This is a genomic window from Bacillus sp. TCT6, from assembly GCF_056033845.1.
The window spans coordinates 3820433-4743178 of the sequence record NZ_JBVYHX010000001.1 but is presented as its reverse complement, the minus strand read 5'-3'; the positions used below and the strand labels follow the sequence as shown (position 1 = coordinate 4743178).

The following is a 922746-nucleotide window of genomic DNA, read 5'->3' as shown; positions in this document are numbered from 1 at the left end:
AACATTGAAAGAGTTAGGTGAGATGGTATCCGGGGGGAAAATTAGTAAATCGGGTATTAATCATCGTTTGCGTAAAATCGATGAAATTGCAGAGAAATTACGCGCGGGGGAAACGGTAGCAAAAAAATAAGAGGTTAAAGGGGAAATGGAGCTGTGGTTCAAAAACGAGTTCAGGTTTCATTAAAAAACGGTTTACAAGCACGTCCGGCTGCGTTGTTTGTACAAGAGGCAAATCGCTTTCATGCAGATATCTTCATTGAGAAAGATGGAAAGACAGTAAATGCAAAGAGCATAATGGGGATTATGAGCTTAGCAATTGGAACTGGTAGCATGATAACAATTACAACAGAAGGTTCAGATGCAGAAGAGGCTTTAGAAGCATTAGCTGCATATGTACAATAAGAAACTATCGCGTATATGCGATAGTTTTTTGTTTTTGCTGTTTACTTAAAGGGAGTTTTCGGGATAGGGGGTATGTAGGTGGTTTGTCCTTGTCGTAGATTGTCGGTAAATCGATATGTTGTGTCGAACCGTTGATATATTAAAAAAATCGTTGATATAATTTGAGTTTTGTTCGATATAATTGAAAAATCGTTGATATATTTAGAGGGATACTGGATAGGGTATACAGACGGAGGTATATGATAATAAAAAAGCGCCCAATTATAGGGCGCTTCCGCTTTTAGTTGTATCCAGCTCCAGCGGCTAGAATGGTCGGTGGCTTCGCTTCTTCCGCCGAGGTAAAAAGCACCTCTTTGTCAGAAGCTCCATCCTCCTCCCATTCTGAACGAGCCGCTTCCGCTTTTAGTATATCCAGCTCCAGCGGCTAGAATCTCCGGTCGTTTCGCCCTTCATTCGAGGCAAAAATCGCCTCGGAATCAGGTGCTCCATCGCCCTGCGATTCTGAACGAGCCGCTTCCGCTTTTAGTTATTAACGATTTGTAAAGATCTTATCGATTAAACCGTATTCTAAAGCTTTTTCTGCTGTCATGAAGTTGTCGCGGTCTGTGTCGCGTTGTAGTACTTCAAGTGGTTGACCAGTGCGGTCAGCAAGAATTTGGTTTAGTTTTTCACGTAAGAATAGGATACGTTTTGCAGCGATTTCGATTTCAGTCGCTTGACCTTGTGCTCCACCAAGTGGTTGGTGAATCATTACTTCACTGTTTGGAAGTGCATAACGTTTTCCTTTTTCACCTGCTGCAAGTAAGAATGCACCCATAGATGCTGCCATACCGATACAGATTGTTGATACTTGTGGTTTAATAAACTGCATTGTATCATAGATTGCCATACCTGCTGTGATAGAACCACCAGGGCTGTTGATGTAGATGTGAATATCTTTTTCTGGATCTTGAGATTCCAAGAATAAAAGCTGGGAAACGATTGAGTTAGCTACGTTGTCATCAATTGCACTACCAAGCATAATGATGCGGTCTTTTAATAGTCGAGAGTAAATATCGTAAGCGCGTTCTCCACGATTTGTTTGTTCAATTACTGTAGGAATTAAATTCATCTGTTATTTCCTCCTTCTAAAGCTTTCTTAGTCTTATAATACAATTATGGTCAATAAAGGTCAAACGAAACCACTTTAAATCAAAAAAATATGTAGTTGTATCATGAAATATTCGCTATGTTTTCGAAATTCCCTGCTTATGTATCTTCAACATCATAACCGAATTCCATAAATTTAAACGTTATGAAAACTGGAGAAAAAGGAAAAGAACGCTTGTTAACTGAAGCGTTCTTTCGATAATTAGTCTTTTAAAAGATAGGTAACTCTATTTAAAATCTTTTCGATTTGTTTCGCGTTTTTACTATACATTTCGCTTGCTGATTTCGACTTTGTTTCTAGAGAAAATAGTTCAAGATCAGCATGACATTTTTTTAAAGATGCTAATAATAAAGGCTTATTTTGAGGAGAAGGCATTTGTAGTTTGTCATTGTAAATGTCGATAGTAAGTTGTCCGTATGAATCTACTTGACCGAGAAAAACATTTTCGATAACAACACCGAGCTTTTCTAGTTCAGAGTGTAGCCAAGCGCGGTTATGCCCGTTTGCTGAAAGTGGTTCATCTAGTACATTTCCATCCATAATAACAGTTTGTGGTTCTTTTTCATTTGGCACTTTTAAACCGAGATCTTTTGCAGTAAGTGGCTGAGAATCTTTCTTTAATAATACATTTAATTCTCCGCTCGGTTCTAAGACAGCAAATTCGACTTCAGCTATACTAAATGCACCATTTCCTCTAAGAAGTTCAAGTAACTCATCACTTGTATATTTCTCTTTCTTTAAATTATCCTCAAGTACTTTGCCATCCTTTATTAAAACTGTAGACTTCCCTTCAAAGAAATCTCTAGCAGTTTTGTTTTTCAAGGAAAGAATTCCAACGAAAAAAGGTACGGAGGCGAAAATAAGTATTGCAAAGACACCGTGGAAAAACTTTTGATCAAGCCCTGTAGCTATTTGAGCAGCGATATCACCGATTGTCATTCCCGCTATGTATTCAAAAAAGGAAAGCTGAGAGATTTGCCTTTTTCCTAAGCACTTTGTAATAGTGAATAAAATAATTAATATGAATACAGAGCGAAGGATGACAAGTGTCCATTCCGGTAGGTGAGACATAGTCATTTCCTCCAGTCTACTTAAAACCCTTTATATTGAGGTTCTTCACGTTCTAATACTGAAACTCTATCCTGTAAATCAGCGATGACACTGTCCATTTCTAACATACATTCATGAAATACGCGTTTAGCTTCATCGTCTGTAGAATTTAGTGAAAGGGAACTTAAGCTTGCTTGAGCGCCTCTTACACTAGCAAGGCAAGTTTTTACGCTAGCGATAACAGTCATATAAACACCTCTTATCCTTTCGGTTTAAATAACAATGCTCCAATGAAGCCGAAAATAATAGCTGCTGATACACCAGCGCTCGTTACTTTAAACATGCCGGTAATAACGCCAACGATGCCATGTTTTGCAGCTTCTTCCATTGCGCCATGAACGAGGGCATTACCAAAGCTTGTAATAGGTACAGTTGCCCCGGCTCCAGCGAAATCAATTAATGGCTCATACAAATTAAATCCATCTAATATAGCTCCAGCAACAACGAGTGTTGCCATTGTATGAGCGGGTGTTAGTTTGCCGACATCAAACATAAGTTGGCCGATTACACATATGAGTCCGCCAATGACGAAAGCCCAGAAAAAAATCATTGCGTTGCACCTCCAAATTCAATCGAAACGGCATGAGCGATACACGGAATCGTTTCTTCTTGTTGGAATGTAAGTGGAGATAGTAAAGCGCCTGTCGCAACGACAAGTATTTTTTTGAACTCTCCTCTTTTCATTCGGTTTAATAAATGACCGTACACGACTGTTGCGGAACATCCAGGCCCGCTAGCACCAGCTATGACAGGTTGTCCTTCTCTATAAATGATAATTCCGCAATCTTGAAATTGTTCGCTCGTTACTTTCGTTCCGTGTTTATGTAGTAAGTCATAAGCAATTTCGCGTCCTACATGTCCGAGATCGCCTGTTACGATTAAATCGTAGTAAGAGGCATCAATTTGGCGTTCACGTAAATGGGCTTCAATTGTATCAACTGCAGCTGGAGCCATTGCGCCTCCCATATTAAACGGATCCGTTAATCCCATATCAACCACTCGTCCGATTGTTGCAGAGGTTACCCTTGGACCGTGTCCAGTATCGCTTAAAATAGCGGCTCCTGCTCCGGTTACTGTCCACTGTGCAGTAGGCGGCTTTTGTCCACCGTATTCGGTAGGGTAGCGGAATTGTTTTTCTACAGCAGTATTATGGCTTGAAGCTCCAGTTAATAAATATTTTGCACCTTTTGCATTTACGATACTTGCCCCAAGTGCTAAACCTTCCATAGAAGTAGAACAAGCTCCGAATAATCCGAGATAAGGAGTGCCCAATGTGCGGCAAGCAAAGCTTGTAGGGGTAATTTGATTAATTAAATCTCCTGCGAGTACAAATTGAATATCATCTTTACGAAGTTCTGCTTTTTCAGTAGCGCGACTACAAGCTTCTTCGAATAAAATTTTATGTGCTTTTTCATAGGAATCTTGCCCAAGCCATAAATCTTCATGAAGGATATCGAAGTCTTCTGGGATGTTTCCCTTTGCTTCAAATGGTCCACCGACAACCCCTGTTGAGATAATGACTGGTTTGTTTTCAAATACCCACGTTCGGTGTCCTTGTAACATTTATAGCCCTCCCCATTGAACGAGAATCGTTTTAATAAGTGCGATGACAAAAGCCGAAAATACACCAAATAAAATAACAGAACCCGCTAGTTTAAACATATTGCCGCCAACGCCAAGGACAAATCCTTCCGTTCGATGCTCAATACATGCGGCAATAACAGAGTTACCAAATCCAGTAACAGGTACAGCTGTACCAGCACCAGCAAACTGTCCAAAACGATCGTATATACCAAATCCAGTTAGTAACATAGAAATGAAAATAAGAGTTGCGACTGTCGGATTTCCTGCTGAGCGTTCAGTGAAATCAAAATATGTGATATAAAAAGTAGAAATGAGTTGACCGATGAAGCAAATAAAACCACCGACGAAAAAGGCTTTTATACAATTTTTTAAGACAGGTCGTTTCGGTTCGCGTTCTTGTTCGAATTTTTTATACTCCTGTTGTACAGGGGTTAAGTTTTTATCTTTACTAGACATTGCAATCCTTCCTTTTCTTTTAAAAAGCGTTAAGTGTTAGACTCCATTTTTTTACCAATGAATTTTAATTGTTTATTAATTTCATCTTTAGATACTTCTTTTTCCTTAATTTTTCTTTCGAGTTTTTCGAGTAACATAAAGATTTTTTTATCTGTACTGACACGAACATCGAAAGTAGGATGCTCATCACTTAGCTGCTTTTGAAGCTTTTTACGAAGAGGTTTTAATCCAAACCTTTCGTGATGCTCAGGTGTAACTGCTATGTAGAGATCTAAATTTGAATTCACTGCTGTGCTTTTTATAATTTCATCCATAGCGAGAGCTCTTTTCTTCGCTCCTTGTGATATAGATTGATTAAAGGATTCCGTACTCGTCTTTGTTAACTTTGGACCTTTTTCTTTCTCCGTTCGTTTTGCTTCTTCTTTCACTTTTTTATCTAAAGGACTATTATCACATCCAGTAAAAGAGCTAAATAGAAGTGCAAATAATGCGGTTATGAGACCGAGTTTTCGCATAATTATCATTCCATTTCTATTGCAATATGTAATGTGATAGAAAAAGGATGACTGCATATCATCCTTTTTCTATTTCACAGCAAGACGGATTCGTTATTGCTGTGAGTATTGTGGTTCTTCTTGTTGGACTTCTTCAACGCGTGGGTTTAAAGAATCGATAATCGTTTGTGTTTGCTGCGCAGCTGTTTGAAAAAGTTGCTTAGCTTGTTGGTTATCCGTATCAAGAGCGAATCCCTCTAAGCTAGCTTGTGCACTTTTTAATCCAGAAACAGTTTGCTTTAGTTTCGTAATTACAGTCATTGAATGAAGCCCCCTTTGGAATATCAATTCATAGGTTATAATTTGTGAGTTGGGGAGAATTTATGATTGGAAAATTTAGGGGGCGCTTTTGGGAAAGGGAAAGAGTGTATAGAATGAAGGTGATTTCATAGGAAGGATAGAAGATAAGGAATTTAATACCAATATAAATTTCTTTATTTAGCATGGTATATCCGTTTATAATGGGCACTTATGTAATTTTAATACGGAGGTTGTACATGAATACTTTATTTTTATTAATGGCGATAGTAGGATTTGTTACTTTTCCAATCCTGTCTATTGTTTTTATTTTTTCTTTTTTTATGAAACGACTAAAACCATATAAGAAAAAAATATTAGGTGCTATGGTAATAGGCTTTCTTCTGTTGATTGTAGGAGCTGTTACTCATGAGCCTAGTCCGGGAGCAAAGGCTCAAGCGGCGAAACAAGCTGAGGAAGCAAAGAAAGAGAAGGAAGCAAAAGCGAGAGAACAAGCTGAAAAAGAAGAGAAGAAAAAGGCTGAGCAACAAGCTGAAAAAGAAAAGAAAGCAGAAGAAAAAGCGCAGAAAGAAGCGGAAGAAGAGAAAAAGAAGAAAGATAAAGAAGAGGCGGAGCGCTTAAAAGCACAAGAAGCTGAGAAGAAAAAAGTAGAAGAAGAACAGCGTAAAGCACAAGAGGCTGAGAAGAAAAAAGCAGAAGAAGAGCAGCGTAAAGCGCAAGAGGATGAAAAGAAAAAAGCAGAAGCGGAATTAACGAACTTGCCTTTCGAGGGATTTTTAAATAAATATTATGCGTTAAGCGCAGATGAAAATAGTAAGTTTTATGATGAAAATATTCATAAAAAAGTGTTTACATGGAGCGGTTATGTTGCGGATATGATTGGCTCTAAAGTTGTAGTGAATACGAAGCAAATTACTAAACCTTGGAGTGAGTTTACTGGCGAGGAACGTGCGCATACGTTTATTGTAAGATTTGATAATAAGAAAGAGATAGTGAATGTTAAACAAGGAGATAAGATCACGGTGTCGGGCTCTGTGGAAAGTAGAGGGGCATACATGCCAGAGAAAGAATTGTATTCTTATTGGAAAATGTATAACGGAAAGCTAATTAAATAGTTATAAGAGGAGCGAATTCGCTCCTTTTTTAATGGTTGAATTGATTGAAATTAGGTATTATTTCCTATATAATTAACAAAGCAGAATTGTTCGAGTAATTTATACTTAACAATTGGATCATGCGCCCATAGCTCAGTCGGATAGAGCGGTGGTTTCCGGTACCACGTCTGCCGGGGGTTCGAATCCCTCTGGGCGCGTCAAAAAGTCCTAACTTACGTTTTGTAGGTTAGGACTTTTTATGTATTCCATTATTTGAGGGTTAAACAAAACAAACTGATGGAAGTTTCATTTTATATGTGTACTTTCAAAATGCCGTGTCTCATTGCTTCTGTTAAAGCTTCGGAGCGTGATCCTACTTTTAATTTTTTGAAGATTTTTGTTAGGTTGTATTCTACAGCTCTTGAACTCATGTACAGCTCATCAGCAATTTGTTTATTGCTACTTCCTTTAGAGACGGATTCTAAGATTTCTAATTCTTTTTGTGTAAGAAGAGCGGTTTTATTTTCAAGTTGTTGAGTTGTTATATCGTCTGTACGTAGTTGACGTAATAACGAAATAGGAAGTAAAGTATATCCGTTTACAGCTGCACGAATTGCCATTAATAGCTCTTGCTGAGAAGCTGATTTACTAATAATTCCGCTGATACCAGAGTTTATTAATAAATTAAATTGGGATACGTATTCAAAACCTGTATATAAAATGATTTTGGCATCTGTTTGAATATGTAATATTTTCTGGGCGAGTTCAATACCACTACAATTGGGCATATTCATATCCAAGAGGTAAACGTCAAAAGGTGTAGCTTCACTTTTTATAAGTGCTTCCTGTTCATTTAAAATATATTCTGCTTGCATATCTTCTTCTAATTCAATCATGCTCTTTGTTCCTTCGCCTACAATTTGATGATCATCTACGATTAATACTCGAATCATTATTTACCACCTCGGAACTGTAATGTTTATTTGAAGTCCTTTTTTAGCTTCGGATACTATATGTATTTCTCCACCAATTGATTGAAGCCTTCCTTTTATACCGGAAAGCCCCATATGCTGCTTAGGAGAGTAGGGAGTGTCTATATTAAAACCTTTGCCGTTGTCTCGGTAGTCTAGGAAAATACAGTTATTCTCTTCCCATAAAAAAATCGATACGATGGTTGCCTCGGAATGTTTATCTGCGTTTGTTAGTAGTTCTTGAATGATACGATATAAAGATAAAATTTTGTCAAAATCGTAATGATGTTCTTGAATTGATTCATGATCAAATTGAATTTGAAACTGCACACGTAATTGTGTTTGGGCTAGCAATTCTCTTAATGCACCAATTAAACCAGCATCTGATAAAAGTGATGGACGCAATTCATTACATGTGTCGCGAATTTGTTGTATTACATCGTGCATACCGAAGTGGATTTTTTTTAGTTCATTTTTTAATTCTAGTGGAACGGATTTGTTTTTTAGTAAAGAGTCTAGTTTGCGGTACCATACGATTTGATCTTGTAATGCAGAGTCGTGTAAATCTGAAGCGAGTCGGCGCCTTTCTTGTTCAGAAATTTGAAAGAGGAGGCGCGATAAGCTTGCAGAATTTGTTTTGGATTCTAAACTCTCCTGCTCTAGAGAATGAATAATTTCATTAATGGTATACAAGTTTTCGTAAATAAGACGGACGTATGTCGTGACAGTGATGAACCATGATTTTTCATGCGTATTATATTTAATATTATTCACTTTTGTTCCAATCCAGATGTAGTGTTTTATATGTTTAGTAGAGTATAAGTAAGTGCCGATGCATCCATCATCCTCTAATAAATCATTAATTAGTAATGCTGCCATACTCCATTTTTTCTTTTTAGAAAGTGTGAAATCTTTCGTTTGTCCATATCCGTTGCATTGTGTATATGTGTTGTCTTTCATATCATATTGAACAAATTGAATGAAAGAAGATTTCAACATCGAAACGATTTCATTAGTAAATTTTTTCTCTAACTCTTCTGTTTTCATAATAGATGATAGCTGTGCGGTAAACTGTTCAATGTTTACGTATAAGTTTGTTTTAGTCCGAAAGAGGTGATTACGGAATGTAAAATCTAATCTTTCTTTTAATATGAGAAATAGAATGTTTAACGGAAAAATAATAATAAAACTTTGCAGCAGTCGAGAGAGAAAATTGCCTTTGTAATAAATGCTCCAGCTCGTAATGATTGCAATTAATAGAGTTGGGATTAATGACAGAAATGCGTAATATCGTAAACGATCAAATACAAAATCTATATCAAAAATCTGCTTCGTCGCTACTAAATAAAAATAACCGATTGGAAGAGCGATTAGGAACATAGCTCCAATATCTGCTGAGAGAATCGGTGTACTGAATATTGCATCTGGAAGGGCATAGAGTGTAACGAACGGAAAGAAGGCAATGGAATGAATCGTGAGCATTAATTTTAAAAATGGTTTATGTACTGTATTGTGATATTTGATATAGGCACTGATTAAAAAGTATATGCAAAAGATAATATTTATTGAAAGGTAAATTAGTTCTAATCCATCGGTATTAACTACGGGAAATGGAATGAACATCATTAAAATAGAGAGTGATAATAAAATAATGCCAATTGCAATGTCGATTTTTAGAAATCTCATAGAAATGACGTATAGTTGCTTTTTCTTGAATAATTCATTCAACAATAAAATGAGAGACATAGGTGTACCTTGAAATACAATACTTAAAATAATGAGGGCGATAAAATCACCTTTACCAGATTCAACTGCAATTAGAAGACTTGAGGAAGTCATGAATAGAAACGTGATCAAAAAGAATGTTTCCCGGTTCAAAGGCTTCTTTGTATAAAGAAAAATAGATAACCCTAAACAAATAAAAGCGAGTAGGAAGGGGAAGTATACAGAAATGATTTTGTCACGATAATCAATGAAATGTTGTGTTCCTTTATAAGTTTGGGTGATATCGTCTTTTTTAACTTGTATTTCTGATGCATTTAGTGATTGGTTTTGATATCCAGGAAGTATTCCTAAATGAGGCTCTTCTTTATTGATCGAATAGATTATATCTCCTTCTTTTAAGTCCGTATGAAAAGCCCAACCGGAGGATTTAATTTTTGCTATTGTGTATGTAGCTGAGTCTGTTTTAGAAATAAGAACTCCACTATATGGTTGGTTTATTTTATATAAGATATAGCCTTGTAAACAAAAATACAGGATAGTTACACATGAAATGAAAACGAAGTTACGTTGTATCTGCAACGGTTTGGACACCTCTCTTTGTAGGTACATCATTTAATTTCTGAATATTTTTATAATAACATTTAAGAAGTTTTCATACAATCAACTTCATCTGTTGAAATTGCGGTGAACCACATAAGAGTGGTTCGCTTTTTTACGGTAAATACAGTACGGATTGCGGACAATAGCATCAGAAAGAAGTCTATGATAAAGATACGACTTAACAAGTAAATGAAAGGGGAAATAGTTATGAAAAAGTTTTTGTTGATGGTAGGCGGGATTGTATTAGGAATGGCGGTTATTTATTTCGTAAAAAGCTAAAAGGAGCTGTTATGGATGGCATTTGAAATTCAAGGATTAAATAAAACATTTGGTGAATATAAAGCCGTTAATGATTTAAATATACGTGTAGAAGAAGGTGGAATTTTAGGGATGCTGGGCCGAAATGGTGCTGGTAAGACGACAACGATTCGTATGATCTTAGATTTAATCAAACCGGATAGCGGCCAAATTCTATGGAATAATCGCCCTTTTTCAAAGAAAGACCTATCTATTGGCTATTTACCAGAAGAGCGTGGATTATACCCGAAAATGAATGTAGTGGAGCAATTGGTGTATTTCGGCAAGTTAGAAGGAATGCCAGCTAATCTTGCAAAAAGGCATGCGTTACAATGGCTAGAAAAATTAGAAATGACACCACATTTAAAGAAGAAAACAGAGGAATTGTCAAAGGGAAATCAACAAAAGATCCAATTGATTTCAGCGATATTGCATAATCCGGAATTCATCATACTAGATGAGCCATTTAGTGGATTGGATCCTGTAAATGCAGAGATGTTAAAAAATGTTGTGCTCGAGTTAATTGCGCAAAGAAAAACGATTATCTTTTGTAGTCATCAAATGGACAGTGTAGAAACGTTCTGTGAGGAAATTTGTATTATGAAAAATGGTCAACTTGTATTATCGGGTGCTTTGTCAGATATTAAGAAAAGTTATCAATACAAATATATGACGTTGCAAACGGAAGGGGATATTGAACCTATTCTTAAGAAGAAAAATTTCAATTTTGAAAAAGTTAATCGTACGTTCATGATTAAAGTTAATGATGGAGAGGATGCATTTTCGCTGCTTGAAGATATTAAAACTAAACAATATATCCGAGATGTTTCTATTAAAGAGCCTTCTTTACATCAAATCTTTGTTGAAAAGGCGGGTGCATAAGTAATGAGGAATTTCTGGATTGTTTTAGGGCAAACGTACTGGGACCGTGTGAGGACGAAAATATTTATTGGGATGACATTATTATTAATAGGAGGAGGGATATTCTTATTCTCCTTTCCAACTTTAGTACAAAAGTTTTCTGGAGAGAAAGAAAAAGCAAAGGTTGTATTTATTTCTGAAGCACCTAATGTTACGGTGGATCAATCTAATCTTAGTAAAGCTCTTCCAGAATGGGATTGGTCTTTAGGAGATAAAACAAAATTAAATCAATATAAGCAAGAATTGTTAGATAAGAAAGTCGAAGCGCTCTTTATATTAAAAGAGGGTGCGGGTGCTGAACCAGTATTAGATTACTTTATGAAGCTGGATAATCCTAAGTTGATTCAAAGTGCGCAGGTATTTGTACAAAATCAGTATTTTCAAAGTGCGGTAGTTAAACAACAGTTATCAGAAGAGGCTGTGAAATCACTGACGATGAACGTGCAAGCGAAAAAGCAAAACTTAAATAACGAAGAAACAAGCTCATTCTTACTGGTGTATTTATTAGTAGCGATTATGTACTTAGCAATTACTTCGTATGGAAATGCGATTGCTACAGCGGTAGCGTCAGAGAAGGCGTCGCGTGTTATGGAAGTGATGGTAACGAAGGTGTCGCCTGTTCACATGGTCTTTGGGAAGATATTAGGAGTCGGTCTTGCTAGTTTGACACAGTTATTTATTTTCTTCCTTAGTATGGCGCTATATATTAAATCTGGAATTTTTAAGGTATCGGATTCGTTTTTTGGAGTGAATATTGATGTAAATATGATTACAGGTGAGCATGCTGCATATTTCTTGTTATATTTTGTTCTCGGTTACTTCGTTTATGCGGCACTTTTCGCAGTGTTTGGTTCTATGGTAAGCAGGCCAGAAGAATTATCCGGAACAACGATGCCGATTACTCTTATATTGATGGGAAGCTTAGTGGTGGAGTTATTAGTAGTACTTGATAACCCTGAAGGGCTAGTATCAAGGGTGACATCATATGTTCCGTTTACAGCTCCAATTAGTATGGTAGTTAGGATTATTAATGGATCCGTTGGGAGTTTAGAAATTATTACATCTATGGTTGTATTACTAGCTAGCATTAGCTTAATTGCTATGTTTGCAGCGAAGGTCTATCCGAAAGGTGTATTAAGAAGTGGTAAGAGCCTTAAATTCATTCAATTGTTAAAAAATAATTAATTGCAGGGGGGAATAAATTATGGGATTTTTTTCGAAAAGAAAACAAAAAATGATGGATAGTAATAACGAGAGAAGCGTGAAAAAAATAGTTGAGTTGTCTGTGGAAGAGATGAGAGGAATTCAAGGAGCGTCTAGTGAATCGAACGATTATCTCTATGATTCCTATGTAATTAGGAATCAAAGTTCCTTAGCTTTAAATAAGAGGTTTCTTTCTTAATTGAGAATCGTAAAAGAGTAGTTAGGCATAGTGAAGTGTCACTATACCTAAACTGCTCTTTTTATTTTGGAATTGAACAGAGATAAATTTAATGTTGTTATATATAAAATTAAGGGTTACTATTAGTATGTGGTAATAATTTTTGTCGCACTATTATTTTCTTTCAATATTATTCAAATTTCGGTTGTAAGTTGTAAATATCATTAATACATATAAATTAATAATATTTTGGAATGGGCGTCTGCGTGAGGATTCTCCTTTTACCAAACTTATTGTACAATAGAAACAAGGGGGAGATTAGTTTGAAGGCAAGTCTTTTACAAGAACAAAGCTTACGTTTGGCAATGACACAAGAGTTAAGGCAAGCGATTACAATGCTTCAGTATAATGTACAAGAATTATCGGAGTTTTTGTATGAGCAATCGTTAGAGAATCCCCTTATTGAGTTAGGTGGTTTTGAGAGGGAGAAGAAAAAGAGCTCTAACAACAGTAAAAGTACCAGCAAACAAGTCGAGAATCAGATGGAAATCTACAGTGTGGATTCTACAACGATTCAGCAACATTTATTAAATCAAATACAGTATTATAAAATAGATGAAGAAGAGCGGAAAGTGGCTTCTTTCATTATTATGAACATGGATGGAAACGGGTATTTACAAGAAACGAATGAAGAGTTAGCAGAGCTCCTTTCTGCGCATATTCATGTAGTTGACCGCTCTGTAGAGCTTGTCCAATCACTGGAGCCAGCAGGGGTAGGGGCGCGTAATATTCAGGAATGTTTAACCTTACAATTGAAGCGCTTACAAAGAAGGGATGGATTAGCGGAAGATATTGTAGAGGAGCACTTTGCTTATTTCGTGAAGAAGGATTGGCGAAAGCTCGTTCATGTGCTGAAGTGTAGTAATGAAGAATTACAATCGGCGGTGAACTGTATTACATCATTGCAGCCGAAACCGGGCCTTGCGTATTCTTCGGATAAACCACTGTATATTGTGCCTGACATGGCAGTGAAAAAAGAAGGCGATCGCCTCGTTTTACAGATGAATGAGAGAAATATGCCGAGAATTGAAATTCACTCTGAGTACAGTGCGCTTCTTAATAATAGTGAAAGTGAAGTAGCATCTTACGTTTCAGAAAAGTATCAGCATGTGCAATGGATTATGCGCAGTTTGAAACAGAGAAAACAAACACTTCTGCAAGTGATGACGATTATTATGGAAAAACAACGTGATTTCTTTTGGGAAGGTCCAGCGTATTTGAAGCCGCTCGCTTTAAAAGAGGTGGCGGAAGAGCTAAGTGTGCATGAGTCTACGATTAGTCGTGCAACAAGAAATAAGTATGTGCAAACGCCACACGGTTTATTTGAGATGAAATCGTTCTTTAGTAATGCAGTTTCGACGACAGAGGATGAGGCAGTTTCAACGAAGCGAGTGAAACAGTTTATTCAAACGCTTGTGGAAGCAGAGAATAAGAAAAAGCCACTCTCAGATCAAAAGATTTCAAAATTATTAGAAGAAGAGCATGAAATTGTTATTTCTCGAAGAACCGTGGCGAAGTATAGAGAACAAATGCATATCCCAGCTTCGTCATTGCGAAAAACAATCGGATAGGTGAAGAAGATGAAAGTTGTGCTGTATACAAAAAAGAATTGTGGTCTTTGCGTGCAGGCGAAACAAGTTTTGCAGGAAGTACAATGTGAATATTCTTTTCAAATCGAGGAAATAGATATATATGAAGATAATGACCTTTTAGAAAAATATCATTTAATGATTCCGGTTGTAGAAATAGACGGAAAACAAGTAGAATATGGTAACATTCACAAAGGTGTCATAATAAACTATATAAAGAATGCAGTTAAGAGTTGAATAAGTTTCTATCTCCTGTTACAATAATACACGTAGCAGGGATTATTTTTTTAACCTATGTGGGACACAAAATGTCACTACGGGACGTAAAGTGACCACCGAGGAAAAATGAACCAATGTAGTGAGGAGAAAAGATATGCGCTCATGGATTCAGAACACAAAAAAATTATTACCTGATCTGCTACCTGTTATGCAAACGAGAATGCAAATTCTTCAATACATTAGGCTCATGCAGCCGATTGGAAGAAGAAACTTATCAGCAAGCCTCGGTATGACAGAACGAGTATTGCGAAGTGAAGTTCAAGTTTTGAAAGAACAAAACTTAGTTCACGTCGCTTCTTCTGGAATGACTTTGACAGAAGAAGGAACAGCTTTAGTTCTTGCTTTGGAAGACTTTATGAAAGAAATTTCCGGGTTAAAGGTTTTAGAAAAGCAACTTAAGGAAACATTAGACTTGGATGAAGTTTTCGTTGTCCCTGGTGATAGTGATGAATCACCTTGGGTCAAACTGGAGATGGGCCGTGCTTGTGTGACTTGTATAAAAGACCGTCTGACAGCGAATAATATCGTTGCTGTGGCTGGAGGAACTACGCTAGCTGCTGCTGCGGACATGATGCAACTTGATTGTAAAGATTTACATATGCTATTTGTCCCAGCACGTGGTGGAATCGGAGAAGGTGTTGAATTAGAAGCCAATACCATTTGTGCCAAGATGGCGCAAAATACGATGAGTAATTATCGCTTATTGTATGTTCCAGACCATGTTAGTAGCGAAGCATATGCGTCTATTGTGACAGAGCCTTCCGTGAAAGAAGTTCTTGAGTTGATTCGATCTTCCAATATCGTCATTCATGGAATAGGTGATGCGTTAACAATGGCACGTCGCAGAAGTACTTCGGAAGCAGATTGGTTAAAGATTCAAGCAAGCGAAGCAGTTGGTGAAGCTTTCGGTTACTACTTTAATGAAGAAGGAAATGTTGTTCATAAAGTAAGAACAGTTGGTATGCAATTAGAGGATTTACAAAATGTATCTCACGTTGTTGCAGTCGCTGGAGGTTCTTCAAAGGCAAAAGCAATACAGGCTGTAATTAAACAAGGGCACACTTCAATTCTAATTACAGATGAAGGTGCAGCAAAACAGTTAACAAAGGGTTTTACCCTTTAATATAATCCCCCAAGGAGGAAATTCAAATGACTAAAATTGGTATTAATGGATTTGGACGTATCGGACGTAACGTATTCCGCGCAGCTCTTAACAACTCTGAGGTAGAAGTAGTAGCAATCAACGACTTAACAGATGCTAAAACATTAGCTCACCTTTTAAAATATGACACAGTTCACGGAACTTTAAATGCAGAAGTATCTGCTAACGAAAACAGCATCGTTGTTAACGGTAAAGAAATTAAAGTTATCGCTGAGCGTGACCCAGCTCAATTACCATGGAGCGACTACGGAGTAGAAGTAGTAGTAGAATCTACTGGCCGTTTCACTAAAAAATCAGACGCTGAAAAACACTTAGGTGGATCAGTTAAGAAAGTTATCATCTCAGCTCCAGCTTCTGACGAAGATATCACTGTAGTTATGGGTGTTAACCACGAACAATACGATGCAGCTAACCACAACGTAGTATCTAACGCTTCTTGTACTACAAACTGTCTAGCTCCATTCGCTAAAGTATTAAACGAAAAATTCGGCGTAAAACGCGGAATGATGACAACAATTCACTCTTACACTAACGACCAACAAATCTTAGACTTACCACACAAAGATTTACGTCGTGCTCGTGCAGCAGCTGAAAACATGATCCCAACATCTACTGGTGCAGCTAAAGCTGTAGCATTAGTATTACCAGAACTTAAAGGTAAATTAAACGGTGGCGCTGTACGTGTTCCAACTGCTAACGTTTCTCTTGTTGACTTAGTTGTTGAACTTGACAAAGAAGTAACAGTTGAAGATGTAAACGCAGCATTCAAAGCAGCAGCTGAAGGCGAATTAAAAGGTATCCTTGGATACAGCGAAGAGCCATTAGTATCTATCGACTATAACGGATGTACAGCTTCTTCTACAATCGATGCATTATCTACAATGGTAATGGAAGGTAACATGGTTAAAGTACTTTCTTGGTACGATAACGAAACTGGTTACTCTAACCGCGTAGTAGACTTAGCAGCTTACATGACTTCTAAAGGTCTTTAATTCTTAATTATATAAGCAATCAATGACAAAACGAGGGAGAGGGTTTGTTCCCTCTCTCTCTTCTTTCGTTTTAAAAGCAAATGTGTTAAGCTTTTGAATGGGTTTTGTCAATCCTAACTAGTAGTCGGAGGGAAATCCAATGAACAAAAAATCAATTCGTGACGTAGATTTAAAAGGTAAGCGTGTATTTTGCCGCGTTGATTTCAACGTACCTATGAAAGAAGGCAAAATTACAGATGAAACTCGTATCCGTGCAGCTCTTCCTACAATTCAATATTTAGTAGAGCAAGGTGCGAAAGTTATTTTAGCAAGCCACTTAGGCCGTCCAAAAGGTCAAGCGGTAGAAGAATTACGTCTTACTCCAGTAGCAGCACGTTTAGGCGAGCTTCTTGGTAAAGATGTTAAAAAAGCAGACGAAGCATTCGGACCAGTTGCACAAGAAATGGTTGCAGCAATGAACGAAGGCGACGTATTAGTTCTTGAAAACGTACGTTTCTATGCGGGCGAAGAAAAGAACGATGCAGAACTTGCGAAAGAATTTGCAGCACTTGCTGACATCTTCGTAAACGATGCATTCGGTGCAGCTCACCGTGCTCACGCTTCTACAGCAGGTATCGCAGACTACCTACCAGCAGTATCTGGTCTATTAATGGAAAAAGAGTTAGATGTATTAGGTAAAGCACTTTCTAACCCAGAACGTCCATTTACAGCTATTATTGGTGGTGCGAAAGTAAAAGATAAAATCGGTGTAATTCGTCATCTATTAGACAAAGTAGATAACTTAATCATCGGTGGCGGACTTGCTTACACGTTCGTTAAAGCTTTAGGTCATGAAATTGGTCTATCTCTATGTGAAGACGACAAGATTGAACTAGCTAAAGAATTTATGCAACTTGCAAAAGAAAAAGGCGTAAACTTCTACATGCCAGTTGATGTTGTAATCACTGAGGAATTCTCTGAAACTGCAACAACTCAAATCGTTGGTATCGACTCTATCCCTTCTAACTGGGAAGGCGTAGACATCGGTCCTAAAACACGTGAAATTTATGCAGATGTAATTAAAAACTCTAAGCTTGTTGTATGGAATGGACCAATGGGTGTATTCGAAATGACTCCATTCGCAGAAGGTACAAAAGCAGTAGGACAAGCATTAGCAGATGCAGAAGATACATACTCTGTTATCGGCGGTGGTGACTCTGCAGCAGCTGTTGAAAAATTCGGTATGGCTGATAAAATGAGCCACATTTCTACTGGCGGCGGTGCGTCATTAGAATTCATGGAAGGTAAAGAGCTTCCAGGTGTAGTTTGTCTTAACGACAAATAAGTAGCAGCCAAAGAAAAAGGACGGTGCAAAGCATGCGTAAACCAATTATCGCAGGTAACTGGAAAATGAATAAAACTCTATCTGAAGCAGTTAGCTTCGTAGAGGAAGTTAAAGGTCAAATCCCAGCAGCTTCAGCTGTTGATGCAGTAGTTTGCTCTCCAGCTCTATTCTTAGAGCGCCTTGTAGCAGCAACTGAAGGAACTGATTTACAAGTAGGTGCACAAAACATGCACTTCGAAAAAAATGGTGCATTCACTGGCGAAATTAGCCCAGTAGCACTTAGCGACTTAAAAGTAGGCTACGTAGTACTTGGCCACTCTGAGCGTCGTGAAATGTTTGCTGAAACAGACGAATCAGTAAACAAAAAGACTCTAGCAGCATTTGAACATGGTTTAACACCAATCGTATGTTGTGGTGAGACTTTAGAAGAGCGCGAAAGCGGAAAAACATTTGATCTAGTAGCAGGTCAAGTGACAAAAGCACTTGCAGGTTTAACAGAAGAGCAAGTTAAAGCAACTGTTATCGCTTATGAGCCTATCTGGGCTATCGGTACAGGTAAATCTTCTTCTTCTGCAGATGCAAATGAAGTATGTGCGCACATCCGTAAAGTTGTTGCAGAAGCTGTTTCTCCAGAAGCTGCAGAAGCTGTTCGTATTCAATACGGCGGTAGCGTAAAACCAGAAAACATTAAAGAGTATATGGCACAATCTGACATCGACGGCGCTTTAGTTGGCGGTGCTAGCTTAGAGCCTGCTTCGTTCTTAGGTCTTCTGGGGGCGGTAAAATGAGAAAGCCAACAGCTTTAATCATCCTTGACGGTTTCGGACTTCGTGAAGAAACTCACGGGAATGCTGTAGCACAAGCTAAGAAACCTAATTTTGATGGTTACTGGAACAAATTCCCTCATACAACGCTTACAGCTTGTGGTGAGGAAGTAGGTCTTCCAGAAGGTCAAATGGGTAACTCTGAGGTTGGTCACTTAAATATTGGTGCTGGCCGCATAGTATATCAAAGCTTAACACGCGTAAACGTTGCAATTCGTGAAGGTGAGTTCGATCAGAACGAAACATTCCAAAATGCAATTAAAAGCGTAAAAGAAAAAGGTACTGCTCTTCATTTATTCGGTTTACTTTCTGATGGTGGTGTGCACAGTCACATGAACCATATGTTTGCTCTTCTTCGCTTAGCAGCAAAAGAAGGTGTGGAGAAAGTTTACATCCATGCGTTCTTAGACGGCCGCGATGTTGGACCACAAACAGCAAAAGGTTATATCGATGCAGCAAATGAAGTAATTAAAGAAACAGGAGTAGGACAATTCGCGACTATCTCTGGTCGTTATTACTCCATGGACCGTGACAAGCGTTGGGATCGCGTAGAAAAATGTTACAGTGCTATGGTGAATGGTGAAGGCCCTACTTATAAATCAGCAGAAGAGTGTGTAGAAGACTCTTATGCGAACGGTATCTATGATGAATTCGTATTGCCGTCTGTAATTGTTAACGAAGATAACACGCCAGTTGCAACAATCAATGATGATGATGCAGTTATCTTCTATAACTTCCGTCCAGACCGTGCAATTCAAATTGCTCGTGTATTTACAAACGAAGACTTCCGTGAGTTCGATCGTGGTGAAAAAGTACCTCACATTCCAGAATTCGTATGTATGACACACTTCAGTGAAACTGTGAATGGTTACGTGGCATTCAAGCCAATGAACCTTGATAACACTTTAGGTGAAGTTGTTGCGCAAGCGGGATTAAAGCAACTTCGCATCGCGGAAACCGAAAAGTATCCGCACGTTACATTCTTCTTTAGCGGTGGTCGTGAGGCTGAATTCCCAGGAGAAGAGCGTATCTTAATTAACTCACCGAAGGTTGCAACGTATGACTTGAAACCTGAAATGAGCATTTACGAAGTAACGGACGCTTTAGTAAATGAAATCGAAAATGATAAACATGATGTTATCATTCTTAACTTTGCAAACTGTGATATGGTTGGCCATTCTGGGATGATGGAACCAACAATTAAAGCAGTAGAAGCAACTGACGAATGTTTAGGAAAAGTTGTAGAAGCGATTCTTGCAAAAGATGGTGTAGCACTTATTACTGCTGACCATGGTAATGCCGATCAGGAGTTAACTGCTGATGGCGAGCCGATGACAGCTCATACAACTAACCCGGTTCCTTTCATCGTTACAAAAAATGATGTAGAGCTTCGTGAAGGTGGTATTTTAGGAGATATCGCTCCAACAATGCTTACACTTTTAAATGTGGAACAACCGAAAGAAATGACAGGTAAAACAATTATTAAATAATTTGCTTATATAAAAAGGAGAGAATTTATTATGTCAACAATTATTGATGTTTATGCTCGCGAAGTCCTTGACTCTCGTGGTAACCCAACTGTAGAAGTAGAAGTTTACACAGAAAGCGGTGCTTTCGGACGCGCTATCGTACCAAGTGGTGCATCTACTGGTGAGCACGAAGCAGTAGAATTACGTGACGGTGACAAATCTCGTTACCTTGGTAAAGGTGTTGTTAACGCAGTAAACAACGTTAACGAAATTATCGCTCCAGAAATCGCTGGTTTCGATGTAACTGACCAAGCTGGTATCGACCGTGCTATGATCGAATTAGACGGCACTCCAAACAAAGGTAAACTAGGCGCTAACGCTATCCTTGGTGTATCTATGGCAGTAGCTCACGCAGCAGCTGACTTCGTAGGTCTTCCATTATACCGTTACCTTGGTGGATTCAATGCAAAACAATTACCAACTCCAATGATGAACATCATCAACGGTGGTTCTCACGCTGATAACAACGTTGACTTCCAAGAGTTCATGATCTTACCAGTTGGTGCTCCAACATTCAAAGAATCAATCCGTATGGGTGCTGAAGTATTCCATGCACTTAAAGCTGTATTACATGACAAAGGTCTTAACACTGCAGTAGGTGACGAAGGTGGATTCGCTCCAAACCTTGGTTCTAACCGTGAAGCTTTAGAAGTAATCATCGAAGCTATCGAAAAAGCTGGTTACAAAGCTGGCGAGAACGTATTCTTAGGAATGGACGTTGCTTCTTCTGAGTTCTACAACAAAGAAACTGGTAAATATGACCTTGCAGGCGAAGGCCGTACTGGCTTAACTTCTGCAGAAATGGTTGATTTCTACGAAGAGCTTTGCAAAGACTTCCCAATCATCTCTATCGAAGATGGTTTAGACGAAAACGACTGGGATGGTCACAAATTATTAACTGAGCGTATCGGTGATAAAGTACAATTAGTTGGTGACGATTTATTCGTAACTAACACTCAAAAACTTGCTGAAGGTATCGAAAAAGGTATCTCTAACTCAATCTTAATTAAAGTTAACCAAATCGGTACTTTAACTGAGACTTTCGAAGCTATCGAAATGGCTAAACGTGCTGGTTACACAGCAGTTGTATCTCACCGTTCTGGTGAAACTGAAGATGCTACAATTGCTGACATCGCAGTTGCAACTAACGCTGGCCAAATCAAAACTGGTTCTATGAGCCGTACTGACCGTATTGCTAAGTACAACCAATTATTACGCATCGAAGACGAACTAGGCGAAATCGCTGTTTACGATGGTATCAAATCTTTCTATAACATCAAACGATAATTGTAGAAAATAACGACAGACCGTGAGAAATCACGGTCTGTTTTTTATGCTAAAATTGTTCGCCCGTCATAAGTGACATGAAATGTTTGAAGAAGCGGTTATAATCAAAATCAATTGCGATTTGATGACTCGGCCAATCAATAAATGGCTTAGATTCTCCTAAAGAGCGAAATTCTCCAATGCTTGCCCCCTGCGCATAAGATTCTGTCATGACAACGATAGGTGATTTGTGATAGGTAAACATAGAGTTATCAAGTAAAGCGAGTATTGGCATTGTGTCATGGAAGGGGCTACCCTTTAAATGTGGTAGGGCGTCTTTATAATATCCGTAGTAATAATGATCGAATAAAGGTTTGACAAGTGGGGCTTTTCCTTTTGTTTCAATATACTCCGCCATCTCGGGTGTAATGACGGAATATTGGGTGACGTTTAATGGGTATATGTGCATGTTAGCTGTAGATTGGAGGACTATATTAGCGGCAGTAGGATCGCCATAAAAGTTTGCTTCGGAAATAGGGGTAACATTACCAGGATGTAAAAAGGCACCGCCCATTACGTAGTAAGATTTAACTTGCTTCATTAACTGTTTACATACGATGAATAAAATTGCTAGGGAGGTAAGTCTTCCTAAACTTACAATGATTAATTCATCTTTATACTGTTCAATAAGAGGAATGACTTCAAAAAAATTCTCCATTTCTCCGTTAGTCACATTCACCTTTGGAATAATTGGACCAAGCCCCTGTTTCCCATGTACATCCGTAAAAAACGCAGGTGGGGCACCAGTAAGGGGACGTTCTGAACCACCGAATATCTTGATATTTCTATTCTTTGTTTCGTTATTAAAAAAATGAGCATTTTCTACGGCCATTTTTTTTGGAACATTGCCGTAATCAGCAACGATACCGACGATTTCTATTTCATCGATAAAGAATGCTAAGAGGAGAGCCATCGTATCATCAATCCCAGGATCACAAAAAATGAGAACTTTTTTGGGCATATGTTCACCACCTATCTTGTTTATCCAGTACAAATCCGCTTGGTGAGGGCTAATAATTAATGGGGATGAGGAAAACCTCAATGATTAAAGTTTCACTTTATATATATGTAAGTTTAAGGATAAAAAGATTATTTTATTGAAATAATAGTCTTTTAAATTCAGAAAATAAAAACTTTTTATATTAGGTCAAGGTTTTTGACATAATTTTCGTTTGAAAATGCAGTCATATCAAGGTTGTAAGCGTGTAACATAGGCTGTTTTTGCTGTCAAGTTGATAAATTGCAGCTTTTTACAATTTATACTATGATAAAGATATTAACAGAAGATCGTATAAACATGAGGGATGATGAACATGAAATTTACAAAGATTCTTGTCCAAATTGCTGCTCTTTACGTGTTTTATATGGTTGGAACTTGGGTGCAAGAAATATTAAATATTCCGATTCCAGGAAGTTTGATTGGAATGTTCCTCTTACTTGTTTTACTTAGCCTAAAAGTTCTTCCAGTGAAATGGTTCGATTTAGGAGCAGAAACACTCGTTGCTATTATGCCGTTTTTATTAATTCCGCCAACGCTTGGCCTAATGAATTACGGTGCTTTTTTTATGAGTAAAGGAATTTCTCTTTTCATTACAGTTGTAGCGAGTACATTTTTAATTATTATTGTCGCAGGACATACAGGACAATATCTTGCGAATAGGAAGGAAAGAGAGTCGCGATGAGCCAAATATTAATCGGAATCGGTTGGGTTCTTTTTACGGTGCTATTATATCAATTATCTAAAAAAATCTATAAATTATTTCCAACACCATTCACCATTCCAATGCTTGTAGCAACAGGATTAATGGCTTTCCTATTTATCGTGCTTGATATACCATATCAACATTATATGGAAAGTGGTGGTGGCTGGATTGCAAAGCTACTTGGACCTGGTGTTGTAGCATTTGCAATTCCTCTTTATAAACAACGTCATGTTCTGCAAAAGTATGTTGTACCGATTGCCGGCGGGGTATTAGTAGGTACAACAGTTGCAATCGCTAGTGATTTTGCCATTGCTTCACTTATGGGAACAGATAAAAGCTTAATCTTATCGTCTTTACCAAAATCGGTGACAATGCCAGTTGCGATGAGCGTTTCTGAACAAGTTGGTGGTGTACCTTCCTTAACAGCAGCTTTCGTTGTTATCGCAGGTATTACTGGAACGATTACAGGACCTCTCTTATTAAAATGGAGCCGTGTTACAAACTCAGTTGGTAAAGGTATCGGATTTGGATGTGCTTCTCATATTATGGGCGTTATGAGAGCGATGAAAAATAACGAACATGAAGGTGTTATTGGATCGGTAACAATGACATTAACAGCAATTTTGACATGTTTACTTGGACCGTTATTTGCAATGATGTTTATGTAATGGAAGAAAAGCGGGAGCGACTCTATAGCTCTCGCTTTTCTATAGGATTTATGCTACAGTTACAATAACTGAATCTTTGTAGGAGGTACGCCAAGTGCATACGTTATTATCCGTTTTACTTATTACTGTATCGATTTTAATGATTGTTATGGTACTTATGCAGTCTAGTAATAGCTCAGGCCTTTCAGGTGCAATTTCAGGCGGTGCAGAGCAATTATTTGGTAAGCAAAAAGCACGTGGAATTGAAGCAGTATTAAACCGTATCACAATTGTTTTAGCTGTATTGTTCTTTGTATTAACAATTGCTGTTACGTACTTAAACTTATAGAATTGAAAGAAGAAGCGTTAGTAAGATGTACTAATGGTTCTTCTTTTTTGTTTTGCCATTTGAAAGATGTTTCTAATTAGATTATAGAAATATAAATATGGTACACTAGATATAGAAAGAATACGACTAGATTACAGAAGAGAAAGAGGAGAAGTACATGATGAAATTAGCATCTCCGAAACCATTTACATTTGAGGGTGGAGACCGCGCTGTTTTATTACTACATGGATTCACAGGGAACTCAGCTGATGTACGTATGTTAGGGCGTTTCTTAGAGAAGAAAGGCTACACTTGTCATGCGCCAATTTATAAAGGGCACGGTGTACCACCAGAAGAGCTTGTTCATACAGGTCCTGAAGATTGGTGGCAAGATGTAACGGAGGCATATCAGCTTTTAAAAGATAAAGGTTTTGAGAAAATTGCTGTTGTTGGATTGTCACTTGGCGGCGTATTTTCTTTAAAATTAGGTTATACAGTACCGGTTTTAGGTGTAGTACCAATGTGTGCACCGATGTATATTAAGAGCGAAGAAACGATGTACCAAGGTATATTGGCATATGCCCGCGAATATAAAAAGCGTGAGCAAAAGTCACCAGAGCAAATCGAACAAGAAATGCTGGAATTCCAAAAGACACCGATGAATACATTAAAAGCATTACAACAATTAATTGCTGACGTACGTAACAATGTGGATATGATTTATGCACCAACATTTGTTGTACAAGCACGTCATGACGAAATGATTAATACAGATAGTGCTAACATTATTTATAACGGTGTAGAATCTACGTTAAAAGACATTAAATGGTATGAAGACTCTACGCATGTCATTACACTTGATAAACAACGTGACGAGCTACATGAGGATGTATATAACTTCTTGGAGCAACTAGATTGGTAAGATCTAGTTGCCTCTTTTTTTCATAAGGAATTTTTTGTGAAAACTGTAAAAATCATAAGGGGAGTATTGAAGTTTCGCTTTATACATCCCCTATCTTTCGGATACACTAAATAATATAAGGTTTTAAAGGAGGTATTTTTGCTTGGAAGAAATCACACAAGAACATATTGATAAGTTGTTATTATTTATGAGAGAAGAAGCGTATAAACCGCTAACGATACAAGAGTTAGAAGAGGCATTTGGAATTGAAGGTTCTGAGGGCTTTAAAGATTTTGTAAAAGCACTTGTAATGATGGAAGAGAAGGGACTTGTTATTCGTACACGTAGTAATCGATACGGTCTTCCTGAAAAGATGAATTTAGTACGAGGTAAGTTAATTGGACATGCACGTGGCTTTGCTTTCGTTGTGCCAGAAGAGAAGAAAACTGGAGACGATGATCTTTTCATCCCTCCTACAGAATTAAACGGTGCACTTCATGGCGATACAGTATTAGCACGCCTTAGTTCTCAATCGAGCGGTTCACGTCAAGAAGGTTCAATTGTACGCATTTTAGAGCGTGGAACGAAAGAACTTGTTGGTACATATACAGAATCGAAAAACTTTGGATTTGTTATACCTGACAATAAGCGCTGGACGAGTGATATCTTTATCTTGAAAAGTGCATCAATGGGTGCTGTAGAAGGTCATAAAGTAGTTGTGAAAATTACGAGCTATCCAGAAAACCGTTTAAGCGCAGAAGGTGAAGTTATTCAAATTCTAGGTCATAAAAATGATCCAGGAGTAGATATTTTATCTGTCATTCATAAACATCATTTACCTTTAGCATTCCCTGAAGAAGTGATGGAGCATGCAAACAGTGTACCAGAAACGATTTCAGAAGAAGATTTAAAGGATCGTCGTGATTTACGTGATCAAATGATCGTAACGATTGATGGTGCAGACGCGAAAGACTTAGATGATGCTGTTACAGTAACGAAGCTTGAGAACGGTAACTACAAGCTTGGCGTTCACATTGCGGATGTAAGTCATTACGTTCAAGAAGGTTCTCCAATTGATGTAGAAGCAGCGGAAAGAGCGACGAGTGTGTATCTTGTTGACCGTGTAATTCCGATGATTCCACATCGTCTATCTAACGGTATTTGCTCATTAAATCCGAAAGTAGACCGTCTGACATTATCTTGTGAAATGGAAATCAACAACTTAGGTGATGTTGTTAAACACGAGATTTTCCAAAGTGTGATTAAAACGACAGAGCGTATGACGTATGCTGACGTAAGAAGCATTTTAGAAGATGAGGACGAAGAGTTAATTAAGCGTTATGAGCCATTAGTACCGATGTTTAAAGAGATGGGTCAATTGGCACAAATTCTACGTGAAAAACGTATGCGCCGTGGTGCAATTGACTTTGACTTTAAAGAAGCGAAAGTATTAGTAGATGAAGAAGGAAAACCGACTGATGTTGTTATGCGCGATCGTTCTGTATCAGAGAAGTTAATTGAAGAATTTATGCTTGTTGCGAATGAAACAGTAGCAGAGCACTTCCACTGGATGAACGTACCGTTTATGTACCGTGTCCATGAAGATCCGAAAGAAGATAAGCTTGAGCGTTTCTTCGAGTTTGTAACGAACTTCGGATATGCGGTAAAAGGACGTGCGAATGAAGTACACCCTCGTGCGCTGCAACAAATTCTTGAAATGGTTCAAGGACAGCCTGAAGAAGTAGTTATTTCAACGGTTATGCTTCGTTCTATGAAGCAAGCTCGTTACGATGCGGATAGTTTAGGGCATTTCGGTTTATCAACTGAGTTCTACACACATTTCACATCACCAATTCGTCGTTACCCAGATACAATTGTTCATAGATTAATTCGTGAATACATTATTAATGGTAAAGTCGACAATGAAACGCAAGCAAAATGGCGTGAAAAATTACCTGAGATTGCAGAGCACTCTTCTAATATGGAACGCCGTGCTGTTGAAGCAGAGCGTGAAACAGATGAGATGAAAAAAGCAGAGTATATGGTTGATAAGATCGGTGAAGAGTATGACGGTATGATTAGCTCTGTAACAAACTTCGGTTTATTCGTAGAGCTTCCAAATACAATTGAAGGTCTTGTACACGTTAGCTACTTAACGGATGATTACTACCGTTATGACGAGCAGCATTTCGCTATGATCGGAGAGCGTACAGGAAACGTATTCCGCATCGGTGACGAAATTACAATTCGTGTTATTAACGTAAATAAAGACGAGCGTGCAATCGACTTTGAAATCGTTGGCATGAAAGGTACACCTCGTCGTAAGTTCAAAGATCGTCCAGTCGTTATCGAGCAGCCAAGAACAGGCAGAAAGAAACGCGGTGGACGTAGCGAGCGCAGTAATGAGCGCGGCGGTGAACGTGGCACAGGTAGAAAGTTTGACCGTGGTGGCAAAGGTAAAAGCACAGGAAGAGGATCCGCATCAGCAACAGCATCCACGTCTGCTAGTCAGCCAGGGAAAAAAGATGGTAATGGCAAGAAGAAAAAAGGATTCTTCGAAAACGTACCAGGATTCAAGAAGAAAAAGAAAAAGCGTAAGTAAGAAAAGGATGGCTTCGCTTTGATGAAAAGCGAGGCTTTTTCTTTTTTTATTAGTGGCTTGAGAGCGAGCCACTTTCGCTTTCTAATGGAATCCAGCTACAGTGGCTAGAATGTTCGGCGGCTTCACTTCTTCCCGAGAGGCAAAGAGCGCCTCAAGGTCAGAAGCTCCATCCACCTCACATTCTGAGCGAGCCACTTTCGCTTTTAATGGAATCCAGCTACAGTGGCTAGAATGTTTGGCGGCTTCACTTCTTCCCGAGAGGCAAAGAGCGCCTCAAGGTCAGAAGCTCCATCCACCTCACATTCTGAGCGAGCCACTTTCGCTTTTTATTAACATTTGTTACAATAGTAAAAATAGAGGAGGGACGTTATATGCCAAAGGGTACAGGTAAGGTTATTGCACAAAATAAAAAAGCATTTCATGATTATTTCATCGAAGAAACATACGAGGCAGGGCTTGTCCTTCAAGGAACGGAAATTAAGTCGATTCGCGCTGGTCGCGTGAACTTGAAAGATGCGTTTGCACGTATACATAATGGTGAAGTATGGGTTCATAATATGCACATTAATACATACGAACAAGGGAATCGTTTCAACCATGATCCACTTCGTACGAGAAAATTACTTCTTCATAAAAAAGAAATTGATAAGCTAGCGGGCGCTGCAAAAGAAACAGGTTACGCATTAGTTCCACTTAGAATCTATTTGAAAAATGGATTTGCAAAAATGGCACTTGGTTTAGCAAAAGGTAAGAAACAATATGATAAACGTCACGATTTAAAAGAGAAAGAAGCGAAACGTGAAATTGCACGCGTGTTCCGTGATCGTCAAAAGATGTAATACAGATATTTACATTTGTAAAACGGCGCGCGTATGTTATAATAACTTATGTAAGGTTGTTGCACATTGAAAAACAGCTCTTAGTAGCTATCACGATATTTTCTTCGTATGCTCCATTTTTATCATGGGGACGTTACGGATTCGACAGGGATAGTTCGAGCTTAGGTTGCGAGTCGAGGGGATCGGCCTCGTTAAAACGTCAAAGCCTATAATTGGCAAACAAAACAATCTTTCTTTAGCTGCTTAATTGCACTAAAGGTTCCTCCCTCCATCGTCCATGTGGTAGGGTAAGGGACTCAAACTAAGTGGACTACGCCGGAGTTCGCCGTCTGAGGGCGAAGGAAGAGAACAATCAGACTAGCAACTTGGAAGCCTGTCGATAGGCCGAAGAGTTCGCGAAATGCTAATATATCGACTACACTCGTAGAAGCTTAAGTGCCGATATTTTTGGACGTGGGTTCGACTCCCACCGTCTCCACCAATACATATTTGGTGGTTTTTTTATTTTTTATGATATGAACCATAACTTTGCCAGGTTGGCGAGGTTATGGTTTTTTTGTTTGTGGTTTTATAGAATGCTGAAGTTGATGGGACGGTATCCTTGAAACAGAGAATAAAAAAATGGTTATTGATGATAAGTAGGGAGGTACTATAGCTGCTAGTAAACGCCCAACTGGTGAGTTTGTATTAAAATTTTAATTTATTACAATCTTCATATGTTTTGTGTTTTTAACCATACCTATTGTAAGATTATATAGAGTTCTCCTAATAAGCTGTTTTAATGGATTATTTAGGAATCTTAAATTTATAAATCTTAAATTGTTTTTTCGGGATAATTTTTTTATCTAAATAAGTTATATTGAAGTAGAGGTGAACCATCGGTGAGGCAGGTGTTAGTAATTAAGAATGAAAGGTCTTTAGCGAAGAAAATCGTAAGCGGTCTAACGCAAGAAGGCTATTTCATTTTAAAACTTCACAATGAAAACGAAGGTTTAAATATAATATATGAACAAGATTGGGATATTATCGTATTGGATTGGGATTCATTAAGTATATCGGGACCGGAAATTTGCAGACAAATACGACTTGTTAAAACGACACCGATAATTATTGTGACCGACAATATTTCTAGCGAGGATTGCGTGGCAGGGCTACAAGCAGGTGCAGATGATTATATAAGAAAACCATTTGTGAAAGAAGAATTAGTAGCAAGGGTTCAAGCTATTTTAAGGAGAAGTGATTGTAACCAGCAAAATGAGACGAATTTTTTTCAGTTTAAAGATCTCTTTGTTGATGCATCTAGTAATATTGTGAAAAAAGGTGGCGAAAATCTCTCGCTTACTAAGCGCGAGTACGATTTACTTGTATTTTTAATCAAGAATAAAAATACAATATTGAGCCGTGAAATGCTTTTGAATCAGGTTTGGGGATATAACGTAGTAGTAAATCCAAATGTAGTAGATTTATATATTGGGTATGTAAGAAAAAAGTTAAAGTGCGAGAAGAAAGAAAGATATATTCAAACGATACATGGTAGAGGTTATTCAATGATTGAATGATAAAATAAGGTAATAGAAAAAAGAGTAAAACTGTTTCATTCAGTTTTACTCTTTTTTCTATTGAATCTAATAATCAAATAGTTTCTTAGAAGTATTAAAAGACGTAAAAAAATGGATTATAAAAATATTAGCTATTAATGAGCGTGTTTTGTAGAGGAAATCATGATTAATCAACACGCCTGAATTCACATATTACTTTTGGTGCCTGATTTTATGAATTCACACCATTCACAAGATTTTCACAGAATTAATGACTATACTAATTAACAGGATGTTCAAATGAAAATGATTATCAATAGCGATTCAATTGAATAAAAGTTAATTTCTAATTCAATCTATGGATGTCATCATTTTCGAAATAAATTACACTATAAGGAGTATACATATGAAAAAATCTATGCTTTTAAAATTAGTGAGTATTCTAGCAATTTTTACTTTAATGTTAGTAGCTTGCTCAAATCCAAGTAATGATACTAAAGAGTCAAAGGCTAATAAAGATAATGGTAGTGATAAGACAAAAACGGTTGAAATCACTGATGCTCATGGAACTGTTAAAGTCCCTGTAAACCCAAAGAATGTAGTTGCTTTGGATAACAGAACTTTTGAAACTTTATCTGATTGGGGAATTAAATTAGCGGCTGCTCCAAAGGATATCATGCCTGCAGATTCAGCATATAAAAAGGATGATTCAGTTCAAAACATTGGAAATCACCGTGAACCAAATCTTGAAATTATTGCAGCTGCAAATCCTGAACTTGTAATCGTTGGTCAAAGATTTGCTGGTCATTACGAAGAAATCAAAAAATTAGTACCAAATGCAGCTGTTATTGATCTTAATGTTGATGTATCTGAGAAGGCTACTAAGCCTGGCGAAAACTTAGTAAAAGGACTTAAAGATTCTACAGTTACTTTAGGGAAAATCTTTGATAAAGATAAAGAAGCTAAAAAATTAGTAGCTGATTTTGATAAATCTATTGAAAACGCAAAATCTGCTTATAACGGAAAAGATAAAGTTATGAGTGTTATCGTTACTGGTGGGAATATCGGTTTTGCTGCGCCGCACTCTGGTCGTGTTTGGGGACCAATGTATGAAATTTTCGGTTGGACTCCAGCATTAGAAGTTTCAAATTCTACTGCAGGTCATAAAGGTGACGACGTTTCTGTTGAAGCTATTGCACAAACAAATCCTGATTGGATTTTCGTATTAGATCGTGATGCTGCAACATCTGATGCAGCCACTTCAGCTCCAGCTAAGGATGTTATTTCTAAATCACCTGCTCTTCAAAACACAACTGCTGTTTCTAAAAACCAGGTTATTTATGCACCAGAAGATACTTACACAAATGAATCAATTCAAACTTATATAGAGTTATTTGGAAATATTTCAAAAACTTTAGCTAAGTAGTGTAAAGGAGTACGAAGCAGTGTCAAAAAATATAATTTCTAGGGTTGAGAATATTTCTCAACCCCAGTTTTATAATCACAATAAATTATGGACAAAACCTTTTATAATAGCGATTATAGTTGTTCTAATTTTAGGGATTATATCACTGTTTACTGGAGTTTATGATATACGTGGACAAGAGGACGGAATGGAGATGTTTTTCATCACTCGTGTTCCAAGAACAGTTGCATTAATGCTTACTGGAGCTGCAATGGCGATGGCAGGGCTCGTAATGCAACTCATTACACAGAATCGCTTTGTTGAACCTACTACAACAGGGACTATTGAATGGTCAGGCTTAGGCCTGCTTTTTGTGTATTTACTATTTCCTGCCCCAACTTTAGTGCAAAGAATGACTGGTGCAATCATTTTTTCTTTTATAGGAACTATGATTTTTTTTCTATTTTTAAGAAGAGTTAAGCTTCGTTCGTCTTTAATTGTCCCGATTATTGGATTGATGCTTGGAGCAGTTATTTCTGCAGTGTCTACTTTTTTGGGACTCCTTTTTCAAAAGACGCAAAGTATTGAAACTTGGTTCGTAGGTTCATTTGCGAACGTTCAGGTAGGAAGATATGAATATTTATGGCTGATTGTTATCATTACTTTTCTTATTTTTATGTATGCTAATAGATTGACTTTAGCTGGACTAGGAGAAGATGTCGCAACAAGCCTTGGAGTTAATTACAATAGAATTGTTCTTTTTGGGACTGCTCTTATATCTGTTGCAGTTGGAATTGTTGCAGCTGTTATTGGACACTTACCTTTCTTAGGATTAATTGTGCCAAATATCGTTTCAATGTTTAGAGGTGATGATCTTAGGAGTAATTTACCTTGGGTTTGTGTGATCGGAATGGGGTCAATAACTGCCTGTGACATCATTTCTCGAACAATTATACAGCCTTTTGAATTACCTGTTTCTTTAATACTTGCAACAGTGGGAGCAGTCGTGTTTATTACTATTTTATTGAGACAAAGAAAACCAAGGAGGCTACGATGATCACATTAGAATATAGAAAAAAAGAAAATGTCGAAATCGATTCTAGCCTTCATAATGAAAGTAGATCAGCTAGCGCTTTTCGGTCTAAGAAGGAAGCAAGACGTTATTGGATTTTACTGATTACATTGATTGCTTTAGGTCTCCTTTCTTCATATGGACTTTTAGTTTATAACAATCCAGTTCCGATAGATTCACCTTCTTTTATCCCAGTCGTTAAGAGAAGGATAGTAGCTATTGTTGCAATGATTATCGCTGCAGTTTGCCATAGCTTGTCGACAGTTGCTTTCCAATCTATTACGAATAATAAAATTATTACTCCATCGCTTTTAGGTTTCGAATCACTTTATTCAGCAATTCAAACGAGTACAATATTCTTCTTTGGTGCTAGTGCATTAATAAATTTTAATGGAATTGGATCATTTTTATTCCAAGTTGTTGTTATGGTCTTCATGAGTTTGATACTTTATGGATGGTTACTTTCCGGTAAATACGGGAATTTACAACTTATGCTTTTAGTTGGAATTATTATTGGTACCGGGCTAAATTCAGTGTCAACTTTCATGAGAAAACTACTTGCGCCTTCAGAATTTGATATTTTACAAGCAAGATTATTTGGTTCTGTTAATCATGCAGATCCTGCATATTTTCCTATTGTAATTCCTATGATCATAATTGTAGCAGTATTAATTTTGGCTCATTCTAAGAATTTGAATGTTTTGTCACTAGGAAAAGATGTTGCTACTTCTTTTGGTGTTAAATATCAACCTAGTGTAATTTATACGCTTGTATTAGTAGCTATTTTGATGTCCATTTCAACAGCTCTAATTGGACCACTTACTTTCTACGGCTTTTTAGTAGCAACTTTGAGTTATCAGGCAGCGTCAACTTATGATCATAGATACATTTTTCCGATGGCTTTTGCTATAGGATTTTTAATAATGACGAGTGCATACTTTTTAATGTATCATGTATTCCATGCTCAAGGTGTAGTTTCAGTTATTATTGAATTATTTGGTGGAATCATATTCTTAACTATAGTTTTAAGGAAGAGGGCTTTATGATAAAAATTGATAATGTTAAAAAGTTCTATACTGATAAGGTGAAGATAGGACCTTTGGATATTGAAATACCAAAAGCAGGCTTTACTTCTTTAATTGGACCAAATGGCGCTGGAAAGTCTACGACACTTTTGATGATTGGAAGACTTTTAGATATGGATGAAGGTCAAATTCAGGTAGCAAATATGGATGTTTCTGAATCCAAATCAAAAGACTTAGCAAAAATTTTGACTATATTGCGACAAGAAAATCATTTTGTAACTAGGCTTACTGTTAGACAATTAGTTGGATTTGGGCGCTTTCCTTATTCAAAGGGAAGATTGACTAAAGAAGATGAGGTTATCATTTCTAAATATATTGATTTCTTAGATTTAACTAGTTTAGAGAATAGATACTTAGATGAGCTTTCTGGTGGTCAAAGACAAAGGGCATATGTAGCGATGGTATTGTGCCAAGAGACGGAATATGTACTTTTGGACGAACCTTTGAACAACCTTGATGTTGCTCGTTCTGTTCAAATGATGGAGCATTTGAGACGTGCAGCTAATGAATTTGGACGAACAATTTTGACTGTCATGCATGACATAAATTTTGCGGCTAAATACTCTGATAAAATTTGTGCTATGAAAGATGGACAAATTGCTGCTTTTGGAACAGTAGAAGAGGTTATGGATCCAACACTTTTGACAGATATTTTTGAAACAAAAATAGAAATTATTAATGGTCCTTATGGGCCAATAGCAGTTTATTAGTTATAAAATGTCTTGCGTAGATTATGCAAGACACTCTAGTTGAAGTTGCTGTCTGTATTTTATAGGCAGCAACTTTTTTTATGTGATTACTCATAAAATGCAAAAGAATGCTTCACCTTTTCAAGTATGTACCAAACGAAAAAAATATCTCTGTATAACTTTTTAAAAGAATTCAGTTTGTTTTTGATATGTAATATTGCATATCAGAGTGTATTGATAAAAGTGTAAGGTGTCACTATAATGAGGGCATAAAGATAAACCACATTATCGTAGCAAGAAAAAGGAGGAAATAATATGGAAATCGCAATGGCAGTTTTAAAATTTGTAGGTGGCGTAATCCCGTTAATTCAAGAACTTTTAAAAGCATTTATGTAAGTTTATTAATTAGCTATCATTTATCAATCATTATCATATTTTACTAAAAAAAGAACGGGGTGATTTTTCTGAATATTAAGAAAAACACTAAAAGAAGAAAGTTCCTTGCATGTTTATTAGTTAGTTTATGCACTATTAATTATTCATCTATTTCCTTCGCAGAAACACAAGCAAGTAATGTAACTGATGTAACTAAAAATGCTAGTGGCATTGATACTGGTATAGCAAATCTTAAATATAATAATCAAGAGGTTTTAGCTGTAAATGGTGATAAAGTAGAGAGTTTTGTTCCGAAAGAAAGTATCAATTCAAATGGTAAATTTGTAGTAGTGGAACGCGAGAAAAAATCACTTACAACGTCACCAGTCGATATTTCAATTATTGATTCTGTAGTGAATCGCACGTATCCAGGAGCTGTACAACTTGCAAATAAAGCTTTTGCAGACAATCAACCAAGTTTATTAGTGGCTAAGAGAAAGCCTTTGAATATTAGTATAGACTTACCTGGCATGAGAAAAGAAAATACAATCACTGTTCAAAATCCGACATATGGTAATGTAGCTGGAGCAGTAGACGATTTAGTATCTACTTGGAATGAAAAGTATTCTACAACACATACGTTACCTGCAAGAATGCAGTATACAGAATCTATGGTTTATAGTAAATCACAAATAGCAAGTGCTCTTAATGTTAACGCTAAATATCTTGATAACAGTCTAAACATTGATTTTAATGCGGTTGCAAATGGAGAGAAGAAAGTGATGGTAGCGGCATATAAGCAAATATTTTATACGGTAAGTGCTGAACTACCTAACAATCCATCCGATCTTTTTGATAATAGTGTTACTTTTGACGAGTTAACTCGGAAAGGTGTAAGTAATTCGGCTCCACCTGTTATGGTTTCAAATGTAGCTTATGGTAGAACCGTTTATGTAAAATTAGAAACAACATCTAAGAGTAAAGATGTACAAGCTGCTTTTAAAGCCTTACTTAAGAATAACAGCGTCGAAACGAGTGGACAGTATAAAGATATTTTTGAAGAAAGTACCTTTACTGCTGTAGTATTAGGCGGAGATGCGAAAGAGCATAACAAGGTTGTTACTAAAGATTTCAATGAAATCCGAAATATCATTAAAGATAATGCTGAATTAAGTCTTAAAAATCCAGCATATCCAATTTCATATACAAGCACTTTCTTAAAAGATAATGCAACTGCCGCTGTTCATAACAATACAGATTATATTGAGACGACAACTACAGAATATTCAAGTGCTAAAATGACACTTGATCATTACGGTGCTTACGTTGCTCAATTTGATGTATCTTGGGATGAATTCACATTTGACCAAAAGGGTAACGAAGTACTAACACATAAAACATGGGATGGTAGCGGAAAAGACAAAACGGCTCATTACTCTACAGTTATCCCTCTTCCACCGAACTCAAAAAATATAAAAATTGTAGCAAGAGAATGTACAGGTCTTGCATGGGAATGGTGGAGAACAATTATTAATGAACAAAACGTTCCATTAACAAATGAAATAAAAGTTTCAATTGGAGGAACAACATTATATCCAACTGCTAGTATTAGTCATTAGTTATAAAAAAAGCGCCCTATAAGTAGGGCGCTTTTTACTCTTTCCAAAATTGTTCTAATAGAATGACAAGCATGGTACCCACAAGTAAGCCATTACTTAAAACATATTGTAAGGAAGAAGGAACTCCGCTAAATGCACTTTCTGGAAGAAACAATATTCCCAAACTGATTAATAATGAAATTCCTAATATAGTTAATCGGCATTGATTTAATTCTTCACGTAAAATGGATTGAAATGAAATGCCTATTACTTGGACAAATGTAGCTAAAAGTGCAGCATTAGCAATAGGTCCTGGTAGCAAGGATATAAAGTTTACAATTGAGGGAATAAAAGAAATTCCTGCTAATATAAGACTTGCTATAAGGAACGACTTCACTTTTCTTTGTCCTGTTAGTTGGATAAATCCTGCTGATGCAGGTAATGGTACAATTCCAATTGTAGAGAACAACGACGAGATAATATGTGATATACCTCCGACCCATACACCACGGTTCAGTGTTTGCTTTTCATTTTCTTTAGATAATGGAGCCACTTGTTTTACAGCCGAAATAGCAGCGATTGTATTTGCAACTAAAAGAAATGTAAATAAAGTTGCAGTTAGAGTCATTCCAATATCGAATCTAGGTGTGCCCCAAGCAAATATCTCTGGTAACTTAACTAGCGTTGTATGCGAAGGGATATGAGATGATTTTCCTAATACTGCATACAAAAGCCAACCACATGAAATTCCAAGTAACACAGCGTAACTTTTCATCCATCCTTTCCCTTTAATTGATAAGAAAGTAATAAGGGCAAAAACAAAGAGAGCAATAGTAGTTGTTGTATAGTCAGGATGGGTTGCAGATCCTTGTAATCCTATCATTCCTTTTAGTAACACACCACTAAGCTGAAGAGATAATATTAAAAGAAAGGTTCCTGTAACCAAGGGTGTAAATAAGCGTAAGATTCGATGAACAAGCCCTGTTATACCAAGAAAGAAGAGTAATATACCTGCAATAATTAATCCGCCTTCTAAAAGTTGCAATACGTCTTTTGCACTTTGTCCCTGATGCATAGCGACTTGTCCCAATATGACAAATATACTTACCCATGAACCGGCTGGCCCGTCCGCAATGGGGTAACGATGCCCAAACCACACTTGTAGAAACGAACTTACTCCCACGACTAAAAAAGTCCGCTGCATTAATGTTGAGACATCCTCTATTGGTAAATGGAATATGCCACCAATAATGATAGGTAACGCAATTGCATTTGCTAATAGAAACACAAACCATTGTAGAATACTAAAACTCGTATCAAAGTGTTTTTTATTCATATTATTCTCCTTTGCCGAAAAAGAATCTCATAGTAAAAATCCATCCTTTCTACACAGTTAGATTAAAAAGGATAGATTTATTAAATCTATAAAATTATTTTAATTATATAGATAGATTTTTAATTAATTACCATGTACGGAATGGTAAGAATTTCCCATTAAGTGTAATCACGATACGAGGATCGCCACCTTTTGGATCTTCTTGTGTATCCACACCTAGGTTGAAGTTAATCGCACTCATTACACCTTCGCCCGCTTTTTCTAAGATTAACTCTCTAATAGTTGGTGCATATTGTAACATCATTTCATATAAACGATATGCAATCGGGTCCGTAGGAGGCATTTCCATCACTTGGCCGCGAAGTGGAACTACTGTTAATGATTGAACTACTTCTTCATCTAATTTTAATAGTTTACCAATTTTTTCTGCTTCTGGACGTGTCATTGTAGCTTGTCCTAATAACGCTGTTACAACCCAAGTCTCAGAGTGTTCACTTACTTTTGCAATTTCTTCCCAAGTTAACCCTTTTTCAATTTTTGCCGCTAAAATTTTTTGCGTAGCTTCTTGTCTATTCATATCTAATACTTGTTTTTTCATATCTCATAACTTCCCTTCATATACGTGATAATTATTATTTTGTTTTACTATTTAACGCTTTATATCCATCAACCACTACATCTAATTTACCTGTGTGAGGGTCAATAACTAAACCATGTACAGGAACATCTTTTGGGATAAGTGGATGATTTCTTACTAAATCAACATTAGCTTGCGTTGAGTCGCAAACATCATCGAATCCGAATAACCATTTTTCAAGGTCAATACCAGCATATTCAATTGCTGATAAAATTTCTGATGAAGCTACTCCGCGATCTAATATTTTTTGAAGTGTTCCTTTTGGATTCGTTTGGCTCGCGCCACATCTATGATGTCCAATAAGGAAGATTTCATCTGCATTTAAATCGTATACTGATGCTACAACACTTTGCATAACACTATCGAAAGCAGAAGCAATTTTACCACCTGCATTTCTGATAACCTTTGCATCACCATCGTGTATATCTAAAGCTTTTGGAAGTAGCTCAATTAAACGAGCATCCATGCAAGAAACAACAACCATACGTTTTTTAGGCATTTTTGTCGCTTCACGAGGAGCGTATTCCTTATTTTCTACAAAATGTTCATTGAACGATAGAATTTCTTGTAATAACATATTTGTAACCTCCTTTAAATCTAGATGTATTTTTTTGTTGTGTCCTCTGTGTTATAAGTAAATATAGCTGATAAATAATGTGATGTAAGAGGATAAACTAAGTATAGTGAATTGTATCGATAAGCAGAATAAGTTGGCGAAACACTTTCGGGCTTTCTACTTTCACGGTGAAAGGATTGGTTTATATCATTGATCAAACAGATTTTGAGATACTGAAATTATTAGGAGAAAACTCAAGAATACAATGGAAAGAACTTGGCCAAAAAATACATATGACGGGGCAAGCTGTAGGAAATCGAATTCGAAGATTAGAGGATTTAGGGATTATTGAACAGTATACAATTGCAATAAACCGAATCAAATTAGGACAAGTAGTGACTGCATTTGTTACTTTGTTCGTAACAACGGCTAATCACCAAGAGTTTATGAATTTCTTTCAAGGAGAAGAAGGGATTTCTGAAGTACACCGTATAAGTGGTGAGGGGTGTTATTTATTAAAAACACATTTTGCTTCCAACGAAGACTTAGATAACTTTCTAGGACGACTATTAAAATACGGGAACTACCGTGTTAACTTATCAATAGGAAAGTTGAAATAAGGTTTCTTTTCTTTGGAGGAGATAGTAACGTTATTTGCTAAACTTTATTTGTATAGAGATAATGAAGTCGTTTAATGTTTATCTTAAATAGTCAGAGCCTTACTACAATTTATGTGTAGTAAGGCTTTTTAAAGTTGTTATATTCAACAATTAAGCTGAAGTGTTGAGGGGAGATATGAGACGATTTCTTTCAAGAGAATCATAAATGATTTTGTCTTAAGAAAGATCTTGCAACTCAGTACAGGATCTTTAATTAAACGTTTTTAAAAGCTAAATTGTGGTTTCATATCCCCTTTATAAGGTTCATGTTCAACGAATATAGTTATATCCTTACCAGCTTGGTCTTTACCAGTTCTTTTATACGTAAATTTATTCTTATTTAGTTCAGTAAGTTCAAGAGCAGCACCATATTTATTATTTCCAATTGAAACATGGGCTCTTATTTTATTTTCATGTACAACATCGAAGTAGCCATAATCACCGCGGCTTTGACCTGTTTCGCTATTGAAGAACTCATATTTATTAGATTTGTCATCAAATTTTGCTAGACTTATAAAATTCGAATTAAATTGTGTTACATCGTTACCAGCTTCGTCTAATACCTTTGTTCCGTGCCAAAGGGTACCGCCTAAAATTTTATCTCCATCAACATTTTTAACAATATCTCCTGTAGTCGTGTTCAGCTGCTTGTCCGGATCAGTGAAAGAAAGTTCTTTTTCTTTATATGGAACATGTTCAACGAAAACTTCTACATCTTTACCGTTAGCGTCTTTCCCCATTCGTTTATAAGTAAATACATTTTTATTTAGTTTTGTCATGTCAACGACAGCTTGATACTTCATTGATTCTGAAATTAATATTCTCTTCTTCCCATCATTTGTGACAAAGAAAGTTCCTTTATCGCCACGACTTGCACCTGTTTTAGCATCAAAAAATTCATATCTGCCTGACTTCGCATCATATTTTGCAAGACCAATGAAGTTTGCATTCTCTTTTGTTAAGTCATTCTTATCTTTGTCATACACTCGTGTACCTTGCCAATTTGTCTTGCTAAGAATATTAGCCATTTTTTGCCCTTTAGTTAATTTATTTTCCTTTTTTGTTTCTTTAGCAACTTGTTCTTGTTTTTGTTTACTAGGATTTTCTTCAGCTTTAGTACCAGCACACCCTGTTAATGCTAATGTGAATCCGAGCAGTACGGATGATAGTGCTTTTGTTTTTTTGTTCATGTTTTATCGTCTCCTTATTTTATGATTTTAAGTAGTACGGTTTGCGATTATAGTAGCAGTGCGTCATATATGAACTTAGTTGCTACGTTTCTTATGTTAATACCCGACTATAAACTGCCTCTAAATAAAACATTAAAAAAAGATAAACTAATTCCTAAAAAATGTTCATATTTATAAAAAATCGCTAGCTTGTTGTAGTGCCTACGAGTAATCCAACAAATACATTGTAATGAAGAAGGAAAGTCGCTAACAATAATGTAATTCCTAATGGAGCCAATCGATTGTATTGCAAAATTTTCGAGCTAAACTGTAGGGGAAATGAAGATTTTATAGAATTCGTTTCGTATAGGAAGGGGATGTCCATGTTTGATTCAACAGATTTTAAGATTATACAATTACTACAAGAAAACGCTAGAATGAACTGGAAGGAAATTGGGGAGATAGTACATTTGACTGGTCAGGCTGTCGGGAAACGAATTCATAAATTAGAAGAGGCAGGTGTCATTCAAAAATATACGATAAATATCGATAGGGCTAAGCTAGAAGGATCTATTATGACCTTTGTTACACTATTTTTGCATGCACCGCACTATCATAATCAAATTCAAAAATTTTTTGAAAAAACGGACGTAATTACTGAAATGTATCGTATAAGCGGCGATGGGTGCTATGTCATGACTCTTCACACATCTTCGCATCAGCAATTAGAAGAGACTCTTGCAGATGTTTTACATTATGGTGATTATCGTATAAATACTGTCATTAAGACAATGGAAAAAAAGAAAGAATAAGATACTTATCCTTTCTTTTTTTTGAACTGTAATTTTTTATTTGCTCTTGTTTATAAAACAGTTTGCTGACATGACTGTTGCATAAATATCACCAAACTCTAATGCACTCATGAACGATTGATGAGCGTGTACTGCGGGGATTAGATTTCCTTGAAATTCTAAATCTTTTGTTGTACAAGCATCTTCAATTACAATACATTGAAATCCGAAGTCACTGGCAGCGCGTACTGTTGCATCAATACATACATGAGTCATCATACCGCAAATGACTAGTTGGTCTATTTTCTCTGTCTTTAATGTTTCTAATAAATTTGTTCTTAAAAAACTGTTAGGATGATGTTTTTGAATGACTCTTTCGTTAGCAATCGGTTGTACATCATCATAAATTTGAACACCTACTGTATCGGGTAAGAAGAAAGTAGCCCCTTCGTTGTTCGCAATATGTTGTACGTGAATAACTGTTTTATGCTTTTCGCGAAATACTCTCAAAACTTCTTTCGCTTTTTGTGCGGCTTTTTCAGGTTGATGTAATTCCATATTGCCACCTTCAAAGTAATCATTTTGTATGTCGACTAATAGTAACGCTTCGTTCATAGTTAATCCCCCCACATATATTTGTACAGTACGTTGTTTGAACTGTACCGTTATTATATAAAGTGTAGGTATGCGGAAGTAATAGCGTTATGAAACGATTTTAACGTATATAGTTTCATTGTGAAAAAGGTGAAAGTTGGTATAGGCACAAATGGATTTTGTGGAATTCACGGCAAAGTTATAGGTAGAGTGGCGTTGTAGGATAAAAACCATAACTTTGCTGGAGGATCGGGTTATGGTTTTTTTTATGAGGAAATGCGATTTTAAGTTTTTGCTGAAGATGTATTTCTAGGATATGCTGTGAGTGATTGAAGTGAGGTAGTGTCGGATATTGTCGACCGATCGATATATTAGAAAAATCGTTGATATATTGTGAGTTATGATAGATATATTGGAAAAATCGTTGATATATTGCTAGTTGTGATAGATATATTGAAAAAATCGTTGATATATTTGTAAAGGGGTGTTTGAGGTGATTGTGAAAGAAAGAAAAATACCGATTTATATAAGACAGTTAGAAGCGCTTCTTAGAAGGTTACCTGTATATCATCCGAAACGAAATATAATTGGAGAAAACTTGGCAAAACACATGGCGGGGTATAAAGGGGAGCAAGCGATTGATTATCCACTTAGTTTTATTTCTGAGAAAGAGTACAGTGTTTTACATGATGTTCGCTTATCTAATCATGATCAATACTTTCAAATTGATACTATTATCATTTCCACAAAGTTTCTTCTGTTTCTTGAGATAAAAAATATAGCAGGTACATTAATATTTGATACAAAGTTTAATCAACTTATCCGAATAACAGAAGGAAATTCAGAGGGATTTCCAGACCCTGTTTTACAAATAAAAAGGCAGGAAATACAACTTAAAAAATGGTTAAGCTTACATGGATTTTCTTCTAGTCTTCCAATCGAGTCCCTCGTTGTTATTAGCTCGCCTCGTACCATTATAAAATCTTCAGATGACAATCTTCTTCATACAATTATTCATAGTGCAAATCTACCTCATAAAATAAAGTGGTTTGAAAGTAAATATAAGAAAAAAGTTATAGATAATGTAGATAGGCTCATTCATCAAATAATAGCGGAGCATTCTCCACTTCAACAAAATATACTTGAGCAATATAAAATAGAAAAAGAGGAGTTGCTAAATGGAGTACAATGTGAGAAATGCTTAGTTATTCCAATGGTTAAAGTTAAGAAGGGGTGGCGTTGTACAAGTTGTAAAGATTTTTCAAAAGTGGCACATGAGGGTGCTATACGAGATTATGCATTGCTCATTAGTACGACATGTACGAACGGTAATTTGAAAGAGTTTCTCCATGTTTCGTCAGGTATGGTTGTAAACAGAATTCTCCACACACTAAATCTGGCCTATACTGGCAACAACAAAGGACGAATATATGATTTAACTTCTTTCCAATCGTAATTTTGCTATAATAAATAAGTACTTATACGAAGGGGAGTTTAAAGATAAAATGAAGTCGTTTAATATCGATCATGTTATAGCTAGTATTTTGCAATGGATATTAAATATAGCTTTAATTATATTATCCATTGTGTTATCGATTTTCTTAGTGAATGAGACGATCACGTTTGTGCAGTATATTTTTTCGTCAAAAGAGTATACGTCTTATAAATTGGTTGAAAGTATCATCGTCTATTTCTTATACTTCGAGTTCATTGCATTAATTATTAAGTATTTTAAATCGAATTATCATTTCCCGTTACGTTATTTTATTTATATCGGAATTACGGCTTTAATTCGGTTGATTATTGTGTCTCATGAGGAACCGATGGAGACGTTATTATACGCAGGGGCAATTCTTGTTTTAGTTATTGCTTTATACATATCGAATATGAGAGATTTGAGAAAAGAGTAGTAGTGCAGACGTAAGTTTGCACTACTTTTTTATGTGGAATTTTCCACCCTATGATTTTGGGGCTGTAATCAAATGAATAGTGTCAGGACATTCTAATTTATAAGTTACTTTGTTGTCTTCAATATCTTTCTTTATCTTTTGACATGTAGTATTCGAATATTGTATCTCTTGGTTTTCATTATGTTTCTCATTTGTTTTTGTGTAGTCGACATCATAATAGACGGAGGTAGATTCCTTTTCTTTTTTTACAGTTAAATCAATAATAATAGGCTCGTTCTTGTTATTAAATTTAGTAATTCTAACTGAATCGTCTTTATTTGAATTATAGTTTTTTACGAAAGTATCTAATTTCTCTATGTTATAAACTTCATCGTTTTTCTCAATAATATCACCACGTTTTTTGGAAGCCTCAAAAGTATATGTCTCGTTTTTATCGTTTTTTTGCTCATTATTAGTACAACCAATAAGAGTAAATAAGGCTAATGAGATTACAGATAACGCATATTTTCTATATTGTATTCTCATAGATTCAGCTCCTTTTCTTAATTTTTAACGATGATATATTTATAATTTTATTTTATCTTAATGAGCTTTTTGGAAAGCAAAAAGACTGTTCTTTTTTCGTTAAGTTACTGTAAATACCTACATTCTTTATTAATTAGTTATAAATTTCGGCATAATATTTTTACATTAGTTTTTACATCTTGACCTTCAAGTTGCTTGAAAGTTTACAATGAAATTAGGGCGTTTGAAATCGAAAAAAATTGAGAAATTAAGTGAAGAGGTTTCTTTTACTTGGAGGTTATAGGAATGAATCAGGAATTGAAGTTACGTCCATTAGAACGAGAAGATTTAAAGTTCGTACACGAACTGAATAATAATGCCCATATTATGTCGTATTGGTTTGAAGAGCCGTATGAGGCATTTGTGGAGCTGCAGGATTTATACGATAAACATATACATGATCAAAGTGAACGACGATTTATCGTTGAGAAAAATAATGAGATGGTTGGATTGGTCGAGTTAGTGGAAATCGATTATATTCACCGAAGAACTGAATTCCAAATTATTATTGATCCTAATTATCAAGGGCATGGCTACGCAGCAGAAGCGACGCGTTTAGCGATGGATTATGCTTTCGCTGTATTAAATATGCATAAGATTTATTTAGTTGTGGATAAAGAAAATGAGAAAGCAGTCCATGTGTATAAAAAGGTTGGATTTATAGTGGAAGGCGAGCTTTTAGACGAGTTTTTCGTTGATGGTAACTATCATAATGCGATAAGAATGTGTATGTTCCAGAAGGAATATTTTAAAAATAAGTAGTTGAATGATTTGGAGGTAATGTTGACGCTTCGTAAAACTGTATGCTAAAATCCCTTTTAAGTATTAAGGAAGGTGCAGAACATGCTTTATATAAAATTTGTAAAACTCATTAGAAAACTTTGCTCCGCACAAATGTATACGGTGAAGCGTTGTACGGAGCTTAATCAAGGGGCATAAATCCCTATATTCATCGACTGAATAACTTTTCTAAAAAAGTATAGTTTATCTATGCTTATTTGGTTATGGTTTTTCAGTTGATGTATAAAATAGATTAAGGGGCCATAGACAATGCTTTGTCTATGGCCCTTTGTGTATATTATTCCGATGAGTATTTACTGTAAATTGGAGTAGTATAGGAAAAACCACGAAGCAGAGGGCTAGTGTCGAATGACGCTATCTCTCTGCTTTTTTTAATTTCAGGAAAAGAGGAATAAAAATGAGTTTACTTAAAGTTGAAAGTTTATCACATAGTTTTATTGATAAAGTATTATACGAAAATGCTTCTTTTGATTTGCATAAAGGCGAGCATATGGGAATTGTTGGACAGAATGGTGCAGGGAAAAGCACATTAATGAAAATATTGGTGGGAGAAATTATTTCTGATAAGGGAGACATAAAGTGGCAACCCAATATTCAAATTGGACATCTTGATCAATACGCAGAAATTGATGAGGGTTATACCATTTCACAATATGTAAAGAGAGCCTTTTATGATTTGTATGAAATGGAAAAGAGAATGAACAAGTTATATGAAGAAAGTGCGATGACTGGAGATGAGAATCAACTACTAAAAGCAGCTGAAATGCAAGAGCAGCTTGAGGCTCGTGATTTTTATTCAGTAGACAGCGTAATAAATAAGGTGGCAGCCGGTTTAGGTATTGATGCGATTGGGATGGATCGTGTTATTGGTGAATTAAGCGGAGGGCAGCGTGCAAAGGTAATTTTAGCAAAGCTTTTATTAGAAGAGCCTACTATTTTATTACTAGATGAACCGACGAATTTTCTCGATAAGGAGCATGTGGAGTGGCTTGCTAATTATTTAATGAATTTTGAAGGAGCGTTTATTGTCGTATCACATGATTTTGATTTTCTGGAAAAGGTAACTTCTTGCATATGTGATGTAGAGTTCGGAACGGTTAAGAAGTATTACGGAAAATACTCAGATTTTGTAAGACAAAAGGAGCGTTTGCGAAAAGATTATATTCGCCAATATTATGCACAGCGAAAGAAAATTGAAAAAACGGAAGAGTATATTCGTAGAAATATTGCTGGGGTGAATTCAAAAATAGCGCAAGGTCGTAGAAAACAATTGGAGCGTATGGAAAAAATTGCGCCACCAAGTTTTACTCATAAACCGTCTATTCATTTTCAGGAACTTCCCATTTCAGTTCAGACAGTTCTTGAAGTAAATAATCTTGAAGTGGGTTACGATTTTGCTCTCTTACCAAAATTAAATTTTTCAGTGATGGGTGGGCAAAAACTTGTTATTACAGGGTTCAATGGAGTAGGGAAATCTACTTTATTAAAAACAGTCGTTGGAAATATTGCTAGCATTTCTGGAGAGTTTCACTTTTCAGAGCAAATAAACATTGGATATTATGAGCAAGATTTAAATTGGAGCAATGATTCTTTAACGCCGCTTCAAATTATTTCAGAACAGTTTCCTAAACTGAATATGAAGGAAATACGCCATCATTTAGCTGCGTGTGGTGTGAAGGATACGCACGTTTCGCAAGAAATTCGTACGTTAAGTGGTGGTGAACAATCGAAGGTGAAACTGTGCGGATTATTACTATCACCTTGTAACTTCTTAATTTTAGATGAGCCGACAAATCATTTAGATGCAGAAGCGAAGGAAGCTTTGCAAAAGGCGCTAATTCAGTTTAAGGGCAGCATTATACTCGTATCTCACGAAGCAAGTTTTTATCTTGATTGGGCAGATAGCATCTTTGATATAGAGACAGGATTAGTTAAGGGGGTGTGAAACATATGAGTGAAAACAATTGGAAAACGAAAATTATATTATTTTTGACCGCTCAAACTATTTCGTTGTTCGGTTCCTCTCTCGTGCAATACGCGATTATATGGTATATCACCCTTACAACATCATCAGGAGTGATGTTGACTATTTCAACTGTTTGCGGTTTTCTACCACAAATTGCGATATCTTTGTTTGCAGGTGTTTGGGTTGATCGTTATGACCGTAAAAAGATGATTATGTTATCGGACGGGATTATAGCGATTGCGACGTTAGTTTTAGCAAGTTTATTTTTAACAGGATATAAAAGTATTTGGTTACTTTTTATTGTGTTACTCATTCGTTCAGCTGGAACAGGAGTACAAACGCCAGCTGTGAATGCATTAATTCCGCAAATCGTTCCGAAAGAGTATCTGATGAAAGTAAATGGAATAAATAGCAGTATTACATCTTTAATTATGTTTCTTTCTCCAGCAGCAAGTGCGGCGATTCTTTCTATTGCCAGCATTGAAACAACATTTTTTATTGATGTTATTACAGCCATGTTTGGAATTAGTATTATGTTTGTTATTCAGGTCGAAGGACATGTGAATGTAGAGAGTAAGCAAAAATCTAATCTACAAGGAATTAAAGAAGGGTTCTCTTATTTAAAAGAAAATGTATTTATTAAAAGGCTAATCCTTTTATTGATTATCGTCATGATTTTAATAAGTCCAGCTGCTTTTTTAACGCCTTTAATGGTAACTCGTTCTTTCGGGGCCGAAATGTGGAGACTTACTGCGAGTGAGATGACCTTTAGTGCGGGTGCGGCAGCTGGTGGCGTATTGATTGCGGCGTGGGGTGGTTTTCGTAATCGTATGCATACAACAGCGCTAGCTTGTGCATTATATGGACTGCTTATGATTGGACTCGGAATAGCACCGATATTTACTATGTATTTAGTATTTAATTTTTTAATTGGTATAACAATGCCGTGCTTCAATACACCAGTTACTGTGTTATTGCAGGAGAAAGTAGAACCATCGATGCACGGGCGGATGTTTAGCCTTGTACAAATTGCGAATTCATGCGCGCTTCCTTTAGGAATAATAATATTTGGTCCATTGTCGGATATGTTTAGTGTAGAGATTTTATTAATTTATGCTGGGATATTCGTGCTATTTTGCGCAATGTATGTTGTATTAAGCAAGAGGTTTGAAGTGTAAATATTTATGATTTAGAAGGTTTGCGAAGTGATTTAAGATGCTTCGTAAACCTTTTTGTTATTAGTTTAGTCAATAATTATTTATTGTTAAACAATAAATAATTATTGACTGTTAATGTTGTTTTAGATAATATGATGTTAACGATCTAAGGAGAATTACATGAGTAGAGGAGAATGTGAAATGAAAAATAAATACGTAGTAGCTATTTCTTTAATGATTTTAGCGATTATTTCTTTAACTATACATGCTTCAAACAGTAAAATAGGAGCGGATGGATTCCTTGAAGAACCTTTCTTTTTCCTAGTACCGATAAGTTATGTATTGTTCCTTAGTGGTATTGGTGTATTACTATTTGGATTTATTACTTCAAAGCTGAAAAAGGGCAATAGATAGGAGCTACCAATAGGGACAAAACACTCACTATGAAATAGAAACATACCATATGGAAGAAAAAGAATAAGTGAGATGAATCATGATGAATCATTATTTTTATAATGGTAGACAAGTAGGAGCAGCTATTACGCTGGCTGGGGCACAAGGGACAATTCATGCTGTGAATCAGGCTATTCAAATGCAACAACAAGCATATTTTGCACAAATGATGCAAAGTCAGTATATGCCGTATTCACAACTTCCGATGCAAATTGTACATTACGATGTACATCCAGCTGGTTTATTTTCCATTCCATATGGCGGGACATACTTCTTATGAAAGAAAGCGACTGGTTAGAGTCGCTTTTTTTTATATTCCGCCTAGCTTCATTCCAAGGAAGGCAAAGGCGATACCAATTATGTAAGTAGCACTTAAATATAAAAGGAAGATGTACAGTTTTTTACGATTGAGAAGCTGAACAGATTCTAATTTAAGCGTAGAAAATGTAGTGAATGCGCCCATAAATCCAGTACCTAATAATAGTTGCCAGCCTGTAGTGACTCCGTTGCCAATTATATATCCAAGTAAAAATGCCCCTGTTATATTAATAAGGAATGTAGCAATTGGAAATTGTGTTTTATTTCTTTTCTTAAACCAATTGCTAATTGCAAATCGTGTAATCGCGCCGAAAAATCCACCTGTTGCCACTAATAAAGCTTCTATCATAAGTGATCACCTTCCGTAAGATGTTTCTTAATTAAGAAATCACCTAGTGTATAGCCAAGACCAGACATAATGAGACCACCAAGTATGCTGCATGATACATATAAGAAAGCCGTATCCCATTCAGAATGATTGATTAGTTGCACAGTTTCTACACTAAATGTTGAAAACGTCGTAAAGGAACCAATGAATCCAGTCCCAATGCCTGTGATAATTTCTAATGGTAAGATGTTTCGCCGAGCGATATAGGTAGTTAGCCACGCTAATAGGAAGCAGCCGAGTAAGTTGATGAGCAATGTAGCTAGCGGAAATGAATGATTCCATGAAGTATGAATAGTAAGACCTAAATAATAGCGAGAAAGGGCTCCTAATATACCGGCTATGCCAACGATAATATAAATCAATTTCTTCACCTCTTTAAATAGCTTGCTCAAAAAAATAGACTCCTACCAGTAGTTATACTGGTAGGAGTCATTAGCTAAGCAGCAGTTATGGCGAACTCCATCGCCTCTGATTATTACATATAGTGTACTAAATATACCGTTTAATTTCTAGTGAAGAGGTGGGTGTAACTTTTCTTTTTTTGATGTCTGAAGGTTTTTTAGTAATTAAAATGAGATCGATTACTTATCAACTAAATATAGTGATATACAGTTTTAATTATGATAAAATGTTTCTTATGTGTGTCGTTTTATTTTATTTGACTGAAAATAAAGAAAAATAAATTCGCGTGAAAAGGAGTCATTTATTTGAAGAAATTTTTAAAAATCGTATTTATATGTGTTTTAGTATTAGCGGGCATTGTAGGAGGATTTCTAGCGTATATGACACTTACTAAAGAACAGCCTGCTGATGTTATAAGCTTGAAGGTGGAGAATAATAAGGAGCGCGTATTAGCGACTGGAAATGAATTTAAAGTTACAACATTTAATATTGGATATGCTGGGTTAGATAAGGATCAAGATTTCTTTATGGATGGTGGAAAGGGATCTGGTTCAAGTAGTAAAGAGCAAACGGAAATTAATTTAAAGAATATGCTTTCGTTTTTACAAAATGAGAATAGTGATTTTGCGCTATTACAAGAAGTTGATATAAAGTCACTTCGTTCATTTGATGTAAATGGACATGAATTTTTGAAAAAAGGATTACCTGATTATGTTTCGTCATTTGGCAAGAACTACGATACGAAATGGGTTCCAGTGCCAATAACAAATCCAATGGGATATGCGGAGGCTGGATTAAGTACGTTTTCTAAATACACTGTTCAAGAAGCGAAGAGGTTCCAGCTGCCTGGAATGGAGCCTTGGCCAAAGCGTTTGTTTGATTTAGATCGAGCAATTGTGGAATATAAAATTCCTGTTAATAATGGGAAACATGTTAGACTCGTAAATCTACATTTGTCTGCTTATGATGAAGGCGGGAAAATTAGAAAACAGCAAGTAGAGTATTTAAAAGAATATATGAACAAGCATTATGAAAATGGTGATTACGTAATAATGGGCGGAGATTGGAATCAATTAGTTTCGAACGCTCAATTAAGTGATCCGAAGTTTGTGAAAGAGCGTCCTGAGTGGTTAGTAGAGTTACCGAAGGATTTTACAGACGGTGGCTTTAAGTGGGCTGTAGATCCGTCTGTTATGACTGTGAGAGATGATGTAAAGAAATATGTCGAAGGTGAAAATTTCGTCACTATTATTGATGGCTTTATCGTTTCACCGAATGTAGAGATTGTAAATGTACAAGGGAAAGATTTAAAGTTTGAAAATAGCGATCATAATCCAGTGAGTGCGGTATTTAAACTGAAGTAATTGATATGTATAAGTAGAAGGTGGGGCTTCATATGGAGTGGTTAAAGAGGACTTGTTTTTCTAACCTTGAGAAAGAATCACAGAAAAATCATTTATTACTGTTTATAACGATTTGTAGTTTCTGCCTTGGGATAATCGCGATTGGGTATTATGGATATATTTTTACAGAGAGAGCAATAGCGTTTTGGATTTGTGGTATTTCTGTCGTTGCATTTGGAACGCTTTTTACTTTTATAAAAAGTATGGAATCAGCGTATAAATATATCATGACATTTATGTTGCTTACCATGTCTTACATCATGGTACAAGCTTTTAATGAAAGCCCGGCTGTATTTCAAATGGTTTATTTTACATTAGCTGTTTCACTTATTTACTTAAGTGAGCGCCTCATTTTAATTCTTGGCGGGGTAGCTGTTGTAATCACATTTATTCTTTGTAGCTATTGGCCGAAGCAATTTTTTGCTTATACAGCCTCGTCTGAAGCTGCTAATTTTGCAAGTTTGTTAGCGATTGTAACAATTGCTATGTGGGGCGTCACGAAAATCGGTTCTAATCTGCTCCTTCATTTAAGTGATGAGAAGCAAGAAGTAATGAGAAAAGCTCAGGAGCTAGAAGAGACGCAAAGACTTATTGAAGAAACAGTTGTGAAACTAGATAGTAATTTCAATCATTTAAGGCAAAATATGAACACGTCGATGGAATCGATGAGTGAAATTAATTTTGCCTTTGAAGAGGTAGCAGTTGGTACGCAATCACAATCAGAGATGATGTATCGTTCGGTAGAGGTATTGAATGATATGGAGGGAAATATTGAACAAATCATCTCTCAAGTAAGAACTGCATCGGCTCGTGTGGATGAAAGTTTAGACATTTCAAAAGGTAGTGTACATACTTTAAAAAATTTTGAAGCTAACATGAGAAGTTTAAATGATGTTGTTTCACAGTCTGGAATTATATTTAGAGATTTAATGATGCAATCGAAACAAATTAATGAAATTGTAGATGTAATAACGAATATTTCAAGTCAGACGAGTTTGCTAGCTTTAAATGCAAATATTGAAGCTGCGAGGGCAGGTGAGCATGGAAAAGGTTTTGCTATTGTAGCGAGTGAAGTGTTAAAGCTTGCTGAAGAATCAAATCATTCTGCGGGAAGAATTCAAGGGATTTTGAAGGAGTTTAGTAATCAAGCAAGTAAGGTAGAAGTGCAGGTAGAGAAGTCAGAAAGAGTACAAGAAGAGTGTAACGAAATGTTAGCAAGCGTTTTAACAAACGTAACTGATTTAGGGAAGTTTATTGATGCGATTAATAAAGTAATGCGAGAGGTTGTTATTCATCAAGAAAGTTTCCAAGTTAAAACGACGAATATTGTAAAGGATGTTACGCATGCTTCTAACGTAATTCAGCAAACTTCTACAGCTACAGAAGAAGTGCTAGCGAGTGTGGAAGAAGAAAAACATCGAAATGATATATCGGTGAAGACGTTACATACTGTTAGCGAGCAAGTGAAGTTACTAGAAGATATTCTAGAAAAGTAATATTTCTTGAAAAGGGCACACCATGTGTGCTCTTTTTTCATTTAAATGAATACTTGATAGTAATTTAATTGCTTTTCTGCGCGTTTTCTGCCAAGCTTAAGGAGATAAAGTGAGACTAATACCTACTGATTATTAGTTGAACCTCGCAAATAGCGGGATAAAATACTTCAAAGAAAGAATTATATAGGTGACGAATATGATTGAAGTTAAGACTTCTGAACTTAGTGATGGAGAATTTAATAGAGGTGTATTTGCAACTCGTGATATTAAAAAGGGTGAGTTGATTCACTCAGCACCAGTTATCTCTTATCCGAATGAACAGCATGAACACATTGAAAAAACGTTACTTGCTGACTACGCATTTGAGTATGGGGTAAATCATACGGCATTCCTGTTAGGATACGGCATGTTATTTAATCATGCATATAATCCGAATGCAACGTATGAAATTGTCTTCGAGAATCATACTTTTAACTTCTTCGCGTATAAGGATATAAAAGCGGGAGAAGAAATTTTAATCAATTATAATGGTGAAGTGGATGACGATGAGCTATTATGGTTTGATAAGGAAAAAGAAGAGAACGAAAAATAATTTAATGAGTATAGAAAGAGCACATTCTGTGGAATGTGCTCTTTTTTCATTGATGTAAATAAAGTAAAAAGTACAAAAAAATACCACTTTCTTTTTGTATGGTATAGTAAGATACTGAGGGATAGTGTTTTGAAAAAGTCACATATTTTACAAATTGTTGTCTTTCTGATGACATGTCAAGTTTAGTAGTCCATTTGGGTTGCTTTATTATGCAATATATATTTTAATATGAGTGGCACCTCTTATAAATTAAGAGGTTTATAGGTGTCTCGAATTGATTTTGGGTACACTGTATCCACCACTTTAGGTTCTTTCATGTACGTGGGGATATTATGGGCCCGTATAACGGGATAAAATGAATATAGAAATAGAGGAATCGTAAAATGAATATGCAAGAGGTTTATAAATATTTAAGTACGGTATTGCCTGAAGGACATGTTAAACAAGATGAAATGTTAAAGAATCATACGCATATTAAAGTTGGCGGAAAAGCAGATGTTTTCGTTGCGCCTACAAATTATGATGAAATTCAAGAAGTTATCAAATATGCGAACGAATATAATATTCCAGTTACGTTTTTAGGAAATGGATCGAATGTCATTATTAAAGATGGTGGAATTCGCGGGATTACAGTAAGTTTAATTCATATTACAGGTGTTACTGTAACAGGAACGACGATTGTAGCACAGTGTGGCGCAGCAATTATTGATGTATCACGCATTGCATTAGATCATAATTTAACGGGTCTTGAGTTTGCTTGTGGTATTCCAGGTTCAGTTGGCGGAGCATTATATATGAATGCTGGTGCATACGGCGGTGAAATTTCGTTTGTATTAACAGAAGCTGTCGTAATGACAGGTGATGGAGAGCTACGTACTTTGACGAAAGAAGCATTTGAATTTGGATATCGTAAGAGTGTATTTGCGAACAACCATTACATTATTCTTGAAGCGAGATTTGAACTTGAAGAAGGTGTACGTGAAGAAATTAAAGCAAAAATGGATGATTTAACGTTTAAGCGTGAGTCAAAACAGCCTCTAGAATACCCTTCTTGTGGTAGCGTATTTAAGCGCCCACCAAATAACTTTGCTGGTAAGTTGATTCAAGACTCAGGACTACAAGGTAAGCGAATTGGTGGAGTAGAAGTTTCTTTAAAACATGCTGGATTTATGGTGAATGTTGATAACGGAACAGCACAAGATTACATCGATTTAATTCACTTCGTACAAAAGACAGTTGAAGAGAAATTTGGCGTGAAGTTAGAGCGAGAAGTAAGGATTATTGGAGAAGATAAGGAATAACGAAATACGTATGAAGATATGAATTATTTTAAAATAACATTTGGGTATTGTTGACAATTTGTTTTCAATTCAATATAATGGCTAATAATTTAACAAATAACATACGTTGAAAGAGCCCAGTAGCAGTTTGTCACTGTTAACGAGAGAGCTAGGGGTTGCTGGAACCTAGCACAAACAAACTTGCGAATTACACTCTGGAGTATCTTAGGTAATGCTAAGCGGACTAGCAATCGATATTATTGCTAAGAGTGGTATGAGTAGCTATGCTATTTATGCAAACTGGGTGGTAACACGGTGAATAATCGTCCCTATGTCTATCGTAGACATAGGGGCTTTTTTGTTTTTAAAAAATAAAGGGGATGACAAAAGATGAATATTATTGATGAATTAGAATGGCGCGGCGCCGTTAATCAGCAGACTGACGAAGAAGGCTTACGTAAGCTAGTAGAAGAGAAAAAGATTTCACTATACTGCGGAGTTGATCCAACTGGTGATAGTATGCATATCGGACATTTGATTCCGTTTATGATGATGAAGAGATTCCAATTAGCTGGCCATCATCCTGTTATTTTAATTGGCGGGGCAACAGGAACAATTGGTGATCCGAGTGGACGACAATCAGAGCGTCAACTTCAAACGTTAGAAGTGGTTCAGCATAATGTAGATGCGTTAACAGCACAAATGAAAAAGCTATTTGATTTTGGTGGAAATAGCGAAGTGAAGATGGTAAATAACTATGATTGGACACATGAAATAAATATTATTGAGTTTTTACGTGATTACGGGAAAAACTTTAGCATCAATAGCATGTTAGCGAAGGATATTGTAGCAAGCCGCTTAGATACAGGTATTTCTTTCACAGAATTCACATATCAAATTTTGCAAGCGATGGATTTTCACCATTTATACACGAAAGAGGATGTTCAACTTCAAATTGGTGGTAGTGACCAATGGGGAAATATTACGAGTGGTTTAGATTTAATTCGTAAGTTAGAAGGTCATGAGGCTAAAGTATTCGGATTAACGATTCCGTTATTATTAAAATCGGACGGTACGAAGTTTGGTAAATCAGCAGGTGGTGCAGTTTGGCTTGATCCTGAAAAAACGACACCGTTTGAATTTTACCAGTTCTGGGTAAATACAGATGACCGTGACGTAATTAAATACTTGAAATACTTTACGTTCTTAAAGAAAGAGCGTATTGATGAATTAGCAGCGAAGGTAGAAGTCGAGCCTCATAAACGTGAAGCGCAAAAAGTGCTAGCGGAAGAAATGACGAAATTCGTTCATGGAGAAGAGGCGTTATTACAAGCTGAGAAAATTACAGCAGCGTTATTTAGCGGAGATATTAAATCGTTAACAGCTGATGAAATTGAACAAGGTTTTAAAGAAATGCCAACATTCCATTCTTCAAAAGAGACAAAAAATATTGTAGAGTGGCTAGTTGATTTAGGAATTGAACCATCCAGACGACAAGCACGCGAGGACATTAATAATGGTGCGATTTCTATGAATGGTGAGAAAGTAACAGATGTGGGTACGGATGTTACTGTAGAAAATTCATTTGATGGAAGATTTATTATTATTCGTAAAGGGAAGAAGAACTACAGCCTTGTGAAATTAGGAGAATAGTTTGTGTGAAAGGGGTGGGAGTAGGAAGAATACTTCCACCCCTTTCATATACACAATTTAGACATAAAATAATCAGTAAATTTAGATAATTAAAAGGGTTATATTATTCTTCTGCCGAATATATAAGTTAGAGAAAATTACGGATAAAGTGAAACTTTAATCAGTGGGGGGGTGTTCCTCCCCACTGATTATTAGTTGAACCAATCGGGCTTTTACGGGCAGTTAATCTTCCGACTTCATCCCTGCATTCACTGGATTTTAAGGTGGAGGTTTTACTGCCCGTTAATGCGGGATAAAAATAGCCCGAACCATGCAGGGCATGATTCGGGCTTATATTCAGCTTAGTAAGCTAAGCTGAATAGACCTTTAATGTGTGATAAGTAACGAACGTTACTTGCTTCTTTCATTAATGATGCTGGTAAGCCTTTAAGTGGAGTATTGCTTGCTCCAATTGTAGCAACCGCATCTTTACGTCCTAGACTAGCAAGTGTTCCAGAGTTTACAGGTGCGAACTCTTCGAATGCTTTGCCTTCTAGTGCTGCGTATAAGTTGTATCCAATTAACTCACCCATTTGCCAAGCGATTTGTGCAGTTGGTGGGTATGGACGACCGTCTGGAGAGAAGACAACAGCGCTGTCTCCAGCAACGAATACGTCTTTGTGAGAAGTAGATTGCAGGTATGCATCAACTGTTGCACGACCACGGTTAACTTCAAGACCTGATTCACCGATTAATGGGTTACCTTGTACGCCACCTGTCCAAACGAATGTGTTAGCAACAAGTTTTTGACCGTCTTTTAAGTCGATCTCATTGCCAGCAACGTTTGTTACAGGAAGACCTGTTAAGAATGTAACACCGCGTGCTTCTAGGCTAGTAGTTGCACGTTCGATTAAGTGGTCTGGTAATACTGGAAGGATTTTTGGACCTGCTTCAACAAGAAGAAGTTTAACTTCTTTTGGATTTACGCCGTGGCTTTTTGCAAGTTTAGGCATAATGTCAGCAAGCTCACCAACTAGCTCAACGCCAGTTAATCCGCCACCACCGATTACGATTGTAGCATCAGCTTCGTTTTTCGTTTTCGCGTATTCACGAATACGGTCTTCAACGTGTTTGTAGATTTTGTTTGCATCAGCAGCAGATTTTAATACCATGCTGTTTTCTTCTAGTCCTGGAATACCGAAGTAAGCAGTTTTACTTCCTAAAGCAACTACAAGTGCATCGTAAGATAAAGTAGTGCCGCCAGCTAGTTTGATTTCTTTGCTATCAACAGAGAATGACTCAACTGTTGCGATTTTAAGATCGATATCTTTGCCTTTGAAAAGCTTTGTAAGTGGCATTGCAATTGCTTGCTCAGCAACGTTACCAGCTGCAAGGCGGTGTAGTTCAGTGATGATTTGGTGTGTTGGGTATTGGTTAATCACTGTAACTTGTGCTTCTGATTTGCTGTAATATTTACGTACGTTTAAAGCGGCAAGAAGACCGCCATAACCAGCGCCTAAGATGACAATTTGTTTTGACATAGTATGATATCCCCCGTCTTTACTAATTGTTGTTATAAGTTAAATTATTTATTGTTACGTTCTGCACTAATTTGAAGATATGCGTTCACAAAGCGGAACATTTTTTGTGCTTGTGGATCTTTTAGTAATTTTAATAGACCGAATAGGCCGATAACTTCAGTACTTTCGTCAGCACGATCTTTCGCTTCGATTGCAGTTGCAGCCATGCTTTTCACTGTATCTTTTACAGGTTCTACAAGCTCTGTAATTGCACCAACAGTGTCGCTTTTTAATACTTCATCAGTAGCAACAGTTTGAGCGAAGTCATAAGACTTAGTTAAAATGTTAACAAGCTCAGTTAATTTTGGAAGCTGTTCTACTAGTGTTGTTAATGATTCTTGTACCTCAGGTTTTAACAACTGATCAAGTACATCAAGTTGTCCTTGGCTAGCAGAAATTTGTACAGTTTCTTGTTCTGGCTTTGTTTGAGTCATAGTTTCTGGCATCTCCAATTCTCCTTTACGATAGCAATACTCTTATTTTTTATAAGTAAGATAGTAAACGTTTACGAAACTTTATGCAAAGTTTCACAAAACACAATAAAATGCCTTTAAATATATGGCAGCAAACAAGCTGACATAGATCTAAAACCACATTTTCTTACCTATTGTTTATGAACTGTCCGATACATGGCTTGTCCGCATAATGGAAAAGCTCCGCTACCGGAAAGTGTATATAATATATATCCTATATTATATACTATATGCACCTATGTTAACATAAAAATGATTCCTAATTATTTGATATTGAGTGTATAACCTAGTGCTGACAAGGTATGAAAGCGTATAAAATATTTTGTTTTAGTTAGAAATGTACATATATATATAGAAAAAAAGGAAAAAACGAACAAATTCATGTTCGTTTTTTCCTTTTTTCCTATTATTCACCTTCTGCAATTAGCATCGATGTATTACCTTCTTTTTCAAGATGACATTCGCCCCAAGTACAAAGAGAGTCAAGAATTGATTCTAAAGACCAACCGTAATCAGTAAGGGAGTATTCTACTTTTGGCGGGACTTGGTTGTAGACTTTTCTTTGAATGACCCCGTCGTCCTCTAATTCGCGTAATTGCTGAGTTAACATTTTTTGTGTAATACCAGGCATTAAACGTTTTAGTTCACTCGTTCTTTTTGTGCCTTTCGTTAGATGACAAAGGATAACAACCTTCCATTTTCCACCGATAACCTCTAAAGTCGCCTCTACAGGAATATTGTATTTTTTCATATGAAACCCTCCTTTTATGAGTAAAGTAAGCTTAATAATACAAATGTTACTTTTTAGTACCTATAGCACTTTAAAGTACGTACTTTTTATCATGTTAAATATGTTTCATAATAGCACATGTGAGAAGCAAGTGAGTAGTACGGTACCAAAAAGTGACTATGTTACTTTTTAGTGCCTATCGTACTTTAAAGTGCGTTCTTCAAAAAAGGAATGAAACCATTCATAATAGCATTTGTAAGTATAAAATATATTTTTTAGAAGATAAAAGGGCCTTTTTATCACACTATTATGATTGGATTTCTTGTAATAAGGAGGAATTCAATTGAGTTCATATACAGTACCATCTTCAGAAGTTCAGACGAATCGAAGAAGTATGTTTGCTTTATTAGCACTAGCAATTAGTGCATTTGGGATTGGTACGACCGAGTTTATTAGTGTCGGTTTACTACCATCTATTTCGAAAGATTTAAATGTTTCGGTTACAACAGCTGGTTTAACCGTTTCTTTATATGCATTAGGAGTAGCGTTTGGTGCTCCAGTATTGACGTCATTAACAGCTAGTATGTCGCGAAAGACGTTGTTAATGTGGATTATGATTATTTTCATTATTGGCAATGGTATTGCGGCAGTAGCAACAAGTTTTACTGTGCTACTTATCGCGAGGGTTGTATCTGCGTTTGCGCATGGGGTTTTTATGTCAATTGGATCTACAATTGCGGCTGCGCTTGTACCTGAGAATAAACGTGCAAGTGCAATAGCATTTATGTTTACTGGTTTAACTGTTGCGACTATTACAGGTGTACCAATTGGAACATTTATCGGTCAACAATTTGGCTGGAGAGCATCGTTTATGGTTATTGTGGCAATTGGAGTCGTTGCTTTAATCGCCAACAGTATGCTAATTCCTTCTAACTTAAAAAAGGGTACGTCTGTATCATTTCACGATCAATTTAAGTTGATTACGAACGGAAGACTATTACTTGTATTTATCATTACTGCATTAGGATACGGGGGAACATTCGTAACATTTACGTATTTATCTCCGTTATTACAAGAAGTAACAGGATTTAAAGCAAGTACCGTTACAATTATTTTGTTAGTATACGGAATTGCAATTGCGATTGGGAATATGGTCGGCGGAAAATTATCAAATTATAATCCGATTCGATCGTTATTTTACATGTTCTTTATTCAAGCGATTGTATTATTTGTTTTAACATTTACAGCGCCATTTAAAGTTGCTGGATTCATTACAATTATTTTTATGGGACTATTTGCGTTTATGAATGTCCCAGGGCTACAAGTGTATGTCGTTATCTTGGCTGAGAGGTTTGTACCTAGCGCTGTTGATGTAGCATCAGCGATTAACATTGCAGCATTTAACGCAGGAATTGCTCTTGGTGCTTACTTGGGCGGTATTGTAACGAACTCGTTAGGATTAATTCATACGGCTTGGGTAGGCGGAATTATGGTAGTAGGTGCTGTGATTTTAACAGCGTGGAGCATGACATTAGAAAAAAGAGATCAAGTAAAATAAAAGGAGAGAAAATAAAATGAAAAACTTACAAAGTAAAACAGTATTAAATAATGGTGTAGAAATGCCTTGGTTCGGTTTAGGTGTATTTAAAGTAGAAGAAGGACCAGAACTTGTAGAAGCTGTAAAATCAGCGATTAAAGCAGGATACCGTAGCATCGATACAGCTGCAATTTACGGAAATGAAAAAGCTGTAGGTGAAGGAATCCGTGCCGGTATTGAAGCGACTGGTATTTCAAGAGAAGAATTATTTATCACTTCAAAAGTATGGAACGCAGATCAAGGATACGAAGAAACAATTGCTGCATACGAAGAGAGCTTAAAGAAATTAGAACTAGATTATTTAGACCTATATCTTGTTCACTGGCCTGTAGAAGGAAAATATAAAGATACGTGGAGAGCGCTAGAAACACTTTATAAAGAAGATCGCGTACGTGCAATTGGCGTAAGTAACTTCCAAATTCACCACTTACAAGATGTAATGAAAGATGCAGAAATTAAGCCAATGATTAACCAAGTAGAATACCACCCTCGTTTAACACAAAAAGAATTACAAGCTTTCTGTAAAGAACAAGGTATTCAAATGGAAGCATGGTCACCACTTATGCAAGGTCAATTATTAGATAACGAAACATTACAAGCAATTGCTGAGAAACACGGTAAAACAACAGCACAAGTGATTTTACGTTGGGATCTTCAAAACGGAATAATCACAATTCCAAAATCAACGAAAGAACACCGCATTATTGCAAACGCGGATGTATTTAACTTTGAATTAACAAAAGAAGACATGGAAACAATCGATGCGTTAAACGAAAATCACCGCGTTGGTCCAGATCCTGATAACTTCGATTTCTAAGATTAAAGTAAGAAAGAAAAAAGAGTGCTTTTATGCACTCTTTTTTTGTGCATAAAAATATTTTCTAATTAAATACTACTTAGTATTAAGTTTGTTATTAAGGGGCTGTAAATATGAATATAAAGCAATCGTTCAAACTTTTAGCTATGTTTTTAAGTGTCTTATTTGTATTATTCCCACTTCAAAAAGCATTCGCAGAGGTTATGGACCATACAAAGTATGAAATGGATTGGAGTTATAGTAGGTCAAAGAAGAAACCAATCCGAACAGAACTTATTAAAACGGCAGATGGAAAAATTGCATTTTGCTTAAATGTAGACTTAAAATCTCCGAGCGGTCAAGACTTACCAGAAATGGGTAAAGTAGATATTAACGTGTACCGTGTACTGTTGAATGGATATCCACAAAAGAGCCCACAAGAATTAGGGGTATCTGATTGGAGAGAGGCGCATTACGCAACGCAACTGGCAGTGTGGAATGCGTTAAAACAAATTGATGTTAATGATTTAGATTTCCGCAATAAAAATGTAGAGAAAGTAACGAAAGACATCGTTGCAAAAGCAAACGCTAGTGAAGAGTTACAAGAAATTACGATGAGTGTAACTCCTACAGAAGAACAAGAAGCAGTATTAAAAAATGATTTCTTTGAAACAGGTTTATATACAGTAGAAACAAATGCAAAAAGCGGAACGTATAAAGTGCAAGCAACAGGTGCACCAGCGGGTGTGAAGTTTGCAAATGAAAAAGGCGAAACAAAAACAGAATTTAATGTAGGAGAGAAGTTCCGCATTTTAATTCCGAAACAAACACCAGCTGGTGGATTTAGCTTTAAAGTATCAGGAAATTTAACGAAATTACAAGGGATTGCGCATAAAGGTACACCGACTATTCAAAATGCAGTAGTATTACTTGAGCGTAGTGAAGAGAAAACGAGCCCTGAGTTAGCGGTAAGTTGGAAAAAGGCTGAGGCTCCAAATAAACCAAATAAGCCATATACTCCAAATGAACCGCATAAACCGAATCAATATAAAAGGTAAATAAAAGCATTGGCCTATGCCAATGCTTTTTGTATGCGAGGATTAAAGTTATATTAAGAAAATAATAAAATAGATAAAATAGTGTTTTTACAGAGTAAATTATATTTTAAAATAATATAAATATAACAAAATCCTAACGTTACGATTAATAGATTAAATTCACAAAATTGTAATATTATTCTTGGGGGGAGGCTATTAAATACAGGTAAAAGCGTGTAAAATTCAGTTGGAAAAACTACCTATAGATGGTCATATATGAAGAAAATGTAAGGTTTTATTTTTAGATGTATAGATGACGAGACTAAAATATATCTTTTACTATTTTCCTTTTATGTAAGAAGAGAACTCATCACAAGTAGAGCGAAGTGAGGAGGGCGTAATACATAAAAAAATTTACAATATAAGAAAGCGAATACATTTAGAGAAATGCGGTAGTAATTGATATAGGTGCGAGAGGTGTTAGTCTATTCAATAAATGTTTTTATAAAAATAATAGGATTTCTTATTAAATGAATATATAGGATGGTTTGTCTAAAAAAAGGACAGGGGACACAGATTATGTCAAAGCAGAAAAAGAGTAGGGTATTAGTAGCTGGTATTTGTATATCTACATTATTATCACCAGTAGCTTTCGAAGCATCGAAAGGATATGCGGCGCCTTTGGAAGAGAATAAGGGCGGGCAGTTGGAAGAGAGTAAAGAGAATCGTTTGGAGCAGAGAACGTTTCATTTGCCTGGAAAAGGTAGTGTTGAAGAAGAGCAAAAACGCTTAAAAGTACGTTATGTACTTTCAACAAATGAACCAACTGGAATTTATGCTGGTCCAAATGAAGAAATTAAAATTGAAATAAAAGGAACGCAATCTATTAAAGCGTTCATAGGAACGAAGTCATATGATGAAAAAGGGTTTGAAGAATTTGAGTTAAAACCTGGTGAAAATAATATTTCATCTTCAAGAGGTGGAATACTATATTTTTATAACATGAATAATGATGGCGAAGTAACAGCTTCAGTTATTCATGGAGGAAGTCATTTTCCATTATTTGTATTAGGGAAACACACAAAAAAAGATTGGGATGCAATGTTAAAAAAGTATAAAAATCCTTATGCAGTTGAATTGAAGGGTGAGAGAAGTTTAATTACTGCAAGTCCTGAAGCAGTGGCAAACTATATGGGAGAGACGGATCCAGTAGAATTAATGAGGCTACATGATAAGATTATTCGCTTTGAAAATTCTGTAGCAGGATTATCTGAAGATGGTATAGGGGTGTCAAAAGCTCCAAACCACTATATCCAATTTGTTGAAAAGAGAAAACCAGATAAAGATGATTGGATGTTTGCTACTCATTATCATACAGGGTATGTTCCAGAGACTATGGATAGGGTTTTAAATATAAAGAGATTACAAGGAGATGGCTGGGGACCGTGGCATGAAGTAGGGCATTTACATCAGCAAGCTCCTTGGTTTTGGTCAGGTGTAGGAGAAGTAACAGTAAATATATATTCATTATCGGTTCAAAGAATGTTAGGCAATAAATCAAGTCTAGAAGAAGATGGTCATTATAAAAAAGCTTTTGCTTACTTAGATAATCCTGATGCTCAAAAAAAGATGGAAGAATTCGAGAAACTAGTAATGTTTTGGCAACTTGATTTAGCTTATGGAGAGCATTTTTACCCTAATTTACATCAAATGTATCGCTTATTACCAGAATCTGAAATGCCTGCTTCAGATGAAGATAAAAAGCAAATGTTTATTTATATGGCATCGAAAGCGGCTAAACAAAACTTAGTGCCGTTTTTTGAGAAATGGGGATTAGGTCCAAATGATGAGGTTAGAGGGAAAATCGAAAATTTAAATTTACCTAAATTAGAAAAAGAAATATGGAAAGCAACAGATAGTAATATTATTCGTGAAAAACAAGTGAAACCATACGGCGGGCTTCCTTATGGTGAAGCGTCTACTGTGGTACAAGATCTCATCGTTGGTGCGAATTTTAATGAAAATCTAGCAAATAGTCTTGTTCAAAATTTAGGTGAAAATGTAAAAGTAACAGGTAGAATTATGTGGCCGTATTTAGAGGTTGGAAAAAGAGCGGTATTAGTAGAAATTGAGGATGAGAAAGGACAGAGAAATTTCATTTCTGTTCCAGTTAACAGTCTTTATGGAGATACTATGGTATTTAAAGGTTACGGTGATGAGGTAAATTCTGTTATAACGCTCCTTCATGATGAAAAGAAAATCAACGTTTCTTTCGTTGGTAATGAGTTTCATGAGCGCTTTAAAAATGAAAAGTATGTAGGGATTACCTTATATGATAAGGATGGAAATGAAAAGAAAAATATTTCTATAGAAGGGCAAGAAAATTCTAAAAAGGTTGCTTTGCAACTTGAAGGTGTTGAACTTCAATATGGCGATATTATGAAAGTATATCATGCAGAACCAAGTCGTTTCGATTGGTATCAAAGTAATAAACTTGTAGATCAAGGTGGAGCTAAGAATAAAAAAGAAAAGTTCTTTAAGATTACTCCACAAGGATATGAACTAATAGACGGTATACAGGAAGTAGAAGCAGTACCGCAAAAAGTATTAATCGGGGCAGACGCTGAAAAATTAGAAGCGAAAAACTTTGTTCAAGTAAAAGGTGGAGAAGTAATTGGATTTGTAGAAAAACCGAATACAATGAAAATCGGTGAACAAAAAGTAAAAGTAGAAACGAAAGATCGTTTCGGAAATAAGAAAGTGACGGAAGTGCCAGTAGAAGTAACTTATGGAGATAGCCTATTTGTATATGGATTAAGTTATGGTAGTGACGATATGAAATCGATTATAACGTTACATCATGATACGAAAAAAATGAGTGCGACAGATACGGATAATTTGATTCATGATTACTTTGGAGATGAGAAGTATTTTGAATTCACCTTGTACAATAAAGAGGGAAAAGAGAAGAAAAATATAGAGGTAAAAGGCTTGGAGAATACAGAAGCTTTTGCCAAGGAAGCAAATGGGTTAGCATTTGAATATGGAGATGTGGTGAAAGTATACCATGCAGAGTCTTCACGTTTACATTGGTATCAAAAAGGTTTATATGTGGGAGAAGGAAAAAATAAAGAAATAAAAGAATTATTCTTCGAAATTACTGAAAATGGATTTGAAAGATTAGAAGCTCTGCAAGAAGTAACAGCAGTACCACAAAAAGTAGTTATTGGAACTGACGTTGAAAAATTAGAAGCAAAAGATTTTGTGCAAGTCAAAGACGGAGAAGTAGTTGGATTTGTAGAAAAACCAAATACAACAAAAATCGGTAAACAAAAAGTAAAAGTAGAAACGAAAGACCGTTTTGGAAATAAGAAAGTAACGGAAGTACCAGTAGAAGTAACATATGGAGATAGTCTTGTATACCAAGGGCTGGGTGATGATATTCGTTCTATTGTAACGTTAAATCATGATGATAAGAAACTACATGTAACGTCTACAAATGAACAAATTCATAGTTACTTTAACAATGAATTATATATGGGAATTACCCTATATGATCAAAATGGAACGGAGAAAAAACATGTAACAGCAGAAGGACAAGAAACTTCAAAGAATTTTGCTGAGCAAGTAAATGGTATGATGTTCGAGTATGGTGATGTAGTAAAAGTGTATCATGCAGAATCTGATCGTTTAAGTTGGTATAAAACTGGTGAGTTAATTGGAAAAGGGGATGCGAAAAAATTTAAAGAGATTTCCTTCAAGATTACTCAAAATGGCTTAGAGCAAGTACGATAATAAGAAAAAGCTCGTAAAACATTATGTTTTACGAGCTTTTTTATTATTCAGCTTCAGAAACAACTGTGAAGCGTTCGTTTACATGTTTTGGATTTTCGATTTCATCAAGTGCTGCAACTGCGAAGTCCTCGTAACTTACGTAGCTATCACCTTTTGAGTTAACAAGAAGATTGTCTTTGCCAGCTTTGTAAGAACCAGTGCGTTTTCCTAATGCGAATAGTGCAGAAGGGCTGATGAATGTCCAAGTGATATCATTTGTTTGTTGCAAGATTTCTAAGTTTTTACCTTGGTTTTGAGCTGTTGCAAGGTATTCGCCTGGGAAACCTGGTGTATCAAATACACGTGTTGTTTTTTCTTCGTCTACAAATAAGCTTCCTGCTCCGCCAACTACAAGTAATTTTGTATTTGGTGCACCTTTCACAGCTTCAATAAGTACGTTTCCTGCATCTACGTGAAGGTGTTCTTGCCCTGCTGGAGCACCAAATGCATTTACAACTACGTCGAATGCTTGTAGGTCGTTAGATGTAAGAGAAAATACGTCTTTTTCTAAAACTTTTACGTTTTCTTCTGTAATTTTTGCAGCGTTTCTTACGATTGCAGTTACTTCATGTCCACGATCTAATGCTTCTTTTAAAATACGACTTCCTGCTTTACCAGTTGCTCCGATAATTCCGATTTTCATAATAAATCCCTCCAAAGTGTTTTGTTAAATTGTATATCTGAAAGTGAATGAATGTATTGTAATTAGGTTTGTTACAACCTGTTGTAATCATTATAGTTACAGGTAGGTGTTTTTGTCAATGGGGTAGTTTGTAGATTTATTTTTTGTTTTAGTATGCACAGTTAGAGGGAGGAGAGTCATAAAGATATTGTTACTTCGCGCTTGGCTAATATTTGGAAATTGCAAATTGTCGAAAAATGTTGATTTTTGAATGTTTTTTAAATATAATTCGTTTTATGGAGAAAAGGAGGGGTTAATTGTATGAATATTTTGGAACAATTCGTTTCATCAACGAATACGATTCTTTGGTCATATATTCTTATTGCAATGTTAATTGGTTTAGGGCTTTATTTTTCTATTAAATTGAAATTCGTACAGCTTACTCATTTAGGAGAAATGATTCGTTTAATGAGTGATGGACTAACTGGCAAGACACGTAAAAAGGGCAGTGTATCATCGTTCCAAGCATTTTGTATGAGTTCTGCAGCTCGTATTGGTATCGGGAACTTAGCTGGTGTAGCGTTAGCTATTTCTATGGGAGGACCTGGAGCTGTATTTTGGATGTGGGTTATTGCGATTATCGGTGCTTCTTCAAGTTTCGTAGAAAGTACGCTTGCGCAAATTTATAAAATAAAAGATGGCAGTGGCTTCCGTGGTGGTCCTGCTTATTATATGGAAAAAGGTTTAAATAAACGTTGGATGGGGATTTGGTTCTCTATTCTGATTACAATTAGTTACGGTTTAATTTTCAACTCAGTACAAGCAAATACAGTAACATTAGCATTTGAAAATGCATTTGGCTTAGAGCGTTATATTGTTGGTATTGTATTAGCTGCATTAGTTGCGGTTATTATTTTTGGTGGTGTAAAAAGTATTGCACGTATGTCGGAAATGATTGTTCCGCCAATGGCGCTTATTTATATTGCCGTAGCTATTTTTGTTGTCATTAAAAACTTCTATTTAATACCAGATGTGTTTACGGAAATCTTTAAAGGTGCATTTGGTTTAGATTCAGCTGTAGGTGGCGGTATCGGTGCTGCGATGAAATATGGTATTCAGCGCGGATTATTTGCGAACGAAGCAGGTATGGGTAGTGCGCCGAATGCGGCAGCAACAGCTGATGTAACGCATCCAGCGAAACAAGGTTTTATTCAAACGATTGGAGTATTAGTAGATACATTCTTAGTATGTACATCAACAGCATTTATCGTACTATGTTCTGGTGCATATAAAGCAACGAATTTAGAAGGTATTGAATTAACACAAAATGCATTAAGTTCACAAATTGGCCCATGGGCGAGCAGTTTCTTAGCGATTATTATTTTCTTATTTGCATTTAGTTCACTTCTAGGAAACTACTATTATGGTGAAACAAATATTGAATTCATTAAGCAAAGCAAAACGTGGTTAACAATTTATCGTATTGCGGTAGTTGGAATGGTATTATTCGGTTCTGTTGCGACGCTTCAAGTTGTATGGAATATGGCGGACTTATTTATGGGGCTAATGGTAATCACGAACTTAATTGCGATTACACTTCTCGGCCGATTTGCGTATGCTGCATTGGCAGACTATGTAAGGCAAAAGAAACAAGGAAAAGATCCAGTCTTCAGTGCAGATTCTATTCCTGGTTTAACGAATACAGAGTGTTGGGATAAGTCAGCGGTAACAGATAAAGAAAAAGCAGTGTAAATGAAAAGGCGAGCATCGAGGTGAATTCGATGCTCGCCTTTTTTGTTGTAGGAAATGATGAAAAGGGTGAGAGGTAATTATTAATATAATTTTTTTTGTTTATTTCTCTCTCGTTATTTGTGGGGAACGTGCTGTATTAAAAGTATGACTGGTCGAAGAGGATAAGTGATTGAGTATTGGATAAATGTATGTAATGGCTATATTTTTATGTAAAAAAAACACGTATGTTAATTTTATTAACATATTCATGTTATAAAACCTTACATAAAGTTCTTGATTACTTAAAGTTTTTAGAATATAATTTTCTTATTGTTAGGAAGAGGGGGCAATGCAAATATGGATTTTTTAGCTAGGGTAATTGGGGATGTAAATAATATCCTTTGGTCATATGTCATTATTGCGATGTTAATTGGGTTAGGGCTCTATTTTTCATTTCGTGTGAAATTTGTCCAAGTTCGTTACTTCGGTGAAATGATTCGTTTGCTTGGGGATGGAGCAAGCTCGAAAACGAGAAAAGCGCAAAAAGAGAAGAGCGGCGTATCATCATTTCAAGCGTTTTGTATGAGTACAGCTTCTCGTGTAGGTACTGGTAACTTAGCTGGTGTAGCTATTGCAATCTCAGCAGGTGGTCCAGGAGCAGTATTTTGGATGTGGTTAATCGCGGTAATTGGGGGTGCTTCTGCATTTGTAGAGAGCACATTAGCGCAAATTTATAAAGTAAAAGATGGGAATGCATTCCGTGGGGGCCCAGCGTATTATATGGAAAAGGGTTTAAAGAAACGCTGGTTAGGTGTTGTGTTCTCTGTTCTAATAACAGTAAGTTTCGGATTGATTTTTAACGCTGTACAGTCTAATACTGTAGCGGCTGCCTTTGATGGGGCGTTCAAAACAGATAGTAGATTAGTAGGTCTTGTTATGGCTGGTTTACTTGCAGTTATTATTTTCGGCGGAGTAAAACGAATTGCTCGCGCGGTTGAAATGATTGTTCCAGTAATGGCAATTATTTATGTAGCAGTGGCATTATTCGTTGTTGTAACAAACATTACGGCAATTCCATATGTATTTAAAGAAATTTTCTTACATGCTTTCGGAATTAAAGAAGTAGTAGGTGGAGGATTAGGAGCTGCGATTTTATTAGGGGTAAAACGTGGATTATTCTCAAATGAAGCAGGTATGGGTAGTGCGCCGAACGCAGCAGCGACTGCAAACGTAACGCACCCAGTTAAACAAGGTTTCATTCAAACTTTAGGGGTATTTACAGATACATTATTAATTTGTAGTTGTACAGCATTTATTATTCTTTTATCAGATGTGCATAATGCAGCTGATTTAAATGGAATTCAATTAACGCAGCAGGCGTTAAGTCAACATATCGGTCCATGGGCTTCTATATTTGTAGCAGTTGCAATCTTCTTGTTTGCATTCAGTTCATTAGTAGGTAACTACTACTATGGTGAAACGAATATTGAGTTCTTAAATGGAAGTAAAGTGCTATTAAATGCATACCGCATTGCTGTACTTGGTATGGTTATGCTAGGGTCCGTGGCGACAATTCAAATCGTTTGGGATTTAGCAGATTTATTTATGGGAATTATGGCTGTTATTAACTTAGTAGCAATTGTATTCCTTTCTAAGTACGCTTTCGCAGCGTTATCAGATTATATTAAGCAAAAGAAACAAGGGAAAGATCCAGTCTTTTATGCGGAGTCTATTCCAGGTTTGAACAATACAGAGTGTTGGGATAAGCCAGAGGTAGCTGATAAAGAAAAAGCAGTATAATGAGGTGAGCATCAAGTGAAACTTGATGCTCATTTTTTGTTGGTTCAGCTATTTGTGTGAAGTGAAACTCCCGTTCATTAAAGTTTCGCTTTATAATGAAAAAGACGAACATTCATGAATGTTTCGCTTTATAATGAAAAAGACGAACATTCATGAATGTTTCATAATAAAACGTATTTTTTTAAGAAAAATGCGGATATGAATTATGATTTATGTTAGAATGGAAAATGCCTTTGAAATAAGAGGTTTTATGATCTTTCCTATCCGATTGAAGGTTTTGGAGGAGAAATGGAAAGTTCGGATTATTTCTTGTTTCGAATGGTCAGACGTTCAACGTTAATGAAGAGTTAAATGGAGGATTTTATTAATGAAGTTTGTTATGTTCCTTGTAGGATTACTCGTTGTATTTGTACTCGGTTTTCTTATAAGTGCCGATCGAAAGAAGATTAAGTATAAACCAATCGCAATTATGCTTATTATTCAGCTAGTATTATCTTATTTCTTATTAAATACGCAAGTTGGTTATATTTTAGTAAAAGGAATTTCAGATGGATTTGGCGCACTTCTTGGATATGCGGAAGCTGGAATCGTTTTCGTATTTGGTGGTCTTGTTAATAAAGGAGAGGTTTCATTCTTCTTAACAGCGCTATTACCAATCGTATTCTTTGCGGTTTTAATCGGAATTCTGCAACACTTTAAAATTTTACCAATATTTATTCGTGCTATTGGTACGTTGTTAAGTAAAGTAAATGGTCTAGGAAAACTAGAATCATATAACGCAGTAGCAGCTGCCATTGTTGGACAAGCAGAAGTATTTATTACAGTAAAAGATCAATTAAGTAAAATCCCAAAACATCGTTTATATACATTATGTGCATCTTCTATGTCGACAGTATCGATGTCAATTGTTGGTTCTTATATGAAAATGATTGAACCAAAATATGTAGTAACAGCACTTGTATTAAATTTATTTAGTGGTTTCATTATCATTCATATTATTAACCCGTACGATATTACAGAAGAAGAAGATACACTGAAATTAGAAAATAAGAAGAAACAATCATTCTTTGAAATGCTAAGCGAATATATTATGCTTGGTTTCACAATCGCGATCACAGTAGCGGCAATGTTACTTGGTTTCGTAGCATTAATTACAGCAATCAATAGCTTGTTTGATTCAATGTTCGGTATTACATTCCAAGCTATTTTAGGATATATTTTCTCACCATTAGCATTCGTAATGGGCATCCCGCAAGCAGAAATGGTAACAGCGGGACAAATTATGGCAACAAAATTAGTATCAAACGAGTTTGTTGCGATGCTTGATCTTGGAAAAGTAGCTGGTGATTTATCGGCTCGTACAGTTGGTATTCTTTCTGTATTCCTTGTATCATTTGCGAACTTCTCATCTATCGGAATTATCGCAGGTGCAACGAAAGGTATCGATGAAAATCAATCAAATGTTGTATCATCATTCGGCCTACGCCTTGTGTACGGTGCGACATTAGTAAGTATTTTATCAGCGATTATCGTTGGTGTTATGTTATAAAGTGAAACTTTAATTAGTGGGGGGAGCTTTATCCCCCGCTGATTATCAGCCCTCACCAATCGGGCTTTTATGGGCAGTTAATCACCCATCTAACTTCTTTGTTTTCGCTGAATGTTGAGATGGGGGTCTTACTGCCCGTTAAAGCGGGGTAAAAAAAGGATGGCTCTAGCTCATAGCTAGGGCTATTTTTTTATGGTAAATTTGCATGAAAAAACCAATTAATTAGGAATATATTAACATATAAAAATCTTTTAAAATTTATATTGCATTTCACCTAGATAACGCTTACAATTTGATTTGTAGGTGGTATCAATTTCAGACTTTCAAGTATGGTAGGAGAGAAGAAGCTACCTTTTATAAATTGCAATTTATGTAAACGCTTACTGATTTTAGATGACAGTTGAATAGTTTTTAGGGGTTTTAAATTTTTTTAACAACAATGGTCAGACGTCATTCGTTATACGTTATACGACCAATAACTCGTGGGAGAAGTGGGGGATTCACATATGAAAATAGTAATGTTTCTAGTCGGTTTACTTGTAGTGTTTGTACTAGGTTTCCTTATCAGTTCAGATCGTAAGAAAATTAAATATAAACCAATTGCACTTATGCTTGTCATTCAATTGGTACTTGCGTATTTCTTACTAAATACAAAGGTCGGATTTGTATTAGTAAAAGGGATCGCAGATGGATTTGGTTCTATTTTAAAATTTGCGGAAGCTGGGGTTAACTTCGTATTTGGTGGTCTAGCAAACGATGGACAAGCACCATTCTTCTTAACAGTATTATTACCGATTATTTTCTTAGCAGTATTAATCGGGATCCTGCAACATATTAAAGTTTTACCGATTATCATTCGTGCAGTCGGTTTCCTATTAAGTAAAGTTAACGGTTTAGGAAAACTAGAATCATATAATGCGGTAGCGGCTGCAATCGTTGGTCAAGGGGAAGTATTCATTACAGTAAAAGATCAACTAAGCAAATTACCGAAAAATCGTTTATACACACTTTGTGCATCTTCAATGTCTACAGTATCGATGTCAATCGTCGGTTCTTATATGAAAATGATTGATCCAAAATATGTAGTAACAGCACTTGTATTAAACTTATTCAGTGGATTCATTATCGTTCATATCATTAATCCATATGAAGTAAAAGAAGAAGACGATATTTTAGAATTACAAGAAGACAAGAAACAAACATTCTTTGAAATGTTAGGCGAATATATTATGCTTGGTTTCTCTATCGCTGTAACAGTAGCGGCGATGTTAATCGGTTTCGTAGCATTAATTACAGCAATTAACGGTGTATTCGATTCAATTTTCGGAATCACATTCCAAAGCATTTTAGGATACATTTTCTCACCATTAGCATTCGTAATGGGTATTCCAACATCAGAGATGCTACAAGCAGGACAAATTATGGCAACAAAATTAGTGACGAACGAATTCGTTGCAATGCTTGACCTTGGAAAAGTAGCTGGCGATTTATCAGCTCGTACAGTAGGTATTTTATCTATCTTCCTTGTATCATTTGCGAACTTCTCATCTATCGGAATTATCGCAGGTGCAACGAAGAGTATCGATGGCAAACAAGCAAACGTTGTATCATCATTCGGTTTAAAACTTGTATACGGTGCAACGTTAGTAAGTATATTATCAGCGATTATCGTTGGGGTTATGCTTTAATAAATTAAGAAAAGCAATGAGCGTAAGCTCATTGCTTTTTTGTTTAACTTGCTTTATCCAAATCTCTTTTAAAACGTGGTTTCTCTAAATAAGTTCCCAGTCTCCACACATATTCCACTGGACCCATCCGGTATTTCTGGAGCCAATAGGTGCTAACGAATAATTGAATCGTATAAATTCCGATGGTTAAAAGAATACCGAAGAAATAACCGATTTTACCGTATAGGCCAAATCCATATGCGTAAAAAATAGTTGTTGCAATAATAGATTGTGCTAAGTAATTACTAACGGACATTTTTCCCATGTTCGCCATGTATGTTAGTAGACGAGATGCTTTTTTGTAATGGAATAATAAAATAATCGTACTTCCGTAAAAGAAGGTCATAGTTACTGGTGTAAGGCCATCTTGTAACATAATTAAAATCGGATGCTTTACGAACATAGCTAAGATTTTAATTGTAAAAGAGAAGAGACCGGTGGCAAACCATATTTTTTTGACAGCAGGTATATGTTTATTGACCTCAAATAGCCAGCCTTTTTTCCCTACATACATTCCGAGTAGGAACAGTGGAGACATAAAAATTATTGCGAAAATTGATATGAAAACTAATCCAGATACACCGTTAATTCCTATGTAATCAAAAGGATTTTCAGTCAATCTAAAGTTGACGTGATCCATATAGCCTCCGGTTTGATGGACTTTATGTTCTTTTTCAGTATAAGGTGCGAAATCATTTATATTTGTAGATGGATCAGTTTGATAGGACATAAGTGTAATAAGTGCGAGTAGAATAATCGCCCAAATGAGCAAAGTTTTCGGTTTTCGATTGATGAACATCATTAAGAAAATCCCGATAACTCCGTATGCAAATAAAATATCTCCCTCCCAAACAAAAGTGCCGTGAATGTAGCCAAGTAGTAAAAGAATGATAATACGTCTTATGTATGTAGGGAAGAATTTTTTTCCTTTTGCGATAATACTTTTTTGTAACAAAATAATGCTAAGCCCAAATAGAAAAGAAAATAGGGATATAAAATTGTGTGTGCCGAAAAATTGAATAAACCAATTAGCGCCTTTATCAAGATTGCCGAATAGATAAGTGGGTTTTTCACTGGTGAAGAACCCAAATTGAATTAATGTCATATTGACTAGTAAAATGCCAAACAAAGCGAAACCACGAATTGCATCGACAGCTTCTACACGTTGATTCATTTTTTCTCTCCTCGTATATTGTTTTTATATTGAAAATAATACCATTTTATAGCTGGCGCTATGTCAAATATGAGGAAATTTAAGGTGATTTTAAGATAGAGAGCAAATAAAAAATCACCTTAATACATGTATTAAGGTGATTGAAATATTATTGAGCTGGAGGTGTAAATGTACGTTTCTCTAATTCAGCATCTAGCATAAATAGTGCGTTTGAATCACTTGTAATACGTTTTAGTTTTTGGATGATGCTATCAAATGAAGCTTCTTCTTCTACTTGCTCATCGACGAACCATTTTAAAAATGTAATTGTTGCGTGTTCACGCTCATCCCAAGCGATATCAGATAAGTTATAAATACGCTTCGTTACTTCACGCTCGTGCTCAAGTGCCACTTCAAAAGCGTTCAATACAGATTCATATTCGTTATTTGGATTATCAAATCCAGTAATAATAGCACGCTCACCACGGTCATTAATGTAGTTGTAAAGCTTCATTGCGTGGAAACGTTCTTCTTCAGCTTGTACAAGGAAAAAGTTAGCGAATCCATCATAGCTCTCAGCTGTACAGTAAGCAGCCATTGCCATATAGGCGTGGGCAGAGTAAAATTCAAAGTTCATTTGATCGTTTAATGCGTCGTGCAATTTTTTAGATAACATAAAATCCCCCTTAGTATTGTGACAAGAACATTATACCATAATTGATAATATTCTCATTTGGATACTTCGAACCTTTTCGAAAGCTTTGTGACGTGTGCCTCCATAATGTCTTGTAAATCTAAATCATATTTTTGTGAAAGAATAATAAGATTAGATAGTACATCACCAAGTTCTTCTTTTAACTCTTGTTTTAGTTCTTCTTCTGTTTTCACTTTTTCGTCAGGACGATCACGGCCAATTTCGATTGCACGAACAACGCGTGAAACTTCTCCAACTTCCTCTGTTAAGAAATTTAAGCGAATAAAGGAATTATACTGTGACCAGCTTCGTTTTTCGTAAAATTCCTCCACCCATCTTTGAAATGCGACGATATCCATTTCTTCCTCATCCCTTCAATATGTTGTACAATATTCATTGTATCATAACAATATATAGTTTCGGGGTGTAGGAATGAGAAAGATTTGTGTGTTTGCAGGTTCTAATTTAGGGGAGAGACCAGAATTTAAAGAGCAGGCAATAGCGTTAGGAAAAATGTTTGTTGAGAACGATTATGAGCTTGTATACGGTGGTTCTTGCGTTGGATTAATGGGAGAAGTGGCAAACGAAGTTCTTCGCTTAGGCGGACGTGTAACAGGTGTTATGCCACGCGGTCTATTCCGAGGAGAAATTGTGCATACAGGATTAACAGAATTAATTGAAGTAGAGACGATGCATGAACGTAAAGCGAAAATGGCAGAGCTTGCGGATGCTTTTATTGCATTACCAGGCGGATACGGAACGTTTGAAGAGCTATTTGAAGTAGTATGTTGGTCACAAATTGGTATACATAATAAGCCGGTTGGTTTATTGAACATAAAAGGCTTTTACGGACCAATTTTACAAATGGTTGAACGTTCAGCTGAAGAAGGATTTATGAATCCATCAAATAAAGAATTGATCGTTTCAGCTGAGACGGCAGATAAACTAATTCATGCAATCCAAAATTATGAGCGTCCTGCTTTGGGAACGAAGTGGAAGCAACTATCATAGCAAATACGGAAACACATGTCGTTTTAATTTAAGATGGCATGTGTTTTTAATTTGGTTAAATATGTTAATGTTTAGATGTAATGTTTTGGGGAAAGGAGAAATAGATGGAGGAGTTCGTATATTTACGTCCGGTTTTTAAAAGTATTTTAGCAGCATCTATTCTTGTTATGCTAATTGTTTTGAGACAGAAGAAAGAGTTGATTAATGAATTTTCGCTTTGGTTTATCTCGGTATTGTGTATCGGTGTTTCCGCGATAACGTTGTTTATGTCCGGATTTATCGTTGATGAGTATAATCTAGGTGGAGATCCACAATCGTTTTGTATGTTTATTGCGATTGGTTGTATTAGTGGTCTGAATTTCATTATTTATTACAGAAGGCAATAAAAGAGGCATTCCATATTACTTTGGAATGCCTTTATCATTTTGATTGCTTTGTTTTTTATACAGGTACCAGCCACCCCAGCCGCCACCAATTGCTACGACAACGAGGAAAGCATAGTCCTTAACCTCGACACGTATATTGAAAATATTAGCTATAAGTAAGAGAATCCCAACTGTTATTAACGCAAAAAACGCTCTAATTAAGTAGTCTTTCAACTGAACCACTCCCGTCATTTAAGTAGTAAATGATGAATTTGGAAAAGCCTTTTGGATCTATGATACTAAAGGGTGTTTCCTATATTTTAACATAAAAAGGATTGTAATATAGTGATAAAAGTGGGGGCGAGTTGTGTGTTAATATTGTCGTGATTTGTCGGTAAATTGATATCCCTTGTCGAATCGTTGATATATTGAGGGTAATGATCGATATAATGAAAAAATCGTTGATATATTAAGGGTAATGATCGATATATTTGAAAAATCGTTGATATAATTTCGTGTACCGTTAAGTGCAACCACTACATAAAAAAAGCGACTCTGAACGAGCCGCTTCTGCTTTAATTTTATTATCCAGCGCCGGTAGCTAGAATGTTTGGTGTCTTCGCTTTTTCCTGCGAGGCAAAGAGCGCCTCGCAGGAAAAAGTTCCATCCCCCTCACATTCTGAGAGAGCTACTTCCGCTTTTAACGATATCCAGCTCCAGCGGCTAGAATCTCCGGTCATTTCGCTCTCTCGCTCGAAGCAAAAAGCGCTTCAAGGTCGAGAGCTCCAATGTCCTGCGATTCTGAGCGAGCCGCTTCTGCTTTTAATGATATCCAGCTCCAGCGGCTAGAACAGTCGGTTGTTTCACTCCTTCATTTGAGGAAAAAAGCGCCTCGTAATCAGGAGTTCCAACACCCTCCTGTTCTGAACGAGCCGCTTCCGCTTTTAACGATATCCAGCTCCAGCGGCTAGAACAGTCGGTCATTTCGCGCCTTCCTGTGAGGCAAAAAGCGCCTCTTCGTCAGGAGCTCCAATGCCCTCTTGTTCTGAGCAAGTCACCTCCGCTTTAAAATCTATTATTGATTCAAGAACGCGCGTAGCATCCAAGCGTGTTTTTCTAGTTCTGTGTAGATACCTAGTAGTAGGTCAGATGTCATTTCATCGTCAGAATCTTGAGCGATTTCCATGCCTTTTTTCAGTTCGACTAGCATCATTTCGTAGTCTTTCATAATTGCTTCGACCATCCCTTCTGCAGTTTCTCCGTATGCTGCTTCTTGAATAGAAGATAGTTCTAAGTATTCTTTCATTGTTGCTACTGGTTTGCCGCCAATTGCTAAAATGCGTTCTGCAATTTCATCGATGTGAGTAGCTGATTCTGTGTAAAGTTCTTCGAATTTCTCGTGTAATGTGAAGAATTGAGGTCCTTTTACGTACCAATGGAAGTTGTGAAGTTTTGTGAATAAAACGCTCCAGTCTGCTACTTGTTTGTTTAATACTTCGATTACTTGTTTGTTCATTATGATCAATCTCCTTTTGAGTTGTTATGTGATATCAATTACTAATTTATAATTATTATAATCTAGTAATGTCTATAAATCAACCCTTTTGCTGGAATTAATTTGAACAAATTATGAACTGTTATAAATAAAAGGCCCTATTACGGTGAAGTAATAGGGCCTTTGTTTGAGATATGGCTCTTGTTCTAAACGAGCCGCTTGTGCTTTTAGTGATATCCAGCTCCGGTGACTAGACCAGTCGGTCATTTCGCGCCTTCCTGTGAGGCAAAGAACGCCTCTTCGTCAGGAGCTCCAATGCCCTCCTGTTCTGAGCAAGTCACCTCCGCTTTTAATTAATATCCAGCTCCAGCGGCTAGAATCTCCGGTCATTTCGCTCTCTCGCTCGAAGCAAAAAGCGCTTCAAGGTCGAGAGCTTGAAGTGTCCTGCGATTCTGAACGAGCCGAATCCGCTTTTAATCATTACACAGCCTTCTGTTTTTCTTCTACATCCTGTCCATCCCAGCACTCTGTATTCTGTAAACCAGGGATAGAGCTTGCAACGAAAACTGGATCTTTTCCTTGTTTCTTTTGCTTCAAATAGTCTACTAATGCAGCGTAAGCAAATTTGCTAAGGAATGAGATGGCAATTAAGTTTGTGAATACCATTAGTCCCATGAATAAATCAGCTAAACTCCAAACTGTTTTAAGAGCAGCGATTGATCCGAAGAATACCATTCCGACAACTGCAACACGATAAATCATTAACCATGTTTTGCTTTCTTTAATGAATGCAATATTTGTTTCACCATAATAGTAGTTTCCTAGTAGAGAACTGAAAGCAAATAGGAAAATAATAATCGCTAAGAAAGTGCTTGCCCACGGTCCGATTTGTGAACTTAAAGCGTTTTGTGTTAATTCGATACCTTCTAAATTTGATCCTTTGTAAAGTCCAGAACATAATACGATAAATGCTGTTGATGTACATACTAAGAATGTATCTACGAAAACACCTAATGCTTGAACAAGTCCTTGTTTTACAGGGTGAGATACATCTGATGTTGCTGCTGCGTTAGGAGAGCTACCCATACCTGCTTCTGTCGCGAATAAACCGCGCTGAATTCCGAACTTGATTGCTGCTCCAATACCACCAGCGATGGCTTGGTCTAAACCGAATGCACCGTTAAAGATTTCCATGAAAATGCTTGGTAACATATTGAAGTTGTTAATAACGACAAAAATAGCCACGCCGATATAAACGATTGCCATTGGCGGAACAATCATTTCTGTAATACGTGAAATGCTCTTAATACCACCAAAAATAATGACTGCAACTAATAAGGCTAATAGAGCTCCTACGATTGTTCGCTCTAGTCCAAAAGCATTTTCAAACGCTATTGTTACTGTATTCGCTTGTACTGAATTGAAAATTAATCCGTACGCAACTGTAATAAGAAGTGAGAACCAAACACCCATCCAGCGTTTGTTTAATCCTTTTTCCATGTAATATGCCGGCCCACCACGGAACCTGCTACCATCTTTTACTTTATAAATTTGAGCGAGCGTACATTCTACGAAACTAGTAGCTGCTCCGATAATTGCGATAAACCACATCCAAAATATTGCGCCAGGTCCACCCATTGAAATTGCTAGTGCTACACCGGCTAAGTTCCCGATACCGATACGTGCTGCTGCACTTAAGCAAAATGCTTGGAATGGAGAGATGCTATCTTTCTTTTTTTCTTTTCGATTAAACCCTTTACTAATTAAGCTGACCATCTCACTGAAATGAGTAATTTGGACAAATTTTAATTTAAAAGAGAAGTAAAGACCGAAGCCGATTAGCATTGCAATAAGAATATATGACCATAAAATATTATTCGTTACCTCAAGGAATCTGCTAAAGATATCAACCATATAATACACTTCCTTTTTTTCGTAATAAGAAAATTATATGCAAAAAATATACGAGAATCAATTTTTCTAAAAAATTATGTTACTTAAATCAATTTTGTGTTATGATTATGTTACATCGTAATATTTTTAGAATTATTTACATTTTAAAAAACTAAATTTAAAGCGAGAAAGTGGGGATAATTTGAAAGAAGATTCTTTATTGAAAGTAAGCCTTGAGAGTTTGAAAATGAGAAGTAATATGTTTTTTATCATTACATCTTTAAGTATCTTTTTAGGGGCAACTTATTATTACAATAAAAGATTTCCAAATCACAAATATCCTGAGTGGTTAGAATTTCTAAAGTTGATTGGATGAATAAAAGACAGAAAAACAGAAAATTAAAATAAATAAGTTATGGAGGAGCTAAAAATGAATATTAGAGAAAGTGAACTTCCGGGTATTGGTTATAAGTTTCAAATCGTTACGAAAGGTAACGAAAAGATGGTAATTGTCATTCATGATGATGGGCGTAGAGAAATGTATCATTTTGATTCAGACCATGAAGAAAGCATCTCAAGTATTTCACTACGTGACTCAGAGGCAAGGCAAATCGCAGCAATATTAGGTGGAATGGTATATAAGCCTAGGGCGTTAGAAAATGTTGAGATGGTTTTTGAAGGTTTAGCGATTGAGTGGTTCAAAGTGGAGAATACAGCTCCAGCAATCGGAAAAACAATTGGCGATCTTGAAATAAGAAAAACATATAGCGTAACGATAATCGCAGTTATGAAGAAGAACATGAAGAAGCTATTTAATCCAGGACCAGAAACAGTAATTGAAGAAGGAGATATGCTTGTAGTTTCAGGTGAGAGAGAAGAAATTAAAAAAATCATTAATGAATTACTTTCAAATAGGGGGGACTGACTAGATGGATACGTTAATTTTTGAAGTTGGTACAGCTTTAGTTTTAGTGGCAATTGCAGCGGTAATTGCTGGAAAATTTAAATTCTCAGTAATTCCTTTTCTAATTGTTCTCGGAATGTTAGTAGGACCGCATGCACCGACAATAGGTGTTATCGATCTCAAATTTATTGAAAGTGCAAGTGTAATTTCCTTCCTTGGACGGATTGGGGTTCTATTCCTTCTATTCTATCTAGGATTAGAATTTTCAATGAAAAAACTAATTAAATCTGGACGCTCTATTGCGATTGGCGGAACGATTTATATTTTAATTAACTTTTCACTTGGTTTGTTATACGGATTTATAATGGGATTCCCATTACTAGAAATCTTAATTATTGCGGGTATTATTACGATTTCTTCTAGCGCTATCGTTGCTAAAGTGTTAGTGGACTTAAGAAGAACTGGTAATAATGAAACCGAATTAATTTTAGGAATTATTATGTTTGAAGATATATTCCTTGCTGTATATTTATCAGTTGTTTCTGGTTTAGTACTAGGGGATCACGCTTCCTTCTTAGGCGCCCTTACTTCAATTGGAATTGCTTTAGGATATATGCTTCTATTCTTTATAGTAGCTAGAAAGGCTACGCCGTTATTAAATAAATTGCTCAATATTAGCTCAGATGAAATCTTTATTATTGTAGTATTTGCTTCGTTATTCTTCATTGCTGGTTTTTCAGAAACAATTCACGTTGCAGAAGCGATTGGGGCACTTCTTCTAGGATTAGTTTTCTCTGAGACAGAGCATAGTGATCGAATTGAACATCTTGTTGTTCCATTCAGAGACTTTTTCGGAGCTATTTTCTTCTTCAGCTTCGGGTTAAGTATTGATCCGTTCTCATTAGGCGGAGCGATATGGTTAACGTTAGGTGCTGTCCTTCTTACAATAATCGGCAACTTTGTAGCAGGAATGATTGCAGGAAGACAAGCAGGGTTATCTCATAAAGCATCAACAAATATCGGATTAACAATCGTTTCACGAGGAGAGTTCTCCATCATTATGGCTAATATCGGTATCGCCGGTGGTTTAATGTCAGTACTGAAACCCTTCTCAGCACTATACGTGCTTATACTATCCATTTTAGGCCCACTTCTGACAAAAGAGTCGAAGAATGTATATAAATTCTTAAATAAAATCTTTAAGTGGGATACGAAGACTAACTAAATTTAAAAAAATAAAGTACAAGATATTTCCTGCTTGTACTTTTATTTTTGCAATGAAAACAGTAAAGAGAGGTAAATGATGTTAGGAGAGTTGATTCATTCGGTTTTAGTTTTTTTAGAAGGACTTGGTTATTGGGGAATTATGCTTGGATTAATGCTAGAGGTTATTCCAAGTGAAATCGTATTGTCTTATGCAGGTTATTTAGTATCAACAGGAAGCATTACATTTTGGGGCGCTGTCGCGTTTGGTACAATTGGTGGTGTAATTGCACAACTATTCATTTATTGGATCGGTCGATACGGAGGAAGACCTGTTCTTGAGCGATATGGAAAATATATTTTAATTCAGAAGAAACATATTGATTATGCTGAAGATTGGTTTAATCGTTACGGAACTGGCGTTATCTTTACCGCACGTTTTATTCCGGTTGTGCGTCATGCTATTTCGATACCGGCGGGTATTGCGAAAATGTCACATGCTAAGTTTATTACGCTAACTACATTAGCTGTTATTCCGTGGTCAATTGTGTTTGTATATTTAGGGTTTAAATTAGGAACAGAGTGGGAAAGCATTAATAAAGTTGCGGGGCCATATGTGAAATACTTTGCACTTGCTGCTATTGTTTGTGCAATTGGTTATTTTGTATTAAAAAAAGTGATGAAAAAAAAGTGATTACGGAAAAGGAATCTATGTCGACATAGGTTCTTTTTTTATTGGCATTTTTTCAAGGATGAAAGAATACGTTTAATATTTACCATATTGTGGCATACATATAGAAAAAGGGTGCTTGGAAAGGGGAATAAAGAGAAATGGAACTCCAGTTTCAAAATGTATATCAACAGGTAGAGAATTGGTATGTGTTGGATTCGGAGCTTCATTGGGATGTCAAAAAGCTGAGAGAGGATTTATTTTCTCTTATTGAAGCATGTAAAACGCCCGTTATTTTTTGTGATACGTGTGATGCAAACGATGTGCTTCTATCATTAGGGGAAGAGGAAGAAGAATTCCTATTCCCAGTAGGTGGTTTTTATCATAAAGAAAAACAATTAATTTTTGTTTGTATGTGGGAAGAGTATGAGCAGGTGCTCAAAACACTACTGCATGAGTTTCGTCATGCGATGCAGCATAAGAGAGAAGTATTGTATGTTGGAAGTGAAGTGTACGAAGATAGATGGATTGAAAAAGATGCGAGGAAGTTCGCGGAGAGGAAATTGGATGAATATAAGAATAGAAAGTTAATGTAAAGCATAGTGGAGAAATAGCGCTGTGCTTTCTGTATACTTATTAAAAATAAGTATTTGACTTTTATAAAGTTTAGTTCTAAACTAATGATATGAAACGAGCGAGGTGATGAAATGAAAACAGAAGATAGACTCGGATTACTATTATGGTTTCGTTTATCACGCTTTTATAATAAGAGTATTCGTGAGACGAATCAGCATTTGAAAGAATGGAATGTATCTGCCGCTCAGTTTGATGTACTAGCTCAAGTTGGAGGGCATAATCGTCTAACGCAGCAAGAGCTTGGAAATAAGCTATTTGTTACGAAGGGAAATATCACGCAGCTTTTAAATAAAATGGAGCAGCTAGAGTGGATTCGTCGTGAACAAGAAGGTACTACAAAATATATTTCGTTAACAGAAAAGGGAAAAGTTTTATATGAAGAAATCGTCCCGCCTCAAGAAACATTCCAAGCGGAGCAGTTTCAAAAATTAAATGTAGAAGAACAACATCAATTATTACAATTACTAAAAAAATTACAGTGAGAAAAAATTTTAAAATAAATCTCGAATTCGATATAGTATGAGGTGAAGGATATGTTTAGAAAAGTTGATCATAAAAATATGGGCAGAGCAAATCATGGTTGGTTAAATACACATTTTCATTTTTCTTTTGCCAATTACTATAATCCAAATAACATGAACTTCGGAGCGTTACGTGTTATTAATGATGATCTAGTAGCGGCACAAACTGGTTTTGATATGCATCCGCATCGTGATATGGAAATCATTTCGTACGTTGTAGATGGTGCTTTAACACATGAGGATAGCATGGGGAACCGCGGAACAATTGAGCGAGGACATGTTCAATATATGAGTGCTGGCACAGGTGTATTTCATAGCGAGCATAATTTAGGAAATGAAACACTACGTTTATTACAAATTTGGATTTTACCAGATCGTGCGGATCATAAACCAAACTATGGTGAGTTTAAATTTGATTGGAGCGAGCGTGAAAACGAATGGTTCCATATGGTATCTCCAGTAGAAGGAGAGGCACCAATTCAAATTCACCAAGATGCAAATTTATATTCTTTATCGTTAGATGCCGGAAAAGAAATTCATTTTCCTGTGCGAGAAGGCCGTCAATTGTATCTTGTTCAAATTGAAGGAAGCAGTGTAATAAATGGTGAAACGTTTGTTATGCGTGATGCAGCAGAATCTGTAGAAGAAGATACTCACATTCAAGCGAAAGAGCAATCACACTATTTAGCAATTGAATTGAAAAAACAATAAAAGGCTTATAGAAAAGAGGACATCTGATAGGATGTCCTCTTTTTTGATTGGAATTATCTGAAAAATGTTTCTCAAATTTTCGGTAGAGGTATCGGCTGTAAAAATCAGAATTTTATAAAAGTGTCAAAAATCTTTATGGGAATGGGGAATGTTATAGTGAAAAAGCAAGTCATTTCATCAGCATTAGCGTTAACTGTTATCGCCGGGGGATTTGGAGCGTTTGGGGCAACGACAACGAAAGCGGAAGAACAAAAAATTCAATATCATCAAGAATTTAAAACACCTGCATACATAGGTGAAGAATGGAAAGCACCGGAAGGACTAGATAAAAAAGAGACGGTCTTTCAATACTTAGAGAGTAAGAAAGATATGTTTAAATTAGCAGGAAATATTGAAAAGCATTTTAATATCGTTGGAGAAGAAAAAGACGCTGAATCTGACACGACACATGTGAAGCTAGTTGAGAAACATAATAACATTCCTGTGTACGGTTCTGATCAAACTGTTACACTTGATAAAGAGAATAATGTAAAAGCATTCTTCGGACAAGTTATTCCGAATTTAGATGATAAAAATATCCCTGCATCTGCAAGCATTAGTGCGGAACAAGCAGAAACAATTGCAAAGGCAGATATTGAGAAAGAAATTGGTAAAGTAAAGAATTATGACGGTGTGAAAAAAGATTTATTTGTATATGAAAAGGACGGTAATTACTACCTTGCATACTTAGTTAAGGCATCGATTTCAAAACCAGCTCCAGGGTATTGGCATTATTTTGTTGATGCAACAAATGGAAATGTTATTGAGAAATATAATGCTGTAGATCACGTTACAGGGTTTGGCTACGGAGTATTAGGTGCTAGACAATCATTTGAAATTGCCCAAGATGAAAAAACGGGAGTATTCAACTTATTTGACGGTAAACGAGGACAAGGTATTCACACATTTGATGCAGAAAATATGGATGAAAACTTGTTTAATTTATTCTCACAATGGCTTGGATATACAGGCGAAGAAGTTGAAAGTAAATCTAAGTTCTTCGAAGATAAAGCTGCAGTTGATGCGCATGTAAATGCAGGAAAAGTATATGATTACTACAAAAAAACATTTAATCGTAACTCTTTCGATGATAAAGGTGCGAAGCTTATTTCAACTGTTCACGTAGGGGAGAGCTGGAATAACGCAGCTTGGAACGGTGTGCAAATGATGTATGGTGATGGCGATGGAAAAACATTCATTCCATTATCTGCTGGACTTGATGTTATCGGTCACGAATTAACGCATGCTGTAACTGAACATACAGCAAACCTTGTTTATAAAAATGAGTCAGGGGCGTTAAATGAATCGTTATCCGATATTATGGGTGTTATGGTTGAGAAGAAGAGCTGGGACTTAGGTGCTGACATTTATACACCTGGTAAACCAGGCGATGCACTTCGTTCACTAAAAGATCCAGCGTCTATTCCAAACCCATTAAAACCAGGTGAAGGTTACCCAGATCACTATAGTAAACGTTATACTGGAACAGCTGATAATGGTGGCGTTCATATTAACAGTAGTATTAATAATAAAGCTGCTTATTTAGTATCTGAAGGCGGAGATCATTACGACGTGAAAGTAGCTGGAGTGGGCCGTGAAGCGACAGAAAAAATTTACTACCGCGCTCTTACGAAATATTTAACTGCAAACTCTGACTTCAAAATGATGCGTCAAGCTGCTCTTCAATCAGCCGAAGATTTATACGGTAAAGATTCTAAAGCTGTACAAGCTGTAACGAAAGCTTATGATGCAGTAGGCGTAAAATAATAGGAAAAAAACCTGACTAGAATGTCAGGTTTTTTTCTTTATCCCGCTATTTGCAGGGCAGTAAGACCCCCACCTCAAAATTCATCGGAAGCAAAGAAGTTAGGTGGGGGCCCTGCTGCCCGTAAAAGCCTGATTGGTGAGGGCTGATAATCAGTGGGGAATGAACAAAACCCCCACGGAATAAAGTTTCACTTTATTCCGCTAGTCGCGAATACCTAATGCGATTTTCGCCATACGTGACATACGTTCTTTCGACCACGGTGGATTCCAAACGACATTTACTTCTATTTCATTAACTTCAGGTACGTTTGTTGATAATACTTTTTTAACGTCTGATACGATTTGCCCAGCCATTGGACAACCGATAGAAGTCATAGTCATCGTAATGACAGCATTATTATTTTCATCTGCTGTAACATCATACACTAATCCAAGATTAACGATATCAACACCTAGTTCAGGGTCAATAACAGCTTCTAAATTATCCAATAATTTATTTTCAAATGCTTCTTGTGACATAAGCAGCCCCTCCTATATTTTAATGATATCGATTCTCATTATAACGGAAATGAGCATAATGTGCAGGAAATGAGCTCAAAAAAAATATCCCTCTTTCAAAGAGGGATATTTTTTGAAAATCTATTCTGTTTTAAAATGAGATACGAGTTGATCTAACTCTTCAACTGTTTGTTTCATTTTTCCAGCAGTTACTGTCATTTCATTCATAACGATAACTTTCTGTTCAGCAGATTGTGCCGTTGCGGCGGTTTCGCTGGATACTTCAGTCGAGATAGAAGCGATGTTATTAAGTGAAGCATTCATTTCTTCAGCACTTGCAGCCATCTCTTCAGCAGTTGCTGATATGTCTTGCATTTGAGTAGATACTTTATTTACTTGTTCTACAATTGTTGTGAAAGAAGTACCAGCTTCACGAATAACATGAATGCCTTCAAATGCTTCAGAACGGCCTTGAGACATCATAGAGCTAGCAGTTTCTGTATCATTTTGAATTTGATGTAGTAATTGATTAATGTCTGTTGCAGCTGTTTTAGATTGTTCAGCAAGCTTTCGAACTTCGTCAGCTACGACAGCAAATCCTTTTCCTTGCTCGCCAGCACGAGCTGCCTCAATAGAAGCATTTAAAGCAAGTAAGTTTGTTTGCTCAGCGATATTAGAAATAGATTGTACAGCGGTATCGATATATTTCGTATGAGTGATTAGACGTTCAACCACTTCTGACGTAGCATTTACAGCTTCGTGTATCGTTGTCATTTGTGAAACGGATTTTTGGATAACGGTACTTCCATCGCTAGCATGTTCAGATGTGGCAACAGCAAGTTCCGCTACAGATGAAGCAGATTCAGCAATACGTTGAACACTTACTGCCATATCGTCCATTGCAGTTGAACTTTCTTCCATACTAGAAGCTTGTGATTGAATACTTGCGTTTAAGTTAGACATTGAGCTTTGGACTCTTACTGTCGCCTCACGTGATGTATTCGTTTTTTCTAGCATATTTTCAGAAGCAGTTTGTACTTCCACTGATGTTTTTTGAACACGATTAATGATATGTTGTAGGTTTTCTAACATTTTATTAAATGATGCTGCGATAGCACCGATTTCATCGTTGCTATTTACTTGTAGACGTGCCGTTAAGTCACCTTCTTGAGAAGCTAACTCTTTTAGTTTCGTGTCAATTTGTTGAATTGGTTTCACAAGTTTACCAGAGAACCACCATGCAAGAATAATTGCAGCGACAATACAAATAACAAGTGATAAGAAAATAACATATTCGATTAAGAGTGCAGATTGGTCAATTTTTTCAATAGATTGTTCACGTAATGTAGCTTGTTCATTACTATAATTTGTGAAGTCACCAATTACTTTATAGACAGTTCCGTTTTCTGAAGAAGCTACTTGTAAAGCTTCTTCCCATTTTTGTTCTTTTGCAAGAGTGAATACTTTTTCTTCAACGAACTTTCTCCAAGTAGACCCTAATTCCATTGTGCTTTTTACGGATGAAGAAAGATTTGGATTAGAAAGAAGTTTATCTTTTGAATCCTCAAGACGTTTACTCATCTCATTAAACTTGTCTAATTCGACTTGATCATGTTGTAGTAAATAACCTCTTAAAGCAGAGAGCTGTACTTGATAAGCATCTCCACGTTCTTTCAATTCTGTTGCCAGTGGAGAAATTTCTTTTTGTAATGTTTCAGCTTTACGAGATTGGTCAATAGCAAAAAATAAAATAAATGCTAAGGCGATACCAAATAAAGCGCAAATCGTTCCCATCATGAACATAAGTTTTTTTCTGATACTTACAAAATTCATATGATAAAAAGCCTCCTTTGTGAAATCTTAGTATTAGAATTAATTAATGTAAAAAATGAAAGAAAGCTTTACTCCAGTTGGAATAAAGCTTTCTTATTTCCTTTAGGAATTATAGCAGACGGAATGAGAGATAGAAAGATATATTTTAAAGTGAAAAAAGAGAGACTGTAAAACTTCCTTTCCTATACCTTTGAGCTTGTGTCATTTTCACTTTAAGCGTTTGTTTTGAAATGAGAAACGAGAATTTCAAGTTCTTGTACGATTGTTTTCATTTCAGATGATTTGTTAGCCACGATACTCATTTTGTTTACTTGATCACCAGCTGAATGTGCTGTTTGTGATGTTTCTGCAGCAACTTCGTTTGAAATAGAAGCGATATTATTTAAAGCTGCGTTCATTTCTTCAGAGCTTGCAGCCATCTCTTCAGCAGTTGCAGACATTTCTTGCATTTGCGTAGAGACTTTGTTAATGTGGTTAACAATTTCTGAGAATGAAGATCCAGCGGTACGAATAACCGTAATTCCTTCAGAAGCCTCTGCTTGACCTTGTGTCATCATGTCATTTGCTATTTTTGTATCGGCTTGAATTTGATGCAGTAAATGGTTAATGTCAGTTGCGGCTAGTTGAGATTGTTCAGCAAGTTTTCTAACTTCATCAGCAACAACAGCGAATCCTTTGCCGTGTTCACCAGCACGAGCTGCTTCAATAGAAGCATTTAAAGCGAGTAAATTTGTTTGCTCGGCGATATTAGAAATAGATTGAAGTGCAGTATCGATATGATTTGTATGTGTAATGAGTCGCTCAACTACTTGTGATGTAGCGTTAACAGCTTCGTTAATTGTATGCATTTGTGTAATAGATTTCTCAATGACTTTATTCCCATCATCTGCTTTTTCTGAGGTTGTGACAGCTAAACTAGTAACAGAAGAGGCGGCCTCAGCAATACGCTGAACACTCGTTGCCATGTCATCCATTGAGGTTGAACTTTCTTCAATGCTAGAAACTTGTGAACGAATATTGTGTTCAAGAGCATTCATAGTTTCTTGTGTCCTTGCGGTATTTTCCATAGAAGCGGTTGTTTCGATAAATACATTTTCGGAAGCTTCTTTTACACTTGTTGATGTTTGTTGAACTTGTTTTATTATATGCTGTAAGTTAGTGAGCATTTGATTAAAGGAATTTGCAATGTCACCAATTTCATCTTTACTCGTTACGTGTAATCTAGCCGTTAAATCTCCATCTTGAGAAGCTAATTCTTTCAACTTCTCATCAATTTGTCGAATTGGTTTAACGAGTTTACCAGAGAACCACCATGCTAATAAAATAGACGTTAATGTACATGTAATGAGTGAGAAGAAAATAATATATTGAATAAGTGATGAAGAAGACTCGACGTCAGCAATTAATGCGTCACGTTTCTCATTCTCTTCATTTGTATATTTATTAAAACGACCTAACAGATCATTTACATAATCTGTTTGTGCTAAAGCAATTTTAGATGCTTCGTCCCATTTTCCTTCATGCGCAAGAGGTAGTACCTCATTATCTATGACGCTACGCCATTTTCCTCCCATTAAAATGGCTTCTTTCATTCCTTCTGGGAGCTTCTTGTCACTTGTTACTTTCTCTCTAGTATCAGCTAATTTTTTCCCTTCTCGGTTGAACTTATCTAATCCTTTTTGATCATGTGATAGCAAATATTCTTGTAAACCAGCAACTTGTGCCTGGAACCAATCGCCACGTTCTTTTAAAATCGTCGCTCTTTTCGATACATCATTTTTTAACGTTTCGATTTCACTTGCTTGATTCATGGCGAATGAAAGAATAACAATAAGAGCAATGCTAAATAAAGAAGAAATGCTTAAGAGTGTGAACAGTAGTTTTTTTCGAATACTAACATATTTCATCGTTACCCCTACCTTCATTTAAACTGTTTATTATGATTTATAGATATTTGAAGCGAAATTAATAAAAACATTATTATGAAGTTATTAATCTGTTCAATGAAAATTATAGCAGATAATGGAAGGAGTCAGATTGGTATTAGAAAAAGTTCTTAAAATGTATACATTTGTATATCATAAAATCCATAAATAAATATTAGAAATGCTATTGAAATTTGAAATAACATCATGTATACTTCTAATTAGTTGATAACGATTATCAGTATCAACTAAAACATTACTCTTCGTTATGTTGGTCATACCCCTTTTTGACGACGTAAGTCAGAGACGAAATGTTGAAATATCTTGTGTCCTATTCTACAGAATTATGGTAATCTCCAACCTCAACTTATATGCGCGAGCATGCAAAAAGGATCCTATCCGTGAAGGGATCCTTTTTTGCATGCTCGCGCAATTATTGTATATAGACCGGGTATTTGTTCTTCAATTCCTTCTGGGGCAGTAGAAGGGGAGACCCACTTTTGATGAGGTCCCTGTTCTTCAATTAGTTTTTCAATCTTAAAATGTTCTTCGGCGAGTGTTGTAATAATTTCTCCTAATGTCCAGCGACGGATGGTTGTTTTCGGTAACGATTCTTTCTGCGCTTCTGTAAGAAGAATGCTATAAGCAACATCATCTTCAATCAATTCTTCATCGAAATAATTTCCATTGGCCCGAAACGATGGGTGGTCTACTCCTAATAGCTTTGTGTATATTGGATGGTAATCGCGGAGGATAAGTATTCCATCTGGCTTTAGTAGTTGAGAGATTTTGGTGAAAAGTGGTTTTAAATCTAGAAAGTAATGAAGTACACCAAGCTCCAGTAATACGATATCAAATGATTTGGAGAGATTTACATCTAGTACATCAGAAACGATGTAATGAATAGAAACGCCTGCGGCATCAGCAAGTTCATTTGCATATTTTGCATTACTTGCTGAAATATCAACAACTGTTACGTCAGAGCCTAAAAGGGCGAGAGCAACGGCCTTATTCCCTTTTGATCCTAGTAAGTTAATAATACGTTTTCCTTTCGGAGATTGTATGTAAGGTAAATAGTGATCTACCTCGCGCATAGGGTCTTCCATGATTTTTTTCGCATAATCCTCCGGTGCCCCATGGCGATTCGTCCAAGCTTCATAAGCAGCTGTATTCCAGCTTTTTTCATTAATAGTGCTTAGTTGTTTTTGGTTCAATGTTATCACTCCTTTTGTGAACGTATAGTTATTCGGCAGGGGGATGGGATTTCCTTTTCTTTCTGAATAAAAGTTTGATTTTTCTGTGATTAAGTCGTACAATACTTTTTATACGTAAAAGCGTTGAAAAGGAAAAGTAGGATGAACACATTCTTTCCAGAGAGCTTCGGTAGCTGAGAAGAAGCAAGAATATTCATTTGAACAATGGCCTTTGAGCTTCGTCCTGAACTTATCAAATGATAATAGTAGGCGGCGACGAGAGTTGGTACTCGTTATCAAAACCACAGTATAAGAGCATATAGCTCCGTACTTGTTAAGGCTAATTATGTGAGTAATTGGCGAAATAAGGTGGTACCGCGACTGTTTATACAGCCCCGCCCTTATCTTTTTTAAGATAAGGGCGGGGCTTTTTTATATTTAAAAGGAGGAATGTAAGATGAGTATTTTTATTGGAGGCGCTTGGCCGTATGCAAATGGCTCGTTACATCTTGGTCATATTGCGAGTTTGTTACCTGGAGATATTTTAGCACGTTATTACCGGGCAAAAGGTGAGAATGTGTTGTATGTTTCGGGCAGTGATTGTAATGGAACACCGATTGCAATTAGAGCAAAACAAGAAGGTGTGACAGCAAAAGAAATTGCTAATAAGTACCATGAAGAATTCCAGCGATGTTTTCGTGATCTCGGTTTTACGTATGATTGCTATACACGTACCGATAGCGAGCATCATCATGAAACTGTTCAAAAAGTTTTTTTACGTTTATTGGAAGAAGGCTATATTTATAAAAAAACAGTGGAACAAGCGTACTGTAAAACGTGTACGCAGTTTTTACCGGATCGTTATGTAGAAGGAATATGTCCACATTGCCATGAAGCAGCAAGAGGCGATCAATGCGTGTTCAGCTATTTTAGATCCACTCGATTTGTTAGAAAAGACATGCAAGTTATGTGGTAGTACACCATCTGTAGAGGAAACAGAGCATTTTTATTTTGCATTGCATACATTTCAGCAGCAAATTAAAAAAGTTGTAGAAATCGCAAAAGAAAAAGGAACATGGCGTGATAATGCAATTCAATTAACGGAAAGATATGTAAAGGAAGGGTTACAAGATAGGGCTGTATCAAGAGATTTACCAATCGGGGTACCAATTCCAGTGAAAGGGTATGAAGATAAGAAAATTTACGTATGGATAGAAGCAGTGGCAGGATATTATTCAGCGAGTAAATATTGGGCTGAAGAAACAGGAAAAGATGATCATGAGTTTTGGAATAGCGATGCGCAAACATATTATGTACACGGCAAGGATAATATTCCATTTCACTCCATCATTTGGCCAGCGGTTTTACTTGGAATAGGAGAGGAAGCAATCCCGCGTCATATCGTTTCGAATGAGTATTTAACAGTTGAAAAAAGAAAGTTATCTACGAGTAAAAACTGGGCAGTATGGGTGCCTGACATATTAGAACGTTACAATCCAGATTCTATTCGTTACTTTTTAACAGTAAATGCACCAGAAAATCGTGATACTGATTTTTCATGGCGTGAATTCATTTACAGTCATAATAGTGAACTGTTAGGTGCATACGGGAACTTCGTGAACCGGACATTAAAGTTTATTGAAAAATATTATGATGGCATTGTGCCGCAGGGAACTATCAATGTAGAACTGAAGGATAAAGTAGAAGGATTATATAAAAATGTAGGAGAGGCGATTGAGCAAACTACATTTAAGGTGGCGCTAGAAACAATATTCGATGCCGTACGTTTTGCAAATAAATACTTTGATGAGAGGCAGCCTTGGAAAGAAAGAGAAGATAATCCAGTTTCATGTGAAGAAACGATTTATAATTGTATTTATCTTATTGCTAATTTTGCAAATCTCCTTGAACCATTTTTACCATTTTCAAGTGAAAGAGTTCGAAGCACATTGTCGATTGTGAACCGAAATTGGGAACCGCAAAATACGTTGCCGAATAGAATTGATAGCGTGCAGCCATTATTTGAGCGAATCGATGTAAAACAAATTGAGCATGAGATAGAGAAGCTGTATGGAGCGGCAAAATGAGATAGAGAAAAAGACCTTTCAAGTAAATGAAAGGTCTTTTGTTATGCAGTATGATTCTCTTTCTTATCTTTCAAAAAGAAAAGTACAGCAAGGATTACAAGAATAATAGCTGCAATATCATACGTTATTTTAAATGTAGTATTAAAGTTTAAGTACTCTACGAAAGGAGTTTTCACTGCTCCTGCATATATACAAACGGGAATGAGAAGTAAATCGTAAAATTTCTTTTCTTTCATATATCTTATTAGGAAGAAGATACACATAATAGCAAAAAATACGATGCTTAAAATAGTCATTTATACCTCCCGATAAATTTACTTATTTTAATTGCAGTTATATTTTTATCCCGCATTAACGGGCAGTAAGACTCCACCTCAAAATTCAGCGAAAGCGAAGCAGTTAGGTGGGGATCAACTGCCCGTAAAAGCCCGATTGGTGAGGGCTGATAATCAGTGGGGGATGAACAAAACCCCCACTAATTAAAGTTTTACTTTATATAAATTCTGTATTTTTTTCAAGCGCTATGCACGCGATTATGTTTCCTTTCTTTCCTAGCCGTAAGCAGCTGGGGAGTGAAAATTCCAAGCAATATAAAAATAATTCCAATCCACTGCATGAAGGTTACGACTTCATGTACAAGTGTAATAGAAGCGATAATAGCAGTTGGTAATTCAGCTGCACCTAATATCGTGCTAAGTCCTGTTCCAACTTTTGGTACACCGATTGAAAAACAAATGACAGGTACAACAACGCCGAATAATCCGAGGAAGAAAGCATATTTCCATAGACCAGCTTGCAGGGCACCATCTGTTAAAAAGGTCGGCGGGAAGAATAGGCATACGATAAGAGTTGCACTTGTTGTCATAAGAAAGCTTTTCGTATAAGGGGGAACATCTGTAGCAACGCGTCCGCTTGCAAAAACATAGAATGAAAAAGAGACAGCAGCTAATAGTCCAAAGATAATCCCTTTCGTAGAAAAACTTTGTCCGAGGCCTTCAAATATACCACCTGCAAACAATGTACCAGCAAATAAAATAAGGATAGATATGATCTTATCGCGGCTTGGAAATGTTCGATTTGCAATTGCTTCGATAATGACACCAATCCAAGTGAACTGAAAGAGTAGGACGACAGCGATAGATGCGGGTAGCTCTTCTACAGAAATAGCGTAGAAAATTCCAGTCATACTCATTGTTGTTCCGACGGTTAGTAATGAAAAGAATTGTTTTTTTGTTACTTTATGACGTGAAAAGAAAAGAACGAGTAGAAATAGTCCAATCCATCCGAAGACATATTGTCCCCCTAATAGTTGATGTGCTGAAAATCCACTTAGGAATCCGAGTTTGAAAATAGTTGAAAGTATGCCGTAGCTGCAAGCACCGAATAAAACGAGCAATGAATATTTAAACTTATCCATAAAAAATCCTCCTTTTAAGTAATAAAAAACGCCCGCTATCCAAATAAGGATAACGGGCGAACGAAACAGAGTAAGACACTCTACAAAATTCCGCCACTCACACATAAAGTATGAGTTTGGGGTATGTAATTATAGTGAATGCTACATTGCTTTTGGGAATACAATGGAGCATTTTACACCTTGAGCTGTGTTTTGTATTCCGTAAGGAAATTGATGTTTATCTAATATTTGTTTCACGATATATAATCCAAGACCGCTACCTTGTACTAAACCGTGTTTATCAGGGTTTGCACGATAGAAAGGCTCAAATAAATGAGCAAGTTTATCTTCATCAATTTGTGAACCTGTATTTAATACTTCTAATGCGTAACCGTTTGGTTTTTCATAAAGCTTTATATATACGTGCTGGTGGTCAATTGTATAATGAATTGCATTTGAAATAATGTTAAAAATAGCAGTTTGAATAAATTTAGGATCAGCTAAAATTTGTACGTCGTGTTTAATATTAGATTGTACATTTAATTGTTTTACAGATACAAAGTAATCTACTTTCTTCATAACATCCTCAATAATATTAGATAAAGAAATGACTTCTAAATTCGGTTTAAATTGAGGGTTTTGTATTTTGGATAATTCCGACATTTTTTCCGTTAATATGTTAATATCTTGCATCATTTCATAGGAACGTTTTAAATATTTATCTCTATCTTTATAAGCTCCAATTCCGTGAATCATGCCATCTAGTTGTCCCATAACGGCTGCGATTGGTGTTTTTAATTCATGGGATACCATAGACATAAATTCTTTACGAGATTGCTCTAATTGTTGTTCCTTTTTGAGCTCATTTCTTAAATCTTGATTGCTTGCATGTAAATTCTTCACAATATTTGGTACTTGTGAAGCGGCTACTTGCAAATTAAAATCTGTTTGATCTGTATTTTTGTTAAGTAGTTTTTTATCTGAGAAATCAAGATTCATAATATCTTTTAAAGCATCGCTCATATATTGAAAAGGTTTGGCAATTAGTTTTGTATAAATTAAAGATCCGAGTAGTGATAATGCAAGCATTGTCGCGCCAATATGTGGAGCTAATTGCTGCAACGCATCTGCTAACTTTGGATTATCATTTATATCATTTATTTTACTTGCTGCATTTTGTGTATGTAAGGCATCATTATTAGCGGCTTTCTTTTCTGCTTCTGTAAGCGGATTAGAAGTGCTATTTTTCCCCGAAAGGTTTTGTGTATGTTCTTTTGCTTTTGCAGTTTGGCTAGGCTGCAAAAGGTGATTGATAGCTGTAGAAAGAGATTTATAATCTATAATAGAAGATTGGAAATTGGAAATACTTCCCTCTGACACAGCTTTATTTTGATTCGTTTTACTTTGATTGTTTTGCCTATCTAAATCCGCCTGTTCTGTAGTCGGCGTTCCATTTTCTTTCGCAAAATGTTCTTTATCGTAGTTTGAAGCTAGAAAGTAAATAATTTGATAAAGACAAAGTGATAAAAGAATACAAAATAATAAGGTTTTGATGAAAATATTTTTGGTGATGTTGTCTTTGCTACGATTCGATTTTGTAGCCAATGCCTTTCACCGTTTTAATATAAGTAATTCCTAATTTTTTTCTTAAGTTTTTAATATGTGTATCTATAACTCTTACATCACCATAATGTTCATAGCCCCATACCTTATTCAACAAATCACTTCTTGATAATACTTTTCCTCGATTTTGCAGTAAAGTATAAATAATTTCAAATTCTTTTGTTGTCAATTCAATTTGATTACCATGAACATAAGCTGCATATGCTGTAGAGTTTAACATCAATTCATGGAATTGTAGTATAGTTGCAGCTTCTGCTTCCTTCGTTGCTGCCCTTCTTAATACAGCCTCTACACGCTTAATAAATACAGTGTAATGGAACGGTTTCGTAATATAGTCATCAATACCTAACTCAAATCCTTTAATTTCACTTTCTTCATTATGTAAGCCTGTTAACATAATGATTGGTACATCAGATTGTCCTCGCATAATTTTACAAATACTATAGCCATCTATATCTGGTAACATTACATCGAGGAGGACAAGATCGTATGAATTTTTTTGGAAAAGAAGAATACCTTCTGTTCCAGCACCAACTACATCAACAGTAAAGTTTTGTGCCATTAGAAATTCACGAATTAGTTCTTGTATATCTGGGTTGTCTTCAATCACCAGTATATGCGTCATAGTAACACCTCCTAAATAACGCTTTTTACTGCAATATTCGAATTCATCATTTTTCGAGTGACTCAGATTGTTTATACATATAATAAGCCCCCGCTATAAAATAATCATGAAGGTAGCAAGGGGAATAGTTTAGTGTTACTGAATAGTTCAGAATTACAGTAGTTCTATTATAGTATGTATTATAAAATTTATAAAACATTATAACTGTATAATTTTAATATCTACGTTTATCAATGTTTAAATATCAGCTAATCAAATCTATTCCTATTATATATGTAAATACAGTTGTTTTGCTACTGTAAATGAATAAATAAAATAAGCCAAGACATAAAATTCTTGGCTACACATAAATCTTGTTTTTAGGCTATTTTACAGTGACAGTAGCTTGCTGCTGAACGCGCTCAAATAACCAGTGTATATCATTGTTATACATACGAATACAACCAAGTGTTGTTGCTTTGCCGATTGCTTGATTATTGTTAGTTCCGTGAATTGCATAAGTTGTTCCGTAAGTTCCTGCCATATTTAATCCGAGCCAACGGTCACCAAGTGGATTACGTGGATCGCCGCCTTTAATTTTGCCTGTATAATAAGGGCGGTTTTTAATTTTATTTACGATTTGAAAAGTTCCTTTAGGTGTAGGTGTTGCTGCTTTTCCAGTAGCGACAGTAAAACTTTTTATAAATTTTCCATCCTGATAATAATCCATTTTATTTAACTGAGTGTTTACGATTAATTGATCTTTCGTTGTAGCGGCCTCTGCGCTAGCGAATGGAAGAGTTAAAAATCCTAATGATAATAGTGCGCTTAATAATAATTTTTTCATTGTTATTCTCCTTTTACTATCGTAATAGTCTTACATACAATGAAGTTGTAATCCTCGTAAAGCTTTATTTACATTTTCATCTAATGTTTCAAAGAATGCAGTGATTTTGCTGTTGTGTTTGTTGTTTTTATCAATAAGTAATCTTTCATTTAATAAAAGCTCACCACGTAGTCCAAAACTTTGAACTTGAATATTTAGCTCATCTTCATTTTCAGAAATGATTGGTAAGAAATAATGAAAAGCTTTTGTTGGAATGATGTAGCTTTTGCCAATCATGCTTTCTTGATTTGAATTAATCCATTTTTTCGTGACAATTTTAATATTCTTTTTTGAAACGATAAAAGATAGTGTTGTAGATTTTGTTAAACTTACGTCAAATTCACTTGTTTCACACATGTGTAAATTAAAAACGGTTTCATTTTGATGAGATTCAACATTTGTATTAATAAAATCGTGCATTTTATATGCTTCCATTTCGTATTCACCCTTTTTTCAATTTCGAAAACGACTTATATTTATTCAAATTAATGCTTAGTCATATATTGGTTAAATTTTTCAACAAATTCCGATATAATCTTACAATACGTATATGAAGCTAATATGAAGTTAGGATGAGTTTGTGGTGGTTTTTTATTGAGAACAAAATTAGAGGGGTTTTTAAGTGTTAAAAAATGGATAAAATTTGCATGATATTAATGCGTCTTTTTGTTATTTTGACTTAAAAAATGATTTTTACTAATTAATAAAGAACAGAAATCATTAGTGTGACCCTTACAAAAATGTAATAAAAATGTAAGCTATTGTGATAGTTATTTCGACAATTTTTTTATACAATAATAGTAAGAAGTTGTACGTGATTGAAAGGAGAGATGACATGGAATGGATTCATGAATTATTTCAGCAATACGGGTACTATGTTGTACTTGTCGGCTTGCTGTTAGAATATATTGCACTTCCGTTTCCGGGAGAGCCCACATTAGCATATGCGGGATTTTTAGCGCAGAAGGGTGATTTAAGTTTACCGATTTTAATCATTCTATCCTTTATTGGGACAAGTGTAGGAATGACGATTCAATACTTTTTAGGAAATAAATTAGGTATGCCTTTCATTCAAAAGTATGGAAAATACGTATTTTTAACACAAAGAAAAATTGATTTAACGAGAATGTGGTTTGATAAGTATGGGTACTTCCTGATTTTTATTGGTTTCTTTATTCCTGGTGTACGTCATTTCACAGGATACTTTGCAGGAATTATTAATTTACCATTCCGTCGTTTTGCCATTACAATTTATTCAGGCGCTCTATTTTGGGTATCATTCTTCTTAATCGGTGGTTACTGGTTAGGTGGAAACTTACATGATATCTTTGGAGCGTTAGAAGGTCATATCGGTAAAATCATTTTTGGAGTGATTGTGATTGTAGCGGTTACGTTAAGTATTCGTTTCCGTAAGCAGTTAAAACGAGTATTACTACAAAACGCAAGCTAATATGAAATCCATTCTATGTCAGAATTTAGGAGAGCAGTGCAAAAGCACTGCCTTTTTTATTTTATCCCGCTATTTGCCGGGCGGTAAGACCCACACCTCAAAATTCAGCGGAAGCAAAGAAGTTAGGTGGGGGCCCTGTTGCCCGTAAAAGCCCGATTGGTGAGGGTTGATTAAAATTTTACTTTATATTCCAATCTATTTTTAACTTTCCTTTTAGCTGATTTCCACTAACTATAATGTAATAAGTTCCTGTCTTAATTGCCGCGAAATGATATGTATTAGGGCCAGCTGGAGCTAAGTAATTTTCTTCCTCTTGAAATTCACTAGCCATTTTTACGTCTCCCATGTAGCCATTCGAATTTTCAGCTCGTGATTCAATGGTGAATTCTAATATGTCACCTCGTTTTAGTTCAATTGGGACTTTATGTTCACCACTAAAATGTTGAAAAGATGCTTCGAAAGAGTTATCTGTTTTTGTTTCGACCCATTGTTCTTTTGATGTTCCAAACCTTTCTAAATCTACTAATTTGATTGTAATAAATATAATAAACATAATGCTTGGTACGAAATATTGTACCCACTTAAATTTTGTTGCTATGACTGTAAATAAAAAGAAAGAAAGAGAACATACTGCTCCAATTGATCCGAGTAACAAGAACTGTATTAGACTAGCTTCTTTAAATATTAGGAAGGGAAGAAAAAATAAATAGCCGCAAAAAATATAAAGTAATATTGTCTTCATTCTTGTATGTGTTTTTAATTTCAATTTATCGATGCAAATAGAACAAAAAATTGCATATGCAGCAAGAATAGGAACGAAGGGAACAAATAGTAGTTCTCGTAATCCAGCTAAGAAACTATATAATGTTTGTTGACTAGTTGTTAAGAGAAGCGTGCTAATAAGTGATAATAACAAGAAAGTCGCTGTAAGCTTAGTAAGAATATAGGAAAAAGTAGATATTTTATTCATATGTCACTTCCTTTGTTTAATATTTCACATTCATTATATAGGTTATTTCCATCATAATACATATTTATTTTTGTCAATTATTAACGTCAAAATGACAATTATAATTGACAAAAATAAGGATATTATTTACAATTTTAATTAAATAAATGAAAAAGAGGGAAGACATGAAGCTTCAAAATCGAGTGAGGGAATTGCGAGCAAAGCATCGTTTATCACAAGGGGATTTAGGGAAAGCGATTGGATCATCACGGCAAACGATTAGTTTAATTGAGCGCGGGGATTATGCACCATCTATTGTATTGTCGTTAAAAATCGCACAAATTTTCAATGTATCGGTGGAGGAAATATTCACGTTAGTGGAGGGGGAAGAGGATGATGAAGAGTAAACGAAAAAAACAATTTGATTCTGTGGGGAAAATAGCATTAAGTATGATGGGTGGCTTTTTAACGTCTTATATAGCTTTAAATTTACTCTCGGATGAACCGAGAAAATTATCATCCAATACATTTATAGGCATATGTACTATTTTTGGAATCTTAATGATGTACTACACTTGGAAGAATACGCGTATGTTAGCGGAGGCACGCGATGAAGAAGAGAGCGTACAAGGCAGAAAATTAGGCATTATAAGTATATATTTACGTGTAGGTGATATAGTGACGCAGGCATGGTTTGTATATGCAGTTATTACATGTAGACGTGCACTGTTGCAGGATACTAATGTTTCATTTGCGGTGTGGAATTTAGTAGCTTCTATTGTTTGTTTAACTACTGTAGTGATTATCGGGCTCATAACAAAAAATCGTTATAATAAGCTATACCCTGAACAAGGTGTAACGTATATGGAATCTATGAAAATGTGGACGAAAAACGCAGATGAAGGATTAAAGCACATTGTGCATGAGGCTGGATATAAAGCGTATGAATTTACGAATACAATATTGGCATATGTATGGTGGGCTGCCGTTATATATACAGCTGCTAGTGATATCGATTTTGTATTAATTGGCTTAATCTCATTTATTTGGATATTGCATCTCGGGAAGTTCATGTACGAAATGCAGAGAAAAATGATTTATTAAGGGGAGAAAAAGGTGGATATTTTAAGAAGGCCAGCTGGCTCAATGACAGTGGCGCTAATTCTGTCCATTTTATACGGAGTAATCCGAACTGGGAAATTAGAAGTAATTTTGAACCTATGGGCAATAGTTGGAATTTCATTGTTAGTGTTAGCCATTCATGAGCTAGGACATGTAGTATTTGGTGTAATAGGTGGTTTAACATTTAAATTTATGACAGTAGGACCCATTACTATTCAAAAAGAAAAGGGAAAATTACGCATTCGAGAAAATAAATTATGGGCGTACTTTGGAGGTGTTGCAACATTAGTACCACCTTCTATAGAGACACCGAATCTTTCGAAAAAGTGGGCGTGGCTCACTTTAGGTGGACCGATTACGAGTTTACTATTTGGTATTACTTCCGGTTACATATACATGGTGAGTTATTATCAATATCTTTTATATTTTTCCTTTTTCCATTTTGCAATCTTTGCGGTTACAATTGTGCCGATAAAAGGAATGCTTATGAGTGATGGGATGCAATTTCTTATTTTAATTAAAGATGATGAAAGAGCTAGAAATCACTTATATGAGATTCAAATATCGAGTGAGTTATTTAGTTATAAAAGACCGAAAGATTGGGATGAAAGATTAGTAGAACTTAGTGAGGAGAAAATAAAAGAGAATAAAGGGATAAGGGAGATAATGAGTAGACTTATGCTCGTCTTTTTTGCTCGTGCAGATCAAGAGGGAATGGAAAGAGCGATACCGTATATAGAACGAATTGTTCAATTACCTGTAACGAAAGAAAATAAGTTTTTCGTTAGTAGTTTTCATAGTTGGTACCTTTTATATAAAGCCCTTTATCAGATGGATAGTCTTTCTTTGCAAGAAGCAAAGGAACATGCAAAGGCTATTACAAAAATGGACCTAAGTGGATATTACCGTACACAAGGGATTATTAAATATGTAGAGGGCAATATGGAAGCGTCCCGTACTTATATGAAGAAAGCCGATCAAGAATTAAAGAGCGCCGAGAAGAGTGAGATGGGATATTTACAATTAGAAAGAGAATGGTTTAAGCAGCTGAAAGAGAGGGTATCTTACGATGGGTGAGGTATCCTCTTTTTTATATGTCATCTTATGCCGTTCCATAAACAGCCTAGGGCGAGTAAAATGAGATAAGAAGAGCAAAGCTTGGAGGAAGTAAATATGGAAATTTTATCAATTATTTTGATAGTCTTGCTCATTTATGTTGTTTTTAAAGTAGCATATGTAGCATTAAAGATACTCGCGATCCTATTGATTATCTTTTTAATCGTAGAGTTCGGCAGTAAGTTGCTTGGGGGATAGGGTATGTTGTACGTTTTGGATGTCTAAGGTTGTCGTTAAATCGATATCTTGTGCCGAATCGTTGATATAATGAAAAAATTGTTGATATAAGTGGAGAAACGATCGATATATTTGAAAAATCGTTGATATATTTAAGTGAATACGAAGTGGGGTATATGGAAAAGAAGTTGCCGTTGGGTAGCTTCTTTTTATTGTAGTGCCGGTGTATGCAAACCAACATAAAAAAGCTGGAAGAATTCCTTCCAGCTTAAGAGTTACTTTCAATTTGGCGACCGCTATCTTCTTCATTGTCTTGTAATAGGTTGAATACGTCTGCTAAGCAGAATGCAATGAACCAAGTCCATAGACCGTGGAAGAAAGCTGAGCTTAATTGAAGTGGTAATGTATAGTTTGTCATTGAGTAGGAAATACATCCACCAACGATTCCAATCATTGTTAATAACATTGTTTTCTGAGCATTTTCTTCTGGATTGAAGAGGAAGTAAATGTATCCGCCTAAAATTGAAGCGCTTACAAGTGTTTCGATTCCATTAAAAATGATATTCTCTCCAAGCTGTGTGTTTGTCCAGAAACAAATCGTACCGCCGATAATAGCAAACAGGACAGCTATTGTATATCGTATATATTGATTCATATGTTCATCTCCCTATGTAATAAGATGATTTGGAAGTCAAAAAGGTAGGTATAGTATATTGAAGTGAGTTTTAATTGTACGTATCTTTTTATAAAAAGATCATTGAAGAGTAACTAAGATGATCGGTTGTTTAAACCGTTACGTGTATGGTGTCTGAAATATACCCGACTGCTCGTTTCTTTTTGCTTGTAAAATAAGAGAAACTTCCAAGTCTATATACTCTTTTTTTGTGAGTCTGCTTTCATTATAACACATTTAGGGACATAATAATAGAATTATCTGATTTTGTAATAAGTGTAAAAAATAAAAAGCGTAAGGAAATACCATTAACAATGCAGTTTAGTGGAAGAAGGATTTTAATTTATTATGATGAAATATGTAATCAAGGTGAGATCTAAGAAGGAGGCTTAAATACAATAAAAAATGTTTTGTAGCATGAATGTAAGGGAGGGGAGCTAACTTGGAGATCACAACAGAAAGATTAATAATTAGACCTTTTAAGAGTACTGATTTACAGGATGTATTTGCTATTTATAATAATGATGATACATGTAAGTTCCTATTACATAATAAGTGGACTCATGAAGACATGCAGAAAAGATTTAATAAGAAGCTAGCAAACAATGCACTTACTGAAGAATCAATATTAAGTTTGGCAGTTATATACAAGACTAAAGTAGTTGGTGATTTATCCGTATGGTACACAAATATGAAGGATACTGTTGAGATTGGTTATAGTTTTTCAAATGAAGTAGTTGGAAGAGGTTTGGCAACAGAAGCAGTAAGTAGTTTGGTATTTAAATTATTTAATGAATGTAATGTACATCGTATACAAGCTAATCTTGATGCACGTAATACAGCTTCAAAAAAATTGTGTGAACGAATAGGTATGAGAAAGGAAGCCCATTTCATACAAGATTTTTGGAATAAAAATGAATGGACAGATAGTTTTGTATATGGAATGCTATCCTCCGATTTGTAGTAATAAACTTCGTGATTTTATTATGCTAAAGGGTGCGTTAGTTGAATAACAAAGGGCATAACATAGTATATATGACTAATATGTTATGCCCTTTAATGTATTAACCTTTTTTATATACGTTTGAAACGGCCGACAATTTCAACTGTTTCAGTAATGTTCATAAATGCTTTGTTATCCACTTGACGGATAATACGTTTCATTTCGCCTAACTCATAGCGAGTCACGACAGTGTAAATCATTTTTTTCTTATGGTTTGTATAGCCGCCGACAGCGTCTACCATTGTCACCCCGCGTATGCCGTGATGTAGTAGTGCGCTTTTTATTTCCTCGCCTTTTTCTGTAATAGTCATTATCGTTAATTTAATATGTTTCGTATGCACAGCATCGATAACTTTGCTGACTACAAATCGACTAATTAACGTATAAAGTGTAATATCCCATCCGAAAATAAAACCTGCTGCGACAAGTAAGATTAAGTTGAATACAAATATGATTGCTCCAATTGAAACATCTCGATATTTTGCTACAATCAATCCAACAACATCAAAACCACCTGTTGAAGAAGCAAATCGGAATATAATTCCTGAAGCTGCTCCGCAGATAACACCACCGAATACAGAAGAAAGTAAAATATCGTCTGAAACTTGGTGTACCGGGATAATATTCATCGCTAAAGATGACACAGCTACAAAGTACGCTGTTAAAAAGGTTGTCTTCTTGCCTAAGTAAAAGTGACTTAAAATAAGAAGAGGAATGTTTAGTAAAAAGATAAGTGCACCGATATTGTAGTGCATTAAATAACCGATAATCATCCCTACACCAGCGAATCCACCGCTAATCATATTATGCGGGATAAAAAACATATTCATAGAAATTGCATACAAAATAGAAGCTATAAAAATAACAACCAACTGTATCATAAATTCTAAATGAAATGTTTTAGCTGCTGGGAAGGATAAAAAGGCGGTGTCGGGAACGTAATCGGCGTCTCCTAGTTGACCCATAGTATGTTTCATCTCCATATTCATTTTTGATTACAAGAAGAGAATAAAGGTTTTTTCAAAAACTGGCAATAGTTTTATTATAATGCAAAAATTTTATAAATTTCTAATAAATCAAGCCTATTCATTGATGTGCGTGAATATACTAAAGAAAGCGAATACAACGTTTCTTATTTATTGTTTTCTTGAGAAAATATGCAAAATACTTTTTTTGAAAATAAAAGGAAATAGAGAATGTTTGCCTAATGTGCTAAAATGACCTTATTAAGGATGTGAAGCGATGGAATTTTTATTGCAGGATGCAATTTTATATATATCGTTTGTAACGACGGCACTTTGTTTATTAGAAGTTTTCTTCCTTGCTAATGTTTCTCGCTTTGTGCGTCAACAAGCATCAAGCGGTAGACAAAGAGCTTTTGCGTTAGTTGATACATGTGAAGATAGTGCGGGAAATGTACCGCTATTTTCTATTTTTTATAAATATGGAATGATTCGTTCTGTACGTAGACAAGAATCAAGTGAAGAGAATGATGAGGTCGGTCCGTATACACCAATGTTTCGCTAAATAATTACGAAACATTGGAGGAATGAACATGTTAAAATCATACCGAGCTGTGCTCGTTAGTTTATCATTATTACTTGTTTTTGTTTTATCTGGCTGCAGTAATGCAGTCCCAATTGATGCACATAGTACTGGGATTTGGGATCATTATTTCGTATATCCAATCTCGTTTATGATTCAATTTGTTGCTCATCATATACCTGGAGCTAGCTTTGGGATTGCAATCATTATTATGACGCTCGTTATTCGTTCAGCAATGATTCCATTAGCTGTTTCACAATATCGTAGCCAAGCGAAAATGAAGAAAATGCAACCTGAATTGCAGAAGCTAAAGAAAAAGTACGGTGATGTAGGCAAAGATCTTGAAAAACAAAAGCAGTATCAAAAAGAAATGTCAGAGCTAATGAAATCAGGCGGTTGGAATCCACTTGCTGGTTGCTGGCCAATTTTTATACAAATGCCGATTTTCTCTGCTTTGTATTATGCGATTAGCAGAACGGAAGAGATTCGCACATCTTCTTTTTTATGGGTGAACTTAGGACATGCAGATCCATATCATATATTACCGATTATTGCAGCGTTAACGACATTTATTCAGATGAAAGTTTTCCAATCTAATATTACACCTGGAGAACAAGTACAGATGCTAAAGATACAGCAAATTATGATGCCGGCAATGATTCTATTTATGGGGTTTGCGGCGCCATCAGGACTTGTATTGTACTGGATAACAGGTAACTTATTTACAATGACACAAACAATCGTATTAAGAAAAATAATGGAACGTGAAGAGTTACAATTACAAAAAGCATAGAGAAACACCGCTCATTATGAGCGGTGTTTTTTATTCGAAACGTTAAGGGAATTTTAAGAAACCAACATTACTATTGGCATTGTATACGAAAGTGTACATGCTTTAGAAATATGAAGGAGGAAATTTCCTATGAAGAAGAAAACAGTTGGGTATTTAGCGATTGCAGGTGCTTTATCATTCGGAATCATTGGAGGAGTCGGTATTCCGGCATTCGCGGCAACGAATACTCCAGCAGCTGAACAGTCTACAAAAACGGCGAAAAAGGATTTGGATGACGCTACAAAACAAAAAGTAAAAACAATTATGGACGATACAAAGAAACAGTTAGAGAAACTAGGTGTAAAGCTTCCGGAGAAAGAGAAGCGTAAAGACATGTTTGCAGGATTAGATGATCAGGCGAAAGCAAAAGCGAAGTCGATTTTAGAGCAAAAGAAATCTGGAAAATTAACGCATGAGCAAGCAAAAGAGGAATTAACAAAGCTAGGCGTGAAAATGCCGGAGAAAGGTAAACATGGAGACATGTTTGCTAACTTAGATGATCAGGCGAAAGCAAAAGCGAAGTCGATTTTAGAGCAAAAGAAATCTGGAAAATTAACGCATGAGCAAGCAAAAGAGGAATTAACAAAGTTAGGCGTGAAAATGCCGGAGAAAGGTAAGCATGGAGACATGTTTGCTAACTTAGATGAACAGGCGAAAGAGAAAGCGAAGTCGATTTTAGAGCAAAAGAAATCTGGAAAATTAACGCATGAGCAAGCAAAAGAAGAATTAACAAAATTAGGTGTGAAACTTCCAGAAAAAGAGAAGCGTGAAGACATCTTTGCGGGATTAGATGAAGCAACAAAAACAAAAGCAAAAGCGATTTTAGACAATGAAAAGAAACAATTAGAGGAATTAAATGTGGATCTTCCGCATCACAAGTTTTTTATGAAAAAAGAAGATAAATAATTGATTTATGTATCTTTCGTGGGGCAACCGGAAGGTACATGCGAGGACCGATTTCTACTTATAGAAATCGGTCTCTTTTAATGATTCAATAAGATTCTTTTCATTGTTAGTATGTATCCGAAGACGCAGTAGAAGATTGCAAAACCGATAAACACTTCCGTATATTGATATTTACCCAATACGTAGAAGGAAACAGCTGGTATAATAGCTACCGCTAAAATGCTATAAACAGGATACTTGTTTCGATACATGATAGCGAATAGAACAGAGAGAAACGTAGCGATGATACAAAAGACAGCAATCATTATTGGTACACCTCCTAAATGAATTATACCATTTTTAGGGAATTAGAGAAGTTTTGTATCTTCTGTTATAATATAAGAAGAGAAATATTTCCTATGTTATATAAAAAAATATATTGATTTTTTCTAACAATTCAATATAATGAACAATAACTACAAAATTCGACATCAAGAAGTGATGATGAGGACACGATTAATTTTTTACGATTCCCAGAGAGGGAAGCCTTTGGCTGTGAGCTTCCTAATACGGAAAAATAGATTACCACCTCTGAACTGCAGCAGTGAACGAACATCTAGTAATTGCTTGCCGGCAAAAACCGTTATTTAGACTTGAGAAATTGGTGAAGTGTGTTACTTTGCGAATTGAAACAAGGGTGGAACCACGAATACAACACTCGTCCCTTTTTTAGGGAGGAGTGTTTTTTTATTTCATTTTTGCATCACACTAGAATTGGAAGGAGGATACGCAGCATGCATCATGATGAGAAGAACAAAATTGGTTTAACAGTAGCACTTTCTATCGTAGTAGGAACGATTATCGGGTCTGGTGTATTTATGAAACCAGGAAGCGTATTAGATTACTCAGGGAGTTCTAATATGGCCATTCTTGCTTGGGTAATTGGTGGTCTGTTGACGTTAGCGAGTGGTTTAACAGTAGCCGAAATTGGAGCGCAAATCCCGAAAAATGGTGGGTTGTATACGTATTTAGAGGAGATTTACGGAAGTTTTTGGGGATATTTATCAGGCTGGATGCAAACAATTGTTTATGGACCAGCTATTATCGGAACATTAGGTTTATACTTTAGTTCTTTAATGATTAATTTTTTCTATTTAGATAAAGTGTGGAATTTACCAATCGCAATCGGAACAGTTGTGTTCCTTGGCTTTGTAAATAGTATGGGAACAAAATACGGAGGTATCGTTCAAACAATCACGACAATTGGGAAAATGATTCCGATTGTATTAATTGTCGTGTTAGGTTTTTGGAAAGGAAACAGTGATATTTTTAACGTAGTAGTGCCGATATCAGAAAATCAAAGTATCGGTATGGCAATTTTAGCAACGTTATTTGCTTATGACGGCTGGATTTTACTTGCTTCGATTGGTGGAGAAATGAAGAATCCAACAAAGTTATTACCGAAAGCAATGACAGTGGGGATTTTAATCGTAACTGCTGCTTACGTATTAATTAACTTGGCGTTATTAAATGTATTACCAGCAGCAAAAATTGTAGACCTTGGAGAAAATGCAACAGCGACAGCTGCTGGTATGTTACTTGGAGAATATGGTGGGAAAATTATTAGTATCGGTATTATCGTTTCTATTTTCGGTTGTTTAAATGGAAAGATTTTAACGTTCCCACGTATTCCAATGTCTATGGCAGAACGTGGACAACTTCCATTTGCTAAGTTTATTGCAAAGGAAAGTCCGAGATTTAAAACACCAGCAAATGCGATTACTGTTGAAATCATTTTAGGAATTATTTTAATGATTATTAGTGATCCAAATAAGCTATCTGAGATTTCCGTATTCATTATTTATATTTTCTATGTAATGACGTTTATTGGTGTCTTCATTTTAAGGAAACGTAATAAGAATAAAGAGCGTGCATATAGTGTACCGTTATTCCCAATCGTACCAATCGTTGCGATTTTAGGTTCGTTCTTTGTAATCGGTAGTGCGATTATTAATGATCCGGTAAGTTGTTTCTTATCAATTGGAATTGTCTTTACGGGACTTCCGGTGTATTGGTACTTGAATAAGAAGAAAGAAACAGAATGATGGAAGGGTAGGCGTATAATACGCCTACCTTTTTTACTGTAAAAAAATTGTACTTGCGTCCACTTTCTATTTTGGTTACTATAGTCGTAGTAACCAAAATAGAAAGCGTGGGGAAAGACTTGAATTTTCGTGTTTATATTTTAGCTATCGCGGCTTTCGTAGTCGGAACGGTTGAGCTAATTATAGGAGGAACGCTCGATTTAGTTGCCAATGATTTAGGAGTATCTATTAGCGCAGCTGGTCAGCTTATAACAATATTTTCGGTAGTATTTGCTTTGTCAGGTCCAGTTTTATTAGCTTTGACAGGGAAGTTTGAAAGAAAAACATTGTATGTTGGAGCATTATCGATTTTCTTAATCGGAAATATTATTTCGGCATTTAGTGTGAATTACGGAATGCTAATGTTCTCAAGGGTTATTTGTGCGGCGAGTGGTTCATTAATTATTGCACTATCGGTAACACTTGCTTCTAGTGTAGTAGAACCGCATTTTCGTGCGCGTGCAATTGGAATCATTTTTATGGGAATTAGTGGATCACTTGTACTTGGAGTACCGCTCGGTCTTGTACTCGGAAATGCATACGGATGGCGTGCGCCATTTGTATTGATTTCAGTATTAACAGTTATGGCAATTGCTTGTATTTCATTGTTCTTAACGAAAGTACCACCGACATCGGTATTATCAATAAAAGAACAACTTGCTACTTTAAAAGATAAAAAAATTGTAAGTGCACAGTTAACATCATTTTTGTTTTTAACGGGGCATTTAACATTGTATGCATATTTAACACCGTTTTTAAAAGATGTTATGCATGTTGAAGCAAATTGGATTAGTGTGTTTTACTTCATTTTCGGAATCGCAGCAGTAATCGGCGGTGGATTCGGTGGATGGCTTGCTGATAAATGGGGATCGAAGAAAAGTATTATCTCGATTATTATCGTATTTGCATGTGCAATCTTCATGTTGCCATTAATGACATTCTCATTCCCACTCTTCATCATTATGATGGGACTTTGGAGTATGCTGAGCTGGGCGATTTCACCAGCACAGCAAAATTATTTAATTGAAATTGCACCGGAATCAGCTGGTATCCAGCAAGGTTTAAATAACTCTGCGCTTCATTTAGGAATTGCACTCGGTTCAACAGTAGGCGGAGTTGTTATTGAAAAATCATCTGTTATATATAACGCTTGGGTAGGCGGTGGCTTTATTATATTAGCACTGCTTTGCGCGATTTTCTCGATTACGAGAGGACGCTCTACTCAGTTTGCGAAAGGAGAATCTATCGTTTGATAGGTTCTTTTTTTATTTGTAAAAAATTGCAGGTTTTAGTAGAGAAATGGAGAAAGGGTGTATAGCGAGGTGAGGTATATGTATACGAATTTTTCAATTATTGGTCTTCTAATTTCAATGCTCCCTTTGTTTCTTATTATTCTTGCACTTAGATGGGTTCGTTTCATCTATAAAAATTCAGAGAAACAGGTAGAGCAAAATGAGAAAATCATTGAGCTGTTGATGGAGATAAAGGAACAAAACGAAAAGGAGTCTAAGTGAAAAACTAGACTCCTGTTTATTATTTAATTAGTATCTTAACTTCATCAACAAACTCTTAATTTCCTCATCTTCCATAAAGAGATCATGGTGTTTTTGAGTAATCTTTGCAAGTGCAACGTCGTGATAGAAAAATTCTGTAAAGAACTTTACGAAAGGTTGTGACATTGTTTTCATCGCTTGCCATGACTCTTGTTCTACGCCAGCAAATAAAATTTCACGATCGTCAACGATGAGTAGCAAGTAGCGCTCTAATGCATTAGGCTCTTCAGCTGGGATTAGAAAATGCATGTTTTCTAAGTCTGTTTCTACTTCTCCAACAATAAGGGATTCAATTTGAACACCTTGTTTTGCTTTTTGTTCTAGTAAAGGAAGATATTCTAAAAGAGTATCATTCCAAGCTGAAATACGGATTGATTCTTTTGCACTTTCAATGAGTTCTTTACTTTGAACTCGAATAGAAGATTGCATCTTTAAGCTCCAAACACGGTCATCTGTAAATGATTTTTTTGATATATTTGTTTCCAGTTCCTTAATATTTGATTGAAATTCTGTCGTTAATTTTTCAATTGCTAGCTTTAGTGGTAATGCTGTATACAATTTTTTCTTTTCTGAAACAGAATCCATTACCATTCCTTTATCGATTAGGCGTGCTAGTACTTCATATATTTTTGCTTTTGGAACACCTGAATGCTTCACAATTGTTGTAGCATCTAATGGTTCATTGCTTGATACGACAACTTCATAAGCTTGGCTTTCATATTGTGAGAAACCGAATTTTTGTAACATAGTTCCCTCCGAACGAATGAGATTATATTTTAAGGATAATGAACTATTTGTTTTTGCACAAGTGGTAGTCCGTTTTCTAATTGTATTAAGGTGAGAATTAATTTCAATTTTTTAATTTTATCTATTATACTTAATATAATGATTAGTAAGATTTCAATTTAATGCGAAGGGGATGCTGGGGGGAAGATGTTAAGAAGTTTACGTTTAAAAATTGCGGTAGTGTTTTCAGTACTTATTTCTATGATGTTCGTAATATTGGGTACAGCTGTGTATCAATTACAGAAAGAAAAGGAAGTGCGTTCCTTAGACGAGTATTCTCAAAATGCGATGGATCTTGTGACAGAGCAACTTACGACATTTGTTCAAAGAACGGATGAAGATATGGGGTATTACGCGAACAGTGAGATGATTCGTAATATGCTTCAAGGTGGGGTTACTCCAGAAGAGGAAGCGTTTTTAACGAAAGAGTTTGCGGAGTATAAAAAGAATCATCCTGGTATTTTAGATTTATATATTGGTACGAAAGATAAAAAAACATTAAGTGCCAATCTTGCTGAAGGTGGGCAAGTGCCAGAAGGATATGATCCAACGACAAGACCATGGTATAAAGATTCAGAGGCTGATGTAAAAAAGGTCCATTGGGGACAACCTTCTTATGAAATTGCAACAGGAAAGTTAAGTGTAGGTGTTTCTAAAGCAATTACAGCTCAAGATGGATCTGTATTAGGCGTTGTTGCGATGGATGTATCGCTTGGGACGATTCAGAAGTTGCTTCACAATATTCAATATAATAATGACGGAGAAATGTTTATTATAAATGATAAAAATATGGCTCTTGTTTATCCAGAAAAGATAGGGAAAGATGTTTCTAAAGAGCCACTTATAAAGAGCTTAAATAAAGAGGTAACAAAATATGCGGTCACTACAATAAAAGGTGAAGATGTAGTTGTTTATAGTCAATCATTTGATACGATGAAATGGACGATAGGAATCTTTTATCCGAAAGAAACGATCGATGGGCTATTAAATAGTACGAGAAATACAGTCATTATGATGGCGTGTATTAGTTTATTAGTTGGAATCGTAGCTTCCTACTTGTTCTCAAGAAGATTAGCAAGACCACTGCAATTATTAAAGAATCACGTTCAAAAAGTAGCAGAAGGGGATTTAACGCTGCGAATGAAGGTGACAAGTAAAGATGAAGTTGGAGAGTTGACGAAGCACTTTAATGATATGGTTGAACAAATGAATGAAATGGTAAGTAAAATTAAAAACAGCGTATCAACAGTGCAACAATCAACGAATAGTTTACATTATTTAACGAACGAAACAGTAGCGGCTAGTAGAGAAGTTTCCGGAGCAATGGATGATGTGAGCGGGGGAGCTTCTACTCTTGCGAATAGTGTGGATGAAGTTTCAGCTCAGCTCGAGAATATGGCAGAGTCAGTGGAACAAATGAATAGCTCCGTTGGTGAAATAAAAGGAGTGACTGGCAAAGCGGAAGAGGCATCTAAGCAAGGATTAAATACAATGAGGAACTTAGTCCGTACGAGGGGACAATCATCTTCGATTGTTGTTCATACAGAAGAAGCATCGGATAAGTTAGAACAAAGAGTTGGATCGATTCAAAATGTTGTTGAGCTTATAAAAGGTATTTCGGATCAAACAAATTTACTTGCTTTAAATGCCTCGATTGAAGCTGCCCGTGCAGGTGAGCAAGGTAAGGGATTTGCGGTTGTTGCTGAAGAGGTTCGGAAATTAGCGGAACAATCAAAAGAGGCAACAGGAGAAATCACAACGATGATTGGTGATGTGCAATTAGAAGTAAAAAGGGTTGTAGAAGTTGTAAGTAAATTGAAAGACATTGCAGATGTGCAAAATAAAGTGACGACAGAGGCAGAAATGGAGTTCCGCACAATTATGTCAGTTGTAAATACGATTAGTACTTCAGTTGAAAAAATTGTAGAAGAGGTACATAACATAGGTTACGAGCAAGGAGAAATTACAGCGGTAATGCATACAATTGCTGGTACGAGTCAAGAAAGTGCAGCTGTTTCTGAAGAGGTACATGCTGCAACGGAATCACAGGTTAATCATCTAGAAAAGGTAGCCCACACGATGGAAAGTTTGACAGAGCATATGAAAGATTTAGAAAGATTAGTTGAGCAGTTTAAAGTGGAAGAGTAACATATTAGTAAAATGATGAGGATTTCGGTAAAATAGACAATGGATATATAAGAAGCGATTATAGGAGGAAGACTACTATGGCAATTGTTGACGTATCGATTATTCCGGTAGGAACAGGTAATCCAAGTGTTAGTGAATATGTAGCAGAAGTACAAAAGGTGCTAGAGAAAAATGCGGATCGCGTGAAGTATCAATTAACACCGATGAATACAATTATTGAAGGAGATCTTCCTGTCATTCTAGAAGTAATTCAACAAATGCATGAAGTTCCATATACGAAAGGTGCACAGCGTGTTGCAACAACGATTCGTATTGATGATCGACGTGATAAAGTAAGCACAATGGAGAAAAAATTAAACTCTGTCCGATCAAAATTATAAGAAAAAGCAGCGATCTTCGCTGCTTTTTTCATATAGGAGGTAAATAAAATGAGTGAAAAGTTTAACGAGCAGTTTGACGGTTTACTAGAGAAATACACTGAGCTGTTACTTGGCGAGAGTAATGAAGAGCGAAAAGAACAGGTAAAGAAGTGGGCACTTTATTCTTACATAGCGAAGACGATGCCAGCTTTAGTGAAGCATTGGAATGAAACTTATCCAGATGCGAAAGAAGAGATGGTGCAGTTAATTACGGATATTAAAAGGCTGAATGAAGAGAAGCGAAATGAGAATTAAAAAACTTAGGTGATGCTACTTTAAGTTTTTCTTATTAATATCCTTATATAATTTACATGGAATATTAAGGGTTTTATAGGCATGTCGAATATTTTCGGTATGCCTATTTTTGCCCTAGTAAACCCGTTTTTTCTAAATGTCGAAAAATATTCCCTTCATATTTGCATGCGAGAATATAGGTTTTTAAATGTTTTTATAGTATTTTATAAATTATCTAAATAATTATTTGTATCCAATAATTTTAAACAGTGATATAATTTTGAAGAGGGGTAAAAAACAGATAAATTACAGTCATAGGGGTGAATTACATGGAACAATTAATGCGAAATTCGTTTCTTTTCTTATCTAAAAATAAAGCGCTAACAAAACTGGCTAAAAAGTACGGTTTACGCTTTGGTGCAGGTCGCTTCGTCGCAGGGGAGACGATTGAATTAGCGACAGCTGCCATTCAGGCATTAAATAAGCAAGGTCTTTGTGTAACAATCGATTATTTAGGTGAATTCGTTGATAATGAAGCGGAAGCAAATGAAATGGCTAACCAATCGATTGAAGCGATCCGTGCAATTGGAAGAGAAGGTCTTGATTCGCAGCTTTCTTTAAAGATGACTTCTATGGGATTAGATATCTCTGATGAAATCGTAATGAACAATATGCGCCGTATTTTAGAAGCTGCAAAAGAAAATGGTGTGTTCGTTACCATTGATATGGAAGACTATACACGCTGTGGTAAAACAATTGATATCTTTAAACAATTAAAATCTGAATACGATAATATTGGTACTGTTATTCAAGCTTACCTATATCGTACAGAAAAAGATATTGAAGATTTAAATGCTTATAATCCTAATTTACGTCTTGTAAAAGGTGCTTATAAAGAACCTGAAGAAGTGGCGTTCCCGGATAAGAAAGATGTAGATGACAATTATAAAAAAATTATTAAAATGCACTTATTAAATGGAAATTATACTGCAATTGCTTCACATGATGAAGCGATTATTGAATATACAAAAAAACTTGCTGAAGAACACAACATTCCAAGGGATCAATTTGAATTCCAAATGTTATATGGTATTCGTAATGAGCGTCAACTTGAGCTAGTAAAAGAAGGTTACAAAATGCGTGTTTACGTACCTTATGGAAACGACTGGTATGGCTACTTCATGCGTCGTCTAGCAGAGCGTCCAGCAAACGTTGCGTTCGTATTAAAAGGTATGGTTAAAAAATAACCAAGGAGAAAATACTCCTTGGTTATTTTAATTGCTGAAATGCATAATGTGCCATTTTCTTCGTATCAGGATATAGTTGCGCGCGAGTAGAAGATAATACGACGTTAATGACGCGTTTACCGTCTTTTTCATCGACTGTTACGACTGTATATTTGCCAAGTGCTGATAGACCACTTTTACTTCCAATCGCATATGGATCGTCATATAGTTCTTCTCGTCCATAGTTTGCGATGTTTGGAGAGCGTTCTGAAGTATGTAGAGTTGTACGTGTTGAATTCATATATTCTAAAACAACTGGATACTTTAATGCTTCTTTCGTAATAATAGCAATGTCATATGGTGATACTTTATTCCCAATTGCATCAGCACCACTTGCATTCTTGAAAGTCGCATGCTTTGTACCAAGTTCCTTCGCTCTAGCATTCATCATCTTCACAAATTCATTTTTTGATCCTGCGATATGTTCTGCAATTGATTCAGCTATTGGATCTGCACTAATGATAAGCATAAGTTTTAATGCCTCATCACGCTTTAATTTTTCCCCAGCACGAAGTTTAATTTTCTTACTTTGACTTTCTGTTTTAATTGCGTTTTCTGTAACTGTAATTTCTTCATCTTCTTTTACATTCTCTAGTAAAAGAAGGGTTGTCATCATTTTGGCTATACTAGCCGGATAAGAACGTTCGTCTTCGCGTTTCCCATACAAAATTTCACCTGTGTCTGCATCGATTGTAACGCCATATTGCCCAGTAATCTTAGGTTGATCAGCTCTTACAGCTTGTTGCCTCTGTGCATAAGAGAAGAAAATCATCCCTGTAAATAGTGTAGCAATCATTACAATCATAACTATTGTTCGTTTCATCATCGTTCCCTCTTTTGTTTTCCATATGTACAAATAAATTGGGCAGAAAAAGCAGCCATTAATCATTATGCCACGTTCTCTGCCCAAAAATATAGCGTTATTTTTCGCCCATATTATGCTTCTTATATTGTTGATTATTACCTTGGCGTCCTTTTTCAACACCGTGATTATGCGGACCTGCATTTCCAGTTACACTAGCTGCACTAATTCCAGCCTTTGAAGGGTTCTTCTTAAGTTTTGCCATATATATTCCTCCAGTTTCGTCAGATTATAAAAAGGAAAAGTGCATTTAAACAAAGAAAATACACATGTATAGCATAGCCAAATGAAAGAAAAATATTTATTTCAGAAAATTTTATCAATAAATATATTGCGAAAATTTAAACAGTATCATATATTTATTAGTAGAGGCTCACTCATTGATTGCGACTTATGTCGAAAAATTGAATGAGCATTCATTCAAGAATAGGGGGAGAATTGGATGTTCCAAATTAAAAAGGCTGCTGTTCTAGGTTCAGGCGTAATGGGTTCAGGGATTGCGGCACACTTAGCTAATATTGGTATTCCGACATTATTGCTTGATATTGTACCACCTGCGCTAACAAAAGAAGAGGAAGCGAAGGGACTTACATTAGAACATAAAAGTGTGAGAAATCGTTTTAGTAATACGGCTGTGCAAAAATTATTAAAGCAAAAACCAGCTCCTCTGACAGTGAAAGGAAATTTAGCACTGATTGAAGCAGGTAACTTAGAAGATGATCTTGAGCGTCTAGCTGATGTAGATTGGATTATTGAAGTAGTAGTTGAAAACTTAGATATTAAAAAGAAATTATTTGAAAAAGTAGACGCTGTTCGTAAACCGGGTTCTATTGTAAGCTCGAATACGTCAGGCATCTCAGTTGAAAAAATGGCAGAAGGTCGTTCAGACGACTTCCAGAAACACTTCTTAGGCACACACTTTTTTAACCCACCACGATATTTAAAACTTCTAGAGGTAATACCGACGAAAGAAACAGATCCACAAGTATTAAGCTTCATGAAACTATTTGGCGAAGACGTTCTTGGAAAAGGCGTTGTTATCGCAAAAGACACACCAAACTTTATTGGAAACCGCATCGGTACGTACGGTTTATTAGTAACTCTTCAAGAGATGATAAAACGCGGCTATAGCATTGGGGAAGTTGATTCTGTAACAGGCCCACTTATTGGTCGTCCGAAGAGCGCGACGTTCCGTACATTAGATGTTGTCGGTTTAGATACATTCGTACACGTTGCAAATAACGTATATGAAAACGTACAAGAAGAAGAGCGTGATGTATTTAAAGTACCAGCTTTCATGCATGACATGCTTGAGAAAAAATGGCTTGGAAGTAAAACGGGTCAAGGCTTCTTCTTAAAACAAGGAAAAGAAATTTTAGAATTAAATCCTGAAACGATGGAATACGAAGCGCGTAAAAAATTAAAAGCTGCATCCGTAGAGTTAAGTAAACAAGAAAAAGGATTAGCGAATAAATTGAAAGCGCTTGTATACGCGAAAGACCGTGCAGGAGAGTTGTTATGGAACATCATTACACCAACTCTTTTATACTCTGCAAAACTTCATAAAGAGATTGCTGACGATATCGTTGCAATTGACCAAGCGATGAAGTGGGGCTTCGGCTGGGAGCAAGGGCCATTTGAAGTGTGGGATGCAATTGGTGTTGAAAAATCTGTTCAAAAGATGGAAGAAAACGGCGTAGTTGTTCCTACTTGGGTGAAAGAAATGTTAGAGAAAGGTTTCACTACTTTCTACAAACATGATAACGGAGATAGCTACTATTACGATAATGGCGAATATAAGCTAATCGAGCGTAATAAAAAAGCAATTTCTCTTAAGCAATTAAAAGCGAAAAATGGTGTATTAAAGAAAAATAGCGGAGCGAGCTTAATTGATTTAGGCGACGGCATCCTTTGCTTAGAGTTCCATTCGAAGAGCAATGCAATCGGTATGGATATTACGCAAATGATTAACTACGCTGTTGATGAAGTAGAAAAGAATTATAAAGGTCTTGTTATCGGTAACCAATCGAAGAACTTCTGCGTTGGTGCGAACCTAGCAATGATCTTAATGGAAGCACAAGACGACAATTACTTTGAAATTGAGTTGGTTGTGAAAAACTTCCAAGATGCAATGACGAAAATTAAGTACTCTTCTAAGCCAGTTGTAGCAGCACCATACGGTATGACGCTTGGCGGAGGTACAGAAGTTTGCTTACCAGCAGCTAGCATTCAAGCTTCTAGTGAAACGTATATGGGCTTAGTAGAAGTTGGTGTTGGTTTAATTCCTGGCGGAGGCGGTAATAAAGAGCTATACATTAAACAATTAAATAAAATGCCAAACGGTGTAGAGTTTGACCTGCAAAAAGTTGCGAATAAAGTGTTCGAATCTGTAGCGATGGCGAAAGTTTCTACGTCAGCACAAGAAGCTGTATCGAACAACTTCTTAGGCGATAAAGACGGTATTAGTGTGAATGGTGATCACTTACTATATGATGCGAAACAGAAAGCACTTGCTTTATATGAAGCTGGCTATAAAGCACCGATTCGTAAAAAGATACCAGTTGTTGGTGAAACAGGATATGCAACTCTTGTACTTGGTGCAGAAGCAATGCATTTATCAGGTTACATTTCTGAACATGATCTTCACATTGCGAAGAAACTTGCATATGTCATTGCGGGCGGAAAAGTGCCGTACGGAACAGAAGTTGATGAGCAGTATTTATTAGATGTAGAACGTGAAGCATTTATTAGCTTAGTAAGTGAGATGAAATCACAAGCAAGAATGCAGCACATGCTTGTAAAAGGAAAGCCATTACGTAACTAATAACGAGGGGAGATATCGTTCATGAGAGAAGCTGTCATTGTTGCGGGAGCAAGAACACCAATTGGAAAAGCAAAGAGGGGTTCATTAAAAACAGTTCGTCCTGACGATCTAGGGGCGTTAGTAGTAAAGGAAACGTTAAAGCGTGCAAATTATGAAGGACCAATCGATGATTTAATTTTCGGTTGTGCGATGCCAGAAGCAGAACAAGGTTTAAATATGGCTCGTAATATCGGCGGACTAGCAGGACTTTCTTACGATGTTCCAGCTATTACAATTAACCGTTACTGTTCTTCTGGTTTACAAAGTATCGCTTACGGAGCAGAGCGCATTATGCTTGGTCACTCTGAAGCTGTATTATCAGGCGGAGCGGAATCAATGAGTTTAGTTCCAATGATGGGACACGTTGTTCGTCCGAATAGTCGCCTTGTAGAAGCAGCTCCAGAATATTATATGGGTATGGGACATACAGCAGAGCAAGTTGCTGTGAAATATGGAATTTCTCGTGAAGAGCAAGATGCATTTGCAGTAAGAAGTCATCAACGCGCTGCGAAAGCATTAGCGGCAGGTAACTTCGCTGATGAAACAGTATCTGTAGATGTGACGTTACGTACTGTTGGATCAAACAATAAACTGCAAGAAGAAACAATCATTTTCGCACAAGACGAAGGTGTGAGAGCAGAAACGTCGCTAGACATTTTAGGTAAATTACGTCCAGCATTTAACGTTCGCGGTTCTGTAACAGCTGGTAACTCTTCACAAATGAGTGACGGTGCAGCATCTGTACTATTAATGGATCGTGAAAAAGCAGTGAGCGATGGCATGAAGCCGCTTGCGAAATTCCGTTCATTTGCAGTAGCTGGCGTACCACCAGAAGTAATGGGAATCGGCCCAATCGCTGCAATTCCAAAAGCATTAAAACTAGCTGGCTTAGAGCTATCTGATATTGGCTTATTCGAACTAAATGAAGCATTCGCTTCTCAATCAATTCAAGTTATTCGTGAACTTGGTTTAGATGAAGAAAAAGTAAACGTAAACGGTGGTGCAATCGCACTTGGACATCCACTTGGCTGTACAGGAGCAAAACTAACACTATCTCTTATTCACGAAATGAAACGCCGCAACGAACAATTCGGTATCGTAACAATGTGTATCGGCGGCGGAATGGGAGCAGCGGGAGTATTTGAATTACTTTAAAAAGTGCAGGTGGCTCGTTTAGAACAGGAGGGGGATGGAGCTTCAGACGTAGAGGCGCTCTTTACCTCGTAGGAAGAAGCGAAGCCACCGAACATTCTAGCCACTGGAACTGGATTAGATAAAAAGTGCAGGTGGCTCGCTCAGAACAGGAGGGCGTTGGAAGCCCTGACGAAGAGGCGCTTTTTGCCTCACAGGAAGGGGTGAAACGACCGACTGTTCTAGCCACTGGAACTGGATTATAAAAAAAGTGCAAGCGGTTCGCTCAGAACGAGACGACGCTAAAGCAAAGAATGGAAGCAACCAAGGTTTATAAAAAATAAAATTGAGAGCCAGCTTCTTTCAAAAAGAGAGAAGCGGCTCATGAAAATATGAAGGAGGAAATTTTCATGGAAAAAACAGTAGGAAATGCGGTTAAAGGCGGTAGCTTTTTAGTTGATGAGATTACGATTGATCAAGTGTTTACGCCAGAAGATTTTTCATCTGAGCATAAAATGATTGCAAAAACGACAGAGGACTTTATCGTAAATGAAGTTCTTCCAGAGCTTGAATATTTAGAACAACATGAGTTTGATCGTTCTGTTCGTCTTTTAAAAGAAGCTGGGGAGCTTGGTTTATTAGGCGCTGACGTACCAGAAGAGTACGGCGGGATTGGTCTTGATAAAGTAAGCTCAGCGTTAATCGCAGAGAAATTCTCTCGCGCTGGCGGCTTTGCAATTACTCACGGTGCTCACGTAGGTATCGGATCGTTACCAATCGTATTATTCGGTAACGAAGAGCAAAAGAAAAAGTATTTACCATTACTTGCAACTGGTGAGAAATTAGCTGCATACGCATTAACAGAGCCAGGTTCAGGATCTGACGCATTAGGTGCAAAAACAACTGCACGTTTAAATGCAGAAGGTACACATTATGTATTAAATGGTGAAAAACAATGGATTACAAACTCTGCATTCGCTGACGTATTTATCGTGTATGCAAAAATTGATGGAGAGCACTTCTCAGCATTTATCGTAGAGAAAGAATATGCTGGCGTATCTACAAGCCCAGAAGAAAAGAAAATGGGTATTAAATGTTCTTCAACTCGTACGTTAATTTTAGAAGATGCATTAGTACCGAAAGAAAACTTACTTGGTGAAATCGGTAAAGGTCATATTATCGCTTTCAACATTTTAAATATCGGCCGTTATAAATTAGGTGTTGGTACAGTTGGATCTGCGAAACGTGCAGTAGAAATTTCAGCACAATATGCAAACCAACGTCAACAGTTCAAGCAACCAATCGCTCGCTTCCCATTAATTCAAGAGAAACTTGCGAATATGGCAGCAAAAACATATGCAGCTGAAAGCTCTGTATATCGTACAGTAGGTTTATTCGAAAGCCGCATGAGCACATTATCTGAAGAAGAAGTAAAAGACGGTAAAGCAGTAGCAGCTTCTATCGCTGAATATGCAATCGAGTGCTCTTTAAATAAAGTATTCGGTTCTGAAGTACTAGATTATACAGTAGATGAAGGTGTTCAAATTCACGGTGGTTACGGATTTATGGCAGAGTACGAGATTGAAAGAATGTACCGTGATTCTCGTATTAACCGTATTTTCGAAGGAACGAACGAAATTAATCGCCTAATCGTACCAGGTACGTTCTTACGTAAAGCGATGAAAGGTGAATTACCACTTCTTCAAAAAGCACAAAAATTACAAGAAGAGTTAATGATGATGATGCCAGAAGAAGTAGGCGATGAGCCATTAGCACTTCAAAAATATTTAGTAACTAACGCGAAGAAAATCGGCTTAATGGTAGCTGGATTAGCTGCTCAAAAATACGGTAAAGCATTAGATAAAGAGCAAGAAATTCTTGTGAATATCGCTGACATCGTAAGTAACCTATATGCAATGGAATCAGCTGTTCTTCGTACAGAAAAAGCAATTAAAACAACTGGTCTTGAAAAGAATAAACAAAAAGTGTTATACACTGAAGTATTCTGCCAAGAAGCATTCAACGAAATCGAAGCAGATGCGAAAGAAACACTTATCGCAGTTGAAAACGGCGACATGCTGCGCATGATGTTATCATCATTACGTAAATTAACTCGCCACACACCACTTAACGTAATTCCGAAGAAACGTGAAATTGCTGCGAAAATTTTAGAAGATGAGCGTTATACAGTTTAATAGATGAAAGAGAACCAGTAGCCGATTGGCTACTGGTTTTTTATTGCTGAATTCTTGAATAAAGCTGTTTTACATATGTATGTGTAAACAGCTCTTTTTTATGGAGGTAAAGAAGATGAAGGTAATAAGTGTAGGAACAGTTCATCAAATCGCATTTTTACCGCGTCTATTTCCAATTAACTGTTACTTCGTTGAAGAAGAGACAGGATTAACTTTAATTGATGCGGCTTTACCGTTTTGTGCAAAGAAGATTTTACAATCAGCTCGGAAAATAGGAAAACCGATTACGAATATCGTTATTACACATGCGCATGATGACCATGTAGGAGCGCTTGATGTTATAAAACAAGTGCTGCCGGATGTTCCGGTCTATATTTCAAAAAGAGATGCATGTTTACTTGAAGGAGATAAGGTACTGCAAGAGGGAGAACGAAATACATCAATAAAAGTGGGAGTGTCAAAACAGATAAATACGATTCCAGATATTCTTCTTCAAGAGGGAGATAAAGTTGGTTCTCTTGTAGCGATTGGAGCTCCAGGTCATACACCGGGATCAATGGCGTTTTTAGACACAAGAAATGATGCACTCATTGTTGGAGATGCATTTCAAACGAGAGGAGGATTAGCGGTAGCAGGACAGTTGAAGTGGCTTTTCCCGTTTCCTATGTTTGGTACGTGGGATGCAGAAGTTTCATTAGCAAGCGCGCAGAAATTGCTGGAGTATAAGCCGTCTTTATTGGCGACAGGACATGGGAAAATGATTGAAAATCCGTTAATACAAATGCAACGGGCGATTGAAGAAGCGGAAAGGAATTTAAGTAGAAAGAGCCTCTAATCGTTTAGAGGCTCTTTTTAGTTAAATGATTATTTAGCAGACTTTTTAATGAATACGATTTGAAAAAAACAGAATACTAAAGAAGAATGAAAGAAGAAAGGTAGGAGTATTCCATGCAAAATTTAACAGAGCTTGAAGTAGAAAACTTACGTCATTTAATTGGTGGACACGCAACAATTATTAACAAGTTGGAGCAGTATGCACAGACGTGTACAGATCCACAACTGAAACAAATGCTACAAAAAGATGCGCAAGATGCAAGAAATACGAAACAGCAATTAATGACTTTCCTAGGATAGGAGGAAGTAAAAGATGAATGAAAAAGATATGGTAAATGATTATTTAGCAGGATTAAATGCAAGTTTAACAAGTTATGCAAATTATATTGCTCAGTCTGATAATGAACAGTTACATCAAACGTTAATCCAAATTCGTAATCAAGATGAAATGCGTCAACGTAATATGTATGAGTACGCAAAGCAAAAGAGTTATTATAAACCAGCAGCACCTGCGAATCCGATGATTGTGCAGCAATTGAAAAGTCAGTTAAGTGCAGAATAATAGGATGAAAAAACGAGCGAAAATGAATTCGCTCGTTTTATTTTTTGTATGTCAATAAATACATAATAAATATTTTTCCAGTTGTAACAAATATGACGAAAATGGAATATAACAATTCATAAAAAGGACAAAAACTTTGTTCGATATTTCACAAAGTATCCATGGTTTCTATCGTGGGAACCTCTATAATTAAGAATGTAAAGAACAAAAGAAATAGATTATATGATCAATTAGGAGAGATTGCTATGAAAAGACATACAAGAAAAATTGCAATTATCGGTACTGGATTAGTTGGATCAAGTTGTGCGTATTCCATTGTAAATCAAGGGATTTGCGAAGAGCTATTATTAATTGATATAAATCATGAACGTGCAGTTGGGGAAGCAATGGATTTATCACATTGCATTAACTTTACAAATACAAGAACAAAAGTATATGCAGGAAGCTATGAAGACTGCAAAGATATGGACATTGTCATTATTACAGCAGGACCAGCACCAAAACCAGGGCAAAGTCGCTTAGATACTTTAGGAGCGAGTGCGAAGATTATGGAAAGTGTTGTTGGTGGCGTAATGGAAAGTGGATTTGATGGTATTTTCTTACTTGCATCGAACCCAGTTGATATTATTACATATGAAGTTTGGAAATTATCTGGATTACCTAGAAATCGCGTAATCGGTACTGGTACATCACTAGATTCTTCTCGCTTAAGAACAATTTTATCTGAAATGCTACATGTAGACCCTCGTAGTATTCATGGGTATTCATTAGGAGAACATGGTGATTCTCAAATGGTTGCTTGGTCTCACGTAACTGTTGGTGGAAAGCCAATTCTGCAAATTTTAGAAGAACAAAAAGAACGATTTGGTGAAATAGATTTAGATGAAATCGTTGAGAAGACTGCAAAAGCCGGATGGGAAATTTATAAACGTAAAGGAACTACTTATTACGGAATCGGAAATTCTCTAGCATATATTGCAAGCTCAATCTTTAATGATGATCACCGTGTCATTGCTGTATCAGCCATTTTAGATGGTGAGTATGGTGAATATGATATTTGTACAGGAGTACCAGCTATTATTACTAGAGACGGTATAAGAGAAGTTGTAGAACTCAATTTAACAGAGGATGAAGAATCTCGATTCGCAAAATCAAACGATATTTTACGTGATTATATGAAAACAATTGGTTACTAACTTATAGAAGAAGGTGAAACAAATGAAGGAATATATAATGTCTCGTGTATTTAAAGCATCTGCTGGAATCGCACAAGGTATTTTCGTATCCCTCGGAATTGGTTTACTGATCGAAAATATAGGAAGAATTGTTGATATACCATTACTTATTACAATCGGAGTTGTTGCAAAATCACTTATGGCACCAGCAATTGGTGCCGGAATTGCTTTTATGCTCGGTGCAAATGGCCTTGTAATCTTCTCGGCTATGGTGGCTGGAGCAATTGGTGCCGGATCCATTTCAATTACTGAAGCAGGTCTAATTATTAAAACAGGTGAGCCAATCGGTGCTTTATTAACAGCAACTTTAGCTGTATATATTGGTAAACGTTTAAGCGGAAAAACTGCGTTAGATATGATGCTCGTTCCATTTGCGGCAATATTAGGTTCTGGTTTAGTAGGTATTTGGTTATCTCATAATATTACTCCTGTTTTAAATACAGTTGGAGCATTTATTAAAGATAGCTCAGCTGGTAGCCCGTTTATCGCTTCTATCGTCATTGCAGTAGTTTGGGGATTATTACTTATCTCTCCAGCTTCATCAGCTGCGTTAGCGATCGCACTTAGCTTAGACGGTGTTGCAGGTGGTGCTGCTCTTGCAGGCTGCGTTGCTCAGTTTATCGGATTCTCTGTTATCTCAGCGAAAGAAAACAATTTAGGTGGCATATTAGCTCAAGCACTTTGTACTCCGAAAGTACAGTTACCAAATATCACTAAAAATCCAATGATTCTCGTCCCAACTGTCGTCGCCAGTGCTATAGTTGGTCCAGTATCCGCATTAATTTTCCAACTGGAAGCAGGAAAGGAAATTGCAGGTCTTGGATTAAGTTCTCTTATCGCACCAATTAATTTAATTTCTAGCGAAGGATGGGAAGTTGTCCCAGCGATGGTAATCACTTATATCATCATTCCAGTAGCTGTTTCTTATATACTTTACATTGCTCTTAAAAAAGCAGGTCGTATTCACTCTGGTGATATGACTGTACCGCAATCTTAAATTGAAAATCTCCTTAATAATAGATAAAAGCAGACTGAGCCACAGTCCGCTTTTTTATGTTACATTTTATGATTTTGTTTTACTGGAACTTTTATTGGTTCTTTTGCTAATAAGAGCTGAACTCCGAAGTATAGTATGCTTGCAAGTGTCATTCCAGAAACGGCATCTAAAAAGGCATGCTGCTTCGTAAATAGCGTTGATAAAATAATAAGTGTACCGAAGAAAGTAAGGATGTAATATTCAAAAGCATGTTGTTCTCTACGCTTAAAGGCAGCTAACATAATTACAAATGTAGTAAGAACGTGAATGCTAGGGAAACAGTTTACCGGTTGATCGATACTATAAATATAGCGAACTAGTTCAGAAAATACATCTGTTCCAACGACAGTCGGACGCGGTACAGTTGTTTGCCAAAAATAATAAATAGAAAAACAAGCAAGCTTTCCAAAAATAACACTACTTAAAGTGACATAATATTGCTTTCGGTCAGCGAAGCAGTAATAAATAAGTGCGCCGTATAAGTATGGAAACCAAAGTAAATAAGGAATAATAAATGCTTTTACAAATGGAATCCAATCATCTACTACAGTTGTAACGTCTACTGCGTGAACAGTCGATTTATTTAATACGTCGTAAAGGGGACTTACGAGTACGAGTAGAAGTATATAACTTAACGGAAGAAAAGATGAAAGTTTAAATTTCTTCATGTTGATCTCCTATGTTTAGTAATGTAAGTAAATTCAATTGATTATAATATAGAAACGTGAATTGGGCTATCGATTTTACTTACATTTTCTTGAATTAACCTTACGTTTTTGTCACTTGACTAAAAAGAAGGGGGAGGGTGCTAAATGAAGCGTTTATCGTATTTCTTATTTTTTATATTGATATGCCTAGTCGGTGCTGGGTGTGCAAAGGATAAAGAAGGAGAGAAATTAGAATATAACGGAAGAGCACTCGTAATTGGAGTTGTTGGAGAAAAGCCGAAAGATACGTTTAGGAATGTAAAGTTTGAGGAAATGAAGTTAGAGGCACTGGAAAAGAAATCTAAGGAAGTGGATGGTTTTCTAATAATGAAAGATCACTTTCAAGAAGCCTCAACAGAGCAGTATAAAAATGTATTTTCATCGCTAAAGAAACCAGTATTTTTTATCGGTTTACAAGATAAATTATATTCAATTTTTATTACAAAAGGGATAGAGTATAACAGTGCACGAAAAGATGTAAATGCGATGTATACGCAAGGTTTTGCGAATATCGGAAGTGGTGAAGGGCAACAATGGGCAATTGGTTTATCAAATGGTGGAAACACAGAAGAAAGTATTCATAATATGTATATCGTAGTATTTCAAACAATTGCAGATTATTTGAATAGATGATGAAGGAGCCTGCAAAAGAGGCTTCTTATTTTTTAAATAAACGTTTGTTTAAGCTGTATGTTCGGTAGGAAGAAACCGATGTAACTTAAGGGTTAAGAAAGAAAAATGGAGAATTAATCAAACGTTTGTTTAAGCTGTATGTTCGGTAGAAAGAAACTCATGTAGTTCAAAGGTTAACGAAGAAAAATGGAGAATTAATCAAACGCTTGTTTAAGATATATGTTTGGTGCAGAATCTAAAAAATTTATATATTTATTTTTTTCTTAACAAATGGCGGAAAAATAAGAAAAATTCGCAGGATTATTAAAAATTATCACGAAATAAGTAAAAGTTTAGCGAATAATGGTTTGAAATAATAAAACGTTTTCTATATGATAAAGGTAAAGGTTAGTAAAAAAGTAGGTGAATTTATGACAGTAACATTTTATTCATATCCAAAGTGTGGCACATGTCAAAAGGCAAAGAAATGGTTTGAGGCAAACGATGTAGCATATGAGATGATTCATATTGTTGAAAATCCACCATCAAAAGAAGATTTACGTAATTTACATGAAAAAAGTGAATTACCATTAAAAAAATTCTTTAATACAAGTGGAATGCGTTACCGTGAACTTGGTCTGAAAGATAAGTTGAAAGATGCAAGCGAAGACGAAATGTACGAGCTTTTAGCATCTGATGGCATGTTGATTAAACGTCCAATTGTAACAGATGGAACGAATGTAACACTTGGTTTTAACGAAGAGCAGTTTGAAAGTGTGTGGAAAAAGTACCAATAAGGTATTTTTACATAATTAATACATTCACTGGAGGTACAGTCATGAGCATTCCAAATAATTTACGTTACTCTGAAGAACACGAATGGGTAAAAACTGAAGGTAATGAAGTTGTTATCGGTATCACTCACTTTGCACAAGGTGAGCTAGGCGATATCGTATTCGTTGAACTTCCTGAAGTAGGTGCAACAATCGAAGCTGACGAGCCATTCGGAAGCGTAGAATCTGTTAAAACAGTTTCTGAGTTATACGCACCTGTAAGCGGTAAAGTTGTAGCAGTAAACGAAGAATTAAGTGACCAACCAGAACTTGTTAACGAATCTCCATACGAGGGTGCATGGATGGTTAAAGTTGAACTTTCTGATGCAAGCCAAGTTGAGAAGTTATTAACTGCAGAAAAATATGCAGAAATGACAAACCAAGACTAATTATAGTCGACTAAAGGACAGCCTTTGTGCTGTCCTTTTTTATTTTATGTAAAATAATGAATGTAGAATCATATACTAATTATCGTGTAGGAGAACGTTTTTTGAAAAAAATTTTCGTTTAATCTTTATGCAGGTTTAGCCGTTTTTGCTTTTCATGCCTAAACAGTCGATGCCGCTTTTCTTTATTGTCCATCTCCAGCGGCTAGCCCTTCATGTCTAAGAACCTTCCGCACGAGAAGACAAAAAGCGTCTTCTGTACGGAAGAACCTTAGCCAACAGGGCTAAACAGTCGGTTTCGCTTTTCTTTTGCAAAAATAAACAGGAAACAACATGAAAATAACGAATATACTATATACTAAGTTCAAGGTTATATAGTATATGGTGATCGGGTGATGACATATGATTTATGTAGAAAAAGTCATTATTGTAGAAGGTACATCAGATAGAAGAAAGATTGAATCTATTATTCGTGAACCGGTGGAAATTGTTTGTACAAATGGTACAATTGGTTTATCGAAAATGGATGAGCTCGTTGATCAGTTTTTTGATAAGGAAGTGTATGTGCTAGTAGATGCTGATGATGCTGGAGAAAAGTTAAGGAAACAATTTCGAAAAGAATTTCCGCAAGCCGAGCATATCTATATTGATCGCTCATACCGAGAAGTGGCAACTGCGCCATCTACACACTTAGCAAATGTATTATGGGGAGCCGACATTGACGTTTATACAGAATATTTACGGTAAGGAATGATAGAAGTGATTGATTGGACAGGAGCCGAAGCTACATCCCTAATAGAGAACGAAGAAAAAACAGTGTTATATGTATATACTCCAATGTGTGGAACATGCCAATTAGCAAAAAAGATGTTAACAGTCGTTGAGATGACAATTGAAGAGTTGAAAATTGGGATGTTAGATTTAAATTATGCTCCACATTTAGCAAAAGAGTATGGGATTGAAAGTGTACCTTGTTTACTTGTTTTTGAAAATGGGACACTGATGAAGAAGATATACGCATTTCATTCGGTTGAATATTTATATACGGAATTAAAGTAGGCGGCAAAATTTTTGCCGCCTCGACATATTTCTTGGGAAATATGTCGAGATGCAGGATGGATACAGTATTTGTCGAGCGAAAATAACAGGATTGCTCTTTAGTGAGAGGGAATGGTATGTAATAGAAAGTGATATGAAGGATGTGATTTAGGGTGAGATTATATTCTTTGCTTCAATCATTTGTAAATTACGCTAATGGTCAATATCATTTAGAGCCGCTTTTAAGACGAGAGGAAAAAACTGTTAATTTCCGTTTGGGAGATGAAAGTTGTTCGTTACAAATTTCAAGAGATTATATAGAGCTGGTACATGAGGAAAGAGGAACGGAACAAATCATTTGCTTAGACGAAAAGGATATAGAACAATTGGTTAATGGAAATGTACGATTGCAAATGTTAATGAACGATGGACGTGTACAATATTCGGGAACGTATCGAACGATGCTATTAGTCGAATCGATGTTTCATATATGTAAACCGATGTCAGTAGGTGCTTAAAATTCTGAAGGTTCATTTTTTGCGAAAATTTCTGTTGACATGGTGTTTGGATATTGATACAATTCAATTCATAAAATATAGACAATTTCATAAATTACAAATCAGACGAAAATTGAATCTGATTTCTCTTATCAAGAGAGGTGGAGGGACTGTGCCCTGTGAAGCCCGGCAACCGTCAACTTATGTTGAAATGGTGCCAATTCCTGCAAAGCAAATGCTTTGAGAGATGAGAGAGAGGGATAATGTTGTTATATACGCACATAAACCTTTCTGCTTCTCTAAAGCAGAAAGGTTTTTTTATTGTTTGAATGTGGAGGACATTCAAACAATAAAAGTAGTGATAACGGTGGACTACACGCATTAAACATAAAAAATTGCGGAGTCGACCTAAACAAAAAAAGGGGTGATACATCATGATTCTATTAGAGAATGTAAAGAAAATATATAAAGCAAAAAGCGGTGATGTCACTGCTGTAGATAACGCCAATTTAAAAATAGAAAAAGGCGAAATATTTGGTGTTATCGGATATAGCGGCGCTGGGAAAAGTTCTTTAATCAGATTGTTTAATCAGTTAGAAAAACCGACTTCTGGCCAAATTACAATTGCGAATCGTGTTATATCAACAATTACAGGAAGTGAACTTCGTAAGGCAAGGCAAGAAATCGGAATGATTTTTCAACACTTCAACTTACTTTGGTCACGAACTGTACGTGAAAATATTGAGTTTCCACTTGAAATTGCAGGTGTTGATAAAACGAAGAGAAGAAAACGTGTTGATGAATTAATTCATCTTGTCGGATTAGAAGGAAGAGGAGACGCGTACCCATCTCAGCTGAGCGGGGGACAAAAACAACGCGTTGGGATTGCAAGAGCATTAGCTAACAACCCACAAGTACTTTTATGTGATGAAGCAACGTCGGCTCTTGATCCAGAAACGACAGATCAAATTTTGGATTTACTATTAGACATCAATAAGCGCCTTGGTTTAACAATTGTACTCATTACACATGAGATGCACGTAATTCGAAAGATTTGTAATCGAGTGGCGGTAATGGAGAGAGGAAAGATTGTAGAAACGGGTCCAGTACTTGATGTATTCCGTAATCCGAAGCAAGATATTACGAAACGATTTGTACAGCAGTTAACAGATTCTGAAGATACAAATGAAATGATTGAAAGTTTAATTGAAAAATATCCAGATGGAAAAGTAATTCGTTTGCAGTTTATTGGTGAGGCTGTAGAAAGACCAGTGCTTCAACGATTGATGCAACGCAGTGATATAGAAGTTAGCATTTTGCAAGGAAATATCGCACAAACGAATAACGGTTCTTACGGTAGTTTAGTTGTTCATTTAAATGGTGAGGAAACAGCGATCCAGCAAGCAATAGAAGGAATTCATCAAGATCAAGTAGAGCTGGAGGTGATTGCACATGGATAAGTTACTCGCAAATGTTGATTGGAATCAAATGTTAGAAGCAACGGGTGAAACGTTATATATGACGGCAATCGCAGCTCTTGCGACATTTGTTTTAGGACTAATTTTAGGATTGTTACTCTTCATGACAGCAAAAGATAATTTATGGGAAAACAAATCAATTAATACGGTGATTGGAGCATTCGTAAATATATTCCGTTCTATACCGTTCATCATTTTAATTATTTTATTAATCCCATTCACAAAGATTCTTCTTGGAACAATTCTTGGAGCAAGTGCAGCGCTGCCGGCTTTAATTATTGGAGCGGCACCATTCTACGCGAGAATGGTTGAAATCGCACTTCGCGAAATTGATAAAGGTGTAATTGAAGCTTCAAAAGCAATGGGAGCAAAAACAAGCACAATTATTTTGAAAGTGTTAATTCCAGAATCGTTACCAGCATTAGTATCTGGTATTACGGTTACGACAATTGCTTTAGTAGGATATACAGCAATGGCGGGAGTTGTTGGTGCTGGTGGCCTTGGAACACTTGCTTACTTAGAAGGATTCCAAAGAGGAAATAACGATGTAACAATCGTTGCGACAATTTGTGTGTTACTAGTTGTATTTTTAATTCAGTGGATTGGTGATAGTTTAACGACTCGAATAGATAAACGATAATAAAAAACGGGAGGATGTTTCAAATGAAAAAATTATTACTTACGGCACTTATTTCAACTTCAATTTTTGGCTTAGCTGCTTGTGGCGGGAAAGATAAAGATGAAAAGAAGCTTGTTGTTGGTGCTTCTAACGTACCGCACGCTGAAATTTTAGAAAAGGCAAAACCGTTACTTGAGAAAAAAGGAATTGAATTAGAAGTGAAAAAATTCCAAGATTACGTGTTGCCAAATAAATCGTTAGCGGATAAGGATTTAGATGCAAACTACTTCCAGCACATTCCGTATTTAGAAAAAGAAATTAAAGATAAAAAGTATGACTTTGAAGTAGCAGGGAAAATTCATTTAGAGCCAATTGGTGTATATTCTCAAAAATATAAGAGCTTAAAAGAACTTCCGGACGGAGCGACAATTATTATGAGTAATTCTGTTGCTGACCATGGACGTGGTTTAGCAATTTTACAAAAAGAAGGTATTTTAAAAGTTAAAGATGGGGTAGATCCAGTTAAAGCAACTCCAAAAGATATTGCAGATAATCCGAAAAATCTAAAATTCAAAACGGATATCGAGCCTGGTTTATTGCCACAAGTGTATAACAATAAAGAAGGCGACGCTGTTTTAATTAACTCTAACTATGCAATTGATGCAAAGTTAAATCCGGAAAAAGATGCAATTGCAATTGAAGGAAATGATTCACCGTACGCAAACATAGTAGCTGTTCGTAAAGGCGATAAAGATAAGAAAGAGATTAAAGCTCTTGTAGAAGTATTACATTCTAAAGAAATTGAAGACTTCATTAATAAAGAATATAAAGGGGCAGTTGTTCCTGTAAAAGAATAATTGCTGAAAAGGGCTGGTGTATGCCAGCCTTTTTTATAACTACATAACTATAGGGGAGAAGGGGACATCATATGAGAAAGATTCTATTGTCAGTTGTTACAGCGCTGTCTGTATTTACATTAGCTGCTTGCGGAGGGAAAGAAGAGAATAAGCTTGTTGTTGGAGCTTCTAACGTGCCGCACGCTGTTATTTTGGAGAAAGCACAGCCAATCTTAGAGAAAAAAGGCATTAAGTTAGAGATTAAAAAGTTCCAGGATTATGTACTGCCAAATAAAGCGTTAGCGGATAAGGAAATTGATGCGAACTACTTCCAACACATTCCTTACTTAGATAAAGAAATTCAAGAAAAGGGATATAAAATTGTAAACGCAGGAAAAATCCATTTAGAGCCAATGGGGATTTATTCTAAGAAATATAAAAGTTTAAAAGAATTGCCAGATGGCGGAACAGTTATTATGAGTAATAACGTAGCGGAGCGTGGCCGTATGCTCGCATTGTTACAAAAAGGCGGCGTTATTAAATTAAAAGACGGTGTAGATGTTGTTAAAGCGACAGTAAAAGATGTTGTAGAAAATCCGAAAAACTTAAAGTTTAAAACAGATGTAGAGCCTGGATTGTCACCAAAGCTGTATGAAAATAATGAGGGAGATGCTTTATTTATTAATTCGAACTATGCAATTGATGCAAAATTAAATCCAACGAAGGATGCAATTGCGATTGAAGGATCAGACTCTCCGTATGCAAACATCATTGCAGTTCGTAAAGGTGACGAGAAGAAAAAAGAAATTAAAGAATTAGTAGAAGTATTGCATTCAAAAGAAATTCAAGACTTTATTAATAAAGAATATAAAGGTGCTGTACTTCCGATAAGTGAATAATTATAAGGAAAGGACTGGGAATTTACCGGTCCTTTTTTCTTTATATAAATAAGAAGAAAGGTGTATCATATAAAGGTGAAAAGGAAATACTTATATACATTTGTGAAAAAACGGTTACTTTTTTTCGTCGTTTGCGATATCATTTTATTTGATATAAAATTAGAATGAGAATAAAATGAGAATATGAACGTTTTAGGAATTTTTAAAATGTATATATAGGATTAATGGAGGTATTGAGATGGCTGGTTCTACATTAACGGTTAAAGACTTACACGTATCAATTGACGGCAAAGAAATTTTAAAGGGTGTAAACCTTGAAGTAAAAGGTGGAGAAATCCACGCAATTATGGGACCTAACGGAACAGGTAAATCAACTTTATCTTCTGCAATTATGGGTCACCCAAAGTATGAAGTAACAGAAGGTAGCATCATCATCGACGGTGAAGATGTATTAGAAATGGAAGTAGACGAGCGCGCACAAGCGGGTCTATTCCTAGCAATGCAATATCCAAGTGAAATTAGCGGAGTAACAAACGCTGACTTCTTACGTTCTGCAATTAACGCACGTCGTGAAGAAGGCGATGAAATTTCTCTTATGAAATTTATCCGTACATTAGATAAAAACATGGAATTCCTAGAAATGGATCCAGAAATGGCACAACGTTACTTAAACGAAGGTTTCTCTGGTGGAGAGAAAAAACGTAACGAAATTCTTCAATTAATGATGATTGAGCCAAAAATCGCAATCTTAGACGAAATCGACTCAGGTCTTGATATCGATGCATTAAAAGTTGTATCTAAAGGTATTAACCAAATGCGCGGCGAAGAGTTCGGTTGCCTAATGATTACGCATTACCAACGTTTATTAAACTACATCACTCCAGACTTCGTTCACGTTATGATGAACGGTCGTATTGTTAAATCTGGTGGCCCTGAGCTTGCACAACGTCTAGAAGCTGAAGGTTACGACTGGATTAAAAAAGAATTAGGTATTGAAGACGAAACAGCAGAGCAAGAAGCGTAAGAGAGGAGCATAAACATGACAATCGGTACATTACCTTTCGATCAAGAAACAATCCGTCAGCGCGCAAGCGAAGTAAACGAAGCTGCTTGGTTGACTGAGTTCCGCTTACAAGCTCTTGCACAAGCAACAGAACTTCCAATGCCAACGCCTGATAAAACGAAAATTGAAAAATGGGACTTTATCGGAAAAGGCGACGCTGCTAAGCAAGAGCCTGTAAGTTCTTTAACAGAGCTTCCAGAAGCAGTGAAAAACTTAATCGATGAAAATAACAGTGTATTAGTACAACGTACTGGTACAACTGCGTTCGTTTCTTTAGCAGACGAAGCAAAAGAAAAAGGTGTTATTTTTACAGACATCGTAACAGCTGCAACAGAGCATGCTGAACTATTACAAAAGTATTTAATGAAAGACGGCGTGAAGGTAGACGAGCATCGTTTAACTGCACTTCATGCTGCATTAATCAACGGCGGTGCATTCGTATATGTTCCGAAAAACGTTGTTCTTGAAACTCCACTTCAAGCTGTATTCTTAGTAGACGGCGAAGAAGCTAACGTATATAACCATGTATTATTCGTAGCTGATGCGAACAGTACTGCAACTTATGTAGAAAACTATGTTGCAAATGAAAATGCTAAAGGTATTGCAAATATCGTAGCAGAAGTAATCGTGGAACAAGGCGCACAAGTTAAATTTGGTGCGGTTGATCTATTAGCAAAAGACGTAACAACTTACGTTAACCGCCGCGGTGTTGTTGGACGCGACGGCCGCATTGATTGGGCTCTAGGCCTTATGAATGACGGAAATACAATTTCCGAGAACGTTACAAACTTAATGGGCGACGGTTCATATGCTGATACGAAAACAGTAACAATTGGCCGTGGTAACCAAACGCAAAACTTTACAACTAAAGTTGTTCACTTCGGTAAACACTCTGAAGGTTGGATTTTAAAACACGGTGTACAAAAAGATAGTGCAACATCTATCTTTAACGGAATTGGTAAGATTGAACACGGTGCATCTAAATCAAACGCACAACAATCTTCTCGCGTTCTTATGTTAGATGAGAAAGCTCGTGGGGATGCAAACCCAATTCTTTTAATCGACGAAGATGATGTAATGGCAGGTCACGCAGCTTCAGTAGGCCGCGTAGATCCGTACCAATTATACTACTTGATGAGCCGTGGTATTCCAAAACGCGAAGCAGAACGTTTAGTCATCCATGGATTCTTAGCACCTGTAGTAAATGAGCTTCCAATTGAAGGAGTAAAAGCACAGCTTGTTGAGGTAATTGAAAGGAAAGTTCGCTAATGAATATTCATGAAATACGCAAACAGTTTCCAATTCTTGATCAAAAAGTGAACGGCAAACAACTTGTATATTTCGATAGTGCAGCAACTTCTCAAAAACCAATTCAAGTCATTGAAACGTTAGAACGTTACTATAAAGAATATAATTCTAACGTGCATCGCGGTGTTCATACGCTCGGTACGAAAGCTACCGACGCGTATGAAGGTGCACGCGAGAAAGTTCGCAAGTTTATTAACGCGAAATCAATGGAAGAGATTATTTTCACGCGCGGAACGACAACTGCATTAAATACAGTAGCGGCTAGCTATGGTCTTGAAAATGTAAAAGAAGGCGATGAAATCGTTATTTCTTACATGGAGCACCATAGTAACATCATTCCGTGGCAACAAGTTGCGAAGAAAACTGGTGCAACTTTAAAATACCTTCCGCTTCAACCAGACGGTACAATTTCTTTAGAAGATGTTCGTCAAACAGTTACACCGAATACAAAAATCGTTTCTATTATGCAAGTTTCAAACGTGCTTGGAACGATTAACCCTGTAAAAGAAATCGGAGCGATCGCACACGAAAATGGCGCAATTATGGTCGTTGACGGTGCACAAAGTACACCTCACATGAAAGTAGATGTACAAGATTTAAACTGTGATTTCTACGCATTATCTGCTCATAAGATGTGCGGACCTACAGGCATCGGCGTATTATATGGTAAAAAAGAATTGCTGAACAATATGGAGCCAATTGAATTTGGCGGTGAAATGATTGATTTCGTAGATTTACAAGAATCTACTTGGAAAGAGCTTCCGTGGAAGTTTGAAGCAGGTACACCGATTATCGGTAATGCAATCGGACTTGGTGCGGCAATTGATTTCCTAGAAGAAATCGGTCTTGATAATATTGAAAAGCATGAACATGAATTAGCGCAATACGCTTTAGAAAGATTATCAGAAGTAGATGGCGTTACAATTTATGGTCCAAAGCATCGCGCTGGTCTTGTTACATTTAATATTGAAGACGTACATCCTCACGATGTAGCGACTGTATTAGATGTAGAAGGCATTGCAGTTCGCGCAGGACATCACTGTGCACAACCGCTTATGAAGTGGCTAAAAGCTTCTTCAACAGCACGTGCGAGCTTCTATTTATATAATACAAAAGAAGAAATTGATACATTTGTTGAATCGCTAATCAAGACAAAGGAGTATTTCACAAATGTCATTTAATAATTTAGATACGTTATATCGTCAAGTTATTATGGATCATTATAAGAATCCCCGTAACAATGGCGTGTTAGAAGATAGTGTTACTGTTAACTTGAACAATCCAACTTGCGGCGATCGTATTCAACTTACGATGAAAGTAGAAGAAGGTATTGTGCAAGAGGCGAAGTTTGAAGGCGAAGGATGTTCAATCTCAATGTCTTCAGCTTCAATGATGACACAAGCAGTAAAAGGTAAGAAAATTGAAGAAGCACTTCAGCTTTCGAAAATTTTCTCTGACATGATGCTAGGAAAAGAGTACGATGACAGCATCGATTTAGGAGATATTGAAGCATTACAAGGCGTATGCAAGTTCCCTGCACGTATTAAATGTGCAACATTAGCGTGGAAAGCGTTAGAAAAGGGCTTAAACGAAGATAAGTAATGTTAAAGGTTCCTAAAAATGAGGTTATCTAAGGAGGGACACACCAACATGGCGAAGCAACTGCCAGATATCGGCGATTACAAATATGGTTTCAAAGACAAAGACGTTTCGATTTTCCGTGCTGGACGCGGTTTAACAAAAGAGATCGTTGAAGAGATTTCACGTATGAAAGAAGAACCACAGTGGATGTTAGACTTCCGTTTAAAATCACTGGATAAGTTCTATGAAATGCCAATGCCACAATGGGGCGGCGACTTAAATGACTTAGATTTCGATGAAATTACGTACTACGTAAAACCATCTGAGAAATCTGAGAAGTCTTGGGATGAAGTACCTGATGAAATTAAAGCAACATTTGATAAATTAGGTATTCCAGAAGCTGAGCAAAAATATTTAGCTGGTGTATCTGCACAGTACGAATCTGAAGTTGTATACCACAACATGAAAGAAGACCTAGAAGCTCTAGGAATCGTCTTCAAAGATACAGATAGCGCATTAAAAGAGAACGAAGATATTTTCCGTGAGCATTTCGGAAAAGTAATCCCACCAACAGACAACAAATTCTCTGCATTAAACTCTGCAGTTTGGTCTGGTGGATCATTCATCTACGTTCCAAAAGGTATTAAAGTTGATACACCACTTCAAGCGTATTTCCGTATTAACTCTGAAAATATGGGACAATTCGAGCGTACGCTTATCATCGTAGACGAAGGTGCACACGTACACTACGTAGAAGGTTGTACAGCACCTGTTTACACTACTAACTCACTTCACAGTGCGGTAGTAGAAATCATCATTAAAAAAGATGCGTATTGCCGTTATACAACAATCCAAAACTGGGCGAACAACGTATACAACCTAGTTACAAAACGTGCGGTTTGTGAAGAAAACGCGACGATGGAATGGATTGATGGTAACATCGGATCTAAATTAACGATGAAATACCCAGCAGTTATCTTAAAAGGCGAAGGCGCTCGTGGTTTAACATTATCAATCGCGATTGCTGGTAAAGGCCAACACCAAGATGCTGGTGCGAAAATGATTCACTTAGCACCAAACACGTCTTCAACAATCGTTTCTAAATCGATTGCGAAGCATGGTGGTAAAGTAACTTACCGTGGTATCGTACACTTCGGACCAAAAGCGAAAAACTCTCGCTCTAACATCGAGTGTGACACGTTAATCATGGATAACCAATCTACATCTGATACAATTCCTTACAACGAAATCAAAAACGATTACGTTTCACTTGAGCATGAAGCGAAAGTATCGAAAGTATCAGAAGAACAATTATTCTACCTAATGAGCCGCGGTATTTCTGAGCAAGAAGCTACAGAAATGATCGTAATGGGCTTCATCGAGCCATTCACACGCGAACTTCCAATGGAATACGCAGTTGAAATGAACCGCCTAATCAAGTTTGAGATGGAAGGTTCTATTGGTTAAATAGAAATGCGGAGCCGACTGTTCAGACCCGTTGGCTAAGGTTCTTTCGCACAGAAGATGCTTTTTATCTTCTCGTGCGGAAGGTTCTTAGACATGAGGGTTTAGGAGGCAAAGCTGGACAATATTTAAAGTGGAAGCGGCTCTTTCAGAATGTGAGGGGGAAGAAGTGAAGCCACCGAACATTCTAGCCGCTAGAACTGGATAATATATGTATGAAGAAAGCGCCCTGCACAGCAGGGCGCTTTTTTGTTTTGCGGATTTGTCTTGGCTTGGGAGAGGATACCCGGGTGGGTGTTCAGCTAAATATATCAACGATTTTTCAAATATATCGATCATAAACGGGAATATATCAACGATTATTTCAATATATCAACGTTTCGACAAGGAATATCGATTTGTCGACAAGATAAGACAAAAGAAAATTCTCACATACCCCAAACATTTTATAAGAACAGAGAACGACTAGGTTTAAGACAAAGAGACTGACAAATCCACTTGAACAATCAACCACTGAATTTTATATTAAACTTTTTGACAAATCCACCCCTCCCTCCACTATCTGGAATTCTTTCCTGCATTAGCAAAAATTTCTCATATAAAAAAGGGCAATCTTTTGCTTTTTCTCACAATGCGAGTACAATGTAAAATAGCAAGAAAAGACGAAAAGTATTTACAGGATTATTGTGTGCGCATAGCGTAAATGGCAGTAAGGAACTGAGAGGAGGTTTTTTCTCTGAATATAAATAAGGAAACAATCATCCACCTTTATCATACAAACGATATACATAGTCATTTTGAAAATTGGCCGCAAATTTCTCGGTTTGTACAGGGAGAGAAAAAGCGAAGACAGGAAGCGGGAGAGACCGTTTTGACGGTTGATATCGGCGATCATGTGGATCGTTTTCATAGTATTTCGGAAGCGACGAATGGACTTGGCAATACGAAGCTTTTAAATGAGGCGTTATATGATTATGTAACGATCGGAAATAATGAAGGAATTACGTTAGCGAAGGAGCATTTGAATCGTCTATATGATGAGGCTGGATTTGAAGTGCTTGTCGCGAATTTATTTGAAAAAGAAGGTGTACGTCCGGAGTGGGCAAAGCCTTATAAATTACATACAACGACAGATGGGATTACGATTGCCTTTATCGGGTTAACGGTAGCTTATCCAGAGTTCTATCATATGCTCGATTGGCATATTGAAGATCCGCTTATCCATTTAGAGTCTATTTTAGAAGAAGTGCGAGATGAGGCTCATATTACAGTTGTCCTTTCTCACCTTGGAAAAAGCATGGATGAGTATATGGCAGAGCATTATGATATAGATGTGATTTTAGGTGCGCATACGCATCATTTATTTGAGTGTGGTGTTCTTATGAATAATACGTTACTTTGTTGTTGTGAAAAGTGGGGGCGTTACGTTGGTCACGTACAGCTTACTGTGGATATAGAGACGAAGAAACTACTGAAAAAAGACGGTAGAGCAATTAAGACGGAACGGTTAGGGGCTTATAGCGAGCCGTTATCCACAATTGAAATACTGCAGGAAGAAAGTAAGCATATAATGGCAGAGCCTGTCGTTCATTTAAAAGAGTCATTACCGGTTGATTGGTTTCATGAGGCGCCGTTTTCTCATATGTTAGCAAGTGCGCTGAAAACATGGTGCAGTGCAGAAATTGGAATGGTGAATGCTGGTGTACTTCTTGAAGGATTAGAAGAGGGTGTTGTAACGCGCGGAGATATTCACAGAATTTGTCCACATCCAATTAATCCGTGTGCTTTGAAAGTTCCAGGAAAGATATTAAGAGAAGTTATTTTGAAAGCACGTAAACCGAATATGGAGAACCTTGAGGTGAAAGGATTCGGATTTCGGGGGAAAGTGATGGGGAAAATGATTTACGCTGGTGTAGAAGTAATTCCAGATACGATTCCTGGGAATAAAATTTTATTAGAAGATGTATTGATTAACGGCGAATCGCTGGAGTTAGACCGTATATATACAGTAGGAACAATTGATATGTTTACGTTTGGATACTTATACCCAGAGCTATCCACACTTTCTAGCAAACAATATTATATGCCAGAACTACTTAGAGATGTGTTAACAGATATGTTAATAACTTATACATCTTCCGTTAAACTATAGGCTAGTTAACTTGTAACACTCATTTTTCTCTTGTCATACAGATAAGAAAGAGAGGAGTGTGAACTATGGTTAATGTGGAGCCAATTATAATTGATAATTATACGTTTATTGCAGTTAGCGTCAAACTTCCAAAGACGAATTTGCTAGCTGTAATGAGCGATAAAGGATATATTATGTGTGGTGCATTAGATGTAGGTCTTTTAAATAAGAAGTTAGGTGATCGAGGAATTATTGCTGGCCGTGCGGTTGGTGTAAGAACGATTGAACAACTTCTTGAAGCGCCACTAGAATCGGTAACGACTGGAGCTGAAGCATTAGGCATTCCAGCAGGAACGATTGGAAAAGAAGCATTATTAAAAATGAGATAAGCATATATCGTCCCTCCTTCTTGCATAGAAATGATATAAGAAGGAGGTTTTTTTATGAGTATATTTCGCTCGAAAAACTCGCGGTTTCGAAAGGGACCTATTGCCTTTCGGTATATACTGCTTATGTCGTTTATTCTTTTTGTTATATTACTTACGCAAGGGCTGTGGATTGTGAATAATAGTATTCAGCCGACCTTAATTAAATATGGAGAAGTAGAGACAAAGAAAATGGCGACGGCAATTATGACGAAGGCGGTAAAGGATCGAATTAATGAAGGATTCGATGTCGATTCGTTAATGAAAGTACAAAATGATAAAAACGGGAAAGTATCCACAATTAATTTAAATACAAAGCAAGTAAATGAAATCGTAACGTCAACGACTACGTACATAGAAAAATATTTGCAGCAAGTAGAACAAGGGAAGTTGAAGGAGCTAGGTATTTCTGAAAAAAACGGGGCGACTATGGCAGTTCCTTTTGGGCGTGTAACTGATAATGCGCTTCTTGGTAATATAGGACCAGATATTCCGATTCATTTCACGCCAATTGGGCATGTGAATACAGATATTAAACAAAAAATTGAGCCGCACGGGATCAACACTACAGCGATTCAAATTGTTATGGAAATGGAAGTAACGTTGCAAGTAATCATTCCATTTCATACGAAAGAGATAACGGTGAAACAAAATGTTCCGATTGCGACGCGTATCGTTCAAGGGGAAGTGCCTACGTATTATGGAAGCGGAAGTGTTGCTGTACCTGATAAAAAGAAAACAGATAGTTAATTGCATATAAAGTGAAACTTGAATCAATCGGGCTTTTACTGGATAAAAAATAACCGTAGCAATGCGCTACGGTTATCGTTTTGTATTTGCTCGTTCTTTGCGTTCCCAAAGGCTTAAATGCATATATGGATCGAAGGCCCATTCTGTATAGCCATTGTCTTTATATATGCCAAAATGTAAGTGGGGTGGGAATTTTCCGGCTGTACCAGGGGGGCCATAGCCAGTGCTACCAACAAACCCGATTACTTTTCCGGGCTCAACAATTTGTCCAAGCTGTATTTCTTTTGAGAACCCGCCTAAATGAGCGTAATAATGGTAATTGTTATGAAGGTCGCGAATACCAATGCGCCATCCACCAAGGCGGTTCCAACCTTTCGTTTCAATAATGCCATAGCAAGTCGATCTTACTGGCACGCCATATCCGGCAAAAATATCGGTTCCTTCATGAACTCGTCTGCCCCCAAAACTTCTTCCAGCACCGAAAGTACTACGGTAGCTATGGTCACTACGAATCGGAAGAGGAAAAGCATTTCCTTCTAAATTAATACGTCCATAATGTTTATAAATTTGGGCGTACTCGCTAATTAAATCAACTGTTTTTGCACGTCTATAATATTCCCAAAGCATAATTTTAATACGGTCTTCTGACGTTCCTTGTTTCCTTAAAATAGTCGCTGCGGTATGCAGAAGATCACGGTCGCTATTTGCATTTGCAAATCCATCTTTGTCACCATCTAAACCTATTCCGCCAAATAGAGAAATTGTATGGGGGAGAGTGTCGTTACTATTAACAGGTCCAGCCCATATTTCTGGTTTGAAATAAAGGGAAATGATGGCATCTGGTTTTTTTGGAATATCTTTTCTTACGCTCCGTATATTTCTTTCATATTGATCCATTGCAGCTAAGTAATACCATGGAATGCCTGAAGACTGCTCGGTTTCTTTATATAGTGCCATGCGCTTTTCGTATATGCTTTGCTGATTATCTTCACCGTAGGCGATGTTTTGGTGGAGAAGAAAACAAATAGAAAGCAAAAGAGAAATTTTTCGAAGCATGAAATAGACTCCTTTCACAACATCACTCTTTTTAGTGTGGGATATACGGAGTATTTCATTATAGGGAACGATTGGAAAAAATCTTAGAATCTTCATTTGAGCAAATCGCTTTCATACGTTAGAATAGATATGTTACATTGAAAGAAGCGAACACGGTAAACTATTTCATATTGTGCGGAGTTGATAACCATGACAAAACAAACAGAATATAAGCGCAAGCCCGAATGGTTGAAAATTAAGTTAAACACGAATGAAAACTATACAGGCTTAAAGAAAATGATGCGTTCTAAGAATCTTCATACCGTTTGTGAAGAGGCAAAATGTCCGAATATTCATGAATGCTGGGCTGTAAGAAAAACAGCAACATTTATGATTTTAGGTGCGGTTTGTACACGCGCTTGTCGTTTTTGTGCGGTTAAAACAGGCTTACCAACTGAGCTTGATTTACAAGAACCAGAACGCGTAGCAGATTCAGTAGTACAAATGGGCTTAAAGCACGTTGTTATAACAGCGGTTGCACGTGATGATTTAAAGGACGGCGGAGCAGCTGTTTTTGCTGAAACAGTACGAGCAGTACGTCGTAAAAACCCATTCACGTCTATCGAAGTATTACCATCTGATATGGCTGGGGTAGAAGAAAACTTAAAAATGTTAATGGATGCAAAACCAGATATTTTAAACCATAACATTGAAACAGTACGTCGATTATCTAACCGAGTTCGCGCTAGAGCAAAATATGACCGTTCATTAGAGTTTTTACGTCGAGCAAAAGAAATGCAGCCTGATATTCCAACTAAATCGAGCATTATGGTCGGCTTAGGTGAAACAAGAGAAGATTTAATTGAAGCAATGGATGACTTACGTGCAAACAATGTGGATATTTTAACTCTTGGACAATATCTACAACCATCTAAGAAGCATTTACCAGTTATTAAATATTATCCACCAGCAGAATTTGCAGAGCTTAAAGAAATTGCACTTAGCAAAGGATTTAGCCACTGTGAAGCTGGCCCACTTGTGCGTTCTTCTTACCATGCGGACGAGCAAGTACGTTCTGCAAAAGAAAAAACAGCAGAAGCTAAATAATGAAAAAAGAGAGCTAACGATTAGCTCTCTTTTTGTTTGTACTCTAAAACGGTATTTGGACATGTTAATAAAATCTTTTTTAATTCTTCTGTGGATAATTCAATTGTAAATTCAGGAACACCAGGTGTAATTAAAATTTTATCGTACGCATAAACGGAACTGTCCACAATAATTGTTACATCTTGTGAATAACCAAAAGGAGCTACACATCCTGGAGTACAGCCAGTTTTCATTCTTAGTTCATCAGGAGAACAGAGCGATAAGCGTTCTCCAGTTATTTCTTTCATCTCTCCTCGGTTAAGCCGAGTTCCTTCTAACGTAAAAAACACGTAAAAATTTCCAGATGTTGATTTTAAAAATAAGCTTTTACTTGGAGTACCTTGTAAGCCAAGTCTTTCACGTACAATCCGATCTGTCTCATAATCGAGTACCGGTTCGTGTTCGAACTTTTCATAAGAAACATTTGTTTTATGTAGTAGAGCAAGTACGTCTTCGTACATATGAAATAATACCCCTTTCTATTGTTAGAACAGTCTCTTCTCGTGGCGTCAACTGAATGTTTTTGAAAGGGATATTACTTGGACGATGCTTTCCATAAGCGTGTTATGATACATTGTTCGTCGATTGTAATTTCGTAAATATCAGGATTCGTTAAAGCTCTCCATTCATTAAAGCCAATCGTATGATCAAAATGCTTTAAAATGAGTGTAAGTAAATTGCCGTGTGTAACAAGTAGTGTTGTCGTATGGTTTAATTGTAAAACATCTTGAATAAGCGATATGGCACGGTCTGTTGCTTGTTTTGTTGACTCTCCGCCTGAAAAGGCAATATCTATGTTCGTAAAAGTGGATTCTAGTTTTTGCATCCAATCATCCATTGGAACGTTGCTCAATATGCGTTCAGTTAATCGTTCATCTTCTTGGATAGATAAGCTAGCTTGGAGCGCATAGGGCCGAATGGAATCGATAGCTCGGACAAATGGGCTTGAAATAATATGATCGATTTGTAGATGATTTTCTAAGAGGAATGTAGCAAGGTTATTTGCTTGATCTTTCCCATCGGTCGTTAATTCAGCATCACGTTTTTGCCCAGTTGCTGAACAATGTCGTATTACAATAATTTTCTTCATAATTCATCCCCATCTTTCAAGTTGACGCTATATACTTCGACAAATGTGGAAATAATTCCTTTTTATTGGAAACGGCATATGGATTTAAATATGTGGAAAAGTAATGTGGATAATAAAAAATTGAGGTGCAATGATGAAAAAAATGATATGTATCATATTCATTATTTGTTTTCTTACGCAATTGTCCACAACATATGCAGAATCCAACCAAAAACTAAATTATCCAAGCAATCGAAATAAGTCATTTGTGAGTGAGGATGTTTTTTATAAACAGTTAGATAAGAAAATCTATAAAGAATATAAAAATGCAGCATATAGTGTTCGGAAAAAAATCTTATTTAAAGAAGTGCCTGATGAAGAATTTTCTTTCCTAAAAAAAACAGCTGTCGGTTGTCGAAGTAGAGTGGTGCTTCAAGATTTTTTTGTTCACCCTGATCGCCAAGTTTATTTTTTCGCTTCTTTTACTCAAAATGAAGTAGAAGAGTTTCATAAGTACATCGTTATAGATGCAGAAACAAAGAGGGAGCTAAAGGAGGGTAAAAGTTATCATCATTGTGATAGTCCTTATAAAAAATAACCCACCAACCGGTGGGTTATTTTTTTACTCTGGTACACTCATTAATTTCTCTTTCATTTTGCGAATAAGAACGACAGCACCAATTGTACAGAGAAGTGTAATTCCTTCGGCAACAAAGATATTGATTGTCTTTGTTTGGTAAAGTGCCGCAAAGAAGTCTACAAATGCGTGGAATAGTATAGCGTATACTAGGAAGATATATTTCTTCTGTTTTACTGCGTATAAAACAAGCATTGTAAAGGCGATTTGAAGCACGAGTGCCATAATTCTTTCTACACTACCAAGGAAGTATAAGTAGGCAGGTTGCTGAATTAACATGTCTTGTAAAATGCTGAGTTCGGGTTTTTGTTCAATCAGTTGAGCGAAGCTACCATCGTTAATAGAATTAGCAAAGATTAATGCTTGTAATGCAGAAAAACCGCCAATTAAAATAGATTCAATTCCGCCGTGACCAATTCCATAAGCGAAGCCATCTTTATATTCTAGATATTTTTTTAGTAAGAAGAAGAAGGCAACGAAGCGTCCTAATTCTTCAAAAATACCAGCAGTCAATCCGCCATAAATTGCGAAGGCAAACGGATTTTCTAAAAATGGAGCGATTGTTGGATTACCGCGCATAAATAGGTGGAATGGTGTTTCAAGAATTTGGGTAAATCCGATAAAGATAAGAACACCAATGCCGACCACTTTCCAATTAATATTATATTTTTTACGGAAATAAACGAGTACGATAATTGGGACCAGAATCGAGACAATGAGTTGAAATATGATGCTGGCAATTACAGTATTTGAAACCATACTTTCACCGCTTTCTAATATATGTACATATCTATTATGCATGAAATACGGGAGAGATGAAACTTTTAGAAAGAAAATGAATTTACTTATTGACTCTAACGTTGCGTCATACTTTATCGTATGTACTAAGGGGGAGATACAAATGACAATGAGAGTAAAAGAAGTAGCTGATTTAGTTGGAATTAGTGTGCGCACACTGCATCATTACGATGAAATTGGGTTGTTAACCCCAGACGAGACGACAGAGTCTGGATATCGTCTGTATTCCAATGAGAATTTAGAGACATTGCAGCAAATTTTGTTTTTTAAAGAACTAGGCTTCCCTTTGAAAAAAATTAAAGAGATTATCATGAGTCCATCATTTGATCGCGAAGAGGCACTACAGCTTCATAAGAAAATGCTTCTTGAAAAGCGTACCAGATTAGATAAGGTGATTGCGACGATTGATAAAACAATTCAGCATACAAAAGGAGAGATTGAAATGACGAACAAAGAGAAGTTTGAAGGATTCGATTTCAGCCATAACCCATATGAAGAAGAAGCACGTGAAAAATGGGGAGACGCAGCTGTAGATAAAGCGAACGAATATGCAAAAGGTATGTCAAAAGAGAACCAAGAAGAGTTTAATACTATTTATAGAAATTTAGCGGTACTGAGACACGGTGCACCAGATTCTAAAGAGGCGCAGGGAGCAATCAAAGTATGGTACGATTACTTGCAAAACTTTAGTCACTATTCATTAGACGCTTTTAAGGGACTCGGTCAAATGTATGTCGCTGATGAGCGCTTCACGAAAAATATCGATAAGTTTGGCGAGGGGTTAGCGCAGTTTATGTGTGATGCGATGGAAGTTTATGCGGATCGTAATAAAAAGTAAAACAGGTGGAGATTTTCTCCACCTGTTTTACTTTTTAATCATATCATTCAAGGCCTGATCTCCCGTATTGTTCAAATGAGGATTTTTACTCATTTCACGTTTTAGCATATCGAGGCTTTGCGTATATTCTGTATCATTTAATGCGCCAGATTGAAGGCCTTGAATTTGGGAAATCAACTTTTGGTCTGTTGATACATATGCTTTATAATAGCGAGGGACGATGGACAAGGCAGCTCTATATACTTGATCCGCTACAAGTTTTGGATCCGTTGTGTTTGCACGATATACAACAAATACTTCATCATCGGTAACGAGTGTAGCAGCGTTTGTAACGTCAGGAAGTTTGACGGTCATGCTTGTAATCATTTCAGCGACTTTCTCGCGATTAATGGCCCCTACTTGTTTGTTAGATACTTCATGCTTTTGTTTAGAAGAATAACCGACTCTTGTGAGTCTTGTATTTGTATTTTCCGTATGATACATGTCGTTTTTATTGGAAACAAGAACACGGCTTCCTTCTTCACGTTCCATTTCAGCTTTGTTCGCTGATTGGCACCCTGCAAATAAGGAAATAGTGAGAAGGGAAAGTAAAATTTGTTTTTTCACGATGTATCACCTCCTTCTCCATAGCATGCACTAATTTTCAATTTTTTGTATTTGAAATTGTTGGTTGGTATGCTTTGTGATACGATAAAAAGAAGAATGCTTAGAGAGGAAGTTAATGATGGAGCAAAAGCAAGAGCAAGAGATTCATGCTACGGTGAGCATTAATAATGTTCAGTACGAAGTAATTAAAAACTTTCGTGACGGTTTTAGTGAAGAAGCATTTAAAGAGCGCTATGCAGAAATTTTAAATAAATATGATTATATCGTTGGGGACTGGGGATATGAGCAACTTAGATTGCGCGGATTCTTTGATGATAGTAACCAACGTGCGACATATGATACGAAAATTAGTACGTTAACGGAGTATTTATACGAGTACTGTAACTTCGGTTGTGCACACTTCGTATTAAGAAAAGCGAAGAAATAAAAAAATCCTCTTACAATTGTAAGAGGATTTTTTGCATATGCTCGCTTATAAACAAATCGAGATATAATCGCCTTCAGAAAGTATTGTATTTGGCTTCATTTGTTGTCCGTTCAATTGAATATCCCCATTTTTAATTTTATCCACAATGAGTGTACGGCTCCAGTCAGAAATATATGTGGATAAGGCTTTATCGATGCGGTGGGAACCGAAAATGAGGTCTAATACAAGCGTGATTTCGGCTATGCCGTTTTCTTTATGTTGCATAATGGAAATAGTAGTAGTTGTTTCGGCTTGATCTTGCTGGGTCATATCGATCGTTTCAACGTGATCAGTAAATGATTTATAAATACGCAGTTTTTGATTCCACGTATGATCTTTCGGACATTTATAAATAGCAAAGCGGTATATGTTTTTTCCATTGGCGTTATGCCTACGAATATTCGTATCAGTAAATAGGGTAGTACGTCCGCAATTTTTACAATATTTTTCGATTGTGTGTTGCTGATTTTCATATAAACTCCAAGAAAGTTGTACTTTCTGCATTTTCCTTCACCTCTTATAGTAGTGGCAAAGAAACGTAATACAGCTATTTGGATGTCTTGTAGTATGAAGACATGAGAAAAAGACAAAAATAAAAGGAGGTTCCCCAAAGAGGAACCTCCGTAAACATCATACTACAGATGCAATACGTTCCTTTGTAATGGGAATGGGCAGACTACTCCCTTGAAAAAGCGTGGTGCTTTTTTGAGAGTAATGCTATCCAATTGCTGGTCCATTACAAAGTAAATGTTGGCATACGTAGATAACGTCCTTTCTATCCAAATAGATTTATTCTTAATTATAACATAAAAGATTGAAAATTCGAAACTCTTATAACGGAAAAACACCAGCTAAAATAGCTGGTGCATACGATAAATTATATAAGTTCAAATAAAAATGAGCGTAACTCTTCTGCAATTTCTTCAGTCATAGAAAATGCGTGCTCTAAGTAGCCTGGTTCGTTTAAATCGTCAGCACCGATAATTGCAAATTTATTACTTTGCATATCAAGTACAATTGTTTTACCGTAATGACGATCGGAATATAAAAGCGCTAAATCATGACGCTCATTTTCTCCCATAAAGCTAACGAAACGAGTTTTTGTAGCGACAGTGTCGTCGTACAGAAAGAAACGTTCTTCCATACACATGGCTCCTTTTATTAAATATCTAAGTTTAAGTGTGGCTTATGATCTAAATGGTGATGCGTTTTAATGAATCGTACTGTTCTTGTTTTGTAACGCATTACGATAGAGTATGTTTCAGCTAAATCTCCGCCTAGGAATTTCACGCCGTCTAATAACTCACCAGCAGATACACCTGTTGCTGAGAAGATTGCATCATCACCAGATACTAAATCGTCTAACATAAGAAGTTGACGAGGATCTTCTAATCCCATTTCACGACAACGAGCTTCTTCTTCTTCGTTCATTGGAACTAAGCGAGCTTGCATTTCACCTTCAAGGCACTTTAATGCTGCTGCAGAAATAACACCTTCTGGAGCTCCGCCAATACCTACGAATAAGTCGATACCCGTTCCAGGTAGTGCTGTTGCGATTGACGCACCAACATCACCGTCACCAAATAATTTTACGCGTGCACCTTTTGCACGAACACGGTCAATAATATCTTGATGACGCTCACGTTCTTGAACGATAACTGTTAGATCACGAATCTTTTTATTGTTAGCTTCTGCTACAATTTCAATTGTTTTTTCAATTGGATCATCTAAGCTAATTTTACCAGCTGCTTTTGGACCAACCGCGATTTTTTCCATGTACATATCAGGAGCATGAAGAAGGTTCCCTTTGTCTGCGATTGCAATAACTGCCATTGCATTTGCAAGACCTTTTGCAACGATGTTTGTACCTTCTAATGGGTCAACGGCGATGTCTACTTCTGGACCGTTACCTGTTCCTAGTTCTTCACCAATATACAACATCGGTGCTTCATCAAGTTCTCCTTCACCGATTACAACTGTACCTGCCATGTTTACTGAATCAAACATATCACGCATTGCTGTAGTTGCTGCATCATCTGCTTCGTTCTTCTTTCCGCGGCCCATCCACTGTGCGGATGCTAATGCTGCTGCTTCTGTTACACGGACAATTTCTAGTGCGAGTTCACGTTCCAAGATTTCATTCCTCCAATTTCAAAAATCATACAAATATAACTATAACAAATAACGGAGAAAAGGTGAATTCGAAAAATTGTCGATTTTTTCAGAAGAAAGCGTTACAATTAAAATGTAAATGCTTTAATTTCCAGGTAGGTGACATTCATGTATTTTGTAGACAGAAAGAAAATAGAACAAATGCTAGTATGTTTAGAACGAGCAACAAGTACATTTCAAGAGAAAAAGATATATGAAACCGAGTTTGAATTTTACGCATTAGAGCGCATAGCCCATCTTATTATTGATACTGTATTAGATGTAGGAAATGCGATGATTGATGGATTTATTATGCGCGATCCAGGAAGCTATGAAGATATTATTGATATTTTAATGGATGAGCGAGTGATAAGTGAAGAAGATGGACAAGGGATGAAAGAAATTATCCTTCTTCGAAAAATGCTTACGCAAGATTATATTCAAATGAATCATGATGAATTATATAAGACGATTCAAAAACATATTGCAGTGGTAGAAAAATACCCAGCAAATATTCGCAGTTATTTAGAAAAGGAATTAGGACCTGTATCTGCATTTGTACCAGAATAATTATGCTTATAAGATCCCCAGAGAATGCCTTTTGGGGATCTTATATTGTATGTGAGAAAGAAAAGGGAGAAGGGTGAAGTATGGGGGAAGCACGTACTACGAAAGACGAGATTGTACAATTGTTGAAAGTAAAGGGAGAGCACACAGTAGCGGAACTAGCTGACGTTTTAGAGATTACAGAAATGGCAATCAGAAGACATTTAAGTAATCTTGAGAAAGATGGACTCATTTATTCTAAGATGGTAAGGCAACATGTCGGAAGACCAACTTATTTGTATGGATTAAGTGAAAAGGGAGAAGATACATTCCCGAAAGAGTATAAGCAATTTGCGATTGATATGCTAGAAGATTTAGCTCGGATGGGCGATGAAAAAATACTTCAATATGTTTTAAAAGAAAGAACGAAGCGTATGGAAGAACAGTTGCAAAAGCGAGTGAGTAATCAAAAGAATTTAGCATATAAAGTGCAAGAGATAGCAGCTATGCAAGAGAAAAATGGTTATATGGTTCAAATAAAGAGAGATGGAGAGAAATCTTTCGTAATTGAAAAACAAAACTGTCCGTTAAAAGAAATTGCAGAGAGATTTCCGCAAGTATGTAAAGATGAAAAAGAGATGTATAAGCGTTTATTTACGAACGCAGATGTGAAAACGCTAGCAAACATGTGCGAGGGCGATTGTAGTTGTTCTTACCAAATAAAAGAGAAAAAATGAACGTTATGGGGCGCTTTAAGGTAAAGCGTTTTTTTCTTTTGGAAAAGCGGGTAATATAAGAGTGGTATGATAAGGTGAGAACGTTAGCATAAAAGGAGAGACATAATCGATGTATAAAGGTTACTTAATTGACTTAGACGGTACGATGTATCGCGGGGAAGAACAAATTGAAGAAGCAAGCGACTTCGTCAAAGCATTAGGAGAGCGCGGCATTCCATATTTATTCGTTACGAATAACTCAACTCGCAAACCAGAACAAGTGGCAGAAAAGCTTGTTCGTTTCGATATTCCAGCGAAAGCGGAGCAAGTATTCACAACGAGTATGGCGACTGCGAACTTCATTTATGAACGTAAACAAGATGCAACTGTATATATGATTGGTGAAGAAGGCTTACACGATGCACTTGTGGAAAAAGGATTTGAACTTGTGGATGAAAATCCTGATTTCGTTGTTGTTGGTTTAGATCGTGACATCACATATGAAAAATTAGCAAAAGCGTGTCTTGCTGTGCGTAACGGCGCGACGTTTATTTCTACAAATGGAGACATTGCCATTCCGACTGAGCGCGGATTGTTACCAGGTAACGGCTCATTAACATCAGTTGTAGCAGTATCAACAGGTGTGGATCCAATCTTTATCGGAAAACCAGAATCAATCATCATGGAACAAGCGTTAAAAGTTCTTGGTATAGGAAAAGATGAAGCATTAATGGTTGGGGATAACTATGATACAGACATTTTAGCGGGAGTAAATGCTGGCATGCATACGCTTCTTGTCCACACTGGAGTCACAACTGTGGAGAAGTTAACAGAATATGAAGTACAACCAACGCAAGTTGTGCATAACTTGACGGAGTGGATTGAGAAGATGTAATGAAAAACAGGTAACCGAAGAGGTTACCTGTTTTTTTTATTAAAACGCACGATTCACAACATCTTTAACTTCTTCAAGATATTGTTTACGCACACCATCATCCACAGAAGGAACACTCGTATAGAATGTGTGCTCAATTGTTTCAATGCCTGTAAATTCAAAAATACCAACATCTGCTGTTTTCTTCATTGCGTCAAACATCCCGCCTGCTGTGTATGCCTCTTTCGTATTACCCATTGTAGATAATAACAATCCTTTTTTACCGCTTAATAACTTTTCAATGCCGTTTTCACCGTAAGCATAAGCGAATCCATGGCTAAATACACGGTCAACGTATCCTTTTAAAATAGCAGGAAGTCCCGCCCACCAAACTGGATAAATGAATGTAATGCTATCAGCCCAAGAGATATGCTCTTGCTCTTCTTTAATATCTTCTGGTGTGTTTCCTTGAGAAAATGAGATGAAATCGGAAGCGCTTAATACTGGATTGAAGTTTAATTCGTATAGATCGCGAACGCGTACTTCATGACCTTTTTCTTCTAATTCACTTTTTACCGTTTCTAAAATTGCATGGTTGAAGCTTTCTGTATTTGGGTGTGCATAAACGATTACATGTTTCATTGTTCTTCCTCCTATTTTGTGGATATGTGAATAGTTATTTGTATATATGTAACCATTATGGTTACTCCTTTTATGGAAGTCAAGTAATACATATGTATAAAAAGACGCTCAAAAATCGCCTTTTTATACCCCGCTCATACAAAGTACAAAGAAGACAAATAAAATAATGACAAGACCAATGCCGAAGTTAAATACGAGAGTGCTATCCATATATGTAGCCTCCTTGTTTGAAAGTAAAAAGCACTCTAGTTAAGAGTGCTTTTTTATTTTGAATCTACTTTATAACTTTTAGAAAGTGATTCATGCTTGTAATGATTTACATTATTTTATGTATTTATACTTTGAAATGAGTAAGTCCTTGTGGGATATAGAAAAAAAGACACTCTTTCGAGTGTCTTTTAAGATGACAAAATGTGCCAATTGCTTGAGGTTGATAAGACGCTAATTTCCGTGTTAGCGCCTTTTCTTTAATCAAGAAGTGTAGCAACAGCGATTCAAATAAATTGTACCATTTGTTTAATTGTGGTGCGTATGCAATTGTGCATATTTTAATCATGAGGTAGGTAATGAACTGTGAATAATTTGAAGTGATTTATTTACGATTTCTTCTGCGGCATATATGCCGATTGCGTCTGTTTTTAAAATATAGGATTGTAAGTTATCATGCATTGCTCCTAACTCACCATGAAGTGGTGCGAAGGCATGGTTCGCCTTTTCAAGCATGCATAAATCAAGTAAAGAATCCCCAGCTGTAATAATCGTATCTATTTGCAAAATTTCTTTTATATATTGCACGGCATCCCATTTGTTAATTGGTTTTGGTACAAAGTATAGCTTCCTACCTTGAAGTGAATGATTCCAGCCTTGTTTGTCTAACCAGGAAGTGAAGGATGATAATTCATCATAAGGAATGTTCTCCCGTTTAATGATGCAATAATGGAATAGATCATCGGCTGTTTTTTGTGATATAACCCAATCTTTATGAGCAATTTGTCCAAACTCCTTTAGTATGTCGTTTCTCTCTATACATTCAACCGATAGTCTTTCTTTTACTGTCCTGTTCCAAGTACCATCTTGTTTACCGTTATGAAGGATATTACCGCCGTTACTTGTAATGGCGTATTCGGGAATGATTTCGTTTTGGAATAAAGTAATACGCTGAAACTGCTCAATAGTTCTTGTTGTAACTGGGATGAAATGTGAGTGCAGTTGTAATTTTTTTAGTAGTGAAATGGTTTTATGTGATATGAAAGAAATTTCTTTCCCATCTAAAGTTTCAATGAGTTGAATTGATTCATCTTCTATAGGGGCACGAAACGATTTCCGGGAATAAATAAGCGTTTGATCAAGATCACTGGCAAAAATCATAACGTTTCCCTCCTAAGAGGCTTAATGAGCCCGCAACATGAATAAGTCATATTCTCATAGATTTCAATAGGGACATTCTTTTCTTTAGCGAGAAGTAAAATATGCTTTAAATCGGGATTGTTTTGCTTACATATTAAAATTTTCCACGGTATTCTCCGGAGTAATACGCGAGTTGTTTCACCGACTCCTGGTTTGATTAAGTTAATATCGTCAATTTCAAAGTGACTTTGGATAGACTGTATATCTTTTAATCCTTGCCAAGAGGGATCAGTGTAAGTTGAAGTAATATAACGTAATTGATTATCTATATGAGAATGAACAGAAGGGAATAAATCTGTCACCTCATCAATGAAGAAATTTGATAAGTCTTCTTGTTCTAGCTCTTTATAATATTTAACACCATGAAAATCATTTGGACCAATGTAGGTATCATTTAGTACAGTGCGGCTAATGAGTCCAGAGACGGTTGCATTTAAGCAAGCGCTAGGAATAAGAAAATCTTCACGTGTACCGTAAATTGAAGTACAGTAACCGGGATCAGCAAGCACAGCCATACAATGAGAAATGTGTGTATTATTTCGTTCGTTAAATGTGTGTACTGCATATTCTAATTCTTTTTTTATTGCACCTTTCCCAGTCCATCCATCAATGAATTGAATTGTTTCTTTAGGGTGATGTTCCAAAATATAATGGAGTGCATTTTCATCAATACCGCGTCCGCGAACAATAGAAATACAATAGTGAGGTACATCAAGGTTGTATTGATAGCGTATGTAGCGTTTTATAAGAATGCCAATAGGTGTACCAGCACGAGCTAATGAAACGAGGACAAGGTTAGTTCCTTTAGTCTGTATAATTTGTTCGGCGACAACTCCAACAGCGATGGCTAGTTTGTGTTTGTATTGTTGCAGAGAAGAAAAGAATAAATCCATATACGCTTTAGATGGTTTATATTCCATTGGTAACATTTCAGAATAATGTGTGCCAGCTTGAATTGCTTGTTCTCTAGTTTCTGTGGAACTTTCTTTCATTAAATCACTAATATCTTTTAATAGAAAAATAGCATCATTTGGATCATAACTACTAATGTGAGAATTTAATTTTACCATAATTATCAACCTTCCTTTTCTATGCTATTTGAAAATGAGACGATATGAATAAAAGGAATAACTGTTTGTAACTGCTGTAGAAGAGGAGATAGGGCTTCTTCTCCTAAATCACGTTCAATAAAAACAAATACTTCATCGTAATCATGAGGTGAAATATTATAAAAGTAATTTGTAATAGTAGAATCTTCAGGACTTGGATATGAGAAATGATTATGAATGGCGTAGTTCACATCATTTGAAACAGGATGGATAGGGCTTCTTGTTGTAGATTGATATAAAATATTTTCACCCATTTCAGCAGCAATTTTCATTGGGATATACATAAATTCACCCGTTCCGAGGCAGAGTGTTCGTTTTCCAATTCTTTCTCTTTTTAAAGTTTTTCCTGCTTCTTGAGCGAAAGAATGAATGTGCTGTTGTTCATATGCTGAAATGCCAAATCGCCCAGTATATTTTATATAATTTGATGTATAGGGTAATTTTGGGCAGGTAAGGGTATGTTTTTTGAAATCAGGTTTTGTTTCTTCAATTTGAATATCTGTTTTGGCAATATTCAATGGTTGGCCAGTTGTATGAATACTGCCTTCTAATAAAGAAATAACATGAATCTTAATTTGAAGTTCGTCTTCTAATTGTTTAAATTGTCTTCTATTAGTATGAGAACGCCAGTCTAATAAAGAAGCAATAATATATTCTTCTCGTGGGAATTTATTTTGAATCGATCTAATAATATTTAATGCTGTTTTTCCTGTTGTCATCTCATCATCTACGAGAACAATAGGATTGCTGTTTTGAAAAAAGCTTTCATCCACATAACAACGGTGCGATGTTGCATGAGAATGTTCTTCCTCAAATGTAATGACAGATTCTAGGTGGGGTATCGATTCCCTAGTTGTATGTACATACTTTGCATTTTGAAAGCATTGAAACATAGAATGACCAAGTGCTGTCGCTGTCTCAGCGAATCCGATGAACAAAACTTCTTCTTGCAGAGGATATTGATAACGAAATACTTCCTCTGGGATTTCATGAATTTCTAATGAAATGAGATTTAAAATTTCTTTTTGAAATGGATGAGAAGTATTATGTAGCATTTCCATATATCTTGTAGCGAGAGCAAATCCACTTGATAGAGAGACTGCAGGTTTAATAGGAAGATGCTTTCCAAGGATTGTACTCACAAATAAAAAACTACGTTTCTTATTTATTCTAGCAGCCATTTGAAAAAGATTGTCTAGCGCTAAGTTATATGGATTATCACGTACTTCTACATGAACTTGTATATTATTTAAAACGTTATACGTGTTGCTTTGCGTTTGTAATAAGGAGATCGGTGAATTGTTTGTTTTCATGTAGCACCCCATAAATATTAGATTTTAAAATGGTTTTGCGAGCCCAGCCATAATGCGGCTTTACTTCATTCATTTTGTTAGAAAAACTGCTTTTTAGCACTCCATTATACGTATCTGCATTTTGTAAAATTGACCTCGCATCTAAATAATCTTCCATTGTGACAATGTGCATTGCCTGTACAACTTTAATATGAGATGGGTGAATAACTGTCTTTCCGATTAAGCCATTTGCATGGTCAAGTGATACCTCTTGAATGAGCCCTTCTTCATGATCATTAGAAAAATATTCCCATACACATCCTGAAATAATATATTCATTTGTTGCCCTTGAGAAAACGTTAATAATGTCTGAAATACAATCACGGACAACAGTAATATGATAGATAGGTGTGTATTTATTGCGCCGAATACTAAATATACTTGAAAAATCAGTAGCACCAATACGTACATTTAAGATGTAATCGTGATAAGAATCTAGTAAATCTTTTATTTGTAATAATGATTCTGCCCGTGTTTCCTTATACATAATTTCTGGTGATTCTAAAATCGGCATGCCATATAGCGATAATGAGTATAACTCGTTTATACATGCAAGCTGATCGATATAAGTCTTTCCGTTAATCGGTGTGAATTTTGGAAAGACAAAACCACATAAACAATGAACAGCACTACCTAATTCAGTAACAATTGTCTTCATTTGACTTGGCTGTCGAACTCTAATAAAAAGAAGTGGGATGTCTGCTTGATTTAGTATGTTGGCACTGACTAAGTTGGCTATTTGCTGTATTTGAACGACGATGTTTTGCTCTGCAAGTTTTACTTCTTCATCGCTGATAGCGTCCTCTAGACAAAGAATAATTGAGGTAGCATCCACATGTTTCTTTCTAATTATATCTTCCGCAATCGTTTCTTTCGTGCCAGGAGTATATAGTGTAGCGCCTAGTGTGTAAGCTAGTTGTTCTTTTCCTATATTTTTTGAAAAACTAAGAGGTTCTTTATAGAAAAAATTTTGCCGTTCTTCTGAGGAGAGATAAGAAAAGTAATTCAAATTGTCACCACCTTATTTGTAATGATTCTGTTTAATCGTAACATAATAAGAAAAATCTTCCATAAAATGAAGCGAGAAATTAAAAAAATATATTGAGAAAGATGAATTATAAGATGAATATCGAATATTGTTAATAGAAATATAATAGGGGGAAAGAGAAAGTGGATATACATAAGTTAACAGAGGAAGAAGCAAATGAGATAAATACGTGGGCGTACGAGGAACCATATAATTTATATAGTTTTTCAGGCGAGAAAGAAGTAATAAAAGAATTATTAGATGGAACTTATTATGGCTGTTGTAACGATCAAGAAGAGTTCATCGGCTATTTTTGTTTTGGAGAAAATGCACAAGTACCAGGTGGAAGAGATGCTAATTTATATGGTGGAGAAGATGTGATTGATATCGGACTTGGCATGAAGCCAGATTTAACAGGGAAGGGAATGGGAGAACTGTTTTTTCAAGCTGGAATAGCGTTTGCTGCTAAGGAATTTAATTCGAAGATGTTTCGATTAAGTGTAGCAACATTTAATACAAGAGCGATTACGTTATATAAAAATATCGGATTTAAGCAAGGGTCTATTTTTTTGAGTCGTGGAAGAGAATTTATGCTTATGGAATACGAAAGACCGTCAGCATGAAACTGACGGTCTAGAAAACATTATTATTCCGAGTGATCAGCTCGGTGCGCTAAACGGCTTGAGGCAGCGGCAGCAATTCCGCCAACGATATCGTCAAGGAACGTGTGCACTTTTCCAGTTGATTTATCATTTAAGTATTCTAAAATACCAGGTTTTAATTTATCGATATATCCAAAGTTCGTGAAACCGATAGATCCGTATACATTCACGATAGAAAGTGCGATAACTTCATCAATTCCGTATAAGCCTTCATCACGTTTTACGATATCTTGTAACGGCTCACTTAGCATTCCTTTTTCAGCAAGAACATCGAGTTCGATACCTGTAATCAGTGCGTTTTGTACTTCACGTTTTGATAGTACACGTTCTACATTATAACGGCATTCTGACATCTCTAAATTTGGATGATATTTTTTTTGAAGAAAATGAACAAGTTCAGCAATATCGTCAATTGTTACACCGCGTTCTTGTAATAGTTGTAATGCTCTTTCTTGTAGTTGATTTGATTCTTTCATGTTTATCACCTTTTTTTCTTTTTAGTATTTGTATACGTTTCGTTGCTTTATCATGTGCATAGGAATGAAAGGCGAGCACAAGCTCATATATATAAAGAAAAACCATAGGTGGCGACTGCGATGATTCAGCATATTTATGAGCATTATCACATGCATGTTAAAGAATTAATCCCCCTTGGCCCCTATAAAAGCTTTTGGATTCGCAACAAAATTTATGTACTTGTTCCAATTGGAGAAATGGAGGAAGAAGTACTTGTAGAGATGAAAAAGCTCAGTGATTATATGAACCAGCAAGGGGATATAACTGTAGCGACTTTCGTTCCGACTATACACGGCTACTATGTAAGTGAGATAGTAGAACAAAATTACTGCTTATTAAAAGGTATGCGCACGTTAGAACGACATGCTATGTCATTAGGAAGTGAGCTTTCTATATTCCATAAACGAGGTGCATTCTTTCCAGAAGAAATTGAGCAATTAAGCCGTATTGGTGAATGGAAAGCGTTATGGGAAAAAAGGCTCGACCAATTAGAAAAGTTTTGGCAATCACAAGTGATGAACCACCCTTCAGATGTATTCGATCAATTGTTTATTGAATCCTTCCCGTATTACTTAGGAGTTGCAGAAAATGCAATTCAATATGTTGTCGATACAGAAATGGATGATACGCCGCAACTAACGGATGCAGCAACAATTTGCCAAGAACGATTCACACCTTTATTATGGCATCAAACGAAGCGGCTCAAACTTCCTTTTGATTGGGTTTATGATCACCCAACTCGAGATATGGCAGAATTAATTCGCTATATGATGATAGAAAAAAAGAAAGACTGGGAGCAAACAATAATTCAATTTGTTACAGATTATGAACGTAATTATTCGCTATCCTCATTTGGCTGGCGCTTATTATTTGCAAGGCTCTTGTTCCCGCTGCACTATTTTGAAACGGTCGAACGATATTACCAAACTGGAAACGAAGAACAAAAAAGCATATATAGAGATCGCTTAGAAGCCATTTTACACGATGTGAACCGCTCAGAGCAATTTATGAAGCATTTTTATGGCTCACTTCGTTTACCAGTAGATAAGCTTGGGATTAGAAAATTAGATTGGCTATCTTAAACGTATAAAAAAGAGACCGCTGGAGGTCTCTTTTTTATACCACAATTTTATGTAATACATTATGCCCCTACCTGTTGATCTGTACATATATTTAAAACGAATTGATGTTTTTCGAGTTTTTCATTTACTTTACCCAATAATTCTTGCTGGATTTCTTTAAATAAAAATTGATAGCTTGTATTCCATGTTGGTATAACGGATGAAAGGCCTAATAAATACTCTTTTTTCTTTTCTAGTTCTTGAATTGTTAAAAAAGTGTTCCCCATTTTTGGCATGTGTCATCCCCCTATGTTTTCTTACTGTATATGTGTGAACGATTCACTATATAGTATTAATTATCGCATTTTTTGAGAAGGATTTCCAATTTTGTTTTATGATGTTAACGGATAAATGTGATTTGAATAAAAAAAGGAGACCAAATTTGGTCTCCTTTTAGAAGGCGATTCTGAACGAGCCGCTTCCGCTTTTAGATTAAAATACTTGTTCTACTTCGATAACGCCTGGTACTTCTTCAAGTAACGCGCGCTCGATACCAGCTTTTAGTGTGATTGTAGAACTTGGGCAGCTTCCGCATGCACCCATAAGGCGTAGTTTTACGATACCTTCTTCAATGTCTACTAATTCAACGTCTCCGCCATCGCGAAGTAAGAATGGACGTAATTTATCTAATACTTCTAATACTTGTTCTTGCATATGTGGGTTTTCCATTTTTATCGACTCCTTTCATCAGTTTTATTATAATCAAGATAGAGGGGAAAATCTATTTTTTCTCTTCTTGTTTTATTGTCGAAATATTGTATCGTGTTTTTTCAGTATAGGGGTATGGAATAAGTTTGTAAAATGATGTGCTTATGTAATAAGACATCTGAATATACTGTTGGAACAAGAAGTGGGGGAGAAGAAATGGTTAATGTGCAAGTGTATGGGACGAAAGTAATTTGTGCGAGCTGCGTCGGAATGCCATCTTCAACAGAAACGTTTGAATGGTTACAAGCGGCAATTGGTCGTAAATATGAAGGACAAGAAAATAAATTTAATTTCGAGTATATTGATTTTCAAGAAGAACAAGAAGATGAAGATAAGAAAGCATTCGCTGAGCGCGTAGTGGAAGAAGATTTATTTTATCCGGTCGTTCTTATAAATGGAGAAATTGTTGGAGAAGGAAATCCTCGTTTGAAGGATGTTTACGAAGAAATCGAGAAATATTTATAAAACAAGAAGTCTTTGCGAATTTGCAAAGGCTTTTTTTATTGGAGGGATAGATGTGAAAAATGGAGTGAAGCATGCGTTACCAACGGAAGTACAACAGTTAATGGAGCGGTACACAGTAGAATTAAAAGAAATTTTTTTGGATGAAAAAATAGTCGGGGTATATATTTACGGATCCATCGCACTAGGTGCATTTCATAAGGAAACGAGCGATGTTGATTTTGTTACAGTGATAAGTGATTCCGTGAATGAAGCTGAAAAACAGCAGCTTGTGGAACTACATAAGAAACTTAGTGATAATACGCTAGGTAAAAGAATGGACGGTATGTATATTCCGCTTGTTGATTTAGGGAAATACAATGATGAAATAAACGAGTATGTGTATTGTGCAGATGGTAAAGCTAATGTTGGTCATTGGGACATTAATGCGGTCACATGGTGGACGTTGAAAAATCAAGGCATTACAGTTACCGGAAAAGAAGCAGAAGATCTTCCGTTGCAAATACAATGGAATGATGTAGTAAATACGATGAAATATAACGTAGAACAGTACTGGAGTGAAAAGGCGAAACAACCATATTTATTCTTTGTAGAAGAGTGGGTAGAATCAGCTGTCGTTACGATGGGACGTATTTTATATACACTAGATCATAAAACAATCGTTTCAAAAGATAGAGGCTTGCAATACTTGTTAGAAAGTTCAGCGGAAGAATGGGAGCTTTTATTAAAAGAAGTAGAGCGAATATGGCACAATCCAAAAGAAAAGCGAATGCTCTCAAGGTGGAGAAGGGCAGATATGACGAAGAGGTACTTACTGCATTTAATTGAGGCGTGTAGAGAGAAATGGTAGGGACGAAAATGGACAATACAGTGGGGTGTATTGTCTTTTTTTATGTTGGATTTGGTATATAATGGTTTAAAAAGTTTAATTATACTGGAGGGGATAGGATGAATATAGAATTAGCTACATATGAAGAAAAGAATGAACAAATGAGTATGCGCCAAGTAATTAGCATTCTATTAATTATTTTTGGGGTCATGCATGGAATTGGTTTTTTGAACCTTTTATATGATTCTTCCTTATACCCATGGTATGTAGATTATCTTATTCCACCTTTCACGTTTTGTATGATTATCGTAATGTATGCACCGGCAAGAAATTGCTGCTTACATTTAATAAAATCATTACAATTCAATAATTTTAAATACTATGTAACGATAGTAATGACAGCGATTGTAATGCTTATATATCTTGCAATATTAAATTTAGTTCTACCACATGGGCTTGGGGTGGACGAATCTAATATAGTAATAGAGCCTACTAAAAGTGAAATCATTTTATACGTAGTTGTACTCACCGTTTTTGCACCGATTTGGGAAGAAATTTTATTTCGGGGGATGTTTTTCACGAAATTATCCCAGCGCTTTTTCTACACTTACTAGTGCCGTTATAAGTGCTTGTATATTTACTTTAGGCCATCCCCTTACAGTGGGTAGTCTTTTATATATTTTTGGTATGGGTATATGTTTAGCATACACATATAAGAAAACGAAGAATTTACTCGTTCCAATTGGGATTCATTTATTAAATAATTCGTTTTATTTATTATTGAATTTTCAACTATAAAAAGACGCCTTTTTGAAAAGGGCGTCTTTCGTATTTTGTAGTAAGTAGAAAGGGTTTTACACTCATTGTGTAGAGGCAAGGTAATACAAAATATAAATAGTTTCATGTGAAACATTTTTATTATCAAATATACAAAATGATTAACTTAGTGTATTAAACGTATCATTCATAAGTATTCTAATATATTTAAAAGTAAAATGAAATAAGAAACGGATAATTGTCGGAATATATTCGATTTCCGTTCATTTTTATGAAATATGTGTACTTTTTGTTAGATTCCTTTATTTTGTACATATACAATAAATGTATATAGAAATAAGAAAAGGATGATGTACGTGAAGGACACTGTTTTACAAGAAACAATTTCTCAGCAAGAATTACATAAAGTTGTTCAAAAAAATACAGCTTATTATGATTTTAAGTGGGGTAAAGTAGAAAATCCTGCGCAAGGGAATACATGGAATTGGGTAGCCTTTTTCTTCCCAACCTTTTGGTTAGCTTATCGTAAAATGTATAAGTTATTTATTATATTTGCGTTATTGGCTATACCTAGTATAGTTATACCCCCTTTTATAGATATTCCAGATGGGATTTATGTAACATTTAGTTTAGCTCTTCAATTAGGAATGATGATATTTACTGGATGGCAAGGAAACCGTTTATATTATAAGCATGCTGTTCGTGTTTTTCGTAAGGGAGAAGATGCGTCTGATCATGAGAAGGCGTATTTCTTACAATCAAAGGGCGGCGTTAGTGTAGCTGGTATGATTGGTTTACAGATTATAGTCGGGATTGTGTTTGGTTTAGCTGCGTTAGGGCTGTCCTTTTTATCAACTGAGCCGAATATTAAAAACGTTGTTCGTTCAAGTGATGAAGGGGTTACTTTAGAGATTATGACTGATAATCCAACTTGGAAGTTTGTGAAGAAAGAAAAAGAGTATGACGTAGTAGAGTTTACTGGTTATGATTATACAGAGAAGAAAAATGTGAAAATTAAATTTGCTGTTTATTTCGATGAAGATTATTTCGAGTGGCAAGAGGTATATGAAAATAATAAGAAGTTAAGTGAAGAAGAAGTAGAAGAATATCAAATTTATATTGAAGAAAATAATTGGGGTTTCTAGAGGGAACTCGTTCATTTTGAAAAGAAGAATCTTGTGAAGATTCTTCTTTTGTTTATTAGGGGAGAGAGAAATGATTTCAGCATTAATAGAAGCTCTAATAGGATCTATTAGTTTAAGTACGGGTTTACACACGAAAAAGATTGATGCTAACATACTTTACTTGCAGCAGTATGAGTGGTTTCGAATGATGTATGAAGACGAGAAGTATCGAAAGTTATTTATTACGAACTACAAAGTTCGCTCATATTTACAAAGTAAGCTGAGAGTTCGATTGCTGGTAAAAAATAAAAATGCACAACGAAGATTTTTAAAATTAGTAGAAGAGCAAATGGAAAAAAGGCATACGAATTGAAATTTTGTAAAATACAATAAAAAATGAGAATTTGAGGTAGGGTTGTCAATAACGTGAGACTATGGCACTATAAAGAAATGCTATACAAATTTTATTTATCGAGATGTAAACATCAATTTTGATTTTTACGTATAAATAATGAACGGAGGAAATGAATTTATGGCTACTTTACCAAATTGTCCAAAATGTAATTCAGAATATACGTATGAGGATGGCGTTCTTTTCGTATGTCCAGAATGTGCTCATGAGTGGGGCCAAGACGCAGAAGCTGAAAATAATGATGGTGCAAAAGTTGTAAAAGATGCGAACGGAAACGTTCTTCAAGATGGCGACGCTGTTACTGTTATTAAAGATTTAAAAGTAAAAGGAACTTCTTCAGTTGTGAAGATCGGTACGAAAGTAAAGAGTATCCGTCTAGTTGATGGCGATCACGATATCGATTGTAAAATCGACGGTTTCGGAGCTATGAAGTTAAAATCACAGTTCGTTAAGAAGGCGTAAGACAATAAAAAGAGGGGGCGAATAGCCTCCTCTTTTTATTATGTCACTTTTTGTCGGTAAATCGATATTTCGTGCAAAATCGTTGATATATTCTAAGTTATGATAGATATATTTGAAAAATCGTTGATATATTGCAAGTTATGATAGATATATTGAAAAAATCGTTGATATAATTTCACTCACCGAGAACAGGGCATCATTTACTGAGCGAAAGTTACGATTCACTTCGCATCATAGTCAACCTCTTTCAACTGACATCGCTTATTAAAGAACGTTTTATATCCAAGCTGTAAAAAGATAATGACAGCGAAAGCGGTACTTCCTGAAATACCGAGTATGATAGCGATTTGATATTGAATGGCTGTGAATGGTGATACACCGGATAATATTTGACCAGTCATCATGCCTGGTAAGCTTATAATTCCCATTCCGACCATAGAATTAATTGTTGGTAAAATAGCAGAATCAAAAGCGTCTCGAATGAGCGGAGCAGCTGCTTCTTTCGGTGTTGCGCCGAGCATAAGTGCACCTTCAATTTGACCTCTTTGCGATTTCATATTGTTTAAGAACGTATTTGCGCCGAGAGAAACACCAGTCATGGCATTACCGACTAACATTCCCGTAATAGGGACGATATATTGCGGAGCATACCAAGGGTCATGACCGATAATAACAAAGATAAATAGTAGAAGTGGCCCAATTGATCCAGCGACCATGGAAAGGGCGGCTACTCGTTTTAATTCTTTAGACATTGGGATATTAACTCGTTTATAAATATTAAAAATTGCAAAGGTAGTAATAGAAGTAATGAGAGCAATTGTATAAAATGGATTACTGTTTTCAAATACGTATGTAAGGACATATGCAACAAGTACGAGCTGAATCGTCATACGGAATGTTGCGAGCGCGATTTGTTTTTCACGAGGTATTCCTTTTAATTTTACAAGTCCAATTAAGATAAGGATAAAAATATAGGCAGCCGCCAGTTGCCAAATTTGGAGTTCAATAACGCCCTTCAATAGAGAGCACTTCCTTTCTAGTTGCACCGTTTGTTTTACTAATTTCAATAATGTCGTCTGCAATTTCTTTTGGAAGTTGTTGCGAGTGTGTGATGAAGATAACTGTTTTTTTCTTTTTTCGTGCTAGTTCAGTAAATTGTTTCATAACGCGGCGTTCTGTATCATTGTCTAGTGCTGAAGTGGGTTCATCTAATAAATAGACAGGCGGATCCATAAGTACAATACGAGCAAAGGCAAGTCTTTGTTTTTCACCGCCGGATAATGAGGAGGCGCTATCTTCTAATTGCTTGTCTAAGCTAACGGTTTGTAATGCACTCCGCAGGGCATCATCATTTGGAAATGGTTTTTCAGAAAGACGAAGTCCCGTTAATAGGTTTTCTTTAACGGTTCCATCAAAAATAGGTGGAGTTTGCCCAAGCATAACTACGTCACGACGTAATTGAATAGGCGGATAATCAGAAATTAACTTTCCGTTATATTCAATTGTACCGGATGTTGGAGATTGTAAATCGTTTAACATGCGAAGCAATGTGCTTTTTCCACTTCCACTTTCACCGATAATGCAAGTGATTTTTTCATTTTGAATCTGTAAATAAGGAATGTGTAGGATATCTTTATATATAACGTCTTTTAATATAAACATAAATCGCTCCTTTCTGATTCTATTTATATCGTATCAAAAAAGGGAGGATAAGGGTTATAAAGAGCAACGTTTTTTCTTCATCTTGAGTTTTATTAATAAGTTAAGTAAACGATCTAATTCTTGGCTGAAAGAAATCACTTTATTATGAGTTAATCCGTATCGTTCAACGAGATAGATTAACTCTTTCTTTTTCGCTTCTATTCGATTGTTTAGTTTCGATAAGTTCATAAGTTGAATGTAATGCCTCCTACAAAAGTATTTATCACATAAAAAATAAGACCGAATGAATTCGGTCTTAAAGGAAATAATAAGACAACTTACAAATAGCATACACTGTTTATCAATAGTTTTTAATATAAAAATGAAAAATAAATCATTATACATATTGAGAAAGATGTGTCTGATAATTTTTAAAAACTGATGCAAAGAGGCTGTCTACATAGTAGACAGCCTGTAAGATATTAACCCTTATGATATTTGTACATCCAAAGTAGACCGGATTTTAATAATCTTGGTACACGTCCCATTAATGGTTGGTTTGCAAGTAAACCGAAGCCATGCTTCTTACCAAGAGAGCCGAGAACACCTTTTAATTTGATTACAGGTAGTTCGTCAGGAAGTGGTTCATTGTTCCAACGTTTTAATAATATTTGGACAATTTGCTCTCCTTGACCTTCAGCAAGTTGGGCAGATGGAGCGTGTGGAAGTGCTGCGCAATCTCCTACAACATACACGTGCTCGTTATTTGGAATATTATGATATTTAGTTAAGACAACCCGTCCGCTACCATCTTGTTCAACTGGAAGGTTTCGAACAACTTCATTTGCTTGAATACCAGCTGTCCAGACGATTGCATCACATTCAAGTGGTTCATCGTGGTTATACACAATATTTGGTTCCACTTTTGTAATGTTAGAGTTTCTTATAATAGTAACTTTATGTTTTACGAACCATTCTTCTACGTATCTACTTAATTTCTCTGGATACGGGAATAAAATTCTATCTTTTCGATCAAATAAATAGATTTTTAAATCAGAACGACTTTCGCGAAGTTCACTGGCAACTTCCACACCACTTAAGCCAGCGCCAACGACAGCTACTGTTGCATTTGGTTCTAGACTATTTAATTGTTCATATGTCTTACGTGTTTGTTCAATCGATTGTAGGCTATGTGTATATTCTTTCGCCCCAGGAACGTTATGATATTTATCCTCACAGCCAAGACCGATAATTAAATCATCATATTGGATCGCTTCGCCGCCATCGAGATGAACGGCTTTTTCTTCGAGATCAATATTTGTTATTGTGCCGTATTGAATATTGAGTCGTGGGTGCTCGGGAAACGGTATACGAATATGTGTTTCTGAAATAGTACCCGCAACTAATGCATAATATTCAGTTTTGAAGCAATGATATGGTACTTTGTCGATTAATGTCACTTGTACATCATCTGGAAGTTGGTTGCTTGGAAGTAGCCTTTGTAGAATTCTCATTCCACCGTAGCCGCCACCTAGTATTACGAGGTGTTTCATGATGGATTACCCCTTTTCTGTTGAAATATCCCCTAATCATAAAATTTTATATTAATAAAATATTTTGACTTTACTCAATCAAATTATATCGAATTTGTGAACAAATAACAATGCATGAATGAATACTCTGTTGTACAATAAGAAGAAAAGTAAAGTAAATTGTTTTGCCTTTTTAGTTACTATTTTATTGCAAGTAGCATGTTATATAAAATAAAACCATCTACTTTGAAGTGAAATAGTGAAGTAACTAAATAGTTTAGGATGTATAACGAAAACAACAAGAGACAGCTTAGTTTTCTTCTTATAGATGAAGTCAGAAGGTAATTTGTTTTGTAGTACAGGGGGGAGAATTTTGATTAAACCATTAATTGAATTTTGTGTAGGTAACCTTGCAAGTGGTTCACAAGCAGCTTTAGAGAAATTAGAAAAAGATCCGAATTTAGATGTAATGGAGTATGGTTGTTTAGGATATTGTGGCATTTGTTTTGAAGGACCGTTTGCACTTGTAAATGGTGAAGTTGTACAAGGTGCTACAGTAGAAGAACTGGTAAATAATGTATATGATTATTTGGATGAAAATCCAATGTTTTAAGGTGTTGCAATCAGCAGCACCTTTTTCATTAGATAAAATGTTATTTCGTAGGGTAGTTTAATACTATAGATAAATAAAAAAAGGCCCTTTTTAGAAGGGCTTTTTTCTTACACAATGTGTGTAAGAGTGGCTCATCGCCAAACGTTGTCAAATATGAGAAACGGGGGACATTCATATTGTGTTCTAAAAGCATGCATTCTATACTTAAAATAACAAATTATTTTTGGAGTGAATATAAATGAGCCAATTTTCTTTTACAAAAATGCATGGTCTTGGCAATAGTTATATATATGTAAATATGTTTGAAGAACAAATTCCTGAAGAAGATTTAGTTCTTGTGGCGGAAAAGGTTTCAAATATTAATACTGGTATTGGAGCAGATGGGATGATTTTAATTTGTCCATCTGACGTAGCTCCGGTGAAAATGCGCATGTTTAATAATGATGGTTCAGAAGGAAAGAGTTGTGGTAACGGTTTACGATGCGTAGCGAAATATGCGTATGAGCATAAACTAGTAGAAGAAACAGTTTTCACAATTGAAACGTTAGCTGGTATTGTAACAGCGGAAGTAACGGTAGAAGAAGGGAAAGTTACATTAGCGAAAATCGATATGGGAGCACCGCGTTTAACACGTGCAGAAATACCGATGCTTGGTGAAGGTGAAACACCATTTATTCGTGAAAACTTCTTATACAATAATCATCGCTATGCATTTACAGCTGTTTCAATGGGGAATCCGCATGCGGTTATTTTTGTTGATGATGTAGAGCAAGCACCTCTTACAACACTTGGTCCAGTCCTGGAGACACATGAAATGTTCCCAGAGCGAGTAAATGTTGAATTCATCGAGATTTTGAATGATGCAGAGATGAATTTCCGCGTTTGGGAACGTGGATCTGGTGTAACGCAAGCTTGCGGAACAGGAGCGTGCGCTGCAGTTGTCGCTGCTATTTTAAATGGAAAGATGGAACGTGGTAAGGAAATTACAGTCCATTTAGCTGGCGGCGATTTAATGATTGCGTGGACTGAAGAAGGAAACGTGTTGATGAAAGGGCCTGCGGAAGTAATTTGCCGCGGAGTGTATGAGTACAAGATAGAAGCGTAAAGATGTATAATAGAATGAGAACAGAAAGGATGGTGTATTTCATGATTGAAGTAACAGAACAAGCAGCTTTTCAAATTAAAGATATGTTAAAAGATGCTGAAGATGGAGAGAAGTACGTGCGCCTTGCTGTACACGGCGGCGGATGTACTGGCCTTTCTTACGGCTTAGGATTTGAAGTAGAACCAAAAGAAGACGACACAGTTCTTGAGTTTTTCGGTGTTGAATTTGTTATCGATACAGAAAGTGCTCCAATTGTTAAAGGAGTAAAAATTGATTATAAACAATCGATGCTTGGCGGCGGATTCACAATCGACAATCCAAACGCAATCGCATCATGTGGATGTGGATCATCTTTCCGTACAGCGACGAATGCTGGTAAGCCGGAAGAGTGCTAAGTTTTTAGCAGAAATAGAGAAAGACCTTTTTAGCGATGAAATAAAATCGTTAAGGAGGTCTTTTCTTTTGCCGTAAAATCCTGATTGGTACGGGCTAATTAAAGTTTCACTTTATCTTTGCATAGATGCATGTATCAGCTAGTTGTTTACCGCCAGCTGAAAAATCTTCATTACGCAATATCCCTTCAAGTTCAAAGCCTAGTTTTTCAGGAATCGCACGACTTTTCGTGTTATTAGATTCACATTGGATTTCAATCCTTCTAAATTTGAATAACTGAAATCCAAGGTTTGTTAACACACTTACTGTTTCTGTCATATATCCACTGCCACTAAATTGCGTGTTAATCCAATATCCAATTTCGCATTTAGAAACCTTCCAATTAATTCGATGAAGGCTAGCCGTTCCAACAAAATCATTCGTCTCCTTATGGTAGATAAGATAGCGAAAGCTTTCTCTTTTCAAAAAATCTATATGCGCATTTCTCAGGAGAATTTCCGTTTCTTCAACAGTAGGAATGGACTGGAATAAAGACAACCATGGCTTTAATTCACGAATTGAATCTTTAATAGCTTGTTGTACTACATTCCCTTCACCTGCTTGAAGTGGTGCTCGAAGAATGAGTCTGTCTGTTTCTATTTGTAACGGAACATCTAATAAAATAGGATTCATATTATTTCTCCTCTCGAAACCTTTAAATTATGACAGAATGAAACTTATATCATAAAAAAACTTTCACCCAAAAGAAATAATTCTTGAGGACGAGAGTTGCAATTTATAATAAATGAATTGAAAAATACTTTATCTCACTAATAGAAAATCACGTCACAGCATCACTATTAGTTATTATAGAACTGTGCGAAGTACAGGAATATAGTAAAGCTTATCTCCCATAAAGGAACCTCTCAAAAACGAGTAAACAATAAATATATATTCAATTCATCATTTAGAAATCCCTTTTCACATATTGAAAACTAAACTATCAGTTGGTACAGCAGCATTAGGTTGTTAAACTAATGCATATGTTAATTGAATAAGGAATTATTATTTTTTAAACTGCTTTAAATTGAACGCATAATTCAAGATTGATTATCTATACACAATCGCATCATGCAGATTTGGATCATCTTTCCGTACAGCGACGAATGCTGGTAAGCCAGAAGAGTGCTAAGTTTTTAGCCAAAATAGGAAAGACCTTTTTAGCGATAGAATAAAATCGTTAGGAAGGTCTTTTATTTTGGCGTTAAAACAGAAAATGCATGTAAAGTTACTTTAGAATTTAATTTGAATGTTATTATATATAGAATATATGATAATTATTGTGAATTCGACTTTCATATTGTTCGTTTAAGACAAGATTATGCAACAGAAATGTAAATGAATAGCAGAAATATACTATTTATTAGTTATATTTAATGTTAATATTTGTAACGAAGATGATTGGTGAGGGCTGATTAAAGTTTCACTTTATATAAAAAAGGTGCATGAGGGAGAAGGCTATAGCAAATTGTATAGAACTGAATAGTTCCGTATTAATTAAAATACGTTGATTACTAAATATTAAAAAATACCGGGGGGATTAGAGTGAAGTCATTTAAGAGAGTACTTATAGTAGGGATGGCGTTGACTACAGTATCGATTTTGGGAGCTTGTTCTAGCGATACAGACGTATTAACAAAAGTAGGAGTAAAGCAACCAGCGAAGGCGGAAGGTGACGTACTAAAAGAACAGAAGAAAACACCTATGACTACGAGTAAACGTGAAAGTATTAAAAATGAGGACGCTCCATCATCACAGAAGCGTTACATTTCTCATGATGAATCTAAAAAGATTGAGGAAGGTATGATGTATACGGATATTCTTAATACGATTGACTACGGTGGTGAGAACATAAAACATTATAATAACAATGAAAAACGCGTATTTTATACTGAAAAAGATACGGATGGTACATATGAAATTATGGTTGAATTAAATACATATGGTTACGTTGTGAATATTGAACGTACTGCTATAAAGGATACAGAGAAAGATACAGAGAAAGATACAGAGAAAGGTAAAGAGAATCGGGTATCTACGAAACGTATTGAAGAGCCTGTAAAGGAATATGAAGAAAAAAACGATCGTGTACCGTGGTATAAAGATGTAAATAACAATTCGGCAGCAGTAAGTTACAATCACTATTTGAAAATCAAAAAAGGTATGCCTGCGAATCAGGTAAAAGCTGCAATTGGACAGCCACATGTGATTGAGAAATATAAATCTTATTCAGTATATGACTATACTGGTTATGGTGGAGAAGGATCATTACGTGTAATCTTTGAACCGAATGGAACTGTTACGGATGTAGTGGAAGACGGTTTACCACGATAATAAATTAGTTACGGGAAGAGTTGTAGTAAAGTTTTCGTTGATTTTATAAAGTTTTTGGGAGCATACCCGAATATAGATGGAAAGTGTTTTTATTAGCCATGTTAACTATAGTATCAGTATTTACCGAAGTTTCTTCCAAATTCAATAGCGTTATTGTGGATGTTGTTGTCGTATTATTCTTGTTGGTATATATCGCAGTAGGACAGCGGTTGTAACTGAACGTAAGAGGACGCGTAGTAGCAGCTTCCTTTTGAAAGAAGGAGGAAAATATGATGGAGGATATTCTTGAATTCATAGGGAGATACGTAATTAAACCTATTATTAGTATAGTGAGATATCTTGTAATAGAGATTATAATTGAGGGCATAATAGAAGGCGTAATAAACGGTATAAGGAAATTACGTGATAAGTGGCGAAATTGGCGTGAAAGACGTTATTGGCGGTAGTGTAGGTGATGAGTGTGCGAAACAAAAACGTTATACAGAAGTTATGAAGAAGTTTAATGAAATAATAGAAAACGACTTGCATTTAGAATCTGTACTCGTTCCAATTGGTGATGGAATGACGATTTCTAAAGTGAAGAAATAATTATTATCTTACAAAAGTGTAATGTTCATGTCATGTTTTTGAATTTCTTCTTTAAGCTCTGCGCTTTAAGATAAGAATATAAGAAAAACATATGAGGTGAAGGAAATGAAAAGATACATTGCACTATTTAGTATTTTAGTTGTATTTGCAAGTCTGTTAGTTGGTTGTGATTTAAACCGTATGGGTAAAGATGAGTATTATGTTCAAATTACAGTAGATGGAAAAGAATTTGATAGTAAAGCTAGTGATGGGCAGAAATTTAAAGATTATGAATATAAGCTGACTGGCTTTGATAAAGACGGTAAAGAGAAAGAATTAGAATTCACAGCACAAAAAAACCTTCGTAAAGAAGCATTCCTACGCGTATACAACTCAGATAAAAAAGGTGTAACAGCTTGGGAAGAAGTGAAGAAAGACGAGCTTCCAGCGAAAGTGAAAGAAAAATTAGGCGTGAAATAAGACAGATAGAAAAGGAATTGACGAACAGGGTCAATTCCTTTTTTTGCTTTCAAATTCTTCTTCTGAAATGACTTTAAATCCGTATCTTTTAAATAAAGCAGTAGTTACCCCGTAACCAGTTTGCTTATTACCGTTAAATTCTCCAGTATAAATCGTAGAACTACCACAAGATGGACTACGTTCCTTTAAAATAATATATTCTGGTTGTAAATTTTTAATTTGTTCTAATGCTTTATAAGCGCCATTTACGAAAGCTTCTGTGACATCTTCACCATCTTTTGTCATCACTTTCGCTTTTCCGTCCAAAACGTCGTCGCCATTCCCGCCAATAATTTCAGCGGAAGGACGAGGCGTTGGTAGTCCCCCTAATACTTCAGGACAAATGAGGACGGTATCTTCTTTTTGCAGAAGCTCCTCTATTTTTGAAACGAGATTGTCATTTCCGTCATATCGACAAGCGATACCACCTAAACAAGCGCTAATTACGATCATATTTTCATCTCCATTAAAAAAATATTAAATTCCACGCCAAATTCTCTTCCTGCCTCTTACTTATAAATGAGGTGATATAAATGGGAAGCTTATATAATTTAATGAAACCATATAGTGAATTTCGAAGTAAAGAAGAGTTTAATACATATCAAAAACAAGTTTTGAAGTGCTACCGATTTCAATTGAATAAAACTGATTCTATCATTATTCATTTTTTAGGAAAGTATGCGGTGAATGAGAAACAAAAAACAGTAGGAGTCGCCTGTCCGTTAATGGAGACGATTGCGAAGAATGTTGGAAAGAGTATTCGTACAGTACGCCGTTCAATTGCAAAGTTAGAGGGACTAGGAATTATAAAGCGTGTTGCAACAAAAGAAAGACATAAGCGCGGCGGGTATAGTGCGAATTTATATATTTTTCTTATATCTGCAATTGACCGCATGGATGACCGTATGAAAATGTCCGCTTGTAAAAGTGAGGATTATGCAGCTGGCTGTAGCGGAAAGGAGCAAAAAAACGAGAGGGAAACAATTCTTTCTAAAAACATTCCACAAATAAAAGAGAAAAGAAAAATAACGTACGAGCTTGATGAGACGTATTGCCGTCATGATATACCGAAGCCTTTTATATACGCACTTCTGCCGATGACGAGTAATCCGAAGAAGATTAATATATTTTGGAGTAAGGTAGAACTTGCATATAAAAAGAGCGGATTGCTAGAGCAAGGTGTTTTACTAGAGCAAATATTAGCTGATGAAGAAGTGTATGGAAATTTCATTTGGCGAGTGAAGAGTGTCGTGAGAGCTTATAAATACGAGGAAATCCGTAAAAATGTGAAGGCACTTTTATATAGTACAGTGCAAGATTTATTTTTAGAGGTTGGATTAGAATGGGGAGCAGCGCTGAGAAGAAGTAAGGGGATAGCGTTATTTGATCCATTTAAAAAGGAGCCATGCGTATAATACATGACTCCAAGTAGCTAGTCGAACTTTCTTACAACTGGAACACGAATCGCTACAAATAGTACGAAGACGATAACAGCAATTGCACCGCTTTTCATAACGGTTACGATTGGAATTCCCAGTGCAAGTGCGATTGATGTGAATGCATAAGAGAGCGGGATAAAGCCCATTGATGATAGCATAAGTAAGCTCATTACGCGTCCCATCATTTCCTCTTTTACTGTCGATTGAATCATCGCCATAAGCGGAACGATAGCCATTGCAATTGTAATACCATAAAACATGCCGGCTAATAGTGCTTGCCAAAGTACGGTGCTAAAGTTGATGGCTAAGAAGAATACACCAGACAATAGCATCATGATAATACAAAAAAGACCGCGCCTACGATTAATATTTCTTAAACCGACAATGACAGCACCGATTGCCATTCCGCCGCCTACAGATGCTTCTAAGTAACTAAACTGGAGTGAATCACCATGCAGCACGTTTTTAACAAAAAGCGGGAAACCAACTTGCATCGGGCCGATCAAAAATAAGTTTAAAAAGGCGCTACAAATAAGGAAAGTTGAAAGGAATGGTGATTCCTTTACATATAAGATTCCTTCTTTAATGGAAGTGAACATACCTTTATCCGTATCTTTTAGTTCTGGCATCGTAAATTGTATTTTTTGAACGAGTATGGCCGCGACAATCAGTAATAAAATTGTAATAGAAAATATTGTCTCGTAGTTTGTGAATTTGATAAGAATTCCGCCAAGTACAGGGCCTAAGATGACCGATGCTTGGTTCGTCATTTGTGTAAGTGAATTCGCTTGTGTTAACCGGCTTTTTTCTACCAATTCCGGTAAGATAGATCCATCTGCTGACCAGAAGAAAGCATCGGCAAGTCCAAAGAATAAAGCGAATAAAGCAAATGTATATAGTGTTACATCACCAACGATAAACCATGTGAGAATGGTTGCAACAAGAATCGCTCGAATAATATTGGAGTAAAACATAATGTTTTTTTTCGGGAATTTATCAGCTACAGCGCCGCCGATAATCATAAAAATAAGCCTTGGAACACTAAGAGCTACGAAAACAACACCGAGTGAAGCTTCAAGGTTTAATGTTTTTGCTATGTACCACGTTTGTGAAAAAGTAAAAAAGGCTAAAGCAAAGCTTGAAAAAAGAGTAGCTGCCCAAAGAAAAAGGAAATTCGTATTTTTTAATAACGGTTTTCCGCTTCCTTCTAAAGCAGTTTTATTTTGTTGTAGTTCCTCCATATTGCTTCCTTTCTATGTGACAAATTTAAACTAAAAAAACAGTAAACGCCCGATTGGTGAGGGCTAATACTCAATGAGAGATGTCCCTCGCTGATTATAGTTTCACTTTATACAGTTTCTAATATTTCTATACTGCACTTTCTCATTGTAGACAATAATAATGAATTTGCACAGTGGCTATTTAACGACAAAAAAGAAGATACCAAATGGTATCTTCTTTTTTGTCGTTCAGGCTAATGCAATATAAATATCCAATTGTACGTTGGTTGGATCTGTTGCTTTTTCATCATAAAGCTCAAAGTCTGTTGTAAAAGCACGTTTATTTTCTTTCGACCATTTCCAAATATATTCCCAAGCTTCGCAAACGACTTCAGCAACTGGTCCCTTTCTCGTTGTAAATACCGCATACGTAGCGGCGGGTATTGTTAAAGTTGTCATATTTTCAGGAACTTCTTTTAGTGAAGAAACGGGCATACCGATTGTAAATGTATATGTACCAGTTTCATCTGATTCGTAGTTGGAGTAGAAAGCGAGTGTTTCTTTCGTTTGTTGATTTGGGATGTGATGCATCATTTGTTCTTGAAAGTATCGGTTCCAGAGCTCGGGAATTTTTCCTTCAGTAGATGCTTCTTTTTCATTAGTCGTCGTAACCGAAACGCCGATTGCTTGGAAAGCTTCTTTTTTTACGATAATGGGTTCTTTCATCTTTAAAATATCCCCCTTATTAAATAGAACGTTTGTTCTGTTTTATTGTAACATATTTTGGAAGGATACGGTAGCGCAATAATAAAAAACTCCTTCGCGTAAAAGGAGTTCTTTTCATTGCTATATTAAAACATACTTGAGCTATGCATCGGTTGAAGTTTTGCATTTGGATCGAAGTAAGCTTTTGCATTGTTTACTGCTGTCGGTGCTTCGCCAAATCCACAAGCGATAAGTTTTACTTTTCCTTCATATGTACAAATGTCACCAGCAGCGTAAATGCCAGGAATATTCGTTTCCATTTTTGAATTCACAAGGATGCTATTTTTTTGTATATCTAAGCCCCAGTTTTTAATTGGACCAAGAGAAGAAACGAAGCCGTAGTTTACAATTACATCATCAACATCGATGATAACTTTTTCTTCAGTTTTTACGTGCTGAAGAACGACTTGTTCAATTTTGTCATCACCAATGAGTTCAACTGGAACATACGGTGTACTTACTTCTGCACGAGAATTCATTAAGTTTTCGACGCTATGTTCATGTGCACGGAATTTATCACGGCGATGAACGATTGTAACTTTTTCAGCAATCGGTTCTAACATCATCGTCCAGTCTACTGCGGAGTCGCCACCGCCAAATACTACGACGCGCTTGCCAGCAAATTTATTCATATCATCAACGAAATAATGTAAGTTTTTCTTTTCGTATTTTGCTGTACCTTCTAATTCTAAGCGGCGTGGTTGGAAAGCACCATTGCCGGCAGTAATGATGACTGATTTAGAATAGTGAGTTTGTTTATTCGTAACAAGTTTAAATATACCATCAGCTTGTTTTTCAAGCGTATCAACCGCTTCTTCTAAGCAAACGGTTGGATCAAATTTCTTCATTTGCTCTTTTAAGTTATCGACTAATTCTTGTGCACGCACTTTTGGAAATCCAGCCACATCATAAATGTATTTTTCAGGGTAGAGTGCGGATAATTGTCCTCCAAGTTGAGGTAAGCTTTCAATGATTTTTACACTTGCTTGTCTCATACCGCCATAAAATGCTGTGAACAGTCCCGTTGGACCACCACCAATAATTGTTATGTCGTAAACTTTTTGATTTTCTGCCACTTTCATTCCCCCTATAGATGGAATTTTGATATTGATTTCATATATTGTTCATATGTACACGAAAATCCTGCAAATGATGACACTTTCAAATAAATGATAGCATATTTGAGTTCATAATACTTCTGAAAACGACTGAATTGTGTGTAAGTTTTCGCATAGGTTCTTTTTTATTGTATAAAATATACAGAAAGGAAAATACATGAAAAAAAGGCTGAAAAACCCTTGAAAACGCTATGTTATTTTAAAATATTGATAATTCGCCAGATGCTTGAATTCTGGAATAAAACCGACTAATATAGGGAAGTATTATGTTAAATTTCTATGACAAAATTCGTACGATTTTTTGACTGCGTTTTGTTATGATATAGAATGTGATAAATTCCACATTCTTGACAAATAGAGTTTTTAGTACTTGGTATTATTTCTCATTACTATTATATAAAGAAAAGGGTTGTGATTTGGTGAAGACTCCAAAAATCGTAGTTTTAGGTGCAGGTTATGGCGGGATGATTACGACTGTTCGTCTGCAAAAAGCATTATCTGTAAATGAAGCTGAAATTACGTTAGTAAACAACAACAGCTATCACTACCAAGCGACTTGGTTACACGAGAGCGCAGCTGGTACATTACAAGATGAAAAAATCTGTCTAGATATTCAAGACGTTATTGATACAAATAAAGTGAACTTTGTACAAGACACAGTAGTAGAAATTAAAGCTGCTGAAAAACGTATTATCTTAAAAGACGGCGAGTTAGAGTATGACTACTTAGTAATCGGTCTTGGTTTCGAATCAGAAACATTCGGAATTACAGGATTAAAAGAGCATGCATTCTCAATCGCTAACATTAATGCAACTCGTGAAATTCGTGAGCATATGGAAGCTAGTTTCGCTAAATATGCAGATGAGAAGCGCGATGAGTTAGTAACAATCGTTGTTGGTGGTGCTGGATTTACTGGTATCGAGTACGTAGGTGAGCTTGCAAACCGTGTTCCTGAACTTTGCAAACAGTACAATGTACCACGTGAAAAAGCACGTATCATTTGTGTAGAAGCGGCTCCAACAGCACTTCCAGGTTTCGATCCAGCATTAGTAGAATACGCTGTAAAACAACTTGAGAAAAAAGGCGTAGAATTCCGCATCGGTACAGCAATTAAAGAAGCAACTGAAGAAGGAATTATCGTTGCAAATGGCGATGATACGGAATTAATTAAGTCTGAAACAGTAGTTTGGGCTGCAGGTGTTCGTGGTAATGGTATTGTAGAAGAGTCTGGCTTTGAAGCAATGCGCGGACGTGTAAAAGTTGATGAGTACATGCACGCTCCAGGATACGAAGAGGTATTCATGGTTGGTGATGCCGCGTTAATTATTAACGAAGAAATTAACCGTCCATACCCACCAACAGCACAAATTGCAATTCAACAAGGTTACAACATTGCACACAACTTAACTGTATTAGTTCGTGGCAAGGGCGAAATGAAAAAATTCGCATTCGATAATAAAGGATCTGTATGTTCTTTAGGTCATGACGATGCAATGGGTGTTGTTATGGGTAAAAAGTTAACAGGTTGGAAAGCTTCCTTCATGAAGAAAGTAATCGATAACCGCTACCTGTTCTTATTAGGTGGACCTTTATTAGTTCTTAAAAAAGGTAAATTAAAGTTCTTTTAATATATAGTAGAAAAAGCAGAAACGGCTAAGCGCTGTTTCTGCTTTTTTCATATTAAAAATATAGTATAATATATAAAAAAGAAAGAATATTCTGTCCGTTATGATGGAGGAGGTTATTACATCATGGAGAAACGAGGGAAGGTATGGCTAGCTGTTAGCGGTCTAGTAGCTACAAAAGATGGCAGGTGGCTATTCGTTAAGAAGAAATACAGTGGATTAAAAGGGAAATGGTCTTTACCGGCTGGTTTTGTAAATGAAGGTGAGACAGTTGATGAAGCTGTGAAACGCGAAGTGTTAGAAGAGACAGGCATTGTCGCTCATGTGAAGGGGATCATTGGTGTTCGATCGGGTGTTATTCGTGATGAAATTAGTGATAATATGATTATTTTCCTTTTGGAGCCTGAAGGAGAAAATATTATTGTACAGGAGAAAGAATTGTCTGAAGTGGCGTTCTTACATCCAGATAAGATTGCGGACGATCCGAATACGTCTGTACTTATTAAATATTTGTTAGGAGGAAGATCAGAACTACATCTTGAAGTGGACAAAACATTAAATCCAGGAGAATCATTTGGTTATACAGCTTATCACGTATTTACGGCACGTGCGAAGGAGAGGGAAAAAGAGTGAGTATACCGGTACTACTTATTTCAATGATGTTATTCTTTATTTTGTTCTTTGGAATTGGATTTTTACTCAACATGATTTTGCGGGCTACATGGGTAATGGTTATTGTGTATCCGATTGTTTGTATGCTTATTATTAATAAAGCGAGTATGTGGGATTATTTTTCAAAGCCGAAAGAAACATTTTCTTCATTTGGGACAAGTGTATCGCACTTAGGACAAGCAGACTTATTTATTCTATCTACTGGATTAGTAGGGGCTGCTTTAGCAGGAGTCGTGATCAAGAAACTTCGGAAAAGCGGATATCAAATGTTTTAATCTCCAATTCATTTGGAGATTATTTTTTTTGCATATTCCTTCATCGTATAGGGAATGATTAACGATGAAGGAGTGTGGAATATAAAAATGTTAAAACGATATTGTATTCGCATTATGATGACTTGTTTACTTGCAATTGCATTATGCGTAACATGGAATGCTTTCACAGGAGTTTCTCTATTAGAGATTGTAAAGAAATATGAGGGAACGAGTGCAAAAGAAGTACATGCAGCAGAAGTTAAGAGAAATGTTGCTCCGAGTAAAGAAGTGATAAATGCTTTAGAGCAGGCAAACGACTGGTCTAAATATCGTTCAATTGAAATGACTGCAACAGGTTATACATCGGGGATTGAGTCAACTGGTAAGAGGCCAGGGCATCCAGAGTATGGTATTACATATTCAGGTGTTAAAGTGAAAAGGGATTTATATTCCACAATTGCTGCGGACTTACGCGTATTCCCGATTGGAACGATTCTCTTCGTGCCAGGTTACGGGTATGGTGTAGTAGCTGATAAGGGCGGTGCAATAAAAGGAAACCGTCTTGATTTATATTATGATACGGTGAAAGATGTTTATAGCCAATGGGGGAAGAAAAAAGTAAATGTGTATGTAGTAAAAGTAGGAAATGGTAAGTTTACAGAAGAAGAGTTAACGATGTTAAATCAAGACGAAACGATGCAAGTGTTTCGTGGTCAATATTTAAAACAAAGATAGTCTAGTTGTAATTACGCTAGACTTTTTTTCTTGGCTTATTTCATAATAGAGGAGATTTTACACGTCATATAACTGTAGTTGGAATTGTCGCATTTTATAGAAAATAAAGTTATAATGGTGGTAGAGAAATTTAGGGGGTCTGAACATGTTTCAAGTACAAAAAGAATTAGCAGGTCATGAAGTAGTGATTGTTGCTCTATTTGAAGAAGAGAAAATGAGTAGTTTTGTACAAGAACTGGACAAAGCGTTTGAAGGACAATTACAAGTTTTACTAGAAGAGAAAGAATTATCTACGAAGAAAAAGGCCATTTCGAAAGTACATAGCTTAGGAAAAACAAATGTGAAACGTTATTACTTTGTTGGTTTAGGCAAGAAAGAGTCTTACACGACAGAAACGTTACGTGCGGCTCTTGGAAAAGCGTTTAAAACATTACAAGTAGCAAAAGTACAAGATGCAGCAATCTTACTTGATTCTTTCGTAACAGAGAAATTAGATGCGATTGATGTAGCTCATATTGTAGCAGAAGTACAAGGCCTTGGTACATATGAGTTACAAACGTATAAATCAGATAAAAAGGATCGTGAAGAGTTAGAGAAGTTCACGGCTATTACAGCGGAAGATGCACAAGAAATTGAAGCCGCATTAACAGTTGGCTACGTACATGGACGTGCAACAAACTCGGCTCGTACACTTGTAAATATGCCGCCAAACGTATTAACAGCGACAAAGCTTGCTGAGTATGCTGTTGAGTTAGCGGAGAAGTATGATATGGACTATAAAGTTCTTGAGAAAGAAGAGATGGAAGATCTTGGTATGGGTGCATTACTTGCAGTAAACCAAGGTAGTGTAGAGCCACCAAAAATGATCGCTCTTATTTATAAAGGAAAAGAAGAGTGGACGGATGTCATTGGATTCGTTGGAAAAGGTATTACATATGATACAGGTGGTTATTCTTTAAAACCACGTGAAGGCATGGTTGGTATGAAAGGTGATATGGGCGGTGCAGCTGCTGTATTAGGTGCGATGGAAATTATCGGAGAACTGCGCCCAGAACAAAATGTGATCGCTGTTATTCCTTCAACTGATAACGTTGTAAGTGGTACGGCATTTAAGCCAGACGATGTAATCACATCTATGAGCGGAAAGACAATTGAAGTATTAAATACGGATGCAGAAGGTCGTCTAGCTTTAGCTGATGGTATTACGTATGCGAAAAAACTTGGTGCAAACTACCTTGTTGATGTTGCAACATTAACAGGCGGTGTAATTGTTGCACTTGGAAACTATACGACAGGCGCAATGACAAATAATGAAGAGTTATTTGAGCAAGTGCTAGAGGCTTCTATGGAAACAGATGAGCCAATTTGGCAACTACCGATTTTTGATCGTGATAAAGAACGTGTGAGAAACAGTAAGTTTGCTGATTTAAATAACTCACCAGGCCGTGAAGGACATGCGGTTATGGCAGGTACATTCCTAGGCGAATTCGCTGAAGATACACCGTGGGTACACTTAGATATCGCTGGAACATCAGAAACAAAAGGCGCGCACGACTTAGGTCCAGCTGGAGCAACTGGTGCAATGGTACGTACACTTGCAACACTTGTGGAGCGTTTCGGAGAAGAATAAGAGTATAAGTGAAGACTGTTCCAATATTTTGGAACAGTCTTCTTTTTTATAGGTTTGTTTATCTAGCTATTTGCCGGGCAGTAAGACCCTCACCTCAAAAATTCAGCGGAAGCAAAGAAGTTAAGTGTGGATCGAGCTGCTCGTAAACTCTTGATTGGTGAGGGCTGATTAAAGTTTCACTTTATAAAGAAATCGTATACAAAATCCCATTTAAGGCAAAAGAAGTACGGCCCGTTTCTTCAGAGACAACTAATATAAGTGCATCACTCTTTTCTGATAAGCCAATTGCAGCTCTGTGCCGTGTTCCCAGCTCAGGATCAACTTCTGTACTTTTCGTTAAAGGAAGAATATTAGCAGCTGAGACAATATGATTATTTTTTACGAGAACGGCACCGTCATGAAGAGGGTTACCTGGATAAAATATTGATTCGAGTAATGGTGCAGTTAAGTGAGCGTTTAATGTCGTTCCAGTTTGAATGAAAGCTTCAAGCGTCTCGTTTCGTTCCACAACGATAAGAGCACCATGTTTTCTGGCGCTTAAATGTTGGATAGCTGTTGTAATAAAAGATGAACTTTCCGTATAAGGTGATAAATATGCCTGAATATAGTATGTAGCTGCCAATGTTTGTACATTTGCCAACATATGATGAATATCTTCCATTTTGCATAAAATGCATTCATCTTCTTTATCGATTGCGTTCCTCATAATCGATAGTTCTCTTTCAGCAATTTCAATCATTTGCTTTGTTTGTATTTTGAGCTCTTCTGACAAGCCCCATTCGTGCATAATCCTCATTCCCTTTAGTGGAGTATTTAACAATAGTGTATACAAATATTCCTAGTAAAATCCTGCTAGATTTTATAAAATATTGAGATACGGCATGTTTTTTTCATATAATAAAGGTATGACGAGCGAGAGGAGAGAGAAGAATGAATTGGAAACAAGAATTTAGTCGCTGGCTTTCTTACGCACAATTAGATGCAGAATTAAAAGAACAGCTAGAAAACATGAAGCAAGATGAGAAGAAAATCGAGGATAGCTTTTATAAAAACCTAGAGTTCGGCACAGGTGGTATGCGTGGTGAACTTGGTGCTGGTACGAACCGTTTAAACGTATATACAGTTCGTAAAGCAACAAAAGGATTAGCAAGCTTTATTGAAAAGTTAGGTGAGGAAGCGAAAAAACGAGGTGTTGTTGTAGCCTATGATTCTCGTCATAAATCACCTGAGTTTGCAATGGAAGTCGCTGCTACACTTGGTGCACGTGGTATCACAACATATGTGTTTGAAAGCTTACGTCCAACGCCAGTACTTTCTTTCGCAGTTCGTCATTTACATACAGTAAGTGGAATCGTTCTTACGGCAAGCCATAATCCGCCTGAATATAACGGATACAAAGTATACGGTGAAGATGGTGGACAGTTGCCGCCAAAAGAAGCGGATGAGTTAATTAGCTACGTAGATGCAATAGAAGATGAATTAACAGTTGAAGTCGCTGATGTAGAGCAATTAAAAGCTGACGGTTTATTACATATTATTGGACAAGAAGTAGATGATGCATATGCTGCAGAATTGAACAATGTCATCATTAATAAAGAAATGGTGGAAAAGGCCGGCAAAGACTTAAAAATCGTCTTTACACCATTACACGGAACATCAAATATTTCTGTACGCCGTGGTTTAGAAGAAGTTGGATTTACAGATGTAACAGTTGTAAAAGAGCAAGAGTTACCAGATCCAAACTTCTCTACAGTAAAATCACCGAACCCAGAAGAGCACGCCGCGTTTGAGTATGCAATTCGTGACGGTGAAAAGGTAGGCGCAGATGTATTAATCGCAACTGATCCTGACGCAGATCGCCTTGGTGTAGCTGTTCGTAATCATAATGGTGAGTTCCAAGTATTAACAGGTAACCAAACAGGTGCATTAATGCTTGATTACTTACTATCTCAAAAGAAAGAAAACGGAATACTTCCAGAGAACGGTGTCGTATTAAAAACAATCGTAACGTCTGAAATTGGCCGTACAATTGCAAAAGCATACGGTTTAGATACAGTTGATACGTTAACTGGATTTAAATTTATCGGTGAGAAAATTAGACAGTATGAAGAAAGCGGACAATACGAATTCCAATTCGGTTATGAGGAAAGCTATGGTTATTTAATCCGTCCATTCTGCCGTGATAAAGATGCAGTACAATCTGTCCTATTTGCATGTGAAGTAGCTGCATACTACAAATCACAAGGGAAAACGTTATATGATGGTCTATTAGAAGTATTTGAGAAGTATGGTTTCTTCCGTGAAGACCTTGTATCGTTAACGTTAAAAGGAAAAGATGGAGCGGAACAAATCCAAGAGATGATGGCGACGTTCCGTGAGAATCCTCCGAAAGAAGTAGCAGGCTTAACAGTCGTAGCAGTTGAAGATTATAAAGCAAGCATCATTACATCTTTACAAGATGGACATAAAGAAGAGATTCACTTACCGAAATCAAATGTGTTAAAATATCAATTAGAGGATGGTTCATGGTTCTGCCTACGTCCATCTGGAACTGAACCGAAGATTAAGTTCTACTTCGGTGTACAAGATAGTTCTTTACAAAATAGTGAACAAAAGTTACTTACTATTAAAGAAGACATTATGAATCGTTTATAATACAAAGTAATTTTAAGTAGTAAGGAACAAAAGGGAGCGAAATCTCCCTTTTGTTTTATGTAGGAAATGATTGCTATTAATTCCGACAGGAGAGAGGGTATTTTGTGATGAAAAAAGTAAGAAAAGCGATAATCCCAGCAGCTGGATTAGGAACACGTTTTTTACCAGCAACGAAAGCAATGCCGAAAGAAATGTTACCGATAGTAGATAAACCAACGATTCAATACATTGTAGAAGAAGCAGTGAAATCGGGAATCGAAGATATTATTATCGTTACTGGTAAAACAAAGCGCTCTATCGAAGATCATTTTGATAACGCATTTGAACTAGAACAAAACTTATTAGAGAAGAAAAAATATGAGTTGCTTGAAAAAGTACAAGCTTCTTCAAAAATGGTAGATATTCATTACATCCGTCAAAAAGAGCCGAAGGGACTAGGACATGCTGTTTGGTGTGCACGTAAATTCATTGGTGATGAGCCATTTGCAGTGTTACTAGGTGATGATATTGTCCAAGCTGAGAAACCATGTTTACGTCAATTAATGGATGAGTATGAAAAAACACTTTCTTCTGTTATTGGTGTACAAACTGTTCCAGAAACAGAAACACACCGTTACGGAATTATCGATCCATTAGAACAAGAAGGTCGTCGTTACCAAGTTCGCAATTTCGTTGAGAAACCAGCACAAGGTACAGCACCTTCAAACTTAGCGATTATGGGCCGTTACATTTTAACGCCTGAAATCTTTATGTTCTTAGAACAGCAACATGTCGGTGCTGGCGGTGAAATTCAGTTAACAGATGCAATCCAAAGCTTAAATGAAATCCAACGTGTATTTGCTTACGATTTCGAAGGAAAGCGCTACGATGTAGGTGAAAAGCTAGGATTCGTTCAAACGACAATTGAAATGGCCCTGCAACACCCAGAATTACGTGATGACATGGTTGCGATGATGAAGAAAATTTTAGAAGAACAAGCGAATCAAGAGTCTTAATATAAAAAAGAGTTATTTCAGCTTGTTGAAATAACTCTTTTTTTATTATGAAATCGTCGAATGAGAATGCTGATAAGCAGAACGACGCACAGCATAGTATATGCGAGGTGCGATAATAGCACCGATAATTGTAAATGCAATATCTTTTACTGCGAACCACATCATAATCATCCAAGCAGCTTTATAACTCATATTACCGCCCATAAAGAGATTGACTGCCCCGTACATGTAAGTAGTACCGATTATATAAGTTAAAATAATTCCTGTGAAAGAGGCAATAGCAAATGTAATGAATGTTGGTCTTTCTTTTTGTTCTACTAGTTTTCCCGATACGTAAGCAACGATAATAAATGCGATAATAAAACCACCAGTAGGATCTAAAAGTGCTCCAAATCCAGCTTTGAAGTTAGCAAAGATTGGTGCGCCGGCTACGCCAACGAGCATATATACAGTCATGGATAAGGCACCAAGTCTACTTCCAAGAAGAAGACCTGCTAAAATTGCGAAAAATGGTTGCATAGATAATGGGATGCCCGCTACTTGCAGGAATGGTGCCCAAGATACAATATTTGCACCAATGGCCATAAGAGCGACGAACATGGCAGCTAATGCTAAATCTAAAACATGAAATCTCCTCATAATGTTAACCTCCTGTTGTTTTTAGGTTAACATTATCGTAGCGAAAATATTTACTTGTTGTCAATCAAAATATTTTGATAAGAAGGCTTTAAATAGTCTCTTAGCAATGTATATGGAATACGAAATTGCGGAATTCCACTTGAATACGGAGCAATTTCATATAAAGGGAAATAAATGACGAGATTGTCTGGCTCTAAAAAGAAGTGAAACTTTTTCATACTCATTACCTTTTCAGTTGCATCAGGAAAATAAATACTTTCATTTTGTTTAATTTGTCTTACAATCTCTGCACGGATTACATCTTTATATTTATCTTTTTGTTGAAATAAATCGTCTAAGTGCAGTAGCTTTTTTTCGTTTAAATCAAATGTATTTGCCTTCCACGTATAAAGACCATGTGCTCCGCCAGTATATTGATAGTAATTCACATATAGGCTAAGAAAAGGTGGTTTGTTTAATGAGACTTTATAATCGACATTTGCTACGTACGGATGAAATGGTGTACTAGATCCTTCTGTCTCTTTATAATATTTTTTTGCTTCTTTTTCTAATTTGTTTTTAAATTTGTCAGTGGATTTTTTGTAATATAAATTGAGCTTATTTTGAAATTTAGAGTCAGAAAAGTTGTGAAAAGAAGGCCTATTTATTTGATATTCTATATAAGGTTTCTTACCTTTTTGCGTTACAGTCTTAACATCGATTGTCAGGTTAGATGCTTTGGCTGTTATTGCACAATTTGGTACAATAGTCAGCAAGGAGAACATAAGCAGTAATATACAAAATTTCTGTTTCATTTAGGTGAAGCCTCCTTATATAAGTGTTATAAGTAGTTTGAAAATAAATAGGTAAAATTATACATTTAATTAAAGTAAGAGAAGGAGGAAGCGATATGGCAAAAACTTTAATGGATTCACTTGGAATTGAGTTGTTAGAGATGACAGAAGAAAAGGTGGTTGCTACGATGCCTGTTGATGAGCGTACGCATCAGCCGTTTGGATTTTTACATGGTGGTGCATCGGTTGCATTAGCAGAAACAGTGGCAAGTGTTGGTTCATACAATTTAATTGATCAAGAAAAATGTATTTGTTTCGGATTAGAAATTAATGCAAACCACATTCGCTCAAAGAAAGATGGAATTGTAACAGCGATTGGGACACCGATACATAGAGGACAATCGACAATGGTTTGGGATGTTCGCATTATTGATGAAAATGATGATTTACTATGTATATCAAGATGTACAGTAGCAATTAAAGAAAAACGTGAAAAGTAAAAAAGAGGCGCTCTTATGAGCAGCCTCTTTTTCTTATAATTAGAACTGGATTTTCTTCTCTAAGAAACCTTTTAGTTCGCTAATTGGCATACGAACTTGTTCCATTGTGTCACGGTCACGTACTGTAACAGCTTTGTCTTCAACTGAGTCGAAGTCGTATGTGATACAGAATGGTGTACCGATTTCGTCTTGACGACGGTAACGTTTACCGATAGAACCAGTTTCATCAAAGTCTACCATGAAGTCTTTAGCTAATTCTGCAAATACTTCAGTAGCACCTTCAGATAGCTTTTTAGATAATGGTAAGATAGCTGCTTTGTATGGTGCTAAAGCAGGGTGGAAACGAAGAACTGTACGAGAATCGTTTTCTAATTGTTCTTCTTCATATGCATCACATAAGAATGCTAATGTTACGCGGTCTGCGCCTAAAGATGGCTCGATGCAGTATGGTACGTAACGCTCATTCGTTTGTGGATCGATATAGTTAAAGTCTTCGTTTGAGTGTTCCATGTGACGTTTTAAGTCGAAGTCTGTACGAGATGCAACGCCCCAAAGTTCGCCCCAACCGAATGGGAATTTGAATTCAATGTCAGTTGTTGCATTACTGTAGTGAGATAACTCTTCTTCACCGTGGTCACGAAGACGCATGCTCTCTTCAGTCATACCAAGTGAAAGTAACCAGTTTTTACAAGTTTCACGCCAGAATGCGAACCACTCTAAATCTTCACCAGGCTTACAGAAGAATTCAAGTTCCATTTGTTCGAATTCACGTGTACGGAATGTGAAGTTACCAGGCGTGATTTCGTTACGGAAACTCTTACCGATTTGGCCAATACCAAATGGAAGCTTTTTACGCATAGAGCGTTGAACGTTTTTGAAGTTTACGAAAATACCTTGTGCTGTTTCAGGACGAAGGAAAATTTCGTTTGTGCTAGACTCTGTAACACCTTGGAATGTTTTGAACATTAAGTTGAACTGACGGATTTCAGTGAATTCTTCACTACCGCAATCAGGACATTTTACTTCATGTTCTTTCATTAAGTCAGCCATTTGGTCGAAAGTAAGACCGTCAACAACCATTTCAATGCCTTTTGCATCTAAAGCATCCTCAATTAATTTGTCAGCACGGTGACGAGCTTTACATTTTTTACAGTCGATCATTGGATCGTTGAAGTTACCAACGTGACCAGAAGCGATCCAAGTTTTAGGGTTCATTAAAATAGCTGCGTCTAAACCAACGTTGTGTGGAGATTCTTGAATGAATTTTTTCCACCAAGCTTTTTTAACGTTATTTTTTAATTCGATTCCAAGTGGACCGTAATCCCAAGTGTTTGCAAGACCACCGTAAATTTCAGAACCAGGGAAAACAAAACCGCGATGTTTCGCTAAGTTTACAACTTGTTCCATTGAATACATAAGAAAATCCTCCTTTTGAAAGTTAACGTATTGGCGATGATATACTCTGATACTTTGGAAACGAGCAGTATATGCTAAAAAGAACATAAAAAAACGCTCATCCCAAGGCTTATTTGCCTAGGGACGAGCGTTTGCCCGCGGTTCCACCCTAGTTGATACACAAAAGGTGCATCCACTTTATCATGTATTGCTCGGGACTGCCGTTTCCTTGCGGCTTCAGGCTTTCACTATCCCTGAATCGCTTTTTATGCAAGTACTTATAAGTCCGTCATCGCTACTTATATTAATAATAATGAACATATTCTAACACGTTCTTTTTTAAATCTCAATAGAGGAACGTGTCTATCTATGATAGAGTCTCGCCTATTTTTTCATTATTTATTCCGTAATTTTGTTTAATATGCTTAATTGCTTCACGCTTACTTAATGGAGCGAGTTCATTGTTTTGCACGTATTCCCAAACTACATCCGGATTTGTTTTTGTATATTCACGAAGGACCCAGCCAATCGCTTTTTGAATGAAAAATTCTTTTGAAGAATGTAGTTGCCCAATAATCCAGAAAAGAAGTTCTTCATCCATCTTTTGTTTATATTTCAGTTGGAATAAAATAGCGGCACGTTGTAACCATATGTTATCTGATGCAATCCATTTTGGAATATACGCAGAAATTAATTCTGGGTGTTTTAAAAAGATAGTACCTAAGAATGTAGGGACGATGCTATCGACAGAGTCCCACCAAGATTTTGTGACAATAAGTTCTTCTAAGAAGGGGATATGAGTTTCGTTTATATGCTTTTTATATTTTTGCATGATATCAAGTGCGGCCGCTTGGAATTCACGTTCTGGTAAGTCCCAAAGCTCGCGTACAATAATTTGGAAGTCTTTTTTATCTGGGAGAGTATGTATTTGAATGACGTCTTTTAATAATTGGCGCCTTTCCGGTGTTTGAATACCTAGAAATGGGAAGTGATTTTTCATATAACGAGTCATAGGTTCTGCTTTTTCAGGATTTTGATGAGCTGTAAAATGCTCTTGTAATGCTTTTACAAATGGATGCATACGTGTTTCTCCTCTCTTATTCTCTTTCTTCTCTTATTATACAAAGAGTTTGGATAAATTTTAAAACATAACTTGCAATGTAATGAAATATGTTGAAAGTAGAGAGGAGAGGATAAGATGGAGGATCAAGGCGTACTAGCAGGTTTCTTTGCTCTTAGTTTTGCGTTTATTCTTGTTGTATTGATTTGGGCAATTATTGCGTATTTATTAACGGCTTTTGCACTGTATACGATGGCGAAAAATGATGGTGCAACGGATGGTGCTCTTGCGTTTATTCCTTTTTTAAATAGTAAGATATGGGGTGATTTAGCAAAAGACAAATTACCGGATTTCTTAAAAGAAGAAGCGGGATGGAAAGTATTCGGCATATATGTCGCATGTTTCATTTTTAACTTCGTACCAATTCTATATTTATTAGCAACAGCTGTATCGATTGTGCTGTCTATTTATCTTATCTACGCAATTTTAGATAGATACGGAACGAATTCTATATTGTTTACGATTATTCATACAATCACATTTTCGGTTTTCTTACCGATTCATTTATTTATTATTCGAAATGAACCGGTGAGATATAAAGAGTAGATTTTTCGTTTCTGTTGATAAGTCGATATATTTTAGATATAAGTAAAAAAGCGCCCTGATTATCAGGGTGCTTTTTCTACTACATAAGGTAGCGTAAATAAATATAAATGTGAGAAATGATTAATGAAACGATCATAATTGGGAAACCGACTTTTAGGAATTCCATGTAACTAAATTTATGTCCTTCGCGGCTCGCGATACCTGCAACGATTACGTTAGCAGAAGCTCCGATTAATGTTCCGTTTCCGCCGAGACAAGCACCTAGTGCTAATGCCCACCATAATACATCGATTTGTGCGTCAGATGGTGATAAGCCTAGCCCAACTGCCATATCGTTAATAAGTGGAATCATTGTTGCGACAAATGGGATGTTATCAATTGTTGCAGAGGCGATACCAGATACCCATAAAATAAGGATGGATGCGTAAGAAATATCTCCGCCTGTTATACCAATTACTTTTTGAGCTAACATTTTGATAAGACCGATATCGATAAGTCCTCCAACAAGTACGAATAGCCCTGCGAAGAAGAAGATTGTTACCCACTCTACGCTTGCAAATACTTCTTCAATTTCATGCTCTTTCACACCAATTAACATAAGTACAGTAGCACCAGTTAAGGCAATGATAGCCGCATCAATATGGAAAATAGAATGAGTCATGAAACCTACAATTGTAAGTCCAAGTACCGTTAAAGATTTTTTCATTAATACTGGATCTTTAATGTATTGTTTTTCATCTAAGCTCATTAATTTTTTGACTTGTACAGGATCGGCAATTAATTGTTTGCGGTACATGAAGTAAAGTATTGTTGCTGTAACTCCAATAATAATAATTACGATTGGTGCTAGATTCAATAGGAAAGCATTGAAGTCTAAATGTTTATTGGCAGAACCAATCATAATGTTAGGTGGATCACCAATTAATGTTGCCGTTCCCCCAATGTTTGAAAAAATAATTTCAGAAAGTAAATAAGGAACAGGATTTACTTGCAGTATGCGCGTAATAGATAAAGTAACTGGAACAACAAGAAGTACAGTTGTAACGTTATCTAAAAATGCGGAGCCAAGCGCAGTAAGTAGGGAAAGGGAAATTAAAATTTTAATTGGATTTCCTTGTGCCCTTTTTGCTGCTTTAATGGCAACGTATTGGAAAACACCTGATTTACTCGTAATGTTCACCAAAATCATCATACCGATGAGTAGCGTAATCGTTCCCCATTCAATATGTTTCGTAAAGGCGTTATGTAAATCGACGACCCCCACAATTACCATGAGTGCTGCACCAAGAAGTGCGATGACAGCGCGATTAATTTTTTCAGAAATAATAATGGCATATGTAATTAAAAAGACTGCGATAGCAAAATAATACTGCCAGTTAGCGAGTTCTTGCGTTGTTTCGTGCAAAAATCTCATCTCCTTTCATTCATTTTTCTTAGTGTGTCAAATATTAACTAGATGAAACACACATAACGTCATTATAAAGTAGAAAAACTGCGGATGTAAATGAAAGGAGGGATTTTGTCATATTTTCTGCATAGGTCATTTTTTCTTATTTTTTAAAATATTTGTGGGCATTTGACATATATATAAGATACATCCAATCTGAATATTTAAAATGGAATTAGCATTCGAGCTTGTTCGTGTAGGAGTGTCAAATAGAAAGGAATGACAAAAATGATAAGGAAGGGATCGTATGGATGAACAACGATTTTTATTTTTAGACTTTGAGTTTACGATGCCCCAGCATAGAAAAAAACCGAAAGGATTTTTTCCGGAAATTATTGAGGTAGGACTCGTTTCAGTTGCTGGCTGTAAGGTGGAAGATACGTATTCATCACATGTCAGGCCGAAAACATTTCCCTCCTTAACGGATCGATGTAAGAAGTTTTTAGGAATAAAACAAGAAGTCGTGGATAAAGGGATTTCATTTCCTGAACTCGTTAAGAAGCTTGCAGAATACGAAACGAAATGTAAACCGACAATTGTAACGTGGGGAAATATGGATATGAAAGTGCTGAAGCATAATTGTGAAATGGCAGGGATAGCTTTTCCATTCTTCGGGCAGTGTCGTGATTTATCGCTTGAGTATAAGAAGTTTTTTGGGGAAAGAAATCAAACAGGATTATGGAAAGCAATTGAGGCGTACGGAAAAGTAGGGACAGGGAAGCATCATTGTGCGCTTGATGATGCGATGACGACGTACAATATTTTTAAACTAGTAGAAAAAGATAAAGAGTATTTAGTAAAACCAGCACCACCAACATTAGGAGAACTCGTTGATTTTTCAAAAGTGTTAAAGAAAGTGAGCACACAGTAACGACCAAATTGCACATTATGTAATTTGGTCGTTTTGTTTTTTTTAGAGTTTGTAGTCCTTCTTTAACTGTTCTAATGTTTCTAGACTACGCTCTGCAAAAGGTGAATCATCTTCAGAAAATGAATTCATTTGAGTTTCTAATGCTAATTTTAGTGACTCGGTATAATCAGGAATTTCTCCTTCATATTTCTTTACCATTTGCTGTGGAATGTTCGTTTGCTCACGAAAAGCTAAAGCGCGTCTTTCATGGAAAAATGGTACGTCAGCTTGTTTTACGTTATGTAAGTCACCTTGCACCGGATGTTTTAAAACAGCTAATACTTTTACGACATAACTACCAGGACGGCTATTTGTAATTTCGCCGATGTATTTTCCTGTTTTATAAATACCAGTAACGATTTCACCAATTTCAAATGTTTCTCTCATATTTTTCACCTCAAGTTTATAGTAAGGAAAGTAGGAGGAGGAGTCAAAGAAATCATTCACTTTCGGAACGCCCCTTGAGAATATGAACTGGTTCAACTATAATTTAAAGATATATAACAGAAAATTCTGATGTTTTTTGAATCCTATAATTAAGGAGTGTTCGTTATGATGCCTTTATATTTTCCGGAAGATAAAACAGAATATATTATTCCAGGGATTGTGTGCGTTCTATTTATTATCGGTGCTATTGCCACGTGGCGCATGTTTATTCGTATATCAAAAAGAGAAGCAGAGCGATTACAGAAAGTTGAAGAAAAACTATTAGCTGAAAAGAAACAGTAACGCATTTTTGTATGTTTCCCTCTATGCTCGGACAATCTAAGGGCAGAATATATTTTGGAGGGAATGGAATGAAGAAACGGCTTTTTTTCAGTTGTTGTTTATTATTTCTGATGGCAGGTTGTGACCAAGGAAAGCCGAAAGAAATTGAAGTGAAATTACATAATGCTTCAGGAGATGAAGTAGGGACTGCGAAAGTAGTTCAGCAAACAAGTGGAGTGAAAATTACGATTAAAGGGGAAGGTTTCACGCCAGGACCACACGGACTACATGTACATGAAATCGGAGAGTGTAAGGCACCTCGTTTTGAATCATCCGGGAATCATTTTAATCCTGATGATAAAAAACATGGTCTTCTTAATCCGAAGGGTGCAGAAAACGGTGATTTACCGAACGTAATTGCAGACGGTTCTGGAAAGATCAAGGCAGAAATCGACGCGCCGCACATAACGCTTGAAGAAGGAAAAACAACGATTCATAGAAAAGATGGAGCGTCTATTATTATTACAGAAAACGCTGATGATGGTATGACACAACCAACAGGTAAATCAGGTGATCGAATTGCTTGTGGTGTCATTGTAAAAAAAGCATCGGATATGAAGAAAAAGTAAAAGCTACCGTGCATGGTAGCTTTTTTTGTGAAACGTAATTGAAAAGATATGGATAAAGGAGGTTGTCCTAAAATGATTTATGACAGCCTCTTTTCTTATTATGAAAACGTATGACGCAGTCTGTTCAAAATTTCTTCTAAAACAGATCTTGGACAGCCGATGTTAATTCGAATATGTTCTTCCCCACCTAACCCGTATTTCTCACCAGGTTCAACGATGATTTTTCCTTTTTCCTCAAGTAATGCAGTACGCTCGTTTTGAGAAAGCTTTAGACGAGAACAATCAATCCATAATAAAAAGCTACCTTCTGGCTTCGTTACGGAAAGAGCAGGTATGTGAGTTTTGATATATTCATAAGCAAATTGAGCATTATCTTCTATATATAATCGAATTTCGTTTAGCCAATCATTACATTCTGTATAGGCACTTTGCATCGCTGTGTAGGCGAAGATATTTAACCCGTGGAAGCCTTGTCTATATTGGATAGCTGTAAAGGCGTGACGGAGTTTTTCGTTTGGAATGATAATAATCGACGCTTGTAATCCAGCGATATTAAATGTTTTACTTGGAGCCATACAAGTGATAGTGCGCTCTGCTAATTCTTCAGATAAGGAAGCGAACGGTGTATGTGTATGGTCTGCATAAATGATATCGGAATGAATTTCGTCCGCGACAACGATTACGTTATATTTAGTACATAACGATCCGAGCTGCACAAGTTCCTCTTTCGTCCAAACGCGTCCGATTGGATTATGAGGGCTACAAAGAAGCATGAGTTTGACGCCTTGCTGAAACTGCTTTTCTAAATGCTCGAAGTCTATCACATATGTATCATTTTGTTTCTGTAATGGACTCACGTATAACTGCCTATTATTTGTTGTGACCATTTCGAAAAATGGAGGATAAATAGGTGGTTGTACGAGAACGGATTCGTTTTCTTTTGTAAAAGCCTGTATGCTCGTACTAAGAGCTGGAACGATCCCTGCACTAAAGACGATCCATTCTTTTTGAATGTCCCAGTCGTATTGTTGTTTTGTCCAGTTACAAATAATATCCCCAATATTTTCAGGGGGAAGTGTGTAGCCAAAAATCGGATGTTCGATCCGTTGTTTTAAGGCAGTTTGAATTGGTTTTGGTACTTCAAAATCCATATCAGCAATCCAAGCATGGATAAGTTCTTCGTTTTTATATGTATCCCATTTTATACTATGCGTTCCACGTCGATTGATTGCTTTATGAAATAGTTGCATAAGTTTGCCCCCTTCTTCTGTAAAACCAATAAGTTACGAAAGTTCTCTCTCTTCTTATAGAATAGCTGATGTGATAGGATAAAGAAAAGTATTAAAAAGTGAAAAGGCGGGAAGCGAATGGGTACATATGAAAAGATGATAGAGGTTGTGAAGAATTGGGATCCGTTTCAAATGGGACCGGAGTTTTATGAAACAGAAGCGAGCGATGTTGTGAACGTCATAAGTGTGTTTGATGATCCAAAATACATCGCAAAGAAGATTCAACATATATACTTTATGTCTTTTGAGGAAGTACCTGCGCTTGAAAAATGTGAGAAGTTAGCTGTGGAATTACTTGTAATAAAAGAAGGCGGAAGTTGTTCATTATAGGCTGTCGGAATTTCCGACAGCCTTTTTTATATTATCCCGCTATTTGCTTGGTAGTAAGACCCCACCTCAAAATTCAGCGGAAGCAAAGAAGTTAGGTGGGGACTGATTAAAGTTTCACTTTATTGCGCAGAAAAAGCGATAATTTCTTCATAAACATGTTTAGGCTTTTCTTCAGGTAGTAAATGTCCTGTATTTTCGTAAGAAATAAATTTTGAATTCGGTAAATCTTTGTGTAGACGATGACCTATATGTACAGGGACGACGCGGTCTTTTTCACCCCAAATGAGCAAGATAGGTGTTTCGATTTTTTGTAATTCAGTTGAAGATAAGTCACCTTCACGGTCTCGTATCATGCGAGTTAAAGCGGGAAATATACGGTCGTCATAAAAAGGAGCGGAGTAACCTTTTTTCATTTCATCGTCAATTAATGAGTGATCATGAACGACATTCATTAAGTTATGAACAATACCGCGTCTAATAATCCAGTTCTTTACGTATAAATGAAAGAACGGTAAATAAGAAGAGTATAGTAAAGGTAAGGTTGCGCGTGCTAAATAGCTAGAGCTGCATAGTAAAATCGTTTTTGAAATGAGTTCAGGACGTATACGGTTTACATAGAGAGAAATTTGCCCACCCATAGAGTGCCCAACTAATACAATGTTTGAGAGAGATAAATGTTCAATTAAATCAATAATAATCGTTGCTAAATTGTGATAAGAATACTTAAACAGATGAGACTTATCACTTTTTCCGAACGGTGGTAAATCAAGAGCAATCACTGTTCCTGCTTTCGATAGTAAGGGAATGAGACGACGGTAACTAAATGAGGAAGATAAAAAGCCGTGAACGAGTACGAAAGTAGGACGTTCTGTTTTGTTATCGTGTTCATACAATTCGTAATGAATAGTAGTGCCGCGAGTGGAAAAAGTGAAATAAGGACAAGTATATTCGTGATTCATTTTTTGTCACTCCATTGATTTTTGTTCATATCATCTCCAAGGAAGAAGAAAATATGTTAACAAAAAAAGGCAAGATGACGATGTCATCTTGCCTTTCGTTTATTCAGTATTACCCGCGAACAATATTAGGCGGTGTTTTTCCTTGTAATCCTGCAACTAAATTTTCAGCGGCGGTCATAGCCATTTGCTGCCTAGTTTTTAATGTTGCAGATCCGATGTGTGGTAAAGTCACAACATTTTGTAATGATAAGAGTGGATTATCTTTTTGAATCGGCTCTTGTGTAAATGTATCGATACCTGCTGCAAAGATTTTCTTTTCTGTTAAAGCATGGATTAACGCTTCTTCATCTACTGTTTTCCCGCGAGAAGCATTAATGAAGATTGCTGTTTCTTTCATTAATGAAAATTCCTTTTCTCCGATAAGGTGATATGTTTCATCTGTTAATGGAGTAAGAAGAACAATAAAGTCAGACTGCTCCAGTAGCGTCTGTAAATCACAATATGTAGCATCGAATTTTTGTTCAGCTTCTTCTTTACGACGGCGGTTATAGTAAAGAACATTCATATCAAATCCGAATTTTGCTCGTTTTGCAACGGCTTCTCCAATTCGGCCCATACCGATAATACCAATTGTGCTATGGTGTACATCTAGTCCGAAGTGTTCTTTTCCAATTTCAGCGTTCCATTCACCATTTTTCACATAAGAATCGAGTTCGCAAACACGGCGCCCAGCAGATAACATAAGGGCGAAAACGAGATCAGCTACTGTATCATCTAATACGTATGGTGTATTCGTTCCGATAACATTTCGGTTTTTCATCGCTTGTAAATCAAAATTATCGTAACCGACAGAAATGTTGCTCACTACTTTTAAGTTAGGAGCCACTGTCAGTAATTCTTCATTAATAGCAGATCCGAAATTTAATAACCCATCTTTATCTTGTATTTTTTCTAATAGAACATCACGGGGTACTTTCTCATTTTGCTCCCATTTTTCATAATCACAGTGTTCTGATAAATAGTTTTCTACAAATGTTGGAACTGGTTCAGCAATATAAACTTTTGGTTTCACGATTCCATCCCCTTTCGCTTTATCACGCATTTTTCCACTGATTAAAGTTTCACTTTACCCCGCATTAACGGACAGTAAGTCTCCCACCTCAAAAAGCAGCTCAAGCAAAGAGGTTAGGTGGGAGAGCAACTGTCCGTAAAAGCCCGATTGGTGTGGGCTGATAATCAGTGGGGTGAAGCATTTCGCTGATTAAAGTTTCACTTTATTTTGACATAATTCAATAGAAAAATCTTCTTTTCAAACTGGAAAGGGTATTTGTATAATTTAAACACAAACGAAAAGGAAGGATGATTTATATGGTGACAGAAAAAGAATTAGAATTATTAGCTTGTCTTGAAAAGAGTAGTCGATTATCTGTAGATACATTAGCGAAGCTGTTAAATATAGAGGTAGAAGAAGTAAAGAAGATGGTTGCGAGGTTAGAAAATGAAAAGATTATTGTAGATTATGTAACACATATTGATTGGACGAAGGTGAAAGAACATACAGGTTTAACGGCAATGATCGATGTGAAAGTTACGCCAAAGCATGGCGTTGGGTTTGATGCGGTTGCTGAACAAATTTATCGTTATTCAGAAGTGAAATCCGTTTATTTAATGTCAGGGACATATGATCTTTCTATTACATTAGAAGGGAAAACGATGGGAGAAGTAGCGATGTTTGTTTCTGAGAAATTAGCAACAATTGAATCTGTTGTTTCTACAACTACTCATTTCATTTTGAAGAAGTATAAACATGAGGGCGTTATTTATGAAAAAGACGATGATGATAAGCGAATTGTGGTGACACCATGAAGCAATTTGAACTATCTAGATCAGCAGAATCTTTAAAACCATCTGGTATTCGAAAATTTTTTGATTTAGCAGCAAATATGAAAGGTGTTATTTCCCTCGGGGTAGGAGAGCCGGATTTTGTTACACCTTGGAATGTAAGGCAAGCATGTATTCGTTCTTTGGAACAAGGGTATACGTCATATACAGCAAATGCAGGATTATTGGAGCTCCGTCAAGAAATAGCAAAGTATCTAAAAAAACAATTTGCAGTATCTTATGATCCAAGTGATGAAATCATTGTTACAGTTGGAGCGAGCCAGGCGTTAGATGTAGCGATGCGCGCCATTATAAATCCTGATGATGAAGTGCTCATTATTGAACCGAGCTTCGTTTCTTATGCACCACTTGTGACATTAGCTGGAGGAGTTCCGGTTCCTGTGGCGACTACGTTAGAAAACGAGTTTAAAGTACAACCAGAACAAATTGAAGCAGCTATTACAGCGAAAACAAAGGCAATTTTGCTTTGTTCACCAAATAACCCGACAGGTGCAATGCTAAATAAATCCGACCTTGAAGAAATAGCAGTGATTGTTGAGAAGTACAATCTAATCGTATTATCTGATGAAATTTATGCAGAACTTGTATACGACGAAGTATATACAAGTTTCGCGAGTATTAAAAATATGCGTGAGCATACGATTTTAATTTCAGGATTTTCAAAAGGATTTGCGATGACAGGATGGCGCCTCGGTATGATTGCAGCTCCTGTTCAATTTTCAGAATTAATGCTCAAAATCCATCAGTATTCAATGATGTGTGCACCGACGATGTCTCAGTTTGCAGCACTTGAGGCGTTACGCGCAGGGAACGATGAAGTAATTCGAATGAGAGATAGCTATAAGAAGCGTCGTAACTTCATGACGACATCTTTCAATGAAATGGGCTTAACGTGTCATGTGCCGGGCGGAGCATTTTATGTTTTTCCTGCTATATCTTCAACCGGATTATCTTCAGCGGAATTTGCAGAACAGTTATTGTTGGAAGAAAAAGTGGCCGTTGTCCCTGGTAGCGTATTTGGCGAAAGTGGTGAAGGATTTATTCGTTGTTCATATGCAACGTCGCTTGAACAACTTATGGAAGCGATGAAGAGAATGGAACGGTTTGTAGAAAATAAAAAAAGGACAAAACGTAATACGTTTTGTCCATAAAAGGGGGGGAATACTAGAAAGCCATGTGTTAGTAGTCTATCCCAATATTGGAGAATTATACTTCTTTAAGGGAAATTTTTCATGAATTTTGAATGAGTTCTGTCATAGTGGTATAATTTACTAATATAAGGTATACGCATTCTAGATAACGTTATCTAGAATGCGTACTAACCAATCGGATATTTAAAATAAATATATCTGCTTTGCTCTTTATAATTGTAGAGAGAATGGTAAACGTATGGGAGTGTTTCATATGTCAGAACAATATACAACAGGAGTGGTTGTAACAGGGAAAGTGACTGGAATTCAAGATTACGGTGCATTTGTAGCGTTAGATGCAGAAACACAAGGACTTGTGCATATATCTGAAATTACAAATGGATATGTAAAGGATATTCATGACTTTTTAAAAGTCGGCGATACAGTAGAAGTAAAGGTACTTTCAATTGATGAAGAGCACAGAAAAATGAGTTTATCGTTAAAAGCGGCGAAAAGAAAACAAGGAAGGATTCTTATACCGAACCCATCTGAAAACGGATTTAATACGCTGCGAGAAAAGTTGGCAGAATGGATTGAAGAGTCCGAGTTAACAAAGTAAAAGAGGAACGCATATGAGCGTTCCTCTTTTACTTTATCTTATGATATATATTTGCAAATATGATTGCATGCAATCATATTCGTATGTCGGAGGTGAAAGGACATACTGACTATCGAATTTCGTTTGTTTCTGGGTGTGTACCAAGATTTTCAGATGGTTTAAACAGTAAACCAAGATTGATAAGCCCAGATATACCAACGATGCCGTAAATAATACGTGCAAGAGCTGAATTTTGTCCACCGAAAATGGCTGCTACTAAGTCAAACTGGAAAAATCCGATTAGTCCCCAGTTCACAGCGCCAATTACAGTAAAGACTAATGCGATACGTTGCAAAGTACTCATGAAAAAGCCCCCCTTAATTGTGAAGCATGAGCAAGCGATGAGTTAATTAACTCTTTTATAGAATGGGGTAGTTATGTTGTTTTTATACATAAAAAATGTTCGAAAGATGATGTATATACATCTATACCGAAAAATACGAATTTTTATGCAAAAAATGAACTTTTTCTAAAAAATATATATTGGTTACGTTTACAATGGTTGAATCGCTTGATTTACAACTTCAGTTTCGCTAAAGTGAATACAGAAATACATATCCATAATTGGAGGGAAAAAGATGAGTACACATGTAACGTTCGACTATTCTAAAGCGTTATCCTTCATCGGTGAACATGAAATCACTTATTTACGTGATGCAGTGAAAGTAACACATCACGCAATCCACGAAAAAACTGGAGCTGGGAACGATTTCCTTGGGTGGGTAGACCTTCCGCTTCAATATGACAAAGAGGAATTCGCGCGCATTCAAAAATGCGCAGAAAAAATTAAAAATGACTCTGACATTTTACTTGTTGTAGGTATTGGTGGTTCTTACTTAGGGGCACGCGCAGCAATCGAAATGTTAAACCATTCTTTCTACAACACGCTTTCTAAAGAACAACGTAAAACTCCACAAGTGCTATTTGTTGGACAAAACATTAGCTCCACTTACATGAAAGATTTAATGGACGTATTAGAAGGTAAAGACTTCTCTATTAACGTTATTTCCAAATCAGGTACAACAACAGAGCCAGCACTAGCATTCCGTATCTTCCGTAAGTTATTAGAAGAAAAGTATGGAAAAGAAGAAGCTCGCAAACGTATTTATGCAACTACAGATAAAGCACGTGGTGCATTAAAAACATTAGCTGATAACGAAGGTTACGAAACATTTGTTATTCCAGATGATGTTGGAGGACGTTTCTCTGTATTAACGCCAGTTGGTTTATTACCAATCGCAGTAAGTGGCTTAAATATTGAAGAGATGATGAAAGGTGCAGCTGCTGGTCATGATGACTTCGGAACATCAGAACTAGAAGAAAACCCAGCTTACCAATATGCAGTAGTTCGTAACGCTTTATACAATAAAGGAAAAACAATTGAAATGCTTGTTAACTATGAGCCAGCACTTCAATACTTCGCTGAGTGGTGGAAACAGTTATTTGGTGAAAGTGAAGGAAAAGATCAAAAAGGTATTTTCCCATCTTCAGCAAACTTCTCAACTGACTTACACTCATTAGGTCAATACGTTCAAGAAGGTCGTCGTGACTTATTTGAAACAGTTCTTAAAGTAGGTAAATCTACACATGAACTAACAATCGAATCAGAAGAAAACGATTTAGACGGATTAAATTACCTTGCTGGTGAAACTGTAGACTTTGTAAACACAAAAGCATACGAAGGTACATTACTTGCACATAGCGACGGGGGAGTACCAAACTTAATCGTCAATATTCCTGAATTAAATGAGTACACATTCGGTTACCTTGTATACTTCTTCGAAAAAGCATGTGCGATGAGCGGCTACTTATTAGGGGTAAATCCATTTGACCAACCTGGCGTAGAAGCATACAAGAAGAACATGTTTGCTTTACTTGGTAAACCAGGATTTGAAGAATTAAAAGCAGAATTAGAAGAGCGTTTAAAATAATAAAAAGCGACCGGATTCCGGTCGCTTTTTATTATTTTATCGAAAAGTCCATCAGTATATTCAAGCTAGAGTGGGTATGCTAAAGGAAAAGTCTTGGAGGGATGGACTTGATTCCAATTCAATCAAATTTAGAAGGACGTACATATGCGCTATTTAAGTTAGAAGAGATTATGAAACCACTTGGATATAGCATTGGTGGTAATTGGGATTATGATAAAGGATGCTTCGATTACAAAATCGATGAAGAAGATGGGTATCAATTTTTACGAGTGCCGTTTACAGCAGTAGATGGTGAACTGGATGTACCTGGTGTAGTAGTCCGTCTTGAAACGCCGTATATTCTTTCGCACGTATATCAAGACGAACTAGATGATAATGTGAATACTTTAACCGCTGGAACGAGTGGGATGGATCAATTTGCTGAACCGAAAGATCCAGATGGAGATGTAAAAAGAAAATATATCAATATTGGGAAAGTGCTCATGCAAGAACTAGAGCGTCATTTTATTAATGGTGAATAACAATGAGTATGTCGCTTTCGATAAGAATGAAGGTATGGACTGGATTAATCATATATTGATCATCACGCTTTATACCTAGTAAGAGAATGTTTTGTTTTAGAAGGGTATAGCTACAATTTGCAAAGGTTTGTCCGGTGCAGGACGGAGAAAGCTCCATCAGTTGTAATTTGTTATCAGAGATTTCATCGTAAAGTGAGAATAGTACACCTGAAATAGAAGGGAATAAAAGAGAAGCGGTAAATACATAACTCGTTAATTTATTTCCTTCTATAATTTCTGACGCGCCCGCTCTCGTTGCATTTTGAATTTGTTCAGTAGTAAGTAGTTCGGCGATGCAGTGAATGTTTGGATTGAGTCCTTTCGCAGTTAAAATATTTAAAATGGACTGTGTATCTGCTAAGCTTTCGTTCTTTTCTTTATCCGCTGTTATTAATATGGTGTGTGCCGTTGCAATATTAGCCTTTAATAAAGTTTGATCGTGATGCGGACAACCTTTTATAAATTCTAAATGATGAAAGGGTTTTGGGAGTAAAGAAAGTGTTTCATCAATTAAAACGATATCAAGGTTTGGTTGTAGTACATGCATTTGCTTTACAACATGTTTTGCACGCTCATTCCAGCCAACGATAATCATATGACCGTTAGAGGTAGCGGCTTCTTCACCTTTAACTTTCATGTATTGTTTACTAATCATCTCAGTAGCGAATAGAACCATATAATAAGAACAAAAGCCAGTTCCTAATAAAATAATACTTATACCTATTAGTTTTCCTATCGTTGTATGGGGAGCAAAGTCGCCATATCCAACTGTAAAAATGGTAACAATTGACCACCAAATTCCGTCAAACCATGTAGTGAAATGAGAGGGTTCTAATCTATGTATAAGAAAACCAGAAAAAGCAGTGAGTACAATAATAAAACAAATTAAACGAAAAATAATGGAATCACGAAATGTATCTACTAAATTCGGACGGGATTTCAATAGTAAATTCCTCCTTGTTTTGCAGGACTACATTCATTGTTACCATTATAGAAAAAAGAAAAACTCTCTAATTAAAGAGAGTTTATTTTATGCTACATACTTTCCACTTCAGTTTGTTGGACACTTTCAAGATGCTGGAGAGTATAGTAAACATCAGCGGTATGTCTTTTTTGATCAATGGACAGTTTAAGATGTAAATAGTGAGAACCGTTTTCTAACGTTTTAAGCTTCATATTTTTAACGTTTATATCCATTTCTTTTATCTCCTCGATTACAACCGGGATATTGTCCATATTTCGCACAACAAGTTTCACTGCAATATCACGTTGACGAAATGATCTAGGACCTACAAACTTCATTGTCAATGGTATAAGTTCGACACTAATCATAAGAAAACACATTCCGAAAATTGCCTCGATATAGAAACCAGCTCCAACGGCAATACCAATACCAGAAGCACCCCAAATCATAGCGGCAGTCGTGAGTCCTGCAATGCTATCGTTGCCTCTTCTTAAAATTACGCCAGCACCTAAAAAACCAATTCCTGATACAATTTGAGCGGCAAGTCGAAGTGGATCCATATTCATATGATCGGTATGTGGTAAGTTATAAGCTGCTTTAATAGAAACAATTGTTAGGAGGCAACTAATAATAGAAATAACTAAACACGTTTTTAAACCAAGTGGTTTCCGTTTTAATTCGCGTTCTAAACCAATGGCAAATCCTAAAATAGCCGAGAGACCTAGTTTGATTAATAAATCGGTATAGTCCATATATATTCCTCCTTGTATGATATGGTATATGAATAAAACGCTTATTATAGAAAGAAACGTTTTTTGATAGAGTAACTTTATATAAAATATATGTAGGAATTAATCATACATGAAAGAGATATTTCGTTTAAGTATATGATATTAAAAAAGAAATGTGGGCAGTTTTTAAAAAAGTATATAAAAGGTGTTGCATTTCATTTTTCACCATGATATATTAATAACCGTCGCTGATGCGGAAACGCAGAAAACGACAAAAAAGAAATTGAAAAACTTAGTTGACATCGAAAAACGAAGATGTTAACATAAGGAAGTCGCAAATGAGCGACCAAGTAGTTCTTTGAAAACTGAACGAAACAAACAACGTGAAACGTCAATTTTTATTTTTAGATGCTAGACAAACTAACTTTATTGGAGAGTTTGATCCTGGCTCAGGATGAACGCTGGCGGCGTGCCTAATACATGCAAGTCGAGCGAATGGATTGAGGGCTTGCTCTCAAGAAGTTAGCGGCGGACGGGTGAGTAACACGTGGGTAACCTGCCCATAAGACTGGGATAACTCCGGGAAACCGGGGCTAATACCGGATAACATTTTGAACTGCATGGTTCGAAATTGAAAGGCGGCTTCGGCTGTCACTTATGGATGGACCCGCGTCGCATTAGCTAGTTGGTGAGGTAACGGCTCACCAAGGCAACGATGCGTAGCCGACCTGAGAGGGTGATCGGCCACACTGGGACTGAGACACGGCCCAGACTCCTACGGGAGGCAGCAGTAGGGAATCTTCCGCAATGGACGAAAGTCTGACGGAGCAACGCCGCGTGAGTGATGAAGGCTTTCGGGTCGTAAAACTCTGTTGTTAGGGAAGAACAAGTGCTAGTTGAATAAGCTGGCACCTTGACGGTACCTAACCAGAAAGCCACGGCTAACTACGTGCCAGCAGCCGCGGTAATACGTAGGTGGCAAGCGTTATCCGGAATTATTGGGCGTAAAGCGCGCGCAGGTGGTTTCTTAAGTCTGATGTGAAAGCCCACGGCTCAACCGTGGAGGGTCATTGGAAACTGGGAGACTTGAGTGCAGAAGAGGAAAGTGGAATTCCATGTGTAGCGGTGAAATGCGTAGAGATATGGAGGAACACCAGTGGCGAAGGCGACTTTCTGGTCTGTAACTGACACTGAGGCGCGAAAGCGTGGGGAGCAAACAGGATTAGATACCCTGGTAGTCCACGCCGTAAACGATGAGTGCTAAGTGTTAGAGGGTTTCCGCCCTTTAGTGCTGAAGTTAACGCATTAAGCACTCCGCCTGGGGAGTACGGCCGCAAGGCTGAAACTCAAAGGAATTGACGGGGGCCCGCACAAGCGGTGGAGCATGTGGTTTAATTCGAAGCAACGCGAAGAACCTTACCAGGTCTTGACATCCTCTGAAAACCCTAGAGATAGGGCTTCTCCTTCGGGAGCAGAGTGACAGGTGGTGCATGGTTGTCGTCAGCTCGTGTCGTGAGATGTTGGGTTAAGTCCCGCAACGAGCGCAACCCTTGATCTTAGTTGCCATCATTAAGTTGGGCACTCTAAGGTGACTGCCGGTGACAAACCGGAGGAAGGTGGGGATGACGTCAAATCATCATGCCCCTTATGACCTGGGCTACACACGTGCTACAATGGACGGTACAAAGAGCTGCAAGACCGCGAGGTGGAGCTAATCTCATAAAACCGTTCTCAGTTCGGATTGTAGGCTGCAACTCGCCTACATGAAGCTGGAATCGCTAGTAATCGCGGATCAGCATGCCGCGGTGAATACGTTCCCGGGCCTTGTACACACCGCCCGTCACACCACGAGAGTTTGTAACACCCGAAGTCGGTGGGGTAACCTTTTTGGAGCCAGCCGCCTAAGGTGGGACAGATGATTGGGGTGAAGTCGTAACAAGGTAGCCGTATCGGAAGGTGCGGCTGGATCACCTCCTTTCTATGGAGAATTGATAAGCGCTGCTTATCAATATAAGTTTCCGTGTTTCGTTTTGTTCAGTTTTGAGAGAACTATCTCTCATATATAAATGTATGTTCTTTGAAAACTAGATAACAGTGTAGCTCATATTTTTTTAATTTTAGTTTGGTTAAGTTAGAAAGGGCGCACGGTGGATGCCTTGACACTAGGAGTCGATGAAGGACGGGACTAACGCCGATATGCTTCGGGGAGCTGTAAGTAAGCTTTGATCCGAAGATTTCCGAATGGGGAAACCCACTATACGTAATGGTATGGTATCCTTACCTGAATACATAGGGTATGGAAGACAGACCCAGGGAACTGAAACATCTAAGTACCTGGAGGAAGAGAAAGCAAATGCGATTTCCTGAGTAGCGGCGAGCGAAACGGAACATAGCCCAAACCAAGAGGCTTGCCTCTTGGGGTTGTAGGACATTCTATACGGAGTTACAAAGGAACGAGGTAGACGAAGCGACCTGGAAAGGTCCGTCGTAGAGGGTAACAACCCCGTAGTCGAAACTTCGTTCTCTCTTGAATGTATCCTGAGTACGGCGGAACACGTGAAATTCCGTCGGAATCTGGGAGGACCATCTCCCAAGGCTAAATACTCCCTAGTGATCGATAGTGAACCAGTACCGTGAGGGAAAGGTGAAAAGCACCCCGGAAGGGGAGTGAAAGAGATCCTGAAACCGTGTGCCTACAAATAGTCAGAGCCCGTTAATGGGTGATGGCGTGCCTTTTGTAGAATGAACCGGCGAGTTACGATCCCGTGCAAGGTTAAGCTGAAGAGGCGGAGCCGCAGCGAAAGCGAGTCTGAATAGGGCGTTTAGTACGTGGTCGTAGACCCGAAACCAGGTGATCTACCCATGTCCAGGGTGAAGTTCAGGTAACACTGAATGGAGGCCCGAACCCACGCACGTTGAAAAGTGCGGGGATGAGGTGTGGGTAGCGGAGAAATTCCAATCGAACCTGGAGATAGCTGGTTCTCCCCGAAATAGCTTTAGGGCTAGCCTTAAGTGTAAGAGTCTTGGAGGTAGAGCACTGATTGAACTAGGGGTCCTCATCGGATTACCGAATTCAGTCAAACTCCGAATGCCAATGACTTATCCTTAGGAGTCAGACTGCGAGTGATAAGATCCGTAGTCAAGAGGGAAACAGCCCAGATCGCCAGCTAAGGTCCCAAAGTGTGTATTAAGTGGAAAAGGATGTGGAGTTGCTTAGACAACTAGGATGTTGGCTTAGAAGCAGCCACCATTTAAAGAGTGCGTAATAGCTCACTAGTCGAGTGACTCTGCGCCGAAAATGTACCGGGGCTAAATACACCACCGAAGCTGCGAATTGATACCAATGGTATCAGTGGTAGGGGAGCGTTCTAAGTGCAGTGAAGTCAGACCGGAAGGACTGGTGGAGCGCTTAGAAGTGAGAATGCCGGTATGAGTAGCGAAAGACGGGTGAGAATCCCGTCCACCGAATGCCTAAGGTTTCCTGAGGAAGGCTCGTCCGCTCAGGGTTAGTCAGGACCTAAGCCGAGGCCGACAGGCGTAGGCGATGGACAACAGGTTGATATTCCTGTACCACCTCTTTATCGTTTGAGCAATGGAGGGACGCAGAAGGATAGAAGAAGCGTGCGATTGGTTGTGCACGTCCAAGCAGTTAGGCTGATAAGTAGGCAAATCCGCTTATCGTAAAGGCTGAGCTGTGATGGGGAAGCTCCTTATGGAGCGAAGTCTTTGATTCCCCGCTGCCAAGAAAAGCTTCTAGCGAGATAAAAGGTGCCTGTACCGCAAACCGACACAGGTAGGCGAGGAGAGAATCCTAAGGTGTGCGAGAGAACTCTGGTTAAGGAACTCGGCAAAATGACCCCGTAACTTCGGGAGAAGGGGTGCTTTCTTAACGGAAAGCCGCAGTGAATAGGCCCAAGCGACTGTTTAGCAAAAACACAGCTCTCTGCGAAGCCGTAAGGCGAAGTATAGGGGGTGACACCTGCCCGGTGCTGGAAGGTTAAGGAGAGGGGTTAGCGTAAGCGAAGCTCTGAACTGAAGCCCCAGTAAACGGCGGCCGTAACTATAACGGTCCTAAGGTAGCGAAATTCCTTGTCGGGTAAGTTCCGACCCGCACGAAAGGTGTAACGATTTGGGCACTGTCTCAACCAGAGACTCGGTGAAATTATAGTACCTGTGAAGATGCAGGTTACCCGCGACAGGACGGAAAGACCCCGTGGAGCTTTACTGTAGCCTGATATTGAATTTTGGTACAGTTTGTACAGGATAGGCGGGAGCCATTGAAACCGGAGCGCTAGCTTCGGTGGAGGCGCTGGTGGGATACCGCCCTGACTGTATTGAAATTCTAACCTACGGGTCTTATCGACCCGGGAGACAGTGTCAGGTGGGCAGTTTGACTGGGGCGGTCGCCTCCTAAAGTGTAACGGAGGCGCCCAAAGGTTCCCTCAGAATGGTTGGAAATCATTCGTAGAGTGCAAAGGCATAAGGGAGCTTGACTGCGAGACCTACAAGTCGAGCAGGGACGAAAGTCGGGCTTAGTGATCCGGTGGTTCCGCATGGAAGGGCCATCGCTCAACGGATAAAAGCTACCCCGGGGATAACAGGCTTATCTCCCCCAAGAGTCCACATCGACGGGGAGGTTTGGCACCTCGATGTCGGCTCATCGCATCCTGGGGCTGTAGTCGGTCCCAAGGGTTGGGCTGTTCGCCCATTAAAGCGGTACGCGAGCTGGGTTCAGAACGTCGTGAGACAGTTCGGTCCCTATCCGTCGTGGGCGTAGGAAATTTGAGAGGAGCTGTCCTTAGTACGAGAGGACCGGGATGGACGCACCGCTGGTGTACCAGTTGTTCTGCCAAGGGCATAGCTGGGTAGCTATGTGCGGAAGGGATAAGTGCTGAAAGCATCTAAGCATGAAGCCCCCCTCAAGATGAGATTTCCCATAGCGTAAGCTAGTAAGATCCCTGAAAGATGATCAGGTTGATAGGTTCGAGGTGGAAGCATGGTGACATGTGGAGCTGACGAATACTAATAGATCGAGGACTTAACCATATAATATGAAGCGATGTTATCTAGTTTTGAAAGAATATAAAAAACTTGTTGACTTTAAAAGTTAAATGAGTTACAATGATTCTTGTCTTAAATGAATACAGTCTGGTAATGATGGCAGAGAGGTCACACCCGTTCCCATACCGAACACGGAAGTTAAGCTCTCTAGCGCCGATGGTAGTTGGGACCTTGTCCCTGTGAGAGTAGGACGTTGCCAGGCAAATGGAGGATTAGCTCAGCTGGGAGAGCACCTGCCTTACAAGCAGGGGGTCGGCGGTTCGATCCCGTCATCCTCCACCATTTAGCCGACTTAGCTCAATTGGTAGAGCAACTGACTTGTAATCAGTAGGTTGGGGGTTCAAGTCCTCTAGTCGGCACCAGAAAATCATGGCGGTTGTGGCGAAGTGGTTAACGCACCGGATTGTGGCTCCGGCATTCGTGGGTTCGATTCCCATCAGTCGCCCCATTTTTTCTTAAAATATTAATATGCGGGTGTGGCGGAATTGGCAGACGCACTAGACTTAGGATCTAGCGCCTTTGGCGTGGGGGTTCGACTCCCTTCACCCGCACTTTTAATAAAATATCTCAAACATGTCTTGCGGAAGTAGTTCAGTGGTAGAATACAACCTTGCCAAGGTTGGGGTCGCGGGTTCGAATCCCGTCTTCCGCTCCAATTTTCAATATGACATGCCGGGGTGGCGGAACAGGCAGACGCACAGGACTTAAAATCCTGCGGTGGGTGACCACCGTGCGGGTTCGACCCCCGCCCTCGGCACCATATGCGCCCGTAGCTCAATTGGATAGAGCGTTTGACTACGGATCAAGAGGTTAGGGGTTCGACTCCTCTCGGGCGCGCTTTTATTAACGGGAAGTGGCTCAGCTTGGTAGAGCACCTGGTTTGGGACCAGGGGGTCGCAGGTTCAAATCCTGTCTTCCCGATATTCCCAAAAACATGGGGCCTTAGCTCAGCTGGGAGAGCGCCTGCCTTGCACGCAGGAGGTCAGCGGTTCGATCCCGCTAGGCTCCACTTATTTTAATATCATTTATGGCGGTGTAGCTCAGCTGGCTAGAGCGTACGGTTCATACCCGTGAGGTCGGGGGTTCGATCCCCTCCGCCGCTACCATAAAGGACCTTTAGCTCAGCTGGTTAGAGCAGACGGCTCATAACCGTCCGGTCGTAGGTTCGAGTCCTACAAGGTCCACCACTAAAGGTTTATATCTCGGAGGTATACCCAAGTTCGGCTGAAGGGATCGGTCTTGAAAACCGACAGGCGGCGAGAGTCGCGCGGGGGTTCGAATCCCTCTACCTCCTCCATTTTTTCTTAAATTACATATTATATCATCGCGGGGTGGAGCAGTACGGTAGCTCGTCGGGCTCATAACCCGAAGGTCGCAGGTTCAAATCCTGTCCCCGCAACCAAATGGTCCCGTGGTGTAGTGGTTAACATGCCTGCCTGTCACGCAGGAGATCGCCGGTTCGACCCCGGTCGGGACCGCCATTTTAATAAGGCTCGGTAGCTCAGTCGGTAGAGCAGAGGACTGAAAATCCTCGTGTCGGCGGTTCGATTCCGTCCCGAGCCACCATTTTGAAGTCGCAAGCCGGCTTAGCTCAATTGGTAGAGCAACTGACTTGTAATCAGTAGGTTGGGGGTTCAAGTCCTCTAGCCGGCACCACTTTCAAAATGAGCCATTAGCTCAGTTGGTAGAGCATCTGACTTTTAATCAGAGGGTCGAAGGTTCGAATCCTTCATGGCTCACCATTTTCAATTTTATGCGGGTGTAGTTTAGTGGTAAAACAAGAGCCTTCCAAGCTCTGGTCGAGAGTTCGATTCTCTTCACCCGCTTTTCAATTATGGGCCTATAGCTCAGCTGGTTAGAGCGCACGCCTGATAAGCGTGAGGTCGATGGTTCGAGTCCATTTAGGCCCACCATAATTGTTCCGCAGTAGCTCAGTGGTAGAGCTATCGGCTGTTAACCGATCGGTCGTAGGTTCGAGTCCTACCTGCGGAGCCATATTTATAGAGAAGTACCCAAGTGGCTCAAGGGGCTCCCCTGCTAAGGGAGTAGATCGCGAACGCGGTGCGAGGGTTCGAATCCCTTCTTCTCTGCCAGAACTGGCCCGTTGGTCAAGTGGTTAAGACACCGCCCTTTCACGGCGGTAACACGGGTTCGAATCCCGTACGGGTCATACTAAAAGAGATAGCATAATCTGCTATCTCTTTTTTGTTGTGTATAGATATAGAAGAAGCTATGACAGATTATAAATAATAAGTTTAAAATAGGATTACCTTTTCTCATACATAAGAAAAGGTAATCCTATTTTTTGAATATGTTTTAACTTTCTATTGAATGTTCATCTTGTTTAATAACAACATGACTATATGCGGAGTGAAGAGTTTTGTAGCCTAAAAGTGCAATAGTTAAGGCAAGGCCTCCTGCTATAATAGCCACATTAAATCCTACATGGGCTCCAAAGTTATCAATAACTAAACCAGCTATCGCTGATCCTAGGGAGACTCCAATTCCAAGTCCTGTAATTGCCCAAGTCATTCCTTCGGTTATCTTTGATTCAGGTACGATTTTTTCCACAAGCCCCATAGTAATAATCATAGTAGGAGCGACAGATAGCCCTGCAAAGAAAACAATAACTACTAGCCAAGTAATACTGTTTACAAAAACTAGTGGCAGCATTGTTATCATGGAAAGTGTGACCGCTATTAAAAACTGATTATAGGGTGGGGTATTGAGTTTAAGGGTACCGAAAATAAGGCCTGCCAGGCATGAACCGATTGCATAGACAGAAAGTACAAAGCTAGCAGCTACTGTGTTTCCTTGCTGCTCAGCAAAAGCTACACTAACGACATCTATTGTGCCGAAGATAGTACCTATAGCAATGAGTGTGAATACTAGTACTCGCAAAGAACCAATTTTAAATACTGTTCCGTTGTTTGTAATGTCGCGAGGGTGTACAGGCGGTTCTGTGCTTTTTTGCATAGTAAATAGGCATACCCCGATTGTAAGAAAAACAGATGATAAAAGTGGCGCTGCTTCTGGGAAGAACATAACACTTAAACTGACAGATAATACAGGACCAATTATGAAGCAAATTTCGTCGACGACCGATTCGAAGGAAAATGCTGTATGCAATTTATGGGATCCGCGGTATAGTTTAGTCCAACGTGCACGTACCATAGCTGACATATTTGGCATACAACCTGCACATAAAGCGGATAGAAATAGCGTCCAATAAGGAGCTTCATATTTCGTACATAGAAGTAAGAGGATTGTAAAGAAAACGCTAATACCTGTAGTCGGAAGAAGTATGCGAGATTGCCCTAATTGATCAGCCATCCGAGAAATATGAGGAGCTAGTAAAGCTGATGATAATGTAAAGGTAGCTGCAACAGCTCCAGCAAGCCAATAGTCACCACTTACTTGAGATAACATGGTAACAATACCAATACCCATCATTGATATGGGCATACGAGCTATAAATCCTGCTAATGAGAATCCTTTTGTACCAGGAGCACTGAAAATCTCACGGTAGGAATTAAACATGATAATCACCACAATATTTGACGTGTACATATACATTCTTCATTCTTTTAACTCCTCCTCTGTTTCATTAATACCTTCTATAAAAAGGGGCAGTGAGTCAATGTAGGGTATAGGTAAGAAGTTATATTATCTTGTAAGCTAGAAATAATTGACATACGCACCGTATGCCAATATCATATTAACATACGGAGCGTATGTCAATTGAAATGTTTTATCTCTGGATAGAGCCGATGTTTAAAGGAGTTATTCTTTTATATAGAGAACGATACTATAGTGCAATTCATTTTGAATAAAGAGAATGAATAGAAGTAGGAGGAAAAGATGATTAAAAAAACGAGAGCAGAAATGATTACTGAAACACGTGCTAAATTGCTGTGGGCAGCAAGAGAGGCTTTTGGTACAGTTGGATATGTAAATACGTCTATGGATGATTTTACAGCATCTGTCGGTTTAACACGTGGTGCAATTTATCATCATTTTGGTGATAAAAAAGGATTGTTAGAAGCAGTTGTAAAAGAAATTGATATGGAAATGGATAATAAATTAGGGAAAGTATCAGATGAAGCGGAAGGAAAATGGGAAGGGTTTGTTGGGCGTTGTCGTGCATATTTAACGATGGCACTTAATCCAGAAATTCAGCGAATCGTACTTCGAGATGCACCAGCAGTATTAGGAACTAGTTATTATCAATCATCACAGTCACAATGTTTAGTGACGATGGCCGAGATGCTTCAGCAATTAATGAAGGACTGTATTATTGAAAAGACGGACTGTGAAGCTTTAGCAAGATTTATAAATGGCGGACTAGTGGACCTTGCTTGTTGGATTGCGAATTCTGAAGATGCAGAGGCACGGTTGTCTAAAGCTTTGCATAGCCTATCACTTATATTGAATGGTTTATTATTAGAAAAGAATGCATAATTTTAACGGATATTTTTTAATATATAGTAATGATTAAAAGGGAGGTGATAAAGTATAGGCTAATTCATTTATTTAACCGTATTCTATATAAGCTAATTGACGTCCATCTTGTAAGGGAATGATGTGATCAGTCAGTTTAATCTTATAATGTGATTACATTTTTTGTGAATGTTAGGATTTTTATTATAGAAAGTGAATTTAGTTACAGTGAGTAATTGAATCATACATTTTTATTCACAATCTAAAGAAAACACCTAATTTGGTATGGATTCCACACCTGATCTAACAACTTTACACTCTATGTGAAAAAGTTCACAAATAGGTCATAAATTGTGAAGTAATTCACAATAATACGTGCTACAATATGAATGTAAAGAAGTTAAACAACATTAAATTAGTATTTTAATTAATTACTTAAACAATCATAAAAAAATATATGTGAACAATAGAGAGGGGAAATTACCATGAAAAAAGGTATCAATCGTGTAGTATTAGTAGGAACAGGAGCTGTAGGTTGTAGTTACGCTTACTCAATGATCAACCAAGGTGTAGCTGAAGAATTCGTATTAGTAGATGTTAATGAAGCAAAAGCAGAAGGGGAAGCAATGGACTTAAGCCATGCGGTACCATTCTCTCCATCACCAACAAAAGTTTGGAGCGGTAGCTATGCAGATTGTAAAGATGCAGATCTAGTTGTTATCACTGCTGGGTTACCACAAAAGCCAGGTGAAACTCGTTTAGACTTAGTTGAGAAAAATACAAAGATCTTTAAACAAATCGTTCGCGGCATTATGGATAGCGGATTCGATGGAATCTTCTTAATCGCAACTAACCCGGTTGATATTTTAACTTACGTAACTTGGAAAGAATCTGGTTTACCGAAAGAGCGCGTAATCGGTTCTGGTACTACTTTAGACTCTGCTCGTTTCCGTTACATGTTAGGTGACTACTTAGATGTAGATCCACGTAACGTTCATGCTTACATCGTTGGTGAGCACGGTGACACTGAACTTCCAGTATGGAGCCACGCTACTATCGGTGTACAAAAACTAGAAACAATCTTAGCTAACAACGAACAGTACAAACAAGAAGACTTAGATAAAATCTTCGAAAATGTACGTGATGCAGCTTACCATATCATCGAACGTAAAGGTGCAACTTACTACGGAATCGGTATGTCACTACTTCGTGTAACTAAAGCGATCTTAAACAACGAGAACAGCGTATTAACTGTATCTGCATACCTTGAAGGTCAATACGGTGAGAAAGATGCTTACGTAGGTGTTCCAGCTGTTATTAACCGCGAAGGTGTACGTGAAATCGTAGAACTTGAGCTAAATGAAGAAGAAAAAGCGAAATTCGCTCATTCTGTAAAAGTATTAAAAGAAACTATGGCACCAGTACTATAATTAATTGCTAAATAATCCGGAAGTGGGGACCTGCTTCTTACTTCTGGATTTATATATAATTCAATATAAATTCCTTTTCCGGTTTCCCTTGTATATCCCCAATATACCCCTTTTGCTGGATAAGGGTCATTTATAGAAAAGAGCACTCTATTTTATATAGAGTGCTCTTTATGATTATTTTTTAGGTGTTAAACCTAACTTCTTTAAAATATCTGTCAGTGTACCGCTTTTTGATTTTTCTACAGGTGTTTGTGATTTAGATGCATCTGGACCTTTTTTCAAGAAGTTCTTTTCAACGAAGCGAATATCTTTTTCGTCGACAATTCCATCTTTATTAAGATCTCCGTCTTTTACAGTTAGTCCTTTTTTAATGTAGTTGCTAGCGATAATTTCAGCATCTTTAATATCGATTACTTTATCACCATTTACATCGCCGGCAAGGTTTTCGTCAGGTCTTGCATAATAATATTGGCCAAGCAGCTTACCGTCTTTTTCAGTACCAAGTTTCGTTGTTAGGCGGCTTGAAATGAGTTACTCGATGTTTCTGAATCACTGAAATAGGCAAATACACCTCCGAATGTAAGGGATAAACCAAGTGAAGCGGTGACAACTCCCATTCCTACTTTTTGTTTTAATGACATAAAAAAGCCCTCCTAGTTAAATTTTCATAGTGACCGTTCGCAACAAGGATAAATAAGTAAACATAGTAGTCCACTATGAATTATAGTTACGGAAGATCTAAGTTCTTTATTGAGAGCGAGTATATGCTTATGAATTTTGCATTTCAATAAAATTGTGACAAAAAATGTTGAGAAACATTTTTTTATGAAAGATTATTTTGTTTTGATTTTGAATGAAAAATAGCATGAAAAATAGGATAAATCTAATAAAATAAAGGTTGAGAAAAAATAATAGGTAAAAATATAGAAGAATAAAAAAGCGTTTTCAATGAATATTCGTCAAAATTCGATATTTTACACGGAAATGTGAAGAAAAACTAACATTTTTAAGAAAAAAACGAATATTTTTTATAAATTAACAAGGATATTGCAGTTTTTCGCAGAAATAGTTAAAATATAAAAAATTCTGTCATCTAAGTGAGGTGAGCATATTGAGTGTAATAAATTGTGAAGAAGTGAAACGAGATGAGTTTCATACAGAAAAGTACTATGAAAGTTATAACATCTTTGGCGCACATGTTGTGACGGAAGATGAGATTCAAGGGGTACGATTTACAGTGTGGGCTCCTCATGCGAAAGCAATGAGTGTTGTTGGAGATTTTAATGAGTGGGATTATGAGCAACATAAAATGCTACAAGTGACAGAAGAAGGTATTTGGTCCTTGTTTATACCGCATATTAAAGAAGGAGAAATATATAAATATGCGATTGAAACGTTGGCTGGTGACGTCATTTTAAAGGCAGATCCGTATGCTGTATATGCAGAAGTAAGACCGAATACGGCATCTGTAGTTTTTGATATAAAGGGATATGAATGGAATGATAAAAACTGGACTCGTAAGAAAAAGAAAAAAACGATTTATAAAGAAGCGATGACAGTTTATGAATTACATTTTGGTTCTTGGAAAAAGAAAGAAGATGGAACGCTGTATTCTTACAGGGAAATGGTAGAAGAGCTCATCCCGTATGTGGTGGAACATCAATTTACACATATTGAAATTATGCCGCTTGTTGAGCATCCATATGATCGTTCTTGGGGATATCAAGGAACGGGATATTATGCAGCGACGAGTAGATTTGGTACGCCGCATGATTTAATGTATTTTGTCGACGAATGTCATAAATATGGAATCGGTGTCATTTTAGATTGGGTGCCGGGGCACTTTTGTAAAGATGCTCACGGTTTATATTTGTTTGATGGCACACCGACCTATGAATATAAAGATAAAGATGTACAAGAAAATCCAGTATGGGGAACTGTCAATTTTGATTTAGGGAAGAGAGAGGTACGTAATTTCTTAATTTCAAATGCGTTATTTTGGATGAGATATTTCCATATTGATGGTTTCAGAGTAGATGCAGTTGCGAACATGTTGTACTGGAATAAAGAAGGACAAGAGCAAAGTAATGAGCATGCTGTTTCATTTTTAAGAGAGTTAAATGAAGCAGTGTTTGCAGAGGATGAAGATTTTCTTATGACGGCAGAAGATTCAACAGCTTGGCCACTTGTAACAACTCCAACGTATGAAGGTGGGCTTGGATTCAATTACAAATGGAACATGGGCTGGATGAATGATGTACTGAAATATATGGAGTGTGCGCCTGAATATAGGAAACACATTCATGAGAAAATGACGTTTTCTTTACTATATGCGTACTCTGAAAACTTCATATTACCACTTTCTCATGATGAAGTCGTTCATGGGAAAAAGTCGTTATTAAATAAAATGCCAGGTGATTACTGGGATAAGTTTGCTCAGCTTCGTTTATTATATGGATATTTCTTTACTCACCCAGGAAAGAAGTTACTTTTCATGGGAGGAGAATTCGGACAGTTTGATGAGTGGAAAGACCTTGAAGATTTAGATTGGAATTTACATGATTTTGAAATGCATCGTTATATGCATGATTACTTTAAAGAGCTCATAGCATTGTATAAGCGCTCAAAACCACTTTGGCAGCTTGACCATTCACCTGAAGGCTTTCAGTGGATTGATGCTAATAATAATGAGCAAAGTATTTTCTCTTTTATCCGCCAAGGGGATAAACAAGAAGATGCGTTAGTTGTCGTATGTAATTTTACGAAAGCTACATATGAAAACTATAAAGTAGGTGTACCAGATTTCGAGTATTATAACGAGATTTTAAACAGTGATGCTGAGCAATATGGCGGTTCGGGGCAAGTGAATAAGAAACGTCTTAAGACGATTCTAGAACCGTACCATAATCAAGCAGCACATGTAGAGATTACAATTCCACCATTTGGCGTATCCATATTACGACCAGTGAAGACGAGAAAGGGGAGCAAAAAACAAGATGGCTCAAAAACAAAAGTGCGTAGCAATGTTACTAGCAGGGGGAAAAGGTAGTCGTTTAAGTGCATTAACAAAAAATTTAGCCAAGCCAGCTGTTCCATTTGGTGGTAAATATCGCATTATTGATTTTACGCTAAGTAACTGTGCGAATTCTGGTATTGAAACGGTTGGGATTTTAACACAATATCAACCACTTGAACTTCATAATTATATCGGAATTGGAAATGCGTGGGATTTAGACCGAGTAAACGGTGGAGTCACAGTATTACCTCCTTATGCGGAGTCTTCAGGGGTGAAGTGGTATACAGGTACGGCAAGTGCCATTTATCAAAATTTAAACTATTTAAGTCAGTATGAACCGGAGTATGTTCTTATTTTATCAGGCGACCATATTTATAAAATGGATTACAGTAAGATGCTAGATTACCATATTGAGAAAGAATCGGACGTATCCATTTCTGTTATTGAAGTACCTTGGGATGAAGCGAGTCGCTTTGGCATTATGAATACAAATGAAGAGATGGAGATTGTTGAGTTTGAAGAGAAACCACAATTTCCAAGAAGTAATCTTGCATCAATGGGAATTTATATTTTTAACTGGGCAATTTTGAAAGAGTATTTAGAGATGGATGCAAGAAATCCTGAATCTAGTAATGATTTCGGAAAAGATGTACTTCCACTTTTATTAGATGAAGGGAAGAAGCTAATGGCGTATCCATTTGAAGGATATTGGAAAGATGTTGGAACGGTGAAAAGCTTATGGGAAGCGAATATGGATTTACTTCGCGATGAAACATCGCTGAATTTAAACGATCGTAATTGGCGTATTTATTCTGTGAATCCAAATGAGCCACCTCAATATATTGCAGAAAAGGCAAAAGTAGAAGAATCACTTATTAACGAAGGATGCGTCATTGAAGGGGACGTGAAGCATTCTGTGTTATTCCAAGGGGTGACGGTGGAAGAAGGTAGTATGGTTATTGATTCTGTCGTTATGCCAGGAGCAAAGATTGGTAAAAATGTTGTGATTGAAAGAGCGATCGTTGGTTCGGAAATGGTTATTGAAGATGGAACAATTATTCGTCCAGAAAAAAATGTCGACGATGTAGTACTCATTGCTGAAGGGAAATAGAAAAGGGGGATGAAATGAATGGGAGAAAAAATGTTAGGAATTATTAATGCAACGGGAAGTTTTCCTTCCTTAAAGAAAGTAACAGGGCATCGTTCATTAGCGGCGTTACCGTTTGGGGGCCGTTACCGACTCATTGATTTCATGCTTTCAAATATGGTGAATTCTAATATTCATAGTGTAGCGGTTTTTACAAGTCATAAAAATCGCTCACTAATGGACCATGTTGGTTCAGGAAAACAGTGGGATTTAGATAGAAAACGAGACGGACTATTTTTATTCCCGCCAAATTGCCAATGTGACCAAGATGAGTTTGGGTCTTTTGCACACTTTAGAAGACATATTGATTATTTTCTAAGAAGCAGAGAAGAGTACGTTGTTATTACGAATAGCCATCTCGTAACAGCATTAAATTTCCAGGCGGTGTTAGAGCGACATATACATACGGCAGCTGATATTACGGAAGTTTGCCATGAAGGGGTTTCGCTTCAAACATACGTGTTAAAGAAACAATTATTGTTAGATTTATTTGAGACATATAAAGATGTGGAGCAATACAGTTTATTTGATGTAGTGAGAGAAAAGCGCGGAAAATCACTGCATATTGCTACGTATGAGCATACAGGATATGTAGCTATTATTGATTCGATTGAAAGTTACTATAAACATAGCTTAGAAATTTTGCAGCCTGCTATTTGGAAGCAATTATTTAAGAAAGAAGCGCCGATCTTTACGAAAGTAAAAGATGAGCCGCCAACTCGTTATCTAAAGGGTGCAGTCGTGAAAAATACAATGATTGCAAATGGCAGTATTATTGAAGGGGAAGTCGAAAACAGTGTTGTTTCCCGTTCGGTTAAAATTGGAAAAGGTTCAATTATTCGTAACAGTATTATTATGCAAAAGAGCCAAATTGGAGATAACTGTATAATAGACGGTGTTATTATTGATAAAGACGTGAAAATTGGCGACGGTGTCGTATTAAAAGGAAACATCGATGAGCCATATGTTGTAGAAAAAGGAAGCGTACAAAACAGTACGATTAATAGTTATTCCTAAAGAATCAGTGGGGGCTTTTTCTCCCACTGATTAAAGTTTTAATTTAAATGAAAACTCGAAGGGAGGAAGCTGCAAGAGGAGTATAAAAACTTTTCGCGCAGTGGGACAACAAGTGAATATTTTATTTGCAGTATCAGAATGTGTACCGTTTGTGAAATCGGGAGGATTAGCTGATGTAGCGGGTGCGCTCCCAAAAGAGCTGAAAAAATTAGGAGTGGACGTTCGTATTATACTTCCGAATTATAGTCTCATTCCGCAAAAGTTAAGAGATGGATGTACGTTACATAAAGTAATTAACGTCCCGCTTGGGTGGAGAAATCAATATTGCGGAATTTTAAAAGGTGAGCAAGACGGAATTACGTATTACTTAATAGATAATGAATATTATTTTAAGAGAGATTCTCTGTATGGTCATTATGATGACGGGGAGCGTTTTTCTTATTTCTCAAAAGCAGTGTTAGAGTGTATTCCGCATCTTGATTTTGAAGTGGATGTTCTTCATAGCCACGATTGGCATACGGCTATGGTTAATTTCTTACTTCGTGAAAAGTATCAAGATAACCCGTTATATGAGCGTATTAAAACGGTATATACGATTCACAACTTGCAGTTCCAAGGAGTATTTCCTTCTGAAGTGATGTACGACTTGTTAGAGCTTGGTGATGAATATTTTCATAGTGAGCAGCTAGAGTTTTATGGAAACATAAACTTTATGAAAGGCGGTATTATCGCTTCGGATCAAATTACAGCGGTGAGCCCGACGTATAAAGAAGAAATTCAATATGAATTTTTCGGTGAGAAGTTAGATGGATTACTGAGAAAATATAATGATAAGCTTAGTGGCATTGTAAATGGTATTGATACGAGCGTATATAATCCAGAAACGGATTCATATATTAAGGCTCAGTATGATGCAGAGTCATTATATGAAAAGAGTGAAAATAAACGCGCTTTGCAGCGTTATTTTGGTTTGCCAGAAAAAGAGGATACACCAATTATTTCAATGGTAACGAGATTAACGAAGCAAAAAGGTCTTGATTTAGTACGCACTGTATTCCGCGAAATAATGGAAGAAGATGTACAATGTATTATTTTAGGTTCAGGTGATTCGGAATATGAGCAATTCTTTGAGTGGATGGCATATGAGTATCCGGAGAAGGTAAAAGTTTATATCGGATTTAATGAAGAATTAGCGCACCAAGTGTATGCGGGAAGCGATTTATTTTTAATGCCATCGCTGTTTGAACCGTGTGGACTTGGACAACTTATCGCATTGGCGTACGGTACGATTCCAATTGTAAGAGAAACAGGTGGATTAAACGATACGGTACATTCTTATGATGAAGAAACAGGCGAAGGAAATGGTTTCAGTTTCACGAACTTTAATGCACATGACATGCTGCATACGGTTCACCGTGCAATTGAATTTTATCACGATAAACCAGTGTGGGAGCAGCTTGTAAAACAAGCGATGACTGAAGATTATAGCTGGAGGCAATCGGCTCTTGCTTATAAGGAATTGTATAAAAGTCTCATGGAATAACATGTAGGTGGTGAAAAAATGTTTACTCATGTTGAAAGTTTTAAATCAACTTTTCTAGAAAAGTTAGAGACGATGTATGGGAAAAGTTTCAAAGATTCTACAAATCGTGATCAATATAATACGCTCGGCCATATGGTACGTGAGTATATGAATAGTCAATGGATTGCAACGAACGAGAGTTATCGATCAGGAGAGCAAAAGCAAATGTATTACTTGTCTATTGAGTTTTTGCTTGGACGTTTGCTTGGAAGTAACATCTTGAATTTAGGTATTAGAGATGTATGCGAGCAGGGGTTATCTGAACTAGGGATTTCGTTACAAGAGTTAGAAGAAGTGGAAGCAGATGCAGGCCTTGGTAACGGTGGACTTGGACGCTTAGCAGCCTGTTTTCTTGATTCACTTGCATCTTTAAACTTACCAGGACACGGCTGTGGAATTCGTTATAAACATGGTTTGTTTGATCAGAAAATTGTTGATGGTTATCAAGTTGAATTTCCAGAACAGTGGCTTCTTCATGAAAACGTATGGGAAGTAAGAAGACATGATCAAGCTGTAGAAGTAAGTTATTTTGGCAGTGTTGAACCGCTAGAAATTGACGGGCGTTTAGAGTTTAGGCATACAAATGCAGAAGTCATTATGGCGGTGCCATATGATGTGCCGGTAGTAGGCTATGAGACGAGTACTGTAAATACACTTAGACTTTGGAATGCTGAACCAGTTCCTTTCCCGCAAAACTGCAAAGATATTTTGAAATATAAGCGCGAAACAGAGGCTGTATCGGAGTTTTTATATCCAGATGATACGCATGATGAGGGAAAAATACTTCGTTTAAAACAACAGTATTTCCTCGTATCAGCAAGTTTGCAAAATATCGTTCGAATGCATAGAGAAAGATATGGTGACCTTCGTCAACTACATGAAAAAATTGCGATTCACATTAACGATACACATCCGGTTTTAGCAATTCCAGAACTGATGCGTATTTTACTAGACGAAGAAAAGTTAACATGGGAAGAAGCTTGGCACATAACGACGCAGACGATTTCTTATACGAATCATACGACGTTATCAGAAGCGCTCGAAAAGTGGCCAATTCACATTTTTAAACCATTATTACCGAGAATTTATATGATTATTGAAGAGATTAATGAACGTTTCTGTCATGAACTTTGGGAACGTTATCCTTATGAATGGCATCGCATTGAAGACATGGCAATTATTGCGCATGATCTTGTGAAAATGGCTCATTTAGCAATTGTCGGTAGCCATAGCGTAAACGGTGTAGCAAAAATTCATACGGAAATATTAAAGCAGCGGGAAATGCGATTGTTTTATGAATTTTATCCAGATAAGTTTAATAATAAGACGAATGGAATTGCTCATAGGCGCTGGCTTATGAAAGCAAATCCACAGTTAACAAATCTCATTTCAGAGGCGATTGGACCAGAGTGGAAGAAAGAACCGATTAAGCTTCAATCGTTGCAAACAGTTCAATATGATGCTAGTTTCCAAGAGAAGTTTGCAGAGGTAAAACAAGAGCGTAAAGAGATTTTAGCGGAGCGCATTCATAATACAATGGGGATTACGATTGATCCAAATTCTATTTTTGATGTGCAAGTGAAAAGATTACATGCTTACAAACGACAATTATTAAATGTTCTTCATATTTTATATTTGTATAACCGTTTGAAAGAGGATGCTAGTTTTACATTTTATCCGCGTACTTTTATTTTTGGAGCGAAAGCATCACCTGGTTATTATTACGCGAAAAAAATTATTAAATTAATAAATGAACTCGCAAGAAAAGTAAATAATGATCCGTATGTTAGTCAATATATGAAAGTTATCTTTCTAGAAAACTATCGAGTTTCTTTAGCTGAAGATATATTCCCGGCGGCGGATGTAAGTGAGCAAATTTCAACGGCGAGTAAAGAAGCATCGGGAACAGGCAATATGAAATTTATGATGAATGGTGCGATTACACTCGGAACGCTAGACGGAGCTAACGTTGAAATAAAAGACCGGGTCGGTGATGATAACTGTTTCATTTTCGGTTTAACAGCAGAAGAGGTTCTTCATTACCATCAAAATGGTGGATATCGTGCAAGTGACTATTATCACCACAATAGGCACATTAAAAAAATAGTAGATCAATTAACAAATGGTTTCTTTGCACAATCGGGTGCTGAATTTGAAGCGATCTATGATTCTCTCGTTATTCAAAATGATGAATATTTCGTTCTGCGAGATTTTGGTCCATATGCTGAAAGACAAGAAGCTGTTGGTAGAGCTTATGAGAACCGAACAAAGTGGCTAGAAATGTCGATTTTAAATATTGCACAGTCTGGTCATTTTGCGAGTGATCGAACGATTTTGCAGTACAGCAATGAAATTTGGGGTATTGGTAATGCAGTTAAACAGTTTTAAAGAGGTTGCTACGTTGGGGGATATATTATCTATTTACTAACAAAAATTGATATTAATAAATAAAACGAGCTTACTTTTTTTAAGCTCGTTTTATTTATTTTGCTTAAGAAAGAAATGGAATAGTGGTATATATTATACCTGCCCCATCATACTCTCCTGTCGCAAAGTATGAAAATGTAAAGAAACCTGTGACCGTAAAAATTACAATAAGAAAAAGTGTGAAGATAAATTTTAACATGTAAGGTCCCCTCATCCAAAAATAACTTCATAGAGTATTATAGTATATGAATATTTTATTTCCAATTGTTTACTGGTTAAAAATGAGAAGTCAGACATGTTTTGTATGTTGTAATGGAATGATTATTTGTAATGGATTTTGTGTTTTTTGTAAATGTCATATTGTGATGGACGTGTGCATACTCCCAATCATGATCATTAAAATTTATGTTTCGGGGAGGGAGAAGTGGAACGACATCGAACAAGTTGACGAAACGAAAGCTACTAGCTACTTGTAGTTTATAATAATTTCGAAAAGCGATATCTCCTACTTTTGGGGAAGCGAATGAATAAAGTCCATACTGTGCGAAGGCAGTATTTATACGTGCATCTAATATGTGTAATGTGGCAAGCGCGCCACCTAGACTATGCCCAGTAGCTAGCAGTTTTTTATGTGCTGGCAATGATACGAGCATATCCATAATAGAATCACGGCAAGACTCATAAATAGAGAGAAAGCCGTTATGGACATTTCCACCATTTAAAGCATAAGGATAAGGTTTTTGATTGACAAGAGAGTCAATAATCCAATCTGGGTCTGTTTGAGTGCCCCTAAAGGCAACGATAATTGTATCCTCAGATTCTAATATAAATCCGAACCATTCTGTTGTTTGAATGGCCTTTCCTTGAAACCCTTGTACATATTGAAAACCATCTGGTATTTCGAAAATACCATTTTGTTTATATTGTTCATACGTTAACTCACAACAAGAAGCTAACAGTATGGCAGTGTCTTTATCAAAGGATAAAGGAGTACGCATTAAGGAAGCCCTCCTTAAGAAAAGGTATAGTTTAATATATGCAGTGAGGAACTTGATTCATTCTTTTGGAAAAAAGCTTGAACCTACAGTTACGTGAGGGAGTATGATTTTTGTAAACATATTGTTAGGAGGAGTGTAAGATGAGCAAAAAGGAAGGCTGTTCAATTGGTGAGTTTTCAAAGAGAACAGGCACATCAATACGGACACTACAATATTACGATGAAATTGGACTACTTAAACCTGAAAAAAACGTTAGCTCTGGTCACCGTGTGTACAAAGGAAAAGATATATTAGAGCTACAGAAAATAATCAGTCTTAAAGTATTAGGATATAGTTTAGAAGAAATACGCGTCATGCTTACAATTCCAAGTTTGAATGTAAGTTTAAAAGAAACGTTGGAACAACAAAGAAAAGCCTTTGAAGAAAAGAAAAAACACATTGAAGTTTCGATAAAGGCGCTTGAACGAACAAGGGTATGTCTTGGGGAAGATGAAGAGTTGGATAGTGACATATTAATGAGTCTAATTAACAGCATTCAAAAAGAAAACGAACAAAGTTTATGGCTTGAAGGATATGTATCAAAAGAATTGGCTAATGGATTATATAATAAGCCGGAAGAAGAAGGCATAGCACTTGATAAAGAGTTTGTGCGTTTAGCAAAAGAAGTGAAAAGGTTATTTGGAAGAGAAATTGAGGATGCAGAAGTGCAAAAATTGGTTGATGAACATATGAAGGCGACTCTTAAGTATGTTGGTGAAGAGACAATGTATTCTTTAGGTAAATTAGAGAATGTAGAAGAACAATATAATAATATGATGCCATCTCCTTACACGGAAGAAGAAGAGGCATGGCTTAATGACGCGATGGAGTATTATATGATTCGAAATGGTATGTATAGCCCTCCGCAGTAAAGATAAAATGCCATATTCATAAACTTTAGAGAAATGCCTCCGATGTTTTTTGCATTGGAGGCATTTTTTACTCTTTTCCATCTAAAAGGCGAACAAGGCCACCTAATATACTACTTTCACCAGTACTTTATAATGCTGGGCTTGTAAGAGGTTTGAAAAAATAGCCTGTATATATTTGAAAGATGAATAAATCACCTATTTTCTTGTGTTTGTTCGTACTATATACAGAAAATTTCGGGAAACAAAACATATTATTTATCTGTTTGTTTTTGCTTCTTTTTCAAATACTCCGCACGCAATTGTTCAAGTTGCTGCTTTTTATCAAATTTGGCAGGCTTCTGTTTTTCATGAAACTTTGCCACAGCTACCTGACTTTTGGAATCTAATTGATATTTTCCCACTTTGTTCACCTACTTTTCTTGTCTTGAAAGAGAATCTATTCAATAAATATAATATACCTTATTTTACTGAAGTAAACCTTATTACTTTATTTCATCTGCTTTTTCTCGTTTGTAGACGTAAATTAAAACACCCTTTCACTGCATTACTGCAAGCAAGGGTGTTTAATTTTAGTATTATATTAGTCGATGGACAAGCCTGCATAAGGGCCCTTTTTACTCTTTCCCATCCAATAAACGACCAAGTCCACCTAATACACTACCTTCACCAGTACTTTGCGCTGCTGGGCTTGTAAGGCGTGCTGCTAATCGGCTAAGTGTTAAGGACTGAATCCAAACTGTTCCAGGACCTTCTAATGTTGCGAAGAATAAACCCTCACCGCCAAATAGAGCTGTTTTTACTTTTCCAACGAATTCGATATCATAGTTAATATCCTTTGTCATGGCAACGAGACAACCTGTATCAATGCGAAGTTTCTCACCAGGTTTTAATTCACGTTTATATACAGTTCCGCCTGCGTGCATGAAAGCGAGGCCGTCACCTTCAAGTTTCTGCATGATGAAACCTTCACCACCGAAGAAACCAGTTCCTATTTTTTTTGTAAATTCAATTCCAATAGAAACACCTTTTGCGGCACAAAGAAAGGCATCTTTTTGACAAACGATTTTCCCTTGGTATTCTGTTAAATCTACAGGAATAATTTTACCAGGATAAGGAGCAGCAAATGAGACGTGGCGTTTGCCGTGCCCTGTATTTGTAAATACAGTCATAAACATGCTTTCACCTGTAACGAGACGTTTACCTGCTCCCATTAATTTTCCGAATAGACCGTTAGATGGGCCAGAACCATCACCGAAGATTGTCTCCATTTCGATGTAGTCTTCCATCATCATCATTGCGCCCGCTTCTGCGACAACGCTTTCCTTTGGGTCTAATTCAATTTCAACAAATTGCATATCATCGCCATATAACTTATATTCGATTTCATGTGCTTGCATTTTTTCACCTCATAAATATGTAGTAATTATATTGTACAGAAGTTAAAAGAATTAGAACACTATAGTTTTGTTAATTTTCGAATAAAAGTAGAATGAAAATTTAAGGTTATACTAGGATTATAAAAAATGATGGAATGAAAGTGTTCTCATTTGACGTTTTCGACATAGCATGATATAGTGAAAACACTATTGAGCTACATAATGTGGTACGGAAATAAAGCACGTTGTATTAAAGGCTGTAAGCTTGTTATACATTCATGTCCTTTATATCCACCTTTTCATGTGGATTCATAGTTTCATTTTTATTTAGGAGGTACATGACATGCAAACAGGTAAAGTTAAATGGTTTAACGGCGAAAAAGGTTTTGGCTTCATCGAAGTTGAAGGCGGAGAAGACGTATTCGTACATTTCTCAGCTATCCAAGGCGACGGCTTCAAAACTTTAGAAGAAGGTCAAGAAGTTTCTTTCGAAATCGTTGAAGGAAACCGCGGACCACAAGCAGCTAACGTTACAAAAAACTAATTAGCTAGCGATAAAAAGCATTCCGATTTTCGGAATGCTTTTTTTTATTCTTTGGAACTAGATTCATTTGAAGATAATTCGCCCTTAAAGGTACGCTCTTCAAAGTCATCAAGCATTTGTTCATATTCTTCATGTTCCTCTGTAGCGAAAACTTGTGGGTTTTTCCCGTACATATCCGTACCGATAAAGTTTTCAAAATCCTCCACGTAGCCTACGTTTTCTTCACTATTTACATACATGCCATTATAGTTTTTTGAATCTTGTCTTTCTAAATCAGACGGCGTTTCAGATGTTCCGTAATTTGCGACATCTTGCCACGCATCTTCCGCATCGTACTCAACAGAATGGTCCTCATCATGCTTGTGGAAAGAAGGAGACAACACTTCTTCTTCAACTGGTCGTGTATTCATATTTAACTTATTTGTCGCGTGCTGGATGCATGTTGTAGCAGTCGGCATTGCTTCTAATCTTTCAAATGGAATTTCTTCGCCAGACACTTCGCAAATGCCGTACGTACCCGCTTCGATTTTTTGCAGTGCATGTTTTGTATCATCTAGTTGTTTATGCCAAAATTCGATGAGTCCGAAATCTTTTTCTCGTTCGTATAATTCTGTAGCCATATCACCTGGATGGTTGTCATAGCTAGACAGTTCTCCTACTGAATCGCGTTCAGAAGCACGATCTGTATTTTCATGAGTTTGTATCGTTTGCTCTAGTTCTTGTTTTTGTTTTTCTAAAATGGATTTAAATTGACCTATTTGTTGTGGAGTTAACATAGTCGTCCACCTTCCTACAATTCAGTTTCTTTACATAGTATGAGCGTTGAGAGTAGGAATTATGAGATGAATTTCAGATATGAAAAAGGAGCCGCATAAGCAGCTCCTTCTTACCCCGCTATTTGCCGGGCAGTAAAACTCCCACCTACAAATTCGGCTGGAGCAAAGAAGCTAGGTGAGAGATTAACTGCCCGTAAACGCCCGATTGGTGAGGGCTGATAATCAGTGGAAATGAACAACCCCTCCATTGATTAAAGTTTCACTTTATAGGAAATATCCAAGTAATAATCCGATTCCCGTTAGGAAACCGAAGATTGTATTTGTTTTTGCTGTTGCAATCATCGCAGGTACCATTTCCATTGGAATGCTTTTGCCGATAAAGCCTTTCGTCGCTTTAAATGCTTTCGGTGCACTTAAAAATACGATAAGCATCCATGGTGATACGATGCCCACGATAATTAAAGCAATTGTCCAAATGTAGGAAACGATGAACATCGAAGCAAGTACACCAACAGCTCTTTCACGTCCAACGAGAATTGCTAACGTTTTACGACCGTTTTCTTTATCGCCATCCAAGTCACGAATATTATTAGCTAGTAAAATGGCACCAATTAAAATGGAGCTTGGAATAGATAGTAAAATGACTTCTGATGTTACAGTGCCAGTTTGAATAAAGAATGAAATCCCAATAATAATGACACCCATAAATAATCCGGCTGTCAACTCTCCAAATGGTGTATATGCAATTGGAAGTGGGCCACCTGTATAAAGGTAAGCAACGGCCATACAAACAAGACCGATTGCAGCAAGCCACCAACTAGAATTCATACAAATATAAACACCTAATAGTATTGCGATGCCGAAAAATCCAAATGCTAAGTTAAGCACTGTTTTTGGCTGAATGCCATCGCGAACGATAGCGCCGCCGATACCAACTGAACCTTCGTGATCAAGTCCTCTTTTATAATCAAAGTATTCATTAAACATGTTTGTTGCTGCTTGAATGAGAAGACAAGCAAGAAGCATCATAAGGAAAAGAGGAAGATGTATTTGATTTATACCTCCGACCTGCATCGAATATGCTGTTCCGATGAAAACAGGTACGAAAGCGGCTGTTAATGTATGGGGACGTAGTAAACTCCACCAGATGCGCCAGCCTGTTTGCTTACTTGGCTTTGGCGCCGTAGGAGAGGAATTCGTTTTGACGTTCATTTCCATGTTGAATCCTCCTTTGGTCACATATTGTACACAACTAAGTGTAGAAAAAGCATCATTTAGTGTCAACGTTTATTTTCTAGGAAGAGAAGGTGAATTTCTCAGAAATGCTAAACGTTGACAGGCCTTTCGTTTGAGGTGTATCTTAAAATCAAGCGTAATTATGACTATTTTTCGCCCATAGGGGGGAGACAATTGTGATTCAAACGAAACAAATAGGCTTGCAAGAAGCTCTTAGTGCAGCCATTAAGCGTGCAACTGATGAAAAAATATTGGTTAGCTTCGTAAAACAAATAGACTGGATGGATCCGCTTCTGTTTTATGCAGCAGGAAAAAGGATTGCATTCGAAAATAGATGTTATTTTGCAGACCCGGCTCAGCATGTAATATTTGCTGGAATTGGCTCTGTTTTCACTATAGCAACTGCTTCTCACAAACGCTTTCAAACTGCTCGTGACGAGTGGGATAAAGTAAAAGAGAAAGCATTTGTACAAAGAGAAAAATACGAATTTGGAACAGGTCCTCTTTTATTTGGTGGATTTTCATTTGACCAAGAAAAAGAGAAAACGGACTTATGGAAAGAATTTGATGATACGACATTTTCACTACCAGCATTTTTATTAACTGTAAAAAATGAAAAAGCATGGTTAACGATGAATACATTTGTCTCAGCAACAGATTGTGCAGAGACTCTTTCTAACGAAATGATTTCTTTAGAAGAGAAAATTTTTTGGGAGAGTAAATGTGCATTAGAAGGATCGAAATTAACAGTTACTTCTAAAGTAGAAGTGGATCCGAAAGGCTGGATGGAGGCCATTGAGAAAGTACAAGATGAAATGAAGCTGGGGAACGTGCAGAAGGTTGTATTAGCGAGGGAGTTAAAAGTAGAGATGGATCATCATATTGATTCTGCTCTTGTCTTAGAAGCACTTCGCATTGGGCAACCGGATTGTTACGTATTTTCTTTTGATTATAAAGGAGCATGCTTCTTAGGAGCGACGCCAGAGAGGTTAATTCGCAAAGAAGATGAGAAGTTTACTTCGATGTGTCTTGCTGGTTCAACTGGTCATGGTCAATCTATAGAAGAAAGTAAGCGAAATAGTAATGCGCTTCTTCATGATGAAAAGAATTTAGCTGAACACGGTTATGTTGTGAATATGATTAGGTCGGTATTAAATGAGCACTGCGAATCCGTTAATATTCCGGAAAGTCCGGGCTTATTAACAACGAAAAACTTAATTCATTTATATACGCCTGTAGAGGCAAAAGGCGATGCGAGTCTTTTAACAATGGTAGAAGAATTACATCCAACACCAGCTCTTGGCGGGACACCTCGTTTGGAAGCGATGAAACTGATTCGTGATGTTGAATTGTTAGACAGAGGATTATATGGCGCACCGATTGGCTGGATAGATGATGAAGGAAATGGTGAGTTTGCGGTTGCACTCCGCTGCGGGTTATTAAATGGCGAGAAAGCATCCTTATTTGCCGGTTGCGGGATTGTAATTGATTCTGTACCGCAACTTGAATATGAAGAAACAAGTTTGAAGTTTAGACCGATGCTTGGTGCTTTGGAGGAATTAATGAAATGAACAATCATATAGAAGCATTATCATATTATTTAGGCGCGTTCGTGGATGAACTGACGCGTCTAAATGTATGTGATGTTGTCATTAGTCCAGGCTCACGGTCAACGCCGATAGCTCTACTAATGGAACAACACGAAGGAATGAACACATATTTACATGTAGATGAAAGATCTGCAGGATTTTTTGCGCTCGGTATCGCAAAAGCGAAAAAACGTCCTGTTGCATTATTGTGTACATCAGGAACGGCAGCAGCTAATTACTATCCAGCTGTATGTGAAGCTTTTCATTCACGAGTGCCGCTTATCGTCTTAACGGCAGATAGACCGCATGAATTAAGAGATGTCGGTGCACCACAAGCGATGAATCAATTCAATTTATACGGTACATTTGTGAAGCAATTTACAGAGATGGCTCTTCCAGAAGCGAGTGAAGCGATGTATCATTACGCTCGCATGACAACGCAGCGTATGATAGCGAATGCTTGTTTAGCGCCGCAAGGACCTGTTCATCTTAATTTTCCAGTACGCGAACCGCTTATCCCGGATTTCTCATTAGAAGGTTTATGGGATAAAGGACGCGGGGAATATACAGGAGTAGTTCAGCAAGGGAACGTGACGATGCCGAGTGAATATGTAGATTCGCTTGTAGGGCGCCTTTCACATATGGAGAAGGGGCTTATTATTTGTGGAGACGATAGTCATTCAGAACTCGCAGCATTTGCGGCAGAATTAGCTGAAAAAACTGGATATCCAATATTGGCAGATCCGCTTTCTAATATTCGTAGCGGACATCACGATAAAACGATGGTAATCGACTGTTATGATACATTTTTACGAAATGAACTGTTAAAAGAAACGTGGAAGCCAGAAGTTATGATTCGCTTTGGTGGTATGCCTGTTTCCAAATCATTAACGCAGTTCATAAAAAAACAAACGAAAGCAGTTCATATCGTTGTTGATGAATCTGGACAATGGAGAGATCCAGCTCTCGTTGCGACAGAAGTTGTCCAAGCAAATGATATTGTATTTTGCAGTGCATTAATAGAAAAAATGCCAGTTATGAAAAAGAATGATTGGTTCGGAATGTGGCAACATATAAACGAAAAAACGAAGGAAACGCTTCGTGAAATGGAAACATATGATACTGCATTTGAAGGAAAGGTTATTACAGATATTGTCCGCGTACTACCAGACGGGGCAACATTCTTTGCGAGTAATAGTATGCCAATTCGTGATACGGATTCATTCTTCTTCACATTGGATAAAAATATTCAAGTTATGGCAAACCGCGGTGTGAATGGGATTGATGGCATCATTTCGACAGCTTTAGGAGCGAGCATTATTTGCGATCCGCTCGTATTAGTGATCGGTGATTTATCCTTTTATCACGACTTAAATGGACTGTTAGCCGCGAAATTACATGAATTAAATATAACAATTGTCGTTGTAAATAATGACGGTGGCGGTATTTTCTCATTCTTACCACAGTATGAGAAAAAGGAACATTTCGAATCATTATTTGGAACACCAATTGGTCTTGATTATGAACACGTTGTTAAAATGTACGGTGGTTCATTTAGCCGTGTAAATGGTTGGGAAAGCTTCCGAGAAGAGGTACAAAAAGGAACGACTACAGAAGGTTTACACGTTGTGGAAATTTGTACGAACCGTGATGAAAACTTAATATTGCACCGGACATTATGGGCAAAAACGATGGACGTGATTACTACATCTTTACAAGGTGAATCGAAATGAACGTAACGCTGCAAGGTGTATCGTATGAATATGAAGTAGTCGGAAGTGGGGAACCACTTCTACTTCTTCATGGTTTTACGGGAAGCATGGAAACGTGGCGTTCTTTTATCCCTTCATGGAGCGAGCAGTTTCAAGTTATTGTAGTAGATCTTGTTGGGCATGGAAAAACAGAAAGTCCCGAAGATGTGAATCATTATGATATTCGAAATGCGGCATTGCAAATGAAAGAACTACTAGATTACCTTCATATTGAAAAAGCGCACGTACTTGGCTATTCAATGGGCGGTAGACTGGCTATTACTCTGGCATGTCTATATCCAGAGTATGTACATTCTCTTTTATTAGAAAATTGTACAGCTGGGCTTGAAAGTGAAGAGGACCAAAAAGAACGTTGTGAAAAGGATGAGCGACTTGCTGATAAAATTGAGCGAGAAGGCATCCGAAGTTTTGTATTAATGTGGGAAAATATTCCGCTATTTGAAACGCAAAAAAGTTTAGCAAAAAACGTACAAGAAGCAGTGCGAAAAGAACGACTTGCTAACAATCCCAAAGGACTTGCAAATAGTTTGCGCGGCATGGGAACAGGGGCTCAGCCTTCATGGTGGGATGAGCTACACAACTTGAAAATGCCTGTTCTTTTAATGAACGGGGAGCATGATGAAAAGTTCTTTCGCATATTAAAAGATATCGAAAAATGCGTCTCTGACGCGAAATTTGTCAAAATTGATGGTGCTGGCCATGCAATTCATGTGGAACAACCGGAAAAGTTTGATACAATAGTAAAGGGATTTCTAAAAACTATGCAGTGATACTTTTTTCAGCAAGAAGGAAGCCACGCTTATAGATGAAATCAGAAATATACAAGGAGGTAGTTGTAATGGCTATTGAATGGGTAAAAGAAGGCAATTACGAAGATATTATTTATTCAACATACAATGGTATCGCAAAGATTTCGATTAACCGTCCTGAAGTACATAACGCATTCCGTCCAAAAACGGTAATGGAGTTAATCAACGCTTTTGCACACGCTCGTGATGATGCAAATGTTGGCGTTATCATTTTAACAGGTGAAGGTGGACGTGCATTCTGTTCTGGCGGCGACCAAAAAGTTCGCGGTCATGGTGGATATGTAGGTGACGACCAAATCCCTCGTTTAAACGTATTAGATTTACAACGTCTAATTCGTGCAATTCCTAAACCAGTTATCGCAATGGTAGCAGGTTATGCAATCGGTGGAGGACACGTACTTCATATCGTATGTGACTTAACAATCGCTGCAGACAACGCTGTATTCGGACAAACAGGTCCTAAAGTAGGAAGCTTTGACGGTGGATATGGAGCTGGTTACTTAGCTCGTATGGTAGGCCACAAGAAAGCTCGCGAAATTTGGTACCTATGTCGTCAATACAGCGCTGGGGAAGCGCTTGATATGGGCTTAGTAAACACTGTAGTACCATTAGAAGAGCTTGAAGCAGAAACAGTACAATGGGCACAAGAAATCTTAGCAAACAGCCCAATGGCACTTCGTTTCCTAAAAGCTGCATTCAACGCAGATACAGACGGTCTAGCTGGTATTCAACAACTAGCTGGAGATGCAACGTTATTGTACTACACAACTGACGAAGCAAAAGAAGGTCGTGATGCGTTCAAAGAAAAACGCAGTCCGGACTTCGGTCAATTCCCTCGTTTCCCGTGATCAAAAGCGAAAGCGGCTCGCTTAGAATGTGAGGGGGATGGAGCTTCTGACGTAGAGGCGTTTTTTGCCTCGTAGGAAGAAGTGAAGCCACCGAACATTCTAGCCGCTGTAGCTGGATGAAACCAAAAGCAGAAGCGGCTTGCTTAGAACAAGAGGGTGTTGGAACTCCTGACGAAGAGGCGCTTTTTGCCTCGTAGGAAGGCGTGAAACGACCGACTGTTCTAGCCGCTGTAGCTGGATGTTTTAAAAGCGGAGCCGACTGTTTAGCCCCGTTGGCTAAGGTTCTTTCGCACAGAAAGTGTTTTTTACTTTCTCGTGCGGAAGGTTCTTAGACGGAAGGGGCTAGGAGGCGCAGTTGGATAAGATCAAACCGGAAACAAAACAACTAAGAGACTTGATGTCATATCAGGTCTCTTTCTTTCATGAAAGGAGAATGAGTAATGGAGACGATGCCTAATTGGTTAATGCAGCGTGCATTTTTAACACCAGATCGCACTGCAATTGAAATAGAGGAAGAGAAAGTTACTTTCTTGCAGCTACATGAAAAAGTAGTATCTGTTTGTGAACACCTCACGCATGTTGGAGTGAAGCGAGGGCAAAAGGTGGCTGTTCTGATGAAAAATGGTATGGAGATGATTACAGTTATTCACGCCCTATCTTACGTAGGTGCAGTAGCTGTACTTCTAAATACACGTCTTTCAAGAGAAGAGCTACTTTGGCAAATGGATGATGCTGAAGTTGTTTGTTTAGTGACGGATCAACAGTTTGATGCTAATGATGTTCCTGTCTATTCATTTGCTGAAGTGATGCATGGACTGAAGGTGGAAGCATCTATACAAGGAGAATTTTCTTTAGAAGAAGCGATGACAATTATTTATACGTCTGGGACGACAGGAAAACCGAAAGGCGTTATTTTAACATACGGTAATCATTGGGCAAGCGCAGTCGGTTCTTCGCTTAATTTAGGACTTCGTGATGATGATTGCTGGTTAGCTTGTATGCCGATGTTCCATGTTGGTGGGCTCTCTCTTTTAATGAAAAATATTATGTACGGTATGCGTATTTTACTCGTTCCGAAATATGATGCTGATTTTATTCACAACGCACTTCAAACGAGGGGCGTTACGATTATTTCTGTCGTTTCTAAAATGTTAACTGATTTATTAGAGAGACTTGGAGAAGGGACATATCCAGCTTCTTTACGATGCATGTTACTTGGCGGAGGACCCGCGCCGAAACCGTTATTAGAGACGTGTGTGGAAAAAGGAATCCCTGTGTATCAAACGTATGGTATGACAGAAACGTCTTCTCAAATTTGTACGTTATCAGCAGATTACATGTTAACGAAAGTTGGCTCGGCTGGAAAACCATTATTTCAGTGCCAACTTCGTATTGAAAAGGACGGCGTAGTAGTGCCGCCACATGCGGAGGGCGAAATTGTAGTAAAAGGACCGAACGTAACAGGCGGTTATTTTAACCGTGAAGATGCGACGCGTGAGACAATTCAAAACGGATGGCTTCATACTGGTGACCTCGGTTATTTAGACGAAGAAGGATTTTTATACGTATTAGATCGACGCAGTGATTTAATCATTTCTGGCGGAGAGAATATATATCCGGCCCAAATTGAAGAAGTGTTGCTTTCTCATCCGATGGTAGCGGAAGCAGGTGTCGTCGGTATGACTGACGATAAATGGGGACAAGTACCAGCTGCTTTTGTTGTAAAAAATGGGGAGGTAACAGAAGAAGAAATTATTCATTTTTGCGAGGAGAAATTAGCGAAATATAAAGTGCCGAAAAAAGCGTGTTTCTTAGAGGAATTACCACGAAATGCTTCGAAAAAATTGTTAAGACGAGAGCTAAGACAATTAGTGGAGGAGATGTAGTGGAAATAAAAAAAGCGACACTGTATATAACGGAAATGCCACTCGTAATCCCGTTTGCTGCGAGCTACGGGACTTACGAAAAGCGTGAGAGTATTGTTATTGAATTAGAGGATACAGACGGGTACATCGGATTTGGGGAAGTCGTTGCATTTTCTGAACCGTGGTATACGGAAGAAACGGTGAAGACAGCACTACATGTACTGCAAGACTTTTTGTTACCTGATTTATTAAAGGCTGAAATTTCTCATCCGAATGAGGTACCGGGTCTATTTCAACATATAAAAAGAAACCGAATGGCAAAAGCCGGAATAGAGGGGGCTATTTGGGATTTATATGCGAAGCGTCAAAAGAAATCGCTAGCGACAGTTCTTGGAGGAGCTAGCCCTGAAATTGAAGTCGGCGTTGTAATTGGGATCAATACGATTCCGGTTATGTTAAAACAAATCGAGAAGTACGCAGAAGAAGGGTACGAGCGTTTTAAAGTGAAAATAAAGCCAGAGCATGATTACGAATTATTGAAAGAGATTCGTAAAGAGTTCCCGCACATCCCGTTAATGGCTGATGCAAATTCAGCGTATACATTAGCGGATACAGAGAAACTGAAACGACTAGATGAATTTCAATTGATGATGATTGAGCAACCGCTAGCAGATTACGATTTTCTCGATCATGCACAGCTGCAGAAGAAGATTGAAACGCCAATTTGTCTAGACGAAAGTATCCATAGTTTAGAAGACGCACGCGTTGCGATTACACTTGGTAGTTGCCGCATCGTTAACATTAAACCAGGACGATTGGGTGGATTAACAGAGTCAATCCAAATCCATAATTATTGCATGGAGCAGAACATACCAGTTTGGTGCGGTGGTATGGTGGAGATGGGGATTTCACGAGCGCAAAATGTTGCTCTTGCTTCATTACCTAACTTTACGATTCCAGGCGACATATCTGCTTCTAGTAGACATTGGCAGAGGGATATTATTTCACCGGAAGTGACGCTTGAGGGCGGGAAAGTGATGGTGCCGCAAAGCGTTGATGCTGAGTATGAAGTAGATCGCGGAAGGCTGGCGGAAATCACGAAGCAGCGGATTGTGTTTGAACGGTAAATGGAAGTTTCATTAGGATGCCCGCAAGTAGCGAGAGGATTTTGTCGTTCATTGTCGGTAAGTCGATATATTTCAATAATCGCTGATATAATTTTATTTACCAAGGTTACTGTAACGAGTAGCCTTTTCGTATTGTACAAATTGGATAGACTAGTTTACAATCGAGCGTATAAAAATGGAATGAAAAAGGGGGAGTAAAATGAAGCGCATTTCAATTTTAATAGCTGATGATGAGGCGGAAATTGCTGACTTAATTGAGATACATTTAGAAAAAGAAGGGTACCATGTTGTGAAAGCAGCGGATGGGGAAGAGGCGGTTCATATTATTGAAGCGCAGCCAATCGACTTGGTAGTTTTAGATATTATGATGCCGAAAATGGATGGTTATGAGGTGACGCGTCAAATTCGCGCGAAACATCATATGCCAATTATTTTTTTAAGCGCGAAAACTTCGGACTTTGATAAGGTGACAGGTCTTGTACTAGGTGCGGATGATTATATGACGAAGCCTTTCACACCGATAGAATTAGTTGCACGTGTAAATGCACAACTGCGTAGGTTTTTTACGTTAAATCAACCGAAAGTAGCGGAGAGTAAATCTGCTTTAGAAATAGGCGGAGTCATAATTAATCCTGAGCGCAGGACGGTTGATGTGTATGGTGAGCAAATTGAATTAACGCCGAAAGAGTTCGATATTTTATATTTATTAGCGAGTCATCCGAAGAAAGTATACAATGTGGAAAATATTTTTCAGCACGTATGGGCGGATGATTATTATGAAGGTGGAAATACAGTAATGGTACATATTCGTACTTTGCGGAAGAAACTTGGAGAAGATAAAAGAAAGGATAAATTAATAAAAACAGTGTGGGGAGTAGGTTATACTTTCAATGGCTAATATGATGAAAAGTTTTCGATTTAAAATGATTGCCTTATTTGCGTTAAGTATGGTGCTTGCAGCAACTGTAACTTATATAATTTATAAAGGATTGCAGCTGTATTATAAAACGATGGTTCGCTACGAAGAGCCTTTAGCACAATTTAGGTCAATGGTAAGGGAATTTGGAGACATTAACTTCTTTTTAATTTTCTTTATTCCGTTGTCTATTATCTTTTTCTTCTTTTTGACAAAACCGTATTTAAAATACTTTGATGAAATTTCTAATGGGATTCATCATCTTGCGAACGGTAACTTTACGAATAAAGTTCAAGTTTCATCAAATGATGAGTTTGGAAATATCGCGCGTGAAATAAATGTTGCAAGTGAAAAGTTAAAAGAAGCTGTTGAAAGAGGAGATTTTGCTGAAAGTAGTAAAGATCAGCTTGTTGTAAATTTAGCTCATGATTTAAGAACGCCATTAACATCCGTGTTAGGATATTTAGATTTAATTCTTAAAGATGAAAATTTAACAAAAGAACAAATTAAACATTTCTCCACAATTGCATATACAAAATCGCAAAGACTGGAAAGTTTAATTGATGAGCTATTTGAAATTACACGTATGAATTATGGCATGCTAAAGCTGGATAAAAAGCCGATTGATATAAGTGAGTTACTTATACAGTTAGAGGAGGAATTGTATCCGTTATTAGAAAAACATCATTTAGAAGCTAGATTGAATGTGGACCCTCATTTACCGATGCACGGTGATGGAAAATTGTTAGCTAGAGTATTTGAAAACTTGTTAACAAATGCCGTTCGTTACGGATATGATGGGCAATTTGTTGATATGAATGGGTATGTTGATAATAGAGAAGTTGTCGTACAAATTATGAATTATGGAGATAGCATTCCAGAAGAAGATTTACCGTATCTTTTTGATATGTTTTACACAGGTGATAAAGCGAGAACTGAGAACCGTGGCGGGACAGGCCTTGGACTATTCATTGCGAAAAATATTGTCGAGCAGCATAATGGTACGATTTCTGCTGAAAGCAATGTAGTTAGAACGATATTTGAAGTACGATTGCCAAAAGACGAGAATGTAACAATTTAATAAAAATTTAAACTTTACCCCACTTTTTATTTTAATAGTTTTTTCTATTCTATACGTAAGTTACGTTAAGGAGGAACTAGAAATGAAAAAGTGGGTATTTATTTCTTTTTTTATAGCATGCACAGTATGTGTAGGCGTTTATATATCACCTTTATTTCAAAAGGAAATCGATGTTAAAATTGTCGGGAAAGATGAGCTAGTAAAGGCGGCAAACACTGAGAGGAAAGAGATTACGAAGGAACAAATTTATAAGGGTGATTTATTATTAGTTAACAGGGATTATCCAGTAAAAAAAGATAGTATTAGGTCTGATATTATAAATATAAATCATAATAGTGAATTAGTAAGAGGCTATGTAATATTTGATAGAAATCTTCGTTTATCAAAGGATGTTGTGAAAAAGTTTTTGAACGTTGTCGATGCGGCTGGAAAAGAAAGTGTTAACCATTTTTTGATTAGTAGTGGTTATAGAGATTTCCAAGAGCAAAAACAGCTATATGAAAAAATGGGATCTGATTATGCACTTCCAGCAGGATACAGTGAACATAATTTAGGATTATCACTGGACATTGGGTCTACTCAAAAAAAAATGGAGAAAGCGCCTGAAGGAAAATGGATTGAAGAGAACGTATGGAAGCATGGCTTTGTATTACGTTATCCGAAAAATAAAAGTAACATTACTGGAATTCAATATGAGCCATGGCATATCCGTTATGTCGGCCTACCTCATAGCGCAATTATGCAAAAAAAGAATTTTACACTAGAGGAATATTTAGAGTTTTTAAAAGAGGAAAAAGAGGTTTCAACTGAAGTAGAAGGTAAGAAATATACTGTTTCTTATTATAAAGTTTCTGAGAATACGAAAGTGAACGTTCCAGCAAACAAGCAGTATGAAATTTCCGGTAACAATATGGATGGGGTTATTGTGACGGTTCAGGAATAGAGAAAAAGGCTGTGCCATTTGGGACAGCCTTTTCTTATATAAGAAAGGAATTGACGTTTTTTGTCGGTAAATCGATATTCCTTGTCGAATCGTTGATATATTTTGAGTTACGATAGATATAATTAAAAAATCGTTGATATATTGTAAGTTATGATAGATATATTCGAAAAATCGTTGATATAATTTCCTGTACTATCAACATTTTGGAGGAGCATCTTTTTATTTACTTTTAAACATTATAACGTTATATTTACTTCTCCCTTTTTTTGTGTTACGCTAAGCGTGTGAAAGAGATATAAAAAATGAAACTTAAATGTAAGCGTATTCTTATGGCTTCTTATAGAAAAGGGTGGAAATACAATGACAGAACGATTCGTACTACGTAATGTGAAACGTGTGAACGGGGAAGAGATTGACATTGTAATTGAAAATAACAAAATCGCACAGGTGACGAAAGCTGGTGCTGGCGAGGGTGGAAAGGTTCTTGATTACTCTGGTACTTACGTATCGAGTGGTTGGATTGATTTGCACGTTCATGCTTTTCCAGAGTTTGATCCGTATGGCGATGAGGTGGATGAAATTGGCGTTAAGCAAGGGGTAACGACAATTGTTGATGCGGGTAGTTGCGGTGCTGATCGCATTGCAGATTTAGTAAAAAGTAGAGAGCAGGCAAAGACAAATTTATTTGCCTTTTTAAATATTTCTCGCATCGGTTTGAAACGAATTGATGAATTATCCAATATGGAATGGATAGATAAAGAGAAAGCGATAGAAGCAGTAGAAAAGTATAAAGATGTAATCGTTGGGTTAAAGGCGAGAATGAGTAAAAGTGTCGTTTGTGATAGTGGAATTGAACCGCTGCATGTAGCGCGCGCTTTATCTCGAGAAACATCATTACCGATTATGGTACATATCGGTTCAGCGCCTCCTCGCATTGAGGAAGTTGTACCTCTTTTAGAAAAAGATGATGTCATTACACATTATTTAAACGGGAAAGAAAATAATTTATTTGATGAAGAAGGTAAACCACTACCTGTGTTACTAGATGCAGTGAATCGCGGTGTGCATTTAGATGTTGGTCACGGTAACGCTAGCTTTTCTTTTAAAGTAGCAGAAGCAGCGAAGCGTTACGGTATTGCCTTTCGTACAATTAGTACAGATATTTACCGGAAGAACCGTATACACGGTCCAGTTTACAGTATGGCTCACGTTCTTTCGAAATTCCTTTACTTAGGTTATCCGCTAGAAGAAGTGATTGATGCGGTTACGAAAAATGCAGCAGAATGGCTTAAGAAACCAGAGCTTGGCCGCATTCAAGAAGGAGATATTGCAAACTTAACTTTATTTACGGTGAAAGATGAGAAGGTTACGTTAATTGATTCAGAAGGGGATCAGCGCATTGCTGAAAGAAGAATTGATACGAAAGGGGTTGTAATCAATGGGTCATTCATTGAATGCTAAGTACGGATTAAAAAGAGTAATTAATGCGAGCGGTAGAATGAGTATTTTAGGTGTATCCGCTCCGGCAAATACAGTTATGGATGCGATGAAGCATGGTGGACAAAATTATGTAGAAATTGCTGATTTAGTAGATAAAGCGGGAGACCATATTGCGAGAATTCTAGATTCAGAGGCAGCAGTCGTTGTGAATTCAGCATCGAGCGGAATTGCACTTTCTATCGCTGGTATCGTTACAGAAGGAAATCGCCGTAAAAGTGAAAGACTTCATCAAGAGGTGATTGCGAAAAACGAAGTGATTATGTTAAAAGGCCATAACGTTCAATACGGTGCACCTGTCGAAACGATGATTTATTTAGGTGGCGGTAAACTTGTAGAAGTTGGCTACGCAAATGAAGGGAAAGCAGAGCATATTGAAGATGCGATTGGTGAAAATACAGCAGCGATTCTGTATGTGAAATCCCATCATGCCGTGCAAAAAAATATGATTTCTGTTGAAGAAGCATGGGAAGTTGCGCAGCGAAATAACGTACCGCTTATCGTGGATGCAGCAGCTGAAGGAGATATTCAAAAATATGTGAAGTATTCAGATCTTGCCATTTATAGCGGTTCAAAGGCGATTGAAGGGCCTACTTCTGGTATTGTTGGCGGGAAACGAAAATACATCGAGTGGCTGAAAGTACAATTACATTGCATCGGAAGAAGTATGAAAGTTGGGAAAGAGACGACTTTCGGTTTACTTCAAGCGCTTGATGAGTACGGAGTAAAAGAAGATAAAAGTGAGCAAGAAAAAGAGTTGTTACAAGTGCTTATGCCGCTTAAAGAATTAAACGGTGTCAATGTAACGATCGTTCAAGATGAAGCAGGAAGAGCGATCTTTAGAGCACGTATTCACATTAACGAGAACGAGTTAAATAAATCAGCAAAAGACGTCGTAACAGCATTACGCGAAGGCGAAATTGCCATTTACACACGTGATTACGGCGTAAGACAAGGATTCTTTGATATTGATCCACGTCCACTTCAAGGTGATGACATACATGTAATTGAAGAAAAAATGAGAGAAATTGTAGGGGGAAACTAAAATGACAAACATTCAAAAACGTTTTTATAAAGGCCACGTAGCATTAAATGTATTAGCAAACAATATAGAAAATGCAAAAGATATTTTTGAAGCAGCAGAAGGTTATGTAGTAGTGGGAGTGTTATCAAAAGACTACCCAACAGTAGAAGAAGCTGTTACAGCTATGAAAGCATACGGAAAAGAAATTGATGACGCTGTATCAATCGGACTAGGCGCAGGAGATAATCGCCAAGCAGCAGTTGTAGCTGAAATTGCGAAGCATTATCCTGGTAGCCATATTAACCAAGTGTTCCCTTCAGTTGGAGCAACGCGAGCAAATCTCGGCGAAAAGGATAGCTGGATTAATAGTTTAGTATCACCAACAGGAAAAGTAGGTTACGTAAATATTTCTACTGGCCCAATTAGTGCGGCTGGAGAAGAAAAAGCAATCGTTCCAATTAAAACAGCGATCGCACTTGTACGTGATATGGGCGGAAATTCATTGAAATACTTCCCGATGAAAGGGCTAGCTCACGAAGAAGAATATCGCGCAGTTGCGAAAGCTTGTGCAGAAGAAGGATTCGCATTAGAGCCAACAGGTGGAATTGATAAAGAAAACTTTGAAACAATTGTACGTATTGCGCTTGAGGCAAATGTAGAGCAAGTTATCCCGCACGTATACTCTTCTATTATTGATAAAGAAACTGGTAATACGAAAGTAGAAGATGTTCGTGAATTATTAGCAGTCGTGAAAAAGCTAGTTGATCAATATGCGTAAGAAAATTGCAGCGTTCGGCGAAGTAATGATGCGCCTGCAAGTACCTGGATATGAATTGTTGTCGCAAGCTAACACGTTAAATTACTCATTTTCAGGTACAGGTGTGAACGTTGTAGCGGCACTTTCTCACTTAGGGCATGAAGGGCTTCTTATTTCAACTTTACCGGAAAATTCGGTTGGAGATGCAGCTGTATCTTACATTCAAAAGTTAGGGATTCAAACTTCTCTTGTTTCAAGAGGTGGTAAATATGTAGGTATGTATTTTTTAGAAAATGGATTCGGTGCACGTGCAAGCCGCGTTACATATTCGAATCGATTAGAAAGTAGCTTCAATACGGCATGTGAAGAAATGTATCAATTTGAAGAAATCGCAAAGGAAATTGATATCGTTCATTTTTGCGGTATTACACTTGCGATGAATGATACTGTGCGTCATCATATGAAATCTTTAGCGAGAGCAGTTAAAGAAAACGGAGGAACCGTCGTTTTTGATTGTAATTATCGTCCCACACTTTGGGGAGAAGACGGATATGAACAGGCAAAACCGCATTATGAAGAAATGCTAGGGCTTGCTAATATCGTTATGATGAATGAAAAAGATGCGATGTTCGTTCTTGGGATGAAAACAGAAGAGATGGAGCGTGAGGCGCAGCTGCTGGATCTCATTCCAAAGGTAGCTGAAACGTATCATATTGCTACAATCGCTGGTACTCATCGCTCTATTAACAGTGATAATACACATTCGCTTCGCGGGTTTATATGTAAAGATGGATCGTTCACTTTTGCAAAAACACTTACGTTTTCTGTATATGATAGAATAGGTGCTGGAGATGCTTATACGAGCGGAATTATTCATGGCGAGATAAAAGAGTTCGCACCAGAGAAAGCTGTTTCATTTGCGTCAGCAGCTGGAATGCTAGCACATACAATCGTCGGTGATACGCCAATGTCATCAGAGAAAGATATACTTCGGGCAATGACGGCATCAGTAGGTGATGTAGAAAGGTAGTGGGTGTAACAGTGAACGTAACGAGGAAAAAAGGACCATTATATTTACAAATAAAAAATATTATTCGTGATCGAATATTACATGGTGTATATGCGATTCATACGAATATTCCTTCAGAACCGCAATTAGAGGAAGAGTTCAAAGTTAGCAAGATTACAGTACGAAATGCCATTAAAGAACTCGCTCAAGAAGGATACTTGGAAAAGAAAAGCGGTAAAGGAACGAAAGTCATCCGTAATACCTCTGCGACAAAGTTGTCAAAGGGTAAGAAATTTACAGAAGTATTAGTGGAAGAAGGATATAAAGTACAGAAGAAATTGCTAAAAGCAGAAGTCGTACATAATGAGGAAGGAACAGTGCCATTTCGATTATTCGGGAAAGAGAGTTTCCGTATCGAACGTTTATATACGTTAAATGATGCACCTTACATTCATTACACGCACTATTTCTCAGCAGGAATGGCAAGTACAGATTTATCGGACTTTGATTTACAATCGCTTTATGATTTAGTTGAAGACCGAGGTATACATTTAGAAAACTTCAGAGATGAATTCGCTGTTGGGCTTGCGCCTAATTTCGTTGCAGAAGCGCTAGGTGAAAAAGAGGGAACAGCGTTATTAAAACGTATGCGCTATTCTTATGATGAAGTTGGCGAAGTAATTGAATATAGCGAAGGCTACTACAATACAGAAATGCAGCATTATGTAGTGAATTATGACGTATAAAAAGAGGGGATGTTCCCTCTTTTTTTATAAAGTAAAACTTTAATTAGTGGAGGAGGGCATCACCCACTAATTATTAGCCCACACCAATCGGGATAAAAGTAAGGAGAATGAGAGATGGATATATACTTATTAATCGTCACGTTACTTGCGATCACAATTGTTATTTTAGGGGTATCATGGTGGAAATGGCATGCATTTATTAGTTTAACAGTTGCGAGTTTGTTTTTAGCTATTATGTCTGGACTGAACTTAACGAAAATAGTGACTGCCTATGAAACTGGTGTTGGTAGTGTACTAGGACATTTAGTTGGTATTTTGGCACTTGGAACTATATTAGGGAAAATGATGTCTGATTCAGGGGCAGGCATGCAAGTTGCAGATTTCTTTATTCGATTTTTCGGCGTAAAAAAATTACCTTGGGCTATGTTATTTGCAGGGTTTGTTATAGGGATTCCTGTCTTTTTTGAAGTAGGGATCGTCATTTTATTACCACTTGTTATTTCCATTCGAAAAACGACGAAGCAAAATATATTATTAATTGCGTTACCTGTTATTGCGGGATTATCTATCGTACATGGGCTAGTACCACCACATCCAGGTGCCATGACAGCAATCGGTATTTATAACGCGAACTTAGGAAAGGTACTTTTATATTCATTACTTATCGCGTTACCAACGGCTATTATAGCAGGGCCAATATTTGCAAAGTGGGTACATAAGAGGGTTATACCGGAAAATGAACCGGAGCTTGTTCGAGTTACGACAGTATCAACTGATTTGCCAAGTCGTAAAGTATCATTCTTTATTATTTTATTACCAGTTGTATTGATGATTTTATCAGTAGTTGCACCATATATTTCATTACCGGAAAAGTTAACTGAATTTTTTGTTTTTATAGGGAGTCCAGTAATCGCTTTACTTATTTCATGTTTCGCAGCATTTTATTTACTTGGAATAAGACAAGGAATTAATAAAAAGATAATTAAAAAATTAACGGATGAAAGTTTATTACCGGTCGGCTCCATTATCTTAATTATTGGTGCAGGCGGTGGATTTAAACAAATATTAATTGAAAGCGGCGTTGGAACGGCTATTGCACAAATGGCAGAACATATTTCGTTATCACCAATTGTATTAGCTTTCATGGTAGCTGGATTAATTCGAATTGCAACAGGTTCAGCGACAGTCGCACTAACGACAGCAGCAGGAATTGTTTCACCGGTTATTCAGCACATGTCTGGTGTGAATTTAGAGCTTCTCGTTATTGCAACCGGTGCAGGTTCATTAATGTTTTCTCACGTAAATGATGCAGGCTTCTGGCTTGTAAAAGAGTATTTAGGATTAACGGTGAAGGAAACATTTAAAACGTGGACGGTGCTGGAAACATTGTTGTCATTTATTGCATTCGGTTTTGCCCTTTTGTTGAATATGTTTCTTTAAAAGATACCTGAATAGGTATCTTTTTTTTGATTAAGCCCAATTGCTAAAACAAGCCCGTTTTTAGGTAAGCCAAGCTTCCTATTCGCCCTGAAAACATAATATAAATGGAATCCCCTCATTTAGAACAAGAGGAACTTGTTATGAATGATACTAAAGGAGGAATAGGGTAATGAGCGAAAAGTGTGAACACAGACATGATGATTGTAACCGCAGAAATGGTTGCGGAGGCGGTTTTGCGCTTCTAATCGTATTGTTTATTTTATTAATTATCATCGGTGCTAGCTGCTTCGGCGGAGGCGGCTCTTGTGGATACGGTGGTTACGGCGGTTATGCTGGCGGCTATGGTGGATATTGCTGCTAATTAAAAACTATTGGAAATGGCCTTGTGCAATACGCACAAGGCCATTTTATTCATATTTTTATATGCTGTGATAATTTATTAATGTACAGAGAACGGATTAAGAAGAAGAAAATGATCTCGATAATCCCGAAAAAGGTGAGTACGATACATGTCTCTTTTAGTAAGGAGAAAGAAAACATGCTTTGTAAAAACTTAACCGCAAATAACGTGTGAACACCAGCAACGATGTAAGGAACAAAAAATAAAATTCCTAATTGAATGGTTGCAGAGCGAAACATTTCTAATTCAGTTAAGCCAAGTTTTGTAATCGTAATATACTTTTGTCTTTCAGTTGTTAAGTCATTATACATACGGAAATATAAGACACTAGCCGCACCGATAAAGAAGATAAAACCAAGAAATGCCCAAATAAAGAATTGAGCAACTGCATTTCCTTTACCGTAAATGAGTTCATCCGTAGCCGTATGTATGAAGAAAGGAACTTGAGCGTTCTCTTCTGTATGCTTTTTGTAGAACTCACGTGCATCACCACTAATAACACGTAACATATTTTTGGTTGGAACTATTGCATTTTCCCAGTTTTCTACGAAGTAGTTATAGATTACGGTTGTTTCAATATGAGGAATCATATTATCAAATACATAATCTTGTACGACAGTTAAATGTGGGAATGCAAAGGATGGTTCTATTCCCTTATTAATAAACCCTTTAATATAAAATTCTTTTTTATTAGATCCGAGTGTAATCGTATTTTGCTTTGCAAATGGATTAGATACGAGATCGAGAAGTTCTGGTGAGTGGCGAGAAATAATATACACTTCTGTAGAATCGATTGTTATTTCCGGTCTTTTCAATTGTTGAGCGATTGCGTTATAATCGCTCATCTTCATAAGCATAATATCTTCTTTTGAAGCTATATCTTTTAAGACTGTAAACTTATATTTTTTGTACTGAAAATTACTAGTTGTAAGCTCCGTTTCAATTGTAGAAATATGCTTTTGTTCAAGGGAATTGTCACCTTCTGATGTATAAGTGAAGGGGACGGGATATCGCTCTAGTACTGATGCCTTGGTATTGTTATTAGCGGCGAATAACCCAATAATAATTGTAAATGCAAGTGCAGATAGCATAGAAACGATAAAGAGTACGTTAATATTACTACGGGTACGAGCAACTAAGTCCGAAATCCATAACATATTTATTTGTTTCAAATAAAACTTTCTACGCTTCTTTAAAATATAGATAAAAAGAAGAAATGTTTGTGAAAAGAATAAATATGTCCCGACTACTACGAGCGGTAAAATAGATAACATAATAAAAAAGACAGATCCATTTTGCACATTTTTTTCCGTTACGTAGCCTCGCGGATAACCAGCGATATAATAGCATAGCCCTAAACAAATTAAAGCAAATAAAGAGATGAGTATAGATGGTCTTTTTTCAGCTGGTATTTTCTTGTTCCCTTTAATAAGGTGGGCTGTTTTTCGAGTACGAATAAACATTGGTGTAAACGTAGAAACGATTAAAAATAAAATGATAAACGTTACGGTTGTCACGATAATCGCTTCTGTTGGCCAATATAAATAGAGACCTTTAGCACTTGTTAATTTCGAAGTGACTAATAAGAAAAAGTTAGAAAATACAAGGCCACCTTGAATGCCGATAAAGATAGACAATATCCCGATTATCATATTTTCAGTAAATAACAGTCTTTTTAATTGTCGCTGTGAGATACCGAGAATTGTGAGTATCCCGAATTGCTGCTTCCGTACATTTAAAAATGTTCCAATTGAATATAAGAGAAAGAAGAACGAGAACATAACAATCACAAGCTGTGCTGTACTAGCTAAGTTCATTAGAGGATCACGTTCTTGAAAGTTTTGTACACTCTGTAACCGCGGGTGATACGCGTATACAGTAAATGAAAAGAAAACCATGATAGAAAAGGCACTACTGACAAAGTAGGCGAAATATGCTTTCGAATTACGCGAGACATTTTTAAATGCGAATTGCCAAAATGTCATCCACGTCTTCCTCCTAATAACGCTAGAACATCTAATATTTCTTGATAAAATTTCTCGCGATATAATCCGCGGTGTAGTTCGTTGTAAAGCTCGCCATCTTTAATGAAAATGACGCGGTTACAATAACTTGCTGCAAACGGATCGTGCGTAACCATTAAAATCGTTGCATCTTCTTCTTTATTTAATTTCGTAAATAGCTCCATTACGTCAATTGCTGCTTTTGAATCTAAGTTCCCTGTTGGTTCATCAGCAAGTAGAAGTGAGGGATGATGGATAACAGCACGTGCTACTGCGGTACGCTGTGCTTGTCCTCCAGAAACTTCAAAAATACGTTTGTCCAAAATATGATCAATTCCAAGCTTTTTTGAAATGTTATCAAGCTTTTCATCCATTTCTTTTAACGGAACATTATCTAATGTTAAAGGTAGTACGATATTTTCACCGATTGTTAGTGTATCTAGTAGATTAAAATTTTGGAAAACAAATCCTAACTCTTGGCGGCGGAAAATGGCTAACTTCTCTCTACGAAATGTGTGCGGTTTTTTTCCATTAATAACGACATCACCAGAAGTAGGGGAATCAATTGTAGAAATAACGTTTAAAAACGTAGATTTACCGCTACCAGATGGCCCCATGATAGCAACAAATTCACCTTTATCTACGTGTAAATTTATATTTTTTAAAGCGGTATGAGGTACTTTTCCCTCATACACTTTTGAGACGTTTTTTATGTGTAATACTTCTTCCATAATAATCACCTTTCTATTCTCTAAAACTTAATGTGTTGTGATAATTTTTGCATATAGAAGGAACGAATTAAAAGGAAAAATAGAATTTCAACCGTTCCAAAAATCATAAGTACGACTGTAATCTCAGCGAAAAACGAGAGATGTAATATTTCTTGTAGCATCTTTGTCGCAAACATCGTATGGATCGATGACATAATGTAAGGCACGAAGAAAAGAATCGCAAGCTGAATTGTCGCTGAACGTTTCATTTCAGTCTCAGTTAAGCCAATTTTCGTAATCGTTATATATTTTTCTTGCTCATTTGTTAAATCTGTATACATTCGGAAGTAAAGAACACTGCCAGCACCGATAAAGAAAATAACCCCTAGGAAAGTACCAATTAAGAAGAACGAAGCGACATTTAGTTTTGTTTTATATAGAGAATCGCTCGCTTCACTTGCATGGAACGGTGGATGCTCTGCTTGAATCGCTGCATTGTCGTTATCGATTTTTGTTATAAACGCTGAACCGATATTATGTGCTTTCTCCCAATCTGTAACCTTGAAGTTATATACACTCATTTGTTTGGAAACGGTGGATAAGGCTTCTACATTTTCATCAGATAGTATGAGTACTTGGTATATTAAGCTGTTTGGGAATGGGTTATAACTTTTATATTCTTTCACTTGTAGTTGTAAATTGTTTTGAGTAAGTGTAAGAGTATTTTTCTTGTCTTTATTGTGAAGTGTTCCAATAACTTGATCATCTAAGTCTTTCATAAGGATATAAGATTCATTCTTATTCACCGTGAGTTTTTCCCAATTTAACGCCTTAGCAAGTACATTATAGTCACTTTGTTTAATTGCGTAATAGAGCTGTGTGTTATCTTCAGCTGAAGATACTTCATATATATCTGTTTTAAATTTTGTATAAGTAAAGTGCTCTTCATTAAATTTCTGCTCTAACCAGTTTAAATGTTCATCAGCTAATGTATTTTCAGTATGTGATAAATAAGTAAACGGGAAAGGGTTTTGTCTAATCGCATCAAACTTTGTAAATTTCCCGAATCCATATAAGAATGTAATCATTGTAAAAGCGAGCGTCGATAGCATCGCCACAATAAAGAGCATATTAATATTCGTACGAATGCGTGATGCTAAATCAGAAATCCAAAGCATATTAATTCGTTTCATATAAAACGTTCTTCGCATTTTTAAAATACGAATAAGTAAAAAACTAATTTGTGAAAAGAAAAAGTATGTTCCAGCTGCAATAAGCGATGGGATGACAAATATACTAGAGATGGCATATAAAAGCCCAATGATGTCACCTAGCGACATAAAATACAGCGGATTTGCGGCTAACGCATATCCACATATTAAACACATCGCACCAAATAGAGAGATGAGAACGGATGCTTTTCTTTCTTTTTGTTTTGTTCCTTCTTTTAAAAGACGTACGGCTTTTCTCGTACGAATGAGCATGGGTGTAAAAGATGATACGAGAATGAAGAGCCCAAGAAAGATGATGATAGTTAAAACGATAGCACTTGTAGGCGGATATAAATATAAACCAGGTACGTGTGTAATTTTGGCGGTAACTAATAAAAAGAACTGTGAAAAGACGACTCCAAGTTGAATGCCAAAAAATATAGAAAGAGCACCAATTAACATATTTTCTATAAATATGAGTCGTTTTAATTGTTTTTGAGATATGCCAAGTACTGTTAAAATCCCGAACTGTTTTTTTCGTACTTTTAAAAACGTACCGATTGAATACAGTAAAAAGAAAAATGAAAAGAACACAATGACAACTTCTGAAATTGTCATTAATATGTTCAGAGAATAATTCACGTCTGTCATATGCAATTTAGGATGAAATAAATAAACTGCAAATGAGAAAAAGATTGCGATGGAGAACGCACTGCTTACAAAATAGGCGAAATAAGCTCTGGCGTTCCGCGTCACGTTTTTAAATGCAAACTGCCAAAATGTCATTCACCTAGCCTCCTAATGGGGTGAAGATGAGAAGAGCATAAGAAATACTCTTTTCATCAAGTTTGTTTTAAATATTTTGTCCACTCGTGTACTGTGATAATTTTTGCATATAAAGTGAACGAATAAATAAGAAAAATACGATTTCAACGAATCCAAAAATAATAAGAACGGCTGAAACTTCTTTGAACAGAGATAAACCAATTACATCTTGTAGCATTTTTGTTGCGAACATTGTATGAATGGATGCCATAATGTACGGAATGAAAAATAAAATACTAAGTTGAATGGTTGCAGATCGTTTCATCTCTGTATCTGTTACACCGATTTTAGAAATCGTTATATATTTCTCTTGTTCGTTCGTCAAATCCGTATACATTCTAAAGTAAAGAACGCTACCAGCTCCAATGAAGAAGATAACTCCTAAAAATGTCCCGATTAAGAAGAATGCGGCACTACCAGATGTTATTTTGTATAACGATCCTGCTGATTCAAAGGATCGAATAAGAGGTCCTTCATACTGGGATTTATTTCGATCTTTTTGCACCTTTTCTATAAAATTATCAGCAATTTCATATGTCTGTTCCCAGTTTTGAATTTTGTAATTGTATGCTGATATATGTTTTACGGTGTTAGGTAAGTTATTTACGATAATATCAGGCAACACTATCGTTTGATATGAAAAGTCAGATGGGATTGCGTTTACATGCTCATAGCCTTTCACTCGTAATTTCGTATTTGTACTAGAGAGTGTAATGTAATCTCTTTTGTAGCTTTGCTCAAATTCGTTGAATATGGTGATATAAGATGTCCCTGTTAGCACATATGCTTCGTTATCATCCATAAATAGTTGTTTCATTCGTAAAGAATCTGCAAGTTTGTTATAGTCACTTTGCTTAATTGCGTATACGTCATTATAAATGGCTATATCTTTATCTTCTTTTAGTGGTGTTTCATATATATCAGCTTCTATTTTTTGATAAGGGAAATGCTCTTTTTGTAATTGTTGCTCAAGCCAATTTAAATGCTCTGTAACAAAAGGGTTCGCATCATAAGAAAAATAAGAAATTGGAAAAGGAGAAGTTCTATTAACTTCTAGCTTAATAAATTTCCCGAATCCATATAGAAACGTAATCATTGTGAAAGCGATCGTAGATAGCATCGCTACAATAAAAAGCATATTAATATTCGTTCGAATACGGCTCGCTAAATCCGAAATCCAAAGCATATTAATCCGTTTCATATAAAACTTCCTTCTTTTCTTTAAAATATAAATCAGTAAGAAACTAATTTGTGAAAAGAAGAAATATGTTCCGATTGTAACAAGCATTGGGATAACGAAAATACTTGAAACCATATATATAACACCGATTTGCGGGCTTACTGATACGAAATATTTAGGATTTCCAGCTAACGCATAACCACCAAATAAACAAATCGCACCAAATAATGAAACAAGTATGGATGGTTTTCTTTCTTTTTGTTTTCCACCATTTGTTTTTAAAAGGTGTACCGCTTTTTTTGTACGAATAAGCATTGGTGTGAATGCAGATACAATGATAAAAAGACTAAGGAAAACAATGGTTGTTAGAATAAACGCGTTAGTAGGACCGTATAAATATATTCCTGGAACATGCGTAAGTTTGGCTGTTACTAATAAAAAAAATTGAGAAAAAACAACTCCAAACTGCATGCCGAAAAAGATAGATAAAATCCCGATTAACATATTCTCCATAAAAACAAGACGATGTAATTGTTTTCTCGATATTCCTAAAATGGTCAAAATACCAAATTGTTTTTTTCTAACTTTAAAAAAAGTACCAATAGAATATAGTAAAAAGAAGAAAGAGAAAAATACAATTACTACTTCTGAAAATATCATTAATCCTGAAATTTCAGAGGTCATGCTAAAATTTTGTAATTTCGGATGAAACAAATAAACAGCAAATGAAAAGAACACAGCAATGGAAAAGGAACTACTTACAAAGTAAGCAAAATAAGCTCTTGAATTACGCGTTACATTTTTAAATGCAAATTGCCAAAATGTCATAGATTATACCTCCGGCTAGAAGATATAGAAGTAGTTGTATTGCAAAAAATGTATGAGATTGAGTTCTCATACATTTTGCTTGCATATGTTACGATCATGCTTCGGTCACCTTCTCCGTATGTTCTGCTTGATTATTTGCAGCGTTGTGGAAGATGATTTTAATCGTCGTTCCTTTACCAACTTCAGAATCTAGTTTGACAGAGTGACCTAAATAATCACAAATTTTACTTACAATATAAAGTCCCATACCAGTAGATTCTCCGAATGCGCGACCGTTTTTCCCAGTGTAAAACGGTTCAAATACTCTTCGAATATCTTCTTGCGGAATACCAACACCTTCATCACGAACTTCTAAAATAATATCTTTTCCGTTTCGATAAGCAGATAAGAAAACTTTCTTTCCGCGTTCACCAGAGTAACGAACAGCATTTGTCATTAACTGATAGATGATAAATTTTAGCCATTTCGCATCAGAAGCAACTTTTAAATCAGAATGGACTTCTAAAACAGGGAAGACACCATTACGAATGAATAGTTCTTTTAATCCGTTAATATTTTTTGTTACCGTATCTTTTAATGAAATCGTCTCGACATGGAAATCTTCATGGAAGTTATTTAACCTAGCCATGTATAAAGCCATATCAAGCCCTTGGTTTAGACGCTCTAATTCTTTTTTAAACTTTGGAATTAAATGCTCGTCTTCCATTTCTAGCACCATAAGCTGCATAACAGAAACAGGTGTCTTCATTTGATGTACCCAATGGTTAATAAATAATTGATGTTCTTGTTGTTTTACTTCATACGATTGTAGTTCTTTTTGGAAGAGGCGGTACTGCGTACGCACGAGTTCATTGACACCGTGAGGCATCGGAGCAGTCGCTCTTTCAATAAACGCATCTTCCATTTTTTCTGGTTGCTCACTTAATCTATGGTACATTCTACGATTGCGAACGTAACGATAAGCGAGGAAACAAATAAATAAGTATAAACTTAAAACAACGAAGTAAAATTTATTGTTTTGAAATCCATCTACTGCATCATAAAGAACGAAGATGATACCGAAGTTTAATACGTACAGTAGGAAAAATGCAAAATGATCACGTAAAAATAGCTTCATGCTTATTCACTCCAAGTTGCGTTAAAGCGATATCCAAGTCCACGTACTGTTTCAATAGAGTTCTCAATACCAAGCTCATTAAACTTTTTACGAAGACGCGTAATGTTTACGTTCAATGTATTTTCCTCAACGAAACTTTCATCATCCCAAAGCGCAGCTAATAAATCTTCACGGCTCGCTGTACGAGGGAATTTTGATAATAACATTTCTGCTAAAATAGCTTCTTTCTTCGTTAAAAGAACTTGTTCAGATCCAAAATGAATTTCTGGACGTTCTGGAAATAGTTTTAACCCTTCTACTTCAACGATACGTTCAGAAATATTTGGTGCATAATCACCGTAAATACGGCGTAATTGTCCTTTGATTTTCGCCATTACAACGTCGTAGTGGAACGGCTTTGTAATGTAATCATCCGCACCGCTTTCAATCGCCATAATTTGTTCCATCTCACCAGCACGCGCTGAAATGAAAATAATTGGACAAGTAGATTCATGACGAATTTGACGGCACCAGTAGAAACCATCGAATTTCGGTAAGTTTACATCAAGTAAAACAAGATGTGGTTTCACAGCGTTAAACGATTCCATAATATCATCGAAATTCTCCGCTACAACAGCCTCATAACCGTACTTCTGAATGTGAGATTGCAGTAATGATGAAATATTTGGATCGTCTTCAACGATTAAAATTTTATACATATGTATATTCCTCCTCAAAAAAAACAATTGTAGCTATAGTGTATCATGTGTTTCAAGTCTTTTCATTATGTTGAAAGATAAGCTAGTAAACAGTATAGGTTAAAAGTTAGAAAAGTAAAAAGTATTATAGGAATAATTCAATATATTTTCCTTTTAAATATATGAATGAATAAAAAGTATTATATTTTTTATGAAATTTGGAACTTTATTTTGCTTACCGTCCAATATATAGTGAGAACATCGTTAAGGAGGGGGCACTACTTGGCAAGTAATGAAGATATACATATTTGGATAGAGCGTTTACTAAAAGGTGACGAGGAGGCTTTTGAATTTATATTTAACTTAACGAGTCAGAGAGTCTATGAAACCGTCTTTGCTATAGTTAAAAATCGGCATGATACAAATGAAATCGTAAATGAAATCTACTTTCAACTTTGGAAATCTATTTCAACATATGATCAATCTAGACCGTTTCTATTTTGGTTGAATGGAATTGTTTACAAACAGATTAGTCAATGGAGAAAACACATATGGAAGAGGCTGCGCTTATTTGAAAAACAACAACTAAGTGATGAGACAGTTGTAGAAGTTCCAGAAAAAGTATTATTAAGAAAAGAAACAGAAGAGCTGCTTTCCTTTTTAACCTGCGTAATCTTTAGATTTTATTCAATATAGAGTAATTGGCGTAGGGTACAAAATAAAAAGGGGCGTATAGATGATTGACAATTAACTAAAATCATTTTAACATTTAGATAAATATCTAAATGTCTAATTAATGAGGGGAAGAAAGACATTGAATCAAGCATTCAAAGCATTAGCAGATCCAACAAGGCGAAAAATTTTAGATTTATTAAAAGAAGGCGATCTAACCGCTGGTGAGATCGCTGAACATTTCAATATGACAAAACCAAGTATTTCACACCACTTAAACGCACTTAAAAATGCTGAACTTATTCAAGATGAAAAGAAAGGGCAATTCGTTGTGTACTCTTTAAACACAACGGTCTTTCAAGATTTGTTGACTTGGGTGTTTACATTTACGAATAAGGGGGAAGAGGGGAAATGAAAAAACATCTTTTTGCAATCTTATTAATCGTTATAACTTGTTTAGCTTGGGCGTTTGCTTGGCCGCATTTGCCGGATACAATTGCGACACATTGGAGCGGCGGTAAGGTAGATGGCTATTCGTCTAAATTTTACGGAATGGTTTCTATGGTCGGAATTATGATTGCATTATATATATTTCTAAATGTGATACCAAAGATTGATCCAAGGAAAGCAAATTACGAGAAATTTTCTAAAGCCTTTATGATGATGAATAATGGGGTACTATTGCTACTATTTGTAGGAAATATAGATATTATTACAAGTGGATTAGGATATAACTTATTCATTAATCGGGTGCCTGAATTATTAGTTGGTGTTTTATTTTTAGTAATGGGTAATTATTTACCACAGTGTAAGCCAAACTTTTTTGTCGGGATGCGTAATCCATGGACGTTAAGTAATGAAGAAGTATGGCGGAAAACACATCGGTTTAGCGGAAAAGTATTTGTGGCGTTAGGAGTTATTATGATTATAAGTGTTTTCGCTCCGGCTGATTGGAGAACTTATATAATGCTTGGGATTATAGTAGTTGCTGTCATTATAACGAATTTATATTCTTACGTTTTGTATAAAAAAGAAATACAAATGTGAGTTATATTAGTCAAATTTTATATTTATAGTTTCTATGTGTTAAGGGATTTTAATACTCAGTGGGAATAATGAAAAGCTCACTGAGTAAATTTTTCGTTTTAAGGTCTGAAAATTCAATCGAAAAGGTGATTTGGGGGGGATTTACATGTTAGAAATTATAAATTTTAGCAAGACATATAAAGACGGTAAGAAAGCAGTTGATCATTTGAATATTGCTGTTAAAGCAGGGGATATCTTTGGATTTATTGGACATAACGGTGCGGGGAAAAGTACAACAATTAAGTCGTTAGTAGGAGTTATAGATTTTGAAGAGGGTGAAATTTTTATTGATGGACATTCAGTAAAAAAGGATCCGATTGCATGTAAGAGAGTAATGGCGTATATTCCTGATAATCCAGATTTATATGAGCAATTAACAGGAATTCAATATTTGAACTTTGTTGCGGATGTGTTTAAAGTGCCTGCGAGGGATCGGGAAGAACAGATACAGAAGTATGGGGATGCTTTTGAGATTACACCGTACTTAGGGGACTTAATATCTTCTTATTCACACGGTATGAAACAAAAAGTAGCGATTATATCGGCGGTTTTACATAAACCAAAATTATTAGTTTTAGATGAACCTTTCGTTGGTCTTGATCCAAAGGCAGCCGTAGTATTGAAAGGTATTATGAAAGAGCTTTGTGAAAAAGGAAGTGCGATTTTCTTTTCTACGCACGTTTTAGATGTAGCTGAGAAGTTATGTAATAAAGTAGCGATGATTAATAGAGGGAAATTAGCACTTTCAGGAGAAGTAAATTCTTTAATTAAGGAAGGCTCATTGGAAGAGCTCTTTATGAAGGAGCTTGCTAATGAATACTAATAGTTTAGGTCTTTTGAAAATTCGGTTGATAACGCAGCTCGGTTTAAACACCTTTAAATACGAAAAAGATAAGAAAAAGAAGCAGAATAAGATTTTGCTGACAGCATCTATTGCTCTAGTTGGTGTCATGTTAATGTTATATTGCGGAGCTTCGGCATATGGGTTGGTAAAACTAGGAATGAGTGAAATTATTCCCGTCTATGCACTAGTTATTAGCAGTGTATTAACGTTGTTTTTCACTATATTTAAGGCAAATGGAGAAATTTTTGCTTTTAAGGATTACGACTTTTTAATGTCATTGCCGATTCGCGTAAGTACTGTTATTGCAAGTAGATTTTTGTATTTATACCTGCTGAATACAATCTTTTCAATCATAATCATGCTACCAATGGGAGTTGTGTATTGTATACATGAAAATCCATCAGTTTCTTTTTACTTTATGTGGTTCATCAGTATGTTTATCGCATCTTTAATCCCAACAACAATCGCAGCAATCTTTGGAGCTTCGATTACGGCAATCGCTTCTAAATTTAAAAATACAAATAAAATAACTACGATTTTAAGTTTTATAGTAATTATTACATTCGGTTCCTTTATGCTAAAAAACGGAAATGCTCAATATAGCCTTAATGATATGAACGGAATTGGTGCAATTGTTTCGGAGCAATTAACTAAAGTGTATCCATTAGCTAACATGTTTCAAAAAGCAATTGTTAATGCTGATATGGTAGCTTTCATCTTATTTGTGGGGATATCAGTGATTTGGTATTATCTTTTTATAAAAATACTTTCGTTAAAATATAAGCAAATAAACACAGGGATCACCACTTATCATATGCTTTCAAATTATGAGATTAATAGCATGAAAAAAGAGAGTGTATTGGTCGCATTGTATAAAAAAGAGCTGACACGTTTCTTCTCTTCTACAGTGTATGTTATAAATAGTGGAATGGGAGTCGTGATGGCGCTAGCTTTCTCGCTAGCTATAGTTGTAGTAGGACCAAGCCAATTAATAGCGTATCCTGGAATTGAGCCCCTGTTGCAAAAGATTGCCCCATTTGCTATTGCAGCAGCGATTTCGATGACATGTACAACATGTGTGTCATTGTCTTTAGAAGGAAAAAATGTATGGATTATTAAATCATTGCCTATAGCGCCAAAGGTGATTTATGATAGTAAAATTCTTATGAATCTTTCATTGAGTATACCTGCATCACTTATTAGTGCTGTATTACTAATAATCGGGTTAAAGCTAGATGTTTGGAGTTCTCTTTTCATCGTCATAACACCGATAATATATTCATTATTTTCAGCAGTATGGGGGATTTTCATTAATAATCGATTTGGTTATTATGATTGGATATCAGAAACTCAAGTAGTAAAACAAAGTATAGGATCGTTTGTTGGTATGTTCGGCGGCTTAATTGTGGCGGTTATACCTGCCTTGTTAATTGGTACTGCTACTATCTCGAACTACAGAGTATTTACTTTTGCAGTTATTATAGTGCTTACGATTATTACTATTTTCTTGTATAAGAACGAGTCGAGAAGAAGTATAAAATAAAGGAGCTGCTTTTCCTTTAAAAAGGAAGAGTAGCTTCTTTATTTTGAAAAGGTTAGACTCTTATATTACTTTTTTAAAACAGGTACCCATATTTCACTTCTGAAATTCGGAGAGGATACGTCTTTACTTTTATTCCACAATATCTCCGGTCCTTCCGCTAGTTCATAGTTCGAAGAAGGGAACCATTCAGAATAAATACGTCCCCACACATTTTGTAATGCATCAGGAAATGGACCGACAGCTTCAAATATAGCCCATGTTGAAGCTGCGACTTCAAGTTGCGCGAATTGCTCTGGACAATCTTTCGTTGTGGCTACTCCAATATAGTGATCAAGTTCTCCTTTTTCCTCCATTCTCCCTTCAGAAAAATTAGTAGAGGCACTAATAATTCCAGTAGGTTCAATGTTTGAAAGGGACTTTAATGTTTGAATGGAGTCTGGGTTTAAACTTTTCCACATAGAAGCGATTTCTTCATTTACACCATTGAAAACGATTGATACTCGTTTTGTAATACCTATAATTCGAAATGGCTCTTTTTCTTCAATTCGATAATTCATTTCATTTCCTCCTTGAATGGATAACTGGAAGGTCATTGGTGAATAAGCCTTCAAAGAATGGCTACTATTTCGGGCCTCTGAAGGTGTTATACCGTGCAAGTTTTGAAATGCACGAGCGAATGAATCTGGTGAGTTGTAGCCATATTTTATAGCGACATCAATGACTTTTACATTGCTGTTTTTTAGTTCAAAGGCAGCGAGAGTAAGACGTCTACAGCGAATATAATCAGATAGTGATATGCCTGCTAAAAACGAAAACATTCTTTTAAAGTGATACTCAGAACAGAGAGCTAGCCTCGCAACTTCTTTAAAATCAATTTCATTCGTAAGGTTACCTTCAATATAGTGCATTGCATTATTCATATTTTTAAGTGAATCCATATTATGACCTCCTCTGTACATAGAATAACAGGAACGAAATAACCCCATCCGACATTTCGTGCACAACTTTGTAGGTGCATTTTTTACCTTACAAAATTGTAATGTTCCTGTAAGGAGAATGAATGGATGGTATGATATCCCAATGTTATAGTAGCAAAGTACTTTAATTCATTATGTTAACTTTTTGATGTCTTTACTTATGTGCCTTACATAACTGTCATGTTTGTGTAAGAAACATCGATAGTGGCAAGAGTAGAGAGTGTATATAGTTGAAAATAGAGAATAGAAGAAATGAGGGATGTCGAGATGAAAACAGTGTTAGAAGCAAAAAATATCGAAAAAGTGTATGACACGGGTGGTAATAAATTTGCAGCGTTAAAAGGTATTAACTTACAAGTAAAAGAAGGTGAATTCGTTGGAATTATGGGACCTTCTGGTTCTGGTAAGACGACTTTACTAAATGTTCTTTCTACAATTGATAATGCGACGAACGGTGAAATTTTAATTGATGGAAAAGATATTGTGAAGATGAATGATGATAAGTTAGCGTTATTCCGCCGCGATCATTTAGGTTTCATTTTCCAAGATTATAATTTATTAGATACGTTAACAGTGAAAGAGAATATCGCTTTACCACTTGCGTTATCAAAGGTGAAAGCGAGTGAGATTGATCGCCGCGTTCTTGAAATCTCAAAGAAATTCGGTATTGATCATATTTTAAGTCAGTTCCCATATCAAGTGTCGGGTGGACAGAAGCAGCGCTGCGCAGCATCACGTGCAATTGTTACGAATCCAAGTATGATTTTCGGAGACGAGCCAACTGGAGCGCTTGATTCTAAATCTGCAACAGATTTACTTGAAAGTATGAAGTCATTAAATGAATATGATAACTCAACAATTTTAATGGTAACGCATGATGCATTTGCAGCAAGTTATTGTAAACGAGTTATTTTCATTAAAGATGGTGAACTATATAAAGAATTGCACCGCGGTGAATCAACGCGTAAACAGTTCTTCCAAAAAGTCGTGGACGTAATGTCTTCTATTTCTGGAGGTATGGCTGATGACCTTATCTAGCATTGCCCTCCGCAACATACAGCGGAACTTTAAAGACTACTTTGTATATTTCGCATCTATGATTTTTAGTATTGTTATTTATTTTACATTTAAAGCACTGCAATATAATTCACAAATGGAAAAAGCAGCAGAAGCTTCTAAAAAGATTAGTGGTGCATTTCAAGTTTCCAGTGTGATGCTTATCATTTTCGTAGCAGTGTTTATTATATATTCGAACGGATTCTTTACACGTAAACGTAAAAAAGAAGTTGGCTTATATTCGTTATTAGGTATTCGAAAAAGACAAATTGGTAAAATGCTCTTTTATGAAAATATGTTAATGGGATTAATGTCATTAGTAATTGGGATTGCGATCGGTAGTGTCCTTTCGAAATTATTCCTTGAGTTATTAGTAAATATGATGGGATTAAATTTAAACGTTCATTTTGAAGTACCAATGGCAGCAATTATTGATACAGCAATTATTTTCTTTGTGATTATTTTATATACATCACTCCAAGGATATCGTTTAATTTATCGCTTTAAGTTAATTGAACTTTTCCGCGCAGAACGTGAAGGAGAAGCAATGCCAAAAGGATCTGTCATTATGGCGTTAATTTCAGTTTTCTTAATCGGCTCAGGTTATTTCTTAGCGTTAATGTTTATGAAAGCAGTTATGTATGCAAACTTTATGGCAGTCGCACTTTATATATTACTTGCGACAGTATTAGGTACGTATTTACTATTTATGTTCTTTACAGTATTCGTATTGAAACGTGCAAGAAATAATAAATCATCGTTTTATAACGGTATGAATATGGTAACGACGTCACAGTTACTATATCGTATTAAAGGAAATGCAAAGTCACTTGCGACGATTTCTATTTTAAGTGCGGTAACATTAACAGCGGTTGGTACGTCAGTTACGATGTATTACAACACATTTACACAATCAAAAGCAGCTATGCCATACAGTTATTCTTACGAGAAAAAAGATGCAGAGCTTGATAAGAAAGTAAATGCGATTTTTGCAGAAGAGAAGAAAGATCATCCGATCAAAGATCAAGTTGAAATTGAGACAGTTCCTGTAAAAGGGAAGTTTGAAGGAGATAAAGTTGATTTCATTCTTAATATGAATTACACGATTTCAGAGAAATATCAATTTATGTCTCAATCTGAATTTAACAAGCTTGCTAAAAAAATTGATGCGGAAACAGTGAATGTAGCTACTGGCGAAGCATTTATATATGATAGTTCTTATATGGAAGGGTATGAGTTTAGCCCCGAATATAAAGGAAATAAAGCGGTATTCCAAATTGAAAATGAAACGAAGACGTTGAAAATCCAAGGTGCAAATAATAATGCAATTACAAACTTAGGTGAACTAGTTGTTGTCGTTTCAGATGAAATGTATGAACAAGCGAAACAAGCATTTGGAACACGTATTGTAAAAAATATTGATGTAAAAGATGAAAGAAACAGTAAAGTGTTAACGGAAAAATTAGCAAAAGTGATGCCAACTGGTGTATCAGAAATGGCACCACCATTTAGAGACTTCTATACTGGTTTCCATATGGGACTGGAAGCAACTGGACTAATGATGTTCATCGGACTATTCTTAGGTTTAGTCTTCCTATTAGCGACAGGCTCAATCATTTACTTTAAGCAGCTTACAGAAGCAAGTGCTGACCGTGATCGTTACATTGTCCTTCATAAAGTCGGGGTAACGAAACAAGAAATGAAAAAAGCTATTGCAAAACAAGTGAGCTTTATCTTTGCAATTCCACTAGTAATCGGAATTCTGCACAGCTTGTTTGCATTAAAAGGTTTAGGGAACATACTGCCATTTGAAATTATGATTCCGCTTTTAATTAGTATTGGAGTATATAGTGTTATTTATATTGGATATTACTTCATCACAGTTCGTTCTTATTATAAAATCGTGAGTGCGAAGTAATAAAGGGACAGCTATCGTAATAGGGATAGCTGTTTTTTTATTCTTCATAAAATCTTAAGAAACTTCCTCAATTTTTATTAAGAAACGATAGTTATACTTAGAAACAAGTTAAAAACTATTGAACGAATGGGGAGAAGGTTACATGCAACTCATAACATTCTTACATGAATTTATTAAACATCCGAAACATACTGGTGCAATTGCGCCAAGTTCAAAAATATTAGCAAAGAAGATGGTAGATGTAATTGATTTTAATAGAGCGAAATGCATTGTAGAGCTAGGGCCGGGTACAGGAGCTTTTACGAAAGAAATTATGAAGAGAAAGAAGAAGGAGACATTATTTCTTCTTATTGAAATTAATGAAGTATTTTTCAAAGAGTTAAAGAGAAAATTTAAAGATGAGCAGAATGTGATTGTTATACATGGCTCAGCGGAAAATATAAAGAAGTATAGGGAACAATTGAATATAGAATGTATTGATTACATCTTATCAGGATTGCCTTTCACTTCTTTACCAGAAGAGGTTTCAAAGCGCATTTTAAACAGCGTAATGGAAACGATACATGAGAATGGAGAATTTATTACATTTCAATATTCACTTGTGAAAAAAGGATTTATACAGCATTTCTTCCCTGAAATTACACTAGAAAAAGTGTGGTTCAATTTCCCGCCAGCTTACGTCTTTAGCTGTAAAAAAGAGCTAAGGAGAGCATATGCATAATGGAGCTAAATGAATTAATGTCATACATTGAGCAGTATGGTTATTGGGCTTTATTTTTCTGTTTATGGTTAGGTATTATCGGTATGCCGATTCCAGATGAAATGATTGTAATGAGCGGTGGATTAGTATCATCGATGGGTATATTGGATTTGATTCCCGCCTTTTTACTAACGTATTTAGGCGTTGTATCCGGCCTTTCTTTAGGGTATATACTCGGGAAAATTTTTGGCATAAAAATACTTAATAAATTGATGAAAAAGAAAAAGACGAAGTATCTTTTAAAATCGCAAGAGATGATAGCAAAATATGGTCATTATACATTAGTTATAAGTTATTTTATACCTGTTGTGAGGCATATCGTACCGTATTTAGTAGGAATGAATAACATGTCTTTTAAAACGTATGCGATTTATTCATATGTAACAGGATTTGTATGGACGTTAGTTTATTTCTTACTAGGTTCTATATTTGGAAAGCATATAGAAGTAATAGTAACACTTGCGACCGAGTACGGTATATATTTTGGTGGCATTGTTATTGTAGTTTGTAGTATTTCTTATATGTATATGCATAAGAAGAATGCCGTAGTGAGTGAAATAAAGCAACATTCATAGTTTGGTAAATGATGCTGGAGGAGATTTTGTGAGTAAAGGAACGATACTTATCGTGGACGATGAGAAGGAAATTAGAAAACTTATCGCCAGATATTTAAAAGTGAAATCTAAATGGATTGAAAGTATGAAATAGGAAAAAGTACAAGATGAAGAAATACCCGCTAAAGCAAAAGAAAAAGTAACAATAAAACATGCTGATTTATAGAAATGATAAGTCGGATTTGATAGAAAAAGTAACGAGAAAAATTTGAATGTTTTGGGGTTTTGTGGTGATTTCTAAATTTTTTATAAAGAAGATAAAGTTTATCATAACTTTATTTAAACTGCATTTCTTCTGTGTACGATGACTAGTATTCTATAGTATGTAGATAAAAAATAGTAAGGAGTAGCAGGATAATTAAGCAGGTTTCTAAGAAGAAAATATTATTATTTCTTTCAATTATTCTTTTGGCTTTATTGGCGGTGTATGTATGTACAAATAATAAGCATGTCCAAAATATTGTTCATAATATAGAAGACATTTATAAAGTATATAAAGAGAATCAAGCATTGAAAGGGAAAATTGAACATCAAGAATCATTAAAGGGTAAAGTGCAAATGTTAAGTGAGGAGAAAGAAAATCTTACTAAACTTATCAATAAAACGAAAGAATTAAAGGAACAAGGAAAATACAATCTAATTCAAGCTACAGTAGTAAGGCGTGAAGCAGAAGATTGGTATGGAAAAATCTCTCTTGAGAGAGGGGCACAACATGGTGTAAAGGTTGGTATGGCTGTTATTACAGTGAACGGTTTTATTGGAAAGGTAGATAGTGTAGATCAATATACATCTGTTGTGAAATTAATTACGAGTGATGAACGAACGAATCGTTTAGCAATCACCCTTCAAAATAATTCATCCATTTTAGGATTTGTTACAGGGTATGATAAGAAAAAACAGGCCCTTCGAATTGATAATATCCCATCAGATAAAGTGAAAGAAATAAAAATAGGTGATAGCATTATTACCTCTGAATTGAGTCAGAAAATACCACCAGGTCTTGAAGTAGCAGAGGTACTAGAACAAGAACAAGATCAATATGGTCTTACTTATACTATTTATGCAAAACCAAAGGCGAATTTATATGATTTAGAATATGTTATTTTAATACAACCTAAATAATAGTTTTATATAGAGTCCATCAGAGGTGGATTAGAAACGAAGAGAATTAATGTAAAGTAAAGAGTGAGAGGGATAAGGAAAGGTAAAACGGTACTAAATTTAATAACATGTGGGTATATCTTTATATCGTTGTTATCTTATCTTTATCTCGGACAATTATAATGAAGAGGTAAACTGATGATAAGTGCAAAGTTATTAAGTATTACAGAGGGGCTTTTTTTGTCCATTTCTAATGTTAATGATTTATATAACTTTTTAAATAGACTAGAAAACCTATAAAATATCCTTCGAATTTATATTTATAAATATATTATTTAAGTGTGAGAATATTGATGTCATCTTCGTGAGAACAAAGTAAAGGTATATGAATCGGATTGTGAAACTAATAATATTAATATAATGATTTTCAGGTAGTATACATTACAAAAATGTAAGGATAATGTAAGAGGAATCAATATTGCTGTTTGTCGGGAAAAGATAAAATGATAGTTAGTGGCTATGAAAATAGCATGATCGTAGCACTAGCCACATGACAGGAGGCAATATGAAAGCTTTAATATTTGAAGAGAACGTTGTACAAAGAGGGGATAGTAAAAAGGTGAATGTAGTATACCACGCTGTAGAGAATCGTGGGTGTAAAGTGTGTTATTAAAACTTTCTATTTCCAGTATGAAAAAAATGATAAAGGATTACATCGTTTTACTAATAGGTCTTGTAATCTCAATTTCTATTTTTTATATGTTTCAAACGCTTGCGTTAAATAAAGAGTTTACAATGAATAACAGTATTATTGGTTCAATTGTATTTGTATTTCAAATAGGCTCTGTTTTGGTAGCGTTTATTACATTCTTTTATATTTTTTATGCAAACTCTTTTCTACTTTCACTCCGGCAGAAAGAGCTTGGTATGTACCTTGTATTAGGGGCGAAAAAGAGTAAAATTAGTCAACTTTTATTTTTTGAGACGTTCATTATGGGAATGATTTCACTAGTGCTAGGTAGTGTATTCGGAGCCATTCTTTCTAATTTCGTTAGCAAATTTCTAACGAAACAATTGGAAATTTCAGCGGAAGGTTATCAAGCATTTTATGGTCCTGCATTCAAAATAACATTTATATTCTTTAGTGTGTTATTTCTACTTACATCCGTTGTGAATGTGATTCGTATAGCACTTAAAACAGAACTAGATTTAATTCGTACAGAGGAGCAAACGGAGCGCATACGAATGAAAGGACCAGCCACAATATTGTTACTTTTATGTAGTTTGCTAGGACTAGGTGTAGGGTATTATTTCGTACTCTTCGTAGGAATAAAGGGCGCTGGAGCCATTATGCTTCCACTATTCACGATTACAATCGGGACATATCTTATATTTATTTCGTTCTTACCTATGATTGTTAACAGGTTAAAGAAAACGCGCTATTTAAATGAGAAGAAATTAAATGCATTTACATTTGCACAATTGCAGTTTCGTGTAAGTAGTTTGGCGAAAATATTAGGCACGGTAACGATGCTAATTGGACTGGGTGTGGGGGCAATGGCTGGTGGCATGTCTTTACAGAAAAACGTAATCCTTACAGCAGAAAGAATGTCAGGTTATGATATTACAATTCATGATCCAGAAGCAGAGGATTATAAAGCTATGGAAAAAATGAAAATTGTAGATAAAAAACAATATAAATATAAAGTTAATAATGAGGCTGTTTACTATTTAAAAGAAGAATTATTGGAGAACCCTCCACTGTTATTTGGAAAGAAAGAGACAACACATATTACTGAACAACTTCCATCTTCGAGCTATAGGATGTTTAAGAGGGAGGAAGTTGATCCATCTAGTTCTACGTTACCACTGAATTGGGATAAGAGTATGGATAGTGATTTTAGATCGAATATTTCTGTATATGATCGTAAACCTGTCTATATCGTCGATGAAAAACGTTATGAAGCGATCCAAGGGAATGAGCATACATTTTTTATTGCTAAAGTAGATAATATTTTAAGGTATAAAACAGAGTTAAAAGAGATGGATGATCGTCAAATCGAAAAAATAGCCGCTACTATTAATAAGCCTAAGGAAGATGTATATTTACCGACAAACTATAGTGATTATGAATCTATGCTTGCCTTTTCAAAAGGAACTTCCTTTATGGGATTCTTTTTAGGCCTTGCTTTTTTAGCTATGATGGCAAGTTGTTTAATGTTTAAGATCCTTTCTGGAGCTACGAAAGATATAGGGCGTTATGAGATGCTTCGGAAAATTGGGGTACGTAAAGAATTACTTATAAAATCTATGTATAAAGAATTAGGCATTGTATTTCTATTTCCAGCTATATTGGGTCTTATACACGTTTTGGTAGGAATGAATGTATTTACATTTGTTAAATTTTTTGTGAATCCATATGTGAATATTGGACTTCCGATTTGTATATTTTTAATTATTTACGTTGTTTACTATTTGATCACTATTCAATTATATAAGGGGATTGTCCTCCCAAAGAAAAAATAGAATATAGAATTCAAGGGTCTCAAACTTATTATAGTTTGGGACTTTTGAATATTATTAAGGAGAAATCAAGGAATCCCTCTACTATTTTTAAGGAAATACATCTATACATAGAGATTAGTGTAATTAATTACACTAATTGAATTTTTAAGTGAAATATATCGTATCTGCATCTTATATTTATATAGCTTGTTTAGTCTATAAATACCCCCAAGCTGGTATTTAAAAAAGTATACAGGGAGAAAATGAAATGAGAAAAAAATTTTACCAATTTGTGCGATGGCACTTTTATCAATAGGATATTCATCGTTAGCTAGCGCATCTACTGGAACAACGTCAAAGGGAGAGGTATCAGCACAAGCATTAGAAAAAAAGGAAGCAGAATTTCATGCTTGGCAAAAAGAGGCGTTAGAGAAGAAGAAAGCAGCAATGCAGGAGCAAAAAAAATCATTAGAACGAGCAGAAGCCGTGATTCAGGATCAACAAAAAGAAGTATTAGGGAAAAAGAAAGCAACGATTCAATCACAACAAAAGAATGATATAGAGAAAAAAGAAGTAGCGAAACAATGATGATACCAAGTGCATGTTTTGTGGCATTAGGATCTGTATTTGGATTTATTCGTCGTAAGATTAAAGTATAAAATTTGTATTAGCCTATAAAAAATGGATGAATTAAAAGTGAAACTTGTAAATTTTATTGGATTTCCTTTTATATTAATTTGGTTATTGAGCATATAGGTGAACAGTAATCATTTGGATAGGAACTATGGTTGGAATGAGTTTGAGATATTGAAAAAGCTTTGCGAGGATACGCAAAGCTTTTTGTATAGTTTATTTTCTTTCGATTCACATTGCAAATAAGGAGAAAGAGGATCCTCTATGTTTGAGTTTATAAAAGGTGAAGAGGAAAATTTATTATAACTTTTGTAATAAGCGTTCGCTGCTTTCCATATCTCCTTTACATAAAGGACATTGCGGCTCTTCTTCTAACGAAAAGTTTTTACGCATCCACCCACGGCAGTTTTCTTCTTGGCATTCCCATACAGCAATTGCTTCTGGTTCTTCTACAGGTTTATCATTTTTTCTCCAATACATGTGATCGCTCCCTTAAATTGAAAAGTTTTTCGGAAAAAACAAAAAAGGTTGTTAACGATTTTGTTAACAACCTTTTTATATTAGTTCATTATACTTTATTTTTTGAAAAAATGCGAAGTTTAGTAATTGTTAAAGTATAGCAAAATAAGGATTATAAATCACTGTTGAAAGCTTTGATAATAATTCAATTTGACACGGTGTATGCCCCGTCAACCTTCTCGATATTTTTCTAGCTCTTCTTCATGCTATTGTTTTGTTGACTTTGGAATTTCTATATCATCAATTAGGCGTCGCTGCTGTTGTGTCTTCCAGAATATGCTCGTTGTATGGAAGACTTTTTGTTTTGAAAACACTATGAAGTTTAATAAATTTATCCAGCATAAACGGGTAGTAGGGATCCCAGCTCAAAATTTGGTTGGAGCGAAGAAGTTAGGTGGAAATAAAGGTTTTGAATATACAGTTAAAGCTTATGATGAGAAGGGAGAAGAGAAAGAAGTAACAATTGATGGCGTAGATAAATTACAAAAAGGCTCGTACTGGCATGTCATTACAAGAGGGAAGTTTTTACATGATAAAGTAGAAATAGAAGTAGATAAAATTCCTGATGGTGCGAAGGCGAAGTTAGGATTATAAAGATAAAACCGATTCTCAATGTGGGAATCGGTTTTGTTATTTTATGGTAAAATATAGAAAGGGAGTGAGAGATATGCTACTCGTTGTTAGCCTTATATTAATTGGGGTTATGTGCAGTATGAGAATAGTATCCTTACATATGATAGAACGAGAAAAGATAGAAGAGAGAGATGTATATTGTCCAAAACGTAATGCGAAAATTTGAAGAGGAAATTCTGCTCCTTTTTGTTCGAAATGTAATTTAATATTTTAACTATAGGAAATCCGAAATCATTTTGTATGGTTTCGGATTTTTTATGCTGAAAATAGAAGAAATAAAGAGCGGAAAAAAGTTTGAACAAGGGATTGAGTATATGAATATTATTGAAGGATATCCCATTATTATGAAGTATTTCGTAGAGATGGATCGAGAAGTTTTGAGGGTTTTATTACCTGATGAAAGAGGGATTCTTCCTACGAGGCCAGAGTGTGATGAATGTTATAAGACTCAATTGGATGGTATTGAGGAGAGTTGACAAAAAAAGAGCTTGAAACTATTCAAGCTCTTTTTTATGACTATTTATGTCCTAAAATATGCTCAATCTCATGCAAACTTAATTTACTTGCCTTAGCAATCGTTTCAAGTGGTATACCAAGATCATACATATTTTTAATCATTTGAATTTTTCCCTGTTGGACTCCTTCTTTTCGACCTTTTTCAATGCCCTGTTGAATGCCCTGTTGAATGCCTTTTTCAATGCCTTTTTCAATGCCTTTTTCAAGCCCTTTTTTTATCCCTTGTTCCATCCCTCTTTTTATTCCTTCTGTCTCTGCGTGGGCGAATTTTGCTGCTTCATCCATTAAAACTTTCTCCCTTGCGTCATAGGCTTGTCGGAAAGAAGAATCTTGACTCATACGTTCCCATTTATTTATCGCTTTTTGTAAAATAGGGTCTTGGTTCATAGCAATATCCTCCAATAGTTTAGTTAAGTGCTCATCCTCATTTGCTGAAAGCAATAAAAGCCAACGAACAAATGGATCTTTCCACGGATTTACTTTTTCTTCATACCATTGTTCAGTTAACTTTGGAATTTCTATAGTGTGGATTTCTATGTCGTCACTTAGGAGTTTTTTTGTTGTGTATTCCATAATATGCTCGTTGTATGGAAGGCTGGGTGTTCCGAAAACATTACGAAGTTTAGTAAGTTTATGGTGATGGTTTTGTGAAGTGCACTGTAGGGCATCCCTTTTTGTAGTTGAGATGTGTATAGTCTTCCCCAATAATATAAACTGCGTTTAACCATATCGTGATTATTATTGAGTTGTATTTCTACATTGACTTTTGTTCCTGTGTTTAATGTCGCTGAAATGTCTAAAATAGATAACTTATCCTCTTCATATTCCCTGTGTAAATGTGGATCTTCTAGTTGTAGAGAAGCAATGGGCGACTCTAAAGAATCTTGTAACATAGCGTTTAAAAATGCAATTAGAATATCTTCACTACCATTCGTACCAAACAATTGTTTAAATGCAAAATCAATGCGTAAATTAACTAACTGTTGGTTGAACAAAGTTTGTCCTCTCCCTTATATGAAGGTGCTTCTTTCCTTCATTGTACATAAAAAGAACTAGAGTATGCAAACTAGTCATTCTACTATTTTTTAGTAATATTATTAGAAAATGAAAGGTAAGTATGTTTATGGTATACTCTAGTGAAATTGTAAATAAGGATGCTAATACGAACTGGGAAAATTGGGTGGAGTTTGGTTGTGACTGAAAAAGATAGGAGAAAGAATAATAAATGAAAAGAAGAAGAAAATCTGGAGAAAAAGTACAAATGAGTCATTTTACACTTCCTTTATGCTACGGAAGTGAAGCACCATATTATTATTACGAGGTAGCGCCCCATGAAAGAGAGGGACGCTTCCATTTAACATCAGAACTTTGCGTAATGGACGATGAACATTACTTTATTAGAGGTTGTTTAGAGATTCCTATCATTGATTACCACGAAAATTTCATATGGACTGTGTGGGTATCGCTTAGTAAAGAAAGTTATGATGAAGTATTAGAAAAGTGGGATGAGAGAGGCCGAGAAAATAGTGATCCTTATTTTGGGTGGTTATCTGTAGAAATACCAGTTTATCCAGAAACATTAAATTTAAAAACAAATGTACATATAAGAGAAGTTGGAATGGCACCGTATGTTGAATTAGAGCCAACCGACCATCCTTTAGCGATCGAACAAAGAAATGGAATTACTTTAGACAGAGTTAAAGAAATAGAGGAAATTATTCAACGACATAACTAGATTAGAAGAGAAAAAACGAGTGCTAGCACTCGTTTTTTTCTTTACACAACCGCAGGATTATAAATCATCGTAAAGTGTCCTGGTAATAATTCAATGTGACAAGGTGTATGAAGCGAACTTTCTCCATCTGTATCTACTTCTTTTTCTTCCTCTGTTTCGATATGAATGGATTTCGCTTTTACGTGGAAGATGTCATTTTCATTTGAGTCTTCAAATAATTTCTTTCCGATGTAATCTTTAAATGCTTGAATCCCTGTTGATTTGACTACGAAAATATCAAGTGTTCCGTCATCACATTTTACGTTCGGAATAAAGGATGGAATACCACCAAGATATTCACCATTTCCAACCATGACAAGGACAGCTTCGTCTTCATATACTTGTCCGTCATAAGTAATTTTTACCGGGAATGTTTCAGCATTTTTTACAGTTCGAATTGTACTTAAATAGTAACCGATTTTACCAAGCTTTGCTTTTTCTTCTGCATCGATATTGTTTGATACTTCAGATACGAGACCAATCCCCCAGAAGTTTAAGAAATGTTGTCCATTTGCTTTTGCAACGTCAACTGGTTTTATATGTTCTTTTGTAATAAGTTTTGCCGCTTCTGCAATGTTTTGCGGAACACCAAGTGTGCGAGAGAAGTCATTGCAAGTTCCACCTGGAATAATTGCAAGTGTAGGTCTAGTTTCGAGAGGTGCTAAGCCATTTGTGCATTCAAATACTGTTCCATCACCACCAAAGACGATAATTAAATCTACTTTACTAGCAAACTCTTGGCAATATTTTGTTGCATCACCTTGTTTTTTCGTATGAAGGATATGTAGATCAGGAAAAGCTGCGGCAAGAGGTGGTACGATTTTTGTTAAATTTGTATGTAAGTCACCTTGACCAGCTTTCGGATTTACGATGAGGAGTACTTTTTCAAATTTTGTCTTTGTCATTTTTATTCTCTCCCTTTGTCTTTTACGAATCGTGATAGAAAATAAACTTCCATCAGTAACTGATGGAAGCTTATTTTATTATATTATTCCGTTACAACTGAAGCAATAAATGGTAAGTTACGATATTTTTCCGCACAGTCGATACCGTATCCAACGATGAATTCATCTGGAATTTGGAAGCCAACATATTCAGCTGTTAAGTCTACTTTACGGCGTTCTGGCTTATCAAGTAATGTACAGAACTTGAGTGCCTTTGGTTTATGCATAAAGAAGTGGTCTTTTAGGAAATGAAGTGTTAAACCAGAATCGATAATATCTTCTACAACAATTACGTTTTTTCCAGTAATGTTTACGTCAATATCTTTTAGTAGTTTCACTTTTCCTGTTGTTTCTGTTTGATTTCCGTAGCTAGATGCAGAAATAAAGTCAATTGTTACATCATTTTTGATGTGACGAATTAAATCAGCAGCAAATACGAATGAACCTTTTAATACTGCGATAACTACGATTTCTTCTCCTTCAAAGTCACGTTCGATTTGAAGTGCTAATTCTTTCACTTTTGCTTGTAATTGTTCTTCAGAAATTAAAGTGTCTTTTATTTCAATATTCATTGTAATCCTCCTACAGTGTAAAACTTGCGAACATTTCGACTGTAAAGGATAGAATAGAAAAAGTCAAAGGAGATAGTAATTTTTTACAAAGATAAAGACAAAATCATCTGATGATATGATATACTAAGCACATTAAGAAAACGCTTCCAAAAAGGGTGAATATGATGAAGAAGAAACAGTACACAAGTGTAACATTTATAAAAGCATTACTTTTAACAATTGTTCTTGGCCTGTTGGCTTACGTAATTGATGTACCTGCGATTCGTATTTCATTAATTGGAATGACTTTAGTGTTAGGAGCAATTTCGCACGGTATGATGTCGCAGCTAAAAGAAGCTGGACTTGATGATATGAGAAATCATATAGATAAAAAGTAAGAAACCTTCATTATATAGAGTGAAGGTTTTTTGTTTCTTACAAAAATGTAAGGTAGTTGTAAGGCAAATCGATAGTTGCATAATAGCATTTTGGATAAACTATGGGTGTAAGGTAAAAGGCAAGCATATTTTAGGTAAATTAAGTTTTAGGCACTCTATATGTGAAAAAGGAGTAGGAGGGCATGGAGAAACGTTGGACGACCTTTTCTTTTTTAGCGACTAGTAATACCGTAATGCTAGATGGAAAAATGGATTTTTTGCACTTGTTTGATCGTGAAGATGATCATTCTTCTTCTAAATTTACAATGAAATGGAATAAATGGAGCGAAAGTTGTAGGTTTGAAGAAGAGGCCCCTAACGAAGAGCAAAAGATTATTTTGACAAACCCTATTAAAGCGTGGGTTGTTCAACGTCGTAAGTGTAACGTCAAAAATCACTTCAAGAAAACTGAGCCGAGACAATTAGTTATCGCTCCGGCCCGTTCTACTTCCAAATCGCGCGAAAGTAACATGTAAATATTGAGACACACACCCGAAAAAAACATCGTATATATTGCGATGTTTTTTTCTTTTTCTACAATGAAATCTTTAAATGAATTATATTTCATCTGCATCTTATATTTATATCTCTTGCTTATTCTAGTAATACATCCGATGCGAGTTGATGTGAATAAAATATAAGGAGAGAATGAAGATGAAAAAGAGACTATTACCAATTTGTGCAATGGCACTTTTAACAGTAGGATATTCTTCAGTAGCGAGTGCTTCAACAGGAACATTGACAAAGGAAGAAGCAGCGCAAATGCAGCAAGATAAAGCTAAAAAAGAAGAAGCAATTAAGGAACAGCAAAAAAGTGAAATAGAGAAAAAGGAAGCGGCACAAGTACAAGAAAAAAATGATATGGCTAAAGAAGAGGAAGCAATAAAAGCTGAGAAAAAAAGTGAAGAAGAGAAAAAGAGAATAGCGCAAGAACAGTTAAAAAACGATATGGCCAAAAAAGAAGTAGCTATAGAAGCTGGGCAAAAGAATGAAGTAGCTAAAAAAGAAGTAGCCAAGCCAGTTGTACAAGGTGAAAAATTGCCAAACACGGCATCAAATAACGTGGTAATGATGGGATTAAGTGCAGCCCTTGTAGCACTAGGTACATTATTTGGTTTGAATCGTCGCAGTAAGTTTAAAGCGTAAATAAAATATTGTCCTATAAAGAATGGGATAATTTCATATATTAAAAATGGTAGGTTACTCCTACCATTTTTGGCATGGAGGGATGAAACATGAAGTTACTCAATTATATCGGTATCATATTGATGGCTATAGGGCTATTCATGGGATCCTATTACGCTGTGGAATGGTATAAAGGAAAGAGCTCTGCCGGGCAATTAACAGCAGAAGAAATAAAGAGCCTTAAAAATATACAAGATACTCAACTTTCTCATGAAACACCTGTAACCACTCAAGTGCCTTCTTCTCAAACAGAACATAAAGAAGGAGAAAAGGTAGCGATGTTAAACATACCGAAAATAAAGAAGAAGTTTTCTATATATTGGGGAGCGGATGATACGACTCTGAAAAAAGGAGTTGGTATGTTTGTTAGTGATTTAACGACAACTCCATCTGGAGGGGGACATACTGTACTGAGTGGACATCGAGATACTGTATTTACAGATTTAGGAGAGTTGAAAGAAAAGGATACCCTTGTTTTAGAGTATGATAATAAAACGTACACATATGAAATTCAAAAGACATGGATTACTCATGCGGATGATCGTAATGTTATTATAAAAAAAGAAGAACCGATATTAACACTGACAACTTGTTATCCATTTGATTATATAGGGGATGCACCAGATAGATATATTATCGAGGCGAAGTTAACTGGCAGTTATTCAAAATGAAATTATAGTTTCTGAAAGCAGGAGGGGGATATATAAGTTATGTCAAAAAACATTTTAATTGTTGAAGATGAAGATATATTACGTGAAATATTAAAAGATTATTTTTTAAGTGAACAATATGTAGTGTTTGAAGCGAGGGACGGGAAAGAGGCTTTAGTTGTATTTGAAGAAGAAGAAGAAGTTGATTTAGTTATTTTAGATATTATGTTGCCAGAACTCGATGGATGGTCTGTTTGCCGAAGAATTAGGAAGACGTCCGAGGTGCCTATTATTATGCTGACGGCGCGCGTAGATGAAGATGATACGTTACTTGGTTTTGAACTTGGGGCAGATGACTATGTGACGAAGCCGTATAGTCCACCCATTCTATTAGCAAGAGCGAAACGATTATTAGAAAGTAGAAAGGCATCGAAGAAACCTTTAGAGAATGAAGATGATACGTTATCGATTCATGGCATCCAAGTTCATTTTCCGTCACGTACTGTTACTGTTGATGAGGCAGATGTTAGTTTAACGCATACGGAGTTTGAAATATTAGTGTATTTCATGAAAAACCAAGGAATTGTACTAACAAGGGAACAATTAATTTCAAGAATTTGGGGATATGAATTTGCTGGTGATGATCGAACGGTTAATAGTCATATTCGTAATTTAAGAAATAAATTAGGAGAGAAGGCAAAGTACATTACAACTGTAGTACGAACAGGTTATAAATTTGAGGGAAATGTATGAAGAAAGGAATTGTACTAAAATTATTTACTCTTACAACAGCATTATGTATGTTGATTTTAGCGACGATATTTATTGGACAAACGATATTTTTTAAACAATATTATGCGAATCGAAAAGTGGAAGATATTAAAGTGAATTTAAATTCCTTTGAGAAGAATTATCTAAACTACACAGGAAATGCAGAAGGAATTCAGAAACTTGAGCAAGACTTTTTTAGGGAAAATAATACGTGGATTACGACACTAGATCAGAATGGGAATTTAAAACATGTGGATGATTTTTATTTTGAGGTAACGATAGATCGTAGGCAACAAAAGAGCTTTGGACAACAACTATTCAAGATACCCTTATACAATCTCGTCAATATAGAGGAGATTGATAATAAATCATTAGAGCAGTTTTTAGGACAAGAGATTTATTTTTCTGGAGTGAGAAAAGAAGATAGTTTTATTCCATTCTCTTTTTCTTTATCTAAGCAGAATTTAAGTGGATCTAATAAACCGTTAGAAAAAGCATTTCAGGAGAAAATAAAATTAGATGAGGAGAAAAAGAGAGCGGCTGGGGAGCAACTTGCTAAGGAAAAGAAACCAGCCGTACAGGAAGAAGCTGCTCAGGAATTAGGCGTTTACATAGGAGGACGTGTTACAAAAGTACAGTTACCAGATGTAAACGGTCCTGTGAATCCAATTTATAAAAATAGCATATTTTTAGATAATATTAAGGGTTTTCAAACCGATTTATTATTAAAAGAAAGCAATAAAATACGATATACAACACAAACAATAGATTATGAAAAGAATGATATAAAATATAAATTATTAGTTAAGCCAATAAAAGAAAAAGACGGATCAGTAGCATATATATATGCAATGGCTTCTTTACAGCCTGTAGATGAAGCTGTACAAATGGTGCAAGATTATTACATATACATCATTGCATTTGTAGTCGTTCTTATTTTTTTAGCTTCGTTTTATTATTCAAAGCAAATTGCCAAACCGTTATTAAAAATAAATGATACGACGAAGAAAATAGCGCATTTAGATTTTACAGAAAAAATACCGATTACTTCAAAAGATGAAATTGGTGATTTATCGAAAAATATTAATATACTTTCTAACAAATTAAATTCTCATATCGGACAGCTTGAACAAGATATTGAAAAGGAAAGAAAGTTAGAAAATACACGGAAAGAATTCATTTCTGGTGTTTCGCATGAATTGAAAACACCGCTGAGTATTATGAAAAGTTGTATTTCCATTTTAAAAGACGGGGTAGCTGAGCATAAAAAAGAGTATTATTTTCAGGCGATGGAGAGAGAAGTAGACAAAATGGATACTTTAATTTTGGATATGCTTGAGTTAGCTAAATTTGAATCTGGTACATATAAAATGAAAAAGTCTTCGTTTTATATTGATACAGTAATTGAAGATATATGTGAACATCTATCTGTGGAAATAGAGAAAAAAGAACTTCATGTCCATAAAAATATACGTTCATTTGAAGTGATTGCAAATCAAGGCCGAATTGAACAAGTCATTGTGAACTTCATTACGAATGCAATACGTTATACACCAAATAAAGAGGATATTATTATTTCGACAATAGATGATAAAGATCGTATAAAAGTGTGCATTGAAAATAAAGGTACTCACATTGAAGAAGAACAATTAGATAAAATTTGGGATCGCTTTTATCGCGTGGATGCAGCTCGGCAGCGTTCACAAGGTGGGACGGGACTTGGGCTTGCTATTTCTAAAAATATTTTAGAATTACACGATGCTGAATATGGAGTAAAGAATACAGGAGACGGTGTATTATTTTACTTTTACTTACCGAAAAAAGCGTAGATAATGCATGCTACGCTTTTTTTAATTTATTTTCATACTATCTTTACCTAATCTTTATTTTTAAACGATATAATCTGGTTAGAAAACGAGGTTATGTAAGGAGTCGATGAACCGTGCATAGCAATTGGCTAAGTATAATGGTATTTATTTTCTTTTGTGCATTTATTGTATTTTTAATTGATATTACGATATGAAAAAAGAGCGCTCATTAAGCGCCCTTTTTTTGTGTATTCATTTGATAAGCACTGATGCTTTTGAATAAACGTGGTGAAGTGATAAATAAAAATATAAGTAAAACGGTACATAGAATATAGGAACCAATCATTGTACTACCGTTAAATATTAAAGAATATAGAACTGCTGATTGTCCTTTTGGTGCATATTGTCCCCAGAAAATGATACCAGCGATAAAGTGACAGAAGTAACGAGCTAGACTACCGATAAAAGTAGCGACGATAATATATCCAATTACTTTCTTCCCTTGGTTTGGTTTTGATGAAGGTTTGTCTTTACGGCTACCTAAGTTTGATTGTTCTTCGTTATTTTCATTGGATGTTAAAAGCGCCTTTTGAATTGGACGATAGAATAAACCAGCAAACCCAATGAATGCGAAAGCAATGAAGTATTCAATTAATACTTGAATTGGTGTTACGATAATGGCATCGCCTACAACAATTTGTAATAATCCCCAAATTAAGCCTCCTAAGAAAGCCATTTTGAAACCCCAGCGATAAGCGATAATAAAAATAGGAATCATTGCAAAAGATATAGAACCGCCTGTAGCTGATATTTTTATTGAAAGTGGTAAAATGTCGATGACCATGGCGAAGGCTGCAAGAATAGCAGATTCAATCATCGCTTGTAAATTGGTGTTACGCATGTTGTCTCCCCCTAAATCCAAGTTGTACAAAAAAGAATAGATATCATAGGAGGATACGAAATACGTAAATGAAAAGAGGTATGTATTTCGGACGTTTGCACAATCCCTGCGTTAGCATTAACTAACAGGTTCGAAGGGTCGGAACGAAGTGTTCCCTCTCAGCGGCATGGCTCCCCCAGTGATAACGAGATTCTTTATTTGTTATTGTTTATTGTAAGCGAAATGGATGGGAATGGCAAACGAATCTGTTATGACAATTATTGAAATAGAATTGTAGCGAAATGTTAATAAATATGAAGCAAAAGGGTATAGTACAAGAGAAATAGAGTGTGCTATAATTCTTCTGAAAATAATTATCATTCTCTTCGGAGGGGGAAGGTTATGAGCTTAGTAGATATTAAAATCGGTGAGAAAGTGCTAGTGAAAAGTGTTCAGTCTTTAGATTATTTACTAAAGAGAAGATTGGCTGCTTTCGGTCTTTCTGAAGGAAGCGAACTTCGTATGAAGCAAAAGGCGATGTTCAAAGGTCCTTGTACATTGGAGTGTCGTGGACAGTTAATTAGTATTCGTCATTGTGACGCGAAAATGATAAAGGTGGAATTAGCGTGAATAAGGTTGCTTTGCTAGGGAATCCAAATACAGGAAAGACATCATTATTTAATGCACTTACTGGTTCTTATGAATACGTAGGAAACTGGAGCGGTGTAACAGTAGAAAAAAAGGTTGGTAAATTAAAAGATAGACAAGGAACATTAATTGATTTACCAGGTGTTTATGATTTAAATCCAGTTTCACGTGATGAAGGTGTTGTAACAAACTTTCTATTAACAGAAGAATTTCAGCATATGTTAAATATTGTGGATTCTTCGCAGTTTGAACGAAATATGCATTTAACGTTGCAGTTGCTCGAATTTGGCAAGCCAGTTTCAATTGGTCTAAATATGGTTGATGTGGCGAAGCAAAGAGGAATTGTGATCGATGTAAAACGTTTATCCGAATTATTAGGCGTAACAGTCGTTCCTGTCGTTGCAAGAAGTGGAAAAGGTTGTGAAGAACTACTTGCGACCCTTAAAGAAAATGACAAAAACGAGAAAAAACCATTCATTATTTCATATGGTGTACAAATGGATGAAGGAATTGAAGAGGTAATTTCTCTTTTAGAGAAAGCGAATTACGAGCATCCGAGATGGTTAGCACTTCAATTTTTAAGCAATAACGAAGTAGTAGAAAAAGAAATAAAAGCATTACCAATTTATAAGGAACTTGTAGCCATTCGATCTCGCCTAGAGGGAAAACTTGATTGTACGTTGGAAGAGCACATTTACAAAACTCGTGAAGCGTATATTGAAAAGTTAAAAACAAATGTTATGAAGCATGAGAAAGAAGGGAAAATTCCTTTTTCGGAAAAAATTGATAGACTAATTACGCATAAAATTTTAGGACTTCCAATCTTTTTAGCAGTTATGTTTTTTATTTTTCAGGTTACGTTTACGTGGATTGGGACACCTTTATCGGATATGTTAGATGAGTTTTTTGGTGGCCAGCTTACGGATTGGGTGACGGTTGGACTTACAAGTATTGGAGCTTCTCATTTTATTCAAGCGCTCGTTACAGAAGGTATTATTGCCGGTGTTGGTGCTGTATTAGTATTCGTACCACAAATCTTTGCACTATTCTTTTTCATTTCATTATTAGAAGACTCAGGATATATGGCGCGAATTGCAGTTGTTATGGATCGAATTATGGAGTTCTTCGGTTTAAACGGAAAAGCGTTTATTCCGATGATTATCGGTTTTGGATGTAACGTTCCAGGTATTATGGCAGCGAGAACGATTGAACAAGAAAAAGAACGTTTACTTACAGTTCTTGTAACACCATTTATGTCTTGTTCGGCACGTTTGCCTGTATACGCATTATTTGCGGGCGTATTCTTCCCTCATAGTCAGGCAACTGTTGTATTTTCTTTATATGTTGCAGGTATTGTTCTTGCATTACTAGTTACAAAAATTATGTCTCTTACAATTTTAAAAGCGGAAAAGTCTATTTTCGTAATTGAACTACCTCCTTACCGCGTGCCACAAGCGAAAACGTTATGGCTAAGCACGTGGGAGAAAGGGAAAGGATTTGTTCGTAAAGCAGGTACATTCATCTTTGGTGGTTCTGTTGTCATTTGGTTATTAAACTATGCAGGTCCATCAGGATTTGGTGTTGATATGGGAGACAGTTACTTAGCGATGATTGGTGGGTTTATCGCACCGTTATTTGCACCGCTCGGCTTCGGAACGTGGCAAGCTGCAGCATCCCTTTTAACAGGATTTTTAGCAAAAGAAGTTGTCGTTTCTACAATGGCAATTATTTATGCAGTTAAAGAAGATGTGCTTGGAAACGTAATGGGAGCACATTATACAGCATTATCAGCTTATGCATTTATGTTCTTTATTTTATTATATGTTCCATGTTTAGCGACGGTGGCTGTTATTAAACGTGAAACAGGATCAGCCAAATGGACGATTTTCTCAGTCGTTTATCCACTCGTTGTTGCTTATGTATTAACGCTTATTATATACCAAGTTGGATCTTTACTAGGATTCTAAAAGGAGATGTATAATGATGGTCAATATTATAATTGGAGCTATCATTTTTGGTTATGCAGCATACACGTTAGTTAATTTTGTAAAGAGAAGTAAAAAAGGAAAATGCGCAGCATGTTCTTTAAATAAGTCATGTCAGTCGAAAACTTGTAGTCCGGATATGGAACAAATTGCTCATAATAAATAGAAAAAAGCTTTGCGAATTGCAAAGCTTTTTTGTTTTACTTTTTAATTTTTACAAGTTGAGAAGCTTCGACGCCTTTGTAACCAGGGAACTCTTTACTTGGGTCTTTATCAAATTTTAATACACCTACAGATTTTTCATCACCTTTTACATTGTTGTAAGTTGCGTCATCGACAATCGCATACATATCTGTATATGCACGGCCACTTCCGATAATTGTGTTGCCTTCATATTTTAATTTTGCCCCATCAAGTGTAGCATTTTCTACTTTTTCTTTTGCAAATAATAAACCTTGTTCTGTTGTTACAGCTGGTAATTTATCAAGTGGTTTCGTGTTGTCTTTTTCATCAACTTTGCTAAGTAACTCTTTTTTCACTAGTTCTTCACCAGTTTTCTTATCCATTACAAGAACTTTTTTACCATCTAATGTTGTCATTTTCATTTTATAGAAGTCTTTTTCTTTCACTTCTTTTTTGTTTTTATCTGTAATTTGCTGAACTTGTTCTTCTGAGCCGTACAGTACAAAACCGTTCGCTTTCTCTCCTAATAAAGAACAACCTGATAATGCACCAAATGAAATTGCTGCTGCTAATCCGATTCCTACTAATTTTTTCATGATGATTTCTCCTTTTATATGTTTTATAGTAAATACAATTTTTGTATTATTGCTTACATGTGAAGAAGCTTGTTTGTTGCTTCTGGTATTAGTGTATAAGAAATATCAGAATGCAACTATCGAGTTAGCTTACAGTAACATTACACTTATGTAATTTAGTGAAATCGCACAAAAGTAAGTTAATTTCAAAGAGGGATAATGAGAATATATTATAAATACAATATTGTATATAGAATGTCATATTATAATGGATGTATTTTGGAAATAACATGTAAGGACATATTAGTTTTGTTATAATAAACAAATAGGCTGTAAAATGAATATTCTTTACTGTAAAGGGAGATTTTTCAGTTTTCCAAGTAGTGAATTTGAAATATGAGGTTTATCATAGGAGGAATTTAGATGTCTGTATTTAAACGATTAAGAGATTTAACAATGTCAAATGTGTATTCATTAATTGAAAAAGCGGAAGATCCAGTTAAGATGACTGATCAATATTTACGCGATATGCAAGCCGATGTACAAGAAGCTGAGAAAAGTGTAGCAGCTCAAATCGCACTTGAGAAGAAATTCAAAATATTATTTGAAGAGCAAGAAGCACTTGTGAAAAAACGTGAAGAGCAAGCTCATATGGCTGTTCAAGCTAATAACTTAGATCTTGCGCGCCGTGCATTAGAAGAAAAACAAAATGCAGAGCAAAAAATGAATGAATATAAAGCAAGCTACGAGCAAAATAAAGCTGCTGCTGATAACCTGCGCCTTAAGCTAGAAGAAATGCGCAAGCAATTAACAGAGCTGAAAAATAAACGTGAAACACTTGTAGCACGTGTAAATGCAGCGAAAGCACAGAAAAATATTAATCAGGCAATGTCTGGATTTGATTCAAATTCAGCAAAAGCTGGTTTAAGCCGTATGGAAGAGAAAGCTCTTCAATTAGAGGCTGAAGCGGAAGCAAGCGGTGAAGTTTATAAGAAAGAAAAGTCATTAGATGATGAATTCGCAAGCTTAAACAAAAATTCTGCTGTTGACGATGAATTGGCTCGTATTATGAAGCAGTATGAGAAATAATATAGAATAAAGACAAATGAACCGACATGTCTAAACAAATTCATGTCGGTTTTCTATTATATTTTTGAGGAGGTTTTGCAATGACATGGATGAATGTAGTTGCCATGCTTGTATGGACTGGAGCGAGTGCAGTACTTTTATTTGCAATTATGTGGGTTGATTCAATTTTTACAAAATACAATGATTTAAAAGAAATCAAAAATGGAAATACAGCTGTAACAACTCGTTTTATTATGAAATTATTTGCACAAGGGTACATTTTATCTCAATCAATCACGAAAGCAAATGACTTATGGCAGGCGCTTCTTGCTTCAGCAGTTTCTTTCGTTATTTTATTAGTTGTAGAAATGTTTATCGAATTTGTGTTAAAGAAAATGTCTGGCTTAGATTTAGAAGAAGGTACGAAAGAAGGTAGCGTTGCACATGCGATGTTAGCTGGATCATTACATATTGTTGGTGCACTAATTTTAGGTGCTTGTTTATAAAGAGAAAAGGAGGGGTAGATTATGAGTTTATTTAAACGAATTAAAAATATAATGAAAAGCCCAGAGCCACCGAAGCCGGAAAAGAGTCTTTTAACGTTAGCTCCTGGCGATATGATTGAAGTTTCATTAGTTATGTACGAATTGACTGGGAAAACGAGTATGCATTCTCGTAAAGAAATTGTTTTAACACTGCAAGATGGAAAAGATATTCGTTATTTAAAAATTGAAGATCGTGAAAATACGTATTACAAATTATATACTCCAATTGATGGTCGCTTAGATTCAATTGATGAAATTCCGACGACAATTGAAATGGATGATACTGAGTACCATATGGAAGGACAATATAACGGACGTGTTGTTGTGATGGGGAAAACACCATTCTCAGCTTCAGAGGAACAGTACGTATGGGAATTCCAATCAGATAATCGAAAATTATTGCGTATTGAATGGCAAAATGGTCGCACAATGATGTATGAGGGAGAAGCAATCATTCCTGCTGATGTACAAATTATAAGAGCAACGTAAGGGGGCGTAATCATGTCAAACCGATTGTTTACCATGATTAAATCGTTTGTGATCCCTATACTTGCTATCGTTATATTACTTGTTGTTGCTGGTTATGCCTTATCAGGTTGTCAAGGCGGGCAGACAAAGTCGATTCAAGACCGTTATCCACTTGAGTCTGTCGCAAAGGAAGGTAAACAAGAATCTTACGTGTATAGGGCCGCCAATCGGTCAGTTCCTGAAGTAGCGAAGGAACTCATTAACGAAAGAGAACCGAAGCAAGCATCTAAAGAAGACGAAAATCAAATGTTCCTCGTTTATTCTGACAAGATTTATAACTTGCAAAAGGATAAAGAGAAACCATCGGATACGTTAATTGAAATAAGTAATAAAGAATTTGTCCGTCAAAATTATCAACCGTCCTTCTTGCAAGGATATATTATGGGTAGCATATTAAACGATATATTTGGTTCACGAAAATCATCATACGGTGATTATCGAGGATATAACGACAGACAAAATCATAAACCAGTCATTCCAGAGAGACCACCTACGAAAGAAGAAAAGAAAACCCCACCTCCAATTACGAAGGAAGGGAAAGGGTCTATTATTAAGCGAGGCGATAATGTAGATTCGAAACCATCAGTAGGTGATAAGGGAAGTATTACTGAAAAAGGAAGTAATACGACGCCCCCACCCTCTACTGGAAGCAAGGGTAAAATTACAAAAACACCAGGCGGTTCAAGCGGATCAGATGTGAAGCCGAAATCATCTATTAAAACTCCGCCAAGGAATACATCTCCCCCGAAAACGAGGGTCGGTGGTTCAGGAAAGATTACGAAGAGAAGATAGTGTAGAGACCGAAAAGTGTAAATTACTTTTTGGTCTTTTTTTGTTATGGGAATTAATTCCTTATAACTGGTACAATTGAAGTATAAGGAGGGGATAGTATGACTACGTATAAAAGATTTAGTGTAATTATGTTCCTTGTATTATTCCTCAGCTTGTTTATTAGCACGACAATGAAATTTCATTTTGTAGTAGGTATTCTATGGATACTGTGTACATGCACTTTATTTTTGTATATCCCGCTGCGTTTTCAACATGAAGTGACGGCTTTTCAAAAGTATGTAGCGTGGATTAAACGTGGGAGTCGGTGGGGCGAGTAAAAATATATCTACGTACTGAAAAAAACTTACAACTATAGCAATTTAATAATAAGAAGAGGGTGTGCCAAATTGTTGGCCCACCCTCTTTTTCATAATGATTAATGAATATCACGTTTCTTGAAATTACCGCCTTTTACTTCTGCTACGTCATAAACTGTAATAAAGGCGTGTGGATCGATTTCATTAATAAGTTCTTTCATTTTACTTTCTTCTAAACGGTTAATTACACAAGAAATTTCTTTGAATTTCTCTCTTGAATAACCACCGTATACTTCGTTATATGTTGCACTTCGGCCTAAACGATCGCGAATTGTTTCTACCATTAATTCAGGCTCTTTTGTGATAATTTTAAATGCTTTTGAACCACTTAAACCAACTTCAACGATATGAATCACTTTCGAAGCGATAAAGTAAGCAATTGCCGAAAGGATAGCTCCTTGAAGGCCGAATACCGTTGATACGAAAATAAATACGAACATGTTTAAGAATAAAATAAGGTCACTCGTTCCAAATGGTAACTTACGAGAAAGCAATACAGCTAGCATATCGATTCCATCTAATGCCCCACCGTTACGTAATGCTAGTCCCATACCAAAACCGATAATAATACCACCAACAACTGTAACTAATAATGTATCGCCTTCGATAATAGCTGGTATTCCGTGCATGACAACGGTACCTATTGCTAATGAAGCGATTCCAATAATAGAATAAATTGCAAAGCTTTTACCGATTTGCTTATATCCTAACCAAACGAAAGGAATGTTAATAACTGCGATTAGAGCTCCTAATGGCAATCCAAATAATCTTGAACTAACGATACTTAAACCAGTCACACCACCGTCTGATACGTTATTTGGAATTAATACTGCTTCTAATCCGTACGCTGTGATAAATGCCCCAATAATAATCATCAAAGCTTTCGAAGCAATTTTTAGCTTATTGGGCTTGTTTTTGATAATTTTCTCCATATAATTTCCTCGTTTCAAACTAGTTTCTTGTTTGTTACATAATTCACACCTAAATTTTATTTTAACATTTAATTTGAAAAAATTCTCCTTTAATGGATGTATGCAGGGAATATTATGACCATATTATTATTTTAAATACAACTGTAGAAGATTAGAGAGTGATCATAATTTTAATATAAAAAAGTAGAATGAATAGTATGGATATATACATTTGGGGCACTAACCTTAGGGAGGGGGTTATGTGGGATACTGTACGAAATGTGGAAATGAAACGAACGAGGGCAACAAGTTTTGCGGGCAGTGCGGGGAGAGTCTTAGCTATAAAACGGTAGGGGGAAGTTTTCCGAATAGCAGTTCTAATAGTAGTATAGAAATTTTTTCTTTAGTCGGTTTCATCACTGGATTAATATCTTGGTTTATAAACTTATGGGGGCTTATTGGTAGTGTAGCTATCGTATTTTCTATATTGGGTTTAAACAAAAAAGTGACGGGTACGAGTAAAACATTTGCTATTGTTGGAGTGATTTCTGGAATAATTAATGTGTTGTATGCTGTTACGTTATTTATTTAAATTTGATGAACAAAAAGGTATAAAAAAGTCCCCTGTGCATAAAGCATTCAGAGGAATTTTTATTTGATAGCTATTAAGAAACAATAAAACTAATTACTGTTAGGAATAAAGCGAAGCCTAAAATAGTTCCACATATTTTCATATGGCGCTTACGTCCCATAACAACAATTGCGACATATTCACGAATCATTGCGTTAGGCCAGTAATAAAATGCAGTTTTTGATCCGATTCCTTGGCTATTAAGGCCAGCTTGTCTTGCATATATACCAGCGCGGAAAAGATGGAAATTATTCGTTGTAAAAATACTTCTATACTTACCTTCTGGTTTTAAAGAATCCATAATTTCTTTAGAGAACAACATATTTTGATATGTGTTTACAGAGCGATTTTCTTGCACTGTATGTTCAAGAGGAATTCCTTTTTCAACAGCATAATTTTGCATCGCTTCCGCTTCTGGAAGGCCTTCATCTGGACCTTGACCACCAGAGAAAATAATTGTTGGTGGTGTATTCACAGCTGCTTGTTTCCAATAAAAGTCGATAGCTTTATTAATACGACTTGCAAGTAAAGGTGGTACTTTATCATTAATTAAGCCGCTACCGAGAACGATGATGAAATCTTGATTACGTCTTGGTCTGTTGAATTGATATAAAAAATATGCGCTTAAGAAGTTAGATAAATGCACAAAGAAATACATAGTTATAAGAGAGATAGCAGCAAAGATAAATTGAAAATGCTCTGAGAATAAATTTGCTGGATTTATGATAGGGAGCATTATAAAGAATAAAATCCCTAAAGCAGCAATTAAAGTTAAAGAGTTTGTGAAGCGTCTTCCTTCACGTTGCATTAAAATTTTTGCATTAAGAAAGAGTCCGAACATTAAAGCGACTATAGCAAAAGGAATCATTACAAGTAGTGCTAACATGGGGATGATAACGATAAAATGTAAATCGTTATTACCAGACTCAAATGAGGCTATAGCGCAAAATAATAGAAATGAACAGATAAAGGCATTAAATAAAAAGCCGTTTATTATTTTCCGCGGATCTTTTAAATACGAGATAAGAAAAATAATAAACAATATAAGAGGAATAATTCCAAAATACAGCATAAATATAGTACACCTCAACTTGTATAAGAATTTGACATACCTTTTATATTACATGATTATATAAGTAAAAATGAAAGAAAAAGGATTTTGAATTTTCTCAATAAAATATATGGATACATATGTTACAATATATTCAAAGCGATATATTAAAAGTAAAATGGTTGAAGAGGCACTCAGTAGAGTGCTTTTTCTTTTTGTATGTAATTGTGCATATTATATTTTTTTTCAAATGAAGAGGATTACAATATAAGTTGTAGACAGACTTTATAAAGCAGAATTTAATACAAACATTTCCCTCTACTTTTTGTATCTAACAATCGTATAACAATAAATAATTCTGTTTTATAGTGTCTGTTTTTGAAAGGTGGCTTCTTTGGAGGCACTTTTTTTTTATTAGTATAGATAGTTTTCACTGTTAGCATAGTGTAAACTATCTATACTAAACATTAGCAATCTTCCGTATAAATATTATCAATTTACTATATATTCCAGTGGTGTTAACCTACATATGAAAGGCTTTCTTTTTCAAAATATTACCCCTAATAAAATTTTGAAGAAGTCAACTGTCTCCAAACTTGTCTTTATGCTTAAGGAAAAAGCACTCAATTTGAGTGCTTTTTCTTATTAAAACATGCTATTTTTCTAGGCGATTTTCATAAAATAAAAGTAAAGAAATGAAAGTGGGTGACAAAATGCCAGCAGTTGTGGAAGGTGTTATTATTGAAAACTGCAATGGAACAATTAATGTAGGTGATAAATATAACGTACAGCCGATTGAAAAGACGAAAGCTTACAATGGATCGGGATCATCAAATACAGGAATGAAAGTACAAACGTTTAGCGGAATTAGTACAGCTGATGTATGGGATAATGATGTGAATGATCAGGGGATACAGTTTACTTTATAGCACAATATGTAAAATTGCATAAAATGATGAAGTTGCCCTATGATACAATCTAGCTGTGAGCTGTTAATGATTCTTCTGTATTATAGTTGTTAGATTAGAAATATAACATCTTATTAAAAATCATACGTATAAAAAAGACACTTCAACCGAAGTGTCTTTTTTTATTTTAGTGATACCCTTTAGCAGAGTCTTTATGAATTTTATTTTTAAAGATACTGTAGCTCCAAAGCTGATATCCAATAACGATTGGTACCATGACCATTGCAACGAAGAACATAATCTTTAAGTTTAATTGACTACCAGCTGCGTTGTATAACGTTGTACTGTATGCATCGTTAATACGAGATGGTAACATTCTTGGGAACATACCTGCAAAGCCAGTTGTCATAAACATTGCGATTGTTAGGCAAACGAATGTGAATGCAAGGCCAATTTTATGTTTGTACACCATAATAAGTGCGAGTACACTCATTAACATTGCAAGTACTGGAAGAATGAATAGTACCGGATATTCCGTAAAGTTTTGGAACAAGTTTGTCCGATTAGCAGTTGCTACATAGAAGATAGCTAAAATAATAGCTGCTGCCATTGAAAACGGTCTCGCGATTTTATAAGCACGGTCGGATACTTCACCAGTCGTTTTAATCATGACCCAAAGGGCACCGGATACGACAAATATAGCAGTGAAGAACAATCCTCCTAAAATACCGTAATGGTTTAATAAGCTAAGTAAATTTCCTTCATAACCATTTTTTCCGATTTGTAGTCCGTAATAAAGATTAGCGAACGTAACACCGAATAGGAAAGCAATTAAAAAACTCCCAATTGCAAATGCCCATTTACAAGTTTTTTGCCAAATCGGTGAATCATCTTTATGCATGAATTCCAGCCCAGCGGCACGAGCAAATAGTGCAAGTAATACTAAGAATAACGGTGTATAGAGATAACTAAACATATTTGCATATGTGACTGGGAAGGCAGCAAATGTTGCGCCACCAGCTGTAATTAACCATACTTCATTACCGCCCCAGAATGGACCAATTGCTTCTTGTAATTGATTTCGTTCTTGTCGATCTTTCGTAACGAAAGGGAAAATCATTCCGTTACCAAGTGCATACCCATCAAGAATGAAGTAAACTGTCCAAATCACGCCCCATAAACCAAACCAGATGATTGCAAGCATATCATGAGACATGAGCCACACCTCCCTCAGTAGCAGGTTCTTCTAATGCTGCAGGTCCTTTTTTCGCGAACTTCAGCATTAAGTATACGTCTGCAATTAAAAGTAAAGTGTAGAACAAAATTAAACTAATTAATGAGAACCAAATTTGTGGAACTGATATAGGCGATACAGATTCTGCTGTACGCATTAGTTTATATACTGTCCATGGTTGACGACCTACTTCAGCGACAATCCATCCTGCGTTAATCGCGATATAAGGAAGTAAGACAGACCATATTGTAATTTTTAAATAACGTTTTGAGTTTTCTAGTTTTCCTTTTCGGTTTAAATAGAAGCCGTACCAAGTTAATGCCATAAAGAACATACCAAGTGCAACCATTAAGCGGAAGCTATAATACACGAGGTTAACATTTGGACGTTCATCTTTCGGAATATCTTTTAAACCAACAATTTCGCCATCAAATGAGTTTGTATAGAAGAAGCTTCCGAGTTTTGGAATCGTAAGGAATTCAAAGTTCTTCTCATTTTTTACATCAGGAATTTGAACAATTGAGAAGCCTTGTCCTTTTCCAGTTTCCCAAACTGCTTCCATCGCAGCTCCTTTTGCTGGTTGATATTTAGCTGCTGATACACCAGATTGATGTCCCATAAACGGTGTAATTGTTGCGGCGAATAAACCTAGCATTAAACCAAACTTAAATGATTTTTTGAAGAATTCCACTTCGTTTTTACGTAATAAGTGATAGGCACTAATTGCCATAACGAAGAAAGCACCTACGATATAACAACCAATGACAGTATGGAAGAACATATTCCAAGCATATGGATTTGTAACGAGTGCCCAGAAGTCATTTAATTCAGCGCGGCCGTTACGTACTACGTAGCCAACAGGGTTTTGCATAAAGCCGTTTGCTGTAATAATCCAAAGTGCGGAAATATTTGTTCCAAGTGCAACCATCCACATACAGAAGGCACGGAACTTTGGTGAAATTTTGTCTTTACCGAATAACCATATTCCCATGAAAGTAGATTCTAAGAAGAAGGCAACAAGTGCTTCAATTGCGAGAGGTGATCCGAAAATATCTCCCATATATTTGGAGTACTCAGACCAGTTTGTTCCAAATTGGAATTCCATCGTAATCCCGGTTATAATCCCCATTACGAAGTTAATTGTAAATAATTTACCCCAGAAATTTGCCATTTTACGGTATGTTGGATTCAATGTGCGGGCGTATTGAGTTTCCATACATGCTACTAAAATGACAAGTCCGATTGTCAAAGGTACAAATAAAAAGTGATAAAAAATAGTAATTGCAAATTGAAAACGACTCAGTAACAGAACGTCGGACATAATGAATATTCACTCCTTTTTTACATTATCTACAATCAGTTTATAGTGAAAATACGTTTGAAATAGAGGTGACTTGTTACAAAGGTGTGTGTATATTTTGAAAGAATTATGTCGATTATCTGAAAATATCCTATTTTTACTATAAAGCGATATCCTTTTTGAGTTTTTCATATTTTGGTACACTATATAAGTAATGTAAATGAGAGAAAAGAGGGTTTTTTACTATGAAGTCATTAGAAGAGATTTTACAATACAATGAAAAATTTGTTGAAGAGAAAAGATACGAAGAGTATGAAACGGGAAAATTCCCGAATAAAAAAATGGTAATTATCTCTTGTATGGATACTCGTCTTGTTGAATTATTACCAAAAGCAATGAATATGCGTAACGGTGATGTGAAAATTATTAAAGTAGCAGGAGCTGTTATCTCACATCCATTCGGAAGTATTATGCGTAGTATTTTAGTTGCTGTATATGAACTTGGTGCTGATGAAGTTTGTGTAGTTGGTCACCACGATTGCGGTATGGCAAAAATTCAGGCAAGCAGTACAATTGAGAAGATGAAAGAGCGCGGTATAACAAATGAGAAATTAGATACACTCCGTTATTCTGGAATCGATTTAGAAAGATTCCTACAAGGGTTCTCTAGTGTAGAAGAAAGTGTAGAACATAGTGTATCAATACTTCGCAACCATCCATTACTTCCAGAAGAAGTACCTGTTCACGGTCTTGTTATAGATCCTGATACAGGAAAATTAGATTTAGTTGTGAATGGTTACGACAATTAAGAATTTACTTTGTCATCCTTTTTATCTGGGACAGGATCAAATCCTCCCGGGTGGAAAGGGTGACATTTTAATATACGCTTACAAGTAAGCCAAAAACCTTTGAGTGCACCATGTTTTTGAAACGCCTCTAATCCGTAATGAGAACAAGTTGGATAAAAGCGGCATGTTGGTGGTGTCATCGGAGAAATGAACTTTTGATAAAAGCGTATAATCCCAATAAAAATCTGTTTCATAATGGTCTCCTTTTCAGCATACTCTTAAAGTATTATAGCACGACTGTACATAATACTTTACTAATGTGCATTTCCGTTATATCATATTGGATATAACGGAATTAAATTAAAAGCGGGAGAGATGTTGTATGCCATCAGTAGAAAGCTTTGAATTAGATCATACGATTGTAAAGGCACCTTATGTAAGACATTGCGGAGTTCACAATGTAGGTAGTGACGGTATTGTAAATAAATTTGATATTCGTTTCTGCCAACCGAATAAACAAGCAATGAAACCAGATGTTATTCATACGTTAGAGCATTTATTAGCATTTAATTTACGTAAATATATTGATCGTTATCCGCATTTTGATATTATCGATATTTCACCGATGGGCTGCCAAACAGGATATTATCTTGTAGTGAGCGGAACACCGACAGTTCGAGAAATCATTGATTTATTAGAACTAACATTAAAAGATGCGGTTCAAATTACAGAAATTCCGGCTGCAAATGAAACGCAATGTGGTCAAGCGAAGCTTCATGACTTAGAAGGAGCACAACGCTTAATGAACTTCTGGCTAAGCCAAGATAAAGATGAACTTGAGAAAGTGTTTGGATAAAGAAAAACTGCCTGTTAAAGGGCAGTTTTTTTATTTGTAAAAGAGAAAAGTACAGGTTTTATAGAAAAACGATGAGTTTCACTTATGAGCATTTTTAAGAAATGAAAGGCAGTAGGTGAATATATTAATGAGAGCTCCTGTTTGAAAAACAGGAGTTTTTTGTGTGAATGGAGTATTGACTTTAACGTATACGTCAAAGTTTATAGTGAAGATAAATAAGGCGTGAGGAGGAAACGATGGATAAGTATAGCATTGGTGAAATTTCAAAAGAAACGAATGTAACGACGAGAACACTTAGATATTATGAGGAAATTGGATTATTAAAACCGTCGTACGTTGCTGAGTCAGGATATCGTTACTATTCAAAAGATGATGTAATTACATTGCAACAAATAACAACGTTTAAAAAGCTTGGTTTTAAGCTTTCGGAAATAAAAAAAGTGTTAAAAGAGGAAAAGGGGAATTCAGAAGAAAGATGGAAAAGTGCAATTCAAAATGAAATTCAAACAATACAAGCGGAAGTAAAAAGATTAAAGGACTTAGAAAAACTATTATATACAGCATTTCATTCCATTGAATTAACAGGAGAGCTTAAAACAGAAGATTTAATGTTATTCATAAAATCAGTACAGGGAATTGAGCAGAGAGAAAATTTCCGACAAAAATATTTTACGGAGGAAGAACAGAAGGTTATAGAGGATTTACCAACACTTGAAGAAAACGATGAAAGAACAAAAGAATGGTTACAAGTATTAAGAGAAATTCGTCAGCGTATAAATGAACCAGTAGATTCACCGGAAATTCAAATGTTAGCGGAAAGGGTAGTGGCTTTTTCAATGCACGTATTTCATGAAGATGAACAATTAATAAATAAGTATTGGGATTTAATTAAACCTGAAGAGGGAGAGATTGCAAGAGTATACGGACTTGATTTAGAAACGATGAATTATATAGAAAAGATGATAGATTGTTATTTAAAAAAGGAGGAGGGTAAATGACTGGCGCGGGAAAAGAGAAGCTATATGGAATTAAGCATGCGCGGATGGAGAGGCAATATTTTTATAAGCATCTGGGGGTTTTCATTTTTGCACAGATTCTATTTATTTTTATAGTAGGGCTTGTACCAGCTCAAGAGTTGCCAAGCGGTTCCTATTTCCTTCATATGAAAGAGTGGATTTTAAATAAACAAATTGGATTTTATAAAAATGAAACGATTAATACGATTACAAGTGTCTGGACATCAGTGCTTATTATTCATTTTATATGGGCGATGTCTTACATTCTTTTTCCGAAAAAGAAGCGTAATTCTTCGAAACAAGAAACAAGAGAAGAGATAAAAGAAGAAGTGAAAAAGAAAAAGGAGATTAGCATAAATAGGGCGTGGATGTATTTAGTATTTGGGGGCTTAATTGAAATATATTGGGCGACAGGATTAAAAACAAATTCAATGAGTATTTTGACACTCATTGCAATTTTAGTGAGCTTTCAACTACTAATTGAAGCAACTAAAAAAATTCCAATTGGTACGGCATATGCAGTATTTACTGGAATTGGTACAGTTGGAACGATATTGGTAGATATTTTATATTTCAAAGAACCATTTTCGCTCATCAAAATTTTCCTCGTTTGCTTATTGGCACTATTTATTATCGGATTGAAATTTAGTGGGAATAAGGAAGAGGTGAAATAAAGTGGCATGGATCTATTTAATTATAGCTGGGCTCTTTGAAATTGTCGGTGTAATTGGGATAAAGAAAGTAGCAAAAAATAATAGTTGGACGAATAATATTATTTTAATAGGTGGTTTTATTATTAGTTTTCAATTTTTAACGATGGCGCTTCAAGAAATTCAGTTATCGATCGCATATGCAGTTTGGACTGGAATCGGAACGCTCGGGGCAGCAGTTGTCGGTATTTTATTTTTTCAAGAACCTAAAAACGCTTTTCGAATTATTTGTATTGTTGGGATTATGGGGACGATTATTGGATTGAAAGTAGTGAGTTAAAGAAGAGCACACAAGCTCTTCTTTTTTATGGAAGTATGTCAGAAATCCCAACGAAGAAAGTGATTATCCCAACTATAAAACAAAAGATAGCTTTCGATTTTTGCTTTTGTTGTATTTCAGCAACTCCCGAAAGAATAAATGTGATGCTTAAAAGGATAAATACATAAGAGAAAAGAATAGAAATTCGTGTAAAAAGACTAAAAAAAGCAAGAATAAAAGCAATAGCAGATAGTAAGATTCGAAGGTTTGTTAGCATAGTATCCTCCAATTTATTAACTGTTTAAAAAATCCAAATTAGTGAGAGGTAATGGTCAGTAGGTGATTGGAAATTACATGTTATCTTTAGTGAAAGTAGTTCGATATTACAATGAAGAGCATAAGACTAGAAACGAAAAAATGCGAGATACCCATTGATTTTCTTCCGGATTTCAGTTCATTAATTCCTAGAAGAATAAAGAAACAACTGAGAGCAAATTGCATGTATGGGAGAAGTGTGAAGTTGTCGGTAGCAAGAGAATAAGTGCAAAGAGAGAGTGTGAGAAGCATGAAAAAATAGCGTAATCCAGTTAGCATTGTATACCTCCTTTAAAGGGACTATTTATCGAAATATTTCTGAGAAGCCAAGAAATAAAGCACCAGCTCCTGCTAACAGAGCAAGTATACTACCACCTTTTTGCTGCTTTAAGATTTCCTCTATACTAATAACGAAAGCCATCATCCCTAAAAAGATGAACATATAAGGCATAATTTCTCTATTACTAGTAAAGAAACTATAGATTGCTATACATAAAGCAATAAGTGATAAAGTAATCCGTACTCCTTTTAGCATGCATGTACCTCCTTTTATTTTATATAGCTAATGATGAGAACAATCCAAATGAAAGCACCGGAAATAATACAAATAAGCCCAGTTGCTGCCTCCTTTTTCTTTATTTGTTCAAATGCGATGAGAAACATTAAAGCCCCTAATAGAAATTGTGAAAGAGGTAGAAAATTATTTTGACCTGTATATAATCCAATTGCCGACATAACGAACACAGTGAGTGCGATTGTGATGCGGAGTATACGAAGCATATTAGGAATTCTCCTTATTCTTTTTTGTATAAGGATTATCTTCTAGTTTATCGACGTAATGTTTATAAGCATAGCCTTTATTAATTGTCATGATGGAGAGTACGAGGATGATTAGGACGATGATAATACCGATAATTAATATTTTGAACATAAAACCCCTCCTTTTCTTTATTTTACATAATTTTGTAATTGATGAAAACAATAGAAAATAAAAGGATGAAAGAAGGGTGTTACATGGAAACGAAAAAAACATATTATATATCAATAGGAAATGGTCAAATTTCACAAGTGAAGACGGCGGATACGTATAATTTTGAAATTTATGCAAATGATGAGGAAATTACGGAATTAAGAGAGCACTTCGATCAAGCATATGTAGAAGATTTAGGTTCATTTGTACGCTCCCACGTTCCATTTGTTGAGTATCATCACGATTCAAATAATGACCGATATGATGAACAACTACAAAAAGCATATAAAATGATTTACGATTTAGGAAATCATGAGACGAAAGAATTAGTCGCGCAAATGGGAATAATCAATGGATTGTAATTGGATAATATTATGCAGAAAAGCGAGAATATGCTACAATTTGTGGTAGGAAAAACTTGTAACCATCAATAGGGGAGTAATGGCATGTACAAATTTAAAGATTATTACCACAACACTGTACAATTATCGTTTGAACGTTATCCATTTTCTCCTGAGCCAAAGCATGTTTGGGTTGTATGCCGGTACGGGGATCAATGGTTATTAACACATCATTTACGTCGTGGTCTTGAATTTCCAGGTGGTAAAGTAGAACTAGGGGAAACACCGGAAGAAGCGGCAGTTCGAGAGGTTCATGAAGAAACTGGCGGCATAGTTTCTGATTTAACTTACTTAGGACAATATAAAGTATCTGGAAAAGACAAAATAATCATTAAAAACATTTATTTTGCAACAATTAGTGCGGTAGAAGAACATACGCATTACGAAGAAACGAAAGGGTCTGTTTTATTAAAAGACATTCCTGACAACATTAAAACGAACAGAAAATTTAGCTTTATAATGCGCGATGACGTATTAGCGCGTACGATGAAACATATAGAAGAAATCGGCTGTTTTACGAAGTAAAGTAGCCGGTTTCTTTTTTTGTATGTAATAATAAATGTAAATGTATCTTTATTTTATTTTTGGGTATATTATACAATTTTGAAAAGATATACTTACATTTTAGGAGGGGGAAGATGGATAAAAGAAAAGAAACGACTGTTACTGTTTCGATGGTTAAATTAAACTTTTCTTTATTTTTTATAATAATTGCTTTGTCGTTTGGAATAGGTTATTTGCATATATTTCTTTCAGGTGGGGTCCAAGTTGAAGTTACATTATTAACGATGTTTCTGTTTATTATTGCAATGATTGTTCTCGTCTGTATTCATGAAGCGATACATTTAATAGGATTTCGCTATATCGGAGGTATTCCGTGGAGTGAACTAAAATGGGGCGTTAATTGGAAATTAGGTGTTGCATATGCTCATTCTAAACAGGCGGTTACAGTAAAGCAAATGAAGAAAGTGTTAATGCTTCCGTTTTTACCAACTGGAATTTTGCCAATTGTATTGGGATTAGCTATGAATCTGGAGCCACTCTCATTTTTAGGAATTCTACTAACAGCAGGTTGTATCGGTGACATTGCCTTATATCAAAAAGTTTCAAAGTTTCCAGATGATGCGCTAGTAAAAGATCATCCGAGTAAACCACAGTTTACAGTATATGAATAAAGAAAGAGGAGGCGTTTTTGAGCAACGGCCTCCTCTTATTATGGTCACTTTTTGTTGGTAAATCGCTGATATAATTTATTTGCTATTATTGTATTTTTATCTCTACCTCTAAAAATGAAAGAACCTCTAATAAATCATCTACGATACGTGAATGCTTAAAATCACCCCAAAATGAATCTTTTTTCCAAACACCAAGAATCCCTACTTGTTCAGAACCAAGCACATCGTTTTCTGGATGATCTCCAACATAAAGACATTCTTCTGCCTTAACATCTAGTCTTTGCAAAGCACGTTCGAAAATTTCAGGGTGAGGTTTTTTAATTCCTTCAGTTTCTGAAACGAGAATGGTGTTTGTATACGTATGTATATGTAGTGCTCGAAGGTTGCTCATCTGAAATTCAGTAAAACCATTTGTGATAATACCAATTTTAATGTTTCGCTGTTTTAACTGTTGAAGTAGTTCATGCGTGTTTTTGAAAGAAATACAATGATGTTGGAAGTTTGTAATATAGTCGTGTAGCAGTTGCTCTTGCGTTAAAGTAGTAATGTTGTATTCGGAAAGGAGAGTAGCATACACTTTATCCTTCCACGTATAGCCATTATTATCAAGTTCAAGAAATCGAGAACAATACTCGGATTTTTCTATGCCCATCAAATGTGAGGCGAAGCGATTATATTGGTCACAAATAAATTGTTCTAAAGATTGGCGCCGATCTAATAGTGTGCCATCTAAGTCGAATAAGATTGCACGAATCATGGGAAACCTCCTTGCAGTTTTTATAATTAATTATCGCATATTCACAAAAAAATGATTATGATATTTTGTAGAATGGAATAATGGGGGATTGTATGAAGAAACTGTATGGCAAGTTAATGTGTTGTATGATAGCAAGCAGTTTAGTTGCAGGATGCGATAGTGCTATTGAGGTTACGAAAGAAAAAGAAATTTGTAAAACAGAAGAAGAGTGCACGCAAATAGGAGATAAAACATTACAAAAAGTATATAAAAAGATAGAGGGACTTTCAGAACTTGAAAAAGTAGAGGATTATGACATAGAAGAGTATGAAAGTATGAATATGAAAGAGGCGGAACAGAAAAAAGAAGAGGATGACAATTATTTCTTTTTAGCTTCTTATTATATCGATGATGATGAAATTGTAGATCCTTATTTTGAGAAATTGGATCGTAAGAGATTGAATAAAGCTTTTGCAGATGACGAAGTAGCAAAAGATGATTTGTTAAGCCAGCGGCAAGATAGAGAGTATCATGAAACTTTATGGGACATGTATCGCACTCTCATTCCAGTGAAATATCGTGAGAATATAACAGGGTTTGATCTAATAACGGATGGTTATGATGGCGTTGTTGCTCATGTCATGCCAAGTATGGATGACCCGAGAGATTGGTTGCTTAGTTTAGACGTGCTCGATTCTGGGGTGAATATAGATGAAGTGATGAAAACATTAATTCATGAAACGGCTCACGTATTAACGATTGGGCATAAACAAGTACCAGTGGATAGGAAATATTTAGAGGCGTTTGATGAAGAGAAAGACATTTCATCATATCGAAATAAATGTAAAACGGTGTTCTTGAAAAATGGATGTGCGAGAAAAACTTCGTATATTAACCAATTTTATAATGAATTTTGGAAACCAATTGAACAAGAGTGGACAGAAAAGAAAGTAGAAGAAAGTGAAGAGGCACAAATTAAATTTTATAAAGAAAAGCATGATGAGTTTGTATCGCTGTATGGAACAACAAATGTAACGGAAGATATCGCAGATACATTTACAGCGTTCATTTTACAAGATTCAAAAAAAGTGAAAGAAGGAACAGAGTTAAAATATAAGAAAATTGCTTTCTTCCATCAGTTCCCTGAGCTTGTAAAAATGAGAGCGGAAATGCTGTCAGGATTATATGATGTTTCGAAAACGATAGAACAACAAGGTGGAGACTAATGTGAGTTATGCGTTCGATATAGTTTCGTTAAAGTAAAGCGTGAAGAATTTTTAATTCTTTACGTTTTTTCATGTTGATAAAATTGAAAATTCTGTATTTTTATCGAAAAGAAGAAGGAACTGGCGGTATAAAATAGAATTAGTATAAAAATGTCACAATTTAGACACAATTATAATGCGCGTGTTGTAGGGGCTATAAGTTTACTCTCGAGGAGGTAATGAAACGTATGAAAACGATTCTTGCTGTTGCTGGTCTCATTTGGGTAATGTCTCACGGTTTTCCGATTTTTGAAGGGGAGCAAATTCGTAGTGCTTTGAATGAAAAGTTTAATGATTATCATGTGATAGATCGAAAAGATAATGTCGTTACAGTACGTGTGAAAGAATGTTTCCATACAGTTACGGTTGCGGATGGAAACATTACAAATGAAACGAAAATGTGTGATAAAAGGTAAAAGAAAGAAGCTGACTATAGCGCACTGTTTTGAGTCAGCTTCTTTTTCTTTTTCCAATTAGAATTTTTTCAAATGCCTCGACAAATACATACATAAGAGTTGCGAGAACACATGTGAGTAGTACGCTAAGTAAGACGAGTGTGAAGTTAAAGACTTGGAATCCGTAGCTAATTAAGTAGCCAAGTCCTTGTTTGGAAACGAGAAGTTCTCCGAAAATAACACCGACCCAGGATAAACCAACGTTTACTTTTAACGTTGAGATAATTGCTGGAAAGGATGCAGGGAGAACGACTTGCTTATAACATTGCCATTTATTTGCGCCAAATGTGTCCATCACTTTTATATAGTTAGAATCGACTTCTTGAAACGCACTGTAAATAACGAGAATGGTAATGATGATGGAAATGATTACTCCCATTGCGATAGAAGATGAAATGTTTGGACCGAAAATAACGATGATGATTGGACCGAGTGCAACTTTTGGCATTGCATTTAGGACGACGAGATAAGGATCAAGTACGCGGGCTAGAAGTGGCATCCACCAAAGAAACGTTGCAATAATAGCACCAAGTACTGTTCCGAGAATGAAGCCTACTCCCGTTTCCAGCAATGTCGTCCATATGTGGACCCAAAGTGAACCGTCGATCCATTTCGTTAAGAAGAGATCCCAAATACTTGAAGGAGAGCTAAAGAGTAAAGGATCAATCCATTCTCTTTTGCTAGATATTTCCCATAGTGCAAAGAAAAGAATAAGTAGTAAAAGTTGTAGAGAGCGAGCAATCCAAGCACGCCTACGTTCTTTCTTTCGAAATTGTTCATGTAGTTGTTTTATATTATCCAAGTCGTTCCAGCTCCTTCCATATATCTTGAAAGAGGGCTGGGAAATCGTAGTGATGGCGTGCTTCTAACGGTGATAAAGAACGGATACTTTCCGGGACGATAAAGGTTTTTGCGATTTTCCCAGGATTCGCTTGCAGTAAATAAATACGATCACTCATCGCGATCGCTTCTTCAATATCGTGAGTAACAAGTAGTGATGTTTTCTTATATTTATTTAGCAAGTTGAAAACGAGTTCTTCTAGTTTTAATTTCGTTTGATAATCGAGTGCGGAGAATGGTTCATCTAGTAATAAAATTTTTGGATCAGTCGCTAATGTTCGAACGAGAGCGGCACGTTGACGCATACCGCCGGATAGTTCACGAGGATATTGTCCTTCTACCCCATGTAGACCGACTTGTTTTAAAAGATTTAAAGTATGTTCTTTCATCTGTTCATCATAAATCTTTCGAATATGAAGTCCAAGCATAATATTTTCTTCAATCGTTTTCCAAGGGAATAAGTAATCTTGTTGCAACATATATCCCATAGATGAAGTTTTCGTTGTAATCGGTTCACCATCTAAAAAGACGATACCGTCAATTGGATCAAGTAGCCCAGCAATGATTGAGAGGAGTGTTGTTTTACCACAACCACTTGGACCGAGTATAGAAATAAATTCGCCTTCTTCCACTTGTAAGCTCATATCTTCGAGAATAAGTTTGGCATTCTCTTTTGCAAAAAAGCAGTGAGAAACGTTACGTATTTGTAAAAAACTCATACACTTCGCCTCTATTTCTTAATAACGCTTTCGGCAATTTTTGTATTGACGAGCGCTTCATGTGGAACTTCTTTTTGTAATTCGCCAGCGTCTTTCATAATAGTTTGGAGCTGTTTCCATTCTTCCGCATCTAGTAGTGGATTTGTCGCATAAGAATGCTGTTTTTTATACCGTTCAATTACTTGTATTGTTATGTCTTTTGAAGTGTCTTTAAATAGCGGAGAAACAGCATCAGCAATCTCTTCTGGGCTATGTGTATCAACCCATTGCTGTGCTTTATAGAGCGCACGTGTGAACTTTTCAGCAGCAGCTTTATCTTTCTTTAAGAAACTTTCTTTTGCCATGAACGTTGTATAAGGAACAGTACCAGATTCATTTCCGAATGAAGCGACGATATAACCTTTACCTTCTTTCTCAAGTATACTTGCAGTCGGTTCAAAGAGCTGCACAAACTCTCCAGTACCAGATGCGAAGGCATTTGCAATATTAGCAAACTCGATATTTTGAATTAAGTTTGTATCTTTATGAGGATCAATGCCATTTTTCTTTAAAACGTATTCCCCAACCATTTGCGGCATGCCGCCTTTACGCTGTCCTAAAAATGTAACACCTTTTACGTCATTCCAATTAAAAGAGTCTAGTTTTTTACGTGAAACTAAAAATGTCCCATCTGTTTGTGTAAGCTGTGCAAAGTTAATGATAGGGTCTTTCGCTCCTTGTTGATGAACGTAAATAGACGTTTCAGAACCGACGAGAGCAATATCAATTCCGCCAGATAATAGGGCGGTCATCGTTTTATCGCCACCGGCTGTTGTTTGTAGGTCAATATCTAGTCCTTCATCTTTAAAAAATCCTTTTTCAATCCCGACATATAACGGGGCGTAGAAGAGAGAATGGGTAACTTCGCCGACACGAATGTTTTGAGTTTGTTCTTTCGTACCTTCTTTTTTATTACTACAAGCAGCAAAAGTAAAAACAGCTAGTAACATGATGCAAAAAATCGCGATTAATTTTTTCACTATATAACACCTCCTAGAAGTCACTCTACAAGCATGATATGTAGGTAAGTGCCTATATGTGAGTGTAGATAGCAGGAATTTTTTGGATGGTAAAGAAGTACAAATATAAGGGGTGATAAAATGGAGTACGAATACGATGATAGCGTACATTTACATCTTGATTATTTTGGGACAGAATGTGACATGGGATCGATTGCTTATAAGAGGAAGAATGAAGACGTATGGGATGTGTATTTTAATTTTGGAGTATACGGTATTCAGAAAGACGATGTAGAGTTAGGGAGGTTTATGGACGAATATGCTGGTCATTACGTTTTTTCTGTACATGCTCGCGATCTTAGTTGGGAATTTGGAAGTGCCCAGTTTGAAGAGTGGGTTTTGAAAAATCGGATAGTAGAAAAAACGCTACAAAAATAGGAGGAATTTTGTGATTGGATTTCTCATCTTATTATTTATTTTTGTGGCCGGATTTTTTATCATGCAAATGCTTATTTACCGATTTGCCAAGAAAAACATTCATAAATATACGAAAATAAAATGGTTTCATATGTGGCTACATATGAATATGAAAAAAGGTCCGAGATTAGATTTTTTTGATTTTGTAGTTATAGTACTCGTATGTATCGTATGGAAAATATGGCTGCTTCCTTTTATATAATACACATGCTAATCATTTTCTCTTTTATCATAAAATAACGAAAAGAACCTGTCTTGTGGCAGGTTCTTTTCGTTATATTAATAGTTGTTAAAAACGTGCAACGCCTTTTTATTAATTCTTTCGTATTTTCATGTGAAATCTTGGATAGCATTAAGGATTTCTAAAAAATAGTTATTATATCATAAAGTGGAATGCTGAAATTAAGCTTTTCAAGAATGAGTAATTTGTATGCCACAATTTAACTATTGATTAAGGAAGTATTAAGGAAATATATTTATAGTAGAAGCAAGTTTGCAGACGAAATATAGGATATATGTTATTTTAATACAAATAGTTTTTTTGATGCGGGGTGAAATTAATACATAGAAAAGAGGGAATGAATTGAAGTATGGTTCTACACTTTTTCATCTTCCGAAAAGAAGTATATTAATTTCTAGCATTATAAGTAGTATGGTGACTTTATTAGTAATAACTATGCTGTTTATGATTTTAAAGGTTTTTAATTTAGACATGATGAAAGATCATTTAAATCAAAAGCTTGTTTTAAGTGTTATGATGATTTTCATATGGGGCATAACATTTTATATTACGCATTTCAATAAAAAAGAGATGTCTATACCTAGGGTATCCCTGCGAGTGCATTTTATATTATTTTTGCTAGCTCATGCAGTAGCATTATTTTATATTGTAATGCAAGTTAATATGAGTTTCATAGAGACAATGAATTGGATTTACATTTATAATATGCAGTTTATATTAAGTTTTGTAGTAATTTATGCAATATATATTCTTGTATATAATTTAATAGGTAAGGTTTTTCTAAGTATGGTTTTATCTAGCTGTACGTTAGTCATTTTAGGTATTGTGAATTATTTGAAGCTTATTTTCAGAGGGGATCCGTTATATCCTTCTGATTTCACACAAATTACGCATATGCAATCTGTTATACCGATGGTGATGGACTATTTTAGCTGGAGTTATATTTTAATCATTATTGTAAGTATCGTAGCTTGTATTGTAGCAGGGATATATATGAGAAGGTATATTCAAAATGTAAAGATTCATCTAGGAATAAGAGCCTTATTAGTAGTAGGATCTATTTTTGTTCTATATGCGTACGGTAATTTTGCGAATACATTTATGAATAAAGTATTTAAAAAATCAGGTGTAGATTTTGTTTTGTGGAATCAAAATGAGAACTATGCTTCAAATGGTTTTGTACTGGGGTTTATTAGCAATTTAGATACAACAGTTATGGAAAAACCAAAAAATTATTCTAAAGAAAATATGCTTCAAATAGCAAACGATATAAAAAAACAATATAGTGGAAATATAGGGAACGAAAAGAAAAAAGAGAAACCGAATATTATTTTTGTAATGAGTGAATCGTTTTGGGATCCGACGAAAGTAACCAACCTTTCTTTTAGTGAAGATCCTGTACCAAATTTACATCATTATATAGAAAACTTTCCTGGTGGACAAACTATTTCTCCTACATTTGGGGGAAATACGGCGAACGTTGAATTTGAGGCATTAACGAGTTATTCAATGAGTTTGTTAAAGCCAGGTTCTATACCATATCAGCAGGTTATTACAAATAAGAAAGAAATTCCATCAATCCCGACGGCTTTGAAAAAAGAAGGCTATTACACAAGTGCAATTCATTCATTTGGACGCACATTCTTTAAACGTGATGATGTATATAAGGTGTTAGGATTTGATAAGTTTAATGCAGAGGACACGATGGAAAATGTGGATATTGATGGAGATTATATTAGTGATTTAGCGATGAGTGAAGAGATAATTGCTGAGTTAGAGAAACAAAAACAACCTACATTTATTCATGCAGTTACGATGCAAAATCATTTTCCATTTACAGAGGGCCGATTTGGTGAAAATCTAATAGAAATTAGCGGGCTAGAAAATGAAGAATCAAAGGGAGAATTAGAGACGTATACAGAAGGGTTAAGACGTTCAGATGAGGCTCTTCAATATTTAATAGAGCAACTAGATAATTTAGATAGACCTACATTATTAGTATTCTTTGGAGATCACCTTCCATCATTAGGAACAAATAAATCTTTTTATAAAGAAAATGGGTATATAACGAATGAAAAAACACCGAGTGAACGTTTAGCAATGGCGCAAACGCCGCTATTAATGTATGCAAACTTTGATATGCCAAATGATAATTTAGGTTTAGTAAGCCCAATTCATTTTTCTAATCTTATTTTTGATTATGCAGGGTTAAATAAATCCTCATTTTATCAATTTTTATCGGGACTTTACAAGGAAATACCAGTGCTTAGAGATGAATTAAAAGTTGATAAAAATGGGGAAGTAATCAATGATTTAACAAAGAAACAAAAAGAAATGTTAGAGCAATATAAAATGCTTCAATATGATTTACTCGTTGGAAATCAATATAGCAAAGAAATCCTCTTTTAATAAAAGAAACAAAAAGAACTTGTATAACGATACAAGTTCTTTTTTCATAGTATTTAACGGGGTAACCAGACAAGCTGGGTTTAGGGAGTATTACTTGTACATTTAGTATATATGAAAATGTAATCGTTTTATTTGTATATTTGTGAGAAATGTGTGAATTTTATGTTTTGTAAAAAATCGATTATGTTAACTTTCAATCTTGTATTGCAGTTGTTATGCATGTAAAAATTTTATCAGTTCTTTATTTAATTCATCCGCTTGATCGATTGGTGAACCATGGCCACTATTTGTAAGAGCATGTAACTGAGAATTTTTAATTCGTTGTTGCGTAAGCTCAGCACTTTTGTAAGGAATTAGTTGGTCGTGAACGCCGTGGAAGATTTTTGTTGGGACGTTAATTTTATTTAAATCTTTCGTTACATCTTCATTTGCAGCTGCTTGTAAAATTTTGATAAGGGCATAAGAAGCGGACTGCATACCGAGATAAGAAAACCATTCAAGGGTTGCAGCTCCTAAGTTTCTATTGAAAAAGGATAAAGATACATCATTTAAAAATTTTGGTAAATTAGCATACATTTGATTAATGAGAGCATCTGCTTGTTCTTTCGGTACACCGTAAGGGGACTCTTGATTTTTAACGAAAGAGGGGGAGACAGCGTCAATTAATGCGAGCTTAGAAATGCGGCGCCCATTATAGCGAGACATATAGCGAATAGAAAGAGCACCACCAACTGAGAAACCGACTAATGTAGCGTTCTCTACTTCGAGTGCTTCTAGAACAATTGCGATATCATCGGCTAATCGATCATACGTGTAACCAGTCCATGGCTTATCAGATTGCCCATTCCCTCGTATATCCATGGCGATACAGCGAAAGCCATGCTCTGGTAAAACATTGAGTTGATATTGATACATTTGATGATTTAAAGGCCATCCGTGAACGAAGAAAACAGTCTTACTACCTGGACCAGGATTAACGTCTTGCACAAAAATATGCACATCTTTCTCGACAGTAACAAACATAAATGTCCCCCTATTTTATGAATATGCTCTATCCCAAAAGCGTTGTTTTGTCATAGCTTTAATAAATTCATTTGCTAGTCGCGTAGGGTCTTGTTCTATTAAAACACCAGGCTTTCCTTCTATATTTAAAGATTGAATAATAGAAGAGCCGTTTTGGAAGGAGCCAATCGGCTTAAAGTGATTATATGATTCTACGACAAAGGAACTTGCTTTGTTAAGAAAATGATCATCCATCTTTCCGCCGATAAGAAGTAATCCATCATAAAGGAGTGGTGAGCCTGTTAAGAAAGTATCATTTACTTCCCAATGTCCATTTGACGTCCCCTGCACTATGCCTAATCGTTCGGAAACGATCACTGGTTGAAGACCTACTTGTTTGAACTGATTTATTATATATTGTGCGCTTGGCCCATCATATCCATTTGCAACAATGACACCTACTCGTAATGTATTAGGACTAAAGGTCGTATTTGCCATACTGAGTGCTGGAGATGATTTTGTAACGTTGGATTCTTGCACATTTGGGACTTTTGCTCCGAGAGCTTCTGCAACTAAAGTAGCCAATTCTGTACTAATATGTCCAATCATATCAACGACTTGTTGGCGGACAGATTTACTTTTGACTTTTCCTAATTCAAAGGAGAAAGCTTGTATAATATGGATTTTTTCGACGTGACTCATACTATTCCAAAATAAACGAGCTTGAGAGAAGTGGTCTTTGAAGCTAGCAGCAGTTTCCCTTGTTTTATGACCAGATACAGTAGAAGGATATGTAACGAACCCCCCCTTTGTCCCAGGTACAGTATAAGGAGAATTATTTGCTAAGGAATTGTTATGGTAGGCAACGTTTCCTTTGTCGATTATATATTTAGATGCACCATCTCTTTGATTGTTATGAAATGGGCATATTGGACGGTTAATCGGTAGTTCTTGATAATTTGTACCAACGCGTGCTAATTGTGTGTCTGTATAAGAAAAGAGTCTACCTTGTAAGAGAGGGTCATTGGTAAAGTCAATACCACGAATGATACTTCCAGGGTGTAGTGCCACTTGTTCAGTTTCAGCGAATACATTATCTACATTGCGATTTAAGGTCATTTTCCCAATGATTTTAACGGGAAAATCTTCTTCAGGCCAAATTTTCGTTGCATCTAATATATCGAAGCCGTATTTAAATTCGTCCTCTTCTTCTAAAATTTGAATGCCAAGTTCGTACTCAGGATAGTTTCCAGCATTAATATTTTCCCACAAATCACGGCGATGGTAATCTGGATCAGCACCACCTAGTTTTTGTGCTTCATCCCAAATTAACGAATGAACGCCGAGCTTTGGCTTCCAGTGGAATTTCACGAATCGTGACTTTCCATTTTTATTAACGAAACGAAATGTATGAACGCCAAATCCTTGCATCATTCGAAAGCTTCTTGGAATTGTACGATCGGACATAATCCACATCATCATTGCAGCTGATTCTTGATTATTGGCGATGAAGTCCCAAAAAGTATCATGTGCTGTTTGTCCCTGTGGAATTTCATTATGCGGCTCTGGTTTAAGGGCGTGAATAAGATCAGGGAATTTAATGCCATCTTGAATAAAGAAAATGGGAATATTGTTTCCTACTAAATCAAAATTTCCTTCTTCTGTATAAAATTTAACGGCGAATCCTCTTACATCTCGATTCGTTTCATTTGCTCCTTTTGATCCAGCTACTTCAGAGAAACGAATGAAAAGCGGTGTTTTTTTTGAAGGGTCTTGTAGAAAATGGGCCATTGTTAGCTCTTCTAAAGATTCATATAACTCAAAAATGCCATGTGCTCCGTATCCTCGTGCGTGAACGACTCGTTCTGGAATTCGTTCACGGTCAAAGTGAGAAAGTTTTTCTCGCATAAGGAAATCTTCTAGAAGGGTAGGGCCACGATCTCCAGCTGTTAAAGAGTTTTCATCATTTGAAATTTTAACACCTGTATTTGTTGTCATCTCCTTTCCTTCATTTTCACGCGTGAAAGATTGGAGTTGTTCTATCTTTTTATTTTTTTTGCCGTCCATAAAAACACCTCCCATAATATACGTATTATTGTTTATGGTTTTTATGCTTGTATATAGCATGAAGATGTTGCATCGTTGGGATGATTTTCCTCAAATTTGCGATTTATCTTTGTTTGTCTATGAAAATCATTTATTATAATAAATGGTATTCTTCGAGATATTATTTTGAAGGGGTGTTGAAGTGAAAGAAAGTTTTCTATCATATAAAGAAGAAGAAAGGAATGCAAAAATCCTTTTATGGGTGTTATATGTTATTGTTATTGTATATCAAATTTTCTATGCAATTGTATTAGACAATAAATCAATAATGGATAAGGGATACAACATAGTATGGCAAGTTATTTGCGGAGTAGCAATACTGTGCGTGAATATATATTTAATGAAAAAAGAGAAGGCAAACCTTGTTAAATATGCATGGATATTTGCATACATAGGGATAGAAATCGCTAATATATTTTCGTATATTTTTTATAATAAGGCGGCGTTTGATGCGACAAATATAATAGAAATTATTCTCATTTTCTTTGTACCCATATTTTTAAATAAAAAATTTTATGTAATCTTACTTTCTTCTATTGTAGGAAAATATTTAATTTATTTATTTGTATTAGAGGAAATAAAAGCATTTATGTTCCTTATTATGTGTACACTTATGTTAATAGCTGCATATATCATTTTAAACCGATTTTTACAATATCTTTCAGCTGTAAAGGAAAGTATTGCGATTGCTAGTGAATCACAAAAATTAGCAGTAATCGGAAAAATGGCAGCGACGGTTGGACATGAAATTAAAAATCCACTCGCTTCATTAAAAGGATTTACGCAATTACAAAGAGAGAAGCATGAAGAGGATCCTGTTTATAAACGTATGATCTTTGAAATAGAAAATATGAATAATATGATAAGTGAGTTGATGGAAGTTGCTACATGCAAGCCTTCTATTTATAAGAAACATGATCTGGGAAAAATTGTATTACAAGCAACAACAACTCTTCGCGAAAAAATGAATGAATTAAATGTGCAGCTTATTTCTAATGTGGGAGAACAAACAATAGAAGTTGAATGTGATGAACGAAGAATAAGAGGAGTCTTTCTATATACGATAAAAAATGCTTTAGAAGCAATGGAGCAAGGTGGCATATTACATTTACGGTTAGAAAATAAAGGGAAAGAGTATGTGATGATCAGCTTAATTGATAATGGTCATGGTATTAAGCAAGAAAACTTAGCCCGTGTTACAGAGGCCTTTTATACAACGAAACAAGATAAAATTGGTCTGGGTCTTACAGTAGCGAATCGAATTGTCGCCGAGCACCTTGGTGAGTTACATATTTCAAGTGAAAGAAATACTGGAACGAGAATAGACATTATTCTGCCAAGGAAGTGTGGAAATACTGAAATTCAAGTGGAAGAAAAGCTAGGAGTTACCATATGAATAAAGGCTATATATTTAAAAATGAAGAAATAAAGGCGTTGAAAGTATTTTTAAGTTTATTTTTTATTATATTTTTTGTGTATGATCTTGCCTATGAATTTATCGTACCTTTGATCGCGGGAGAGCAAGAAGGCGTAGGAAAGTTTGAAGATGGTTTAGGTTTATGGCTTTACTTTTTGATGGTAGTATTGTTTTGCATTGGAATATACTTTATGAAATGGAAGAATGTTTTTGCGGTAAAGTATATTATTCTAATTGGCTATAATGTATTAGATTGTATCCACAACATTATGATTTATTATGGTAGCGATGCGGAATTTGACGGTGGAAATATAGTAGAAGTATTTTTTATTTTGTTTGCACCAATCTTTGTGAATAAAAGATATTTCTGGTTAGTTCCAGCGATACTTGTCGGGAAGTACGCTTTTACAGGAATCATTATTCAATCTTCTCTCGTTTTAATCCCAATGGCATTATATAGTGTATTTACTATTATATGTTGGATTATATTTTTGAGGGTTCAGTCTTACGTTCGTACGCTTGAGATGATGGACAAAGAAATAAAACAAACAGAAAAACTAGCAGCTGTTGGAAAGATGGCAACGGTTATTGGTTATAAGATTAGAAGACCTTTAGCAAACTTAAAAAAACTTGTGAATAAACAAGCAGACAAGCATCCAGAGGATAAAATTTATAGTGATATTATGAAACAAGAAGTAGATCGGATTCATATAATTGCTACAGAACTTAGTGGATTTGAGAAATCTAAATCACTAGAATCAGAAACTCATAACATACAAGAAATTATCTCTTATGTTATTCGAGTTATGGAAAAGCCTGCTTTAAAACAAGGAGTCCACATACAAGGTATTTACAGTAAAGACTTACCATCAATTACATGTGATGAAAAACGATTAAAACAGGTCTTTTTTAATTTAATTAAAAATGCAATTGAAGCAATGTCAGTTGGCGGAACAATTACGATTAAAGTTACTGTAAAAGAAGGAATCATCGTTCAAGTGAAAGATGAGGGATGCGGCATTCCGAAAGATAAAATTCCAAAGTTAAACGAAGCCTTTTATACAACGAAAGAAACAGGAACTGGTCTAGGTTTAGTAGTTACAGAAAAAATTATTAAAGATCACAACGGTAAAATGAGTTTTGAAAGTGAAGTTGGGGTTGGAACGACGGTTGAGGTTATGTTACCACTGCATTAACTACAAAAAACATCACTTATTTGGAAGTGATGTTTTTTTATTTTATCCCGCTATTTGCCGGGCAGCCCGATTGGTGAGGGCTGATTAAAGTTTCACTTTATCTATAAAGAATGTATGATGTGTTTTTAATATCAAAATGTTTTTTGAAAGTTTTCATTATGGATTTTCCGGGGGGAATTTAGACTATAAAAATTAATTATTTTTTTCTGAAAAAACTATTTTCTTTTTTGGGTTTTAATGGTATATTCAAAACACGATAAATAAATTCCTATATTTGGCACACTATTCGAAAGGATAGGTCGCAAAGCTAAGAGTCTAAAGTAATGAAAATTACTATGACAGTCTGGTTGCAGTTTGGATTTTCACACATAGTTGTATGTATGAAAATCGAAGAGGCAACTGGACTTTTTGTTTTCTTAAAAAAAAAATAAATGGGCACACTGTTCGAAAGAATAGGTCGCAAAGCTAAGAGTCTAAGGTAATAAAAATTACTATGATAGTCTGGTTGCAGTTTGGATTTTCACACATAGTTGTGTGTATGAAAATCGAAGAGGCAACTGGACTTTTTGTTGTCTCAAAAAAAATAAATAGGCACACTGTTCGAAAGGATAGGTCGCAAAGCTAAGAGTCTAAGGTAATGAAAATTACTATGATAGTCTGGTTGCAGTTTGGATTTTCACACATGTTGTGATATATGAAAATCGAAAAGGCAACCAGGCTTTTTATTTTTTCAGAATACACATTATGATTGTAAATTTAGTCGATTAATACATTTAATGTTCGGAATATTCGGTGCATAAAAAGCGAGGGAGGGAAGTACATTGCAAAATCAAATAGGGAAATTTGGGCGTATACTTCTCGCTGGAGGAATATTATTTACACAAGTTGGTGTGCTAGACTACTCTGCAACGAAAGTTTATGCGGTTACAAATGACGAGCAAGGACGTTTTATCGTTCATATGGATAAACAAGAAATAAAAGTTGATGAAAATGTAGTATTAAAGATTACAAATACAAATAAACAAGATGCTAATATCGAGCTGAAATTATCTAATGAGCAGCTCTTTAATGAAGAAGAAACGAAAAAAATGAATGAAAATAATAAAGCGATTCAAAACATTTCAGTAACAGAAGATCACATTGTAAAAATTGAAAAGAATGAACAAAGTAATTTTATCGGTGACGTATATGTAGTCATTCAAATGAAAAAAGCTGGAGAGTACAAATTTGAACCGATAGTGAAGTTTGAAGGGAATGAAAAGAAAATTGAATCTCCTTCTCTACATGTTGTAGAGAAAAAAGAGGCTTTAAATGTAGCTATTTCTGATGAAAATCCAAAGGCTTCAGAGGAAGTTGTGAAAAAAGAAAAAAATGAAAAAGTAAAAGTATCGGAAGAAAATAAAAAACAAGAAATAAAGCCTACTAATGCTGAAGTTCCAAAAGAAACGAATACTTTAGAGAAAGAAAAGGTTAATGAAGAACTCGTATCAAAGGAAAATGAATTAAAAGAGAGCAATAAGGTAAACGAAAATAATCAGGAATTACCTGCTATTCAAGCTGAGAAGGTATTAAAGAGCCAATCTCTACTAGCTGCTAGTCCTGTTACAAGTATTCTTAGATATCCAAATGTAAAGGTAATAAATAATAGAACAGGTGAAGGGCCTTCTATCCCGGGTAAATATGCTTTTAGATTTGTTTGGAGCCCACAAGTAACATATGAGGTAAAGGGTAGTAGCAATGACAGAACTGGTCAAAGTCAATATACATTTAGAAATTCAAATAGAGAACAGTACGTATTAGTAAAAAAAGCTGGTGAATATCAAGGGAAATGGATTGATGTCCGTATTAATATTCACTCTATGACAGCTTCATCTGTAGATGTTAAAACACCAATAACTAAAGGTGATGCAAAAAACTTTTTACAATTATATGGGAACGGAAGGTCAGGACAAACTTATAATGCTTCCTTTGAATTTTATGAACACGGAACAAGTAAAAAAGTACCATTAACGGCAATGTGGAATTTCAAAAGGATAAATAGTTATAAAAATGTAACGTTACGTAATGATGGTAGTCATTTAACGAATTTATACGTGTATGATACGAGTTCAATTAGGTATCAAGACAAAGGGAATAATAAAATAGAGTTTTCTGGAACAGCAGGCCCAGTAGCTACTCCAGAAGCAGATATGACAATTACATTTGATAATTTAACAGAATTACCGCTAGAAGTTAGATTAAATGCTTCAGGTGTTAATGTATCATACGACCAATTAGCGATTGCACAAATTGAAATTCCAGCTCCAAGTGTAATAGGAGATATCGTGGAAGATAATTCCCGTCAACTTTCTTATAAGGTATATCAAAATATGCCTGCTCAATCGAAAGATATTCACTATGCGAAATCTTTTGTATTAGAAAGTGAAGTGAATAAGGATTTTACTGTGAATGATGTTTCCATTCAAGATGTGGAAAGTGGAGATGATGTAAGTAGCTTCTTTGATATTAGCAGGAAAAACAATAAGGTCACTGCGGTTGCGAAAGCAAATGCGCTAAAAACAGAAGAATTCAACGGGAAAATTTACGAGATGACAATTACAGGTTCTCCTGTAAAAGGTGCTGATGTAATGAAATATTATAAAGATGGTTATCTTGAAATACCGGTGTCAGCTAAAAACTATTTAGATGACGATAAGAATGGGCAAGATAGTAATCGAGATGGAATCGCAAAAATAAGGTATAAAGGTATTCCGACTGGGAAACCAGTCCCACAAAAAGTAGTGCAAGGAACAGATTTAACAAAAATGGATATTTCTAAATTTGTGACAGATTTATCTGTAGATACGAATTTGGATGTAGATAAACCAATATCAGTAATGAAGTTAATCAATATTCCGGATACAAAAACAATAGGGAATCATACTGTAACGGTTGTAATTGAAACGAAGCAAGGTGTACAAGCGGAGATTCAAGTACCGGTTACTGTCGTTGATGGGGCTTTAAAGTTAGTAGACGTACCAAAAGAAATTACCTTTGGAGATGTAACAATTCCATCGAAAACAACGACATACACACCGAAGGCGATTTCAAATTCTTTAAAGGTAACCGATAATCGTGTTAAAAAGCAAAAATGGAGTGTATATGTAAAGGAAATTACACCATTAACTTCAGCGCAAAATGACACATTGACGGGAGCATTGATTTACAAACGAAATGGAAAGGATACACCTTTAAGTAATTCTAGTATAGAAGCATTCTCGTATACTTCTAAAAACGACGAGGAGGTTTCATTAAATTGGAAGGAAAACGAGGGAATTCATTTACAAGTAAAACCAGGGCCGAATGTCAAAGCAAATACAAAATATGCTGGACAGCTAGAATGGACATTAACCGATGCTCCTCTCTAAAAATATATGAAATATATAAATTTTAGAAAGGAGAGAGTAATGAAAAAAATAGTTGGTATTATCGTTTCCACAGTTATATGTGTGCCGTTTCTTATGGCAAATGTAGTAACGGCTACAAGTACGAATTCAAAAGCGGGTATTACATTTTCGAATAGCTATACACCAAATACATCAACTGATCCGACAAAGATAAATACAAAAAAAGAGACAGTTGATAAAAATAAAAATGGAGATAAATATTTACCGAAAACAGGAGGCCAGACACGGGACTTCAAACAATATATAGGATTGTTTTATCTCTATATGTATTCAAAAGAATTAGGGGAAAGCAAGTGTATTCAAAATAAAAAATAGATGAAAACAGAGAAAAGGGGAAGGTACATATGAAACTAGTAAAATTAGCATTAATCGGTGCAGTATCATTAACATCAGTTGCAGCAGTAGGAACTTCAGCATTTGCGGAAGAGAAAGCAAATATGAAATCAAAAACCGATGTAACGTTTATTGAAGATACAAGCACAACAGATCCAAACAATCCAGAAAATCCAAATGAAAAAGTTACACCAGAGAACCCTGATGACCATGAAAAAGGAACAAAAGGTCCATTAAGTATTAACTACGTTTCTAACTTACACTTCGGCGAGCAAGTTATCTCTGGTAATGATCAAACGTACTTTGCAAAATTGGATAAAGTGAAACAAGGGAGCAAAACAGTTGAAGTACCTAACTTCGTATCTGTAACAGATAACCGTGGTACAAATGCAGGATGGAAATTGAAAGTAAAGCAAAATGCACAATTTAAAAGTGGTAATAGTGAGTTAACAAATGCAGCTTTAAGCTTAAGTAACCCAGCTGTAAATTCTGTAACTGATGCACAATATGCACCTACAACATTTAAAAATAAAGTAACGCTAGCTCCAGGTGGAGATGCGGTGGAAATTACTACTGCCGCAAAGAATAAAGGTATGGGTGATTGGACGACTGCATTTGGTAAAGGAACAGAACAAGGTAAACAGAGTGTGAGCTTATTCGTACCAGGTACGACGGCGAAAGAAAAAGGTGCGAAATATTCAGCTGAGTTAACTTGGACTTTAGAAGATACACCAAACTAAGCTTATACAAGATTGAAAATTAAGAATGACTAAATTTTAAAAAATGATTATAAAGGGGTATAAAACTATGAAACTAGCAAAAATAGCATTAATTGGAGCGGTAACATTATCATCAGTATCAGTAGGGACGTCTGCATTTGCAGCTGAGAAAGATGGCGGGAAATTAGACTCAAAAGCATTCATTAAATTCGAGAAAAATACAGATAAAATTGATGTTGTTAATCCAGAGAATCCAGATGAAACTGTAGATCCAGTTGATCCAGATAAAAAAGGTACAGATGGTCCACTAAGTATTGATTATGTATCTAACTTCAACTTTAAAACACAAAAAGCATCAGGGAATAACGAAATCTACTTTGCAGAATTAGATAAAGTAAAGAAAAAAGTAGACGGTTCTGTAATTGACGTGCCGAACTACGTTCAAGTAACAGATAATCGTGGTACAAATGCTGGATGGCATTTAACAGTAAAACAAAATGGTCAATTCAAAACTGCAGATGATAAAGCGTTGGATGGTGCAGCATTAACATTAAAAAATTCAGCTTTGAAATCAAACGCAGGTAGCGACGCACCAACAGCAGAACAATCTATCACATTAAATCCAAGTGGTGCAGCATCTGATTTAATCGATGCAAAAGAAAACCAAGGTATGGGTACATGGGTAAATACGTTTGGTAAAGATGCAACAGAAGCGAAACAAAGCGTAGAGTTATCTGTACCAGGTAAAACGAAAAAAGAACAAACACAATACACAACTTCACTAACTTGGGAACTAACAGACGCTCCTATGTAAGTAAGAGGAATTTTAAGATAAAAGAGGAAAATGAGAAGAGATAAGGGAATGGCTTTAACCTTATCTCTTTCTTGTCTATAAAATGGATATGAAGGGGACTACATAAGAGATGGTAAAAAAACTATTTACTAGCTTACTATTAATTACATTCTTCATGGTAAACGCTTTTTCAGTATATGCGGCTGAAATGAAATTCGCTGTGACAGCAGTTATACCAGAAAATCAAATTGATAAAAATCAAACGTATTTTGATTTGAAAATGCAACCTGGACAAAAGCAAATAATTCAAGTCCAAATGAAAAATGATACGAATAAAGAAGTTGTGGTAGAATCGTTTGCTAATACAGCAATTACGAATAGCAATGGTATTACAGATTATAGTACAGTAGAACCAAAAACGGATTCTACTTTGAAATATCCGTTTTCTAAAATTGCTAAAATGCCAAAAGAAACGAAAGTCCCAGCTAACAGCATAGTGACAGTTGATATAAACTTGGAAATGCCAAGTGAGTCGTTTGATGGTGTTATTTTAGGTGGTTTATACTTTAAAGAAAAAGAAGATGAGAATGCAAAGAAAAAAGATGAAGGTGTGCAAATTGAAAATAAATATGCATACGCAATTGGCGTTGTTTTAAAAGAGACGGATGCTGAAGTAAAACCAGACATGAAATTAAACGAAGTAAAGCCAACACAAATTAACGGGCGTAACGTTGTTACTGCAAATTTACAAAACGTAAAGCCAGCAATGTTAAAAAATTTAAGTGTTGATGCAAAGGTATATAAAGAAAAAGGTACAGACGTTTTATTTGAAGCGAAAAAAGAAAATTTAAGAATGGCGCCAAACTCAAACTTTGATTACGCTATTAGCTGGGAAAACAAAGCGTTTGATCCAGGAATGTACCGAGTAGAAGTGAAAGCCACTGATGGCGATCAAAAGTGGGAATGGACGAAGAAATTTACAATTGAAGGAAAGACAGCCGATAAGTTAAATGATACAGCGGTAGAAGCGAAAAAAGACTACACGCTATATTACATTATCGGCGGAGTACTACTGGTAATTATATTATTAGTTCTTGTGTTCTTCTTAGGTAGACGTTCTAAAAAAGAGGACGATAACGAAAAATAATATATTGATAGTGTAAAAAGAAAATAATGGATGTTTTACTATGAAAAATATATAATGGCTTTGTCTGTTATTTGTTGTAGTTCATTTATATTTCTATTTGTTGACCCGAATCTCGGGTCTTTTTTTATGGAATGAATTGCTATATATCAGTAATGAGAAAAATAGAATATACAGCACTTGCAGTAATTCCAGGGGTAATATAAAGGGATATAGCATCTCCTCTTGCAACTGGGTTTCCAGTTGTAATGCTAGTCCAAGTTACATTAGCGGGACCTACTGCCGGAGAAGGATTAAATACTTGAATTTGTCCTGCTCCGCTATCCGTTGGTTTAATGGAAAATACCATAGTTCCGGTAATTTTGTCAGTAGTAGTTAAGGTAATAGTAGATAGGATGTAGCTAGAAGAAGGGGTTGTGAGATTTGTTGGGACATTTCTGCAAATATTAATCGTATAAATAGCAGCAGGTAAATTATTTATATTTATAGACGCAGAAAATCCGACAATACTACCGGCTCCAGCAGTGACATATGGAATAACATTGGAGTCAATTCCAGGAGAACCCGCTATACGTTGAAAACCAGCATTTGTTCCTTGAAAAACAATACTTTTTGCTGAAGCACTACCGGCAGATCCCATGGGTCCGGTGTTCCCCGTAGGTCCGGTACTACCGGTAGGTCCACTTTCTACTAATATGATATAATCCGGAGATACATTTGGAAATCCTTGAGGTGCATCCTTTTTTACAACATAGCCACTGCCCGTATAAGTGACAACTTGTCCTTTTTTATAGTTGGGGGCCGCTGCTAGACTGAAGGTGGTAGTACTTTGGAAACCAGCTCCGGAAGGTCCAGCACTACCAGTAGGTCCGGTAGCCCCAGTAGGCCCGGAAGGTCCAGTACTTCCGGTAGCCCCGGTGCTACCAGTGGGCCCAGTGTTTCCGTTAGAACCACCACTATTGCGTCTGCCATCGCAACTAAAACAATTACGTTGATACATGTACGTTCTCCTTTCTATATTTTGAAAATCTAGTTTTAAAAATAGAACTACTATATGTATATTACGGATTCTATATTTTTGTGTGGCTGATCGTATTTTGTGTCTAGATTTCAAAAATAGCGGTAGGAGAATTAAGTAGTGTTAGAGCCACCATTTCTCCTGAGGAAGCAAAATAACATCCACATCAAAATTCTCTTTAAACCAATCATACATCAATGTCTCTTTCACTAAATATTCAGAGGCAGAGTGTGACACCCCAATTAGAGACATATTTGTTTCTTTTACATAATCCATAATGAGCGAGTATTTATGTCGCCCGTAATCATTGTCGATATGGCAATGGATTTCTCCTGTAATATATGCTTCGGCACCTTTTTTTTCTGCTTCCTTCATTAAAGATACAACATCGCCACATCCAGCGATAATTGCGATTTTTTTGATGGAATCATGTCGTTTACCTTCGAAGTCTGTGTAAGGGATCTGGAAGAGTTGTTTTAGATGTTTTTGGAGTGCTTCTGTTGATGTTTCATCTATTTCACAAATAAGGCCAACTGGTTCTTGTTCTGGACCTCCATATGCAAAGTCGTCCACTACAGTAGCGTTTAATGCTTTTGCAATTGAAATACTCGTTCCATGCGTTTGATGAAAATCCATTGGTACGTGACATGTATATATAGAAAGTTGTTTTTCTTTTATTCCTTGCAAATATTTTTCAGGAATTGGTATGAAACCGCGGCCTGATCTTCCAATTGGATCACCGCACTCCATTACAAGGGGATGGTGCATAAAGAGTAAATCACCGGGTGTGGATTGTGAAATGAATGTTTCAAGAACGTCATCTGTAGGGAATACAGCTAAAAATACTTTGTTTACATTTTCAAATCCGTGCATCATAAGGCCGTTAAATAAATCTACAAAATTTGCTTCGAAAAATTGTTGCCAAGGAAATTTGATAGGATCATATACGGCTGGGATAAATCGACTAAAGGCACTATCTTTTCCGTATTTTTCAATTTGAAATAAGTGATCGAGTGATTGCTCTATTTTTTTTAAGGCTGGCATGTTTAATAATCCTCCTTAAGATGATTCTTGCTTTATGAGTTGTTTGTATTCTTCGTAGCGAAATAAGAAGCGATAGGAAACAAATAAAGCCTAGAATCCAGCCGATAGAAGGAGAATAGGGAAGTACATGCTGTAATAGCATTTCGCTAGAAATGAAGAAACTACCAAATAGACTTAATAAAATAGGATATCGTTGTAGTTTGAACACGGATAGCAAACCTCCTTTCTCCTGTATGAACTACTCATAAAAGCTCGATTGCTGAAACTTTATCACATACATTGTATATTAGTCTTAATTTTCTGTATATAAATTTTAAGAAAAATGGTGATACAATATATGAATGATAAGAGAAGAGAGGATGAAGATTAACATATGTACGTTACTGTAACAGAAGCAGCATATAAAAAGATTATGGATACGATTCCAAGTGAAGCGAAATATATAAAGTTATTTTACGATAATGAGGGTTGCGGTTGTGTCATGAGCGGAATCATCGATTTAGTAGCTGTAGCAGAGAAAGATGAGCGCGATGTGGATATTGAATCAAGCACAATGAATTTTATCGCTGATCGTACAAAGCTTGTATTTATGGACGATAAGTTAACGGTTGATTGGCATGAAGGTGGAGGAACTTTTCAGTTGAAGAGCCCAAGCCAGTTTTATAATCCAAATATGAAATTACACGTTCGAGTATAGTAAAGGAAAGGTGATTCCAAAATGTATTTTGGAATCACCTTTTTTTATTTTATAAGTCGATATATTTGGGAAGTCGCCGATATAAATGGAGTTGCGCCAATATAATTTCATTTACCAAAACGTTTCATATTATAAAAAGTTTTTTCACATAATGAAATGTACACATGATTGAATTTTCTGTATAATTTTCTTTGCGGAGGGGATACGCATGAGAAGATGGGGAATTGAGTTATTAATTTTAAGTGTTGTTATTATTTGGGGGATTAACTATACAATTGCGAAGTATGGACTTTTAGAATTTACAACAATTGAGTTTACCGCACTTCGTATGATGGCGGCGGCACCGCTCCTGTTACTTCTTACTTTTTTTATTGAAAAGTCGGTTTATATGGAGCGAAAGGATATACCTAGATTAATCATCGTTAGCGTTGTAGGTATTGTACTGTATCAAACGTTATTTATGGAAACTGTCAAATATACATCCGCTACAAATGCCTCTTTACTCATTTCTATTTCACCTATTTTTACAACTGTATTTGCGATTTTTCTGAAACAAGAAAAGTTTTCTTCTCGAAAGCTCATAGGTTCTATCATTGCCTTTAGTGGTGCAGCATTAGTTTTAGTAGCAGGACATTCACTTGCTAGTTCTTTTTATGGCAATGGAATTGGACTTATTACATCAATATGCTGGGGGCTTTATCCTGTTTTAGCAGGACCATTAATTAAAAAATATTCAGCACTACGTGTTACCGCATGGTCAGCCTTAGTTGGCGCGATTCCGCTTTTATTGTTAAGTGGACCATATGTATTTATAATGCCATTTCACATTACACACGGAATGACACTATTCGCCTTACTATATTCCATTTTCTTTGTAACAGTATTCGGCTTAGTCATGTGGTATGTTGGTGTTCAAAAAATTGGGGCGTCACATACGATGGTATATATGTATATAACGCCGCTTGTAGCTGTTTTATTTGCAGCTGTCTGGGCAAATGAATATGTATCGTTTCAACAAATCATCGGTGGAATTATCATTTTTGTCGGTTTATGGTTTGTGAAATCGGAGAAAGTAAAAGTTCATTCTATTGCAGGGGAACCTATATCAAAATAGGAAAACAGATCACCTATGATCTGCTTTCCTATTTTTTTATTTTTGGTAAGAAGATGAGAAATAAGATAGCAGTAATAAGTGGAATTAAGTTTAAAAATGGAATACGGAAGAGTGTAATAAGAATAATACCTGGAAGAAGAACACCGAGGACAGCGTAAAAAATGCTATGGTTTTTCGTGTACCAATACAATGAAAGTCCGATAAGTGCAGGGATAATGAGGTGAATGAGAGCCATTAAAAAATAAATCATTAGACGCCCCCTTTATTTGTGTGCTTATTACATCATATCCGTATGTTCATAGATTGATATCATTTTTTTCATAAATGGACGAAAAAAGTTTGGAAAACCGTCACAAAATATGAGAATATGATGTTCGAAATCTTGTATAATATTATTTCCTAAAAACATTTAAACAACATAAACATACGGTTTATGTTGTTTTTAATTTGAGTGAAATGGATGTAAGGAATATGAATTTGAAAGAAATTTTTTGTTGAATAGATAAGAACGAATGAAGAGAGGTACAGCATGATTAGTATGTCACTAAGATCATTTAAAATCCAATCGTATTATATACTAGGTATTTTGTTACTAGGTTGGATGTTAACACCGTTTTCAGCACACTTTTTAGGCGCTGGAATTGGGCTTATTGTAAGTATGTATTGCGTTTGGCTTTTAGGGAGAAGAATTGAGAAGCTTGGAGATAGTATTGTAAAGAAGACGAAAGCACCGACACTCGGTATGTTTAACCGTTTTGCAGCTGCCATTTTGGGTGCTATTATTATGTACGAAATTGAGCACCACATGGTTATGTGGGCATTTGCAGTAGGGATTATGGGTGGTTATTTCTTAATCGTTGTGAATTTAGGATACTATAGCATGAAAGATGAGAAAGAATTAACGAAGAGCTAAAAAAGATAAAAAGATAAAAAACCTCTTTTGGATGGAATAGAGGATCCAGCGAGGGATAGAAGCGGTCAGAGCCTCTTTTAGCCTCATGCGATGTGAAACCAGAGAGATGTAATGAGTAGGGATATAATTTATATGTTCGAAACCGTGATTTGTCCCTGTGGAAATAGGTTTACTCTGGGATAAGTGATTCAGTGATGGATAGTACAACAGGAAGCGAAACTTTGCCTGAAATGCAGGTTTCTGCTTCTAATAAGTTAACATGAAATCACGTATTAGTAGGACTTTTATGTTCTTTAAAAAATTTGGATATAATACAACAAATTATTCCGATAATTAGAATAATATATTTTATCGTTTCACTTGTATGCTCAAATAAATTAACGTTAAGCATTACAAGTCCCCAAAAAATTTGGATCGCTCCGTAAATGAATAAAATTTTTCCTGCACGAGAAAAATTTTTCATAGGCTTCACCCTTTCCTGTATATGTAAATTGTATCATAAAAAACTAAAAATGAATGAGTATAAAATGAATTTTCTGTAATTTATTGAACTAAGTCACAGATGAAGAGATTAACGTTTCACTTTATATAAGATATAAAAAGAAGCTTACGTAAAAACGTAAGCTTCTTTTTTATGTAAGTGTGTGTAACCGTTAAGCCGCATTGGGTTTTGTCGGTGAGTACGCGAAACTTTACGGTTACACGACACTTATTCATATGAGTAAAGGGTTATTCCAACAGAAAGTGTTAATTTAAGCGATTGGGCCGCCTAAGTTAATAATATCTTCAGAAACGCTTTCGAACTTTTTGAAGTTCTCTTTGAATTCATTTGCAAGCTCGATTGCTTTTGCTTTGTAAGAAGCTTTATCAGCCCAAGTTTGTTCAGGCATTAACACTTCGTCAGGTACACCTGGTACGTGAAGTGGAACTTCAAGACCGAAGATGTCATGTTTAGCTGTTTCAGTTTTTGCAAGTTCACCGCTTAATGCTGCTTGAATCATTGCACGAGTATAACCTAAGTTCATACGTTTACCAACGCCGTATTCGCCGCCAGTCCAGCCAGTGTTTACTAGGAATACTTTCGCATCGTGTTTCTCGATTTTTTCACCAAGCATTTCAGCGTAGCGAGATGCATCAAGTGGTAAGAATGGTGAACCGAAGCAAGTTGAGAATGTAGCTTGCGGAGATGTAACACCGCGCTCTGTTCCTGCTAGTTTACTAGTGTAACCACTTAAGAAATGATACATAGCTTGCTCTTTTGATAACTTACTGATTGGAGGCAATACGCCAGATGCATCAGCAGTTAAGAAAATAATAGTATTTGGGTGTCCAGCAACACTTGGCAGTACGATATTGTCGATCGCATGCATAGGGTATGCAGCACGAGTATTTTCTGTTAAAGTAGTATCGTTGTAGTCTGCGATACGCGTTTGGTTATTAATGATAACGTTTTCTAAAACGGATCCGAATTTGATTGCATCGAAAATTTGTGGTTCTTTCTCGTGAGAAAGGTTTACACATTTTGCATAGCAACCGCCTTCAATATTGAATACACCGTTATCAGACCAACCGTGCTCATCATCACCGATTAATTTACGGTTTGGATCAGCAGATAAAGTTGTTTTACCTGTTCCAGATAAACCGAAGAATAGTGCTACGTCACCTTCTTCACCTACGTTTGCAGAGCAATGCATAGAAAGAATATCTTGTTCAGGTAGTAAGAAGTTCATAATAGAGAAGATTGATTTTTTCATTTCTCCAGCGTATTCTGTACCACCAATTAGTACAATACGTTTTTCGAATGAAACCATAATGAATGCTTCAGAGTTTGTACCGTCAACAGCTGGATCAGCTTTGAAATTCGGTGCAGAAACAATTGTGAACCCTGACTCATGAGTTGTTAATTCTTCTTCAGTTGGACGAATGAATAATTGATGTACAAATAAATTGTGCCATGCATATTCATTAATAACTTGAATTGGTAGGCGGTAATTGCGGTCAGCGCCTGCAAATCCTTTGAAGACGAATAACTCTTCTTTTTCTTTTAAGTATTCTAAAACTTTAGTATATAATTTATTAAAATGTTCTTCAGAAATCGGTTGGTTCACAGCTCCCCAAGCAATTTTGTCAGCAACCGATGCTTCTTTCACAATAAATTTATCTTTAGGAGAACGTCCTGTATATTTTCCTGTTGAAGCAGAAACGGCACCAGTAGAAGTTAATTTCCCTTCATTTCGCATTAATACTTTTTCCACTAATTGCGGAACACTTAGTTGAATCTGTGCATTGCTTCCGTTCAATAATTCGTGTAAACCAATTTGGACATTCACAGTACTCATATTTATATACCATCCTTTTCATTTAATGAAATATTTCTCGTAATCCCCAACAAGAGTATAACACAATTATATAAATAATGTATACTATTTATTTCTTTTTGTTTGTGTGAATGTATTATTTCCCTATTAATATTTCATTTTAGGCGTATTGAGAAAAACTTTCAGGAAAATGTGAATATTAATTGACAAATGAATATCATTTCTTTAGTATAGGTTGGGACGGATACTCTCTTATCCCGAGCTGGCGGAGGGACAGGCCCGATGAAGCCCAGCAACCTCACTTGTATTGATAAATGCAGGTGAATAGGTGCTAAAACCTGTGCGAGGCTACAGGTCTCGAACGATAAGAGCGAAGGGCAAAAAGCAGTATGCAAGTAGCAAATTAAACCTTTCCTCTATGTAAAGTAGGAAAGGTTTTTCTGTATGCTTGTGTGGGAGAATAAATGTATGTCGCAGTTTGTGGCAAATTAAGGATGAGTTCCGTACAATATATACAATTACTGTAGGGAGGTTTACCACATGACAAAAAAACGTCATCTGTTCACATCTGAGTCTGTAACTGAAGGACATCCAGATAAAATTTGTGACCAAATTTCTGATTCAATTTTAGATGCGATCTTATCAAAAGACGCAAATGCACGTGTAGCTTGTGAAACAACTGTAACAACTGGTTTAGTATTGGTAGCGGGGGAAATTACGACTTCTACTTACGTAGATATTCCGAAAATCGTTCGTGAAACAATTCAAGGCATTGGTTACACACGCGCAAAATACGGATTCGATGCAGAAACTTGTGCTGTTTTAACATCTATCGATGAGCAGTCTGCTGACATCGCTATGGGTGTTGACCAAGCGCTAGAAGCACGCGAAGGTCAAATGACTGACGCTGAGATTGAGGCAATTGGTGCAGGAGACCAAGGTTTAATGTTTGGTTTTGCATGTAATGAAACACAAGAATTAATGCCACTTCCAATCTCGCTTGCTCACAAATTAGCTCGCCGTTTAACTGAAGTACGTAAAGATGATACATTATCATACTTACGTCCAGATGGAAAAACGCAAGTTACAGTTGAGTATGATGAAAATGGTAAACCAGTACGTGTTGATACTATCGTAATTTCTACACAACATCACCCAGATGTTACATGGGAAGAAATCGATCGCGACTTAAAAGAGCACGTAATTAAAGCTGTAGTACCAGCAGAATTAATGGATGGAGAAACGAAATTCTTCATTAATCCAACTGGTCGCTTCGTAATTGGTGGACCACAAGGTGATGCTGGCTTAACAGGACGTAAAATCATCGTTGATACTTACGGTGGATACGCTCGCCACGGTGGCGGTGCATTCTCTGGTAAAGATGCAACAAAAGTTGACCGTTCTGCAGCATATGCAGCTCGTTATGTTGCGAAAAACATCGTAGCAGCTGGTCTTGCTGACAAAGCAGAAGTACAACTTGCATACGCAATCGGTGTAGCACAACCAGTATCAATTTCAGTTGATACATTCGGCACAGGTAAAGTATCTGAAGACGTACTAGTAGAACTAGTTCGTAACAACTTCGATCTTCGCCCAGCTGGTATTATTAAAATGCTAGACTTACGTCGCCCAATTTACAAACAAACAGCAGCTTACGGCCACTTCGGACGTACTGATGTAGATCTTTCATGGGAACGTACAGACAAAGCTGCAGCTTTAAAAGAGCAAGCTGGTCTATAATATATGAAAAAAAGCTTTGCGCGGTGAGCGCAAAGCTTTTTTTATTTCGTTTTACTTACAATTTGAATACATGAACTACAATATACTTCTCCATCTAGCTCAATATACTTTTTCATATTAGTCATGCCACTTGCTGGAAATGGCATATGAATCCAAGCCTTTTCATACGTTTGTATTTCCTTTTTACATGATTTACAAAGGGTGGGTTTCTTCTGGAACATATGTAATCAACCGTTCATTTGACGTGCTTTACTTGCGCAAAAGGCACTGCTTAGTAAAAATAGTGTCGCGAATATAATGCTTACTAATGTAGCGTATGGAATTGCGCCTTTTAAGGAAAAGCCGACAGTGATTGAAGCGATGAATAAGAGGATAAATGTTGTTGTTAATTTTTTATATAGTTCCATAATATGTAGACCTCCAATTTATTTTTTAGTACAAGTTTTAAAATTGAATTCTATTATGTAGAAAATATAAGGAGTAGCTAAAGATGTGTAGTCTAGGAGTATAAGAAAGTGCACTTTCCTTTTTGTGGATTAGTATACTTATATTGTATCATGTCGCATGATTGGCTTCATACATAATTGTGTAAAGATATGTATGATAAAATGAAGAAAAGTCTTTAAGAAAGGAAAGATAAAAAATGAGTGTAACTGAACATAAAAAACAAGCCCCAAAAGAAGTGCGTTGCAAGATTGTTACGATTTCCGATACACGTACGGAAGAAACGGATAAGAGCGGACAACTATTACATGAATTGTTAAAAGAAGCGGGCCATACAGTAACCTCTTATGAAATTGTAAAAGATGATAAAGAAAGTATTCAGCAAGCAGTGTTAGCTGGTTATCATAAGGAAGATGTAGATGTTGTATTAACAAATGGCGGTACTGGTATTACGAAGCGTGATGTAACAATTGAAGCAGTGTCAGCTCTATTAGATAAAGAGATTGTCGGGTTTGGTGAGTTGTTCCGCATGATTAGTTATTTAGAAGATATCGGGAGCAGCGCAATGTTAAGTAGAGCGATTGGGGGTACAATTGGGCGCAAAGTAGTTTTCTCGATGCCAGGATCGAGCGGGGCGGTTCGCCTTGCGATGAATAAATTAATTTTACCGGAATTAGGCCATATTACATTTGAGCTACATCGCCAATGAGTAGGTGGGCTGGAATTGTATTAGCGGGCGGTATGTCGAGTAGATTTGGTGAGCCGAAAGCGTTAGCGAGCTGGCAAGGTAGTACTTTTATTGAGCATATTTTGAAAGAGATGACAAGTGCGCTCCAAGAAGTTGTAGTCATTAGTCATTCTGATATAAAAGAGCGAGTAGAGCAATTCGTACAAGTTCCTGTTATAGAAGATATCCCGCACTATAAAGGGAATGGACCGCTGGCCGGTATTGTATCAGGAATGGAATACATAGAAGCAGATTGGTATGCTATTATGCCTTGCGATGCGCCAAATGTTTCGCATGAATGGTTTACCATTTTACTGGAGCAAACGAGCAATGAATATGATGCAGTTGTACCTATTATTAATGGAAGAAAACAGCCGCTACTTGCAGCGTATCATAACCGCGTGAAAGAAAAGATTTATGCTTTACTTCAGGAAGAGAAAAGAAGTATGGGGCAGCTTTTATCACAATGTAATGTGAAGTATGTTGCTGGAGAAGATGTACAAGCGAATACAGATTGGTTTATAAATGTAAATACAAAAGAAGAATATGTGCAGGCTCAAAAAGACCTTTCAAATGAATGAAAGGTTTTTTGATATACAGAATTGGGGAACAATTGCTGTATAAAGGTATGTGAGTAAGTTGATTTTAAGGGGAATTCTTAAAATCATTATACAGCAAAAACACTGTATAACCATATATTAATTTTTATGGGTTTTTATTACAAGTCTGTTTAGTTATGTTTATTTTTGCTATAATGAATATGGAAATAAATGATATTTCACCTTATGTATCATTCATTCAACTAAAATTTACAAGTGTGTAATAAACTCCCTTCGTTTTTTGAAGGGAGTTTTTCTGTTCAAGCAAGTAACTCTGATGCGGTATGCTGAAGGACTTCTTCATACTGGTTAAGTAAGCCGCGAAAGATCTCATCCCAGCTTTTTGATTTTGCAAAAGATGAAGCTGCTATTCCCATCTGCTCAAGTTTTTCTTCATTTTGCAATAAAGAATAAATGGATGATAGAAATGCATCCTCATTTTTAGGGGGACAAAGAATTCCCGTTTTTCCATCTGTAATAATATTTTTAACCCCGCCACTATTTGCACCAATGACAGGTGTGCCACATGCGAGTGATTCAAGTACGACATTTCCGAATGTTTCAGTAGCTGATGGAAATACCATTATGTTAGAACAAGCATATGCTTCAGCTAAATCTGCACTTTGTAAATAGCCAGTAAAAGTGACATTTGTTTGTGGAACAGCTTCACGCAAATTTGTTGCTAGAGGTCCGTCTCCTGCGATGAGCCAATGAATGTCGTTTCGAGTATGCGATGTTTTAACGATAAGGTTTTGCAACGTATCAATATCTTTTTCAGGAGCAATTCGTCCTACATAGGAAAGAACGTACTTCGCTGTAATATTATATTTTTTTCGGAATAGGTCTGTATTGTAAGCTGGATGAAAGAGTGTGCAATCTACACCACGTCCCCAAATGGAGAGGGCCTGAAAGCCTTTATTTTTTAATTGATGTAATGTTTCAGAGGAGGGAACAAAATTTTTTTGCATATGACTATGAAACCATTTTAAATAGTTCCAAAGCATATTGGAGAGAAATTCAATTTTGTAATAGCGTAAATACGCATCGAAATCAGTATGATAAGAACCGACAACTGGGATGTTTAACTTTTTGGCGTAATACAGTCCACAAAGTCCCATGTTGAAAGGTGTGGCAATGTGAATAATGTCAGGTTTAAAGGAATGAAGTTCCCGTTTAATACGCGGAGTAGGAAAAGAAAAGCGACATTCTGGATATAATATTGTTAACGGGATACTTCTCATCTTGTTCACATTAGCTACGAAATTATCTTCAGCTGTATGCTGAGGGGCGAAAACAGAATAGGCGATCTGTTCTTTCTGAAAGTAACTTGTTAATCGTTCTAACGTTTTCGCAACCCCGTTAACTTGTGGCGTAAAAGTATCGGTAAAAATGGCGACTCTCATCATATCACTCCTTTATGTGAAAAGTGGGATGAATTGATAAAAAGAGATGATGCCAGAGCAAGTGCCAAGGCACATGCCGACGAACACATCTGACGGATAGTGAAGTCCTAAATAAATACGTGAAATACCGACGCATAATGCTAACGGTAATAGGAAAGCAAGTAAGCTTGGATTATAGCAAATAAATGGAATGAAGACAGAGAAAACGGCTGTTGTATGACCAGACGGGAAAGAGTGGTCTTTTAATGGATGGACTGGATATTTCGCATCCTGAATTGTTAAATAAGGACGTTTTCGTGGATACCACCTTTTTAATATTTGTACAGGAATATGGCTAATTGCTAAAGAAATAGCAGTAGCGATTGCTGCTTGGTGTAAAGTCCCTTTTGCAAAAATTAAAAAGAAAAGTGTAAGTGCAATGGAGAAAGTAGCACCACCGATATGGGTAATATTGCTGAAAAAGATGTTTAATGTTTTTTGATCAAAGTAGCGATTAATTCCTTTAAAAATGTAACATTCTATTTTATATAATCCACTGACCTTCATGAAAATTCTCCTCCCTCGTTTACATATATATGGAGATATTAGCTTTTATTTTAATAAGATTTTGTTGAGGGAGTAATAATATTTTGTAAAGAAAAAGTTAGATTTTATATAAAAAAAGCTGCCAATCTTATGGCAGCGGAAATTTACTTCTGTAATGATTTATAATATTGACCTTTTTCAACGTATTGCGTACGAATACGCTCCATATCTTTACGGTCTTCTTCTGTTAATTCACGAATGACTTTCGCGGGACGACCGAAAGCTAACGTGTTTGGTGGAATTTTCTTTCCTTGTGAAACGAGGCTTCCGGCACCGATAAAAGCTCCTTCGCCAATTTCAGCACCATCTAATATAATGGATCCCATTCCAATTAAAGCATCCTTTTTAATATGACAGCTATGTAAAATAACTTGATGCCCAACTGTAACATCATCTTCTAAAATAAGAGGATACTGAGGGCTTTGGTGGAGTGTACATTGGTCTTGTACATTTACTCGGTCTCCAATGATTGTTGCTGACACATCACCACGGATGACTGTATTAAACCAAATACTTGATTCCTCGCCAACGGAAACATCGCCTGTAATCGTAACATAGTCAGCGATAAAAGCACTACTCGCAATTTTCGGATTTTTTTCTTTGTAAGGATATATCATGTAAAGTCTTCCTTTCCTAGAGACTAGTTTTAGTGTATCAAATTATGAGAAAGAGTGAAATGGAGGAGGTCCATATGTGGAATTATGAAGCAGAGGAAGCGAAAGCTGTCATTGTTATCGTGCACGGCGCAATGGAATATCACGGACGTTACGAAGCCGTTGCGGAAATGTGGAATCACATCGGCTACCACGTCGTGATGGGGGACCTTCCGTCACATGGAACGACTTCAAGAAATAGAGGACATATTGATTCATTTGATGAATACATAGAGGAAGTTAAATTATGGGTGAAAGAAGCAAGAAAGTATAGGTTACCTATTTTTCTATTCGGTCATAGTATGGGTGGTCTTATCGTCATTCGTATGATGCAAGAAACGAAGAGAGAAGATGTAGAGGGTATTATTTTGAGTTCGCCTTGTTTAGGGGTAGTGACTGGACCCTCTGCTCCGCTTCAATTTGCTGCAAAAATATTAAATGTTGTGGCTCCAAAATTGCAATTTGCAACGAATCTTACGGTGGAAATGTCAACAAGGAATCATGAAGTGAGAGATGCAATGGAGAATGATTCATTGTTCTTGCGCAAAGTATCAGTACGTTGGTATAGTGAATTGATTAAGTCTATCGAAATTGCTCATAAAAAAATAGACGATTTTCCAGACGTTCCGCTCTTGCTAATGCAAGCATGTGAGGATAAACTTGTAGATAAAACACGTGTCCGCATGTGGTTTGATAATGTTAAAATAAGTGATAAGGCATATAAAGAATGGCCGAATTGTTATCACGAGTTATTAAATGAGTATGAGCGTGATGAAATTTTGAATTATATTCAGTCATTTACTGAAATACATGTCAATAATATAGTAAAAACAAACAAATAAATCATTATTTGTACATTTAATAGAGGAGATGAAGGAAGAAGTGAACGTACCGAGTAATCCCATAACGCTCATGGCGAAAGTATACCGTGATGTGTTTCCGGTTGTACACCATGAGCTAGCGATGTGGAAAGAGCGTGCCTACCATATTCCGAATGATGAGCTTCATAGTCAGGCAATCGCAAGTATTGAGCATAAAACGTTTCATTGTGAGGGTGGTGGCATTTTATCGCTGCTAGCAAATGAACACCGAGAGGAATGTATTCGTTTTATCGTAGCGTATCAAACAATCAGTGACTATTTAGATAATTTATGTGATCGCAGTACATCACTTGATCCGAATGATTTTGCCGCTCTACATGAATCAATGTTAATGGCACTATCACCTGAAGTGGAAGGTGGCGGTAATTATTATCGTTATCGTGATGATCAAGATGATGGTGGTTATTTAGATGAACTTGTTGAAACGTGCCAAGATGTTTTAAAGAAAACGAAGCACTATGAAAAAATTGCTCCTGTTCTGCATGAACTTGCTTGTTATTATTGTGATTTGCAAATTCATAAACACGTGAAGTTAGAAGAAAGAGAGCCGCGCCTGAAAACTTGGTTTGAAGCACATAAAGAAAACTTACCTGAGATGAGTTGGTTTGAGTTTTCAGCATGTGCCGGTTCTACACTTGGAATTTTCTGTCTTGTAGCATATGCATTTCATGATGAATTACATGATGAAGATATTGCGAAAATTAGACAAGGGTACTTCCCTTACGTACAAGGACTTCATATCTTACTTGATTATTTCATCGATCAAGAAGAAGACCGTATAGGCGGGGATTTGAATTTCTGTAGTTATTATGAAAACGAGCAAGCTATATTAGATCGTATGAAACACTTTGTAGAAGAAGCAGAGAAGAGCATTGGTGATTTACCTCATGCGAAGTTTCATCGTCTCATAAGCCGAGGATTACTTGGTATTTATTTATCAGATCAAAAAGTATCAGCACAAAAGAATATGCACAAAATGGCACGGCGCATTGTAAAATACGGAGGCCTCACTTCACGATTCTTCTATTGGAACGGGAAGATGTACCGAAAGAAAATGGCGCAGTGATGAAGAAAACCACTCATGTAGAGTGGTTTTCTTTTTATTATGATCGTATTTTTGAAAATACATATATGAGAAGTTCAATCGCAAAAATAACTAAAACAGATAGTCCGAATAAAGGCATGACAGCGCCTAGTATAATCATCATGATAAAGAAAACGAGTACGCTTTTCTTATCTCTTTGCTTTGGAGGTGCTGCTAATTTTCCTTTTGGCTTTCTTGCTAACCACATTTTTACTCCGTAATAAATAAGAAGTAATAGAGATAATGTCGTTAGTAAGCATAATATTTTATTTGGCCATCCGAATAAATGTCCTTCGTGAAGTGGGATGCCGTAAGTGAACCATTGTGCAAGTAATCCATAATCACGATAGTCCGTTTTTGAAATGAGTTCCCCGCTATATTGATCAAAGTAAGCTGTTATCTCTTCACTTGGTGCAACATGCATACCTGTAATACCAGAACCGCTCGATTTCGAAACAGTGAATACACCTTTCGGATCAGCTGGTAGTGAAATAACATATGGCTTCTTTATTTCAATTCCTTTTTGTAATTCATCGACAGAAATTGCTTTCGGTTCATTTGAATTCGATTCAGGAGGAGCTTCTTTTCTTGTTGCCCACGGCAATTCTTTTACCTTTGATTCAGGCGGTGCCATGTACAATTTTGGATATCCGAGTGATTCATTAGAAGATGCAATTTTATAAATTTGGTTCCCCATAAATCCTGACCATGGCAATCCAGATGCGATTAGCAGAAAGAGAGGAATTGTAAATATAATACCGATAATAGAATGACGTCTTTTTGCCTTTTCTCGCTTATTGGATGATGGTGTGTTTTTGAATTGGCGTATACTCATGTACAATCCGGTTACAATTAAAAAGATTGTCCAGCATGCCGCAAGTTCTACAGTATAGTTGACGACAGTGCCACCAACTAAAAGAGAACTATGTAATTCCCGCATGATATTGGCAAACGTTTCACTTGCGTTTTGATCCTCAACAATTTGATTATTACTATCTAAATACACATATTTTTGTTGCCCAGTATACTCATTTGCAATCGTAAGTCTCGTATTATAATCCCCATTAAACTCACTAATTTTCGCCACGCTATAATGTGGATATTTTTTCTCTGTTAAGGAAATAGAATCAGCCATCGAAATAGATTCTGTTTGAGCGCTCTTTCCAAAATATAAATCTTTATAGATGAAATCTTCAACTTCCTCCCGAAATAAATACCCAATTCCGCTCAGTGACAAAGTAATAAGAAGCGGCGTAATAAAAAGTCCAGCATAAAAATGCCAACGCCAAAAAATGTAATGAAGCGAACGATTTACTTTCATACTTTCAGTTCCCCTAACCTTCCCTATATGAATAACTACTTATTTAATATAGCGAGATTAAGTGTGATTACTTTGAAAGAATTGTGAAGAAAGTTAAAAGTTTTTAGGGGTTTCAACGTTTATAAATGTTTCTTCTTATTTGATAAATACATTTCAACAACAGCATCAGCAAGACATTGAGAGGAATCAACAAAATCCTCACTAGCCACTACATTCAAATCAGTGCATGCGATAATTGCAGTATCTATTTCATCTCTCAGTTGTAAAACGAGCGTATTCCACAATTCGCGAGCTTCTTCAATCTCTCCAGATTTAATGCAAGTAATAATTTGATTAATGCTTTCCTGCCATTTTTCATGATGAATGTATTCTATATTACGCTTTGCAATCCCATCTTGGTAAATCCTAGCTTGAACAGTTGCTTCTGTTGCGAGAAGAGCGACTCTTTTTGTATTTTCAGGAATTGCTTGTAACGTTTCATCGACTATATTTAAAATCGGGATAGAAAGCGAACGCTGTAATTCTTCAAAATAAAGATGCGCCGTATTACACGGCATGGCAATAAAGCTTACGCCAGTACTTTCAAGTTTTTGTGCTCCGTCAATAATCGCTTTTTTCATCGCTCCGTGATCAATAGGGCGATCCATGTAAAACGGTGTTGGACACGAGTAGATCATCATATGAGGAAAGTCCATATCATGCTTTGCTCCGTATATTGTTTGGCACCTTGCTACAACTGTATCGACGAATGGTCCAGTTGATTTTGGACCCATTCCTGCTAGTATTCCGATCATTGGTTTGTCTCCTTTAAGATTGTATATATCCATTATATAGGAGGATAACAAAAAAACGTGCAGTGAATGCACGTCTTTTTTTGTTATGTTTTGTCGAACAATCGATATATCCGAGAAATCGTTGATATATTGTAAGTTATGATAGATATATCGAAAAAATCGTTGATATATCCCGAGTTACGATAGATATAATTGAAAAATCGTTGATATATTCCCCCGCATTAACGGGCAGTAAAACTCCCACCTTAAAATTCGCCTGGAGCAAAGAGGTTAGGTGGGAGATAAACTGCCCATAAATGCCCGATTGGTTCAACTAATAATCAGTGGGGATGCCCCCACTGATTAAAGTTTCACTTTATCGCTTTTCAATCGCCACAATAAATGGCGGGTTATTTTGCTGGTTAATGAAGCCATATCGTAGTACGTGAGCTTGTTTTTGGTCTAGTTTTTCAGCAAATGTAAGTACAGCGTCGCGTTCTACTTGTCCTTCTGGATGTCCGTGGTAAATGACAAGAACGATGATACCTTCAGGTGCCATTACTTCTAATAGTTGTTCGATCGCTGAGATTGTTGAGTTCGGTTTTGTAACGATATGCTTGTCTCCGCCTGGAAGGTAACCTAAGTTGAAAATTGCGCCTGTTACTTTTCCTTTTGCATCTTCTGGTAATACGGATAGAAGAGTATCGTGACTATCGTGAACTAAAACAGTACGTTCAAAAAGTTCTTTTTCTTTTAGATGAGTTGTTGAGCTTTCGATTGCCTCTTTTTGAATATCAAATCCAAATACTTTTCCGCTATCTCCAACGATTTCAGCTAGGAAGCAAGTGTCATGGCCGTTTCCTAAAGTTGCATCTACAGCGTAATCGCCTTCTTTTACTGCCGTTTGCAGAAGCGAGCGAGCAAACGGTAATACACGTTCTAATTTCATTTTTGTTTCTCCTCATTTGCATATTTTCCTTGCCAGCTTCCGCGGCGTACAAATTCTGCATCGATGGAATTTAATACTTCCCATTTATTTAAGCTCCACATTGGGCCAATCATTAAATCAGGCGGACCGTCACCTGTGATGCGGTGCACAATTACGTCTTCTGGAATCATTTCAAGTTGGTCAACAACGAGACTTACGTAATCTTCAAGAGAAAGGAACTCGAGTTGTCCTTTTTCATATTGCTTCACCATTGGCGTTCCTTTTAATAAGTGAAGTAAATGAATTTTAATTCCTTGTACGTCAAGCTTTGCTACTTCACGAGCTGTTTCCATCATCATGTCGTAATCTTCAAGTGGAAGACCATTAATAATATGAGAGCAAACTCTAATGCCATGCTTACGTAATTTATTTACACCTTCCACGTAAGATGGGTAATCATGAGCGCGATTAATAAGGTTTGCAGTTCGTTCGTGAACAGTTTGTAAACCGAGTTCAACCCAAAGGTATGTGCGTTTATTTAAGTCCGCTAAATATTCAACGACATCGTCTGGTAAGCAATCTGGACGAGTCGCGATAGAAAGACCGACAACGTCTTTTTCTGCTAGAAGCGGTTCGAATTTTTCTTTTAAAACTTCAAGTGGTGCATGTGTATTTGTGTACGCTTGGAAATAAGCGATACATTTTCCGTCTTTCCACTTTGAGCGCATTTTTTCTTTCATTTCATGATATTGCGTTATAACATCATCGCGGCGATCACCAGCGAAGTCACCAGATCCGGCAGCACTGCAAAATGTACAACCGCCGTAAGCAACTGTACCGTCCCGGTTCGGGCAATCGAAGCCAGCATCTAATGAAACTTTAAAGATTTTTTCACCAAATTCATTTCGTAAATGGTAATTCCATGTATGATAACGTTTATTGTCGTTTGTATATGGAAAAGGGTTTTGAACCTTCATTACTTTCCCTCCTAAGCCGAGTCAAAATGAAACAAAATCCATTATAACATACTCATAAGGTAGAGATGGAAGGGACACACTAAAGGGGAATTGAAGCAAGGAGGGACAATTATGGCAGAGCGTCAATCACTTGAATCGTATATTACACAAGCGGAACAAGCGGTGGAATATGCGAAAGAACAATTAGACCAAGGTATGAGACAAGAGCATTACAATACGATGGAGTATTCGGATGCGCAGTTACAATTAGAACAAGCATATAACGATTTACAAACGATGCAACAACATGCGAATGATGAGCAACGTGAGCAGTTAAATAGAGCGCGTATGGCAATTCGCCAATTGCAACATCAAATGATTATTACACCGCACTAATAAGGAGTGAATGTAATGGCGAAACGTTCAGATCAAAATAATCCAGAGCAAAAAACGCAAAATGGACATAACGCTGAATTTTCGAATGAGCTTGATCCGATTGTTCAAGTAAAACAGCGTAATAGTAAAAAAGGACAACCGCAAAAATCGAAACAATCAGAGTAAACCAGGTCGAAATATGACCTGGTTTTATTTTGTTATATGACAATAATGTAAGATTACTGTAAGGTTTGTCGATAGTTGTGAGCAACTTTCTCCAGTAGAGTAAGGAAGGATTAAATTTTATACAAGGAGTTGCTTTATGGGGAACAATATTACAAACAAGCGAATTGATGAGTTAGATTACATTCGTGGCTTTGCACTACTAGGGATTATTTTAGTAAATATTCTCGCACTACTTAACATTAAAATTCCAGATCCTAATACAGTGGATGCTAGCTATCAAAGATTTTTATATTTATTTGTAGAAGGTCGTTTCTTCTCAATCTTCTCATTCTTATTTGGAGTGGGATTCTATATCTTTATTTCAAGAGCGATTGCGAAAGGGAAAAATGGCTATGTTTTATTTTTACGTCGCTTAGTAGCATTATTTATTTTTGGTTTAATTCATCACATGTTTCAGCCTGGAGAAGCATTAGCGTTATACGCAATTTGCGGGTTAATCGTTTTACCGTTTTATAAAGCGAAAAAAGAAGTGAACTTAGTACTAGGACTTATTTTGACAATTACCTTCAGTGTAATGGGAATTAAAGAGTTATTACCACTTGGCTTAATTTTATTAGGGCTTGCTGCAGGACAATATCGTGTATTTGAAAATCTCACGCAAAATATAAAGAAAGTCGCTATTTTTACAGGTGTTATGTTTGTTTTAAGTGTCGTAGCTGTATGGTATCAATACGGGCACATTCCTGCTGAACCATTTATAAATATGATACTTGAGAATGATGATGGAACAATGAATGCTGCAGGCCAATTTTTAAAAATTGGTGTTACAGTAGGACCTATTATTTCAGCTTTCTATGTTGGAGCTTTAATTTTATTACTTCAATTAAAACCGGTTCAAACATTGTTAGCACCACTGAAATATTATGGACGAATGGCTTTAACAAATTATATTGGACAAACTGCAATGATTTTAATTGCGGGCAGTGTATTTAACTTTGCAGAAAACTTAACGTACATGCAGACGTTATATGTGTGTATTGCAATTTATGCAATTCAAATTTTGTTTAGCGTGATTTGGATGAAGGTCTTTAAAATGGGTCCACTAGAATGGATTTGGCGAGTTGTTACTTACTGGACGGTAACACCTTTAAAGAAATAAAGAGAGAAGTGGGTTGTTCCTTTTGTGGAACAGCCCATTTTTATTGTCATCTTTTTCGGTAAGTCGATATTACTTGTCGAATCGCTAATAAAATTTTCATTTATCAACGAACCTTACACACTCATCTTTTTTATATTACAAAAGTGTAAGGTAAATGTAATGTTAACAAATAGCAGTTCACTTCCAAAAAGCGCAAAATAGGTAATGGAAAAACAAGCGTAGGAGGATATATATGACGAAACCAGTTGTAGACGTGAAAAACGTCCAAAAAGTGTACGGTAAAAAAGGTGAGAACCAATCACATGCGTTAAAAGGTGTTTCATTCTCAATTCAAGAGGGTGAGTTTGTTGGAATTATGGGGCCATCTGGTTCTGGTAAAACGACATTGTTAAATGTAATTTCAACGCTTGATAAAGCAACGGGCGGCGTTGTTGAAATTGCGGGTACGGACATTACGAAAATGAAGCAAGGTGAACTTTCTGATTTTCGTTCACAAAAGTTAGGATTCATTTTCCAAGACTTCAACTTATTAGAGAACTTATCTATTTATGAAAACATTGCACTTCCACTTTCTCTTCAAGGTGTTTCATCACGTAACATTGGACCAAAAGTAGAAAAAGTAGCGGGTATGCTAGGGATTACAGAAATTCTTCAAAAGTATCCATCTGAAGTATCTGGTGGGCAGAAACAACGTTCAGCAGCAGCGCGCGCACTTGTGCATGAGCCAGCAATTATTTTAGGGGACGAGCCAACAGGAGCACTTGATTCTAAAAATGCAGCGAGTTTACTTGATGCGATGACAAACTTAAATGAAGAACAAGGCGTATCTATTATGATGGTTACACATGATCCGTATAGTGCAAGTTATTGTCAGCGAATTTTATTCATTCAAGATGGTGAGCTGTATAAAGAAATTCATCGCGGTGGTACGCGTGAAGAGTTCTACAAAGAAATTTTAGATGTACTTGCAGATTTAGGTACACAAAAAGCGTAAGAAAGGAGGTTCCAGTATGTTATTTAAACTTTCCATGTCGGGGCTGAAAAGTAAGCTGAAAGATTATATCGTCTTACTTGTCGGTCTTGTCATGTCGATTTCAATTTTTTACATGTTCCAAACGTTAGCGCTGAATAAAGCGTTTATCGAATCTAACTCAGTTATTCAATCAATTGGATTCGTATTCCAAGCAGGTTCATTTTTACTAGCTATTATAACGTTCTTCTATATTTTATATGCGAACTCTTTCTTATTATCTCTTCGTCAAAAAGAGTTCGGTATGTATATGATGCTAGGAGCAAAAAAGCATAAAGTTACATTACTTATGTTTATTGAAACGATCGTATTAGGCGCTGCGTCTCTTGCCATTGGTATTACAGTTGGTGTAGGACTTGCAGAGGGTATCGGACAATTATTAATGAAACAATTAGAATTTGCTGGTGAAGGCTATAAAGCATTTTACCTGCCATCTATGACTGTTACTTGCATCTTCTTCTTTGCGCTATTTGTATTATCAGCAATTATGAACAGTATTAAATTATCACGTATTTCTGTACTGCAACTTGTACATGCAGATGCACAAACAGAACGTGTTGTGGTAAAAGGAAAAATGACAGGTTTAGTTGCATTCCTAGCGGTTATTTTATTAGGTATTGGTTATGCAGCTATGATTAATATGGAAACATTAAGAGAAATGGGAATCCTTATTGCATTAGTTACAACAACAGCAGGTACTTATATGCTATTTGGATCACTCCTTCCAGTTATTATTAAAAAGTTAAAGAGTAATAAAAAGCGTAGTGAAAAAGGACTTAATGCTTTTACATTTGCACAATTAAATTTCCGTATTAATAGCTTAACAAAGGTACTTGCAACAGTAGCGATGTTAGTTGCTCTTGGAGCTGGTGCAATTTCAGGTGGTATGGCATTTAAAAATAACGTTATAAAAACGGTTGATGGATTTGAAATTTACGATTCAATTGTTCATAATCCTACAGCTGAAGAGAAGAAAATTTTAGATGGTATATCATTTAAAAATAAAGCTGAGTACCGTTATAAAGTAGACGACAAATATATTTATTATGTAAAAGAAGATTTAGAGAAACATAAGCCATTTATTCGAGATGGTGTAGGTAAAGAAAGTTTCGGTAAATATAAAGAAGTTTCAGGAGAAGCTCCAGTAGGTACAGTAGCAGGAGTGAGGTCAGAACAAGATAAAAATGAAAAAACAATGCCGGAAGAATGGGATGAGGCATTTAGAACAATCCAACCATATTATATATACCAAGATCGTGCCATTAAAGTTGTAGATCAAAAAATGTACGATACTGTAAATGGTAAAGAAGGAATCGTATTTACTGGAAAAACAGACGATTTCGTAGCATACACAAAAGAATGGAAAAAAATTGACGAGTTGCAGCTAGCTAAATATAAAAATGTAAAAGCTGAGCAAATGAGTAGTAAATATCAAGTGTATGACATGTTCTACGGTGTTGCGAGCGGAACAGTGTTTATGGGCTTCTTCCTTGGAATTGCTTTCTTAGCAATGATGGCAAGCTGTCTTATGTTCAAAATTCTTTCTGGTGCATCAAAAGATATTACGCGTTATCAAATGCTTCGTAAAATCGGTGTACGCCGTGAATTATTAACGAAATCAATTTATAAAGAGTTATTCTTAGTATTCTTATTCCCAGCAATTGTGGGTATCGCTCACGTATTAGTTGGTATGAATATTTTCGGATTTATTTTAGTCGATCCGTACTTCCGTATTTGGATACCAATCGTAATTTTCGTAGTTATTTACACGATTTATTACCTTATTACAGTTCAATTGTATAAAGGAATTGTTCTTCCGAAAGAAGATTAATAAAAAACCGAGCGAAATTGCTCGGTTTTTATTATTTTCAGAAAAAATACTTTAATGTTACTGAAATATATAATATAATGTAAATAAGTAACGTAATATAAAAGTAGAAGCAGCTGGATAAGGAAAGGAGGAATCCAATCTATAGAAAGAAGCTGAACTTTTATCCCCTATTTCTTTTCTAACCACAACGTATTTGTACAATCGTAAATTTCCAAATTGAAAATTGCTTGGATCACAAAAGTATATTGTGAAAATAATGGATAATACATGGAAATCTCATAGCATGATAAGGTAAAATGGACAACATGATGAGAAAATTACCGTTCATAAGATGAGGAGAATACATGTATGGAAGTTGTAGAGGCATTAAAAGATATAAGCCAAATTGAGGCTATGAAAAAATATTTAAAAGAGCACTCCCAGCGAGACTATCTTTTATTTGTTATTGGAATTAACACAGGATTAAAAATTACAGAACTACTTGGCATGAAATTTGAAGATGTATTAAATGAAGACGGGACTGTTAAAGAGTTTTATTCTCTTCCTGTGAAAGATGAAAAATTTAAACAAGATATTTATTTAAATACAAAAGTAAAAGAAGCGCTTTTAGATTACGTACAATCTATTGGCGTTAAAAGAGAAAATTACGTATTTCAATCTAATAAAACGCCAAATTCAATTACGCGCCAACAAGCGTATCGTGTAATTCATAATGCTGCAGAAGCAGTTGGAGTTGTTGGTAAGATCGGAACGAATTCAATGCGAAAAACGTTTGGATTTCATGCGTACAAAAGAGGGATAGCGATTGCGCTATTGCAAAAACATTTTCATCACGCGACTCCATCAGAGACGCTAAAGTATTTAGGTATCTCAAAGGATGAGACCTTTAAAACGGAGATTGATGTCGATTTATAAAAGCCGTAACTAAAAAAATTAGGAGGCGGAAAATATGAATATTAGAGAGAGTGAACTGCCAGGTATTGGATGTAAGTTTGAAGTGATTACAAAAGGTAATGAAAAGATGGTTATCGTTATTCATGATGATGGCCGAAGAGAAATGTACCATTTTGATGCTGATCATGAGGAGAGTATTTCAAGCGTCTCTCTTCGTGATTCCGAAGCGAGACAAATTGCAGCTATATTGGGCGGAATGGTGTATAGGCCACAAGCTTTAGATACGATTGAAATGGCCTTTGAAGGATTATCAATTGAGTGGTTTAAGGTGGAAAATAATGCACCAGTCGTACAAAAAACAATTGGTAGTTTACATGTCCGAAACACATATAATGTAACGATTATTGCCATTTTGAAAAAGAATATGAAGAAGTTCTTTAATCCAGGCCCAGATTCTATCATTGAAGCTGGCGATATGCTTGTATTATCAGGTGAAAGACATGAAGTAAAAAGAATTATTAATGAGTTGCTTTCAGTAGGAGGGGATTCATAATCGATGGATACTTTAATCTTTGAAGTTGGGACTGCGTTAGTATTAGTCGCTTTTGCAGCTATTCTCGCTGCAAAGTTAAAGTTCTCGATTATTCCGTTTCTCATTATACTCGGTATGCTAGTGGGGCCTCATGCCCCAGATTTAGGGCTTATCGATTTAAGATTTATTGAAAGCGGAGAAGTTATTTCCTTCCTTGGCCGTGTTGGCGTTATATTCCTCTTATTCTATTTAGGCTTAGAATTCTCAATTAAAAAATTAATTAAATCAGGAAAATCAATTGCTTTTGGGGGAACTGTTCATATATCGCTTAATTTTATATTAGGTTTACTTTACGGATATATAATGGGTTTCCCCTTATTAGAAACATTAATTATTGCTGGGATCATAACAATTTCATCGAGTGCAATTGTTGCGAAAGTAATTGTTGATTTAAGAAGATCTGGTAATAAAGAGACGGAACTAATTTTAGGAATCATTATGTTTGACGATATCTTTTTAGCGGTATATTTATCAGTCGTTTCAGGATTAGTACTCGGAGGGGCAACGTCATTTGTAGGTGCTCTCACATCCATTTTAATCGCAGTAGGGTATATGTTACTATTCTTTGTAGTTGCTAGAAAAGCTACAAGGTTTTTAAATAAAATGTTAGATATTTCGTCCAATGAAATTTTTATTATTGTAATATTCGCTATTTTGTTCTTTGTAGCAGGATTTTCAGAAACGATTCATGTTGCAGAGGCGATTGGAGCATTATTACTAGGACTCGTCTTTTCAGAAACGGAGCATAGTGATCGAATTGAACAGCTCGTTGTTCCGTTTCGTGATTTCTTTGGAGCTATATTCTTTTTCAGCTTCGGTTTAAGTATAGATCCATTTTCACTTGGAGGAGCAGTGTGGTTGGCATTAGGAGCAGTTTTTATTACTCTTATCGGTAATTTTACCGCTGGAATGGTTGCGGGGCGTAAAGCGGGATTATCGCATAAGGCTTCTACGAATATTGGTTTAACACTTGTATCACGCGGAGAGTTTTCCATTATCGTCGCGAATATTGGAATTGCGGGCGGCTTAATGGCAACGATTAAACCATTCTCAGCCCTGTATGTTTTAATATTGGCATCGTTAGGACCTTTGTTAACGAAAGAATCTGGGAGAATATATTCCGTATTAGATAAAATATTTAAATGGAGCGCTAAAGAACGTGCGAAGCGAGAAAAAGAAGTTGGATAATATAAATAAGGGGAGACTGTATGAAGTTCATACAGTCTCCCCTTATTTATATATTGTTACTGATGTCGTTTTTGTCGGTAAGTCAATATATTTTCAAACAGGGATCAGTATAATTTCATTTACCGATGAACCATTATCTGAATTTCATCAACTATTAATCAGTTGCCTTCCTATTTAAAAACGACTACAATTTTACTGTTATATATATGAACGAAAAAAATAGAATAGGAGGGGAAACTATGCCAAGGAAAGTATGGCTATTAGTAGCTGGGATGATTATTAATGTCACGGGTGCTTCTTTTTTATGGCCTTTTAATACAATTTATTTGCATGATCACCTAGGAAAATCTTTATCTGTGGCCGGAATGGTATTAATGATCAACTCGCTTACTGGTGTAATCGGAAACTTGCTCGGCGGTGTTTTATTTGATAAATGGGGCGGTTATAAATCAACTTTAGTAGGAATTGTTATTACACTTGTATCAATTTTAGGTCTTGTGTTCTTCCACGGTTGGCCGTTATATGTTGTGTGGCTAGCGTTAATCGGCTTCGGTTCTGGAATGGTCTTCCCATCGATGTATGCGATGGTTGGTACGGTTTGGCCAGAGGGCGGAAGACGGGCATTTAATGCGATGTACGTTGGACAAAATGTTGGTATTGCGATTGGAACAGCGTGTGGTGGATTAGTTGCATCATATCGTTTTGATTATATTTTCTTAGCGAATTTTATTTTATATTTTGTTTTCTTCTTAATTGCTTTTATTGGATTCCGTGGTATGGAAGACAAGAAAGAGCCAGGAGTGCAAAAGGAAATCGAAACGAAAAAAGGTTGGTCACTTACACCTGGATTTAAAGCACTTCTGATCGTGTGTGTAGCATATGCTTTATGCTGGGTTACATACGTACAGTGGCAAGGAGCGATTGCAACACATATGCAAGAATTGAATATTAGCCTTCGTCATTATAGTTTATTATGGACGATAAATGGAGCTATGATTGTTTGTGCGCAGCCACTTGTTAGTATGCTAATTCGCTGGATGAAGCGTTCTTTAAAACAGCAAATTATGATTGGAATCTTCATTTTTGCGGCGTCATTCATTGTGTTAAGTCAAGCGCAGCAATTTACGATGTTCCTCGTTGCGATGGTAACATTAACAATCGGTGAATTATTTGTGTGGCCAGCAGTTCCGACGATTGCAAATATACTTGCACCAAAAGATAAACTAGGTTTTTATCAAGGTGTTGTAAATAGCGCGGCGACTGTAGGGAAAATGTTCGGGCCGGTCGTTGGCGGAGCGATTGTTGATTTATACAATATGGAAGTATTGTTTATAGCAATCATGGTAATGCTTGTAGTAGCGCTTATAGCAACGAGCATGTATGATAAACGAGTAAAAGTAGAAGAAACAGTTGAAGAAAAAATTGCAGTTTAGTTTGACGGAACATGTAACATGTTTTAGAATATATTTAAATAAAACAACCTTTAGAACAAGGGAGATAGCTCGGCTGTCTTAAGACGAATTCGTTAGTTATTAAAAGTAACGATTAACCGAGAAGCCCCGCTTTAAGTAAGCTTTTTAGAGATACTAAGTGGAGGGTAGTTCACATTAACTCATATGTGTAATAACAGTGAGAAGGAGTAGTAGTAATAGAAGCTGGTTTAGAGAGTTGACGGTCGGTGCAAGTCAATCCACGTTTCGTTATGAACTCGCCTTTGAGTTGCAGTTGTGAAACTAATAGTAGCAATTGCCGTTAATCCACGTTACGGATCTAAGCGAATGTATATTTTTACATTAATTTAGGGTGGTACCGCGGGAATCTATAACCTCTCGTCCCTTTCTAGGGATGAGAGGTTTTTTGTATTTTGGGCGGTGAAAATAAATAGAATTTCAAGGAGGGTATCTCATGAGCTTTAATCATCAAGATATTGAGAAGAAGTGGCAAGGGTACTGGGAAGAGAATAAAACATTCCGTACGCCAGATGAGACAGAAAAACCAAAATTTTATGCACTAGATATGTTCCCATATCCATCAGGTGCAGGCCTACACGTAGGACATCCAGAAGGTTATACAGCGACAGATATTTTATCTCGTATGAAGCGTATGCAAGGGTATAACGTTCTTCATCCAATGGGATGGGATGCATTTGGTCTTCCAGCAGAGCAATATGCACTTGATACTGGAAATAGCCCAGCTGAATTTACAGAGCATAATATTAATACGTTCCGTAACCAAATTAAATCACTAGGTTTCTCTTATGATTGGGACCGTGAAGTAAATACAACAGATCCAAACTACTATAAGTGGACACAATGGATCTTCTTAAAACTATTTGAAAAAGGCTTAGCTTACGTTGATGAAGTACCTGTAAACTGGTGTCCAGCACTTGGTACAGTACTTGCAAATGAAGAAATCATTGACGGTAAGAGTGAGCGTGGTGGACATCCAGTTGAGCGTCGTCCGATGAGACAGTGGATGTTAAAAATTACAGCTTACGGAGATCGTCTATTAGAAGATCTAGATGAGCTTGATTGGCCAGAAAGCTTAAAAGATATGCAACGTAACTGGATCGGTCGTTCTGAAGGTGCAGAAGTACACTTCAATATCGATGGTACAGACGAGAAGTTCACAGTATTCACAACGCGCCCTGATACACTATTTGGTGCAACATACTGTGTACTAGCTCCGGAACATGCACTTGTTGCAGAAATTACAACAGCAGAACAAAAAGAAGCGGTAGAAGCTTACATTAACGCTGTAAAAATGAAGAGTGACCTAGAGCGTACAGAACTTGCGAAAGAGAAAACTGGTGTATTCACTGGTGCTTACGCAGTTAACCCAGTAAACGGTGAGAAATTACCAATCTGGATTGCTGACTATGTTCTTGCAACTTACGGAACAGGTGCCGTAATGGCAGTTCCAGCTCATGATGAGCGTGACTATGAATTCGCATCAGTATTCAATCTTCCGATGAAGGAAGTTGTAAAAGGCGGAGATATTACGAAAGAAGTGTACACAGGTGATGGTGCACACGTAAACTCAGCATTCCTTGATGGATTAAATAAAGAAGAAGCAATCGCAAAAATGATTGAATGGCTTGAAGTAACGAGCGCAGGAAATCAAAAAGTAACGTACCGTCTGCGTGACTGGTTATTCAGCCGTCAACGTTACTGGGGTGAGCCAATTCCGGTAATTCACTGGGAAGATGGGACAATGACAGCTGTGAAGGAAGAAGAATTACCATTAGTTCTTCCGAAAACAGAAAACATCCGTCCTTCAGGTACAGGTGAATCACCACTTGCTAACATTGACGAGTGGGTAAATGTTGTTGATCCTGAGACTGGTAAAAAAGGTCGTCGTGAAACAAATACAATGCCACAATGGGCTGGTAGCTGCTGGTATTACCTACGTTACATCGATCCAAACAATAGCGAAGCACTTGTAGATCCTGAAAAAGTAAAACAATGGCTTCCAGTTGATATTTATATCGGCGGAGCAGAGCATGCTGTACTTCACCTACTATATGCTCGTTTCTGGCATAAAGTATTATACGATATCGGGGTAGTTCCAACGAAAGAGCCGTTCCAACAATTATTCAACCAAGGTATGATTTTAGGTGAAAACAACGAGAAAATGAGTAAATCAAAAGGTAACGTTGTAAACCCTGATGATATCGTAGCAAGCCACGGTGCAGATACACTTCGTCTATACGAAATGTTCATGGGACCATTAGATGCTTCAATCGCTTGGTCTGAAAATGGTCTTGACGGAGCTCGTCGTTTCCTAGACCGCGTATGGCGTCTATTCGTTCAAGATAACGGTGAATTAAGTGAGAAAATTACTGACGCACCAAATAAAGAGCTTGAAAAAGCTTACCACCAAACAGTGAAGAAAGTAACAGAAGACTATGCAGAGCTTCGCTTCAACACAGCGATTTCTCAAATGATGGTATTCATCAATGATGCATACAAAGCTGAAACACTTCCGAAAGAATATGTAGAAGGTTTCGTAAAAATGATCGCACCAGTTGCACCTCACATCGGGGAAGAGCTATGGAGCAAACTTGGATATAATGAAACAATCACATATGCAAGCTGGCCAATATTTGATGAGTCTAAACTTGTAGAAGATGAAGTTGAAATCGTTGTTCAAGTTATGGGTAAAGTTCGCGCAAAACTAACAATGAGTAAAGACGCATCAAAAGAAGAAATGGAACAACTTGCACTTGAAGCAATTCAAGACCAAATTGAAGGGAAAACAGTTCGTAAAGTAATTGTTGTTCCTGGAAAACTTGTTAACGTTGTTGCAAACTAATTCATTCTAAATAAAAGCTCAGAGCATTTGTGCTCTGAGCTTTTTTGTGTAGAAAATAATCTTTGAATCACTTTAGTCTAAGTTTTCAATTATTCCACTACGTATAAATAAAAGAGCGGAATTCCCATACAGACAAACACCTATTTTTCTATAGGAAATATGATAAAAAAGGTAGGCTAAATTGAGTAGAAGAGGTGAAAGGAATGAAAGGGATGGACAATAATGCACCACATGGCTTCTTCGGAGGTGAATCGGATAGTTATGAACAAATGATGTTAATGGGAGGGGCTGGCCAACAAGGATACGGTGGAATTCCGAGCTGGATGGGTGGAGCAGCAGGAGGGTTCCAAACATCGGTAGCTGGCATGCAAACTGGAATGCCTACATCAATGGGGGGCTTTTCGACATCAGGGGGTGGAATGCCTACAGTAACAGGAGGATTTCCGACATCAGTAGCTGGCGTACAGACAGGATTTCCAGTAGGAGCACCAACTACATTTCCTTCTTTCGTTGGAGGAGTGCAGACAGGATTCCCGGTACCGGGAGTGGGTGTTGTAGCTGGAGGAATAGGTGGGTATCCGCAAGTTGTTCACGGTCATCATGGACATCACCATCATCAAGGCCAACATGGTCATCATGGACACCATCATCACCAAGGTCACCACGGTCATCATGGACATCATCATCACCAAGGTCACCACGGTCATCATGGACATCATCATCACCAAGGTCACCACGGTCATCATGGACACCATCATGACCAAGGTCACCACGGTCATCAACAACAAGTACATCACCACGGTCACCACCACATTCATCCGCAAGCTGTTCTTTATCAAACTCACCAAGGCCATCAAGGCCATCAAGGCCATCAAGGCCATCAAGGCCATCAAGGCCATCACGGCCACCAAGGCCACCAAGGCCACCAAGGTCACCAAGGTCACCAAGGTCACCACGGTCACCACGGTCAACACGGTCATCAAGGCCAACATGGTCAACAGCACCAACAGCACCAACAGCACCAACAATACCAACAATATCAACAGCAACAATCTTCTCCTTGGGCAGGTGGAATTGGAGCAGGAGCAGCAGGGGCAGCGGCAGGAGCAGCTAGCATTAGTGGAGCAGCAGGACACGCGGGACACGTGGGTCATTAATGAATTGCAGAAAAAAGACATAATAAAAAACTGCTAGGAAATCCTAGCAGTTTTTTTCAGCTTCTTTGCGCTGACGTTCGATTTCAGCACGAAGTTGTGGTTCTGGTGCTTGCCAGCCTTCTGGTTTTAGAATTTTGCCATCGCCTTCACGGAATCGGGGTTTTCCATCAGGGAATAGTTTTGCCATGTTTGCGTTATTTACAATTTCAAATCCTTTATCAGGACGTACGCCCATTTCGGCAAACGTTCCGAATGCAAAGTAAATAAGGTCAATCAGTGCATCGTATTGATCTTCAACAGTCGTTGCTTCTAGAAATTCTTCTAGCTCTTCTTGCATAAAACTTGCACGAATTTTTGCACGCTCTTCTGTTAGTTTTGTTGGAGTATTTTTCACAGGATGTCCGAACTCTTCATGCATTTTTGCAACAAGTTCGAATCCTTTATCTAAACCTTTTTCGTTTGCCATGTTGTTTCATCCTTTCTCGTTTTCTGCCGAATTTCATTGTAACATAAGGTGATTATGAAATGAAAAGAACATCTTATCGAAATAAGATGTTCGCTTGTTATTCTTCTTTTTTTATTAAAAGGGATAAAATAAGATCGATGCCAAAAATACCGACGAGTAACATTGGTATAACGACAAGTAAATAACGTGTGAAGGAAACATTTTTTAAGTATGTATGAGCAAATAAAAAGACGCCGAGAAATAAAATACCATTTAAAATAGGCTTTACTAATTTTTTAGACATAAGCTCCCCCATAAATATCTTCTCTCTCTATTTGATAATAAAAAACTCCTCTCTCCGTTGTATCATGCTGGAGAGAGGAGTTCAATCATTTCTCATTCAATTACACCAGAATTTGTAATGTCTACGGTGTATTTTATAGTAACTGGAACATCTTTGTACATTTGTTTCCACTCCTCTAATTTGAATGGGCGATAATGTTGCTTATATTTAGCTCCTAGCCCAAGAGGATCGACATCTAAAGATTTAAACTGCTTAATTAATTTCTTACCTTGTGTCTCCAATTGTTTTTGAACGACCTTCTCAATCTTTTTTGTGTTCTTAGCATTCTCTAAGTTAATCTGTTTCGATACTTCTTGAATACGAGCCTCAAGTTTAACATGAATGGAAAAGGAAGGCTTACCATTTTTTATTTTTATATCGTATGTTGGAATAGAACGAATATTATTAATCATTACGTACCCAGGATCTGCTTTAAATTCATGTGAATCTAACTTATGTTTTTCTAAAAGTCCTTTGAATATAAACATATCTTTTTCCGCGATTTTACCAACATATTTATCCTTTTTAAAAAGACCAATTCCCGTGATTTTTATTTTATCACCATGTTTCTTTAAAATTGGAATATAGTAGTCTTGCCCTTCTTGATAATAACGGAAAGCTCCTACATGCAGATTATCTGTTGGTAAAGGACCGGTCTCCATATTATGTTCTAGCATTTTTTTTATATAAATTGCAACGTTGGATGAAGTCGTGTACTTTCCTTTTAAGAGTTCAGTACCATTACCTTCAAGTAAAGCAACATATAAGGCATTCCCAATGTTTACATCACGAATTAATGTATCGAAGGAAGCAACCATTCCTTTCTTAGCAATTCGGGTGGTAAATAGAGCAACCCGCATTTGTCCGCTCGCAAATGGTTGAGAAGACTCTAAAGATGTGTCAGCTTTTACTTGTTTTACCGCATTTGCTGTTCCTTCAAAAACTTGAACTTTGTTCCCTTTTTGCTGAATAGGACAAACAAATGTTACCTTTATTTTATTATCTTTTGCTACATCGAAGACAGTTCCTTGGATAAGGTGTACGTCATCGATAATATTTTTTTGTAAACATCCAGTTAGACTAAAGAGTGTTATACAAGAGATAAGTATTAATTTATTTTTGATTTTTTCCATTTTCTTTTCACCCACACAATAATAAATAGAATTGGGATGTATACATAAATGAGCCAAAAGCTTCCTTTTGATGCATTACTAATAAAATTATTAATATCGTGTCTGTTTGTTAAAAGTTGTGAAACAATGAGGGTGATAAACATAAAAGCGATTAAAACACCTCTTTGTTTTACACGGAATATTTCGTGCGTTGCTCTCGTTGCCGCCCACAAAGGTAGAATGAAACTTGTAATAATAACGAGGGCATAAGCTGAAATTGCGATATATTCTAGCCTTTCTATGAATGGTAATTGAATAACTTGGGTCATAGAAAGTTGGGCCCATATCGTTTTTAATAATTGTTTTTCACTAAAAAACGAAAAGGCTAAAAGGGTGCTAAATAAATATAGAAGGTTTGAAAATAGTGCCCCATATTGAGCAAATTTATGAGATTGTTTAGGGTTTTTCACAAATGGATAAACCATGAGGTAAATCTCAAAACCAGTCATACTGTAGATTGACAGTTGAGCGGATTTTAAAATATCTGAAAAAGAATGTGTGAAAATAGGTAGTAAATTCTCCCAATGTGAGTATTTCAAAACAAATAAGCTTAGAAATAAATACCCTAGCGTACCACCAACAGAGATGACGCAAATGCCAGTAATGACACGAAATCCAGAAGAAATGATGTAATAGCTAACTAGGCATAAAAAGAGTGTTAACATAAAGGTGGAGGCAGTTGGGAACATCCATACTTGAATAATTTCAACGTATGTTCGAATAACCGAAATACTGACGATTAAAAAATAAGTTGCAAAGATGATATTAAAGACGTTTCCTATCCACTTTCCAAAGGTTTGTCGTTGTAAATCAATTAAATTCCCGTTTGTTTCTTTTAATAAAAAATACATCATCCATATAAGAATTTGGATACAGAGTCCTGTGATTAGAACGCCCATCCAGCCGTCGTATCCAGCGGCCTTTGCGGTGATTCGAGCAAATCCGAGAACGCCAGCTCCAAACTGTGCACCGTGAATTAAGAAGAAAACAAAGGTAGGAGATATTTGATATTTTTCTTGAACTTTACTCATCAATGCACCTCATCTCTTAATCATCAAAGTCTGATCTATGTTTTGTTGAAATTCCTTTAGCAGCTTTTTTTACATGTTGTGGTCTTGCCTGCACATCTCTTGTATCAATCATTGTTAATGGGAAACGAATCCAAGAATCTTTAACCGATTGTTGTCTTGTCGGATAAAACAAAGCGTACGGCTTGCGTAAGGAAGTAAGTCTAAATAGATGAGTAAATAAAAAGATAAATCCAAGAGAAATACCGAAAAGTCCACCTATTTCTGCAAATATGAGAAACGGGAAGCGTAGTAATCGAACAGCATTCCCCATTTTATAAATAGGTGTAATAAAGGAAGCAAGTGCTGATAAGGCAACGATAATTAATAAAATGTTACTCGTTAAACCAGCTTGTACAGATGCTTGTCCGATTACGATACCGCCTACAATACCGAGCGTTTGACCAACTTTCATCGGTAACCTCGCGCCAGCCTCTCTTAATAAATCGATTGCGAGTTCTAAAAAGAGTGCTTCAATTAAAGGTGGGAATGGTACTTGCGCCCTTGATAAAATCAAAGTTTCAAGTAAATCACTTGGAATAAGTTCATAATGATAATTTAAAACTGCAACGTATAACGGTGTAGCACAGATAGAAAATAGAACAGCGATAAGGCGTAAAATGCGTGAAAATGTAGCGTATAACCAAGAGACGTTATAGTCTTCTGGTGAAATGAAAAAATCGAAATAGGATACAGGTGTTAGTAAAACACTTGGAGAACCATCCACAAAAATAGCAATTTTCCCATCAATGAGTGCTTTTGTCACCCTATCAGTACGTTCTGTATTGATATAGAGAGGGAAAATCGACTTTTCACCCATAAGTTCTTGTATATAAGCGCTATCATTAATTTGATCATATTCAAGAGCACGTAATGACTCCTCGAGAAAATCTATATTATCTTTTTCGGCGAGGTTGTCTAAATACATCATGACAACTTTCGTTTTGGAAAATTCGCCGACAATCATTTCTTTTGTTTGTAAATCTAAAACAGGAAGGCGTTTTCGTACTAAATTAATATTCGTATCAATAGCTTCTACAAAGCCTTCTTGTGGACCGATAACTGTTGATTCATTTAATGGAGGGCTTGGTGCCCGGTAAGTATCAATTGCAATGTTTGCAAGCATACACTTTTGATCTTGCTGATTCAATTGAATAATCGCATGTCCCTTTAAAACCATGTCCTCAATTTTTTGTAAGTCGTTCGTAATTGTAATGCCGCTCATCGGAATATGTTCTTTTAGTTGTTCTAGAGAAGCACAGGGTTTCTCTAAAAGAGTGGGCATTAAATATTTCTGTAATTTCTCTCCATCAAGTGAAGGGCGATAGTAAGAAATCCAATAAGGCATCGTTTCATCGTCAGATGTATGGTAATTAATAAAATCACTAGACTTTTTAAGTTTCTCTATTAAATCTTGTAGAGAATGAATACGGTCTTTTTCTGGTTTGGTAAAGTCATAAATACTATTACCTCCAGAGCTTTGTTGCTTACTTTGAGAAGAATCACCTTGTTTAGCACTTTGTTGCTTATCCCGAGAAGAATCATCTTGCTTAGAGTTTTGTTGTTTCTCTTGAGAAGAGTCATTTTGCTTAGAGTTTTGTTGTTTCTCCTGAGAAGAGTCATCTTGCTTAGAGTTTTGCTGTTTCTCTTGAGAAGAGTCATCTTGCTTAGAGTTTTGCTGTTTCTCTTGAGAAGAATCATCTTGCTTAGAGTTTTGCTGTTTTTCTTGAGAAGAGTCATCTTGCTTAGAGTTTTGCTGTTTCTCTTGAGAAGAGTCATCTTGCTTAGAGTTTTGCTGTTTCTCTTGAGAAGCATCATCTTGCTTAGAGTTTTGCTGTTTCTCTTGAGAAGAGTCATCTTGCTTAGAGTTTTGTTGTTTTTCTTGAGAAGCATCATCTTGCTTAGAGTTTTGCTGTTTCTCTTGAGAAGAGTCATCTTGCTTAGAGTTTAGTTGTTTCTCCTGAGAAGAGTCATCTTGCTTAGAGTTTTGCTGTTTCTCTTGAGAAGAATCATCTTGCTTAGAGTTTTGCTGTTTTTCTTGAGAAGAGTCATCTTGTTTAGAGTTTTGCTGTTTCTCTTGAGAAGAGTCATCTTGCTTAGAGTTTTGCTGTTTCTCTTGAGAAGAGTCATCTTGCTCGTTATTTTTACCTTTAGTATGTTTCATACTTCTAGTCTGTTCTTTGTTATCGTCATCTGGATTGTTAGACTGCTGCTCCCAGTTATCGGCTTCTTTTGCCTCTGTTGTATTTGATTTTTTTTTCTTACGAAACCAATTCCAAATCATATGTATGCCCTCTTTAATTGTGTAATATAGTGCTATTTTGTGGCTAATTTTGTATATTATTCATTTATTTATGAAAAGAAGGAGGAGATTGGTTTACATAGAAAAAAACCTTTAGTAAGCAGTTCATACTATAACGGGGAGAGGGAGAGTCTGTGCAAATTGTAAAAAAGGAGAAGTTTGTTTTAAAAGAATTTACGTTTGAAAATGGTAGGGAAATTCCTGTTCAAATGGGGTACGAGACATATGGTACGTTAAATAGAGAAAGGTCAAATGCAATTTTGATTTGTCATTACTTTAGTGCAACAAGTCACGCAGCGGGGAAATATACAGTGCATGATGAGGAGCCTGGTTGGTGGGATGGGCTCATTGGACCTGGAAAAGCAATTGATACAAATAAGTATTTTGTTATATGTACGGATAATCTTTGTAATGTGCAGGTGAGGAATCCATATGTGATTACAACAGGACCGAAATCGATTAACCCAGAAACTGGAGAAGAATATGCTATGGATTTTCCGGTTTTTACATTTCTTGATGTAGCTCGTATGCAATATGAGTTAATAAAAGGTATGGGAATTTCAAGGTTACACGCTGTAATCGGACCGTCGGCGGGGGGAATGATTGCACAACAATGGGCGGTTCACTATCCACATATGGTAGAGCGGATGATTGGCGTTATTACGAACCCACAAAATCCAATTATTACGTCTGTAAACGTAGCACAAAATGCGATTGAGGCAATTCAACTGGATCCAAGTTGGAAAGATGGAAAATACGGAGAAGAGCAGCCGATAAAGGGGCTTCATTTAGCAAATAGAATGATGTTTATGAATGCGTTTGATGAGCATTTTTATGAAATGGCATTTCCTCGTAATAGTATAGAGATAGAACCTTATGAAAAGTTTTCTACATTAACATCATTTGAAAAAGAGATAAATAAAGCGACATATAGAAGTATAGAGTTAGTAGATGCAAATTCATGGATGTATACTGCGAAGGCAGTTTTATTGCATGATATTGCACATGGGTTTTCTTCACTAGAAGAATCTCTTTCTAACATAGAAGCGAATGTACTTATGATTCCGTGCAAACAAGATTTGCTTCAGCCGCCACGTTATAATTATAAAATGGTAGACATTTTGCAAAAACAAGGAAAATATGCGGAAGTGTATGAGATAGAAAGTATAAATGGGCATATGGCAGGAGCATTTGATATTCATTTATTTGAAAAGAAAGTTTATGAATTTTTAAATCGGAAAGTATCTAGTTTTGTGTAGGAAATAAATTATGTGAAAAAGGTGCAATATGTGTAGTAGGCACCTTTTTTTACATGATTTGTAGACGGAATATATATGTAGCGATTGCTATGCCGAAGAACGCTATACTAAGTAATAGAAATAAGAATGACATTTCTTGGGGAGATTTTATCTTTTTATTATTTTGCATACTAAGTGCAATAATTGCAGCGATTAAGAACACAATGCCCATAATGAAAAGAAAAAGCGACATTTTAATCGACTCCTTTCATAAAACAAGTATATTGAGGATACAATGTGCTAGTTATGTTTGTAAAGAATAAGTTTTGCGAGAAAATTGAGAAATAGCTTTTCGATTCTTTGCGTTCTTTCTTTTGCATGCTAAAATTGGTAGAGAATGTTTGTGGAAAAGAAACTAAAGGTTTTATTGTATATAAGGAGGAACTACATATGACAGAAGTTAAAACAATTACTACAGAAGAGGTACAAGTGCGTTTAGAAAATGGAGAAACGTTATTTCTAGTAGACGTAAGAGAAGATGAAGAAGTAGCGGCAGGAAAGATTCCAGAAGCTGTACATATTAAAATGGGCGATATCCCACATAAAGTAGACTTCTTTAATAAAGAGAATGAATATATCTTTATTTGTCGTTCAGGAATGCGCAGTGAAAATGTATGTCATTATTTAAATGAGCAAGGATTTAAAACAGTGAACATGGTTGGCGGTATGCTTCAATATGAAGGTGAAACGAAATAGTTAATAGTTAAAAACTTGAAACGAGTCTGTTTCAAGTTTTTTTCTTTTGCATACAGTATAAAAAAGGAGGAGGGGTAAATGGGGGTTAATTTGCGTAAAGTAAAAATTATTAATAATACAGGAGCTGTTAATGTTGGTGACTGTTATGATATCTCGCCTTTAGCTGTGGCGAAAGTATATGCAGGAGCTGGAGGATCGAGTGCGGCTATTTTTTTAAATGGAAAAAGACAGCCAGAAGCGGTGATTAGAACATCGGTATTTCTTCCGCCTTTGGCAACGAGTACACGTACGTTAGGTTCATAAAGGAAAGGTAGAGTGTAATTATGCCTGCGCATATAAAAGAGTTTGTTATTGTTAATAATACTGGGAATATATTTACAGGTGATAATTTGAGTGATACTTCATTTACTGCTACGAAATCGTATAGTGGTTCAATGGGGTGTACTTGGATTGATGTTGTTACAGTAATAGGGACAGAAACGAAGCTTTGTTTACAGCCGGGAGATTCGGTGACGACGACATATACAAGGGGCACCCCTGCTGGTACTGTAACAGGAACAAATATGGGGCAAAGTGTAAATACATCGGGTATAGCGCAAGCTGTCCCTAATACAGATAATATGGATTCAATTGCAGGACTCCCTTAAGGAATTAAGGGAGTTTTATTTATTTGAAATAAAAATAGTCTTGGAGATTATTTTTGTAAATAGATTAAGAAGAGGTTTATTTATTATGAAAAAGACGGTTTGTAGGTGGTGAAAGTGTGAAGAATCGTGATAATAAAGGGAAACAACAATCTAATTTTAGAATTCCACCAGAACTTATTGGTCCTACTTTTCCTCCTGTTCCAACTGGATTTACGGGTATAGGGATTACTGGTCCAACAGGTCCACAAGGTTCGACTGGACCGCAAGGACCGAGAGGATTTCAAGGTCCAATGGGAGAGATGGGTCCGACTGGACCTCAAGGTGTGCAAGGGATTCAAGGTCCAGTTGGACCAATAGGTGCAACTGGACCAGAAGGGCAGCAGGGAGCACAAGGATTGAGAGGACCACAAGGAGAAACTGGAGCGACAGGACCTCAAGGTGTGCAAGGGTTACAAGGTCCGATTGGTCCAACGGGAGCGACTGGGGCACAAGGTATACAAGGGATACAGGGATTGCAAGGGCCAATTGGAGCGACAGGACCTGAGGGACCTCAAGGAATTCAAGGCGTCCAAGGGTTACCGGGTGCAACTGGTCCACAAGGAATACAAGGAGCACAAGGGATACAAGGAACACAAGGACCGAGTGGAAATACAGGTGCAACCGGAGCAACGGGTCAGGGGCTAACAGGTCCGACTGGAATAACAGGCCCAACTGGGATAACTGGACCATCTGGAGGACCTCCTGGCCCGACGGGGCCAACTGGTGCGACAGGTCCGGGTGGCGGACCGAGTGGGAGTACAGGTGCGACTGGAGCAACGGGGGATACTGGGGCTACAGGAAGTACAGGTGTAACAGGAGAAACGGGAACTACAGGTCCGACTGGAAGTACGGGAGCACAGGGCTTACAAGGAATACAAGGTATTCAAGGGCCAATTGGCCCAACAGGTCCAGAAGGACCGCAGGGGATTCAAGGTATTCCTGGTCCGACAGGAATAACTGGTGAACAAGGAATCCAAGGGGTTCAGGGGATTCAAGGAGTAACAGGAGCAACAGGAGATCAAGGTCCACAAGGTATACAGGGGACTATAGGACCTCAAGGAGCGACAGGGGCAACAGGAGATCAAGGTCCACAAGGTATTCAAGGAGTACCAGGTCCATCAGGAGCAACAGGACCACAAGGTGTTCAAGGGATACAAGGTCCGATGGGTGATATAGGACCAACAGGTCCAGAAGGCCCAGAGGGACTTCAGGGCCCGCAAGGAATCCAAGGAGTACCAGGGCCAGCTGGAGCAACGGGTCCGGAGGGGCCGCAAGGGATACAAGGCATTCAAGGACCGGTAGGCGCAACAGGTCCAGAAGGTCCACAAGGAATACAGGGAATCCAAGGAGTGCAAGGGATAACGGGAGCAAAAGGAGTACAAGGAGCAACTGGAATTCAAGGGATACAAGGGGAAATAGGAGCAACAGGTCCAGAGGGTCCCCAAGGAGTGCAAGGTGCTCAAGGGGCGATTGGTCCAACCGGTCCAATGGGGCCACAAGGAGTTCAAGGAATACAAGGCATTCAAGGAGCAACGGGAGCCCAAGGAGTGCAAGGTCCACAAGGAATTCAAGGAATACAAGGTCCTACGGGGGCCACAGGAGATACGGGAGCAACAGGTGCGACAGGGGAAGGAACTACAGGCCCAACTGGAATAACGGGAGCAACAGGGGTAACGGGACCTTCTGGAGGACCAGCAGGACCGTCCGGCCCAACAGGGCCATCAGGTCCGACGGGAGTAACTGGTCCAACGGGTGGACCACCTGGCCCGACAGGAGCAACTGGTGCGACAGGAGTAACAGGGGATACTGGTGCGACAGGCTCAACTGGAGTGACAGGAGCGACAGGAGAAACGGGAGCAACCGGAGTGACAGGGTTACAAGGTCCTCAAGGAATACAAGGTGTGCAAGGAGATATTGGTCCAACTGGTCCGCAAGGGATACAAGGTCCGCAAGGGATACAAGGAGTAACTGGGGCGACAGGAGATCAAGGACCACAGGGAATCCAAGGCCCGCAAGGAATCCAAGGTCCAACCGGTCCCCAAGGAATTCAAGGGGAACAAGGCCCTCAAGGGATTCAAGGAGCAACCGGAGCCACGGGAGCACAAGGCCCACAGGGGATTCAAGGAATTCAAGGGATCCAAGGTCCGACCGGTCCTCAAGGCCCAACAGGAATACAAGGGGTACAAGGAGAGATAGGTCCAACCGGTCCTCAAGGTGTGCAAGGATTGCAAGGTCCCCAAGGTCCTACAGGGGACACAGGGGCAACGGGAGCGCAAGGTCCCCAAGGAGTTCAAGGGATACAAGGCCCAACGGGAGCTACAGGAGCAACAGGAGCGACAGGTCCACAAGGAATTCAAGGCCCGCAAGGAATCCAAGGCCCAACAGGGGCTACAGGAGCAACAGGTTCCCAAGGACCAACTGGAAATACAGGTCCAACAGGTTCACAAGGAATACAAGGTCCAACTGGTCCAACAGGAGCTGGAGCAACCGGAGCAACAGGAGCGACCGGGGCGACTGGAGTCAGTACAACTGCAACATATGCATTTGCGAATAATACATCAGGAAGTATTATTTCTGTTTTGTTAGGTGGCACGAATATTCCGTTACCAAACAATCAAAATATTGGACCAGGAATAACCGTTAGTGGTGGAAATACTGTATTTACAGTTGCGAATGCAGGAAACTATTATATAGCCTATACAATTAATTTAACGGCAGGATTACTTGTAAGTTCCCGTATAACTGTAAATGGCAGTCCGCTTGCGGGAACGATAAACTCTCCGGCAGTGGCTGCAGGTTCATTTAGTGCAACAATAATCGCTAACTTGCCTGCTGGAGCTGCAGTTAGCTTACAATTATTTGGAGTAATTGCGTTGGCTACATTATCTACGGCAACGCCAGGGGCTACTCTAACGATTATTAGATTAAGTTAATAAGCAGAAAACCTTGAAACTTTTATGTTTCAAGGTTTTTTTATCCTTGTATCTGGAAGTAAACCTCGTTAACCAGGGGGAGTGGATACCCTCTAATTATTTAAAGTTTCACTTTATTCACTTGGGCAAAAACATCGCAGTCCGAAAATATATTATAATAGAATGAAAAGAAAGAAATTTGGCAGAAAGGGAGGGTGGCGATGCAGGAGATGGTTAAAGATTTTTTTGGACGCCCACTTCAAGATTTACGTATATCTGTCATTGATCGTTGCAATTTTAGATGTACATATTGTATGCCGGCGGAAATATTTGGGCCAGATTATGCTTTTTTGAAAGATGAGTTTTTACTAACTTTTGATGAAATTGAGCGTTTGGCAAAATTATTTGTTAACATCGGTGTACGAAAAATTAGAATTACTGGCGGTGAGCCACTGCTTCGTAAAGATTTAACAAAACTGATTGCACGTCTCGTGAAAATTGATGGGCTAATAGATATAGGGTTAACGACAAATGCTATCCATTTAACGAAACAAGCGAAGGCATTAAAAGAAGCTGGATTACATAGAGTGAATGTTAGTTTAGATGCGATAGATGACGACATATTTAGGAATATTAATGGTCGAAATATTAATACGAAACCGGTGATTAAGGGAATTATAGCAGCTAAAGAGGCGGGGCTGGAAGTAAAGGTAAATATGGTTGTGAAAAAAGGGATGAACGATCATCAAGTACTTCCGATGGCTGCGTATTTTAAAGAGCAAGGAATCACGCTTAGGTTTATTGAGTTTATGGATGTTGGTAGTACAAATGGGTGGAATTTTGATCAAGTGGTTACAAAACGAGAATTGATTGAGATGATTCATAAGGTGTATCCGCTTGAGCCAGCTGAAGTCCATTACTTTGGTGAAGTTGCGAAGCGATATCGGTACGTTGGAACAAATGTTGAAGTTGGTTTTATTACATCTGTTTCTGAGTCATTTTGTGCCTCTTGTACGAGGGCAAGAATTTCGGCAGATGGAAAGTTTTATACGTGCTTATTTGCGACAGAGGGTTTGAATGTAAGAGAACTTCTTAGAGGAAATCTTTCGGATGAGGAGTTATTAAGTGTTATACAAGATGTATGGATGAATAGAAAAGATAGGTATTCGGATGAACGGACAGAAGAAAGTGCAAAAAATCGTCCGAAAATCGAAATGTCTTATATAGGAGGATAAGAAAGGGGGCTATCGCATGCAGGAGCGATATTCAAGACAAATATTATTTTCTGGTGTTAGAGAAGAAGGACAGAGAAAAATAAGAGAGAAGCATGTGCTTATTATTGGTGCTGGTGCTCTCGGTGCGGCAAATGCAGAAGCGATTGTTAGAGCAGGTGTTGGAAAAGTAACGATTGCTGATCGTGATTATGTAGAATGGAGTAATTTACAAAGACAACAACTATATACGGAAGAAGATGCAAAGCAGTATAAACCGAAGGCGATAGCGGCTGCAGAACATTTACAAGCGATTAATTCTGAGGTGGAAATAAATCCAGTTGTGACGGATGTAACGGTGCAAGAAATGGAAGAGCTAGTGCGTGATGTAGATTTAATATTAGATGCGACAGATAATTTTGAAACGCGTCTTCTTATTAATGATATTTCACAAAAGTATAATATTCCGTGGATATATGGTGGGTGTGTCGGAAGTTACGGAGTAACGTATACAATTTTACCAGGGAAAACACCGTGTTTTCGCTGTTTAATGGAGCATCCGGCGAGCGGAGCAACATGTGACACAGCTGGTATTATACAACCGGCAGTACAATTAGTAGTTGCGCATCAAATTACGGAAGCGCTGAAAATATTAGTAGAAGACTTTGGGGCGCTTCGTGAAACGATGTTATCATTTGATCTTTGGAATAATCAACAGATGGCATTTAAAGTGAATAGGCAGAAAAAAGATACTTGTTTATCTTGCGGAAGGTTACGTACATATCCGAGTTTAACATTTGAAGCACAAACAAAAACAGAAGTGTTATGTGGGCGAAATACAGTACAAATTCGCCCGGGTGTGCGGAAGAATTTTAATTTAGAAGAAATTAAAAAGCGCTTACAAAGAAGTGTAGAGATAAAGGCGACACCTTATCTATTATCATTTCCGGTAGAAGAATATCGTTTTGTTTTATTTACAGATGGCAGGGCGTTCATTCATGGGACGAATGATATGAATGTAGCGAAAAGTTTATATGCAAGATATATAGGTTGAACCTAAAGGAAATCCTTTAGGTTCAACGGAGAGAGGATTATGAATTTCTCGTATAATCTCCACTTTTTCCACCTGTTTTTTCAAGTAAGTATGTTTCGCCGATAATCATACCTTTATCGACAGCTTTACACATATCATACACAGTAAGAGCGGTAGCGGAAGCAGCTGTTAAAGCTTCCATTTCAACACCGGTGCTACCTTCTGTTTTAACTTTTACTTCAATGAGTAAACGATATTGTTCTTCTGATTGTTTCCAATCAAAAGAAACGTCAACACCTTTTAATAATAAAGGATGGCACATTGGGATAATATCAGAAGTTCGTTTCGCAGCCATAATGCCTGCGATTTGCGCAACTGCTAATACGTCACCTTTCCCAATTTCATTGTGAGAGATTTTATCGTAAATTTCTTTCGTAACGACAATGCTAGAGCACGCAATTGCTGTTCGAACGGTTGCTTTTTTGTCGCTTATATCAACCATTTTTGCGCGTCCTTGGTCATTAAAATGTGTAAATGAAGACATGGAATTCCTCCTTGAAGTAATTTCTATTGAATACATAAAGTTTAATCGAGATAAAAAAAATTGCAAATATGAGGTGAGAAACGATGGTAGAAAAACGAATTCCAATTCAAGTTGCTGAAGCAGTAGAACGGGTAATGAAATATGCGAAGCATGGTGAAGTAGAAGAAATTTCTATTACGGAAAGTTACGGGAGAATTCTCGGGGAAGATGTTGTCTCAGATCATGACGTTCCTCATTTTGATCGTTCCCCTTACGACGGTTTCGCCATTCGAGCAGAAGATACGAAAGGAGCAACCCAAGAGAATCCAGTTGAATTTGAAGTAATAGGAGAGATCGGGGCGGGTTCTGTTTTTTTAGAAGAAGTAGGAGCTTTTGAAGCGATTCGAATTATGACAGGAGCAGCTATTCCAGAAGATTGCAATGCAGTTGTAATGCTAGAGCTGACAGAAGGATTTGAGAAGAACGGAAAAACATATATGAAGTTAAAACGCCCTTTTAATAACGGTGACAATGTGTCGTTTAAAGGAGAAGATATAAAACAAAATCAAGTTCTCGTTAAGAAAGGTGTGGCAATTAATCCAGGAGTTGCGGCCTTACTAGCAACGTTTGGATATAGCACTGTGAAAGTTATAAAACAGCCTGTTGTCGGTATTGTAACGACAGGGAGTGAATTATTAGAAGTACATGAGCCGTTAGAACCGGGGAAAATTAGAAATAGTAACTCGTATATGATCGCAGCTCAAATTATGAAAGCTGGCGGGAAAGTTCGTTATTATGGTCAACTCGCGGATGAGTTAGATGCATGTTTTACAGCTATTCAATTAGCGATGGATGAGGTCGACATTTTAATTACAACTGGCGGTGTATCGGTAGGAGATTATGACTACTTACCAGCTATTTATGAAAGGTTACAGGCGAATGTACTCTTTAATAAAATAGCCATGAGACCTGGAAGTGTAACGACAGTAGCTGAATTTGATGGGAAGTTACTTTTCGGTTTATCAGGAAATCCGTCTGCTTGTTATGTAGGCTTTGAATTATTTGTGCAACCAATTATAAAAACGTATTTGTATGCGAAGGAACCTCACGTATATAGAGCGGATGCTATTTTACAAAAAGATTTTCCAAAGCCAAATCCATTTACTCGTTTCGTAAGAGCAAACGTAACGATTGTGGACGGGGCGTTACAAGCGATGCCGGTCGGTTTAGATAAATCGAGTGCAGTATCTTCACTTGCAGATGCGAATGCTTTTATTGTGTTACCTGGAGGAACGAGAGGATTTGAGACCGGGATGAAAGTATCTGTATTATTGTTAGAGCACTCTGAGGGATGTGATTGGCCATGGGCAAAGCCACTTCAATCTTACAAATAGTAGGATATCAAAATAGCGGAAAAACAACGCTTGTGGAGAAAATAGTGCATGCATTAGCTGAACGGAAAATGAAGGTTGCTACCATTAAACATCACGGGCACGGAGGTTTTCCAGAAGTAGCGCAAAAAGATAGCGAAAGACACCGTAAAGCTGGTGCTGTCGTAAGTAGTGTAGAAGGTGCTGGATTGCTTTCACTTTCTTCACTAAGAAAGAAATGGTCCTTGCAAGAAATTATTCGCTTATATGAGTTTTTTGAAGTGGATACAATTTTAATAGAGGGCTATAAAAAAGAGAACTACCCGAAAGTAGTGTTACTTCGTTCTGCGGAAGACGTTGAGCTTTTACATAAAGTGGAAAATATAGTAGCGATTATTACGTGGTATGATGCCCCGGCAAATATACGAGAAGAATATAAAGTATTTCATATAACAGAAGAAGAGTTGTACATAGACTGGTTTTTACAAACGGTTAGGAGTGCGAAATGACAAATACATATTATGAAGTAATTAATACAGAAATCTCGATTGAAGAGGTAACGAAGAAAGTGATTCGACGTGAATGCGGTGCTGTTACAACATTTATTGGAACCGTTAGAGAGTTTACGAAAGGGCGTCGTACATTATACTTAGAGTATGTTGCTTATAAGACGATGGCAGAAAAGATGCTAGAGAAAATTGGCCTGGAAGTGAAAGAGAAATGGCCGGATACATATGTTGCGATTACACATCGCATCGGTACGTTGCAAATTTCTGATATAGCGGTTGTTGTTGCTGTTTCAACACCACACCGTAAAGCGGCTTATGAAGCGAACGAATATATTATGGAACGCATAAAACAAATTGTTCCGATTTGGAAAAAGGAGTTTTGGGAAGATGGTGACTCATGGATTGGTGATCAATTAGAAAAAACACCATATCCGGCGGGAGAGCCTGGGAAGGAGCTATAAGTATGATTCGAGTATTGTTATTTGCGCACTTGCAAGAAGAAGCAGGGACAAGTGAATTACAAATAGAGAAAGAAAATATTACGGTTGCAGAGTTAAAAGATGTTGTTGCGAAAGAATATAATGTACCAGTTTCAGAGCCAATTATGGTTGCGATTAATGAAGAATACGCAAATGAAGATGACAGGGTCCAATCTGGTGATGTTGTTGCACTAATTCCACCAGTGAGTGGTGGTTAATATTGGATTCATTAAAACGACTTTCCTAAGTAGGGGAAGTCGTTTTTTTATGGCGTTTTTGAGAACACTAACTTATAGGATAAGGAGGACGTTATGAAAAAAATATGTGTAATTATTACAGTGATATGTTCTATCTTTTTCTCTTCTCCAAGTGATTCTTTCGCGAAAGAATCAAGGGAACAGCTTTTAGAGAGTGCTTTATTGAATAGGTACTATTCGGTTATTAGACAAGTGACAAAAGATCAATATGAATGTGATTCAGTTATAAATATAAAGCGTCTCGGCAGGAAAGATGAATTTGTTCCTAGATTTGAAGTGACGCTACAATTTCTTACTTTTCAAGGGGCGCATAATCCCCCAAATGACAAAGTTACACTTACTTTGGAGGATTATTTAGATCATATAAAGGTAAAAAATGTGGAGCGAGAAAAGAATGTTTCTAATGATGTTGTAGAAAAGATTTGTGCTCGCAAAAAAGAAAAAATGAAAGCTCATTCTAATGATTGAGAGTGGTAACTTATTCCGCTATTTTGCGGGATGATTAAAGTTTCAATTTATGACATTTTACAGAGAAAGGTAATGGGCGATGGATATATTTTTAGCAATTTTACCAGCTATATTTTGGGGAAGTATTGTGCTATTTAATGTAAAACTGGGCGGGGGACCGTATAGTCAAACGCTCGGAACAACGTTTGGAGCACTTATTTTCTCAATTGTTGTTTATATTTTTATGAAGCCAGTATTAACACCTACCGTTATTGGAGTTGGAGTTGTTTCAGGTTTATTTTGGGCGCTTGGTCAGGCGAATCAATTAAAAAGTATTGATTTAATGGGTGTTTCGAGGACGATGCCAATTTCAACAGGACTTCAATTAGTTGCGACGACTTTATTTGGCGTTATCGTATTTCATGAATGGTCCACGACAATATCGGTCGTCCTTGGGATTTTAGCGCTCGTTTGTATTATTATCGGTGTTATTTTAACATCGCTTCAAAGTGAAGAAGAAAAAAATGCAGAGCAAGCAGCAAACTTTAAAAGAGGTATCGTAATTTTATTAATTTCAACAGTCGGTTATTTAGTTTACGTTGTAGTGATTAGACTATTTAACGTAGATGGTTGGTCAGCTTTGTTGCCACAAGCAGTTGGTATGGTGTTAGGTGGGATTTTGCTTACCTTTAAACATCAGCCATTTAATAAATATGCAATCCGAAATATTATTCCAGGATTAATTTGGGCAGCTGGAAATATGTTTTTATTCATTTCGCAGCCGCGTGTTGGAGTCGCAACAAGTTTCTCGCTATCGCAAATGGGAATTATTATTTCCACGCTTGGTGGGATTCTTATATTAGGTGAAAAGAAAACGAAACGCCAATTAACGGGTATCGTTGTCGGTATCGTTTTTATTATTGCAGCCGGAATTATGTTAGGTATAGCCAAAAGTTAAAGGAGGTATAGAAATGTATAGTGATTTAGCAGGGAAAGTTGTCGTTATTACAGGATCAGCAACTGGTCTCGGAAGAGCGATGGGAGTGAGGTTTGCTAAGGAAAAAGCGAAAGTGGTTATTAATTATCGCTCACGAGAATCAGAAGCAAATGGTGTGTTAGAAGAAATTAAAAAGGTAGGCGGCGAAGCGATTGCTGTAAAAGGTGATGTAACGGTCGAATCAGATGTTGTGAATCTCATTCAATCTGCTGTGAAAGAGTTTGGTACGCTTGACGTTATGATTAATAATGCAGGGATAGAAAACGCGGTACCGTCGCATGAAATGCCGCTTGAAGATTGGAATAGGGTAATTAATACAAATTTAACAGGTGCTTTTTTAGGAAGTCGTGAAGCGATTAAATATTTTGTAGAACATGATATTAAAGGGTCTGTCATTAATATGTCTAGTGTTCATGAGAAAATTCCGTGGCCACTATTTGTGCACTATGCAGCAAGTAAGGGTGGTATTAAACTGATGACAGAAACGTTAGCGCTAGAATATGCGTCAAAAGGTATTCGAGTAAATAATATTGGGCCAGGTGCAATTAATACGCCGATAAATGCAGAAAAATTTGCTGATCCAAAGCAGCGTGCTGACGTAGAAAGTATGATACCGATGGGCTATATTGGAAAACCTGAAGAAATTGCAGCGGTAGCAACTTGGCTTGCTTCTTCAGAGGCGAGTTATGTAACGGGAATTACGCTATTTGCAGATGGTGGAATGACGTTATATCCATCGTTTCAAGCTGGGCGTGGGTAATATGAAAAGGACAAAGAGTTTTATCTCTTTGTCCTTTTTACAAAAAAAATAGCGTTCAGCTATTTTAAATTTAATGATTAATTGTATCTTGAAGAAATTCTGTTGCTTGATGTTCAGTAACATTTTGTACGAGCGCGACTTCGCTAATCATCATTTTTCGGGCATTATCTAGCATTTGTTTTTCGCTCGCATTTAATGTTCTCTCTTTATTACGGCGAAGTAAATCCCGAACCACTTCTGCGCTATCTTGTAAATTGCCATTTTTCATTTTTTCCATATTCATTGTATATCTTTGTTTCCATGAGAGTGATGGGTCTGACTCCCCGTTTTGAAATTCAAGAAGTATATCATCTAACGTACCTCGATCAACGATATAACGAATACCTGATTTTTTTAATTGTTCCATCGGAAGCATTACTTGCATATCTTTACTAATGATGCGTATCACACAATATTGACGTGAAGTACCTAATATTTCTTTCTCTTCAATTGCTTCGATAATTCCTGCACCGTGCATTGGATAAACGATTTTATCACCAATTTGAAACAAATCATCCACCTCCATATGTGGTAACCACTTTTAATGATAGCATACGTATGTAAAAATGTCAAATTTTATATAATAACATAATATTTATATTCGAGTCAATAAGGTAAAGTGCTTTTTTTATGTTTTTTTGGGGATTTTATTTATAGTGATTTTTTTAGAAAAATAGTACAGGTGAAGAAAGAAGGCATATCCACTTATTTTTAAGCATAAAATGTAAAAGCGCTAATACAATATACCTAAATCCGTTCTTTGCAAAGGAGGGAGAGAAGGTGGGGCGCACAATAAAAATTGATATTACAAATAAAGTTGTAGCTAAATTTAGACCAAATTATTTGGAATTATATACGAGTAAATTTATGATAGGTAAGTTTTATGTCTATACTGAAGATAAAAAATATGTGTTAGAAGACGGATATATATATGAGAATGGAAAGTTTTATCGCATCATAGATACGCACCGTGGCAATAATCAAGCGGCGGAGGGCTGCGATCTAGGATGGTGTTAACATGATTCGTGTGAAAGTGTTTGATGAAAGTCACGAAAAAGACTTAGAAGACGCTGTGAATGTTTTTTTGAAAAAGATTGATGATAGCAACTTTGTAGATATTAAGTACCAAGTTGGTGTTTCCATTAACGACGATGAAAACCAAATTTATTGTTTTTCAGCAATGATCGTTTATAAAGCATAAAAAAGAGCTGGCTCATCCAGCTCTTTTTTATGTTTTATGTTGGGACAACATGTGTCGGTAATACGTTCATAATAGATTGGGTTGTGCCTGATTTCTTTGTCGTTAAAAGAGGCTCCCCTGTTTCATGGTTTTGGGCATCTTTACACATACCAAGGTGATAACGATCACCTAAAAATGGATCAATATAAAAACCGTTTTTGAATACTTTATCATTCGGATGTTTTTCATGATGAATATCAGAGCAGTTAATGCAATAGAACATAGCGTTCAACCCCTTTTTATTTTGTTTGAAAAAAGTGAGTCGGTAGTCATTTCGCTCCTAAGGAAATGTTGAGGAGAAGAGAAATAACTACCTACTCAAATGGTGGGCATATTCCTTCTGATTTGTCATATCTCGCGTATTGTCCCTGAGGGAAGGAGGAGAGACGAAGTACGCATGATATAAGTAAGGCACTTCTTTCAATATGAATGATGGAGTTTCATGTTGAGAGAAGTTTTTATTTTGTATTGCCTTTGTGAGTATATTATGAGGAAATGCTAAGAGGGTGTTTGTCCTGTTGAAAAAATGTTGAGAATTTCTCAACAGTAAAAGAATTAGCGTTGACATGAAACCAAAAGGTGTTATATCATCAAAGTACAACCAAAAGGTGTTATGTTATAACGCGGAGTAAAGGAGAATGAAAATGGAACAACAAAATACATTAAATGATATTAAACAAACAATCGTTTTTAACGCGTCTATTCAAAAGGTATGGAGTGTAGTATCAACTGCAGAAGGGATTGCGTCATGGTTTATGCCAAATGATTTTGTATTAGAGGTAGGACATGAATTTCATGTGCAATCACCATTTGGGCCATCACCATGTAAAGTGTTAGAAATTGATGAGCCAAACCATTTATCTTTCTCATGGGATACAGATGGCTGGATTGTTTCATTTAATTTGAAAGACTTAGGAGATAACAAAACAGAATTTACGTTAATTCACGGCGGCTGGAAATATCCTGATGAAATTCTTCCGAAAGCAAATGCGAAGAGCTCTATTATTCGCGATAGAATGAGCGGTGGTTGGGTAGCGATTGTAAATGAAAAACTGAAAAAGGTTGTCGAAGGCTAAGTGTCCTCGTCAGCAGCGAAATATGATGTATTTCAAGCAATTGCTGATCCAACCCGCCGAGAAGTAATACGGTTATTAAGTGACAAAGAGTTACCGATTTCCAAAATAACGGATCATTTCCCGATGAGTCGTACTGCGGTTGTAAAGCACCTTCATATTCTTTCGGAAGCGAATTTAGTAAGTGGAAGAAAAAGCGGAAGAGAGAAGATATATCGTTTGCATCCAGAACCATTAGAAGAATTACAACAGTGGCTCTCGTATTATGAGCGTTTTTGGGATAATAAATTATCCATGCTGAAACATATTGTGGAGAATGAAGAGTAGATGTTATGTAAAAAGGATGACCAAAATGGTCATCCTTTTTATTGTTGCTCACTTGTTTGTGTAGCTGGCTTTAATAAAATCCAAGCGATAATTAATGTACATACTGCTAATACGAAAGTGCTCATATAAATGACGTGTACGCTTGATGCTAATGCGGATTGTGATTCGGTTACTACGTTTGCTGTAGTACCGCCATGTCCACCAGATACAAGATCAAGATTTTTAATACCACGTGCGTGAATCATCGTATTGAAGATTGTACCGAATATTGCAGCACCTAACGTTTGACTAAATGTATTAATAAATGTGTTTAAACCAACAGCTGTTCCGCGTGTATGAGCTGGGACTGCTGCTTGAATTGTTACCATATAAATCGGTGTCACAAGCCCCATTCCTAAGCCGAATAATCCAACTGCTACATAAATAAGGAACGATGGTGAATTGGTTGATAGTGTAAATAATAAGAACGTAGCGACTGATAAAATGCTAGCCCCAAGTAAAATGATTTGTTTCGTTTTTAATTTGCCTACTAAGTTACCAGAGAAAATAGCGCCAAATGTCCACATAACAGGGATTGGCATTAAAATAAGTCCAGCTTCTGTAGCGTTTTTTCCTAATACACCTTGGCTCCAGATTGGTAGGTACATTGTAATACTAATAATCATTGCGCCAGCAATAAGAGTTAATATATTTATCGTAGATAATGTACGGTTAGAGAAAAGTGTTAAAGGAATTAATGGTTCCGGAGATTTTTTCTCGATGAACAAGAAAATAATGAATGAAATAGCGGCAAAGATTAATAGGCCGATAATTGTCATGTCTCCCCAGTTTTGCTTACTGCTACCTGTTAATAATGCATATAGTAGAGCGATTGTACTTAATGAAAAAACTGTTGCACCAAGATAATCGATATGGTGTTTAGCGGGCTTAATAGATTCTTTGTAGTAAATTGCAATCATTAAGCAAGCGATAATTCCAAATGGAACGTTTAAGAAGAAAATATAGCGCCAAGAAAGGGAATCAACTAAAAATCCACCTACTAACGGTCCGATAACACCGGATACACCCCAAACGGCACTCATCCAACCTTGTGCTTTCGCGCGGTCTTTCGCTTCGCTATATAAGTCTCCAATTATCGTCATTGTGATTGGCATAACAGCACCAGCACCGATACCTTGAAGAGCGCGGAAGAAAATTAATTGTTCCATCGATGTAACGACTCCGCAAAGTGCAGAACCGACTAAAAAGATTGTAGCTCCGATCAGTAAAACTTTTTTACGGCCGAATAAATCAGCGAGCTTTCCGTATATTGGAGTCGAAACAGCTGTTGCAAGCATATAAATTGCATATACCCAACTAACAAGTTCGACGCCTGACAAATCACTCGTTATACGAGGGATTGCTGTACTAACAATCGTTCCTTCTACCGCAGAAAGAAACGTCATTAACATTAAAGACATCATGACTTTTTTTCTCATTTGTTTTCCCCTTACCCTTTTTTAAATATTCAACAATATAAAATATAAAGGTACTAAGGTATATAAAGCAACAAAAAAGCAATGGAAAGTTACATGGAGCAGATGTTTGTCGCTTCTTGTCGGTAAGTCGATATATTTGAGAAATCGCCGATAATGATTTCATGGCAATATTAAAAAAAGAAACAGGAATCCCTGTTTCTTTTTTAATATTGCATTTTCGCGTTTTCTCCAGCTGTCGTTCCAGCAATTCTACCAGTAACGAGGGCTGATGTAATATTATAACCACCAGTATAACCGTGAATATCAAGAACTTCTCCACAGAAATATAAGCCGTTCGTGAATTTAGAAGACATTTCTTTCGGATTAATTTCTTTCACGGATACACCTCCGCCAGTAACGAATGCTTTTTCAATTGATTGCGTACCATTTACATTCACAGTAAACTCTTTAAAGTCTTTCACAAGTGCACGAATCTTTTCGTGAGAAACTTGTCCAGCTTGTTCACTACCGTCAATTTCATTTTTTTCTAATAAGAATAGGAAGTAACGTTCAGGGACATAACCTTTTAAAACGTTTTTAATTCCTTTTTTCGGATCTTCTTTCATTTGTTTCAGCATGCGCTGAAATAGTTGCTCACTATTTTCCTCTGGCAATGCATCAATACTCATTTGTATTGTGTTCGTTTTAAACTTTTTCAGTGCTTTCACGACGAATTGACTACAGCGAAGAGCAGCAGGACCAGATAGGCCGAAATGAGTGAAGAGCATGTCCATTTTGTGAGAAATGATAGCTTTTCCTTTCGGGTTTAATACGCTTAAGTTTATATCACGTAAAGCAAGACCTTGTAATGAGCGATCACGTATAAACGGCTCGTTTGACAGGATAGGTACTTCTGTTGGGAATAATTCTGTAATTGTATGACCTGCTTTTTCAGCCCAAGCGTATCCGTCTCCAGTGGAACCAGTTTGAGGAACGGATTTTCCGCCAACAGCGATAACGACATGATTTGTTTCTAACACTTCGCCTGTTTGCAGTACAACTGCCTTCGTTTGACCATTTTCATATTCAATCGTTTCAACAGGCGTATTTGTACGGATTTTTACACCTAAGTCTTTTAATCGTGTTAAAAGTGCATCTACAACAGATTGCGCTTTGTTTGACACGGGGAACATGCGACCGTGGTCTTCTTCTTTCAATTTAACACCAAGATTTTCGAAGAATGTAATAATATCTTCATTATTAAAAAGAGAAAAAGCGCTGTATAAGAAGCGACCGTTTCCTGGTATATGTTTAACAATTTCATCAAGTGGTAGACGGTTCGTTACGTTACAGCGTCCGCCACCAGAAATCGCAAGTTTACGCCCAAGTTTATTTCCTTTATCAAGAAGCAAGACATTTGCGCCTTCTTCTGCAGCACCAATTGCAGCCATTAGCCCAGAAGGACCGCCGCCGATGACAATAACATCATAATGCATAATATATCGACCTCATTTTCTACATTTCCTGCCTAAAAGAATAGCATGTTTTCCGTTAAAAGAAAAATAGAGTGAAGTACTGCTTAATGAGAGAATTGTGGTACAATACAAAAGTTAGAGTTCAGCACTATCCTGCTATTTGTAGGCGATAAGACTAAAACCTCAAGATTTAGGAGAAGTAAATAGGGAGTCTGTTAGCCTGTAAATGCTCGAATGGTTCAACTAATAATCAGTGGAGAAGAACACCTCACTGATTAAAGTTTCATTTTATGTAGATGTAGGAGGATTTTTGTATGTCCGATTCGAAATTTCTGCGCGGAACGCTTATTGTTACGCTAGGGACATTTTTAGTAAAGTTCTTAGGCATGATTTACGTCTTTCCGTTTCATGCATTAGTAGGTACAGAAGGCGGAACGCTCTATACATATGGATACATTCCATATACGATCTTTTTAAGTATCGCAACGGCAGGTGTGCCGCTTGCTGTTTCAAAATTTGTTTCCAAATATAATGCGCTTGGCGATTATAAAACGAGCCGGAGAATGTTCCGCTCGGGAATGGTTATGATGATAGTAACAGGAGTTCTTTCGTTCCTAGTACTGTACATGACGGCACCGTTGTTTGCAGAAGCGATGCTTGGTAAACAAAGTATACACAATAATGTAGGAGAAGTTACGACGATCATTCGTCTTGTAAGTTTCGCACTTATTGTTGTACCAGCAGCGAGTTTAATTCGTGGTTATTTCCAAGGTCACCAGTCTATGGGACCAACTACCGTTTCACAAATTATTGAACAAATTATTCGTATCGTCTTTTTATTAGCAGGTAGTTTTATCGTTATTAAAGTACTTGGCGGTACAGTTGCAACAGCAGTTGGAGTAGCGACATTTGCTGCGTTCGTTTCAGCGGTTGGAGCACTCGGTGTGTTAATTTGGTACTGGTTAAAACGTAAAAAATATTTGGATCAATATTTAATTGAACAAACTGTACCAGAATCAACAGTAAGTACTGTTCAATTGTTTAAAGAGTTATTCGCATATGCGATTCCTTACGTTGTAATTGGGTTAACAATTCCTTTATATCAACAAATTGATACATTGACATTTAACTCAATTATGCAGGCGATTGGTCAAGGTGATATCGCAGAGCGAGCGCTGGGTATTTTCACAATGTGGACGCATAAGTTAATTATGATTCCTGTATCACTTGCAACAGCGTTTAGTTTAACGCTTGTACCAGCAATTACAAAATCATTTACTGAAAAACAATACCGCTATTTGAAATTACAAATTACACAAACATTCCAGGCAAATATGTTTTTAACATTGCCAGCAGTTATCGGTATTTCAACACTTGCATATCCAATTTACACTGCTTTCTATGACTCAGATCCATTAGGTGGACAAGTATTAATGTGGTATGCACCAGTTGCATTGTTATTTGCTTTATTTACAGTAACAGCGGCAATTCTTCAAGGGATTAATCAGCAAAAGCATGCAATTGTCGCGCTTATTATGGGTGTTATTTTGAAATTTGTATGTAACGTAATCTTTATTCGTTATTTCGGTACAGTAGGAGCAATTCTAGCGACCGCAGTTGGTTTCTTAGCTTCTGTTTGGTATACAAATCGACAAATTAAAAAATACGCACACTATTCATTCGGTGTTGTATATAAAAGAACATTCCAAATTGCAGTACTGACACTTATAATGGTCGTTGCTGTAAAACTATCACAATGGCTTCTATCCTTCATGATTTCGCCTGATGGCCGTATTGGTGCTCTTATAACAGTTGCGATTTGTGCAGGTATTGGTGGTCTTGTTTACGGATTGTTAGCAATTCGCACAGGAGTACTTGAAAGAGTATTTGGCGGAGAAGCATTAGATAAAATTCAACGTAAACTTGGTAGTAGATTTAAAATAAAGTTGAAATCAAGAGGGGCGTAATTACGTCCCCTTTTCTATGATAAATAAAGAAGGTGAAAAACGTGAGATTAGATAAATTATTAGCGAATATGGGATATGGAAGTAGAAAAGAAGTAAAGAAATTATTGAAAGATGGCGTTGTGAAAATTGATGGAACGCCAGTAAAAGATGCGAAAGTTCATGTAAATGTAGAAGAGCAAGAAGTTATGATTCACGGTGAAGTTGTGGAATACAAAGAGTTTGTTTACTTAATGATGCATAAACCACAAGGTGTTATTTCAGCGACGGAAGATGATAATCATGAAACAGTAATAGATTTATTAGAATTAGAAGATGCAATCTTTGATCCGTTCCCAGTTGGACGACTTGATATCGATACGGAAGGTTTCTTATTGATAACAAATGATGGGAAGTTATCACATCAATTATTATCTCCGAAAAAGCATGTGCCGAAAAAATATTATGCACACGTTGCAGGAGTAGTAACAGAAGAGGATGTAAAAGAGTTTGCTAAAGGTGTTATTTTAGACGATGGCTATGAAACAAAGCCAGGTGCGCTTACAATATTGAAAAGCGATGATATTTCTGAAATTGAGCTTGTGATTACGGAAGGGAAATTCCATCAAGTGAAGCGTATGTTTGAAGCGGTAGGGAAAAAAGTAGTCTACCTAAAGAGAACAGAGATGGGTCCGTTAGTATTAGATGAAGAACTAGAACTTGGACAATACCGAGAGCTAACAGATGAAGAAGTAGAAATGTTAAGAACATATCAAGTAGATACTGAAAAGTAGTACCTTTATAGGTACAGAAAAAACCCCTTTCTAATAGTTAGAAAGGGGTATGTATTTATTTACATACAATTATTTTTCGTTATGAGGTCATTCTCACTTTCTTTCCTGTTGTTGTCCACTTACCGCGGCAAGGGCTATACACGAGTTCATTAAACTGCAACACATTTAGATCACGTTGTATCGTTCGCGGTGTGATCCCGAACTCATCTACAAGGTCTTTCGTCGTTACCGTTCCGTTTTCATTGATGTACATATAAATTGATTTAATGCGTGTTAGCATACGAGTAGTTGTAGGTTTCAAGAGAAAACCACTCCTCTACTAGTTTTTTTGACCCCATTCAGGAAAGAAGGTCGTTACTACCATTGTACTCTACATGATAAAATTCATGCTTTAATCTACTTAAATTTTACAAAAGTTTAACAAAAATTCATATAGAAAAATATTGGTAGTTGACATTGTATATATGGTCAGTCAACTAACACATAAAATTCTACGTAAAACGCCAAATTCCTGCAAATTTTTTTGAAAAAATAAAAGAAAAACTAATAAGAAATGTCTGAAATATTACAATTGTTCGGTATTTAGTTTTCGTGTATGGCATAAGGGATTTCGGTTTGCTATGATGAAAGAGATAATATAGTGAAGGATGGATGCGTGATGTCAGCGATTAATTGGACAGAAGAAGTTGCAAAACGAAAAGATGATTTAATTCGTGATACACAACAATTTTTACAAATTAAAAGTGTATGGGAAGAAGAATCGGCGAAAGAGGGCGCACCATTCGGTGAAGGGGTAGAAAAAGCGCTATCTTTCATGTTACATAAAGGAGAAGCTGAAGGTTTTGCTTCTAAAAATTTAGAAGGATATGCAGGTCATCTTGAAATGGGACAAGGAGAAGAATTAGTAGGTATTCTTTGTCACGTTGATGTTGTACCAGAAGGAGATGGCTGGACGACTCCCGCATATAGTGCGGATATTCGCGATGGAAAGATTTTTGCACGTGGTGCAATTGACGATAAAGGCCCAACGATGGCAGCATATTATGCGATGAAAATTGTGAAAGAATTAGGCTTACCTCTTTCAAAACGTGTTCGTATGATTATAGGAACAGATGAAGAAAGCAATTGGAAATGTGTAGATCACTACTTTAAAAACGAAGAAATGCCAACAATCGGTTTTGCACCAGATGCAGATTTTCCAATTATTAATGCAGAAAAAGGAATTTCTGATATACAAGTTGTGCAAAATGGTAGTGAAGAGAAAAAAGGTACATATGAACTTGTTTCATTTGATTCAGGGCGACGTTTAAATATGGTTCCTGATTTTGCAGAAGCGGTTATTACAGGAGAAGATGTAAATGCACTTACAGTAGCATATGAAGAGTATTTACAAACTGCTAAAAAAATAGGGGAATCGACTATAGAAGGTAATACAGTGACGTTGCAAATAAAAGGAATTTCAGCGCACGGATCTACTCCTGAAAAAGGAGAAAATGCAGGTTTATTATTAGCAAACTTCTTGACTACAGTTTCACTTGATGGAAAAGCAACTGCATTTGCGACATTTGCAACAGAAACATTTACTGGTGATATTTTGGGTGAAAAAGCTACTATTGCTTATAAAGATGAAATTAGCGGTCCGTTAACAGTGAATGTTGGTCGCCTTTCTTATACGAAAGAAAACGGTGGTAACTTAGGGCTAAACGTACGTTACCCAGTTACAACTAACTTTGAAGAAACAATTGCGAAGTTGAAAGAGTATGTTGGTACGCATGGATTTGAAGTAGCTGACTATTCTAATTCACGCCCGCATCACGTTGATAAAGACCACGTATTAATTCGTACGTTACAACGTGTATATGAAGAACAAACAGGTGAAAAAGCAGAACTATTAGCAATTGGCGGAGGTACTTATGCTCGTTCATTAAAAGCTGGTGTGGCATTTGGACCGCTATTCCCTGGAAAGGAAGAACTTGCGCATCAAAAAGATGAGTACATTGAAATTGAAGACTTATTAAAAGCAACAGCAATTTATGCGCAAGCAATTCATGAATTAGCGAAGTAAAGTGAAACTTTAATCGCCGATATATGAATAATGACCGCTCTCTACTTTAGAGGGCGGCTTCTTTTTAATTGAATGAGATAAGAAAGAAAAGCAACAATAGAAAGAAGGAGACGGTGCACATGGATAGGCATTATTTTGTCGCAATTACGTTACCAAATCATATAAAAGAAGTGCTGTCTAACTATAAAGAGGATACGAATGAGAAATTACCATTTCGCTCGTGGGTACATAAGGAAGATTATCATATTACCCTTTCCTTTTTAGGAGGTGCGACAGAAGAACAGTTAAAAGGGATAAAGAATGGATTACAAACACTTATAAAAACAAAAGAACTATCGTTCACGTTACAAGGTTTTTCAACGTTTGGTAGGGAAGATCAGCCCCGTATTCTTTGGGCGAAGGTAAGTGAGAATCATGATTTGTTTCAGTTACAAAAGCAAGTACATGCCATTTGTGAAGAAAATGGTTTTTCTCTAGAAACACGCCCGTATCATCCACATATTACTGTTGCTCGTAAATGGATAGGAGAAGAAAAGTTTCATTTAGAAAGTATAAAAGAAGTGCCTGAAATATCATTTCAAGCAGATACAATTACTTTATACGAATCCCACGTGAAAGAAACCCCGAAGTATAAATCGATTGCTGAAATAAAATTACAAAAATAGAATGTTGAAAACGTTTTTTATGCAGGTGAATATACTATAGAGAAGAATGGAGTTACTGTATAGAGTCTTGTTGATAAGAAAAGTCTTATCATTTGCAGCTCATTTTATCTCGCCTGATTGGTGAAGGCTAATAATAAGTGAGGATGGAAAAATTTTCTCGCTCATTAAAGTTTCACTTTATTTTAACTTTGAGAATGATGGTGATTTTTTTATGTTGAAAGTAAAACGTCCATTTGATGCCTATTTAGATGAAATGAATAAAATTACAATTTTGCTCCCACATGCGTATGGAACAAGTCGGACATTTCGTTTGCAAGAAGGAAGTAATGTGAAAGATTTACCGATTGCTCATACTATTGCACTTCCAGATGCAACGAAGTATGAGTGCTTTATAGAAGAGCCGCTAGATGTGGGGAAGTATTATACAGTACGAGATGAACGGAATGAAGAAACGGATTTACAAATAGGTGCTGTTATTCGAACAACAATTTTCGATGAAAAGTATTATTACGAAGGTACAGATTTAGGTGCTGTGTATCAAAAAGAAGAAACGACATTTAAAGTATGGGCTCCAACCGCAAGGCTTGCGAAAGTAAGAATTTATAAGAGTGATAAAGAATATACCGATCATGAAATGTACAGAGAAGAAAACGGAGTTTGGATTCAAACATTACAAGGGGATTTAGACGGAGCATGCTATACATTTCTTGTTTGTATTAATTTAATATGGAACGAAGCTGTGGATCCTTATGCAAAGTCGGTGACGGTAAACGGCAAACACGGTGTTGTTATCGATTTAGAAAAAACGAGTGTAACAAGACGAGAGGGATTACCACCATTACAATCAATGACAGATGCCATATTGTATGAACTGCATATTCGTGATGCGACTATACATCAAAATAGTGGAGTGAGTCAAAAGGGAACATATAAAGGATTGATGGAAGAGGGAACAACGGGACGGAACGGGACGTTAACAGGGTTGTCTCATATAAAAGATTTAGGTGTTACACATGTTGAACTATTACCTTTATATTGTTTCGGTGGTGTAGATGAGGCGAATCCTTCGTCCGCCTATAATTGGGGGTATAATCCATTATATTACAATGCACCAACAGGATTTTATGCTACAAATCCCTCTGATCCGTATAACAGGATAGTTGAGTGCAAACAACTAATTGAAACATTTCATGAACAAGGTATTAGGGTGATCATAGATGTTGTATATAATCATGTTTATGAAAGAGAGCTATCATCATTTGAAAAGCTTGTTCCAGGCTATTATTTTCGTCATGGTGAAGATGGTATGCCTTCTAATGGGACGGGAGTCGGAAATGATATAGCGTCTGAACGGAAAATGATGAGGAAATTCATTGTAGAGTCTATTTTATATTGGCTTACTGAATACAATGTCGATGGATTCCGATTCGACTTAATGGGAATTTTAGATGTTGATACAATGAATGTGATAGAAAAAGAAGTACGAAACATAAAACGAGATGCTTTATTATTAGGAGAAGGATGGGATTTACAAACACCACTTCCTGCCAAAGAAAAAGCAACGTTAAATAATGCGAAGAACATGCCGCATATTGCGCAGTTTAATGATCAATTTCGTGATGGGATAAAAGGGAGTACATTTCATATAAACAAGCGTGGTTTTGCATTTGGTGGGTCTGTAGACTGTAATCATTTGCAGTATATTGCAGCAGGAAGTCTTTTAAGTATGAAAGAAACAGGGCTGTTTCTAGAGCCGGCGCAAAGCATTAATTATGTAGAATGTCATGATAATATGACGATGTGGGATAAACTAGTGCGCAGTAATGAAGAATCAGAAGCGATTTTGAAAAAACGTCACCTGCTAGCGAGCGCAATGGTTATTCTTTCACAAGGCATTCCTTTCTTACATGCAGGACAAGAGTTTTATCGTACGAAGAAAGGAAATGAAAATAGTTATAATGCAAATGATGAGATTAATCAATTAGATTGGGATCAAAAAGAGAAAGAGATAGAGACTGTTAACTATATAAAAGGTTTAATTGCGATTCGTAAAGAGCATGGGGCATTCCGATTACAAAACGCAGACCTTATAAAAAAACATATGACTTTTTTACAAACATCTACAGAAGTACTTGCATACCACCTGCAAAATGTAAAATCGTTTGGACCGTGGAAAGAGATTGTCGTTTTATTTAATAGCGGTTTAGAAGCTAAAACGGTGCAACTTCCGAAAGAAGAAACGTGGCATGTGTTAGTAAACGAAAACGAAGCGAAAATAGATCCAATTTCTTCATTTAGAGGAAAGGAACTTAGGCTCGCTCCAATTAGCACGTATATATTGACGATAATGTGACAAATCGCTACTTGACGATGAGAATGTAATAAATGTAGAATTGACAAAGGTGACGATTTTGATAAGTTGTCATTCTATGACAGGTTTTGTAAAATAAAATAGAGGATTTTTGGCCTAGGCTAATTTTTCTTTTCATTTACAGTAAAATATATGAATCCACAACATGTGTAGAAATGTTGCGGTTTTTCTTTTCATAACTATAAAAGATAAGGATTTGTTAACGGGTAATGAATATGGAATGGTTGGAACAATTATTAGGAAAAGAGTGGAGTCTTGTACCGGCTGGTGGAGTAACGGGCGATGCATATATTGCGCAAAACGGACAACAGAAGTTATTTTTAAAGCGGAATACATCGCCCTTTTTAGCGGTATTGTCAGCAGAAGGAATTGTTCCAAAATTACTTTGGACAAGAAGGGTAACGAATGGTGATGTAATTTCTGCTCAAAAATGGCTTCCGGGACAGAAGCTAGAGCCAGAGGATATGAAACTAGAACGTGTTGCGAAACTTTTGAAGAAAATACACTCCTCTAAAGCGCTTGTACAGATGATTCAAAGACTTGGGAAGCAGCCGCTTCACGCACAAGAGTTATTACAACAACTGCAACTCGTTTTAAGAGGAGATATAAGGGATGATGAAACAATTCAGCAAGGCCTTCAATATTTAATGGGTTCATTAAAAGCTATTGAATACAATGAATTTGTTGTATGCCATTGTGATGTAAACCATAACAATTGGATATTGTCGGATGAAGATGAGTTGTTTTTAATTGATTGGGATGGAGCTGTAATTGCTGACCCGGCTCTAGACCTTGGTATGTTATTATATTGGTACATTCCGCGCCAGGAGTGGAGTGAGTGGCTCGGTTTTTATGATATTGAAATGGATGAATCGCTGCTTAGGCGTATGAGATGGTATGTGATAGCACAAACGATTTTGTCTATTCAATGGCATACAACAAAAAAACAGCAAGCAGAAGCTGAATATTGGCATCAATATTTACAGCAACTACTTGCTTCAGAATAATACTTAAGAAAAATTGTCCATTCCAGCAATCCACTGAGTAAGTTGTTCTTGATTATTGGAAATATGGTTGTCCAAATTAGAGGAAGATTTACCCGATTGACTATAAGAATATACATCGTTTAGCATTGTTTTAGCGTCACTACTTATATTATCGTTTGCGAGTAACGATTGAATGAGGCGCTCTAATTGCTCGCATTCTGAAACTGTCCCGCAGCAATCACTTTGGTGGTTGACTAAAATATCTTTCAGCACTTCTAATTGATGTTGTTGATTAATTGGCATGAACGGATCATCCTTTCGATTGTTTTTCTCTTCAAATGTAAGAGAAAAAGCTGTTTCGTCATGGAATGTTTAATGCTGTATGTAGTTTTTATCAAAATGGTACATCTTATACTTGAAAGAAACGGACCGAGTGCTCGTACGTACTTGGTTTTTTGTTTGGTAGATTAATTAAAAAAAGAAAGAAGGAATTATTCCTTTAAAATAGTTTTGTAAAGAGAGGGAGACATCTATGCGTTTAAGACATAAACCATATGCAATGGATCGAATTAACGAGTATTCACATATCGTAATCGGAAACCCAGAGGAGCGCGCTGGTAACTGGAAAGAAGTATTTGGAAATGAACAACCAATTCATATTGAAGTAGGTACAGGTCGTGGCCGCTTTATGTATGATATGGCAAAAGCGAATCCACATATTAATTATATTGGAATTGAAAAATTCACAAGTGTTGTTGTAGATGCACTTGATAAATTAATTGAAGAAGAAGTGCCGAACTTAAAGTTAATTAATAAAGATGCTGAAGATTTAACAGTTTTCTTTGCAAAAGGTGAGATTGATCGCGTTTATTTAAACTTCTCAGATCCATGGCCAAAGAAGCGTCATACGAAGCGTCGTTTAACGTATAAAACGTTTTTACGTAATTATGAAGAAGTGTTAGTAGAAGGCGGAGAAATTCATTTTAAAACAGATAACCAAGGTTTATTTGAATATTCTCTTATGAGTATGGCTGAGTATGGTATGTTACTAACGTACTTAAGCTTAGATCTTCATAACAGCGACTTTGAAGGTAACATCATGACTGAATACGAAGAGAAATTCTCTAGTAAGGGTCATCGTATTTACCGAGTTGAAGCAAAATATCGTACAGAGCCTATGCAGTAATGCATAGGTTTTTTTATGCCTAAAATAATCAGAATTTTATGTTAAGATTAATTAAAAGGGGGATGTGTAATGGAACAGTTACAAATTGGAGATATAAAAGTAACGTGGTTAAAAGGCGGAAATACACATTTAGATGGAGGGGCAATGTTTGGTGTTGTGCCGAAAGTACTTTGGTCACGTAAATATAAACATAATGACACAAATCATATTTACTTACGAACAGATCCGTTACTTTTACAAACGAAAGATGGAAATATGCTCATTGATTCAGGAATAGGAAACGGTAAGTTGAATGAGAAGATGAAACGAAATCAAGGTGTAACAGAAGAATCATCGGTTTATGAATCGTTAGAAAAACAGGGATTAAAGCCTGAAGATATTCAATATGTTTTAATGACACACCTTCATTTTGATCATGCATCTGGTCTAACAAAATGGGAAGATGATCACCTTGTACCGGCATTTCCAAATGCGAAAGTTTACGTAAGTGAAACAGAGTGGAATGAAATGAGGAATCCAAACATTAGATCACGTAATACATATTGGAAGGAAAATTGGGAGCCAATTGTAGATCAAGTTGTTACGTTCCAGCAAGAAATAGAAATTACAGATGAAATCAAGATGACGCATACCGGTGGTCATAGCGATGGACATGCAGTTATCGCTTTGGAGAGTCAAGGAGAAACGATGCTACATTTAGCAGACCTATTGCCGACACACGCGCATCAAAATGTATTATGGGTAATGGCATACGATGATTATCCGATGACTTCGATTGAAAATAAGCAAAAGTGGATGAAGTATGGTGCTGAAAAAGAGGCGTGGTTTACGTTTTATCATGACGCATATTATCGTGCTGTGAAGTGGAATGAGGAAGGACATATTGTAGAAAAAATAGAACGGAAAACGAGTATAGAAGCTTAAAAAGAGGAGATTGTTCCATCATATTTGTTGGAGCAGCTTCTTTTTTATTATCGGATTTTGTCGGTAAGTCGATATATTCGGAAAATCGCTGATATAATTTTAATCAATACCCACAATTTCAAAAAAATAAGAGGTTCACCTAATGGGAACCCTCCTTTTTATGCTGCTATAACTTCTAAAACAGTACCTGTTTTAGCATCAACTAAAAATTCAAATCGTTCTTGTATATCATCTAACATTGTTGTAAGACCGCCGCGATAAACTTCATATGCGACATCATATTTTTCAAATGTCTCTGGAACCATATGTACCCAAGAGCCAGTAATTTCACCTTTATGACTTAATGCTTGTTTCACCATTTTCAATGCTTTTTCTGAAGAAATATGGGATTGTTCTTGTACTTTGTTTGCAACGAGATAACCAGCTGCGAACCCAACGCCAAGACCTGCTACTAAACCTTTCCAACTCATATATTCACCTCAATTCTATAAAATAAAAATAGTGTACCAATAATAATTATAAAGCAAATACAGTTAAAAAAGAAGAAACTAGAAACATTTCGAAAATTTCGTTACAATAAAAGAGGTATTCTACTAAGGTTTGAAAGAAGGGGACTTCGTGAATAAAGAGACATTACAATTATTTCGTACGTTAACAGAATTACAGGGGGCATCAGGTTTTGAACATGATGTACGCCGTTTTATGAAACAAGAATTAAGCAAATATGCGGATGAAATTGTACAAGACGGTTTAGGTAGCGTATTTGGTCTGAAAAAAGGGGACGAAACTGGCCCGCGTGTTCTTGTAGCAGGTCATATGGATGAAGTAGGTTTCATGGTTACACAAATTACGAAAAATGGAATGCTTCGTTTTCAAACGTTAGGCGGCTGGTGGAGCCAAGTTTTATTAGCACAGCGTGTACAAGTTATGACGAAGAATGGTCCTGTTATTGGGGTTGTTGGTTCTATTCCTCCTCATTTATTAAGTGACGCGCAACGTGCAAAACCGATGGATATAAAAAATATGTTAATTGATATAGGTGCAGATAGTTATGAAGATGCGATTGAAATTGGTGTAAAACCAGGACAACAAATCGTGCCGATTTGCCCATTCACACCGATGGCAAATGAGAAGAAAATTATGGCGAAAGCTTGGGACAACCGTTACGGATGTGGTCTTGCAATCGAATTGTTAAAAGAATTAAAAGATGAAACATTACCAAATACATTATATTCTGGTGCTACTGTACAAGAAGAAGTAGGCCTTCGCGGAGCGCAAACAGCTGCAAATATGATTCAACCAGACATTTTTTATGCGCTTGATGCAAGTCCAGCAAACGATGCATCTGGTGACAAAACGCAGTTCGGTCAATTAGGAAAAGGTGCTCTTCTTCGTATTTACGATCGCACGATGGTAACACATAGAGGAATGCGCGAATTCATTTTAGATACAGCAGAAACAAACAATATTCCGTACCAATACTTTATTTCACAAGGTGGTACAGATGCGGGCCGTGTACATACAAGTAACTCTGGTATCCCATCAGCAGTAATTGGTGTTTGTGCACGCTACATTCATACGCATGCTTCAATTTTACATGTTGATGATTATGCAGCGGCGAAAGAATTAATTACGAAGCTTGTAAGAACAACAGATAAAACGACGTTAGAGACAATTAAGAATAACGCGTAGAGAAGAAGGGCGAAAAACCCTTCTTTTTTTAGGTTGAATAGATGACCCAGCGATGATTGGGAGCGGTCAGTGCTTAATTGGTGTTCGAATGATGTATGAAGACTCCAAGTAGGAAGTGAGAGGAAGGCTGTTTTTGTTTTCGAAGACGGTAATGTTGCTAGAAAAAACCTTCTTTTTTAGGCTGAATAGATGACTTGGTGATATGTGGTAGTGGTTGATACTTAATTCGTATCTGATGCGGATATTAGAATAGAATGATGAATTTTTATAGAGGTGAACGAAATGAAAGTAGTAGTTGGATCGAAGAATAAAACGAAAGTTGGTGCTGTGGAGAAGGTTTGGAAAGAGGCTACAATTACATCTCTCTCTGTTCCTTCAGGAGTAGCAAATCAGCCGTTTTCAGATGAAGAGACGATGCAAGGAGCGATTAATAGAGCGAAGCGAGCGCTAGAGGAAGGAGAAGCTCCAATTGGTATTGGGCTAGAAGGCGGTGTGATGAAAACGGAGCACGGTTTATTTATGTGTAACTGGGGCGCGCTAGCAACAAGTGATGGGAAAGTATTCGTGGCTGGAGGAGCGCGTATTACGTTACCAGACGATTTTTTAGCACCTCTTGAAGATGGCAAGGAGTTAAGTGAAGTGATGGAAGAGTTTGTACATAGAAAAGATATTCGTAGTCACGAAGGAGCGATTGGTATTTTTACAGATGATTATGTCGACCGCACGGAATTATTTGTACACGTTGTTAAGTTACTTGTTGGGCAATATAAGTATGACAAAAAGCAAGCATAAACCTTGCACCATGCGCGATGTATGGTAGTATAAAAGAAAGATTATAACATGAAAAATGCACTCGTTAGAGGAGGAAATATAGATGAAGTCATTAGAAAGCATGGAGCAATTCCAACAATTAAAAAATGAAGAGAATGTAGTCTTTATGTTCTCAGCAGAATGGTGCCCAGACTGCCGTTTTGTAGACCCATTTATGCCAGAAGTAGAAGAGAAATATAGTGATTTCTCATTTTACTATGTAGATCGTGATGAGTTTATTGATCTATGTGTAAAATTAGACGTATTTGGCATTCCGAGCTTTGTAGCGTACAATAAAGGTGAAGAAACTGGTCGCTATGTAAACAAAGATCGTAAAACACAAGAACAAATCGAAGAGTTCATTGAAGGTTTAAAATAAGGCAATTTGCCAATTGAATTGTAAAACAACCTCTACCTTCGCGGGGGAGGTTATTTTTTTGGAAGGGAGGAAAAAGAGATGAAGATGACAAGTAAAAAGATGAAAGACGAGTTAATGAAGAAATTATCTCGTCCAGAGTGGGACTTTCAGTATGATAGCGAGAAAGAGGTTCTACGTATAGAACAGAAAGACTCGAAAAAAGGTATTAACGTATCACTTCCAGGAGTTGTAGCAAAATGGGAAGTGAACAAAGAAAAGGCAATTGAAGAAGTTGCTTATTACGTACAAGAAGCGCTAATTGCGATGCATAAAGAAGAAAATAGCGGAGCAAAAATTTTACCTGTTATTCGTTCTACTTCTTTCCCGAAACAAGCAGAAGAAGGAAATCCGTTTATTATGACGGATCATACGGCGGAAACACGTATTTACTATGCGTTAGATTCGAATAAAACGTATCGACTAATTGATGAACGTCTGTTACAAAAATTAGAACTTACAGAACAGCAAGTGCGTGAAATGGCATTATTCAACGCACGCTCATTAGGTTATGAATTTAAACAAGACACAGTAGCGGGTAATACATTCTACTTTTTAAACACAAATGATGGGTATGACGCGACTCGTATTTTAAACGAATCGTTACTACAATCGATGCGTGAAAAGATTTCTGGTGACATGGTTGTTGCTGTTCCTCACCAAGATGTATTAATTATTGCTGATATCGTCAACGAAATCGGTTATGATATTATTGCACAAATGACAATGAAATTTTTTGCCGAAGGGCATGTTCCGATTACATCACTTTCATTCGTATATGAAGATGGAGAATTTGAACCAATCTTTATTTTAGCGAAAAATCGGAAGAAGACAGATGGAAAAGAGAAAGGATGAACGAAGTGAACGTTTTTTACAACCTTGAAGGAATTGGTGACACTTTAATTGTTGCCTTACAAGATATTACTTTAGAGAACCGTACTTTTGATCGCAAAGGAGATGTTGCACGCGTTTATGATCGTGAAAGCAACGTAACGGGAGGATTCAACATCTTTAATGCATCTTCTTACTTAGAAGTAAAAGAAACAGGAAACCTTACATTAACGAAAGAGCTTGTAGAGAAAATCAACGAAGTTTTAGCGAAGAATGGCTTTGAAGAAACAGTAGAAGCAGATCTTTCTCCGAAATTTGTTGTAGGCTATGTAGCTGAAAAAGAGAAACATCCAAATGCTGATAAGCTAAACATCTGTAAAGTAGAAATCGGTACAGAAACATTACAAATCGTATGTGGTGCACCAAACGTTGATGCAGGACAAAAAGTTGTCGTTGCGAAAATCGGCGCTGTAATGCCAAGCGGTATGTTAATTAAACCGGCTGAACTTCGCGGTGTTCCTTCTTCTGGAATGATCTGCTCTGCACGTGAATTAGAGCTTCCAGACGCTCCACAAGAAAAAGGTATTCTTGTATTAGAAGATAGCTTTGAAGTTGGACAAGAGTTTAAATTTTAATTGATATAAGAAAAGAGAGGTTGTCCTTTTGGACAGCCTCTCTTTTCTTTTTGTCATTCTTTATCGGTAAGTCGAAATTTCTTGTTGAATCGTTGATATATTGAGAGTTGTGATAGATATACTCAAAAAATCGTAAATATGATAAGAATGTCACCTTTTTTCTTAAAATCTATATTGTATTTTATAAACAAACTAGTTAAAATTTAGAAAAATAGAAGGGGATAGACGTATGAAACAACAACCAAAAATCGCAGAACTTCTAAAACGAATTGAAACTTCAAAACAGCAAGATGTTGAGCTAGGTACTTATGAAATATATGTGTTTAGTGAAAGTGAATTAGAAAAAGGACAAATCGGTTACCGATATGATAAACATAAAAATTCATTAATAAGTGAAGAAAACGGAAAGTGGCAAGAAGGATGGATTGCAATTGGATATGAAACGGATATGGGTGATCCAGTTTTCGTAAATATAGATGATAACGCTTATCCGGTTTATACTGCAGAGCGGGGTACAGAAACGTGGCATCCTGTTTATATTGGAAATATGGATGAGATTATAGGGCAATTATAAGAAAAACTTTGAATCCGGTGCAAAGTGATGGGAGAGAAGTATGAAGTATATAAAAATAATGAGCATGATTGCATTCATTGGAATATATATGGCTGGTTGTTCACAAGAGCAGCCGAAAAAAGAAACTACATCTTCTATAAAAGAGAAAAGAAAAGATACCAAAGAAGACGCACCGGTAGAAAAGCAGCAAGAACAAGAAAAGAACGAAGAATCGCAAGCAATTAAAACGAATGAGCAAGTGGAGCATAAGCAGGAGGAAATGCCGACTGAAGAAAAGATAGAGGAAACTACACCGGTGCTGCCAACTGAGCAACCAATGCAAAATAATGAACAAAAAGTAGAGAGTAATGAAAAACAAGAGAAGTTTCTCGTCGTTATTGATCCAGGGCATCAACAAAAAGCGAATTTAAATTTAGAGCCGATTGGGCCAGGGGCAACAACACAAAAATATAAAGTCACAGATGGTACAACTGGTGTTGTGACGAAAAAAAGAGAGGCCGTACTTGTATTAGAAATGGCTTTCGTATTAAAAGAAAAGTTAGAAGCGAAGGGAATGCAAGTATTAATGACGAGAACGTCACAAGACATTGATATAAGTAATAAAGAACGGGCGACATTCGCAAACAATCATAAGGCAAATTTATTTTTACGTCTTCATGCAGATGGTTCTGAAAATCCAAACCAAAGTGGATTTGCTGTATTGACGCCAGCAGAAGACAGTCCGCATACGAAAGAGATTTATGCGGAAAGCCTTCAAATCTCTCAAATGATTGTAAATAAAATGAGGGAGAACCAGCAAGTGAAAGTAAATGGAATTAAATTCAGGGATGATCTTTCTGGATTTAATTGGTCCAAAGTACCTGGTGTACTATTAGAACTTGGGTTTATGTCAAATCTTGAAGAAGATAAAAAATTATCTGACCCGCAGTATGTAAATTCTTTATTGCAAAGTGTAACGGATAGTATAGATGCATATCGGAAGCGTAAAGCTTAAGCGCAGTCTTACATGAAAGGCTGCGTTTTTCCATATGAAACACTCGTAAATTAGAATATTGTGGATAAATATGACATGCTTAATTTTACCTGCACTTTTTGCCGAATGCTGATACAATAAAGGATGTTACTATTTAGTAGAAAGAGTGGTAAGCATGTTAGATTGGATGAAAAAGTTGTTTAACAAAGAGGAAGAACAAACAGCGTTGAATAAAGAAGTACAAAAGCAAATTGAAAGTCAGCCGAAAATTCCTCGTGTAAACCACTACACTGAAGCAAGAGAAGCACAAATGGCAAGTAGGAATGCAGGTAAATGCCGTTTTCCTTTAGTACCGGATAATGGGTTCGATGAAGAGGATGAAAGAGAAGTAGATCACTTCGAAGAACAACCTGTTCAAGGAGTAACATATGAAGAACCGACTGCTCAAAGAGGAATACAGGTGGAAAGAAGCAGACGACCGTATGTGGAAAAGGTAGTTTCTACATATGAAGAACCGGAAGTACAATATGAACCGGTGCGAGAGGCTGTCGTTAAAAAGGCATCTGCACCTTCGCAAGAGAGTAACCGTAGACCATTTCGTCCAACAGAAATGATTTCGCCAATTTATGGATATAATCGTCCTTCAGTAGAGAAAAAGGTTGAAAAGCAGGAGGAAGTAAAAGAAAGAGAAGATCTTGAAATATCTGTAGAGGGCAAAGCAGTTGTTGATGCATGGTTAGAGAAAAAAGGATATACATTATCAGATTTCTCAGAAGGGCAAGCAACGTCTTCTTCGCCTAGTCATGAATCGGTTGGTCAACAGGATAAAAAGCAAGAAAAATCAGTTGTTGATCAATGGCTAGAGAAAAACGGTTATGAAATCGAACGCCAAGAGCCTTTAGTAGAAGAAAAAGAAGTGATTCAAGGAATGAGTACACCGCAGGAAGTTTCAGCGGATGAATTACTTCATAAAACAGTAGCTGAGCAGATGGAAAGTGCTAAGCTAGAAAAAGATGTAGTGGTGTTAAACGAAAACAATCTACAAGAAGAATTAGTGGCTTCTAAAGTAGAGCACGAGGATACAATATTATCAGAAGAAATTAAACGTAATACAGAAATAAAACAACCTACTATTGAAGTGGAAAAGCAAGCTCCAGAAGAATCAGTGATTGTCAAAGCAGAAGAAAAACTTGCAGAAACAATCATTGTGGAAATACCAGAAGAGCCAGAAGAAGTGGAAGTAATTACAGAAACAGAAGAGCCAGAAGAAGTGGAAGTAATTACAGAAACAGAAGAGCCAGAAGAAGTGGAAGTAATTACAGTAACAGAAGAGCTAGAAGAAGTAGAAGTAATTACAGAAACAGAAGAGCTAGAAGAAGTAGAAGTGATTGCAGAATCAGAAGAAGTGGAAGTAATTGCAGAAGCAGAAGAGTCAGAAGAAGTGGAAGTAATTACAGAAACAGAAGAGCCAGAAGAAGTGGAAGTAATTGCAGAAGCGGAAGAGTCAGAAGAAGTAGAAGTAATTGCGGAAACAGAAGAGCTAGAAGAAGTGGAAGTAATTGCAGAAACAGAAGCACAAGAAGAAGTGGAAGTAATTGCGGAAACAGAAGAGCTAGAAGAAGTAGAAGTAATTGCAGAAGCAGAAGAGCTAGAAGAAGTAGAAGTAATTGCAGAAACAGAAGCACAAGAAGAAGTGGAAGTAATTGCAGAAACAGAAGCACAAGAAGAAGTGGAAGTAATTGCAGAAACAGAAGAGCCAGAAGAAGTGGAAGTAATTGCAGAAGCAGAAGAGCTAGAGGAAGTAGAAGTAATTGCGGAAACGGAAGAGTCAGAAGAAGTAGAAGTGATTGCAGAAATAAAAGCACCTGTAGTAGAGACATTTGTAGCACTTGAGGAAATTCAGCAAGAAGATGAAGCGATTGAACAAAAGAGTGAATTCATACATGTAGCTGAGGCTGATGAACAGACAAAGAACGACGTTCAAAGCTTTGCGAATGTTTTACTTGCAGAAACAGAAGAAAATAAACGAGTTGTAGAAGAAGCGCCAGTCGCAGAAGAACAACGAGTTGTAGAAGAAACACCAGTCGCAGAAGAACAACGAGTTGTAGAAGAAGCGCCAGTCGCAGAAGAACAACGAGTTGTAGAAGAAGCGCCGGTCGCAGAAGAACAACCAGTTGTAAAAAAAGAAGAACCAAAACGTGAGAAAAAGCGTCATGTACCATTTAATGTTGTTATGTTGAAACAAGATAGAACACGATTAATGGAAAGACATGCAGCTAGGGCAAATGCAATGCAGCATTCTGTTAATGTACGAGTAGAGAATAGACCAGTGCAACAAGTAGTAGCAGAACCACAAGTGGAAGAACAACCAATGCAACAAGTAGTAGCAGAACCACAAGTGGAAGAACAACTAGTGCAACAAGTAGTAGCAGAACCACAAGTGGAAGAACAACCAATGCAGCAGGTGGTAGCAGAACCACAAGTGGAAGAACAACCAATGCAGCAGGTGGTAGTAGAATCACAAGTGGAAGAACAACCAATGCAGCAGGTGGTAGTAGAATCACAAGTGGAAGAACAACCAATGCAGCAGGTGGTAGTAGAATCACAAGTAGAAGAGCAATCAGTGCAGCAAGTAGTAGCAGAGCCACAAATGGAAGAACGCCCAGTGCAGCAAGTAGTGGAAGAGCAAGTACAAAAGCCAATTTCAAGTACGGAAGTACAAGAGAAAGCATATGTTGTAAATCAAAGAGAGAACGATATGCGAAATGTATTGCACACACCACCGACGTACACTGTTCCGCCATTAGCGCTGTTGTCGATTCCGCAGCAATCAGCGCTAGATAATACAGAATGGTTAGATGAGCAAAAAGAATTATTAGATACAACGTTTAATAATTTTCATGTTGGAGCACATGTTATTAATGTATCGCAAGGGCCAGCAGTAACTCGTTTTGAAGTGCAACCAGACCCAGGCGTGAAAGTAAATAAAATTACCAATTTAAGTGATGATATTAAGTTAAGTTTAGCTGCGAAAGATATTCGTATTGAAGCGCCGATTCCAGGGAAGAGTGCGATTGGAATTGAGGTTCCAAATAAAGAAAGTAAGCCAGTATTTCTTCGTGAAATTTTAAGAAGTCCTGTATTCACAAAGAGTGAATCACCGCTTACTGTTGCGCTTGGACTTGATATTTCAGGTGATCCAATTGTAACAGATATTCGAAAAATGCCGCACGGACTTATTGCGGGTGCAACGGGTTCAGGTAAAAGTGTGTGTATTAACGCGATTTTAACGAGTATTTTATATAAAGCGAAACCGCATGAAGTGAAGTTAATGTTAATTGATCCGAAGATGGTTGAGCTTGCACCATACAATTCTGTTCCACATCTTGTAGCACCTGTTATTACGGATGTAAAAGCAGCGACAGCGGCTTTAAAGTGGGCAGTCGAAGAGATGGAACGCCGTTATGAATTGTTTGCGCACGCTGGTGCTCGTGATTTAACTCGTTACAATACGATTGTAAGTGAGCGAGAAATTCCGGGAGAAACATTACCTTATATCGTTATTGTCATTGACGAGTTAGCCGACTTAATGATGGTAGCACCTGGTGATGTTGAGGAAGCGATTTGTCGTATTGCGCAAAAAGCACGTGCTTGTGGTATTCATTTATTAGTAGCGACGCAGCGTCCATCTGTAGATGTTATTACAGGTTTAATTAAGTCAAACATTCCAACGCGTATTGCGTTTACTGTATCATCTCAAGTTGATTCGCGTACGATTATTGATATTGGAGGCGCGGAGAAATTACTTGGCCGTGGTGATATGTTATTTTTAGGGAACGGTACATCTAAGCCAGTTCGTGTACAAGGTGTATATGTATCGGATGATGAGATTGAAAAGACAGTTGATCATGTGAGAAAGCAAATGAAGCCGAATTACTTATTTAAGCAAGAGGATTTATTAGCGAAAACAGAACAGGCTGAGTCGGAAGACGAATTGTTCTTTGAAGCATGTCAATTTGTTGTAGAACAAGGGGGAGCGTCCACATCTTCTGTACAGCGAAAATTCCGCATCGGTTATAATCGCGCGGCACGTCTCATTGAGGAGATGCAATCGCAAGGAATTATTTCTGAAGCAAGAGGGACGAAGCCAAGAGATGTCCTTATTTCTGAGGATGAATTTGCTGCTATGCAGGAAACGAATGTATAGTCCACGGTTTTGCTGTATACTAATAGAAAATGTTGGATAGTAAAGTAGGGAGTAAAGCGACATGAAAGAAATTGAATTAAAATTAAAAGGTGAAATAAATCGACTAACAAATAAAACATTTAAATTTGACGAACGAGTTGGAGAAGGTTGGTTCTCCGCCGTTTACTTTTTAAAAACTAGAGAAATTATTGAAGAATTTCGCCCGAAAAGTGTTGTAACGATGCAATTTTTCCAAAAAGAAAATGCAGTTCTTTGCGGAACAGATGAAGTAATTGCATTGCTACAAACATTCGCTAAAAATCCTGAGGAACTTGAAATTAACTCTTTAAAAGATGGCGATAAAATTAGTCCATTTGAAACAGTGTTAACAATTCATGGTCCTTATGAGAATTTCGGATTTTTAGAAGGTGTTATTGATGGGATTTTAGCTCGTCGTACATCGGTTGCAACAAACGTATATAATGTTGTCCAAGCTGCGCGTAGTGTAGATAAAGAAAAACCAGTTATTTTCATGGGAGATCGTGACGATCATTATACACAACAAGCTGGTGACGGTTATGCAGCATACATCGGAGGTATGAGCGCACAAGCGACGCATGCAATGAATGAATGGTGGGGCAGAAGTGGTATGGGAACAATGCCTCACGCATTAATTCAAATGTTTAATGGTGATGTTGTAGAAGCGGCAAAAGCATATCATAAGAAATTTCCAGAAGATGAATTAGTTGTACTAATTGATTACAATAATGATGTTATTACAGATGCACTTCGTGTAGCGCGTGAATTTGGATCAACATTAAAAGGTGTGCGTGTAGATACGTCTCGCACAATGATTGATCAATACTTTATTCGCCACCCAGAAGTACTTGGAACATTTGATCCACGTGGTGTAAATCCATCTCTTGTATTTGCACTTCGCAAGGCGCTTGATGAAGAAGGATTCCAGCATGTAGACATCGTTGTAACTGGTGGATTTGATGAAAAGCGTATTCGTGAATTTGAAGCTCAAAAGGTACCTGTTGACATATATGGGGTAGGGAGTAGCTTGTTAAAAATGAATATTGGCTTTACTGGTGATAATGTAGAATTAAATGGGAAACCAGAAGCAAAAGCTGGTCGTAAATATCGTCCAAACCCACGTTTAGAGCGTGTTCAATTAGAAAAAAGAGAAGATATGTAAAAGAGAGAAAAACTGATAGGTGATTGACCCTATCAGTTTTTCTGTTATCATAGTATAGCGGCTTCTTTTTTGCTATAATGGACTTGTTATGGACATATAAAGAAGTACGTACGAGTTTATCCTGATAAGTGAAGGGAAAGAATAACCTCACTACATCAAAAATGTATGATGATTACCAAAATAAGAAAAGATTCATATACTGTCTTATAGATAGGCCGTTGTATTAGTTCGAAATGTTGGAGGTTCTTTAAGATGACAGTTTACCATTTTGTAGGAATTAAAGGAACAGGAATGAGTTCATTAGCGCAAATTCTTCATGATATGAAGCATACTGTTCAAGGGTCTGATTATGAAAAGCGTTTCTTTACACAAACAGCGTTAGAAAAGCGTAGTATCTCGATCCTTCCTTTTGATAAGAATAATGTAGAAGAAGGACAAGTGATTATTGCAGGAAATGCATTTCCTGATACGCATGAAGAAATCGTAGCAGCAAAAGAATTAAACATCCCAGTACATCGTTACCATCACTTCTTAGGTGACCTTATGAGCCAATACACAAGTGTTGCTGTAACTGGTGCACACGGAAAGACATCAACAACAGGTTTGTTAGCCCATGTAATGCAAGGTGCACATCCTACATCTTACCTTATTGGAGATGGAACAGGGCATGGGGTAGAAAATAGTAAGTATTTTGTATTTGAAGCTTGTGAGTATCGTCGTCATTTCTTGTCTTACAATCCAGACTATGCAATTATGACGAATATTGATTTTGATCATCCAGATTATTTTGCAGACATCAATGATGTATTCAGTGCATTCCAAGAGATGGCATTGCAAGTGAAAAAAGGCATTATTGCATGTGGAGATGATGAAGAACTTCAAAAAATTCAAGCGAAAGTACCTGTTATTTTCTATGGATTTGGAGAAGATAATGATTTCCAAGCACGTAACATCCAAAAGAGAACAGATGGCACGATATTCGATGTATTCGTTCGTAATACGTACTATGACACGTTCAAAATTACAGGATACGGCAATCACAGCGTATTAAATGCGTTAGCAGTAATCGCACTTTGCCATTATGAAAACGTTGATGTAGAAGCAGTAAAACATCAATTAACAACTTTTGAAGGCGTAAAACGTCGCTTTAATGAAAAGCCGATGGGAGAGCAAGTTATTATCGATGACTACGCACACCATCCGACAGAAATTAATGCAACGATTGAAGCAGCTCGTCAAAAACATCCAGAGCGTGAAGTTGTCGCTGTATTCCAGCCGCATACATTCTCACGTACAGAAAAGTTCTTAGATGAGTTCGCTGAAAGCTTAAGCAAAGCTGATCAAGTATACTTATGTGATATTTTCGGATCAGCACGCGAAAACAAAGGTGAATTAACAATTGAAGATCTGCAAAAGCGTATTGATGGTGCAGAACTAATTACAGATACAACAACGGATGTATTAAAGAAACATAAAAACGGCGTTCTAATTTTCATGGGCGCAGGTGACATCCAAAAATTCGAAGCAGCTTACGTAAAAGAAGTTCAAGTTGCAGAGAAATAATAGAAAAGACGCATAGCTGTGGCTGTGCGTCTTTTTTTGTTGTGTTCAACTTTTATCCCGCATTAACGTGCAATAAGACCCCCACTGATTAAAGTTTCACTTTATTTATGTATTGACCTAGAGCTAACTCTAGGTTGTAAGATGAAAATGTAAAAACAAGGGGGAGAGAACATGTATAAAATCGGCGAAGTAGCAGAATTAACAGGGATGAGCATTCACACTTTGCGCTACTATGAGAAATTAGGTTTATTACCACCACCAACGCGAAATAGCGGTATTCGTCAATATACAGAAGGCGATGTACGTTTATTAAAATTTTTATATTCATTAAAACAAACTGGGATGTCATTAGAAGAGATGGCTGAGTTTGCAAGTGATGGGTGCATTATAGAGGAAATTAGGCAGAAGAAAGAGGAAGTACCAGCGAAAGTAAAAAAGAGAATTTCCATTTTAACAACTCACTTGGAGCGATTAAAAGAACAGCAGGAACAATTGCAAAAAGTTGTTCAGCTAACGGAGGAGAAGTTAGAAATTTATTACGGTTTTCTAGAAGAAAAAGACTTGGAGGCCGGCAATGAAAAATAAAGTATATACGCAGTTATTAGGTTTTGCGATATTTACTGGTGGGACATTTAATGCTTCGAAATATGCGGTGCAGTATTTCGAAGCAATTCATATAGCAGCATGGCGTTTTGGGATTGCTGCATTTGTGATGTTATGTTTGTTAAAAATACGAAAAGATTTTGATTTGGAAGTATGGATGCAGAATAGGACCTATTATCTTTTGCTAGGTATTGTTGGTGTATTCGGCTTTAACTTCTTTTTCTTTTTAGGAATGAAATATACAGAAGCTGTTAATGGTGCACTTATTATGGCGACAAATCCTCTCGTTACGACGCTGTTAGCAAGTGTCATTTTACGAGAGAAAATTGTGAAGCGCCAAGCAATTGGAATGTTACTTGCACTAATTGGCGTTGTTTTTGTACTTACACAAGGTTCGTTTACAATACTACAACATTTATCATTTTCAAAAGGGGATTTTTATATTTTATTAGGGAATATTTGCTGGGCGTTATACGGCGTGCTAGGCAGAAGGTTTATTAAAACTGGTAATCCAATACAAACGACGACATATACGATGACTATTGGTGCACTTGCCTTTATTATCATATCTTCTACACAAAAAAGTATAGTACCAGTTTTAGAAATTCCTTGGTTGGCATGGGGAGCGATTCTCTTTATGGCAATTGGAATGAGTGTGCTTGGTTACTTATGGTGGAATAATGGAATTGCTCAAATTGGGGCAGCAAGGACATCTTTATTTTTTAATCTAGTGCCTGTTGTTACAATACTTATTTATTTTATTGAAGGAGTCAATATAACATCTGCACAATCTGTAGGAATGATATTAGTTATTACGGGAGTATTGTATTCTTCTGGTTTTATACAAAGAAAATCAAAAGAAAGTGTTAATATTTAACTTTTTACATCTAAAAATGTTAGAATAATAAGAAAAATAAAAAGGGGACTAAAAAACATGTTCACACTCCGAGTAGATGACGAAATCGAACTACAATTACTAGAAAAACATCATAAAGAAGAATTATATCAATTAATAGACCAAAACCGTAATCATTTACGAAAATGGCTTCCTTGGGTAGATGGGACAAAATCTGCTGATGCTTATGATGAGATTTTTCCGATGTGGTTAAAGAAATTTGCAGAGGGAGACGGTTTTGAAAGTGGTATACGTTACAAAGGAAAGCTCGTTGGGATGGTAGGTATTCATCCAGTGAGCTGGGGGAAGAGAGCGGCGAGTCTTGGGTATTACCTTGCAGAAGATGCTGGAGGAAAAGGCGTTATGACACGTAGCGTAAAGGCTGTGCTTCACTATGCATTTGAGAATTTAAAATTAAATAAAATGGAAATTAGATGCGGTGTTGAAAATGTGAAAAGCCGCGCTATTCCAGAGCGTTTAGGGTTTAAATTAGATGGTATTTTAAGAGATGAAGAATGGTTATATGATCATTTTCATGATATCGCTGTATATAGTTTATTAGCTTCAGAATGGAAAGATATTCGATGAACGAGAAGATTCGTATTATTCCGTATGAAAGTGCGTTTCAAGAGGAAGTAGTAGATCTTATCGTTCATATTCAGCAAAAAGAGTATAATGTTCCCATTACGAAAGAAGAGCAACCTGATTTACTTGAAATAGAAACATTCTATCAAAAGGATCACGGAAACTTTTGGGTAGCACTTTATGATGGGAAAGTAGTTGGAACAGTAGCTTTATTAGATATTGAGAATCATCAAGTAGCGCTAAGAAAAATGTTCGTACAAAAAGAGTTTCGTGGAAAAGAATGTGGCGCGTCATATATGTTGCTTCAAACAGCAATTTCATGGGCTGAGGATAAAAAGTTGAAAGATATTTATTTAGGAACAACAGTAAAATTTTTAGCGGCACATCGCTTTTATGAAAAGAATGGTTTTCAAAGTGTGAGTATAGATGAGTTGCCGAAAAACTTTCCAGTGTTACAGGTAGATAAGAAATTTTATAGGTACATTGTGAAAAAGGTCATCTAGAAATGGCCTTTTTCTATGAACCAAAATGGAAATAGTGGTATAATTTGGATTAGGGGGTGTAGGTATGAACTTTCCAATTCAAAGAAGTAAGTCAGTAGTCATTTTCGTTTGTCTTACGTTAGCTTTTATGTGTATATATCCAATTGTCATGCTTTTCACTAATAAAGCGCATTGGATGTCAGCGTTGATTGGGATGAGTTTATGCTTCATTGTAAATGTACCACTCGTTTGGGAAGTATTTATTAAAAAACATAAAGTAGAAAATGGCGTATTAAAGTACGGTATTCTAAATGATGATGTTGTATTAAAAGATATAAGAGTTGTTCGTCAAGTTGGAAAGTATCTTGAAATTACGACGAATGCATATAAAGTACATATGGTTGCGATGCCGCAAGATATGAATGAATTTTTGGCGCTTATCGAGAAAGAAAATCCACATGTGAAAATAGAAATGGTAGGGAAGAAATAAAAAAACGCTCGGAGAAAATTCCGAGCGTTTTTATTATTATTTTAAGTTCTCTGGATTTAAAGCTTCTAATTCAGGTACAACGAAGCGTCCGTCTTTACGGATTAGTACGTCGTCGAAGTAAATTTCACCGCCGCCGTATTCAGGGCGTTGGATGCATACTAAATCCCAGTGGATGTTTGAGTTGTTACCATTCCATGCATCGTCGTAAGCTTGTCCAGGAGTGAAGTGGAAGCTGCCATCGATTTTTTCATCGAATAGGATGTCTCCCATTGGATGTAAGATGTATGGGTTTACGCCGATTGCGAATTCACCAACGTAGCGTGCGCCTTCGTCTGTATCGAAGATTTTATTAATGCGTTCTGAATCGTTTGCAGTTGCTTCAACGATTTGACCGTTCTCGAACTTAAGTTGTACATTTTCAAATGTATAACCGTTGTAAGGAGATGGTGTGTTGTAAGAAACTGTACCGTTAACAGAGTCACGAACTGGTGCAGAGTATACTTCACCATCTGGAATGTTTAAATGACCTGAGCATTTAATTGCTGGAATGTCTTTAATAGAGAATGTTAAGTCAGTTCCAGGACCAGTTAAACGAACTTTATCTGTTTTATTCATTAATGTAACAAGGCTATCCATCGCCTTATCCATTTTACCGTAGTCTAAGTTACAAACTTCGAAGTAGAAGTCTTCGAAAGCTTCTGTGCTCATTTTAGCAAGCTGTGCCATAGAAGCATTTGGGTAGCGAAGAACAACCCAACGTGTTTTTGGAACGCGAATATCTCTATGAACTTTTTTCCCAACTGTTTGGCCATGAACTTTCATGCGCTCACTTGGAACGTCAGCCTGTTCATTAATATTATCGCCAGAGCGAAGACCGATATAAGCGTCCATGTCTTTCATTACGCTTGCTTCATATGCAGCGATTTGTTCGAAATGTTCTTCAGTAGCACCCATTAATAAAGAGCGATCTACTTGATGATCTTTTAAAGAGACGAATGGGAAACCACCAGCTGCATATGCTTCTTTTACAAGTGCAGTTACAAGTTCTTTTTGTAAGCCAAAGTTTTCAATTAATACTTTTTCACCTTTTTGTAAGCGGATAGAGTAGTTAATTAAATTGTATGCTAACTTTTCAATACGTGGATCTTTCATATGTAAAGCCTCCCTACTAATTATGTATCCTCTCCTATTGTAACCTACTTAGTGGAATTTGTTGAATGATTTATGTTACAGTTAACGAATAAGTATGAAAATTCTAATGATGAGATAGGGATTAGAATGAAACGGAAAATGATTGTATAATAGGGGAAAGTATGAAAAAGATAAAGGAAGTGATGAAATGCAAGTTCTTTTATATGTAAGTGCGGCTATTATCGCGGTTGCTTTCGCAGTATTAGTAGTGTATGTATGCAGAACGTTGTTATCGGTTCAGAAGACGTTAGAAAACGTTGCAAGCACTTTAGAAGGTTTAGAAAAACAAATGCAAGGAATTAGCGTAGAGACAGAGCAATTATTACATAAAACGAATGCGTTAGCTGATGATATTCAACAGAAGTCACAGTCATTAAATAAAGTGGTAGCGGGTGTAGATGGGATTGGAACGACAATCCAATCTTTAAATACGAAGCTTCGTAATGTATCAGACTCTGTAACGGACGAAATTGAAAATAACGCTGATAAAGTAGCGCAAGTTGTACAGTGGAGCAGTGCGGCGATTGAAGTATACAATCATTACCGTGCGTCGAGACAAGAGAAGAAGGTTGAAAAAGAAGAGCGTAAATTAGAAAGAATTGAGAAAAACGCTGAAAAGAAAGAGAAGCGCTCTAGATTTCGTATGAGAGGTGAATCGTGATGAATATGACAAAGCTTGAAACAATTGAAGAGCTTGAAATCTTAGTAGAAAAGAATGAGCCGTATGTTCTTTTTAAACATAGTACGACATGCCCGATTAGTCACGGTGCATACACAGAATTTCAAGCGTATTGCAGTGAAGAAAGAGAAGTGCCAGCGTATTACTTATACGTACAAGATGCGAGAGATGTGTCAAATCGTGTTGCAGAACAATACAGTATTAGACATGAATCACCGCAAGTGTTATACATAAAAGATGGGATGGTAGTATGGAATACATCTCATTGGAATATTAAAAAAGATGCTTTAGAAGAGAATATAAAGTAAAAAGAAGCAAGCTAAAGGTGCTTGCTTCTTTTTTTTTGTTTTTGTTGAAATATATTTAGTGGTACACTATTAATAGTTCAAACTAAATAACTAGATTGTTGAAAGTAGGTTTTAAGTAATGAAGAAAATGGCATTATCCTTCGCAGTCGTAAGTTTATTACTGGGAGCTTGTAGTAACAATAGTAATACGATTAGTAAGAAGGATGAAGTTATACAAAAAGATACAAAAGAAAAAAGTATGATTCCGAGAACTGCTGTTTCTAAAGATTATTATAGAACTGTTATTCCTTTAAAAGAACAAAAGGTTATTAATACAGCTAATATAAAAACAAATTCTAAATTAGATTTAGCAGAGTATGAAAATGGTTTAATAAATATTGCAACGCAGCAATTTGATACAGAGAGTCACGTACTGCAATTAAATCAGTATATTCCAGAGAAACTAGTTGATGAACTAGTTGCGAAAGTAGAAGCGCCAGTTTTGACGAATATTATAGAACAAGACTATTTCGGAAAACAGAATTCAAATGAATTAAGTTTATCTGGTGTTATGATTGGCTTAGCTATGTCTTCAAGTGTATCGAATGAAGAAGCTATGTCTAAAGGGTCTGAAGTTGCTAAACAACTTATTGAAGCCATTAACAAAAATGATAAATATAACAAATCTCCAATTACGTTTGCTATCTTTAAGCAAGAAAGTACAAGTTCTTTAAAAAATGGTACGTATATTGCTAGTGCTACTGTTCAAAAGAATGATATGAACCTTGGAAATTGGAGTACAATTGATGAAAAGTCGTATTCATATCCTTCTGATGAATTTACACAAGCACATGGAGAAGATAATACAAAAATAAATAACTTTGCTAAGGAAATAAAAGGTTTTTCTAATGGAGATTTTATTCCAGTCAATGCAAAAGTTTCTTATAAGAAAGATCAAATGGATACATTAAATATGAATATTGTTATTAAATATAACGGTAAAACAGAATTAATGGCTCTTACCCAATTGGCTGCTCAAGGTATGTTAGACAAATTGCCTAAAGATGCGAAAGTACAATTACAGATCAAGTCCGAGAGTAAAATTGAGGCCGTTATTATAAAAGAGAAAAACAGTGATAAACCGTTTGTTTCCTTCTTGTAAAAAAGACAGTATGTAAACTGTCTTTTTTTATTTTAAATGAAAATATAAAAGGTTTTTTGATGGTAATTCATTGCTGTATATCGTGTGACAATCGTATATGTATCAACTATAATAAGTTATCTTAAAAAAAGTAATATATAGGGATTTGAAAGAGATGGCTTTCTTATGGCATCACAACAATTAGGTCGTTTACGTTCTGAAATTGATCAACTTAATTTACAAATATTAGAGTTACTAAACGAAAGAGGTCGTCTCGTACAAGAAGTTGGTAATTTAAAAGAAGTATAAGGTGTGAAACGTTTTGATCCTGTACGTGAAAGAAATATGCTGGATTTAATTGCAGAGAATAATAATGGTCCATTTGAAACTTCGACTTTATAACATATTTTCAAACAAATTTTTCAAGTTGGTTTAAAGTTACAAGAAGAGGATCATCGTAAAGCACTACTTGTTTCTTGTAAGAAAAAAACAGAAGATACGATTGTTGAAATTAATGGTGAAAAAATTGGTAACGGAAATTAGCATTTTATTATGGGACCGTGTGCAGTGGAAAGTTATGAACAAGTACGTCAAGTTGCTGAAGCAATGAAAGAGCAACGCGTAATACGCTTGATATTTCCGCTGTACCGATTTTAAAGAAAGAGACACATTTACCTGTCGTTTTTGATGTAACGCATTCTACAGAGAGACGTGACCTTCTCTTACTAACTGCAAAAGCAGCGATGGCAATTGGTGCAAACGCAATTATGGCTGAAGTACATCCAAATCCAGCTGTAGCTTTATCAGATGCGGCGCAGCAAATGAATATCCCGCAGTTCAATGATTTTATGAATGAATTAAAATCATTTGGAAGTAAATTATAAAAACTTTTAATGAGCTGTTCCAAAAAGGCATTTTGGGACAGCTGTATAGCGACTGTCATTGTCGATTTTTGTTGGGAAGTTGGTATATTAAAAAAATCGCTGATATAATTAGAGTTGTGGTCGATATATTTGGGAAATCGCCGATATATTTCGAGTTACGGTTCATATATTCGAAAAATCGCCGATATAAATTTCATTTACTATCGTACTGCTTAAAATAAGATTTCTACTTAGGAAATATCTATTTTTTTACAAAAAATGCCCTTTTTTCATAAAAAATACGAAAATACGAGAAAACAAGCGAATTTTTTCGAAACTTTTGCGGGAAAATATTGTATGAGCCTGCGTTTATATCGTATCATTAGTAAAAGGAAGAACTCGGGACGATTGGTGGCATCTGCAAATAGAGTTGATGTCTTTTTTTCATTCAAGTAACCGATACATAAAAATAGATAACAAAAATAGAAGGAGTGTGCGATGAGATGAACGTAACAATCTATGATGTAGCGCGCGAAGCGAACGTTTCAATGGCTACCGTATCACGCGTTGTGAACGGTAACCCAAATGTAAAGCCTACAACAAGAAAGAAAGTATTAGAAGCAATTGATCGTTTAGGATACCGTCCAAATGCGGTAGCACGTGGACTAGCAAGTAAGAAGACAACTACGGTAGGTGTTATTATTCCTGATATCTCAAATACGTTTTATGCAGAACTTGCACGTGGAATTGAAGATATCGCAACAATGTACAAATATAACATCATTTTAAGTAACTCTGATCAAAACAAAGAGAAAGAGTTCCATCTATTAAATACGATGCTTGGAAAACAAGTGGACGGAATTGTTTTCATGGGTGAAGATATTACAGACATTCACATTGAAGAATTTAAAAAATCTCCAGTACCAATTGTATTAGCAGCGTCATTTGATGAGCAAAATGAAACGCCATCAGTAAATATTGATTATACACAAGCAGCTTACGATGCAATGAAGCACTTTATCGAGCAAGGACATAAGCGTATCGGTTTCGTCTCTGGTCCATTCATTGATAAAGCGGGAAGCGCGAAGAAGTTACAAGGTTATAAAAAAGCTTTAGAAGAAGAAGGTATTTCATATGATGAAAATCTTGTAATCGATGGAGATTACACATATGACTCAGGTATCGAAGCATTCGAAAAGCTTTGGAGCAATGATGAAAAGCCAACAGCAATCTTCGTGTCTTCTGATGAAATGGCACTAGGTGTAATCCATGCAGCACAAGATGCTGGATTAAACGTACCAACTGACGTAGAAGTACTTGGTTTCGATAATACACGCCTTGCATTAATGGTTCGTCCGCAGCTTTCAACAGTTGTACAACCGATGTATGATATCGGTGCAGTAGCAATGCGTCTATTAACAAAGTATATGAACAAAGAAAAAGTGGAAGATCACACTGTTATCTTACCTCACCGTATCCAATTTAGAGATTCAACGAAATAAGTATAAAAAAGCTCACAGCGATTGCTGTGAGCTTTTATTCATATTCAGGATAATATTTTTCAATTACTGTATCTACAGTTTCATTTTTCTTAACGTGTAAAAATTTTGCGTACAATTCTTTTCCAGTTTCAAATGGCGTATCGTCTAATTCAAATACATGTAACACTTTTCGGAACGTCCATGTGATTTGCTCATCATACATATTATCGTATGTGTGCTCCGATTGTATAGCTATCTTTTCACCTAGTTCATGAGCTTCTTCTAAACTGTTTGCTTTAACAAGAATAATACTTTCTTCAAAAAGTGTATCGTGATTCTCTTCATAATGCTCATCCATTTTCATAGGATGAGGCTCACCAGAAGGAACAGACTCAAACAATAATTTTACAGCGTACATATTATGCTGCATGTTTCACCTTATAAATAATACTTGCGACAAGCGAAGCAGGTATTGTAAATACGTTACTTTGATAATGGTAATGCACTTGGGATTCTTCATAAGACATGTTGTCATATAGTTCGTTTTGTGAGACACTCATTTTTTTCTGTTTTTCTTTGAGTAGTTTAATGTAGTTGTACTGTATTGGGACGAGAATGATGAAATAAGCTAATACGATTAGTGAAATCCAAATCATTATGAACACTCCCTTACAAAGAATATTTGTATATGGTAATTATATCAATTTATATGAGGGGTATCCATATTTTTCTAGTGGTCAATTTCTTTTCCAAAATGCAAAAAGTTCTTCAGCGCTTCGTAAATTATGTTCAAGGCATGTTTGTGCAGTGCGTTTAAAATTTTTTATTAAATGCTCTAGCCTAGAAGAATCATAGTGCTTTGCTTTTCCATCTACAATCGTTTTATCTTTTTTTTAAGTTAAGTGATATTTTTAGCAAAGTTACATTTGTTTCTATTTGTACAACTTCCATGTAAAAAAAAATTTTGTCTAAGTCGATTGTAATATAATCAAATCGCTCTACTTGTTTAAAATATCCTACAATATCATCTTCCAATTGAAATCCTCCCTAGTATATAGCTTACCTGGAAGAGTTCTCTATAGATTGTATGATTCCTTGTTATATGTCACATAAGTGTAAAAATAACTATTATAGGGCAATGTCATGTATAATAGAAAGAAAAGGCTTGTGAGGGGGGAAAAGAGATGATCGTTCTTTGGATAATTACGCTTTGTATGACTGCTATTTTTGCATATATGACGTTAAAACAAAATGGTTTAAAGCGATTTGTTCCAGGAAGTATTCTTGCAGGAATTGCCCTTATCACGTATGTAATTTCTATTTTTATTGAAAGTGTATCAGTAGATATGAGCAAAAGTTTAATGTTTATTGGTATTACACTATTTGCAGGTAGCATTATGGTACTTATGGTTGCTGGTATTATTTTATTTATTCATATGAATTCGGAAACGTTATAGCATATAGAAAAGGCATGTCCCGAGGGACATGCCTTTTTATCCGTTCAATTATGCTCTATCTTTAGAAGAATTTTGTTGTTTTAATAAGTCGCGAATTTCGCCAAGAAGAACTTCTTCTTTTGTTGGTTCTGGAATTTCTTCCTCTTTTTCGTCTTCTTTTTTAGATGTTAGTTTGTTGAAAACTTTAATAAACATAAAGATAGAAGCTGCGATAATTAAGAAATCAAAAATTGTTTGGATGAAGTTACCATACATAACAGCTGATTTACCGTATCCAAAGTGCAAATCTGTAAAGTTAACGCCACCTAATACCATACCAAGTAATGGTGTAATAATGTCTTTTACTAAAGAACTAACGATTTTACCGAATGCAGCACCGATTACAACCCCGACAGCTAAATCAACGACATTCCCTTTGAAAGCGAACTTTTTAAACTCGTTCCACATGTGTCAATCCCATCCTTTCCACGATTCATTATGAAATTTATAATTCCTATCAACATATTTTATAGAAATTTACGAGAGAAATAAAGGGGAAATGGGAATGAAAGTAAATTCTGAAAAATGTATCCGTTTTAATTTTTGTTTACATCATCTAGTAAAGATTGTAGCATTTGCTGCGTTTTTAATCCTTCTAATCCATCTACAACAGGCTTTGTATCTCCGTGTACACATTCAATAAAATGATGAACAGCATCTTCAAAACCACGTTGTTTTAACGTCGTATCCCATGATGGAGAACCGCTTTGTGAAACTGAGTTTTCCTGTTCAATTTCAAATGTATTCATATTTTTTACGCGAATGATTTTCCCTGGCGTTACAAGTTCAATTTGTTCTAAATTTGTACCGGCATGGCGATGCATTGCAGTAGAAAGTAACAGTCCACTTGGAGTTGTATATGTATGATGTCCGTAAAGAAGTTCATTCTTTTCATTGATTTGCATCATATTGTGAACGACGTTAAGGTCATCATTAGCGAACCAGCGAGCAGTATCTACAATGTGTAAATAATCATCTAACATAGTGAAGTCGTACGTATATGGCCCGACTTTATTTGTGCGATGCTTTTCAATTCGAATCCATGAAATATCATGAGCCTGTTCTTTGGCAGCAACATACATAGGAACGAATCTGCGATTAAATCCGACCATTAACTTTCGGTTATACTTCTCGCTCAACTCGACTAGTTGCTCAGCTTGTTCCACAGTAGCTGCTAACGGCTTATCAACATAAACGTCGATTCCTTTTTTCAAAAGCTCAGAAACGATTTCATAATGCGATGCAGTTGAACTATGAACGAAGATTGCATCACATTCGGAAGCTAACGTTTCAATAGAATGAAAGTCTTGAATTCGGTATTGCTGGCAAACTTGTTTTCTTTTCTCTCCGTTAGGTGTAAACGCCCCGACAAAGTTCCAATCTGTTTCTTTTGTAAGTGTTGGAAGATAGGCCTTTTGCGCAATGCTACCAAGTCCAATCATCCCAATTTTAGGTTTATTCATATGTATTCCCACCCTATTAATATTGATGTAACGGCTTAAATGTAGCATAGGATGGGGGAGGAAGGCAAAGATAAGCTTTTTACTTATTCCCTTCTAACAAAATCTTCTCTATCTCTGCAAAATTATGAGCGCGAGCATGCTCTAACGGGGCAACACCATCATTATCTGGAATATTTACATCTGCACCGTGCTCAATAAGAAGGCGAATGACTTGTTGCTGTGTTTCGTTTCCGTTACTTAGTACGATGGCTTCCATTAAAGCTGTCCATCCTAGGTTATTTACATGATTTACATCAATATTTGTTCGAGTGAGGAGTTCTTTTATAACGTCAATATAGCCATGTTCTGAGGCTGGGATAAGAGCTGTTCCGCCGTAACGATTTGTAATCGTAGGATCTGCACCAGCATTAATTGTTAGCTTTAAAATGTCTAAGTAACCTTCCGCACCGGCGTATAGAAAGGGATTGTTTTTCATGTCATCTTGGATATTTACGTCAGCACCAGCTTCGATAAGTGCTTTTGCGGTTTTTACATCATTTTTGTATGTAGCAATCATAAGAGGGGTACGTCCTTGATTATCCGTCGCATTTATATTTGCACCTTGTTTTAGTAAAGATATAACAGTATTCGTTTCATTTTTTTCAGTAGCTGCTAGTAGTGCAGTCTCCATGTTTGTCATCTCCTTTTTGACTTCTTGTTCTTGCGAGCATCCTTGTAAAAAAATTACGCAACATATCATACTGAATGTTTTTTTGAACATGGAATTTCAACCTCCTAATTTCAACTGTAAAATAGGAACATTAAATTTTTATAAACTGACGCTAAAATTACTATAAAATCGCTTGAGTATTTGAACATATATTTTTATGCTTATGAATATGAAGGATGGGTAAAGTGAGGATGTAACATATGTCTATTAAAACAAGGTTTTTATTTTCTTATATTGCTGTAATTCTCGTTTCTATTACGCTCATATTAGTCGCGGGATTTTTAATTGTTTTTTCAATAACAGGTGATTTGGAAGCAGTGAAAAATTTCTATAAAAGTTCTTACATTCAAAAGCCGCTTACACCAGAAGAAGAAAATGCCTATCTTGAATTAAAATTAGCGGCAAAGCAACATCAATCTCAATTATTAGATAAATCGTTCGTTTCATCAATTGAAAAAGAAGGTGTGAAAATAATTGTAAGAAAGGGAGAAAACATTTCTTATGCTAATAAGGGATTTGAAAGTTCGACTTTAACAGAAGCCCTTCCGAAATTTGAAGCGGCAAATATTAATAGTCGTGGTACAACGGAACTAGGCAAGACATTTTATCGATATGTAAAGTTTGATTTTTATTTTCCAGAGAAAGAAGAAGGGAGTATATTTGTACTAAAAAAGCAAAGTTCATTTGTAGATCTTACACAAAAATTATTTCCAATCTTATTCGTATCGCTTTTACTATTAGCCATTTTACTCATTGGTTTATTAAGTTATCTTGTTTCAAGAAGTGTAATAAAACCAATTTTTGTATTGAAAGGTGCAACGGAGAAAATTAAAGAAGGAAATTTAGATTTTCAAATGCCAGTTACATCGCACGATGAAATAGGTCAATTAAATCAAGGATTTGAGGAAATGAGGAAGAAGTTAAAGGAATCGATTGAAGTACAAACGCAGTATGAAGAAAATCGAAAAGAACTTATTTCAAACATATCGCATGATTTAAAAACACCGATTACATCTATTATCGGATATGTAGAAGGAATAAAGGACGGGGTAGCAAATACGCCAGAAAAAATGGATAAGTATTTAACGACAATTCATACGAAGGCAAAACATATGGACACACTCATTGATGAACTCTTTTTGTTTTCGAAGCTCGATTTAAATCGAGTTCCATTCCAATTTGAGACAGTTGAATTAAATACGTTTATGCAAGAATTAATAGAAGAGATGCAGATGGATTTAAGTGAAGAAGGTATAGAAATTAACTTACAATTACATTCATCGCCATTATATGTAACGGCTGATTGCGAAAAGATAAATAGAGTTATATCAAATTTAATTCATAATAGTGTGAAGTACATGGATAAAGAAGAGAAGAAAATTACCGTAACAGTATCGAGTGATAACAATAAAGTTATTGTGAAGGTGATAGACAATGGATCAGGTATAGAATCTGATACGCTACCGTATATCTTTGAACGTTTTTATCGTGCAGAACAATCGCGAAATTCTAGCACAGGTGGAAGTGGACTTGGTTTAGCAATAGCGAAGCAAATTGTTGAAGAACATGGCGGGGAAATTTGGGCGGAAAGCGAGCTTGGTAAAGGCACAAGCATTTTCTTCTCATTGGAAAAAGTAGAGGAATGTGGTGAGTAAATTGAAAAGAATTTTACTAATAGAAGATGAAGTAAGTATTGCAGAATTACAGCGAGATTATTTAGAAATTAATGATTTCCAAGTTGATGTAGAGCATTCAGGAGAAACAGGTTTACAAATAGCCCTGCAAGAAGACTATGATTTAATTATTTTAGATATTATGCTTCCGAAAATGAACGGATTCGAAATTTGTAAACAAATACGTGCTGTAAAAGATATTCCGATTCTACTTGTTTCAGCAAAAAAAGAAGATATAGATAAAATTCGCGGGCTCGGATTAGGAGCGGATGATTATATAACGAAACCGTTTAGCCCAAGCGAATTAGTCGCAAGAGTAAAAGCGCATATTGCTCGTTATGAAAGATTATCAGGAAATGTAAGTAAGCAACGTGATACGCTATACATTCACGGAATTTCTATCGATCAACGAGCGAGGAAAGTTTTTATAAACAATGAAGAAGTGGCATTTACAACGAAGGAATTTGATTTATTAACATTCTTTGTCACACATCCAAACCAAGTATTAAATAAAGAACAGTTATTTGAACGCATTTGGGGATTAGATTCCGCTGGTGATTTAGCCACTGTTGTCGTCCACATTAGAAAGCTACGTGAAAAAATTGAAAGAGATCCTGCCCACCCGCAATATATTGAAACAGTATGGGGAGCTGGTTATCGTTTTAATGTGTAGGGAACCTGTCAAAGTTTTGGCAGGTTTTTTTGTATGTGATCAAAAGGGGATAATAGGTAATTTATGTTAAAATATAAAGAGAGATAAAACATAGGAGAGTGTGAGAGGGCGTGCTACATTTTGGGGGATACATTAAAAGATAATAAATCAAACAAGGTTTTAAAGATTGGAACTAATATTGTACTTATCTTATTAATTATTGGTGCAATACAAATGTTTTATGATGAAGATTCTACGAATGATCATTTGGGTTGGTTATTTATGATGGTCTTTTTTGCAATTAAAATAATTTCTAGTTTTATGATAAGTTTAAAAGAAGGAGATAAAAAGTCAGTATTTATTGATTTAGGTTTAATGATTTTTTCTGTTCTTCTTTTGGTTGTTACTAGTGTGAAATATTTCTTTTGAAAAACCTCATAGTCTTATAGAGGCTGTGAGGTTTTTGTTGGAAAATTAACTTGCGACCTTAATATGCTATTTTAGAGTTCCTTGTTGCAATGATTTATAAAATATTTGAGTAGTAGAAGTAAACTGAGCAGCTTCTTCTAAAAAAGGATAATGGTTGCTCTCCTCAAATGTCACAAAAGTAGAATCGCATATACCCTCATGTATCTCGATGGAATATTGAATAGGACACTGCACATCGTGTCTTCCACACATAATTAGTGTTTTTGTTTTTATAGAAGGTAAATACTCCCTTAAATCAAATGAAGGATATTCATTGGCGAAAGCATTCATCCGGCTAACGGACATTGTTTTTTTGATTGGTTTACAAAAATAAGAGTTGTAGTTTTCTGGTTTATACAATGATAATTTTGTTCTCTTAGTAGATAGTTCTTTCCGTTCTTCACTTGTAAGGTGAGGGCTTTTTAAGTTTTCGATGAGCTCTTGCATATAATGAAACTGTGAATGTTCTGGATGATAAATACAAAATGGTGTTTCGGTATAGTTACTTGCTGCAGCGCCTGCTACGACTAATGATTGTAAGGAATTTGGATATGTAATCGCATATAAAAGTCCAAGCATACCACCTGTTGAATGACCAGTGAAATGCCATGTTGGGAGTTGTAAAGCTTCCCGTATTGCTTCTAAATCGTGAACCGTTTCAATCATACTTAATTCGTTTTCTGACTGGGTGGTTACAGAGCTACCAGCATCTCGTAAATTAATGAGAAATACACGATGCGTAGCAGTGAAAACATCTGCAAAGTAATCACCAGTTTCATTAAATTGTGAATAGTGATGTGTAATACAAAGCGGTTCGCCATTTCCTTTTGTAAAGAGTTCAAATGTGCCGCGTTTTGTGGGGATCATTTGTTGTGTCCACATAATATCACGTCCTTTTTTCATAAAAGTTGGACCGGTTAATTATTAAATAAAATATATCGGCGCAACTCGAAACATATCGACTTACCGACAGTAGTCGACAATAAATAAAAGGAGGCTATTCAAAAACGAGCCTCCTTTTCGTTTAGTACAAAGATTTTGTCATATTATTCCGAATGATTTCAAGGGATTTCGCTACAGTTAATGCATTCTTTTCTTCAATTTCTGGTTTACGGGGGATAGGTTTATACATGTTGTCTGGATCTTCCCATGTGAGGGGAAGTTCTGTTTCGGCTTGTCCTTTCCAAGCGTCAATCCATTCTGGAGGGAGATAACCCGAGATGTTTTGGATGTTGTTCATTTCGAGCCAAATAAGTGCCCAAGCTCTTGGTACGACGCGCCAATGGTCATAGCCACCGCCGCCGACAGCGATCCAGCGACCGTCGCAATATTCATTAGCAATTTCACGAGCGAGCTTCGGTATTTCGCGGTAAATATTCATGGTTGCACAAAGGTGTGTAAGTGGGTCGTAGTAATGTGCGTCGGCACCATTTTGCGTTAAAATAATATCCGGTTTAAAGTACGCTGCAACTTCTTTTACAACTGTTCGATATGATTTTAGAAAGGATTCATCTTCTGTAAAAGCATCCAGTGGAACGTTAAAAGAATAACTATAACCATTACCTTGTCCACGTTCGTTTACAGCGCCAGTTCCAGGGAATAAATAGCGACCAGTTTCATGTAATGAAATGGTGCATACGTTAGAATCATCATAAAACGACCACTGCACGCCATCACCGTGATGAGCGTCTGTATCAATATATAAGACGCGTAAACCGTATTTCTTCTGAATATACTTCATTGCGATGGAGCTATCGTTATAAATACAAAAACCAGATGCCTTGCCACGGAAGCCGTGATGTAAGCCTCCACCTAAGTTAAGTGCGTGTTTTACTTTTCCGGAAAGAACAGCATCGACAGCTGTTAACGTACCGCCAACGAGCAATGCGCTTGCTTCGTGCATATTTGGGAACATCGGTGTATCTTCTGTTCCTAGTCCATATGTCATCGCAATTGATTTTTCTAACTTTCCTTCTCCAGCACGTTTTACCGCATTTATGTACTCCTCTGTATGAACGTAGGCAATCTCTTCATCTGTAGCCATCCGTGGTGAGATGATTTGAGAGGGAGAGATGAAACCACCCTTTTGTAATAAATCATACGTAAGTGTGACGCGCAGTTGGTTAAAAGGATGATCAGGGCTAAATGAATAGCCCCGAAAGTCATCCGAATAAATAAACGCGCTACTCATGCTTGCATCCCCATGATGTTCGGCCATAATACGCGATAGCCTTCTGCTTCAAGTGCATCAATCACTTTTAGAGGATTCATCGTTTGAATGCGGAAAACAAGTACTTTATCATTCTCATCTTTTGCTGGGTAGACGAGAACGCTCACGATATTTATTTGTAAATCACTAAAAATAGCAACGACTTTTCCAAGAATACCAGGTTCATTTTTTACTTGAATTTCAATTTGTGAACTCGGTTGATGTGCTCCTGTTAATTTTACTAACGTGTGCAGTACTGTAGATTCTGAGATTATTCCAACTAACTTCCCAGCTTTTGTAACAGGAAGACAGCCAATTTTATTTTCAAAAAATAAAGTAGCAATTTCCTCAACGAAATCGAGAGGGTGGCAAGTCATTACAGGATGTTTCATAATAAGTTCAAGCGGTTGCTGTAGCATATCGAGTGAAACTTGTTCATCTAGAATAGACGGACTTGCATCTCTTACATCCCGATCAGAAATAATGCCTACGACGTGATTATTTTGATCGACAATTGGAATGTGCCGAATTCCTTTCGTGCGAATCGTTCGGATTGCTGTTTCGATTGTATCGTTTGGATGTAGTGTAACTACATTTTGATTCATAATTTCTTCTACAATCATTCCAGTTGCCCCCTTTATTAATACATAAAACGATTGTGAAAACGTAGACGATCAAAAGCTTGAATAGAATCCGTATCAACGCGTTTACCGATGCGGACCATTAAACAGTTGGCGGGATGTGAACAAATTTCAGGATCGTCTGTAGCCATCCATTGTAACCCGCCGGCATTCATCATCTTTTCCATTACTTTTCGGTATTCCCAAACATTTAATCCTGTTTGTTTCAAATCCCAGTGCCAATAATATTCAGTCGTCAATATAATGTAATCTTCCATATAATCGTCCATCATAGAAACCTCTAGTAAGTTCTTTCCGACAGAACTCCCGCGGAAGGCTGGAACTACTTCAATTGCCCCAAGCTCAATTAAGTTTTCTATTTTTCCTTCTGACCATCGTTCAAGTGGATCAGGATATAAATATGTAACATATCCAACAATCATCTGGTCATGTCTAGCAATAATGAGTCGAGCTTCTGGTAATTTAGAAATTTCGACAATTGCTTTATATTGCTGTTCAGCAGGACGAAATGCAACTAAATCTGGATGAAATTCATACATTTCAAGATTATGTGTAGAGACAGGACCTTCAATAATTAAAGTGCCTTTCGCTGTTTTTAAGTTTCTAGCATTGTATATTTTTTTATGAATCAATGTATTGCTCACCACCTTGAGGGTTTGTGAATCTATTAATATCGTACTTTATAATATATGCGATGTGAATCGAATTTTGTCATTAAAAATTTGTCTAAAAACCAACAAATATACTGAAAATTTTAAATAATATCATTATAATAGATAATAGAATACATAGGAGGGGGATGTAAAGTATGAAAGTAGAAACGCTTCCTGTCATTAAAGGAGAAAATAATTTGCCGAATTATGATGAGGCATACGCGAATTTTAACTGGGAAGAGGTTAATAAAAACTTTACTTGGAATGAAACAGGCCGAGTAAATATGGCGTATGAGGCAATTGATAAGCATGCGAAATCCGATCGAAAGAATAAAGTAGCTCTTTATTATCAAGATGGATCGCGAAAAGAGAAATATACATTTAAGGAAATGAAGGATTTTTCTAATAAAGCAGGAAATGTCCTGAAAAATTATGGCGATGTAGAAAAAGGCGATCGCGTTTTTATTTTTATGCCACGTTCTCCAGAATTATATTTCGCACTTTTAGGTGCAGTGAAATTAGGAGCAATTGTTGGACCGTTATTTGAAGCATTTATGGAAGGTGCGGTTCGCGATCGTTTAGAAGATAGTGAAGCGAAGGTGTTAATTACAACGCCTGAGTTATTAGAGCGTGTACCATTAAATGATTTACCTGCTTTAAAAACAGTTTTTCTTGTTGGAGATAATGTAGAAGAAGGCGGTAAAACGGTAGCGTTCAATCCTTTATTTGAACAAGCTTCAAAAGAATTACATATTGAATGGTTAGGCCGTGAAGATGGTTTAATTCTTCACTATACGTCTGGTTCTACTGGTAAGCCAAAAGGTGTGCTTCATGCGCAAAATGCAATGGTTCAGCACTATCAAACGGCGAAATGGGTATTAGATTTAAAAGAAGACGATGTATATTGGTGCACAGCTGATCCAGGCTGGGTAACGGGAACTGCTTACGGTATTTTCGCACCGTGGTTAGTTGGAGCGTCAAATGTTATTTTAGGTGGGCGATTTAGTCCGGAAGCTTGGTATGAAGCACTGCAAGATTACGGTGTAACAGTTTGGTATAGTGCACCGACAGCGTTCCGTATGTTAATGGGAGCTGGACAAGACGCAATTAAAAAATATGACTTATCACAAGTTCGCCACGTATTAAGCGTTGGTGAGCCGTTAAATCCAGAAGTAATTCGCTGGGGTATGAATGCATTTGGACTTCGTATTCATGATACGTGGTGGATGACAGAAACAGGTGGACAAGTTATTTGTAACTACCCTTGTATGGAAATCCGTCCAGGTTCAATGGGTAAACCCATTCCAGGTGTAAAAGCAGCGATTGTTGATAATGAAGGAAATGAAGTTCCTCCATACACAATGGGTAACTTAGCAATTGCGAAAGGTTGGCCATCTATGATGCGTGCAATCTGGAATAACCAGCAAAAGTATGAATCTTATTTCATGCCGGGAGATTGGTACGTATCAGGTGACTCTGCCTATATGGATGAAGATGGATACTTCTGGTTCCAAGGACGTATTGACGATGTAATTATGACGTCAGGTGAGCGCGTTGGTCCGTTTGAAGTAGAAAGTAAATTAATCGAGCATGCTGCTGTTGCAGAAGCAGGTGTAATTGGTATTCCTGATCCAGTGCGTGGCGAAATTATTAAAGCATTTATCGCACTTCGAGCAGGATACGAACCATCTGATGAATTAAAAGAAGAAATTCGTCAATTTGTAAAGAAAGGCCTAGCAGCTCATGCAGCGCCACGACAAATTGAATTTAGAGATAAATTACCGAAAACGAGAAGTGGTAAAATTATGCGCCGCGTATTAAAAGCGTGGGAGCTGAATTTACCAACAGGTGACTTATCAACGATGGAAGATTAAGAGAGGAAGGTCTGAACGAAAAAATGTTCAGGCCTTTTTTTATGTTATTATTAACTTATATATATAAGTTAACGGGGGTAGTATGATGAAAACAGAAAAAGAAAAGATGATACTAGGAGAAATGTATATACCGGCTGATCCAGTTTTAGTACAAGAAAGAGAGCAAGCACGTATATTAACGAGAAAATTAAATGATACGCCAGAAGAGCAATTGAAAGAGCGTAGCGAAATCATAAAAGAATTATTCGGAACGACAGGAGATAATATTCATCTTGAATCTTCTTTTAGATGTGATTACGGCTATAACATTCATGTCGGTGAAAATTTTTACGCGAACTTTGACTGCACGATTTTAGACGTATGCCCGGTAACAATCGGAGTGAACTGTATGTTAGCTCCAGGTGTTCACATTTATACAGCAACGCACCCGCTTGATCCGGTAGAGCGTATAAGCGGATCAGAATACGGAAAACCAGTTACAATTGGCGATAACGTATGGATTGGCGGAAGAGCAATTATTAATCCAGGTGTAACAATTGGAGACAATGCGGTGATCGCATCTGGTGCTGTCGTAACGAAAGATGTGCCTAATAATGTAGTAGTTGGCGGGAATCCTGCAAAGATTATAAAAAAACTAAAATAATATTTGAACGAAGTGCCTTCCTCGTCTGTATACATTTATGAAAGAATAGATGAGGGAGGCTTTTATATGTCTAATAAATTACTTCTTACTTTTGCTTTAATTGGGATTATAGTTGTATTTTCTTGTGGTCTTTTCTTACCGATACCAATTGGATATAGAGTATCAATGCTTACAGCTGGAGTTATAATGGGTGTTATGTTTTCAATCATTATTCCATTTGATAGAAAACATATAGTACGAAAAAAAGGGAATAAAATCGATTTTACAAAAACAAAAGTTTATTTTCGCTGGAATGTATTTGATACGATTTCTGTTTGTCTGGCATTGTATGCATGCATATGTGTGCAAGCGTTAAATACTTTAGTTGCAATGGGATTTACGATTCAAAACCCATATGTGCAATTTTTTACAAATCAATCACAATTGTGGATTTTTATTGCGATTGCATATTTAATTTCCCGTATTTCATTAACGTTAAAAGGAATAAAGGAGATCAAAAATCATGGCGCAGATTGGGATTGAGGAGGAGCTCATGCTTGCGTATCAAAGTGGAGATAAACAAGCGGGAGAAAGACTATATGTTTTAATCAAACCAGCGCTATACACATTTTTATATCGATTTAACCGAGATGAACAATTAAGTATCGATCTTGTGCAAGATACGTTTTTGACGCTAGAGCGTAAGAAACATATGTATGAACTTGAAAAAGGTAAAATAAAAACGTATTTATTTCAAATTGGTTATCGTCTTATGATTAATAAGTTAAATAGGAGAAAAAAGTGGCGTACGCTTTTGCCATTTTTAGTGCCGATTCCGGAAAAAGAATTTTCTCACGAAGATCGGCTTACAGTAAGAGAAGCAATTTTGAAAGTTCCAGAAGAGCAAAGAGCGGTCCTAATCCTTTCTTATTATCATGACATGCAGCAAAAAGAAATTGCAGAGATATTAAACATTCCGATTGGAACAGTGAAATCGAGACTCTATAACGGGATAAAGAAATTGAAACAATTGCTGGAGGTGGATGAAATTGAGCGAAAATCTCTTTAAAAGTGAATATAAATTAAAGCAACATTTAGATAGTGATCATGTAGAAATACCAGACTTTCCAAAAACGGTAAGTCAATTCGATCGATTAATCGGGTTTCTTGGTTCTCCAGCGAAAGATCCTGTGGAGGCGACCATTGGGAATGATTTATCGGTTGTGTTTCATGTATCGTTATTAGTTGGGGTTCCAATTCTTTCTCTTATTACGATACTCTTTATGGCGTTGTAAAGGATTGGCAAGGAGGGAAACCTGACCTCTATTTGACACGCCTATATAAATGATGGTATAAAGAAAAGTATATGAATAATTGAGCGTGGAAAGGGAGAAGTAGTGATCATTTCCCTGTTTTAGAGAGCTGATGGCCGGTGAAAATCAGCACATAGATGATCGCGAATTACGCCCCTAGAGCATCTTTTTTCGATTGAATTGTATTCAAAAGGGAAAAGACGGTGCTAAGCCGTTATGTAAATAAGGTGGTAGGCTTTTTTGCCTGCAACTAGGGTGGTAACGCGATAATCAAAATCGTCCCTTATTTGAAGGGGCGATTTTTTTATGTTTTCAACCTTCACGCCAGTAATGAACTTAAAGGAGAGTATGTAGGATATGGGTATTTTACAAGATCTTGAATTTCGCGGTCTAATTAATCAGCAAACAGATGCTGAGGGCCTTGAGCAATTATTAGAAAAAGAAAGCGTTAAATTATACTGTGGTTTCGACCCGACAGCGGATAGTTTACATATTGGTCATATGTTACCAGTATTAATGTTACGTCGTTTCCAATTAGCTGGCCACCAACCAATCGCACTTGTTGGCGGTGGTACTGGTATGATTGGTGACCCGAGTGGTAAAAAAGCAGAACGTACATTAAATACGAAAGATACAGTTGCTTACTACACAGAAAGCATTAAAAACCAACTTTCAAACTTCTTAGAGTTTGAAAACGTGGACAACCCAGCAACGATGGCTAACAACTATGACTGGCTTGGTAGCTTAGATGTAATTTCATTCTTACGCGATATCGGTAAAAACTTCGGTTTAAACTATATGTTAGCAAAAGATACAGTAGCATCTCGTTTAGAAACTGGTATTTCATTCACTGAGTTCAGTTACATGATTTTACAATCATACGACTTCTTAAACTTATACCAACACCATAATTGCCGTCTGCAAATCGGTGGTAGTGACCAATGGGGTAACATTACAGCTGGTCTTGAATTAATTCGTAAATCAGAGGAAGATGCGAAAGCATTCGGTTTAACAATTCCACTTGTTACAAAATCTGACGGTACGAAGTTTGGTAAAACAGAAGGCGGCGCAATTTGGTTAGACCCAGAGAAAACAACTCCTTACGAGTTCTACCAATTCTGGATTAACACAGATGACCGCGACGTTGTTAAATACTTAAAATACTTCACATTCTTATCTCATGAAGAAATTCTTGAGCTTGAAAAGCAAGTAGCTGAAGCACCAGAAAAACGTGCAGCACAAAAAGCATTAGGTTCTGAAATGACAAAACTTGTTCACGGCGAAGAAGCATTAGAGCAAGCGATTAAAATTTCAGCTGCATTATTCAGCGGTTCTGTAGCAGAACTAACTGCAAGCGAAATTGAACAAGGATTCAAAGACGTACCATCTGTAGAACGTACTGCAGAAGATACAGTATTAATCGACTTACTTGTAGAAAGCAAAATCTCTCCATCAAAACGTCAAGCACGTGAAGATGTAACGAACGGCGCAATCTACGTAAACGGTGAGCGTACACAAGCGTTAGACTACGTTGTAACAGAAAACGACCGCATCGAAGGTAAATTTACAATCATTCGCCGCGGTAAAAAGAAATATTTCTTAATTCGTTACTAATAAATAAAAAGCTTTGGGGAAATTCCTCAAAGCTTTTTTTGTTTTAATCTCCTTTTCGAGTTCATACGGAAATCACATGTAAGCGGTATGATAAACGTATAACAATTAGAAAGGAGTGGTAAAACGAAATGTCACTAGAAGCGTTGATTATTTTTTCTTTGCTAAACGCGGGTCAACTTGCAGAGAATTCGAAGGTTGATATACATAAAGAGCAGAAAGATGCTTATGTATATGTTCAAAAAGAGGAAAATAAATAACTTTAATATATATAAATAAAAGCTACTCGAAGTAACTGTTTTGGTTTCTTCGGTAGCTTTTTTGTATGCATAGGATTCAAATTTAGTAAGTGAGCTATTTAATAGAGGGTTTGTAGAAGAAAAAAATATAATTAATGTGAACTGATAAATTGATAAAAATAAATCGTTATAAACAGGAGGATTTGTATGGAACATAGTGAGGCATCTCAAAGATTGTTACTTTCAGATTGCATGGATTCTATAATTACTATCCAAAAGTTAGGGATAGATGAACAGTTTACCCCGATAGGTTATGATAATCTATTTAGTCATAAAACAAGTAGTGACTCCTAAAGGGAACGTTTAGATAATTTAGTGTATAAAATCAAAGAAAGGTTTATCATGATATTAATATTTTCCTTTATTAAAAACAGCCGTTTCAAGTATTGACTTGAGAAGGCTGTTTTTTTGATTTAATCTTTTAAGTCCCCCTGTCAAAAAATAAAATTTGTCCTCTGGGGAGGATAGGTAGCGTAGGGGCACATCAATAGTTGCACTATTTTTAAAAAAATGAAAGGGTGGTGAAATGTCTACGAAACTCTATAAGTATTACATAATAAAAGCCACAACTCATGAAAAGACCTTCTAATATATTGTTAGTTTATTTGATTAATATTCTTTGTCCACTTTTCGTAACTCTGACTGTGTAAGTCCATATGTCTATGTTGTACAACCTGCTAACAACATAACAGGAATAGCTAAGGCTAATAGTTTACGTTTCATTGACATATACCCCTTTGTGTTATTTCTTTTTACTTAGTTCTTTTGTTGCTTTGTCTACTAACTCAGAAGCTTCGTCTAAATCCTGTTTAGCGAATTCAATTGTATCTTTATCATCCTTTTCTAAACCTGCCTGTATGTTTTCTACCCCTGATTTCGAGAATAACATTGCTTTACTTATGTTTATCGGTGCTTTATTGTCTTCAGCTAACTTATAATCTAATTTATCAATCTTATCAATTAATTCGAAATAAGGTTTCGATAACTCTTTTAACTTTTCAGCCTTCTTCTTATTAGATTTTCTGCTATCTATAAGGTCTTTTATTTCTTCCGTTTGTTCAGTGTAATCTTTAAGTAAGTATGTTGCATTCTTACTATAGTCTTCTTTCTTGTTTTCTTTAACAGAAGCTTCCATTACTTCGTCTTTCTTTTTATCGTTTGACTCACAACCTACCCCTGTTATTAACAACATTGGAATCGCTAAAGTTAATAGTTTACGTTTCATTTTTTCATACCCCTTTAGTATTTATTATTCTGCTTCACTTACACTTTGTATTTCCGCAAGACCTTGTGCGATACTCGCAGCTAGTTAAAGTGCTGTACTATAGTTATCACTAGATGTTTGATTAAATTCATATAGATGTTCTAATTTTTCTTGCAGTTTTTGCCTCATGACAGTAAAAAGATTTACCATAGCGTCCATACCTGGGATCGGCATAGTTTGGTTGAGCGCTTCTGTACTTGCTATCATTCGATCGATTTCTCGAATTTGTTCTAATATCTCCTGTTCGATAACATCTGTAGAAGCTACCTGTGATTGAAAGTCTCTTGGAAAAGCATCATTTTGACGGATTAATTCTTCGCATAAGTAAATGATTCCTTGTGCTAACGGACGAAAGGTTTGTAAGAAATATGCTTTTGCACTGCTATATGTTTGTCCTTGTAGAATAGTATCCAATGCAAAAGCATTAATAGAATGAATAATTTGTTCCATACCTTGAATAGTAGCGATACATAAAGAGTTCATACTTTCTGTTTAAGTTTGTACTTCACCGAGATGCATATTTAAAGACACGAACTTTCCCTCCCCTTACAAGAAAATAATACCAATTTAAGGGAGGGGTTGTAAACGGAATATTCTAATGATTTAACGATTAAAGAGGTACTCGTTTATTAAGTTTTTTAATCTCATTCGGATGCTCGAGTGATGAAGAGGTTTTTAAGGTTGAATGTAAATAGAAAAGGGAAGATATAGATTATGTGCAAATAAATACGTTGTAAAAATAATGTTAAGAAAAGGAGAGTACAGCAAAGAAAAATGAGTTATGGGATAGAATGTAGTGTTTTTAAGTGTTAGAAGAAGGGGGAGGTTTTTATTAATGTGGATAAAAAATGGATGGAATTCTAGAGAGGGGGTTAAGTTTTATTAACTAAAGACTTGCAGTTCTTTTTTATTTTGTTACATTGGTCTGTTTCTATGCATATAATCGGGTTATATTCAATAAAAAAAGCCCAGGCCCCTTGATAAACAAGGTTCCTAAGACTTTTAATACGACTCTTTGCAGAGTACCGAGATTAACGAGAGTAGAACTCCTTAGCATTAAAAACCCTTATATTATCAAGGTTTCGAGGCATGATTTTAAAAATCCTCCCCAAAAGTTCCCCCAGCTGCAAGTAAACTTGTACTGAATGCAGCGACTGATTCTTCTTCTAATTCCTTAAATGAATGACCATATATATCAAAAATCATTTGTGGTGTATTACCTAAACGATCAGCAATAACTTTTACTGGTATACGTTGGCTAATTAATAATGTCGCATGTGTATGTCTTAAACCATGCGGAGTGATTTTTTTCAAAGTTGTATGCTTTAAGATGCGTTGAAAACTATACATTAAAGGATTATCTGTTATAGGAGTTCCAGATTGATAAGATATGAAAATAAAATCATCATCGTGTAAATGAAGGCCGAAAGAGAGCTTCGTTTTTTTACACCATGTTTTATATACCTTCAATTGATTAATAAGAGTATCATCAATTAAAATCGTTCGAAAACTATTTTTAGTTTTAGGTGTTCGTGTACCTTTATTATCACGGGTACGCTCCACAGTTAAAGTTTTATTTTCAAAATTAATATTTTTCCACTGTAAACCTAGTGCCTCACCTTTTCTTAATCCTGTGAAAGAAAGTAACAAAATTATGCTGTAGTTTGTGATGTTTTCATACTTTTTAGCAGCTGCAATGAATTCATTTAACTCTTCAGCTGTGAAAAAGTTTTCTACTGTTTTTTCTTCATTCGGTATTGTAATTTTATTAAATCTGTTACGAGGGATAAGTTCATCATCCACAGCTGCATTGATTGCAATTTTAAATAGTCTATGAAAAAGTTGAACGGTACTAGGTTTATATTTCTTTAATAGTTCATTAATATAAACACGTTTATAAGTTGATTTATCTAATTCAGCTAATTTGTATTTACCGAGCAATGGCTTCATTTGATACTTAATAGCATTTTCTCGTTGTGAACGTGAAGAGATTTTCCATTCATTTTTATGAGTCTCATACCATATATCCAGCCATTCTGAAATGGTTAGATTAGAATTCTTCACTTGTTTAACTTCACCATTTAATATGCTGGTCTTAACTTCAAGTAGTCCTCGGTAAGCCTCATTTTCAGATTTATATCCTTGTTTATATTTTTCTCGCCTTTTTCCTAAAGGATCATAATATCTATGCCTAAAACACCACAGTTTTATACCTTTGGTATTGAAATAATAGTATAGTTCGGGATCTTTCTTTGTTTTATATAACTTCATCATATATCTTCCCTTTCGTGCGTGGGCAAACGCTATCGGGGATAGACTTTTAGTTATTAATAATTTTTATTTTCATCATTATAAGTATCTTCGAAGGATATATTATCTTCATCTTCTCTAGACACAAATTTCTTACCATAAAGAAAACCGTTTATCATAGCAGTTAACTCGCGAGTATCTTGTGCATTAAGTGTTAAACCGTTTTCCTTATATACTTGAATGTTCACCTTATTTTCTTTATCTACAATAATAGGTAATGGTTCATTGTGTTCATATGCTAATGCTACTGTTTTAAATAAATTATTCTTATCATTATTATATTGATCAACTTGTGGATCATATTGAGATGGGGGTAAAGCTTTAGAATGATCAATAATAAATCCTTCTGGAGATGATACCCTGCCTAATAAATAATCAGAGGTAACTTTGAATACATTAGCTAATTTCCCTATATCATCATAATTGGGTCTAGTGTAATCTCTTTCCCAATTAGATATAACTTGTGAAGAAACATCTAATTTATCAGCTAACTCTTTTTGGGTAAGTTTATTTAACTTTCTTTGATATTTAATTCTTTCACTAGTGAGCATTGCTTTTCCTCCACTTCGAATATATCTTCATTCATTATAACGGATATCGTTAAAAAATATAACGGATATTTTGAAAAAAGTTAAAATAAAAGTTGACATTAACGGATTCCGTTGTTATATTGTGTTTATAACGAAAACCGTTATTTTGGAGGTGGATAAAATGATTCAAAAAAATGTGGAACGTATTAGAAAGGCAAAAGGTATAACAAAAACGCATATGGCGAAAAAATTAGGGTTAACTTTGCAAGGTTATATTTATATTGCTAATGGAAAAGTCCGCCTTGATGTGGAACGTTTAAATCTGATCTCAAAAATATTAGATGTAGAACCAGCTATTTTTTTTAATGAAAAACTAACGGATTCCGTTATAGAAGAGTATGAAGCGAAAATTTCATAAGTTGAAAATGGAAATCTATATGTTTTTAGAAAGATGAGGTGAAAGAAATATGTCTTTAGCCACAGTTGATGTTTCACTCAATCAAAATGAAATTCGTAAATATATTTATGAACAAATTAATCAAGAGCTACGTTATGCTTTGGTTTTTTGGGATATTAATCGGATGAGTGAAATGACGTGTCTTTCAAAATCTTTTTTAGAGAACGAATTTCTAAATGATGTACGAATGAAACGTCTGGAAAGACGTAAAGAAAAAGGCAAGCGGATTTGGCCATTTGAAGAAAGTGTGAAAGTTATAAAAACGATAATGGATGAATGGTGATATATCTAGCAATCTATAAAAAATAAGCGTGGGCAAACGTAGATTAAAGGGTAAGTTGATATATTTTGTTGGTCAGATGGTCTTGCGGACCGAACATAAATGCGATGTTGGAAATGATAGCTGAAAAAGACGGTAGCAACGTTAATACATAGTAGGGAGGAATACATATGAATGGAGTTTTATCGGCAAGTAAGCTTATGACAGCAGCACAAGTAAGAGAAATGTGTATTGAAATGAAACATAATCCAGTGGTAATGTTTGTTGTCGAACTTGAGGCAAAACAAAAACTACGTGAAATGAACAGTAAATAAGGAGTGGTGGAAACATGCGAGATGTAAGGGATTTAGCATTTGGATTAGATCATGAAGTAGGCCAAATTAAAGGACATGCAGATACTTTAATTGATGTAGAAACCCTATTAGGTCAATTAAATGACAGAATGTTAGAAGCAGAAATGAAAGGAGAAGAAAAAAATTGCTACAAAGAGCATCACAGAACGATTAGAATATTGTGGCATGTTATGCGGCAATTAAAAACTGAATTGATTGGAAGTGTTGAAGAATTCGATAAAATCAATACAGATTTATTCAATGAGGTCGTGAAGAATAGTGGAAAAATCCAATAAAAAAGATATACGAATTCGCGGTTCGTATATCTACCAAAGCAATTATTTATCTACTTATATTTTAACATCAAGTTAATTAGACGGCAATAGGAGGTGATATATATGCTTAATAATTTTAATAATATACCAACAGAATTGAAAAATACTCCTAATTGGGTCTTGTGGAGAGCTGAAGTACGAAATAGTAAATCAACAAAAGTTCCATACCAAACTAATGGATCTATGGCTCAATCAAATAATCGTAATACTTGGGCTACCTTTGAAGAAGTCGTGGAAGAGTATCGTCAAGGTGATTATAACGGTATTGGTTTTATGTTTTCTAAGGAAGATGTCTTCATAGGGATTGATATAGATCATTGTGTCCAGGAAGGTGAATTTACAGAGTTAGCCGAGGATATTATGAATCTTGTTCCAAGTTATACAGAATACTCTCCAAGTGGTGAAGGCATTCATATTATTGCAAAAGGAAAGCTACCTTTGAGAGGAGTAGGTACAGGTAAGAAAAATCCTTCTATCGGTCTTGAGGTATATAGGCATGGAAGATATTTCACCTTCACTGGGGACAGCATAAGTAATTATCCTGTGGAGGAATCAACCGAAAACTTAAAAGTTCTCTTTCAAAAGTATATAGAAAAGAAGGAAGTTCCTGTAGTGTCAAAAATACCTTCTGTTTCAAGGGAAAGTAACAGAAGTAATCTCTCAAACTCAGAACTATGGGAGCAAATGTTTAATAGTAAGAATGGTGGGGCTATTAGAGATTTATTTAGTGGAATGCTTATAAATGGTGATCATTCTTCAACGGATATGGCCTTATGTAATCATCTGGCATTTTGGACAGATAAAGATGCTGCAAAGATGGATTCGATGTTCAGAGAGTCTTCATTAATTCGTGATAAATGGGACAAACCACATTCTTCGGATGGTCGTACATATGGACAAATGACAATTGAAAAAGCAATTGAATCTACCCACGGTTCTGTTTCGGATTATAATCGTAGTTTTGATTACAACCGAAAAAATGATGTTCATTATTTGGTAAATGAACAAGTTGAAACAAATGGTATAAAAAAAGGCTCATGGTGGAGCGAAAATAACGGACGGACTAGTTTTTTACATCATATCATGGTCGAGTACATTTTACAGGAAAATAAAATTGTGCGTTTTCCAAATGAAGATGGTGATATCTATGTTTACAACAAAGCTACTGGAATATATGAACTTGATAAAACGTGTAGGAAGTTACGTTCACTCGTTCGTGATGCGGAGATATTAAAAAGAAATCAAGTGCGTGAAGTACAAGAATACATTATGGATATGTCACCAGTAGTAAATGAAGAATCCAAGAATTATATAGCAGTAGAAAATGGTTTATTGCATCTTGATAGTATGGAATTTAAAGAGTTTACACCAGAGGTATTTGTAACCAAAAAGATACCTACAAAATATAATTCAAATGCCTTTGATTCATTTGTTGAAAGAACGCTGATGAAAGTATCTGATGGACATTTACCTACTATAAAAAATATTCGTGAAATGTTTGGAGCGGTCTTGTATCCAACCTTGTTAGTTCCGAAAATGTTTTATCTGTATGGACGTAGCGCCCATAACGGGAAATCTACGGTTTTATATATGATACAGAAGACATTCAATTCTGGGGAGAATATATCAGCGATAAGTCCGCAGAAATTGGCGGAAAATGCCTTCGCGGGTAGTAGCATTTATGGGAAATTGGCAAATATCGTAGATGATCAACCCGATGAGGTAATACGTGATAGTGGAACATTAAAAACTATTATTACAGGTGGATATGTCGACATCGAATATAAAGGAAAGGGTAGTCAAACAGTACAAATGAACACGGTATGTATTACAGCCAGTAATCACTACCCTAATTTTAGAGAACACGGCAATCAGATTAATAAACGACTGCATATTTTACCCTTTGATCATAATTTTATGAATGACCCAGACCGTATATCCGAAATGGAAAGCATGAAACAACTTGAAACAGTAAGTGCAAAGGAATACGTCTTGAAATTGGCTGTAGATGCAATAAAGGACATGACGAAACGCACGGCCGATATCCTAACGTACAACGAGAAGGCGGAGGAAGCGAAACAGAACTTTATGGAATACAATGATCCACTTGCCGACTTCTTTTTTGAATATGATAAGCAGTTTTTTGAAGAAGTTAGAGGGACGGATGCTTTGAAGGCATATGACGAGTGGTGCAAAGACAATCACGTTCAGCATCCGTTAGGGCAAAAACAATTTAAAGATGCTGTTTGTGCAAAGTATGACATGGAATGGAAAGACAAAAAAGTAAAAGTAAATGGTACATCAAAAACAGTGAAGGGATTTAAAGCAAAACCAGCAACTTTTTAGCAACCAGTGTGAACCCTAGAACCCCAAGGGTTTGAGCTGTTCGTGTTGCGCAATTAGCAACCCGTCAGCAACCAGCATGAGCCTTAGACCCATAAGGGTTTGAAGTGTTCTGGTTGCTAGTTTATAGATGTATTAAATTAAAAATGTATTTATTTAGATAACAAATATATTTATTTAATTAATTGTGGGATAAATGCACGAACGGGGATATGGTAACCAGCAACCAGCAACCAAACATGTACAAGCCTTAGAACCATTAGGGGTGAACAAGGTCGCTGAATGAGTTGCCGTGGTTTCTAAAACCAGCAACAAAAAAGTGGAGGTAGAGAAAATGGCAACTAAAAAAGCACCAATCGTATTAGCAATAGAAAGAGACACAGTGGGAAATCTCAGCACATGGTGTCAATACTGTAGAAAGTTTCATCATCATGGAATAGGTGAAGGTCACAGAGACGCGCATTGTATAGAGGAAGATAGTCCTTATACTCGTACAGGCTATGTCCTAAAGAAGATGAAGCTGGGTGGTAAAGAGATTACTAGAAAAGAGAATTGAATCTAAGTAGGTGATATGTAATTGAATTGGTTGAAAGACTATCAGAAATTAGAACAGGACATTGCTTATTTGGAATACAACTTAGATAAAACAAAAGCTGAACTAAAACGCTGGGTCAGTGGCGACTTACAGAATGTTCGTCTAACTGCTGAGTCAGATGGCGCAAAAGTAGAAGTGCATATTGAAGCAATTGAGTATGAACTGGCTCATAAGCTGAATGATATGTATAAACTGAAAAAGTTAGTGAGTACATTCAGAGGATTAGAAAATAGGATACTCAAGCTAAAGTATATCGATGGAATGAAATTAGAGGGCATAGCTGAGGAGTTAAATTATAGTACAGGCTATATCAACAAGAAACATGCTGAGATTATGAGGGAAATCAAGTTTGCAGGAGATTAAAGATAGGAGGAGAGAGAACTGTGGAAGATATTGAGCAAAATGTAAGCATAGATCTGTTTGGGCATGTAAAAAGCATCCGATTTAAAAAGAGTAAGCTTTATACCCCCCCTGTCCAAATTTTATTTATCGACCATCTGGGGGGATAGGGAGTGGGGGTGCAAACGTGCACCTCAAAATGGTTTTTTGAAAAAACTCGTTTTTTTGTTGTACTACGAAACTAACAAATTGTTTAGGAAACGTTGATATAACAGACTTTTTTGAGGGAATCCGTTTTGTCACACTTGTCGTCACGTGACAAATAAAAAAGACCCGTAAATCCATTCATATCAATGTTTAGAGGTTTGTTGTACTTATTTTGTTGTACTGCAAACATTATCGGAAAAAGTGGGGATGTTCTATATGAAATTTGTCGATAATTGTCGAATCCGACTTGAAGGGAGGTGTGGAAAATGCCTAGAAAGTATGAAACTGCATCTTTGGCTCACAGGGAACTTAGGGCTAAATTCGAAATGAGCAAGGAAGAAGAATTAAGAATGAGCATTTTAAAACAGATAAAAGATACTTTGAAAAAAATAAATAAAATGTAATGAAACTATAAAAATAAAAGGAGATATAAAAATGAACTATGAAGAAATGATGAAAAAGGCAAATTTATACCATGAAATGTTGGAGGTATTAGCTAGACCGTCACAATTAATTACGGAGAGTCAGAACAAGATTAATGTCTTAAAGAAAGAAATAGAAGAGCTTGAATCAGATGATAAACAGCAAGTGTTAAACAAGTTGAATCCTAAGAAATTCTTCTTCAAAAGACAAGAACCAGTTGATGTTGAAGAACTCATTTTGAGAAAGGAGATTGAAATACGTAAAGAAGAAAAAATAATTGAGAAACTACAAGATACGAAATTAACGGAAATTGTAGATCTTGATGGAGTTGTGGATGAATCGCAAAAAATTGTGGATAAAAAGTATAAGATGTTGGAAGAGCTGGCATCCAAAATATTAAAGGTTAGAGATGAATATCATAATTTAGTAGATAACTACGAAAAAGAATATGGTGAATATAAAAACTTTGGTGAGACGATTCGTTCCAAAGTTAATTCGGTTAAGAAAGTTGATTATGTTCCTCAACATAGAGGGGATAATGGTTACATGTGGCAAGGGAAACAATTGGAAATCCAAACGATTAATCATGAAATTATTGATGGACATAGACAACGCGCTATGAGTAGAGCAACGTATTAATAATTTGTATGGTATCGGATGTGATATAAATGGAAATACGTTGTTCAGCTGGAGAACTTAAATTAACAACACGTAGTAAGAGTAAAGAAAAAATAATCAGTGGTTATGCGGTAAAATGGGACAAATGGTCTATTAAGATATACTCAAATAGAAAGCAATTTTATGAGCGAGTTAGAAAAGGGGCTTTTCAAGAGTCATTGAAAGAAAAAGACCAATTTGCATTATTTAATCATAATAAAAATAAATTTTTAGGAAAAATTCAAGATGGCAGTTTAACCTTGGAAGAAGATAGTGTGGGCTTAAGTTTCAAACTAATCCTACCTGATAATGATCTAGGAGAAAAGGTATATAAGGAAGTGACTAGCGGTAAATTATCGCAAGTATCTTTTACCTTTGTAGATGAAAATTCAACTTGGGAAACCAAATACGAAGAAGAGTATCGGACTATTTTAAAGGCTCGTTTAAGTGAGATTAGTCCAGTCTATAATCCAGCATATCCGGATACTACTGTTGTGGAAGGTGACAAGCGACAGCATTTGTTTATGAAAGAGCAAATTGATCATACTCTGTTTGAGCTTGAACGGAGAGAATTAATCCGAAAGATTAACGGTGCTTTAAAGATGGGAAGCTAATCTATTCAGAGGTAGAACCAACCGTGTATCGTTTCGAGATTTAACATGTAAGCCGTTTTGTTGACGGCTTTTTTATAAGATAAAAAATACACTCACTTTTCAGCGTGAGTGTATTTTAATGTTTATTTACTTTCACATTGGATTATGCTTTTTTTATTTCTGTAAAATAATTAATTTGATCAAGAATTTTTTGTTTTTCTTTTTCTCTACAATAAATTGTCTCCTTAATATTATCAATGTTAGATTCTAACTTAATCAATAAGTTATCTTTAAATTTATATATATATTCTGCTTCAGTATGATCTTCTAAAAAACAAAAAACGTGAGCCTCAAGTATTCCATGAACTTTCTCGAAATTAATTTTTGTATAGTTATCTAATGTTAAATTAGATACTAATAGTTCAGGCGTCAGCTTAGGAGAATATGTCTCCTCATATAACTTTTCAACAAATTTTATCATTTTTTCATTTCTCCTTAAAATGATGTTTTAATGTTTGAACAACATATTCAGAGTAAGTATCGACTTGTTTAATTGCACGTTCGTAATCATCAAGTTCCCATTCCTTACGATTTTTTCTATTGAAATTCCTTAATGACATATTAAGGTACTTTGCTAAGGTAGCTCCATTATTATCTTTATTATCATAAGGCTTTTGATTAGGATTAGCAATAAATTCATGACGTAGTTCAGTAATTTCAGTCCCAGCTAGATCGAGTTTGAAATATGTAATAATATCAGGTACAATTTCTTCTCTAATTTTTGAATCAAGCATGGATCGGAGATTCTTTTGATATAAGTCTGGTCTTAGTAATCGTTCAGTTTTTGCATTATCCTCAACATTCATCTGTCTACTTAAATTAATTGCTAATTCTTCATTGATTCCGAATTCGTTCATTAATTTTTGTATTCGTTCTTGTTCTTCTTTTAATTTCGTCTCTCTTAGATTTAACAGTTCAGTATCCATAAAAGCATCCGCATCGGTTAAGTACTCATTTGATTCTTCGGTATTACCAAAATCTAAATCTTCAAGTGGGGTGGTTGGTTTTAACGCTTTTTCTTTTCTTGCTAATTTTTTTATTTCTTTGATAACATCACTTTTACGGATCTCATTTTTATAGTTATCCCACAATGCATCTAAATTTAATTCTTGATGATGTACAACTTGGGCAATATTATCTTCCTCGTTAATATTATATCCATCACTTATTGAAATTGTTCTTAAAACTCTTCCGATAAATTGCTGATAAGGTAGATCAGATTTAAAAGGTCTAAAAATAGCAGCAATAGATAAAAATTTATGGTCATATCCCTCACCTAATAATGCTACGTTTACGACTACATCTACTTCATGCCTTTCAATTTTATCAAATTCGTCATTTAATGAACTCTTGTCCATTTTACTGTGAACAATCGCTACTCTCATACTTCTTTTTTCATAAATATCTTTTAACTGTAATGCGTGTTCAATACTACATGCAACAGCAACGATTTTATGAGGATTATTATTGGTTTTCTCTTTTTTCTGTTTTAGCATTTCAATTGATCTATCAACAACACTGATATTACTTTTTGGCGATAAAGCGACACTCCGTGTAATCCAGTCATCTTTTTTGATTTTTAAGATTTCTTCTAAGGAATAAAATTCATCATCTTTTTTATCCAAAGTAAAATACATTTTTTCTGGAACGTATTTAAATCTCTCAAGAGATTTTACATATCCATTTGCCATAGCCTGTCCGAGGTTATATCTATATATTTCTTTTCCTTCAATTTGTACACCATCACTCCTAAATGGAGTACCAGTAACCTTCAATACTTTAGCATCTGAAAAATATTCTATAGCTTTTTTCCAGGTATGTGCTTCTGAATGGTGGGCTTCATCAATTATTATGAAATCGAAGAATGTAGAATCAACTTTATTTAATAAAGAACTTTCTAGTCTTTCCTGTAACTTATGGACATTTAAAATAACTATATCTGCACTCTCTAAAATACCATTGCTTATCTCTTTGGAATATTCTATTACGGTTGGAAGCTGAGGTTTCCCAGTAAAAACTTTGGTTGATAACCAAAAATTCTTTGGATACATTGGATCTAATGAACCTAAAACAGTATCTTTCACAATTGTCTGAGGTGTAATTATTAATACCCTTTTTTTAGCTATTCCATATGGGGCAATTGCCATTAAGCCTGTTTTTCCTGTACCTGTTGGTAATACTACTAAGGACATTCTGTCATTTTCTTGGTTAGAGTAATGTTGTAATAAACTTTCATAGGCAAAAACTTGAGGATCTCTTAGATTTACATTACTTCTAATATGTGGATTTGCAAGTGAAAAATGATTCATAAGTAATTTTCCTTTCCTAGTTAAGACACTATAACTCTATTAGTTTTTTAATTAGTTGCATGGTGTAATATGTATTTATTTCCATCATACCATATTATATATTTTAAAATAACAGTAGAATAATAGATTCACTGAAATGAAAAATGCATCATACTAGAAAAGGATATATTTGTGTATTAACCTTATAAAGTTATTCAATGTTAAAAGAGTAATTCCTTTATTCCGGAAGCCCCCTATCAAAAATTAAAATTTTTCCTTTGGGGAGGATAGGTAGCGTAGGGGGCATCTCTATCGTTAGGCAACATTAAAAAAAATAAAGGGGGGTGTGAAATGTCTACGAAAATCTATAAATTATTACATAATAAAAGCCACAGCTCATATGAGTGTGACTTAAATGTTTTTATTCAGCCTCAGCCTCGAAGCGTAAAGTGATAAAACTCAAATGAAACCATAAGATATCTAGCAGGATTTATTTTCCTAGATTTGAAATTGTTATATCAATTTTGTTTCTTTTTGCAGTGTTTAAAGCGTTGCTTAGTAAATCTAAAAAAGTTGTACCTGTTGGAGTAGCATGATAATTGGCTAAACTAGTTATTTTATTAGGGATTTTATTTCCCCAAGGTGGCTGTTTTTCCATGTGCTCAATATCCCAAATGACTTCTGCAGGAGGTAATTCACTTAAAATTTTTCTTATCTCTTCTACATTTTGAAGTGCTTCTTCTGTGTCCTCCCAACGTAACTTGTCGAAATATAAATTCTTCATTAATAGTGGGTACTTAGTGCCCCAACCTTCAGACTCTGTATGATATGACATGGTTGAAAAAAAGCTATGTAAAAAATCAGGGTGTCCTGTTTCATAGAAAAATATATCTACTTTAAATCCTACTGCCATTAATATCAATCCTCTCGCTTAAATATTACCTCGGGTGTTTCTTTAGACTTTTCTCTTATTTTTCTTACGATATCAAATAAGGCCTCTTCAGGAACAGTTTGTCCTCGTATATCAATGATGACAGTTTGCTTTGTACCTATAGGTAAATTATCAACCCTATCATTAACTTGTTTAACAATAACTCTAACTAGGTTACTTCTTTTTGATGAAGTAGACAAGTCATAATTTTTCACTTCCAAGCTGTGACCCTTTGTGTAAAAATCAGGTCTTGTACTACCTTTTGTAACTTTTGAAACTTCTTCTCTGTCTTTAAAAGCAACTTGGTCGTCATAGTTAGGATACTCCTTACCTACGTCAAGTTCTGATTGTCTCCAAGATGGTCTAGCAAACATAAGATAACCGCTTAAATAATTAACCCAATTTCCTGATGGTGGAAGTGTGCTTACTATTGCTTCACCAGTGAGACCAACACCTGCAAAAGCAGGTTGTAAACGTGGTGGAAAAGCTTCAGTTACTTTGTACATGTTTGCTCCTCTAGCAAGTTTAGAAGCCTTATCAAGACCTTTCCCACCAAGTAACCCTAGACCGACTGATGTTACTAAATAAGAACCCCAGCGGAATCCACTTTCAACATCGCCATGCCAAACGTCATTCATAAAAGAATCTGAGAAAGCGTTCCACATAGCAGGAAGAGTCTCATCATAATTGACAACAGCATCCCACATGTCTGACCATGTTTCGCCGTCACCTAACGCTTTAAATCCTTCCCAAGCATCTCCAACACCTTTTCCTGCACCATCATAAAGACCATCCCAAGCTTTCTCTAAATCAGATTTTGGTTTACCACACATTGCACCTTCTTCGATTGAATTATCAGCCTGACGATTCCTATCTTCTGCAATCGCTTGAATTGAAGTCGCCCACTCCATATTTAATCCTTGTGTACTAAATGTACCACTTGCTGGACTAAAACCTTTCCCACTTTGAACTTCAGCAAGCCCCGTCGCAATGCTAGCGGCTAATTGAATTGCTGTATTATAGTTATTACTAGATGTTTGGTTGAACTGATACAAATGATCTAACTTTTCTTGAAGTTTGCGCCTCATGGCAATGAAAAGATTTACCATAGCGTCCATGCCCGAAATTGGCATAGTTTGATGGAGGGCTTCTGTACTTGCTATCATTCGGTCAATTTCTCGAATTTGTTCTAATATTTCTTGTTCAATAACATCTGTTGAAGCTACCTGTGATTGAAATTGACTTGGAAAGGCATCGTTCTGACGAATTAATTCCTCACATAAGTAAATGATTCCTTGTGCCAAAGGACGAAAAGTTTCTGCAAAGAATGCTTTTGCGCTATCGTAAGTTTGCCCTTGTAGAACAGTATCACTGGTAAAAGCATCAATCGACTGAATAGCTTGTTCCATACCTTGAATAGTAGCGGTACAGAAAGCATTCATACTTTGTGTTTGAGCCTGTACTTCCCCTAAATACATATTTAAACTCAAAAATCTCCCTCCTTTAATAAGTAAATTATACCGATTTAAGGAGATAACTGTAAATATTACATTGTAATGAGTTTATTAGAGGTATTAATATACCTCAAAGCGAACTTATCCATATTCCAACTGAAAGAATGATTTTTTATTATGAATAAACAATAACGATAATAATTGGAGGGATTATGATGCCTTACATTAATACACCTGTTGGAAAAAGAGAAGTATCACAAAGAATTTACGATTTGCTTGATAAATATGGAACACCATGTGAAAGTAGTGAACCGTGCCCGAGTAGATACATAAAAGATGGATATGAATACCATTGGTTTGTGGGGGAAGATGGGAAACTTAGAACAACAATAGAAAAAGTTGGAAGTATAAAAACTAAAAAGAAAAAATGAGGCACGCCTTTACTATGACATCACGAAAAAGGTTGTGAACATTATTCATACCCTTTTTTATATTCATTTATAAAATATTTGAAGGTATTTTTTATATTAAATCAAACTTATCCATATTCAAAATTAAAAGGGTGATTCGATGATAATTAGAGAAGGTATTGAAGTAACTAAAATTACCTTAGATGGTTATGAATTACCGATTCCAGAAGGATATTCTGAGTTTCTACTTCGTGCTGGATATTGGAGGTACGGTGAAAAAGTAGAAAAAATCAATCGTGAGGAAATTCTAGCGGATTATGACAGAAAAGTTGTTCTGGAAGATGGTAAGTTGTGTACGATATTCACTTACAAAGGGGATAAAAAGAAAAGAGGTAAAAAGTTATGAATGAAAGGAAGAATCTTATAGAAAGAAAAGAACGAACTATTTTAGATAATCCACCTAGTGAAGAAACAGCGTTAAAAATGGCAGAGTTTTTTATGAAAACATCGGTTCCACGTATATTAGCTGCTCGTAAGGGTGAAGAGGAAGCTAAAAAAATGTGAAGTAATGTGATAAAAGGGGTTTACTATATAGTGATAACCTTATGTGGTAATATGTATTTACTACATAAGGAGGGGAAAAATGGATTGGATTAAATTTGGTACGCTGGTTATATCTTTTTTTACTTTATTATTGTCAATTTATAGTGCTAGAACCTTAAATCAAAACAAAGAGAAAGACCGTAAGGTGACTGTATCATTGCCTGAGAAAAGAAGGATGCAAAAGGATTTAATGGATCATATTACAAAAGTTCTTGATTTAGGTAGAAAGTGTTTTGAAGAAACAGATGAAAATGAGAAGAAAAAGATTAAATTTGAATTGTTAAATCATAAAGTGTACATATGGATTAACTTAAATGAAGAGAATAGTTTTGCAAAAGAATTAAGGAGCCATAGTACGGAATATATTTTTTGGTGTGCTTCTTTCTTAGATTCACCTAATGAAAAAGAAAAATTCAACTTCCGGACTGACTCTTATAAAAATCAGCGTTCTATAATGGGAGTAATTGAAAAGTATTATAAAGAAGAGAATAGGTTAATAGATGATGAATTAATGTAGTCACATTCAAAGGAGTGTGGCTTTTTATTATATCTTGGATATATATTCCTATTGAAAAATATAGGGGAAATAGCATTTGCCCACGCTTATTTTATCCAAAAAGTCCCCCAAAAACCTCCCCAAAATGATTAATTTTATTTAAGGTATTTTACAAACCATAAGAACAGCAAAAAACCCTAGAAAAGGCGTTATAATAACGTTTCTAGGGTTTTTAATACTAGTATCTACAAAGCGATTTAATTAACGAGAGTAGAACTCTACGATTAATGCTTCGTTGATTTCAGCTGGTAACTCAGCACGCTCAGCGTGACGAGTGTAAGTAGCTTCTAATTTGTCAGCATCGAAAGTTAAGTATTCTGGTACGAAGTTGTTAACTTCGATCGCTTCTTTAACAACAACAAGGCTGTTAGATTTTTCGCGAACGCTGATAGTTTGGTTAGGTTTTACACGGTAAGATGGGATATCTACGCGAGCGCCATCAACCATGATGTGACCGTGGTTTACTAATTGGCGAGCTGCACGACGAGTGCGAGCTAAGCCCATACGGTAAACTAAGTTGTCAAGACGAGCTTCAAGAAGGATCATGAAGTTTTCGCCGTGCTTACCAGGCATTTTACCTGCTTGGTCAAATGTGCGACGGAATTGACGCTCAGTCATGCCGTACATGTGACGAAGTTTTTGTTTCTCTTGTAATTGTAAACCGTATTCTGAAAGTTTCTTACGTTGGTTAGGACCGTGAGGACCTGGTGCGTAAGGGCGTTTTTCTAATTCTTTTCCTGTGCCGCTTAGAGAGATTCCAAGACGACGAGACAGTTTCCAAGCTGGACCTGTATAACGAGCCATAGTTGACTCCTCCTTTAAAAATGTTTTTATTTACGTAAAATAAAAACAGACGTAATCGATATTTACGGGCATTTTGTTTTCATGTACCTTCGCTCCAGCAGCAGGGAGTTACGAGATACACCTCCGTAGAGGAACAAAATACAAACGATAAACTCACATTACAAGGCTGCCTTTTTATTTTACACAAACGCTATTATATCTTTTACCCAGAGTTTCGTCAAGCGAGTACGTTTTTGTTTTATGCATATAAATTTTGGAAATTAATATAAGAAGGAATTTAAAACAATATAAAAGAAGAGATAGAAACACAAATAAAACGCTTACATAAAATGTAGTAAAAACGTTCATCAGTTTTTATTGGTGAATATGCGGGATAAAAACATAAAGGGGATGTTTTTATGAAAAAGAAGCATATGGAGACAGCGTTAATTCATCACGGTTATACACCTGAGGAACATAAAGGAAGTTTAACACCACCTTTATTTCAAACTTCTACATTTACATTTGAGACTGCGCAGCAAGGAGAGGCGAGTTTTGCGGGAGTGGATCCATCTTATATTTACTCACGGCTTGGAAATCCAACTGTGAAATTATTTGAAGAACGTATGGCGGTGTTAGAAGGAGGAGAAGAGGCACTTGCCTTCGGATCTGGTATGGCAGCTATTTCAGCAACTTTAATTGGTTTTTTAAAGGCTGGAGATCATATTATTTGTTCAAACGGATTATATGGGTGTACGTACGGTTTTTTAGAAGTGTTAGAAGAAAAATTTATGATTACGCATTCGTTTTGTGACATGGAGACAGAGGCTAATATTGAAAATAAAATTCGTTCGAATACAAAGCTTATTTTCGTTGAAACACCGATTAATCCAACAATGAAATTAATCGATTTAAAACAAGTGATTCAGGTTGCGAAGCAAAATGGCTTACTTGTCATTGTTGATAATACGTTTTGTTCGCCTTATTTACAAAGACCGCTTGAGCTTGGCTGTGACGCTGTTGTGCATAGTGCGACAAAATATATTGGTGGCCATGGTGACGTTGTAGCGGGTGTAACGATTTGTAAAACGAAAGCGTTAGCTGAAAAGATTCGCCCGATGCGAAAAGATATCGGCGGTATTATGGCGCCGTTTGATGCGTGGTTATTATTACGCGGGTTAAAGACGTTAGCAGTAAGAATGGATCGTCATTGTGATAATGCAGAAAAAATTGTATCGTTCTTAAGAAAACATGATGTGGTAGAAGATGTTCGGTATCCAGAAGGGGAGTTAGCATCTCGTCAAATGAAACGCGGGGGCGGTGTTATTTCTTTTTCAGTAAAAGGCGGAAAAGAAGAGACGCAAGCGTTTATTAATGATCTTCACTTTATTACAATTGCGGTAAGTTTAGGCGATACAGAAACATTAATTCAGCACCCAGCAACGATGACGCACGCTGCGATTCCGGCTGAACTAAGAAAAGAAATGGGCATTTTCGATAATTTAATACGCTTATCGGTCGGTTTAGAATCGTGGGAGGATATCGTTTCTGATTTAGAGCAGGCATTAAAGAAAATATCTACTGTTAATCAATAAAAAAAGAGTGAGCTATCGGTTTTGTACAGGACGTACTAAGTCGATAACTCGCTCTTTTCTTTTTACATATGTTTTAGGAGTGTCTCCACAAACTTTTCTAAATAGCGCTGATCTACTTCATCAAAACGATTTTTTTCAGGACTATCAATGTCAAGTACACCAATGACAGCTCCTTCTTTCACAATCGGTACAACGATTTCCGAATTAGAAGCACTATCGCAAGCGATGTGACCTGGGAATTGGTGAACGTCCGCTACAAGCTGAGTTGTTTTCGTTTCAGCTGCTACGCCGCAAACGCCTCGTCCAAATGGAATGCGTACGCAAGCAGGCATTCCTTGGAACGGTCCAAGGACAAGCTGATTTCCTTCTGTTACATAAAAGCCAACCCAATTAACGCGATCTAAAAATTGGTTTAATAATGCGGACGCATTTGATAAGTTTGCGACTACGTTTGATTCGCCAGTTAATAACGCATCCAGTTGTTTAATTACTGTCTCATATTGCTGCACGCGAGATCCTGCATAACTTTCTTTAGTAAACATGGAAACAGCTCCTTTTTTATCGAGATGTGTAAAATATTAGCAAAATACGATGTATTTCACATGACTTTGTCGATAGAAAATTAAAGGAATTTGTCTTAAAAGTCAAGAAATTTAAACTATAGCTGTTCATTGAGAGGAAGTGAGCGCATGAAGCAGACGAAACAAAAAGTAATTGATGCGGCAATATCGTTGTTTAATACGAAAGGTTATGATGGAACGTCGGTGCGAGACATTGCAAAGCGAGCGGATGTGAATGTAGCGAATATTTCATATTATTTTGCTGGGAAGCAAGGTTTATTAGAACAGCTTATTACTGATTTTTTAGAAGGGTATATTCATGTGATTGAAATTTCGTTTGAACAGAGAGAGTATTTGTCGGCTAAAGATGTGATGGTGCAAATGGTGCGTGGGATGTTACGATATCAATTTGAAAATAGAGAACTAACACGTTTCTTCTACCGAGAGCTTTCGCTTGATACGACATTAATTCGTGAAGTGATGACCGTTTATTTTTCTAAAGAAAGATATTATATAGAGCAAATTATTAGGCAAGGACAAATAAAACAAGAATTTCAGAAAGTATCATTTACAATGTTTATGACGCAATTAAAAGGCATGATAAATATGCCGTTTTTATATCCACAATATATATCAGAAGTACTGCATTCTTTCCCGTCTGAGACATTTTTCATAGAAATGTACACGAAAGAGATTGAGCAATGGATGGAACAAGCATTATGTAAAGCGAATATGTACCATGAATGGCCAAGAGCTGTTCATATGTGAAGAATCCCCACCTAACGAACTGAGGTGGGGAGTTTTATGTTTATTTTTCTTTGCCATAAATTGTTACATAATAGCGCGATAATTGTTAACGTTGCTCCAGCGATTTCAATTTTATCGACTGTATAACCTCGAAAGATAGAACCGATCAGTGCAAGAATAGGAACTAAATTCATAAATAATATGCCGTTAATAGATGAAATATAGCGATTTCCCATATTCCAGCAAAATACAGCGATAACTCCTGCGATAATCGACATATAAAAGAGCTCAAAACGAACACTCACAACTGTACGCAGTGACGGCATAGTAACTATATTTGTATACGTTAAGAAAGTAACAATAACGATGAGTGAAATGGAGCCAAATAAACAAGTTAATGTCGTGTACCTAAGTGGTGACCAGGATTGAAAACGAGCACCTCCGTTTGTATAAATGACCCAGCAAGTAACGCCGCATAGCATTAATATGTTTGTCGATAAGTGGCTTGCAGCTCCAAATAATAAGTGAATATTTCCTTTTGAAATGACAAGCATAACACCAAGTAATGCAACGAACATACAAAGAAATGTGTAGTTTTGTGGGCGACGATTTTTCGTTACCCATTGCAGTGATAAGGCGATCAGTGGCATAAGAGACTGAATCATAGCTGCATGAATTGCTCCGGAAGGTCCAGCAAGTTGTTGTCCGTAGAAAACGAGAAAACCATATCCTGCGAAACCGACTGTCCCGTAAAAGAACAGAGAAAGTGTTCTTTTTTCTAAGCGGAGTGAAGTCTTCCCTTCAGTAATTAATAGCAAAATAAGAAAAATAATAGCTGCTGATCCATAGCGAATCGTTGTGAAGAAGAACGGATCGATAAATTGCAGAGCATTTGCCATTACAGGAAACATAAATCCCCAGGCAGTGACGGCGAGTAAGCATAGAAAGGATCCGAGTAGCATTTGTTTTTTGTTCAAGAGTATCTTTCCCCTTTGCATTTCGTTATAGTAAGTTGATGAAATAAGTATAAAGAGTAATTGTTTATAGGAGGAAATATCGATTTCTTATAACGGTTATAACTTTTTGTTAGAGGTGTGTACGATGGATTTGGAGGCAGTACGATCGTTTATCGAAGTGAAGCATACGCGAAGTTTATCAAAGGCAAGTAAAATTTCACATATATCTCAACCAGCGCTTAGTAAGCAAATTCAAAAGTTAGAAGCGGATTTAGAGGTTACTTTACTTAAGCGTTCTGCGCAAGGAGTGGAGTTAACGGAGGCAGGAGAGTTATTTATAAAAAGAATGCTACCGATTTTGGAACAAATAAATGAAGTGAAAACAGAAATGAGGGGGTATCAAGAGAACCGAAAGTTTTCAATTGGTATACTACCGAGTTTAGCAGAGCATTACATATTAGAGTGTAAAGATGTATTAGGTGATGAGTTCGAAGTAGAGTGGCAAATCGGACATACGGAAGTATTAAGAGATTTATTTAAAGCGCGGGAGATTGACGCGATGTTCATCGATTCAGTAGTAGAAGGTGCTACGTATATAAAAGAAGTGCAACAAGAGAAAATTGTTTGTGTCATTTCAAATAATCATCCGTATAAAGAGAAGAAAGTCATTCAAATAGAAGAGCTGCAAAATGAAAAATTAATTGTATATCCAGAAATATGCGATGTAAGGAAAATGATTATGAACATGTTTCATGAGATAGGTGTAAAACCAACTATAGCTGTGGAAACATCTTACGCAGAACCGATGCTTGCAATGGTAAAAGCTGGCCTTGGCATTACTTTACTTCCAGAAAGGGCAGTAGAGCAGTCTGTAAGGCAGGGAAATGTACATGGAATTTCTGTTGAACCACCACTCATGCGGAAAATTTATTTCGTATCTCATACGAAAGATTGTTTGTTATTACAATCATTTGAGGATAGGTAGTGAGGTAGGCGGAATATTGAGAAAGATTACAATCACATTGAAAGAAACATGAAATTTTAAAAAAAACTAGGTCAAAAACAAGCCATTACATGGTATGATTAGTACATTGTTAGTTGTTAAATATAGGGGAATTCCCTTTTTATACATAATGCCTTCCATTTCATAAACGGAACGGACAAAAAAAGAGATATAACTAGGAGGCTTTTTTGCATGGATTCTATCCTGACGATCGTTATCATTGTAGTAAGCTCTATTCTAGTGCTGCTCATGATAGAGCTTGTGATAAGAAATCGTTCATATAAAGATATTGAAGCACTGGAGCAGTGGAAACAAGAGATAAAAGATAAACCTGTGGCAGATGAACTAAAACGGGTAAAAGATTTAAACATGACGGGTCAAACAGAAGAACTGTTTGGTAAATGGCGTGAAGAATGGGATGAAATTGTATCAACAACCCTTCCGAAAGCTGACAAAGATTTAGCGCAAGCGCGAAAATTCGCCTCGCAATTCTCCTTCCGAAAAGCAAAGCATGCGATGAACGAATCCATAAGTGGTTTAGATGACGCTGATAATCGTATTACAGGTGTTTTAAATGAATTACAGCAATTGTTAGAAAGCCATGAGAAAAATAGCTCGGAAATTGAAGGGTTACGTGATACATATCGTAGTATGAAAAAGAGTGTTCTTGCTCATAGACATATGTATGGGGCAGCAGAGCAGAAAATCGAAGAGATGCTAGACGCTGAATCTAATAAATTTAAAAGTTTTGAAGAAGCAACAGATAATGGTGACTACTTAAAAGCGAGAGAAATTGTTATTAGTTTAGAAGAAGGTTTAGCTGGTTTAGAAATCATTATTCACCAAATTCCAGATTTATTAGTAGAGTGTCAAGCGACGCTACCAGTTCAACTGGAAGATTTATTACAGGGTCATAATGATATGGTAAGACAAGGTTATGTATTAGAGTATTTGGAAGTCCCTAAAGAAGTTCGTGATATGACGACACAACTAAACACATGTTTAATGGATATACAGGAGCTTCATATAACAGAAGCGGCTGAAAAAGTGGAAGACTTAAAAACTCGTTTAGATGGTTTCTATGATCAACTTGAGCAAGAGGTACATGCGAGACATTATGTGGAGCAAAAAACACTTTCTGTTTATGAAGACTTAGAAGAAATGCGTATCGAAACGATTGAAACGAAAACAGAAACACAACTTGTTAAACAAAGCTATCAATTGCAAGATAAGGATATTGAGTCTCAAAAAGTAATTGAAAAGCAAATGCACATTTTAACGAAACGTTTTGAAATGCTACAATTACGCGTTGCTGAACAAGATATTGCCTTCTCTATTATTCGTGAGGAATTAGAAGAGGTTTATGAGCAATGTGAAACGTTAAAAATACTTCATGCAGAATATAAAGAAATGCTGCAAACGATGCGTAAAGAAGAATTTGAAGCGCGTGAGAAGTTACAAGAAATGCGAAATACTATTTTCGAAACGAAACGCTTTATGCAAAAGTCGAATTTGCCAGGTCTTCCAGAGAGTATTATGGAAGATTTAAAAAGAGGGCAAATGGCAATGCAAGCTGTATATGAACAATTAGAAGTGAAGCCGTTAAATATGAACGCTGTAAATAGCAGTTTAGAAGAAGCATACACAACTGTGAACGGTGTAGCTGAAATGACAGAAGAGTTAATTGGACAAGCGTATTTAGTTGAAAAATTAATTCAATACGGTAACCGTTACCGCAGTCATGATGAGAGCCTTGCAGAAAGCTTAAATTATGCGGAGAAATTATTCCGTGAATATCAATACGATGCAGCTTTAGAACAAGCGGCTTCTGTACTAGAGCAACTTGAACCTGGTGTTGTTCAAAAAATAGCTGAATATGTAGACAATGAACAAACCCTTTCATAAAAGGGTTTGTTTTTTTGTGTAATTTTGCAGACGATGTTGCTATAATGAATAGCGGAATACAGTAAGGTTATTCGTTTCAAAATAAAGTGAAACTGTAATCAGTGGGGGGGATTCATCCTCCACTGATTACTAGTTGAACCAATCGGGCATTTACGGGCAGTTGATCTCCTACCTAACTTCTTTGCTCTAGTTGAACTTTGAGGTGAGAGTCTTACTGCCCGTTAATGCGGGGTAAAGTGAAACTGTAATCAGTGGGGGTATCTCACTAATTATTATTATTCACTAATCGGGATAAAACGGAACCTTTGCGTAGTCTTAGCGTAATGACACGTATTTATGATATGATTATATGATGTGATAGCGCTGAAAGGGGAAGAACGATGATCTATTTTGATAATAGTGCGACGACGAAGCCATATCCAGAAGCTCTTCAATCGTACGTGACGGTTGCTGGGAAATATTTTGGTAATCCTTCTTCTATTCATTCGCTTGGAGGAGAGGCAGAGCGTCTATTAACACAATCAAGAACGATTGCAGCGCAGCTTCTTCACGTTAAACCTTCTGAAATTATTTTCACATCAGGTGGAACGGAAGGGAACAACCTTGCGATTAAAGGGATAGCGATGAGGAATCGTTCGCGCGGCAAACATATCATTACAACAAATATTGAACACGCGTCTGTGTTTGAGGCATATAAGCAATTAGAAGAACTCGGATTTGATGTAACATATTTACCGGTTAACGAGCATGGTGTTGTATCGGTAGAGGATGTAAAACGAGCACTTCGTGAAGATACGATTCTTGTATCAATTATTCATGTGAACAACGAAACTGGAGCAATTCAGCCCGTTGCTGAAATTGGAACGTTATTATCGAATCATCCGAAAATAAGATTCCATGTAGATCATGTACAAGGGATAGGAAAAGTACCGCTTGATTTATATGCTTCTCATATTGATCTTTGCTCAATATCTGGACATAAATTCCACAGTGTAAAAGGAACGGGTCTTCTTTATATACGTGATGGCGTAAGATTAGATCCGATTTTATCAGGTGGTCAACAAGAGCTTAAGTATCGCTCTGGTACAGAGAATTTACCTGGCATTGTAGCGATGGTGAAAGCACTTCGCATGACAATGGAACAAGTGAAAGAAAAGGTAGCTCATTTGCAAGGTTTACAAGCGGAGCTTGTTAGCTTCTTTAAAGAGATGGAAGATGTGACGATTAATACATCGCTTGCATATGCAGCACCGCACATTTTAAATGTATCATTTGTTGGTTTAAAACCAGAAGTAGTCGTTCATGCTTTAGAAGAACACGGTGTATATGTGTCAACGAAATCAGCTTGTTCTTCAAAAGCAAATGAAGTAAGCAGAGTGTTAGTGTCGATGGGAGTGCCGCATGCAGCAGCTGCAAGCGCTATTCGTATTAGTTTGGCACCAGATAACACGATGGAAGAAGTAAAACAATTTGAAGGTATTGTAAAAGAGACAATGCCAAAATTATATGAAGTGATGAGGTAAAGAAATATGATGACATATGAATATATTTTAGTGCGTTACGGAGAAATGACGACAAAAGGTAAGAACCGTTCTAAATTTGTAAGCACATTAAAAGATAACGTGAAGTTCAAACTGAAAAAGTTCCCAAACATTAAAATTGATGCAACGCATGACCGTATGTACATCCAGTTAAACGGTGAAGATCATGAGGCAATCTCTGAAAGATTGAAAGACGTATTTGGTATTCATAAGTTTAACTTAGCGATGAAAGTACCATCAGAATTAGAAGACATTAAAAAAGGTGCATTAGCAGCTTTCTTACAAGTAAAAGATGATGTGAAAACATTTAAAATTACAGTGCATCGTTCTGATAAGCGCTTCCCAATGAAGACGATGGAGTTACTTCCAGAAATCGGTGGGCACATTTTAGAAAATACAGAGGATATAACAGTAGATGTTCATAATCCAGATGTGAATGTACGTATAGAAATTCGCAGTGGTTATAGTTATATTATGTGTGGTGAGCACATGGGAGCTGGCGGTTTACCAGTTGGCGTTGGTGGAAAAGTAATGGTACTTCTTTCTGGTGGTATTGATAGCCCGGTAGCAGCGTACTTAACGATGAAACGCGGCGTATCTGTGGAAGCAGTTCACTTCCATAGCCCACCTTTCACAAGTGAGCGTGCAAAACAAAAAGTAATCGATTTAGCACAAGGGTTAACGAAATATTGTAAACGTGTAACGCTGCACCTTGTTCCGTTTACAGAAGTGCAAAAAACGATTAATAAAGAAATCCCATCTAGCTATTCAATGACGGTTATGCGCCGTATGATGATGCGTATTACAGAGCAGATTGCTGAGGAGCGTAACGCACTTGCAATTACGACTGGTGAAAGTCTTGGACAAGTAGCAAGCCAAACATTAGATAGCATGCATACGATTAACGAAGTAACAAACTACCCAGTTATTCGTCCGCTTATTACGATGGATAAATTAGAAATTATTAAAATTGCTGAAGAAATCGGCACGTATGATATTTCAATTCGTCCATACGAAGATTGCTGTACAGTATTCACACCAGCTAGCCCGGCGACGAAGCCGAAGCGTGAAAAAGCAAATCGATTTGAAGCGAAATACGATTTCACACCGTTAATCGAAGAAGCTGTAGCGAACAAAGAAACAATGGTATTACAAACGGTTGAAGTAGTGGCGGAAGAAGAAAAATTTGAAGAACTTTTCTAAAACCATAAATTACCATATCTAAAACGTGTATGAAGTCATATTGTTTATCACACTCTATACTCACAAGGAGGTGATACAACATGTCACGTAGCACAAATAAATTAGCGGTTCCTGGTGCTGAATCAGCATTAGACCAAATGAAATACGAAATCGCTCAAGAGTTTGGTGTTCAACTTGGAGCTGATGCAACAGCTCGCGCTAACGGTTCTGTTGGTGGTGAAATCACTAAACGTCTAGTTTCACTAGCTGAGCAACAATTAGGCGGTTACCAAAAATAATCCCATATGATGGCTTAGAAAGAGCGGGTTCTCTCGCTCTTTCTTTTTGTTGTTCATATTAGTATAAATTCATTTCGACAAAAGCATAAAAAAATTGTCAAAAGAAGAGGGTTCAAAATTTACTGAAAATTCTTTATTATATAAGGGAGGCATAAAGAAAAAGGAGGATGTTTATGAAGAGAGAGGAATTGTTGGCACCACCATCTTATAATTTAGTTTCAGAAATAGAGAAATATACAGACGATAAAGAGAAGCTTGCTTTAATTTGGCAAGATGATAAAGGGAATAGACGAGAAGTTACATATTTTGAATTAATGCAAGGTGCAAATAAAATTGGAAACGCTTTTATAAAAAGTGGCTTACAAAAAGGGGACAAGCTCCTTATTATGATGCCGCGTTTAATTGAAGCGTACATGACGTATATCGCTGCGATTAAAGCAGGATTTGTCGTAATTCCAAGTTCGGAAATGTTGCGTAAAAAAGATATCGAATATCGAATTGGACATGGCGAAGTAAAAGCGATAGTAAGCTATGAGCCGTACATTGGACAGTTTGATGATATAGAAGCAATGGAATCTCTTCAAAAATTCGTCCTGAGCGAGCAGTCAGTAGACGGATGGATCAATTTAAAAACAGCATTAGAAACAGAAAGTGACATGTTAGAAATGGCGAAAACAGATAAAGAAGATATGGTCTTTTTATCTTACACGTCAGGGACGACAGGAAACCCGAAAGGTGTCGTTCATACTCACGCGTGGGCATACGCTCATTTACGTACAAGCGCCCCGAATTGGCTCGGAATTGAAGAGAATGATGTTGTATGGGCAACGGCTAGTCCAGGGTGGCAAAAGTGGATTTGGAGCCCGTTTTTAGCAACTCTCGGTTCAGGGGCAACAGGATTTGTGTACAACGGCAAGTTTGAACCGAAAACGTATTTAAATTTATTAGACGATAATAAGGTGAATGTGCTTTGTTGTACACCGACTGAGTATAGATTAATGGCAAAGGTAGAAGATTTAAGCCAGTACAATTTAGAGGCGTTACATAGCGCTGTATCCGCAGGTGAGCCGTTAAATAGAGAAGTTATTGGAACGTTCCAAAAGCACTTTGATATTACAGTAAGAGACGGCTATGGGCAAACGGAAAATACACTACTTGTTGGTGTAATGAAAGGGATGGATATTAGACCAGGATCAATGGGGAAACCAACGCCAGGTAACCACGTCGATATCGTAAATGAGGAAGGTATTCCAGTTAAAGTAGGCGAAGTTGGTGATATTGCAGTTCACATTGAAACGCCGGCACTCTTTAAACAATATTATAAAGACGATGAGCGTACAGCGATGCAATTCCGCGGTGATTATTATATTACAGGTGATAAAGCGAAGAAAGATGAAGATGGCTACTTCTGGTTTGAAGGGCGTGGTGATGATATCATTATTAGCTCTGGTTATACAATCGGGCCGTTTGAAGTAGAGGATGCGCTTGTAAAACATCCTTACGTAAGAGAATGTGCGGTTGTCGCAAGTCCTGATGAAATTCGAGGAAGTGTCGTGAAGGCATTTATCGTATTAAGAGAGAATATAGAAAAGAACGAAGAAACATTAATTCCAACACTCCAACAACACGTCAAAGAACTCACTGCACCATATAAATACCCTCGCAAAATTGAATTTGTAGATGAACTACCAAAAACGATTTCTGGAAAAATTCGCCGTATTGAACTTAGAAAACAAGAGATGGAGATTCCGTCAAAATAATTTTGAAAACAGTGAAGTAAATAGTTGAATGAAATGCAAAACAATGATAATATAAAAACGAACACAAGTTCGATTTTATAAACTTAAAAAAGAGGTGTCCGTATGATTTTAGGTATTAATCCGTACTTAGTTTTAGATGGTAGTGGGCAAGAAGCTGTACAGTTTTATAAAGAGGCTTTAGATGCAAAAGTAGAAGTCATGCAAACTTTTGGTGACATGCCTGAAAATCCAGAATACCCGATTCCAGCTGAAGCGAAAGAGCGCGTTTTACACGCTACTTTAAAAGTTGGTAATACGGATCTTATGATTTCTGATACATTCCCAGGTCAAGGGCATGCAATCGGATCTCAAGTAACAATCGCAATTCAAATTAGTAATGCAGAAAAAGCAAAAGAAGTATTCGATAAGTTACAAGAAGGTGGAGAGGTTATCATGCCACTTCAAGAAACATTCTGGAGCCCAGCATACGGACAAGTAAAAGATAAATTTAATATTGAATGGCAAGTTACAACGTCTACTACTGAACAAAAGTAATTTTTAGAAAAGCACCATGTTTTGAAATGGTGCTTTTTTTTATACAATAAAATAAAGGAGATGGGATATATGAGAGAAATTTGGTATGGCGGCATCATTTACACAATGCGAGAAAAGAATGAAAAAGTAGAAGCTATTTATGTTGAAAATGGCATAATCGTTGATGCTGGGAGTAAGGAAGAATTAGAAAGTAGATATTCAAACGTTAAGTTGCAGGACCTAAAAGGAAAAACAATGATTCCGGGTCTCGTTGATAGCCATATGCATCTTATTGGGCATGGGGAGAGATTACTCCGTCTAGATTTATCAAATTGTACATCTTATGGTGAAGTGCTTACTCTTGTTCAGAAGCGAGTGGAAGAAGCACCAAAGGGATCTTGGGTTATTGGAGAAGGGTGGAATGAAAATAACTTTACAGATACGAAAGATGTTCATGCGCGTGATTTAGATGAAATTTCGAAAGAACATCCCATTTTATTAAAGCGAGTTTGTCATCACGTTACATGGGTGAATTCATACATATTGCAAGAAGCGAACATAACAGAAGCGACGCAAAATCCAAAAGGCGGGAAAATTGGCAGGGATTCATCAAATAAGTTAACAGGACTTTTATATGAACAAGGGCAAGAATTAATTAAACACGTTCAGCCAGAAATTGATGAAGCTTATTTACAAAGAGCTCTGCAAACAGCGATTAAAGATTGTTGGCAATATGGACTTGTTGGCGGGCATACGGAAGATTTAAATTACTATGGTGGCTTTAGAAAAACGCATAATGCGTTTTCTCACGTTATAAAAGAAATGCCATTTAAAGCACATTTGCTCGTTCATCATGAAGTAGCACAAGAACGAAAAGAATATGAAAATGAACATTATATTGAATTTGGGGCAATGAAAATTTTTTCTGACGGTTCTTTTGGCGGAAGAACAGCATTATTAAGTGAACCGTATGAAGATGCGAAGGAAACGAATGGGGTTGCAATTTTCTCACGTGAAGAACTTGCAGAATTAGTGAAGAAAGCACGAGACTTACATATGCCAGTTGCGATTCATACTATCGGTGACTTATCGCTTGAATATGTCATTAATGCACTCGAATTATATCCACCAGCAAAAGGGTTACGTGACCGTATTATTCATTGTCAGCTTGCTCGTGAAGAGTTGATTGAAAGAATGAAAAACTTGTCGGCTATTATCGATATACAGCCGGTCTTTCTTTCCTCAGATTTCCCGTCAGTCATTGAAAAACTAGGCGAGCGTCGTCTTCGTTATGCATACGCTTGGAAGACGTTACTGGAAGCAGGATTACGCTGCAACGGTGGGTCTGACGCACCAATTGAACAAGTGAATCCATTTTTAGGCATATATAGCGCTGTTACACGTAGAAGTTTTATTGACGATGTATGCTATATGCCTGAGGAAAGATTAACGGTATATGAGGCTGTTTCTCTATTTACAACAGGAAGTGCCTATGCAATCGGAAAAGAAGCGAAGCGAGGGCAAATTATAAAAGGATATGAAGCAGACTTTACGATATTAGACCGTAATATTTTTGAAATTGAGGCAGAAGAAATGAAAGAAGTACAAGCAGAAATGACCGTAATAGATGGCCAAGTTGTCTATAGAAAAGGTATGTAAAAATATATGAGCGATTATTGAAATATATCGACTTACCGACAAAAATAGCAACTAATAGTTAGAGAAATAAACAACCGCAGAATTATGGAATTCCATAATTCTGCGGTTATTTTAATTCTATAAAAACGTTCTTTGTACTTTTTCCCAGAAAGAGTTGTTTTTTAATTTAACTGTTTTAATTTGTTTATCGCTTAAGCGTACAACAGCTTTTTCCACTTGTTTAATGCTAAGCGCTTCGTTATCCATGCCGATAACAGGATAATCGTTACCGTCTGGTCTTAGTTTTAAAGTTAATGTACGTTCGTGATTTAAAATGAACGGTGAACCGAGCGTACGGTAAGTGTTGTTGTTTAAAGATGCTAGTTCGCTTACTTGGAAACATGGAATAAGTGGGTCAACAACTGCACCATGCAATGATTTATTGTAAGCTGTACTTCCTGTTGGGGTAGAAACTACTAAACCGTCCCCTCTAAATGTTTCGAAGTATAAATCATCAACGTGAACATCTACAACGAATGTTTTAATAATGCTAGAACGTAATGAGAATTCATTTAAACAATAGAAAGATGTACCATGATCTACATCTACCTGAATTGTTGGATATTTGCGCACTTCAATTTCATTTTTTGTAATTTCTTGAAGGGCTGTATCAATGTGATCAATGTGAAAATCGCAGTAGAACGAAGTTTCATCTTTCGTAGAAATCCCTGCGTATAAGCAATCTTCTCTAAAACCAGTTTTACGAACGGCTTGTAAGAAGGTTGCATCATCTCCAACACTGACGATAGCGTTTGCATTTTTTGGATGATCTAATATGGTAAATCCATTCTCTTCTAAAATACGATAGATTGGTTTCATTTTTTCAACGAGCGTTGCTTTGTCATCACCATAAAAGAAAAATAAATTGCGACGATCTGCCATTATGTATCCCTCCACTGCAGTTAAATTTTCTGTTTTTCGTGCTGCATATCATTAGAGTCCGTTCCCTGATGATATGTTCAAATAATATATTTCGATATAAATTGTCAAAATACCTTTTTATTTTTAGAAAAATTTTTATATTCAATCTTATAAAACTCTGTTTAACGATGAATAAACTTGTCGATAATGGGTATGGAGTGAAAGGATGATACGTATGAAGTGGCTCGTAATTGGAATAATAATTCTTCTCCTTTTTATTTTGCTTATACTATTGTCGAAAATATCGCTTAAGGTGACATTTTTATATTCAGAAATGGAAAAGCAATGTTTATTTCAAGTGAAAATATGGATGATTCGATATACATTTGATGTGTTGGAAAGAATTGAAAAACAGCAGAAAAAGACAGGACAGAAAATCGAAAAAGCTGAAGAGGACGGCGGACTAGATAATAAAATTATGGCGCAACTTGACAGTATTGGGGAACTGATAAAAAGGCTTCAAAAAGTTCATACTATCGTTAAAGATTTTCTCAAACGAGTGAAAATCAATGGTTGGAAATGGCATACGCAAATTGGAGCAGGCGACGCAGCTAGTACTGGAATTGTCACTGGATATGCATGGGGGACAAAAGGTATGGCTGCTGGAGTTGTCGGACAATATATGCATATTGTCGATGTACCAGAATTTGAAATTACTCCTGTTTTTCAAGGGAAGGGATTTGCATCAAGATGCGAGTTAACAGCATCTTTTCGTATATTCCGCACTATAAAAACAGCGATGAAATTGCTCATATTTATGAGGCAGCAAAAATCTGGTATGACAGAAAAATCTGTTCAAGCATAGGGGGATATAGAATGGACCATCCAATTCAAGGTTTAATGACAACAGCAATGCAGCATTTAAAACAAATGACTGATGTAAATACAATTGTTGGTGACCCAATTAAAGCGGCAGATGGAAGTGTAATTCTTACTGTTTCGAAAGTAAGTTTCGGATTTGCTGCTGGTGGAAGTGAATTTGGTAGAGTAGAACATTCAGGCCGTCATCCATTTGGCGGGGGAAGTGGTGGAGGAGTTTCTATTAATCCTGTTGCCTTTCTTGTTATAAACGGAGATGGTGTGAAAGTATTGCACTTAGATAAACAAACACACGTCATCGATAAAATAATTGAATTAGCGCCACAAGCTGTTGATAAAGTGAAAGAAATGATGGATAAACGAAAAGAAGATGATCCTGAATTTCAAATTTAACGAATAAAGAAGCTAATCAATAGGTTAGCTTCTTTTATTTTTTTGTAAATAAAGCGATTTTATTTGCATTATCGATAGGGACAAACTATCATTTACATTGTACATATTTTGTTTAAATAAGGGAGGATTTTCAAGTGGCAAACGTAACTTTTAAAGGTAATCCAATGACTTTAGTTGGAACAGAAGTTAAAGTTGGCGATCAAGCGCCAAACTTCCAAGTATTAGCAAACGACTTATCTCCAGTAAGTTTAGAAACATACAAAGGCGAAGTAAAATTAATTAGTGTTGTACCTTCAATCGACACAGGTGTGTGTGATGCACAAACACGTCGTTTTAACCAAGATGCAGCAGGTATTGAAAACGCGAGAGTATTAACAATTAGCGCTGATTTACCATTCGCTCAAAAACGCTGGTGTGCAGCAAACGGTTTAGAAAATGTTGTAACACTTTCTGACCACCGTGACCTTTCATTCGGTGAAGCTTACGGCTTAGTAATGAAAGAACTTCGTTTACTTGCTCGTGCAGTATTCGTAGTAGATAGCAATGACAAAGTAGTTTACGTAGAATACGTAGGCGAAGGTACAAGCCATCCAAACTATGAAGCAGCATTAGAAGCAGCTAAATCTGCAAAGTAATGTGAAGGAAATGACCTCTTATAAAGAGGTCGTTTTTTCTCATATATCGCTGCGTAATGTTGCCGATATATGAGAAAAAACGTTATATCATATATAACTTGAGAGGGAGCTCTTTACAGGAGGTCGCTTTTTCTTTTTGGAAAAAATCACTTTGTGGTATGATATAAGTTATGTGTAAAAGAGAGAAGGAGGAATGTACGTGAGTCAGACAGTGGAAACATTATTTTCTATTTTTGATTCTTCTGCGGTAGTTTTACGTAAAGAATTAGATGTGACATATTTAGAGGCGCTTGTAGAAACAGGTGATAACTTGTTTGAGGGAGCAATTTTACAAGAGGAATTATCCGAATCGGCAATTGAAAGGCTGAATCGTGAATATAGTACGTTTAATGAAGAAACATATAAAGGTGAAGAAATTCGTAAAGCATTTCAGTTAGCCATCTTAAAAGGAATGAAAGAAGGCGTACAAGCGAATCATGAAATGACGCCTGATGCAGTTGGGATGTTCATGAGTTACTTATTCCATAAATTTATGCAAGGTCAAAACGAAATTACAGTTTTAGATCCTGCAATTGGAACAGGAAATTTAATGACTACAGTGTTTAATAGCGCCAAAGAAGGACTAACAATGAGTGGATTTGGTGTAGAAGTGGATGAAGTGCTAATTAAACTTGCTTTAGTAAATGCAAATTTACAGAAGCATGCAATCGAATTCTTCCATCAAGATGGACTAGCACCACTTTATATCGATCCAGTTGATGCAGTCGTTTCAGACTTACCGATTGGTTACTATCCAAACGAAATCGGTGCCAGTGAATATAAATTAAAAGCAGATGAAGGAATGTCGTATGCTCATCACTTATTTATTGAACAAAGTGTGAAACATACGAAAGAGGGCGGGTACTTATTTTTCTTAGTACCAAACTTCATTTTTGAAAGTGACCAGGCACCAAAATTACATGCATTTATTAAAGAAACATGCTTTATTCAAGGGTTATTACAGCTTCCTGTTTCCATGTTTAAAAACGAGAAAAATGCAAAAAGTATATTTGTTCTCCAAAAGAAAGGCTCTAATGTAACAATGCCAAAACAGGCGTTATTAGTGGAGTTGCCTAAATTCTCTAACATGAAGGCGATGGAGAACATTATGGATCAATTAAATACTTGGTTTGCAACACATAAATAAAGCTGGGTATATGTAACAGAGTTAGTGATTCATGTAGTACAGTTTTATATAATATGTCATATTTTTAAATATATACTAGATTTAACTGAATTTTTTTGAAATCTGTAATATATATTTTTTCTTGGTGTTACAATTTTTTCACTTGAAATATATGTCGGACGATGTTTAAATTAAAATCGTGAGTATAAAATTTGCTAATGATGAAACGTTTTCATATTTAGTAAATTTGATTAGATAAAATCGAGCGGTTTGTGGAAACATCCACACAACTACCAAGAGAAAAAGGGGCGAAAGACTAGATGTCAAAAATCATCGCGATTAACGCAGGAAGCTCTTCCTTAAAATTCCAATTATTTGAAATGCCAAGTGAAACAGTATTAACAAAAGGTTTAGTAGAACGTATCGGTTTAGAAGATAGTATCTTCACTATTACTGTAGATGGCGAAAAACAAAAAGAAATTACAAACATCCCAGATCACGCAGTAGCAGTTAATATGCTTCTTAAAAAATTAACTGAAAACGGAATCGTTAAATCTCTAGATGAGATTGGCGGTATCGGTCACCGTGTTGTTCACGGCGGCGAAAAATTTGCTGACTCTGTTTTAATTACTGATGAAGTATTAGCTGATATCGAAGAATTAAGCGATTTAGCACCACTTCATAACCCAGCAAACGTTGTTGGTATTAAAGCATTCCGAGAAGTATTACCAAACGTACCAGCAGTAGCAGTATTCGATACAGCATTCCACCAAACAATGCCGGAATCTGCATTCCTATACAGCTTACCATATGAGTACTATGAAAAATTCGGCATCCGTAAATACGGTTTCCACGGAACTTCTCATAAATATGTAACTGAGCGTGCGGCTGAATTATTAGGTCGTCCAATTGAAAGCTTAAGCTTACTTTCTTGTCACTTAGGTAACGGTGCAAGTATCGCAGCAGTAGAAGGCGGTAAATCTATCGATACTTCTATGGGCTTCACTCCACTTGCTGGTGTAACAATGGGTACACGTTCTGGTAACCTTGACCCTGCGTTAATTCCATACATCATGGAAAAAACAGGCCAAACAGTAGAAGAAGTAGTTAACGTATTAAACAAGAAGAGTGGTATGTTAGGTCTTACTGGTTACTCTAGTGACCTACGTGACATCATTGCGAAAGAAGAAGAAGGCGACCACCGTGCGAAAGTAGCACTTGATGTATTCGTAAGCCGTATCCACAAATACATCGGTTCTTACACAGCTCGTATGAAAGGTGTAGACGCAATCATCTTTACAGCTGGTGTAGGTGAAAACAGTGCGATTATTCGTGAGCGCGTATTAGAAGGCCTTGAGTACATGGGCGTATACTTCGATGTAAAACGTAATAACGTATTCGGTGAAGAAGCATTCATCAGCTTCCCACACTCTCCAGTAAAAATTATCGTAATTCCAACTGACGAAGAAGTTATGATTGCTCGTGACGTACTACGTCTTGGAGATATTGGTTAATATATAAAAAGAAAGACGAGATCCTATAGGATTTCGTCTTTTTTCTTTTGGATGTATTTTAAAATTCCATCCGGATATAATATTTTTTCTTTCTGAATGAATGCCTTAATAGGAATCCATTTCGCATACGTTACTGCTTGCTCATCTTGTATATTTAATATTTCCATTTCATATAGTGAGGTGTCTAATAAACGCAAAGAATATAGTTGAATGATTTCATGACCAATGCCCCCATCTAGATGAAAGACATTTTCTAAGCAACCTAAATAATTGGTGATTTCTATCTCCGTATGAAGCTCTTCTTTAAACTCCCGAATAACAGTATGTGCTGATTTTTCACTAAGTTCAATGGAACCGCCAAGAGGACGATAATATGTTTCGCCTTCTGTATAATATTCTTGTACGAGAAGGCGATCTTGATGTACAGCAAGACCGAAAGCTTTTGCACGTGGATACATAATAGAATCACTCCTTATTTGTTTTGTATAAGGAAGATTATAATGTATGGTGTGATAAAAGTATTCTGTATTTAAGTGTGCGGTCTAACTGTAATTCCATCAAATAAGTCTTTCCAAAATGCTTCATTGTATTGGTATACATCCATAATCGGGCATTTCATAACGCAAGTATGTTGTAATCCCCAATCTTCTTGAGTGATAGTTGGTATATCGGCAGGAATTAGTAACAGGACAGAGAATGTATGTGTAATTATTTGAGATGAAATTTGTTCTAGGGAACATGCTTCTTCGTATGTTCCTCCAGTTCGAATAAATAATATGGATTCTGCCGTTTCAATTGTAGTTAGAAAACGATTAGTTCGATGTTCGTAGTTTAACTTAATTTCTGTATAAGAAGGCCAAGTAGTTGGTGTGTTTACATCTGTTTTAAAGTCATGACAGGAGTCAATTTCATAAAGGTTGTCCCTTCATCTTAATTTTGCATCATCATCCCAAAATGAGATGAAGGATAAATTTTCTTAATTTAAAAAGCGGTCAAATCGATTTTGGAATAATAAATTTACTTTCGCTAATGAAGGACTTAGCATAAAATCAATAACGCCAAAAAATGGTGATAATTCTAATTGATATAATGCCCAAGTAGGCCAGCAGTTTTTTCCTAAGCTGAATTCTGCGTTATAATTTTGTTTTAGATTGGATAGATTCATGTGAAGCATCTCATCCTTTTTGCTATTATTTTATGTCACTCATAAAGGGTATATAAAAAGAGATATACAAGCATATTTGTAAAGAATAAGCAGAAATATGTTACAATAGAAAAAAATCGAACGAGGTGGTTGTTACGATGCGATCGAAGCGAGAACAAGCCATTTTAGACAATATAAAAGAATGGGAAGCGCAATTAGTTGAGCAAGAAGCGACCGATTTTCAAAAAGTGTTTGATAAATGGTTACATACTACAGTTGCGAAATTACCTGAGAAAAAGCGAAAAGAATTCTTCACGAAAGCAGATGGATGGCTCTTTCATTTGCATGCATTTATTCAAAGTTCACAAGCACAGTTAGATGCACGTAATCGGATTTTAGGAACATCGAGATTATTTGATGAATCGATTGAACAGCTTGAAGATTTGAAAGCATTATCTATTGATCAGTTAACATACATAGCAGAGCAGCAAACAGCACGTCATCGTCTATATTCGTTTGTGCAAGGCGGGGCGACAGGTGCTGGAGGTTTATTATTATTAACGGCAGATTTTCCGGTTATGATCGCGTTAAATGTGAAGGCAGTCCAACTTATTGCAACATCATTTGGGCATGATGTGAACAAGCCTTATGAAATGATGCTTGCGTTAAAGGTGTTTCATGCGTCATTACTACCAGGAAGACTTCAGCAATACGCATGGTACAATTTATTGCAAGAGCTGGAACAAGAAGATTCGTTCTTTTATGAAGGAGACGAAGCAGTGTTACAAACAGCTTCTACTGAAGTTGTGTTAAAACAAATTTTGAAGACATTTTCGATTTATGCTCTTCGTCGTAAATTATTCCAAGGTATTCCGGTAATTGGAATGGCAATTGGATCTACAGTGAATTATCGTTTAACAAGAAATGTTACTGAATTTGCAAATAGATTTTATCAAGTGCGCCATATAGTCGAGAAAGAAAAAAGAGCGTAAAAAAAGCGAGAGGCCGAAGCCTTTCGCTTTTTTAATTTGTTGCATGTTTTTTGGACATTGGAACAGATACTGGCTGCTTTTCTGCTGTTTTTTCTGTTTTTGGATAATAAATTAAATCCAATGTTTTGGCCTGTACGGCAATCGAAAGAATAGTAAAAGCAATTTCAGTCCAATTTAAATAATATAATGAAAGCGCAAGAACAATCGCGTCAAAGACGAAGAAAATTTGCCCAATTGTAAAACGAGTTCGTTTACTTAATACAATTGTTAAAATATCGTCTCCACCGGTTGCACCGCCAAATCGCAATATAAAACCGAGTCCAATACCAGCTAACGCACCGCCAACTATTGCAGCTATAAATAAATTATTTGATAAATCTACCGTAAATGGAGAATAATTTTCCATTAAGGAATAAAATAATCCGAATGAAATAGAACCTAAGAATGAATAGCCAACCATTTTTCTACCCAAAAATGAAGCACACAGTAAAATAATTGGGATATCCATTAATACAGTTGAAATAGATGGTGAAATATCATAAAAGTTTTGAATGAATAGTGCAATTCCTACAAAGCCACCTTCTGTTAAGTGGTTTTGGAAGTGAATGTGATATAGCGCTGCTGCTAAAATAAATGAACCGATTAAAACCATAAAAATTTCTTTAATAATTTGCCGACTTTGGATGTTCCTCATCGTTATTCCTTCTTTCCGTAGTTAGTAGTCCTTTTTGTGTTGTAAACTAACTACGAGCTCACATGTAGCTTTCAGTTAGTTTACGAAAAAACTAACTACGCTATATGTCGCTGAAGAAATAACGAATAATCCTCTCGTCCATCAATTCTCCCTACCTTCGTTTTAGTTTAAGTCTTAAAACGACTAAACAAAACGTGGAGTAGGATTCGTCATTTAGCAATCCTGCTCTTCTTTGTTTTGTTTAGTTAGTAACAATTAAGTCCTAAACAAAACGCTATGTGTAAGAAGAGTCTTTTTTTTGCCAAATTATCCTTCGGGCAATCATAATTTCCCCACTCTCGTATTTTTTTCGCTAGACTAAAGTATCTGAGCTGAAAAATACGCTACGTGTATGATTCGTCAATACGATGCCACATGCTCCTTCGAGCGATCATGATATCAAAATCCCTTCCTTCAAGATTTATACTATTATATCATACTTTTAAAAAATGTATGCGGATGGAAACCGACAATAAACGGAGGGAATCTACAAAAAATGTTATGTTTAAATATTTTTGTAGCAAAGCCTAAGTTATTTCAGAGGATTGGACAGTTTGTAACGGTTTGTCCAATAAGCAAGAAAAAAAGGGTTTTATTCCGTTGTGTTCTTTTCATCACTTTTATCTTTAAAAAACGCATCCCAACTAATTACACTTAAAAAAGTTAAAGCGATAATAACGAAAGCACGCATAAGCTTTAGACCTCCTTTTGTACATAGTATATGAATCATTCGATTCGAAATGTGTCATTTTTTTACAACTCTTAACTATTATGAGAGTATATTAATATAGATAGATGAAGGGGAGAGTGAAGATATGCTAAAAGACATGTTCAAAAGAAAAGAATTAATATGCGTTTCATGTCAGAAAAAAATTCAATATGAAGAAGAACTTGTTGCTTTTGTAAAGTTGCCGAAAGAAAGAAGTATATTAGTTGGTCCATTTGATGTGTGTTTGGCGAAAACAGCACAAGAGATATATTGTAAATCATGTTACGACAAAAAAGCATGACCCAAAGTAATTGAGGGGCATGCTTTTTTCATTGGTGTGCTTTCCCCTCAGATACATTTTGAGTGAGTCGATACCAAAGCCAAAGGTCATTAATGATGGAAGCAAGATCGGCAATTTCTGAATTTAGTTTACAAGAAACTTCGAAGTCTTCTTCGTTATTTAAATGATGTTGTTTTGTATTAATATAGTGCTCAAGTTCTTTTATACGATCAGGAATTTTCCCGCGAATTTGTTCCCATTTTAGTAAAATAGCATGCTGCATTTTTTCGGGGATATCTTCCCAATCTTCTTGTAAATGCGGAATTTCAATTCCTAGATGATTATCGTATAAGAAATACTTTTCCATAAGTTCACCCCCGTTTTCCTGCTTATATTGTACAGAAAAACAGAAAGAAGTTCGACGAAATTGTTTGAAAAAATTTGAAAATGACTCTTGATACATTTTGTAAAAGGTGTTAAAGTTTGAATTATTATAAAAGAAAATGAATATTTATTCTTTAGGGGGATGCAAAATGGAGAAGAAAAAAGTTGTATTAGCATATTCCGGAGGTCTTGATACTTCCGTTGCAATTAAATGGTTACAAGAGAAGAATTATGATGTTATCGCACTTTGTTTAGATTTAGGGGAAGGAAAAGACTTAGGGTTTGTGAAAGAAAAGGCACTTTCAGTTGGTGCAATTAAATCATATATGGTGGATGTCCAAGAAGAATTTGCGAATGAATATGCATTGATGGCGATGCAAGCACACACATTATACGAAGGGAAATACCCTCTTGTCTCTGCATTATCTCGTCCGCTTATTGCGAAGAAATTAGTAGAAATCGCAGAACAAGAAGGTGCAACTGCAGTTGCACATGGATGTACAGGAAAGGGAAATGACCAAGTTCGTTTTGAAGTTTCTATCCAAGCATTAAATCCTTACTTAGAAGTGATTGCGCCTGTACGTGAATGGAAGTGGTCACGTGAAGAAGAAATTGCATATGCAAAAGAAAACGATGTACCAATTCCGATTCATTTAGATAGCCCGTTTTCAATCGATCAAAACTTATGGGGACGCAGCAACGAATGTGGAATTTTAGAAGATCCATGGGCAGCACCACCAGAAGAGGCATATGAGATGACATTAGCATTAGAAGATACACCGAATAAACCAGAGTTTGTAGAAATCGGATTTGAAGCAGGTGTACCGACGACTTTGAATGGTACTGCATATTCACTTGCAGAATTAATTAAAACGTTAAATGCACTTGCTGGAAAACATGGCGTTGGACGTATCGATCACGTAGAAAATCGTCTTGTCGGTATTAAATCTCGTGAAGTATACGAATGCCCAGCAGCAATGACGTTAATCACTGCACATAAAGAGTTGGAAGATTTAACACACGTAAAAGAAGTAGCACATTTTAAACCAGTGATTGAACAGAAAATAACAGAACTTATTTATAACGGTTTATGGTTCTCTCCTTTAAAACAAGCGCTTCATGCATTTTTACAAGAAACGCAAAAGAATGTAACAGGTACAGTGCGTGTAAAATTATTTAAAGGTCATGCGATTGTAGAAGGACGTAAATCTGAATACTCTTTATACGATGAAAAATTAGCAACATATACTGCTCAAGATGAATTTAATCATGATGCAGCAGTTGGATTTATTTCATTATTTGGTTTACCGACGAAAGTATACAGCCAAGTGAATCAAAAGAAGGTGGAAGCGTGAGCAAACTTTGGGGCGGACGTTTTACGGAAGAAGCGGAAGCGTGGGTTGAAGAGTTTGGAGCATCCATCTCCTTCGATCAACAATTAGTAAATCAAGATATAAAAGGGAGTATTGCACACGTAACGATGCTAGCAAAGCAAGGCATCGTTACGAAAGAAGAGGCAGAGAAAATAAAGATAGGTCTTCAATATTTATTAGAAGAAGCGAAACAAAATAAATTACATTTTTCGATTGAAGCTGAAGATATTCATTTAAATATTGAAAAGATGTTAATTGAAAAAATCGGTGAAGTAGGAGGGAAACTTCATACAGGCCGAAGTCGTAACGATCAAGTGGCGACAGATATGCATTTGTATTTAAAAGAAAAGGTAGAACATATTATAAAAGCTACAAAACAATTGCAAACTGTTCTTGTTCACCAAGCAGAAAATAATATTGAAACCATTATGCCGGGCTATACGCATTTGCAGCGTGCTCAGCCGATTTCATTTGCTCATCATATTCTCGCTTATTTTTGGATGTTAGAGCGTGATGTGAATCGTTATGAAGATTCGTTAAAGCGTATTAACATTTCGCCGTTAGGGGCAGGAGCGCTAGCTGGGACGACATTCCCGATCGACCGAGAATATAGTGCGGAACTTCTTGGGTTTAATGGAATCTATGAAAATAGTTTAGATGCAGTAAGTGATCGTGATTTCATACTGGAGTTTTTAAGTAATTCATCTATGCTCATGATGCACTTATCACGTTTTTGTGAGGAACTTATTTTATGGAGTAGCCAAGAGTTTCAATTTATTGAAATGAGCGATCAATATGCGACAGGTAGCAGCATTATGCCGCAAAAGAAAAATCCGGATATGGCGGAACTAATCCGTGGTAAAACAGGCAGAGTATACGGTAATTTATTCAGTTTACTTACAGTAATGAAAGGATTACCACTCGCTTACAATAAAGACTTACAAGAAGATAAAGAAGGAATGTTTGATACAGTCAAAACAGTAGAAGGATGCCTTCATATTATGGCGGGCATGCTTGAAACGATGACTGTAAACAAAGAAAAAATGGGGCAAGCTGTGACGCAAGATTTCTCCAACGCAACAGAAATTGCCGACTACTTAGCAAACAAAGGACTACCATTCCGTCAAGCTCATGAAATTGTAGGGAAGTTAGTGCTACACTGCACACAAAAAGGAATTTATTTATTAGATGTCCCGCTTGAAACATATAAAGAAATGAGCTCTTTATTTGAAGAAGATTTGTATGAAGTTCTTTCACCATATGAGGCTGTAAAGCGTCGTAATAGTGCTGGTGGGACAGGGTTTGAACAAATCAAAAACGCTTTGGAAAAGGCGAAGGGGTTAACGAAAGAAGTTATTAAGAATTGAGTTGGGAAGTACGCCAGTCTAGTAAAGTCTGGCGTACTTTATTTTTTACTAGCATTTAAGTTACAATGTAGTAAAAAATAACAATTTAGGGGAAGTCTATGAAAAAAATAGTGTTTATCATTGTACTGGTAATTAGTTTAATTGCAAATGCTAAAGTGTTTCTTTTGGACAAATATATGTATGTTGGTGAAAAAGAAAAGCGAGAAGAATCGATTATCGCAACGATGTGGCATTTGCAAGATAAAGGATATAAAGAAAGTGATATTGCATACATAAAACCGGCCTTTTATAGCAAAATGGATTCGTATGGAATGAATGTGCAGTTTAAAGATGAACCAAATGAATCATATACATATAGAGTTTTAAAAGATGCGAAAACAAATAAACTAACTGTACACCAAGATAGCAATGAGCAAGGTGGTATGGGCGGGAAGCATCAAGAGCTTAAATAAAGAAAGAAAACGACTGATGGCATTCGCCTGCAGTCGTTTTTCTTTTAATCATACTTATGTCGATCTTCTGTAATTCGAATATACTCAATATCCATCAAATCACGAAGCAATGCACCATTACTTAGTTCAACGCCATGTTTCTCTTTAAAATGAGTGCGAATCTTATCTAGCATTTCAATTTCTTTTCCGTTTACGTCTAAAATAATGCGTTCAGAATCATCCATATAGCATCCTCCTTTTTTACACATATATATTTTGTCCGTCTATTTCTAAAAAATGTATGTTAACGTAATGTTAGGAAATAAGAAAGGGATGAAAAATGAGACGTATTTATCCCGCATTAACGGGCAGTAAGACCCCCACCTCAAAATTTAGCGAGAGCAAAGAAGTTAGATGGGGATCAACTGCCCGTAAAAGCCCGATTGGTTCAACTAATAATCAGTGGGGGATGAATAAAACCCCCCACTGATTAAAGTTTCACTTTATTTTATAGGGCTAATTTTGTACACTCTAATTGTATTGTATGTTGCATTCCCAAACGTATTTTCATTTGGAAATGTAGAAACAGTACACGTTGCGATATTTATTTTTTCTCTATTTCTAGTAGATTGCTGTATTTCAATATGGCTTTCGAAAAGAAAACATGTACAAGATAAAAAAGAAATGGAACGGAAAAAGAGAAAACGTTCATTTTGGATGATGACGTACTGTTTGTCTTTAGTGCTTACTGCTGCTTTTTTTAGTGAGCATATTCCATTAGAAAGATTAAATATTGGATTTGGAGCGTTCGTATTCACATACTATTTTTTTATGCACTTTCTTCCTTATATGAAAGAAAAGCGAGGAGAAGAGGAAAATCCGCTTGTAGAAGAGGCGAGAGAACAAGAGCATAAGAGAATAGAAGGGGATATAAAGAAACTTGGAGAACAAAAATGGTATTTAAAATCAAAAATCATATATGTTCTTTGCTTCATTACGCCGCCAATTGGCTATTTGTCCGTCTTCTTACTTCGTAAAAAAATGACAGAAGATGCAAAGCAAGCATACTTAACGGTTGCGACGATTATGATGGCATTATGGTCTTTGAAGTTTCTTCCTCCCTATGTATTAGCAATTACTGTTGTTATTGTGGCTTGTCTTGTATTTATAGTGAAATATGTGAAATGAAAAACACCAAGCCCATGTGGACTTGGTGTTTTATCTATAAATTAAAGATCACCTTGCTCCTCATCACCACGAACAACAAGGACATCGCATTTCGCATAGCGAATAATATGTTCAGAGACGCTACCGATTAGGAAGCGTTCAACAGCATTTAAACCAGTCGCACCACACATAATTAAATCTACTTTATGGTTTGGAGCGATTTCTTTTGAAATTTTAGATTTAGGGTTACCAAATTCTAATACAGTTTCAATTTTTTCAAGACCAGCTTCAAGCGCAGTTTTTTTGTAGTCTTCTAATAAGTCTTCTGCAAATAGATTTGCACGTTCAGCAATTGCACGGCTATAAGCCTCTACTGCTGAGTACGCTTTTACATCAACGATATGAGCGATTGTTAATGTTGCATTGTTGCGCTTTGCGACTTGAATTGCTTTTTTAAAGGCTTTTTCTGCTTCTTTAGAACCATCCACCGCGATTAAAATATTTGTATATGTATTATTCATAGTAAATTCCTCCCAATCTGTTTTATAACTGTTTACAACTTAATTATAAAACAAATTTTGGTAACGTGCTTGCCAGAAACGTTACAGAATTTTGAAAACTCTGTTTCAATTCATTTTAGTTGTAATTGGAGCGAGAACTTGTTACATATGAAGTATAGCAATTTAAAAGGAGGCATGTTTGTGAGACACGCGCTCATTACAGCCGGTACGAAAGGTTTAGGAAAGCAAGTAACAGAAAAGTTATTGGCTAAAGGATATTCAGTAACAGTAACGTATCATAGCGATATCACGGCTATGGAAAAGTTGAAAGAAACATATAAAAATATGGAAGAGCGTCTACAATTCGTGCAAGCGGATGTCACGAAAAAGGAAGATTTACATAAAATAGTAGAAGAAGCGATAAGCCGTTTTGGCAAAATTGATTTCTTAATTAATAATGCTGGTCCATATGTATTTGAACGAAAAAAGTTAGTTGATTATGAAGAAGATGAATGGAATGAAATGATTCAGGGAAATTTAACAGCGGTATTTCATTTATTAAAACTTGTCGTTCCGGTCATGAGAAAACAGAGCTTTGGCCGTATTATTAATTACGGATTTCAAGGGGCGGATAGTGCACCGGGATGGATTTATCGTTCAGCTTTTGCAGCGGCCAAAGTAGGACTTGTTTCATTAACGAAAACAGTTGCTTATGAAGAAGCGGAGTATGGTATTACTGCGAACATGGTATGTCCTGGTGATATTATTGGCGATATGAAAGAGGCAACTATTCAAGAAGCACGTCAGCTAAAAGAGCATAACACACCGATTGGTAGATCTGGAACAGGTGAAGATATTGCAAGAACCATTTCGTTTTTATGTGAGGACGATTCCGATATGATTACCGGTACAATTATTGAAGTGACTGGTGCAGTGGATGTTATTCATAGACATCGATAGAATAAAATAAGATGAAGTTTCAAATAATTGGACAGTTTATCCATTGTGCTGAGAGGTGCGGATAATACTGTCTTTTAATATAAAATTAAATCTATCGGAAAACTTGTATTATTTTTTGTCAAATATTGAGATATTATGTTAAAATATAAGAGCGTAGAAAGCGCTTTAAAAAATGATTCAGGGGTCATTTCATAACTCAAGGGGGAACTAATCATGCGTATCGGTATTCCAACAGAAATTAAAAACAATGAAAACCGTGTGGCAATGACGCCAGCGGGAGCAGTACATTTAGTACAAAATGGTCATGAAGTTTTTGTTCAAAAAGGAGCAGGTTTAGGATCTGGTTTTACGGATGAAGAATACGTACAAGCTGGTGCGAAACTTGTAGAAACTGCTGAAGAAGCATGGAATCAAGATATGGTTATGAAGGTAAAAGAGCCAGTAGCAAGTGAATACGGCTATTTCCGTGAAGGTTTAATTTTATTCACATACTTACACTTAGCTCCAGAACCAGAATTAACGAAAGCATTAATCGATAACAAAGTTGCATCAATTGCATACGAAACAGTACAATTAGACAATCGTTCTTTACCATTACTTGCACCTATGAGTGAAGTAGCTGGTCGTATGTCTGCACAAATCGGTGCACAATTCCTTGAGAAAAACAAAGGCGGTAAAGGTATTTTACTTGCAGGCGTTCCAGGGGTAAAACGCGGCAAAGTAACAATCATCGGCGGTGGTCAAGCTGGTACAAATGCAGCTAAGATTGCAGTAGGTTTAGGTGCAGATGTAACAATCATTGACTTAAGTGCAGAACGTCTTCGTCAATTAGATGATATTTTCGGTAACCAAGTAAAAACATTAATGTCTAATCCATACAACATTGCAGAAGCTGTTAAAGAATCTGACCTTGTTATTGGAGCAGTATTAATTCCAGGTGCAAAAGCGCCAAAACTTGTAACTGAAGAAATGATTCAATCAATGGAACCAGGTTCTGTCGTTGTAGATATTGCGATTGACCAAGGTGGTATTTTCGAAACAACTGATCGTATTACAACTCATGACAACCCAACTTACGAAAAACATGGCGTTGTTCATTATGCAGTTGCTAATATGCCAGGTGCGGTTCCACGTACGTCAACTCTTGCATTAACAAACGTAACAGTACCATATGCAGTACAAATTGCGAACAAAGGCTATAAAGATGCTTGCCTAGGCAACTCTGCATTATTAAAAGGTATTAACACATTAGATGGATATGTAACATTCGAAGCAGTTGCAGAAGCTCACGGCTTACAATACGCTGATGCGAAAGAGTTACTTGAAAAAGCTCCTGCTTTATCATAATAGAAATACATTTGAGACCTTCCTTTTCATAAGGAGGGTCTTTTTTATATGGGGAAATAACATGTGAATAATTGTTATTTATTGGTGTAAATCGATTTTTATTATGATAATTTAGAATTATATAATAAAAGAGGGGATTCAATGGGGAGTAAAAAAAGGAAGCAAAAGCAAGCTAAAAGACAAAAGTACATAAAGAAAAAACAGGAACAGAACATACCTTTTTCACAAAAAGTAGTCATTATGATAGAAAAAACATTCCGGTATATTTGTATGGCTCTGTATGTAATTTTGTGTATGTATTCGTTTGGAGTGTTTTACAGTTTTGGGATAACTCCCAATATTATTGAGAGCATTCTAGAATTTATACTTGTTGTAATAGAATTAGCCTTATTCGTTATACTCTTTGCTACAGTATGGCCTAGTCATGAAAGTAAAAAAGATAGAAAAAGAAGCAAAAAATCTTCATACGCTTCAAGCTCATCAAGTGGATTCGGTCACTACAGTAGCAGTGATTGTAGTAGCTCAAGTGATGGTGGAGATTAAGTTAATTTTTCAGAAGAACGACTAACGAAAGGATGGGATGAAATATGGAAACTGTGAACTTAATAGAATTAACAAAAGACATTCAAGATCAACATAAAAACTTCGTCGTTTCAAATATAAACAGTCATTGTTTACGAATCGCTGTATTTACTGGTGAATATGATTGGCACTATCATTCTAATTCGGATGAATTATTTATTGTGCTAGAGGGAGAATTACTTATTGATTTTGAAGATGGAGAAACAGCGGTTTTAAAGCCAAATAATTCTATTTTAATTCCAGCATGTACGATTCATAGAACAAGAGCATTAAAGAGAACGGTAAATCTTTGTTTTGAACATATAGAGGCTGATACGATTAAAGTGGAGCAATTATGAAAAAATTATCTGTAGCCGATTATAGAAAAGTTCTTCCGGTTTTAGAAGGTAATACAAGAACGACGACGTTTGCTTATGCGGTATGTGATCAAATGATAGATGGTGAGGTTTTTATAAACGGGCAATTAACAGCAGGATTAATTATTACAGCTAATGGTATCTATTATTTATTTGGTGATACGGATGATCAAAATTATAACGAAGAGTTATTTTCATATTTAAAAACGGCTATTGAAAAAACAGAGAAGAGATTTACACTGTTCACTTCGAGTGAAGAGTGGGAAATGATGATAGAAGAGCGTTTTAGTAATGTACTTCGGAACATCCCGCGAATGAAATTTCAAAGCGTAACCTTTGAAGAGAGTCAACGAGATTTTAACAAAAATACATATGAAGTGAAGCGTATTGATAGAAGAGATATAGAGCGCAGCAGTGAATTTAAAGAGGAGTACTACAAAGAGTATTGGGGATCAAAAGAAACGTTTTTGAACAGTGGTTTTGGATTTTGTATAGAACAAGATGGGATAATTGTAGCTGAATGTGTCTCAATATTTAACGGGAATGGTTTTGCTGAAATAGATATTGCAACACATGAAGCGCATCAAGGGAAAGGATTAGCTCAAGCTGTTGCGACAAGGTTCATTGAACATTGCATGCAAAATGACATTATACCGAGCTGGGATTGTTATGTAGACAATATTCCTTCGCGAAAATTAGCTAGTAAATTAAGTTTTTATCATCCAATAGAATATAGTTTGTTTGTACGTAAGAAAACGGGGGAATAAAAATGAATGTAGAATTAACAAGATTTAAAGTTAAGCCTGGTAAGAGTCATCGAGTAGATGAATGGATGCAGCTTCTTAATGACAATTTGAAAGAAGTGCTTTTGACATTAAACGACGAAAAAATGTACGTTGAGACAATTTTCCGGGAAATAAGAGATGGAGAAGAGTACTTATATTGGTATTCTGTGCAAGGAGAAGGTGGTATTTTTGTCGAAAATTCGCATCATGAAATTGATAAAAAGCACTTAGCATTTTGGTATGAATGTATCGATGAAGAAGCACCGTCTATTGATATGAAAACAGAAGTTGTTATGATTCAAGATGTTGTGAAGGAAGCGATGAAATAATAGATTGTTATTTTATAACCGTAAAATGATCTTCTTTTTTGTTGGAATATATATTATTGGAGATGCTGTAGGATGAAAATTAGTAATAAATATATCACTCTCGGTGAAATAGAAATAATAAGAGAACCTTTAAATAAATTACATGAATATCATAATAATAAATCAAAACATTTTTCTGGTGATTATCCAAGAATGACATTTGAGGAACGTATTGAAAATTATAAACAGAATTCAAATTACGGAGAATATAGAATTGAATTATTAGTTGAGGCGGAAACAGATGATATATTAGGGTTTTGTATAGCGTATAGTAAAAGTGTAAGCGGAAAGATTGAAGTTTTATTCGTTGATGAAAAATACCGAAGAAACGGATTTGGCTTAAAATTAATGAATAGTGCAGTGGAATGGTTTAAAGCGAAGAAGATAGATGAAATTGAATTAACAGTAGTGTATGGAAATGAAGCTGTATCGTTTTATGAAAAGTTGGAGTTCTATCCTCGTTCAATTATTATGGCAACTAAGTCATAACGATAGTATGGGGAGAGAGGAGTGGGAGTTTTTGCTTCAAAAAAATGATTCATATTTTACTAAAATATATGTGAAAAGCGCATCAAAATGGATGTGCTTTTTATTATGAAAAAATTTATAAAAGCTGCATTTGAATATCTTTAAGTGAAAATAAAGAGGGATATCGAGAATATTTTAGGATAAACTATAAAGTGAAACTTTAATCAGTGGAGTGGTTCATCCCCCACTGATTATCAGCCCTCACCAATCGGGCTTTTACGGGCAGTCCGCCCCCCACCTAATTTCTTTGCTTCCGCTGAATTTTGATGTGAGGTCTTACTGCCCGTTAATGCGGGATAAAGAAATAAAAAACACCAAACCAAAAGACTTACCAATATACGGTATAGTCGTAACAGGAAAAACAGAGGATTTACAAAGTTTACAAGGGTCACCGTATATTAAGGCTGCTGTAAGAGGTGTAACAGTTGAGAAATATTGATTACAAGTAATTAATGTGAATAATCAGAAAATTTATGTTATAATATGGGAAAAGGAGGTTTATATGAGGCAAATACATGGAGCAATTTATATTTACATAACAATGTTTTTCGTGGCGATATCCTATGGATTGGGGCACGTGTATTCGCATCCTATACTAACTTTTTTAAGTGGAGCATGTATGGCGTTTGCGCTTCTTGTCCACCTTTTCTCAGTTTGGATCGTGAAATTTCAATTAAATATTAGTGAAATAGAAGAAGGCACTTTTTGAGTGGCCTTCTTTTTTAATAATATTTTGGAAGCTCTTGTAGCAATTTTTCAATTTCGTATTCAGTTTCTTTACATATAGACATTGTACGTAATCTGAAAAATAAGCTACGTAAGAAAGATTTTGTATTTCCATATAGAAACTCGTACGATTCAATAGGTAGTACTTGTTTTTGGACCGGTAATTGAGCTGCTAAGTCACGAAGGGCTAATATGAGTATTTCTTCTTTTAGGCCATTTTGCAGCATTGCGACAATCGGATAAACGAGACGCTCGTCTTCTTCATATTTGTAGTAGATAGAATGGACAAAAACTTTGTTTAACAAAGTTTTTAATATCTCTTCGTAATGTAAAGTTTCTAGTTTAGGATTATGAACAAGCGCCTCAAATGTATCGGAAGCATGAGCGATACTATGTGCCCAGCCGTGGTCTGGAACATATCCGCGGAAATCATGTTCATTGTTCATATATAGAATTAATTGATCTTTTACATTTGAAATATCAGTTTGTGATAAGAAATTATGATTTGTATCTGCATCTATAATGAGCGCAATTAATAAGGTGGTAAATGCGCGAGTAAATACAGCATCTTCGTCATCTGAATGAATTTTATACAATAAATATTTTTCACCGATGCTTTCTAATAATAGTTTCTGTAATTGTGTGTGTGAAAGGTAGTCCTTCTTGATGAGATGATAAAAAGTAGAGTAGATGAGTTTGTCCCTTAAATAGCTATCAGTATCGCCAATATGTTCAAGCATATTAGAACTTAAAGAATCAATGTTAAGTGTGTTATCCAGTATGTAATTATTATTACGAATTTCTTCTAATTGTTGTTGTAACATATAAACCCTCCTATTTTAGAAAATTCTGTATTTAAATAGTATAATAAAAGGAAGGAATAGGCAATGAAGTGAAACTTTAATCAGTGGGGGATTCCCCACCTAACTTCTTTGCTTTCACCGAATTTTGATGTGGGGATCTTACTGTCCGTTAATACGGGATAAATAAGTGTTTTTGAATGGAGGGGGCATTATGAAGAGAGCATTATTCTTTTTCATTAGTATTTTCTTTTTAGGGAGTTGTTCGATTTGGTATGTTACTTTTTCTAGCGAGGGCAAAAGTTGGACGGGACAATATAAGGGCCATATTAAGGACGACAGTGAAGATGGAGTGTTTACGTTTCAGTACAAAGGCGGAGATGGGAATACAGAATTTAAAAATTTAGAGATTGCTATTAATGGAGCCTTTAGCACAATGACACAAACGTCAGAAAATCATAAAGGAGCAAAGATTGAAATGAAATCATCTTGTGTAAGTTGTGCGCCTTTATCTAAAGATGAACCGATAGAGGTTTTGATTAAATGGGATGATAAGTATGAGGAGAAGATGGTGTTAAATTTGAAATAGCCTAGAGTAAGGAGTTAAAAATGAATAGGCATATGAAAAAATTAATGTTTATAAGTGTATTTCTAATCATATTATCAGCTTGCACTACAAAACAAGTAGAGGTAAAAAAAGTACCTAAAGAAGGGTATATCATATTAAGAAATGACACGGTGTTTTTTGCCGATGATAAAACGTTTGAAACAAAAGTAGAGTTGCAACATTATATAGAACAACAAATGAATAAAGAGCATCCATCACATATAGTCTTGAGCTTTAAGGACAAAGACGCATATAAACAGTTAAAAACAGGGGATAAAATAAAAGTATGGTTTTCTCAAATACTTGAAAGTTATCCAGCAAAAATGATTGTAGAGAAATTTGAAATAGTAGAGAAATAGAAAAAGGCAGCAACCAAGCTGCCTTTTTTGTTATTTTACAAATTGTAATTCTTTCGGGAACTTCGTTAAAATTTCTGATCCGTCTTTTGTGATGTAAATATCATCTTCAATACGAACGCCACCTACGTTTGGTACGTAAATACCTGGCTCGATTGTGAAGACCATACCTTCTTTTAATGGAGACTCGTTGCCAGCTTTTACATCTGGATATTCGTGTACGCTAATTCCAAGTCCGTGACCAAGGCGGTGCGGGAAGAAGTCACCGTAACCTGCATCTGCGATAACAGAACGAGCAGCGTTGTCGATTGCGCCAAGTGTAACACCTGGTTTACATGCTTCAACTGCTTGTAGTTGTCCAGCAAGTACAGTGTTGTAAATGCGAGTTTGTTCTTCAGAAATCTCGCCGAATGCTACTGTACGTGTAATATCAGAGCAATAACCTTCAATGATTACACCTAAATCAAATAGTACGAAATCACCGCGCTTCATTTTGTTTGCACCAGGAATACCGTGTGGAAGAGCAGAGTTTGCACCCGCTAATACCATCGTATCAAATGACATTTTATGTATGCCTTTTGTTTTTAATTCGTGTTCAATAATTGCTAATACTTCTAGCTCGCTACGGTTTTCTTTAATTGCATTTACACCAACTTCAACAGCGTAGTCCGCCATTTTAGCTGCTTCGCGTAAAATAGAAAGTTCTTTTTCATCTTTAATTAAACGAAGTTCGCGAACTTTTTCCTCAGCTGATTTGAAAGCTGCATTTGGGAATAATTTCGTTAATTCTTCGTAGCGCTCTACGTTTAAATGTTCTTTTTCAATTGCAACTGCATTTGCATTGATGCCGCGGTCTTTAATTGCTTTTGCAATCATATCCCATGGTCTGTCAGTATCAGTAAATCCGATAATTTCATGTGCCCAGCCAGCGTTACGTGCTTGACCTTCTTCCATTTTAGGACAAATTAAAATAGGTTCTTTTTCTTGGAATACAAACATACCAAGTAATCTTTCATGCGGTTCACAGTAGAAGTTCGTCATGTAGAAGACGTTCGGTGTAGAAGTTAAGAACGCAGCTTCTACGTTTTTTTCTTTTAGCCATTGCATTAAATTTTCTAATCTAGCATTCATCGATTGGCACCCCCGAGATATTTAATTACAAATATAACTTTAACTCGGAAGAAAGCGTTATGACAAGTAAATAGATGTTAGAAAAGACAGGGAATAGAGAAATCATGTAGAATAAAAAGTGAGAATGTGAATAGGGGAGGAATGTAATAATGAAAGTATCTTATCATGGACATTCAGTTGTGAAAATTGAGGCGAATGGAAAAGTTATTTTAATTGACCCGTTTTTAACAGGTAATCCGAAAACAGATTTAAAAGCTGAAGATGTAAAAGTGGATGCAATCCTTTTATCGCATGGACACGGTGATCATGTTGGAGATACAGTAGAACTTGCGAAGAAAAATAATGCAGTTGTTGTAGCGCCATTTGAACTAGCAACATTTTTAAGTTGGCAAGGTGTAAATACACATCCGATGCATATTGGTGGTTCACATGAATTTGACTTTGGAAAAGTGAAGTTTACACAAGCATTCCACGGCTCTAGTTATATTGATGAAGCAAATAAGACGATTACATATACAGGTATGCCAGCAGGTATTTTATTTACAGCAGAAGAGAAAACAGTGTACCACGCAGGAGATACTGCACTATTCTCTGATATGAAGTTAATTGGGGAATTAAATAAAGTTGATCTAGCATTTTTACCAATTGGTGATAATTTCACAATGGGACCAGAAGATGCTGTACTAGCGGCAAAATGGATTAATTCGAAAACTGTTGTACCGATGCATTACAATACGTTCCCAGTTATTGAACAAGATCCATATCAATTTGTAGAAAAGCTACAAAATTGTACAGGGAAAGTATTAGAAGCTGGAGAAAGTATTACACTATAGAAAAGAAACCCTTCATTTGAAAAGAAAAGTGAAGGGTTTTTTACGTGTGTAGGACAGCTTTTAATGCTTGTATTTGTTTTGGTGATTCTTTTCTTTTTGTACGTGGTTGTTCAGGTGTTTCATTCAATTCCATTGCAACTTTTTTCCCATCTACGAAAGCTAAAAATATAGCACCTACAACCTCTAAAAATTTTTTCATCATGTGTACGCTCCTTTGTTTTATTTCTTGTCTTCATTGTATAGGGAATCAAGTGGGCGAACTATCGAATGAGATGACAATAGCATTACATTGTTGTAATAGAATGACTGGTGGAATGTAAGGGTCATTTTGTTATAAAAAAAATAGTACAGGTATGCAAAGAGAGAGTGTAACAGTTTTGAAAATATAGTATACTGAAAGTACAACACATGAAGAATTTAGGGAAAAGAAAGTATGGTGAAACCATTTGGCTACCAAGCATAACCAAATTTTAGAACATATTAATAGCCTGCCAGTAGGCCATAAAATTTCTGTAAGACAAATTGCGAAAGATTTGAGTGTAAGTGAAGGGACAGCTTACCGTGCAATTAAAGATGCAGAAAATAAAGGATATGTTAGTACAATTGAACGTGTCGGAACAATTCGAATTGAACAAAAGAAGAAAGAAAATATCGAAAAACTGACATATGCAGAAGTCGTTAACATTGTCGACGGTCAAGTACTTGGAGGCAGAGAAGGACTACATAAAACATTAAATAAATTTGTAATCGGAGCTATGAAATTAGAAGCGATGATGCGCTATACAGAAGCTGGGAATTTACTCATTATTGGTAACCGTACGAATGCACATCAATTAGCGCTAGAAACTGGAGCCGCTGTATTAATTACGGGTGGATTTGATACGGAAGATCATGTGAAGAAATTAGCAGACGAATTAAAGCTGCCGATTATTTCAAGTAGCTACGATACATTTACGGTCGCAACGTTAATTAACCGTGCAATTTATGATCAACTGATTAAGAAAGAAATTGTACTTGTTGAGGATATTTTAACACCAATTGAAGAAACGTTATATTTAAAGCCACATGATACAGTACAGCAATGGCATGCATATAACGAAGAGACAATGCACGGAAGATATCCAATTGTCGATGAAAATAAAAAAGTGCTAGGAATCGTAACTTCAAAAGACATGATCGGTGTAGCGAAAGAAACACCAATTGATAAAGTAATGACAAAACACCCAATTACAGTGAATGGTAAAATGTCTGTCGCAGCTGCGGCACGTATGATGGTGTGGGAAGGAATTGAATTACTTCCTGTCGTTGAGGAAGGAAATAAACTGCAAGGTATCATTAGCCGTCAAGATGTACTTCAGGCACTGCAAATGATTCAACGTCAGCCACAAGTTGGAGAAACAATTGATGATATCGTAACGAATCAATTTATGACGCCAAAAGAAGCGAAAAATGAGCATCTATATCAATTTTCGGTGACGCCGCAAATGACGAATTCAATCGGAACGTTATCGTACGGTGTATTTGCAACAATTGTGACAGAAGCGACAAATCGCGTCATTCGTGCGCAAAAGAAAAGCGATTTAATTGTTGAAAACTTAACAATTTATTTCGTGAAGCCGGTTCAAATTGATAATGTTGTATCCGTTCATCCGAAAGTATTAGAAATCGGGCGTAAATTTGGTAAGGTCGATGTAGAGGTGCATCATGAAGGTAATGTCGTTGGAAAAGCATTACTTATGGTTCAGTTAATTGATAAATAAAAAGATGGAACAAATCGTTTTGATTTGTTCCATTTTTTTTGTTGTTTTAAATTTGAAAGGCATGATTTTAGATGAGAGTTTTAGTGAAATATGTATGGGATGGAGTGGAAAAGTAACACGATAAAAGACAGAATAGTAATTTAATTTTGGTATATATTGTGTTATGATTATATTGTAAGAAAATGGATTTCTGGAAGGTGGTATACATTATGTCGTCAGCCGTACTCTTTTTTGGTAGTATCGCACTATTTTACTTTCTTGTAATGATACCGATCCAATATTTATATTTACAAGGTTTACATGAAAAAAAGGAAAAGACAGGATTATCTCAGCGAGAGCTATATGAAAAAATGTCTTTTGGAGAAGAACAATTACATTTTCACGTACAAGGTAACCCATTTAATATACCATCTGCGTTTGTTGCATATATGATTTTGAAAGTTAAGGGTCGTAAAAAAGCATCACAATATTGATGCTTTTTTTATGTTGCTTCATAGACTTCGGCTTCTTTAACTGCTAATGGTAAGAAGTGTTTGTATTGGCGAAACCCATTAAATACACTTGCACTACCAAATAGAACGAATAAAATACCAACGATAATACGAGCGGTTGAAAGTTCTAAAAAGAATTGGTTTACCCCGAAAAATAAAACGAATGAACCGAGTGCCATTGCGGATTTTCCTGAGAGCCAACCTTTTTCCATTGGGCGGTTTGTACGAAAGTATTTTGTTTTGTAAAAGAGGTACAACATAAATGAGACGATAATACAGAAGACTAATACTGGCATAATGAACACTCCCATCGCTTTGTGAAAAATAATAGAAAAGAAATATCTAAACTTTCTAACTTCTATTATAAAGCAATTGTTCGCATGTATGAAATACTTTCCGTTATAATGGAGGATAAAGCGAAGAAGTTGATTAAAAAGGAGATTATACATATGCATGAGCAAATTTTAGGAGCAATTAAAGAGTTTGATACAATTATTATTCATCGCCACGTGCGTCCGGACCCAGATGCATTAGGTTCACAGGGTGGCCTTGGTACAATTCTACAAGAATCGTTTCCAGAGAAAAATATTTATACGGTTGGGTACAATGAACCGTCGTTAGCGTACTTAAGAGTAATGGATGATATTGAAGATAGTGTATACGAAAATGCGCTTGTTATCGTTTGTGATACTGCGAATCAAGAACGTGTTGACGATCAACGCTATACAAAAGGGAAGATGTTAATTAAAATTGATCATCATCCAAATGAAGATCCATATGGAGATATTACGTGGGTAGATACGGCAGCGAGTTCTACAAGTGAAATGATTTATGAGTTTTACACGTATGGAAAAGATAAAGGATTAAAAATAACAAAAGAAGCAGCTCGCCTTATTTTAGCTGGAATTGTTGGGGACACAGGTCGTTTCTTATTCCCGAATACAACAGCAAAAACACTTCGTTACGTAAGTGAGCTTGTTGATATGGGTGTGAAATTCACAGATTTATACAATGAAATGTATAAGACAAAAGAAAAAATTGCTCGTTTAAACGGTTATATTTTACAAAACTTTACGATGGTAGAAGAAGGAGCAGCTTACATTAAATTAACGAAAGAAGTATTAGAAGAGTTTGATGTACTTTCTTCTGAAGCATCTGGTGTTGTTGGAGCACTTGGCAATATTGATGGATTAAAGGCGTGGGTTCTATTTTTAGAGGAAGACGACGTAATTCGTGTTCGTCTTCGTTCAAAAGGACCAGTTATAAACAAATTAGCAATGCAATATAACGGCGGAGGACACCCGATGGCTTCTGGTGCGAAGGCATCTTCTTGGGAAGAAGCGGATCGTCTTTTTGCTGATTTACGTGAGATTTGTAAATAAGAGAGTATATGTTAGAACGAAAAGAAGGAGCGGCGCTAAAGCCCTCCTTCTTTATTTTTCTTTCTCTATAGTAATGCTAATTTCAAGCACTGTATCAAAAGATATTGTATCGACTTTAAAACGGTATAGCCGATCGTAATGTTTGTACGTCTTGTTTTCGATTACCTTTTTGAGTAGGTCTTTATTTTTTGCGATACTTTGAATGTTTTTCGTTAAAAGATGCTGGAGATCATTATGGATAGATGTAGTCATATTTTCGAGTGTAAGATTGTCTAAATCGTATTTTTCTCGATTGATAAGTTTTATTTTAATCTCTTGAATGGTTAAGAGCCGTTTATTTTCAGTGTTCAATTTTTCTTGATCTTCGAGAAGGACGTGGAGTTTTGCTTCTTGTTTTTCTATAATTTCTCTTTGTTCTGCTATTTTACTAGCTTGTTCTTCTTGAAAAACACCGTATATGTACAAAAAAATAAACCAGCTCAACACGCCTCCAACAGCAGCACCAGCTAATACTAAGTACCATCTTTTTGCTGTATTGGCACTTGGTACTCTCATACATGTTCCTGCGTTAGCCATTTAATAATAATGAGACCTGTTTGCATACCACCAGTTGCGAAAAAAATAAGGAGAATTTGTTTTACGATATCTTTCATATCTCCGCCAAAGAAACTTCTTTCAAAGCTATAAAAGGTATCGAATGTTCCGCCGATTGCTGCAACGAGTGCCCAAATTCTTAAATTTTGGGCGAATTGATTAATGTAAGTTAGAGCTGGTTTTCCGATAAGAAACGCACCAAATCCACCAATTAATGAACCGCCAAGTATAACCCCAAAGGCAATAAAATAACTAATAATAAGCAGAGAGAAAAAAGTATGTTCTCTTACATCCATCGTCATTCCCCTTTCTTCTTCATATATATGGACAAAGTATAAGAAGTATGTTTTGATTTCCGCTTTCCTCATCACCTATAATAAAAGTAGTCAAATAGGTAAAGAGAGGGTACAACAGTGAAGTTTGTGCATTTACAATGTCAAACCGTTTTTAGTTTATTAAAAAGTGCTTGTAAAATTGATGAGCTTGTAGTCAGGGCGAAAGAACTTGGTTTCTCATCGCTGGCTATTACGGATGAAAATGTTATGTATGGCGTTATTCCGTTTTATAAAGCATGTAAGAAACATGGTATACAGCCTGTTATTGGATTAACCGCTTCTATTTTTAGTGAAGAAGAAGAAAGGTCTTATCCGCTTGTATTACTTGCTGAGAATGAAATAGGCTACCAAAATTTATTAAAGATTTCTAGCAGTATTATGACAAAGTCCAAAGAAGGTATTCCTAAGAAGTGGCTTGCGCATTATGCGAAAGGATTAATTGCTATTTCACCAGGTAAAGATGGCGAAATTGAGCAATTATTACTAGAAGACAATGAGAGTCAGGCTGAAGAAGTAGCTCGAACATATCAAAATATGTTCGGCCATTTTTATATGAGTTTGCAGCATCATGCAATTCAAGATGAGTTGCTTTTACAAGAGAAGCTACCTGAATTTATTAGTAGGGTTAATATTCCAGTCGTTGCAACAAACGATGTGCGTTATATCAATCAAAGTGACGCACTTGTTCACGAATGTTTACTATCTGTTGAAAGTGGAACGAAAATGACTGATCCAGATAGGCCGAGGCTGAAAACAGATCAATATTATTTAAAATCATCGGATGAAATGGAAGCACTATTTTCCCATGCGCCGGAAGCAATCCAAAATACAATAAAAATTGCAGAGCGTTGCCAAGTAGAAATACCGTTCCATGTAAATCAACTTCCGAAGTTTCCTGTTCCGTCTAACGAAACGAGTGATATATACTTGCGTCGTGTTTGTGAAGAAGGTTTGCGGAAACGATATGGTGCGCCGAAAGAAGTGCATATAAAGCGTTTGGATCATGAATTAAATGTTATTTCTCGTATGGGATTTAGTGATTATTTCCTCATCGTATGGGATTTTATGAAGTATGCACATGAAAATCATATTTTAACAGGACCAGGTCGTGGATCGGCAGCTGGTTCACTCGTCTCATACGTATTAGAAATTACAGATATTGATCCGATTGAATACAATCTATTATTTGAAAGGTTTTTAAATCCTGAACGTGTGACGCTTCCAGATATTGATATTGATTTTCCAGACGTAAGACGTGATGAGATGATTCGCTATGTGAAAGATAAATACGGTCAGCTTCGTGTTGCGCAAATTGTAACGTTTGGTACGCTTGCAGCAAAAGCAGCAATTAGAGACATTGCCCGCGTAATGGGGCTTCCGCCACGAGATATTGATATATTTTCAAAACTTATCCCATCAAAGCTCGGTATAACGTTAAAAGATGCATATGAAGAATCACAATCACTTCGTGAGTTTATACAAGGGAATCTTCTGCATGAGCGTGTGTTTGAAATCGCAAAACGTGTAGAAGGTTTACCACGTCATACGTCTATTCATGCGGCTGGCGTTATTATGAGTCAAGAACCGTTAACAGGCAGTGTAGCAATTCAAGAAGGACATAACGATGTTTATGTTACGCAATATCCAGCTGATGCGCTAGAAGAACTTGGGTTGCTTAAGATGGACTTTTTAGGGTTACGTAATTTAACGTTACTTGAAAATATTATAAAATTTATCGCGAACAAAACAGGGAAAGAAATCGATATAAGAAACTTACCTCTTCAAGATGAAAAGACGTTCCAATTATTAGGGAGAGGGGATACAACAGGTGTATTCCAGCTTGAGTCAGGTGGTATGCGAAATGTACTTCGCGGGTTAAAACCGAATGAGTTTGAAGATATCGTAGCTGTTAACTCGTTATACAGACCGGGGCCGATGGAACAGATACCGACCTTTATTGAATCGAAACATGGAAAAAGAAAAATTGAATATTTACATCCGGATTTAAAGCCAATTTTAGAAAGAACATACGGCGTCATTGTATACCAAGAACAAATTATGCAAATTGCATCGAAGTTAGCAGGGTTTTCGCTCGGAGAAGCAGATTTACTGCGCCGTGCAGTGAGTAAAAAAAATCGTGATATTTTAGATCAGGAACGTAAGCATTTTGTCCAAGGGTGTTTGCAAAATGGTTATGATGAGACGTCTGCTGAGAAAATTTATGATTTAATTGTAAGATTTGCGAATTACGGTTTTAACCGAAGTCACGCTGTAGCTTACAGTATGATCGGATATCAGCTTGCCTATTTGAAAGCGAACTATACGCTGGAATTTATGACGGCATTATTATCAAGTGCAATTGGAAATGAAGATAAAATTGTACAGTATATACGAGAAACGAAGCGGAAAGGCTTTCACGTTTTGCCGCCGTCTCTTCAGAGAAGTGGTTACAACTTCCAAATAGAAGGGAATGCGATACGTTACAGTTTACTTTCGATCCGAAATATTGGAATGGCTACAGTGACGGCATTATTAGAAGAACGAAAGAAAAAAATGTTCGAAGATTTGTTTGAATTTTGTCTCCGTATGCCGTCAAAGTTTGTGACGGAGCGCAATTTAGAAGCTTTCGTCTGGTCCGGATGTTTTGATGATTTTGGTGTTTCGAGAACGAATTTATGGAAAAGTATTAAAGGGGCATTAGAGTACGCGAATCTCGCACGTGATTTAGGAGATGCTGTTCCAAAATCAAAATACGTACAAGGAGAAGAGCTATCTTTTATTGAACAACTAAATAAAGAGAAGGAAGCACTTGGCTTTTATTTATCAAGTTATCCGACAGCGCAGTATGTAAAGTTAGCAAAAGAATTAGAAATTCCATCTCTCGCTCAGGCGATGCGACACAAGAAAAAAGTACAAAGAGCTATTGTGTATATAACAAGTGTGAGAGTGATTCGTACGAAAAAGTTTCAAAAGATGGCATTTATTACATTCTGTGATCAAAATGATGAAATGGAAGCAGTCCTCTTCCCGGAAACGTATATACATTTCTCGGACAAGTTACAAGAAGGAGCAATTGTTTTAGTTGACGGTACGATTGAGCTAAGAAATCATAAGCTGCAATGGATTGTAAATGGTCTATATCCGCTAGAGGAAATGGATGTTTATGAAGAAAAGAAAGACGCATCTGTTTACGTGAAATTGCCGTCTCAGTATGAGAAAAAGCTTTTAAATCAGGTTACGAAAATATTGTTCGACTATTCAGGTTTTGCGAAAGTACTAATTTATTATGAAAAGGAACATAAAATGGTACAATTATCTCGGAGTTTATCGATTCATCCAAGTGAAGAATGTTTAGGAGCACTTCGTGAAATTGTCGGGGAAGAAAATGTAGTTGTGAAAATATAATGGACAATTTCCCTACACTTCGATTATTATAGTAGTAGTGTTCGTGGTCAGACCACTTGGAGAAATTGATATCAGCAAGAATAATTTGAGGAGAGTGGATAGTTTGTCAACACTTCGTGAAGAAGCACTTCACATGCATAAAGTGCATCAAGGAAAATTAGAAACTGTATCAAAAGTAAAAGTAGAAAATGCAAAAGATTTAAGTCTTGCATATTCTCCAGGGGTTGCAGAACCTTGTAAAGAAATTTATGACGATAAAAGTAAGGTATATGAATATACGATGAAGGGAAATATGGTAGCAGTTGTGACAGACGGAACAGCTGTACTTGGTCTTGGTAACATTGGACCTGAAGCATCTCTTCCAGTAATGGAAGGTAAAGCTGTATTATTCAAGAGCTTTGCTGGTGTAGATGCATTCCCGATTGCCTTAAATACAAACGATGTAGATAAAATTGTTGAAACTGTAAAATTAATGGAGCCAACTTTTGGCGGCGTTAACTTAGAAGATATCGCAGCACCAAACTGCTTCATTATTGAAGAGCGTTTGAAAAAAGAAACAAATATTCCTATCTTCCATGATGATCAACACGGAACAGCTATCGTAACAGTAGCAGGTCTTGTAAATGCACTGAAATTAGTTGGAAAGAAAATGTCTGACATTAAAGTTGTCGCAAATGGCGCAGGTGCAGCAGGTATTGCAATTATTAAACTTTTATATCGCTATGGTGTACGCGACATTATTATGTGTGACCGTAAAGGGGCAATCTATGATGGTCGTCCTACAGGTATGAATCCGGTGAAGGATGAAGTTGCAAAATATACAAATAAGAATCGTATAGAAGGTTCTTTAGCTGATGTTGTACATGGTGCGGACGTATTCATTGGTGTATCTGCAGAAGGTGCATTAACAGAAGAGATGGTTCGTACAATGAATGACGATGCGATTATTTTTGCAATGGCGAATCCGGTTCCAGAAATTATGCCAGAATTGGCAAAAGCAGCGGGCGCAGCTGTTGTTGGAACAGGTCGTTCTGACTTCCCGAACCAAGTAAATAATGTACTGGCGTTCCCTGGTATTTTCCGCGGTGCACTTGACGTACATGCGACACAAATTAACGAAGAAATGAAGATGGCAGCTGTACAGGCTATTGCTGAGCTTGTAGCAGAAGATGAGTTGAATGCAGATTATATCATTCCGGCACCATTTGACGCGCGTGTAGCGCCTCAAGTAGCGGCTTACGTTGCAAAAGCAGCAATGGAAACAGGAGTAGCTCGCCGTCAAGTAGATCCAAATGAGATCGCTGAAAAAACAAAACAATTAGCGCTGATTGGTAAAGAATAAGCGAGGAATTTCCATTGACATCATCAAATACAAAAGTATATCTCGAAATTGTAAAAAAAATCCGTTCCATTATGGAAGAGGATGGATTGGTAGCGGGGGATCGTTTGCCGTCTGAGCGTGAGTTAAGTTCACGCTTAAACGTAGGACGTTCCTCTGTAAGAGAAGCATTGCGTGCTTTAGAACTGGTAGGATTGATTGAAACGAGACGTGGTGAAGGGACATTTATTCGAAACTTTTATGATAACGGCCTTGTACAATTAATTGCTCCGTTCTTACTGCAAGATGAGAAAACAATTCGTGATTTATTACAAACGAAACGATTGCTTGAGAAAGATATGATTCGAATTGTATGTAATTTACCGAAAGAAACGTTTTCTAAAGTACTAAGTAGATTACACCAAGTACTTGAAGGAAATGAAAACTCAATCCCAACGCTTCATCAAACGTTCTTTAAAACACTTATTGAACAAGTCGATAATTATTTACTATATCGCATTTGGATGATCGTAAATGATTACGTAGCAACTCTTTCTTGTAAAGTTTCAAGAAATTCTATCGATATGTATAGAAAGCTTTATGCTACTTTGGAAGAAAAACAAGAAAATGATGCACTAAAAATTTACGATGAATTAGTAGAGAATATACAGTTTCACTCGTAATGTATAAAATTTGTCGAAATGACCATGACACGTTATGACAAACATTCTACCGCTTAGCGGTTAAAGTTAAACGTAAAGAGTGAGGTTATTAGACAGATTGAGAAGATAAGGCTAACATCAAACTTTGGTGTTAGCCCCATTTTCTTCTTACGCTAACCTTAGCTCTCAACGAAGGGGGTCAAATTGTGCTAAGAGATTTATTCGTGAAAAAGAAAAAGTACGCTGCAATACCTTCAGAACAAGTACGAAAAGATGTACCAGATGGCGTTATGACAAAATGTCCGGAATGTAAAAAAATCATGTATACGAAAGAACTTCTAAAAAATTTAAAAGTATGTGTGAATTGTGGATATCATCATCCTATGAATGCATGGGAACGTCTTGATAGTATATTGGACGAAGGGTCATTCCGTGAGTATGACAAAGAAATGGTTTCATTAAATCCACTCGAGTTTCCAGGTTATGAAGAGAAACTAGAGAGCGATCGTAAGAAGACTGAATTAAACGAAGCGGTTGTAACTGGTGAAGGAACAATTGATGACATGCTTGTTGTTGTTGCAGTAATGGATTCTCGTTTTCGAATGGGGAGCATGGGCTCTGTGGTAGGAGAAAAAATCGCCCGTGCGGTTGAAAAGGCGTACGACTTACAAGTTCCATTTATTATCTTTACTGCTTCGGGTGGTGCCCGTATGCAAGAAGGGATATTAAGTTTAATGCAAATGGCAAAAACAAGCGTAGCTTTGAAAAAGCATAGTAATGCAGGAGGATTATTTATTTCTGTTATGACTCACCCAACGACGGGCGGGGTTTCAGCGAGTTTCGCTTCACTTGGTGATTATAATCTTGCAGAACCAGGTGCACTTATCGGATTTGCTGGTAGACGTGTAATTGAACAAACGGTGCGTGAGAAACTACCGGAAGATTTCCAAACGGCAGAATTCTTACTAGATCATGGTCAATTAGATGCGGTGGTGCATCGTGATGATATGAGAGAATCGCTTCGCAAGATTTTAGAAGTTCATCAAGGAGGGGGAATGGCTGTATGGCAGAGCTAGAATTTGAAAAACCAGTTGTTGAGCTAAGAAATAAGATTCGTGAACTGAAAGACTATACGAAAAACAGCCAGATGGACTTCAGTGAGGAGATTCGTATTTTGGAAGACAAGCTAGAAAATTTAGAGGAAGATATATACGGTAATCTGAAAGTATGGGACCGTGTTCAAATTGCTCGTCATGCAGAACGACCGACAACGCTCGATTATATTGAGCACTTATTTACTGATTTTTTCGAATGTCATGGAGATCGTCTATTTGGCGATGATGCAGCGATTGTCGGCGGCATTGCGAAATATAAAGGGATGCCTGTAACTGTAATTGGGCATCAGCGCGGAAAAGATACGAAAGAAAATATTCGCCGTAACTTTGGAATGCCTCATCCAGAAGGATATCGAAAAGCATTACGCTTAATGAAGCAGGCGGAAAAGTTCAATCGTCCTATTATTTGTTTCATTGATACGAAAGGGGCTTATCCTGGTAAAGCTGCTGAAGAACGTGGTCAAAGTGAAGCTATCGCCCGCAATTTATTTGAAATGGCAGGTTTAACTGTACCTGTTATTTGTATCGTTATCGGTGAAGGTGGTAGTGGCGGTGCGCTAGGCCTTGGAGTGGGAGATTACATTCATATGCTAGAAAATTCCACTTATTCTGTTATTACACCAGAGGGTGCAGCGGCAATTCTTTGGAAAGATGCAGGAAAAGCAAAGGAAGCTGCAGAGGCAATGAAAATTACAGCAGCAGATTTGAAAGAATTAGGTGTAATTGATGAAATTATTCCAGAGGCAAAAGGTGGAGCTCACCGTAATCTTTCGAAACAGTCAGAAAATATAGATTTAATGATTAGAAAAACTTTTGAACAATTAAACGGAATTTCGAAAGATGAATTAATCGAAAAACGTTATGAAAAATATATGAAAATTGGGCAAGTTTCGTTTTCAAACGCTTCCATTGGGATAAAATAAGAAAAGCGTGCGTTCCTCTTCGCGAATGCACGTTTTTATTATGAAAAGACACATCTTCTCCATTGTGTTTTTATATTTTTTCGTGTTATTTTATTATAAGGCAAATAATCTTTATGAGGTGAGTACAAATGAAACGTATTGGTGTATTAACAAGTGGTGGAGATTCACCTGGTATGAATGCTGCCATTCGTGCAGTTGTTCGTAAAGCGATTTTCCATGATATTGAAGTATATGGTATTTACCATGGATACGCTGGATTAATTTCTGGTCACATTGAAAAATTAGAACTTGGTTCTGTTGGCGATATTATCCACCGCGGTGGTACGAAATTATATACAGCAAGATGTCCTGAGTTTAAAGACCCAGAAGTACGACTAAAAGGTATCGAGCAATTAAAGAAACATGGTATCGAAGGACTTGTTGTTATTGGTGGAGATGGTTCTTACCAAGGCGCTAAAAAATTAACTGAACAAGGATTCCCGTGTGTTGGTGTACCAGGTACAATCGACAATGATATCCCTGGAACAGACTTCACAATTGGTTTCGATACAGCTTTAAACACTGTTATTGATGCAATTGATAAAATCCGTGACACAGCTACATCTCATGAACGTACATATGTTATCGAAGTAATGGGACGTCACGCTGGTGATATCGCATTATGGGCTGGTTTAGCTGATGGTGCAGAAACAATCTTAATTCCAGAAGAAGAGTATGACATGGATGATGTTATCGCTCGTCTGAAGCGTGGTAGTGAACGTGGTAAAAAACACAGTATTATCGTTGTAGCTGAAGGTGTTGGAAGTGCAATTGACATCGGTAAGCACATTGAAGAAGCAACAAACTTTGATACTCGTGTAACTGTATTAGGTCACGTACAACGTGGTGGATCACCAAGTGCACAAGACCGTGTATTAGCAAGTCGTCTTGGCGCAAGAGCAGTTGAATTATTAATTGCTGGTAAAGGTGGACGTTGTGTAGGTATTCAAGATAACAAACTTGTTGATCATGATATTATCGAAGCGTTAGCTCAAAAGCATACAATCGATAAAGATATGTATCAATTATCTAAAGAATTATCCATCTAATTGACGTAATGTCAGATATTTGGGAACGGTTTCATAATTTTCGGAGGTGCAATATGCGTAAAACTAAAATTGTATGTACTATAGGTCCTGCTAGTGAAAGTATTGAAAAATTAGAGCAATTAATCGAAGCAGGTATGAACGTTGCTCGTTTAAACTTCTCTCATGGTAGCCATGAAGAGCACGGAGCTCGTATTAAAAACATTCGTGAAGCTTCAAAGAAAACTGGTAAAACAGTTGGTATCTTACTTGATACAAAAGGTCCAGAAATCCGTACTCACGACTTCGTAGACGGACAAGCTGAGCTTGTAACAGGTGCAGAAGTAGTTCTTTCTACTGAGCAAGTATTAGGTACTGCAGAGAAGTTCTCTGTATCTTATGCTGGTCTTTATGACGATGTAGACCCAGGTTCTCGCATTCTAATCGATGACGGTCTTATCGAACTAGAAGTAATCGAAAAAGCTGATGGAAACATCCGTACAAAAGTTCTTAACAGCGGAACTGTAAAAAATAAAAAAGGTGTTAACGTACCAAACGTAAGCATTAAGCTTCCTGGTATCACTGAAAAAGACGTAAAAGATATCATCTTTGGTATCGAGCAAAAAGTTGATTTCATCGCAGCTTCATTCGTACGTAAAGCGTCTGACGTATTAGAAATCCGTGAATTATTAGAAGAGCATGGTGCTCAATACATCCAAATCGTACCGAAAATCGAAAACCAAGAAGGTATCGACAACATCGATTCAATCTTAGAAGTTTCTGACGGTTTAATGGTAGCTCGTGGTGATATGGGTGTAGAAATTCCACCAGAAGAAGTACCATTAGTACAAAAACGTCTAATCAAAAAATGTAACGTGTTAGGTAAACCAGTTATTACTGCGACACAAATGTTAGACTCTATGCAACGTAACCCACGTCCAACTCGTGCGGAAGCAAGTGACGTAGCTAACGCAATCTTCGATGGTACAGATGCAATCATGCTTTCAGGTGAAACAGCTGCTGGTCAATATCCGGTAGAAGCAGTAACAATGATGGCTAACATTGCAGTACGTGTTGAAAAATCATTACAATACGAAGATATGTTCAAAAAACGTATTAAAGAGTTCACTCCAACAATTACAGATGCAATTAGCCAATCTGTTGCGCATACAGCACTTGCTCTTGATGTAGCTGCAATCGTAGCTCCAACAGAAAGTGGACATACTGCGAAAATGATCTCTAAATACCGTCCAAAATCTCCAATTGTAGCTGTAACATCTGACGAGCAAGTAGGACGTCGTCTTGCGCTTGTTTGGGGTGTACAAGCGTTTATGGCTGAGAAGCGCGCAGCTTCAACTGACGAAATGTTAGATACAGCAATTCAAACAGGTATGGATGCAGGTCTAATCGGACTTGGAGATACTGTAGTAATTACTGCTGGTGTTCCAGTTGCTGAAACTGGAACAACAAACTTAATGAAAATCCACGTTGTTGGTGAAGAAGTTGCTAAAGGACAAGGAATCGGTCGTAAAGCTGCAAAAGGTAAAGTAGTTGTAGCAAAAACAGCTGCTGAAGCTGTAGCGAACGTAAACGAAGGTGATATCCTTGTTACAACAAGTACTGATAAAGATATGATTCCTGCAATCGAAAAAGCTGCTGCTTTAGTTGTAGAAGAAGGTGGCTTAACAAGCCATGCGGCTGTTGTAGGCGTATCAATCGGTATTCCTGTTATCGTTGGTGTAAACGGCGTAACAGCAACTTTAAAAAATGGCCAAGAAGTAACAGTTGATGCAGCACGCGGAATTGTTTATAATGGACATGCGGAAGTGCTATAAGTAATACGGAGAGAAGGATCGGAGTCCTTCTCTTTTTTTTACACAAAACGAGATAGAATTAGTTTAAAGTGCCTAGAATTGCTTTTAAAAGCGGTTTGTTATGAGTTTTAGTATGAAAGGGTATCTATATTTCGTATGATGTATATAGGCGTTGTGAGGGTGTTAAAAGTGAGTTGTGAGAGGGGTGTAGAACTATGAAGTGGTTACTATTCTTGTTTATTTTAATACCGGCGATTGAGATTACGGTCTTAATTGGATCAAGTCATGTAATAGGTTTATGGTCTACGTTCGCTATGATTGTATTTACAGGTGTTGTAGGTGTGTATTTGGCGAAAAGACAAGGATTTAAAGTACTTGGAGAGATTCAATCTAAGTTGAATAGAGGGGAAATGCCAGGTGAGGCAGTACTAGATGGTATTTTTGTATTTGTAGGAGGTATTCTCTTGGTGCTTCCTGGGTATGTGACAGATGTGCTAGGGTTTATCTGCGTGATCCCTATTACGAGAGCTTTATTGAAGCCGCTTGTTATGAAGTGGATGGAATGGAAATTTAGAAAGAACTCTACTATTATCATTCAGAAGTAGCACTTAGATTATAACGATCTAAGTGCTATTTTTTTGTCTTGTAAGAGGAGAGGGGGTTTCTGATTGAGGCTTCGCTTTACTGCGCTATTTGTGGGGGATTTCTATCTCAAAGTTGGGTTGCTCGTAAGTGTCTGATGTGGGGGCGAATGATGAGTGGGGATGAACAAAACGTCCGCTTATTATATTTGCTATATAATTTTCGTTTGAACTCTTGTTGTGCTTCGATTAAACGTGTAATTTTTAAATGCTATTAATTTGGATGAATAAGATGGAGAGAAATGCAGCTAAATTAAAGTTTTGCTTTCATATAAAAGGTGGGGATTGTTAGTTGAAGCCTTATTCTATGTGGTTTTGTATATTTATTCATTTACATAAAAAGTAATAAATGTAAGTAATAAATATATATAAAATAGAATAAAAATGTATTTTTGATTAGAAAATGTGTTTTTTATGCAAAAAAACAAGAGGATTATCCTTTTTCTGGGTAATGCTCTTGTTACATGTGAGTAGTGTGAAAAAATAAGTGAAAGGAATAATCAGTGGGAAATTCCCACTGATTACAGCTTGTTTTTTATATGAATTAGAAACTTTTATTTTGAAGGTGAACCTTTAATATATTTCCACAAGTCATGGAAGACATTAGCTTTGTGTAATGTATTAAGTAGTACTAAGGTGACTGGACCGATGATTAATCCTAAAAAGCCAAAAAGCTTAAAGCCGACAAATAGAGCGACGAGTGTTGCTAATGGATCGAGACCGATGTTAGATGAAAGTACTTTCGGTTCCATAATTTGTCTTTGGACAATCACGACGATGTATAAAATGAGAAGACCAATGGCGAATGCGGTATCGCCAGTGAAAAATACGTATATAACCCATGGAACGAAGACTGCGCCTGTTCCTAAATATGGTAGTAAATCTACAACTCCTGTAATAATCGCAATAGTAATGGCGTATGGTACGCGTAATATTAAAAGTCCGATCAGTACAATGACGGTTGTCATAGATACGAGTGTAAGTTGTGCTTTCACAAAACCAAATAAAGCTTTTTTTAAGTCGACAAAAATAGTTTTTCCGTAGCCATGTACACGATTTGGTAGTAATTTTCTTGTTTTTTGAGCAAGACGGTGCCAATCGTAACTAATGAAGAAAGTGGCTAATAAAATGAATACAAGGACAGTTAACGTTGTTGGCAGTGCACTAATGAAATTTGTTAATCCGCTTATAATGGCGGTTAAAAGTTCTTTCATTTGTGTTGTTGCTTCTGTTCCTAAGTTTTGAATGTTTTGTGTAATTGTATAGCGCTGTGGTTCTCCAAGATGATTAAATTTAGAGATTAAATCATCGTAGAGAGGCATAATATGATTAAGTGCAAATTGCTGAGCGAATGTAACGATATCCGGAAACTTTACTGTAACAAGTTGGAGTAAGTATGTTGTGGCAGATATTGCTTCAGTCACAAGATATGTAACAAGTCCAACGATAGCTCCAAATACGAGAATTAAGCTAACGAGTACTGCTAGTGCGCGAGGAAATTGTAGTTTTTGATTAAGGAAATTGACGACAGGATTAATCAAATAAGCAAATGCAAAAGCGATAATAAAAGGATAGATAAGCCCTGACATGTATAGTAATACATAGAACCCAGCTATCGTTGCTACAATGACAAATATGAGTCGCAATATCATATATAGTAAGTTTCGGTTCAAAGATGTATACCTCCCATTCCGATTTGGATTATCCTAATTCGTTCAACTTATAACTAGCGTGCTCTGCTGATTAAAGTCTTACTTTAGCGGCAGTAAATCTCCCGCCAAAGCCCAATTGATGACGGCCAATAATCAGTGGAAGATGCCCAACTGATTAAAGTGTTACTTTATGTTATAGTGGAATGATGGATTTAGCCTGCTTTTTTCGGTATATGAATGGCTGTGAAAGCCTATTCGTGATGCTACTACTATATGGTAAAAACTTCATTTTCTCTTCTTTTTATTTTACCTGTTTCTTATTAGAAAAGAAAGAAGAGACGACTGTTTTCAAAAATGTATACATGCTTAAATTTTTTGGTGAAAGTCTCTTTTTAGAATGTATAAAAAATTGAAGGTGTTATCGATAAATAGGCATCTGTATAGCATGTATAACGATAGGTTTAAAGGTATTTTTGTTTGGAAATGAGTTCATTATTTTCAGAAAGGAAGTGTAAACATGATTAGTCAGTCAACGTTATTTTTATTCATACTACTTATTATAGGACTTATTGCTAAAAACCAATCGCTTACTGTAGCTATTGGGGTGTTATTTCTATTAAAATTTACGTTTTTAGGAGATAAGGTCTTTCCTTATTTACAAACGAAAGGAATTAACCTAGGTGTAACGGTCATTACAATAGCGGTGCTAGTACCGATTGCGACGGGGGAAATAGGTTTTAAACAACTTGGAGAAGCGGCGAAATCGTATTATGCGTGGATTGCTTTAGCTTCAGGTGTAGCAGTCGCTTTGTTAGCGAAAGGCGGCGTGCAATTGTTGACAACGGATCCTCATATTACAACTGCGCTTGTTTTTGGGACAATTATAGCGGTTGCGTTATTTAATGGGGTTGCTGTTGGTCCGTTAATTGGGGCTGGAATTGCCTATGCGGTTATGAGTATTATACAAATGTTTAAATAAGGAATTTTATAGTAATATAAAATTTTTGAATTCTTTCTGTTCACAAAAGTCAGATAATTGTTTATAATAGGATTAGAAACTTTGAAAAGTTACATAACAGCAGAGACTTTACACCAGATAAAATAAAAACAACATAAAACAATTTTATAATGATATTGTTTTATGTTGTTTTTATCATAAAACTCTTCGGAATGTATTTTCCTCACTAACTTGTTGTTTTGAGCGTGAGGATTCGGGGAGACATTCACGCTCATGCTTTCCATGTAAACCATGGACAATAAGAGGGGAACATCGCAACAAATTTGCATGATCGTGCATTTTGCTTGCCTAAAGAGTGAACGGGCGTTCATAATTCATAAGGGGAGCAAATAGATATAAGGAGCAAGGTTGGGAGAATTTTCAGGAAAAGGAGAGAATGTCATGACTGTTATTCGAGGTTTAGAAGGGGTAGTAGCAACAACATCATCTGTGAGCTCTATTATTGATGATACATTAACTTATGTTGGGTATAATATTGATGATTTAGCTGAGAATGCTACGTTTGAAGAAGTAGTGTACTTATTATGGCACCGCAAGCTTCCTAATGAAAAAGAACTAGCGGAATTTAATGAAATTGTATCTGAATACTATAAAGTTCCAGGTGAGATTTTAACATATTTGAAACAAGTAGATTTAAAAATTGCACATCCGATGTCTGTTTTACGAACTGCAATTTCCATGCTATCATTATACGATGAGAGCGCTGAAATTATGGATGAAAAGTCTAATTATTTGAAAGCGGTTAAATTACAGGCTCAAGTGGGAACTTTAGTTGCTGCTTACGCGAGAATCCGTAAAGGTTTAGATATTGTTGAGCCAAGAAAGGATTTATCATTAGCTGCAAACTTCTTGTACATGTTAAATGATCGCGAGCCAAATGAAGTTGAAATTGAAGCTTTTGATAAGGCGCTTGTACTTCATGCAGATCATGAGTTAAACGCTTCTACATTTACTGCACGTGTTTGCGTAGCTACACTTTCAGATGTATATTCTGGTATTACAGCAGCAATTGGTGCATTAAAAGGTCCTCTTCACGGTGGGGCAAATGAAAATGTAATGAAGATGTTAACTGAAATTGGCGAAGAAGAAAATGTAGAATCATATATTCATAATGCTCTTCAAAATAAAGTGAAAATCATGGGCTTTGGCCACCGTGTGTATGAGCAGGGTGATCCACGTGCAAAACACTTACGTGAAATGTCTAAGAGATTATGCGTGCTTTTAGGAGAAGACAAATGGTATAATATGTCTATCAAAATTGAAGACATTGTAACAAAAGAAAAAGGTCTTCCACCAAATGTTGATTTCTATTCAGCTTCTGTATACCATTGTTTAGGAATTGACCATGACTTATTTACACCTATTTTTGCAATTAGCCGTATGTCAGGCTGGTTAGCTCATATTCTAGAACAATATGAAAATAACCGTTTAATCCGTCCACGTGCTGATTATAATGGACCAACGCATCAAGTGTATGTTCCAATCGCACAAAGATAAGCAAAAAACACTATTTTGATAGTGAAAATACGCTTTCAAAAGTCTGATTTTTTCGGAAAGATGTAATGATTAGAATATTTTAATTTGACTAACGGTTTGAACTGAGGGGTTATTCCCTCAGTTTCATACATATGAAATTTCAAACATGGGGGTTATCACATTGACGACAGGTGAAAAAATTACTGTAACTAATGGTGTTATGAATGTACCAAACAATCCGATTATTCCATTTATTGAAGGAGATGGAATTGGTCCTGATATTTGGGCAGCTGCATCTCGCGTAATAGAAGCAGCAGTTGAAAAAGCTTATGATGGTGAGAAGAAAATCGTTTGGAAAGAAGTGCTTGCAGGGGAAAAAGCATTCAACCAAACAGGCGAGTGGTTACCAGAAGAGACTTTAAATTTAATCCGCGAATATTTAATCGCAATTAAAGGTCCACTTACAACTCCAGTTGGCGGTGGTATTCGTTCTCTAAACGTAGCACTTCGTCAAGAATTAGATCTATATGTATGTCTACGTCCAGTTCGTTATTTTGAAGGTGTTCCTTCACCTGTAAAACGTCCGGAAGATACTGATATGGTTATTTTCCGTGAAAATACAGAAGACATTTATGCTGGAATTGAATATGCACAAGGATCTCCAGAAGCAGAAAAAGTTCTTGCTTTCTTAAAAGAAGCAATGGGTGTTAATAAAATCCGCTTCCCAGAAACATCTGGTATTGGTATTAAACCAATCTCAGAAGAAGGGACAAAGCGTCTTGTTCGTGCTGCAATTCAATATGCAATTAACGAAAAACGCTCTTCTGTTACATTAGTTCATAAAGGAAACATTATGAAATTTACAGAAGGTGCTTTCAAAAACTGGGGTTACGAAGTAGCGGAACAAGAATTCGGCGACAAAGTATTTACTTGGGCTGAATATGATCGCATTGTTGAAAAAGATGGTAAAGATGCAGCGAATAAAGCGATGGCAGACGCTGAAGTGGCTGGAAAAATCATCGTAAAAGATTCTATTGCAGACATCTTCTTACAACAAATTTTAACTCGTCCACGTGAGTTCGATGTTGTTGCAACAATGAACTTAAATGGTGACTATATCTCTGATGCACTTGCTGCACAAGTAGGTGGAATTGGTATTGCACCTGGTGCAAACATTAACTATGTGACTGGACATGCTATCTTTGAAGCTACACATGGTACAGCTCCAAAATATGCAGGTTTAGATAAAGTAAACCCATCTTCAGTTCTTCTTTCAGGTGTATTATTATTAGAACACTTAGGATGGAACGAAGCTGCGAAATTAGTAACAGATTCAGTTGAGAAAACAATTGCATCAAAAGTAGTAACATATGACTTCGCTCGCCTAATGGAAGGCGCAACAGAAGTGAAATGTTCTGAGTTTGCTAATGAGCTTATTAAAAACATGGATGTAGCGATAATCAAAAACGCATAATTAAAGCGGGGGGTAAATTATGACAATCAAACGCAAGAAGGTTTCAGTCATCGGTGCAGGATTTACAGGAGCAACAACGGCATTCTTATTAGCACAAAAAGAACTTGCAGATGTTGTATTAGTGGACATTCCACAACTGGAAAATCCAACAAAAGGGAAAGCGTTAGATATGTTAGAAGCGAGCCCAGTACAAGGTTTTGATGCTAACATTATTGGAACATCTGATTACGCAGATACTGCTGATTCTGACGTTGTCGTTATTACAGCAGGTATTGCACGTAAGCCTGGTATGAGCCGTGATGACTTAGTAGCAACGAACTCTAAAATTATGAAAAGTATTACGCGCGACATTGCAAAACATTCACCAAATGCAATTATTGTTGTGTTAACAAATCCAGTTGATGCAATGACATATTCTGTATTTAAAGAAGCAGGATTCCCGAAAGAGCGTGTAATCGGCCAATCGGGCGTATTAGATACAGCTCGTTTCCGTACATTCATCGCACAAGAATTAAATCTTTCTGTAAAAGACATTACAGGATTTGTTCTTGGTGGACATGGTGACGACATGGTACCTCTTGTGCGTTATTCTTATGCAGGCGGTATTCCGTTAGAAACGTTAATTCCGAAAGAGCGTTTAGAAGCAATCGTAGAACGTACACGTAAAGGTGGCGGTGAGATTGTAGGCTTATTAGGAAACGGTAGTGCATATTACGCACCAGCAGCTTCTTTAGTTGAAATGACAGAAGCAATCTTAAAAGATCAACGCCGTGTATTACCAGCTATTGCGTACCTTGAAGGTGAGTATGGTTATAGTGACCTTTACTTAGGGGTACCAGTAATTCTAGGTGGTAACGGAATTGAAAAAATTATTGAATTAGAACTTCTTGCAGATGAAAAAGAAGCGTTAGATCGCTCTGTAGAATCTGTACGTAACGTAATGAAAGTTCTTGTTTAATAATTGAATAGTAGTGAAAAAGATTCGGGATTCCGAATCTTTTTCTACTATTTACCGAATTATTTTTTTGAAATAATATGAAAACGCTATCATTTGTAATATCCTATAATGAAACTGTAGATTTATACTATACATTGCCCTCATCATAGTAAATTTCGGATAAGGTATCGCTTTTAGTAGGATAATAAGGTGAAAAAATCGGAGGGGGTTGTAACATGTTAAAGAAAAAAGTTCAAATTGGTCGTAAAATGGATGAAATTACAGTAGGAGAGAAATTATCTATCACTGAAAAAATTGAGGATAAAGATTTGTTATTGTACTTAGGGTTAACGAATGATGCCAATCCATTATATATTCAGCATGATTACGCATCCCAAACTCCGTATGAAAAGCCGATTGTACCAAGCATTATGCTAACGGGAATGATTACAACGGCAGTTACGAAATATTTACCGGGTCCAGGAAGTCATATTACTAGGAAGGACCTTACGTTCGTGAAGCATGTTCACCATTATGAAACGTTACAAATCCACTTTGAAGTTGTGGCTGTTTCTGAGGAGGAACATACAATTGATATGCTTGTATCTGCTCATGATGAAAAAGGAGAAACTGTTGTAAAGGGTTCATTAACAGTAACGCCACCTTATAAATCTGTTTCCATTATGGAAAAAGCATTAGATAATTTTTAAAAGATGAAAATATGAATAGCGCTAGCATACCTTGAATAAGGATGCTAGCGCTATTTTTAGTTGAAGAATCCTTCTTTGAACCCTTCAGCAAATTCTGAGCAACCCGTTTTAATCGTATCCCAGCTCGGAGCGTTGAAAGTAAGGATACATGTGACTGCTAAAGATAGAATGGGTAGTATTAGTCGCATAATAGACCTCCTGATTGTGTTAATTTATATATTAAGATTAACGATATAACTATCGGTAATTGAAGTCAATGAAAGGAGTGATTCTTTTAGGTGAGGTGGAAAAAAGAAGAAGTTATCTTTGAAACGATACGAGAAGCTGAAGTGTGGGCCGATTCGATCGCGAATGAAATGTACGGGAGATTATTTGATGGATATGAAACGCTAGATTATAAAATAGCGTATGCTCTTTCGTTTTTCCTAGCACAAAATCAAGATTTTATCCCGCATTAACGGGCAGTAAGATCCCACCTCAAAATTCAGCGAAAGCAAAGAAGTTAGGTCGGGAATCAACTGCCCGTAAAAGCCCCACTGATTAAAGTTTCACTTTATAGTTCATACGGAAGTGAGCTTTAAAGAAGAGAGAGCAATCTATAAAGTTTGGCAAAATCCTGTGTAGTTGCAGGTGAAGCGTAATTACGTCTACTTTCTCAATTCTACACAAACGATCTCCATGAATAGACAATTATATTGAGAGGGACCTTGTTTTCTAGTATGATGAGAATAACGGGGGAAATACTAGGATGAAGAAGGTTTCAAGTCTATAACTTGGAGGAAAAGAATGAACAATCGTATTTTAGTAGTTGATGATGAGGAATTTATCTTAACTTTAATTGAATTTAATTTACAACAAGCTGGGTTTGAAGTTATAACAGCGATGGATGGAGAAATGGCGCTTCAAAAAGCGACAACAGAACGCCCAGATTTAATTATATTAGATTTAATGCTTCCGAAAATGGATGGTATGGAAGTGTGTAAAGAATTACGATTGCAGCGCGTTATGACGCCGATTTTAATGTTAACGGCAAAAGATGATGAGTTTGATAAGGTGCTAGGTCTTGAACTTGGGGCAGATGATTATATGACGAAGCCATTTAGTCCAAGAGAAGTTGTTGCTCGTGTGAAGGCAATTTTGCGCCGCACGAAATTACAACAAGAAGAACAAGTTGCAGAAGCGCCAGATGAAGATAGCATTACAATTGCAGAACTTAAAATTTTACCGGAGTTTTATGAGGCTTATTTCCAAGGAAGAAAGCTTGAATTAACACCAAAAGAATTTGAACTACTTGTGTATCTCGCGAAAAATAAAAGTCGCGTGTTGACGCGTGATCAATTATTAAGTGCTGTATGGAATTACGATTTTGCTGGTGATACACGAATTGTTGATGTTCATATTAGCCATTTGCGCGATAAAATTGAACAAAATACGAAAAAACCGACGTACATTAAAACGATACGTGGTTTAGGATATAAATTAGAGGAGCCAAAAGGGAATGAATAAATTTCGTTCCAGGCTTCTTTTTACATTTGTTTCTCTTATTGTATTTATTTTAGTTGGACTAGGCTTATTGCTAGAAACTGTGTTTGAAAACTACTATATAGATCATGCTAAAGAGAGAATGGTAAAAGAGACGGAGTATGTTGCGGCGTTAGCAGAAGAGCAAGGTTTTGATAAGGTCCTAAAAAATCCATACGTATTTGAAAAGTTAGAAGAAAAAATACCAGCTTCTATCGTATTTGTGAATGAAAAAAAGAAAGTTCAATATAGAAAAGGACAAGAATTGGCATTTAGTCCAGAGACGATTCAAGAACTTTCTTCGGAAGTGGCAAAACAACGAAGTAAAGTGATTACGAAAGAGACAGATCGAAAGAATCAATTTTATCATACGGTGTTCGTTCAAGATGTAGAAGGAAAACAAGGATACATTTTGGTGAAAAGTACAATCGATCCTTTAAGAGACGTACATCAAAAAACGTGGGGATTATTAATTATCGGATTTGTCATTGCTTGTCTCGTAGTTGTATTTTTAGGTATGAAAATTACAGGGCAATATATTAGGCCGATTGAATCAGTTACGAAAGTTGCAATTGAATTGGCGAAGGGTAATTATAAAGCACGTGCATACGAAAGTCATTCGGACGAAACAGGAATGCTGAGTAAAGCAATTAATATTTTAGCTCGTAACTTACAAGAGATGACACTGGAACAAGAAATGCAGCAAGATCGTCTGCATACGTTAATTGAAAATATGGGAAGCGGAATGATTTTAATTGATAGCCGCGGATATATAAACCTTGTAAACCGCTCTTATAAGGAAACTTTTCACGTAACAGATGAAGAATATTTAGATCGCTTATATTATGAATCGTTTCATCATACAGAAATTATTGAGCTTGTAGAAGAAATCTTTATGACAGAAGTGAAAGTGCGTAAACAAATGTTATTGCCACTTGGAATTGAGCGGAAGCACTTTGAAGTATATGGAGCACCGATTATCGGGACAAACCATGAATGGAAAGGGATTGTTCTCGTATTCCATGACATAACAGAGTTAAAGAAATTAGAACAAATGAGAAAAGACTTTTTAGCGAATGTTTCTCATGAATTAAAGACACCGATTACTTCTATTAAAGGTTTTTCAGAAACACTCTTAGACGGAGCGATGGATAATAAAAAATTCTGCGAACATTTCTTGCACATTATTTTAAAAGAAAGTGAGCGCATGCAAGGGTTAATTGAAGATTTATTAGATTTGTCAAAGATCGAACAACAAGGATTTAAATTAAATATGGGAACCGTTGATATGAAGGGGCTGCTTGAAGATATTCATATGGTGCTTGATAATAAAGCAGGAGAAAAAGAAATCTCTTTACAAGTGAATGTATTAAAACGTGCCTCTGTTATTGGAGATCCAAGTCGTCTGAAACAAATCTTTATTAATTTAATTAATAACGCGATCGTATATACACCGGCTGGAGGCGTTGTTTCAGTAGAGTTAGCGGAAGATAAATATAATGCTTATATAAAAGTATCGGATACTGGAATTGGTATTAGTAAAGAGGAAATTCCGCGTATTTTTGAACGCTTTTACCGAGTGGATAAAGCGAGAAGTAGAAATACTGGTGGTACAGGCCTTGGATTATCAATTGTAAAGCATTTAGTAGAGGCGCATCAAGGTACGATTACAGTAGATAGTGAAGTTGGAGAAGGGACAACGTTTACAGTTGTTTTACCGAAATCAGCAACTGAAAAATAGGATGAAGGATGTTTACAATATATTAACAATGTCTTAATTAAATATTAATAAAGCTCTGTTAATATAATACATGAAAACCCCTTCATCCAAGGAGTAATTTTGGACGAGAATAGTTAAACTGTTCTCGTCACTTCCCTTTATGCCAATATAAGTCTGTTTTATATATGAAAGAAAAGAACCGTTATTTTTCTTCTCTCTATTAGTCATGTTAATATAGAGAGAGGAAAGGAACGGTTTTTTTCTGTGAAAAAAATCATTTCAAATTTGCATGGGGAGGTTTCTGATTTGGAAAAAAAGGTCGTATTAGTAGATGGTAATAATATCGCGTATCGTGCTTTCTTTGCACTACCGCTTTTAAATAACGACAAAGGTATACATACGAACGCAATTTACGGTTTTACAATGATGTTAATGAGAATATTAGAGGAAGAAAAACCGACGCATATGTTAGTAGCATTTGATGCGGGTAAAACGATATTCCGTCATAAAACATATAGTGAGTATAAAGGCGGACGTCAAAAGACCCCACCTGAATTATCAGAACAATTCCCGTTTATTCGTGAGATGCTTGATGCATTCAACGTACCGCGTTATGAATTGGAAAATTATGAAGCGGATGATATTATGGGAACGCTAGCAAAAGAAGCAAGCGAACAAGGAGCAAGTGTAAAAGTTATTTCAGGAGATAAAGATTTACTTCAACTTGTTTCTGATAACACGCTTGTATGTATTCCGCGAAAAGGGATTACGGAAGTAGATGAATATACGAAAGAAGCTTTATTTGAGAAATATAGCTTATCACCAAAGCAAATTATCGATATGAAAGGTTTAATGGGAGACCAATCAGATAATATTCCGGGTGTACCAGGAGTTGGTGAAAAAACTGCGATTAAATTGTTAACACAGTTTGGAACGGTTGAAGAAGTGTATGACAATCTAGATCAAGTAAGCGGGAAGAAATTAAAAGAAAAACTGGAAGCAAATAAAGACCAAGCTCTTATGAGTAAAGATCTTGCAACTATCATTACAGATGCGCCGATTACAGTGCATGTGGATGATATGGAATATAAAGGATATGAAGCAAGTGATGTCGTTCCAATGTTCGAGAGTTTAGGATTTACATCTCTTTTAAATAAATTAGGTGTTACGCCAGAAGAAACGGCTCCAGCTGAATTAGATGATATTACATTTGATATTGTGGAAGAAGTTACCGAAGAAATGCTTCAGCAAGATAGTGCGCTTATTGTTGAAGTACAAGAAGATAACTATCATAAAGCAGATATTCAAGGTTTTGGTATTCAAAATGAAAATGGTTGCTACTTTATTCAAAAGGACATTGCTCTTAAGTCAGATGCATTTAAAGACTGGCTTGCAGATGGAGAGATGAGAAAGCATACATTTGATGCGAAGCGTGCAATCGTTGCACTGAAATGGAACGGTATAGATATACAAGGGGTTGACTTTGATCTATTAATCGCTGCTTATTTACTTGATCCGGCTGATACAGATAAAGATTTCCGTACTGTAGCGAAAATGAAAGAAACGCATGCTGTGAAATCTGACGAAGAAGTTTATGGAAAAGGCGCGAAGCGTGCTGTTCCAGAGTTAAAAGTAGTAGCGGAGCATGTAGCTCGTAAAGTGCATGTATTATATGATGTAAAGCAAACATTCGTTGAAGAGTTAGAGAAGAATGAGCAATATGAACTGTTTACAGAGTTAGAATTACCACTTGCGCGTGTATTAGCTGATATGGAAGTAAAAGGTGTAAAAGTTGATACAGAGCGTCTTCGTAATATGGGAGAAGAACTTGCAGGCAGATTAAAGGAAATGGAACAGGAAATTTATAAGCTTGCGGGAACAGAATTTAATATTAATTCACCGAAGCAGCTTGGTGTTATTCTGTTTGAGAATTTAAACTTACCGGTTATTAAAAAGACGAAAACAGGTTATTCTACGTCAGCTGATGTACTAGATAAGCTTATGGATCACCATGAAATTATTCCAAACATTTTACATTATCGTCAATTAGGGAAACTAAATTCAACTTACATTGAAGGTTTACTGAAAGTTGTACATGAAGATTCATCTAAAATTCATACTCGTTTTAATCAAGTGTTAACACAAACAGGTCGATTAAGTTCGACGGATCCGAACTTGCAAAATATCCCGATTCGATTAGAAGAAGGAAGAAAGATTCGTCAGGCATTTGTTCCATCAGAAGAAGGTTGGATTATGTATGCGGCTGATTATTCACAAATCGAGCTGCGTGTATTAGCTCATATTGCAAATGATAAAGGGCTAGTTGAAGCATTCCAACATGACATGGATATTCATACGAAAACAGCTATGGATGTATTTGGCGTTGAAAAAGATGAAGTAACTTCAAATATGAGACGACAAGCGAAAGCTGTTAACTTCGGAATTGTGTATGGTATTAGTGATTATGGTCTTTCGCAAAACTTAGGGATTACAAGAAAAGCAGCAGCGGAATTTATTGAAAAGTATTTAGAAAGTTTCCCTGGTGTACAAGAATACATGGAGGACATCGTAAAAGATGCGAAACAAAAAGGATATGTGGCCACATTATTAAATCGTCGCCGTTATATTCCAGAAATTACGAGTCGTAATTTCAATTTACGTAGCTTTGCTGAGCGTACAGCGATGAATACACCAATTCAAGGTACTGCAGCAGATATTATTAAAAAAGCGATGATTATTATGGCAGATCGTTTAGAAGAAGAAGGCTTACAAGCGCGTCTTCTTCTACAAGTACACGATGAATTAATATTTGAAGCACCAAAAGAAGAAATTGAAAAATTAGAGCAGCTTGTACCTGAAGTAATGGAGCATGCAATTGAACTCGCAGTTCCGCTGAAAGTTGATTATTCTTACGGTCCAACTTGGTACGACGCAAAATAAGGAAGTGATGAAATGCCTGAATTACCAGAGGTTGAAAACGTCAGACGGACACTTGAAAATCTTGTAACAGGAAAAACGATTGAAGATGTTATTGTTACTTATCCAAAAATAGTGAAACGACCGGATGATGCAGAAATCTTTAAAGAAATGCTAAAAGGCGAGAAGATTGAAAATATAAAGCGAAGAGGAAAGTTTTTGCTTCTATATGTAACAAATTATGTTATTGTTTCACATTTGCGTATGGAAGGTAAGTTTTTACTACATCAAGAGGATGAGCCGATTGATAAACATACGCACGTCCGTTTCTTATTTACAGATGGAACTGAATTACATTATAAAGATGTGAGAAAGTTTGGTACGATGCATCTCTTTAAGAAAGGTGAAGAGATGAATCAAATGCCTCTTGCTGACTTAGGTCCGGAGCCGTTTGATGCTGAATTGACACCGCAGTATTTACAAGAAAGATTGCAAAAGACAAATCGTAAAATAAAAGTTGTGCTATTGGACCAGCGTCTTTTAGTAGGGCTTGGAAATATATATGTTGATGAAGTTTTATTCCGTTCTCAAATTCATCCGGAACGGGAAGCTTCTTCTTTAACAGTAGAAGAAATTGAGCGGATTTATGAGGCTACCGTTACAACGTTAGGTGAAGCGGTAAAACGTGGCGGAAGTACAATTCGGACGTATATCAACTCACAAGGGCAAATTGGTTCATTCCAAGAACTCCTAAATGTATATGGAAAAAAAGGAGAGCCGTGTGTAACTTGTGGTACGATATTAGAAAAAACAGTAGTTGGCGGGCGAGGAACGCATTACTGCCCAATTTGTCAGCCTAGAATATAGAAAAGAGATAACATCGGATAGGCATTTGTCATATACATACAGCAGAGCTATGTATAAGGGAGGAGCTTACCGATGTACCTTTATTTATCTCTTATTTTATTAGCTTTTACATTAAGCTTAGATAGCTGTAGTGTAGGGCTAACATATGGGTTAAGAAGCGTAAGAATTCCACTAAAATCAATTATAATTATCGGAATCTGTTCAGCGGCTGTTATGCTTGTTTCAATGGGAATTGGACATATGATCGCGAAAATATTTTCACCTGTTATCGCAACGCGTATCGGTGGGCTTGTTCTTATTGGAATAGGGATTTGGGTGTTATATCAATTTTTTCGAAGTGAGAAAAAAGAAGAACCGAAGCAAGAGGAGAAGGTCTGGAAATTAGAGATTGCCTCGCTAGGGCTAGTAATTCAAATTTTACGGAAACCGACTGTAGCAGATTTTGATAAATCAGGCACCATTTCTGCAGGAGAAGCATTACTTCTTGGTATCGCTCTTTCTGTAGATTCATTTGGTGCCGGAATTGGTGCATCTTTATTAGGGTATGCACCCGCTATGATGGCGATATTAGTTGCAGTTATGAGTTCTTTGTTTTTGTTTATTGGAATGAAACTTGGGACGGTTTTATCGAATATGAAGTGGTTACAAAAATTTACATTCCTGCCTGGAGTATTACTCATTATTATTGGAATTTGGAAAATGTAAGTATGGGCGTGGAACATTAGTTTCGCGCCTTTTATTATGAGGAGGATTATGATGACAGTAGTAATTGGATTAACAGGAGGCATTGCAAGTGGAAAAAGTACAGTGTCTCAAATGTTTCGTGAATTGAGCATACCAGTTATTGATGCAGATATTATTGCGCGAGAAGTTGTAGAGCGAGGAAAACCAGCATATAACAAAATAGTAGAAGTATTTGGAACGGAAGTGTTGCAAAAAGACGGAGAACTGGATCGGCCGAAATTAGGGAGTGTCGTTTTCTATAATGAAGAAAAACGATTGCAGTTAAACAAAATTGTTCATCCTGCAGTACGTGAGGAAATGAATAGACAAAAGGAAATGTACATAAAAGAAAGTATGCAAGCGATTGTGTTAGATATCCCTCTTTTATTTGAAAGTAAATTAACAAGTCTCGTTGACCGTGTTTTAGTTGTAGCAGTTACTCCTGATACACAATTAGAACGTTTGATGAAACGAAATGGTTTTTCCGAAGAAGAAGCAACGGCGCGTATTCAATCTCAAATGCCGTTAGCGGAAAAAGTGAAAAATGCAGATGAAGTGATAAATAATGATGGCACAATTATGGGAACGAAAACACAATTGCAGGTGATTTTAAAGAAATGGAACATTATTGACTAAAAAATTGTGAAATTAATGAAAATGCTTAGTGACATATCCCCTTTTTGTGTTATACTATTATTGGGATTGGAGATAAATAGTATAACGCATTCAAGGGGGATAACATATTATGACTCGTGTGGCAATTAATGGATTTGGACGTATTGGGAGAATGGTATTTCGTCAAGCAATAAAAGAAAGCGCATTCGAAATTGTAGCAATCAATGCAAGCTATCCATCTGAAACGTTAGCACACTTAATTAAATATGATACAGTTCATGGTAAGTTTGACGGAACAGTAGAAGCATTTGAAGATCACTTATTAGTTGATGGAAAAATGATTCGCCTTTTAAACAACCGCGATCCAAAGGAATTGCCTTGGACAGATTTAGGTGTTGAAGTTGTAATTGAAGCAACTGGTAAATTTAATTCAAAAGAAAAAGCAATTCTTCACGTTGAAGCTGGAGCGAAAAAGGTTATTTTAACAGCGCCTGGTAAAAATGAAGATGTAACAATTGTAGTTGGTGTGAATGAAGACCAATTAGATATTACAAAACATACTGTTATTTCAAATGCATCTTGTACAACAAACTGTTTAGCGCCTGTTGTAAAGGTGTTAGATGAGCAGTTCGGAATTGAAAACGGTTTAATGACGACTGTTCACGCTTATACAAATGACCAAAAAAATATTGATAACCCACATAAAGATTTAAGAAGAGCGCGTGCTTGCGGACAATCAATCATTCCGACAACGACAGGTGCCGCGAAAGCGCTAGCAAAAGTTCTTCCGCACTTGAACGGAAAACTTCATGGTATGGCACTTCGTGTACCAACGCCAAACGTGTCTCTTGTTGACTTAGTAGTAGACGTAAAACGTGATGTGACAGTTGAAGCTATTAATGAAGCTTTCAAAACGGTTGCAAACGGTGCGTTAAAAGGTATTGTAGAATTCAGCGAAGAGCCTTTAGTATCTATCGACTTTAATACAAATACACACTCAGCTATCATTGATGGTTTATCTACAATGGTAATGGGTGATCGTAAAGTGAAAGTACTTGCTTGGTATGATAACGAGTGGGGCTACTCTCGTCGTGTTGTAGATCTTGTAACGTTAGTTGTTGAAGAGTTAGCGAAACAAGAAAATGTGCAACACATTTAAGTGAATAAGGGGGAGGGCAAGGCAATATTTGCCCTCTTTTTTTATTTTTTTCTGAAAAGGAAAAAAATTATATGAGTATATTTTAAAAAGTGGACATACCACGAAACGTTGTGATTACTGCATTTGTGAATCGTTTATTTTTTTTAGGGAAAAGTAAAGAGGAAAATATGACAGAAAATCGAAAAAACTGTTGTTGCAAAATGAAAATAAACAAAGTATACTAACACTCGTAAACTTAAGAGCTGAGGTACGTAGTCACTACTTAAAGGGTTAGGACCTCTCTGGACTAACTTTCCCCCGTGGTAGTGGAGCAAGCCAAATTGCAAATTAGTTTTCAATTCGAACAGTTAGAATAAATTTACAAGGGGGAACTGTAGAATGGATACTATGGATACGATGGGTCGTCACGTGATCGCTGAACTTTGGGATTGCGATTTCGACAAGCTTAATGACATGCCGTATATTGAACAATTATTTGTGGATGCAGCACTAAGAGCTGGTGCTGAAGTGCGTGAGGTTGCTTTCCATAAATTTGCACCACAAGGTGTAAGTGGAGTAGTAATTATCTCGGAATCACATTTAACAATTCATAGCTTTCCGGAGCACGGTTACGCGAGTATTGATGTTTATACTTGTGGGGATCGTATTGATCCAAATGTTGCTGCAGAATATATTGCAGAAGGTTTAAACGCGAAAACGCGTGAGAGCATCGAGCTTCCTCGAGGCACTGGTAGCTTCGAAATTAAGCAGAGAGAAACAAAAGCTCTTTAAAAAAGAACATAATTGATTTAAAATGTAAAGAGGTGTATAATGCACCTCTTTTTTAGTTTATAAAAAAGAGGTAATATAACGTACTGGTTAGTTGAATAAATTGTACTCTTGCAAATGAGGTAGTGCCCTATATACCATCTTATTTTTAAGGATGAGATGATAAAGTGATGCGCTGAAACTTAAAGTGGTAAGAGAGTTAGAATGAGTTATATAATATTGTATATATATTTTAGGTGAAGTGAGTAGAGAAAAATAAAGAGTATAGTGTAAAGGAGTGAATGAATTGCGTTGTCCATCCTGTTCTCATAATGGTACAAGAGTGTTAGATTCGCGTCCGGTAGACGAGGGGCGCTCTATTCGAAGAAGGAGAGAGTGTGAAAGTTGCTTAAGTCGCTTTACGACCTTTGAAAGGGTAGAAGAGTCACCTCTTATCGTTGTAAAAAAAGAAGGCACACGAGAAGAGTTTAATAAAGAAAAGATTTTACGTGGTTTAATTAAAGCGTGTGAAAAAAGACCAGTATCTTTAAGACAATTAGAAGAAGTAACACAAAGCGTGGAACGTGAACTGCGTAATTTAGGTATATCAGAAGTGAAAAGTGATATGATTGGTGAAATTGTTATGGAAGAACTTCGCGATATTGATGATGTTGCTTACGTACGCTTTGCTTCTGTATATCGTCAATTTAAAGATTTAAATGTATTTATTGAAGAATTAAAAGATATACTGCAAAAAGAAAGAGAGTAGAAGTTGTATTTTATTCTCTTTACATACCGTAAGTAATAGGATAAGAGAGCTAGAAGCGTAAGCTAATAGCTCTTTTTCACTAAGAATTTATATAATGAAGATAGAACGAATGAAGTAGAGGATAGATTGGATGAGAGAAAGGAAAAGCAATAATGGAAAAACAGTCATGGATGGAGCTATTGCCGATTGATCGTTATAAAGTAAGTGCGAAAGGGCTACTGCATAATTACGACCGAAAAGTATTAACGATGTTGTATCAGCCGTTAATAGGTAGTAGAGCTTTTAGCTTATACATGACACTATGGGGGGAGCTAGAGCAAGATCGTGTATTTGGAAAAGAGAATACACATCATTCCCTTATGGTGACTATGCAAATGCAACTTCCTGAAATATATGAGGAACGAGTAAAGTTAGAGGCAATTGGGCTTTTGAAGGTATATATTAAGAAAGAAAAAGATATTCGAATGTTCATATATGAGTTGCAACCACCTTTATCTCCAAAGCAGTTTTTTGATGATATTGTTTTAAGTATCTTTTTATACAATCGATTGAGTCGGACAAAATATAATCAAGTAAAGCAATATTTCTTAGAAGAAGAATTTGATTTTGCTTCTTATGAAAATGTTACGCGCTCTTTCAATGATGTGTTTGGTTCGTTTAATCCAGGACAGCTTGAGCATGCGCAAGAAGATCTTCGTATCCCAAAAACGACAACTATGCCAAGTAACGAGAAGGGAGACGCTCCGAAAGTTTGGAATGATTTCTTTGATTTCTCTTTATTTGTAGATGGATTGTCCGCTCTTGTTCCTAAAAAGTCGATTACAGGTCAAGTAAGAGACTGCGTTATAACACTTGCTTACGTGTATGGTGTAGATGTGTTATCGATGCAAAATATCGTTCTTGGTGCGGTGACAGAGATGCAAACAATTGATATGGAAAGGCTTAGAAAAGGAGCTCGCGATTGGTATCAATTTGAAAATGGTCAAGCATTACCGGTATTAAGTGAAAGAGTACAGCCTCATGCTGCACGTACGATGAAAGAGAAAGAGCCTTCATCGCAAGAGGAGATGCTAATAAAGCAGCTAGAGGAAATCTCGCCAAAACAATTATTGAAAGAGATTTCTGGTGGTGCAGAGGCAACGAAAGCGGACTTGCAAATCGTTGAAGATGTCATGATTAATCAAAAATTGACACCAGGAGTTGTGAATGTACTTATTTATTACGTTATGCTACGCTCAGATATGAAACTTGCGAAAACGTATGTCGAGAAGATTGCTGGGCATTGGGCACGTAAAAAGGTTGGTACAGTAGCGGACGCGATGGCGTTAGCGAAAGAAGAGAACCGTCAATATCAAGAGTGGGCTGAGACGAAGAAAAAAGGCCGTACGGCGAAGAAAACGGTACGGAAAGAAATGGTACCAGATTGGCTTAAGGAAGAAGAGCCGAAGGAACAAGAGAAAGAAACGGCGAAGAAAGATGTAAGTGTAGAAAAAGATGCAAGTACGTTAGAAGATGAACGAAAACGATTAGAAGAAGTGTTAAAAAAATATAAGCGTGATTAATAGAAGAGAATGAACGCTCTTTGAGGTGAGAAAATGGAGCATATTCAAAATTCATTTGCAAAATTAATGGGAAATGAAAAATTTAAAAATAGATATGAAGTATTAAAGGCAGAAGTAATGGCGCATCCGCGTGTGAAAGAATTTATAGACGAACATAAAGGTGAAGTAACGACTTCTATGATTGAGCGCAGTCTTGTGAAGCTATATGAATATATTGGACAAAGTGTAGGTTGCGTGGATTGTCCGGATTTAGGTTCATGTAAAAATATGCTGCAAGGGTACGAGCCAAAGCTTGTTATTCAAGGGAAAATGATTGATATTCAATATGATCGCTGCGTTAGAAAAGTAGCACATGACGAGAGAAAGAAATATGAAAAACTCGTTCAAAGTGTATATATGCCAACGGATATTTTACAGGCAACTATGGAAAACTTAGACCCTTCTGATTTAAATGCACGTATCGATGCAATTGGTGCAGCGAATGAATTTTTAAGTACATATGAACCAGGTAAAAAAGCACAAGGTTTATATTTGTACGGTAAATTTGGTGTAGGAAAAACGTACCTTTTAGGAGCAATTGCGAACGAGCTTGCTCGAAAGAAAATAAGTTCGATGCTCGTATACTTCCCAGAATTTTTACGTGAAATCAAAAGTTCGATTCAAGATAATTCGATTGGTGAAAAGATTGATGCGGTTAAACGCGTACAAGTTTTAATGTTAGATGATATCGGGGCAGAAGCAATGTCAAGCTTTGTGCGTGACGATGTGCTTGGTGCAATCTTGCAATTCCGTATGTTAGAAAACTTACCGACGTTCTTTACGTCTAATTTTGATTTTAAACAACTGGAACACCATTTAACGTATACACAGCGTGGTGAGGCTGAAGAAATGAAGGCAGCACGTATTATGGAACGAATTAAATATTTAGCGAAACCAATTCCGATTGGTGGGAAAAATCGTCGTCATAAGTAAAAGAGCAAGCTGAGAAGCTTGCTCTTTTGTATTATAGTGATATTTTCTTTTCAAATATGAGGTCGAAATATTCAGGTTGTCCAGAACTGCCAATCGTAGGGGCGACAATCTGTACGAACCTCCAGTCATCTCTAGCATGTTCTTGAATAATTTCTTGGTAGTCTTCAGCTAGTTTTGAGCGAGTGAGCCCCCAATGGAATTCGACTTTTACGAATTTATATTCGAACATTCACATACCCCCTTTTAGTGATAAATAAAGTATACAATAAAAAATTCATAGTAGCTTGTATCATTTTTTTCTCCCTCCCTTAATATATATAAAATTAGCAAGCCAGATTGAGTGGATTTTCTAACGATAGGAAATGTAATTCTACTAAGAGTGAACTTCACGCGGAAAGGACTCTTATAGGATTTGTAACGTATAGATACAGTCCTTTAGAGCAGGGATAAAAGGGGGGACAAAAGTGATTGAAATTTGCTTCGAAGAAAAAAATGATGCTATGCACGTATATAGACAATTGCTGAAAAGAGCGGAAGTGTTATATAAGGAAACGAGTGTGTATTTACAGGAGCAAAAAGTGGTGATTCACATACCAGTACATGAATCGAATTATATTGAAAAGATCTTATTGCCAGTAATGGTGTATTTCATTGTGAATGTGAAACAAAATGAGTGGATTTATACGATCTTAAAAGAAAAGTTTTTTTATGAAGAACAAGAAGAGTGTCATCAAATATTGCACATGGCACATGAGATTTTAAAGGGAAGAAGAAAAGGTGTAGCTCAGGATTTAACTCGTAACGCATTTGAGTCATATATTAAGTCTTCTTTAAATAATTGGCTTTGTGATCCGCTCTCATTCTCGTTTTCATCATATATCCGTTTTCGTCTTCGTACATATAGGGAAATGGTGGCTAAACTTGCGGAAGTGGCAATTGATGAGTATAAGATGGAGCAAGAATACCAAATGTTCATTGAAACGCTTCGGCAACAAGTGAGTAGCCGTAAATCACGCTTGTCCTGTGTGCATCTTATTTTTGATGAAAGCTTTATCTTTTATGATGATAAAGGTAGACGTTTAAAACAGGAGAAGTTGGTCCAATATATAGATGAAGAATTATTAAAGCAAAATGATGTATATATTGATACAAAAGTAATTGCGCCGCTTCTTTCTATTTCGCCAAAAAAGATTTATTTATATACGAAGGAACAAGACCATAATATGATTATTACTTTGCGAAATGTGTTTCAAGAACGGGTCCAATTACATGGATTACATGATTTTGAGCGCAATGTGAAAAATTTAAAAAATAAAGGTAACGCCCTTGATTTTCTAAGTTTTTGAGCATATAATTACCTACATAAATGAAATATATCGAAATGTCATGATGAGGACATGAGTAGTTTTCTACGATTTTCAGAGAGGGAAGCCTTAGGGTGTGAGCTTCCTAGTACGGGATTATTACTTACCACCTCTAAACTTTAGCAGTGAACGATTCTTTTAGTAATTGCTAACGGACAACACCGTTATGTTGAACTTGAGCAATTAACGATCATGTTAATTGGAACAAGGGTGGAACCACGAATTCAACACTCGTCCCTTTTTATGGGATGAGTGTTTTTTATTTTGAGAAAAAGAGGAGTGACCAGTGATGGCAGATGTAGTTAAAATTACTTTCCCTGATGGAGCTGTGAAGGAGTTTCCAAAAGGCGTAACAACTGAAGAAATCGCAGCTTCTATTAGCCCAGGCTTAAAGAAAAAAGCTGTAGCTGGAAAATTAAACGATGAGATGATCGATCTTGTTACACCAATCGAAGAAGATGGTGCAGTTTCTATTATTACATTAGATTCTGAAGATGGCTTATATATTTTACGCCATTCAACAGCCCACCTTTTAGCCCAAGCGTTAAAACGTTTATATAAAGATGTTAAGCTTGAGCTTGGCATTGGCCCAGTAATTGAAAATGGCTTCTATTACGATATCGATATGGAAGAAGCAATTACAGTTGAAGACTTCAAGAAAATCGAAAAAGAAATGCAAAAAATCGTGAACGAGAACTTAGAAATCGTTCGTCATGAAGTACCACGTGCAGAAGCACTTCGTCGCTTTGAAGAAATTGGCGATGAGTTAAAATTAGATTTAATTAACGACCTTCCAGAAGATGCAGTTATTTCAATCTATGAGCAAGGCGAATTCTTCGACCTTTGCCGTGGTGTTCACCTTCCATCTACAGGGAAAATTAAAGTGTTTAAATTATTAAGCGTTGCAGGTGCTTACTGGCGCGGCGATAGCAATAATAAAATGTTACAACGTATTTACGGTACTGCATTCGTTAAGAAAGCAGAACTAGATGAGCACTTACGTATGCTTGAAGAAGCGAAAGAGCGCGATCACCGTAAATTAGGTAAAGAATTAAAACTATTTACTAATAGCCAAAAAGTAGGACAAGGTTTACCACTTTGGTTACCAAAAGGTGCAACAATTCGTCGTATTATCGAGCGTTACATCGTTGATAAAGAAGCAAGCTTAGGTTATGATCACGTATACACTCCAGTATTAGGAAGCAGAGAGTTATATGAAACTTCTGGTCACTGGAACCACTACCGTGATGGCATGTTCCCATCAATGGAAATGGATAATGAAGAATTAGTTCTTCGTCCAATGAACTGTCCTCACCATATGATGGTTTATAAAAATGATATTCACAGCTACCGTGAATTACCAATCCGTATTGCGGAACTTGGAACAATGCATCGTTATGAAATGTCAGGTGCGTTATCTGGATTACAACGTGTACGCGGAATGACTTTAAACGATGCGCACATTTTCGTTCGTCCAGATCAAATTAAAGAAGAGTTAAAACGTGTTGTAAACTTAACTCTAGAAGTGTACAAAGATTTCGGTTTAGAGAACTACTCATTCCGTCTATCTTATCGCGACCCAGCAGATACTAAAAAGTATTATGCGGATGATGAGATGTGGGAAAAAGCACAAGGTATGTTAAAAGAAGCTATGGATGAAATGGGTCTTGATTACTATGAAGCTGAAGGTGAAGCGGCATTCTACGGTCCAAAACTGGATGTTCAAGTTCGTACTGCTCTTGGAAAAGACGAAACACTTTCAACTGTACAATTAGACTTCTTACTTCCAGAACGCTTTGAATTAACTTATGTTGGTGAAGACGGTAAGCAACATCGTCCAGTTGTAATTCACCGTGGTGTTGTATCAACTATGGAACGCTTCGTAGCCTTCTTAATTGAAGAATACAAAGGTGCATTCCCAACTTGGTTAGCTCCAGTTCAAGTACAAGTAATTCCAGTTTCTCCGCAAGTACATTTAGACTATGCGAAGAAAGTACAAGACGAATTGCGTCGTGCTGGTATCCGTGTTGAATTAGACACTCGTGAAGAGAAGATTGGTTACAAAATCCGTGAAGCACAAATGCAAAAAATTCCGTACATGCTTGTAGTAGGTGACAATGAAGTAACTGAAAACGGCGTAAACGTACGTAAATATGGTGAACAAAAATCAGAAACAATCGCATTAGATGCTTTTGTTGACATGATTAAAGTAGAAGGAAAACGATAAGAAAAAGCCGCGGTATACCGCGGCTTTTTTATGTAATATACTTGAGGGGAATTAGAAAAAATACCCATGTAACACTTATCGTAAAAAAGTATTGCAAGTATGTTAGTTGTTTGTTACAATATTTCTTGTTGTTAGTAAAACACATCGCGTCTTCTTGACAGACGTCATGTCCTATGATAAACTCATCAAGGATAATAGAATATTGTTTTGTGGAACAAGTAGAAGCACCCGCTTCTCACCTGATGGACGCATTCGCAGTTAGCAGGTAAATGTATTTCTTACTTAAGATTTTACAAGTGTGGGTGTCGTATGCCCGCACTTTTTTTGTCGGGTTCTATGACTACAAAATATGTTCTGAGAAAACCTTGGAGGTGGCTTACTATTAGCAAGGATATGATGATTAACGAGCAAATTCGTGCACGTGAAGTACGTTTAGTTGGCGCAAATGGCGATCAACTTGGAATCAAGTCTCGTAATGACGCTTTAGACTTAGCTGCAAATCTTAATCTTGATTTAGTATTAGTTGCTCCAAATGCGAAACCGCCAGTATGCCGCATTATGGACTACGGTAAATTCCGCTTTGAGCAACAGAAGAAAGAAAAAGAGCAGCGCAAAAATCAAAAAGTAATTAGCATGAAAGAAGTTCGTTTAAGTCCAACAATTGATGAACACGACTTTAACACAAAACTTCGTAATGCTATCAAGTTTTTAGAGAAAGGCGACAAGGTTAAAGCGTCAATTCGCTTTAAAGGACGTGCCATTACTCATAAAGAAATCGGTCAACGTGTTTTAGATCGCTTCTCAGAAGCTTGTGCTGAAGTTAGTACAGTTGAATCTAAGCCTAAAATGGAAGGACGCAGTATGTTCTTAGTTTTAGCACCGAAAAACGATAAGTAATAGATAGAGGAGGAAATACCTATGCCTAAACAAAAAACTCATCGCGGCGCTGCAAAGCGTTTCAAAAAGACTGGATCAGGTAAACTGAAACGTTCTCACGCTTACACAAGCCATTTATTCGCTAACAAATCTACAAAAGCTAAACGTAAACTACGTAAAGCTGGTGTAGTAAGCGCTGGTGACTTCAAACGCATTCGTCAAATGCTTGACAACTTAAAATAAGTTCGGCTGATATATAGAACAATTAGGAGGTAATATTATGCCAAGAGTAAAAGGTGGTACAGTTACTCGTCAACGTCGTAAAAAAGTTATAAAATTAGCAAAAGGTTACTACGGTTCAAAAAATACATTATTCAAGGTTGCTAACCAACAGGTTATGAAATCTCTAATGTATGCATTCCGTGACCGCCGTCAAAAGAAACGTGACTTCCGTAAATTATGGATTACACGTATCAACGCAGCAGCTCGTATGAATGGTCTTTCTTACAGCCGCTTAATGCACGGTCTTAAAAATGCTGGCATCGAAGTTAACCGCAAGATGCTTGCTGACTTAGCTGTTCATGACGAAAAAGCTTTCGCTGAATTAGCAACAGTTGCAAAAAACAACATTAACTAATTAATTAGTTGAAACCTTAGAAGAATTTTCTTCTAAGGTTTTTTGTTTGTATTCAGAGAGAAGTTTGAAGTTCTAAAGATTAACGGATGTGCTGTTATCGATATGACAAAATTAATATAAAAACTATAGCGGTATAGAAGAATATATATGTGAAGTCAGGAGAATCCTCCTGGCTTTTTTTAATTCTGCTCTTTTGGAAAGAAGAGTATCTTTCCTAGCCGAAACGACACTGCTATAATGGAAAGATGATATGGAACTTTCATCAGATGAACAATTTAAGAGCGATGACTGAAACGTATTTGTAAATTAAGGACAAGCTATTTTATAAAGAGGTAGATAGCTGACTTATTCATAAGAACTGAAACATAATAATGAACTTTGAGATGAAACAACATTGTTGCGTAAAATGCGATGTTGGAGGAGGACAATAGAATGGACTTACTACAACTATTTAAATTACAAAAAGAATTAGATGACCGTATTGCAAAAGAACATGACTTACAACCGAAAAAATTGTTAAAAGAAAAAATGTTAGCTCTTCTTGTAGAAATTGGAGAACTTGCAAATGAAACACGTTGTTTTAAATATTGGAGCAACAAACCAGCTTCGGAACGTGGAGTAATATTAGAAGAATACGTAGATGGTTTGCATTTTATTTTATCAATCGGAATTGATTTAGGGATTGATAAAAACTTCCTATTCTATAAATGTGCACAAACGAATAAAACACAAGTGGAAATTTTCTTAGACACATACGCGAAAGTAATTCGTTTTACAGATCAACCATCTATTACAAACTATATTGAATTATTTACGAGCTATCTTCGACTTGGACAAGCGCTTGAATTTGAGCAAGAAGAGATTGAAAAAGCGTATTTAGATAAAAATGAAGTAAATCATCAGCGTCAAACACAAGGATACTAATTTAATTTTTGAATATTTCAATTTAATTATTGTATAATGAATTGACTGAAGAAAAAGGAGGGTGTTGGCAATGACAAAATTAGACGCGACATTGACAATGCTAAAAGAATTAACAGATGCACGTGGTATTGCCGGTAACGAGCGTGAACCACGCGAAGTAATGAAGAAATATATCGAGCCATTTGCAGACGAGCTTTCTACTGATAATTTAGGAAGTTTAGTTGCGAAAAAAGTAGGGGAAGAAAACGGCCCGAAAATTATGGTTGCAGGTCATTTAGATGAAGTTGGCTTTATGATTACGCAAATTGATGACAAAGGTTTCCTACGCTTCCAAACGGTGGGTGGCTGGTGGTCACAAGTTATGCTTGCACAGCGCGTGACGATTGTAACGCGTAAAGGAGATGTAACAGGTGTAATTGGTTCAAAACCACCGCACATCTTACCTCCAGAAGCACGTAAAAAGCCAGTTGAAATTAAAGACATGTTCATCGATATCGGTGCTTCTAGCCAAGAAGAAGCAATGGAGTGGGGCGTACGACCAGGAGATCAAGTTGTACCTTACTTTGAATTCCAAGTGATGAAGAATGAAAAAATGTTACTTGCAAAAGCATGGGATAACCGAATCGGTTGTGCGATTGCAATTGACGTATTAAAACAATTAAAAGATGAAAAGCATCCAAACGTTGTATACGGCGTTGGAACTGTACAAGAAGAAGTTGGTCTTCGTGGTGCAAAAACATCTGCGAATTATATTAAACCAGATATCGCGTTCGCAGTAGATGTTGGTATCGCTGGAGATACACCGGGTGTAACGTCAAAAGAAGCGCAAAGTAAAATGGGCGATGGACCACAAATCATTTTGTATGATGCTTCTGTTATTGGACATACAGGTTTACGTGATTTCGTAGTTGATGTTGCTGACGAATTACAAATCCCATACCAATATGATTCAGTAGCGGGCGGGGGAACTGATGCGGGTGCGATTCATATTGCTGTAAACGGTATTCCTTCTATGGCAATTACAATTGCAACGCGCTATATTCATTCTCATGCAGCAATGTTACACCGTGATGATTATGAAAATGCAGTAAAGTTAATTGTAGAAGTTATTAAACGTCTTGATAAGGATGCTGTACATAACATTACATTTAATTAATAGAAAAAGCGAAGGAGATTTTCCTTCGCTTTTTTATGTTTTAAAAAGGTCGTTCTAATCCTGCTGCAGTATGAGCGCCTAAAATAATTAAACGAGTTAATTGCATCGCCATAAAATGCGGGGTATATATCATTCCTCTTTTTAACCATGACATAATCATTCCGATGTGAGCCCCTGTCACATAACTAATCAAAATATCACGAGGAACCATAAGATCTTCGTCATCTGGTTGGGAAATAGACAAGCTTAATGTTAAATGCACTTGTATCGTTTTCATCATTTTATAAGAGTAGTTTCCGGCAGCTTTATCCCCAAGCATAACGTTATAAAAGTTTACATTTTCTGCGATATGTTCGAATAAAGCCAAAAATGTAGGATGAGGTGAATCGAATGTAAGTTGAAAATCTTCTTTATTTCTATTTTTCGGTTTAATTACTTCTGTTAGCTTCTCTAACATTTCTTCAATACTTTTGTCTAATAGGTCATATTTATCATGGTAATGGCTATAAAATGTAGCGCGATTTACAGGAGCACGTTCTGCGATATGTTGCACAGTTACATTTTCAAAGCCTTTTTCGCCTACTAAAGCGACAAAAGCATCCTGAATGAGTTGTCTCGTTCGCTTTACACGTGGATCATTTGTATTTTTAATAGACATTTTACTTCTCCTCGTTTAATTTTCTATACTTAAACAACATATTGGTATTATATTGTTGTTTAAGCAACATTTCATACGTAAATTGTCGGTTGTAGATTCAAAATAATTATTTATAATTATAAACGATAGTCCTTCAGAAATCAGCACCGCTCGCAGGTAGATAAGTTTCGATTTACGCTGCAGATGGTGTGATTTTTTCGTTAAAAGGTTAATATAATTAACAATTAAACAATCTAAACAATAAGGACATAAATAGTTTAGAAAAAAATTATATGCGATATAAGGAGAGGAATGCAATGAATCAGTTTCGAAGAATGGTAATTATCAACATTATCACATTAATTGTACTAGTTGGCGGCGGTATTGGCGGTTATTACTATTACAACCAAACGGAAAATTACTTAAAAACAGACAATGCAAAGATCGATGGAAAGGTAATTCCGGTTGCTTCACCAGTAGCAGGGAAACTAACTGACTGGAAAGCTGAAGTTGGAAAAAATTACAATGAGAACGATAAATTAGGAGCTGTTACTGTAGCAGCAGCTAATGGAGAACAAACAGTAGATGTAACAATTCCACAAAATGCAACGGTTGTACAATCAAACGCAACAACAAATGCTTTCGTTGGAGCAGGTAGCCCGATTGCTTACGCATTTGATATGAACAATTTATGGGTAACAGCAAACATTGAAGAAACAGATGTTGATGATGTTCAGAAAGGTCAAGACGTAGACGTGTATGTAGATGCATACCCAGATACAACGTTAACTGGGAAAGTAGAACAAGTTGGTTTAACAACAGCAAATACATTCTCGATGTTACCATCAAGTAATTCAACAGCGAACTATACGAAAGTAACACAAGTAGTGCCAGTTAAAATTTCATTAGATCATAGCAAATCAGTAAATATTGTTCCTGGAATGAATGTGTCAGTTCGTATTCATAAGTAAGGGGGAGATGAGATGTCCTCAATTGCAATTGTAGGATATGCACTATTTTGTATAATCGTCTTCTTCCTTGTAAATCGTCTTTTACGAAAGAAAAAAACGAACGTGGGAGAAGAACAAGTCCCAGCCGTAAGTAAAATAGAAGTAAGTAAGCTAGAAGCAGTAGAGAAAGAAAGTGAACAAAAGCAAGAAGCCGAAATTTCTAATGTAGTTGAATTAGAAACAGGCAAGCAAGAAGAAGTAAAACAAGAAAAAGAAATGCCGAAAAAACAAACGTCTATGCCTATAGAGGATGTAAATGTAAAAGCAGTTGTAACAGTATTAATTCTCGGCATGTTCGTTTCTATTTTGAACCAAACAATCATTAACGTTGCATTGCCTCCGTTAATGAATGAATTTAACGTATCAACTTCAACGGCGCAATGGTTAATTACAGGGTTTATGCTTGTAAATGGTATTTTAGTGCCGATTAGTGCCTTTTTAGTTTCACGATTTACGTATCGTAAATTATTTGTAGCGGCAATGTTATTCTTCACAGTAGGATCTATCATTTGCGCTACTTCAGGAAACTTTACAATGATGATGACAGGCCGCGTAATTCAAGCAGTTGGTGCGGGTATTTTAATGCCGGTTGGTATGAATATCTTTATGACATTGTTCCCGCCTCATAAGCGCGGAGCGGCGATGGGATTACTAGGTGTTGCAATGATTTTAGCACCAGCTATCGGACCAACTGTAACAGGTTGGGTGATTGAAAACTATAGCTGGAACTTAATGTTCTATGCGATGTTTATTATCGGTTTAATTATTACGTTCCTATCTTTAAAATTCTTTACACTAGCTCAGCCAGTGTCTAAAACGAAATTAGATATATTCGGTGTTGTTAGTTCAAGTATTGGACTAGGAAGCTTATTGTACGGATTTAGTGAAGCTGGAAATAATAGTTGGACTAGTGCAGAAGTCATTATTTCACTTGTTATCGGTGTAATTGGTTTAGCGTTATTTATTTGGAGAGAGTTAACAACGGACAATAAAATGCTTGATTTACAAGTATTTAAATATCCAGTATTTACTTTTACTTTAGTAATTAACGCAATCGTTACGATGGCATTATTCGGGGGTATGTTATTGCTTCCAGTATATCTGCAAAACATTCGTGGCTTTACGCCAATTGAATCTGGTTTACTACTTCTTCCAGGATCATTAATTATGGGGATCATGGGACCAGTAGCGGGTAAATTATTCGATAAATATGGCATTCGTCCATTAGCGATAATTGGATTGGCAATTACGACGTATGCGACATATGAATTTACAAAATTATCGATGGATACACCGTATAGCGTTATTATGACGGATTATATTATACGTTCAATTGGTATGTCATTCATTATGATGCCAATTATGACAGCTGGTATGAACGCACTGCCGATGAAATTAATTTCTCACGGTACAGCAACGCAAAATACGTCAAGACAAGTAGCTGGTTCAATCGGAACAGCGATTTTAATCACACTTATGACGCAACAAACAACTGCTCACGTAGCAGATTACGGCAACATGTTAACAACATCAAACCCAATTTTAGTTGATAAAGTACACGGTATGGGGCAAAGTTTAGCAGCGATTGCCGGATCAGCTCAAGCAGGAGATGCGATGAGCACACAACTATTATATGGACAAATTTCAAAGCTATCTGCAATTAACGGTATTAACGATGCCTTCTTAATTGCAACGATACTAGCAGGTATTGCTTGGGTGTTATCGTTCTTCTTACAATCAGGCAATAAACCAAATAGAAAAGCAGGGAATTAAATTTCCTGCTTTTTTGTTTTCTTATAAAAAGATGCAATTAGATATAGAATGAATCACCTGCAGACATGAGTTCCCAGAAAATAACTCCTAATAGTCCCGCAATAAAAATAATGAATCCCATGTTGCGTATACTTTTAATTTTCATTTGTAATCCCCTTACCCCTGCTAATAATCCAGTTAAAGAAAACAATATCCAGTATAAAGTAGTTGAAATAGGGAGGATTGTCTCGCTATTCACCCCCATGCTCCAAAAAACAAAAGGTAGCGTTACAAAGGAAAAGCTAAGTACCCCCATTAAACCAACAAATAATTTCCGATGTTTAATACTAGTAATAATTAAAAAAATACCACCGAAAAATCCGCATAAGACAAGAAGTGGCATATAAACAATCCAAAGGAAGCTAAACATATATAATCTCCTTTTATGTAATGAGTTATATTTTACTACATCAGGTTCATTTTGGATATTATTAATAAATATGTATAAATTGATAGAAATGGGTAGTAATGATACGGATTATCCAAAAGTGCTAATTGAAGAAGAGTTTGAAGTTGTGATAAAAGAGTAAAAAGAGGTATCGTGATGATACCTCTTTTTAACTGAAGAATGCCAACGTATTATTTATAATATGAAATAACATAGCTGGAAGAATGGATTTTGTTTTCTTACATAAAATAGCCATTAATAATCCCATGAAGAAAGTAATTACCATTACTCCAAGTGAGTATGTATGAGCGATACCAAAGAAGAAACTTGTTAAGACTGCTGCAATCCAAAATGGAAAGCGCTCAGAGAAGAAATGAAGTATAAAACCACGGAAAATAAGTTCTTCAAAAATTGGTGTGAGTATTGCAAATCCGAGAAGTAATAGTATTTGATATTGCTTAAAAACGTCTAAGTTTAGTGCGGAAGATTGTTGCTTTGTTGCGTCTTGGAACACATAATTTAATAAGAAGTAGTTGATTATGATGTTTATAGCGAAGAAAAGAAGTAAATATACGTATGTGCGCCATTCTTTCAGTGCTTTAAAGTTAAAAGAGTTCAGTAATAATCTTTTCGCAGGTTTGAATTTAAAAATAAAGAATAACAACATGGCTAGTTGTAACCCTATACTTGCGGTGTTTGCAATAGATTCATACAGGGCAATTTGCTTTTTATTTGTAAGACTAGCCGTATAAATTGTTAAGGGCATTATTGCTAGGAACAAGGTAATGAGTCCAGTTCCGAAAAAAGCGAATAAAACGGAGCTAATAAATTGTCCCCATGACATAGAGTGTTTCTGTTCATCAGAAAGTTGTGTAGCGGATTGCATCTGTGAAATCACCTCTTTATATTTGTATATTAAATTATAGATTAATTTGTTTCTGAATGTAACATTTAAATATTACATACAAAGGTGTATTTTTCGTAAAATAATAAAAGAGGTATCACCCTGTAGTGATGCCTCTTTCTCATTGATAACTATGTTTTGCCTTGTTATTCAATTTTGCTTGCTCTATTTGCAATTCACGCTCTACCAATCGATCTAATTGCTGAATAGCTTTAAGTGCTTTTTCATAAGAAATCGTTCTATAATGATGAGCTCCGCCTGGTTCTTCATCTGCTTCGTCTGCCCATTTAATAATGCTTTGAAGAGATGTTCTTTCAATTTCTTGTTCCACTAAGAAAGAATCTGTATGCAGAAGAATCGCGATAGAAATTTCTTTTGCTAGTTTTGGATGTTCTCCCAATCTAATAAGCAATTTATGTGCTCTTTCTGCACCTTTAATTGCATGGATATCATTCTTTTTATATAAGTCATAGTCCCATTCGCCGCCTGTGTACCACGTATGATGTCCGATATCATGAAGGAAACCGGCTTTTGTCGCAGCATCGACTGAGGCGTGGTGCTTTTTAGCTAAGTGAAACGCATGGTAAGCGACAGCGATCGCGTGGACCATTCCGGAACGGTTTACGTATTTTTGTGTAATGTGATGTTTAAAAACTTGTTCAAGCGTAATACGGTGCATAAAACATTCACTCCTTTTATCTAATGATGTATACGAAGAAAAATCGATCGGTTTAAATGTATTTTGAACATTGTACTCCATCATAGTTCGTTAGTAAAGTAGAAATGTTTAGGAGAAGAAAAATTTTTTTCGTAAAAAAATCACCTTAGCTTATGCGAAGGTGATTTTCAAATTGCTTATTTTTTTAATCCTTGCTCTAGTGTTTCTAACATTTCGTGCTTTTCATTTTCATCAGCGTTTTTCCAAATGACTTCAAATAAGACGCCAAGACCTGGAAGCATTTTTTCTTCACCGCTTTGAATTGCATCGACAATTGTTTCTTGTAATTGATCTTGTGAATTACCAGATACATTCGCTAATACGGCACCGCGTAAATTAAAACTCATTGTTTTCACCTCTTCTTCAGAATTGAAACTGACGTTAGTTTTTGTTCTTTTTTATGTAAATATGTATGAAAAATAGGCTATAATGATAAGACAAGAAGAGAGGGAACTACATATTATGAAAAACATTGATTCAGTACAAAATCCGCGTGTAAAGCAGTGGAAAAAGCTGCAAACGAAAAAAGAACGCGATAAAAAAGGTTTATTTTTTGTAGAAGGATTCCACTTAGTCGAAGAAGCTTTGAAGGCAGGAATTGTAACAGAACTTATCGTTTCAGATCAGACAGACCTTCCGAAAGATTGGACAGTTAATGATGTAGAAATGTATATCGTGCCTGAGGCTATTGTAAAAATACTTCGTGAAACAGAAACGACGCAAGGTGTATTTGCTGTTTGTGAGAAGCATGAGAAAGAAGTAGCTCTTACTGATGGGAAATTCCTTTTATTGGATGGACTGCAAGACCCAGGTAATTTAGGAACAATTATTCGTACAGCTGATGCAGCTGGTATTCACGCCGTTGTGCTTGGAGAAGGTTGTGTTGATGTTTACAATAGTAAAGTACTCCGCTCTACACAAGGTTCTATTTTCCGCTTGCCAATTGTAAAAGGGAACTTAGAAGAATGGGTAGACAAGTTAAAAGAAAATAACGTTCCTGTATATGGAACAGCTCTTGAAAATGGAGTTCCGTATGGTGAGGTAACTCCGGCCGGAAGTTTTGCATTAATTGTTGGAAATGAAGGAAATGGCGTACGCCAAGAAATTCTTACAAAAACGGATCAAAACTTGTATATTCCGATTTACGGCGGGGCAGAATCATTAAATGTTGCGGTTGCAGCAGGGATTTTAACGTATTATTTACAAAGCCCAGTTGCGAACAAATAAAAAACTTCTTATAATAAGTTGAAGTACATTATATTAAAAGTTAAATAACGAAAAACGTTGATAGAGAAGAGTAGCTTACAAAATCGCCATATAGGGAGAGAGTGCCGTAGACTGAAAGCATTCTTATGGTAGACGGAAGTGAATTCACCTCTGGAGTTGACGCCAGGACCATGTATATGTAAAGGCGTTCCGGTCAGAATTGATCGTTATAACTAATGAGTGGGCAGACTTGTTCTGTCAATTTAGGGTGGTACCGCGAATTTACCTCGTCCCTTTTTGGGAGCGAGGTTTTTTTATTTTTAAAATTAGGAGGGTTCCAAAATGGAAGCACGTTTAAAAGAGCTAAAGCAAAAAGCGTTAGAGCTTATTGAAGAAGCGAAAGAGCTAAAGGGCTTAAACGACGTACGCGTAGCGTATTTAGGAAAAAAAGGTCCAATTACAGAAGTATTACGCGGCATGGGAAAATTATCAGCAGAAGAGCGTCCACGTATGGGAGCATTAGTGAATGAAGTACGTGAAGCGATTCAAACGCGTCTAGAAGACAAAATTAGCAACTTAGAAAAAGCAGTAATTGAAGCGAAATTAGCTACGGAAACAATTGATGTTACATTACCAGGTCGTCCTGTTGAAACAGGTTGTCACCATCCGTTAACAGCTGTTGTTGAACAAATTGAAGATGTATTCATCGGTATGGGTTATGAAGTAGCTGAAGGAACAGAAGTAGAAAAAGACTACTACAACTTCGAAGCACTAAACTTACCGAAAGATCACCCAGCACGTGACATGCAAGATACATTCTACATTACAGAAGAAACGTTACTACGTACACATACATCTTCTGTGCAAGCACGTACGATGGAAAATAATAAAGAAAAAGGCCCAATCAAAATTATTTGTCCTGGTAAAGTGTATCGCCGCGATGATGATGATGCGACGCATTCACATCAGTTCATGCAAATTGAAGGCCTTGTAATTGATAAAAACATTCGTATGAGTGACTTAAAAGGTACACTGCAAGTATTCGTGAAAAAGATGTTCGGTGAAGATCGTGAAATCCGTCTTCGTCCAAGTTTCTTCCCATTCACAGAGCCATCTGTAGAGATGGATATTTCTTGTATGATGTGTCATGGCAAAGGTTGCGGCACTTGTAAAGGAACTGGCTGGATTGAAATTCTAGGCGCAGGTATGGTTCACCCGAACGTACTTGAAATGGCTGGTTATGATTCAAAAGAATATCAAGGTTTCGCATTCGGTATGGGCGCAGAGCGTATCGCAATGTTGAAATACGGCGTAGATGACATTCGTCATTTCTATACAAATGATGTACGTTTCTTACAACAATTCAAACGAGCGTAAGGGAAGGAGAGGATAAATATGTTCGTATCATATCGTTGGTTACAAGAGTATGTAGATATTAAAGATGTAACAGCACAAGAACTAGCAGACAAAATCACGAAAAGTGGTATTGAAGTAGAAGGCGTTGAAGTATTAAATAAAGGTGTAAAAGGTGTTGTAGTTGGTCACGTATTAGAATGTGAAAAACACCCAGAAGCTGATAAATTAAGCAAATGCTTAATCGATATCGGTGAAGAAGAGCCAGTTCAAATTATTTGTGGAGCTGCTAACATTGCAAAAGGTTTAAAAGTGCCAGTTGCAAAAGTTGGTGCTGTACTTCCTGGTAACTTCAAAATCAAAAAAGCAAAACTACGTGGTGAAGCTTCTCACGGTATGGTTTGTGCTCTTCAAGAGCTTGGCATTGATGGAAAGTTAGTTTCAAAAGAATATGCAGATGGTATCTTTATCTTCCCAAGTGACGCTGAAGTTGGTGCAGATGCACTTGAAATTTTAAACTTACACGATGAAGTACTTGAGCTTGGTTTAACACCAAACCGTGCAGATTGCTTAAACATGTTAGGTGTTGCATATGAAGTGGCTGCTATTTACGGCCGTGAAGTAAAACTTCCAGCTATCGACTTACAAGAAACAGCAGAAAAAACTTCTGATTACATTTCTGTAAGTGTAGAAGCGAAAGAAGAAAATCCATTATACATTGCAAAAATGGTGAAGAACGTAAAAATTGGTCCATCACCAATGTGGATGCAAACCCGTCTTATGGCAGCTGGCATTCGTCCAATTAGCAACGTAGTTGATATTACAAACTACATTTTAATGGAATACGGTCAACCGTTACATGCATTCGATTACGATAAATTAGGTTCAAAAGAAATCGTTGTTCGTCTTGCAAAAGAAGGCGAAAAAATTGAAACATTAGATGATCAAGAGCGTACATTACAAAGCCACCATCTTGTAATTACAAACGGAACAAAAGCTTTAGCTGTTGCTGGTGTAATGGGTGGGGCGGATTCTGAAGTTACAAATGAGACAGTAAACGTTCTAATTGAGTCTGCATACTTTGCAGGTCAAACAGTGCGCCGCACATCAAAAGACTTAGGTCTTCGTAGTGAATCAAGTGCACGTTTTGAAAAAGGAATCGACCCAACACGTACATTTGAAGCAATTCAACACGCAGCTGCCTTAATGGCGAAATATGCTGGCGGTGAAGCACTTGAAGGTGTAGTAGAAGCTGATAACTTACAAGTACAAGAGCGTACAGTATCTGTTACTGCTGAAAAAGTAAACCGTGTATTAGGTACAAATATTTCTGCGAGTGAAATGGGTACAATGTTCGCGAACTTGAAATTTCCATTCACAGAAGTAGAAGGAACATTCCATGTAAATGTACCAGCACGTCGTCCTGATATTACAATTTCAGAAGACTTAGTAGAAGAAGTGGGCCGTCTATACGGTTATGACCACATTCCAGTTACATTACCTTCTGGAACGATGACTCGTGGTAAATTAACATCAGCACAAACGAAACGTCGTAAAGTACGTCGCTTCTTAGAGGGTGCTGGTTTATATGAAGCAATCACGTATTCATTAACGAGCGCTGACAAAGCGAAACAATACATGATTGAGCCAAACGAAAAGGCACCTGTAAACCTTGCACTTCCAATGAGTGAAGAGCGTAGCCAACTTCGTTTAAGCTTAGTGCCACAATTGCTAGAAGCAGTTTCATACAATGTTGCTCGTAAAAACGACAGCGTTGCTTTATACGAAGTAGGTTCTATCTTCTTACCAACAGAAGCAGGAGAACTTCCGAAAGAAGAACAACACCTTGCAGGTGTTATGACAGGTCTTGCTCTTCACCATGCATGGCAAGGTGAGAAGAAAGTAGTAGACTTCTTCGTTGTGAAAGGTGTACTAGAAGGACTATTCGACGTACTTGGCGTTTCAAACCAAATCACATATGCACCAGCGAAACGTGAAGGTATGCACCCAGGTCGTACAGCTGACATCGTATTAGATGGCGAAGTAATTGGTTTCATCGGTCAATTGCACCCAGAAGCAGAAAAACAATTAGATGTGAAAAATACATTCGTATTTGAACTATCTCTTGTAAAAATATTCGGTGCAGACGCTGAAGAAACTTACTACTCAGCAATTCCGCGTTTCCCATCTATGACACGTGACATGGCTGTTGTAGTAACAAAAGAAACAAAAGCTGGTGAAATGAAGCAAGTCATTGCTGAAGCTGGCGGAGAACTTTTGAAAGACGTAACACTATTCGACTTATACGAAGGTGAAAAAATGGAAGAAGGCAAGAAATCACTTGCATTCTCTATGACTTACTTCGATGCAGAACGTACGTTAACAGATGAAGAAGTAACAGAAGCGCATAACCGTGTATTAACAACGGTAGAAGAGAAATTTGGTGCGGAGTTACGTAAGTAATTAGAAAATTGCCGGATTCATTCCGGCAATTTTTTTATTGCACAATCGTCGACAGATGTCGGTAAGTCGATATATTACAAAAATCGCTTATATATTTTATGGCATCTTGCATCTTTCTCTCGAATGTAGTACATTAATTTTAGTTTAACAAAATGAAAGACGATGATAAGGAAAAGTAGTATATACTATAATCCAAAGCGAGTCAGGGGCGGTGAGAGCCTGATGAGGCGGTATATGTGAAGAACACCTTGGAGTTGCTAACCGAAATTGAATCTTGTATTCAAGAGTAGACTTAGACGGGAAGCCGGCCTGTTACAAACCGGGAAGTATGTATTACATACGAGTTAAAGTTGGTCTTTATGACAAATTGGGTGGTACCGCGAAGTTTAACCTTTCGTCCCTTTATGGATGAAAGGTTTTTTTGTATTTAAATATATCAGCAAAGGAGAATTTCACTATGGAAAACACATTAGTAAAAAGTCTGTATAGAGATACAGAAAAGTATGCAGGTCAAACAGTACAAGTATCAGGGTGGATTCGTAATTTACGTGATTCAAAAGCATTTGGTTTCATCGAATTAAACGACGGTAGCTTTTTCAAAAGCGTTCAAATCGTTTTCGATACAGAATTAGAGAACTTTAAAGAAATTGCAAAGCTTCCACTTAGCTCTTCAGTGAAAGTAGAAGGTAAAGTAATTGCAACGCCTGGAGCGAAGCAACCATTTGAAATTAAAGCAGAAAAAATTGATATCGAGGGCTTATCAGATTCTGATTACCCACTTCAAAAGAAGCGTCATACGTTTGAATACTTACGTACAATCGCTCACTTACGTCCAAGAACAAATGCATTCTCTGCAACGTTCCGCGTACGTTCTATCGCAGCATTTGCGATTCACCAGTTCTTCCAAGAGCGTGGATTCGTACATGTTCACACACCAATCATCACTGGTAGTGATACAGAAGGTGCTGGCGAAATGTTCCGCGTAACAACACAAGATTTAAACAACGTACCAAAAGGTGAAGACGGACAAGTTGATGAGTCAAAAGACTTCTTCGGTAAAGAAACAAACTTAACAGTAAGTGGACAGCTGAACGCTGAAGCGTATGCATTAGCATTCCGTGATGTATATACATTCGGACCTACATTCCGTGCAGAAAACTCAAACACAACTCGCCACGCTGCTGAGTTCTGGATGGTTGAGCCTGAGATTGCATTCGCTGAGTTAGGCGATGTAATGGATCTTACAGAAGATATGCTGAAATATGCAATGAAATATGTATTAGAGCATGCACCAGAAGAAATGGACTTCTTCAACAGCTTCGTTGATAAAACAGTTCTAGAGCGTATGAACAACGTGATTAACTCTGACTTCGGTCGCATCACATATACAGAAGCAATTAAAGTACTTCAAGAATCAGGTGCTGACTTCAAGTACCCAGTAGAATGGGGTATTGACTTACAAACAGAGCATGAAAGATACTTATCAGAAGAGATCTTCAAACGCCCTGTATTCGTAACTGACTACCCGAAAGACATTAAAGCGTTCTACATGCGTATGAATGAAGATGGAAAAACAGTAGCTGCTACTGACCTTCTAGTTCCTGGCATCGGCGAATTAATCGGCGGAAGTCAACGTGAAGAAAGAATGGACGTTTTAGTAGACAGAATTAAAGAATTAGGTATGAACGAAGAGGACTACTGGTGGTACTTAGAACTTAGAAAATACGGCGGTACAAAACACGCTGGATTCGGTCTAGGTTTCGAGCGCTTCCTAATGTACATCACTGGTATGGCTAACATCCGTGACGTAATTCCATTCCCAAGAACTCCAGGTTCTTCTGAGTTCTAAAATATGAAAAAAGCGAGAGGATTTCCTCTCGCTTTTTTGTTTGCATAGTTTATGACCCCGTAGCAAAAAGTAACGCGAAGGGGTGAGAATAAAATGAGTAAAAAAGTGAAAAAAGATCATTCAAGATCGAGCCTAGGTTCTCCGGAAGTAGAAGGACAAGGAACGACGACACATGAAACAGGTTCTCATAAGGTATCTTCATCTAATAAGAAGCAGAAACAAAGCTAACATAAAAAAGGAGAGTCTTAGGGGCTCTCCTTTTTATGTATTACATCTTGTTATCGTTAATCTCTTTTGTAATTTGATCTATGTCTTTGTCTAATCGATCTAAATAGAAAAACCATAGTAAACTCATGAACACGTGATAGATGGCCATAACGCTAAGGCTATCAGATATGTTTTCGAATGTGGATTTAGTAGTGAAGAAAGTGCCCCAAACAGTAGAAATAATGAAGTAAGAAAGTGGACCTACGAGATGTACGAAAACATATAATAACTTTTTCACTTTTACAGCGTTTATATAAATTCCCTCCTTTAAATTATTGAATGCAGGCTTTTCACTTAGTATCTGAATATTTTCTCTAATTTTGAACTGTCTTTCGTGTGGATCGCCTAGTAAAATATTTAGAATCATTTGTAGAAGTAGCAATGGGAATCTCCTCGTATGTTAGAATAATCTGTATATTGTAATTGTCACAAAACTATAAGGACAATAGTAGGGTGAAACAAAAAACAGGAGTTTGTAGGCTCCTGTTTTTGTCGATACTATTTTAATAAGCGAAACGCCTTCTCCGTATTAGCGAAATGCAGTTTCACAAACTCGGATAATCGTTCTTTACCAAGCTTTTGAATTAATTTAGCTGCAGCAATATCAACTTGTTTACCAGCACCTTTTGGAAGTGGCATACCAGCTTTTTTGCTTAGTTCGTCAAACTGTTTTACGAATGAGTAGCGAGCTAAAATAGAAGCAGCGGCTACTGCTAAATGGACGCTTTCACCTTTCGTCGCGAAATAAACATTTTCACGCTGTACCTGTTTTTGTTTTGCTAAATATTTATAGTATGTATCAGGTTGTGTGAATTGATCGATTAAGACGCCTTCAGGTTTTGTAGGTGCCATTTTACCTAATAAGTTTGTAATAGCTTTATTATGTAGCAAGGCTTTTAGCTTACCTTGGTTGTTTCCTTTATCAAATAGCTCGTTATATTTTTCATTATGAAGGACAAGAGAGCTGTAAGGAACAACATGTAGAAGTTGTTTCGCAATGGCAGTAATTTGATCGTCATTTAAGTTTTTAGAGTCTTTTACACCAAGTTCTTTTAGTAGTGGAATTTGCTTTGCATCTACATATACAGCAACGACTGTCATCGGTCCAAAGAAATCTCCCGTACCAACTTCATCAGACCCTACAATAGACATTGTACTGATGGAAGCAGGCGGTGCATAACGATGTGAATCGACAGTTTTTTTTACAGCTGTTTTGGGTGTTTGAGAGACAGTTTGCCAACGAGAAGCTTCTGCTTCAGCGCGGCCTCCTTGGAACATTACTTTTCCAGATTTATACGCTGTAATCGTGCAAGATGGTACCTTTGCCATGAAGATCCCGCCTTGCGGAGTTTTCGGGCTAAGCGAATGTTTATATTGTTGTTTCATGTCTTCAATTACTGTAGAATTTGTTTGAATTACGATAGAATTTGACATAATGGTCGCCCCTTTTTTTATATTGTTATTTTTATCATATCGGATTGTTCTTTCTGTTTCCATATTATGAAGGTTCATGGTATGATAAACTTTAGGATTCTGTACGTGATTGGAGGCCGGTGAGTTGTCACAACAAAAGGGAAAGAAAAGTCGAATTAATGTAGAAATCTATGGTCAACAATATTCAGTTGTTGGCGATGAAAGTACAAGTCATATCCGCATGGTAGCAGCGATTGTGGATGATAAAATGCGCGAACTCAATGCCAAGAATCCTTCGCTTGACACGAGTAGACTAGCGGTATTGACGGCGGTAAACGTCATACACGATTACATAAAATTAAAAGAAGAACATGAGAAATTGAAAGAAAGTATGACAAAAAAAGGAATGGAATAACATGATTGATATTATTATCATTTTACTGCTTGTTATGGGATTTTTCCTCGGCTTACGCAGAGGGTTTATTCTGCAACTTGTAAAGTTAACAAGCTTTATTATCGCATACCTTGTTGCATACTGGTACTGTAAAGATTTAGCGCCAGCACTTGCGAAATTTATTCCGTATCCATTTGATAAAAACGTATCTGTTCCAGAATGGATTGATGCAAATAATATTGAGACAGTATTTTATCAAGCGCTTGCGTTTATCATATTGTTTATTATCACTAAAATTGCACTTTCATTACTTGGTAATTTGTTAAATATGTTTGCAGAAATACCGGTTTTAAAGCAAGTAAATGCGTTTGCGGGGGCAATCCTCGGATTTTTAGAAGTATATATTATTTTGTTTGTCTTAATTATCATTGGAAACATACTTCCGATTGAACAAGTACAAACACCATTACAAAAATCATCAATTAGCAAAATAATTGTAGACGATACACCGATTCTATCTGAAAAGGTGAAGGAACTATGGCAGACAGGTAGCAGAGTATAACTTCTCTTTTTTCGGAAAGAGAAGTTTTTTTCTATGAAAGAAAGGCGGGGCAATGATGAAAGTAAATAAAAAACAAGTTATCAAATTATTAGAGACAATCGGGCTTTTTATGGAACTAAAGGGTGCGAATCCATTTAAAATATCTGCATTTCGTAAAGCGGCAGCAGCATTAGAAAGTGACGATCGTAGTCTTTCTGAAATTGAAGATTTCACAAAGATTCCAGGCATCGGAAAAGGAACAGCAGCCGTTATTCAAGAATATATAGAATCGGGAACATCTGAAGTATTACAAGAACTTGAGAAAGAAGTACCAAGTAGCTTATTGCCGTTATTAAAACTACCAGGACTTGGTGGTAAGAAGGTAGCTAAGTTATATAAAGAACTTGGTGTTGTTGATATGGAATCGCTAAAAGCTGTTTGTGAGGAAAATAAAGTACAGGCTTTAGCAGGTTTCGGTAAGAAGACAGAAGAGAAAATATTAGAAGCAATCGATCAAGTAGGCTCTCGTCCAGAGCGTTTACCAATTGCGATGGTATTGCCTATTGCCGGGGAAATAGAGGAGAAATTGTCGAATATTGCTGAAGTAATTCGTTTCTCTCGCGCTGGTAGCTTACGCCGCGCGAGAGAAACAGTGAAAGATTTAGATTTTATCATTGCAACGACAGAACCAGCAGCGGTACGTGAGCATTTACTACAATTCGATAATATGATTGAAGTAATCGCAAGTGGAGATACAAAAGTTTCTGTCCGTCTTCAATATGAATATGATATTTCAATTGATTTTCGTTTAGTAAAACCAGAAGAGTTTATTACAACTCTTCACCATTTCACAGGATCAAAAGACCATAACGTAAAAATGCGTCAAATCGCAAAAGATAAAGGCGAGAAAATTAGTGAGTACGGTGTAGAAAACTTGGAAACAGGTGAAGTGAAAACATTTGAGAATGAAGAAGACTTCTTCGCTCATTTCGGTCTGCCATTTATTCCGCCAGAAGTGCGTGAAGATGGAAAAGAAATTGAATTAATTAAAGAGTATCCGAACTTAATTCAGTTTTCCGATATACAAGGTGATTTACATATGCATACAACTTGGAGTGACGGTGCTTTTTCTATTGAAGAAATGGTACAAGCGTGCCGTGCTCGTGGATATAAGTTTATGGCGATTACTGATCACTCGCAATATTTGAAAGTAGCGAATGGTTTAACGAAAGAGCGTCTTCGTGAGCAAGCGAAAGAAATTGAACGTATGAATGAAAAGTATCCAGACATTACAATTTTACGCGGAATTGAAATGGACATTTTACCAGATGCCTCGCTTGATTTTGATGATGAAGTATTAGAAGAATTAGACTATGTCATTGGAGCGATCCACTCTAGCTTCTCACAAGACCGTGAAACGATTATGAAACGTCTGCGTACTGCACTTGAGAATAAACATGTCACAATGATTGCTCATCCGACAGGACGTCTTCTCGGGCGCCGTGAGGGTTATGATGTAGATACAGATTTATTAATTGAACTCGCAAAAGAGACAAATACAGTTTTAGAATTAAATGCGAATCCGAACCGTCTAGATTTAAGCGCGAAATTATTAAAACAAGCACAAGATGCTGGTGTAAAAGTAGCGATTAATACGGATGCTCATACACTTGAAATGTTAGAAGATATGGAAACAGGTGTAGCTGCAGCACGTAAAGGTTGGATTCAAAAAGATAACGTGATTAACACGTGGGATATTGAACGTTTATTAGACTATATTAAACGTAATAAGTAACACAAGGGGGACCTGCAACATGTTAGAAAGAACGTTGCGTGTATTAGAATACAATAAAGTAAAAGAACAATTACTTGAACATACAGCCTCTTCACTTGGCCGTGATAAAGTGAAGCATTTAGTGCCGAGCACTGATTTTGAAGAAATTGTAGAAATGCAAGATACAACGGATGAAGCAGCGAAAGTCATTCGTTTAAAAGGTAGTGCACCATTAGGTGGCATTACGGATATTCGTTCAAATGTGAAGCGTGCAAAGATTGGAAGCATGTTAAGCCCGAATGAGCTACTTGATATTGCGAATACGATGTATGGTAGTCGCAATATGAAACGTTTCATTGAAGATATGGTTGATAACGGTGTCGAGCTTCCGATTTTAGAAACTCATGTCGCTCAAATTGTATCTTTATATGATTTAGAAAAGAAAATTACAAATTGCATCGGTGATGGCGGTGAAGTAGTCGATAGCGCGAGTGATAAACTGCGTGGTATTCGTACTCAAATTCGTACTGCGGAAAGTCGTATTCGTGAAAAGTTAGAAAATATGACGCGTTCTTCAAACGCGCAAAAGATGCTGTCTGACTCGATTGTAACGATTCGTAACGAACGTTACGTAATCCCAGTAAAACAAGAATACCGCGGCGTATATGGTGGTATTGTTCACGATCAATCTGCTTCTGGACAAACGTTATTTATTGAACCGCAAGTCATTGTAGAATTAAATAATGCACTACAAGAAGCACGAGTGAAAGAAAAACAAGAAATTGAACGTATATTATTAATGTTAACAGAAGAAGTGGCAGTAGAAGCCGATATCGTTTTATCAAACGTAGAAGTAGTTGCAAATCTTGATTTCATCTTTGCGAAAGCTTTTTATGCGAAGCGAATTAAAGCAACGAAACCAATCGTAAATAACGAGCGTTATATGGATTTAAGACAAGCTCGTCATCCGCTAATCGATCCAGAAATTATTGTGCCAAATAACATTATGCTAGGTAAAGATTTCACGACAATTGTTATTACAGGACCGAATACAGGTGGTAAAACAGTTACGCTGAAAACAGTTGGTATTTGTGTATTAATGGCGCAATCTGGTCTTCACATTCCAGTAATGGATGAGTCAGAGATTTGTGTATTTAAAAACATCTTTGCTGATATTGGTGATGAGCAGTCGATTGAACAAAGCTTAAGTACGTTCTCCTCACATATGGTGAACATTGTAGATATTTTAGAAAAAGCTGATTTTGAAAGCTTAGTTTTATTTGATGAATTAGGTGCTGGAACAGACCCGCAAGAAGGTGCTGCACTAGCAATTTCGATTTTAGATGAAGTATGTAACCGCGGTGCTCGTGTTGTTGCTACGACGCATTACCCAGAATTAAAAGCATACGGATACAACCGTGAGCAAGTTATTAATGCGAGTGTTGAGTTTGATGTAAATACATTAAGTCCAACTTATAAATTATTAATCGGTGTACCAGGTCGCAGTAACGCCTTTGAAATTTCAAAGCGCCTTGGATTATCTGATCGCGTTATTGATCAAGCACGTAACCACATTAGTACAGATACAAATAAAATTGAAAATATGATTGCGAAGTTAGAAGAAAGCCAGAAGAACGCAGAGCGTGACTGGAACGAAGCAGAGGCACTTCGCAAACAATCTGAGAAACTTCATCGTGAGTTGCAACGTCAAATTATTGAGTTTAACGATGAGCGTGATGAAAAATTATTAAAAGCGCAAAAAGAAGGGGAAGAAAAAGTCGAAGCTGCGAAGAAAGAAGCAGAAGGTATTATTCAAGAACTTCGTCAATTGCGTAAAGCACAGCTTGTAAATGTGAAAGATCATGAGCTTATTGAAGCGAAGAGCCGTCTAGAAGGCACAGCGCCAGAGCTTGTGAAGAAACAAAAAGTAAACGTAAAAAACACTGCGCCGAAACAACAGTTACGGGCAGGTGATGAAGTAAAAGTATTAACGTTCGGTCAAAAGGGTCAATTACTTGAAAAAGTAAGTGATACAGAGTGGAGCGTACAAATCGGTATTCTGAAGATGAAAGTAAAAGAATCTAACATGGAATACATTAACACACCGAAGCAAACAGAGAAAAAAGCAGTCGCAAGTGTGAAGGGTAGAGATTACCACGTTTCATTGGAACTTGATCTTCGCGGTGAACGTTATGAAGATGCAATGATGCGCGTTGAAAAATATTTAGACGATGCCCAGCTTGCAAGTTATCCTCGTGTATCAATCATTCACGGTAAAGGAACAGGAGCGCTTCGCCAAGGTGTACAAGATTACTTGAAGAAGCACCGCGGCGTGAAGAATTACCGTTACGGTGACATGGGCGAGGGAGGCCTAGGCGTAACAGTTGTCGAATTAAAATAGAAAACAACGAAACAAAGGGGAAACCATTATATGTTTATGGACAAACTTGCAAAAGTATTGTTAGCTTGTTGTGGAATATTTTTGGTGATTGGGGTTATTTATTTAGTTGTTTTTGCGAATTGAAAAAGCGTCAATCGTGGCATAATGATATTGCCATAGATTGACGCTTTTAATATATGTGAAAAGGAATAAAACATGAAAATCAACCAATACATAAGCGAAGCAAAATCCTGCTCAAGACGTGAAACAGATCGCCTCATTAAAGCTGGACGCGTGGCTATTAACGGCGAAATATGTACGCACGGTGCACTCGTGAGCGATGGTGATGTAGTAACGATTGATGGGCAGGTTATTGCAAAAGAAGAGAAAGAGAAGGTGTATATAGCCTTTCATAAGCCGGTCGGAATTACTTGTACAGCAGCCGATCATATTGAAGATAATATTATTGATTATATCAATTATCCAGAGCGAATCTTTCCAGTTGGGCGATTAGATAAAGCATCAGAAGGACTTATCTTATTAACGAATGACGGTACGATTGCGAATCAAATTTTACATGGTGATCATGAGCACGAGAAAGAATATGTTGTCACAGTCGATAAACCTTTTACGGACTGGTTTATTAATGAGATGTCCAGCGGTGTAAAGATTAAAGATGGTATGACGAAGCCGTGTAAAGTGACGAGAGTCGATCAATCAACATTTCGTATCATTTTAACGCAAGGGATGAACAGGCAAATTCGTAGAATGAGCCGTGCTTTCGGGTTTACTGTAATAAAGCTAAAGCGAGTACGCATTATGAATATAGAGCTAAATGAGCTTGAAGTAGGAAAGTGGAGGAGCGTTACATCGGAGGAATTAGACATTCTAATAGATCAGTTATAGGGAGGAAAAGTTTTCTCCCAATATTTTTTTGTCAGAAAAAATAAAACTATTGATTTTTTAAAAAATAGCCCATATAATAAAAAACAACAAGTTTCGACAAGATATTTTATAAAAGTAATGATGAGGACATGAGTTGTATTTTACGATTCTCAGAGAGGGGAGCCTTAGGCTGTGAGCTTCCTAATACGAAAAGACAAGCTTACCACCTCTAAACTTCAAGAGTGAACTGCATACATGATGCATTGTAATTCTTGACGGATAAAACCGTTATCAATTTACACGAGCTATAAAATGAGCTTATTTTGCTATAAATTCATTTTATTAGAATAAGGGTGGAACCACGATTTCAACACTCGTCCCTTTGTTAGGGACGGGTGTTTTTTGCGTTCTTTTACGGGGAAGTGTGCTTGAAAGAGGATATGTGACGGATTCTTTTTCAGAATATTTTGTTAATTAATTATTTTAGGAGGTTAGTAGAAATGAAATCATCTTTAAAGTTTTCAGAGATGTTTGCAATAAGTTTAATGTTATTTGCACTGTTTTTTGGTGCAGGTAATATGATTTTTCCACCAGCGTTAGGGCAAGGTGCTGGAACGGACGTATGGATCGCGCTGTTTGGTTTTATTGTAACAGGCGTTGGACTACCTTTATTAGGCGTAATTGTTATAGCTTTAAAGGGAGATATTAATGAGCTAGCAGGACGTGTACATCCTATATTCGCACTTGTTTTTATCACTGCCATTTATTTATGTTTAGGCGTATTCGTAAGTGTGCCGCGTACAGGAACAGTAGCTTATGAGATGAGTGTTGCACCGTTTTTACCAAGTGAGATAGCAGGTCAGTCATATCCACTTGTTATCTTTACACTTATTTTCTTTGCAGTAACTTTCTATTTAGCTTTAAATCCTTCGAAATTAGTGGGGCGTATTGGTAAAGTGCTAACTCCAATATTATTAGCTGTTATTGCAATTATCGTAGGTAAAGCACTTATTACACCAATTGGAGAATTTGGTGCACCGACAGAAGTGTATAGTGCTCCTCTCTTCAAAGGATTTATTGATGGATATTTAACTTTAGATGGACTTGCAGCACTTGTATTCGGAAATGTTGTAATTCATGCGTTAAAAGAAAAAGGCATTACAAATAAAAATAGTATTGCAAAAGTAACAATCTTTGCAGGGTTTATTGCAGCGCTTGGTCTACTACTTGTGTATTTAGCGCTTGCTTATCTTGGAGCTTCTAGTGTGTCACTTGGAATGGGCGCAAACGGAGGAATTATTTTAACAAATGTGGTGAATCATTTATTTGGCAGTTACGGAACTTTATTACTAGGGATCGCAATTACAGCAGCATGTTTAACAACTTCTGTAGGTATTGTTGCAGCTTGTGGTGATTACTTCTCTTCCTTATTACCAAAGCTTTCTTATCAAAAAGTCGTTTTCATTTTCTGTGTATTAGCATTTATGGTAGCAAATCTTGGGTTAACTCAGTTAAATGCATTAGCATTACCAATCTTAATCGCTATTTATCCAATTGGAATCGTACTTATCGTATTATCACTTGTTGAAAACTACGTTCGTCTTCCATTAGCGATGTATGTGGGGGGGATTGTAGGAGCATTTGCAATCAGTTTCTTTGATGGATTACACAATGCAAACCTTCAAATTGCAGCGCTAGCACCTATTTTAGATAAGATTCCATTATATAGTGTAGGAATTGGTTGGTTAGTTCCAGGCATAATCGGTATAGGATTTGGTTATATAGTTTCTAAGTTTCAAAAGCAGGAAATTGCTGTAGAAAAATAGAGAAAAGAGGCTTTCTATAATAGAAAGTCTCTTTTTTTGTAGAAAAAGCCATATATAGAGAAATTCAGATATTAAAAATTTTATACGTAATATAGTTGACAAAAAAATTATGAGTAGGCTAAGATTGACTTAGTTGTGGAAATATTGGAAGGGAAGTGAGGGATAAGGGGTTTCTATAACTATAGTGTTGTTATGGGAAGAGGTGAAAGAAGAGGCGAAGAGATAGTTTATTTTTTTTGATTTATATTGAGAATGATAATCAATAAAAAAGTTTTATAATTTTTTCTCAGTTTCTATGCCTTTGTATAAGGAATAGGGTGAGATATTATTTTTAATATTCAATGAGAATGATAATCAATAATACTTATGTTACATAAAAGAATGCTAATTAAATAATAGGTAAAAGAGATTATTTTTTTCTTATAAATTGAGAATAATTATCATTTTCAAAAAAGTGAAATGAAAGATAACCAAGGAGGAAACAAGAAAAATGAAAAAGGTTTCTGTATTACCCGCTTTTATTATAACGTTCGTATGTATGCTAGCTTTTCTTGTAATGCCATACGGAAATGCTTCAGCAAAACTAGCTGATGGTACTTACGATATTAATTACGTAATTCAAAAAGCGGAAAATGATTCAGCTTCAATGGCAAATGACTATTTTGAAAAGCCAGCAAAATTAGTAGTGAAAAACGGTGAGATGAGAGTACAAGTTCCGATGAATCATAGTGCTTGGATTACAGAATTTAAAGCACCAGAGAACGGGGATTTTGTTGATGCGAAAGTTGTTAGTAAAGATGAATCGGCAGATAAAAGAACAGTAGAGTTTAAAGTAGATGATTTATCCAAACCGGCAGCTGTAAAAATTCATGTTGTTGTACCAAATGCAAACTATGACCACCACTACACAATTCGTTTTGCTTTTGATGCAAATGTAAAAGCTGTAGGTGGCGATAACGGCATAGCTGCTACTACAAAAAATAATGATCAAGCGAAAACAGATACACAAGTAAAAGAAGAGAAAACAAAAGTAGAGAGTAAGGAAACAGCTAAAGAAGTGAACAAAGAAACAAAAAATGAAAATGGAAAAGCTGAAAAAACAGATAATCCAAAAACAGGCGATGAAGCACGTATTGGATTGTTTGCAGTGTTAATTCTTATTTCAGGTGCTTTCTTAATTCGTAAAGTGAAGTTGAGTAAATAAATCTTTTGAAGGGTGATGAATATATGTTTAAACAATTTAAAATGATTATTGCCGTATTTGCTGTTTTATTTACGTTTATCGCAACACTAGGTTTACAAGATGCAAAGGCTGCTACAAAACTAGCTGATGGAAAATATAATATTGCTTTTACTGTATGGAAAGGCGATAAAGATGAATCGTCTAGAATGAATAGTTATTTTGAAAGCCCAGCAACATTAACAGTTAAAAATGGAAAACAATATGTTTCATTTAAAGTGAAAGATAGTGCTTCTATTAAAAGTTTCCAAGTAGAAAAAGGTGGTCAATTTGTAGAAACAACCGTGTTAAGTGAAAACAAAAAAGATAATACTAGAGTTGTAGAATTTGAAGTTGCTGACTTGTCAAAAAAACTAAATGGCAAGGTGAAAATTAATATTCCAATTATTAATTATAATGCTTCGTATGATATTCGCTTTGTATTTGATGGGAATAGTATTAAATAATTTTCAAAAGGGAGAGTCGTTCCATTGAACAGGTATACAAAAATTATTGTTGCTATGTTTTTAATGATATTTACATTCGTATCAACATTACAACCACTTGCAGTTCAAGCAGCTACCAAGTTGGCTGACGGTGAATATTCAATTGGCTTCAAAGTTTTAAAAGATACATCAGATGAAGAATCAATGATGAATCAATATTCAGTAAGCCCGGGAACTTTAAAAGTGAAGGATGGGAAAAAGAAAGTATCCTTTACATTAACAAATAGTTCATGGATTACGAAGTTTGAAACAGAAAAAGCAGGTAAGCTAGTTGCGACAAATGTAATTAGTGAAGATAAAGAAAAAGATACAAGAGTAGTAGAATTTGATGTAGAAGATGTAGAGAAGGTATTAAATGCAAAAGTAAAAGTAGATATTGATTTTTTAAATTATCATCATGAGTACGACGTTCGTATTGCATTTGATCAAAATAGCATTACACCAATTCATGTAGAAAAACCAAATGAAAAAGAGGACCCAGCTAATAAGCCAGATCCAAATGAAACTACCGATCCAGGTCAGAAGCCCGACCAAAAGCCTGACCCAGATCAACAACCAAATTCTAACACAATTACAGATGGTGCGTACAGCATTCCATTTAAAGTGTTAAAAGATCAAACAGATGAAGAATCTAAGATGAATACTTACATGGTAAATCCAGGAGTATTAAAAGTAGAAAACGGTAAGAAAAAAGCAATTGTAACACTAAAAAGTAGCTCATTAATTAAAAATTTCCAAACGGAAAAAGATGGCGTATTTGTTGATGCAAAAGTAGTGAGTGAGGATAAGGAAAAAGATACAAGAGTAGTAGAGTTTGAAGTAAACGATTTATCTAAAAAACTAAATACAAAAGTATTTATCGAAATGGCATCAAGAAATTATAAGCAAACGCATGATGTACAACTTTTATTTGAACAAGATAAACTTGAACAAATTAAAAATGAAGAGAAAAAACCAGAAGTAGAAAAACCGGAAGCAGAAAAACCAGAAGTAGAAAAACCGGAAGCAGAAAAACCAGAAGTAGAAAAACCGGAAGCAGAAAAACCGGAAGCAGAAAAACCAGAAGTAGAAAAACCAGAAGCAGAAAAACCGGAAGCAGAAAAACCAGATGAAAATAAAAAACCAGATGCTGAAACAATTAAAGATGGTGAATACAGCATCAATTTTAAAGCGTTAAAAGATCAAACAGACGAAATTTCAATGATGAACACATATACAAAAAGTCCAGGTGTGCTAAAAGTAAAAGATGGTAAGAAGTATGTATCATTTACGTTAACGAACAGTTCTTGGATTACAAAATTTGAATTTGAGAAAAATGGTTCGTTTGTTGATGCAAATGTAATAAGTGAAAATAAAAAAGCTGATACACGCGTAGTGGAAGTAGAAGTGCCAGATTTATCGAAAAAGTTAAATGCAAAAGTAAAAGTAGATATCGATTCAATGAATTATCACCATTTTTACGATATTCAATTTGCATTTGATAAAGGTAGCATTAAGCCGTTAGATAACCAAGGCGGAAACAACAACCAAGGTGGAAACGACAATCAAGGCGGAAATAACAACCAAGGCGGAAACAACAACCAAGGTGGAAACGACAATCAAGGCGGAAATAACAACCAAGGCGGAAATAACAACCAAGGTGGAAATAACAACCAAGGTGGAAACGACAATCAAGGTGGAAACAATAACCAAGATAATAACACAACAATTGATCCAAAAGCTCTTAAAGATGGTGAATACAGCATTGGCTTTAAAGTGTTAAAAGATCAAACAGATGAAATCTCAATGATGAACACATACACAAAAAGCCCAGGTGTATTAAAAGTAAAAGATGGTAAGAAATACGTATCGTTTACATTAACAAATAGTACATGGATTACGAAATTTGAATTTGAGAAGAATGGTTCTTTCGTTAATGCAAAAGTGTTAAGTGAAAATAAAGAACAAAATACAAGAGTAGTAGAAGTAGAAGTAAACGATTTGTCTAAAAAATTAAATGCAAAAGTAAAAGTAGATATTGATTCAATGAATTATCACCATTTCTACGATGTTCAATTTGTATTTGATCAAGACAGTATTAAAGCTTTAGGGAACCAAGGTGGAAACGACAACCAAGGCGGAAACGACAACCAAGGTGGAAACGACAACCAAGGTGGAAACAACAACCAAGGTGGAAATAATAACCCGAGAGTAATAGTTGATCCGAAAAATTTAGTAGATGGCCAATATGATATTACATTTAAAGTATTAAAAGATAAAACAGATGAAATTTCAAAGATGCATGACTATGTTGTAAATCCAGCGAAATTAATCGTAAAAGATGGTAAAAAATACATTGAGATGACGCTGAAAAATAGTGCGTGGATTACGAAATTCCAAACGGAAAACAAGGAACTATTCGCTGATGCGAAAGTAGTAAGCGAAGATAAAAATGCAAATACGCGAGTAGTACAGTTTGAAGTAGAAGATCTATTTAAAAAATTAAACGCAAAAGTAAAGGTAGACATCGATGAGATGAACTATCATCATTTCTACGATGTACAAATTCAATTTGATACAAATAATATCGGCGCGTTAGGAACTATTAAAGAGGAACCGAAGAATGAACCGGAAAATCCAGTGACTACACCGAAAGTAGATAATGTAAAAACAGTAGGTACTCCTGATTTTAACCGAAATGCAGATGGTCAGAAGAAAAAAGAAGATACAAAAAATGATTCAAAAAAAGAGAAAAACTCAAAAACTGCAGATACAGCACAACTTGGTTTATATATGGTGTTACTGCTAGGTTCACTTGCTTTACTAGTTCGTAAATATAGAGCAGGTAGATTGTAATTTTTGGAGTCTTGATGCATGTTCGCGTGCATCAAGACTTGTTTCATATTGTATGGAAGGGAGTGGTGATTGAGAGTGAAGAAAATCGTAAGTGTACTAATGGCTATCATTTTGTTAATGAGTATAGCCGGGTGCTCGTCACCAAAAAAAGAAACAGCAAAGCAGGTAAAGAGTGAGAGTAAAGAGCGCGTTGTTGCAACAACAGTGGCTGTTACTGAAATTATGGATGCGTTAGAAGTAGATTTAGTCGGTGTTCCAACAAGTTCTAAAACTTTACCGAAGCGATATAAAGGTTTACCTGAAGTTGGGAATCCAATGAGTCCAGATATGGAAAAGGTAAAGTCATTAAAGCCTTCAGAAGTGTTATCTGTGACAACACTTGAATACGAATTAAAGCCAGTTTTTGATGGTGTGGGTATGAAAGCAAACTTTTTAGATTTAACGAGTTTAAAAAATATGCAAAGTTCTATTAGCGATTTAGGTAAGAAATATGGACGTGAAAAACAGGCTGAAGCAGTAGTAACTAAGTTAGATAAAAAGGTTGCTAGCATTCAAAAGGAAGTAAAAGGAAAGAAAGAACCGACAGTGCTTATTTTATTAGGTGTGCCGGGAAGTTATTTAGTAGCAACAGAGTATTCTTATATTGGAGATTTAGTAAAACAATTAGGTGGTAAAAATATTGTGCAAGGTGAACAAGTAGAATATTTAGCTTCTAATACAGAGTATTTAAAGAAAGCTGATCCAGATATTATTTTACGAGCAGCTCATGGTATGCCTGATGAGGTTGTAAAAATGTTTGATAAAGAATTTAAAACAAATGATATTTGGAAACACTTTGCTGCGGTTAAAAATAACCGTGTTTATGATTTAGAAGAGCGTTTATTTGGAACGACAGGCAATTTAGCAGCAATTGAAGCTTTAGATGAATTGAAAAAAATGATGTATCCGTGATGCATTTTAATATAAAGGAAGAGTAGAATGAATAAAAAAACTTGGAGTTTCCTCATTGTTACTGCATTGCTCATTGTTATGACATCATTGTCAGCGATGAAAGGGAGTTTAGAAGTAGGTATTGTTGAACTTGTACAAGGGATATTTATAGGTGGAAATGAAGATGTTGAAGTCATTAAAGATTTACGTTTCCCTCGTATTATTATTGCGCTGTTCACTGGAGCGGCTCTTGCTGTTTCAGGGGTGCTTTTTCAAGCTGTTATGAAGAATCCACTCGCTGATGCTGGGGTAATCGGTATATCTTCAGGAGCAAGTTTTATGACACTCGTTATTATTACTTTGTTCCCGCAATTCTTTTTCTGGACCCCCGTATTCGCCTTTTTAGGTGGTGCGCTTGCGTGTTATCTCGTTTATTCGTTTTCATGGAAGTCAGGGTTAAGCCCACTTCGCATTATTTTAATTGGTATTGCCATTAATGCGATGTTTACTGGATTAAATGAATCATTCGTTACGATTTGTGGGTATTTTATTAAAAGTATTAAGCAAACGACGACTTCTAACATAACAATGAAGACGTGGGGCGATGTAGAAATAATGGTGACTTATGGAACGATTGGTCTTATTCTTGCTCTGTTCGTAGGAGCTTGGTGTAACTTATTATCGCTACAAGATAAGACTGCGAAAAACTTAGGCTTGCACGTGACGAGAGTTCGTCTTATTATTTCTGCCATTGCAGTACTCTTAGCGGCAGTATCAACAGCGATTGCAGGTGTTATTGCTTTTGTAGGATTGCTAGTTCCGCATATTTCAAGACAATTGGTCGGTTCAGACCATAAAGTATTAATTCCATTTTCTGCTCTTGCAGGGGCGTTATTAATTTTGACGGCGGATACGATTGGAAGGTTAATTGTGCCACCTAATGAAATTCCAGCAGCAACAATTATGGCGGTTATTGGTGGTCCATTCTTAATATTCTTGCTTAGAAAGAGTGATAAAGTTCATGGAAATTAAAAATGTAACCTTTTCATATGATAACGTAACAAATCGTTTAAAGTCTGTTAGTAGTGAAATAGAAATTGGGAAAATTACAACAATCATTGGCCCGAATGGATGCGGGAAATCAACATTACTTAGTGTCATGTCTAGAAATCACGTTCCTAGCAGTGGAGAAGTAATACTTGATGGGAAAGCGATTAGTGAATATAAACCGAAAGAGTTTGCTAGAAAGCTAGCAGTTGTCCACCAACAAAATGAGGCTCCAGCAGATATTACAGTGGAAAAGCTAATAAGCTTTGGGCGTATGCCATATAAAAATATTTTCTCTCCGCAAACAGATGAAGATAGAGAAGCGATAGAGCGTGCACTAGTATGTACGAATTTACAAAGTAAGCGTGATAAGCCAATCTATGCTTTATCCGGTGGAGAGAGGCAGCGAGTTTGGATCGCAATGACATTAGCTCAAAATACACCAATGCTTTTCTTAGATGAACCGACAACCTATTTAGATATTTACTATCAGCTAGAAATATTAGAATTAGTGAAAGAGTTAAATGAAGTGTATGGATTAACGATTGTAATGGTATTACATGATATTAATCAAGCCATTCGTTATAGCGACCATATTATCGTTATGAAAGATGGAGAGATCATTACGAAAGGTAATCCTAATGATGTAATAACAGAAGAGATGGTTAAAGCAATATATGGTGTAGATGTCATTGTAAAACAGGATGAAGATACTGGATTGTATATGGTACCTATGGGAATCTAAAGGCTGAGTATAATCCGTTTTGAGGTGATAATTTGAATAGCAAGAACGGACGGAAAAAGAATTCTTTTTTTCAACGCATACTTACAATTGCGTTTTTAGGAATCTTTTTCTATTCAATGTATGAGTTGGGTGGGATTTTCATGGATTATTATGAAAATCGTAAAGTAATGGCTGAGGCACAACATATTTATAAAAGAAGTCCAATGGAAGAAAAATCGGAAGACGGAGAGGTACGTAAACAGTTTCAGGATCTCCAGAAAATTAATCCAGAGATAGTCGGATGGATTACGATGGATGATACACAAATTAATTATCCAATCGTTCAAGCAAAAGATAATGATTACTATTTATTTCGTAATTATAAAGGTGAAGATATGAGAGCGGGAAGCATTTTTATGGACCATCGTAATGATGTGAAATCTCAAAATCGAAATACGATTTTATATGGCCATCGTATGAAAGACGGTTCTATGTTTGGTAGTTTAAAAAAAATGTTGGATGAAGACTTTTTCATGTCCCATCGTAAATTATATTACGATACATTATTTGAAGGATACGACGTTGAAGTTTTTTCAGTATATACGACAACAACGGACTTTTATTACATTGAAACGGATTTTGAAAATGATGCAGTATATACATCGTTCTTAAAGGAAGTTCAAGAAAAATCACTGTACAAAACGGATACGGAATTGACGGCTAATGATGAAATCGTAACACTTTCTACTTGTGACTATGCGCTTGATCCAGAGGCTGGAAGGCTAGTTATACACGCAAAGTTAGTAAAAAGAAATTAAAGAAAAAAGTATAGAATATGAGAAGTGATAGATAACGCTTCTCATATTCTATACTTTAAAAAAGAACTGTTTTTACTGTGCTGCAGCCATTGGCATACGTACAACTTTTACATCATAGTAAGCAATTTTATTATCAAGAATATATTCTGGCATTCCACCTTGATGTGAGTGAGCATCTTTAAATGCGGCGCTCTTTGTCCAACCTTGGAAATCTTCTTTTGCATTCCATCGAGTGCTAATTGTTACCTCATCATAATCAACTGTATTTTGCGTTAAAAGAACTTCTAGACCTAAAAAGCCTGGCATCGTTTCAACTTTACCTACTTTATTAAAACGCTCAATTAATTTATGTCCATTTCCCTTTGTAATTTTAGCTGTATTTGTAACAATAATCATGTTTATTCCTCCTATAAATGTAGCTATATTTTCAAGAACTCATATACATTAAATGATAATGAAAATCATTATCATTGTCAATGGTAAATGTGAAATATATAATTTTTTTCTATTATTTTGGACAGTGAGATTTCCATTTCAAAACGTAGTAAATATGTGGCGGTTAAGTGCGAGAATGAGCGAGTTGTACTAGCAAAGCAATAATATGGTATAGTGAAACGAGGCTGTTTTTTCAGGCTCGTTTTTTAAATGCTTCCTATAGAGAAAGCATGCAAATGGAAAGGAAGTTATTATATGCGATCAAAAGTAACTATAAAAATAAAACCGAAATTTATAAAAGAAATTAAAAGTGGATATCCACTTATTTTAAAAGATGCAATTCAAAATTTAAACGATGTTCGTGAAGAAGGGACAATCATCAAAGTAGTAGATGAGAAGAACAACTTTGTCGGAAAAGGTTATTATGGAAAACAAAATAAAGGATACGGCTGGATTTTAACGAGAAAAGAGAGTGAACAAATTAATCAATCTTTCTTTGAAAGTAAAATCAAATCTGCCTTACATAAACGAAAACAATTTTATAAATCAAGTGATACGACAGCATTCCGCGCCCTAAACGGTGAAGGTGATGGTCTTGGCGGACTAATTATCGATTATTATGACGGCTACTACGTAGTAAGTTGGTATAGTGAAGGGATTTATACTTTCAGAGATGAGATTATAGCAGCTCTGCAAAAAGTAGCAAACTTTAAAGGCATTTATGAGAAGAAGCGTTTTGATACGAAAGGGAAATATATTGAGGGTGATGATTTCGTAGCAGGAGAGCGCGGTGAGTTCCCGCTTATCGTAAAAGAGAACGGTGTGAACTTCGCTGTTTATTTAAATGACGGGGCAATGGTTGGTGTATTTTTAGATCAACGTAACGTTCGAAAACAAATTCGTGATAAATATGCAAAGGGAAGAACAGTGTTAAATATGTTCTCTTATACAGGTGCTTTCTCTGTATTTGCAGCGCTTGGCGGAGCGAGTAAAACGACGAGTGTTGACCTTGCAAATCGTAGTTTAAGTAAAACGATTGAGCAGTTTAGTGTCAATGAAGTTGATTATGAAGCACAAGATATTATTGTAGAAGATGTATTTCTTTACTTCAAATATGCAGCTAAGAAAAAGATGAAATTTGATATGGTCGTACTTGATCCTCCAAGCTTCGCCCGATCAAAAAAATATACATTTAGTGCAGCAAAAGATTATAAAAATTTATTGAAAGAAACAATTGCTATTACAGAAAATAACGGTATTATCGTTGCTTCTACAAATTGTAGTGCATTCGATATGAAAAAGTTTAAAGGCTTTATCGATACAGCCTTTAAAGAAATGAATGGCAAATATAAAATATTAGAAGAACATTCTTTACCAGAAGATTTCCGTACCATTGATCAATTTAAAGAAGGAGACTATTTAAAAGTAGTTTTCATCGAGAAAATTAAAGGTTAATAAAGAAAAAGGAGCTCGAGTTTACTTGAGCTCCTTTTCTTATTGAACGATATTTTGTACTCTACCGACTTGCCCGTCCTGCAATCGCACTTTAATGCCATGTGGATGGGAAGGGGAGTTTGTTAAAATATCTTTTACAATGCCACGTGTTAATTTGCCTGTTCGTTGATCTTGTTTTAATACAATATCAACTTCAAGACCGGGTGCGATATTAGAACGTTTTTGTCCGTTCATTTACACACCTGTACGTCTACGTTGGTTGTTTGTCTTCTTTGTTTGTTGGTTTTGTAATTTTTTCGTTTCTTGGTTTTGATTTTTTGCATTTTGACCATTTCCATTTCCTTGCTTTTTCTTAGCAAGTTGTTCACGCATTAAATCAGCTAAGCTTACTTTTTTGTTTTCTGACATGATAAGTCTCCTTTATATAAAGTTAATTATGAACAATCGTAGTGAATTTCATCATATCATTGTTAAGGAAGGAAGGGAAGTTGGTTTGAAAATTCATATAACTGTTTCCAGCATTCATTCGTTGCGATACAATTGATATGTTAATGTTTGTAAAAAAAGGGGATAGACATATGTCACATCATATTTTATTAGTTGAAGATGATATTTCAATTCAAGAGATGGTGGAAAAATATTTATTAAAGGAAGGCTTTCAAGTTACGATGGCGTCTGACGGGGAAGCAGGGGTGCAAACCTTTTTTAAATCATCTTTTGATTTAGTGATCCTTGATATAATGATGCCGAAGTTAGACGGATTAGAGGTTGTACGTATTATTCGTGAAAAAAGTGCTGTTCCGATTTTAATGATGTCGGCAAAAGATACAGATGTTGATAAAGCTGTTGGCTTAGGACTTGGAGCAGATGATTACATTTGTAAGCCATTTTCTATGATTGAATTGGCTGCACGTGTAAAAGCAGGGATTCGGCGGTCTACGAAATACTCGGCTACAGAAACAACAGAAAAGATGATTCAGATTGGCGATTTAACAATCGATCCAATTAATTTTACTGTAGAAAAAAACGGGAACCCTCTCAAGCTCACTTTAAAAGAATTTGAGATTTTAAAACTGTTCGTAAAAAATCAAAATCGTGTATTTACAAAAGCGCAAATATATACGTTAGTTTGGAATGAAGAGTATTACGGTGATGATAACGTTATTAATGTTCATATGAGAAGATTGCGTGAGAAAATTGAAAGTGATCCATCTAATCCAGAATATATTAAAACGTTATGGGGCATCGGCTATAAGTTGGAAGTGATGTAATATGGTCAATTTGTTAATAGGTATTATTTTTATATTGTTATGTGTCATTTATATGCAATATAAAATGAGAAAAAATAGTAGTAAAAATTTACGATACACATATGAAAAGTTAGAAAGTATTGTAAATGACAAAACAGGCGAGACGTTACTCGTTATGACAGATGATCTAGAATTGCAAAAATTATTAGTGGCAATTAATCAATTATTAGATGCAAAACAGAAAACGAATGCAGATCATGCCAAAGTAGAAATTTCGATGAGAAAAATGCTTTCAAATATTTCGCATGACTTGAAAACACCACTAACAGTTATTCTTGGATATACAGAAATGTTAAATAAGGATAAAACGATAAGTGAAGAAGAACAACAAATATTACTTGAAAAAGTGCATACGAAAACATTAGAAGTGATGGAGCTAATTCATAAGTTTTTTGATTTGGCAAAATTAGAATCTGGTGACAAAGCAATTGAAATGACAAAAGTAAATATGAATGAAGTTTGCCGCGAGAAGATTTTATCTTTTTATGATTTAGTGACGACGAAAGGTTTTCAGGTTCATATTGATATACCAGAAAGAAATATATACGCACTTGGAAATGTAGAAGTATTAGGCAGAGTATTGAATAATTTAATATCAAATGCAATTACATATGGAGATGATGGAAAGACACTCGGTATGACTTTAAGAGATGATGAAACGAGTGTGTATATAGACGTATGGGATAAAGGAAAAGGAATTGATGAATCTCATATTGATAAAGTGTTTGAGCGAATGTACACACTTGAAGATTCAAGAAATAGATCGTACCAAGGAAGCGGTCTAGGATTAACGATTACGAAACGGCTTGTGGAAGCGATGGACGGAGAAATACATCTTTCTAGTAAGCCCTATGAAAAAACAATTTTTACAGTTGTATTAAAAAAGATGCTGTTTTAGCTTGTAGAGAAGTAAATTCTACAAGCTTTTTTTCAGCGTAAGGAATTTGTAAGGAACGGGTAAGAAAAAAGAGATTTCTGTTGTCTATTATAGAAATATAGAGTATTGCGAAAGGGGAAAGTAACATGACATATATAGTAAAAACAAACCAGTTAACGAAAGTGTTTAAAGGGAAAGAAGTTATTTCCGGTGTTAACATGCATGTGAAAAAAGGAGAAATTTATGGTTTTTTAGGACCAAACGGTGCTGGTAAAACAACGATTATGAAAATGATTACAAATTTAATAAAACCGACGAGTGGTGATATAGAAATTTTCGGTGAGAAATTAACAGATACATCGTATGAAGTATTAAAAAGAATGGGGACAATTATTGAATACCCAATCTTTTATGATAAATTAACGGCGAAAGAAAACTTAGACCTGCATTGTGAATATATGGGCTACTACGATAAAAATGCAATTGACCATGCTTTACATTTAGTGAAACTACAAGGGGTAGATAATAAAAAAGTAAAAGATTTTTCATTAGGAATGAAACAACGACTCGGTATTGCAAGGGCAATCGTGACAAAGCCAGAATTGCTCATTTTAGATGAACCAATTAACGGTTTAGATCCAATTGGCATTAAAGAGTTACGAGACTTATTTAAAATGCTCTGCAAAGAATACGGTATTACATTATTAGTTTCTAGTCATATTTTAGGTGAGATGGAATTAATGGCCGATACAATTGGTGTGATTCAAAATGGAAAACTAATAAAAGAAGTTTCAATGAAGAGTATTAACGGAAAGCAAACAGAGTACATTGAAATCACTGTTCCTGATGTGAAACGTGCAGCTTATATTTTAGAAGATAAACTTGGTATAAAAAACTACAAAATAATGAGTGGAACCATGATTCGTGTGTATGATACGTCAGTGTCTCAGCAGGCCATTTCAAAAGCACTTATTATGAACGATGTGGAAATTGAAAGTATTAATAAGAAACATAGTTCCTTAGAAGAATATTTCTTAAATGTAATGGATGGAGAAGGTATTCATGCTTAATGGACTGTGGCTGAACCTGGTAAGTGGATTTATCGTAATGCTAATAAGTGGAATTTTATATTATAGAAAACCAGAGCGGAAATGGTTGTTAATTCTACTAGTGATAGGAATGTTAAGCTTCGTTACTGCTGGAATTAGAATGTTAGCAGCATAAAGACAGTTATATAAAGAATGGAGGAGTGGTTTGTATGCTTAGATTAATGAAGCTCGAATGGAAGAAACATAAATTATCTAGTTACTTTAAAGGGGTAGCAATTTGTATTATAGCAATTTTCGCTGCAGTAAGCCTTATGGCGTTGGGAATTAAAGCCGAGGGAGACGTGCTCTTCTTTGACTTCACGCAACAAATGGTTTTAATAAACACTTTTATTAGGATAACATTCATTATTTTTAGTTCGGTCATTTTATCACGGTTAGTAATAGACGAGTATAAGAACAAAACAATGCAACTATCGTTTATGTACCCGCTGCAAAGGAAAATGCTAATGAGGGCGAAATTAACAATTGTTTTTTGTTTTTGTTTTGTGAGCACGATTATCGCTACTTTCATTATTAGTTTGCTCGTTTATTTTGTGAGTCCAATGATGGGACTGATTGAAACACCTGCTACGATAGGCGAAATAATAGCTATCGTTCCAGCTACTATTATAAGTGCATTTATGATATCTGGTATAAGTTTAATTCCTTTATTTTTTGGAATGAGAAAGAAATCGACACCTACAACGATTACTTCCGCAGTAATAATTGGTATGCTGATTAGTGGTAACGTTGGGGCTGGAAACGGTCAAGTAAGTATGTTTGATTTTATAGCTATCCCAATTGTGCTCTGTTTATTAGGGATTTTCATTAGTTATCTATCTTATCGTAAAATCGACAAGGTTGATGTGGCATGAAGTAAGCTTAAAACAACAACGAACTGGGGTATGAATGGTGAAAAAGATAATAGTAATTGCAATTTTACTTATTACAATTGCTAGTGTGGTTTTGGGGGTTAAGGTGTTTCAGGGGAAAGGAGGACTATCATGTTACGTCTTATGAAGCTAGAATTGAAAAAGTTTAAGCTTGGCTGGTACGTAAAAGGGGCAGTTATTGCAAATATTACTATACTGGCATTAATGATCTTTACGAGCATCGTTGCTCAAGTAGAAGGTGATCCGGAAATAAGAGATCCGCAGATGATGTTGTTAACGGCTAGTACATTAGTAAGAGCAACATTTATTGTTTTTGGTAGTGTGTTAATCGCAAGGTTAATAATTGGTGAATATAAAAATAAAACAATAATACTTATGTTTTCTTATCCTATTAATCGGAGAAAAATGATGATTAGTAAGTTGGTCATTACAGCGACATTAACATTTATAACAGTTATTGTATCTAACATTTTAATAGTAGGAGTTTTCTTTGGGATAGATAGCTATTTTTCAATTCTTCCTAATCCATTTACAGTAGATCAATTAGTGCAAGAAGGAATAAATCTTGTTCCTTTAGCCATTGCAACTGCGGGAATAAGTTTAATCCCGCTATATTTCGGAATGCGTAAACGTTCAGTGCCAACTACAATTGTTTCATCTATTATTGTTGTGTCAATCGCAATTAATAACCAGCCAATATTTCCGATAGCGACTTTTCTACCTCTTCAATTCACATTTGCAGCGATCGGTATGGTGATTGCTTATTTTGGGATTAAAAATATTGAGAGTGAAGATGCATTATAAAGTTTCACATGAAACAAGTTACAGAAAAAGACAAGATATGTAAACATCTTGTCTTTTTTGTCGTTACATTTTAGGAGCTTCCATTCCAGCCGCAGCCCATTCTTCTTTTGCGGGACCATATACGCCAGGAACTGTTAAGCCGGCTTGTCGCATTAAAACCGTCATTTGCCCGCGGTGGTGATTTTGATGATTAATGAGTGTCATTAAAAATATAGAATTCGGCATAGGGCGACCAAAGAAGTCATTAATAGTAGCTAAGTCTTTATCAGTCCATTTACTTTGAAGTGTTTCAACAAAAGCCGCGTTTACTTTACGGTATTCATCTGCAATTGTTTTTGCAGAAGTTGGAACAGGATAATCTTTCGTTTCTCCTTCAAACTTTAGCCCTGTGCCAGATAGTATCACAGGAATTGCCGTCACGATATGCCAAGCAACTCTTCCTAAAGTCCAATGTTCAGGTGCAATTTCCTGTGATAAAGATGCATCGGTTAATGAATCAAGCATTTTCTGAGTAGACTCTGCTTCGTATGTCCATGATTGTAAAAAGCCTTCAATTGTTTGGTACATTATTGTTATCCCCCTCTACTTATGTTCATAGATTAAGTTCGAGAAGAAATGACAAGTTCCCTTTATGTTTTAATGATGGTATTTAAAATTTTATATATAAATTTTATGATACTATTGAGTGTATATAGAATTATATTAATTTAGGGAGATATTATGAAAAGATTGATTTTAGGAATCATAATTTTATTTTTAATGGTAGGATGTAGCAATGAAACCTATAAAAAAGCAATGGATCAAGGGAAATTGGCGTTAGCGAGTAAAGAATATGACACGGCAGTAGCATCATTTGAGCTAGCATTAGAAGAGAAAAAGGATGATAAAGAAGCAAAGGTATTAAAAGACCAAACTACTAAGATGATAAGTTCGATAAAAGAGAAATCGAGTGGAAATATAGAACAAGCAATAGGTTTGTTTCAAGAAGTAGAAAAGATGAAAGATGGTTCCGCAATCCTTCAAAGTCAAGCGAAAGAACAAAAAGATTCGCTCATAGAGCATAAAGAGTTAAAAGGTCAATATATAGGTCAATTGGAAAAGGCAGAGAAGTTAAAGAGTGATAAAAAGTATGAAGAGGCTAAAGGGATAGTAAATAAAATTGTTAACGATACTGGCCAAAATCAACAATTTATTTCGGAAAATCAACGGGCCGAAGAGCTGAATAAGCAAATCGATGGCTTACTAACTCAACAAGCAGAAGTTAAGAAAAAAGAGGAAGAGTTAAAAAATGAAAAGAAAAAAGAGGCTGATATTGGAAAGTTAAAGGGGTCTTGGATGTCATCAGAAAGTACAGACAGGCCAGTTGGGTTGGAAATAGAATCTATTAATAGTGAGAAAACAGGCGGAGAATTTATGGAACATAATATTTTTGGGAAAGGGACTACTATAGGAGACTTTCGAATATTAAGTGTGGACCAAGGGATTATTTCTGTAGAGCTTGTATTTTTAGTGGGGGAAATAAAGCATAAGGCTGATTTGAAAATTGAGGAGAACACATTAACTGTACATCATGAGTTTATGGGGAGTACTAAATCTGTGAAATTAGTGAGATCAGAGTAATTTATCCGGCTATTCGTCGGACAGTAAAACTTCCACCTCAAGATTCGGCTGGAGCAAAGAAGTTAGGTGGGAGATCCACTGCTCATAAAAGTCCGATTGGTGTGGGCTAATAATCAGCGGGGATGAAGAAACCCCCCACTAATTAAAGTTTCACTTTATTTAGTATATAAAAAGGAGGCTTCTAAAACGAAGCCTCCTTTTTAATTAACCTTCTTCCCACTCTTCCTCATCAACCATAAGAAATAAGGTGCTCCAAGTACAGCAACGACAAGTCCAGAAGGAATTTCTTTCGGATATGCAATTGTTCGTCCGAGTAAATCAGCAATGGAAAGAAGGATTGCTCCAAATAGTGCGGAGCAAACGAATAATCTTTGATGATTCATACCAACGACGATTCGTGCTAAGTGTGGCGCAACAAGACCTAGAAAGGCAATTGTACCGACAGCTGCGATATTTACAGATGCAAGTAGTGTTGCTAACACAATGAGGGCAAGGCGCGTTTTATTTACTGGTTGCCCGAGTCCCGTTGCTAAATCGTCTCCAAGTACGAGAACATCAAGTTGTTTTATTAAGAAAAAGATAATGAATACAAGAATTAGCGATGGATATAGAATGATATTTTCTAAGTGATTCCATCCTCTTGCATACGTGCTACCTGATAGCCATGTTAAAGCAGCAGCAACGTTCAAATTTGCTCTAACGATAAAGATTTGAATAATCGCTGAACCGAGAGCTGAAATACCAATTCCTATTAAAGCAAGGGCTGTTGGGCTAAATCCTGATTTCCATGAGAAGAAGAGAACAATTCCAACTGCAAGTAGTCCGCCGATAAATGCACCAATTGGTAGGAAGAAACCAGGAAGTGCGGGAAAGACATACATAATAGTTAAAGCACCAACACCAGCTCCCGATGAAATACCAATAATAGAAGGATCGGCGAGTGGGTTTCGTAATATACCTTGGAAAACAAGCCCACTTATTGCAAGGCATGCGCCAGCAATAGCAGCAACGAGCATTCTTGGTAAACGAAGGTTCATCATCATATTTTTATCAAATTGTGTTAATTGTCCTGATATAACATTTGTAATACTTTCGATATAAGCGTTACTACCGATTGTAACACCAAGAGTAATTGTCACAATGCAAAGTGTGATAGAGATAATGATTACCTTTTTATAAGAGTAATAGTGAGAACTAGCTCCAGCTGCATTCGCTCCGTTATCATTCATATATTGTTTCGATTTCATCATTCGATAGACTAAGTAAATAAGCCAAGGTGATCCAATCATTGCCGTGACTGCTCCGACAGGAAGTTCAGCCCCAGTTGGATCTATTAGTCTACCAACGACATCAGCTCCAAGTAATAGTACAGCTCCCCATAAGAAAGAAGAGAGAAGGAGAGTAAAGTGTTGACGGTAGCCAATAAGACGCATTAAATGTGGTGCAACTAAGCCAACAAATCCAATTGGTCCAACAACAGTTACAATTACTGCTGTTAAAAAGATCGCAGCAATGAAGGCGATAAGACGTGTTACTGCTGTTTTTTCACCAAGAGAAACAGCGACATCATCACCAAGTAAGAGAATGTTGAGTTTACGAGACGTAAATAGTAAAACTAGGAAAGAAATAATGATAAATGGAAAAGCAAATTGAACGCCATCCCAGTTATTTTGAATAAGAGATCCAGCTCCCCATAAAAATAAACCAGCTGTTTCATTTTCATAGAAAAGCTGCATCGTTCCGGTAAAGGCAGAAAGCATTAATGTAACGACCATACCAGCTAGTGCCATTCTAAGTGGGGTTCCCTTTTTTCCACCAGAAATACGGTATACAAATAAAGCGGTAATAGCACCGCCGATAAATGTGAAAAGAAGTGAATTAATTTGCAGACCTTTTGGTAAAAAAATTGTAGCCGCTACTAGAAAGAAATATGCGCCAGAGTGAATACCCATTGTACTGGATTCAGCAAGTGGATTTTTCGTTAATGTTTGTAAAATGACCCCAGATGCAGCAAGAGCACCTCCAGCTAAAATGGCAATTACGGCCCTAGGTAATCGAAGCATAATTAAAGTTTGATGCTCTAGTGATTGGTTCGGTGAGATAAGAGCATCAATAATCATACTATAGGAAATGTTTGCTTGACCTTGTCCGATATGAATAAAGAAAAGGAGGAGCAAGAGAGCTGCTCCTCCTCCGAATACAAGACTTGCTCGAAGTGTATGTTGTAGGCTATTCATTGTGTAATCACTTCTTCGCTGTCATTACATCTGCTACTTGTGTTGCTAAAGATGTTGCAGACTCAGGACCACCGAAAATCCAAGTGTCGCCTTTTAATTTATACATTTTGTTTTCTTTTTTGAACTTTAATTCTTCCCAAGCAGGGTTGCCTTTTAGTTGAGTGTCAAAAATGTTATCTTCATCCGCTACAATGTAAATGAAGTTTGAATCTTGTACACTTTGTAATGATTCTACAGTTGTTTGTTTGAAACCATCTGGCTCAGATTTTCCTGCTTCAAAAGTATTTGTTAAACCTAATTTTTTTGTAACTTGTAAAGCTAAAGAATTGTCAGTTAAGATACGGAATGTTGGTACGTTTTTAGCAGTAAATGCTTGTGCCATTGCGATGTTTTTATCTTTTAAGTCTGCTTTCTCAATTTTTGCTTTTGCATCAGCGAAGGCTTTATCCATATCAGCTAATACTTTTTTACCTTCTTCTTCTTTTCCAACTGCTTTTGCAATTTGTTTAAATGTTTCTGTCATTTCAGCAAAGTGATCGTTATTGCTTGTTGATGGATCAAACATAACTGTTGGTGCAATTTGCTCTAATTCATTTTTAATTGCTTTACTACGGAATGAAGCTGTGATAATTAAATCTGGTTTTAAACGGCTAATTTCTTCTAAGTTTGGTTGTTGACGTGTCCCTACATCTACAACATCTTTACTTGGTTTTGTTTTTGTATTTACCCATTTATTATAATTCTTAATGTCTGCCATCCCTACTGGCTGAACACCAAGTGCTAATAAGTCTTCTGAATATACCCACTCAAGTACAACTACTTTTTTCGCTGGTTTATCTAACTTTGTTTCCCCTTCAGCGTGTTTAATTGTTATAGCTTGATTTTTATTGTCCGCTTTTGTTTCCTTTTTCTCCTCTTTTTGCTGTCCGCATCCAACAGCGAATAGAAGAACTACTATGAAAATACTGAGAATTTTCTTCATCTTCTGCCCCCAAATTAAGTGTTTTTTGTAACTAGCACCATAAGTGAAAATGGTTATCAATTACAACACCCAAATCATACTATGAGGATAATTTAAGTGTCAATATTTTTTTAAAATTTTGACTAAAAATAACAAGTTATACGGATTTTTATATATTATAGTTGCTATTTATGAAGAATCAGCCTCTTTACTAAAAAGATTGGCGAATGTGGAAAGTTTAAATGGGAACTTGTCTGTGTACGAAAGCGTAATGTGTATGGTTAATAATCTGTGGAGATGGGGCGAAAGTACAAGCAAAAGGAGAGTGAATCGCATGTAATAATTACTAGAATGTATGGAGGAAATCTGTGTTTTATCCCCCACTAGGCTAAGTATTTCTTTGTTATTTAGATAGGTGTTTTTTGATTCGGTGATTACGCTAAAAAGATCGAATGTAAAGGAAGTGATCAACATGTCTTCATGGAGCAATAACATAAATGGATATTGTGGGTGTAATAATCAAAATGGTGTACATGTTGATTCATGCTGTTTTAGTTGCGATGGGACAGTTCCTAAGGTTGGTCCGACGGGAGCGACAGGAATAACAGGAGCAACAGGCTCAACGGGAGCGACAGGAGTAACAGGCGACACAGGGGCAACGGGAGCGACAGGAATAACAGGAGCAACAGGCCCAACGGGAGTGACAGGAGTAACAGGAGCGACGGGAGTAACAGGCGATACAGGTCCAACGGGAGCGACAGGAATAACAGGGGCAACGGGAGCAACAGGTGGCACAGGCCCAACGGGGGCGACAGGAGTAACAGGCGACACAGGGGCAACGGGAGCGACAGGAATAACAGGAGCAACAGGCCCAACGGGAGCGACAGGAGTAACAGGAGCGACGGGAGTAACAGGCGATACAGGGGCAACGGGAGCGACAGGCCCAACAGGAGCAACAGGCACAAGTATAACGGCAACATACGCATTTGCAAATAATACGTCGGGAACAGCAATATCGGTACTACTAGGTGGAACAAATGTCCCGCTTCCAAACAATCAGAATATCGGTCCAGGTATTACAGTGTCTGGGGGGAACACAGTATTTACGGTTGCAAATGCAGGGAACTATTATATTTCATATACAATTAATATAACCGCTTCATTATTAGTTAGTTCACGAATTACAATTAATGGGGCACCGCTTGCTGGGACTATTAATTCTCCTGCATTAGCAACGACATCATTTAGTGCGACAATTATTACGACCCTTGCGGCGGGGAGTGCAATTAGTTTGCAATTATTTGGTTTGTTAGCTGTTGCGACATTATCAACAACTACCCCAGGAGCGGTATTAACGATTATAAGATTAAGTTAATGACAAACTCTCTTACTCTTTTAAGATTAGGAGAGTTTCTACATATAATAAGAAGTTAATGAAGTAAAGCATAGTTATAAAAAAGTCAGAATATTATGATTGTAACGCTATGGTGACTATAATATAATGAAAATAACCATCATGAATGAACATTCATTTATCCCGCATTAACGGGCAGTAAGATCCCGCCTCAAAATTCAGCGAAAGTAAAGAAGTTAGCTGGGTGATTAACTGCCCGTAAAATCCCGATTGGTGTGGGCTAATAATCAGTGGGGCTGAAAAATCCCCACTGATTAAAGTTTCACTTTATTTTTTATGTATTTGAAGGGGGAATGAAGGTGGAAAAAACATGGTTGAAAAGTTATCCAGAGGAAATTCCTAGTACGATTTCTTATGATATTCAGCCACTTCATGGATATGTAGAACAGATGGCTTCTCGCTACCCAGAAAAGAAAGCGCTTCACTTTTTAGGGAAGGATATTACGTTTTCGGACTTCCATGATAAGGTGAAGAGGTTTGCAAATTATCTTCAAAAGCTCGGTGTGGAAAAGGGTGATCGAGTTGCTATTATGTTGCCGAATTGTCCGCAAGCTGTAATTGGTTATTACGGTACATTACTTGCGGGAGGTATCGTAGTACAAACCAATCCACTGTATACAGAAAGGGAATTAGAATATCAGCTTCATGACTCGGGAGCAAAAGTAATTCTTTGTCTCGATTTAGTGTTTCCAAGAGTAACGAATGTTCAATCTGTTACAAAAATTGAGCATATTATCGTAACTCGTATTGCAGACTTTTTACCATTCCCTAAAAATCTATTGTATCCATTTGTGCAGAAAAAACAGTCGAATTTAGTTGTGAAAGTATCAGAGAGTGAAACGATTCATCTTTGGAATTCAGTAGAAAAAGAAGTGAATACGAATGTTGAGGTGCCTTGTGATCCTGAAAATGATCTAGCTCTTTTACAGTACACAGGAGGAACAACCGGATTTCCAAAAGGAGTTATGTTAACGCATAAAAACCTCGTTTCTAACACTTTGATGGGAGTGCATTGGCTATATAATTGTAACGAAGGTGAAGAAGTCGTCCTTGGGGTTCTTCCATTTTTCCATGTGTATGGTATGACAGCTGTTATGAATTTAAGTATTATGCAAGGATACAAAATGGTCCTTATTCCAAAGTTTGATATGAAAATGGTTTTTGAAGCGATTAAGAAGCATAAAGTGACATTGTTTCCAGGGGCTCCAACTATTTATATCGCTCTTTTAAATAGCCCGCTTTTAAAAGAATACGATATTTCTTCTATTCGTGCTTGTATTAGTGGATCAGCACCACTGCCAGTAGAAGTACAGGAAAAGTTCGAAAAAGTTACAGGTGGTAAACTAGTAGAGGGATATGGTTTAACAGAATCATCTCCGGTTACACATAGTAATTTTTTATGGGAAAAGCGAGTGCCGGGTAGCATTGGAGTTCCGTGGCCAGATACAGAGGCAATCATTATGTCACTTGAAACTGGTGAGGCATTACCACCAGGAGAAATAGGGGAAATTGTAGTGAAAGGTCCTCAAATTATGAAAGGATACTGGAATAAGCCAGAGGAAACAGCGGCTGTATTGCAAGATGGCTGGCTCCATACAGGTGACGTTGGATACATGGATGAAGATGGATTCTTCTATGTAAAAGATCGCAAGAAAGATATGATTGTCGCGAGTGGATTTAATGTGTATCCTCGTGAAGTTGAAGAAGTATTATATGAGCATGAAAAAGTGCAAGAAGTAGTGACAATTGGAGTTCCAGATCCGTACAGAGGAGAGACAGTTAAAGCATTTGTTGTGTTAAAAGAAGGTACGGAGTGCTCTGAGGAAGAATTAAATCAGTTTGCACGTAAATATTTAGCGGCTTATAAAGTGCCGAAAGTATATGAGTTTAGAGATGAATTGCCGAAAACGACAGTAGGGAAAATTTTACGCCGTGTTTTAATGGATGAAGAGAAGAGAAAGAATGAGGATGAGCAAACGGGCTAAGGCCCTTTCTTTTTGAAAAATAGGATTGACACTTTTCTAAATAGTCAGTATTATAAGAATATGAATGACTATTCATTCAGTCATCTTCTTGAAGGGGACAGTAAAGTGAAGAAAAATAGACCGAAATACAATCAAATTATTGATGCGGCAGTCATTGTGATTGCGGAGAATGGGTACCACCAAGCGCAAGTTTCTAAAATCGCAAAGCAAGCTGGGGTAGCTGATGGCACGATTTATTTATATTTTAAAAATAAAGAAGATATATTAATATCCTTATTCCAAGAGAAGATGGGAGATTTTGTCGAAACAATTCGTCAAAAAACAGCAGGAATTGAAAGCGCTGTATCGAAGTTATTCATGTTGGTAGAAACGCACTTCTTGCTGTTGTCACAAAATGATCCCCTTGCTATCGTTACGCAATTAGAGCTCAGGCAGTCCAATCAAGACTTGCGCCTTAAAATAAATGAAGTATTAAAAGGCTACTTACAAGTTATGGATGAGATTTTAGAGACTGGTATAAAACAAGGTGAATTTCAAGCAGATTTAAATGTTCGCGTGGCAAGACAAATGATCTTTGGAACAGTAGATGAAGTTGTGACCAATTGGGTAATGAGCGATCATAAGTATGATCTGGTCGCACTTTCAAAAACGGTACATGGGCTACTCATTGCAGCTTGTGGTTATCGTCAATAATGGGAGGGATCATGTTGAAATTCCTATCTGTAAGAGTTGAAGATCATATCGCGGTGGCGACGTTAAATCATGCACCAGCAAATGCGATGTCTTCACAAGTTATGCATGACGTTACTGAATTAATTGATCAAGTGGAAAAGGATGATAACATTCGTGTTGTTGTTATTCACGGTGAAGGACGTTTCTTCTCAGCAGGAGCAGATATTAAAGAATTTACATCTGTTACTGAAGCGAAGCAAGCAACAGAATTAGCACAGCTTGGACAAGTTACGTTTGAGCGTGTTGAAAAATGTTCAAAACCAGTTATTGCGGCAATTCATGGAGCGGCACTGGGCGGCGGCCTTGAGTTTGCTATGTCTTGCCACATGCGCTTTGCAACTGAAAGTGCAAAACTTGGTTTACCTGAATTAACACTTGGATTAATTCCTGGCTTTGCAGGTACACAGCGCTTACCACGTTATGTTGGGAAAGCAAAAGCTTGTGAAATGATGTTAACAAGTACACCAATTACTGGTGCAGAAGCATTGAAATGGGGACTTGTTAACGGATTGTTCTCTGAAGAATCACTTTTAGATGATACGCTTAAAGTCGCAAAACAAATTGCTGGAAAAAGTCCAGCAACAACTCGTGCTGTACTAGAGTTATTGCAAACGACCAAATCGTCTCATTACTATGAAGGTGTACAACGTGAATCACAAATTTTTGGTGAAGTATTTACGAGTGAAGATGGAAGAGAAGGTGTAGCTGCATTTTTAGAAAAGCGTAAACCTTCATTTAGTGGCAGGTAGTTCAATTATTTTTTTAATATAAATTAACAGAAAATTAAAATTGATAGAATCTTTCTGAAAAACAAGGGGGTAAATGGAATGAACATCTACGTACTCATGAAACGAACATTTGATACAGAAGAAAAAATCGTAATTAAAAACGGTGCAATTTACGATGGCGAAGCGGAATTCATCATCAACCCTTACGATGAATATGCAATTGAAGAAGCAATTCAAGTAAGAGACGCACAAGGTGGAGAAGTTACAGTTGTAACAGTCGGTGGCGAAGATAGTGAGAAAGAACTTCGTACTGCATTAGCGATGGGCTGTGATAAAGCGGTATTAATTAATATTGAAGATGATGTAGAAAATGGTGACCAGTTCACGACAGCAAAAGTGCTTGCTGAATATTTAAAAGATAAAGATGCAGATCTAATTTTAGGTGGAAACGTTGCAATTGATGGTGCATCTGGACAAGTAGGTCCACGCGTAGCTGAAGCGTTAAATATTCCGTATGTAACGACAATTACAAAACTTGAAATTGACGGTACAAATGTGAAGATTGAGCGTGATGTTGAAGGTGATACAGAAGTGATTGCAACTTCATTACCAGTGTTAGTAACAGCACAGCAAGGTTTAAATGAACCTCGTTATCCATCGCTTCCAGGTATTATGAAAGCGAAGAAAAAGCCACTAGAAGAATTAGAATTAGATGATTTAGATTTAGAAGAAGATGATGTGGAAGCAAAGACAAAAACAATTGAAATCTATTTGCCTCCTAAGAAAGATGCAGGAAAAGTGTTACAAGGCGAGCTGCAAGATCAAGTAAAAGAACTTGTATCGTTGCTCCATACAGAAGCGAAAGTAATCTAATAAAATACGAAATTATATATGCAGGAGGGAAAATCTATGGCTCGTAAAGTATTAGTAATGGGTGAAGTTCGTGATGGATCGCTACGTAACGTTTCGTTTGAAGCGGTAGCAGCAGCAAAAACAATTGCAGAAGGCGGTGAAGTAGTAGGTCTTCTAGTTGGAGACAGCGTTGCCTCTTTTGCAAATGAATTGATTCATTACGGTGCAGATCGCGTTGTGACAGTTGAAAATGATAAATTAAAATCATATACATCTGATGGTTATGCACAAGCGTTTTTAGCTGTACATGCTGAAGAAAATCCAGAAGGTATTGTCTTTGGACATACAGCACTTGGTAAAGATTTATCACCAAAATTAGCAGCGAAGCTTGAAGCTGGTTTAGTTTCTGACGTAACTGCTTTAGAGGTTGAAGGTGGAAATGTTATCTTCACTCGTCCGATTTACTCTGGTAAAGCATTCGAGAAGAAGATTGTAACAGACGGCATCTTATTTGCGACAGTGCGTCCAAATAACATTGCAACTCTGGAAAAAGATGAGTCTCGCAGCGGTGACGTATCTTCTATTACAGTTGATGTGAAAGATTTACGTACAATCATTCAGGATGTTGTCCGTAAAACAGCAGAAGGTGTTGATCTTTCTGAAGCGAAAGTTATTATCGCTGGCGGACGCGGTGTGAAGAGTGAAGAAGGATTTAAACCATTAAAAGAGTTAGCTGACGTACTAGGCGGCGCTGTTGGGGCATCTCGTGGTGCTTGTGACGCTGAATACTGTGAGTACTCATTACAAATTGGTCAAACTGGTAAAGTTGTTACGCCAGACTTATACATTGCATGTGGTATTTCTGGTGCGATTCAGCATTTAGCAGGTATGTCTAACTCAAAAATAATCGTTGCGATTAATAAAGATCCAGAAGCAAGTATCTTCAAAGTAGCTGACTACGGTATTGTCGGTGACTTGTTCGAAGTTGTACCTCTTTTAACAGAAGAGTTTAAAAAGTTAAAAGTACATTCATGATTTAAGTACCCTTGAGTTCCAAGTGAAGTACCCCTATATATAGAAAAAGGTGAGAGATCCCCTGTCTCTCATCTTTTTAGTATTTAATCCGTATTTTTATATAGTATAAAGGAACATTTTTTTGTTACAATACATAACGATACATATTATTCGCCACGTATATAAGTTAATGATATACTCTTGGTAGAATATACTTGAAGGAGGAAATAAAATGGCAATTGTAAACGCAAATGACCAAAGCTTCGCAGCTGAAACTAGCGAAGGTGTTGTATTATTAGATTTCTGGGCACCTTGGTGTGGACCTTGTAAAATGATCGCTCCTGTATTAGAGGAAATCGATGCAGAATTAGGCGAAAAAGTAAAAGTAGTAAAAGTAGATGTTGATGAAAACCAAGAAACTGCTCGTCAATTCGAAGTAATGAGTATTCCAGCTCTTTTCGTATTAAAAGACGGTAAAGTAGTTGATCAAGCGTTAGGTTACAAACCGAAAGAAGCGTTAGTAGAATTAGTTTCTAAACACTTCTAAAATAAAAAAAGCTACCAAATGGTAGCTTTTTTTATTTTCTTTTTTAGATCCTTTCCGTTACAATAAAGGAACGTATGTTGGGTGTTTTGGCATAGTATGTTTTCAAGTGAAAATAAAAATGCTAAGCATGTAGAAATGGAGGGAGACGAGTGCACGAACATTTGAAAGAAAAGTTGGCTATTTTACCAGATCAACCTGGTTGTTATTTAATGAAAGATAAGCAAGGAACGGTTATATATGTCGGAAAGGCAAAAGTGCTTAAAAATCGTGTGCGCTCGTACTTTACTGGTTCACATGATGGGAAAACACTGCGGCTTGTAGGAGAAATTGTTGATTTTGAATATATTGTAACCTCTTCGAATTTAGAAGCACTTATTTTAGAGTTAAATCTAATTAAAAAATATGATCCGAAATATAATATTCAATTAAAAGATGATAAAACATATCCTTTTATTAAAATTACAGCGGAGAAACAACCGCGCTTACTCATTACTCGAAATGTAAAAAAGGATAAAGGAAAGTATTTTGGTCCTTATCCAAATGCACAATCTGCTCATGAAACGAAAAAACTGCTAGATCGTATGTATCCACTTCGGAAATGCACGAATATGCCAGATAAAGTTTGTTTGTATTATCATATGGGTCAATGTCTAGCGCCTTGTGTGAAAGAAGTGACGGAAGAACAAAATAAAGAAATTGTAGATGAAATTATTAAGTTTTTAAATGGTGGGCATAAAGAAGTTCGTTCAGAATTAGAAATAAAAATGTATGAGGCCTCAGAGAAACTAGAGTTTGAACGTGCAAAAGAGTTGCGTGATCAAATTGCTCATATTGATGCGATTATGGAAAAACAAAAGATGATTATGAGTGACTTAGTGGATCGCGATGTGTTTGGATATGCAGTGGATAAAGGATGGATGTGTGTTCAAGTTTTCTTCGTTCGAAAAGGCAAGCTAATTGAACGTGATGTTTCTATGTTTCCGATTTACGATGAACCAGAAGAGGGCTTTTTAACGTTTATCGGCCAATTTTATGAAAACAGTAGTCATTTTAAGCCGAAGGAAATTGTCGTTCCAGGAAGTATAGACTCGGAATTAGTAGAGCGCTTTTTAGAAGTGGAAGCGACACAGCCGAAACGTGGTAAGAAAAAAGACCTTGTAGAATTAGCAAATAAAAACGCAAAAATTGCTCTTGAAGAGAAGTTTTACTTAATCGAACGTGATGAAGAACGAACGATTAAAGCGGTAGATCATTTAGGGAAGCAGCTTGGAATTGAAACACCGTATCGTATTGAAGCGTTTGATAACTCAAATATTCAAGGAACAAATCCCGTTTCTGCAATGATTGCTTTTATCGATGGGAAACCAGCGAAGAAAGAATATAGGAAATATAAAATTAAAACGGTTCAAGGGCCAGATGATTATGAGTCTATGAGGGAAGTTGTGAGACGCCGTTATACAAGGGCGCTTAAAGAAAATTTACCTTTACCGGATTTGATTATTATTGATGGCGGAAAAGGCCACTTGGCGGCTGCAAGTGATATTTTAGAGAATGAGCTCGGATTATATATTCCGATGGCAGGTCTTGTAAAAGATGACAAACATAAAACCTCCCATTTAATTATTGGAGATCCCCCAGAACCTGTGGTGCTTGAGAGAAATAGCCAAGAATTTTATTTATTGCAGCGTATTCAAGACGAGGTGCATCGATTTGCGATTACATTCCATCGTCAATTACACGGGAAATCTGTCATTCAATCAGCATTGGATGACATTCCAGGAATCGGTGATAAACGGAAAAAGGTATTGTTAAAACATTTTGGTTCATTAAAGAAGATGAAAGAAGCTTCTGTAGCAGAATTTGTCGAAGCAGGTATGCCAAAAAATGTTGCAGAGACGATTTATACGTATTTAACAGATAAGAAGACGTTGTAGTTTACAATGTCTTCTATTTTTTGTTATAATTTCTGAAGATTTAAAATAAATTGACGTGAATGAAAATACAAAAAAGTCAACTAAACTGATATGTCTAGTTGACTGTAGGTAATGCTTACACTTCAATGAGATCTTTTATATCCCATTTCACAAGAAATGTAATAGAGTCAGAACGTTTTTTCTTTTCTTCATATGACTCTGCAACGACGTTCCGTTGCTTTTGAATTTGTTCAGCGATGAATCCAGCTTCTAGTTGATAAGAAGAATGCCTTTTTTGTTTTTGACGTTCTGCAATGAGTGTGCCTTTAAGTTGGAACTGCATTTCACGACGCTTATGTTCAATAATGCTTAAAGTGCCCCAGCCAGCCTTTTCAAAGAACTGAATGACTTCTTCAATTGTTTCTAGCGGATATTTTCTTGCAAGGTTTCTACCAGACCAGTATAAAATACCATCTAAATCGTTGCCGATTAAATCAGGTAGTAATTCTTCACGTAGCAATTCATAAGCGAAGGCGTTCAATGAAACATCTTCTAAAGATGTTATATCGATTGTATTTTTACTCACAATATTCCCCTCTTTCTATAGGGATTATTATATAACATTTTTCATTTATAAAAACAGATTTTTCTTTAGGGAAATCTCAATATCTGAGAAGAAAAAAAGAATTGGCAAATTATATGCAAATTATGTATACGTTTTCTTGACGCTTCGACAAAAATAGGGGTAAAATGAACTTGTTATCAAATTATGCTGAAATATTTCGAATAATTTTTTCAGTTTTTCTTATGCCAATAGTGAAAAAACATTATTGTTATAAATTAATCTGAAAACAGCAGTCAAACATTCAAGGGGGTAATGGGGACATGAAAGGCCGCGAGTATACGTTTCGTAAGTGGCACTCATTAATGGGGGTCATCCCGGTTGGTGTCTTTTTGACGCAACATCTAATTGTAAACAACTTTGCAACAAGAGGAGCAGAGGCTTTTAACAAAGCTGCAGGCTTTATGGAGCTCCTTCCATTCCGGTATGCGCTAGAAATTTTCATCATCTTTTTACCGATACTGTACCATGCTATATATGGCTTATATATTGCATTTACAGCTAAGAACAATGCGGTTTCTTACGGTTATTTCCGTAACTGGATGTTCGTCTTCCAAAGAATTTCAGGTATCGTTACGCTGATTTTCATTTCTTGGCACGTCTGGGAAACTCGTATTCAAGCAATGTTAGGTAAAGAGGTAAACTATGATATGATGGCAGATATTTTAAACAATCCAGCTATGTTTGCATTCTACTTAGTTGGTGTTGTTTCAACAATTTTCCACTTTGCAAATGGACTATGGACATTCTGCATCAGCTGGGGAATTACAGTATCTCCACGTTCACAAAGAATCTCTACTTATGTAACATTAGCTATTTTCTTAGGTCTATCTTATGTAGGTGTGAGTGCATTATTAGCGTTCATCGATCCACAGCTAGCAAATCAGTAAGGAGTGGGAGAGCATGAAAGGGAAACTTATAGTAGTCGGCGGTGGCTTGGCTGGCTTAATGGCAACGATTAAAGCGGCAGAAGCAGGAGTGAATGTTGAACTGTTTTCTTTAGTACCAGTAAAACGTTCACATTCTGTATGTGCTCAGGGCGGAATTAACGGTGCCGTAAATACGAAAGGTGAAGGGGATTCTCCATGGATCCACTTTGACGATACAATCTATGGTGGGGACTTCTTAGCGAACCAACCACCAGTTAAAGCAATGTGTGAAGCAGCACCTGGTATCATTCATTTAATGGACCGTATGGGTGTTATGTTCAACCGTACGGAAGAAGGACTTCTTGATTTCCGTCGATTTGGTGGAACACAACATCACCGTACAGCATTCGCTGGTGCAACAACTGGACAGCAATTACTTTACGCATTAGATGAGCAAGTACGTCGTCATGAAGTAGCAGGACTTGTAACGAAATATGAAGGTTGGGATTTCTTACGAGCTGTTGTTGATGATGAAGGTGTGTGCCGAGGAATCGTTGCACAAGACTTACAAACTATGGAGATTAAAAGTTTCGGAGCTGATGCCGTGATTATGGCAACAGGGGGCCCTGGTATCATTTTCGGAAAATCAACAAACTCCATTATTAATACAGGTACAGCAGCGTCTGCTGTATATCAGCAAGGCGCATATTATGCAAATGGTGAGTTCATTCAAATTCACCCAACGGCAATTCCAGGAGACGATAAATTACGTCTTATGAGTGAATCTGCACGTGGTGAAGGTGGACGTGTTTGGACATATAAAGATGGTAAGCCATGGTACTTCTTAGAAGAAAAATATCCGGCTTACGGAAACCTTGTACCTCGTGATATCGCAACGCGTGAAATCTTTGATGTTTGCGTAGAGCAAAAACTAGGTATTAACGGTGAAAACATGGTGTACTTAGATCTTTCTCATAAAGATCCGAAAGAACTAGATATTAAACTTGGTGGAATCATTGAAATCTATGAGAAATTTACAGGTGATGATCCTCGTAAACTACCAATGAAAATCTTCCCAGCTGTTCACTATTCAATGGGCGGACTATGGGTTGACTATAAGCAAATGACGAGTATTCCAGGTTTATTTGCAGCAGGTGAGTGTGATTATTCTATGCACGGTGGTAACCGCCTTGGTGCAAACTCACTATTATCAGCAATTTATGGTGGTATGGTAGCAGGACCAAACGCAATTGAATATATGAAAGGTCTTTCTAAATCATCAGATGCTGTTTCGTCTACTGTATATGAGCAAAATGAATTAATCGAAACAGAGAAATTTAACAATATTTTAACGATGGATGGTAATGAAAATGCATATGTTCTTCATAAAGAGCTTGGAGAATGGATGACAGATAACGTTACAGTAGTTCGTGAAAATAAAAAGTTATTAGAAACAGATGCGAAAATTGAAGAGTTAATGGCTCGTTACAAACGTATTAACATTAACGATACAGCGAGATGGAGTAACCAAGGTGCTTCATTTACACGTCAACTTGCAAATATGTTTGAGTTAGCACGTGTTATTACAATTGGCGCATATAACCGTAATGAGAGCCGCGGGGCGCATTACAAACCTGAATTCCCAAATCGTGATGATGCAAACTTCTTAAAAACTACGATGGCAAAATTTGAAGGAGAAGGAAATGCACCAGCATTCCATTACGAAGACGTTGATGTTTCATTAATTAAACCACGTAAACGTGATTATTCTTCAAAACATGATGTAGCTGCTAAGGGTGAAGAGAAGGGGGATAAACAACATGTCTGAGAAAACAATCCGCCTCATCATTACGAGACAAGATGGACCAGATGCACAAGCGTTTGACCAAGAGTTTGAAATTCCATATCGTCCGAATATGAATATTATTTCGGCGCTTATGGAAATTCGTCGTAATCCTGTTGATTCAAAAGGGAATCAAACAACTCCGATTGCATGGGATATGAACTGCTTAGAGGAAGTATGCGGAGCATGTTCAATGGTTATTAACGGAAAGCCACGTCAATCATGTACGGCTCTTATTGATCAATTAGAACAGCCAATTCGCTTAAAGCCGATGAAGACATTCCCAGTTGTACGTGATTTACAAGTTGACCGCAGTCGCATGTTTAATGCTCTAAAACGCGTTAAAGCTTGGATTCCAATTGATGGTACGTATGACCTAGGTCCAGGACCAAGAATGCCTGAGAAAAAGCGTCAATGGGCTTATGAGCTTTCAAAATGTATGACATGTGGTGTTTGCTTAGAATCATGTCCAAACGTAAACAGTAAGTCTGACTTTATTGGACCAGCGCCGTTATCACAAGCTCGCTTATTCAACTCACATCCAACGGGTGAAATGCATAAAGCAGATCGCTTACGTGCAATTATGGGAGATGGAGGACTAGCGAACTGTGGTAACTCTCAAAACTGTGTGCAATCATGTCCGAAGGGTATTCCTTTAACAACTTCAATTGCGGCATTAAACCGTGATACAACAATTCAATCGTTCAAAGATTTCTTTGGTAGCGATAATAACTATTAATAAATATTGCCTCTTCATCTTGAAGGGGCAATATTTATAACTGTATTTTTCAGTTTATTCTGTTTTTTTGAGAGGAAGAGGAGATAACGTTGAAGAGAATTTCTTATATTGAAGACTTCGAGAAATGGGAAAGTGGTTTTTTATTTTACAATCCTGTAAAGGTTCGTTTTGGTGAAGTAGATATGTTTGGACATGTAAATAATGTCGTTGCTTTTACTTATTTTGAAGAAGCTCGTATCGCGTTGTTTAAAGAACTTGGATTTATGCAAGAGTGGACACATACATCATCAGACACGATGATCGTTGTTGCGGATTTACAATGTAATTTTATTAAGCAAATATATTATGATGAACAGTTGAAGGTGTATGTAAAGGCAGGATCGGTTGGGAATTCTTCTTTGGATTTACATTATATGGTGAAGAATGCAGAAGGAGAGGTTTGTTTAGTAGGTCGTGGAATAATGGTTCAAGCGTCGAAAAAAACAGGAAGAGGCGAACCGTGGCCTGAAGAATGGAAGAAGAAATTACTACAATGATAGAGTGAAAGAAAAATAAGAGAGCAATTTGCTCTCTTATTTTTTGTCTTCCATTGCTTCTTCTAATGTTAAGTGATGTTTATATAGGTATGTAGCGTATGGATTACCAACGTAGCGTAAGTGCCATGGTTCATATGCATATTCTGTTGTATCTGTTTTATCTTCTAAGTAACGAATGACAAAGCCGAATTTATGAGCGTGTTCCGCGACCCAGTTTCCTTCTGCTGTCTCTCCGAAGATAGGCTCTAATTGAAATTTAGCTGTTTTTGAACTAATATCCATTGCTAAACCCGTTTGGTGTTCACTTGTACCAGGAATTGCGCTTACTGAATTAGCTTCAGCTTTTCCTTGACGTCTAACGTATGTATCATGCAACGATTTTTGACGTTTGTATGAACGATAACCAGATACAGCTGTAAGATCAATCCCTTCTTTTTTTGCAGCTTTGAACATGTTTTCAAGTGCTTCTGCAGCATCTTTGCGTAGTAGCGTTTTTTCTTTATCTTTTGGACTAGTGAATGGTACGTTTGGTCTTGTTAAGTCTTCAGGAGTGTATCCATCTGGTAGTTTTCGATGTTTATTAATTAAGACAAGATTAGATTTTGGATTTGTTACAACTGAAAAGTCATTGTCTATTTTCTTTGCATTATGATCAGCTTTTGGAAAAGCAGGAATCTCTTCTTTTGGGTGGTTATTATGTTTTTGACTTTCGACAGCTTTCGCTTCATTATGTAGTGGTGATTTAGAACCAAAGTAAGCGAAAGATGTGATACCGATTACAATAGTAGTGGCAGAAATAATTATTATCTTTTTCATAATGCCTTGTAATCACAGTCCCTTCTTAATAAAATATGTATCTTTTTTTATTATAAGTCTAGTTTGTTGGAAAAGAAATATAAGAGTCATAACGTAATAGAAATGCAAAGAAAATGTCAGAAAATGTGTGAATTTGTAGTATTTTTTTATATAATTCATTTCTTATCTTTCATGAATTGCATTTTTTATGTAATATATATACATAAAAAGATGTAGCGATTATCGAGAATAAAGAACTTCTTGTATAGACTAGGAGTGAATGGGAATGGATTTTGCAACAATTATTGGACTTATTTTAGGATTTTTAGCAGTGGTAGTAGGGATGGTCGTCAAGGGCGCTGACGTAACAGCCTTATTAAATCCTGCCGCAGCATTAATTATTTTTATCGGTACATTTGCTGCAGTATGTATTGCATTTCCGATGAATCAACTAAAAAGGGTTCCAAAACTATTTAAAGTTCTTTTTGGTTCAAATAAAAAGGATTTAAGTTATGAACAGTTGCTAGAATTATTTGTTCATTGGACATCTGAAAGTAGAAAATACGGTATTTTGTCTTTAGAGCAACAATTAGACAAAATTCAAGATGAATTTCTTTTGCGCGGTATGAAATTTGTGATTGATGGCGTATCCGCAGAAGATTTAGAGCAAATTTTGGAATCTGAATTAGAGGCAATTGAAGAAAGACATGCAAAGGGAGCTGCTATTTTTTCACAAGCTGGTACGTATGCACCGACATTAGGAGTTTTAGGTGCTGTTATCGGTCTTGTAGCTGCGCTTGGTAACTTAACTGATATTGAAAAGTTAGGTCATGCTATTTCGGGTGCATTTATTGCAACGATTTTTGGTATTTTTTCAGGGTATGTATTATGGCATCCATTTGCAAATAAGTTAAAGCAAAAATCTTCAGCTGAAATTGAGAAAAAACGTTTAATCATTGATTGTTTATTAATGTTACAAGAAGGTACATATCCGTTTATTATGAAGAACCGCATTTTAGGTGCACTTTCTGCAACTGAGCGTAAAAAGCTAGAAAAAGGAGCAGAAAAAAATGCGGAGTAAGAAAAATAGAAGAGGCAAAAAGAAAAAACATGATGAGCATATCGATGAAACGTGGTTAATCCCATATTCTGATATGTTAACGTTGTTATTTGCATTGTTTATCGTTTTATTCGCAATGAGTAGTATAGATGCTGCGAAGTTTAAACAGATGGCAGTTGCTTTTCGAAGTGAATTAGCCGGGGGAACAGGTAACAAAGAATTTTTAAGTGATCAAAAGCCAAATGATGAAAAAGAATTATCGGCAAGTAGCCTTGAGGCAGAACAAGCAAAAAAACAAGAAGAAGCTAGAGCTAAAGAAAAAAAAGAGATGGATGAATTGAAAGCATTACAAAAAAAGATTGATCAATATATTAATGAAAAACAATTATCCTCTTCTTTTCAAACTAAATTAACTGAAAAGGGATTAATGGTGACAATATTAGAAAATATACTGTTTGATTCGGGGAAAGCAGATGTGAAATTAGAATCTTTAGGGATTGCAAAAGAAATGTCTAGCTTACTTGTTTCAGCGTCACCTCGTGAAATTACAGTATCTGGTCATACGGATAATGTCCCTATTGCCAATGCACAGTTTGCGTCGAATTGGGAATTAAGTACGCAGCGGGCAGTTAATTTTATGCAAGTATTACTGCAAAATAAAGAATTACAACCAGAAAAATTTAGTGCGATTGGTTACGGAGAATACCGTTCGATTGCTCCAAACGATACACAAGAAGGAAAGGCAAAGAATAGACGTGTGGAAGTATTTATCTTGCCTTTAACAGAGAAAGCAAAATAAAGAGGATGGCGAATGCCATCCTCTTTATTTTACTTCAAATGATTTTAAGTTGTCGCGACGGATTTTATCTTTTTCTGCATCTGATTTTTTGAAATCATAATCATATAAAGCGCCTTCCCAATCGCCATACATTGGATTCGGGAAAATAATGAATTTCTCACCAAATTGTACTTTTGAATCTTCTACTGTTTGGTTACGATCTTTTACAGATTTTCCATCAAAACCTGTGAAATCAGATAAGTTATCACCGAAGAATAAGACAATATCATGAGTTTGAGAAACGAGTTCACGGCGTTTTTCTTTTCCTTTTTCTTTCGGATCTTGTAGTAATATATGTTCTTTCGTTGCTTGAGGAGCACCTACACGCTCAAGATTTTTAATTGTTGCATCTAGTTGGTTCGTTTTACGATTTGAGATATAGTAAATATCTACACCTTTAGACTCTGTATATTTTAAGAAATCAATTGCGCCTGGAAGGGCTTCAGCCTCAGCTTTGTTAATCCAATCATCCCATTTGTAAGGATAACCTTTGCCTGTTTTTACGCTCATTGCTTGATGAGGACTGTTATCTAAAACAGTTTCGTCTAAATCAAGTACGATAGCAGGTTTTTTCTCTGTCCCTTTTGCAAGAACTGCATCAAGTTTTAATTGACCAATGTTGTACCCTTGGTAGTAAAGTGCTTTCGTTTCACCGGCTGTTTGATACCATAAATCAGCCATTAATTGTTGTTCTGTTAATTTTACTTTCTCTTCTTTCGCCACTGTTTTCTCTGGTGTTCCTGAACATGCTACAAGTGATGTAGATAGAACCGCTACAGATAATAAAGTGGTAATGCCCCTCTTCATCTTCATATGTATCCTCCTTGATGTTAGAAAATCATTTTATATTATATATTAAAATATAATATTTTTATATGAACATTTGCATATTGTCTTTTATATATATAGTAGTATGTCCTATATTAGAAAGATGAGCAAAATAATAACAGTTGTTTTGACAATTATAATTGTCGTAATGACAATTATAATTGACAAAGAGCGCTTTATTATTTACAATTTTAACTAAATAGAACAAATGATGGATTAATGACGGTGTTTACATATAAGAGGATGAAGTGTAGCGCTATATTTTGTCTTGAATAAACATAGTCTTTGAAAGAGAGTACGAATGATACTAAAGGGGAGGCTTTAAACTTTGAGTTTACAAATTCAAAACTTAACGAAACAATTTGGGGAATCAAAAGCTGTTAACGGTTTACAAATTTCGTTACCAAAAGGTGAAGTACTAGGGTTACTTGGACGAAATGGTGCAGGGAAAACAACAACAATCAAAATGCTTCTCGGATTATTAACGCCTAATGAAGGTTCGATTACGTGGGATGGAAAAGCATTTGGGAATAGTGGCGTAACAATTGGGTATTTACCAGAAGAAAGAGGTTTATATACAAAAAGTAGAGTAATAGACCAGCTGCGATATTTTGGTAGATTAGAAGGGATGTCGAAGAAAGAAGTAGATCACGCTATTGATCACTGGTTAGAGCGTTTAGCGATACCAGAATATAAATTTAAAACGGCTGGAGAGCTTTCAAAAGGGAATCAGCAAAAAATCCAATTAATTGCTGCTCTTCTTCATAATCCGGAACTTCTCATTTTAGATGAACCATTCAGTGGCCTTGATCCAGTTAATGCCGGGATGTTAGCTAGTATTATTGAAGAACAAGTACAGAGCGGAAAGACGATTATTTTATCAAGTCATCGTATGGAACAAGTAGAGGCTTTTTGCCAACATGTATGTATTTTGAAAAAAGGTGAAGCAGTCGTAAAAGGACAGCTAAGTGATATTAAGAAAGAATACGGTTTCCGTAATTTAACGATTGAAGATACAGTAGAGAATGAAAAGGGATTAGAAGCTATACATGTATCGTATGAAAGACAACAAGGCCTTCTTTATGTGAAAGTACAAGGCGATGCGGAAGCTCTCGAGATTTTGCAACAGTTGCAAGAGCAAGGTGTTAGCTTACGACAATTTAAAATGTTAGAGCCGACGTTAAACGAAATCTTTGTAGAGAGGGCGAAATAACGATGCGTAAATTTTCTCACGTATTTTCATTTTATTTTAGGGAAGCGTTTTTATCTAAAAAATCATTAATTACGAGTGCGATTTTATTTTTAGTTGTGTTTGGGATTTTTGCATTTAATCATTTTACTTCAGGCGATGATAAAAATAAGGATAAAGATAAAATTGCAGTTGTAGTAGAGAGTTCCACATATAAAGTACAAAAAGATGAGCTAAATAAGCTATTGCCATCAGCAAAAATAACACTGGGTTCAAAGGATGATTTTGATAAACTGCATAAGCAAGTAGAAGATGGCGATTTAGATGGTCTATTCCATGTGACGGAAAAGGGTGGGGCTCCATCGATTACATATATGTATAATGGATTTCCAAGCCAAGCAACTTCCGCAATTATGGCAGGATATTTAAAGCAACAATATACGATGGTGACGATTGCAAAAAATAATGTTTCACCAGAAATTGCACAGCAATTACAAACAGAAATTCAAGTAAAGCAAGAAGCGATAAAAGATCGTACATCTTCTTTCGGAATTGCCTATTTCTTTACATTTGCTTTATATATGTTTATTGTAGCGTTCGGAAATACAATCGCAATGAATATTGCATCTGAAAAGGCGTCACGTGTAATGGAAGTAATGCTTCCGAAAGTGAAGCCTCTTACGATGATGTATGCGAAAATTTTAGCGGTTGTTTCAACGGCGTTATTGCAACTTGTCATATTGGCGTGTGGTTATCTTATTCCATATTTGTTGGGTTGGGTTGATTTAGAAAGTGCCTCACTATTTGGTATTCCAATTGACTTTACGAAATTAGATGCAAAGGTTATCAGCATGTTTCTTGTTTATTTCATTACGGGATATTTACTATATGCGATGATGTATGCTGCTGCTGGAGCTGTCGTGTCTAAGACGGAGGATTTACAAGCTGTATCTTTCCCGGTAATGATTTTAATTATGGCTGCATTCTTCATTAGTATTAAATCATTAAGTGATCCGAATAGTACTATCGTTGTTGTAAGTTCTTACGTTCCATTTTTTACACCGATGGTTACCTTCTCACGTATTGTAGCTGGTGAAGCAGGTATGCTAGAAATTACGATAACATTAGCGGTCTTATTGGCGACAATTGCGGTATTAAATGCTGTTACAAGCCGCATTTACGTAAACGGCGTAATGAATTACTCAGATAAAGTTAAATTTAAAGATTTAGCGAAATTTATAAAGCGTCAATAATGAGAGAAAAGCATGATTTCCTATTGAAATCATGCTTTTTCTTTATGTATAAATTAAAAATAGTATATAATAATAAGAGTTGTCTTTTAATAGAATGAATAAAAAGGAGGGTGTGCAGATGGGGATTAGTAGTCGTTTTACAGTAGGTGTTCATATGCTGACATTACTTGCGATAGATCGAAACTCTCGCTGTACCTCTGAATGGATTGCCGGTAGTGTGAATACAAATCCAGTTGTGATTCGTCGCATTACAGGAATGTTGAAGAGAGCAGGACTTGTTGATGTACAAGCTGGTAAAGGTGGTACGACACTTGCTCGAGATTTAGAAGAAATTACATTACTTGATGTATATAAAGCAGTGGAAGTTGTAGAAGAAGGACAGCTATTTTCCTTCCATGAAAATCCCAACATTGAATGTCCAGTAGGAGCTAATATTCAATCAGTATTAGAAATTATTTTAATGCAAGCGCAAGAAGCGATGGAAAACGTACTTGCAAATGTAACGGTAGATCAATTAGTTACAAATTTAAAGTCTAAAATGAAAGAATAAAAAAGCGAGCTTCCTCATAATGAGGGCTCGCCTTTTTTTATTCAGAAATATTGAAAATTCTATTTTTCAGTATTTAAAATGAATTTACCTACGATAGCTGCGAAGATACCACCAAGAATTGGTGCTACGATGAATACCCATAGTTGAGAAAGTGCTTCTCCACCAACAAATAAAGCTGGTGCGATACTACGAGCTGGGTTAACAGATGTTCCAGTTAACGGAATTCCTAATAAGTGAATTAAAACTAATGTGAAACCAATTACTAGTCCCGCTAAAGAAGAACTGCCTTTTTTACCTGTTACAGCGACGATAACTAAAATGAATACGAAAGTTAAAATGAACTCAACTAAAAATGCTCCAGATAAACCAAGAGTTCCGAAACCATTTTGTCCTAAATTATCTAAAGGTGTTTTAGCAGATTTTAAAATTGTTACTAACGTTGCAGTTCCTAATAAACCACCTAAAATTTGAGCTAATACATAATAACAAAGTTCCATAGCGTTCATTCGTTTGTTGATGAACATAGCTATTGATACTGCTGGGTTAATGTGACATCCAGAAATTGTTCCGATGCTATATGCCATAGCTACAATAGATAGACCGAAAGCCATAGCGATTCCTAATGTTCCAATTCCTTCAATTCCGCCGCCAGTGACAGCTACTCCAGTTCCGAATAATACAAGTACAAATGTACCAATAAATTCAGCGATTGCTTTTTTTAACATAATTTACCTCCTATTAATGCGCATGAAACGTATTATAACATAAGTTTTAGTATAAACAGCCAATGAAGTACTATTCTGATAAGGCGAAATAGGGGGACAATAAAAAAGGGTATGGTTCATCTCTATAGAACCATACCCTTTTTTTATGCTGATTTTTTCTGTTTAACGACTGGAACAGAACGGTTTAAAATACTATTTGCAACCATTCCTAACATAATAATAATCATTCCAATGAGGGAAAGTCCTCCAGGGAATGAACCATTTAAGAAAATGATTTCGCCAAGCACGGTAAATACCATCGTTCCAGCTTGTGTTGCTTCAACTGCCCCGAGTAAGGCGAGGTTATCTTTTGCTAAGTCAGTAGCAAAGAAAAATGTCATCGTTGCAATAACGCCGGAACATAATGCTAATAAAAGCCCTTGAAGCATTTGGCTGGATGTTGGAATGCCAGTAGTAGAAAATCCATATACACCAAGCAAAATTGTTATAGGAAGACTTCCAATAGCCATTCCTAATACACGTTGGAACGTATCAAGGCGTCCGCCAACAAGTTCCATCATTTTTCGGTTACCGAACGGATATAAGAAAGCGGCTAATACGACAGGTAAAAAACCTGAAATGAACTGAGTCATTGTAATATGGCCTGCTGCAGTTGCTTGCATACAAATTACACCAAGTAAAATAAATAATGCAACATATAAGCTACGAAGTGGAATTTTTCCACGTACAAGTTTCGTACCTGATTTTGTTTCTATTTTCACGAAAAATAGTGGTGATAGTAGTAAACCAGCTAAAATCGTAACTTGCCAAGTTCCAGCAACGAGCCAAGCTGGAGAAAAGACAGCTGCGAAACTTAATAAAGAATAAAAACCAATACCTGCAACGGAACCCCATCCGATCCATGCTAATGGATGTTTTTTTAATTCTTCCCATAATCCCCTAAAGTTTTTGCGAAATAAAACGATAAGGAATAAAATAGGAAGAGCAAATAAAAAACGGAAGGAAGCTGTCCAAGCCCAGCTCGTTCCAGATACATTCATTGCTCTATTAATAATAAAGGTTGCAGAAAAAAAGGCAGATGATAAAAGACCTAATAAAATTGCGCGCATAAAGTATAGCACTCCTTTCGAAAATAAATAATTATGTATAGTATGATATACTTTAATTAAATAAAAGTAAACTATTTTATACTTTAAGGTGGTTTTATATATGAAAGAAAATGAAGATATACAAACGAAAGAAGTCATTCAACAAGTTGGACAGTTATTGAGACAAATTCGAAATGAACAGAAATTAAGTTTAGAAGAATTAGCTCATAAAACAGGAGTAAGTAAATTAACATTAGGAAAAATTGAAAGAGGGGAAACAAATCCGACGCTAGCTGTCATTTGGAAAATAACGAAAGGGTTATCAATTCCTTTATCCAGATTGATGGTTGTTGGAGAACCTGTAGCTGTTGCGCGCTGTGGAGAAGGATTTGCAGTAGATGAAGGACAAGCGTGGCATTTAGAAACGATGTTCCGTTATACGAAAGAAACAGGGATGGAAATGCACCGTGCTTGTTTACGATCAAATAGTATATATGAACCAGAAGCTCATCATGAAGGTGCGATTGAGCTTGTAACGATAATGAAAGGGAAAGTATCGATTCAAGTAGAAAGCGATGTATACGAATTAAATGAGTTTGATTCCATCCAATTTGAAGCGAATAAGAAGCATGTTTATAAAAATGAAGAAGAAGAAGTGGCGGTATTACATTTAACGATGAAATATTCTTCATGAAAAAATCACCTATAGAATTCTATAGGTGATTTGCTCTTCTTAAGTATATGAAATGATACCATTAGTACGAACGTGGCATAAGTAATAAACAAATGAAATAAACTAAAAATCCTGTCCCAAAACATAAAACAGCAATAACCCAAATGATACGAATAAGAGTAGAGCTAATATCAAAATATTCTCCTAAACCACCACATATACCAAATAGCATTTTATCAGTTTCGGATTTACATAACTTTTTTGACATATTCCAATCAACTCCTTTTTATATCAAACTGCATACTTTTATTCTATATGGAAATTTATGAGAAGACTATGGGGTTGTATTACATTTTTTTTTGAGAGACGATCATATTAATTGTCTTAATTTTCAGTGGATATTAAACTTGTAGTTATGAGGTGATTTTTAATAAAGGGTGGGGAAATAGGGATGACAGTATATTGGTTGACTAATGTAATGCTTGAATCAAGGTATACATATGAAGAAGAGAGAATTTCGCGAACAGAAACAGAATTATGTAGTTTACTCATTGAAGATGGACGAATTAAAAAAATTATAGAAGGGGTTGTTCAAGAAGAAGATATAGTAATGCTTGATGCTAAGCACTTATTGATGTTGCCAGCTTTCGAAGAGATGCACATTCACATTGATAAAACATATTATAGTGGCCCCTGGAAAGCTTGTAAGCCAGCAGAAAGTATTTTTACACGTTTTAATGAAGAAGAAAAAATTTTACTAAAGCAATTAGCAACTGCTCAAGATAGAGCGGAAAATATGCTAGAGTTACTACTGCGAAATGGTGCAACGAATATTAGAACGCATTGTAATGTTGATCCGATTATTGGACTTGGTAATTTGGAGGCGACGTTAGCGGCATTAGAAACATATAAAAATCGAGTGTCTAGTAGAATTGTTGCGTTTCCGCAACATGGATTATTGCGCAGTAATTCTGTGCAACTCGTGAAAGATGCGATGCGTATGGGTGCTCATCTAGTCGGAGGAGTAGATCCAGCTACAGTGGATAATGATATTGAAAAATCATTACATACAATTATGGATATCGCAGTAGAATTTAATGCGGATGTTGATATTCATTTACACGATGAGAATAATCTTGGAACGTTTACGATGAAGAGATTGGCAAGTTTAACAGAAGAAGCAGGGTGGCGAGGGCGTGTAACAATTAGTCATGCACTTGGACTTGGTGGTGTTACTGATAAAGAGGCTGAAGAAGTGGCAGAAAGACTCGCAGCTGTAAATATTGATATTACTTCAACAGTACCAATTGGTAAACAAGTAATTCCAATTCCGTTATTAGATAAAAAAGGTGTTAAAGTTTCATTAGGAAATGATAGCATTACAGATCATTGGTCACCGTTTGGAACAGGTGATATGCTTCAAAAGGCAAATCGATTAGCAGAGCGTTTTGGATGGAGTGACGAAAGGTCTTTAGGAAAAGCAATTCGCTTTATTACGGGAGGAAAAGAAACGTTAAATAATGAAGGGAAGCGGGTATGGCCGAATGTAGGGGATGAAGCGAGCTTTGTTTTGACAAATGCGACATGCACTGCTGAAGCGGTAGCACGCCAAACAGAAAAAAGTTTAGTTGTGTATAAAGGAAATATTGTTGTTGGAAGCTTAAATGAGCTGGAATTAAATAATCTTGTGTAGAAGAATCGTTTAAATACCTTGGGGAGGGTTCTAATTGTGAATATAGAACTCTTCTTTTTTATTCTTACAATATATTTTTTATAGGAAAGCTAGAAGGGATGGACATTTTGGACAATCAACATAACCAAAATCATATTATGGGAACTTTGCAATGGTTTATATTTCTATTAGCAAATTCAATCGCACTACCAATTGTCGTTGGTGGATTATTTCATCTTACGACGGAAGAAATATTTTATTTAATGCAGCGTACGTTTTTTGTAGTTGGTATATCTTCTTTCTTACAAGGATGGATTGGGCATAGACTTCCAATTGCGGATGGACCAGCTGGATCTTGGGTTGGTGTATTTACAGTACTTGCTTATGCAACTGCCGGACAAGATCAATTGCATAGTACACTGCAAATTTTAGAGTTAGGAATGATAATCTCCGGTGTTATTTTAATAGGATTAGGAGTAACTGGTTTTATAGGACGTATTTTATTTTTATTTACGCCAGTTGTGACAGGGACGTTTTTACTTTTATTATGTTTACAATTAAGTGGTGTATTTTTAAAAGGAATGCTAGGAATTACAGCTACTATTTCTCAAATCGATGGATTTACAGCGATAATTGCGTTTAGTATATTTTTGTTCGTTATTATACTGTCTAATTTTGGAAGAGGTTTTATCAAAAGTTATGCAGTTTTAATAGGATTAATTAGCGGGTGGATTATTTTTCTCATTGCAGGAAAAGTGACGGTTCCATCTCAAGTAACTCATTTTGTACAACTTCCACAAATGTTTGCTTGGGGACTTCCAAAATGGAATACTGGTATGGCAGTATCCAGTTTCGTTATGGTATGTATTTTAGTTTCAAATACAGTGGCAGCTATTATAGCGATTAATCAAGCTACCATTCATAAAGCAACTATTGAACAAAAACAGTTGAAGGATGGTACGTGGGTTGGAGGGATTTCGCATATCATTTCCTCCGTATTTTCAACTGTAGGTATCGTTCCGTTACCAGCAACGGCAGGATTTATACGCTTAACAAAACAAAAATATATACGATCGTTCTTAATGGCATGTGCGTTACTAGTCGTAATGTCTCTTTTTCCAAGTATTATTCGTTACTTAGCATCTTTACCATCGGCTGTCGCATCGGCTGTTTTAATGGCTTCGTTCGTACAATTAATTGGAATTGGATTTAATAATATAAAACAAGTGCCGATGAGTGAAAGGAATGTAACGATTTTAGGAGTGGCAGTATTATTTGGAAGTGGCGTTATGTTTTTACCGTCTGGAGCACTCCAATCCTTGCCGTCTGTTATGCAATATATATTCGGTAATGGTTTATTTGTAGGTACGGTTGTAAGTATATTGCTAGAACAAATATGGCGCGTTGGAAAGTAAGTGGATAAAAAGAGTGTACGCAATGTATAAAAGTCTAAAATAACATGGGAAATAAAGCCCATTTTTATTCACCACCTGCACATTTCGTTCATACAATATCTTGACTAAATAAACACCCAACTTACACATACACAGCTCTGGCTTAAGCAAGGAGGGTTATACCAGTTGAAGGAAAAAGCGTATCAATCTAAACCTTTACTCACAAAGAGAGAAAGAGAAGTATTTGAATTACTGGTTCAAGATAAAACAACGAAGGAAATTGCAGGTGAACTTTTTATAAGTGAAAAGACAGTTCGTAACCACATCTCAAACGCAATGCAAAAGCTAGGGGTTAAAGGACGTTCACAAGCAGTTGTTGAGCTTCTTCGTATGGGAGAGCTCGAACTATAAGAAAGCAGCCGACTTTTATATAAAGAGTCGGCTATTTTTCTGTTTGTTTCACTTGCTATATGAATGATAAGAAGATTACATACATAAATAGGTAATAAGGAGGGGATATGTTGAAAAGGATACTGTTAGTTTCAACAAGTGCTCATGATATGAATGGACACCCGACTGGTTTGTGGCTTGAAGAGCTTGCAGCTCCTTATCATTTATTTAAAAAGGCTAAGTTTGATGTTGATATTGTGTCGATAAAAGGCGGAAGAGTACCTATAGATAGAGTGTCTATTCCGAATGGTATACCTCGCGAATTCAAGCACGTTGCGTCTTTATTGCAAAATACGAGACCGATTTCAAATGTTCATTTTTCGGACTATGATGCGGTTTTATTTGGTGGTGGGCACGGGGCGATTGTAGATTTTCCAGGTAATCCATATGTAGCAAATTTGATTGAGAATATGTATAACAATAACCGGATTGTAGCGGCTGTTTGTCACGGAGTAAGCTCCTTAGTCGGTGTGAAAAATAAGGATGGCTCGTTTTTTGTTGCCGGTAAGCGTATAACGGGTTACACAAACGATGAAGAAAAAGCTGTACATTTAGAAAAGCGCGTTCCGTTTTTGTTAGAAAGTAAGTTGAAAGAAGAAGGAGCTTTGTTTTATATAGCCCCCAATTTTACGTCGCATGTGGTAGTAGATGGACATTTAATTACAGGACAAAACCCGCAGTCTAGTGTGGAAATGGGTAAGGCTATAAAAAGGGCTGTAAATAAATTATAGAAAAGGTGCTCGCTACTCATAAAGGTAGCGGGCATTTTTTCTATAGTGTAAATGAACCCTTAAACTAAAAAGATGTATTGAGTATAGTGACTTCATTTATAATTAATCGTGAATTTGCTATACTATTTTGTATGGACAAAAGGGGAGGCTCTTTTAAATGAGAAAAGTCGCATGTGCAAATACTTATATTAATAAAATCAAGCCCGTTATTAGAAAGGCGAGTTTTAGCCAATTGAAAATAGATGAAATTGCGAAATATATGGATATCAGTAAAGCTACTTTATATAAACGTTTTTCTTCGAAAGATGAAATTATTGAGGCGGTAGTAGAGGATTTCATGAACTATCTACTCGAAGGTGATGCGGATAATCAAGATGAAAGTATGTCATTTACAGAACGGTTCCAAAAGACATTTATCCATTCTTTAAAATGTGTGACATATATTTCGGATGTTTTTTTGCAAGATTTGAAAGAAGCATATCCGCATTTGTCGGATCAATTAGTCGCTGCACAACAAAATCGTAATCATAATTTGCAAATGTTTTTTGAAGCGGGTATGGAACAAGGCTACTTTAATAAGATGAACGCACAATTATTTATGGTGCAAGATGATGTGATGTTAAGACGTATTATAGATCATTCTTTTTGTATTCAGTACGATATTACGTTAAAGAAAGCGATACTTGATTTTTATCAATTGAAGAAGTATCAACTTTTTAAACCAGAGTATATAGATGCAATTGATGATTCGGAAATTGAAAAAGAAGTTATTGCTATTTTGCAAATGATTTCGTAAAAAAGCAGATCTCCCTTAATAGAGGGAAATCTGCTTTTTTAGTACATATTATTTTTGCAACTGTTTTAATACTAATTCGGCTACTGGACCACCTGAAGCTGGGTTTTGACCAGTGATAACACGATTATCTTCTAAAGCATAAGCTTCCCACGGTTGCGCGGCTTTTTCGTAAAGCCCTCCATTTTTAATGAGTTCATCTTCTGTTAAAAATGGAACGAATTGATCTAATTCAGCTAATTTTTCTTCTTCATTTGAAAAGCCTGTTACCTTCTTACCACTAATTAAACGATCCCCATTACTTAATGTAATATGAAATAAACCAGCAGCTCCATGACAAACGGAAGAAACAATTCCGCCGTTTTCATAAATGTTGCGGCAAATATTTTGAAGTTGTTTATTTTCTGGGAAGTCCCAAATAACCCCGTGACCACCTGCGTAATAAATAACAGCGTAGTCTTCTGGATTCACTTCACTCGGTTTCATTGTAGAACCGAGGCGATTCATAAACTCTTTCTTTTGATACCATTCCCAATCGATGCTCTCCGCCATTGCTAAACTATGTGGATCAATTGGTGTATAACCGCCTTGTGGGCTGACATAATCGACTTCGTAACCCGCTTCTTCTACTTTTTTTACGAAATGTACAGCTTCACCAAGCCAAAGTCCGGTAGCCCTATTTAAATTTGGATATTTTTCTACACTTGTTAATACAACTAACATTTTTTTCTTCATCATAATCCTCCTATAATGTCTCTTCTATATAAAAGTTCTGTATTCGTTTCGTTTTATTAAGTTAAAAAATGCAAATTTGAATAATCATGCCAGTCCTTCTCATATCGGATTCGAAATTAGTGTATAATAAATTTTGAACAAAGTAAACTAAAAAGGCTAAATTAGTTTAGTTTGTATATTTTTCGTTGACAAACTGTAATGCTGAAACTATGATAGTTCCATGAATATCGAACAACATTCTTGTTTCGTGTCGAATTCAATTTACCCCGCTATTTTCCGGGCAGTAAGACCCCCACCTCAAAATTCAGCGGAAGCAAAGAAGTTAGGTGGGGGATCAACTGCCCGTAAAAGTCCGATTGATGAGGGCTGGTTAAAGTTTCACTTTATCGCGCGATAAGGTAGTACCTTTTATACATTTAATGAAGTTGTTTAGTGGTGATACAACATTTAAATAACTTCATTTTTCATCTATAGTTTGACAGTTTTAAAATTGCAATCAGGAGAGTGTTACACATGGGGAAAGATATAAGTAACCATTCGAAATGGTTTGTTTTTACATTATGTTTTATTGTTTTGTTAGGACCGATGAACGCTGTGTTATTTAATGTAGCGCTAGAGGATATTGCCAATGATTTATCAATTAGTCAATCGAAAGTAAGTTGGGTTGTAGTGGGGTATTCTTTAGTTGTCGGTATTGGTTCGATGATATATGGAAAACTGGCTGATCGTTACAGTGTAAAAAGGCTATTGATTATTTCTATTATCATATTTGTAGCTGGTTCTATTGTTGGGTTTGTGAATCAATCTTATGAGATTATCATTTTCGCAAGGTTAGTGCAGGCGAGCGGGGGAGCAGCGTTTATTGCGCTCAGTATGATTGCGGTGGCAAAATTAGTTGCTCCAGCTAAAAAACCGGGTGCGTTAGCAATGATTAGTTCTTCTATTGCATTAGCGGTTGGTATTGGACCTTTAGTTGGTGGGGCAATTACAAATACGTTAGGGTGGCCGTATTTATTTTTATTTATGGTTATTTCAATGATTGGTATTTTCTTGCTCGTAAAATTTATGCCAGAAGAGGCGCAACATACCGATGAAGTGTTTCGCTTTGATTTCATTGGAGCAGTTTTATTATTTGTATTGATTACGACCATTTTATTAGGAGTGAATATTAATAGTTGGCTTTTTGTGTTATCTGTTGCTTTCCTATTTTTATTCAGGGCTCATATGAAGAGAACAGAGTCGCCGTTTATTGATATTGAGTTGTTTACAAATAAACCATTACTTCGTTTAATAGCGGTCGGATTTATCATTAATGTGGCGTTATGTGCTAGTTTATTATTATTACCATTACTGTTAGGAAGAGGACACGGATTGTCTCCATTCGTTATTGGAATTGTATTGTTTGTTGCATCTCTCTTTGGTATTGTATCTAGTGTTATTACCGGAAAGATTATTCCTTCGTTTGGGAATGTGAGGATGATGTATGTAGCGTCTGTAGTTATGATCATGGGCTTTTTAATTTTAGGGATTATTCCGAATGGGAACTTACTCTTTATTTTATTTGCGGTTATTTTAACATTTATGAGTTATTCGGCAATTCAAGTATCATTAAACACATTTATACCCAAAACATTAAATCCAGCTAAAGTTGGAGTTGGTCTTGGTTTATATAATTTAATTAACTTTTTCGGTATGGCATTTGGACCAGCTGTAGCGAGCAAAATTATGGAATCTACAAATAGTTATCGATTGAATTTTATTTTGCTCGTCATTTTAATTTCTGCTCATTTCTTCTTATTAATGGGAATGCCTTCTTTTCAAAAAAAGATGGAGCAATGAGTATGCACCTTATATAGAAGAAACCGACTTTCTTATAGAAGGTCGGTTATTTTTCTGTCTTGCAAATTACGAAAAAAAGGAGCAAAATAAAAAAGGTCCTAGTCTATACATGGGCAAATGAAAATTTTCATACAGAAGCATTTGAAGTGAGCGAACTTAAAGTGTGTAAAATATAATGATAAACATAAAAGATGATGAATGAGAAAACGGGTGATGAAGTTGAATAGAGCAATCGGTGTTATCGATTCAGGAGTTGGCGGTTTAACAGTAGCGAAGGAATTAATTCGTCAGTTGCCGAAAGAGCGTATCATATATTTAGGAGATACAGCACGTTGTCCTTATGGTCCACGTTCTCGAGAAGAAGTGCGTCAATTTACGTGGGAAATGACGGAGCATTTACTAGATTTAAATATTAAAATGTTAGTTATTGCGTGTAATACAGCAACTGCAGTTGTATTAGAAGAGATGCAAAAACAATTACCAATTCCAGTAGTAGGAGTTATTCACCCAGGATCACGTACAGCTTTAAAAGTGACAAACACGTATCATGTTGGGATTATTGGAACGATTGGAACCGTGAAAAGTGGTGCATACGAAGAGGCGTTAAAGTCTATTAATAACCGTGTTATGGTAGAAAGTTTAGCTTGTCCACCTTTCGTTGAACTTGTAGAGAGTGGGAATTTCGAAAGTGAAATGGCGTACGAAGTTGTAAGAGAAACGCTGCAACCACTGAAAAGTACCGATATTGATACCCTTATATTAGGGTGTACACATTATCCGATTTTAGGACCTGTTATTAAAAAAGTAATGGGAGATAAAGTACAACTAATTAGTTCTGGTGATGAAACAGCACGTGAAGTAAGTACAATCTTATATCATAGTAAAATGTTGAATGAAGGAGAAGAACAAAGCGATCATCTCTTCTTAACAACAGGAAAAATAGGCTTGTTTAAAGAAATTGCATCAAAATGGTTCGGTCAACCGATTGAAAATGTGAAGCATATTCATTTAGAAAAAGAATAATAGTAGAATTCATATAAGTAAGCTCCTGAGAAATCAGGAGTTTTTGTTTATCCCGCTATTTTCCGGGCAGTAAGACCCCCACCTCAAAATTCAGCGGAAGAAAAGAAGTTATGTGGGGGATGAACAAAACTCCCACTGATTAAAGTTTCACTATATAAGAGGCACAGCTTGTTCTAAAATGTGAAACGGCTCGTATACATAATAGTACAAACTTAGATTTTAGGGGGGAATGGCATGCCTAAATCCACTTTTAAATGGGTTGTTGGTGCTACTGTGAGCGCTGTTTTACTAACAGGGTGTGGCTTTATAAATCAGGAGAAAGCAACTGAACAAATTGATCCGCCAAAACAAGTTACGTATACAGAGGGTGGGAAGAAAGAAGTAGCTAAAAAAGATAAGCAAGGGCAAATGGTAAATAGAGAACTATACCTTGTTGATAAAAATGGTTATGTTGTACCACAAACATTAGCTATACCTACTCCGAAAGCAAATGAGACTGTGAAGCAAACGTTAGAATACCTTGTGAAAGATGGACCAGTAACGAATTTATTACCGAATGGGTTTCGTGCAGTCATTCCGGCGAATACAACGATGACCTTAGATTTGAAAAAGGACGGGACGGCAGTTATTGATTTCTCTAAAGAAATGAAAAACTATGCGAAAGAAGAAGAGCGGCAAATCGTTGAATCTATAGCGTGGACGTTGACGCAATTTACAGAGATAAAACAAGTGCAGTTCCAAATAAATGGTGAGAAATTGGCAAAGATGCCTGTTGGTGGTACACCGCTTGGTGAAGGAGTGAGTCGTGCAAATGGTATTAACTTCGATGATGAACAAGTAGCAGATGTAACAAATACAAAACCAGTCACACTGTATTTTATGGCGCAAAATAATAATAAACAGCAATATTACGTACCAGTAACGCGCCGCGTTGCTGAAGGAAAAGAAAATGATTATGCAGCAATTATAGATGAGCTTGTAAAAGGTCCGATTCATCAATCGCTCCTGAATGATTTTAATCCAGGCGTTAAGCTTATTACGAATCCGAAATTACAAGACGGAAATCTTACATTAAACTTTAATGAAAATATATTTGTAAACCCAGATAAAAATATGATTTCAAATTACGTATTGAAGTCGTTAGTTTTATCTTTAACAGAAAAGAAAGGTGTGAAAAATGTTTCTATTGAAGTGAATGGAAAAGCAAATCTTATAGATGAAAAGGGCGGAAAGTTAATAAAACCTGTAGATCGTCCAGAAAACGTGAATACAGGTAGTTTTTAATCTTGAATAATTTGATATACTTAAGTAAGAAAGGAGAATTGCTTTTTGGGTTCTCCTTCTTTTATTGTATACATATCATACATTTAAAATTGGCTATACTAACGAGTAGTAATTAAGAGGAGGTTATTTTTATGCGAGTAGATGGTAGAGAGAAAACAGAATTACGCCATATACATATTCATACGAATTATTTAAAACATCCAGAGGGATCTGTATTAATTGAAGTTGGGGATACAAAGGTGATTTGCTCAGCGACAATTGAAGAGCGTGTACCACCGTTTATGCGTGGAGAAGGAAAGGGCTGGGTAACAGCTGAATACGCGATGATTCCGCGTGCAACAGAACAACGTACAATTAGAGAGTCAAGCAAAGGAAAAGTAACAGGACGTACAATGGAAATTCAGCGTCTAATTGGACGAGCATTACGTGCGGTAGTTGATTTAGAAGCGCTTGGCGAGAGAACAGTTTGGATTGACTGTGATGTTATCCAAGCAGATGGTGGAACGAGAACAGCGTCTATTACAGGTGCATATGTAGCGATGGTACTAGCTTTTGAGAAGTTATTACAAGCAGAAAAAGTATCTAAAATTCCAGTAAAAGATTATTTAGCAGCAACGTCAGTAGGGATTGTTGAAGAGCAAGGTGTTGTTTTAGATTTAAACTATGCAGAAGATTCTAAAGCAGACGTTGATATGAACGTGATTATGACTGGAAAAGGCCAATTTGTTGAAGTGCAAGGAACTGGAGAAGAAGCGACGTTTAGTAGAGCGCAGTTAAATGAACTACTTGATGCTGCGGAAAAAGGCATTTTCCAACTGATTGATATGCAAAAAGAAGCTTTAGGCGACATCGTATCTCATATAGAGTAGAGGTGGAAAGTATGAAACAAGTTGTTGTAGCGACAAAAAATATGGGTAAAGTACGTGAGTTTGCTGAGTTATTTGAGCGATTTGATTTAGAAGTAAAATCATTACACGATTTTCCTCATATTGAAGAAGTTGAAGAAACAGGTGAAACATTTGAAGAAAATGCGATCTTAAAAGCGGATAGTTTGAGTAGACAGCTGAATTCGATCGTAATTGCGGATGATTCGGGTCTTATTGTAGATGCTTTAAACGGAAAACCAGGAGTGTATTCAGCGCGTTTTGCTGGTGAACCGAAAAATGATCAAGCAAATATCGATAAAGTGTTACAAGAATTAAATGGCATTGACTTTGAAAAGCGTAAAGCACGTTTCTATTGTGCATTAGCAGTTGCTTTCCCTGAAGGTGATAAAAAGCCTGTCATTGTAAATGGGACATGTGAAGGATTTATTTTAGAACAACGCCGCGGAGAAAATGGTTTTGGATACGATCCGATCTTTTATGTGGAAGAATACAAAAAAGCAATGGCGGAATTAAGTTCAGATGAGAAAAATGCTATTAGCCACCGTGGTCGTGCTCTTCGTAAGTTAGAAGAAAAAATCCCGGAATGGTTTTTAGGAGAATAAGGGAGAGAGTATGATGAAAGCTTTAATCGTAAGCGATAGTCATAGCTCTGTGAAGGAATTACAGCAGTTGAAAAAGAAATATGAAGGGAAAGTAGATATCATGATTCATTGCGGTGATTCAGAGCTAACGCCTGCTCATGAAGAAATGCAAGGTTTCCGTGTTGTAAAAGGAAACTGTGATTATGCTAACTTTCAAGATGAAATTGTAACTGATGTAAATGGAATTCGCTTCTTAGTTGTGCATGGACATCGCCATAATGTGAAAATGACATTACAAACGCTAGCGTACCATGCGGAAGAAGTAGGAGCGCAAGTTGCATGCTTCGGACATTCTCACGTATTAGGTGCGGAATTAATCGACGGCGTTTTATTTATTAATCCAGGCAGTATTTTATTACCACGTCAGCGTGTAGAAAAGACATTTGCTGTATTAGAAATGGATGAAAATCAAATGGAAGTTCGTTTTGAAACATTAGACGGACAACTAGTTGAACAAGCAGTTTTTAAAAGAGGATAATAAAATTTATCCTCTTTTAAAAAAGGTGTTGACTTTATGTATGGTTATACATATAATAAATATTGTCGATAGGGCAACGGCGCTAACGAAGAAAAGAAAATAACATATGCGGGTGTAGTTTAGTGGTAAAACAAGAGCCTTCCAAGCTCTGGTCGAGAGTTCGATTCTCTTCACCCGCTCCATGTCCCAGTAGCTCAGCCGGATAGAGCATACGCCTTCTAAGCGTACGGTCGGGAGTTCGAATCTCTCCTGGGACGCTAACAAAAACCTTGTTATCTTTTGATAACAAGGTTTTTGTTTGTCTAAAAATTGATGTTTGGGTTATAAGTGTAGTTCATTCTTAATATCTGCGACCTTTCCTTCGATATTAAGCAGTTGCATATGTACTTCTTTTTCTTAAATAAAAAGAGCGCCGTTTATCCCGCTATTTGCCGGGCAGTAAGACCCCCACCTCAAAATTCAGCGGAAGCAAAGAAGTTAGGTGGGGTCGGGCTGTCCGTAAAAGTCCGATTGGTGAGGGTTGATTAAAGTTACACTTTATGCGCCCTGTTCCTCATATTTAATTTAAAGAATCAATAGGCTTATGGTAGAACTCAAATCCATATCCAGATTCTCCTAATTGTTCACTTGCAATGTTATAAAAGTTTTTACCATTCTAGTGTGATTGAGTAGCCGTTATCGGAACTTATCCCTGATAGTGTGTTACAATTAATAGAAGCGGAAAACGAGAATCTCCAATTGACTGGACGTGTGATTAGTTGGACAGTTTAAGAAGGTTGTATAAAAAGGGAGATGGCGCAAAGATGGCGAGAACAAAAGAGAATGATTTAACGGAGAAATTGGCAGAAGGTCAACGGAAATATGGTGACGGCAACTTTACAGTACAGAACATCGGTGATGAAACTAATCCGAATTGGACTGTCGTAAAAAATGTGAGGAAGGGATCGGCAGGCATTCGCGAAGGAGAAGATATATTAAGACTGCGATCAAAATATATAAAATAGTACGGAATGGGCGGAGCGGGAGTTCGAATCTCTCCTGGGACGCTAAAAAAACCTTGTTATCTTTTGATAACAAGGTTTTTTGTTTTAAATTAGTTATTAATAAACTTCTCAAATACAAAACCATAATCTTTCACATTGTATTGTTTCTTCGTATCAACAAGCCAGTTAAAGGCAATCTCGTTCATCTCTTTAAATTGCTCTGCTAAGTTTACTTGTGCGTTTGAAATACGGCTGAAAGCATTAGATGCCATATCTAAACTTTTATGTGCATATTGTAAAGTAATGTCGTTGTCGTATGAAATTTCTTCAATTTTAAGTAAAGCCTTATATAAATCTTTTAATTCTTCAATATGTTTTTTATGAACATCAATTGAGTAATGCTCATCTCCCATTTGAAACTTAATTTCTATATCTAAATCAATCGTTCCTGCAGTTTCAAGTGCTACGTTTTTAATTTGATATTTACTATAGCTATAGCGGCGCAGTGTGCGTTTTTTACTTGTTGCGCTTGTACCATCTAGGTGGAGTAATCCTTTGTTTGTGAAGCAATATTCATCTGATTTGGATTTAATTAGAAAATAAATTTTCTCTCCATCTTCGTGCATCACGTAATCATCAGCATCAACTTTATCGTAATCTTTCGGTGTAATGACAGAACCTACATCGCTTAACCCTAAAACATCGGCAGCTACTTTTTTGAACATATATAATCCCCCTTGTAAATTAAATTCTTAATTGTACAAAAATATATTAACATGATTTTCATTTTTTGTTTTCTTGTAATACGAAAATATCTGAAGGTAAGTTAAGAAAAGTAACGCATAATTATTTTGATCCTAAATTATTTAGTAAATCTATTAGTCTAAGAGTCGATTCGCCGAAAAGTAACCAAGAGAAAAAAGCTAATTTTGCAAGTGATTATAGAGAAATTTCGTGAAAGCACCTCAAGCGATATGAGGTGTTTTTCAATCCCTTTTTGAAATCTTACAATTCTGTAAGGTAACTGTAAGGTAGTTCGATGGTAAGAAATTGCTAATCTTTTATAATGAAGATAACAACGATAAAACGAGGAGGAAGAAATGATGAAAGGGTTAGTTGTAACGGGCTTAACGGTTGCTTTTGGATTTGTAGCGTATGAGAAATTAACGTATGTAGTCGATGTTGTGAAACATTTGATTGCTTAGAGAAAACAGCTATGAGAGGGAAAGGGAATGAGTGAATGAATGGAATGGTTATTTGGAATTATAGGTACTTGTAGTGTAGTGTTATTGTTCTTTGTCCCAAGTGGTATACTTAGTTCGACAACAAGTTTGTTCTTCTTAAGTTTGTTTGCTTGTACGATGCTTATTATTATGTTTTTAATGAAGCGAAGTAAACCAATCTTCTATTTTAGCATGATTGTTATGGCAATTATTGTTCTCCAAATTATTACCCTTGTAATATACCCCACAATTATAAAAGCTTTCCATTAATGATGAATCCTCTGCGCTTGTTGCTGGGGATTTTTATTTGTACAATTTTAATTTTTAGTAGAGATTTACTCGTATCGGAATATAAAAATTAAATATTTTTATATTTCAAACAAATGATTTAGGGATGTTGTGTTCTCATTACGCATTTGATATATTTACTTTGAGCATAATTAAAATCAAGAAAAAGAGGCGGACGTATGGATAAAAAAGAAAATACGGTCGTATTGTTTCCACAACTATCAGAGCGCTATATTGATGAAGGTTTTTTAGCGCTGAAAGAGCGGAAATTCGAAGATGCATTGCGTTGCTTTGAAATATTACGTCAGTATAATGCGGAAACGGAACAAACGGAATTAGCTTCAGTTATTTGTTTACTCGAATTAAAACGTATGGAAGAAGCGAAAGATAAATGTGAACAGTTGCTTAAAACAGGAGTTGTCTTATTTGGTGATATTCTTGAAACGTACGTAACAATTTTAGTTCAAACAAATGATTATGAAGGTGTTATTGAAACTGTTGAAAAGGTTTTACAAACGAAAGATATAATGCCTGATCAAAAGGAAAAATTAGCGCAGCTTGCTTTATTTGCAGAAGGTATGCTAAATGAGGGAGACGCATCGCTAGTGGATTCAAACTTTGAATTGGATGAGTTTACTAATGAAATTTTTGGAGAAAACTTTGGACAGAAGCTAAGAGCGATTCAGCGACTTTCGTTAAAAGATTTAGATCTTGCATTACCTGTTTTAAAGAAATTTTTAATAGACGAAGAGCAGCACCCCTATTTGAAAACTTCTATTTTGTATAAAATGATAGAAAGTCAGGTAGAAGAAGAAATAGAGGTAGAAAAGTTTGGAAATACGATTAAGGTGATTCCAGCATTTACAGGTCATAATGAGGAGCAATCCAATAACATTATACATAAATTATCAAGCCGATTAGAGCAAAATTATCCCGATATATTTGAAGCGATGGTTACATATTGGAAAGAGTTGCAAATTAGCGTTTTCCCATTCGCTCTATTAATGGATAAAGAAGAGATTTGGTCAGCTGTTTTAGAGAGAATTGGAAGAAAGCGTTTCGGATTGGCTATTGATGAAGAAGAGCTTATGGCAGCATATAATATCGAATTGGAAGAGTTTCATATTGCCTATCAATGGTTATTACGTGTTGAAAGAGAAGGATATTTGCCCGTATAATTATGAAAAAGAATCGTTCAGTTCTTGAAACGAGCATATTCTATGTTATAATGTAAGGGTTGCAAAAGGCAGAAATCTGCCTGTTTGTAAGAGAAGAGAAGTGCAATTCTCTTACTTAATATGTTTCATATTATTCTCGAACAAAATATACCGTAGTTGTCTTCTGGGCAATTAGTAGATTGGAACATTATATCTGAAAGCTTTTGCTAGAGGGTTATTTGTGTATTTGTTATTTCAAAAAAGAGATAATGAAGATTTTAATCTATAGAGGTATGTGCATACATTATTATAGTTGGAGGGAAAGAATAAATGTCTACAAAATGGGAAAAATTAGAAGGTAACGTTGGCGTTTTAACAATCGAAGTTGATGCTAAAGAAGTAAACAACTCTATCGACGCTGCGTTCAAAAAAGTAGTAAAAACAATTAACGTACCAGGTTTCCGTAAAGGAAAAATGCCTCGTCCATTATTCGAACAACGCTTTGGTATTGAATCTTTATACCAAGATGCTTTAGATATCATTTTACCAAAAGCATACGGTGAAGCGATTGAAGAAGCTGGTATCTTCCCAGTTGATCATCCTGAAATCGACATCGAGAAGTTCGAAAAAAATGCTAACCTTATCTTCACTGCAAAAGTTACAGTGAAACCTGAAGTTAAATTAGGTGAGTACAAAGGTTTAGCAGTAGAAAAAGTTGAAACAACTGTAACTGACGAAGATGTAGAGAACGAATTAAAATCTTTACAAGAGCGTCAAGCTGAACTAGTTGTTAAAGAAGAAGGAACTGTTGAAAACGGTGATACAGCTGTAATCGACTTCGAAGGTTTCGTTGATGGCGAAGCATTTGAAGGCGGAAAAGGCGAAAACTACTCTCTAGCAATCGGTTCTGGTACATTCATCCCAGGTTTCGAAGAGCAAGTAATCGGTCTTAAATCTGGTGAGTCTAAAGACGTTGAAGTATCATTCCCAGAAGAGTACCATGCTGCTGAATTAGCTGGCAAACCAGCAACATTCAAAGTAACAATTCACGAAATCAAAACAAAAGAACTTCCTGAGTTAAACGACGAGTTCGCTAAAGAAGCAGACGAAGCGGTTGCAACTCTTGATGAATTAAAAGCAAAACTTCGCACAAACTTAGAAGAAGGCAAAAAGCACGAAGCTGAGCACAAAGTACGTGACGAAGTAGTAGAATTAGCTGCTGCTAACGCTGAAATCGAAATTCCAGAAGCTATGATCAACACTGAGTTAGATCGTATGGTTCGTGAATTCGAGCAACGTTTAAGCCAACAAGGTATGAACCTTGAGCTTTACTACCAATTCACAGGTACTGACGCTGACAAATTAAAAGAGCAAATGAAAGAAGATGCACAAAAACGTGTAAGAATCAATCTTGTTCTTGAAGCTATCATTGAAGCTGAAAACATCGAGGTTACTGAAGAAGAAGTAACTGCAGAAGTTGAAAAAATGGCTGAAATGTACGGTATGCCAGTAGACGCTATCAAGCAAGCTCTTGGAAGTGTAGACGCTTTAGCTGAAGATCTTAAAGTGCGTAAAGCTGTAGACTTCTTAGTAGAAAACGCTGCATAATAAAATAACAAGGCACGATTTTAATCGTGCCTTGTTTTATAAATATAGAAATATATTTATAAAACTTTTCGATGGAGAAGGAAATGTTCCTTTACAAGTCGAATATACATATTTCAAAAGTTTTAAAATTTTTTTATTTGTACATAACTAGTCATATTATTTGTATTTCTCGCCACGTAGTGACATAATATGTATTTACATACGATACATTTATCGTGTACATACGAAGGCAAGAGGTTAGCACTTTGTAAGGGGTGTGAAAATATGTTTAAATTTAATGATGAAAAAGGGCAATTAAAATGTTCTTTCTGTGGTAAAACACAAACGCAAGTTCGAAAGTTAGTGGCAGGTCCAGGTGTTTACATTTGTGACGAGTGTATCGAACTTTGTACTGAAATTGTACAAGAGGAGCTTGCGAAGGACGAAGAAGTAGAATTCAAAGATGTACCGAAACCGGTAGAAATTCGTGAAATCTTAGATGAGTATGTCATCGGGCAAGATAGCGCGAAAAAAGCACTAGCGGTAGCGGTATATAATCATTACAAACGCATTAATTCTAACAGCAAAATTGATGATGTAGAATTAGCGAAGAGTAATATCGCACTTATCGGGCCAACAGGTAGTGGTAAAACATTACTGGCACAAACGTTAGCGCGTATTTTAAATGTTCCATTTGCAATCGCGGACGCAACATCTTTAACAGAAGCTGGATATGTTGGGGAAGATGTAGAAAATATCTTACTAAAATTAATTCAAGCAGCTGATTATGATGTAGAGAAAGCGGAAAAAGGAATCATTTATATTGATGAGATTGATAAAGTGGCACGTAAGTCCGAAAATCCATCAATTACACGTGATGTATCTGGTGAAGGTGTGCAGCAGGCACTTCTGAAAATTTTAGAAGGTACTGTAGCAAGCGTTCCACCTCAAGGTGGTCGTAAGCATCCGCACCAAGAGTTCATTCAAATTGATACAACGAACATCTTATTCATTTGTGGTGGAGCGTTTGATGGCATTGAGCCGATTATTAAACGTCGCCTTGGTGAGAAAGTAATTGGATTTGGTTCCGAGAAGAAAAATGCTGATGTAAATGAGAAGCATGTTTTATCTCACGTATTACCAGAGGATCTTTTAAGATTTGGTTTAATTCCAGAGTTTATCGGTCGTCTTCCAGTTATTGCGAACCTAGAGCCACTTGATGAAGATGCTCTTGTTGATATTTTAACGAAACCGAAAAATGCACTTGTTAAGCAATTCCAAAAACTATTGGAGCTTGACGATGTTGAGTTAGAGTTTGAAGAAGGTGCACTAATCGAAATTGCGAAAAAAGCAATTGAACGTAAAACGGGTGCTCGTGGACTTCGTTCTATTATTGAAGGCTTAATGCTTGATGTAATGTTCGAACTTCCATCTCGTAAAGATATCGAGAAGTGTATTCTTACAAAAGAAACAGTAGCTGATAATGAACCGCCAAAATTGGTGTTACAAGACGGTACTGTACTTGATACAAAAACATCTGCATAATGCGAAAGGGAAACAGCAATTTTTATAATTGCTGTTTTTCTTTATGTTTAGCTACGTTCCTCCGCGGAAATACTAAGAGATAAAATATTGCGGGAGGAAATAAATAATGAGCTGGACAAATATATTTTTAGTTGTTCAACTTGTTTTTGGTGTAATTGTCGGATTATATTTCTGGCATTTACTTCGAAATCAACGAACACAAAAAGTTTCAATTGATCGAGAATCGAAAAAAGAATTAGAACAGCTTCGTAAAATGCGTGAGATTTCTTTAACAGAGCCGCTAGCAGAAAAGGTGCGTCCTACAACCTTTTTAGATATTGTAGGGCAAGAGGACGGGATTAAGTCGTTAAAAGCGGCTCTTTGTGGTCCGAATCCGCAACATGTAATCATATATGGCCCGCCAGGTGTTGGGAAAACAGCGGCAGCACGTCTTGTATTAGAAGAAGCGAAACGAAATCCTAAATCTCCATTTCGTACGAATGCAACATTTATTGAACTTGATGCGACGACAGCTCGGTTTGATGAACGTGGTATCGCAGACCCTTTAATTGGTTCGGTGCATGATCCGATTTATCAAGGTGCTGGGGCGATGGGACAAGCAGGTATTCCGCAACCGAAAAAAGGTGCTGTAACAGATGCGCATGGTGGTATTTTGTTTATTGATGAGATTGGCGAACTCCATCCGATTCAAATGAACAAAATGTTAAAGGTGTTAGAAGATCGAAAAGTATTTTTAGAAAGTGCGTACTATAGTGAAGAAAATACGATGATTCCAACATATATACATGATATTTTCCAAAAAGGCTTACCGGCAGATTTTCGCTTAGTTGGAGCAACGACACGTTCGCCAGAGGAAATTCCTCCTGCTATTCGGTCACGTTGCTTAGAAGTATTTTTCCGTGAATTAGATACGGAAGAAATTCAAAAAGTAGCGAAAAATGCCGCGGAAAAAGTAGAAATGCAAATAGGCGAAAATGGTATTGAAATGATTGGGATGTATGCAAGAAATGGACGAGAAGCGATTAATCTCGTGCAAATCTCTGCTGGTATGGCGATAAATGAAGAACGTTCTTTCATTAAAGATGAAGATATAGAGTGGGTTGTTCACTCAAGTCAGCTTACACCGAAATACGAAAAGCACATTTATCCGATTCCAAGGATTGGTCTTGTAAATGGTCTTGCTGTATACGGACCAAATACAGGTGCGTTATTAGAAATTGAAGTAACAGCAATTCCGGCGAAAGATAAAGGGTCGGTAAATGTTACCGGAATTGTAGAAGAAGAAAGTATTGGTAGTCAAACGAAATCGATTCGCCGTAAAAGTATGGCAAAAGGCTCTGTTGATAATGTATTAACAGTACTTCGTTCTTTAGATGTGTTGCCAGAAGGATACGATATACATATTAATTTTCCAGGTGGTATCCCAATTGATGGACCTTCTGCAGGAATCGCTATGGCAACAGGTGTATATTCTGCGGTGCATCGCACATATGTAAATAATGAAGTAGCGATGACAGGTGAAATAAGTATACACGGAGAAGTAAAGCCTATTGGTGGCGTGTACGCAAAAATAAAAGCTGCGAAAAAAGCGGGAGCTAAGAAAGTCATTATTCCTGCTGAAAATATGCAACCATTTTTGTATACTATAAAGGGAATCGAAATTATTCCTGTCCGTAAGTTAAAAGAAGTATTTGAGTTAACATTTATGCAAGAAAATGCGCATAGAGAGCTAGATGTACATACTAACGTAGACGAAACAGATGCACAATCTATGTAAAAATAAACAATAATAAAATTTGCCAGACTTCGTTTAAGTTTGTATGCTTAATCGGAGTCTTTTTTCTTTTCGTGAGGTAGAAAAATAAGCTATTTATAATTGCGAGGAATCTCAGCAATTGCATCTAGGTGTATTGTAATATAAAATAGTTGAACAGGAGTTTAATTTATTATGGAGGTGCTATGTCTAGTATGAATACGAACGAAAGAATCGTGCCCCTCCTACCATTAAGAGGCGTTCTCGTATATCCAACGATGGTTTTGCATCTTGATGTAGGACGTGATAAATCGATACAAGCACTAGAGCAGGCGGCAATGGATGAAAATATCATCTTTTTAGCAATGCAAAAAGAAATGAATATCGATGATCCGAAAGAAGATGACATATATAGTGTAGGTACAGTGGCGAAAGTCAAGCAAATGTTAAAATTGCCGAACGGTACGCTTCGTGTCCTTGTGGAAGGTTTACATAGAGCAGAAGTAATAGAGTTTATCGAAGAAGAAAATATAGTACAAGTGTCTATTAAAACGGTAACTGAAGAAGTAGAAGATGATTTAGAAGAGAAAGCTCTTATGCGTACGTTACTGGAGCATTTCGAACAATATATTAAAGTTTCGAAAAAAGTTTCAAATGAAACATTTGCAACGGTAGCTGATGTAGAAGAACCAGGGAGATTAGCTGATCTAATTGCTTCTCACTTGCCGATTAAAACGAAGCAGAAACAAGAGATTCTAGAGATTGTATCTGTAAAAGAACGATTACATACACTTATTTCAATTATTCAAGATGAACAAGAGTTACTTAGCCTAGAAAAGAAGATTGGACAAAAAGTGAAACGTTCAATGGAGCGCACGCAAAAAGAATATTTCTTACGTGAGCAAATGAAGGCGATTCAAACTGAACTTGGCGACAAAGAAGGTAAGGGCGGAGAAGTAGAAGAACTTCGTGAAAAAATTGAACAGTCAGGAATGCCTGAAGAAACAATGAAGGCTGCGCTGAAAGAATTAGATCGTTATGAAAAGTTACCAGCAAGTTCTGCGGAGAGTGGTGTTATTCGCAATTATATTGATTGGTTATTAGCGCTTCCGTGGACAGAGGCAACAGAAGATATAATTGATCTTGCTCATTCAGAAGAGATTTTAAATAACGATCATTACGGTCTTGAAAAAGTGAAAGAGCGTGTACTTGAATATTTAGCTGTACAGAAGTTAACGAATTCATTAAAAGGACCTATCCTTTGTTTAGTAGGCCCTCCTGGGGTCGGCAAAACTTCGTTAGCGCGTTCAATTGCAACATCATTGAATCGTAAATTTGTCCGTGCATCTCTTGGTGGTGTGCGTGATGAATCTGAAATTCGTGGTCACCGCCGTACATATGTTGGAGCAATGCCAGGACGCATTATTCAAGGTATGAAAAAGGCGAAAACAGTTAATCCAGTCTTCTTATTAGATGAGATTGATAAAATGTCTAACGATTTCCGTGGAGATCCATCAGCGGCATTACTTGAAGTATTAGATCCAGAACAAAACCATAACTTCAGTGATCATTACATTGAAGAACCATATGATCTATCGAAAGTTATGTTTGTAGCAACCGCTAATACACTTTCAAGTATTCCAGGTCCATTACTTGACCGTATGGAAATCATTTCGATTGCTGGCTATACAGAACTTGAAAAAGTACACATTGCTCGTGAGCATTTATTGCCGAAACAATTAAAAGAGCATGGCTTACGAAAAGGTAATTTACAAGTGCGTGATGAGGCGCTTCTTGAAATTATTCGTTATTATACACGTGAGGCTGGTGTTCGTACGCTAGAACGCCAAATTGCAAAAGTTTGCCGTAAAGTAGCGAAAATTATCGTTACAGCAGAACGTAAACGTATCGTTGTGACAGAGAAAAAGATTGTTGATTTACTTGGTAAACACATATTCCGTTATGGGCAAGCTGAAAAAACAGACCAAGTTGGTATGGCAACAGGTCTAGCTTACACAGCAGCAGGCGGCGATACACTTGCAATTGAAGTTTCTGTAGCGCCAGGAAAAGGGAAACTAATTTTAACGGGGAAACTTGGGGATGTTATGAAAGAATCAGCACAAGCTGCGTTTAGTTATATACGCTCTCGTGCAGAAGAGCTTCAGATTGACCCGAATTTCCATGAGAAAAATGATATTCATATTCATGTTCCAGAAGGAGCAGTTCCAAAAGATGGACCGTCAGCAGGTATTACGATGGCAACGGCACTTATTTCTGCACTAACAGGTATTCCTGTAAGTAAAGAAGTAGGTATGACAGGTGAAATTACACTTCGTGGTCGTGTATTACCAATTGGTGGCTTAAAAGAAAAAACATTAAGTGCTCACCGCGCAGGCTTAACAAAAATTATTTTGCCAGCAGAAAACGAGAAAGATTTAGATGATATTCCAGAGAGCGTAAAAGAAAACCTTACGTTTGTGCTTGCATCTCATTTAGATGAAGTATTGGAGCACGCATTAGTAGGAGTGAAACAATGAAAGTAACAAAAGCAGATATTGTAATTAGTGCTGTTAAACCAGAACAATATCCAGACAGTGATTTACCAGAAATTGCATTAGCAGGTCGTTCAAATGTCGGGAAGTCTTCCTTTATTAATAAAATTTTAAATCGTAAAAAGTTAGTGCGTATTTCTTCTAAACCAGGAAAAACGCAAACACTGAACTTTTTCTTAATCAATGAGATGATGCATTTTGTTGACGTTCCAGGTTATGGATATGCGAAAGTGTCTAAATCGGAGCGCGCGGCATGGGGGAAAATGATTGAAACGTACTTTACAACGCGTAAGCAATTAGACGCAGCTGTATTAGTAGTTGATTTACGTCACCAACCAACAAGTGATGACGTGATGATGTATGATTTCTTAAAGCATTATGAAATCCCAACAATTATTATTGCGACGAAAGCCGATAAAATCCCGAAAGGGAAATGGCAAAAGCATTTAAAAGTTGTAAAAGAAACGCTTGCTGTTGAAATTGGCGATGAAATCGTTCTATTCTCTTCTGAAACAGGACTTGGAAAAGAAGAAGCGTGGAAGGCAATTCATAAAATGACAAAAACAAAAAACGCGTGACGAATGTCGCGCGTTTTTTTCTTTATATAAGCTGTTAACGTACGTTTAATGTAACTTCAATATTACCTCGTGTTGCTTTAGAGTAAGGACATACACCGTGAGCCGCTTCTACAAGTTCTTTTGCTTCGCTATGTGAAACGCCAGCGACATGTACATCAAGCACGGCAGATAGGCCAAAACCACCATCTGTATCTTTTCCGATAGAAACGTGAGCGGTTACTTCTGTACTTTCTACTTTCATACGTTTTGTACGAATGACAAGTTGTAATGCACTATCAAAACAAGCTGCATAACCAGCTGCAAATAGTTGTTCTGGATTTGTTGCTTCTCCGCCTGCACCACCTAGTGCTTTCGGCATTTTTACATCAAGATTTAATATGCCATCATCTGAAACTACTTTCCCATTTCTTCCACCTGTTGCTGTTACTGAAGCAGTATATAATTTATCCATATTTATTCCCCTTTTCCATCATTAATTGTTTTCATTGTTTCAATTAGTTTATTTAGCTCAATTAATAAAGAGCGATATTCTTGCTCTGTAATTCCTAAATTTGTAGCCATCGTTGTCGGTAATGAACAAGCCTTTTCCTTTAAATCTTTGCCTTGTTCTGTTAATTCAATACAAACTTTTCGCTCGTCTTCTTTGGAACGAACACGTTTTACAAGTTTTAATGATTCCATTCGTTTTAACATAGGTGTTAACGTACCGGAATCTAAAAATAGACGTTCTCCAATTTCTTTTACTGTTAGTCCATCTTGCTCCCATAGTACGAGTAAAGTAATGTACTGGGGATACGTAATACCCATCTCTTCTAAATAAGGTCGATAAAAACGAGTAACCTCTCTAGAACAGGCATAAATAGAAAAACAAAGTTGGTTATCTAGATGCAAAGAGTCCTCTGTCATACATAACTCCCTTCTAATTAAGTTGTGCACAATTTAATTTTGTAAAATCAATATAACGAAAAAGAAATAAAATGTCAAATACATTGTATTGAGAAAGTGTTTGCTACATTTTGGAACAATCATACATATTTTCCTTCATGATGAAAGAAGATAGGAAAGATGATGTTATAATTTATATGGAATAGTTTCCATCACTTGATTATGAGGACTTTTTTTGGTAACGTACAAATAGAGTTATTAATTTATAATCATTATAAAGTAGAAGATTTTTTTATTAGTTTACTGAATCTCCTTTATTACATACGGAGAATAATTAAAAAATAATCGGTTGTTCACACGATTGTCAGATTCATAAGAGGAAAGTTGTATTATGATAGTAGATAAAGTGATAAAACGGGTGAAGGGGGACATGCTGCGTGCATATTCTTGTTGTTAGTGTAAATTATCGAACAGCCCCTGTAGAATTTCGTGAGAAACTCACATTTCAGGCAGCAGAGCTAGAGCGAGCGATGACTACATTACAAAATCAAAAGAGCGTGTTAGAGAATGTCATTGTATCAACTTGTAATCGCACTGAGATTTATGCTGTTGTCGATCAATTACACACGGGACGGTATTATATTAAGAAGTTTTTAGCTGATTGGTTTCAGCTTGAAATAGAAGAAGTCGCGCCATATTTAACTATTTTTGAACAAGATGGTGCAATAGATCATTTATTCCGCGTAACGTGCGGTTTAGATTCGATGGTAGTCGGAGAAACACAGATTTTAGGTCAAATAAAAGATAGCTTTTTAGAAGCGCAACAAGTTAAAGCAACAGGCACAATTTTTAATGAATTGTTTAAGCAAGTCATTACATTAGCAAAACGTGCCCACTCAGAAACAACAATCGGGGAAAGTGCAATGTCTGTTAGTTATGCTGCTGTTGAGCTTGGAAAGAAAATATTTGGCGAGTTAACAGATTGTCATGTGCTTATTCTTGGTGCTGGTAAAATGGGCGAACTTGCACTGCAAAACTTATATGGAAGTGGTGCTCGTAAAGTAACAGTTATGAATAGGACACTTTCGAAAGCAGAAGTAATGGCTGAGAAATATATGGGACATGCAAAATCGTTAAGCGAATTGCAATGTGCATTATTAGAAGCAGATATTTTAATTAGTTCAACTGGTGCATCTGAGTATGTCATTACGAAAGAGATGATGACAAAGGTGGAGAAAATGCGCTCTGGTCGCCCTTTATTTATGGTTGATATTGCAGTACCACGTGATATTGATCCAGCGATTGATGAGTTAGAAGGTTCTTTTTTATATGACATTGATGATCTGCAAGGAGTAGTGGAAGCAAATCGTGCTGAGCGTTTGAAAGAAGCGGAGAAAATTCAATTTATGATTGAAGAGGAAATTGTTCTATTTAAAACGTGGTTAAGTACACTTGGTGTTGTTCCATTAATATCAGCTCTTCGTGATAAGGCACTTGCAATCCAAAGTGAAACGATGGTAAGCCTAGAGCGAAAAATACCAAACCTTAGTGATCGTGAGAAAAAAGTCATTAGTAAGCATACGAAAAGTATTATTAATCAATTATTAAAAGACCCAATTTTAGTAGCGAAAGAAATAGCTGCTGAAGAGGGAGCGAGCGAAAAATTAGCGTTATTTGCGAAGATTTTCGATTTAGAAACGGAAGAAGTAGAGAGTCGTGCGGAAGAAGTAGAACATAAAAGAGTGTGGACACCATCCGTTCCATCTTTATAATTTGGAAGGATGATCGGATGAGTTTTTTAAATAACAGTATTATTTATCATATTGCAATTATTTTATATGCTTGTAGCATTAGTTTATATTTTATAGATTATTTCCAAAGTAACCGAAAGGCGAACCGATTTGCTTTTTGGTTACTTTCGATTGTATGGGTATTGCAGTCTATTTTTATGTTGCTTAGGGCGACAGATTCAGAAACGAACCCCATTTTAACTTTATTATCAGGGATTTATTTTTATGTTTGGTTATTGATTACGATGTCGTTAGTCATAAATCGATTTATGCGCGTTGACTTTTTAGTCTTCTTTACAAATGTTGTTGCATTTGGCGTAAGCGCTTTTTCTATTTTTACACCGCTCGGAAAGATGTCGCCAGTACTTGCAGAGCAATTAGTTTCAGAACTTGTATACGTGCATGTTGGAATGGCGATTATTTCTTATGCAACGTTTACGGTATCATTTATTTTTTCTATTATGTATTTACTGCAATATCGCCTATTAAAAAAGAAAAAGTGGAATGCGAGATTAAGAAGGTTAGGGAATTTACCGAAGCTTGAATCTACGTCTTACGGATTAAATTTATTTTCTGTTCCATTTTTCTTACTAGCAATTTTATTAGGATGTATATGGGGATATACAAAATTAGATAATTTTCATTGGTATGATACGAAAGTAATTGGTTCGTTTGTCGTTCTATTTGTATACTGTGCGGGCTTGTATTTAAGAGCGGCAGATGTATTGCAAGGGAAGAAAATTGTACTGTGGAATGTAGGGGCCTTTCTCGTAATGCTAGTTAACATTTTTTTATTAAGTAGTTTATCTAATTTCCACTTTTGGTATTTATAATGAGGAGAGAGAATTATGCGCAAAATTATTGTAGGGTCACGAAAGAGTAAGCTAGCATTAACACAAACAAACTGGTTTATTGATCAGTTAAAAGCACTTGGTTTACCATATGAATTTGAAGTGAAAGAAATTGTCACCAAAGGTGATGTGATTTTAGATGTTACTCTTTCAAAAGTAGGCGGAAAAGGTTTGTTCGTTAAAGAAATTGAGCATGCGTTACTTACGAAAGAAATCGATATGGCTGTACATAGTATGAAAGATATGCCAGCCGTACTTCCAGAAGGGTTAATGATTGGCTGTACACCAAAGCGTGTTGACCCTCGTGATGCTTTTATCTCAAAAAATGGAGCATCGTTTAAAGAGTTAGCGGAAGGTGCTATTTTAGGTACGAGTAGTTTAAGACGTAGTGCACAGCTACTCGCTGCGAGACCAGATTTACAAGTGAAGTGGATTCGCGGAAATATCGATACACGTTTACGTAAATTAAAAGAAGAGGATTACGATGCGATTATTTTAGCGACAGCTGGATTACAAAGAATGGGCTGGGATGATGAAGTTATTACAGAACATTTAGATGAAACGTTATGTGTACCTGCTGTAGGACAAGGTGCATTAGCGATTGAATGTCGTGAGGATGATAAGGATTTATTGCAGTTGTTAGCGCATATGAATGATGCGATAACAGAAAGAACAGTGGCAGCGGAGCGAGTATTTCTTCATAAACTTGAAGGTGGATGTCAAGTTCCAATCGCTGGATATGCAACCCTTAAAGAAAACGATACAATCGAATTAACAGCTCTTGTTGGCTCTATGGATGGCTCTGTTTTATTAAAAGAGACAGTAGTAGGTACTAATCCTGAGGAAGTAGGATTAGAAGCCGCGGGCCGTTTAATTAAACAAGGCGCCAAAGAACTCATTCTTGCTGCAAATAAGGAGCAACAATAAATATGAACGCTCTCGCTGGAAAAACGGTATTGATTACACGTGCCCAGCATCAAGCGAAACAAATGAGTGTAGCAGTGAAAGAAAAGAGCGGAATTCCATTGGAAATTCCGCTTTTGCATATGGAAGGTATGTCTCATAGGCAAATTCAACATATTGAAGGGCAGCTACATTCGTATGACTGGGTTATTTTTACGAGCAGAAATGGTGTAGCTTTTTTTCTAGATAGTTTGAACAAGAAACTACCGCTAACCATTAAAATCGCTGCGGTAGGTGTGAAAACAAAATTAGAGTTAGAAAAAAGGGGCTATCAAGTTCATTTTGTTCCAACTTCATTTGTTGCAGAAGCATTTGCAGAAGAGTTTCTAAAAGAATTAAGTGGAAACGAACGTATTTTATTTCCGAAAGGGAATATAGCAAGAGAGGTAATTCCGGTTGCACTTCGGGAAATTGGTGTTTCTCTAGATGAGCTAATCGTATACGGTACGAAAGTGAATATAGAAAAAAAGCAAGAGCTTATAGCGGCATTGAAGTTAGGGAAAGTAGACATTATTACATTTACGAGCCCTTCAACTGTTACTAGTTTTGTTCGTTTACTTGAGGGTGCAAACTGGAGAGAATGGACAAAAAAATGTACAATTGCTTGTATAGGACCTATTACGGAAAAAGAGGCAAGTCGTTATTTTCCGTCTGTTATTGTGCCGAAAGAGTACACTGTAGAAGCATTACTACAATGTGTTTGTGAATCTATAAAATGAAAGAATGGGGATAGAAATCTATGAACTCTTTACAATTTAATCGTCATCGTCGTTTAAGACAAAGCGGTAGTATGCGTGCACTTGTGCGTGAAACGTTTTTACATACGGAAGATTTTATTTACCCTATTTTTGTATTAGAAGGTGAAAATGTTCGTAATGAAGTTCCTTCTATGCCAGGCGTATATCAAATGTCTTTAGATTTATTGCAAGCTGAAATGCAAGAAGTTGTTGATTTAGGTATTCGTTCTGTTATTGTATTTGGTTTACCTGCTGAAAAAGACGAAGTTGGATCATCAGCATATTGTGATCATGGAATTGTACAACGTGCTATTCAACAAATTAAAGGCGATTTCCCTGAGCTAGTAGTAGTTGCAGATACATGTTTATGTCAATTTACAAGTCATGGTCATTGCGGTGTAATTGAAGATGGTATTATTTTAAATGACGAGTCTCTTGCAGTTCTTGCGAAAACAGCTGTAAGTCAAGCGAAGGCAGGAGCGGACATTATTGCGCCATCAAACATGATGGACGGCTTCGTAACAGCAATTCGCCATGCATTAGATGAAAATGGTTTTGGACACGTGCCAGTTATGTCGTACGCTGTGAAATATTCATCAGCGTTTTATGGGCCATTCCGTGATGCTGCGCACGGTGCGCCGCAATTTGGTGACCGTAAAACATATCAAATGGACCCAGCGAACCGTATGGAAGCATTCCGTGAAGCAGAATCAGATGTAATGGAAGGGGCTGATTTCTTAATTGTAAAGCCAGCTCTTTCTTACTTAGATATCATTCGTGATGTGAAAAATAACTTTAATTTACCAATCGTTGCTTACAACGTAAGTGGTGAATATTCAATGATTAAAGCGGCAGCGCAAAATGGTTGGATTAATGAAAAAGAAGTTGTGCTTGAAAAATTAATTAGCATGAAACGTGCAGGAGCAGACTTAATTATTACGTATCATGCGAAAGATGCAGCAAAATGGTTGCAAGAAGGAGGCGTTAAATAATGAAAAAGTTTGATAAGTCAATTGCAGCGTTTGAAGAGGCGCAAGATTTAATGCCTGGTGGCGTAAATAGCCCAGTTCGTGCCTTTAAGTCTGTTGGGATGAATCCGTTGTTTATGGAGCGTGGTAAAGGCTCTAAAGTATATGATATTGATGGAAATGAATACATCGACTACGTATTATCATGGGGGCCTTTAATTCATGGGCATGCAAATGATCGTGTTGTTGAAGCGTTAAAATCTGTTGCTGAAAGAGGTACAAGCTTCGGTGCACCGACAGAAATCGAAAATAAATTAGCGAAACTTGTTATTGAGCGTGTACCATCGATTGAAATTGTCCGCATGGTTAACTCTGGAACAGAAGCGACAATGAGTGCACTACGTTTAGCTCGTGGTTATACAGGCCGTAATAAAATCTTGAAATTCATCGGTTGTTACCACGGTCATGGTGATTCGTTATTAATTAAAGCTGGTTCTGGTGTGGCGACTCTAGGTTTACCAGATAGCCCTGGCGTACCAGAAGGTGTAGCGAAAAATACGATTACAGTAGCTTATAATGATTTAGAAAGTGTGAAATACGCTTTTGAACAATTCGGTGATGATATTGCTTGTGTAATTGTAGAACCAGTGGCAGGGAATATGGGTGTTGTTCCTCCGCAACCAGGATTTTTAGAGGGACTTCGTGAAGTAACAGAACAAAACGGTGCACTGCTTATTTTTGATGAAGTAATGACAGGATTCCGTGTTGCTTATAACTGTGGACAAGGTTACTACGGTGTAACACCTGATTTAACTTGTTTAGGTAAAGTAATCGGTGGTGGCTTACCAGTAGGAGCGTACGGTGGTAAAGCAGAAATTATGCGCCAAATTGCGCCAAGCGGACCGATTTATCAAGCTGGTACTTTATCAGGTAACCCACTTGCAATGGCAGCAGGTTATGAAACGTTAGTACAGTTAACGCCAGAATCGTATGTAGAATTTGAGCGTAAAGCTGAAATGTTAGAAGCTGGATTACGTAAAGCAGCTGAAAAACATGGCATTCCACATCATATTAATCGTGCAGGTTCTATGATTGGTATTTTCTTTACAGATGAGCCCGTTATTAATTACGATGCAGCAAAATCTTCAAACTTAGAGTTCTTTGCGGCTTACTATCGTGAAATGGTAGAACAAGGTGTATTCTTGCCACCATCTCAATTCGAAGGTTTATTCTTATCGACAGCACATAGTGACGCAGATATTGAGGCGACAATTGCAGCGGCTGAAATTGCAATGTCAAAATTAAAATAATGTATTAGAGAAAAATCGCTCTCCATAAGGGGAGCGATTTTTTTTATTCATAAAGTAAGCTTTCCCTACATAAATCTGTAATGACATATAGTTTGGGAGGGGGAAAAGAAGTGGCTGCAGATCATTCGTTACGATTTTCATTAAAAGAATCTGTTTGGTTCCAAAAGGGACAGGAAGTCGATGAACTTTTGTCAATTTCGTTAGATCCAGACGTTGAGATAGAAGAGCTTGATCATGAAGTAATCGTGAGAGGGCAATTAGATTTAACGGGAGAGTATGTTGCAAGGCAAGATGATTCGGCGTATTCACTAAGAGAACTATCGCCAGCAAAGTCAATTGATTATGTAGAAACAAGGGAAGATGGGGTTAATGAACTTGTTCATTCCTTTCCGCTTGAAATATCAATTCCGAGAAATCGCGTGAAAGTAATTGAAGAACTATATGTATCAATTGAGGAATTTGATTATGAATTAAAGGAAAATGGTTGCTTACAATTATTAGCGGATATATCTATTACTGGTTTATGTGATGAAGAGAGAAGCGAGGATGAAGAAGAAACGGTGTATGCTGATTTAGAAGAAGATTCAGCGCAAGAGGATGAGAATAGACCGGCGCCCCATGTAGAAGAACCAACATACAAGGAATCAGATGAGTGGGAAGATTACGCATTTGAACCGTTCCAATTAGAGGAAAGAAAAGAGCAGGAATTAGAAGAAGAGAAAATAGAAGAACATGAATTTGTGGAACGTGAAGAGGAGCAAGAAACAACGCCGCAATTTGAATTGTTCGGACGAAAAGATTTCAAGAAAGAAAAAGCGAAAAAGCAGGAAGAACAAGAAGAAGAGTACTCACAGCGAGATGAAAATGCGCTTTATTTAACAAAACTATTTACGAAAGAACCGGAAGAGGAATTTACAAAGTTAAGAATGTATTTCGTACAAGAAGGGGATACAATTGAATCTATTGCAGACCGTTATGAAACATCGGTACAAAATTTGTACCGTGTCAATCAAACAGAAGATATATTTTTAAATACGGGGCAAATTATTTATATTCCCGTTTCAAGAGTAAAGGCGAAATAAAGAAGTGAGTGTTTTCACTCACTTCTTTTCTTAGAAGTTATGTTTTGAATAGAAAGGGTTATTCGTATGGATATTGAATTGCGAAATCACTATGAACCTATCGTGAGGCAATATAGATTGGATACGCAGCATATGGAAGAGCACGGAAATGTAATGAAAATTTATACGAATCAAGGTCCATATGCACTTAAGAAAATAGAAGGCAGAAAGTTAGAGCGGAATAACTTTCTGCATCATATTCAATATTTGAAGGAGAAAGGTTTTTCAAATTATGTACCTATATACCATGCGACGGATGGAAATTATATTTTAAGTGACGGGACGTATAATTATTATTTAATGCCTTGGTTAGAACGTGCAGAAGGAAATGGTGAGGACAATGATCAATACCATAAAATGTTTCAGACACTCGGAACGTTGCATCAAAAAACTGTGAAGGAAGAAACGTATACGGAAGAAGATTTAGAAAAACATTATACAACTATATCCAATCGCTGGGAAAATGATGGTGAGATGTTAGAAGAGTTTCTCGTAGAATCTGAATCAAAATGGTATATGTCCCCGCTTGAATTGCAATATTGTACGTACTATCATCATGTAATGAGAGCGCGTGAATTTGCAACGAAGCAATTAAATGAGTGGAACGATGCGATGAAAGAAAAAGATAAAACGCGTATTACTTTTGTACATGGTAACGTGTCACTTAATCATTTTTTATTTGACTATGAGCGGAATGGCTATTTTATTAGTTTGGAAAAATCGAAGTTTGCAACGCCTGTGCAAGATATAGTAGGTTTTTATTCACGGTCTTTAAACACATATCCGATCGCAAGAAGTGATCGGTTTGAATGGTTTCAAATGTATCAAAAAAATTTTCCGTTTACGAAAGAAGAGCAACTTCTCATGTTTGCTTATATGACGTACCCATCACAATTTATTCGACAAATCGGTTCGTATAGAAAAAGAAAAGATAATCGCAACGAGGAAAATGAATTGCTGGAAGTAAAGAGTTTGCAACAATCGCATTGGCTCGTTAGCAATATAGAATATTTCCTATCACAATTACAAGCTGCCCAGCAAGGGAACGGGTAAAGTAAAACTTTAATCAGCGGGGCTCCCGCCTAACTTCTTTGCTTCAGCTGAATTTTGATGTAGGGATCTTACTGCCCGCAAATAGCGAGATAAAGAAGATAAGTAGAGAATGCTACTTATCTTTTTTGTGCGCCTGAAAATTCATAGACTTAAATTTATCTTGACGAATAAGGTTTCGTTTTTTACACTATTGTATATAATAATTAACAATCATATAAATGCCTTGAAGGGGAAGAGTATAACAAGAAACGTCTTCAGAGAGGAGAATCATTAGCTGGGAGATTCTCTAGATAGTTATGTTAGAAGGTAGCCCTGGAGCATCTTTTCTGAACGGAATAGTTCTCATTAGGAAAAGACGGATTTGTCCGTTATCAAATTAAGAGTATAAGCAAATTATGAATTTGTTTGTAAATAAAGGTGGTACCGCGATGTCCCTCGTCCTTTTTTGGATGAGGGACATTTTTTATTTTAAGGAGGGAAAATAATGTCAAACACGGAAAAGAATTTACCAACTAAATATGATCATATGTCCGTTGAAGAAGGCCTTTATCAGTGGTGGCTAGAAGGCAAATATTTTGAAGCAACAGGAGACGAGAAGAAACAACCGTATACAATTGTAATTCCACCTCCGAACGTAACTGGTAAGTTACACTTAGGTCATGCTTGGGATACAACTCTTCAAGATATTTTAACTCGTACGAAGCGTATGCAAGGATATGATGTATTATGGCTTCCAGGAATGGACCATGCTGGTATTGCAACACAAGCGAAAGTAGAAGGAAAACTTCGTGAAGAAGGTATTTCACGTTACGATCTTGGCCGTGAGAAATTCCTTCAAAAAGCTTGGGAATGGAAAGAAGAATACGCTTCTCACATTCGTCAACAATGGGGGAAAGTTGGTTTAGGACTAGACTATTCTCGCGAACGTTTCACATTAGACGAAGGTTTATCTGATGCGGTTAATAAAGTATTCGTTCAATTATACGAAAAAGGCTTAATTTACCGTGGTGAATATATTATCAACTGGGATCCAGCAACACGCACAGCTCTTTCTGATATTGAAGTAATTCATAAAGAAGTTCAAGGTGCATTCTACCATATGAACTATCCGTTAACAGACGGTTCAGGTCACATTCGTCTTGCTACAACTCGTCCAGAAACGATGCTTGGTGATACAGCAGTAGCAGTTCATCCAGAAGACGATCGTTACAAACATTTAATCGGAAAAACAGTTACACTTCCAATTGTAGGCCGTGAGATTCCGATTATTGCTGATGAGTACGTAGAAAAAGACTTCGGAACAGGTGTTGTAAAAATTACACCAGCTCATGACCCGAATGATTTTGAAGTAGGTAACCGTCATGACTTACCACGCATCTTAGTAATGAATGAAGATGGATCGATGAACGAAAAAGCTGGTAAGTATAACGGTATGGATCGTTTCGAATGCCGTAAAGCATTAGTGAAAGACTTACAAGAGGCTGGCGTATTAGTAGAAATCGAGCCTCATATGCATTCAGTAGGTCATAGTGAGCGTAGCGGTGCAGTAGTTGAGCCTTACTTATCAACACAATGGTTCGTAAAAATGGCTCCACTTGCAGAAAAAGCAGTAGCACTTCAACAAAAAGAAGAAGAAAAAGTAACGTTCGTACCAGAGCGTTTTGAAAACACATACTTACGCTGGATGGAAAACATTCATGACTGGTGTATTTCTCGTCAATTATGGTGGGGACACCGTATTCCAGCTTGGTATCATAAAGAAACTGGTGAGGTATACGTAGGTACAGAAGCACCAGCAGATATTGAAAACTGGAATCAAGATAATGACGTACTGGATACATGGTTCAGTTCAGCGCTATGGCCGTTCTCAACACTTGGTTGGCCGGATGAAGATTCAGCAGACTTTAAGCGCTACTATTCAACAGATGCATTAGTAACTGGTTATGACATCATCTTCTTCTGGGTATCTCGTATGATTTTCCAAGGTTTAGAGTTTACAGGCGAGCGTCCATTTAAAGATGTATTAATTCACGGTTTAGTTCGTGATGAGCAAGGTCGTAAGATGAGTAAATCTCTTGGTAACGGTATTGACCCAATGGATGTTATCGAGAAGTACGGTGCAGATGCAATGCGCTATTTCTTATCAACAGGAAGTGCACCAGGTCAAGATTTACGCTTCAGCATGGAGAAAGTAGAATCTACTTGGAACTTCATTAATAAAATTTGGAATGCATCACGCTTCGTATTAATGAACATGGATGATATGAAGTATGAAGAAATCGATTTAACTGGTGAAAAATCAGTTGCAGATAAGTGGATCTTAACTCGCTTAAACGAAACAATCGAAAGTGTAACACGTAACATGGATAAATATGAGTTCGGTGAAGCTGGACGTTCATTATACAACTTCATTTGGGACGATTTCTGTGACTGGTACATTGAAATGGCGAAGCTTCCACTATACGGTGAAGATGAAGCAGCTAAGAAAACAACTCGTTCTATTTTAGCTTACGTATTAGACCAAACAATGCGTCTATTACATCCATTCATGCCATTCGTAACAGAAAAAATTTGGCAACATTTACCACATGAAGGCGAATCTATTACAGTAGCTGCGTGGCCAACAGTTCGCGAGGATTTACAAGATACGGAAGCTGCGGCAGAAATGCACCTTCTAGTTGATATCATTCGCTCTGTTCGTAACATCCGTGCAGAAGTAAATACGCCAATGAGCAAAAAAGTTCAAATGCAAATTAAAGCAAAAGATGAGGCTGTACTTGCTCAACTTACGAAAAACAGCTCTTACATTGAGCGTTTCTGTAATCCAAGCGAATTAACAATTCAAACGGATTTACAAGCGCCAGAAAAAGCAATGACTGCAATCGTATCAGGTGCAGAGTTATTCTTACCATTAGCTGATCTTATCAATCTTGATGAAGAGAGAGCTCGTCTTGAGAAAGAACTTGAGAAGTTCGATAAAGAAGTAGAACGTGTACAGAAGAAACTTTCTAACCAAGGTTTCGTAGCGAAAGCTCCTGCGGCAGTTATTGAAGGAGAGCGTGCGAAAGAGCAAGATTACCTAGAAAAACGCGAAGCAGTTCGTCAACGTCTAGTAGATCTTGAAAAGTAAAAATGTTTTTAGAGACTCACTATATTGGTGAGTCTCTTTTCTTTGCGTATAATAGAACTATGAAAGTTGTCTTTTGAAAGGGGAAAAGCATACGTGATACATACATACGAAGAAGCGATAGGGTGGATTCATAGCCGATTGAAATTTGGAATTAAGCCAGGATTAGAAAGAATGAGATGGATGCTAGAAGAACTCGGAAATCCAGAGCGTCATATAAAATGTGTTCATCTTGCTGGTACAAATGGAAAAGGTTCAACGTTAACATATATGCGCTACATGTTAGAAGGCGCGAAATATAAGGTAGGAACGTTCACCTCTCCTTATATCGAAACATTTAATGAACGCATTAGTGTGAATGGGACACCAATTGCAGATGAAGAGATTACTGAACTTGTAAAGATGGTAAAACAAGTCGTGGAAAAACTAGATGAGACGGATTTAGGGGAAGCGACGGAGTTTGAAATTATTACTGTTATGGCAATTTGTTATTTCGGTAAAGTCAATTTCTGTGATGTTGTTTTATTTGAAACAGGGCTTGGTGGACGTTTTGATTCTACTAATGTTATACACCCTGTTCTCACGATTATTACGAATATCGGTCACGATCATATGCATATTTTAGGGAATACACTAGGAGAAATTGCATATGAAAAGGCGGGGATTATTAAATCTGGTGTGCCGGTAATTACTGGTGTGCAGGACGAAGAAGCTTTGGAAGTCATTCAAAATGTTGCAAAGGAAAACCATGCAAACCTATACGAACTTGACAAGCATTTTACAGCGTTACATAAGCAGTCTAAAGAAGATGGGGAACAGTTTGATTTTACTTGTCCTTTTGCCGCATTTGAAGATTTGCAAATCTCAATGAAAGGCATTCATCAAGTAGGAAATGCAGCGCTAGCACTTATGGCAGTCATGTATGTAAAAACATATCTATCATTTTTAATTGAGGAAGAGGAAATAAGAACGGGATTACGGGAAGCGTATTGGATTGGGCGCTTTGAAAAGCTGCAAAGTAACCCGGATATTATTATAGATGGTGCCCATAATCCAGAAGGTATTGAAAGCCTTGTGAAAACAGTAGAAGCGCATTACAAAGATAAAAATGTAATAGTTTTATTTACTGCCCTTGGTGATAAACAATTGCATAACATGGTAGGCCAATTAGAAACCATTGCAGATGAAATTATTTTTACAACATTCGCCTTTGATCGTGCTATCTCTGCTGATAAACTTGCATCATATTCACAAAAAGAATCAAAATTAGTTTTTGAAAATTGGAAAGAGGCAATTGATACAAAAGTTGAAATGATAGGAGAAAATGATGTTTTCATCATAACAGGTTCTCTTTATTTCATTTCTGAAGTTCGAAAATATATTCGCGAGAAAAACTAGATAGTCTTTGCTATCTAGTTTTTTGTTCTACAAATGAAGTCAAAAGCATACATATAAGATAAATATATAGGGTTATTTGGCGAATTTCTCTGACAAATATCTCGTTTTTTTGTGAAAGGAATATGATATGATGCGGACAACGATAAGAGGTGAGGTGTGAGTGTATGGACAAGCAATCACGAACGATCTCAGTGAAAGTGAATGGAACAGAAGCGAAGTATGAGGAAAAGAAGAAAGATGAATTTGAATGGATGGTAGTAGAAGGTGAACGACCGAGAAATGTTGTTCCGTTTCAAAAAGCGAAATCGATGTCTGTGGAAAAATACCGAAAGAAGTGGAGTAATACATTAATTGCAATCGTTGCAACCGCAATTATTATCGGTACGGCGTTTGGAATGGGGATGCTTCATTTACTCACCGGACAAGGAACGACAGGAGGAAGTGAAGTAACAGCTTCCAAGCCGACTGGGAATGGAGAATCAAAGGTGGGTGGAACGGCAGGACAAACATCAGAACCAAAAGAAGAAAAACAAAAAGCACAGGCAGGAGCGTCATTGGATCCGATGAAATTATTTTTTGTTCAAGGGGGGCTTTATTCTTCTGAAGAAAAGGGACGAGCAGCTCTTGAAGAATGGAAAGGCAATGGGGGCATTGGAGCTTTGAGACCGAGCGGGGATAAGTATGCAATAGTTGTTGGTATTGCTAGCGATGAACAGGCTATAAATCAATTAATGACTCAGTATAAAAATGATGGTGTCTCCGTTTTAAAAAAGAACTGGGATATAACAGATAAAGCGTTGCTGAAAGATGATAAAGAAGTAGGAACATTTTTAACAAAAGTGCAGCCATTATACACTCATTTAGCAAAATATGCTTCTAGTGTACAAGTTGGTGGAAAAAGCAGCGCAAAAGATATAGAAGCGATTGAAAAAGAATGGAAAGCGATTGAAAAAGAGGGGAAAAGTATGAAGCAAGAAGAAGCAAAGAAACTGTATATGTATACGTCGGTAGCTGTACAAACAGTAAAAGATGGGAAAATGGATAAGGAATCTTTGGTGAAATTAAATCAAGTTATTATTGATGGCCTACTTTCGTATGAAAAAATTGTTTCGTAGAAAGTGAAATGATAGGATAATAAAATGAGTAAGAAAGAAGTACATGTACTTCTTTCTTTTCTTTTGAATTTAGAGCAAAGTGCTTTCTCTATGACAGGAATATAATCGTATGCAATAAAGAATTGTTATTTTAGTTAGAGAAATTAATATTTCTTTCATTTGTGGACAAACTATTCCTTTGATACGATTGATATAAATTGTTCTGCTTCATGTGAGAAAGGAAGGAGAAAATATGAAAAAAATAATTTTAGCTTCAGGATCACCTCGGAGGAAGGAATTGCTTGAGTTAGCTAGCATACCATTTGAAATCGTTGTAAGTGAAGTAGAGGAAACAATTGGTGCATATTCATCGCCTTCTGATATTGTAATGTCGCTTGCCTTGCAAAAAGCATCAGCGGTGGCAGAAAATAATAGTGATCACATTGTGTTAGGTGCAGATACAATTGTTACATATGAGTCGCGTATTCTTGGTAAGCCTTCTAATGAGGATGAGGCGAAAGAGATGTTACAATTACTATCAGGGAAAACACATGAAGTGTATACAGGTGTTGCGATTATATCAAAAGAAAAAACGGTTACTTTTTATGAGCGTACAGAAGTTACGTTTTGGGAGCTAACAGAAGAGGAAATTGATACATACGTCACGTCGAAAGAACCTCTTGATAAAGCCGGTAGTTATGGGATTCAAGGTAAAGGATCTATTTTCGTTCAAAATATTCAAGGGGACTACTATAGTGTAGTTGGCTTACCAATTGCACGTCTCGTTAGGGAATTAAAACAATTTGATATTGATGTAACCCATGCGTAAAATTGCATGGGGTTTTCTTTGAGAGAACAAATAAAGGAGTGGAGAGATGAACGGTATTCGTGATGTTGTAAGAGAAGAACAGCCACGGGAGCGTTTATTGTTAGAAGGTGCCGGAAGTTTATCAAATCGAGAGCTTCTCGCAGTATTACTCAGAACAGGTTCTAAAGAAGAAACAGTGTTAAAGTTATCAGATAAAATTTTACACCAATTTGATGGCTTACGTATGTTGAAAGATGCAACATTAGAAGAGCTAATTAGTATACATGGTATTGGGATTTCAAAGGCATCGCAACTTATGGCAGCCTTTGAACTAGGCAGAAGAATGGTGCGTTTAGAATATCAAAATAGATATAGTATTCGAAGTCCAGAAGATTGTGCGAAATACATGATGGAAGAAATGCGTTTTTTACAACAAGAGCATTTTGTTTGTTTATATTTAAATACAAAAAATCAAGTTCTACATAGGCAAACGATTTTTATTGGAAGTTTAAACACGTCAATTGTACACCCCAGGGAAGTTTTTAAAGAAGCCTTCCGTCGTGCAGCAGCCTCTATTATATGTCTTCATAACCATCCCTCAGGAGATCCCACGCCGAGCCGTGAAGATATTGAAGTAACAAAACGTTTAGTAGAATGCGGCCAGATTATCGGAATTGAAGTGCTAGATCATATTATAATAGGTGACCATAAATTCGTGAGTTTAAAGGAAAAAGGTCATATTTAAGACTATGCTTTTTACTTATTTTGTTTTATAATGTGATTTATGAGTTTTTTGTAGAAATTTATCTACAAAAAGGATAAAGATATAAAAAACGTACTGTTTTTATAATATAAAGTAAGAAAAAATGAGTCCGTGAAAACAAGAAAGGAAGATAAATAATATGTTTGGATTTGGTGGATTTACTCGCGATCTTGGAATAGACTTAGGAACTGCGAACACGCTTGTATATGTAAAAGGAAAAGGTGTAGTTTTACGTGAACCTTCAGTAGTTGCGTTACAAACTGATACGAAACAAATCGTTGCTGTAGGTAGCGACGCAAAACAAATGATTGGTCGTACACCAGGGAACGTTGTGGCACTTCGCCCGATGAAAGACGGTGTAATTGCTGATTATGAAACAACTGCAACAATGATGAAATATTACATTCAACAAGCTCAAAAATCAAACGGTTTCTTCTCACGTAAGCCGTATGTAATGGTATGTGTACCATCTGGTATTACAGCTGTAGAAAGACGTGCAGTAATCGATGCGACTCGTCAAGCGGGTGCTCGTGATGCTTATCCTATCGAAGAGCCATTTGCAGCAGCAATTGGTGCAAACTTACCTGTTTGGGAACCAACTGGTAGTATGGTAGTTGATATCGGTGGTGGTACAACAGAAGTTGCAATTATTTCTTTAGGAGGTATTGTAACAAGTCAGTCAGTTCGTGTTGCTGGTGATGATATGGACGATTCAATCATTCAGTACATTAAGAAAAGCTATAACTTAATGATCGGTGAAAGAACAGCTGAAGCATTAAAATTAGAAATCGGTTCTGCAGGCGAGCCAGAAGGTATCGAGCCTATGGAAATTCGCGGTCGTGATTTAGTAAGTGGTTTACCAAAAACAGTACTAATTCAGCCAGAAGAAATTGCAGATGCATTAAAAGATACAGTAGATGCGATTGTAGAATCAGTTAAAAATACACTAGAAAAAACTCCACCTGAATTAGCAGCTGATATTATGGACCGCGGTATTGTATTAACAGGTGGCGGGGCATTACTACGTAATTTAGATAAAGTAATTAGTGAAGAAACAAAAATGCCAGTTCTTGTTGCAGAAGACCCATTAGATTGCGTAGCAATTGGAACAGGTAAAGCATTAGACAATATCGATCTTTTCAAAACTGCTGCTCGATAATATTGCAAAATAAAAATCAGTGAAATTAAGAGGGTGTGAACGTGCCACAGTTTTTCTTAAACAAAAGATTAATTGTTTTGTTAGTTAGTATTATTCTTCTCGTGGCATTGATTGGAATCTCATTGAAAGAACGGAACAGTTTAACATGGCCAGAGCAGTTTGTTAAAGACACTGTCGGTGTTGTAGAACGTGTATTCCAAAAGCCAGCGAAATACGTAGCTGGATTCTTCGAAAATGTAGAGGATGTAAAGCGCACGTATGAAGAGAATAAAGAATTAAAAGCAAAATTAGATAATTATGCAGGTCTATCAGGGAAAGTAAAACAATTAGAAGATGATAACAAGAAGTTACAAGAGTTAACTGGAAAAAAGGAGTTGCTGAGCGATTATACTGAGATTCCAGCTACTGTTGTTTCTCGTAGTTCAGATAAATGGTACGATTTAATTGGAATTGATAAAGGGGCACAGCAAGGAATTAAAAAAGATATGGCTGTTATGACTTCACAAGGTTTAGTTGGACGTGTGAAAAGTGTATCTCAGTTTACATCATCAGTAGAGTTATTAAGCTCTATGAGCCGAACAAATCGTGTATCTGCTATTGTACAAGGGCAAGAAAATATCTTTGGTTTAATTGAAGGTTACGACAAAGAAAAACACTTACTTCTTTTCACAAAGATTGGTTCTGATGCAAAAGTAGAAAAAGATCAAATGGTTGTAACATCTGGACTAGGTGATATTTTCCCGAAAGGTCTTGTAATTGGGAAAATCGTTGATGTACAACCAGATGCATACGGCTTAACAAAAACAGCTTATGTAAAACCTGCCGCTGATTTAAATGACGTAGAGCATATTATGGTTGCTAAACGTAAAAAGCCTTCAGCGCCATTAGAATAGGAGGGAGAGAAGAGATGATGAAGATTTTAAAAAGAGCAGCTCTTCCTCTTTTGCTCCTTTTTGTGTTTCTATTTGAAAATATGTTTGCTACCATTGTTCCAACAAATGTGTTTTGGAAAGAGAGTATAGCAGCACCGCATTTCTTTATAATCGTCTTATGTTTTATTACAGTGTATTATAGTCCGGTCCAAGGGATTTATTACGGACTATTATTTGGTTTCTTATTTGATACCGTATACACAGAACTTGTCGGTATATATATTTTTGCTTATCCGATTTTAGCTTATTTAGTTTATAGTGTGATGAAAGTACTGCAATTGAATTTATTTATTGTTGTTTCCATCATATTAGCTAGCGTTGTAGCACTAGAGTATTATGTGTATGGATTTTTAACTTTGTTGGGACGTACTCATATGCCAGCGTATGTCTTTTTCACAGATCGTCTCCTTGCTACTTTATTGTTAAATGCTATTTTCTTGTTGATAGTTTGTTTCCCACTGAGACGATATATATTGCGTCTTTCAAAAGCGATGGAAGAAAAAGAAAAAAGGATTTTCTAATTTTATGTCGAATTGAATCGGTGGGGTGAACTTTAGTGGAAGAAAAAAAGCAACAAAATGTAACGATAAAAGGGACAAAAGATGGGATAACGCTTCATTTAGATGATTGTTGTTCATTCTCTGAATTGTTGATAGAATTAGACGAAAAACTTTCTACACATTACTACGATGGTGATGGACGCTCTTTAATTGAAGTGCATGTGAAAGTAGGAAATCGTTATTTAACAGAAGTCCAACAAGAAGAGATTCGTACGTTAATTCGTAATAAAAAGAATCTTGTTGTGGATTCAATTAAAAGTGATGTTATCACTAAAGCAGAAGCAATAGCTTGGAAAGAAGAAACAGAAATTGTCCCTATTTCCAAAATTGTTCGCTCTGGACAAGTTTTACATGTAAAAGGAAATTTGTTGTTAATTGGAGATGTTAATCCAGGCGGAACGGTTATCGCTGGGGGGAATATTTTTGTTGTAGGATCATTAAGAGGAATTGCACATGCTGGGTATTATGGGGATTCGGATGCTGTAATCGCTGCATCTGTTATGAACCCGATGCAACTTCGAATTAGTGATGTGGCAATGCGGGCTCCGGAAGAGAAAGAAGACGGAGCGGAGGCGGCAGAATGTGCGTATATTAATGAGAACAATCACATTGTTGTCGATCGCCTGCAACTTCTCACTCATCTTAGACCTAATTTAACAAAGTTAGAAAGGGGAATTGTATAGCTGTGGGAGAGGCAATAGTAATTACATCTGGAAAAGGCGGAGTAGGTAAAACTACAACGTCTGCGAACATTGGTACGGCCCTAGCGTTATCTGGAAAGAAAGTGTGCTTAATTGACACAGATATCGGTCTTCGAAATTTAGACGTAGTAATGGGGCTGGAAAATCGTATTGTATTTGATCTTGTTGATGTCGTTGAAGGGCGTTGCCGTTTACCTCAGGCTCTTATTAAAGATAAACGTTTTGATGATCTTTATTTATTACCTGCAGCACAAACGAGTGATAAATCAGCGGTAACACCTGAACAAATGGATGAATTAATACAAGTATTACGTCAAGATTATGATTACATATTAATTGATTGTCCTGCGGGGATTGAGCAGGGATTTAAAAATGCGGTAGCTGGTGCGGATAAAGCAATCGTTGTTACGACGCCAGAAGTATCCTCAATGCGCGATGCGGATCGTATTATTGGGCTTTTAGAAAAAGAGGATATTGAACCACCAAAACTTGTTATTAACCGTGTACGTAGTCATATGCTTCATGAACAGGATATGTTAGATGTTGATGAAATTGTACGTACATTGTCAATCGAGCTTCTTGGTGTTGTCGAAGATGACGATGAAGTTATTCGAGCTACAAATACAGGTGAACCTGTGGCGTTGCAACCAAGCGGAAAAGCAGCGTTGGCTTATCGTAATATCGCAAGACGCTTGTTGGGTGAGAATGTACCATTACAAGCATTTGAACAAGAAAAGGTATCGGTATTTGCAAAGGTAAAAAACTTCTTTGGAATCCGTTAAAAGCACTTCGCACATATGCGAAGTGTTTTCTTTTTTCTTCACACGAATATCTTTCTTTCTTAGCTCATACACATGTACAAACTGTATACAACTGTTTCTATTGAAATTAGCTTACGGAAAGAAAGGAGACAGTATGAAGAATAGACGCGTAGAAGAAATTAAAAAGCGGATTGCGAAAAGGAAGGCCGAGCAAGAAAGGATGGAGGAAGAGCAGTATTTTACCGGAGGGAATTTTGGTAGCGAAACAGTATTTATTGAAGAAGGAGAAAAGGAAATTCACCCTTTATTTCGAAAGGAAGTCTTTTTCTTCAAAGTTTTATTATCAGCAATATTAGTTCTTTCGGTTGCTATTTTATATAAGAATGCCCCGTCTTCGTTCGATGGTGCTAAAGCTGTTACAGAAAAAGTGATGAAAGAGGAATTTCAGTTTGCTACTGTAGCGAAATGGTATGAAAAGCAATTTGGAAAACCGCTTGTATTTTATTCACCGAATGAGAAAAAAGAAGGAAGTATTCAGCAAAAAAATTATGCAATTCCTGCTTCTGGAAAAGTAATGCAAGGGTTTCAAAAAAATGGCCAAGGTGTATTTGTCCAAACAGCTACAAATGCAACAGTTGAGTCAGTGAATGAAGGATTAGTTGTTTTTGCGGGTAAGAAAGAGGAACTTGGAAATACAGTTCAAATTCAACATGCAGATGGTACGGAGTCATGGTATGCAAACTTAAACGATATGTCAGTGAAATTATATGATTACGTTTCAAAGAAACAAAAAATTGGAACGGTGAGTAATGATACAAATGATAAAAATGGAAAGTTTTATTTCGCGATAAAAAAGAATGAAAAATTTATTGATCCGATCCAGGTGATATCATTTGATTAAATATAGGGACGTTTTAACGAAAATTTCCGTGCATCCATTATTTTGGGTTATCATTGTCATTGGTATTTTTACTGCACGTTTTAAAGAATTAATACTGTTATTTTGTATTGTTCTTATTCATGAACTTGGGCATGCTCTTGCAGCAGCGCACTATAATTGGCGTATAAAAAAAATTCAGCTTTTGCCGTTTGGTGGCGTGGCTGAGCTTGAGGAACATGGTAATAAGTCGTTGAAAGAGGAACTTGTTGTCGTAATTGCAGGACCGATTCAACATGTTTGGATGATGCTAGTAGGTTATATATTATTTGAAGCCGGTTGGCTGAACGCGGATTTATATTATTTCTTTATGTGGAATAATATAATTATTTTAGCGTTTAATTTACTCCCTATTTGGCCGTTAGATGGCGGGAAAGTATTGTTTAATATACTATCATATCGTTTTCCTTATTTACAAGCACATGAAAAGATGATGAAATTGTCATGTGTTTTTTTTGGTGTAATATTAGGATGGCAGTTACTCTGGAATAGCAATAATATTATGATGTGGGTACTACTCATGTTTTTGGCAGTGTCGTTATATCAAGAGTGGAAACAAAGACGGTATGCCTTTATGCGTTTTTTATTAGAACGTTATTATGGGAACAAAAGAGGAATTGAAAAGATTGCACCTATTGAAGTGCAATCAGAAGATCATTTATATAAGATATTCACAAAATTTCGTAGAGGATATAAGCACTCTATTATCGTCCATGGAAAATATAAAGAACATTACACATTAGATGAAAATGAACTGCTCTATGCATATTTTACTGAAAAACGAACAACTTCATCAGTTGAAGAATTAATCGGTTAGTGTTGACGATAGCACTAACCTTTTATTATTGTAAAAGCAAAGAAGATTATAAAGTGAGGAAATAATTTTGAAAACGTTATATGTGAATTACGCTGGATCGGAAAAGCGCGTTGCAATTGAAGAGAAGAAAAAAATTGTTGAGTTTTTATGGAAACGTAATGAAGAGCAAGAGATTGTTGGGCATATTTATGCCGGACGTATCGTAAGAACAATCGCTGGAATGAACGCAGCATTTGTAAACATCGGTTTAGAAAAACATGCGTACCTTTCATACGATGATGTACCATCTTGTTATCGTATACATGAAGGGCAAGCGATTCTCGTACAAGTTGTGAAAGAGGCAATTGATACGAAAGGGCCTAAATTGACAGCGAATATAGAATTTACCGGGAAATATGTCGTTTATATGCCGTTTGATGAGATGCGCGCTGTTTCTCGGAAAATAAAAAATAATAAAAAAAGACAACAGTTACTCCAAATTGAGGTAGAAGGAACAGGGGGTTACATTTTCCGCTCTGCTTCTGAAAAAGGAGCGATTGAAGAAATACAAGCTGAAATGCAAATGTTACAGCAGTTATATGAAGAGCTAAAAAGAAAAGAGGGCCAAGGAAAGGCGCCGTTATTACTTCATCGACCGGCCACCTTTTTAGATCGTGTATTCCAAGAGAATCCGATTGAAACAATTGAAAAAGTAGTTGTAGATACAAGAAGTATAGTAAAAGAATTAGAGGAAAAGATTGGAAAAGAAAAAGTATCTTTTTATAATGAAAAATCTTCAATGTTTAACCATTTTGGAATAGAGCGTGAAATCGAGAAAGCACTTCAAAAAATTGTATGGCTCCCGAATGGTGCTTATTTAATTGTGGAACAAATGGAGACGATGACTGTAATTGATGTGAATACGGGCAAGTTTACTGGAAAACAGAATTTACAAGATACAGTCCTTCGTACAAATGAAGTGGCAGCTGAAGAGATTGCACGTCAATTAAGACTGCGTGATATCGGTGGTATGATATTAATTGATTTTATTAATATGAAAAGAAGAGAAGATAAAGAAATGGTAAGAGAATGTCTCATGGCTGCTATGCAAAATGATCGCACATATACAAGAGTGCTTGGGTTTACAGAGTTAGGGATTTTAGAGATGACACGTAAACGTAAGAAACATTCTTTACGCGACGTATTACTAGAAGAATGTGTACCGTGCAAAGCGACGGGGTATGTGATGTCATATGAGACAATTGCGTATGAGTTAGAGAGAGAGCTAATTACATATGGCAATATAGAGGATGAGGCAGTATTAATCGCTGCACCTAAAGACTTGCAAAAACAATTTTTGCAAAAAGAATTACAAAAAAATATTCCATTTGAAATTTATTTCAAAGATGATATGATCGAAAAGTATGCAATTGTCCGTTTTGGAAGTAAAACAGAAATTGTAGAGCGGAAAAAATAGTTAGCAGAACATTTATTGACAACCGTCTATGATTCATGATAACATCTTTATGTTATAGTTTATAGCACCTAAACGGCTATATGCTACAACCGCACAAGACAGGTTCCCTAAAGGCATATATGTCTACCTCGTTTTTGGCGAGTCTTAGTAATTAAGAGGAGGTGCAAGTATGTACGCAATTATCGAAACAGGTGGAAAACAAATTAAAGTTGAAGCTGGTCAAGCAATCTACATTGAAAAATTAGATGTTGAAGCTGGTGAAACTGTTACTTTTGACAAAGTTCTTTTCGTTGGTGGCGAAAACGTTAAAGTTGGTAGCCCAGTTGTAGAAGGTGCAACAGTTACTGCGAAAGTTGAAAAACAAGGTCGCGCTAAGAAAATTATCGTTTTCAAATACAAAGCGAAAAAGAACAATCGTAAGAAACAAGGTCATCGTCAACCTTACACTAAGCTAGTTGTTGAAGCTATCAACGCTTAATCCAGGTTAACATGATTAAAATTACGATAAGTCGCACGAAATTAGGAAGTATCCAATCATTTAAAATGACTGGACATGCCGATTATGCGCCACATGGACAAGACCTTGTCTGTGCTGGAACTACAGCGGTTGTGTTTGGTTCTATAAATGCAGTGGAAGAACTTTGTAATGTGCAGGCAACTATTGAACTCGGAAGTGATGGTGGATTCTTAACGTATGAATTGCCTAATGATTTAGACGTTCATACAGTAGAAAAAGCACAGATACTTTTGGAAGGATTGGTTGTTTCGCTTAAGACGATCGAACTTGATTACGGAAAGTATATCCGTTTAATAGAAAAAGTGCAGGAGGTGTAACGTATGTTAAGATTAGATCTTCAGTTTTTCGCATCTAAGAAAGGTGTAGGTAGTACAAAGAACGGTCGTGACTCTCAGTCAAAACGTCTTGGTGCTAAACGCGCAGATGGTCAAACGGTTTCAGGTGGTTCAATTCTTTACCGTCAACGCGGTACAAAAATTTATCCAGGTGTTAACGTTGGTCGTGGTGGCGATGACACTTTATACGCGAAAGTTGACGGCGTAGTACGCTTTGAGCGTCTTGGCCGTGACCGCAAACAAGTGAGCGTATATCCTGTTGCTCAAGAAGCATAAGAACTCACGGAAAACTCTAACCTGAGTGCAGGTTAGAGTTTTTCTATATTAAGGGGTATCTAAATGAATGAAAAATGGACAATTATAGATGCATTGCGCCATTCAAGACATGATTGGCTCAATCGTATGCAGATGGTGAAAGGAAACCTTTCCCTTGGAAAAGTGGAAGAAATTCATAGTCTCATCGATCGTTTTGTCCAAGAAGCGAGACAAGAATCCAATCTGATGGGGCTATCAATGCCTTTATTTTCAGAGTGGATTTTAACATATAATTGGAAACAGCAGCCGTGCTTATTGGAGTACGAAGTATTAGGGAAATTACATAACTTATCTCACTTAGATGAGACTGTATGTACATGGACGAATCAATTTTTCTCGATGCTTCAGCATAGTTTAGACGTATATGTTGAAAATTATGTTTGTATCACAATTGAATGTGACGCGGATAATGCTCGTTTCTTTTTTGATTTTCGTGGTAAGCTAACGAGTGTAGAAGAACTACAGAATTGGCTTGCGACCCAAAACAATAAATGGTATTCCATTTCTTATACAGTGCGAGACGAAGAAGTCTCAGTTATATTACAACCAATTGAAAAAGTGTGGTGAAATAATGTTTGTAGATCAGGTCAAGATATATGTAAAAGGCGGCGACGGTGGTAACGGTATGGTTGCGTATCGTCGTGAGAAGTATGTTCCTAAAGGTGGCCCAGCAGGTGGCGACGGCGGTAAAGGTGCAGATGTTGTTTTCGTAGTTGAGGAAGGCTTACGTACATTAATGGACTTCCGCTACCAACGTCATTTCAAAGCTGATCGCGGTCAGCACGGAATGAGTAAAGGTCAGCACGGACGTAAATCTGAAGATTTAATCGTAAAGGTTCCACCAGGAACAATAGTAAAAGATGAAAAAACTGGTCAAATTCTTGCCGATTTAGTAACGCATGAACAAACTGCTGTAATCGCAAGAGGTGGCCGTGGTGGCCGTGGTAACTCACGTTTCGCAACAGCTACGAACCCAGCACCAGAAATCGCTGAGAACGGAGAACCAGGTCAAGAACGTGATGTCATTCTAGAACTTAAAGTACTAGCAGATGTTGGACTTGTTGGATTCCCAAGTGTAGGTAAATCTACATTATTATCTGTTGTATCATCAGCACGTCCGAAAATTGCAGAGTATCACTTTACAACAATCGTTCCGAATCTTGGTGTTGTTGAAACTGGTGATAACCGCAGCTTCGTGATGGCTGACCTTCCTGGACTAATTGAAGGCGCACATGCTGGCGTTGGACTTGGACACCAATTCTTACGTCATATCGAGCGTACACGTGTAATTGTACATGTTATTGATATGTCTGGTTTAGAAGGCCGTGAGCCATATGAAGATTATGTTACAATTAATAATGAATTAAAAGAATACAATATGCGTTTAACAGAGCGTCCGCAAGTTGTTGTAGCAAACAAAATGGATATGCCAGATGCAGAAGAGAACTTACAAGCATTTAAAGAGAAAGTGGGAGACGAAGTAAAAATCTTCCCAATTTCAGCTGTAACGAAACAAGGTGTTCGTGATTTACTATTTGAAGTAGCGAACTTATTAGAAACAACACCAGAATTCCCAATGTATGATGTTGTCGAAGAGTCTGAAGCAAGTGTAATGTATAAATTTGATGCTGAAAGTCTTAAATTTGAAATTACACGTGAAAGTGACGGCACATTTGTTATTTCTGGTTACGATATCGAGAAGACATTCAAAATGACAGACTTCTCACGTGATGAATCTATACGTCGTTTCGCTCGCCAAATGCGCGGAATGGGTATTGATGAAGCGCTTCGTGCACGTGGTGCAAAAGACGGAGATATTGTAAAAATTCTTGAATATGAATTTGAATTTATCGATTAAGACTGCCGAAATATGGCAGTCTTTTTTTTATCCCACTATTTGCCCGTAGAACCTCCACTGATTAAAGTATCACTTTATATTGCAATAGTTAGATTATTATAGGGAAAAATCCCCACTAATTAAATTTTCAATTTATAATGGAAAAAGGAGTAAATGTAGAAGAATTCTTTTATGGGGAGAAAAAGAACATGTATAAAATATTAATTGTAGAAGATGATGAGAAAATTGCGGGAATATTAGAGGAGCATTTAGAAAGGTATGGCTATCAATCATTTAGAGCAAGTGATTTACGTCATATAAAAGATGAGTTTGTAAAAATAAATCCTCATCTTGTGTTACTTGATATTAACTTACCGTACTTTGACGGTTTTTATTGGTGTCGTCAAATTCGTACTGTATCGAATGCGCCGATTATTTTTGTTTCTGCAAGAACAGGGGAAATGGATCAAGTGATGGCGATTGAAAATGGCGGCGATGATTATATTACGAAGCCATTCCATTTAGATATCGTAATGGCAAAGGTGAAGAGTGCGCTTCGCCGTGGCTATGGAGAGTATGCCTCTGCTGCTGAAAGTGATTGTTTAGGTGTAAATGGACTGTTGTTATTCCCGTCCCAGCATATCGTTGAGTGGCAGGGACAACAAACTGAACTGACAAAAAATGAGTTTTACTTATTAGAGTGTTTAATGAAACAGGTGAATCAATATGTAACGCGTGAAGAACTGTTAGAAGCTCTATGGGATGAAGTAGCATTTGTGGATGATAATACATTAACCGTAAATGTAAAACGTGTAAGGAAGAAACTAGAAGAGCTAGGCATTAAAAATGCAATTGTAACGAAACGTGGATATGGTTATGCGCTTCTTACGGAGTGGGGCGAAGGGCATGAAGGTTAAAAATTACCTCGTGGATCGCTTTCCTTTAATTCTTTCTTATATTGTTAGCCTTTGTTTATTTGGGCTCGTTTTGCAGTTGCAAAGTCTTTTAGAAAAGAAATCCATTGATTGGAGTACGTGGTTATATGGACTTTTATTAGGAACAGTTGTGTTTACTGTATACCTCATTTACGATTATCGAAAACGGAGTGTGTTTTTAAAGAGGATCGAAAAGTACGTTACTGGCGGAAATACATTACATGACTCTTTACTTATTGATGAATCTTATACATCAGAGCAAGAAATGGTCGTTGAATCTTTTACGTTATTAAGACAGCAATATATGAATGAAATTCATAAACAGCATGCGAAAGAGCAACAGCAAATGATATTTATGAACCAATGGATTCACCAAATGAAAACACCAGTATCTGTTATTGAATTATTGTTGCAGAAGTTTGGCAAAGAGCATCGTGAGGCAAGAGTAACAGTTGAAAGTATCCGTGAAGAAAATAACCGTATACTAAATGGGTTAGATTTAGCGTTACATATGGCAAGACTAGAGCAGTTTGCGAAAGATTATAAGGTAGAAGTAGTAAATGTTATAGATATCGTGCGAGGTATTATTAATGAAAACCGAAAATCCTTCATTCAATCGTCTGTATTCCCGAAAGTGATGTTTGAAGAAGATACTTGTATGGTTGCATCTGATAGAAAATGGCTGAGCATTGCTATAGGTCAAATTGTTGTAAACGCAATCAAGTATACCAAAATTTCAGCGGTAGAGAAAAAAGAAATTCAATTTCAAATTGAAGAGAAAAATCAAAAGGTGTTATTACATATTAAGGACAATGGAATTGGTATTCCAGAGCAAGACGTAAAGCGCATATTTGACCCATTCTTTACGGGAATAAATGGACGTAAAACGAGAGAAGCGACTGGGATGGGCTTATATATTACGAAGGAAATTTGCGATAATTTACATCATGGAATGTATGTTCAATCGGCTGAAGGAGAAGGGACAACATTCACGTTCCAATTTGCAAAAGATGAAGAATATCATACATTGATGAGAAAAATGACAAAACTGTAAGATAACAAAACGTTTTGTAAGGGAAATCACTCGTTTCTTTTTCTTATTTTTCTTATAGTAAATGTAAGAAGAAAACACATAGGGGGATTAGAAATGAGTGTTCTTGAAGTAAAAGGATTAACGAAGGTGTACCAATCAAAAGGTTCAGTAGCGACGACTGCTTTAAACGATATAAATTTTAAAATAGAAGAAGGCGAATTTGTAGGGATTATGGGTCCTTCAGGAAGCGGGAAAACGACGCTTTTAAATTTATTAGCAACAATTGATAAGCAAACTTCAGGTCATGTACTTGTAAATGGTGAAGAAATTAATCAAATGCGTGCTGCCAAATTAGCGGAGTTTCGCCGTACACATTTAGGATTCATCTTCCAAGATTTTAACTTACTTGATACGTTATCCATTAAAGAAAACATCATTTTACCACTTGTAATGGCGAAGAAATCTGTAAATGAAATCGATGCGAAAGTACTGGAAATTGCGAAGTTTTTAAACATCGAAGAAATTTTAAATAAAAAAGTATACGAAGTATCAGGCGGACAACAGCAACGTGCAGCAGCTGCGAGAGCGATTATTCATGAGCCTACGTTAATTTTAGCAGATGAGCCGACTGGAAACTTAGATTCGAAGTCAGCAAAATCATTAATGAGCGCGTTGCAAGACTTACATGAACAAAAGAAAGTGACAATTGCAATGGTAACGCATGATCCAGTAGCAGCGAGTTATTGCGAACGTATTCTATTCATTCGCGACGGAGAAATTTTCTCAGAAATACATAAAGGAAGAACGAAACAAGCCTTTTTCCAAGAAATTCTGGACGTACTTGCGATGCTAGGAGGAGAATATCATGAACTTTCGCCAGCTCGCGCTTAATAACGTAAAAGGGAATTGGCGTAACTATAAAGCGTTTCTTATAAGTAGTTGTTTATCGATTGTCGTATTTTTCATGTATGCTTCTTTTATTTATCATCCAGATGTCGTAAGCGGTAATATTAGTATGAGAAAGATGATTACAAAAGGATTAGAATCGATGAATTATATTGTGGTCATCTTCTCGGCACTCTTTATTTTATATGCAAATTCAACGTTTTTACGAGCAAGAAAAAAAGAGTTTGGTCTACTAACATTAATAGGCGGAACGAAATCGCAGCTCGGCCGAATGATTATATTAGAACAACTGATGTTAGGTGGTATTGCAATTGTAGTTGGTATTGGGGTTGGAATGCTTTGTTCAAAATTATTTTTCCAAGCGTTAAGCGTATTATTGAAAATAGATAAGACACTTCCACTCGTTTGGAATAGTAAAGCAGTTCTTATTACAGCTGGTGTATACTTTATTCTATTTTTAATCCTATCATTATTTAGTGTTTGGACAGTAGGACGCTTGCAAATTATTGATTTATTAAAAGAAGCAAGAAAACAAAAAGTAGAGCCGTTTGCATTTACATGGTTAAGTGTAGTTGGTATAGGATGTATTATTGCTGCATATGTACTTAGCTTCCAAGTAACGTTTCTGAATTTCATCATCCTCTTTTTACCGGTGGTAGGACTGACAATTGGCGGAACGTATTTACTATTTACACAAGGTAGTACAGTTGTATTAAAAGCATTACAAAAAAGAAAGCAATCTTTCTATACGTATCCAAATATGTTTGTTCTTAGCAACCTTATTTATAAAATGAAAGATAATGCTCGTTTTTTATTTGTAATTTCTATTATTACGGCGATTGTATCCTCGGCAGTTGGCACGCTTTACGTATATTTTGAAAATTTGAGTGCGAAAACTGTAGAACTTACACCACATGCTATCTCATATGAGGAAAAGGGGTTAAATACATATAGCCTTATTAATGAAGAAAAGGTACAGGAGCTTGTGAAGAGACACGGGTTTGAAGATGCGCGAAAAGTAACATACATAAAACTACCAGCAACACAGAAAATAACGTTGTTTAATAGTGAACATGAAGTACCGATGACGATTATTTCAGAAAAAGAATATAATGCGGAAGTGCGTAAACAAAAGAGAGAGCAGCCTTCAGAAATTCATAATGCAATGGGTAGTGCAACGATGGTTATGGTTGATATGTCAAATGAACTGATGAAGATAGATCGTACGAAACCGTATGAATTTACAATTAACGGACAAAAGCAGTCTGTTCAATTAAATGCCCCAACGCAGTATTCTGTTTTTAATGATAGTGAATATCTCGTTGTAAATGATCAAGATTTTGAGAAATATGCAAAACTCGTACCAGATGAAGAAAAGACGAAATATTACGGTTATTATATTGAGGATTGGAAAAGTACAGAAGATCTTGTATTAGATTTGAAAAATGAAATTGCACCAGAAAAGCAAGGAGAATTGAGAAATTCAGTGTTTGCGTATAAGGATATAAGAGAAGGTGGAGCAATTACAATGTTCATCGGTTTCTTCGTAGCAGTACTGTTCTTCTTCTTCGCTTGTAGTATGACATACTTTAAATGGTTTAACGATAAAGAACAAGATCGTATTCAATTTAAATCGTTAAAGAGAATCGGTATGACAGATAAAGAAATTCGCAAAATTGCGATTCGACAAATGGGAGTTATCTTCTTTATCCCAATTTTAATCGGTTCCATTCATAGTGGAGTTGCTCTTCATACGTTAGGGAAAATGCTTTATATTGATTTGTGGAAATCAGGTGCGCTTGTAATTGGAGCATACATTTTAGCTTCTGCCATTTACTTTATGATCGCGCAAAGAGGATATTTAAAACACGTAAAAAGCTAGGGGAATCTCTAGCTTTTTGCCTATGTAGTAAGTTACAGGAGGACGATAGATGAACATTCGGCAACTAGCGCTGCAAAATATAAAAGGAAATTGGCGTAATTATAAAGTGTTTTTCTTAAGTAGTTGTTTTGCAATATTTGCTTCTTACGCATATATGTCTGTCATTGTGCATCCATATATGCAAGAGACGATGTGGTATCAAAACGTACGCTGGGGACTTATCATATGTAATGTTATAATCATTTCTTTTTTCGTCATATTTATTTTGTACTCTACTTCTATTTTCATAGAAGCACGTAAGAAAGAATTAGGGTTATATATGTTAATGGGAGCAACGAAGTCTAACGTAATAGGAGTGATTATGACCGAGCAAATTTTAATCGGGGTCTTCGCGAATATTTTCGGTATTGGGCTTGGTATGATATTTTTAAAACTCTTTTTTATGGTATTTAGTATGTTACTGGGGCTTCCGAAAGAACTACCTGTTATATTTGACGTAAGGGCGATTGGTGTAACATTTATTACATATATAGTCGTTTTTATTCTATTATCTTTTATAAGTGCTTTACGTATATGGAATATAAAAATCATTCGGTTATTGAAAGAATTTCGAACAGATAAAAAAGAGAAGAAAACATCAAAGTGGCTCTGTTTATTCGGTTTTGCTTGTTTAGTGGGCGGGTATGCGTTGGCGCTACAAGTGACGATGGCTACGATAGCGATATACTTTTTCCCTGTGTCTATACTTGTCTTTTTTGGAACGTACTTTTCTTTCGCGCATGGTGCTACCCAAGTGTTAGAAATGATAAAGCGAAATAAAAAGATTATGTATACATATCCGTATTTATTTATAGTGAATCAATTGTCACATCGAATGAAGGAAAATGGTCGCTTTTTCTTTCTGATGTCTATGGCAACGACGTTTGTAGTTACAGCAACAGGTACGGTGTTCTTATATTTTTCTAGCATGCAAGATATGTGGCGAACTGGAGGGATACACTCGTTTTCGTACATAGAAAAAGGTATTTCTACTCATGAAGTCTTTGAAGAAGGTGCGGTTGAAAAATTACTGCATCAATATGAGTATGATGATTTTCAATATATGAGTTTTATTGGAGTGTATGCATCCTTTCAGTCTAATAAGGGAGAAACAACAATAGCGCCGCTTATAAAAGAAAGTGAATATAACCAAGAAGCGAGGAAACAAAAACAGAAAACGTATCGTCCTAAAAAAGGTACAGTGACACTCGTTTATTATAATAAATACAATAATTCGAATGTATATAATCAAAAAGAGATTCAATTGCAAGTAATGAATCAACCATATCAATTCGTATTTAACGGTCAGAAAGAAGGTGTTCAATTTAACCATCATCCCTCGTACATTAATGGTCTGTTCTTCGTTATGAATGATGAAGATTTTGACAGTATAGCAAATCAGGTTCCTGATTCTGAAAAAATGATATATAGAGGCTACACATTACCAAATATCGAAAAGACGAAGAAATTAAATGAAGATTTACGGAAACATATGAAACAAGATAATAATGCATTTCGAAGCAATATGGAGTTATATGTAAATATGAAAGAAGGCGGCGATATTACTCTATTTGTAGGCTCATTTATTAGTATATTATTTTTTCTTACTTCATGTAGTATCGTGTATTTTAAATGGTTCCATAATATTGCATCGGACCGAAAGCAGTATGGTGCACTCTCTAAACTTGGAATGACGAAGGAAGAAGTATGGAAAATTTCTCGTTGGCAATTATGTATGCTATTTTTTGCGCCAATTATAGTAGGGAGTATGCATAGTGCAGTTGCGTTATATACGTTTCATAATACGCTTTTTATGGATGGATCATTAAGAAAAGTAGGTTTGTTCATTCTGTTTTATATCGCAGCATGTATCATTTATTTCTTCTTCGCTCAAAGAGAATATAAGAAACATTTAGACTAGCGAAAGCTAGTCTTTTTTTAATATTCGAAATTTGCATAGAAGAATATAAAAAAGTATGGTATAACAGTAAGAAAACGAAAAAGAGGGGAAAAGACGATGATTCGAGTAGGATATTTAGGACCAGAAGCAACATTTACAAATATGGCGGTGAGTCGTTTTTTTCCGGAAGCAGAGCATGTACCGTATCGAACGATTCCAGATTGTATAGATGCAGCTGCAAATGAAAATGTAGACTTCGCAGTTGTACCGTTAGAAAATGCAATAGAAGGTTCAGTGAATATAACGGTTGATTACCTTGTACATGAGCAGCCGCTTTCCATTGTAGGAGAAATTACAGTACCAATTCAGCAGCATTTACTTGTACATCCGCAGTATGCAGAAGTGTGGGATGAAGTATATGCGGTGCATTCTCATCCGCATGCCATTGCACAGTGCCATAAATTTTTAAATGAAGAATTAAAAGGAGTAACTGTTCGAGATATGACATCCACAAGTGCCGCTGCGCAATATGTGAAAGAACATCCTGAAGAGAAAATTGCCGCTATTGCAAATGAAGCAGCTGCAGAAAAATATGGATTAACAATTGTGAGGCGTAGCATTCATACGCATAAAAATAATCACACACGTTTCCTAGTACTCCATAAGAAAAAGAAAGCAGTACTCCCGAATAACGGAGAGAACCGCGGAGAGAAAACGACGCTTATGATAACGTTACCTGCAGATTATGCAGGTGCCCTATATCAAGTGTTATCAGCTTTCGCATGGAGAAAATTAAACTTATCAAAAATCGAATCGCGTCCGATGAAAACAGGTCTTGGAAATTACTTTTTCTTAATCGATGTCGATAAAGCGTATGATGACGTATTATTGCCAGGCGTAACGATGGAACTTGAAGCACTCGGTTTTTCTGTTACTGTGCTGGGGAGTTATTCTTCTTATTGGTTGTAAAGGGAGCTGTTGTTAAACTTGTTTGAAATGAAAAGTTGTTTATCGGTTTGAGGCAGAGTAAGCTATCGATTCTATTGGAGTAAGTGATGTAATTAAGCTAGCAAAATAAAGAAGCCGTCCTAAAAGATATTTTAGGACGGCTTTCTGTTAGGAATAGGTCACTCTTTTGTCGTGTTTTTAGTACGCATCATTACAACTATTATAATAATAGGATTCATCATTGTTCGAATTACTGCAGCAAATACAATTCGTTTGTTGTATTAATAGATTAAGTGTAGATGGAGCTACAGTATCTGAGAAAGTAATACTCAAAACATCTTCTACTAAAAATGTTTTAATATCTCCTGGTGTTAAGGTAAATGTAAGTGGAGAGCGATGGTTTAATCTTGCAATTGTTAATCTAATCGTTGTTGCAAATGCAGGACTGAAACTAAATTTAATAAGTGTCTTATTATGATTTTTAGTGAAGTTTTCAAATACAGTTCGAGGAATTCCAGTTGTCATATCAAGATCTTGAGGGGTATCTTCCGTACCGAAAATAGTATAGTTCTGTATAAAACAGTTAGTTGAATCTGAATTTGAAGAATTACATGGATGATCATTTTTCTTATAATATTTTTTTCCATTTTTTAAGAAGTAATCTGCCATAACTAATCACTCCCTTCATATATAAGGGTTAAAGGTTGTCCATATATAATATGAAATATATTTTTATATGTTTGGACGTGAAGGAAGAGAAAATAAAAATACCCCCATTAGATAAACAGATTTTTATTTTTTATCTGTCTACCTAATGGGGAGCATATCAGAACTCAATACTGTTTTACCTGGTGGGATTCTTTATTTTAACTTCACAAGACGCTCTTCTAACTGACCACGCCAAATATCAGCTAGTTCTGGAACAGCAAGAATTTTTTCTATGCCATCTTTATCTTTTCTATTATGAAAATAGATTTCGTTAGAGAACAACACAGAAATATTGCTCGGTTGACGTTCTAGTAATGTAATTTTAGAATCTTTACGTACAGTACCTTCTTGAAGAACACGGCATAGGTAGCCAGTAAATCCAGTTGCTACAATGCGCGGCAAAATGCCAGGAATACCGAGGCGTTTTGAAATAGTGCTACAAGGTACTCTTGCTTGTGTCACTTGAATGATTGCTTCACCTAGTTGATATGTATCTCCGATGCAAACATCACGCTCTAACATATTTGTTACGGTAATGTTTTCGCCAAATGTGGAAGCTGGAAGCGTAGTTTGAAATTCCTCTTCCCATAGTGCGTAATGCTCGTGTGGGTATACACAAACAGCTCGATCAGGACCGCCATGATGTTTTAAATCTGCTACGTCATCGCCGAGGAATCCATCTTTTGAGAGGAAAGCTTCTTCTGTAAGTTCCTTACATATACCAGTAATCATTTCTTTATCTTCGCTATATTTCATTTGTTTCGGTTTGCCAATGCTAAAGTGAACGAGTTTAATTCCCATAAGTGATCTCCTTTACGATTGATTACAATATTATAGCATTAAAAAAGCACAGAGAATTATAAAAACTCTGTGCTTTACATTAATAAACGAGAAATCCTGCTTTATCCAGTGCCTTGCAAGCAGCATCTAACTTTTCTTTAGAATCGGCCTCAATTGTATGTAAGTGAATACCATCTGTTAGTTGCGAAAGGTAAGAAGCATTTGTGTTTTCTATTTTTTGTAAATATTGTTCTACATCAAAGCGATTACTTACCATAATAGATGCTGTTAAATCGCCGTATACAGGATGCTCAACTTTTACGTCTTTAATCGTAACACCGTGATCAACAAGCATTGTAAGTTCTTGACGTACTTCTGCTGGTTTGTGCTGGCATACGATTACGCGTTCAAAAGCTTGTTGTTTCTCTTGTGGCTTTAAATATAAATAGCCTTGAGCAGTCGCAATAATTGGTTCGTTTCGTGCTTTAAGTAAGGAAATATCTTGCACGATAACTTGCCTACTTACGTTTGTCTTCTTCGATAGTTCATTTCCAGATAACGGCTCATTTGCAGCGAGAAGCCACTGGAGGATAAGCTGTCGTCTTTCTTCACCTAAAATCTTTTTTTGTTCATTTTGTTTCATTATGATTTAACACCTCTATAAAATTGATTTCCAATTGTGTGTAGTGCATGAATAGTAGTATCAATTTGATCTTTCGTTGTTTGTTGTCCGAAAGAGAAGCGGACATATTGTTTGGCCTCTTCATACGTTTTTCCAATTGCAAGCATGGTTTTCGAAGGTTCTTGTTTACCGACTTGGCAAGCACTTCCGGTGGAAATGGCAATACCATGACGATTACATTCTAGCATAGTATATTGACCTTCTATTCCTTTTATTGTAACCCCAACAATATGTGGTAAACAAGAAGTAGAATGACCTTCTACTTCAATTTCTAGCGGAAGTGTTTGTATTTGCTCTAAAAAGTAGGATCGTAACTCTTTAAAACGTAAACTTTCTTCCCATTGAGTTTTTAATATATTTTCAGCAGCTGTTAAAAAAGATGCGATGCCGGGAACGTTAACTGTACCTGGGCGAAATCCTTTTTCGTGAGAAGTTCCTGGAAATACTTGTTCCCAGCGAGATTGCGGATTTATGTAGCAAGCGCCGACACCTTTTGGTCCGTATATTTTATGTGCTGAAACAGAAAGACTATCAATCCCCATCTCAAAAACATGGATAGGCAGTTTACCAAACGTTTGCACACAATCCGTATGAAATAAAACATTATATTTTTTCAAAATTGCCCCGATTTCTGTAATGTTTTGAACGGTTCCGATTTCAGAGTTTCCATGCTGTATACTTGCTAGCACAGTATCTTCTGTAATAGATGCCTCTAAATCTACTAAACAAATGAGTCCGCTTTTATCAACAGGAATTTCAGTGATCGTATAGCCTTTTGATTTTAGAGATTGAAAATAACTTCGAATGGATGCATGTTCCATAGGTGTCGTAATAATATGCTTCTTATTTCGGGCATTTAGAAGTGATTGGATCGCAAGATAGTTTGATTCTGAGCCACCGCTTGTGAAGAATACTCCTTGTTCTTTTCCACCAATCATTTCCGCGAATGTTTTTCGGCAAACTTGTAATAAAGAAGAAGCCGTTCCTCCAATGTCATGTAAACTTTGTTCATTTCCGAAGTATTGAGAAGCTGCTTTCATATATGTTTGTAACGCTTCCTCGCTCATAGGTGTAGTAGCTGCATAGTCAAGATATATCATCATGTAAGTTCCTCTCTCTAGTAAGAGTTACATTTCTTTTACTTTTTAAATGGTAGTGAAAATAAGAATTATAAAAAAACTCTTGTCATTATTTTAAAACTATGTAAATATAGGTGTCAAGACAGTTGAAAAGTGTAAAGTAGGAGGCAACAATTATGCCAAGTGCAGATGTCTTAATTATTGGAAGTGGCGTTGCGGCACTTCGTGTTGCAAAAGAGATTTGTCACGAAAAGAATGTGATTATTATCACAAAGGAGACGAAACGTAATAATAATACACATTTAGCTCAAGGTGGAATTGCCGCAGCGGTAGCTACATATGACAATCCTAATGATCATTTTGAAGATACGTTAGTAGCAGGGTGTCATTATAATAATGAAGAAGTGGTCCGTTATTTAGTCGAGGAAGGGCCGAAAGAAATTAATAATCTTATTGAAAGAGGAATGAAATTTGATGGAGATGAAACAGGTCCTCATCTTGGAAAAGAAGGAGCGCATCGAAAACGTCGTATTTTACATGCAGGTGGCGATGCAACAGGAAAGAATTTATTAGAGCATCTTATTCAAGAAGTAGCTCCATACGTTACGGTAGTGGAACAGGAAATGGTGCTCGATTTTATTATAGAAAAAGATAAATGTGTTGGGGCTTTAACTCGTAACAATAAAGGAGAACTGAAACGTTACAATGCAGATTATACGGTGTTAGCTTCAGGCGGTATTGGCGGTTTATACGCCTTTACTTCTAATGATGAGACAATTACAGGCGATGGACTTGCAATGGTGTACCGTGCAGGCGGAGAGCTTGTAGATTTAGAGTTTATACAATTTCATCCGACGATGTTATACGCGGGTGGGCGTTGTTCCGGCCTCGTGTCCGAAGCTGTTCGCGGAGAAGGAGCTGTCCTTATAAATGGAAAAGGGCAGCGTTTTATGATGGATATACATTCCGAACAGGATCTAGCGCCTCGTGATGTAGTCGCAAGGGCTATTCATGAACAGCTACTTGCGGGTGAAAAAGTGTACTTAAACATCGGAATGATTCAAAACTTTGAACAACGCTTTCCGACCGTGTCATCGATATGTAAAACAAATGGAGTCGATATAAATAAAAAACTTATTCCAGTCGTGCCCGGTACTCATTTTCACATGGGCGGCGTGAAAACGAACTGTGATGGAGAGACGTCTATTCCGAACCTATACGCAGTCGGTGAAGTAGCTTGTAATGGGGTTCATGGTGCAAATAGATTAGCGAGTAATTCATTATTAGAAGGTCTTGTGTTTGGAAAAAGAATCGGACGACACATTTTATCTAGAGAGACAAAAGAAAAGGTGAGCATGCTAGCCGAAAAGGAAGCGAAGTTTATCGTTCTGAATCATTTACCGACGAAAGAAGAAATACAAAAATGCATGATGAAATATGTTGGGATTGTGCGAACAGAGCAAAGTTTATCTTATGCGAAGAGATGGCTTAGTAAGTACGGTGTTCGAAATATGATATTACAACATGATGTTCTTACGAATGAAGAGATAACACTTATTAATATGTTAACGGTTTGTGAGCTTATAGTTGTGTCAGCTCTGCAAAGAGAAGAAAGTATTGGTGGGCATTACCGGAGTGATTATCCAGATAGAAATGTAGGAAAGAAAGAGATTGTTCGAGTAAAGAGAAAACTACAACTTGTGTGATGAGGGGAAGAGGGGCTTTATGAACACGATAAAAGTGAAAGAAGCATTAAATCGATTTTTTTTAGAAGATATAGGAGAAAGAGATGTAACATCTCAGCTTATTTTTCCAGATAACTTGCTTTCAAAAGGAACGTTTCTTTCGAAGGATACAGGGGTCTTTGCAGGACGTTTAGTAATTGAATCGGGATTTAAATTAATTGATGAGAGAATTGAAGTAGAGCTTCATAAAAAAGATGGGGATCTTGTAGAAAAAGGCGAAATCATTGCAACTGTGCAAGGTCCAATTGCATCGTTATTAACAGCAGAGCGCGTTATATTAAATGTTATCCAGCGTATGAGCGGAATAGCGACGATGACGCGTAAAGCGGTTCTTGCTTTAGATAGCAGCCATACACGTATTTGTGATACGCGAAAAACAATGCCGGGGCTACGTATGTTTGATAAGTATGCAGTCGTGTGCGGAGGAGGATTTAATCACCGTTTCGGTTTATATGATGGTGTCATGATCAAAGACAATCATATTGCCTTTGCTGGTTCTATTACGAAAGCTGTTACATCGCTGAAAGAAAAATTAGGACATATGGTGAAAGTAGAAGTGGAAACAGAAACGGAGGAGCAAGTGAGAGAGGCTGTAGCGGCTGGAGCGGATATTATTATGTTTGATAACCGTACGCCAGATGAGATTAGAGAGTTTTCAAAGATTGTACCAAGTGCCATCGTTACGGAAGCATCAGGAGGCATTACAATTGAAGATTTATCGAAATACGGAAAAACAGGGGTAGATTATATTTCACTTGGAGCGTTAACACATTCAGTGAAAGCACTTGATATTAGTTTCAATATTGAAGGATAAGGAAAGTGGCTTAGAGGGGGGAGAAAGGAATATGAGTATTTTAGAAAAAGTGCAACCAATTGAAACGATGTTACCGGAGCGTTATCACAAGATGTCAAAAGAAGATATGGAAAAGCGTGTTCATGAAATTAAAGAAAAAATGGGAAAAATGTTATTCATTCCAGGACATCATTACCAAAAAGATGAAGTGGTACAATTTTCAGATGCAGCAGGGGATTCACTTCAGCTTGCGCAAGTTGCAGCGAGCAATAAAGACGCAAAGTATATTGTGTTTTGCGGGGTGCACTTTATGGCGGAAACAGCAGATATGTTAACGACAGATGATCAAATCGTTATTTTGCCAGATATGCGTGCAGGATGTTCGATGGCAGATATGGCAGATATTGAACAAACAGAAAGAGCGTGGAAAGAGCTCACGAAATTATTTGGAGATACGATGATTCCGTTAACGTATGTGAACTCTACAGCTGCAATTAAAGCGTTTTGTGGTCGTAACGGAGGAGCAACAGTAACTTCTTCTAATGCAAAGCAAATGGTATCTTGGGCGTTTACTCAAAAAGAACGTCTCGTCTTTTTACCGGATCAACATTTAGGAAGAAATACAGCGTACGACTTAGGTATCCCGTTAGATAAAATGGCAGTATGGGATCCGCATACTGATTCTTTAGAGTACGATGGAGATATAGAAGAAATTCAAGTGATTTTATGGAAAGGTCATTGTTCAGTTCATCAAAACTTTACAGTGAAAAACATAGAGAATGTACGAAAAAATCATCCGGATATGAATATTATTGTACATCCAGAATGTTGCTATGAAGTTGTAGCTGCTTCAGATTATGCAGGGTCAACGAAATATATTATTGATATGATTGAATCAGCGCCATCTGGTAGCAAATGGGCGATTGGTACAGAAATGAATTTAGTGAACCGAATTATTCAGCAACATCCAGATAAAGAAATTGTTTCACTTAATCCATTTATGTGTCCATGTTTAACGATGAACCGAATTGATCTGCCTCACTTATTATGGGCACTTGAAACGATAGAAAGAGGAGAAGAAATTAACGTTATTAGTGTAGATAAACAAGTAACCGCAGAAGCGGTTCTTGCATTAAATCGTATGTTAGAGCGTGTGTAAAGCAACGGTATTCCCGTTGCTTTTTTTCATGCACATAATCATAACGAGAACGAAATGGGCATACATTGTTGTGAAGAAATCATTGCGATTTTTTTATGCTTATTCCACTTCAAATGATATTGAAAATCGAAGAAGTGATGAAAGTGAAAAGAAGTTAACGTTATTTAGAAAGAGTTACTTCATGAGATTTGTTACTTATAGATAAGTTATACAGGAGGGGGAAAATTTGAAAATTCATATCGTGCAAAAAGGGGATACCCTTTGGAAAATTGCGAAAAAGTACGGAGTGGATTTTGATACGCTGAAACAAACAAATACACAACTTAGTAATCCTGATCTAATCATGCCAGGTATGAAAATTAAAGTGCCATCAAAGAGTGTTCATATGAAACAACAGGCTGGAGCAGGCTCAGCGCCTCCAAAGCAATACGTAAAAGAAGTGCAGCAAAAAGAATTTGCAGCAACACCAACTCCGCTTGGAATAGAAGATGAAGAAGAAGTTACGTATCAATCAGCACCAATTACACAGCAGCCAGCTATGCAACAAACACAAAAAGAAGTGCAAGTAAAACCGCAGAAGGAGATGCAAGTAAAGCCGCAAAAAGAAGTACAGGTGAAACCACAGAAGGAGATGCAGGTAAAGCCGCAAAAAGAGATGCAAAAAGAACAGCCAATTCAAAAAGAAAAACCAGTTGAAAAACCGTCTGTTATTCAAAAACCACCTGTGATAGAAAAACAAAAACCGGCGGAAAAAGAAAACACGAAGTTTTCGGTAAATGTATTACCGCAGCCGCCACAACCACCAATAAAACCAAAAAAAGAATATAAAATTTCAGATGTAATAAAAAAAGGAAGCGAGTTAATTGCTCCTCAAATTAGTAAAATGAAACCTAACAATATCATTTCTCCGCAAACGAAAAAAAACAATATAGTATCGCCGCAAGTGAAGAAAGAGAATGTAGGGAATATAATATCGCCGCAAGTGAAAAAAGAAAATGTAGGGAATATAATATCACCGCAAGTGAAGAAAGAAAATGTAGGGAATATAGTGTCACCGCAAGTGAAAAAAGAAAATGTAGGGAATATAGTGTCACCACAAGTGAAGAAAGAGAATGTAGGGAATATAATATCGCCGCAAGTGAAGAAAGAGAATGTAGGGAATATAGTGTCACCACAAGTGAAGAAAGAAAACGTAGGGAATATAGTATCACCAAATGTATCGAAAGAAAATGTAGTTATTCCACAAGTCATACCGCCAAATATTCAAATGCCAAATATAATGCCAATTATGGATAACAACCAACCACCAAATATGATGCCGATTATGGATAACAACCAACCACCGAATATGATGCCAATTATGGATAATAATCAAATGCCGAATATGATGCCAATTATGGATAATAATCAAATGCCGAATATGATGCCAATTATGGATAATAATCAAATGCCGAATATGATGCCAATTATGGATAATAATCAAATGCCGAATATAATGCCAATTATGGATAACAACCAACCACCGAATATGATGCCAATTATGGATAATAATCAAATGCCGAATATGATGCCAATCATGGATAACAATCAACCACCAAATATGATGCCAATTATGGATAATAATCAAATGCCGAATATGATGCCAATTATGGATAATAATCAAATGCCGAATATGATGCCAATCATGGATAACAATCAAATGCCGAATATGATGCCAATTATGGATAACAATCAACCACCGAATATGATGCCATATCAAATGCCGTATCAACAGCCTATGATGCCGCCGAATCCATATTATCAACAACCAAATCCATATCAAATGCCATATCAGCAAGGGGCGCCGTTTGGACCGCAATATACGTCTATGCCAAACACGAATATGATGCCAATGGATAATAATATGCCGCCGCTTGTGCAGGGTGAGGAAGATTGTGGATGCGGAGGAGAAAGTAGACTATATAGTCCACAACCAGGCGGTCCGCAATATGCGAATCCTTTATATTATCAACCAACTCAATCTGCATATGCACCACAGCCAGGAACGATGTATTATCAACCAGATCCACCAAATGTATTTGGAGAGCCCATTTCAGAAGAAGAGGCCGAAGAAGAAGTTTAAAAAGGCGGGAGTATTTCCGCCTTTTTTGCATGCGTGTTAATTAAGGAAATGAAGGTTTTTTATGAAGTGCTAGAAAATTCCCAGTGAAATATTAACAGTGTAAAAACCCTCTCTGTTACTCATCATAAGAGGGAGCTTTTCAGAAGAGAAGCTCATTCTAACAGAGGGGGTTTTTGTATTGAATACGAAAGTAAAAGTGATTGCTGCTTCTTTGTTAGTTACCAGTGCATTAGCTGCATGTGGTACACCAAAAGATAACAATGCAATGGATGGACGTAACTACAATTACGAGCGTACATCTTATAATGATACACACCAGTATCGTGATAATGTAACGCGTAATGATCGCTATACAGATTATGTAACATATAGAAATGGTCGTAACGATACAGGATATAACAATTATTACCGAGATGTAAATTACAACGGTCAAATTGCTAATCCACATCCAACACGTAATATTACAATGAATAATTCATACATTAACAATGATGGTAAAACAGCAGAAAAAATTACAAATCGTGTGAAACGTATGAATAACGTGGACCGTGTGTCTACAGTTGTATATGGAAACGATGTGGCGATTGCGGTAAAACCGCGTAATACAGTGACAAATGAAACGGCGATGGCGAACGAAATTCGTCAAGCTGTTGTAAATGAAGTTGGAAACAGAAATGTCTATGTTTCTGTAAGAAATGATATGTTTACTCGTGTCGATGCAATGAGCACACGCCTACGTAACGGTACAGTTACAAACGATTTTAATCGTGATATAGGAAATATGTTCCGAGACATTCGTTACGGTTTAACTGGTACTATGCGATAGCAAAACAAAAGAGGAAGGGATAGCCCTTCCTCTTCATTCATCGTTGTCTTGTAAACGACGTTTTTTAATAAAATAACTAACGGAGTAAGAAACTAAAAAGCATATGAGGAAAACACTACCTGTTAGAATAGCTTTAAATAGAGGTCTTTCAGGAATGAAAATGAGATAAATAATAGTAATAATAATTCCAATAAGAAGAGAGCGTAAAACAAGCTTGTAATAAGGGGTTAATTTTATTTCCTTTTCGCCTTCTTCTACATCGATTGAAACACTTAACTGTAAATAAGCAAGTAAAATACTCGTAAGCATAAATAATAGCCATAATGGAGATTTCGTAATTTGATCAATTCCTTCAGTGAATCCGATATAGCCTAAAATCCCAACTACCCCAATGTATTGAAAAAGAAAGGCCATACGTATGTTTTTTAACGTTTGAAGAATGAGACGTTCATCCTTTATTTTTTCACAATATTCATCCCCTACTTATTATGATTTCGCTTTTATATCTATTGTAATATATATTACAATTATCAATTTATAATTTACATAAAATAATTTGGATGAAAGAGGAAATAAGATATTTTTATAAACATGTTGCACTTATACTTTATTAATGTTATATTAACAAAGCGATGAGCTAATTTACGTAAGACGAGAGATATGCTTAAGTGCTAAACACGCGAATGTGGTCGCCTGGTCTCTCGCCGTAAACGCATCAAGACGCCTGCTTTGCAGGCGTCTTTCATTTTATATAAAAGTAAATGATACATGCAGATGAGGTAAATGCCTATCTGCATTTTTTATTTTTTCGAAAGAAATGTAATATGGATAAAACCCCCATTTCCGGAAAAACTACTAATGAAAGTTTGATTTTGCCTAGAAGAGGTGAACGGAAATGAAATGGATACTGATTGCGGTGCAAGCTTTCGTTATGATGTTTTGTTTCGTTTATGAAACGAATGTGAAGGCGGAAGGGCCAGTACCAGAAGTAACGAAAAAAGAACCCGAAGTTACAATTTTATTAGAGCGTATGTATGTTGATGGAGAAGTAAGTGAGGAAATACTTACAGAAAAAGTGGTGGATTTAGAAAAGTTTTTACAGCAGTATAAAGAATGGCAGCTCGTTGATCGTGATGATGTACAAATTGTATTGCAAAAGAAAGTTGATGATATTTCTCCGTTATTAAAAACGAGCGGTTATTTTGGCGTGTCAGAGGAAGGGATATTACAAATTTTCAAAGGTGTACCGAAAAGTGATAATGCGATTCACTCCTTCTTCCAAATTGATATGAAAAAGCTTGAGAGTTATGAGCGTGCGAAATTGAAGCGTGGTATTCGGATTAAATCAAAAGAAGGTTTTGTGAGAACGATTGAAAAAATGAAGCAATACGCAGTGCAAAATAAGAAAAAAAGCAGCTCATGGTGAGCTGCTTTTTCTTACTTATTCTTAGCTAAAATTTCTTTTGCGATTTCATCGATTAGCATATCTTTTCCGATTGGATTGAATGCTTTCGTATTGAAGATTTCGTTTGATACTTCATATACATGATTGTTTTTCACAGCTTTATTGTCTTTCCAAACGGCACTGTTTTTGTAGTCTTCGTAAACTTTATCAGCTTCGCCGCCAAAGTTTACAATAAACATTTGATCAGGTTGGAATGCAACAAGACCTTCTAGCGATACTTGCGCCATTGTTTGTTTTAAATCTGTACCTTTTGTTGCTGGAAGTTTTAAGTCATTAAAGATGATGTCACCGTATCCGAAGCTGCCGTATACGCGGAAGTTTTGTGGTGTAACTGCAACGAACATAAAGTTCTCATCTTTTGTTTTCTCTTTAATTTTTTTAGATAAAGAGTCTGCTTTCTTATCGTAGTCTGCAATCCATTTGTCTGCTTTCTTCTCTTCGCCAAATAGCTTACCTACTTCTTTAAATTTACCACGCCAGTCTTCTAAGTTTGTTTCTAGAACAACTGTAGGTGCAACCTTTTCTAGTTGATCATAAATTTTTAATTGACGGTTGTTTAAAATAATTAAGTCTGGTTTTAAAGCAGTAACAGCTTCTAAATCAACTTTAGGTGCCCAGTACCAACCTACTGCTTTTACTCCATCTAACTTATCTGTTAAGTGATTTTGGATTTTATCTTTATATGTATTTGCTGTACCAACAGGTTTGTGTCCAAGAAGTAATAGTTCTTCTGTTGATCCAGATAAGTCAACAATTCTCTTTGGATTTACTGGAATTGTTGCTTCACCTTTAGCATGTTTTACAACTTTTGTTTTCGGTTGTTCTTTTGCTTTCGATTCTTCTTTTTGAGAAGAGCAGCCAACGATAGAAAGAACAACAAGCATAATAGTAAATAAAATAAATAGCTTACGTTTCATCCTGATGTAACCCCTTTAATTAGTATTGATAATCATTATCGACCTCTGTATATTAAGGTGCTTTAACCTTTCTGTCAATGGAAAATAACAGAAGTTTCAAGTGGAGAACATTTGTTGGGGCAGTCTCGCTTTTCTATCATTAAATATGTTAAAATGGAATACATGATTTAAGAGGGAGAGATCGTATTTTGTTTGAATATGTTACAGGTTACGTGGAGTATGTAGGGCCGGAATATGTCGTAATTGATCATAATGGAATTGGTTATCAAATTTTCACACCGAATCCGTATGTATTTCAAAGAAGTAAGCAAGAAATCCGTGTCTATACATATCATTATGTGAGAGAAGATATTATGGCACTTTACGGGTTTAAAACACGTGAAGAGCGTTTATTATTTACAAAGTTGTTAGGCGTGTCTGGCATTGGGCCAAAAGGCGCTCTTGCAATTTTAGCTTCTGGTCAAACAGGACAGGTCGTTCAAGCGATTGAGCATGAAGATGAGAAGTTTTTAGTGAAATTCCCAGGCGTCGGAAAGAAAACAGCACGCCAAATGATTTTAGATTTAAAAGGAAAACTAGCAGATGTCGTACCAGATGCATTTGTTGATTTATTCTCAGACACAGAACGTTTTGATGAGAAGAAAGGTACATCAGCTGAGCTTGATGAGGCACTGGAAGCTCTGCGCGCACTTGGATACGCAGAACGCGAAGTTTCTCGCGTTGTACCAGAGTTATTAAAAGAATCATTAACGACGGATCAGTATATTAAAAAGGCACTTAGTCTTTTACTAAATGGTAAGAGGTGAGTATAATGGACGAACGTCTCCTTTCAGGGGAATCTGCATATGAAGATTCGGATTTAGAATATTCATTACGGCCACAGACGCTCCGTCAGTATATTGGCCAAGATAAAGCGAAACATAATTTAGAAGTATTTATTGAAGCGGCGAAAATGCGTGAAGAAACGTTAGATCATGTGCTTTTATATGGACCACCAGGTCTTGGTAAAACGACGCTTGCGAATATTATTGCTAATGAAATGGGCGTTAATGTTAGAACAACTTCAGGTCCGGCAATTGAAAGACCAGGAGATTTAGCTGCTGTATTAACAGCGCTTCAGCCAGGAGATGTATTATTTATTGATGAAATTCATCGTTTGCATAGATCAATTGAAGAAGTATTGTATCCTGCAATGGAAGACTTTTGCCTTGATATCGTAATTGGAAAAGGGCCTTCAGCACGTTCTGTACGCCTAGATTTACCGCCATTTACATTAGTTGGAGCAACGACACGCGCCGGAGCATTATCAGCGCCGCTTCGTGACCGATTCGGTGTACTTTCAAGGTTAGAGTATTACACAGTAGATCAGCTTTCTGCGATTGTTGAACGTACAGCAGAAGTATTCGAAGTTGAAATTGATTCGTTAGCTGCACTAGAAATTGCAAGGCGTGCTCGTGGTACACCTCGTATTGCAAATCGTCTTTTAAGACGTGTACGTGATTTCGCGCAAGTTCGTGGTAACGGAACGGTTACGATGGAAATTACACAAATGGCATTAGAGCTACTGCAAGTAGATAAATTAGGTTTAGATCATATTGATCATAAATTACTGCTTGGTATTATTGAGAAATTCCGTGGTGGTCCAGTTGGATTAGAAACGGTTTCAGCAACAATTGGAGAAGAATCTCATACGATTGAAGATGTGTATGAGCCGTATTTATTACAAATTGGCTTTTTACAACGAACGCCAAGGGGCCGAATTGTAACGCCGCTTGCGTATGAACATTTCGGAATGGAGATACCAAAAGTATGACGGAGATGCCAAAGCTGCTTATTACAGCGGGGATCTTACTCATTGTTGTTGGATTAGCTTGGAAGTTCATTGGAAGGCTTCCAGGCGATATTTTTGTTAAAAAAGGAAACGTTACCTTTTATTTTCCTATCATTACATGTATTGTGTTAAGTATTGTATTATCTTTTATTATGTATATAATAAATCGATTCAAATAAGAAATAGGTGGATATAGCTATGGATATAAATCTGTTTGATTTTCATTTACCAGAAGAACTTATTGCACAAGTCCCGTTAGAAGATCGTGAAACATCAAGATTAATGGTGTTAGACCGTGAAACAGGTGATATTGAGCATAAACATTTTACGGACATTCTTTCCTACTTACATGAGGGGGATTGTTTAGTTTTAAATGAAACGAAAGTTATGCCTGCTCGTTTGCATGGTGTGAAAGAAGATACAGGCGCACACATTGAAGTACTTCTTTTAAAACAAGAAGAGGGCGATAAGTGGGAAACGCTTGTAAAGCCAGCGAAACGTGTAAAAGAAGGAACTGTTATCTCTTTTGGCGAAGGAAAATTAAAAGCAACTTGCACAGGAACTGCAGATCAAGGTGGACGTCAGCTTGAATTTTCATATGACGGCATCTTCTATGAAATTTTAGATGAACTTGGGGAAATGCCACTTCCTCCATATATTAAAGAGACGCTAGAAGATCGCGATCGCTATCAAACAGTATATGCGAAAGAAATTGGTTCAGCAGCAGCGCCGACTGCGGGACTTCACTTTACAGAAGAGTTACTTGAGAAGTTAAAGCAAAAAGGCGTTCAGTTAGCATTCATTACACTTCACGTAGGACTTGGAACATTTAGACCAGTTTCTGCAGATACGATTGAAGAACACCATATGCACGCAGAATATTACCATATGTCTGAAGAGACAGCGGCATTATTAAAGCGTGTAAAAGAGAATGGTGGACGTATTATTACTGTAGGTACGACATCAACTCGTACGTTAGAAACAATTGCAACAGATCATAACGGTAAGCTTTGCGCCGCTTCTGGATGGACAGATATTTTCATGTATCCGGGATATGAATTTAAAGCAATTGATGGTTTAATTACAAACTTCCACTTGCCGAAATCAACATTAATCATGCTTGTAAGTGCATTTGCAAATAGAGATAATGTACTTCATGCTTACAATGAAGCAGTAAAAGAAAAATATCGTTTCTTTAGCTTCGGTGATGCAATGTTCGTTGCATCTCACGCTAAAATGAGAAACAAATAAAAGGAGTAAGTTATGACAGCAATTCGTTATGAATTTATTAAGACATGTAAACAAACGGGTGCCCGTTTAGGTCGTGTGCATACACCGCACGGTTCATTTGATACACCAACATTTATGCCAGTTGGTACACTTGCGACAGTTAAGACAATGTCACCAGAAGAATTAAAAGCAATGGATTCTGGCATTATTTTAAGTAATACGTATCATTTATGGCTACGTCCAGGTCATGAAATTATTCGTGAAGCAGGCGGCTTGCATAAATTTATGAACTGGGATCGTGCAATCTTAACAGACTCTGGTGGTTTCCAAGTATTCAGTTTAAGTGACTTCCGTCGTATTGAAGAGGAAGGCGTTCACTTCCGTAACCACTTAAATGGAGATAAATTATTCTTATCACCAGAAAAAGCGATGGAAATTCAAAATGCATTAGGTTCAGATATTATGATGGCATTTGATGAGTGTCCACCATTCCCAGCTACTTTTGAATATATGAAGAAGTCTGTAGAACGTACAAGCCGTTGGGCAGAACGTTGCTTAAAAGCGCATGAACGTCCACAAGATCAAGGTTTATTCGGTATTGTACAGGGCGGGGAGTACGAAGAGCTTCGTCGTCAAAGTGCAAAAGACCTTGTTTCAATGGACTTCCCTGGTTACGCTGTAGGTGGTTTATCTGTAGGTGAGCCGAAAGATATTATGAACCGTGTACTTGAGTTTACAACACCACTTCTTCCAGATAATAAGCCACGTTACTTAATGGGAGTAGGTTCTCCTGACTCATTAATCGATGGTGCAATTCGTGGTATTGATATGTTTGACTGCGTACTTCCAACTCGTATCGCTCGAAATGGTACATGTATGACAAGTGAAGGTCGTCTAGTTGTAAAAAATGCGAAATTTGCAAGAGACTTCGGTCCGCTTGATCCAAATTGTGATTGCTATACATGTAAAAATTACTCTCGTGCGTACATTCGTCACTTAATGAAATGTGATGAAACGTTCGGAATTCGTTTAACGTCTTATCACAACCTTCATTTTCTGTTAAACTTAATGGAGCAGGTGAGACAAGCTATTCGTGAAGACCGTCTTGGCGATTTCCGCGAAGAATTCTTTGAACAGTATGGCTTTAATAAACCGAATGCTAAAAACTTCTAATACATAATTTAAAAGGAGGAACAAAAGATGAATGCAGGTATGATGAATATCGTTATGATTGTTGCGATGTTTGCGATTTTCTATTTCTTATTAATTCGCCCGCAACAAAAGCGTCAAAAAGCAGTTGCTCAAATGCAAAACGAATTAGCAAAAGGTGATGCTATCATAACAATTGGTGGCTTACACGGTACAATCGAATCAGTAGATGACACGAAAATTGTTATTAAATCTGGTGGTTCACACTTAACTTTCGATCGCAATGCGATTCGTGAAGTTGTGAAAAACTAATGTGGAAGGCCCTGCATGAAATGTGCAGGGCCTTTTTTAGTTACTTTGCTTTGACATATTTACACCGAAAATACCACCGAGTGTACTCGCCCCCATTAATGCTAATTGATAAAGTAATTGTGAGTTCGATAAAGTTTGAGAAAAGCCTAAATAGTTAACTAGAAAAACGAGTATAGTGAACGTGAGACCTGTTGTGAGACCTACTAGCCACCCTTTCCCCTGTGCTTTGTTGCCAGCAATAAAACCAGACATAAGCATAGATAAAAGAGCGAGTATAAAAATAGTAACGGCTAATGTCCCTTCGTTTATATTCGTAAACTTTAATAAAAGAGCCATAATCATGCTAGTAAGAGATGCGAGAATTAATAGTGTAGTAATACCGAATCCGATTGCAGTGGATAATTTTTTCGTTCCATCCATTTATACATTCCCCCTTTTTAATACAAGCATATTTTCCTTTTGTCTAAGTTAGACTAGTTTCTTTTTTATAGGGGAGTCTATACGTAAAAAAGGAGATGTAGAAATGGAATGGATATCAATAATTGGACGGACAATGCTTTTGTATACCATCATCTTAATTATTTTTCGTCTTATGGGTAAACGTGAGATAGGAGAGCTAAGTGTATTAGATTTAGTCGTATTTATTATGCTTGGAGAAATGGCTGTAGTAGCAATTGAAAATACCGATAAATCACTTTGGCATCAATTAATTCCGATGACTTTTCTTATGTGCATCCAAATTATTTTGTCAGTCATTTCCCTAAAGTATCAACGCTTTCGGCATTTAATAGAAGGTGAGCCGGCTATTCTTGTAAACGCGGGGAAGATTGATGAAAAGAAGATGAGAAAGCAACGTTATAATATAGATGATTTAATGATGCAATTAAGGGAGCAAGGAGTTGGAGATATTCGGGATGTAGAATATGCTATTTTGGAACCGTCTGGGAAGTTATCTGTCTTTCAAAAACAAAAAAATAAACAGGATGTATTGCAGTTTACTCTTCCTCTTATTATTGATGGAGAAATTCAATCTAGTCATTTACAAATGATTGAACATACAGATGAATGGCTTATTGAGAAATTAAAAAACTTAGGTTATAACGATGTGACACAAATTTTATACTGTAGTTTTCAAAACGGAAAATTTTTTGTTGATGTAAAAGAAAATTAGAGATTTATTCTTTGAAAGAGTAAGAATGATTAGTTTAACTAATAATCAGTGGAGATTACCCCACTGATTAAAGTTTCAACTTATTTCAAAAATGAAAGTTTACGAATGATAGGGAGACGACTTAACTCTTCTTTTCGAATGAGTTTGAAGGTGAAGAGAAGTACGATATAAACAATTGTTGTTAAAGTGATTTCCCATAATGTTTGTATGCCGAGGGAATGAGAGAAAATAATATATTTATGAATATAAAAACCGAAGGCGCCTGCGATACCGATGGCAAGTCCGCCGAAAATATAGTCTTTTGCGTAAATGGTAAATGTAATCTTTTTTAAAACAGTAGCGTAGTGAAGAAATGTTACTGTTACAATATTTGCAGCGATAGCGAGAGCAACTCCCATCATTTGAAATTCTGGCCTTGAGGCTAGTACAAAAATAACAATTAATTTCACGGTGGCGCCAATAAATGTATTCATCATTGCAGCTCTTGCTAAGTTTAAAGCTTGCAAAACAGAGGTCAGTGGACTTTGGAAATAATGAAATAAAAAGCAAGGTGCAAGAAGTTGAATGAATGCTGTTGCGCTGTCTGATCCGTACATAAGAGTTAAAACAGGAGAAGCGAATACATATAATATAACGACAGACCATCCCCCGGTAATTAATGAAATTCGAAGTGCTTGTTGTAAGCGGTGCTCCACTAATTTATGTTGTCTTTTTGCCATCGCTTCACTAATAGAAGGGACGAGCGCTGTAGAAAGAGCGTATGTAATAAAGGCGGGTAGTGATAGGAGCGGGAATGCATAACCGTTTAACATGCCGTATTGCTGGGTTGCAACAGAAGCAGCGACACCAGCGATTGCTAAGCTTTGCATAACGACAATAGGTTCAAAAAAATATGAAACGGAGCCGATTAAACGACTTCCTGTAGTGGGAAGAGCTATATCCATAAGGGAATAAAATGTTCCTTTGCTCTCCTTTACAGTAGTGAAAAATCCAGAGCGTATTGATAAATGTTTTTCGCGCTGAAATAACGTGAGTAAAAATAATAAGGATGCAACTTCACCGAGAACAGCTGATAACATAGCACCGGCTGCAGCATATTCTACGCCGTAAGGTAAAAATAATTGAATGCATATAGCGATGATGGTAATGCGGACAACTTGTTCTAGAACTTGTGCATAAGCGCTAGGTTTCATATTTTGTTTCCCTTGAAAGTAACCGCGCAAAACAGAAGAAATGGCAATAACAGGAACGACGGGCAAAATGGCTATTAATGGATAGTACGTTCTTTCGTCGGTTAATAATGTTTTTGCTAAAATAGGTGTGAGGAACATAATTCCGATTGTTAATATGATACTAATAACGGATGTAACAGCTAGTGATACAGTTAATATTTTTTTAACTCTTTGTTTATCGTTCACAGCTTCCGCTTCTGCTACAAATTTTGCGATTGCGACAGGAAGACCGATTTGTGTTAATGTAATTGCTAAAATGAATGTAGGAACGGCCATCATATAAAGACCAACGCCTTCTTCACCTAAAATACGTGCCATTACTATACGATTGATGAAACCGAGTATTTTTGTAATAAATCCGGCTATCATTAAAATAAATGCGCCTTTTAAAAAGCTTTGTCTCGTCATGTTCTTCTCCTACCTTCTCAAAATCAATGGAATGATTTACAATAATTTATATGCACGTACGAGACAAGAATGACAAGCATTTAAGAGAGTGAACTATGATAGCGCTCTTGAAAGTAGTTATTGCTGTCCATTAGAGCGGGATTAAAGCGACTTTTTCGTGCTGAAATAAGAAGGAGATGTTATAGATGTTAGATAAAGAGGCTTTGGTAGAATCATACCGCGGACAGTTACAAGTCGTTTTAGAAAGTAAAGTAGAAGAGTTTCACATGTTCGGTTACGACCGAGTGACAGATGATGATATTTGGAAGTTTCTCAAAGTGAAAAAGTGGAAAAAGATAGACAGTGATGTTAGATTATATGAATTGGTAAATGATGTATTAAGAGTAAGTGCTAATGAGTATATGACATATTTAACTGTTGAAGCGTACCAAGCGCCACTTTGGTCATTTGATGAGTACGAAAATAAATAACCGACTGCAATTGGTTTGTTCTTCCTTTTGCAGTATAATGATATGTATTGATAAAGAGGAAATAATTATGTCTAAGATTATATATAAAGGAGGTAGTGAAGAGGAAAATAAATGATGAAAGTCTAGGTAGTGTAAAAGCTTACCTATACAGCTAGTGATGAACTAGCAAAAATTATAGAAAGGAAGTCTACTAACTAGGCGTATGCACACGTATAAAAGTGAATCGTAAGAGATTTATTTAAAGTGTTAGTAGCAGAAAGAGGGTACATATGGCAAAGCGTGGTACGAGAATTGCCGCCTTTTTCCTCATCGTCTTATTAATCGGTGGAGTAATTGGTGCGGCGGGAAAAGACATAGCAAAAGGAATTAGTCTAGGACTAGACCTTCGCGGTGGTTTTGAAATTCTGTATGAAGTAAAACCAGCCAAAAAAGGTGATAAAATCGATCGAGACGTACTTGTAAGTACAGTAGGTGCTCTTGAAAATCGTGTCAATGTTCTCGGTGTAAGTGAGCCGAACATTCAAATCGAAGGGCAAGATCGAATTCGTGTACAGCTTGCTGGTGTACAAGATCAGCAAAAAGCACGTGAAATGTTATCAACACAAGCGAAATTAACATTCCGTGATGTGGATGATAACCTTCTTATGGATGGAACGGATTTAAAAGGCGGCGGAGCGAAGCAAACATTTGATGAGCAAGGCCGTGCGAGCGTAGGTCTTACACTGAAAAGCGCTGAAAAATTCCGTGCAGTAACTGAAAAAATTTCTAAAATGCCACCACCAACGAATTTAATGGTGATTTGGCTGGACTTTGAAGAAGGAAAAGATTCATATAAAGCAGAATCTGCAAAACCGAATCCGAAGTTCTTATCAGCAGCAACAGTAAGCCAAGTATTTAACCAAGCTGAAGTATCTATCGTAGGTGGAAACTTCACAGTTGAAAGTGCGAAACAACTTTCATCTTTATTAAATGCAGGTGCACTTCCTGTTGATTTAAAAGAAATGTATTCAACATCTGTTGGAGCGAAATTTGGTCAACAAGCATTAGATCAAACAATTTTCGCTAGTGCGATTGGTATCGCTCTTATTTTCTTATTTATGCTTGTGTATTACCGTTTACCAGGGCTTGTAGCTGTAATTATGTTAGGTCTATACATTTTCGTTACATTACTTGTCTTTAACTGGATGCATGCAGTTCTTACGTTGCCAGGTATTGCGGCGTTAGTGCTCGGGGTAGGTATCGCAGTTGATGCGAATATTATTACTTACGAGAGATTGAAAGAAGAGCTGAAAATTGGTAAGTCCATGATGTCAGCATTCCGAGCTGGTAACCATCGTTCATTAGCAACAATTCTAGATGCGAACGTTACGACTCTTGCAGCTGCAGGTGTGTTATTTGTATATGGTACAAGCTCAGTCCAAGGGTTTGCAACAAGTTTAATTGTAAGTATTTTAGTCGGTTTCATTACGAACGTATTCGGTACTCGTTTCTTACTAGGTTTACTTGTAAAGAGCCGTTACTTTGATAAAAAACCAGGATATTTTGGTGTGAAACAAAAGGATATTATTCCTTTAACAAAAGGTGTAGTACATCCACCAACGAAATTTGATCGTATTAACTTCGTAAATATCGGTCATAAATTCCTTATCTTCTCAATTGTAGTTGTAATTGCAGGTGCAATTATCCTGCCAATTTTCAAGTTGAATCTTGGTATTGACTTTGCAAGTGGTACACGTATGGACTTGCAATCAAAACAAGCAGTTACTGTGGCTGATGTTCATAAAGATTTTAAAGAGTTGAACATTGATGTGAAGGAAGAAAATATTGTACCGACTGGGGATGACAATAAAGGTTTCGCAGTTCGTACATTAGGTGTTTTATCAAAAGATGAAATTGCGAAAACAAAAACATTCTTCCATGATAAATATGGTACGGATCCAAACATAAGTACAGTTTCACCGACAATCGGTAAAGAGATTGCACGAAATGCATTTATCGCTGTACTAATTGCTTCTGCAGTTATCATTTTATACGTAAGTATTCGATTCCGATTTACGTATGCGTTATCTGCAGTGCTTGCGTTACTACATGACGCATTCGTTATGGTTGTTATGTTTAGTATTTTCCAATTGGAGGTAGACTTAACGTTTATCGCTGCAGTACTAACAATCATCGGTTATTCTATTAATGACTCGATTGTTACATTTGATAGAAACCGTGAATTATACAAACAGAAAAAACGAGTGCGCGATATAAAAGACCTAGAAGAAATCGTAAATGCAAGTATTCGCCAAACGCTTGGTCGTTCGATTAACACCGTATTAACAGTGTTACTCCCAGTAATTGCACTGCTTATCTTCGGTAGTGAGTCATTACGTAACTTCTCGTTTGCGTTACTTGTTGGATTAATTGTAGGTACGTACTCTTCTGTTTTCGTTGCTTCTCAAATTTGGTTAATGCTTGAAAACCGTCGTTTGAAAAGAGGTAAAAACAAGAAGAAGGTTGAGAAAGTAGAATCTGAACCGCAAGTATAGAAAAGATGATGTCTCTTTATGAGGCATCTCTTTTTTCGTTTGTGGATACAATAAGATAGCAACTTTTTAATGGGAATAATATGGAAGAAAGTGGTGGTTTTATCGCTGTTTTTGTTAAAATAAAATGATAGGTTAAGAAAAGAAGGGATTTTAATTATGGAAAAAGATGAACGTTTTAAACAGGCCGAGTTTGGTGCTATTGTCGGGATCGTTGGTAATATTATATTAGCAATTGTAAAGGCGGTAATTGGTTATATTGGGAACAGTAAAGCACTGTTAGCAGATGCGGTGCATTCTGCATCAGATGTAATTGGTTCGCTAGCTGTACTTTTTGGATTGCGAGCGGCAAAGCAGCCACCTGATGAAGATCATCCGTATGGTCATGGTAAAGCGGAATCGATTTCAGCGATTATTGTTGCGGTATTATTATTTATTGTGGGACTCGAGATAGCGATTTCGTCTATAAAAGCTTTTTCGCAGGAACTAGAACCACCGAAAGGAATTACGATTTTTGCTGTTGTTCTTTCGATTATCGTGAAAGAAGGAATGTTCCAATATAAATTCCGATTAGGGAAGAGGGTAAATAGTGATGCAATTATTGCAAATGCATATGAGCACCGTTCGGATGTATTTTCTTCAATTGCAGCTTTAATCGGTATTTGTGCAGCTATAATCGGTGGTAAGCTTGGTGTAGACTGGCTTGTATACGCTGATCCGATTGCAGGATTAGCTGTTTCACTTCTTGTTGTAAAAATGGCATGGAGCATTGGAGCGGAAGCAATTCATGCAACGCTTGACCATGTTCTTCATGAGGAGGATGTTATTCCGCTTAGAGAAGCAGTTCTTCAAGTAGATGGTGTGAAAAAAATTGGTTCTTTATATGCACGGGAGCATGGTCATTATGTTATTGTCGATATTAAAGTGTCTGTAGATCCATACATTACTGTAGAAGAAGGACACCGCATTGGAAAACATGTGAAAGAAATACTTATGAAACAAGAGAATGTACAAAATGTATTCGTACATATAAATCCGTATTCTCCAAATTAAACATCATTAACATTTTTGTATATAGATATTGCATCGTAGTTTGCATTATATTGTCACCCCTTAATCTGTCTTGTATAATAAACAGGTTAAGGGGTGATTTCGTGTTACAACCGAAGACGCGTTGGAAAGAAAAAGAATATAATGACGAGCGAGTGAGTGAATTAGCAAGTAAATTACAGTTATCGCCACTTGTCGTTTCATTATTCCTCGGTAGAGGACTAGATACAGAAGATAAGATTTTAGATTTTTTAAATACAGAAAATCAAGAATTTCATGATCCATTTTTATTAGAAGGAATGGATAGAACGGTAGAACGTGTAAATAAGGCGATTCAAAATGGAGAGCAAATATTAATATTTGGTGATTACGATGCGGACGGAGTAAGTAGTACGACGGTTTTATATCTTGCTCTTCAAGAATTAGGTGCAGAAGTAGAATTTTACATTCCAAATCGTTTTACAGAAGGGTATGGACCGAACGAAGAAGCGTTTCGTTGGGCGCATAGCGCAGGGTTCTCACTGATTATTACTGTCGACACTGGCATCGCAGCAGTACATGAAGCGAATGTAGCAAAGGAGCTTGGAATAGATCTAATTATTACAGATCACCATGAGCCACCGCCAGAATTGCCAGAAGCACTTGCGATTATACATCCGAAATTAGATGGCGGTGTATATCCGTTTCACTATTTAGCTGGTGTAGGTGTTGCGTTTAAAGTTGCGCATGCACTATTAGGCCGTGTACCAGAACATTTATTAGAGATTGCAGTAATCGGTACAGTAGCCGATTTAGTATCACTTCATGGTGAAAATAGGTTGCTAGTGAAACGCGGTTTAAAACATATGCGTATGACGAAAAATATCGGTTTGAAGGCATTGTTTAAAGTTGCTAACGTTTCGCAAAGTGAAATTACAGAAGAGAGTATTGGCTTCTCAATTGCACCGCGTATTAATGCGGTCGGGCGTTTAGAAGATGCAACGCCGGCTGTACACCTTTTATTATCAGATGATCCTGAGGAAGCGAAAGAGTTGGCCGAAGAAATTGATGAGCTGAACAAACTGCGAAAAGATATTGTAAAGCAAATTACCGAAGAGGCTATCGCTGAAGTTGAAAATAACTTTCCGCCAGAAGAAAACAAAGTATTAGTACTTGCAAAAGAAGGTTGGAATCCAGGTGTAATTGGGATTGTCGCTTCTAAATTAGTTGAACGTTTTTATCGTCCGACTATTGTATTATGCATTGATCCTATAAAAGAAACAGCAAAAGGCTCAGCGCGTAGTATTGCAGGATTTGATTTGTTTGCAAATTTATCAGATTGTAGAGAGTTATTGCCACACTTCGGAGGGCATCCGATGGCAGCTGGGATGACGCTACATATGAATGATGTAGATGAATTACGCCGTCGCTTAAATGAACAGGCAGATGCAATTTTAACAGAAGAAGATTTTATTCCAATTACAGCAGTTGATGTTTTTTGTAAAGTGGAGGATGTAACGCTAGCGGCAATTGAAGATATGCAGAAGTTAGCACCATTTGGTGTTGGAAATCCGAAACCACGTATTGCAGTGAAAGATGCAGAGTTAGAAAGTATTCGCGCAATCGGATCAGATGGCTCTCATTTAAAAATGGCTCTTCGTGATGGACAAGCAACACTGGATACAATTGGATTCGGTTTCGGTGCATATGCGAAAGAAATCTCTCCAGTTGCAAAAGTATCTGTAATAGGAGAAGCATCTATCAATGAATGGAATAATTTTAAGAAGCCGCAATTAATGGTACAAGATATTGCTGTAGAGGCGTGGCAACTATTTGATTGGCGTAGTATGCGTAATGCAGAAGCAAATTTAGCAGAACTTCCGAAAGAAAAAATAACAATGGTGTATTTTTCTGAAGAGGTATTGAATAAATTTTCTTTAGAGGACTATAAAGAAAAGCTTATGCATGCGTCAGAAGTAACGCATTTAGATGATCAATACATCGTGTTACTCGATTTGCCAAACGGAACAGATGAATTACGTGAGTTATTTAAAGTAGGATTCCCAGCGCGAATTTATACGCTGTTTTATCAAGAAAATAACCATCTATTTAGTACAGTTCCTACGAGAGAACACTTTAAATGGTACTATTCTTTCTTAAGCCAAAAAACACCATTTTCTTTAAGACAATATGGAGAACAACTATGTCGTCATAAAGGTTGGTCAAAAGATACAGTAAATTTCATGACACAGGTGTTTTTTGAGTTAGAATTTGTTACAATAAAAGATGGCGTCATTTTTATGGCAGACAAAAAACAAAAGCGTGATTTAATTGAATCGAACACATATCGTGAGAAAATGAACCACTTACAATTAGAAAAAGAATTGGTTTATAGCACATATCAGCAACTATATACATGGTTTGAAACGATTCGTAATCATAAAGAAGTAGAACAGTTAGGGTAAAGGATTTGTATTTACAAACCTTTTAGATCTGAGGAGGATTCAGAAATATGGATTTCAAGCAACATATCGCAATTGTACCGGATTATCCGAAAGAAGGTATTGTGTTCAAAGACATTACACCTTTAATGAATGACGGTAAAGCATACAAAGCAGCAACAGATGCAATCGTTGAGTACGCAAAAGAAAGAGATATCGATGTTGTAGTAGGACCAGAAGCTCGTGGTTTCATTATCGGTTGCCCAGTTTCTTATGCGTTAGAAGTAGGATTTGCACCAGTTCGTAAATTAGGGAAATTACCACGTGAAGTAATTACAGTTGACTACGGTAAAGAATATGGTAAAGATGTTTTAACAATCCATAAAGATGCAATTAAGCCAGGTCAACGCGTATTAATTACAGATGATCTATTAGCTACAGGTGGAACAATCGAAGCGACAATTAAGTTAGTTGAAGAGCTAGGCGGAGTTGTAGCAGGAATTGCATTCTTAGTAGAGCTTACTTACTTAGATGGTCGTAAAATGTTAGATGGTTACGATGTATTAGTATTAGAAAAATACTAATCACTATATAGGTAAAACTACGGTGATAAAAAGTACCCGTGAATCTCTTGGAGAGGAGCGGGTACTTTTGTATAATTGAACAAAAAATCATGGTGAAATGTCAGTAAAATCTTTTCCTTTTCACAATTCACAATCATTGGGTTATAATGATAGAATATAATTTATTCTATTAAATAAAGATAAAGTCAATTTTCAATAAAAGGTGATTCGATGGCAAATGAGCAGGTACTAACAGCTGAACAGGTACTCGAGAAAGCAAGTCAATATTTAGCGGATGAAGATATTGAGCTAGTGGCACGTGCCTATGAATATGCACGTGATGCGCATAGCGAACAATATAGAAAATCGGGTGAACCGTATATTATTCATCCGATTCAAGTTGCAGGTATTTTAGTTGATTTACACATGGATCCAGCTACGGTATCAGCAGGTTTCTTACATGATGTAGTGGAAGATACAGAGATTACGTTAGAAGATATTGAACGGGAATTTAACAAAGAAATTGCTATGCTTGTTGATGGTGTTACAAAGCTTGGGAAAATCAAATATAAATCTCACGAACAACAACAAGCAGAAAACCATCGCAAAATGTTTATTGCAATGGCTCAAGATATTAGAGTTATTTTAATTAAACTAGCTGATCGTCTTCATAACATGCGTACATTGAAACATTTGCCTCAAGAGAAGCAGCGTCGCATAGCGAATGAAACGTTAGAAATCTTTGCACCTTTAGCACATAGACTCGGAATTAGTACTATTAAATGGGAGCTAGAGGATACGTCACTTCGCTATTTAAATCCACAGCAATATTATCGTATTGTAAATTTAATGAAGCGTAAACGTGCAGAACGTGAAGAATATTTAGACGAAGTAATGACTGGTATTCGTGAGAAATTAAAAGAAGTTGCAATTCAACCTGAGATTTCTGGAAGACCGAAACATATTTACAGTATTTATCGTAAAATGGCACTGCAAAATAAGCAGTTCAATGAAATTTACGATTTATTAGCTGTACGTGTTGTTGTAAATAGTATTAAAGATTGTTATGCGGTGCTTGGAATTATTCATACGTGCTGGAAGCCGATGCCAGGTCGTTTTAAAGATTATATTGCAATGCCAAAAGCAAATCTATATCAATCTCTTCATACGACCGTAATTGGACCGAAAGGTGACCCACTTGAAGTGCAAATTCGTACGAAAGAAATGCACGAAATTGCAGAATTCGGGATCGCGGCACACTGGGCGTATAAAGAAGGAAAAACAGCAGAAACAACAGGTACATTAGAGAAGAAACTCACATGGTTCCGTCAAATATTAGAATGGCAAAATGAAGCTTCTAATGCAGAAGAATTTATGGAGTCATTAAAAATTGATTTATTCTCTGACATGGTATTCGTCTTTACACCGAAAGGCGATGTAATGGAATTACCACTTGGATCGGTTCCAATTGATTTCGCGTATCGTGTCCATTCGGAAATTGGGAATAAAACAATTGGTGCAAAAGTAAACGGTAAAATGGTGACGCTGGATTATAAATTAAAAACAGGCGACATCATTGAAATTTTAACGTCGAAACATTCCTATGGCCCAAGTCAAGATTGGGTAAAACTTGCTCAAACATCTCATGCAAAAAATAAAATTCGTCAATTCTTTAAGAAACAACGTAGAGACGAAAATATTGAAAAAGGCCGTGAACTTGTTGAAAAGGAAGTACGTGGTCTAGAGTATGAGATGAAAGAAGTATTAGCGCCTGATAACTTAAAACGCGTCGCTGAGAAATTTAACTTTGCAAATGAAGAAGATATGTTTGCAGCAGTTGGATATAGCGGAATTACAGCTTCGCAAATTGTTACGCGACTAACGGACAAGTTCCGCAAACAACGCGAAGAAGAAGAGATTGTTGAAGTTAAAGAAGTTCGTAAACCGATGAAAATTCGAAAATGGGATTCTGGTGTAAAAGTAAGCGGTGCTGATAATTTATTAATCCGTTTATCGAAATGCTGTAACCCAGTTCCGGGCGATGATATCGTTGGATATATTACAAAAGGCCGAGGCGTATCGATTCACCGCCGTGATTGTGTAAATGTTCATACAGAAGAAGCTGTAGAAAGATTATTAGAAGTAGAGTGGGAAGGTAGCCCTGAAAAAGAAATTGAGTATAACGTTGATATTGAAATTTCAGGTTACGATCGCCGTGGTTTATTAAATGAAGTACTGCAAGCTGTTACAGAGACGAAAACGTACATTTCAGCTGTTTCTGGTAGAAGTGACCGTAATAAGATGGCGACAATTAATATGTCAATCTCAATTCGTAACTTACAACATTTGAAAAAAGTAGTAGAACGCATTAAACGTGTTCCGGAAATTTATGCAGTACGACGCATGATGCATTAATAGGGAGTGTAGAAAGATGAGAGTTGTTTTACAACGATCAAAGAAAGCGTCTGTCACGGTAGACGGTGAGATCGTAGGACAAATTCCGTTCGGTTTAACATTACTAGTTGGCATTACGCACGAAGATACAGAAAAAGATGCAACTTACATTGCGGAAAAAATTTCAAACTTACGTATTTTTGAAGATGAGAGCGGAAAGATGAATCATTCTGTACTTGATGTAGAAGGACAAGTTCTATCTATTTCGCAATTCACATTATACGGAGATTGTCGCAAGGGGAGACGTCCAAACTTTATGGATGCTGCGAAACCTGACTATGCAGAGCGTTTATACGATTTCTTTAATGAAGAAGTTCGCAAACAAGGATTGCATGTAGAAACAGGGAAATTCGGAGCAATGATGGACGTTTCTTTAATCAATGATGGTCCGGTGACCTTAATTGTAGAAAGTAAATAGTGTTGATAAAAAAGAGAGGGTTATATAATCCTCTCTTTTTTATACATTGTTGTATGTTTTGTTCATTTATCATACGATTAATTTGAAGGGGAATAAAAGGAAAAGAAGGTGTAGTATGCTTCAAGAATTTAATATAGCTTTACGTTTTATGCTAGAGTTATGTATTCTTGGGATTGTTGGATACTGGGGGTTTCGAGTAGGAACAACAACAGCTATAAAAATTACACTTGCTATTATTATTCCGATTGTTGTTACTGCCATTTGGGGGTTATTTGGAGCTCCACATGCAGAATGGGAAGTAAAAGGTATATTACATGTATTATTAGAAATTATCGTATTTGGAGTAGGTGTTGCAGCATTATATCATTTGAAGCATCATATGCTAGCAAGTGGACTGGCTATTGTTATTGTTATAAATCGAATACTAATGTTTATTTGGAATCAATAGCAGTTTCGGTTATGTATAACTCTCTCATCAATATGGAACAATAAAAAGTAAAACATCCATATTGAATGTGAGGGATATACGTATGCGCATGAATGAAAAAGGGCATTCTGTTACAAATGGTGCAAATCAACTATTTAACGTGAATTTTCATGATTTTATTTCAAAAGAGCAAAACAATACTTCAATGGAGCTTGCTTCCGAGTTTGGGATTTCTCTTCAAGATGTAAAGCGTCTAAAGAAGCAGATTGAACGTTCTTAGAGCACTTGACAATCCTACTTAACAAACGTATAGTAATTTTATATTTACATATGAATATAACCGTTGATAGAGAAGAGTAAATGAGACACACATGGAAAGAGAAGGAATGTCTTAGGCTGAAAACATTTCTGCATGATGACTGATTGAATGACACTCTAGAGGTTTCAACTTGAACGGCATATATGCTTAGTAGGGATGAACGCATATTTAAGCGTTATTAAAAAAGTGGAAGCATACGTGCTTCAATTAGGGTGGCACCACGGGTATAATACTCTCGTCCCTACTGTTTAAACAGTAGAGGCGGGAGTTTTTTTATTTTTATTAAGATTAAAACAATTTGAGGAGGAACTGAATATGTCTATTCAAATCCCACGCGGAACGCAAGATATTCTTCCAGGCACTGTTGAGTTATGGCAGTATATCGAAGGGCAAGCACGCGAAATTTGCCGTCGTTACAATTATAAAGAAATTCGTACACCAATTTTTGAGCACACGGAGCTATTTTTACGTGGTGTTGGTGATACGACAGATATCGTACAAAAAGAAATGTACTCATTCCAAGATCGTGGAGAGCGCAGCTTAACATTACGTCCAGAAGGTACTGCACCTGTTGTACGTTCTTACGTTGAAAATAAAATGTTTGGTGATGCAACACAACCAACGAAATTATACTATATCGGTCAAATGTTCCGTTATGAAAGACCACAAGCAGGTCGCTATCGTCAATTCGTACAATTCGGTATCGAAGCAATCGGCAGTAATGATCCTGCAATTGATGCAGAAGTAATTGCACTTGCTGTTGAATTTTACCGCGGCATGGGCTTAAAAAATATTAAAGTTGTATTAAACAGTTTAGGTGATGCAGCGAGCCGTCAAGCACACCGTGATGCATTAATCGCACACTTTGAGCCACGTATCGGCGAATTCTGCTCTGACTGTCAATCTCGCTTAGAAAAGAACCCACTTCGAATTTTAGACTGTAAGAAAGACCGTAACCATGAATTAATGGGAACAGCACCATCTATTACAGAATACTTAAACGAAGATTCAGCAGTATACTACGACAAAGTTCAAGAACTATTAACGATGATGGATGTTCCATTTGAAAAAGATCCGAACTTAGTACGTGGTTTAGACTACTATCAACACACTGTTTTTGAAATTATGAGTGAGGCAGAAGGTTTCGGTGCGATCACTACATTAAGCGGTGGTGGCCGTTATAACGGACTTGTACAAGAAATCGGTGGACCAGAAATGCCAGGTATCGGTTTTGCAATGAGTATTGAACGTTTAATTATGGCGCTAAAAGCTGAAAATATTGAATTACCACTTGAACATAGCATTGATTGTTACGTTGTAGCGCTCGGTGAAAAAGCGAAAGACCATGCTGCAAAAGTTGCGTTCAATCTTCGTAAAGCTGGATTGTCAGTTGAAAAAGATTATTTAGATCGCAAAATGAAAGCACAATTTAAATCAGCAGATCGTCTAAAGGCGAAATTTGTAGCTGTATTAGGAGAAGATGAGCTGGATAAAGGTATCATTAACTTAAAAGATATGGCAACAGGTGAACAAGAAGAAGTAGCGTTAGATGTATTTGCTTCATACGTAGCAGAGAAATTAATATAGGGGGAACTTACAGTGGCTGAAAGAACACATGCATGTGGAAAAGTAACAGTAGAAGCTGTTGGACAAACAGTTCAATTAAAAGGTTGGGTACAAAAACGCCGTGACTTAGGTGGATTAATCTTTATCGATTTACGTGACCGCACAGGTATCGTACAAGTTGTATTTAACCCAGAAACATCAAAAGAAGCGTTAGAAGTAGCAGAAACAATTCGTAGTGAATACGTATTACACGTAGAAGGTACAGTTGTTGAACGTGGTGAAGGCGCAATTAATGACAATATGGCAACTGGTCGTATTGAAGTACAAGCAACAAAAGTAAATGTACTAAATGCAGCGAAAACAACGCCAATTATCATTGCTGATGATACAGATGCATCAGAAGATGTGCGTTTAAAATATCGTTATTTAGACTTACGTCGTCCTGTAATGTTCAACACATTCAAAATGCGTCACGACGTAACAAAAACAATTCGTAATTTCTTAGATACAGAAGAGTTTTTAGAAGTCGAAACACCAATTTTAACGAAAAGCACGCCAGAAGGAGCTCGTGACTATTTAGTACCAAGTCGTGTACATGATGGTGAATTCTATGCATTACCACAGTCACCACAGTTATTTAAACAGCTTCTTATGGTCGGCGGATTTGAGCGTTACTATCAAGTAGCACGTTGTTTCCGTGACGAAGATTTACGTGCGGATCGTCAACCAGAATTCACGCAAATCGATATCGAAGCTTCATTCTTAACACAAGATGAAATTTTAGATATGATGGAGCGTATGATGACGAAAGTTATGAAGGATGCAAAAGGTGTAGAAGTTAGTGCACCATTCCCTCGTATGAAATATGCTGATGCAATGGCTCGCTACGGTTCTGATAAGCCAGATACACGCTTTGAAATGGAACTAACAGACTTATCTGAGTTTGCAGCAGGTTGTGGATTTAAAGTGTTTACAAGTGCTGTAGAAAGCGGCGGACAAGTAAAAGCAATTAATGCAAAAGGTGCTGCAAGTAAATACTCTCGTAAAGACATCGATGCATTAACTGAATTTGTGAAAGTATACGGTGCAAAAGGTCTAGCTTGGCTTAAAGTTGAAGAAGACGGCCTAAAAGGACCGATTGCGAAATTCTTCGGTGAAGAAGATGCAAACGTGTTAATGACTACATTAGAAGCTACTGCTGGCGACTTATTACTATTTGTAGCAGATAAGAAGAGCGTTGTTGCAGATAGCTTAGGCGCACTTCGTTTACGTCTAGGTAAAGAGCTTGAGTTAATTGACGAAAGTAAATTTAACTTCCTATGGGTAACTGATTGGCCACTTCTTGAGTACGATGAAGATGCAGATCGTTACTTCGCAGCTCACCACCCATTCACAATGCCATTCCGTGAAGATGTTGAGCTACTAGAAACAGCACCAGAAAAAGCACGTGCACAAGCATATGACCTTGTATTAAACGGTTATGAGCTTGGTGGCGGATCACTTCGTATTTACGAGCGTGACGTACAAGAAAAAATGTTCAAAGCACTTGGATTCTCACAAGAAGAAGCGCAAGAGCAATTCGGATTCTTATTAGAAGCATTCGAATACGGTACACCACCACACGGCGGAATCGCATTAGGTTTAGACCGTCTTGTTATGTTACTTGCCGGCCGTACGAACCTTCGTGATACAATTGCATTCCCGAAAACAGCAAGCGCAAGCTGCTTATTAACAGAAGCTCCAAGCCCAGTTGCAGAAGCACAGCTTGAAGAATTGAACTTAAAATTAAGCTTGAAAGAAGAGAAGTAAGAATAGGGTCTAGATGGTTATACTATAACCGTCTAGACTTTTTTTGAGAGGAAGTTTAAAAAAGTCCGGTTCAGATGGAGGTCGCATCTCGTCGTTACTTCGCCAGTCCGGTGCTCGAGTAGTTAAAGCTACACTGCGCTCCTCTTGGCATAAGCGCCTCGAGCTGCTCGTCCCTCTGAATCCTCCTTTTTAAACATGTATTGGAGAGGAAGTTTAAAAAAGTCCGGTTCAGATGGAGGTCGCATCTCGTCGTTGCTTCGCTAGTCCGGTGCTCGAGTAGTTAAAGCTACACTGCGCTCCTCTTGGCATAAGCGCCTCGAGCTGCTCATCCCTCTGAATCCTCCTTTTTAAACATGTATTGAAAGGGAAGTTTAAAAAGTCCGGTGTACACTATGTTTTCATTTTCGAAATATGTATTTTTAGGAATTCTATAACTTTTTCTATACAAATAGTCGGAAAAACGCTAGAATACATGGTAGACCATTTTTGTAATAGGAGTGTAGAGCTGAATGTTACATCAATTTTCACGTAATGAATTAGCCTTCGGTAAAGAAGGACTTGAAATATTAAAAAATAGTACAGTCGGTATTTTAGGAATTGGTGGCGTAGGGTCATTTTCGGCAGAAGCGTTAGCACGTTCTGGCGTAGGACGTCTCGTATTAGTTGATAAAGACGTTGTAGATATTACAAACGTAAACCGTCAAATTCATGCTTTAGTATCTACTGTAGGACGTTCAAAAGTAGAATTAATGAAAGAGCGTATTGCAGACATTAATCCGGAATGTGAAGTAATTGGACTAGAAATGTTTTATACAGATGAAACATATGAAGAGTTCTTTAAACACGGTTTAGATTTCGTAGTGGATGCATCTGATACAATTACGTTCAAAATCCATTTAATTAAACAATGTTTACGTCGTAAAATTAAAATTATCTCATGTATGGGTGCAGCAAATAAAATGGACCCAACTCGTTTCCGTATTGCGGATATCTCTAAAACACATACAGATCCAATTGCGAAAGTAATTCGTACGAAGCTTCGTAAAGAGGGTATTAAAAAAGGTGTAAAAGTTGTCTTCTCTGACGAGAATCCAATCGTAATTCGTGAAGAAGTACGTAAAGAGATCGTACCAGACGAAAATGCAAAAATTCGTAAAGCGAAATTACCACCTTCATCAAATGCATTCGTACCATCTGTGGCAGGCTTAATTATGGCAAGTCACGTTGTACGTGAACGTATTAAAAACGTAGAAGTGAAACGTGTGGGGCAAGAATAAAGTGAAAGCATATATCCATTTTGGATATATGCTTTTTTATATGTATTAAAGAAATAAAAATATTTGCATTACTACTAGTTCAAATGTGAGCAAGGCTAGTAAGTAATGATTATATTTACCCAATCTATTTTGGGCGTTTCTTTGTATGACAGGGAGGAATGTTATTGTCAATCTTTGTCGTTAAATCGATATCCTTTGTCGAATCGTTGATATATTGCAAGTTGTGATAGATATATTTGAAAAATCGTTGATATATTGCAAGTTACGATAGATATATTTGAAAAATCGTTGATATAATTTCAATTACCGATATATATGGTTCACCGAAAACAAACAAGGATGTCACTTTTTTAACTAAGTGACATCCTTGTTTTTAATTCTCTGCAGAATAAATAATATCTAAATTCCCGTTTTGATCGGTTTTGAAAATCGGGGCAATTTGATCTTCTTGCTCTTCGACTGAAACAAGTTTTCGAGCACGATCCATAATTCTAACAAGCATCGCGTAATCTTCTTCGATTGCTTGTTGTTTTTTTGTGAGTACCGCTAATTTTGCTTCAAGTTCATTATTCGTTTTTTGTAGGGAAGTGAGCTGATTTTGTAATACATCATTTTCAGTTTGCAACTTTGCGATTGAAGGGTTATTATGTTCCATGTTTTGCAAAAATGAGATGACATTTTGCATTGTAAGTTCCTGTTTACTTGGCGTAATATCTTCTGAAAACTCAGCATCGATTACGAGTTGTTTCGTTTTCGTGAACTGATCTTTTTCTATTTTAGCTTCAGAACGTTTTAATTCTTTACGTTGTTTTTTTGCAATCTGCACTGCATCTTCGTAATTCGCTCGTACTTCAGCATTCCATCTAAAGCCACAAGCTGCTGAAGTGCGGTTCAACGCATCGCCGACTTCATCAAATGCTTTTATTTGTGTACTTCCGCTGCGAATATGTCGTAAAACAGTTTCTGCTAAAAGGAGATCATCTTCTTTTGTCCATGCATCTTGACGTGTTTTCATAAGCGAAGCCTCCATAATGGTGACGTTTTCGTTTATGTTACCCTTTATTTTTCGTTTTATTCGAAGTTTGTAATCTTTCATAAACAGTAGAAAGTGCTTGCTCAAATTTCCCTGTCGTTTTCGGTTTATAATATTGCTTGTTTTTTATTTTATCAGGTAAGTATTGTTGCCTTACCCAGCCGTTTGGATGGTCGTGTGGATATAAATATCCAATGCCTCTTCCAAGTGATTCTGCGCCTTTGTAATGACTATCTTTTAAATGGCTTGGAATATCACCTGTTTGATCGTTACGTAAATCATGTAGTGCTGCATCGAGTGCTTTATAAGCTGAATTTGATTTTGGTGATAAGCATAGCTCGATAACGGCATTTGCAAGTGGGATGCGTGCTTCTGGGAATCCGACTCGTTCAGCTGATTCAATTGCAGCTAGTGTACGCGGTCCAGCTTGTGGGCTAGCAAGTCCAATATCTTCATAAGCCATAATAAGAAGGCGTCTGCCAATACTTTGTAAATCACCTGCTTCAATAAGGCGTGCTAAATAATGGAGCGCTGCATTTACATCACTTCCGCGCACTGATTTTTGAAATGCTGATAATACGTCATAATGAGCATCGCCGCCTTTGTCGTGAACGAAGCTCTTCTTTTGTAAGCATTCTTCTGCAATCTCGAGTGTGATTTCAGCCGCTTGATCGTCTGTAGTAAAGCTGGATAATACAGCAAGCTCAAGTGCGTTATAAGCGGAACGCATATCACCACCAGAGGCGTTTGCAAAGTGATGTAGTGCTTCATCTGTTATCGTTACAGCATATTCTCCAAGGCCTTTTTCTTTATCTTCTAAAGCTCTTTTTAACCCAATTAAAATATCATCTTCTGTTAGTGCGTGTAATTCGAAAATTTGACATCTGCTTCGAATAGCGGAGTTTATTGCATGGAATGGATTACTTGTCGTTGCACCAATTAAAGTAAGAAGTCCGCTTTCTAAATGAGGTAATAGAAAGTCTTGCTTTGCTTTATCTAGACGGTGAACTTCATCTAAAATTAAAACGAGGTGTCGATGCATCTTCGCTTCTTGTACGACAACTTCCATATCTTTTTTATTGTGAGTAACAGCGTTTAATAGACGAAACGGGGTACCGGTACTTCCTGCAATTGCACTGGCAATGGATGTTTTTCCTGTACCTGGAGGACCGTATAAAATCATAGATTGAAAATGATTTGCTTGGACCATTCGCCATAAAATCTTTCCTTCACCAACTAAATGCTGTTGCCCAATAATTTCTTGAATATTTGTAGGGCGCATTCGATGTGCGAGTGGTTGTTTCATTTAGACCGTCTCCCTTAACATATAATCTCGTTCTATCGTATCATTTTTTTCTATGGAATTTGAAATAGTATGCTGTTTTATGGGAAAAATGAAGATGAATATTTTCATTTTTCTTTCAATTGTAATAATTCCCGAGTTTTTCAATGTGATTTTATGTTATCATTTTGATACACAAGTTGAAATTTCTTATAATACTATATTATGCTATAATTTCATAGGATTTTAAATTGTGTTCTTTTTATAAATAAGATATAACCAATAGAAGTGAAAATTTGAAAAGAGGTGCAAAATAGATGAAGATTTCAACAAAGGGCCGCTATGGCTTAACAATTATGATCGATCTTGCAAAAAAGTTTGGTGAAGGTCCGATTTCATTAAAATCAATTGCGCAGGCGCATGACTTATCGGAGCATTACTTAGAGCAATTAATTTCACCACTTCGTAACGCTCGTCTTGTGAAGAGTACGCGAGGTGCATATGGCGGATATGTATTATCTGATCAACCAGCTAACATTACAGCTGGGGATGTGATCCGTGTATTAGAGGGACCGATTAGTGTTGTAGAAATGATAGAAGAAGAAGAGCCAGCACAGCGCCAGTTATGGATGCGTGTTCGTGATGCGGTGCAAGAAGTGTTAGATAGTACAACGTTAGAAGATTTAGTACGTTATGAGGAAGAAAATCACGGGGGCTATATGTTTTACATTTAATTCCTTGTGAAACGATTTGGAAAGAAGGAGATTTAATGGAACGCATTTACTTAGATCATGCTGCGACATCTCCGACTCACCCAGAAGTGGTCGAAAAGATGATTCCATATATGACAGAAATATTCGGGAACCCGTCTAGTATTCACTTTTATGGACGTCAAACTCGTCACACAGTAGATGAGGCGAGACGAGTGTGTGCACGCAGTATTCATGCGAATCCGAATGAAATTATATTTACGAGCGGTGGTACAGAAGCTGATAATTTAGCGCTTATAGGTGTAGCACGTGCGAACCGTCATAAAGGTAATCACATTATAACGACGCAAATTGAACATCATGCGATTTTGCATACGTGCGAATTGTTAGAGCGTGAAGGGTTTGAAGTGACATATTTACCTGTCGATGAAACAGGGCGCATTCGAGTTTCTGACATACAAAAGGCATTAACCGAAGAGACGATTCTTGTATCTGTTATGTTTGGGAATAATGAAGTAGGGACAATGCAACCAATTGTAGAAATAGGAAAGCTACTAAAGGAGCATCAAGCTTATTTCCATACAGATGCGGTACAAGCTTATGGTTTGGTAGAAATTGATGTGAAAGAGTTTGGTATTGATTTATTATCCATTTCAGCCCATAAAATTAACGGACCAAAAGGTGTAGGGTTCTTATACGCTGGTGCAAATGTGAAATTTGAGCCGTTATTAATAGGCGGAGAGCAAGAAAGAAAACGCCGTGCTGGTACGGAAAATGTGCCTAGTATTGCTGGGCTTCAGCATGCAATTCTTATTGCTGAAAAAACTCGTGAGCAAAAAAATGCCCAATATGAAGAGTTTAAAGATATAATGGTATCTGTCTTCAAAAATGAAGGCATTACTTTCGAGGTAAACGGAAACTTAGAACATCGCTTACCGCATGTGCTTAATGTAAGTTTTACAGGAATGAACATTGAACCGTTTCTTGTGAACTTAGACCTAGCTGGCATTGCAGTATCAAGTGGTTCTGCTTGTACAGCTGGTTCGATTGATCCATCACATGTATTAGTAGGGATGTTTGGAAAAGACTCCGATCAAATACGTTCATCCGTACGCTTTAGTTTTGGACTTGGAAATACGAAAGAGCAAATTGAAAAAGCGGCGTACGAAACAGTGAAAATCGTGAAGCGATTAACACAAAATTAGCATGGGAGGTGACATGATGAACAAACTACCTCACGAAACACGCGTTGTCATCGGAATGTCCGGTGGCGTCGATTCATCTGTAGCAGCACTTTTATTAAAAGAGCAAGGTTATGATGTAATCGGAATTTTTATGAAAAACTGGGATGATACAGATGAGAATGGTGTCTGCACAGCAACTGAAGATTACAATGATGTAATTGAAGTGTGTAACCAAATCGGTATTCCGTATTATGCAGTAAACTTTGAAAAACAATACTGGGATAAAGTATTTACGTACTTCTTAGATGAGTACCGAGCTGGTCGTACACCAAATCCAGATGTAATGTGTAATAAAGAAATTAAATTTAAAGCATTTTTAGAGCATGCAATTGCGCTTGGTGCTGATTATGTAGCAACAGGCCATTATGCACGCGTTGCTTATATGGACGGCGAATATAAAATGCTTCGCGGCGTTGATGACAATAAAGATCAAACATACTTCTTAAATCAATTAAGCCAAGAGCAATTATCAAAAACAATGTTCCCGTTAGGTGAATTAAAGAAACCGCAAATTCGTGAAATGGCGAAAGAAGCTGGCTTAGCGACAGCGGCGAAAAAAGATAGTACAGGTATTTGCTTCATTGGTGAGCGTAACTTTAAAGATTTCTTAAGTAACTACTTACCAGCGCAACCAGGTGTAATGCAAACATTATCTGGTGAAGTGAAAGGAAAGCATGACGGTTTAATGTACTATACAATTGGACAACGTCATGGACTTGGAATTGGTGGTAACGGTGATCCGTGGTTTGCTGTTGGGAAAAACTTGAAAGAAAACATTTTATATGTTGATCAAGGATTCCATAACGAACTTCTATATGGTGATGAAGTTATTGCTACGAATGTAGGATGGGTAAGTAACAAAGTAAAAGAAACAGAATTTAAGTGCACGGCGAAATTCCGTTATCGTCAAGAAGACAATAAAGTAACGGTTCAAATCGTTGATGAAAATACAGTTCGTATTCTTTGTGATGAGCCAATTCGTGCAATTACACCAGGACAAGCAGTTGTGTTCTATGATGGAGATGAGTGCTTAGGCGGTGCTACAATTGATGAAGTATACCGTAGTGGTAAGAAATTGGATTATTTAGGATAAATGAGAAGCCTCTGCCGATTAGCGGTTAGAGGTTTCTTTTACATAAAGCGAATTTTCGTTCGCTTGGAAAATACATTCTTTGTTATAATTTGTTGTAGAGGTGAAGGACATGTCAAACAAACTTGAAACAGGTATTCAATATATGCAAGAAGGAAATTGGGAAGAAGCAGCTAAAAATTTTACAGAAGCAATCGAAGAAAATCCAAAAGATGCGCTTGGATACATTAATTTTGCAAATTTATTAGACGTATTAGGTGATAGCGAACGAGCGATTTTATTTTATAAACGTGCACTAGAGTTAGATGATAAATCTGCAGCTGCCTATTATGGTTTAGGAAATGTATATTATGGCCAAGAGCAATTTACTGAGGCGAAAGCTGTATTTGAACAAGCAATGCAAGCTGGATTACAATCAGCTGATGTAACATTTATGTTAGGTATCACACATGTACAGCTTGGAAATGATCGTCTTGCACTACCATTCTTACAAAGAGCAACAGAATTAGATGAAAACGATGTGGAAGCTGTATTCCAGTGCGGACTTTGCTTCGCTCGACTAGAACACATTCAAGAGGCGAAACCTTATTTTGAAAAGGTATTAGAAATGGATGAAGAGCATGCAGATGCGTATTACAATTTAGGTGTTGCGTACGTATTTGAGGAAAATAATGAGAAGGCTCTCGCTTTATTTAAGAAAGCAACTGAAATTCAGCCAGATCACTTTTTAGCGGGTAATGGCGTTCGTTTATTAGAGCAAGAAGCTGAATAAGATAAAAATATAGTTTAATGGGTAGTTATCCCTCATCTAAAGAGGTGGGGGATGTACTGCTCATTAAAGTGAAAATATCGGAAAGGAGAGGAAAGATGGGAAATCAACATGCAATGGATTTGTTTGAGGAAGAGAAAAAGTTTATAAAAGCGCAAGTTCTTCATACCATTTTCCACAACGAAGAAAACCTCTATTCCGTTGTCAGTATGAAAGTCATTGAAACGAATGAAACATATGACGAAAAGAAAGTAATGATAAACGGTCATTTTCCCCGCATGCATGAAGATGAAGTGTTTACATTGACAGGTCACTTTAAGGACCATCCAAAGTATGGAAAACAATATATGGTTGAAACATTTAAAAAAGAATTGCCGCAAACAAAAGCAGGTATGGTGCAATATTTAGCGAGTGATTTATTTAAAGGGATAGGAAAGCGTACAGCGGAAAAAATTGTGGATCATCTCGGGGAACATGCTATTTCTAAAATTATGGATGACCCTGAGGCGTTAAATGGTGTTGTTAACAAACAAAAGGCTCAGGAAATATATGAGACAATTGTTGAACATCAAGGATTAGAGAAAGTAATGAGCTTTTTAAATGGTTACGGTTTTGGAACGAAACTTTCTATTAAGATTTACCAGCAATATAAAGAGATGACATTAGAAGTGATTCGTAATAATCCGTATCAACTTATTGAAGAAGTGGACGGGATTGGTTTTGGACGAGCGGATGATATAGGGCGTGCGTTAGGAATATCGGGTAATCACGACGACCGTGTACGAGCGGGATGTTTTTACACATTAGAGAATGTCTCATTGCAACTTGGTCACGTTTATATGAGGAAAGATCAACTTGTAAGAGAAACGATGTCACTTTTAAACAATCAAGAAGGAAGAGTGACTGAGGAAGATATTATAGGTTGTATTGAAACGATGCAAAGTGAAGGGAAAGTCATCATAGAAGAAGAACGAGTGTATTTAGCAACTTTATTCTACTCTGAAAAAGGTGTTGTAAAGTCTATTCGTCGATTGATGAATCAAGAGGAAACACCTTCATTTCCTGAAGCAGAAGTGTTAAAAACATTAGGTGAAATTGAAGAACAGTTAAACGTGCAGTATGCACCGTTTCAGCAAGAAGCGATTCAAACGGCACTTCATAAGCCAATGATGTTATTAACAGGTGGACCAGGAACGGGGAAAACAACTGTTATTAAAGGGATTGTTGAAATGTATGCGTCACTTCACGGATTATCGTTAAATCCGAATGAATACAGTGATGATAATCCATTTCCAATACTATTAACAGCTCCAACAGGAAGAGCAGCGAAGCGGATGAGTGAATCGACAGGACTTCCAGCTTGCACAATTCACCGTTTGCTTGGCTGGACGCCAGAAGGATCTTTCCAGCGTAATGAAACGGATCCTGTCCAAGGTAAGCTCCTTATTATTGATGAATTTTCAATGGTTGATATTTGGCTTGCGAATCAGCTATTTAAGTCGCTACCGACGAACATTCAAGTTATCGTTGTAGGTGATGAAGATCAGTTGCCATCTGTAGGACCTGGACAAGTATTAAAAGATTTATTAAATGCAGGCGCAGTTCCGACAGTGAAGCTTACTGAAATTTATCGTCAAGCAGAAGGCTCATCTGTTATTCAACTTGCCCATGCAATCAAAGACGGCACGCTCCCGCCAGATTTAGCACAAAATAAAAAAGATCGTTCATTTATCAGCTGTACAGGGGCTCAAATTGTTGAGGTTGTGAAAAAAGTTTGCGAAAATGCTAAAACAAAAGGATTTAGTGCAAGGGATGTCCAAGTATTAGCGCCGATGTACCGCGGGCCTGCTGGTATTAATGTATTAAACGAAGCATTGCAACAAGTATTTAATCCGAAGAGGGAAAAGAGTAAAGAAATTGCTTACGGTGATGTTGTATACCGAAGAGGCGATAAAGTACTGCAACTCGTTAATCAGCCAGAGAGCCAGGTGTTTAATGGTGATATTGGAGAAATTGTTTCGGTGTTTTATGCGAAAGAAAACGTTGAGCAACAAGATATGATTATCGTTTCATTTGATGGAATTGAGGTAACGTATACAAAGCCCGATTTAAATCAAATTACGCATGCATATTGTTGTTCCATTCATAAATCACAAGGTAGTGAATTTCCGATTGTTATTATGCCGATCGTGAAAAGTTACAACCGTATGTTACGTCGTAATTTAATTTACACGGGCATTACAAGAAGTAAGAAGTTCCTTATTATTTGCGGGGAGGAAGCAGCTTTCAAATCCGGTGTAAATCGCCTTGATGATGCAATGCGTCAAACAACTTTGGCTAGTCGCTTGCAGGAATCACAAGGAGAAGTACAGATGGTCACAGTTAATGGCGAAGAAATGGACGTGGAAAACATTTCACCGTATGATTTCATGTAACAAGGTGAAATTATATAGTGAAACTTTCAAACGCATAGCGTTGAAAGGCTCCAGCGATGTATAAACGAATGCAGTTTGGACATAATGGCGAATAGAATCTGGGAGACTGTAAGGAGATGAAAGCCATATGTTCATTTGTCCAAATTGCAAAGGGAAAGACATTGGAAAAATAGGTGTCAACCAATTTTATTGCTGGAATTGTTATATCGAATTATCGGTTTCAAAGGGGAAAATCCATACGCATCAAGTTGAGGAAGATGGTTCATTAAGCTCTCTTGATGATTTATTTGATGAGAATGAAAGAACGATCGGATAACGAAAAGGGGGATTTACTTTGAATCTACGCAATTCATTAATCGCATTAGGTGTTGGAGCTGCAGCATATCAATATGCTCGTAAGCAAGATGTATTTTCAAAACGCAATATGAAAAAAGCACGTAAGATGATTAAATCTTACTTATAATCATTTCGATAAAGTGAAAAACTCCCTTATTGACGAGGGAGTTTTTTTATGCGCTCATATGCAAATAAAAAAGTCCGATTTCTGAGAAAAGATAAGATAGACCGTAGCAGCCAACGCCGAGTATTCCATACTGCCATAATTGCTTCGCTTTTTCTTTACGTGAGGAACGAATAAAGAACCCCTTCCAAATACCAAACCCGATACAAATCCATTCAAGAATCATAAAAAGTGCTGATAATCCAAGCATAAACAAAACCATAATTAGCCCTCCTGATTATATTAATTCATGCTGTATTCTCAGGGGTGGTTGTCCTTGTTATGTTATTTATATGTACGTCTTTAAAAAACAGTATGGTCCGTATGAAAAGATTTTAAAAGTTTCGCACATAACCTACCCCATTTATTTTCAAAATAAAGGTGGAGGAGGTTTTTCATGTGAAGAATCTTAAAATCATTTGGATATATCGTTTAGGATTATTATTACTTGTTTTTCTTTGTTTGCTCGTCTTTTTAAAAATTAAGCCACTATGGGCACCGATTATTTTTGTATTTAAAGTAGCAATCACGCCATTTCTTATCGCTTGTTTTATTGCGTATTTATTGCACCCTTTAATTGAAAAAATCCATAAGGAAGGGATGCCCCGTACACTTGCCATTTTGCTTATTTATATCCTTTTCTTTGGCGGAATTGGTTATGGGATTTATAAAGGAACGCCAGTCGTTATTAAACAGTTACAAGAGATTAATGAACAATTTCCGCAGTTTACAAAGATGTACGATTCGTGGATGGATGGCGTTACAGAACAAACAGCGAATTTCCCTTCGTTCATTCATGAAAAGGTGAAACAACTTTTTGTGGGTGTGGAAACGAAGATTCAAGCGCTTTTAAATAAAGTGATGAGTACAGCTCGTGGTGTACTCGATTCATTGCTCATTATTTTCTTAATACCGTTCATTGTATTTTACATATTAAAAGATTATGGTGAGTTTTATCATATCTTTTGGAAACTAGTCCCAAGTAAATGGCGAGGTACGGGGCAAATGCTTGCGAAAGAAATTGATAAGTCACTTGGAAGTTATATTCGAGGACAGTTATTTGTTTGTTTGGTATTAGGGGGAGTATCAGCTCTTTCTTTTTGGTTTATCGGTATGAAATATCCATTATTGCTTGGTATTATTATTGGGGTAACGGATATAATCCCGTACTTCGGCCCTATTTTAGGAGCGATCCCGACGTTAATGATTGCAGCAACAGTATCAACGAGCTTACTTATTAAGGCGGGTATTACGATTGCTATTTTGCAATTTGTGGAAAGTAACATTTTATCGCCTTACATTGTTGGTAAGTCACTTCGTATGCATCCCGTTATTATTATGCTTGCATTACTAGTTGGAGGGGAAGTAGCTGGTATTGTAGGGTTACTAATATCGGTTCCCATCTTAGCAGTTATTCGCACCGTCATTGTTCATGTGAAGCCTCTCTTGAAAAAAGAAGATGTGTAAGTATAGAAGCCCTCTATGTAAGAAATAGAGGGCTAATCGTATATTTATTTAGAAATCTGCTCGTGTATCTTTTGAACGAGGGAGCTCACATCATTTGTTTGAATATGTTTTATTTTTTTCCATTCGTTATCATACATAAATACAATTTGATTGTTGAAAAGACGCTTTTGTTCTTTTAGATTAGAAATTTTTGCGAAAGAGTACTCTTCAAATATTGGATTGTTACTTACATCTGGTCCATAAAAGAATAGCCTTTTGTTCGTTAAAATCAATAGGCCTGGTCTCGCGACGGAACGATAAATAAATATGTCTAATGAACATGCTGCGTAAAGTAATATTGTTTCGTTAGTCGCTAATATGTTTTTAGCTTTGCTAAGTAAGGTTGTCATTGTGATCGCTCCTTTATTTTATTAACAACAATTTAATTATAGCAAAAAAGGTAATATTTATAATTTTTTATAAATTATTCTTGTAAGGAGATTCCGATTTGTTAATAAACGCATAATATATGAAAAGGCTGTTAAGAATGAATAGTAGAATACCTATGATAAATAAGCAATTAATACAATATAAATGATTATCTACATTGACAAACTTAAGAGAATTCTATTATATTTAGTCATATAATACATTAAATCAATGACGGAACAAGTACGTTACAGTCCATTTATAGAGAGAAGCTTCCATATGGCTGAAAGAAGCTTTAAATGAAGGGTAACAGAAAGCTAATCCTGAGAGCAGCTAATCACTGCCGTCTTGCCACGTTACGGCACCATGAGGTGATGAATTGATTGTTATTGTAATCAATTCATAATTAGGGTGGTATCGCGAGTTAACTCTCGTCCCTTTTATAGGGACGGGAGTTTTTTATATTTAAGGAGGAAAATACAATGAAACAACTAACAGGCGCACAAATTCGTCAAATGTTTTTAGACTTTTTCCAAGAAAAAGGACATGCAGTAGAACCTAGTGCATCACTAGTTCCACATGAAGATCCATCTCTTCTATGGATTAATAGTGGTGTAGCTACATTAAAAAAATATTTTGATGGACGTGTAATCCCACAAAATCCACGTATTACAAATGCTCAAAAATCAATTCGTACAAACGATATTGAAAACGTAGGGAAAACAGCTCGTCACCATACATTCTTTGAAATGTTAGGAAACTTCTCAATCGGTGATTACTTCAAAGAAGAAGCAATTACATGGGCTTGGGAATTCTTAACGAGCGACAAATGGATCGGATTCGATAAAGAATTACTATCAGTTACAATCCATCCAGAAGATGAAGAAGCATTCACAATTTGGAATGAAAAAATGGGCGTTCCAAAAGAGCGTATTATCCGCTTAGAAGAAAACTTCTGGGATATTGGTGAAGGACCAAGTGGACCGAATACAGAGATTTTCTATGACCGCGGGGAAGCTTACGGTAATGACTTTAGTGACCCAGAATTATATCCAGGCGGAGAAAACGAGCGTTACTTAGAAGTATGGAACCTTGTATTCTCTCAATTTAACCATAATCCAGACGGTTCATATACACCACTTCCTAAGAAAAACATTGATACAGGGATGGGTCTAGAACGTATGACATCTATCGTTCAAGATGTGCCTACAAACTTTGATACAGACCTATTCATGCCGATGATTGGTGCAACAGAATCAATTTCTGGTGAGAAATATCGTAATGGCGATTTAGAAAAAGATATGGCATTCAAAGTAATTGCTGACCATATCCGTACAGTAACATTCGCTGTTGGTGACGGTGCTCTTCCATCTAACGAAGGTCGTGGTTATGTATTACGTCGCTTATTACGCCGCGCTGTTCGTTATTCGAAGAAATTAAACATTAACCGTCCATTCATGTTTGAATTGGTACCGGTTGTTGGAGAAGTAATGAAAGACTTCTATCCAGAAGTACTTGAAAAGAAAGATTTCATTGCGAAAGTTGTGAAAAATGAAGAAGAGCGTTTCCATGAAACACTTCATGATGGTGAAGCAATTTTAGCTGAAGTTATTGCAAAAGCAAAAGAAGAAAAAACAACTGTTATTTCTGGAGTAGATGCGTTCCGTCTATATGACACATACGGTTTCCCAATCGAATTAACAGAAGAATATGCAGAAGAAGCTGGTATGACAGTTGACCAAGAAGGCTTCGAAAATGAAATGGAAAAACAACGTGAGCGTGCACGTGCTGCTCGTCAAGACGTTGACTCAATGCAAGTTCAAGGCGGTGTACTTGGAGAAGTTAAAGTAGCGAGTGAGTTCGTTGGTTACGGTACAGTTGCAACGGAAAGTAACGTTGTTGTACTTGTGAAAAACGGTGAGTACACAGATAGCTTACAAGCAGGGGAAGAAGGACAGTTAATTCTTGACGTAACACCATTCTACGCTGAGAGCGGTGGACAAATTGCTGACCGTGGTTACCTTCTTGCTGACGGCGTGAAAGTTCTTGTAAAAGACGTACAAAAAGCACCAAATGGTCAAAACTTACACAAAGTAGCTGTGGAAGAAGGCACGTTAACGAAAGATGCAGCTGTGAAAGCTGTTATCGATACGAAAAACCGTAGTAGCGTTGTGAAAAATCATACAGCAACTCACTTACTACACCAAGCATTAAAAGACGTACTTGGAACGCATGTTAATCAAGCAGGTTCTCTTGTAACTTCTGAACGTCTACGCTTTGACTTCTCTCACTTCGGTCAAGTGCAAGCTGACGAATTAGAAAAAATTGAGCGTATGGTAAACGAGAAAATTTGGGAAAGTATTAACGTTGAGATTTCTCAAAAATCAATCGGAGAAGCAAAAGAAATGGGCGCAATGGCATTATTCGGTGAAAAATACGGAGATGTTGTACGCGTTGTACAAGTTGGCGATTACAGCTTAGAGCTTTGCGGTGGTTGTCACGTTGATAATACAGCTTCTATCGGTATTTTCAAAATCGTTGCTGAGTCTGGTATCGGTGCAGGAACTCGTCGTATTGAGGCGGTAACTGGTAAGTCTGCATACGAATTAATGAACGATCAAGTAGGTTTATTAAAAGAAGCAGCAGGAAAAATGAAAACAAATCCGAAAGATATTTTAACAAGAGTTGATGGTCTATTTGCTGAAGTGAAACAACTTCAAAAAGAAAACGAATCTCTTGCTGCGAAATTAAGCAATATTGAAGCTGGAAACTTAACTGATTCTGTAATGACAGTTGATGGTGTGAATGTATTAGCAGCGAAAGTAAATGTTGCAGATATGAACAACTTACGTACGATGATGGATGATCTAAAAAATAAATTAGAGTCAGCAGTTGTTGTATTAGCGTCTGTTAATGACGATAAAGTAAACATCCTAGCAGGTGTAACGAAAGACTTAATTAGCCAAGGTTACCATGCTGGTAAACTTGTGAAAGAAGTAGCTTCTCGTTGCGGCGGTGGCGGTGGTGGCCGTCCTGATATGGCACAAGCAGGTGGTAAAAACCCAGCTCAAGTCGAAGAAGCTTTAGCATTTGTACAAGAGTACGTTAAATCTGTTTCAAAATAAAGAGATAGTAGTGTACAATGGTAGGGAGAGGAGAAGTTCTTCTCCCTATACTTACTATATAAGTGAGGTGCTTGAAATGGACGGTTTTGATAAAACAATGAAGTTTAGCATTCAAGATGAAAAACAGAGTGTCCATGTAAATGATGTACTTTTAACTGTGTATGATGCACTTCAAGAAAAAGGCTATAATCCGATTAACCAAATCGTCGGTTATTTATTAAGTGGAGACCCAGCATACATACCTCGCCATAAAGATGCACGAAGCATCGTTCGTAAGCTTGAACGTGATGAGATCATTGAAGAGCTTGTGAAGTCTTACTTGAAACATCATCGTGAGGAGTAGTTTATGCGGATATTAGGTTTAGATGTAGGTACAAAAACAGTCGGAGTTGCAATGAGCGACGAAATGGGCTGGACAGCACAAGGATTAGAAACAATTAAGATTAACGAAGAACGAGGTCACTTTGGTTTTGATCGTATTTCTGAGTTAGTAAAGCAGTACAATGTGGACAAAATAGTAGTAGGTTTACCTAAAAATATGAATGGTACAATTGGCCCACGTGGTGAAGCGTGCCAACAATTTGCAGAAAACCTACGAGAGCTGTTACAATTAGACGTTGTAATGTGGGACGAGCGTTTGTCGACGATGGCAGCGGAACGTCTACTCATTTCAGCGGATGTAAGCCGTAAGAAGCGAAAACAAGTAATCGATAAGATGGCTGCAGTCGTAATCTTACAAGGATTTTTAGATAGTAAATAAGAGGTGACCAAAATGGAAGAAAATCAAATTACAATTGTAGACGAAAAAGGTAACGAACATTTATGTGAAATTATTTTCACTTTTGATGCTGAAAAATTTGGTAAAAAATCATACGTAGTCTTCTCTCCAATCGGTGAAGTAGACGAAGATGGAGACCAAATTTATGATGCAATGGCTTATGAGCAAAATGAAGAAGAGGGCGGAAGTTTACTTCCAATCGAATCTGAAGAAGAGTGGGAAATGGTACAAGAAATGTTCAACACTCTTGCTGATGAGCAAGAAGCTGAATAATAAGTACTGAAAAGATGGACGACATACAGTCCATCTTTTTTTTGTATTTATATGTAAAATGAAAGATTTTTTGTCGAAACTGTGTAATCCTTTGTAGTATAATGAGACGGATTGTAGAAAAATAAAATGGATACTAAAAAAGATAGGCGAATTTGTTGTGGCTTTCCATCATGCTGTATAGAAACATATACATATGGTCTACAATTGAATAAGGAGGAAGAGTTTTGATAGAGAATCAAGTGAAAAAGAAGCGTAGACGCATCTTTTTATTTTCGATTATTGCACTGCTTTTAGTTTGTGGTTCAGTCTATGCGTATATTTCATCCGCATTAGGACCAGTTGATAGCGGGAATAAAAAAGAGATTGAAGTAGAAATTCCGAAAGGATCATCTACAAGTAAAATTGGAGAAATTTTAGAAGAAAAAGGCGCTGTGAAAAACGGTACAGTTTTTAGTTTTTATACAAAGGCTAAATCGAAAAATTTACAAGCAGGTACATATTTATTAAATCCTTCGATGAATGCTAAAGATGTTATCGAACAAATGTCATCTGGCAACGTGCATCGTCCAGCTCTTTATAAAGTGACGATCAAAGAAGGAGCTCAAGTAACTGAAATTGCAGAAACGATTGCGGCAGAACTAAAGTGGAATAAAGATGATGTTACGCGTCAATTAAACGATAAAGCATTTATTCAAAAAATGCAGCAAAAGTATCCGAAGTTATTAACGGATAAAATCTTTGATAGTAATATTAAATACCCATTAGAAGGTTATTTATATCCTGCGACGTATTCATTTTATAAGAAAGATACGACGTTAGAAGAAATCGTAATTCCGATGCTTGAGAAAACAAATGCAATCATTGTTCAAAATGAGGCAAAAATGAAAGCAAAGAACTGGGATGTTCATCAGCTTTTAACATTATCTTCACTTATTGAAGAAGAGGCAACTGGTTTTACAGATCGTCAAAAGATCTCTAGTGTCTTTTATAATCGTTTAGAGAAAGGTATGCCGCTTCAAACGGATCCAACGGTATTATATGCACTTGGAAAGCATAAACAACGTGTATTATACGAAGATTTAAAGGTCAACTCACCGTACAATACGTATGTTGTAAAAGGATTGCCGGTAGGGCCGATCGCAAACTCTGGTAAACATTCAGTGGAAGCTGCGTTAGAACCTGCGCAAACAGATTATTATTATTTCTTAGCTGCACCAAGTGGTGAAGTGTACTATGCGAAAACATTAGAAGAGCATAATGCATTAAAGCAAAAATACATTACGAAAAAACAGTGAAATGGGGAGGGATAGCGAAAAAAGTCGCACATCCCTCTTTTTTGTGGTAAAATATATCGGGTTAAAAACTGGCAGAAGAATCGTTTTTAATATCAAAACGGGACGTACAAGCTAAGGGTAAAACTGGCTTGTATTTTTATTGCATTCTATGTGGGAAAAGACGTCATAGAGGCACTTCTCCATGTAAATAAGGAGGACCATTTATGGAGGATGCAGTTAACGAGTACCTATTATCATTTATTGATCCGAAAGATAAATTAATTCTTGAAATGGAAGAATATGCAACAGAAAATCATGTGCCGATTATGGATCGACTTGGAATGGAATTTATGCTGCAATTTTTACGTTTAATTGGACCGAAAAGCATTTTAGAACTTGGAACAGCAATCGGTTATTCTAGTATTCGTATGATGCAAGCTATTTCAAATTCACGTATTGTGACAGTTGAGCGCAATCGTGAGCGATATGAAAAAGCACTTGAATATATAGAACGTTCCCCAGTAACAGATCGTATTTCAGTTATTTACGGTGATGCGTTAGAGACAGGTGAACAAGTAAAAGAACACGGGACATTTGACGTTATTTTTATTGATGCAGCAAAAGGACAGTATCGTCGCTTTTTTGACTTATATGAACCGTTATTAAATCCTGGTGGCGTAATTATTTCAGATAATGTTATGTACCATGGTCTTGTAACGACAAAAGAGAAAATTGAAAACAGACGTACACGTGGTTTAATCCGTCGTATTAAGACGTACAATGAGTGGCTTATGAACCATGAAGGATACGATACAACGATTTTCCCAATTGGTGATGGAGTAGCTGTTAGTAAAAAGAGAGGGTGACCAAGGTATGAAGAAACCTGAATTGTTAGTAACGCCAAGAGCGGTGGCGGATATCGAACTTCTTGCGAAAGCAGGAGCAGATGCGGTAATGATCGGTGAGCAAAAGTTTGGTTTACGTTTAGCAGGGGAGTTTTCACGTGAAGATGTAAAACAAACTGTGAAGATTGCACATGAAAATGGTGTGAAAGTATACGTAGCCATGAACGCTATGTTCCACAACGATAAAGTAGAAGAATTAACAGATTACGTTTCATTTTTAAATGAAGTAAATGTAGATGCAATTGTTTTCGGAGATCCAGCAGTATTAATGGCTGTTCGCGAAGTAGCGCCAAATATGCAGTTGCACTGGAATACAGAAACGACAGCAACAAACTGGTTCACTTGTAATTACTGGGGACAAAGAGGAGCGAAGCGCGCTGTATTAGCTCGTGAGCTGAGCTTAGATGAAATTGTTGATTTAAAAGAAAATGCTGAAGTGGAACTAGAAGTACAAATTCACGGTATGACTTGTATGTTCCAATCGAAGCGTTCATTAGTAGGAAATTACTTTGAGTATCAAGGACGTAATCTTGACATTGAAAAGAAAAAATATGAAGAGAATATGTTCTTATATGACCCAGAGCGTAACAATAAATATCCAATTTATGAAGATGAAAATGGTACTCATATTATGAGTCCGAACGATATTTGTTTCATCGATGAATTAGAGGAACTAATCGAAGCTGAAGTTGACAGCTTAAAAATCGATGGTGTACTAAAAAGCTCTGAATACATTATTGAAGTAACGAAGAAATATCGTCAAGCGATTGATTTATGTGTGGAAGATCGTGATGCATATTATGACTTGAAAGATGCTCTATATAAAGAAATAGAAGAAATGCAACCAGTAAATCGTCCGTTAGACACAGGATTCTTCTTTAAAGAAACGGTTTACTAAACGAGGAGGGTGTAGGAAATGACTGTACAAGAAATTTCACGAGTGATCGATGGCAAACGTGTTATTGTGAAGAAACCTGAACTGTTAATCCCTGCGGGTAACTTAGAAAAATTAAAAGTAGCTATCCATTACGGGGCAGATGCTGTATATTTAGGTGGACAAGAATTTGGTCTTCGTTCGAATGCAGGTAATTTTACGCTAGAAGAAATGGCAGAAGGCGTTGAGTTTGCAAAGAAGTATGGAGCAAAAATATACGTAACAACAAATATCTTTGCACATAATGAAAATATGGACGGGCTAGAGGAATATTTAAAAGGGATTGAAAAAGCTGGCGTAACGGGGATTATCGTTGCTGATCCGCTTATCATTGAGACTTGTAAACGTGTAGCGCCTTCTGTTGAGGTGCATTTAAGCACACAGCAATCACTATCCAACTGGAAAGCAGCACAGTATTGGAAAGAAGAGGGTTTACATCGTCTTGTATTAGCTCGTGAAGCAAGCTATGAAGAAATGAAAGAAATCAAAGAAAAAGTGGATATTGAAATTGAAGCATTCGTCCATGGTGCAATGTGTATCGCATATTCAGGAAGATGTACATTAAGTAACCATATGACAGCGCGTGACTCTAATCGTGGCGGTTGTTGCCAATCTTGCCGCTGGGATTATGATTTAGTTCAAACAGTATCACAACATAAAGATGCAAAAGAGCTTCCTCTATTCCAAGAAGAAGATGCTCACTTTGCGATGAGTCCAAAAGATCTAAATTTAATTTTATCAATTCCGAAAATGATTGAAATTGGAATCGATAGCTTAAAGGTAGAAGGACGTATGAAATCAATCCATTACGTAGCGACTGTAGCAACTGTATATCGTAAAGTAATTGATGCTTATTGTGCGGATCCAGATAACTTTGAGTTTAAACAAGAATGGTTAGATGAGCTTGATAAATGTGCAAATCGTGATACAGCTCCTGCATTCTTTGAAGGGGTTCCAGGACATCAAGAGCAAATGTTTGGAAATCATAGTAAGAAAACAACGTATGATTTTGCTGGTTTAGTGTTAGATTATAATGAAGAAACGGGCATCGTAACGATTGAGCAACGTAATCATTTCAAACCAGGACATGAAGTGGAGTTCTTTGGACCAGAAATAGAAAACTTTACGCAAACGGTGGAGAAAATTTGGGATGAGGATGGAAACGAATTAGATGCAGCGAGACATCCGTTGCAAATCGTGAAATTCAAAGTGGATCAACGAGTGTATGTGAATAATATGATGCGCAAAAGCATACTTCAATAAGAAAGAGTGATAGTCGAATGGGGACGAATAAGCCTGTTGTAATTGGAATTGCTGGTGGTTCGGGATCAGGTAAAACGAGTGTAACGAAAGCGATTTTTGACCATTTTAAAGGTCATTCTATTTTAATCTTAGAGCAAGATTATTATTACAAAGATCAAAGCCATTTACCAATGGAAGAGCGTTTAAAAACAAATTATGATCATCCGCTTGCGTTTGATAATGATCTGTTAATTGAACATTTGCAGCAGTTGCTTGCATATGAGCAAATTGATAAGCCTGTATATGACTATACATTGCATACACGTTCAGAAGAAATTATTCCAGTTGAGCCGAAAGATGTAATTATTTTAGAAGGAATTCTTATTTTAGAAGACCCACGTCTTTGCGAGTTAATGGACATTAAATTATTCGTTGATACGGATGCTGACCTTCGTATTCTGCGCCGCATGCAGCGTGATATTAAAGAGCGCGGTCGTACGATGGATTCAGTTATTGATCAGTACGTAACTGTTGTACGTCCAATGCACAATCAATTTATTGAGCCTTCTAAGAAATTTGCGGATATTATTATCCCTGAAGGTGGACAAAACCATGTTGCAATTGATATTATGGTGACAAAAATTGCAACAATTCTTGAACAAAAAGTAAATTTGTAATAGCATAGTAAAAGATATACGGTAGGAAGGGATTTTTTCCCTTCCCATCGAATACAATGAAACATGCAACCTCATCTATATATAGGTGAGGGCATATTTATATCAACTTTCCATACATATCTTCTTTATATAAAGAAGAATTGGAAATACGGGGTTGTATGTGACAACTCCGCTAGTGCAAGGGTACTAGAAACCTCCGCTAACAATGGAAGCGGAGGAGTTTTCATATGGAACTCCTCTTTTTTTCGGGGGATTGGTATATAAAAGGAGTGGAAAATATGTCAACAGAAAAAACATACCCTATGACGCAAGAGGGTAAGCAAAAACTAGAGAACGAACTTGAGCAATTAAAAACAGTAAGACGTAAAGAAGTAGTAGAACGTATTAAAATCGCACGTAGCTTCGGGGACCTTTCTGAGAACTCTGAGTACGATGCAGCAAAAGATGAGCAAGCGTTCGTAGAAGGACGTATTACACAATTAGAAAATATGATTCGTAACGCAGTTATCATTAAAGATAATGGCGAAGTATCTACTGTTGTTACATTAGGTAAAACAGTAACATTTAAAGAATTACCAAACGGAGATGAAGAAGCGTACACAATCGTAGGTAGCGCGGAAGCTGACCCATTTGAAGGAAGAATTTCTAACGATTCTCCAATCGCAAAAAGCTTATTAGGTAAGCAAATTGGTGAGAAAGTAACAATCCAAACACCAGGCGGAGAAATGCAAGTAGAGATTGTCTCTGTAAAATAAAAAAAAGATTCTCCTATCGGGAGAATCTTTTTTTTTGTAGAATGAAAAAAATTGTGTAAACCTTAGAGTAATTCGACAAAAAATGTCAAAAAAACACTTTAAGCTTTGATATCATAATTGGAGAATATAGGTTTTAAAAGGGAAAAGGGGCTAATTATGAAACATAAAATCTTTACAGGATTGGTGTGTAGTATATCCATATTAGGACTTGCTGCATGCGGAACGAATGAAGAAACTACATCATCAAAGGGAGAAAAAGTAAAGCAAGAAGAAAAAAAGGATATTAAAGCAACTGAGAGTTCAAAAGCCTTAGAAAATCCACAAGATAAAAAGGAATTTAATGATTTTGATGTAGCGTATCAATTAGCTATTGTCATGAAAATATTTCAAGATGTAACGATTAAGTATGATTACGCAATTGGAAATCCAGATTATTTATTGCGAGATTCGATGGATCAAAAAACAATAGATGATATGAAGAATATGTTACAAGAACAGGCGAAGAATAATGATAAAATTTTAAAAGATGAAGTGAATCAAGCGTATACATATTTAAAACAATCGAAAGTAAGTAATAAAGATGATATTCAAAAAATAATAGATGCACAAAATAATTATTTACATATTGTAGATAAGATGATTACTTGTATTGATTCTGTAACAGTTGAGAATGCAAAAGAAAAAAGAAATGAAATGGATAATCTTAGTAAGGATTATTTAAAAATAGCGGCTAATGTAACAACCACTGTAATTGAAGTTGCTAAAAACACTGGAGTGAATGAAACTGAATTTAGATCGCTTCTTATGAAATTTTTAGAGAAGCCAAAGAAACAATAATAACCTTATATAATATCTGTTTTTGTTTTGGGGATTGTATAAATAAAATAGTACCTCGTCTAAACTATAATAGACGAGGTGTTTTTTTATGAAAATAAAACGGAGAATTGCAATTGTTTTAATTTGTTTTATGGGCATTATGTTTTTATTGCTTTGTCGTTTAATTCAAATCCAAATTATAGATACAGAATCATTTACTAATCGCAAAATAAATTTAATTGAAAAAAGTGTTACGCAACGTACGCAATCCATTGCAGTAGACGATGGACGTGGGCAGTTTATAGATCGTAATGGTAAAGAAATAGGGGAGGAAAAGTATCCTGTTTTAATTGTTTTTCCATTTTTACAAATAAAAAATGACATGTTAGAGAAAATCGCGCATATCATTGGTGTGTCGAGACAAGAGATCAGAAGACAAATGAAAAATAAAAAAAATGCATTTATACTGCAAGGGGAAACTGCTCCATTTCGAGTGACACGAGAGCAGATGGAGAAGGTGAATCAATTACATGTATTAGGTATTGTAGCAGCTGAAGTGCGATTAAAACAAACTGGGGAGATAAATCATTTAATTGGTGATGTAGGGGAGAACGAAAGAGAATTTCAAAAGCGATATGGAGAAGTGAAAAAAATTTCAAAACAAACGCCGATAGGTATTTCAGGATTACAGCAATCATTTGATGAATTTTTATTGACTGATGGAGAGGCAAAAGTATTGTATCAAGTAGATCGGCAAGGAGAACCAATTTTCGGAAAGCAAGCGAAATATACTTCACCAGGAAATCCATTTTACCCAGTTAGGATTCAAACTACTTTACATAAAGGGTTGCAGCAAAAAGCAGAAGAAGTGATTGAAGCAAATGAAATAAAGAAGGGGGGATTAGTATTACTTGATGTAAAGACAAATGAAATATTAGCGATGGTCAGTAAGCCGTCTTTACAAGTAAGAGATAAGAATTTATATGAGACTACACTTGAAAATCAAATGTTAACGCCACATTTTCCAGGCTCTGTTTTTAAAACAGTAGTTGCAGCTGCAGTCATTGATCAAAAAGTAAATTTGTTTAATCGGACATTTAATTGTAATAAAGATTTATATGGTGAAAACGACCCACAAGTTATGATGGGTACACTTAACTTCAAAGAGAGCTTTGCTAGGAGCTGTAACAGGACATTTTCCGAGTTAGGTAACGAGCTATTACAAAAGGATAGGACGGTGCTAGAAACATACGTAGCAGCTTTAGGAGCAAATGAAAAGGTCGGATGGAAAGGTTCTGTATTTCATACACCTCATTTCGAGCAAATGCCAGAAGAAAAAGGCTCTACTATTTGGGGGAATGAAGAAAACAAAAATAGTAAAAAAGCGGTAGAGCAAACAGCGATTGGACAGAAAGATGTACGTATATCACCTCTAGCAATTGCTAATATGATGGCGACGATTGCGAGGAATGGAAAAAAGATGGAAGTGAAAGCTGTTGAAAAAATAGTATATAAAAATGGAGCGGATTTTTTTACATTTGAGAACCATACGTTACATGGAAAACAGCTTTCGTATGAAACAGTGAAAACATTACAAGAGTTATTAAGAGGCGTTGTAACAAGGGAGAAAGGAACAGGAACGGCATTCCGCTCGTTGCCGCTCAGTGTCGCTGGAAAATCCGGGACAGCGCAAACAGGGAAAGGGACGAGGGTGAATCGCTGGTTTGCAGGTTATTTTCCGTATGAGAATCCAAGATATGCTTTAGTTGTTGTTGATCTAGAGACTGATAACAAAGTGAATAAAGTCACACCTATTTTTAAAGATATGGTAGGAGCAATCTATCAATTGGAGAATGAAAAGTAATCTTGCAATTTATAGTGAATTGTTTTCATTTCATGAAAATATCATTGTAAATGTTCAACCTTTCTAGATTTAATGTTACAATAGCAATTAGGAAAAACTGCATGGAGGTTTGGAGAATGGCAGGAGGATCAAGATTCCAACAGAAACAACAAAAACGTCGTCAAAACGGTGTTTTAAATATTGCAATCGCTATTGTATTACTATTAGTAGCTATTGTAGCATATCAATTGTTCGTTCCTAGTACGAAAGAGCAAGCATCTTCTACTGATAAGAAAGTCTCTCAACAAACAACAAAGAATGAGAAAGCTGGAAAATCAGAAGATAAAGAATCTGCTAAGAAAAAAGAAAAAGAAAAAGAGCAAGCAGAAGCTAAGCAAAAAGCTGAAGAAGAGAAGTTAAAGGCTGAGGAAGAAAAGAAAAAAGCTGAAGAAGAAGCGAAAGCTAACGAGAAAGTATCAGCTGAAAAAACTGTATCCAAGGCAAAAGAGGCTTATACAAAACCTTCTTGGAAAGCTGTAGGAACAGAACAAGGTTCATCACCAGCGATGACGTTTAAACAGGGGTCATCAGATTGGAATGAGATGCAAAGTGCAATTGCTGCAGGTATTGAAGTACCGAAGGAGCAATTAGTATTCCATTTTGTTGGAAGAGACAAAACTGGAAAGAGTAAAGCTTATGGTGACGTTCAAGATAAGCAAAGTGGAAAAAGATATTACGTAAATATTGATTGGGTAGATAATGAGGGCTGGAAACCAGTACTTGTTCAAACTCTAAACTAAAAAAGAGAAGCTCCTTAGGAGCTTCTCTTTTTTAGTTAACGCAATTTCTTTAATTTAAAATGAACAACCGCGCTATAATACGGTCTTTTGCTTTCAGGATCCATAACCATTTGATGTGAGATGTGATGAACTTCAAGCATAAGTGCTTTATTATTATCGATTTGTTCACTAATTTTTCGTTCTAAAGAAGCTAAGTCTCCCGCTTCAAAAAATTCTACTTTATCTTCTAACATTTCAAAGGTAAATGACATGAAGACGGCCCCTCTCCTATGTAATCAACTATAGTGTAACAAAGAAAAGAAGGAAATACCATGTACATTTCAATTGACATTTTTAGAAAGAGGGAATATCATACTGATAAAACCGATAAGAAAAAGGGGAATTTTTATGGGCACAGAATTTAATGGTTTATTTGATGAGTGGGCTCATACGTACGACTCATTCGTACAAGGCGAAGATATACAATATAAAGAAGTTTTCGCCCATTATGAGGATATTCTAGAGGATGTAGTTAACAAGTCATTTGGTAATGTATTAGAATTTGGTGTCGGTACAGGTAATTTAACAAATAAATTATTACTTGCTGGCCGCACAGTTTACGGTATAGAACCGTCGCGTGAAATGCGTATGATTGCAAAAGAGAAATTGCCAAAAGAATTTTCGATTACAGAAGGTGATTTTCTTTCGTTTGAAGTCCCAAATTCAATTGATACCATTGTAAGCACCTATGCATTTCATCATTTAACAGATGATGAAAAAAATGTAGCGGTTGCGAAGTATAGTCAATTGCTAAACAAAGGTGGTAAAATAGTGTTTGCTGATACGATATTTGCAGATCAAGATGCATATGATAAAACTGTTGAAACAGCAAAACAAAGAGGTTTTCACCAGTTAGCAAACGATTTGCAAACGGAATACTATACACGTATTCCAGTTATGCAGACTATTTTTGAAAACAATGGCTTCCATGTAACGTTTACGAGATTAAATCATTTCGTTTGGGTAATGGAGGCAACTAAGCAATAGAAAGAGGGATTAGATTGAGAATTGCTGTAATTGGAGCAATGGAAGAAGAAGTACGTATTTTACGTGACAAATTAGAACAAGCAGAGACAGAAACGGTTGCAGGTTGTGAATTTACGAAAGGACTATTAGCAGGACATGAAGTAATCTTGTTAAAGTCTGGTATTGGTAAAGTAAACGCAGCGATGTCAACGACAATTTTATTAGAAAAATATAAGCCTGAAAAAGTAATTAATACTGGTTCAGCTGGTGGATTCCATCATTCTCTAAACGTTGGTGATGTAGTTATTTCCACTGAAGTTCGTCACCATGACGTAGATGTAACAGCATTTAACTATGAATATGGTCAAGTACCAGGAATGCCGCCTGGATTTAAAGCTGATGAGGCGTTAGTTGCATTAGCTGAGAAATGTATGCAAACTGAAGAAAATATTCAAGTTGTAAAAGGCATGATTGCAACAGGCGATTCATTTATGAGTGATCCGAACCGCGTTGCAGCCATCCGTGATAAATTTGAAAATCTTTATGCGGTAGAAATGGAAGCAGCAGCTGTCGCACAAGTATGCCACCAATATGAAGTTCCGTTTGTTATCATTCGCGCACTTTCTGATATTGCTGGTAAAGAATCAAATGTTTCATTTGATCAGTTTTTAGATCAAGCAGCTCTTCATTCTACAAACTTTATCATAAAAGTGTTAGAAGAGTTAAAGTAATGTAACAAAAAGGCAACTGTCTCATATAAAGAAAATACATACAGTTGCCTTTTCTTTATTGGCAAACAAGGGGGAGAACACGATGAATGTATATCGTGGAGTTCATGAGTTAATTGGTCATACACCAATTGTAGAAATTACTCGTTTTTCACTTCCGAAAGGGGTCCGCTTATTTGCAAAGCTTGAATTTTATAACCCAGGCGGAAGCGTTAAGGATCGTTTAGGAAGAGAATTAATCGAAGATGCGCTAGAAAAAGGGCTTGTTACCCAAGGTGGAACAATTATTGAACCGACTGCTGGGAATACTGGTATTGGACTGGCACTTGCAGCATTAGAACATGATTTACGTGTTATCGTTTGTGTACCAGAGAAATTTAGTATTGAAAAACAAGAATTAATGAAAGCACTAGGTGCAACGGTCGTGCATACACCGACTGAGCAAGGAATGACCGGTGCAATTGCAAAAGCAAAAGAATTAGTAAATGAAATACCGAATTCATACTCTCCAAGTCAGTTTGCGAATGAAGCAAACCCGCGTGCTTATTTCAAAACACTAGGTCCTGAACTTTGGGATGCACTGAATGGAGAGATTAACATATTTGTTGCTGGAGCAGGGACTGGCGGTACGTTTATGGGGACTGCATCTTATTTGAAAGAAAAAAATATAGATATTAAAACAGTTATCGTAGAGCCAGAAGGATCTATTTTAAATGGTGGTAAGGCTGGTTCACATGAGACCGAAGGAATTGGACTGGAATTTATCCCGCCATTTTTGAAGACATCTTATTTTGATGAAATTCATACGATTTCTGATCGAAATGCATTTTTACGAGTGAAAGAATTAGCGCAAAAAGAAGGACTTCTCGTTGGGAGCTCTTCAGGAGCAGCATTTCATGCGAGCTTACTTGAGGCAGAGAAGGCAGCACCAGGTACAAATATTGTAACCATTTTTCCTGATAGTAGTGAGCGCTATTTAAGTAAAGACATATACAAAGGATGGGAATAAAAAATGAGAGCAAAGACAAAGTTAATTCATGGTATTCGCATAGGAGAACCTTCAACTGGATCTGTAAACGTACCGATCTATCAAACAAGTACGTACAAACAAGAAGCGGTTGGTAAGCATCAAGGATATGAATATTCACGTACAGGTAACCCAACACGTGCAGCTTTAGAAGAAATGATTGCCGTATTAGAAAATGGTCATGCTGGATTTGCATTCGGTTCTGGAATGGCTGCTATTACAGCGACAATTATGTTGTTCTCAAAAGGTGACCACGTTATTTTAACAGATGATGTTTATGGTGGAACGTATCGTGTTATTACGAAAGTATTAAACCGCTTCGGTATTGAACATACATTTGTAGACACAACAAACTTAGAGGAAGTTGTAGAAGCAATTCGTCCAAATACGAAAGCGATCTATGTGGAAACACCAACGAACCCATTACTAAAAATTACTGATATTAAGAAAATATCTACTCTTGCTAAAGAGAAAGATTTATTAACAATTATTGATAATACATTCATGACGCCATATTGGCAGTCGCCGATTTCTTTAGGAGCAGACATTGTACTTCATAGTGCAACGAAATATTTAGGAGGTCATAGTGACGTAGTTGCAGGTCTAGTAGTGGTAAATAGCCCACAACTAGCAGAAGACCTTCACTTTGTACAAAACTCAACAGGAGGTATTCTTGGACCACAAGATAGCTTCTTACTACTTCGCGGTTTAAAAACATTGGGAATTCGTATGGAAGAACATGAAACGAATTCACGCGCTATTGCTGAATTTTTAAATAATCATCCAAAAGTAAATAAAGTATATTACCCAGGTCTTGAATCACATCAAAACCACGAATTAGCAACAGAACAAGCAAATGGATTTGGTGCTATTATTTCGTTTGATGTAGATAGTGAGGAAACATTAAATAAAGTACTTGAGAAACTGCAATACTTTACACTTGCTGAAAGCCTAGGAGCAGTAGAAAGTTTAATTTCTATCCCATCTCAAATGACACATGCATCAATCCCAGCAGATCGCCGTAAAGAATTAGGAATTACAGATACATTAATTCGTATTTCTGTCGGTATTGAAGATGGTGAAGATTTAATTGAAGATTTAGCACAAGCGCTAGCATAATAAAAATGCACTGCTAATGTGGAGCAGTGCATTTTTATTATGTTAATTTGTGAAATTTTTCACAAATTAGACATACACAAATGAAATGAATTCATGTATATTGAATTCATGAAATGTTATTCATAAATAAACTTGTGAAATACTTCACAAACAATGGGATTCATGTAGGACGGTAACTCTATTTTTTTCGCTAATCGGGACTTATTATGACCTATAGGGACTTATAAAGACCGTGATAACAGAATAGGAGGAAATTTACATGGTAGTCAAAGAGAAAGTTGTAAATGAAATGCAAGAGGTAAAAGAGATGATTGATACGTTAGTAAATAACGGTCAACAAGCTTTACAAACATTAGAAAGTTTTACACAAGAGCAGATTGACAACATTGTTCATGAAATGGCATTAGCAGGTGTTGATCAACATATGCCACTTGCAAAATTGGCTGTTGAAGAAACAGGCCGTGGTGTCTATGAAGACAAATGCATTAAAAATATTTTTGCCACTGAATATATTTGGCATAGTATAAAGCAAGATAAAACGGTAGGAATTATTCACGAAGATCCTCATGAAGAAATAATAGAAATTGCAGAACCTGTCGGTGTAGTAGCTGGGGTAACACCAGTAACGAATCCAACGTCGACAACAATGTTTAAAGCGTTGATTGCGATAAAAACGAGAAATCCAATTATTTTCGCATTTCATCCTTCTGCACAAAATTGTTCGGTGGCAGCAGCGAAAACCGTATATGATGCAGCAATGAAAGCTGGTGCACCAAAACATTGTATTCAATGGATTGAAAGACCGTCTGTCGAAGCGACGAAACAATTAATGAACCATGATGGTGTGGCACTCGTTCTAGCAACTGGAGGCGCTGGTATGGTGAAATCAGCTTACTCTACTGGAAAACCAGCGCTAGGTGTAGGTCCTGGTAATGTACCGTGTTATATAGAAAAATCAGCACATGTAAAACGAGCTGTTAATGATTTAATTTTATCGAAAACATTTGATAACGGTATGATTTGTGCATCGGAACAAGCAATCATTGTCGATAAAGAAATCTATGATGATGTTAAAACAGAAATGATCGAAAACAATTGTTACTTTGTAACAGAAGAAGAAAGAAAAAAATTAGAAAAGCTCGTTATTAATGAAAATACATGTGCAGTAAATAGTGATATTGTAGGAAAATCAGCACAGTATATTGCCGAATTAGTTGGGATTACTGTTCCTGAACATACAAAAATGCTTGTAGCTGAAATTCAAGGTATCGGAGCAGCATACCCGTTATCTCGTGAGAAACTGAGCCCAGTATTAGCCTGTGTGAAGGCGAATTCATTAGAAAAAGGATTTACATATTGCGAAGAAATGTTGAACCTCGGTGGTTTAGGACATTCAGCAGTTATTCATTCTACAAATAAAGAAGTGCAAAAGCAATTTGGATTACGTATGAAAGCTTGCCGTCTCATTGTAAATGCACCTTCATCACAAGGTGGAATAGGGGATATATATAACGGATTTATTCCATCACTTACACTTGGTTGTGGTTCTTACGGAAAAAATTCAGTTTCCCAAAATGTAACAGCGACTCATTTATTAAATATAAAAAGGCTGGCAAATAGAAAAAAGAATATGCAGTGGTTCAAATTGCCACCAAAAATTTATTTTGAAAAACATGCTACAGCGTATTTAGCAAATATGCCTAACATTTCACGTGCATTTATTGTAACGGATCCTGGAATGGTTGAACATGGCTATGTGGATACAGTCACGCACTATTTAAACAAGCATGCAAATGATGTGAAAATTGAAGTTTTCTTTGAGGTCGAACCAGATCCATCAGATGAAACTGTCTTTAAAGGTGCGGAAATGATGAGAAGCTTTAAGCCAGATGTAATTATCGCACTTGGTGGTGGTTCAGCTATGGATGCAGCAAAAGGAATGTGGTTATTCTATGAGCATCCAGAAACGACATTCTATGGCATTAAACAGAAGTTTTTAGATATAAGAAAACGTACATGTAAATATCCGGAATTAGGAAATAAGGCACAGTTTGTTGCGATTCCAACAACATCAGGAACAGGATCAGAAGTGACACCATTTGCGGTTATTACAGATAAGAAAAATAATATAAAGTATCCGCTCGCAGATTATGAATTAACACCAGATGTAGCAATTGTTGATCCGCAATTTGTAATGACAGTACCACCACATGTAACAGCAGATACTGGTATGGATGTTTTAACACATGCAATTGAGGCGTATGTGTCTGTTATGGCAAATGACTATACAGATGGATTAGCATTAAAAGCTATTGATCTCGTATTCAAATATTTACCGAGAGCATATAAAGATGGAAATGATGAAGAAGCACGGGAAAAAATGCATAACGCTTCTGCAATTGCAGGGATGGCATTTGCAAATGCTTTTCTAGGTATTAATCACAGCTTAGCACATAAAATTGGTCCAGAATTCCATATTCCGCACGGACGTGCAAATGCAATTCTTATGCCGCATGTAGTCCGCTATAATGCTATTAAGCCAAGAAAACACGCATTGTTCCCAAAATATGAGCACTTTGTAGCAGATGAACGCTATGCACATATTGCGAGAATGCTCGGGCTTCCAGCAAGCTCAGTAGCAGAAGGTGTGGAATCACTCGTCAAAGCAATTATTGAGCTTGGAAAAAGCTTAAATATTAATATGAGTATTGCAGGACAAGGGGTAGATAAAGAGCAATTTGAAGAGGTTGTTGGAGTATTAGCAGAAAGAGCTTTTGAAGATCAATGTACAACTGCTAATCCAAAGTTACCGCTTATTTCAGAGCTGAAAGAAATTTATATGGAAGCATATAAAGGTGAATAATGATTAAAAAAGAGCCGCAGTAAAGCGGCTCTTTTTTTGTTGGAAAACATCTCCCAGAATGGCTGTATTTACTGGTCTTTCAGTTTCATAGAATATGATAAAGTGAAATGGAGGAGTGAGAATATAATGAAAGAATTACAAGGGAAAATAGAAGATTATACTAGGTTCGGACAAATTCTTCTCGCTGTAAGTACATTGTTAATGGTTGGCTTGTTGATTCCGGATGGAGCAAAAGAGACAATCCAATTTTTTGTTATGATGGGGAGTATCGTTATATTTTTAAGTTTATCGTTCTTTTTCTTTCAGCGTGTGAAAGTGATGCGTGACCAGTTAGAGGAAAATGAATGTGAATAATATTGTTAACTAGAACGCGGCGAAAAGAAAGAATCTTTTTGTCGCGCTTTTTGTTTTTTGTAGAAAAATGTATGCGTTTCATGTTGACAATGATAATCCTTATCAATTAAAGTAGAATAGTAGTTAATGATTATCATTATCAATTAGAGGTGAAGGAATGAAAAAATCTATTACGCTATTTACAGCGATTTTATCTATTTTTTTCTTGTTAATAGGTTGCAGTACCAAAGGGGACGAAAAAGCGTCTGCAACCAAAACAGAAAAAGGAAAAGAAAAAATCGAAATTACCGACCTGTCAGGGAGAAAGGTAACATTCGATAAAGTACCAGAAAGTTTTGCAACATTAAGTATGGGGGACATGGATATTATTCATGCTTTAGGTGGAAAAGTAGTAGGTCGTCCGGATACGAAATTAACTCTTCCAGAGGAGTTAAAGAAGGCAAAAGTAATCGGGAATGCACATCAACCGAATTTTGAGCAAATTGCTAGTTTAAAGCCCGATGTACTTGTTGCTAACAATGGATTCCAAAAGAACGTGCCAACGGTTGAAGGACAAGGAACGAAAGTAATCATTTCTTCTGCGAATTCTGTACAAGATATTCAAAAGAATATTGAATTATATGGAACGGCAATGAAGAAAGAAGATAAAGCAAAAGAACTTAATCAAAAAATCAATAATCAAATGAAGAAATATGAGAAAAAGAGCGATGTGAAAGCATTGCTAGTGTATGGCGCACCAGGTACTTATTTAGCGGCATTACCAACATCTTTATCAGGTGATATTTTAGAAAAAACAGGCGGAAAAAATATTGCTTCTGATTTTCCAGAAATGAAAGAATATCCGCAATATGCACAGCTAAGTGTAGAACGTATTATTGAGGCGAATCCAGATGTCATTTATTTAATTACACACGGAGATCCAACAAGTGTGAAAAAAGCATTCGAAGGCGAAATGATGAAAAATGAAGCGTGGAAAAATTTAGATGCAGTAAAACAAAACCGCGTAGTTATTTTGCCACCTGATTTATTTGGATCTAATCCTGGGACAAAAGTTACAGAAGCGATGGACTTTATGTATAAAAGTATACAAGATGTAAGGAAATGATACGTATGGAAAGTAGTGAAGTAGTAAGAGAAAAGGAACATCCTTTTGCGAAAAAAAGATGGATAATAGCAGTTACTTTAGTTGTATTAACAATTCTAGGCCTCTTTTACGGTCTTTTCGCAGGAAGTTTATCCTTTTCTGTACGAGACATTCTAACAGGTATACAAGATGAGGGTTCGACAGTACATCGAATTGTATGGGATCTTCGCATACCGAGAGTGCTCGTTGGGTTTATAGTAGGAACATGTTTAGCTGCATCTGGTACACTGCTGCAAGGGGTTATGAGAAACCCTCTTGCAGATCCTGGTATTATCGGAGTTTCATCTGGGGCAGGTCTTGTAGCAATTGTCATCATGATTTTATTCCCACAGCATCTAGCTTTTTTACCACTAGGGGCGTTTTTAGGAGCTTTCATAACAGCGATGGTTATTTATGCTTTATCATGGCAAAAAGGGGCACCACCTTCAAGAATCGTCTTAGTAGGGGTGTCGATCAATGCATTAATTGGTGCAGCAACGTCAGCATTAATGTTATTACATAGTGACAAAGTACAATCCGTGTTACCGTGGCTAGCGGGTGGTATTGGTGGTGTAAGTTGGGCACATTTAAACATGATTATTTATTATGCAATATTCGCCATTATATTAGCTTTCTTTGGCATTAAGCATATTCGAGTGTTAATGCTTGGAGATGAAATGGCAAAGTTATTAGGACATAACGTGGAAAAAAGTCGGTTTTATTTAATCGTAGTAAGTACATTATTAGCTGGAATTGCAGTAAGTGTATCTGGTCTTATTGGATTTGTCGGTCTTGTCGTACCACATATGCTACGTTTATTAGTTGGAAATGATTATAGATATTTGCTACCTTTATCATGCCTTGGCGGCGGTGTATTACTTGTTTTTGCGGATGCAATAGCTCGAAGTTGGTTCGATCCAATCGAATTGCCTGTTGGTATTTTACTGTCCTTCTTAGGTGGTCCGTTCTTCTTATATTTAATTCATAGAGGAGGAAAACAACGTGATTTCCGTTAACAAAGTGTTTTATGCACACTCTGAAAGATTTCAAATGCAAAATATGAATGTACATATTAAGGCTGGAGAAATCGTTAGTTTAATTGGTCCGAATGGATCGGGAAAATCTACTTTGCTTCGTTTAATAGCAAGGCTACTGAAACAAAGCGAAGGGGACATCATTTTAGATGGGAAAAACATTCATATGATGAAGAGTGCTGATGTAGCGAAGCAATTAGCAATGTTACCACAAATGCATGATCATCAATTAGATTTAACAGTGAAAGAACTAATTGAGTTCGGAAGAGGTCCACATAAATCATGGAGTAGCCGCTTAAATAAAGAAGATGAAGAAATTGTTGATTGGGCATTGTCTGTTACAAATCTTGAAGGGTATGAATATCGTCTTTTACATTCTTTATCAGGAGGGGAACGGCAACGTGCTTGGATTGCCATGACGCTAGCGCAACGTACAAATGTCTTATTATTGGATGAACCAACAACCTTTTTAGATATCGTTCACCAGTTGGAAGTAATGGAACTTGTGAAACGATTAAATGAGGAGTATGGAATGACAATTATAATGGTTTTACATGACATTAACCAAGCTGCTCAATATAGCGATCGTTTACTCGTATTAAAGCGAGGAAAGATTCAGTATGATGGTATACCAGAAGAAGTGCTATGCCATGAAATGTTTCAACATGTATTTGGCATAGATGTAGATATCTTTCAAGGAAGTGACAAGCCGTTTTTTACACCGAAACGAATTTCTAAAAGGGGAGAAGAGCGATGCAAACAGAAGAGCGTATTACCACTGAATTAGTAAGAGAATTTGTTATGGCAGCTCACGGGGATTTAGAGAAAGTACAAGAGCTATTGGTTGAATCGCCAAGCTTACTTCACGCCTCTTATAATTGGGGTGGATCAGATTGGGAAAGTGCGTTAGGGGCATCGGCACATGTAGGTCGTAAAGATATTGCTCTTTATTTACTAGAAAAGGGTGCTCGGATGGATATTTTTGCAGCAGCTATGCTTGGTGAATTAGAAGTTGTACAAGCTATTTTAGTAGCTCAACCAGAAGCATTGCGTGCATCTGGTCCTCATGGCATTTCTCTTCTTCAGCATGCACGAATGGGTGGAGAGAAATCTAAGCGTGTATATGATTATTTAGCAATACTATCTTAATGAACGAAGGAAGTTCTTATGTGCGGTAAACTTTTCACTTGAAACAATTGGAAAGTTTACCGCCCGTTAGAACGGGATAAGTATCTAGTATATTTGAAAATCCTACACCCCCTCAACTGTAGTTTTCTTAATACTAGTTATGATATGGATGCAGTAGACGAAATTTGTCTACTGCTTTTTTTAGTCGTTAAGAATGAATATTCTGTATTTTATTGTGGGTTCATTTATCCCGCTATTTGCGGGCAGTAAGTCTCCCGCCTCAAAATTCAGCTAGAGCAAAGAAGTTAGATGGGAGATCCACTGCCCGTAAACGCTCGATTGGTGAGGGCTGATAATCAGTGGGGGTGAACAAAATTCCCCACTGATTAAAGTTTCACTTTATAATTAATAGTAACATTTCGTATGCATACAAAACATGATCGTGAAATTAAGAATAAATTAGTGGAAAGGAGTGCAGGCATGTTTCATACAGATCGTTTACAAATTCGCAAATATACAATGGATGATTTACAGTTCTATGCTTCACTATGGGGGAACGAGAAGGTAATGCGCTATATTGGAAATGGGACGTTAAAAACATATATACAGTGTAAAAAAAGTTTGGAGGAGTGGGTCATTCCTAGCTATAAAAACGGTCTCGGTTTATTTGTATTGATTGAAAAGGAAACGGGAACAAGAATTGGTCATGCAGGGCTGGTAAAGCAGCAGATTGATGGAAAAGAGGAAATTGAAATTGGTTATTGGTTACTTCCTCAGTATTGGGGAAAAGGGTATGCAAAAGAAGCGGCGGCAGCATTTCGAGACTACGGTTTCCAAGCATTACGAATGAATAAATTAATTTCTCTCATTAACCCGAATCATCCCGCCTCAATATTTGTTGCTAGAAAGACAGGGCTCAGCTATGAGAAAACAACTTTATTTCATGGGATGGATGTTCTTGTTTATTCCATTAAACGTGTTGGATGAAAAATTACTTTTTTAAAGGTAAATTGCATTTTTTGAAGAATGGTATATGAAAATAAAGGGGGGATTACATGTACATTTATCATAATGGACTTATTATTCGTGAGGGAACGAGTAGCGTACCAGCATATGCAATTAAAGCATTGTTTGAAGATGCCGGTTGGAGTAATGATAATATCCCTTCTTGGCAAATTGAAAAATTTACGATAGCATTCGAAAATTCAACATGGGCTTTCACAATTTGGGATGAGGAAGAGATGGTTGCGATGGTTAGAGTCATTTCTGATGGAATTATGATTGCGAACATAGTAAATTTAGTTGTGAAGTGTGAATATAGAGGGAAGGGATTAGGTAAGAAGCTTGTAGCTCTTTGCCTGCAAAAACTTCCCCACGGTGATTGGTTTGCGCATACATCAGCGAACAATTTTGATTTTTATAGAAGTTGTGGATTTGAAGTTAGAGAGCTATCGAGAAATGGAACATGTGCGTATTATGGATACCAAGTCGCGAAAAGAGATGGTCACCGATAAATGAATGGAAAGTAAAAAAGTATAGCGAGGTAATTTTGAGACTTTTGATAATAGAGAATGGATTGAGGCTCGTTTTATGATAAAATAAAAGAAAATTCTGTTTATTATTAGGGGGATAAAAATGAGTGTAAAAGCTGGGGATGTATTTAAATATGAAAGAAGATTTACTGAGGAAGAAGTTTTTGAATTTGCAAATATTACCGGTGATAAAGGTAGACACCATATGGAATACGATGAAAATGGAAGATTAATGGTTCATGGTTTATTGACTGCTAGCATTGGGACGAAAGTGGGAGAAGAGTTACATTACATAGCAAGAGAATTAGTAAGTGAGTTTATTAGACCAGTTTTCACAGGAGATACGATCACTTGTGAACTAACTTTAACAAATGTTGAGCAAATGGAAGGCTATAAAAAAGTTTCAATCGAGTCAGTTTATCGCAATCAGCATGAAAAGACTGTACTAGTTGGGACAAGTTATGGAATTATAAGGGGATAAAAAAGAAGCCTGTTTAACAGGCTTCTTTTTTTATTATTTAATAAACACGTTTTCGATTTTCCGCATAACTCGAGATGAGTAATAATGCAGTTTCTTCTCCTATATTACGAACAATATGAGGAACGCATGCATTCCATGAGAAAGAATCACCTTCTTCTACAATTGCAATATCTTCACCGTGCTGAACTTCTAGTTTTCCGCGTAATACAAGGTGACATTCTTCCCCTTCATGGGCATTTGGTGAGTTTTCTTTCGGGAATCCAGTAGGGATTTCTACTAAAGATAGGCGAAGGCCCCCTTGCTCCGCAACATGTTCAATTCTTTGCTCATCTTTGCCGTATACACTGTATTTCCGTTCTTCTTTTTTGACAATTTTTAATCGATCTTTTTGCTCTAACAATAAATAGGGAAGGGGAACGTTTAAAAAATTGGAGATCGTTTCTAAAGTTGAGATAGATGGTGATGTTTTATTATTTTCAACCTGACTCATAAATCCTTTAGAAAGACCTGTTCCCTCGCAAATTTGTGCAATTGTTATGCCTCTACGTTGACGAATTTCACGTATTGCAGAACCAATATTCATAAAATCAAGCTCCTTTTTGTAAACAACTATTTGTATCATAGCAAAAAAAATATATTTTTTCCCAGTGAAAATGAATTGACGAATAAAAAAAATTAGTGTATGTTTTGTAATGTGAATAAAAGTTTTGTATAAGAAAACTATAAAGGAGAGAATGAAATGAATCAACATATTGGTAACTTAATTATTCGTATCGTGTTAGGGGTAACATTCTTCATGCACGGTTTAACAAAATTCCAATCAGGAATTGACAATATTGCAGGATGGTTTACAAGTATTGGTTTACCAGGAGGACTTGCATACGGTGTAGCAACGTTTGAATTAGTTGGAGGTCTATTATTAATTCTAGGTTTAGGTGTAAGATATATTGGATTATTATTTGCACTTGTTATGGTTGGAGCAATCGTAAAAGTGAAATGGTCAGCTGGTTTATTGGGAGATGGAACAAATCCTGGTTTCGAATTAGAACTTGCATTATTAGCAATGGGTGCATACTTATTTGTTGCAAAAGCTGATGGTTTTGTAGATAATTTCTTAAAAGAAAAAATGTCAAAGAAGAACTAATTTAAATGGGGGGGCTAACAAGATGAGTTTTCAACTTCATCCCGATACAACACTTGATGTTGTTCATTTATACGTATCTAATGTAAAGAAATCACTAGAGTTTTATACGGAAGTACTAAGTATGAAGGTGCTAAAAGAAGAAGAAGCAGTCGTTACATTTGGGAATGAAAATGATGAACCACTTCTTATCATTGAAGAAAAGAAAGAAGCTTTTCCGAAGCAAAGAGGAAGAACAGGGTTATATCATTACGCAATTTTATTACCAAGTAGACAGGATTTAGCGAATGTTCTTCGTCATCTTGTAGAGATGGTATATCCACTACATGGCGGAGCCGATCATTACTTTAGTGAAGCTCTTTATTTAGCTGATCCAGATGGAAACGGGATTGAAATTTATCATGATCGACAAAAAGAAGTTTGGCGTGATGAGAATGGAGAACTCCCATTTGTTAGTAACCCGTTAGCTGGTGAAGAATTATTACAGCAAGGAAGTACATGGAATGGCTTTCCAGCTGGTACTGTGATGGGGCATATTCATTTTCATGTAGCTGATTTAGAGGAAGCGAAACGTTTCTATGTTGATGGTCTTGGTTTTGAAGTAACGATTCCAGCTCGTAATGGAGCATTGTTCGTATCTGCAGGTGGTTATCATCATCATATCGGTTTAAATACATGGCAAGGTGAAGGGGTACCACCGCAAATGCCAGGTTCTGTTGGTTTGAAATATTTCACAGTTGTACTAGCGAATGAAAAACAAAAAGAGCAAGTATGTGAAAGCTTAAAAAATATTGGCAAGATTGCTACGTACAAAGATGGAATATTACAAGCCCAAGATCCATTTGGACATTGTATCCATTTCAAAATAAAAGGAGAAGCCTAAAAAGGCTTCTCCTTTTATTTTCTTATAATTGCTTTTTCGTTTTGTAAAAATAGTTCATCAAATTGTTTTGCAAGCTCAAAATCTAGTTTCGTTAAACCTTTTGCATTCCAAGATGACAAAGTAATAATAACTGCTTTATACTGGATAAGGATAAATGGATGGTGATTATGTTCTTCTGATAGTTTGGCGGCTTCAGAGACAAATTCGACTCCTTTTAAGTAGTCGGAAAACATATATTTTCGTTCAATCCATTTCTCATCTTTTACCATCCATTTATCTACCTTCAATAATTCTTCGTGAACTTCTTCTTCAGTTAATCTTAGCATCATTTTTCACATCCTTTACTGGAAGTAACGCAAGACCATTGTTAATAAGGCGTGTTACAGCTTCGTCAGTTGTGAAGGCAGAAAGTTGATGTAGTAATGCTGCCGATGTTTCATGCCCTTTGTTATGCTCTAAAAGTAACTCTAATACTTCAAGGCGCAGCAACCATTCTTTCGCATAAAATTTATTTAATACTTCTTGAATTGCTACTAATTGATCGATATGCGCGTCGTGTAAAATCCCCTCACTTCGAATATCTCGCACTGTTTGATACATACGTTCAAGTTCATTCAGTACAAGTGGAGCAGGAATTTCGTGAACTTCTTCATCCATTGGGAAAAATGCTGCGGCATCTGCGGCACCTGGGAATACTGAAGTGATTTGTGAGCCAACAGCCATATCAAATGCGCCCCATGAAGCATCAAATAAAACGCGGGCGTTATAAGTAACTGTGCAATCGATAAAGGAAATAAGAGCAATTTTCTTATCGTTTTTTACAATATCTGTTACTGTTCCTTTTACATGAATACCACTTGCAAAAGTAAACTCAGCGATAGTTCCAATTGTAATTCCTAATGATTGTAGTTGTTCGTCTGTACAATTTTCTAATGCAATATTTTCAGTGAGTAATCCAATCGGTGTTCCAAATCCGTCACTGTGTACAGAAGTAGAATGATTTGCTAACTGTTTATTATGAAGCGCTAATGCCGTTGGCGAATTTGTTCGCATGTAAATTAATTCACCTGCATCGTTTTCAATTGTCTCGCTAAATGTACCTGTAATTTGTAATCCACTATTTAGCTCAGCTGTTGCATAGTTCTCAGAGCGAATTGCTTTTTCTAAACCTTCTTTTCCACCTGTTTTAAAGGCCATTGTTTTAGAAAATGTTTCAAGCGCATCTGTTAATTCTTCAAAGGATTCACAAACAAATAGTTGTGGTTGCATTTTTGTTACGTCATAAGTTGTCCCTGTACATGCTTCGATAGAAAATGGAACCTTTTCTACAGCGTCTGTTAAGCAATGTTTGCTTTCGCCAACAGAAGAAAGGAGACCAGCACCATATATTTTTGGATCATCTATATTTCCGATTAATCCATATTCTACTGTCCACCAGAAAAGACGTGAAATTTGTTCAGCTTCTGATAAACCAGAAACTAAGTTTTGTTTTTCAATTACAGCATTTTCAGCAGCCTTAACTTCATCAGGAGTAGAAGTAGGGCTTTCTTTTACTATCGTTAATGTACGAACAGCTTCAAATGCATCATGTTCTTCTTTTGTAGAGAAAGCTTTTGCACCAATTTGCCCAAAACGTTTCACATATTTTGCATATGTAGGATCAAGTAAAATCGGTGCGTGTCCTGCGGCTTCGTGTACGATATCTGGAGCTGGTGTGTACTCGATATTTTCTACTTTCCGAATATCTGTTGCGATCGGTAGTAATCCGTGTCCTTGAAAATCGAAGAATGCTACGCCGGGAATAAGTCCGTCAATCGTTACAGCGCCCCAGCCACTTGGTGCCAAACACTCATTCATTTCTTCTACTTTTGGAATTGCATCTATATTAATACCAGATGATTGTAGTCCGTTCACATAGGCTGGATGAGCAACGTCTTTTAAGAAGCTATGATTTTGTCTCATAATATAACGCCACACAGCGTGATTCACCGGTGTGTATTGATCATAATGTTGTGTGGATACGAATGGTTTTAAATGCGATGGAATTTCTGTTTTCTTTGTCATTTAGACATCCTCCTTTTTTTCTATAAAATTGAATATCGATTTCGTATAGCTTGTATCACCTCCCTTCATTATTTGTAAGCGCTTATAAAATTTTATCATAAGATTCGGAATTATTTAACATCTGTTTCTGTGAGAAATAGAAAAAGCCCCTATCGGAAAATCCGATAGGGGCGAAAGAATCGCGGTACCACCCTATTTGTAAGTGAAAATATACTTACATCTCAATTAATGATAACGGAAAAATTCCGTCTTTTCCTTCATGCATAAAAGCACTACGAAAAAGAAGCTCCAGAATTGTAATTCATACTTATATATGTGCTAATTTCCACCGACCATTAGCTCTCTGTAACAGGGATATAAGATACTACTGCGATTCTTTCAACGCGTATATATGAAATTGTGTAAGAGGATGGACGCAAAAAAGTCCCTATCGGAAAATCCGATAGGGACGATAAAAATCGCGGTACCACCCTATTTGTAAACAACTAATTGTTTACCACTCACTTTACGATAACGGAAAGATCCGTCTTTCTCTTCATGCATAAAAAGCATTACGGGAAAGAAGCTCCAGAATTGTAATTCACGCTTATATATGTACTGATTCGCACCAACCATCAGTTCTCTGAGACAGTGATATAAGTCGCTACTAGTATTCCTTCAAAGCCGATATATAATTCGTTTAACTAAACTATGTTTTGTATTATAAAACTATATTAAAAAAATTGTCAACAAAAATTTTTTATCCCGTGTTAATGAGCAGTAAAATTCCTACCTCAAAATTCGGTTGGAGCAAAGAAGTGAGATGGGAGATTAACTGCCCGTAACTCCCGATTGGTGAAGGGTAATAATCAGTGGGGATGAACGAAATCTCTACTGATTAAAGTTTCACTTTATTTCACTTCTAAATTAACAGTTAAATTAGAGGTATTGCCAGCTGCATCAGTTGCTACAATGTGAATAGTATTTTTTCCTTCTTGTAATTGAGTACGGTCGAAATAAATGTCATAGCTTTTCTCCCAAGGGTTCAGGAATGCCTGGTCCCATACACCATTTCCGTTAATTTCATATTGCATTCTCACTGGAATACCAGGTGCTATCCAACCAGATTCTGACATCCAATCTAGTAGAATATCATCAACTTTTCCTCTAATTACGAGATTTTCTTGGTCAACTTCGTATGTTAACTTAGGTGCAGTTCGATCAAGAAATACAGCAGCTGTTTGTTTTGTTTCTCCGCCAGAATTAGAAGCAACTGCTTCGATTTGATATAGCCCGTCAGCTAAAGGAGTGCCATCTGCTTTTGTACCATTCCATTTGAAAGGTTTGTATCCAGGAGTTGCATTTTTAGCTTGATGGATAATCCCTTGATACGTTACACGTTCTTTCGTAACTAAATTTGCATGCAATGTTACATCATCCACAGGCGCAACTAAATAGTAGTTGATGAGATTATCATCTAGTACGTGGTCGCCATTTGGGCTAAAAGTAGAATTAATAATTTCAAGTCCATCGATACGTTTATAATCTTTAGGCTCGATACTAAATGTGAATGGAATTCGAATTTCTTCTTTTGCCCCTTGTTCTTTTACATATACATTTCCAGTATACACACCTTGTGGTAGTGAGCTATCTACAGTGATAGTAAATGGTTTTTCGGTACTACTATTCGGTTGAATGCTAATCGATGAAGGGACAGAAGCTTTTACTTTTGTGTTTGTGTTTGCATCTAGTAACTCCACACGAGTTGAAAAACTTTTCTTTTTACTAGAAAGGTTTTGTAATGTAACATTTTGCGTCAGTTTTACTTTTCCACTATTTGGCTTAATAAGACCAAAGCTGACATTGTTAGGTTTTACTAATACATTTGTTTGAGCTGCTTTCGGAATGTTAATTAAACCAGATCCTTGTGCCATAACAGGGTATGTATTTTCATTGACATCATGTAATGTTTTTGCATTGTTAGCAAGAGCCGCTTTCAATTGTTCTGTCGTCCAATCAGGATGCATTTGACGCAAGAGGGCAACCGCTCCAGCTACTTGCGGAGCAGCCATACTTGTTCCGTTATGCGATTCATAGCCGCCTCGCGGTACTGTACTAGTAATTTGTACTCCAGGTGCAACAACATCAGGCTTTATTAGCCAACTTCCTTGTGATGGTCCTCTTGAACTAAAGTTACCGATAAGTTCTGTTTGCTTTGGTTGTCCAATTTTTATATTTTTCTTTCGTTTTGTAATTAAAGTTTTTAATTCTTCCCCATTTGTATTTGATAATTGCATTACTGGGACAGCTAGATGTTCACGTGAAAAATATTCCGGCATCATATTAATTTCTTTTTCGCTAGAGATTAATAACACACCAAGTGCACCAGCTTGTTTCGCTTGTTCTGCCTTTACTAATGTACTAGAAGTACCTTGTAAAATAAGTGCGAATTTCCCTTTCACATCTTGTTTTGCATAATCACTTGGATTGCCATAACCAACGTATACAAGAGGGGAATCATTTCCTATTGGAAAATCGGATTTTGATAACGGTAACCCTTGATATGTTTTGCTGGAACCAGCTACTTGGAATGTTGGAAACGGGATAGAAACCGTAGATGCTCCAACAGAAATGACACTACTTGCGTTACCGGGAGCATCAACAGACCAAGGTTTTGGTCCGTCATTTCCATTTGAAACGACAGTAGTAACACCAAGTTTCGCTGCTCGTTCTAACGTTAATGTTACAGGCTGATCAGGTACATTTAAATCCTGCCCAAGGGAGAGGTTTAACACATCCGCACCATCTTGAATCGCTCGCTCAATCCCTTGGATAATATCATCTGTTGTACCAGTTCCACCGTCATTCATTACACGATAGGCTAGAATAGAAGCGTTTGGAGCAACGCCTTTAATTTTTCCATTACCCGCAATAATTCCAGCTACATGAGTACCATGTACGTTACCATCCATTGGATCGCTATCTTCATCAACCGTGTCATATCCACCGATATAATTTGCCTTTAAGTCAGGGTGTGTATAGTCTACGCCAGAGTCGATAATGGCTACTTTCATGCCTTTTCCATCAAGCGGTTTGCCAGATGGATCTTTTAAATTCCACGCGTCAGGTGCACCAATTGTCGGTCCACCGATATTTGGTGCTTCTTCGTTAGTAGTACTTTTTGATGTTTCATGCAATTTATATGTTAAGTTCGGATAGACTGCTTTTACTTCAGGTAAAGAGGCAAGAGAGGTAATTTGATCTCCAGGAACTGAAATAGAGAATCCGGAAAATAACGTATTATACACTTCTTTAATTTTTGCACCAGGTGCTTTTTCTTTTATTTTCTTAGTCGTATCTTCTTGTGCTTTTTTTAGCTCAGCATGATAAGACTGCGCATTACTATTTTGTAAATCTGGAGCATGCTGAATATTACTTTGAGCAGCGAGAGGTGCATGTTGCAATTCTACAATTACTGATATTTCTTTTGTTGTTTTCGTTTCAACATTTTGAGCAATTTTATGTTCTCCCCACTGTTCAATCGTTGTTTTTAATTGTGGACTAAATTGCTTCTCCTTTTGTAGTGATTCAGCATGAGCGCTTAAAGCTCCAAAACTAGAAAAGACAAGCGCCATGCTTAATAGTGTAGATGTAGTTTTTTTCATTGATACTCCCCCTAATAAAAAAGTGCCAATATTCAGAAATGTAATCTTACATTTTAGTTAGAACTTATAAATATAAATGTTGGCTAAACTATACTTTCGACATAATTCATACCAATCCTCTATGAATTGAAAATTTCTTGGGGAATTTTTTCTGATTATGTCGAATCGATATTTTTCACATATTGTAGGAAGAAAGTGAGGAATGCTATGAGGGAAATGGAGTGATGGTATGAAAAGGCTAATGGTAAGTGGTAGTGTAGTGTTGTTTATGTTTTTATGTTCTATCACTATTACTAGTGCAGAAAATAATAGTGTGAAAGTTGCTTTTATTCGTCATCATAACCTTTGGATTAAAGTTGATGGGAAAGAAATACAGATTACAAAAGGAGAGTACATAACAGGGCCGAAGTGGTCATATGACGGGGAGTGGCTAGCATATGTAAAAGGGAAGAAACAAAGTATTCTTGAGTTATATCGGCTGAAAGATGGAAAAAAAGTTACGCCGTTTCACTCAGAAGCATCGAATTATCAATGGTCACCAACAGAAAATATAATTGCATTTATATTTACAGGTACATTAAATACATTTGATGTAGAAAAAAAGAATGCAGATTTTGAAAATGTATCGGCTGGTGTAGGGGATTATGCATGGTACCCTGATGGAAAGAACTTTCTTGTATCCTCTGAAGCGAACTTACTTCCAACAGGATGGACAGGGGCTCAGCTATATGAAGTGCAAAAAGATGCACATATGAATCCTCACAAAATGAAGCATTTGTATGCATTGCCAAATGAACATGATGATTTTCTAGCGCTAGTAGCAAGTGGCTTTAAGTGGTCACCAGATCAAAAGTGGATTTCATTTTTAGCGGTACCGACAGCTTCATGGTCAGCTGATAGTAATACGCTTTGCTTAGTTCGTGCAGATGGAAGTCGGTTTGAAAAAGTAGATCAAATGTTATTAAACGAACAATGGTTTCAATGGGCACCATCAAAAAATATATTAGCTTATATTGAAGGGAGCGGAAGAGTTACATTAGAAAATAAACATTTAAAAGTAAAGGAATTGCCAGCACTTCAGCAGAACATATTTACGCCGAAAGGATATGTTGATTGGGATTTTGTATGGAAGAACGATAGAGTAATTATCGTTTCACGAGCAAAAGAGGCAGGAATAGAAACTCCACCAGAAAAAAGGCCACTACCATCTTTATATGAGGTCGATAGTACAAGTAATGCACAGCATCAAATCACAAAGAAAACGAACAAGCAAGGGGATTACCACCCGATCTTCATGAAGAAGAGTAATCAATTAATTTGGATACGTTCAGACCGTAAGAAAGCGGATGTATGGCTTGCTCATAAAGATGGGAAACAGGAAAAGAAGTGGATTGAAAATATAGATGTACCAGCGTGGTATTATGAGAAATGGAATTGGGGAAATGTTATCTCGGTGAAATAACAATAAAAAACTGCCTAAAAAATCATTTTAGGCAGTTTTTTATTGTTATTTATGTGTTTTATTTGGCTTTTTTTTCGCTGGGTTTCCGTTCCCTTGTCGCTTTCTATTTTGTTCATCTTTTGCTTGTTTTTCATGTAGTGTATCTAAAAATTCATTCGAGTTACTCATGTTTATATCTCTCCTTTCATTTTGTCATGATTACTATAACCATTTAGGAGGATAATCATGAGTTAGAAATTAGGCACTTAATTTTCTTCGATAATGTAAGTAAAATATTCCATACATAACAAATAGCATGAGTAAAACTTGTATCTCTACATTTTCTTTTAAAAAAGCTGCGATAGGGTCTGGTAAGTACGGTGATTTATCGTTTGTGCTTAAACCTAACCATTTATTTAAGAGGCTAATGGTACAAAACATAAAAACACCGGACCAGCTTGCCGTAATTGCTTTTTGTTTAATTTTTGTTTCACGTTCATCATCTGCAATCCAAGGATTAGCAGTTTTATCACTACTAAAGAAGCCGTTTATATATCCCCATACAATCATTCCAATAAAGACAATTATCCATTTCATATATGTAATTCTCCTTTCGGTGTAAAAAGTATTTTACATGTAATATTGTAATATTTTACAAACCTTCGTGTCAAACCTTTTTTACATATCGGTTTTTATACAGCAGGAATAAAGAATGCAATAGGGAAGAAATATGTGTGAGGATTTTATAGTAAGAGGAGACTGAATATGAAAATCGTTTTTGTTCGGCATGGTGAAGGTGAACATACAACGGATTTACCAGAAAGTTTACAAGTGTTTGACCCACCATTGACGAGAGTAGGAAAGGCTCAAGCTAAGTTACTTCAACGTGATGTATCATTACAAGAAGCGGATATATTAATTGTTAGTCCTACACTTAGAACTTTACAAACGGCGACAATATGGAGTGCGAAAGTAGCTTGTCAAAAAATAGTCCATCCATATGTATCTCCACGTATTTTTCCTTATCGAGAAGGAGCGAAAACATTACCGTGCGATTATATAGTAGATCAGGGAATGATAACAAAGTTATTTCCGCATTTTTCGATAGAGAAAAGCTCAAATAATCAGTTATGGAAGGAAGGTATAAACACTATTTCAGAGAATAGTTTTCAGCAAATAGTAGATGAATTTCTTCTTTGGTGTTATGAACTGGGTGCGGAAAGAATTTGCATTGTATCTCACGATGGAACAATTACAGCATATAGGCAATATTTACATAAAGTCGTTTTAACTAGATCAGATTTTTTGAAAGAAACAGGTATATATGAAATGGATTTATCCCATAAAAGTCTGATTGATAAGGGCTGATTATAGGATGGAGGTTGTTTGTTGAATATTGCATTAGTAGTTGGTTTTAATTCGGATTTAGAGGCGCAATCAATACGAGCATCTCTTGAGTATTTTGGTGCAAGAGTTGTGACATATTGGATTGGTAGACCGAAAGATTTTGTGGAAGTTCTTTCTGGAAAGAACTTATTTAACGATATTAATTATATTATTTTTTGCTTTCATGGTGAAGAAGGGAAGTTTGTCATGGAAGAGTTAGGCGAAGAAGTATATGAACAAGATGAACCGAGAGGGTATTTTGGTAAAGCAGAAATTTATAAATATGCAAAATTGCATAATACACATATTGTAAATAGCGGGTGCACATTAGGGGAGCAAAAACTTGCAAAATCTTTTTTACATAGTGGTGCAAAATCATATATGGGATCGATTGATTATGTAGATGGAAATGCAGCACTTATGTTTACTATACGCTTATTTTATGGGGTTATTAACCATGGGAAAACGTTAGAAGAAGCGTTTCAAGAAGCGAGTTTAATTGATGAGGAGACACATACATTTCGATTCTATAATTAGTGTGAAACACGTTTATTCTATATTCGAATAAACGTGTTTCACATTTAACTCACAATTTTTTTGCATTTTTTTCAATGAAAATGATTATCACTTGTGGTATGATATGTTCAAGTTTTTACAGGTAATAAAAGTTACTATATAAACGTTAGTTTTTAATGTTTCATACACATGTCATGAATTATTCATAATTAACGTTTGAAAAATGAGTAACTAATGTTATTATATTAACTGTAACTAACTTAATTACAACTTTAGGAGGAAGATATGGTTATTCAATTTTTAAGAGAAAACAAAGCAGTTTCTTTTGTATTAGCAGTAATTCGAGTATATCTTGGTTACACATGGTTAATGGCTGGAATCGGTAAACTACAAGGAAAAGGATTCGATGCAACAGGTTATTTGCAAGGCGCAATTGAAAAATCTAAAGGTGCACAACCGGCTGTTCAATCTTGGTGGGCATCATTCTTACAAGAATTTGCAATTCCAAATGTAGATTTGTTTAATACGCTTGTAACATGGGGAGAAATTTTAGTCGGAATTGGTTTAATTGTAGGCTGTTTAACAAAAACAGCGGTCTTTTTTGGTCTTGTAATGAACTTTTCCTATATGTTTAGTGGGTCAATTGGTGTGAACCCTGAGATGGTTATCTTATCTATGTTTGTTCTTGTTGCCGGTATGAACGCTGGGAAATTTGGAATGGATGGCTTCGTTATCCCGAAAGTATTAGGATCAAAAACTCAAAAACGCCAAAAGCAAGCTGCTTAATATATGAAAATGGGTATCTCACAATGAGATACCCGTTTATGTTATTTTTCAATTTTGATCGGATTGTTCTTAAAGAAGTCTTGTACATACCCGACAAATTCTTGTGGTTCTTGGCGAAATGGTGCATGATAACCTTTTTCAATAATATGTAAAGTGCTATTTTTTAAGAATTGATGATACGTTTCTCCTTCTTTCCAAGAAACGCTACTATCATTTCTGCCCCATATAATTAAAGTTGGCTGTTTCATTTCATTCGCATTAATTTTAAGACGTCTAGGCCATAGTTTCATTTTGTTATAATGTTCTTCATCATTACGTTTGAATTTCACTTTGCTCTCATCATAATCTGTAATAGAAGAAACGGCATTTAAATCAGTCGACAATTGTGGTTTTGGTGAGCCTTGTTTATTAACGAATGTATGAGGGCCACCTGTAGCATCAGTTAAAATAAGGTGAGTAACTGCTTCAGGATATAAATATGTTAAATTTAGAGAAATTTCTCCCCCCATGGAATGCCCCAGTATTGCGAATGAATCATATCCTAGTTTTTTCATTAATTTATAATACAAATTTGCATGAGTTGGAAAAGAATAATAAAAATCCATTGGCTTAGATGAGCGCCCGAATCCCAAAGCATCTACAGAAATAATTGTATGATCTTTTGCTAAATCGGAGTAGATCTTTTGAAAACCATCTGATGACCCTCCAAAGCCATGAATCATAAGTAAAGGTGGTTTTTCATTACCAATCTTTTTAAAGTAAATGGTTTGACCATCTATTTCTACCATTTTTTCCTCGGTAGCTAGTTTCGCTGTAATTGTATTTTTAACTTGCTTTACTTGTTCTACTGGCTTTTCTGCTGCACTACATCCTACTAATAGTGTAAGAGTAAGACAACCTACCATAAAATAGCTAAATCGCTTCAATTAGGTGTCTCCTTTCTAACATAACGCTGTATCTATCATAGCAAATAGCATATTACGATTTCCAGGAAGTTGGCTACCATTTTTTATCATAAGAGGTGAAAGGAGCGTTTCTTGGAAATTTTCTGTTTGAAGAAATTGACGAAATGTAAATTGTGAGTGTGGGACATCAATTCGTACTATACCATTCCAACATTCACATATCTTTTTTAATAATTGAATAGAATCTTCTTCTTGCTTGGCGATAAGTGGATTGATACATAATATATTGCCCTTTCGTATGCATAATGAAAAAGCTTCTATACAGTTATTTCTTTCAATTTTAAAAGAGTGTACGGCCCTTGGTAATAGCAAAGAGTAAAGTAGAGAACGATTCATACCAGTTGCAATTTGATCGAGAGAAGTAAGAGATATAAGGTCTTCTTCTTGTACTTGTTGTAAGTGAGAAGGGGACGTCTTAATAGTTTGCTTTTCAAAACGATGAATCGTTGTTGCTGTTTGAAATCCGCATGATGTGTATAGAGGTTCGCCAGCTTTTGTCGCAATAAGTGCAATGGGTTGTTTTGGATGAATTTGTTCCAAGCAATGATTTAGCAACATGCGCCCGATTCCGCGTCCTTGAAAATTAGGGTGAACGATTAACATACCAATGGAAGTGAAGTTACTTGTAAAGGGAAATACTCCTCCAGTCGCAATGAGTTTGTTTTCATGAATGTAACCTACAAGTGTGCCGATAGAAAGATACATTTCGAATTGTTTTTTCATAAAAATTTCATCGTGTAACCATCCAACAGATTTGCAAAGATTAAGTAATTCAAAAATAAAAGATTCATTTAGCTTTACTATTTTCATAAAGGCTCACCGCATTTCTATTTATTTTCATAAACATAGAGTCAAAATGTAAAAAAAGAGATTTACGTTAAATGAAATCCAACTTGTTTATATTTAAATTGTAAAGGGCAGGATAGTTGATACGAAGAGACAAAGTTATACAAATTATAACTGATATTTACATAAGTTAACAAAAAATTTACATACAGCTAATTTTCTCTTAATAGTCTTCCATTAAATTTGATAGTGGGAAATGAATAACCTAATTAGGGGGACAAGACAGTGAAAAAGTTTGTGAAAAAAGCATGGCCATTTGCAGTTGTGGCATCATTAGCAGTTACTTCGGTAGCAACATGGAATTTTACTCGTTCTAGTGAGGTTAATGCAGATGAGAACGGAAGCAATGCAAAGATTAAAAATGTTATCGTATTAATTGGGGATGGTATGGGCCCTTCATATATGACGGCTCACCGTTATATGAAAGATAATCCAAAAACCTTTGAAATGGAATCTACAGAATTTGATAAGCATCTTGTAGGAACACAAAAAACATACCCAGAAGATGAGCATGAAAATATTACAGACTCTGCATCAGCAGCAACAGCTATGTCAGCAGGGATTAAAACATATAATGCTGCAATTGCAGTTGATAATGATAAAGCGGAAGTGAAAACGGTTCTTGAGCAAGCGAAAGAAAAAGGGAAATCAACGGGACTTGTTGCAACTTCTGAAATTACACATGCAACACCAGCTGCTTTCGGTGCGCATGACATTAGCCGTAAAAATATGGACGCAATTGCAAATGATTATTTTGATGAGAAAATTAAAGGGAAGCATAAAGTAGATGTTATGCTTGGCGGCGGCGTAAAGAACTTTGTTAGAAAAGATCGTAATCTTACAGAAGAGTTTAAGAAATCTGGTTATAGCTATGTAACGGATCGAGATCAATTGTTAAATGATAAAAATGATCAAATTCTTGGTTTATTTGCACCAGGTGGATTAGATAAAATGATTGACCGTAATGATAAAACACCTTCATTAGAAGAAATGACTAATGCAGCAATTGAGCGTTTGAACAAAAATAAAAATGGTTTCTTCTTAATGGTGGAAGGAAGTCAAATCGACTGGGCTGGACATGATAATGATATCGTTGGTGCAATGAGTGAAATGGAAGACTTCGAAAAAGCTTTCAAAGCAGCGATTGAGTTTGCGAAAAAAGATAAAAATACGTTAGTTGTTGCAACGGCAGACCACGCTACAGGTGGATTATCTTTAGGTGCCAATGGCGAGTATAACTTTAAAGTAGATCCAATTAAAGCTGCAAAACGCACACCAGACTTTATGGCAAATGAGATTGCAAAAGGTGCAAATGTAGAAGAAACATTGAAAAAGTATATTGATTTACAATTAACTCCAGAAGAAATTCAAGCTGTAAATGATATAGCTCCGTCAAAAGATGTAACAAAGATTGATAATGCAATTGAAGATATTTTCAATAAGCGCTCGGTTACAGGCTGGACAACTGGTGGACATACAGGGGAAGATGTGAACGTGTATGCATTTGGTCCAGGTAAATACTTATTCTCAGGCGTTCAGGAGAATACAAATATAGCGAAACGTGTCTTTGATATTGTTGGCGGCGGCGATCCGAATAAAGGAAGACGTTAATTAAGAGCGAAAGTGAGGCGAAATGCCTCACTTTTCTTTTTAGGAGTTGGGAATATGGGGAAGTTATTTAGAAAATTAAGATTCCTTCTAGTATTTGTAGTATTAATAGTTGGATGTCAACAAGAAGAGAATAACGTAGAACAAAAATCTACTACTAAAAAATCTGAGGAAAAGGTACAAATAACAAAAGAAGAAGAGAGATCTATTCAAGATGTTATTACTACATTTGTGCGAACGACAAATGAAAAAAATCTTGCAGAACATATGGAGTTATTTTCAAAGAAGATGCCTAGTGCTGAAGACTTAAAAACACAAAAAGAAGCCGCATTTCAAAAGGGAAATAAGAAGATTGAATTGGAACATATAGATATGAAAGCTAGTAAAGTAGGGTATGTTATTGTTGAAACGAAAGAAAAGGAAGTAGACGATAGTGTCACTCTTCAAAAGAAAGTACGGTACGCTCTTGGAAAAGAAGATGAGAAATGGAAGATTGAAGAGGTTCGCACGATAGAGAAAAAATAACGTGAAACTTTAATAAGTGTGGGAGTCACACCTCCAAAAAATGGTATAAAAAAAGGTTCTCATTGGCGAGAACCTTTTTTTATAGTGGTAGCATAATTTGATTTGAGCATGCCTCAATATCATCAATATCTTGACGAATTGTGGCCATTTTATTATCAAGATCTTCAGCTTTCATTGCTGCATCATGTAGTTCATCTTTTAAATACTCCGGTATTTTCCCTTCATATTTATAATAAAGTTTGTGTTCTAAACTTGCCCAAAAGTCCATTGCCAGTGTACGTAACTGAATTTCTGCAAATACATCTTTTGTACCAGAATTCAGTGATAAAGGATATTTAATAATCATGTGTAAACTTTTATATCCGTTTCGTTTTGGGTTAGCGATATAATCTTTTACTTCAATGACTTCCATATCTTCGCGTTTTTGAATGACTTCTTTCAAATGATAAATATCTTCTACGAAGCAACATGTAATACGAATACCAATAATATCTTGTAAATGTGTTTGAGCGTTTTCAACTGTTGGTAATAAGCTTTTGCGTTCTAGCTTTTTAATAATACTTTCAGGTTGTTTTAGTCTTGTTTTTATATGTTCAAACGGGTTGTAATCCTCTAGAAATTGAGCTTCCCGGTTCATAATTTCAAATTTAGTTTTTAACTCTTCTAAAGCAAATGTATATGGTAATACAAAAGCTTTCCAGTAGTTAACTGTTGATTGATTATATTCCATTTATATACACACCTTTTCCTATTTACAAGTGAGGTTGTTATTATACTAAATACCAAATCATATAAGCACAAGCAGCAAATGATGAGATCATAAAGCGATATTTAGTTTTCATACTTTCAACTCCTTTCAAGTAAGATTCTATATAAATAAACGTGATTGTTAATAAGTTCACTATGTACAATTTCTATAGTAATAGATTCGTGTGAATTTCGTATGAACTAATTGTTTCAGCTTTTTGTCTTTTTTGCTGTTAATCATAATTATTATTCGGATTTAAAGTGTTTTCATTTGATTTATCCATTTGTATAAATTAATGTATATTTAAATTTATAGTTATTAAGGAGGATATATGGTGAACTTTGAAGAATTAGCAATTGCTAGACGTTCTGCAATGAAATTTATACAAGGTATAGAAATCCCTGATGAGGATTTTAAAAAAATATTTGAGTTAACTAAGCTTTCTCCATCTTGCTATAATTTGCAGCACACACATTATGTTGTAATTCGTGATCAAGAGCGAAAAGAAAGATTAAAAGAATTAGCGTTCGGTCAATATAAAGTATCGAGTGCATCAGCGGTAGTGCTCGTTTGTGGTGATAAAAGAGCATACCAAAATGTTGAAAATATTTACTTCGGTATGAAAGTTTTAAAAATGATTGATGAATGCGAATATGAAGATACCATTAGGCAAACGAAAGGTTTATATGAAGGAAAAGGAGAGCGTTTCATGGAGGATGAAGCGATTAGAAATGCTTCGTTAAGTGCGATGACTTTTATGTACGCAGCTAAATATTATGGCTATGATACATGTCCAATGATTGGTTTCGATGAAAAAGCAGTACAAAGTGAATTAAATATGCCAGAGCATGTAATACCTGTTTTAATGATTACGATAGGGAAAAGTGATACGACTAAAGTTCGTCCAAGAGGATATCGAAAGCCAATTAGTGAGTTTGTTACATACGAATCGTTTTAATAAAATTTATTTAACTATAAAAACAAGGGGATTCTAAATAGAATCTTCTTGTTTTTGCAATTGACAAATAGAATGAAGTTTTATAATATATAAATCGTAATCATTACGTTTTAGTTTGCAATCTTTGAAAGAAAGGAGAATTACCTATGCGTGTAAATATTACATTAGCTTGTACGGAGTGCGGTGATCGTAATTATATTTCTAAAAAAAATAAACGAAACAATCCAGAACGTATCGAATTAAAAAAATATTGTCCACGATTAAAGCGAGTAACGTTACATCGTGAGACGAAGTAGAAGACTAGAGATATCTCTAGTCTTCTTTTGTTAATAAGTTTTGGTTTTCTTTGTTATAATTACCTTAAATTGTAACGAAGGAGAGGGTATGGTGAATCAAAAAGATAAAGAAAGAAAAGAGCACGTAGCTCATATTATTGAAATTCCAGATGAATATAGGCTTGTTGTAGATGATCAAGAAGGGGTTGATGACCCGTATCATCTATTATGGTGGGGACATAAAGGTGATGAGGAGAAACAGATACAAATTACATTAAATAGACATACTGGTAATTTAATTGAATTTAGGATAGATGATGGAAATTCTTTTTCGAGTGATAAGGGAGCGATAGAGGAGAATAAAGCAAGAGAGGTTGCAAATACATTCTTAAAAAAATATACAAAAGAAGGATATGAATTCTATACATATGTAACGGTTAAGGACGACAGGCGCGGTTGGAAAGAAGTAAATTATATGCAAGAAGTGAATAGCTATCCATTGCCGAATACTGGGTGTGTTGTGCGAGTGCACCCTTCAGGTAATGTTTTGCATTTTCATTACAATGGACAAAAAGCCATAGAGAAAAAAACGTTATGGCCAAGTGAAATTGTTGGGGAGAATATCGTTTTAGAAAATTTGAAAGCTAGACAAGATATGAGACTTGTATTTGTAGATTTAACATACTCTTCATGTGAGTATGAAAACGGGGAAGAAGTAAAAGGGTACCATCTTGTATATGAACCAGAGCCTAGTCATGCGTTTATTGATGCAAGTACAGGTAAAGATTTATATGGGCCAGAACACTATAAATTACCTTCTACAGTACTTGTTGATAAACCGCTAAAGAGTAGTCAAAAAAAAAGATGTGTTTGATTTATTTGATTGGGACAAGGGGAAGTTTGTCAAAATAGATGAAAAAGTAGATGAGGATGAAGTCCGGATAAAATTTGTATTAAAAGAAGAATTACAAAAAGAAATAGAAGAGAAGGATTCATATTCAATGGATGAGTTTTATAAAAAACATTTTCCAATGTTGAAACATAATGAATTCGTTGTAATTACTCTAGATAAAGAAACAAATCAATTGCTTTCTTTTTTTATGTGGAAGGATGAGAAAAAAAGGAAAACAATCTTATCAAGAGAGCAATGTTTAAGCAAGGCACTTCAATTTTTAGAGCATATTATCCCAGATGCGACAAAGTATGTTCAACTTTGGGATAATTATGAGGAGGAAGAGGGGATAGAGAGGTTTTCCTTTTCAATCTATGTAAATGACATTCACGTAGAGCGGAAATATATTATGATCAACATCAATGCAGAAAATGGAGCTGTGATGCACTACTCTGGAGAGTCTGGCAACTTTATAAAAGAATTACTTACATATGAAACAACACCAAAAGTAACAAAAGAAAAAGCGTTAGAAATATACAGAGAGGCTATCCGAGTTAAATTAGAATGGTTTTTAGATCATGATGCAGAGGAAACCCAGTACAAACTACTGTACAAACAAACGACAGATGAAAAACATAAAGAACCTTTTGATTGTAGTCGGGAAATTCGTTATATTGATGCTCAAACTGGGAGAAAGATTTGGAGTAAGTAAAATAAAAAGAGTTATTTTTCAAAGAATATAAAAATAACTCTTTTTATTTTTATAATTTGCCTGTTCGTTTTTCAAAAGTAAATGTGATAGGAAGATCGGAATGAGAACTATCGTTTTTAAATGTTACTTTCCATTCTTTAGTATGGGCTTTAATTTCAAAATTAAGAAGATTCATTGCTCTACGTTTATCTATTTCTAAAAACATATTATGAATTTCCGGTTCTTGCTGTAAATTAAGAGCCTTTAGTGTGACTGTAAATGTGAAAAAATTCTGCCCTTCATATACTATCCTTGCTATTTTTGTTTTTGGTGTATTTAACACTACATAAAAACGGTCTGATTGAGTTAATTGTACAGAGTCATCGGTAATTTCATTCTCGTTAGTTTGAAGTTCAACTAAGAAAGATGTACTACGGGAAGAATCTGTTTTGCTTGTAATATGTAATTCAGTAGGAATCATGGGTATTTCATAAAACTCATTTTTTATTATAGTATTGTAGTCTTCTGAAAATTTACGAACTTCTTTTGGAAAAGAGTCTTCTTCTTGTGTATTTAAAAAGGTTTTATGTTGCTTTGGAAATTTTTTATTAAACTTTAATGTTTCTTTAAAGTAATAATTGGATCCAGTCAAAAATAAACAACTACAAATTAATAAAAAAATTCGATACGGATTTTGAAAGTGAAAGAAAAATAGTATACATGTAATAATTCCAATTACATAGAGAATAAAGATAAGTAGTTCTAGTTTTGAGTGAAAGGAAAAACCATAGTTATGAAAAAATTTCATTCCAGTTATAATTTGAGCTCCAAAAAATAAAGAAATTCCAAATTGAAAAAATAATAAATCAGGCCCTCTTTTAATAACAAAAGTAATGAACGAAATGAAAAGTAAAAATCCCCCTAAATAAATTGTTACATTTAATAATCGATCTAATGTAATCATGAATAGTGTCCCCTTTAATAGCATATTCATATATAAATAACAATTTCTTTTAATTATAATATAACAATAAAATATTTTAAATGTTAGAAGTGTTGAGTTTTATAAATAAACTGTACAGACACAAACAACCTCACGCCTACATACACATAATAAAGACCACTATTTTGGCGGAGGTGAAAGGTTTGAGTCTATTCGCCGCAATTGGATATATGGTTCGAGAAGTGTTTGTCTTTGTTTCTTATGTAAAGAATAATGCGTTCCCGCAGCCGTTATCATCAGATGATGAGAGAAAGTACTTAGAGTTAATGGAGCAAGGTGATGCTCAAGCGAGAAATCTTTTGATTGAACATAATTTACGGCTTGTAGCTCATATCGTTAAAAAATTTGAGAACACAGGAGAAGATGCAGAAGATTTAATTTCAATTGGTACGATCGGGCTCATTAAAGCGATCGAGAGCTATTCTGCAGGAAAGGGAACAAAGCTTGCGACGTATGCAGCACGCTGTATTGAAAATGAAATTTTGATGCATTTACGTGTACTAAAGAAAACGAAAAAAGATGTTTCACTTCATGATCCGATTGGGCAAGATAAAGAGGGCAATGAAATATCGCTTATTGATATATTAAAATCAGAGTCTGAAGATGTAATTGATATGATTCAGCTTAGTATGGAGTTAGAAAAAATTAAAGAGTATATCGATATTTTAGACGAAAGAGAAAAAGAAGTGATTGTGAAACGTTTTGGACTTGGGCTAGATAAGGAGAAAACACAGCGGGAAATCGCTAAGGCGCTTGGTATTTCTAGAAGCTACGTATCAAGGATTGAAAAGCGTGCTTTAATGAAGATGTTCCACGAGTTTGTAAGGGCAGAGAAAGAGAAAAAAGCGAAAGAGTAAAGTGTATTAGAAGCAGCCATATTTTAAAAGGGGCTGCTTTTCTTATTGTAAATAAGAAAAGAAAACGCGTTATGCTAAGAAGAAATACATGTTCACTGTTGAAAATGACGGATTCTATCTGTAATATTAGAAGGTGCTAAATAATTTAAGAATAATACCATACTTAGTTTTCTGTATGTATAATAAGGCTGCTTTATATGATATGTGGGAATAAGAACCAATTTTACATATGATATAGAAAGAAAAGAAGGGAAAACTAAAGTTATAGACTGATTAGGGGGTTTCGCAATTTGCGACGTACATTATATCGACTTATGATAGAACTTACAAATGGTCGCTTTACTTCTTATATATTACGTAAATTTGCACAATCTCGTTTGAGCTCTATCATTATTCCATCGTATGCGAAAGTTTTTCAAATTAATCAAGATGAGATGGAAAAGGGCTTGAAGGAATATAGAACATTGCATGAATTATTTACGCGTAAGCTAAAAGAAGGAAAGCGTAGTATTGATACAGATGCATCGAGTATCGTTAGTCCTGTTGATGGTGTTTTTGCAGATCATGGTCCTATTGAGGATACAAAAACATTTGATATTAAAGGAAAGCGCTATTCAATTGTGGATATGCTAGGTAATGAAGAACGTGCAACGCGATATGCAGGCGGTACATATATGGTAATTTATTTGAGTCCAAGTCACTATCATCGCATTCATAGTCCGCTTTCTGGTTCTGTGACTGAAAGATTTGTACTCGGTAGAAAATCATATCCGGTAAATGCAGCTGGTATGGAATACGGGAAAGAACCGCTGTCAAAAAATTATCGTTCTGTTACAGAAATAAGCAGTGATGGTGAGCATATGGCTCTTGTAAAAGTAGGTGCCATGTTTGTTAATAGTATCGAGCTTTTGCATGAGAGAGATACTGTTCAAAAAGGTGAAGAAATGGCATACTTTACATTTGGTTCAACAGTTGTGTTATTGTTTGAAAAAGATATGATAGAAGTAGTGCAGGAATTAAAGAGTGGACAAGAGCTTCGTCTTGGTGAAAAAATAGCTACTCGATTAGCTCATAAATAAAGAAAAGCTTTTATAACCGTAAGTAAGAGTTATGGGCAAAGATACTTAATGATGAAATCCCCTAGATGGGAGTACTTGTTTATTCGAGAGCCATCGTAGGATGGCTCTTTTTACAGGGCATCCAATAATTTATCCTGTAACTGTTTGATTGGTACGGGCTAATTAAACTTTCACTTTATATGTAATCAAGAAGATTTGACAAGCTTGTCCTCTAATGAGCGTCTAATGATTTCTTGTTTTATAAGTAAAATGAAGTCGGGATTTAATTTTAGTTCTTTTGCTTTATAATAAGACTCAGTGAGTAACTCAGTGGATAACTGTTCCATATGTTTTGTTTTCAAGGTGAGTCACCTCCTAATAATATAAGGATTGATTCGTTGATGCATTTAATGTACCAAAAAAATATGACAGTCACAAACGGGTGGTTATCCACATACCTAGGTGGATAAAGTGTGTATAGTTTGTTAGTAAATTCCAAATTAACTGAAAAATTAATGTGGAAAATGTGTACAATTTTATCCACAGGTTATATATCGAAAAATGTTGTCGAAAAATTTTATGAAAAATCCTCAAAGAGGTGAAAGAAATTGAAACTATTTTTACCAAATGAATATGTGAAAAATGTATATCATGTTCAACCAGAAGATTTAAAAAAACGTGGGATTAAAGGTGTTATTACTGATTTAGATAACACTTTAATTGAATGGGATCGTCCAAATGCAACCCCGCAACTTGAAAAATGGTTCTTGAAAATGAAAGAGCACGGCATCCAAGTAACGGTTGTTTCAAATAATAATGAGCAACGTGTAAAAGATTTTGCTGACCCATTAGGCATTCCATTTATTCATAGTGCACGTAAACCATTTGTTCGAGCGTTTAAGCGTGCGATACAAGAGATGCGTTTACAGGCAGAGGAAGTTGTGGTAATTGGAGATCAGTTACTGACTGACGTGCTTGGTGGAAACCGAGTAGGGCTTCATACAATTTTAGTTGTACCGGTAGCACAAACGGACGGATTAGTGACGCGCTTTAATCGAAAAATTGAACGCAGAATTATGAAAAATATGAAGAAAAAAGGTTTAATTAACTGGGAGGAATAAAGTTTGACTGAAACAATTAAATGTATTGGTTGCGGTGTAGAAATTCAAACAGAAAATAAAAACGAAGTGGGGTATGCTCCTACCTCATCTTTAGAGAAAGAACAAGTTATTTGTCAACGTTGTTTTCGCTTGAAGCATTACAATGAAATTCAAGATGTATCGTTAACAGATGATGATTTCCTACGCATTTTAAATGGAATTGGAAAATCAGATGCATTAGTAGTCAAAATTGTAGATATTTTTGATTTTAATGGTAGCTGGTTACCTGGTTTACATCGTTTCGTAGGAAATAATAAAGTATTACTTGTTGGAAATAAAGCTGATTTAATTCCAAAGTCAGTAAAACATGATAAAGTAAAGCATTGGATGCGCTATAGTGCAAAGCAACTAGGATTAAAACCAGAAGATGTCTTTTTAATTAGTGCAGCGAAGGGACAAGGAATTGCTGAACTAGCAGATGCTATTGAGTATTATCGCGGCGGCAAAGATGTTTACGTTGTTGGATGTACGAATGTAGGGAAATCGACATTTATTAATCGTATGATTAAAGAATTTAGTGATGAGACTGAAAATGTAATTACAACATCTCATTTCCCAGGAACAACACTTGATTTAATTGATATTCCATTAGACGAAGAATCTTCTTTATATGATACGCCAGGTATTATTAACCACCACCAAATGGCTCATTATGTTGGAAAGCAAAGCTTAAAGCTTATTACACCAACAAAAGAAATTAAGCCGATGGTATTCCAATTAAACGAAGAACAAACGTTATTCTTTAGTGGATTGGCACGTTTTGATTATGTAAGTGGTGGTCGTCGTGCGTTTACTTGTCACTTCTCGAATCGCTTAACAATTCATCGTACAAAGCTTGAGAAAGCAGATGAATTATATAAAAATCATGCTGGGGATTTACTAAGCCCACCAACGCCAGAAGAATTAGCAAATATGCCTGAGCTAGTGAAATACGAATTTAATATTCGTGAACCTAAAACGGATGTTGTATTCTCTGGATTAGGATGGGTTACTGTGAACGAACCAGGAGCAAAAATTGTTGCACACGTACCAAAAGGAGTAAGTGTTTCACTACGTAAATCTTTAATTTAATATGGAGAGGGATTTATGAAACAATTATATGGTGTAATCGGAAATCCAATTGGACATTCATTATCACCCGTTATGCATAACAATGCATTTGAACACTTGAATATGGATGCCCATTATCATGCGTTTCTTGTTGAAGAGGAAGTGCTAGGGGAAGCAGTAAGAGGTTTAAAAGCATTAGGTATTTCAGGATTTAATGTAACAACTCCGCACAAGGTTGCTATTATGGAGTATTTGGATGAGATTGACCCATTGGCAAGGAAAATCGGTGCAGTAAATACAGTGGTTCATAAGAATGGAAGGTTAATTGGCTACAACACAGATGGGATTGGTTTTGTTCGAGCGTTGCAGTCAATTAGTCATGAACCACTTCAAGGGAAACGTATTTTGTTACTTGGTGCAGGTGGTGCTAGCCGAGCTATTTATTTTTCTCTTGCTGATGTAGGTGTAAAAGAGATTGATGTAGCCAATCGTACAGTAGATAAGGCGAAAGAACTTATTGCTGCACGTACGGCCGATGTTAATTCTGTTGCTTTGTCGTTAGAAAAAGCGACAGAAGAACAAGGGAATTATGATATTATCATTCAGACGACAACAATAGGTATGCATCCACACGTCGAACATACGCCATTACAAATTTGTTCGTTAAAAAAAGGAACGATTGTATCAGATATAATTTATAATCCATTTGAAACGAAAATTTTATGTGAGGCAAAAGAGCAAGGTGCAATCATTCAAAATGGTATTGATATGTTTGTGTATCAAGGAGCACTTGCATTTGAAATGTGGACAGGAAGTGTACCGAATATCGGGAGAATGAAACAATTAGTTATAGAAAAGCTTGGAGGCTAACATATATGTTAACAGGAAAACAAAAAAGATTTTTACGTGCACAAGCACATCATTTAACACCAATTTTTCAAGTAGGAAAAGGCGGAGTAAATGAAAATATGATTAAACAAATCGCAGATACTTTAGAAGCTCGTGAGTTATTTAAAGTAAGTGTATTACAAAACTGTGAATTTGATCGCCGTGAGGTTGCGGAAGAACTTGCAAAAGGTGCACGTGCTGAAATCGTTCAAGTAATTGGAAGCACAATCGTTTTATACAAAGAATCAAGAGAAAATAAACAAATTAAGCTTCCTCGATAAAAAGATTAGCATGCGCTATTTTTATCGCTGATGCGTAATGATGTAGAGAGCGAAACCAATTGAACTTTTATTAATAGCAACTCTCTTCATTCCTAACCAAGGAGAGTTGCTGTATGTAAAAGGAAGGGGCGTTTCTTTTGAGGAAAATTGGCATCATTGGCGGTACATTTGATCCGCCTCACTATGGACATTTGCTAATTGCAAATGAAGTATATCACGCTTTGGATTTGGAAGAAGTATGGTTCTTGCCAAACCAGATTCCGCCACATAAACAAGGACGTAATATTACAAGTATAGAAAGACGTTTACATATGTTAGAGCTCGCGACTGAGGCAGAAGAACACTTTTCTATTTGTTTAGAAGAGTTAAGCAGGAAGGGCCCATCTTATACGTATGACACTATGTTGCAATTGACGAAGAAGTATCCGGATGTGCAGTTTCACTTTATTATTGGTGGGGATATGGTTGAGTATTTACCGAAGTGGTATAACATTGAAGCTTTACTTAATCTTGTAACGTTTGTTGGAGTTGCGAGACCTGGGTACACATTGCATACGCCGTATCAGATTACTACAGTGGAAATTCCGGAATTTGCAGTTTCTTCATCCTTATTACGTGAGAGATATAAGGAGAAGAAAACGTGTAAATACTTACTTCCTGAAAAAGTACAGGTATATATCGAGAGGAATGGGTTGTATGAATCGTGAGAATGCACTTCATATTGTTAAACAACAAATGCATGAAAAACGTTATACACACACAATTGGTGTAATGGAGACAGCGATTGAGCTGGCTAAGTTATACGGTGTGGACGAGAAAAAAGCAGAGATGGCAGCTATATTCCATGATTATGCGAAATGTAGAGCGATTTCAGAGATGGAAGAGATTATTAAACGTGAAGATTTGCCGAAAGATTTACTTTGCTATAATAAAGAGTTGTGGCATGCGCCTGTTGGGGCATACTTAGTAGAAAAAGAGGTAGGCATTACGGATTCTGAAATTTTGCAAGCTATTACATATCATACAAGTGGTCATGAGAACATGACAATGTTAGATAAAGTGATTTATGTAGCTGATTACATTGAGCCAGGGCGAAAGTTTCCAGGTGTGGAAGAGGCTCGTAAACTCGCATATACGGATATAAATCAAGCTTTATTATTTGCGTTAAAGAAAACAATTCAATTTTTAATGGAAAAAAATCAGATGATTTATCCATTAACATTCCAAACATACAATGCAGTTATCAAGGAGGAAATGAGTAAATGAACGATAAAGATTTATTAGTATTAGCGGCAAAAGCAGCTGATGATAAAAGAGCAGAAGATATGGTTGTCCTAAATATGCAAGGTATTTCACCAATTGCAGATTATTTCATTATTTGTCACGGTAATTCAGATAAACAAGTGCAAGCAATTGCACGTGAAATTAAATCAAAAGCACATGAGTTCCAAATCGACGTACAACGTATGGAAGGTTTTGACGAAGCACGTTGGGTATTAGTTGATCTTGGAGATGTAGTTGCTCATGTATTCCATAAAGATGAGCGTAATCACTATAATTTAGAGCGTCTATGGGGCGATGTGCCACGTGAAGATATTACAGAAGAGCTAGGCCAATGAAATACGAACAATTTGCATTGTTGTACGACGAACTAATGAATGATGTCCCTTATGATAAATGGGTGGAATTCACAGAGGAAAGCCTGCAGCAAGCAGATATGAAAGAGGCAAAAATTCTTGATGTAGCATGCGGTACGGGTAATGTAACCCTTCCGCTTGTGCAAAAGGGTTACGATTTAATAGGTGTCGATCTTTCAGAAGAAATGTTAACAGTCGCTCAGCAAAAACTGGGAGCAGAGGGATACTTTATTCCTTTTTATCAACAAGACATGCGAGAGCTTGATGTTCCAGGTGAGTTTGATTGTGTAACCATCTTTTGTGATTCATTAAATTATGTATTGCAAGAAGATGGAGTGCAAGAAACATTTAGAAGAGTATTTCACCATTTACGCCAAGATGGCTTGTTTTTATTTGATGTACATTCTTTATATAAAATACATCATGTATTTCAAAATGAAACGTATACAGTGAATGGAGAAGAAATATCTCTTATTTGGAATTGCTTCCCTGGTGAAGAATCAAATAGTGTAGAGCATGATTTAACATTCTTTGTTCAAGATCCAGAAGAAGATGTGTACCATCGGTTTGACGAATGTCACGTGCAACGTGCATATCAAGTGGAAGAGTTAACGAAATGGCTTGAAGAAGCAGGTTTTACAGTGCTTCGTGTAACAGGTGATTTTGAGCGACTTGAAGTTACAGAACAAACAGAGCGTATTTTCTTCATGGCGAAGAAAAACGGATAAAGTGAAACTTTAATCAGCGGGGTGCGAAGCTCCCCGCTGATTATTAGTTGAACCAATCGGGCTTTTACGGGCAGCCCGACCCCCTCCTAACTTCTTTGCTTTCGCTGAGTTTTAAGGTGGGGATTTTACTGGCCGTTAATGCGGGATAAAACAAAAGCAACCGAGAAGGTTGCTTTTGTTTTATAAAGAAGATGTATCTTTAGTTCTAGCATAATCTGAAGATCGTATGCGTAAAGTGTGGGAATAGTAGTTGAAGTGAAAATGTATTGTAAAAAAGTAATTATTTATAAAAAGGATTTGGAATGTAAATGACGTATTTATTATGTGTGTTTATTGAATTGCTGATCAACGCATTCTAAATCTTCATCAAATTTTTCATGTGTTCGCTCGATTAACTTATGGAACATATCTCCAACGTGTTCTTCTAAAACCCGAATGCCTTCCCCAGTAACGCCGCCTTTCACGCAAACCTTTTCTTGTAAGGTAGGTAATGTGAAGATTTCTTTTTCAAGTAATTTCCCCATCCCCACGACCATTTCACTTACTAAAGTAGTAGCCTCTTCGTGTGTAATATTTGTTTTATCTACAGCAGCGTTAATGAAGCATTGTAGTAAATAACTAAAGAAAGCAGGACCGCAACTTGCTATATCAGATGAAACGCGCGTTATATCTTCTTCTATTACAAGAGGTGTAGAAATGTTTTTGAATAGACGAAGTAATTTTTGTTGCCATTCTTCAGAGCAATTATCTCCAAATGTAAATAGTGAGGCGCCAGAGAGGGCGCGGTTTGTGATACTTGGAATGATACGCGCGACGTGACAAGGTACGAGAGTCTCTAATTGTGATGGAGATATTGGACTCGTAATAGAAACTAAGCACGTTTCATCAGAAAAATGTTCAGCGTATTTTTTTAGGATAGGGTATATATCTATCGGCTTAACGCAAATAAAAATAAGTTGTGATTGTTCGATTACTTCCGGGATTGTTTTTGCTATATGAACAGAAGGGTATTTTTCTTTTATATGATATGCTTTGGCAGGCGTCCGATTAATGATTGTAAGGCACGAAGGTTTGACAGCACGGGTTTCTAAAAATGCATCGATTAGTATATTCCCCATGTTTCCTGTCCCTATAATTCCTATGTTCAAAGTTTCATCCCTCCTTCGTAACAGCTTTCTCCTAAACAATATGAATGATGTTATAAATTTATGATTAGAGGTGTAAAATGATGTGGGATTTTCCGAAAAAGTGGTTAGGTTTAGTAGCTATTATTGGAACTTTACTTTTTCTTGTTTTTTGGAAAACGAATCAGAGTGTAGAACGAACGCCTATTACAATGAATGTGCAAGAGAAGGAGATAGAAAAAAAGGGTAAACCGAAAATATCGGATACAAAGGAACAGAAAAGAACAATTATAATTGATGTGAAAGGAGCGGTTAATAAAGAAGGGGTATATGAAATGAAGGAAGGAGATCGCGTAAAGGATGCGGTTCAAAAGGCTGGTGGTTTTTTATCAGAAGTAGATATCAAAAAAGTGAATTTAGCACAAATTGTACAAGATCAAATGCTTCTTTATATACCGAGTAAAAATGAGTCAGAACAAGGGATGTTTACTTCTTCTAAGGAAGATGGCAAGATTCGAATAAATACAGCAGTGAAGGAGCAATTGGAAAAGATTACAGGAATTGGCTCTCGAAAGGCAGAAAGTATTTTGAAATATCGAGAAGAACATGGTCCGTTTCAGAAAATAGAAGATTTATTAGAGATTGATGGGATTGGTGCGAAGTCTCTTGAAAAGATAAAAGATCAAATTATTATTCCGTAAAAGATTGACGAAGTTTTTCTTCTTTCGCTACACTACAAGTAGACAAAAAAGTAGGTGAAAAATATGGAACGAATTTCATGGGATCAATATTTTATGACGCAAAGCCATCTACTATCGTTACGTAGTACATGTACAAGGCTTGCGGTAGGAGCGACAATCGTTCGCGATAAACGAATTATTGCTGGTGGATATAATGGTTCGATTAAAGGTGGCGTACATTGTATAGATGATGGTTGTTACGTAATCGATAATCATTGTGTTCGGACAATTCATGCCGAAATGAATGCTTTATTACAATGTGCCAAGTTTGGTGCGAAAACAGAGGAAGCAGAAATTTACGTTACGCATTTCCCTTGTTTACAATGTTGTAAGGCAATTATTCAAAGTGGTATTACAGCGGTTTATTATGCGCAGGATTATAAAAATCATCCATACGCCATAGAGTTATTTGAACAAGCGAATGTAACAGTGAAGCACGTTCCGCTAGAATATGATATTGCTGCATTAGAGGAGCAAAAACGTTATACGGAGTTAAAAGAATTATTTGCGTCTTTAGAAAAAGATAATTTATCAATGGAAGAATTACAGCATGTATTCACGAAAGCAAAAATGATGCTATAAGGAGTGAGTATAAGTTGCAGGAACAATGGGGGTATGTTGCAATCTCGTTTATAATAGGGATTGCAATTGCCTTTTCCTCGTCACTTTTATTGATAGTTTTTTGCCTCTTTTTAAATATTTTCTTCTGTTTATATCGCACTTCGCGTAAAACCTTCTTTTTTTGCATTGTAGCGTGCTTTAGTGGCGCTATATACACTTCTTATGTTCAAGGGTGGAATAAGTCTCTAGGAGAGTCCTATGGAGTTACAAGAGGTGTTATACAAAATACACCGCTTGTTAATGGCGATCGCCTATCTTTTCAATTTGAAGATCACAATAAAAATATAGTGCAATTAAGTTATAGAATAAAATCAGCTCTGGAAAAGGAAAAAATGCAACAATTATACGCAGGGATATCATGTGTATTCGAGGGTGAGAGGAAAGAACCACAAACAGCTCGGAATTTTCATGGTTTTAATTACCGTGATTATTTATACAAGCAACATATTCATTTCACATTTGAGGCTACATATATTTCTGAATGCTATAAAACATCACTGTCGCTTATGCAATGGATTCTCCTTTTGAGGCAACAAGCAATCTCGAAAGTTACAGAAATGTTTCCAGAGCAATCAGGTGCTTTTATGAATGCGTTACTATTTGGTGATAGACAACAAATGACGTTTGAAGTGGAAGAGCAATATCAACAGTTTGGTCTTATACATTTGTTAGCAATTTCAGGTTCGCACATTGTATTGTTAATGGGGATAGTATATTTTATTTTGCTAAGAAGTGGTGCGACGAGGGAGGTAGCAACAATTTGCCTTATCGTCTGTATTCCTTTGTATATGGTTTTAGCAGGGGCGTCACCATCTGTTATAAGGGCTTCTATAGCAGGAGTTTTGATGTTGATTGCTTTTATGTGCTCGATTCGTTTATCTAGTTTAGATGCTTTAAGTGTAACAGCTATATGTATGCTTATATATGACCCTTATCTTGTTTTTAATATTGGATTTCAGTTTTCTTTTGTAGGTAGCTTCGCTTTACTTTTGTCTGCTCCGTTCTTATTAGGGAGTAGCAACGGAGTAATCCGAAATTCTATTTATATTTCTATCATTTCACAGCTCGTTAGTACTCCGATTTTGTTATATCACTTTGGTTATTTTTCTCCATATAGCATTTTCCTCAATCTCTTATACGTTCCGTTTTTATCTATCATTGTATTACCATGTAGCATTATTATTTTACTGTGTATGCCAATTGTCCCGTTTCTCGCAAAAGGATTTGCGAATGTATTATCAATAGGCTTGAGTATGTCTAATGATTTTCTAAGTTATTGTGAAAGTTTACCATTTACCCAGCTTGTTTTTGGGAAAACGCCCTTCAATCTTGTAGCTGTATATTGCGCGAGTATTGTCAGTATATTGATGGTTTGGGAAAGGAGAGCGCCGAAAAAAATGGTGTGTATAGTTGTGAGTGTATTTCTTTTTATTAGCACGTGTCATTATGTATATCCATATTTTAGAGGAAGCGGAAGTGTAACATTTATTGATGTTGGACAAGGTGATGCAATATTAATTCGCCTTCCGTATGATAAAGGGATTTATCTTATTGATACAGGTGGAACGCTTCGTGTTAATAAGGAAGAATGGCAACAAAAAAAGCATGAATTTTCTGTTGGAAATAATGTTTTAATACCCTATTTACAAAAAGAAGGTATTAAAACAATTGATAAATTAATCGTAACGCATGGAGATGCAGATCATATAGGTGCTGCGCAAGAATTATTATCATATATACCTGTAAAAGAAGTGGTATTTGGCCGAAAGGGAAAAGATGCAGTATTAGAAAAAGTAGTAAAGAAACAGGCATTAGAAAAGGAAATGAAAATAACTGAAGTGGGGGAAGGGGAGAGTTGGAGTGTAAATGAAGCTGAATTTTTCGTTTTAGCTCCAAAAGGAAAAGAAAAAAGTGAAAATAATGCTTCAATTGTAATATGGGCAAAATTTGGAGGATTGACGTGGCTATTTACAGGCGATTTAGAAGAAGAAGGAGAGCAGTTTTTAGTATCTGCGTATCCAGATTTGCGAGTGGATGTTTTAAAAGTTGCTCATCATGGAAGTAATACGTCATCTATAGAGTCTTTTTTGAACGTTATACAGCCCCGTGTAGCGATTATATCTGTTGGTAAGCAGAATAGATATGGACACCCGCATAAAGAAGTGATAGAGCGTTTGGAGAAGATGGGGAGTGCGATATGGCGCACGGACAAGCAAGGTGCTATTTCCTATGTTTTTAAAGGGGAAAATGGAACCTTTCAAAGTAAAATCACATACGATAAGACATATAATAGGTGAAAAAGAGAAGACTGCCATGAAGTGGCAGCCTTTAAGAACCGATAAATTTAATAACAGTTGCAATGATGAAAAGTGTTGCGAAAAAACCAAATGAGACGATAAATCCTACCCCTGAATCAATAGCGTCATTGCGTTTACTTTGAACGTTTTGTTCAAAATCATTCATTTAGAATCCCTCCCCAACATTCCACTTTAGTATAAAATATTGTCAGAAAAAAATCTACAATTTCAATGTGAAGAGAAAATGAGCTTTTTGCGAATTTTAGATTATGAAGTAACGTGAGTTTTTTGTTTCCAAGCATGTTAACAGTTGGCACTTATACTGGAATTTTTATTGTGAATAATAAAGGGAAGGTGATTACCGCACACCAATAAGAAACCCGGGGCTTATTGCGTGGCGTTTAATATAAATAAAGGGACGGGTTATAAAGCCTGTTCCTTTGTACTTGTAAAACAAAAGCTAGGGCATTAGTATAAATATATATTGCCAAGTTAGGGAGTAGGAAAAAGTATGAGTGATATACATAAAAAAATTAAAAAGAAACAGTTTGCTCCGTTATATTTACTATATGGGACGGAAGCTTTTTTTATAAATGAAACGATAAAGCTTATTACGACAGAAGCACTTGAAGAAGAAGATCGAGAGTTTAATGTTGTGACATACGATTTGGAAGAAGCGTATTTAGAAGATGTGGTTGAGGATGCGCGTACGCTTCCTTTCTTTGGAGAGCGGAAAGTACTGTTAATAAAATCACCGCTATTTTTGACTTCGCAAAAAGAAAAGTTAGAGCAAAATATAAAAATTTTAGAAGAATACATTGGTGAACCTTCTCCATTTTCTATTCTTGTTTTTGTTGCGCCTTACGAAAAACTTGATGAGCGAAAAAAAATTACAAAACTATTAAAGAAAACAGCAGATGTAGTAGAAGCGAATGCGATGCAAGTGCAGGATGTTCAGAAGTGGATTGTTGCTCGGGCAGATGAAGTGCATGTGCACATTGATAACGCGGCTGTTAGTTTGTTGCTAGAGCTTGTGGGAAGTAATGTAACGATGTTGGCGAAGGAAATGGACAAGTTAACGTTATACGTTGGTATGGGCGGAGAGATTACGACGAAACTTGTTGCAGAGCTTGTGCCAAAATCAGTTGAGCAAAATGTATTTGCTTTGACAGAAAAAGTGGTGAAAAAAGATATTGCAGGTGCAATGCAAATTTTGGATGGATTATTTACGCAGCAGGAAGAACCGATTAAATTGCTTGCGTTATTAGTGAGTCAATTCCGTTTGTTGTATCAAGTGAAAGAGTTACAGCAACGTGGTTATGGGCAAAATCAAATTGCATCTCATATTGGTGTACATCCGTATCGTGTAAAATTGGCGATGAATCAAACGAAATTTTTCTCTTTTGAAGAATTAAAAAAAGTGATTATAGAATTAGCGGAAGCTGATTATAGTATGAAGACGGGAAAGATGGATAAGAAACTTGTGCTCGAGTTTTTCTTAATGCGATTAAATCATATGTGATGACACAAAAAAAGTTCATGTACCTAGTGCATGAACTTTTTTTGTATATAAAAAAACGATCCAAATGGATCGTTTTTTAAACGCCTTACGCGTTTACTTGTTTCGCTAAGCGAGATTTTTGACGAGATGCAGCGTTTTGGTGGATAAGACCTTTACGAGCTGCTTTGTCAAGTTTTTTAGAAGCAGTTTTGAAAGCTTCTTTAGCATTTTCAAGATCGTTATTAGTAACTAAAGCTTCTACAGTTTTAACAGCAGAACGCATGTCAGACTTGATAGAAGCGTTATGTGCACGACGCTCTTCGCTAAGTTTAGCGCGTTTGATAGCAGATTTGATGTTTGCCATACTTTTCACCTCCCTGGTGCAATCGAATGACTCGATTCTTACATAGAACAAGTGATATTCTATCAAACGGTGAAGAGAATTGCAATAGTATATCCATGAAATTTCACGTAAAGGAAAGAATGACCTTATATAACTTTGGGAAATCTAACGATATTTACTATGAATTACGGAGGAGATACGATGAAAGAACCATTGGATTTAAGTAAATATAGCGTTAGAACTGACCTTGCTGTAGAAGCTCATCAAATGTTGCAAGAAAGCCAAGAAGAACAAAAAGGGATACAGGGGGTAATTGTAAAAGAGAGGGAAGAAGAAGGTACTATAATTACAAAAGTAACAATTGATGAAGCTGCCTCTGAAGCGATGGGTAAAAAACCTGGAAATTATTTAACGCTTGAAGTACAAGGTATACGTCAGCAAGATACAGAACTTCAACAAAAAGTGGAGCGTATTTTTGCAAAAGAATTTTCTTATTTCTTAGAAGAGGTTGGTGTTACAAAAGAAGCGAGCTGTTTAATTGTAGGCCTTGGGAATTGGAATGTAACACCGGATGCTCTTGGGCCAATAGTTGTAGAAAATGTATTAGTAACGAGACATTTGTTTCAATTGCAGCCTGAAAGTGTAGAAGAAGGATTCAGGCCTGTTAGTGCAATTCGGCCGGGGGTAATGGGGATTACAGGCATCGAAACGAGCGATGTTATTTATGGGATTATTGAGAAGACAAATCCAGACTTTGTAATTGCGATTGACGCATTAGCTGCCCGTTCTATTGAACGAGTAAATAGCACGATACAAATTTCTGATACTGGAATCCATCCTGGATCAGGGGTTGGGAATAAACGTAAGGAACTAAGTAAAGAGACATTAGGTATCCCTGTTATCGCAATTGGTGTTCCGACTGTGGTCGATGCCGTTTCGATTACAAGTGATACGATTGATTTTATTTTGAAACATTTTGGTCGAGAGATGAAAGAAGGAAACAAACCTTCAAGATCTTTGTTACCAGCGGGATTTTCATTTGGAGAAAAGAAAAAATTAACAGAAGAAGATATGCCAGATGAAAAGAGCCGAAATATGTTTTTAGGTGCTGTTGGTACGTTAGAAGAAGAAGAAAAAAGAAGGTTGATTTATGAAGTGCTATCGCCTCTTGGTCATAACTTAATGGTGACCCCAAAAGAAGTAGATACTTTTATTGAGGATATGGCGAATGTAATAGCGAGTGGTTTAAATGCAGCGCTGCATCATCAAATTGATCAAGATAATACGGGAGCGTATACACATTGAGGGAGAAAGATGATAATAGTTTGAGTCGTTTTGCGCTTTTGTGTATATGTAGTGTAGCTTTATGTTTACTTATGATGATAGCAGGAGTGTCACTTGCTAATCATGGTTTGAAAAGTATGAAAGGTTATCGGCAATTGTCGTATGAACAAATAGCTCATATGACAGGGACAGAGAGTACAGGTGCTGAATCAGAAATTTTGGGTAGTTCGTTTTCAGCTTCAGAAAAACAACAACAATTAGAACGTTTAAGAAGTTTTAATGTTGTAGAAGGAATTGGGATGGCGTTAGCAAGTGTAGCTTATGAAATGACGAAGTTCGGAACGGATATAGTTGTTGGGAAAATAAAGGGGATTTTTAGCTAAGAGTAGCATGGGAGATGGTTGTTTTACTGATTTGTAAGACAACCGTTTTAAAATTTGAAAAGGGTTTGTCTCTTATGGTTTATTCGCATAAGATATAGATAGAATGATTTGTATCGTAAGCAGCACGAGTTTTCATTGAATCTTTGTTGCTCTATTGATATAATCAGTGCTAGTGTATATTGGCGAGACTATTAGGAGTTGAGAACATAGATGAACAAAGAAGAAAGAGCAAAAAGACAGTCCAAAATTCGTAATTTCTCTATTATTGCTCATATTGACCACGGAAAATCAACGTTAGCAGACCGTATTTTAGAGAAAACAAATGCGTTAACACAACGCGAAATGAAAGCTCAGTTGCTTGACTCTATGGATTTAGAGCGTGAGCGTGGTATTACAATCAAATTAAACGCAGTACAATTAAACTATAAAGCAAAAGATGGTGAAGAGTATATTCTTCATTTAATTGATACACCAGGACACGTCGACTTTACGTACGAAGTATCTCGTAGTTTAGCGGCTTGTGAAGGCGCGATTCTTGTAGTAGATGCAGCGCAAGGTATTGAAGCGCAAACGTTAGCGAACGTATACTTAGCGCTTGATAACAACTTGGAAATTTTACCAGTTATCAATAAAATCGACTTACCAAGTGCGGATCCAGAACGTGTACGTCAAGAGGTAGAAGATGTAATTGGTTTAGATGCATCAGAAGCGGTACTTGCTTCTGCAAAAGCTGGAATTGGTATTGAAGAAATTTTAGAACAAATTGTTGAAAAAGTACCAGCTCCGGCAGGTGATTCAGAAGAGCCGTTACAATGTATGATTTTCGACTCTTTATATGATCCGTACCGTGGTGTAATTGCTTATATCCGTGTTGTAAATGGAACGGTAAAAGTTGGCGATAAAGTACGTATGATGGCAACGGGTAAAGAATTTGAAGTAACAGAAGTAGGTGTATTTACACCGAAAACTACGCAACGTGACGAGTTAACAGTAGGTGATGTAGGTTTCTTAGCAGCATCTATTAAAAACGTAGGTGATACACGTGTTGGTGATACGATTACACATGCGAAACGTCCAGCTGCAGAGGCGTTACCAGGTTACCGTAAATTAAACCCGATGGTATTCTGTGGGCTGTATCCAATTGATTCTGCTCGTTATAACGATTTACGTGATGCGTTAGAAAAATTAGAGTTAAACGATTCTGCTCTTGAGTTTGAACCAGAAACATCTCAAGCGTTAGGATTTGGTTTCCGTTGTGGATTCTTAGGACTTCTTCACATGGAAATCATTCAAGAACGTATTGAACGTGAATTTAAGATTGACTTAATTACAACAGCGCCAAGCGTTATTTATAAAGTTTATTTAACAAACGGTGAAGATGTTATTGTTGATAATCCATCTAATATGCCAGACCCACAGTCTATCGATCGTGTAGAAGAGCCGTTTGTGAAGGCTTCAATTATGGTTCCGAATGACTATGTTGGAGCTGTAATGGAAATTTGCCAAGGTAAACGTGGAACGTTTATTGATATGCAATATTTAGATGAAACGCGTGTTACATTAACATATGAAATCCCGTTATCAGAAATCGTATATGACTTCTTCGATCAATTGAAATCAAATACGAAAGGGTATGCATCATTTGATTATGAGTTAATTGGTTATAAACCATCTAAACTTGTGAAAATGGATATTCTTTTAAATAATGAACAAGTGGATGCTTTATCATTTATCGTACACCGTGATTCAGCGTATGACCGTGGTAAAGTAATTGTAGAGAAATTAAAAGAATTAATTCCGAGACAACAGTTCGAAGTGCCAATTCAGGCGACTATCGGAAATAAAGTTGTAGCACGTTCTACAATTAAGGCGATGCGTAAAAACGTACTTGCAAAATGTTACGGCGGTGACATTTCTCGTAAGCGTAAACTTCTTGATAAGCAAAAAGAAGGTAAAAAACGTATGAAGTCTGTTGGTTCTGTAGAAGTGCCGCAAGAGGCATTCATGGCTGTACTGAAAATGGATGACAACTAATATTTGAAATAAAAAAGAAGTCGTTTGTGCGGCTTCTTTTTTCTGTATAATTACTTTTTAGACATCTGAGCAGCTCTCATTTACAATAATGAGAGAGCTTTTTAGTTCATATAGAGTTAGGAGATTGTTAATGTCCGAAAATATTCGAAAAGATATTCAAGATAAAATACAAAATGGCAATTTTAATTGTGAAAAGGAATTGACGCTTTCTATTATTAGTGGAAAGTGGAAAGTTGTGATACTGTGGCATCTTGGTGTGGAAGGGCCTCATCGTTTTAGTGAATTACAACGGTTATTCCCAAGCATTTCTCATAAAGTTTTGTCGAACCAATTAAAAGAGTTAATGGAAGATGGGATTGTTGATCGAACAGTATATCCCGAAATTCCTCCTCGTGTTGAGTATTATATGACGGAACTAGGCATGTCACTTTTACCGATCGTTGAAATGATGTATGATTGGGGAAAAATGCGAATGGAACAAATTCGTAATACGTTAGAGAAGTAGAGAATCCTCCGGAGTGCGGAGGTTTTCTTTTTAGAAAGGTAGGAGTTATATTTGGTACAAGCTGCATATATTCATATCCCGTTTTGTCAGCACATTTGTCACTATTGTGATTTTAATAAAGTGTTTATTGAACGCCAACCGGTTGATCAATATTTAGATTATTTAGAGAAGGAAATAATAAATACGGTTCAAAGAGTTCCGTTTGATAGTATGAAAACGATTTTTGTGGGCGGTGGAACTCCGACAGCGTTAAATATGGAACAGACAAAAAAATTACTCGAGATTATTAATCGTCATTTGCGCCCGTTTGCTCCGAATTGTGAATTGACATTTGAAGCGAATCCAGGAGATCTACCGAAAGAGAAGTTGAATGTACTACTAGAAGGTGGAGTGAATCGAATTAGTTTTGGTGTGCAAACGTTCCGTGATGAACTGCTTGAGAAAATCGGGCGCAAGCATACGAGGGAAGATGCATTCCTAGCGATTCGAGAAGCTCAGGAAGTAGGCTTTAAAAATATTAATGTAGATATTATTTATGCTTTGCCAGGACAAACGATAGAAGATGTGAAGGAAACATTAGACATTGCTTTTACGCTTGGTGTACAACATTTCTCGGCATATTCATTAATTGTGGAACCTAAAACAGTGTTTTATAACTTAATGAATAAAGGGAAATTGCGTCTTCCGGGTGAAGACCATGAAGCGAAAATGTATGAAATGGTAATGGATGAAATGGAGAAACACGGTTATAACCAGTATGAAATTAGTAATTTCTCAAAAGGTGACAATAAAAGTAGACATAATCTCACATACTGGAATAATGAAGAGTATTATGGCTTTGGAGCTGGAGCTCATAGTTATGTGAATGGGGAACGTATTCAAAATGTAGGTCCGCTGAAGCAATATTTTAATAAAATTGATGAAACAGGATTTCCGTATTTAGATGTTCACGTGGTGACGGAGAAAGAAAAGATGGAAGAAGAGTTGTTCTTAGGACTTCGAAAAACAAAAGGTGTATCTAAAATAGCATTTCAAAAGAAATTTAATATGGAGATGGATCAAGTTTTCGCGAAGCAGTTACAAAACAACCAAGAACAAGGATTGCTTGAAGAGAGCGATGGATATGTTCGTTTAACGCGAAAAGGAAAATTATTAGGGAATGAAGTATTCCAATCATTTTTAATTGACTAATTAAATGTTCCATTAACGTGAAAAAGTTTCATTATTTCGTGACGTTTCCGTTGACAATTGAATGTCAATTTTGGTAAGTTATTAATAGATTTAGCACTCAAAGACAAAGAGTGCTAACAGAGGTGATGATGAGATGCTTACGGAACGTCAGCTCTTAATTTTACAAACAATTATTGATGACTTTATTGGATCAGCGCAGCCTGTTGGGTCTAGAACGTTGGCTAAAAAAGATGAAATTACATTTAGTTCAGCTACTATTCGAAATGAAATGGCGGACTTAGAAGAATTAGGTTTTATTGAAAAAACGCACAGTTCTTCTGGACGTGTTCCTTCTGAGAAAGGCTACCGATTTTATGTAGACCATCTTTTAGCACCGCAAAACTTACCGAACGCTGAAATTGTACAAATTAAAGATTTATTTGCTGAAAGAATTTTTGAAGCGGAAAAAATTGCACAGCAATCTGCTCAAATTTTATCAGAACTTACGAATTATACGGCCATTGTTCTTGGACCGAAGTTAAGCACAAATAAACTTAAAAATGTACAAATTGTGCCGCTTGATCGTCAAACTGCAGTCGCTATTATTGTAACTGATACAGGGCATGTACAAAGTAAAACGATTACCGTTCCGGAATCTGTTGATTTATCAGATTTAGAAAAAATGGTTAATGTTTTAAATGAAAAGCTATCTGGCGTACCGATGGAAGAACTTCATAATAAAATCTTTAAGGAAATTGTTACAGTTTTACGTGGGTATGTTCATAATTACGATAGTGCAATAAAAATGTTAGATGGTACATTTCAAGTTCCGTTATCGGAAAAGATATACTTTGGAGGAAAAGCAAATATGCTTTCGCAGCCAGAGTTCCATGACATTCAAAAGGTTAGATCTTTGCTTACCATGATTGATAATGAAGCCGAATTTTATGACATTTTGCGTCATAAACAAGTCGGGATTCAAGTGAAAATTGGTAGGGAAAACACTTCGACGGCTATGGAGGATTGCAGTTTAATTTCTGCAACATATTCGATCGGCGAAGAGCAACTTGGAACAATTGCTATTTTAGGTCCGACAAGAATGCAATATTCTCGTGTAATTAGTTTGTTACAGTTATTTACGAGACAATTTACAGATGGACTTAAAAAGTAAATGAGAGTAATACATTCGCTCAAGTGATGAAATTTTCATTGCTGTGTGTAATATATAATGCTTAGGTAATCATGCTATGCATGATACCTAATACCTTTTAAGGAGGTGAATATTGTGGAAGAGCGTAACGAACAAGTGGTAGAAGAAGTAAAAGAAGCGCAAGTTGAAGAAGCTGTCACGCCAGAAAACAGTGAAGAAACTGTAGAAGAAAAAAGTGAGGCTGCTCTTTTACAAGAAAAAGTAGATGAGTTACAAGCGAAACTAACGGAAACGGAAGGTCGCACATTACGTCTACAAGCTGATTTTGAAAATTATAAGCGCCGCGTCCAAATGGATAAACAGGCTGCTGAAAAATATAGAGCACAAAGTCTAGTTTCAGACATCTTGCCAGCTCTTGATAATTTTGAAAGAGCAATGCAAGTGGAAGCGACTGATGAGCAAACGAAATCCTTGTTACAAGGCATGGAAATGGTGCATCGTCAATTGTTAGAAGCGCTGACTAAAGAAGGTGTGGAAGTGATTGAAGCTGTTGGTAAACAGTTTGATCCTAATGAACACCAAGCTATTATGCAAGTGGAAGATAGTGAATTTGAATCAAACGCGGTTGTGGAAGAATTCCAAAAAGGTTATAAATTAAAAGACCGTGTGATTCGCCCATCAATGGTAAAAGTAAATCAATAATTTACATAAAACTAGGAGGATTCGCCATGAGTAAAATTATCGGTATTGACTTAGGTACAACAAACTCTTGTGTAGCTGTTATGGAAGGTGGAGAACCAAAGGTTATCCCAAATCCAGAAGGAAACCGTACAACACCTTCTGTTGTAGCTTTCAAAAATGAAGAACGTCAAGTTGGGGAAGTTGCAAAGCGCCAAGCAATTACAAACCCAAATACAATCATGTCTGTTAAACGTCATATGGGTACAGACTACAAAGTAGAAGTTGAAGGTAAAGATTATACACCTCAAGAAATTTCTGCAATCATTTTACAAAACTTAAAAGCTTCTGCTGAAGCATACTTAGGTGAAACAGTAACGAAAGCTGTTATTACAGTACCTGCATACTTCAACGATGCAGAGCGTCAAGCAACGAAAGATGCTGGTCGTATCGCTGGTTTAGAAGTTGAGCGTATCATTAACGAGCCAACAGCAGCAGCACTTGCTTACGGTTTAGAAAAACAAGACGAAGAACAAAAAATCTTAGTATATGACTTAGGTGGCGGTACATTTGACGTATCTATCCTTGAGTTAGCAGACGGCACATTCGAAGTTATTTCAACTGCTGGTGACAACCGTCTTGGTGGCGATGACTTTGACCAAGTTATCATCGATCACTTAGTAGCTGAGTTCAAAAAAGAAAATAACATTGATTTAAGCCAAGATAAAATGGCGCTTCAACGCTTGAAAGATGCAGCTGAAAAAGCGAAAAAAGATCTTTCTGGTGTAACACAAACTCAAATTTCATTACCATTCATTAGTGCTGGAGCTGCTGGTCCATTACACCTAGAATTAACGTTAACAAGAGCGAAATTCGAAGAGCTTTCAGCAGGTCTTGTTGAAAGAACATTAGAGCCAACTCGTCGTGCATTAAAAGACGCTGGTTTTGCTCCAAGCGAATTAGATAAAGTTATTCTTGTTGGTGGATCTACTCGTATCCCAGCTGTACAAGAAGCTATTAAACGTGAAACTGGTAAAGAGCCATATAAAGGTGTAAACCCTGATGAAGTTGTAGCATTAGGTGCTGCAGTTCAAGGTGGCGTACTTACTGGTGATGTAGAAGGCGTTCTATTATTAGACGTAACTCCACTTTCTTTAGGTATTGAAACTATGGGTGGCGTGTTCACGAAATTAATCGAGCGTAACACTACAATTCCAACAAGTAAGTCACAAGTATTCTCGACAGCTGCTGATAATCAACCGGCAGTAGACATTCACGTATTACAAGGTGAGCGTCCAATGTCAGCTGACAACAAAACGTTAGGTCGTTTCCAATTAACTGACCTTCCACCAGCACCACGTGGTATTCCACAAATCGAAGTAACATTCGATATTGATGCGAACGGTATCGTTAACGTACGTGCGAAAGACTTAGGAACAAGCAAAGAGCAAGCTATTACAATCCAATCTTCTTCAGGTCTTTCTGATGAAGAAGTAGAACGTATGGTACAAGAAGCGGAAGCAAATGCTGACGCTGACCAAAAACGTAAGGAAGAAGTTGAACTTCGTAACGAAGCTGACCAACTTGTATTCCAAACAGACAAAGTTGTAAAAGATTTAGAAGGTAAAGTAGATGCAGCTGAAGTTGCAAAAGCAACAGAAGCGAAAGAAGCATTACAAGCTGCAATTGAGAAAAACGAGCTTGAAGAAATTCGTGCGAAAAAAGATGCTTTACAAGAAATCGTACAACAATTAACTGTTAAATTATACGAGCAAGCTCAAGCAGCTGCTGGTCAAGCAGAAGGTGCGCAAGGTGCACAAGACGCTGGCACGAAGAAAGACAATGTAGTTGACGCTGAGTTTGAAGAAGTAAAAGAAGACAAGTAATTCAACTGTAAACATAATAAGTAAGATGACAAAAAGTCAAAGTCAAGCGTGCCTTGACTTTGGCTTTTTTCACGAATGAGAAGTGATGTGTGAGGATCTTAAGTTTTTCGCTTTGCATACTGTAAGTGAGGAAACTTTGTTGCAAAGCACTTTCTTTCGGTGTTAAAATTACGTTTATGTGAAAGATTCGGGGGTTGTAAATTTATGAGTAAACGAGACTATTATGAGGTCCTTGGACTTAGCAAGGGCGCTTCAACAGATGAAATAAAAAAAGCGTATCGTCGTTTGGCTAAAAAATACCATCCAGACGTAAGCAAAGAAGAAAATGCAATTGAAAAGTTTAAAGAAGTACAAGAAGCATACGAAGTGTTAAGTGATGATCAAAAGCGTGCGCAGTACGATCAATTTGGTCATGCTGGTGCAAATCAAGGATTCGGTGGATTTGGCGGCGGAGGAGACTTCGGCGGTGGCTTCGGTTTTGAAGATATATTTAGTTCTTTCTTTGGCGGTGGCGGCGGCAGACGTCGTGATCCAAATGCTCCGCGCCAAGGTGCTGACTTACAATATCAAGTCACTTTAGATTTTGAAGAAGCTATTTTTGGTAAGGAATTAAATGTGGAAATTCCAGTAGAAGATCCATGTGATACTTGTAAAGGTAGTGGAGCAAAACCAGGAACTTCAAAAGAAACATGTAAACATTGTTCAGGCTCTGGTCAAGTGAGTGTAGAGCAAAACACACCGTTTGGTCGTATCGTAAACCGTCAAGCTTGTGGTCATTGTTCAGGAACTGGACAAATTATTAAAGAAAAATGTACGACATGTCACGGTTCAGGTAAAGTTCGTAAACGTAAAAAAATCAATGTTAAAATTCCAGCGGGTATCGATAATGGTCAACAAATTCGTGTGTCTGGAAAAGGTGAAGCCGGCGTAAATGGCGGACCAGCAGGAGACTTATATGTTGTCGTTCATGTAAGAAATCATGAATTCTTCGAGCGTGAAGGAGATCACATTATTTGCGAAATGCCATTAACATTTGCGCAAATGGCGCTTGGTGATGAAGTGGAAGTTCCTACTGTTCATGGTAAAGTGAAGCTGAAAATTCCAGCAGGAACACAAACTGGAACAGAATTCCGCTTAAAAGGAAAAGGTGCTCCGAACGTACGTGGATACGGCCAAGGAGATCAATATGTAGTCGTTCGTGTTGTTGTACCGACGAAATTGACTTCACAGCAAAAAGATTTATTACGTGAATTTGCAGGACAAGAAGAGCAGGATGATAGTTTATTCGGAAAGCTTAAACGTGCTTTCAAAGGGGAATAATGGAAATAAAAAATGGAGTTGGTAAATTGTGAAATGGTCAGAAATTAGTATTCATACAACAGAAGAAGCAGTAGAAGCTGTCTCTCATATTTTACATGAAGCTGGTGCTAGCGGAGTTGCGATTGAGGATCCAGCGGAGTTAACGAAAGAGCGCGAGCAACAATATGGTGAAATTTATGCATTGAATCCAGATGAATATCCGGCGGAAGGTGTATTAATAAAAGCATATTTCCCGCAAACGGATTCTTTACATGAAACGATTGCAGGTGTAAAATCATCTATTGATGTGCTTCCATCTTACGACATTGAAATTGGTACTGGAAATATTACCGTTAACGAAGTCAATGAAGAAGATTGGGCTACTGCTTGGAAAAAATATTACCATCCAGTACAAATTTCTGATACATTCACAATCGTACCGACGTGGGAAGAATATACACCATCTTCTCCTGATGAAAAAATCATTGAATTAGACCCAGGTATGGCGTTTGGTACAGGAACTCATCCAACAACAACGATGTGTATTCGTGCTTTAGAAAAAACAGTACAGCCAGGTGACGCTATCATTGATGTAGGAACAGGTTCTGGTGTGCTTAGTATTGCAGCGGCAAAATTAGGTGCGTCTTCTGTTCAAGCATATGATTTAGATCCGGTTGCAGTTGAAAGTGCAGAAATGAATGTGCGTTTAAATAAAACAGATGATATCGTGTCTGTTGGGCAAAATAGTCTTTTAGAAGGTATTGAAGGTCCTGTTGATTTAATCGTAGCTAACTTATTAGCAGAAATTATTCTTTTATTCCCTGAAGATGCAGCGAGAGTTGTGAAGTCAGGTGGATTATTTATTACATCGGGCATTATTGCTGCGAAGGAAAAAGTAATTTCTGAGGCGTTAGAACAAGCTGGATTTACAATTGAAGAAGTTTTACGAATGGAAGATTGGGTAGCAATTATTGCACGAAATGCGTAATATAGATTTTAGTCTATAATGAAAAGGGGAGTCTCTCACTATAAGGTGAGGGACTTGCCGTTTGTTATATGAAAAATGATAATGTTTCGTTCTTTTCGTAAGTGTTGACTTACGAAAGGAACGAAACTCTACTAAGGTGATTATATGCAACGTTATTTTGTAGAAGAAAAACATGTAAGTGAAGCAAAAATTCGCATTGTAGGTGATGATGTACATCACATTGCGAGAGTAATGCGTATGACAGCTGGCGATCAAATTTATTGCTGTGTAAACGGAAAAACAGCAGTATGTTCAATTGATGAAATTACCAGTGAATTTATTAATACGGCTATTGTAGAATGGGTAGAGGCGTCAAGTGAACTTCCTGTTTTCGTGACGATTGCAAGTGGACTGCCAAAAGGAGATAAGCTAGAGTTGATTTTTCAAAAAGGAACTGAGCTTGGGGCAGCTGCATTCTTACCATTTCAAGCATCTCGCTCTATCGTAAAATGGGATGCGAAAAAAGCTGATAAAAAAGTTGAGCGTTTAAGAAAAATTGTGAAAGAAGCTGCGGAACAATCACATAGAAGTGAAATTCCGGAAGTACATGCTCCGGCATCATTTAAGCAACTGCTTACAATGAGTGGTGAGTATGATGTTTGTCTTGTTGCTTACGAAGAGGAAGCAAAACAAGGCGAGAAATCTAATTTTGCGAAAGCTTTAACGACAATGAAACCAGGTCAAAAGCTATTGATTGTATTTGGCCCAGAAGGCGGTTTAGCTGAGGAAGAGATTACAGCGCTTCGTGAACATAAATTTGTACCATGTAGTTTAGGACCAAGAATTTTAAGAACAGAAACGGCGCCGTTATACGCGTTAAGTGCTGCTTCGTATCATTTTGAATTGATGGGGTGATGATCAATGTCAACTGTTGCGTTCCATACGTTAGGTTGTAAAGTAAACCACTATGAAACAGAAGCCATTTGGCAATTGTTTAAACAAGGTGGTTATGAAAGAACAGAATATGAAAAGAAAGCTGATGTTTATGTTATTAACACATGTACAGTAACGAATACTGGGGACAAAAAAAGCCGTCAAGTAATCAGACGTGCTGTGCGTCAAAATCCAGATGCAGTTATTTGCGTAACGGGATGTTATGCACAAACATCTCCAGCTGAAATTATGGCGATTCCAGGTGTAGATATTGTAGTTGGTACACAGGATCGTGAAAAGATGTTAGGTTACATCGAAGAATTCCGTAAAGAGCGTCAACCAATTAATGCTGTCCGCAATATTATGAAAACACGTGTGTACGAAGAACTTGATGTACCTTATTTCACGGATCGTACACGTGCGTCTTTAAAAATACAAGAGGGTTGCAATAACTTCTGTACATTCTGTATCATTCCTTGGGCGCGTGGTTTAATGCGTTCTCGTGATGGAAAAGAGGTTATTAAACAAGCACAACAATTAGTGGATGCAGGCTATAAAGAAATCGTATTAACCGGTATTCATACAGGTGGATACGGCGAAGATATAAAAGATTATAACTTAGCTGGATTACTTCGTGATATGGAAGCGGAAGTAGGCGGATTAAAACGTCTTCGTATTTCTTCTATTGAAGCGAGTCAAATTTCAGATGAAGTAATTGAAGTGTTAGATAAATCTGAAGTAGTTGTACGTCACTTGCATATTCCGTTGCAATCTGGTTCTAATACTGTATTAAAACGTATGCGTCGTAAATATACGATGGAATTCTTCCAAGAGCGTTTAGATCGTTTGAAAGAAGCGTTACCAGGCCTTGCGATTACATCTGACGTAATCGTTGGTTTCCCAGGTGAAACAGAAGAAGAATTCATGGAAACATACAATTTCATTAAAGAGAACCGCTTCTCTGAGTTACACGTGTTCCCTTATTCAAAACGTACAGGAACACCTGCAGCACGCATGGAAGATCAAGTTCCTGAAGATGTGAAGAACGATCGTGTTCATCGTTTAATTGAGCTATCTAATCAATTAGCGAAAGAATATGCATCAGCGTTTGAAGGTGAAGTGCTTGAAATCATTCCAGAAGAGCAATTTAAAGACGGCGACCGTGAAGGGTTATATGTAGGGTATACAGATAACTACTTGAAAATTGTATTTGAAGGATCAGAAGAATTAATTGGTAAGCTAGTGAAAGTGAAAATTACGAAAGCTGGCTATCCATATAACGAAGCGCAATTTGTTCGTGTTCTTGAAGATGATGTGAAAAAAGAATCAGCAAGCGCATAAAAAAGAGCGTGCAACCGGAAATGGTTTGCATGCTTTCTTTATTTGAAGCGGTTAAGAACTAGAAGGTGTGGAGGCGTTTCGTGCATCCCTGTATGAAAAAAGTTGAAATGATAAAAATATAGTTGTCTTCATAAAAGAAGGATACTAGATATTTGTATAACTTTTGAAAAGGAAATGCTTCTATTCTTCTTTTATTCTGCCAAATAGTTGACCTGAAGTGATAAAATGTATTATAATCGTAAAAGACATGCTGAAGAAGTGTTTCTTTTTGCATGCTGAAGTTAGTATGTAAGTGTGATGTTTCGGAGGGAGGGAAAGAGAATGTCAAAAACAGTCGTTCGTAAAAACGAGTCTTTGGAGGATGCACTTCGCCGTTTTAAAAGATCGGTTTCTAAAACTGGTACACTTGCTGAAGCAAGAAAGCGCGAGTTTTATGAAAAACCAAGTGTAAAACGTAAGAAGAAATCTGAAGCGGCAAGAAAGCGTAAATTCTAAGAGAGGGTGTAAGTTATGAGTCTTCTCGGTCGTTTAAACGATGATATGAAACAAGCGATGAAGAATAAACAAAAAGAAAAATTAACCGTTATTCGTATGGTTAAGGCTGCTTTACAAAATGAAGGTATTAAACTGCAACATACTCTTACTGAAGAAGAGGAAGTAACAGTTTTAGCTCGTGAAGTAAAACAGTATAAGGACTCCCTCCTTGAATTTAAAAAAGCTGGTCGTGAAGACCTTGTTAATAAACTGCAAAGTGAAATTCAGATTTTAAGCGCATATTTGCCAGAGCAATTAACTGAAGAAGAACTAGTTGATGTAATCAAACAAGTTATTTCTGAAGTTGGTGCGACTTCTAAAGCAGATATGGGTAAGGTGATGACTGCTGTTATGCCGAAAGTAAAAGGTAAAACAGACGGATCACTTGTGAATAAGTTGGTTATCCAGCTATTAGCATAAAAAAACGTCTCATTTCGTATGAGACGTTTTTTTATTGTTCTTATTAAGGAAAAACGCTATATTGCTTAAAAAGCGTTTCTGTAAGTGATAGAAACGCCTCTGGTATGTAAAAAAGGGTAACGGCCTTAGTTATGATTAATCCCACCATAAAAAAAGCTTTTTCGTTTTCTTAATTTCTTCGACTAACTCCTCAATGCTTTCTGTTCCTTGTTCCACTATATCTGGACAAAATTCATACATTTCTTGCGCGAAAGATTGCATTTCGGCGTCTGTAGGTAACACGCTAAAAATGGTATCAACCCAGTCATAATCTGCACTGATTATGATAAAAGGATAGCGATCATTCCATTTTCTTAGTTTAAAAATAACATCTTTATTGCTAACTTCGTAATTAACGCCATTTGTTGGTTGGATTGCAAGGATATCAAATTGGCCATTTCCTTGTATACTTCCAATGCTACACTTACTCTTACTTCCTTGACTAAAACTTCTTTCACAAATAAAAGCTAAGTATGGGGGGCTGAAGCTCAGATTGAAGTTTTATAACTCTTGCTGTTCAGCATAATCTTCAAAGGTAACGACAGAGACTCCAGCTATTTTAGATTTTGAATCAGTTGCATAGAAGGGCTAGATGCTACTGTCAGTGACTTGTTTTATAACATTCAAAATTTCTTGACTAAATCCAATTTCCTTTCGTATTTCCTCGCTTATTAATTCATTTTTTTGTTTTTTAGTGAATCCTAATATTTTTTGAAATTCATATAACAACTACCTATAAAGTATTCTTACTTACAACGTAAAATTTAGAGTGGAGCAATTTCTTTTTCGAATTTTATTTCATTTGTCTAATGAATGACAACTACTTATTCTATGGTCAGTATGTCACGCCCAGAACAAATTGTAACAGGGTTTTTCAAGTTTCTAACTTCTCACTAGGCTCAATTTCTTCATGCAACTTGTACTGATATCCCCTAGGGGCGCATATTCTTGTATTAATACTTCTATTATTAAGGATCACATCCTCTGATCCATCATTGTCCCGATAAATATGATTTCATATAGCGACTGTTTTATTAACATGATATGAACTCTTACAGAATATAGTTATGTTAGTGAAGTCGTTATAACACGATAGGCACTTGTGAAGAAATACATATATGGGATGAGAGGGGGGTCTTTCGAGATGAAGAAATTAGAACAAATGAAAAATTGGTTAACAAAACAAGTAGACCTACCAGTGGATGTATTAATGGATCTACCTCGGATTACTCTTGTTGGGCAAATACATATTTATATAGAAAATCATCGGGGACTATTAGTGTTTTCAGATAAAGAAGTGCGATTGCTTTTAAAACACGGTCAATTACTAATTAAAGGACAATCCTTTGTTATTAAAACGATTCTTCCAGAAGAGCTTTTGCTCGAAGGGATAATTGAGCAAGTAACATTTTTAGAAAATGAAAAAAAAGGTGATTGAAGTGAAACTTCCATTAGTGAAGTTTTTCTTCTTTATCCTGTAAAAGTTTCGTTAATAGAGATCGATTACAGTTTTACTTTGTTTCATTTTAGTACGAGCTATTTTAATGCTTCAAATCTACTTTTAGAAAGGTAGTGAAGGTGGTAAATGAAAAATAAATGGTTTATAAAGTGGCTTGGATATGTAAAAGTGCGAATTGAAGGTAGAGGAGCGGAACGGTTTGTTAATGAATGTGTACGGAGGAATTTATTAGTTTGGGATGTTAAGAAGATAGCTGATGAAACGTTAGTTTTTTGTATGTTGTTACGCGATGTGAAAAAAATAAAACCAATTTATAGAAAAAATGAATGTAAATTATATTTTATTGGACGTTATGGTTTTCCTTTTTGGAATAAGCGTTTAATTAAAAACAGTGGATTTTTAATTGGGTTTTTAATTTTCTTTTTTGGCGTGATTGCAATGTCCAATATGGTTTGGAAAATTGAAATTACAGGAGCAAAACCTGAAACAGAATATATATTGATGAAAGAATTGGATAAAATGGGTATTAAAAAAGGAAAACTACAGTTTCAAATGCCGAATGTAGAAGATGTACAACGCCATTTGACAGATAATATTAATGCCATTACTTGGGCGGGATTAGAAGTAAGAGGAACGACGTATCATTTTAAAATTGTTGAAAAAAACGAACCGAAAAAAGAAAAGGAACAAATGCCGCAAAATTTAGTAGCAAAAAAAGAAGCGATTATTACAAAAACGTTTGTAGAAGTTGGAAAGCCGGTTGTACTGAAAAATGATCATGTAGAAAAAGGGCAGATTCTCGTATCGGGAATATATGGTAATGAGGAAAGTCCAACGATTGTTTCAGCGAAAGGTATTGTGTATGGCGAAACGTGGTATACATCTAAGGTGGATGTCCCGTTAAAGACGCAATTCCAAGTGTATACTGGTAATGTATACAATGAACATTTTCTTAAATTTGGGGGTACGAAAATAAAAATATGGGGATTTCAACATGATAAGTATAAACGCTCTCGTACTGAAAGCGTAAAGCATGATGTGAAATTATTTGGTTTTACACTGCCGATTGCATATGAAAAAGATGTTGTGAGAGAAGAGGAAGAAGCGAACCGAGAATATACAGAAAAGCAAGCGCTGAAAGTAGCGAAAGAGATGGCCGAAAAAGAACTAAAGAAAAAATTGGATGAACATGCTATGATTGTAAGTGATAAGATTTTGAGTAAAGAGGTTGAGGCGGATCAACTAAAAGTCACATTGCATTATACTGTGATTGAAAATATTGCAGAGCCACAACCAATATCCGAATCCGATATTCAAGGAGACTGAGTAATGGCAGAACAATTAGTAGAAATGAACCAACAATTGGAAAATACTAACGAAGCAATCGCTCTTTTTGGAGTCAATGATGCGCATTTAAAAGTAATTGAACGAGAACTGAATGTATCGATCGTAACTAGAGGAGAAACTGTTCATGTATCTGGGGCAGTTGAAACGGTGACACTCGTAGAAAAAATCTTACAGCAATTACTTGTTGTAATTCGTAAAAGTATATCAATTTCAGAGAGAGATGTTGCGTATGCAATTCAGCTCGCACAACAAGGGGAAGTTGCTCAATTTGAAGAGTTATATGAAGAAGAAATTTTCAAGACTGCAAAAGGTAAATCCATTCGTGTAAAAACAATGGGGCAAAGACGATATATTCATGCAATGAAGAAGAATGATATTGTCTTTGGGATAGGGCCTGCAGGAACTGGAAAAACATACTTAGCCGTAGTAATGGCTGTGAGAGCTTTAAAACAAGGATATGTAAAGAAAATCATTCTAACAAGACCTGCTGTAGAAGCTGGAGAAAATTTAGGTTTTTTACCAGGGGATTTGAAAGAGAAGGTAGATCCATACTTACGCCCATTATATGATGCCTTACATGATATTCTTGGACAAGAATATACGCAGCGTATGATGGAACGAGGAGTAATTGAAATCGCGCCGCTTGCTTATATGAGGGGGCGTACGCTTGATGATTCATTTGTTATTTTAGATGAGGCTCAAAATACAACGGGTGCTCAAATAAAAATGTTTTTAACAAGATTAGGTTTTAGTTCTAAAATGGTTATTACAGGCGACCCTTCACAAGTAGACTTGCCAAAAGGGGTAAAATCAGGGCTATCTATAGCTGCTAATATTTTATCTGGTGTATCAGGTCTGTCATTTATTACATTAGAACAAACAGACGTTGTCAGACATCCATTGGTGCAACGTATTATTGAGGCATATGATAAAATGGAATGATCCTATTTGTCAGGATCATTTCTTTTTGTATGATAAGGTTGGCGAACGGCATATTTTTTACTATCATGAAAGATAAGGAAAATAAACTATAGGTACTGGTGTATAAAATGTTACCTCAAAGTATCGTTGGGTAGAAGAAATGAAAGCTATAAATAGTTTCACTTTATTTCTGGAGAGGAGAAGGTATTGAAATCATGTCAAGATCTCAAGAAATTTCTAAGTGGTTTCGTAATTTACAACATTCGAAAAAACTAAGTTGGATTTCTTACGTTGTATTAGGAGCAGTGCTGTTTTTTGCGCTTATGAATAATGTAAAACCAGAGCAATTAGATGTTAACATGTATTCTATTGCGAAAAAGACAATCCATTCTCCTATAAAAATTGAAGATAAAGTTACAACGGATAAAAAGAAAAAAGAAGCCTCTACAAAAGTTGAAGATCAATATACATATAAAAGTGAGTATAAACAAAATAAAGTTGATATTGTGAATGACGTCTTTGCTAAAGTGGATGAAGTGGTGCAAGAGATTAAAGCTGTTGGACCGGATGATCAAAAAAAGATGACTGATGCTGAGAAAGTGGACAAGTTAAAAAAGAAACTACCCGCTGACTTAACGAAAGAATTATCTGATTCAAACTTACTAAATTTGATTAATGCAGATTCGAGCCAATTAGTATTAGCGAAAGATGCTGCGGTCACAGCGATTAATAGTATCATGACTGAGCACATTAAAATGGACGAATTGAAAGATGCGAAAGAACGATATGTAAGTGAGATGAATAGTGTTAATGTTGATAATGGTTTAAAAGAGTCAATTAAGGCGCTAGGAAGATATGCAATTTCAGCGAATTATTTTTATGACCCGATCTTAACGAAAGAGAAGAGAAAAGCAGAGGAAGATTTAGTTCCACCTGTTTATATTCTTCAAGGACAAGTTCTCGTTAGAGAAGGTGAGACAATTTCAAGTGATGTGTATAATCAGTTGAAATTAGTTGGCTTGTTAGAAAAAGGGAACGGTTTTCAACCTTATGTTGGATTAGCGGTACTCATTGGTGTGTTACTATACTTTATGCATAAACAATTTGAATTATTTTTAAAGAGAAAAAGAGAAGATAGACCGTATGTTTTAGCGTATATCACAATTTTGTCTATCACAATCGTTTTAATGAAAATCATTAGTTTGTTTCAAAAACTTGAATATGCAGGGATTGCATATGTTGTCCCGGTTGCGATGGGAACAATACTTGTGAAATTAATGATTGGTGATCGATTTGTCTTTTTAACGAGTATGATTTTTTCTGTATGCGGAAGTATTATGTTTAATGAAGGAGTAACGAGTACATTAAATTATAGTGTAGGGATTTACGTATTGTTAAGTTCATTATCGGTTAGTATTTTCTTGAGAGAAAAAAATCGTCGTACAATGATTTTACAAGCTGGTATACTCGTTTCTGTATTAAATGTAGTCGTATTGGCGGCGCTCTTATTATTACGTAATGGGAATTTTTCGCCTCTTGAAATTGGTACGCAATTATTAATGGCTTCACTTTCAGGGATTATATCATCCGTTTTGGCTATGGGGATTTTACCATATTTAGAAAGTGGACTTGGAATCGTATCAAGTATGAAGCTTATGGAACTATCAAGTCCAAACCATCCGCTTTTACGCAGAATTTTGTTAGAAGCGCCAGGGACATATCATCATAGTGTAATGGTAGCGAATCTTTCTGAAGCTGCTTGCGAAGCAGTCGGGGCAAATGGTGTATTAGCGCGTGTAGGGGCATATTATCATGATGTAGGAAAAACAGTACAACCACAATTCTTTATTGAAAACCAAATGGGGATTGAAAACCCGCATGATAAATTAGATCCTGTAACGAGTAAAGATATTATAATTGCTCACGTAACGGATGGAGTAAGAATGCTCGAAGAATATCATATTCCACAAGAAATTATTGATATCGCTGGGCAACATCACGGTACAACGTTACTGAAATATTTTTATTATAAAGCGATTAAAGAAGATAAAGAAAAATATACAGAAGAGATGTTCCGTTATCCGGGTTCAAAAGCAACTTCGAAGGAATCGGCAATTGTTGGTATTGCTGATAGTGTAGAAGCTGCGGTACGTTCTATGAATCACCCAACGCCAGAACAAATTAATAATTTAGTGCAAAGCATTATTAAAGATCGATTGCAAGACGGTCAATTTAGTGAATGTGATTTGACGTTTAAGGAACTACAAATCGTTGGGAAAACGTTATGTGAAACGTTAAATGGTATTTTCCATTCGCGTATTACATATCCGGAAATTCCGGAAGAAAAGGAGAAAGAATGAGTTTGTTAATTGATTTTATTGATGAAACAGAAGAAGTAAAAGAAGCGTATATGAGTTTAATTCGTGAAGTGTTAGAAAAGGCAGCTCAAATGGAAAATATCGAGGATGGCGCGGAGGTATCGGTGACATTTGTAGATAATGAGCGCATTAGAGAAATTAATCGTGATTACCGAGATAAAGATCAACCTACAGATGTAATATCCTTTGCCATGGAAGAGATGGGAGAAGGGGAAATGGAGATTGTTGGTGCAGAGATGCCGCGCATGTTAGGTGATCTTATTATCTCTATTCCAAGGGCGAAAGAGCAGGCTGAAGAGTACGGCCATTCTTTCGATCGTGAACTTGGATTTTTGGCGTTACATGGCTTTTTACATTTGCTTGGTTATGATCACATGACAGAAGAAGAAGAAAAAGAAATGTTCGGAAGACAAAAAGAAATTTTAGAAGCTTTTGGATTAGGACGATGAAAAAAGGAAAACTTATAGATAGTTTTGGATATGCTATAGCTGGTATGTTCTTTTGTCTTCGTCATGAACGAAATATGAAAATTCATTATTTAGCCGCAGTCATTGTTATATGCTGCGGCTTTTATTTCCATATTACGAAAATAGAGTGGATGATATTACTTATTGTAATAGGGAGTGTAATGAGTTTAGAAATGGTAAATACGGCTGTAGAAAAAACAGTAGATTTAGCGACTGCTGATATTCATCCGTTTGCAAAAATTGCAAAGGATGTTGCAGCAGGAGCGGTTTTATTGTTTGCAATTATAGCTGTTATAATTGGTGCTATTATCTTTTTGCCGTATATGGTATAGTTGCATTCCGAAGCTTTTATTAAGCTTTGGAAGTGCCGTAAGGGCCTTTAATGAGAGAGTGTATCTCTTCATAGCTGTGAACAGGAAGGATGCGGGAATATGAATAGTAAACAATTAATTTTAGAAGCAATCGAAGCGCGTAAACAAGCGTACGTACCATATTCTAAATTTCAAGTAGGTGCAGCATTATTAACGAGCGATGGAAAAGTATATCGTGGATGTAATGTTGAGAATGCATCATATGGCTTATGTAATTGTGCTGAAAGAACAGCTTTATTTAAGGCGGTTTCTGAAGGAGATAAAGAATTTGTAGCCATTGCGGTTGTAGCAGATACAAAGCGTCCAGTACCTCCTTGTGGAGCATGTCGACAAGTTATGGTAGAATTATGTAAACAGGATACGAAAGTATACTTATCAAATTTACATGGTGACGTTCAAGAGACGACAGTCGGAGAATTGTTACCAGGAGCATTTTTAGCGGAGGATTTACATGAATAGAAAAGGTTATAAATCAGGTTTTGTCTCTATTATTGGCAGACCGAATGTTGGAAAATCTACATTTTTAAACCGTATTATCGGCCAGAAAATTGCTATTATGAGTGATAAGCCACAAACGACTCGTAATAAAATTCAAGGTGTATATACAGAAAATGATTCACAAGTTATTTTCATTGATACACCAGGAATACATAAACCTAAACATAAATTAGGCGACTTCATGGTAAAGATGGCTCAAACGACATTGAAAGAAGTTGATATTGTTCTGTTTATGGTCAATGCAGTTGAAGGATTTGGTCGTGGTGAGGAATTCATCATTGAGAAATTAAAAGAAACGAAACAACCAGTATTTTTAGTAATTAATAAAATTGACCAACTTCATCCAGAACAATTACTAGAGTTAATTGATCAATATCGTAAACTACATGAGTTTGCAGAGATTGTACCAATTTCTGCGTTAGACGGTAATAATGTGGATGCTTTAATTGGAACAATTAAAAAGTATTTACCAGAAGGACCACAATACTATCCAGATAATCAAGTAACGGATCATCCGGAGAGATTTATTATTGCGGAGCTTATTCGTGAGAAAGTACTACATTTAACACGTGAAGAAGTGCCGCATTCTGTGGCTGTTGTTATCGATGCGATTCAAAAGCGTGAGGGCGGCGCAGTTTATATAAATGCAACGATTGTTGTTGAACGTGCATCGCAAAAAGGAATCATCATCGGAAAACAAGGGAAAATGTTAAAAGAAGTTGGTAAGCGAGCTCGTTTTGATATTGAAGCGCTACTTGGTTCTAAAGTATTTTTAGAAGTATGGGTAAAAGTGCAAAAAGATTGGCGTAACAAGCTGTCACAGCTTCGAGACCTTGGTTTCCGTGAAGACGAGTATTAAAATATAGTAAAGCTGTAATCAGTGGATGGTTTGTTCATCCGCTGATTATTGGTTTTTATGAACTTTGATAAATTAGGAAAAATTTTTCTCACATGAAAATGGACAAAATGGGTCAATTTAATAACAACAAAGGAAATTGGTTTATAGGCTACGCTTATTGAGAAAGGTGGATTCTTATGCTAGATTTTACCTGGAAGTTTTTCTCCAAAACAGGAAGCATTGAAACGTACTTGCTTTTGAAAGAAATGGAAAAAGACGTAAACGATGAGATGGATCAACATGAAGAGGAGCTAGCACATCTAGACTCTCCAATTTCTTGACCCGTTTTGTTCAAACCTTGGATGGTGACGAACATGTTTCAAAAAGTTGAGGGCATCGTTATCCGTACGACAGATTACGGAGAAACGAACAAGATTGTTACAATATTCTCAAGAGAACTTGGTAAGATAAGTGCAATGGCAAGAGGGGCAAAAAAACCGAAAAGCCGGTTAGCATCTGTGTCGCAATTAATGACACATGGCCATTTTCTTATTCAAATGGGATCAGGGCTTGGAACATTGCAACAAGGCGAGATTATTTCAACTATGAAAGAAATTCGCGAGGATATATTTTTAACTGCTTATGCATCATTTATTGTTGAGTTAACTGATAAAGCAACAGAAGATAAAAAACATAATCCGTATTTATTTGAAATGTTATATCAAACGTTGCATTATATGTGTGAGGGTGTTGATTCAGAAGTATTATCATTAATTTATCAAACGAAAATGCTTCCGGTATTAGGGATGCGCCCGTACTTTGATACATGTGCGATTTGTCATCAAGAAACAGACTTTGTCGCCTTCTCCGTCAGGGAAGGCGGTTTTCTGTGCTCACGTCATGCAGAGCAAGACCCATATCGTATACCGGTAGGAGAAGCTGTTCATAAATTATTACGTCTTTTCTTCCATTTCGATTTACATAGGCTCGGAAATGTATCGGTAAAGGATAGCACAAAAAAACAAATGCGTTTAGTATTGAATACATATTATGATGAATATTGCGGAATTTATTTGAAATCAAGACGTTTCTTAGAACAACTTGATAAGTTTCAAATATAATTTTGGGCCGTATACGGTCCTTTTTACATACTTTCTTTTTCGAATAGCATATTTAGTATATAATATTTAAGAGATAGTATAACTTTTTTCGTTGTGCATTAAAGGTGGTGATTATCATAGAGCTGAATAAACGGCAAGAACATATCATTCAGATTGTAAAAGATCACGGTCCTATTACAGGGGAATCAATTGCAGCGCAATTGGGTCTAACACGTGCGACGCTAAGACCAGACTTAGCAATTTTAACGATGGCTGGTTATTTAGAAGCACGTCCACGTGTAGGTTATTTTTATACGGGTAAAACTGGGGGACAGCTATTATCTGAAGCTGTTAAGAAAATTAAAGTACAAGATTATCAATCTAGACCGGTTGTAATTGATAAAAATGTTTCCGTATACGATGCAATTTGTACGATGTTTTTAGAGGACGTTGGTACATTGTTCGTTGTAGATCAGATGACTCTATTAGTTGGGGTTGTGTCTCGTAAAGATTTATTAAGAGCGAGCTTAGGAAAGCAGGATTTAACCTCTCTTCCGGTTAATATTATCATGACAAGGATGCCAAACATTGCGATGTGTCGTAGAGAGGATTCTTTATATGATATTGCGATGGAATTAATAGAAAGACAGATTGATGCAATGCCAGTTGTAAAAGATACGAAACAAGGTTTAGAAGTGATTGGGCGAATTACAAAAACAAATATTACACGTGCGTTTGTAAATTTAGTAAATAACGAATAAGTGTAATTTGTTTAAAGTGAGGTAATGTAATGGATAATAAAATCGTATATGTCGTATCTGACTCTGTAGGGGAAACGGCTGATTTGGTTGTTCGAGCAGCAATGGGGCAATTCCCGTTTGCTCCTGATATTAGACGTGTACCGTATGTAGAAGATACAGGGACATTAAAAGAAGTGATTTCGATTGCTAAGAGTAATCAAGCACTTATATGTTTTACGTTAGTTAAGCCTGATATGCGCCAGTATTTAGTGACGGAGGCTGCAAGAGAAGGGGTAGAGGCATACGATATTATCGGCCCTCTTATTGATCAAATTGAAGAAATTACGGGGCAAGTGCCGAGGTATGAGCCAGGTGTTGTCCGTAGGTTAGATGAAGAATACTTTAAGAAAATTGAAGCGATTGAGTTTGCTGTGAAGTATGATGACGGCAGAGATGCAAGAGGTATTTTAAAAGCAGATATCGTGTTGATTGGTGTTTCGCGTACATCAAAAACACCACTTTCTCAATATTTAGCTCATAACAAACGCTTGAAAGTTGCGAATGTACCACTCGTACCAGAAGTTGACCCACCTGAAGAACTATATCAAGTGGCAAAAGAAAAATGTTTCGGTTTGAAAATTACGCCAGATAAGTTAAATCATATTCGAAAAGAACGATTAAAATCACTTGGATTAAGTGATGGAGCAACGTATGCAAATATTAATCGTATTCAAGAAGAAATTGATCACTTTGAGGAAGTAATTAGTAAAATAAATTGCCAAGTAATCGATGTATCCAATAAAGCGATTGAAGAAACAGCAAATATTATTGTGAATGCAGTGCAAAACCAAAAAATGTTTTAGCACATTTACCAAAGGTGAATGTGCTTTTTTCGCTCTGGTGAAATATGATATCTATGGATTTTGTAATAGATTGTAGTGTAATGGTTATACTTATACTCCTTTGTCTTTTAGTATATTCAAGGTGTGAGTTTGTCATCCTGAAATGTAAGATGAAAAAATAAAGGGATATGTAGCGTAGTTGAAGAAAATATATTATAATAAAAAATTGTGATAAAAACCTATATTTTACGTTTAGACTTTAATTTTTCAGAATAAACTAGGGATAGGATTTACGAAAAAGACATGTAATTACGTTAAATCGACAAAATCTATACAAGAAAACGCACATTATGGAAGGATTCACAGAAGGGATGTAGAATACAGAAATATGCAAAACATCAACAACATATTAGTTGGTATAGATGCATGTCCCGTGAAGAATGAAATTGTGCAAGTTGGAGCGGAATTTCATGTCGGAATTTTGTTTGTCGCATCATATGCTCATCCTTTAAGGAAATAGCAAGGCAATTGGATCTTTGTAGATACTGAACAAAATGGAGTTGATTGTTATATGGATCAACATGAAAAAGCTACAGATCTCAAGATCAAACAGTATATGTGACTTGCTACTGTTCTTGTAAAAAGGTGTATATGTATTGTTTCTAAGAGGTACATTTGTAACAGATGAGCAAATGTATACAATTTTATATAGCAGGTATGTATCTGCGATTTATGCAGATAAAGGACCTATAGGAAAGGTTCAAAACCGTTTATACAATGTAATCGGCAACACTTTCTAACAAGTTTAGAAAAATATTGTCGAATTATAAAGGAATTTTTTAATTTATATCGAATACAAAATACGACACGGAGATGGAGTTATGGGGAACAGAATTCCCGAAGAAGTTGTTGAACAGATTCGGACATCATCCGATATTGTAGAAGTAATTGGTGAATACGTTCAACTTAGAAAACAGGGGCGTAACTATTTCGGCCTCTGTCCATTTCATGGTGAGAATTCTCCTTCATTCTCTGTTTCATCTGATAAGCAAATTTTTCATTGCTTCGGATGTGGAGAAGGCGGAAATGTATTTTCATTTCTAATGAAAATGGAAGGACTGGCTTTTACCGAGGCTGTTCAAAAGCTAGGCGAAAGAAATGGAATTGCGGTTGCGGAGTACACATCAGGGCAAGGACAACAAGAAGACATATCTGATGACACTGTCATCATGCAACAAGCTCATGAATTATTGAAAAAGTATTATCATCATTTATTAGTAAATACGGAAGAGGGAAATGAAGCACTTTCATATTTATTAAACCGTGGTATTACGAAAGAGATGATTGAGAAGTTTGAAATTGGTTATGCATCACCTGCTTGGGATGCAGCGACGAAAATTTTACAAAAAAGAGGTTTATCGCTGTCTAGTATGGAACAAGCTGGCCTTCTAATAAGAAGTGAGAAGGATGGTAGTCATTACGATCGCTTCCGTGGAAGAGTTATGTTCCCGATCTATACGTTACAAGGTAAGGTGATAGCGTTTAGTGGAAGGGCGTTAGGAGATGACACTCCAAAATATTTAAATAGCCCGGAAACGCCGATTTTTCACAAAAGTAAATTGTTGTATAACTTCCACCAAGCAAGACCGTTTATTAGAAAGCGTGGGCAAGTGGTTCTTTTTGAAGGATATGCCGATGTACTAGCTGCGGTAAAAAGTGGCGTGGAAGAAGCCGTTGCGACAATGGGAACGGCTTTAACTGAAGAACAAGCAAAACTTCTGCGACGTAACGTTGAAACTGTTGTTCTTTGCTATGATGGTGATAAAGCAGGGCGAGAAGCGACGATGAAAGCAGGGCAATTATTGCTAAAAGTTGGTTGCCAAGTGAAAGTCACATCCTTGCCAGATAAGCTTGATCCTGATGAATATGTGCAACAATATGGGACTACCGCTTTTGAAAATCTTGTGAAATCAAGTGTGAGTTTTGTTGGTTTTAAAATAAATTATTTGCGTTTAGGGAAAAATTTGCAAGATGAGTCTGGCAAAGAAGAATATGTGAAAAGTGTTTTAAAAGAGTTATCGTTGTTACAAGATGCGATGCAGGCAGAGTCATATTTGAAGTCATTATCGCAAGAATTTTCGTATTCAATGGAAACACTTTTGAATCAATTGCACCAATATCGCAAAGAACAAAAGGTACAGCAAAAACAAATAAAGCAGGTTGCTAAACCGTCTCAAGTCGTTCAAACAAAACCGAAGTTAACAGGTTTTGAAAGAGCGGAAAGAGAAATTATTTACCATATGTTGCAAAGTGCAGAAGTAGCTGTTCGTATGGAATCCCATATAGAAGATTTTCATACAGAAGAACATAAAGGGATTTTATATGAACTATACGCATATTATGAAAAGGGAAATGAACCTTCAGTCGGAACATTTTTAAGTTGGCTCTCTGATGAAAAGTTGAAAAATATTATCACTGATATTTCGACGGATGAATTTATTAATCCAGAATACACAGAAGAAGTGTTGCAAGGCCATTTGGAGACGCTTAGACGGCATCAGGAAAAACTTGAAAAGATGGAGATTATCTTTAAAGTGAAACAAATGGAAAAAACAGATCCTGTAGAGGCTGCTAAATATTATGTAGCATATTTACAAAATCAAAAAGCGAGAAAATAGCTTTTTTGATAAAGTTTTAGTATAATGAATGTTTGTATCTCGCGTAAGGAGGGGAACAGATGGCTGACAAACCAGCTCGTTCTAAACAAATTGAAACTGAAATGACCCTTGAGCAAGTGAAAGAGCAACTCACTGAGCTCGGAAAAAAACGTGGCGTTCTTACATATGAAGAGATTGCAGAACGCATGAATGGATTTGAAATTGAATCCGATCAAATGGATGAATACTATGAATATTTAGGTGAACAAGGCATTGACTTAGTTGGTGATAATGACAACGAAGAAGGCCCTAATAATCGCCAAATTACAAAAACAGAAGAAGAGTTTGACCTCAATGATTTAAGTGTACCACCTGGGGTTAAAATCAACGATCCTGTTCGCATGTATTTAAAAGAAATTGGTCGTGTAGACTTACTATCTGCAGAAGAAGAAATTCGACTTGCAACGCGTATTGAAGAAGGCGATGAAGAAGCGAAACGTCGTCTTGCAGAAGCAAACTTACGTCTTGTAGTAAGTATTGCAAAGCGCTACGTAGGCCGTGGTATGCTTTTCTTAGACTTAATTCAAGAAGGTAATATGGGTCTAATTAAAGCTGTTGAAAAGTTCGATTATCGTAAAGGTTTCAAATTTAGTACGTATGCAACTTGGTGGATTCGCCAAGCTATTACACGTGCCATTGCAGACCAAGCGCGAACAATTCGTATTCCAGTTCATATGGTTGAAACGATTAATAAGTTAATTCGTGTACAACGTCAATTATTACAAGATTTAGGTCGCGAACCGTCTCCTGAAGAGATTGGTGAAGAAATGGATCTTGCTCCAGAAAAAGTACGTGAAATCTTAAAAATTGCACAGGAGCCAGTTTCTCTTGAAACACCAATTGGTGAAGAAGATGACTCCCATTTAGGTGACTTTATTGAAGACCAAGAAGCAACATCGCCTGCGGACCATGCAGCCTATGAATTGCTAAAAGAACAATTAGAAGATGTGTTAGATACACTAACAGATCGTGAAGAAAATGTTCTGCGTCTTCGTTTCGGTTTAGATGATGGACGAACTCGTACGCTTGAAGAAGTTGGGAAAGTATTCGGCGTAACGAGAGAGCGTATCCGTCAAATTGAAGCAAAAGCACTTCGCAAATTAAGACATCCAAGTCGTAGTAAGCGTCTTAAGGATTTCTTAGAATAGGTTATTTTTTAAGTTTACTTCACCTTTGTGAAGTAAACTTTTTTATTTTGTTAATTTTTGTTAAAATTTAGCTATCGGCAACGATTACAATTTCTTGTAATTTATTTTACAGAATTGTCTTTTGATTTGCAAATGCTCATTTTTCGATTTTTCGATTAATTTTGTTTATTCTATACAAAAATATATGTAGAAAAGCGAAAAATATGATGAGAAACGTTAATAATTATCGAAATAATAAGCTATATGACAATAAAAAACAATAAACTGAATTTATGGAATATTTTTAACAAGTAGTAGTTTACTCTTTTCTGATAGAGCGTTTTCAAGTACAATGGAAATGACTGAATCATCTAACTATTTAGGGGTATAGAGGGGGGAGAAGAGATATGAAACGTAATCCGCTGATTCCGTTCGCTCTTATTGCAGCATTAGGTATTATCGTTATGTTTGTATTTTCATTTCAGGGGCTAAATAAATCTAAAGAGTTAGCTGATGCAAAAAATGGCGGGAAGCCAGCACAAACAGCATCAAAACCAGAGGATATTGTGAAGCAAAGCTGTACGAGCTGCCACGGTGATCAGTTACAAGGGGCGGTAGGACCTAACTTACAAAAAATTGGTGGGAAACTTTCAAAGGATGAAATTAAAGAAATTCTTTCGAAAGGAAAGGGCAATATGCCTGCCAATATAGTTCCAGCTGATCAAGCCACTAAAGTAGCTGATTGGTTATCGAAGAAAAAATAAAGTCCCGTATGACAAGCCTTTTGCTTATGCAAAGGGCTTGTTTTTCTATATTTTCTAAAATACGATGAATGATAGAGAAATGAATTGTTGTTATGGGCTTGCAACAACTACTATAAATTCATTATCATGGAGACAGACTGACAAGAGAAGGAGTAATGGAAATACATGAATGAAGTAAAGCTTTCAAAACGATTAGAAGAAGTTGTGCGTGAAATACCAGTAGGATCTACAGTTGCTGATATTGGATCGGATCATGCGTATTTACCGTGTTATACAATTATAAATAATATTGCTACAAAAGCAGTTGCAGGAGAAGTTGTAGATGGACCATTTCGTTCTGCACAAGCAACTGTAGCTGAAAGTGGCTTACAAGATAAAGTAGATGTACGTAAAGGGAATGGATTAGCTGTTATCGCGCCAGGAGAAGTAGATGTTATTACGGTTGCTGGAATGGGCGGAGCGTTAATTCGTGACATTTTAGAAAGTGGTAAAGAAAAATTAGAAGGTGTAACACGTTTAATTTTACAGCCGAATATTGCAGCGCATCATATTCGTGAATGGTTTGTTGAAAATGGTTGGGAGCTTATCCATGAAAAAATCGTAAAAGAAGATGGGAAAATTTACGAGATTTTAGTAGGAGAGCGAGGAAATGTCGAAGCACCTTACTCGGAAAATAAACAAGCGGGATTGTTTATGGGGCCATTTCTAATAAAAGAGAAAAATGAAGCTTTTGGTGAGAAATGGGAAGGGGAATTGAAAAACTTCCAAAATATTTTAAAACAGTTAGAACGTGCGGCTAATTCTGAAGAAACAAAAGCGAAACGTGCAGAAGTAGAAGCGAAAATGAAAATGATAGGGGAGATTTTATCATGAGTAAAATTCCAAACGGCCATGAAATTATTTCTTTATTTGAAAGTATGTATCCGAAGCATTTGGCGATGGAAGGAGATAAAATTGGTCTGCAGATTGGAGCGCTTAATAAATCTGTACAACACGTATTGATTGCGTTAGATGTAACGAAGGAAGTTGTGGAGGAAGCGATTCAATTAGGAGCGAATGTCATTATCGCGCATCATCCTTTGATTTTTAATCCGTTAAAAGCGATTCATACAGATAAAGCGTACGGAAGAATTATTGAAACGTGTATTAAAAATGATATTGCCATTTATGCAGCGCATACAAATGTGGATGTTGCCAAGGGCGGAGTAAATGATTTACTTGCTGAGGCGTTAGGGTTGCAAAATACAGAAGTTCTAGCACCAACATATGCGGAAGAAATGAAAAAAGTTGTTGTGTTTGTGCCAGTAACTCATGCAGAAGAAGTACGAAAAGCATTAGGAGACGCAGGTGCTGGTCATATCGGCAATTATAGCCACTGTACGTTTAGTAGCAAGGGTACAGGTACGTTTGTACCTCAAGAGGGGACAAATCCTTATGTAGGGGAAACTGGACAGTTAGAGCGCGTAGAAGAAGTGCGAATCGAAACGATTATTCCAGTTTCACTGCAACGAAAAGTGATTAAAGCGATGGTAACGGCACATCCATATGAAGAAGTAGCGTATGATGTGTATCCACTTGATAACAAAGGCGAAACATTAGGGCTTGGGAAAATAGGATACTTAAAAGAAGAAATGACACTTGGACAGTTTGCAGAACATGTAAAGCAATCATTAGATGTAAAGGGTGCACGAGTTGTTGGGAAATTAGATGATAAAGTGCGCAAAGTAGCTGTACTTGGTGGTGATGGTAACAAATACATCAATCAAGCTAAATTTAAAGGAGCGGATGTATATGTAACAGGTGACATGTATTATCATGTTGCTCATGATGCGATGATGCTCGGTTTAAATATAGTTGACCCAGGACATAACGTTGAAAAAGTAATGAAGCAAGGTGTGCAAAAGCAATTACAAGAAAAAGTGGATGCAAAGAAACTCAATGTACACATTCATGCTTCGCAATTACATACAGATCCATTTACATTTGTATAAGAAAAATAAAAACCGTTGCTCATATAGGCAACGGTTTTTATTATTGTTCTTTTTTCACTTTTACACGAGGTAATATTTTTTGTAACGGTACTTTTCGAACTCTCTCCCATGTAGCGGGATTCATTGGATCATATTGATCTAAGAAAGCGATAACTTCTTTTGTAATTGGAGTTGGAGTAGAAGCACCTGCTGTAACAGCTACGTTTTCTACACCTTGTAGCCACTCTAATTGGATTTCGCTTACATCAGCAACTCGATATGCTTTTGTACCTGCGATTTCTTGTGATACTTGTGCTAAGCGATTTGAATTGTTACTTTTCGGATCACCAACAACAATTGTTAAGTCTGCAACATCAGCTTGTTTAGCGACAGCTTCTTGGCGAACTTGGGTTGCTAAACAAATTTCTTTATGGAATTCTGCTGTTGGGAATTTTTTTTGAATGTCCTCCATCAAATGTTGAACATCCCATTGACTCATTGTTGTTTGATTCGTTACTAAAATTTTATCTGTTGGGATTTCTAATGTTTTTAAATCATCGGCTCTTTCGATAAGGTGAACGATGTCAGGTGCAATACCGACTGCGCCTTCTGGCTCTGGATGATTTTTTTTACCGATATAAATGACATGATACCCTTCCGCTTTCTTAGCTTCGATAAGGTCATGCGTCTTGGTAACATCTGGACAAGTGGCATCGATTGTTGTTAAACCTTTTTCTTTTGCGCGTTGTTTAACTTCTGGAGAAACACCGTGTGCAGTGAAAATAACAGTACCAGAATCAATTTTATCTAAAATTTCTAAGCGACTTGGACCGTCTAATGTGATGATTCCATCTTCTTCAAAAGCGTCTGTAACATGTTTATTGTGAACAATCATACCTAAAATATAAATGGGTCTCGGCAATGATTTATCTAATGCGGCGTTACGTGCAATTACCATTGCATCGACAACACCGTAGCAATAACCACGAGGGGAAATTTTAACAATTTTCATATGAGTAATCCTCTCCTTCTAAACAAGGGATACTTTTGTGCATAGTCTTTTACATTATAAAGGAGGAGTGGATAGAAAACAAAGGATTGTTACACATATAGTTTTGGTTTTGTTGCTGTTTGTTGAACTGGTTCTTTCGGTAACTCTTTTTCTATTACAGATTCAATCACTATTTTCTTTCGTTTTCGTTTCTTTTTTTGAGGTGTAGGAGGCGGACTTTTTACCTCAACTGGCTCTGTTACATTTTCCGCTTGATTTTCTTCCGTACTTTTTCCAGAGGTGAGGATTTTAACAATGCTTGGTAGACTACGCATAATAGGACCGTACTGTTCGACGACAGGACCTACAGATTGAACGACTTGGGATACTTTTTCGATGTTATTTATCATATTAGTTGGATTCGAAATTAAATTCGAAAAAAAACTGCCGATGCCACTGCTTGCTGCAGCTGTAGTTGCTGCCCCGCCGCGCGTTTCATTTGATTCATACATTTGAGGCGGTATCATTTGCTCAGGATGTTGCTGCATGTATGGTTGATATTGTGGATGTTGCTGAGGATATTGTTGCTGGTATTGCTGTTGATATTGCTGCGGCGGTGGTTGCTGATGCATCATCGGTGGGCCTTCCATTTGTCGGTAAGGCGGAACCATTTGCATAAAAGGCTCGGTTGGATCGTGTTTTTTAAAAAGCTTAGCAAGAAAACCTTTCTTTTTTTGCGCCATTGGTGGTAGTTGTGGAATGGGATATGGTGTATAAGGTTGTTGTCCTTGATTCGGATACATTTGCCTTGTAGGGGATTTCGGAAACATGTGAGAAATCCTCCTTTCTTCAGTTAGGTATATACACATACAATATGCAATAAAAGGGAAGAAGGTTAGTTTTTGAAGTGAAAACCTAAACTAAAGATGGATTTTACTTGTAGATTTCGATATAATGTAGACTTGACTGATTTGTGCGCGCAGTAGAAATTTTAGAAAGAAGGTGTAACTTATGACACAAAAAACTTTTACACAGTATGATTTTAAACCATTTTTAATAGATGCAGTTCGTGAACTACGCTTTACAGAGCCGACAGGAATTCAGCAGAAAATTTTCCCGGTCGTGAAAAAAGGTGTAAGTGTAATTGGGCAATCCCAAACAGGTTCTGGGAAAACACATGCATACTTACTTCCTACATTAAACAGAATTAATGCAAGCCGTGAAGAAGTACAACTTGTTATTACAGCACCTACTCGTGAGTTAGCACAACAAATTTACGAAGAGATTGTGAAATTAACAAAATTCTGTGCGGAAGATCAAATGATTACAGCGCGTTGTTTAATTGGTGGAACTGATAAACAACGTTCAATTGAAAAATTGAAAAAACAACCTCATATCGTAGTTGGGACACCAGGGCGTATTAAAGACTTAGTTGAAGAACAAGCATTATTTGTTCATAAAGCAAATACGATTATTGTCGATGAAGCAGACTTAATGCTTGATATGGGATTTATTCATGATGTAGATAAAATTGCAGCACGTATGCCTAAAAACTTGCAAATGCTAGTTTTCTCTGCAACAATTCCTCAAAAACTAAAACCGTTTCTGAAGAAATATATGGAGAATCCAGAGCATATTCATATCAATCCAAAACAAGTTGCAGCTGGAAACATTGAACACTATTTAGTGCCTTCTAAACATCGTAATAAAATTGATTTAGTGAATAAAATGCTACTTCAATTTAAACCGTATTTAGCAGTTGTTTTCACGAATACGAAAAAGATGGCGGATCAAGTTGCTGATGGATTAATGGAACGCGGCTTAAAAGTTGGACGAATTCACGGGGATTTATCACCACGTGATCGTAAAAAAATGATGAAACAAATTCGTGACCTTGAATTCCAATATATTGTTGCGACTGATTTAGCAGCACGTGGTATTGATATTGAAGGGATTAGCCATGTTATTAACTATGAGCTACCATCAGATTTAGATTTCTTCGTTCACCGCGTTGGAAGAACAGCACGTGCGGGGCATTCTGGTATTGCAGTGACGATTTATGATCCAGCAAACGAAGAAGCGTTAGATAGCTTAGAAAAACAACGTCATATCGAGTTTAAACATGTAGATTTACGTGGAGATGAGTGGGCGGATTTAGGTGAGCGTCGTCGTCGTAAGAGCCGTAAAAAACCAAATGACGAACTTGATGTTATGGCAACGAAAGTTATTAAAAAACCGAAAAAAGTAAAACCAAACTATAAACGTAAACTTGCAACAGAACGTGACAAAGTGAAGAGAAAATATAGCAATAAAAAAAGATAAGGGGTTTCCCTTATCTTTTTTTAATCCCGCTAATTTAAATGAAGAGTATAGTCTGTTTAAATAGTCAAATAAATTTGTGTAGTGCGTCTTTTGTGAACAAACAATTCACTACATATTTCTACAAATTATGCTATCATTATATCTATTGTATATTGAAGAGGTGATTGTATGTTAAAGATTGGATCTCATGTTTCCATGAGTGGTAAGAAAATGTTATTAGCAGCAAGTGAAGAGGCTGTTTCATATGGTGCAACGACGTTTATGATTTATACAGGTGCACCGCAAAATACACGAAGAAAACCAATTGAAGAATTGAACATAGAAGCAGGAAGAAAACATATGGAGCTGAATGGAATTGAGGAGATTATCGTCCATGCACCGTATATTATTAATGTTGGGAATACGACAAAGCCAGAAACATTCCAATTAGGTGTAGACTTCCTTCGTATGGAAATTGAAAGAACATCGGCATTAGGTGTAGCGAAACAAATTGTTCTTCACCCAGGAGCGCACGTTGGTGCTGGAGCAGATGCTGGTATTCAACAAATTATTAAAGGGCTTAATGAAGTACTAACGCCAGAACAGACGGTTAACATTGCATTAGAGACGATGGCAGGAAAAGGAACAGAATGCGGTCGTAGCTTTGAAGAAATTGCAAAAATCATTGATGGTGTAAAATATAATGAAAAGCTATCTGTATGCTTTGATACGTGCCATACGCACGATGCAGGATATGATATTGTAAATGACTTTGACGGCGTGTTAAACGAATTTGATAAGATCGTTGGTATAGATCGTTTACAAGTACTTCATATTAACGATAGTAAAAATGTACGCGGAGCAGGAAAAGACCGTCATGAAAATATTGGATTTGGTCACATTGGGTATAAAGCATTGCATCACATTGTACATCATCCACAGTTAATGCATGTACCAAAAATTCTTGAAACACCGTATGTAGGGGAAGATAAAAAAGATAAGAAACCACCATACAAATTGGAAATCGAAATGCTGAAAAACGGTAATTTTGATGAAGGGATTCTTGAAAAAATTAAAGCACAATAAGGAGGGGAAATCCCCTCCCTATTTTAGTAGTTGCTGAAATAATGTATTTACTTGTTGGGCAGTGGCAGGGGAAGTTACTCTTGCGATCTGTTTTAAGAGCTCTAGTCGCTCGTTGTTATCGTAAATATTAATATTTTTACCTTTCATAAGTAAAACGATTTGGTCAGCTTGTGCAGTCGTAATAGAAACTTCATATTCTTTGCTATATTTTAATAACTCTTTTGTAGAAATATGATTTAATTTTTTATTAACAATTTGTTTTATGAGGTTCATCTTGTTATCCTCCTTCACGTGTTCTTCTATCGAAATATATGAGCATATAGCTTGTACATATTCGTATGGAGTTTCTTTTTTCATGAGGAAAAGAAGCGTATGTTATAATATAAGGACAAAACTACAGAAAAAGAGTAAAGGGAGGACCTATGGAGCAAAAGCAACATCGAAAAGAAAGTGTTATTCATCTCATTTATCGTTTAGTTATGATTATTTTTGGAGCAGCATGCGCGGCGGTAGCGATTGAACTATTTTTAATGCCAAATAAAATTATTGATGGTGGAATTATTGGTATTTCTCTTATATTAGATTATCTTACTCCTAACATTTGGTGGTTAAGTTTTTCTACTTTAGTCGTTGTTCTCAATATCCCATTTATGTATTCGGGTTATAAGCAAATTGGAAAAACATTTATGTTATCTTCGACATTTGGTATTGTAGCGTTAGCTTTCATTGAGTCAACGTTACATGCGGTGCCACCATTTACAACAGAACCTATTTTAGCGACAGTGTTTGGTGGGCTTATTTTAGGTCTTGGTGTAGGACTTGTAATTCGTCATGGTGGGTCGTTAGATGGAACTGAAATTATGGGGATTTTATTAACGAAGAAATTACCGTTCTCTGTTGGTGAATTCGTAATGTTTGTGAACTTATTTATTTTTGCATGGGCAGCATTTGTGTTTGGTGTGGAACAAGCGATGTATTCTGTTATGACCTACTATATTGCATTTAAAACGATCGATACAGTAATTCAAGGGCTAGATGAAACGAAGGCGGTTTTAATTGTATCTGATCAATACGAGGAAGTATCAAACGCGATTTTGCATCGTCTTGGCCGTGGAACTACAAAGCTGGTAGCAAAAGGTGGTTACACGGATAAAGAAAAAGAAGTTATTTATGCAGTTGTAACGCGTCTAGAAGTGACGAAGTTAAAATCAATTGTGCATGAAATTGATGAAAATGCGTTTGTGACGATTATGAACACGCAAGAGACAAATGGTGGTAAGTTTAAATCGGCTATTCACTAAAAATTTATAGGAATATTTTTCGAAAGCAGAGAATTTTTCTCTGCTTTTTGTTATAATAGTAAGGTTTCTTGAAAAAATAGATATATTTTAGGCAGATTGGTTTACAACTATAATAAGCTGTACTATAATTCAAATAGATATAAATCGGAATCATTCTGAATTAAAATAGGTGAGATGCTATGAATAATATATTAGAGATTGAAGGTTTAACATTCCGATACGAAGATCGGAATGTGTTAGAAAATATTAATTTGCAAGTTCCGAAGGGAGCTTTTTTAGGTTTAGTGGGACCGAATGGTTCAGGTAAATCAACTTTACTTAAGTGTTTATTAGGCGTTTTAAAGCCAAAAGAAGGAAGCATTCGCGTGTTTGGCGTTGATAGTAAGAAGTTTAAGGAATGGAACAAAGTTGGTTATGTATCCCAAAAGGCAAATAGTTTCAATTCTGGTTTTCCAGCAACTGTTTCTGAAGTTGTGTCAATGGGACTTGTTTCGAAAAAAGGGCTTTTTCGCTTTTTCACAAAAGAAGATAAGAAAAAGGTAGAAAAAGCAATTGCTGATGTAGGGATGAGTGAGTTTCAAGGTCGTAACATTGGAGAGCTTTCTGGTGGACAGCAACAGCGTGTATTTATTGCTCGTGCGCTCGTTAGTGATCCTGAATTGCTTATTTTAGACGAGCCTACTGTTGGAATTGATGTAAAAAATGTGGAAAGTTTTTACGAAATATTAGAGGATTTAAACAAAAGGTTGGGAATCACATTAATTCTTGTTACTCATGATATGGGAGCTGTTACCGAAAAAGTAACACATGTTGCATGCCTAAACCAACATCTACATTTCCATGGAAATGTAGAGAAGTTCCGAGAGTTAGAAGATGCAGAAATGTCCGTCTTATATGGACATCATGTTCATCGTTTAGAACACGAACATGAGCATCACGGGAGGATATAATGATACAAGATTTTTTACAATATGACTTTTTACGTAATTCTTTATACGCAGGTATTTTAATTGGACTTGTTGCACCGCTAATTGGTGTGTTTGTTGTTATTCGTCGTTTATCTCTTATTGCGGATGCATTAAGTCACGTGACGTTATCAGGTATTGCAGCAAGTTTATTACTTGAAAAAACCATTTTTACAGGTGGATTTTTAAACCCCTTATATATGGGGATGGTTTTTTCAATTGGTGGAGCGCTACTAATCGAAAAGTTAAGAACTGTATATAAGCACTATCAAGAATTAGCAATTCCGATTATCCTTTCGGCAGGGATGGGAGTTGGAGTTATTTTCATTTCACTTGCAAATGGATTTAACACAGACTTATTTAGTTATTTATTTGGTAGTGTTAGTGCTGTAACAAGTACGGATTTAATTATTATTGGGATTGTAGCAATTGTTGTTGTTGCGACAATTATTTTATTATATAAAGAGCTGTTTCTACTATCATTTGATGAGGAATACGCAGTATCAACTGGTTTAAGAGCGAAATGGATTCACTTTATTTTCATTATATTAGTTGCTCTTGTCATTGCAGTATCAATGCGTGTAGTAGGGGTTCTTCTCGTATCATCATTAATGACGTTGCCAGTTGCAGCGAGTATTCGTATTGCTAAAGGATTTAAACAAACAATTTTCTTTTCCATTTTATTTGGTGAAATTGCAGTTATTGGTGGAATGTTTGCTTCGTATCAACTTGATTTAGCGCCAGGTGGTACAATTGTTATGATAGCAGTTCTTATTTTAATCGGTGCGATTTTATGGAAGAAGAAAAAAACTGCATAAAGTAGGGATAGGTATGAATCTAACGGAAGCTTTACGCCTAATGAAAGAAAAAGGATACAAACATACTGGAAAAAGAGAAGAGATGCTCAGATTATTTGCAGCACATAATCGTTATTTAACTGCGAAAGACGTTTTAGAGCATATGAAAGACGACTATCCAGGGCTTAGTTTTGATACGATTTATCGTAACTTAACAGTTTTTGCTGAGATTGGTGTTTTAGAACAAACGGAATTAAATGGTGAAAAACATTTTCGTTTTACTTGTTCTATTATGGAACATCATCATCATTTTATTTGTTTGGATTGTGGGGGGACGAAAGAGATTACTTCCTGCCCAATGGATTTTATGAATAAAGATTTTACTGGTTATGAAGTAACGGGTCATAAGTTTGAAATATATGGTCGTTGTCCAAAATGTGCAAAGTAAAAGCTCGTCGGTTATATAACTGACGAGCTTTTTTACGTAGAAAAGAAGGTTGCTCACAAATATTGTGGCAACCTTCTTTTTATTGTTCTTGTGTCTCTTTTTCTTTTTCTCGTTCAGCAGCCATTTCAGCAGCAATTACGTCGATTTCTTTTTTCAGTTCTTCTACCATTGTTTCTTCTGGTACTTTACGAACGACTTGCCCTTTACGGAATAATAATCCCTCTCCACGTGCACCAGCAATACCGATATCAGCTTCACGAGCTTCACCAGGGCCATTTACAGCGCAACCAAGTACTGCAACTTTAATTGGTACTTGAAGTGTAGAGATGTATTCTTCCACTTCGTTAGCGATGCTAATTAAATCGATTTCAATACGACCACAAGTTGGACAAGAGATAAGTGTCGCTGCGTTAGACGCAAGACCGAATGATTTTAATAATTCACGAGCAACTTTTACTTCTTCAACTGGATCAGCACTTAATGAAATACGTAGTGTATTTCCGATGCCTTTACTTAAGATTGCTCCAAGACCAGCGGCACTTTTTACAGTTCCAGCAAACAATGTTCCAGATTCTGTAATACCTAAATGTAATGGGTAATCAAAAGCGCGAGCAGCTTTCTCGTATGCTTCGATTGCTAAGTTAACATCAGAGGCTTTCATAGATACGATAATATCGTGGAAATCTAAGTCCTCTAAAATTTTAATATGATGTAGCGCGCTCTCAACCATACCATCTGCAGTTGGGTACCCGTACTTTTCTAAAATGTGACGCTCTAATGAACCGGCGTTTACACCAATACGGATTGGAATGCCGCGCTCTTTTGCTGCATTTACAACAGCTTCTACTTTATGGCGACGACCAATATTACCTGGATTGATACGTACTTTATCAATGCCACCTTCAATTGCTTTTAAAGCAAGGCGATAATCAAAATGAATATCAGCAACAAGTGGAATGTTGATTTGTTTTTTTATATCAGCAATAGCATCTGCTGCGCGTTCATCTGGAACGGCAACGCGGACGACTTGACAGCCGGCTTCTTCTAAACGCTTGATTTCAGCAACTGTTGCTTCAACATCATGTGTTTTTGTTGTTGTCATACTTTGTATAATTAATTCATTATTACCGCCGATTGTTAAATTACCGACTTTAACTGGACGTGTTTTTGTACGATGAGTCATTTCATTCACGAATAGATCGCTCTCCTTATAAAAGAAGTTTCTTATTTAGTCCCTCATATCAATGATAGTATACGTGATATAGGGCTATAGAAACCGAAGTGCTCGGTTTCACTTTTACTATTGTATCAGCGCCTTTATGTAATTGACAAGGATTAAGTGATAGCTTATTGATATAACGGGAATTTATAAGACTTTCCAATTTGGATTTTTGTAGCAGATGTACTTTTGTTTAATAGTTTAAAGTCGTCAATGACTTTTTCTATGGAAGGAATTTTTTTCTTGTTAATTTGTTCTGTAATAGAAAGAACTGTCTCACCAGTTTTTACTTCAATTGTTTTATAAGATGTATCCGTTTCTTTTTCTGTTTTATTCTCTTTATTTTGTTGGCTGTCTGCGTTCTCTTTTTTAATCGTTTGGGCAGAGGTTGTTTTTTTATATGAACTTAACATCGGTAAAGTACCGATTTTTATATCGTAATAAAATACATAACCGAGAACAAGCACGAATAGGAATATACCTAACCTCTTCATATTCTTCACTCCTTTGCTAGGAATATATGCTTGTCCAAAAAAAAAATGCCTATTTAGGCATTTTTTTATTTTTCTTTCGGTTGGGGTACCTCTTTAATCGTTAAGTATAGAACGATTAAAACAACAGCGATATAAATGAATGTTGCCCCAGGTACGACGATTTTGAATAAATCCATAATCATGAAGAAAATGGTTGGGATTGTGTAGCTGTATGCAGTTAGTGTCCAAACTTGTTTATAGGATAGTTTACGTTGACCGCTCATAGCAGAACCGATGAACGCAAGTAAAGTCACGCCTACAAAAGTGATGAATAATTGGAATAGGTACACTAAGAATCCGATAACGAATAATAAAATTGGATAAATATTATCGAATAAAGAAATAAATTCTTGTAGATCTTTTTTCTCAAGAGATGCACCTAACAAATCGTTATAAGAATACGTTTGTGTTTGACCATTTCCCATAGAGACTACTTTATCTTTTAAAACAAATAAACCTGTTTTATTTTGATATTTTTCTAGGTCTGTTGAATTTGGATCAAATACGAAAAGTGCATTTCCTTCTTCTTTTTCAATGGGTTGATCAATATCGGCTTTTAGTTCGCCATTTTCAATCTTAAAGTCAGGTAAATCTTTATCGATGACTTGATTTACCATGCCTACACCATCTTGGATAAAACTACCGTACAAAAAAGTTCTTGGAATAGTAGTAATTAAGCAAAGTAGCATAATATACAAAATGGTTTTACCGATTTTTTGAAAACGGAATAGCGCCATATCTTTAGGCGAGTATATGCTTTTTACGAATTGGGTAAATATGGACATAGATTCACTTCCTTTATGTATGTATAAAATCATTGTAACGTAGGAATCTAGAGAATCTCAAGATATATTATATTTACATATAGTGGAGATAACTAAATTTCTTTTTATTAACTTTCTTCTTTTAAATAAGAAAAATACAATTGACACTTTTCTTTTCTATATGGTAAATTTATCTTACCTTTCTTAAAGGGCATATCCGATAGGAATTCCTTTATTTGATATGTTGTTACATACATAATTGTGGACCCTTAGCTCAGCTGGTTAGAGCAGACGGCTCATAACCGTCCGGTCGTAGGTTCGAGTCCTACAGGGTCCATATCCATTTCGCATGTTTATTATGTTAGCAGGAAGCTTCCTTGTAGAAGGAAGCTTTTTTTACGGAATATATGAGCATTTTAATTGAAAAGAAGTGGGAATTTTGCTACTTTAATGATAGCAAGACAATGTGATTTATTTGTTTGCACCCTATGGCAATTAGGGTAGAATGAAGTTGTATGTCACTAAGTGGCAATACATAAACTGGGAGGAATATAACAATGGCAAAACACGAATTACCAAATTTACCTTATGCGTATGATGCTTTAGAGCCTCACTTTGACAAAGAAACAATGAACATCCATCATACAAAACATCACAACACGTATATTACAAACTTAAACGCTGCTTTAGAAGGTCATGCAGAATTAGCTGACAAAAGCGTAGAAGAATTAGTTGCAAACTTAAACGAAGTACCAGAAGCGATCCGTACAGCAGTACGTAACAATGGTGGCGGACACGCTAACCATACATTCTTCTGGACAATCTTATCTCCAAACGGCGGAGGACAACCTGTAGGTGAACTTGCAACTGCAATTGAAGCGAAATTCGGTAGCTTCGATGCATTCAAAGAAGAATTCGCAAAAGCTGGCGCAACTCGCTTCGGTTCTGGTTGGGCTTGGTTAGTAGTAAACAATGGTGAGTTAGAAGTAACAAGCACTCCAAACCAAGATTCTCCTTTAACTGAAGGTAAAACTCCAGTTATCGGTTTAGATGTTTGGGAGCACGCTTACTACTTAAACTACCAAAACCGTCGTCCAGACTACATCGGCGCATTTTGGAACGTTGTAGATTGGAACGCTGCTGAAAAACGTTACCAAGAAGCAAAATAATCGTAATAAATATAGAAAAAGCTAGGGGAGAGCCCCTAGCTTTTTTCTATGCTTTCCTTTTACATAATTGGGCTTGTCTTTGGAAGACTAGAACATGAAGTAAAGGAGAGTTGTGTATGAAGTGGAAACATATAATTGGTGACGTTGAAGTGAATCGGGATTTAGTGTTATTGCTCCTTATAGGAGGTTTATACACGCTCGCAATTTCTTTATCGAATACGTTTGTAAATATTTATTTATGGAAGCAAACACAAAATTATGTGAATCTTGGCTTGTATAATTTGGCCAGCGTTGTATTACAGCCTCTCACATTTCTTGTAGGGGGGAAATTAGCGAAACGTATCGATCGCTCGATTTTATTACGAATAGGAGTAGGAACGCTCGCAATTTTTTTTATCGTTGTTTTAGTGGCTGGAAAAAGTGCTTCTCAGTATATTTTATTAATGGGGGCTCTTTTAGGAGTAGGATACGGTTTTTACTGGTTGGCTTTTAACTTATTGACATTTGAAATTACAGAACCAGAAACAAGAGATTTCTTTAATGGATTTCTTGGACTTCTTACATCTTTCTCTGGGATGATTGGACCAATAGCAGCAGGATACACAATTTCACGCATGGAGAAATGGAGTGGTTATACTGTTATATTCTTTCTTTCATTAGTTTTATTTGCAATTGCTGTCGTCTTAAGTTTCTTTTTATCTAAAAGAGAATGTGAAGGGCGTTATGAAATTGTGCAAGTATTGAAAGAACGAAGAGTTGATAAAAATTGGGGAAAGATTACACGAGCTCATTTTTTCCAAGGATTGAGAGAAGGAACGTTTATTTTTGTCATTTCAGTATATGTGTATTTAGCAACTAATAGTGAGTTCGCATTAGGGAAATATAGTTTAGTGAACTCTGCTGTATCCTTTGTATGTTATTACTTGGTCGCTCGCATGTTAAAGAAAGAGTGGCGAAAAAAAGCAATTTTACTTGGGGGCATTATTTTATATGCTGTCGTCTTTTTAGTTATTTTCAATGTTACATACACGAAATTACTTATTTATGCGGCATGTATTGCGGTTGCATATCCTATTTTACTTGTTCCATACGGGTCAATGACATATGACGTAATTGGTAGAGCTAAAAATGCGAGAGAATGGCGTGTGGAATATGTCGTTGTCCGGGAGTTATGGTTAAATGCCGGAAGAATCTGTTCCATTTTAAGTTTTTTATGTGCTGTACTATTCTTTCCACCTGAAAAAAGTTTACCTTACTTATTATGTATTTTAGGTGCTGGACATTTTCTTATTTATTTTGCAGTTAAAAATGTCAAATATGATGGGGAAAATGCAGATAAAACAAGTGTTGTAACGCAAGGAACTACGCAGAATCAAACTGAACCAGAAGGTTAACTTCTCGTTTGTTTTATGCTAGAATAGAAAAAGATGTAAAACAGCAGTGAGGACACCTGTATGAAGGTGTCCCTTTCACATTACATAGCTGTTGGTAGAGGGGGTTTGTATGAGCAAGAAGCAGAAGCAAAATAAGAAAAAGACCCACGTTCCTTTTCGGTTAAACGTGCTGTTTTTCTGCGTGTTTTTAATGTTCTCCGCGGTTATTGTAAGGCTCGGATATGTACAAATTGTTCGCGGTGAAGAATATAAGAATGAAGTGGAGAAGAAAGAAAACTCAACGATAAGTAATCCTGTACCGCGTGGGAAAATATTTGACCGTTATGGGCGACCCGTAGTAGATAATGCAGCCATTCGTACTATTACATTTACAAAAATGAAAGGATCAACGGCAGAGGATCGCTTAGAAACAGCGAAAAAGCTAGCAGATTTGATTGAAGTACCGACAGATAAATTAACAGATCGCGATAAAAAAGATTATTGGCTTGCTATGCATAAAGAGGAAGCTAAAGAAAAAATTACGAATAAAGATCGTCAAGAGTTTAAAGATAAAAAAATTGATGATAAAGAATTAGACGAGCGTCAGCGAAGTCGTGTAACAGAAGAAGAGATTAATCAATTATCCGCAAAAGATCTAGAAATATTAGCGATTAAAAGTAAGATGGACGGCGGATATGCAATGACACCTCAAGTTATTAAAAAGGATGCTACAGAAAAGGAATATTCGATTATTAGTGAAAACCTAGCAGCATTACCAGGTGTAGATACGAATGTTGATTGGGATCGAAAATATACGTACGATGATTTATTCCGAAGTGTACTTGGTGGGGTGTCGACATCTGATGAAGGCTTACCGAGAGAAAGACTAGATTACTATCTTGTTCGTGATTATAATCGAAATGACCGAGTAGGAAAAAGTTATCTTGAACAACAGTATGAAGATAGCCTGCACGGTACGAAAGCAGAAGTTAGAAATGTTACAGATAAAAACGGTAATATTTTAGAAACGATTAATGTATCAAAAGGACAAAGTGGTAATGACTTGAACTTAACAATTGATATGGAATTACAAAAGCGTGTGGAAGATATTCTTGCGAAGAATTTAATGAGATTTAAAGGAAGCGAACCTCTTTTAGATCGCGCATTCGTTGTAATGATGAATCCAAAAAATGGTGAAGTTTTATCTATGGCGGGGAAACAATTAGTTAACGAAGATGGTCAAACGAAAGTAAATGACTTTGCATTAGGTACCATGACAAGTTCTTATCCGATGGGGTCAACTGTAAAAGGTGCAACAGTACTTACTGGATATCAAACTGGTGCGATTCAACCAGGGTCGGTGCAATTGGATGAACCAATTAAATTAAAAGGTACACCTACGAAATCATCTTGGAAAACGATGGGATACATTAATGACCTTACAGCTTTAAAAATGTCTTCTAACGTTTATATGTTTAAAACAGCGATGAATATCGCCGGTGTTCAATATGTGAGAGGTGGTACGTTAGATATACCTCAAAAAGCATTTGATACGATGCGTTATTATTTCGGACAGTTTGGACTGGGTGTAAAAACAGGAATTGATTTACCCAATGAATCTGCTGGTCAGATGGGTAGAAGTAGTCAACCAGGTTTCTTACTAGATTTATCAATTGGACAGTATGATACGTATACACCGCTTCAATTAGCGCAATATATTTCGACGATTGCCAATGGCGGATATCGTATGCAACCACAAGTTGTAAAAGAAATTCGTCAACCAGCAGTGAAACCAGATGAAGTTGGGAAAGTTGTTCAATCTATGGAACCGAAAGTATTAAATCGTGTTGATATGCCAGAATCGCAAATTAAACGTGTTCAAGAAGGATTTAGACAAGTGTATAATGATTCAGGTGGTACAGCTACAAAATACTTTACAGGTGCAAAATATAAAGCGGCAGGGAAGACAGGTACCGCGCAAACTGTGTATGGCGGAGATAAAGAGATTGGTAGAAAGGCAAACGGTGAACGTGTGGAAACATATAACCTAACATTAGTAGGTTATGCGCCACTTGAAGATCCAGAAGTAGCATTCTCTGTTGTCGTTCCGTGGGTACATGATGATAAGACTGGTATTAATGGATATATTGGTCGTGAAATTATGGACGCTTACTTTGATTTGAAAAACAAAGAAGTAAATGGTGAAACTCCAAAAGATGACAAAGACAATAAAAATAAAGATCAAGATGATGAATAAAAAAATTGTAAAAAAGCACACTATCTGAAAAGATAGTGTGCTTTTTTTTATGGTTTATGCATATCGTGTAATAAATGTGGACAAGTATACAACACTGAAAAACACGCGGCCGTATAAATGATACTTGTATATGATGAGATAGGGGATAACTGTTTTATAGGGAAATCATCAGAGAAAATGAATAGCTACTACTGATTAAAATTGTATCGTATGTTGATCTTTGTGGAACTTTACAAAACTTTTACAAACAATTAAAACCGAATTAATAGTTTAGCAGTATTCTTATATCTGTAATCCTGTTATTTCCGGTTACTTCTAGGAGGAAGAACACGTGAAATGGATGCGTACACCGATTAAAATTTTCGTACTATCAATATGGTTCCTCTGTTTTGAAATGTCTACTGCATTTGCTTTAAATGATACGGGAGAAGTGAGAGTTGATGGATCCTCAACGGTTTTTCCTATTATAGAAGCAGTAGCGGAGGAATATACAAAGGTGCATCCAGACGTGAAAATTTCCATCAGTATTTCTGGAACTGGGGGAGGATTTAATCGTTTCGGTAAAGGAGAAGTAGATATAAATAATGCTTCGAGAGTAATGAAACAAGTCGAGAAAAATGAAATGAAGAAAAATTCTATTCAATTCACACCTTTTGAGGTGGCTAAAGATGGTCTTACAATTGTTGTGAATTGGCACAATACATGGGTAGACGATATGTCAGTAGACGAGTTACGTCTACTGTGGAGTGAAGATGGAAGTGAGAAGCGATGGTCACAAATTCATTCAACATGGCCACGTGAACAAGTGAACTTTTATGCACCAGGCGTAGACTCTGGTACGTATGATTATTTTCAAAATGTCATCTTACAAAATCATCGCATTGTAAAAAAAGTCTCTTTGTCTGAAGACGATCAAGTTATTATGCAAGGGGTAATGAATGATAAACATGCCATTGCTTTTGTAGGATATGCTTATTATATGGCTAATCGAGATAAGGTGAAAGCAATAAAAGTAAATGGTGTATTTCCGACGAAAGAGACCATTCAATCAGGTAAATATAAGCCGTTATCTAGGCCGCTACTTACTTATGTGAATAATGCATCTATCCGAAATAAAATGAATGTAGCAAACTATGTTGAGTTTATGATTCAGCATGTTGGTAACCTCGCTGAAGAGGTCGGTTATGTAAAATTGCGAAAAGAAAAATACAATGAACAGCTGCGTATGTTAACAGAAATAAAAAGGTAATGTCAGGGTGGAAAGGGGTTTTCATCTTTGGCTCATAATGACAAAAATCAAATTACATTTTCTGTACAACATTTGATTGAAAGAAATAAAAAGCAAAGAAAAAAAACGCAGCGAATCAATCGAATAGTACCTTTATTACTAAAAATAATTGCTAGCGTTTCTATTGTGACGACACTTGGAATTGTTTTTACGCTCTCTAATGAAACAATCATGTTTTTTCAAAAAATATCACTATACTCCTTTTTGACGGAGAAAGAATGGTTACCATTTTTTGAAGATCCTAAATTTGGTATAGTACCACTTATATGTGGAACGTTCCTTGTAACAGCGCTTGCTATGTTTGTGGCAATTCCTATCGGTTTAGCGTGTGCTGTATTTTTAAGCGAATATGCTTCAAATAGTGCACGGAAAATATTAAAGCCGATGTTAGAGCTATTAGCAGGTATCCCGACAATTGTATACGGTTTTTTTGCATTAACAATTGTTACACCGCTTTTACAAAGGATTATACCAGATTTACAGTTTTTTAATGCGATTAGTCCAGGAATCGTTATCGGATTTATGATGATGCCTACAGTTGCATCTCTATCTGAAGACGCGATGAGATCTGTGGCGAAAGGGACGAAAGAAGCTTCATTAGCACTCGGAGCGACGCGGTTTGAAATGGTAAAACAAGTGGTGTTTCCGTCCGCTTTTACAGGGATTATGGCAGCAATTATATTAGCGGCTTCTCGTGCAATTGGTGAAACGATGATCGTTGTAATTGCAGCAGGATCCACACCAAATGTATCGCTTGATCCGACACATTCTATTCAAACGTTAACAGCCTATATTGTGCAAGTAAGTTTAGGTGATGCTCCGCATGGAACGGTTACGTATTACAGCATGTATGCTGTAGGTGCAACTTTATTTATGTTTACTTTTATTATGAACATCATTTCGCAGTCTATTATGCGCCGTTTTAGGAGGATGACATAATATGCGAATGTTGAATCATAATAAAATACAAAAAAACATGGCATCACGCTTTTTAAAAGATCGAATTTACAAATTGTTATTTTATATAGCAATTTTATTTTCAATCGTAATTTTGTCTGTGTTACTGTTTCAAATTGTTGAAAAAGGCATAAGTTATCTTTCAATAGATTTCTTTACAAATTTCGCTTCACGTAATCCGAAAGAAGCTGGTATTGCTGCAGCTTTGTCAGGGACAATATTATTTATGAGTATTGTTATACCTGTTTCTTTTATATTTGGAGTTGGAACAGCTCTTTATTTAGAGCAATATGCGAAGGAATCTCTATTTAAAAAAATAGTAGAGATTAATAATCAAACGTTAGCAGGAGTACCATCCGTTGTATTTGGATTGCTTGGTTTAACTATTTTTGTATATGCTCTTCATTTAGGAGAGAGTATAGTTGCAGCAGCACTGACGATGAGTTTACTCGTCTTACCAACAGTTGTTGTGGCGAGTCAAGAAGCAATCCGGTCAGTACCAAGTGTATTATTAGAGGGTTCTTACGGATTAGGTGCTACGAAGTGGCAAACAATGTATCAAATTGTATTGCCATATGCTTTTCCGGGGATTATAACGGGCTGTACGTTAGCGATATCAAGAGCAATTGGAGAAGCAGCACCACTATTAGTGATCGGGGCACTTGCGTTTGCGAATTATGTTCCATTTAGTATGTTTGATAGATTTACAGTTTTACCAATCCAAATTTTTAATTGGATGAGTAGGCCACAAGAAGAATTTCAGTATGTAGCAGCAGCTGGGATGATTGTTTTGTTAGGTTTGTTGCTATTTATCAATATATTTGTTTTATGGTTACGAAATCGAAAATAAGTTGGAAGTGGATGAAAGGGGAATTCAAATGGTAGCAACAGTAGTAAATGTACAGGTGAAAAACGAAGAGAAAATCGAGACTGCGCCAAAGAAAGTAGTATTTGATACGAAAAACTTAAATTTATGGTACGGGGAAGACCATGCTTTAAAAGATATTAATTTAAGTATTCATGAGAATGAAGTTACAGCCATTATCGGTCCAAGTGGCTGTGGTAAATCAACGTACTTAAAAACGTTAAATCGCATGGTAGAGTTAGTACCGATCGTTCGAACTACAGGTGTAATTGAATATAGAGAACGCAATATATTTGATAAATCATATCCAGTTGAAGAATTAAGAACACATGTAGGAATGGTGTTCCAAAAGCCAAATCCATTTCCAAAATCTATTTATGAGAATGTAGCATACGGTCCAAAAATCCATGGTATTCGTGACAAAAAGACATTAGATGAAATTGTTGAAAAAAGTTTACGTGGAGCAGCGATTTGGGATGAATTAAAAGATCGTTTGCACGATAATGCATACGGTTTATCTGGTGGACAGCAACAGCGTCTATGCATCGCACGCTGCTTAGCTATTGAGCCAGACGTTATTTTAATGGATGAGCCAACATCGGCATTAGATCCAATTTCAACATTAAAAGTAGAAGAATTAATTCAAGAGTTAAAGAAAGACTTTAGTATTGTTATCGTAACGCATAATATGCAACAAGCAGCGCGTATTTCAGACAAAACTGCTTTCTTCTTAAGCGGGGAAGTTGTGGAGTATACAGATACAAACAAATTATTTACGACTCCTTCAGATAAGCGTACAGAAGATTATATTACAGGTCGCTTTGGCTGATATCGTCGCAAAGCTAAGAGAAAATGCCCTCTTAACAGAGGGCATTTCTTATTTTTATCTCACTTTAATAGGGAAGTAATACTTCCTTTATTTTAAGTTTTATTACAAGTGTAAGAGGCTATGTAGGAGATTTATCCCGCTATTTGCGGGCAGTAAGACCGGATTTCAAAATTCAACAAAAGCAAAGAAGTTAGATGGCGGGCCGCCTGTAAAAGCCCGATTGATGAGGGTTGATTAAAGTTTCACTTTATATATAATGGCACATAATATTGAGGGGGAAGAAAAAATGGTAAGAGAACAGTTTCAAGGTGATTTAAAAGTGTTACAGCAAAAGGTAATCGAGCTTGGAGAATTAGCAAATGCGGCTTTATTGATTGCTATGGAAGGTCTGCATACAAGGGATGTAGAGAAAGCGTTAGAGGTCATTGATGGTGATTACCGCATGGATAATTTAGAAGAGGAAATAAACGATCTTGCACTTATGCTTATTACGAAGCAGCAACCTGTAGCAAGTGACTTAAGAAGGATCTTTATTTCAATTAAAACAGCGACAGATTTAGAGCGTATTGCAGATCATGCTGTTAATATTGCAAAGGCTACAATTCGTCTTGGGGAAAAAGAAGTGGCTGTTAGTTTGCACAACCTGGATGAAATGTTTGCGATTGCAAATGAGATGTTGCATTTAGCGTTAGAAGCATATGAACAAGAAAATTTAACTTTTGCGAAACAAATCGCTGAAATGGATGATTCTGTTGATGAAATATATGGAAAATCAATTCGTGAGTTTATATCTTCAGTTCCGGAACAACCCGAAGCAATTACGCAAATTACACAATTATCATTTGTGGCGAGATATATTGAGCGTGTAGCAGATCATATTACAAATATTGCTGAAAATGTCTTTTATTTAGTAAAAGGAAAGCATTATTTATTGAATGAGTAGGAATTAAAGCAGGTGATGAGAAATCACCTGCTTTTTTTAGTCAAAACATGACAAAAAAAGCTCGTTGTTTCCTTTAGTTTATGATGATAAGATGTATCATAATGTAATGGGAAAATTAGTATATATGTTGTTCGTTAATAAGTATTATTTATCAATTAATAGTAAGCGCTTTCTTTGAGTTTGAACCGTACGTTTTTATAGGTGGGACATTTAATTATAGGGTCTTTTAAATGAGGATTCGTTTAACTAATCAAGTTTATGCTGCTAGTTCATGTGGGATAGAGAATATACATATGGTATATGGAGCTACTGAACATTATATAAGTGGAGGCTGAAGTATATGAAGGGGGTTATTTTAGCTGGAGGAAAAGGAAGACGCCTTAGACCATTAACATGTAATACTCCAAAGCCGATGTTACCGTTATTAGAAAAACCAGTTTTAGAATACAATATTGAGTTATTACGCCAGCATGGTATTCGTGAAATTGCAATTACTGTTCAATATATGAGTACGACCATTAAGCAATATTTTGGTGATGGTAGTAAATGGGGAGTTAACTTGTATTATTTTGAAGACTCTCCTCCGCTTGGTACAGCAGGGAGTATTAAACAAGCAGAACAATTTTTAGATGAAACATTTGTTGTGATAAGTGGGGATGCATTAACTGACTTTCAATTATCAGAAGGAATTAGGTTTCATGAACAAAAGAAAAGAATAGTAACAATGTTTGTGAAAGAAGTAGAAAATCCACTCTCATTTGGATTGGTTGTAATGAATAAAGACCAGGAGGTTACACGATATATAGAAAAGCCGGGCTGGAATGAGGTAGTCTCTAATGTTGTGAATACAGGCATATATATTATGGAGCCAGAAATCTTTTCTTACATACCGCCTAGGCAATTTTTTGATTTTAGTCATGATGTGTTTCCGTTATTGGCAAATAAAAATGTGTTATTCGCATATTTGTCAGAAGGTTATTGGTTAGATATCGGCACATTTAATCAATATCGACAAGCACAATTTGATTTGTTAACGAAAAAGTTACAAGTACCTATTCCTTATACGGAAGTATTACCGATGGTATGGATGGGAGAAGGGGTGACGATTGGCAAAGGGACGAAAATTCATGGCCCCTCTTTTATTGGAGAAGGAGCAAAGATTGGTACAGGAGCTGTAATTGAGCCATATTCTATTATTGGGAAAAATAGTATCGTTTCAAATTATTCTCATCTTCAAAAAAGTATTGTTTTTGCAAATGCCCACATTGGGAAGTATTGTGAACTATTAGAAACGACAATAGGAGAGCGTACAATAGTTGAAGATGACGTTACACTGTTTCAAAAAAGCGTTGTAGCGGATCACTGTCATATTGGGAGAAGCACGGTAATTAAGCAAAAAGGAAAACTATGGCCTTATAAGGCCATTGATAGTCATTCGATAGTAGGAGCAGCTGGTATTCAAGAGAGTGAAATGAGTGCAGGTTGGTTACAAAAAAGCCGCATTGTAGGAAGAGGGAATGTTGAAATTACTCCCCAGTTTATCGTGAAGATTGCGATGGCGTATGGATCTCTTTTTACAAAAGGAGAGAGTATATTAATTGGAAGTCAAGAAAATATAGAAACAACCTCTTATAAAAATTTATTTTTACATGCTATTCATGGTATAGGGATTCATACGATGGAATGTAAAGAAATGAACGAGTCACTTTTTCAATATAGTGTTCATCATTTGAAATGTGCAGGTGGTGTTTTCATTCAAGTGGAGAATGAGAATGAGATTGTTATAAAGTTATACAGTCAAGCTGGCATGCCGTTAACGTATAAGCAGCAAAAAGAGATAGAACAAGTATATATGTCCGAATTGTTTTATTACGTACATGAGAAAGAAATGGGGCGTAATGAGCTGGTTCATGTTTCTATGAATGAGTATATAGAAGTTATATTGGAGCATATTGATATCGAGAAAATACAGATGCAGAAGTTTCATCTTCTTATTAATAAGAGAAATGATACGTTGCAACATTTACTTATGCTCTTTCTGCAAAGACTTGGTTGTACAGTTACATGGATTTATGCAAGCGAACAAAAAGATCATGTGAAAGCTTTGATGAAATCAAGTAAAGCGAATATGGCTCTTATGTTTTCTGAGCAAGGAAATCATTTCGAGTTATACGATAAACATAGTAATATTTACCAGGGTACAGATTTGGAAGAGGTAGATATTCCGGATTTCTTACTCGAATCGACAGGAAATATTTACCCGATGTCTTTGAAGTTAGGAGAATGTTATCTTCTATTTTATACGCAGGATGAAAGAAAGTCGTTTCAAGTAAGGTGGAAGCGAGATATTTTATATCGAATTGGAAAATTATTCGAGCTAATAGCATTGCAAGGAAAAACGTTTCTCAGCATAGTAGAGCAATCACCGCCGCTCTATTTACTTTATGATGAAGTGGCATGTTCATGGAATGAAAAAGGGGAAATTATGAGGAAATTATTGGATGATATAGAAAGGAAGGGAGAAGGTATATTTGAAGGAGTACAGTTCAAATATACTGAAAAAGAGTGGTCTTATATCGTTTCTGACACAAAACAACCAAAATTTTTAGTGTATTCACATGCTAGAAACCCAGTAATAGCAAGGGAAAACATGAAAAATCTTATAGAAAAAATTAGACAATATCAAAAGGTGTAGAATTTTTATTTTAAAAGTGGTATTATAGTATAGTCTGATTTAAGTTATTAGTACTGGAGGGAAATAAGAATGCGTGTGAATATTACTCTAGCATGTACAGAATGCGGAGATCGTAACTATATCTCAAAGAAAAATAAACGTAACAACGCTGAGCGTATCGAGCTTAAAAAGTATTGCAAGCGTGACAAGAAGTCTACGTTACACCGTGAAACAAAGTAAGCAGTAGGAATATTTTCCTACTGTTTCTTTTTTTATTCGATTCCTATGTTAAAAGTGATACACTATCATCATAGAGAAAAGTGTCACTGTAGGGGGGGAAATGTGTGAAAGAAGAGAAAGTGCGTTTGCGTAAACAAATAATAGAACACATGAATTCTTTATCAGAAGAACAGTATACAACTTTATCAGAACAGATTGCATTTTTGCTGTATGCGCAAAAAGAGTGGGTTGAAGCTAAAACAATTGGAATTACTCTTTCAATGGAAAATGAAGTGAATACATATCCTATTATTGAAAAAGCTTGGGAAGAAGGAAAGAAAGTTGTAGTTCCTAAGTGTAATAAAGGAACAAGAACGATGTCCTTCCGGCAAATTAATAATTTTGATCAATTAGAAACGGTGTATATGAATTTACGTGAACCGATTCCTGGGCTTACGGAAGAAGTGAATGTGGATGGAATTGATCTTCAAATTGTGCCGGGCGTAGCTTATACAGAACGAGGAGAGCGAATTGGGTACGGCGGTGGCTATTATGATCGTTATCTCGTGCATTATAAAGGGAAAACGCTATCATTAGCGTATGGTTTTCAAATGGTAAAACACATTCCGGTAGAGCCATTTGATAAAAATATAGAAAAAATTATTACAGAAAAAGGAACAATGCTTATAAATGAGCTTGTCTAGACAAATAAAAATTGACGAGACTTTTTCTTCTTGATTATAATAAAATATGTGAACGTTTTCTTATTATAATTTTTTATAGTAAGCAAGCATAGAGGGTGATGAAATGGTATCTATTTATGATATTCAGCAATTGCTAAAGAAATTTGGTACGATTATTTATACGGGAGATCGAATTGCAGATTTACAATTAATGCAAGATGAATTGCGTGAATTAAATCAATCACAGCTAATCGATCCACAAGACTATCAAACAGCTTTATTTTTATTGAAGCAAGAAATTCAAAAAGAGCTAAATAAGAATTAGATAAAGGTAGGTAAGCAACATGGAAGAGAAATGGTTAGTTGGTGTTGACCTTGGTGGTACAACGATTAAATTAGCATTTATTAATGTATACGGTGAAATTTTACATAAGTGGGAAATCCCTACGAATACAGGTGAGCAAGGAAAACATATTACACTTGATGTTGCGAAAGCAATTGATAAAAAGCTAGAAGAATTAGGCGAATTGAAGAGCAAGTTAATTGGTATTGGTATGGGAGCTCCTGGCCCTGTACATGTGGCATCTGGAATGATTTATGAAGCGGTTAATTTAGGGTGGAAAAACTATCCGCTAAAAGATTTATTAGAAGTAGAAACAGGATTACCTGTTGTTATTGATAATGATGCAAACTTAGCAGCGCTTGGTGAAATGTGGAAAGGTGCTGGTGAAGGTGCAAAAGATTTAATCTGCATGACACTTGGTACGGGCGTTGGTGGTGGTGTAATCGCCAATGGTGAGATTGTACACGGCGTGAGTGGTGCTGCTGGTGAGATTGGACATATTACAGTAGTTACAGAAAATGCTTTCCCATGTAATTGCGGGAAGTCTGGTTGCTTAGAAACAGTAGCATCTGCAACAGGTATTGTACGTGTTGCTATGCAAAAAATACAAGAGACTAATAAAGAAAGCATGTTGCGTTCTATGTTAGCTGAAGAAGGACGTATTACATCAAAAGATGTCTTTGAAGCACTTGGACAAGGTGATGAATTAGCAGGCGAAGTAGTAGAAAAAGTAGCTTCTTATTTAGGATTAGCTGTAGCAAACCTTTCTAGTACGTTGAACCCAGAGAAAATTGTTATTGGTGGAGGCGTGTCTAAAGCTGGAGATGCGCTATTAGAACCAATTCAACGCTATTTCGAGCAATACGCTTTCTCACGTGCTGTAAAGAGCACGAAGTTAGCTATTGCAACACTTGGTAATGATGCAGGTGTTATCGGAGGAGCTTGGCTTGTAAAAAAGCACAAATACGAAGCGAAGATGATATAAGATGTGAAATATGAAAAGAGGAAGGGGGAACCCTTCCTCTTTTTGTGTGAAATCTCGATGAAGAATAAAGTGTAAACGAATTAAGCTGCTGGTGGATACCCGTTATATAGAACAGTCATGATCGTAAACCATCCGAAAACGAGTACAGTTGCAATTGCAAAGCCGCTCGCGAAAAAGTTTTTTTCACGAAGTGTTCTAAGCGTAGCAAATACAGCTAACAGAGTGACAAGTGTAAAAATAATAACAAGGCCCATACAATATCCTCCTCTGTCTACCCATTTCTTATTATGAGTTTTTGGAATATTTACTCTTTTATATTGTACATGTTTTAAAAATGATTGTCGAGATAGCATCCTTTCTTTTCCTCAGAGAAAGAAATGTTGTATCATTAAAAGTAAGTTTAATAACTGGAGGAGATTTCATATGAAATGGATACAAATGCCGTTAGGCCCATTGCAAACCAATGCTTATATTTTAATGAACGATCAAAAAGAGTGCATTATCTTTGACCCTGGTCATGAAGGTGAAAAGCTCGTTACATATTTACAAGAAGAACAATTAAAACCATTGGCGGTTTTATTAACACATGCTCACTTTGATCATATCGGTGCTGTTGATGCGGTAAGAGACGCTTTTTATATTCCTGTATACGTACATAAAGAAGAAGCAGATTGGTTAGGAGATGCAACTGTAAACGGCTCTCAAATTTTTATGATGAACCGCAGTATTACAGCAAAACCAGCGGATCATATTATTGATGCAGAAGGTACATTAACAATTGAATCATTTAATTTTGAAATTTTTGAGACGCCGGGACATTCTCCAGGAAGTATTTCTTATTATAGTAAAGAGGCGAATGCTGTATTCTCAGGAGATGTATTGTTCCAAATGAGCATTGGAAGAACAGATTTGCCTGGTGGAAGTTTTGCTGAATTAATTGGAAGTATTGAAGAGAAATTATTTGTATTACCAGATGAAACAGCGGTGTTATGTGGACATGGTCCAGAAACAAGCATTGGCTTTGAAAAAGAAAATAATCCATTTTTACAATAAGGAGTCATTATGGGAATGGAGCTCATTTTAAGAGAATGGATGGGGAAAGAAAAGGATTATTCAATTTCATATAGTACGTATATGAACCTTGTATTGTATACAGAAGGTCATGGATATTATATGAAAGAACGTGAAAAGATTGGAAGAAAAGGGGATTTTTTTACAAGTAGCAATGTATCCTCTGTTTTTGCAAAAACTTTTGCTAAACTTTTTATTCGTCTTGTTGAAAATGGTGAAGTTGCTTCGAATATTTGTGAGGTTGGTGGGGGAACTGGAAAGTTTGCCTATGATGTTTTACAAGAATGGAAGCAATTATCTCCAAAAACCTTTATTGATTTAAACTATTCAATGATTGAAGTGAGCCCTTTTCATAGGAAATTACAGCAGGAGCAACTTGGCTCATTTTCTAATGTATCGTACTATACCTCCTATAGTGAAATGGGAGATTCTTTCGAGGGAATTCTTTTTTCGAATGAGTTGTTTGATGCATTTCCTGTTGAAATAATTGAGAAAAGAAATGGTATGTTGTATGAAGTACGTATTACATATACAGAGGAAGGAAACCTTTCAGAAGTATGTAGGCCGTTAGATAAAAGAATTGGTCGATATTTATTGAAATATAATATTCATATTGCTGAAGGGCAACGTTTTGAAGTACCAATTGTGATGGAGGAGTATATAAAAGAAATTGCGAAATGGTTTCAAAAAGGTATATGTATTACAGTTGATTACGGATACACAAAAGAAGAATGGATGCATCCAGCACACCGTGAAGGAAGTTTGCGAGGGTATTATCAGCATAAGCTAATACGAAACCCACTAGCGTATCCAGGTGAAATGGATCTTACTACTCATATTCATTGGGACGAGCTAATTGAGATGTTTAGTCTGCAGGGAATGAGTGCAGTATGGCATAAGAAACAATCTGAGTTCTTGTTAGCTGCAGGAATATTAGAACAGCTTACGAGCCATCAAGATACGAATCCTTTTTCTGAAACGCAAAAAAAAAATCGAGCAGTTCGTTCTATGATTTTGAATGGAGGAGTAGGGAGTGCGTTTGATGTTGTTATACATACAAAAGATATGCAACATTTGCATTTGGAGCGGTATGTAACAATATAAAAAAAACAAGACACAGTATATACTGTGTCTTGTTTTTTAATACGACTTATGTAGTATTATATATTTCCTCTCATGATATATATTTATATTAAAGATATGAGATGAAAAATATAGAATACGTTCTTTTTCTTCGATTATTAGTCCCTAACCTAATAATACGCGAACGAGTTGAATTATTGTTTCGTTCTCTACTTTGTAATAAATTTCCAATCCTTTTCTTTCACTAGAAACGATTTTAGCGCTTTTTAATTTTGCTAAATGCTGTGAAATTGTAGATTGTGGCATGTTTAAGCCAGTATACATTGTAGAAACGTTGCTTGGACCGCGCTCAATTAATCCTTTTACGATACATAAACGAACAGGATGAGCTAGTACTTTTAATAATTCTGCATTACTTTCATATAGTTCTAATTCTTTTTGAAAGGTTTCTAACATGTTCTTTTCCACCTCCGTGTGAGCTATTATACCATACTATACATACCAAAAATTTAAAGAAAAGAAAATAGTTGTTGCAGAAAAAAAGTCCTAAAGTAAAGAAATTGTAAGAAAAGAGACCCTGATGTAAATAAAATAGGTAAATTAGCACGTTTTTGTAAAATAAAATTTTTGGGTGAAAATTTCGATGCGTTTTAAAAATTGAAAGATATAGATATATTTGTAACACAATTTTATCATGATTTTCTTATTCTTTCAAATGAATATACAAAATTTTTAAAATAATAAGACAAAGGAATTGTAATGATATATATAGAATATAAAACAGTTTAAAAGAAAAGAAGCTGAATGTAATTCGCTTCTTTATGATGATAACGAAATATTTGATTACAGCTGATAAATCTTAGGATAATCAAGTCATTAGTCATTTATTCTAAAATTCATCTTTTAGCAACGTTAAAAACCTGTGATTCCATATGTTCTCGTAAAAATCAATCGTCTCTTTTGCGGACATAAAAGGATTCTTCAACGTAGAGGTTGTTTTCTGTGCCATAAAGTTTTCGTATCCCAGTCCGTGGGCAAACTTAATCGTAGCATCCATACAGTACTCTGTTTGGGCACCACAAAATTCAATGCGCTTTACAGATAATTGATCTAAAATTTCTTTTAAGTTTGTTTTATAAAATGAATTTGCATGTGTTTTTCTTACAAAAAAATCTTGTTCTTGAACATCTAGATCGGTATGAATAGCCCAATTTTCTTTCTCGGGTACTAAATCATCATCACAATGTTGAACAAAAAGGATTGGTTTATTTAATTTTCTGTATGAAGAAATTCTTTGATTTACTTTTGTTAGTAAGTTCTGTAAATCAAATAGATGCTCTCCGCTATAACATACTCCATTTTGTAAATCGATAACGATTAAAATATCTGTACAAGTATCCATTATTTTTGCTCCTTTTTATTTCTTAATATATCAATTAATCCATTACTTGGAAATAGATAAAAATTTTATTTTTTAATGAACTATATAGATAGAAAAGCACTAAAACGAGTATGGTAGACAGCATAAAAAAAGATATGAAAACTTAATTTCATATCTTCTATTCATTCTATGCATTTACAGGTTCTTCTACATAAGAAAGGGCATTTTCAAAATCGGATATTAAATCGTCAACATTTTCAAGGCCAACTGATAACCGAAGTAATGAATTAGAGATCCCTCTTTCATCACGAGCTTCTTGCGACAGTGCTGCATGTGACATTTTTGCTGGGTAAGAAAGAATTGACTCTACCGCTCCTAAACTAACTGCAAAAACGGGTAATTTTACTTTTGACAAAAATTGGCGGAGTGCATCTTCTGACTGCAAAGTAAACGATAAGACCGCTCCAGCTGATGTTGCTTGAGATTGTTGAATATCAAATCCGAGATGCGTTTGTAATCCAGGATAATAGACATTTTGTACTTTAGCGTGCTCTTGTAAATAATGTGCAATTTTATTGGCATTTTTAGCTGAATGCTCGAGGCGTACATGCAATGTTTTTAGGCCACGAAGTACGAGAGAACAATCTTGAGGCCCTAAAATAGCACCGAATGCATTTTGTAAAAATCCAAGCTTTTGAGCGAGTTCTGCATCTTTTACTACTGCTAATCCGGCAGTAACATCACTATGACCAGCAATAAATTTTGTAGCACTATGAAGAACGACATCAGCTCCAAGTTCAAGTGGTTTCTGGAATAGTGGTGTCAAAAAAGTATTATCAACAAAAGTAAGAGCGCCAATAGATTTTGCAAGTTTAGAAACTTCGCGGATATCTGTCACTTTTAAAAGTGGGTTAGAAGGTGTTTCTACATAAAAGAGCTTTGTATTTGGTTTAATGTTTTGTTTTATTTCTTCTAAATTGGTCATATCAATAAATGTATGTGAAACACCGTAACGGGAGAGTACCTCAGTTATCACTCTGTAAGTGCCTCCGTATACATCTTCTGAAATGAGTACGTGATCACCTTGTGAAAGAAGGAGGAATGCAGTGGAAATCGCTGCAATGCCTGATGCAAAGGCGAATCCCTTTGTTCCACCTTCTAATAAAGCAATGATATCTTCAAGAGCTTCACGAGTTGGATTTCCTGACCTGCTATAGTCATATTTTCCGAACGTATCTACATCAAACTGGTGAAAAGTTGATGTGTTATAAATGGGAACGTTCACAGCGCCCGTTTGTGAGTCATGTTTATATTGGTTGTGTAGTAAGAGTGTATCTATAGAATAGCTCATATTTTTACACCTTCTTTTACGAGTTTAATGGCTTGCTTTAAGTCTTGAATTAAATCGTTACTATTTTCAATGCCAACGGAGAATCGAAGAAGACGATTGCATACACCGTTTGCTGTTCTAATATCTTCAGGAATATCAGCATGTGTTTGCGTTGCTGGATAAGTCATTAAACTTTCTACACCACCAAGACTTTCTGCAAATGTAATTAAGGATAAAGATTGTAAGAATGGATTAATCCAAGCTTCATCTTTAAGGCGGAATGAAATCATGCCGCCTCTTCCTGGATAAAATACATCTGTCACCCCGTTTTCATCATTTAAATATGCAACAACTGCTTTCGCATTTTCTTCATGTTGTCTCATGCGAAGCGCTAACGTTTTCATACCGCGAATTAATAACCATGAGTCAAATGGGCTTAAAACCGCGCCTGATGCATTATGATAATGAGCGATTTCCTCGCAAAGTTCCATTCCTTTTGCAACGACAAGTCCGCTTAGTACATCGTTATGTCCCCCTAAATATTTCGTTGCGCTATGGAGTACAATGTCAGCACCCTCTGTTAATGGTTGCTGTATATAAGGTGTGTAGAATGTGTTGTCTACAATAAGAAGTAGTCCGTGCCTTTTCGCTACAGTTGCGACAGCAGCAATATCAGTAACTTGCATTAATGGATTAGTTGGAGTTTCTATGAAAATAGCCTTCGTTTCAGTTGTGATAGCTTGCTCAATTTGTTTAATAGATTGTGTATTTACGTATCTACATCGAACATTCCACTTTTTTTCGTGCTCAGAAAATAATCGATACGTTCCTCCGTATAAATCTTCAGATACAATAAGTTCGTCTCCAGAGCGGAATAGAGAAAGGACGAGGAGAACAGCCGCCATCCCTGAACTACAGGCATAACCTTGTTCGCCATATTCTAAGTCTGCGATTGCCTGTTCTAAAAGACCGCGAGTTGGATTGCCAGTTCGTGAATAGTCAAAGCCAGTAGATTTACCAATTCCTTCGTGACGATAAGCGGTTGAGAAATAAACCGGTGGATTAACCGTTCCTGTTGTAGTTTCACTGCGATTTCCGATTTGTGCTAGTTTTGTTTCGATTGTTGACATGTGAAAATTCCTCCTTTTTAAATTGAAACATTAAGTGAATATAAAATAAAAAAAGCCTTCTAAGAAGAAGGCTTTCGGTTTGAATAGAGTCTTCTTCTCATCTGTCAAATCTTTCACAATTTGCTGGAATTAGCACCTTATTAACAAACTGTTAATGGTTGCTGAGGCGTCATAGGGCCAGTCCCTCTACCTCTCTAGATAAGAATGTTCGTATGAAATTTTTATTATGTTTTTAACTTTACAACAAAAGATAATTGAATTGCAAGTTTATTTTAAATAATTTTTATTTTTCCGCAAGTATCATTGACTTTTACTTTTGTGCATGCTAAATTTATTAAAAAATTAACAAACATTGTTAAAAGGGGAACGCATTTCCTTTTAGCTACATAAATAAAATAATAAAGACAACTCTTATTGAGAGCGGTGGAGGGAAAGGCCCTGTGAAACCCGGCAACCTTCAAACGAAATGTTTGAAACGGTGCTAATACCTGCAAAACGAATGTTTTGCATAATAAGAGGAGGAACGATTATGTCCCCCTCTTCAAAGTGAAGAGGGGGTTTTTATATTGATAGAAATGAGGGAGATTCGTGAAATTACTAGATTTATTATCAAAAGGAATTGTAATAGGTGATGGTGCGGTTGGGACGTTATTGCATTCACATGGTTTGCAAAGTAGCTTTGAAGAATTGAATGTATCTGATCCAGACTTAATTATATCGATTCATAAACAATATGTAGCTGCTGGAGCAGATGTAATTCAAACGAATACGTATGGGGCAAATGAGACGAAATTACGTATGTATGGTTTAGAAAATCAAGTTACAGAAATTAATAGAGCGGCAGTAAAACTGGCGAAAGCATCTGTTACAGACAGAAATGCAATTTTAGGAACAATTGGTGGTATGAAACACATCGGAGCCGTTACAACGACTGATATGGAAAGGGAGTTTATGCTACTTGAACAGGCAGGGGCTTTACTAGAAGAGCAGGTTGATGGATTACTATTAGAAACTTTTTACGATGAATTTGAATTACTTCATGCCGTTAAAGTATTGCGTAAGCAAACGAATATTCCAATTGTTGCTCAATTAGCGTTACATGAAGCAGGTACGACTCAAAATGGAAATGATGTCAATGAAATATTAAAGCAACTTATAGATTGCGGTGCAAATGTTGTTGGATTGAATTGTCAACTAGGGCCGCTTCATATGACGGAAGCTTTCAAAATGATATCGATTCCGCAAAATGGCTATTTATCAGCATACCCAAATGCAGGTCTCCCGAATTATGTGGAGGGACGTTATGTATATGAGGGAAGCCCAGCTTATTTTGAAGCGATGACACCGAGATTTATTGAGCAAGGTATTCGATTATTGGGTGGTTGTTGTGGTACGACTCCAGAACATATTCAAAGTATGAAGCGCGCTGTTGCGAATATTACCCCTGTAATAGAAAAAGACACGATTCAAAGGCCGAAAGTCGTTCATACGCATGAGAAACGTTCGAAGGCTCACGTCACTCTAGCAGAGAAAGCGAAAAAACAAACGACAGTTGTAGTGGAATTAGATCCACCGAAAACGTTAGATACACAGCGTTTTTTTGAAGGAGCAAGAGCGTTAAAAAGAGCGGGAGCAGATGCTATTACTCTAGCAGATAATTCATTAGCATCGCCTCGCATCTCGAATATGGCAATGGGTGCGTTATTAACCAAGCATGATATCCCAGTATTGACACATTTAACGTGTAGAGATCATAACGTCATTGGACTACAATCTCATTTGTTAGGTTTATCGGCGTTAGGGATGGAAGAAGTGTTAGCTTTAACTGGTGATCCAGCGCGCGTTGGTGATTTTCCCGGTGCAACTTCTGTATATGATTTATCCTCTATTGAGCTCATTAAAATGATTAAAGAAATGAACGATGGACGTTCAATTTTAGGGAAATCAATTGGACCGGCGACAAGGTTTTCTGTAGGCGGCGCATTTAATCCTCACGTGAGGCACTTAAAAGCAGCGGTTAAGCGAATGGAACGAAAAATAGATGCTGGAGCGGAGTATTTTTTAACTCAGCCAATTTACGATATCGCGCTAATTGAAGAAGTGTATGAAGCGACAAAGCATCTGGAACAACCTATTTTTATTGGAATTATGCCGTTAGTAAGTAAGCGGAATGCAGATTTTCTTCATTTTGAGGTGCCGGGTATTACTCTTCCTGAAGAAATAAGAGAGAGAATGGATGGACACGAAACGAAAGAGGCAGCAATTGAGGAAGGGATTCGCATTTCGCAAGAATTAATCGACATAGCGATGAAATATTTTAATGGTATTTATCTTATTACACCATTTTTAAAGTATGAAATTACAGAACATCTTGTTAAATATGTAAGAGAAAAGCAAGAAGTGAAAGAAGGTATTAATTGATGAAGTGTATAGAAGAAAAATTACAGAATAGCATTTTAATATTAGATGGGGCAATGGGGACAATGATTCAGCAAGAGGATTTAACTGCTGAAGATTTCGGAGGAGAAGAGTACGAGGGCTGTAATGAATATTTAGTAGAAACAAGACCAGACGTTATTTTAAAAATTCATAAAGCTTATATTGAAGCTGGAGCGGATATTATTGAAACAAATACATTTGGGGCAACGAATATTGTACTAAGTGATTATGAGCTGTCTCATTTAGATGAAGAACTAAATGAAAAGGCAGCACTTTTGGCGAAGCAAGCTGTTAAAGAAAGCGGGAAGGAAGTATATGTTGCGGGAGCAATGGGACCAACAACGAAAGCAATTAGTGTTACAGGTGGTGTGACTTTTGAAGAATTGATTGAGGCTTATACAAGGCAGGCACGAGGATTGTTAAAAGGAGAAGTTGATGTATTACTCGTTGAGACGAGTCAAGATATGCGTAACGTGAAAGCAGCTTATATTGGAATTCAAGCTGCTTTTGAAGAAATGAAAAAAACGGTTCCTATTATGATTTCAGGAACGATTGAGCCAATGGGAACGACTCTGGCTGGGCAAACAATTGAAGCTTTTTATTTATCAGTAGAACATATGAAACCATTATCTGTTGGATTAAACTGTGCGACTGGTCCGGAGTTTATGAGGGACCATATTCGTTCACTATCTGATTTATCGGAGTGTTACATTTCTTGTTATCCAAATGCAGGTCTTCCTGATGAAGATGGACATTACCATGAATCTCCATCTTCTCTTGCTGAAAAGGTGAAGCGATTTGCTGAAGAAGGATGGGTTAATATTATCGGTGGTTGTTGTGGCACGACACCAGAACATATAAAAGCAATGAAATCCGCGCTAGCATCTCTTAAGCCTCGTGACCATCATGAGAGAGAAGGACATGGAATTAGTGGATTGGAGGCACTGCAATACGATGAGTCTATGAGACCGTTATTTGTAGGTGAAAGAACGAATGTTATTGGATCACGTAAATTTAAACGATTAGTAGCAGAAGGGAAATTTGAAGAGGCTGCTGAAGTGGCAAGGGCGCAAGTGAAGAAAAATGCTCATATTATTGATATTTGTATGGCAGATCCTGATCGTGATGAAATAGAAGATATGGAGAAATTTTTGACAGAAGTTACGAAAGTGTTAAAAGTACCGATTATGATTGATTCAACGGATGAAAATGTTATGGCAAGAGCACTTACTTATATTCAAGGAAAAGCTGTTATCAACTCTATTAATTTAGAAGATGGAGAAGAGCGTTTTGAAAAGGTAACACCGCTTCTTCGTAAGTATGGTGCTGCAATTGTAGTTGGTACAATCGATGAAGATGGTATGGCAGTAAGTGCTGAAAGAAAATTAGAAATTGCAAAAAGAAGTTACGAATTATTAACGACGAAATATGGAATACGTCCGTCAGATATTATTTTTGATGCACTTGTGTTTCCAGTAGGGACAGGTGATGAAGAATATATTGGTTCAGCGGCAGCGACTATAGAAGGAATTCGTCTTATTAAAGAAGCGTTACCAGAGTGTTTAACGATTTTAGGTGTAAGTAACATATCATTTGGTTTACCACCAGCTGGACGTGAAGTATTGAATTCCGTCTTTTTATATCATGCTACGAAGGCTGGATTAGATTACGCGATTGTTAATACGGAAAAATTAGAACGCTATGCGTCGATTCCAGAGGAAGAAAAACACCTTGCAGATGCATTACTGTTTGAAACGACTAAAGAGACGTTAGAAGAATTTACAAACTTTTACCGAGTCGCTAAAAAGAAAGATGTCGTTGTGCAAGAAACGTTAACGCTTAATGAAAGACTAGCAAATTATATTGTAGAAGGTACGAAACAAGGATTACACGAGGATTTAAGTCTTGCACTTGAAGAAGGAAGAAAACCTCTTGATATTATTAACGGTCCGCTTATGACAGGGATGGACGAGGTAGGACGACTATTTAATAATAATGAACTTATTGTTGCTGAAGTATTGCAAAGTGCCGAAAGTATGAAAGCTGCTGTAAGTTATTTAGAGCCATATATGGAATCTAGTGATAGTGCGAAAAAAGGGAAAGTATTATTAGCAACTGTAAAAGGTGACGTGCATGATATTGGGAAAAATCTCGTTGAAATTATTTTAGCGAATAACGGATATGAGATTATTAATTTAGGAATTAATGTACGTTCAGATCGAATTGTTCAAGAAGTACAAGAAAAGAATCCGGACATTATAGGACTTTCAGGTTTATTAGTAAAATCAGCGCAACAAATGGTAACGACTGCTGAAGATTTAAAAGCAGCAAATATTGATGTTCCCATTGTTGTAGGTGGTGCAGCGTTAACGAGAAAGTTTACAGATAATCGGATTTCACCATCATATAAAGGGCTCGTTTGTTATGCGAGTGATGCGATGACGGGGCTCGATATTATTAATAAGCTTCAAAAAGAAGAAGAGCGTGAGAAGATGAAACAGGATAAGAAAGAACGGCATCTTCATATCGTAAAAAAAGAGGAGAAGAAAGTAGAAATTCCAGCAGTAATTGAGCCATTACCAAAGGCTGAGGTTATCGTGCCTGATTCAACAAAACGAATTGTATTACGCGATATTCCCGCCCTTCATCTCGCTCCATTTTTAAATAGACAAATGCTACTTGGGCATCACCTTGGATTAAAAGGAAATGTGAAGAAGCTTTTGAAAAAGGGAGATAAGAGAGCGCATGAATTAAATGATTTAATAGATGAATTATTGCAAGAAGGACAATCTTGGTTAAAGCCAAAAGCAGTGTATCAATTTTTCCCAGCGCAAAGCGATGGACAAAACATTGTAATATATGATCCAGAAGATCATACGCGTGTTATAGAGCGTTTCACGTTCCCTAGACAAGGAAAGGCCCCCTATCGTACTTTAGGCGATTATTTGCGCCCAATTGGAGATGAGATGGACTATGTTGCTTTCTTATCTGTTACGGTTGGGGAAGGAGTTCGGGACATTGCTGAAGAGTGGAAGGCGAAAGGTGATTACTTACGTAGTCATGCCATTCAATCGTTAGCGCTTGAATTAGCAGAAGGACTTGCTGAAAAAACACATATGCTCATTCGTGACCGCTGGGGCATTCCAGACTCACCTGAACTGACGATGGAAGAACGTTTCCGTACGAAATATAGAGGAATACGCGTGTCATTTGGTTATCCGGCGTGTCCAGAACTTGCAGATCAAGAAAAGCTATTTCGCTTAATTCATCCAGAGGAAATAGGTATTTCATTAACAGAAGGATTCATGATGGAGCCAGAAGCGTCCGTAACGGCTATGGTATTTTCTCACCCTGAGGCAAGATATTTTAGTGTATTATAGTCTAGAAGGGGGAGACGTATGAAGAAAATAGTCTTTACAGGTGGCGGTTCGGCAGGACATGTAACACCTAATTTAGCCATTATCCCACATTTACAGGAAGACAACTGGGATATCTCTTATATTGGTTCTCATCAAGGTATTGAGAAAACGATTATAGAAAAGGAAGGCATTCCCTACTATAGTATTTCGAGTGGAAAGCTACGTCGTTATTTTGATTTGAAAAATATAAAAGATCCTTTTCTTGTAATGAAGGGTGTTATGGATGCGTATGTAAGGATTCGAAAACTAAAACCAGATGTGATTTTTTCAAAAGGCGGTTTCGTATCTGTACCAGTCGTAATTGGAGGATGGCTAAATAGAGTACCAGTTTTATTACATGAATCTGATATGACGCCAGGACTAGCAAATAAAATTGCGCTTCGTTTTGCTTCGAAAATATTTGTTACATTTGAAGAAGCAGCGAAGCATTTACCGAAAGAAAAAGTAATATATACGGGATCTCCTGTACGTGAAGAAGTGCTGAAGGGAAATCCTGAAACAGGTTTAGCATTTTTAGGTTTTTCACGTAAAAAGCCAGTTATTACGATTATGGGAGGCAGCTTGGGCGCGAAGAAAATTAATGATACGGCTCGAGAAGCATTACCAGAACTTCTTAAAAAGTATCAAATTGTTCACCTTTGCGGAAAAGGTAACCTTGATGAAAGTTTACAAAATAAAGAAGGATATAGACAATTTGAATATGTACATGGAGAACTGCCGGATATATTAGCGGTAACAGATTTTGTTATTTCACGCGCGGGCTCCAACGCAATTTTTGAATTTTTAACATTACAAAAGCCGATGGTTTTAATTCCATTATCGAAATTTGCAAGCCGTGGAGATCAAATATTAAATGCAGAGTCCTTTGAAAGGCAAGGGTATGCCTCCGTATTATATGAAGAAGATGTAACTGTAAAATCTCTGATAAAGTATGTCGAAGAATTGAATCAAAATAATGAGAAGTATAAAACAGCACTAAAAAAATATAATGGAAAAGAAGCAATTCAAACAATCATTCAAAATATTTCAGAGGCATGATGAAACAATCATGCCTCTTTCACCCTACTAAAAGAGGCATGATGAAACAATCATGCCTCTTTTAGTAGGGTGAAAGATTCCAAGAATTGATATTTTTATGTTACAATAAAGTGAAACTTTAATCAGTTGGGTGCATCCCACATCTAACTTCTTTACTTTTACTGAAATTTGAGGAGGGAGTCTTACTGCCCTCAAATAGCGGGATAACAACTGGGTTAATAGAGAAATTCCAATTAATGAGGCGTGAAAATACGAATGGATTAGGAGTGACTGTGTTGGAGCTAAGTCTCTATGAAAATACTGCACTTATTATATGCTTTGTGTTGTACGTTGGTAGTGTTATTGTTTATATTTCAAGGAAATTTTCGCAAGAAAGAGAGCTTGAAAAGTCAGAGATAACAGCTGAACTAGAAATGTTAGCTGATGAAAGTTATAAAAAACAAAAAATAAAAGAAGACCATGAAGCATCCCATCATTTAAACGCAAATAAGTTTTAAAGATGGGGATTTTTTTTGAAGTTGTTATTTATTATAGCTATAACAAATAACGCTAAAAAGGAGTTTCCCTATACATAATGAAGGAGTGTATATAAATGAATTTTTATATCGCCTCAGGTTTCCAAAATAAACATCTTGTATGTTCCGTAGCAAATGAACTGAAACATGCAGGATGGCACCATACATATGATTGGGCCAAAAACGAAAGAGCAGTGAATCAAGAACAATTAAGAGAAATTGGTCAGGCAGAAAAAAATGCTGTAAAAGAAGCGGATGTGTTTTTACTTATATTAGATGGCGGAAACGGGAGCCATACAGAGTTTGGAATGGCGATTGCGCTAGAGAAAACTATATATGTATATCATGCAGGAAATCCGCTCCAAACAACGTTCTATCACTTGCCAGAAATAAATATTTTTGAAGGAGATGTAGCTGAGTTTGCATCTTATGTTATGAATCATGTGAAATAATAGTAACTACCTAAAAGGTTATAAAAGTGATCTTTTGGGTACAGTGATGATAAGAAACGTATATAAAGGAGTACATAATATGAAATTAGAAAATGGATGGGAAACGAGCTTTTTAGAAGTCGTACAAAATAGTGAATTTAAGAAAGAGGCACTTCTTAGTCAATTGCTTTGTCAGGATAGTGAAGAAGTAGAAGAGCTTGTGGATGATTACGGCTACGAAGAGCTTGTTGAACGCGAACATGATGATGAGTTAGCTGAAATTTTAGGAGAAGAACTTTTTAGTGAGATGGAACGACAAGTATTCTTATCTTCAAACCCAGAAGAAAAACTTATTTCATTCGTCAATGGATTAGGTTTTCATGTATTAGATTGGATCGTTCTTCTTGAAACAGAATTTGGAATTGATAGTGCAAACTTTACATCAGATGCTGTGAAGGTGTTAGAAAAGCGTTTCAGCCAGTTTCCATACATAGAGGACAAGACAATTTTTGATATGACATTTGGAGAATCTATGGATGTATTAGAATCTGTTACAGGATTACAACTAAAGGAAAAGATGAACGTATAATGAAAAAAGAACGTGATTGGATCACGTTCTTTTTTTACATTATAATAATTTTGTCATCTAGTTTTGTTTGTCCGCTAAGAAGTGCGTTTAAATATTCCACTTTTCTTATACAGGCTTGTATATGTCTTTCAACCTCTTGTAACTCTGCTTGGTGATGTGTTTCAATCGGATGAATTTGTACGTTGAATTTTTCAAATTGACTACTATATGTTATTTCTGCATAGCCGCTCATAATATCGGTTTCGTTATGAAATAAAAATTGCTTCGTTTTGTCACAGAATGATACATCCTGAAAGCCATATACTTTTAATGCTTCAATTACTTTTTTTATCATTTTTGTATTCATTTTTTTAACCCTCTTTACGAAGTTCTACTTATACATTATACCATAAAAAATTACATAGAAAGCGCTTCCAAGTGTATTTTATTATAAACTTTACGTTTCAATCACAAAAATGAAACAAAGAAAAAATAATTGTAAAGAAGGAAGGACTCTTTTATTGTTTCGTCATATATATAGAGAAATAGTGCAATGAAAGGAAATTTTCCGAGTTGGAGATCGTATTTCCAATTTGAGCGCAGTAAAAGAGGTGAAAATCTTGAACTTTGATATTGTAGGACAAAAAGCATATATAAAAGATGGACCGCATCGGAACCGAATTGGAATTGTAAAGAAAAACGAGACAAAATTAGCATCGCATTTTGCTATTGTAATTGGAGAACAAATTATTGATGTAGAGCTAAAGGATATCGTGTTAGTTGGAGTAGACGTAGGACAATTTCATAAATGGTGCGAACAAAATGGTTATTTGTGAAAAGGACGGGCTGTGAGATAATGAAATATATTTGAGGAAAGAGAATATATTATTGTATTCTCTTTTTCTATGTTTAAGGAGGCGAAAATGAAATATACAGAACAGGAGTTTACGTTGGAGTTAAAAGAGAACATTCAATGTATGGAGAAGGAAATAGAGCCAATGTCACTTAAATTGTATAAAGAGTATTCGCATTTATACATAGAAAAAAACATGGAATTAGATATGGGATTTGCAAGAGAAAAAGAGAATCCCTTTGAGGTGGGTTATTATTCATCAGTTGCTATAGCTATATAGATGAAGAAAAAGAAATGATTGAATTTCACGATATTCCAATTTAGAAATGTGAAAGAATCTTTTTAGGAATGCCAATTCAATTAAACATTTTGGGTAGTAAGAAAGTAGGGGAACTCGCTGATGAATCTTGTTATGAGATTGAGGAAGAGTTAAAAGAGCAATTAAAAGAATACTTGGAGTGATAATTCTCAAGATAAGATCTATAAAGAGGGAACGGAATAAAAAAGACGCTAACAATTGTATGTTAGCGTCTTTCTTTCATTATGAAGCAATTTCACCAGTTTTTGTATCGTCTTGATTGTACGTATCTTGATCTAATTCACCAAGCCATTTACTTGAAATAAGACCTGCTGTCATAGAACCACTTACGTTAAGAGCTGTACGACCCATATCGATTAATGGCTCAACTGAGATAACTAGAGCAACAATACCGATTGGTAAGTTCATTGTAGATAGTACGATTAAAGCTGCGAATGTTGCACCGCCACCAACTCCGGCAACACCGAATGAGCTAATAGCAACAACAGCGATTAAAGTTAAAATAAATTGTGGTTGTAATGGATCAATTCCTACAGTTGGAGCGACCATCATTGCAAGCATTGCTGGATAAATACCTGCGCAACCGTTTTGTCCGATAGATACCCCAAATGAAGCTGCGAAGTTTGCAATTCCTTCGGAGATACCAAGCTTTTCTTTTTGAGCTTCAATATTTAATGGCATCGCACCAGCACTAGAGCGAGATGTGAATGCAAAAGTTAGTACAGGGAACACTTTTTTCAAATATTGAATTGGATTTAAACCAGACAATGCAATTAATAATAAGTGAATGATAAACATTACGATAAGTGCTACATAAGAGGCTAACACGAAGTTACCAAGCTTTAAAATAGCATTTATATCGCTACCAGCAACTGTTTTTGCCATAAGAGCTAATACGCCGTATGGAGTAAGGCGTAAAATTAATGTTACCATACGCATTACGATTGCATATACAGCATCAAGCATTTTCTTAAATAGCTCTGCTTGTTCTGGATATTTTCGTTTTACACCTATAAAGGCAATGCCGATAAAGGCTGCAAATATTACGACAGAAATTGTTGATGTTGGACGAGCGCCTGTTAAATCAAGAAACGGATTTGTAGGCAATAGCTCTAATAATTTATCTGGAATTGTTGTCTTTTCAATAGAAGTAAATCTTTCTTCAACTAGTTTCAGACGAGCAGATTCTGCATCACCTTGTTGCAAGCCTGTTGCAGATACATCAAATCCTGCACTTGCAGCGATACCGACAGCTGCAGCGATTCCTGTAGTAAGAATTAAAATTCCGATAATAAGACCACTAATTTTACCAAGGTTTTTCGTTAACTGTAATTTTGTAAAGGCTGAAATAATAGATACTAAAATAAGTGGCATAACGATCATTTGAAGTAATTTCACATAACCGTTACCAATTAAGCCAAACCAAGTATTTGATTCAATAATTACTTTAGAAGTTGGCTCATAAATGAATTGTAATATAAGACCGAATAAAATTCCGACTCCTAAAGCGGTAAATACACGTTTATTAAAAGATACATGCTTACGTTGCATATAATATAATACGCCAACTAAGATGAGCATGACTGCAACGTTAATTCCGACAAGCAGTGTATTCATGTTGATTCCCCCTAATTCCAATCTGTTATATAGAATATAAGGTAATAAAACCTATAAGTCAACTAGGAAATTCCGGGATTAAAAAAAAGATGGCAAAATGCCATCTTTTAATGTCCAGCCCCAGGGACAAGTAAAAATGTCGTGTAGTATGTAAATCCTATGAAGAAAACAGTTAAATATGCCCCGAATACGTATATATACATACGCTCTGTTAATTTTAAATAGCTTAAAAGTACGAAGAAACCTGTTTGTCCTAAAAATAGTAGTGCAGCCTGTTGCATATCTCCTACGTAAAACATAACCGAGAAAATTCCAGTCCAAAAGCCGAGAACGCGAAACATGCGATCCATGCTATTTCCCTCCTTTTCTAGAAAAAGTAAAACCTCTTTTCATTATAGTTTATTTTTCTTACTATTGTAAATATTCATTCATATAAAAAGAAGCCAATTATTATTGGCTTCTTTTTATATGAGAAATTAAATTGTTAGTTTATAATTACAAGATTTACATCCATCTAATAGACTATCATTTCGAGTTAATTCCATGTTAGGGAATAGGATTTCAAAAATTCCTTTCATCATATCTCCGTGCATGTTACAAATTTCAGTTGGATGATGAACAGCCACTTCTTTAAATGGACAATTGTGTACATCATAGAAAATTTTTGTTCCATCTGCACTTAATTCAAATGCAGGTGATAAGCCGGCTGTTGAGAAAGCTTCTTTTGCAATTTGAACTTTTTGTTCTACTGTTAAAGCACCTTCACTCACATTTAAACGTTGCATATGTTGTTGCATTAATTCGGCCCCGAATTGTTTTCCTGTTTCGTATAGCGCTTTCTCACCAGCAGCGCCAAGGCTAAGTAAAGAATTAAATGCTATTCTTGCTAACAATTGATAATCACGGAATGGAAATTGCAATTGAATAACATCTTCAGATAAGACATATAATCTGCTTGGTCTTCCACCTTTTCCAGTTTTCTTTGTTTCCGATTTAAGCATATGAACATCTTCTAATTTAGATAAATGTAAACGTGCTACGTTTGGATGAATATCGAATTCATCTGCAATTTCTTGTACAGTTACGTAACTATGTTTTTGCGAAATATATTTATAAATGTAATAACGAGTTGGGTCAGCTAAAACACCTGTAATTTTTAAAGCTTGTTCCATGAGGATCTCCACCTTTATCACTTTATCCAAGATAATAACATTATAATACAGATAAACATGAGTATAGGTAATTTCAGACAATAATTCGGAAATTGTTCATAATTTCACAAACATATTTTTCCTTTTTCCTCTATTGAAAATACAAAAATCCAAATTTTTATTGTGCATGTTTTCATGCTATATACATAGTGAGGAGGGAAAAGTGATGAATGGGATTGAAATTTTTGCGAATACAATTTTAAAAGAAGCGTGTAGGGTACAAGCGTCAGATTTACATATTGTGCCCCGGCAGAAGGATGTAGCGGTGCAACTACGTATAGGAAAAGATTTAATGACGAGACAATGTATTGAAAAGGAGTTTGGAGAAAAACTTGTCTCACATTTTAAATTTTTAGCATCTATGGATATAGGAGAGAAACGGAAGCCACAGAATGGTTCGTTGTATTTGCGAATTGATGGACAAGAAGTGTATTTACGCCTTTCAACACTTCCAACAGTATATCAAGAAAGTCTCGTTATTCGCCTTCATTTACAAGCATCTGTTCAGCCCTTATCACATCTTTCGTTATTTCCAAGTACGGCAGCAAAACTACTCTCGTTTTTACGCTATTCACAGGGGCTACTCGTGTTTACTGGACCGACTGGTTCTGGGAAGACAACGACAATGTATGCATTATTAGAGGTAATTAGAAAAAAGAAAACACGTCGTATCATTACACTTGAAGATCCGGTTGAAAAAAGAAGTGACGATGTATTACAAATTCAAATAAATGAAAAAGCGGGTCTTACATATGAAACAGGATTAAAGGCTATTTTACGTCATGATCCAGATATTATTTTAGTCGGTGAAATCCGTGATGAAGAAACAGCAAAAATAGCTATAAGAGCAAGTTTGACAGGACATTTAGTAATGACAACGCTGCATACGAATGATGCGAAAGGAGCAATCATTCGTTTCATGGATTATGGTATAACGAGGCAAGAGATTGAACAGTCTTTATTGGCTGTAGCTGCACAGCGACTTGTCGAATTGAAATGTCCGTTTTGCAGAGGGAAGTGCTCAACTTTATGTAAATCAATGAGGCAAGTAAGGCAAGCAAGCATTTATGAGCTGCTATATGGGTATGAGTTAAAACAAGCGCTTAAAGAAGCGAATGGAGAATGTGTTACTTACAAACATGAGACTTTAGAATCGTCAATACGAAAAGGATATGCTTTAGGGTTTTTAGAAGATGATGTTTATGTTTAAGAAAACTTGGAGTTTAAGTAATCAAGTAGTATTGTTGAAACGTTTAGGAGAATTATTAGAAAAAGGCTACTCTCTTTTACAAGCATTAGAATTTTTACAGTTTCAATTACCTGTAGAAAAGAAAGTACAATTGCAAAGCATGGTTGAGGGATTAAAAGATGGGAAAAGTCTACACGATTCTTTTCATCAGTTAAGGTTTCATCAGGACATGTTAAGTTATTTATTTTATGCCGAGCAACATGGTGATATTTCTTTCGCTTTGCAACAAGGAAGTGCACTTCTTTATAAGAAAGATAAGTATAGGAGAGACATGATGAAAATAATGCAGTATCCTATGTTTTTGGTGTTTTTTCTACTAATCATGCTTTTTATTTTCAACCTCATCTTATTACCGCAGGTTGAAATGGTTTATAGTTCGTTCGGTTCTAATACACCACTACTTACAGAACAAATTTTAAGTGCAATAAAAATGCTACCTTACATTATTTTAACCGCTATTGTAACTGTTATTATTGGATGTAGTTTATATATGTTGTATTTTAGGAAACTTCCACATATTAGACAGGTAAAAATCATGCATCGTATTCCCTTCATCAAAACATTTCTTATTTTAAAGCATTCACATTATTTTGCTACTCAGTTGAGTGGTTTATTAAATGGTGGACTATCAGTATGCGAAGCTTTAACAATAATGATGGAGCAAAGATATCATCCGTTCTTTCAATATGAAGCGAGCCGAATTGAAAGACAATTAATTGGAGGAGAACAGTTACAATCTATCATTGCTAAAAGTGGGTATTACGAGAAAGAACTTTCTTATGTTATTACGCATGGACAAGCAAACGGTAATTTAGCGATTGAATTAGGTGACTATAGCGATCTTATTATGGAAAAGATGGAACGGAAAATTAAACATATGGTAGTTATCATTCAGCCTATTTTATTTACATGTATTGGAGGAATCGTTGTCCTTATGTATTTAGCGATGATTATGCCGATGTTTCAAATGATGAATTCTATTTAGGAGGCATTTGTATGCAGAATGAGGAAGGATTTACTCTGTTAGAGATGCTATTAGTAATGGTTGTCATAACTATATTATTACTATTAATTATTCCGAATGTAGTTACACAGCGCTCATCGATCCAAGGAAAAGGGTGTGCAGCTTACGTGAAATCTATAGAAGCGCAAATACAAGTATATCAATTACAACATAATAAAATTCCATCGTTAAAAGAACTGATAGATGAAAAGTATATTACAATTGATAAGTGTCCGAATGGCGAATCTATTCATATTTCAGATGATGGCACAGTATCAATTAGGACATTGTGAAACAACAGGGGTTTACTTTTTTAGAGATGTTACTCGTTTTATTTGCTATTTCTGTATTGAGTATAGTTACGTATTTTAGTGTTCATTCCTTATACGAGCGACAAAAAGTTGAACAATTTTTGAGACAGTTTTCAAATGATGTTTTGTATATGCAGCAATTAGCGATAAACCGTCAAAAGCACTATACATTACGTTGGTATAAAGATAGAAATTTGTATGCTATAAAAGAGTTAGGTACAAAGTATTATATCGTCAAGCGGGAGTATGAAGAAGATATACAAATTGATTTGCATACGTTTCCAAACCCGATGACATATAATCCAAGTGGAAATATTAATAGAGGTGGTACGATTATAATTTCGTATCGAAATTATAAATATGAAATTGTATTTCAGCTTGGAAGAGGGAGATTTACGTATCGTGAAATGTCAAAAAGGGTCCATAATGGCTGAAATGATTGTGTCGTTAAGTGTTTTAATGATGGCTGTATCGTTACTACTACCGCAAACAGTATTAGTTATGCAAGAAAGAAAAAATATACAAATTCGTTATAAGGCATCTGGGTTATTAAAAAAAGAAGCAGCTATATATATGTATGGAAATGAAGAAAAGCGAATAATAGAAAAGAATATGAATGGAATTGTGTATTACACATATTGGGGAGGCAATGAAGTTTGTACCATGTGGAGAGATGTGAAAGAAAGAATGGTGGAACAATGCTTTTATGTAGGAGAAAAAGTAAATTAGAATTTGGTTTTTCATTAATAGAAATGATTGTATGTCTGTTTCTATTATCAATATTTTTTTTGCTCTTTCCCCGCCTACATTTCATTGAAATGGAAAATAAACAGTCAAAAGGATTAAATGATTGGGAGTGGGATGTGTTTTTAGGTCAAACGCAATTGGAGTTTCGTGAAGTATCATCTGGAGAACAGCTAGCATTTGAAAATGGAGAAAGTATTTTAAGATTCCGATCGCGTAATGGGAGTGAAGTATCATATGAAAAAGAGAATAGTCGTCTTATAAGAAAGGTAAATAGGCGTGGGAGAGAAGTTGTTTTACAAAATATTGGAACGGTTTCTTACAAACTAACACCTCATGTACTCATTATAAATGTGAAAGATACTAGTGGGAAAATATATGAAGGGGTAGTTATGCGATATAGTGAAATGGAAATGAATGTATGAGAGGGCAAAATGGGTTTACAATGCCTGGAACGATCATCTTTCTTATTTTATTAACTTCTTTTTTTATATACGAAACCAATATGCTGCTTACAGATAAAAATTTTTATATGGAAATAGAACAAAAGTTTTTACTGGATGAACTACTTAACCGATCTATTACAGATATAAAAAAAGACTTACAGCAAAAAGAAAAAGAAGGTGCATTTTTCTTTCAGTATGAAAAGGGAGAAGCGAGTGGGAATTATGTTTTTGAAAATGATTCAATTTTCGTTGCGTTGCAGTGCAAACTCAAACAGGAAGCTTTCTATACGGTGAGCTTTCGGTATAGAAAAAAGGATGGAAAAATAGTCGATTGGATAGAAGGATAATATGTGAAATATATGGAGATAAACCAGGGGTTTCTATTATAAATTGAATTGACTTTTTAGAAGAAATGGATAAATATAATGATTAAAAGTTTAAATTTTCTCAAAAAAGAGAAAGGTAGAAAGAATATGATATATTCATGCTATCCAATCATTATTTTTAGGGAGAATAGGGAAATGACAAATAACAATCAAATAGGTGAAAATAAGGAACAAACTATTTTTGATCATAAAGGAAATACGATTATGACAGAAGATAGAGAAATACACATTATTTCAAAATTCGAAGAACCTCTTATTGTCGTATTAGCAAATGTACTAAGTGATGAAGAGTGTGATAAATTGATTGAAATGTCTAAAAATAAAATGAAGCGTTCTAAAGTTGGTTCATCACGTGATGTAAATGATATTCGAACAAGTAGCGGTGCATTTTTGGAAGACAATGAACTTACTTCAAAGATTGAAAAACGAATTTCATCTATCATGAATGTTCCTGCGTCGCATGGTGAAGGATTGCACATTTTAAATTATGAAGTGGATCAACAATATAAAGCACACTATGATTATTTTGCGGAACATAGTAGATCAGCTGCTAACAATCGTATTAGTACGCTTGTAATGTACTTAAATGATGTAGAAGAAGGCGGGGAAACGTACTTCCCGAAATTAAATCTTTCTGTACATCCTAGAAAGGGAATGGCAGTATACTTTGAGTATTTTTATCAAGATCAATCACTAAATGAGCTTACGTTACATGGAGGGGCACCTGTAACGAAAGGCGAGAAATGGATTGCAACGCAGTGGGTGAGAAGAGGTACTTATAAGTAAAAGCGAGTGTTACGTTTTGTTCTTCATAGTATAAGAACAAAACGTTTTTTTATTAAACAAAGTAGCATCTTTCGTTATAATAACAATTAATAAATGACGATTGAGAGGACAGAAAATGAAATCTATATACATAACCGGCTATATGGGAGCAGGGAAAACAACAATTGGAAAAGCATTAAGTCAAGAACTTCAAATGGATGTTGTAGATACTGATCAAAAAATCGAAGAGAAGCAAAAGAAGGCAATTCGTGATATTTTTGCCGAAGAAGGCGAAATGACTTTTCGGGAATATGAAAGCGAAATGTTACGTTCGCTACCAGTCCATAATGTCATTATTACAACTGGTGGGGGAATTATTGAACGAGCGGAAAATCGCAAGTGGATGAAAGAGAACGGAACTGTCGTGTATTTATATTGTGATCCAAATGTAATTGCAGAAAGGCTTCGTGAAGATACGACACGTCCACTATTTCAAAAGAAAGATATAGATGCATTCGTAAAGAAATTTGAATCACGCCGAGCTTATTATGAAGAGGCTCATATTCATATCGATACGACAAATAAGTCTGTAAAGCAAATTATGAATGAATTAAAGGAAAAGATTAATGTATAAAAAAGTGGACATACTAATCAAGTAGAGGTGATGATAATATGTCTACTAATGATTATGTTCGCTTTGTGACGCAGCAGTTTGTGTCGTATATGGATGCTCCAAAAGAAGATCGAAAACAAAAGAAAGAACAACGCCGTGCTGAAAAAGAGCCATTTATGAATAAGTGGTTTGGTGTTATGCCGCTGAGTGCTGCTTTGTTTTATCGAAATGTAAAAAGTAAAAGAAAAAAATCAAGTTAAATTTTAGTCATATGTCTAGCAAAACAAAGATCCCCTAGTGTCGTAATACACTAGGGGATCTTTGTTTACTGCACGGATTCTTGTTCTTCCGTAACGGCATGTATTTTATTGTTCACCCATACGAACCCTATTCCGATACAAATAGAAATGCCCCAGCCGACAGCGGTCATAATCGCTCTCATTTCACCGTAGCCATCTACACCAAAAACAGAGATGAAATAAATTTTTAAAAAGCTTTTTAATATAAATTGTAGCCCGAAAAATAACGTTAAATATTGCAGTGCTGGATATATACGACTATCACGATAAAGCTCACGACTTTTATCGCGGTCATGGCCTTGCAGCGCTGCAATATCTGCTGCGAAATATAACATAAGTGGTTTTTTTATAAAAATTGTACATATGACGATAATACCGAGTACGATGTGATAATACGCATCGTTCCATAACATTCGTTCAGCTGACCCAGATAATAGATCTACCGTTGTATTAGAAATGAGTGTAATTAAAATAAAGAATCCTGTCACGTTAAACTGTTTTTCTTTTTTAAAGGTATACAGTGTATAAATAATCCCCGGAACAGAGGAAAGTAACATCGCGTAATAAGGATCGATATAAGGTTTTGCAAATTTCCAAATGAGGAATGGGATTACGAGATAAAAGACAAGATCTAATATAGCTTTTTTATTTTGATTCATACAAAGCCTCCTTAAGTCATACATATATTTTATAATATAATTTCTGAAAATTGTATAAGGTTTAATGGGAAAAGAAAAAATATATCAATTTTTGAGGGATTAGTAGATTGAAAAAAATTGCCCCTAGCGTAGTAAGTTTTTTTAGTATATAATAAAGGAAACGCTTTCATTTTTAGTTTGTTCACAAAATGGACGGAAAATCACATATTTACTATCGATATGTTGCTTTATAATGAAACTAATTAAATATACATGCATACAATATTGTGAAATAAATAACATAAATAATCTATATAAATGTAAACGTTATCAAAAGAGAGAGGTGGAGACAATGAGTAAATTTTTCTTCAATCATAATCCAGCAACAGTAGAGGATGGAAGGCTTGTTAAATATGCTGAAATTATTTATGGAGAAGGTGGCCGTTCTGTATTAGAAAATTTAATGGTGAAGGCATCTATCAGATTGCGTGATCGTTATCCGAATAAATCTGACGAGCAGATCTCGAACCTAGTAAATAAAGGCATCCATGATATGTTTCAAAAATATGTGAGCGAGTAAGAGTAGCCAATGGCTGCTCTTATTTTTTTGTATAAGGATTGAAACTCTAGCTGAAAATAAACATGTATTTTGAAAAACGCAAAAAGGAGTGGGAAAGATGAGCAATGGAATTGGACGTTCGAAAGAAAATCTTCCAACTGATGCAAATCATGTGAGCGCAAAGGATCGTGCACAGCAGAAACGTATGGCACAGAAAAAACAGCAAGAGCGTAGTGGCGATAGCGAGTAGGGTAGAAAATAGCTCAAAAGAGGCTCCTTCTAAAGCAGAAGGAGCTTCTTCAAGATAGAAAATGATTCGCGGTAACATAAAAAAGGCCACCGTTAATAATTTGCACTGTAATACGTGGTTCATACTGTTCTTGCAGAGCTTGTTTTTCAATTTCATAGCTCTCAGGAAGTTCGTCACTTTCTTCATAAAAACGGTTTAAAAGGTCTAGATCATGATTCCAACGCACTCTTGCTTCTTTTGCCCACGTATGGTCATCTTCTGCAATTATATTTTTTAAAGCGTCTTCTATGCGTTGTAAACCACTTTGAGGTTTAATGATGGGCGAGAGCGTAAAACAAAAATCAGGTATTTTTGGTGTAAGTTTAATGTTTGTTAATGTTTCATGAAAGTTTGCCATCATTGTTCCAGAAATGAGATGAATGCCAATCGAGTGAAGGATGTCTTTTTTTCGATCACATTGATAGGAAACTTTTATATTAATACCGAGCCAAGGGTGGAGCGGTGTATGTGTTGCCCCATTATGTCTTACATCCTCATATAAACGTATGTAAGAGCCTAATTCTTTTGTCGTTTGGAAAATTTGATGTAGACGTGGTGAACCGTAGTGAATAAGCTCACCATCATTTTCTTCATTTTCTGGATTTGTAATAAGAGTAAGGCGCATCGGATTCGGTACGCCTCCTGTTTTCTCAAGATAGTGCCAATAAAAAGGGCGATTCATTAATAATTTATCCATCTCAATTGTTAACTGTACATCTAATAAATGAGGAGAACGTTCTAAAATTTCACAGTTATTCGCCTCAAAGAAATTGTATAAGTAATTATGAATTTCATGTTGCTGCATAGCCTTGCACCTCAGCTTCATTTCGTTTCGCAAAGTCGATAATAGATGTTAAGTTTTCCATCTTAATTCTAATTTCACCTTCGCTTTTTGATTGCGCGAAAATTTCTTGAATGTGCGCGTCGATGTTTTTCATATTAATTCTCGTTAAAATTTCATCGAGTTCACCGATAACACGCTCGAATAAGTTGATTTTTTCATATAACAGTTTCAAAATATGTTCTTCAACAGTATGCTTTGTAGCTAAGTTATAAATATGAACATCATTCTTTTGACCGAGACGGTGAATACGTCCGATTCTTTGCTCAAGACGCATTGGATTCCATGGCAAATCATAATTGATCATATGGCTACAAAACTGTAAGTTAATGCCTTCTCCGCCAGCTTCCGTTGCAATTAACACTTGGGCACGATTTTGGAAAAGTTCCTTCATCCAATCTTTCTTCCCGCGTTTAAATCCGCCGCGGAATGGGACAGAAGAAATACCGTGTTGTTGTAAAAACCATTGTAAGTACATCTGTGATGCTCGGTATTCCGTGAAAATGACGACTTTATCGTCAATTTCTTTTATAAGCTCTAGAGCTTTAGTTGCTTTCGAGTTGAAAGGAATATGATTAATTTTGTCCATTAGCACATCGATATGTGGATCTTTTATATAATGTTCATTTTCTTTCTGTCTTTTTTCTACATGCTTTTTCAATGAATAGTAAACAGCCTCACGACTACTACAAGCTTCCCGTTTTAAAGTTAACGATGAGAAAGCAGATGTGAAGGCGTCTTGTCCTCGCCAATTTTCGATATCATTATATAGAGCTTGTTCTTGTTCATTAAACTCAACAAAAATTGTACGTACATGTCTCTTCGGCCAATCGATACCGGTATTATGTCGTCTATTTCGCACCATTACTTTGTTAATGAGAGCTTTTAAGTCTTCATCTGATTCGGCTGAGCGATTTTTGGAAGCGTAATATTCTTCAAAGTTGGATTGATTGCCTAAATGTCCTGGCTTTAATAAAGAAACAAGGTTAAAAATTTCATCAATCTTATTTTGAACAGGAGTAGCGGTTAGTAATAAACAAAACTTCTTTTTTAATCGTTGTGCAAATTCATAGTTTTTTGTTTTATTATTTTTCAGTTTATGTGCTTCATCGATAATAATAAGGTCATATTCTAAGTTCAACACGATATCGCGATGTGGTGAACGTTTCGCAGTATCAATTGATGATACGATTACGTCAGCTTGTTCCCACGAGTAGCTTTTCTTTTGTGCTACAGCGGGAATGAAAAACTTTGTATTCAGCTCGTATGCCCATTGTGATACGAGAGAGGCTGGGACAAGTATAAGTACCTTTTTCACAAGCCCGCGGACCATGTATTCTTTCAAAATAAGTCCAGCTTCGATTGTTTTTCCAAGACCTACTTCATCTGCTAGAATCGCTTTACCATTCATTTGTTCAATCACATTTTGAGCGACTTCTAATTGATGCGGAAGCGGCGTGAAATGGGATAAATGTTTCGGTGCTTGTAGTCCATCAAAAGTAGGAACAAGTAACGATTTTTCTGTTTCATAAGCTAAGTGATATAAATCCCAGTTTGTCCAAGGACCATCTTCATCAATTCTATTTAAAAAATTGTTTTGCCACGTCCGATCTACGGAAATATCGACATTCATTACGACTCTCCCACCTTTTATAAACTAAAGTAATTATTTTTTAATGTATGATGATTTGCCTCAAAAGAAGGCATAATTATCGTTATTAAAGGCTATATGATAGACAATAATAAAGTATTAAATCTCAAAAGCTGTATTTATTGTGTTTTAACATAAAAAATTCTAAATTATTTTTTATGCTAGAATATTGATGAAATATAGCGAATGATGTTAGGATAATGGTGTGAAATGTGTGGAATCTTTCGTATTTTATCCAAGAAAGTGATTTTTTATTTACGCTTTCATAAAAAAATATAATGAGATTCCGTATATCCTATCTTTTCAGAATGAAAATGTTTAGAAAAAGGAAGCAACTTTTATTGATTTGTCAAAGCATAAGGGGGAGAGAGCATGATTACATTACAACGTACACCGTTATTTGATGTATACGCGAAGTATGGTGGGAAAACAATCGACTTCGGTGGTTGGGAATTACCAGTTCAATTTTCAAGCATTAAAGAAGAACACGAAGCTGTACGTACAGCTGCAGGTTTGTTCGACGTGTCTCATATGGGAGAAGTTGAAGTAAAAGGTGTAGATAGTTTAGCATTTTTACAACGTGTTGTTACAAATGACGTATCTACCTTAAAGGTAGGGGGCGCACAATATACAGCTATGTGCTACGAAAATGGTGGTACAGTAGATGATTTATTAATCTACAAACGTGGTGAAGAAGACTATTTATTAGTAATCAATGCATCAAATATAGAGAAAGATTACGAATGGTTAGCAAGTCATGTAATTGGCGATGCGACAGTAGTCAATGTTTCTAGTGAAGTTGCACAGCTTGCAATTCAAGGACCAAAAGCAGAAGGCATTTTACAAAAAGTTGTGTCAGAAGATTTGAAAGAAATTAAGTTCTTTAAATTTAAAAACAATATTCTTGTAGATGGAATTCCAGCACTTGTATCTCGTACAGGTTACACAGGTGAAGATGGATTCGAAATTTACTGTAAGAGTGAAGATGCTGCAAAACTTTGGGAGAAACTTCTTGAAGTTGGAGCAGAAGAGGGCTTAAAAGCATGTGGTTTAGGTGCTCGTGATACACTTCGATTCGAAGCAACATTACCACTTTATGGACAAGAATTATCAAAAGATATTACACCGATTGAGGCTGGAATTGGCTTTGCGGTAAAAACAAATAAAGAAGCAGACTTCTTTGGAAAAGCAACGTTAAAAGAGCAAAAAGAAAACGGTGCGCCTCGTAAATTAGTCGGCATCGAAGTAATCGAACGTGGAATTCCTCGTACGCATTACCCTGTATTTATTGGTGAAGAAAAAATTGGGGAAGTAACGAGTGGTACACAATCTCCAACGTTAAAGAAAAGCATTGGTTTAGCACTAATTGATGTAAAATACGCAGCAGTTGATACAGAAGTAGAAATTGAAATTCGTAATAAACGCGTCAAAGCAGTAGTTGTTCCAACACCATTTTACAAACGTTCAAAGTAACGGGGAGAGGGGTAGATTTCATGTTGCATCGTTATCTTCCAATGACAGAAGAAGACAAAAAAGAAATGTTACAAACGATCGGCGTTCAAACGATCGATGAATTATTCTCTGATATTCCAGAGAGTGTTCGTTTTAAAGGGGATTTAAAAATTAAAGAAGCAAAATCAGAGCCAGAGCTTTTAAAAGAGCTATCTCAAATGGCTAGTAAAAATGCTAACTTAAAAGAATACGCTTCTTTCTTAGGAGCAGGCGTATACGATCATTATGCTCCAGTAATTGTAGATCATGTTATTTCTCGCTCAGAATTTTATACAGCTTACACACCATACCAACCGGAAATTTCACAAGGGGAATTACAAGCAATCTTTGAATTCCAAACAATGATTTGTGAATTAACAGGAATGGATGTAGCAAACTCTTCTATGTATGACGGGGGTACAGCTTTAGCTGAAGCGGCAATGTTAGCAGCTGGCCATACTCGCAAAAAGAAAATTCTTGTATCTAGCGCGGTTCATCCAGAATCAAGAGCAGTACTTGAAACGTATGCAAAAGGTCAAAATCTTGAAGTTGTTGAAATTAATCATAAAGATGGTGTAACAGATTTAGACGTATTACAAAGTGAAGTAGATGATACAGTTGCTTGTGTAATCGTTCAATATCCAAACTTCTTTGGACAAGTTGAAAAATTAGCTGATATTGAAAAAATCGTTCATCAACAAAAATCATTATTTATCGTTTCTTCAAATCCATTATCATTAGGCGCATTAACACCACCAGGGAAATTTGGTGCTGATATTGTAATCGGTGATGCACAACCATTTGGTATCCCAACGCAGTTTGGTGGACCGCATTGTGGTTACTTTGCAACAACGAAAGCATTTATGCGTAAAATTCCAGGACGTCTTGTTGGACAAACTGTAGATTCAGATGGTAAACGTGGATTTGTATTAACGTTACAAGCACGTGAACAGCATATTCGCCGTGATAAAGCGACATCTAACATTTGTTCAAACCAAGCGTTAAATGCATTAGCAGCTTCTGTTGCAATGACGGCACTTGGCAAACAAGGTGTGAAAGAAATGGCACGTCAAAACATTTCTAAAGCACAATATGCAAAACGTCAATTTGAAGCGAAAGGCTTTACTGTAACATTTGCTGGACCATTCTTCAATGAGTTTGTTGTAGATTGCAAACGTCCAGTGAAAGAAGTAAACGATGCATTATTACAAAAGAATATTATCGGCGGTTACGATCTAGGCCGTGATTATAAAGAGCATGAAAACCATATGCTTGTAGCGGTAACTGAGCTTCGTACGAAAGAGGAAATTGACACACTTGTAAACGAAATGGGGGCTATCCAATGAAGAACCAAGACCAAGCACTTATCTTTGAAGTGACTAAAGAAGGACGCGTAGGATATAGCTTACCCAAATTAGATGTAGAAGAAGTGAAACTAGAAGATGTGTTTGAGAGCGATTATATTCGAGTAGAAGATGCAGAGCTACCAGAAGTATCTGAGCTTGATATTATGCGCCACTATACAGCACTTTCAAACCGTAACCACGGTGTTGATTCTGGATTCTATCCACTTGGATCTTGTACGATGAAATATAATCCGAAAATTAATGAGAGTGTAGCTCGTTTCGCAGGATTTGCAAATATTCATCCACTGCAAGATGAAAAGACAGTACAAGGTGCAATGGAATTAATGTACGACTTACAAGAGCATTTAATCGAAATTACAGGTATGGATACTGTTACTTTACAACCAGCAGCTGGTGCACACGGAGAATGGACAGGTTTAATGTTAATTCGTGCATACCATGAAGCAAATGGTGACTTTAACCGTACGAAAGTAATTGTGCCTGACTCTGCTCACGGAACGAATCCAGCATCTGCAACTGTAGCTGGTTTTGAAACAATTACAGTAAAATCAAATGAAAATGGCCTTGTTGATTTAGAAGACTTAAAACGTGTTGTCAATGAAGAAACAGCAGCACTTATGTTAACAAATCCTAATACATTAGGTCTATTTGAAGAAAATATTTTAGAAATGGCAGAAATTGTCCATAATGCAGGCGGTAAATTATACTATGATGGTGCAAACTTAAATGCGGTATTAAGCCAAGCGCGCCCAGGAGATATGGGATTTGACGTTGTGCATTTAAACCTTCATAAAACATTTACAGGTCCTCACGGCGGTGGTGGCCCAGGTTCTGGTCCAGTAGGTGTGAAAGCTGATTTAATTCCGTACTTACCAAAACCGATTTTAGAAAAAACGGAAAATGGTTATCACTTCAACTACGACCGTCCAGAAGCAATTGGTCGTGTGAAGCCATTCTATGGTAACTTCGGAATTAACGTTCGTGCATACACGTATATTCGCTCTATGGGTCCAGATGGCTTGCGTGCAGTAACTGAGTATGCTGTATTAAATGCGAACTATATGATGAGAAGATTAGCACCATTCTACGATCTTCCATTCGATAGACATTGTAAGCATGAATTTGTATTATCAGGTCGTCGTCAAAAGAAACTTGGCGTACGTACATTAGATATTGCAAAACGTCTGCTTGATTTCGGTTACCATCCACCAACAATTTACTTCCCATTAAATGTGGAAGAATGTATTATGATTGAGCCGACAGAAACAGAATCAAAAGAAACATTAGATGGTTTCATTGATAAGATGATTCAAATCGCTAAAGAAGTAGAAGAAAATCCAGAAGTTGTACAAGAAGCACCGCATACGACAGTCATTAAACGTTTAGACGAAACGATGGCTGCACGTAAACCAGTTTTACGTTATGCAAAGCCAGCTCCTGTACAAGTTTGATTAGAATAACAAAAAAAGAACTCGCTGCGGCGGGTTCTTTTTTTGTATGGAGAATTTGTGCAGAAATAGTGAAGAAAATGTTAAAAAATTATATTTTTTGTTTCCTAATGGTGTAAAGGTGTAGTTTTATAGGTAGTTTTGTTGAAAAAGTCGGTTTGATAAAAGTATTTATTTTTGTTAGAATTTTATTGAAATTAAGAAGATGTGATGAGGCAAAAATTACTCATTTTTATGTATATGTGAAAAAACGAGCAAGACGGGGGTGAAAGTGTGGGATATCGATGTTATAGAATGGTATACCATTTAGAAAATGGAGAAACAATTAAAGATGTAAAAGAATTTTGCTATCGAGACCAAGGGAAAGTGTTAGAAAGAGTAGCAAATCGTGTAATGGATAATAGAGAAGTGACGGCAATTGATAAACAAGGAACAATCATTTCAATAGCATGTGAGGACATTGTAAAGGTGGAACTTGATTACATAACAGAAAGTTAACCTTGAGTCATATCGAATTATTCGATAAAATAAACTGTTGAATGGTGAAGTGAGAAGAGAGGAGTTTATCATGGGTAGTACAAGACACTTTTATATGTTTATCTTAGCGTTTGTTCTTGTTGTGGCATTAACGATTTACTTAATCGTTGACAGCAGCTGGTACAACACAGTTCATCCGGCATTTCTTCTGTTTATGTATATAGGAATTGCAGTAGTAAGTTTCGGAATGAGAGACGAGATGTTAGATCGCTTTGAAAAGTGATACATATACGAAAGACCAACAGGGAAATGTTGGTCTTTTTTTCTTGCCAAAAATAGGATGGTGTGTATATACTGTGTATATAAGATATATACAGTATATACACACACTGGAGGAAAACATGAATATTATTATTTCGAATTCTTCCCAAGACCCTATTTATGTGCAAATAAGAAAACAATTAAGCCAGCTTATTTTAAATGGTGGTTTAAAGGGTGGAGACCAATTACCGTCTATTCGTAGCTTAGCGAAGGAATTGCAAATTAGTGTAATTACAACGAAGCGTGCGTACGAGGAGCTTGAAAAAGAAGGATATATAGAAACTGTTGCTGGGAAGGGGACTTATGTTTCATGTAAAAATAATGAACTACTAAAAGAACAGCGGCTACGTCTATTGGAAAGTAAGGCTGAAGAAATCGTAAAAGAAAGTAAAGTGTTGCAGCTTTCACTTGAAGAACTGCAGCAGATGATTGCGTGTTTATATAAGGGGGAATAAGAGATGTTAGAGCTAAAAAATGTTTGTAAAAGTTATGAAGATTTCGCAGTGAAAAATATAAGTTTTACATTACCACGAGGATATATTATGGGGTTTGTCGGACCGAATGGTGCTGGGAAAAGTACAACGATCAAAATGATTATGAATTTAATTAGAAAAGATAGCGGCAATATAAAAATTTTTGGCAAAGACAATAAGAAAGCCGAAAAGGACATAAAACAAAATATTGGTTTTGTATATGATGAAAACTATTACTACGAAGATTTAACGTGTGAACAAATGAAACGTATTATTGCACCGTTATATAAAAAGTGGGACGAAAATCAATACCAATCGTATATGCACAGATTGCAAGTTCCAAAGTATAAAAAAATTAAAGAGCTATCTAAAGGGATGAAAATGAAGTTTGCGATTGCAATCGCACTTTCACATCATGCCGAATTCATTATTATGGATGAACCGACAGCAGGATTAGATCCAGTTGTTCGGAGCGAATTACTTGATATGTTGCAAGAAATTGTAATGGAAGATGAAGTATCTGTATTATTCTCAACCCACATTACAACGGATTTAGAACGTATTGCAGATTATATTACGTTTATCAATGACGGAGAAATTATATTTACTGGTGAGAAAGATGAATTGATGGAGAACTACGTAAGCGTAAAGGGAAGTAATGATTTATTGGATCGAGAAGGAAAAGAGCTATTTGTTGGATTACGAAAAAACAAATTTGGTTTTGAAGGTTTAGCGAAGGATAAACAAGCAATTATCGATTGGTTTGGAAATGAGGTTGTAATAGAAAAGCCTACATTAGACGATATCATCGTTTACACTGCGAAAGGGAGAGGTGCTTATGCGTCAGCTCATCTATAAAGATTTGTTCTTTTTTCGGGTTACGTGGTTAGTCTATTTTATTATGCCCCTTGTTTTCTTTGGATTAGAGCCAGATGGTGAATTGTTATTTCCGATGAGTTGCTTACTCATAACGATATCATCTTCTATGATACTAATAGCGATGGATGAAAAAAATAAAAGTGATGTTATTATAAATAGTTTACCTGTTGGACGAAAGGATATCATTATTGCTAGATATATTTCGGGTGTAATATTCATTGTAGGTGGCATGATTTCTACTATGCTAGTTGTTTTTCTTATAAGAGGTATCGCTGTCATTGGTGATATTGGAGCTTATCATCCTAATTTGTATATTGAAATTCCTTGGTATGTAGTAGTCAGAGGTGCTGTATATTCTTTAGTTTATATTACAGCATTATTCCCGAGTTATTATGGAACAAAATCAAAAATAGTACGTGGAATATTTACAGGTGGAGCCGCTGGAATAGGTGTTATTGTTGGAATGTTTATTGGTGACGGAGAAAGCGCTACGGCATCATTCATTGATTGGATTGTGAATCCATTACATCTTGGTGTATTTATAGTTGGATTCATTACATTATTTAGTATTTATATCGCTTCTATGTTTCTTACAATTAAAATTTATGAAACGCGTGATTTATAGAGAGGAGAATTTATATGCAGCAATTGATTTTGAAGGAGTTTTTCTTGCAGAAGAAGATGTTTCCTTTATATTTTTTAATACCTATTTTCTCTGTTTTTAGGAATCTAGTCCAACCAATGGGGATTGCAATAGGGTTATTTATAACATGTAGTACGATTATATCTATTTCTTTTTATTATGAAGAGAAAAGTAAAACAGAAAAAATATTAGTGAGTTTGCCTATAACGAGAACAGAGATAGTTATAGCTAAATATATTGCAAGTTCATTATTTATTATGGCTGGTTTGAGTACAACTTTTATAGTCATAATATTAGGAAATATTCTATTGAACAGAGATATAGTTATGCCTGGATATGCAGTATTTTCAGCAATAGTAGCAACTTTGATTTATTGTGCAGTAACGATACCGACTAATTACATTGGGGGATATAAAGTTATTACTGTCTTGAATTTGATTATGCTTTTTCCTTTAATGGGTATGATTGGTCTTATGTGCAATATTTTTGGTGATAAAACAATTATGTTAAAAGTACTTCACTCTCAAGAGGCTACACAAGCAATGGGTGTTCTTGGTATCGGAGTATTAGTGAGTATATTCGTATCAATGTTCCTCTCAATGAAAATGTTTCAGGAGGCAGAGTTATAGAAGGGACATTTTTATATTAGGAGGTGTAATACATGATCAAGCAACTAATTTTAAAAGATTTCATCATTCAATGGAAATTTTTAATTTGGTACATACTGTATCCTGTTTTCTTTTATATGGCCTTAACAGATACGGAAAATCTGTTCATCATTATGTCAGTAATTATTACAATTGGGGCAACAGTAAAAACATTTGAAGCAGATAGTAAAAATGAGAGTGAAGTTATAGTAAATAGTTTACCAATATTGAGAAAACAAATTGTGTATGCGAAATATATAGTAGCAATTATTATTCTTTTTATAAGTGTAACGGTCGGTTGTTTCACGATGGGAATGAAGAGCGGGGTTAACTTATTTGAATTTATTGAAACGACAATAGTTGCTAGTATTAGCTTTATTTTAGTGTATTTAAGCTTTGTATTACCAATATCCTTTTGGCTAGGGTATAAGAAAACTATTTTTATTACGATAGTAATATTCATGGCACCGATAGTTGTTTTAGAAGTTTTGTTTCAAATCAACTTGGAACAAATTCAATTATATAATACCTTGTTATTCTTTGGTTCAATATGCATGTTCATAGCATCTATCTTCGTTTCAGTAAAAATATATGAAAAAAGAGAATTTTAAAAGGTGCCTTAAAAAAGGCACCTTCTTCAATAACGACAATACGAGAGCAGTAGTTTATAAAAAGAAACGCTATTTGGCACATCTTTTGGAGTATGTAATATAAAGCTGAAAATGATAACGAGAATGAGAAAGAAGAAAAATAAAAATAGGATCTGCTTATGTATAGAATTTTGCATATTATTCACTCCTTTTTTAGGTAGTATGTCCAAAAGAAAGGAGTGTATGAAGAATTTTAGGAGGGGAGAATGATGAACAAAAGAAAATGGTTATATAGAATAGGGGTACTTTTCGTTTCAATCGGTCTCATATTAGCAAATTTTTATTCAGACATACCATCACCGTTTCCTAATTTGCATAAAGGGATTGGTATAAGTATTGTCATAGTTGGTCTGTTTTGTCTTATTGCATCTAACTTTTATAGAAAATCTGAATGAATACAAAAAAGGACAGTTACTCTTTTTTAGAAGTACTGTCCTTTTTAAATAACTTATTCCATAGCTTGGCGATACTTCATATAATGACGATTGCAATGGAGGCGATAATGGACCAAACAATCGATATAATTTCAAGTGTCATGTTAGGAAAGAATGTGAGAATGGATAATACTTTATGAAACAATGATTCTATTATATGAAAACTTATTTGTAATAGAATGACAATCCCGAGTGTAATCCATGCTAACAGTTGATTCCCTTTTTCTTTCCACATGACATTCACCTCACGTTAGCTTAATAGTTTTAAGCCAACAGCGCCGCATAAAATGCAGCTTAAGAAAGCAAGACGACGCCAATCCGCTGATTCTCGGAAAATGAGAATGCCTAGAAGTGCACTTCCAGCAGTTCCGATTCCAGTCCAAATCGCGTAAGCAGTTCCCATCGGTAACGTGTTCATCGCAAGAGATAAGAAGAAGAAGCTTACGCCGAAGTTAGCGATTAAAATAACTTTTGGTGCCCAGCCTTTCTTTTCAGTGGCTACTTTCATAAAGAGTACACCAATAATTTCACAAATACCAGCTAGAATTAAAAATACCCAAGCCATTTTATGCAGCCTCCTTCGTTTCTTTTTCTTCTGTTACTCGTTTTAGACCAATTACTCCGAAGAAGATTAAACCGATTAATAAAACTTTTACAATAGAGAAAGGTTCTCCGAAGATGAAAATCTCTGTAAGAACGATTCCGCCAGCTCCGATTCCTGTGAAGACTGCATATACAGTGCCGACAGGTAAATCTTTATAAGCTCTAAATAATAAGACGAAACTAATTGTAATTAATAGAGCAACACCAGCCCACTCAAGTGGTGCCTCCGCTTTTTTTAGTCCAATCACCCAAAAGATTTCAATAATACCAGCGATGATTACATAAATCCATGCCATATGTCATTTCTCCTTCCTACCAGTCGTTAGGTAAAGTGCTTAAAAACGACGCATTGCAAAGGAGCAATCCGTCAGTTTGAAAGTCCGCGCCAAAATACTTTCCAAGAAGCGTCTAAACGTGTCTCAAAACGATTTAAACCTGCGTATAATAGTTCAACCATAAGACCATCGAGTAAGCATAGAAAAGCCTCTAAGGCGTCTTTTACTTCAATGTTATGCAGCTCATCTTGTTCGCTTGCTCTTTTAAATACAGGGAATAAAAGTTTTCCGACGTTTTCAATGTGTACATTTGCTTTATCAATAATTTGTTCGCGAAATGCATCAGGCGGAAAATAAGAAGTTCGTAACCAAAACATTGATTCTTCACTTTCACCAAATCGTTTTGCATAGCCTTTTAATAATTTTAAAAGCAATTCTTCAGTGGACGAATTGGAAAAGCTTTCGATATCGCCTGTGAAGCTCTGCAAATCTTTTTGAAGAGCAGATTCTAAGCATATGAAATATAGCTCTTCTTTTCCTTTAAAGTGTGCGTAAATCGATGGTTTTTTAATCCCAACTTCTTGAGCAATATTTGCCAATGAAGTTCCTTCATAGCCGTAGCGTGCGAAATGAGAAAGTGCTACAGCTTTAATGCGGTTTGCTGTCATTTTCATCCCCTACCTACCGTTCGTTAGGTTAATTATATGAGATGAAAAATATAATGTCAATAGGTGAAGAGCTGAAAAAGAGCGTTATAGGTAACGCTCTTTTTAGACAGTCTCTCGCTTAATTAAATGGAATGAAAGCTCTTTTGCACTGCCGACAATTTGCTCGCTTTGAATCTGCTTATGGAATAAAGAAAAAGCATGTGAGCCCATTGCGAGACCGGGATGTTCAATTGTGGAAATTTCTAATGCCTTTGAAATTTCATGATTATCAAATCCAAGGATAGCAAGGTCTTCAGGTACTCGGATGCCATGTTTTCGAGCCTCTGTTAATAAACCAGCTGCAACTTGATCGTTCGCTGTGAAAATAGCAGTTGGACGATTTTTCATATTTAAAATACGATGGAGTATTTGTGCTCCGTCCTGCATTGTATAGCATTGGTGGAAAATCCATTCAGGATGCAACGTCTTCCTTTCGTTACAAAGTGTATCGGCGAACGCCTTTTCACGCTCCATGGAATTTACACTTGTTTTTCTCGCTAAACAAATTCCGATCTTTTCATGGCCTTTACTTAGTAAATAGGTAGTACCGAGACGAAAGCCTTCATAATGATCTACGTAGATGGATGAAATGAGGGGATGGTTCATTTTTTCACATGAAATAATAGGGGCAAATTTTGCGAAAGGTTCGATTTGTTCCCAAGAGCTCGTCCGGGAGCAAATAATCATCCCATCAAATTGTTTCATTTTCATCATTTCAAGAACACGAATTTCCTCAAGGCTATCGTAATTTGTTTGGCATAAATTAATGTGATACCCAGCTAATAATGCTTCGTTACCAATTCCTTCAATAATGGTACTGAAGTAGGGGAGGTTAATGAAAGGGAGCATAACGCCAATTGTATATGTTTTCCCTCTTATTAAATGGACAGCATTTATATTTTTTGCGTAGTTTAATTCTTCAACAGCATCTAGAACACGCTTACGCTTTTCTTCTTTTACGTAAGGGTGATTATTCAGGACACGAGAAACAGTTGATATCGATACACCAGCAGTTTTAGCAATTTGTTTTATATTGGCCATATGTATCACCTCTTTCTCTTATTATAAAGGGAAAATAATAAGAAAGAAAAAATCTTGACCTGAAAAGCTTTTCACAAACTATGGTATTAATAAGACTTCTTTTTATTCGCGTAACCTTTTCACTTGGGCGTAAGAATGATAGGGGTCTTTTTTGTTTGCAAAAAGTGTTGTCAAAATGTGTGAGAATAACGTGGAAAGTTTTCAAAGGTGTAGTTTGGTGACAAAGCGAATATGAAGAGCATATAAAGTGAAACTTTAATCAGTGGGCGCCATCCCCCACTGATTATTAGCCGGCACTAATCGGGCCGTTAGTGCGGGATCAACGCTTCGTTCGTTAAGAGAGCGGTATGAAAGGGCGGAAACAAATTGAAAAAAAGAATCATTTGTTTCGTGTTTTCTAGTTTTGTACTTAGTTCGTGTTCGTTTCAGCAAACGATGCAAGAAGAAAAACACTTTGTGGGAACAACAGGAGGAGCTATGGATCGTGTTACGGATCCTATTCCGCTAAAGGAAATTCCAAAATATTTTCCGGTGAAGTTTAAAGTTCCAACGTTTTTACCGTACGACATTATAAGTGATGTAAAGGGTGAAGTAAGAACGCTTGGGAAAAAGAAGGCTGTCTTAACGATTAAATATAAACAGCAGGAGCAAGGTAGAAATGAGTATATTGAGTTAAATGTCGCGAACTTTCCTTATAGTTTTCCGGATTTCGTGGAAGAGAAGTGATTTCAAGAACAAATGAAACTAAATAATGGAACGTCTGCTTATTTTAAAAATAAAGATGATTATGAACGTGGTGACGAATTTGCTACGCTTCTATGGAAAGAGAAAGGAATTGAATATCAGCTATTGTATCGGAATGTAGAAGAGAGCGATAAAGACACGATTAAGCAAAATTTATTATACATTGCGAATAAGATGAAATGAAAAAACTAGCTGATTTATTCAGCTAGTTTTTTGTATGTTATTATTTCTTTTTAATTTTGCCTGTCCAAGATTTAAATCCACCTTGTAATTGGTAGAAATCTTTGTAGCCTTGTTTTTTTAAGTATTGCGCTGCACGACCTGTACGGAATCCGCTTTGGCAATATAAGTAAACAGGTTGATCTTGACGAAGTTCTTTATGGCGAAGGCGAATTTGTGATAACGGAATGTTACGTGCACCTAAAATGTGCCCTGCGTTATATTCATCTGTTTCACGAATATCGATAAGCTGTGCTTTACGGTAGCCAGCGCGAAATTCTTCTTCTGTAAGAGTTTTAATTAATTTTTTCTGATAGAAGTACATCCATACAGTGTAGCCGATGAATGCTACGATTACGGCTAATAAAATAATCCAAGTTGTTGACACGATTCTATCGCTCCCTTTTTTCTTATCCTACTTTCAATATTATAATGCCCATATGTATTTATGCAACAGATTCATTTGCATATAAGAAGAAATTTCGTATTCTTTCACAAATTTTGTCGAATTTGGTAGACTAGAGAATGTGAAAAATACTTGGTTATATGAGGTGCAGGATGGGAAAAGAAAAATGGTGTTATATTAACTCTGGTCAATGTTCACCGGCATTTAATATGGCGTTAGATGAATGTTTATTAAATTGGCAAAGTGAAAAGAAAATGCCACCAACAATTCGTTTTTATGAATGGGAAGTACCAACATTAACAGTTGGATATTTTCAACGTGTTGAAAAAGATATTAATATGGATGTAGTTAACGAAAAGAAATATGGATTCGTTCGTCGTCAAACAGGCGGCAGGGGTGTACTACATGACAAAGAGTTAACGTATAGTGTTATTGTGTCTGAAGATCATCCGAATATGCCGAAAACAGTTACAGAAGCGTATCGTGTTATTTCGCAAGGCTTATTAGATGGTTTTAAGGCATTAGGGCTAGAAGCATATTATGCAGTTCCAAAAACAGAAGCAGATCGTGAAAATTTAAAAAATCCACGTTCAGGCGTATGTTTTGATGCACCATCTTGGTATGAAATTGTAGTGGAAGGAAGAAAAATTGCTGGTAGTGCTCAAACACGTCAAAAAGGTGTTATTTTACAGCATGGATCGATTCCATTAGAAATTGATTTAGATGAACTATATGATCTATTTTTATTCCCAAATGAACGTGTGAAGGAACGTATGAAAAGTATGTTTTCTTCTAAAGCGGTAGCAATTAATGAATTAACAGACCGTACATTTACGATAGAACAGTTAATTAAAGCGTTTGAAATTGGGTTTGAAAAAGGATTGGATGTAGAACTTGTTCCATATGAATTAACAGAAGAACAGTTACATGAAGTTCAAACGTTAGCGAAAGAGAAGTATGAAAGTAATGAGTGGAATTATAAAAAATAAGAGATGGCAATTGCCACCTCTTATTTTTTTATAGTAAATTAAGTACTTTTTCTACTTTGATTCCTTTATCTTGTAAAGAACGAAGGCGACTTACAACGTCCATAATTTCTTTGTCAAATGTAACGCTAATACCTTGGCTTTGTAGTTCTTCTTTTAAGCTTTCAATAGAATCATCTATGTCGATGCCAAGCTCATAATCTTGACAAACTTCAATTGTCTTTTTCACGAGTTTAACATAATTTTCTTGTAGTTTTGAATTTGTTTCAGTCAAAGCAGGCTGCTTCGGTTTTGCAGGAGCAACCGGTGCTGTTTCTTGCTTTGTAACTGGAGTAGGGACTACTTTTTTCACAGGTGCTGGAGTAGTTAGTTCTACAGCCGCTTCTACACTTACTGGCTTCGGTGTCGGTACCGGAGTAGGCTTAGGTGCCATAGCAGGTGTTTCCACACGCGTAACAGGCTTAGGAGCGGGTGGAATTGCTTTTGGAGCTTCTACAACTACTTCTTTTTTCGGCGCTGCTTCTACCTGTGTTTCTTCTTGCTCGGCAGCGTCTTTATTTTCTTTACTCCACATAACGCGTTCAATTTCTAGAGAAACATTGTTTTTGTTCATCGCTGTTAATGTAACTTTACCAACTTCAGCGTTTCCAGTGAAATCAACAATTTTATAAATAACACTCTTGTTCCAATCCACGTTTCCGCTCAAAAATAATTCTTCGTTACATTTCGGCGTTAAGCCCTCGATTTTAATTTCTGCGTTTACACCGTTTTCACTATATACCATAATTAGCGAAGCATTTACATCTTCGTCTGCTAACATTAGTTCACGTACCATTTTGCCGGTGCGTACTTGCGTTTTCTTCTTAACTGACATCTAATTTCTCCTCTCAAAAATTCAGTAATAATAAAAAAATCGTATAACGAAAAATAATTGCTCACGAAGATTTATGATACCGATAATAAAAGCATCACGTCAACAATTAACTTTAATTATTTTGCATTTTTCTTATTTTCTTTATGAAATTTTTCAATTTGTAAAATTAGACAGAAGAAAAACAGCCTTTTGAAGGGCTGTTAAAAATTTGATTTTTTGTATAGTAATTTATATAAAATAAAAAATAAGATAGCAATTAAGGCACTTTGCCAAAAGTTTAGATGGTAAATGAGATAAGGTTGCTTTTGGAAATAAATATTTAAGAATACAGCGGAACAAAATGGAGTAGCAAATGCGAATCCAAATAGAATTCTTCTTTTCCAATTCATTTTCTGATCAAAGGAGTAACGCTTTAATAAATATAAAATAAATAGTATACCTAGTATAATTATTGAAACAGACAAAGTAGTTCCAAGGATGCTAAAAGGCGGACTTGATAATGTATTGTTTTTTTCAAAGAGAAACATAAAAAATGAAATAATTGCATTTATGCCAAACTGTATAGCAAGAAGTAAGCTAATAGAAAATCCAATTAAAGAAGTTTTTTCTAACTTTGTTTGAGTTGGTAAAGCTGATATAAGTTCATCGCAATAAGATTGTAAATTATCTCCAAAGATGTCATAAGCGTTTTTATTTTCTGCTTGTGCTTCGATGAGGTGATCTAATATTTCTAGTAACAGTTCCTCCATTTGTTGCTCGGGTACGTTTGATATTCGAAGATATACTAACATATCACCATAAGCAGCCTCGTTTTCGGAAGTTAGAAGCTCACGTTTTTTATTATTCAATTCAATCATGTCTTGTGCATTCATCCCTATCACTCCCCCTGTAATAAGTTATTTACCGTAGTAGAAACCATTCCCCAGCTTTGTTTAAATTCTTCAAGTTGTTCTAACCCTTTATCGGTTACGTGATAATATTTTCGCTTTGGACCGAGTGAGGAAGCTTTTAATGTTCCTTCAATCAATTTTTCTTTTTGCATACGTAACAATAACGGATATATGCTTCCTTCGCTTACGAATGTAAAGCCGTGCTTATTTAATTTTGTACTCAGTTCATATCCGTACACTTCTTCTTGTGAAATAATGTATAGGATGCAACCTTCGAGCACACCTTTTAACATTTGGCTGTGCATGATTTCACCACCTTTTATTTAGGTAACTTGCGTTGCAAGGTAGCTGTTATCCAAATTATAACATTCAGTAACTTGCAAAGCAAGTTACTGAAGTGGAAAACTTTAATGCGTGTTAATTTTTCAATGCTTCCCATACTAACGAGAGGAGGGAAGCATATGAAACCATTTATGCCAAAACTCGTTTACTTTGAACCAAAGGCACTTGAATATCCACTTGGAAAAGAGCTTTATGAGAAGTTTACGAAGATGGGATTAGAAATTCGTGAAACGACATCACATAATCAAATTAGAAATTTGCCAGGAGAAAATGATTTGCAAAAGTATCGTAATGCAAAGGCTACACTTGTCGTTGGAGTGAGGAAGACGCTAAAGTTTGATACGTCAAAACCGTCAGCTGAATATGCAATTCCGCTCGCAACAGGGTGTATGGGACATTGTCATTATTGCTATTTGCAAACGACACTTGGGAGTAAGCCTTACGTTCGTGTGTATGTCAATCTTGATGAAATATTTGAGAAGGCAAAGCAATATATGGATGAAAGGGCACCTGAAATAACAAGATTTGAAGCAGCGTGTACATCAGACATTGTTGGAATTGATCATTTAACACATGCATTAAAGCGGGCGATTGAATTCATTGGAGAAAGTGAATATGGGCGCTTACGTTTCGTCACGAAATATTCGCACGTTGATCATTTATTAGATGCAAAGCATAATGGGAAAACTCGTTTTCGATTTAGTATAAATTCACGATATGTAATTAAAAATTTTGAACCAGGGACATCGCCGTTTGAGGAGCGAATAGAGGCTGCACGTAAAGTAGCAGGTGCGGGTTATCCACTTGGATTTATAGTTGCGCCGCTTTATATGCATGAAGGGTGGGAAGAAGGATACCGTGAACTATTTGAGCGACTGTACAATGCACTAAAAGATTTATCGATACCAAATTTAACATTTGAATTAATTCAACATCGCTTTACAAAACCGGCAAAAAAGGTCATTCAAGAGCGTTATCCGAAGACGAAACTTGAAATGGATGAAGAGAAGCGTAAATATAAATGGGGACGATACGGCATCGGAAAATACGTATATAAAAAAGATGAAGCAGCAGTATTGGAAGAAACGATAAGAGGTTATATAAATGAGTTTTTTCCTAATGCAGAAATACAATACTTTACTTAAGGGGAGTCTGTATGCAAATACAGATTCTTTTTTGTTTTATATATTTAGGCTCGTTTCCACCTTGTCACGTTATTCTTTCTGGTGTATCATTTTATTGATTGCTTCGTACGGAATAAGCAAAATGAACTTGGATGGAGGAAACCGATGCCTACCCCTAGTATGGAAGATTATATTGAACAAATTTATTTGTTGATTGATGAAAAGGGTTATGCCCGCGTATCTGATATTGCTGAAGCGCTTAGTGTACATCCATCCTCTGTAACAAAAATGGTGCAAAAATTAGACAAAGATGAATATCTAATTTATGAAAAATATAGAGGGCTTGTATTAACAACAAAAGGTAAAAAAATCGGAGAACGTCTCGTATATCGTCATGACTTGCTAGAGCAATTTATGCGTATTATCGGTGTGGATGAAGGTAAAATTTACAATGATGTAGAAGGAATTGAGCATCATTTAAGTTGGGAAGCGATTGATCGCATTGGTGATTTAGTGGAATACTTTGAACAAGATGCAGTCCGAGTGGAAACACTTCGCGGTGTTCAAAGAGCAAATGAAGAGAAAAGTAATTAAGGGGAACGTATGGCGTTTCCTTTTTTATTTCAATTCGAAAAGGATGGGAGAATTATGAAAGCAATTATTTTTGATTTTGATGGATTAATTGTGGACACAGAAACGATATGGTTTCACTCTTTCAGAGATGCTGTTCGTGAATACGGCGAAGAACTACCTTTAGAGGAATTTGCGAAATGCATTGGAACAACAGATGAGGTACTTTATGCATATTTAAATGATCAATTAAAAGAGAAGTTTAACAAAAGTGCATTAAAAGAAAAAGTGGCAACTTTACATAAAGAGAAAATGAAAATACCAAAAGCTCGTGACGGGGTAAAAGAATATTTAGAAGAAGCGAAAGAAATGGGATTAAAAATCGCACTAGCTTCTAGTTCGTCTAGAGAATGGGTTATTCATTTTTTAGAAGAGCTACAGATTCGAGATTATTTTGAAGTTATTAAAACGAGAGAAGATGTTGAGAAGGTAAAACCAGATCCAGCTCTTTATCGAATTGCAATAGAAGAATTAGGAATTAAGCCGTCTGAAGCTGTTGTGTTTGAAGATTCATTAAATGGATTGAGAGCAGCAATTGCAGCGGGATTAACGTGCGTTGTGGTACCTAATGATGTGACACGGAATTTACCATTTGAAAATCATCATCTTCGAATTGAAAGTATGAGAGAGAAAAGTTTAAAAGAAGTGCTTCAAAGTATAAAAAAAGACCGTATTTCCTAAAAGGAAGCACGGTCTTTCTTTTTGCTTTTTTTGCCTTCAATGACAGTTAAATGAGACTGTTTTCTTTTTCGTTTCAAAGTGGAAGAATTCCCTTTTTTACTTTTGTCATTAGAAGTATTTGACTTAAAGAAAGAATTGCCTAGGGGTGCTACATTTTGTTTCCCATGTTTGCGGTTCGATTGTTTTGCCGCACGCTTATATGAGCTTTGCGAATTTGCAGAACCACTGGAATTTGTAAACATCTTGTATAGCAAGTAAAAGATACCGACAACAAGTAACATGTACCCGATATTTCTTAATACACCCATGGGATTTGTAATAACAGATGAAACAAGGCCGAATATTGCCAATCCGATAATAAGCACAAATATAGCGAAAGTAAACGAACGACCGTTCATAAGGGACACCTCCTAAAAACGTATATTAAAATTAGTATATTAACGATGAGGAAAGGAGTTGAACACCATTTTTAAATAATTATTGTTTGTTCTCTAAACGTAATAATTCTTCAAACGATGCAATTGCTACTTCCACTTGATCATCTGTTGGTTCTTTCGTTGTTAATAGTTGTAGCCATAATCCAGGATATCCAAGTACGCGTAATACGGGAATATCTCGTAATCGATTTGTAAATTGCAATACTTCAAAAGAAATACCAAGTACAACTGGAATTAATAAAATTCTGTTTATAACTCGTGCCCAAAGAGGATCTGTAGGGACTAGGAAATAAACGAACATTCCAATAATGACTGTAAATATAATAAAGCTACTGCCGCATCTATAATGGAGACGAGTTTGCTTTTGAACGTTTTCTACAGTCAGAGGAAGGTCATTCTCATAAGCATTGATTACCTTATGCTCTGCACCGTGATACTGAAATACCCGCTTAATAAGTGGGGTTAAAGAAATAAAGTATATATAGCTCAATAATAGCATGAGCTTAATGACACTTTCGACAATGATTTGCCCAGTATGAGATGGGAAAATCGGTCTTGTTAATTCAGCTAATAGTGCAGGAACTGCTGTGAAAATGACTTTACCGAATATGAAAGATAAAACGCCAACAGCTGCAACTCCTAATACCATCGTTAATTTTGATTGTTCTTCTTTTTTATTAGCAATTTGTTCATCATCTTCTGGGTGGACGTCAAATCGTTCAGAAGCGAAGTTTAAATGCTTTGCTCCATTCGCACTTGCATCCACAATAGCGGCAATCCCTCGTAAAAATGGAATTTTTTTTAGGATAGATAATACTTTATTACGAACGCGTGGTAATCGATAAAATTCAATCGATTTATCTTTACGACGAACCGCTGTAACAGTATATTCTCTACCGCCAAACATAACTCCTTCTATGACCGCTTGCCCGCCATATATTTGTTTTGACTCTTCTGCCATGTTAACACCAACCTGTATTTGTTTCTCTCTTATGTAGAAAAAGAGGCAATTGTCATACTGGGTTCTGTCGTTTTGAAATAAGACAATCACCGAGTTTCCTTTATTTTATCGGCAAATACAAGTAGATGACAAGGGAAAATATTATGAGAGTCGGACATTTCTTATTCTTTTTATAGACAAATTTCGCAGGATTTAAACATGCTTCAAAATAGTTTCGGGCATACTATTGAGCGGAGGTGTCGATGTGAGTCAAGAACAATTAGGAACAAGGAATTTTGTGCAGATCGGTTTGTTTGGTGGAATCTTTTGGGGCGGGATATGGTATTTCCTTCATATATTTTCATTCACGGAGGCGGGACCGAATTATTTCCTTTTACCATTTGCGTTTGGAAGTTGGAAAGAGGGGGTATGGGGCAATGTGTCCGGAATAGTGTGTATGGGACTTCTTTCAATTTTGATTGCCTTTTTATATAAAGCATTTTTTGCAAAGTTTGAAGGGATTATTGCGGGAATTATTTATGGGCTATTTTGGTGGGCATTACTGTTTTTGGGGATGGGTTTAATGGCTCCTGTTATTAAAAGTGCGCTCCATTTGCCAAAAGAGACAATTGTAACGACAATATGTATTTTTATATTATATGGTGTGTTTATAGCATATTCTGTTTCTTATGCAGTAAATAGCAATAAAGTAGAACAAGAAGGGCAAGAGAAGACGAACTATTCAAATAAGTAACTCCTATGTTAAAATATTGTATAGATATTAATATTAAGGAGTTTTAAGAATATGAAAAAGTTACTCCTCGTAAACGGTCCTAACCTAAATCGCCTCGGTGTTCGTGAGGTAAATGTATATGGAAAGGGCACGCTAGCGACACTTGAAGCAGATATGAAGCAAGAAGCAGAAACAATGGGAGTGGAGTTAGAATGTTTCCAATCGAATCATGAAGGTGCCATTATCGACATTATTCATGAAGCGGAAGATATATATGAAGGGATCATTTTAAATCCGGGAGCATTTACGCATTATAGCTATGCGATTCGTGATGCCATTGCGAGCATTTCGATTCCTGTTATTGAAGTACATATTTCTAACATTCATCAGCGTGAATCATTCCGTCATGAATCTGTGACGGCAGCTGTTTGTGCAGGTCAAATTGTAGGATTTGGTTTTTATGGCTATAAGTTAGCGTTATTTGCATTAATGGAGAAATTGAGGGGGGCATAGAGTAATGGAGAAAATTGAAGGATTACGAAGTGCATTTGATGAGGCTGGCATTGACGGTATTTTGTTAACAAATGAACATAGTCGTAGATATATGGCTAACTTCACAGGAACAGCAGGCGTTGTTCTTATTTCAAAAGATCGTGCTCAATTTATTACAGATTTCCGTTACGTCGAGCAGGCAAGTAAACAAGCGGTTGGATATGAGGTTGTACAGCACGCAGGATTGATCATTGATGAAGTGGCAAAGCAAGTGAAAGAGCTTGGAATTCAAAAACTTGGTTTTGAGCAAGATACTCTTACATATAGTTCTTATTCAGTGCATAAGGAAGCGATTGATGCTGAATTTATCCCGACTTCTGGACTTGTAGAAAAGTTACGCTTGATAAAGACTGATTCAGAGATTAAGATATTAAAGGAAGCTGCACAGATTGCAGATGCTGCCTTTGAGCATATTCTATCATTCATTCGCCCGGGAGTATCTGAAATTGAAGTGTCAAATGAACTTGAATTTTTCATGAGAAAACAAGGAGCAACATCTTCTTCGTTTGATATTATCGTTGCTTCAGGTCTTCGTTCGGCATTACCGCACGGCGTGGCATCTGAAAAAGTGATAGAAACAGGAGATTTCGTTACATTAGACTTCGGCGCTTATTACAAAGGATATTGCTCTGATATTACTCGTACGATTGCAGTCGGTGAACCATCTGATAAATTAAAAGAAATTTATAATATCGTTTTAGAAGCACAACTACGTGGTGTGAACGGTATTAAAGCTGGTTTAACAGGTCGCGAGGCTGATGCGCTAACGCGTGACTACATAACGGAAAAAGGATATGGTGAATACTTTGGACACACTACTGGTCATGGAATAGGTCTTGAACTCCATGAAGCACCAGGTTTAGCGTTCCGTTCTGATACAGTACTTGAACCAGGTATGGCTGTAACAGTAGAGCCAGGTATTTATATTCCAGGTATTGGCGGCGTACGTATTGAAGATGATATCATTGTGACAAGTGAAGGTAATGAAGTAATTACGAAATCACCAAAAGAACTTATTATTTTGTAATACACAGGAGGATTTTTTTACATGATTTCAGTAAACGATTTTCGTACAGGTTTAACAATTTCAGTGGACAATGCCCTTTGGCAAGTACTTGATTTCCAACACGTAAAGCCAGGTAAAGGTGCTGCATTCGTTCGTTCTAAACTACGTAACATTCGCACAGGTTCTGTTCAAGAGAAAACATTCCGTGCAGGTGAGAAAGTAGAAAAAGCACACATCGAAAACCGTCGTATGCAATACTTATACGCAAGCGGTGAGGCTCACGTATTTATGGATAACGGAACTTATGAGCAAATCGAACTTGGTGAAAAACAAATCGAGCGCGAGCTTAAATTCCTAAAAGAAAACATGGAAGTAGCAATTATGACTTACCAAGGCGAAGTACTTGGTGTTGAACTTCCAAACACAGTTGAATTACAAGTTACAGAAACAGAGCCTGGTATTAAAGGTGATACTGCTTCTAACGTAACAAAACCAGCTACATTAGAAACTGGTCTTGTTGTACAAGTACCAATCTTCATTAACGAAGGCGAAATGCTTATCATCAACACTGGTGAAGGTAAATACGTTTCTCGTGCATAGTAAAAAAGCACTCGTGATAATTCACGAGTGCTTTTTTTATAGGAAATAGGGTAGATAGTAAATAACTGTTATTATAAAACTGACTAAAACAAGTGAAAGAGTACCCATAATAGATGGAGTCAAAACAATTTGAAATGGTTTTATTTCGCCAGTCTCAACGCCAGTTAATGTTTTACTTATTGCGTGATCTGTAATGTTATTTCTATGGTTACTCATAATAATTAACCACATAATTGCAAATATTGCTAAACTACCAAGGAAAAAGGTCTCTATAAATGACCAACCGACCAATAATGAAAAAAGATAAATAAGAGCTAATTCTACTACAACGGTTAAACTAACTTTCAATACCTTCATATTTTGCCACCTCATTCTGTAATTTCAACCAATTTAAAAAATTTTCACGTGACACGACATGCAGAGAGCAAGGTGACTTTACTTCTTTCTCTAGTGCAGCGTGTTCGTCTGGAAACTTGTTTTCCACATGCAATGAAATATAAGGTAGTTTTTCTTGTGCTTTTAAAGAGCGGATATTATTCGTTTTAGCACCAGCAAATACGTAGGAAAGTTGTAAGTCTAAAAAGGCGATTTTAAAGATTTCTTTTTTAGCAGCCTCGTTATAGCCTTTTCTCCAGTACGGATAGCCGAGCCAACTACCAATGTGAGATTGCTTTTTCTCATTATTAATATGTTTAAGTGTGGTGAGGCCAATTATTTCATTTTATTCATTCACAATCATTCTCGATAAGGATTTCTTTTGACGCTCTTCTTCTATTGCGAAAAGAAGAAATGTTTTCGTGTCTTCGATGTTTTCTACCGTTATCCCCAATGCATTTTTTATATGTGGATCACTTGATAGCTCGAAAATCACATTTGTATAGCATAAATCTAGTGGTAATAAAGTGACGTGCTGCATGGTTTAACCCCCTTTTAAACTAAATATACCATAATATACCATGAAATAATATGAATATTCAGATTGTAATTCAGACTTTAGAGAAAAATTATGTTTTTACTTCTGAAATAGACAACCTCTGCATATGGTTGTACAAATATATTCTTTTTTAGAATACGAAGTTAGTAACTGTTACGGGAGAAGGTGGAAGAATGAAACAGTGGCTAGCGGCAATGGAAACATCCGTGCTTGTTATGGGGGCACTTCGATTATTTTCAGGTAGTGCGGAGATATTTGCTGCTTTGCTTATGCTTTATGTGAATGATGCGAAGAAAGCGTTGTTTATAAATGGTATGTTGGCGTTTGTTGGACCTACCGTATTAATTTTAACAATGACAATTGGGATAGCGAGTGTAGCAAGTGAAATTTCTTTCTTGAAGCTCTTTTTTCTAGCGCTTGGAATTTGCTGTATTTTTATCGCATTACTGAAATAGTAAGTCGAGTATAGTGGGGAGAAGCCGATGAAAGAGGTATTAGAAGTTTTACCAAAAACGATGAAGTACTTAATTGAAGAATGTGAGCAATACGATGCTTTAGAGGAAATTCGTGTTCGAATTGGAAGACCGCTAGAGTGTATTGCACACGGAAAGGTGTTTTTTTATGACTATATCACTACTGCAGAGGATGCTATTTACTTATTGAATAAGTTAAGTCAATTCTCAATTTATACGATGGAAGAGGAATTAAAACGTGGGTATGTGACGCTTCGCGGGGGGCATAGAATCGGGTTAGCGGGAAAAGTCATTACAGAAAAAAGCGCAGTGAAAATGATTCGTGATGTCTCTTCCTTTAATATTCGTATTGCTCGTCAAAAAATAGGGATTGCTGAACCGCTTTTGCCATATTTGTATGAAAAAAGATGGTTAAACACGATGGTAATTGGCCCTCCGCAAACGGGAAAAACGACGCTTTTAAGAGATGTAGCACGTTGCATGAGTCAAGGGGTAAGTGCTTCGGAAATTCCTTCCTGTAAAGTGGGGATCGTTGATGAACGGTCAGAAATTGCCGGCTGTGTGAAAGGGATCCCGCAATATGATTTTGGTACCCGAGTCGATGTGTTAGACGCATGTCCAAAGGCAGAAGGAATGATGATGTTGATTCGTTCTATGAGTCCTGATATTTTGATCGTAGATGAAATTGGTCGTAAAGAAGATAGTGAAGCAATTATGGAGGCAGTGCATGCAGGTGTTCAGCTTTTTATAAGCGCACACGGATTTTCCTATGAGGATGTTGTGAGACGTCCATCGCTCAAGGCAGTGCTAGAGCTTCGTATATTTGATAGGTTTGTGGAGTTGTCAAAAGCGAGGGGTCCAGGAACGGTTATGCAGGTGAAAGATAAATATGGAAAACCAGTGTTATCAAATAGAAAGGCTGAGGGCGTATGGTGAAAATATTTGGTGCAGTGTTAATCGTTGCGGTCAGCACCTTTTTCGGGTTTTCATACGCTAAAAGATACAGTGAAAGGCCGAGGCAACTTAGATTATTAAAATCAGCACTTCAATCATTAGAGGCAGAAATTATGTATGGACACACACCTTTATCAGAGGCTGCCGAGCGATTAGTTAAACAAATGCCGAAGCCATTAAATTGGATATTTCAAAGTTTCGCTAAAAAACTAGAAAGTGGAGAACAAACAGTAAGGGAAGCTTGGATAGATAGTTTGAAAGAGAATTGGAAGTTGACGGCGTTTCAACAAACCGAGTTTGAAATACTGCAGCAATTTGGTGAAACGCTCGGGCAACATGATCGTGAATCACAACAAAAACATATTCGCTTATGTATTACACATTTGGAGAGAGAAGAAGAGGAAGCAAAAGCTTTACAACTGCAATACGAGAAAATGATCAAGAGCTTAGGGGTACTAGCAGGGCTACTTATTGTAATTTTACTGCTATAGGGGGGAGAAAGGCGATGTCCATTGATGTTGGATTAATATTTCAAATCGCCGGAATCGGCATTGTTTTAGCTTTCATTCATACTGTACTAAAAGAATTGAAGCGTGAGGATATTGCAAATTGGGTTATCCTTGTCGGTTTTGTCGTCATTTTATTTCATGTCGCATTTTTAATTAATACGCTATTCGACAAGATTAAAAGTGTCTTTCTCTTCCAGTAAAGGAGGCGGTTCGAATCGAAATTATACAAATTGTCGGATTAGGCCTCGTTGCTACGTTTTTAGCTGCTGTTTTGAACCAGCATAAATCTAGCATTACATCTTTATTTATTGTGTTCGTAGGTAGCGTGATGTTTCTTATTTTAATTGATCAAATTCATGCTATTTTACAAATGATTGAGAGAGTAGCGAGTGAAGCGAAAGTTAGTAACGTCTATGTGGAAACGTTACTAAAGATTATTGGAATTGCTTATATTGCTGAGTTTGGAGCCCAAATTACAAAAGATGCTGGTCAAGGTGCCATCGCTTCGAAAATTGAACTTGCTGGGAAAATCCTCATTCTCGTTATGGCAATTCCTATTTTGACGGTTGTAATTGAAACTATTCTCGGATTTTTACCGACGGGATAAGGGGGAGTGAATGTTGAGGAGGTTTGGAGCTAAGCTGCTATTTGCTTGCTTCCTTTTCTTTTCTTTACCGGTTGTTGTACAAGCTTCTCCTGTAGAAACAAACGTCGTTGATCAACAATTGGATAAGCTCGGAATTGAAGATGTGAAGCAATTTTGGGACGGGCTTGTTATAAAATATGGAGGCTATTTGCCAGAGAGTCAAAAAGGGAGTTTTATGGAGTTTGTAAAGGGAGAAAAAGAATTCTCTCTAAAAGAGTGGATGATAGGGTTATTAAAATATTTATTTCATGAGCTTGCAGCTAATGGAAAACTGCTTGGCACACTTATTATGCTCACAATCTTTAGTGCATTGTTGCAATCACTGCAATCCGCTTTTTCAAAAAGTAGCGTAAGTAAAATTGCTGATGCTGTTGTATATATGGTACTTATTATTTTTGCTTTAAATAGTTTTTATGTCGTTATGACATATGCAAGAGAAACGATACAAACAATGATAGATTTTATATTAGCATTATTGCCAATTTTGCTGGCGCTTATAGCAACTGGCGGGGGGGTTGTATCTGTATCGTTTTTTCATCCGGTTATCATTTTCTTAATGAATACGAGTGGGCTTCTTATGAATTATATCGTTCTACCACTTTTATTACTGGCAACGATATTAAGTATTGTAAGTACAATGAGTGATCAATATAAAGTGACGAAATTGTCCAAGCTTCTGCAAAATGTTAGCGTTGGGATTATCGGTATTTTTTTAACGATTTTTTTAGGAGTATTATCTGTACAAGGAACAGCAACAGCTGTTGCTGATGGAATAGCTGTGAAAACTGCTAAATTTGTAACAGGAAACTTCATTCCAGTAGTTGGAAGGATGTTTACAGAAGCGGCAGATACTGTTATTAGCGCATCAGGATTATTGAAAAACACAGTCGGAATTATTGGGCTCGTCATTTTATGCTTAATTGTTGCCTTTCCAGCGATTCAAATTTTCTGTATCGCATTTATTTATAAATTCGCAGCAGCAGTATTGCAACCGGTTGGCAGCGGAGCAATTATTCAATGCTTAGACATTATTGGACGAAGCATCATTTACGTATTTGCTTGCTTAGCTATCGTATCATTTATGTTCTTTTTAAGTATTACAATTATTATTGCTGCGGGGAATATTACACTTATGATGCGGTAGGAGGTGAAGAGTATGCAATTTGTTACAGAGTGGATTAGAAATATTATCGTTTTTTTGCTCTTAGCGACAATGCTTCATCTTATTCTTCCAAATTCGAATTTGCAAAAATACGTTAAATTTGTTGTAAGTCTTTTGTTAGTTGTATTAATTTTAACGCCTCTTTTTAAATTATTGCAGACAGATGTAAATGAAGTAATTGCAAATTTTAATGAAGAAAAGTACGTAGCAGAAGGATCTGTAAAAAATTCAATAGATTCGAAGAAAAAAGAAATACAAGCTCTAACACGTGCATATAGTTTAGAAGAGATGGCTACCAAAATGAAAAAAGAAGTAGGAAAAGAGTTTGAGAAAAAGTATGGTATGACTGTCTCTGAAATACAAATAGTCGCAGCAGAAAATACAGAAGAAGTAAAGTCGGCGAAAGATATTCAATCTGTTGTTGTGACGTTGAAAGAAAAAGAACGCAGTAAAAATGATGCAATCGAAACAGTAAAGCCAATTGAAATTAATACGAAAGAGCCTCCAAAAAAAGTGGAAGAAACGAATGTGGAAATGAAAGATTTCTTTTCAAGCAGGTGGCAACTAGAGGGTAAACAAATCCAAGTTCAAATGGAAGGGAGGACAGGTAGAGTAAATGGACAATAAAGATAAAAATTCGAAGTTCTCATTTTTTCGAAACTTATTGAATGGGGATCAAAAAGAAAGCAACGAGAAGGGTAAAAAGGTAACACCTAAGTTTTTACTTGTCCTACTCATACTTGGAATTTTGCTTATGTTTTCTAGTAGTCTATTTTCAAGTGAAAAAGAAGAAGTACCTGTATTTAAAGAACAAAAAACTCAAAACCAAGAAAAAGACGTACCAACTTTCGGACAAAAAAATAATGATAGTATGTCAAATGTAGAAAAATATGAAAAAGCGTATGAACAAGAATTAAAAGCTGCTTTAGAAGAAATAGCAGGAGTAAAAGACGTAACGATTAAAGTGAATTTAGATTCATCTGAAGAAAAAATTTTAGAAAAAAATACAGTGAAACGCTCACAAACAACAGGTGAAACAGATAAAACAGGCGGTAAGAGAGAAGTAGAGGACGAGTCTCTTGATGAAAAGACTGTCATTATACGTGAAGGGGATAAAGAAACTCCTGTTGTTTTACGAACAGAGAAGCCGAAAGTACGTGGTGTTCTTGTCGTAGCAAAGGGAGTGGATAATATACAAGTTAAAGCAATGGTAAAAGAAGCTGTGATAAGGCTGCTAGATGTACCAGCCCATCGCGTTTCAGTTTCACCGAAAAATTGATAGGGAGGAAATAAAGTGTTAAAAAAACAAACAGTTTGGCTATTAACGATGTTAAGTTTAGTTGTTGTACTATCTGTGTATTACGTGACAACTCCTGACAAAATGAATACAGCATCGCCGGCAACAGGTGAAAAGATTGGACAAGAAAAACAAGGTACTGATAAAGCAGTAACAAACGAAGCACCTAAAGAAAACCCGAAAAAAGAAAATACAAGCAAGGAAACAACAAATAAAGAAACAGACAAAAAAGAAAATACTAAAAAAGAAACAAGTAAAAAAGAGGGTAATGTATCAGTTCAATCAAGTGATGAGAATTTCACAGCCTTACGTATGCAAATGGAAGATCAACGTAGTGAAGCGAAAGCAAAATTACAAGAAGTGATGAATTCTTCGAAATCTTCAGCAACAGAAAAGAGTAAAGCGAAAGATAACTTTGATGCAATCACTACAATGGAAACGAAGCAAGAATTACTTGAGACAGTAATTAAATCTCAAGGAGGATATCCAGATGCTCTTGTAAGAGCTGATGGTACAGATATTAGAGTAACGGTTAAAGCGGCAAAACATTCACAGAAAGAAGCAAATAAAATTATTCAACTTGTAAGAAGTGAAGGCGGATCAAAAGATGTAGGTGTGAAATTTGATCCACCAGCGAAATAAGTGAAACTTTAATCCGTAGGGGGTTTCCCTGCGGATTATTACCTTTTACTAAGCAAAGGGTATGCAAATAGTGGAATAGAGTATGTAAGTACGTGTGAATAGAAAAAAGCTATCATTTTCGATAGCTTTTTTCTATTTTGTCTTTGTAGTTATTTTTACTATGTTCAACTCGGAATGGAGAAACACGTTGTGAGTAAAAGATTAATGGTTCATGGTACTGATGATTACTTTTTCCGGATTTGACGTGGATGCAAAGAACACATGCCCAAACGATTACGGCAGGTAAAAAGAGGATGAGCCATATCATATTTCCACACCTCAGCACAATATATTTTCTACACTTTGAACATACTATTCTTATATGAAGGAATGATGAACGGCGTGTAAACAAAAATTAATATTTGGTAAAAATATGTTATTGACTATAGATGTGGTGAAGAGTGGAGAGGGAATGGCGTGTTTGCTATGTAACGTTTTGCAAAAATAGTGAATGTTTTTTTTGAAGTGGTCTTGCCAATTTCGTGTGAAACTTGGTATTATTACTAGGTAATAATTTTTTTATTGGAATAATATTTTTTACAGGAGTTTCGATTTATTATAAAGAAATATAAATTGGAATGTTTAAAAAATTTATCGTAAAATGGAAATAGTAAATATTTCTATTAGTTAATGAAATATATTTTCTAATAGAATACATCGTATTTTTACAGTCAATCTAGTTTTGTGACGAGAATCTGTAAAAACGGGACAAACAAGAGTATGGGAGTGGATTTTACATGTTTAAAATTCAAGAAGTTCGTGAATTAATTAAATTAATTGATAGCTCTAATATTGATGAATTTGAATACAAAAAAGACGGTACAACAATCAAAATGAAAAAGCGTGGTAATGAAGTTGTTGCTGTGCAAGCACCTGCAGCAAAACAAGCTATGCAACCAGTAGCGCCTGTTGAAGTTGAAACGACAGTAGCAGCAGCGCAAGCAGAAGCACCAAAGCAAGAAGAGAAGAAAACTGTTCAAGATGAAAACCTACATAAGATTACCTCACCAATGGTAGGTACATTCTATTCTTCATCTTCACCTGATACACCTCCATATGTAAGTATTGGGGATAGAGTATCGAAAGATTCTATCGTATGTATTGTCGAGGCTATGAAGTTATTTAACGAAATTGATGCTGATGTAGAGGGCGAAATTGTTGAAATTCTTGTTAATAACGGACAGCTTGTTGAGTATGGACAACCGCTATTTCTTGTAAAAGCGTAATAAGGGAGTCTTTGTGATGATAAAAAAAGTATTAATAGCCAATCGTGGGGAAATTGCTGTACGAATTATTCGTGCTTGTAAAGAAATGGACATTGAAACAGTTGCAATTTATTCAGAAGCAGATAAAGAGTCACTTCACGTACAGATTGCAGATGAGGCGTATTGTGTAGGACCAACGATTTCGAAAGAAAGCTATTTAAATTTGACGAATATTATTAGCGTTGCGAAGTTAACAGGCTGCGATGCTATTCATCCGGGATACGGATTTTTAGCAGAGAATGCAGATTTCGCAGAGTTATGCCGTGAATGTAACTTGATTTTTATCGGTCCAAGTCCAGAAGCTATTTCAAAGATGGGCACAAAAGACGTTGCTCGTGATACAATGAAAGAAGCAGGGGTTCCGATTGTACCAGGTTCACAAGGGATTATTAAAAATACCGAAGAAGCGATCGAGCTTGCTAATCAAATTGGATATCCAGTCATTATTAAAGCGACTGCAGGTGGCGGCGGAAAAGGTATTCGTGTTGCACGCCATGAAGAAGAGCTTATAAAAGGAATTCAAATTACACAGCAAGAAGCTAGTACCGCTTTTGGGAACCCTGGTGTATACTTAGAAAAGTACGTTGAAGATTTCCGCCATGTTGAGATTCAAATAATGGCAGATACACACGGAAATGCCATTCATTTAGGAGAGCGTGATTGTACAATTCAGCGCCGTTTGCAAAAACTATTAGAAGAAAGTCCATCACCTGCACTTGATGAAGATATTCGCAAGCAGATGGGTGAAGCGGCAGTTAAAGCGGCGGTAGCGGTTGATTATACAGGTGCTGGTACGGTTGAGTTTATTTATGAATATAAAACGAAAACCTTTTATTTCATGGAGATGAATACGAGAATTCAGGTTGAGCATCCAGTTACTGAAATGGTAACGGGAATGGACTTAATTAAAGAACAAATTCTTGTTGCTTCAGGAGAAAAGTTATCGTTACAGCAAGAAGAAGTACAATTTAATGGTTGGGCAATTGAATGTCGAATTAATGCGGAAAACCCTGCCAAAAAATTCATGCCATCTCCAGGTAAAGTAGAAATGTACTTACCACCAGGAGGATTTGGTATTCGCGTCGATTCAGCTGTATATCCGGGATATTCAATCCCACCTTTCTATGATTCGATGGTTGCTAAATTAATTGTTCACGGAAAAACACGTGAAGAGGCAATTGCAAAAATGAAGCGCGCACTTAGTGAATTTGTCATTGAAGGCGTACATACAACAATCCCGTTCCATTTGCAATTGCTAGATCATCCTGATTTTGTAAAAGGTGAGTTTAATACGAAATTTTTGGAAGAGCATGAACTTGTGACGCAGTGATACATTAAAGGAGGTTTTTTTCATGGCTGAACATATGTTAGATATGGGTCAAGATACAACTCTTGGTAAAGTAGAAATTGCACCAGAAGTAATTGAAGTAATTGCAGGTATTGCAGCTGCTGAAGTAGAAGGTGTAGCGGCAATGCGCGGTAATTTTGCTACAGATGTTGTTGAGAAGTTAGGTAAGAAAAATCATGGTAAAGGTGTAAAGGTTGAATTAGCAAACGAAGATATTATCGTTGACCTTTATGTTGTAATGTATTTTGGTGTAGCAATTCCAGTTGTTGCTCAAAAGATTCAAGACAATATTCGCCAAGCGCTCTTTACAATGACAGGACTTGAGCCAAAAGAAGTGAATGTTCACATCGTTGGCGTAACATTCGAAACACAAAAAACAGAAATCGAACCAGTGTAAGAATGAAAAGGTGCCTAGTAACATAGGCATCTTTTTTATCGTTTCATTTCTTCACAAATTACAATCCTCTAATTATTATACTATTTCAAAAAATAAGAAATAAAAAAGAAAATGTGTCGTTTTTCCAAAAAACGTACATTGTGATAAGATATGGAACTTGAAGTTAATCTTTTTATTATTTTTCAGCCTTGTAACCCGTGTGTGAAACGATAAATTGTGTTATTATCATTGTATTATAAGGTTGGAAAATCAATGAAAACTGTAAGAGTAAGTGAATTGACGGCTTATAAATTATAATAATATAACAAAGTATAAGGAAAGACTTGAAGCATAAAGGAGAGTTACAATGAAACGTAGGACGGCTAGAGAAAGAGCAATGCAAGCATTATACCAAATGGATATTACAGGTGAATTAGAACCGAAAGTAGCAGTGGAAAACACGCTAGATGAAGGCGAAGAAACAAATGAGTTTCTAGAGTCACTTGTAGTAGGTTTTGTAGAAAATAAAGAAGCAATCGATGAAGCGATTCGTCAAAACTTAAAAAAGTGGAAGCTTGAGCGTATTAGTATTGTTGATCGCAGTATTTTACGTGTAGCTGTGTATGAAATGAAATACATGGAAGAAATTCCACACAACGTAACAATTAACGAAGCAATTGAAATTGCTAAAACATTTGGGGATGAGGAATCTCGTCGTTTTATTAACGGCGTTTTATCTAATATAAAAGATACACTGTAAATTCTTTAAGGGGGAATCTTAAAATGGTAGCAGTAATCATCAAAGGAAATGAAGTTGCGGAGAAAAAACGAGCACAATTAACAGAAGAAGTTGTGAAGTTGAAAGAGCAAGGGATTGTACCAGGATTAGCAGTTATTTTAGTTGGAGAAGATCCAGCATCTCGTTCTTATGTAAAAGGAAAAGAAAAAGGCTGTGAACAAGTAGGGATTTACTCAGAGCTAATTGAACTTCCTGAAACAATTACTGAGGAACGCTTGCTTGCTGAAATCGATCGCTTAAATGGCGATGACCGTATTAATGGCATATTAGTGCAATTACCTTTACCGAAACATATTGAAGAAAAAGCTATCATTGAAAGAATTTCACCAGAAAAGGATGTAGATGGATTTCACCCAATTAGCGTGGGACGTATGATGACGGGACAAGATACATTCCTTCCATGTACACCGCACGGTATTGTAGAATTAGTAAAAGAAACGAATCTTGATATTTCTGGAAAACATGTAGTAGTAATTGGAAGAAGTAATATTGTCGGTAAACCAGTGGGACAATTGTTCTTAAATGAAAATGCAACTGTCACATATTGTCATTCTAAGACGCAAAATATGAAAGAGTTATCGAAGTTAGCGGATATTTTAATCGTAGCTGTTGGACGACCTAAAATGATAACAGCGGATTATATTAAAGAAGGAGCGGTTGTAATTGACGTTGGTGTAAACCGTTTAGAAACAGGGAAACTTTGTGGTGATGTTGATTTTGACAACGTGTTAAATGTTGCGGGTTACATTACACCTGTGCCAAAGGGTGTTGGTCCAATGACAATCACAATGCTTCTTCATAATACTGTTGAATCTGCCAAACGTGCAGGTGTCGTTTGTAAATAATTTGAGTCGGCTATGAGGAGAGAGAAATGGAGAAGCAATATTTAACCGTTACAGCGTTAACACGCTATATAAAAACAAAAATAGAATATGATCCGCATTTGCAGTCTGTTTGGTTAAAAGGTGAAATTTCCAACTTTAAAAATCATAGCCGTGGCCACATGTATTTTACATTGAAAGATGAAAATGCAAGAATCGCAGCGGTTATGTTTGCGGGTCATAATCGTAATATTAAATTCAAACCTGAAAATGGGATGAAGGTACTCGTGAAAGGGAAAATCTCTGTTTACGAGGCGAGTGGTTCTTATCAAATTTATATTCAAGACATGCAGCCTGACGGAGTCGGAAATTTACATTTAGCGTACGAACAGTTAAAAGTTCGTTTAGAAGAAGAAGGACTTTTTTCTCAAGTTTATAAAAAAGCAATTCCTCCTTACGCTAAAACAATAGGTGTGATTACGTCGCCAACAGGAGCAGCGATTCGTGATATTATAACAACGATTAAACGTCGTTATCCAATTGGGAATGTTATTGTATTTCCGGTACTTGTACAAGGGGAGTCAGCGGCTCCCTCGATTGTACAAGCGATTCGTACAGCGAATGAAATGGGAGAGATAGATGTACTAATCGTTGGCCGTGGTGGAGGTTCTATTGAGGAATTATGGGCTTTCAATGAGGAAATGGTTGCAAGAGCAATCTTTAAGAGTGAAATTCCTATTATTTCGGCAGTAGGCCATGAAACGGATTTTACAATCGCAGATTTTGTTGCAGATTTACGCGCGCCAACACCGACTGCAGCAGCTGAGCTGGCAGCACCTAACATTATAGAGTTACAAGAAAAGGTATTGCAAAGAACTCTGAGATTGCAAAGAGCGATGAGAGAGTTAGTACATAAAAAAGAAGAAAAACTACAAGTGTTGCAAAAATCGTATGCGTTCCGTTATCCAAGACAAGTATATGAGCAAAAGGAAGAGCAATTAGATAGAGCGCTAGAACAGCTTGTTTTAGCGAAAGAGCGCTATATTGATAAAAAGGTGAATCAGTTAAAGCAACTTTCATTTTATTTAGAGAAGCACCACCCATCTCAAAAAATTATGCAAACAAAGGTAGCTGTTGAAACGTTGCAAAAGCAATTACAACGTGAAATGCAAACGTTACTTCAAACGAAAGAATTTGCCTTTGTAAGAGCTGCTCAAAAACTTGAAGCGTTAAGTCCGCTTAAAGTAATGATGAGAGGGTACGGGCTTGTATATGATGAAGAGAAGCAAGTGTTAAAAAGTGTGAAAGATGTAAGCCTTGGAGATGCTGTTTCAGTTCAATTACAAGATGGAATACTAGATTGTAGCGTATCAGGCATAGAGGAGCGTGAATTGAATAATGGAAAATAAATTAAGCTTTGAAGAGGCAATTTCGCAACTTGAGCATCTTGTTTCTAAGCTAGAACAAGGTGACGTACCGTTAGAAGAAGCGATTTCTTATTTTAAAGAGGGCATGGAATTATCTAAGCTTTGTGATGAGAAGTTGAAGAATGTACAAGAACAAATGGCAGTTATTCTTGGGGAAGATGGAGAGCTTGAACCGTTTACTGCTGTAGGAGATGAAGCATAGTGACGATTGCTTTTGATACTTTTTTGAAAGAAAGTAAAACTTTCGTAGAAGAGAAACTTGTAAGCTATGCAAATGAATTACAATGTCCAAATGTACTTCGTGAAGCGATGGCATATTCTTTGGAAGCGGGTGGAAAACGTCTCCGCCCGTTACTTTTGTTTGCAACATTACAAGCGTTTGGGAAAGAAAGAAATCTTGGAGTAGGTGCAGCTTGTGCTCTTGAAATGATTCATACATATTCTTTAGTTCATGATGATTTACCTTGTATGGATGATGATGATTTAAGAAGAGGAAAACCCACAAATCACAAAGTATTTGGTGAAGCGATGGCAGTTTTAGCAGGAGATGGCTTATTGACGTATGCTTTTCAAGTAATTATGGCATATGAGCAAAAAGAAATTTCTGCCGAAAAAAAAGTAAGACTTGTACTTGAACTTGCAAAAGCAGCAGGACCAGAAGGAATGGTTGGCGGACAAGTGGCAGATATGGAAGCTGAAGGGAAACGCCTTACGATTGATGAATTGGAGTACATCCATAAACATAAGACGGGAAAACTGCTTGAATTTGCTGTGCTTGCGGGTGCGATACTTTCTGATGCGACAGAAGAGCAAGAAGAAAAGTTGCTTACGTTTGCCAAATATATCGGTCTAGCTTTCCAAATTCGAGATGATATTTTAGATGTCGAAGGAACCGAAGAAGAGATTGGGAAACCAATTGGTAGTGATCTTTCTAACGAAAAGAGTACATATACGACGTTGTTTACTGTAGATAGAGCAAAGGATATTTTAGAAGAAACAATTGCAGAAGCAAAAGGTGCGATTAGCTCCTTGCAATTACAAGATGAATATTTACTATCTATTTGCGATTTAATTGCAAAACGTAATAACTAATATAACAGCGTTTTCATTTGTTGAGTCATTTATCATTTTATGATATAACTGTAGGAAAAGGTTTTTCTTTTCTTGTTATTGGCAAAAATATATGTAGATTACATTGCCGTTATCACTTCGTGTTAGCGGCTATTTTTTTCATCGCCTAAAGAAATATGGTTTATAATAGGATTAGGGCGCAATAGACTGGTTAATAGCGGGACAAGACGAAAAATAGAAAAGAGAATTTCTTGTTTTGTGTAAATGTTTTTTATAATATTTGACATGTTGACAGATTATGAAATGAAAGTGAGTGATCCATGTGGATCTAACGCAAATTCAAAACCCTAGTTTTTTGAAAGATATGTCTATCAGTGAACTAGAGGGATTGAGTGAGGATATTCGTAAGTTTTTAATTGAAGAGCTCTCTCAAACAGGTGGACATATTGCGCCTAATTTAGGTGTAGTAGAACTCACAATTGCTCTGCATAAATTATTTGATAGCCCGCAAGATAAATTTTTATGGGATGTAGGACATCAATCCTATGTACATAAAATTTTAACTGGACGCGCGAAAGAGTTTGGTACATTAAGGCAATATCAAGGCCTATGTGGTTTTCCGAAACGTTGTGAGAGTGAGCACGACGTATGGGAAACTGGTCATAGCTCGACATCGTTATCGGCTGCAATGGGAATGGCTCTGGCACGTGATTTAAAGAAAACGAAAGAATATGTTATACCAATTATTGGAGATGGTGCTTTAACAGGCGGAATGGCTTTAGAGGCATTGAACCATATTGGACATGAAAAGACAGATATGATTGTTATTTTGAATGATAATGAAATGTCAATTGCACCAAACGTTGGTGCGCTCCATAATGTACTTGGTCGTTTACGTACCGCAGGAAAATATCACTGGGTAAAAGATGAATTAGAGTATATATTAAAGAAAATCCCAGCAGTTGGCGGGAAAGTGGCTGCGACAGCAGAGAAAATAAAAGATAGTCTTAAATATTTACTAGTATCTGGTGTCTTTTTCGAAGAGTTAGGCTTTACATATTTAGGTCCAGTCGATGGGCATGATTATGAAAAGCTATTCGAAACGTTGCAATATGCAAAGAAAACAAAAGGCCCAGTGCTTGTTCACGTTATTACGAAAAAAGGAAAAGGTTATAAACCGGCCGAGAGTGACGTTATTGGAACTTGGCATGGAACAGGACCTTATAAAATTGAATCAGGTGACTTTGTTAAGCCGAAAGAAGTTGCACCAGCATGGAGTGCTGTTGTTAGTGAAACAGTACTTAAGCTAGCGAGAGCGGATGAGCGTATCGTAGCAATTACACCTGCAATGCCTGTTGGATCAAAACTTGAGAAATTCCAAAAAGAATTCCCAAATCGTATGATTGATGTAGGTATTGCAGAACAGCATGCTACAACGATGGCAGCAGGTATGGCAACGCAAGGAATGAAGCCATTCTTAGCAATTTATTCGACATTTCTACAAAGAGCATATGACCAAGTTGTTCATGATATATGCCGCCAAAATTTAAATGTTTTCATTGGAATAGATCGCTCAGGATTAGTAGGAGCAGATGGTGAAACGCATCAAGGCGTATTTGATATCTCATTCTTACGTCACTTGCCAAATATGGTGCTTATGATGCCGAAAGATGAAAATGAAGGGCAACATTTAGTTTATACGGCGATGCAATATGAAGATGGACCAATCGCATTGCGTTATGCGCGCGGTAATGGACTTGGCGTTCATATGGATGAAGAATTAAAGGCGATTCCGATCGGTACGTGGGAGACGTTAAAAGAGGGTACACAAGCAGCTATTTTAACGTTTGGTACGACAATACCAATGGCGATGGAAGCCGCTGAGCGTCTTGAAAAAGCTGGAGTTTCAGTGAAAGTAGTGAATGCTCGCTTTATTAAACCAATGGATGAAGCATATTTACATGATCTTCTAGGAAAGAATATACCGATTTTAACGATTGAAGAAGCTTGTTTAATTGGTGGTTTTGGAACAGGAGTAGTTGAATTTGCATCTGAAAATGGTTACCATAGTGCATTAGTTGAACGAATGGGTATTCCAGACCGCTTCATAGAGCACGGAAGTGTAACAAAATTATTAGAAGAAATTGGTTTAACGACAGATGCTGTCGTAGACCGTATTCATACAATGATTCCATCAAAACAAAAAAGGGCGTAACAAATGAGCGTAAAAAAAGAAAGAGTAGATGTACTATTAGTAGAGCGAGGACTTATAGAAACGCGTGAGAAAGCAAAGCGCGCCATTATGGCGGGACTCGTATATGCAAATGAAATGAGACTTGATAAGCCAGGAGAGAAAATCTCGCAAGATACTGAGATTACGGTGAAGGGACAAGTTATGCCGTATGTAAGTCGTGGTGGTTATAAACTTGAAAAGGCATTAGAGACATTTCATCTTGATTTACAAGATAAAGTTATGATAGATATTGGTTCATCAACTGGTGGCTTTACAGATTGTGCGCTTCAAAATGGAGCGAAATTATCTTATGCATTAGATGTAGGATACAATCAACTAGCGTGGAAATTACGTCAAGATGAGCGTGTTGTTGTAATGGAACGAACAAATTTCCGTTACGTGACACCAGCAGACTTAGAACGTGGTTTACCTCAATTTGCAAGTATTGATGTTTCATTTATATCATTAAAGCTTATACTGCCAGTTTTAAAAACAATGCTTATGCCTAACGGAGATGTAGCGGCGTTAATTAAACCACAGTTTGAAGCTGGAAGAGAGCAAGTTGGGAAAAAAGGTATCGTTCGTGATAGAAAAGTACATGAAGCTGTTGTGGAAATGATTGTCGAGTTTGCTTTAAAAGAAGGCTATGATGTGGAAGGTTTAACATTTTCACCAATTACGGGTGGAGACGGTAATATTGAATTTTTAATTCATCTGAAATGGCATGGTGAACGTGAGAATGGCGAAAATCATTCTCCGATTTCTATAGAGCAAGTTGTTACAGAAGCGCATGACGTTCTAAAACAAAAAGGGAAAGGGGAATAACATATGTTGTTCCTCTTTTTGCTGTAATTGTATAATGATTGTAAAAACAATTGTGTACAAGAAACGAATTATAAGTTAACATAAATAAGTGAAGTATACCAATGTTTAAACTATGGTAAGAGATAGTGTGAGGTGCAAATGTATGAATAAAGGTCAGCGCCATATTAAAATCAGGGAAATTATTGCAAACAAAGAAATTGAAACACAAGATGAATTAGTTGATATTTTACGTAATGAGGGATTTAATGTAACGCAAGCAACAGTATCGCGCGATATTAAAGAACTGCACTTAGTGAAGGTGCCATTACATGATGGGCGCTATAAATATAGCTTGCCAGCAGATCAACGATTTAACCCGTTACAAAAATTAAAACGAAATCTAGTGGATTCATTTGTAAAATTAGACACGGCAGGACATATGCTTGTGCTAAAAACATTGCCTGGTAACGCTCATTCACTTGGAGCACTTATTGATCATTTAGAGTGGGATGAGATCATCGGAACCATCTGTGGTGATGATACTTGCTTAATTATTTGCCGTACACCTGACGATACAGGTGTTGTCTCTGATCGTTTCTTAAATATGTTGTAACAAAAAATCTTGTTTGCTTTCCATCGTAAAGTGGAAAGTGAACAAGATATTTTTATTGGTTAAAAATATGAATTTTCAATTGTAATATAATATTTTGTTTGCATAAAGTTAGAAAATAGATGGATTGACCCGTAAAACAAATGTTTGGTACAATGAAGCGGGTTAGAAGAGTATATACATACAAATATATAACATGATTATTTGAATGAAGAACTGAGAAAATCCTTTAGTAAGGGATTATTTTATAACGAGGTGAATGGGGCATTGTTATCGGAATTATCGATTAGAAACTTTGCTATTATTGAAGCATTAAATATTTCTTTTCAAAAAGGTTTAACGGTTTTAAGCGGTGAAACAGGGGCCGGAAAATCGATTATTATTGATGCGATTAGTTTACTTGTAGGTGGCCGTGGATCAGCAGAATTTGTTCGATATGGAACAGAAAAGGCTGAGATTGAAGGGCTATTTTATGTTGAAGATGAGAAGCATCCATGTATTGAAAAGGCAGAAGAGTTAGATATAGAAATAGAAGATGGCATGATTATTTTAAAGCGTGATATTGCTGCGAACGGAAAGAGTGTATGTCGTGTAAATGGGAAGCTTGTTACACTTAGCATATTAAAAGAAATTGGGAAATCACTTGTTGATATTCATGGACAGCACGAAACGCAAGATTTAATGAATGAAGAACGACATCTGTTTATGCTTGATCACTTTGATGGGGATCGAATCGTTAAACAATTAGACATATATCAAAATGTATACGCTGACTATGAAAAATTAAAAAAACAATTGAAATCGTTAAGTGAAAATGAACAACAAATGGCACATCGCTTAGATTTAATTCAATTTCAGCATGAAGAAATTCGCAAGGCAGATTTAAAGATGGATGAAGAAAATGAATTAACTGAGGAACGATTGCAAATTTCTAATTTTGAAAAGATTTATAAAGCGTTAGGTGATGCATATCGTTCGTTAAGTGCCGACGGACAAGGGTTAGATAATGTAAGAAGTGCAATGGGACAAATGGAAAGTATTACACATTTAGATGAAATGTATCAAGAGAATTATGATTCAATTGCAAATAGCTATTACTTATTAGAAGAGGTTGCCTATCAACTGAGAGAAAAGCTCGATATGATGGAATATGATCCAAATCGTTTAGATGAAATCGAAACACGTTTGAATGAAATTCGTATGCTAAAGAGAAAATATGGAAATACTGTAGAAGAGATTTTAGCGTATGCAGATAAAATTGAACAGGAAATTTTTACAATTGAAAATAAAGACGTTCATATTGAAACGACGAAGAAACAGTTGAAGGAATTAGAGAGTGTTATTCTGAAAGAAGCAACGTTGTTAAGTAATATGCGTCATGAGCTTGCAGAACATCTTACAAATGCAATTCATCAGGAATTAAAAGAATTATATATGGAAAAAACGAAATTTGAAGTGCGAATTATGAAGAGAGCAGGAAATGCAGAAGAACCCCTTGTGGAAGGTGCACCGGTAAGACTTACGGTGGATGGTTACGATCATGTGGAATTTTATATTTCAACGAACCCAGGAGAGCCGCTAAAACCACTTTCAAAGGTTGCTTCTGGCGGAGAGTTATCTCGTATTATTTTAGCTTTAAAAAGCATTTTTTCTAAGCATCAAGGGGTTGCATCTGTTATTTTTGATGAAGTGGATACGGGTGTAAGTGGCCGAGTCGCACAGGCTATTGCGGAAAAAATTTATCGAGTATCAGTAAACTCGCAAGTACTTTGTATTACGCACTTACCTCAAGTAGCTTCAATGGCGGATTCACATTTATTTATTCGAAAACAAGTAGCGAATGATCGGACAATTACATCAGTTACTGTTTTAACTATGGAGGATAAAGTAACAGAAATAGCTCGAATGATTTCTGGTGTAGAAATCACAGATTTAACGACAGAGCATGCGAAAGAATTACTTACGCAAGCGCATCATTTTAAACAGACAGCAGAGGCTATCCAGTAATGGATAGCTTTTTTTCTCAAATGACGATTTCTTAATTCTTCCGGTTATAAATAATGCACTGCAAGGAGAGATTAAAAAGTGAAGCCAAGAGGCTGAATGTGGGGTAGGAGCGAGGAGAGTGAACAAGTTGAAATTAGAAAAATTTCGAAAAATAATAGGTCTTTGTCTCCTTGTTTCTTTAGTTTTTATTGGATGTTTTAAACCGCTTCGAACGTTTATTTCATCACCGAAACAACTTGTTGTTTTTGAAGGACAACAATCAGAAATATCATCATTACCAGTTTTCAAAGCTTCATCCACAAATCGTCATGTATTTACAGTGAGTTCGAATGAACAAAAACAAGGACTTATGGTAAATTCTCATCAAAATGGTGAAGCTGATATGGTATTTCAGCTTGCTGGTTTTCCAGTGAAAAAAGTAAATGTGAAAGTGTTAAAAGATTTTAAAGTAATTCCAGGTGGACAATCAATTGGTGTGAAATTAAATACAAAAGGTGTACTTGTTGTAGGCCATCATTTAATTCAAACTGAAAAGGGTAAAATATCTCCTGGTGAAACAGCAGGTGTACAAATTGGAGATATGATTACTGAAATTAATGGTAAAACAATTGAAAGAATGAGTGATGTAGCACCGTTTATTCATAATAGTGGAGAAACAGGTGAACCGCTTAATCTTGTATTGTTAAGAGATGGAAAATATATTCGTACGAAGCTAACTCCACAAAAAGACAACGGTGAATCGTCTTATCGAATTGGCTTGTATATCCGTGATTCGGCAGCTGGAATTGGAACGATGACATTTGTTCATCCAGATTCTATGAAATACGGGGCACTTGGTCATGTTATTTCTGATAATGATACGAAAAAGCCGATTCAAGTCGAAGATGGACAAATTATGCGCTCGACAGTCACATCAATTGAAAGAGGTAGTCATGGGAATCCAGGGGAGAAATTAGCAAGATTCTCACCAGATCGTGAAGTGATTGGCAATATTACAATTAATAGTCCATATGGTATTTTTGGCAAATTAAATACGAATATGAAAAACGGTATAATGGATAAAGCGATGCCTATCGCATTATCTCATCAAGTAAAAGAAGGACCGGCAAAAATATTAACAGTTATTGATCAAGATAAAGTAGAAGCGTTTGATATTGAAGTTGTTAGTACAGTGCAACAAAAATTCCCAGCCACAAAGGGTATGGTAATAAAAGTAACAGATAAACGTCTATTAGCGAAAACGGGCGGTATCGTACAAGGGATGAGCGGAAGTCCAATTGTACAAAATGGAAAAGTAATTGGTGCTGTTACGCATGTATTTGTAAATGATCCAACATCAGGATATGGTGTTCATATTGAATGGATGTTACATCAAGCTGGAATTAATATTTATGATCAAGAGAAAAAAGCGAGCTAATATATATATTAGCTCGCTTTTTCTGTTGAAAAATTCGTTGAAATTTTGTAAAAGCTCCGCAAGAGGTGTTTTTTGTTGTAAAATAAAAGAAAAGGGTTGAACGTTTCGTTGTATTTCTATGATGGAATGTGTTGCGAAAGGGAATAAATGAACGATAAACATATTTTTTTGTGATTTTATCGGAAAGTAAGAAACTTTAAAAGGGAATTTTCACACAATTGTCGAACAATTCATGTAGCCTAGAAGGATACACATGTCGGAGAATCGATTCGGTAAGGGAGGAAAAGCTGTGGAGAAAATTAAAGTATGTCTTGTGGATGATAATAAAGAACTAGTATCAATGTTAGAGAGCTATGTAGCTGCTCAAGATGATATGGAAGTAATCGGTACTGCTTATAATGGTCAAGAGTGTTTAAACTTATTAGCAGATAAGCAACCTGATGTACTCGTTTTAGACATTATTATGCCACACTTAGATGGTTTAGCTGTATTGGAAAAAATGCGACATATTGAAAGGTTAAAACAGCCTAGCGTAATTATGTTGACAGCATTCGGGCAAGAAGATGTGACGAAAAAAGCAGTTGACTTAGGTGCCTCATATTTCATATTAAAACCATTTGATATGGAGAATTTAACGAGTCATATTCGTCAAGTGAGTGGTAAAGCAAACGCTATGATTAAACGTCCACTACCATCATTCCGATCAGCAACAACAGTAGATGGAAAACCGAAAAACTTAGATGCGAGTATTACGAGTATCATTCATGAAATTGGTGTACCCGCTCATATTAAAGGATATATGTATTTACGAGAAGCAATCTCCATGGTATACAACGATATCGAATTATTAGGATCGATTACGAAAGTATTGTATCCAGATATCGCAAAGAAATATAATACAACAGCAAGCCGTGTGGAGCGCGCAATTCGTCACGCGATTGAAGTAGCGTGGAGCCGTGGGAATATTGATTCTATTTCGTCCTTATTCGGTTATACAGTATCCATGTCAAAAGCAAAACCTACGAATTCTGAGTTTATCGCAATGGTTGCGGATAAGCTGAGACTTGAACATAAAGCTAGCTGAGAGTAGAAGTAGAAAAGGGTTTTTGTTTTAGTAAAACCGATGCATGCTGGAACTCTATACTCGACAGTAATTTTAAAACTAATAAACTTTTTAATGAAAGACCAATGAATGTTATAATTCGTTGGTTTTTTTATTTTGTTTAGAAAAAGAGATTATTTGATATTATGGAAAATAAAACCTATTTTTAGTAATATTACATGTAAGTGAGTTTTTTTATAAGACAATTAAATAGATATAGATAGGGGGAAGGGGAATGAAAAATAAAATTTCAACTTGGCTAGGAATAGTAGCAGCTATGGGAGTTCTTGCTATTGCAGTTACATTTGGGATGTTAGAACTTGCCGATAATCCAGTAGATAAAGAAGTGAGCGCTCAAATAGATAAAAAAGAAGACCAAACAATAGTAGGTAGAGAGGTAGATGGGGTCTTTGTTGATGTGTATGTTACTGAAAATTCTACTGAAAGAGAAGTCATTACAGCGATGCATCGCATGACTCATCAAAAAGTGGTGGCAGAACGAAAATCGGGCTCTATCCCAATGATTCAAAATAATGCTAAAAAATTAAAAGAAATCATAAATAAGAGTAGCTTTTCGAAGAAAAATGAGCTATTAGCAATTGCTAATAGATGGGCACAAAAAGATTTTAGTAAAATTGTAGAAGATCACAATTATTTCTCGGATGTTCAAGAAGATAACGTTTGTAAAGCAACTAGAGCGATGGATGCGGTAGAAGAGCAACATTATATTTTAACTACATTCGGGGAGGAAAAAGCGAAAGAACTATACGAATCAGGGGATGCTCCGCACGTTCAATAAAAAATAATATAAAGGGCTTCTAGTTTTTTATGATCGTGTTTAAGGACGCAATGGGGGCTTATAAATAAATAGTCTGCTTTCTTTATGATTTGTAACAAAAATAATAAAGGAACGGCTAAATCGCATCGTAGCACATCTGTTAAAGGATTTTAGCAGGGAAGTCATCCGTGATATAATAGAAAATAATAAAAAGCCCTGCAAAACAGGACTGTATTATTCTTCGTCTTTATTTTGTTTTTCTAATTCAACTAGCTTTTGAATTAAAATGTGTTGCGGCATATGCATGAGTTGTTCAAGTGGAACACCTAGTGCTTTTGATAAGCGGACTGCAGTATCTGGAGAAATTTGCAATGGTCTCATAGAAGTACCTCCTTTTTCGTATAGTATAGCATAAGATTGGGGGAGTGAGGATGACTCTTATATTTGCGCATCGTGGTGCGGCTGGAACGTACCCAGAAAATACAATGCTTTCATTTGAAGCGGCTGAGTCTTTTAGAGCGGATGGAATTGAACTTGATGTTCAATTAACGAAAGATGGAAAAGTTGTCGTCATTCATGATGAAACGGTGGACCGGACTACAAATGGAAAAGGTGCGGTTCGGAATTATGTATATGAGGACTTATGTAAGTTAGATGCAAGTTATAAATTTGGTGATAAAGTAGGTTTTTGTAAAATACCACTTTTAGAAGAGGTATTAGAGTGGCTTGAACAAACGAGTTTGCTACTTAATATTGAACTTAAAAATAATAAAATTCCATATAGAGGTTTAGAGGAAGAAGTTATAACGCTTGTACGGAAATTTAGTTTAGAGGATCGCGTTGTATTTTCTTCGTTTAATCACTACAGTATGAAACGGTGCCATATGATGGCTCCTGATATTCAAACTGCAATTTTATATCGCGAAGGTTTGCATAGTCCGTGGGCATACGCGAAAAAAATGGGGGCTACAGCAGTACATCCGAATTATCGTTACCTTCAAGATGCTATTGCTGAACTAACGATGGAAAGTGGTGTAGAGGTTCGCCCTTATACAATTAATGAAGAAACGCTTATGCGTAAATATTTTGATATGAATATATCGGCGATTATTACTGATTACCCTGAAACGGCAAGAACGTTATTGCCGATAAAAAAATGAGACCGCGTGTAACGGTCTCATTTTTTTATTTATAAATAGTGGGGCATTCCTATCTTCTGAAGCGAGCTTGTACTTTATTTCGTTTACGATCTCGGTGTACGACGAAGCCACCAAAAATATAAAACCCGAGCCCGAAGCAGAGAGCGCCGATTAAAAATTGTAACCACAGTATAGAGATTGGTGGAAATAGAATCCCGAATACAGTATCTCTCATTAACTTTATACCAAACACAGCTAATGAAATAGGGATGAGTGCTAATGATAGAGCAAGGTAACGCTGCATATAAACGCTCCTTTTCAGATTATTTTGTTTATTTTAATGATGTTATATGAAAAGGGGGTTTGTCAAGAGGGGGTTGAACGAGTAAGATAAGGGTGTGAAAAAATTTGCAGAGTTACTTCGAGAGGAAGTGTAATATATGAAACAAAAAGTATTAATTGTTGGTGCAGGTGAAGGCGGGAGCGCACTGCTGAATCTGTTATATAGTTCGAATATATTTCAAATTATAGGGATTATTGATATAAATCCGTTGGCAAAAGGATTACAAATTGCTAAGGAATATGGAATTGCAATTGGAGAAAGTGTAACTCCATTTCTTTCTATGCATATCGATGTAATATTTGATATGACAGGTGAAGATGATGTACATAAAGTTTTATTGGAAAAAAAGAAAAAAGACACTCTTCTTATACCAGGTGATATTGCAAAAATTGTTACAGGATTAGCGCATGAGAAGGAAGGGTTAATTGGGCGGTTAGAGGAACAAACGCAACAAGGAGAATTAATTTTAAATTCTACGCATGACGGCATGATCGTAATTGATCAAGAGGGACAAGTTCGTCTTTTTAATAAAAGTGCAGAGCGTATTATCGGATATAAAAAAGAAGAGGCGATAGGAAAATATATTTTAGAAGTTATTCCGACTAGTAAATTACTTCGCATTATACGTACGAAACAAATAGAAGTAAATTATGAACTAACATTAGAGAATGGAAAGAAAATTATTACAACGCGTATACCGATATTAAAAGAGGGCGGAGAGGTACAAGGGGCATTTGCAATTTTTAAAGATATAACAGAAGTTGTAGATTTAGCGGAAGAAGTTACAGACTTAAAAGAAATTCAAACACTATTAGAGGCGATTATTAACTCATCTGAAGAAGCGATTTCGGTTGTGGATGAAAAAGGAAGAGGTTTAGTCATTAACCCGGCATATACGAAATTAACGGGTTTAACAGAAGAAGATATTATTGGGAAGCCTGCTACAACTGATATTGTAGAAGGCGAAAGTATGCATATGAAAGTACTTCGAACGCGTCGTGCGGTGCGCGGAATACATATGAAGATTGGGCAAAAAAAGCGCGATGTAATTGTAAACGTAGCGCCAGTTATTGTGGATGGAATATTGAAAGGAAGCGTCGGCGTTATCCGTGACGTGTCGGAAATTCAAAAGTTAACAAATGAATTGAATAGAGCGAGGCAAATCATTCGCACATTAGAAGCGAAATATTCTTTTGATGATATTGTCGGAAATTCAGATGAAACAACTGCAGCTATCGAACAGGCGAAGCTAGGAGCGAATACACCGGCAACGGTACTGTTACGCGGTGAATCTGGGACTGGTAAAGAATTGTTTGCCCATGCAATCCATAATGGAAGTAATCGAAAATACAATAAGTTCGTCCGTGTAAACTGTGCGGCCATTTCGGAGACGTTGTTAGAAAGTGAATTATTTGGTTATGAGGAAGGGGCGTTTTCTGGAGCGAAAAGAGGCGGGAAACGTGGGTTCTTTGAGGAAGCGAATAACGGTAGTATTTTTTTAGATGAAATAGGGGAGTTATCTGCAAATACACAAGCGAAACTCCTTCGTGTATTGCAGGAAAAAGAAATTGTAAAAGTTGGTGGAACGAAAGCGATACCTATTAATGTTCGAGTAATTGCAGCGACACATGTGAATTTAGAAAAGGCTATTCTAGAAGGGAAGTTTAGGGAGGATTTATATTATCGATTAAATAAAATTCCAATTCAAATTCCATCTCTTCGTCAACGTAAAGGAGATATACCGAAAATTGCGGACAGGTTGATTCAAAAAATTAATCAAGATTATGGTCGTAATGTAGAAGGGCTCACTGATTCAGCTATTTTATATTTACAATCATACGAATGGCCAGGGAATGTGAGAGAACTTGAAAATATTTTAGGACGAGCGATTATTTTTATGAATTATAACGAGATATATATTGATGTACAACATTTACCACCATTACATAACGAAGAGCAGGTGGAGTCAAAGCAATCTCATTTATTACCTGAATTAGAAGAAAAGCCACTTGAACATTTAGTGACAGAGTTTGAAGGGAATATTATTCATGAATATTTGGAGAGATTTGATGGGAATAAAACACAAACTGCAAAAGCGTTAGGAATTTCCGTACGAAATTTATATTATAAGCTAGAAAAGTATGACCATGCAAAAAATAGCATGCAATAAATTGCGTACTGTGCAATTTATTGCATGGTATACAAAAAGCGACAAAATAAGACAGAATCTTTTGTTATTTTCCAAAGTATTGATTTTACTGCATTTTGAATGCGTTTTCAATATTGGTAAGACCACTTTTAAAAGTTGGCACGGTATTTGCTTTATAAATAGACGAGGGACGACGGAAAGGGTTGATTACAAAATATGAAGTTAGAATACTTAATTGATCAAGCAGCGGGACAGCCTAAAAAAACTGTAGCTGTAGCAGTAGCTGAAGATCATGAAGTAATTGAAGCTGTAGCGAAAGCAATTAAATTACAGCTAGCTCAATTTCGTCTATATGGAAATCAAGAAAAAATAATGGGGATGCTACAAGAACATGGTTTACAAACTTCAGAACATGTTGAAGTGATTGCAGCAATGTCTAATGCAGAGGCTGCAGAACTTTCTGTTAAAGCTGTGAGAAATGGTGAGGCAGACGTGCTTATGAAGGGGAACATCCCAACAGCGAATATTTTGAAGGCTGTGTTAAACAAAGAGTGGGGCCTACGTAAAGGTAGCGTACTTTCACATGTAGCAGCATTTGAAGTTCCAAATTATGATCGTCTTATTTTCGTTACAGATGCAGCGATGAACATCGCACCTGATGTAACACAAAAAGCTGCTATTATACAAAATACTGTAGAAGTTGCCCAGGCAATAGGAATCGACTTGCCAAAAGTGGCACCAATTGCAGCAGTAGAAGTTGTGAATCCAGCGATGCAGGCGACAATTGATGCAGCGATGTTAACACAAATGAATCGCCGCGGACAAATTAAAGATTGTATCGTTGATGGACCACTTGCTTTAGATAATGCAGTATCACAAATTGCAGCAGAGCATAAAGGCATAGTAAGTGATGTAGCAGGTAAGGCAGATATTTTACTCGTCCCAACGATTGAAGCTGGAAATGTGCTATATAAATCACTCGTATACTTTGCGGATGCAAAAGTAGGAGCAATGATTGCTGGCGCAAAAGCACCGGTTGTTTTAACATCTCGTGCTGATTCAGCAGAAACAAAAGTATATTCATTAGCATTGGCAGTTGCGACTGCTTCAAAATAAACCAAAAAGGGTAAAACATTAGGGGGAAACGACAATGACATTAGAAATCTTCGAATACTTAGAAAAATATGATTATGAGCAAGTGGTATTTTGTCAAGATAAAGAATCTGGTTTAAAAGCAATTATTGCAATTCATGATACAACACTTGGACCGGCTCTTGGTGGAACAAGAATGTGGACATATGATTCTGAAGAAGCGGCGATTGAAGATGCATTGCGTCTTGCAAAAGGGATGACATACAAAAACGCAGCAGCTGGTTTAAACTTAGGTGGTGCGAAAACAGTAATTATCGGTGATCCTCGTAAAGATAAGAGTGAAGCAATGTTCCGTGCACTAGGACGTTATATCCAAGGACTAAACGGACGATACATTACAGCTGAAGATGTTGGTACAACAGTAGATGATATGGATATTATCCACGAAGAAACTGACTTTGTAACAGGTATCTCACCATCATTCGGTTCTTCTGGTAACCCATCTCCAGTAACTGCATACGGTGTTTATCGTGGTATGAAAGCAGCTGCAAAAGAAGCTTTCGGTACTGACAATTTAGAAGGAAAAGTAATTGCTGTTCAAGGCGTTGGTAACGTAGCATATCATCTATGCAAACATTTACACGCTGAAGGAGCAAAATTAATCGTTACAGATATTAATAAAGAAGCTGTACAACGTGCTGTAGAAGAATTCGGTGCATCAGCAGTTGAACCAAATGAAATTTACGGTGTTGAATGCGATATTTACGCACCATGTGCATTAGGCGCAACAGTTAATGATGAAACTATTCCACAACTTAAAGCAAAAGTAATCGCAGGTTCTGCAAATAACCAATTAAAAGAAGATCGTCACGGTGACATCATTCATGAAATGGGTATTGTATACGCACCAGATTATGTAATTAATGCAGGTGGCGTAATTAACGTAGCAGACGAATTATATGGATACAATAGAGAACGTGCACTAAAACGTGTTGAGTCTATTTATGACACGATTGCAAAAGTAATCGAAATTTCAAAACGCGATGGCATAGCAACTTATGTAGCGGCAGATCGTCTAGCTGAAGAGCGCATTGCAAGCTTGAAAAATTCTCGTAGCACTTACTTACGCAACGGTCACGATATTATTAGCCGTCGCTAATCATTCATATATAACTTTTACAAAAGGTGTGGTTACCTCTTATGAGGTTTCCGCTTCCTTTTGAATTTATTAGTGGAGGTAGCAACATTGTCTGTAAATCGAATTCTTGTTATTAACCCAGGTAGTACATCCACAAAAATTGGTGTTTTTGATAATGAAAGACCCGTTCTAGAAGAAACGATTCGTCATGACGTAGAACAGATTGGAAAATATAAGCGAATTATCGACCAATATGAGTTTCGAAAAGAAACGATTTTAGAAGTTCTACATTCTCATGGTATTAACATTTCAAAATTAAACGCTGTTTGTGGACGTGGTGGATTACTTCGTCCAATCGAAGGCGGTACTTATACAGTAAACGATGCGATGTTAGAAGATTTGAAAAATGGCTTTAGCGGTCATCACGCTTCAAACCTTGGAGGCATTTTGGCATATGAAATTGCTTCTGGATTAAATATCCCTGCATTCATTGTGGATCCTGTCGTTGTAGATGAGATGGAGCCGGTTGCTCGTATAAGTGGCATTGCTGGTATGGAACGCAAAAGTATCTTCCATGCATTAAATCAAAAAGCAGTTGCTCGTAAAGTAGCTGAACAGTTAAATCACAAATACGAGGATTTAAATTTATTAGTTACACATATGGGCGGTGGCATTACAGTTGGTGCTCATAAAAAAGGAAGAGTAGTCGATGTGAATAACGGTTTAAACGGAGAAGGACCATTTAGTCCAGAGCGCGCTGGTACAGTACCAGTAGGGCAACTAGTAGAAATGTGTTTCTCTGGTGAGTATTACCGTGATGAAATGATTAAAAAACTTGTCGGACAAGGTGGACTTGTAAGTTTAATCGGTACAAATGATGCGATTAAAGTAGAGAAAATGGTTGAAAAAGGTGATCCTGAAGCAACTCTTATTTATAAGGCAATGGCATATCAAGTTGCAAAAGAGATTGGCGGAGCTAGCGCTGTACTTCACGGGAAAATCGATGCAATCGTATTAACTGGTGGACTGGCATACAGTAAAATTCTTGTCGATGAAATAAAAGAGCGAGTGGACTGGATTGCAGATGTTATCGTACATCCAGGCGAAGATGAGTTAGAAGCGTTAGCAGAAGGAGCACTTCGTGTGTTACGTGAAGAAGAAGCTCCAAAAGAATACGTTGTACGTGAAAAAGAAACGGTAGCTAGGGGTTGAGATAATGGCAAAAGAATATGATTTAGTCATCGTTGGCGGCGGTACTGGTGGATATGTTGCTGCAATTCGTGCATCACAATTAGGATTAAAAACAGCACTAGTCGAAAAAGAAAATCTTGGTGGTACTTGTTTACACAAAGGATGTATTCCTAGTAAAGCTCTTTTACGTAGTGCGGAAGTATATGCAACTGCTAAAAAAAGCGAAGAGTTCGGAGTTATTGCAAGCAATGTAGAACTAAACTTTGCGAAAGTACAAGAGCGTAAAGAGAAGATTGTAACGCAGCTTCATAAAGGCGTTCAACATTTAATGAAACAAGGTAAAATTGATGTGTTTGAAGGTATTGGTCGTATTCTTGGCCCGTCTATTTTCTCTCCTATGCCAGGGACAATTTCAGTTGAACTTGCAAGTGGAGAAGAGAATGAAATGTTAATTCCAAAAAATGTACTTGTTGCAACAGGTTCTCGTCCAAATTCATTACCAGGTTTAGAATTAGATGGAGAATACGTAATGTCTTCGGATCATGCCCTAAAAATGGAAACGCTTCCTAGTTCGATTATTATCGTTGGTGGCGGTGTAATCGGTATTGAGTGGGCATCTATGCTTGCTGACTTCGGTGTAGAAGTTACAGTATTAGAGTATGCAAAAACGATATTACCACTAGAAGATCAAGACGTTTCAAAAGAAATGCAACGTCTATTCAAGAAAAAAGGTATTAAAGTGGTAACTGGTGCAAAAGTATTACCAGAAACATTGGTAAAAGATAATGGAGTAACAATCCAAGCTGAACATAACGGTGAGAATAAAGAATTTAAAGCTGAAAAAATGCTTGTATCTGTTGGAAGACAAGCGAATACGCAAAATATTGGCTTAGAGAACACAGATATCGTTGTGGAAAAAGGATACATTCAAACAAATGAGTTTTATCAAACGAAAGAATCGCATATTTACGCAATTGGAGATGTAATCGGTGGTTTGCAACTTGCTCACGTTGCTTCTCATGAAGGAATTGCTGCAGTAGAACATATTGCAGGGAAAGAAGTTACACCAATTGATTACTCTATGGTATCAAAATGCGTATATAGCAGTCCAGAAGTTGCTTCTGTTGGCTTAACAGAACAAGAAGCGAAAGAAAAAGGCTATAAGTTAAAAGTAGGTAAGTTCTCATTCCGCGCAATCGGAAAAGCACTTGTATACGGAGAATCAGATGGTTTCGTAAAACTTGTAGTTGATGAAGAGACAAATGACATTCTTGGTGTTCATATGATTGGACCACATGTAACAGATATGATTTCTGAAGCTGGTCTTGCAAGAGTACTTGATGCAACACCTTGGGAAGTAGCACATACAATTCATCCGCATCCATCATTATCTGAGGCGATTGGTGAAGCAGCACTTGCTGTAGATGGAAGAGCGTTACACGCATAAAAATGTGGATTTAGGAGGTTATGAAAAATGGCAGAAGTAAAAGAAAAGCGCCATGAAGAGCTTGGCTTAAGTGATGAGCAAGTATTAGAAATGTTCCGTACGATGTTACTTGCACGTAAAATCGACGAACGTATGTGGTTATTAAACCGCGCTGGTAAAATTCCATTCGTAATTTCTTGTCAAGGACAAGAGGCTGCACAAGTTGGAGCGGCGTTCGCTCTTGATAGAGAGAAAGATTATGCATTACCATACTATCGTGATATGGGGGTTGTACTAGCATTTGGTATGACAGCTAAAGAGCTTATGTTGTCTGCTTTCGCGAAAGCTGGAGATCCAAACTCTGGTGGTCGTCAAATGCCTGGTCACTTCGGTCAAAAGAAAAATCGTATTGTTACAGGTTCATCTCCAGTAACAACGCAAGTACCACATGCAGTTGGTATTGCACTAGCTGGAAAAATGGAGAAGAAAGATTTAGTAACGTTCGTTACATTTGGAGAAGGTTCTTCAAACCAAGGTGACTTCCATGAAGGGGCAAACTTTGCTGGTGTACACAAACTACCTGTTATTTTTATGTGTGAAAATAACAAATATGCAATCTCTATTCCGGTTGAAAAACAATTAGCATGTAAAAACGTATCAGATCGTGCAATTGGTTATGGTATGCCTGGATATACAATAGACGGAAACGATCCGCTTGCAGTATATAAAGCTGTAAAAGAAGCAGCAGATCGCGGTCGTCGTGGTGAAGGCCCAACTTTAATTGAAACAGTATCATATCGTTTAACAGCACATTCTAGTGACGATGATGATCGTGTTTATCGTGATAAAGAAGAAGTAGAAGAAGCAAAGAAAAAAGATTCAATTATAACATTCGCGGCTTATTTAAAAGAAGCTGGTGTGTTAACTGAGGAATCGGAAAAACAAATGTTAGACGAAATTATGCATATCGTAAATGAAGCAACAGAATATGCAGAAAATGCTCCGTATGCAGCACCTGAAGATGCATTGAAGCACGTATACGCAGAATAGGGGGGAACGTTTCATGGCTGTAATGTCTTATATTGATGCTATTACATTAGCAATGCGCGAAGAAATGGAACGCGATGAGAAAGTATTCGTTTTAGGAGAAGATGTTGGTAAAAAAGGTGGCGTGTTTAAAGCGACACACGGTTTGTATGATCAATTTGGTGAAGATCGTGCGCTTGATGCACCGCTTGCAGAATCTGCAATTGCTGGGGTAGCAATTGGTGCAGCAATGTATGGTATGCGTCCAATCGCTGAAATGCAGTTTGCTGATTTCATCATGCCAGCAGTAAACCAAATTGTTTCTGAGGCAGCAAAAATTCGTTATCGTTCTAATAATGATTGGACTTGTCCAGTTACAATCCGTGCACCATTTGGCGGGGGGGTTCACGGTGCATTGTATCATTCACAATCTGTAGAAGCGATGTTTGCAAACCAACCAGGTTTAAAAATCGTTATCCCTTCTACACCATATGATGCAAAAGGCTTATTAAAAGCAGCCATTCGTGATGAAGATCCAGTATTATTCTTCGAACATAAACGTGCATATCGTTTAATTAAAGGTGAAGTGCCGGAGGATGACTACGTATTACCAATCGGAAAAGCAGATGTAAAACGTGAAGGTGATGATATTACAGTTATCACGTACGGATTATGTGTTCATTTTGCTCTTCAAGCAGCTGAAAAGTTAGCACAAGATGGCATCTCTGCACACATTCTTGATTTACGTACTGTATATCCATTAGATAAAGAAGCAATCATTGAAGCAGCTTCTAAAACAGGTAAAGTTCTTCTTGTAACAGAAGACAATAAAGAAGGAAGCATTATGAGTGAAGTGGCAGCAATTATTGCTGAAAACTGTCTATTTGATTTAGATGCGCCAATCGCACGTCTTGCAGGTCCAGACGTTCCAGCAATGCCATATGCACCAACAATGGAAAAATTCTTTATGGTAAATCCAGATAAAGTTGAAAAAGCAATGCGTGAACTTGCGGAATTTTAATCGGGGGGACTATACATGGCTGTAGAAAATATTACAATGCCTCAGCTCGGGGAGAGCGTTACAGAGGGCACAATTAGTAAATGGCTCGTTAATGTTGGCGATCACGTAAACAAGTATGATCCGCTTGCAGAAGTAATGACTGATAAAGTAAATGCTGAAGTACCATCTTCTTTCACTGGTATTGTGAAAGAGTTAATCGCTGGTGAAGGTGATACGTTAGCTGTAGGTGAAGTAGTTTGTGTGATTCAAGTAGAAGGCGCAGACGAAGTAGCAGCAACAGCTGTTGAGGAAAAAACGAAAGAAGAACCAAAGGCAGCAGCAATTACGCCTGAAAAAGCACCGAAAGTAAAACAACCAACTGATGGAAAACCACGTTTTTCACCAGCTGTGTTAAAACTTGCGGGTGAGCATAACGTTGATTTAGATTTAGTAGAGGGTACGGGAGCAAACGGCCGTATCACTCGTAAAGATATTTTAAAGCTAGTGGAATCTGGAAATATTCCACAAGCAGGTGCGAAGAAAGAGGAAGCTGTAGCGGTAGTAGTAGAAGCTCGCCCAGAAGCACCAAAAGCAGCACCAGTAGCGCAAAAAGTAGAAGCTGCGAAACCAGTTTCTGTACCTACAATGCCTGGAGATATTGAAATTCCAGTAACAGGTGTGCGTAAAGCAATCGCAGCAAACATGTTACGCAGTAAACACGAAGCACCACACGCTTGGATGATGATTGAAGTAGATGTGACAAACCTTGTGTCATACCGTAACTCAATTAAAGGTGACTTTAAGAAGCGTGAAGGCTTTAACTTAACGTTCTTTGCTTTCTTCGTAAAAGCAGTGGCACAAGCGTTAAAAGAGTATCCTCAAATTAATTCAATGTGGGCTGGCGATAAAATTGTTCAGAAGAAAGATATTAACCTTTCTATCGCTGTTGCAACAGAGGAAGAATTATTTGTACCAGTAATTAAGCAAGCGGACGAGAAAACAATTAAAGGTATCGCTCGTGAAATTACAGAACTTGCAGGAAAAGTACGCACGAAATCGCTAAAAGCAGACGAAATGCAAGGTGGAACATTTACAATTAATAACACAGGATCATTCGGTTCTGTTCAATCTATGGGTATTATTAATTACCCACAAGCGGCTATTTTACAAGTTGAATCAATTGTAAAACGCCCAGTAATTATGGATAATGGTATGTTCGGTGCTCGTGACATGGTTAACTTATGTTTATCACTTGATCACCGCGTACTTGATGGTTTAATCTGTGGTAAGTTCTTAGGACGTGTTAAAGAAATTTTAGAAAACATGTCAGAAAACAATACATCTGTATATTAATAAAAAGCTCGCTTATGCGAGCTTTTTATCGTCTTATTTCTTCATCTACATCCTACTATATGTATAAATACCTTTCCCAGTAATCTTACAATAAACGATTATGTATTAGGAATTTACGAAAATACATTGCTGATATATGGTATATGGATATAAAATAAGAAAAGAATAATTTTTTTGGCAAATCTTACTGATGAAACTGTAGTATAATATATTGTATTGTATGAAAAAGAGAGTTATTCTATATAAGTGTTTTATAGATAATGTGTAATCAGTCGTCAAAACATGAAGAATGTTGACTCCTGGTTTTTTATTTTGCTGTAACAATGTTTCAGGAGGATGTCATGAAAAGAAGTACCGAGTTTCTAAAAAGTTTAGATGTAAAATTAATTTTAATTTTGTGTGCACTATGTGTGACGAGTATAGCTGCTATATATAGCAGTCAGCAAACGGGACAGTATGGAGCTGCAAACTTTGCTATGAAGCAGGGGATTAACTACATAATTGGGGTTATATTGTTACTTCTTATTGCTAGCATTGACTTAGATCAGTTGCAAAAATTGTCTTGGCCGCTTTATATTGCTGGGTTTGCTTCACTTATTCTTTTGAAAGTATTACCACCATCAGGTTTTACACCTGAAAAATTAGGTGCAAAAAGATGGTTTGTTTTCCCAGTATTTGGACAAATTCAGCCGTCCGAGTTTTTCAAAATTGCATTGCTTCTTGTAGTAGCGAGTATAGCAGTGAAACATAATGCACAGTATATGGCAAGGACATTCCAAACAGATTTAAAGCTAGTAGGTAAAATTATGCTAGTGTCACTTCCGCCTATGGCGGTTGTATATAGTCAACCGGATACAGGTATGGTGTTCTTATATGCTGCTGCAATTGCATGTATTTTATTTATGTCAGGTATACAAAAGAAATTGATAGCATTATGTACAGTTATTCCGTTGACCATATTATCTGCTTTAATATTTATTTTCTTTAAGTATCAAGATTTTTTCTATAATAATTTAGTTACTTTACTAAAACCTCACCAACAGTCGCGTATTGTAGGTTGGTTAAATCCATTTGAAAATGCAGATCAAGGTTACCAAACGCAACAATCGATTTTAGCTGTAGGTAGTGGAGGAATGGAAGGTAAAGGGTTTGGGGGAGGAAGCGTCTATATCCCAGAGAAGCATACTGACTTTATTTTCGCTACAATTGCCGAAGAAGGTGGGTTTATCGTAGCAGCGTTAGTTGTCTTCTTGTTCCTATTACTACTATATCGAACAATTATTATTGGTTATTCCGCTGATAATTTATTTGGTACATTATTATGCGCTGGATCGATTGGTATATTAACAGTTCAAATATTCCAAAACATCGGTATGATCGTTGGATTAATGCCTGTAAAAGGTATTGCATTACCTTTCTTATCGTATGGGGGAAGTTCCTTATTCTCGAATATGATTATGATGGGGCTCATACTATCGGTACGGAAAACTTATAAAAAATATATGTTTTCAGTTAAGTAAAAAAAGCTGGTTCGTTTTTAAACGAATCAGCTTTTTTACATATATGCTCATAAACGTTGCAAACTAAAACAGGATAGCAGTTTGAGACGGGTAAGGAGTGCAAATTGATGCATATGCATATTTTTGAAGGAGCACGGCATCTTTCTAATAGTGAATGGGTTATTCGGGCTATTATAGCATACATATTTTTAATATTAGTTGCGAAAGCGATGGGGCAAAGGTCTATCGCACAACTTCGTTTTTTAGATGTTGTATTAGTGTTATTGCTTGGTGGGAATATTTCTAACGCATTGTCTGATGAAAAAGTAGGGTTACTGGGCTCGATGATTACAACGTTCATACTCGTTGTACTTCATATTATAAGCTCAGTTTTAATGCTGAAATGGGATAGATGGAGACGCTTTTTAGAGCCAGCACCTATCATTCTTATACACAATGGTTCCATTGATTTTAGCAATTTGAAAAAGGCGAGAATTACGGCGGAATATTTATTTTCGGAACTTCGCATGCGAAATGTGAGCGATATTCAAACGGTTAAATTAGCATTATGGGAAGCGAGTGGCGTTGTTTCTATATTTCAGTATCCAGAATATGAAGCAGCTTCACGGCGGGATCTAAAAGTGGCGGGGAGAAGGTCTCCAGTTTCTTTCATTTTAGTGAAAAATGGAAGGATTCAACAGGACGTTCTCGCTTTAATAGGAAAAACAGAAGAGTGGGCAAAAGAGTTTTTAGAGAAGAGTGCGGAAATTGAATCCATTATGTTAGCTACAGTAGATGAATCACATAAAATAAATATTTTGTTAAAAAAATGAAAAATATACGCATTTTGTCGTTTTGTACATATGATACAATAGTGTGGACAACGAAAAAGGAGGCGATACGGTGGGATATGTAGAAGAATTACGAAAAATAGTTGGTCATCGCCCTTTAATTTTAGTTGGTGCTGTTGTACTCGTTATAAATGAAAATGGTTATGTTTTATTGCAGCAGCGGACAGAGCCGTACGGAAAATGGGGGCTACCTGGCGGACTAATGGAGCTTAGTGAATCACCAGAAGAAACAGCTTATCGTGAAGTATATGAAGAGACAGGAATAAAAGTGAAGAACTTGCGACTAATCAATGTATTTTCTGGAGCGAACTACTTTACAAAATTAGCAAACGGTGATGAATTTCAATCTGTAACAACCGCCTATTATACGGATGAATACGAAGGGGATTTTGTTATGAATAAAGAAGAAGCAGTTCAGCTTAAATTCTTTTCAGTAACAGAACTACCTGACTATATTGTGGGATCGCATAAAAAAATGATTGCTGAATATATGAATATTATGGAAAAAAAGATATAATAAAAGTGAAAGAAATACAAAAACACAGCTCTGGTTGGTAGTCCAGACGCATGATTTCATGTCAGTAACCTTCCCCTCCGGGATGTCCCGTATTTCTAATTTTTTAAAGGAGGGGCTGTCAATGGAGTTGACAGTATATCATGATGGCCAATTTTTTGTTGGAATTATTACATGCAAAGAACAAGGGAAATTGTATGGAGCGAGGTATATTTTTGGAGCGGAACCGTCAGATGAAGAAGTGCTTATGTTTGTGAATGGTTCACTTTTAGAGCATTTTCAGCATTTTGCAAAATGTGGTGTAGAAGTTAAAGAAAAACAGCGTCCTAAAAATATAAAGCGTATCATACGACAAACAGCAAAAGAAACAAATGTTAAACGTTTTACTAAGGCGCAAGAGGCGATTAGTTTATCTTATGAATTGCATAAACAAGAAAAGAAAGTGCAGTCTAAGGAGAAGCGAGAAGCTGAAAAAGAAAGAAGACGTTTAATTAAAGTACAAAAAGCAAAGCAAAAACATCGTGGTCATTAAAGAAAAGGTGTTAGAGCAAGTGCTCTAACACCTTTTCTATACTTAAATACAAGTAAACTTACTTGTATTTCATAAACATTAACTGGTAAGATACAAATAGGTAGTTTTAGAGGAGGGAAAAGAGTGATTAATTTTAACTTTTTTATGAATGATGTTGTCCGCCAAGCGCGTGAAGAGATTGTCTCTGCTGGATATACAGAATTGACGACGCCGGAAGCGGTAGAAGAAGCGTTTAAAAGAAATGGAACAACACTTGTAATGGTAAACTCTGTATGTGGTTGTGCAGGTGGTATCGCTCGTCCTGCTGCTGCGCATTCCGTACATTATGATAAACGTCCTAACCACCTTGTAACGGTGTTTGCAGGTCAAGATAAAGAAGCGACAGCAAGAGCGCGTGAATATTTCGAAGGGTACCCACCTTCTTCTCCATCATTTGCTTTATTAAAAGATGGAAAAATTGTAACGATGGTAGAGCGTCATGAAATTGAAGGTCATGAACCGATGCAAGTTATTGCAAAACTACAATCGTATTTCGAAGAGAATTGTGAAGAACTATAAAAAATAATAAAAAAGGCGGCACGTCCACAATCAAGTGGATGTGCCGCCTTTTTTATTTATTATTTTAATTTCTGAGATATGCATAGTTATGTTATTTTATGCATTATTTTATACACGACAAAAAGCGTTTATATTGTTATTTTATTTATTTTTATTTTATATATTGCATAAAAATAAAAGTGCTGATACAATACAAACATCGAATAAATATTCTATTAAACTTTTAAATATACATTATTAGGGGGAAGAAAGATGAAGAAGTTATTATCAATATCGTTTGCACTTATTTTAATTGTAAGTATATTCAGCGCTTGTAGTAATGGGGAATCGAAAGAAACAAAAGGAAATAAGAAAGTACTCGTAATGGGGACTTCAGCAGATTATAAACCATATGAATACGTGGAAGCTTCAAAAAGTGATGAAATTATTGGTTTTGATGTTGATGTTGCTAAATATATCGGAAAAGAACTTGGGTATGAAGTGAAAGTGAAAGATATGGACTTTGGTGGTTTATTAGCATCTCTTAGTTCAGGAAAAGTTGATTTCGTAATGGCAGGTATGACGCCAACTGCAGAGCGTAAAAATAATGTTGATTTTACAGATATTTATTTTGTTGCGAAAAATATGGTCGTTTCTAAAAAGGATTCTAATATTAAATCTGTAGAGGATTTAAAAGGGAAAAAAGTAGGAGTACAAACAGGATCTATTCAAGAAGAGAAAGCAGCAGAATTTAAAAAACAAGTAGATTTCCAAGTTGAGGGACGTGACCGTATACCAGAAATCGTACAAGAAATTAAAGCTGGTCGTTTTGACGCTGCAATTATAGAAGACACAGTTGCTAAAAATTATTTAGAGAAAATGAAAGATTTAAAAGGAATTGAAATTAAAGAAGCGCCAGAAGAAGTTGGCGCAGCAATTGCCCTTCCGAAAAATAGTGATAAAACAGCTGAATTTAATAAAGTAATTAAAAAAATGCAAGAAAATGGAGAAATGGATAAATTAGTGAAGAAATGGTTTGGCAGCGAAAAATAAGCTGCCTTTCACTTTTCTTTGAGGGGAATGAAAAGGATGAACTTAGATTTTTCGGCGATTACGCCTTCGATACCATATATACTAAAAGGTTTAGAAGTTACTTTGAAAATTGTAGCAGTATCAGCTTTAGCAGGATTTATTTTAGGAACATTATTAGCACTTTGTAAAATTGCTAGAATACGAGCGTTAAATATAGCAGCAGATTTTTATACATCAATTTTTCGTGGTACACCACTTGTATTGCAATTAATGATTATTTATTTCGGCGTCCCGCAAATAATTGGTTATGAAATACCAGCATTCTTAGCAGCTGTACTTGCATTTAGCTTGAATTCAGGTGCATACATGTCAGAAGTGATTCGTGCTGGTATTCAAGCAGTTGATAAAGGACAAACAGAAGCAGCGATGGCTTTAGGGATACCGTACGGAAAAATGATGAGAAATATTATTTTCCCTCAAGCATTAAAAAATATATTACCAGCTCTTGTGAACGAATTTGCGACACTTACGAAAGAATCGGCTGTAGTAACAGTAATAGGCGCGACTGATTTAATGCGTCGTGCTTACATCGTAGGCGGTGAGACATTTAAATATCTTGAACCATTACTTTTTGTTGGACTCATTTATTATATGTTAGTCATTATTCTTACATTAGTCGGGAAGGCAATTGAAGGGAGAATGAAGAAAAGTGATTAAAATTGAAAACCTTCATAAATCATTTGGTAAAAACGAAGTATTAAAAGGAATTACAACAACGATTGAAAAAGGGGAAGTAGTTGCAATTATAGGACCTTCTGGATCAGGAAAATCAACATTTTTACGTTGTATGAATATGTTAGAAGCACCAACGGATGGTCACATTTGGATTGGAACGGAAGAAGTAACGAATTCGAAAACGAATGTTATGCATGTTCGTGAAAATGTCGGTATGGTATTTCAGCATTTTCACTTATTTCCTCATATGACTGTATTAGAAAATATTACGTATGCTCCTATCAATGTAAAAGGGGTAACGAAGCAAGAAGCTGAAAAGAAAGCGGAGAAACTTTTAGAAAAGGTTGGATTAGTAGATAAAAAAGATACGTATCCGAATCGTCTTTCGGGAGGACAAAAGCAACGTGTAGCAATTGCAAGAGCGTTAGCGATGGAACCGGAAGTTATGTTATTTGATGAACCGACATCGGCGCTAGATCCAGAGATGGTGAAAGAAGTGTTAGAAGTTATGAAATCGTTAGTTACGACAGGAATGACGATGGCTATCGTTACACATGAAATGGGCTTTGCAAAAGAAGTGGCAGATCGTGTTCTTTTCTTGGACGGAGGAAAGCTTGTAGAAGATAGTGTGCCAGAAGAATTTTTTGCAGCGCCGAAAAGTGAACGTGCGCAACAATTTTTACAAAAAATATTGTAATATGAAAAGGTTATGTGAATAATAAGTAGAAAAGGATGACATTGTGTCATCCTTTTTTTATACTAACTGTAAATACGTTTATACATATAGGAGTAATGATATGTTTAAAATTGGATATCGTACAGTAAAAACAGCAATTGGGACAGGCGCGGCAGTTTTTATTGCTCAGTTATTAGGATTAGAATTTTATAGTTCAGCAGGTATTTTAGTTATTTTATGTGTACAAAATACGAAGCGCAAATCGCTTCAAGTGTCGTTACATCGTTTTCTAGCGTGTGTATTATCAATGGTATTCGCGTTTTGTATTTTTGAAACGATCGGCTATACACCACTTGCAATTAGCATATTGTTACTTACATTTATTCCGACTGCAGTAATGCTTAAAATTCAAGAAGGTATTGTCACGAGTTCAGTTATTGTTATGCATCTATATTCATTGAAGCAAATTACATGGCTTATAGTTGGAAATGAAATTGCTATATTAACGATAGGGATTAGCGTGGCTCTATTAGTGAATATGTATATGCCGAGTAGTGAAAATAAGTTAAAAGAGTATCAAGATAAAATAGAGAGTAATTTTAAAACGATTTTGTTTGAAATGGTTGTGTACTTACGAAATCGAGAAAGTAGTTGGAGTGGAGCAGAACTCATTGAAACCGAGAATATGTTAAATGAGGCAAGAGATTTATCGTTTAAAAAACTTGAGAATGCATTTATGCGAGAAGATGATTATTACTATCGTTATTTTAATATGCGTATGCAACAATTCGAAATTTTAGAGCGAATGATACCACTAGCAGCTTCTTTATCGTGGACATATGAACAAGCTGACATGATTGCAGATGTTGTTGAAAACATTGGTAATGCTATTAGCCCTGAGAGTACTGGCGTTATTTCCTTAAGGCAGCTTCAAGAAATGAGGGAATTATTTAGAGACATGCCATTGCCAGCTACACGCGAAGAATTTGAGATACGTGCGAAACTTGTTCAACTTGTGTATGAAATGGAACAATATTTACTCATTAAAAGTCGCTTTAAGGGAAAGGATAATATAAAAGAACTTATATAGAAGGTAGGAATTATCTATGCCGTATCTTCTCTCTATCATATTATGTCTTTCTTTATCGCCGCTTTGGCCTCTTGGGGAGAATCCACGTGCCGGAGATCCTTTTATTATTGTAAATAAAGCAACGAATAAATTAGCTTACATTGACGATGGAAAGATTCAAAAGGTTTCTCCAGTAGCGACAGGGAAAACGAATGAATTAACTCCAGAAGGAACTTTTGATGTTGTAATGAAAGCGAAGGATCCATATTACATTGCAAAGGATATTCCAGGTGGATCGCCAAAAAATCCACTTGGATCAAGGTGGATTGGATTTAATGCAAGAGGAACTGATGGAAGTAAATATGGAATACATGGAACAAACCAACCGAGTTCAATTGGAAAGTATATTTCACAAGGATGTATAAGAATGAAGAAAAACGATGTGGAATATTTGTTTGATCGTATTCCAATTGGAACGAAAGTATGGATTGTGAAATCGAAAAAATCATTTCAGCAATTGGCAAAAGAAAAAGGAGCCGTTGCATATGAAAAAGCCAACGAAAAGGTTGGCTTTTTCTATTGTAATAAGTTGTCTTGACATGTGTACATAACCATGCGTTAATGAAAGTATAGAAAGATAAAATTAGATAAAGGGGTTGCTCATATGTACTTGAATCCAAAACTTTCGTATATGCAGTTTTTTATGGGATTTCTATTTGTTATTACATTCATATTGGCAACTTTTAATATATGTTCTTATCTTGTAGCGATTGTATGTATGGCATTACTTAATCTCACTTTTGTTATTGGAGCATTTCAGCAGAAACAATATACAAGTTTTGTAATAGCACTTGTAATGTCATTTTCCTTTAGTATTGTAGCGATTGTGTTTTATATAAAATAAACCATCTCGATGTCGAGATGGTTTATTTTTTCATGTGTAAAAAGTAAAAAAAGGACGAACACATCGCCCTTTTTACCAAAACATACTCGCGCCAGCAAGTAATGTTGTTACAAGCATAGAAATTAGCATCACATAAACCATAATTTTTTGAGCTTTTTTATGCATCGTTATACCTCCTTGCAAATCAGTACAATTTCATTGTAACGAGAAATGAAATTATGGACAAGGGGAGAGTGAGGACAAAATTCGGGAGGGGATTGCAAAATATAACAGGAAATTTGAGTGTGTATAGAGAATATAGTTAAAGGATATATTGTTAATTTTTAGTTGGGCAAGCTGAAGAATGGAGATACGATGATGAAAATATACGAAACAGATCGTTTATACTTAAGGGAAATAGATGAGTCGTATGCTGAAACAGTTCTTCAATATTACGACAGAAATCGTGAATTTTTAAAAGCTTGGGAAGAGTATAGACCGGATGATTTTTTTACGCTAGATTATCAAAAGAAAAAGTTGCAAAAGGATAGAAAAGAGTTCGAAGACGGGAAAATCATCAGACTATGGATTTTTAAAAAGGGTGATGATACAAAAATAATTGGGTGTATTTCATTTAATTTAATCGTTCGTGGCATTTATCAATCTTGTGTACTCGGTTATAAATTAGATAAAGCAGAGTTAAACAAAGGGTATACGACAGAAGCACTTAGAAAAGCAATTCAAGTTGCTTTTGAGGAATTTCAGTTACATCGTATAGAAGCTCCGATTATGCCTCGTAATTTAGCATCTATACAAGTGGTGACGAAGATAGGTTTTCAATATGAAGGCGTGTCTAGGAAGATGTTAATGGTAAATGGCGTGTGGGAGGATCATATGCGCTGGGTATTGTTAAATGAGTAATAGAAAGCAGATGGTTATCTAGACATGTAAACCATCTGTTTTTTGTCTTGTATTTCGAAACTTTTGCGAAATTCTGTTATAATTAGTAGTGTTACATACATAATGGTAGTGCAGGAGGCGCAGTCTTATGATTAATCAAGAACGTTTAGTAAATGAATTTATGGAATTAGTACAAGTAGATTCTGAAACGAAATTTGAAGCAGAAATCTGCAAAGTATTAACGAAGAAATTTACAGATTTAGGTGTAGAAGTATTTGAAGATGACACAATGGCTGTAACTGGTCATGGTGCAGGCAACTTAATTTGTACTTTACCAGCAACAAAAGATGGTGTTGATACAATTTACTTTACTTCTCATATGGATACAGTAGTTCCTGGTAATGGAATTAAGCCTTCTATTAAAGATGGATATATCGTATCAGATGGTACAACAATTTTAGGTGCGGATGATAAAGCTGGATTAGCATCAATGTTCGAAGCAATCCGTGTTTTAAAAGAGAAAAATATCCCTCACGGTAAAATTGAATTTATTATTACAGTCGGAGAAGAATCAGGTCTTGTTGGTGCAAAAGCTTTAGATCGTGAGCGTATTACAGCGAAATATGGCTACGCATTAGATAGCGATGGAAAAGTTGGTGAAATCGTTGTTGCAGCTCCAACACAAGCGAAAGTGAACGCAATTATTCGCGGGAAAACAGCTCACGCTGGTGTAGCGCCGGAGAAAGGTGTATCTGCAATTACTATCGCAGCGAAAGCAATTGCGAAGATGCCACTTGGTCGCATTGACTCTGAAACGACTGCAAATATTGGACGTTTTGAAGGTGGTACACAAACGAATATCGTTTGCGATCATGTACAAATCTTTGCAGAAGCTCGTTCGTTAATCAATGAGAAAATGGAAGCACAAGTTGCGAAAATGAAAGAAGCATTTGAAACAACTGCAAAAGAAATGGGCGGTCATGCAGACGTTGAAGTAAACGTTATGTACCCAGGATTTAAATTTGCTGATGGCGATCACGTTGTAGAAGTTGCAAAACGTGCAGCTGAAAAAATTGGTCGTACACCTTCTCTTCACCAAAGTGGTGGCGGAAGTGATGCAAACGTAATTGCAGGACACGGTATTCCAACAGTTAACTTGGCAGTTGGTTATGAAGAAATTCATACAACAAACGAGAAAATTCCTGTTGAAGAGTTAGCAAAAACAGCAGAATTAGTTGTTGCAATTATTGAAGAAGTAGCGAAGTAATGGAATAGAAAAAGCGTGTAAATCAATTGTGATTTACACGCTTTTTATTTTGACTCGATTGCTTTGACAAGACGTATAAGCCAATATAAGAAAAACTATGGAAGTATATACGTTGTTGCTATATGTACTAGACGAGGGAATAATCCTAACGTATTCATATTGAAAATCGGAAGTAGTAAATAATTAATTGCAATGATTAATATAACTACAAGGAACATATAGTTAATTTCATCATAATCAGCCTCTTTCACATGTGTATCCTCTTTATATCGATTATAAAAAAGAACAAGTAATTATTATAACTATTGTGCAAAATTTGATATAATAAAAGAACGAACGTTCTGATCAGGGGGTGAGTACTATGCGAGAAATGTATCCGAAAAATGGTCGTGTTATTTTACATGTAGATATGAATTGCTTTTTCGCATCTGTTGAAATTGCTCATGATCCATCATTACAAGGAAAGCCATTAGCGGTTGCTGGAAATGAAAAAGAGAGAAAAGGAATTATAATAACATGTAGTTATGAGGCGAGAGAATACGGAATACGTACGACGATGCCCCTTTGGGAAGCGAAAAGATTATGCCCGCAATTAGTTGTAAGGCGTCCTAATTTCACATTATATCGCGAAGCTTCATTTCAAATGTTTCAAGTCCTTTCCCGTTTTACAGAAAAGATACAACCAGTCTCAATAGATGAAGGATATTTAGATATTACAGATTGCTATGCACTTGGTTCGCCTCTTGAAATAGCAAAGATGATGCAACAAGCACTATTAACAGAGTTACAGCTTCCGTGTAGTATCGGAATCGCTCCAAATCTTTTCCTAGCAAAAACAGCTTCTGATATGAAAAAACCTCTCGGTATTACCGTGCTTCGAAAACGTGATATTCCAGAAATGATTTGGCCACTTCCAGTTGAAGCAATGCATGGGATTGGAGAAAAAACAGCTGAAAAATTAAATGAAATTCATATACATACAATTGAACAGTTAGCGAAGGGAGACGAGCATATCATTCGCGCTAAAATTGGCAAGCACGGTATTGATTTACAAAAGCGTGCAAAAGGTACGGATGATAGGGAAGTGGATCCGAGTCAAATGGGCCAACATAAAAGTGTCGGTAACTCGATGACTTTTTCAAAGGATATGGATGAAGAGAAAGAATTACTTGATATGTTAGAACGGTTATCAAAATCAGTGAGTAAAAGATTACAAAAGCGAACCCTTGTCAGCTATAATATTCAAATTATGATTAAATACCATGATAGGCGAACAGTAACACGGAGTAAGCAATTGAAAAATGCGATTTGGGAAGAACGTGATATTTTTCAAGCAGCATCCCGTTTATGGAAGCAACATTGGGATGGTGATTCCGTTCGTTTACTAGGTGTTACAGCTACTGAAATAGAGTGGAAGACAGAATCGGTGAAACAATTAGATTTGTTTTCATTTGAAGAGGATGCGAAAAAAGAACCACTACTTGCTGTCATTGATCAAATTAATGATAAGTATGGAACACCGATTTTACAACGAGGTAGTCAACTACTACGTAAGCAAGAGAAGTCGTTTCAACAAAAGTTAGAAAATAAGTTTATGTAGAAGGTGTCATGAAGTAGTAAAATCATGACACCTTTCATTTTTAACTTGCTTCTAAATCTAATGAAGTTTTCCAACCAGCTGCAGTAACGCCAGATTCTAATAGCATTCTACTTACTATTTTTTCAATTAAGATAGCCGCATTTGTCTTGCAATGTAATGTAGCCTGTATACACACCTTTCGATTAGAATCTACATCTTCGCTATACAACTCTTTTAAACCGAGCCCTTCTGTACTTACCATATGCATAAGTAAAAAACGAATATGTGCTTCATTTTCTTCTGAACAAGTAAGGGAAAGTAAGTAGTTTGTTTGTTCTGGTGATTCTTTTTTTGATTTTTTATTCATAAAAAGAGCAATTGGGCGAAGGAGTATATTTGCTAGTAACACGCCGGCTGTACCTAATATAGCTGCAACGAGGAAACCGGCGCCTGTAAGAGTACCGACAGCAGCTGCACACCATAAAGTAGCTGCCGTATTTAGCCCTCTAATACTAAAACCATCGCGGATAATAACGCCACCCCCTAAAAAGCCAATGCCACTAACGACTTGAGCAGCAATGCGGGATGGGCTAGCATCATGATCAAGCATGACGGATAATAAAACAAATATACAGGCACCAAGTGATACGAGAGCATTTGTCCGTAACCCAGCCATTCTGTGTCTCCATTGTCTTTCCATTCCAATGCAAGCTCCTACAATAATTGCTATAACTAATCTGAATACAATGTCGTACCATACCATCATGGTCACCTCCATATATAAATATGTGTTATGTCTTTTAGAATGAGCGGGGAATATCCACTCATTCTTATTTTTACAACCAGCTACGAAACTTTTTAATATAAAGCTTTTTTAGGAATTGTGTTAAAAAAGCGTAGCCTAATAGTATTCCTACTAACCAAGGAAAGTAGTTAAGTGGCAATGCTTGTAAACCAACGGCTGCACCAAGTGGTGAGAATGGAATATAAATCCCGATTGCCATAATAAGAGCGGTTAATAAAACGACTGGTGTTGATGCAGTGCTTTGAATAAATGGAATCTTTTGTGTTCTTATCATGTGAACAATTAAAGTTTGTGTTAACAATCCAACGACAAACCAACCGGACTGGAATAATGATTGCTCGCTCGGTGTATTTGCACCAAATACATTCCACATGACTACGTATGTGATAATATCAAATACGGAACTAATTGGGCCGATACAAATAATGAAGTTTCGTAAGTTTGCAGTATCCCATTTTCGTGGTTTTTCTAGAAACTCTTTATCCATTTTGTCCCATGGAATAGAAAGTTGTGAAATATCATAAAGTAAGTTTTGAATTAAAAGATGAATGGCAAGCATCGGTAAAAAAGGAATGAAAGCACTTGCTACTAACACGCTAAACACATTACCGAAGTTAGAGCTAGCTGTCATCTTAATATATTTTAAAATATTTCCGAATGTAGTACGTCCTTCTACAATCCCGGCTTCTAATATAGTTAAACTTTTTTCGAGTAGAATAATATCAGAAGCTTCTTTCGCAATATCAGTAGCAGTATCAACAGATATTCCGACATCAGCTTCACGTAATGCTACAGCATCGTTAATGCCGTCTCCCATGTAACCTACAGTGTGTCTGTTTCCTTGTAATGCGTGTATAATGCGAGATTTTTGCATTGGATTAAGCTTCGCAAATACAGTCGTTTCTTCAGCAAGTTTTGCTAATGCTTTATCTGGTAAAGAATCAATCTCGTAACCGAGGATTGGTTCGCCGATATCTAATCCAACTTCTTTACAAACTTTTCGTGTAACAATTTCGTTATCGCCAGTTAAAATTTTTACTTGTACACCATGCTTTTGTAATGCTTGAATTGCAGCTGCTGCAGATGGTTTCGGTGGATCTAAAAAGCCGATATATCCAGCGAGAATCATATCAGTTTCGTCTTTTACTGCGTACTCTTTATCATTTATGTTTCTATCTTTTTTATAAGCCACAGCAATAACCCGCATACCTTCACTATTCAATGTCTCGCTTAGTTTTTTGACATTTGAGCGTATTTCCTCAGTGAGTGTAACGATTTTTTGATCCACTTCAGTGTAGTTGCAAATTGATAAAATTTCTTCTACGGCACCTTTACAAACCATTGTATGTTCACCTGAAATATCTTTTACGATGACTGACATACGCCGGCGGGCGAAATCGAATGGAATTTCATCTAGCTTTTGAAAAGCTGATGGGTCAAATGTATTGTTTTCCTCTGTATGCTTAATAACAGCTTTATCTATTAAGTTTTTCAATCCAGTTTGATAGAAACTATTTAAATAGGCAAATTGTAAGACGCGATTGCATTCATTTCCCTTGGGATCTAAGTGACGAACAAGGACAACTTTATCTTCTGTTAAAGTTCCGGTTTTATCTGTACAAAGAATGTTCATAGCACCTAAGTTTTGAATAGAATTTAGCTGTTTTACAATTACTTTTTGTTTAGACATGTTAACGGCACCTTTAGCTAAATTAGCAGTTACAATCATTGGTAACATTTCAGGTGTAAGACCAACAGCAACGGCAATAGCGAAGAAGAAAGCTTCTTGCCAATCTCCCTTTGTGAATCCGTTAATGAGAAGGACGATAGGCGCCATAATAAGCATGAATGTAATTAAGAGCCAGCTTACTTTGTTTACACCTTTATCAAAGCTTGTTTCTACACGCTTTCCGATTACCTTATTTGCTAAAGAGCCGAAATACGTATCGGTACTTGTTGAGATGACAACAGCTTTTGCGCTACCACTTACAATATTTGTTCCCATGAAGCAAAGGTTTTCCATATCGAGTGGATTGTAATTTTTTTTCATGTTTTTCGGTAAGATATGCTTATTTTCTGTATGGTAGCAGTGTTCGTATTTTTCTATAGGAAGTGCTTCCCCTGTCAAAGAAGATTGATTAACAAATAAATCTTTAGCGGATACAACACGCACATCAGCTGGAACGATATCACCAGCTGAAAGGGAAATAATATCGCCAGGTACAAGCTCTTCAATTGGAATTTCTGTTGTGTAATTTCGATTTAAATTCGTTACATTTTTTGTTTCATGTACAAATCCATTTATTCTAAATACGCTCGCAGTTGTTCGAACCATAGCCTTTAAATTATCGGCAGCTTTTTGAGAACGAAATTCTTGGGAAAACCGAATCGTTGCACTAAGTAGTACCATTGCAGATACGACAATTGTTCCTTGTATGTCATCTGTGAAAAAGGAGAGTGCCCCAAGAGCTAATAAAACGAAAATAAATGGATTTTTAAATGCCAGCAGAAATTGAATGTACCACGGCGCCATTTTATTATGAGCTATTTCGTTCGGACCGTATAAAGAAAGTCTACGAGCCACTTCTTGTTTAGATAATCCATCTTGTGTTGTTTCTAGAAGTTTTAACGCAGAGATTACATCTTGTGTTGCAACCTCCACTAATAATTCGTTATTTGTTTTCATGCTATCTTGCTCATAAGCATGCTTTGTTTCTTGTCTTTGTAAATTAAACATCGGTAGTTCCTCCTCTGTCATGAAGGAGGAAACAATCTGTTACCTAACTAACTATTTGAAATGGTGAGGAACAGTTTCTTTCCTACCTACATGATGAAATATGAATGTAAAACGTATGGGTATCTGGGCCGAATCATCAATTGCCAACTGTTCCTCACCTCCGTACAATTTAGTAGTTTCTGAATATGCTATGTTTGTTTCATAGTAAGGTGCATATAGACGTAAAAAGACCTTTACTCAAAACGAGTAAAGGTCTGAATTCGCAGTTAAAAGAGTCCACAACAAAGACTGCTAGTAGACATAAATAAAAACAGTTTTTGTGTATGACAAAATACATGCACCTCTCCCTCGTTGAGTTTTAGCACTGTATAGCATAGGTACTGAAACCAGCTACGTTAAAAAAGGCCTTCATTCCGACCTTTCCTGTTGACCCATTGGCGTCTCTCGACATTTTTGGGCAGCAGCGTTTCTCTATACAGGAGCCTCACCTAACAGAGACCATATTCAATTACATGTTGAATGTTAGCACTGTAAAATCGTAGTGTCAATATCTTTTTTATCTGTGTTTTTAAAATATTAAATGGATTTATAATAGATATATGGGATGAAATACATGATATTAATTATAAATAATGTGGAAAATAAATATTTTTATAAAAGGGGAATTTGTAATGGTACCACAAAATTTTATTATAAATATTGAGAATCAAAAGTGGTTGTTTAATGAGCAGGAAGATTTATGTTCTCACGGGGAAATTTATTTAAATGTGGATGGAACGATTATTACGCGGACAGGTATGGATGAGGAATGGGGAATAAGTGAATCAGCTTTAGCTCTGTTACGAACTTTAGATAAAGAATATATTTGTGATATTGAAAATGAAGAGGGGCTTATTTTGCACGGATGTGGCACTATGCTCATGTTAGGATGCCCAATTTCAATTCATTGGACTATAAACCATATAGGTGAAAATGTGGTTTTAAAGGATTTTGTCAAAGTTATTTCTACTGATCAAAAGGCTATATACTATGAAGGGCTTCATATAGAATTGAATGAAAATGAATATAGAAAACAAATTGTTTCTTTTGCACTACAAGCAAAAGAATTATTTAATAAATCAAGTGAAAAGATAATTTTAAATGAGCTTGAGCGAAGTATGTATACCGACTTTTGGACGGAATATGATCATTTGTTAAATAAGTATAAATAAAAAAGCACTGTAACCAGTGCTTTTTTATTATAGATTACGAGATTGTAGGGTTTTCAAAAATAACAATCTCTGAACTGTTTGTAGTTGAAACGCGTTGGGCGTAATATGTTAAAGCTGAAGAAATATATGCTGGTAACGTATCATTTGTATGTGATGTTGTATATTCATGGATTAATTCCTTTAAAGTTGTCCATTCTAATTGTGCTGGGTGATCAGACACGAAAGAACTTACCCAGCGATCAAATGAAGATGAAAAATCAGTTTGTAAACGAAATACTTCTTTCATAATAAAACGCTCCCTTAAAATGTAGTATAATTATTTTACCACAAAACACGAACGATTGGTAAATTTTTTAAGTATAACGTTCGTGTTATATAGTTGTCTAGATGATTGGTTATGTAAATTCGATTTGCCATTTGAAATAACATTCCGTAAGATGAGAGATAGAGTATATTTAGAGCTGGAGGAAAGAAAGTGGAATTTGTATTTTTAGGAACTGGTGCAGGTGTTCCTTCAAAAGGAAGGAACGTTTCAGCAATTGCTTTACAATTGTTAGAAGAACGAGGACAGACTTGGTTATTTGATTGTGGCGAGGCCACGCAACATCAAATATTACATACATCGGTACGTCCGCGCCGCATTGAAAAAATATTTATTACGCATTTACATGGCGATCATATTTTTGGATTGCCTGGTTTATTAGGTAGCCGTTCATTTCAAGGAGGAACTACGCCTTTAACGGTGTATGGACCGAAAGGAATTAAACAATTTATTGAAGTGGCATTATCGGTAAGTACGACACATGTGAAATATCCACTTGAAGTTGTGGAGATAACAGAAGAAGGTACCGTATTTGAAGATAATGAATTTTATGTAGAAACGAAAAGATTGTCACACGGTATAGAATGTTTTGGATATCGTATTGTAGAGAAAGATATACAAGGTGCTCTTTTAGTTGATAAATTGCTTGAGATGGGTGTGAAACCAGGTCCAATCTTTAAACGTTTAAAAGATGGAGAAGTAGTTGAATTAGAGGATGGCACGATATTAAATGGAAATGAGTTTATCGGCCCACCTCAAAAAGGAAGAATTATTACTATCTTAGGTGATACGCGATATTGCGAAGCGAGTAGGGAGCTTGCGCAAGATGCAGATGTACTTGTCCATGAAGCGACTTTCGCAGCAGAAGATGAGCAACAAGCGCATGATTATTTTCATTCCACATCTAAGCAAGCTGCGAGCATTGCACTTCAGGCAAATGCGAAGCGATTAATCTTAACTCACATTAGTTCTCGCTATCAAGGAGATACATATAAGGAATTATTGAAAGAGGCAAGAGAGTTGTTTTCTAATACAGAAATAGCGACAGATTTGAAATCATTCCCAGTAGAAAAATGATAATTTTGTAAAAAATGGTAACGATGGGTTACCATTTTTTTATGTCTAAAAAAATTTAAAAATAAAACTGTTATTATTTTATGCTTATACTTGGATGATACAGAAAATTAGAATGGTTTGAATATATACGATAAAAATACGAAATAATGATTATTTAGAAAAACTGTTATATAAGTCAGATGACATACAAGTGATACAAATAGCAGGAATGGACTTTTATTCAGAACTTTTAAAATTCAACAAAAGTAAGCGTTTTATAAAAAACAAGCTATAATGAGGGCAGATTATAATTTATGATAAGTCACATGCTTTTTAGTTATTATCGTAACAAGTGAAGTTGACTAAACCATGAGAGAGTAACATGAGAATTATAATAGGAAAGATATCACTTGTTTATGCTATGCTTGCAATGGCTTCTGTGTTAAACTTTGGATTGCTACCAGACTTTATTGTGGATTATCTTATATCATTTTTTTAATGAAAATAATACTAAGATTCTTATGTATTATGATAACTGGTATTATTTCAGGTTATATTGGATTACTTTTATTCAAAAATTATCCAATTCATACAGCAGAACAAATTCGTGGTACAACTGGAAAAGCGACAGATGTAGCAGCTTAATAGAATAGTAGAATAAATTTTTTTCATAGAGGTTTAGGGGGAGTTATGATGAAGTATCGCTCAGTATTTGATATTATCGGTCCAGTTATGATTGGACCATCAAGTTCACATACAGCAGGCGCGGCAAGAATGGGGCAAGTTGCTCGCCAGCTGTTTCGTCATGAACCAGAAAGAGTAAGCATTTCGTTATATGGATCATTTGCAAAGACGTATCGAGGGCATGGTACCGATGTAGCACTAATCGGTGGAATATTGGGATTTGAAACAGATGACTTACGTATTCCAGAGGCGCTAGAAATAGCAAAAGAGCGCGGAATTGAAGTGGAATTCATTGAAGAAGATGCCAATGCACCTCACCCAAATACAGCAAGAATTCGTTTGTATAAAGGTGAAGAAGAAATTGAAGTTGTTGCTTGCTCAATTGGTGGCGGTAAAATTGAAGTTGTAGAATTAAACGGATTCGATCTTCAATTATCAGGCACAAGTCCAGCACTACTTATTGTAAATAACGATCGCTTTGGTGCTATTGCAGCGGTGGCTTCAATCCTTGCTACACACGAGATTAACATTAGTACAATGAGTGTTTCTCGTAAAGAAAAAGGAAGAAGAGCGCTTATGGTTATTGAAACAGATGAATTATTAGCAGATGAAGTGATTGAAGAAATAAAAGCGCAACAAAATATTTGTCAAGTAACTATTATGGATTAATTGCAGGGGGGACACACCATGTTTCGGAACGCAGCGGAACTAGTGGCGCAAGCTAAAGAACAAAATGTAAAAATCGCAGAAATTATGATTCAATGTGAAATGGAAACAAGACGTATTTCACGTGAAGAAGTAATTGCTGGTATGGAAAAGAACTTAGTCGTGATGGAACAAGCAGTAGAACGTGGTATTCGCGGCGTGAAATCACCAACTGGTTTAACTGGTGGAGATGCTGTAAAAGTTCAAGCGTATATGAAGAGTGGAAAAGGCTTATCTGGAGATACGATTTTGGATGCAGTAAGCAAAGCTGTTGCAACAAATGAAGTAAACGCAGCGATGGGAATTATTTGTGCAACACCAACAGCAGGGTCTGCTGGAACAGTGCCAGGTGTACTATTTGCACTAAGAGAAAAATTGCAGCCTACACGTGAAGAAATGATTGAGTTCTTATTTACAGCAGGAGCTTTCGGTATGGTTGTTGCGAATAATGCTTGTATTTCTGGTGCGGCAGGAGGATGCCAAGCTGAAGTTGGTTCAGCAAGTGGAATGGCGGCTGCAGCTGCAGTTGAGATGGCTGGTGGAACACAAGATCAAGCAGCTACAGCGATGGCAATTTCATTAAAGAACATGCTTGGTTTAGTGTGCGATCCTGTTGCAGGACTTGTAGAAGTGCCTTGTGTAAAACGTAATGCAGCAGGAGCTGCGAATGCGATGATTTCAGCAGATTTAGCATTAGCTGGTGTAACGAGTACAATTCCATGTGATGAAGTAATTGAGGCAATGTTTAGAATTGGACAAACGATGCCAGTAGCACTTCGTGAAACAGCAGAAGGTGGACTTGCAGCAACGCCGACTGGTCGTCGCCTGCAAGAAGAGATTTTTGGGAAGAACAATAACTAAGTGTAAAAATAGAAAAAGGAGCTCAAGTTTATTTGAGCTCCTTTTTCTATTTTTCTTTTGTTAGTTGTTCTAATGTTTTTCCAAGATTATGTGATCGTTCCGTTGCCTGTGTAATACAAGAAATAAGTGCTTGTTGAAATTCATGTTCTTGTAATACTTCAATACCTGCTTCGGTAGTTCCACCAGGAGAAGTAATTTCCTTTCGCAAAATAGAAGGGTGCTTGTCACTTGCTTTTAGCATTTCAGCAGCACCAATCATCGTTTGAAGAATAAGTGATTTTGCAACATCTTCTTTTAAACCAATTTTTTTTGCAGCTTCTTCCATAGCTTCCACTACGTAATAAATATAAGCAGGTCCACTTCCGGATAATGCAGTGACAGCATGCATATCATCTTCCTCTACAACAGAGACGAGACCGATCGTTTCAAATAAAGATGTTGCAGTGCGAATATGTTCCGCTGTTGCATGTTTTGAAGGGGAGATAGCGGTAGCTGATTTTAGAATGGCTGCGGATGTATTTGGCATTGCACGAATAATTGGAACGTCTTTTTGAAGTAGTTTTCTAATTGAGTGAGTAGAAACACCTGCTAGTAATGAAATAATAAGCACGTTATTATTTATGTATTCTTTAAAAGGGGTAAGCGCCTCTGCAACATCCTTTGGTTTCATTGCTAGAAAAAGAATATTTGCATCAGTAAGTAATTCTTTTTTATTATGAGTACCTTTGACACCGTATTTTTTATGTAGCTCTTGTAATCTCGTCTCGTTAGAACGATTACTTACAGTAATTTGTTCACCTTTAACAACATTTGCATGTAACAAGCCACCAATAATAGCTTCAGCAATAGAGCCTGCACCGAGAAAGGAAATGTTTTGAATAGACATGATGTTCCTCCTTTAATTTTGGTTAGAAATTCTTATAAATGTACATACATTCGTTTTCTTATAGGAAACACCTCTTTTTATCTGAAAATAATGACAAATATATATAGAAGTTGTAAACTGAAGAAGTATTCATTTTTGAACCGGAAAGAGACAGGGGGGCTAAGCATGACGGCGATTCACCGAATGGAGATTCCTGTACCATTTGCAGTGGAAACTGTGAATGTGTTTTTAGTTGAGGGGGAGACATTAACATTAATTGATACAGGGACGAATACAGAAGAGGCAAGGAATGCGTTAGAAAGTCAATTAGGTGCATTAGGATATACGATAGAAGATATTGAAACAGTAGTCATTACGCATCATCATGCAGATCATTGTGGACTTTTAAATATATTTTCTGAGAAGACGAATATTATTGGACATCCTTGGAATGAGCCTTGGATCACACAAAATCCAGAATTTTTAAAGCGGTATCATGAATTTTTTAGAGAGACGGCCTTACAGTTTGGTGTGCCAGCAGCATTTTTGAAAGACGAGTCGTTATTGACGACGAGGACACTTAAATATTCTTGTAATAGATCGTTAACGCATACTGTGAGAGAAGGAGATCGTATTAATTCTTTGCCTGGATTTACAGTGCTTGAAACACCAGGCCATGCTTCTACTCATATTTCTTTATATAGAGAATCTGATGGAATATTAATTGGTGGAGATGCTCTCATTAGTCATATTTCTTCGAATCCAATACTAGAACCACCATATGAAGGGCAAACAGAACGGGCACGCCCATTACTACAATATAATCAAACATTACAGCGTTTAAGCGAAATGAATATTTCACGCATTTTATCAGGGCATGGGGAAGATGTTCTAAATGTGAAACAACTTATTGAAACGAGATTACAAAAGCAAGAAACACGTGCTTTTAAAGTGCTTGAGTTATTAAAGGAAAAACCAATGACAGCATTTGAAGTATGTGTAAAACTATTTCCGGTATTATATAAAGAACAATTACCACTTACTATTTCAGAAACGGTTGGACAATTGGACTATTTAGCATATAATCAACAAGTGATGATTGATGAGTCATCGCAACAATTGATTTATTATGCAAAGTAGGTGACAGCAATGACAGGACGTTTACAAAATAAAGTAATCG

General features: G+C 36.3%; 965 protein-coding genes, 26 tRNA genes, 3 rRNA genes, 1 other RNA gene, 22 pseudogenes, 10 riboswitches and 16 other annotated features (2 of these 1043 only partly in view). Of the genes and pseudogenes, 735 read left to right on the top strand and 282 right to left on the bottom strand.

Annotation, left to right across the window (positions count from 1 at the left end; genetic code table 11):
* Both whiA and AC0ONG_RS24465 read left to right on the top strand, forming a co-directional pair.
* Nucleotides 1-130 carry the final stretch of a DNA-binding protein WhiA gene (gene whiA / locus AC0ONG_RS24470; protein WP_000006563.1) on the top strand. It extends 821 nt beyond the left edge of the window, so 130 of the gene's 951 nt are visible here — the last part of the coding sequence; its start codon lies beyond the left edge, outside the window; the stop codon is at nt 128-130.
* Between the two features lie 23 nt (nt 131-153).
* Complete coding sequence (locus tag AC0ONG_RS24465) at nt 154-402, top strand: HPr family phosphocarrier protein (RefSeq protein WP_000250307.1); 249 nt, start codon at nt 154-156, stop codon at nt 400-402.
* Between the two features lie 529 nt (nt 403-931).
* On the opposite strand, the gene clpP is transcribed toward AC0ONG_RS24465, so the two are convergent.
* The 8 genes from clpP to AC0ONG_RS24425 form a co-directional block, all read right to left on the bottom strand.
* On the bottom strand, nt 932-1513 hold the full coding sequence (gene clpP, locus AC0ONG_RS24460; RefSeq protein ID WP_001049162.1) for an ATP-dependent Clp endopeptidase proteolytic subunit ClpP: 582 nt from the start codon (nt 1511-1513) through the stop codon (nt 932-934).
* Nucleotides 1514-1753: 240 nt separating this feature from the next.
* Nucleotides 1754-2623, bottom strand: coding sequence for a DUF421 domain-containing protein (locus AC0ONG_RS24455; protein ID WP_000018929.1), 870 nt, complete (start codon nt 2621-2623; stop codon nt 1754-1756).
* Nucleotides 2624-2643: 20 nt separating this feature from the next.
* Complete coding sequence (locus AC0ONG_RS24450) at nt 2644-2850, bottom strand: DUF1657 domain-containing protein (protein WP_000215916.1); 207 nt, start codon at nt 2848-2850, stop codon at nt 2644-2646.
* 11 nt (nt 2851-2861) lie between these two features.
* Nucleotides 2862-3212: a stage V sporulation protein AE gene (gene spoVAE / locus AC0ONG_RS24445; protein ID WP_000575919.1), complete on the bottom strand. Its 351-nt coding sequence runs from the start codon at nt 3210-3212 to the stop codon at nt 2862-2864.
* Complete coding sequence (gene spoVAD, locus AC0ONG_RS24440; protein ID WP_000938972.1) at nt 3209-4225, bottom strand: stage V sporulation protein AD; 1017 nt, start codon at nt 4223-4225, stop codon at nt 3209-3211. The genes spoVAE and spoVAD overlap by 4 nt, the downstream gene beginning before the upstream one ends.
* Complete coding sequence (gene spoVAC, locus AC0ONG_RS24435; RefSeq protein WP_000095399.1) at nt 4226-4702, bottom strand: stage V sporulation protein AC; 477 nt, start codon at nt 4700-4702, stop codon at nt 4226-4228.
* Between the two features lie 29 nt (nt 4703-4731).
* Complete coding sequence (locus AC0ONG_RS24430) at nt 4732-5217, bottom strand: YhcN/YlaJ family sporulation lipoprotein (RefSeq protein ID WP_001228545.1); 486 nt, start codon at nt 5215-5217, stop codon at nt 4732-4734.
* Nucleotides 5218-5310: 93 nt separating this feature from the next.
* Nucleotides 5311-5517: a DUF1657 domain-containing protein gene (locus AC0ONG_RS24425; RefSeq protein ID WP_000216166.1), complete on the bottom strand. Its 207-nt coding sequence runs from the start codon at nt 5515-5517 to the stop codon at nt 5311-5313.
* A 236-nt stretch (nt 5518-5753) separates the two neighbouring features.
* On the opposite strand from AC0ONG_RS24425, the gene AC0ONG_RS24420 reads away from it, so the two are divergent.
* The gene (locus AC0ONG_RS24420) at nt 5754-6629 is read left to right on the top strand and encodes a hypothetical protein (RefSeq protein WP_001093924.1); all 876 of its coding nucleotides are present in this window, start codon (nt 5754-5756) and stop codon (nt 6627-6629) included.
* 121 nt (nt 6630-6750) lie between these two features.
* A tRNA-Arg gene (locus AC0ONG_RS24415) sits at nt 6751-6826 on the top strand.
* A 93-nt stretch (nt 6827-6919) separates the two neighbouring features.
* Here the strand turns inward: AC0ONG_RS24415 and AC0ONG_RS24410 are convergent.
* Both AC0ONG_RS24410 and AC0ONG_RS24405 read right to left on the bottom strand, forming a co-directional pair.
* Nucleotides 6920-7561 (bottom strand): response regulator, encoded by a 642-nt coding sequence (locus tag AC0ONG_RS24410; RefSeq protein WP_127726032.1) that lies wholly within the window; start codon nt 7559-7561, stop codon nt 6920-6922.
* A 3-nt stretch (nt 7562-7564) separates the two neighbouring features.
* Nucleotides 7565-9916: a sensor histidine kinase gene (locus tag AC0ONG_RS24405; protein ID WP_003280732.1), complete on the bottom strand. Its 2352-nt coding sequence runs from the start codon at nt 9914-9916 to the stop codon at nt 7565-7567.
* Between the two features lie 282 nt (nt 9917-10198).
* Between AC0ONG_RS24405 and AC0ONG_RS24400 the strand changes: the two genes are divergently transcribed.
* The 11 genes from AC0ONG_RS24400 (at nt 10199) to eno (ending at nt 21549) form a co-directional block, all read left to right on the top strand.
* Nucleotides 10199-11083 (top strand): ABC transporter ATP-binding protein, encoded by an 885-nt coding sequence (locus AC0ONG_RS24400; RefSeq protein WP_000863493.1) that lies wholly within the window; start codon nt 10199-10201, stop codon nt 11081-11083.
* 3 nt (nt 11084-11086) lie between these two features.
* Entirely contained in the window at nt 11087-12307 is a 1221-nt protein-coding gene (locus tag AC0ONG_RS24395; protein WP_136997763.1) for an ABC transporter permease, read from the top strand.
* A gap of 19 nt (nt 12308-12326) precedes the next feature.
* Entirely contained in the window at nt 12327-12524 is a 198-nt protein-coding gene (locus tag AC0ONG_RS24390) for a hypothetical protein (protein ID WP_000505575.1), read from the top strand.
* A 302-nt stretch (nt 12525-12826) separates the two neighbouring features.
* Entirely contained in the window at nt 12827-14134 is a 1308-nt protein-coding gene (rpoN, locus tag AC0ONG_RS24385; protein ID WP_000647951.1) for an RNA polymerase factor sigma-54, read from the top strand.
* A gap of 9 nt (nt 14135-14143) precedes the next feature.
* Nucleotides 14144-14389, top strand: coding sequence for a glutaredoxin family protein (locus AC0ONG_RS24380; RefSeq protein WP_000869737.1), 246 nt, complete (start codon nt 14144-14146; stop codon nt 14387-14389).
* 136 nt (nt 14390-14525) lie between these two features.
* Nucleotides 14526-15554, top strand: coding sequence for a gapA transcriptional regulator CggR (cggR, locus tag AC0ONG_RS24375; protein WP_001258185.1), 1029 nt, complete (start codon nt 14526-14528; stop codon nt 15552-15554).
* Between the two features lie 26 nt (nt 15555-15580).
* Entirely contained in the window at nt 15581-16585 is a 1005-nt protein-coding gene (gene gap, locus AC0ONG_RS24370) for a type I glyceraldehyde-3-phosphate dehydrogenase (RefSeq protein ID WP_000161234.1), read from the top strand.
* 139 nt (nt 16586-16724) lie between these two features.
* Nucleotides 16725-17909, top strand: a complete 1185-nt coding sequence (locus tag AC0ONG_RS24365; protein WP_001036332.1) for a phosphoglycerate kinase — start codon at nt 16725-16727, stop codon at nt 17907-17909.
* Between the two features lie 32 nt (nt 17910-17941).
* Nucleotides 17942-18697: a triose-phosphate isomerase gene (gene tpiA / locus AC0ONG_RS24360; RefSeq protein ID WP_001231042.1), complete on the top strand. Its 756-nt coding sequence runs from the start codon at nt 17942-17944 to the stop codon at nt 18695-18697.
* Nucleotides 18694-20223, top strand: a complete 1530-nt coding sequence (gene gpmI, locus AC0ONG_RS24355; RefSeq protein WP_001231141.1) for a 2,3-bisphosphoglycerate-independent phosphoglycerate mutase — start codon at nt 18694-18696, stop codon at nt 20221-20223. Before tpiA ends, gpmI begins: the two co-directional genes overlap by 4 nt.
* Nucleotides 20224-20253: 30 nt before the next feature.
* Nucleotides 20254-21549 (top strand): phosphopyruvate hydratase, encoded by a 1296-nt coding sequence (eno, locus tag AC0ONG_RS24350; protein ID WP_000103951.1) that lies wholly within the window; start codon nt 20254-20256, stop codon nt 21547-21549.
* A 49-nt stretch (nt 21550-21598) separates the two neighbouring features.
* On the opposite strand, the gene AC0ONG_RS24345 is transcribed toward eno, so the two are convergent.
* Nucleotides 21599-22549 (bottom strand): nucleoside hydrolase, encoded by a 951-nt coding sequence (locus tag AC0ONG_RS24345; protein ID WP_136997761.1) that lies wholly within the window; start codon nt 22547-22549, stop codon nt 21599-21601.
* A 352-nt stretch (nt 22550-22901) separates the two neighbouring features.
* On the opposite strand from AC0ONG_RS24345, the gene AC0ONG_RS24340 reads away from it, so the two are divergent.
* From AC0ONG_RS24340 to alo, 13 genes are all read left to right on the top strand, one after another.
* The gene (locus AC0ONG_RS24340; protein WP_000673217.1) at nt 22902-23270 is read left to right on the top strand and encodes a CidA/LrgA family holin-like protein; all 369 of its coding nucleotides are present in this window, start codon (nt 22902-22904) and stop codon (nt 23268-23270) included.
* Complete coding sequence (locus AC0ONG_RS24335) at nt 23267-23959, top strand: LrgB family protein (RefSeq protein WP_000078304.1); 693 nt, start codon at nt 23267-23269, stop codon at nt 23957-23959. Before AC0ONG_RS24340 ends, AC0ONG_RS24335 begins: the two co-directional genes overlap by 4 nt.
* Nucleotides 23960-24053: 94 nt before the next feature.
* Nucleotides 24054-24287: a preprotein translocase subunit SecG gene (secG, locus tag AC0ONG_RS24330; RefSeq protein ID WP_000557266.1), complete on the top strand. Its 234-nt coding sequence runs from the start codon at nt 24054-24056 to the stop codon at nt 24285-24287.
* 160 nt (nt 24288-24447) lie between these two features.
* Nucleotides 24448-25188 carry a carboxylesterase gene (gene estA / locus AC0ONG_RS24325; protein WP_000761976.1) on the top strand — a complete coding sequence of 247 codons (741 nt, stop codon included), beginning with the start codon at nt 24448-24450 and terminating at the stop codon, nt 25186-25188.
* A gap of 142 nt (nt 25189-25330) precedes the next feature.
* Nucleotides 25331-27769 carry a ribonuclease R gene (gene rnr, locus AC0ONG_RS24320; protein WP_000391343.1) on the top strand — a complete coding sequence of 813 codons (2439 nt, stop codon included), beginning with the start codon at nt 25331-25333 and terminating at the stop codon, nt 27767-27769.
* 371 nt (nt 27770-28140) lie between these two features.
* On the top strand, nt 28141-28608 hold the full coding sequence (smpB, locus tag AC0ONG_RS24315) for an SsrA-binding protein (RefSeq protein ID WP_001123917.1): 468 nt from the start codon (nt 28141-28143) through the stop codon (nt 28606-28608).
* Nucleotides 28609-28734: 126 nt separating this feature from the next.
* Nucleotides 28735-29089, top strand: a transfer-messenger RNA (tmRNA) gene (ssrA, locus tag AC0ONG_RS24310).
* Nucleotides 29090-29489: 400 nt separating this feature from the next.
* Complete coding sequence (locus AC0ONG_RS24305) at nt 29490-30167, top strand: response regulator transcription factor (protein WP_017763742.1); 678 nt, start codon at nt 29490-29492, stop codon at nt 30165-30167.
* A gap of 385 nt (nt 30168-30552) precedes the next feature.
* Nucleotides 30553-31572 (top strand): siderophore ABC transporter substrate-binding protein, encoded by a 1020-nt coding sequence (locus AC0ONG_RS24300; RefSeq protein ID WP_000749440.1) that lies wholly within the window; start codon nt 30553-30555, stop codon nt 31570-31572.
* A gap of 19 nt (nt 31573-31591) precedes the next feature.
* Nucleotides 31592-32608 carry an ABC transporter permease gene (locus tag AC0ONG_RS24295; RefSeq protein ID WP_000041823.1) on the top strand — a complete coding sequence of 339 codons (1017 nt, stop codon included), beginning with the start codon at nt 31592-31594 and terminating at the stop codon, nt 32606-32608.
* Complete coding sequence (locus tag AC0ONG_RS24290; RefSeq protein ID WP_000631243.1) at nt 32605-33669, top strand: iron chelate uptake ABC transporter family permease subunit; 1065 nt, start codon at nt 32605-32607, stop codon at nt 33667-33669. The genes AC0ONG_RS24295 and AC0ONG_RS24290 overlap by 4 nt, the downstream gene beginning before the upstream one ends.
* Nucleotides 33666-34418, top strand: a complete 753-nt coding sequence (locus AC0ONG_RS24285) for an iron ABC transporter ATP-binding protein (protein ID WP_000590056.1) — start codon at nt 33666-33668, stop codon at nt 34416-34418. The genes AC0ONG_RS24290 and AC0ONG_RS24285 overlap by 4 nt, the downstream gene beginning before the upstream one ends.
* Nucleotides 34419-34852: 434 nt before the next feature.
* Nucleotides 34853-36391 carry an anthrolysin O/cereolysin O family cholesterol-dependent cytolysin Alo gene (gene alo / locus AC0ONG_RS24280; protein WP_000576735.1) on the top strand — a complete coding sequence of 513 codons (1539 nt, stop codon included), beginning with the start codon at nt 34853-34855 and terminating at the stop codon, nt 36389-36391.
* A gap of 34 nt (nt 36392-36425) precedes the next feature.
* On the opposite strand, the gene AC0ONG_RS24275 is transcribed toward alo, so the two are convergent.
* The 3 genes from AC0ONG_RS24275 to AC0ONG_RS24265 form a co-directional block, all read right to left on the bottom strand.
* On the bottom strand, nt 36426-37706 hold the full coding sequence (locus tag AC0ONG_RS24275) for a purine/pyrimidine permease (RefSeq protein WP_136996428.1): 1281 nt from the start codon (nt 37704-37706) through the stop codon (nt 36426-36428).
* Between the two features lie 127 nt (nt 37707-37833).
* Nucleotides 37834-38283, bottom strand: coding sequence for a cyanase (gene cynS / locus AC0ONG_RS24270; RefSeq protein WP_033669095.1), 450 nt, complete (start codon nt 38281-38283; stop codon nt 37834-37836).
* Nucleotides 38284-38338: 55 nt separating this feature from the next.
* Nucleotides 38339-38920: a beta-class carbonic anhydrase gene (locus AC0ONG_RS24265; RefSeq protein ID WP_000926482.1), complete on the bottom strand. Its 582-nt coding sequence runs from the start codon at nt 38918-38920 to the stop codon at nt 38339-38341.
* A gap of 167 nt (nt 38921-39087) precedes the next feature.
* Between AC0ONG_RS24265 and AC0ONG_RS24260 the strand changes: the two genes are divergently transcribed.
* Nucleotides 39088-39519 (top strand): Lrp/AsnC family transcriptional regulator, encoded by a 432-nt coding sequence (locus tag AC0ONG_RS24260; RefSeq protein WP_002008929.1) that lies wholly within the window; start codon nt 39088-39090, stop codon nt 39517-39519.
* Between the two features lie 263 nt (nt 39520-39782).
* Here the strand turns inward: AC0ONG_RS24260 and AC0ONG_RS24255 are convergent, their stop codons facing one another.
* Nucleotides 39783-40748: a DUF4822 domain-containing protein gene (locus AC0ONG_RS24255; RefSeq protein ID WP_016099171.1), complete on the bottom strand. Its 966-nt coding sequence runs from the start codon at nt 40746-40748 to the stop codon at nt 39783-39785.
* A 362-nt stretch (nt 40749-41110) separates the two neighbouring features.
* On the opposite strand from AC0ONG_RS24255, the gene AC0ONG_RS24250 reads away from it, so the two are divergent.
* Nucleotides 41111-41539, top strand: a complete 429-nt coding sequence (locus AC0ONG_RS24250; protein WP_000460471.1) for an Lrp/AsnC family transcriptional regulator — start codon at nt 41111-41113, stop codon at nt 41537-41539.
* Between the two features lie 36 nt (nt 41540-41575).
* On the opposite strand, the gene AC0ONG_RS24245 is transcribed toward AC0ONG_RS24250, so the two are convergent.
* Nucleotides 41576-42133, bottom strand: a complete 558-nt coding sequence (locus tag AC0ONG_RS24245; protein WP_001001093.1) for a cysteine hydrolase family protein — start codon at nt 42131-42133, stop codon at nt 41576-41578.
* 478 nt (nt 42134-42611) lie between these two features.
* Here AC0ONG_RS24245 and AC0ONG_RS24240 point away from each other — a divergent pair, with 478 nt between their 5' ends.
* Both AC0ONG_RS24240 and psiE read left to right on the top strand, forming a co-directional pair.
* On the top strand, nt 42612-43568 hold the full coding sequence (locus AC0ONG_RS24240; protein ID WP_016078158.1) for a nuclease-related domain-containing protein: 957 nt from the start codon (nt 42612-42614) through the stop codon (nt 43566-43568).
* A gap of 49 nt (nt 43569-43617) precedes the next feature.
* A complete protein-coding gene (gene psiE / locus AC0ONG_RS24235; RefSeq protein WP_000834707.1) occupies nt 43618-44022 on the top strand; it encodes a phosphate-starvation-inducible protein PsiE in 405 nt (134 codons plus the stop codon).
* A gap of 48 nt (nt 44023-44070) precedes the next feature.
* Here the strand turns inward: psiE and AC0ONG_RS24230 are convergent, their stop codons facing one another.
* Nucleotides 44071-44547 carry a DUF4362 domain-containing protein gene (locus tag AC0ONG_RS24230; RefSeq protein ID WP_001222628.1) on the bottom strand — a complete coding sequence of 159 codons (477 nt, stop codon included), beginning with the start codon at nt 44545-44547 and terminating at the stop codon, nt 44071-44073.
* Nucleotides 44548-44832: 285 nt separating this feature from the next.
* On the opposite strand from AC0ONG_RS24230, the gene speG reads away from it, so the two are divergent.
* The 5 genes from speG (at nt 44833) to AC0ONG_RS24205 (ending at nt 49243) form a co-directional block, all read left to right on the top strand.
* The gene (gene speG / locus AC0ONG_RS24225; protein WP_016099169.1) at nt 44833-45348 is read left to right on the top strand and encodes a spermidine N1-acetyltransferase; all 516 of its coding nucleotides are present in this window, start codon (nt 44833-44835) and stop codon (nt 45346-45348) included.
* A gap of 436 nt (nt 45349-45784) precedes the next feature.
* A complete protein-coding gene (locus AC0ONG_RS24220) occupies nt 45785-47332 on the top strand; it encodes an ABC-F family ATP-binding cassette domain-containing protein (RefSeq protein WP_136996430.1) in 1548 nt (515 codons plus the stop codon).
* Between the two features lie 5 nt (nt 47333-47337).
* The gene (locus AC0ONG_RS24215; RefSeq protein WP_016078155.1) at nt 47338-48531 is read left to right on the top strand and encodes an MFS transporter; all 1194 of its coding nucleotides are present in this window, start codon (nt 47338-47340) and stop codon (nt 48529-48531) included.
* A gap of 159 nt (nt 48532-48690) precedes the next feature.
* Nucleotides 48691-48924: a DUF3955 domain-containing protein gene (locus tag AC0ONG_RS24210; protein WP_000086300.1), complete on the top strand. Its 234-nt coding sequence runs from the start codon at nt 48691-48693 to the stop codon at nt 48922-48924.
* A 79-nt stretch (nt 48925-49003) separates the two neighbouring features.
* Nucleotides 49004-49243 (top strand): DUF3947 family protein, encoded by a 240-nt coding sequence (locus AC0ONG_RS24205; RefSeq protein WP_000980956.1) that lies wholly within the window; start codon nt 49004-49006, stop codon nt 49241-49243.
* 30 nt (nt 49244-49273) lie between these two features.
* Here AC0ONG_RS24205 and crcB (AC0ONG_RS24200) read toward each other — a convergent pair whose 3' ends face one another.
* Together crcB (AC0ONG_RS24200) and crcB (AC0ONG_RS24195) are read right to left on the bottom strand one after the other, a co-directional pair.
* Nucleotides 49274-49630 (bottom strand): fluoride efflux transporter CrcB, encoded by a 357-nt coding sequence (crcB, locus tag AC0ONG_RS24200; protein WP_000568584.1) that lies wholly within the window; start codon nt 49628-49630, stop codon nt 49274-49276.
* Nucleotides 49627-50031 (bottom strand): fluoride efflux transporter CrcB, encoded by a 405-nt coding sequence (gene crcB, locus AC0ONG_RS24195; protein ID WP_000639338.1) that lies wholly within the window; start codon nt 50029-50031, stop codon nt 49627-49629. The genes crcB (AC0ONG_RS24200) and crcB (AC0ONG_RS24195) overlap by 4 nt, the downstream gene beginning before the upstream one ends.
* A gap of 54 nt (nt 50032-50085) precedes the next feature.
* Nucleotides 50086-50145: riboswitch (Fluoride riboswitch) on the bottom strand.
* Nucleotides 50146-50376: 231 nt separating this feature from the next.
* Here crcB (AC0ONG_RS24195) and AC0ONG_RS24190 point away from each other — a divergent pair.
* The 5 genes from AC0ONG_RS24190 to tyrS (AC0ONG_RS24170) all read left to right on the top strand — a co-directional run bounded on the left by AC0ONG_RS24190 (nt 50377) and on the right by tyrS (AC0ONG_RS24170) (nt 56495).
* Nucleotides 50377-51435 carry an endonuclease/exonuclease/phosphatase family protein gene (locus AC0ONG_RS24190; protein ID WP_000714043.1) on the top strand — a complete coding sequence of 353 codons (1059 nt, stop codon included), beginning with the start codon at nt 50377-50379 and terminating at the stop codon, nt 51433-51435.
* Nucleotides 51436-51467: 32 nt separating this feature from the next.
* Nucleotides 51468-52970, top strand: coding sequence for a DUF4077 domain-containing protein (locus AC0ONG_RS24185; protein WP_086398393.1), 1503 nt, complete (start codon nt 51468-51470; stop codon nt 52968-52970).
* A 196-nt stretch (nt 52971-53166) separates the two neighbouring features.
* Complete coding sequence (locus tag AC0ONG_RS24180; RefSeq protein WP_000573651.1) at nt 53167-53562, top strand: SET domain-containing protein; 396 nt, start codon at nt 53167-53169, stop codon at nt 53560-53562.
* Between the two features lie 383 nt (nt 53563-53945).
* Nucleotides 53946-54863 (top strand): UDP-N-acetylmuramate dehydrogenase, encoded by a 918-nt coding sequence (murB, locus tag AC0ONG_RS24175; RefSeq protein ID WP_001057103.1) that lies wholly within the window; start codon nt 53946-53948, stop codon nt 54861-54863.
* Nucleotides 54864-54960: 97 nt separating this feature from the next.
* Nucleotides 54961-55176, top strand: a binding site (T-box leader).
* Between the two features lie 56 nt (nt 55177-55232).
* The gene (gene tyrS, locus AC0ONG_RS24170) at nt 55233-56495 is read left to right on the top strand and encodes a tyrosine--tRNA ligase (RefSeq protein WP_001021089.1); all 1263 of its coding nucleotides are present in this window, start codon (nt 55233-55235) and stop codon (nt 56493-56495) included.
* Nucleotides 56496-56836: 341 nt separating this feature from the next.
* On the opposite strand, the gene AC0ONG_RS24165 is transcribed toward tyrS (AC0ONG_RS24170), so the two are convergent.
* The 3 genes from AC0ONG_RS24165 to AC0ONG_RS24155 form a co-directional block, all read right to left on the bottom strand.
* Nucleotides 56837-58015 (bottom strand): NAD(P)/FAD-dependent oxidoreductase, encoded by a 1179-nt coding sequence (locus tag AC0ONG_RS24165; protein ID WP_000043197.1) that lies wholly within the window; start codon nt 58013-58015, stop codon nt 56837-56839.
* Nucleotides 58016-58059: 44 nt separating this feature from the next.
* Entirely contained in the window at nt 58060-58500 is a 441-nt protein-coding gene (locus tag AC0ONG_RS24160) for a DUF1641 domain-containing protein (RefSeq protein ID WP_001115310.1), read from the bottom strand.
* A gap of 433 nt (nt 58501-58933) precedes the next feature.
* Complete coding sequence (locus AC0ONG_RS24155) at nt 58934-59278, bottom strand: winged helix-turn-helix transcriptional regulator (protein WP_000760473.1); 345 nt, start codon at nt 59276-59278, stop codon at nt 58934-58936.
* A 373-nt stretch (nt 59279-59651) separates the two neighbouring features.
* Between AC0ONG_RS24155 and AC0ONG_RS24150 the strand changes: the two genes are divergently transcribed.
* The 4 genes from AC0ONG_RS24150 (at nt 59652) to AC0ONG_RS24135 (ending at nt 66482) form a co-directional block, all read left to right on the top strand.
* On the top strand, nt 59652-60815 hold the full coding sequence (locus AC0ONG_RS24150; RefSeq protein ID WP_003280699.1) for an MFS transporter: 1164 nt from the start codon (nt 59652-59654) through the stop codon (nt 60813-60815).
* Between the two features lie 16 nt (nt 60816-60831).
* Nucleotides 60832-61671: an aldo/keto reductase gene (locus tag AC0ONG_RS24145; protein ID WP_000793558.1), complete on the top strand. Its 840-nt coding sequence runs from the start codon at nt 60832-60834 to the stop codon at nt 61669-61671.
* 113 nt (nt 61672-61784) lie between these two features.
* A complete protein-coding gene (locus AC0ONG_RS24140) occupies nt 61785-62708 on the top strand; it encodes a thioester domain-containing protein (protein ID WP_001022528.1) in 924 nt (307 codons plus the stop codon).
* A 558-nt stretch (nt 62709-63266) separates the two neighbouring features.
* The gene (locus AC0ONG_RS24135; protein ID WP_000043247.1) at nt 63267-66482 is read left to right on the top strand and encodes a putative mucin/carbohydrate-binding domain-containing protein; all 3216 of its coding nucleotides are present in this window, start codon (nt 63267-63269) and stop codon (nt 66480-66482) included.
* A gap of 43 nt (nt 66483-66525) precedes the next feature.
* On the opposite strand, the gene AC0ONG_RS24130 is transcribed toward AC0ONG_RS24135, so the two are convergent.
* Complete coding sequence (locus AC0ONG_RS24130; protein ID WP_000689910.1) at nt 66526-67164, bottom strand: NAD(P)-dependent oxidoreductase; 639 nt, start codon at nt 67162-67164, stop codon at nt 66526-66528.
* A gap of 300 nt (nt 67165-67464) precedes the next feature.
* On the opposite strand from AC0ONG_RS24130, the gene AC0ONG_RS24125 reads away from it, so the two are divergent.
* The 4 genes from AC0ONG_RS24125 to AC0ONG_RS24110 all read left to right on the top strand — a co-directional run bounded on the left by AC0ONG_RS24125 (nt 67465) and on the right by AC0ONG_RS24110 (nt 73911).
* On the top strand, nt 67465-68895 hold the full coding sequence (locus tag AC0ONG_RS24125; RefSeq protein ID WP_001022952.1) for an alanine/glycine:cation symporter family protein: 1431 nt from the start codon (nt 67465-67467) through the stop codon (nt 68893-68895).
* Between the two features lie 336 nt (nt 68896-69231).
* The gene (locus AC0ONG_RS24120) at nt 69232-70674 is read left to right on the top strand and encodes an alanine/glycine:cation symporter family protein (RefSeq protein WP_000346410.1); all 1443 of its coding nucleotides are present in this window, start codon (nt 69232-69234) and stop codon (nt 70672-70674) included.
* Nucleotides 70675-71041: 367 nt separating this feature from the next.
* Nucleotides 71042-72223: a NupC/NupG family nucleoside CNT transporter gene (locus AC0ONG_RS24115; RefSeq protein WP_000673845.1), complete on the top strand. Its 1182-nt coding sequence runs from the start codon at nt 71042-71044 to the stop codon at nt 72221-72223.
* A gap of 506 nt (nt 72224-72729) precedes the next feature.
* Complete coding sequence (locus AC0ONG_RS24110; protein WP_000706853.1) at nt 72730-73911, top strand: NupC/NupG family nucleoside CNT transporter; 1182 nt, start codon at nt 72730-72732, stop codon at nt 73909-73911.
* 43 nt (nt 73912-73954) lie between these two features.
* Here the strand turns inward: AC0ONG_RS24110 and AC0ONG_RS24105 are convergent, their stop codons facing one another.
* The 3 genes from AC0ONG_RS24105 to AC0ONG_RS24095 all read right to left on the bottom strand — a co-directional run bounded on the left by AC0ONG_RS24105 (nt 73955) and on the right by AC0ONG_RS24095 (nt 76156).
* Entirely contained in the window at nt 73955-75124 is a 1170-nt protein-coding gene (locus AC0ONG_RS24105) for a DUF418 domain-containing protein (protein ID WP_136996949.1), read from the bottom strand.
* A 148-nt stretch (nt 75125-75272) separates the two neighbouring features.
* On the bottom strand, nt 75273-75779 hold the full coding sequence (locus AC0ONG_RS24100) for a ferritin (RefSeq protein WP_000949393.1): 507 nt from the start codon (nt 75777-75779) through the stop codon (nt 75273-75275).
* Nucleotides 75780-75832: 53 nt separating this feature from the next.
* A complete protein-coding gene (locus tag AC0ONG_RS24095; RefSeq protein WP_000355764.1) occupies nt 75833-76156 on the bottom strand; it encodes a MazG nucleotide pyrophosphohydrolase domain-containing protein in 324 nt (107 codons plus the stop codon).
* Between the two features lie 73 nt (nt 76157-76229).
* Here AC0ONG_RS24095 and AC0ONG_RS24090 point away from each other — a divergent pair, with 73 nt between their 5' ends.
* On the top strand, nt 76230-76808 hold the full coding sequence (locus AC0ONG_RS24090; protein WP_001225728.1) for an LOG family protein: 579 nt from the start codon (nt 76230-76232) through the stop codon (nt 76806-76808).
* Nucleotides 76809-76912: 104 nt separating this feature from the next.
* Nucleotides 76913-77194: a hypothetical protein gene (locus tag AC0ONG_RS24085; protein WP_000390910.1), complete on the top strand. Its 282-nt coding sequence runs from the start codon at nt 76913-76915 to the stop codon at nt 77192-77194.
* A 15-nt stretch (nt 77195-77209) separates the two neighbouring features.
* On the opposite strand, the gene AC0ONG_RS24080 is transcribed toward AC0ONG_RS24085, so the two are convergent.
* From AC0ONG_RS24080 to AC0ONG_RS24065, 4 genes are all read right to left on the bottom strand, one after another.
* A complete protein-coding gene (locus AC0ONG_RS24080) occupies nt 77210-77407 on the bottom strand; it encodes a hypothetical protein (protein ID WP_000656312.1) in 198 nt (65 codons plus the stop codon).
* Nucleotides 77408-77995: 588 nt separating this feature from the next.
* Complete coding sequence (locus AC0ONG_RS24075) at nt 77996-78157, bottom strand: hypothetical protein (protein WP_000128782.1); 162 nt, start codon at nt 78155-78157, stop codon at nt 77996-77998.
* A 91-nt stretch (nt 78158-78248) separates the two neighbouring features.
* On the bottom strand, nt 78249-78689 hold the full coding sequence (locus tag AC0ONG_RS24070) for a Dps family protein (RefSeq protein ID WP_001041895.1): 441 nt from the start codon (nt 78687-78689) through the stop codon (nt 78249-78251).
* A gap of 459 nt (nt 78690-79148) precedes the next feature.
* Nucleotides 79149-80582: an alanine/glycine:cation symporter family protein gene (locus AC0ONG_RS24065; protein ID WP_000227587.1), complete on the bottom strand. Its 1434-nt coding sequence runs from the start codon at nt 80580-80582 to the stop codon at nt 79149-79151.
* A gap of 409 nt (nt 80583-80991) precedes the next feature.
* On the opposite strand from AC0ONG_RS24065, the gene AC0ONG_RS24060 reads away from it, so the two are divergent.
* The 7 genes from AC0ONG_RS24060 to nprB all read left to right on the top strand — a co-directional run bounded on the left by AC0ONG_RS24060 (nt 80992) and on the right by nprB (nt 87012).
* A complete protein-coding gene (locus AC0ONG_RS24060) occupies nt 80992-81486 on the top strand; it encodes a cation:proton antiporter regulatory subunit (protein WP_001026075.1) in 495 nt (164 codons plus the stop codon).
* A 4-nt stretch (nt 81487-81490) separates the two neighbouring features.
* A complete protein-coding gene (locus AC0ONG_RS24055; RefSeq protein WP_000380223.1) occupies nt 81491-82690 on the top strand; it encodes a cation:proton antiporter in 1200 nt (399 codons plus the stop codon).
* Nucleotides 82691-82768: 78 nt separating this feature from the next.
* Nucleotides 82769-83362, top strand: a complete 594-nt coding sequence (gene uptA / locus AC0ONG_RS24050) for an undecaprenyl phosphate transporter UptA (protein ID WP_000900216.1) — start codon at nt 82769-82771, stop codon at nt 83360-83362.
* Between the two features lie 137 nt (nt 83363-83499).
* Nucleotides 83500-83934: a DUF3920 family protein gene (locus AC0ONG_RS24045; protein WP_000422791.1), complete on the top strand. Its 435-nt coding sequence runs from the start codon at nt 83500-83502 to the stop codon at nt 83932-83934.
* A 111-nt stretch (nt 83935-84045) separates the two neighbouring features.
* Nucleotides 84046-84456 (top strand): MarR family winged helix-turn-helix transcriptional regulator, encoded by a 411-nt coding sequence (locus AC0ONG_RS24040; protein WP_000845462.1) that lies wholly within the window; start codon nt 84046-84048, stop codon nt 84454-84456.
* 51 nt (nt 84457-84507) lie between these two features.
* On the top strand, nt 84508-85206 hold the full coding sequence (locus AC0ONG_RS24035) for a pirin family protein (protein WP_000488932.1): 699 nt from the start codon (nt 84508-84510) through the stop codon (nt 85204-85206).
* A 156-nt stretch (nt 85207-85362) separates the two neighbouring features.
* Entirely contained in the window at nt 85363-87012 is a 1650-nt protein-coding gene (nprB, locus tag AC0ONG_RS24030; RefSeq protein ID WP_000745125.1) for a neutral protease NprB, read from the top strand.
* 201 nt (nt 87013-87213) lie between these two features.
* Here the strand turns inward: nprB and AC0ONG_RS24025 are convergent, their stop codons facing one another.
* From AC0ONG_RS24025 to AC0ONG_RS24010, 4 genes are all read right to left on the bottom strand, one after another.
* A complete protein-coding gene (locus tag AC0ONG_RS24025; RefSeq protein WP_000076424.1) occupies nt 87214-87531 on the bottom strand; it encodes a metal-sulfur cluster assembly factor in 318 nt (105 codons plus the stop codon).
* Between the two features lie 120 nt (nt 87532-87651).
* Nucleotides 87652-89343 (bottom strand): methyl-accepting chemotaxis protein, encoded by a 1692-nt coding sequence (locus AC0ONG_RS24020; RefSeq protein ID WP_001012200.1) that lies wholly within the window; start codon nt 89341-89343, stop codon nt 87652-87654.
* 212 nt (nt 89344-89555) lie between these two features.
* A complete protein-coding gene (locus tag AC0ONG_RS24015; protein WP_000878434.1) occupies nt 89556-91250 on the bottom strand; it encodes a methyl-accepting chemotaxis protein in 1695 nt (564 codons plus the stop codon).
* 413 nt (nt 91251-91663) lie between these two features.
* Nucleotides 91664-92482: a class I SAM-dependent methyltransferase gene (locus tag AC0ONG_RS24010; RefSeq protein WP_283748990.1), complete on the bottom strand. Its 819-nt coding sequence runs from the start codon at nt 92480-92482 to the stop codon at nt 91664-91666.
* A gap of 114 nt (nt 92483-92596) precedes the next feature.
* Nucleotides 92597-92867: a binding site (T-box leader), on the top strand.
* A 51-nt stretch (nt 92868-92918) separates the two neighbouring features.
* On the opposite strand from AC0ONG_RS24010, the pseudogene metG reads away from it, so the two are divergent.
* Nucleotides 92919-94548, top strand: a pseudogene (gene metG / locus AC0ONG_RS24005) (methionine--tRNA ligase).
* A 41-nt stretch (nt 94549-94589) separates the two neighbouring features.
* On the opposite strand, the gene AC0ONG_RS24000 reads toward metG, so the two are convergent.
* The 6 genes from AC0ONG_RS24000 to AC0ONG_RS23975 all read right to left on the bottom strand — a co-directional run bounded on the left by AC0ONG_RS24000 (nt 94590) and on the right by AC0ONG_RS23975 (nt 99492).
* Entirely contained in the window at nt 94590-94844 is a 255-nt protein-coding gene (locus AC0ONG_RS24000) for a hypothetical protein (RefSeq protein ID WP_000154129.1), read from the bottom strand.
* A gap of 218 nt (nt 94845-95062) precedes the next feature.
* The gene (locus tag AC0ONG_RS23995) at nt 95063-95965 is read right to left on the bottom strand and encodes an EamA family transporter (protein WP_000357151.1); all 903 of its coding nucleotides are present in this window, start codon (nt 95963-95965) and stop codon (nt 95063-95065) included.
* A 141-nt stretch (nt 95966-96106) separates the two neighbouring features.
* Entirely contained in the window at nt 96107-97549 is a 1443-nt protein-coding gene (locus AC0ONG_RS23990) for a sensor histidine kinase (RefSeq protein ID WP_000201951.1), read from the bottom strand.
* Nucleotides 97527-98192 (bottom strand): response regulator transcription factor, encoded by a 666-nt coding sequence (locus AC0ONG_RS23985; RefSeq protein ID WP_000148834.1) that lies wholly within the window; start codon nt 98190-98192, stop codon nt 97527-97529. The genes AC0ONG_RS23990 and AC0ONG_RS23985 overlap by 23 nt, the downstream gene beginning before the upstream one ends.
* A gap of 364 nt (nt 98193-98556) precedes the next feature.
* Entirely contained in the window at nt 98557-99018 is a 462-nt protein-coding gene (locus tag AC0ONG_RS23980; protein ID WP_000735061.1) for a L,D-transpeptidase, read from the bottom strand.
* A gap of 30 nt (nt 99019-99048) precedes the next feature.
* On the bottom strand, nt 99049-99492 hold the full coding sequence (locus AC0ONG_RS23975) for a DUF3978 domain-containing protein (RefSeq protein WP_000388763.1): 444 nt from the start codon (nt 99490-99492) through the stop codon (nt 99049-99051).
* Nucleotides 99493-99892: 400 nt separating this feature from the next.
* Here AC0ONG_RS23975 and AC0ONG_RS23970 point away from each other — a divergent pair, with 400 nt between their 5' ends.
* Complete coding sequence (locus tag AC0ONG_RS23970; protein WP_000454763.1) at nt 99893-100507, top strand: DedA family protein; 615 nt, start codon at nt 99893-99895, stop codon at nt 100505-100507.
* Nucleotides 100508-100685: 178 nt separating this feature from the next.
* On the opposite strand, the gene AC0ONG_RS23965 is transcribed toward AC0ONG_RS23970, so the two are convergent.
* Nucleotides 100686-101477 (bottom strand): hypothetical protein, encoded by a 792-nt coding sequence (locus tag AC0ONG_RS23965; protein WP_016078143.1) that lies wholly within the window; start codon nt 101475-101477, stop codon nt 100686-100688.
* Between the two features lie 164 nt (nt 101478-101641).
* Here AC0ONG_RS23965 and AC0ONG_RS23960 point away from each other — a divergent pair, with 164 nt between their 5' ends.
* The 4 genes from AC0ONG_RS23960 (at nt 101642) to AC0ONG_RS23945 (ending at nt 103892) form a co-directional block, all read left to right on the top strand.
* Nucleotides 101642-101863, top strand: a complete 222-nt coding sequence (locus tag AC0ONG_RS23960) for a helix-turn-helix transcriptional regulator (RefSeq protein ID WP_000776170.1) — start codon at nt 101642-101644, stop codon at nt 101861-101863.
* Nucleotides 101853-102560 carry a DUF3169 family protein gene (locus AC0ONG_RS23955; RefSeq protein ID WP_000837717.1) on the top strand — a complete coding sequence of 236 codons (708 nt, stop codon included), beginning with the start codon at nt 101853-101855 and terminating at the stop codon, nt 102558-102560. The genes AC0ONG_RS23960 and AC0ONG_RS23955 overlap by 11 nt, the downstream gene beginning before the upstream one ends.
* A 42-nt stretch (nt 102561-102602) precedes the next feature.
* On the top strand, nt 102603-103655 hold the full coding sequence (locus AC0ONG_RS23950) for a zinc metalloprotease (RefSeq protein ID WP_002083694.1): 1053 nt from the start codon (nt 102603-102605) through the stop codon (nt 103653-103655).
* A gap of 96 nt (nt 103656-103751) precedes the next feature.
* Complete coding sequence (locus AC0ONG_RS23945; RefSeq protein WP_000404758.1) at nt 103752-103892, top strand: DUF3985 family protein; 141 nt, start codon at nt 103752-103754, stop codon at nt 103890-103892.
* Between the two features lie 247 nt (nt 103893-104139).
* Here the strand turns inward: AC0ONG_RS23945 and AC0ONG_RS23940 are convergent, their stop codons facing one another.
* Nucleotides 104140-104526 carry a DUF3938 domain-containing protein gene (locus tag AC0ONG_RS23940; protein WP_001077773.1) on the bottom strand — a complete coding sequence of 129 codons (387 nt, stop codon included), beginning with the start codon at nt 104524-104526 and terminating at the stop codon, nt 104140-104142.
* A 460-nt stretch (nt 104527-104986) separates the two neighbouring features.
* Here AC0ONG_RS23940 and AC0ONG_RS23935 point away from each other — a divergent pair, with 460 nt between their 5' ends.
* Nucleotides 104987-105508 (top strand): GNAT family N-acetyltransferase, encoded by a 522-nt coding sequence (locus AC0ONG_RS23935; protein ID WP_000406909.1) that lies wholly within the window; start codon nt 104987-104989, stop codon nt 105506-105508.
* A 110-nt stretch (nt 105509-105618) separates the two neighbouring features.
* Here the strand turns inward: AC0ONG_RS23935 and AC0ONG_RS23930 are convergent, their stop codons facing one another.
* Nucleotides 105619-106512, bottom strand: a complete 894-nt coding sequence (locus AC0ONG_RS23930) for a YitT family protein (RefSeq protein ID WP_000530044.1) — start codon at nt 106510-106512, stop codon at nt 105619-105621.
* A 277-nt stretch (nt 106513-106789) separates the two neighbouring features.
* On the opposite strand from AC0ONG_RS23930, the gene AC0ONG_RS23925 reads away from it, so the two are divergent.
* The 3 genes from AC0ONG_RS23925 (at nt 106790) to AC0ONG_RS23915 (ending at nt 108830) form a co-directional block, all read left to right on the top strand.
* Nucleotides 106790-107074: a hypothetical protein gene (locus AC0ONG_RS23925; protein WP_000394930.1), complete on the top strand. Its 285-nt coding sequence runs from the start codon at nt 106790-106792 to the stop codon at nt 107072-107074.
* Nucleotides 107075-107102: 28 nt separating this feature from the next.
* Nucleotides 107103-107885, top strand: a complete 783-nt coding sequence (gene yidC, locus AC0ONG_RS23920; protein WP_074791056.1) for a membrane protein insertase YidC — start codon at nt 107103-107105, stop codon at nt 107883-107885.
* A gap of 129 nt (nt 107886-108014) precedes the next feature.
* A complete protein-coding gene (locus AC0ONG_RS23915) occupies nt 108015-108830 on the top strand; it encodes a hypothetical protein (RefSeq protein ID WP_033795323.1) in 816 nt (271 codons plus the stop codon).
* A gap of 77 nt (nt 108831-108907) precedes the next feature.
* Here the strand turns inward: AC0ONG_RS23915 and AC0ONG_RS23910 are convergent, their stop codons facing one another.
* Nucleotides 108908-109135, bottom strand: a complete 228-nt coding sequence (locus tag AC0ONG_RS23910) for a hypothetical protein (protein WP_000562247.1) — start codon at nt 109133-109135, stop codon at nt 108908-108910.
* Nucleotides 109136-109301: 166 nt separating this feature from the next.
* Nucleotides 109302-109538: a binding site (T-box leader), on the top strand.
* A gap of 65 nt (nt 109539-109603) precedes the next feature.
* Between AC0ONG_RS23910 and AC0ONG_RS23905 the strand changes: the two genes are divergently transcribed.
* The 3 genes from AC0ONG_RS23905 (at nt 109604) to AC0ONG_RS23895 (ending at nt 112467) form a co-directional block, all read left to right on the top strand.
* On the top strand, nt 109604-110914 hold the full coding sequence (locus tag AC0ONG_RS23905) for an APC family permease (RefSeq protein ID WP_000546306.1): 1311 nt from the start codon (nt 109604-109606) through the stop codon (nt 110912-110914).
* Nucleotides 110915-111021: 107 nt separating this feature from the next.
* Nucleotides 111022-112206 (top strand): MFS transporter, encoded by a 1185-nt coding sequence (locus AC0ONG_RS23900; protein WP_074790675.1) that lies wholly within the window; start codon nt 111022-111024, stop codon nt 112204-112206.
* A 78-nt stretch (nt 112207-112284) separates the two neighbouring features.
* The gene (locus tag AC0ONG_RS23895) at nt 112285-112467 is read left to right on the top strand and encodes a hypothetical protein (protein ID WP_000288473.1); all 183 of its coding nucleotides are present in this window, start codon (nt 112285-112287) and stop codon (nt 112465-112467) included.
* Nucleotides 112468-112494: 27 nt separating this feature from the next.
* Here the strand turns inward: AC0ONG_RS23895 and AC0ONG_RS23890 are convergent, their stop codons facing one another.
* Nucleotides 112495-113253: a TrmB family transcriptional regulator gene (locus tag AC0ONG_RS23890; RefSeq protein ID WP_000939479.1), complete on the bottom strand. Its 759-nt coding sequence runs from the start codon at nt 113251-113253 to the stop codon at nt 112495-112497.
* 186 nt (nt 113254-113439) lie between these two features.
* Here AC0ONG_RS23890 and AC0ONG_RS23885 point away from each other — a divergent pair, with 186 nt between their 5' ends.
* From AC0ONG_RS23885 to AC0ONG_RS23870, 4 genes are all read left to right on the top strand, one after another.
* Nucleotides 113440-115440: a methyl-accepting chemotaxis protein gene (locus AC0ONG_RS23885; RefSeq protein WP_000946369.1), complete on the top strand. Its 2001-nt coding sequence runs from the start codon at nt 113440-113442 to the stop codon at nt 115438-115440.
* 77 nt (nt 115441-115517) lie between these two features.
* On the top strand, nt 115518-115820 hold the full coding sequence (locus AC0ONG_RS23880; protein WP_001018860.1) for an MTH1187 family thiamine-binding protein: 303 nt from the start codon (nt 115518-115520) through the stop codon (nt 115818-115820).
* A gap of 48 nt (nt 115821-115868) precedes the next feature.
* Nucleotides 115869-116114, top strand: a complete 246-nt coding sequence (locus AC0ONG_RS23875) for a YusU family protein (RefSeq protein ID WP_001290589.1) — start codon at nt 115869-115871, stop codon at nt 116112-116114.
* Between the two features lie 308 nt (nt 116115-116422).
* Nucleotides 116423-117340, top strand: a complete 918-nt coding sequence (locus AC0ONG_RS23870; protein ID WP_000436780.1) for a proline dehydrogenase family protein — start codon at nt 116423-116425, stop codon at nt 117338-117340.
* A 22-nt stretch (nt 117341-117362) separates the two neighbouring features.
* Here the strand turns inward: AC0ONG_RS23870 and AC0ONG_RS23865 are convergent, their stop codons facing one another.
* Nucleotides 117363-118202, bottom strand: coding sequence for a D-alanyl-D-alanine carboxypeptidase family protein (locus tag AC0ONG_RS23865; RefSeq protein ID WP_000831456.1), 840 nt, complete (start codon nt 118200-118202; stop codon nt 117363-117365).
* 97 nt (nt 118203-118299) lie between these two features.
* Entirely contained in the window at nt 118300-118446 is a 147-nt protein-coding gene (locus tag AC0ONG_RS23860) for a YuzL family protein (RefSeq protein WP_001096344.1), read from the bottom strand.
* Between the two features lie 237 nt (nt 118447-118683).
* On the opposite strand from AC0ONG_RS23860, the gene AC0ONG_RS23855 reads away from it, so the two are divergent.
* From AC0ONG_RS23855 to AC0ONG_RS23820, 8 genes are all read left to right on the top strand, one after another.
* Nucleotides 118684-121065 (top strand): 3-hydroxyacyl-CoA dehydrogenase/enoyl-CoA hydratase family protein, encoded by a 2382-nt coding sequence (locus AC0ONG_RS23855; RefSeq protein WP_000486370.1) that lies wholly within the window; start codon nt 118684-118686, stop codon nt 121063-121065.
* 21 nt (nt 121066-121086) lie between these two features.
* Nucleotides 121087-122259: an acetyl-CoA C-acetyltransferase gene (locus AC0ONG_RS23850; protein ID WP_001206339.1), complete on the top strand. Its 1173-nt coding sequence runs from the start codon at nt 121087-121089 to the stop codon at nt 122257-122259.
* 386 nt (nt 122260-122645) lie between these two features.
* Nucleotides 122646-124430 (top strand): acyl-CoA dehydrogenase family protein, encoded by a 1785-nt coding sequence (locus AC0ONG_RS23845; RefSeq protein WP_000416287.1) that lies wholly within the window; start codon nt 122646-122648, stop codon nt 124428-124430.
* 115 nt (nt 124431-124545) lie between these two features.
* Nucleotides 124546-125265, top strand: a complete 720-nt coding sequence (locus AC0ONG_RS23840; protein ID WP_000864826.1) for an MBL fold metallo-hydrolase — start codon at nt 124546-124548, stop codon at nt 125263-125265.
* A 113-nt stretch (nt 125266-125378) separates the two neighbouring features.
* Nucleotides 125379-125564: a hypothetical protein gene (locus AC0ONG_RS23835; protein ID WP_001180555.1), complete on the top strand. Its 186-nt coding sequence runs from the start codon at nt 125379-125381 to the stop codon at nt 125562-125564.
* A gap of 13 nt (nt 125565-125577) precedes the next feature.
* Complete coding sequence (locus AC0ONG_RS23830) at nt 125578-125826, top strand: spore coat protein (RefSeq protein WP_001002987.1); 249 nt, start codon at nt 125578-125580, stop codon at nt 125824-125826.
* Between the two features lie 245 nt (nt 125827-126071).
* Nucleotides 126072-127022: an L-lactate dehydrogenase gene (locus tag AC0ONG_RS23825; RefSeq protein ID WP_000820650.1), complete on the top strand. Its 951-nt coding sequence runs from the start codon at nt 126072-126074 to the stop codon at nt 127020-127022.
* 22 nt (nt 127023-127044) lie between these two features.
* Nucleotides 127045-128058, top strand: a complete 1014-nt coding sequence (locus tag AC0ONG_RS23820) for a PTS sugar transporter subunit IIC (RefSeq protein WP_000666176.1) — start codon at nt 127045-127047, stop codon at nt 128056-128058.
* 59 nt (nt 128059-128117) lie between these two features.
* Here AC0ONG_RS23820 and AC0ONG_RS23815 read toward each other — a convergent pair whose 3' ends face one another.
* A complete protein-coding gene (locus AC0ONG_RS23815; protein WP_000713769.1) occupies nt 128118-128765 on the bottom strand; it encodes a phosphatase PAP2 family protein in 648 nt (215 codons plus the stop codon).
* Between the two features lie 144 nt (nt 128766-128909).
* Here AC0ONG_RS23815 and AC0ONG_RS23810 point away from each other — a divergent pair, with 144 nt between their 5' ends.
* The 18 genes from AC0ONG_RS23810 (at nt 128910) to yunB (ending at nt 144724) form a co-directional block, all read left to right on the top strand.
* Nucleotides 128910-129437, top strand: coding sequence for a hypothetical protein (locus AC0ONG_RS23810; protein WP_000826875.1), 528 nt, complete (start codon nt 128910-128912; stop codon nt 129435-129437).
* A gap of 410 nt (nt 129438-129847) precedes the next feature.
* Nucleotides 129848-130213: an arsenate reductase family protein gene (locus tag AC0ONG_RS23805; protein WP_000218968.1), complete on the top strand. Its 366-nt coding sequence runs from the start codon at nt 129848-129850 to the stop codon at nt 130211-130213.
* A gap of 41 nt (nt 130214-130254) precedes the next feature.
* Entirely contained in the window at nt 130255-130638 is a 384-nt protein-coding gene (gene gcvH, locus AC0ONG_RS23800) for a glycine cleavage system protein GcvH (protein WP_000026896.1), read from the top strand.
* 399 nt (nt 130639-131037) lie between these two features.
* Nucleotides 131038-131382: a toprim domain-containing protein gene (locus AC0ONG_RS23795; RefSeq protein ID WP_000640870.1), complete on the top strand. Its 345-nt coding sequence runs from the start codon at nt 131038-131040 to the stop codon at nt 131380-131382.
* Between the two features lie 3 nt (nt 131383-131385).
* Nucleotides 131386-131694 carry a thioredoxin family protein gene (locus AC0ONG_RS23790; RefSeq protein ID WP_003280640.1) on the top strand — a complete coding sequence of 103 codons (309 nt, stop codon included), beginning with the start codon at nt 131386-131388 and terminating at the stop codon, nt 131692-131694.
* Between the two features lie 152 nt (nt 131695-131846).
* The gene (locus AC0ONG_RS23785) at nt 131847-132191 is read left to right on the top strand and encodes a hypothetical protein (RefSeq protein ID WP_001242143.1); all 345 of its coding nucleotides are present in this window, start codon (nt 131847-131849) and stop codon (nt 132189-132191) included.
* A 125-nt stretch (nt 132192-132316) separates the two neighbouring features.
* A riboswitch (SAM riboswitch) is annotated at nt 132317-132424 on the top strand.
* A gap of 180 nt (nt 132425-132604) precedes the next feature.
* Entirely contained in the window at nt 132605-133630 is a 1026-nt protein-coding gene (locus AC0ONG_RS23780) for a methionine ABC transporter ATP-binding protein (RefSeq protein ID WP_136997201.1), read from the top strand.
* Nucleotides 133623-134288, top strand: coding sequence for a methionine ABC transporter permease (locus AC0ONG_RS23775; RefSeq protein WP_000359401.1), 666 nt, complete (start codon nt 133623-133625; stop codon nt 134286-134288). The genes AC0ONG_RS23780 and AC0ONG_RS23775 overlap by 8 nt, the downstream gene beginning before the upstream one ends.
* Before the next feature lie 23 nt (nt 134289-134311).
* Nucleotides 134312-135124, top strand: a complete 813-nt coding sequence (gene metQ / locus AC0ONG_RS23770) for a methionine ABC transporter substrate-binding lipoprotein MetQ (RefSeq protein WP_000735090.1) — start codon at nt 134312-134314, stop codon at nt 135122-135124.
* A gap of 71 nt (nt 135125-135195) precedes the next feature.
* On the top strand, nt 135196-136002 hold the full coding sequence (gene metQ / locus AC0ONG_RS23765; protein ID WP_001226751.1) for a methionine ABC transporter substrate-binding lipoprotein MetQ: 807 nt from the start codon (nt 135196-135198) through the stop codon (nt 136000-136002).
* Nucleotides 136003-136240: 238 nt separating this feature from the next.
* The gene (gene sufC, locus AC0ONG_RS23760) at nt 136241-137026 is read left to right on the top strand and encodes a Fe-S cluster assembly ATPase SufC (RefSeq protein WP_000929162.1); all 786 of its coding nucleotides are present in this window, start codon (nt 136241-136243) and stop codon (nt 137024-137026) included.
* A gap of 15 nt (nt 137027-137041) precedes the next feature.
* The gene (sufD, locus tag AC0ONG_RS23755; RefSeq protein WP_000152177.1) at nt 137042-138334 is read left to right on the top strand and encodes a Fe-S cluster assembly protein SufD; all 1293 of its coding nucleotides are present in this window, start codon (nt 137042-137044) and stop codon (nt 138332-138334) included.
* Nucleotides 138334-139554 (top strand): cysteine desulfurase SufS, encoded by a 1221-nt coding sequence (sufS, locus tag AC0ONG_RS23750; protein WP_001020767.1) that lies wholly within the window; start codon nt 138334-138336, stop codon nt 139552-139554. Before sufD ends, sufS begins: the two co-directional genes overlap by 1 nt.
* Entirely contained in the window at nt 139544-139975 is a 432-nt protein-coding gene (sufU, locus tag AC0ONG_RS23745; RefSeq protein WP_000009525.1) for a Fe-S cluster assembly sulfur transfer protein SufU, read from the top strand. Before sufS ends, sufU begins: the two co-directional genes overlap by 11 nt.
* A 48-nt stretch (nt 139976-140023) precedes the next feature.
* Nucleotides 140024-141421: a Fe-S cluster assembly protein SufB gene (gene sufB, locus AC0ONG_RS23740; RefSeq protein ID WP_001118824.1), complete on the top strand. Its 1398-nt coding sequence runs from the start codon at nt 140024-140026 to the stop codon at nt 141419-141421.
* Nucleotides 141422-142154: 733 nt separating this feature from the next.
* Complete coding sequence (locus tag AC0ONG_RS23735; protein ID WP_153599208.1) at nt 142155-143570, top strand: bifunctional metallophosphatase/5'-nucleotidase; 1416 nt, start codon at nt 142155-142157, stop codon at nt 143568-143570.
* A gap of 65 nt (nt 143571-143635) precedes the next feature.
* Complete coding sequence (locus AC0ONG_RS23730; RefSeq protein ID WP_016099108.1) at nt 143636-143938, top strand: YunC family protein; 303 nt, start codon at nt 143636-143638, stop codon at nt 143936-143938.
* Nucleotides 143939-143992: 54 nt separating this feature from the next.
* The gene (gene yunB / locus AC0ONG_RS23725; protein ID WP_000021795.1) at nt 143993-144724 is read left to right on the top strand and encodes a sporulation protein YunB; all 732 of its coding nucleotides are present in this window, start codon (nt 143993-143995) and stop codon (nt 144722-144724) included.
* A gap of 72 nt (nt 144725-144796) precedes the next feature.
* Here the strand turns inward: yunB and AC0ONG_RS23720 are convergent, their stop codons facing one another.
* Nucleotides 144797-145780, bottom strand: a complete 984-nt coding sequence (locus AC0ONG_RS23720) for a M23 family metallopeptidase (RefSeq protein WP_000944682.1) — start codon at nt 145778-145780, stop codon at nt 144797-144799.
* A gap of 189 nt (nt 145781-145969) precedes the next feature.
* On the opposite strand from AC0ONG_RS23720, the gene lipA reads away from it, so the two are divergent.
* Nucleotides 145970-146866, top strand: coding sequence for a lipoyl synthase (gene lipA, locus AC0ONG_RS23715; RefSeq protein WP_000166367.1), 897 nt, complete (start codon nt 145970-145972; stop codon nt 146864-146866).
* Nucleotides 146867-146886: 20 nt separating this feature from the next.
* Here lipA and AC0ONG_RS23710 read toward each other — a convergent pair whose 3' ends face one another.
* Both AC0ONG_RS23710 and AC0ONG_RS23705 read right to left on the bottom strand, forming a co-directional pair.
* The gene (locus AC0ONG_RS23710; protein WP_000272755.1) at nt 146887-147366 is read right to left on the bottom strand and encodes a YbaK/EbsC family protein; all 480 of its coding nucleotides are present in this window, start codon (nt 147364-147366) and stop codon (nt 146887-146889) included.
* A gap of 74 nt (nt 147367-147440) precedes the next feature.
* Nucleotides 147441-147995 (bottom strand): histidine phosphatase family protein, encoded by a 555-nt coding sequence (locus tag AC0ONG_RS23705; RefSeq protein WP_000721045.1) that lies wholly within the window; start codon nt 147993-147995, stop codon nt 147441-147443.
* Nucleotides 147996-148137: 142 nt separating this feature from the next.
* On the opposite strand from AC0ONG_RS23705, the gene AC0ONG_RS23700 reads away from it, so the two are divergent.
* Nucleotides 148138-148572, top strand: a complete 435-nt coding sequence (locus AC0ONG_RS23700; protein WP_057096754.1) for a hypothetical protein — start codon at nt 148138-148140, stop codon at nt 148570-148572.
* Between the two features lie 24 nt (nt 148573-148596).
* Here the strand turns inward: AC0ONG_RS23700 and AC0ONG_RS23695 are convergent, their stop codons facing one another.
* Nucleotides 148597-149412 carry a YhfC family intramembrane metalloprotease gene (locus tag AC0ONG_RS23695; protein ID WP_002083707.1) on the bottom strand — a complete coding sequence of 272 codons (816 nt, stop codon included), beginning with the start codon at nt 149410-149412 and terminating at the stop codon, nt 148597-148599.
* 100 nt (nt 149413-149512) lie between these two features.
* Here AC0ONG_RS23695 and AC0ONG_RS23690 point away from each other — a divergent pair, with 100 nt between their 5' ends.
* The gene (locus tag AC0ONG_RS23690; protein WP_000178782.1) at nt 149513-150247 is read left to right on the top strand and encodes a MerR family transcriptional regulator; all 735 of its coding nucleotides are present in this window, start codon (nt 149513-149515) and stop codon (nt 150245-150247) included.
* A 27-nt stretch (nt 150248-150274) separates the two neighbouring features.
* Here AC0ONG_RS23690 and AC0ONG_RS23685 read toward each other — a convergent pair whose 3' ends face one another.
* Entirely contained in the window at nt 150275-150853 is a 579-nt protein-coding gene (locus tag AC0ONG_RS23685; protein ID WP_000744127.1) for a YhcN/YlaJ family sporulation lipoprotein, read from the bottom strand.
* Between the two features lie 115 nt (nt 150854-150968).
* On the opposite strand from AC0ONG_RS23685, the gene AC0ONG_RS23680 reads away from it, so the two are divergent.
* Complete coding sequence (locus AC0ONG_RS23680) at nt 150969-151280, top strand: YutD family protein (protein ID WP_000970507.1); 312 nt, start codon at nt 150969-150971, stop codon at nt 151278-151280.
* A gap of 45 nt (nt 151281-151325) precedes the next feature.
* On the opposite strand, the gene AC0ONG_RS23675 is transcribed toward AC0ONG_RS23680, so the two are convergent.
* The 3 genes from AC0ONG_RS23675 to glpX form a co-directional block, all read right to left on the bottom strand.
* Nucleotides 151326-151823, bottom strand: coding sequence for a hypothetical protein (locus AC0ONG_RS23675; RefSeq protein ID WP_001174583.1), 498 nt, complete (start codon nt 151821-151823; stop codon nt 151326-151328).
* A gap of 373 nt (nt 151824-152196) precedes the next feature.
* On the bottom strand, nt 152197-152463 hold the full coding sequence (locus tag AC0ONG_RS23670) for a DUF3055 domain-containing protein (RefSeq protein WP_000392611.1): 267 nt from the start codon (nt 152461-152463) through the stop codon (nt 152197-152199).
* Nucleotides 152464-152480: 17 nt separating this feature from the next.
* Nucleotides 152481-153452 (bottom strand): class II fructose-bisphosphatase, encoded by a 972-nt coding sequence (gene glpX / locus AC0ONG_RS23665; protein WP_000439090.1) that lies wholly within the window; start codon nt 153450-153452, stop codon nt 152481-152483.
* 147 nt (nt 153453-153599) lie between these two features.
* Between glpX and AC0ONG_RS23660 the strand changes: the two genes are divergently transcribed.
* From AC0ONG_RS23660 to AC0ONG_RS23650, 3 genes are all read left to right on the top strand, one after another.
* Nucleotides 153600-154040 carry a DUF86 domain-containing protein gene (locus AC0ONG_RS23660; protein WP_000274010.1) on the top strand — a complete coding sequence of 147 codons (441 nt, stop codon included), beginning with the start codon at nt 153600-153602 and terminating at the stop codon, nt 154038-154040.
* 80 nt (nt 154041-154120) lie between these two features.
* Entirely contained in the window at nt 154121-154753 is a 633-nt protein-coding gene (locus AC0ONG_RS23655; RefSeq protein ID WP_000503340.1) for a helix-turn-helix transcriptional regulator, read from the top strand.
* A 109-nt stretch (nt 154754-154862) separates the two neighbouring features.
* The gene (locus AC0ONG_RS23650; protein WP_000276470.1) at nt 154863-155627 is read left to right on the top strand and encodes a TIGR01457 family HAD-type hydrolase; all 765 of its coding nucleotides are present in this window, start codon (nt 154863-154865) and stop codon (nt 155625-155627) included.
* 39 nt (nt 155628-155666) lie between these two features.
* Here AC0ONG_RS23650 and AC0ONG_RS23645 read toward each other — a convergent pair whose 3' ends face one another.
* From AC0ONG_RS23645 to AC0ONG_RS23625, 5 genes are all read right to left on the bottom strand, one after another.
* A complete protein-coding gene (locus tag AC0ONG_RS23645) occupies nt 155667-156248 on the bottom strand; it encodes an NAD(P)H-dependent oxidoreductase (protein WP_000683434.1) in 582 nt (193 codons plus the stop codon).
* 552 nt (nt 156249-156800) lie between these two features.
* Nucleotides 156801-157616 (bottom strand): HAD family hydrolase, encoded by an 816-nt coding sequence (locus AC0ONG_RS23640; RefSeq protein ID WP_000575387.1) that lies wholly within the window; start codon nt 157614-157616, stop codon nt 156801-156803.
* On the bottom strand, nt 157613-158725 hold the full coding sequence (locus AC0ONG_RS23635) for a cysteine protease StiP family protein (protein WP_136997206.1): 1113 nt from the start codon (nt 158723-158725) through the stop codon (nt 157613-157615). Before AC0ONG_RS23635 ends, AC0ONG_RS23640 begins: the two co-directional genes overlap by 4 nt.
* A gap of 5 nt (nt 158726-158730) precedes the next feature.
* On the bottom strand, nt 158731-160077 hold the full coding sequence (locus AC0ONG_RS23630; RefSeq protein ID WP_000856295.1) for a phosphoribosyltransferase family protein: 1347 nt from the start codon (nt 160075-160077) through the stop codon (nt 158731-158733).
* Nucleotides 160022-161125, bottom strand: coding sequence for an HpcH/HpaI aldolase/citrate lyase family protein (locus tag AC0ONG_RS23625; RefSeq protein ID WP_133964163.1), 1104 nt, complete (start codon nt 161123-161125; stop codon nt 160022-160024). Before AC0ONG_RS23625 ends, AC0ONG_RS23630 begins: the two co-directional genes overlap by 56 nt.
* Nucleotides 161126-161286: 161 nt before the next feature.
* Between AC0ONG_RS23625 and AC0ONG_RS23620 the strand changes: the two genes are divergently transcribed.
* Nucleotides 161287-161766 carry a GNAT family N-acetyltransferase gene (locus AC0ONG_RS23620; RefSeq protein WP_133964164.1) on the top strand — a complete coding sequence of 160 codons (480 nt, stop codon included), beginning with the start codon at nt 161287-161289 and terminating at the stop codon, nt 161764-161766.
* 23 nt (nt 161767-161789) lie between these two features.
* Here the strand turns inward: AC0ONG_RS23620 and AC0ONG_RS23615 are convergent, their stop codons facing one another.
* The gene (locus tag AC0ONG_RS23615) at nt 161790-162281 is read right to left on the bottom strand and encodes a phosphatidylglycerophosphatase A family protein (protein ID WP_000665102.1); all 492 of its coding nucleotides are present in this window, start codon (nt 162279-162281) and stop codon (nt 161790-161792) included.
* Nucleotides 162282-162401: 120 nt separating this feature from the next.
* On the opposite strand from AC0ONG_RS23615, the gene yutH reads away from it, so the two are divergent.
* Complete coding sequence (gene yutH / locus AC0ONG_RS23610; protein ID WP_133964165.1) at nt 162402-163403, top strand: spore coat putative kinase YutH; 1002 nt, start codon at nt 162402-162404, stop codon at nt 163401-163403.
* A gap of 59 nt (nt 163404-163462) precedes the next feature.
* Here the strand turns inward: yutH and AC0ONG_RS23605 are convergent, their stop codons facing one another.
* Nucleotides 163463-163678 (bottom strand): hypothetical protein, encoded by a 216-nt coding sequence (locus AC0ONG_RS23605; RefSeq protein WP_001125497.1) that lies wholly within the window; start codon nt 163676-163678, stop codon nt 163463-163465.
* A 196-nt stretch (nt 163679-163874) separates the two neighbouring features.
* On the bottom strand, nt 163875-164111 hold the full coding sequence (locus AC0ONG_RS23600) for a NifU family protein (protein WP_000431159.1): 237 nt from the start codon (nt 164109-164111) through the stop codon (nt 163875-163877).
* 195 nt (nt 164112-164306) lie between these two features.
* Here AC0ONG_RS23600 and AC0ONG_RS23595 point away from each other — a divergent pair, with 195 nt between their 5' ends.
* The 6 genes and pseudogenes from AC0ONG_RS23595 (at nt 164307) to phnA (ending at nt 168216) form a co-directional block, all read left to right on the top strand.
* Nucleotides 164307-164615, top strand: coding sequence for a YuzD family protein (locus AC0ONG_RS23595; protein ID WP_000248589.1), 309 nt, complete (start codon nt 164307-164309; stop codon nt 164613-164615).
* A gap of 52 nt (nt 164616-164667) precedes the next feature.
* Nucleotides 164668-165462: a nucleotidyltransferase domain-containing protein gene (locus AC0ONG_RS23590; protein WP_136996866.1), complete on the top strand. Its 795-nt coding sequence runs from the start codon at nt 164668-164670 to the stop codon at nt 165460-165462.
* A 98-nt stretch (nt 165463-165560) separates the two neighbouring features.
* A pseudogene (locus AC0ONG_RS23585) lies at nt 165561-166239 on the top strand (lysostaphin resistance A-like protein).
* Nucleotides 166240-166565: 326 nt separating this feature from the next.
* A complete protein-coding gene (locus AC0ONG_RS23580) occupies nt 166566-167363 on the top strand; it encodes a DUF2628 domain-containing protein (RefSeq protein WP_127726010.1) in 798 nt (265 codons plus the stop codon).
* Between the two features lie 70 nt (nt 167364-167433).
* Nucleotides 167434-167715, top strand: a complete 282-nt coding sequence (locus AC0ONG_RS23575; protein ID WP_000622255.1) for a hypothetical protein — start codon at nt 167434-167436, stop codon at nt 167713-167715.
* Nucleotides 167716-167874: 159 nt separating this feature from the next.
* Nucleotides 167875-168216 (top strand): alkylphosphonate utilization operon protein PhnA, encoded by a 342-nt coding sequence (phnA, locus tag AC0ONG_RS23570; RefSeq protein ID WP_000212735.1) that lies wholly within the window; start codon nt 167875-167877, stop codon nt 168214-168216.
* Between the two features lie 221 nt (nt 168217-168437).
* Here phnA and AC0ONG_RS23565 read toward each other — a convergent pair whose 3' ends face one another.
* From AC0ONG_RS23565 to AC0ONG_RS23550, 4 genes are all read right to left on the bottom strand, one after another.
* Nucleotides 168438-169235 carry an ABC transporter permease gene (locus tag AC0ONG_RS23565; protein WP_000679259.1) on the bottom strand — a complete coding sequence of 266 codons (798 nt, stop codon included), beginning with the start codon at nt 169233-169235 and terminating at the stop codon, nt 168438-168440.
* Nucleotides 169219-169878: an ABC transporter ATP-binding protein gene (locus tag AC0ONG_RS23560; RefSeq protein ID WP_000470267.1), complete on the bottom strand. Its 660-nt coding sequence runs from the start codon at nt 169876-169878 to the stop codon at nt 169219-169221. The genes AC0ONG_RS23565 and AC0ONG_RS23560 overlap by 17 nt, the downstream gene beginning before the upstream one ends.
* Before the next feature lie 54 nt (nt 169879-169932).
* Nucleotides 169933-170106, bottom strand: a complete 174-nt coding sequence (locus AC0ONG_RS23555; protein WP_001054092.1) for an aspartyl-phosphate phosphatase Spo0E family protein — start codon at nt 170104-170106, stop codon at nt 169933-169935.
* A 233-nt stretch (nt 170107-170339) separates the two neighbouring features.
* A complete protein-coding gene (locus AC0ONG_RS23550; protein ID WP_000682067.1) occupies nt 170340-171410 on the bottom strand; it encodes an NAD(P)/FAD-dependent oxidoreductase in 1071 nt (356 codons plus the stop codon).
* Between the two features lie 352 nt (nt 171411-171762).
* Between AC0ONG_RS23550 and AC0ONG_RS23545 the strand changes: the two genes are divergently transcribed.
* The 3 genes from AC0ONG_RS23545 to AC0ONG_RS23535 all read left to right on the top strand — a co-directional run bounded on the left by AC0ONG_RS23545 (nt 171763) and on the right by AC0ONG_RS23535 (nt 173502).
* Complete coding sequence (locus AC0ONG_RS23545; protein ID WP_000595025.1) at nt 171763-172002, top strand: YuzB family protein; 240 nt, start codon at nt 171763-171765, stop codon at nt 172000-172002.
* Between the two features lie 238 nt (nt 172003-172240).
* The gene (dapF, locus tag AC0ONG_RS23540; RefSeq protein ID WP_000077409.1) at nt 172241-173107 is read left to right on the top strand and encodes a diaminopimelate epimerase; all 867 of its coding nucleotides are present in this window, start codon (nt 172241-172243) and stop codon (nt 173105-173107) included.
* Between the two features lie 41 nt (nt 173108-173148).
* The gene (locus AC0ONG_RS23535; RefSeq protein WP_000573830.1) at nt 173149-173502 is read left to right on the top strand and encodes a HesB/IscA family protein; all 354 of its coding nucleotides are present in this window, start codon (nt 173149-173151) and stop codon (nt 173500-173502) included.
* A gap of 106 nt (nt 173503-173608) precedes the next feature.
* On the opposite strand, the gene AC0ONG_RS23530 is transcribed toward AC0ONG_RS23535, so the two are convergent.
* On the bottom strand, nt 173609-174172 hold the full coding sequence (locus AC0ONG_RS23530) for a GNAT family N-acetyltransferase (protein WP_042596363.1): 564 nt from the start codon (nt 174170-174172) through the stop codon (nt 173609-173611).
* Nucleotides 174173-174593: 421 nt separating this feature from the next.
* On the opposite strand from AC0ONG_RS23530, the pseudogene AC0ONG_RS23525 reads away from it, so the two are divergent.
* The 4 genes and pseudogenes from AC0ONG_RS23525 to AC0ONG_RS23510 form a co-directional block, all read left to right on the top strand.
* Nucleotides 174594-174671 (top strand): annotated as a pseudogene (locus AC0ONG_RS23525) (hypothetical protein); the annotation flags it as partial.
* A 413-nt stretch (nt 174672-175084) separates the two neighbouring features.
* The gene (locus AC0ONG_RS23520; protein ID WP_000834610.1) at nt 175085-175873 is read left to right on the top strand and encodes a hypothetical protein; all 789 of its coding nucleotides are present in this window, start codon (nt 175085-175087) and stop codon (nt 175871-175873) included.
* A gap of 402 nt (nt 175874-176275) precedes the next feature.
* Entirely contained in the window at nt 176276-176461 is a 186-nt protein-coding gene (locus AC0ONG_RS23515) for an O-methyltransferase (RefSeq protein ID WP_002083726.1), read from the top strand.
* Between the two features lie 105 nt (nt 176462-176566).
* A complete protein-coding gene (locus AC0ONG_RS23510) occupies nt 176567-176920 on the top strand; it encodes a YxeA family protein (protein WP_000833144.1) in 354 nt (117 codons plus the stop codon).
* Between the two features lie 30 nt (nt 176921-176950).
* On the opposite strand, the gene AC0ONG_RS23505 is transcribed toward AC0ONG_RS23510, so the two are convergent.
* Nucleotides 176951-177412, bottom strand: coding sequence for a 2-thiouracil desulfurase family protein (locus tag AC0ONG_RS23505; RefSeq protein WP_000635493.1), 462 nt, complete (start codon nt 177410-177412; stop codon nt 176951-176953).
* An 80-nt stretch (nt 177413-177492) separates the two neighbouring features.
* Between AC0ONG_RS23505 and AC0ONG_RS23500 the strand changes: the two genes are divergently transcribed.
* A complete protein-coding gene (locus tag AC0ONG_RS23500; RefSeq protein WP_136996463.1) occupies nt 177493-178374 on the top strand; it encodes a helix-turn-helix domain-containing protein in 882 nt (293 codons plus the stop codon).
* 17 nt (nt 178375-178391) lie between these two features.
* Here the strand turns inward: AC0ONG_RS23500 and AC0ONG_RS23495 are convergent, their stop codons facing one another.
* From AC0ONG_RS23495 to AC0ONG_RS23485, 3 genes are all read right to left on the bottom strand, one after another.
* A complete protein-coding gene (locus AC0ONG_RS23495; RefSeq protein ID WP_000391930.1) occupies nt 178392-179639 on the bottom strand; it encodes an MFS transporter in 1248 nt (415 codons plus the stop codon).
* A 228-nt stretch (nt 179640-179867) separates the two neighbouring features.
* Entirely contained in the window at nt 179868-180344 is a 477-nt protein-coding gene (locus AC0ONG_RS23490; protein WP_000662574.1) for a GyrI-like domain-containing protein, read from the bottom strand.
* A gap of 125 nt (nt 180345-180469) precedes the next feature.
* A complete protein-coding gene (locus tag AC0ONG_RS23485) occupies nt 180470-181459 on the bottom strand; it encodes an NAD(P)/FAD-dependent oxidoreductase (protein WP_000829785.1) in 990 nt (329 codons plus the stop codon).
* 461 nt (nt 181460-181920) lie between these two features.
* On the opposite strand from AC0ONG_RS23485, the gene AC0ONG_RS23480 reads away from it, so the two are divergent.
* The 5 genes from AC0ONG_RS23480 to pepA all read left to right on the top strand — a co-directional run bounded on the left by AC0ONG_RS23480 (nt 181921) and on the right by pepA (nt 186417).
* Complete coding sequence (locus AC0ONG_RS23480; RefSeq protein WP_000856602.1) at nt 181921-183129, top strand: NAD(P)/FAD-dependent oxidoreductase; 1209 nt, start codon at nt 181921-181923, stop codon at nt 183127-183129.
* 123 nt (nt 183130-183252) lie between these two features.
* A complete protein-coding gene (locus AC0ONG_RS23475) occupies nt 183253-183759 on the top strand; it encodes an NUDIX hydrolase (RefSeq protein ID WP_063675936.1) in 507 nt (168 codons plus the stop codon).
* Nucleotides 183756-184073, top strand: coding sequence for a YuiB family protein (locus tag AC0ONG_RS23470; RefSeq protein WP_000027012.1), 318 nt, complete (start codon nt 183756-183758; stop codon nt 184071-184073). The genes AC0ONG_RS23475 and AC0ONG_RS23470 overlap by 4 nt, the downstream gene beginning before the upstream one ends.
* Nucleotides 184074-184160: 87 nt before the next feature.
* Nucleotides 184161-184787: a 3D domain-containing protein gene (locus AC0ONG_RS23465; RefSeq protein WP_000920103.1), complete on the top strand. Its 627-nt coding sequence runs from the start codon at nt 184161-184163 to the stop codon at nt 184785-184787.
* Between the two features lie 145 nt (nt 184788-184932).
* A complete protein-coding gene (gene pepA / locus AC0ONG_RS23460; protein WP_000487967.1) occupies nt 184933-186417 on the top strand; it encodes a cytosol aminopeptidase in 1485 nt (494 codons plus the stop codon).
* A 181-nt stretch (nt 186418-186598) separates the two neighbouring features.
* Here pepA and cdaS read toward each other — a convergent pair whose 3' ends face one another.
* Entirely contained in the window at nt 186599-187204 is a 606-nt protein-coding gene (gene cdaS, locus AC0ONG_RS23455) for a sporulation-specific diadenylate cyclase CdaS (RefSeq protein ID WP_000545255.1), read from the bottom strand.
* Between the two features lie 143 nt (nt 187205-187347).
* On the opposite strand from cdaS, the gene AC0ONG_RS23450 reads away from it, so the two are divergent.
* Both AC0ONG_RS23450 and galU read left to right on the top strand, forming a co-directional pair.
* A complete protein-coding gene (locus AC0ONG_RS23450; protein WP_001104214.1) occupies nt 187348-189072 on the top strand; it encodes a phospho-sugar mutase in 1725 nt (574 codons plus the stop codon).
* A 107-nt stretch (nt 189073-189179) separates the two neighbouring features.
* Entirely contained in the window at nt 189180-190067 is an 888-nt protein-coding gene (gene galU / locus AC0ONG_RS23445) for a UTP--glucose-1-phosphate uridylyltransferase GalU (protein ID WP_000757823.1), read from the top strand.
* A 45-nt stretch (nt 190068-190112) separates the two neighbouring features.
* Here galU and AC0ONG_RS23440 read toward each other — a convergent pair whose 3' ends face one another.
* Nucleotides 190113-190706, bottom strand: coding sequence for a biotin transporter BioY (locus AC0ONG_RS23440; RefSeq protein ID WP_001252163.1), 594 nt, complete (start codon nt 190704-190706; stop codon nt 190113-190115).
* A 50-nt stretch (nt 190707-190756) separates the two neighbouring features.
* Nucleotides 190757-191500 carry a DUF3298 and DUF4163 domain-containing protein gene (locus AC0ONG_RS23435; protein ID WP_000810328.1) on the bottom strand — a complete coding sequence of 248 codons (744 nt, stop codon included), beginning with the start codon at nt 191498-191500 and terminating at the stop codon, nt 190757-190759.
* Nucleotides 191501-191595: 95 nt separating this feature from the next.
* On the opposite strand from AC0ONG_RS23435, the gene AC0ONG_RS23430 reads away from it, so the two are divergent.
* Nucleotides 191596-191979, top strand: coding sequence for a hotdog fold thioesterase (locus AC0ONG_RS23430; protein WP_001140616.1), 384 nt, complete (start codon nt 191596-191598; stop codon nt 191977-191979).
* 39 nt (nt 191980-192018) lie between these two features.
* Here AC0ONG_RS23430 and AC0ONG_RS23425 read toward each other — a convergent pair whose 3' ends face one another.
* Both AC0ONG_RS23425 and AC0ONG_RS23420 read right to left on the bottom strand, forming a co-directional pair.
* Nucleotides 192019-193395 (bottom strand): glycine--tRNA ligase, encoded by a 1377-nt coding sequence (locus tag AC0ONG_RS23425; protein ID WP_000287148.1) that lies wholly within the window; start codon nt 193393-193395, stop codon nt 192019-192021.
* Between the two features lie 346 nt (nt 193396-193741).
* Nucleotides 193742-194455: a DNA alkylation repair protein gene (locus AC0ONG_RS23420; RefSeq protein WP_016078124.1), complete on the bottom strand. Its 714-nt coding sequence runs from the start codon at nt 194453-194455 to the stop codon at nt 193742-193744.
* Nucleotides 194456-194572: 117 nt separating this feature from the next.
* Between AC0ONG_RS23420 and AC0ONG_RS23415 the strand changes: the two genes are divergently transcribed.
* Complete coding sequence (locus AC0ONG_RS23415) at nt 194573-195040, top strand: hypothetical protein (protein ID WP_000390065.1); 468 nt, start codon at nt 194573-194575, stop codon at nt 195038-195040.
* 79 nt (nt 195041-195119) lie between these two features.
* Here the strand turns inward: AC0ONG_RS23415 and AC0ONG_RS23410 are convergent, their stop codons facing one another.
* Nucleotides 195120-196445 carry an ArsB/NhaD family transporter gene (locus AC0ONG_RS23410; RefSeq protein ID WP_000545235.1) on the bottom strand — a complete coding sequence of 442 codons (1326 nt, stop codon included), beginning with the start codon at nt 196443-196445 and terminating at the stop codon, nt 195120-195122.
* A 289-nt stretch (nt 196446-196734) separates the two neighbouring features.
* Here AC0ONG_RS23410 and kapD point away from each other — a divergent pair, with 289 nt between their 5' ends.
* On the top strand, nt 196735-197358 hold the full coding sequence (kapD, locus tag AC0ONG_RS23405; protein ID WP_000344356.1) for a 3'-5' exonuclease KapD: 624 nt from the start codon (nt 196735-196737) through the stop codon (nt 197356-197358).
* Between the two features lie 42 nt (nt 197359-197400).
* Here kapD and kapB read toward each other — a convergent pair whose 3' ends face one another.
* Entirely contained in the window at nt 197401-197784 is a 384-nt protein-coding gene (gene kapB, locus AC0ONG_RS23400; RefSeq protein ID WP_001209326.1) for a kinase-associated lipoprotein KapB, read from the bottom strand.
* 165 nt (nt 197785-197949) lie between these two features.
* On the opposite strand from kapB, the gene AC0ONG_RS23395 reads away from it, so the two are divergent.
* Together AC0ONG_RS23395 and sodC are read left to right on the top strand one after the other, a co-directional pair.
* Nucleotides 197950-198126 (top strand): hypothetical protein, encoded by a 177-nt coding sequence (locus tag AC0ONG_RS23395; RefSeq protein WP_000982756.1) that lies wholly within the window; start codon nt 197950-197952, stop codon nt 198124-198126.
* Between the two features lie 68 nt (nt 198127-198194).
* Nucleotides 198195-198734 carry a superoxide dismutase [Cu-Zn] gene (gene sodC / locus AC0ONG_RS23390; protein WP_000746518.1) on the top strand — a complete coding sequence of 180 codons (540 nt, stop codon included), beginning with the start codon at nt 198195-198197 and terminating at the stop codon, nt 198732-198734.
* 98 nt (nt 198735-198832) lie between these two features.
* Here the strand turns inward: sodC and AC0ONG_RS23385 are convergent, their stop codons facing one another.
* The gene (locus AC0ONG_RS23385; protein ID WP_474204216.1) at nt 198833-199984 is read right to left on the bottom strand and encodes a MalY/PatB family protein; all 1152 of its coding nucleotides are present in this window, start codon (nt 199982-199984) and stop codon (nt 198833-198835) included.
* Nucleotides 199985-200101: 117 nt separating this feature from the next.
* On the opposite strand from AC0ONG_RS23385, the gene AC0ONG_RS23380 reads away from it, so the two are divergent.
* A complete protein-coding gene (locus AC0ONG_RS23380; RefSeq protein ID WP_000537641.1) occupies nt 200102-200353 on the top strand; it encodes a YugE family protein in 252 nt (83 codons plus the stop codon).
* Between the two features lie 119 nt (nt 200354-200472).
* Here AC0ONG_RS23380 and AC0ONG_RS23375 read toward each other — a convergent pair whose 3' ends face one another.
* Nucleotides 200473-201312 (bottom strand): alpha/beta fold hydrolase, encoded by an 840-nt coding sequence (locus AC0ONG_RS23375; RefSeq protein WP_001015202.1) that lies wholly within the window; start codon nt 201310-201312, stop codon nt 200473-200475.
* Nucleotides 201313-201421: 109 nt separating this feature from the next.
* Complete coding sequence (locus AC0ONG_RS23370; protein ID WP_016078123.1) at nt 201422-202414, bottom strand: 2-hydroxyacid dehydrogenase; 993 nt, start codon at nt 202412-202414, stop codon at nt 201422-201424.
* A gap of 266 nt (nt 202415-202680) precedes the next feature.
* Here AC0ONG_RS23370 and AC0ONG_RS23365 point away from each other — a divergent pair, with 266 nt between their 5' ends.
* The 3 genes from AC0ONG_RS23365 (at nt 202681) to yugI (ending at nt 204963) form a co-directional block, all read left to right on the top strand.
* Entirely contained in the window at nt 202681-203178 is a 498-nt protein-coding gene (locus AC0ONG_RS23365; RefSeq protein ID WP_000255696.1) for an Lrp/AsnC family transcriptional regulator, read from the top strand.
* Nucleotides 203175-204365, top strand: coding sequence for an aminotransferase (locus tag AC0ONG_RS23360; RefSeq protein WP_474204212.1), 1191 nt, complete (start codon nt 203175-203177; stop codon nt 204363-204365). The genes AC0ONG_RS23365 and AC0ONG_RS23360 overlap by 4 nt, the downstream gene beginning before the upstream one ends.
* Before the next feature lie 253 nt (nt 204366-204618).
* Complete coding sequence (gene yugI, locus AC0ONG_RS23355; protein ID WP_000003764.1) at nt 204619-204963, top strand: S1 domain-containing post-transcriptional regulator GSP13; 345 nt, start codon at nt 204619-204621, stop codon at nt 204961-204963.
* Nucleotides 204964-205072: 109 nt separating this feature from the next.
* Here the strand turns inward: yugI and AC0ONG_RS23350 are convergent, their stop codons facing one another.
* A complete protein-coding gene (locus AC0ONG_RS23350) occupies nt 205073-205306 on the bottom strand; it encodes a DUF378 domain-containing protein (RefSeq protein WP_000105788.1) in 234 nt (77 codons plus the stop codon).
* Nucleotides 205307-205580: 274 nt separating this feature from the next.
* On the opposite strand from AC0ONG_RS23350, the gene AC0ONG_RS23345 reads away from it, so the two are divergent.
* Both AC0ONG_RS23345 and AC0ONG_RS23340 read left to right on the top strand, forming a co-directional pair.
* Nucleotides 205581-206933, top strand: a complete 1353-nt coding sequence (locus AC0ONG_RS23345; protein ID WP_000103654.1) for a glucose-6-phosphate isomerase — start codon at nt 205581-205583, stop codon at nt 206931-206933.
* 107 nt (nt 206934-207040) lie between these two features.
* Nucleotides 207041-207454 carry a YugN-like family protein gene (locus AC0ONG_RS23340; protein WP_000612326.1) on the top strand — a complete coding sequence of 138 codons (414 nt, stop codon included), beginning with the start codon at nt 207041-207043 and terminating at the stop codon, nt 207452-207454.
* Here AC0ONG_RS23340 and AC0ONG_RS23335 read toward each other — a convergent pair.
* Together AC0ONG_RS23335 and AC0ONG_RS23330 are read right to left on the bottom strand one after the other, a co-directional pair.
* Complete coding sequence (locus AC0ONG_RS23335; protein ID WP_000842324.1) at nt 207441-208436, bottom strand: potassium channel family protein; 996 nt, start codon at nt 208434-208436, stop codon at nt 207441-207443. The genes AC0ONG_RS23340 and AC0ONG_RS23335 overlap by 14 nt on opposite strands.
* Before the next feature lie 92 nt (nt 208437-208528).
* Nucleotides 208529-209209 carry an MgtC/SapB family protein gene (locus AC0ONG_RS23330; RefSeq protein WP_000386682.1) on the bottom strand — a complete coding sequence of 227 codons (681 nt, stop codon included), beginning with the start codon at nt 209207-209209 and terminating at the stop codon, nt 208529-208531.
* 405 nt (nt 209210-209614) lie between these two features.
* Between AC0ONG_RS23330 and AC0ONG_RS23325 the strand changes: the two genes are divergently transcribed.
* The 25 genes from AC0ONG_RS23325 to AC0ONG_RS23205 all read left to right on the top strand — a co-directional run bounded on the left by AC0ONG_RS23325 (nt 209615) and on the right by AC0ONG_RS23205 (nt 216419).
* Nucleotides 209615-211166: ribosomal RNA gene (locus AC0ONG_RS23325) — 16S ribosomal RNA — on the top strand.
* A 146-nt stretch (nt 211167-211312) separates the two neighbouring features.
* Nucleotides 211313-214234 (top strand): 23S ribosomal RNA (locus tag AC0ONG_RS23320).
* 101 nt (nt 214235-214335) lie between these two features.
* A 5S ribosomal RNA gene (gene rrf / locus AC0ONG_RS23315) occupies nt 214336-214451 on the top strand.
* Together the 16S, 23S and 5S rRNA genes with 22 tRNA genes alongside form the textbook arrangement of a ribosomal RNA operon.
* A gap of 4 nt (nt 214452-214455) precedes the next feature.
* A tRNA-Val gene (locus tag AC0ONG_RS23310) sits at nt 214456-214531 on the top strand.
* A 4-nt stretch (nt 214532-214535) separates the two neighbouring features.
* Nucleotides 214536-214611: transfer RNA gene (locus AC0ONG_RS23305), tRNA-Thr, on the top strand.
* Nucleotides 214612-214621: 10 nt separating this feature from the next.
* A tRNA-His gene (locus AC0ONG_RS23300) sits at nt 214622-214697 on the top strand.
* A 22-nt stretch (nt 214698-214719) separates the two neighbouring features.
* Nucleotides 214720-214800 (top strand) — tRNA-Leu (locus AC0ONG_RS23295).
* A 29-nt stretch (nt 214801-214829) separates the two neighbouring features.
* Nucleotides 214830-214904 (top strand) — tRNA-Gly (locus tag AC0ONG_RS23290).
* A 16-nt stretch (nt 214905-214920) separates the two neighbouring features.
* Nucleotides 214921-215009 (top strand) — tRNA-Leu (locus AC0ONG_RS23285).
* Between the two features lie 3 nt (nt 215010-215012).
* Nucleotides 215013-215086 (top strand) — tRNA-Arg (locus tag AC0ONG_RS23280).
* A 10-nt stretch (nt 215087-215096) separates the two neighbouring features.
* Nucleotides 215097-215170, top strand: a tRNA-Pro gene (locus AC0ONG_RS23275).
* Nucleotides 215171-215185: 15 nt separating this feature from the next.
* Nucleotides 215186-215258, top strand: a tRNA-Ala gene (locus AC0ONG_RS23270).
* A gap of 20 nt (nt 215259-215278) precedes the next feature.
* Nucleotides 215279-215355: transfer RNA gene (locus tag AC0ONG_RS23265), tRNA-Met, on the top strand.
* A gap of 4 nt (nt 215356-215359) precedes the next feature.
* Nucleotides 215360-215436 (top strand) — tRNA-Ile (locus AC0ONG_RS23260).
* A 17-nt stretch (nt 215437-215453) separates the two neighbouring features.
* Nucleotides 215454-215546: transfer RNA gene (locus tag AC0ONG_RS23255), tRNA-Ser, on the top strand.
* A 28-nt stretch (nt 215547-215574) separates the two neighbouring features.
* Nucleotides 215575-215651, top strand: a tRNA-Met gene (locus AC0ONG_RS23250).
* A 3-nt stretch (nt 215652-215654) separates the two neighbouring features.
* Nucleotides 215655-215730 (top strand) — tRNA-Asp (locus AC0ONG_RS23245).
* Nucleotides 215731-215739: 9 nt separating this feature from the next.
* A tRNA-Phe gene (locus AC0ONG_RS23240) sits at nt 215740-215815 on the top strand.
* 14 nt (nt 215816-215829) lie between these two features.
* Nucleotides 215830-215905, top strand: a tRNA-Thr gene (locus AC0ONG_RS23235).
* Between the two features lie 10 nt (nt 215906-215915).
* Nucleotides 215916-215991 (top strand) — tRNA-Lys (locus tag AC0ONG_RS23230).
* A 13-nt stretch (nt 215992-216004) separates the two neighbouring features.
* Nucleotides 216005-216075, top strand: a tRNA-Gly gene (locus tag AC0ONG_RS23225).
* 10 nt (nt 216076-216085) lie between these two features.
* Nucleotides 216086-216162, top strand: a tRNA-Ile gene (locus AC0ONG_RS23220).
* Between the two features lie 7 nt (nt 216163-216169).
* Nucleotides 216170-216244, top strand: a tRNA-Asn gene (locus tag AC0ONG_RS23215).
* A 7-nt stretch (nt 216245-216251) separates the two neighbouring features.
* A tRNA-Ser gene (locus AC0ONG_RS23210) sits at nt 216252-216342 on the top strand.
* A gap of 5 nt (nt 216343-216347) precedes the next feature.
* A tRNA-Glu gene (locus AC0ONG_RS23205) sits at nt 216348-216419 on the top strand.
* Nucleotides 216420-216565: 146 nt separating this feature from the next.
* Here the strand turns inward: AC0ONG_RS23205 and AC0ONG_RS23200 are convergent.
* Nucleotides 216566-217789: an MFS transporter gene (locus AC0ONG_RS23200; protein ID WP_015945917.1), complete on the bottom strand. Its 1224-nt coding sequence runs from the start codon at nt 217787-217789 to the stop codon at nt 216566-216568.
* A 321-nt stretch (nt 217790-218110) separates the two neighbouring features.
* On the opposite strand from AC0ONG_RS23200, the gene AC0ONG_RS23195 reads away from it, so the two are divergent.
* Together AC0ONG_RS23195 and AC0ONG_RS23190 are read left to right on the top strand one after the other, a co-directional pair.
* A complete protein-coding gene (locus AC0ONG_RS23195) occupies nt 218111-218710 on the top strand; it encodes a TetR/AcrR family transcriptional regulator (RefSeq protein ID WP_000592777.1) in 600 nt (199 codons plus the stop codon).
* 464 nt (nt 218711-219174) lie between these two features.
* Nucleotides 219175-220119, top strand: coding sequence for an L-lactate dehydrogenase (locus AC0ONG_RS23190; RefSeq protein WP_000715339.1), 945 nt, complete (start codon nt 219175-219177; stop codon nt 220117-220119).
* Nucleotides 220120-220293: 174 nt separating this feature from the next.
* Here the strand turns inward: AC0ONG_RS23190 and AC0ONG_RS23185 are convergent.
* Both AC0ONG_RS23185 and AC0ONG_RS23180 read right to left on the bottom strand, forming a co-directional pair.
* Nucleotides 220294-220647 (bottom strand): annotated as a pseudogene (locus AC0ONG_RS23185) (dockerin type I domain-containing protein); the annotation flags it as partial.
* Nucleotides 220638-220760 (bottom strand): annotated as a pseudogene (locus AC0ONG_RS23180) (TasA family protein); the annotation flags it as partial. The pseudogenes AC0ONG_RS23180 and AC0ONG_RS23185, both read right to left, overlap by 10 nt.
* Before the next feature lie 470 nt (nt 220761-221230).
* Between AC0ONG_RS23180 and glgB the strand changes: the two are divergent.
* From glgB to glgP, 5 genes are all read left to right on the top strand, one after another.
* Nucleotides 221231-223168: a 1,4-alpha-glucan branching protein GlgB gene (glgB, locus tag AC0ONG_RS23175; RefSeq protein ID WP_000111408.1), complete on the top strand. Its 1938-nt coding sequence runs from the start codon at nt 221231-221233 to the stop codon at nt 223166-223168.
* A complete protein-coding gene (gene glgC, locus AC0ONG_RS23170; RefSeq protein ID WP_000057602.1) occupies nt 223116-224246 on the top strand; it encodes a glucose-1-phosphate adenylyltransferase in 1131 nt (376 codons plus the stop codon). The genes glgB and glgC overlap by 53 nt, the downstream gene beginning before the upstream one ends.
* An 18-nt stretch (nt 224247-224264) precedes the next feature.
* On the top strand, nt 224265-225299 hold the full coding sequence (gene glgD / locus AC0ONG_RS23165; RefSeq protein WP_000504159.1) for a glucose-1-phosphate adenylyltransferase subunit GlgD: 1035 nt from the start codon (nt 224265-224267) through the stop codon (nt 225297-225299).
* A 112-nt stretch (nt 225300-225411) separates the two neighbouring features.
* Nucleotides 225412-226842: a glycogen synthase GlgA gene (gene glgA / locus AC0ONG_RS23160; RefSeq protein WP_002081949.1), complete on the top strand. Its 1431-nt coding sequence runs from the start codon at nt 225412-225414 to the stop codon at nt 226840-226842.
* 18 nt (nt 226843-226860) lie between these two features.
* Nucleotides 226861-229269 carry a glycogen phosphorylase gene (gene glgP, locus AC0ONG_RS23155; protein ID WP_000494093.1) on the top strand — a complete coding sequence of 803 codons (2409 nt, stop codon included), beginning with the start codon at nt 226861-226863 and terminating at the stop codon, nt 229267-229269.
* A gap of 103 nt (nt 229270-229372) precedes the next feature.
* On the opposite strand, the gene AC0ONG_RS23150 is transcribed toward glgP, so the two are convergent.
* Both AC0ONG_RS23150 and AC0ONG_RS23145 read right to left on the bottom strand, forming a co-directional pair.
* Nucleotides 229373-229507 (bottom strand): hypothetical protein, encoded by a 135-nt coding sequence (locus AC0ONG_RS23150; RefSeq protein WP_000911076.1) that lies wholly within the window; start codon nt 229505-229507, stop codon nt 229373-229375.
* 76 nt (nt 229508-229583) lie between these two features.
* Nucleotides 229584-230306 (bottom strand): lipase family protein, encoded by a 723-nt coding sequence (locus tag AC0ONG_RS23145; RefSeq protein ID WP_001260110.1) that lies wholly within the window; start codon nt 230304-230306, stop codon nt 229584-229586.
* A gap of 140 nt (nt 230307-230446) precedes the next feature.
* On the opposite strand from AC0ONG_RS23145, the gene AC0ONG_RS23140 reads away from it, so the two are divergent.
* Entirely contained in the window at nt 230447-231217 is a 771-nt protein-coding gene (locus AC0ONG_RS23140; RefSeq protein WP_086398494.1) for a MerR family transcriptional regulator, read from the top strand.
* 67 nt (nt 231218-231284) lie between these two features.
* Here the strand turns inward: AC0ONG_RS23140 and AC0ONG_RS23135 are convergent.
* The 3 genes and pseudogenes from AC0ONG_RS23135 to AC0ONG_RS23125 form a co-directional block, all read right to left on the bottom strand.
* A pseudogene (locus AC0ONG_RS23135) lies at nt 231285-231365 on the bottom strand (TIGR00266 family protein); the annotation flags it as partial.
* A 103-nt stretch (nt 231366-231468) separates the two neighbouring features.
* The gene (locus AC0ONG_RS23130) at nt 231469-231618 is read right to left on the bottom strand and encodes a hypothetical protein (protein WP_000521642.1); all 150 of its coding nucleotides are present in this window, start codon (nt 231616-231618) and stop codon (nt 231469-231471) included.
* Nucleotides 231619-231831: 213 nt separating this feature from the next.
* Entirely contained in the window at nt 231832-232614 is a 783-nt protein-coding gene (locus AC0ONG_RS23125; RefSeq protein WP_001147844.1) for a TIGR00266 family protein, read from the bottom strand.
* Between the two features lie 322 nt (nt 232615-232936).
* Here AC0ONG_RS23125 and cspD point away from each other — a divergent pair, with 322 nt between their 5' ends.
* Nucleotides 232937-233137, top strand: coding sequence for a cold-shock protein CspD (gene cspD, locus AC0ONG_RS23120; RefSeq protein ID WP_001193052.1), 201 nt, complete (start codon nt 232937-232939; stop codon nt 233135-233137).
* A 44-nt stretch (nt 233138-233181) separates the two neighbouring features.
* Here the strand turns inward: cspD and AC0ONG_RS23115 are convergent, their stop codons facing one another.
* Together AC0ONG_RS23115 and AC0ONG_RS23110 are read right to left on the bottom strand one after the other, a co-directional pair.
* Complete coding sequence (locus AC0ONG_RS23115) at nt 233182-233913, bottom strand: yteA family sporulation protein (protein WP_000957354.1); 732 nt, start codon at nt 233911-233913, stop codon at nt 233182-233184.
* Between the two features lie 264 nt (nt 233914-234177).
* Complete coding sequence (locus AC0ONG_RS23110; protein ID WP_000425771.1) at nt 234178-235131, bottom strand: 1,4-dihydroxy-2-naphthoate polyprenyltransferase; 954 nt, start codon at nt 235129-235131, stop codon at nt 234178-234180.
* Between the two features lie 194 nt (nt 235132-235325).
* On the opposite strand from AC0ONG_RS23110, the gene AC0ONG_RS23105 reads away from it, so the two are divergent.
* The 16 genes from AC0ONG_RS23105 to AC0ONG_RS23030 all read left to right on the top strand — a co-directional run bounded on the left by AC0ONG_RS23105 (nt 235326) and on the right by AC0ONG_RS23030 (nt 252933).
* Nucleotides 235326-236720: an isochorismate synthase gene (locus tag AC0ONG_RS23105; RefSeq protein ID WP_000616702.1), complete on the top strand. Its 1395-nt coding sequence runs from the start codon at nt 235326-235328 to the stop codon at nt 236718-236720.
* Nucleotides 236717-238471, top strand: coding sequence for a 2-succinyl-5-enolpyruvyl-6-hydroxy-3-cyclohexene-1-carboxylic-acid synthase (menD, locus tag AC0ONG_RS23100; RefSeq protein WP_001059211.1), 1755 nt, complete (start codon nt 236717-236719; stop codon nt 238469-238471). The genes AC0ONG_RS23105 and menD overlap by 4 nt, the downstream gene beginning before the upstream one ends.
* On the top strand, nt 238468-239280 hold the full coding sequence (gene menH, locus AC0ONG_RS23095; protein ID WP_001103350.1) for a 2-succinyl-6-hydroxy-2,4-cyclohexadiene-1-carboxylate synthase: 813 nt from the start codon (nt 238468-238470) through the stop codon (nt 239278-239280). Before menD ends, menH begins: the two co-directional genes overlap by 4 nt.
* Nucleotides 239281-239348: 68 nt before the next feature.
* Entirely contained in the window at nt 239349-240167 is an 819-nt protein-coding gene (gene menB, locus AC0ONG_RS23090) for a 1,4-dihydroxy-2-naphthoyl-CoA synthase (RefSeq protein WP_000963887.1), read from the top strand.
* A gap of 440 nt (nt 240168-240607) precedes the next feature.
* Complete coding sequence (locus tag AC0ONG_RS23085) at nt 240608-242053, top strand: o-succinylbenzoate--CoA ligase (RefSeq protein ID WP_000449566.1); 1446 nt, start codon at nt 240608-240610, stop codon at nt 242051-242053.
* Entirely contained in the window at nt 242053-243159 is a 1107-nt protein-coding gene (menC, locus tag AC0ONG_RS23080; protein ID WP_474204194.1) for an o-succinylbenzoate synthase, read from the top strand. Before AC0ONG_RS23085 ends, menC begins: the two co-directional genes overlap by 1 nt.
* 199 nt (nt 243160-243358) lie before the next feature.
* Nucleotides 243359-244057, top strand: coding sequence for a response regulator transcription factor (locus AC0ONG_RS23075; protein WP_086398492.1), 699 nt, complete (start codon nt 243359-243361; stop codon nt 244055-244057).
* On the top strand, nt 244050-245156 hold the full coding sequence (locus AC0ONG_RS23070; protein WP_000002603.1) for a sensor histidine kinase: 1107 nt from the start codon (nt 244050-244052) through the stop codon (nt 245154-245156). The genes AC0ONG_RS23075 and AC0ONG_RS23070 overlap by 8 nt, the downstream gene beginning before the upstream one ends.
* 82 nt (nt 245157-245238) lie before the next feature.
* Entirely contained in the window at nt 245239-246099 is an 861-nt protein-coding gene (locus AC0ONG_RS23065; protein WP_000759400.1) for a D-Ala-D-Ala carboxypeptidase VanY, read from the top strand.
* A 360-nt stretch (nt 246100-246459) separates the two neighbouring features.
* Nucleotides 246460-247560 (top strand): amidohydrolase/deacetylase family metallohydrolase, encoded by a 1101-nt coding sequence (locus tag AC0ONG_RS23060; protein WP_000139936.1) that lies wholly within the window; start codon nt 246460-246462, stop codon nt 247558-247560.
* Entirely contained in the window at nt 247538-248641 is a 1104-nt protein-coding gene (locus AC0ONG_RS23055) for a DgaE family pyridoxal phosphate-dependent ammonia lyase (RefSeq protein ID WP_413790462.1), read from the top strand. The genes AC0ONG_RS23060 and AC0ONG_RS23055 overlap by 23 nt, the downstream gene beginning before the upstream one ends.
* 1 nt (nt 248642) lies before the next feature.
* Complete coding sequence (dagF, locus tag AC0ONG_RS23050) at nt 248643-249398, top strand: 2-dehydro-3-deoxy-phosphogluconate aldolase (RefSeq protein WP_000181897.1); 756 nt, start codon at nt 248643-248645, stop codon at nt 249396-249398.
* On the top strand, nt 249391-250407 hold the full coding sequence (locus AC0ONG_RS23045) for a sugar kinase (protein WP_474204190.1): 1017 nt from the start codon (nt 249391-249393) through the stop codon (nt 250405-250407). The genes dagF and AC0ONG_RS23045 overlap by 8 nt, the downstream gene beginning before the upstream one ends.
* Nucleotides 250407-251132, top strand: coding sequence for a GntR family transcriptional regulator (locus AC0ONG_RS23040; protein WP_000539288.1), 726 nt, complete (start codon nt 250407-250409; stop codon nt 251130-251132). Before AC0ONG_RS23045 ends, AC0ONG_RS23040 begins: the two co-directional genes overlap by 1 nt.
* A gap of 114 nt (nt 251133-251246) precedes the next feature.
* Nucleotides 251247-252572 carry a gluconate permease GntP gene (gntP, locus tag AC0ONG_RS23035; protein ID WP_074790607.1) on the top strand — a complete coding sequence of 442 codons (1326 nt, stop codon included), beginning with the start codon at nt 251247-251249 and terminating at the stop codon, nt 252570-252572.
* 169 nt (nt 252573-252741) lie between these two features.
* Entirely contained in the window at nt 252742-252933 is a 192-nt protein-coding gene (locus AC0ONG_RS23030) for a YjcZ family sporulation protein (protein WP_001290406.1), read from the top strand.
* A gap of 50 nt (nt 252934-252983) precedes the next feature.
* Here AC0ONG_RS23030 and AC0ONG_RS23025 read toward each other — a convergent pair whose 3' ends face one another.
* The 6 genes from AC0ONG_RS23025 to AC0ONG_RS23000 all read right to left on the bottom strand — a co-directional run bounded on the left by AC0ONG_RS23025 (nt 252984) and on the right by AC0ONG_RS23000 (nt 261544).
* Nucleotides 252984-254957: an FtsX-like permease family protein gene (locus tag AC0ONG_RS23025; RefSeq protein ID WP_000144935.1), complete on the bottom strand. Its 1974-nt coding sequence runs from the start codon at nt 254955-254957 to the stop codon at nt 252984-252986.
* Nucleotides 254954-255706 (bottom strand): ABC transporter ATP-binding protein, encoded by a 753-nt coding sequence (locus AC0ONG_RS23020; RefSeq protein WP_000393250.1) that lies wholly within the window; start codon nt 255704-255706, stop codon nt 254954-254956. Before AC0ONG_RS23020 ends, AC0ONG_RS23025 begins: the two co-directional genes overlap by 4 nt.
* 20 nt (nt 255707-255726) lie before the next feature.
* Nucleotides 255727-257682, bottom strand: coding sequence for an FtsX-like permease family protein (locus tag AC0ONG_RS23015; protein ID WP_000145001.1), 1956 nt, complete (start codon nt 257680-257682; stop codon nt 255727-255729).
* 67 nt (nt 257683-257749) lie between these two features.
* On the bottom strand, nt 257750-259729 hold the full coding sequence (locus AC0ONG_RS23010; protein ID WP_000145076.1) for an ABC transporter permease: 1980 nt from the start codon (nt 259727-259729) through the stop codon (nt 257750-257752).
* A gap of 94 nt (nt 259730-259823) precedes the next feature.
* The gene (locus AC0ONG_RS23005) at nt 259824-260846 is read right to left on the bottom strand and encodes a sensor histidine kinase (RefSeq protein ID WP_000765341.1); all 1023 of its coding nucleotides are present in this window, start codon (nt 260844-260846) and stop codon (nt 259824-259826) included.
* Between the two features lie 2 nt (nt 260847-260848).
* Nucleotides 260849-261544, bottom strand: coding sequence for a response regulator transcription factor (locus AC0ONG_RS23000; protein WP_000276738.1), 696 nt, complete (start codon nt 261542-261544; stop codon nt 260849-260851).
* 261 nt (nt 261545-261805) lie between these two features.
* Here AC0ONG_RS23000 and AC0ONG_RS22995 point away from each other — a divergent pair, with 261 nt between their 5' ends.
* From AC0ONG_RS22995 to AC0ONG_RS22975, 5 genes are all read left to right on the top strand, one after another.
* Nucleotides 261806-262219 (top strand): sigma factor, encoded by a 414-nt coding sequence (locus AC0ONG_RS22995; protein ID WP_000157858.1) that lies wholly within the window; start codon nt 261806-261808, stop codon nt 262217-262219.
* 118 nt (nt 262220-262337) lie between these two features.
* The gene (locus AC0ONG_RS22990) at nt 262338-262610 is read left to right on the top strand and encodes an autorepressor SdpR family transcription factor (RefSeq protein ID WP_001070526.1); all 273 of its coding nucleotides are present in this window, start codon (nt 262338-262340) and stop codon (nt 262608-262610) included.
* Nucleotides 262607-263242 carry an SdpI family protein gene (locus AC0ONG_RS22985; RefSeq protein WP_000716351.1) on the top strand — a complete coding sequence of 212 codons (636 nt, stop codon included), beginning with the start codon at nt 262607-262609 and terminating at the stop codon, nt 263240-263242. Before AC0ONG_RS22990 ends, AC0ONG_RS22985 begins: the two co-directional genes overlap by 4 nt.
* Before the next feature lie 145 nt (nt 263243-263387).
* Nucleotides 263388-264104 (top strand): ABC transporter ATP-binding protein, encoded by a 717-nt coding sequence (locus AC0ONG_RS22980; protein ID WP_000889752.1) that lies wholly within the window; start codon nt 263388-263390, stop codon nt 264102-264104.
* On the top strand, nt 264094-265668 hold the full coding sequence (locus tag AC0ONG_RS22975) for a hypothetical protein (RefSeq protein WP_001095680.1): 1575 nt from the start codon (nt 264094-264096) through the stop codon (nt 265666-265668). The genes AC0ONG_RS22980 and AC0ONG_RS22975 overlap by 11 nt, the downstream gene beginning before the upstream one ends.
* Nucleotides 265669-265733: 65 nt before the next feature.
* Here AC0ONG_RS22975 and AC0ONG_RS22970 read toward each other — a convergent pair whose 3' ends face one another.
* Nucleotides 265734-266606, bottom strand: a complete 873-nt coding sequence (locus AC0ONG_RS22970) for an AraC family transcriptional regulator (protein WP_137000249.1) — start codon at nt 266604-266606, stop codon at nt 265734-265736.
* 306 nt (nt 266607-266912) lie between these two features.
* Between AC0ONG_RS22970 and AC0ONG_RS22965 the strand changes: the two genes are divergently transcribed.
* The 8 genes and pseudogenes from AC0ONG_RS22965 (at nt 266913) to AC0ONG_RS22930 (ending at nt 275258) form a co-directional block, all read left to right on the top strand.
* A complete protein-coding gene (locus AC0ONG_RS22965; RefSeq protein WP_000859656.1) occupies nt 266913-267683 on the top strand; it encodes an ABC transporter ATP-binding protein in 771 nt (256 codons plus the stop codon).
* Nucleotides 267670-269619, top strand: coding sequence for an ABC transporter permease (locus tag AC0ONG_RS22960; protein WP_000176146.1), 1950 nt, complete (start codon nt 267670-267672; stop codon nt 269617-269619). Before AC0ONG_RS22965 ends, AC0ONG_RS22960 begins: the two co-directional genes overlap by 14 nt.
* Before the next feature lie 142 nt (nt 269620-269761).
* Entirely contained in the window at nt 269762-270340 is a 579-nt protein-coding gene (locus AC0ONG_RS22955; RefSeq protein ID WP_001176071.1) for a class I SAM-dependent methyltransferase, read from the top strand.
* Complete coding sequence (locus AC0ONG_RS22950; RefSeq protein WP_000422376.1) at nt 270340-270954, top strand: DedA family protein; 615 nt, start codon at nt 270340-270342, stop codon at nt 270952-270954. The genes AC0ONG_RS22955 and AC0ONG_RS22950 overlap by 1 nt, the downstream gene beginning before the upstream one ends.
* Before the next feature lie 28 nt (nt 270955-270982).
* Nucleotides 270983-271054, top strand: a pseudogene (locus AC0ONG_RS22945) (DNA-binding response regulator); the annotation flags it as partial.
* A 293-nt stretch (nt 271055-271347) separates the two neighbouring features.
* Complete coding sequence (mreC, locus tag AC0ONG_RS22940; RefSeq protein ID WP_033668709.1) at nt 271348-272115, top strand: rod shape-determining protein MreC; 768 nt, start codon at nt 271348-271350, stop codon at nt 272113-272115.
* 642 nt (nt 272116-272757) lie between these two features.
* The gene (locus tag AC0ONG_RS22935) at nt 272758-274620 is read left to right on the top strand and encodes an FtsX-like permease family protein (protein ID WP_042595993.1); all 1863 of its coding nucleotides are present in this window, start codon (nt 272758-272760) and stop codon (nt 274618-274620) included.
* A 276-nt stretch (nt 274621-274896) separates the two neighbouring features.
* A pseudogene (locus AC0ONG_RS22930) lies at nt 274897-275258 on the top strand (cell surface protein).
* Nucleotides 275259-275532: 274 nt separating this feature from the next.
* Here the strand turns inward: AC0ONG_RS22930 and AC0ONG_RS22925 are convergent.
* On the bottom strand, nt 275533-275712 hold the full coding sequence (locus AC0ONG_RS22925) for a cold-inducible protein YdjO-related protein (RefSeq protein WP_000289928.1): 180 nt from the start codon (nt 275710-275712) through the stop codon (nt 275533-275535).
* Nucleotides 275713-276135: 423 nt separating this feature from the next.
* Here AC0ONG_RS22925 and AC0ONG_RS22920 point away from each other — a divergent pair.
* Nucleotides 276136-276345 (top strand): annotated as a pseudogene (locus AC0ONG_RS22920) (DUF1093 domain-containing protein); the annotation flags it as partial.
* A gap of 296 nt (nt 276346-276641) precedes the next feature.
* Nucleotides 276642-276860, top strand: a complete 219-nt coding sequence (locus tag AC0ONG_RS22915; protein ID WP_002081958.1) for a hypothetical protein — start codon at nt 276642-276644, stop codon at nt 276858-276860.
* Nucleotides 276861-276900: 40 nt separating this feature from the next.
* Here AC0ONG_RS22915 and AC0ONG_RS22910 read toward each other — a convergent pair.
* A pseudogene (locus AC0ONG_RS22910) lies at nt 276901-277844 on the bottom strand (Rpn family recombination-promoting nuclease/putative transposase).
* A gap of 281 nt (nt 277845-278125) precedes the next feature.
* Between AC0ONG_RS22910 and AC0ONG_RS22905 the strand changes: the two are divergent.
* On the top strand, nt 278126-278635 hold the full coding sequence (locus AC0ONG_RS22905) for a DUF2199 domain-containing protein (RefSeq protein ID WP_000830226.1): 510 nt from the start codon (nt 278126-278128) through the stop codon (nt 278633-278635).
* A 41-nt stretch (nt 278636-278676) separates the two neighbouring features.
* Here AC0ONG_RS22905 and AC0ONG_RS22900 read toward each other — a convergent pair whose 3' ends face one another.
* Together AC0ONG_RS22900 and hpt are read right to left on the bottom strand one after the other, a co-directional pair.
* Entirely contained in the window at nt 278677-279579 is a 903-nt protein-coding gene (locus AC0ONG_RS22900; protein ID WP_000167900.1) for a diacylglycerol/lipid kinase family protein, read from the bottom strand.
* An 83-nt stretch (nt 279580-279662) separates the two neighbouring features.
* Entirely contained in the window at nt 279663-280190 is a 528-nt protein-coding gene (gene hpt / locus AC0ONG_RS22895) for a hypoxanthine phosphoribosyltransferase (RefSeq protein ID WP_001019295.1), read from the bottom strand.
* Between the two features lie 161 nt (nt 280191-280351).
* Here hpt and AC0ONG_RS22890 point away from each other — a divergent pair, with 161 nt between their 5' ends.
* The 6 genes from AC0ONG_RS22890 (at nt 280352) to AC0ONG_RS22865 (ending at nt 285041) form a co-directional block, all read left to right on the top strand.
* Nucleotides 280352-280567: a hypothetical protein gene (locus AC0ONG_RS22890; RefSeq protein WP_002081963.1), complete on the top strand. Its 216-nt coding sequence runs from the start codon at nt 280352-280354 to the stop codon at nt 280565-280567.
* A gap of 182 nt (nt 280568-280749) precedes the next feature.
* On the top strand, nt 280750-281082 hold the full coding sequence (locus tag AC0ONG_RS22885; protein ID WP_000415613.1) for a hypothetical protein: 333 nt from the start codon (nt 280750-280752) through the stop codon (nt 281080-281082).
* A gap of 178 nt (nt 281083-281260) precedes the next feature.
* Complete coding sequence (locus tag AC0ONG_RS22880; RefSeq protein ID WP_000746715.1) at nt 281261-281752, top strand: LPXTG cell wall anchor domain-containing protein; 492 nt, start codon at nt 281261-281263, stop codon at nt 281750-281752.
* An 89-nt stretch (nt 281753-281841) separates the two neighbouring features.
* A complete protein-coding gene (locus tag AC0ONG_RS22875; RefSeq protein ID WP_000771573.1) occupies nt 281842-282462 on the top strand; it encodes a class D sortase in 621 nt (206 codons plus the stop codon).
* A gap of 39 nt (nt 282463-282501) precedes the next feature.
* On the top strand, nt 282502-283194 hold the full coding sequence (locus tag AC0ONG_RS22870) for a response regulator transcription factor (protein ID WP_000041845.1): 693 nt from the start codon (nt 282502-282504) through the stop codon (nt 283192-283194).
* Nucleotides 283191-285041 (top strand): sensor histidine kinase, encoded by a 1851-nt coding sequence (locus AC0ONG_RS22865; protein ID WP_000715419.1) that lies wholly within the window; start codon nt 283191-283193, stop codon nt 285039-285041. Before AC0ONG_RS22870 ends, AC0ONG_RS22865 begins: the two co-directional genes overlap by 4 nt.
* 208 nt (nt 285042-285249) lie before the next feature.
* On the opposite strand, the gene thiT is transcribed toward AC0ONG_RS22865, so the two are convergent.
* Nucleotides 285250-285921: an energy-coupled thiamine transporter ThiT gene (thiT, locus tag AC0ONG_RS22860; protein WP_001246589.1), complete on the bottom strand. Its 672-nt coding sequence runs from the start codon at nt 285919-285921 to the stop codon at nt 285250-285252.
* A gap of 85 nt (nt 285922-286006) precedes the next feature.
* Nucleotides 286007-286108: riboswitch (TPP riboswitch) on the bottom strand.
* A 194-nt stretch (nt 286109-286302) separates the two neighbouring features.
* Between thiT and AC0ONG_RS22855 the strand changes: the two genes are divergently transcribed.
* The 3 genes from AC0ONG_RS22855 to AC0ONG_RS22845 are packed head-to-tail and all read left to right on the top strand — an operon-like array spanning nt 286303 to nt 288699.
* Nucleotides 286303-286530: a FeoA family protein gene (locus tag AC0ONG_RS22855; RefSeq protein WP_000060521.1), complete on the top strand. Its 228-nt coding sequence runs from the start codon at nt 286303-286305 to the stop codon at nt 286528-286530.
* Nucleotides 286527-288515 carry a ferrous iron transport protein B gene (gene feoB / locus AC0ONG_RS22850; RefSeq protein ID WP_001044862.1) on the top strand — a complete coding sequence of 663 codons (1989 nt, stop codon included), beginning with the start codon at nt 286527-286529 and terminating at the stop codon, nt 288513-288515. The genes AC0ONG_RS22855 and feoB overlap by 4 nt, the downstream gene beginning before the upstream one ends.
* A 13-nt stretch (nt 288516-288528) precedes the next feature.
* Nucleotides 288529-288699, top strand: coding sequence for a FeoB-associated Cys-rich membrane protein (locus tag AC0ONG_RS22845; protein WP_000989592.1), 171 nt, complete (start codon nt 288529-288531; stop codon nt 288697-288699).
* A 34-nt stretch (nt 288700-288733) separates the two neighbouring features.
* On the opposite strand, the gene AC0ONG_RS22840 is transcribed toward AC0ONG_RS22845, so the two are convergent.
* Nucleotides 288734-289312 (bottom strand): lipoprotein BA_5634 family protein, encoded by a 579-nt coding sequence (locus tag AC0ONG_RS22840; RefSeq protein ID WP_000737466.1) that lies wholly within the window; start codon nt 289310-289312, stop codon nt 288734-288736.
* 402 nt (nt 289313-289714) lie between these two features.
* On the opposite strand from AC0ONG_RS22840, the gene AC0ONG_RS22835 reads away from it, so the two are divergent.
* The 5 genes from AC0ONG_RS22835 to AC0ONG_RS22815 all read left to right on the top strand — a co-directional run bounded on the left by AC0ONG_RS22835 (nt 289715) and on the right by AC0ONG_RS22815 (nt 292541).
* Entirely contained in the window at nt 289715-290380 is a 666-nt protein-coding gene (locus AC0ONG_RS22835; RefSeq protein WP_000110281.1) for a PspA/IM30 family protein, read from the top strand.
* 80 nt (nt 290381-290460) lie between these two features.
* Nucleotides 290461-290865, top strand: a complete 405-nt coding sequence (locus tag AC0ONG_RS22830) for a DUF350 domain-containing protein (protein ID WP_000220087.1) — start codon at nt 290461-290463, stop codon at nt 290863-290865.
* Between the two features lie 21 nt (nt 290866-290886).
* Nucleotides 290887-291393, top strand: coding sequence for a DUF4178 domain-containing protein (locus tag AC0ONG_RS22825; RefSeq protein ID WP_474204169.1), 507 nt, complete (start codon nt 290887-290889; stop codon nt 291391-291393).
* A gap of 12 nt (nt 291394-291405) precedes the next feature.
* Complete coding sequence (locus AC0ONG_RS22820) at nt 291406-292224, top strand: DUF4247 domain-containing protein (RefSeq protein ID WP_000071190.1); 819 nt, start codon at nt 291406-291408, stop codon at nt 292222-292224.
* 98 nt (nt 292225-292322) lie between these two features.
* A complete protein-coding gene (locus AC0ONG_RS22815) occupies nt 292323-292541 on the top strand; it encodes a hypothetical protein (protein WP_000214757.1) in 219 nt (72 codons plus the stop codon).
* A 98-nt stretch (nt 292542-292639) separates the two neighbouring features.
* Here the strand turns inward: AC0ONG_RS22815 and AC0ONG_RS22810 are convergent, their stop codons facing one another.
* Complete coding sequence (locus AC0ONG_RS22810; protein WP_000411240.1) at nt 292640-293512, bottom strand: YitT family protein; 873 nt, start codon at nt 293510-293512, stop codon at nt 292640-292642.
* 241 nt (nt 293513-293753) lie between these two features.
* On the opposite strand from AC0ONG_RS22810, the gene AC0ONG_RS22805 reads away from it, so the two are divergent.
* Entirely contained in the window at nt 293754-294083 is a 330-nt protein-coding gene (locus tag AC0ONG_RS22805) for a zinc ribbon domain-containing protein (RefSeq protein WP_000540175.1), read from the top strand.
* Nucleotides 294084-294156: 73 nt separating this feature from the next.
* On the opposite strand, the gene AC0ONG_RS22800 is transcribed toward AC0ONG_RS22805, so the two are convergent.
* Nucleotides 294157-295191: a YdcF family protein gene (locus tag AC0ONG_RS22800; RefSeq protein ID WP_116366427.1), complete on the bottom strand. Its 1035-nt coding sequence runs from the start codon at nt 295189-295191 to the stop codon at nt 294157-294159.
* A 677-nt stretch (nt 295192-295868) separates the two neighbouring features.
* On the opposite strand from AC0ONG_RS22800, the gene AC0ONG_RS22795 reads away from it, so the two are divergent.
* Nucleotides 295869-296102 carry a spore germination protein gene (locus AC0ONG_RS22795; RefSeq protein WP_002005871.1) on the top strand — a complete coding sequence of 78 codons (234 nt, stop codon included), beginning with the start codon at nt 295869-295871 and terminating at the stop codon, nt 296100-296102.
* A gap of 166 nt (nt 296103-296268) precedes the next feature.
* Here AC0ONG_RS22795 and cydB read toward each other — a convergent pair whose 3' ends face one another.
* Both cydB and cydA read right to left on the bottom strand, forming a co-directional pair.
* The gene (cydB, locus tag AC0ONG_RS22790; protein WP_000017662.1) at nt 296269-297297 is read right to left on the bottom strand and encodes a cytochrome d ubiquinol oxidase subunit II; all 1029 of its coding nucleotides are present in this window, start codon (nt 297295-297297) and stop codon (nt 296269-296271) included.
* Nucleotides 297287-298636, bottom strand: a complete 1350-nt coding sequence (gene cydA, locus AC0ONG_RS22785) for a cytochrome ubiquinol oxidase subunit I (protein WP_001286166.1) — start codon at nt 298634-298636, stop codon at nt 297287-297289. The genes cydB and cydA overlap by 11 nt, the downstream gene beginning before the upstream one ends.
* A 224-nt stretch (nt 298637-298860) precedes the next feature.
* Here cydA and AC0ONG_RS22780 point away from each other — a divergent pair, with 224 nt between their 5' ends.
* Nucleotides 298861-299424, top strand: a complete 564-nt coding sequence (locus tag AC0ONG_RS22780) for a beta-class carbonic anhydrase (RefSeq protein WP_000838173.1) — start codon at nt 298861-298863, stop codon at nt 299422-299424.
* Here AC0ONG_RS22780 and yidD read toward each other — a convergent pair.
* A complete protein-coding gene (gene yidD / locus AC0ONG_RS22775; RefSeq protein WP_000809334.1) occupies nt 299421-299657 on the bottom strand; it encodes a membrane protein insertion efficiency factor YidD in 237 nt (78 codons plus the stop codon). The genes AC0ONG_RS22780 and yidD overlap by 4 nt on opposite strands.
* 128 nt (nt 299658-299785) lie before the next feature.
* Between yidD and luxS the strand changes: the two genes are divergently transcribed.
* From luxS to AC0ONG_RS22755, 4 genes are all read left to right on the top strand, one after another.
* Complete coding sequence (gene luxS, locus AC0ONG_RS22770) at nt 299786-300259, top strand: S-ribosylhomocysteine lyase LuxS (protein WP_001141371.1); 474 nt, start codon at nt 299786-299788, stop codon at nt 300257-300259.
* A 236-nt stretch (nt 300260-300495) separates the two neighbouring features.
* A complete protein-coding gene (locus AC0ONG_RS22765; RefSeq protein WP_000362242.1) occupies nt 300496-301257 on the top strand; it encodes a MerR family transcriptional regulator in 762 nt (253 codons plus the stop codon).
* Entirely contained in the window at nt 301254-301949 is a 696-nt protein-coding gene (locus AC0ONG_RS22760; RefSeq protein ID WP_079246059.1) for a DMT family transporter, read from the top strand. Before AC0ONG_RS22765 ends, AC0ONG_RS22760 begins: the two co-directional genes overlap by 4 nt.
* A gap of 1 nt (nt 301950) precedes the next feature.
* Nucleotides 301951-302265, top strand: a complete 315-nt coding sequence (locus AC0ONG_RS22755; protein WP_000312334.1) for a DMT family transporter — start codon at nt 301951-301953, stop codon at nt 302263-302265.
* A gap of 25 nt (nt 302266-302290) precedes the next feature.
* Here AC0ONG_RS22755 and AC0ONG_RS22750 read toward each other — a convergent pair whose 3' ends face one another.
* The 4 genes from AC0ONG_RS22750 to ytzI all read right to left on the bottom strand — a co-directional run bounded on the left by AC0ONG_RS22750 (nt 302291) and on the right by ytzI (nt 303490).
* Entirely contained in the window at nt 302291-302521 is a 231-nt protein-coding gene (locus tag AC0ONG_RS22750) for a DUF3953 domain-containing protein (RefSeq protein WP_000957185.1), read from the bottom strand.
* Between the two features lie 342 nt (nt 302522-302863).
* The gene (locus AC0ONG_RS22745; RefSeq protein WP_000912056.1) at nt 302864-303094 is read right to left on the bottom strand and encodes a DUF3953 domain-containing protein; all 231 of its coding nucleotides are present in this window, start codon (nt 303092-303094) and stop codon (nt 302864-302866) included.
* A gap of 14 nt (nt 303095-303108) precedes the next feature.
* Nucleotides 303109-303339: a DUF3953 domain-containing protein gene (locus tag AC0ONG_RS22740; RefSeq protein WP_000944462.1), complete on the bottom strand. Its 231-nt coding sequence runs from the start codon at nt 303337-303339 to the stop codon at nt 303109-303111.
* Between the two features lies 1 nt (nt 303340).
* On the bottom strand, nt 303341-303490 hold the full coding sequence (gene ytzI, locus AC0ONG_RS22735; RefSeq protein WP_000472793.1) for a YtzI protein: 150 nt from the start codon (nt 303488-303490) through the stop codon (nt 303341-303343).
* Between the two features lie 83 nt (nt 303491-303573).
* Between ytzI and AC0ONG_RS22730 the strand changes: the two genes are divergently transcribed.
* The 3 genes from AC0ONG_RS22730 (at nt 303574) to AC0ONG_RS22720 (ending at nt 305105) form a co-directional block, all read left to right on the top strand.
* A complete protein-coding gene (locus tag AC0ONG_RS22730; protein ID WP_000448411.1) occupies nt 303574-303891 on the top strand; it encodes a hypothetical protein in 318 nt (105 codons plus the stop codon).
* An 84-nt stretch (nt 303892-303975) separates the two neighbouring features.
* Nucleotides 303976-304455 (top strand): antimutator 8-oxo-(dGTP/GTP)ase, encoded by a 480-nt coding sequence (gene mutTA / locus AC0ONG_RS22725; RefSeq protein ID WP_000276385.1) that lies wholly within the window; start codon nt 303976-303978, stop codon nt 304453-304455.
* A gap of 113 nt (nt 304456-304568) precedes the next feature.
* Nucleotides 304569-305105, top strand: a complete 537-nt coding sequence (locus tag AC0ONG_RS22720; RefSeq protein ID WP_000361285.1) for a DUF3267 domain-containing protein — start codon at nt 304569-304571, stop codon at nt 305103-305105.
* Nucleotides 305106-305190: 85 nt separating this feature from the next.
* Here AC0ONG_RS22720 and AC0ONG_RS22715 read toward each other — a convergent pair whose 3' ends face one another.
* Nucleotides 305191-305862 (bottom strand): HAD family hydrolase, encoded by a 672-nt coding sequence (locus AC0ONG_RS22715; protein ID WP_000617246.1) that lies wholly within the window; start codon nt 305860-305862, stop codon nt 305191-305193.
* Between the two features lie 92 nt (nt 305863-305954).
* On the opposite strand from AC0ONG_RS22715, the gene AC0ONG_RS22710 reads away from it, so the two are divergent.
* Both AC0ONG_RS22710 and AC0ONG_RS22705 read left to right on the top strand, forming a co-directional pair.
* Nucleotides 305955-307067, top strand: a complete 1113-nt coding sequence (locus AC0ONG_RS22710) for a recombinase family protein (protein ID WP_474204155.1) — start codon at nt 305955-305957, stop codon at nt 307065-307067.
* A gap of 227 nt (nt 307068-307294) precedes the next feature.
* Entirely contained in the window at nt 307295-307522 is a 228-nt protein-coding gene (locus AC0ONG_RS22705) for a hypothetical protein (protein ID WP_000849113.1), read from the top strand.
* 34 nt (nt 307523-307556) lie between these two features.
* Here AC0ONG_RS22705 and AC0ONG_RS22700 read toward each other — a convergent pair whose 3' ends face one another.
* Genes AC0ONG_RS22700 through AC0ONG_RS22690 form a run of 3 tightly spaced genes read right to left on the bottom strand, consistent with a single transcriptional unit; the run spans nt 307557 to nt 310139 of the window.
* Complete coding sequence (locus tag AC0ONG_RS22700) at nt 307557-308363, bottom strand: ABC transporter permease (RefSeq protein ID WP_000368777.1); 807 nt, start codon at nt 308361-308363, stop codon at nt 307557-307559.
* Nucleotides 308356-309120, bottom strand: a complete 765-nt coding sequence (locus AC0ONG_RS22695; protein WP_000009025.1) for an ABC transporter ATP-binding protein — start codon at nt 309118-309120, stop codon at nt 308356-308358. The genes AC0ONG_RS22700 and AC0ONG_RS22695 overlap by 8 nt, the downstream gene beginning before the upstream one ends.
* Before the next feature lie 11 nt (nt 309121-309131).
* Nucleotides 309132-310139, bottom strand: a complete 1008-nt coding sequence (locus AC0ONG_RS22690) for an ABC transporter substrate-binding protein (RefSeq protein WP_000733138.1) — start codon at nt 310137-310139, stop codon at nt 309132-309134.
* 120 nt (nt 310140-310259) lie between these two features.
* Between AC0ONG_RS22690 and AC0ONG_RS22685 the strand changes: the two genes are divergently transcribed.
* The 3 genes from AC0ONG_RS22685 to AC0ONG_RS22675 all read left to right on the top strand — a co-directional run bounded on the left by AC0ONG_RS22685 (nt 310260) and on the right by AC0ONG_RS22675 (nt 313245).
* Nucleotides 310260-310556 carry a DUF3986 family protein gene (locus AC0ONG_RS22685; protein ID WP_000455582.1) on the top strand — a complete coding sequence of 99 codons (297 nt, stop codon included), beginning with the start codon at nt 310260-310262 and terminating at the stop codon, nt 310554-310556.
* A 10-nt stretch (nt 310557-310566) separates the two neighbouring features.
* On the top strand, nt 310567-310797 hold the full coding sequence (locus AC0ONG_RS22680) for a hypothetical protein (RefSeq protein ID WP_000578981.1): 231 nt from the start codon (nt 310567-310569) through the stop codon (nt 310795-310797).
* 381 nt (nt 310798-311178) lie between these two features.
* Nucleotides 311179-313245 (top strand): LTA synthase family protein, encoded by a 2067-nt coding sequence (locus AC0ONG_RS22675; protein ID WP_000873641.1) that lies wholly within the window; start codon nt 311179-311181, stop codon nt 313243-313245.
* A 213-nt stretch (nt 313246-313458) separates the two neighbouring features.
* Here AC0ONG_RS22675 and AC0ONG_RS22670 read toward each other — a convergent pair whose 3' ends face one another.
* Both AC0ONG_RS22670 and AC0ONG_RS22665 read right to left on the bottom strand, forming a co-directional pair.
* On the bottom strand, nt 313459-314268 hold the full coding sequence (locus AC0ONG_RS22670) for an alpha/beta fold hydrolase (RefSeq protein WP_000498274.1): 810 nt from the start codon (nt 314266-314268) through the stop codon (nt 313459-313461).
* 15 nt (nt 314269-314283) lie between these two features.
* Nucleotides 314284-316314 (bottom strand): catalase, encoded by a 2031-nt coding sequence (locus AC0ONG_RS22665; protein ID WP_000348754.1) that lies wholly within the window; start codon nt 316312-316314, stop codon nt 314284-314286.
* Nucleotides 316315-316495: 181 nt separating this feature from the next.
* On the opposite strand from AC0ONG_RS22665, the gene AC0ONG_RS22660 reads away from it, so the two are divergent.
* From AC0ONG_RS22660 to AC0ONG_RS22630, 7 genes and pseudogenes are all read left to right on the top strand, one after another.
* Entirely contained in the window at nt 316496-317749 is a 1254-nt protein-coding gene (locus AC0ONG_RS22660) for an ATP-binding protein (RefSeq protein ID WP_000664882.1), read from the top strand.
* Nucleotides 317746-318966, top strand: a complete 1221-nt coding sequence (locus AC0ONG_RS22655; protein ID WP_001032631.1) for an ATP-binding protein — start codon at nt 317746-317748, stop codon at nt 318964-318966. The genes AC0ONG_RS22660 and AC0ONG_RS22655 overlap by 4 nt, the downstream gene beginning before the upstream one ends.
* A 266-nt stretch (nt 318967-319232) precedes the next feature.
* A riboswitch (cyclic di-GMP riboswitch) is annotated at nt 319233-319321 on the top strand.
* A 69-nt stretch (nt 319322-319390) separates the two neighbouring features.
* Nucleotides 319391-319479, top strand: a riboswitch (cyclic di-GMP riboswitch).
* Nucleotides 319480-319546: 67 nt separating this feature from the next.
* A riboswitch (cyclic di-GMP riboswitch) is annotated at nt 319547-319635 on the top strand.
* 152 nt (nt 319636-319787) lie between these two features.
* Nucleotides 319788-322373 carry a WxL domain-containing protein gene (locus AC0ONG_RS22650; RefSeq protein WP_474204147.1) on the top strand — a complete coding sequence of 862 codons (2586 nt, stop codon included), beginning with the start codon at nt 319788-319790 and terminating at the stop codon, nt 322371-322373.
* A gap of 39 nt (nt 322374-322412) precedes the next feature.
* Nucleotides 322413-322720: pseudogene (locus AC0ONG_RS22645) on the top strand (cell wall anchor protein).
* 36 nt (nt 322721-322756) lie between these two features.
* Nucleotides 322757-323485: a WxL domain-containing protein gene (locus tag AC0ONG_RS22640; RefSeq protein WP_420973697.1), complete on the top strand. Its 729-nt coding sequence runs from the start codon at nt 322757-322759 to the stop codon at nt 323483-323485.
* A gap of 67 nt (nt 323486-323552) precedes the next feature.
* Entirely contained in the window at nt 323553-324278 is a 726-nt protein-coding gene (locus AC0ONG_RS22635; RefSeq protein WP_000761506.1) for a WxL domain-containing protein, read from the top strand.
* A 109-nt stretch (nt 324279-324387) separates the two neighbouring features.
* The gene (locus AC0ONG_RS22630) at nt 324388-325404 is read left to right on the top strand and encodes a WxLIP family cell surface protein (protein WP_074790621.1); all 1017 of its coding nucleotides are present in this window, start codon (nt 324388-324390) and stop codon (nt 325402-325404) included.
* Nucleotides 325405-325543: 139 nt separating this feature from the next.
* On the opposite strand, the gene AC0ONG_RS22625 is transcribed toward AC0ONG_RS22630, so the two are convergent.
* Together AC0ONG_RS22625 and AC0ONG_RS22620 are read right to left on the bottom strand one after the other, a co-directional pair.
* Nucleotides 325544-326401 (bottom strand): collagen-like domain-containing protein, encoded by an 858-nt coding sequence (locus AC0ONG_RS22625; RefSeq protein WP_074790622.1) that lies wholly within the window; start codon nt 326399-326401, stop codon nt 325544-325546.
* Nucleotides 326402-326542: 141 nt separating this feature from the next.
* Nucleotides 326543-327463 (bottom strand): Nif3-like dinuclear metal center hexameric protein, encoded by a 921-nt coding sequence (locus AC0ONG_RS22620; RefSeq protein WP_001111115.1) that lies wholly within the window; start codon nt 327461-327463, stop codon nt 326543-326545.
* Between the two features lie 373 nt (nt 327464-327836).
* On the opposite strand from AC0ONG_RS22620, the gene AC0ONG_RS22615 reads away from it, so the two are divergent.
* Nucleotides 327837-328160 (top strand): iron-sulfur cluster biosynthesis family protein, encoded by a 324-nt coding sequence (locus tag AC0ONG_RS22615; protein WP_000289570.1) that lies wholly within the window; start codon nt 327837-327839, stop codon nt 328158-328160.
* A 208-nt stretch (nt 328161-328368) separates the two neighbouring features.
* Entirely contained in the window at nt 328369-329274 is a 906-nt protein-coding gene (locus AC0ONG_RS22610; RefSeq protein ID WP_001255422.1) for a DMT family transporter, read from the top strand.
* A gap of 28 nt (nt 329275-329302) precedes the next feature.
* Here the strand turns inward: AC0ONG_RS22610 and AC0ONG_RS22605 are convergent, their stop codons facing one another.
* Nucleotides 329303-329524, bottom strand: coding sequence for a hypothetical protein (locus AC0ONG_RS22605; RefSeq protein WP_000639042.1), 222 nt, complete (start codon nt 329522-329524; stop codon nt 329303-329305).
* 279 nt (nt 329525-329803) lie between these two features.
* On the opposite strand from AC0ONG_RS22605, the gene AC0ONG_RS22600 reads away from it, so the two are divergent.
* Complete coding sequence (locus AC0ONG_RS22600) at nt 329804-330187, top strand: ATP synthase subunit I (protein WP_000624926.1); 384 nt, start codon at nt 329804-329806, stop codon at nt 330185-330187.
* A gap of 265 nt (nt 330188-330452) precedes the next feature.
* On the opposite strand, the gene AC0ONG_RS22595 is transcribed toward AC0ONG_RS22600, so the two are convergent.
* Nucleotides 330453-330650 (bottom strand): hypothetical protein, encoded by a 198-nt coding sequence (locus AC0ONG_RS22595; RefSeq protein WP_000788101.1) that lies wholly within the window; start codon nt 330648-330650, stop codon nt 330453-330455.
* 289 nt (nt 330651-330939) lie between these two features.
* The gene (gene pckA, locus AC0ONG_RS22590; RefSeq protein ID WP_016099050.1) at nt 330940-332526 is read right to left on the bottom strand and encodes a phosphoenolpyruvate carboxykinase (ATP); all 1587 of its coding nucleotides are present in this window, start codon (nt 332524-332526) and stop codon (nt 330940-330942) included.
* 228 nt (nt 332527-332754) lie between these two features.
* Nucleotides 332755-332876: riboswitch (SAM riboswitch) on the top strand.
* 169 nt (nt 332877-333045) lie between these two features.
* Here pckA and metK point away from each other — a divergent pair.
* Nucleotides 333046-334245, top strand: a complete 1200-nt coding sequence (gene metK, locus AC0ONG_RS22585) for a methionine adenosyltransferase (protein WP_000163117.1) — start codon at nt 333046-333048, stop codon at nt 334243-334245.
* Nucleotides 334246-334286: 41 nt separating this feature from the next.
* Here metK and AC0ONG_RS22580 read toward each other — a convergent pair whose 3' ends face one another.
* Both AC0ONG_RS22580 and AC0ONG_RS22575 read right to left on the bottom strand, forming a co-directional pair.
* Nucleotides 334287-334466 (bottom strand): hypothetical protein, encoded by a 180-nt coding sequence (locus tag AC0ONG_RS22580; RefSeq protein WP_014895354.1) that lies wholly within the window; start codon nt 334464-334466, stop codon nt 334287-334289.
* A gap of 6 nt (nt 334467-334472) precedes the next feature.
* Nucleotides 334473-334652: a hypothetical protein gene (locus AC0ONG_RS22575; protein WP_474204138.1), complete on the bottom strand. Its 180-nt coding sequence runs from the start codon at nt 334650-334652 to the stop codon at nt 334473-334475.
* Between the two features lie 236 nt (nt 334653-334888).
* Here AC0ONG_RS22575 and AC0ONG_RS22570 point away from each other — a divergent pair, with 236 nt between their 5' ends.
* Both AC0ONG_RS22570 and AC0ONG_RS22565 read left to right on the top strand, forming a co-directional pair.
* Nucleotides 334889-335398, top strand: coding sequence for a MogA/MoaB family molybdenum cofactor biosynthesis protein (locus AC0ONG_RS22570; protein ID WP_000117130.1), 510 nt, complete (start codon nt 334889-334891; stop codon nt 335396-335398).
* Nucleotides 335395-335997 carry a molybdenum cofactor guanylyltransferase gene (locus AC0ONG_RS22565; protein ID WP_000092360.1) on the top strand — a complete coding sequence of 201 codons (603 nt, stop codon included), beginning with the start codon at nt 335395-335397 and terminating at the stop codon, nt 335995-335997. The genes AC0ONG_RS22570 and AC0ONG_RS22565 overlap by 4 nt, the downstream gene beginning before the upstream one ends.
* A 278-nt stretch (nt 335998-336275) precedes the next feature.
* Here the strand turns inward: AC0ONG_RS22565 and AC0ONG_RS22560 are convergent, their stop codons facing one another.
* The 3 genes from AC0ONG_RS22560 to AC0ONG_RS22550 all read right to left on the bottom strand — a co-directional run bounded on the left by AC0ONG_RS22560 (nt 336276) and on the right by AC0ONG_RS22550 (nt 338620).
* Nucleotides 336276-337418: a glycosyltransferase family 4 protein gene (locus AC0ONG_RS22560; protein WP_001261652.1), complete on the bottom strand. Its 1143-nt coding sequence runs from the start codon at nt 337416-337418 to the stop codon at nt 336276-336278.
* 12 nt (nt 337419-337430) lie between these two features.
* Nucleotides 337431-337964: a phosphatase PAP2 family protein gene (locus tag AC0ONG_RS22555; RefSeq protein WP_000868582.1), complete on the bottom strand. Its 534-nt coding sequence runs from the start codon at nt 337962-337964 to the stop codon at nt 337431-337433.
* Between the two features lie 143 nt (nt 337965-338107).
* A complete protein-coding gene (locus AC0ONG_RS22550) occupies nt 338108-338620 on the bottom strand; it encodes a gamma carbonic anhydrase (protein WP_000640205.1) in 513 nt (170 codons plus the stop codon).
* Nucleotides 338621-338694: 74 nt separating this feature from the next.
* Between AC0ONG_RS22550 and AC0ONG_RS22545 the strand changes: the two genes are divergently transcribed.
* On the top strand, nt 338695-339498 hold the full coding sequence (locus AC0ONG_RS22545; protein ID WP_017763680.1) for an alpha/beta hydrolase: 804 nt from the start codon (nt 338695-338697) through the stop codon (nt 339496-339498).
* Nucleotides 339499-339538: 40 nt separating this feature from the next.
* A complete protein-coding gene (locus tag AC0ONG_RS22540; protein WP_001102476.1) occupies nt 339539-340603 on the top strand; it encodes a tetraprenyl-beta-curcumene synthase family protein in 1065 nt (354 codons plus the stop codon).
* A gap of 37 nt (nt 340604-340640) precedes the next feature.
* On the opposite strand, the gene AC0ONG_RS22535 is transcribed toward AC0ONG_RS22540, so the two are convergent.
* From AC0ONG_RS22535 to mnmL, 4 genes are all read right to left on the bottom strand, one after another.
* Nucleotides 340641-341942: a PepSY-associated TM helix domain-containing protein gene (locus AC0ONG_RS22535; RefSeq protein WP_413790456.1), complete on the bottom strand. Its 1302-nt coding sequence runs from the start codon at nt 341940-341942 to the stop codon at nt 340641-340643.
* Nucleotides 341943-342061: 119 nt separating this feature from the next.
* A complete protein-coding gene (locus AC0ONG_RS22530; RefSeq protein ID WP_000579346.1) occupies nt 342062-342736 on the bottom strand; it encodes an aspartate/glutamate racemase family protein in 675 nt (224 codons plus the stop codon).
* 355 nt (nt 342737-343091) lie between these two features.
* Nucleotides 343092-343664, bottom strand: coding sequence for a tRNA 5-(aminomethyl)-2-thiouridylate-methyltransferase MnmM (mnmM, locus tag AC0ONG_RS22525; protein ID WP_000764475.1), 573 nt, complete (start codon nt 343662-343664; stop codon nt 343092-343094).
* On the bottom strand, nt 343661-344620 hold the full coding sequence (gene mnmL, locus AC0ONG_RS22520; RefSeq protein WP_000868035.1) for a tRNA modification radical SAM protein MnmL/YtqA: 960 nt from the start codon (nt 344618-344620) through the stop codon (nt 343661-343663). Before mnmL ends, mnmM begins: the two co-directional genes overlap by 4 nt.
* 111 nt (nt 344621-344731) lie before the next feature.
* On the opposite strand from mnmL, the gene AC0ONG_RS22515 reads away from it, so the two are divergent.
* The 11 genes from AC0ONG_RS22515 to AC0ONG_RS22465 all read left to right on the top strand — a co-directional run bounded on the left by AC0ONG_RS22515 (nt 344732) and on the right by AC0ONG_RS22465 (nt 357325).
* Nucleotides 344732-344995 carry a YtzC family protein gene (locus tag AC0ONG_RS22515; protein WP_000840869.1) on the top strand — a complete coding sequence of 88 codons (264 nt, stop codon included), beginning with the start codon at nt 344732-344734 and terminating at the stop codon, nt 344993-344995.
* Nucleotides 344996-345010: 15 nt separating this feature from the next.
* Nucleotides 345011-345160 (top strand): hypothetical protein, encoded by a 150-nt coding sequence (locus tag AC0ONG_RS22510; protein WP_001129340.1) that lies wholly within the window; start codon nt 345011-345013, stop codon nt 345158-345160.
* A gap of 136 nt (nt 345161-345296) precedes the next feature.
* Complete coding sequence (locus AC0ONG_RS22505) at nt 345297-346319, top strand: DUF418 domain-containing protein (protein ID WP_474204129.1); 1023 nt, start codon at nt 345297-345299, stop codon at nt 346317-346319.
* A gap of 232 nt (nt 346320-346551) precedes the next feature.
* The gene (locus AC0ONG_RS22500; protein WP_000165855.1) at nt 346552-347313 is read left to right on the top strand and encodes an ABC transporter ATP-binding protein; all 762 of its coding nucleotides are present in this window, start codon (nt 346552-346554) and stop codon (nt 347311-347313) included.
* Nucleotides 347314-347329: 16 nt separating this feature from the next.
* Entirely contained in the window at nt 347330-349180 is a 1851-nt protein-coding gene (locus tag AC0ONG_RS22495) for an FtsX-like permease family protein (RefSeq protein WP_000897786.1), read from the top strand.
* A gap of 348 nt (nt 349181-349528) precedes the next feature.
* Entirely contained in the window at nt 349529-350095 is a 567-nt protein-coding gene (locus tag AC0ONG_RS22490; protein WP_000454200.1) for a tyrosine-type recombinase/integrase, read from the top strand.
* 34 nt (nt 350096-350129) lie between these two features.
* The gene (locus AC0ONG_RS22485; RefSeq protein ID WP_001026053.1) at nt 350130-350627 is read left to right on the top strand and encodes a cation:proton antiporter regulatory subunit; all 498 of its coding nucleotides are present in this window, start codon (nt 350130-350132) and stop codon (nt 350625-350627) included.
* A 3-nt stretch (nt 350628-350630) separates the two neighbouring features.
* Nucleotides 350631-351854 carry a cation:proton antiporter gene (locus AC0ONG_RS22480; RefSeq protein WP_000380177.1) on the top strand — a complete coding sequence of 408 codons (1224 nt, stop codon included), beginning with the start codon at nt 350631-350633 and terminating at the stop codon, nt 351852-351854.
* Nucleotides 351855-352093: 239 nt separating this feature from the next.
* Nucleotides 352094-353287, top strand: a complete 1194-nt coding sequence (locus AC0ONG_RS22475) for an MDR family MFS transporter (RefSeq protein ID WP_001137549.1) — start codon at nt 352094-352096, stop codon at nt 353285-353287.
* A 187-nt stretch (nt 353288-353474) separates the two neighbouring features.
* Nucleotides 353475-353694 (top strand) — a binding site (T-box leader).
* A gap of 65 nt (nt 353695-353759) precedes the next feature.
* Nucleotides 353760-356168, top strand: a complete 2409-nt coding sequence (gene leuS / locus AC0ONG_RS22470; protein ID WP_000009441.1) for a leucine--tRNA ligase — start codon at nt 353760-353762, stop codon at nt 356166-356168.
* A gap of 203 nt (nt 356169-356371) precedes the next feature.
* The gene (locus AC0ONG_RS22465) at nt 356372-357325 is read left to right on the top strand and encodes a hypothetical protein (protein WP_474204122.1); all 954 of its coding nucleotides are present in this window, start codon (nt 356372-356374) and stop codon (nt 357323-357325) included.
* A 43-nt stretch (nt 357326-357368) separates the two neighbouring features.
* Here the strand turns inward: AC0ONG_RS22465 and AC0ONG_RS22460 are convergent, their stop codons facing one another.
* From AC0ONG_RS22460 to AC0ONG_RS22440, 5 genes are all read right to left on the bottom strand, one after another.
* The gene (locus AC0ONG_RS22460) at nt 357369-357791 is read right to left on the bottom strand and encodes a pyrophosphohydrolase domain-containing protein (protein WP_001262632.1); all 423 of its coding nucleotides are present in this window, start codon (nt 357789-357791) and stop codon (nt 357369-357371) included.
* Between the two features lie 97 nt (nt 357792-357888).
* The gene (locus AC0ONG_RS22455) at nt 357889-358074 is read right to left on the bottom strand and encodes a macro domain-containing protein (protein ID WP_000038780.1); all 186 of its coding nucleotides are present in this window, start codon (nt 358072-358074) and stop codon (nt 357889-357891) included.
* Between the two features lie 92 nt (nt 358075-358166).
* Complete coding sequence (locus AC0ONG_RS22450; protein ID WP_000411348.1) at nt 358167-359246, bottom strand: Ger(x)C family spore germination protein; 1080 nt, start codon at nt 359244-359246, stop codon at nt 358167-358169.
* Nucleotides 359222-360316 (bottom strand): spore germination protein, encoded by a 1095-nt coding sequence (locus AC0ONG_RS22445; RefSeq protein ID WP_000049080.1) that lies wholly within the window; start codon nt 360314-360316, stop codon nt 359222-359224. Before AC0ONG_RS22445 ends, AC0ONG_RS22450 begins: the two co-directional genes overlap by 25 nt.
* 16 nt (nt 360317-360332) lie before the next feature.
* On the bottom strand, nt 360333-362636 hold the full coding sequence (locus AC0ONG_RS22440) for a spore germination protein (protein ID WP_474204118.1): 2304 nt from the start codon (nt 362634-362636) through the stop codon (nt 360333-360335).
* A gap of 152 nt (nt 362637-362788) precedes the next feature.
* On the opposite strand from AC0ONG_RS22440, the gene AC0ONG_RS22435 reads away from it, so the two are divergent.
* Nucleotides 362789-363913, top strand: a complete 1125-nt coding sequence (locus tag AC0ONG_RS22435; RefSeq protein WP_001167620.1) for a homoserine O-acetyltransferase family protein — start codon at nt 362789-362791, stop codon at nt 363911-363913.
* A 49-nt stretch (nt 363914-363962) separates the two neighbouring features.
* On the opposite strand, the gene AC0ONG_RS22430 is transcribed toward AC0ONG_RS22435, so the two are convergent.
* Nucleotides 363963-364145 carry a hypothetical protein gene (locus AC0ONG_RS22430; protein WP_000051780.1) on the bottom strand — a complete coding sequence of 61 codons (183 nt, stop codon included), beginning with the start codon at nt 364143-364145 and terminating at the stop codon, nt 363963-363965.
* Nucleotides 364146-364342: 197 nt separating this feature from the next.
* Here AC0ONG_RS22430 and AC0ONG_RS22425 point away from each other — a divergent pair, with 197 nt between their 5' ends.
* From AC0ONG_RS22425 to AC0ONG_RS22400, 6 genes are all read left to right on the top strand, one after another.
* Complete coding sequence (locus AC0ONG_RS22425; protein WP_000141224.1) at nt 364343-364648, top strand: rhodanese-like domain-containing protein; 306 nt, start codon at nt 364343-364345, stop codon at nt 364646-364648.
* A 78-nt stretch (nt 364649-364726) separates the two neighbouring features.
* Nucleotides 364727-364951, top strand: coding sequence for a spore germination protein (locus AC0ONG_RS22420; protein ID WP_000538719.1), 225 nt, complete (start codon nt 364727-364729; stop codon nt 364949-364951).
* A 20-nt stretch (nt 364952-364971) separates the two neighbouring features.
* Nucleotides 364972-365295, top strand: coding sequence for a hypothetical protein (locus tag AC0ONG_RS22415; protein WP_001110864.1), 324 nt, complete (start codon nt 364972-364974; stop codon nt 365293-365295).
* 116 nt (nt 365296-365411) lie between these two features.
* The gene (locus tag AC0ONG_RS22410; protein WP_474204113.1) at nt 365412-368267 is read left to right on the top strand and encodes a BclA-related collagen-like exosporium protein; all 2856 of its coding nucleotides are present in this window, start codon (nt 365412-365414) and stop codon (nt 368265-368267) included.
* 200 nt (nt 368268-368467) lie between these two features.
* Nucleotides 368468-369481: a GTP 3',8-cyclase MoaA gene (gene moaA / locus AC0ONG_RS22405; protein ID WP_001157112.1), complete on the top strand. Its 1014-nt coding sequence runs from the start codon at nt 368468-368470 to the stop codon at nt 369479-369481.
* 16 nt (nt 369482-369497) lie between these two features.
* On the top strand, nt 369498-370511 hold the full coding sequence (locus AC0ONG_RS22400) for a molybdopterin-synthase adenylyltransferase MoeB (RefSeq protein WP_001158115.1): 1014 nt from the start codon (nt 369498-369500) through the stop codon (nt 370509-370511).
* A gap of 37 nt (nt 370512-370548) precedes the next feature.
* Here the strand turns inward: AC0ONG_RS22400 and moaC are convergent, their stop codons facing one another.
* Complete coding sequence (gene moaC, locus AC0ONG_RS22395) at nt 370549-371034, bottom strand: cyclic pyranopterin monophosphate synthase MoaC (protein ID WP_000094146.1); 486 nt, start codon at nt 371032-371034, stop codon at nt 370549-370551.
* An 83-nt stretch (nt 371035-371117) separates the two neighbouring features.
* Between moaC and AC0ONG_RS22390 the strand changes: the two genes are divergently transcribed.
* From AC0ONG_RS22390 to AC0ONG_RS22360, 7 genes are all read left to right on the top strand, one after another.
* Entirely contained in the window at nt 371118-372407 is a 1290-nt protein-coding gene (locus tag AC0ONG_RS22390; protein WP_000229702.1) for a molybdopterin molybdotransferase MoeA, read from the top strand.
* Nucleotides 372371-372892: a molybdopterin-guanine dinucleotide biosynthesis protein B gene (gene mobB, locus AC0ONG_RS22385; RefSeq protein WP_016077198.1), complete on the top strand. Its 522-nt coding sequence runs from the start codon at nt 372371-372373 to the stop codon at nt 372890-372892. Before AC0ONG_RS22390 ends, mobB begins: the two co-directional genes overlap by 37 nt.
* Nucleotides 372889-373353, top strand: coding sequence for a molybdopterin synthase catalytic subunit MoaE (gene moaE / locus AC0ONG_RS22380; protein ID WP_000185947.1), 465 nt, complete (start codon nt 372889-372891; stop codon nt 373351-373353). The genes mobB and moaE overlap by 4 nt, the downstream gene beginning before the upstream one ends.
* A 2-nt stretch (nt 373354-373355) precedes the next feature.
* Entirely contained in the window at nt 373356-373589 is a 234-nt protein-coding gene (gene moaD, locus AC0ONG_RS22375; RefSeq protein ID WP_000621773.1) for a molybdopterin converting factor subunit 1, read from the top strand.
* 93 nt (nt 373590-373682) lie between these two features.
* Nucleotides 373683-374096 carry a DUF3888 domain-containing protein gene (locus AC0ONG_RS22370; protein ID WP_000717657.1) on the top strand — a complete coding sequence of 138 codons (414 nt, stop codon included), beginning with the start codon at nt 373683-373685 and terminating at the stop codon, nt 374094-374096.
* A gap of 79 nt (nt 374097-374175) precedes the next feature.
* Nucleotides 374176-375033, top strand: coding sequence for a glucose uptake protein GlcU (glcU, locus tag AC0ONG_RS22365; protein ID WP_000350863.1), 858 nt, complete (start codon nt 374176-374178; stop codon nt 375031-375033).
* Nucleotides 375034-375046: 13 nt separating this feature from the next.
* Nucleotides 375047-375832, top strand: a complete 786-nt coding sequence (locus AC0ONG_RS22360; protein ID WP_000286680.1) for a glucose 1-dehydrogenase — start codon at nt 375047-375049, stop codon at nt 375830-375832.
* A gap of 70 nt (nt 375833-375902) precedes the next feature.
* Here AC0ONG_RS22360 and AC0ONG_RS22355 read toward each other — a convergent pair whose 3' ends face one another.
* Entirely contained in the window at nt 375903-376397 is a 495-nt protein-coding gene (locus AC0ONG_RS22355; RefSeq protein ID WP_000451446.1) for a CarD family transcriptional regulator, read from the bottom strand.
* Nucleotides 376398-376651: 254 nt separating this feature from the next.
* On the opposite strand from AC0ONG_RS22355, the gene AC0ONG_RS22350 reads away from it, so the two are divergent.
* Together AC0ONG_RS22350 and AC0ONG_RS22345 are read left to right on the top strand one after the other, a co-directional pair.
* Nucleotides 376652-376888: a DUF2553 family protein gene (locus AC0ONG_RS22350; protein ID WP_000533804.1), complete on the top strand. Its 237-nt coding sequence runs from the start codon at nt 376652-376654 to the stop codon at nt 376886-376888.
* A gap of 1 nt (nt 376889) precedes the next feature.
* Nucleotides 376890-377072 (top strand): sporulation protein Cse60, encoded by a 183-nt coding sequence (locus AC0ONG_RS22345; protein WP_000621751.1) that lies wholly within the window; start codon nt 376890-376892, stop codon nt 377070-377072.
* A 34-nt stretch (nt 377073-377106) separates the two neighbouring features.
* Here AC0ONG_RS22345 and AC0ONG_RS22340 read toward each other — a convergent pair whose 3' ends face one another.
* Nucleotides 377107-377334 carry a DUF3973 domain-containing protein gene (locus AC0ONG_RS22340; RefSeq protein WP_000498990.1) on the bottom strand — a complete coding sequence of 76 codons (228 nt, stop codon included), beginning with the start codon at nt 377332-377334 and terminating at the stop codon, nt 377107-377109.
* A gap of 421 nt (nt 377335-377755) precedes the next feature.
* Here AC0ONG_RS22340 and AC0ONG_RS22335 point away from each other — a divergent pair, with 421 nt between their 5' ends.
* A complete protein-coding gene (locus tag AC0ONG_RS22335; RefSeq protein WP_474204103.1) occupies nt 377756-378187 on the top strand; it encodes an SRPBCC family protein in 432 nt (143 codons plus the stop codon).
* Nucleotides 378188-378511 (top strand): ArsR/SmtB family transcription factor, encoded by a 324-nt coding sequence (locus AC0ONG_RS22330; RefSeq protein ID WP_000098837.1) that lies wholly within the window; start codon nt 378188-378190, stop codon nt 378509-378511.
* A 38-nt stretch (nt 378512-378549) separates the two neighbouring features.
* Here AC0ONG_RS22330 and AC0ONG_RS22325 read toward each other — a convergent pair whose 3' ends face one another.
* Together AC0ONG_RS22325 and AC0ONG_RS22320 are read right to left on the bottom strand one after the other, a co-directional pair.
* A complete protein-coding gene (locus AC0ONG_RS22325) occupies nt 378550-379989 on the bottom strand; it encodes an MDR family MFS transporter (RefSeq protein ID WP_001228024.1) in 1440 nt (479 codons plus the stop codon).
* A 203-nt stretch (nt 379990-380192) separates the two neighbouring features.
* Entirely contained in the window at nt 380193-381464 is a 1272-nt protein-coding gene (locus AC0ONG_RS22320) for a BaiN/RdsA family NAD(P)/FAD-dependent oxidoreductase (RefSeq protein WP_000558871.1), read from the bottom strand.
* 293 nt (nt 381465-381757) lie between these two features.
* Here AC0ONG_RS22320 and AC0ONG_RS22315 point away from each other — a divergent pair, with 293 nt between their 5' ends.
* Together AC0ONG_RS22315 and AC0ONG_RS22310 are read left to right on the top strand one after the other, a co-directional pair.
* Complete coding sequence (locus AC0ONG_RS22315) at nt 381758-383410, top strand: putative polysaccharide biosynthesis protein (protein WP_001284026.1); 1653 nt, start codon at nt 381758-381760, stop codon at nt 383408-383410.
* 41 nt (nt 383411-383451) lie between these two features.
* A complete protein-coding gene (locus AC0ONG_RS22310) occupies nt 383452-384180 on the top strand; it encodes a pseudouridine synthase (protein WP_001234948.1) in 729 nt (242 codons plus the stop codon).
* A gap of 79 nt (nt 384181-384259) precedes the next feature.
* Here AC0ONG_RS22310 and AC0ONG_RS22305 read toward each other — a convergent pair whose 3' ends face one another.
* On the bottom strand, nt 384260-384481 hold the full coding sequence (locus AC0ONG_RS22305) for a DeoR family transcriptional regulator (protein WP_000805512.1): 222 nt from the start codon (nt 384479-384481) through the stop codon (nt 384260-384262).
* Nucleotides 384482-384838: 357 nt separating this feature from the next.
* Between AC0ONG_RS22305 and pepV the strand changes: the two genes are divergently transcribed.
* The 4 genes from pepV to AC0ONG_RS22285 all read left to right on the top strand — a co-directional run bounded on the left by pepV (nt 384839) and on the right by AC0ONG_RS22285 (nt 390288).
* On the top strand, nt 384839-386245 hold the full coding sequence (gene pepV, locus AC0ONG_RS22300; protein WP_001274235.1) for a dipeptidase PepV: 1407 nt from the start codon (nt 384839-384841) through the stop codon (nt 386243-386245).
* 119 nt (nt 386246-386364) lie between these two features.
* Entirely contained in the window at nt 386365-386910 is a 546-nt protein-coding gene (thpR, locus tag AC0ONG_RS22295; RefSeq protein WP_000373845.1) for an RNA 2',3'-cyclic phosphodiesterase, read from the top strand.
* Nucleotides 386911-387121: 211 nt separating this feature from the next.
* Nucleotides 387122-389263 carry a type I pullulanase gene (gene pulA / locus AC0ONG_RS22290; RefSeq protein WP_000921762.1) on the top strand — a complete coding sequence of 714 codons (2142 nt, stop codon included), beginning with the start codon at nt 387122-387124 and terminating at the stop codon, nt 389261-389263.
* Nucleotides 389264-389490: 227 nt separating this feature from the next.
* Nucleotides 389491-390288: a phosphotransferase family protein gene (locus AC0ONG_RS22285; protein WP_002081999.1), complete on the top strand. Its 798-nt coding sequence runs from the start codon at nt 389491-389493 to the stop codon at nt 390286-390288.
* 3 nt (nt 390289-390291) lie between these two features.
* On the opposite strand, the gene AC0ONG_RS22280 is transcribed toward AC0ONG_RS22285, so the two are convergent.
* A complete protein-coding gene (locus tag AC0ONG_RS22280) occupies nt 390292-390570 on the bottom strand; it encodes a YtzH-like family protein (protein ID WP_001122235.1) in 279 nt (92 codons plus the stop codon).
* A 229-nt stretch (nt 390571-390799) separates the two neighbouring features.
* On the opposite strand from AC0ONG_RS22280, the gene trmB reads away from it, so the two are divergent.
* Entirely contained in the window at nt 390800-391453 is a 654-nt protein-coding gene (gene trmB, locus AC0ONG_RS22275) for a tRNA (guanosine(46)-N7)-methyltransferase TrmB (protein WP_001239383.1), read from the top strand.
* A gap of 69 nt (nt 391454-391522) precedes the next feature.
* Nucleotides 391523-392377 carry a YtnP family quorum-quenching lactonase gene (locus AC0ONG_RS22270; RefSeq protein WP_000436873.1) on the top strand — a complete coding sequence of 285 codons (855 nt, stop codon included), beginning with the start codon at nt 391523-391525 and terminating at the stop codon, nt 392375-392377.
* 158 nt (nt 392378-392535) lie between these two features.
* Here AC0ONG_RS22270 and AC0ONG_RS22265 read toward each other — a convergent pair whose 3' ends face one another.
* Nucleotides 392536-392847 carry a PepSY domain-containing protein gene (locus AC0ONG_RS22265; protein ID WP_000118541.1) on the bottom strand — a complete coding sequence of 104 codons (312 nt, stop codon included), beginning with the start codon at nt 392845-392847 and terminating at the stop codon, nt 392536-392538.
* Between the two features lie 148 nt (nt 392848-392995).
* Here AC0ONG_RS22265 and AC0ONG_RS22260 point away from each other — a divergent pair, with 148 nt between their 5' ends.
* The 15 genes from AC0ONG_RS22260 to AC0ONG_RS22190 all read left to right on the top strand — a co-directional run bounded on the left by AC0ONG_RS22260 (nt 392996) and on the right by AC0ONG_RS22190 (nt 408312).
* Complete coding sequence (locus AC0ONG_RS22260; RefSeq protein ID WP_001031517.1) at nt 392996-394069, top strand: M42 family metallopeptidase; 1074 nt, start codon at nt 392996-392998, stop codon at nt 394067-394069.
* A gap of 282 nt (nt 394070-394351) precedes the next feature.
* Nucleotides 394352-394861: a DUF84 family protein gene (locus tag AC0ONG_RS22255; protein ID WP_016099039.1), complete on the top strand. Its 510-nt coding sequence runs from the start codon at nt 394352-394354 to the stop codon at nt 394859-394861.
* An 82-nt stretch (nt 394862-394943) separates the two neighbouring features.
* On the top strand, nt 394944-395258 hold the full coding sequence (locus AC0ONG_RS22250) for a thioredoxin family protein (protein WP_000838193.1): 315 nt from the start codon (nt 394944-394946) through the stop codon (nt 395256-395258).
* A gap of 78 nt (nt 395259-395336) precedes the next feature.
* Nucleotides 395337-396149, top strand: a complete 813-nt coding sequence (locus AC0ONG_RS22245) for a DUF1444 domain-containing protein (RefSeq protein WP_000784606.1) — start codon at nt 395337-395339, stop codon at nt 396147-396149.
* Nucleotides 396146-396760, top strand: coding sequence for a YtpR family tRNA-binding protein (gene ytpR, locus AC0ONG_RS22240; protein WP_001006776.1), 615 nt, complete (start codon nt 396146-396148; stop codon nt 396758-396760). Before AC0ONG_RS22245 ends, ytpR begins: the two co-directional genes overlap by 4 nt.
* A 229-nt stretch (nt 396761-396989) precedes the next feature.
* Nucleotides 396990-397334, top strand: a complete 345-nt coding sequence (locus AC0ONG_RS22235) for a hypothetical protein (RefSeq protein ID WP_000813351.1) — start codon at nt 396990-396992, stop codon at nt 397332-397334.
* 40 nt (nt 397335-397374) lie between these two features.
* Nucleotides 397375-398328, top strand: a complete 954-nt coding sequence (locus AC0ONG_RS22230; RefSeq protein ID WP_133963687.1) for an N-acetylmuramoyl-L-alanine amidase — start codon at nt 397375-397377, stop codon at nt 398326-398328.
* Between the two features lie 154 nt (nt 398329-398482).
* Nucleotides 398483-402514, top strand: coding sequence for a DNA translocase FtsK (locus tag AC0ONG_RS22225; RefSeq protein WP_474204085.1), 4032 nt, complete (start codon nt 398483-398485; stop codon nt 402512-402514).
* Between the two features lie 61 nt (nt 402515-402575).
* A complete protein-coding gene (locus AC0ONG_RS22220) occupies nt 402576-403694 on the top strand; it encodes a nicotinate phosphoribosyltransferase (RefSeq protein WP_000658372.1) in 1119 nt (372 codons plus the stop codon).
* 252 nt (nt 403695-403946) lie between these two features.
* Nucleotides 403947-405257: a UDP-N-acetylmuramate--L-alanine ligase gene (murC, locus tag AC0ONG_RS22215; RefSeq protein WP_000219469.1), complete on the top strand. Its 1311-nt coding sequence runs from the start codon at nt 403947-403949 to the stop codon at nt 405255-405257.
* A 171-nt stretch (nt 405258-405428) separates the two neighbouring features.
* Complete coding sequence (locus AC0ONG_RS22210) at nt 405429-405842, top strand: MerR family transcriptional regulator (protein ID WP_000276609.1); 414 nt, start codon at nt 405429-405431, stop codon at nt 405840-405842.
* A complete protein-coding gene (locus tag AC0ONG_RS22205; protein ID WP_474204082.1) occupies nt 405832-406737 on the top strand; it encodes a DMT family transporter in 906 nt (301 codons plus the stop codon). The genes AC0ONG_RS22210 and AC0ONG_RS22205 overlap by 11 nt, the downstream gene beginning before the upstream one ends.
* Before the next feature lie 57 nt (nt 406738-406794).
* Complete coding sequence (locus AC0ONG_RS22200) at nt 406795-407343, top strand: GNAT family N-acetyltransferase (protein WP_000494654.1); 549 nt, start codon at nt 406795-406797, stop codon at nt 407341-407343.
* Entirely contained in the window at nt 407340-407843 is a 504-nt protein-coding gene (locus tag AC0ONG_RS22195) for a GNAT family N-acetyltransferase (protein ID WP_001003135.1), read from the top strand. The genes AC0ONG_RS22200 and AC0ONG_RS22195 overlap by 4 nt, the downstream gene beginning before the upstream one ends.
* A 64-nt stretch (nt 407844-407907) precedes the next feature.
* Entirely contained in the window at nt 407908-408312 is a 405-nt protein-coding gene (locus tag AC0ONG_RS22190) for a PH domain-containing protein (protein ID WP_474204078.1), read from the top strand.
* Between the two features lie 36 nt (nt 408313-408348).
* Here the strand turns inward: AC0ONG_RS22190 and AC0ONG_RS22185 are convergent, their stop codons facing one another.
* Nucleotides 408349-409464: an aminopeptidase gene (locus AC0ONG_RS22185; RefSeq protein ID WP_000654729.1), complete on the bottom strand. Its 1116-nt coding sequence runs from the start codon at nt 409462-409464 to the stop codon at nt 408349-408351.
* A 187-nt stretch (nt 409465-409651) separates the two neighbouring features.
* Between AC0ONG_RS22185 and AC0ONG_RS22180 the strand changes: the two genes are divergently transcribed.
* The 5 genes and pseudogenes from AC0ONG_RS22180 to ccpA all read left to right on the top strand — a co-directional run bounded on the left by AC0ONG_RS22180 (nt 409652) and on the right by ccpA (nt 413975).
* Nucleotides 409652-410164, top strand: coding sequence for a DUF948 domain-containing protein (locus AC0ONG_RS22180; protein WP_001197721.1), 513 nt, complete (start codon nt 409652-409654; stop codon nt 410162-410164).
* A complete protein-coding gene (gene ytxJ / locus AC0ONG_RS22175; RefSeq protein WP_017763665.1) occupies nt 410164-410490 on the top strand; it encodes a bacillithiol system redox-active protein YtxJ in 327 nt (108 codons plus the stop codon). Before AC0ONG_RS22180 ends, ytxJ begins: the two co-directional genes overlap by 1 nt.
* Nucleotides 410491-410608: 118 nt before the next feature.
* The gene (locus tag AC0ONG_RS22170) at nt 410609-411631 is read left to right on the top strand and encodes a CamS family sex pheromone protein (protein WP_000738027.1); all 1023 of its coding nucleotides are present in this window, start codon (nt 410609-410611) and stop codon (nt 411629-411631) included.
* 165 nt (nt 411632-411796) lie between these two features.
* A pseudogene (gene aroA, locus AC0ONG_RS22165) lies at nt 411797-412494 on the top strand (chorismate mutase).
* Nucleotides 412495-412976: 482 nt separating this feature from the next.
* Nucleotides 412977-413975 carry a catabolite control protein A gene (gene ccpA / locus AC0ONG_RS22160; RefSeq protein ID WP_001103303.1) on the top strand — a complete coding sequence of 333 codons (999 nt, stop codon included), beginning with the start codon at nt 412977-412979 and terminating at the stop codon, nt 413973-413975.
* A gap of 34 nt (nt 413976-414009) precedes the next feature.
* Here ccpA and AC0ONG_RS22155 read toward each other — a convergent pair whose 3' ends face one another.
* The 3 genes and pseudogenes from AC0ONG_RS22155 to dhp61 form a co-directional block, all read right to left on the bottom strand.
* The gene (locus AC0ONG_RS22155) at nt 414010-414372 is read right to left on the bottom strand and encodes a DUF4288 domain-containing protein (protein WP_003280329.1); all 363 of its coding nucleotides are present in this window, start codon (nt 414370-414372) and stop codon (nt 414010-414012) included.
* Nucleotide 414373: 1 nt separating this feature from the next.
* Nucleotides 414374-414610, bottom strand: coding sequence for a DUF3949 domain-containing protein (locus tag AC0ONG_RS22150; RefSeq protein ID WP_474204074.1), 237 nt, complete (start codon nt 414608-414610; stop codon nt 414374-414376).
* 81 nt (nt 414611-414691) lie between these two features.
* Nucleotides 414692-414989: pseudogene (gene dhp61 / locus AC0ONG_RS22145) on the bottom strand (protein Dhp61).
* Between the two features lie 149 nt (nt 414990-415138).
* Here dhp61 and AC0ONG_RS22140 point away from each other — a divergent pair.
* Entirely contained in the window at nt 415139-415411 is a 273-nt protein-coding gene (locus AC0ONG_RS22140) for a DUF3917 domain-containing protein (RefSeq protein WP_000636586.1), read from the top strand.
* Between the two features lie 48 nt (nt 415412-415459).
* Here the strand turns inward: AC0ONG_RS22140 and mscL are convergent, their stop codons facing one another.
* The 3 genes from mscL to AC0ONG_RS22125 all read right to left on the bottom strand — a co-directional run bounded on the left by mscL (nt 415460) and on the right by AC0ONG_RS22125 (nt 417673).
* Entirely contained in the window at nt 415460-415858 is a 399-nt protein-coding gene (mscL, locus tag AC0ONG_RS22135; RefSeq protein WP_000267015.1) for a large conductance mechanosensitive channel protein MscL, read from the bottom strand.
* Nucleotides 415859-415986: 128 nt separating this feature from the next.
* Nucleotides 415987-416913 (bottom strand): Gfo/Idh/MocA family protein, encoded by a 927-nt coding sequence (locus AC0ONG_RS22130; protein WP_001039713.1) that lies wholly within the window; start codon nt 416911-416913, stop codon nt 415987-415989.
* A 79-nt stretch (nt 416914-416992) separates the two neighbouring features.
* Nucleotides 416993-417673 (bottom strand): ankyrin repeat domain-containing protein, encoded by a 681-nt coding sequence (locus tag AC0ONG_RS22125; protein ID WP_017763662.1) that lies wholly within the window; start codon nt 417671-417673, stop codon nt 416993-416995.
* Between the two features lie 149 nt (nt 417674-417822).
* Here AC0ONG_RS22125 and AC0ONG_RS22120 point away from each other — a divergent pair, with 149 nt between their 5' ends.
* The 3 genes from AC0ONG_RS22120 to AC0ONG_RS22110 all read left to right on the top strand — a co-directional run bounded on the left by AC0ONG_RS22120 (nt 417823) and on the right by AC0ONG_RS22110 (nt 420376).
* Nucleotides 417823-419277: a HAMP domain-containing sensor histidine kinase gene (locus tag AC0ONG_RS22120; protein WP_097890880.1), complete on the top strand. Its 1455-nt coding sequence runs from the start codon at nt 417823-417825 to the stop codon at nt 419275-419277.
* Between the two features lies 1 nt (nt 419278).
* Complete coding sequence (locus AC0ONG_RS22115; protein WP_003280338.1) at nt 419279-419968, top strand: response regulator transcription factor; 690 nt, start codon at nt 419279-419281, stop codon at nt 419966-419968.
* Nucleotides 419969-420088: 120 nt separating this feature from the next.
* Entirely contained in the window at nt 420089-420376 is a 288-nt protein-coding gene (locus AC0ONG_RS22110; RefSeq protein WP_000502927.1) for a hypothetical protein, read from the top strand.
* 66 nt (nt 420377-420442) lie between these two features.
* On the opposite strand, the gene AC0ONG_RS22105 is transcribed toward AC0ONG_RS22110, so the two are convergent.
* The 4 genes from AC0ONG_RS22105 to acuA form a co-directional block, all read right to left on the bottom strand.
* Nucleotides 420443-421318, bottom strand: a complete 876-nt coding sequence (locus tag AC0ONG_RS22105) for an alpha/beta fold hydrolase (RefSeq protein ID WP_133963689.1) — start codon at nt 421316-421318, stop codon at nt 420443-420445.
* 121 nt (nt 421319-421439) lie between these two features.
* A complete protein-coding gene (gene acuC, locus AC0ONG_RS22100) occupies nt 421440-422606 on the bottom strand; it encodes an acetoin utilization protein AcuC (RefSeq protein ID WP_017763659.1) in 1167 nt (388 codons plus the stop codon).
* Complete coding sequence (locus tag AC0ONG_RS22095) at nt 422603-423247, bottom strand: acetoin utilization AcuB family protein (protein ID WP_000634583.1); 645 nt, start codon at nt 423245-423247, stop codon at nt 422603-422605. Before AC0ONG_RS22095 ends, acuC begins: the two co-directional genes overlap by 4 nt.
* 17 nt (nt 423248-423264) lie before the next feature.
* Nucleotides 423265-423897 (bottom strand): acetoin utilization protein acetyltransferase AcuA, encoded by a 633-nt coding sequence (gene acuA / locus AC0ONG_RS22090; protein WP_000581392.1) that lies wholly within the window; start codon nt 423895-423897, stop codon nt 423265-423267.
* A gap of 176 nt (nt 423898-424073) precedes the next feature.
* Here acuA and acsA point away from each other — a divergent pair, with 176 nt between their 5' ends.
* The 8 genes from acsA (at nt 424074) to AC0ONG_RS22050 (ending at nt 429931) form a co-directional block, all read left to right on the top strand.
* Nucleotides 424074-425792 carry an acetate--CoA ligase gene (gene acsA, locus AC0ONG_RS22085; protein WP_000862047.1) on the top strand — a complete coding sequence of 573 codons (1719 nt, stop codon included), beginning with the start codon at nt 424074-424076 and terminating at the stop codon, nt 425790-425792.
* Between the two features lie 82 nt (nt 425793-425874).
* Nucleotides 425875-426435: a maltose acetyltransferase domain-containing protein gene (locus tag AC0ONG_RS22080; protein ID WP_003257681.1), complete on the top strand. Its 561-nt coding sequence runs from the start codon at nt 425875-425877 to the stop codon at nt 426433-426435.
* Nucleotides 426436-426501: 66 nt separating this feature from the next.
* A complete protein-coding gene (locus AC0ONG_RS22075) occupies nt 426502-426957 on the top strand; it encodes a hypothetical protein (RefSeq protein WP_000066443.1) in 456 nt (151 codons plus the stop codon).
* A complete protein-coding gene (locus tag AC0ONG_RS22070) occupies nt 426938-427483 on the top strand; it encodes an RNA polymerase sigma factor (protein WP_000057202.1) in 546 nt (181 codons plus the stop codon). The genes AC0ONG_RS22075 and AC0ONG_RS22070 overlap by 20 nt, the downstream gene beginning before the upstream one ends.
* Nucleotides 427464-427709 (top strand): hypothetical protein, encoded by a 246-nt coding sequence (locus AC0ONG_RS22065; RefSeq protein WP_001293698.1) that lies wholly within the window; start codon nt 427464-427466, stop codon nt 427707-427709. Before AC0ONG_RS22070 ends, AC0ONG_RS22065 begins: the two co-directional genes overlap by 20 nt.
* A gap of 77 nt (nt 427710-427786) precedes the next feature.
* Nucleotides 427787-428014: a binding site (T-box leader), on the top strand.
* Nucleotides 428015-428084: 70 nt separating this feature from the next.
* Entirely contained in the window at nt 428085-429341 is a 1257-nt protein-coding gene (gene tyrS, locus AC0ONG_RS22060; RefSeq protein ID WP_063675844.1) for a tyrosine--tRNA ligase, read from the top strand.
* Between the two features lie 128 nt (nt 429342-429469).
* Entirely contained in the window at nt 429470-429598 is a 129-nt protein-coding gene (locus AC0ONG_RS22055) for a hypothetical protein (protein ID WP_000050940.1), read from the top strand.
* A gap of 186 nt (nt 429599-429784) precedes the next feature.
* Nucleotides 429785-429931 (top strand): hypothetical protein, encoded by a 147-nt coding sequence (locus tag AC0ONG_RS22050; protein WP_017763656.1) that lies wholly within the window; start codon nt 429785-429787, stop codon nt 429929-429931.
* Between the two features lie 448 nt (nt 429932-430379).
* Here the strand turns inward: AC0ONG_RS22050 and AC0ONG_RS22045 are convergent, their stop codons facing one another.
* The 4 genes and pseudogenes from AC0ONG_RS22045 to AC0ONG_RS22030 form a co-directional block, all read right to left on the bottom strand.
* Nucleotides 430380-430862 carry a hypothetical protein gene (locus AC0ONG_RS22045; RefSeq protein WP_017763655.1) on the bottom strand — a complete coding sequence of 161 codons (483 nt, stop codon included), beginning with the start codon at nt 430860-430862 and terminating at the stop codon, nt 430380-430382.
* Between the two features lie 87 nt (nt 430863-430949).
* Nucleotides 430950-431384, bottom strand: a pseudogene (locus AC0ONG_RS22040) (T7SS effector LXG polymorphic toxin); the annotation flags it as partial.
* A gap of 612 nt (nt 431385-431996) precedes the next feature.
* The gene (locus AC0ONG_RS22035) at nt 431997-433172 is read right to left on the bottom strand and encodes a tyrosine-type recombinase/integrase (protein ID WP_474204063.1); all 1176 of its coding nucleotides are present in this window, start codon (nt 433170-433172) and stop codon (nt 431997-431999) included.
* 56 nt (nt 433173-433228) lie between these two features.
* On the bottom strand, nt 433229-433762 hold the full coding sequence (locus AC0ONG_RS22030; protein ID WP_221825617.1) for a helix-turn-helix domain-containing protein: 534 nt from the start codon (nt 433760-433762) through the stop codon (nt 433229-433231).
* Between the two features lie 160 nt (nt 433763-433922).
* On the opposite strand from AC0ONG_RS22030, the gene AC0ONG_RS22025 reads away from it, so the two are divergent.
* The 11 genes from AC0ONG_RS22025 (at nt 433923) to AC0ONG_RS21975 (ending at nt 440323) form a co-directional block, all read left to right on the top strand.
* Entirely contained in the window at nt 433923-434159 is a 237-nt protein-coding gene (locus AC0ONG_RS22025) for a helix-turn-helix domain-containing protein (protein ID WP_221825613.1), read from the top strand.
* A gap of 49 nt (nt 434160-434208) precedes the next feature.
* A complete protein-coding gene (locus tag AC0ONG_RS22020) occupies nt 434209-434481 on the top strand; it encodes a hypothetical protein (protein ID WP_199689091.1) in 273 nt (90 codons plus the stop codon).
* Nucleotides 434482-434648: 167 nt separating this feature from the next.
* On the top strand, nt 434649-434792 hold the full coding sequence (locus tag AC0ONG_RS22015) for a hypothetical protein (RefSeq protein ID WP_327960456.1): 144 nt from the start codon (nt 434649-434651) through the stop codon (nt 434790-434792).
* 14 nt (nt 434793-434806) lie between these two features.
* A complete protein-coding gene (locus AC0ONG_RS22010) occupies nt 434807-435106 on the top strand; it encodes a hypothetical protein (protein WP_327960454.1) in 300 nt (99 codons plus the stop codon).
* A gap of 102 nt (nt 435107-435208) precedes the next feature.
* Nucleotides 435209-437491, top strand: a complete 2283-nt coding sequence (locus tag AC0ONG_RS22005; RefSeq protein WP_474204060.1) for a phage/plasmid primase, P4 family — start codon at nt 435209-435211, stop codon at nt 437489-437491.
* 331 nt (nt 437492-437822) lie between these two features.
* Complete coding sequence (locus tag AC0ONG_RS22000) at nt 437823-438044, top strand: hypothetical protein (protein WP_474204058.1); 222 nt, start codon at nt 437823-437825, stop codon at nt 438042-438044.
* A 21-nt stretch (nt 438045-438065) separates the two neighbouring features.
* Nucleotides 438066-438446 carry a hypothetical protein gene (locus AC0ONG_RS21995; RefSeq protein ID WP_474204056.1) on the top strand — a complete coding sequence of 127 codons (381 nt, stop codon included), beginning with the start codon at nt 438066-438068 and terminating at the stop codon, nt 438444-438446.
* A 20-nt stretch (nt 438447-438466) separates the two neighbouring features.
* A complete protein-coding gene (locus AC0ONG_RS21990; RefSeq protein ID WP_474204054.1) occupies nt 438467-438592 on the top strand; it encodes a hypothetical protein in 126 nt (41 codons plus the stop codon).
* Between the two features lie 303 nt (nt 438593-438895).
* Entirely contained in the window at nt 438896-439033 is a 138-nt protein-coding gene (locus tag AC0ONG_RS21985) for a hypothetical protein (protein WP_194807967.1), read from the top strand.
* A 31-nt stretch (nt 439034-439064) separates the two neighbouring features.
* Entirely contained in the window at nt 439065-439691 is a 627-nt protein-coding gene (locus AC0ONG_RS21980; protein WP_474204051.1) for a hypothetical protein, read from the top strand.
* A gap of 29 nt (nt 439692-439720) precedes the next feature.
* On the top strand, nt 439721-440323 hold the full coding sequence (locus AC0ONG_RS21975; RefSeq protein ID WP_098781894.1) for an HK97 family phage prohead protease: 603 nt from the start codon (nt 439721-439723) through the stop codon (nt 440321-440323).
* A 142-nt stretch (nt 440324-440465) separates the two neighbouring features.
* On the opposite strand, the gene AC0ONG_RS21970 is transcribed toward AC0ONG_RS21975, so the two are convergent.
* The 4 genes from AC0ONG_RS21970 to AC0ONG_RS21955 form a co-directional block, all read right to left on the bottom strand.
* A complete protein-coding gene (locus AC0ONG_RS21970; RefSeq protein WP_153581586.1) occupies nt 440466-440783 on the bottom strand; it encodes a hypothetical protein in 318 nt (105 codons plus the stop codon).
* Nucleotides 440784-440787: 4 nt separating this feature from the next.
* Nucleotides 440788-442671, bottom strand: coding sequence for a DEAD/DEAH box helicase (locus AC0ONG_RS21965; protein ID WP_474204049.1), 1884 nt, complete (start codon nt 442669-442671; stop codon nt 440788-440790).
* Between the two features lie 469 nt (nt 442672-443140).
* The gene (locus AC0ONG_RS21960) at nt 443141-443563 is read right to left on the bottom strand and encodes an immunity 70 family protein (RefSeq protein WP_000268162.1); all 423 of its coding nucleotides are present in this window, start codon (nt 443561-443563) and stop codon (nt 443141-443143) included.
* Between the two features lie 5 nt (nt 443564-443568).
* Nucleotides 443569-445071: a T7SS effector LXG polymorphic toxin gene (locus AC0ONG_RS21955; protein WP_000056039.1), complete on the bottom strand. Its 1503-nt coding sequence runs from the start codon at nt 445069-445071 to the stop codon at nt 443569-443571.
* A gap of 179 nt (nt 445072-445250) precedes the next feature.
* Here AC0ONG_RS21955 and AC0ONG_RS21950 point away from each other — a divergent pair, with 179 nt between their 5' ends.
* The 4 genes from AC0ONG_RS21950 to AC0ONG_RS21935 all read left to right on the top strand — a co-directional run bounded on the left by AC0ONG_RS21950 (nt 445251) and on the right by AC0ONG_RS21935 (nt 446565).
* The gene (locus AC0ONG_RS21950; protein WP_001146351.1) at nt 445251-445466 is read left to right on the top strand and encodes a hypothetical protein; all 216 of its coding nucleotides are present in this window, start codon (nt 445251-445253) and stop codon (nt 445464-445466) included.
* A gap of 139 nt (nt 445467-445605) precedes the next feature.
* The gene (locus AC0ONG_RS21945) at nt 445606-445851 is read left to right on the top strand and encodes a hypothetical protein (protein WP_474204045.1); all 246 of its coding nucleotides are present in this window, start codon (nt 445606-445608) and stop codon (nt 445849-445851) included.
* Complete coding sequence (locus AC0ONG_RS21940) at nt 445848-446009, top strand: hypothetical protein (RefSeq protein ID WP_178379692.1); 162 nt, start codon at nt 445848-445850, stop codon at nt 446007-446009. The genes AC0ONG_RS21945 and AC0ONG_RS21940 overlap by 4 nt, the downstream gene beginning before the upstream one ends.
* A gap of 79 nt (nt 446010-446088) precedes the next feature.
* On the top strand, nt 446089-446565 hold the full coding sequence (locus tag AC0ONG_RS21935) for a hypothetical protein (RefSeq protein WP_098782233.1): 477 nt from the start codon (nt 446089-446091) through the stop codon (nt 446563-446565).
* Nucleotides 446566-446805: 240 nt separating this feature from the next.
* On the opposite strand, the gene rpsD is transcribed toward AC0ONG_RS21935, so the two are convergent.
* Entirely contained in the window at nt 446806-447408 is a 603-nt protein-coding gene (gene rpsD / locus AC0ONG_RS21930) for a 30S ribosomal protein S4 (RefSeq protein ID WP_000135320.1), read from the bottom strand.
* Nucleotides 447409-447806: 398 nt separating this feature from the next.
* On the opposite strand from rpsD, the gene megL reads away from it, so the two are divergent.
* Nucleotides 447807-448982, top strand: coding sequence for a methionine gamma-lyase (gene megL, locus AC0ONG_RS21925; protein ID WP_474204043.1), 1176 nt, complete (start codon nt 447807-447809; stop codon nt 448980-448982).
* A gap of 62 nt (nt 448983-449044) precedes the next feature.
* Here megL and AC0ONG_RS21920 read toward each other — a convergent pair whose 3' ends face one another.
* Nucleotides 449045-449524 (bottom strand): GAF domain-containing protein, encoded by a 480-nt coding sequence (locus AC0ONG_RS21920; RefSeq protein WP_000494340.1) that lies wholly within the window; start codon nt 449522-449524, stop codon nt 449045-449047.
* A 147-nt stretch (nt 449525-449671) separates the two neighbouring features.
* Here AC0ONG_RS21920 and refZ point away from each other — a divergent pair, with 147 nt between their 5' ends.
* Nucleotides 449672-450310 (top strand): forespore capture DNA-binding protein RefZ, encoded by a 639-nt coding sequence (gene refZ, locus AC0ONG_RS21915; protein WP_000814913.1) that lies wholly within the window; start codon nt 449672-449674, stop codon nt 450308-450310.
* 11 nt (nt 450311-450321) lie between these two features.
* Here the strand turns inward: refZ and AC0ONG_RS21910 are convergent, their stop codons facing one another.
* Nucleotides 450322-451266 (bottom strand): DMT family transporter, encoded by a 945-nt coding sequence (locus AC0ONG_RS21910; RefSeq protein WP_199663742.1) that lies wholly within the window; start codon nt 451264-451266, stop codon nt 450322-450324.
* Between the two features lie 124 nt (nt 451267-451390).
* Between AC0ONG_RS21910 and AC0ONG_RS21905 the strand changes: the two genes are divergently transcribed.
* The 8 genes from AC0ONG_RS21905 to AC0ONG_RS21870 all read left to right on the top strand — a co-directional run bounded on the left by AC0ONG_RS21905 (nt 451391) and on the right by AC0ONG_RS21870 (nt 461107).
* Nucleotides 451391-452230: a LysR family transcriptional regulator gene (locus tag AC0ONG_RS21905; RefSeq protein ID WP_474204039.1), complete on the top strand. Its 840-nt coding sequence runs from the start codon at nt 451391-451393 to the stop codon at nt 452228-452230.
* Between the two features lie 210 nt (nt 452231-452440).
* On the top strand, nt 452441-454153 hold the full coding sequence (ezrA, locus tag AC0ONG_RS21900; RefSeq protein WP_000377316.1) for a septation ring formation regulator EzrA: 1713 nt from the start codon (nt 452441-452443) through the stop codon (nt 454151-454153).
* Between the two features lie 380 nt (nt 454154-454533).
* Nucleotides 454534-455676, top strand: coding sequence for a cysteine desulfurase family protein (locus AC0ONG_RS21895; RefSeq protein WP_000638974.1), 1143 nt, complete (start codon nt 454534-454536; stop codon nt 455674-455676).
* A 6-nt stretch (nt 455677-455682) separates the two neighbouring features.
* Nucleotides 455683-456897: a tRNA uracil 4-sulfurtransferase ThiI gene (thiI, locus tag AC0ONG_RS21890; protein WP_000989272.1), complete on the top strand. Its 1215-nt coding sequence runs from the start codon at nt 455683-455685 to the stop codon at nt 456895-456897.
* Nucleotides 456898-456977: 80 nt separating this feature from the next.
* Entirely contained in the window at nt 456978-457175 is a 198-nt protein-coding gene (locus AC0ONG_RS21885) for an alpha/beta-type small acid-soluble spore protein (protein WP_000091640.1), read from the top strand.
* 173 nt (nt 457176-457348) lie between these two features.
* Nucleotides 457349-458935, top strand: a complete 1587-nt coding sequence (gene mbcS, locus AC0ONG_RS21880; protein ID WP_000817728.1) for an acyl-CoA synthetase MbcS — start codon at nt 457349-457351, stop codon at nt 458933-458935.
* 102 nt (nt 458936-459037) lie between these two features.
* On the top strand, nt 459038-459469 hold the full coding sequence (locus tag AC0ONG_RS21875; protein ID WP_000600350.1) for a VOC family protein: 432 nt from the start codon (nt 459038-459040) through the stop codon (nt 459467-459469).
* 69 nt (nt 459470-459538) lie between these two features.
* Nucleotides 459539-461107, top strand: coding sequence for an amidohydrolase (locus AC0ONG_RS21870; protein ID WP_474204033.1), 1569 nt, complete (start codon nt 459539-459541; stop codon nt 461105-461107).
* A gap of 117 nt (nt 461108-461224) precedes the next feature.
* Here AC0ONG_RS21870 and AC0ONG_RS21865 read toward each other — a convergent pair whose 3' ends face one another.
* Entirely contained in the window at nt 461225-462028 is an 804-nt protein-coding gene (locus AC0ONG_RS21865) for an NAD kinase (RefSeq protein WP_000785183.1), read from the bottom strand.
* Nucleotides 462029-462233: 205 nt separating this feature from the next.
* Between AC0ONG_RS21865 and AC0ONG_RS21860 the strand changes: the two genes are divergently transcribed.
* The 5 genes from AC0ONG_RS21860 (at nt 462234) to ackA (ending at nt 466593) form a co-directional block, all read left to right on the top strand.
* The gene (locus AC0ONG_RS21860) at nt 462234-462872 is read left to right on the top strand and encodes a DUF2953 domain-containing protein (RefSeq protein ID WP_000620652.1); all 639 of its coding nucleotides are present in this window, start codon (nt 462234-462236) and stop codon (nt 462870-462872) included.
* 11 nt (nt 462873-462883) lie between these two features.
* Nucleotides 462884-463279 (top strand): GerW family sporulation protein, encoded by a 396-nt coding sequence (gene ytfJ / locus AC0ONG_RS21855; RefSeq protein WP_000350007.1) that lies wholly within the window; start codon nt 462884-462886, stop codon nt 463277-463279.
* Between the two features lie 134 nt (nt 463280-463413).
* Nucleotides 463414-463914, top strand: coding sequence for a thiol peroxidase (gene tpx, locus AC0ONG_RS21850; protein WP_000024531.1), 501 nt, complete (start codon nt 463414-463416; stop codon nt 463912-463914).
* A 199-nt stretch (nt 463915-464113) separates the two neighbouring features.
* Nucleotides 464114-465100 (top strand): class I SAM-dependent methyltransferase, encoded by a 987-nt coding sequence (locus AC0ONG_RS21845; RefSeq protein ID WP_000084365.1) that lies wholly within the window; start codon nt 464114-464116, stop codon nt 465098-465100.
* 299 nt (nt 465101-465399) lie between these two features.
* Nucleotides 465400-466593: an acetate kinase gene (ackA, locus tag AC0ONG_RS21840; RefSeq protein ID WP_000034583.1), complete on the top strand. Its 1194-nt coding sequence runs from the start codon at nt 465400-465402 to the stop codon at nt 466591-466593.
* 23 nt (nt 466594-466616) lie between these two features.
* Here the strand turns inward: ackA and AC0ONG_RS21835 are convergent, their stop codons facing one another.
* Together AC0ONG_RS21835 and AC0ONG_RS21830 are read right to left on the bottom strand one after the other, a co-directional pair.
* Nucleotides 466617-467051 carry an NUDIX hydrolase gene (locus tag AC0ONG_RS21835; RefSeq protein WP_000283509.1) on the bottom strand — a complete coding sequence of 145 codons (435 nt, stop codon included), beginning with the start codon at nt 467049-467051 and terminating at the stop codon, nt 466617-466619.
* A 71-nt stretch (nt 467052-467122) separates the two neighbouring features.
* Nucleotides 467123-467758 (bottom strand): annotated as a pseudogene (locus tag AC0ONG_RS21830) (DUF1796 family putative cysteine peptidase).
* A 137-nt stretch (nt 467759-467895) separates the two neighbouring features.
* On the opposite strand from AC0ONG_RS21830, the gene AC0ONG_RS21825 reads away from it, so the two are divergent.
* The gene (locus AC0ONG_RS21825; RefSeq protein WP_001256853.1) at nt 467896-468729 is read left to right on the top strand and encodes an EcsC family protein; all 834 of its coding nucleotides are present in this window, start codon (nt 467896-467898) and stop codon (nt 468727-468729) included.
* A gap of 31 nt (nt 468730-468760) precedes the next feature.
* Here the strand turns inward: AC0ONG_RS21825 and AC0ONG_RS21820 are convergent, their stop codons facing one another.
* Nucleotides 468761-469423, bottom strand: a complete 663-nt coding sequence (locus tag AC0ONG_RS21820) for a YitT family protein (RefSeq protein ID WP_001244514.1) — start codon at nt 469421-469423, stop codon at nt 468761-468763.
* Nucleotides 469424-470277: 854 nt separating this feature from the next.
* On the opposite strand from AC0ONG_RS21820, the gene AC0ONG_RS21815 reads away from it, so the two are divergent.
* Nucleotides 470278-470472, top strand: coding sequence for a hypothetical protein (locus tag AC0ONG_RS21815; RefSeq protein ID WP_000910278.1), 195 nt, complete (start codon nt 470278-470280; stop codon nt 470470-470472).
* A gap of 28 nt (nt 470473-470500) precedes the next feature.
* Here the strand turns inward: AC0ONG_RS21815 and AC0ONG_RS21810 are convergent, their stop codons facing one another.
* Nucleotides 470501-470818: a hypothetical protein gene (locus tag AC0ONG_RS21810; RefSeq protein WP_000417222.1), complete on the bottom strand. Its 318-nt coding sequence runs from the start codon at nt 470816-470818 to the stop codon at nt 470501-470503.
* 166 nt (nt 470819-470984) lie between these two features.
* Here AC0ONG_RS21810 and AC0ONG_RS21805 point away from each other — a divergent pair, with 166 nt between their 5' ends.
* From AC0ONG_RS21805 to AC0ONG_RS21795, 3 genes are all read left to right on the top strand, one after another.
* The gene (locus AC0ONG_RS21805) at nt 470985-472190 is read left to right on the top strand and encodes an argininosuccinate synthase (protein ID WP_000412339.1); all 1206 of its coding nucleotides are present in this window, start codon (nt 470985-470987) and stop codon (nt 472188-472190) included.
* On the top strand, nt 472187-473575 hold the full coding sequence (argH, locus tag AC0ONG_RS21800) for an argininosuccinate lyase (protein ID WP_136999194.1): 1389 nt from the start codon (nt 472187-472189) through the stop codon (nt 473573-473575). Before AC0ONG_RS21805 ends, argH begins: the two co-directional genes overlap by 4 nt.
* Nucleotides 473576-473673: 98 nt before the next feature.
* Nucleotides 473674-474027, top strand: a complete 354-nt coding sequence (locus tag AC0ONG_RS21795; RefSeq protein ID WP_000724678.1) for a DUF3139 domain-containing protein — start codon at nt 473674-473676, stop codon at nt 474025-474027.
* A gap of 44 nt (nt 474028-474071) precedes the next feature.
* Here AC0ONG_RS21795 and AC0ONG_RS21790 read toward each other — a convergent pair whose 3' ends face one another.
* Nucleotides 474072-474251: a hypothetical protein gene (locus tag AC0ONG_RS21790; protein WP_000342753.1), complete on the bottom strand. Its 180-nt coding sequence runs from the start codon at nt 474249-474251 to the stop codon at nt 474072-474074.
* Between the two features lie 244 nt (nt 474252-474495).
* Between AC0ONG_RS21790 and AC0ONG_RS21785 the strand changes: the two genes are divergently transcribed.
* Nucleotides 474496-475194 carry a hypothetical protein gene (locus AC0ONG_RS21785; RefSeq protein ID WP_137000261.1) on the top strand — a complete coding sequence of 233 codons (699 nt, stop codon included), beginning with the start codon at nt 474496-474498 and terminating at the stop codon, nt 475192-475194.
* A gap of 41 nt (nt 475195-475235) precedes the next feature.
* Here AC0ONG_RS21785 and AC0ONG_RS21780 read toward each other — a convergent pair whose 3' ends face one another.
* Entirely contained in the window at nt 475236-475694 is a 459-nt protein-coding gene (locus tag AC0ONG_RS21780) for a universal stress protein (RefSeq protein ID WP_001066672.1), read from the bottom strand.
* 147 nt (nt 475695-475841) lie between these two features.
* Here AC0ONG_RS21780 and AC0ONG_RS21775 point away from each other — a divergent pair, with 147 nt between their 5' ends.
* The 9 genes and pseudogenes from AC0ONG_RS21775 to AC0ONG_RS21735 all read left to right on the top strand — a co-directional run bounded on the left by AC0ONG_RS21775 (nt 475842) and on the right by AC0ONG_RS21735 (nt 481308).
* The gene (locus AC0ONG_RS21775; RefSeq protein WP_003280286.1) at nt 475842-476633 is read left to right on the top strand and encodes an SDR family oxidoreductase; all 792 of its coding nucleotides are present in this window, start codon (nt 475842-475844) and stop codon (nt 476631-476633) included.
* A gap of 213 nt (nt 476634-476846) precedes the next feature.
* A complete protein-coding gene (ald, locus tag AC0ONG_RS21770) occupies nt 476847-477980 on the top strand; it encodes an alanine dehydrogenase (RefSeq protein WP_001219401.1) in 1134 nt (377 codons plus the stop codon).
* A gap of 141 nt (nt 477981-478121) precedes the next feature.
* Nucleotides 478122-478523 (top strand): hypothetical protein, encoded by a 402-nt coding sequence (locus tag AC0ONG_RS21765; RefSeq protein ID WP_017763649.1) that lies wholly within the window; start codon nt 478122-478124, stop codon nt 478521-478523.
* A gap of 44 nt (nt 478524-478567) precedes the next feature.
* Entirely contained in the window at nt 478568-478900 is a 333-nt protein-coding gene (locus AC0ONG_RS21760; RefSeq protein ID WP_000450934.1) for a cupin domain-containing protein, read from the top strand.
* Nucleotides 478897-479685, top strand: a complete 789-nt coding sequence (locus tag AC0ONG_RS21755; RefSeq protein WP_000736717.1) for a GNAT family N-acetyltransferase — start codon at nt 478897-478899, stop codon at nt 479683-479685. Before AC0ONG_RS21760 ends, AC0ONG_RS21755 begins: the two co-directional genes overlap by 4 nt.
* Before the next feature lie 2 nt (nt 479686-479687).
* Nucleotides 479688-480032: a DUF6176 family protein gene (locus tag AC0ONG_RS21750; protein WP_001100204.1), complete on the top strand. Its 345-nt coding sequence runs from the start codon at nt 479688-479690 to the stop codon at nt 480030-480032.
* 72 nt (nt 480033-480104) lie between these two features.
* A complete protein-coding gene (locus AC0ONG_RS21745; protein ID WP_000703677.1) occupies nt 480105-480560 on the top strand; it encodes a GNAT family N-acetyltransferase in 456 nt (151 codons plus the stop codon).
* A 337-nt stretch (nt 480561-480897) separates the two neighbouring features.
* Nucleotides 480898-481038: pseudogene (locus AC0ONG_RS21740) on the top strand (anti sigma factor C-terminal domain-containing protein); the annotation flags it as partial.
* Nucleotides 481039-481101: 63 nt separating this feature from the next.
* Nucleotides 481102-481308, top strand: coding sequence for a hypothetical protein (locus tag AC0ONG_RS21735; RefSeq protein WP_001248905.1), 207 nt, complete (start codon nt 481102-481104; stop codon nt 481306-481308).
* A 13-nt stretch (nt 481309-481321) separates the two neighbouring features.
* On the opposite strand, the gene AC0ONG_RS21730 is transcribed toward AC0ONG_RS21735, so the two are convergent.
* Nucleotides 481322-482149, bottom strand: coding sequence for a DUF2785 domain-containing protein (locus AC0ONG_RS21730; protein WP_086397903.1), 828 nt, complete (start codon nt 482147-482149; stop codon nt 481322-481324).
* Nucleotides 482150-482339: 190 nt separating this feature from the next.
* Here AC0ONG_RS21730 and AC0ONG_RS21725 point away from each other — a divergent pair, with 190 nt between their 5' ends.
* On the top strand, nt 482340-482714 hold the full coding sequence (locus AC0ONG_RS21725; RefSeq protein ID WP_000816722.1) for a hypothetical protein: 375 nt from the start codon (nt 482340-482342) through the stop codon (nt 482712-482714).
* A 20-nt stretch (nt 482715-482734) separates the two neighbouring features.
* A complete protein-coding gene (locus AC0ONG_RS21720; RefSeq protein ID WP_001079383.1) occupies nt 482735-483091 on the top strand; it encodes a DUF3221 domain-containing protein in 357 nt (118 codons plus the stop codon).
* A gap of 30 nt (nt 483092-483121) precedes the next feature.
* Here the strand turns inward: AC0ONG_RS21720 and pepQ (AC0ONG_RS21715) are convergent, their stop codons facing one another.
* A complete protein-coding gene (gene pepQ / locus AC0ONG_RS21715; RefSeq protein WP_000994053.1) occupies nt 483122-484219 on the bottom strand; it encodes a Xaa-Pro dipeptidase in 1098 nt (365 codons plus the stop codon).
* Between the two features lie 149 nt (nt 484220-484368).
* Here pepQ (AC0ONG_RS21715) and AC0ONG_RS21710 point away from each other — a divergent pair, with 149 nt between their 5' ends.
* Entirely contained in the window at nt 484369-485052 is a 684-nt protein-coding gene (locus AC0ONG_RS21710) for a metal-dependent hydrolase (protein ID WP_000868923.1), read from the top strand.
* A gap of 40 nt (nt 485053-485092) precedes the next feature.
* On the opposite strand, the gene AC0ONG_RS21705 is transcribed toward AC0ONG_RS21710, so the two are convergent.
* The gene (locus AC0ONG_RS21705; protein ID WP_000976014.1) at nt 485093-485254 is read right to left on the bottom strand and encodes a hypothetical protein; all 162 of its coding nucleotides are present in this window, start codon (nt 485252-485254) and stop codon (nt 485093-485095) included.
* A gap of 244 nt (nt 485255-485498) precedes the next feature.
* On the opposite strand from AC0ONG_RS21705, the gene AC0ONG_RS21700 reads away from it, so the two are divergent.
* Together AC0ONG_RS21700 and AC0ONG_RS21695 are read left to right on the top strand one after the other, a co-directional pair.
* A complete protein-coding gene (locus AC0ONG_RS21700) occupies nt 485499-486812 on the top strand; it encodes a CBS domain-containing protein (RefSeq protein ID WP_000201579.1) in 1314 nt (437 codons plus the stop codon).
* Nucleotides 486813-487021: 209 nt separating this feature from the next.
* Nucleotides 487022-487285: a DUF3949 domain-containing protein gene (locus tag AC0ONG_RS21695; protein WP_000093045.1), complete on the top strand. Its 264-nt coding sequence runs from the start codon at nt 487022-487024 to the stop codon at nt 487283-487285.
* Nucleotides 487286-487293: 8 nt separating this feature from the next.
* On the opposite strand, the gene AC0ONG_RS21690 is transcribed toward AC0ONG_RS21695, so the two are convergent.
* Complete coding sequence (locus tag AC0ONG_RS21690) at nt 487294-487599, bottom strand: YtpI family protein (RefSeq protein WP_001144782.1); 306 nt, start codon at nt 487597-487599, stop codon at nt 487294-487296.
* A 153-nt stretch (nt 487600-487752) separates the two neighbouring features.
* On the opposite strand from AC0ONG_RS21690, the gene AC0ONG_RS21685 reads away from it, so the two are divergent.
* Complete coding sequence (locus tag AC0ONG_RS21685; RefSeq protein WP_000545134.1) at nt 487753-488685, top strand: DHH family phosphoesterase; 933 nt, start codon at nt 487753-487755, stop codon at nt 488683-488685.
* A gap of 51 nt (nt 488686-488736) precedes the next feature.
* Here AC0ONG_RS21685 and ytrI read toward each other — a convergent pair whose 3' ends face one another.
* Nucleotides 488737-489240: a sporulation membrane protein YtrI gene (ytrI, locus tag AC0ONG_RS21680; RefSeq protein ID WP_001265736.1), complete on the bottom strand. Its 504-nt coding sequence runs from the start codon at nt 489238-489240 to the stop codon at nt 488737-488739.
* Nucleotides 489237-489650 carry a YtrH family sporulation protein gene (locus tag AC0ONG_RS21675; protein WP_002005839.1) on the bottom strand — a complete coding sequence of 138 codons (414 nt, stop codon included), beginning with the start codon at nt 489648-489650 and terminating at the stop codon, nt 489237-489239. Before AC0ONG_RS21675 ends, ytrI begins: the two co-directional genes overlap by 4 nt.
* A gap of 42 nt (nt 489651-489692) precedes the next feature.
* On the opposite strand from AC0ONG_RS21675, the gene dnaE reads away from it, so the two are divergent.
* From dnaE to AC0ONG_RS21635, 8 genes are all read left to right on the top strand, one after another.
* Nucleotides 489693-493019 carry a DNA polymerase III subunit alpha gene (gene dnaE, locus AC0ONG_RS21670; RefSeq protein ID WP_000673721.1) on the top strand — a complete coding sequence of 1109 codons (3327 nt, stop codon included), beginning with the start codon at nt 489693-489695 and terminating at the stop codon, nt 493017-493019.
* Nucleotides 493020-493152: 133 nt separating this feature from the next.
* Nucleotides 493153-494361 carry an NADP-dependent malic enzyme gene (gene ystJ, locus AC0ONG_RS21665; protein ID WP_161635086.1) on the top strand — a complete coding sequence of 403 codons (1209 nt, stop codon included), beginning with the start codon at nt 493153-493155 and terminating at the stop codon, nt 494359-494361.
* A gap of 14 nt (nt 494362-494375) precedes the next feature.
* Entirely contained in the window at nt 494376-495020 is a 645-nt protein-coding gene (locus AC0ONG_RS21660) for a FadR/GntR family transcriptional regulator (RefSeq protein WP_000204446.1), read from the top strand.
* 185 nt (nt 495021-495205) lie between these two features.
* Nucleotides 495206-496075: an acetyl-CoA carboxylase, carboxyltransferase subunit beta gene (gene accD, locus AC0ONG_RS21655; RefSeq protein ID WP_000942858.1), complete on the top strand. Its 870-nt coding sequence runs from the start codon at nt 495206-495208 to the stop codon at nt 496073-496075.
* Nucleotides 496063-497037, top strand: coding sequence for an acetyl-CoA carboxylase carboxyl transferase subunit alpha (accA, locus tag AC0ONG_RS21650; RefSeq protein WP_000818789.1), 975 nt, complete (start codon nt 496063-496065; stop codon nt 497035-497037). The genes accD and accA overlap by 13 nt, the downstream gene beginning before the upstream one ends.
* 128 nt (nt 497038-497165) lie before the next feature.
* The gene (gene pfkA, locus AC0ONG_RS21645; RefSeq protein WP_000821157.1) at nt 497166-498125 is read left to right on the top strand and encodes a 6-phosphofructokinase; all 960 of its coding nucleotides are present in this window, start codon (nt 497166-497168) and stop codon (nt 498123-498125) included.
* A gap of 53 nt (nt 498126-498178) precedes the next feature.
* Complete coding sequence (gene pyk, locus AC0ONG_RS21640) at nt 498179-499936, top strand: pyruvate kinase (RefSeq protein WP_001232667.1); 1758 nt, start codon at nt 498179-498181, stop codon at nt 499934-499936.
* A gap of 194 nt (nt 499937-500130) precedes the next feature.
* Nucleotides 500131-500520, top strand: coding sequence for an FxsA family protein (locus AC0ONG_RS21635; RefSeq protein ID WP_000871631.1), 390 nt, complete (start codon nt 500131-500133; stop codon nt 500518-500520).
* 590 nt (nt 500521-501110) lie between these two features.
* On the opposite strand, the gene ytvI is transcribed toward AC0ONG_RS21635, so the two are convergent.
* Nucleotides 501111-502229 carry a sporulation integral membrane protein YtvI gene (ytvI, locus tag AC0ONG_RS21630; protein ID WP_001081375.1) on the bottom strand — a complete coding sequence of 373 codons (1119 nt, stop codon included), beginning with the start codon at nt 502227-502229 and terminating at the stop codon, nt 501111-501113.
* A 496-nt stretch (nt 502230-502725) separates the two neighbouring features.
* Between ytvI and AC0ONG_RS21625 the strand changes: the two genes are divergently transcribed.
* From AC0ONG_RS21625 to AC0ONG_RS21605, 5 genes are all read left to right on the top strand, one after another.
* Nucleotides 502726-503187, top strand: a complete 462-nt coding sequence (locus AC0ONG_RS21625; protein WP_000625507.1) for a DUF441 domain-containing protein — start codon at nt 502726-502728, stop codon at nt 503185-503187.
* A 387-nt stretch (nt 503188-503574) separates the two neighbouring features.
* Entirely contained in the window at nt 503575-504723 is a 1149-nt protein-coding gene (gene citZ, locus AC0ONG_RS21620; protein ID WP_000503651.1) for a citrate synthase, read from the top strand.
* A gap of 160 nt (nt 504724-504883) precedes the next feature.
* On the top strand, nt 504884-506176 hold the full coding sequence (gene icd, locus AC0ONG_RS21615; protein WP_000206893.1) for an NADP-dependent isocitrate dehydrogenase: 1293 nt from the start codon (nt 504884-504886) through the stop codon (nt 506174-506176).
* Nucleotides 506177-506195: 19 nt separating this feature from the next.
* Nucleotides 506196-507134 (top strand): malate dehydrogenase, encoded by a 939-nt coding sequence (gene mdh / locus AC0ONG_RS21610; protein ID WP_000153232.1) that lies wholly within the window; start codon nt 506196-506198, stop codon nt 507132-507134.
* A gap of 215 nt (nt 507135-507349) precedes the next feature.
* Nucleotides 507350-507823 carry a MaoC family dehydratase gene (locus tag AC0ONG_RS21605; protein ID WP_000914181.1) on the top strand — a complete coding sequence of 158 codons (474 nt, stop codon included), beginning with the start codon at nt 507350-507352 and terminating at the stop codon, nt 507821-507823.
* 56 nt (nt 507824-507879) lie between these two features.
* Here AC0ONG_RS21605 and AC0ONG_RS21600 read toward each other — a convergent pair whose 3' ends face one another.
* Nucleotides 507880-508011, bottom strand: coding sequence for a hypothetical protein (locus AC0ONG_RS21600; protein WP_001237013.1), 132 nt, complete (start codon nt 508009-508011; stop codon nt 507880-507882).
* A gap of 90 nt (nt 508012-508101) precedes the next feature.
* Here AC0ONG_RS21600 and AC0ONG_RS21595 point away from each other — a divergent pair, with 90 nt between their 5' ends.
* The 12 genes from AC0ONG_RS21595 (at nt 508102) to dnaI (ending at nt 521394) form a co-directional block, all read left to right on the top strand.
* Nucleotides 508102-508281 carry a hypothetical protein gene (locus AC0ONG_RS21595; RefSeq protein WP_001267360.1) on the top strand — a complete coding sequence of 60 codons (180 nt, stop codon included), beginning with the start codon at nt 508102-508104 and terminating at the stop codon, nt 508279-508281.
* A 328-nt stretch (nt 508282-508609) separates the two neighbouring features.
* The gene (phoP, locus tag AC0ONG_RS21590; RefSeq protein WP_001065220.1) at nt 508610-509329 is read left to right on the top strand and encodes a two-component system response regulator PhoP; all 720 of its coding nucleotides are present in this window, start codon (nt 508610-508612) and stop codon (nt 509327-509329) included.
* Nucleotides 509322-511085, top strand: a complete 1764-nt coding sequence (phoR, locus tag AC0ONG_RS21585; RefSeq protein WP_001032097.1) for a sensory box histidine kinase PhoR — start codon at nt 509322-509324, stop codon at nt 511083-511085. The genes phoP and phoR overlap by 8 nt, the downstream gene beginning before the upstream one ends.
* 285 nt (nt 511086-511370) lie before the next feature.
* The gene (gene polA / locus AC0ONG_RS21580) at nt 511371-514004 is read left to right on the top strand and encodes a DNA polymerase I (protein ID WP_474204002.1); all 2634 of its coding nucleotides are present in this window, start codon (nt 511371-511373) and stop codon (nt 514002-514004) included.
* A gap of 12 nt (nt 514005-514016) precedes the next feature.
* Nucleotides 514017-514847, top strand: coding sequence for a DNA-formamidopyrimidine glycosylase (gene mutM, locus AC0ONG_RS21575; protein WP_001114475.1), 831 nt, complete (start codon nt 514017-514019; stop codon nt 514845-514847).
* A gap of 72 nt (nt 514848-514919) precedes the next feature.
* Complete coding sequence (ytaF, locus tag AC0ONG_RS21570) at nt 514920-515552, top strand: sporulation membrane protein YtaF (RefSeq protein WP_000281729.1); 633 nt, start codon at nt 514920-514922, stop codon at nt 515550-515552.
* A 51-nt stretch (nt 515553-515603) separates the two neighbouring features.
* The gene (coaE, locus tag AC0ONG_RS21565) at nt 515604-516206 is read left to right on the top strand and encodes a dephospho-CoA kinase (protein WP_000219323.1); all 603 of its coding nucleotides are present in this window, start codon (nt 515604-515606) and stop codon (nt 516204-516206) included.
* Nucleotides 516207-516315: 109 nt separating this feature from the next.
* On the top strand, nt 516316-517344 hold the full coding sequence (locus tag AC0ONG_RS21560; RefSeq protein WP_000198979.1) for a glyceraldehyde-3-phosphate dehydrogenase: 1029 nt from the start codon (nt 516316-516318) through the stop codon (nt 517342-517344).
* A 387-nt stretch (nt 517345-517731) separates the two neighbouring features.
* Nucleotides 517732-518115: an adenosylmethionine decarboxylase gene (gene speD, locus AC0ONG_RS21555; RefSeq protein WP_002003660.1), complete on the top strand. Its 384-nt coding sequence runs from the start codon at nt 517732-517734 to the stop codon at nt 518113-518115.
* Nucleotides 518116-518398: 283 nt separating this feature from the next.
* Nucleotides 518399-518860 carry a transcriptional regulator NrdR gene (gene nrdR, locus AC0ONG_RS21550; RefSeq protein ID WP_001203687.1) on the top strand — a complete coding sequence of 154 codons (462 nt, stop codon included), beginning with the start codon at nt 518399-518401 and terminating at the stop codon, nt 518858-518860.
* Between the two features lie 152 nt (nt 518861-519012).
* Nucleotides 519013-520422 (top strand): replication initiation and membrane attachment family protein, encoded by a 1410-nt coding sequence (locus AC0ONG_RS21545; protein ID WP_000415033.1) that lies wholly within the window; start codon nt 519013-519015, stop codon nt 520420-520422.
* Between the two features lie 33 nt (nt 520423-520455).
* Nucleotides 520456-521394 (top strand): primosomal protein DnaI, encoded by a 939-nt coding sequence (dnaI, locus tag AC0ONG_RS21540; RefSeq protein ID WP_000400117.1) that lies wholly within the window; start codon nt 520456-520458, stop codon nt 521392-521394.
* Between the two features lie 31 nt (nt 521395-521425).
* Here dnaI and AC0ONG_RS21535 read toward each other — a convergent pair whose 3' ends face one another.
* Complete coding sequence (locus AC0ONG_RS21535; RefSeq protein ID WP_000464454.1) at nt 521426-521623, bottom strand: DUF4177 domain-containing protein; 198 nt, start codon at nt 521621-521623, stop codon at nt 521426-521428.
* Nucleotides 521624-521858: 235 nt separating this feature from the next.
* On the opposite strand from AC0ONG_RS21535, the gene ytxC reads away from it, so the two are divergent.
* The 7 genes from ytxC (at nt 521859) to AC0ONG_RS21500 (ending at nt 528578) form a co-directional block, all read left to right on the top strand.
* Complete coding sequence (gene ytxC, locus AC0ONG_RS21530; RefSeq protein ID WP_000569624.1) at nt 521859-522740, top strand: putative sporulation protein YtxC; 882 nt, start codon at nt 521859-521861, stop codon at nt 522738-522740.
* A 31-nt stretch (nt 522741-522771) separates the two neighbouring features.
* Nucleotides 522772-523000 (top strand) — a binding site (T-box leader).
* 47 nt (nt 523001-523047) lie between these two features.
* Entirely contained in the window at nt 523048-524985 is a 1938-nt protein-coding gene (gene thrS, locus AC0ONG_RS21525; RefSeq protein ID WP_000786077.1) for a threonine--tRNA ligase, read from the top strand.
* A gap of 210 nt (nt 524986-525195) precedes the next feature.
* Nucleotides 525196-525316 (top strand) — a sequence feature (ribosomal protein L20 leader region).
* Between the two features lie 62 nt (nt 525317-525378).
* Entirely contained in the window at nt 525379-525882 is a 504-nt protein-coding gene (infC, locus tag AC0ONG_RS21520) for a translation initiation factor IF-3 (RefSeq protein WP_000973215.1), read from the top strand.
* A gap of 21 nt (nt 525883-525903) precedes the next feature.
* Nucleotides 525904-526104, top strand: a complete 201-nt coding sequence (gene rpmI / locus AC0ONG_RS21515; RefSeq protein ID WP_001125945.1) for a 50S ribosomal protein L35 — start codon at nt 525904-525906, stop codon at nt 526102-526104.
* Nucleotides 526105-526141: 37 nt separating this feature from the next.
* On the top strand, nt 526142-526498 hold the full coding sequence (gene rplT, locus AC0ONG_RS21510) for a 50S ribosomal protein L20 (RefSeq protein ID WP_001138362.1): 357 nt from the start codon (nt 526142-526144) through the stop codon (nt 526496-526498).
* A gap of 432 nt (nt 526499-526930) precedes the next feature.
* Complete coding sequence (locus AC0ONG_RS21505) at nt 526931-527422, top strand: dUTP diphosphatase (RefSeq protein WP_000365052.1); 492 nt, start codon at nt 526931-526933, stop codon at nt 527420-527422.
* 70 nt (nt 527423-527492) lie between these two features.
* On the top strand, nt 527493-528578 hold the full coding sequence (locus AC0ONG_RS21500) for a M42 family metallopeptidase (RefSeq protein ID WP_000163554.1): 1086 nt from the start codon (nt 527493-527495) through the stop codon (nt 528576-528578).
* 40 nt (nt 528579-528618) lie between these two features.
* Here AC0ONG_RS21500 and AC0ONG_RS21495 read toward each other — a convergent pair whose 3' ends face one another.
* The gene (locus AC0ONG_RS21495; protein WP_151618126.1) at nt 528619-529236 is read right to left on the bottom strand and encodes a TetR/AcrR family transcriptional regulator; all 618 of its coding nucleotides are present in this window, start codon (nt 529234-529236) and stop codon (nt 528619-528621) included.
* Between the two features lie 296 nt (nt 529237-529532).
* On the opposite strand from AC0ONG_RS21495, the gene AC0ONG_RS21490 reads away from it, so the two are divergent.
* Both AC0ONG_RS21490 and AC0ONG_RS21485 read left to right on the top strand, forming a co-directional pair.
* Nucleotides 529533-530186, top strand: coding sequence for an HlyD family secretion protein (locus AC0ONG_RS21490; protein WP_001071417.1), 654 nt, complete (start codon nt 529533-529535; stop codon nt 530184-530186).
* Between the two features lie 12 nt (nt 530187-530198).
* Entirely contained in the window at nt 530199-531998 is a 1800-nt protein-coding gene (locus tag AC0ONG_RS21485; RefSeq protein ID WP_000094778.1) for a DHA2 family efflux MFS transporter permease subunit, read from the top strand.
* 37 nt (nt 531999-532035) lie between these two features.
* On the opposite strand, the gene AC0ONG_RS21480 is transcribed toward AC0ONG_RS21485, so the two are convergent.
* From AC0ONG_RS21480 to sspI, 4 genes are all read right to left on the bottom strand, one after another.
* On the bottom strand, nt 532036-532407 hold the full coding sequence (locus tag AC0ONG_RS21480) for a hypothetical protein (protein WP_000490825.1): 372 nt from the start codon (nt 532405-532407) through the stop codon (nt 532036-532038).
* A gap of 187 nt (nt 532408-532594) precedes the next feature.
* Nucleotides 532595-533311, bottom strand: coding sequence for a CPBP family intramembrane glutamic endopeptidase (locus AC0ONG_RS21475; protein ID WP_001190242.1), 717 nt, complete (start codon nt 533309-533311; stop codon nt 532595-532597).
* Nucleotides 533312-533450: 139 nt separating this feature from the next.
* A complete protein-coding gene (locus AC0ONG_RS21470) occupies nt 533451-534008 on the bottom strand; it encodes an HD domain-containing protein (protein WP_000554806.1) in 558 nt (185 codons plus the stop codon).
* Between the two features lie 176 nt (nt 534009-534184).
* Nucleotides 534185-534394 (bottom strand): small acid-soluble spore protein SspI, encoded by a 210-nt coding sequence (gene sspI / locus AC0ONG_RS21465; protein WP_000009509.1) that lies wholly within the window; start codon nt 534392-534394, stop codon nt 534185-534187.
* Nucleotides 534395-534476: 82 nt separating this feature from the next.
* Here sspI and AC0ONG_RS21460 point away from each other — a divergent pair, with 82 nt between their 5' ends.
* From AC0ONG_RS21460 to AC0ONG_RS21440, 5 genes are all read left to right on the top strand, one after another.
* Entirely contained in the window at nt 534477-535274 is a 798-nt protein-coding gene (locus AC0ONG_RS21460; RefSeq protein ID WP_003309975.1) for a TrmH family RNA methyltransferase, read from the top strand.
* A gap of 48 nt (nt 535275-535322) precedes the next feature.
* Nucleotides 535323-535551 (top strand) — a binding site (T-box leader).
* A 44-nt stretch (nt 535552-535595) separates the two neighbouring features.
* Nucleotides 535596-536630, top strand: a complete 1035-nt coding sequence (gene pheS / locus AC0ONG_RS21455) for a phenylalanine--tRNA ligase subunit alpha (RefSeq protein ID WP_000388222.1) — start codon at nt 535596-535598, stop codon at nt 536628-536630.
* Between the two features lie 18 nt (nt 536631-536648).
* On the top strand, nt 536649-539069 hold the full coding sequence (gene pheT, locus AC0ONG_RS21450) for a phenylalanine--tRNA ligase subunit beta (RefSeq protein ID WP_000498180.1): 2421 nt from the start codon (nt 536649-536651) through the stop codon (nt 539067-539069).
* 153 nt (nt 539070-539222) lie between these two features.
* Nucleotides 539223-539474, top strand: a binding site (T-box leader).
* 52 nt (nt 539475-539526) lie between these two features.
* A complete protein-coding gene (gene asnS / locus AC0ONG_RS21445) occupies nt 539527-540918 on the top strand; it encodes an asparagine--tRNA ligase (RefSeq protein WP_000432189.1) in 1392 nt (463 codons plus the stop codon).
* 93 nt (nt 540919-541011) lie between these two features.
* Nucleotides 541012-541146, top strand: a complete 135-nt coding sequence (locus tag AC0ONG_RS21440; RefSeq protein ID WP_000039593.1) for a YuzL family protein — start codon at nt 541012-541014, stop codon at nt 541144-541146.
* Nucleotides 541147-541186: 40 nt separating this feature from the next.
* On the opposite strand, the gene AC0ONG_RS21435 is transcribed toward AC0ONG_RS21440, so the two are convergent.
* Nucleotides 541187-541438, bottom strand: a complete 252-nt coding sequence (locus AC0ONG_RS21435; protein ID WP_033668924.1) for a hypothetical protein — start codon at nt 541436-541438, stop codon at nt 541187-541189.
* Nucleotides 541439-541683: 245 nt separating this feature from the next.
* Nucleotides 541684-542619 (bottom strand): ribonuclease HIII, encoded by a 936-nt coding sequence (rnhC, locus tag AC0ONG_RS21430; RefSeq protein WP_474203984.1) that lies wholly within the window; start codon nt 542617-542619, stop codon nt 541684-541686.
* A 124-nt stretch (nt 542620-542743) separates the two neighbouring features.
* Between rnhC and zapA the strand changes: the two genes are divergently transcribed.
* The 13 genes from zapA (at nt 542744) to srtB (ending at nt 558477) form a co-directional block, all read left to right on the top strand.
* Entirely contained in the window at nt 542744-543013 is a 270-nt protein-coding gene (gene zapA / locus AC0ONG_RS21425; protein WP_000082701.1) for a cell division protein ZapA, read from the top strand.
* 1 nt (nt 543014) lies between these two features.
* A complete protein-coding gene (locus AC0ONG_RS21420; RefSeq protein WP_000565409.1) occupies nt 543015-543554 on the top strand; it encodes a CvpA family protein in 540 nt (179 codons plus the stop codon).
* Between the two features lie 55 nt (nt 543555-543609).
* Complete coding sequence (polX, locus tag AC0ONG_RS21415) at nt 543610-545328, top strand: DNA polymerase/3'-5' exonuclease PolX (protein ID WP_000867523.1); 1719 nt, start codon at nt 543610-543612, stop codon at nt 545326-545328.
* Between the two features lie 19 nt (nt 545329-545347).
* The gene (locus AC0ONG_RS21410; RefSeq protein ID WP_000893725.1) at nt 545348-547708 is read left to right on the top strand and encodes an endonuclease MutS2; all 2361 of its coding nucleotides are present in this window, start codon (nt 545348-545350) and stop codon (nt 547706-547708) included.
* A gap of 195 nt (nt 547709-547903) precedes the next feature.
* Nucleotides 547904-548593, top strand: coding sequence for a 23S rRNA pseudouridine(2604) synthase RluF (locus AC0ONG_RS21405; RefSeq protein ID WP_000700740.1), 690 nt, complete (start codon nt 547904-547906; stop codon nt 548591-548593).
* Nucleotides 548594-548701: 108 nt separating this feature from the next.
* Nucleotides 548702-548957, top strand: a binding site (T-box leader).
* A gap of 115 nt (nt 548958-549072) precedes the next feature.
* Nucleotides 549073-550398, top strand: coding sequence for a branched-chain amino acid transport system II carrier protein BrnQ6 (gene brnQ6, locus AC0ONG_RS21400; RefSeq protein ID WP_000842652.1), 1326 nt, complete (start codon nt 549073-549075; stop codon nt 550396-550398).
* 490 nt (nt 550399-550888) lie between these two features.
* Nucleotides 550889-551602, top strand: coding sequence for a heme uptake protein IsdC (isdC, locus tag AC0ONG_RS21395; RefSeq protein WP_000757957.1), 714 nt, complete (start codon nt 550889-550891; stop codon nt 551600-551602).
* Between the two features lie 23 nt (nt 551603-551625).
* Nucleotides 551626-552084, top strand: a complete 459-nt coding sequence (locus AC0ONG_RS21390; RefSeq protein ID WP_000476166.1) for an NEAT domain-containing protein — start codon at nt 551626-551628, stop codon at nt 552082-552084.
* A gap of 24 nt (nt 552085-552108) precedes the next feature.
* On the top strand, nt 552109-554958 hold the full coding sequence (locus tag AC0ONG_RS21385) for an NEAT domain-containing protein (protein WP_474203977.1): 2850 nt from the start codon (nt 552109-552111) through the stop codon (nt 554956-554958).
* A gap of 69 nt (nt 554959-555027) precedes the next feature.
* Nucleotides 555028-555909: a heme ABC transporter substrate-binding protein IsdE gene (gene isdE, locus AC0ONG_RS21380; RefSeq protein WP_042595929.1), complete on the top strand. Its 882-nt coding sequence runs from the start codon at nt 555028-555030 to the stop codon at nt 555907-555909.
* 27 nt (nt 555910-555936) lie between these two features.
* The gene (locus AC0ONG_RS21375) at nt 555937-556920 is read left to right on the top strand and encodes a FecCD family ABC transporter permease (protein WP_001036829.1); all 984 of its coding nucleotides are present in this window, start codon (nt 555937-555939) and stop codon (nt 556918-556920) included.
* Nucleotides 556910-557680 carry an ABC transporter ATP-binding protein gene (locus AC0ONG_RS21370; protein ID WP_000403765.1) on the top strand — a complete coding sequence of 257 codons (771 nt, stop codon included), beginning with the start codon at nt 556910-556912 and terminating at the stop codon, nt 557678-557680. Before AC0ONG_RS21375 ends, AC0ONG_RS21370 begins: the two co-directional genes overlap by 11 nt.
* A gap of 32 nt (nt 557681-557712) precedes the next feature.
* Nucleotides 557713-558477: a class B sortase gene (srtB, locus tag AC0ONG_RS21365; RefSeq protein WP_002162479.1), complete on the top strand. Its 765-nt coding sequence runs from the start codon at nt 557713-557715 to the stop codon at nt 558475-558477.
* A gap of 72 nt (nt 558478-558549) precedes the next feature.
* Here the strand turns inward: srtB and isdG are convergent, their stop codons facing one another.
* On the bottom strand, nt 558550-558873 hold the full coding sequence (gene isdG / locus AC0ONG_RS21360) for a heme oxygenase (protein ID WP_000587818.1): 324 nt from the start codon (nt 558871-558873) through the stop codon (nt 558550-558552).
* 294 nt (nt 558874-559167) lie between these two features.
* On the opposite strand from isdG, the gene AC0ONG_RS21355 reads away from it, so the two are divergent.
* Nucleotides 559168-560367 carry a class I SAM-dependent rRNA methyltransferase gene (locus tag AC0ONG_RS21355; RefSeq protein WP_199663729.1) on the top strand — a complete coding sequence of 400 codons (1200 nt, stop codon included), beginning with the start codon at nt 559168-559170 and terminating at the stop codon, nt 560365-560367.
* A 39-nt stretch (nt 560368-560406) separates the two neighbouring features.
* Here AC0ONG_RS21355 and AC0ONG_RS21350 read toward each other — a convergent pair whose 3' ends face one another.
* Both AC0ONG_RS21350 and AC0ONG_RS21345 read right to left on the bottom strand, forming a co-directional pair.
* Nucleotides 560407-560601 (bottom strand): YwbE family protein, encoded by a 195-nt coding sequence (locus AC0ONG_RS21350; protein ID WP_001014310.1) that lies wholly within the window; start codon nt 560599-560601, stop codon nt 560407-560409.
* Nucleotides 560602-560775, bottom strand: a complete 174-nt coding sequence (locus tag AC0ONG_RS21345) for a hypothetical protein (RefSeq protein ID WP_001293576.1) — start codon at nt 560773-560775, stop codon at nt 560602-560604.
* A 170-nt stretch (nt 560776-560945) separates the two neighbouring features.
* Between AC0ONG_RS21345 and AC0ONG_RS21340 the strand changes: the two genes are divergently transcribed.
* The 6 genes from AC0ONG_RS21340 (at nt 560946) to AC0ONG_RS21315 (ending at nt 565339) form a co-directional block, all read left to right on the top strand.
* A complete protein-coding gene (locus tag AC0ONG_RS21340; RefSeq protein WP_000018046.1) occupies nt 560946-561638 on the top strand; it encodes a response regulator transcription factor in 693 nt (230 codons plus the stop codon).
* Between the two features lies 1 nt (nt 561639).
* Complete coding sequence (locus tag AC0ONG_RS21335) at nt 561640-562575, top strand: HAMP domain-containing histidine kinase (protein WP_000247674.1); 936 nt, start codon at nt 561640-561642, stop codon at nt 562573-562575.
* A 125-nt stretch (nt 562576-562700) separates the two neighbouring features.
* Entirely contained in the window at nt 562701-563624 is a 924-nt protein-coding gene (locus tag AC0ONG_RS21330; RefSeq protein WP_000221121.1) for an ABC transporter ATP-binding protein, read from the top strand.
* Nucleotides 563617-563778: a hypothetical protein gene (locus AC0ONG_RS21325; RefSeq protein ID WP_000931814.1), complete on the top strand. Its 162-nt coding sequence runs from the start codon at nt 563617-563619 to the stop codon at nt 563776-563778. The genes AC0ONG_RS21330 and AC0ONG_RS21325 overlap by 8 nt, the downstream gene beginning before the upstream one ends.
* A 34-nt stretch (nt 563779-563812) precedes the next feature.
* Entirely contained in the window at nt 563813-564517 is a 705-nt protein-coding gene (locus tag AC0ONG_RS21320) for an ABC transporter permease (RefSeq protein ID WP_000945208.1), read from the top strand.
* A 129-nt stretch (nt 564518-564646) separates the two neighbouring features.
* Nucleotides 564647-565339 (top strand): ABC transporter permease, encoded by a 693-nt coding sequence (locus AC0ONG_RS21315; protein WP_000945187.1) that lies wholly within the window; start codon nt 564647-564649, stop codon nt 565337-565339.
* 63 nt (nt 565340-565402) lie between these two features.
* On the opposite strand, the gene AC0ONG_RS21310 is transcribed toward AC0ONG_RS21315, so the two are convergent.
* On the bottom strand, nt 565403-565906 hold the full coding sequence (locus AC0ONG_RS21310) for a DinB family protein (protein WP_000284975.1): 504 nt from the start codon (nt 565904-565906) through the stop codon (nt 565403-565405).
* A gap of 153 nt (nt 565907-566059) precedes the next feature.
* Between AC0ONG_RS21310 and AC0ONG_RS21305 the strand changes: the two genes are divergently transcribed.
* The gene (locus AC0ONG_RS21305; protein ID WP_000825582.1) at nt 566060-566959 is read left to right on the top strand and encodes a tetratricopeptide repeat protein; all 900 of its coding nucleotides are present in this window, start codon (nt 566060-566062) and stop codon (nt 566957-566959) included.
* A gap of 200 nt (nt 566960-567159) precedes the next feature.
* Here AC0ONG_RS21305 and fhuB read toward each other — a convergent pair whose 3' ends face one another.
* Both fhuB and AC0ONG_RS21295 read right to left on the bottom strand, forming a co-directional pair.
* Nucleotides 567160-569196, bottom strand: a complete 2037-nt coding sequence (gene fhuB / locus AC0ONG_RS21300) for a Fe(3+)-hydroxamate ABC transporter permease FhuB (protein WP_042595925.1) — start codon at nt 569194-569196, stop codon at nt 567160-567162.
* A gap of 7 nt (nt 569197-569203) precedes the next feature.
* On the bottom strand, nt 569204-570178 hold the full coding sequence (locus tag AC0ONG_RS21295; protein WP_000722824.1) for an ABC transporter substrate-binding protein: 975 nt from the start codon (nt 570176-570178) through the stop codon (nt 569204-569206).
* A gap of 451 nt (nt 570179-570629) precedes the next feature.
* Here AC0ONG_RS21295 and AC0ONG_RS21290 point away from each other — a divergent pair, with 451 nt between their 5' ends.
* The 8 genes from AC0ONG_RS21290 (at nt 570630) to uvrC (ending at nt 579363) form a co-directional block, all read left to right on the top strand.
* Entirely contained in the window at nt 570630-571532 is a 903-nt protein-coding gene (locus AC0ONG_RS21290) for a BclA C-terminal domain-containing protein (protein ID WP_474203965.1), read from the top strand.
* Nucleotides 571533-571870: 338 nt separating this feature from the next.
* Nucleotides 571871-573556: a long-chain-fatty-acid--CoA ligase gene (locus AC0ONG_RS21285; RefSeq protein WP_199663726.1), complete on the top strand. Its 1686-nt coding sequence runs from the start codon at nt 571871-571873 to the stop codon at nt 573554-573556.
* A gap of 105 nt (nt 573557-573661) precedes the next feature.
* Nucleotides 573662-574249 carry a TetR/AcrR family transcriptional regulator gene (locus AC0ONG_RS21280; protein ID WP_000742213.1) on the top strand — a complete coding sequence of 196 codons (588 nt, stop codon included), beginning with the start codon at nt 573662-573664 and terminating at the stop codon, nt 574247-574249.
* 11 nt (nt 574250-574260) lie between these two features.
* Nucleotides 574261-575037, top strand: a complete 777-nt coding sequence (locus tag AC0ONG_RS21275; RefSeq protein ID WP_000911292.1) for an enoyl-CoA hydratase — start codon at nt 574261-574263, stop codon at nt 575035-575037.
* Between the two features lie 78 nt (nt 575038-575115).
* Entirely contained in the window at nt 575116-575889 is a 774-nt protein-coding gene (etfB, locus tag AC0ONG_RS21270) for an electron transfer flavoprotein subunit beta (protein WP_001029028.1), read from the top strand.
* A gap of 36 nt (nt 575890-575925) precedes the next feature.
* On the top strand, nt 575926-576903 hold the full coding sequence (gene etfA, locus AC0ONG_RS21265; RefSeq protein ID WP_000101957.1) for an electron transfer flavoprotein subunit alpha: 978 nt from the start codon (nt 575926-575928) through the stop codon (nt 576901-576903).
* Between the two features lie 211 nt (nt 576904-577114).
* The gene (gene trxA / locus AC0ONG_RS21260; RefSeq protein ID WP_001018943.1) at nt 577115-577429 is read left to right on the top strand and encodes a thioredoxin; all 315 of its coding nucleotides are present in this window, start codon (nt 577115-577117) and stop codon (nt 577427-577429) included.
* Between the two features lie 149 nt (nt 577430-577578).
* Nucleotides 577579-579363, top strand: a complete 1785-nt coding sequence (gene uvrC / locus AC0ONG_RS21255; protein WP_000544294.1) for an excinuclease ABC subunit C — start codon at nt 577579-577581, stop codon at nt 579361-579363.
* A gap of 115 nt (nt 579364-579478) precedes the next feature.
* Here the strand turns inward: uvrC and AC0ONG_RS21250 are convergent, their stop codons facing one another.
* Nucleotides 579479-579928 (bottom strand): YslB family protein, encoded by a 450-nt coding sequence (locus AC0ONG_RS21250; protein WP_000042214.1) that lies wholly within the window; start codon nt 579926-579928, stop codon nt 579479-579481.
* 299 nt (nt 579929-580227) lie between these two features.
* Between AC0ONG_RS21250 and sdhC the strand changes: the two genes are divergently transcribed.
* The 4 genes from sdhC to AC0ONG_RS21230 all read left to right on the top strand — a co-directional run bounded on the left by sdhC (nt 580228) and on the right by AC0ONG_RS21230 (nt 583951).
* Nucleotides 580228-580854: a succinate dehydrogenase cytochrome B558 gene (sdhC, locus tag AC0ONG_RS21245; protein ID WP_000678354.1), complete on the top strand. Its 627-nt coding sequence runs from the start codon at nt 580228-580230 to the stop codon at nt 580852-580854.
* A 13-nt stretch (nt 580855-580867) separates the two neighbouring features.
* Complete coding sequence (sdhA, locus tag AC0ONG_RS21240) at nt 580868-582661, top strand: succinate dehydrogenase flavoprotein subunit (protein WP_000676742.1); 1794 nt, start codon at nt 580868-580870, stop codon at nt 582659-582661.
* A complete protein-coding gene (gene sdhB / locus AC0ONG_RS21235) occupies nt 582654-583415 on the top strand; it encodes a succinate dehydrogenase iron-sulfur subunit (protein WP_001291827.1) in 762 nt (253 codons plus the stop codon). The genes sdhA and sdhB overlap by 8 nt, the downstream gene beginning before the upstream one ends.
* Nucleotides 583416-583504: 89 nt before the next feature.
* Nucleotides 583505-583951, top strand: a complete 447-nt coding sequence (locus AC0ONG_RS21230; RefSeq protein WP_474203956.1) for an acyl-CoA thioesterase — start codon at nt 583505-583507, stop codon at nt 583949-583951.
* Nucleotides 583952-583987: 36 nt separating this feature from the next.
* On the opposite strand, the gene AC0ONG_RS21225 is transcribed toward AC0ONG_RS21230, so the two are convergent.
* Entirely contained in the window at nt 583988-584767 is a 780-nt protein-coding gene (locus AC0ONG_RS21225; protein WP_000720194.1) for a M15 family metallopeptidase, read from the bottom strand.
* A gap of 265 nt (nt 584768-585032) precedes the next feature.
* Here AC0ONG_RS21225 and motA point away from each other — a divergent pair, with 265 nt between their 5' ends.
* Together motA and motB are read left to right on the top strand one after the other, a co-directional pair.
* Nucleotides 585033-585827 carry a flagellar motor stator protein MotA gene (gene motA, locus AC0ONG_RS21220; protein WP_000344851.1) on the top strand — a complete coding sequence of 265 codons (795 nt, stop codon included), beginning with the start codon at nt 585033-585035 and terminating at the stop codon, nt 585825-585827.
* Complete coding sequence (motB, locus tag AC0ONG_RS21215; protein ID WP_001256733.1) at nt 585817-586605, top strand: flagellar motor protein MotB; 789 nt, start codon at nt 585817-585819, stop codon at nt 586603-586605. The genes motA and motB overlap by 11 nt, the downstream gene beginning before the upstream one ends.
* 24 nt (nt 586606-586629) lie before the next feature.
* On the opposite strand, the gene AC0ONG_RS21210 is transcribed toward motB, so the two are convergent.
* Nucleotides 586630-587457, bottom strand: coding sequence for a 5'-nucleotidase, lipoprotein e(P4) family (locus tag AC0ONG_RS21210; RefSeq protein ID WP_000782773.1), 828 nt, complete (start codon nt 587455-587457; stop codon nt 586630-586632).
* A gap of 343 nt (nt 587458-587800) precedes the next feature.
* Here AC0ONG_RS21210 and AC0ONG_RS21205 point away from each other — a divergent pair, with 343 nt between their 5' ends.
* The 3 genes from AC0ONG_RS21205 to AC0ONG_RS21195 all read left to right on the top strand — a co-directional run bounded on the left by AC0ONG_RS21205 (nt 587801) and on the right by AC0ONG_RS21195 (nt 590464).
* Complete coding sequence (locus tag AC0ONG_RS21205) at nt 587801-588685, top strand: ABC transporter ATP-binding protein (protein WP_474203952.1); 885 nt, start codon at nt 587801-587803, stop codon at nt 588683-588685.
* Nucleotides 588686-588687: 2 nt separating this feature from the next.
* The gene (locus AC0ONG_RS21200) at nt 588688-589914 is read left to right on the top strand and encodes an ABC transporter permease (protein WP_001224985.1); all 1227 of its coding nucleotides are present in this window, start codon (nt 588688-588690) and stop codon (nt 589912-589914) included.
* 118 nt (nt 589915-590032) lie between these two features.
* On the top strand, nt 590033-590464 hold the full coding sequence (locus AC0ONG_RS21195; protein WP_000512998.1) for an Rrf2 family transcriptional regulator: 432 nt from the start codon (nt 590033-590035) through the stop codon (nt 590462-590464).
* Between the two features lie 59 nt (nt 590465-590523).
* On the opposite strand, the gene AC0ONG_RS21190 is transcribed toward AC0ONG_RS21195, so the two are convergent.
* Entirely contained in the window at nt 590524-591189 is a 666-nt protein-coding gene (locus AC0ONG_RS21190) for an aquaporin (RefSeq protein WP_000913211.1), read from the bottom strand.
* A gap of 143 nt (nt 591190-591332) precedes the next feature.
* A complete protein-coding gene (locus AC0ONG_RS21185) occupies nt 591333-592298 on the bottom strand; it encodes a DMT family transporter (RefSeq protein ID WP_001201632.1) in 966 nt (321 codons plus the stop codon).
* A 100-nt stretch (nt 592299-592398) separates the two neighbouring features.
* Between AC0ONG_RS21185 and AC0ONG_RS21180 the strand changes: the two genes are divergently transcribed.
* Nucleotides 592399-592971, top strand: a complete 573-nt coding sequence (locus AC0ONG_RS21180; protein WP_086397220.1) for a helix-turn-helix domain-containing protein — start codon at nt 592399-592401, stop codon at nt 592969-592971.
* A gap of 61 nt (nt 592972-593032) precedes the next feature.
* On the opposite strand, the gene AC0ONG_RS21175 is transcribed toward AC0ONG_RS21180, so the two are convergent.
* Nucleotides 593033-593218 (bottom strand): PspC domain-containing protein, encoded by a 186-nt coding sequence (locus tag AC0ONG_RS21175; RefSeq protein WP_000038411.1) that lies wholly within the window; start codon nt 593216-593218, stop codon nt 593033-593035.
* A 183-nt stretch (nt 593219-593401) separates the two neighbouring features.
* Here AC0ONG_RS21175 and AC0ONG_RS21170 point away from each other — a divergent pair, with 183 nt between their 5' ends.
* The 5 genes from AC0ONG_RS21170 (at nt 593402) to AC0ONG_RS21150 (ending at nt 597993) form a co-directional block, all read left to right on the top strand.
* Nucleotides 593402-594643, top strand: coding sequence for an amidohydrolase family protein (locus AC0ONG_RS21170; RefSeq protein WP_000219575.1), 1242 nt, complete (start codon nt 593402-593404; stop codon nt 594641-594643).
* A 98-nt stretch (nt 594644-594741) separates the two neighbouring features.
* A complete protein-coding gene (locus tag AC0ONG_RS21165; RefSeq protein WP_086397222.1) occupies nt 594742-596037 on the top strand; it encodes a purine/pyrimidine permease in 1296 nt (431 codons plus the stop codon).
* A 165-nt stretch (nt 596038-596202) separates the two neighbouring features.
* Nucleotides 596203-596427, top strand: coding sequence for a spore germination transcription factor GerE (gerE, locus tag AC0ONG_RS21160; protein ID WP_000659484.1), 225 nt, complete (start codon nt 596203-596205; stop codon nt 596425-596427).
* Between the two features lie 107 nt (nt 596428-596534).
* Complete coding sequence (locus AC0ONG_RS21155; RefSeq protein WP_002082076.1) at nt 596535-597197, top strand: type 1 glutamine amidotransferase domain-containing protein; 663 nt, start codon at nt 596535-596537, stop codon at nt 597195-597197.
* Nucleotides 597198-597354: 157 nt separating this feature from the next.
* Entirely contained in the window at nt 597355-597993 is a 639-nt protein-coding gene (locus AC0ONG_RS21150) for a TetR/AcrR family transcriptional regulator (RefSeq protein ID WP_001233010.1), read from the top strand.
* A gap of 48 nt (nt 597994-598041) precedes the next feature.
* Here AC0ONG_RS21150 and AC0ONG_RS21145 read toward each other — a convergent pair whose 3' ends face one another.
* Nucleotides 598042-598725, bottom strand: a complete 684-nt coding sequence (locus AC0ONG_RS21145) for a type 1 glutamine amidotransferase domain-containing protein (protein ID WP_136997464.1) — start codon at nt 598723-598725, stop codon at nt 598042-598044.
* Between the two features lie 513 nt (nt 598726-599238).
* Here AC0ONG_RS21145 and AC0ONG_RS21140 point away from each other — a divergent pair.
* From AC0ONG_RS21140 to AC0ONG_RS21100, 9 genes are all read left to right on the top strand, one after another.
* On the top strand, nt 599239-600564 hold the full coding sequence (locus AC0ONG_RS21140; protein ID WP_474203942.1) for an MFS transporter: 1326 nt from the start codon (nt 599239-599241) through the stop codon (nt 600562-600564).
* 213 nt (nt 600565-600777) lie between these two features.
* A complete protein-coding gene (racE, locus tag AC0ONG_RS21135) occupies nt 600778-601587 on the top strand; it encodes a glutamate racemase (protein WP_000774005.1) in 810 nt (269 codons plus the stop codon).
* A gap of 234 nt (nt 601588-601821) precedes the next feature.
* Nucleotides 601822-602871 carry a spore germination protein GerM gene (gene gerM / locus AC0ONG_RS21130; RefSeq protein WP_001126747.1) on the top strand — a complete coding sequence of 350 codons (1050 nt, stop codon included), beginning with the start codon at nt 601822-601824 and terminating at the stop codon, nt 602869-602871.
* Between the two features lie 131 nt (nt 602872-603002).
* The gene (gene rph / locus AC0ONG_RS21125; RefSeq protein ID WP_001261763.1) at nt 603003-603740 is read left to right on the top strand and encodes a ribonuclease PH; all 738 of its coding nucleotides are present in this window, start codon (nt 603003-603005) and stop codon (nt 603738-603740) included.
* 11 nt (nt 603741-603751) lie between these two features.
* Nucleotides 603752-604360, top strand: a complete 609-nt coding sequence (locus AC0ONG_RS21120) for an XTP/dITP diphosphatase (RefSeq protein WP_000815946.1) — start codon at nt 603752-603754, stop codon at nt 604358-604360.
* Between the two features lie 13 nt (nt 604361-604373).
* A complete protein-coding gene (locus AC0ONG_RS21115) occupies nt 604374-604877 on the top strand; it encodes a metallophosphoesterase (protein WP_136997427.1) in 504 nt (167 codons plus the stop codon).
* Between the two features lie 108 nt (nt 604878-604985).
* Nucleotides 604986-605059 (top strand) — tRNA-Gly (locus AC0ONG_RS21110).
* A 1-nt stretch (nt 605060) separates the two neighbouring features.
* Nucleotides 605061-605134 (top strand) — tRNA-Arg (locus AC0ONG_RS21105).
* A gap of 546 nt (nt 605135-605680) precedes the next feature.
* Complete coding sequence (locus tag AC0ONG_RS21100) at nt 605681-605881, top strand: hypothetical protein (RefSeq protein ID WP_000124591.1); 201 nt, start codon at nt 605681-605683, stop codon at nt 605879-605881.
* A gap of 89 nt (nt 605882-605970) precedes the next feature.
* Here AC0ONG_RS21100 and AC0ONG_RS21095 read toward each other — a convergent pair whose 3' ends face one another.
* Nucleotides 605971-606585 (bottom strand): PH domain-containing protein, encoded by a 615-nt coding sequence (locus AC0ONG_RS21095; RefSeq protein ID WP_000475213.1) that lies wholly within the window; start codon nt 606583-606585, stop codon nt 605971-605973.
* 519 nt (nt 606586-607104) lie between these two features.
* Between AC0ONG_RS21095 and AC0ONG_RS21090 the strand changes: the two genes are divergently transcribed.
* The 7 genes from AC0ONG_RS21090 to ysxC all read left to right on the top strand — a co-directional run bounded on the left by AC0ONG_RS21090 (nt 607105) and on the right by ysxC (nt 616543).
* The gene (locus AC0ONG_RS21090) at nt 607105-607353 is read left to right on the top strand and encodes a hypothetical protein (RefSeq protein WP_001983650.1); all 249 of its coding nucleotides are present in this window, start codon (nt 607105-607107) and stop codon (nt 607351-607353) included.
* A gap of 197 nt (nt 607354-607550) precedes the next feature.
* A complete protein-coding gene (locus AC0ONG_RS21085; RefSeq protein WP_000358275.1) occupies nt 607551-608549 on the top strand; it encodes a hypothetical protein in 999 nt (332 codons plus the stop codon).
* Nucleotides 608550-608858: 309 nt separating this feature from the next.
* Nucleotides 608859-610136, top strand: coding sequence for a trigger factor (gene tig, locus AC0ONG_RS21080; RefSeq protein WP_000105215.1), 1278 nt, complete (start codon nt 608859-608861; stop codon nt 610134-610136).
* 264 nt (nt 610137-610400) lie between these two features.
* Nucleotides 610401-611660 carry an ATP-dependent protease ATP-binding subunit ClpX gene (clpX, locus tag AC0ONG_RS21075; protein ID WP_000472289.1) on the top strand — a complete coding sequence of 420 codons (1260 nt, stop codon included), beginning with the start codon at nt 610401-610403 and terminating at the stop codon, nt 611658-611660.
* A 106-nt stretch (nt 611661-611766) separates the two neighbouring features.
* Nucleotides 611767-613437: an ATP-dependent protease LonB gene (gene lonB, locus AC0ONG_RS21070; protein ID WP_000119171.1), complete on the top strand. Its 1671-nt coding sequence runs from the start codon at nt 611767-611769 to the stop codon at nt 613435-613437.
* Between the two features lie 182 nt (nt 613438-613619).
* Nucleotides 613620-615950: an endopeptidase La gene (gene lon, locus AC0ONG_RS21065; RefSeq protein ID WP_000097281.1), complete on the top strand. Its 2331-nt coding sequence runs from the start codon at nt 613620-613622 to the stop codon at nt 615948-615950.
* On the top strand, nt 615947-616543 hold the full coding sequence (gene ysxC, locus AC0ONG_RS21060) for a ribosome biogenesis GTP-binding protein YsxC (protein WP_000869118.1): 597 nt from the start codon (nt 615947-615949) through the stop codon (nt 616541-616543). The genes lon and ysxC overlap by 4 nt, the downstream gene beginning before the upstream one ends.
* A gap of 34 nt (nt 616544-616577) precedes the next feature.
* On the opposite strand, the gene AC0ONG_RS21055 is transcribed toward ysxC, so the two are convergent.
* Entirely contained in the window at nt 616578-616994 is a 417-nt protein-coding gene (locus AC0ONG_RS21055) for an organic hydroperoxide resistance protein (RefSeq protein WP_000359773.1), read from the bottom strand.
* A gap of 2 nt (nt 616995-616996) precedes the next feature.
* Nucleotides 616997-617449 carry a MarR family winged helix-turn-helix transcriptional regulator gene (locus AC0ONG_RS21050; RefSeq protein ID WP_000133913.1) on the bottom strand — a complete coding sequence of 151 codons (453 nt, stop codon included), beginning with the start codon at nt 617447-617449 and terminating at the stop codon, nt 616997-616999.
* A 416-nt stretch (nt 617450-617865) separates the two neighbouring features.
* On the opposite strand from AC0ONG_RS21050, the gene hemA reads away from it, so the two are divergent.
* From hemA to pheA, 32 genes are all read left to right on the top strand, one after another.
* The gene (hemA, locus tag AC0ONG_RS21045; RefSeq protein WP_000547868.1) at nt 617866-619200 is read left to right on the top strand and encodes a glutamyl-tRNA reductase; all 1335 of its coding nucleotides are present in this window, start codon (nt 617866-617868) and stop codon (nt 619198-619200) included.
* A 17-nt stretch (nt 619201-619217) separates the two neighbouring features.
* A complete protein-coding gene (locus AC0ONG_RS21040; RefSeq protein ID WP_000009002.1) occupies nt 619218-620051 on the top strand; it encodes a cytochrome c biogenesis protein in 834 nt (277 codons plus the stop codon).
* Between the two features lie 15 nt (nt 620052-620066).
* A complete protein-coding gene (gene hemC / locus AC0ONG_RS21035; protein WP_001226403.1) occupies nt 620067-620996 on the top strand; it encodes a hydroxymethylbilane synthase in 930 nt (309 codons plus the stop codon).
* 2 nt (nt 620997-620998) lie between these two features.
* Nucleotides 620999-621751: a uroporphyrinogen-III synthase gene (hemD, locus tag AC0ONG_RS21030; RefSeq protein WP_000992324.1), complete on the top strand. Its 753-nt coding sequence runs from the start codon at nt 620999-621001 to the stop codon at nt 621749-621751.
* A gap of 20 nt (nt 621752-621771) precedes the next feature.
* Nucleotides 621772-622761: a porphobilinogen synthase gene (gene hemB, locus AC0ONG_RS21025; RefSeq protein ID WP_001087080.1), complete on the top strand. Its 990-nt coding sequence runs from the start codon at nt 621772-621774 to the stop codon at nt 622759-622761.
* Nucleotides 622761-624047 (top strand): glutamate-1-semialdehyde 2,1-aminomutase, encoded by a 1287-nt coding sequence (gene hemL, locus AC0ONG_RS21020; protein WP_000712938.1) that lies wholly within the window; start codon nt 622761-622763, stop codon nt 624045-624047. Before hemB ends, hemL begins: the two co-directional genes overlap by 1 nt.
* 110 nt (nt 624048-624157) lie before the next feature.
* The gene (gene spoVID / locus AC0ONG_RS21015) at nt 624158-625129 is read left to right on the top strand and encodes a stage VI sporulation protein D (RefSeq protein ID WP_000718528.1); all 972 of its coding nucleotides are present in this window, start codon (nt 624158-624160) and stop codon (nt 625127-625129) included.
* 66 nt (nt 625130-625195) lie between these two features.
* Entirely contained in the window at nt 625196-626221 is a 1026-nt protein-coding gene (ysxE, locus tag AC0ONG_RS21010; RefSeq protein WP_000350652.1) for a spore coat protein YsxE, read from the top strand.
* A gap of 214 nt (nt 626222-626435) precedes the next feature.
* Nucleotides 626436-626667: a binding site (T-box leader), on the top strand.
* 38 nt (nt 626668-626705) lie between these two features.
* Nucleotides 626706-629351, top strand: coding sequence for a valine--tRNA ligase (locus AC0ONG_RS21005; RefSeq protein WP_017763623.1), 2646 nt, complete (start codon nt 626706-626708; stop codon nt 629349-629351).
* A gap of 93 nt (nt 629352-629444) precedes the next feature.
* Nucleotides 629445-630746 carry a bifunctional folylpolyglutamate synthase/dihydrofolate synthase gene (locus AC0ONG_RS21000; RefSeq protein WP_017763622.1) on the top strand — a complete coding sequence of 434 codons (1302 nt, stop codon included), beginning with the start codon at nt 629445-629447 and terminating at the stop codon, nt 630744-630746.
* A gap of 164 nt (nt 630747-630910) precedes the next feature.
* Nucleotides 630911-631861, top strand: coding sequence for a hypothetical protein (locus tag AC0ONG_RS20995; protein ID WP_000360993.1), 951 nt, complete (start codon nt 630911-630913; stop codon nt 631859-631861).
* A 232-nt stretch (nt 631862-632093) separates the two neighbouring features.
* Nucleotides 632094-632669 (top strand): Maf family protein, encoded by a 576-nt coding sequence (locus tag AC0ONG_RS20990; RefSeq protein ID WP_000720491.1) that lies wholly within the window; start codon nt 632094-632096, stop codon nt 632667-632669.
* Nucleotides 632670-632715: 46 nt separating this feature from the next.
* Nucleotides 632716-633393 (top strand): RadC family protein, encoded by a 678-nt coding sequence (gene radC / locus AC0ONG_RS20985; RefSeq protein WP_001013396.1) that lies wholly within the window; start codon nt 632716-632718, stop codon nt 633391-633393.
* A gap of 157 nt (nt 633394-633550) precedes the next feature.
* Complete coding sequence (gene mreB / locus AC0ONG_RS20980; RefSeq protein WP_000466736.1) at nt 633551-634570, top strand: cell shape-determining protein MreB; 1020 nt, start codon at nt 633551-633553, stop codon at nt 634568-634570.
* A 41-nt stretch (nt 634571-634611) separates the two neighbouring features.
* Nucleotides 634612-635463, top strand: a complete 852-nt coding sequence (gene mreC / locus AC0ONG_RS20975) for a rod shape-determining protein MreC (protein ID WP_001135484.1) — start codon at nt 634612-634614, stop codon at nt 635461-635463.
* A gap of 14 nt (nt 635464-635477) precedes the next feature.
* The gene (gene mreD / locus AC0ONG_RS20970; RefSeq protein ID WP_000975762.1) at nt 635478-636023 is read left to right on the top strand and encodes a rod shape-determining protein MreD; all 546 of its coding nucleotides are present in this window, start codon (nt 635478-635480) and stop codon (nt 636021-636023) included.
* Between the two features lie 35 nt (nt 636024-636058).
* The gene (gene minC / locus AC0ONG_RS20965; RefSeq protein ID WP_000391514.1) at nt 636059-636745 is read left to right on the top strand and encodes a septum site-determining protein MinC; all 687 of its coding nucleotides are present in this window, start codon (nt 636059-636061) and stop codon (nt 636743-636745) included.
* A 2-nt stretch (nt 636746-636747) separates the two neighbouring features.
* On the top strand, nt 636748-637545 hold the full coding sequence (gene minD / locus AC0ONG_RS20960) for a septum site-determining protein MinD (protein ID WP_000503309.1): 798 nt from the start codon (nt 636748-636750) through the stop codon (nt 637543-637545).
* Nucleotides 637546-637678: 133 nt separating this feature from the next.
* Nucleotides 637679-638425: a stage IV sporulation protein SpoIVFA gene (gene spoIVFA / locus AC0ONG_RS20955; RefSeq protein ID WP_000797477.1), complete on the top strand. Its 747-nt coding sequence runs from the start codon at nt 637679-637681 to the stop codon at nt 638423-638425.
* A complete protein-coding gene (spoIVFB, locus tag AC0ONG_RS20950) occupies nt 638418-639278 on the top strand; it encodes a stage IV sporulation intramembrane metalloprotease SpoIVFB (protein WP_000599046.1) in 861 nt (286 codons plus the stop codon). The genes spoIVFA and spoIVFB overlap by 8 nt, the downstream gene beginning before the upstream one ends.
* 67 nt (nt 639279-639345) lie before the next feature.
* On the top strand, nt 639346-640734 hold the full coding sequence (locus tag AC0ONG_RS20945) for an Rne/Rng family ribonuclease (RefSeq protein WP_017763620.1): 1389 nt from the start codon (nt 639346-639348) through the stop codon (nt 640732-640734).
* Nucleotides 640735-640811: 77 nt separating this feature from the next.
* Nucleotides 640812-640889: a sequence feature (ribosomal protein L21 leader region), on the top strand.
* A 14-nt stretch (nt 640890-640903) separates the two neighbouring features.
* Nucleotides 640904-641212, top strand: a complete 309-nt coding sequence (rplU, locus tag AC0ONG_RS20940) for a 50S ribosomal protein L21 (protein WP_000270907.1) — start codon at nt 640904-640906, stop codon at nt 641210-641212.
* 11 nt (nt 641213-641223) lie between these two features.
* Nucleotides 641224-641568: a ribosomal-processing cysteine protease Prp gene (locus tag AC0ONG_RS20935; RefSeq protein WP_002082112.1), complete on the top strand. Its 345-nt coding sequence runs from the start codon at nt 641224-641226 to the stop codon at nt 641566-641568.
* Nucleotides 641569-641571: 3 nt separating this feature from the next.
* Nucleotides 641572-641862, top strand: a complete 291-nt coding sequence (gene rpmA / locus AC0ONG_RS20930) for a 50S ribosomal protein L27 (RefSeq protein ID WP_000944957.1) — start codon at nt 641572-641574, stop codon at nt 641860-641862.
* Between the two features lie 63 nt (nt 641863-641925).
* Complete coding sequence (locus AC0ONG_RS20925; RefSeq protein ID WP_001003585.1) at nt 641926-642468, top strand: sporulation initiation phosphotransferase B; 543 nt, start codon at nt 641926-641928, stop codon at nt 642466-642468.
* A 4-nt stretch (nt 642469-642472) separates the two neighbouring features.
* Entirely contained in the window at nt 642473-643759 is a 1287-nt protein-coding gene (obgE, locus tag AC0ONG_RS20920) for a GTPase ObgE (RefSeq protein ID WP_000497121.1), read from the top strand.
* A gap of 188 nt (nt 643760-643947) precedes the next feature.
* Nucleotides 643948-644655 (top strand): response regulator transcription factor, encoded by a 708-nt coding sequence (locus AC0ONG_RS20915; protein ID WP_002082113.1) that lies wholly within the window; start codon nt 643948-643950, stop codon nt 644653-644655.
* On the top strand, nt 644645-645727 hold the full coding sequence (locus tag AC0ONG_RS20910; protein ID WP_000865417.1) for a HAMP domain-containing histidine kinase: 1083 nt from the start codon (nt 644645-644647) through the stop codon (nt 645725-645727). Before AC0ONG_RS20915 ends, AC0ONG_RS20910 begins: the two co-directional genes overlap by 11 nt.
* Before the next feature lie 93 nt (nt 645728-645820).
* Complete coding sequence (locus tag AC0ONG_RS20905; protein WP_000114530.1) at nt 645821-646597, top strand: ABC transporter ATP-binding protein; 777 nt, start codon at nt 645821-645823, stop codon at nt 646595-646597.
* Nucleotides 646572-648494: an ABC transporter permease gene (locus AC0ONG_RS20900; RefSeq protein ID WP_086397886.1), complete on the top strand. Its 1923-nt coding sequence runs from the start codon at nt 646572-646574 to the stop codon at nt 648492-648494. The genes AC0ONG_RS20905 and AC0ONG_RS20900 overlap by 26 nt, the downstream gene beginning before the upstream one ends.
* A gap of 49 nt (nt 648495-648543) precedes the next feature.
* Nucleotides 648544-650454 carry an ABC transporter permease gene (locus AC0ONG_RS20895; RefSeq protein ID WP_001026363.1) on the top strand — a complete coding sequence of 637 codons (1911 nt, stop codon included), beginning with the start codon at nt 648544-648546 and terminating at the stop codon, nt 650452-650454.
* A 96-nt stretch (nt 650455-650550) separates the two neighbouring features.
* Nucleotides 650551-651402, top strand: coding sequence for a prephenate dehydratase (gene pheA / locus AC0ONG_RS20890; protein ID WP_000621701.1), 852 nt, complete (start codon nt 650551-650553; stop codon nt 651400-651402).
* Nucleotides 651403-651579: 177 nt separating this feature from the next.
* On the opposite strand, the gene AC0ONG_RS20885 is transcribed toward pheA, so the two are convergent.
* From AC0ONG_RS20885 to AC0ONG_RS20870, 4 genes are all read right to left on the bottom strand, one after another.
* A complete protein-coding gene (locus AC0ONG_RS20885; RefSeq protein WP_474203910.1) occupies nt 651580-652050 on the bottom strand; it encodes a hypothetical protein in 471 nt (156 codons plus the stop codon).
* Nucleotides 652051-652242: 192 nt separating this feature from the next.
* Entirely contained in the window at nt 652243-652890 is a 648-nt protein-coding gene (locus AC0ONG_RS20880; protein WP_000511662.1) for an MOSC domain-containing protein, read from the bottom strand.
* Nucleotides 652891-652969: 79 nt separating this feature from the next.
* Nucleotides 652970-653512 carry a transcription repressor NadR gene (locus tag AC0ONG_RS20875; protein ID WP_000812273.1) on the bottom strand — a complete coding sequence of 181 codons (543 nt, stop codon included), beginning with the start codon at nt 653510-653512 and terminating at the stop codon, nt 652970-652972.
* A complete protein-coding gene (locus AC0ONG_RS20870) occupies nt 653512-654654 on the bottom strand; it encodes an IscS subfamily cysteine desulfurase (protein WP_000973781.1) in 1143 nt (380 codons plus the stop codon). The genes AC0ONG_RS20875 and AC0ONG_RS20870 overlap by 1 nt, the downstream gene beginning before the upstream one ends.
* A gap of 152 nt (nt 654655-654806) precedes the next feature.
* Here AC0ONG_RS20870 and nadB point away from each other — a divergent pair, with 152 nt between their 5' ends.
* The 5 genes and pseudogenes from nadB to AC0ONG_RS20845 all read left to right on the top strand — a co-directional run bounded on the left by nadB (nt 654807) and on the right by AC0ONG_RS20845 (nt 661275).
* Nucleotides 654807-656336, top strand: coding sequence for an L-aspartate oxidase (nadB, locus tag AC0ONG_RS20865; RefSeq protein WP_016098985.1), 1530 nt, complete (start codon nt 654807-654809; stop codon nt 656334-656336).
* Between the two features lie 19 nt (nt 656337-656355).
* A complete protein-coding gene (gene nadC / locus AC0ONG_RS20860) occupies nt 656356-657189 on the top strand; it encodes a carboxylating nicotinate-nucleotide diphosphorylase (protein ID WP_001092241.1) in 834 nt (277 codons plus the stop codon).
* A gap of 31 nt (nt 657190-657220) precedes the next feature.
* Nucleotides 657221-658327: a quinolinate synthase NadA gene (gene nadA, locus AC0ONG_RS20855; RefSeq protein ID WP_000025283.1), complete on the top strand. Its 1107-nt coding sequence runs from the start codon at nt 657221-657223 to the stop codon at nt 658325-658327.
* A gap of 226 nt (nt 658328-658553) precedes the next feature.
* Nucleotides 658554-658710 (top strand): annotated as a pseudogene (gene safA / locus AC0ONG_RS20850) (SafA/ExsA family spore coat assembly protein); the annotation flags it as partial.
* Between the two features lie 1917 nt (nt 658711-660627).
* Nucleotides 660628-661275, top strand: a complete 648-nt coding sequence (locus tag AC0ONG_RS20845; RefSeq protein WP_001093530.1) for a YhcN/YlaJ family sporulation lipoprotein — start codon at nt 660628-660630, stop codon at nt 661273-661275.
* 33 nt (nt 661276-661308) lie between these two features.
* Here AC0ONG_RS20845 and AC0ONG_RS20840 read toward each other — a convergent pair whose 3' ends face one another.
* Nucleotides 661309-661689 (bottom strand): branched-chain amino acid ABC transporter substrate-binding protein, encoded by a 381-nt coding sequence (locus AC0ONG_RS20840; RefSeq protein ID WP_474203906.1) that lies wholly within the window; start codon nt 661687-661689, stop codon nt 661309-661311.
* A 481-nt stretch (nt 661690-662170) separates the two neighbouring features.
* Between AC0ONG_RS20840 and AC0ONG_RS20835 the strand changes: the two genes are divergently transcribed.
* Nucleotides 662171-662701, top strand: coding sequence for a BofC C-terminal domain-containing protein (locus AC0ONG_RS20835; protein ID WP_000871202.1), 531 nt, complete (start codon nt 662171-662173; stop codon nt 662699-662701).
* A gap of 11 nt (nt 662702-662712) precedes the next feature.
* On the opposite strand, the gene AC0ONG_RS20830 is transcribed toward AC0ONG_RS20835, so the two are convergent.
* A complete protein-coding gene (locus AC0ONG_RS20830; protein WP_000823610.1) occupies nt 662713-663657 on the bottom strand; it encodes an iron-hydroxamate ABC transporter substrate-binding protein in 945 nt (314 codons plus the stop codon).
* 188 nt (nt 663658-663845) lie between these two features.
* On the opposite strand from AC0ONG_RS20830, the gene ruvA reads away from it, so the two are divergent.
* The 6 genes from ruvA to yajC are packed head-to-tail and all read left to right on the top strand — an operon-like array spanning nt 663846 to nt 668179.
* Nucleotides 663846-664463 (top strand): Holliday junction DNA helicase RuvA, encoded by a 618-nt coding sequence (ruvA, locus tag AC0ONG_RS20825; protein WP_000464512.1) that lies wholly within the window; start codon nt 663846-663848, stop codon nt 664461-664463.
* Between the two features lie 5 nt (nt 664464-664468).
* Complete coding sequence (ruvB, locus tag AC0ONG_RS20820; protein ID WP_000344464.1) at nt 664469-665470, top strand: Holliday junction branch migration DNA helicase RuvB; 1002 nt, start codon at nt 664469-664471, stop codon at nt 665468-665470.
* Nucleotides 665467-665667 (top strand): DUF2905 domain-containing protein, encoded by a 201-nt coding sequence (locus tag AC0ONG_RS20815; RefSeq protein WP_000138162.1) that lies wholly within the window; start codon nt 665467-665469, stop codon nt 665665-665667. Before ruvB ends, AC0ONG_RS20815 begins: the two co-directional genes overlap by 4 nt.
* Before the next feature lie 19 nt (nt 665668-665686).
* Entirely contained in the window at nt 665687-666739 is a 1053-nt protein-coding gene (gene queA, locus AC0ONG_RS20810; RefSeq protein ID WP_474203901.1) for a tRNA preQ1(34) S-adenosylmethionine ribosyltransferase-isomerase QueA, read from the top strand.
* A 12-nt stretch (nt 666740-666751) separates the two neighbouring features.
* Nucleotides 666752-667891, top strand: a complete 1140-nt coding sequence (gene tgt / locus AC0ONG_RS20805) for a tRNA guanosine(34) transglycosylase Tgt (RefSeq protein WP_000125365.1) — start codon at nt 666752-666754, stop codon at nt 667889-667891.
* Nucleotides 667892-667918: 27 nt separating this feature from the next.
* Entirely contained in the window at nt 667919-668179 is a 261-nt protein-coding gene (gene yajC / locus AC0ONG_RS20800; RefSeq protein WP_000991113.1) for a preprotein translocase subunit YajC, read from the top strand.
* A 36-nt stretch (nt 668180-668215) separates the two neighbouring features.
* Here yajC and AC0ONG_RS20795 read toward each other — a convergent pair whose 3' ends face one another.
* Nucleotides 668216-668599, bottom strand: a complete 384-nt coding sequence (locus AC0ONG_RS20795) for a TIGR04086 family membrane protein (RefSeq protein WP_000349145.1) — start codon at nt 668597-668599, stop codon at nt 668216-668218.
* Between the two features lie 103 nt (nt 668600-668702).
* Here AC0ONG_RS20795 and AC0ONG_RS20790 point away from each other — a divergent pair, with 103 nt between their 5' ends.
* Nucleotides 668703-669350 (top strand): DUF421 domain-containing protein, encoded by a 648-nt coding sequence (locus AC0ONG_RS20790; RefSeq protein ID WP_000454822.1) that lies wholly within the window; start codon nt 668703-668705, stop codon nt 669348-669350.
* Between the two features lie 80 nt (nt 669351-669430).
* On the opposite strand, the gene spoVB is transcribed toward AC0ONG_RS20790, so the two are convergent.
* Entirely contained in the window at nt 669431-670990 is a 1560-nt protein-coding gene (spoVB, locus tag AC0ONG_RS20785) for a stage V sporulation protein B (RefSeq protein WP_000198293.1), read from the bottom strand.
* Between the two features lie 185 nt (nt 670991-671175).
* Here spoVB and AC0ONG_RS20780 point away from each other — a divergent pair, with 185 nt between their 5' ends.
* The 12 genes from AC0ONG_RS20780 to AC0ONG_RS20725 all read left to right on the top strand — a co-directional run bounded on the left by AC0ONG_RS20780 (nt 671176) and on the right by AC0ONG_RS20725 (nt 686294).
* Entirely contained in the window at nt 671176-671460 is a 285-nt protein-coding gene (locus tag AC0ONG_RS20780; RefSeq protein WP_000884549.1) for a post-transcriptional regulator, read from the top strand.
* Nucleotides 671461-671729: 269 nt separating this feature from the next.
* Nucleotides 671730-673994, top strand: coding sequence for a protein translocase subunit SecDF (gene secDF, locus AC0ONG_RS20775; RefSeq protein WP_016077245.1), 2265 nt, complete (start codon nt 671730-671732; stop codon nt 673992-673994).
* Nucleotides 673995-674150: 156 nt separating this feature from the next.
* Nucleotides 674151-675044: a cation diffusion facilitator family transporter gene (locus AC0ONG_RS20770; protein ID WP_000409739.1), complete on the top strand. Its 894-nt coding sequence runs from the start codon at nt 674151-674153 to the stop codon at nt 675042-675044.
* A gap of 101 nt (nt 675045-675145) precedes the next feature.
* Nucleotides 675146-677485 (top strand): single-stranded-DNA-specific exonuclease RecJ, encoded by a 2340-nt coding sequence (gene recJ, locus AC0ONG_RS20765; RefSeq protein WP_016077246.1) that lies wholly within the window; start codon nt 675146-675148, stop codon nt 677483-677485.
* A 47-nt stretch (nt 677486-677532) separates the two neighbouring features.
* Nucleotides 677533-678045 (top strand): adenine phosphoribosyltransferase, encoded by a 513-nt coding sequence (locus AC0ONG_RS20760; RefSeq protein ID WP_000346215.1) that lies wholly within the window; start codon nt 677533-677535, stop codon nt 678043-678045.
* Between the two features lie 210 nt (nt 678046-678255).
* Entirely contained in the window at nt 678256-680439 is a 2184-nt protein-coding gene (gene relA / locus AC0ONG_RS20755) for a GTP diphosphokinase (protein WP_001262795.1), read from the top strand.
* 16 nt (nt 680440-680455) lie between these two features.
* Complete coding sequence (locus tag AC0ONG_RS20750; RefSeq protein WP_001266969.1) at nt 680456-680896, top strand: D-tyrosyl-tRNA(Tyr) deacylase; 441 nt, start codon at nt 680456-680458, stop codon at nt 680894-680896.
* Nucleotides 680897-681011: 115 nt separating this feature from the next.
* Nucleotides 681012-681344: a YrdB family protein gene (locus tag AC0ONG_RS20745; RefSeq protein ID WP_000938751.1), complete on the top strand. Its 333-nt coding sequence runs from the start codon at nt 681012-681014 to the stop codon at nt 681342-681344.
* Between the two features lie 82 nt (nt 681345-681426).
* Nucleotides 681427-681603: a hypothetical protein gene (locus AC0ONG_RS20740; protein ID WP_001242605.1), complete on the top strand. Its 177-nt coding sequence runs from the start codon at nt 681427-681429 to the stop codon at nt 681601-681603.
* Nucleotides 681604-681657: 54 nt separating this feature from the next.
* Nucleotides 681658-681888: a binding site (T-box leader), on the top strand.
* 69 nt (nt 681889-681957) lie between these two features.
* Complete coding sequence (gene hisS / locus AC0ONG_RS20735) at nt 681958-683229, top strand: histidine--tRNA ligase (RefSeq protein ID WP_000027086.1); 1272 nt, start codon at nt 681958-681960, stop codon at nt 683227-683229.
* Nucleotides 683230-683241: 12 nt separating this feature from the next.
* On the top strand, nt 683242-685017 hold the full coding sequence (gene aspS, locus AC0ONG_RS20730) for an aspartate--tRNA ligase (protein ID WP_000840901.1): 1776 nt from the start codon (nt 683242-683244) through the stop codon (nt 685015-685017).
* A 509-nt stretch (nt 685018-685526) separates the two neighbouring features.
* Entirely contained in the window at nt 685527-686294 is a 768-nt protein-coding gene (locus AC0ONG_RS20725; RefSeq protein WP_000903182.1) for a tRNA threonylcarbamoyladenosine dehydratase, read from the top strand.
* 373 nt (nt 686295-686667) lie between these two features.
* On the opposite strand, the gene AC0ONG_RS20720 is transcribed toward AC0ONG_RS20725, so the two are convergent.
* Both AC0ONG_RS20720 and AC0ONG_RS20715 read right to left on the bottom strand, forming a co-directional pair.
* Nucleotides 686668-687309: an RsfA family transcriptional regulator gene (locus tag AC0ONG_RS20720; RefSeq protein ID WP_000857697.1), complete on the bottom strand. Its 642-nt coding sequence runs from the start codon at nt 687307-687309 to the stop codon at nt 686668-686670.
* A 37-nt stretch (nt 687310-687346) separates the two neighbouring features.
* Nucleotides 687347-688633, bottom strand: coding sequence for a replication-associated recombination protein A (locus AC0ONG_RS20715; RefSeq protein ID WP_000812912.1), 1287 nt, complete (start codon nt 688631-688633; stop codon nt 687347-687349).
* Nucleotides 688634-688926: 293 nt separating this feature from the next.
* Between AC0ONG_RS20715 and cymR the strand changes: the two genes are divergently transcribed.
* The 7 genes from cymR (at nt 688927) to AC0ONG_RS20680 (ending at nt 695320) form a co-directional block, all read left to right on the top strand.
* The gene (gene cymR / locus AC0ONG_RS20710; RefSeq protein ID WP_000704116.1) at nt 688927-689343 is read left to right on the top strand and encodes a cysteine metabolism transcriptional regulator CymR; all 417 of its coding nucleotides are present in this window, start codon (nt 688927-688929) and stop codon (nt 689341-689343) included.
* A 35-nt stretch (nt 689344-689378) separates the two neighbouring features.
* The gene (locus AC0ONG_RS20705) at nt 689379-690524 is read left to right on the top strand and encodes a cysteine desulfurase family protein (RefSeq protein WP_000439896.1); all 1146 of its coding nucleotides are present in this window, start codon (nt 689379-689381) and stop codon (nt 690522-690524) included.
* A gap of 16 nt (nt 690525-690540) precedes the next feature.
* Nucleotides 690541-691656 carry a tRNA 2-thiouridine(34) synthase MnmA gene (mnmA, locus tag AC0ONG_RS20700; RefSeq protein ID WP_001038011.1) on the top strand — a complete coding sequence of 372 codons (1116 nt, stop codon included), beginning with the start codon at nt 690541-690543 and terminating at the stop codon, nt 691654-691656.
* A gap of 109 nt (nt 691657-691765) precedes the next feature.
* Complete coding sequence (locus AC0ONG_RS20695) at nt 691766-692425, top strand: tetratricopeptide repeat protein (protein WP_000066406.1); 660 nt, start codon at nt 691766-691768, stop codon at nt 692423-692425.
* Nucleotides 692426-692520: 95 nt separating this feature from the next.
* The gene (gene recD2 / locus AC0ONG_RS20690; protein WP_000528079.1) at nt 692521-694857 is read left to right on the top strand and encodes an SF1B family DNA helicase RecD2; all 2337 of its coding nucleotides are present in this window, start codon (nt 692521-692523) and stop codon (nt 694855-694857) included.
* A gap of 127 nt (nt 694858-694984) precedes the next feature.
* Complete coding sequence (locus AC0ONG_RS20685; protein WP_000469281.1) at nt 694985-695173, top strand: hypothetical protein; 189 nt, start codon at nt 694985-694987, stop codon at nt 695171-695173.
* Nucleotides 695174-695191: 18 nt separating this feature from the next.
* Entirely contained in the window at nt 695192-695320 is a 129-nt protein-coding gene (locus AC0ONG_RS20680; protein WP_001053553.1) for a YrzQ family protein, read from the top strand.
* A gap of 46 nt (nt 695321-695366) precedes the next feature.
* Here AC0ONG_RS20680 and AC0ONG_RS20675 read toward each other — a convergent pair whose 3' ends face one another.
* Complete coding sequence (locus AC0ONG_RS20675; RefSeq protein ID WP_000242539.1) at nt 695367-695579, bottom strand: hypothetical protein; 213 nt, start codon at nt 695577-695579, stop codon at nt 695367-695369.
* A 176-nt stretch (nt 695580-695755) separates the two neighbouring features.
* Here AC0ONG_RS20675 and AC0ONG_RS20670 point away from each other — a divergent pair, with 176 nt between their 5' ends.
* Nucleotides 695756-696823, top strand: a complete 1068-nt coding sequence (locus AC0ONG_RS20670) for an AI-2E family transporter (RefSeq protein ID WP_000793127.1) — start codon at nt 695756-695758, stop codon at nt 696821-696823.
* A gap of 44 nt (nt 696824-696867) precedes the next feature.
* On the opposite strand, the gene AC0ONG_RS20665 is transcribed toward AC0ONG_RS20670, so the two are convergent.
* Nucleotides 696868-697212, bottom strand: coding sequence for a PH domain-containing protein (locus AC0ONG_RS20665; protein ID WP_000209589.1), 345 nt, complete (start codon nt 697210-697212; stop codon nt 696868-696870).
* Between the two features lie 241 nt (nt 697213-697453).
* Nucleotides 697454-697673, top strand: a binding site (T-box leader).
* Between the two features lie 40 nt (nt 697674-697713).
* Between AC0ONG_RS20665 and alaS the strand changes: the two genes are divergently transcribed.
* From alaS to AC0ONG_RS20600, 13 genes are all read left to right on the top strand, one after another.
* Nucleotides 697714-700356 carry an alanine--tRNA ligase gene (gene alaS / locus AC0ONG_RS20660; RefSeq protein WP_474203878.1) on the top strand — a complete coding sequence of 881 codons (2643 nt, stop codon included), beginning with the start codon at nt 697714-697716 and terminating at the stop codon, nt 700354-700356.
* A 76-nt stretch (nt 700357-700432) separates the two neighbouring features.
* The gene (locus AC0ONG_RS20655; protein WP_000348591.1) at nt 700433-700699 is read left to right on the top strand and encodes an IreB family regulatory phosphoprotein; all 267 of its coding nucleotides are present in this window, start codon (nt 700433-700435) and stop codon (nt 700697-700699) included.
* Nucleotides 700700-700702: 3 nt separating this feature from the next.
* A complete protein-coding gene (gene ruvX / locus AC0ONG_RS20650) occupies nt 700703-701116 on the top strand; it encodes a Holliday junction resolvase RuvX (RefSeq protein ID WP_001221202.1) in 414 nt (137 codons plus the stop codon).
* A 12-nt stretch (nt 701117-701128) separates the two neighbouring features.
* Nucleotides 701129-701407 carry a DUF1292 domain-containing protein gene (locus tag AC0ONG_RS20645; protein WP_000392246.1) on the top strand — a complete coding sequence of 93 codons (279 nt, stop codon included), beginning with the start codon at nt 701129-701131 and terminating at the stop codon, nt 701405-701407.
* A 224-nt stretch (nt 701408-701631) separates the two neighbouring features.
* A complete protein-coding gene (gene mltG, locus AC0ONG_RS20640) occupies nt 701632-702702 on the top strand; it encodes an endolytic transglycosylase MltG (protein WP_000572127.1) in 1071 nt (356 codons plus the stop codon).
* Nucleotides 702703-702905: 203 nt separating this feature from the next.
* Nucleotides 702906-703547: an O-methyltransferase gene (locus tag AC0ONG_RS20635; RefSeq protein WP_000389103.1), complete on the top strand. Its 642-nt coding sequence runs from the start codon at nt 702906-702908 to the stop codon at nt 703545-703547.
* A 7-nt stretch (nt 703548-703554) separates the two neighbouring features.
* Entirely contained in the window at nt 703555-704484 is a 930-nt protein-coding gene (locus AC0ONG_RS20630) for a peptidase U32 family protein (protein WP_000742792.1), read from the top strand.
* An 18-nt stretch (nt 704485-704502) separates the two neighbouring features.
* Nucleotides 704503-705783: a peptidase U32 family protein gene (locus tag AC0ONG_RS20625; RefSeq protein ID WP_000217970.1), complete on the top strand. Its 1281-nt coding sequence runs from the start codon at nt 704503-704505 to the stop codon at nt 705781-705783.
* A 17-nt stretch (nt 705784-705800) separates the two neighbouring features.
* Nucleotides 705801-706439, top strand: a complete 639-nt coding sequence (gene udk, locus AC0ONG_RS20620; protein ID WP_000537080.1) for a uridine kinase — start codon at nt 705801-705803, stop codon at nt 706437-706439.
* 278 nt (nt 706440-706717) lie between these two features.
* Nucleotides 706718-707194: a transcription elongation factor GreA gene (gene greA / locus AC0ONG_RS20615; RefSeq protein WP_014894880.1), complete on the top strand. Its 477-nt coding sequence runs from the start codon at nt 706718-706720 to the stop codon at nt 707192-707194.
* A 156-nt stretch (nt 707195-707350) separates the two neighbouring features.
* A complete protein-coding gene (locus AC0ONG_RS20610) occupies nt 707351-708031 on the top strand; it encodes a hypothetical protein (protein ID WP_000680878.1) in 681 nt (226 codons plus the stop codon).
* An 88-nt stretch (nt 708032-708119) separates the two neighbouring features.
* Nucleotides 708120-709874 carry a peptidoglycan D,D-transpeptidase FtsI family protein gene (locus tag AC0ONG_RS20605; protein WP_016077247.1) on the top strand — a complete coding sequence of 585 codons (1755 nt, stop codon included), beginning with the start codon at nt 708120-708122 and terminating at the stop codon, nt 709872-709874.
* A 116-nt stretch (nt 709875-709990) separates the two neighbouring features.
* The gene (locus tag AC0ONG_RS20600) at nt 709991-710653 is read left to right on the top strand and encodes a YrrS family protein (RefSeq protein ID WP_000897094.1); all 663 of its coding nucleotides are present in this window, start codon (nt 709991-709993) and stop codon (nt 710651-710653) included.
* A 35-nt stretch (nt 710654-710688) separates the two neighbouring features.
* On the opposite strand, the gene AC0ONG_RS20595 is transcribed toward AC0ONG_RS20600, so the two are convergent.
* A complete protein-coding gene (locus tag AC0ONG_RS20595) occupies nt 710689-710904 on the bottom strand; it encodes a YrzA family protein (RefSeq protein WP_000010984.1) in 216 nt (71 codons plus the stop codon).
* 136 nt (nt 710905-711040) lie between these two features.
* Between AC0ONG_RS20595 and AC0ONG_RS20590 the strand changes: the two genes are divergently transcribed.
* From AC0ONG_RS20590 to AC0ONG_RS20530, 13 genes are all read left to right on the top strand, one after another.
* Nucleotides 711041-711679 carry a class I SAM-dependent DNA methyltransferase gene (locus AC0ONG_RS20590; RefSeq protein WP_000536323.1) on the top strand — a complete coding sequence of 213 codons (639 nt, stop codon included), beginning with the start codon at nt 711041-711043 and terminating at the stop codon, nt 711677-711679.
* A 14-nt stretch (nt 711680-711693) separates the two neighbouring features.
* Entirely contained in the window at nt 711694-712389 is a 696-nt protein-coding gene (gene mtnN, locus AC0ONG_RS20585; protein ID WP_474203867.1) for a 5'-methylthioadenosine/S-adenosylhomocysteine nucleosidase, read from the top strand.
* Nucleotides 712390-712471: 82 nt separating this feature from the next.
* Nucleotides 712472-713395 carry an O-acetylserine dependent cystathionine beta-synthase gene (locus AC0ONG_RS20580; RefSeq protein ID WP_001103877.1) on the top strand — a complete coding sequence of 308 codons (924 nt, stop codon included), beginning with the start codon at nt 712472-712474 and terminating at the stop codon, nt 713393-713395.
* Nucleotides 713396-713398: 3 nt separating this feature from the next.
* On the top strand, nt 713399-714532 hold the full coding sequence (locus AC0ONG_RS20575; RefSeq protein WP_001201921.1) for a bifunctional cystathionine gamma-lyase/homocysteine desulfhydrase: 1134 nt from the start codon (nt 713399-713401) through the stop codon (nt 714530-714532).
* Nucleotides 714533-714791: 259 nt separating this feature from the next.
* On the top strand, nt 714792-717395 hold the full coding sequence (adhE, locus tag AC0ONG_RS20570; RefSeq protein WP_016077248.1) for a bifunctional acetaldehyde-CoA/alcohol dehydrogenase: 2604 nt from the start codon (nt 714792-714794) through the stop codon (nt 717393-717395).
* A 126-nt stretch (nt 717396-717521) separates the two neighbouring features.
* Nucleotides 717522-717749 (top strand): YrhC family protein, encoded by a 228-nt coding sequence (locus AC0ONG_RS20565; RefSeq protein ID WP_000661454.1) that lies wholly within the window; start codon nt 717522-717524, stop codon nt 717747-717749.
* 157 nt (nt 717750-717906) lie between these two features.
* On the top strand, nt 717907-718854 hold the full coding sequence (locus AC0ONG_RS20560; protein WP_000748480.1) for an ABC transporter substrate-binding protein: 948 nt from the start codon (nt 717907-717909) through the stop codon (nt 718852-718854).
* A 5-nt stretch (nt 718855-718859) separates the two neighbouring features.
* A complete protein-coding gene (locus AC0ONG_RS20555) occupies nt 718860-719888 on the top strand; it encodes a FecCD family ABC transporter permease (RefSeq protein WP_002082127.1) in 1029 nt (342 codons plus the stop codon).
* Nucleotides 719875-720693 (top strand): ABC transporter ATP-binding protein, encoded by an 819-nt coding sequence (locus tag AC0ONG_RS20550; RefSeq protein WP_000626531.1) that lies wholly within the window; start codon nt 719875-719877, stop codon nt 720691-720693. Before AC0ONG_RS20555 ends, AC0ONG_RS20550 begins: the two co-directional genes overlap by 14 nt.
* On the top strand, nt 720660-721055 hold the full coding sequence (locus tag AC0ONG_RS20545) for an ankyrin repeat domain-containing protein (RefSeq protein WP_001192766.1): 396 nt from the start codon (nt 720660-720662) through the stop codon (nt 721053-721055). The genes AC0ONG_RS20550 and AC0ONG_RS20545 overlap by 34 nt, the downstream gene beginning before the upstream one ends.
* Nucleotides 721056-721457: 402 nt before the next feature.
* The gene (locus AC0ONG_RS20540; RefSeq protein ID WP_003263049.1) at nt 721458-722021 is read left to right on the top strand and encodes a GNAT family N-acetyltransferase; all 564 of its coding nucleotides are present in this window, start codon (nt 721458-721460) and stop codon (nt 722019-722021) included.
* A gap of 68 nt (nt 722022-722089) precedes the next feature.
* The gene (locus AC0ONG_RS20535; RefSeq protein WP_000276127.1) at nt 722090-722548 is read left to right on the top strand and encodes a GNAT family N-acetyltransferase; all 459 of its coding nucleotides are present in this window, start codon (nt 722090-722092) and stop codon (nt 722546-722548) included.
* A 121-nt stretch (nt 722549-722669) separates the two neighbouring features.
* Entirely contained in the window at nt 722670-723047 is a 378-nt protein-coding gene (locus AC0ONG_RS20530) for a hotdog family protein (RefSeq protein ID WP_000111562.1), read from the top strand.
* A gap of 37 nt (nt 723048-723084) precedes the next feature.
* On the opposite strand, the gene AC0ONG_RS20525 is transcribed toward AC0ONG_RS20530, so the two are convergent.
* The gene (locus AC0ONG_RS20525; RefSeq protein ID WP_001020693.1) at nt 723085-723630 is read right to left on the bottom strand and encodes a helix-turn-helix domain-containing protein; all 546 of its coding nucleotides are present in this window, start codon (nt 723628-723630) and stop codon (nt 723085-723087) included.
* A gap of 156 nt (nt 723631-723786) precedes the next feature.
* Here AC0ONG_RS20525 and AC0ONG_RS20520 point away from each other — a divergent pair, with 156 nt between their 5' ends.
* Together AC0ONG_RS20520 and AC0ONG_RS20515 are read left to right on the top strand one after the other, a co-directional pair.
* Entirely contained in the window at nt 723787-724191 is a 405-nt protein-coding gene (locus AC0ONG_RS20520; RefSeq protein ID WP_474203859.1) for a DoxX family protein, read from the top strand.
* 22 nt (nt 724192-724213) lie between these two features.
* Nucleotides 724214-725071, top strand: a complete 858-nt coding sequence (locus AC0ONG_RS20515; RefSeq protein WP_000009841.1) for a VOC family protein — start codon at nt 724214-724216, stop codon at nt 725069-725071.
* Nucleotides 725072-725085: 14 nt separating this feature from the next.
* Here AC0ONG_RS20515 and AC0ONG_RS20510 read toward each other — a convergent pair whose 3' ends face one another.
* The 3 genes from AC0ONG_RS20510 to AC0ONG_RS20500 form a co-directional block, all read right to left on the bottom strand.
* Nucleotides 725086-725400 carry a 4a-hydroxytetrahydrobiopterin dehydratase gene (locus AC0ONG_RS20510; RefSeq protein WP_000979537.1) on the bottom strand — a complete coding sequence of 105 codons (315 nt, stop codon included), beginning with the start codon at nt 725398-725400 and terminating at the stop codon, nt 725086-725088.
* Nucleotides 725381-727135 carry an aromatic amino acid hydroxylase gene (locus AC0ONG_RS20505; RefSeq protein ID WP_000163192.1) on the bottom strand — a complete coding sequence of 585 codons (1755 nt, stop codon included), beginning with the start codon at nt 727133-727135 and terminating at the stop codon, nt 725381-725383. Before AC0ONG_RS20505 ends, AC0ONG_RS20510 begins: the two co-directional genes overlap by 20 nt.
* Nucleotides 727136-727298: 163 nt before the next feature.
* Nucleotides 727299-727526 (bottom strand) — a binding site (T-box leader).
* Nucleotides 727527-727576: 50 nt separating this feature from the next.
* Nucleotides 727577-727805: a binding site (T-box leader), on the bottom strand.
* 220 nt (nt 727806-728025) lie between these two features.
* Nucleotides 728026-730779: a S8 family peptidase gene (locus tag AC0ONG_RS20500; protein ID WP_000754159.1), complete on the bottom strand. Its 2754-nt coding sequence runs from the start codon at nt 730777-730779 to the stop codon at nt 728026-728028.
* Between the two features lie 229 nt (nt 730780-731008).
* Between AC0ONG_RS20500 and AC0ONG_RS20495 the strand changes: the two genes are divergently transcribed.
* Nucleotides 731009-732241, top strand: coding sequence for a TolB family protein (locus AC0ONG_RS20495; protein WP_000826290.1), 1233 nt, complete (start codon nt 731009-731011; stop codon nt 732239-732241).
* A 45-nt stretch (nt 732242-732286) separates the two neighbouring features.
* On the opposite strand, the gene AC0ONG_RS20490 is transcribed toward AC0ONG_RS20495, so the two are convergent.
* Together AC0ONG_RS20490 and AC0ONG_RS20485 are read right to left on the bottom strand one after the other, a co-directional pair.
* Nucleotides 732287-732409, bottom strand: a complete 123-nt coding sequence (locus tag AC0ONG_RS20490; protein WP_000071866.1) for a DUF4023 domain-containing protein — start codon at nt 732407-732409, stop codon at nt 732287-732289.
* A 69-nt stretch (nt 732410-732478) separates the two neighbouring features.
* Nucleotides 732479-732817 (bottom strand): hypothetical protein, encoded by a 339-nt coding sequence (locus AC0ONG_RS20485; protein WP_000871144.1) that lies wholly within the window; start codon nt 732815-732817, stop codon nt 732479-732481.
* Between the two features lie 168 nt (nt 732818-732985).
* Between AC0ONG_RS20485 and AC0ONG_RS20480 the strand changes: the two genes are divergently transcribed.
* From AC0ONG_RS20480 to AC0ONG_RS20470, 3 genes are all read left to right on the top strand, one after another.
* Nucleotides 732986-733588 carry a histidine phosphatase family protein gene (locus AC0ONG_RS20480; protein WP_000706247.1) on the top strand — a complete coding sequence of 201 codons (603 nt, stop codon included), beginning with the start codon at nt 732986-732988 and terminating at the stop codon, nt 733586-733588.
* An 18-nt stretch (nt 733589-733606) separates the two neighbouring features.
* Entirely contained in the window at nt 733607-734143 is a 537-nt protein-coding gene (locus tag AC0ONG_RS20475) for a hypothetical protein (protein ID WP_014894881.1), read from the top strand.
* A gap of 264 nt (nt 734144-734407) precedes the next feature.
* Entirely contained in the window at nt 734408-734908 is a 501-nt protein-coding gene (locus AC0ONG_RS20470) for a DoxX family protein (protein ID WP_000236608.1), read from the top strand.
* Nucleotides 734909-734949: 41 nt separating this feature from the next.
* On the opposite strand, the gene AC0ONG_RS20465 is transcribed toward AC0ONG_RS20470, so the two are convergent.
* Both AC0ONG_RS20465 and AC0ONG_RS20460 read right to left on the bottom strand, forming a co-directional pair.
* Entirely contained in the window at nt 734950-735834 is an 885-nt protein-coding gene (locus AC0ONG_RS20465; RefSeq protein WP_000819811.1) for an alpha/beta fold hydrolase, read from the bottom strand.
* A gap of 15 nt (nt 735835-735849) precedes the next feature.
* The gene (locus AC0ONG_RS20460; protein ID WP_000706699.1) at nt 735850-736683 is read right to left on the bottom strand and encodes a GNAT family N-acetyltransferase; all 834 of its coding nucleotides are present in this window, start codon (nt 736681-736683) and stop codon (nt 735850-735852) included.
* Nucleotides 736684-736944: 261 nt separating this feature from the next.
* Here AC0ONG_RS20460 and AC0ONG_RS20455 point away from each other — a divergent pair, with 261 nt between their 5' ends.
* Together AC0ONG_RS20455 and AC0ONG_RS20450 are read left to right on the top strand one after the other, a co-directional pair.
* Nucleotides 736945-738330, top strand: a complete 1386-nt coding sequence (locus tag AC0ONG_RS20455; protein WP_000714908.1) for an alkaline phosphatase — start codon at nt 736945-736947, stop codon at nt 738328-738330.
* A 54-nt stretch (nt 738331-738384) separates the two neighbouring features.
* Entirely contained in the window at nt 738385-738852 is a 468-nt protein-coding gene (locus AC0ONG_RS20450; protein WP_000517093.1) for a hypothetical protein, read from the top strand.
* A 79-nt stretch (nt 738853-738931) separates the two neighbouring features.
* Here the strand turns inward: AC0ONG_RS20450 and AC0ONG_RS20445 are convergent, their stop codons facing one another.
* A complete protein-coding gene (locus tag AC0ONG_RS20445; RefSeq protein WP_000456230.1) occupies nt 738932-739582 on the bottom strand; it encodes a GTP pyrophosphokinase in 651 nt (216 codons plus the stop codon).
* 349 nt (nt 739583-739931) lie between these two features.
* Between AC0ONG_RS20445 and AC0ONG_RS20440 the strand changes: the two genes are divergently transcribed.
* The 3 genes and pseudogenes from AC0ONG_RS20440 (at nt 739932) to AC0ONG_RS20430 (ending at nt 742437) form a co-directional block, all read left to right on the top strand.
* Entirely contained in the window at nt 739932-740558 is a 627-nt protein-coding gene (locus AC0ONG_RS20440) for a nitroreductase family protein (RefSeq protein ID WP_000245980.1), read from the top strand.
* A 146-nt stretch (nt 740559-740704) separates the two neighbouring features.
* On the top strand, nt 740705-740854 hold the full coding sequence (rpmG, locus tag AC0ONG_RS20435) for a 50S ribosomal protein L33 (protein ID WP_001265617.1): 150 nt from the start codon (nt 740705-740707) through the stop codon (nt 740852-740854).
* A gap of 88 nt (nt 740855-740942) precedes the next feature.
* A pseudogene (locus AC0ONG_RS20430) lies at nt 740943-742437 on the top strand (YcdB/YcdC domain-containing protein).
* A gap of 49 nt (nt 742438-742486) precedes the next feature.
* On the opposite strand, the gene AC0ONG_RS20425 reads toward AC0ONG_RS20430, so the two are convergent.
* Nucleotides 742487-743380, bottom strand: coding sequence for a hypothetical protein (locus AC0ONG_RS20425; RefSeq protein ID WP_000631114.1), 894 nt, complete (start codon nt 743378-743380; stop codon nt 742487-742489).
* Nucleotides 743381-743562: 182 nt separating this feature from the next.
* Between AC0ONG_RS20425 and sigK the strand changes: the two genes are divergently transcribed.
* Nucleotides 743563-744276, top strand: coding sequence for an RNA polymerase sporulation sigma factor SigK (gene sigK / locus AC0ONG_RS20420; protein WP_000051382.1), 714 nt, complete (start codon nt 743563-743565; stop codon nt 744274-744276).
* 290 nt (nt 744277-744566) lie between these two features.
* On the top strand, nt 744567-745355 hold the full coding sequence (locus AC0ONG_RS20415; RefSeq protein WP_001254999.1) for a phosphatidylserine decarboxylase: 789 nt from the start codon (nt 744567-744569) through the stop codon (nt 745353-745355).
* Between the two features lie 185 nt (nt 745356-745540).
* Here the strand turns inward: AC0ONG_RS20415 and sda are convergent, their stop codons facing one another.
* Nucleotides 745541-745696, bottom strand: a complete 156-nt coding sequence (gene sda / locus AC0ONG_RS20410) for a sporulation histidine kinase inhibitor Sda (RefSeq protein WP_000850094.1) — start codon at nt 745694-745696, stop codon at nt 745541-745543.
* A 246-nt stretch (nt 745697-745942) separates the two neighbouring features.
* Here sda and AC0ONG_RS20405 point away from each other — a divergent pair, with 246 nt between their 5' ends.
* The 8 genes from AC0ONG_RS20405 to AC0ONG_RS20370 all read left to right on the top strand — a co-directional run bounded on the left by AC0ONG_RS20405 (nt 745943) and on the right by AC0ONG_RS20370 (nt 751078).
* The gene (locus AC0ONG_RS20405; RefSeq protein WP_000765316.1) at nt 745943-746455 is read left to right on the top strand and encodes a YqeG family HAD IIIA-type phosphatase; all 513 of its coding nucleotides are present in this window, start codon (nt 745943-745945) and stop codon (nt 746453-746455) included.
* A 3-nt stretch (nt 746456-746458) separates the two neighbouring features.
* Nucleotides 746459-747565, top strand: a complete 1107-nt coding sequence (gene yqeH / locus AC0ONG_RS20400; RefSeq protein ID WP_000140807.1) for a ribosome biogenesis GTPase YqeH — start codon at nt 746459-746461, stop codon at nt 747563-747565.
* 15 nt (nt 747566-747580) lie between these two features.
* Nucleotides 747581-748414, top strand: coding sequence for a shikimate dehydrogenase (aroE, locus tag AC0ONG_RS20395; RefSeq protein WP_000812105.1), 834 nt, complete (start codon nt 747581-747583; stop codon nt 748412-748414).
* 5 nt (nt 748415-748419) lie between these two features.
* On the top strand, nt 748420-748713 hold the full coding sequence (gene yhbY / locus AC0ONG_RS20390) for a ribosome assembly RNA-binding protein YhbY (RefSeq protein ID WP_000955224.1): 294 nt from the start codon (nt 748420-748422) through the stop codon (nt 748711-748713).
* 137 nt (nt 748714-748850) lie between these two features.
* Nucleotides 748851-749420 carry a nicotinate-nucleotide adenylyltransferase gene (nadD, locus tag AC0ONG_RS20385; protein ID WP_001226031.1) on the top strand — a complete coding sequence of 190 codons (570 nt, stop codon included), beginning with the start codon at nt 748851-748853 and terminating at the stop codon, nt 749418-749420.
* Nucleotides 749410-749979: a bis(5'-nucleosyl)-tetraphosphatase (symmetrical) YqeK gene (yqeK, locus tag AC0ONG_RS20380; RefSeq protein ID WP_016077251.1), complete on the top strand. Its 570-nt coding sequence runs from the start codon at nt 749410-749412 to the stop codon at nt 749977-749979. The genes nadD and yqeK overlap by 11 nt, the downstream gene beginning before the upstream one ends.
* Entirely contained in the window at nt 749976-750332 is a 357-nt protein-coding gene (gene rsfS, locus AC0ONG_RS20375) for a ribosome silencing factor (RefSeq protein WP_000998173.1), read from the top strand. The genes yqeK and rsfS overlap by 4 nt, the downstream gene beginning before the upstream one ends.
* Nucleotides 750329-751078: a class I SAM-dependent methyltransferase gene (locus AC0ONG_RS20370; RefSeq protein ID WP_000873064.1), complete on the top strand. Its 750-nt coding sequence runs from the start codon at nt 750329-750331 to the stop codon at nt 751076-751078. Before rsfS ends, AC0ONG_RS20370 begins: the two co-directional genes overlap by 4 nt.
* Nucleotides 751079-751398: 320 nt before the next feature.
* Here the strand turns inward: AC0ONG_RS20370 and comER are convergent, their stop codons facing one another.
* Nucleotides 751399-752226, bottom strand: coding sequence for a late competence protein ComER (comER, locus tag AC0ONG_RS20365; RefSeq protein ID WP_001020554.1), 828 nt, complete (start codon nt 752224-752226; stop codon nt 751399-751401).
* 77 nt (nt 752227-752303) lie between these two features.
* On the opposite strand from comER, the gene AC0ONG_RS20360 reads away from it, so the two are divergent.
* The 3 genes from AC0ONG_RS20360 (at nt 752304) to AC0ONG_RS20350 (ending at nt 755860) form a co-directional block, all read left to right on the top strand.
* Nucleotides 752304-752903: a helix-hairpin-helix domain-containing protein gene (locus AC0ONG_RS20360; protein WP_016077252.1), complete on the top strand. Its 600-nt coding sequence runs from the start codon at nt 752304-752306 to the stop codon at nt 752901-752903.
* Between the two features lie 63 nt (nt 752904-752966).
* Nucleotides 752967-753524: a ComE operon protein 2 gene (locus AC0ONG_RS20355; RefSeq protein ID WP_000439773.1), complete on the top strand. Its 558-nt coding sequence runs from the start codon at nt 752967-752969 to the stop codon at nt 753522-753524.
* A gap of 14 nt (nt 753525-753538) precedes the next feature.
* A complete protein-coding gene (locus AC0ONG_RS20350; protein WP_001157829.1) occupies nt 753539-755860 on the top strand; it encodes a DNA internalization-related competence protein ComEC/Rec2 in 2322 nt (773 codons plus the stop codon).
* Nucleotides 755861-755891: 31 nt separating this feature from the next.
* Here the strand turns inward: AC0ONG_RS20350 and AC0ONG_RS20345 are convergent, their stop codons facing one another.
* Complete coding sequence (locus tag AC0ONG_RS20345) at nt 755892-756026, bottom strand: YqzM family protein (RefSeq protein WP_000997609.1); 135 nt, start codon at nt 756024-756026, stop codon at nt 755892-755894.
* Nucleotides 756027-756371: 345 nt separating this feature from the next.
* Between AC0ONG_RS20345 and holA the strand changes: the two genes are divergently transcribed.
* Nucleotides 756372-757382, top strand: a complete 1011-nt coding sequence (holA, locus tag AC0ONG_RS20340) for a DNA polymerase III subunit delta (protein WP_001279923.1) — start codon at nt 756372-756374, stop codon at nt 757380-757382.
* Between the two features lie 85 nt (nt 757383-757467).
* Here the strand turns inward: holA and rpsT are convergent, their stop codons facing one another.
* The gene (rpsT, locus tag AC0ONG_RS20335) at nt 757468-757725 is read right to left on the bottom strand and encodes a 30S ribosomal protein S20 (protein ID WP_001274012.1); all 258 of its coding nucleotides are present in this window, start codon (nt 757723-757725) and stop codon (nt 757468-757470) included.
* Between the two features lie 180 nt (nt 757726-757905).
* On the opposite strand from rpsT, the gene gpr reads away from it, so the two are divergent.
* The 14 genes from gpr to AC0ONG_RS20265 all read left to right on the top strand — a co-directional run bounded on the left by gpr (nt 757906) and on the right by AC0ONG_RS20265 (nt 772288).
* On the top strand, nt 757906-759009 hold the full coding sequence (gene gpr / locus AC0ONG_RS20330) for a GPR endopeptidase (RefSeq protein ID WP_000662644.1): 1104 nt from the start codon (nt 757906-757908) through the stop codon (nt 759007-759009).
* Nucleotides 759006-759371: a YqxA family protein gene (locus AC0ONG_RS20325; RefSeq protein ID WP_001207093.1), complete on the top strand. Its 366-nt coding sequence runs from the start codon at nt 759006-759008 to the stop codon at nt 759369-759371. Before gpr ends, AC0ONG_RS20325 begins: the two co-directional genes overlap by 4 nt.
* A gap of 210 nt (nt 759372-759581) precedes the next feature.
* Nucleotides 759582-761405, top strand: coding sequence for an elongation factor 4 (gene lepA, locus AC0ONG_RS20320; RefSeq protein WP_001030948.1), 1824 nt, complete (start codon nt 759582-759584; stop codon nt 761403-761405).
* Nucleotides 761406-761535: 130 nt separating this feature from the next.
* Complete coding sequence (locus tag AC0ONG_RS20315) at nt 761536-761910, top strand: winged helix-turn-helix transcriptional regulator (protein ID WP_001293539.1); 375 nt, start codon at nt 761536-761538, stop codon at nt 761908-761910.
* Nucleotides 761911-761961: 51 nt separating this feature from the next.
* On the top strand, nt 761962-763101 hold the full coding sequence (gene hemW / locus AC0ONG_RS20310) for a radical SAM family heme chaperone HemW (protein ID WP_000249440.1): 1140 nt from the start codon (nt 761962-761964) through the stop codon (nt 763099-763101).
* Between the two features lie 133 nt (nt 763102-763234).
* Nucleotides 763235-764251 carry a heat-inducible transcriptional repressor HrcA gene (gene hrcA, locus AC0ONG_RS20305; RefSeq protein WP_000954942.1) on the top strand — a complete coding sequence of 339 codons (1017 nt, stop codon included), beginning with the start codon at nt 763235-763237 and terminating at the stop codon, nt 764249-764251.
* Nucleotides 764252-764365: 114 nt separating this feature from the next.
* Nucleotides 764366-764932, top strand: a complete 567-nt coding sequence (gene grpE / locus AC0ONG_RS20300) for a nucleotide exchange factor GrpE (protein ID WP_000392711.1) — start codon at nt 764366-764368, stop codon at nt 764930-764932.
* Between the two features lie 26 nt (nt 764933-764958).
* Nucleotides 764959-766794, top strand: coding sequence for a chaperone protein DnaK (dnaK, locus tag AC0ONG_RS20295; protein ID WP_000034701.1), 1836 nt, complete (start codon nt 764959-764961; stop codon nt 766792-766794).
* A 204-nt stretch (nt 766795-766998) separates the two neighbouring features.
* A complete protein-coding gene (dnaJ, locus tag AC0ONG_RS20290; protein ID WP_000043947.1) occupies nt 766999-768114 on the top strand; it encodes a chaperone protein DnaJ in 1116 nt (371 codons plus the stop codon).
* A gap of 28 nt (nt 768115-768142) precedes the next feature.
* Complete coding sequence (gene prmA / locus AC0ONG_RS20285; protein WP_000872098.1) at nt 768143-769081, top strand: 50S ribosomal protein L11 methyltransferase; 939 nt, start codon at nt 768143-768145, stop codon at nt 769079-769081.
* Nucleotides 769082-769225: 144 nt separating this feature from the next.
* A complete protein-coding gene (locus AC0ONG_RS20280; RefSeq protein WP_001190142.1) occupies nt 769226-769975 on the top strand; it encodes a 16S rRNA (uracil(1498)-N(3))-methyltransferase in 750 nt (249 codons plus the stop codon).
* Nucleotides 769976-769981: 6 nt separating this feature from the next.
* Entirely contained in the window at nt 769982-771334 is a 1353-nt protein-coding gene (mtaB, locus tag AC0ONG_RS20275) for a tRNA (N(6)-L-threonylcarbamoyladenosine(37)-C(2))-methylthiotransferase MtaB (protein WP_000108679.1), read from the top strand.
* A 321-nt stretch (nt 771335-771655) separates the two neighbouring features.
* Nucleotides 771656-771829 carry a 30S ribosomal protein S21 gene (gene rpsU / locus AC0ONG_RS20270; protein ID WP_000048061.1) on the top strand — a complete coding sequence of 58 codons (174 nt, stop codon included), beginning with the start codon at nt 771656-771658 and terminating at the stop codon, nt 771827-771829.
* Nucleotides 771830-771844: 15 nt separating this feature from the next.
* On the top strand, nt 771845-772288 hold the full coding sequence (locus AC0ONG_RS20265) for a GatB/YqeY domain-containing protein (RefSeq protein ID WP_000054582.1): 444 nt from the start codon (nt 771845-771847) through the stop codon (nt 772286-772288).
* A gap of 135 nt (nt 772289-772423) precedes the next feature.
* On the opposite strand, the pseudogene AC0ONG_RS20260 reads toward AC0ONG_RS20265, so the two are convergent.
* Nucleotides 772424-773056, bottom strand: a pseudogene (locus AC0ONG_RS20260) (DUF4253 domain-containing protein).
* A gap of 415 nt (nt 773057-773471) precedes the next feature.
* Between AC0ONG_RS20260 and yqfC the strand changes: the two are divergent.
* The 18 genes from yqfC to AC0ONG_RS20170 all read left to right on the top strand — a co-directional run bounded on the left by yqfC (nt 773472) and on the right by AC0ONG_RS20170 (nt 789887).
* Nucleotides 773472-773765 carry a sporulation protein YqfC gene (gene yqfC, locus AC0ONG_RS20255; protein WP_000732269.1) on the top strand — a complete coding sequence of 98 codons (294 nt, stop codon included), beginning with the start codon at nt 773472-773474 and terminating at the stop codon, nt 773763-773765.
* Between the two features lie 147 nt (nt 773766-773912).
* Nucleotides 773913-775112 (top strand): sporulation protein YqfD, encoded by a 1200-nt coding sequence (gene yqfD, locus AC0ONG_RS20250; RefSeq protein WP_000792496.1) that lies wholly within the window; start codon nt 773913-773915, stop codon nt 775110-775112.
* Between the two features lie 3 nt (nt 775113-775115).
* Nucleotides 775116-776075 (top strand): PhoH family protein, encoded by a 960-nt coding sequence (locus AC0ONG_RS20245; RefSeq protein WP_000840517.1) that lies wholly within the window; start codon nt 775116-775118, stop codon nt 776073-776075.
* Nucleotides 776076-776269: 194 nt separating this feature from the next.
* Complete coding sequence (locus AC0ONG_RS20240; RefSeq protein ID WP_000091515.1) at nt 776270-778414, top strand: HD family phosphohydrolase; 2145 nt, start codon at nt 776270-776272, stop codon at nt 778412-778414.
* The gene (ybeY, locus tag AC0ONG_RS20235) at nt 778411-778881 is read left to right on the top strand and encodes an rRNA maturation RNase YbeY (RefSeq protein WP_000054680.1); all 471 of its coding nucleotides are present in this window, start codon (nt 778411-778413) and stop codon (nt 778879-778881) included. Before AC0ONG_RS20240 ends, ybeY begins: the two co-directional genes overlap by 4 nt.
* Complete coding sequence (locus tag AC0ONG_RS20230; protein ID WP_000715475.1) at nt 778878-779231, top strand: diacylglycerol kinase family protein; 354 nt, start codon at nt 778878-778880, stop codon at nt 779229-779231. Before ybeY ends, AC0ONG_RS20230 begins: the two co-directional genes overlap by 4 nt.
* Before the next feature lie 99 nt (nt 779232-779330).
* Nucleotides 779331-779729, top strand: coding sequence for a cytidine deaminase (locus tag AC0ONG_RS20225; protein WP_001086287.1), 399 nt, complete (start codon nt 779331-779333; stop codon nt 779727-779729).
* Entirely contained in the window at nt 779722-780627 is a 906-nt protein-coding gene (gene era, locus AC0ONG_RS20220) for a GTPase Era (protein WP_001080236.1), read from the top strand. Before AC0ONG_RS20225 ends, era begins: the two co-directional genes overlap by 8 nt.
* Nucleotides 780628-780803: 176 nt before the next feature.
* Nucleotides 780804-780947 (top strand): YqzL family protein, encoded by a 144-nt coding sequence (locus tag AC0ONG_RS20215; protein WP_000883924.1) that lies wholly within the window; start codon nt 780804-780806, stop codon nt 780945-780947.
* 33 nt (nt 780948-780980) lie between these two features.
* A complete protein-coding gene (gene recO / locus AC0ONG_RS20210) occupies nt 780981-781727 on the top strand; it encodes a DNA repair protein RecO (RefSeq protein WP_000487007.1) in 747 nt (248 codons plus the stop codon).
* 107 nt (nt 781728-781834) lie between these two features.
* Nucleotides 781835-782467, top strand: a complete 633-nt coding sequence (ccpN, locus tag AC0ONG_RS20205; protein ID WP_000583756.1) for a transcriptional regulator CcpN — start codon at nt 781835-781837, stop codon at nt 782465-782467.
* Between the two features lie 29 nt (nt 782468-782496).
* A complete protein-coding gene (locus AC0ONG_RS20200) occupies nt 782497-783309 on the top strand; it encodes a pyruvate, water dikinase regulatory protein (RefSeq protein WP_000368949.1) in 813 nt (270 codons plus the stop codon).
* Nucleotides 783310-783944: 635 nt separating this feature from the next.
* Nucleotides 783945-784088: a hypothetical protein gene (locus AC0ONG_RS20195; protein ID WP_000479749.1), complete on the top strand. Its 144-nt coding sequence runs from the start codon at nt 783945-783947 to the stop codon at nt 784086-784088.
* A gap of 81 nt (nt 784089-784169) precedes the next feature.
* Complete coding sequence (gene dnaG / locus AC0ONG_RS20190) at nt 784170-785966, top strand: DNA primase (RefSeq protein WP_000528221.1); 1797 nt, start codon at nt 784170-784172, stop codon at nt 785964-785966.
* A 59-nt stretch (nt 785967-786025) separates the two neighbouring features.
* Complete coding sequence (gene rpoD, locus AC0ONG_RS20185) at nt 786026-787153, top strand: RNA polymerase sigma factor RpoD (RefSeq protein ID WP_000764066.1); 1128 nt, start codon at nt 786026-786028, stop codon at nt 787151-787153.
* Nucleotides 787154-787539: 386 nt separating this feature from the next.
* A complete protein-coding gene (gene cccA, locus AC0ONG_RS20180) occupies nt 787540-787896 on the top strand; it encodes a cytochrome c550 (protein ID WP_000828142.1) in 357 nt (118 codons plus the stop codon).
* A 165-nt stretch (nt 787897-788061) separates the two neighbouring features.
* Entirely contained in the window at nt 788062-788769 is a 708-nt protein-coding gene (locus tag AC0ONG_RS20175; protein WP_001006546.1) for a tRNA (adenine(22)-N(1))-methyltransferase, read from the top strand.
* Entirely contained in the window at nt 788766-789887 is a 1122-nt protein-coding gene (locus AC0ONG_RS20170) for a Nif3-like dinuclear metal center hexameric protein (RefSeq protein WP_000036251.1), read from the top strand. Before AC0ONG_RS20175 ends, AC0ONG_RS20170 begins: the two co-directional genes overlap by 4 nt.
* Before the next feature lie 40 nt (nt 789888-789927).
* On the opposite strand, the gene AC0ONG_RS20165 is transcribed toward AC0ONG_RS20170, so the two are convergent.
* Both AC0ONG_RS20165 and vrrA read right to left on the bottom strand, forming a co-directional pair.
* Nucleotides 789928-790878, bottom strand: a complete 951-nt coding sequence (locus AC0ONG_RS20165) for a 4-hydroxy-3-methylbut-2-enyl diphosphate reductase (RefSeq protein WP_000706658.1) — start codon at nt 790876-790878, stop codon at nt 789928-789930.
* Nucleotides 790879-790967: 89 nt separating this feature from the next.
* Entirely contained in the window at nt 790968-791687 is a 720-nt protein-coding gene (gene vrrA, locus AC0ONG_RS20160; protein ID WP_151617288.1) for a VrrA/YqfQ family protein, read from the bottom strand.
* A gap of 181 nt (nt 791688-791868) precedes the next feature.
* Here vrrA and AC0ONG_RS20155 point away from each other — a divergent pair, with 181 nt between their 5' ends.
* Both AC0ONG_RS20155 and AC0ONG_RS20150 read left to right on the top strand, forming a co-directional pair.
* Nucleotides 791869-793179, top strand: coding sequence for a DEAD/DEAH box helicase (locus tag AC0ONG_RS20155; RefSeq protein ID WP_000192443.1), 1311 nt, complete (start codon nt 791869-791871; stop codon nt 793177-793179).
* 168 nt (nt 793180-793347) lie between these two features.
* The gene (locus AC0ONG_RS20150) at nt 793348-794244 is read left to right on the top strand and encodes a deoxyribonuclease IV (RefSeq protein ID WP_000912458.1); all 897 of its coding nucleotides are present in this window, start codon (nt 793348-793350) and stop codon (nt 794242-794244) included.
* Between the two features lie 18 nt (nt 794245-794262).
* Here the strand turns inward: AC0ONG_RS20150 and AC0ONG_RS20145 are convergent, their stop codons facing one another.
* The gene (locus AC0ONG_RS20145) at nt 794263-794517 is read right to left on the bottom strand and encodes a DUF2624 domain-containing protein (RefSeq protein ID WP_001048959.1); all 255 of its coding nucleotides are present in this window, start codon (nt 794515-794517) and stop codon (nt 794263-794265) included.
* Nucleotides 794518-794666: 149 nt separating this feature from the next.
* Between AC0ONG_RS20145 and AC0ONG_RS20140 the strand changes: the two genes are divergently transcribed.
* From AC0ONG_RS20140 to AC0ONG_RS20125, 4 genes are all read left to right on the top strand, one after another.
* Nucleotides 794667-795545 carry a YitT family protein gene (locus AC0ONG_RS20140; protein ID WP_000435962.1) on the top strand — a complete coding sequence of 293 codons (879 nt, stop codon included), beginning with the start codon at nt 794667-794669 and terminating at the stop codon, nt 795543-795545.
* Nucleotides 795546-795724: 179 nt separating this feature from the next.
* A complete protein-coding gene (locus AC0ONG_RS20135; RefSeq protein ID WP_001059662.1) occupies nt 795725-796495 on the top strand; it encodes a metal ABC transporter ATP-binding protein in 771 nt (256 codons plus the stop codon).
* The gene (locus AC0ONG_RS20130) at nt 796495-797328 is read left to right on the top strand and encodes a metal ABC transporter permease (RefSeq protein ID WP_000613817.1); all 834 of its coding nucleotides are present in this window, start codon (nt 796495-796497) and stop codon (nt 797326-797328) included. Before AC0ONG_RS20135 ends, AC0ONG_RS20130 begins: the two co-directional genes overlap by 1 nt.
* Nucleotides 797329-797341: 13 nt before the next feature.
* The gene (locus AC0ONG_RS20125) at nt 797342-797755 is read left to right on the top strand and encodes a Fur family transcriptional regulator (RefSeq protein WP_001054516.1); all 414 of its coding nucleotides are present in this window, start codon (nt 797342-797344) and stop codon (nt 797753-797755) included.
* Between the two features lie 79 nt (nt 797756-797834).
* On the opposite strand, the gene ispG is transcribed toward AC0ONG_RS20125, so the two are convergent.
* From ispG to yqgB, 3 genes are all read right to left on the bottom strand, one after another.
* Nucleotides 797835-798938, bottom strand: coding sequence for a flavodoxin-dependent (E)-4-hydroxy-3-methylbut-2-enyl-diphosphate synthase (gene ispG, locus AC0ONG_RS20120; RefSeq protein WP_153578351.1), 1104 nt, complete (start codon nt 798936-798938; stop codon nt 797835-797837).
* A gap of 164 nt (nt 798939-799102) precedes the next feature.
* Complete coding sequence (gene yqfZ, locus AC0ONG_RS20115; protein ID WP_000825421.1) at nt 799103-799468, bottom strand: protein YqfZ; 366 nt, start codon at nt 799466-799468, stop codon at nt 799103-799105.
* A gap of 65 nt (nt 799469-799533) precedes the next feature.
* On the bottom strand, nt 799534-800292 hold the full coding sequence (yqgB, locus tag AC0ONG_RS20110; RefSeq protein WP_000021895.1) for a protein YqgB: 759 nt from the start codon (nt 800290-800292) through the stop codon (nt 799534-799536).
* A gap of 242 nt (nt 800293-800534) precedes the next feature.
* On the opposite strand from yqgB, the gene AC0ONG_RS20105 reads away from it, so the two are divergent.
* From AC0ONG_RS20105 to glcK, 14 genes are all read left to right on the top strand, one after another.
* Nucleotides 800535-800608: transfer RNA gene (locus AC0ONG_RS20105), tRNA-Ile, on the top strand.
* A 220-nt stretch (nt 800609-800828) separates the two neighbouring features.
* Nucleotides 800829-801440 (top strand): superoxide dismutase [Mn], encoded by a 612-nt coding sequence (sodA, locus tag AC0ONG_RS20100; RefSeq protein ID WP_001052031.1) that lies wholly within the window; start codon nt 800829-800831, stop codon nt 801438-801440.
* Between the two features lie 116 nt (nt 801441-801556).
* Entirely contained in the window at nt 801557-802834 is a 1278-nt protein-coding gene (locus AC0ONG_RS20095) for an MFS transporter (protein WP_000871388.1), read from the top strand.
* 109 nt (nt 802835-802943) lie between these two features.
* Nucleotides 802944-805070 (top strand): peptidoglycan D,D-transpeptidase FtsI family protein, encoded by a 2127-nt coding sequence (locus tag AC0ONG_RS20090; protein WP_000038980.1) that lies wholly within the window; start codon nt 802944-802946, stop codon nt 805068-805070.
* A 331-nt stretch (nt 805071-805401) separates the two neighbouring features.
* Nucleotides 805402-806319 (top strand): PstS family phosphate ABC transporter substrate-binding protein, encoded by a 918-nt coding sequence (locus AC0ONG_RS20085; RefSeq protein WP_000871818.1) that lies wholly within the window; start codon nt 805402-805404, stop codon nt 806317-806319.
* A gap of 27 nt (nt 806320-806346) precedes the next feature.
* Nucleotides 806347-807297 (top strand): phosphate ABC transporter permease subunit PstC, encoded by a 951-nt coding sequence (gene pstC, locus AC0ONG_RS20080; protein WP_000940890.1) that lies wholly within the window; start codon nt 806347-806349, stop codon nt 807295-807297.
* 1 nt (nt 807298) lies between these two features.
* Nucleotides 807299-808165, top strand: coding sequence for a phosphate ABC transporter permease PstA (gene pstA / locus AC0ONG_RS20075; protein WP_001242568.1), 867 nt, complete (start codon nt 807299-807301; stop codon nt 808163-808165).
* Between the two features lie 28 nt (nt 808166-808193).
* Nucleotides 808194-809009, top strand: coding sequence for a phosphate ABC transporter ATP-binding protein (pstB, locus tag AC0ONG_RS20070; protein WP_000226681.1), 816 nt, complete (start codon nt 808194-808196; stop codon nt 809007-809009).
* Nucleotides 809010-809295: 286 nt separating this feature from the next.
* On the top strand, nt 809296-809952 hold the full coding sequence (phoU, locus tag AC0ONG_RS20065; protein WP_000251245.1) for a phosphate signaling complex protein PhoU: 657 nt from the start codon (nt 809296-809298) through the stop codon (nt 809950-809952).
* A 340-nt stretch (nt 809953-810292) separates the two neighbouring features.
* Nucleotides 810293-812647 (top strand): sugar phosphate nucleotidyltransferase, encoded by a 2355-nt coding sequence (locus AC0ONG_RS20060; RefSeq protein ID WP_000679326.1) that lies wholly within the window; start codon nt 810293-810295, stop codon nt 812645-812647.
* A gap of 69 nt (nt 812648-812716) precedes the next feature.
* Nucleotides 812717-812866, top strand: a complete 150-nt coding sequence (gene rpmG / locus AC0ONG_RS20055; protein ID WP_001265616.1) for a 50S ribosomal protein L33 — start codon at nt 812717-812719, stop codon at nt 812864-812866.
* A gap of 104 nt (nt 812867-812970) precedes the next feature.
* Complete coding sequence (locus tag AC0ONG_RS20050) at nt 812971-813549, top strand: 5-formyltetrahydrofolate cyclo-ligase (protein ID WP_000656859.1); 579 nt, start codon at nt 812971-812973, stop codon at nt 813547-813549.
* A gap of 103 nt (nt 813550-813652) precedes the next feature.
* On the top strand, nt 813653-813853 hold the full coding sequence (locus AC0ONG_RS20045; protein WP_000253699.1) for a YqgQ family protein: 201 nt from the start codon (nt 813653-813655) through the stop codon (nt 813851-813853).
* A gap of 19 nt (nt 813854-813872) precedes the next feature.
* A complete protein-coding gene (gene glcK, locus AC0ONG_RS20040) occupies nt 813873-814856 on the top strand; it encodes a glucokinase (protein WP_000391701.1) in 984 nt (327 codons plus the stop codon).
* Between the two features lie 80 nt (nt 814857-814936).
* On the opposite strand, the gene AC0ONG_RS20035 is transcribed toward glcK, so the two are convergent.
* Nucleotides 814937-815110: a DUF2759 domain-containing protein gene (locus AC0ONG_RS20035; protein WP_000524852.1), complete on the bottom strand. Its 174-nt coding sequence runs from the start codon at nt 815108-815110 to the stop codon at nt 814937-814939.
* 169 nt (nt 815111-815279) lie between these two features.
* Between AC0ONG_RS20035 and AC0ONG_RS20030 the strand changes: the two genes are divergently transcribed.
* Both AC0ONG_RS20030 and AC0ONG_RS20025 read left to right on the top strand, forming a co-directional pair.
* Complete coding sequence (locus AC0ONG_RS20030; RefSeq protein WP_000871229.1) at nt 815280-815909, top strand: MBL fold metallo-hydrolase; 630 nt, start codon at nt 815280-815282, stop codon at nt 815907-815909.
* Between the two features lie 9 nt (nt 815910-815918).
* Nucleotides 815919-817031: a class I SAM-dependent methyltransferase gene (locus tag AC0ONG_RS20025; RefSeq protein WP_000525132.1), complete on the top strand. Its 1113-nt coding sequence runs from the start codon at nt 815919-815921 to the stop codon at nt 817029-817031.
* Nucleotides 817032-817175: 144 nt separating this feature from the next.
* Here the strand turns inward: AC0ONG_RS20025 and AC0ONG_RS20020 are convergent, their stop codons facing one another.
* The 4 genes from AC0ONG_RS20020 to metI form a co-directional block, all read right to left on the bottom strand.
* Entirely contained in the window at nt 817176-817466 is a 291-nt protein-coding gene (locus AC0ONG_RS20020) for an ArsR/SmtB family transcription factor (RefSeq protein ID WP_000894377.1), read from the bottom strand.
* A 433-nt stretch (nt 817467-817899) separates the two neighbouring features.
* Complete coding sequence (locus AC0ONG_RS20015) at nt 817900-818412, bottom strand: cysteine hydrolase family protein (protein ID WP_000379186.1); 513 nt, start codon at nt 818410-818412, stop codon at nt 817900-817902.
* Nucleotides 818413-818578: 166 nt separating this feature from the next.
* Complete coding sequence (gene metC / locus AC0ONG_RS20010) at nt 818579-819742, bottom strand: cystathionine beta-lyase (protein ID WP_000122293.1); 1164 nt, start codon at nt 819740-819742, stop codon at nt 818579-818581.
* The gene (metI, locus tag AC0ONG_RS20005) at nt 819739-820851 is read right to left on the bottom strand and encodes a cystathionine gamma-synthase/O-acetylhomoserine thiolyase (RefSeq protein ID WP_000103895.1); all 1113 of its coding nucleotides are present in this window, start codon (nt 820849-820851) and stop codon (nt 819739-819741) included. The genes metC and metI overlap by 4 nt, the downstream gene beginning before the upstream one ends.
* Nucleotides 820852-820945: 94 nt before the next feature.
* Nucleotides 820946-821056, bottom strand: a riboswitch (SAM riboswitch).
* A 203-nt stretch (nt 821057-821259) separates the two neighbouring features.
* Nucleotides 821260-821369: riboswitch (SAM riboswitch) on the top strand.
* Between the two features lie 70 nt (nt 821370-821439).
* Between metI and AC0ONG_RS20000 the strand changes: the two genes are divergently transcribed.
* The 6 genes from AC0ONG_RS20000 (at nt 821440) to AC0ONG_RS19975 (ending at nt 829282) form a co-directional block, all read left to right on the top strand.
* A complete protein-coding gene (locus AC0ONG_RS20000; RefSeq protein WP_000770367.1) occupies nt 821440-823272 on the top strand; it encodes a bifunctional homocysteine S-methyltransferase/methylenetetrahydrofolate reductase in 1833 nt (610 codons plus the stop codon).
* Nucleotides 823272-826670, top strand: coding sequence for a methionine synthase (gene metH, locus AC0ONG_RS19995; protein WP_000649726.1), 3399 nt, complete (start codon nt 823272-823274; stop codon nt 826668-826670). Before AC0ONG_RS20000 ends, metH begins: the two co-directional genes overlap by 1 nt.
* A gap of 18 nt (nt 826671-826688) precedes the next feature.
* Nucleotides 826689-827747 (top strand): undecaprenyldiphospho-muramoylpentapeptide beta-N-acetylglucosaminyltransferase, encoded by a 1059-nt coding sequence (gene murG / locus AC0ONG_RS19990; RefSeq protein WP_000724741.1) that lies wholly within the window; start codon nt 826689-826691, stop codon nt 827745-827747.
* Nucleotides 827748-827983: 236 nt separating this feature from the next.
* Nucleotides 827984-828244 carry a DUF3966 domain-containing protein gene (locus tag AC0ONG_RS19985; protein WP_001250699.1) on the top strand — a complete coding sequence of 87 codons (261 nt, stop codon included), beginning with the start codon at nt 827984-827986 and terminating at the stop codon, nt 828242-828244.
* 95 nt (nt 828245-828339) lie between these two features.
* A complete protein-coding gene (locus AC0ONG_RS19980; protein ID WP_001012330.1) occupies nt 828340-828714 on the top strand; it encodes a nucleoside 2-deoxyribosyltransferase in 375 nt (124 codons plus the stop codon).
* A 79-nt stretch (nt 828715-828793) separates the two neighbouring features.
* On the top strand, nt 828794-829282 hold the full coding sequence (locus AC0ONG_RS19975; protein ID WP_000764268.1) for a hypothetical protein: 489 nt from the start codon (nt 828794-828796) through the stop codon (nt 829280-829282).
* Nucleotides 829283-829316: 34 nt separating this feature from the next.
* On the opposite strand, the gene AC0ONG_RS19970 is transcribed toward AC0ONG_RS19975, so the two are convergent.
* Nucleotides 829317-829628 (bottom strand): hypothetical protein, encoded by a 312-nt coding sequence (locus AC0ONG_RS19970; RefSeq protein WP_001093238.1) that lies wholly within the window; start codon nt 829626-829628, stop codon nt 829317-829319.
* A gap of 253 nt (nt 829629-829881) precedes the next feature.
* On the opposite strand from AC0ONG_RS19970, the gene AC0ONG_RS19965 reads away from it, so the two are divergent.
* On the top strand, nt 829882-830097 hold the full coding sequence (locus AC0ONG_RS19965; protein ID WP_001008325.1) for a DUF3912 family protein: 216 nt from the start codon (nt 829882-829884) through the stop codon (nt 830095-830097).
* A gap of 87 nt (nt 830098-830184) precedes the next feature.
* Nucleotides 830185-830576, top strand: a pseudogene (locus tag AC0ONG_RS19960) (hypothetical protein).
* 79 nt (nt 830577-830655) lie between these two features.
* Here AC0ONG_RS19960 and AC0ONG_RS19955 read toward each other — a convergent pair.
* The 3 genes from AC0ONG_RS19955 to AC0ONG_RS19945 form a co-directional block, all read right to left on the bottom strand.
* On the bottom strand, nt 830656-832050 hold the full coding sequence (locus tag AC0ONG_RS19955) for an L-cystine transporter (RefSeq protein ID WP_001094344.1): 1395 nt from the start codon (nt 832048-832050) through the stop codon (nt 830656-830658).
* A 107-nt stretch (nt 832051-832157) separates the two neighbouring features.
* Nucleotides 832158-832400 carry a DUF2626 domain-containing protein gene (locus tag AC0ONG_RS19950; RefSeq protein WP_000375619.1) on the bottom strand — a complete coding sequence of 81 codons (243 nt, stop codon included), beginning with the start codon at nt 832398-832400 and terminating at the stop codon, nt 832158-832160.
* A 126-nt stretch (nt 832401-832526) separates the two neighbouring features.
* On the bottom strand, nt 832527-833222 hold the full coding sequence (locus AC0ONG_RS19945) for a helix-turn-helix transcriptional regulator (protein ID WP_000434110.1): 696 nt from the start codon (nt 833220-833222) through the stop codon (nt 832527-832529).
* 205 nt (nt 833223-833427) lie between these two features.
* On the opposite strand from AC0ONG_RS19945, the gene comGA reads away from it, so the two are divergent.
* The 10 genes from comGA (at nt 833428) to AC0ONG_RS19895 (ending at nt 839038) form a co-directional block, all read left to right on the top strand.
* Nucleotides 833428-834471: a competence type IV pilus ATPase ComGA gene (gene comGA / locus AC0ONG_RS19940; RefSeq protein ID WP_001013183.1), complete on the top strand. Its 1044-nt coding sequence runs from the start codon at nt 833428-833430 to the stop codon at nt 834469-834471.
* Nucleotides 834458-835495, top strand: coding sequence for a competence type IV pilus assembly protein ComGB (gene comGB, locus AC0ONG_RS19935; RefSeq protein ID WP_025989085.1), 1038 nt, complete (start codon nt 834458-834460; stop codon nt 835493-835495). Before comGA ends, comGB begins: the two co-directional genes overlap by 14 nt.
* Nucleotides 835496-835506: 11 nt before the next feature.
* Nucleotides 835507-835806 carry a competence type IV pilus major pilin ComGC gene (comGC, locus tag AC0ONG_RS19930; RefSeq protein ID WP_001178680.1) on the top strand — a complete coding sequence of 100 codons (300 nt, stop codon included), beginning with the start codon at nt 835507-835509 and terminating at the stop codon, nt 835804-835806.
* On the top strand, nt 835803-836258 hold the full coding sequence (gene comGD, locus AC0ONG_RS19925; protein WP_002082168.1) for a competence type IV pilus minor pilin ComGD: 456 nt from the start codon (nt 835803-835805) through the stop codon (nt 836256-836258). Before comGC ends, comGD begins: the two co-directional genes overlap by 4 nt.
* Nucleotides 836251-836553, top strand: coding sequence for a hypothetical protein (locus AC0ONG_RS19920; RefSeq protein WP_000829465.1), 303 nt, complete (start codon nt 836251-836253; stop codon nt 836551-836553). Before comGD ends, AC0ONG_RS19920 begins: the two co-directional genes overlap by 8 nt.
* Nucleotides 836523-836993, top strand: coding sequence for a competence type IV pilus minor pilin ComGF (comGF, locus tag AC0ONG_RS19915; RefSeq protein ID WP_000923110.1), 471 nt, complete (start codon nt 836523-836525; stop codon nt 836991-836993). The genes AC0ONG_RS19920 and comGF overlap by 31 nt, the downstream gene beginning before the upstream one ends.
* A complete protein-coding gene (gene comGG / locus AC0ONG_RS19910) occupies nt 836990-837361 on the top strand; it encodes a competence type IV pilus minor pilin ComGG (RefSeq protein WP_001214886.1) in 372 nt (123 codons plus the stop codon). Before comGF ends, comGG begins: the two co-directional genes overlap by 4 nt.
* 174 nt (nt 837362-837535) lie before the next feature.
* A complete protein-coding gene (locus AC0ONG_RS19905; protein ID WP_000183866.1) occupies nt 837536-838186 on the top strand; it encodes a 2OG-Fe(II) oxygenase in 651 nt (216 codons plus the stop codon).
* Between the two features lie 115 nt (nt 838187-838301).
* Nucleotides 838302-838799 carry a shikimate kinase gene (locus tag AC0ONG_RS19900; protein ID WP_000836666.1) on the top strand — a complete coding sequence of 166 codons (498 nt, stop codon included), beginning with the start codon at nt 838302-838304 and terminating at the stop codon, nt 838797-838799.
* A gap of 38 nt (nt 838800-838837) precedes the next feature.
* Nucleotides 838838-839038 carry a YqzE family protein gene (locus tag AC0ONG_RS19895; protein WP_000106083.1) on the top strand — a complete coding sequence of 67 codons (201 nt, stop codon included), beginning with the start codon at nt 838838-838840 and terminating at the stop codon, nt 839036-839038.
* A 65-nt stretch (nt 839039-839103) separates the two neighbouring features.
* Here the strand turns inward: AC0ONG_RS19895 and AC0ONG_RS19890 are convergent, their stop codons facing one another.
* Together AC0ONG_RS19890 and AC0ONG_RS19885 are read right to left on the bottom strand one after the other, a co-directional pair.
* Nucleotides 839104-839736, bottom strand: a complete 633-nt coding sequence (locus tag AC0ONG_RS19890) for a VC0807 family protein (protein ID WP_001073111.1) — start codon at nt 839734-839736, stop codon at nt 839104-839106.
* 141 nt (nt 839737-839877) lie between these two features.
* Complete coding sequence (locus AC0ONG_RS19885) at nt 839878-839994, bottom strand: hypothetical protein (protein WP_003279814.1); 117 nt, start codon at nt 839992-839994, stop codon at nt 839878-839880.
* A gap of 73 nt (nt 839995-840067) precedes the next feature.
* Here AC0ONG_RS19885 and AC0ONG_RS19880 point away from each other — a divergent pair, with 73 nt between their 5' ends.
* On the top strand, nt 840068-840295 hold the full coding sequence (locus tag AC0ONG_RS19880; protein WP_000032702.1) for a hypothetical protein: 228 nt from the start codon (nt 840068-840070) through the stop codon (nt 840293-840295).
* A gap of 97 nt (nt 840296-840392) precedes the next feature.
* Nucleotides 840393-840524, top strand: a complete 132-nt coding sequence (locus tag AC0ONG_RS19875; protein ID WP_000064665.1) for a hypothetical protein — start codon at nt 840393-840395, stop codon at nt 840522-840524.
* A 49-nt stretch (nt 840525-840573) separates the two neighbouring features.
* Here the strand turns inward: AC0ONG_RS19875 and AC0ONG_RS19870 are convergent, their stop codons facing one another.
* The gene (locus tag AC0ONG_RS19870) at nt 840574-841368 is read right to left on the bottom strand and encodes a YqhG family protein (RefSeq protein WP_001183963.1); all 795 of its coding nucleotides are present in this window, start codon (nt 841366-841368) and stop codon (nt 840574-840576) included.
* The gene (locus tag AC0ONG_RS19865; protein ID WP_001100040.1) at nt 841355-843037 is read right to left on the bottom strand and encodes a DEAD/DEAH box helicase; all 1683 of its coding nucleotides are present in this window, start codon (nt 843035-843037) and stop codon (nt 841355-841357) included. Before AC0ONG_RS19865 ends, AC0ONG_RS19870 begins: the two co-directional genes overlap by 14 nt.
* Before the next feature lie 390 nt (nt 843038-843427).
* Between AC0ONG_RS19865 and gcvT the strand changes: the two genes are divergently transcribed.
* The 11 genes from gcvT (at nt 843428) to AC0ONG_RS19810 (ending at nt 851846) form a co-directional block, all read left to right on the top strand.
* On the top strand, nt 843428-844528 hold the full coding sequence (gene gcvT / locus AC0ONG_RS19860) for a glycine cleavage system aminomethyltransferase GcvT (RefSeq protein ID WP_000631776.1): 1101 nt from the start codon (nt 843428-843430) through the stop codon (nt 844526-844528).
* Between the two features lie 20 nt (nt 844529-844548).
* Nucleotides 844549-845892 carry an aminomethyl-transferring glycine dehydrogenase subunit 1 gene (gcvPA, locus tag AC0ONG_RS19855; protein ID WP_000903240.1) on the top strand — a complete coding sequence of 448 codons (1344 nt, stop codon included), beginning with the start codon at nt 844549-844551 and terminating at the stop codon, nt 845890-845892.
* Nucleotides 845889-847364, top strand: a complete 1476-nt coding sequence (gcvPB, locus tag AC0ONG_RS19850) for an aminomethyl-transferring glycine dehydrogenase subunit 2 (RefSeq protein ID WP_000795712.1) — start codon at nt 845889-845891, stop codon at nt 847362-847364. The genes gcvPA and gcvPB overlap by 4 nt, the downstream gene beginning before the upstream one ends.
* Before the next feature lie 291 nt (nt 847365-847655).
* Complete coding sequence (locus AC0ONG_RS19845; protein WP_000262496.1) at nt 847656-847859, top strand: DUF3929 family protein; 204 nt, start codon at nt 847656-847658, stop codon at nt 847857-847859.
* Between the two features lie 70 nt (nt 847860-847929).
* Nucleotides 847930-848121 (top strand): hypothetical protein, encoded by a 192-nt coding sequence (locus AC0ONG_RS19840; protein WP_000535933.1) that lies wholly within the window; start codon nt 847930-847932, stop codon nt 848119-848121.
* Between the two features lie 118 nt (nt 848122-848239).
* Nucleotides 848240-848614: a GntR family transcriptional regulator gene (locus AC0ONG_RS19835; protein WP_001021345.1), complete on the top strand. Its 375-nt coding sequence runs from the start codon at nt 848240-848242 to the stop codon at nt 848612-848614.
* Between the two features lie 3 nt (nt 848615-848617).
* Nucleotides 848618-849490 (top strand): ABC transporter ATP-binding protein, encoded by an 873-nt coding sequence (locus AC0ONG_RS19830; RefSeq protein WP_000891299.1) that lies wholly within the window; start codon nt 848618-848620, stop codon nt 849488-849490.
* The gene (locus tag AC0ONG_RS19825; RefSeq protein WP_001249441.1) at nt 849471-850136 is read left to right on the top strand and encodes an ABC-2 transporter permease; all 666 of its coding nucleotides are present in this window, start codon (nt 849471-849473) and stop codon (nt 850134-850136) included. The genes AC0ONG_RS19830 and AC0ONG_RS19825 overlap by 20 nt, the downstream gene beginning before the upstream one ends.
* A gap of 14 nt (nt 850137-850150) precedes the next feature.
* Entirely contained in the window at nt 850151-850783 is a 633-nt protein-coding gene (locus AC0ONG_RS19820; RefSeq protein ID WP_001186571.1) for an ABC-2 transporter permease, read from the top strand.
* A gap of 32 nt (nt 850784-850815) precedes the next feature.
* On the top strand, nt 850816-851412 hold the full coding sequence (locus AC0ONG_RS19815) for an ABC-2 transporter permease (RefSeq protein ID WP_000595340.1): 597 nt from the start codon (nt 850816-850818) through the stop codon (nt 851410-851412).
* A gap of 245 nt (nt 851413-851657) precedes the next feature.
* The gene (locus AC0ONG_RS19810; RefSeq protein ID WP_002082175.1) at nt 851658-851846 is read left to right on the top strand and encodes a hypothetical protein; all 189 of its coding nucleotides are present in this window, start codon (nt 851658-851660) and stop codon (nt 851844-851846) included.
* A gap of 76 nt (nt 851847-851922) precedes the next feature.
* Here the strand turns inward: AC0ONG_RS19810 and AC0ONG_RS19805 are convergent, their stop codons facing one another.
* From AC0ONG_RS19805 to AC0ONG_RS19785, 5 genes are all read right to left on the bottom strand, one after another.
* Nucleotides 851923-852120, bottom strand: coding sequence for a DUF3975 family protein (locus AC0ONG_RS19805; protein ID WP_000265400.1), 198 nt, complete (start codon nt 852118-852120; stop codon nt 851923-851925).
* Nucleotides 852121-852135: 15 nt separating this feature from the next.
* Nucleotides 852136-852450 carry a DMT family transporter gene (locus AC0ONG_RS19800; RefSeq protein ID WP_000312623.1) on the bottom strand — a complete coding sequence of 105 codons (315 nt, stop codon included), beginning with the start codon at nt 852448-852450 and terminating at the stop codon, nt 852136-852138.
* A 1-nt stretch (nt 852451) separates the two neighbouring features.
* Nucleotides 852452-852784 (bottom strand): DMT family transporter, encoded by a 333-nt coding sequence (locus tag AC0ONG_RS19795; protein ID WP_000312340.1) that lies wholly within the window; start codon nt 852782-852784, stop codon nt 852452-852454.
* A 71-nt stretch (nt 852785-852855) separates the two neighbouring features.
* A complete protein-coding gene (locus AC0ONG_RS19790) occupies nt 852856-853437 on the bottom strand; it encodes a TetR/AcrR family transcriptional regulator (protein ID WP_002082177.1) in 582 nt (193 codons plus the stop codon).
* Nucleotides 853438-853533: 96 nt separating this feature from the next.
* On the bottom strand, nt 853534-854511 hold the full coding sequence (locus AC0ONG_RS19785; protein WP_001273992.1) for a LacI family DNA-binding transcriptional regulator: 978 nt from the start codon (nt 854509-854511) through the stop codon (nt 853534-853536).
* Nucleotides 854512-854901: 390 nt separating this feature from the next.
* Between AC0ONG_RS19785 and AC0ONG_RS19780 the strand changes: the two are divergent.
* Nucleotides 854902-855438 (top strand): annotated as a pseudogene (locus AC0ONG_RS19780) (DNA polymerase III subunit delta).
* Nucleotides 855439-855478: 40 nt separating this feature from the next.
* On the opposite strand, the gene AC0ONG_RS19775 reads toward AC0ONG_RS19780, so the two are convergent.
* Nucleotides 855479-855862, bottom strand: a complete 384-nt coding sequence (locus tag AC0ONG_RS19775) for a rhodanese-like domain-containing protein (protein WP_000108654.1) — start codon at nt 855860-855862, stop codon at nt 855479-855481.
* A 170-nt stretch (nt 855863-856032) separates the two neighbouring features.
* Between AC0ONG_RS19775 and AC0ONG_RS19770 the strand changes: the two genes are divergently transcribed.
* The gene (locus AC0ONG_RS19770; protein ID WP_000514076.1) at nt 856033-856869 is read left to right on the top strand and encodes a lipoate--protein ligase family protein; all 837 of its coding nucleotides are present in this window, start codon (nt 856033-856035) and stop codon (nt 856867-856869) included.
* Nucleotides 856870-856897: 28 nt separating this feature from the next.
* Here the strand turns inward: AC0ONG_RS19770 and AC0ONG_RS19765 are convergent, their stop codons facing one another.
* The 3 genes from AC0ONG_RS19765 to AC0ONG_RS19755 form a co-directional block, all read right to left on the bottom strand.
* Nucleotides 856898-857740: a hypothetical protein gene (locus AC0ONG_RS19765; RefSeq protein ID WP_000111891.1), complete on the bottom strand. Its 843-nt coding sequence runs from the start codon at nt 857738-857740 to the stop codon at nt 856898-856900.
* A gap of 200 nt (nt 857741-857940) precedes the next feature.
* Nucleotides 857941-858612 (bottom strand): DUF1129 family protein, encoded by a 672-nt coding sequence (locus AC0ONG_RS19760; protein ID WP_000993585.1) that lies wholly within the window; start codon nt 858610-858612, stop codon nt 857941-857943.
* Nucleotides 858613-858617: 5 nt separating this feature from the next.
* Complete coding sequence (locus AC0ONG_RS19755; RefSeq protein WP_000556083.1) at nt 858618-858935, bottom strand: PadR family transcriptional regulator; 318 nt, start codon at nt 858933-858935, stop codon at nt 858618-858620.
* Nucleotides 858936-859091: 156 nt separating this feature from the next.
* On the opposite strand from AC0ONG_RS19755, the gene splB reads away from it, so the two are divergent.
* The 3 genes from splB to AC0ONG_RS19740 all read left to right on the top strand — a co-directional run bounded on the left by splB (nt 859092) and on the right by AC0ONG_RS19740 (nt 861407).
* Nucleotides 859092-860117: a spore photoproduct lyase gene (splB, locus tag AC0ONG_RS19750; protein ID WP_000802106.1), complete on the top strand. Its 1026-nt coding sequence runs from the start codon at nt 859092-859094 to the stop codon at nt 860115-860117.
* A 144-nt stretch (nt 860118-860261) separates the two neighbouring features.
* Complete coding sequence (mntR, locus tag AC0ONG_RS19745; RefSeq protein WP_001143081.1) at nt 860262-860690, top strand: transcriptional regulator MntR; 429 nt, start codon at nt 860262-860264, stop codon at nt 860688-860690.
* Between the two features lie 54 nt (nt 860691-860744).
* On the top strand, nt 860745-861407 hold the full coding sequence (locus AC0ONG_RS19740) for an HAD family hydrolase (protein WP_014894887.1): 663 nt from the start codon (nt 860745-860747) through the stop codon (nt 861405-861407).
* Here AC0ONG_RS19740 and AC0ONG_RS19735 read toward each other — a convergent pair.
* Together AC0ONG_RS19735 and AC0ONG_RS19730 are read right to left on the bottom strand one after the other, a co-directional pair.
* On the bottom strand, nt 861404-861805 hold the full coding sequence (locus tag AC0ONG_RS19735; RefSeq protein WP_001014463.1) for an SA1362 family protein: 402 nt from the start codon (nt 861803-861805) through the stop codon (nt 861404-861406). The two genes, AC0ONG_RS19740 and AC0ONG_RS19735, sit on opposite strands and share 4 nt — an antisense overlap.
* A 79-nt stretch (nt 861806-861884) precedes the next feature.
* The gene (locus AC0ONG_RS19730) at nt 861885-862805 is read right to left on the bottom strand and encodes a DUF1385 domain-containing protein (protein ID WP_000807119.1); all 921 of its coding nucleotides are present in this window, start codon (nt 862803-862805) and stop codon (nt 861885-861887) included.
* Nucleotides 862806-863049: 244 nt separating this feature from the next.
* Here AC0ONG_RS19730 and AC0ONG_RS19725 point away from each other — a divergent pair, with 244 nt between their 5' ends.
* Genes AC0ONG_RS19725 through efp form a run of 4 tightly spaced genes read left to right on the top strand, consistent with a single transcriptional unit; the run spans nt 863050 to nt 865675 of the window.
* Nucleotides 863050-863538 (top strand): YqhR family membrane protein, encoded by a 489-nt coding sequence (locus AC0ONG_RS19725; protein WP_000076885.1) that lies wholly within the window; start codon nt 863050-863052, stop codon nt 863536-863538.
* Between the two features lie 51 nt (nt 863539-863589).
* Entirely contained in the window at nt 863590-864030 is a 441-nt protein-coding gene (gene aroQ / locus AC0ONG_RS19720) for a type II 3-dehydroquinate dehydratase (RefSeq protein WP_000735141.1), read from the top strand.
* Nucleotides 864031-864034: 4 nt separating this feature from the next.
* Nucleotides 864035-865096, top strand: a complete 1062-nt coding sequence (gene pepQ, locus AC0ONG_RS19715; RefSeq protein WP_000411021.1) for a Xaa-Pro dipeptidase — start codon at nt 864035-864037, stop codon at nt 865094-865096.
* Nucleotides 865097-865117: 21 nt separating this feature from the next.
* Nucleotides 865118-865675: an elongation factor P gene (efp, locus tag AC0ONG_RS19710; protein WP_000626513.1), complete on the top strand. Its 558-nt coding sequence runs from the start codon at nt 865118-865120 to the stop codon at nt 865673-865675.
* 36 nt (nt 865676-865711) lie between these two features.
* On the opposite strand, the gene AC0ONG_RS19705 is transcribed toward efp, so the two are convergent.
* Nucleotides 865712-866032 carry a hypothetical protein gene (locus AC0ONG_RS19705; protein WP_000866225.1) on the bottom strand — a complete coding sequence of 107 codons (321 nt, stop codon included), beginning with the start codon at nt 866030-866032 and terminating at the stop codon, nt 865712-865714.
* Nucleotides 866013-866591, bottom strand: a pseudogene (locus tag AC0ONG_RS19700) (GNAT family N-acetyltransferase). Before AC0ONG_RS19700 ends, AC0ONG_RS19705 begins: the two are co-directional and overlap by 20 nt.
* 191 nt (nt 866592-866782) lie before the next feature.
* Between AC0ONG_RS19700 and AC0ONG_RS19695 the strand changes: the two are divergent.
* The 9 genes from AC0ONG_RS19695 to AC0ONG_RS19655 are packed head-to-tail and all read left to right on the top strand — an operon-like array spanning nt 866783 to nt 872292.
* Nucleotides 866783-867064, top strand: coding sequence for a YqhV family protein (locus AC0ONG_RS19695; RefSeq protein WP_000816050.1), 282 nt, complete (start codon nt 866783-866785; stop codon nt 867062-867064).
* Nucleotides 867065-867091: 27 nt separating this feature from the next.
* Nucleotides 867092-868018, top strand: a complete 927-nt coding sequence (spoIIIAA, locus tag AC0ONG_RS19690) for a stage III sporulation protein AA (protein WP_474203757.1) — start codon at nt 867092-867094, stop codon at nt 868016-868018.
* Nucleotides 868012-868527: a stage III sporulation protein SpoIIIAB gene (spoIIIAB, locus tag AC0ONG_RS19685; RefSeq protein WP_000238701.1), complete on the top strand. Its 516-nt coding sequence runs from the start codon at nt 868012-868014 to the stop codon at nt 868525-868527. Before spoIIIAA ends, spoIIIAB begins: the two co-directional genes overlap by 7 nt.
* A 14-nt stretch (nt 868528-868541) precedes the next feature.
* Complete coding sequence (gene spoIIIAC / locus AC0ONG_RS19680; RefSeq protein WP_000020914.1) at nt 868542-868745, top strand: stage III sporulation protein AC; 204 nt, start codon at nt 868542-868544, stop codon at nt 868743-868745.
* A gap of 23 nt (nt 868746-868768) precedes the next feature.
* Entirely contained in the window at nt 868769-869152 is a 384-nt protein-coding gene (gene spoIIIAD / locus AC0ONG_RS19675) for a stage III sporulation protein AD (RefSeq protein WP_079245909.1), read from the top strand.
* Between the two features lie 10 nt (nt 869153-869162).
* A complete protein-coding gene (spoIIIAE, locus tag AC0ONG_RS19670) occupies nt 869163-870335 on the top strand; it encodes a stage III sporulation protein AE (protein ID WP_000946107.1) in 1173 nt (390 codons plus the stop codon).
* 12 nt (nt 870336-870347) lie between these two features.
* Entirely contained in the window at nt 870348-870980 is a 633-nt protein-coding gene (gene spoIIIAF, locus AC0ONG_RS19665; protein ID WP_001161037.1) for a stage III sporulation protein AF, read from the top strand.
* Nucleotides 870970-871632, top strand: a complete 663-nt coding sequence (spoIIIAG, locus tag AC0ONG_RS19660; RefSeq protein ID WP_000368884.1) for a stage III sporulation protein AG — start codon at nt 870970-870972, stop codon at nt 871630-871632. The genes spoIIIAF and spoIIIAG overlap by 11 nt, the downstream gene beginning before the upstream one ends.
* A 15-nt stretch (nt 871633-871647) precedes the next feature.
* Nucleotides 871648-872292 (top strand): SpoIIIAH-like family protein, encoded by a 645-nt coding sequence (locus tag AC0ONG_RS19655; protein ID WP_016077257.1) that lies wholly within the window; start codon nt 871648-871650, stop codon nt 872290-872292.
* Nucleotides 872293-872404: 112 nt separating this feature from the next.
* Here AC0ONG_RS19655 and AC0ONG_RS19650 read toward each other — a convergent pair whose 3' ends face one another.
* Entirely contained in the window at nt 872405-872599 is a 195-nt protein-coding gene (locus AC0ONG_RS19650; protein ID WP_003309905.1) for a hypothetical protein, read from the bottom strand.
* 469 nt (nt 872600-873068) lie between these two features.
* On the opposite strand from AC0ONG_RS19650, the gene accB reads away from it, so the two are divergent.
* The 15 genes from accB (at nt 873069) to AC0ONG_RS19575 (ending at nt 888410) form a co-directional block, all read left to right on the top strand.
* Nucleotides 873069-873557 carry an acetyl-CoA carboxylase biotin carboxyl carrier protein gene (gene accB / locus AC0ONG_RS19645; protein ID WP_000472862.1) on the top strand — a complete coding sequence of 163 codons (489 nt, stop codon included), beginning with the start codon at nt 873069-873071 and terminating at the stop codon, nt 873555-873557.
* A 16-nt stretch (nt 873558-873573) separates the two neighbouring features.
* Nucleotides 873574-874926 (top strand): acetyl-CoA carboxylase biotin carboxylase subunit, encoded by a 1353-nt coding sequence (gene accC / locus AC0ONG_RS19640; protein ID WP_000592870.1) that lies wholly within the window; start codon nt 873574-873576, stop codon nt 874924-874926.
* A gap of 22 nt (nt 874927-874948) precedes the next feature.
* The gene (locus tag AC0ONG_RS19635; protein WP_000807630.1) at nt 874949-875341 is read left to right on the top strand and encodes an Asp23/Gls24 family envelope stress response protein; all 393 of its coding nucleotides are present in this window, start codon (nt 874949-874951) and stop codon (nt 875339-875341) included.
* Nucleotides 875342-875687: 346 nt separating this feature from the next.
* Nucleotides 875688-876080: a N utilization substance protein NusB gene (gene nusB, locus AC0ONG_RS19630; RefSeq protein ID WP_000830247.1), complete on the top strand. Its 393-nt coding sequence runs from the start codon at nt 875688-875690 to the stop codon at nt 876078-876080.
* 23 nt (nt 876081-876103) lie between these two features.
* Nucleotides 876104-876964, top strand: coding sequence for a bifunctional methylenetetrahydrofolate dehydrogenase/methenyltetrahydrofolate cyclohydrolase FolD (folD, locus tag AC0ONG_RS19625; protein WP_000226733.1), 861 nt, complete (start codon nt 876104-876106; stop codon nt 876962-876964).
* 26 nt (nt 876965-876990) lie between these two features.
* Nucleotides 876991-878349 (top strand): exodeoxyribonuclease VII large subunit, encoded by a 1359-nt coding sequence (xseA, locus tag AC0ONG_RS19620; RefSeq protein ID WP_000415249.1) that lies wholly within the window; start codon nt 876991-876993, stop codon nt 878347-878349.
* Nucleotides 878339-878569 (top strand): exodeoxyribonuclease VII small subunit, encoded by a 231-nt coding sequence (gene xseB, locus AC0ONG_RS19615; protein ID WP_000428424.1) that lies wholly within the window; start codon nt 878339-878341, stop codon nt 878567-878569. Before xseA ends, xseB begins: the two co-directional genes overlap by 11 nt.
* A complete protein-coding gene (gene ispA / locus AC0ONG_RS19610) occupies nt 878569-879459 on the top strand; it encodes a (2E,6E)-farnesyl diphosphate synthase (protein ID WP_000150374.1) in 891 nt (296 codons plus the stop codon). The genes xseB and ispA overlap by 1 nt, the downstream gene beginning before the upstream one ends.
* A gap of 301 nt (nt 879460-879760) precedes the next feature.
* The gene (gene dxs / locus AC0ONG_RS19605) at nt 879761-881653 is read left to right on the top strand and encodes a 1-deoxy-D-xylulose-5-phosphate synthase (protein ID WP_000366457.1); all 1893 of its coding nucleotides are present in this window, start codon (nt 879761-879763) and stop codon (nt 881651-881653) included.
* Nucleotides 881654-881656: 3 nt separating this feature from the next.
* The gene (locus tag AC0ONG_RS19600; protein ID WP_000111874.1) at nt 881657-882496 is read left to right on the top strand and encodes a TlyA family RNA methyltransferase; all 840 of its coding nucleotides are present in this window, start codon (nt 881657-881659) and stop codon (nt 882494-882496) included.
* 142 nt (nt 882497-882638) lie between these two features.
* Nucleotides 882639-883088, top strand: a complete 450-nt coding sequence (gene argR / locus AC0ONG_RS19595) for an arginine repressor ArgR (protein ID WP_001032580.1) — start codon at nt 882639-882641, stop codon at nt 883086-883088.
* A 264-nt stretch (nt 883089-883352) separates the two neighbouring features.
* A complete protein-coding gene (gene recN, locus AC0ONG_RS19590) occupies nt 883353-885092 on the top strand; it encodes a DNA repair protein RecN (RefSeq protein WP_000947759.1) in 1740 nt (579 codons plus the stop codon).
* Nucleotides 885093-885210: 118 nt separating this feature from the next.
* On the top strand, nt 885211-886509 hold the full coding sequence (gene spoIVB / locus AC0ONG_RS19585) for a SpoIVB peptidase (RefSeq protein ID WP_002000940.1): 1299 nt from the start codon (nt 885211-885213) through the stop codon (nt 886507-886509).
* A 289-nt stretch (nt 886510-886798) separates the two neighbouring features.
* Complete coding sequence (gene spo0A / locus AC0ONG_RS19580) at nt 886799-887593, top strand: sporulation transcription factor Spo0A (RefSeq protein ID WP_014894889.1); 795 nt, start codon at nt 886799-886801, stop codon at nt 887591-887593.
* Between the two features lie 253 nt (nt 887594-887846).
* Nucleotides 887847-888410, top strand: coding sequence for a PRK06770 family protein (locus tag AC0ONG_RS19575; protein ID WP_000791083.1), 564 nt, complete (start codon nt 887847-887849; stop codon nt 888408-888410).
* A 213-nt stretch (nt 888411-888623) separates the two neighbouring features.
* Here the strand turns inward: AC0ONG_RS19575 and AC0ONG_RS19570 are convergent, their stop codons facing one another.
* A complete protein-coding gene (locus AC0ONG_RS19570) occupies nt 888624-888770 on the bottom strand; it encodes a YycC family protein (protein WP_001247671.1) in 147 nt (48 codons plus the stop codon).
* Nucleotides 888771-888820: 50 nt separating this feature from the next.
* On the opposite strand from AC0ONG_RS19570, the gene AC0ONG_RS19565 reads away from it, so the two are divergent.
* Complete coding sequence (locus tag AC0ONG_RS19565; protein ID WP_000172594.1) at nt 888821-889549, top strand: glycerophosphodiester phosphodiesterase; 729 nt, start codon at nt 888821-888823, stop codon at nt 889547-889549.
* Nucleotides 889550-889598: 49 nt separating this feature from the next.
* Here AC0ONG_RS19565 and AC0ONG_RS19560 read toward each other — a convergent pair whose 3' ends face one another.
* Nucleotides 889599-889832, bottom strand: coding sequence for a DUF2627 domain-containing protein (locus tag AC0ONG_RS19560; protein WP_001190195.1), 234 nt, complete (start codon nt 889830-889832; stop codon nt 889599-889601).
* Nucleotides 889833-889968: 136 nt separating this feature from the next.
* Between AC0ONG_RS19560 and AC0ONG_RS19555 the strand changes: the two genes are divergently transcribed.
* From AC0ONG_RS19555 to AC0ONG_RS19465, 19 genes are all read left to right on the top strand, one after another.
* Nucleotides 889969-892041 carry a sigma-54 interaction domain-containing protein gene (locus AC0ONG_RS19555; protein WP_000810981.1) on the top strand — a complete coding sequence of 691 codons (2073 nt, stop codon included), beginning with the start codon at nt 889969-889971 and terminating at the stop codon, nt 892039-892041.
* 195 nt (nt 892042-892236) lie between these two features.
* Entirely contained in the window at nt 892237-893136 is a 900-nt protein-coding gene (gene yqiS, locus AC0ONG_RS19550; protein WP_000764674.1) for a phosphate butyryltransferase, read from the top strand.
* Between the two features lie 34 nt (nt 893137-893170).
* Complete coding sequence (locus AC0ONG_RS19545; protein WP_000171355.1) at nt 893171-894271, top strand: leucine dehydrogenase; 1101 nt, start codon at nt 893171-893173, stop codon at nt 894269-894271.
* Between the two features lie 87 nt (nt 894272-894358).
* On the top strand, nt 894359-895462 hold the full coding sequence (gene buk / locus AC0ONG_RS19540) for a butyrate kinase (RefSeq protein WP_000115782.1): 1104 nt from the start codon (nt 894359-894361) through the stop codon (nt 895460-895462).
* A gap of 4 nt (nt 895463-895466) precedes the next feature.
* Nucleotides 895467-896888 (top strand): dihydrolipoyl dehydrogenase, encoded by a 1422-nt coding sequence (gene lpdA, locus AC0ONG_RS19535; protein WP_001051295.1) that lies wholly within the window; start codon nt 895467-895469, stop codon nt 896886-896888.
* A 27-nt stretch (nt 896889-896915) separates the two neighbouring features.
* Nucleotides 896916-897917, top strand: coding sequence for a 3-methyl-2-oxobutanoate dehydrogenase subunit alpha (gene bfmBAA / locus AC0ONG_RS19530; protein ID WP_000852551.1), 1002 nt, complete (start codon nt 896916-896918; stop codon nt 897915-897917).
* A 13-nt stretch (nt 897918-897930) separates the two neighbouring features.
* Entirely contained in the window at nt 897931-898914 is a 984-nt protein-coding gene (gene bfmBAB, locus AC0ONG_RS19525) for a 3-methyl-2-oxobutanoate dehydrogenase subunit beta (RefSeq protein WP_000290071.1), read from the top strand.
* Between the two features lie 15 nt (nt 898915-898929).
* Complete coding sequence (locus AC0ONG_RS19520; protein ID WP_000257646.1) at nt 898930-900246, top strand: dihydrolipoamide acetyltransferase family protein; 1317 nt, start codon at nt 898930-898932, stop codon at nt 900244-900246.
* Between the two features lie 341 nt (nt 900247-900587).
* Nucleotides 900588-901766, top strand: coding sequence for an FtsW/RodA/SpoVE family cell cycle protein (locus tag AC0ONG_RS19515; RefSeq protein WP_016077258.1), 1179 nt, complete (start codon nt 900588-900590; stop codon nt 901764-901766).
* A gap of 107 nt (nt 901767-901873) precedes the next feature.
* Entirely contained in the window at nt 901874-902578 is a 705-nt protein-coding gene (locus tag AC0ONG_RS19510) for a DUF421 domain-containing protein (protein ID WP_000550956.1), read from the top strand.
* A gap of 70 nt (nt 902579-902648) precedes the next feature.
* Nucleotides 902649-903113 carry an NUDIX hydrolase gene (locus AC0ONG_RS19505; RefSeq protein WP_000542552.1) on the top strand — a complete coding sequence of 155 codons (465 nt, stop codon included), beginning with the start codon at nt 902649-902651 and terminating at the stop codon, nt 903111-903113.
* Between the two features lie 121 nt (nt 903114-903234).
* Nucleotides 903235-903642 (top strand): YjdF family protein, encoded by a 408-nt coding sequence (locus AC0ONG_RS19500; RefSeq protein ID WP_000424202.1) that lies wholly within the window; start codon nt 903235-903237, stop codon nt 903640-903642.
* Between the two features lie 144 nt (nt 903643-903786).
* The gene (locus AC0ONG_RS19495) at nt 903787-904200 is read left to right on the top strand and encodes a BrxA/BrxB family bacilliredoxin (RefSeq protein ID WP_001979317.1); all 414 of its coding nucleotides are present in this window, start codon (nt 903787-903789) and stop codon (nt 904198-904200) included.
* Between the two features lie 252 nt (nt 904201-904452).
* On the top strand, nt 904453-905232 hold the full coding sequence (locus AC0ONG_RS19490; RefSeq protein WP_000735462.1) for a transporter substrate-binding domain-containing protein: 780 nt from the start codon (nt 904453-904455) through the stop codon (nt 905230-905232).
* 36 nt (nt 905233-905268) lie between these two features.
* Nucleotides 905269-905928 (top strand): amino acid ABC transporter permease, encoded by a 660-nt coding sequence (locus AC0ONG_RS19485; RefSeq protein WP_001046915.1) that lies wholly within the window; start codon nt 905269-905271, stop codon nt 905926-905928.
* A complete protein-coding gene (locus tag AC0ONG_RS19480) occupies nt 905921-906643 on the top strand; it encodes an amino acid ABC transporter ATP-binding protein (protein ID WP_000590207.1) in 723 nt (240 codons plus the stop codon). Before AC0ONG_RS19485 ends, AC0ONG_RS19480 begins: the two co-directional genes overlap by 8 nt.
* 100 nt (nt 906644-906743) lie before the next feature.
* Nucleotides 906744-907712: an aromatic acid exporter family protein gene (locus AC0ONG_RS19475; protein ID WP_000472671.1), complete on the top strand. Its 969-nt coding sequence runs from the start codon at nt 906744-906746 to the stop codon at nt 907710-907712.
* A 16-nt stretch (nt 907713-907728) separates the two neighbouring features.
* Nucleotides 907729-908289: a L,D-transpeptidase gene (locus tag AC0ONG_RS19470; protein WP_001146572.1), complete on the top strand. Its 561-nt coding sequence runs from the start codon at nt 907729-907731 to the stop codon at nt 908287-908289.
* Nucleotides 908290-908355: 66 nt separating this feature from the next.
* Nucleotides 908356-908595, top strand: a complete 240-nt coding sequence (locus AC0ONG_RS19465) for a DUF3894 domain-containing protein (RefSeq protein ID WP_000281167.1) — start codon at nt 908356-908358, stop codon at nt 908593-908595.
* A 72-nt stretch (nt 908596-908667) separates the two neighbouring features.
* Here AC0ONG_RS19465 and prli42 read toward each other — a convergent pair whose 3' ends face one another.
* Nucleotides 908668-908760 carry a stressosome-associated protein Prli42 gene (gene prli42 / locus AC0ONG_RS19460; RefSeq protein ID WP_000549037.1) on the bottom strand — a complete coding sequence of 31 codons (93 nt, stop codon included), beginning with the start codon at nt 908758-908760 and terminating at the stop codon, nt 908668-908670.
* A 189-nt stretch (nt 908761-908949) separates the two neighbouring features.
* Between prli42 and AC0ONG_RS19455 the strand changes: the two genes are divergently transcribed.
* Both AC0ONG_RS19455 and AC0ONG_RS19450 read left to right on the top strand, forming a co-directional pair.
* Nucleotides 908950-909495, top strand: a complete 546-nt coding sequence (locus tag AC0ONG_RS19455; RefSeq protein WP_014894891.1) for a GNAT family N-acetyltransferase — start codon at nt 908950-908952, stop codon at nt 909493-909495.
* A 127-nt stretch (nt 909496-909622) separates the two neighbouring features.
* Nucleotides 909623-910741: a tripeptidase T gene (locus AC0ONG_RS19450; RefSeq protein ID WP_000609803.1), complete on the top strand. Its 1119-nt coding sequence runs from the start codon at nt 909623-909625 to the stop codon at nt 910739-910741.
* A gap of 95 nt (nt 910742-910836) precedes the next feature.
* Here AC0ONG_RS19450 and AC0ONG_RS19445 read toward each other — a convergent pair whose 3' ends face one another.
* Nucleotides 910837-910992, bottom strand: a complete 156-nt coding sequence (locus AC0ONG_RS19445; protein ID WP_000656487.1) for a hypothetical protein — start codon at nt 910990-910992, stop codon at nt 910837-910839.
* Between the two features lie 110 nt (nt 910993-911102).
* Between AC0ONG_RS19445 and AC0ONG_RS19440 the strand changes: the two genes are divergently transcribed.
* Nucleotides 911103-912341 carry a DNA polymerase IV gene (locus AC0ONG_RS19440; protein ID WP_001208861.1) on the top strand — a complete coding sequence of 413 codons (1239 nt, stop codon included), beginning with the start codon at nt 911103-911105 and terminating at the stop codon, nt 912339-912341.
* Between the two features lie 40 nt (nt 912342-912381).
* Here AC0ONG_RS19440 and AC0ONG_RS19435 read toward each other — a convergent pair whose 3' ends face one another.
* Both AC0ONG_RS19435 and mgtA read right to left on the bottom strand, forming a co-directional pair.
* Complete coding sequence (locus AC0ONG_RS19435) at nt 912382-913083, bottom strand: MgtC/SapB family protein (RefSeq protein ID WP_000262346.1); 702 nt, start codon at nt 913081-913083, stop codon at nt 912382-912384.
* Nucleotides 913084-913156: 73 nt separating this feature from the next.
* Nucleotides 913157-915862 (bottom strand): magnesium-translocating P-type ATPase, encoded by a 2706-nt coding sequence (gene mgtA, locus AC0ONG_RS19430; protein ID WP_474203723.1) that lies wholly within the window; start codon nt 915860-915862, stop codon nt 913157-913159.
* Nucleotides 915863-916197: 335 nt separating this feature from the next.
* Nucleotides 916198-916365, bottom strand: a riboswitch (M-box (ykoK) riboswitch).
* Between the two features lie 168 nt (nt 916366-916533).
* Between mgtA and AC0ONG_RS19425 the strand changes: the two genes are divergently transcribed.
* A complete protein-coding gene (locus AC0ONG_RS19425) occupies nt 916534-917073 on the top strand; it encodes a hypothetical protein (protein WP_000249065.1) in 540 nt (179 codons plus the stop codon).
* A gap of 34 nt (nt 917074-917107) precedes the next feature.
* On the opposite strand, the gene AC0ONG_RS19420 is transcribed toward AC0ONG_RS19425, so the two are convergent.
* Nucleotides 917108-917359 carry a DUF3932 family protein gene (locus tag AC0ONG_RS19420; RefSeq protein ID WP_000665709.1) on the bottom strand — a complete coding sequence of 84 codons (252 nt, stop codon included), beginning with the start codon at nt 917357-917359 and terminating at the stop codon, nt 917108-917110.
* 189 nt (nt 917360-917548) lie between these two features.
* Between AC0ONG_RS19420 and rnz the strand changes: the two genes are divergently transcribed.
* The 3 genes from rnz (at nt 917549) to sdaAA (ending at nt 920701) form a co-directional block, all read left to right on the top strand.
* Nucleotides 917549-918472, top strand: a complete 924-nt coding sequence (gene rnz / locus AC0ONG_RS19415; RefSeq protein WP_000397454.1) for a ribonuclease Z — start codon at nt 917549-917551, stop codon at nt 918470-918472.
* A 672-nt stretch (nt 918473-919144) separates the two neighbouring features.
* Nucleotides 919145-919804 carry an L-serine ammonia-lyase, iron-sulfur-dependent subunit beta gene (gene sdaAB, locus AC0ONG_RS19410; protein ID WP_000877451.1) on the top strand — a complete coding sequence of 220 codons (660 nt, stop codon included), beginning with the start codon at nt 919145-919147 and terminating at the stop codon, nt 919802-919804.
* Between the two features lie 18 nt (nt 919805-919822).
* The gene (gene sdaAA / locus AC0ONG_RS19405) at nt 919823-920701 is read left to right on the top strand and encodes an L-serine ammonia-lyase, iron-sulfur-dependent, subunit alpha (protein WP_000489454.1); all 879 of its coding nucleotides are present in this window, start codon (nt 919823-919825) and stop codon (nt 920699-920701) included.
* Between the two features lie 46 nt (nt 920702-920747).
* Here sdaAA and proI read toward each other — a convergent pair whose 3' ends face one another.
* On the bottom strand, nt 920748-921587 hold the full coding sequence (gene proI, locus AC0ONG_RS19400; RefSeq protein WP_000027254.1) for a pyrroline-5-carboxylate reductase ProI: 840 nt from the start codon (nt 921585-921587) through the stop codon (nt 920748-920750).
* A 165-nt stretch (nt 921588-921752) separates the two neighbouring features.
* Here proI and AC0ONG_RS19395 point away from each other — a divergent pair, with 165 nt between their 5' ends.
* On the top strand, nt 921753-922706 hold the full coding sequence (locus AC0ONG_RS19395; protein ID WP_000125124.1) for an MBL fold metallo-hydrolase: 954 nt from the start codon (nt 921753-921755) through the stop codon (nt 922704-922706).
* A gap of 9 nt (nt 922707-922715) precedes the next feature.
* Nucleotides 922716-922746 carry the start of an SDR family NAD(P)-dependent oxidoreductase gene (locus tag AC0ONG_RS19390; RefSeq protein ID WP_000147794.1) on the top strand. Its footprint extends 764 nt past the window's final position, so the window shows 31 of its 795 coding nt (coding positions 1-31); the start codon lies at nt 922716-922718; its stop codon lies beyond the right edge, outside the window.

Coding starts and splice junctions, on each gene's coding strand:
- AC0ONG_RS20895 (WP_001026363.1), top strand. CDS start 648,544: ATGAACATTCGGCAACTAGCGCTGCAAAATATAAAAGGAAATTGGCGT.
- AC0ONG_RS21085 (WP_000358275.1), top strand. CDS start 607,551: ATGGATAAAAAAGAAAATACGGTCGTATTGTTTCCACAACTATCAGAG.
- AC0ONG_RS22485 (WP_001026053.1), top strand. CDS start 350,130: ATGAATATTAGAGAGAGTGAACTGCCAGGTATTGGATGTAAGTTTGAA.
- isdC (WP_000757957.1), top strand. CDS start 550,889: ATGAAAAAGGTTTCTGTATTACCCGCTTTTATTATAACGTTCGTATGT.
- AC0ONG_RS20090 (WP_000038980.1), top strand. CDS start 802,944: ATGAGCAAGAAGCAGAAGCAAAATAAGAAAAAGACCCACGTTCCTTTT.
- ysxE (WP_000350652.1), top strand. CDS start 625,196: ATGGATATTGAATTGCGAAATCACTATGAACCTATCGTGAGGCAATAT.
- pheS (WP_000388222.1), top strand. CDS start 535,596: ATGGAAGCACGTTTAAAAGAGCTAAAGCAAAAAGCGTTAGAGCTTATT.
- AC0ONG_RS22625 (WP_074790622.1), bottom strand. CDS start 326,401: ATGTATCAACGTAATTGTTTTAGTTGCGATGGCAGACGCAATAGTGGT.
- yqgB (WP_000021895.1), bottom strand. CDS start 800,292: ATGTCCATATTTACCCAATTCGTAAAAAGCATATACTCGCCTAAAGAT.
- AC0ONG_RS21185 (WP_001201632.1), bottom strand. CDS start 592,298: ATGCGCGCAATTTTATTAGGTCTTTTATCATCTGCCTTTTTTTCTGCA.
- AC0ONG_RS22720 (WP_000361285.1), top strand. CDS start 304,569: ATGGATAAAAGAAAAGAAACGACTGTTACTGTTTCGATGGTTAAATTA.
- AC0ONG_RS19950 (WP_000375619.1), bottom strand. CDS start 832,400: ATGGATCGCATGTTTCGCGTTCTCGGCTTTTGGACTGGAATTTTCTCG.
- AC0ONG_RS22715 (WP_000617246.1), bottom strand. CDS start 305,862: ATGATTCGTGCAATCTTATTCGACTTAGATGGCACACTATTAGATCGG.
- AC0ONG_RS22560 (WP_001261652.1), bottom strand. CDS start 337,418: ATGAGAGTCGCCATTTTTACCGATACTTTTACGCCACAAGTTAACGGG.
- etfB (WP_001029028.1), top strand. CDS start 575,116: ATGAACATCTACGTACTCATGAAACGAACATTTGATACAGAAGAAAAA.
- recO (WP_000487007.1), top strand. CDS start 780,981: ATGTTTCAAAAAGTTGAGGGCATCGTTATCCGTACGACAGATTACGGA.
- AC0ONG_RS19450 (WP_000609803.1), top strand. CDS start 909,623: ATGATTAATCAAGAACGTTTAGTAAATGAATTTATGGAATTAGTACAA.
- polX (WP_000867523.1), top strand. CDS start 543,610: ATGAAAGTAAATAAAAAACAAGTTATCAAATTATTAGAGACAATCGGG.
- AC0ONG_RS23985 (WP_000148834.1), bottom strand. CDS start 98,192: ATGACGCATATACTGGTGATTGAAGACAACCCAGATATACAAGAACTA.
- lonB (WP_000119171.1), top strand. CDS start 611,767: ATGAGCTGGACAAATATATTTTTAGTTGTTCAACTTGTTTTTGGTGTA.
- AC0ONG_RS22265 (WP_000118541.1), bottom strand. CDS start 392,847: ATGAGTTGGAAAGGTTTAGTAGCAGGTCTTGGCGTTGGGTTCGCAGCT.
- kapD (WP_000344356.1), top strand. CDS start 196,735: ATGGATGAACAACGATTTTTATTTTTAGACTTTGAGTTTACGATGCCC.
- mbcS (WP_000817728.1), top strand. CDS start 457,349: ATGAAGAGAGAGGAATTGTTGGCACCACCATCTTATAATTTAGTTTCA.
- AC0ONG_RS23895 (WP_000288473.1), top strand. CDS start 112,285: ATGTATACGAATTTTTCAATTATTGGTCTTCTAATTTCAATGCTCCCT.
- AC0ONG_RS19695 (WP_000816050.1), top strand. CDS start 866,783: ATGAAACAGTGGCTAGCGGCAATGGAAACATCCGTGCTTGTTATGGGG.
- AC0ONG_RS20990 (WP_000720491.1), top strand. CDS start 632,094: ATGAAAAAAATAATTTTAGCTTCAGGATCACCTCGGAGGAAGGAATTG.
- motA (WP_000344851.1), top strand. CDS start 585,033: ATGGATTTTGCAACAATTATTGGACTTATTTTAGGATTTTTAGCAGTG.
- AC0ONG_RS19830 (WP_000891299.1), top strand. CDS start 848,618: ATGTTAGAGCTAAAAAATGTTTGTAAAAGTTATGAAGATTTCGCAGTG.
- AC0ONG_RS19825 (WP_001249441.1), top strand. CDS start 849,471: ATGCGTCAGCTCATCTATAAAGATTTGTTCTTTTTTCGGGTTACGTGG.
- aroQ (WP_000735141.1), top strand. CDS start 863,590: ATGAAAAAGTTACTCCTCGTAAACGGTCCTAACCTAAATCGCCTCGGT.
- AC0ONG_RS23825 (WP_000820650.1), top strand. CDS start 126,072: ATGAAAAGACATACAAGAAAAATTGCAATTATCGGTACTGGATTAGTT.
- AC0ONG_RS20835 (WP_000871202.1), top strand. CDS start 662,171: ATGAAATGGATACTGATTGCGGTGCAAGCTTTCGTTATGATGTTTTGT.
- metQ (WP_000735090.1), top strand. CDS start 134,312: ATGAAAAAATTATTACTTACGGCACTTATTTCAACTTCAATTTTTGGC.
- AC0ONG_RS20565 (WP_000661454.1), top strand. CDS start 717,522: ATGAAAGAATTACAAGGGAAAATAGAAGATTATACTAGGTTCGGACAA.
- AC0ONG_RS23830 (WP_001002987.1), top strand. CDS start 125,578: ATGAATGAAAAAGATATGGTAAATGATTATTTAGCAGGATTAAATGCA.
- AC0ONG_RS19575 (WP_000791083.1), top strand. CDS start 887,847: ATGAAAAATAAAATTTCAACTTGGCTAGGAATAGTAGCAGCTATGGGA.
- AC0ONG_RS23635 (WP_136997206.1), bottom strand. CDS start 158,725: ATGGTAAAATTAAATTCTCACATTAGTAGTTATGATCCAAATGATGCT.
- AC0ONG_RS20360 (WP_016077252.1), top strand. CDS start 752,304: ATGATGTGGGATTTTCCGAAAAAGTGGTTAGGTTTAGTAGCTATTATT.
- nadB (WP_016098985.1), top strand. CDS start 654,807: ATGCCAAGTGCAGATGTCTTAATTATTGGAAGTGGCGTTGCGGCACTT.
- AC0ONG_RS24285 (WP_000590056.1), top strand. CDS start 33,666: ATGATAAAAATTGATAATGTTAAAAAGTTCTATACTGATAAGGTGAAG.
- AC0ONG_RS23865 (WP_000831456.1), bottom strand. CDS start 118,202: ATGAAACGAACAATAGTTATGATTGTAATGATTGCTACACTATTTACA.
- AC0ONG_RS22855 (WP_000060521.1), top strand. CDS start 286,303: ATGAGCTTAGTAGATATTAAAATCGGTGAGAAAGTGCTAGTGAAAAGT.
- AC0ONG_RS22840 (WP_000737466.1), bottom strand. CDS start 289,312: ATGAAAAAATTAGTAGGAATCGGATTAGCAGCAGCAATTTCATTTGGT.
- AC0ONG_RS23645 (WP_000683434.1), bottom strand. CDS start 156,248: ATGAAACATGTAATCGTTTATGCACACCCAAATACAGAAAGCTTCAAC.
- AC0ONG_RS22230 (WP_133963687.1), top strand. CDS start 397,375: ATGAAGTATATAAAAATAATGAGCATGATTGCATTCATTGGAATATAT.
- AC0ONG_RS22830 (WP_000220087.1), top strand. CDS start 290,461: ATGACATGGATGAATGTAGTTGCCATGCTTGTATGGACTGGAGCGAGT.
- AC0ONG_RS20345 (WP_000997609.1), bottom strand. CDS start 756,026: ATGAATGATTTTGAACAAAACGTTCAAAGTAAACGCAATGACGCTATT.
- AC0ONG_RS24065 (WP_000227587.1), bottom strand. CDS start 80,582: ATGGTTGATATCTTTAGCAGATTCCTTGAGGTAACGAATAATATTTTA.
- AC0ONG_RS20370 (WP_000873064.1), top strand. CDS start 750,329: ATGAAATACGAACAATTTGCATTGTTGTACGACGAACTAATGAATGAT.
- yqfD (WP_000792496.1), top strand. CDS start 773,913: ATGAAAAATAAATGGTTTATAAAGTGGCTTGGATATGTAAAAGTGCGA.
- AC0ONG_RS20575 (WP_001201921.1), top strand. CDS start 713,399: ATGAGAGCAAAGACAAAGTTAATTCATGGTATTCGCATAGGAGAACCT.
- AC0ONG_RS21985 (WP_194807967.1), top strand. CDS start 438,896: ATGCCTAGAAAGTATGAAACTGCATCTTTGGCTCACAGGGAACTTAGG.
- glgC (WP_000057602.1), top strand. CDS start 223,116: ATGGCTCAAAAACAAAAGTGCGTAGCAATGTTACTAGCAGGGGGAAAA.
- nadC (WP_001092241.1), top strand. CDS start 656,356: ATGAACACGATAAAAGTGAAAGAAGCATTAAATCGATTTTTTTTAGAA.
- ytxJ (WP_017763665.1), top strand. CDS start 410,164: ATGAATATGACAAAGCTTGAAACAATTGAAGAGCTTGAAATCTTAGTA.
- AC0ONG_RS21720 (WP_001079383.1), top strand. CDS start 482,735: ATGAATAGGCATATGAAAAAATTAATGTTTATAAGTGTATTTCTAATC.
- AC0ONG_RS23385 (WP_474204216.1), bottom strand. CDS start 199,984: ATGCAACTATTTCATAAAGCAATCAATCGACGTGGAACGCATAGTATA.
- AC0ONG_RS22630 (WP_074790621.1), top strand. CDS start 324,388: ATGGTAAAAAAACTATTTACTAGCTTACTATTAATTACATTCTTCATG.
- AC0ONG_RS21965 (WP_474204049.1), bottom strand. CDS start 442,671: ATGAATCATTTTTCACTTGCAAATCCACATATTAGAAGTAATGTAAAT.
- AC0ONG_RS20135 (WP_001059662.1), top strand. CDS start 795,725: ATGAATAATATATTAGAGATTGAAGGTTTAACATTCCGATACGAAGAT.
- comGF (WP_000923110.1), top strand. CDS start 836,523: ATGCTTTTATGTAGGAGAAAAAGTAAATTAGAATTTGGTTTTTCATTA.
- AC0ONG_RS19800 (WP_000312623.1), bottom strand. CDS start 852,450: ATGGCTTGGGTATTTTTAATTCTAGCTGGTATTTGTGAAATTATTGGT.
- AC0ONG_RS22155 (WP_003280329.1), bottom strand. CDS start 414,372: ATGTACGCTGTAAAATTATTGTTTGAGTCTGTTCCTTCTGGTGAGCCT.
- AC0ONG_RS23775 (WP_000359401.1), top strand. CDS start 133,623: ATGGATAAGTTACTCGCAAATGTTGATTGGAATCAAATGTTAGAAGCA.
- AC0ONG_RS20915 (WP_002082113.1), top strand. CDS start 643,948: ATGTATAAAATATTAATTGTAGAAGATGATGAGAAAATTGCGGGAATA.
- AC0ONG_RS23015 (WP_000145001.1), bottom strand. CDS start 257,682: ATGACATTTTGGCAGTTTGCATTTAAAAACGTGACGCGGAACGCCAGA.
- AC0ONG_RS20280 (WP_001190142.1), top strand. CDS start 769,226: ATGCAACGTTATTTTGTAGAAGAAAAACATGTAAGTGAAGCAAAAATT.
- recD2 (WP_000528079.1), top strand. CDS start 692,521: ATGGGAAATCAACATGCAATGGATTTGTTTGAGGAAGAGAAAAAGTTT.
- ystJ (WP_161635086.1), top strand. CDS start 493,153: ATGCATAAAGTGCATCAAGGAAAATTAGAAACTGTATCAAAAGTAAAA.
- sodA (WP_001052031.1), top strand. CDS start 800,829: ATGGCAAAACACGAATTACCAAATTTACCTTATGCGTATGATGCTTTA.
- AC0ONG_RS22655 (WP_001032631.1), top strand. CDS start 317,746: ATGAATAAAGGCTATATATTTAAAAATGAAGAAATAAAGGCGTTGAAA.
- AC0ONG_RS22665 (WP_000348754.1), bottom strand. CDS start 316,314: ATGGACGGCAAAAAAAATAAAAAGATAGAACAACTCCAATCTTTCACG.
- AC0ONG_RS24130 (WP_000689910.1), bottom strand. CDS start 67,164: ATGAAAATCGGAATTATCGGAGCAACTGGTAAAGCAGGAAGTCGTATT.
- AC0ONG_RS21535 (WP_000464454.1), bottom strand. CDS start 521,623: ATGTTCGAATATAAATTCGTAAAAGTCGAATTCCATTGGGGGCTCACT.
- AC0ONG_RS24245 (WP_001001093.1), bottom strand. CDS start 42,133: ATGAACGAAGCGTTACTATTAGTCGACATACAAAATGATTACTTTGAA.
- AC0ONG_RS19500 (WP_000424202.1), top strand. CDS start 903,235: ATGGAGTTGACAGTATATCATGATGGCCAATTTTTTGTTGGAATTATT.
- glcU (WP_000350863.1), top strand. CDS start 374,176: ATGGATATATTTTTAGCAATTTTACCAGCTATATTTTGGGGAAGTATT.
- AC0ONG_RS20630 (WP_000742792.1), top strand. CDS start 703,555: ATGAAGAAACCTGAATTGTTAGTAACGCCAAGAGCGGTGGCGGATATC.
- AC0ONG_RS21150 (WP_001233010.1), top strand. CDS start 597,355: ATGAGAAAAGTCGCATGTGCAAATACTTATATTAATAAAATCAAGCCC.
- pepV (WP_001274235.1), top strand. CDS start 384,839: ATGTCAGCGATTAATTGGACAGAAGAAGTTGCAAAACGAAAAGATGAT.
- AC0ONG_RS21775 (WP_003280286.1), top strand. CDS start 475,842: ATGAAGTATAGCAATTTAAAAGGAGGCATGTTTGTGAGACACGCGCTC.
- AC0ONG_RS24410 (WP_127726032.1), bottom strand. CDS start 7,561: ATGATTCGAGTATTAATCGTAGATGATCATCAAATTGTAGGCGAAGGA.
- AC0ONG_RS22780 (WP_000838173.1), top strand. CDS start 298,861: ATGAAGTCATTAGAAGAGATTTTACAATACAATGAAAAATTTGTTGAA.
- AC0ONG_RS24035 (WP_000488932.1), top strand. CDS start 84,508: ATGTTTAGAAAAGTTGATCATAAAAATATGGGCAGAGCAAATCATGGT.
- mutTA (WP_000276385.1), top strand. CDS start 303,976: ATGTACAAATTTAAAGATTATTACCACAACACTGTACAATTATCGTTT.
- pepQ (WP_000411021.1), top strand. CDS start 864,035: ATGGAGAAAATTGAAGGATTACGAAGTGCATTTGATGAGGCTGGCATT.
- AC0ONG_RS22055 (WP_000050940.1), top strand. CDS start 429,470: ATGTCACTAGAAGCGTTGATTATTTTTTCTTTGCTAAACGCGGGTCAA.
- spoVAC (WP_000095399.1), bottom strand. CDS start 4,702: ATGTCTAGTAAAGATAAAAACTTAACCCCTGTACAACAGGAGTATAAA.
- AC0ONG_RS22745 (WP_000912056.1), bottom strand. CDS start 303,094: ATGCTAAAAGGAGTACGGATTACTTTATCACTTATTGCTTTATGTATA.
- yidC (WP_074791056.1), top strand. CDS start 107,103: ATGTTAAAATCATACCGAGCTGTGCTCGTTAGTTTATCATTATTACTT.
- AC0ONG_RS21095 (WP_000475213.1), bottom strand. CDS start 606,585: ATGTTCAAAAAAGTAGCTGCCGATGTTTTAGGGTTAAGCGATGTAGGT.
- AC0ONG_RS22985 (WP_000716351.1), top strand. CDS start 262,607: ATGAAAAAACATCTTTTTGCAATCTTATTAATCGTTATAACTTGTTTA.
- AC0ONG_RS24025 (WP_000076424.1), bottom strand. CDS start 87,531: ATGTCACAAGAAGCATTTGAAAATAAATTATTGGATAATTTAGAAGCT.
- cynS (WP_033669095.1), bottom strand. CDS start 38,283: ATGAATAGACAAGAAGCTACGCAAAAAATTTTAGCGGCAAAAATTGAA.
- AC0ONG_RS23370 (WP_016078123.1), bottom strand. CDS start 202,414: ATGCGTGATAAAGCGAAAGGGGATGGAATCGTGAAACCAAAAGTTTAT.
- AC0ONG_RS20440 (WP_000245980.1), top strand. CDS start 739,932: ATGGTGAACTTTGAAGAATTAGCAATTGCTAGACGTTCTGCAATGAAA.
- AC0ONG_RS22615 (WP_000289570.1), top strand. CDS start 327,837: ATGTACGTTACTGTAACAGAAGCAGCATATAAAAAGATTATGGATACG.
- AC0ONG_RS21315 (WP_000945187.1), top strand. CDS start 564,647: ATGTTACGTCTTATGAAGCTAGAATTGAAAAAGTTTAAGCTTGGCTGG.
- AC0ONG_RS21355 (WP_199663729.1), top strand. CDS start 559,168: ATGCGATCAAAAGTAACTATAAAAATAAAACCGAAATTTATAAAAGAA.
- AC0ONG_RS21485 (WP_000094778.1), top strand. CDS start 530,199: ATGTCCTCAATTGCAATTGTAGGATATGCACTATTTTGTATAATCGTC.
- AC0ONG_RS23500 (WP_136996463.1), top strand. CDS start 177,493: ATGGGAAGCTTATATAATTTAATGAAACCATATAGTGAATTTCGAAGT.
- cggR (WP_001258185.1), top strand. CDS start 14,526: ATGCGCTCATGGATTCAGAACACAAAAAAATTATTACCTGATCTGCTA.
- AC0ONG_RS23910 (WP_000562247.1), bottom strand. CDS start 109,135: ATGATTGCTGTCTTTTGTATCATCGCTACGTTTCTCTCTGTTCTATTC.
- sdhB (WP_001291827.1), top strand. CDS start 582,654: ATGTCTGAGAAAACAATCCGCCTCATCATTACGAGACAAGATGGACCA.
- AC0ONG_RS22050 (WP_017763656.1), top strand. CDS start 429,785: ATGGAACATAGTGAGGCATCTCAAAGATTGTTACTTTCAGATTGCATG.
- AC0ONG_RS22000 (WP_474204058.1), top strand. CDS start 437,823: ATGGCAACTAAAAAAGCACCAATCGTATTAGCAATAGAAAGAGACACA.
- AC0ONG_RS20470 (WP_000236608.1), top strand. CDS start 734,408: ATGGTTATTCAATTTTTAAGAGAAAACAAAGCAGTTTCTTTTGTATTA.
- AC0ONG_RS20155 (WP_000192443.1), top strand. CDS start 791,869: ATGACACAAAAAACTTTTACACAGTATGATTTTAAACCATTTTTAATA.
- AC0ONG_RS22475 (WP_001137549.1), top strand. CDS start 352,094: ATGCCAAGGAAAGTATGGCTATTAGTAGCTGGGATGATTATTAATGTC.
- AC0ONG_RS21180 (WP_086397220.1), top strand. CDS start 592,399: ATGAAAGAAAATGAAGATATACAAACGAAAGAAGTCATTCAACAAGTT.
- AC0ONG_RS20935 (WP_002082112.1), top strand. CDS start 641,224: ATGATTAAAATTACGATAAGTCGCACGAAATTAGGAAGTATCCAATCA.
- AC0ONG_RS23660 (WP_000274010.1), top strand. CDS start 153,600: ATGTATTTTGTAGACAGAAAGAAAATAGAACAAATGCTAGTATGTTTA.
- moaD (WP_000621773.1), top strand. CDS start 373,356: ATGATTCGAGTATTGTTATTTGCGCACTTGCAAGAAGAAGCAGGGACA.
- AC0ONG_RS22180 (WP_001197721.1), top strand. CDS start 409,652: ATGCAAGTTCTTTTATATGTAAGTGCGGCTATTATCGCGGTTGCTTTC.
- AC0ONG_RS19565 (WP_000172594.1), top strand. CDS start 888,821: ATGACTCTTATATTTGCGCATCGTGGTGCGGCTGGAACGTACCCAGAA.
- AC0ONG_RS22250 (WP_000838193.1), top strand. CDS start 394,944: ATGAAGTCATTAGAAAGCATGGAGCAATTCCAACAATTAAAAAATGAA.
- menD (WP_001059211.1), top strand. CDS start 236,717: ATGAACAATCATATAGAAGCATTATCATATTATTTAGGCGCGTTCGTG.
- AC0ONG_RS24430 (WP_001228545.1), bottom strand. CDS start 5,217: ATGCGAAAACTCGGTCTCATAACCGCATTATTTGCACTTCTATTTAGC.
- kapB (WP_001209326.1), bottom strand. CDS start 197,784: ATGAGAGAAACATTTGAAATTGGTGAAATCGTTACTGGTATTTATAAA.
- AC0ONG_RS24380 (WP_000869737.1), top strand. CDS start 14,144: ATGAAAGTTGTGCTGTATACAAAAAAGAATTGTGGTCTTTGCGTGCAG.
- AC0ONG_RS20760 (WP_000346215.1), top strand. CDS start 677,533: ATGGATTTCAAGCAACATATCGCAATTGTACCGGATTATCCGAAAGAA.
- AC0ONG_RS22015 (WP_327960456.1), top strand. CDS start 434,649: ATGAATGGAGTTTTATCGGCAAGTAAGCTTATGACAGCAGCACAAGTA.
- AC0ONG_RS22080 (WP_003257681.1), top strand. CDS start 425,875: ATGATGAAAACAGAAAAAGAAAAGATGATACTAGGAGAAATGTATATA.
- AC0ONG_RS22505 (WP_474204129.1), top strand. CDS start 345,297: ATGGGGAACAATATTACAAACAAGCGAATTGATGAGTTAGATTACATT.
- AC0ONG_RS20880 (WP_000511662.1), bottom strand. CDS start 652,890: ATGGGAATTAAACTCGTTCACTTTAGCATTGGCAAACCGAAACAAATG.
- era (WP_001080236.1), top strand. CDS start 779,722: ATGAATAGAAAAGGTTATAAATCAGGTTTTGTCTCTATTATTGGCAGA.
- AC0ONG_RS23025 (WP_000144935.1), bottom strand. CDS start 254,957: ATGACATTTTGGCAATTCGCATTTAAAAATGTCTCGCGTAATTCGAAA.
- AC0ONG_RS20560 (WP_000748480.1), top strand. CDS start 717,907: ATGAAAAAATCTATTACGCTATTTACAGCGATTTTATCTATTTTTTTC.
- AC0ONG_RS20245 (WP_000840517.1), top strand. CDS start 775,116: ATGGCAGAACAATTAGTAGAAATGAACCAACAATTGGAAAATACTAAC.
- AC0ONG_RS22360 (WP_000286680.1), top strand. CDS start 375,047: ATGTATAGTGATTTAGCAGGGAAAGTTGTCGTTATTACAGGATCAGCA.
- glgP (WP_000494093.1), top strand. CDS start 226,861: ATGTTTACTCATGTTGAAAGTTTTAAATCAACTTTTCTAGAAAAGTTA.
- fhuB (WP_042595925.1), bottom strand. CDS start 569,196: ATGAATAGCCTACAACATACACTTCGAGCAAGTCTTGTATTCGGAGGA.
- AC0ONG_RS19835 (WP_001021345.1), top strand. CDS start 848,240: ATGAATATTATTATTTCGAATTCTTCCCAAGACCCTATTTATGTGCAA.
- yidD (WP_000809334.1), bottom strand. CDS start 299,657: ATGAAACAGATTTTTATTGGGATTATACGCTTTTATCAAAAGTTCATT.
- AC0ONG_RS20685 (WP_000469281.1), top strand. CDS start 694,985: ATGTTCATTTGTCCAAATTGCAAAGGGAAAGACATTGGAAAAATAGGT.
- splB (WP_000802106.1), top strand. CDS start 859,092: ATGAAACCATTTATGCCAAAACTCGTTTACTTTGAACCAAAGGCACTT.
- AC0ONG_RS24345 (WP_136997761.1), bottom strand. CDS start 22,549: ATGCCCAAAAAAGTTCTCATTTTTTGTGATCCTGGGATTGATGATACG.
- ald (WP_001219401.1), top strand. CDS start 476,847: ATGCGTATCGGTATTCCAACAGAAATTAAAAACAATGAAAACCGTGTG.
- thiT (WP_001246589.1), bottom strand. CDS start 285,921: ATGCGTAACACCAATTTACAAGCGATGATTGAATCTGCTATTCTTGCA.
- gpmI (WP_001231141.1), top strand. CDS start 18,694: ATGAGAAAGCCAACAGCTTTAATCATCCTTGACGGTTTCGGACTTCGT.
- AC0ONG_RS21635 (WP_000871631.1), top strand. CDS start 500,131: ATGAAGTGGTTACTATTCTTGTTTATTTTAATACCGGCGATTGAGATT.
- AC0ONG_RS23425 (WP_000287148.1), bottom strand. CDS start 193,395: ATGTATTCAATGGAACAAGTTGTAAACTTAGCGAAACATCGCGGTTTT.
- AC0ONG_RS23965 (WP_016078143.1), bottom strand. CDS start 101,477: ATGAATAAAATATCTACTTTTTCCTATATTCTTACTAAGCTTACAGCG.
- AC0ONG_RS22815 (WP_000214757.1), top strand. CDS start 292,323: ATGACTACGTATAAAAGATTTAGTGTAATTATGTTCCTTGTATTATTC.
- AC0ONG_RS22450 (WP_000411348.1), bottom strand. CDS start 359,246: ATGGAAAAAATCAAAAATAAATTAATACTTATCTCTTGTATAACACTC.
- queA (WP_474203901.1), top strand. CDS start 665,687: ATGGATATAAATCTGTTTGATTTTCATTTACCAGAAGAACTTATTGCA.
- AC0ONG_RS22705 (WP_000849113.1), top strand. CDS start 307,295: ATGAAAACGATTCTTGCTGTTGCTGGTCTCATTTGGGTAATGTCTCAC.
- brnQ6 (WP_000842652.1), top strand. CDS start 549,073: ATGAAATCATCTTTAAAGTTTTCAGAGATGTTTGCAATAAGTTTAATG.
- bfmBAA (WP_000852551.1), top strand. CDS start 896,916: ATGGCAGAAGTAAAAGAAAAGCGCCATGAAGAGCTTGGCTTAAGTGAT.
- AC0ONG_RS19975 (WP_000764268.1), top strand. CDS start 828,794: ATGAAATTAGAAAATGGATGGGAAACGAGCTTTTTAGAAGTCGTACAA.
- AC0ONG_RS23435 (WP_000810328.1), bottom strand. CDS start 191,500: ATGAAACAGAAATTTTGTATATTACTGCTTATGTTCTCCTTGCTGACT.
- AC0ONG_RS22105 (WP_133963689.1), bottom strand. CDS start 421,318: ATGAAAAAAGGACGTGATATTATGTGGACACAACAAATGATCCCCACA.
- rsfS (WP_000998173.1), top strand. CDS start 749,976: ATGAACGATAAAGATTTATTAGTATTAGCGGCAAAAGCAGCTGATGAT.
- AC0ONG_RS19765 (WP_000111891.1), bottom strand. CDS start 857,740: ATGTCAGTTAAGAAGAAAACGCAAGTACGCACCGGCAAAATGGTACGT.
- AC0ONG_RS20460 (WP_000706699.1), bottom strand. CDS start 736,683: ATGAAAATAGTAAAGCTAAATGAATCTTTTATTTTTGAATTACTTAAT.
- AC0ONG_RS24420 (WP_001093924.1), top strand. CDS start 5,754: ATGAATACTTTATTTTTATTAATGGCGATAGTAGGATTTGTTACTTTT.
- AC0ONG_RS20225 (WP_001086287.1), top strand. CDS start 779,331: ATGAATAGTAAACAATTAATTTTAGAAGCAATCGAAGCGCGTAAACAA.
- AC0ONG_RS22695 (WP_000009025.1), bottom strand. CDS start 309,120: ATGAGTTTTTTACAAATACGTAACGTTTCTCACTGCTTTTTTGCAAAA.
- AC0ONG_RS21795 (WP_000724678.1), top strand. CDS start 473,674: ATGAAAAAAATAGTGTTTATCATTGTACTGGTAATTAGTTTAATTGCA.
- AC0ONG_RS22340 (WP_000498990.1), bottom strand. CDS start 377,334: ATGTTCTATTGCATTAACTGCTCTGATATTCATCATGAAAAACATCCG.
- mnmA (WP_001038011.1), top strand. CDS start 690,541: ATGAACAAACTACCTCACGAAACACGCGTTGTCATCGGAATGTCCGGT.
- AC0ONG_RS21750 (WP_001100204.1), top strand. CDS start 479,688: ATGAATGTAGAATTAACAAGATTTAAAGTTAAGCCTGGTAAGAGTCAT.
- AC0ONG_RS21860 (WP_000620652.1), top strand. CDS start 462,234: ATGATACGTATGAAGTGGCTCGTAATTGGAATAATAATTCTTCTCCTT.
- AC0ONG_RS23690 (WP_000178782.1), top strand. CDS start 149,513: ATGACAATGAGAGTAAAAGAAGTAGCTGATTTAGTTGGAATTAGTGTG.
- AC0ONG_RS20750 (WP_001266969.1), top strand. CDS start 680,456: ATGAGAGTTGTTTTACAACGATCAAAGAAAGCGTCTGTCACGGTAGAC.
- AC0ONG_RS19920 (WP_000829465.1), top strand. CDS start 836,251: ATGGCTGAAATGATTGTGTCGTTAAGTGTTTTAATGATGGCTGTATCG.
- AC0ONG_RS21375 (WP_001036829.1), top strand. CDS start 555,937: ATGAATAAAAAAACTTGGAGTTTCCTCATTGTTACTGCATTGCTCATT.
- AC0ONG_RS19490 (WP_000735462.1), top strand. CDS start 904,453: ATGAAGAAGTTATTATCAATATCGTTTGCACTTATTTTAATTGTAAGT.
- cydB (WP_000017662.1), bottom strand. CDS start 297,297: ATGTCTCATGATATGCTTGCAATCATCTGGTTTGGTTTATGGGGCGTG.
- AC0ONG_RS20175 (WP_001006546.1), top strand. CDS start 788,062: ATGAATGAAGTAAAGCTTTCAAAACGATTAGAAGAAGTTGTGCGTGAA.
- tgt (WP_000125365.1), top strand. CDS start 666,752: ATGACAGCAATTCGTTATGAATTTATTAAGACATGTAAACAAACGGGT.
- AC0ONG_RS23650 (WP_000276470.1), top strand. CDS start 154,863: ATGTATAAAGGTTACTTAATTGACTTAGACGGTACGATGTATCGCGGG.
- AC0ONG_RS20885 (WP_474203910.1), bottom strand. CDS start 652,050: ATGGCAGATTACTTCTTAAAAAATGGAAAAAAATATTATAAGAAAAAT.
- AC0ONG_RS23450 (WP_001104214.1), top strand. CDS start 187,348: ATGAATTGGAAACAAGAATTTAGTCGCTGGCTTTCTTACGCACAATTA.
- xseB (WP_000428424.1), top strand. CDS start 878,339: ATGGAAAATAAATTAAGCTTTGAAGAGGCAATTTCGCAACTTGAGCAT.
- relA (WP_001262795.1), top strand. CDS start 678,256: ATGGCAAATGAGCAGGTACTAACAGCTGAACAGGTACTCGAGAAAGCA.
- mscL (WP_000267015.1), bottom strand. CDS start 415,858: ATGTGGAACGAGTTTAAAAAGTTCGCTTTCAAAGGGAATGTCGTTGAT.
- AC0ONG_RS19465 (WP_000281167.1), top strand. CDS start 908,356: ATGTACTTGAATCCAAAACTTTCGTATATGCAGTTTTTTATGGGATTT.
- AC0ONG_RS22915 (WP_002081958.1), top strand. CDS start 276,642: ATGCTGAAAATAGAAGAAATAAAGAGCGGAAAAAAGTTTGAACAAGGG.
- AC0ONG_RS23000 (WP_000276738.1), bottom strand. CDS start 261,544: ATGTATAAAATTTTAATCGTTGAAGACGATCCAAATATTTCATCATTA.
- AC0ONG_RS22195 (WP_001003135.1), top strand. CDS start 407,340: ATGAACGAGAAGATTCGTATTATTCCGTATGAAAGTGCGTTTCAAGAG.
- AC0ONG_RS20740 (WP_001242605.1), top strand. CDS start 681,427: ATGCGCATGAATGAAAAAGGGCATTCTGTTACAAATGGTGCAAATCAA.
- gpr (WP_000662644.1), top strand. CDS start 757,906: ATGAAAGAACCATTGGATTTAAGTAAATATAGCGTTAGAACTGACCTT.
- AC0ONG_RS23940 (WP_001077773.1), bottom strand. CDS start 104,526: ATGAATCAATATATACGATATACAATAGCTGTCCTGTTTGCTATTATC.
- AC0ONG_RS22285 (WP_002081999.1), top strand. CDS start 389,491: ATGAATATGGAATGGTTGGAACAATTATTAGGAAAAGAGTGGAGTCTT.
- AC0ONG_RS19510 (WP_000550956.1), top strand. CDS start 901,874: ATGCATATGCATATTTTTGAAGGAGCACGGCATCTTTCTAATAGTGAA.
- yhbY (WP_000955224.1), top strand. CDS start 748,420: ATGTTAACAGGAAAACAAAAAAGATTTTTACGTGCACAAGCACATCAT.
- AC0ONG_RS23875 (WP_001290589.1), top strand. CDS start 115,869: ATGAGTGAAAAGTTTAACGAGCAGTTTGACGGTTTACTAGAGAAATAC.
- accC (WP_000592870.1), top strand. CDS start 873,574: ATGATAAAAAAAGTATTAATAGCCAATCGTGGGGAAATTGCTGTACGA.
- metH (WP_000649726.1), top strand. CDS start 823,272: ATGAAGTGTATAGAAGAAAAATTACAGAATAGCATTTTAATATTAGAT.
- sdaAB (WP_000877451.1), top strand. CDS start 919,145: ATGAAGTATCGCTCAGTATTTGATATTATCGGTCCAGTTATGATTGGA.
- AC0ONG_RS22320 (WP_000558871.1), bottom strand. CDS start 381,464: ATGCATTATGATGTTATTGTCATCGGCGGCGGTCCTTCTGGGCTAATG.
- AC0ONG_RS23045 (WP_474204190.1), top strand. CDS start 249,391: ATGCGTAAGAAAATTGCAGCGTTCGGCGAAGTAATGATGCGCCTGCAA.
- AC0ONG_RS20540 (WP_003263049.1), top strand. CDS start 721,458: ATGCATACAAAACATGATCGTGAAATTAAGAATAAATTAGTGGAAAGG.
- AC0ONG_RS22400 (WP_001158115.1), top strand. CDS start 369,498: ATGCAGGAGCGATATTCAAGACAAATATTATTTTCTGGTGTTAGAGAA.
- lpdA (WP_001051295.1), top strand. CDS start 895,467: ATGGCAAAAGAATATGATTTAGTCATCGTTGGCGGCGGTACTGGTGGA.
- pstB (WP_000226681.1), top strand. CDS start 808,194: ATGGTAGCAACAGTAGTAAATGTACAGGTGAAAAACGAAGAGAAAATC.
- AC0ONG_RS21170 (WP_000219575.1), top strand. CDS start 593,402: ATGACAGTATATTGGTTGACTAATGTAATGCTTGAATCAAGGTATACA.
- AC0ONG_RS23630 (WP_000856295.1), bottom strand. CDS start 160,077: ATGAAAACAAACAATTCACCGATCTCCTTATTACAAACGCAAAGCAAC.
- AC0ONG_RS19900 (WP_000836666.1), top strand. CDS start 838,302: ATGAAATCTATATACATAACCGGCTATATGGGAGCAGGGAAAACAACA.
- yqfC (WP_000732269.1), top strand. CDS start 773,472: ATGAAGAAATTAGAACAAATGAAAAATTGGTTAACAAAACAAGTAGAC.
- gcvPA (WP_000903240.1), top strand. CDS start 844,549: ATGTTGCATCGTTATCTTCCAATGACAGAAGAAGACAAAAAAGAAATG.
- AC0ONG_RS22440 (WP_474204118.1), bottom strand. CDS start 362,636: ATGATTTGGAATTGGTTTCGTAAGAAAAAAAAATCAAATACAACAGAG.
- holA (WP_001279923.1), top strand. CDS start 756,372: ATGAGTGATATACATAAAAAAATTAAAAAGAAACAGTTTGCTCCGTTA.
- AC0ONG_RS20035 (WP_000524852.1), bottom strand. CDS start 815,110: ATGGGCCTTGTTATTATTTTTACACTTGTCACTCTGTTAGCTGTATTT.
- aroE (WP_000812105.1), top strand. CDS start 747,581: ATGAAACAATTATATGGTGTAATCGGAAATCCAATTGGACATTCATTA.
- AC0ONG_RS22875 (WP_000771573.1), top strand. CDS start 281,842: ATGAAGTTACTCAATTATATCGGTATCATATTGATGGCTATAGGGCTA.
- AC0ONG_RS19805 (WP_000265400.1), bottom strand. CDS start 852,120: ATGTGGAAAGAAAAAGGGAATCAACTGTTAGCATGGATTACACTCGGG.
- AC0ONG_RS21810 (WP_000417222.1), bottom strand. CDS start 470,818: ATGGAAAAGTATTTCTTATACGATAATCATCTAGGAATTGAAATTCCG.
- AC0ONG_RS20535 (WP_000276127.1), top strand. CDS start 722,090: ATGTACATTTATCATAATGGACTTATTATTCGTGAGGGAACGAGTAGC.
- dnaJ (WP_000043947.1), top strand. CDS start 766,999: ATGAGTAAACGAGACTATTATGAGGTCCTTGGACTTAGCAAGGGCGCT.
- AC0ONG_RS23150 (WP_000911076.1), bottom strand. CDS start 229,507: ATGTTAAAATTTATCTTCACACTTTTTCTTATTGTAATTTTTACGGTC.
- AC0ONG_RS21210 (WP_000782773.1), bottom strand. CDS start 587,457: ATGAAGATGAAGAGGGGCATTACCACTTTATTATCTGTAGCGGTTCTA.
- AC0ONG_RS20240 (WP_000091515.1), top strand. CDS start 776,270: ATGTCAAGATCTCAAGAAATTTCTAAGTGGTTTCGTAATTTACAACAT.
- rpsD (WP_000135320.1), bottom strand. CDS start 447,408: ATGGCTCGTTATACAGGTCCAGCTTGGAAACTGTCTCGTCGTCTTGGA.
- etfA (WP_000101957.1), top strand. CDS start 575,926: ATGGCTCGTAAAGTATTAGTAATGGGTGAAGTTCGTGATGGATCGCTA.
- phnA (WP_000212735.1), top strand. CDS start 167,875: ATGGCTACTTTACCAAATTGTCCAAAATGTAATTCAGAATATACGTAT.
- AC0ONG_RS20200 (WP_000368949.1), top strand. CDS start 782,497: ATGGATAATAAAATCGTATATGTCGTATCTGACTCTGTAGGGGAAACG.
- AC0ONG_RS22890 (WP_002081963.1), top strand. CDS start 280,352: ATGATGAAGAAGAAACAGTACACAAGTGTAACATTTATAAAAGCATTA.
- AC0ONG_RS19520 (WP_000257646.1), top strand. CDS start 898,930: ATGGCTGTAGAAAATATTACAATGCCTCAGCTCGGGGAGAGCGTTACA.
- infC (WP_000973215.1), top strand. CDS start 525,379: ATGATGATTAACGAGCAAATTCGTGCACGTGAAGTACGTTTAGTTGGC.
- AC0ONG_RS22280 (WP_001122235.1), bottom strand. CDS start 390,570: ATGCCAATTAATCAACAACATCAATTAGAAGTGCTGAAAGATATTTTA.
- AC0ONG_RS23005 (WP_000765341.1), bottom strand. CDS start 260,846: ATGAAGCTATTTTTACGTGATCATTTTGCATTTTTCCTACTGTACGTA.
- AC0ONG_RS21195 (WP_000512998.1), top strand. CDS start 590,033: ATGGGGATTAGTAGTCGTTTTACAGTAGGTGTTCATATGCTGACATTA.
- AC0ONG_RS24155 (WP_000760473.1), bottom strand. CDS start 59,278: ATGAAAAAATACAATATTCCTGTAGAGGCGACTTTAGAGGTTATCGGT.
- AC0ONG_RS22035 (WP_474204063.1), bottom strand. CDS start 433,172: ATGAAGTTATATAAAACAAAGAAAGATCCCGAACTATACTATTATTTC.
- AC0ONG_RS22640 (WP_420973697.1), top strand. CDS start 322,757: ATGAAACTAGTAAAATTAGCATTAATCGGTGCAGTATCATTAACATCA.
- AC0ONG_RS22235 (WP_000813351.1), top strand. CDS start 396,990: ATGAAACAACAACCAAAAATCGCAGAACTTCTAAAACGAATTGAAACT.
- AC0ONG_RS21960 (WP_000268162.1), bottom strand. CDS start 443,563: ATGGCAGTAGGATTTAAAGTAGATATATTTTTCTATGAAACAGGACAC.
- mntR (WP_001143081.1), top strand. CDS start 860,262: ATGCCTACCCCTAGTATGGAAGATTATATTGAACAAATTTATTTGTTG.
- pheT (WP_000498180.1), top strand. CDS start 536,649: ATGTTCGTATCATATCGTTGGTTACAAGAGTATGTAGATATTAAAGAT.
- AC0ONG_RS21685 (WP_000545134.1), top strand. CDS start 487,753: ATGCATGAGCAAATTTTAGGAGCAATTAAAGAGTTTGATACAATTATT.
- AC0ONG_RS23995 (WP_000357151.1), bottom strand. CDS start 95,965: ATGGATAAGTTTAAATATTCATTGCTCGTTTTATTCGGTGCTTGCAGC.
- AC0ONG_RS24095 (WP_000355764.1), bottom strand. CDS start 76,156: ATGGATATCGTCGCATTTCAAAGATGGGTGGAGGAATTTTACGAAAAA.
- AC0ONG_RS23780 (WP_136997201.1), top strand. CDS start 132,605: ATGATTCTATTAGAGAATGTAAAGAAAATATATAAAGCAAAAAGCGGT.
- AC0ONG_RS20125 (WP_001054516.1), top strand. CDS start 797,342: ATGAATCTAACGGAAGCTTTACGCCTAATGAAAGAAAAAGGATACAAA.
- nusB (WP_000830247.1), top strand. CDS start 875,688: ATGAAACGTAGGACGGCTAGAGAAAGAGCAATGCAAGCATTATACCAA.
- yajC (WP_000991113.1), top strand. CDS start 667,919: ATGAATGCAGGTATGATGAATATCGTTATGATTGTTGCGATGTTTGCG.
- AC0ONG_RS23560 (WP_000470267.1), bottom strand. CDS start 169,878: ATGTTTATATTAAAAGACGTTATATATAAAGATATCCTACACATTCCT.
- cccA (WP_000828142.1), top strand. CDS start 787,540: ATGAAACGTAATCCGCTGATTCCGTTCGCTCTTATTGCAGCATTAGGT.
- AC0ONG_RS23710 (WP_000272755.1), bottom strand. CDS start 147,366: ATGTACGAAGACGTACTTGCTCTACTACATAAAACAAATGTTTCTTAT.
- AC0ONG_RS19945 (WP_000434110.1), bottom strand. CDS start 833,222: ATGGAACAAGCTTTAAAAATTACAGGTGTTTTAGCTGACCCAACTCGT.
- AC0ONG_RS20025 (WP_000525132.1), top strand. CDS start 815,919: ATGGGAATGGAGCTCATTTTAAGAGAATGGATGGGGAAAGAAAAGGAT.
- AC0ONG_RS21905 (WP_474204039.1), top strand. CDS start 451,391: ATGGATTTGGAGGCAGTACGATCGTTTATCGAAGTGAAGCATACGCGA.
- AC0ONG_RS21335 (WP_000247674.1), top strand. CDS start 561,640: ATGGTCAATTTGTTAATAGGTATTATTTTTATATTGTTATGTGTCATT.
- mutM (WP_001114475.1), top strand. CDS start 514,017: ATGCCTGAATTACCAGAGGTTGAAAACGTCAGACGGACACTTGAAAAT.
- AC0ONG_RS20905 (WP_000114530.1), top strand. CDS start 645,821: ATGAGTGTTCTTGAAGTAAAAGGATTAACGAAGGTGTACCAATCAAAA.
- racE (WP_000774005.1), top strand. CDS start 600,778: ATGAAGTTGAATAGAGCAATCGGTGTTATCGATTCAGGAGTTGGCGGT.
- AC0ONG_RS20355 (WP_000439773.1), top strand. CDS start 752,967: ATGGAACGAATTTCATGGGATCAATATTTTATGACGCAAAGCCATCTA.
- AC0ONG_RS19635 (WP_000807630.1), top strand. CDS start 874,949: ATGGCTGAACATATGTTAGATATGGGTCAAGATACAACTCTTGGTAAA.
- AC0ONG_RS24220 (WP_136996430.1), top strand. CDS start 45,785: ATGAGTTTACTTAAAGTTGAAAGTTTATCACATAGTTTTATTGATAAA.
- AC0ONG_RS23140 (WP_086398494.1), top strand. CDS start 230,447: ATGAGCAAAAAGGAAGGCTGTTCAATTGGTGAGTTTTCAAAGAGAACA.
- AC0ONG_RS20500 (WP_000754159.1), bottom strand. CDS start 730,779: ATGAAAAAAACTACATCTACACTATTAAGCATGGCGCTTGTCTTTTCT.
- AC0ONG_RS23600 (WP_000431159.1), bottom strand. CDS start 164,111: ATGGAAAACCCACATATGCAAGAACAAGTATTAGAAGTATTAGATAAA.
- metQ (WP_001226751.1), top strand. CDS start 135,196: ATGAGAAAGATTCTATTGTCAGTTGTTACAGCGCTGTCTGTATTTACA.
- yugI (WP_000003764.1), top strand. CDS start 204,619: ATGTCAGAACAATATACAACAGGAGTGGTTGTAACAGGGAAAGTGACT.
- rph (WP_001261763.1), top strand. CDS start 603,003: ATGCGAGTAGATGGTAGAGAGAAAACAGAATTACGCCATATACATATT.
- AC0ONG_RS23510 (WP_000833144.1), top strand. CDS start 176,567: ATGAAAAGATACATTGCACTATTTAGTATTTTAGTTGTATTTGCAAGT.
- AC0ONG_RS23360 (WP_474204212.1), top strand. CDS start 203,175: ATGAAGCAATTTGAACTATCTAGATCAGCAGAATCTTTAAAACCATCT.
- AC0ONG_RS21970 (WP_153581586.1), bottom strand. CDS start 440,783: ATGATAAAATTTGTTGAAAAGTTATATGAGGAGACATATTCTCCTAAG.
- ytzI (WP_000472793.1), bottom strand. CDS start 303,490: ATGTTCAAAATATTAATTATCGGTATTATCATCGTCCTAATCATCCTC.
- rpsU (WP_000048061.1), top strand. CDS start 771,656: ATGTCAAAAACAGTCGTTCGTAAAAACGAGTCTTTGGAGGATGCACTT.
- AC0ONG_RS21945 (WP_474204045.1), top strand. CDS start 445,606: ATGATAATTAGAGAAGGTATTGAAGTAACTAAAATTACCTTAGATGGT.
- dagF (WP_000181897.1), top strand. CDS start 248,643: ATGACAAACATTCAAAAACGTTTTTATAAAGGCCACGTAGCATTAAAT.
- AC0ONG_RS19770 (WP_000514076.1), top strand. CDS start 856,033: ATGGGAAAAGAAAAATGGTGTTATATTAACTCTGGTCAATGTTCACCG.
- AC0ONG_RS22490 (WP_000454200.1), top strand. CDS start 349,529: ATGGAAGTTGTAGAGGCATTAAAAGATATAAGCCAAATTGAGGCTATG.
- AC0ONG_RS22565 (WP_000092360.1), top strand. CDS start 335,395: ATGAGTAGGTGGGCTGGAATTGTATTAGCGGGCGGTATGTCGAGTAGA.
- AC0ONG_RS22025 (WP_221825613.1), top strand. CDS start 433,923: ATGATTCAAAAAAATGTGGAACGTATTAGAAAGGCAAAAGGTATAACA.
- AC0ONG_RS21490 (WP_001071417.1), top strand. CDS start 529,533: ATGAATCAGTTTCGAAGAATGGTAATTATCAACATTATCACATTAATT.
- AC0ONG_RS24040 (WP_000845462.1), top strand. CDS start 84,046: ATGAAAACAGAAGATAGACTCGGATTACTATTATGGTTTCGTTTATCA.
- AC0ONG_RS21625 (WP_000625507.1), top strand. CDS start 502,726: ATGATTAGTCAGTCAACGTTATTTTTATTCATACTACTTATTATAGGA.
- ccpA (WP_001103303.1), top strand. CDS start 412,977: ATGAACGTAACAATCTATGATGTAGCGCGCGAAGCGAACGTTTCAATG.
- AC0ONG_RS23840 (WP_000864826.1), top strand. CDS start 124,546: ATGAAGGTAATAAGTGTAGGAACAGTTCATCAAATCGCATTTTTACCG.
- AC0ONG_RS22125 (WP_017763662.1), bottom strand. CDS start 417,673: ATGTTCAAAAAAACATTCAGTATGATATGTTGCGTAATTTTTTTACAA.
- AC0ONG_RS19755 (WP_000556083.1), bottom strand. CDS start 858,935: ATGCACAGCCAAATGTTAAAAGGTGTGCTCGAAGGTTGCATCCTATAC.
- AC0ONG_RS24120 (WP_000346410.1), top strand. CDS start 69,232: ATGGATTTTTTAGCTAGGGTAATTGGGGATGTAAATAATATCCTTTGG.
- AC0ONG_RS20145 (WP_001048959.1), bottom strand. CDS start 794,517: ATGAACCTCATAAAACAAATTGTTAATAAAAAATTAAATCATATTTCT.
- AC0ONG_RS21145 (WP_136997464.1), bottom strand. CDS start 598,725: ATGAAGAAAAAAATGTTAGTTGTATTAACAAGTGTAGAAAAATATCCA.
- AC0ONG_RS22455 (WP_000038780.1), bottom strand. CDS start 358,074: ATGTCTAAAAAATTAGTAAAGCCTATTTTAAATGGTATTTTATTTCTC.
- gerM (WP_001126747.1), top strand. CDS start 601,822: ATGCCTAAATCCACTTTTAAATGGGTTGTTGGTGCTACTGTGAGCGCT.
- luxS (WP_001141371.1), top strand. CDS start 299,786: ATGCCATCAGTAGAAAGCTTTGAATTAGATCATACGATTGTAAAGGCA.
- AC0ONG_RS21480 (WP_000490825.1), bottom strand. CDS start 532,407: ATGTTTAGCTTCCTTTGGATTGTTTATATGCCACTTCTTGTCTTATGC.
- AC0ONG_RS21055 (WP_000359773.1), bottom strand. CDS start 616,994: ATGGATAAATTATATACTGCTTCAGTAACAGCAACAGGTGGAAGAAAT.
- AC0ONG_RS21100 (WP_000124591.1), top strand. CDS start 605,681: ATGGCGAGAACAAAAGAGAATGATTTAACGGAGAAATTGGCAGAAGGT.
- phoR (WP_001032097.1), top strand. CDS start 509,322: ATGAATAAATTTCGTTCCAGGCTTCTTTTTACATTTGTTTCTCTTATT.
- AC0ONG_RS21310 (WP_000284975.1), bottom strand. CDS start 565,906: ATGTACCAAACAATTGAAGGCTTTTTACAATCATGGACATACGAAGCA.
- AC0ONG_RS24055 (WP_000380223.1), top strand. CDS start 81,491: ATGGATACGTTAATTTTTGAAGTTGGTACAGCTTTAGTTTTAGTGGCA.
- AC0ONG_RS23820 (WP_000666176.1), top strand. CDS start 127,045: ATGAAGGAATATATAATGTCTCGTGTATTTAAAGCATCTGCTGGAATC.
- AC0ONG_RS21320 (WP_000945208.1), top strand. CDS start 563,813: ATGCTTAGATTAATGAAGCTCGAATGGAAGAAACATAAATTATCTAGT.
- AC0ONG_RS24215 (WP_016078155.1), top strand. CDS start 47,338: ATGAGTGAAAACAATTGGAAAACGAAAATTATATTATTTTTGACCGCT.
- proI (WP_000027254.1), bottom strand. CDS start 921,587: ATGTCTATTCAAAACATTTCCTTTCTCGGTGCAGGCTCTATTGCTGAA.
- speG (WP_016099169.1), top strand. CDS start 44,833: ATGAATCAGGAATTGAAGTTACGTCCATTAGAACGAGAAGATTTAAAG.
- AC0ONG_RS22865 (WP_000715419.1), top strand. CDS start 283,191: ATGAAGAAAGGAATTGTACTAAAATTATTTACTCTTACAACAGCATTA.
- AC0ONG_RS22795 (WP_002005871.1), top strand. CDS start 295,869: ATGAAAGTGGGTGACAAAATGCCAGCAGTTGTGGAAGGTGTTATTATT.
- AC0ONG_RS20715 (WP_000812912.1), bottom strand. CDS start 688,633: ATGAAACAACCACTCGCACATCGAATGCGCCCTACAAATATTCAAGAA.
- smpB (WP_001123917.1), top strand. CDS start 28,141: ATGCCAAAGGGTACAGGTAAGGTTATTGCACAAAATAAAAAAGCATTT.
- AC0ONG_RS21410 (WP_000893725.1), top strand. CDS start 545,348: ATGTTAGAAAGAACGTTGCGTGTATTAGAATACAATAAAGTAAAAGAA.
- spoIIIAC (WP_000020914.1), top strand. CDS start 868,542: ATGTCCATTGATGTTGGATTAATATTTCAAATCGCCGGAATCGGCATT.
- AC0ONG_RS20595 (WP_000010984.1), bottom strand. CDS start 710,904: ATGTCATTTACCTTTGAAATGTTAGAAGATAAAGTAGAATTTTTTGAA.
- AC0ONG_RS21865 (WP_000785183.1), bottom strand. CDS start 462,028: ATGGCAGATCGTCGCAATTTATTTTTCTTTTATGGTGATGACAAAGCA.
- AC0ONG_RS22420 (WP_000538719.1), top strand. CDS start 364,727: ATGGGGGTTAATTTGCGTAAAGTAAAAATTATTAATAATACAGGAGCT.
- AC0ONG_RS24070 (WP_001041895.1), bottom strand. CDS start 78,689: ATGAACAAACAAGTAATCGAAGTATTAAACAAACAAGTAGCAGACTGG.
- ackA (WP_000034583.1), top strand. CDS start 465,400: ATGTCAAAAATCATCGCGATTAACGCAGGAAGCTCTTCCTTAAAATTC.
- AC0ONG_RS23885 (WP_000946369.1), top strand. CDS start 113,440: ATGTTAAGAAGTTTACGTTTAAAAATTGCGGTAGTGTTTTCAGTACTT.
- AC0ONG_RS22335 (WP_474204103.1), top strand. CDS start 377,756: ATGGAACAACAAAATACATTAAATGATATTAAACAAACAATCGTTTTT.
- AC0ONG_RS20625 (WP_000217970.1), top strand. CDS start 704,503: ATGACTGTACAAGAAATTTCACGAGTGATCGATGGCAAACGTGTTATT.
- AC0ONG_RS22955 (WP_001176071.1), top strand. CDS start 269,762: ATGCAACTCATAACATTCTTACATGAATTTATTAAACATCCGAAACAT.
- AC0ONG_RS22130 (WP_001039713.1), bottom strand. CDS start 416,913: ATGAATAAACCTAAAATTGGGATGATTGGACTTGGTAGCATTGCGCAA.
- mdh (WP_000153232.1), top strand. CDS start 506,196: ATGACAATCAAACGCAAGAAGGTTTCAGTCATCGGTGCAGGATTTACA.
- AC0ONG_RS21305 (WP_000825582.1), top strand. CDS start 566,060: ATGAAAAGATTGATTTTAGGAATCATAATTTTATTTTTAATGGTAGGA.
- yutH (WP_133964165.1), top strand. CDS start 162,402: ATGATTCAGCATATTTATGAGCATTATCACATGCATGTTAAAGAATTA.
- AC0ONG_RS22150 (WP_474204074.1), bottom strand. CDS start 414,610: ATGATTTGGATTTCACTAATCGTATTAGCTTATTTCATCATTCTCGTC.
- hisS (WP_000027086.1), top strand. CDS start 681,958: ATGTCTATTCAAATCCCACGCGGAACGCAAGATATTCTTCCAGGCACT.
- AC0ONG_RS21705 (WP_000976014.1), bottom strand. CDS start 485,254: ATGATGAAAAAATTTTTAGAGGTTGTAGGTGCTATATTTTTAGCTTTC.
- dnaI (WP_000400117.1), top strand. CDS start 520,456: ATGGAGCATATTCAAAATTCATTTGCAAAATTAATGGGAAATGAAAAA.
- AC0ONG_RS24455 (WP_000018929.1), bottom strand. CDS start 2,623: ATGTCTCACCTACCGGAATGGACACTTGTCATCCTTCGCTCTGTATTC.
- pyk (WP_001232667.1), top strand. CDS start 498,179: ATGCGTAAAACTAAAATTGTATGTACTATAGGTCCTGCTAGTGAAAGT.
- murC (WP_000219469.1), top strand. CDS start 403,947: ATGACAGTTTACCATTTTGTAGGAATTAAAGGAACAGGAATGAGTTCA.
- AC0ONG_RS19475 (WP_000472671.1), top strand. CDS start 906,744: ATGTTTAAAATTGGATATCGTACAGTAAAAACAGCAATTGGGACAGGC.
- AC0ONG_RS22620 (WP_001111115.1), bottom strand. CDS start 327,463: ATGCCAGCCTTAAAAAAAATAGAGCAATCACTCGATCACTTATTTCAA.
- AC0ONG_RS24275 (WP_136996428.1), bottom strand. CDS start 37,706: ATGAATAAAAAACACTTTGATACGAGTTTTAGTATTCTACAATGGTTT.
- rpmI (WP_001125945.1), top strand. CDS start 525,904: ATGCCTAAACAAAAAACTCATCGCGGCGCTGCAAAGCGTTTCAAAAAG.
- AC0ONG_RS20900 (WP_086397886.1), top strand. CDS start 646,572: ATGAACTTTCGCCAGCTCGCGCTTAATAACGTAAAAGGGAATTGGCGT.
- AC0ONG_RS21545 (WP_000415033.1), top strand. CDS start 519,013: ATGGAAAAACAGTCATGGATGGAGCTATTGCCGATTGATCGTTATAAA.
- AC0ONG_RS23085 (WP_000449566.1), top strand. CDS start 240,608: ATGGAGACGATGCCTAATTGGTTAATGCAGCGTGCATTTTTAACACCA.
- sufU (WP_000009525.1), top strand. CDS start 139,544: ATGTCATTTAATAATTTAGATACGTTATATCGTCAAGTTATTATGGAT.
- AC0ONG_RS20140 (WP_000435962.1), top strand. CDS start 794,667: ATGGAGCAAAAGCAACATCGAAAAGAAAGTGTTATTCATCTCATTTAT.
- AC0ONG_RS20770 (WP_000409739.1), top strand. CDS start 674,151: ATGGAAAAAGATGAACGTTTTAAACAGGCCGAGTTTGGTGCTATTGTC.
- cspD (WP_001193052.1), top strand. CDS start 232,937: ATGCAAACAGGTAAAGTTAAATGGTTTAACGGCGAAAAAGGTTTTGGC.
- AC0ONG_RS23655 (WP_000503340.1), top strand. CDS start 154,121: ATGGGGGAAGCACGTACTACGAAAGACGAGATTGTACAATTGTTGAAA.
- AC0ONG_RS20030 (WP_000871229.1), top strand. CDS start 815,280: ATGAAATGGATACAAATGCCGTTAGGCCCATTGCAAACCAATGCTTAT.
- pstA (WP_001242568.1), top strand. CDS start 807,299: ATGCGAATGTTGAATCATAATAAAATACAAAAAAACATGGCATCACGC.
- glcK (WP_000391701.1), top strand. CDS start 813,873: ATGGAAGAGAAATGGTTAGTTGGTGTTGACCTTGGTGGTACAACGATT.
- spoIIIAF (WP_001161037.1), top strand. CDS start 870,348: ATGCAATTTGTTACAGAGTGGATTAGAAATATTATCGTTTTTTTGCTC.
- AC0ONG_RS22185 (WP_000654729.1), bottom strand. CDS start 409,464: ATGAAAGATCCACGTATTGAAAAGTTAGCATACAATTTAATTAACTAC.
- AC0ONG_RS24390 (WP_000505575.1), top strand. CDS start 12,327: ATGGGATTTTTTTCGAAAAGAAAACAAAAAATGATGGATAGTAATAAC.
- AC0ONG_RS20515 (WP_000009841.1), top strand. CDS start 724,214: ATGAGTTTTCAACTTCATCCCGATACAACACTTGATGTTGTTCATTTA.
- AC0ONG_RS21870 (WP_474204033.1), top strand. CDS start 459,539: ATGAGAGAAATTTGGTATGGCGGCATCATTTACACAATGCGAGAAAAG.
- AC0ONG_RS23675 (WP_001174583.1), bottom strand. CDS start 151,823: ATGCAGAAAGTACAACTTTCTTGGAGTTTATATGAAAATCAGCAACAC.
- AC0ONG_RS24140 (WP_001022528.1), top strand. CDS start 61,785: ATGAATATAAAGCAATCGTTCAAACTTTTAGCTATGTTTTTAAGTGTC.
- AC0ONG_RS20720 (WP_000857697.1), bottom strand. CDS start 687,309: ATGAAAACACGTCAAGATGCATGGACAAAAGAAGATGATCTCCTTTTA.
- AC0ONG_RS22225 (WP_474204085.1), top strand. CDS start 398,483: ATGTTAGATTGGATGAAAAAGTTGTTTAACAAAGAGGAAGAACAAACA.
- AC0ONG_RS19795 (WP_000312340.1), bottom strand. CDS start 852,784: ATGGCATGGATTTATGTAATCATCGCTGGTATTATTGAAATCTTTTGG.
- AC0ONG_RS22480 (WP_000380177.1), top strand. CDS start 350,631: ATGGATACTTTAATCTTTGAAGTTGGGACTGCGTTAGTATTAGTCGCT.
- AC0ONG_RS23845 (WP_000416287.1), top strand. CDS start 122,646: ATGGAAAAAACAGTAGGAAATGCGGTTAAAGGCGGTAGCTTTTTAGTT.
- gcvPB (WP_000795712.1), top strand. CDS start 845,889: ATGAAGAACCAAGACCAAGCACTTATCTTTGAAGTGACTAAAGAAGGA.
- AC0ONG_RS19980 (WP_001012330.1), top strand. CDS start 828,340: ATGAATTTTTATATCGCCTCAGGTTTCCAAAATAAACATCTTGTATGT.
- AC0ONG_RS24340 (WP_000673217.1), top strand. CDS start 22,902: ATGAAATTTACAAAGATTCTTGTCCAAATTGCTGCTCTTTACGTGTTT.
- ytfJ (WP_000350007.1), top strand. CDS start 462,884: ATGGACCATCCAATTCAAGGTTTAATGACAACAGCAATGCAGCATTTA.
- AC0ONG_RS19970 (WP_001093238.1), bottom strand. CDS start 829,628: ATGAATACAAAAATGATAAAAAAAGTAATTGAAGCATTAAAAGTATAT.
- AC0ONG_RS23330 (WP_000386682.1), bottom strand. CDS start 209,209: ATGGACTATACCGATTTATTAATCAAACTAGGTCTCTCGGCTATTTTA.
- AC0ONG_RS22765 (WP_000362242.1), top strand. CDS start 300,496: ATGGATAAGTATAGCATTGGTGAAATTTCAAAAGAAACGAATGTAACG.
- AC0ONG_RS22825 (WP_474204169.1), top strand. CDS start 290,887: ATGAGTTTATTTAAACGAATTAAAAATATAATGAAAAGCCCAGAGCCA.
- megL (WP_474204043.1), top strand. CDS start 447,807: ATGAAAAAGAAGCATATGGAGACAGCGTTAATTCATCACGGTTATACA.
- AC0ONG_RS21155 (WP_002082076.1), top strand. CDS start 596,535: ATGTTGAAAAGGATACTGTTAGTTTCAACAAGTGCTCATGATATGAAT.
- ytaF (WP_000281729.1), top strand. CDS start 514,920: ATGTACCTTTATTTATCTCTTATTTTATTAGCTTTTACATTAAGCTTA.
- AC0ONG_RS23805 (WP_000218968.1), top strand. CDS start 129,848: ATGACAGTAACATTTTATTCATATCCAAAGTGTGGCACATGTCAAAAG.
- AC0ONG_RS22430 (WP_000051780.1), bottom strand. CDS start 364,145: ATGTCGCTTTTTCTTTTCATTATGGGCATTGTGTTCTTAATCGCTGCA.
- AC0ONG_RS24230 (WP_001222628.1), bottom strand. CDS start 44,547: ATGAGAATACAATATAGAAAATATGCGTTATCTGTAATCTCATTAGCC.
- isdG (WP_000587818.1), bottom strand. CDS start 558,873: ATGATTATTGTTACAAATACAGCTAAAATTACAAAGGGAAATGGACAT.
- AC0ONG_RS21225 (WP_000720194.1), bottom strand. CDS start 584,767: ATGAAAAAGATAATAATTATTTCTGCCACTACTATTGTAATCGGTATC.
- AC0ONG_RS22415 (WP_001110864.1), top strand. CDS start 364,972: ATGCCTGCGCATATAAAAGAGTTTGTTATTGTTAATAATACTGGGAAT.
- AC0ONG_RS24425 (WP_000216166.1), bottom strand. CDS start 5,517: ATGACTGTAATTACGAAACTAAAGCAAACTGTTTCTGGATTAAAAAGT.
- AC0ONG_RS19495 (WP_001979317.1), top strand. CDS start 903,787: ATGAATGATGTTGTCCGCCAAGCGCGTGAAGAGATTGTCTCTGCTGGA.
- AC0ONG_RS22835 (WP_000110281.1), top strand. CDS start 289,715: ATGTCTGTATTTAAACGATTAAGAGATTTAACAATGTCAAATGTGTAT.
- asnS (WP_000432189.1), top strand. CDS start 539,527: ATGGAAAACACATTAGTAAAAAGTCTGTATAGAGATACAGAAAAGTAT.
- AC0ONG_RS21275 (WP_000911292.1), top strand. CDS start 574,261: ATGTTGAAATTCCTATCTGTAAGAGTTGAAGATCATATCGCGGTGGCG.
- AC0ONG_RS24185 (WP_086398393.1), top strand. CDS start 51,468: ATGGAGTGGTTAAAGAGGACTTGTTTTTCTAACCTTGAGAAAGAATCA.
- sdaAA (WP_000489454.1), top strand. CDS start 919,823: ATGTTTCGGAACGCAGCGGAACTAGTGGCGCAAGCTAAAGAACAAAAT.
- AC0ONG_RS20555 (WP_002082127.1), top strand. CDS start 718,860: ATGGAAAGTAGTGAAGTAGTAAGAGAAAAGGAACATCCTTTTGCGAAA.
- comGG (WP_001214886.1), top strand. CDS start 836,990: ATGAGAGGGCAAAATGGGTTTACAATGCCTGGAACGATCATCTTTCTT.
- pepA (WP_000487967.1), top strand. CDS start 184,933: ATGTTTCAAGTACAAAAAGAATTAGCAGGTCATGAAGTAGTGATTGTT.
- AC0ONG_RS22095 (WP_000634583.1), bottom strand. CDS start 423,247: ATGATTGTAGAAGAAATTATGAATCAAAATGTAGTTACACTACATCCA.
- AC0ONG_RS20520 (WP_474203859.1), top strand. CDS start 723,787: ATGAATCAACATATTGGTAACTTAATTATTCGTATCGTGTTAGGGGTA.
- AC0ONG_RS23915 (WP_033795323.1), top strand. CDS start 108,015: ATGAAGAAGAAAACAGTTGGGTATTTAGCGATTGCAGGTGCTTTATCA.
- leuS (WP_000009441.1), top strand. CDS start 353,760: ATGAGCTTTAATCATCAAGATATTGAGAAGAAGTGGCAAGGGTACTGG.
- AC0ONG_RS23975 (WP_000388763.1), bottom strand. CDS start 99,492: ATGGAAGCATATAAAATGCACGATTTTATTAATACAAATGTTGAATCT.
- comGC (WP_001178680.1), top strand. CDS start 835,507: ATGCAGAATGAGGAAGGATTTACTCTGTTAGAGATGCTATTAGTAATG.
- hemC (WP_001226403.1), top strand. CDS start 620,067: ATGCGCAAAATTATTGTAGGGTCACGAAAGAGTAAGCTAGCATTAACA.
- sufB (WP_001118824.1), top strand. CDS start 140,024: ATGGCGAAGCAACTGCCAGATATCGGCGATTACAAATATGGTTTCAAA.
- AC0ONG_RS24015 (WP_000878434.1), bottom strand. CDS start 91,250: ATGAAATATGTTAGTATTCGAAAAAAACTACTGTTCACACTCTTAAGC.
- AC0ONG_RS22190 (WP_474204078.1), top strand. CDS start 407,908: ATGAACTTTCCAATTCAAAGAAGTAAGTCAGTAGTCATTTTCGTTTGT.
- AC0ONG_RS19570 (WP_001247671.1), bottom strand. CDS start 888,770: ATGAGACCATTGCAAATTTCTCCAGATACTGCAGTCCGCTTATCAAAA.
- comGB (WP_025989085.1), top strand. CDS start 834,458: ATGTTTATGTTTAAGAAAACTTGGAGTTTAAGTAATCAAGTAGTATTG.
- AC0ONG_RS21730 (WP_086397903.1), bottom strand. CDS start 482,149: ATGTTACAACAACAATTAGAAGAAATTCGTAATAATAATTACATACTG.
- AC0ONG_RS21815 (WP_000910278.1), top strand. CDS start 470,278: ATGCTAAAAGACATGTTCAAAAGAAAAGAATTAATATGCGTTTCATGT.
- pheA (WP_000621701.1), top strand. CDS start 650,551: ATGATTCGAGTAGGATATTTAGGACCAGAAGCAACATTTACAAATATG.
- accA (WP_000818789.1), top strand. CDS start 496,063: ATGGCAGAGCTAGAATTTGAAAAACCAGTTGTTGAGCTAAGAAATAAG.
- AC0ONG_RS20490 (WP_000071866.1), bottom strand. CDS start 732,409: ATGAGTAACTCGAATGAATTTTTAGATACACTACATGAAAAACAAGCA.
- AC0ONG_RS20525 (WP_001020693.1), bottom strand. CDS start 723,630: ATGAATATTGGTTCTGCAATACGTGAAATTCGTCAACGTAGAGGCATA.
- AC0ONG_RS21605 (WP_000914181.1), top strand. CDS start 507,350: ATGTTAAAGAAAAAAGTTCAAATTGGTCGTAAAATGGATGAAATTACA.
- AC0ONG_RS21560 (WP_000198979.1), top strand. CDS start 516,316: ATGACTCGTGTGGCAATTAATGGATTTGGACGTATTGGGAGAATGGTA.
- AC0ONG_RS23145 (WP_001260110.1), bottom strand. CDS start 230,306: ATGCGTACTCCTTTATCCTTTGATAAAGACACTGCCATACTGTTAGCT.
- AC0ONG_RS22670 (WP_000498274.1), bottom strand. CDS start 314,268: ATGTTTGTTACTGTCGAGAAAGATGTGCATATTTTTGTGCAAGACGTT.
- AC0ONG_RS22220 (WP_000658372.1), top strand. CDS start 402,576: ATGAAAGAAATTGAATTAAAATTAAAAGGTGAAATAAATCGACTAACA.
- AC0ONG_RS20600 (WP_000897094.1), top strand. CDS start 709,991: ATGGCAGGAGGATCAAGATTCCAACAGAAACAACAAAAACGTCGTCAA.
- AC0ONG_RS23700 (WP_057096754.1), top strand. CDS start 148,138: ATGATATGTATCATATTCATTATTTGTTTTCTTACGCAATTGTCCACA.
- lepA (WP_001030948.1), top strand. CDS start 759,582: ATGAACAAAGAAGAAAGAGCAAAAAGACAGTCCAAAATTCGTAATTTC.
- AC0ONG_RS22980 (WP_000889752.1), top strand. CDS start 263,388: ATGTTAGAAATTATAAATTTTAGCAAGACATATAAAGACGGTAAGAAA.
- sufD (WP_000152177.1), top strand. CDS start 137,042: ATGACAATCGGTACATTACCTTTCGATCAAGAAACAATCCGTCAGCGC.
- AC0ONG_RS22355 (WP_000451446.1), bottom strand. CDS start 376,397: ATGGAGGTGGATGATTTGTTTCAAATTGGTGATAAAATCGTTTATCCA.
- AC0ONG_RS23490 (WP_000662574.1), bottom strand. CDS start 180,344: ATGAAAGAACCCATTATCGTAAAAAAAGAAGCTTTCCAAGCAATCGGC.
- AC0ONG_RS19955 (WP_001094344.1), bottom strand. CDS start 832,050: ATGAATACACTGCTTGTCGGAATTAACGTTGCAGTCATGCTCATCTTA.
- AC0ONG_RS20545 (WP_001192766.1), top strand. CDS start 720,660: ATGCAAACAGAAGAGCGTATTACCACTGAATTAGTAAGAGAATTTGTT.
- AC0ONG_RS21920 (WP_000494340.1), bottom strand. CDS start 449,524: ATGTTTACTAAAGAAAGTTATGCAGGATCTCGCGTGCAGCAATATGAG.
- AC0ONG_RS21405 (WP_000700740.1), top strand. CDS start 547,904: ATGAAAATCAACCAATACATAAGCGAAGCAAAATCCTGCTCAAGACGT.
- AC0ONG_RS19730 (WP_000807119.1), bottom strand. CDS start 862,805: ATGGCAGAAGAGTCAAAACAAATATATGGCGGGCAAGCGGTCATAGAA.
- AC0ONG_RS20925 (WP_001003585.1), top strand. CDS start 641,926: ATGAATGAAAAATGGACAATTATAGATGCATTGCGCCATTCAAGACAT.
- yqfZ (WP_000825421.1), bottom strand. CDS start 799,468: ATGAAGAGGTTAGGTATATTCCTATTCGTGCTTGTTCTCGGTTATGTA.
- AC0ONG_RS22925 (WP_000289928.1), bottom strand. CDS start 275,712: ATGTATTGGAGAAAAAATGATAAACCTGTAGAAGAACCAGAAGCAATT.
- AC0ONG_RS23955 (WP_000837717.1), top strand. CDS start 101,853: ATGAAGAGTAAACGAAAAAAACAATTTGATTCTGTGGGGAAAATAGCA.
- AC0ONG_RS20665 (WP_000209589.1), bottom strand. CDS start 697,212: ATGACAACCTTACTTAGCAAAGCTAAAAACATATTAGCGACTAACGAA.
- spoVAD (WP_000938972.1), bottom strand. CDS start 4,225: ATGTTACAAGGACACCGAACGTGGGTATTTGAAAACAAACCAGTCATT.
- AC0ONG_RS22070 (WP_000057202.1), top strand. CDS start 426,938: ATGGCGCAGATTGGGATTGAGGAGGAGCTCATGCTTGCGTATCAAAGT.
- dnaK (WP_000034701.1), top strand. CDS start 764,959: ATGAGTAAAATTATCGGTATTGACTTAGGTACAACAAACTCTTGTGTA.
- radC (WP_001013396.1), top strand. CDS start 632,716: ATGAACGGTATTCGTGATGTTGTAAGAGAAGAACAGCCACGGGAGCGT.
- xseA (WP_000415249.1), top strand. CDS start 876,991: ATGGAGAAGCAATATTTAACCGTTACAGCGTTAACACGCTATATAAAA.
- AC0ONG_RS24105 (WP_136996949.1), bottom strand. CDS start 75,124: ATGAATCAACGTGTAGAAGCTGTCGATGCAATTCGTGGTTTCGCTTTG.
- AC0ONG_RS20130 (WP_000613817.1), top strand. CDS start 796,495: ATGATACAAGATTTTTTACAATATGACTTTTTACGTAATTCTTTATAC.
- AC0ONG_RS23850 (WP_001206339.1), top strand. CDS start 121,087: ATGAGAGAAGCTGTCATTGTTGCGGGAGCAAGAACACCAATTGGAAAA.
- AC0ONG_RS19440 (WP_001208861.1), top strand. CDS start 911,103: ATGCGAGAAATGTATCCGAAAAATGGTCGTGTTATTTTACATGTAGAT.
- AC0ONG_RS22760 (WP_079246059.1), top strand. CDS start 301,254: ATGACTGGCGCGGGAAAAGAGAAGCTATATGGAATTAAGCATGCGCGG.
- tig (WP_000105215.1), top strand. CDS start 608,859: ATGTCTACAAAATGGGAAAAATTAGAAGGTAACGTTGGCGTTTTAACA.
- spoIIIAE (WP_000946107.1), top strand. CDS start 869,163: ATGTTGAGGAGGTTTGGAGCTAAGCTGCTATTTGCTTGCTTCCTTTTC.
- AC0ONG_RS19545 (WP_000171355.1), top strand. CDS start 893,171: ATGACATTAGAAATCTTCGAATACTTAGAAAAATATGATTATGAGCAA.
- AC0ONG_RS21935 (WP_098782233.1), top strand. CDS start 446,089: ATGGATTGGATTAAATTTGGTACGCTGGTTATATCTTTTTTTACTTTA.
- AC0ONG_RS20645 (WP_000392246.1), top strand. CDS start 701,129: ATGGAAGAAAATCAAATTACAATTGTAGACGAAAAAGGTAACGAACAT.
- AC0ONG_RS19485 (WP_001046915.1), top strand. CDS start 905,269: ATGAACTTAGATTTTTCGGCGATTACGCCTTCGATACCATATATACTA.
- AC0ONG_RS22810 (WP_000411240.1), bottom strand. CDS start 293,512: ATGGAGAAAATTATCAAAAACAAGCCCAATAAGCTAAAAATTGCTTCG.
- ysxC (WP_000869118.1), top strand. CDS start 615,947: ATGAAAGTAACAAAAGCAGATATTGTAATTAGTGCTGTTAAACCAGAA.
- AC0ONG_RS22425 (WP_000141224.1), top strand. CDS start 364,343: ATGACAGAAGTTAAAACAATTACTACAGAAGAGGTACAAGTGCGTTTA.
- AC0ONG_RS22200 (WP_000494654.1), top strand. CDS start 406,795: ATGTTCACACTCCGAGTAGATGACGAAATCGAACTACAATTACTAGAA.
- AC0ONG_RS24115 (WP_000673845.1), top strand. CDS start 71,042: ATGAAGTTTGTTATGTTCCTTGTAGGATTACTCGTTGTATTTGTACTC.
- AC0ONG_RS19600 (WP_000111874.1), top strand. CDS start 881,657: ATGAGCGTAAAAAAAGAAAGAGTAGATGTACTATTAGTAGAGCGAGGA.
- AC0ONG_RS20020 (WP_000894377.1), bottom strand. CDS start 817,466: ATGTTAGAAACCTTTCAAAAAGAATTAGAACTATATGAAAGTAATGCA.
- AC0ONG_RS23555 (WP_001054092.1), bottom strand. CDS start 170,106: ATGAACTTATCGAAACTAAACAATCGAATAGAAGCGAAAAAGAAAGAG.
- AC0ONG_RS21290 (WP_474203965.1), top strand. CDS start 570,630: ATGTCTTCATGGAGCAATAACATAAATGGATATTGTGGGTGTAATAAT.
- AC0ONG_RS21495 (WP_151618126.1), bottom strand. CDS start 529,236: ATGTCTATTAAAAATACAAATGATCCACGTGTAAAGCGAACGAGACAA.
- AC0ONG_RS24110 (WP_000706853.1), top strand. CDS start 72,730: ATGAAAATAGTAATGTTTCTAGTCGGTTTACTTGTAGTGTTTGTACTA.
- tyrS (WP_063675844.1), top strand. CDS start 428,085: ATGGGTATTTTACAAGATCTTGAATTTCGCGGTCTAATTAATCAGCAA.
- AC0ONG_RS21710 (WP_000868923.1), top strand. CDS start 484,369: ATGAAAGTATCTTATCATGGACATTCAGTTGTGAAAATTGAGGCGAAT.
- AC0ONG_RS23615 (WP_000665102.1), bottom strand. CDS start 162,281: ATGAAAGAATCAAATCAACTACAAGAAAGAGCATTACAACTATTACAA.
- ytpR (WP_001006776.1), top strand. CDS start 396,146: ATGAACGAAGTGAACGTTTTTTACAACCTTGAAGGAATTGGTGACACT.
- AC0ONG_RS21725 (WP_000816722.1), top strand. CDS start 482,340: ATGAAGAGAGCATTATTCTTTTTCATTAGTATTTTCTTTTTAGGGAGT.
- AC0ONG_RS21325 (WP_000931814.1), top strand. CDS start 563,617: ATGCTTAATGGACTGTGGCTGAACCTGGTAAGTGGATTTATCGTAATG.
- AC0ONG_RS19435 (WP_000262346.1), bottom strand. CDS start 913,083: ATGGTATGGTACGACATTGTATTCAGATTAGTTATAGCAATTATTGTA.
- AC0ONG_RS22465 (WP_474204122.1), top strand. CDS start 356,372: ATGAAAGGGATGGACAATAATGCACCACATGGCTTCTTCGGAGGTGAA.
- AC0ONG_RS22965 (WP_000859656.1), top strand. CDS start 266,913: ATGAAAACAGTGTTAGAAGCAAAAAATATCGAAAAAGTGTATGACACG.
- AC0ONG_RS19885 (WP_003279814.1), bottom strand. CDS start 839,994: ATGCATGTATATTTAATTAGTTTCATTATAAAGCAACATATCGATAGT.
- AC0ONG_RS23125 (WP_001147844.1), bottom strand. CDS start 232,614: ATGCAAGCACATGAAATCGAATATAAGTTATATGGCGATGATATGCAA.
- thiI (WP_000989272.1), top strand. CDS start 455,683: ATGATGACATATGAATATATTTTAGTGCGTTACGGAGAAATGACGACA.
- AC0ONG_RS23720 (WP_000944682.1), bottom strand. CDS start 145,780: ATGCTTCGAAAAATTTCTCTTTTGCTTTCTATTTGTTTTCTTCTCCAC.
- AC0ONG_RS21440 (WP_000039593.1), top strand. CDS start 541,012: ATGAGTAAAAAAGTGAAAAAAGATCATTCAAGATCGAGCCTAGGTTCT.
- AC0ONG_RS21755 (WP_000736717.1), top strand. CDS start 478,897: ATGAAAAAATTATCTGTAGCCGATTATAGAAAAGTTCTTCCGGTTTTA.
- hemD (WP_000992324.1), top strand. CDS start 620,999: ATGAACGCTCTCGCTGGAAAAACGGTATTGATTACACGTGCCCAGCAT.
- AC0ONG_RS24165 (WP_000043197.1), bottom strand. CDS start 58,015: ATGTCAAAACAAATTGTCATCTTAGGCGCTGGTTATGGCGGTCTTCTT.
- AC0ONG_RS19790 (WP_002082177.1), bottom strand. CDS start 853,437: ATGAAAATGACAGCAAACCGCATTAAAGCTGTAGCACTTTCTCATTTC.
- AC0ONG_RS19740 (WP_014894887.1), top strand. CDS start 860,745: ATGAAAGCAATTATTTTTGATTTTGATGGATTAATTGTGGACACAGAA.
- AC0ONG_RS22575 (WP_474204138.1), bottom strand. CDS start 334,652: ATGGAACTATATAAAAAATTAACAACAACATTTATCCTCTTATTCATC.
- coaE (WP_000219323.1), top strand. CDS start 515,604: ATGACAGTAGTAATTGGATTAACAGGAGGCATTGCAAGTGGAAAAAGT.
- AC0ONG_RS22515 (WP_000840869.1), top strand. CDS start 344,732: ATGGCAGAGCGTCAATCACTTGAATCGTATATTACACAAGCGGAACAA.
- AC0ONG_RS20495 (WP_000826290.1), top strand. CDS start 731,009: ATGAAAAGGCTAATGGTAAGTGGTAGTGTAGTGTTGTTTATGTTTTTA.
- AC0ONG_RS21875 (WP_000600350.1), top strand. CDS start 459,038: ATGATTTTAGGTATTAATCCGTACTTAGTTTTAGATGGTAGTGGGCAA.
- AC0ONG_RS20485 (WP_000871144.1), bottom strand. CDS start 732,817: ATGAAATGGATAATTGTCTTTATTGGAATGATTGTATGGGGATATATA.
- AC0ONG_RS22325 (WP_001228024.1), bottom strand. CDS start 379,989: ATGAGAAAAAAAGTCATGATGTCTTTAATGTTAATGACGTTTCTTTCT.
- sdhA (WP_000676742.1), top strand. CDS start 580,868: ATGAAAGGGAAACTTATAGTAGTCGGCGGTGGCTTGGCTGGCTTAATG.
- AC0ONG_RS22545 (WP_017763680.1), top strand. CDS start 338,695: ATGTGGAATTATGAAGCAGAGGAAGCGAAAGCTGTCATTGTTATCGTG.
- AC0ONG_RS23950 (WP_002083694.1), top strand. CDS start 102,603: ATGACAGTGGCGCTAATTCTGTCCATTTTATACGGAGTAATCCGAACT.
- AC0ONG_RS19650 (WP_003309905.1), bottom strand. CDS start 872,599: ATGATATGGCTCATCCTCTTTTTACCTGCCGTAATCGTTTGGGCATGT.
- mgtA (WP_474203723.1), bottom strand. CDS start 915,862: ATGTTTAATTTACAAAGACAAGAAACAAAGCATGCTTATGAGCAAGAT.
- AC0ONG_RS20830 (WP_000823610.1), bottom strand. CDS start 663,657: ATGAAACGTAAGCTATTTATTTTATTTACTATTATGCTTGTTGTTCTT.
- ezrA (WP_000377316.1), top strand. CDS start 452,441: ATGGATTCTATCCTGACGATCGTTATCATTGTAGTAAGCTCTATTCTA.
- AC0ONG_RS19815 (WP_000595340.1), top strand. CDS start 850,816: ATGATCAAGCAACTAATTTTAAAAGATTTCATCATTCAATGGAAATTT.
- AC0ONG_RS22970 (WP_137000249.1), bottom strand. CDS start 266,606: ATGGATTCACTTAAAAATATGAATAATGCAATGCACTATATTGAAGGT.
- AC0ONG_RS22950 (WP_000422376.1), top strand. CDS start 270,340: ATGGAGCTAAATGAATTAATGTCATACATTGAGCAGTATGGTTATTGG.
- AC0ONG_RS23505 (WP_000635493.1), bottom strand. CDS start 177,412: ATGATCGTAATTAGCGCTTGTTTAGGTGGTATCGCTTGTCGATATGAC.
- AC0ONG_RS21500 (WP_000163554.1), top strand. CDS start 527,493: ATGACAAAATTAGACGCGACATTGACAATGCTAAAAGAATTAACAGAT.
- AC0ONG_RS23575 (WP_000622255.1), top strand. CDS start 167,434: ATGATTTCAGCATTAATAGAAGCTCTAATAGGATCTATTAGTTTAAGT.
- glgD (WP_000504159.1), top strand. CDS start 224,265: ATGGGAGAAAAAATGTTAGGAATTATTAATGCAACGGGAAGTTTTCCT.
- AC0ONG_RS22120 (WP_097890880.1), top strand. CDS start 417,823: ATGTCTATTAAAACAAGGTTTTTATTTTCTTATATTGCTGTAATTCTC.
- tpiA (WP_001231042.1), top strand. CDS start 17,942: ATGCGTAAACCAATTATCGCAGGTAACTGGAAAATGAATAAAACTCTA.
- AC0ONG_RS22345 (WP_000621751.1), top strand. CDS start 376,890: ATGATTCGTGTGAAAGTGTTTGATGAAAGTCACGAAAAAGACTTAGAA.
- ruvX (WP_001221202.1), top strand. CDS start 700,703: ATGCGGATATTAGGTTTAGATGTAGGTACAAAAACAGTCGGAGTTGCA.
- AC0ONG_RS22170 (WP_000738027.1), top strand. CDS start 410,609: ATGAAGAAAATGGCATTATCCTTCGCAGTCGTAAGTTTATTACTGGGA.
- AC0ONG_RS21825 (WP_001256853.1), top strand. CDS start 467,896: ATGCGATCGAAGCGAGAACAAGCCATTTTAGACAATATAAAAGAATGG.
- AC0ONG_RS20815 (WP_000138162.1), top strand. CDS start 665,467: ATGACGGAGATGCCAAAGCTGCTTATTACAGCGGGGATCTTACTCATT.
- AC0ONG_RS20910 (WP_000865417.1), top strand. CDS start 644,645: ATGAAGGTTAAAAATTACCTCGTGGATCGCTTTCCTTTAATTCTTTCT.
- AC0ONG_RS21420 (WP_000565409.1), top strand. CDS start 543,015: ATGATTGATATTATTATCATTTTACTGCTTGTTATGGGATTTTTCCTC.
- AC0ONG_RS22570 (WP_000117130.1), top strand. CDS start 334,889: ATGAGTGTAACTGAACATAAAAAACAAGCCCCAAAAGAAGTGCGTTGC.
- cdaS (WP_000545255.1), bottom strand. CDS start 187,204: ATGCACGAATGGGGCTTGTCAGAAGAGCTCAAAATACAAACAAAGCAA.
- AC0ONG_RS19735 (WP_001014463.1), bottom strand. CDS start 861,805: ATGAACGGTCGTTCGTTTACTTTCGCTATATTTGTGCTTATTATCGGA.
- AC0ONG_RS23465 (WP_000920103.1), top strand. CDS start 184,161: ATGTTAAAACGATATTGTATTCGCATTATGATGACTTGTTTACTTGCA.
- AC0ONG_RS21175 (WP_000038411.1), bottom strand. CDS start 593,218: ATGTCAAAAAAGTTATGTAAATCCGAAACTGATAAAATGCTATTTGGT.
- yunB (WP_000021795.1), top strand. CDS start 143,993: ATGAGTATATTTCGCTCGAAAAACTCGCGGTTTCGAAAGGGACCTATT.
- uptA (WP_000900216.1), top strand. CDS start 82,769: ATGTTAGGAGAGTTGATTCATTCGGTTTTAGTTTTTTTAGAAGGACTT.
- hemL (WP_000712938.1), top strand. CDS start 622,761: ATGAAAAAGTTTGATAAGTCAATTGCAGCGTTTGAAGAGGCGCAAGAT.
- AC0ONG_RS23580 (WP_127726010.1), top strand. CDS start 166,566: ATGATGTACGTGAAGGACACTGTTTTACAAGAAACAATTTCTCAGCAA.
- AC0ONG_RS24250 (WP_000460471.1), top strand. CDS start 41,111: ATGTTTGATTCAACAGATTTTAAGATTATACAATTACTACAAGAAAAC.
- AC0ONG_RS22880 (WP_000746715.1), top strand. CDS start 281,261: ATGAAAAAGAGACTATTACCAATTTGTGCAATGGCACTTTTAACAGTA.
- sodC (WP_000746518.1), top strand. CDS start 198,195: ATGAAGAAACGGCTTTTTTTCAGTTGTTGTTTATTATTTCTGATGGCA.
- spoIVFA (WP_000797477.1), top strand. CDS start 637,679: ATGAAGAATAGACGCGTAGAAGAAATTAAAAAGCGGATTGCGAAAAGG.
- AC0ONG_RS23420 (WP_016078124.1), bottom strand. CDS start 194,455: ATGCATCCATTTGTAAAAGCATTACAAGAGCATTTTACAGCTCATCAA.
- AC0ONG_RS24150 (WP_003280699.1), top strand. CDS start 59,652: ATGTTTGCTTTATTAGCACTAGCAATTAGTGCATTTGGGATTGGTACG.
- AC0ONG_RS20425 (WP_000631114.1), bottom strand. CDS start 743,380: ATGATTACATTAGATCGATTATTAAATGTAACAATTTATTTAGGGGGA.
- AC0ONG_RS21820 (WP_001244514.1), bottom strand. CDS start 469,423: ATGAGGAACATCCAAAGTCGGCAAATTATTAAAGAAATTTTTATGGTT.
- AC0ONG_RS24000 (WP_000154129.1), bottom strand. CDS start 94,844: ATGACTATTTTAAGCATCGTATTTTTTGCTATTATGTGTATCTTCTTC.
- spoVAE (WP_000575919.1), bottom strand. CDS start 3,212: ATGATTTTTTTCTGGGCTTTCGTCATTGGCGGACTCATATGTGTAATC.
- AC0ONG_RS24265 (WP_000926482.1), bottom strand. CDS start 38,920: ATGTTATTACAAGAAATTCTATCGTTCAATGAACATTTTGTAGAAAAT.
- AC0ONG_RS21350 (WP_001014310.1), bottom strand. CDS start 560,601: ATGAACGGACAAAAACGTTCTAATATCGCACCCGGTCTTGAAGTTGAT.
- AC0ONG_RS20265 (WP_000054582.1), top strand. CDS start 771,845: ATGAGTCTTCTCGGTCGTTTAAACGATGATATGAAACAAGCGATGAAG.
- AC0ONG_RS20505 (WP_000163192.1), bottom strand. CDS start 727,135: ATGACAAAGAAAACAGAAATTCCATCGCATTTAAAACCATTCGTATCC.
- AC0ONG_RS23395 (WP_000982756.1), top strand. CDS start 197,950: ATGATGCCTTTATATTTTCCGGAAGATAAAACAGAATATATTATTCCA.
- speD (WP_002003660.1), top strand. CDS start 517,732: ATGGATACGATGGGTCGTCACGTGATCGCTGAACTTTGGGATTGCGAT.
- menB (WP_000963887.1), top strand. CDS start 239,349: ATGGCTATTGAATGGGTAAAAGAAGGCAATTACGAAGATATTATTTAT.
- AC0ONG_RS24135 (WP_000043247.1), top strand. CDS start 63,267: ATGTCAAAGCAGAAAAAGAGTAGGGTATTAGTAGCTGGTATTTGTATA.
- AC0ONG_RS22750 (WP_000957185.1), bottom strand. CDS start 302,521: ATGCTAACAAACCTTCGAATCTTACTATCTGCTATTGCTTTTATTCTT.
- AC0ONG_RS19810 (WP_002082175.1), top strand. CDS start 851,658: ATGATGAACAAAAGAAAATGGTTATATAGAATAGGGGTACTTTTCGTT.
- AC0ONG_RS19890 (WP_001073111.1), bottom strand. CDS start 839,736: ATGAATCAAAATAAAAAAGCTATATTAGATCTTGTCTTTTATCTCGTA.
- AC0ONG_RS24085 (WP_000390910.1), top strand. CDS start 76,913: ATGGAGGAGTTCGTATATTTACGTCCGGTTTTTAAAAGTATTTTAGCA.
- AC0ONG_RS21390 (WP_000476166.1), top strand. CDS start 551,626: ATGTTTAAACAATTTAAAATGATTATTGCCGTATTTGCTGTTTTATTT.
- sufS (WP_001020767.1), top strand. CDS start 138,334: ATGAATATTCATGAAATACGCAAACAGTTTCCAATTCTTGATCAAAAA.
- obgE (WP_000497121.1), top strand. CDS start 642,473: ATGTTTGTAGATCAGGTCAAGATATATGTAAAAGGCGGCGACGGTGGT.
- alaS (WP_474203878.1), top strand. CDS start 697,714: ATGAAACAACTAACAGGCGCACAAATTCGTCAAATGTTTTTAGACTTT.
- AC0ONG_RS22390 (WP_000229702.1), top strand. CDS start 371,118: ATGGTAGAAAAACGAATTCCAATTCAAGTTGCTGAAGCAGTAGAACGG.
- AC0ONG_RS24125 (WP_001022952.1), top strand. CDS start 67,465: ATGAATATTTTGGAACAATTCGTTTCATCAACGAATACGATTCTTTGG.
- AC0ONG_RS23200 (WP_015945917.1), bottom strand. CDS start 217,789: ATGTTTAATTCCTACCGTGAGATTTTCAGTGCTCCTGGTACAAAAGGA.
- AC0ONG_RS21505 (WP_000365052.1), top strand. CDS start 526,931: ATGGACTTACTACAACTATTTAAATTACAAAAAGAATTAGATGACCGT.
- AC0ONG_RS19760 (WP_000993585.1), bottom strand. CDS start 858,612: ATGAATGCACAAGACATGATTGAATTGAATAATAAAAAACGTGAGCTT.
- AC0ONG_RS24160 (WP_001115310.1), bottom strand. CDS start 58,500: ATGCCAGAAACTATGACTCAAACAAAGCCAGAACAAGAAACTGTACAA.
- AC0ONG_RS21745 (WP_000703677.1), top strand. CDS start 480,105: ATGAAAATTAGTAATAAATATATCACTCTCGGTGAAATAGAAATAATA.
- refZ (WP_000814913.1), top strand. CDS start 449,672: ATGAAGCAGACGAAACAAAAAGTAATTGATGCGGCAATATCGTTGTTT.
- AC0ONG_RS21050 (WP_000133913.1), bottom strand. CDS start 617,449: ATGACAGAGGACTCTTTGCATCTAGATAACCAACTTTGTTTTTCTATT.
- vrrA (WP_151617288.1), bottom strand. CDS start 791,687: ATGTTTCCGAAATCCCCTACAAGGCAAATGTATCCGAATCAAGGACAA.
- mreB (WP_000466736.1), top strand. CDS start 633,551: ATGTTTGGATTTGGTGGATTTACTCGCGATCTTGGAATAGACTTAGGA.
- menH (WP_001103350.1), top strand. CDS start 238,468: ATGAACGTAACGCTGCAAGGTGTATCGTATGAATATGAAGTAGTCGGA.
- mnmL (WP_000868035.1), bottom strand. CDS start 344,620: ATGAAGGTTCAAAACCCTTTTCCATATACAAACGACAATAAACGTTAT.
- udk (WP_000537080.1), top strand. CDS start 705,801: ATGGGGACGAATAAGCCTGTTGTAATTGGAATTGCTGGTGGTTCGGGA.
- AC0ONG_RS19785 (WP_001273992.1), bottom strand. CDS start 854,511: ATGGCCAATATAAAACAAATTGCTAAAACTGCTGGTGTATCGATATCA.
- AC0ONG_RS21980 (WP_474204051.1), top strand. CDS start 439,065: ATGAACTATGAAGAAATGATGAAAAAGGCAAATTTATACCATGAAATG.
- clpP (WP_001049162.1), bottom strand. CDS start 1,513: ATGAATTTAATTCCTACAGTAATTGAACAAACAAATCGTGGAGAACGC.
- secDF (WP_016077245.1), top strand. CDS start 671,730: ATGGCAAAGCGTGGTACGAGAATTGCCGCCTTTTTCCTCATCGTCTTA.
- AC0ONG_RS23835 (WP_001180555.1), top strand. CDS start 125,379: ATGCAAAATTTAACAGAGCTTGAAGTAGAAAACTTACGTCATTTAATT.
- pfkA (WP_000821157.1), top strand. CDS start 497,166: ATGAAACGTATTGGTGTATTAACAAGTGGTGGAGATTCACCTGGTATG.
- moaC (WP_000094146.1), bottom strand. CDS start 371,034: ATGTCTTCATTTACACATTTTAATGACCAAGGACGCGCAAAAATGGTT.
- trmB (WP_001239383.1), top strand. CDS start 390,800: ATGCGTTTAAGACATAAACCATATGCAATGGATCGAATTAACGAGTAT.
- AC0ONG_RS20675 (WP_000242539.1), bottom strand. CDS start 695,579: ATGGTTTTGTTTATGCTTGGATTATCAGCACTTTTTATGATTCTTGAA.
- spoIIIAA (WP_474203757.1), top strand. CDS start 867,092: ATGAAAGAGGTATTAGAAGTTTTACCAAAAACGATGAAGTACTTAATT.
- AC0ONG_RS20875 (WP_000812273.1), bottom strand. CDS start 653,512: ATGAAACAAAATGAACAAAAAAAGATTTTAGGTGAAGAAAGACGACAG.
- pepQ (WP_000994053.1), bottom strand. CDS start 484,219: ATGAATGCTAGATTAGAAAATTTAATGCAATGGCTAAAAGAAAAAAAC.
- pckA (WP_016099050.1), bottom strand. CDS start 332,526: ATGAGTACTGTGAATGTCCAAATTGGTTTACACGAATTATTGAACGGA.
- AC0ONG_RS24090 (WP_001225728.1), top strand. CDS start 76,230: ATGAGAAAGATTTGTGTGTTTGCAGGTTCTAATTTAGGGGAGAGACCA.
- AC0ONG_RS20165 (WP_000706658.1), bottom strand. CDS start 790,878: ATGAAAATTGTTAAAATTTCCCCTCGTGGTTATTGCTACGGTGTTGTC.
- AC0ONG_RS22885 (WP_000415613.1), top strand. CDS start 280,750: ATGGAGAAACGTTGGACGACCTTTTCTTTTTTAGCGACTAGTAATACC.
- rpmG (WP_001265616.1), top strand. CDS start 812,717: ATGCGTGTGAATATTACTCTAGCATGTACAGAATGCGGAGATCGTAAC.
- AC0ONG_RS23945 (WP_000404758.1), top strand. CDS start 103,752: ATGGAAATTTTATCAATTATTTTGATAGTCTTGCTCATTTATGTTGTT.
- AC0ONG_RS22445 (WP_000049080.1), bottom strand. CDS start 360,316: ATGAGTAAAGTTCAAGAAAAATATCAAATATCTCCTACCTTTGTTTTC.
- AC0ONG_RS21765 (WP_017763649.1), top strand. CDS start 478,122: ATGGGGAGTAAAAAAAGGAAGCAAAAGCAAGCTAAAAGACAAAAGTAC.
- AC0ONG_RS21950 (WP_001146351.1), top strand. CDS start 445,251: ATGCCTTACATTAATACACCTGTTGGAAAAAGAGAAGTATCACAAAGA.
- AC0ONG_RS22045 (WP_017763655.1), bottom strand. CDS start 430,862: ATGAAACGTAAACTATTAACTTTAGCGATTCCAATGTTGTTAATAACA.
- AC0ONG_RS22595 (WP_000788101.1), bottom strand. CDS start 330,650: ATGAAAAATTTTTCTCGTGCAGGAAAAATTTTATTCATTTACGGAGCG.
- AC0ONG_RS21760 (WP_000450934.1), top strand. CDS start 478,568: ATGGAAACTGTGAACTTAATAGAATTAACAAAAGACATTCAAGATCAA.
- AC0ONG_RS21735 (WP_001248905.1), top strand. CDS start 481,102: ATGAGGCAAATACATGGAGCAATTTATATTTACATAACAATGTTTTTC.
- AC0ONG_RS21330 (WP_000221121.1), top strand. CDS start 562,701: ATGACATATATAGTAAAAACAAACCAGTTAACGAAAGTGTTTAAAGGG.
- dapF (WP_000077409.1), top strand. CDS start 172,241: ATGAGCCAATTTTCTTTTACAAAAATGCATGGTCTTGGCAATAGTTAT.
- AC0ONG_RS22010 (WP_327960454.1), top strand. CDS start 434,807: ATGCGAGATGTAAGGGATTTAGCATTTGGATTAGATCATGAAGTAGGC.
- murB (WP_001057103.1), top strand. CDS start 53,946: ATGAATATGCAAGAGGTTTATAAATATTTAAGTACGGTATTGCCTGAA.
- AC0ONG_RS21090 (WP_001983650.1), top strand. CDS start 607,105: ATGGAATGGTTATTTGGAATTATAGGTACTTGTAGTGTAGTGTTATTG.
- AC0ONG_RS22255 (WP_016099039.1), top strand. CDS start 394,352: ATGAAAGTAGTAGTTGGATCGAAGAATAAAACGAAAGTTGGTGCTGTG.
- gntP (WP_074790607.1), top strand. CDS start 251,247: ATGGATATATACTTATTAATCGTCACGTTACTTGCGATCACAATTGTT.
- comGA (WP_001013183.1), top strand. CDS start 833,428: ATGAATGGGATTGAAATTTTTGCGAATACAATTTTAAAAGAAGCGTGT.
- AC0ONG_RS24450 (WP_000215916.1), bottom strand. CDS start 2,850: ATGACTGTTATCGCTAGCGTAAAAACTTGCCTTGCTAGTGTAAGAGGC.
- AC0ONG_RS20725 (WP_000903182.1), top strand. CDS start 685,527: ATGTTACATCAATTTTCACGTAATGAATTAGCCTTCGGTAAAGAAGGA.
- AC0ONG_RS21115 (WP_136997427.1), top strand. CDS start 604,374: ATGAAAGCTTTAATCGTAAGCGATAGTCATAGCTCTGTGAAGGAATTA.
- AC0ONG_RS20590 (WP_000536323.1), top strand. CDS start 711,041: ATGGGCACAGAATTTAATGGTTTATTTGATGAGTGGGCTCATACGTAC.
- AC0ONG_RS21835 (WP_000283509.1), bottom strand. CDS start 467,051: ATGTATCCACGTGCAAAAGCTTTCGGTCTTGCTGTACATCAAGATCGC.
- AC0ONG_RS24045 (WP_000422791.1), top strand. CDS start 83,500: ATGGAACTCCAGTTTCAAAATGTATATCAACAGGTAGAGAATTGGTAT.
- AC0ONG_RS20655 (WP_000348591.1), top strand. CDS start 700,433: ATGGACGGTTTTGATAAAACAATGAAGTTTAGCATTCAAGATGAAAAA.
- AC0ONG_RS20995 (WP_000360993.1), top strand. CDS start 630,911: ATGGACAAGCAATCACGAACGATCTCAGTGAAAGTGAATGGAACAGAA.
- AC0ONG_RS21190 (WP_000913211.1), bottom strand. CDS start 591,189: ATGTTAAAAAAAGCAATCGCTGAATTTATTGGTACATTTGTACTTGTA.
- AC0ONG_RS22710 (WP_474204155.1), top strand. CDS start 305,955: ATGAAGAAACTGTATGGCAAGTTAATGTGTTGTATGATAGCAAGCAGT.
- AC0ONG_RS20015 (WP_000379186.1), bottom strand. CDS start 818,412: ATGGATACTTGTACAGATATTTTAATCGTTATCGATTTACAAAATGGA.
- sspI (WP_000009509.1), bottom strand. CDS start 534,394: ATGAGTTTTAATTTACGCGGTGCCGTATTAGCGAATGTATCTGGTAAT.
- AC0ONG_RS22005 (WP_474204060.1), top strand. CDS start 435,209: ATGCTTAATAATTTTAATAATATACCAACAGAATTGAAAAATACTCCT.
- AC0ONG_RS24145 (WP_000793558.1), top strand. CDS start 60,832: ATGAAAAACTTACAAAGTAAAACAGTATTAAATAATGGTGTAGAAATG.
- hemB (WP_001087080.1), top strand. CDS start 621,772: ATGAACTCTTTACAATTTAATCGTCATCGTCGTTTAAGACAAAGCGGT.
- spoIIIAG (WP_000368884.1), top strand. CDS start 870,970: ATGGACAATAAAGATAAAAATTCGAAGTTCTCATTTTTTCGAAACTTA.
- AC0ONG_RS20170 (WP_000036251.1), top strand. CDS start 788,766: ATGAGTAAAATTCCAAACGGCCATGAAATTATTTCTTTATTTGAAAGT.
- AC0ONG_RS21885 (WP_000091640.1), top strand. CDS start 456,978: ATGTCACGTAGCACAAATAAATTAGCGGTTCCTGGTGCTGAATCAGCA.
- trxA (WP_001018943.1), top strand. CDS start 577,115: ATGGCAATTGTAAACGCAAATGACCAAAGCTTCGCAGCTGAAACTAGC.
- dnaG (WP_000528221.1), top strand. CDS start 784,170: ATGGGGAACAGAATTCCCGAAGAAGTTGTTGAACAGATTCGGACATCA.
- AC0ONG_RS24100 (WP_000949393.1), bottom strand. CDS start 75,779: ATGTTATCTAAAAAATTGCACGACGCATTAAACGATCAAATGAACTTT.
- AC0ONG_RS19865 (WP_001100040.1), bottom strand. CDS start 843,037: ATGAATGTCGATATTTCCGTAGATCGGACGTGGCAAAACAATTTTTTA.
- gcvT (WP_000631776.1), top strand. CDS start 843,428: ATGATTACATTACAACGTACACCGTTATTTGATGTATACGCGAAGTAT.
- AC0ONG_RS23375 (WP_001015202.1), bottom strand. CDS start 201,312: ATGAATCACGAATATACTTGTCCTTATTTCACTTTTTCCACTCGCGGC.
- AC0ONG_RS21040 (WP_000009002.1), top strand. CDS start 619,218: ATGAGTTTTTTAAATAACAGTATTATTTATCATATTGCAATTATTTTA.
- AC0ONG_RS22905 (WP_000830226.1), top strand. CDS start 278,126: ATGAAAAGAAGAAGAAAATCTGGAGAAAAAGTACAAATGAGTCATTTT.
- AC0ONG_RS20780 (WP_000884549.1), top strand. CDS start 671,176: ATGTTAGATAAAGAGGCTTTGGTAGAATCATACCGCGGACAGTTACAA.
- AC0ONG_RS22610 (WP_001255422.1), top strand. CDS start 328,369: ATGAGAAGATGGGGAATTGAGTTATTAATTTTAAGTGTTGTTATTATT.
- AC0ONG_RS21790 (WP_000342753.1), bottom strand. CDS start 474,251: ATGGATGATTCTGAACGCATTATTTTAGACGTAAACGGAAAAGAAATT.
- AC0ONG_RS21975 (WP_098781894.1), top strand. CDS start 439,721: ATGGAAATACGTTGTTCAGCTGGAGAACTTAAATTAACAACACGTAGT.
- AC0ONG_RS19895 (WP_000106083.1), top strand. CDS start 838,838: ATGTCTACTAATGATTATGTTCGCTTTGTGACGCAGCAGTTTGTGTCG.
- cydA (WP_001286166.1), bottom strand. CDS start 298,636: ATGTCCGACGTTCTGTTACTGAGTCGTTTTCAATTTGCAATTACTATT.
- AC0ONG_RS19840 (WP_000535933.1), top strand. CDS start 847,930: ATGGGTAGTACAAGACACTTTTATATGTTTATCTTAGCGTTTGTTCTT.
- AC0ONG_RS23065 (WP_000759400.1), top strand. CDS start 245,239: ATGAAAAAGTGGGTATTTATTTCTTTTTTTATAGCATGCACAGTATGT.
- AC0ONG_RS22635 (WP_000761506.1), top strand. CDS start 323,553: ATGAAACTAGCAAAAATAGCATTAATTGGAGCGGTAACATTATCATCA.
- AC0ONG_RS19455 (WP_014894891.1), top strand. CDS start 908,950: ATGATGAAAATATACGAAACAGATCGTTTATACTTAAGGGAAATAGAT.
- AC0ONG_RS24210 (WP_000086300.1), top strand. CDS start 48,691: ATGAGTAGAGGAGAATGTGAAATGAAAAATAAATACGTAGTAGCTATT.
- AC0ONG_RS19470 (WP_001146572.1), top strand. CDS start 907,729: ATGCCGTATCTTCTCTCTATCATATTATGTCTTTCTTTATCGCCGCTT.
- ytrI (WP_001265736.1), bottom strand. CDS start 489,240: ATGAGAGTACCAAGTGCCAATACAGCAAAAAGATGGTACTTAGTATTA.
- AC0ONG_RS22960 (WP_000176146.1), top strand. CDS start 267,670: ATGACCTTATCTAGCATTGCCCTCCGCAACATACAGCGGAACTTTAAA.
- AC0ONG_RS23705 (WP_000721045.1), bottom strand. CDS start 147,995: ATGAAGAAAATTATTGTAATACGACATTGTTCAGCAACTGGGCAAAAA.
- AC0ONG_RS19555 (WP_000810981.1), top strand. CDS start 889,969: ATGAAACAAAAAGTATTAATTGTTGGTGCAGGTGAAGGCGGGAGCGCA.
- AC0ONG_RS22550 (WP_000640205.1), bottom strand. CDS start 338,620: ATGATATATCCTTACAAAGAAAAAAATCCGAAAATTGCGAGTAGTGCT.
- AC0ONG_RS24405 (WP_003280732.1), bottom strand. CDS start 9,916: ATGATGTACCTACAAAGAGAGGTGTCCAAACCGTTGCAGATACAACGT.
- AC0ONG_RS19395 (WP_000125124.1), top strand. CDS start 921,753: ATGACGGCGATTCACCGAATGGAGATTCCTGTACCATTTGCAGTGGAA.
- galU (WP_000757823.1), top strand. CDS start 189,180: ATGAAAAAAGTAAGAAAAGCGATAATCCCAGCAGCTGGATTAGGAACA.
- rplU (WP_000270907.1), top strand. CDS start 640,904: ATGTACGCAATTATCGAAACAGGTGGAAAACAAATTAAAGTTGAAGCT.
- hpt (WP_001019295.1), bottom strand. CDS start 280,190: ATGAATATTGAAATAAAAGACACTTTAATTTCTGAAGAACAATTACAA.
- mnmM (WP_000764475.1), bottom strand. CDS start 343,664: ATGAAATTAGAACGTGTATTACCGTTTGCTCGCTCGCTTCTGCAAACG.
- AC0ONG_RS21695 (WP_000093045.1), top strand. CDS start 487,022: ATGTCGTCAGCCGTACTCTTTTTTGGTAGTATCGCACTATTTTACTTT.
- murG (WP_000724741.1), top strand. CDS start 826,689: ATGAAGAAAATAGTCTTTACAGGTGGCGGTTCGGCAGGACATGTAACA.
- AC0ONG_RS24335 (WP_000078304.1), top strand. CDS start 23,267: ATGAGCCAAATATTAATCGGAATCGGTTGGGTTCTTTTTACGGTGCTA.
- rplT (WP_001138362.1), top strand. CDS start 526,142: ATGCCAAGAGTAAAAGGTGGTACAGTTACTCGTCAACGTCGTAAAAAA.
- AC0ONG_RS20215 (WP_000883924.1), top strand. CDS start 780,804: ATGCTAGATTTTACCTGGAAGTTTTTCTCCAAAACAGGAAGCATTGAA.
- AC0ONG_RS23595 (WP_000248589.1), top strand. CDS start 164,307: ATGGTTAATGTGCAAGTGTATGGGACGAAAGTAATTTGTGCGAGCTGC.
- AC0ONG_RS21940 (WP_178379692.1), top strand. CDS start 445,848: ATGAATGAAAGGAAGAATCTTATAGAAAGAAAAGAACGAACTATTTTA.
- AC0ONG_RS21805 (WP_000412339.1), top strand. CDS start 470,985: ATGGAGAAGAAAAAAGTTGTATTAGCATATTCCGGAGGTCTTGATACT.
- AC0ONG_RS20840 (WP_474203906.1), bottom strand. CDS start 661,689: ATGGCCTTTCTTTTTCAATACATTGGGGTAGTTGGGATTTTAGGCTAT.
- AC0ONG_RS20150 (WP_000912458.1), top strand. CDS start 793,348: ATGTTAAAGATTGGATCTCATGTTTCCATGAGTGGTAAGAAAATGTTA.
- gcvH (WP_000026896.1), top strand. CDS start 130,255: ATGAGCATTCCAAATAATTTACGTTACTCTGAAGAACACGAATGGGTA.
- AC0ONG_RS23980 (WP_000735061.1), bottom strand. CDS start 99,018: ATGAAAAAATTATTATTAAGCGCACTATTATCATTAGGATTTTTAACT.
- AC0ONG_RS24400 (WP_000863493.1), top strand. CDS start 10,199: ATGGCATTTGAAATTCAAGGATTAAATAAAACATTTGGTGAATATAAA.
- psiE (WP_000834707.1), top strand. CDS start 43,618: ATGAAGTCGTTTAATATCGATCATGTTATAGCTAGTATTTTGCAATGG.
- AC0ONG_RS22030 (WP_221825617.1), bottom strand. CDS start 433,762: ATGCTCACTAGTGAAAGAATTAAATATCAAAGAAAGTTAAATAAACTT.
- AC0ONG_RS20445 (WP_000456230.1), bottom strand. CDS start 739,582: ATGGAATATAATCAATCAACAGTTAACTACTGGAAAGCTTTTGTATTA.
- AC0ONG_RS20315 (WP_001293539.1), top strand. CDS start 761,536: ATGTCCGAAAATATTCGAAAAGATATTCAAGATAAAATACAAAATGGC.
- AC0ONG_RS24180 (WP_000573651.1), top strand. CDS start 53,167: ATGATTGAAGTTAAGACTTCTGAACTTAGTGATGGAGAATTTAATAGA.
- AC0ONG_RS20635 (WP_000389103.1), top strand. CDS start 702,906: ATGGAGGATGCAGTTAACGAGTACCTATTATCATTTATTGATCCGAAA.
- AC0ONG_RS23795 (WP_000640870.1), top strand. CDS start 131,038: ATGATTTATGTAGAAAAAGTCATTATTGTAGAAGGTACATCAGATAGA.
- gap (WP_000161234.1), top strand. CDS start 15,581: ATGACTAAAATTGGTATTAATGGATTTGGACGTATCGGACGTAACGTA.
- AC0ONG_RS23495 (WP_000391930.1), bottom strand. CDS start 179,639: ATGGAGGAACTACAACAAAATAAAACTGCTTTAGAAGGAAGCGGAAAA.
- thpR (WP_000373845.1), top strand. CDS start 386,365: ATGGATAGGCATTATTTTGTCGCAATTACGTTACCAAATCATATAAAA.
- AC0ONG_RS22510 (WP_001129340.1), top strand. CDS start 345,011: ATGGCGAAACGTTCAGATCAAAATAATCCAGAGCAAAAAACGCAAAAT.
- estA (WP_000761976.1), top strand. CDS start 24,448: ATGAAATTAGCATCTCCGAAACCATTTACATTTGAGGGTGGAGACCGC.
- acsA (WP_000862047.1), top strand. CDS start 424,074: ATGAAAGTAGAAACGCTTCCTGTCATTAAAGGAGAAAATAATTTGCCG.
- AC0ONG_RS22555 (WP_000868582.1), bottom strand. CDS start 337,964: ATGAAGGTCAGTGGATTATATAAAATAGAATGTTACATTTTTAAAGGA.
- AC0ONG_RS22205 (WP_474204082.1), top strand. CDS start 405,832: ATGAAAAATAAAGTATATACGCAGTTATTAGGTTTTGCGATATTTACT.
- AC0ONG_RS23790 (WP_003280640.1), top strand. CDS start 131,386: ATGATAGAAGTGATTGATTGGACAGGAGCCGAAGCTACATCCCTAATA.
- AC0ONG_RS19880 (WP_000032702.1), top strand. CDS start 840,068: ATGAGTAAATTTTTCTTCAATCATAATCCAGCAACAGTAGAGGATGGA.
- AC0ONG_RS23070 (WP_000002603.1), top strand. CDS start 244,050: ATGGCTAATATGATGAAAAGTTTTCGATTTAAAATGATTGCCTTATTT.
- prli42 (WP_000549037.1), bottom strand. CDS start 908,760: ATGCATAAAAAAGCTCAAAAAATTATGGTTTATGTGATGCTAATTTCT.
- AC0ONG_RS22600 (WP_000624926.1), top strand. CDS start 329,804: ATGATTAGTATGTCACTAAGATCATTTAAAATCCAATCGTATTATATA.
- pulA (WP_000921762.1), top strand. CDS start 387,122: ATGTTGAAAGTAAAACGTCCATTTGATGCCTATTTAGATGAAATGAAT.
- yqeK (WP_016077251.1), top strand. CDS start 749,410: ATGAATCGTGAGAATGCACTTCATATTGTTAAACAACAAATGCATGAA.
- AC0ONG_RS22580 (WP_014895354.1), bottom strand. CDS start 334,466: ATGTTCCAGAAGAAACCCACCCTTTGTAAATCATGTAAAAAGGAAATA.
- AC0ONG_RS23550 (WP_000682067.1), bottom strand. CDS start 171,410: ATGAAACACCTCGTAATACTAGGTGGCGGCTACGGTGGAATGAGAATT.
- AC0ONG_RS23110 (WP_000425771.1), bottom strand. CDS start 235,131: ATGGAAATGAACGTCAAAACGAATTCCTCTCCTACGGCGCCAAAGCCA.
- AC0ONG_RS19905 (WP_000183866.1), top strand. CDS start 837,536: ATGACAAATAACAATCAAATAGGTGAAAATAAGGAACAAACTATTTTT.
- AC0ONG_RS21340 (WP_000018046.1), top strand. CDS start 560,946: ATGTCACATCATATTTTATTAGTTGAAGATGATATTTCAATTCAAGAG.
- AC0ONG_RS23195 (WP_000592777.1), top strand. CDS start 218,111: ATGATTAAAAAAACGAGAGCAGAAATGATTACTGAAACACGTGCTAAA.
- ispG (WP_153578351.1), bottom strand. CDS start 798,938: ATGACTCATCGTACAAAAACACGTCCAGTTAAAGTCGGTAATTTAACA.
- mreD (WP_000975762.1), top strand. CDS start 635,478: ATGATGAAGATTTTAAAAAGAGCAGCTCTTCCTCTTTTGCTCCTTTTT.
- AC0ONG_RS23055 (WP_413790462.1), top strand. CDS start 247,538: ATGGGTCATTCATTGAATGCTAAGTACGGATTAAAAAGAGTAATTAAT.
- AC0ONG_RS24205 (WP_000980956.1), top strand. CDS start 49,004: ATGATGAATCATTATTTTTATAATGGTAGACAAGTAGGAGCAGCTATT.
- AC0ONG_RS22820 (WP_000071190.1), top strand. CDS start 291,406: ATGTCAAACCGATTGTTTACCATGATTAAATCGTTTGTGATCCCTATA.
- yqiS (WP_000764674.1), top strand. CDS start 892,237: ATGAAGTTAGAATACTTAATTGATCAAGCAGCGGGACAGCCTAAAAAA.
- AC0ONG_RS20060 (WP_000679326.1), top strand. CDS start 810,293: ATGAAGGGGGTTATTTTAGCTGGAGGAAAAGGAAGACGCCTTAGACCA.
- AC0ONG_RS23530 (WP_042596363.1), bottom strand. CDS start 174,172: ATGAATCCTATTTTATTAGATGTTCCGTTACAAATAGAAACAGACAGA.
- spoVB (WP_000198293.1), bottom strand. CDS start 670,990: ATGACGAGACAAAGCTTTTTAAAAGGCGCATTTATTTTAATGATAGCC.
- AC0ONG_RS20450 (WP_000517093.1), top strand. CDS start 738,385: ATGGGGAAGTTATTTAGAAAATTAAGATTCCTTCTAGTATTTGTAGTA.
- AC0ONG_RS23905 (WP_000546306.1), top strand. CDS start 109,604: ATGCATCATGATGAGAAGAACAAAATTGGTTTAACAGTAGCACTTTCT.
- AC0ONG_RS23670 (WP_000392611.1), bottom strand. CDS start 152,463: ATGGAAGAACGTTTCTTTCTGTACGACGACACTGTCGCTACAAAAACT.
- AC0ONG_RS22740 (WP_000944462.1), bottom strand. CDS start 303,339: ATGCTTCGTATACTCCGCATCACAATCGCACTCACTGTGTTCGTTATG.
- AC0ONG_RS24300 (WP_000749440.1), top strand. CDS start 30,553: ATGAAAAAATCTATGCTTTTAAAATTAGTGAGTATTCTAGCAATTTTT.
- AC0ONG_RS22370 (WP_000717657.1), top strand. CDS start 373,683: ATGAAAAAAATATGTGTAATTATTACAGTGATATGTTCTATCTTTTTC.
- AC0ONG_RS21690 (WP_001144782.1), bottom strand. CDS start 487,599: ATGCCAGTATTAGTCTTCTGTATTATCGTCTCATTTATGTTGTACCTC.
- rpoD (WP_000764066.1), top strand. CDS start 786,026: ATGGCTGACAAACCAGCTCGTTCTAAACAAATTGAAACTGAAATGACC.
- AC0ONG_RS22140 (WP_000636586.1), top strand. CDS start 415,139: ATGATCGTTCTTTGGATAATTACGCTTTGTATGACTGCTATTTTTGCA.
- phoU (WP_000251245.1), top strand. CDS start 809,296: ATGGTAAGAGAACAGTTTCAAGGTGATTTAAAAGTGTTACAGCAAAAG.
- efp (WP_000626513.1), top strand. CDS start 865,118: ATGATTTCAGTAAACGATTTTCGTACAGGTTTAACAATTTCAGTGGAC.
- sdhC (WP_000678354.1), top strand. CDS start 580,228: ATGAAAGGCCGCGAGTATACGTTTCGTAAGTGGCACTCATTAATGGGG.
- accB (WP_000472862.1), top strand. CDS start 873,069: ATGTTTAAAATTCAAGAAGTTCGTGAATTAATTAAATTAATTGATAGC.
- AC0ONG_RS23880 (WP_001018860.1), top strand. CDS start 115,518: ATGGCAATTGTTGACGTATCGATTATTCCGGTAGGAACAGGTAATCCA.
- acuC (WP_017763659.1), bottom strand. CDS start 422,606: ATGAGTAGCGCGTTTATTTATTCGGATGACTTTCGGGGCTATTCATTT.
- AC0ONG_RS24020 (WP_001012200.1), bottom strand. CDS start 89,343: ATGAATTTTGTAAGTATCAGAAAAAAACTTATGTTCATGATGGGAACG.
- AC0ONG_RS21140 (WP_474203942.1), top strand. CDS start 599,239: ATGGGGAAAGATATAAGTAACCATTCGAAATGGTTTGTTTTTACATTA.
- AC0ONG_RS23010 (WP_000145076.1), bottom strand. CDS start 259,729: ATGACATTTTGGCAATTTGCATTTAAAAATGTAACGCGTAATTCAAGA.
- AC0ONG_RS23440 (WP_001252163.1), bottom strand. CDS start 190,706: ATGAGGAGATTTCATGTTTTAGATTTAGCATTAGCTGCCATGTTCGTC.
- AC0ONG_RS19875 (WP_000064665.1), top strand. CDS start 840,393: ATGAGCAATGGAATTGGACGTTCGAAAGAAAATCTTCCAACTGATGCA.
- AC0ONG_RS23020 (WP_000393250.1), bottom strand. CDS start 255,706: ATGGAAGAAGTATTACACATAAAAAACGTCTCAAAAGTGTATGAGGGA.
- rnhC (WP_474203984.1), bottom strand. CDS start 542,619: ATGTCAAATTCTATCGTAATTCAAACAAATTCTACAGTAATTGAAGAC.
- AC0ONG_RS24075 (WP_000128782.1), bottom strand. CDS start 78,157: ATGACCGACTGTTCTAGCCGCTGGAGCTGGATATCGTTAAAAGCGGAA.
- mtaB (WP_000108679.1), top strand. CDS start 769,982: ATGTCAACTGTTGCGTTCCATACGTTAGGTTGTAAAGTAAACCACTAT.
- AC0ONG_RS21370 (WP_000403765.1), top strand. CDS start 556,910: ATGGAAATTAAAAATGTAACCTTTTCATATGATAACGTAACAAATCGT.
- AC0ONG_RS19985 (WP_001250699.1), top strand. CDS start 827,984: ATGAGGCGTGAAAATACGAATGGATTAGGAGTGACTGTGTTGGAGCTA.
- rpmA (WP_000944957.1), top strand. CDS start 641,572: ATGTTAAGATTAGATCTTCAGTTTTTCGCATCTAAGAAAGGTGTAGGT.
- AC0ONG_RS23695 (WP_002083707.1), bottom strand. CDS start 149,412: ATGCATAATAGATATGTACATATATTAGAAAGCGGTGAAAGTATGGTT.
- metI (WP_000103895.1), bottom strand. CDS start 820,851: ATGTCAACAATCGAAACAAAACTAGCACAAATCGGAAATCGCAGTGAA.
- AC0ONG_RS23925 (WP_000394930.1), top strand. CDS start 106,790: ATGGAATTTTTATTGCAGGATGCAATTTTATATATATCGTTTGTAACG.
- crcB (WP_000568584.1), bottom strand. CDS start 49,630: ATGATAGAAGCTTTATTAGTGGCAACAGGTGGATTTTTCGGCGCGATT.
- AC0ONG_RS24290 (WP_000631243.1), top strand. CDS start 32,605: ATGATCACATTAGAATATAGAAAAAAAGAAAATGTCGAAATCGATTCT.
- AC0ONG_RS23930 (WP_000530044.1), bottom strand. CDS start 106,512: ATGGGTCAACTAGGAGACGCCGATTACGTTCCCGACACCGCCTTTTTA.
- AC0ONG_RS22210 (WP_000276609.1), top strand. CDS start 405,429: ATGTATAAAATCGGCGAAGTAGCAGAATTAACAGGGATGAGCATTCAC.
- motB (WP_001256733.1), top strand. CDS start 585,817: ATGCGGAGTAAGAAAAATAGAAGAGGCAAAAAGAAAAAACATGATGAG.
- AC0ONG_RS23810 (WP_000826875.1), top strand. CDS start 128,910: ATGAAGCGTTTATCGTATTTCTTATTTTTTATATTGATATGCCTAGTC.
- AC0ONG_RS23870 (WP_000436780.1), top strand. CDS start 116,423: ATGGAACAATTAATGCGAAATTCGTTTCTTTTCTTATCTAAAAATAAA.
- sufC (WP_000929162.1), top strand. CDS start 136,241: ATGGCTGGTTCTACATTAACGGTTAAAGACTTACACGTATCAATTGAC.
- AC0ONG_RS21345 (WP_001293576.1), bottom strand. CDS start 560,775: ATGTCAGAAAACAAAAAAGTAAGCTTAGCTGATTTAATGCGTGAACAA.
- adhE (WP_016077248.1), top strand. CDS start 714,792: ATGGTAGTCAAAGAGAAAGTTGTAAATGAAATGCAAGAGGTAAAAGAG.
- AC0ONG_RS20045 (WP_000253699.1), top strand. CDS start 813,653: ATGGTATCTATTTATGATATTCAGCAATTGCTAAAGAAATTTGGTACG.
- AC0ONG_RS22870 (WP_000041845.1), top strand. CDS start 282,502: ATGTCAAAAAACATTTTAATTGTTGAAGATGAAGATATATTACGTGAA.
- AC0ONG_RS23535 (WP_000573830.1), top strand. CDS start 173,149: ATGATTGAAGTAACAGAACAAGCAGCTTTTCAAATTAAAGATATGTTA.
- AC0ONG_RS21470 (WP_000554806.1), bottom strand. CDS start 534,008: ATGCACCGTATTACGCTTGAACAAGTTTTTAAACATCACATTACACAA.
- AC0ONG_RS23605 (WP_001125497.1), bottom strand. CDS start 163,678: ATGCCAAAAATGGGGAACACTTTTTTAACAATTCAAGAACTAGAAAAG.
- AC0ONG_RS23860 (WP_001096344.1), bottom strand. CDS start 118,446: ATGGCAAAACTTAAGAAGAACCCTTCAAAGGCTGGAATTAGTGCAGCT.
- AC0ONG_RS23430 (WP_001140616.1), top strand. CDS start 191,596: ATGGCAAAAACTTTAATGGATTCACTTGGAATTGAGTTGTTAGAGATG.
- AC0ONG_RS22075 (WP_000066443.1), top strand. CDS start 426,502: ATGTCTAATAAATTACTTCTTACTTTTGCTTTAATTGGGATTATAGTT.
- rpsT (WP_001274012.1), bottom strand. CDS start 757,725: ATGGCAAACATCAAATCTGCTATCAAACGCGCTAAACTTAGCGAAGAG.
- AC0ONG_RS20095 (WP_000871388.1), top strand. CDS start 801,557: ATGAAGTGGAAACATATAATTGGTGACGTTGAAGTGAATCGGGATTTA.
- AC0ONG_RS19820 (WP_001186571.1), top strand. CDS start 850,151: ATGCAGCAATTGATTTTGAAGGAGTTTTTCTTGCAGAAGAAGATGTTT.
- AC0ONG_RS23680 (WP_000970507.1), top strand. CDS start 150,969: ATGATGGAGCAAAAGCAAGAGCAAGAGATTCATGCTACGGTGAGCATT.
- AC0ONG_RS20580 (WP_001103877.1), top strand. CDS start 712,472: ATGAATGTATATCGTGGAGTTCATGAGTTAATTGGTCATACACCAATT.
- AC0ONG_RS23475 (WP_063675936.1), top strand. CDS start 183,253: ATGGAGAAACGAGGGAAGGTATGGCTAGCTGTTAGCGGTCTAGTAGCT.
- clpX (WP_000472289.1), top strand. CDS start 610,401: ATGTTTAAATTTAATGATGAAAAAGGGCAATTAAAATGTTCTTTCTGT.
- AC0ONG_RS21600 (WP_001237013.1), bottom strand. CDS start 508,011: ATGCGACTAATACTACCCATTCTATCTTTAGCAGTCACATGTATCCTT.
- AC0ONG_RS24255 (WP_016099171.1), bottom strand. CDS start 40,748: ATGAACAAAAAAACAAAAGCACTATCATCCGTACTGCTCGGATTCACA.
- AC0ONG_RS20790 (WP_000454822.1), top strand. CDS start 668,703: ATGGAATGGATATCAATAATTGGACGGACAATGCTTTTGTATACCATC.
- AC0ONG_RS20480 (WP_000706247.1), top strand. CDS start 732,986: ATGAAAATCGTTTTTGTTCGGCATGGTGAAGGTGAACATACAACGGAT.
- AC0ONG_RS22500 (WP_000165855.1), top strand. CDS start 346,552: ATGACGAAACCAGTTGTAGACGTGAAAAACGTCCAAAAAGTGTACGGT.
- AC0ONG_RS23890 (WP_000939479.1), bottom strand. CDS start 113,253: ATGTTACAAAAATTCGGTTTCTCACAATATGAAAGCCAAGCTTATGAA.
- AC0ONG_RS22975 (WP_001095680.1), top strand. CDS start 264,094: ATGAATACTAATAGTTTAGGTCTTTTGAAAATTCGGTTGATAACGCAG.
- AC0ONG_RS22605 (WP_000639042.1), bottom strand. CDS start 329,524: ATGATTTATTTTTTAATGGCTCTCATTCACCTCATTATCCCTGCACTT.
- AC0ONG_RS22020 (WP_199689091.1), top strand. CDS start 434,209: ATGTCTTTAGCCACAGTTGATGTTTCACTCAATCAAAATGAAATTCGT.
- argR (WP_001032580.1), top strand. CDS start 882,639: ATGAATAAAGGTCAGCGCCATATTAAAATCAGGGAAATTATTGCAAAC.
- ybeY (WP_000054680.1), top strand. CDS start 778,411: ATGAGTTTGTTAATTGATTTTATTGATGAAACAGAAGAAGTAAAAGAA.
- folD (WP_000226733.1), top strand. CDS start 876,104: ATGGTAGCAGTAATCATCAAAGGAAATGAAGTTGCGGAGAAAAAACGA.
- eno (WP_000103951.1), top strand. CDS start 20,254: ATGTCAACAATTATTGATGTTTATGCTCGCGAAGTCCTTGACTCTCGT.
- AC0ONG_RS22495 (WP_000897786.1), top strand. CDS start 347,330: ATGTTATTTAAACTTTCCATGTCGGGGCTGAAAAGTAAGCTGAAAGAT.
- AC0ONG_RS20230 (WP_000715475.1), top strand. CDS start 778,878: ATGAAAAAAGGAAAACTTATAGATAGTTTTGGATATGCTATAGCTGGT.
- AC0ONG_RS20695 (WP_000066406.1), top strand. CDS start 691,766: ATGTCAAACAAACTTGAAACAGGTATTCAATATATGCAAGAAGGAAAT.
- metK (WP_000163117.1), top strand. CDS start 333,046: ATGACAAAAAAACGTCATCTGTTCACATCTGAGTCTGTAACTGAAGGA.
- AC0ONG_RS22535 (WP_413790456.1), bottom strand. CDS start 341,942: ATGAAAGTAAATCGTTCGCTTCATTACATTTTTTGGCGTTGGCATTTT.
- AC0ONG_RS20745 (WP_000938751.1), top strand. CDS start 681,012: ATGCTTCAAGAATTTAATATAGCTTTACGTTTTATGCTAGAGTTATGT.
- thrS (WP_000786077.1), top strand. CDS start 523,048: ATGGCAGATGTAGTTAAAATTACTTTCCCTGATGGAGCTGTGAAGGAG.
- AC0ONG_RS20610 (WP_000680878.1), top strand. CDS start 707,351: ATGAAACATAAAATCTTTACAGGATTGGTGTGTAGTATATCCATATTA.
- ruvB (WP_000344464.1), top strand. CDS start 664,469: ATGGACGAACGTCTCCTTTCAGGGGAATCTGCATATGAAGATTCGGAT.
- AC0ONG_RS23640 (WP_000575387.1), bottom strand. CDS start 157,616: ATGATTTTTGCCAGTGATCTTGATCAAACGCTTATTTATTCCCGGAAA.
- metC (WP_000122293.1), bottom strand. CDS start 819,742: ATGAGCTATTCTATAGATACACTCTTACTACACAACCAATATAAACAT.
- lipA (WP_000166367.1), top strand. CDS start 145,970: ATGACAAAACAAACAGAATATAAGCGCAAGCCCGAATGGTTGAAAATT.
- AC0ONG_RS22315 (WP_001284026.1), top strand. CDS start 381,758: ATGTCCGATTCGAAATTTCTGCGCGGAACGCTTATTGTTACGCTAGGG.
- AC0ONG_RS23815 (WP_000713769.1), bottom strand. CDS start 128,765: ATGAAGAAATTTAAACTTTCATCTTTTCTTCCGTTAAGTTATATACTT.
- AC0ONG_RS20510 (WP_000979537.1), bottom strand. CDS start 725,400: ATGATGCTAAGATTAACTGAAGAAGAAGTTCACGAAGAATTATTGAAG.
- tyrS (WP_001021089.1), top strand. CDS start 55,233: ATGAATATTATTGATGAATTAGAATGGCGCGGCGCCGTTAATCAGCAG.
- AC0ONG_RS22845 (WP_000989592.1), top strand. CDS start 288,529: ATGATGGTCAATATTATAATTGGAGCTATCATTTTTGGTTATGCAGCA.
- AC0ONG_RS23350 (WP_000105788.1), bottom strand. CDS start 205,306: ATGAGTACTTTGCAACGTATCGCATTAGTCTTTACTGTAATTGGCGCT.
- AC0ONG_RS23970 (WP_000454763.1), top strand. CDS start 99,893: ATGGAATGGATTCATGAATTATTTCAGCAATACGGGTACTATGTTGTA.
- AC0ONG_RS23190 (WP_000715339.1), top strand. CDS start 219,175: ATGAAAAAAGGTATCAATCGTGTAGTATTAGTAGGAACAGGAGCTGTA.
- AC0ONG_RS24365 (WP_001036332.1), top strand. CDS start 16,725: ATGAACAAAAAATCAATTCGTGACGTAGATTTAAAAGGTAAGCGTGTA.
- AC0ONG_RS23345 (WP_000103654.1), top strand. CDS start 205,581: ATGAGTACACATGTAACGTTCGACTATTCTAAAGCGTTATCCTTCATC.
- AC0ONG_RS22685 (WP_000455582.1), top strand. CDS start 310,260: ATGGAGTACGAATACGATGATAGCGTACATTTACATCTTGATTATTTT.
- nadA (WP_000025283.1), top strand. CDS start 657,221: ATGAGTATTTTAGAAAAAGTGCAACCAATTGAAACGATGTTACCGGAG.
- AC0ONG_RS21120 (WP_000815946.1), top strand. CDS start 603,752: ATGAAACAAGTTGTTGTAGCGACAAAAAATATGGGTAAAGTACGTGAG.
- AC0ONG_RS23060 (WP_000139936.1), top strand. CDS start 246,460: ATGACAGAACGATTCGTACTACGTAATGTGAAACGTGTGAACGGGGAA.
- rpmG (WP_001265617.1), top strand. CDS start 740,705: ATGCGTGTAAATATTACATTAGCTTGTACGGAGTGCGGTGATCGTAAT.
- AC0ONG_RS21895 (WP_000638974.1), top strand. CDS start 454,534: ATGATCTATTTTGATAATAGTGCGACGACGAAGCCATATCCAGAAGCT.
- moaA (WP_001157112.1), top strand. CDS start 368,468: ATGCAGGAGATGGTTAAAGATTTTTTTGGACGCCCACTTCAAGATTTA.
- AC0ONG_RS24060 (WP_001026075.1), top strand. CDS start 80,992: ATGAATATTAGAGAAAGTGAACTTCCGGGTATTGGTTATAAGTTTCAA.
- AC0ONG_RS23855 (WP_000486370.1), top strand. CDS start 118,684: ATGTTCCAAATTAAAAAGGCTGCTGTTCTAGGTTCAGGCGTAATGGGT.
- AC0ONG_RS19515 (WP_016077258.1), top strand. CDS start 900,588: ATGAAAAGAAGTACCGAGTTTCTAAAAAGTTTAGATGTAAAATTAATT.
- AC0ONG_RS21005 (WP_017763623.1), top strand. CDS start 626,706: ATGTCAAACACGGAAAAGAATTTACCAACTAAATATGATCATATGTCC.
- AC0ONG_RS21295 (WP_000722824.1), bottom strand. CDS start 570,178: ATGAAGAAAATTCTCAGTATTTTCATAGTAGTTCTTCTATTCGCTGTT.
- AC0ONG_RS20605 (WP_016077247.1), top strand. CDS start 708,120: ATGAAAATAAAACGGAGAATTGCAATTGTTTTAATTTGTTTTATGGGC.
- cymR (WP_000704116.1), top strand. CDS start 688,927: ATGAAGATTTCAACAAAGGGCCGCTATGGCTTAACAATTATGATCGAT.
- spoIIIAB (WP_000238701.1), top strand. CDS start 868,012: ATGGTGAAAATATTTGGTGCAGTGTTAATCGTTGCGGTCAGCACCTTT.
- AC0ONG_RS20530 (WP_000111562.1), top strand. CDS start 722,670: ATGAGTGTAAAAGCTGGGGATGTATTTAAATATGAAAGAAGATTTACT.
- AC0ONG_RS21460 (WP_003309975.1), top strand. CDS start 534,477: ATGATAAGACAAGAAGAGAGGGAACTACATATTATGAAAAACATTGAT.
- AC0ONG_RS20795 (WP_000349145.1), bottom strand. CDS start 668,599: ATGGATGGAACGAAAAAATTATCCACTGCAATCGGATTCGGTATTACT.
- AC0ONG_RS21165 (WP_086397222.1), top strand. CDS start 594,742: ATGGACATTTTGGACAATCAACATAACCAAAATCATATTATGGGAACT.
- AC0ONG_RS23960 (WP_000776170.1), top strand. CDS start 101,642: ATGAAGCTTCAAAATCGAGTGAGGGAATTGCGAGCAAAGCATCGTTTA.
- AC0ONG_RS19425 (WP_000249065.1), top strand. CDS start 916,534: ATGGTACCACAAAATTTTATTATAAATATTGAGAATCAAAAGTGGTTG.
- bfmBAB (WP_000290071.1), top strand. CDS start 897,931: ATGGCTGTAATGTCTTATATTGATGCTATTACATTAGCAATGCGCGAA.
- AC0ONG_RS19870 (WP_001183963.1), bottom strand. CDS start 841,368: ATGCAGCAACATGAAATTCATAATTACTTATACAATTTCTTTGAGGCG.
- AC0ONG_RS19705 (WP_000866225.1), bottom strand. CDS start 866,032: ATGAAGGTATTGAAAGTTAGTTTAACCGTTGTAGTAGAATTAGCTCTT.
- greA (WP_014894880.1), top strand. CDS start 706,718: ATGTCAACAGAAAAAACATACCCTATGACGCAAGAGGGTAAGCAAAAA.
- AC0ONG_RS22270 (WP_000436873.1), top strand. CDS start 391,523: ATGGAACAGTTACAAATTGGAGATATAAAAGTAACGTGGTTAAAAGGC.
- AC0ONG_RS23380 (WP_000537641.1), top strand. CDS start 200,102: ATGGGTACATATGAAAAGATGATAGAGGTTGTGAAGAATTGGGATCCG.
- AC0ONG_RS22530 (WP_000579346.1), bottom strand. CDS start 342,736: ATGATCGGAATACTAGCAGGAATGGGTCCAAAATCAACTGGACCATTC.
- AC0ONG_RS19420 (WP_000665709.1), bottom strand. CDS start 917,359: ATGAAAGAAGTATTTCGTTTACAAACTGATTTTTCATCTTCATTTGAT.
- AC0ONG_RS23365 (WP_000255696.1), top strand. CDS start 202,681: ATGGTGACAGAAAAAGAATTAGAATTATTAGCTTGTCTTGAAAAGAGT.
- AC0ONG_RS22245 (WP_000784606.1), top strand. CDS start 395,337: ATGAAGATGACAAGTAAAAAGATGAAAGACGAGTTAATGAAGAAATTA.
- AC0ONG_RS23115 (WP_000957354.1), bottom strand. CDS start 233,913: ATGTTAACTCCACAACAAATAGGTCAATTTAAATCCATTTTAGAAAAA.
- phoP (WP_001065220.1), top strand. CDS start 508,610: ATGAACAATCGTATTTTAGTAGTTGATGATGAGGAATTTATCTTAACT.
- AC0ONG_RS22900 (WP_000167900.1), bottom strand. CDS start 279,579: ATGACAAAGACAAAATTTGAAAAAGTACTCCTCATCGTAAATCCGAAA.
- AC0ONG_RS23075 (WP_086398492.1), top strand. CDS start 243,359: ATGAAGCGCATTTCAATTTTAATAGCTGATGATGAGGCGGAAATTGCT.
- AC0ONG_RS24395 (WP_136997763.1), top strand. CDS start 11,087: ATGAGGAATTTCTGGATTGTTTTAGGGCAAACGTACTGGGACCGTGTG.
- AC0ONG_RS21780 (WP_001066672.1), bottom strand. CDS start 475,694: ATGAATAATACATATACAAATATTTTAATCGCGGTGGATGGTTCTAAA.
- hrcA (WP_000954942.1), top strand. CDS start 763,235: ATGCTTACGGAACGTCAGCTCTTAATTTTACAAACAATTATTGATGAC.
- AC0ONG_RS23730 (WP_016099108.1), top strand. CDS start 143,636: ATGGTTAATGTGGAGCCAATTATAATTGATAATTATACGTTTATTGCA.
- AC0ONG_RS20870 (WP_000973781.1), bottom strand. CDS start 654,654: ATGATGATATATCTTGACTATGCAGCTACTACACCTATGAGCGAGGAA.
- AC0ONG_RS20705 (WP_000439896.1), top strand. CDS start 689,379: ATGGAACGCATTTACTTAGATCATGCTGCGACATCTCCGACTCACCCA.
- AC0ONG_RS22730 (WP_000448411.1), top strand. CDS start 303,574: ATGGAAACGAAAAAAACATATTATATATCAATAGGAAATGGTCAAATT.
- AC0ONG_RS22460 (WP_001262632.1), bottom strand. CDS start 357,791: ATGGCAAACGAAAAAGGTTTAGATAAAGGATTCGAACTTGTTGCAAAA.
- AC0ONG_RS19845 (WP_000262496.1), top strand. CDS start 847,656: ATGGTATACCATTTAGAAAATGGAGAAACAATTAAAGATGTAAAAGAA.
- moaE (WP_000185947.1), top strand. CDS start 372,889: ATGACAAATACATATTATGAAGTAATTAATACAGAAATCTCGATTGAA.
- AC0ONG_RS19560 (WP_001190195.1), bottom strand. CDS start 889,832: ATGCAGCGTTACCTTGCTCTATCATTAGCACTCATCCCTATTTCATTA.
- AC0ONG_RS23030 (WP_001290406.1), top strand. CDS start 252,742: ATGAGCGAAAAGTGTGAACACAGACATGATGATTGTAACCGCAGAAAT.
- lon (WP_000097281.1), top strand. CDS start 613,620: ATGTCTAGTATGAATACGAACGAAAGAATCGTGCCCCTCCTACCATTA.
- AC0ONG_RS23415 (WP_000390065.1), top strand. CDS start 194,573: ATGGAGGATCAAGGCGTACTAGCAGGTTTCTTTGCTCTTAGTTTTGCG.
- AC0ONG_RS21200 (WP_001224985.1), top strand. CDS start 588,688: ATGCGTAAATTTTCTCACGTATTTTCATTTTATTTTAGGGAAGCGTTT.
- AC0ONG_RS21475 (WP_001190242.1), bottom strand. CDS start 533,311: ATGCAATCCGCTACACAACTTTCTGATGAACAGAAACACTCTATGTCA.